809 protein-coding genes, 8 tRNA genes, 21 pseudogenes and 4 riboswitches (1 of these 842 running past the window's edge) are annotated in these 919411 nt (G+C 70.9%); of the genes and pseudogenes, 335 read left to right on the top strand and 503 right to left on the bottom strand.

Annotation, left to right across the window (positions count from 1 at the left end):
* Positions 1–393: 393 nt before the first annotated feature.
* Positions 394–675 (bottom strand): acylphosphatase, encoded by a 282-nt coding sequence (locus OG524_RS26445; protein WP_405388369.1) that lies wholly within the window; start codon positions 673–675, stop codon positions 394–396.
* 155 nt (positions 676–830) lie between these two features.
* Between OG524_RS26445 and OG524_RS26440 the strand changes: the two genes are divergently transcribed.
* Positions 831–1754 carry a CAP domain-containing protein gene (locus OG524_RS26440; protein WP_405388370.1) on the top strand — a complete coding sequence of 308 codons (924 nt, stop codon included), beginning with the start codon at positions 831–833 and terminating at the stop codon, positions 1752–1754.
* Between the two features lie 49 nt (positions 1755–1803).
* On the opposite strand, the gene OG524_RS26435 is transcribed toward OG524_RS26440, so the two are convergent.
* Positions 1804–1926 carry a hypothetical protein gene (locus OG524_RS26435; RefSeq protein WP_405388371.1) on the bottom strand — a complete coding sequence of 41 codons (123 nt, stop codon included), beginning with the start codon at positions 1924–1926 and terminating at the stop codon, positions 1804–1806.
* Positions 1927–2158: 232 nt separating this feature from the next.
* Between OG524_RS26435 and OG524_RS26430 the strand changes: the two genes are divergently transcribed.
* Positions 2159–2557 carry a winged helix-turn-helix transcriptional regulator gene (locus OG524_RS26430; protein WP_405388372.1) on the top strand — a complete coding sequence of 133 codons (399 nt, stop codon included), beginning with the start codon at positions 2159–2161 and terminating at the stop codon, positions 2555–2557.
* Positions 2558–2577: 20 nt separating this feature from the next.
* Here the strand turns inward: OG524_RS26430 and mutM are convergent, their stop codons facing one another.
* From mutM to OG524_RS26385, 9 genes are all read right to left on the bottom strand, one after another.
* Positions 2578–3453 (bottom strand): bifunctional DNA-formamidopyrimidine glycosylase/DNA-(apurinic or apyrimidinic site) lyase, encoded by an 876-nt coding sequence (gene mutM, locus OG524_RS26425; RefSeq protein ID WP_405811782.1) that lies wholly within the window; start codon positions 3451–3453, stop codon positions 2578–2580.
* 74 nt (positions 3454–3527) lie between these two features.
* Positions 3528–4352: a ribonuclease III gene (gene rnc, locus OG524_RS26420; RefSeq protein ID WP_405388374.1), complete on the bottom strand. Its 825-nt coding sequence runs from the start codon at positions 4350–4352 to the stop codon at positions 3528–3530.
* Between the two features lie 19 nt (positions 4353–4371).
* Positions 4372–4545 carry a 50S ribosomal protein L32 gene (gene rpmF / locus OG524_RS26415; protein ID WP_003965982.1) on the bottom strand — a complete coding sequence of 58 codons (174 nt, stop codon included), beginning with the start codon at positions 4543–4545 and terminating at the stop codon, positions 4372–4374.
* Positions 4546–4547: 2 nt separating this feature from the next.
* Positions 4548–5156: a YceD family protein gene (locus OG524_RS26410; protein ID WP_405811781.1), complete on the bottom strand. Its 609-nt coding sequence runs from the start codon at positions 5154–5156 to the stop codon at positions 4548–4550.
* A gap of 208 nt (positions 5157–5364) precedes the next feature.
* On the bottom strand, positions 5365–6501 hold the full coding sequence (locus tag OG524_RS26405; RefSeq protein WP_405388376.1) for a cell division initiation protein: 1137 nt from the start codon (positions 6499–6501) through the stop codon (positions 5365–5367).
* Positions 6502–6598: 97 nt separating this feature from the next.
* Positions 6599–7078: a pantetheine-phosphate adenylyltransferase gene (coaD, locus tag OG524_RS26400; RefSeq protein ID WP_405812504.1), complete on the bottom strand. Its 480-nt coding sequence runs from the start codon at positions 7076–7078 to the stop codon at positions 6599–6601.
* A 26-nt stretch (positions 7079–7104) separates the two neighbouring features.
* Entirely contained in the window at positions 7105–7689 is a 585-nt protein-coding gene (gene rsmD / locus OG524_RS26395; protein ID WP_405388377.1) for a 16S rRNA (guanine(966)-N(2))-methyltransferase RsmD, read from the bottom strand.
* Between the two features lie 91 nt (positions 7690–7780).
* Positions 7781–10003: an ATP-dependent DNA helicase RecG gene (gene recG / locus OG524_RS26390; protein WP_405811780.1), complete on the bottom strand. Its 2223-nt coding sequence runs from the start codon at positions 10001–10003 to the stop codon at positions 7781–7783.
* Positions 10004–10052: 49 nt separating this feature from the next.
* On the bottom strand, positions 10053–11675 hold the full coding sequence (locus OG524_RS26385) for a DAK2 domain-containing protein (RefSeq protein ID WP_405388379.1): 1623 nt from the start codon (positions 11673–11675) through the stop codon (positions 10053–10055).
* 258 nt (positions 11676–11933) lie between these two features.
* On the opposite strand from OG524_RS26385, the gene rpmB reads away from it, so the two are divergent.
* Positions 11934–12119 (top strand): 50S ribosomal protein L28, encoded by a 186-nt coding sequence (gene rpmB, locus OG524_RS26380; protein ID WP_003965989.1) that lies wholly within the window; start codon positions 11934–11936, stop codon positions 12117–12119.
* A 99-nt stretch (positions 12120–12218) separates the two neighbouring features.
* Here rpmB and thiD read toward each other — a convergent pair whose 3' ends face one another.
* Together thiD and OG524_RS26370 are read right to left on the bottom strand one after the other, a co-directional pair.
* Positions 12219–13025: a bifunctional hydroxymethylpyrimidine kinase/phosphomethylpyrimidine kinase gene (gene thiD / locus OG524_RS26375; protein WP_405388380.1), complete on the bottom strand. Its 807-nt coding sequence runs from the start codon at positions 13023–13025 to the stop codon at positions 12219–12221.
* 10 nt (positions 13026–13035) lie between these two features.
* Entirely contained in the window at positions 13036–14007 is a 972-nt protein-coding gene (locus tag OG524_RS26370) for a thiamine-phosphate kinase (RefSeq protein ID WP_405388381.1), read from the bottom strand.
* Positions 14008–14327: 320 nt separating this feature from the next.
* Between OG524_RS26370 and OG524_RS26365 the strand changes: the two genes are divergently transcribed.
* Both OG524_RS26365 and OG524_RS26360 read left to right on the top strand, forming a co-directional pair.
* Positions 14328–14561: an Lrp/AsnC family transcriptional regulator gene (locus OG524_RS26365; RefSeq protein WP_056791028.1), complete on the top strand. Its 234-nt coding sequence runs from the start codon at positions 14328–14330 to the stop codon at positions 14559–14561.
* 20 nt (positions 14562–14581) lie between these two features.
* Positions 14582–15061: a DUF3515 domain-containing protein gene (locus OG524_RS26360; RefSeq protein ID WP_405811779.1), complete on the top strand. Its 480-nt coding sequence runs from the start codon at positions 14582–14584 to the stop codon at positions 15059–15061.
* A 45-nt stretch (positions 15062–15106) separates the two neighbouring features.
* Here the strand turns inward: OG524_RS26360 and OG524_RS26355 are convergent, their stop codons facing one another.
* Genes OG524_RS26355 through OG524_RS26345 form a run of 3 tightly spaced genes read right to left on the bottom strand, consistent with a single transcriptional unit; the run spans position 15107 to position 18097 of the window.
* On the bottom strand, positions 15107–16303 hold the full coding sequence (locus OG524_RS26355; protein ID WP_405811778.1) for a D-alanine--D-alanine ligase family protein: 1197 nt from the start codon (positions 16301–16303) through the stop codon (positions 15107–15109).
* Between the two features lie 34 nt (positions 16304–16337).
* Complete coding sequence (locus OG524_RS26350; protein WP_405388385.1) at positions 16338–17348, bottom strand: NAD(P)H-dependent glycerol-3-phosphate dehydrogenase; 1011 nt, start codon at positions 17346–17348, stop codon at positions 16338–16340.
* A complete protein-coding gene (locus OG524_RS26345) occupies positions 17345–18097 on the bottom strand; it encodes a lysophospholipid acyltransferase family protein (protein WP_405388386.1) in 753 nt (250 codons plus the stop codon). Before OG524_RS26345 ends, OG524_RS26350 begins: the two co-directional genes overlap by 4 nt.
* A 147-nt stretch (positions 18098–18244) precedes the next feature.
* Between OG524_RS26345 and cofC the strand changes: the two genes are divergently transcribed.
* Both cofC and OG524_RS26335 read left to right on the top strand, forming a co-directional pair.
* On the top strand, positions 18245–18931 hold the full coding sequence (gene cofC, locus OG524_RS26340) for a 2-phospho-L-lactate guanylyltransferase (RefSeq protein ID WP_405393088.1): 687 nt from the start codon (positions 18245–18247) through the stop codon (positions 18929–18931).
* 10 nt (positions 18932–18941) lie between these two features.
* Positions 18942–19145, top strand: a complete 204-nt coding sequence (locus tag OG524_RS26335) for a hypothetical protein (protein ID WP_405388387.1) — start codon at positions 18942–18944, stop codon at positions 19143–19145.
* A 90-nt stretch (positions 19146–19235) separates the two neighbouring features.
* On the opposite strand, the gene OG524_RS26330 is transcribed toward OG524_RS26335, so the two are convergent.
* From OG524_RS26330 to leuC, 4 genes are all read right to left on the bottom strand, one after another.
* Positions 19236–19886 carry an HU family DNA-binding protein gene (locus OG524_RS26330; RefSeq protein WP_405811777.1) on the bottom strand — a complete coding sequence of 217 codons (651 nt, stop codon included), beginning with the start codon at positions 19884–19886 and terminating at the stop codon, positions 19236–19238.
* A gap of 143 nt (positions 19887–20029) precedes the next feature.
* A complete protein-coding gene (locus tag OG524_RS26325; protein ID WP_405388390.1) occupies positions 20030–20257 on the bottom strand; it encodes a hypothetical protein in 228 nt (75 codons plus the stop codon).
* Between the two features lie 104 nt (positions 20258–20361).
* Positions 20362–20955: a 3-isopropylmalate dehydratase small subunit gene (leuD, locus tag OG524_RS26320; protein WP_405388391.1), complete on the bottom strand. Its 594-nt coding sequence runs from the start codon at positions 20953–20955 to the stop codon at positions 20362–20364.
* A gap of 5 nt (positions 20956–20960) precedes the next feature.
* Positions 20961–22385, bottom strand: a complete 1425-nt coding sequence (leuC, locus tag OG524_RS26315; protein WP_405388392.1) for a 3-isopropylmalate dehydratase large subunit — start codon at positions 22383–22385, stop codon at positions 20961–20963.
* A gap of 174 nt (positions 22386–22559) precedes the next feature.
* Here leuC and ndgR point away from each other — a divergent pair, with 174 nt between their 5' ends.
* The gene (gene ndgR, locus OG524_RS26310) at positions 22560–23276 is read left to right on the top strand and encodes an IclR family transcriptional regulator NdgR (RefSeq protein ID WP_014048551.1); all 717 of its coding nucleotides are present in this window, start codon (positions 22560–22562) and stop codon (positions 23274–23276) included.
* Between the two features lie 118 nt (positions 23277–23394).
* Here the strand turns inward: ndgR and OG524_RS26305 are convergent.
* Positions 23395–23803, bottom strand: a pseudogene (locus tag OG524_RS26305) (monooxygenase family protein); the annotation flags it as partial.
* A gap of 156 nt (positions 23804–23959) precedes the next feature.
* On the opposite strand from OG524_RS26305, the gene OG524_RS26300 reads away from it, so the two are divergent.
* The gene (locus OG524_RS26300) at positions 23960–24601 is read left to right on the top strand and encodes a MerR family transcriptional regulator (protein WP_405811776.1); all 642 of its coding nucleotides are present in this window, start codon (positions 23960–23962) and stop codon (positions 24599–24601) included.
* Between the two features lie 103 nt (positions 24602–24704).
* Here OG524_RS26300 and OG524_RS26295 read toward each other — a convergent pair.
* The 9 genes from OG524_RS26295 to OG524_RS26255 form a co-directional block, all read right to left on the bottom strand.
* Positions 24705–24777 (bottom strand) — tRNA-Glu (locus OG524_RS26295).
* 19 nt (positions 24778–24796) lie between these two features.
* Positions 24797–24868, bottom strand: a tRNA-Gln gene (locus tag OG524_RS26290).
* Positions 24869–24880: 12 nt separating this feature from the next.
* Positions 24881–24953, bottom strand: a tRNA-Glu gene (locus OG524_RS26285).
* A gap of 60 nt (positions 24954–25013) precedes the next feature.
* Positions 25014–25086, bottom strand: a tRNA-Glu gene (locus OG524_RS26280).
* A 19-nt stretch (positions 25087–25105) separates the two neighbouring features.
* Positions 25106–25177, bottom strand: a tRNA-Gln gene (locus tag OG524_RS26275).
* A gap of 85 nt (positions 25178–25262) precedes the next feature.
* Positions 25263–25973 (bottom strand): HAD family hydrolase, encoded by a 711-nt coding sequence (locus OG524_RS26270; protein WP_405388394.1) that lies wholly within the window; start codon positions 25971–25973, stop codon positions 25263–25265.
* Positions 25974–26112: 139 nt separating this feature from the next.
* Positions 26113–27585, bottom strand: coding sequence for a glutamate--tRNA ligase (gene gltX / locus OG524_RS26265; RefSeq protein ID WP_405811775.1), 1473 nt, complete (start codon positions 27583–27585; stop codon positions 26113–26115).
* On the bottom strand, positions 27578–28354 hold the full coding sequence (locus OG524_RS26260; RefSeq protein WP_405388396.1) for a fumarylacetoacetate hydrolase family protein: 777 nt from the start codon (positions 28352–28354) through the stop codon (positions 27578–27580). Before OG524_RS26260 ends, gltX begins: the two co-directional genes overlap by 8 nt.
* A 275-nt stretch (positions 28355–28629) precedes the next feature.
* Positions 28630–28830, bottom strand: coding sequence for a hypothetical protein (locus OG524_RS26255; protein ID WP_405811774.1), 201 nt, complete (start codon positions 28828–28830; stop codon positions 28630–28632).
* Between the two features lie 580 nt (positions 28831–29410).
* On the opposite strand from OG524_RS26255, the gene OG524_RS26250 reads away from it, so the two are divergent.
* From OG524_RS26250 to OG524_RS26215, 8 genes are all read left to right on the top strand, one after another.
* Entirely contained in the window at positions 29411–33103 is a 3693-nt protein-coding gene (locus OG524_RS26250; RefSeq protein ID WP_405811773.1) for a nitrate- and nitrite sensing domain-containing protein, read from the top strand.
* Between the two features lie 9 nt (positions 33104–33112).
* Positions 33113–33526: a roadblock/LC7 domain-containing protein gene (locus OG524_RS26245; protein ID WP_006127850.1), complete on the top strand. Its 414-nt coding sequence runs from the start codon at positions 33113–33115 to the stop codon at positions 33524–33526.
* Between the two features lie 134 nt (positions 33527–33660).
* Positions 33661–34068, top strand: a complete 408-nt coding sequence (locus OG524_RS26240) for a DUF742 domain-containing protein (protein ID WP_003966010.1) — start codon at positions 33661–33663, stop codon at positions 34066–34068.
* Positions 34049–34630 carry an ATP/GTP-binding protein gene (locus OG524_RS26235; protein WP_209469676.1) on the top strand — a complete coding sequence of 194 codons (582 nt, stop codon included), beginning with the start codon at positions 34049–34051 and terminating at the stop codon, positions 34628–34630. Before OG524_RS26240 ends, OG524_RS26235 begins: the two co-directional genes overlap by 20 nt.
* Positions 34631–34979: 349 nt before the next feature.
* Positions 34980–38186 carry a nitrate- and nitrite sensing domain-containing protein gene (locus OG524_RS26230; protein WP_405811772.1) on the top strand — a complete coding sequence of 1069 codons (3207 nt, stop codon included), beginning with the start codon at positions 34980–34982 and terminating at the stop codon, positions 38184–38186.
* 10 nt (positions 38187–38196) lie between these two features.
* Positions 38197–38610 carry a roadblock/LC7 domain-containing protein gene (locus OG524_RS26225; protein ID WP_006127847.1) on the top strand — a complete coding sequence of 138 codons (414 nt, stop codon included), beginning with the start codon at positions 38197–38199 and terminating at the stop codon, positions 38608–38610.
* Positions 38611–38699: 89 nt separating this feature from the next.
* On the top strand, positions 38700–39317 hold the full coding sequence (locus tag OG524_RS26220) for a DUF742 domain-containing protein (protein ID WP_405811771.1): 618 nt from the start codon (positions 38700–38702) through the stop codon (positions 39315–39317).
* A complete protein-coding gene (locus tag OG524_RS26215; protein WP_266911682.1) occupies positions 39298–39879 on the top strand; it encodes an ATP/GTP-binding protein in 582 nt (193 codons plus the stop codon). Before OG524_RS26220 ends, OG524_RS26215 begins: the two co-directional genes overlap by 20 nt.
* Before the next feature lie 101 nt (positions 39880–39980).
* Here the strand turns inward: OG524_RS26215 and OG524_RS26210 are convergent, their stop codons facing one another.
* The 3 genes and pseudogenes from OG524_RS26210 to OG524_RS26200 form a co-directional block, all read right to left on the bottom strand.
* Positions 39981–40184 (bottom strand): acyl-CoA carboxylase subunit epsilon, encoded by a 204-nt coding sequence (locus OG524_RS26210; protein ID WP_405388403.1) that lies wholly within the window; start codon positions 40182–40184, stop codon positions 39981–39983.
* A gap of 53 nt (positions 40185–40237) precedes the next feature.
* Positions 40238–41827: an acyl-CoA carboxylase subunit beta gene (locus OG524_RS26205; protein WP_405811770.1), complete on the bottom strand. Its 1590-nt coding sequence runs from the start codon at positions 41825–41827 to the stop codon at positions 40238–40240.
* Positions 41828–42166: 339 nt separating this feature from the next.
* A pseudogene (locus tag OG524_RS26200) lies at positions 42167–42907 on the bottom strand (endo-alpha-N-acetylgalactosaminidase family protein); the annotation flags it as partial.
* 423 nt (positions 42908–43330) lie between these two features.
* Between OG524_RS26200 and OG524_RS26195 the strand changes: the two are divergent.
* Positions 43331–44542 (top strand): glycoside hydrolase family 64 protein, encoded by a 1212-nt coding sequence (locus OG524_RS26195; RefSeq protein WP_405393090.1) that lies wholly within the window; start codon positions 43331–43333, stop codon positions 44540–44542.
* 75 nt (positions 44543–44617) lie between these two features.
* Here the strand turns inward: OG524_RS26195 and OG524_RS26190 are convergent, their stop codons facing one another.
* Positions 44618–45142 (bottom strand): hypothetical protein, encoded by a 525-nt coding sequence (locus tag OG524_RS26190; RefSeq protein WP_405388406.1) that lies wholly within the window; start codon positions 45140–45142, stop codon positions 44618–44620.
* A 254-nt stretch (positions 45143–45396) separates the two neighbouring features.
* Between OG524_RS26190 and OG524_RS26185 the strand changes: the two genes are divergently transcribed.
* Positions 45397–46014 (top strand): YceI family protein, encoded by a 618-nt coding sequence (locus OG524_RS26185; protein ID WP_405811769.1) that lies wholly within the window; start codon positions 45397–45399, stop codon positions 46012–46014.
* Between the two features lie 67 nt (positions 46015–46081).
* Here the strand turns inward: OG524_RS26185 and OG524_RS26180 are convergent, their stop codons facing one another.
* The 7 genes from OG524_RS26180 to OG524_RS26150 form a co-directional block, all read right to left on the bottom strand.
* The gene (locus OG524_RS26180) at positions 46082–46720 is read right to left on the bottom strand and encodes a class I SAM-dependent methyltransferase (RefSeq protein WP_405388408.1); all 639 of its coding nucleotides are present in this window, start codon (positions 46718–46720) and stop codon (positions 46082–46084) included.
* A complete protein-coding gene (locus OG524_RS26175; protein WP_405811768.1) occupies positions 46717–47757 on the bottom strand; it encodes an NAD(P)/FAD-dependent oxidoreductase in 1041 nt (346 codons plus the stop codon). The genes OG524_RS26180 and OG524_RS26175 overlap by 4 nt, the downstream gene beginning before the upstream one ends.
* A 344-nt stretch (positions 47758–48101) precedes the next feature.
* On the bottom strand, positions 48102–48398 hold the full coding sequence (locus OG524_RS26170) for a hypothetical protein (protein WP_405811767.1): 297 nt from the start codon (positions 48396–48398) through the stop codon (positions 48102–48104).
* A gap of 37 nt (positions 48399–48435) precedes the next feature.
* Entirely contained in the window at positions 48436–48561 is a 126-nt protein-coding gene (locus tag OG524_RS26165) for a hypothetical protein (protein ID WP_405388412.1), read from the bottom strand.
* A gap of 244 nt (positions 48562–48805) precedes the next feature.
* Positions 48806–49756 carry a polyphosphate kinase 2 gene (gene ppk2 / locus OG524_RS26160; RefSeq protein WP_405388413.1) on the bottom strand — a complete coding sequence of 317 codons (951 nt, stop codon included), beginning with the start codon at positions 49754–49756 and terminating at the stop codon, positions 48806–48808.
* Positions 49757–49924: 168 nt separating this feature from the next.
* Complete coding sequence (locus OG524_RS26155; RefSeq protein WP_405388414.1) at positions 49925–50311, bottom strand: ankyrin repeat domain-containing protein; 387 nt, start codon at positions 50309–50311, stop codon at positions 49925–49927.
* 13 nt (positions 50312–50324) lie between these two features.
* A complete protein-coding gene (locus OG524_RS26150) occupies positions 50325–51788 on the bottom strand; it encodes a catalase (RefSeq protein ID WP_405811766.1) in 1464 nt (487 codons plus the stop codon).
* Between the two features lie 247 nt (positions 51789–52035).
* Between OG524_RS26150 and OG524_RS26145 the strand changes: the two genes are divergently transcribed.
* Positions 52036–52452 (top strand): Fur family transcriptional regulator, encoded by a 417-nt coding sequence (locus tag OG524_RS26145; RefSeq protein WP_405811765.1) that lies wholly within the window; start codon positions 52036–52038, stop codon positions 52450–52452.
* A gap of 42 nt (positions 52453–52494) precedes the next feature.
* Here the strand turns inward: OG524_RS26145 and OG524_RS26140 are convergent, their stop codons facing one another.
* The 9 genes from OG524_RS26140 to OG524_RS26100 form a co-directional block, all read right to left on the bottom strand.
* The gene (locus OG524_RS26140) at positions 52495–53871 is read right to left on the bottom strand and encodes a hypothetical protein (RefSeq protein WP_405388418.1); all 1377 of its coding nucleotides are present in this window, start codon (positions 53869–53871) and stop codon (positions 52495–52497) included.
* A gap of 61 nt (positions 53872–53932) precedes the next feature.
* Positions 53933–57019 carry a glycoside hydrolase family 3 N-terminal domain-containing protein gene (locus OG524_RS26135; protein ID WP_405388419.1) on the bottom strand — a complete coding sequence of 1029 codons (3087 nt, stop codon included), beginning with the start codon at positions 57017–57019 and terminating at the stop codon, positions 53933–53935.
* A 44-nt stretch (positions 57020–57063) separates the two neighbouring features.
* A complete protein-coding gene (locus tag OG524_RS26130; RefSeq protein ID WP_405388421.1) occupies positions 57064–58476 on the bottom strand; it encodes a GH1 family beta-glucosidase in 1413 nt (470 codons plus the stop codon).
* A gap of 36 nt (positions 58477–58512) precedes the next feature.
* On the bottom strand, positions 58513–59508 hold the full coding sequence (locus OG524_RS26125) for an ABC transporter ATP-binding protein (RefSeq protein WP_405388422.1): 996 nt from the start codon (positions 59506–59508) through the stop codon (positions 58513–58515).
* Positions 59505–60497: an ABC transporter permease gene (locus OG524_RS26120; RefSeq protein ID WP_405388424.1), complete on the bottom strand. Its 993-nt coding sequence runs from the start codon at positions 60495–60497 to the stop codon at positions 59505–59507. The genes OG524_RS26125 and OG524_RS26120 overlap by 4 nt, the downstream gene beginning before the upstream one ends.
* 76 nt (positions 60498–60573) lie before the next feature.
* Positions 60574–61554 carry an ABC transporter permease gene (locus tag OG524_RS26115; protein WP_405811764.1) on the bottom strand — a complete coding sequence of 327 codons (981 nt, stop codon included), beginning with the start codon at positions 61552–61554 and terminating at the stop codon, positions 60574–60576.
* Positions 61551–62612, bottom strand: coding sequence for an ABC transporter ATP-binding protein (locus tag OG524_RS26110; protein ID WP_405388426.1), 1062 nt, complete (start codon positions 62610–62612; stop codon positions 61551–61553). Before OG524_RS26110 ends, OG524_RS26115 begins: the two co-directional genes overlap by 4 nt.
* A gap of 19 nt (positions 62613–62631) precedes the next feature.
* Positions 62632–64314, bottom strand: a complete 1683-nt coding sequence (locus OG524_RS26105; RefSeq protein WP_405811763.1) for an ABC transporter substrate-binding protein — start codon at positions 64312–64314, stop codon at positions 62632–62634.
* A 155-nt stretch (positions 64315–64469) separates the two neighbouring features.
* Complete coding sequence (locus OG524_RS26100; protein WP_405388429.1) at positions 64470–65444, bottom strand: LacI family DNA-binding transcriptional regulator; 975 nt, start codon at positions 65442–65444, stop codon at positions 64470–64472.
* 300 nt (positions 65445–65744) lie between these two features.
* Between OG524_RS26100 and OG524_RS26095 the strand changes: the two genes are divergently transcribed.
* Entirely contained in the window at positions 65745–67613 is a 1869-nt protein-coding gene (locus tag OG524_RS26095; RefSeq protein WP_405811762.1) for a ricin-type beta-trefoil lectin domain protein, read from the top strand.
* Positions 67614–67621: 8 nt separating this feature from the next.
* Here OG524_RS26095 and cimA (OG524_RS26090) read toward each other — a convergent pair whose 3' ends face one another.
* The 10 genes from cimA (OG524_RS26090) to OG524_RS26045 form a co-directional block, all read right to left on the bottom strand.
* On the bottom strand, positions 67622–69229 hold the full coding sequence (gene cimA / locus OG524_RS26090; protein WP_405811761.1) for a citramalate synthase: 1608 nt from the start codon (positions 69227–69229) through the stop codon (positions 67622–67624).
* Between the two features lie 374 nt (positions 69230–69603).
* Complete coding sequence (locus OG524_RS26085; protein ID WP_405388432.1) at positions 69604–70707, bottom strand: branched-chain amino acid aminotransferase; 1104 nt, start codon at positions 70705–70707, stop codon at positions 69604–69606.
* A gap of 266 nt (positions 70708–70973) precedes the next feature.
* A complete protein-coding gene (locus OG524_RS26080) occupies positions 70974–72017 on the bottom strand; it encodes a 3-isopropylmalate dehydrogenase (protein WP_405388434.1) in 1044 nt (347 codons plus the stop codon).
* A gap of 143 nt (positions 72018–72160) precedes the next feature.
* On the bottom strand, positions 72161–72289 hold the full coding sequence (locus OG524_RS26075) for a hypothetical protein (protein WP_405388435.1): 129 nt from the start codon (positions 72287–72289) through the stop codon (positions 72161–72163).
* Between the two features lie 409 nt (positions 72290–72698).
* On the bottom strand, positions 72699–75497 hold the full coding sequence (locus tag OG524_RS26070; RefSeq protein WP_405811760.1) for a hypothetical protein: 2799 nt from the start codon (positions 75495–75497) through the stop codon (positions 72699–72701).
* A complete protein-coding gene (locus OG524_RS26065; protein ID WP_405388438.1) occupies positions 75494–76606 on the bottom strand; it encodes an AAA family ATPase in 1113 nt (370 codons plus the stop codon). The genes OG524_RS26070 and OG524_RS26065 overlap by 4 nt, the downstream gene beginning before the upstream one ends.
* A 12-nt stretch (positions 76607–76618) precedes the next feature.
* Positions 76619–78142, bottom strand: coding sequence for a vWA domain-containing protein (locus OG524_RS26060; protein ID WP_405811759.1), 1524 nt, complete (start codon positions 78140–78142; stop codon positions 76619–76621).
* Complete coding sequence (locus OG524_RS26055) at positions 78139–79530, bottom strand: hypothetical protein (protein ID WP_405388441.1); 1392 nt, start codon at positions 79528–79530, stop codon at positions 78139–78141. Before OG524_RS26055 ends, OG524_RS26060 begins: the two co-directional genes overlap by 4 nt.
* Positions 79530–80000 (bottom strand): hypothetical protein, encoded by a 471-nt coding sequence (locus OG524_RS26050; protein ID WP_405393091.1) that lies wholly within the window; start codon positions 79998–80000, stop codon positions 79530–79532. Before OG524_RS26050 ends, OG524_RS26055 begins: the two co-directional genes overlap by 1 nt.
* A gap of 251 nt (positions 80001–80251) precedes the next feature.
* Positions 80252–80887 carry a TetR/AcrR family transcriptional regulator gene (locus OG524_RS26045; RefSeq protein WP_405388442.1) on the bottom strand — a complete coding sequence of 212 codons (636 nt, stop codon included), beginning with the start codon at positions 80885–80887 and terminating at the stop codon, positions 80252–80254.
* A 235-nt stretch (positions 80888–81122) separates the two neighbouring features.
* On the opposite strand from OG524_RS26045, the gene OG524_RS26040 reads away from it, so the two are divergent.
* Positions 81123–83414: a glycoside hydrolase family 3 N-terminal domain-containing protein gene (locus OG524_RS26040; RefSeq protein ID WP_405811758.1), complete on the top strand. Its 2292-nt coding sequence runs from the start codon at positions 81123–81125 to the stop codon at positions 83412–83414.
* Between the two features lie 134 nt (positions 83415–83548).
* Here the strand turns inward: OG524_RS26040 and pruA are convergent, their stop codons facing one another.
* Complete coding sequence (pruA, locus tag OG524_RS26035) at positions 83549–85180, bottom strand: L-glutamate gamma-semialdehyde dehydrogenase (RefSeq protein WP_405388444.1); 1632 nt, start codon at positions 85178–85180, stop codon at positions 83549–83551.
* A gap of 93 nt (positions 85181–85273) precedes the next feature.
* A complete protein-coding gene (locus tag OG524_RS26030; protein ID WP_405388445.1) occupies positions 85274–86200 on the bottom strand; it encodes a proline dehydrogenase family protein in 927 nt (308 codons plus the stop codon).
* Positions 86201–86388: 188 nt separating this feature from the next.
* Between OG524_RS26030 and OG524_RS26025 the strand changes: the two genes are divergently transcribed.
* Positions 86389–87546 carry a PucR family transcriptional regulator gene (locus OG524_RS26025; RefSeq protein WP_405811757.1) on the top strand — a complete coding sequence of 386 codons (1158 nt, stop codon included), beginning with the start codon at positions 86389–86391 and terminating at the stop codon, positions 87544–87546.
* A gap of 79 nt (positions 87547–87625) precedes the next feature.
* On the opposite strand, the gene OG524_RS26020 is transcribed toward OG524_RS26025, so the two are convergent.
* The 7 genes from OG524_RS26020 to OG524_RS25990 form a co-directional block, all read right to left on the bottom strand.
* A complete protein-coding gene (locus OG524_RS26020) occupies positions 87626–88198 on the bottom strand; it encodes a hypothetical protein (RefSeq protein ID WP_405811756.1) in 573 nt (190 codons plus the stop codon).
* 162 nt (positions 88199–88360) lie between these two features.
* Positions 88361–89953, bottom strand: a complete 1593-nt coding sequence (gene serA / locus OG524_RS26015; RefSeq protein WP_405388450.1) for a phosphoglycerate dehydrogenase — start codon at positions 89951–89953, stop codon at positions 88361–88363.
* A 285-nt stretch (positions 89954–90238) separates the two neighbouring features.
* Positions 90239–91240: a ketol-acid reductoisomerase gene (gene ilvC, locus OG524_RS26010; protein WP_405388451.1), complete on the bottom strand. Its 1002-nt coding sequence runs from the start codon at positions 91238–91240 to the stop codon at positions 90239–90241.
* A 132-nt stretch (positions 91241–91372) separates the two neighbouring features.
* The gene (gene ilvN, locus OG524_RS26005) at positions 91373–91900 is read right to left on the bottom strand and encodes an acetolactate synthase small subunit (RefSeq protein ID WP_385490368.1); all 528 of its coding nucleotides are present in this window, start codon (positions 91898–91900) and stop codon (positions 91373–91375) included.
* 21 nt (positions 91901–91921) lie between these two features.
* Positions 91922–93775, bottom strand: coding sequence for an acetolactate synthase large subunit (locus tag OG524_RS26000; RefSeq protein ID WP_405388453.1), 1854 nt, complete (start codon positions 93773–93775; stop codon positions 91922–91924).
* Between the two features lie 217 nt (positions 93776–93992).
* Complete coding sequence (locus OG524_RS25995; RefSeq protein WP_405388455.1) at positions 93993–96812, bottom strand: putative bifunctional diguanylate cyclase/phosphodiesterase; 2820 nt, start codon at positions 96810–96812, stop codon at positions 93993–93995.
* Between the two features lie 267 nt (positions 96813–97079).
* Positions 97080–98042, bottom strand: a complete 963-nt coding sequence (locus tag OG524_RS25990; RefSeq protein ID WP_405388456.1) for a 2-hydroxyacid dehydrogenase — start codon at positions 98040–98042, stop codon at positions 97080–97082.
* Positions 98043–98172: 130 nt separating this feature from the next.
* On the opposite strand from OG524_RS25990, the gene OG524_RS25985 reads away from it, so the two are divergent.
* The 3 genes from OG524_RS25985 to OG524_RS25975 all read left to right on the top strand — a co-directional run bounded on the left by OG524_RS25985 (position 98173) and on the right by OG524_RS25975 (position 100714).
* Positions 98173–99129, top strand: coding sequence for an aldo/keto reductase (locus OG524_RS25985; protein WP_405393092.1), 957 nt, complete (start codon positions 98173–98175; stop codon positions 99127–99129).
* Between the two features lie 120 nt (positions 99130–99249).
* Positions 99250–100407, top strand: coding sequence for a PQQ-dependent sugar dehydrogenase (locus OG524_RS25980; protein WP_405393093.1), 1158 nt, complete (start codon positions 99250–99252; stop codon positions 100405–100407).
* A gap of 34 nt (positions 100408–100441) precedes the next feature.
* Entirely contained in the window at positions 100442–100714 is a 273-nt protein-coding gene (locus OG524_RS25975; protein WP_405388457.1) for a DUF6191 domain-containing protein, read from the top strand.
* A gap of 57 nt (positions 100715–100771) precedes the next feature.
* On the opposite strand, the gene OG524_RS25970 is transcribed toward OG524_RS25975, so the two are convergent.
* The 14 genes from OG524_RS25970 to OG524_RS25905 all read right to left on the bottom strand — a co-directional run bounded on the left by OG524_RS25970 (position 100772) and on the right by OG524_RS25905 (position 118914).
* On the bottom strand, positions 100772–103885 hold the full coding sequence (locus tag OG524_RS25970; protein ID WP_405812503.1) for an AAA family ATPase: 3114 nt from the start codon (positions 103883–103885) through the stop codon (positions 100772–100774).
* Between the two features lie 2 nt (positions 103886–103887).
* Entirely contained in the window at positions 103888–104073 is a 186-nt protein-coding gene (locus OG524_RS25965) for a hypothetical protein (protein WP_405388458.1), read from the bottom strand.
* A gap of 153 nt (positions 104074–104226) precedes the next feature.
* The gene (locus OG524_RS25960) at positions 104227–104856 is read right to left on the bottom strand and encodes a hypothetical protein (protein ID WP_405388460.1); all 630 of its coding nucleotides are present in this window, start codon (positions 104854–104856) and stop codon (positions 104227–104229) included.
* A gap of 52 nt (positions 104857–104908) precedes the next feature.
* On the bottom strand, positions 104909–105463 hold the full coding sequence (locus tag OG524_RS25955) for a GNAT family N-acetyltransferase (protein ID WP_405388461.1): 555 nt from the start codon (positions 105461–105463) through the stop codon (positions 104909–104911).
* Between the two features lie 18 nt (positions 105464–105481).
* A complete protein-coding gene (locus OG524_RS25950) occupies positions 105482–107701 on the bottom strand; it encodes an MMPL family transporter (protein ID WP_405811755.1) in 2220 nt (739 codons plus the stop codon).
* Positions 107702–108127: 426 nt separating this feature from the next.
* Positions 108128–109636, bottom strand: coding sequence for an Asp-tRNA(Asn)/Glu-tRNA(Gln) amidotransferase subunit GatB (gene gatB / locus OG524_RS25945; RefSeq protein ID WP_405388463.1), 1509 nt, complete (start codon positions 109634–109636; stop codon positions 108128–108130).
* 16 nt (positions 109637–109652) lie between these two features.
* The gene (locus tag OG524_RS25940) at positions 109653–109886 is read right to left on the bottom strand and encodes a hypothetical protein (protein WP_327122222.1); all 234 of its coding nucleotides are present in this window, start codon (positions 109884–109886) and stop codon (positions 109653–109655) included.
* 5 nt (positions 109887–109891) lie between these two features.
* Positions 109892–111394, bottom strand: coding sequence for an Asp-tRNA(Asn)/Glu-tRNA(Gln) amidotransferase subunit GatA (gene gatA / locus OG524_RS25935; RefSeq protein ID WP_405388464.1), 1503 nt, complete (start codon positions 111392–111394; stop codon positions 109892–109894).
* Positions 111395–111399: 5 nt separating this feature from the next.
* Complete coding sequence (gene gatC, locus OG524_RS25930; RefSeq protein WP_014048481.1) at positions 111400–111696, bottom strand: Asp-tRNA(Asn)/Glu-tRNA(Gln) amidotransferase subunit GatC; 297 nt, start codon at positions 111694–111696, stop codon at positions 111400–111402.
* Positions 111697–111871: 175 nt separating this feature from the next.
* Positions 111872–114025, bottom strand: coding sequence for a putative bifunctional diguanylate cyclase/phosphodiesterase (locus OG524_RS25925; protein ID WP_405388465.1), 2154 nt, complete (start codon positions 114023–114025; stop codon positions 111872–111874).
* Positions 114026–114330: 305 nt separating this feature from the next.
* Positions 114331–116526: an NAD-dependent DNA ligase LigA gene (ligA, locus tag OG524_RS25920; protein ID WP_405388466.1), complete on the bottom strand. Its 2196-nt coding sequence runs from the start codon at positions 116524–116526 to the stop codon at positions 114331–114333.
* Positions 116527–116550: 24 nt separating this feature from the next.
* Entirely contained in the window at positions 116551–117576 is a 1026-nt protein-coding gene (locus OG524_RS25915) for a methionine synthase (protein WP_405811754.1), read from the bottom strand.
* A gap of 32 nt (positions 117577–117608) precedes the next feature.
* Positions 117609–118301: an SDR family oxidoreductase gene (locus tag OG524_RS25910; protein WP_405388468.1), complete on the bottom strand. Its 693-nt coding sequence runs from the start codon at positions 118299–118301 to the stop codon at positions 117609–117611.
* A gap of 73 nt (positions 118302–118374) precedes the next feature.
* Positions 118375–118914, bottom strand: coding sequence for a TIGR00730 family Rossman fold protein (locus tag OG524_RS25905; RefSeq protein ID WP_405388469.1), 540 nt, complete (start codon positions 118912–118914; stop codon positions 118375–118377).
* A gap of 65 nt (positions 118915–118979) precedes the next feature.
* Between OG524_RS25905 and OG524_RS25900 the strand changes: the two genes are divergently transcribed.
* The 3 genes and pseudogenes from OG524_RS25900 (at position 118980) to OG524_RS25890 (ending at position 122905) form a co-directional block, all read left to right on the top strand.
* Positions 118980–119315, top strand: coding sequence for a DUF427 domain-containing protein (locus tag OG524_RS25900; RefSeq protein WP_405388470.1), 336 nt, complete (start codon positions 118980–118982; stop codon positions 119313–119315).
* 62 nt (positions 119316–119377) lie between these two features.
* Positions 119378–120183, top strand: a pseudogene (locus tag OG524_RS25895) (alpha/beta fold hydrolase).
* A gap of 259 nt (positions 120184–120442) precedes the next feature.
* Positions 120443–122905: a protein kinase domain-containing protein gene (locus tag OG524_RS25890; RefSeq protein WP_405388471.1), complete on the top strand. Its 2463-nt coding sequence runs from the start codon at positions 120443–120445 to the stop codon at positions 122903–122905.
* 381 nt (positions 122906–123286) lie between these two features.
* Here OG524_RS25890 and OG524_RS25885 read toward each other — a convergent pair whose 3' ends face one another.
* The 3 genes from OG524_RS25885 to OG524_RS25875 all read right to left on the bottom strand — a co-directional run bounded on the left by OG524_RS25885 (position 123287) and on the right by OG524_RS25875 (position 128231).
* Positions 123287–124021, bottom strand: coding sequence for a M48 family metallopeptidase (locus OG524_RS25885; protein ID WP_405811753.1), 735 nt, complete (start codon positions 124019–124021; stop codon positions 123287–123289).
* 47 nt (positions 124022–124068) lie between these two features.
* On the bottom strand, positions 124069–127626 hold the full coding sequence (locus OG524_RS25880; RefSeq protein ID WP_405811752.1) for a type I restriction endonuclease subunit R: 3558 nt from the start codon (positions 127624–127626) through the stop codon (positions 124069–124071).
* A 128-nt stretch (positions 127627–127754) separates the two neighbouring features.
* Positions 127755–128231 (bottom strand): ATP-binding protein, encoded by a 477-nt coding sequence (locus tag OG524_RS25875; protein ID WP_405811751.1) that lies wholly within the window; start codon positions 128229–128231, stop codon positions 127755–127757.
* A gap of 288 nt (positions 128232–128519) precedes the next feature.
* On the opposite strand from OG524_RS25875, the gene OG524_RS25870 reads away from it, so the two are divergent.
* Both OG524_RS25870 and OG524_RS25865 read left to right on the top strand, forming a co-directional pair.
* The gene (locus OG524_RS25870) at positions 128520–129371 is read left to right on the top strand and encodes a helix-turn-helix domain-containing protein (protein WP_405811750.1); all 852 of its coding nucleotides are present in this window, start codon (positions 128520–128522) and stop codon (positions 129369–129371) included.
* Positions 129372–129383: 12 nt separating this feature from the next.
* Positions 129384–129584: a DUF397 domain-containing protein gene (locus OG524_RS25865; protein ID WP_405811749.1), complete on the top strand. Its 201-nt coding sequence runs from the start codon at positions 129384–129386 to the stop codon at positions 129582–129584.
* Positions 129585–129590: 6 nt separating this feature from the next.
* Here the strand turns inward: OG524_RS25865 and OG524_RS25860 are convergent, their stop codons facing one another.
* From OG524_RS25860 to mnmA, 5 genes are all read right to left on the bottom strand, one after another.
* Positions 129591–130841 (bottom strand): restriction endonuclease subunit S, encoded by a 1251-nt coding sequence (locus tag OG524_RS25860; protein ID WP_405811748.1) that lies wholly within the window; start codon positions 130839–130841, stop codon positions 129591–129593.
* A complete protein-coding gene (locus OG524_RS25855; RefSeq protein ID WP_405811747.1) occupies positions 130831–133431 on the bottom strand; it encodes an N-6 DNA methylase in 2601 nt (866 codons plus the stop codon). Before OG524_RS25855 ends, OG524_RS25860 begins: the two co-directional genes overlap by 11 nt.
* Positions 133432–133537: 106 nt before the next feature.
* The gene (locus OG524_RS25850; RefSeq protein ID WP_405811746.1) at positions 133538–134371 is read right to left on the bottom strand and encodes an RloB family protein; all 834 of its coding nucleotides are present in this window, start codon (positions 134369–134371) and stop codon (positions 133538–133540) included.
* Entirely contained in the window at positions 134368–135636 is a 1269-nt protein-coding gene (locus OG524_RS25845; protein WP_405388483.1) for an ATP/GTP-binding protein, read from the bottom strand. Before OG524_RS25845 ends, OG524_RS25850 begins: the two co-directional genes overlap by 4 nt.
* 111 nt (positions 135637–135747) lie before the next feature.
* Positions 135748–136881, bottom strand: a complete 1134-nt coding sequence (gene mnmA, locus OG524_RS25840; RefSeq protein ID WP_405388484.1) for a tRNA 2-thiouridine(34) synthase MnmA — start codon at positions 136879–136881, stop codon at positions 135748–135750.
* A 61-nt stretch (positions 136882–136942) separates the two neighbouring features.
* On the opposite strand from mnmA, the gene OG524_RS25835 reads away from it, so the two are divergent.
* Positions 136943–137611 carry an N-acetylmuramoyl-L-alanine amidase gene (locus OG524_RS25835; protein ID WP_405388485.1) on the top strand — a complete coding sequence of 223 codons (669 nt, stop codon included), beginning with the start codon at positions 136943–136945 and terminating at the stop codon, positions 137609–137611.
* A gap of 108 nt (positions 137612–137719) precedes the next feature.
* Here the strand turns inward: OG524_RS25835 and OG524_RS25830 are convergent, their stop codons facing one another.
* The 3 genes from OG524_RS25830 to OG524_RS25820 form a co-directional block, all read right to left on the bottom strand.
* Positions 137720–138889, bottom strand: a complete 1170-nt coding sequence (locus OG524_RS25830) for a cysteine desulfurase family protein (RefSeq protein ID WP_405388486.1) — start codon at positions 138887–138889, stop codon at positions 137720–137722.
* Between the two features lie 143 nt (positions 138890–139032).
* Positions 139033–139350, bottom strand: coding sequence for a DUF4190 domain-containing protein (locus tag OG524_RS25825; protein WP_405811745.1), 318 nt, complete (start codon positions 139348–139350; stop codon positions 139033–139035).
* 48 nt (positions 139351–139398) lie between these two features.
* Positions 139399–139575 carry a hypothetical protein gene (locus OG524_RS25820; RefSeq protein WP_405812550.1) on the bottom strand — a complete coding sequence of 59 codons (177 nt, stop codon included), beginning with the start codon at positions 139573–139575 and terminating at the stop codon, positions 139399–139401.
* 84 nt (positions 139576–139659) lie between these two features.
* On the opposite strand from OG524_RS25820, the gene OG524_RS25815 reads away from it, so the two are divergent.
* Positions 139660–140289: a TetR family transcriptional regulator gene (locus OG524_RS25815; protein ID WP_405388490.1), complete on the top strand. Its 630-nt coding sequence runs from the start codon at positions 139660–139662 to the stop codon at positions 140287–140289.
* A gap of 234 nt (positions 140290–140523) precedes the next feature.
* Here OG524_RS25815 and OG524_RS25810 read toward each other — a convergent pair whose 3' ends face one another.
* Positions 140524–142389 (bottom strand): protein kinase domain-containing protein, encoded by a 1866-nt coding sequence (locus tag OG524_RS25810; protein WP_405811744.1) that lies wholly within the window; start codon positions 142387–142389, stop codon positions 140524–140526.
* A 188-nt stretch (positions 142390–142577) separates the two neighbouring features.
* Here OG524_RS25810 and OG524_RS25805 point away from each other — a divergent pair, with 188 nt between their 5' ends.
* Positions 142578–143171: a TetR/AcrR family transcriptional regulator gene (locus OG524_RS25805; protein WP_405388492.1), complete on the top strand. Its 594-nt coding sequence runs from the start codon at positions 142578–142580 to the stop codon at positions 143169–143171.
* A gap of 19 nt (positions 143172–143190) precedes the next feature.
* Here OG524_RS25805 and OG524_RS25800 read toward each other — a convergent pair whose 3' ends face one another.
* From OG524_RS25800 to OG524_RS25750, 11 genes are all read right to left on the bottom strand, one after another.
* Positions 143191–144156 carry a helix-turn-helix transcriptional regulator gene (locus OG524_RS25800; RefSeq protein ID WP_405388493.1) on the bottom strand — a complete coding sequence of 322 codons (966 nt, stop codon included), beginning with the start codon at positions 144154–144156 and terminating at the stop codon, positions 143191–143193.
* Between the two features lie 94 nt (positions 144157–144250).
* Entirely contained in the window at positions 144251–145120 is an 870-nt protein-coding gene (locus tag OG524_RS25795) for a thioesterase family protein (protein ID WP_405388494.1), read from the bottom strand.
* 51 nt (positions 145121–145171) lie between these two features.
* Positions 145172–145843 (bottom strand): trimeric intracellular cation channel family protein, encoded by a 672-nt coding sequence (locus OG524_RS25790; RefSeq protein ID WP_405388495.1) that lies wholly within the window; start codon positions 145841–145843, stop codon positions 145172–145174.
* Positions 145844–145890: 47 nt separating this feature from the next.
* Positions 145891–147228, bottom strand: a complete 1338-nt coding sequence (locus OG524_RS25785; RefSeq protein ID WP_405388496.1) for an ABC transporter ATP-binding protein — start codon at positions 147226–147228, stop codon at positions 145891–145893.
* Positions 147225–148217: an ABC transporter ATP-binding protein gene (locus tag OG524_RS25780; RefSeq protein WP_405388497.1), complete on the bottom strand. Its 993-nt coding sequence runs from the start codon at positions 148215–148217 to the stop codon at positions 147225–147227. The genes OG524_RS25785 and OG524_RS25780 overlap by 4 nt, the downstream gene beginning before the upstream one ends.
* Before the next feature lie 6 nt (positions 148218–148223).
* Positions 148224–149186: an ABC transporter permease gene (locus OG524_RS25775; RefSeq protein ID WP_405811743.1), complete on the bottom strand. Its 963-nt coding sequence runs from the start codon at positions 149184–149186 to the stop codon at positions 148224–148226.
* A 1-nt stretch (position 149187) separates the two neighbouring features.
* Positions 149188–150192 carry an ABC transporter permease gene (locus tag OG524_RS25770; RefSeq protein WP_405388499.1) on the bottom strand — a complete coding sequence of 335 codons (1005 nt, stop codon included), beginning with the start codon at positions 150190–150192 and terminating at the stop codon, positions 149188–149190.
* 85 nt (positions 150193–150277) lie between these two features.
* On the bottom strand, positions 150278–151945 hold the full coding sequence (locus OG524_RS25765; RefSeq protein ID WP_405388500.1) for an ABC transporter substrate-binding protein: 1668 nt from the start codon (positions 151943–151945) through the stop codon (positions 150278–150280).
* Positions 151946–152132: 187 nt separating this feature from the next.
* On the bottom strand, positions 152133–152924 hold the full coding sequence (locus OG524_RS25760; RefSeq protein ID WP_405388501.1) for an enhanced serine sensitivity protein SseB C-terminal domain-containing protein: 792 nt from the start codon (positions 152922–152924) through the stop codon (positions 152133–152135).
* Between the two features lie 142 nt (positions 152925–153066).
* A complete protein-coding gene (locus tag OG524_RS25755) occupies positions 153067–153837 on the bottom strand; it encodes an enhanced serine sensitivity protein SseB (RefSeq protein ID WP_405388502.1) in 771 nt (256 codons plus the stop codon).
* Between the two features lie 141 nt (positions 153838–153978).
* Positions 153979–154653 (bottom strand): AAA family ATPase, encoded by a 675-nt coding sequence (locus OG524_RS25750; protein ID WP_405388503.1) that lies wholly within the window; start codon positions 154651–154653, stop codon positions 153979–153981.
* Between the two features lie 210 nt (positions 154654–154863).
* Positions 154864–154961, top strand: a riboswitch (glycine riboswitch).
* Positions 154962–155138: 177 nt separating this feature from the next.
* On the opposite strand from OG524_RS25750, the gene gcvT reads away from it, so the two are divergent.
* The 4 genes from gcvT (at position 155139) to OG524_RS25730 (ending at position 159546) form a co-directional block, all read left to right on the top strand.
* Positions 155139–156260: a glycine cleavage system aminomethyltransferase GcvT gene (gene gcvT / locus OG524_RS25745; protein ID WP_405388504.1), complete on the top strand. Its 1122-nt coding sequence runs from the start codon at positions 155139–155141 to the stop codon at positions 156258–156260.
* A gap of 90 nt (positions 156261–156350) precedes the next feature.
* A complete protein-coding gene (gcvH, locus tag OG524_RS25740) occupies positions 156351–156728 on the top strand; it encodes a glycine cleavage system protein GcvH (RefSeq protein WP_384499685.1) in 378 nt (125 codons plus the stop codon).
* Between the two features lie 18 nt (positions 156729–156746).
* Positions 156747–158006: a serine hydroxymethyltransferase gene (glyA, locus tag OG524_RS25735; protein ID WP_405388505.1), complete on the top strand. Its 1260-nt coding sequence runs from the start codon at positions 156747–156749 to the stop codon at positions 158004–158006.
* Positions 158007–158160: 154 nt separating this feature from the next.
* Entirely contained in the window at positions 158161–159546 is a 1386-nt protein-coding gene (locus OG524_RS25730) for an L-serine ammonia-lyase (RefSeq protein ID WP_405811742.1), read from the top strand.
* 82 nt (positions 159547–159628) lie between these two features.
* Here the strand turns inward: OG524_RS25730 and OG524_RS25725 are convergent, their stop codons facing one another.
* Positions 159629–160636, bottom strand: a complete 1008-nt coding sequence (locus tag OG524_RS25725) for a hypothetical protein (protein WP_405811741.1) — start codon at positions 160634–160636, stop codon at positions 159629–159631.
* A 141-nt stretch (positions 160637–160777) separates the two neighbouring features.
* Between OG524_RS25725 and OG524_RS25720 the strand changes: the two genes are divergently transcribed.
* Both OG524_RS25720 and OG524_RS25715 read left to right on the top strand, forming a co-directional pair.
* A complete protein-coding gene (locus OG524_RS25720) occupies positions 160778–161764 on the top strand; it encodes a helix-turn-helix domain-containing protein (protein ID WP_405811740.1) in 987 nt (328 codons plus the stop codon).
* An 80-nt stretch (positions 161765–161844) separates the two neighbouring features.
* Positions 161845–162264 (top strand): annotated as a pseudogene (locus tag OG524_RS25715) (N-acetylmuramoyl-L-alanine amidase); the annotation flags it as partial.
* A gap of 44 nt (positions 162265–162308) precedes the next feature.
* Here OG524_RS25715 and OG524_RS25710 read toward each other — a convergent pair.
* From OG524_RS25710 to OG524_RS25680, 7 genes are all read right to left on the bottom strand, one after another.
* Positions 162309–162524: an EF-hand domain-containing protein gene (locus tag OG524_RS25710; protein ID WP_405388514.1), complete on the bottom strand. Its 216-nt coding sequence runs from the start codon at positions 162522–162524 to the stop codon at positions 162309–162311.
* Between the two features lie 81 nt (positions 162525–162605).
* Positions 162606–163799 carry a hypothetical protein gene (locus OG524_RS25705; RefSeq protein ID WP_405388515.1) on the bottom strand — a complete coding sequence of 398 codons (1194 nt, stop codon included), beginning with the start codon at positions 163797–163799 and terminating at the stop codon, positions 162606–162608.
* On the bottom strand, positions 163799–164590 hold the full coding sequence (locus tag OG524_RS25700) for a polysaccharide deacetylase family protein (protein WP_405811739.1): 792 nt from the start codon (positions 164588–164590) through the stop codon (positions 163799–163801). Before OG524_RS25700 ends, OG524_RS25705 begins: the two co-directional genes overlap by 1 nt.
* Before the next feature lie 468 nt (positions 164591–165058).
* Positions 165059–165574: an ATP-binding protein gene (locus OG524_RS25695; RefSeq protein WP_384499700.1), complete on the bottom strand. Its 516-nt coding sequence runs from the start codon at positions 165572–165574 to the stop codon at positions 165059–165061.
* Between the two features lie 250 nt (positions 165575–165824).
* Complete coding sequence (locus tag OG524_RS25690; protein ID WP_405388517.1) at positions 165825–166592, bottom strand: enoyl-CoA hydratase/isomerase family protein; 768 nt, start codon at positions 166590–166592, stop codon at positions 165825–165827.
* Positions 166593–166684: 92 nt separating this feature from the next.
* Positions 166685–167938 carry an Ig-like domain-containing protein gene (locus OG524_RS25685; protein ID WP_405388518.1) on the bottom strand — a complete coding sequence of 418 codons (1254 nt, stop codon included), beginning with the start codon at positions 167936–167938 and terminating at the stop codon, positions 166685–166687.
* 238 nt (positions 167939–168176) lie between these two features.
* Entirely contained in the window at positions 168177–169400 is a 1224-nt protein-coding gene (locus OG524_RS25680; RefSeq protein ID WP_405388519.1) for an Ig-like domain-containing protein, read from the bottom strand.
* A 155-nt stretch (positions 169401–169555) separates the two neighbouring features.
* Here OG524_RS25680 and glgX point away from each other — a divergent pair, with 155 nt between their 5' ends.
* From glgX to OG524_RS25660, 4 genes are all read left to right on the top strand, one after another.
* Entirely contained in the window at positions 169556–171790 is a 2235-nt protein-coding gene (gene glgX / locus OG524_RS25675; RefSeq protein ID WP_405388520.1) for a glycogen debranching protein GlgX, read from the top strand.
* 102 nt (positions 171791–171892) lie between these two features.
* Positions 171893–173695: an ABC transporter ATP-binding protein gene (locus OG524_RS25670; RefSeq protein ID WP_405388521.1), complete on the top strand. Its 1803-nt coding sequence runs from the start codon at positions 171893–171895 to the stop codon at positions 173693–173695.
* Complete coding sequence (locus OG524_RS25665; RefSeq protein ID WP_405811738.1) at positions 173692–175560, top strand: ABC transporter ATP-binding protein; 1869 nt, start codon at positions 173692–173694, stop codon at positions 175558–175560. Before OG524_RS25670 ends, OG524_RS25665 begins: the two co-directional genes overlap by 4 nt.
* A 564-nt stretch (positions 175561–176124) precedes the next feature.
* Positions 176125–178158: a M4 family metallopeptidase gene (locus OG524_RS25660; protein ID WP_405388523.1), complete on the top strand. Its 2034-nt coding sequence runs from the start codon at positions 176125–176127 to the stop codon at positions 178156–178158.
* A gap of 105 nt (positions 178159–178263) precedes the next feature.
* On the opposite strand, the pseudogene OG524_RS25655 reads toward OG524_RS25660, so the two are convergent.
* The 3 genes and pseudogenes from OG524_RS25655 to glgP form a co-directional block, all read right to left on the bottom strand.
* Positions 178264–178638: pseudogene (locus tag OG524_RS25655) on the bottom strand (hypothetical protein); the annotation flags it as partial.
* A gap of 23 nt (positions 178639–178661) precedes the next feature.
* Positions 178662–180452, bottom strand: a complete 1791-nt coding sequence (locus OG524_RS25650) for a SpoIIE family protein phosphatase (protein WP_405388524.1) — start codon at positions 180450–180452, stop codon at positions 178662–178664.
* Positions 180453–180653: 201 nt separating this feature from the next.
* A complete protein-coding gene (gene glgP / locus OG524_RS25645; protein WP_405388525.1) occupies positions 180654–183341 on the bottom strand; it encodes an alpha-glucan family phosphorylase in 2688 nt (895 codons plus the stop codon).
* 742 nt (positions 183342–184083) lie between these two features.
* Between glgP and OG524_RS25640 the strand changes: the two genes are divergently transcribed.
* From OG524_RS25640 to OG524_RS25620, 5 genes are all read left to right on the top strand, one after another.
* Positions 184084–186213, top strand: coding sequence for a maltotransferase domain-containing protein (locus OG524_RS25640; protein ID WP_405811737.1), 2130 nt, complete (start codon positions 184084–184086; stop codon positions 186211–186213).
* Positions 186210–187928, top strand: coding sequence for a maltose alpha-D-glucosyltransferase (gene treS, locus OG524_RS25635; protein WP_405388527.1), 1719 nt, complete (start codon positions 186210–186212; stop codon positions 187926–187928). The genes OG524_RS25640 and treS overlap by 4 nt, the downstream gene beginning before the upstream one ends.
* Before the next feature lie 260 nt (positions 187929–188188).
* Positions 188189–189625, top strand: coding sequence for a maltokinase N-terminal cap-like domain-containing protein (locus OG524_RS25630; RefSeq protein WP_405811736.1), 1437 nt, complete (start codon positions 188189–188191; stop codon positions 189623–189625).
* Between the two features lie 45 nt (positions 189626–189670).
* Positions 189671–192037 carry a 1,4-alpha-glucan branching enzyme gene (gene glgB / locus OG524_RS25625; RefSeq protein ID WP_405811735.1) on the top strand — a complete coding sequence of 789 codons (2367 nt, stop codon included), beginning with the start codon at positions 189671–189673 and terminating at the stop codon, positions 192035–192037.
* Positions 192038–192359: 322 nt separating this feature from the next.
* Positions 192360–193403, top strand: coding sequence for an ArsR/SmtB family transcription factor (locus OG524_RS25620; protein WP_405811734.1), 1044 nt, complete (start codon positions 192360–192362; stop codon positions 193401–193403).
* A gap of 176 nt (positions 193404–193579) precedes the next feature.
* On the opposite strand, the gene OG524_RS25615 is transcribed toward OG524_RS25620, so the two are convergent.
* From OG524_RS25615 to OG524_RS25600, 4 genes are all read right to left on the bottom strand, one after another.
* On the bottom strand, positions 193580–194200 hold the full coding sequence (locus tag OG524_RS25615; protein WP_405811733.1) for a hypothetical protein: 621 nt from the start codon (positions 194198–194200) through the stop codon (positions 193580–193582).
* Between the two features lie 115 nt (positions 194201–194315).
* On the bottom strand, positions 194316–194657 hold the full coding sequence (gene trxA, locus OG524_RS25610) for a thioredoxin (RefSeq protein WP_405388531.1): 342 nt from the start codon (positions 194655–194657) through the stop codon (positions 194316–194318).
* Positions 194658–194660: 3 nt separating this feature from the next.
* Positions 194661–195065 (bottom strand): MerR family transcriptional regulator, encoded by a 405-nt coding sequence (locus tag OG524_RS25605; RefSeq protein WP_384501569.1) that lies wholly within the window; start codon positions 195063–195065, stop codon positions 194661–194663.
* A gap of 188 nt (positions 195066–195253) precedes the next feature.
* The gene (locus tag OG524_RS25600; RefSeq protein WP_405388532.1) at positions 195254–196633 is read right to left on the bottom strand and encodes a cation:dicarboxylate symporter family transporter; all 1380 of its coding nucleotides are present in this window, start codon (positions 196631–196633) and stop codon (positions 195254–195256) included.
* 154 nt (positions 196634–196787) lie between these two features.
* On the opposite strand from OG524_RS25600, the gene OG524_RS25595 reads away from it, so the two are divergent.
* The 3 genes from OG524_RS25595 (at position 196788) to OG524_RS25585 (ending at position 200014) form a co-directional block, all read left to right on the top strand.
* Positions 196788–198440: an ATP-binding protein gene (locus OG524_RS25595; RefSeq protein ID WP_405811732.1), complete on the top strand. Its 1653-nt coding sequence runs from the start codon at positions 196788–196790 to the stop codon at positions 198438–198440.
* 113 nt (positions 198441–198553) lie between these two features.
* On the top strand, positions 198554–199231 hold the full coding sequence (locus OG524_RS25590) for a response regulator (RefSeq protein ID WP_405812502.1): 678 nt from the start codon (positions 198554–198556) through the stop codon (positions 199229–199231).
* Between the two features lie 162 nt (positions 199232–199393).
* Positions 199394–200014 carry a helix-turn-helix domain-containing protein gene (locus OG524_RS25585; RefSeq protein ID WP_405393097.1) on the top strand — a complete coding sequence of 207 codons (621 nt, stop codon included), beginning with the start codon at positions 199394–199396 and terminating at the stop codon, positions 200012–200014.
* A gap of 141 nt (positions 200015–200155) precedes the next feature.
* Here the strand turns inward: OG524_RS25585 and OG524_RS25580 are convergent, their stop codons facing one another.
* The gene (locus OG524_RS25580; protein ID WP_405388534.1) at positions 200156–201181 is read right to left on the bottom strand and encodes an ATP-dependent 6-phosphofructokinase; all 1026 of its coding nucleotides are present in this window, start codon (positions 201179–201181) and stop codon (positions 200156–200158) included.
* 231 nt (positions 201182–201412) lie between these two features.
* On the opposite strand from OG524_RS25580, the gene pta reads away from it, so the two are divergent.
* The 3 genes from pta (at position 201413) to pyk (ending at position 206216) form a co-directional block, all read left to right on the top strand.
* Positions 201413–203494, top strand: coding sequence for a phosphate acetyltransferase (pta, locus tag OG524_RS25575; protein ID WP_405388535.1), 2082 nt, complete (start codon positions 201413–201415; stop codon positions 203492–203494).
* A complete protein-coding gene (locus OG524_RS25570; RefSeq protein WP_405388536.1) occupies positions 203491–204711 on the top strand; it encodes an acetate kinase in 1221 nt (406 codons plus the stop codon). Before pta ends, OG524_RS25570 begins: the two co-directional genes overlap by 4 nt.
* A 74-nt stretch (positions 204712–204785) precedes the next feature.
* A complete protein-coding gene (gene pyk, locus OG524_RS25565) occupies positions 204786–206216 on the top strand; it encodes a pyruvate kinase (protein WP_405388537.1) in 1431 nt (476 codons plus the stop codon).
* An 88-nt stretch (positions 206217–206304) separates the two neighbouring features.
* Here the strand turns inward: pyk and OG524_RS25560 are convergent, their stop codons facing one another.
* The 4 genes from OG524_RS25560 to OG524_RS25545 all read right to left on the bottom strand — a co-directional run bounded on the left by OG524_RS25560 (position 206305) and on the right by OG524_RS25545 (position 210417).
* Positions 206305–207570, bottom strand: coding sequence for a hypothetical protein (locus tag OG524_RS25560; RefSeq protein WP_405388538.1), 1266 nt, complete (start codon positions 207568–207570; stop codon positions 206305–206307).
* Positions 207560–208123, bottom strand: coding sequence for a DUF6114 domain-containing protein (locus OG524_RS25555; protein WP_405388539.1), 564 nt, complete (start codon positions 208121–208123; stop codon positions 207560–207562). The genes OG524_RS25560 and OG524_RS25555 overlap by 11 nt, the downstream gene beginning before the upstream one ends.
* Positions 208124–208217: 94 nt before the next feature.
* Positions 208218–208862: a DUF6230 family protein gene (locus OG524_RS25550; protein ID WP_405388540.1), complete on the bottom strand. Its 645-nt coding sequence runs from the start codon at positions 208860–208862 to the stop codon at positions 208218–208220.
* A 598-nt stretch (positions 208863–209460) separates the two neighbouring features.
* Positions 209461–210417, bottom strand: a complete 957-nt coding sequence (locus tag OG524_RS25545; protein ID WP_405811731.1) for a tetratricopeptide repeat protein — start codon at positions 210415–210417, stop codon at positions 209461–209463.
* 336 nt (positions 210418–210753) lie between these two features.
* Here OG524_RS25545 and OG524_RS25540 point away from each other — a divergent pair, with 336 nt between their 5' ends.
* Positions 210754–211419 (top strand): TetR/AcrR family transcriptional regulator, encoded by a 666-nt coding sequence (locus tag OG524_RS25540; RefSeq protein WP_405388542.1) that lies wholly within the window; start codon positions 210754–210756, stop codon positions 211417–211419.
* Here OG524_RS25540 and OG524_RS25535 read toward each other — a convergent pair.
* The 8 genes and pseudogenes from OG524_RS25535 to OG524_RS25500 all read right to left on the bottom strand — a co-directional run bounded on the left by OG524_RS25535 (position 211395) and on the right by OG524_RS25500 (position 219040).
* Complete coding sequence (locus tag OG524_RS25535) at positions 211395–213095, bottom strand: methylmalonyl-CoA mutase (RefSeq protein WP_405388543.1); 1701 nt, start codon at positions 213093–213095, stop codon at positions 211395–211397. The two genes, OG524_RS25540 and OG524_RS25535, sit on opposite strands and share 25 nt — an antisense overlap.
* 96 nt (positions 213096–213191) lie before the next feature.
* Positions 213192–213524, bottom strand: a complete 333-nt coding sequence (locus OG524_RS25530) for a DUF3817 domain-containing protein (RefSeq protein WP_405388544.1) — start codon at positions 213522–213524, stop codon at positions 213192–213194.
* Between the two features lie 54 nt (positions 213525–213578).
* Entirely contained in the window at positions 213579–214088 is a 510-nt protein-coding gene (locus OG524_RS25525) for a MarR family winged helix-turn-helix transcriptional regulator (protein ID WP_405388545.1), read from the bottom strand.
* A gap of 9 nt (positions 214089–214097) precedes the next feature.
* A pseudogene (locus OG524_RS25520) lies at positions 214098–214431 on the bottom strand (MFS transporter); the annotation flags it as partial.
* A gap of 96 nt (positions 214432–214527) precedes the next feature.
* A complete protein-coding gene (locus tag OG524_RS25515) occupies positions 214528–216489 on the bottom strand; it encodes a galactose oxidase-like domain-containing protein (RefSeq protein WP_405811730.1) in 1962 nt (653 codons plus the stop codon).
* Between the two features lie 3 nt (positions 216490–216492).
* Positions 216493–218286: a glycosyltransferase family 2 protein gene (locus OG524_RS25510; RefSeq protein ID WP_405388547.1), complete on the bottom strand. Its 1794-nt coding sequence runs from the start codon at positions 218284–218286 to the stop codon at positions 216493–216495.
* 113 nt (positions 218287–218399) lie between these two features.
* Positions 218400–218693 (bottom strand): MTH1187 family thiamine-binding protein, encoded by a 294-nt coding sequence (locus OG524_RS25505; RefSeq protein ID WP_388201217.1) that lies wholly within the window; start codon positions 218691–218693, stop codon positions 218400–218402.
* On the bottom strand, positions 218690–219040 hold the full coding sequence (locus tag OG524_RS25500) for a DUF3817 domain-containing protein (protein WP_056794421.1): 351 nt from the start codon (positions 219038–219040) through the stop codon (positions 218690–218692). Before OG524_RS25500 ends, OG524_RS25505 begins: the two co-directional genes overlap by 4 nt.
* Before the next feature lie 221 nt (positions 219041–219261).
* Here OG524_RS25500 and OG524_RS25495 point away from each other — a divergent pair, with 221 nt between their 5' ends.
* The 4 genes from OG524_RS25495 to OG524_RS25480 all read left to right on the top strand — a co-directional run bounded on the left by OG524_RS25495 (position 219262) and on the right by OG524_RS25480 (position 221887).
* On the top strand, positions 219262–219894 hold the full coding sequence (locus OG524_RS25495; protein WP_405393098.1) for an AIM24 family protein: 633 nt from the start codon (positions 219262–219264) through the stop codon (positions 219892–219894).
* Positions 219894–220544 (top strand): AIM24 family protein, encoded by a 651-nt coding sequence (locus tag OG524_RS25490; RefSeq protein WP_405811729.1) that lies wholly within the window; start codon positions 219894–219896, stop codon positions 220542–220544. Before OG524_RS25495 ends, OG524_RS25490 begins: the two co-directional genes overlap by 1 nt.
* Positions 220541–221314, top strand: a complete 774-nt coding sequence (locus tag OG524_RS25485; protein WP_405388549.1) for an AIM24 family protein — start codon at positions 220541–220543, stop codon at positions 221312–221314. The genes OG524_RS25490 and OG524_RS25485 overlap by 4 nt, the downstream gene beginning before the upstream one ends.
* Positions 221315–221410: 96 nt before the next feature.
* A complete protein-coding gene (locus OG524_RS25480; RefSeq protein ID WP_405388550.1) occupies positions 221411–221887 on the top strand; it encodes a MarR family winged helix-turn-helix transcriptional regulator in 477 nt (158 codons plus the stop codon).
* Positions 221888–221961: 74 nt separating this feature from the next.
* Here OG524_RS25480 and OG524_RS25475 read toward each other — a convergent pair whose 3' ends face one another.
* Positions 221962–223407 carry an ATP-binding protein gene (locus tag OG524_RS25475; RefSeq protein ID WP_405388551.1) on the bottom strand — a complete coding sequence of 482 codons (1446 nt, stop codon included), beginning with the start codon at positions 223405–223407 and terminating at the stop codon, positions 221962–221964.
* The gene (locus OG524_RS25470) at positions 223404–224066 is read right to left on the bottom strand and encodes a response regulator transcription factor (protein ID WP_405388552.1); all 663 of its coding nucleotides are present in this window, start codon (positions 224064–224066) and stop codon (positions 223404–223406) included. Before OG524_RS25470 ends, OG524_RS25475 begins: the two co-directional genes overlap by 4 nt.
* 115 nt (positions 224067–224181) lie before the next feature.
* Here OG524_RS25470 and OG524_RS25465 point away from each other — a divergent pair, with 115 nt between their 5' ends.
* Positions 224182–224868 (top strand): PepSY domain-containing protein, encoded by a 687-nt coding sequence (locus OG524_RS25465; protein ID WP_405811728.1) that lies wholly within the window; start codon positions 224182–224184, stop codon positions 224866–224868.
* Positions 224869–224909: 41 nt separating this feature from the next.
* On the opposite strand, the gene meaB is transcribed toward OG524_RS25465, so the two are convergent.
* Positions 224910–225887 (bottom strand): methylmalonyl Co-A mutase-associated GTPase MeaB, encoded by a 978-nt coding sequence (gene meaB / locus OG524_RS25460; protein WP_405811727.1) that lies wholly within the window; start codon positions 225885–225887, stop codon positions 224910–224912.
* A 31-nt stretch (positions 225888–225918) separates the two neighbouring features.
* Positions 225919–227121 (bottom strand): acetyl-CoA C-acetyltransferase, encoded by a 1203-nt coding sequence (locus OG524_RS25455; RefSeq protein ID WP_405388555.1) that lies wholly within the window; start codon positions 227119–227121, stop codon positions 225919–225921.
* A 134-nt stretch (positions 227122–227255) separates the two neighbouring features.
* On the opposite strand from OG524_RS25455, the gene mce reads away from it, so the two are divergent.
* The 7 genes from mce (at position 227256) to OG524_RS25420 (ending at position 236919) form a co-directional block, all read left to right on the top strand.
* On the top strand, positions 227256–227684 hold the full coding sequence (gene mce, locus OG524_RS25450; RefSeq protein ID WP_405388556.1) for a methylmalonyl-CoA epimerase: 429 nt from the start codon (positions 227256–227258) through the stop codon (positions 227682–227684).
* A 241-nt stretch (positions 227685–227925) separates the two neighbouring features.
* On the top strand, positions 227926–231717 hold the full coding sequence (gene scy / locus OG524_RS25445) for a polarized growth protein Scy (RefSeq protein WP_405388557.1): 3792 nt from the start codon (positions 227926–227928) through the stop codon (positions 231715–231717).
* Positions 231718–231902: 185 nt separating this feature from the next.
* Positions 231903–232841 carry a cellulose-binding protein gene (locus OG524_RS25440; protein WP_384499880.1) on the top strand — a complete coding sequence of 313 codons (939 nt, stop codon included), beginning with the start codon at positions 231903–231905 and terminating at the stop codon, positions 232839–232841.
* Positions 232842–232927: 86 nt separating this feature from the next.
* Positions 232928–233935 (top strand): ABC transporter ATP-binding protein, encoded by a 1008-nt coding sequence (locus OG524_RS25435; protein ID WP_405811726.1) that lies wholly within the window; start codon positions 232928–232930, stop codon positions 233933–233935.
* Between the two features lie 5 nt (positions 233936–233940).
* Positions 233941–234720: an ABC transporter permease gene (locus OG524_RS25430; RefSeq protein WP_405388559.1), complete on the top strand. Its 780-nt coding sequence runs from the start codon at positions 233941–233943 to the stop codon at positions 234718–234720.
* Positions 234721–234877: 157 nt separating this feature from the next.
* The gene (locus OG524_RS25425) at positions 234878–236047 is read left to right on the top strand and encodes an ABC transporter ATP-binding protein (protein ID WP_405388560.1); all 1170 of its coding nucleotides are present in this window, start codon (positions 234878–234880) and stop codon (positions 236045–236047) included.
* Complete coding sequence (locus OG524_RS25420; protein ID WP_405388561.1) at positions 236044–236919, top strand: ABC transporter permease subunit; 876 nt, start codon at positions 236044–236046, stop codon at positions 236917–236919. Before OG524_RS25425 ends, OG524_RS25420 begins: the two co-directional genes overlap by 4 nt.
* Position 236920: 1 nt before the next feature.
* Here OG524_RS25420 and OG524_RS25415 read toward each other — a convergent pair whose 3' ends face one another.
* On the bottom strand, positions 236921–237250 hold the full coding sequence (locus OG524_RS25415; protein WP_405388562.1) for an ATP/GTP-binding protein: 330 nt from the start codon (positions 237248–237250) through the stop codon (positions 236921–236923).
* Positions 237251–237460: 210 nt separating this feature from the next.
* On the opposite strand from OG524_RS25415, the gene OG524_RS25410 reads away from it, so the two are divergent.
* Positions 237461–238492 carry an LLM class flavin-dependent oxidoreductase gene (locus OG524_RS25410; protein WP_405388563.1) on the top strand — a complete coding sequence of 344 codons (1032 nt, stop codon included), beginning with the start codon at positions 237461–237463 and terminating at the stop codon, positions 238490–238492.
* Between the two features lie 96 nt (positions 238493–238588).
* Here OG524_RS25410 and OG524_RS25405 read toward each other — a convergent pair whose 3' ends face one another.
* Positions 238589–238981, bottom strand: a complete 393-nt coding sequence (locus tag OG524_RS25405) for an SCO5389 family protein (RefSeq protein WP_030916014.1) — start codon at positions 238979–238981, stop codon at positions 238589–238591.
* A 262-nt stretch (positions 238982–239243) separates the two neighbouring features.
* Between OG524_RS25405 and nucS the strand changes: the two genes are divergently transcribed.
* Positions 239244–239915: an endonuclease NucS gene (gene nucS, locus OG524_RS25400; RefSeq protein WP_405388564.1), complete on the top strand. Its 672-nt coding sequence runs from the start codon at positions 239244–239246 to the stop codon at positions 239913–239915.
* 191 nt (positions 239916–240106) lie between these two features.
* On the opposite strand, the gene OG524_RS25395 is transcribed toward nucS, so the two are convergent.
* From OG524_RS25395 to OG524_RS25380, 4 genes are all read right to left on the bottom strand, one after another.
* Positions 240107–242584: an ATP-binding protein gene (locus OG524_RS25395; RefSeq protein ID WP_405811725.1), complete on the bottom strand. Its 2478-nt coding sequence runs from the start codon at positions 242582–242584 to the stop codon at positions 240107–240109.
* Between the two features lie 215 nt (positions 242585–242799).
* Positions 242800–243123 carry an STAS domain-containing protein gene (locus OG524_RS25390; RefSeq protein WP_073745281.1) on the bottom strand — a complete coding sequence of 108 codons (324 nt, stop codon included), beginning with the start codon at positions 243121–243123 and terminating at the stop codon, positions 242800–242802.
* 244 nt (positions 243124–243367) lie between these two features.
* Positions 243368–244216, bottom strand: a complete 849-nt coding sequence (locus tag OG524_RS25385) for a 3-hydroxyacyl-CoA dehydrogenase family protein (protein ID WP_405388566.1) — start codon at positions 244214–244216, stop codon at positions 243368–243370.
* Positions 244217–244347: 131 nt separating this feature from the next.
* Positions 244348–244989, bottom strand: coding sequence for a TetR/AcrR family transcriptional regulator (locus OG524_RS25380; RefSeq protein WP_405388567.1), 642 nt, complete (start codon positions 244987–244989; stop codon positions 244348–244350).
* Positions 244990–245073: 84 nt separating this feature from the next.
* Between OG524_RS25380 and OG524_RS25375 the strand changes: the two genes are divergently transcribed.
* From OG524_RS25375 to OG524_RS25365, 3 genes are read left to right on the top strand one after another with little or no spacing between them, the layout of a single operon-like run.
* Complete coding sequence (locus OG524_RS25375) at positions 245074–245856, top strand: ABC transporter ATP-binding protein (RefSeq protein ID WP_405388568.1); 783 nt, start codon at positions 245074–245076, stop codon at positions 245854–245856.
* Between the two features lie 8 nt (positions 245857–245864).
* Positions 245865–246614: an ABC transporter permease gene (locus tag OG524_RS25370; protein WP_405388569.1), complete on the top strand. Its 750-nt coding sequence runs from the start codon at positions 245865–245867 to the stop codon at positions 246612–246614.
* A gap of 13 nt (positions 246615–246627) precedes the next feature.
* The gene (locus tag OG524_RS25365) at positions 246628–247200 is read left to right on the top strand and encodes a cob(I)yrinic acid a,c-diamide adenosyltransferase (protein WP_405388570.1); all 573 of its coding nucleotides are present in this window, start codon (positions 246628–246630) and stop codon (positions 247198–247200) included.
* A gap of 28 nt (positions 247201–247228) precedes the next feature.
* On the opposite strand, the gene OG524_RS25360 is transcribed toward OG524_RS25365, so the two are convergent.
* Positions 247229–247795: a hypothetical protein gene (locus tag OG524_RS25360; RefSeq protein WP_405811724.1), complete on the bottom strand. Its 567-nt coding sequence runs from the start codon at positions 247793–247795 to the stop codon at positions 247229–247231.
* A gap of 151 nt (positions 247796–247946) precedes the next feature.
* Here OG524_RS25360 and OG524_RS25355 point away from each other — a divergent pair, with 151 nt between their 5' ends.
* From OG524_RS25355 to OG524_RS25345, 3 genes are all read left to right on the top strand, one after another.
* On the top strand, positions 247947–249140 hold the full coding sequence (locus tag OG524_RS25355; RefSeq protein ID WP_405811723.1) for a sensor histidine kinase: 1194 nt from the start codon (positions 247947–247949) through the stop codon (positions 249138–249140).
* A complete protein-coding gene (locus tag OG524_RS25350; RefSeq protein ID WP_405388573.1) occupies positions 249137–249778 on the top strand; it encodes a response regulator in 642 nt (213 codons plus the stop codon). The genes OG524_RS25355 and OG524_RS25350 overlap by 4 nt, the downstream gene beginning before the upstream one ends.
* A gap of 171 nt (positions 249779–249949) precedes the next feature.
* Positions 249950–251830: a glycosyl hydrolase family 18 protein gene (locus OG524_RS25345; protein ID WP_405811722.1), complete on the top strand. Its 1881-nt coding sequence runs from the start codon at positions 249950–249952 to the stop codon at positions 251828–251830.
* A gap of 90 nt (positions 251831–251920) precedes the next feature.
* Here OG524_RS25345 and OG524_RS25340 read toward each other — a convergent pair whose 3' ends face one another.
* From OG524_RS25340 to OG524_RS25215, 26 genes are all read right to left on the bottom strand, one after another.
* Complete coding sequence (locus OG524_RS25340) at positions 251921–252367, bottom strand: DUF2550 domain-containing protein (protein ID WP_405388575.1); 447 nt, start codon at positions 252365–252367, stop codon at positions 251921–251923.
* A gap of 127 nt (positions 252368–252494) precedes the next feature.
* Positions 252495–252869, bottom strand: coding sequence for a F0F1 ATP synthase subunit epsilon (locus tag OG524_RS25335; protein WP_405388576.1), 375 nt, complete (start codon positions 252867–252869; stop codon positions 252495–252497).
* Positions 252870–252978: 109 nt separating this feature from the next.
* Positions 252979–254421, bottom strand: coding sequence for a F0F1 ATP synthase subunit beta (gene atpD, locus OG524_RS25330; protein ID WP_356423832.1), 1443 nt, complete (start codon positions 254419–254421; stop codon positions 252979–252981).
* A complete protein-coding gene (locus tag OG524_RS25325) occupies positions 254421–255338 on the bottom strand; it encodes a F0F1 ATP synthase subunit gamma (RefSeq protein WP_405388577.1) in 918 nt (305 codons plus the stop codon). The genes atpD and OG524_RS25325 overlap by 1 nt, the downstream gene beginning before the upstream one ends.
* Positions 255339–255341: 3 nt before the next feature.
* A complete protein-coding gene (gene atpA, locus OG524_RS25320) occupies positions 255342–256913 on the bottom strand; it encodes a F0F1 ATP synthase subunit alpha (RefSeq protein ID WP_329207311.1) in 1572 nt (523 codons plus the stop codon).
* A 143-nt stretch (positions 256914–257056) separates the two neighbouring features.
* Entirely contained in the window at positions 257057–257872 is an 816-nt protein-coding gene (locus OG524_RS25315; RefSeq protein WP_405388578.1) for a F0F1 ATP synthase subunit delta, read from the bottom strand.
* Complete coding sequence (locus OG524_RS25310; protein ID WP_405388579.1) at positions 257869–258414, bottom strand: F0F1 ATP synthase subunit B; 546 nt, start codon at positions 258412–258414, stop codon at positions 257869–257871. Before OG524_RS25310 ends, OG524_RS25315 begins: the two co-directional genes overlap by 4 nt.
* A gap of 39 nt (positions 258415–258453) precedes the next feature.
* On the bottom strand, positions 258454–258678 hold the full coding sequence (gene atpE / locus OG524_RS25305) for an ATP synthase F0 subunit C (protein WP_018521144.1): 225 nt from the start codon (positions 258676–258678) through the stop codon (positions 258454–258456).
* A 70-nt stretch (positions 258679–258748) separates the two neighbouring features.
* Positions 258749–259570 carry a F0F1 ATP synthase subunit A gene (atpB, locus tag OG524_RS25300; RefSeq protein WP_405388580.1) on the bottom strand — a complete coding sequence of 274 codons (822 nt, stop codon included), beginning with the start codon at positions 259568–259570 and terminating at the stop codon, positions 258749–258751.
* A gap of 226 nt (positions 259571–259796) precedes the next feature.
* Positions 259797–260234, bottom strand: coding sequence for a hypothetical protein (locus OG524_RS25295; RefSeq protein ID WP_384499924.1), 438 nt, complete (start codon positions 260232–260234; stop codon positions 259797–259799).
* A 264-nt stretch (positions 260235–260498) separates the two neighbouring features.
* Positions 260499–261878 carry an MraY family glycosyltransferase gene (locus OG524_RS25290; RefSeq protein WP_405388581.1) on the bottom strand — a complete coding sequence of 460 codons (1380 nt, stop codon included), beginning with the start codon at positions 261876–261878 and terminating at the stop codon, positions 260499–260501.
* 84 nt (positions 261879–261962) lie between these two features.
* Entirely contained in the window at positions 261963–263240 is a 1278-nt protein-coding gene (glyA, locus tag OG524_RS25285) for a serine hydroxymethyltransferase (protein WP_405811721.1), read from the bottom strand.
* A 133-nt stretch (positions 263241–263373) separates the two neighbouring features.
* The gene (locus tag OG524_RS25280) at positions 263374–264015 is read right to left on the bottom strand and encodes a protein-tyrosine-phosphatase (protein ID WP_384499929.1); all 642 of its coding nucleotides are present in this window, start codon (positions 264013–264015) and stop codon (positions 263374–263376) included.
* Entirely contained in the window at positions 264012–264659 is a 648-nt protein-coding gene (locus tag OG524_RS25275; protein WP_405811720.1) for an L-threonylcarbamoyladenylate synthase, read from the bottom strand. The genes OG524_RS25280 and OG524_RS25275 overlap by 4 nt, the downstream gene beginning before the upstream one ends.
* 67 nt (positions 264660–264726) lie before the next feature.
* Complete coding sequence (gene prmC, locus OG524_RS25270; protein WP_056794331.1) at positions 264727–265572, bottom strand: peptide chain release factor N(5)-glutamine methyltransferase; 846 nt, start codon at positions 265570–265572, stop codon at positions 264727–264729.
* Between the two features lie 51 nt (positions 265573–265623).
* Positions 265624–266700 carry a peptide chain release factor 1 gene (gene prfA / locus OG524_RS25265; RefSeq protein WP_031091483.1) on the bottom strand — a complete coding sequence of 359 codons (1077 nt, stop codon included), beginning with the start codon at positions 266698–266700 and terminating at the stop codon, positions 265624–265626.
* A 155-nt stretch (positions 266701–266855) separates the two neighbouring features.
* Positions 266856–267080, bottom strand: coding sequence for a 50S ribosomal protein L31 (rpmE, locus tag OG524_RS25260; RefSeq protein ID WP_056794327.1), 225 nt, complete (start codon positions 267078–267080; stop codon positions 266856–266858).
* Between the two features lie 178 nt (positions 267081–267258).
* Complete coding sequence (locus OG524_RS25255; RefSeq protein WP_405811719.1) at positions 267259–268362, bottom strand: LCP family protein; 1104 nt, start codon at positions 268360–268362, stop codon at positions 267259–267261.
* Positions 268363–268545: 183 nt separating this feature from the next.
* Positions 268546–270273 carry a trypsin-like serine protease gene (locus OG524_RS25250; protein WP_405811718.1) on the bottom strand — a complete coding sequence of 576 codons (1728 nt, stop codon included), beginning with the start codon at positions 270271–270273 and terminating at the stop codon, positions 268546–268548.
* A 156-nt stretch (positions 270274–270429) separates the two neighbouring features.
* Positions 270430–272496, bottom strand: a complete 2067-nt coding sequence (gene rho / locus OG524_RS25245) for a transcription termination factor Rho (protein WP_405811717.1) — start codon at positions 272494–272496, stop codon at positions 270430–270432.
* A 388-nt stretch (positions 272497–272884) separates the two neighbouring features.
* On the bottom strand, positions 272885–273802 hold the full coding sequence (gene thrB / locus OG524_RS25240) for a homoserine kinase (protein ID WP_384499938.1): 918 nt from the start codon (positions 273800–273802) through the stop codon (positions 272885–272887).
* Positions 273803–274095: 293 nt separating this feature from the next.
* Complete coding sequence (gene thrC, locus OG524_RS25235) at positions 274096–275169, bottom strand: threonine synthase (protein WP_405388586.1); 1074 nt, start codon at positions 275167–275169, stop codon at positions 274096–274098.
* A 6-nt stretch (positions 275170–275175) separates the two neighbouring features.
* Positions 275176–276531: a homoserine dehydrogenase gene (locus OG524_RS25230; protein ID WP_405811716.1), complete on the bottom strand. Its 1356-nt coding sequence runs from the start codon at positions 276529–276531 to the stop codon at positions 275176–275178.
* A 96-nt stretch (positions 276532–276627) separates the two neighbouring features.
* Positions 276628–278019, bottom strand: a complete 1392-nt coding sequence (lysA, locus tag OG524_RS25225) for a diaminopimelate decarboxylase (protein WP_405388588.1) — start codon at positions 278017–278019, stop codon at positions 276628–276630.
* A 19-nt stretch (positions 278020–278038) separates the two neighbouring features.
* On the bottom strand, positions 278039–279100 hold the full coding sequence (nrtL, locus tag OG524_RS25220; RefSeq protein WP_405388589.1) for an ArgS-related anticodon-binding protein NrtL: 1062 nt from the start codon (positions 279098–279100) through the stop codon (positions 278039–278041).
* A gap of 89 nt (positions 279101–279189) precedes the next feature.
* Entirely contained in the window at positions 279190–279672 is a 483-nt protein-coding gene (locus tag OG524_RS25215) for a response regulator (RefSeq protein WP_405811715.1), read from the bottom strand.
* Positions 279673–279850: 178 nt separating this feature from the next.
* Between OG524_RS25215 and OG524_RS25210 the strand changes: the two genes are divergently transcribed.
* From OG524_RS25210 to OG524_RS25195, 4 genes are all read left to right on the top strand, one after another.
* A tRNA-Arg gene (locus OG524_RS25210) sits at positions 279851–279922 on the top strand.
* 266 nt (positions 279923–280188) lie between these two features.
* Positions 280189–280794 carry a TetR/AcrR family transcriptional regulator gene (locus OG524_RS25205; protein WP_405388591.1) on the top strand — a complete coding sequence of 202 codons (606 nt, stop codon included), beginning with the start codon at positions 280189–280191 and terminating at the stop codon, positions 280792–280794.
* A 63-nt stretch (positions 280795–280857) separates the two neighbouring features.
* Positions 280858–282471, top strand: coding sequence for an MDR family MFS transporter (locus OG524_RS25200; RefSeq protein WP_405811714.1), 1614 nt, complete (start codon positions 280858–280860; stop codon positions 282469–282471).
* An 83-nt stretch (positions 282472–282554) separates the two neighbouring features.
* Entirely contained in the window at positions 282555–282983 is a 429-nt protein-coding gene (locus OG524_RS25195; RefSeq protein ID WP_405388593.1) for a hypothetical protein, read from the top strand.
* Between the two features lie 79 nt (positions 282984–283062).
* Here OG524_RS25195 and OG524_RS25190 read toward each other — a convergent pair whose 3' ends face one another.
* Together OG524_RS25190 and OG524_RS25185 are read right to left on the bottom strand one after the other, a co-directional pair.
* Positions 283063–283401, bottom strand: a complete 339-nt coding sequence (locus OG524_RS25190) for a type II toxin-antitoxin system VapC family toxin (RefSeq protein WP_405811713.1) — start codon at positions 283399–283401, stop codon at positions 283063–283065.
* 250 nt (positions 283402–283651) lie between these two features.
* Positions 283652–284323, bottom strand: coding sequence for an ATP-binding protein (locus OG524_RS25185; protein WP_405811712.1), 672 nt, complete (start codon positions 284321–284323; stop codon positions 283652–283654).
* A 188-nt stretch (positions 284324–284511) separates the two neighbouring features.
* Between OG524_RS25185 and OG524_RS25180 the strand changes: the two genes are divergently transcribed.
* The 5 genes from OG524_RS25180 to OG524_RS25160 all read left to right on the top strand — a co-directional run bounded on the left by OG524_RS25180 (position 284512) and on the right by OG524_RS25160 (position 288377).
* Positions 284512–285384 (top strand): helix-turn-helix domain-containing protein, encoded by an 873-nt coding sequence (locus OG524_RS25180; RefSeq protein ID WP_405388596.1) that lies wholly within the window; start codon positions 284512–284514, stop codon positions 285382–285384.
* Positions 285381–285584: a DUF397 domain-containing protein gene (locus OG524_RS25175; protein WP_405388597.1), complete on the top strand. Its 204-nt coding sequence runs from the start codon at positions 285381–285383 to the stop codon at positions 285582–285584. The genes OG524_RS25180 and OG524_RS25175 overlap by 4 nt, the downstream gene beginning before the upstream one ends.
* A 154-nt stretch (positions 285585–285738) precedes the next feature.
* Positions 285739–286218 (top strand): hypothetical protein, encoded by a 480-nt coding sequence (locus OG524_RS25170; protein ID WP_405812501.1) that lies wholly within the window; start codon positions 285739–285741, stop codon positions 286216–286218.
* A gap of 16 nt (positions 286219–286234) precedes the next feature.
* Complete coding sequence (locus OG524_RS25165; RefSeq protein ID WP_405811711.1) at positions 286235–287734, top strand: hypothetical protein; 1500 nt, start codon at positions 286235–286237, stop codon at positions 287732–287734.
* Positions 287735–287741: 7 nt separating this feature from the next.
* Positions 287742–288377, top strand: a complete 636-nt coding sequence (locus tag OG524_RS25160) for a hypothetical protein (protein WP_405388599.1) — start codon at positions 287742–287744, stop codon at positions 288375–288377.
* 98 nt (positions 288378–288475) lie between these two features.
* Here OG524_RS25160 and OG524_RS25155 read toward each other — a convergent pair whose 3' ends face one another.
* From OG524_RS25155 to OG524_RS25145, 3 genes and pseudogenes are all read right to left on the bottom strand, one after another.
* On the bottom strand, positions 288476–288793 hold the full coding sequence (locus OG524_RS25155; protein WP_360983777.1) for a helix-turn-helix transcriptional regulator: 318 nt from the start codon (positions 288791–288793) through the stop codon (positions 288476–288478).
* The gene (locus OG524_RS25150; RefSeq protein ID WP_405812500.1) at positions 288790–289155 is read right to left on the bottom strand and encodes a type II toxin-antitoxin system RelE/ParE family toxin; all 366 of its coding nucleotides are present in this window, start codon (positions 289153–289155) and stop codon (positions 288790–288792) included. Before OG524_RS25150 ends, OG524_RS25155 begins: the two co-directional genes overlap by 4 nt.
* 297 nt (positions 289156–289452) lie before the next feature.
* Positions 289453–289590, bottom strand: a pseudogene (locus tag OG524_RS25145) (HNH endonuclease); the annotation flags it as partial.
* Positions 289591–289734: 144 nt separating this feature from the next.
* On the opposite strand from OG524_RS25145, the gene OG524_RS25140 reads away from it, so the two are divergent.
* Entirely contained in the window at positions 289735–290358 is a 624-nt protein-coding gene (locus tag OG524_RS25140; protein ID WP_405388600.1) for a hypothetical protein, read from the top strand.
* A 33-nt stretch (positions 290359–290391) separates the two neighbouring features.
* On the opposite strand, the gene OG524_RS25135 is transcribed toward OG524_RS25140, so the two are convergent.
* From OG524_RS25135 to OG524_RS25100, 8 genes are all read right to left on the bottom strand, one after another.
* Positions 290392–291066: a formylglycine-generating enzyme family protein gene (locus OG524_RS25135; protein ID WP_405393101.1), complete on the bottom strand. Its 675-nt coding sequence runs from the start codon at positions 291064–291066 to the stop codon at positions 290392–290394.
* A gap of 168 nt (positions 291067–291234) precedes the next feature.
* On the bottom strand, positions 291235–291453 hold the full coding sequence (locus OG524_RS25130) for a DUF6059 family protein (protein WP_405388601.1): 219 nt from the start codon (positions 291451–291453) through the stop codon (positions 291235–291237).
* Complete coding sequence (locus OG524_RS25125) at positions 291450–293225, bottom strand: acyltransferase domain-containing protein (RefSeq protein ID WP_405811710.1); 1776 nt, start codon at positions 293223–293225, stop codon at positions 291450–291452. Before OG524_RS25125 ends, OG524_RS25130 begins: the two co-directional genes overlap by 4 nt.
* Before the next feature lie 118 nt (positions 293226–293343).
* On the bottom strand, positions 293344–293613 hold the full coding sequence (locus OG524_RS25120; protein ID WP_405388603.1) for an acyl carrier protein: 270 nt from the start codon (positions 293611–293613) through the stop codon (positions 293344–293346).
* A 104-nt stretch (positions 293614–293717) separates the two neighbouring features.
* Positions 293718–294929 (bottom strand): ketosynthase chain-length factor, encoded by a 1212-nt coding sequence (locus OG524_RS25115; RefSeq protein WP_405811709.1) that lies wholly within the window; start codon positions 294927–294929, stop codon positions 293718–293720.
* A complete protein-coding gene (locus OG524_RS25110; RefSeq protein ID WP_405811708.1) occupies positions 294926–296191 on the bottom strand; it encodes a beta-ketoacyl-[acyl-carrier-protein] synthase family protein in 1266 nt (421 codons plus the stop codon). The genes OG524_RS25115 and OG524_RS25110 overlap by 4 nt, the downstream gene beginning before the upstream one ends.
* A gap of 267 nt (positions 296192–296458) precedes the next feature.
* Positions 296459–298048, bottom strand: a complete 1590-nt coding sequence (locus OG524_RS25105) for an acyl-CoA carboxylase subunit beta (protein ID WP_405388606.1) — start codon at positions 298046–298048, stop codon at positions 296459–296461.
* 99 nt (positions 298049–298147) lie between these two features.
* Entirely contained in the window at positions 298148–298942 is a 795-nt protein-coding gene (locus tag OG524_RS25100) for a BTAD domain-containing putative transcriptional regulator (protein WP_405388607.1), read from the bottom strand.
* Positions 298943–299191: 249 nt separating this feature from the next.
* Here OG524_RS25100 and OG524_RS25095 point away from each other — a divergent pair, with 249 nt between their 5' ends.
* The 4 genes from OG524_RS25095 (at position 299192) to OG524_RS25080 (ending at position 303889) form a co-directional block, all read left to right on the top strand.
* The gene (locus OG524_RS25095; RefSeq protein WP_405811707.1) at positions 299192–299536 is read left to right on the top strand and encodes a hypothetical protein; all 345 of its coding nucleotides are present in this window, start codon (positions 299192–299194) and stop codon (positions 299534–299536) included.
* Complete coding sequence (locus OG524_RS25090; protein ID WP_405811706.1) at positions 299533–301803, top strand: TOMM precursor leader peptide-binding protein; 2271 nt, start codon at positions 299533–299535, stop codon at positions 301801–301803. The genes OG524_RS25095 and OG524_RS25090 overlap by 4 nt, the downstream gene beginning before the upstream one ends.
* A gap of 195 nt (positions 301804–301998) precedes the next feature.
* Positions 301999–303198 (top strand): sensor histidine kinase, encoded by a 1200-nt coding sequence (locus OG524_RS25085; protein WP_405388610.1) that lies wholly within the window; start codon positions 301999–302001, stop codon positions 303196–303198.
* A 76-nt stretch (positions 303199–303274) separates the two neighbouring features.
* Positions 303275–303889, top strand: a complete 615-nt coding sequence (locus tag OG524_RS25080) for a DNA-binding response regulator (RefSeq protein WP_405388611.1) — start codon at positions 303275–303277, stop codon at positions 303887–303889.
* A gap of 111 nt (positions 303890–304000) precedes the next feature.
* Here the strand turns inward: OG524_RS25080 and OG524_RS25075 are convergent.
* From OG524_RS25075 to OG524_RS25030, 10 genes and pseudogenes are all read right to left on the bottom strand, one after another.
* Positions 304001–304336 (bottom strand): annotated as a pseudogene (locus OG524_RS25075) (4'-phosphopantetheinyl transferase family protein); the annotation flags it as partial.
* 370 nt (positions 304337–304706) lie between these two features.
* Complete coding sequence (locus OG524_RS25070; RefSeq protein WP_405811705.1) at positions 304707–305987, bottom strand: acyltransferase domain-containing protein; 1281 nt, start codon at positions 305985–305987, stop codon at positions 304707–304709.
* 11 nt (positions 305988–305998) lie between these two features.
* The gene (locus tag OG524_RS25065) at positions 305999–307723 is read right to left on the bottom strand and encodes an acyl-CoA dehydrogenase (protein ID WP_405811704.1); all 1725 of its coding nucleotides are present in this window, start codon (positions 307721–307723) and stop codon (positions 305999–306001) included.
* Entirely contained in the window at positions 307720–309468 is a 1749-nt protein-coding gene (locus tag OG524_RS25060) for a fatty acyl-AMP ligase (protein ID WP_405388614.1), read from the bottom strand. The genes OG524_RS25065 and OG524_RS25060 overlap by 4 nt, the downstream gene beginning before the upstream one ends.
* 43 nt (positions 309469–309511) lie before the next feature.
* Positions 309512–309703: an acyl-CoA carboxylase subunit epsilon gene (locus OG524_RS25055; RefSeq protein WP_384499991.1), complete on the bottom strand. Its 192-nt coding sequence runs from the start codon at positions 309701–309703 to the stop codon at positions 309512–309514.
* A gap of 134 nt (positions 309704–309837) precedes the next feature.
* Positions 309838–310467 carry an antibiotic biosynthesis monooxygenase family protein gene (locus OG524_RS25050; protein ID WP_405388615.1) on the bottom strand — a complete coding sequence of 210 codons (630 nt, stop codon included), beginning with the start codon at positions 310465–310467 and terminating at the stop codon, positions 309838–309840.
* A complete protein-coding gene (locus OG524_RS25045; RefSeq protein WP_405811703.1) occupies positions 310454–311440 on the bottom strand; it encodes an aromatase/cyclase in 987 nt (328 codons plus the stop codon). The genes OG524_RS25050 and OG524_RS25045 overlap by 14 nt, the downstream gene beginning before the upstream one ends.
* A gap of 90 nt (positions 311441–311530) precedes the next feature.
* On the bottom strand, positions 311531–312565 hold the full coding sequence (locus OG524_RS25040; RefSeq protein WP_405388617.1) for a ketoacyl-ACP synthase III family protein: 1035 nt from the start codon (positions 312563–312565) through the stop codon (positions 311531–311533).
* A gap of 24 nt (positions 312566–312589) precedes the next feature.
* Positions 312590–314209 (bottom strand): citramalate synthase, encoded by a 1620-nt coding sequence (gene cimA, locus OG524_RS25035; RefSeq protein ID WP_405388618.1) that lies wholly within the window; start codon positions 314207–314209, stop codon positions 312590–312592.
* On the bottom strand, positions 314202–315350 hold the full coding sequence (locus tag OG524_RS25030) for a CaiB/BaiF CoA transferase family protein (RefSeq protein ID WP_405393102.1): 1149 nt from the start codon (positions 315348–315350) through the stop codon (positions 314202–314204). Before OG524_RS25030 ends, cimA (OG524_RS25035) begins: the two co-directional genes overlap by 8 nt.
* Positions 315351–315635: 285 nt before the next feature.
* Here OG524_RS25030 and OG524_RS25025 point away from each other — a divergent pair, with 285 nt between their 5' ends.
* From OG524_RS25025 to OG524_RS25015, 3 genes are all read left to right on the top strand, one after another.
* Positions 315636–316865 (top strand): cytochrome P450, encoded by a 1230-nt coding sequence (locus OG524_RS25025; RefSeq protein WP_405388619.1) that lies wholly within the window; start codon positions 315636–315638, stop codon positions 316863–316865.
* A gap of 153 nt (positions 316866–317018) precedes the next feature.
* Positions 317019–317342, top strand: coding sequence for a 2Fe-2S iron-sulfur cluster-binding protein (locus OG524_RS25020; protein ID WP_384500005.1), 324 nt, complete (start codon positions 317019–317021; stop codon positions 317340–317342).
* Complete coding sequence (locus OG524_RS25015; RefSeq protein WP_405388620.1) at positions 317342–318613, top strand: NAD(P)/FAD-dependent oxidoreductase; 1272 nt, start codon at positions 317342–317344, stop codon at positions 318611–318613. Before OG524_RS25020 ends, OG524_RS25015 begins: the two co-directional genes overlap by 1 nt.
* A 76-nt stretch (positions 318614–318689) precedes the next feature.
* Here OG524_RS25015 and OG524_RS25010 read toward each other — a convergent pair whose 3' ends face one another.
* Both OG524_RS25010 and OG524_RS25005 read right to left on the bottom strand, forming a co-directional pair.
* Complete coding sequence (locus tag OG524_RS25010) at positions 318690–319061, bottom strand: hypothetical protein (protein WP_405811702.1); 372 nt, start codon at positions 319059–319061, stop codon at positions 318690–318692.
* Positions 319058–319549 carry an SRPBCC domain-containing protein gene (locus OG524_RS25005; protein WP_405811701.1) on the bottom strand — a complete coding sequence of 164 codons (492 nt, stop codon included), beginning with the start codon at positions 319547–319549 and terminating at the stop codon, positions 319058–319060. Before OG524_RS25005 ends, OG524_RS25010 begins: the two co-directional genes overlap by 4 nt.
* 211 nt (positions 319550–319760) lie before the next feature.
* Between OG524_RS25005 and OG524_RS25000 the strand changes: the two genes are divergently transcribed.
* Genes OG524_RS25000 through OG524_RS24990 form a run of 3 tightly spaced genes read left to right on the top strand, consistent with a single transcriptional unit; the run spans position 319761 to position 321691 of the window.
* Complete coding sequence (locus OG524_RS25000) at positions 319761–320546, top strand: SDR family NAD(P)-dependent oxidoreductase (protein WP_405388623.1); 786 nt, start codon at positions 319761–319763, stop codon at positions 320544–320546.
* Positions 320546–321502, top strand: coding sequence for an MBL fold metallo-hydrolase (locus tag OG524_RS24995; RefSeq protein ID WP_405388624.1), 957 nt, complete (start codon positions 320546–320548; stop codon positions 321500–321502). The genes OG524_RS25000 and OG524_RS24995 overlap by 1 nt, the downstream gene beginning before the upstream one ends.
* A 36-nt stretch (positions 321503–321538) precedes the next feature.
* Positions 321539–321691, top strand: coding sequence for a hypothetical protein (locus tag OG524_RS24990; protein WP_405388625.1), 153 nt, complete (start codon positions 321539–321541; stop codon positions 321689–321691).
* 81 nt (positions 321692–321772) lie between these two features.
* Here OG524_RS24990 and OG524_RS24985 read toward each other — a convergent pair whose 3' ends face one another.
* The 4 genes from OG524_RS24985 to glyA (OG524_RS24970) all read right to left on the bottom strand — a co-directional run bounded on the left by OG524_RS24985 (position 321773) and on the right by glyA (OG524_RS24970) (position 326037).
* On the bottom strand, positions 321773–322231 hold the full coding sequence (locus tag OG524_RS24985; protein ID WP_384501615.1) for a nuclear transport factor 2 family protein: 459 nt from the start codon (positions 322229–322231) through the stop codon (positions 321773–321775).
* 116 nt (positions 322232–322347) lie between these two features.
* Entirely contained in the window at positions 322348–323307 is a 960-nt protein-coding gene (locus tag OG524_RS24980) for a D-2-hydroxyacid dehydrogenase family protein (protein ID WP_405388626.1), read from the bottom strand.
* Between the two features lie 52 nt (positions 323308–323359).
* On the bottom strand, positions 323360–324598 hold the full coding sequence (locus tag OG524_RS24975) for an NERD domain-containing protein (RefSeq protein WP_405811700.1): 1239 nt from the start codon (positions 324596–324598) through the stop codon (positions 323360–323362).
* A 158-nt stretch (positions 324599–324756) separates the two neighbouring features.
* Positions 324757–326037, bottom strand: a complete 1281-nt coding sequence (glyA, locus tag OG524_RS24970; RefSeq protein ID WP_405811699.1) for a serine hydroxymethyltransferase — start codon at positions 326035–326037, stop codon at positions 324757–324759.
* Positions 326038–326075: 38 nt separating this feature from the next.
* Positions 326076–326197: riboswitch (ZMP/ZTP riboswitch) on the bottom strand.
* Positions 326198–326348: 151 nt separating this feature from the next.
* Between glyA (OG524_RS24970) and OG524_RS24965 the strand changes: the two genes are divergently transcribed.
* A complete protein-coding gene (locus OG524_RS24965; RefSeq protein WP_405388629.1) occupies positions 326349–327986 on the top strand; it encodes a hypothetical protein in 1638 nt (545 codons plus the stop codon).
* Between the two features lie 18 nt (positions 327987–328004).
* Here OG524_RS24965 and OG524_RS24960 read toward each other — a convergent pair whose 3' ends face one another.
* Positions 328005–329714: a serine/threonine-protein kinase gene (locus OG524_RS24960; protein WP_405812499.1), complete on the bottom strand. Its 1710-nt coding sequence runs from the start codon at positions 329712–329714 to the stop codon at positions 328005–328007.
* Between the two features lie 733 nt (positions 329715–330447).
* Complete coding sequence (locus OG524_RS24955) at positions 330448–331614, bottom strand: Ku protein (protein ID WP_405811698.1); 1167 nt, start codon at positions 331612–331614, stop codon at positions 330448–330450.
* Between the two features lie 59 nt (positions 331615–331673).
* Here OG524_RS24955 and ligD point away from each other — a divergent pair, with 59 nt between their 5' ends.
* The 6 genes from ligD (at position 331674) to OG524_RS24925 (ending at position 339290) form a co-directional block, all read left to right on the top strand.
* Positions 331674–332567: a non-homologous end-joining DNA ligase gene (gene ligD / locus OG524_RS24950; RefSeq protein ID WP_405388631.1), complete on the top strand. Its 894-nt coding sequence runs from the start codon at positions 331674–331676 to the stop codon at positions 332565–332567.
* A gap of 171 nt (positions 332568–332738) precedes the next feature.
* The gene (locus OG524_RS24945; RefSeq protein ID WP_405812498.1) at positions 332739–334850 is read left to right on the top strand and encodes a HEAT repeat domain-containing protein; all 2112 of its coding nucleotides are present in this window, start codon (positions 332739–332741) and stop codon (positions 334848–334850) included.
* Positions 334847–335164, top strand: coding sequence for a zinc-ribbon domain-containing protein (locus tag OG524_RS24940; RefSeq protein ID WP_405388632.1), 318 nt, complete (start codon positions 334847–334849; stop codon positions 335162–335164). Before OG524_RS24945 ends, OG524_RS24940 begins: the two co-directional genes overlap by 4 nt.
* A gap of 62 nt (positions 335165–335226) precedes the next feature.
* Positions 335227–336606, top strand: coding sequence for an FtsW/RodA/SpoVE family cell cycle protein (locus tag OG524_RS24935; RefSeq protein WP_405388633.1), 1380 nt, complete (start codon positions 335227–335229; stop codon positions 336604–336606).
* Positions 336607–336631: 25 nt separating this feature from the next.
* A complete protein-coding gene (locus OG524_RS24930; RefSeq protein WP_405388634.1) occupies positions 336632–338095 on the top strand; it encodes a peptidoglycan D,D-transpeptidase FtsI family protein in 1464 nt (487 codons plus the stop codon).
* A gap of 49 nt (positions 338096–338144) precedes the next feature.
* Positions 338145–339290, top strand: coding sequence for an amidase family protein (locus tag OG524_RS24925; RefSeq protein ID WP_405388635.1), 1146 nt, complete (start codon positions 338145–338147; stop codon positions 339288–339290).
* On the opposite strand, the gene OG524_RS24920 is transcribed toward OG524_RS24925, so the two are convergent.
* Together OG524_RS24920 and OG524_RS24915 are read right to left on the bottom strand one after the other, a co-directional pair.
* Positions 339202–340119, bottom strand: a complete 918-nt coding sequence (locus OG524_RS24920; RefSeq protein ID WP_405811697.1) for a hypothetical protein — start codon at positions 340117–340119, stop codon at positions 339202–339204. The two genes, OG524_RS24925 and OG524_RS24920, sit on opposite strands and share 89 nt — an antisense overlap.
* A gap of 77 nt (positions 340120–340196) precedes the next feature.
* Positions 340197–341087, bottom strand: a complete 891-nt coding sequence (locus OG524_RS24915; protein ID WP_405811696.1) for an ADP-ribosylglycohydrolase family protein — start codon at positions 341085–341087, stop codon at positions 340197–340199.
* A gap of 123 nt (positions 341088–341210) precedes the next feature.
* Here OG524_RS24915 and OG524_RS24910 point away from each other — a divergent pair, with 123 nt between their 5' ends.
* Positions 341211–341525 (top strand): SCO0607 family lipoprotein, encoded by a 315-nt coding sequence (locus tag OG524_RS24910; protein WP_405811695.1) that lies wholly within the window; start codon positions 341211–341213, stop codon positions 341523–341525.
* A 37-nt stretch (positions 341526–341562) separates the two neighbouring features.
* Here the strand turns inward: OG524_RS24910 and OG524_RS24905 are convergent, their stop codons facing one another.
* On the bottom strand, positions 341563–342672 hold the full coding sequence (locus tag OG524_RS24905) for a ferritin-like domain-containing protein (protein ID WP_405388639.1): 1110 nt from the start codon (positions 342670–342672) through the stop codon (positions 341563–341565).
* 177 nt (positions 342673–342849) lie between these two features.
* On the opposite strand from OG524_RS24905, the gene OG524_RS24900 reads away from it, so the two are divergent.
* The 5 genes from OG524_RS24900 (at position 342850) to OG524_RS24880 (ending at position 349073) form a co-directional block, all read left to right on the top strand.
* The gene (locus OG524_RS24900; protein WP_405388640.1) at positions 342850–343785 is read left to right on the top strand and encodes a diiron oxygenase; all 936 of its coding nucleotides are present in this window, start codon (positions 342850–342852) and stop codon (positions 343783–343785) included.
* Positions 343786–343961: 176 nt separating this feature from the next.
* The gene (locus OG524_RS24895) at positions 343962–344708 is read left to right on the top strand and encodes a TetR/AcrR family transcriptional regulator (RefSeq protein WP_405388641.1); all 747 of its coding nucleotides are present in this window, start codon (positions 343962–343964) and stop codon (positions 344706–344708) included.
* A gap of 56 nt (positions 344709–344764) precedes the next feature.
* Complete coding sequence (locus OG524_RS24890) at positions 344765–345040, top strand: hypothetical protein (RefSeq protein WP_405388642.1); 276 nt, start codon at positions 344765–344767, stop codon at positions 345038–345040.
* 79 nt (positions 345041–345119) lie between these two features.
* On the top strand, positions 345120–347771 hold the full coding sequence (locus OG524_RS24885; protein WP_405811694.1) for a PQQ-binding-like beta-propeller repeat protein: 2652 nt from the start codon (positions 345120–345122) through the stop codon (positions 347769–347771).
* 162 nt (positions 347772–347933) lie between these two features.
* Positions 347934–349073 carry an NlpC/P60 family protein gene (locus tag OG524_RS24880; protein ID WP_405811693.1) on the top strand — a complete coding sequence of 380 codons (1140 nt, stop codon included), beginning with the start codon at positions 347934–347936 and terminating at the stop codon, positions 349071–349073.
* Positions 349074–349151: 78 nt separating this feature from the next.
* Here the strand turns inward: OG524_RS24880 and OG524_RS24875 are convergent, their stop codons facing one another.
* The 5 genes from OG524_RS24875 to OG524_RS24855 are packed head-to-tail and all read right to left on the bottom strand — an operon-like array spanning position 349152 to position 354910.
* The gene (locus tag OG524_RS24875) at positions 349152–350393 is read right to left on the bottom strand and encodes a styrene monooxygenase/indole monooxygenase family protein (RefSeq protein WP_405388645.1); all 1242 of its coding nucleotides are present in this window, start codon (positions 350391–350393) and stop codon (positions 349152–349154) included.
* A gap of 39 nt (positions 350394–350432) precedes the next feature.
* Positions 350433–351083 carry a GTP-binding protein gene (locus OG524_RS24870; protein ID WP_405388646.1) on the bottom strand — a complete coding sequence of 217 codons (651 nt, stop codon included), beginning with the start codon at positions 351081–351083 and terminating at the stop codon, positions 350433–350435.
* A complete protein-coding gene (locus tag OG524_RS24865; protein ID WP_405388647.1) occupies positions 351064–351477 on the bottom strand; it encodes a DUF742 domain-containing protein in 414 nt (137 codons plus the stop codon). The genes OG524_RS24870 and OG524_RS24865 overlap by 20 nt, the downstream gene beginning before the upstream one ends.
* Positions 351474–351956, bottom strand: coding sequence for a roadblock/LC7 domain-containing protein (locus tag OG524_RS24860; protein ID WP_405811692.1), 483 nt, complete (start codon positions 351954–351956; stop codon positions 351474–351476). Before OG524_RS24860 ends, OG524_RS24865 begins: the two co-directional genes overlap by 4 nt.
* A complete protein-coding gene (locus OG524_RS24855) occupies positions 351953–354910 on the bottom strand; it encodes a nitrate- and nitrite sensing domain-containing protein (protein WP_405812497.1) in 2958 nt (985 codons plus the stop codon). Before OG524_RS24855 ends, OG524_RS24860 begins: the two co-directional genes overlap by 4 nt.
* Positions 354911–355278: 368 nt before the next feature.
* On the opposite strand from OG524_RS24855, the gene OG524_RS24850 reads away from it, so the two are divergent.
* Entirely contained in the window at positions 355279–356064 is a 786-nt protein-coding gene (locus OG524_RS24850) for a hypothetical protein (protein WP_405388650.1), read from the top strand.
* A 67-nt stretch (positions 356065–356131) separates the two neighbouring features.
* Here the strand turns inward: OG524_RS24850 and OG524_RS24845 are convergent, their stop codons facing one another.
* Positions 356132–356629 (bottom strand): MarR family winged helix-turn-helix transcriptional regulator, encoded by a 498-nt coding sequence (locus OG524_RS24845; protein WP_405388651.1) that lies wholly within the window; start codon positions 356627–356629, stop codon positions 356132–356134.
* A 267-nt stretch (positions 356630–356896) separates the two neighbouring features.
* Between OG524_RS24845 and OG524_RS24840 the strand changes: the two genes are divergently transcribed.
* A complete protein-coding gene (locus tag OG524_RS24840) occupies positions 356897–357739 on the top strand; it encodes a lysozyme (RefSeq protein ID WP_405388652.1) in 843 nt (280 codons plus the stop codon).
* Between the two features lie 243 nt (positions 357740–357982).
* Positions 357983–358663: a polysaccharide deacetylase family protein gene (locus OG524_RS24835; protein ID WP_405393105.1), complete on the top strand. Its 681-nt coding sequence runs from the start codon at positions 357983–357985 to the stop codon at positions 358661–358663.
* 90 nt (positions 358664–358753) lie between these two features.
* On the opposite strand, the gene lon is transcribed toward OG524_RS24835, so the two are convergent.
* Positions 358754–361189: an endopeptidase La gene (gene lon / locus OG524_RS24830; protein ID WP_405388653.1), complete on the bottom strand. Its 2436-nt coding sequence runs from the start codon at positions 361187–361189 to the stop codon at positions 358754–358756.
* Positions 361190–361583: 394 nt separating this feature from the next.
* Here lon and OG524_RS24825 point away from each other — a divergent pair, with 394 nt between their 5' ends.
* The 4 genes from OG524_RS24825 to OG524_RS24810 all read left to right on the top strand — a co-directional run bounded on the left by OG524_RS24825 (position 361584) and on the right by OG524_RS24810 (position 368400).
* Positions 361584–362267 (top strand): spermidine synthase, encoded by a 684-nt coding sequence (locus tag OG524_RS24825; protein ID WP_405388654.1) that lies wholly within the window; start codon positions 361584–361586, stop codon positions 362265–362267.
* Between the two features lie 230 nt (positions 362268–362497).
* Positions 362498–363235: a response regulator transcription factor gene (locus OG524_RS24820; RefSeq protein ID WP_014154105.1), complete on the top strand. Its 738-nt coding sequence runs from the start codon at positions 362498–362500 to the stop codon at positions 363233–363235.
* Positions 363232–364296 carry an ATP-binding protein gene (locus OG524_RS24815; RefSeq protein ID WP_405388655.1) on the top strand — a complete coding sequence of 355 codons (1065 nt, stop codon included), beginning with the start codon at positions 363232–363234 and terminating at the stop codon, positions 364294–364296. Before OG524_RS24820 ends, OG524_RS24815 begins: the two co-directional genes overlap by 4 nt.
* Before the next feature lie 294 nt (positions 364297–364590).
* Positions 364591–368400, top strand: coding sequence for a multifunctional oxoglutarate decarboxylase/oxoglutarate dehydrogenase thiamine pyrophosphate-binding subunit/dihydrolipoyllysine-residue succinyltransferase subunit (locus OG524_RS24810; RefSeq protein ID WP_405388656.1), 3810 nt, complete (start codon positions 364591–364593; stop codon positions 368398–368400).
* Between the two features lie 178 nt (positions 368401–368578).
* Here the strand turns inward: OG524_RS24810 and fxsT are convergent, their stop codons facing one another.
* From fxsT to OG524_RS24770, 8 genes are all read right to left on the bottom strand, one after another.
* Positions 368579–371572, bottom strand: a complete 2994-nt coding sequence (gene fxsT, locus OG524_RS24805) for an FxSxx-COOH system tetratricopeptide repeat protein (protein ID WP_405388657.1) — start codon at positions 371570–371572, stop codon at positions 368579–368581.
* A 92-nt stretch (positions 371573–371664) separates the two neighbouring features.
* Positions 371665–373050 (bottom strand): aKG-HExxH-type peptide beta-hydroxylase, encoded by a 1386-nt coding sequence (locus OG524_RS24800; RefSeq protein WP_405388658.1) that lies wholly within the window; start codon positions 373048–373050, stop codon positions 371665–371667.
* A complete protein-coding gene (locus tag OG524_RS24795) occupies positions 373047–374258 on the bottom strand; it encodes an FxsB family cyclophane-forming radical SAM/SPASM peptide maturase (RefSeq protein ID WP_405388660.1) in 1212 nt (403 codons plus the stop codon). Before OG524_RS24795 ends, OG524_RS24800 begins: the two co-directional genes overlap by 4 nt.
* 37 nt (positions 374259–374295) lie before the next feature.
* On the bottom strand, positions 374296–374499 hold the full coding sequence (gene fxsA / locus OG524_RS24790) for an FxSxx-COOH cyclophane-containing RiPP peptide (protein ID WP_405388661.1): 204 nt from the start codon (positions 374497–374499) through the stop codon (positions 374296–374298).
* A gap of 112 nt (positions 374500–374611) precedes the next feature.
* Complete coding sequence (locus tag OG524_RS24785; protein ID WP_405811691.1) at positions 374612–378031, bottom strand: SAV_2336 N-terminal domain-related protein; 3420 nt, start codon at positions 378029–378031, stop codon at positions 374612–374614.
* A gap of 7 nt (positions 378032–378038) precedes the next feature.
* A complete protein-coding gene (locus OG524_RS24780) occupies positions 378039–379073 on the bottom strand; it encodes an AAA family ATPase (RefSeq protein WP_405388663.1) in 1035 nt (344 codons plus the stop codon).
* Positions 379074–379086: 13 nt separating this feature from the next.
* Positions 379087–381114 (bottom strand): trypsin-like peptidase domain-containing protein, encoded by a 2028-nt coding sequence (locus tag OG524_RS24775; RefSeq protein ID WP_405811690.1) that lies wholly within the window; start codon positions 381112–381114, stop codon positions 379087–379089.
* A gap of 56 nt (positions 381115–381170) precedes the next feature.
* The gene (locus OG524_RS24770) at positions 381171–381743 is read right to left on the bottom strand and encodes a CU044_2847 family protein (protein WP_405388665.1); all 573 of its coding nucleotides are present in this window, start codon (positions 381741–381743) and stop codon (positions 381171–381173) included.
* A gap of 179 nt (positions 381744–381922) precedes the next feature.
* On the opposite strand from OG524_RS24770, the gene OG524_RS24765 reads away from it, so the two are divergent.
* Complete coding sequence (locus tag OG524_RS24765) at positions 381923–382105, top strand: DUF6104 family protein (protein WP_003961784.1); 183 nt, start codon at positions 381923–381925, stop codon at positions 382103–382105.
* Here the strand turns inward: OG524_RS24765 and OG524_RS24760 are convergent, their stop codons facing one another.
* Positions 382106–382996, bottom strand: coding sequence for a hypothetical protein (locus OG524_RS24760; RefSeq protein WP_405811689.1), 891 nt, complete (start codon positions 382994–382996; stop codon positions 382106–382108).
* Positions 382997–383157: 161 nt separating this feature from the next.
* On the opposite strand from OG524_RS24760, the gene OG524_RS24755 reads away from it, so the two are divergent.
* Together OG524_RS24755 and OG524_RS24750 are read left to right on the top strand one after the other, a co-directional pair.
* Entirely contained in the window at positions 383158–384015 is an 858-nt protein-coding gene (locus OG524_RS24755; protein WP_405811688.1) for a DUF4097 family beta strand repeat-containing protein, read from the top strand.
* 1 nt (position 384016) lies between these two features.
* Entirely contained in the window at positions 384017–385000 is a 984-nt protein-coding gene (locus OG524_RS24750; protein ID WP_405811687.1) for a helix-turn-helix transcriptional regulator, read from the top strand.
* A gap of 465 nt (positions 385001–385465) precedes the next feature.
* Here the strand turns inward: OG524_RS24750 and OG524_RS24745 are convergent, their stop codons facing one another.
* From OG524_RS24745 to OG524_RS24725, 5 genes are all read right to left on the bottom strand, one after another.
* Positions 385466–386038, bottom strand: coding sequence for a Clp protease N-terminal domain-containing protein (locus OG524_RS24745; RefSeq protein ID WP_405388669.1), 573 nt, complete (start codon positions 386036–386038; stop codon positions 385466–385468).
* Positions 386038–386247, bottom strand: a complete 210-nt coding sequence (locus OG524_RS24740) for a sigma factor-like helix-turn-helix DNA-binding protein (protein WP_014154112.1) — start codon at positions 386245–386247, stop codon at positions 386038–386040. Before OG524_RS24740 ends, OG524_RS24745 begins: the two co-directional genes overlap by 1 nt.
* Before the next feature lie 31 nt (positions 386248–386278).
* The gene (locus tag OG524_RS24735; RefSeq protein WP_405811686.1) at positions 386279–386824 is read right to left on the bottom strand and encodes a GNAT family N-acetyltransferase; all 546 of its coding nucleotides are present in this window, start codon (positions 386822–386824) and stop codon (positions 386279–386281) included.
* A complete protein-coding gene (locus tag OG524_RS24730) occupies positions 386821–387786 on the bottom strand; it encodes a zinc-binding dehydrogenase (protein ID WP_405388671.1) in 966 nt (321 codons plus the stop codon). The genes OG524_RS24735 and OG524_RS24730 overlap by 4 nt, the downstream gene beginning before the upstream one ends.
* Positions 387787–387945: 159 nt before the next feature.
* Positions 387946–389181, bottom strand: a complete 1236-nt coding sequence (locus tag OG524_RS24725; RefSeq protein ID WP_405388672.1) for an NADP-dependent malic enzyme — start codon at positions 389179–389181, stop codon at positions 387946–387948.
* 521 nt (positions 389182–389702) lie between these two features.
* Between OG524_RS24725 and OG524_RS24720 the strand changes: the two genes are divergently transcribed.
* Genes OG524_RS24720 through OG524_RS24710 form a run of 3 tightly spaced genes read left to right on the top strand, consistent with a single transcriptional unit; the run spans position 389703 to position 392420 of the window.
* Positions 389703–390665, top strand: a complete 963-nt coding sequence (locus OG524_RS24720; RefSeq protein WP_405388673.1) for an ABC transporter substrate-binding protein — start codon at positions 389703–389705, stop codon at positions 390663–390665.
* Between the two features lie 28 nt (positions 390666–390693).
* Positions 390694–391662, top strand: coding sequence for an amino acid ABC transporter permease (locus OG524_RS24715; protein ID WP_405388674.1), 969 nt, complete (start codon positions 390694–390696; stop codon positions 391660–391662).
* Positions 391659–392420, top strand: coding sequence for an amino acid ABC transporter ATP-binding protein (locus tag OG524_RS24710; RefSeq protein WP_405388675.1), 762 nt, complete (start codon positions 391659–391661; stop codon positions 392418–392420). The genes OG524_RS24715 and OG524_RS24710 overlap by 4 nt, the downstream gene beginning before the upstream one ends.
* Positions 392421–392487: 67 nt before the next feature.
* Here the strand turns inward: OG524_RS24710 and OG524_RS24705 are convergent.
* Together OG524_RS24705 and OG524_RS24700 are read right to left on the bottom strand one after the other, a co-directional pair.
* A pseudogene (locus OG524_RS24705) lies at positions 392488–392631 on the bottom strand (SigE family RNA polymerase sigma factor); the annotation flags it as partial.
* A 143-nt stretch (positions 392632–392774) separates the two neighbouring features.
* Complete coding sequence (locus OG524_RS24700; RefSeq protein WP_405811685.1) at positions 392775–393536, bottom strand: class I SAM-dependent methyltransferase; 762 nt, start codon at positions 393534–393536, stop codon at positions 392775–392777.
* An 87-nt stretch (positions 393537–393623) separates the two neighbouring features.
* Between OG524_RS24700 and OG524_RS24695 the strand changes: the two genes are divergently transcribed.
* Entirely contained in the window at positions 393624–394253 is a 630-nt protein-coding gene (locus OG524_RS24695; RefSeq protein WP_405388677.1) for a CGNR zinc finger domain-containing protein, read from the top strand.
* Here OG524_RS24695 and sodX read toward each other — a convergent pair.
* Positions 394157–394600, bottom strand: coding sequence for a nickel-type superoxide dismutase maturation protease (sodX, locus tag OG524_RS24690; RefSeq protein WP_405811684.1), 444 nt, complete (start codon positions 394598–394600; stop codon positions 394157–394159). The two genes, OG524_RS24695 and sodX, sit on opposite strands and share 97 nt — an antisense overlap.
* A gap of 179 nt (positions 394601–394779) precedes the next feature.
* On the opposite strand from sodX, the gene sodN reads away from it, so the two are divergent.
* Complete coding sequence (sodN, locus tag OG524_RS24685; protein ID WP_033298259.1) at positions 394780–395175, top strand: superoxide dismutase, Ni; 396 nt, start codon at positions 394780–394782, stop codon at positions 395173–395175.
* A 292-nt stretch (positions 395176–395467) separates the two neighbouring features.
* Here the strand turns inward: sodN and OG524_RS24680 are convergent, their stop codons facing one another.
* From OG524_RS24680 to OG524_RS24655, 6 genes are all read right to left on the bottom strand, one after another.
* Entirely contained in the window at positions 395468–396169 is a 702-nt protein-coding gene (locus OG524_RS24680) for an alpha/beta fold hydrolase (RefSeq protein ID WP_405811683.1), read from the bottom strand.
* Positions 396170–396203: 34 nt separating this feature from the next.
* Entirely contained in the window at positions 396204–397229 is a 1026-nt protein-coding gene (locus OG524_RS24675) for a peptidoglycan-binding protein (protein ID WP_405811682.1), read from the bottom strand.
* A gap of 319 nt (positions 397230–397548) precedes the next feature.
* Positions 397549–398430 carry an NAD(P)H-binding protein gene (locus OG524_RS24670; protein WP_405811681.1) on the bottom strand — a complete coding sequence of 294 codons (882 nt, stop codon included), beginning with the start codon at positions 398428–398430 and terminating at the stop codon, positions 397549–397551.
* Positions 398427–398786: a DUF952 domain-containing protein gene (locus tag OG524_RS24665; protein WP_405388682.1), complete on the bottom strand. Its 360-nt coding sequence runs from the start codon at positions 398784–398786 to the stop codon at positions 398427–398429. The genes OG524_RS24670 and OG524_RS24665 overlap by 4 nt, the downstream gene beginning before the upstream one ends.
* Positions 398787–398795: 9 nt before the next feature.
* Entirely contained in the window at positions 398796–399800 is a 1005-nt protein-coding gene (locus OG524_RS24660; protein WP_405811680.1) for an NAD-dependent epimerase/dehydratase family protein, read from the bottom strand.
* Between the two features lie 97 nt (positions 399801–399897).
* A complete protein-coding gene (locus OG524_RS24655) occupies positions 399898–400851 on the bottom strand; it encodes a LysR substrate-binding domain-containing protein (protein ID WP_405811679.1) in 954 nt (317 codons plus the stop codon).
* A 277-nt stretch (positions 400852–401128) separates the two neighbouring features.
* On the opposite strand from OG524_RS24655, the gene snpA reads away from it, so the two are divergent.
* The gene (snpA, locus tag OG524_RS24650) at positions 401129–401785 is read left to right on the top strand and encodes a snapalysin (protein ID WP_405388685.1); all 657 of its coding nucleotides are present in this window, start codon (positions 401129–401131) and stop codon (positions 401783–401785) included.
* 60 nt (positions 401786–401845) lie between these two features.
* Here snpA and OG524_RS24645 read toward each other — a convergent pair whose 3' ends face one another.
* From OG524_RS24645 to OG524_RS24630, 4 genes are all read right to left on the bottom strand, one after another.
* Entirely contained in the window at positions 401846–402514 is a 669-nt protein-coding gene (locus OG524_RS24645) for a DUF6304 family protein (protein WP_405388686.1), read from the bottom strand.
* Between the two features lie 76 nt (positions 402515–402590).
* Positions 402591–403187 (bottom strand): GNAT family N-acetyltransferase, encoded by a 597-nt coding sequence (locus OG524_RS24640; RefSeq protein ID WP_405388687.1) that lies wholly within the window; start codon positions 403185–403187, stop codon positions 402591–402593.
* Positions 403188–403281: 94 nt separating this feature from the next.
* Complete coding sequence (locus OG524_RS24635; protein WP_405812496.1) at positions 403282–404325, bottom strand: family 2 encapsulin nanocompartment cargo protein polyprenyl transferase; 1044 nt, start codon at positions 404323–404325, stop codon at positions 403282–403284.
* Positions 404326–404424: 99 nt separating this feature from the next.
* Positions 404425–405831, bottom strand: coding sequence for a family 2B encapsulin nanocompartment shell protein (locus OG524_RS24630; protein WP_405388688.1), 1407 nt, complete (start codon positions 405829–405831; stop codon positions 404425–404427).
* 177 nt (positions 405832–406008) lie between these two features.
* On the opposite strand from OG524_RS24630, the gene OG524_RS24625 reads away from it, so the two are divergent.
* The 4 genes from OG524_RS24625 (at position 406009) to OG524_RS24610 (ending at position 409479) form a co-directional block, all read left to right on the top strand.
* Positions 406009–406461: an RrF2 family transcriptional regulator gene (locus OG524_RS24625; RefSeq protein ID WP_405388689.1), complete on the top strand. Its 453-nt coding sequence runs from the start codon at positions 406009–406011 to the stop codon at positions 406459–406461.
* A 108-nt stretch (positions 406462–406569) separates the two neighbouring features.
* Complete coding sequence (locus OG524_RS24620; protein ID WP_405388690.1) at positions 406570–407766, top strand: globin domain-containing protein; 1197 nt, start codon at positions 406570–406572, stop codon at positions 407764–407766.
* Positions 407767–407893: 127 nt separating this feature from the next.
* A complete protein-coding gene (locus OG524_RS24615) occupies positions 407894–408484 on the top strand; it encodes an N-acetylmuramoyl-L-alanine amidase (protein ID WP_405388691.1) in 591 nt (196 codons plus the stop codon).
* A gap of 47 nt (positions 408485–408531) precedes the next feature.
* Complete coding sequence (locus tag OG524_RS24610; RefSeq protein WP_405811678.1) at positions 408532–409479, top strand: 1-aminocyclopropane-1-carboxylate deaminase/D-cysteine desulfhydrase; 948 nt, start codon at positions 408532–408534, stop codon at positions 409477–409479.
* On the opposite strand, the gene OG524_RS24605 is transcribed toward OG524_RS24610, so the two are convergent.
* On the bottom strand, positions 409455–411056 hold the full coding sequence (locus OG524_RS24605; protein ID WP_405388693.1) for a Na+/H+ antiporter: 1602 nt from the start codon (positions 411054–411056) through the stop codon (positions 409455–409457). The two genes, OG524_RS24610 and OG524_RS24605, sit on opposite strands and share 25 nt — an antisense overlap.
* 35 nt (positions 411057–411091) lie before the next feature.
* Between OG524_RS24605 and OG524_RS24600 the strand changes: the two genes are divergently transcribed.
* The 3 genes from OG524_RS24600 to OG524_RS24590 all read left to right on the top strand — a co-directional run bounded on the left by OG524_RS24600 (position 411092) and on the right by OG524_RS24590 (position 412947).
* Entirely contained in the window at positions 411092–411352 is a 261-nt protein-coding gene (locus OG524_RS24600; RefSeq protein ID WP_405388694.1) for a UBP-type zinc finger domain-containing protein, read from the top strand.
* Between the two features lie 231 nt (positions 411353–411583).
* Complete coding sequence (locus OG524_RS24595) at positions 411584–411997, top strand: anti-sigma regulatory factor (protein ID WP_003966375.1); 414 nt, start codon at positions 411584–411586, stop codon at positions 411995–411997.
* Between the two features lie 23 nt (positions 411998–412020).
* Positions 412021–412947 (top strand): RNA polymerase sigma factor SigF, encoded by a 927-nt coding sequence (locus tag OG524_RS24590; protein WP_405388695.1) that lies wholly within the window; start codon positions 412021–412023, stop codon positions 412945–412947.
* A 66-nt stretch (positions 412948–413013) separates the two neighbouring features.
* Here the strand turns inward: OG524_RS24590 and OG524_RS24585 are convergent, their stop codons facing one another.
* A complete protein-coding gene (locus OG524_RS24585) occupies positions 413014–413466 on the bottom strand; it encodes a hypothetical protein (protein ID WP_405388696.1) in 453 nt (150 codons plus the stop codon).
* Between the two features lie 149 nt (positions 413467–413615).
* On the opposite strand from OG524_RS24585, the gene OG524_RS24580 reads away from it, so the two are divergent.
* Both OG524_RS24580 and OG524_RS24575 read left to right on the top strand, forming a co-directional pair.
* Positions 413616–414584, top strand: a complete 969-nt coding sequence (locus OG524_RS24580; RefSeq protein WP_405811677.1) for a diacylglycerol/lipid kinase family protein — start codon at positions 413616–413618, stop codon at positions 414582–414584.
* A 320-nt stretch (positions 414585–414904) separates the two neighbouring features.
* Positions 414905–415162, top strand: coding sequence for a WhiB family transcriptional regulator (locus OG524_RS24575; protein ID WP_003953983.1), 258 nt, complete (start codon positions 414905–414907; stop codon positions 415160–415162).
* A gap of 171 nt (positions 415163–415333) precedes the next feature.
* On the opposite strand, the gene OG524_RS24570 is transcribed toward OG524_RS24575, so the two are convergent.
* Positions 415334–416800 carry a sensor histidine kinase gene (locus OG524_RS24570; protein ID WP_405393107.1) on the bottom strand — a complete coding sequence of 489 codons (1467 nt, stop codon included), beginning with the start codon at positions 416798–416800 and terminating at the stop codon, positions 415334–415336.
* Positions 416801–417482: 682 nt separating this feature from the next.
* On the opposite strand from OG524_RS24570, the gene nagB reads away from it, so the two are divergent.
* A complete protein-coding gene (nagB, locus tag OG524_RS24565) occupies positions 417483–418268 on the top strand; it encodes a glucosamine-6-phosphate deaminase (protein ID WP_405388698.1) in 786 nt (261 codons plus the stop codon).
* Positions 418269–418370: 102 nt separating this feature from the next.
* On the opposite strand, the gene OG524_RS24560 is transcribed toward nagB, so the two are convergent.
* The 4 genes from OG524_RS24560 to OG524_RS24545 form a co-directional block, all read right to left on the bottom strand.
* A complete protein-coding gene (locus OG524_RS24560) occupies positions 418371–419897 on the bottom strand; it encodes a glycoside hydrolase family 3 protein (protein ID WP_405388699.1) in 1527 nt (508 codons plus the stop codon).
* Between the two features lie 8 nt (positions 419898–419905).
* Entirely contained in the window at positions 419906–420778 is an 873-nt protein-coding gene (locus OG524_RS24555) for a carbohydrate ABC transporter permease (protein ID WP_405388700.1), read from the bottom strand.
* A complete protein-coding gene (locus OG524_RS24550) occupies positions 420775–421791 on the bottom strand; it encodes a carbohydrate ABC transporter permease (RefSeq protein WP_405388701.1) in 1017 nt (338 codons plus the stop codon). Before OG524_RS24550 ends, OG524_RS24555 begins: the two co-directional genes overlap by 4 nt.
* A 126-nt stretch (positions 421792–421917) precedes the next feature.
* The gene (locus tag OG524_RS24545) at positions 421918–423216 is read right to left on the bottom strand and encodes a sugar ABC transporter substrate-binding protein (protein WP_405388702.1); all 1299 of its coding nucleotides are present in this window, start codon (positions 423214–423216) and stop codon (positions 421918–421920) included.
* A 286-nt stretch (positions 423217–423502) separates the two neighbouring features.
* On the opposite strand from OG524_RS24545, the gene OG524_RS24540 reads away from it, so the two are divergent.
* The 6 genes from OG524_RS24540 to OG524_RS24515 all read left to right on the top strand — a co-directional run bounded on the left by OG524_RS24540 (position 423503) and on the right by OG524_RS24515 (position 430691).
* Entirely contained in the window at positions 423503–424285 is a 783-nt protein-coding gene (locus tag OG524_RS24540) for a GntR family transcriptional regulator (RefSeq protein WP_405393108.1), read from the top strand.
* A 168-nt stretch (positions 424286–424453) separates the two neighbouring features.
* On the top strand, positions 424454–424708 hold the full coding sequence (locus OG524_RS24535) for a DUF3311 domain-containing protein (protein ID WP_405388703.1): 255 nt from the start codon (positions 424454–424456) through the stop codon (positions 424706–424708).
* A complete protein-coding gene (gene mctP, locus OG524_RS24530; RefSeq protein WP_405811676.1) occupies positions 424705–426339 on the top strand; it encodes a monocarboxylate uptake permease MctP in 1635 nt (544 codons plus the stop codon). The genes OG524_RS24535 and mctP overlap by 4 nt, the downstream gene beginning before the upstream one ends.
* A gap of 126 nt (positions 426340–426465) precedes the next feature.
* On the top strand, positions 426466–426966 hold the full coding sequence (locus tag OG524_RS24525) for a GNAT family N-acetyltransferase (RefSeq protein ID WP_405388705.1): 501 nt from the start codon (positions 426466–426468) through the stop codon (positions 426964–426966).
* 39 nt (positions 426967–427005) lie between these two features.
* Positions 427006–427143, top strand: a riboswitch (cobalamin riboswitch).
* A 135-nt stretch (positions 427144–427278) separates the two neighbouring features.
* Positions 427279–429675 (top strand): ribonucleoside-diphosphate reductase subunit alpha, encoded by a 2397-nt coding sequence (locus OG524_RS24520; RefSeq protein WP_405811675.1) that lies wholly within the window; start codon positions 427279–427281, stop codon positions 429673–429675.
* Positions 429675–430691, top strand: a complete 1017-nt coding sequence (locus OG524_RS24515; RefSeq protein WP_405811674.1) for a ribonucleotide-diphosphate reductase subunit beta — start codon at positions 429675–429677, stop codon at positions 430689–430691. Before OG524_RS24520 ends, OG524_RS24515 begins: the two co-directional genes overlap by 1 nt.
* A 74-nt stretch (positions 430692–430765) precedes the next feature.
* Here OG524_RS24515 and OG524_RS24510 read toward each other — a convergent pair whose 3' ends face one another.
* Positions 430766–430900: a hypothetical protein gene (locus OG524_RS24510; protein WP_405388708.1), complete on the bottom strand. Its 135-nt coding sequence runs from the start codon at positions 430898–430900 to the stop codon at positions 430766–430768.
* Between the two features lie 81 nt (positions 430901–430981).
* Here OG524_RS24510 and OG524_RS24505 point away from each other — a divergent pair.
* A pseudogene (locus OG524_RS24505) lies at positions 430982–431919 on the top strand (GlxA family transcriptional regulator).
* A gap of 96 nt (positions 431920–432015) precedes the next feature.
* Here OG524_RS24505 and OG524_RS24500 read toward each other — a convergent pair.
* The 9 genes from OG524_RS24500 to OG524_RS24460 form a co-directional block, all read right to left on the bottom strand.
* Positions 432016–432753, bottom strand: a complete 738-nt coding sequence (locus OG524_RS24500; RefSeq protein WP_405388709.1) for a D-Ala-D-Ala carboxypeptidase family metallohydrolase — start codon at positions 432751–432753, stop codon at positions 432016–432018.
* 173 nt (positions 432754–432926) lie between these two features.
* Entirely contained in the window at positions 432927–433565 is a 639-nt protein-coding gene (gene def, locus OG524_RS24495; RefSeq protein WP_405388710.1) for a peptide deformylase, read from the bottom strand.
* An 81-nt stretch (positions 433566–433646) separates the two neighbouring features.
* Positions 433647–434639: a tetratricopeptide repeat protein gene (locus OG524_RS24490; RefSeq protein WP_405388711.1), complete on the bottom strand. Its 993-nt coding sequence runs from the start codon at positions 434637–434639 to the stop codon at positions 433647–433649.
* A 90-nt stretch (positions 434640–434729) separates the two neighbouring features.
* The gene (locus OG524_RS24485) at positions 434730–435986 is read right to left on the bottom strand and encodes an HD-GYP domain-containing protein (RefSeq protein WP_405388712.1); all 1257 of its coding nucleotides are present in this window, start codon (positions 435984–435986) and stop codon (positions 434730–434732) included.
* Positions 435983–437377, bottom strand: a complete 1395-nt coding sequence (locus OG524_RS24480) for an HD-GYP domain-containing protein (protein WP_405811673.1) — start codon at positions 437375–437377, stop codon at positions 435983–435985. The genes OG524_RS24485 and OG524_RS24480 overlap by 4 nt, the downstream gene beginning before the upstream one ends.
* A 143-nt stretch (positions 437378–437520) precedes the next feature.
* The gene (gene rsrA / locus OG524_RS24475; protein ID WP_384496747.1) at positions 437521–437841 is read right to left on the bottom strand and encodes a mycothiol system anti-sigma-R factor; all 321 of its coding nucleotides are present in this window, start codon (positions 437839–437841) and stop codon (positions 437521–437523) included.
* The gene (locus tag OG524_RS24470; RefSeq protein ID WP_329215066.1) at positions 437838–438494 is read right to left on the bottom strand and encodes a sigma-70 family RNA polymerase sigma factor; all 657 of its coding nucleotides are present in this window, start codon (positions 438492–438494) and stop codon (positions 437838–437840) included. The genes rsrA and OG524_RS24470 overlap by 4 nt, the downstream gene beginning before the upstream one ends.
* Before the next feature lie 299 nt (positions 438495–438793).
* Positions 438794–439459 (bottom strand): alpha/beta family hydrolase, encoded by a 666-nt coding sequence (locus tag OG524_RS24465; RefSeq protein WP_405388714.1) that lies wholly within the window; start codon positions 439457–439459, stop codon positions 438794–438796.
* A gap of 9 nt (positions 439460–439468) precedes the next feature.
* Complete coding sequence (locus tag OG524_RS24460) at positions 439469–440284, bottom strand: SOS response-associated peptidase (protein WP_405388715.1); 816 nt, start codon at positions 440282–440284, stop codon at positions 439469–439471.
* Positions 440285–440358: 74 nt separating this feature from the next.
* On the opposite strand from OG524_RS24460, the gene OG524_RS24455 reads away from it, so the two are divergent.
* From OG524_RS24455 to OG524_RS24440, 4 genes are all read left to right on the top strand, one after another.
* The gene (locus OG524_RS24455; RefSeq protein WP_405388716.1) at positions 440359–441072 is read left to right on the top strand and encodes a M50 family metallopeptidase; all 714 of its coding nucleotides are present in this window, start codon (positions 440359–440361) and stop codon (positions 441070–441072) included.
* A gap of 94 nt (positions 441073–441166) precedes the next feature.
* Complete coding sequence (gene aroA, locus OG524_RS24450; RefSeq protein ID WP_405388717.1) at positions 441167–442549, top strand: 3-phosphoshikimate 1-carboxyvinyltransferase; 1383 nt, start codon at positions 441167–441169, stop codon at positions 442547–442549.
* Positions 442550–442553: 4 nt separating this feature from the next.
* The gene (gene rsgA / locus OG524_RS24445; RefSeq protein WP_405811672.1) at positions 442554–443570 is read left to right on the top strand and encodes a ribosome small subunit-dependent GTPase A; all 1017 of its coding nucleotides are present in this window, start codon (positions 442554–442556) and stop codon (positions 443568–443570) included.
* 106 nt (positions 443571–443676) lie between these two features.
* Positions 443677–444000, top strand: a complete 324-nt coding sequence (locus tag OG524_RS24440) for a multidrug efflux SMR transporter (protein ID WP_114246542.1) — start codon at positions 443677–443679, stop codon at positions 443998–444000.
* On the opposite strand, the gene OG524_RS24435 is transcribed toward OG524_RS24440, so the two are convergent.
* Positions 443892–444710 (bottom strand): TetR family transcriptional regulator, encoded by an 819-nt coding sequence (locus OG524_RS24435; protein WP_405388719.1) that lies wholly within the window; start codon positions 444708–444710, stop codon positions 443892–443894. The two genes, OG524_RS24440 and OG524_RS24435, sit on opposite strands and share 109 nt — an antisense overlap.
* 134 nt (positions 444711–444844) lie before the next feature.
* Here OG524_RS24435 and hisN point away from each other — a divergent pair, with 134 nt between their 5' ends.
* From hisN to OG524_RS24420, 3 genes are all read left to right on the top strand, one after another.
* The gene (gene hisN, locus OG524_RS24430; protein ID WP_405388720.1) at positions 444845–445645 is read left to right on the top strand and encodes a histidinol-phosphatase; all 801 of its coding nucleotides are present in this window, start codon (positions 444845–444847) and stop codon (positions 445643–445645) included.
* A gap of 133 nt (positions 445646–445778) precedes the next feature.
* Entirely contained in the window at positions 445779–446180 is a 402-nt protein-coding gene (locus tag OG524_RS24425; RefSeq protein WP_405388721.1) for a cyclic nucleotide-binding/CBS domain-containing protein, read from the top strand.
* Between the two features lie 153 nt (positions 446181–446333).
* Positions 446334–446753 (top strand): Fur family transcriptional regulator, encoded by a 420-nt coding sequence (locus OG524_RS24420; RefSeq protein ID WP_405388722.1) that lies wholly within the window; start codon positions 446334–446336, stop codon positions 446751–446753.
* Between the two features lie 136 nt (positions 446754–446889).
* Here OG524_RS24420 and OG524_RS24415 read toward each other — a convergent pair.
* The 4 genes from OG524_RS24415 to OG524_RS24400 form a co-directional block, all read right to left on the bottom strand.
* Positions 446890–446963: transfer RNA gene (locus OG524_RS24415), tRNA-Met, on the bottom strand.
* A 97-nt stretch (positions 446964–447060) separates the two neighbouring features.
* Positions 447061–449061 (bottom strand): sel1 repeat family protein, encoded by a 2001-nt coding sequence (locus tag OG524_RS24410; protein ID WP_405388723.1) that lies wholly within the window; start codon positions 449059–449061, stop codon positions 447061–447063.
* Between the two features lie 215 nt (positions 449062–449276).
* Positions 449277–449350 (bottom strand) — tRNA-Met (locus OG524_RS24405).
* Positions 449351–449392: 42 nt separating this feature from the next.
* Positions 449393–452332, bottom strand: coding sequence for a UPF0182 family protein (locus OG524_RS24400; RefSeq protein ID WP_405812495.1), 2940 nt, complete (start codon positions 452330–452332; stop codon positions 449393–449395).
* Between the two features lie 137 nt (positions 452333–452469).
* Here OG524_RS24400 and OG524_RS24395 point away from each other — a divergent pair, with 137 nt between their 5' ends.
* Positions 452470–453030: a PPA1309 family protein gene (locus OG524_RS24395; protein WP_405811671.1), complete on the top strand. Its 561-nt coding sequence runs from the start codon at positions 452470–452472 to the stop codon at positions 453028–453030.
* A 25-nt stretch (positions 453031–453055) separates the two neighbouring features.
* Here OG524_RS24395 and OG524_RS24390 read toward each other — a convergent pair whose 3' ends face one another.
* From OG524_RS24390 to OG524_RS24375, 4 genes are all read right to left on the bottom strand, one after another.
* Positions 453056–454165, bottom strand: coding sequence for a PDZ domain-containing protein (locus OG524_RS24390; protein WP_405388725.1), 1110 nt, complete (start codon positions 454163–454165; stop codon positions 453056–453058).
* A 25-nt stretch (positions 454166–454190) separates the two neighbouring features.
* Positions 454191–454343, bottom strand: coding sequence for a hypothetical protein (locus OG524_RS24385; protein WP_405388726.1), 153 nt, complete (start codon positions 454341–454343; stop codon positions 454191–454193).
* 311 nt (positions 454344–454654) lie between these two features.
* Positions 454655–455116, bottom strand: coding sequence for a molybdenum cofactor biosynthesis protein MoaE (locus OG524_RS24380; protein WP_405388727.1), 462 nt, complete (start codon positions 455114–455116; stop codon positions 454655–454657).
* Between the two features lie 115 nt (positions 455117–455231).
* On the bottom strand, positions 455232–456374 hold the full coding sequence (locus OG524_RS24375; protein ID WP_405388728.1) for an SDR family oxidoreductase: 1143 nt from the start codon (positions 456372–456374) through the stop codon (positions 455232–455234).
* A gap of 191 nt (positions 456375–456565) precedes the next feature.
* Between OG524_RS24375 and OG524_RS24370 the strand changes: the two genes are divergently transcribed.
* Both OG524_RS24370 and OG524_RS24365 read left to right on the top strand, forming a co-directional pair.
* The gene (locus tag OG524_RS24370; RefSeq protein ID WP_405388729.1) at positions 456566–458035 is read left to right on the top strand and encodes a zinc-dependent metalloprotease; all 1470 of its coding nucleotides are present in this window, start codon (positions 456566–456568) and stop codon (positions 458033–458035) included.
* Positions 458032–458577, top strand: a complete 546-nt coding sequence (locus tag OG524_RS24365; RefSeq protein ID WP_405388730.1) for an NUDIX hydrolase — start codon at positions 458032–458034, stop codon at positions 458575–458577. The genes OG524_RS24370 and OG524_RS24365 overlap by 4 nt, the downstream gene beginning before the upstream one ends.
* Positions 458578–458639: 62 nt before the next feature.
* Here OG524_RS24365 and OG524_RS24360 read toward each other — a convergent pair whose 3' ends face one another.
* The 4 genes from OG524_RS24360 to OG524_RS24345 all read right to left on the bottom strand — a co-directional run bounded on the left by OG524_RS24360 (position 458640) and on the right by OG524_RS24345 (position 462477).
* Positions 458640–459395 carry an AIM24 family protein gene (locus tag OG524_RS24360; RefSeq protein WP_405388731.1) on the bottom strand — a complete coding sequence of 252 codons (756 nt, stop codon included), beginning with the start codon at positions 459393–459395 and terminating at the stop codon, positions 458640–458642.
* A gap of 18 nt (positions 459396–459413) precedes the next feature.
* The gene (locus tag OG524_RS24355; protein ID WP_405388732.1) at positions 459414–460094 is read right to left on the bottom strand and encodes an AIM24 family protein; all 681 of its coding nucleotides are present in this window, start codon (positions 460092–460094) and stop codon (positions 459414–459416) included.
* Positions 460095–460105: 11 nt separating this feature from the next.
* Positions 460106–461746 carry a TerD family protein gene (locus OG524_RS24350; protein WP_405388733.1) on the bottom strand — a complete coding sequence of 547 codons (1641 nt, stop codon included), beginning with the start codon at positions 461744–461746 and terminating at the stop codon, positions 460106–460108.
* A 107-nt stretch (positions 461747–461853) separates the two neighbouring features.
* Complete coding sequence (locus OG524_RS24345) at positions 461854–462477, bottom strand: M48 family metallopeptidase (RefSeq protein WP_405388734.1); 624 nt, start codon at positions 462475–462477, stop codon at positions 461854–461856.
* A gap of 180 nt (positions 462478–462657) precedes the next feature.
* Here OG524_RS24345 and OG524_RS24340 point away from each other — a divergent pair, with 180 nt between their 5' ends.
* Together OG524_RS24340 and OG524_RS24335 are read left to right on the top strand one after the other, a co-directional pair.
* Positions 462658–463803, top strand: coding sequence for a ThiF family adenylyltransferase (locus tag OG524_RS24340; RefSeq protein ID WP_405388735.1), 1146 nt, complete (start codon positions 462658–462660; stop codon positions 463801–463803).
* A 64-nt stretch (positions 463804–463867) separates the two neighbouring features.
* Positions 463868–465391, top strand: a complete 1524-nt coding sequence (locus OG524_RS24335; RefSeq protein ID WP_405388736.1) for an ABC1 kinase family protein — start codon at positions 463868–463870, stop codon at positions 465389–465391.
* A 21-nt stretch (positions 465392–465412) separates the two neighbouring features.
* Here the strand turns inward: OG524_RS24335 and OG524_RS24330 are convergent, their stop codons facing one another.
* The 5 genes from OG524_RS24330 to OG524_RS24310 all read right to left on the bottom strand — a co-directional run bounded on the left by OG524_RS24330 (position 465413) and on the right by OG524_RS24310 (position 469388).
* Complete coding sequence (locus tag OG524_RS24330) at positions 465413–465616, bottom strand: hypothetical protein (protein ID WP_405388737.1); 204 nt, start codon at positions 465614–465616, stop codon at positions 465413–465415.
* A gap of 154 nt (positions 465617–465770) precedes the next feature.
* On the bottom strand, positions 465771–466130 hold the full coding sequence (locus OG524_RS24325; protein WP_405388738.1) for a hypothetical protein: 360 nt from the start codon (positions 466128–466130) through the stop codon (positions 465771–465773).
* Positions 466127–466495, bottom strand: coding sequence for a WhiB family transcriptional regulator (locus OG524_RS24320; RefSeq protein ID WP_056794033.1), 369 nt, complete (start codon positions 466493–466495; stop codon positions 466127–466129). Before OG524_RS24320 ends, OG524_RS24325 begins: the two co-directional genes overlap by 4 nt.
* A 172-nt stretch (positions 466496–466667) precedes the next feature.
* Entirely contained in the window at positions 466668–466991 is a 324-nt protein-coding gene (locus OG524_RS24315) for a hypothetical protein (RefSeq protein WP_405388739.1), read from the bottom strand.
* A 168-nt stretch (positions 466992–467159) separates the two neighbouring features.
* Complete coding sequence (locus tag OG524_RS24310; protein ID WP_405388740.1) at positions 467160–469388, bottom strand: ATP-dependent DNA helicase UvrD2; 2229 nt, start codon at positions 469386–469388, stop codon at positions 467160–467162.
* Between the two features lie 230 nt (positions 469389–469618).
* On the opposite strand from OG524_RS24310, the gene OG524_RS24305 reads away from it, so the two are divergent.
* Entirely contained in the window at positions 469619–469861 is a 243-nt protein-coding gene (locus OG524_RS24305) for a mycoredoxin (protein WP_014154194.1), read from the top strand.
* Positions 469862–470085: 224 nt separating this feature from the next.
* Here the strand turns inward: OG524_RS24305 and OG524_RS24300 are convergent, their stop codons facing one another.
* From OG524_RS24300 to OG524_RS24275, 6 genes are all read right to left on the bottom strand, one after another.
* The gene (locus OG524_RS24300; protein ID WP_405388741.1) at positions 470086–470913 is read right to left on the bottom strand and encodes a hypothetical protein; all 828 of its coding nucleotides are present in this window, start codon (positions 470911–470913) and stop codon (positions 470086–470088) included.
* Positions 470914–470981: 68 nt separating this feature from the next.
* Positions 470982–471929, bottom strand: a complete 948-nt coding sequence (nudC, locus tag OG524_RS24295; protein WP_405388742.1) for an NAD(+) diphosphatase — start codon at positions 471927–471929, stop codon at positions 470982–470984.
* Positions 471930–471975: 46 nt separating this feature from the next.
* Positions 471976–473370 carry a dipeptidase gene (locus OG524_RS24290; protein WP_405388743.1) on the bottom strand — a complete coding sequence of 465 codons (1395 nt, stop codon included), beginning with the start codon at positions 473368–473370 and terminating at the stop codon, positions 471976–471978.
* 10 nt (positions 473371–473380) lie between these two features.
* Positions 473381–476848, bottom strand: a complete 3468-nt coding sequence (locus OG524_RS24285) for a UvrD-helicase domain-containing protein (RefSeq protein ID WP_405811670.1) — start codon at positions 476846–476848, stop codon at positions 473381–473383.
* Between the two features lie 207 nt (positions 476849–477055).
* Entirely contained in the window at positions 477056–480493 is a 3438-nt protein-coding gene (locus tag OG524_RS24280; RefSeq protein WP_405811669.1) for an ATP-dependent helicase, read from the bottom strand.
* A gap of 277 nt (positions 480494–480770) precedes the next feature.
* Positions 480771–481184 (bottom strand): MGMT family protein, encoded by a 414-nt coding sequence (locus OG524_RS24275; RefSeq protein WP_405388746.1) that lies wholly within the window; start codon positions 481182–481184, stop codon positions 480771–480773.
* 220 nt (positions 481185–481404) lie between these two features.
* Here OG524_RS24275 and OG524_RS24270 point away from each other — a divergent pair, with 220 nt between their 5' ends.
* The 3 genes from OG524_RS24270 to OG524_RS24260 all read left to right on the top strand — a co-directional run bounded on the left by OG524_RS24270 (position 481405) and on the right by OG524_RS24260 (position 487442).
* Positions 481405–484125 carry a YbhN family protein gene (locus OG524_RS24270; protein WP_405388747.1) on the top strand — a complete coding sequence of 907 codons (2721 nt, stop codon included), beginning with the start codon at positions 481405–481407 and terminating at the stop codon, positions 484123–484125.
* 78 nt (positions 484126–484203) lie between these two features.
* Positions 484204–485802, top strand: a complete 1599-nt coding sequence (locus tag OG524_RS24265; RefSeq protein WP_405388748.1) for an alpha/beta hydrolase — start codon at positions 484204–484206, stop codon at positions 485800–485802.
* A 137-nt stretch (positions 485803–485939) separates the two neighbouring features.
* Positions 485940–487442, top strand: a complete 1503-nt coding sequence (locus OG524_RS24260; protein ID WP_405811668.1) for an alpha/beta hydrolase — start codon at positions 485940–485942, stop codon at positions 487440–487442.
* Positions 487443–487529: 87 nt separating this feature from the next.
* On the opposite strand, the gene moeZ is transcribed toward OG524_RS24260, so the two are convergent.
* The 12 genes from moeZ to OG524_RS24200 all read right to left on the bottom strand — a co-directional run bounded on the left by moeZ (position 487530) and on the right by OG524_RS24200 (position 502062).
* Positions 487530–488708, bottom strand: a complete 1179-nt coding sequence (moeZ, locus tag OG524_RS24255) for an adenylyltransferase/sulfurtransferase MoeZ (RefSeq protein WP_405388750.1) — start codon at positions 488706–488708, stop codon at positions 487530–487532.
* Between the two features lie 84 nt (positions 488709–488792).
* On the bottom strand, positions 488793–489620 hold the full coding sequence (locus OG524_RS24250) for a spherulation-specific family 4 protein (RefSeq protein WP_405811667.1): 828 nt from the start codon (positions 489618–489620) through the stop codon (positions 488793–488795).
* A complete protein-coding gene (locus tag OG524_RS24245; RefSeq protein WP_405388752.1) occupies positions 489608–490573 on the bottom strand; it encodes an NAD-dependent epimerase/dehydratase family protein in 966 nt (321 codons plus the stop codon). Before OG524_RS24245 ends, OG524_RS24250 begins: the two co-directional genes overlap by 13 nt.
* Positions 490574–490711: 138 nt before the next feature.
* The gene (locus OG524_RS24240) at positions 490712–491977 is read right to left on the bottom strand and encodes a hypothetical protein (protein ID WP_405811666.1); all 1266 of its coding nucleotides are present in this window, start codon (positions 491975–491977) and stop codon (positions 490712–490714) included.
* A gap of 34 nt (positions 491978–492011) precedes the next feature.
* Positions 492012–493778 carry a DUF3492 domain-containing protein gene (locus OG524_RS24235; RefSeq protein ID WP_405388754.1) on the bottom strand — a complete coding sequence of 589 codons (1767 nt, stop codon included), beginning with the start codon at positions 493776–493778 and terminating at the stop codon, positions 492012–492014.
* A 189-nt stretch (positions 493779–493967) separates the two neighbouring features.
* The gene (locus OG524_RS24230) at positions 493968–495608 is read right to left on the bottom strand and encodes an ABC transporter ATP-binding protein (protein WP_405388755.1); all 1641 of its coding nucleotides are present in this window, start codon (positions 495606–495608) and stop codon (positions 493968–493970) included.
* Positions 495605–496594, bottom strand: a complete 990-nt coding sequence (locus tag OG524_RS24225; RefSeq protein ID WP_405388756.1) for an ABC transporter permease — start codon at positions 496592–496594, stop codon at positions 495605–495607. The genes OG524_RS24230 and OG524_RS24225 overlap by 4 nt, the downstream gene beginning before the upstream one ends.
* The gene (locus OG524_RS24220; RefSeq protein ID WP_405388757.1) at positions 496591–497598 is read right to left on the bottom strand and encodes an ABC transporter permease; all 1008 of its coding nucleotides are present in this window, start codon (positions 497596–497598) and stop codon (positions 496591–496593) included. Before OG524_RS24220 ends, OG524_RS24225 begins: the two co-directional genes overlap by 4 nt.
* Positions 497599–497600: 2 nt before the next feature.
* Entirely contained in the window at positions 497601–499331 is a 1731-nt protein-coding gene (locus tag OG524_RS24215; protein WP_405388758.1) for an ABC transporter substrate-binding protein, read from the bottom strand.
* 204 nt (positions 499332–499535) lie between these two features.
* Positions 499536–499631 carry an Ms4533A family Cys-rich leader peptide gene (locus OG524_RS24210; protein ID WP_405388759.1) on the bottom strand — a complete coding sequence of 32 codons (96 nt, stop codon included), beginning with the start codon at positions 499629–499631 and terminating at the stop codon, positions 499536–499538.
* Positions 499632–499753: 122 nt separating this feature from the next.
* Positions 499754–501088: a DUF3152 domain-containing protein gene (locus tag OG524_RS24205; protein ID WP_405388760.1), complete on the bottom strand. Its 1335-nt coding sequence runs from the start codon at positions 501086–501088 to the stop codon at positions 499754–499756.
* Positions 501089–501096: 8 nt separating this feature from the next.
* Positions 501097–502062: an alpha/beta fold hydrolase gene (locus OG524_RS24200; protein ID WP_405388761.1), complete on the bottom strand. Its 966-nt coding sequence runs from the start codon at positions 502060–502062 to the stop codon at positions 501097–501099.
* A 110-nt stretch (positions 502063–502172) separates the two neighbouring features.
* On the opposite strand from OG524_RS24200, the gene OG524_RS24195 reads away from it, so the two are divergent.
* From OG524_RS24195 to OG524_RS24180, 4 genes are all read left to right on the top strand, one after another.
* Positions 502173–502397, top strand: coding sequence for a hypothetical protein (locus OG524_RS24195; RefSeq protein ID WP_405388762.1), 225 nt, complete (start codon positions 502173–502175; stop codon positions 502395–502397).
* Positions 502398–502565: 168 nt separating this feature from the next.
* The gene (locus OG524_RS24190; protein ID WP_384496679.1) at positions 502566–503207 is read left to right on the top strand and encodes a TetR/AcrR family transcriptional regulator; all 642 of its coding nucleotides are present in this window, start codon (positions 502566–502568) and stop codon (positions 503205–503207) included.
* 147 nt (positions 503208–503354) lie between these two features.
* Positions 503355–503582 (top strand): DUF3107 domain-containing protein, encoded by a 228-nt coding sequence (locus tag OG524_RS24185; protein WP_167526138.1) that lies wholly within the window; start codon positions 503355–503357, stop codon positions 503580–503582.
* 182 nt (positions 503583–503764) lie between these two features.
* Entirely contained in the window at positions 503765–504037 is a 273-nt protein-coding gene (locus tag OG524_RS24180) for a hypothetical protein (protein ID WP_405388763.1), read from the top strand.
* A gap of 6 nt (positions 504038–504043) precedes the next feature.
* Here the strand turns inward: OG524_RS24180 and OG524_RS24175 are convergent, their stop codons facing one another.
* On the bottom strand, positions 504044–504790 hold the full coding sequence (locus OG524_RS24175; RefSeq protein ID WP_405388764.1) for a ferritin-like fold-containing protein: 747 nt from the start codon (positions 504788–504790) through the stop codon (positions 504044–504046).
* A gap of 451 nt (positions 504791–505241) precedes the next feature.
* On the opposite strand from OG524_RS24175, the gene OG524_RS24170 reads away from it, so the two are divergent.
* Both OG524_RS24170 and OG524_RS24165 read left to right on the top strand, forming a co-directional pair.
* Positions 505242–507245: a DEAD/DEAH box helicase gene (locus OG524_RS24170; protein WP_405388765.1), complete on the top strand. Its 2004-nt coding sequence runs from the start codon at positions 505242–505244 to the stop codon at positions 507243–507245.
* 105 nt (positions 507246–507350) lie between these two features.
* The gene (locus tag OG524_RS24165) at positions 507351–508205 is read left to right on the top strand and encodes an alpha/beta fold hydrolase (RefSeq protein WP_405388766.1); all 855 of its coding nucleotides are present in this window, start codon (positions 507351–507353) and stop codon (positions 508203–508205) included.
* Positions 508206–508215: 10 nt separating this feature from the next.
* On the opposite strand, the gene OG524_RS24160 is transcribed toward OG524_RS24165, so the two are convergent.
* The gene (locus OG524_RS24160; RefSeq protein WP_405388767.1) at positions 508216–509127 is read right to left on the bottom strand and encodes an NYN domain-containing protein; all 912 of its coding nucleotides are present in this window, start codon (positions 509125–509127) and stop codon (positions 508216–508218) included.
* A 211-nt stretch (positions 509128–509338) separates the two neighbouring features.
* Between OG524_RS24160 and OG524_RS24155 the strand changes: the two genes are divergently transcribed.
* Positions 509339–509491 carry a hypothetical protein gene (locus tag OG524_RS24155; protein WP_164494125.1) on the top strand — a complete coding sequence of 51 codons (153 nt, stop codon included), beginning with the start codon at positions 509339–509341 and terminating at the stop codon, positions 509489–509491.
* An 80-nt stretch (positions 509492–509571) separates the two neighbouring features.
* Here the strand turns inward: OG524_RS24155 and OG524_RS24150 are convergent, their stop codons facing one another.
* From OG524_RS24150 to OG524_RS24135, 4 genes are all read right to left on the bottom strand, one after another.
* Positions 509572–510177: a MarC family protein gene (locus tag OG524_RS24150; RefSeq protein ID WP_405388768.1), complete on the bottom strand. Its 606-nt coding sequence runs from the start codon at positions 510175–510177 to the stop codon at positions 509572–509574.
* 122 nt (positions 510178–510299) lie between these two features.
* Entirely contained in the window at positions 510300–511166 is an 867-nt protein-coding gene (locus OG524_RS24145; RefSeq protein WP_405388769.1) for a PHP domain-containing protein, read from the bottom strand.
* Between the two features lie 117 nt (positions 511167–511283).
* The gene (locus OG524_RS24140) at positions 511284–511928 is read right to left on the bottom strand and encodes a DUF6758 family protein (protein WP_405811665.1); all 645 of its coding nucleotides are present in this window, start codon (positions 511926–511928) and stop codon (positions 511284–511286) included.
* A gap of 78 nt (positions 511929–512006) precedes the next feature.
* Positions 512007–512591, bottom strand: coding sequence for a suppressor of fused domain protein (locus OG524_RS24135; protein ID WP_405388771.1), 585 nt, complete (start codon positions 512589–512591; stop codon positions 512007–512009).
* A 407-nt stretch (positions 512592–512998) separates the two neighbouring features.
* Between OG524_RS24135 and OG524_RS24130 the strand changes: the two genes are divergently transcribed.
* On the top strand, positions 512999–514114 hold the full coding sequence (locus OG524_RS24130) for a magnesium and cobalt transport protein CorA (protein WP_405388772.1): 1116 nt from the start codon (positions 512999–513001) through the stop codon (positions 514112–514114).
* Between the two features lie 12 nt (positions 514115–514126).
* Positions 514127–514645: a hypothetical protein gene (locus tag OG524_RS24125; RefSeq protein WP_405811664.1), complete on the top strand. Its 519-nt coding sequence runs from the start codon at positions 514127–514129 to the stop codon at positions 514643–514645.
* Positions 514646–514658: 13 nt separating this feature from the next.
* Here the strand turns inward: OG524_RS24125 and OG524_RS24120 are convergent, their stop codons facing one another.
* Entirely contained in the window at positions 514659–515438 is a 780-nt protein-coding gene (locus OG524_RS24120) for a hypothetical protein (RefSeq protein ID WP_405388774.1), read from the bottom strand.
* A gap of 173 nt (positions 515439–515611) precedes the next feature.
* Between OG524_RS24120 and OG524_RS24115 the strand changes: the two genes are divergently transcribed.
* Genes OG524_RS24115 through OG524_RS24105 form a run of 3 tightly spaced genes read left to right on the top strand, consistent with a single transcriptional unit; the run spans position 515612 to position 518613 of the window.
* Complete coding sequence (locus OG524_RS24115; protein ID WP_405388775.1) at positions 515612–516886, top strand: magnesium transporter MgtE N-terminal domain-containing protein; 1275 nt, start codon at positions 515612–515614, stop codon at positions 516884–516886.
* On the top strand, positions 516876–517436 hold the full coding sequence (locus OG524_RS24110) for a DUF1003 domain-containing protein (RefSeq protein WP_405388776.1): 561 nt from the start codon (positions 516876–516878) through the stop codon (positions 517434–517436). The genes OG524_RS24115 and OG524_RS24110 overlap by 11 nt, the downstream gene beginning before the upstream one ends.
* A gap of 43 nt (positions 517437–517479) precedes the next feature.
* Positions 517480–518613 (top strand): Mrp/NBP35 family ATP-binding protein, encoded by a 1134-nt coding sequence (locus OG524_RS24105; protein ID WP_384496652.1) that lies wholly within the window; start codon positions 517480–517482, stop codon positions 518611–518613.
* A gap of 54 nt (positions 518614–518667) precedes the next feature.
* Here the strand turns inward: OG524_RS24105 and OG524_RS24100 are convergent, their stop codons facing one another.
* The 5 genes from OG524_RS24100 to sigE all read right to left on the bottom strand — a co-directional run bounded on the left by OG524_RS24100 (position 518668) and on the right by sigE (position 523653).
* The gene (locus OG524_RS24100) at positions 518668–519330 is read right to left on the bottom strand and encodes a hypothetical protein (protein WP_405388778.1); all 663 of its coding nucleotides are present in this window, start codon (positions 519328–519330) and stop codon (positions 518668–518670) included.
* Positions 519331–519454: 124 nt separating this feature from the next.
* Complete coding sequence (locus tag OG524_RS24095) at positions 519455–519907, bottom strand: sec-independent translocase (protein ID WP_405388779.1); 453 nt, start codon at positions 519905–519907, stop codon at positions 519455–519457.
* A gap of 120 nt (positions 519908–520027) precedes the next feature.
* Positions 520028–521839 (bottom strand): trypsin-like peptidase domain-containing protein, encoded by a 1812-nt coding sequence (locus OG524_RS24090; protein WP_405811663.1) that lies wholly within the window; start codon positions 521837–521839, stop codon positions 520028–520030.
* Between the two features lie 90 nt (positions 521840–521929).
* A complete protein-coding gene (locus tag OG524_RS24085) occupies positions 521930–522895 on the bottom strand; it encodes an anti-sigma factor family protein (RefSeq protein ID WP_405811662.1) in 966 nt (321 codons plus the stop codon).
* Positions 522892–523653 (bottom strand): RNA polymerase sigma factor SigE, encoded by a 762-nt coding sequence (gene sigE / locus OG524_RS24080; RefSeq protein WP_405393110.1) that lies wholly within the window; start codon positions 523651–523653, stop codon positions 522892–522894. The genes OG524_RS24085 and sigE overlap by 4 nt, the downstream gene beginning before the upstream one ends.
* Before the next feature lie 177 nt (positions 523654–523830).
* Between sigE and OG524_RS24075 the strand changes: the two genes are divergently transcribed.
* Positions 523831–524496 (top strand): O-methyltransferase, encoded by a 666-nt coding sequence (locus OG524_RS24075; RefSeq protein ID WP_056793956.1) that lies wholly within the window; start codon positions 523831–523833, stop codon positions 524494–524496.
* Positions 524497–524574: 78 nt separating this feature from the next.
* Here OG524_RS24075 and OG524_RS24070 read toward each other — a convergent pair whose 3' ends face one another.
* Entirely contained in the window at positions 524575–524742 is a 168-nt protein-coding gene (locus tag OG524_RS24070) for a DUF3117 domain-containing protein (RefSeq protein WP_003966491.1), read from the bottom strand.
* A 314-nt stretch (positions 524743–525056) separates the two neighbouring features.
* Between OG524_RS24070 and OG524_RS24065 the strand changes: the two genes are divergently transcribed.
* The gene (locus OG524_RS24065; protein WP_405388782.1) at positions 525057–525866 is read left to right on the top strand and encodes an enoyl-CoA hydratase/isomerase family protein; all 810 of its coding nucleotides are present in this window, start codon (positions 525057–525059) and stop codon (positions 525864–525866) included.
* Positions 525867–525884: 18 nt separating this feature from the next.
* Here the strand turns inward: OG524_RS24065 and OG524_RS24060 are convergent, their stop codons facing one another.
* Positions 525885–526463: a DNA-3-methyladenine glycosylase I gene (locus OG524_RS24060; RefSeq protein WP_405811661.1), complete on the bottom strand. Its 579-nt coding sequence runs from the start codon at positions 526461–526463 to the stop codon at positions 525885–525887.
* The gene (locus OG524_RS24055; protein ID WP_405388784.1) at positions 526460–526852 is read right to left on the bottom strand and encodes a DivIVA domain-containing protein; all 393 of its coding nucleotides are present in this window, start codon (positions 526850–526852) and stop codon (positions 526460–526462) included. Before OG524_RS24055 ends, OG524_RS24060 begins: the two co-directional genes overlap by 4 nt.
* 92 nt (positions 526853–526944) lie before the next feature.
* Between OG524_RS24055 and folP the strand changes: the two genes are divergently transcribed.
* Positions 526945–527817 carry a dihydropteroate synthase gene (gene folP / locus OG524_RS24050; protein ID WP_405388785.1) on the top strand — a complete coding sequence of 291 codons (873 nt, stop codon included), beginning with the start codon at positions 526945–526947 and terminating at the stop codon, positions 527815–527817.
* A 204-nt stretch (positions 527818–528021) separates the two neighbouring features.
* Here folP and OG524_RS24045 read toward each other — a convergent pair whose 3' ends face one another.
* Positions 528022–528807, bottom strand: a complete 786-nt coding sequence (locus tag OG524_RS24045; protein ID WP_405388786.1) for a TIGR00730 family Rossman fold protein — start codon at positions 528805–528807, stop codon at positions 528022–528024.
* Between the two features lie 85 nt (positions 528808–528892).
* Positions 528893–529972 carry a succinyl-diaminopimelate desuccinylase gene (gene dapE / locus OG524_RS24040; protein ID WP_405388787.1) on the bottom strand — a complete coding sequence of 360 codons (1080 nt, stop codon included), beginning with the start codon at positions 529970–529972 and terminating at the stop codon, positions 528893–528895.
* A gap of 61 nt (positions 529973–530033) precedes the next feature.
* Here dapE and OG524_RS24035 point away from each other — a divergent pair, with 61 nt between their 5' ends.
* Together OG524_RS24035 and OG524_RS24030 are read left to right on the top strand one after the other, a co-directional pair.
* Complete coding sequence (locus OG524_RS24035; RefSeq protein WP_405388788.1) at positions 530034–530939, top strand: hypothetical protein; 906 nt, start codon at positions 530034–530036, stop codon at positions 530937–530939.
* Positions 530940–531257: 318 nt separating this feature from the next.
* Entirely contained in the window at positions 531258–531614 is a 357-nt protein-coding gene (locus OG524_RS24030; protein ID WP_405388789.1) for an ATP-binding protein, read from the top strand.
* Positions 531615–531715: 101 nt separating this feature from the next.
* Here OG524_RS24030 and dapC read toward each other — a convergent pair whose 3' ends face one another.
* Both dapC and fdxA read right to left on the bottom strand, forming a co-directional pair.
* Positions 531716–532819, bottom strand: coding sequence for a succinyldiaminopimelate transaminase (dapC, locus tag OG524_RS24025; protein ID WP_405388790.1), 1104 nt, complete (start codon positions 532817–532819; stop codon positions 531716–531718).
* A 256-nt stretch (positions 532820–533075) separates the two neighbouring features.
* Positions 533076–533396 carry a ferredoxin gene (gene fdxA / locus OG524_RS24020; protein WP_014154250.1) on the bottom strand — a complete coding sequence of 107 codons (321 nt, stop codon included), beginning with the start codon at positions 533394–533396 and terminating at the stop codon, positions 533076–533078.
* Between the two features lie 117 nt (positions 533397–533513).
* Here fdxA and OG524_RS24015 point away from each other — a divergent pair, with 117 nt between their 5' ends.
* The 3 genes and pseudogenes from OG524_RS24015 to OG524_RS24005 all read left to right on the top strand — a co-directional run bounded on the left by OG524_RS24015 (position 533514) and on the right by OG524_RS24005 (position 537460).
* On the top strand, positions 533514–534521 hold the full coding sequence (locus tag OG524_RS24015) for a GNAT family N-acetyltransferase (RefSeq protein ID WP_405811660.1): 1008 nt from the start codon (positions 533514–533516) through the stop codon (positions 534519–534521).
* A 31-nt stretch (positions 534522–534552) separates the two neighbouring features.
* A complete protein-coding gene (locus tag OG524_RS24010) occupies positions 534553–535407 on the top strand; it encodes a transglutaminase-like domain-containing protein (RefSeq protein ID WP_405388792.1) in 855 nt (284 codons plus the stop codon).
* Between the two features lie 242 nt (positions 535408–535649).
* A pseudogene (locus tag OG524_RS24005) lies at positions 535650–537460 on the top strand (coagulation factor 5/8 type domain-containing protein).
* Between the two features lie 162 nt (positions 537461–537622).
* Here OG524_RS24005 and OG524_RS24000 read toward each other — a convergent pair.
* From OG524_RS24000 to OG524_RS23985, 4 genes are all read right to left on the bottom strand, one after another.
* The gene (locus OG524_RS24000; protein ID WP_405811659.1) at positions 537623–539467 is read right to left on the bottom strand and encodes a hypothetical protein; all 1845 of its coding nucleotides are present in this window, start codon (positions 539465–539467) and stop codon (positions 537623–537625) included.
* 430 nt (positions 539468–539897) lie between these two features.
* Positions 539898–540359 carry a DUF6113 family protein gene (locus OG524_RS23995; RefSeq protein ID WP_405811658.1) on the bottom strand — a complete coding sequence of 154 codons (462 nt, stop codon included), beginning with the start codon at positions 540357–540359 and terminating at the stop codon, positions 539898–539900.
* Positions 540356–541273: an N-acetyl-1-D-myo-inositol-2-amino-2-deoxy-alpha-D-glucopyranoside deacetylase gene (gene mshB / locus OG524_RS23990; protein ID WP_405811657.1), complete on the bottom strand. Its 918-nt coding sequence runs from the start codon at positions 541271–541273 to the stop codon at positions 540356–540358. Before mshB ends, OG524_RS23995 begins: the two co-directional genes overlap by 4 nt.
* A gap of 137 nt (positions 541274–541410) precedes the next feature.
* Complete coding sequence (locus OG524_RS23985) at positions 541411–541605, bottom strand: DUF2304 family protein (protein ID WP_056793925.1); 195 nt, start codon at positions 541603–541605, stop codon at positions 541411–541413.
* A gap of 166 nt (positions 541606–541771) precedes the next feature.
* Here OG524_RS23985 and OG524_RS23980 point away from each other — a divergent pair, with 166 nt between their 5' ends.
* Positions 541772–543898: an alpha/beta fold hydrolase gene (locus OG524_RS23980; RefSeq protein WP_405388797.1), complete on the top strand. Its 2127-nt coding sequence runs from the start codon at positions 541772–541774 to the stop codon at positions 543896–543898.
* A 56-nt stretch (positions 543899–543954) separates the two neighbouring features.
* Here the strand turns inward: OG524_RS23980 and OG524_RS23975 are convergent, their stop codons facing one another.
* The 13 genes from OG524_RS23975 to OG524_RS23915 all read right to left on the bottom strand — a co-directional run bounded on the left by OG524_RS23975 (position 543955) and on the right by OG524_RS23915 (position 562097).
* Positions 543955–545052, bottom strand: coding sequence for a hypothetical protein (locus OG524_RS23975; RefSeq protein WP_405388798.1), 1098 nt, complete (start codon positions 545050–545052; stop codon positions 543955–543957).
* A 201-nt stretch (positions 545053–545253) separates the two neighbouring features.
* Positions 545254–546489 carry an ABC transporter ATP-binding protein gene (locus OG524_RS23970; protein ID WP_405388799.1) on the bottom strand — a complete coding sequence of 412 codons (1236 nt, stop codon included), beginning with the start codon at positions 546487–546489 and terminating at the stop codon, positions 545254–545256.
* On the bottom strand, positions 546479–547456 hold the full coding sequence (locus tag OG524_RS23965) for an ABC transporter ATP-binding protein (protein ID WP_405388800.1): 978 nt from the start codon (positions 547454–547456) through the stop codon (positions 546479–546481). Before OG524_RS23965 ends, OG524_RS23970 begins: the two co-directional genes overlap by 11 nt.
* Positions 547457–547469: 13 nt before the next feature.
* A complete protein-coding gene (locus OG524_RS23960) occupies positions 547470–548462 on the bottom strand; it encodes an ABC transporter permease (protein WP_405388801.1) in 993 nt (330 codons plus the stop codon).
* On the bottom strand, positions 548455–549378 hold the full coding sequence (locus tag OG524_RS23955; RefSeq protein WP_405388802.1) for an ABC transporter permease: 924 nt from the start codon (positions 549376–549378) through the stop codon (positions 548455–548457). Before OG524_RS23955 ends, OG524_RS23960 begins: the two co-directional genes overlap by 8 nt.
* 111 nt (positions 549379–549489) lie before the next feature.
* Positions 549490–551124: an ABC transporter substrate-binding protein gene (locus tag OG524_RS23950; protein WP_405388804.1), complete on the bottom strand. Its 1635-nt coding sequence runs from the start codon at positions 551122–551124 to the stop codon at positions 549490–549492.
* Positions 551125–551283: 159 nt separating this feature from the next.
* On the bottom strand, positions 551284–552426 hold the full coding sequence (locus OG524_RS23945) for an ABC transporter ATP-binding protein (protein WP_405388805.1): 1143 nt from the start codon (positions 552424–552426) through the stop codon (positions 551284–551286).
* Positions 552419–553477 carry an ABC transporter ATP-binding protein gene (locus tag OG524_RS23940; RefSeq protein WP_405388806.1) on the bottom strand — a complete coding sequence of 353 codons (1059 nt, stop codon included), beginning with the start codon at positions 553475–553477 and terminating at the stop codon, positions 552419–552421. The genes OG524_RS23945 and OG524_RS23940 overlap by 8 nt, the downstream gene beginning before the upstream one ends.
* 11 nt (positions 553478–553488) lie before the next feature.
* Positions 553489–554436: an ABC transporter permease gene (locus OG524_RS23935; protein WP_405388807.1), complete on the bottom strand. Its 948-nt coding sequence runs from the start codon at positions 554434–554436 to the stop codon at positions 553489–553491.
* Entirely contained in the window at positions 554429–555358 is a 930-nt protein-coding gene (locus tag OG524_RS23930; RefSeq protein ID WP_405388808.1) for an ABC transporter permease, read from the bottom strand. The genes OG524_RS23935 and OG524_RS23930 overlap by 8 nt, the downstream gene beginning before the upstream one ends.
* A gap of 120 nt (positions 555359–555478) precedes the next feature.
* Positions 555479–557107 (bottom strand): ABC transporter substrate-binding protein, encoded by a 1629-nt coding sequence (locus tag OG524_RS23925; RefSeq protein ID WP_405388809.1) that lies wholly within the window; start codon positions 557105–557107, stop codon positions 555479–555481.
* A 443-nt stretch (positions 557108–557550) separates the two neighbouring features.
* Positions 557551–559425 carry a translational GTPase TypA gene (gene typA / locus OG524_RS23920; protein WP_405388810.1) on the bottom strand — a complete coding sequence of 625 codons (1875 nt, stop codon included), beginning with the start codon at positions 559423–559425 and terminating at the stop codon, positions 557551–557553.
* Between the two features lie 335 nt (positions 559426–559760).
* Positions 559761–562097, bottom strand: coding sequence for an ABC transporter family substrate-binding protein (locus tag OG524_RS23915; protein ID WP_405388811.1), 2337 nt, complete (start codon positions 562095–562097; stop codon positions 559761–559763).
* A gap of 321 nt (positions 562098–562418) precedes the next feature.
* On the opposite strand from OG524_RS23915, the gene OG524_RS23910 reads away from it, so the two are divergent.
* Complete coding sequence (locus OG524_RS23910; RefSeq protein WP_405388812.1) at positions 562419–563474, top strand: LacI family DNA-binding transcriptional regulator; 1056 nt, start codon at positions 562419–562421, stop codon at positions 563472–563474.
* 18 nt (positions 563475–563492) lie between these two features.
* On the opposite strand, the gene OG524_RS23905 is transcribed toward OG524_RS23910, so the two are convergent.
* The gene (locus OG524_RS23905) at positions 563493–564473 is read right to left on the bottom strand and encodes an acetylxylan esterase (RefSeq protein ID WP_405388813.1); all 981 of its coding nucleotides are present in this window, start codon (positions 564471–564473) and stop codon (positions 563493–563495) included.
* 232 nt (positions 564474–564705) lie between these two features.
* On the opposite strand from OG524_RS23905, the gene OG524_RS23900 reads away from it, so the two are divergent.
* The 7 genes and pseudogenes from OG524_RS23900 to OG524_RS23870 all read left to right on the top strand — a co-directional run bounded on the left by OG524_RS23900 (position 564706) and on the right by OG524_RS23870 (position 573879).
* A complete protein-coding gene (locus tag OG524_RS23900) occupies positions 564706–565950 on the top strand; it encodes a sugar ABC transporter substrate-binding protein (RefSeq protein WP_405388814.1) in 1245 nt (414 codons plus the stop codon).
* Positions 565951–565955: 5 nt separating this feature from the next.
* Positions 565956–566942 (top strand): carbohydrate ABC transporter permease, encoded by a 987-nt coding sequence (locus OG524_RS23895; RefSeq protein WP_405388815.1) that lies wholly within the window; start codon positions 565956–565958, stop codon positions 566940–566942.
* Positions 566939–567814: a carbohydrate ABC transporter permease gene (locus tag OG524_RS23890; RefSeq protein ID WP_405388816.1), complete on the top strand. Its 876-nt coding sequence runs from the start codon at positions 566939–566941 to the stop codon at positions 567812–567814. Before OG524_RS23895 ends, OG524_RS23890 begins: the two co-directional genes overlap by 4 nt.
* Before the next feature lie 86 nt (positions 567815–567900).
* Positions 567901–569103, top strand: a complete 1203-nt coding sequence (locus OG524_RS23885; RefSeq protein ID WP_405811656.1) for a glycoside hydrolase family 1 protein — start codon at positions 567901–567903, stop codon at positions 569101–569103.
* A 159-nt stretch (positions 569104–569262) separates the two neighbouring features.
* Positions 569263–570739: pseudogene (locus OG524_RS23880) on the top strand (glucoamylase family protein).
* A 168-nt stretch (positions 570740–570907) separates the two neighbouring features.
* Positions 570908–573031 (top strand): TPM domain-containing protein, encoded by a 2124-nt coding sequence (locus OG524_RS23875; RefSeq protein ID WP_405812494.1) that lies wholly within the window; start codon positions 570908–570910, stop codon positions 573029–573031.
* A 134-nt stretch (positions 573032–573165) separates the two neighbouring features.
* Positions 573166–573879: a PspA/IM30 family protein gene (locus tag OG524_RS23870; protein WP_405388819.1), complete on the top strand. Its 714-nt coding sequence runs from the start codon at positions 573166–573168 to the stop codon at positions 573877–573879.
* A gap of 501 nt (positions 573880–574380) precedes the next feature.
* On the opposite strand, the gene OG524_RS23865 is transcribed toward OG524_RS23870, so the two are convergent.
* The 5 genes from OG524_RS23865 to OG524_RS23845 form a co-directional block, all read right to left on the bottom strand.
* The gene (locus tag OG524_RS23865) at positions 574381–576963 is read right to left on the bottom strand and encodes a SpoIIE family protein phosphatase (protein ID WP_405812493.1); all 2583 of its coding nucleotides are present in this window, start codon (positions 576961–576963) and stop codon (positions 574381–574383) included.
* A 190-nt stretch (positions 576964–577153) separates the two neighbouring features.
* Positions 577154–577591: an ATP-binding protein gene (locus OG524_RS23860; protein ID WP_405388820.1), complete on the bottom strand. Its 438-nt coding sequence runs from the start codon at positions 577589–577591 to the stop codon at positions 577154–577156.
* Positions 577592–577713: 122 nt separating this feature from the next.
* On the bottom strand, positions 577714–578115 hold the full coding sequence (locus OG524_RS23855) for an NUDIX domain-containing protein (protein WP_405388821.1): 402 nt from the start codon (positions 578113–578115) through the stop codon (positions 577714–577716).
* Between the two features lie 726 nt (positions 578116–578841).
* A complete protein-coding gene (locus OG524_RS23850) occupies positions 578842–579024 on the bottom strand; it encodes an SPOR domain-containing protein (protein WP_405388822.1) in 183 nt (60 codons plus the stop codon).
* 388 nt (positions 579025–579412) lie between these two features.
* The gene (locus OG524_RS23845) at positions 579413–580165 is read right to left on the bottom strand and encodes a GntR family transcriptional regulator (RefSeq protein ID WP_405388823.1); all 753 of its coding nucleotides are present in this window, start codon (positions 580163–580165) and stop codon (positions 579413–579415) included.
* A 230-nt stretch (positions 580166–580395) separates the two neighbouring features.
* Between OG524_RS23845 and OG524_RS23840 the strand changes: the two genes are divergently transcribed.
* A complete protein-coding gene (locus OG524_RS23840) occupies positions 580396–580518 on the top strand; it encodes a hypothetical protein (RefSeq protein WP_405811655.1) in 123 nt (40 codons plus the stop codon).
* Positions 580519–580550: 32 nt separating this feature from the next.
* Positions 580551–580761 (top strand): annotated as a pseudogene (locus OG524_RS23835) (glycosyl hydrolase family 18 protein); the annotation flags it as partial.
* A 77-nt stretch (positions 580762–580838) separates the two neighbouring features.
* On the opposite strand, the gene OG524_RS23830 reads toward OG524_RS23835, so the two are convergent.
* Both OG524_RS23830 and OG524_RS23825 read right to left on the bottom strand, forming a co-directional pair.
* The gene (locus tag OG524_RS23830) at positions 580839–582422 is read right to left on the bottom strand and encodes a S8 family peptidase (protein ID WP_405388825.1); all 1584 of its coding nucleotides are present in this window, start codon (positions 582420–582422) and stop codon (positions 580839–580841) included.
* A gap of 559 nt (positions 582423–582981) precedes the next feature.
* Positions 582982–583464 carry a cupin domain-containing protein gene (locus tag OG524_RS23825; protein WP_405388826.1) on the bottom strand — a complete coding sequence of 161 codons (483 nt, stop codon included), beginning with the start codon at positions 583462–583464 and terminating at the stop codon, positions 582982–582984.
* 81 nt (positions 583465–583545) lie between these two features.
* On the opposite strand from OG524_RS23825, the pseudogene OG524_RS23820 reads away from it, so the two are divergent.
* From OG524_RS23820 to OG524_RS23805, 4 genes and pseudogenes are all read left to right on the top strand, one after another.
* Positions 583546–583994 (top strand): annotated as a pseudogene (locus tag OG524_RS23820) (haloacid dehalogenase); the annotation flags it as partial.
* 14 nt (positions 583995–584008) lie between these two features.
* Positions 584009–584302 carry a hypothetical protein gene (locus tag OG524_RS23815; RefSeq protein ID WP_405812492.1) on the top strand — a complete coding sequence of 98 codons (294 nt, stop codon included), beginning with the start codon at positions 584009–584011 and terminating at the stop codon, positions 584300–584302.
* A complete protein-coding gene (locus tag OG524_RS23810) occupies positions 584229–584594 on the top strand; it encodes a PepSY domain-containing protein (protein ID WP_405811654.1) in 366 nt (121 codons plus the stop codon). Before OG524_RS23815 ends, OG524_RS23810 begins: the two co-directional genes overlap by 74 nt.
* On the top strand, positions 584522–585277 hold the full coding sequence (locus OG524_RS23805; protein WP_405812491.1) for a PepSY-associated TM helix domain-containing protein: 756 nt from the start codon (positions 584522–584524) through the stop codon (positions 585275–585277). Before OG524_RS23810 ends, OG524_RS23805 begins: the two co-directional genes overlap by 73 nt.
* A 25-nt stretch (positions 585278–585302) precedes the next feature.
* Here OG524_RS23805 and OG524_RS23800 read toward each other — a convergent pair whose 3' ends face one another.
* Positions 585303–586676, bottom strand: a complete 1374-nt coding sequence (locus tag OG524_RS23800; RefSeq protein WP_405388827.1) for an FAD-dependent oxidoreductase — start codon at positions 586674–586676, stop codon at positions 585303–585305.
* Positions 586677–587422: 746 nt separating this feature from the next.
* On the opposite strand from OG524_RS23800, the gene OG524_RS23795 reads away from it, so the two are divergent.
* From OG524_RS23795 to OG524_RS23785, 3 genes are all read left to right on the top strand, one after another.
* On the top strand, positions 587423–587518 hold the full coding sequence (locus OG524_RS23795) for a type II toxin-antitoxin system RelE/ParE family toxin (protein ID WP_405388828.1): 96 nt from the start codon (positions 587423–587425) through the stop codon (positions 587516–587518).
* Between the two features lie 343 nt (positions 587519–587861).
* Positions 587862–588242 (top strand): CPCC family cysteine-rich protein, encoded by a 381-nt coding sequence (locus OG524_RS23790; RefSeq protein ID WP_405811653.1) that lies wholly within the window; start codon positions 587862–587864, stop codon positions 588240–588242.
* A gap of 277 nt (positions 588243–588519) precedes the next feature.
* Positions 588520–588741, top strand: a complete 222-nt coding sequence (locus OG524_RS23785) for a hypothetical protein (protein ID WP_405811652.1) — start codon at positions 588520–588522, stop codon at positions 588739–588741.
* A 43-nt stretch (positions 588742–588784) separates the two neighbouring features.
* Here OG524_RS23785 and OG524_RS23780 read toward each other — a convergent pair whose 3' ends face one another.
* From OG524_RS23780 to OG524_RS23770, 3 genes are all read right to left on the bottom strand, one after another.
* The gene (locus OG524_RS23780; protein ID WP_371097079.1) at positions 588785–590371 is read right to left on the bottom strand and encodes a DUF262 domain-containing protein; all 1587 of its coding nucleotides are present in this window, start codon (positions 590369–590371) and stop codon (positions 588785–588787) included.
* Between the two features lie 237 nt (positions 590372–590608).
* Positions 590609–591139: an NUDIX domain-containing protein gene (locus tag OG524_RS23775; protein WP_405811651.1), complete on the bottom strand. Its 531-nt coding sequence runs from the start codon at positions 591137–591139 to the stop codon at positions 590609–590611.
* 1 nt (position 591140) lies between these two features.
* The gene (locus OG524_RS23770; RefSeq protein WP_405811650.1) at positions 591141–592496 is read right to left on the bottom strand and encodes a tetratricopeptide repeat protein; all 1356 of its coding nucleotides are present in this window, start codon (positions 592494–592496) and stop codon (positions 591141–591143) included.
* A 203-nt stretch (positions 592497–592699) separates the two neighbouring features.
* Between OG524_RS23770 and OG524_RS23765 the strand changes: the two genes are divergently transcribed.
* The 5 genes from OG524_RS23765 (at position 592700) to OG524_RS23745 (ending at position 597241) form a co-directional block, all read left to right on the top strand.
* The gene (locus OG524_RS23765) at positions 592700–593449 is read left to right on the top strand and encodes a hypothetical protein (RefSeq protein WP_405811649.1); all 750 of its coding nucleotides are present in this window, start codon (positions 592700–592702) and stop codon (positions 593447–593449) included.
* 78 nt (positions 593450–593527) lie between these two features.
* Positions 593528–594439 carry an aminoglycoside phosphotransferase family protein gene (locus OG524_RS23760; RefSeq protein ID WP_405811648.1) on the top strand — a complete coding sequence of 304 codons (912 nt, stop codon included), beginning with the start codon at positions 593528–593530 and terminating at the stop codon, positions 594437–594439.
* On the top strand, positions 594440–595132 hold the full coding sequence (locus OG524_RS23755) for a class I SAM-dependent methyltransferase (protein ID WP_405811647.1): 693 nt from the start codon (positions 594440–594442) through the stop codon (positions 595130–595132). It begins immediately after the preceding gene.
* A gap of 15 nt (positions 595133–595147) precedes the next feature.
* Positions 595148–595669: an HAD domain-containing protein gene (locus OG524_RS23750; RefSeq protein WP_405811646.1), complete on the top strand. Its 522-nt coding sequence runs from the start codon at positions 595148–595150 to the stop codon at positions 595667–595669.
* 96 nt (positions 595670–595765) lie between these two features.
* A complete protein-coding gene (locus tag OG524_RS23745) occupies positions 595766–597241 on the top strand; it encodes a hypothetical protein (RefSeq protein ID WP_405811645.1) in 1476 nt (491 codons plus the stop codon).
* A 78-nt stretch (positions 597242–597319) separates the two neighbouring features.
* Here OG524_RS23745 and OG524_RS23740 read toward each other — a convergent pair whose 3' ends face one another.
* The 4 genes from OG524_RS23740 to OG524_RS23725 form a co-directional block, all read right to left on the bottom strand.
* Positions 597320–599017, bottom strand: coding sequence for a relaxase/mobilization nuclease domain-containing protein (locus tag OG524_RS23740; RefSeq protein ID WP_405811644.1), 1698 nt, complete (start codon positions 599015–599017; stop codon positions 597320–597322).
* On the bottom strand, positions 599007–599579 hold the full coding sequence (locus OG524_RS23735; protein ID WP_405812490.1) for a hypothetical protein: 573 nt from the start codon (positions 599577–599579) through the stop codon (positions 599007–599009). The genes OG524_RS23740 and OG524_RS23735 overlap by 11 nt, the downstream gene beginning before the upstream one ends.
* A gap of 313 nt (positions 599580–599892) precedes the next feature.
* Positions 599893–601146, bottom strand: a complete 1254-nt coding sequence (locus OG524_RS23730) for a DUF3631 domain-containing protein (RefSeq protein WP_405811643.1) — start codon at positions 601144–601146, stop codon at positions 599893–599895.
* A gap of 508 nt (positions 601147–601654) precedes the next feature.
* Positions 601655–601849: a helix-turn-helix transcriptional regulator gene (locus OG524_RS23725; protein WP_405811642.1), complete on the bottom strand. Its 195-nt coding sequence runs from the start codon at positions 601847–601849 to the stop codon at positions 601655–601657.
* Positions 601850–601968: 119 nt separating this feature from the next.
* Here OG524_RS23725 and OG524_RS23720 point away from each other — a divergent pair, with 119 nt between their 5' ends.
* Complete coding sequence (locus OG524_RS23720) at positions 601969–602469, top strand: helix-turn-helix transcriptional regulator (RefSeq protein WP_405811641.1); 501 nt, start codon at positions 601969–601971, stop codon at positions 602467–602469.
* 24 nt (positions 602470–602493) lie between these two features.
* Positions 602494–603630, top strand: coding sequence for a tyrosine-type recombinase/integrase (locus OG524_RS23715; protein WP_405811640.1), 1137 nt, complete (start codon positions 602494–602496; stop codon positions 603628–603630).
* Between the two features lie 89 nt (positions 603631–603719).
* Here OG524_RS23715 and ychF read toward each other — a convergent pair whose 3' ends face one another.
* The gene (ychF, locus tag OG524_RS23710) at positions 603720–604808 is read right to left on the bottom strand and encodes a redox-regulated ATPase YchF (protein ID WP_405388829.1); all 1089 of its coding nucleotides are present in this window, start codon (positions 604806–604808) and stop codon (positions 603720–603722) included.
* Positions 604809–605120: 312 nt separating this feature from the next.
* On the opposite strand from ychF, the gene OG524_RS23705 reads away from it, so the two are divergent.
* Entirely contained in the window at positions 605121–605639 is a 519-nt protein-coding gene (locus OG524_RS23705; protein WP_405812489.1) for a DUF6542 domain-containing protein, read from the top strand.
* 43 nt (positions 605640–605682) lie between these two features.
* Here OG524_RS23705 and ppgK read toward each other — a convergent pair whose 3' ends face one another.
* On the bottom strand, positions 605683–606420 hold the full coding sequence (gene ppgK, locus OG524_RS23700) for a polyphosphate--glucose phosphotransferase (protein WP_405811639.1): 738 nt from the start codon (positions 606418–606420) through the stop codon (positions 605683–605685).
* Positions 606421–606449: 29 nt separating this feature from the next.
* Entirely contained in the window at positions 606450–607457 is a 1008-nt protein-coding gene (locus tag OG524_RS23695; protein WP_405388831.1) for a 4-hydroxy-3-methylbut-2-enyl diphosphate reductase, read from the bottom strand.
* A gap of 78 nt (positions 607458–607535) precedes the next feature.
* Here OG524_RS23695 and OG524_RS23690 point away from each other — a divergent pair, with 78 nt between their 5' ends.
* From OG524_RS23690 to OG524_RS23675, 4 genes are all read left to right on the top strand, one after another.
* Complete coding sequence (locus OG524_RS23690) at positions 607536–608879, top strand: APC family permease (RefSeq protein ID WP_405811638.1); 1344 nt, start codon at positions 607536–607538, stop codon at positions 608877–608879.
* Positions 608880–608981: 102 nt separating this feature from the next.
* Complete coding sequence (xseA, locus tag OG524_RS23685) at positions 608982–610193, top strand: exodeoxyribonuclease VII large subunit (protein ID WP_405388833.1); 1212 nt, start codon at positions 608982–608984, stop codon at positions 610191–610193.
* A gap of 51 nt (positions 610194–610244) precedes the next feature.
* Positions 610245–610496, top strand: coding sequence for an exodeoxyribonuclease VII small subunit (locus OG524_RS23680; RefSeq protein WP_405388834.1), 252 nt, complete (start codon positions 610245–610247; stop codon positions 610494–610496).
* Between the two features lie 167 nt (positions 610497–610663).
* Positions 610664–611254, top strand: coding sequence for a malonic semialdehyde reductase (locus OG524_RS23675; RefSeq protein ID WP_405388835.1), 591 nt, complete (start codon positions 610664–610666; stop codon positions 611252–611254).
* Between the two features lie 70 nt (positions 611255–611324).
* Here OG524_RS23675 and OG524_RS23670 read toward each other — a convergent pair whose 3' ends face one another.
* Positions 611325–611846: a DUF4245 domain-containing protein gene (locus OG524_RS23670; RefSeq protein ID WP_405811637.1), complete on the bottom strand. Its 522-nt coding sequence runs from the start codon at positions 611844–611846 to the stop codon at positions 611325–611327.
* Positions 611847–611990: 144 nt separating this feature from the next.
* Between OG524_RS23670 and glpX the strand changes: the two genes are divergently transcribed.
* Positions 611991–613022 (top strand): class II fructose-bisphosphatase, encoded by a 1032-nt coding sequence (gene glpX / locus OG524_RS23665; protein ID WP_405388837.1) that lies wholly within the window; start codon positions 611991–611993, stop codon positions 613020–613022.
* Positions 613023–613085: 63 nt separating this feature from the next.
* Here glpX and OG524_RS23660 read toward each other — a convergent pair whose 3' ends face one another.
* Complete coding sequence (locus tag OG524_RS23660) at positions 613086–613454, bottom strand: WhiB family transcriptional regulator (RefSeq protein ID WP_405388838.1); 369 nt, start codon at positions 613452–613454, stop codon at positions 613086–613088.
* A gap of 163 nt (positions 613455–613617) precedes the next feature.
* Positions 613618–614289, bottom strand: a complete 672-nt coding sequence (locus tag OG524_RS23655; RefSeq protein ID WP_405388839.1) for a DUF1707 domain-containing protein — start codon at positions 614287–614289, stop codon at positions 613618–613620.
* Between the two features lie 192 nt (positions 614290–614481).
* Here OG524_RS23655 and OG524_RS23650 point away from each other — a divergent pair, with 192 nt between their 5' ends.
* The 5 genes from OG524_RS23650 (at position 614482) to OG524_RS23630 (ending at position 622428) form a co-directional block, all read left to right on the top strand.
* Positions 614482–616155: a fumarate hydratase gene (locus tag OG524_RS23650; protein ID WP_405811636.1), complete on the top strand. Its 1674-nt coding sequence runs from the start codon at positions 614482–614484 to the stop codon at positions 616153–616155.
* Positions 616156–616400: 245 nt separating this feature from the next.
* Positions 616401–617804, top strand: coding sequence for a class II fumarate hydratase (locus tag OG524_RS23645; protein WP_405811635.1), 1404 nt, complete (start codon positions 616401–616403; stop codon positions 617802–617804).
* 44 nt (positions 617805–617848) lie between these two features.
* Positions 617849–618556: a DUF402 domain-containing protein gene (locus OG524_RS23640; protein WP_405811634.1), complete on the top strand. Its 708-nt coding sequence runs from the start codon at positions 617849–617851 to the stop codon at positions 618554–618556.
* Positions 618557–618937: 381 nt separating this feature from the next.
* Positions 618938–620848 (top strand): SpoIIE family protein phosphatase, encoded by a 1911-nt coding sequence (locus tag OG524_RS23635; protein WP_405388843.1) that lies wholly within the window; start codon positions 618938–618940, stop codon positions 620846–620848.
* Between the two features lie 116 nt (positions 620849–620964).
* Positions 620965–622428, top strand: coding sequence for a catalase (locus OG524_RS23630; protein ID WP_405811633.1), 1464 nt, complete (start codon positions 620965–620967; stop codon positions 622426–622428).
* 59 nt (positions 622429–622487) lie between these two features.
* Here OG524_RS23630 and OG524_RS23625 read toward each other — a convergent pair whose 3' ends face one another.
* Positions 622488–624716 (bottom strand): transglycosylase domain-containing protein, encoded by a 2229-nt coding sequence (locus OG524_RS23625; RefSeq protein ID WP_405811632.1) that lies wholly within the window; start codon positions 624714–624716, stop codon positions 622488–622490.
* 223 nt (positions 624717–624939) lie between these two features.
* On the opposite strand from OG524_RS23625, the gene OG524_RS23620 reads away from it, so the two are divergent.
* From OG524_RS23620 to OG524_RS23600, 5 genes are all read left to right on the top strand, one after another.
* Positions 624940–625911 (top strand): SPFH domain-containing protein, encoded by a 972-nt coding sequence (locus tag OG524_RS23620; RefSeq protein WP_405812488.1) that lies wholly within the window; start codon positions 624940–624942, stop codon positions 625909–625911.
* A 47-nt stretch (positions 625912–625958) separates the two neighbouring features.
* Complete coding sequence (locus tag OG524_RS23615; RefSeq protein WP_405812487.1) at positions 625959–626189, top strand: hypothetical protein; 231 nt, start codon at positions 625959–625961, stop codon at positions 626187–626189.
* Between the two features lie 270 nt (positions 626190–626459).
* Positions 626460–626984, top strand: a complete 525-nt coding sequence (locus tag OG524_RS23610) for a PadR family transcriptional regulator (protein ID WP_405811631.1) — start codon at positions 626460–626462, stop codon at positions 626982–626984.
* Complete coding sequence (locus OG524_RS23605) at positions 626981–627667, top strand: ABC transporter ATP-binding protein (RefSeq protein WP_405811630.1); 687 nt, start codon at positions 626981–626983, stop codon at positions 627665–627667. The genes OG524_RS23610 and OG524_RS23605 overlap by 4 nt, the downstream gene beginning before the upstream one ends.
* Positions 627664–630000 carry an ABC transporter permease gene (locus OG524_RS23600; protein ID WP_405811629.1) on the top strand — a complete coding sequence of 779 codons (2337 nt, stop codon included), beginning with the start codon at positions 627664–627666 and terminating at the stop codon, positions 629998–630000. The genes OG524_RS23605 and OG524_RS23600 overlap by 4 nt, the downstream gene beginning before the upstream one ends.
* 33 nt (positions 630001–630033) lie before the next feature.
* On the opposite strand, the gene OG524_RS23595 is transcribed toward OG524_RS23600, so the two are convergent.
* Positions 630034–630993 (bottom strand): hydrogen peroxide-inducible genes activator, encoded by a 960-nt coding sequence (locus tag OG524_RS23595; protein ID WP_405388850.1) that lies wholly within the window; start codon positions 630991–630993, stop codon positions 630034–630036.
* 132 nt (positions 630994–631125) lie between these two features.
* Between OG524_RS23595 and OG524_RS23590 the strand changes: the two genes are divergently transcribed.
* Positions 631126–631680 carry a peroxiredoxin gene (locus tag OG524_RS23590; protein ID WP_014154322.1) on the top strand — a complete coding sequence of 185 codons (555 nt, stop codon included), beginning with the start codon at positions 631126–631128 and terminating at the stop codon, positions 631678–631680.
* A 12-nt stretch (positions 631681–631692) separates the two neighbouring features.
* Entirely contained in the window at positions 631693–632226 is a 534-nt protein-coding gene (locus OG524_RS23585; protein WP_405388851.1) for an alkyl hydroperoxide reductase, read from the top strand.
* A 106-nt stretch (positions 632227–632332) separates the two neighbouring features.
* On the opposite strand, the gene OG524_RS23580 is transcribed toward OG524_RS23585, so the two are convergent.
* From OG524_RS23580 to OG524_RS23565, 4 genes are all read right to left on the bottom strand, one after another.
* Positions 632333–633721, bottom strand: a complete 1389-nt coding sequence (locus OG524_RS23580) for an AI-2E family transporter (protein ID WP_405388852.1) — start codon at positions 633719–633721, stop codon at positions 632333–632335.
* 131 nt (positions 633722–633852) lie between these two features.
* Positions 633853–634554 (bottom strand): transglycosylase SLT domain-containing protein, encoded by a 702-nt coding sequence (locus tag OG524_RS23575; protein WP_405388853.1) that lies wholly within the window; start codon positions 634552–634554, stop codon positions 633853–633855.
* A 389-nt stretch (positions 634555–634943) separates the two neighbouring features.
* On the bottom strand, positions 634944–636266 hold the full coding sequence (locus OG524_RS23570) for a PhoH family protein (protein ID WP_405388854.1): 1323 nt from the start codon (positions 636264–636266) through the stop codon (positions 634944–634946).
* Positions 636267–636604: 338 nt separating this feature from the next.
* On the bottom strand, positions 636605–637366 hold the full coding sequence (locus OG524_RS23565; protein ID WP_405393116.1) for an isoprenyl transferase: 762 nt from the start codon (positions 637364–637366) through the stop codon (positions 636605–636607).
* Positions 637367–637575: 209 nt separating this feature from the next.
* Between OG524_RS23565 and mgrA the strand changes: the two genes are divergently transcribed.
* Positions 637576–638616, top strand: coding sequence for an L-glyceraldehyde 3-phosphate reductase (gene mgrA / locus OG524_RS23560; protein WP_405388855.1), 1041 nt, complete (start codon positions 637576–637578; stop codon positions 638614–638616).
* 318 nt (positions 638617–638934) lie between these two features.
* Here mgrA and OG524_RS23555 read toward each other — a convergent pair whose 3' ends face one another.
* The 3 genes from OG524_RS23555 to OG524_RS23545 all read right to left on the bottom strand — a co-directional run bounded on the left by OG524_RS23555 (position 638935) and on the right by OG524_RS23545 (position 641206).
* Positions 638935–639378, bottom strand: a complete 444-nt coding sequence (locus OG524_RS23555; protein ID WP_405388856.1) for a hypothetical protein — start codon at positions 639376–639378, stop codon at positions 638935–638937.
* A 151-nt stretch (positions 639379–639529) separates the two neighbouring features.
* Positions 639530–640336, bottom strand: coding sequence for a class I SAM-dependent methyltransferase (locus OG524_RS23550; RefSeq protein ID WP_405811628.1), 807 nt, complete (start codon positions 640334–640336; stop codon positions 639530–639532).
* A 69-nt stretch (positions 640337–640405) separates the two neighbouring features.
* On the bottom strand, positions 640406–641206 hold the full coding sequence (locus OG524_RS23545) for a prepilin peptidase (protein WP_405388858.1): 801 nt from the start codon (positions 641204–641206) through the stop codon (positions 640406–640408).
* Positions 641207–641309: 103 nt separating this feature from the next.
* On the opposite strand from OG524_RS23545, the gene OG524_RS23540 reads away from it, so the two are divergent.
* On the top strand, positions 641310–641675 hold the full coding sequence (locus OG524_RS23540) for a DUF192 domain-containing protein (RefSeq protein WP_405388859.1): 366 nt from the start codon (positions 641310–641312) through the stop codon (positions 641673–641675).
* Between the two features lie 88 nt (positions 641676–641763).
* On the opposite strand, the gene OG524_RS23535 is transcribed toward OG524_RS23540, so the two are convergent.
* Positions 641764–642951 (bottom strand): hypothetical protein, encoded by a 1188-nt coding sequence (locus OG524_RS23535; RefSeq protein ID WP_405388860.1) that lies wholly within the window; start codon positions 642949–642951, stop codon positions 641764–641766.
* Positions 642952–643345: 394 nt separating this feature from the next.
* Positions 643346–643783, bottom strand: coding sequence for a hypothetical protein (locus tag OG524_RS23530; RefSeq protein WP_405388861.1), 438 nt, complete (start codon positions 643781–643783; stop codon positions 643346–643348).
* Between the two features lie 591 nt (positions 643784–644374).
* Between OG524_RS23530 and OG524_RS23525 the strand changes: the two genes are divergently transcribed.
* Positions 644375–645640, top strand: a complete 1266-nt coding sequence (locus OG524_RS23525; protein WP_405811627.1) for a benzoate/H(+) symporter BenE family transporter — start codon at positions 644375–644377, stop codon at positions 645638–645640.
* Positions 645641–645646: 6 nt separating this feature from the next.
* Here the strand turns inward: OG524_RS23525 and OG524_RS23520 are convergent, their stop codons facing one another.
* On the bottom strand, positions 645647–646249 hold the full coding sequence (locus OG524_RS23520) for a hypothetical protein (protein ID WP_405388863.1): 603 nt from the start codon (positions 646247–646249) through the stop codon (positions 645647–645649).
* Between the two features lie 340 nt (positions 646250–646589).
* Between OG524_RS23520 and OG524_RS23515 the strand changes: the two genes are divergently transcribed.
* The 3 genes from OG524_RS23515 to OG524_RS23505 all read left to right on the top strand — a co-directional run bounded on the left by OG524_RS23515 (position 646590) and on the right by OG524_RS23505 (position 650287).
* Positions 646590–648608 carry a hypothetical protein gene (locus OG524_RS23515; RefSeq protein ID WP_405811626.1) on the top strand — a complete coding sequence of 673 codons (2019 nt, stop codon included), beginning with the start codon at positions 646590–646592 and terminating at the stop codon, positions 648606–648608.
* Between the two features lie 20 nt (positions 648609–648628).
* Positions 648629–649210: a hypothetical protein gene (locus OG524_RS23510; protein ID WP_405388865.1), complete on the top strand. Its 582-nt coding sequence runs from the start codon at positions 648629–648631 to the stop codon at positions 649208–649210.
* Positions 649211–649369: 159 nt separating this feature from the next.
* Positions 649370–650287, top strand: a complete 918-nt coding sequence (locus OG524_RS23505) for a hypothetical protein (protein ID WP_405811625.1) — start codon at positions 649370–649372, stop codon at positions 650285–650287.
* Positions 650288–650389: 102 nt separating this feature from the next.
* Here the strand turns inward: OG524_RS23505 and OG524_RS23500 are convergent, their stop codons facing one another.
* Positions 650390–651106: a hypothetical protein gene (locus tag OG524_RS23500; RefSeq protein ID WP_405388867.1), complete on the bottom strand. Its 717-nt coding sequence runs from the start codon at positions 651104–651106 to the stop codon at positions 650390–650392.
* A gap of 31 nt (positions 651107–651137) precedes the next feature.
* Positions 651138–653540, bottom strand: coding sequence for a Tox-REase-5 domain-containing protein (locus tag OG524_RS23495; protein ID WP_405811624.1), 2403 nt, complete (start codon positions 653538–653540; stop codon positions 651138–651140).
* Positions 653541–653852: 312 nt separating this feature from the next.
* On the opposite strand from OG524_RS23495, the gene OG524_RS23490 reads away from it, so the two are divergent.
* Entirely contained in the window at positions 653853–655352 is a 1500-nt protein-coding gene (locus OG524_RS23490) for a S1 RNA-binding domain-containing protein (protein WP_405388869.1), read from the top strand.
* Between the two features lie 27 nt (positions 655353–655379).
* On the opposite strand, the gene OG524_RS23485 is transcribed toward OG524_RS23490, so the two are convergent.
* Positions 655380–655841: an ATP-binding protein gene (locus OG524_RS23485; protein WP_405811623.1), complete on the bottom strand. Its 462-nt coding sequence runs from the start codon at positions 655839–655841 to the stop codon at positions 655380–655382.
* Between the two features lie 311 nt (positions 655842–656152).
* On the opposite strand from OG524_RS23485, the gene OG524_RS23480 reads away from it, so the two are divergent.
* Both OG524_RS23480 and OG524_RS23475 read left to right on the top strand, forming a co-directional pair.
* On the top strand, positions 656153–657004 hold the full coding sequence (locus OG524_RS23480) for a helix-turn-helix domain-containing protein (protein ID WP_405388871.1): 852 nt from the start codon (positions 656153–656155) through the stop codon (positions 657002–657004).
* A gap of 10 nt (positions 657005–657014) precedes the next feature.
* Positions 657015–657206 carry a hypothetical protein gene (locus OG524_RS23475; RefSeq protein WP_405388872.1) on the top strand — a complete coding sequence of 64 codons (192 nt, stop codon included), beginning with the start codon at positions 657015–657017 and terminating at the stop codon, positions 657204–657206.
* 149 nt (positions 657207–657355) lie between these two features.
* Here OG524_RS23475 and OG524_RS23470 read toward each other — a convergent pair whose 3' ends face one another.
* The 14 genes from OG524_RS23470 to OG524_RS23405 form a co-directional block, all read right to left on the bottom strand.
* Entirely contained in the window at positions 657356–658003 is a 648-nt protein-coding gene (locus OG524_RS23470; protein WP_405812486.1) for an OmpA family protein, read from the bottom strand.
* A gap of 8 nt (positions 658004–658011) precedes the next feature.
* Positions 658012–658623: a hypothetical protein gene (locus OG524_RS23465; RefSeq protein ID WP_405811622.1), complete on the bottom strand. Its 612-nt coding sequence runs from the start codon at positions 658621–658623 to the stop codon at positions 658012–658014.
* A 30-nt stretch (positions 658624–658653) separates the two neighbouring features.
* Positions 658654–659262, bottom strand: coding sequence for a pilus assembly protein TadG-related protein (locus OG524_RS23460; protein ID WP_405811621.1), 609 nt, complete (start codon positions 659260–659262; stop codon positions 658654–658656).
* Complete coding sequence (locus tag OG524_RS23455) at positions 659262–659492, bottom strand: hypothetical protein (RefSeq protein WP_384500586.1); 231 nt, start codon at positions 659490–659492, stop codon at positions 659262–659264. Before OG524_RS23455 ends, OG524_RS23460 begins: the two co-directional genes overlap by 1 nt.
* A 260-nt stretch (positions 659493–659752) precedes the next feature.
* Complete coding sequence (locus tag OG524_RS23450) at positions 659753–660847, bottom strand: response regulator (RefSeq protein ID WP_405388877.1); 1095 nt, start codon at positions 660845–660847, stop codon at positions 659753–659755.
* 57 nt (positions 660848–660904) lie between these two features.
* Positions 660905–662221 (bottom strand): sensor histidine kinase, encoded by a 1317-nt coding sequence (locus OG524_RS23445; RefSeq protein ID WP_405811620.1) that lies wholly within the window; start codon positions 662219–662221, stop codon positions 660905–660907.
* A 51-nt stretch (positions 662222–662272) separates the two neighbouring features.
* Positions 662273–663160 (bottom strand): DUF5936 domain-containing protein, encoded by an 888-nt coding sequence (locus tag OG524_RS23440; protein ID WP_405393117.1) that lies wholly within the window; start codon positions 663158–663160, stop codon positions 662273–662275.
* Between the two features lie 14 nt (positions 663161–663174).
* Complete coding sequence (locus tag OG524_RS23435; protein ID WP_405388879.1) at positions 663175–664113, bottom strand: type II secretion system F family protein; 939 nt, start codon at positions 664111–664113, stop codon at positions 663175–663177.
* Positions 664114–664122: 9 nt separating this feature from the next.
* Positions 664123–665460, bottom strand: a complete 1338-nt coding sequence (locus tag OG524_RS23430; RefSeq protein ID WP_405388880.1) for a CpaF family protein — start codon at positions 665458–665460, stop codon at positions 664123–664125.
* A gap of 66 nt (positions 665461–665526) precedes the next feature.
* Complete coding sequence (locus OG524_RS23425) at positions 665527–665928, bottom strand: TadE/TadG family type IV pilus assembly protein (RefSeq protein ID WP_405388881.1); 402 nt, start codon at positions 665926–665928, stop codon at positions 665527–665529.
* 3 nt (positions 665929–665931) lie between these two features.
* On the bottom strand, positions 665932–666318 hold the full coding sequence (locus OG524_RS23420) for a TadE family protein (RefSeq protein WP_405811619.1): 387 nt from the start codon (positions 666316–666318) through the stop codon (positions 665932–665934).
* A 102-nt stretch (positions 666319–666420) separates the two neighbouring features.
* Positions 666421–667737 carry a CpaE family protein gene (locus tag OG524_RS23415; RefSeq protein WP_405388883.1) on the bottom strand — a complete coding sequence of 439 codons (1317 nt, stop codon included), beginning with the start codon at positions 667735–667737 and terminating at the stop codon, positions 666421–666423.
* A gap of 7 nt (positions 667738–667744) precedes the next feature.
* Complete coding sequence (cpaB, locus tag OG524_RS23410) at positions 667745–668452, bottom strand: Flp pilus assembly protein CpaB (RefSeq protein WP_405388884.1); 708 nt, start codon at positions 668450–668452, stop codon at positions 667745–667747.
* 81 nt (positions 668453–668533) lie between these two features.
* The gene (locus OG524_RS23405; protein ID WP_405393118.1) at positions 668534–669382 is read right to left on the bottom strand and encodes a hypothetical protein; all 849 of its coding nucleotides are present in this window, start codon (positions 669380–669382) and stop codon (positions 668534–668536) included.
* Positions 669383–669945: 563 nt separating this feature from the next.
* Here OG524_RS23405 and OG524_RS23400 point away from each other — a divergent pair.
* Entirely contained in the window at positions 669946–671676 is a 1731-nt protein-coding gene (locus OG524_RS23400) for a chitinase (RefSeq protein ID WP_405388885.1), read from the top strand.
* A 195-nt stretch (positions 671677–671871) separates the two neighbouring features.
* On the top strand, positions 671872–673830 hold the full coding sequence (locus tag OG524_RS23395; RefSeq protein WP_405811618.1) for a caspase domain-containing protein: 1959 nt from the start codon (positions 671872–671874) through the stop codon (positions 673828–673830).
* A gap of 7 nt (positions 673831–673837) precedes the next feature.
* Here the strand turns inward: OG524_RS23395 and OG524_RS23390 are convergent, their stop codons facing one another.
* The 8 genes from OG524_RS23390 to OG524_RS23355 form a co-directional block, all read right to left on the bottom strand.
* On the bottom strand, positions 673838–677923 hold the full coding sequence (locus OG524_RS23390) for a CHAT domain-containing protein (RefSeq protein ID WP_405811617.1): 4086 nt from the start codon (positions 677921–677923) through the stop codon (positions 673838–673840).
* Between the two features lie 16 nt (positions 677924–677939).
* Positions 677940–678608, bottom strand: coding sequence for an RES domain-containing protein (locus OG524_RS23385; protein ID WP_405388888.1), 669 nt, complete (start codon positions 678606–678608; stop codon positions 677940–677942).
* Between the two features lie 2 nt (positions 678609–678610).
* On the bottom strand, positions 678611–679294 hold the full coding sequence (locus OG524_RS23380; protein WP_405811616.1) for a hypothetical protein: 684 nt from the start codon (positions 679292–679294) through the stop codon (positions 678611–678613).
* Positions 679295–679485: 191 nt separating this feature from the next.
* Positions 679486–680817 (bottom strand): Nramp family divalent metal transporter, encoded by a 1332-nt coding sequence (locus tag OG524_RS23375; protein WP_405388890.1) that lies wholly within the window; start codon positions 680815–680817, stop codon positions 679486–679488.
* 90 nt (positions 680818–680907) lie between these two features.
* On the bottom strand, positions 680908–682383 hold the full coding sequence (locus OG524_RS23370) for a GntP family permease (RefSeq protein ID WP_405388891.1): 1476 nt from the start codon (positions 682381–682383) through the stop codon (positions 680908–680910).
* 123 nt (positions 682384–682506) lie between these two features.
* Positions 682507–682917 carry a RidA family protein gene (locus OG524_RS23365; RefSeq protein ID WP_405388892.1) on the bottom strand — a complete coding sequence of 137 codons (411 nt, stop codon included), beginning with the start codon at positions 682915–682917 and terminating at the stop codon, positions 682507–682509.
* Positions 682918–682923: 6 nt separating this feature from the next.
* Positions 682924–683682, bottom strand: coding sequence for an IclR family transcriptional regulator (locus OG524_RS23360; RefSeq protein ID WP_405388893.1), 759 nt, complete (start codon positions 683680–683682; stop codon positions 682924–682926).
* Entirely contained in the window at positions 683679–684746 is a 1068-nt protein-coding gene (locus OG524_RS23355) for a sugar kinase (protein WP_405388895.1), read from the bottom strand. The genes OG524_RS23360 and OG524_RS23355 overlap by 4 nt, the downstream gene beginning before the upstream one ends.
* A gap of 84 nt (positions 684747–684830) precedes the next feature.
* Here OG524_RS23355 and OG524_RS23350 point away from each other — a divergent pair, with 84 nt between their 5' ends.
* Both OG524_RS23350 and OG524_RS23345 read left to right on the top strand, forming a co-directional pair.
* Positions 684831–686180 (top strand): alanine racemase, encoded by a 1350-nt coding sequence (locus OG524_RS23350; RefSeq protein WP_405811615.1) that lies wholly within the window; start codon positions 684831–684833, stop codon positions 686178–686180.
* Between the two features lie 241 nt (positions 686181–686421).
* Positions 686422–688047 (top strand): amidohydrolase family protein, encoded by a 1626-nt coding sequence (locus tag OG524_RS23345; RefSeq protein WP_405388897.1) that lies wholly within the window; start codon positions 686422–686424, stop codon positions 688045–688047.
* Between the two features lie 21 nt (positions 688048–688068).
* Here OG524_RS23345 and OG524_RS23340 read toward each other — a convergent pair whose 3' ends face one another.
* Entirely contained in the window at positions 688069–688908 is an 840-nt protein-coding gene (locus OG524_RS23340) for a serine protease (RefSeq protein ID WP_405388898.1), read from the bottom strand.
* A 299-nt stretch (positions 688909–689207) separates the two neighbouring features.
* Here OG524_RS23340 and OG524_RS23335 point away from each other — a divergent pair.
* A pseudogene (locus OG524_RS23335) lies at positions 689208–689457 on the top strand (MarR family winged helix-turn-helix transcriptional regulator); the annotation flags it as partial.
* Between the two features lie 56 nt (positions 689458–689513).
* Here the strand turns inward: OG524_RS23335 and OG524_RS23330 are convergent.
* Positions 689514–689867 (bottom strand): winged helix-turn-helix transcriptional regulator, encoded by a 354-nt coding sequence (locus OG524_RS23330; RefSeq protein WP_405393119.1) that lies wholly within the window; start codon positions 689865–689867, stop codon positions 689514–689516.
* Between the two features lie 96 nt (positions 689868–689963).
* Between OG524_RS23330 and OG524_RS23325 the strand changes: the two genes are divergently transcribed.
* Entirely contained in the window at positions 689964–690863 is a 900-nt protein-coding gene (locus tag OG524_RS23325) for an NAD(P)-dependent oxidoreductase (protein ID WP_405811614.1), read from the top strand.
* A gap of 42 nt (positions 690864–690905) precedes the next feature.
* Here OG524_RS23325 and OG524_RS23320 read toward each other — a convergent pair whose 3' ends face one another.
* Complete coding sequence (locus OG524_RS23320) at positions 690906–691235, bottom strand: hypothetical protein (protein ID WP_405388900.1); 330 nt, start codon at positions 691233–691235, stop codon at positions 690906–690908.
* Positions 691236–691312: 77 nt separating this feature from the next.
* On the opposite strand from OG524_RS23320, the gene OG524_RS23315 reads away from it, so the two are divergent.
* The 4 genes from OG524_RS23315 to OG524_RS23300 all read left to right on the top strand — a co-directional run bounded on the left by OG524_RS23315 (position 691313) and on the right by OG524_RS23300 (position 694667).
* A complete protein-coding gene (locus OG524_RS23315; protein ID WP_405811613.1) occupies positions 691313–692125 on the top strand; it encodes an arylamine N-acetyltransferase in 813 nt (270 codons plus the stop codon).
* A gap of 243 nt (positions 692126–692368) precedes the next feature.
* A complete protein-coding gene (locus OG524_RS23310; RefSeq protein WP_405388902.1) occupies positions 692369–693580 on the top strand; it encodes a pyridoxal phosphate-dependent aminotransferase in 1212 nt (403 codons plus the stop codon).
* A 92-nt stretch (positions 693581–693672) separates the two neighbouring features.
* Positions 693673–694068 (top strand): hypothetical protein, encoded by a 396-nt coding sequence (locus OG524_RS23305; protein ID WP_405388903.1) that lies wholly within the window; start codon positions 693673–693675, stop codon positions 694066–694068.
* A 38-nt stretch (positions 694069–694106) separates the two neighbouring features.
* Positions 694107–694667, top strand: a complete 561-nt coding sequence (locus OG524_RS23300; protein ID WP_405811612.1) for a hypothetical protein — start codon at positions 694107–694109, stop codon at positions 694665–694667.
* A gap of 167 nt (positions 694668–694834) precedes the next feature.
* Here the strand turns inward: OG524_RS23300 and OG524_RS23295 are convergent, their stop codons facing one another.
* A complete protein-coding gene (locus OG524_RS23295; protein ID WP_405388906.1) occupies positions 694835–696676 on the bottom strand; it encodes a phosphoenolpyruvate carboxykinase (GTP) in 1842 nt (613 codons plus the stop codon).
* 210 nt (positions 696677–696886) lie between these two features.
* On the opposite strand from OG524_RS23295, the gene OG524_RS23290 reads away from it, so the two are divergent.
* Complete coding sequence (locus OG524_RS23290) at positions 696887–697570, top strand: hemolysin III family protein (RefSeq protein WP_405388907.1); 684 nt, start codon at positions 696887–696889, stop codon at positions 697568–697570.
* A gap of 84 nt (positions 697571–697654) precedes the next feature.
* Here OG524_RS23290 and OG524_RS23285 read toward each other — a convergent pair whose 3' ends face one another.
* Positions 697655–699712 (bottom strand): thioredoxin domain-containing protein, encoded by a 2058-nt coding sequence (locus OG524_RS23285; RefSeq protein ID WP_405811611.1) that lies wholly within the window; start codon positions 699710–699712, stop codon positions 697655–697657.
* Between the two features lie 5 nt (positions 699713–699717).
* Between OG524_RS23285 and OG524_RS23280 the strand changes: the two are divergent.
* Together OG524_RS23280 and OG524_RS23275 are read left to right on the top strand one after the other, a co-directional pair.
* Positions 699718–699819 (top strand): annotated as a pseudogene (locus OG524_RS23280) (Uma2 family endonuclease); the annotation flags it as partial.
* Between the two features lie 152 nt (positions 699820–699971).
* Positions 699972–703198: pseudogene (locus tag OG524_RS23275) on the top strand (tetratricopeptide repeat protein).
* Positions 703199–703236: 38 nt separating this feature from the next.
* Here the strand turns inward: OG524_RS23275 and OG524_RS23270 are convergent.
* Both OG524_RS23270 and mca read right to left on the bottom strand, forming a co-directional pair.
* Entirely contained in the window at positions 703237–703464 is a 228-nt protein-coding gene (locus OG524_RS23270; protein WP_405388910.1) for a hypothetical protein, read from the bottom strand.
* 1 nt (position 703465) lies between these two features.
* The gene (mca, locus tag OG524_RS23265) at positions 703466–704347 is read right to left on the bottom strand and encodes a mycothiol conjugate amidase Mca (protein ID WP_405388911.1); all 882 of its coding nucleotides are present in this window, start codon (positions 704345–704347) and stop codon (positions 703466–703468) included.
* Between the two features lie 97 nt (positions 704348–704444).
* Here mca and OG524_RS23260 point away from each other — a divergent pair, with 97 nt between their 5' ends.
* Positions 704445–704846, top strand: a complete 402-nt coding sequence (locus OG524_RS23260; RefSeq protein WP_405388912.1) for a DUF4307 domain-containing protein — start codon at positions 704445–704447, stop codon at positions 704844–704846.
* A 213-nt stretch (positions 704847–705059) separates the two neighbouring features.
* The gene (gene greA / locus OG524_RS23255) at positions 705060–705557 is read left to right on the top strand and encodes a transcription elongation factor GreA (RefSeq protein ID WP_405388913.1); all 498 of its coding nucleotides are present in this window, start codon (positions 705060–705062) and stop codon (positions 705555–705557) included.
* Between the two features lie 95 nt (positions 705558–705652).
* Here the strand turns inward: greA and OG524_RS23250 are convergent, their stop codons facing one another.
* The 3 genes from OG524_RS23250 to ilvA form a co-directional block, all read right to left on the bottom strand.
* The gene (locus OG524_RS23250; RefSeq protein ID WP_405811610.1) at positions 705653–706510 is read right to left on the bottom strand and encodes an ABC transporter permease; all 858 of its coding nucleotides are present in this window, start codon (positions 706508–706510) and stop codon (positions 705653–705655) included.
* Entirely contained in the window at positions 706507–707514 is a 1008-nt protein-coding gene (locus OG524_RS23245) for an ATP-binding cassette domain-containing protein (RefSeq protein WP_405388915.1), read from the bottom strand. The genes OG524_RS23250 and OG524_RS23245 overlap by 4 nt, the downstream gene beginning before the upstream one ends.
* A gap of 137 nt (positions 707515–707651) precedes the next feature.
* Positions 707652–708881, bottom strand: a complete 1230-nt coding sequence (ilvA, locus tag OG524_RS23240) for a threonine ammonia-lyase (RefSeq protein ID WP_405811609.1) — start codon at positions 708879–708881, stop codon at positions 707652–707654.
* Positions 708882–709038: 157 nt separating this feature from the next.
* On the opposite strand from ilvA, the gene OG524_RS23235 reads away from it, so the two are divergent.
* The 6 genes from OG524_RS23235 (at position 709039) to OG524_RS23210 (ending at position 712547) form a co-directional block, all read left to right on the top strand.
* Positions 709039–709569 (top strand): MarR family winged helix-turn-helix transcriptional regulator, encoded by a 531-nt coding sequence (locus OG524_RS23235; RefSeq protein WP_405388917.1) that lies wholly within the window; start codon positions 709039–709041, stop codon positions 709567–709569.
* Positions 709570–709723: 154 nt separating this feature from the next.
* Positions 709724–710173 carry a sigma factor-like helix-turn-helix DNA-binding protein gene (locus OG524_RS23230; protein WP_405388918.1) on the top strand — a complete coding sequence of 150 codons (450 nt, stop codon included), beginning with the start codon at positions 709724–709726 and terminating at the stop codon, positions 710171–710173.
* On the top strand, positions 710170–710436 hold the full coding sequence (locus tag OG524_RS23225; RefSeq protein WP_405388919.1) for a hypothetical protein: 267 nt from the start codon (positions 710170–710172) through the stop codon (positions 710434–710436). The genes OG524_RS23230 and OG524_RS23225 overlap by 4 nt, the downstream gene beginning before the upstream one ends.
* A gap of 71 nt (positions 710437–710507) precedes the next feature.
* Entirely contained in the window at positions 710508–710699 is a 192-nt protein-coding gene (locus tag OG524_RS23220; protein ID WP_405388920.1) for a DUF1059 domain-containing protein, read from the top strand.
* Between the two features lie 110 nt (positions 710700–710809).
* The gene (locus OG524_RS23215) at positions 710810–711754 is read left to right on the top strand and encodes an intradiol ring-cleavage dioxygenase (RefSeq protein WP_405388921.1); all 945 of its coding nucleotides are present in this window, start codon (positions 710810–710812) and stop codon (positions 711752–711754) included.
* On the top strand, positions 711732–712547 hold the full coding sequence (locus tag OG524_RS23210) for a triphosphoribosyl-dephospho-CoA synthase (RefSeq protein ID WP_405388922.1): 816 nt from the start codon (positions 711732–711734) through the stop codon (positions 712545–712547). Before OG524_RS23215 ends, OG524_RS23210 begins: the two co-directional genes overlap by 23 nt.
* Before the next feature lie 67 nt (positions 712548–712614).
* Here the strand turns inward: OG524_RS23210 and OG524_RS23205 are convergent, their stop codons facing one another.
* Positions 712615–713760 carry a cystathionine gamma-synthase gene (locus tag OG524_RS23205; protein WP_405388923.1) on the bottom strand — a complete coding sequence of 382 codons (1146 nt, stop codon included), beginning with the start codon at positions 713758–713760 and terminating at the stop codon, positions 712615–712617.
* Positions 713761–713828: 68 nt separating this feature from the next.
* Between OG524_RS23205 and OG524_RS23200 the strand changes: the two genes are divergently transcribed.
* From OG524_RS23200 to OG524_RS23185, 4 genes are all read left to right on the top strand, one after another.
* Positions 713829–714932 carry a hypothetical protein gene (locus OG524_RS23200; protein ID WP_405811608.1) on the top strand — a complete coding sequence of 368 codons (1104 nt, stop codon included), beginning with the start codon at positions 713829–713831 and terminating at the stop codon, positions 714930–714932.
* Positions 714933–715017: 85 nt separating this feature from the next.
* Complete coding sequence (msrA, locus tag OG524_RS23195) at positions 715018–715728, top strand: peptide-methionine (S)-S-oxide reductase MsrA (protein WP_405811607.1); 711 nt, start codon at positions 715018–715020, stop codon at positions 715726–715728.
* Positions 715729–715903: 175 nt separating this feature from the next.
* Positions 715904–716542: an ATP-dependent Clp protease proteolytic subunit gene (locus OG524_RS23190; protein WP_405388926.1), complete on the top strand. Its 639-nt coding sequence runs from the start codon at positions 715904–715906 to the stop codon at positions 716540–716542.
* A gap of 1 nt (position 716543) precedes the next feature.
* A complete protein-coding gene (locus tag OG524_RS23185; RefSeq protein WP_405388927.1) occupies positions 716544–717149 on the top strand; it encodes a ClpP family protease in 606 nt (201 codons plus the stop codon).
* Between the two features lie 7 nt (positions 717150–717156).
* On the opposite strand, the gene OG524_RS23180 is transcribed toward OG524_RS23185, so the two are convergent.
* The 3 genes from OG524_RS23180 to OG524_RS23170 all read right to left on the bottom strand — a co-directional run bounded on the left by OG524_RS23180 (position 717157) and on the right by OG524_RS23170 (position 720639).
* Positions 717157–717555, bottom strand: coding sequence for a helix-turn-helix domain-containing protein (locus OG524_RS23180; protein ID WP_405811606.1), 399 nt, complete (start codon positions 717553–717555; stop codon positions 717157–717159).
* 131 nt (positions 717556–717686) lie between these two features.
* Positions 717687–719150, bottom strand: coding sequence for an RICIN domain-containing protein (locus OG524_RS23175; protein WP_405388929.1), 1464 nt, complete (start codon positions 719148–719150; stop codon positions 717687–717689).
* 52 nt (positions 719151–719202) lie between these two features.
* Positions 719203–720639 carry a pectinesterase family protein gene (locus tag OG524_RS23170; protein WP_405388930.1) on the bottom strand — a complete coding sequence of 479 codons (1437 nt, stop codon included), beginning with the start codon at positions 720637–720639 and terminating at the stop codon, positions 719203–719205.
* A gap of 269 nt (positions 720640–720908) precedes the next feature.
* Between OG524_RS23170 and OG524_RS23165 the strand changes: the two genes are divergently transcribed.
* Both OG524_RS23165 and OG524_RS23160 read left to right on the top strand, forming a co-directional pair.
* Entirely contained in the window at positions 720909–723056 is a 2148-nt protein-coding gene (locus tag OG524_RS23165; protein WP_405811605.1) for a sigma-70 family RNA polymerase sigma factor, read from the top strand.
* 64 nt (positions 723057–723120) lie between these two features.
* Positions 723121–723552 (top strand): YrdB family protein, encoded by a 432-nt coding sequence (locus tag OG524_RS23160; protein ID WP_405388932.1) that lies wholly within the window; start codon positions 723121–723123, stop codon positions 723550–723552.
* A gap of 114 nt (positions 723553–723666) precedes the next feature.
* Here the strand turns inward: OG524_RS23160 and OG524_RS23155 are convergent, their stop codons facing one another.
* From OG524_RS23155 to OG524_RS23130, 6 genes are all read right to left on the bottom strand, one after another.
* Entirely contained in the window at positions 723667–724869 is a 1203-nt protein-coding gene (locus tag OG524_RS23155; protein ID WP_405388933.1) for a hypothetical protein, read from the bottom strand.
* 158 nt (positions 724870–725027) lie between these two features.
* Positions 725028–726407 carry an NADP-specific glutamate dehydrogenase gene (gdhA, locus tag OG524_RS23150; RefSeq protein ID WP_405388934.1) on the bottom strand — a complete coding sequence of 460 codons (1380 nt, stop codon included), beginning with the start codon at positions 726405–726407 and terminating at the stop codon, positions 725028–725030.
* A gap of 366 nt (positions 726408–726773) precedes the next feature.
* On the bottom strand, positions 726774–727457 hold the full coding sequence (locus tag OG524_RS23145; protein WP_405388935.1) for an ABC transporter ATP-binding protein: 684 nt from the start codon (positions 727455–727457) through the stop codon (positions 726774–726776).
* Positions 727458–727517: 60 nt separating this feature from the next.
* On the bottom strand, positions 727518–728978 hold the full coding sequence (locus tag OG524_RS23140) for an ABC transporter permease (protein WP_405388936.1): 1461 nt from the start codon (positions 728976–728978) through the stop codon (positions 727518–727520).
* Positions 728979–729175: 197 nt separating this feature from the next.
* Positions 729176–730444 carry an Ig-like domain-containing protein gene (locus OG524_RS23135; RefSeq protein ID WP_405388937.1) on the bottom strand — a complete coding sequence of 423 codons (1269 nt, stop codon included), beginning with the start codon at positions 730442–730444 and terminating at the stop codon, positions 729176–729178.
* 179 nt (positions 730445–730623) lie between these two features.
* Positions 730624–731022: a hypothetical protein gene (locus OG524_RS23130; RefSeq protein WP_405388938.1), complete on the bottom strand. Its 399-nt coding sequence runs from the start codon at positions 731020–731022 to the stop codon at positions 730624–730626.
* Positions 731023–731130: 108 nt separating this feature from the next.
* Between OG524_RS23130 and OG524_RS23125 the strand changes: the two genes are divergently transcribed.
* The gene (locus OG524_RS23125) at positions 731131–731439 is read left to right on the top strand and encodes a hypothetical protein (protein ID WP_405388939.1); all 309 of its coding nucleotides are present in this window, start codon (positions 731131–731133) and stop codon (positions 731437–731439) included.
* Positions 731440–731506: 67 nt separating this feature from the next.
* Here the strand turns inward: OG524_RS23125 and hutH are convergent, their stop codons facing one another.
* The 5 genes from hutH to OG524_RS23100 all read right to left on the bottom strand — a co-directional run bounded on the left by hutH (position 731507) and on the right by OG524_RS23100 (position 737650).
* A complete protein-coding gene (gene hutH / locus OG524_RS23120) occupies positions 731507–733066 on the bottom strand; it encodes a histidine ammonia-lyase (protein WP_405388940.1) in 1560 nt (519 codons plus the stop codon).
* Between the two features lie 69 nt (positions 733067–733135).
* On the bottom strand, positions 733136–734302 hold the full coding sequence (locus OG524_RS23115) for a diguanylate cyclase domain-containing protein (protein ID WP_405388941.1): 1167 nt from the start codon (positions 734300–734302) through the stop codon (positions 733136–733138).
* 73 nt (positions 734303–734375) lie between these two features.
* The gene (locus OG524_RS23110) at positions 734376–735188 is read right to left on the bottom strand and encodes an enoyl-CoA hydratase/isomerase family protein (protein ID WP_405388942.1); all 813 of its coding nucleotides are present in this window, start codon (positions 735186–735188) and stop codon (positions 734376–734378) included.
* A 226-nt stretch (positions 735189–735414) separates the two neighbouring features.
* Positions 735415–736605: an adenylate/guanylate cyclase domain-containing protein gene (locus OG524_RS23105; protein WP_405388943.1), complete on the bottom strand. Its 1191-nt coding sequence runs from the start codon at positions 736603–736605 to the stop codon at positions 735415–735417.
* Between the two features lie 181 nt (positions 736606–736786).
* Positions 736787–737650 (bottom strand): biotin--[acetyl-CoA-carboxylase] ligase, encoded by an 864-nt coding sequence (locus OG524_RS23100; protein WP_405388944.1) that lies wholly within the window; start codon positions 737648–737650, stop codon positions 736787–736789.
* Between the two features lie 16 nt (positions 737651–737666).
* Here OG524_RS23100 and OG524_RS23095 point away from each other — a divergent pair, with 16 nt between their 5' ends.
* The 5 genes from OG524_RS23095 (at position 737667) to OG524_RS23075 (ending at position 740480) form a co-directional block, all read left to right on the top strand.
* Positions 737667–737801: a hypothetical protein gene (locus tag OG524_RS23095; RefSeq protein WP_405388945.1), complete on the top strand. Its 135-nt coding sequence runs from the start codon at positions 737667–737669 to the stop codon at positions 737799–737801.
* A 22-nt stretch (positions 737802–737823) separates the two neighbouring features.
* Positions 737824–739404 (top strand): acyl-CoA carboxylase subunit beta, encoded by a 1581-nt coding sequence (locus OG524_RS23090; RefSeq protein ID WP_405388946.1) that lies wholly within the window; start codon positions 737824–737826, stop codon positions 739402–739404.
* Between the two features lie 15 nt (positions 739405–739419).
* Positions 739420–739626 carry an acyl-CoA carboxylase epsilon subunit gene (locus tag OG524_RS23085; RefSeq protein ID WP_405388947.1) on the top strand — a complete coding sequence of 69 codons (207 nt, stop codon included), beginning with the start codon at positions 739420–739422 and terminating at the stop codon, positions 739624–739626.
* An 83-nt stretch (positions 739627–739709) separates the two neighbouring features.
* Positions 739710–739838: a morphogenic membrane protein MmpB gene (gene mmpB / locus OG524_RS23080; protein ID WP_405388948.1), complete on the top strand. Its 129-nt coding sequence runs from the start codon at positions 739710–739712 to the stop codon at positions 739836–739838.
* A gap of 30 nt (positions 739839–739868) precedes the next feature.
* The gene (locus tag OG524_RS23075; protein WP_405388949.1) at positions 739869–740480 is read left to right on the top strand and encodes a nucleoside triphosphate pyrophosphatase; all 612 of its coding nucleotides are present in this window, start codon (positions 739869–739871) and stop codon (positions 740478–740480) included.
* 12 nt (positions 740481–740492) lie between these two features.
* Here the strand turns inward: OG524_RS23075 and OG524_RS23070 are convergent, their stop codons facing one another.
* A complete protein-coding gene (locus OG524_RS23070; protein ID WP_405388950.1) occupies positions 740493–740957 on the bottom strand; it encodes a hypothetical protein in 465 nt (154 codons plus the stop codon).
* Positions 740958–741379: 422 nt separating this feature from the next.
* Here OG524_RS23070 and OG524_RS23065 point away from each other — a divergent pair, with 422 nt between their 5' ends.
* Positions 741380–743134, top strand: coding sequence for an acetyl/propionyl/methylcrotonyl-CoA carboxylase subunit alpha (locus OG524_RS23065; RefSeq protein WP_405388951.1), 1755 nt, complete (start codon positions 741380–741382; stop codon positions 743132–743134).
* A 110-nt stretch (positions 743135–743244) separates the two neighbouring features.
* Entirely contained in the window at positions 743245–743832 is a 588-nt protein-coding gene (locus OG524_RS23060; protein ID WP_405388952.1) for a TetR/AcrR family transcriptional regulator, read from the top strand.
* 296 nt (positions 743833–744128) lie between these two features.
* Here OG524_RS23060 and OG524_RS23055 read toward each other — a convergent pair whose 3' ends face one another.
* Both OG524_RS23055 and OG524_RS23050 read right to left on the bottom strand, forming a co-directional pair.
* Positions 744129–745103, bottom strand: a complete 975-nt coding sequence (locus tag OG524_RS23055; protein WP_405811604.1) for a DeoR/GlpR family DNA-binding transcription regulator — start codon at positions 745101–745103, stop codon at positions 744129–744131.
* A 218-nt stretch (positions 745104–745321) separates the two neighbouring features.
* Entirely contained in the window at positions 745322–746761 is a 1440-nt protein-coding gene (locus tag OG524_RS23050) for an NAD(P)H-quinone dehydrogenase (protein ID WP_405388954.1), read from the bottom strand.
* A 251-nt stretch (positions 746762–747012) separates the two neighbouring features.
* Here OG524_RS23050 and OG524_RS23045 point away from each other — a divergent pair, with 251 nt between their 5' ends.
* The 3 genes from OG524_RS23045 to OG524_RS23035 all read left to right on the top strand — a co-directional run bounded on the left by OG524_RS23045 (position 747013) and on the right by OG524_RS23035 (position 750096).
* Positions 747013–747450, top strand: a complete 438-nt coding sequence (locus OG524_RS23045; protein WP_028439081.1) for a gamma-glutamylcyclotransferase — start codon at positions 747013–747015, stop codon at positions 747448–747450.
* Positions 747451–747553: 103 nt separating this feature from the next.
* Positions 747554–748378, top strand: a complete 825-nt coding sequence (locus OG524_RS23040; RefSeq protein WP_405388955.1) for a purine-nucleoside phosphorylase — start codon at positions 747554–747556, stop codon at positions 748376–748378.
* Positions 748379–748455: 77 nt separating this feature from the next.
* Positions 748456–750096 (top strand): phospho-sugar mutase, encoded by a 1641-nt coding sequence (locus tag OG524_RS23035; RefSeq protein ID WP_405811603.1) that lies wholly within the window; start codon positions 748456–748458, stop codon positions 750094–750096.
* A gap of 209 nt (positions 750097–750305) precedes the next feature.
* On the opposite strand, the gene OG524_RS23030 is transcribed toward OG524_RS23035, so the two are convergent.
* Positions 750306–750944 carry a PH domain-containing protein gene (locus OG524_RS23030; protein ID WP_405388957.1) on the bottom strand — a complete coding sequence of 213 codons (639 nt, stop codon included), beginning with the start codon at positions 750942–750944 and terminating at the stop codon, positions 750306–750308.
* A 136-nt stretch (positions 750945–751080) separates the two neighbouring features.
* Between OG524_RS23030 and deoC the strand changes: the two genes are divergently transcribed.
* From deoC to OG524_RS23015, 3 genes are read left to right on the top strand one after another with little or no spacing between them, the layout of a single operon-like run.
* Positions 751081–752028, top strand: a complete 948-nt coding sequence (gene deoC / locus OG524_RS23025; protein ID WP_405393120.1) for a deoxyribose-phosphate aldolase — start codon at positions 751081–751083, stop codon at positions 752026–752028.
* Between the two features lie 5 nt (positions 752029–752033).
* Entirely contained in the window at positions 752034–753470 is a 1437-nt protein-coding gene (locus OG524_RS23020) for an aldehyde dehydrogenase family protein (RefSeq protein WP_405811602.1), read from the top strand.
* The gene (locus OG524_RS23015; protein WP_405811601.1) at positions 753463–754365 is read left to right on the top strand and encodes an aldehyde dehydrogenase family protein; all 903 of its coding nucleotides are present in this window, start codon (positions 753463–753465) and stop codon (positions 754363–754365) included. The genes OG524_RS23020 and OG524_RS23015 overlap by 8 nt, the downstream gene beginning before the upstream one ends.
* 65 nt (positions 754366–754430) lie before the next feature.
* Here the strand turns inward: OG524_RS23015 and OG524_RS23010 are convergent, their stop codons facing one another.
* Complete coding sequence (locus OG524_RS23010; RefSeq protein WP_405388961.1) at positions 754431–754847, bottom strand: hypothetical protein; 417 nt, start codon at positions 754845–754847, stop codon at positions 754431–754433.
* Between the two features lie 53 nt (positions 754848–754900).
* Here OG524_RS23010 and OG524_RS23005 point away from each other — a divergent pair, with 53 nt between their 5' ends.
* Both OG524_RS23005 and OG524_RS23000 read left to right on the top strand, forming a co-directional pair.
* Positions 754901–755626, top strand: coding sequence for a uridine kinase (locus OG524_RS23005; RefSeq protein WP_405388962.1), 726 nt, complete (start codon positions 754901–754903; stop codon positions 755624–755626).
* Positions 755627–755769: 143 nt separating this feature from the next.
* Entirely contained in the window at positions 755770–756279 is a 510-nt protein-coding gene (locus OG524_RS23000; RefSeq protein ID WP_405388963.1) for a carbohydrate-binding protein, read from the top strand.
* A gap of 182 nt (positions 756280–756461) precedes the next feature.
* On the opposite strand, the gene OG524_RS22995 is transcribed toward OG524_RS23000, so the two are convergent.
* Entirely contained in the window at positions 756462–757205 is a 744-nt protein-coding gene (locus tag OG524_RS22995) for a SigE family RNA polymerase sigma factor (protein WP_405388964.1), read from the bottom strand.
* Positions 757206–757408: 203 nt separating this feature from the next.
* Between OG524_RS22995 and afsQ1 the strand changes: the two genes are divergently transcribed.
* The 5 genes from afsQ1 (at position 757409) to OG524_RS22970 (ending at position 761263) form a co-directional block, all read left to right on the top strand.
* Positions 757409–758086 (top strand): two-component system response regulator AfsQ1, encoded by a 678-nt coding sequence (afsQ1, locus tag OG524_RS22990; protein WP_384500782.1) that lies wholly within the window; start codon positions 757409–757411, stop codon positions 758084–758086.
* Positions 758083–759618, top strand: a complete 1536-nt coding sequence (locus OG524_RS22985; protein WP_405388965.1) for an ATP-binding protein — start codon at positions 758083–758085, stop codon at positions 759616–759618. The genes afsQ1 and OG524_RS22985 overlap by 4 nt, the downstream gene beginning before the upstream one ends.
* Positions 759615–760268, top strand: coding sequence for a hypothetical protein (locus OG524_RS22980; RefSeq protein ID WP_405388966.1), 654 nt, complete (start codon positions 759615–759617; stop codon positions 760266–760268). Before OG524_RS22985 ends, OG524_RS22980 begins: the two co-directional genes overlap by 4 nt.
* Positions 760269–760391: 123 nt before the next feature.
* Positions 760392–760967, top strand: coding sequence for a VanZ family protein (locus OG524_RS22975; protein WP_405388967.1), 576 nt, complete (start codon positions 760392–760394; stop codon positions 760965–760967).
* Positions 760968–761059: 92 nt separating this feature from the next.
* The gene (locus tag OG524_RS22970; RefSeq protein ID WP_405388968.1) at positions 761060–761263 is read left to right on the top strand and encodes a PspC domain-containing protein; all 204 of its coding nucleotides are present in this window, start codon (positions 761060–761062) and stop codon (positions 761261–761263) included.
* 97 nt (positions 761264–761360) lie between these two features.
* On the opposite strand, the gene OG524_RS22965 is transcribed toward OG524_RS22970, so the two are convergent.
* Both OG524_RS22965 and OG524_RS22960 read right to left on the bottom strand, forming a co-directional pair.
* Positions 761361–761654 (bottom strand): hypothetical protein, encoded by a 294-nt coding sequence (locus OG524_RS22965; protein WP_405388969.1) that lies wholly within the window; start codon positions 761652–761654, stop codon positions 761361–761363.
* Between the two features lie 134 nt (positions 761655–761788).
* Positions 761789–762943, bottom strand: a complete 1155-nt coding sequence (locus tag OG524_RS22960) for an adenosine deaminase (protein WP_405388970.1) — start codon at positions 762941–762943, stop codon at positions 761789–761791.
* Positions 762944–763046: 103 nt separating this feature from the next.
* On the opposite strand from OG524_RS22960, the gene OG524_RS22955 reads away from it, so the two are divergent.
* Positions 763047–763808 carry an alpha/beta hydrolase family protein gene (locus OG524_RS22955; RefSeq protein WP_405388971.1) on the top strand — a complete coding sequence of 254 codons (762 nt, stop codon included), beginning with the start codon at positions 763047–763049 and terminating at the stop codon, positions 763806–763808.
* Positions 763809–763865: 57 nt separating this feature from the next.
* On the opposite strand, the gene OG524_RS22950 is transcribed toward OG524_RS22955, so the two are convergent.
* On the bottom strand, positions 763866–764819 hold the full coding sequence (locus OG524_RS22950; RefSeq protein ID WP_405388972.1) for a LysR family transcriptional regulator: 954 nt from the start codon (positions 764817–764819) through the stop codon (positions 763866–763868).
* Between the two features lie 62 nt (positions 764820–764881).
* Between OG524_RS22950 and OG524_RS22945 the strand changes: the two genes are divergently transcribed.
* The 4 genes from OG524_RS22945 (at position 764882) to OG524_RS22930 (ending at position 768405) form a co-directional block, all read left to right on the top strand.
* Positions 764882–766216 (top strand): MFS transporter, encoded by a 1335-nt coding sequence (locus OG524_RS22945; RefSeq protein WP_405811600.1) that lies wholly within the window; start codon positions 764882–764884, stop codon positions 766214–766216.
* A gap of 91 nt (positions 766217–766307) precedes the next feature.
* A complete protein-coding gene (locus OG524_RS22940) occupies positions 766308–767024 on the top strand; it encodes a L,D-transpeptidase family protein (RefSeq protein ID WP_405811599.1) in 717 nt (238 codons plus the stop codon).
* 101 nt (positions 767025–767125) lie between these two features.
* Complete coding sequence (locus tag OG524_RS22935; protein ID WP_405388975.1) at positions 767126–768115, top strand: sigma-70 family RNA polymerase sigma factor; 990 nt, start codon at positions 767126–767128, stop codon at positions 768113–768115.
* The gene (locus OG524_RS22930; protein ID WP_405388976.1) at positions 768112–768405 is read left to right on the top strand and encodes a hypothetical protein; all 294 of its coding nucleotides are present in this window, start codon (positions 768112–768114) and stop codon (positions 768403–768405) included. The genes OG524_RS22935 and OG524_RS22930 overlap by 4 nt, the downstream gene beginning before the upstream one ends.
* 25 nt (positions 768406–768430) lie before the next feature.
* On the opposite strand, the gene OG524_RS22925 is transcribed toward OG524_RS22930, so the two are convergent.
* The 9 genes from OG524_RS22925 to OG524_RS22885 form a co-directional block, all read right to left on the bottom strand.
* On the bottom strand, positions 768431–768808 hold the full coding sequence (locus tag OG524_RS22925; protein ID WP_405811598.1) for an STAS domain-containing protein: 378 nt from the start codon (positions 768806–768808) through the stop codon (positions 768431–768433).
* A 26-nt stretch (positions 768809–768834) separates the two neighbouring features.
* Entirely contained in the window at positions 768835–769425 is a 591-nt protein-coding gene (locus OG524_RS22920) for a Uma2 family endonuclease (protein WP_405388978.1), read from the bottom strand.
* Between the two features lie 99 nt (positions 769426–769524).
* Positions 769525–770802: a thymidine phosphorylase gene (locus tag OG524_RS22915; RefSeq protein WP_405388980.1), complete on the bottom strand. Its 1278-nt coding sequence runs from the start codon at positions 770800–770802 to the stop codon at positions 769525–769527.
* Between the two features lie 221 nt (positions 770803–771023).
* A complete protein-coding gene (locus OG524_RS22910; protein ID WP_405388981.1) occupies positions 771024–771422 on the bottom strand; it encodes a cytidine deaminase in 399 nt (132 codons plus the stop codon).
* Positions 771419–772681: an ABC transporter permease gene (locus tag OG524_RS22905; RefSeq protein ID WP_405388982.1), complete on the bottom strand. Its 1263-nt coding sequence runs from the start codon at positions 772679–772681 to the stop codon at positions 771419–771421. The genes OG524_RS22910 and OG524_RS22905 overlap by 4 nt, the downstream gene beginning before the upstream one ends.
* Entirely contained in the window at positions 772678–773796 is a 1119-nt protein-coding gene (locus OG524_RS22900) for an ABC transporter permease (RefSeq protein ID WP_405388983.1), read from the bottom strand. The genes OG524_RS22905 and OG524_RS22900 overlap by 4 nt, the downstream gene beginning before the upstream one ends.
* On the bottom strand, positions 773793–775379 hold the full coding sequence (locus tag OG524_RS22895) for an ABC transporter ATP-binding protein (protein ID WP_405393121.1): 1587 nt from the start codon (positions 775377–775379) through the stop codon (positions 773793–773795). The genes OG524_RS22900 and OG524_RS22895 overlap by 4 nt, the downstream gene beginning before the upstream one ends.
* A gap of 239 nt (positions 775380–775618) precedes the next feature.
* Positions 775619–776677: a BMP family protein gene (locus OG524_RS22890; RefSeq protein ID WP_405388984.1), complete on the bottom strand. Its 1059-nt coding sequence runs from the start codon at positions 776675–776677 to the stop codon at positions 775619–775621.
* 138 nt (positions 776678–776815) lie between these two features.
* Positions 776816–778060 carry an amidohydrolase gene (locus OG524_RS22885; protein ID WP_405393122.1) on the bottom strand — a complete coding sequence of 415 codons (1245 nt, stop codon included), beginning with the start codon at positions 778058–778060 and terminating at the stop codon, positions 776816–776818.
* Positions 778061–778318: 258 nt separating this feature from the next.
* Here OG524_RS22885 and OG524_RS22880 point away from each other — a divergent pair, with 258 nt between their 5' ends.
* The 3 genes from OG524_RS22880 to OG524_RS22870 all read left to right on the top strand — a co-directional run bounded on the left by OG524_RS22880 (position 778319) and on the right by OG524_RS22870 (position 780532).
* Complete coding sequence (locus tag OG524_RS22880) at positions 778319–779317, top strand: DUF1648 domain-containing protein (RefSeq protein WP_405811597.1); 999 nt, start codon at positions 778319–778321, stop codon at positions 779315–779317.
* Between the two features lies 1 nt (position 779318).
* Positions 779319–779693 (top strand): GntR family transcriptional regulator, encoded by a 375-nt coding sequence (locus tag OG524_RS22875; protein ID WP_405388986.1) that lies wholly within the window; start codon positions 779319–779321, stop codon positions 779691–779693.
* Between the two features lie 290 nt (positions 779694–779983).
* Positions 779984–780532 (top strand): YciI family protein, encoded by a 549-nt coding sequence (locus OG524_RS22870; protein WP_405388987.1) that lies wholly within the window; start codon positions 779984–779986, stop codon positions 780530–780532.
* Positions 780533–780660: 128 nt separating this feature from the next.
* On the opposite strand, the gene OG524_RS22865 is transcribed toward OG524_RS22870, so the two are convergent.
* A complete protein-coding gene (locus OG524_RS22865) occupies positions 780661–781395 on the bottom strand; it encodes a hypothetical protein (protein ID WP_405388988.1) in 735 nt (244 codons plus the stop codon).
* A gap of 344 nt (positions 781396–781739) precedes the next feature.
* Here OG524_RS22865 and OG524_RS22860 point away from each other — a divergent pair, with 344 nt between their 5' ends.
* Positions 781740–783083, top strand: coding sequence for a helix-turn-helix domain-containing protein (locus OG524_RS22860; protein WP_405388989.1), 1344 nt, complete (start codon positions 781740–781742; stop codon positions 783081–783083).
* 2 nt (positions 783084–783085) lie between these two features.
* On the opposite strand, the gene OG524_RS22855 is transcribed toward OG524_RS22860, so the two are convergent.
* On the bottom strand, positions 783086–783757 hold the full coding sequence (locus tag OG524_RS22855; RefSeq protein ID WP_405811596.1) for a hypothetical protein: 672 nt from the start codon (positions 783755–783757) through the stop codon (positions 783086–783088).
* A 136-nt stretch (positions 783758–783893) separates the two neighbouring features.
* On the bottom strand, positions 783894–784502 hold the full coding sequence (locus OG524_RS22850) for a TetR/AcrR family transcriptional regulator (RefSeq protein ID WP_405388991.1): 609 nt from the start codon (positions 784500–784502) through the stop codon (positions 783894–783896).
* An 83-nt stretch (positions 784503–784585) separates the two neighbouring features.
* On the opposite strand from OG524_RS22850, the gene OG524_RS22845 reads away from it, so the two are divergent.
* Positions 784586–785338, top strand: a complete 753-nt coding sequence (locus tag OG524_RS22845) for an SDR family oxidoreductase (protein WP_405388992.1) — start codon at positions 784586–784588, stop codon at positions 785336–785338.
* Positions 785339–785446: 108 nt separating this feature from the next.
* Here the strand turns inward: OG524_RS22845 and OG524_RS22840 are convergent, their stop codons facing one another.
* Genes OG524_RS22840 through OG524_RS22825 form a run of 4 tightly spaced genes read right to left on the bottom strand, consistent with a single transcriptional unit; the run spans position 785447 to position 790130 of the window.
* On the bottom strand, positions 785447–786493 hold the full coding sequence (locus tag OG524_RS22840) for a hypothetical protein (RefSeq protein ID WP_405811595.1): 1047 nt from the start codon (positions 786491–786493) through the stop codon (positions 785447–785449).
* An 11-nt stretch (positions 786494–786504) separates the two neighbouring features.
* Positions 786505–787440, bottom strand: coding sequence for an N-acetylneuraminate synthase family protein (locus OG524_RS22835; protein WP_405388994.1), 936 nt, complete (start codon positions 787438–787440; stop codon positions 786505–786507).
* A 12-nt stretch (positions 787441–787452) separates the two neighbouring features.
* Entirely contained in the window at positions 787453–788703 is a 1251-nt protein-coding gene (locus OG524_RS22830; RefSeq protein WP_405811594.1) for a cytidylyltransferase domain-containing protein, read from the bottom strand.
* 41 nt (positions 788704–788744) lie between these two features.
* Positions 788745–790130, bottom strand: a complete 1386-nt coding sequence (locus OG524_RS22825; protein WP_405388996.1) for a DUF6716 putative glycosyltransferase — start codon at positions 790128–790130, stop codon at positions 788745–788747.
* A 208-nt stretch (positions 790131–790338) separates the two neighbouring features.
* On the opposite strand from OG524_RS22825, the gene OG524_RS22820 reads away from it, so the two are divergent.
* Entirely contained in the window at positions 790339–791319 is a 981-nt protein-coding gene (locus OG524_RS22820; RefSeq protein ID WP_405388997.1) for a glycosyltransferase family 2 protein, read from the top strand.
* Positions 791316–792716, top strand: coding sequence for a polysialyltransferase family glycosyltransferase (locus OG524_RS22815; protein ID WP_405388998.1), 1401 nt, complete (start codon positions 791316–791318; stop codon positions 792714–792716). The genes OG524_RS22820 and OG524_RS22815 overlap by 4 nt, the downstream gene beginning before the upstream one ends.
* 71 nt (positions 792717–792787) lie before the next feature.
* Here the strand turns inward: OG524_RS22815 and OG524_RS22810 are convergent, their stop codons facing one another.
* Complete coding sequence (locus OG524_RS22810; RefSeq protein ID WP_405388999.1) at positions 792788–795112, bottom strand: glycosyltransferase; 2325 nt, start codon at positions 795110–795112, stop codon at positions 792788–792790.
* Positions 795109–796650 (bottom strand): hypothetical protein, encoded by a 1542-nt coding sequence (locus OG524_RS22805; protein ID WP_405389000.1) that lies wholly within the window; start codon positions 796648–796650, stop codon positions 795109–795111. The genes OG524_RS22810 and OG524_RS22805 overlap by 4 nt, the downstream gene beginning before the upstream one ends.
* A gap of 365 nt (positions 796651–797015) precedes the next feature.
* Here OG524_RS22805 and OG524_RS22800 point away from each other — a divergent pair, with 365 nt between their 5' ends.
* Positions 797016–798143, top strand: a complete 1128-nt coding sequence (locus OG524_RS22800) for an acyltransferase family protein (protein ID WP_405393123.1) — start codon at positions 797016–797018, stop codon at positions 798141–798143.
* A gap of 60 nt (positions 798144–798203) precedes the next feature.
* Entirely contained in the window at positions 798204–798662 is a 459-nt protein-coding gene (locus OG524_RS22795) for a MarR family winged helix-turn-helix transcriptional regulator (RefSeq protein WP_405811593.1), read from the top strand.
* A gap of 20 nt (positions 798663–798682) precedes the next feature.
* Here the strand turns inward: OG524_RS22795 and leuE are convergent, their stop codons facing one another.
* The 4 genes from leuE to OG524_RS22775 all read right to left on the bottom strand — a co-directional run bounded on the left by leuE (position 798683) and on the right by OG524_RS22775 (position 801789).
* Positions 798683–799342 carry a leucine efflux protein LeuE gene (gene leuE / locus OG524_RS22790; RefSeq protein WP_405393124.1) on the bottom strand — a complete coding sequence of 220 codons (660 nt, stop codon included), beginning with the start codon at positions 799340–799342 and terminating at the stop codon, positions 798683–798685.
* A gap of 165 nt (positions 799343–799507) precedes the next feature.
* Positions 799508–799831 (bottom strand): Uma2 family endonuclease, encoded by a 324-nt coding sequence (locus tag OG524_RS22785; protein ID WP_405811592.1) that lies wholly within the window; start codon positions 799829–799831, stop codon positions 799508–799510.
* Positions 799809–800117 (bottom strand): Uma2 family endonuclease, encoded by a 309-nt coding sequence (locus OG524_RS22780; RefSeq protein ID WP_405389002.1) that lies wholly within the window; start codon positions 800115–800117, stop codon positions 799809–799811. Before OG524_RS22780 ends, OG524_RS22785 begins: the two co-directional genes overlap by 23 nt.
* Before the next feature lie 91 nt (positions 800118–800208).
* Positions 800209–801789 (bottom strand): methylmalonyl-CoA mutase, encoded by a 1581-nt coding sequence (locus OG524_RS22775; RefSeq protein WP_405389003.1) that lies wholly within the window; start codon positions 801787–801789, stop codon positions 800209–800211.
* 240 nt (positions 801790–802029) lie between these two features.
* Here OG524_RS22775 and OG524_RS22770 point away from each other — a divergent pair, with 240 nt between their 5' ends.
* Complete coding sequence (locus OG524_RS22770) at positions 802030–802917, top strand: L,D-transpeptidase family protein (protein WP_405389004.1); 888 nt, start codon at positions 802030–802032, stop codon at positions 802915–802917.
* 251 nt (positions 802918–803168) lie between these two features.
* Here the strand turns inward: OG524_RS22770 and OG524_RS22765 are convergent, their stop codons facing one another.
* From OG524_RS22765 to OG524_RS22740, 6 genes are all read right to left on the bottom strand, one after another.
* Entirely contained in the window at positions 803169–804248 is a 1080-nt protein-coding gene (locus OG524_RS22765) for a hypothetical protein (RefSeq protein ID WP_405811591.1), read from the bottom strand.
* Positions 804248–804931: an RNA polymerase sigma factor gene (locus tag OG524_RS22760; RefSeq protein WP_405389006.1), complete on the bottom strand. Its 684-nt coding sequence runs from the start codon at positions 804929–804931 to the stop codon at positions 804248–804250. Before OG524_RS22760 ends, OG524_RS22765 begins: the two co-directional genes overlap by 1 nt.
* A 288-nt stretch (positions 804932–805219) precedes the next feature.
* Positions 805220–805999 (bottom strand): hypothetical protein, encoded by a 780-nt coding sequence (locus OG524_RS22755; RefSeq protein WP_405811590.1) that lies wholly within the window; start codon positions 805997–805999, stop codon positions 805220–805222.
* Positions 805996–806625, bottom strand: a complete 630-nt coding sequence (locus OG524_RS22750; protein WP_405393125.1) for an RNA polymerase sigma factor — start codon at positions 806623–806625, stop codon at positions 805996–805998. Before OG524_RS22750 ends, OG524_RS22755 begins: the two co-directional genes overlap by 4 nt.
* Positions 806626–806768: 143 nt before the next feature.
* The gene (locus OG524_RS22745; RefSeq protein ID WP_405389008.1) at positions 806769–807209 is read right to left on the bottom strand and encodes a hypothetical protein; all 441 of its coding nucleotides are present in this window, start codon (positions 807207–807209) and stop codon (positions 806769–806771) included.
* Positions 807210–807443: 234 nt separating this feature from the next.
* Complete coding sequence (locus tag OG524_RS22740) at positions 807444–808088, bottom strand: DUF4328 domain-containing protein (protein ID WP_405811589.1); 645 nt, start codon at positions 808086–808088, stop codon at positions 807444–807446.
* 297 nt (positions 808089–808385) lie between these two features.
* Between OG524_RS22740 and OG524_RS22735 the strand changes: the two genes are divergently transcribed.
* The gene (locus tag OG524_RS22735; RefSeq protein WP_405811588.1) at positions 808386–811097 is read left to right on the top strand and encodes an FG-GAP-like repeat-containing protein; all 2712 of its coding nucleotides are present in this window, start codon (positions 808386–808388) and stop codon (positions 811095–811097) included.
* A gap of 75 nt (positions 811098–811172) precedes the next feature.
* Here the strand turns inward: OG524_RS22735 and OG524_RS22730 are convergent, their stop codons facing one another.
* Positions 811173–811769, bottom strand: a complete 597-nt coding sequence (locus OG524_RS22730) for a hypothetical protein (RefSeq protein WP_405811587.1) — start codon at positions 811767–811769, stop codon at positions 811173–811175.
* Between the two features lie 269 nt (positions 811770–812038).
* Here OG524_RS22730 and OG524_RS22725 point away from each other — a divergent pair, with 269 nt between their 5' ends.
* On the top strand, positions 812039–812239 hold the full coding sequence (locus OG524_RS22725) for a DUF397 domain-containing protein (RefSeq protein WP_405389012.1): 201 nt from the start codon (positions 812039–812041) through the stop codon (positions 812237–812239).
* 268 nt (positions 812240–812507) lie between these two features.
* Here OG524_RS22725 and OG524_RS22720 read toward each other — a convergent pair whose 3' ends face one another.
* From OG524_RS22720 to OG524_RS22705, 4 genes are all read right to left on the bottom strand, one after another.
* Complete coding sequence (locus OG524_RS22720; protein WP_405389013.1) at positions 812508–813020, bottom strand: SMI1/KNR4 family protein; 513 nt, start codon at positions 813018–813020, stop codon at positions 812508–812510.
* Positions 813021–813268: 248 nt separating this feature from the next.
* The gene (locus OG524_RS22715; protein WP_405389014.1) at positions 813269–813739 is read right to left on the bottom strand and encodes a hypothetical protein; all 471 of its coding nucleotides are present in this window, start codon (positions 813737–813739) and stop codon (positions 813269–813271) included.
* A gap of 64 nt (positions 813740–813803) precedes the next feature.
* A complete protein-coding gene (locus tag OG524_RS22710) occupies positions 813804–813941 on the bottom strand; it encodes a hypothetical protein (protein WP_405389015.1) in 138 nt (45 codons plus the stop codon).
* 414 nt (positions 813942–814355) lie between these two features.
* The gene (locus tag OG524_RS22705) at positions 814356–815948 is read right to left on the bottom strand and encodes a beta-N-acetylhexosaminidase (protein ID WP_405811586.1); all 1593 of its coding nucleotides are present in this window, start codon (positions 815946–815948) and stop codon (positions 814356–814358) included.
* Positions 815949–816237: 289 nt separating this feature from the next.
* On the opposite strand from OG524_RS22705, the gene OG524_RS22700 reads away from it, so the two are divergent.
* The 10 genes from OG524_RS22700 (at position 816238) to OG524_RS22655 (ending at position 824125) form a co-directional block, all read left to right on the top strand.
* Positions 816238–816864: a 2-oxo-4-hydroxy-4-carboxy-5-ureidoimidazoline decarboxylase gene (locus OG524_RS22700; protein ID WP_405812485.1), complete on the top strand. Its 627-nt coding sequence runs from the start codon at positions 816238–816240 to the stop codon at positions 816862–816864.
* 166 nt (positions 816865–817030) lie between these two features.
* Positions 817031–817411 carry a succinate dehydrogenase, cytochrome b556 subunit gene (gene sdhC, locus OG524_RS22695; RefSeq protein WP_384494349.1) on the top strand — a complete coding sequence of 127 codons (381 nt, stop codon included), beginning with the start codon at positions 817031–817033 and terminating at the stop codon, positions 817409–817411.
* A gap of 5 nt (positions 817412–817416) precedes the next feature.
* Positions 817417–817896 (top strand): succinate dehydrogenase hydrophobic membrane anchor subunit, encoded by a 480-nt coding sequence (locus OG524_RS22690; protein ID WP_384494347.1) that lies wholly within the window; start codon positions 817417–817419, stop codon positions 817894–817896.
* A 29-nt stretch (positions 817897–817925) separates the two neighbouring features.
* Positions 817926–819680 (top strand): succinate dehydrogenase flavoprotein subunit, encoded by a 1755-nt coding sequence (gene sdhA / locus OG524_RS22685; protein ID WP_405389017.1) that lies wholly within the window; start codon positions 817926–817928, stop codon positions 819678–819680.
* A complete protein-coding gene (locus OG524_RS22680; protein WP_384494344.1) occupies positions 819680–820456 on the top strand; it encodes a succinate dehydrogenase iron-sulfur subunit in 777 nt (258 codons plus the stop codon). The genes sdhA and OG524_RS22680 overlap by 1 nt, the downstream gene beginning before the upstream one ends.
* Positions 820457–820630: 174 nt before the next feature.
* Complete coding sequence (locus tag OG524_RS22675; RefSeq protein WP_405811585.1) at positions 820631–821230, top strand: hypothetical protein; 600 nt, start codon at positions 820631–820633, stop codon at positions 821228–821230.
* Between the two features lie 18 nt (positions 821231–821248).
* Complete coding sequence (locus tag OG524_RS22670) at positions 821249–822190, top strand: hypothetical protein (RefSeq protein WP_405389019.1); 942 nt, start codon at positions 821249–821251, stop codon at positions 822188–822190.
* Between the two features lie 142 nt (positions 822191–822332).
* The gene (locus OG524_RS22665; protein WP_405389020.1) at positions 822333–822767 is read left to right on the top strand and encodes a hypothetical protein; all 435 of its coding nucleotides are present in this window, start codon (positions 822333–822335) and stop codon (positions 822765–822767) included.
* Positions 822768–822840: 73 nt separating this feature from the next.
* On the top strand, positions 822841–823296 hold the full coding sequence (locus OG524_RS22660) for a thiol-disulfide oxidoreductase DCC family protein (RefSeq protein ID WP_405812484.1): 456 nt from the start codon (positions 822841–822843) through the stop codon (positions 823294–823296).
* Positions 823297–823306: 10 nt separating this feature from the next.
* On the top strand, positions 823307–824125 hold the full coding sequence (locus OG524_RS22655; RefSeq protein WP_405389021.1) for a TetR family transcriptional regulator: 819 nt from the start codon (positions 823307–823309) through the stop codon (positions 824123–824125).
* Here OG524_RS22655 and OG524_RS22650 read toward each other — a convergent pair.
* The 3 genes from OG524_RS22650 to OG524_RS22640 all read right to left on the bottom strand — a co-directional run bounded on the left by OG524_RS22650 (position 824112) and on the right by OG524_RS22640 (position 827601).
* Entirely contained in the window at positions 824112–825665 is a 1554-nt protein-coding gene (locus OG524_RS22650; protein ID WP_405389022.1) for an ABC transporter substrate-binding protein, read from the bottom strand. The two genes, OG524_RS22655 and OG524_RS22650, sit on opposite strands and share 14 nt — an antisense overlap.
* A 257-nt stretch (positions 825666–825922) precedes the next feature.
* Positions 825923–827293: a metallophosphoesterase gene (locus OG524_RS22645; RefSeq protein WP_405811584.1), complete on the bottom strand. Its 1371-nt coding sequence runs from the start codon at positions 827291–827293 to the stop codon at positions 825923–825925.
* A 62-nt stretch (positions 827294–827355) separates the two neighbouring features.
* Positions 827356–827601, bottom strand: coding sequence for an SCO4848 family membrane protein (locus OG524_RS22640; RefSeq protein WP_405389024.1), 246 nt, complete (start codon positions 827599–827601; stop codon positions 827356–827358).
* 121 nt (positions 827602–827722) lie between these two features.
* On the opposite strand from OG524_RS22640, the gene OG524_RS22635 reads away from it, so the two are divergent.
* Entirely contained in the window at positions 827723–828970 is a 1248-nt protein-coding gene (locus OG524_RS22635; RefSeq protein ID WP_405389025.1) for a D-alanyl-D-alanine carboxypeptidase family protein, read from the top strand.
* On the opposite strand, the gene OG524_RS22630 is transcribed toward OG524_RS22635, so the two are convergent.
* Complete coding sequence (locus tag OG524_RS22630; RefSeq protein ID WP_405389027.1) at positions 828918–829838, bottom strand: YihY/virulence factor BrkB family protein; 921 nt, start codon at positions 829836–829838, stop codon at positions 828918–828920. The genes OG524_RS22635 and OG524_RS22630 overlap by 53 nt on opposite strands.
* A 127-nt stretch (positions 829839–829965) precedes the next feature.
* On the opposite strand from OG524_RS22630, the gene OG524_RS22625 reads away from it, so the two are divergent.
* Together OG524_RS22625 and OG524_RS22620 are read left to right on the top strand one after the other, a co-directional pair.
* Positions 829966–831315, top strand: a complete 1350-nt coding sequence (locus OG524_RS22625) for an FAD-binding oxidoreductase (protein WP_405811583.1) — start codon at positions 829966–829968, stop codon at positions 831313–831315.
* A gap of 41 nt (positions 831316–831356) precedes the next feature.
* Positions 831357–832115 (top strand): decaprenylphospho-beta-D-erythro-pentofuranosid-2-ulose 2-reductase, encoded by a 759-nt coding sequence (locus tag OG524_RS22620; protein WP_405389029.1) that lies wholly within the window; start codon positions 831357–831359, stop codon positions 832113–832115.
* Positions 832116–832134: 19 nt separating this feature from the next.
* Here the strand turns inward: OG524_RS22620 and OG524_RS22615 are convergent, their stop codons facing one another.
* Positions 832135–832725 (bottom strand): 2'-5' RNA ligase family protein, encoded by a 591-nt coding sequence (locus tag OG524_RS22615; protein WP_405811582.1) that lies wholly within the window; start codon positions 832723–832725, stop codon positions 832135–832137.
* A 102-nt stretch (positions 832726–832827) separates the two neighbouring features.
* Positions 832828–833841 (bottom strand): tryptophan--tRNA ligase, encoded by a 1014-nt coding sequence (gene trpS, locus OG524_RS22610; RefSeq protein ID WP_405389031.1) that lies wholly within the window; start codon positions 833839–833841, stop codon positions 832828–832830.
* A gap of 223 nt (positions 833842–834064) precedes the next feature.
* On the opposite strand from trpS, the gene rocD reads away from it, so the two are divergent.
* On the top strand, positions 834065–835270 hold the full coding sequence (gene rocD, locus OG524_RS22605) for an ornithine--oxo-acid transaminase (protein WP_405389032.1): 1206 nt from the start codon (positions 834065–834067) through the stop codon (positions 835268–835270).
* 101 nt (positions 835271–835371) lie between these two features.
* On the opposite strand, the gene OG524_RS22600 is transcribed toward rocD, so the two are convergent.
* The 3 genes from OG524_RS22600 to OG524_RS22590 form a co-directional block, all read right to left on the bottom strand.
* Complete coding sequence (locus OG524_RS22600) at positions 835372–836559, bottom strand: glutathionylspermidine synthase family protein (protein WP_405811581.1); 1188 nt, start codon at positions 836557–836559, stop codon at positions 835372–835374.
* Positions 836560–836565: 6 nt separating this feature from the next.
* Positions 836566–836841 (bottom strand): hypothetical protein, encoded by a 276-nt coding sequence (locus OG524_RS22595; protein ID WP_405389034.1) that lies wholly within the window; start codon positions 836839–836841, stop codon positions 836566–836568.
* Positions 836842–836969: 128 nt separating this feature from the next.
* Entirely contained in the window at positions 836970–838364 is a 1395-nt protein-coding gene (locus OG524_RS22590) for a PLP-dependent aminotransferase family protein (RefSeq protein WP_405811580.1), read from the bottom strand.
* Positions 838365–838411: 47 nt separating this feature from the next.
* Between OG524_RS22590 and OG524_RS22585 the strand changes: the two genes are divergently transcribed.
* A complete protein-coding gene (locus OG524_RS22585) occupies positions 838412–838924 on the top strand; it encodes a carboxymuconolactone decarboxylase family protein (protein WP_405389037.1) in 513 nt (170 codons plus the stop codon).
* 35 nt (positions 838925–838959) lie between these two features.
* Entirely contained in the window at positions 838960–839697 is a 738-nt protein-coding gene (locus OG524_RS22580; RefSeq protein WP_405389038.1) for an isocitrate lyase/phosphoenolpyruvate mutase family protein, read from the top strand.
* A gap of 69 nt (positions 839698–839766) precedes the next feature.
* On the opposite strand, the gene OG524_RS22575 is transcribed toward OG524_RS22580, so the two are convergent.
* Together OG524_RS22575 and OG524_RS22570 are read right to left on the bottom strand one after the other, a co-directional pair.
* Positions 839767–840756, bottom strand: coding sequence for a malate dehydrogenase (locus tag OG524_RS22575; RefSeq protein WP_405389040.1), 990 nt, complete (start codon positions 840754–840756; stop codon positions 839767–839769).
* Between the two features lie 177 nt (positions 840757–840933).
* Positions 840934–841089 (bottom strand): hypothetical protein, encoded by a 156-nt coding sequence (locus tag OG524_RS22570; protein ID WP_405389041.1) that lies wholly within the window; start codon positions 841087–841089, stop codon positions 840934–840936.
* Positions 841090–841892: 803 nt separating this feature from the next.
* On the opposite strand from OG524_RS22570, the pseudogene OG524_RS22565 reads away from it, so the two are divergent.
* A pseudogene (locus tag OG524_RS22565) lies at positions 841893–842390 on the top strand (Tn3 family transposase); the annotation flags it as partial.
* 206 nt (positions 842391–842596) lie between these two features.
* Here the strand turns inward: OG524_RS22565 and OG524_RS22560 are convergent.
* The gene (locus OG524_RS22560; RefSeq protein ID WP_405389042.1) at positions 842597–842989 is read right to left on the bottom strand and encodes a hypothetical protein; all 393 of its coding nucleotides are present in this window, start codon (positions 842987–842989) and stop codon (positions 842597–842599) included.
* A 655-nt stretch (positions 842990–843644) separates the two neighbouring features.
* Between OG524_RS22560 and OG524_RS22555 the strand changes: the two genes are divergently transcribed.
* Positions 843645–844775 carry an alpha/beta fold hydrolase gene (locus OG524_RS22555; RefSeq protein WP_405389043.1) on the top strand — a complete coding sequence of 377 codons (1131 nt, stop codon included), beginning with the start codon at positions 843645–843647 and terminating at the stop codon, positions 844773–844775.
* Positions 844776–844945: 170 nt separating this feature from the next.
* On the opposite strand, the pseudogene OG524_RS22550 reads toward OG524_RS22555, so the two are convergent.
* Positions 844946–845104, bottom strand: a pseudogene (locus tag OG524_RS22550) (DUF4158 domain-containing protein); the annotation flags it as partial.
* A 113-nt stretch (positions 845105–845217) separates the two neighbouring features.
* Between OG524_RS22550 and OG524_RS22545 the strand changes: the two are divergent.
* The gene (locus OG524_RS22545; protein WP_405389044.1) at positions 845218–845517 is read left to right on the top strand and encodes a hypothetical protein; all 300 of its coding nucleotides are present in this window, start codon (positions 845218–845220) and stop codon (positions 845515–845517) included.
* Positions 845518–845525: 8 nt separating this feature from the next.
* Here OG524_RS22545 and OG524_RS22540 read toward each other — a convergent pair.
* Both OG524_RS22540 and OG524_RS22535 read right to left on the bottom strand, forming a co-directional pair.
* Positions 845526–846071: pseudogene (locus OG524_RS22540) on the bottom strand (transposase); the annotation flags it as partial.
* A 258-nt stretch (positions 846072–846329) separates the two neighbouring features.
* Positions 846330–847832: an FG-GAP repeat protein gene (locus OG524_RS22535; protein ID WP_405811579.1), complete on the bottom strand. Its 1503-nt coding sequence runs from the start codon at positions 847830–847832 to the stop codon at positions 846330–846332.
* A 594-nt stretch (positions 847833–848426) separates the two neighbouring features.
* Here OG524_RS22535 and OG524_RS22530 point away from each other — a divergent pair.
* On the top strand, positions 848427–849911 hold the full coding sequence (locus OG524_RS22530) for a Tn3 family transposase (protein WP_405389046.1): 1485 nt from the start codon (positions 848427–848429) through the stop codon (positions 849909–849911).
* On the top strand, positions 849812–850645 hold the full coding sequence (locus OG524_RS22525; protein ID WP_405389047.1) for a Tn3 family transposase: 834 nt from the start codon (positions 849812–849814) through the stop codon (positions 850643–850645). The genes OG524_RS22530 and OG524_RS22525 overlap by 100 nt, the downstream gene beginning before the upstream one ends.
* 239 nt (positions 850646–850884) lie before the next feature.
* Here the strand turns inward: OG524_RS22525 and OG524_RS22520 are convergent, their stop codons facing one another.
* Positions 850885–851910: a hypothetical protein gene (locus OG524_RS22520; protein WP_405389048.1), complete on the bottom strand. Its 1026-nt coding sequence runs from the start codon at positions 851908–851910 to the stop codon at positions 850885–850887.
* 95 nt (positions 851911–852005) lie between these two features.
* Between OG524_RS22520 and OG524_RS22515 the strand changes: the two genes are divergently transcribed.
* Together OG524_RS22515 and OG524_RS22510 are read left to right on the top strand one after the other, a co-directional pair.
* Positions 852006–852653 carry a TetR/AcrR family transcriptional regulator gene (locus tag OG524_RS22515; RefSeq protein WP_405389049.1) on the top strand — a complete coding sequence of 216 codons (648 nt, stop codon included), beginning with the start codon at positions 852006–852008 and terminating at the stop codon, positions 852651–852653.
* Positions 852654–852852: 199 nt separating this feature from the next.
* Positions 852853–853749, top strand: coding sequence for a recombinase family protein (locus tag OG524_RS22510; protein WP_405811578.1), 897 nt, complete (start codon positions 852853–852855; stop codon positions 853747–853749).
* A 50-nt stretch (positions 853750–853799) separates the two neighbouring features.
* Here the strand turns inward: OG524_RS22510 and OG524_RS22505 are convergent.
* The 3 genes and pseudogenes from OG524_RS22505 to OG524_RS22495 form a co-directional block, all read right to left on the bottom strand.
* Positions 853800–854039: pseudogene (locus OG524_RS22505) on the bottom strand (helix-turn-helix domain-containing protein); the annotation flags it as partial.
* Positions 854040–854470: 431 nt separating this feature from the next.
* On the bottom strand, positions 854471–855040 hold the full coding sequence (locus OG524_RS22500; RefSeq protein ID WP_405811577.1) for a DUF3017 domain-containing protein: 570 nt from the start codon (positions 855038–855040) through the stop codon (positions 854471–854473).
* A 20-nt stretch (positions 855041–855060) separates the two neighbouring features.
* The gene (locus OG524_RS22495) at positions 855061–855939 is read right to left on the bottom strand and encodes a bifunctional methylenetetrahydrofolate dehydrogenase/methenyltetrahydrofolate cyclohydrolase (RefSeq protein ID WP_405389052.1); all 879 of its coding nucleotides are present in this window, start codon (positions 855937–855939) and stop codon (positions 855061–855063) included.
* A gap of 235 nt (positions 855940–856174) precedes the next feature.
* Here OG524_RS22495 and OG524_RS22490 point away from each other — a divergent pair, with 235 nt between their 5' ends.
* Positions 856175–856765 (top strand): hypothetical protein, encoded by a 591-nt coding sequence (locus OG524_RS22490; protein WP_405389053.1) that lies wholly within the window; start codon positions 856175–856177, stop codon positions 856763–856765.
* A 121-nt stretch (positions 856766–856886) separates the two neighbouring features.
* On the opposite strand, the gene OG524_RS22485 is transcribed toward OG524_RS22490, so the two are convergent.
* The 3 genes from OG524_RS22485 to purN form a co-directional block, all read right to left on the bottom strand.
* The gene (locus OG524_RS22485) at positions 856887–858386 is read right to left on the bottom strand and encodes a DUF2079 domain-containing protein (RefSeq protein WP_405389054.1); all 1500 of its coding nucleotides are present in this window, start codon (positions 858384–858386) and stop codon (positions 856887–856889) included.
* Positions 858387–858593: 207 nt separating this feature from the next.
* Positions 858594–860147, bottom strand: a complete 1554-nt coding sequence (gene purH, locus OG524_RS22480) for a bifunctional phosphoribosylaminoimidazolecarboxamide formyltransferase/IMP cyclohydrolase (protein ID WP_405389055.1) — start codon at positions 860145–860147, stop codon at positions 858594–858596.
* Positions 860134–860790: a phosphoribosylglycinamide formyltransferase gene (gene purN, locus OG524_RS22475; RefSeq protein WP_405389056.1), complete on the bottom strand. Its 657-nt coding sequence runs from the start codon at positions 860788–860790 to the stop codon at positions 860134–860136. The genes purH and purN overlap by 14 nt, the downstream gene beginning before the upstream one ends.
* A 238-nt stretch (positions 860791–861028) precedes the next feature.
* Between purN and OG524_RS22470 the strand changes: the two genes are divergently transcribed.
* A complete protein-coding gene (locus tag OG524_RS22470) occupies positions 861029–862045 on the top strand; it encodes a hypothetical protein (RefSeq protein WP_405811576.1) in 1017 nt (338 codons plus the stop codon).
* 14 nt (positions 862046–862059) lie between these two features.
* On the opposite strand, the gene OG524_RS22465 is transcribed toward OG524_RS22470, so the two are convergent.
* Positions 862060–863763 (bottom strand): DUF6350 family protein, encoded by a 1704-nt coding sequence (locus OG524_RS22465; protein WP_405811575.1) that lies wholly within the window; start codon positions 863761–863763, stop codon positions 862060–862062.
* A gap of 116 nt (positions 863764–863879) precedes the next feature.
* On the opposite strand from OG524_RS22465, the gene OG524_RS22460 reads away from it, so the two are divergent.
* Positions 863880–865127: a sigma factor-like helix-turn-helix DNA-binding protein gene (locus tag OG524_RS22460; protein ID WP_405389059.1), complete on the top strand. Its 1248-nt coding sequence runs from the start codon at positions 863880–863882 to the stop codon at positions 865125–865127.
* A 109-nt stretch (positions 865128–865236) separates the two neighbouring features.
* Here OG524_RS22460 and sucD read toward each other — a convergent pair whose 3' ends face one another.
* The 6 genes from sucD to OG524_RS22430 all read right to left on the bottom strand — a co-directional run bounded on the left by sucD (position 865237) and on the right by OG524_RS22430 (position 873042).
* On the bottom strand, positions 865237–866121 hold the full coding sequence (sucD, locus tag OG524_RS22455; protein ID WP_329208168.1) for a succinate--CoA ligase subunit alpha: 885 nt from the start codon (positions 866119–866121) through the stop codon (positions 865237–865239).
* Positions 866122–866142: 21 nt separating this feature from the next.
* Positions 866143–867324 (bottom strand): ADP-forming succinate--CoA ligase subunit beta, encoded by a 1182-nt coding sequence (sucC, locus tag OG524_RS22450; RefSeq protein WP_405389060.1) that lies wholly within the window; start codon positions 867322–867324, stop codon positions 866143–866145.
* Positions 867325–867656: 332 nt separating this feature from the next.
* Positions 867657–868832, bottom strand: coding sequence for a VWA domain-containing protein (locus tag OG524_RS22445; RefSeq protein WP_405812483.1), 1176 nt, complete (start codon positions 868830–868832; stop codon positions 867657–867659).
* 95 nt (positions 868833–868927) lie between these two features.
* Entirely contained in the window at positions 868928–871258 is a 2331-nt protein-coding gene (locus OG524_RS22440; RefSeq protein WP_405389061.1) for a DUF5682 family protein, read from the bottom strand.
* Positions 871255–872379 (bottom strand): AAA family ATPase, encoded by a 1125-nt coding sequence (locus OG524_RS22435; RefSeq protein ID WP_405389062.1) that lies wholly within the window; start codon positions 872377–872379, stop codon positions 871255–871257. Before OG524_RS22435 ends, OG524_RS22440 begins: the two co-directional genes overlap by 4 nt.
* A gap of 150 nt (positions 872380–872529) precedes the next feature.
* Positions 872530–873042, bottom strand: a complete 513-nt coding sequence (locus OG524_RS22430) for a hypothetical protein (protein ID WP_405811574.1) — start codon at positions 873040–873042, stop codon at positions 872530–872532.
* A gap of 137 nt (positions 873043–873179) precedes the next feature.
* Between OG524_RS22430 and OG524_RS22425 the strand changes: the two genes are divergently transcribed.
* Entirely contained in the window at positions 873180–874598 is a 1419-nt protein-coding gene (locus OG524_RS22425) for an SWIM zinc finger family protein (protein WP_405811573.1), read from the top strand.
* A gap of 49 nt (positions 874599–874647) precedes the next feature.
* A complete protein-coding gene (locus tag OG524_RS22420) occupies positions 874648–876327 on the top strand; it encodes a DUF5691 domain-containing protein (RefSeq protein WP_405389065.1) in 1680 nt (559 codons plus the stop codon).
* Positions 876328–876863: 536 nt separating this feature from the next.
* On the opposite strand, the gene OG524_RS22415 is transcribed toward OG524_RS22420, so the two are convergent.
* Positions 876864–877277, bottom strand: coding sequence for a cobalamin B12-binding domain-containing protein (locus OG524_RS22415; RefSeq protein ID WP_384494277.1), 414 nt, complete (start codon positions 877275–877277; stop codon positions 876864–876866).
* Positions 877278–877622: 345 nt separating this feature from the next.
* Between OG524_RS22415 and OG524_RS22410 the strand changes: the two genes are divergently transcribed.
* Together OG524_RS22410 and OG524_RS22405 are read left to right on the top strand one after the other, a co-directional pair.
* On the top strand, positions 877623–878561 hold the full coding sequence (locus tag OG524_RS22410; RefSeq protein ID WP_405389066.1) for an esterase/lipase family protein: 939 nt from the start codon (positions 877623–877625) through the stop codon (positions 878559–878561).
* Between the two features lie 216 nt (positions 878562–878777).
* Positions 878778–880472: a peptidoglycan DD-metalloendopeptidase family protein gene (locus tag OG524_RS22405; protein ID WP_405389067.1), complete on the top strand. Its 1695-nt coding sequence runs from the start codon at positions 878778–878780 to the stop codon at positions 880470–880472.
* A 170-nt stretch (positions 880473–880642) separates the two neighbouring features.
* Here OG524_RS22405 and pcrA read toward each other — a convergent pair whose 3' ends face one another.
* Complete coding sequence (gene pcrA, locus OG524_RS22400; protein ID WP_405389068.1) at positions 880643–883081, bottom strand: DNA helicase PcrA; 2439 nt, start codon at positions 883079–883081, stop codon at positions 880643–880645.
* A gap of 417 nt (positions 883082–883498) precedes the next feature.
* Positions 883499–883658: riboswitch (cyclic di-AMP (ydaO/yuaA leader) on the top strand.
* Between pcrA and OG524_RS22395 the strand changes: the two genes are divergently transcribed.
* Entirely contained in the window at positions 883657–884820 is a 1164-nt protein-coding gene (locus tag OG524_RS22395; RefSeq protein ID WP_405389069.1) for an NlpC/P60 family protein, read from the top strand. (Overlaps the previous riboswitch by 2 nt.)
* Before the next feature lie 175 nt (positions 884821–884995).
* On the opposite strand, the gene OG524_RS22390 is transcribed toward OG524_RS22395, so the two are convergent.
* A complete protein-coding gene (locus tag OG524_RS22390) occupies positions 884996–885349 on the bottom strand; it encodes a hypothetical protein (RefSeq protein WP_405389071.1) in 354 nt (117 codons plus the stop codon).
* Positions 885350–885710: 361 nt separating this feature from the next.
* Between OG524_RS22390 and OG524_RS22385 the strand changes: the two genes are divergently transcribed.
* Positions 885711–886766, top strand: coding sequence for an NlpC/P60 family protein (locus tag OG524_RS22385; protein ID WP_405389072.1), 1056 nt, complete (start codon positions 885711–885713; stop codon positions 886764–886766).
* A 61-nt stretch (positions 886767–886827) separates the two neighbouring features.
* Complete coding sequence (locus OG524_RS22380) at positions 886828–887616, top strand: GNAT family N-acetyltransferase (protein ID WP_405811572.1); 789 nt, start codon at positions 886828–886830, stop codon at positions 887614–887616.
* A 13-nt stretch (positions 887617–887629) separates the two neighbouring features.
* On the opposite strand, the gene OG524_RS22375 is transcribed toward OG524_RS22380, so the two are convergent.
* Both OG524_RS22375 and OG524_RS22370 read right to left on the bottom strand, forming a co-directional pair.
* On the bottom strand, positions 887630–888325 hold the full coding sequence (locus tag OG524_RS22375) for a response regulator transcription factor (protein ID WP_361894306.1): 696 nt from the start codon (positions 888323–888325) through the stop codon (positions 887630–887632).
* On the bottom strand, positions 888322–889608 hold the full coding sequence (locus OG524_RS22370) for a PspC domain-containing protein (protein WP_405389075.1): 1287 nt from the start codon (positions 889606–889608) through the stop codon (positions 888322–888324). Before OG524_RS22370 ends, OG524_RS22375 begins: the two co-directional genes overlap by 4 nt.
* A gap of 195 nt (positions 889609–889803) precedes the next feature.
* Here OG524_RS22370 and OG524_RS22365 point away from each other — a divergent pair, with 195 nt between their 5' ends.
* On the top strand, positions 889804–891129 hold the full coding sequence (locus tag OG524_RS22365) for a PspC domain-containing protein (protein WP_405811571.1): 1326 nt from the start codon (positions 889804–889806) through the stop codon (positions 891127–891129).
* Positions 891116–891379 (top strand): hypothetical protein, encoded by a 264-nt coding sequence (locus tag OG524_RS22360; protein ID WP_405389077.1) that lies wholly within the window; start codon positions 891116–891118, stop codon positions 891377–891379. The genes OG524_RS22365 and OG524_RS22360 overlap by 14 nt, the downstream gene beginning before the upstream one ends.
* Here the strand turns inward: OG524_RS22360 and OG524_RS22355 are convergent.
* The 4 genes from OG524_RS22355 to guaA form a co-directional block, all read right to left on the bottom strand.
* Positions 891286–891795 carry a DoxX family protein gene (locus OG524_RS22355; RefSeq protein ID WP_405389078.1) on the bottom strand — a complete coding sequence of 170 codons (510 nt, stop codon included), beginning with the start codon at positions 891793–891795 and terminating at the stop codon, positions 891286–891288. The two genes, OG524_RS22360 and OG524_RS22355, sit on opposite strands and share 94 nt — an antisense overlap.
* An 84-nt stretch (positions 891796–891879) precedes the next feature.
* On the bottom strand, positions 891880–893148 hold the full coding sequence (locus tag OG524_RS22350) for a hypothetical protein (protein WP_405389079.1): 1269 nt from the start codon (positions 893146–893148) through the stop codon (positions 891880–891882).
* Between the two features lie 129 nt (positions 893149–893277).
* Positions 893278–894033: an SAM-dependent methyltransferase gene (locus OG524_RS22345; RefSeq protein ID WP_405811570.1), complete on the bottom strand. Its 756-nt coding sequence runs from the start codon at positions 894031–894033 to the stop codon at positions 893278–893280.
* A 162-nt stretch (positions 894034–894195) separates the two neighbouring features.
* Positions 894196–895782 carry a glutamine-hydrolyzing GMP synthase gene (gene guaA / locus OG524_RS22340; RefSeq protein ID WP_405389081.1) on the bottom strand — a complete coding sequence of 529 codons (1587 nt, stop codon included), beginning with the start codon at positions 895780–895782 and terminating at the stop codon, positions 894196–894198.
* A gap of 314 nt (positions 895783–896096) precedes the next feature.
* Here guaA and OG524_RS22335 point away from each other — a divergent pair, with 314 nt between their 5' ends.
* Positions 896097–896399 carry a chorismate mutase gene (locus tag OG524_RS22335; protein WP_205018398.1) on the top strand — a complete coding sequence of 101 codons (303 nt, stop codon included), beginning with the start codon at positions 896097–896099 and terminating at the stop codon, positions 896397–896399.
* Between the two features lie 337 nt (positions 896400–896736).
* On the opposite strand, the gene OG524_RS22330 is transcribed toward OG524_RS22335, so the two are convergent.
* The 6 genes from OG524_RS22330 to OG524_RS22305 all read right to left on the bottom strand — a co-directional run bounded on the left by OG524_RS22330 (position 896737) and on the right by OG524_RS22305 (position 909249).
* Complete coding sequence (locus OG524_RS22330) at positions 896737–898449, bottom strand: peptidase (RefSeq protein WP_405811569.1); 1713 nt, start codon at positions 898447–898449, stop codon at positions 896737–896739.
* A gap of 266 nt (positions 898450–898715) precedes the next feature.
* Complete coding sequence (locus OG524_RS22325) at positions 898716–900554, bottom strand: GMC oxidoreductase (protein ID WP_405389083.1); 1839 nt, start codon at positions 900552–900554, stop codon at positions 898716–898718.
* A gap of 88 nt (positions 900555–900642) precedes the next feature.
* On the bottom strand, positions 900643–902274 hold the full coding sequence (locus OG524_RS22320) for a succinic semialdehyde dehydrogenase (RefSeq protein ID WP_405389084.1): 1632 nt from the start codon (positions 902272–902274) through the stop codon (positions 900643–900645).
* 272 nt (positions 902275–902546) lie between these two features.
* Entirely contained in the window at positions 902547–904226 is a 1680-nt protein-coding gene (locus OG524_RS22315) for a serine/threonine-protein kinase (protein ID WP_405389085.1), read from the bottom strand.
* Positions 904227–904342: 116 nt separating this feature from the next.
* Positions 904343–907027 (bottom strand): protein kinase, encoded by a 2685-nt coding sequence (locus OG524_RS22310; RefSeq protein WP_405811568.1) that lies wholly within the window; start codon positions 907025–907027, stop codon positions 904343–904345.
* A 200-nt stretch (positions 907028–907227) separates the two neighbouring features.
* Positions 907228–909249, bottom strand: coding sequence for a serine/threonine-protein kinase (locus OG524_RS22305; RefSeq protein WP_405389087.1), 2022 nt, complete (start codon positions 909247–909249; stop codon positions 907228–907230).
* 118 nt (positions 909250–909367) lie between these two features.
* Here OG524_RS22305 and OG524_RS22300 point away from each other — a divergent pair, with 118 nt between their 5' ends.
* Positions 909368–910477, top strand: coding sequence for a serine hydrolase domain-containing protein (locus OG524_RS22300; protein ID WP_405389088.1), 1110 nt, complete (start codon positions 909368–909370; stop codon positions 910475–910477).
* A 9-nt stretch (positions 910478–910486) separates the two neighbouring features.
* On the opposite strand, the gene OG524_RS22295 is transcribed toward OG524_RS22300, so the two are convergent.
* Positions 910487–912193 (bottom strand): glycerol-3-phosphate dehydrogenase/oxidase, encoded by a 1707-nt coding sequence (locus OG524_RS22295; protein ID WP_405389089.1) that lies wholly within the window; start codon positions 912191–912193, stop codon positions 910487–910489.
* A 263-nt stretch (positions 912194–912456) separates the two neighbouring features.
* Between OG524_RS22295 and OG524_RS22290 the strand changes: the two genes are divergently transcribed.
* Both OG524_RS22290 and OG524_RS22285 read left to right on the top strand, forming a co-directional pair.
* Positions 912457–913719 carry a nucleotide sugar dehydrogenase gene (locus OG524_RS22290; RefSeq protein WP_405389090.1) on the top strand — a complete coding sequence of 421 codons (1263 nt, stop codon included), beginning with the start codon at positions 912457–912459 and terminating at the stop codon, positions 913717–913719.
* Between the two features lie 121 nt (positions 913720–913840).
* A complete protein-coding gene (locus OG524_RS22285) occupies positions 913841–914494 on the top strand; it encodes a hypothetical protein (protein ID WP_405811567.1) in 654 nt (217 codons plus the stop codon).
* 71 nt (positions 914495–914565) lie between these two features.
* On the opposite strand, the gene OG524_RS22280 is transcribed toward OG524_RS22285, so the two are convergent.
* The 4 genes from OG524_RS22280 to OG524_RS22265 all read right to left on the bottom strand — a co-directional run bounded on the left by OG524_RS22280 (position 914566) and on the right by OG524_RS22265 (position 918890).
* Entirely contained in the window at positions 914566–915690 is a 1125-nt protein-coding gene (locus tag OG524_RS22280) for a GuaB3 family IMP dehydrogenase-related protein (RefSeq protein ID WP_329208224.1), read from the bottom strand.
* 104 nt (positions 915691–915794) lie between these two features.
* Complete coding sequence (gene guaB / locus OG524_RS22275; RefSeq protein ID WP_405389093.1) at positions 915795–917300, bottom strand: IMP dehydrogenase; 1506 nt, start codon at positions 917298–917300, stop codon at positions 915795–915797.
* Positions 917301–917425: 125 nt separating this feature from the next.
* Positions 917426–918001 carry a sigma-70 family RNA polymerase sigma factor gene (locus tag OG524_RS22270; RefSeq protein ID WP_056796454.1) on the bottom strand — a complete coding sequence of 192 codons (576 nt, stop codon included), beginning with the start codon at positions 917999–918001 and terminating at the stop codon, positions 917426–917428.
* Positions 918002–918278: 277 nt separating this feature from the next.
* Positions 918279–918890, bottom strand: a complete 612-nt coding sequence (locus tag OG524_RS22265) for a response regulator transcription factor (protein WP_003948568.1) — start codon at positions 918888–918890, stop codon at positions 918279–918281.
* Positions 918891–919315: 425 nt separating this feature from the next.
* On the opposite strand from OG524_RS22265, the gene OG524_RS22260 reads away from it, so the two are divergent.
* A protein-coding gene (locus OG524_RS22260) for a WhiB family transcriptional regulator (protein ID WP_405389094.1) crosses the window boundary here: on the top strand, positions 919316–919411 show its 5' end (the start). The gene runs 234 nt beyond the window's last position; only the first 96 of its 330 coding nucleotides appear in the window; it begins with the start codon at positions 919316–919318; the stop codon falls past the right edge of the window.

Raw genomic sequence — 919411 nt, 5'->3', positions numbered from 1 at the left:
TCGTGAGGGAATCGCACCCGCGGTGCTCGGCAGCGCTCTGTCATCACTGCGGTTCTGCTGCAACCAACTCTGCCAAACAGCTAAGGTGCGCGGGGTTTTCAGCGTCTCACCAAAAAGTTTGACGGTCAACACGATCACACGCCGTGTAGCCGGGTGTCCCGGGGGCGCGCGGCCGGACGATCATGCGGCGCGACTCATCTGCGGGGTCCCGAAGGGCGTGGAGATCTTCGTCAATGCCGCAGCCTGGCATGACATCCGCCTCTTGGCAACCATGCCCCGCCGCCGGGTACTTTCGCAGGTCATTTCGGGTGCGCGGCCTTCCGGGCGTTCTCCGTCACCCCTCGCGGCGCCCCGGATACGGAGCGGATCCGGGCCTCCTTTTGCGGGCCGGTCTCAACGGATCGCGAATCCCTCATAAACACCGCGCGGGGTGTCCCAGATCTCAGTCACGCCGTCCACGCGGCCGGGTGTGTCGTCGGATGCGAGCCAGTCGAGCAGACGGTGGCAATTCTCACGTGGCCCCTCGGCGACAACCTGCACCCGCCCGTCGTCGAGATTGAGGGCGAAGCCGGTGAGGCCTCCGATCTCCAAAGCATTTGCCCTGGTGAACCAGCGGAAGCCTACTTGCTGTACTCGGCCGCGTACCCATACGACGAGTCGTGCGTCTTCGTTCATGCTCGAACGCTAACCGGCCAATTGCCCGAGGAGCACGTCGGCCCATTACGTCATGGCGTACAGTCCCGTCGAAATAGCCTCACCCGAACGGGTGAGACAGACGGTGAACACGGTGACGTCGCAGCGGCGCCGCCGAGCACGAGGAAGGCACGCGCATGGGACGCCATCGACGCGCAGGCGCAGCCCCCGCAGCTGAGCAGACGGCGGGCGTGGCAGGCGGGCACCGTGGTGCCCGCCGGAAGAAGCGGGCCGGAGCGCCCCTGCGCACGGGTCTTCTCGGTGTGTCCGCGGCAGTGGCCGTAGGTGCGGTCGCCGTCGCATCGGGTCTGCTGCCGGGCGGCGACACCTACAGCGTCAGCGGCGGCACCTCCGCCGACCAGGTCCGCGCCGGCGGCGCCCCCGACCTGCTGACCCAGGGCGGCTCCTCCACCGAGCCGACCGACCGGGCATCGGCCTCCGCGTCCGCGCAGGCCACCCGGGGTGGCGAGCGTTCCGCGGCGCCCTCGAAGTCCGCCTCCGCCACTCCGAGCAAGAAGCCCTCGGTCACCGCTTCGAAGCCGGCCGAGAAGAAGAAGACGAAGGCCCCGGCGCCGACCAAGGCTCCGACCGCGTCACAGAAGAGCTCAGCCCCGGCCACGAAGGCCCCGGCCGCTCCGAGGACCGCTTCCCCCTCGCCGAGCCGTACGACCGAGGCCCCGGCCGACACGTCCGTGCAGGCGGAGGTGCTCGCCCTGGTCAACCAGGAGCGCGCCAAGGTCGGCTGCAGCCCGGTCACCGCCCGGGCCTCGTTGACCGCGCTCGCCCAGGCCTTCAGCGAGGACATGGCCGCCCGCGGCTTCTTCGACCACACGGACCCGGACGGGGCGACCCCCTGGGACCGCGCCGCGAAGGCCGGCGTCGAGGGTCTCGGCGGGGAGAACATAGCCCGCGGCCAGGCCGACGCGCAGGCGGTCATGGACGCGTGGATGAACAGCGACGGCCACCGTGCAAACATTCTCAACTGCGACTACACGACGCTCGGCGTGGGTGTGCACAACGGTTCGGGCGGCCCCTGGTGGACGCAGGACTTCGGCTTCTGACAAGCCCGCACGCCTCCGCAGGCCCTGTCGGCCTCCCCGGCCGTCGCTGTCAGTGCCAGTAGTCGAAGCGCCAGTCCCACGGGAGGCCGCGGCACCGGCGGCAGTGGAAGAAGTAGACACCGCCGCAGTCGCCCAGCCGGATGTCGCCGGTGACGGTCAGAAGGTGTTCCATCCGGTGTCCGGCCTCGCAGTCCGGCCAGTTCGCGGGCTGCGTCCAGGCGGGCCAGCCGCAGCTTCGTCCCGGTGGCGTTGGAGTCGGGTGGCCACGTGGGGCATCGTGGCTCCCCAGACGCACAAAGATCGACAGGACGCTGCGGGCACGTTGGTACGTCCCGCCGACAACCGGCTTACGCCCGCGCAGCGCTCACCTCGGGTAAGCGCTGCGCGGGCGTAAGCTGGCGGGCATGAGTGAGGCAGCGACGGAGCGCGAGGGCGGTACCCCGTCCTTCGACGCCTTCTCCCGGCAGTGCCCCTCCCGGGAGACGCTGGAGCACATCACCGGCCGTTGGGGCGGCCTGACCCTGGGGGCGTTGCACGGGAACAGGCTCCGCTTCAACGAGCTGCGCCGCCGTGTCGACGGGGTCAGCGAGAAGATGCTCTCCCAGACGCTGCACGCGCTGGAGCGCGACGGTCTGGTGCACCGTGAGGCCCAGCCCACCAATCCGCCGCGCGTCGACTACGAGCTGACGCCCCTGGGCCACGAGGTCGCGGGTCGGCTGGCTGGGCTCATCCAGCTGGTGGAGGGCCGGATGCCCGAGGTGCTGGACGCCCGCGGACGGTACGACGGGGCCCGCGAAGCCTGAGCCCGTCCCGTCCGGGCGGGTCAGCCCGTGCGCGGTGGACGCTGGCAGCGCGGGCAGAAGTAGCTGGACCGGTTCATCCACGGCCTCCGGCGCATCGGTGTCCCGCAGCGGCGGCAGGGTTCGTCCTCCCGGCCGTACGCGTCGAGCGACCGGTCGAAGTAGCCGGACTCGCCGTTCACATTGACGTACAGGCTGTCGAAACTGGTACCGCCCTGGTCGAGGGCCTCGCGCATCACGTCCCGGATGTGGCCGAGCAGCTCCGCCGTCCTCGGCCGGGTCAGCGTCGCCGTCGGCCGCTCGTAGTGCAGTCTGCTGCGCCAGAGCGCCTCGTCCGCGTAGATGTTGCCGACGCCGCTGATCAGCGACTGGTCGAGCAGGGCTCGCTTGACCGTCGTACGTCGCAGGCGCAGCGCCGTGTGGAACGCGGCGTCGTCGAAGGCCGGGTCGAGGGGGTCGCGGGCGATGTGCGCGATGACGTCGGGCAGCCCGTCGGGGGTGTTGTCGTGGAGCGACAGCCCGCCGAAGGTGCGCTGGTCGACGAAGCGCAGCTCGGTGCCGAGGGCGTCGTCGAAACGGATCCTGACGCGCAGGTGCTTCTCGTCGGGGGTCTTGGCGGGCTGCACGAGCAACTGACCGCTCATGCCGAGGTGCCCCAGCAGTGAGGACCCGGCGTCGTCCGACGGCACGGCCTCGTCCAACGGCACCCAGAGGTACTTGCCGCGGCGCATCGCCGTGCCGAAGCGCAGGCCGCGCAGCCGGGCCGCGAAGTCCACGCCGCCCGCGAGGTGACGCCGGACCGCACGCGGGTGCAGGACCTCGACGTCGTCGACCGTACGGCCGGCGACCCAGCGCTCCAGGCCCCTCCGGACGACTTCGACCTCGGGCAGTTCGGGCACGGTGACTCCTTCGGCACGGGGGAAGACAACGAGAGCCCCCCGGTGCACACGGCACCGGGGGGCTCTCGGGTGGTTCAGGCAGGAGCTGCGTCCGTGTTCGGCGACGGGTCGGCAGGGGTGTCGGCGGCCCCTCCGTCGACAGCGGCTTTCGCCACGGCCTCCCGCGCTTCCGCGGCGGCGCTGATCTCGCGCCAGGCGGATTCCGCCGCCTGCTGCTCCGCTTCCTTCTTGCTACGGCCGGTGCCGGTGCCGTACGAGACACCACCGACGCGAGCGGCAGCAGTGAAGGTCTTCTCGTGATCCGGACCGGTCTCCGTGACGAGGTACTCGGGGACTCCGAGGCTCTCGCTCGCGGTGAGCTCCTGGAGACTGGTCTTCCAGTCCAGGCCGGCACCGAGGTTCGAGGACCTGTCGATCAGTGGGTCGAAGAGCCGGTGCACCAGCTCCGAGGCCACACCGAGGCCCTGGTCGAGATAGACGGCGCCGATCACCGCTTCAAGGGTGTCGGCGAGGATGGAAGCCTTGTCCCGGCCACCCGTACCCTCTTCACCGCGGCCGAGCCGGATGAAGGAGCCGAGTTCTAGGCCGCGGCCCACTTCCGCAAGTGCACGTGAGTTGACCACCGCGGCCCGCAACTTGGCCAGCTGGCCTTCGGGCAGGTCGGGGTGGGTGCGGTACAGCGTGTCCGTGACCACCAGGCCGAGCACCGAATCCCCGAGGAATTCGAGCCGCTCGTTGGTGGGCAGACCGCCGTTCTCATATGCGTACGAACGATGGGTCAGCGCACGCACCAGAAGGGCGGACTCGAGGTGATACCCGAGCCGCCCTTCCAGAAGCGTGTGGGACGAGGCCGTGTTGACGTTGTCTGCCTGCTTCTTGGCGCTGGACAACTCAGACATCGTGCCTCTCACCAGCCGCTCAGACCTCGAGGACCTGGCGCTTGTTGTAGGTGCCGCAGCTCGGGCACGCAATGTGCTGGAGCTTCGGCTCCTGGCAACGCTCGCACGAAACCAGGGTGGGGACCGCAGCCTTCCACTGCGACCGGCGGTGGCGCGTGTTGCTGCGCGACATCTTCCGCTTCGGAACAGCCACGGCTACTTCTCCTGCTTCTCGTCGACGCCAGCTTCGGCGCCGCCCATGTTGTCCTTCTCGCCGTCCTGAACGGTATCGGCGAGTCCTTGCAGTGCCGCCCAACGAATGTCGACGGCGTCGTGGTGGTGGCCCGGGTTCTCGTCCAGCCTGATTCCGCATTCGGAACACAGACCGGCACAGGTCTCCTTGCACACCGGCTGCAGCGGCAGTGCGAGCACCACCGCGTCACGCAGCACAGACTCGAGGTCGAACAAGCCGTCCTCGAGGAAGAACCTGTCCTCGTCGTCCTCGGCGTCGTCGACCGGATCCGCGGTCCTGCTGCGGTTCCGGTCATCGGCGTCAGGGTACGAGAACATTTCCTGGAAGTCCGCCTCGACCTCAAGGCGCAGCGGCTCCAGACACCTTACGCACTCCCCCTCGGCCGTTGCACGGGCGGTGCCTGTGACAAGCACCCCTTCCATGACCGATTCGAGGCGGAGGTCCAGCACCAGGGGCGCCTTCTCCGGCACGCCGATGACCCCGTCGATACCGAGATCCTTGGGTGCTTCCACCGAGCGGGTGAGCCGCTTGAGGGCACCGGGACGCCGACCCAGCTCGCGCGTATCGAACACGAGGGGGTTGCGGTGGTCGAGGTGACCGTTCAGGGCTTTTCCTGCTTTCGAAAATCATGTGCAATGTGCGGCTTCCGGAGCGACCGCCCTCGATCCGAAGGGAAAGCGGGCAGCCGGGATCGCGGACATACGCGCGACCGAGGATCCAGGATACTGGACGTGACGCCCAGCTCCCAATCCGGTCCGGCCGCCCTCCGGCAGCCCCCGCTCAGCGCTCCTGTTCGTACCGGCGGAGCTGTTCCAGATCGATCATGCTGGTGTCGAACAGGCTGGTCTCGTCGAGCGCACTCTCGCCCTGCTGCGCGGGCACCTGGGCCTGCTGCTGCCAGCCGTACTCCTGCTGCTGCGGCTGGTTCGGGTCGTAGCCCTGCTGCTGGTAGCCGGCGTAGGGGTCCGGCTGCTGCTGGTAGCCGGCGTACGGGTCGGCCTGCAGCGGCTGGTCCTGGTAGGCGTACGTCTGCGCGTACTGCGGCTCGGGCTGGACCTGCGCCGGGAAATCCGGCTGGGCCTGCACCGGGAAACCTGCCCGCGCGGGGTCCTGGTAGTCCGCCACCGGCACGTAGTCCGGCTGCGCGGGCTCCGCGTACAGGGGCTGCTGGGGCTCCGGGGTGGAGATCTCGGCCAGCCCCGCCCAGTGGTCCTCGTCGCTGGTGCGCAGGTGCCCGCCCGCGGCGTCCTGGGCCGCCATGTGCGCGCCCAGGTCGTCCGTGGCCACCCGGCCGTGCAGCTTCTGCCGGCCGCGGCCGACGGCTTCCAGGGTCTTGGCCAGGACGGCCTCGAAGGCACCGAGCTTGGTGTCGACGTAGTCGTCCGCGCGACGCCTGAGCGTCTCGGGGTCCGCGCTGCGCTCGGGCGCCTCGGCGAAGTCCGGGTCCTCGTAGCCCTGCGCGTCGAGCCCCTCGCTGCGGCCCAGAAGCTTCTCCCGGCCGCGGTCGACGGAGCCGATGGTCTTGGTGAGGACGACCTCGAAGTTGGCGAGCTTGCTGTCGACGTACTCGTCGGCCTCGCCGCGGACCTCGTCGGCCTCCCTGCGGGCCTCGGACAGGATCCGCTCGGCCTCCGCCTGGGACCGCCGGGCGATCTCGGTGTCGGAGATCAGCGAGCCGCGCTGGGCCCGGGCGGACTCCACGATCCGCTCGGCCTCCTGCCGGGCCTGCTCGACGAGCTGCTCACGGCCGCCGATGAGCTCCTCGGCGTGGGCGAGCGAGCCGGGCAGGGCCTCCCGGACCTCCTCGAGCATCGCGAGCAGCTCGGCGCGGTTGACCACGCAGGACGCCGACATGGGCATGGAGCGGGCGTTCCCGACCGTTTCGACGATCTCGTCGAGCTTCTTCTGCACGTCCACCGTGTGCTCGCCACTCTCTGCTGCTGTTGGAGACGGACGGGACGACTGTAAGGCCAGTCGCCTCCCGTCCGACACCTGGTGACGGACGGTCAGCACATCACTTCTGGCCGAGACGCTCCGCGAGGGCCGCGTGGACCGGTGGCGGCAGCAGGTGCGACACGTCGCCGCCCCAGGTGGCGACCTCCTTGACCAGCGAGGACGACAGGAAGCTGTAGGTCGGGTTCGTCGGCACGAAGAGCGTCTCGACCCCCGAGAGCCCGTTGTTCATCTGGGCCATCTGCAGCTCGTAGTCGAAGTCGCTCACGGCCCGCAGGCCCTTCACGATCGCCGGGATGTCGCGCTGCTTGCAGAAGTCGACCAGCAGGCCGTGGAAGGACTCGACCTCGACGTTGCCGAAGTCGGCGGTGACCTCGCGGATCAGCTCCATCCGCTCGTCGACCGTGAACAGCCCCTTCTTGGACTGGTTGATCATCACGGCGACGTGCACGACGTCGTACAGCTTCGAGGCTCGTCCGATGATGTCGAGATGTCCGTTGGTGATGGGGTCGAACGACCCCGGACAGACGGCGCGGCGCAACGTGGTTCCCTCGCTCTCCGATGCGGTCATCGTGCGTCTTCGCACGTAGAGGCGGCGCGACCGTACCAAAGCGTCCCCTCGCCGTAGCGACGGGACCGCAGTGGTTCGAATCCCTCGGGCCAGTCGAATTCCCCGCCTCTGGTGCTCCGTTCCACCGTGACGAGCGCATCGCCCGTGAGCCACCCCTGAGCACGGAGTGTGAGCAGTATCTCGCAAAGATCGCCATCGGTGACGGCGTACGGCGGGTCGAGGAACACCACGTCGTACGGGTCCGCGGGAGCCGGTCCCGTCACGATCTGTTCCGCTTTGCCCGCACGGACCTCGGCGCCGGGAAGACCCAGGGTGCGGACGTTGTCACGGACGGTGCGGACGGCCTTGGCGTCGGGCTCGACGAGCAGTGCGTGGACCGCCCCGCGGGAGAGCGCCTCCAGTCCGACGGCGCCGGAGCCCGCGTACAGGTCGGCGACACGGATGCCGTCGAGGGTGCCCAGGAGCGCTTCCCAGGTGGAGAAGAGGCCCTCGCGCGCACGGTCGGAGGTGGGGCGGGTGCCGGTGCCGGGCGGTACGGCCAGGCGGCGTCCGCCGGCCGATCCGGCGATCACGCGGGTCATGGGTGTCTGGTCCTAGGGTCGCGGGCGGCACACAGGACGGGACGCGTGCCGTACTCCCCACGATATGGCGTCGGTGCGGATCCGGCCCTGGTCACCCCTTGTCGAGGTATTCCTCCCGGTCCTTGTCCAGGAGCGCGTCCAGCGCGGTGCGCAGTTCGGGAAGCCGCTCCAGCGCGGGATCGTCCGCGACGACGCGGACGGCCTCCTCGCGGGCCGCCGCGATGACCTCCTCGTCGTCGATGACGCTGAGCACACGCAGGGAGGAGCGGACGCCGGACTGTGCCTGGCCGAGGACATCGCCCTCGCGGCGCTGTTCGAGGTCGATCCTGGACAGCTCGAAACCGTCGAGGGTGGCGGCGACGGCGGAGAGCCTGGCCCGGGCGGGGCTCGCCTCGTGGGCCTCGCTGACCAGGAGGCAGAGGCCGGGTGCCGAGCCCCGCCCCACGCGGCCCCGCAGCTGGTGCAGCTGGGAGACGCCGAAGCGGTCGGCGTCCATGATGACCATCGCGGTGGCGTTCGGGACGTTGACCCCGACCTCGATGACGGTGGTGGCGACCAGGACGTCGACCTCGCCGGCGGCGAACCTGCGCATCACGTCGTCCTTGTCGTCGGGGTGCATCCTGCCGTGCAGCACCTCGATCCGGAGGCCGGTGAGCGCGCCCTTGCGGAGCTGTCCGGCGATCTCCAGCACGGCGAGCGGCGGACGCTTCTCGGCGTCGTCGGCGGCCGACGGGGCGTCGGCCTGCTTCTTCCCCTTCTTCTTCTCGGCGGCCTCGTCGGCGTCGTCCCCGATGCGGGGGCAGACCACGTAGGCCTGGTGGCCGTTCTCCACCTCCTCGCGGACGCGTTCCCAGGCGCGGCTGAGGAAGTGGGGCTTGTCCTTGGCGGGTACGACATGGCTGGCGATGGGCGAGCGGCCGGCCGGGAGCTGGTCCAGGACGGAGGTCTCCAGGTCCCCGAAGACGGTCATCGCGACCGTACGGGGAATGGGTGTGGCCGTCATGACGAGCAGGTGCGGCGGCTGCTCGCCCTTGGAGCGCAGGGCGTCGCGCTGTTCCACGCCGAAGCGGTGCTGTTCGTCGACGACGACCAGGCCGAGGTCGTGGAAGCGCACCTTGTCCTCGATCAGCGCGTGGGTGCCGATGACGATCCCGGCCTCGCCGGTGACCAGGTCGAGCAGTGCCTGACGGCGGGCCGGGACGCCCATGGACCCGGTGAGCAGCACCACCTTGGTGCCCCGGTCGGAGCCGCCCAGCATCCCGCCTTCGGCGAGCTCGCCCATCATCTCGGTGACGGACCGGTGGTGCTGCTGGGCGAGCACCTCGGTGGGGGCGAGCATCGCTGCCTGGCCGCCCGCGTCGACGACGGTGAGCATGGCGCGCAGGGCGACCATCGTCTTTCCCGATCCCACCTCGCCCTGCAGCAGCCGGTGCATCGGGTGTTCGGTCGCCAGGTCGGCGAAGATCTCGCCGGTGACCTTCCGCTGGCCTTCGGTGAGCGTGAAGGGCAGCTTGGCGTCGAAGGCGTCGAGCAGTCCGCCGGGGACGGATCCGCGGGCCACCGCGGGGAGCTGGGTGTCCGCGTAGCGGCGGCGGGCGAGCGCGACCTGGAGGACGAAGGCCTCGTCCCACTTCAGCCGCTCCCGCGCGGCCGCGACGTCCGCCTTGGTGTGCGGACGGTGGATCTTGAGCAGGGCCTCGGGCAGCGGGACGAATCCGCGTCCTTCCCGGAGCGTCCCGGGCAGCGGGTCGACGGCGTCCTGCGCGCTGGGCAGGACCGTGTCGACGGCCTTGGCGATCCGCCAGGAGTCGAGCTGCTTGCAGGCGGGGTAGATCGGCAGGAGCTGCCCGGCGAAGGCGTCGACGGCCTCGGTCGCATCGTCCTCGTCGCGCGCGTCGAGGAGCTGGTACGTGGGGTGCGCGAGCTGCATCTTCCGGTTGAAGACGGACGCCTTGCCCGCGAACATCGCCCGCCGGCCTGGGAGCAGTTCCTTGTGCGGCTTGTGGACGCCGTGGCCGAAGAAGACCAGCTGGAGTCTGCCGCTGCCGTCGGTGAGGGTGACTTCGAGGCGTTTGCCGCGGCCGTTGTTGAACATCATGATCCGCGCGTCGACGACCTGGGCGACGACCGTCACGTGCTCGTCCAGCGGGAGGTCGGTGAGCGCCGTGAGGCGGCCCCGCTCCTCGTAGCGCCGGGGGTAGTGGTGCAGCAGGTCGCCGACCGTGTGCAGGTCGAGGTGCTCGGCCATCACCTTCGCGGTGGCTCCGCCGAGCAGTTTCTTGAGGGGTTCATCGAACGCGGACACGTGGTCCATTGCACACCACGCCACTGACACCGCCGCAGGGCGCCGCACCGGGTACGCGCTACTCGACGCCGATCAGCAGGGGCGCGGCCTGGTGGCCGCCCCGGTAGACCACGGTGTCGACGGCCAGGTAGCCCTCGCGGACGTGTTCCCCCAGGGCGTCGGCCAGGGCGTCGGGGACGTCCTCGCCGAGGACGAGGGTGACGAGTTCGCCGCCCGACGACAGCATCCGGTCCAGGACCGTGCGGGCGGTGCCTTCGACGTCCTCGCCGATGACGGCGACGTCACCGTCGATCAGGCCGAGCATGTCGCCGGCCTGGCAGATGCCGGCCATGGTCCACGACTGCCTTTCGGCGACGGCCAGTTCGGCGTACCGGGTGGCGCCGGCCGCCGCGGTCATCGCGACCACGTCCTCGTCGAAGCTGCGGTCCGGTTCGTGGACGGCGAGCGCGGCGATGCCCTGGACGGCCGCCCGGGTGGGGACCAGGGCGACGCGGACGCCCTCGGTCCTGGCCTGTTCGGCGGCAGCGGCGGCGGTGTGGCGCAGGTCCGCGTCGTTGGGCAGCAGGACGACCTCGCGGGCGTGGGCCCGGCGGATCGCGTCGACCAGTTCGCCGCTGGCGGGCGGCTCCCCGGGGCGGGCCAGCACGGTGGTCGCCCCGGCCTCCGTACAGAGGGCGGAGAGCCCGTCGCCGGGGACCACGACGACGACCGCGCGCTGGGCGGGTTCACGGTGCGCCCGGACGCGGTCGGCGGCGAAGTGGGTGATGCGGATCCGGTACGGCCGGCCCGCCTCGACCCCGGCCTCCACGGCCGCCCCCGCGTCGTCGACATGGACGTGGACGTTCCACAGGCCGTCACCGCCGACCACGACGAGTGAGTCACCCAGCGCGTCCAGCCTGCCCCGCAGCCGGTCGACGGCGTCGTCACGGGCCTCCAGCAGGTAGATCACCTCGAAGGCGGGACCGCTGTCCGGGCCCTCCTGGGCGCAGTCGCCAACCAGGGGCAGGGTCTCCGGGGTGATCTGCGGCGTGCGCGGCGGGGCCTGTCCGCCGACGGCTTCCAGCAGCGCCCCGAGCACGGTCACGAGCCCTTGTCCGCCCGCGTCCACGACACCGGCGCGGCCGAGGACGGCGAGTTGGCCCGGGGTCGCGGCCAGCGCGGTGCGCGCCCCTTCGTGGGCGGCTTCGAGCACGGCCGTGAGTCCGGCGGTCGCGGCGGTGGCCCCGGCGGCCTCGGCGGCCGCGGCGGCGACCGTCAGTACCGTGCCCTCGACGGGATGGGCGACGGCCGACCGTGCGGCGGTGGCAGCCTCGGCGAGGGCGGTACGCAGGTGATCCGCGTCACCCGCCTCGGCCAGCACTCCCGCCATGCCGCGCAGCAGCTGGGCCAGGATCGTGCCGGAGTTCCCGCGTGCGCCGATCAGGGCGCCGTGCGCCATGGCGCGTACGGCGTCGGCGGGGGCGGGCACGGTGGAGCCGGTCTCGTGGGCCGCGAAGACGGCTTCGACGGCCGCCGCCGCGGACTCCACGGTCAGGTAGAGGTTGGTGCCGGTGTCCCCGTCGGCGACGGGATAGACGTTGATCGCGTCGATCGCCTCGCGCTCGCGGCCCAGGGCCTCCAGCGCCAGTGAGCACCAGGTGCGCACCGCGACGGCGTCCAGATCGTCGGGGGACTGCGGCACCGTTGGTCCTCCTCGGGACGGCCGTGGCGGGGCTGGCTGCACCGCAGAGTAGTCCTCGCGGGATGCCCAGGGCGGGGACAGGGGTGGGGCGGGCGGTCCGGCAACCCGTGGTAGTTTCGTATCCCCGACGCAGGCGTTGTATGCTGCTTCGGTTGCCCGGCGAGAGCCGGGCCATTCCTCCGGTACCGCCACTTCAGTAAAATGATTCCGGCGCGCCGGAATTCACTGTAAGTGCATCTGAAGTCTTTGGAGTGACCCGTGGCTGCCAACTGCGACGTTTGCGGCAAGGGGCCGAGCTTCGGCAACAGCATTTCGCACTCGCACCGCCGTACGTCCCGTCGCTGGAATCCCAACATCCAGCGCGTGCGTGCCGTGGTCGGTCGGACGCCGAAGCGGCTCAACGTCTGCACCTCGTGCATCAAGGCCGGCAAGGTCGCGCGCTGACGTCTCGTCGTAGCGCAGCCTTCCGGTTGCCCAAAAAGCCGGTCCACCTCGGTGGACCGGCTTTTTGCTGTGCCCGGGTGCCCGGCGCCGTGGTGGCGGTCAGCGGGTGCGGGTCGTCCAGGCGTGGTCGACGGGGCCTGTCCCGCCGCCCAGGGCGAATCCCGCCGCGATGGCTCCGGTGACGTAGGCCTTGGCGGCCCGTACCGCGGTCGGCACGTCCTGGCCCGCGGCGAGTCCGCAGGCGATCGCGGAGGCCAGGGTGCAGCCCGTGCCGTGGGTGTGCCGGTTGTCGTGCCGCGGGGCGCGCAGCCAGTGCTCCTCGCTGCCGTCCGTCAGCAGGTCCACGGCCTCGCCCGGCAGGTGGCCGCCCTTGACGACCACCCAGCGCGGCCCGTAGGAGAGCAGTTCTGCGGCGGCCCGCCGCATGCCCGGCTCGTCGGTGACCGTGAGGCCGGTGAGCTGGGTCACCTCGTCGAGGTTCGGGGTGGCCACCGTCGCGACGGGCAGCAGCCGGGTGCGTACGGAGTCGAGTGCCTCGGCGGCCAGCAGCGTGTCCCCGTGCTTGGAGATCCCGACGGGATCGACGACGACGGGTGCGCCGGTCTCCGCGAGGAGTCCGGCGACGGTGTCGACGAGCTCGGCCGACGCCAGCATTCCGGTCTTCACGGCCTGTACGCCGATGTCGTCGACGACGCTGCGGTACTGGGCGCGTACGGCTTCGGCGGGGAGTTCCCACGCGCCCTGCACGCCCAGGGAGTTCTGGGCGGTCACCGCGGTCAGCACGCTCATCCCGTGGGCGCCCAGCGCCAGCATCGTCTTCAGGTCCGCCTGGATGCCCGCACCGCCGCCGGAGTCGGATCCGGCGACGGTGAGCACGCGGGGCGGTACAGCGGTGGGTGCGGTCATGCCCGGGAATCTACTGGGCGTCCTCGATGGAGCCGAAATGGTCCCAGCCGCCCTTGCTCGTCCAGGGTGCCCCGTCGACGGTGACCTGGGGCAGCGCGGACGGGTTGAGGACCTCGCCGATCACCTTCCAGCGGGCCGGGAGCTTCACGTCCGGCGGGAACGTCGCCACGATCGCGTGGTCCTCTCCTCCGGTGAGCACCCACTGCAGCGGGTCGACGCCGACGGCCTGCCCGATGTCGGACATCTGCGAGGGGATGTCGATCAGCCCGGAGCGCAGATCGATCCGGACCTGGCTGGCCTCGGCGATGTGCCCGAGGTCGGCGACGAGCCCGTCGCTGACGTCCGTCATGGCCGTGGCGCCGAGTCCGGCCGCCGCGGGGCCCGCGTGGTACGGCGGTTCGGGGCGCCGGTGGGCCTCCACGAAGGCGCGGGGTGAGCGGAATCCGCGGGAGAGCACGGCGAATCCGGCGGCGGACCAGCCGAGCCAGCCGGTGACGGCCACGACGTCCCCGGGCCGTGCGCCGCCCCGGGTGACGGGTTCGTGGTTGCGCAGGTCGCCGAGCGCGGTGATCGCCACGGTGATGGTGTCGCCGCCGACGACGTCACCGCCGACGACGGCCGCACCGGCGACCTGGCACTCGTCACGCAGTCCGTCCATCAGCTCGGCGGCCCAGGTGACCGGGAGGTCGGCGGGGACGACGAGGCCGAGGAGCAGCGCGGTGGGCACGGCGCCCATGGCCGCGATGTCGGCGAGGTTCTGTGCGGCCGCCTTGCGGCCGACGTCGTACGCCGTCGACCAGTCGCGGCGGAAGTGCCGCCCTTCCAGCAGGATGTCCGTACTGGCCACGACCCTGCGGTCGGGAGCGGCCACGACCGCGGCGTCGTCGCCGGGTCCCAGCCGTACCGCCGGAGTGGTGGTGAGCCGGGAAGTGAGCTCTCTGATGAGCCCGAACTCCCCCAACTCGCCCACGGTTCCCTTCACCGAGACTCACCTCTCATTTATCGCACCGGACACCTGTCCGGGCTGCTTCAGCGGCCGGAGGTCCGGACCGTGGACAGGCTGACGGCGGGAGCCGGCAGCCCCGGGACGTACGGGCACCGCTGTCCCCCTTCTGCTCCGGTGGGCTTGCGGTCGCGAGCCCTCACTGCTGTCGGTACCGTCAGGAGATACGTCAACTTCTGTGGTGCGGACGCCACGCTGGGGGCGTCAACCCGCCCGCAGGTCTCCCCGCGGCCCTCGGCGACGCGATAACGTGGCTTCCCTTTCCCCCACATGATCCTCGTGGCCGCCCTGGAGGTTCCGTGGTACAGGCGTACATCCTTATCCAGACAGAGGTGGGCAAGGCGTCGATCGTCGCCGAGACCATCGCCAAACTTCCGGGAGTTATCCAGGCAGAGGACGTCACAGGCCCCTACGACGTGATCGTGCGCGCGCAGGCCGACACGGTGGACGCGCTCGGCCGCATGGTGGTCGCCAAGGTCCAGCAGGTGGACGGCATCACACGAACCCTGACCTGCCCGGTCGTTCACCTCTGACCCCCGTCTACGCTGGTCCGGTGACGCACACCCGCCGCCGGTCCCGCCGCTCCGCACTTCTCGTACCGTCCGCCGCCCTGGCCGTCCTGGCCGCGGCGGGCTGTGCCGGACAGCCCTCGGTCACGGTTCCCACGCCGTCGTCGGAGGCCGCCGCGTACTGCGGGGATCTGCACAAGGCGCTGCCGAAGACCGTCGTCGGCCTGGAACGGAGTGACCCCGGACCGGACTCGGTGCTGACCGCCGGCTGGGGGGACGGGGCGATCGTACTGCGCTGCGGCGTCCCCCGGCCCGTGAAGATGGACGATGCCCAGTCCAGGGGTGTCGACGCGGACGGCGTCAACTGGCTGCTGGAGCAGCGGGATGACGCCGGTCCGCGGTTCACGACCACGTACCGCAAGGCGTACGTCGAGGTGACGCTCGGGGTGGAGTACGCCCATGACATCACCCCGCTGTCCGCGTTCGCCGTACCTGTGGAAGAGACGGTTCCCGAAAGCCTCTAGTCGCCTCCCCCGCAGGGTGTGCGGGGAAGGCGCGGGCGTCGGGGGTCAGCGCAGTCCGGTGGAGCGGCCGAGTGCCGCCTGGACCAGCCGGTCCACCAGCTCCGGGTAGTCCACCCCGGTCTCCTGCCACATGCGGGGGAACATGGAGATGGGCGTGAAGCCGGGCATGGTGTTGATCTCGTTGATGACGAACGTGCCGTCCTCGGTGAGGAAGAAGTCGGCGCGCACCAGGCCCTCGCAGGAGGTGGCCTCGAAGGCCTCGACGGCGAGCCGCTGGACCTCGGCGGTCTGCTCCTCGGTGAGCGGCGCGGGGACCAGACCGGCCGCCGAGTCGATGTACTTGGCCTCGAAGTCGTAGAAGTCGTGCGCGGTGACCGGCGGGATCTCGGCGGGCACGCTGGCGCGCGGTCCGTCCTCGAACTCCAGCACGCCGCACTCGATCTCCCGGCCGCGCAGCAGGGACTCCACGAGGAACTTGGGGTCGTGCCGGCGGGCCTCCTCGATCGCCTCGTCGAGCCCGGCGGCGTCGTCGACCTTGGTGATGCCCATCGAGGAGCCGCCGCGGGCGGGCTTGATGAAGAGCGGCCAGCCGTGCTCGGCCGCGAACTCCATGATGCGCTTGCGGGCGGCGGGGCGGTCGGACTCCCACTCGCGGGGGCGGACGACCTCGTACGGGCCGACCGGCAGCCCGAAGGAGGTGAACACCCGCTTCATGTACTCCTTGTCCTGGCCGACCGCCGAGGCGAGGACACCGGCGCCGACGTACGGCACGCCGGAGAGCTCCAGGAGCCCCTGGAGCGTGCCGTCCTCGCCGTACGGGCCGTGCAGCACGGGGAAGACGACGTCGACCTCGCCGAGCACCGTGGGCACCGCGCCCGGTTCGCCGTACACGACCTCGCGGTTGCCGGGGTCGACGGAGAGCGCCACGGCCCCCCGCGCGGACCCGGCCAGCTGGTCCACGTTCGGTACCTGTCGGTCCGTGATGGCCATGCGGGCCGGGTCGTCGGCCGTGAGGGCCCAACGGCCGTCCGTGGTGATGCCGATCGGCAGGACGTCGTACTTCGTCCGGTCGATGGCGTTCATCACGGCACCGGCGGTGACGACCGAGATTCCGTGTTCGGAGCTCCGGCCGCCGAACACGACCGCCACACGCGGCTTACGGCGCTGCTCGGAGCTCTGCTCGGAGCTCTGCTCGGAGCTCACGTGGCTCTCAGGGCTCTGGGGGAGGTTCTGGCTGCTCATATCGCGATGAGCGTACCTGCTGGTAAGGGCTGAGTCAGCGTCGCTCCGGCTTGGCGCTGCGCGACATCAGTTCCTTGAGCGCGGCCATCGGCGACTTGCCCTCGTGGACGATACCGACGACCGTCTCGGTGAGGGGCATGTCGACACCGTGCCTGCGTGCCAGATCCCGTACGGATTCGCAGGACTTGACGCCTTCGGCGGTCTGCCTGGTGACGGCGACGGTCTCCTGGAGCGTCATCCCGCGGCCGAGGTTGGTGCCGAAGGTGTGGTTGCGCGACAGCGGCGACGAGCAGGTCGCCACCAGGTCGCCGAGGCCCGCGAGTCCGGAGAAGGTCAGCGGGTCGGCACCCATGGCGACGCCCAGCCGGGTGGTCTCGGCGAGGCCGCGGGTGATGAGCGAGCCCTTGGTGTTGTCGCCGAGGCCCATGCCGTCGGCGATGCCCACGGCGAGGCCGATGACGTTCTTGACGGCGCCGCCCAGTTCGCAGCCGACCACGTCGGTGTTGGTGTAGGGGCGGAAGTACGGGGTGTGGCAGGCGGCCTGGAGGCGCTGGGCCACGGACTCGTCCGAGCAGGCCACCACGGCCGCGGCGGGCCGGCGCTCGGCGATCTCCTTGGCCAGGTTGGGGCCGGTCACGACGGCGATGCGGTCCGGGGTGACCTTGGTGACGTCCTCGATGACCTCGCTCATCCGCTTGGCCGTGCCGAGTTCGACGCCCTTCATCAGGGAGACGAGCACGGTGCGGGGCTCCAGGTGCGGTGCCCAGTCGGCGAGGTTGGCGCGCAGCGTCTGCGAGGGCACGGCCAGGACCGCGAAGTCGGCGCCGCGCAGCGCCTCGGCGGCGTCGGTGGTGGCGCGGACCGAGGCGGGGAGCTCGATTCCCGGCAGGTAGTCCGGGTTGGTACGGGTCGTGTTGATCGCCTCGGCGACTTCGGCACGGCGGCCCCAGAGGGTGACCTCGCAGCCGGCGTCGGCGAGGACCATGGCGAAGGCCGTACCCCATGAGCCGGTTCCGAAGACGGCCGCTTTTACGGGGTGCGTCACGTGGGTCCCTTTCCGTCTGCCTTGCGCCGCTGTTCAGCACGGGCCTTGCGGTGATCGTAGAGCTCCGTGGGCGCCGTCTCGCCGCGTACCACTTCGAGCTGGGCGGTGATCGCGGCCATGATGACCTCGGTGACCTCACGCAGCACCTCGGGTGTCGGCTCGGTCCCGTGGAAACGGGAGAGGTCGACGGGAGGTCCGGCCTGCACCTGGAGGGTCTTGCGGGGGAACAGCCGGAGCTTGTTCTCCTTGGCGTACGGCGGCATCGCGAGGTTGGCGCCCCACTGCGCGACGGGGATGACGGGGGCCTTGGTCATCAGCGCGACACGGGCGGCGCCGGTCTTGCCGGCCATCGGCCACATGTCGGGGTCGCGGGTGAGGGTTCCCTCCGGGTAGAAAGCGACGCATTCGCCCCGTTCGATGGCGGCGACGGCGGCACGGAAAGCGTCCAGCGCATTGGACGTCTCGCGGTAGACGGGGATCTGTCCGGTGCCACGCAGCATCATTCCGACAAAGGGCGTCCTGAACAGTCCGGCCTTCGCGAGGAGCCTCGGCACCCGCCCGGTGTTGTACTGGAAGTGCCCGTACGAAAGCGGGTCCAGATACGAGTTGTGATTGACCGCGGTGATGAATCCACCGTCGGCCGGAATGTGTTCCATTCCCCGCCAGTCCCGCTTGAACAGAACCACCAGGGGCGGTTTTGCGATGGCGGCCGCCAGCCGGTACCAGAAGCCGATTCTACGGCGGGACACTCGGATGCCTTTCTCTAGGAACTGACCTGTCTGCCTGGCTTACGGCGGTGTTGCCGTACCCCCGGGCCCTGCTGTGTGGGGAACACCGTACGCCTCACCCACGGGGGCGGACCTCCGGGTTGTCGTACCGGCAGGCGAGAATAAGTCCTGACGCGCACGGAGGGGGAGATCGCCACGAACACCGACCCGACCGGCTCCTGGTCCCTGGTCGTCCCGCTGAAACCGCTCGCACGGGCCAAGAGCAGGTTGGGGCGGGCGGCGGGCGGGGATCTGCGCCCGCGGCTGGCCCTGGCGTTCGCCCAGGACACGGTGTCCGCCGCGCTCTCCTGCCCGGCGGTGCGGGATGTGGTGGTCGTCACGGACGACCCGGCGGCCGGTGCCGCGCTGGCCGCCCTCGGCGCGCGCACGGTGGCGGACGCGCCTGCGGCCGGGCTCAACGCGGCCCTGGAGCACGGTGCCCGGTCGGTGCGCGCGAGGCGCCCCGGTGCCGCGGTGGCGGCGCTCAACGCGGATCTGCCCGCGCTGCGCCCGGAGGAACTGGCGCGTGTGCTCGATTTCTCCTCCGCATTCCCGCGCGCATTTGTCACCGACGCGCAGGGAATCGGCACGACATTCCTTTCGGCGGCTCCGGGTGTGGAATTGCGGCCGGCTTTCGGCGGTCCGTCGCGGGCCAGGCATCTGGCGTCGGGCGCGGTGGAGATCTCGGCTCCCGGCCTCGACTCGGTCCGCAGGGACGTGGACACGGGCGACGACCTGTGGGCGGCGCTGGCGCTGGGTGTGGGGCCGTACACCGCGGGGCTGAGTGCTTCGATGGCGCCTGCCGCGGACCGATAGGGTTCCGCCCATGCAGGCGACCTCGTTCACGTACGACTCCGAGACCCGCACCGGCAGTGTCCTGCTCGACGACGGCACCCCGGTGGACTTCGACGCCCCCGCCTTCGACGCGGGCGGCCTGCGGCTGCTGCGTCCGGGCCAGCGGGTGCGGATCGAGACCGAGGGCACGGGCGAGGCGCTGCGGATCACCCTGGTGACGCTGCAGACCTTCTGAACCGCCCTTGCCGCGTCCGGACAGCCCGCGGGCCGGGCTCCCCTCGGGGAGCCCGGCCCGGCGCGTGTGAGGAACGAGCGGTGCCCGGTCTCACTTCTTACGTGCGGTGACCTTCTTGGCTGTGGTCTTGCGTGCCGTGGTCTTCTTCGCGGGCGCCTTCTTCGCCGTGGTCTTCTTGGCGGGCGCCGTCTTGGTGGCGACGGCCTTCTTGGTGGTCGCCGCCTTCTTCGCCGGCGTCGCCTTCTTCGCCGCCGCCGTGGTCTTCTTCGCCGTGGCGGTGGTCTTCGCCGTGGTCTTCTTGGCGGCCGCCGTGGTCTTCTTCGCCGCCGCCGTGGTCTTGCGCGCCGTGGCCTTCCTGGCGGTGGCCTTCTTGGCCGCGGCCTTCGCCGTCGTACGCGTGGAAGATCCTCCGGAGAGGCTGCCCTTGGGTGCCTTCTTCACCGCGACGTCGTTCTTGGGGAGCTTCTTCGAGCCGCTCACCAGGTCCTTGAAGCCCTGTCCCGCACGGAAGCGGGGCACGGACGTCTTCTTGACCCGGACGCGCTCACCCGTCTGCGGGTTGCGGGCGTACCGGGCGGGGCGGTCGACCTTTTCGAACGAGCCGAAGCCGGTGACCGAGACACGATCCCCCGCGACAACCGCACGGACGATCGCGTCGAGCACCACATCGACAGCGTCCGCGGCCTGCTGACGGCCGCCGACCTTGTCGGCAATCGCTTCTACGAGCTGCGCCTTGTTCACGTCTTCCCCTTCGGAGACATTGCCGGAACGATACTGTCCAGGCTTTTTCGCACGTTAGGCAGATATATACCGCAAATCAAACACGAAACGGGCTAATCACCCTAGTGCCGCAACGAAGTCGACCGCTGCACTCTTCCGCAGAGTCAGTCACCTTCGGGGAATCGGCCCTCGTCGAGGTCCTTCATCAACCGGTCCAGACGCCTTGCCGCGTCCGGGAGATCGTGCTTAGCCGCGGCCGTGACGACCAGCAGCTTCCGGGACAGCGCCACCCTTACGCCCTCCGGGACTTGCAGTGCGCGCACCCTTGAGTGCGCTTCCTTCAATCGGTCGGCGACGAGGCCATAGAGCTCGAGTTGGCTGTCGCGTTCCATGCACCGATTGTGCCATCTGGGGCGAGTTGTCGCCCGAGGGGGTCTCAACAAGCGACTGCGCCCCCTGCCGGGAGGCAGGGGGCGCAGTTCGGGAAAAGCGCTGCTCAGGCGTTAACTGTGCGCGGCTTGTGAGCCGGCCGGGCCGCCTCGTAAGTCGCAATGTCCGCTTCGTTCTGAAGGGTGAGGCTGATGTCGTCGAGCCCGTTCAGCAGTCGCCAGCGAGCGTTCTCGTCGAGCTCGAAGTCGGCGGTGATTCCCTCGGCGAGAACCTGCCGCTTCTCCAGGTCGACGGTGATCTCTGCCGTCGGATCGGCCTCCGCCAGGTCCCACAGCGCGTCGACGACCTGCTGGTCGAGGACGACGGTCAACAGACCGTTCTTCAGCGAGTTACCGCGGAAGATGTCGGCGAAACGGGACGAGATGACCGTCTTGAAGCCGAAGTTCTGCAGGGCCCAGACGGCGTGCTCACGGGACGAGCCCGTGCCGAAGTCGGGTCCGGCGACCAGGACCGAGGCGCCCTCGCGCTCCGGGCGGTTGAGGACGAAGTTCTCGTCCTTGCGCCAGGCCTCGAAGAGGCCGTCCTCGAAGCCGTCGCGGGTGACCTTCTTCAGCCAGTGCGCGGGGATGATCTGGTCGGTGTCGACGTTGCTGCGGCGCAGCGGGACGGCCCGGCCGGTGTGTGCGGTGAATGCTTCCATGGCTCTCAGACTCCGGCGGGCGTACGGGCGTCGGACAGGTCGGCGGGCGAGGCCAGATGGCCCAGCACGGCGGTGGCGGCGGCGACCTGCGGGGAGACCAGGTGGGTGCGTCCGCCCTTGCCCTGCCTGCCCTCGAAGTTGCGGTTCGAGGTGGAGGCGGAGCGCTCGCCGGGGGCCAGCTGGTCGGGGTTCATGCCCAGACACATCGAGCAGCCCGCGTGCCGCCATTCGGCACCGGCGGCGGTGAAGACCTTGTCCAGGCCCTCCTCCACGGCCTGCAGGGCGACCCGGACGGAGCCCGGGACGACCAGCATGCGTACGCCGTCGGCGACTTTACGGCCGTCCAGGATCGCGGCAGCGTTGCGCAGGTCCTCGATGCGGCCGTTGGTGCAGGAACCTACGAAGACGGTGTCGACGTTGATCTCGCGCAGCGGCTGCCCGGCGGTCAACCCCATGTACTCCAGGGCCTTTTCCGCGGCGTTGCGCTCGGAGGCGTCCTCGTACGAAGCGGGGTCGGGGACGTTGGCCGACAGAGGTGCGCCCTGGCCGGGGTTGGTGCCCCAGGTGACGAACGGCGCGAGCTCGGCGGCCTCGATGACGACCTCGGCGTCGAAGACGGCGTCGTCGTCGGTGCGCAGCGTCTCCCAGTACGCCACGGCTGCGTCCCAGTCCTCGCCCTGCGGGGCGTGGTCGCGGCCCCGCAGGTAGTCGAAGGTGGTCCGGTCCGGGGCGATCATGCCCGCGCGGGCACCGGCCTCGATCGACATGTTGCAGATGGTCATCCGGGCCTCCATCGAGAGCTTCTCGATGGCGGAGCCGCGGTATTCGAGGATGTAGCCCTGGCCGCCGCCGGTGCCGATCCGGGCGATGACCGCCAGGATCAGGTCCTTGGCGGTGACGCTGTCGGGGAGTTCGCCCTCGACGGTGATCGCCATGGTCCTGGGGCGGGCCAGGGGCAGCGTCTGGGTGGCCAGGACGTGCTCGACCTGGCTGGTGCCGATGCCGAAGGCCAGCGCGCCGAACGCGCCGTGGGTGGAGGTGTGCGAGTCGCCGCAGACGACCGTGGTGCCGGGCTGGGTCAGGCCCAGCTGCGGGCCGACCACGTGCACGACGCCCTGCTCGACGTCGCCCAGGGAGTGCAGCCGGACGCCGAAGTCCGCGCAGTTCTTGCGCAGGGTCTCCAGCTGGACGCGCGAGACCGGGTCGGCGATCGGCTTGTCGATGTCGAGGGTCGGGGTGTTGTGGTCCTCGGTGGCGATGGTGAGGTCGAGGCGCCGGACGGGGCGTCCCGCATGCCGCAGGCCGTCGAAGGCCTGGGGGCTGGTCACCTCGTGCAGCAGGTGCAGATCGATGAAGAGAAGGTCGGGCTCGCCCTCCGCGCGCCGGACGACGTGGTCGTCCCAGACCTTTTCCGCGAGTGTCCTACCCATCGCTTTCCCTCCGGCCGGCGTCTTCGCCGGCCCAACTAGAGATTCGGTGCGCCGCCGTCCGGACCCCCGAGCGGGGCGGTGGCTACGGGCCGTCGTGTGGCCGCACGTACAGGTTCGCAACTTCCGGAGAAAATTGAACTTGCGTTTCACAGAGTGAGACGCGAGTATCGTCGTATGGACAACTCTAGCGGCGTCGGCGTTCTCGACAAGGCAGCTCTGGTATTGAGCGCCCTGGAGTCCGGTCCGGCCACCCTCGCCGGGCTGGTCGCGGCGACAGGGCTCGCAAGGCCCACGGCACATCGACTGGCCGTGGCACTCGAACACCACCGCATGGTGGCGAGGGACATGCAGGGCCGGTTCATTCTCGGCCCCCGGCTCGCGGAGCTCGCGGCCGCAGCCGGTGAGGACCGTCTCCTGGCGACGGCCGGGCCGGTACTCACCCACCTGCGCGACATCACCGGCGAGAGCGCGCAGCTCTACCGCCGGCAGGGCGACATGCGGATCTGCGTGGCGGCGGCGGAGCGGCTGTCCGGACTGCGGGACACCGTGCCGGTCGGCTCCACGCTCACCATGAAGGCGGGTTCCTCCGCCCAGATCCTGATGGCCTGGGAGGAGCCGGAGCGGCTGCACCGCGGCCTCCAGGGTGCCCGCTTCACGGCGACGGCCCTCTCGGGCGTACGGCGGCGGGGCTGGGCCCAGTCGATCGGTGAGCGCGAGCCGGGCGTGGCCTCGGTCTCGGCGCCGGTGCGCGGGCCGTCGAACCGGGTGGTCGCCGCCGTCTCCGTCTCTGGACCGATCGAGCGGCTGACCCGTCACCCGGGCCGGATGCACGCCCAGGCGGTCATCGACTCCGCCGCCCGCCTGAGCGAGGCCCTGCGCCGCACAGGCTGAGCACCCCGCTCACGCCCACCACCACCCCTCTCCGAAGGCTGCCCCAGCGCCGTGGCGGCCCCCTACTTCCGACGCACGCCCCTCCCGACGCACGCCCGACGTCCCGGTGACCACCCCCGGACGCGCGATGCGCCAGACGGTCCGCCGCCCGCCGGCCCCGCTTCCCGATCGGCAGGACACCCGTCGCCGCTGCCAGGCCACAGGCCGGCGTGGACCGACTCGTACGACCCTTCGGGCACGATGCAGCTCTCGTGCCACAGCCCCATGTGCTGCCGGGACTTCTTCTCCTTGCGGTTGGCCATCGCCCACGCCCTGCGGTGGAACGTGTCGGGAGCCGCGGCGTACGCGCACAGCTTCCCCTTCGACTACCGGTACTGGACGACGTAGTACGTCCGGGGCGAGCCGGACAGCGGCGTGTGGCCGAGCAGGCCCCCACTCGGGTCCTTGCCCAACTCGCTGAGCACGCGCGGCATCGCCAGGAGGACCGGAAGCCAATGGCGCACGCCCCAGCAGTGGTTGATACGCATGCCGATCAGCAGGACGACGACATCACCCTCGGCCGCCGCGGCCGTCCGGCCAGGATTCGGCTTCACCAGTATCTGCACCCGCACTATTAGAGAGTTCCACTATCCAATGGTTGGATAGTGGAACCGCCGAGGGGCGGCGCAAAGGAAGGCGCAGAGGTGCGACTGTCGGAACTCAGCGAGCGGAGCGGCGTGTCGACCGCGACGATCAAGTACTACCTGCGTGAGCGGCTGCTCCCGGCAGGCGTCCGGATCAGCGCTACCCAGGCCGAGTACGACGAGAGCCATCTGCGTCGGCTGCGGCTGGTGCGGGCACTGCTCCAGGTCGGCCGGCTCCCGGTGGCCACGGCCCGCGAGGTGCTGGCCCATGTCGACGACGAGTCCCTCGGTCTGACGATCCGCCTGGGCGCCGCCCTGTGGGCCCTGCCGCACGGTCCCGCACCGGACGAGGACGCCCCGGAGACGGCCACCGCGCGCGCCGAAGTGGCAGCGATGCTCACGGAGCTGGGCTGGTCGACGGCGAAGGAGCTCGGCGAACTCTCCCCCGCGCACCGCTCACTGGTCGGCTCGGTGGCCACGCTCATCCGCCTCGGCTACCCCTGCGACGGGGAGTACCTCGTCGAACAGGCCCGTGTCATGCGGCGGGTGGCGGTGCGGGACCTGGACTCCATGGAGGAATTCCCCACGGAGGGCGAGCAGGTGGAGGCCGCTGTCGCGTCGGCCGTGCTGTACGAGCCGCTGCTGGCGTCACTGCGCCGGCTGGCCCAGGCGGAGGAGGCCGCGCAGCGGTACGGGCTGTGAGCCGGAAGCGGACCGTGTGAGGGGGGCGAAAAAACGGACTGTGCGGCGGAACACGAAGAAGGCCCTTCACCGAGGTGAAGAGCCTTTCCGTACCGAGCTGTTGTACCCCCGACCGGATTCGAACCGGCGCTACTGCCGTGAGAGGGCAGCGTGCTAGGCCGCTACACAACGGGGGCTTGCTACTTGGGTCTTGCGCTGGGCTACCAGGACTCGAACCTAGAATGACGGTACCAGAAACCGTAGTGTTGCCAATTACACCATAGCCCATGGTGTGACAAGTACCCCCGACCGGATTCGAACCGGCGCTACTGCCGTGAGAGGGCAGCGTGCTAGGCCGCTACACAACGGGGGCCCTAGCGATCCTGCATCGAGTACGTGGGTGCGACCCAGATGTTCTCGCGGGAAGGATCTGTACCCCCGACCGGATTCGAACCGGCGCTACTGCCGTGAGAGGGCAGCGTGCTAGGCCGCTACACAACGGGGGCTTGTTACTTGGGTCTTGCGCTGGGCTACCAGGACTCGAACCTAGAATGACGGTACCAGAAACCGTAGTGTTGCCAATTACACCATAGCCCACTGAAACGCAACCCCTGAGGGCTCTGTTTCTGTCTGCGCTTCCCGGCCGGATCTTTCGGCCCGCTCGGGCGGCGCAGGAAGAACATTACCCGAAGGTGTCCGGCGCTCCAAAACGGGTATTGCCTGCCAGCAGCCCGGGGAGCTCGTCGAGGCCGGTGATCCGGACGAGTTCGGGACGTCCGCCCTGCCCTCGCCGGTCCAGCCACACCCCGGTGAGACCCGCGGCCACGGCTCCGGCGGCGTCGATGTCCGGCTCGTCCCCGACGTAGAGCACTTCGTGCGGGTCGAGCTCCAGCGCCTCGCAGGCCGCACGGAAGGCCCTGGCATCGGGCTTGTAGACGCCGAGCTCCTGCGCGCACAGCAGCACCTCGAAGCGGTCGCGCACACCGAGGGCCCGCAGCTTGCGTTCCTGGTGGTCGACGGAGGAGTTCGACAGGATCGCGTGCCGGTGCGTGCCGGCCAGCGCGTCGAGCACGGGCACGGTGTCCGGGAAGAGCTCCCAGGAGCTCTCGTAGTGCCCGACGTACCGGGTGAACCACGCGTCGGCGTCCGCGTCGGTCAGCTCCGCGTCCAGGAACTCCCGGACCCGGTCCCGGCAGTGCGCGTACCAGTCGGACTCCCCCGCGGCCACGCGCGCCCAGTGGACCGAGGCGATACGCATCCAGCGGCCGTGGTGGTCCTCGTCACTGTCGGCCAGCCCCTCCGCCCGGAGGTGGCGCAGCAGACCGGTGCGGTCCGACCCCGCGTAGTCGAAGATCGTGTCGTCCACGTCCCAGAGGACCGCGCGAATCGCCATGCCCGCGAATCTACCCGCCCCGGAACGCGGGGATGCCGGACGCCCGCACTCCGCTACCGGCGCGCGGTGCAGGGTGCCGTGAACGGCCGGAGGCCGGGAATCCCCAAGGGATTCCCGGCCTCCGGTGCGCGCCGAACAGTTACGCGGTGAGCTTCGCGAGCGCCGCGTCGATGCGGGCGATCGTCTTCTCGCGGCCCAGGATCTCCAGGGACTCGAAGAGCGGCAGGCCGACCGTGCGGCCGGTGACGGCCACGCGGACCGGGGCCTGCGCCTTGCCGAGCTTCAGGCCGTGCTCCTCACCGGCGGCGAGGACCGCGGCCTTGAGCGCCTCGGCGTTCCACTCCGCGGCGAGCAGCTTCGCCCGGGCCGTGACGAGCAGGGCATCGGAGCCCTCCTTCATGGCCTTCGCCCAGGACGCCTCGTCCTCGACGGGCTCGTCCAGGAAGAGGAAGTCCACGTTGGCCGTGATGTCCGACAGGACCGTGACGCGGGTCTGGGCGTGCGGGGCGATCTCCGCGAACTGCGCCGCGTCGAACGCCTCGGGCGCCCAGGGGGCGAAGGGGGCCTTCAGCCAGGGGCCGCAGGCCTCGGTGAAGGTCTTCACGTCGAGCATCCGCAGGTGCTCGGCGTTGACGTGCTCGGCCTTCTTCAGGTCGAAGCGTGCCGGGTTGGCGTTGACGTCCGCGATGTCGAACGCGGCGACCAGCTCGTCCCGGGTGAAGATGTCGCGGTCCTCGGCGATCGACCAGCCCAGGAGGGACAGGTAGTTGACCAGACCCTCGGCCAGGAAGCCGCGCTCGCGGTACAGGTTGAGCGAGGCCTGCGGGTCGCGCTTGGAGAGCTTCTTGTTGCCCTCCCCCATGACGTAGGGGAGGTGACCGAACGCGGGGGTGTCCTTGGCGATGCCCAGCTCGATGAGCGCCTTGTAGAGGGCGATCTGGCGCGGGGTGGAGGAGAGCAGGTCCTCGCCGCGCAGGACGTGGGTGATCTCCATCAGCGCGTCGTCGACCGGGTTGACGAGCGTGTAGAGCGGGGCGCCGTTGGCGCGGACGATTCCGTAGTCCGGGACGTTCTCCGGCTGGACGGTGATGTCGCCGCGGACGAGGTCGGTGAAGGTGATCGCCTCGTCGGGCATCCGGAACCGGACGATGGACGTCCGGCCCTCGGCCTCGTACGCCGCGGTCTGCTCGGCGGTCAGCGCGCGGCAGTGGCCGTCGTAACCCGACGGCTTGCCGGCGGCGCGGGCGGCGTCGCGGCGGGTGTCGAGCTCCTCGGTGGTGCAGTAGCAGTGGTACGCGTGGTCGGCGGCGAGGAGCTTCTCGGCGACGTCCTTGTAGAGGTCCATGCGCTGCGACTGGCGGTACGGGGCGTGCGGGCCGCCGGTCTCGGGGCCCTCGTCCCAGTCCATGCCGAGCCAGCGCATCGAGTCGAGCAGCTGCTCGTAGGACTCCTCGGAGTCGCGGGCCGCGTCGGTGTCCTCGATGCGGAAGACCAGGGTGCCCTGGTGGTGCCGGGCGAAGGCCCAGTTGAAGAGAGCTGTCCGGACCAGGCCCACGTGGGGGTTGCCGGTCGGGGAGGGACAGAAACGTACGCGGACGGGTCCGTTAACCACGCTTGATCACCTTGTTGGTGAGAGTGCCGATGCCTTCGATGGTGACGGCGACTTCGTCGCCGACGTGCAGGGGTCCGACCCCTGCGGGGGTTCCGGTGAGGATCACGTCGCCCGGGAGCAGCGTCATGGCTTCCGTGATGTGGACGATCAGGTCCTCGATGGAGCGGATCATGTCGCTCGTCCGGCCCAGCTGGCGTTGCTCGCCGTTGACCGTGGCCTGGATCGCCAGGTTGCCGGGGTCGAGGTCGGTCTCCACCCAGGGGCCGAGCGGGCAGGAGGTGTCGAATCCCTTCGCCCGGGCCCACTGCTTCTCGCGCTGCTGGATGTCGCGGGCGGTCACGTCGTTGGCACAGGTGTAGCCGAAGATGACGTCCTTGACGCGCTCACGCGGGACCTCGCGGCACATGCGGCCGATCACCACGGCCAGCTCGGCCTCGTGGTGCAGGTCCTCGGAGAAGGAGGGGAATTCGATGGCGTCGCCCGAGCCGATCACCGAGGTGGTGGGCTTGAAGAAGACGATGGGCACTTCCGGGACCTCGTTGCCGAGCTCGGCGGCGTGTTCCACGTAGTTGCGGCCGATGGCCACGACCTTGTTGGGGAGCACGGGCGGCAGCAGCCGGACCTTCTTCAGCGGGACCTTGGTCCCGGAGAGCTCGAAGTCGGCGTACGGGATGCCCTTGATGATGTCGAGGACGAGGCTGTCGGGGCTGTCGCCCTCGACCGCGCCGAAGGCGACATTGCCGTCGATGGAGAACCTGGCGATGCGCACGGGTTGCTGTCGCCCCTCACTTGCTGGCTGGCTGAAGACTGACGCTCCAGGCTAGCTCCTCGCCCGGCGAGGACCGCCCCATGAGGAGCGCCGTTCGGTGCGTGCGATCGCCAGGCGGACGGAAGCCCTGGTAGCTCCGCTACCAGGGCTTCTGGCCGACGCTGCGAGCGTGCGTGCCGGACGGCGCGACGGGGCAGCCCTCGCCGGGCGAGGCGCCTGCGCGGGTGAGGGGGATACATCCGCGCATCGGATGCGCGGCGGGGCGGGCTCGCGCGTCAGCCCGCGGCCGGGGCGGGGGCGGGGGCGGGGGCGGGGGCTTCCATGAGGATGGTGCGGCGGGGGTTGGCCGTCTGGGTGGGCAGGTCGACGGCGTGTTCCGGCTGTACCGGCCTCTGCAGCCCCTCGGCGTCCTTGAGGTGCACCAGCGTGGTGCGCCGGGGGTTGGCAATGTTGCGGAACGTCATCGTCGTCTTCATCTGCCGTATGGACCCTTGTCAATGGGGCGCCGCCCGGAGGGGGCGCGGGTTGTCGGATTCGCCATCCCTGTAAAGCGCCAGGCTAGACATCCGATTCCCCGCGCGAGCGGGGATGAGACAGCGATCATCGTGTGAGTTTGCTCACGAAGTTGCCGACAAATGCACCATTACAGGCAGCTGATCACCTGAAACAAATCAGACAATGCGTCACTGAATCTCTCATTCCGCTCCCGATCCCCCCGTCTGGGACACCCGGCACCCCTTGCGCGCTCGACCCTATTCATACGATTTACACCTGAACACGCTCCACTGCTTGTTACTCACCCATCACACCGTGTCATCCAGGTCACAGCCCGGTACGTGGGCCTTGTTGGAGATCCCCCACTGTGCTGAAATTCCACGCACCGCCGCGGGTTTCAGGCCCGGCGCGCAGGGCGCAACGGCGCGCCGAGTGGCGGCGGGAGGGGGAAGTACGCCGGTCACTCACGACCACCATGGGGCGCGTCCAGCGCCCCACGACGCCGACACCGTCCCGCCCGCAGTACGCGGAGGGACGCCTGGTCCAGAGGTTGCGACGCTAGTGCAGGGACGTTTCAAGAGGGATGGCACCGCTCCGGCGGAACAGGAGCCGCGCGGCGGGACGGACCGCGGTTCCTCGCCCCAGCACGCCCAGAACCCCGGGCCGGCCGCAGCCGGCGACAACGGCGACCGCGCACAACGACCGGGTACGGCGAGCGCGGGCGCGGAGACGCCCACGCCCGCCGAGGCCACCGGCCCCACCAGCACCGGCTCCCGCATGGCGCTGCGCAACTGGCGCATCAGCACGCGCCTGGTCTCCCTGCTGGCCCTCCCCGTGGTCGCGGCGACCACCCTGGGCGGCATGCGCATCAACGAGTCCATGAACGACATGGACCAGTTGGAGCACATGCGGATCCTCACCGACATGACCAAGCAGGCGACCGACCTCGCCAACGCGCTCCAGGAGGAGCGCGACAGGTCGGCCGGCCCGCTGTCGAACGGCGTGAAGGCCACCGACTTCAAGGTCACCGAGTCCCGGAAGCGGACCGACCGGGCCAAGGACGCCTTCTTCGCCGCCACCGACGACATCGGCAACACGCCGGGCGACGAGGCGCTGGACAGCATCCACTCGAGCGTCAGCCAGATCGGCAACCAGCTGGGCGACATCGTCAGCATCCGCAAGGACGCGTACGCCGACGGCGCCCCCAGCCTCAACACCATCGACCGGTACAGCCAGCTGATCACCTCGCTGCTGAGCCTCTCGCAGGACATGGCGCAGGCGACCAGCAACCCGGAAATGATCAAGCGCACCCGCGCCCTGGCCGCCTTCTCGGCCTCCAAGGAGTACGCGTCGGTCCAGCGCGCGATCATCGCCGCGGCCCTGCCGGACGGCAACGGCAAGGCGGACCTCGACGAGAACGACAAGACCTTCGGACGCAACGCGCTCAACAAGGAAGACACGACGCGCAAGACGTTCGAGACGACCTACGCCAGCACCGGGGCCAGCGCCACGGACCTGCTGGCCTCGCTGGACAACGGCAACCCCGAGATCAACTCCGCGGACATGTACGCGAAGAAGGTGCTCGACAGCCCGCTGGGCCTGCAGGGCAGCACCCCGCGTACGTACATGGACTGGTACGACCAGGCGTCCAACAAGATCGGGGCGATGGACACCATCGAGGAGACCCTCCTCGGTGAGATGGAGACCAAGGCCCGCGAACTGCGCGACGAGTCGCAGCGCGACGCCCTCCTCAACGGTGCCGTCATCCTCATCGTCCTCGGTGTGTCCCTGGTCGGCGCCTTCGTCGTGGCGCGGTCCATGATCCGCTCGCTGCGGCGACTGCAGGACACCGCGACCCGGGTCGCCCAGGACCGGCTGCCCGAGCTCGTCAAGCAGCTCTCCGAGACCGACCCGCAGGACGTCGACACCTCCGTCGAGTCGGTCGGTCTGCACACCCGGGACGAGATCGGCCAGGTGGCCACGGCCTTCGACGACGTGCACCGCGAGGCGGTCCGACTGGCCGCCGAGCAGGCGCTGCTGCGAGGCAACGTCAACGCGATGTTCACCAACCTCTCGCGCCGCAGCCAGGGCCTCATCCAGCGTCAGCTCTCGCTCATCTCCGAACTGGAGTCGCGCGAGGCCGACCCGGACCAGCTGTCCTCGCTCTTCAAGCTCGACCACCTCGCGACCCGTATGCGCCGTAACGGCGAGAACCTCCTCGTCCTCGCGGGCGAGGAGCCGGGCCGCCGCTGGACCCGTCCGGTGCCGCTGGTCGACGTGCTCCGTGCCGCCGCCTCCGAGGTGGAGCAGTACGAGCGCATCGAACTGGCCGCGGTGCCCGCCACCGAAGTGGCCGGCCGGGTCGTCAACGACCTCGTGCACCTCCTCGCCGAGCTGCTGGAGAACGCCACGTCGTTCTCCTCCCCGCAGACGAAGGTCCGGGTCACCGGTCACGCACTGCCCGACGGACGTGTGCTCGTCGAGATCCACGACACCGGCATCGGCCTCTCCCCCGAGGACCTGGCGGCGATCAACGAGCGGCTCGCATCGCCGCCCACCGTGGACGTCTCGGTGTCCCGCCGCATGGGTCTGTTCGTGGTCGGCCGGCTGTCCCTGCGTCACGGCATCCGGATCCAGCTGCGCCCCTCCGACTCCGGTGGTACGACCGCGCTGGTCATGCTGCCCATGGAGGTCGCGCAGGGTGGCAAGCAGCCGCCGTCCAAGCAGGGCCCGGGCCAGCAGGCCGGTGCTCCCGGCGGGCTTCTCGCCGGTGGCGGTGCTCCCGGCGCGGGCCAGCGTCCCGGTCTCGGCGGTGCCCCCGGGGCACCCGCCAAGGGCCTGGGCTCCGGTTCCGGGCCGCGCGGGCAGGTCGGTGCGGGCTCCGGTCCGCGGGCCGCGCTGCCCTCACGCGACGGCGGACCCCGTCAGCCGCAGCGGCCGGGCGGCTTCCCCGGCCCGAGCACCCAGGGCCCCGGCCAGGCCCCCGGTCTGCCGAACCAGGGCAGGCCCGAGGGCCCGCGTCAGGGCGGCGGACTCTCCGGTGCCTTCGGCGGTGCACGGCTGGGCGCACGCGGTCAGCAGGACCCGGCGGGTTCGGACCCGAACCGGCCCAACCTGTTCGGTCACTCCGGTCCGAGTCAGCCCAACCGGCCGGGCCAGCAGAGCGGTCCGCCGGCACGGCAGGCTCCGCAGCCGCAGCAGGCCCAGCACGGCCAGGGCGACCAGGGTGGCTTCCAGCAGCCCGGCGGTCCCGGCCGCCAGCTGCCGCCACCCGGCGCGCCGCGGGCCGAGCTGCCCGGCGGCAACCCCCAGCCGCAGCGTCCGCGGAACACGAGCTGGGGCGTCGAGGAGCAGGGTGCGCCCCGGCATACGCCGCTGGACGCCCCGCGCGGTCACGAGGAGCCCGACTCCGGCAGGTTCGCCCGCCCGGGTACCTCCGCCCCGCAGTACTCGTTCGACGCGCCGAACCAGCGTCCGCCGATGAACGACAGTCAGGGCCCCGGCGCCACGGCCGAGTTCGCCCGTCCCGACTTCTCGGCACCGCAGGCGCCCCAGGTACCGCAGGTACCGGACGCGGCGAGCACCGCGCAGTTCGCCCGCCCCGACTTCAACGCGCCGCCGCAGAACCAGGGCTTCGGCGACGGGCCCCCGCAGCACCAGCAGATGCCCGCGCCGCGTCAGCGCGACGACCTGGACTTCGGCGCACCGCGCCCGCCGGCTCCGGCCGCGCCCGAGCCGCAGTACCGTCCGGCGCTGCCCGAGGCGCTGCCGCCGGCCGGTCCGGGCGACGGGCGTACGCCGCTGTACGACACGCTGGAGACGAACTGGTTCCACGGTGTGCAGCAGGGCGGTCAGCCGCCCGCCGCGGAGCCGCAGGCACCGGCCGCTCCCGAGGCGGCGGGCATCCCAGCTCCGCCCATGCCGCGGCGTGGCACGGCCGACACGCCCGCCACAAGTTCCTGGCGCGCTTCGCCCAACGACGAACTCGTCCGGCAGGCGGAACGCGTCAAGAAGCCCGCTGCGGGCGGCATCACAACGTCCGGACTTCCCCGCCGTGTTCCACGTGCCAATTTGGTGCCGGGCACTGCTCAGCAGCAGAATCATGAGTCCGGACCCCAGGTCTCGCGTGCGCCCGATGACGTACGCGGCCGTCTGACCAATCTCCGCCGGGGCATCCAGCAGGGACGACAGGCCAACAACGGTCCGTCTACCGGCAGTTTCCAACTCGGCCCCACTCACCAGCAGGAGCGTTAGTTGAGCCCCATGAGTCAGGCCGCGCAGAATCTGAACTGGCTGATCACCAACTTCGTGGACAACACCCCAGGGGTGTCGCACACGGTGGTGGTCTCCGCGGATGGCCTGCTGCTGGCGATGTCCGAAGGTTTCCCGCGTGACCGCGCCGATCAGCTGGCGGCCGTCGCCTCCGGTCTGACGTCGCTGACAGCGGGTGCCTCCCGGATCTTCGAAGGCGGCGCCGTGAGCCAGACCGTTGTGGAGATGGAGCGAGGATTCCTCTTCCTCATGTCCATCTCGGACGGTTCCTCGCTGGCGGTCCTCGCCCACCCGGACGCGGACATCGGCCTGGTCGGATACGAGATGGCACTCCTCGTCGACCGCGCGGGTACCGTCCTCACCCCTGATCTCCGCGCTGAACTACAAGGCAGTCTGCTCCACTAGGCGGCCATGCAGCGGACACTTGACACGATCCCCCCAGGTACTACTCAAAACCCTCACCCGTCCGGCCGCCTCAGCCCCCTCACCGGCCCCTTCAGACGGCAAGGCGACACCCTGCTGTCACGCCCGGAGGATTCATGACCCCGCCACCCGCCTCACCTGATCCGTACGGCGCTCTGCACCACGCGTCGTACGACGGTGAAGGCGACCAGCCGCTGGTCCGTCCCTACGCAATGACCGGCGGCCGGACCCGGCCGCGCTACCAGCTCGCGATAGAGGCGCTGGTCAGCACAACAGCAGACCCCGCTCACCTCGGGACCCTGCTCCCGGAGCATCAGCGGATCTGCCACCTCTGCCGCGAGGTCAAGTCGGTGGCCGAGGTCTCGGCCCTGCTGTCCATGCCCCTGGGTGTGGCCAGGATCCTCGTGGCGGACCTGGCGGAAGCCGGCATGGTGGCCATCCACCAGCCGGGTAACGGAGAGGCCGGCGGCGCGCCGGATGTGACACTGCTCGAAAGGGTGCTCAGTGGACTTCGCAAGCTCTAGTGGCGGCACGGGCCGCGCCACCACTTCGGCGAAGATCGTCGTGGCGGGCGGTTTCGGCGTGGGTAAGACCACGTTTGTCGGTGCCGTTTCGGAGATCAACCCGCTGCGCACCGAAGCCGTGATGACGTCCGCATCCGCGGGCATCGACGACCTGACCCACACCGGGGACAAGACCACCACCACGGTGGCCATGGACTTCGGACGCATCACCCTGGACCAGGACCTGATCCTCTACCTGTTCGGCACCCCCGGACAGGACCGCTTCTGGTTCATGTGGGACGACCTGGTCCGCGGCGCCATCGGCGCCGTCGTCCTCGTCGACACCCGCCGCCTCGCCGACTGCTTCCCCGCAGTCGACTACTTCGAAAACAGCGGCCTCCCCTTCGTCATCGCCCTCAACGGCTTCGACGGACACCAGCCCTACACCCCCGAGGAGGTGCGCGAAGCCCTGCAGATCGGGCCGGACGCACCGATCATCACGACGGACGCCCGTCACCGCGCCGATGCCAAGAGCGGTCTGATCACGCTGGTGGAGCACGCGCTGATGGCCCGGCTCAAGTGACTGCAAGTCGGTATTGATCTACGGAAGTTGTTGTAGTCAAGCGGGGGCGGGCTGTGTCCTACGACACGATCCGCCCCCGTGTTCATAACATTTCGACAGAGAATTGGAACCGCAACAACACCCGACGCATCCGATCGGTGCCACTGCGCTCACATGAGCCCCGCCTTTTGACGGGGCTCGCTCTTTATGCCCGTTTTGTGCGAGACGTGGGCCACCCGGAATTGAGCATTCCGACTGTTTGGAACGCGGCCCTTCCGCATGCTGCAATGCCTCGAACTACCGAGCAGTACGGCCCTGAACGAATAATCCGGCACAACGTTGGTGCCGACGCCGAGAGGTTGTTGGTCGAGTGAGGCGAAGCAACGAGGGCTCCGCGGCGCAGCCGGAACGGGGCAACTTCACCCCGCCGCCGCGCGCTGCGGTGCCGCCTGCGAGCACGTCCGAGGAGGCGCCGGCAGGTGGCAGCACCAGTCGCCTCTCACCGCGCAACTGGCGGGTGCCCACCCGGCTGAACGCGATCCTCCTGATACCCGCCCTGGTCGGCCTGATCATGGGCGGCTTCCAGGTGAAGGGGTCGATCGACACCTGGAACGAGGCCCAGGACGCCGAGAAGACGGCGCAGGTCGTCCGCGCGGCCTCGGAGTACGGACAGGCGCTGCTGAACGAGCGTGACCTCACCGCCCAGCCGCTGCTGTCCAACAAGCGCACCGCCGCCGAGGTGGAACGGGTGCGCGCCACGACGGACGACGCCGCGGAGAAGTTCGCCGCCGCCGTGCAGGGCATGCCGGAGAAGCAGGGCCTGGAGCGCCGCCTCAAGCTGTTCCAGGTGGAGGAGCCGCTGCTCCCCGAGCTTCGCAAGGCCGCCTACGCCGAGGCGATGGACCCGGTGAAGACCGAAGAGGGCTACACCAAGGTCCAGCACTCGCTGATGGAGTTCTCCAACGAGCTCGGCCTGGGTACCGGCAACATCACCAGCTACGGCCGGACCGTCTACGCGATCGAGCTGGCCAAGGCAGCTGAATCGCTCCAGCGCTCGATCGGTATGCACCTGCTGGTGCGCCCGAGCCAGGAGCAGGGCAAGTTCAACGACCAGATCAAGGCGTTCGGCTCGTACAACTACCTGGAGCAGATCGCCCTCGGCGAGTTCGTCTCCGGTGGTACGGAGGCCGACGCGACCCGGCTCAAGGAAGTCATGGCCGGCAAGGCCGCCGAGGGCGCCAAGGAACTCAAGGCCGCCAAGGCGCAGGCCGACGCGACCGGTGAGCCGTTCGTGATGCCGCCGAGCATCGACGGTTCGGTCTTCGACGGCATGGCCCAGCAGATAGGCCAGGGGAAGAACCCCGAGCAGCTGCAGGCCAAGGGGATCACCCCGGAGACCTGGATGGCCGCGGCCACCGCCAAGTTCGACGGCTACACCACGGTCGAGAACGAGCTCGTCGACAAGGCCGTGACCGAGGCCGCGGAGATCTCCGCCGACGCCCGGAACGACGCGATCACCAACGCCGCGATCGTGATCATCGCGCTGCTGGCGGCCTTCGTCATCGCCGGTCTCATGGCCCGCCAGATGAGCCGCTCGATGCGGCAGCTGCGCACCGCCGCGTTCGGTATCGCCGAGCAGCGCCTGCCGATGCTCGTCGACCAGCTGTCACGGACCGAGCCCGGCCGGGTGGACACCCGGGTGCAGCCGATCCCGATCAACACGCAGGACGAGATCGGCGAGGTCGCCCGCGCCTTCGACCAGGTGCACCGCGAGGCGGTCCGGCTGGCGGCCGAGCAGGCCATGCTGCGGGGCAACGTCAACGCGATCTTCACCAACCTGTCGCGCCGCAACCAGTCGCTCATCGAGGGCCAGCTGACCCTCATCACCGACCTGGAGAACAACGAGGCCGACCCGGACCAGCTGGAGAGCCTCTTCAAGCTGGACCACCTGGCCACCCGTATGCGCCGCAACGGCGAGAACCTCCTCGTTCTCGCCGGCGAGGAGCCCGGCCGCCGCTGGAACCAGCCGGTGCCGCTGGTCGACGTGCTGCGGGCCGCCTCCTCCGAGGTGGAGTCCTACGAGCGCATCGAGCTCACCGGCGTACCGGAGAGCGAGATCCACGGCCAGGCCGTGACCGACCTCGTGCACCTGCTGGCCGAGCTCCTGGAGAACGCCACCACGTTCTCCTCCCCGCAGACCAAGGTGCGCGTGACCGCGACCCGGCTGCCCGACGGCCGCGTCATGGTCGAGATCCACGACAAGGGAATCGGCCTCACCGCCGAGGACTTCGCGGACATCAACCACAAGCTGGCCAACCCGCCGACCGTGGACGCCGCGGTGTCCCAGCGCATGGGCCTGTTCGTGGTCGGCCGGCTGGCCGACCGGCACGGCATCCGCGTCCAGCTGCGCCCCTCGGGCGAGCAGGCGGGGACCACGTCGCTGGTCATGCTGCCGGACGCCATCACCCATGGTGGCGGTGGCGAGCCCGCCCCGCAGGACGACTTCACCGTCTCCTCGATCATGGCCGGGCAGCAGCCGGAGCCGCAGGCCTTCGACCCGATGCCGCAGCAATTGCCGATGCGTACGGCGGCGGAGCTCGGCTTCGACGACTCGCGCTACGACACCCCGGCGGCGGACTCCCCCCAGCTGGATCCGGTCAACCGCTCGCTGATGCGTGAGGAGCGACGGGCCGCGCTGGAGGCGCAGACAGGTGGCGAGCGGCCGGCGTTCCCCGGCGAGGATGCGCAACAGCCGTACGCCCAGGAGCAGTTCGGCCAGGAGCAGTACGCCCCCGAGCCGTACGCCCAGGAGCAGCAGGGCTACGCACCGCAGGGGTACGAGGCCGGCTACGACCGGTACGCCCCCGAGGGTGGCCACCAGCAGCAGGCTCCACAGCCCCAGCAGAACGGCTATGCGGAAGCCGCTTACGCGGCTCCGGAGGTCCAGCAGGAGCAGTACGCCGACCCGTTCGCGCCGCGGCCCGACCTGTCCGACCAGGGTGATTGGGCGGATCAAGGCACGTATCAGGACGGGTACGATCCTCTCGGGCTGGCCGAAGCGGAACTGTCGAGCGCTCCCGAGGAGCCGCAGGAGCACGTAGGCTTCGACCGTTCGGACCCGGCCCCGAAGGCCGGCCACGAGCTGACCGACGCGGGTCTCCCGCGCCGGGGTGCCGGGCAGCAGCACTGGCAGCCCACCGGTAGAGGAAACGATCAGCCTGCCCTGCCGGAACAGCGGCAGCGGCCCACGCAGCAGGAACAGCAGCCGGAGCCGCAGGCGGCACAGGCGAACGGGGAAGGCTCCGACGACTGGCGCTCGGCCAACGACGAGCGCTGGAAGCAGGCCGAGAAGCTCAAGGACCCGAAGGCGGGCGGAATCACCCCGTCCGGGCTCCCCCGGCGCGTGCCCAGGGCCAACCTGGTCGAGGGCACCGCGGAGCAGACCCAGCAGGGCGGCCCACAGGTCTCCCGCGCCCCCGAGGACGTACGGGGCAGGTTGAGCAACCTGCGCCGTGGCGTGCTGCGGGGACGTACCGCGGGGTCGGACAGCAGTAATACCTACAACCAGGAGCGTTAGTGTGAGCCCGATGAGCCAGGCGGCGCAGAATCTCAACTGGTTGATCACCAACTTCGTGGACAACACCCCCGGGGTGTCGCACACGGTGGTGGTCTCCGCCGACGGACTCCTGCTGGCGATGTCCGAGGGATTCCCGCGTGACCGTGCCGATCAGCTGGCGGCCGTCGCCTCCGGTCTGACGTCGCTGACGGCGGGTGCCTCCCGGATCTTCGAGGGCGGCGCCGTGAACCAGACCGTTGTGGAGATGGAGCGAGGATTCCTCTTCATCATGTCCATCTCGGACGGGTCCTCACTCGCCGTGCTCGCCCACCCGGATGCCGATATCGGCCTGGTTGGTTACGAAATGGCACTTCTCGTCGACCGCGCGGGGAGCGTCCTCACACCGGATCTCCGTGCCGAACTCCAGGGAAGTCTTCTTAACTAATAGACAGACAGTGCGTTTCTCGTCACCGCGCCATAGGGTGCGGTGGCGCGGCACCACTGGGATGACGACCGGCAGTCGGAGGAGGAAACGTGACAGCACCCACAGGTGGACACCCGTACGAGGGTGGTCAGCGGGTCCCGGGTGAGCAAGGTGACAACCGTTTCGGCAGCCCCTCCGTACCCGGCAGACAAGGTTCGAACGACCCTTATCAGCCGTACCGGCCGTACCAGCAGCAGGACGCTCAGGGCGGGTGGCCGCAGCAGCAGCCGTCGTGGCCGCAGCAGCAGCCCCAGCGGTACGACGCTCCGCCGTCGCACATCCAGCCGGTCCAGCGGCACGAGCCCGAGCCCTCGCGGCACGCGGCGCACAACCCGCTGGTCCGTCCGTACGCCATGACCGGCGGCCGGACCCGGCCGCGTTACCAGCTCGCCATCGAGGCGCTGGTCAGCACCACGGCGGATCCGTCCAGGCTGCAAGGGCAGTTGCCCGAGCACCAGCGGATCTGCCGGCTCTGCATCGAGATCAAGTCGGTGGCCGAGATCTCGGCCCTGCTCTCGATCCCTCTCGGCGTTGCCCGGATCCTCGTCGCCGACCTGGCCGAGGCCGGACTCGTCGCTATCCATCAGCCCGGCGGCGACGAGACCGCCGGCGGCCAACCAGATGTGACACTGCTCGAAAGGGTGCTCAGTGGACTTCGCAAGCTCTAGCGGCGGAGCGGCCCGCTCCACTACCTCGGCGAAGATCGTGGTGGCAGGGGGCTTCGGCGTGGGTAAGACCACGTTTGTCGGTGCCGTTTCGGAGATCAACCCGCTGCGCACCGAAGCCGTGATGACGTCCGCATCCGCGGGCATCGACGACCTGACCCACACCGGGGACAAGACCACCACCACGGTGGCCATGGACTTCGGACGCATCACCCTGGACCAGGACCTGATCCTCTACCTGTTCGGCACCCCCGGACAGGACCGCTTCTGGTTCATGTGGGACGACCTGGTCCGCGGCGCCATCGGCGCCGTCGTCCTCGTCGACACCCGCCGCCTCGCCGACTGCTTCCCCGCAGTCGACTACTTCGAAAACAGCGGCCTCCCCTTCGTCATCGCCCTCAACGGCTTCGACGGACACCAGCCCTACACCCCGGACGAGGTGCGCGAAGCCCTGCAGATCGGGCCGGACACGCCCATCCTGACGACGGACGCCCGTCACCGCACGGACGCCAAGAGCGCGCTCATCACGCTGGTCGAGCACGCCCTGATGGCCCGCCTGCGCTGACCCTGCCGCCGCACGGCGAAGGCCCCGTACTCCTGAGGAGTACGGGGCCTTCGTCGGTGCGGGCTCCGGGCCGGGCCCGGGAAACGGCCTGAGGGCCGTTCTCAGCCCTGCCAGCTGTGCGGGGCACGGAAACCGGGGGTGCGCTCCAGTCGGCGCCATCCGGCGGTGTCACGGCCTCGGTGGGCGGGTGCGGCGGGCTGGGCGGCGGCACGGGCGAGCAGGACCGCGGTGACGGCCGCGAGCTCCTCGGGGCCGGCCTGGCCCTTCTCGACGCGCAGCACGGACTCGGCGGGGGTGGCGCTCATGGTGTCTCCGTCTTCTGGGCAGTGGGTCGCGTAGGCGGGCAGGGTCGCTGCGGCTACTGCGGCGGGTTGCCGTGCTTGCGGGACGGCAGGTCGGCGTGCTTGTTGCGGAGCATCGCGAGGGAGGCGATCAGCACCTCACGCGTCTCGGCAGGGTCGATGACGTCGTCGACCAGGCCGCGCTCCGCGGCGTAGTAGGGGTGCATCAGCTCGGCCTTGTACTCCTTGACCATGCGGGCCCGCATGGCTTCGGGGTCCTCGGCGTCCGCGATCTGACGGCGGAAGATGACGTTGGCGGCACCTTCGGCGCCCATGACGGCGATCTCGTTGGTGGGCCACGCGTAGGTGAGGTCGGCTCCGATGGACTGGCTGTCCATGACGATGTACGCACCTCCGTAGGCCTTGCGCAGGATCAGCGAGATCCTCGGCACGGTGGCGTTGCAGTACGCGTACAGGAGCTTCGCGCCGTGCCGGATGATTCCACCGTGCTCCTGATCGACGCCGGGCAGGAAGCCGGGTACGTCCAGCAGAGTGACGATCGGAATGTTGAACGCGTCACACATCTGGACGAATCGCGCGGCCTTCTCGGACGCCTCGATGTCCAGGACACCGGCCAGCGACTGCGGCTGGTTGGCCACGATGCCGACGACGTGGCCGTCGAGCCGGGCCAGTGCGCAGATGATGTTGGTGGCCCAGCGTTCGTGGATCTCCAGGAAGTCGCCGTCGTCGACGAGTTCCTCGATGACCTTGTGCATGTCGTAGGGGCGGTTGCCGTCGGCCGGGACGAGGTCGAGGAGGACGTCGCCGCGCCGGTCGGCCGGGTCGTCGCCCGGTACGACGGGAGGGTTCTCGCGGTTGTTGGAGGGGAGCATGCCGATCAGGTAGCGGACCTCGGCGATGCAGGTCTCCTCGTCGTCGTACGCGAAGTGCGCGACGCCGGAGGTCCCGGCGTGCACGTCCGCGCCGCCGAGGCCGTTCTGCGTGATCTCCTCGCCGGTGACCGCCTTGACGACGTCCGGTCCGGTGATGAACATCTGCGAGGTCTCACGGACCATGAACACGAAGTCGGTGAGCGCCGGACTGTAGGCCGCGCCGCCGGCGCACGGGCCGAGCATCACGCTGATCTGCGGGATGACACCGGAGGCACGGGTGTTGCGCTGGAAGATCCCGCCGTACCCGGCGAGCGCGGACACGCCCTCCTGGATACGGGCCCCGGCACCGTCGTTCAGCGAGACCAGCGGAGCACCGGCCGAGATGGCCATGTCCATGATCTTGTGGATCTTCGTGGCGTGGGCCTCACCCAGCGCCCCGCCGAAGATCCGGAAGTCGTGCGCGTACACGAAGACCGTGCGGCCCTCGACCGTCCCCCAGCCGGTGATGACACCGTCCGTGTAGGGCTTCTTGGCCTCCAGGCCGAAACCGGTCGCCCGGTGCCGGCGGAGCTGCTCGACCTCCTTGAACGAACCGGGGTCGAGGAGGAGCTCGATGCGCTCCCGGGCGGTCAGCTTGCCCTTGGCATGCTGCGCCTCGGTCGCCCGGTCGCTCGGTCCGCGCCGTGCCTGCTCGCGCAGCGCCAGCAGTTCGGCCACCCGGCCACGCGTGTCACTCGGACTCGGCTCGCCCGGGATTTCGTCCACAACGGTCATGCATCGACCCTACGAAGCCGACCGCGGAAACCCTGCCGTCGACTCCGAACAGTCTCCTGCCCCGTTTCCTGGTGGCTCCTGACAGAAGCCGGGGGCGATGCAACCCATCCGCCAGCTCATGGGGCTGTTCCTTTGTCGGGCTCCGACAAAGCCGTTCAGTGCTGTCGGGCACACGGCGGTCCGCGCGCCACGCCGTGGAGGCACCGGGGAGGGGTACGCCCGCACACCAGAATGGCAGAGGGACGGCACCGGGTCAGGGTGCCGTCCCCCCGCCCGTCCTGTCAGCCTCCGCAGTGGAAGCGGGCGCCGCCCCGGTCGGCGTGGTCGTTGCCGTCGCCGCCGCCGGTGATCGAGGTAGTAGCTCTGGTTCAGCCAGTTCCAGCCCGGGGCGGTTGTGTCGACGAGCTCCTCGTCGAACGCGTTCGCCTCGGGGTAGGCCTCGGTGGCGTTGACGTGGACGCCTAAGGTGGCGCCCCACTTCCTGCCGCCCTTCAGCAGCGCGTTGAGGTCCTTCAGGCCGCCGGCCCGCTTGTTGGTTGCCGCCGTAGTCGGGGTGGGCTGAGTCGGGGTGGGCTGAATCGTGGTGGGCTGAGTCGTGGCCCTCCGAGCCGTAGCCCTTGAGCACGGCGAGCCGGCCGAGGCCGTCCGTGGCGAGGGAGATCCGGTTGACGTGTCGAAGGTGCGCAGGAAGGGGTGGGTGGCCTGGCTGGCGAAGTTGAACGGGATGTGGGCGACGACCCGGTTCGCGGTGTCCTCGGACCTCCGGGGCCTCGATACCGATGGTCCGGAAGGCCACGGCGCCGTCCTGCCAGTCGACGGCCTTGTCGCCGTTGGCGTCGGGCGTGACGACGCCCTTCGCCCTGGGCAGGTCCTCCCCGCTCTCCGCCTCCGGCGCGCCCTCGCCGCGGTAGGTCCACCGGCCGGACCACACCCGCCCCGGACGCTGCCGTCGTCGGCCTTGCGGGCCTGGTGCCAGAAGCGGGCGTCGTCGCCGCCGGTGGCCCCCGAGGGCTTGTCGTACGTGGGGTTGGACTCGACAGCGGCGGCGAGGGAGCCCGTGTTGACGAGGGCGAGGACAGCGACTGAGGCAGCGGCGAACCGCGGCTGCCGAACTGAATCCGGGCGACATGGGGACTGAGTGACCCCGCATCCGGGCACCGGGGCAACGGCCCACGGACCAAGGGGCGTTACCAGTCCAACAACCACCCCGCGCCAGTCCGGGGCGGGTCCGGTTGATCCGGATCGGGCGCCGCGTTCGGTTCCTGTTCACCACGAGCGCACGGTGAGCGACCGAGGGTCGCCATTTCGGCTGTCCCGGTGTCGGGTTGTGAAGAAACCCCCTCTCCTGAGAGCGCTCTCAGTCCTAAGTCTTGACGCTCGCGGCAGGCGTGGCGAGAGTGGTGCGCACCGCAGACGACCCCCCACCGCATCACCTCTCCCCCACCCCCATGACCCGTCTGCGGCCCCCCACACCTCGGGAGTCCCTTCGTGATTTCGCGCAGAATGTTCCTGACGGGCGCCGCCGCCTCCGCGACCGCGCTCACCTGTCCGCTCTGGGGCGGCGCCTTGAGCCCGCGCGCCTCGGCAGCGCCCGCCACGTGCGAACTGGCACTGGAGAACAAGTCGTTGCCCGGCACGGTGCATGCGTACGTCACCGGCCACGAGCAGGGCACCGACCGCTGGGTGCTGCTGCGGCCCGACGGCGGCGTCTACCGCCCGGACTCGCCGGGTGCCCCGCAGACCCCGTTGCCGGTGGACTGCGCCATCCCGCTGAAGCCCGCCGGCGCGGGCCCGGTCGTGCTGACGCTGCCGCAGATGTACGGGGCGCGGGTCTACTTCGTACGCGACGACAAGCTGGACTTCTATCTGAACCCGGGTCCGTCGCTGGTCGAGCCGGCCTTCGCGACGCCGACCGACCCGAACTACGGGCGGACCTGGTCGTTCTGCGAGTTCACCTTCAACCCGCAGCAGATCTACGCGAACATCAGCTACGTCGACCTGGTGACCGCGCTGCCCATCGGTCTGACCCTGGAGGGCGACGGCACGCACACCGTGGCGCCGCTGCCGGACGGCGCGGTGCAGCGCATCGCCGACGACCTCACGGCGCAGGCCGCTGCCGACGGACAGCCCTGGGACAAGCTGGTGACCCGCGGCCCGGACGGGAAGGTCCTGCGGGTGGTCTCGCCGCAGAACCTGATGGCGCCGTTCTTCGACCGGCCGGACGAGATGCCGTTCCGGGATCTGTTCACGGCGCAGATCGACGAGGTGTGGGAGAAGTACCGCTCCACCGACCTGCGGATCGACCTCCAGGGCGGCCGGGGCACGCTCGCGGGCCGGGTCAGCGGTGACACGCTGACCTTCGAGGGCGGGCACACCTTCGTGAAGCCGACCTCGAAGGACATCTTCACCTGCAACCACGGGCCGTTCACGAACAACCCGGGCGACTCGGACGACAAGAAGGCACTGCTGGCCAGGATCGCGGCGGGCTTCAACCGGTCGATCATGCTCAGCCACCCGCAGCAGCCCAACGGCACGACGGTGGCGGACTACTACCGGGGTGCGGTGACCAACCACTGGTCGCGCGTCGTCCACGCCAACTCGCCGATCGGCTACGCGTTCCCGTACGACGACGTGCGTCCGGACGGCCAGCCGGACGTCTCCGGGGCCGCGCACGACGGCAACCCGCGGCGCTTCACGGTGAGCGTCGGGTCCTGACCCCCGCCACCTCCGCACACAGGGGTGCCCCCGTCCCGCCGGACGGGGGCACCGCTGTACGCGGGGACGCCGAGGTCAGCAGCCGCCGCAGTTGTAGTACGTCACGTCCCAGTGGTTGCCCTCGTCGGCGTAGACGTTGCCGGAGCCCGACTGGTACTGGGGTGCGCCGTCACCGCGCACACCGATGTAGGTGAACACGCCCTTCACGTAGTTGGTCAGGCAGGTGGTCTTGCCGAAGTCGAGCTTGTAGCCGTTCCAGTGCGAGTACGTGCCACCGGCGTGCCCGGTCTCGGTGCCGCCGGTGATGTTGAGCGCGCAGCCCGTGGCGCTCTTCAGCGTCTGGGCGCCCTGGGCGCTGGTCAGGTTGAGCTGGTCGAAGGACGTACAGGTGGAGACGTTCCGGTCGGAGCAGCCGCCGGACGACGACCAGGTGATCCCGGACGAGGTGAAGCGGGAGGCGGCCTGGGAGTGGGTGAGCTTGGTGACGGCGTGGGCCTCGGTCGCGCCGCCGCCGAGGACGCCGACGCCCGGTGCGAAGAGCACACCGAGGACGAGGGCGAGGGCGGTCAGGGCCGAGCGGAGTCTCGGACGGGTCAGCATGGGGGGATTCCTCCTGCTCATGACAATTTGGGAAGGCGCTGCGCCGTGCGGGTCGGGCAGGGAGATCCTGCCGGGTTCTACGCGCGTCCGCCAGAGGGCCACCCATGACCGTTCGGAGAACATTCCGACCCGCGGAGCGGCCTCGGGAACCTAGATGTTGAACTTTGAACAAGATGGGCCTACAGTGAATCTCGTTGAAGGTTAAACAAGAACTTCGACGGCCACTCGTTTCACACGTCCCCCGAGGAGGAGCCATGGCTCTGTTCAACCGCAAGAACAACGTCGCCCCGTCCACCACCGCCACCCTCGTGGTGGACCCGGCGCTGGCCGCGCTGACCGGTGAGTACACCATCGACCCGGCCCACAGCAGCATCGGCTTCACGGTGCGCCACGCCATGGTCACCAACGTCCGCGGCTCGTTCGGTGAGCACGAGGGCACGCTGAAGCTGGACGGCACCGACCCGGCCAACTCCTCCGCGTCCATCGACGTCAAGATCGCCAGCGTCGACACCGGCATCGCCGACCGCGACGGCCACCTGGTCAGCGGCGACTTCTTCGACGCCGAGACGTTCCCCCTCATGACGTTCCGCTCCACGCAGGCCGAGCAGGTCGGCGGCGACACCTACCGTGTCACCGGCGACCTCACCATCAAGGACGTCACCCGCCCGCTCTCCATCGACCTGGAGTTCAACGGCTCCGCCACCGACGTCTACGGCAACGAGCGCGTGGGCTTCGAGGGCAGCACCGACATCCTGCGCTCCGCCTGGGGCCTGACCTGGAACGCGGCGCTGGAGACCGGCGGCGTCATGGTCAGCGACAAGGTGAAGCTGAACTTCGACATCTCCGCGATCAAGGCCGCCCCGCAGGCCTGACCCCGCGACGCCCGAACCGAGCGCGCCCGCCGTCACTCCGATCCAGGAGTGGGGCGGGCGCTCGTCGTCACCGTCCTGACGTGCGGCGGATCTTCAGTGCGTTGTCGGTACGGGTGGTCGGATTGCCGTCGGGGTCGTTCTGGATCCGCTCGTGCTCCTCGCTGAGCAGCACCTCCCACTCTCCCTCGGGGAGTTCCAGGGACGCGAGGACCTCGTCCGTCGTGGGCAGCTCCACATCCGGGTGGTCGTGCTCCCAGGACGGGAATCCGGCATGGCCGACGACCAGGAGGACACCGCCGGGTGCGACGGCCGCGGCGGCCTTGCGCAGGATCTCCTCGCGCGGCAGGTCGCCCATGGAGTGCAGGAACTGGGCGGAGACCAGGTCGTACTCCCCCGCGGGGAAGGTGGCCCCGAGGTCGTGCCACTGCCGGTCGATCCGGTCGGCCACATCGGCGTCGGCCGCGTGGACGGCCGCCCGGTCCAGGGCGACCCGCGAGATGTCGGTGGCGGTGACCGTCCAGCCCTGCCGGGCGAGCCAGACCGCGTCGGCCCCCTCACCGCAGCCGAGGTCCAGGGCCCGCCCCGGCTTCAGGCCCTCCACCTCGCGGACCAGCATCGTGTTGGGGTTCCCGCTCCAGATCCGGTCGCTCTCGCGGTAGCGGTCGTCCCACATCTCCGCGTCGGTACGGGTGCTGTCGGTGGTCATCGTGATGTCTCCTGAAGTCCGTGACGGCGGTCTCCGAGCACCCGCTCGGCGACCTGACGCTCAGCCTCGGCCGAGAAGGGTGCGCGCCGGGCGTCGACCGCGCGGCGGGTGTCGTCGGTGACGAGGTCCATGTTGATCATCGAGGCCGCCTTCAGCCCGGCGGCCGCCGCTCCGACGACCTGCTCCATGAGGTTGGCGACGTTACCGGCCACCCGGACGCCCGGCATCTCGGTCGCCCCGGCGGGGTCGGCCGCGATGTACGTGCCGACGACGTGACCACCGGCCTCCAGCTCGGTGGGCCGGATGCCGAGGCTCTCCAGGACCGCCGAGCGAGCGGTGAAGCGCGGCTGGACCACGAGCGCCGCGCGCGGAATCAGCGTGCCTCCGGCCAGCCGTACACCGGTGACACGGTCGTCCGCCACCTCCAGCGCGGCCACCTCGCCGTCCACGACGGAAACGCCCCGGGCGGCGAGCTGCTCGTACTCCTCGTCGGTGAAGTCGGGCTGGTCGTGCCGGAACAGCACCACGTCGTCGGACCACTGCCGCCAGAGCAGGGCGTGGTGCAGGGCCATGGGGCTGACCGCCAGAATGCCGATGGCCTGGTCCCGCACCTCCCACCCGTGGCAGTACGGGCAGTGCAGCACCTCCTTGCCCCAGCGCTCGGCCAGGCCCTCCACGGGCGGCAGCTCGTCGACGATTCCGGTGGTGACGAGCAGGCGGCGGGCGTGGACGGTGCTCCCGTCCTCCCGCACGACACGGAAGCCGTCGGACACCTTCTCGGCCGAGACGACATTGCCCTCGACGATCTCGGCCCCGTACCCGGTCGCCTCCTCCCGGCCGATGGCCAGCAGCTCCGTCGGCGGGGTGCCCTCGCGGCCCAGGTAGTTGTGCACATGGCCCGCGGGCGCGTTGCGCGGGCTGCCCGCGTCGATCACGAGCACGGACCGCCGCGCCCTGGACAGCGTCAGGGCACCGCTCAGACCGGCGGCCCCGCCGCCCACCACCACCACGTCGTACCGCTGGTTCTTGTCGCTCATGCGAAACACCTCCATCTACGGGAGATGGTGCGCGCAAGGCCCCGCTTCGACAAACTTGCTTGCTGAAGCGGCAAACTCGCACAAGCCGGTCCTGCCCGGGTTCCGCTCCCCCACGCCCCAGCCGCCGCCCGGCGCCCGGCGCCCCGACGAGCGTCAAGGAGCGGTCGGCGTCGAGGCGGGCCAGGTAGCCGACGTTGCCCATACCGCTGCCGCCGCCGGACATCCAGCCCGGTCCGCCCGGCAGCGGGCGGCCATCCTGGCGGTGGGTGGGATTGGAGGGACGCGAAAAACGGACATAACGCCCGTCTTTCGGTCCGTAGGCTCCCTGCGACCGGAAGCCTCCGTCAGCAGAAGGCGGTCAGGAGGGCTGCGAGGGCGAAGAAGAGCGCCGTCTCGATCCACTGGAACGGCCAGTAGCGGTCGGCCGGGTGGTAGGCCACCTCGACGTGGAGGTCGGACTCGGCGAAGCACTTCACGGGGTCCATGTCGCGCTTCGCGCAGCCCTCGGCCCCGGTGACGGGCCTGCCGGCCGAGTCGCGCACCGGTCCGGTGCCGGACACCACCCAGGCGCCCGGCTTGGCCACGCCCACGCCCACGTCCACGTGGGCGGCTTCGCCGTCGCCGGACAGGAGGATGTTCATGGCCGACCACTCGGGCCGCGCGGCGGAGGTTTCGCCGTCACCCCCCGGGCATGACGATGGAGCTGAGCGACACGTCGGCGCGTTCCGGTGTCATGAGGTGCGGCCGGACGGCGAACGGCATGAGGACCTGGACCGCGACGAAGACGGCGAGGGTGGCCGCCATCGCGGGACGGCCCTGCGGATCAGCAGTCCGGCACAGGCCCCGAGCGTGAAGGCGAAGGCCGCATAGGCGAGGGGGACGGCACCCCGGCCGTCGAGGAGGACGGGGGTGAAGCGTTCGCCGTGGACCTCGTCGAGCGGAGCCGCCCACCGGGTCACCATGAGGCTGAACAGCCCCGAGACGACCACGGCCGCCAGGCCGACCGCAATGGGTGGCGCATGCCCAGGGGTCGTGACCGCCGGTCCTTCTACGGGTGTGCGCCCGGCCCCTCGGTGTGCCGGGCCAGGGGGGTGGGGGACAGCGAGGTGTCCTCCTCCCCCGGCTCCAGCAGGGTGGCGGCGGGGCCCACGACCAGGGGGTCCGGTGTGCCGACCGCGCCGGGGTCCTTCGCCGCGTAGTCGATGCGCGCGAGGAGGCTGCGCATGGCTTCGAGGCGGGCACGGCGCTTGTCGTTGCTCTTCACGACGGTCCACGGGGCGTGCCCGGTGTCGGTGGCCCGGAACATGTCGATCTTTGCCGTGGTGTAGTCGTCCCAGCGGTCCAGGGAGTCGACGTCCGTGGGAGAGAGCTTCCACTGGCGGACGGGGTCGACCTGGCGGATGGCGAAGCGCGTGCGCTGTTCGGCCCGGGAGACGGAGAACCAGAACTTCACCAGGACGATGCCGTCGTCCACCAGCATCTCCTCGAAGGCCGGGCACTGCCGGAGGAAGAGCTCGTACTCGGGTGGCGTGCAGAAGCCCATGACACGCTCGACACCGGCCCGGTTGTACCAGGAGCGGTCGAAGAAGACGATCTCGCCACGGGCCGGCAGATGGGCCACGTAACGCTGGAAGTACCACTGCCCGCGCTCGCGGTCCGTGGGTTTGTCCAGGGCCACGATGCGCGCACCACGCGGGTTGAGGCGTTCGGTGAAGCGCTGGATGGTGCCGCCCTTGCCGGCCGCGTCCCGGCCCTCGCACGCCACGACGACGCGCGCCCCGGTGTCCTTGGTCCAGCGCTGCAGCTTCAGCATCTCGATCTGCAGGACGCGCTTGGCCCGCTCGTACTCCCGGCGGCGGACCTTGCGGTCGTACGGGTAGTTCTCCCGCCAGGTCTCGATGGGCCTGCCGTGCTCGTCGAGCAGCACCGGCCGTTCCGGCCTGCTGGTGTCGACGGTCAGTCCGTCCAGCAGCTGCTTGCCCACCTCGTCACGGTCCACCCGGCCACCTTGTCACCCGTACGGGGCCGATGCCACCGGGCGGGCGGAAAGGGCCGGTCCCCCGGACAGGATCCGGCCCCTTCCTCTACGGCGGGCGGTGCCGAAGGCCACGCAGGGCCTGGACCGCGGCCCGCGGCAGCCCGCCGACGTCGTCTCCTCCCGGGCTGTTCAGCCGGCCAGCAGGTGCTCCCGGCCGAACATGGCCGCGGCGGCCCGCGCACTCGGCGTTCCCGCGTCGAGGTCGGCACCGGCCGCGCGCAGCACGGCCACGACCTCGTCCTCGCCCTTGAACAGCGCACCCGCGAGGGGTGCCTGGTCACGCACGTTGCGCAGGTCCGGATCCGCGCCCCGGGCGAGCAGCGCGCTCACCGTCCCCGCGTGCCCGTGGTAGGCGGCGAGCATGAGCAGCGTGTTCGCGTCCGGGTCGGCCGAGTCGACCGGGAGCCCGTGGTCGACGAACTCCGCCAGCTGCTCCGTACGGCCTTCCCGGGCCAGCTCCATGGCGATCTCCACGACCCGCCCGGTCTGGTCGGGAGTCAGTCCGGCGTCGTTCATCGGTGCCTCCATCTCAGGGCGTGCCTGCGGCCAGCGCCTCGATCGCCTTGCGGACACCTTCGCCGTAGGCCGGGTCGGCCTGGGCGCAGTTGGCTATGTGCCGCTCGACGGTCGCCTGCGACGCGCCGTCGATCGCCCGCGCGGTGTTCTCGAAGAGCACCTGCTGCTGCTCGGGACTCATGTTCCGGAACAGGATGCGGGGCTGCTCGAAGTAGTTGTCGTCGTCCTCGCGGAAGTTGAACCGGTCGGCGATGGCACCCACGGCCTGCGCGGGGTCGCGGTAGGCGGGCTGCTCCTGCCAGCGGCCGTACGAGTTCGGCTCGATGCCGGGCGTGGCGCCCTGGTTGCCGTCGATGCGCATGGCGCCGTCGCGGTGGTAGGAGTTCACCGGGTTCTTCGGCGCGTTGACCGGGATCTGGTGGTGGTTGACACCCAGGCGGTAGCGCTGGGCGTCACCGTAGGAGAACAGCCGGCCCTGCAGCATGCGGTCGGGCGAGTAGCTGATGCCCGGGACCACGTTGGCCGGGGTGAAGGCGACCTGCTCCACGTCGGCGAAGTAGTTGTCGGGGTTGCGGTTCAGCTCCCACTCGCCGACCTCGATCAGCGGGTAGTCCTTCTTCGACCAGACCTTGGTGAGGTCGAAGGGGTGGTAGCGGTAGTTGTCGGCGTCGGCCTCCGGCATGACCTGGATGAACAGCTTCCACTTCGGGAAGTCGCCGTCCTCGATCGCGTCGAAGAGGTCGCGCTGGTGGGACTCGCGGTCCTTGCCGACCAGGACCTCGGCCTCGGCGTCGGTGAGGTTCTTGATGCCCTGCTGGGTGCGGTGGTGGAACTTCACCCAGAACCGCTCGCCCTCGGCGTTGATCAGGCTGTAGGTGTGCGAGCCGAAGCCGTGCATGTGCCGGTAGGACGCGGGGATGCCGCGGTCCGACATCACGATGGTGACCTGATGGAGCGCCTCGGGGAGGTTGGTCCAGAAGTCCCAGTTGTTCTCGGCGTTGCGCAGGTTGGTGCGCGGGTCCCGCTTCACGGCGTGGTTGAGGTCGGGGAACTTCAGCGGATCACGGAAGAAGAACACCGGGGTGTTGTTGCCCACGAGGTCCCAGTTGCCCTCGTCGGTGTAGAACTTCAGCGCGAAGCCGCGGATGTCACGCTCGGCGTCGGCGGCACCCCGCTCACCCGCGACCGTGGAGAAGCGCGCGAACATCTCGGTCTTCTTGCCGACCTCGGAGAAGATCTTGGCGCTGGTGTACCGGGAGATGTCATGGGTCACCGTGAGGGTCCCGAACGCGCCCGAGCCCTTGGCGTGCATCCGGCGCTCCGGGATGACCTCGCGGTCGAAGTGCGCGAGCTTCTCCAGGAACCACACGTCCTGCAGGAGCATCGGGCCCCGCGGACCGGCGGTCAGGGAGTTCTGGTTGTCGGGAACCGGTGCGCCGGCGACCGTGGTCAGCGGCTTCTGGTTGTTCTCGGGCAAGGCTCGCTCCTCGGTGAGTTGTTCGTCGCGTGCGTCGGGACCTCGGTGTCCCGTCGGCCGCACGACCGACGCCGTCCCGGACACCGCGCGTCCGACCCTGGTCCGCGGGTCGTCCGCCCTGGTGGTGTCCCGTCCCCCCTCGACGTCAGCCGTACCCAATCCTATGATGGACTTCATCTAAGTCAAGTGAGCATCCAAAGCCGTATCAGTTCGGGAATTGGTACCAGTCACTGCTAGACTGCTCCGCATGAGTGACCTCCTGGAACGGCTCCGCGCACGCGGCTGGCGCATGACCGCGCAGCGGCGTGTGGTGGCGGAGGTCCTCGGCGGCGAGCACGTCCATCTGACCGCCGACGAGGTGCACGCGCGTGCCGTGGCGAAGCTCCCGGAGATCTCCCGGGCGACCGTCTACAACGCGCTGGGTGAGCTGGTGAGCCTCGGTGAGGTGCTGGAGGTCTCGACCGACCGCCGCGCCAAGCGGTACGACCCGAACGCGCACCGCCCGCACCAGCACCTGGTCTGCGCACGCTGCGGAACGATCCGCGACGTGCATCCGGTGGGCGATCTCCTCGCGGACCTGCCGGACGCCGAACGCTTCGGCTTCACGGTCTCCGACGTGGAAGTGACCTACCGCGGCACCTGCGCCGCCTGCGTCCCGGCGTAGCCGAGGGGCCGCGCGCCGAACCAAAGGGTCCGGTGGGTCCGGTCAGAATCCTCCGCCGTCGAATCCGCCGAAACCGCCGCCGTCGCCGAACCCACCGCCTCCGTCACCGAATCCGGACGAGTCGAAGTCGGAGCCGGAGAAGTCGCCGCCGCTCCACTCCCCGCCGCCCCCGCCGAAGTCACCGCCGCCGTATTCCGCCGCGTACGCCGGGGTCGAGAGCATCGAGCCGAGCATCGTGCCGACGAGCAGGCCGGGGAGCAGGCCGCCGCCGAAGTAACCGCCGGCCCAGGGGCCGTACGCCGGGCCCGCCTCCCAGTACGGGCGCCGGCGGCCGTCGCCGACGTCGACGGTGCGACCCATGGGTTCCTCGCCCTCGCGCAGCCGCACCTCGTCGGCCCCGCAGACGGGGACCTCGCGGGCCGCGCCTCCGGACGGGGTCCACAGGGCGTCGGCGACGGACGGGCCGTGGCGCGGGTCGAAGAAGCAGGGCGGGCGCCGGGCCGGCAGTTCGCGGCCCTTGCGCCGGGCCCCCAGGACGGCCAGGGAGAAGCGGCCGTCCTCCAGGGCCTTGGTGACTCCGCGTACGTCGGAGGGGTGCCGGGCGTTGCCCATCCGGGATTTGGCGTCCTCGTACGAATCGAGCGCCCGCTCGTAGTCCGCGCGCATCTCGTCGTCGGCGCCCGGTTCGCCGGGGTGGAAGTCGAGCCGGTCCAGGGTTTCGCCGTACGCGGTGATGTCCTCGTCGACGACGACCCGGAGCTTCTCGAGGGAGGCCCTCTCTTCCTCCTCCTTGCGCTTCCGGTTGCGGCGGACGATCGTGTACGCGCCCGCGCCGCCGGCCACGGCCACGGCACCGAGCACGATCAGACCGGTCGCCGCCGTTCCGCCCGCGCCGTCCTCGGCGCCGCCGCCGGACCAGGAGGCGGGGGCGCTGCCCCGGGCCTGTTCGACGGCACGGTCGACGAAGGCGTTGAGCTGGGTGGCGGCGTCCGTGTCCGTGCCGGGTGCCTGGACGGCCGTGGTGAGGTTGTCGACCGCGCGGACCGACATCACCTGCGGGTCGGCACCGGCGTCGAATCCGTCACCGAGACGTACGGCGTAGACGCCGGTGATTCCGGTGTCGGTACGGATGTTCTGGAGGAGGTTCTCCTCGGGGAATTCGGAGGTCGCCGGGAGCACGGCGACGAACACGGGTTTGTCGGCGTCCAGGATCTTCTGCTCCAGGGCGCCCTCCTGGGCCGCCGAGAGCCGGCCGGTCGCCGCCGGGTCCACGTACACCGGGTCCTCGCGCAGGGCCTGGCCCACTTCGTCGACCGTGGCGGGGGCGGCGGCCGGAGCAGCCGGGGACATCGCCAGCACGGCCGCCGTGAGTATCAGCAGCAGGCAGGCCCACAAGGGTGCGAACAGCCTCTTCCGCATACTCCGAAGGTAACCCGGGTGGGCGAAGGATGCGCCGCCCACCCGGGGTCACTCCAGTTGATTACGCGGCGCGGTACGCCGTGCGCAGCTTCGCCACCGCTCCGGTGAGGTCACCGGTGAGCAGCAGGTGGTCGGCCTCGGCGAACGGCTTGGACACCGCGGCGGCCGGCGTGCTCCCGGCCTTCTGCTGGACCAGCAGCCTGGCCTGGTCCACGATCGCCCTGCCCGCCGCGGTCTTTCCGAGGCCCGCCTTCTCCGCGAGCTTCGCGGCGGCGGCGAGGGCGGTGAGGGTGAGCTCGCCGCCTCCGGGGGCCTTCTTCAGGGTGGTCAGTCCCCAGCCGTACGGGAACTGCGGGTCGTACGCCGCGTCGCCGACGTTGACCGGCAGCTGCGACTCGGACTTGGGCCAGGTCACCGGGAGCTGTCCGGTGAAGGCCTTCTTCCCGTAGAGCACGTCGGCCACGCCGTCGCCCTCGGTGCCCGGCAGCCAGGAGGCCACCAGGGCGTCGATGTCACCGAGCTTGTCGCCGATGAGCTGCGGGCGTCCGGAGACGATCAGGACGGCGCACTTCATCGCCGCGCAGACCTTGTCGACGGCTGCCTTGTCGGCGGCCGTGAGCTCCAGGTCGTGGCCGTTGCCGACGTCTCCGATGCCTTCGGCGTACGGGGTCTCGCCGACGACCACGACACCGACGTCGTGACCGTCCGTGTCGGCGGAGGCGTCCCTGGAGAAGGTGGCCGAGGCCGTGTTCTTCTTTATGCCCTCCAGGATCGTCGTACCCGTGGTGGTCCTCCCGGAGGCGCCCTGCCAGCTGACCGTCCAGCCGCCGGCCTGGTTGCCGAGGTCGTCCGCGTCGGATCCGGCGACGTACACCTTCTGGGACGGCTTGAGCGGCAGGACCGCGCCGTCGTTCTTCAGGAGGACCTGGGACTTGGCCGCCGCCTCGCGGGCGACCGTGCGGTGGGCGGCCGACCCGACCTCGTCCAGGTGGGAGGTGTCGGCGTACGGCTTCTCGAAGAGGCCGAGGCGGAACTTCTGGGTGAGGATCCGGGACACCGCGTCGTCGATGCGGTCCTGGCCGATCCGGCCGGCGGTGACCTCGTCCTGGAGGGTCTTCGTGAAGTCCTGGTACGCCGTCGGGACCATGATCATGTCGAGTCCGGCGTTGACGGACGTCCGTACGTCACTGGCGTAGTCGCCGGGGATCTGGTCGATGGCCTGCCAGTCGCTGATGACGAAGCCCTCGAAGCCCATCCGGTCCTTCAGCACGCCGTTGATCATCGCGTCGTGGGCGTGCATCTTCAGCGGGCCGGCGTCGTCGCCGATGATGTCGAGCGAGGAGTACGACGGCATGACCGTGCCGACGCCGCGCTTCACGGACTCGGCGAACGGTGCGAGGTGGACCGCTTCGAGCTCCTCGCGGGTGACCTTCGTGACGCCCTGGTCGATGGTGTACGAGCCGGTGGTGGACGAGCCGAACTCCGTGCCCCCGTCACCGACGAAGTGCTTGGCGCTGGCCAGCACCTTGTCGTTGCGGTCCAGGTCCTTGCCGGAGGGGCTGCCCTGCATGCCGGTGATGACCGTCTCCATGGCTTCCACCAGGGCCGGGTCCTCGCCGTACGCCTCGTAGGAACGGCCCCAGCGCTCGTCGCGGGTCACGCACACGCAGGGGGCGAAGTCCCAGGGGATGCCGGTGGCGCGCACCTCGCTCGCGGTGACGGCCCCGGTCTTCTCGGCGAGCTTCGGGTCGCGGCCCGCGCCGATGCCGATGTTGTGCGGCATGATCGTCGAGCCGATCACGTTGTTGTGGCCGTGCACCGCGTCCACGCCGTAGATCAGCGGGATCTGGAAGCGGGTCGCCTGGGCGCGCAGCTGGTAGGCGTCGACCATCTTCGCCCAGGCCGCGGCCGTGTTGGGCGTGGGTACGGAACCGCCGCCGGAGAGCAGCGAGCCGAGGTCGTACGTGGCGATGTCGCCCTGGGACCGCAGTGCGTTGCGTTCGGCCTGGGTCATCTGGCCGGCCTTCTCGGCGGGCGACATCCGGGACAGCAGGTCCGCGACGCGCTTCTTCACCGGAAGCTCGGCGTTCTGGTACGGGAGGCCGTGGGCGTCGATGACGACCTGCGGGTTCTCCTTGGGCGGCTTGGCACCGGTGACGGTGAGGGTGACCGGGATCGTCTCGGCCGACTCGGCGCCGTTGTCCCTGGCCGTGGCCACGGACACCGTGTGCGTGGTGCCGGAGGGGGTGCCCGCCGGGAAGGTGTGGGTGCCGGTGACCGGGGTGTAGTCCTTGCCGGACTCGGCGCTGCCGCCCTCGGTGGTGTACGCGACGGTGACCGGTTCCTCGACGGGAACCGATCCGGTGGTGGCGACGGAGATCCTGATGTCCGCGGTGCCGCCCTCCTTGACCGGGTGCACGGCCGAGTCGACGACGACGCTCGACTTCAGGGCCGGGTCGGCCTTCCCGTACAGCTCGACGGCGTCCATGGCGAAGGCGCCGGGGGCGCCGGTCGGGAGCGTGAGGGCGTAGCCCCACATCTCGTCGAGGCCGAGGATCTGGTCGATGCCGCCGACGGGCTGGTAGTCGGCCCGGTAGACGAAGTCGGCGAACGGGATCTCGACCTGGTGCCAGCCCTCCCAGTCGTCGGTGAAGGACGTGGTCCAGAGCTCGGACGCGCCGCCGTTGGCGCCGCCGTCCTTGATCTCGAAGTTGATGCGCTTGCCCGAACCGGGCGGCAGCGGGGCGGTGTTCTGCCCGTACCACCAGAAGCGGATCCCCTTGTGGGCGGTCCAGTTCTTCGGGGGCTGGTCGACGGCGAACTCGTGGCTGAGTCCGCCCCAGGCGCTGATGTCGTAGGTGCCCTGGAGGACCTTGGCGCCCTCGGGGGCGTCGGCGCGCTCCTTCAGTTCCAGGGCGGGGTGGTCGTCGGCGTCGCCTCCCCAGGTGAAGAGGGCGTCGGCGGGCGGGTTGCCGAGGGGCACCTCGCCCTCGAAGCGGTCGACGAGGACCGGTGCGGGCTCGTCGCCCTCGGCCGCCGCGCTGGGGACGGCTCCTGCGAGCAGTCCGGCCAGGACGGTGACGGCGGCGAGCGCGGCCGTGGCCGGTCTCGCCCTGTGACGTGCGCGGTGGTGCGGTGTGCGTGGCATGTGCGGCTCGTCTCTGCTCTGGTGACGGTTGGGCACGGGGGAGGTCAGTCGTGACGGACGTTCCGGGTGAGGTGGATCGTGTCGCGGTACCACTTGGCGCTGTCCTTGAGCGTCCGCCGCTGGGTGTCGTAGTCGACCCGGACGATCCCGAACCGCTTGTCGTAGCCGTAGGCCCACTCGAAGTTGTCCATCAGCGACCAGGCGAAGTAGCCCCGGACGTCGGCGCCCCGCGAACGGGCTTCGGACACGGCCGCGATGTGGTCGGCGAGATAGGCGGTGCGGTCGGTGTCGGGGACGGAGCCGTCGGCCGCGACGGTGTCGTCGAAGGCCGCCCCGTTCTCGGTGATGACGGTCGGCAGCGCGTAGTCACGCTGGAGCCGCAGCAGCAGATCGGTGAGCTCCGTGGGGGTGATCTCCCAGTCCATCGCGGTGCGGGGCAGGTCGCGCTCCACACCGCGGGTGACGGGGAGGCCGTCGGCGTCGGTCGGCGATCCGTCCTCGGTGACTCCGGAGAACAGGGCGCCGCGGTAGAAGTTGACGCCGAGGACGTCGAGGGGGGTGGCGATGGCTTCCAGGTCGCCGTCCTGGACGGGCAGTTCGATGCCCTGCGCCGCGAGGTCGCCGATGATGTCCCGCGGGTACGCGCCGCGGACGATCGGGTCGAGGTAGAGGCGGGTGCCCATGCCGTCGGCGCGGCGGCAGGCCTCCCGGTCGGCCTCGCTGCCGGTCTCCGGGGTGGCCGTGCCGAGGTTGAGGGTGATGCCGAGTTCGAGCGGGTTGTCACCGGCCGCCTCGCGCATCTGCCGGGCGGCGAGACCATGGCCCAGGAGCAGGTGGTGGACGGCGGCCATGGCGTCACCCATGTCGCTCCGGCCGGGGGCGTGGACCCCGTAGGCGTAGCCGAGCATCGCCGAGCACCACGGCTCGTTCAGCGTCGTCCAGTGCTCGACCCGGTCGCCGAGCGCCTCGTACGCGAGCATGGCGTACTCCGCGAACCGGAAGGCGGTGTCGCGGGCGGGCCAGCCGCCGGCATCCTCCAGCTCCTGCGGCAGGTCCCAGTGGTAGAGGGTGATCCAGGGGGTGACGCCCTTGTCCTGGAGCTCGTCGACCAGCCGTTCGTAGAAGTCCAGGCCCTTGGCGTTGGCGGGGCCCCGGCCGCCGGGCTGGATGCGCGGCCAGGCCAGCGAGAAGCGGTACGTGTCGACGCCGAGGCCCGCGATCAGTTCCACGTCCTGGGGCATCCGGTGGTAGTGGTCGCAGGCCGTGTCGCCGTGCTCCGCGTTGTGCACGGCGCCCGGGACCCTGCAGTAGGTGTCCCAGATGGACGGGGTGCGGCCGTCCTCCTGGGCGGCCCCCTCGATCTGGTACGAGGAGGTGGCGACGCCCCAGCGGAAGTCGGCAGGGAGTCCCCGGACGGCGGCGGGCCGCAGGCTGCCGCGGGGCGTGGCGAGATTCATGGTTCTCCGTCGGGTCCGGTGGGCGTGAGGAGGAGGTCAGGCGGGCGGGGTGTGCAGCCAGCAGGCGACTTCGCGGTCCTGGCCCGCCTCCGGCGGGGCGAGGACCGGTACCTGTGCGCCGCACGGCTCGTGGGCCTTGCCGCAGCGCGGGTGGAAGGCGCAACCGGCCGGCATCGCGGACAGGTGCGGGGGTGTGCCCGGGATGCCGGTGAGCTCGCGCCGGGGGCCGTGCAGCGCGGGGAAGGAGTGCAGCAGCCCTTCGCTGTAGGGGTGGCGGGGGTCGCGGTAGATCTCAGAAGCGCCCGCCTGCTCCACGATCCGGCCCCCGTACATGATCGCGATCCGGTCGGAGAATTCGATCAGCAGGGAGATGTCGTGGGTGATGAACACGACGGAGAAGGAGAGCTGTTCCCTCAACCGGACCAGCCGGCGCAGAATCTGACGCTGCATCACGACGTCGAGCGCGGTGGTGGGTTCGTCCATGACGACGATCTCGGGTTCCAGCGCGAGCGCCATCGCGATCATCACGCGCTGCCGCATCCCGCCGGAGAGCTGATGCGGGTAGGCGGTCAGCCGGTCGGCGGAGATGCCGACCAGGGTCAGCAGTTCCCCGGCCCGCGCGGTGCGTTCGGCGGAGCGCATGCCGGGGCGGTGCGCCTTGAGCACGTCGGTGAGCTGGCTGTGGACGGTGTGCACGGGGTTGAGCGAGTTCATCGCCCCCTGGAACACGATCGACAGCTCCTGCCAGCGGAAGGCGCGCAGCGCGTCCGGGGAGAGGGAGAGGATGTCGACGGGCTCGGCGCCCGGCCGGTGGTAGTGGACGTCGCCGCCGGTGATCACCCCGGGCGGGGAGAGCAGCCGGGTGACGGCGTACGCGAGGGTGGACTTGCCGGAGCCCGACTCGCCCGCCAGGCCGAGGACTTCGCCGCGGTGCAGGGTGAGGTCGATGTCGCGCAGCGCGTGCACGCCGCTCGGTCCGGTGCCGTAGTCGACGTTCAGTCCGCTGATCGTGAGGATCGGCTCGGCGGTCATTCGCTCTGCTCCTTGCCGGGCTTGCCGGGCTTGACGGTGCGGGCCACCGGGGTGAAGCCGACCCGCATCCTGACCTTCCGCGAGGTGCCGGGCGCGGAGCGCAGCCGGGGGTTGACGAACTCGTCGATGCCGAAGTTGATCAGGGTGAGGGCGGTCCCCAGGAGGGCGATGCACAGGCCGGCGGGGACGAACCACCACCAGGCGCCCTGGGCGAGTGCCTGGTTGGACTGGGCCCAGAAGAGCACGGTGCCCCAGTTCCAGTGGGAGATGTCGGCGACGCCGATAAAGGCGAGCGTGATCTCCGAGAGGATGGCGAAGATGACCGTGCCGACGAAGCCTGACGCGATGACGGCGGTCAGGTTCGGCATGATCTCGAAGAGGATGATCCGCCAGGTGGACTCGCCGGTGGCGCGGGCCGCCTCCACGTAGTCGCGGCGTCTGAGGGACAGGGTCTGGGCGCGCAGGATGCGTGACCCCCACGCCCAGGAGGTCAGGGCGATGACGGCGGCGATCAGCAGGTCGGTCGTGTCCTCGACGAAGCTCGCGATGATGATGATCAGCGGCAGCCCGGGGATGACCAGGAAGATGTTGGACAGCATCGAGAGGGCTTCGTCGGCGGCGCCGCCGAGGAAGCCGGACGTGACGCCGATCAGGACGGACAGCACGGTGGCGAGGAAGCCGGCCAGGAAGCCGACGACGAGCACACCGCGGGTGCCGACGAGGATCTGCGAGAGGACGTCCTGACCGGTGTGGGTGGTGCCGAACCAGTGGGCGGCGGACGGCGCCTGCAGCAGGTCGTCGCTCATCGCGTCGGGGTCGTACGGGGCGAGCCAGGGGCCCGCGACGGCGAGGACCGCGAAGAACGCGAGGATCAGCAGCCCGGTACGGGTCTTCCCACCGCGCAGGAAGCGGAGCCTGGCCCGGCCGGGCGCCGCGGGGGCGGGGACATCGGCCGGTGCGGCGGTGACGTCGGTGGTGATGACGGCCATGGGAAGGGCCTTTCTTCCGGGCCGGGCCGGATCAGGGAGCGTTGTCTGGTGCGTGCGGCTGCGAGGCGGAGGCCCGCTAGGCCTCCTTCCGGGTGCGGGGGTCGAGGAGGGCGTAGGCCATGTCGGCGAGCAGGTTCGCGGCGAGCACGGACAGCGTGATGATCAGGAAGACGCCCTGCATCAACGGGTAGTCCTTGGCGCCTACGGCCTGGAGGAGCTGGAAGCCGATGCCGGGGTAGTTGAAGACCATCTCGACGAGGAGCGTGCCGCTGACGACGAAGCCGAGGGAGAGCGCGAAGCCGGAGATGTTGGGGAGGATCGCGTTGCGGGCGGCGTAGCCGAACATGACGCGCCGTTCGGAGAGCCCCTTGGCCTGCGCCACCATCACGTAGTCCTCGGAGGAGACCGTGACCATCATGTTGCGCATGCCGAGGATCCAGCCGGCGATGGCGCTGAGCACGATCGTCACTCCGGGCAGCACCCCGTGGTAGAGCGCGCTGGAGATGAACGGCCAGTCGAAGGCGGGGACGAGGGAGTTGTCGTATCCCCCTTCGAAGGGGAAGAGCGGCCACTTCACGGCGAACAGCGCGATGGCGATGAGGCCGAGCCAGAAGTACGGGACGGCGGAGATGAACGTGGTGACGGGCAGCAGCACGTCGAGCCAGGAGCCGCGCCGCCAGCCGCTGTAGACGCCGATCCCGGTGCCGAGCAGGAAGCTGATCAGGGTGGTGATGCCGACGAGTGCGAGCGTCCACGGCAGTGCCTGGGCGATGACCTCGCCGACCGGGGTCGGGAAGAAGGTGAACGACAGGCCGAGGTCGCCGTCCAGGAGGTGCGACCAGTAGTCGGTGTACTGCTCCCAGCCGGACTTGTTCTCGTCGAGCCCGAACAGTGCCCGCAGGGACGCGATGGCGCTGGTGTCGAGCTGCCCCTGGTAGCGGCTCATCAGGGCCTCGACCGGGTCGCCCGGCATCAGGCGCGGGATCAGGAAGTTGATGGTGATCGCGGCCCACGCGGTGACGGTGTAGAAGGCGAGCCGCTGAAGTACGTACTTCACCTGCCGGCCTCCTGTCCCGCCGCCGCGGCGCCGTCGTACAGCCAGCAGGCGGCCCATCGGCCGTCCGCCAGGTCGAAGCGCGGCGGCAGTTCGGTGCGGCAGCGTTCCATGGCCTTCGGGCAGCGGGGGTGGAAGCGGCAGCCGTCCGGCGGGGCGATCAGGGAGGGCGGTTCGCCGCTTCCGGTCTCTTCCCGCTCCTCCTCGTCGGCCACCCGGTCGGGGTCGGGCGCGGAGGCGATCAGCAGCTGGGTGTAGGGGTGCGCGGGGTGCTGGGTGACGGTCTCGCTGTCCCCGCCCTCGACGATCCGGCCCGCGTACATCACCAGGGTCGTGTCCGCGAAGTAGCGGGCGGAGGCGATGTCGTGGGTGATGTAGAGGATCGCGAGGTGCAGCCGCTCCTTGAGGTCGCGCAGCAGGTTGAGCACGCCGAGCCGGATCGACACGTCGAGCATCGACACGGGCTCGTCGGCCAGCAGGACCTGCGGGTCGGCGCCGAGCGCGCGCGCGATCGCGACGCGCTGGCGCTGCCCTCCCGACAGCTCGTGCGGGAATCTGTCCAGGAACTGACGGGGAGGAGTCAGCTGGACGCGTTCCAGCAGGGCGGTCAGGTTCTTCTCCAGGTCCGCGTCCCCGTCCCCCGCCCGGCCGTGGATCTTCAGCGCACGGGTGAGGTGGTAGCGCACGGTGTGCACCGGGTTGAGCGAGGCGAACGGGTCCTGGAAGATCAGCTGGACCTGTTTCACGTACGTACGGAAGGACCGGCCGCGTCCGGCCCTGACCGCCTTGCCGCCCAGCTGGATCTCGCCCTCGGTGAGCGGGTACAGCTGGGCGAGCAGCCGTGCGACGGTGGACTTCCCGGAGCCGGACTCCCCCACCAGGGCCGTGACGGTGCCTCGCCGGAGCTTCAGCGAGACGTCGTCGACGGCGTGGACGGTGCGGCGCCTGCGGGCGAGGACGTCTCGGCCGGTGCGCCGTACGGGGAAGTGCTTGGTGACTCCACGTGCTTCGAGCACCACATCGGTCCCGGTGCGCGCGTCTGCGGACTGTTCGCTGGTCATGGCCGGTTCTTCCCCGTACTTACTTGGCGGGCTTGAGGTTCAGCACGATCTCCAGCGCGGTCGGCTGGGTGTGCTGCGGCGGCGCGTAGGGGTCGGCCTCGGTCGGCCAGCCGACCCAGTTCTTCGTGGAGTACTCGGCGCCGATGGGGGCTGCCGCCGTCGGGATGACCGGGGCCTCGTCGACCATGATCTTCTGGAGGAGGTTCATGGCCTTCGTGCGCGTGGCGTCGTCCGTGGCGTTGGCGTAGTCCTTGAGCGCGGCGGTGGCCTCGGGGCTCTTGAAGCGGCCGAAGTTGCCGAGCTGGGAGCTCTTGCCGACGGGCTGGAGGATCGCGCCGTCCATGATGTTCTGGTACATGTCGTACGGCGTGGCACCGCTGTTGGTCCAGTGCAGGGTGGCGTCGAAGTTGCCGGTGGCGACGTCGTTGCCCCAGGCCTCGGCGGTCTGCGTCTTGACCTTGGCCTCGATGCCGAGCTGCTTGATGCTGTCCTTGATGATCGAGAGCCCGGTGATGTAGTCGTTCCAGCCGGCCGGGTCGGTGAAGGTCAGTTCCACCGGCTTGCCGCCCGGGTCCTTCAGCACTCCGCCGCTGAGCTCGAAGCCCGCCTCGTCGAGGATCTTCCTGGCGCCGGCCGGATCGGGCTTCGTGGTGGCGTTCTTGTACTCCGGCGCGAGGAACGGGTCACCTGCGGGCAGCGGGATGCCGGTCGGGTTGGTGATCTCCGGGTAGAGGGTCGCCTGCGCCTGGACGTGGATCGCCTTGCGGTCGACGACCATGGCCATCGCCTTGCGGAGCGCCGGGTTGTCGAACGGCTTGCGTGCGGTGTTGAACCACAGCCCGTGGATGCCGAGCCCGGAGGGGAACCACAGCTTGTGGTTCTTCGGGTCCTTGGCGATGTACAGCTGCTTGTAGTTCGGCATGAAGACGAACGACCACTCGACCTTGCCGTTGGCCAGCGCCGTGGTCGCCGCACTGTTGTCGTTGTACGCGGTGTAGCGGAGCTCCTTGACCTTCGTCTCGCCCTTCCAGTAGGTGGGCGTGGCGGTCAGGGTGGTGGTCTGCGGGGTGAACGTCTTCAGCTTGTACGGGCCGGAGCCGACCGGGGTGCGGTTGGGCCAGGTCTCCGGGTTCTCGACCTTCTCCCAGATGTGCTTGGGCACGATGTAGGTCTGGATGATCTTGTTCTGGTTGACGAACTGCGACTCCTCGAAGGTCAGGACGACCTTCTCGCCCTCCACCGCGACCCCGTCGAACGGGATGCCGTTGCCGTTGAGCGCGGGGTGCTTCTTGAGCAGCTCGAAGGTGTAGGCGACGTCGGCGGCGGTGAGCGGCTTGCCGTCGGCCCACTTCGCCCGGTCGTCGAGCGTGAAGGTGACCTTCGTGAAGTTGGACTCCCAGGCCCATTCCGTCGCCAGCCAGGGGTCCGCCTTGTCGGTGGGGCGGATCTGGTTGGTCATCGCCAGCGGCTCGTAGATCATGTGCCGGTAGCCGAGGGTGGCGCTCGCCGATGTGGACAGGAACGGGTTGCTGTTGTTCGTCTGCGGCCCGTCCGGCTTGCCGAGGGTCAGTACGCCGGAGGCCCCGGCGCCGCCTCCCTTGTTGGCGCCCGAGTTGGCGGAGGAGCAACCGGTGGCGAGTGCCACCACGGCGGTGGCGACCGAGAGCGCTCTCAGCGCGTGGCGACGGCGGTGTGCGGACATGTCGACTCCAGGAGGACTGCGGTCTGGGGATCCGGGAAGTGGGCAGCGCTCGGCGCGCCGGGTACGGGCGGGGGCGGTGCGGGTCGGTGGGCCGGGGGAGGTGGGCCCGTCGGGGCCTTCCCGTTACGGCGAGGGGTCCGTCGGGGCCCCTTCCGTCAGGGCGCCGAGTGGCGCACGACCAGTTCGGTGGGCAACACGACCGGCCCGTCCGGTACGGCGGTGCCGCTGAGGTGGGAGAGCAGGAGGCGGGCCGCGGTCTCGCCCATCTGCCGCGTGGGCTGGTGCACGGTGGTCAGCGGGGGTTCGGTGTGTTCGGCCATGGGGATGTCGTCGAAGCCGATCACCGCGATGTCGTCGGGGACCCGGCGGCCCGCGCCGCGCAGGGCCCGCAGGACACCCGCCGCGCTGATGTCGTTGTGGGCGAAGACCGAGTCGAACTCCGCCCCGGCCGCAAGGAGTTCCTCCACGACGAGCCGGCCGGAGCGTTCGGTGAAGTCCCCCTTCACGACCAGGTCGGTGGGCAGGACCGAGCGGAATCCCGCGAGCCGGTCGCGTACGCAGCCGAAGTGTTCGGGGCCGGTGAGGACCAGGGGTCTGGTGCGTCCCGAAGCCCGCAGATGACGGGCGGCCGACGCGCCTCCCTCGTAGTTGGTGGTCACGACGGAGGGGAATTCGGGGTGGTGGCCGCGGTCGTCGATGAGCACGATCGGCAGGCCCGACCGGTGCAGTGCGGTGAGGTGGTCGAGGGTGTTCTCCGGTTCGACCACGACGAGTCCGTCGAAGGCGCGCGCCGACACCTGGCTGGTGAAGCGCTCCACGGACTCGGCGCCCCGGTTGCAGGTGAAGAGGAGCAGCCCGTAGTCGGCGGCCTCGACGGTGTCCACGACCCCCTGGAGCACCTCACCCATCCACGGCCAGGTGAGCGAGGGCACCAGCATCCCGACCGTGCGACTGCTGCCGCGGGCCAGTCCGACGGCGCCCGAACTGGGCACGTAGCCGAGGTGTGCGATCACTTCACGAACGCGGGCGGCCGTGGAACCGTCCACTTCGCCCTTGAGGTTGACGACCCTCGAAACGGTCGTCTTGCTGACGCCGGCCTCGCGGGCGACATCGGCGATGGTGACACGCATCGGGCCTCCAGGGACAAGGCAGGACAGGGCGGGACAAGCGGATGAGCTCGACTTCGGCACGGGTTCCGCAACCGGTACCGGAACCGGTACCGGCGTTGCGGCTGGAGTTAACCCCGCCGGAACAGGGCCGTCAATACTTCACACCGACATTGGTCCGTACCGTAGTTCTCGGCAGCTCCGGCGAGCGTTGCGTTCATTTTCTGAACGAAATGCCCTCTTGACGCGAGCACGTAATAACAGTTCACTCACGGCTCGTTCGACGGCACCTCCCCCACGCCCCTGCCGAGAAAGGCAGCAGCCATGATCCGAACAAACAGAACGGCGCGCGTCCTCGTCGCGACGGCGCTCGCGACCGCGGGCCTGGCCGGGCTCTCCTCCGGTACCGCGCAGGCGGCCGGCGAGACCGTGAACATCGCGCTGACCACGACGGACGACTCCGGCGGCCGTCATGTGACCCGCGGTCTCCAGGCGCAGACACCCGTCGCCTTCGGTGCGGGCAACGGCGGCTCGGGCACGAACATCACGGTCGACGAGAACACCCGGTACCAGACCTTCACCGGCGGCGGCGCCTCGTTCACGGACACGGCGGCGTGGCTGATGAAGGGCAGCGGCGCGCTGAGCCAGGCGACCCGCGACGAGACGATGAAGAAGCTGTTCTCCCCCACGGACGGCATCGGGCTCTCGTTCGTACGCAATCCGATGGGTGGTTCCGACCTCGCGCGGTTCGGCTACACGTACGACGACATGCCGGCCGGGCAGACGGATCCGGGCCTCGCCAACTTCTCGATCGCACATGATCTGCAGGACGTGCTGCCGCTCACGAAGCAGGCCGAGCAGCTCAACCCGGCTCTCACGACGGTCGCCTCACCGTGGACCGCGCCGGCCTGGATGAAGGACAACGGGCAGCTGAACGGGGGCTGGCTCAAGGCCGAGAACTACGGCGTCTACGCAGACTACTTCGTGAAGTACCTCCAGGCCTACCGGGACCAGGGCGTCACCGTCGACTACGTCACCGCGCAGAACGAGCCGACGTGCTGCTCGGGCTACCCCTCGATGAGCTGGAACGGCTCGGGGCTCGCGTACTTCACCAAGAGCGAGCTGCTGCCGAAACTCCAGGCCGCAGGCCTCCCCGCCAAGGTGCTGGCCCACGACTGGAACTGGGACACCTACGACGCGTACGCCGCCGCGACGGTCGACGACGCCGCGGTGCGCAGCCACCCCAACTTCGGCGGGATCGCCTGGCACGGCTACGGCGGCGACATCGCGAAGCAGACCGCCGTGCACGATCAGTACCCGCAGCTGGACGCCTTCCAGACCGAGCATTCGGGCGGCACCTGGATCGCCGACCAGCAGCGCGAGGACATGCTGAACATCATCGACTACACCCGCAACTGGGCGAAGTCGGTGACCAAGTGGTCCCTGGCCGTTGACCAGAACCGCGGCCCGCACAACGGTGGTTGCGGCACCTGCGACGGCCTGGTCACCGTGCACAACGGGGACAGCAGGCACGGCCAGGTCGACTACACGATCGAGTACTACACGATGGGCCACCTGACGAAGTACGTCCGGCCGGGCGCCGCCCGTATCGCCTCCACCGCGAGCTCCACCGTGCCGAACGTGGCCTGGCGCAACCCGGACGGCTCCAAGGCCCTGATCGCGTACAACGGTTCGACGTCGGCGCAGCAGGTCACGGTCAACTGGGGCGGACAGAAGTTCACCTACTCGCTGCCGGGCCGCACCTCGGCGACGTTCACCTGGTCGGGCACCCAGTCCGGCTCGTCCGGAAGCTCGGGTGCCCTCACCGGACTCGGGGGCAAGTGCCTGGACGCCACCGGCAACACCGGCGTGGACGGCACGCCCGTCCAGCTCTGGGACTGCACGGGCGCGGCCAACCAGCGCTGGACGGTCTCCGGCGACGGTTCCGTCAAGGTCCTGGGCGCCTGCCTGGACGTGACCTCGGGGTCGACGGCCGACGGAGCAAAGGTCCAGCTGTACGCCTGCAACGGGTCGGGAGCGCAGCGCTGGACGTACAACTCCTCGACCGGGGACGTGGTCAACACGGCCGCGGACAAGTGCCTCGACGCGACCGGCCAGTCCTCGGCGAACGGGACCCGCGCCCAGATCTGGACCTGCACCGGAGCCGCCAACCAGAAGTGGCGGCTCCGGTAGGGGGTCCGTCAGTCGGTGGGCTCGATGCCGGCCCGCAGCAGGCCGTAGGTGTACGCGTCCTCCAGGGCCTGCCAGGACGCGGCGATGACGTTCTCGGCCACGCCGACCGTCGCCCAGTCACCGGATCCGTCGCCCGTGGTGATCAGTACCCGGGTGGTGGATTCGGTGCCGGTGCGGCCTTCGAGGATGCGGACCTTGTAGTCGACCAGCTCCAGCTTGGCCAGCTGCGGGTAGATCCGCTCCAGGCCGACGCGCAGCGCCCGGTCGAGGGCGTTGACGGGGCCGTTGCCCTCGGCCGTGGCGACGATCCGCTCGCCCTTCGCCCAGAGCTTCACGGTCGCCTCGTTGGCATGGGTGCCGTCGGGGCGGTCCTCGACGATGGCCCGCCAGGACTCGATGCGGAAGTAGCGGCGGGGCCTGCCTTCGACCTCCGCACGCAGCAGCAGCTCGAAGGAGGCGTCGGCCGCCTCGTAGGTGTAGCCCTTGAGTTCGCGCTCCTTGACCCGCGCGACGACCCGGCCGACGAGCTCCCGGTCGTCGCCCAGGTCGATCCCGAGCTCCTTGCCCTTGAGCTCGATGGAGGCACGGCCCGCCATGTCGGAGACGAGCATCCGCATGGTGTTGCCGACGAGCTCCGGGTCGATGTGCTGGTACAGGTCCGGGTCGACCTTGATCGCGGAGGCGTGCAGTCCGGCCTTGTGGGCGAAGGCGGAGACACCGACGTACGGCTGGTGGGTGGAGGGCGTGAGGTTGACGACCTCGGCGATGGCGTGCGAGATGCGGGTCATGTCGGCGAGCGCGCCCTCGGGCAGGACGGTCTTGCCGTACTTGAGCTCCAGTGCGGCGACGACGGGGAAGAGGTTGGCGTTGCCGACCCGCTCGCCGTAGCCGTTGGCGGTGCACTGCACATGGGTGGCGCCCGCGTCGACGGCGGCCAGGGTGTTGGCGACGGCGCAGCCGGTGTCGTCCTGGGCGTGGATGCCGAGCCGGGCACCGGTGTCGGCGAGGACGGTGGAGACGACGGCCTGGACCTGGGCGGGAAGCATGCCGCCGTTGGTGTCGCAGAGGATGACCACGTCGGCACCGGCCTCGGAGGCGGCGCGTACGACGGCCTTGGCGTACTCCGCGTTGGCGCGGTAGCCGTCGAAGAAGTGCTCGCAGTCGACGAAGACCCGGCGGCCCTGCTCGCGGAGGTGGGAGACGGTGTCGCGCACCATCTCCAGGTTCTCCTCCAGGGTGGTGCGCAGGGCCAGTTCCACATGGCGGTCGTGGGACTTGGCCACCAGGGTGATCACCGGGGCGCCCGACGCGAGGAGCGCCTGCACCTGCGGATCCTCGGCTGCCTTGCCGCCCGCTCTGCGCGTGGCGCCGAACGCGACGAGCTGGGCGTGCCGGAATTCGATCTCCTGCTGCGCGCGGGCGAAGAACTCGGTGTCGCGGGGGTTGGCACCCGGCCAGCCGCCCTCGATGAAGCCCACACCGAAGTCGTCCAGATGCCGGGCGATGGTCAGCTTGTCCGCGACCGTCAGGTTGATGCCTTCACGCTGCGCACCGTCGCGCAGAGTGGTGTCGAAGACATGGAAACTGTCGTCGGGGGCCGTGGCCTTGGTGGTCATGCTGTCTGACTCCTGTCGGTGAGCGGATCCGGACGAATCGGCTCCACTTGCCCCCATCATCTCGCGTGCCTCGCCCCGGCCGTGGTGGGGGCCGGAAAACGAAAAAACCCCTCGCGGGTGCGAGAGGTCTGCGCGCGGGTCTGGGGCACGATGGCCGTGCCGTACGTGGTGGTACGGACGGTCACTGCGGACCGGCGCGCCTGCTGCCGATAATCATGGCGAACGAGGACACAGCAGCAGTCTCCCACAGCCCCACCCCCACCCCCGCCCCGTCTCACCATGCGGTCGGGGGGTCGTTGTGAGGCGGGGGACCGGAATGCGGGCGTTATGCCCGATATCCCGGTCCCCCGCCTCACAGCGACCGCGACACGGGGCTAGCCGAGGGGGTGCATCCAGTTGTGGGGGTCCTGGGCTGTGCCTCGCTGGATGTCCAGGAGGCGCTCGCGCAGCTTGAGGGTGACCTCGCCGGGGGTGCCGTCGCCCTGGGTCCACTCGCCGTCCGCGGACTTCACCGTGCCGACGGGCGTGATGACCGCGGCGGTGCCGCAGGCGAAGACCTCGGTGAGGGTGCCGTTCGCGGTGTCGTCCCGCCACTGGCCGATGGAGACGCGGGACTCCTCGGCGGTGTAGCCGAGGTCGCGCGCGACGGTGAGCAGGGAGTCACGGGTGACGCCGGCGAGCAGCGAGCCAGTGAGGGAGGGGGTGACGATGCGCTTGCCGCCGTCCTCCTGCTCGTACACGAAGTAGAGGTTCATGCCGCCCAGTTCCTCGACCCACGTGTGCTCGACCGCGTCGAGGTAGGCGACCTGGTCGCAGCCCTTCTCGGCGGCCTCGGCCTGGGCGAGGAGGGAGGCCGCGTAGTTGCCGCCGGTCTTGGCGTCGCCCATGCCGCCGGGGACGGCGCGGACCCGGTCCTGGGAGAGCCAGATCGAGACCGGCTTCACACCGCCGGGGAAGTAGGCGCCGGCCGGGGAGGCGATGACGAGGAAGAGGTAGGAGTTGGCGGGCTTCACGCCCAGCCCGACCTCCGAGGCGATCATGAACGGGCGCAGGTAGAGGGACTCCTCGCCGCCGTGCGCCGGAACCCACGCCTTGTCCTGCTGGACGAGGACGTCACACGCCTCGATGAACGTCTCGACCGGGAGCTCGGGCATGGCGAGCCGGGCTGCGGACCGCTGGAAGCGCGCGGCGTTCACCTCGGGGCGGAACGTGGCGACCGACCCGTCGCTCTGCCGGTAGGCCTTGAGGCCCTCGAAGATCTCCTGCGCGTAGTGCAGGGTCATGTTGGCGGGGTCGATCGACAGCGGTCCGTACGGGACGAGCTGGGCGTCGTGCCAGCCGCGGCCCTCGGTCCAGCTGATCGTCACCATGTGGTCGGTGAAGTGGCGGCCGAATCCGGGGTTGACCAGGATCGCCTCGCGCTCCGCTTCGGACAGCGGGTTCGAGGAGGGCTTGAGCTCGATCGTGGGCGTCGTCATGAGTGCGTGTCCTTCACCGGTCTTGTGTGTGATGGACCGCGCTCACGCCCGCTCCCGTCCGACATGTCAGACAGGTTGTAGGACGTCCGAGCTCTCCCGCAAGCCGCGGCCCCACGTTCGATTATCTCTCGTGGGCGGCCGTGCACGAAATGACGTATTTGCGGTGACGTGAATGCGGTCCGGGGTCGATGGTGGCACCCGGAGACCGCAAGGTGAAGCCGCCGGGTGCGGATGCGACCCGGCGGCTTCGAGGTAAAGGCGTCGGGTCAGCTCGCTACGCGTACTGCGAGCGCGTCACCGATCTCGTCGGTGGTGCGTGCGGCCTTGCCTTCGCGCTCCGCGAGGTCGGCGGAGACGGCGTCCTCGATGCGCACGGCCTCGGCCTCGTAGCCGAGGTGGCGCAGCAGGAGGGCGACGGAGAGGATCGTGGCGGTCGGGTCGGCCTTGCCCTGGCCCGCGATGTCGGGGGCAGTGCCGTGGACCGGCTCGAACATGGACGGGAAGGCGCCCGTCGGGTTGATGTTGCCGGACGCGGCCAGGCCGATGCCGCCGGTCACGGCCGCGGCGAGGTCGGTGAGGATGTCACCGAAGAGGTTGTCGGTGACGATGACGTCGAAGCGCTCCGGCTGGGTGACGAAGAAGATCGTCGCGGCGTCGACGTGCAGGTAGTCGGTGCTGACCTCGGGGTACTCGGCCGCGACCTTGTCGAAGATGTTCTTCCACAGGTGACCCGCGTACACGAGGACGTTGTTCTTGTGGACCAGCGTCAGCTTCTTGCGCGGGCGGGCGGCGGCACGTACGAAGGCGTCACGGACGACGCGCTCGACACCGTAGGCCGTGTTGACGCTGACCTCGGTGGCGACCTCGTGCTCCGTACCGGTGCGCAGCGAGCCGCCGTTGCCCGTGTACGGGCCCTCGGTGCCCTCGCGGACGACGACGAAGTCGATCTCCGGGCGGCCGGCCAGCGGCGTCGCGGTGTTCGGGAAGAGCTTCGACGGGCGCAGGTTGACGTAGTGGTCGAAGGCGAAGCGCAGCTTGAGCAGCAGCCCGCGCTCCAGTACGCCCGACGGCACCGAGGGGTCGCCGATGGCGCCGAGCAGGATGGCGTCGTGGCCCTTGAGGGCCTCCAGCTCCGCGTCCGGGAGGGTTTCACCGGTGCGGTGCCAGCGCTGGGCGCCGAGGTCGTACTCCTTGGTCTCCAGCTTCACATCCTGCGGGAGAACAGCGTTGAGGACCTTGAGGCCCTGGGTGACGACCTCCTGGCCGATACCGTCGCCGGGGATCACTGCGAGATCGATGCTGCGAGACATAGACGCACCCTAGCCCTCCGTCCCACCCCATGACATCTGCTGTCCACGATCCGGACGGCCGGAACGCCCCGCACGAGTGCGGCGCGAGGGCCGCGCGAGGGCTGGACCAGCGCTCTTCGGTGCCGCGAGGTGGGATCCGGGCGTCAATGGCCGGTCGACCCGCCGTTGTCCCGGCGGTCGAGGGCGCGCTGCAGGGCGGCTGCGGCGTTCTTACGCTCCGACTCGGTCGGGCGGGGGGTGTGACGGACACGGCGAACAGTGGTCTGGGCCATGATCGACTCCTTGGGATCGCGTGGATATCGAGATCGGGACTTCGCACGGCGTGAGGCCGCGCAACGTGAGGTCGGGATCGGGATTTCGAAGCGCCGGAAGGGGCGGGGAGCGGGTGCCGCAGGGATTGCCTGCTTCGGGGCACGCACTCGCGACCGCCAGTCGCTGGATCATGCGAGTCGTTCGGCTTCTACAAAGTTAGGACAGCTCGGGTCATCTGTCTCTACAGATACTCGGACTTCCTACTATCTGAGACGGCGACGCGAGCGAGGCGTGCTACGGGGGATGTGTTGCGAGCACGTCCGCGCCCCGGGGGAAGGGTTCCTCCGGGGCGCGGACGGGGTGCGGACGGGGTGCGGACGGGGCCCGGACGGGGTGCGGACGTGACTCGCGGGCCCGTGGTGCGTGGTGTCAGGGGGCCGCGGCCAGGAGTGCCTCCAGTGCTGCCGCCGTGTCCGGGTGGCGGCCGGCCAGGGCGGCGCCCGCCGGGGCGGGGGCCGTGGTCTCCCACGTCCCTTCGCAGCCCAGCAGGTCGGCGACCGCGTCGCACGTCGCGGGGTGGGCGGTGAGCAGCGCGCAGCCGCCGTCCGCGGCCGGTGCCGTGGATCCCGCGTCGGGCTCCGGTTGTGCCTGCCACGGTGGCACCCACTCGTCCAGCGCGGCGAGCCGCCCGGGGAAGATCCGCCCGGCCTCGCGGATCAGCAGCGGCGCCAGTTCGGAGCCGTCCGCCCGCAGCGTGGTGATCAGGGTCGGCAGCCACGGCAGGAGCACCGGGTCCGGAAGCCGTGCGAAGGCGTTCGACACGGCTTCCACGACGAAGTCGGCCAGACCCGGCACCGGCTCCAGGGCGTGCACGAATCCGCTGAGGTAGCGCGGGTAGGCGGGCACCACCAGGGGGTTGCCGAGCAGTTCGTCGCACCGCGCCCGCAGTTCCGCCCGGGTCAGGTGTCCCAGGTGGACCTGGGCCGCCCACAGCAGTGCCGTCTTCGGCGGGTCCTGCGGGTGCGACTGGACGAGGGCCAGCTCCAGCTGGGTCCGGTCGCAGCCGAGCGACAGCGCCAGCCCTTCCATGCCGAACAGGAAGCCGAGCATCGCCCCGACCTGCCGGACGGTGGCGTCGTCGTCGGTGAACGCCGTCGGCAGCAGGGTGCAGTAGTGCGCGTATCCGGCCTTGGTGAAGGACTCGATCCACGGGGGCAGGACGGGTTCACCGGTGCGGTAGTAGGCCAGCAGTCGCCGGACCCGGCGCAGCACCTCGGGTGCGCCGTCGACCGTGCGCTCGGCCGACAGCACCTCCAGGGCGCGGTTGCCCAGCTCGTCGGCGAGCCGGCGGCTGCGCAGGTACAGCGTCGCGTCCTCGACGGTTTCCAGGACGGTCGCCGCGGTCGCCCGTGGTCCGTACGCGGTGCGGCGCAGGCGCTGCTCCAGGACCTGCTCGATGCTGACGCCCTCGTAGCCGAGCTCGATGAGCGCACGCTGGTGGGTGCCCAGCGCGAGGTCCCACGACTCCTGGATGGGCCGCTCCCCCAGCTTCCGTTCGCCCATGACCGTGCGGGCCGCGCCGCCCGGCATCAGATGGCGCAGCATCCACAGCACGTCGGAGCAGCGCTCCAGCTCCGGCCGGGAGGAGATGTCCAGCAGGGCCCGCTGCACACCGCGCTGCTGGAGCTTGAGGTTCAGCGGGGCGAGCCGGTCGTGCACGTCGCGGGCCAGGGGCGGCAGCGCGTCGTAGCCGACCTGGCCAACCCGGTCGCCGCCCATCATGATCTCCACGAGGCGGCGCACGTCGCGCCGGCCGGGCACGCTGTCCTTCTCTATGCAGGTGACGGCCGCGTCCTGGAAGTCGTACGGCGTGGGCTTGGCCCGGTCACGCATCCCGGCCAGCAGGATCGACGTCTCGAACACCGCGATGGCGTCGGCGGTGGAGGCGAGGTAGCCGTTGCGGCGGGCGGCGCGCACGATCTCCACGGACCAGCCGAGCAGTTCGGCCTCGTCCAGCCGGTCCAGGACCGGTGGCTGCCGCAGGAAGCCGGTCAGCCTGTCCGAGGGCGGGAGGTCCGGTGCGGGGGCCGCGGCGGCCGAGGTCTTCGTGGGCCTCGGCTTCTTCGCCCCGGTCTGCCCCGCGAGGGCGAACGGCTTCACGCGGGTGCGCCGGAGGTTCTTCGCCCAGAGGGTCGCCGCGATCGACACCGAGCCGGAGGCGAGGCCGAACTGCGCCTCGATCGCCGCGTGGCTGGACGGGATCAGGCCGTGCAGCCACTTGGTGGCGCTGCGCGGGGTGATCTCGAAGGTGTCGCTGCCCGCTACGCCGAACTCCTCGACACGGCTGGCCGCGTGGAAGGCGCCGCAGACGTAGAGGCAGTCCTCGGGCGCGGTGCCGGTCGCGGCAAGGTGTTCGCGCATCCTGGTCCACATGTAGCGCTCGCGGTCCTCGTCGACGCGCACCCGGTGCGGGTCGCCGGGGGCGAGGCGCCGGAAGAGGCTGCCGATCAGGAGCATGACCTGGCGGTAGGTGTCGTGGTCGCTGTCGCCGAGCGGCAGCTCCACGTACTGGTGCCACCATTCCGACCAGTGCCGCACCTTGCCGTGGCGCAGCAGGTGCTCCTCCAGTTCGGCGAAGCGCGGGCGCAGATCGCCGATCTCCACGCCGACCGCGTCACCGTGCAGCGCGGCCTCCTCCTCTGCGGGCGGTGCGTCCGGGTCGGCCGGCCCCGCGTCGTGCTCGCCGCGCCGGTCCCACTGGAAGACGTGGTCCGAGGAACGGTCGACGAGGACCAGCTCGACGCCCGGGGTGTCGAGGGCGTACGCGATCGCCTGGTATTCGGCGGAGGCCTCGGTGATCGGTGCGACCACCGACAGCGGTGCCCACTCGGCCGGGAAGCCGTCGACCTCGGACGCGAACGACTGGACCGCCACCGGGAGCCTGCAGTTGCGCAGTTCGGTGAGCAGCGGTGCCATGTCCTCGCACAGCTCCAGGTAGACGACCTTGGGCTGCTTCTCCCGCAGCCGGCGCGCCATCGCGAGGGCGGAGGCGGGCGAGTGGTGGCAGACGGGGAAGATCTCCAGCGGCTCGCGCACCGCGCGGTCGACGTCGTCGACGAGGCCGAGGAGGATGCCCTCCAGGGCGTCGGGCCCGCCGGCGAAGGTCGCGGCGGCCTCCTGCAGTTGTCCGCGCAGCTGTGTGAAGGTCCCGTCGGGTGCGCCGCTCATGACAGGGTGGCGATCGCGTCCCGGCCGCCCTCCAGGAACTCGGGCCAGGAGCCGCCCTCCTCCTTGCTGCGCGGCTCGACGACACCGTGCAGGTACTTGTTGAGGATGGCCAGGTCCTCGGGCTCGCGCCGGGCCAGCGACCCGACGAGCGAGGAAGCCAGCGTGTGTGCGGTCAGGGCGCTCTCCCCGAAGAAGTTGCTGTGCAGGATCGCGTCCTCCAGTACGCCGATCTGCTCGGCGGTGGAGAGGGCCGATTCCAGCTTCTCGTCGTCGCTCCCGGCCGCGGCCGCTGTGGCGCGCAGGTCCGCGAAGCTCTGCAGCAGCACGTCGAGGAGCGTCGGCGGCACGTCCAGCTCGATCTGGTGGCGGCGCAGCAGTTCCTCGGTACGGAAGCGGACGATCTCCGTCTCGCTCTTCTTGTTCGTCACCACCGGGATGCGGACGAAGTTGAAGCGGCGCTTGAGTGCCGACGACAGGTCGTTGACACCCCGGTCGCGGCTGTTGGCGGTGGCGATGACCGAGAAACCGGGCTTGGCGAAGACGATGCCGTCGCTGTCCAGTTCGGGTACCGAGATGTACTTCTCGGACAGGATCGAGATCAGCGCGTCCTGCACGTCACTGGTGGAGCGGGTGAGCTCCTCGAACCGGCCGATCGCGCCCGCCTCCATCGCGGTCATGATCGGCGAGGGGATCATCGACTCCCGGGACTGCCCCTTGGCGATCACCATGGACACGTTCCACGAGTACTTGATGTGGTCCTCGGTGGTGCCGGCGGTGCCCTGCACCACGAGCGTGGAGTTGCGGCTGATCGCGGCGGAGAGCAGCTCGGCCAGCCAGCTCTTGCCGGTGCCGGGGTCGCCGATGAGGAGCAGGCCGCGGTCGGAGGCCAGCGTGACGATGGACCGCTCGACGAAGCTGCGGTCGCCGTACCACTTCTGCGCGATCTCCCGGTCCAGGCCGTCCGAACGCTCGGAGCCCAGGATGAACAGGCGGACCATCTTCGGGGAGAGGCGCCACGAGAAGGGCTTGGGGTTGTCGTCGATCGACTCCAGCCAGTCCAGCTCCTCGGCGTACTTGATCTCGGCGGGGGCGCGCAACAGGTCGGACATGTGAGGGCCTTTCTAGGCGAGGAACGTCTTGAGTTCGTGGACGAGCTTGCGGATGTGGCCGGAGAGCACCGGCGTGCCGAGATCCTTGAAACGCTCCCGGAACCACGGGTTGACGACGCCGCGGCCGGAGCTGGTCACCGAGCCGACCGGGATGAATTTGGCGCCCGAGCGGTGAATGGCCGCCATGCTCTCGAACAGCGGCTCGGTCTGCCATTCGTAGAAGTCGGAGATCCATACGACGACGGTGTTGCGGGGCTCGGCGATCTTCGGCTGGGCCAGGGCCATGGCGACCGTGCCGTCGGTGCCGCCGCCGAGGTTGGTGCGCAGCAGGGTCTCGAAGGGGTCGTGCACCCATGGGGTGAGGTCGAGCGCCTGGGTGTCGTACGCGATCAGGTGGACGTCCACCTTGGGGAGTCCGGCGAAGATCGAGGCCAGGATGGTGCAGTTCACCATCGAGTCGACCATCGAGCCCGACTGGTCCACCACGACGATCAGTCGCTGGGGTGTCGTCCTGCGGGCGGTGTGCCGGTAGTAGAGGCGGTCGACGTAGAGCCGCTCCTCCTCCGGGCTCCAGTTGGTGAGGTTCTTCCAGATGGTGCGGTCGATGTCGAGGTTGCGGAACACCCGCTTGGGCGGGACGGAGCGGTCCAGGGCGCCCACCGTGGACTTCTCCACCTGGGTGCGCAGCACTTCGGCGACGTCGTCGACGAAGCGGCGGATCAGCGCCTTGGCGTTGGCCAGGGCCACACCCGAGAGGTTGTTCTTGTCGCGCAACAGTTGTTCGATCAGCGACATGCTCGGGGTGAGCTGTGCGGCAAGCTTCGGGTCGGCGAGCACTTCCCGCAGGTGCATGCGTTTGACCAGGTCGGCCTCCAATGCGCCCAGTGCGGGGCCGATCGCCGGGATCAGCCGGCTGAGGTCGGGGTTCGAGCCGCGGCCTCCGGTGCCGGCCGGGCTGACGCCCGGTCCGCTCCGGCCGCCGCGCAGTTGGCCGGGGGTGCAGCCGAGCGCGCGCTCCAGCCAGCCGGCGTCGGACTGCCAGCGCGCCAGCTGTCCGGCGGTGACGGTGCCGGAGCCGGACGCGAAGACGTTGAGCAGCACCTTCGACGCCAGGGCCGCGCGCCGTACTTCGGCGGCCCGGTCGCGGGAGGCGCCGGCGGGACCGGCAGCGTTCCCGGGGTCGGGTGCCATCAGGCCGTCGAACTCGTCGGCCAGCTCCGGGTGGCGCTGCACGACGGAGTCGACGGAGGCCTGTGGGTCGAGCAGCGCGGACGGCAGGCCGATGTCCTCGACGACGGCCAGGCTCGCGGATTCCAGGGTGGCCTGCTCCTCCGGGTCGAAGAGGCGGGCGAGGAGGCGCCAGTAGAGGACCTGCCGGCGGTTGTCGTGGGAGTCGGGCCCGGCGGGCTCCGGCGGGGCCGTGTGTCCGGGCAGGGGCACGTGTCCGGCCTGCGTCGCGGCCTGCGGGTCGGCCTGCGTCGCGGCCTGAAGGTCGGTCTGAGGGCCGGTCTGGGGGTCGGTCTGGGGGTCCGTCATTTCCGCAGCAGCCTTCCGGCCCGCTCCCGCAGCACGGCCACGGCGTCGGTGGCGGCCTTCTCGGCCCTGACGCCCGCCTTGTCCGCCGTACCTCCGGCCCATCCCCCGGCGTGGAGGGCGACGGCCTTCTTCCGTACGGTCCGCTCCACGGCCAGAGGCTGGACGCGATACGTCCCGGCGTCCCAGCGGAGCAGTCCGATGCACGCGCCGGAGGCCGCGACGGCCTCGGGGGTGAGCGGTCCCGCGGCGGGGATCCGGTCCGTGTCGACGGGGAGCGGATGACCGGCGACGGTGAACGTCAGTACGCCGTCGTCGTCCGTCCCGGCGTCGTAGCCCTCCAGGAACACGGGGACGGCGATGCCCGCCGGATGCCGGTCGAGGGGCACGGTCACGGCGTCGGTGGCGGTGGGCAGGGCGACGCGGGCGGTGACGAACGCGTCGGCGGGCTCGCCCCGGCGGGCGTGCGCGTCGCTCCACAGCAGGTCCCCGTCGGCGGTGACCGGCATGTCGGTGAGGTCCATCGAGCATCCGTCGCCGGCCGCGGCCAGGAGCGACAGGTGCGGGCGGAGCAGCTGCCAGAGGCCGGCTCCCACGACCGTGTCGGGTTTCGGCACGGACACGCCCGCCCGCACCAGGCGGGGCGCGGTCCCGTCCGCGGGCTCGAACACCGCGTGGACCTGGGCCTGTACGGCGGTCGCGTGCTCCCGCAGGTCGACGCCGAGGGGCAGCAGCCGGCCGGTGGCCGTACCGGAGAGGGGTATGCCGGCGGCGCCGGGCAGGGTGAGCAGCATCCCGCGCGACCAGAGGTCCGCCCAGCGGCGTACCGGTACGCGTTCCAGCGATGCGCCCGGGCAGGACGCGGCCAGCTCCACGGCGAATCCGTCGAGGAGTGTCGCCAGGCGGCGCAGGGCCGGGTCGGGGAGCATCGCGGAGATGATCGGTGCCGAGCCGGAGACCACGTCGTGGTCGATGCCCTGCCATCCGGCGCGTGCCAGGTCGGAGAGCCAGGAGCGGGCGGCGACGAGCAGATTGGCTTCCGGCTGCCCGACGGGCGGCGGGACGGCGTCCTCGCCGCGTGGCCGGCCGGTCGCCTCCCCGACGCGGTTCGTCAGGGCGTCGTGGACGGAGCCGAGCAGTGCGGTCCGGGCGGCGGCGAGCGCGACGAAGTGGTCCTCGCCCGCCGCTCCGGCCACGACCTTCTCGGCCGCCTCGGCGACCCTGGCTGCCAGCGGGGTCCCCGCGACGGCTCGGGCGAGCCCGGTCGGTCCGGCGGACCGGTCGGGCCGAGGGCGCAGCAGGCCCTCGACGAGTGTCAGGTCGAAGGCGTCGACGGCGGCCAGGGCCTCGTCGAGCCCGGTGACGGGTTCGGCCAGCAGGTCGGCGCGCATCACGCCACCGCCCTGCTCGGCGGGAACCACTGCATCTCGGGCAACGGCGCCGTGGTCGGGGCCAGTTCCAGGTAGGCGAGGTGGCGCAGGAACCTGCTGAAGACGGGCGCGGCGGCCGCGGTGTCGCCCTGCGGCGGCCGGGCGGCGGTCATGCCGCCGGTGATGGTCTGCGCGCTCGGCTCCCCGTCCGTGGTCCCGGCCTTCAGGTAGCGGGCGACGCGCTCGGCGCCGTACTGGAGTACCGCCTCGGTGATCAGGGCCCGTATGTGGTTGCAGAACGAGCCCCTGGCGCCGCCGCAGGGCCGGTTGTTGTTGGTGCTGCAAGCGAAGGCGTAGGTCCCGGCCACGACCGACGAGACGTAGACCCGCTCGATGTCGGAGCCGCTGGACACCACACCTTGCAACCGCCCGTCGGCCAGCTCGACGAACGGGACCTTGGCCAGCTTGCGCGGTCGCGCGGGCGCCACCACCCGTACCGTGCTCGACCTCTCCCAATCTGAATCCGACAACGCGCCATCTCCAATGCACACCGAGGGGGGCGTCCTCACCACGTCGGCGGGACACCACTGAACCTAATGGCGACCACTGACAACGACGGTTGGCGGAGAGGGGGGCGGGGCAGGTGCCGGGGAGGAGCGCACCGGCGCGGTGACCCGCCGACACGCGGACACGGTGGACCGCGACCGGAAACACGGTGAACCACCCCTGGGCGTACGGGTGTTCAGAGCCTGATGGTGAGCTGCGTCTGGATGTGGGCACGCAGGACGCCCGCCATGTCTGTCGCGCAGTCGGCCAGCAGCCACTGCACCTGGAGCCCGTCCATCAGGGCGATCAGCTGCTGTCCCGCCGCCTGCGGGGCGATCCCGTCCCGCAGGGCGCCCTCGTCCCGCGCCTGGAGGTAGGCGAGTTCGGCGTCGGCGACGGAATTGCGGTAGCGCCGCACGAAGTACGCGTGCGCGGGGTGGTCCGCGGAGGTGGCTTCGGCGGAGACCACGGTGAACAGCTCGACGATGCCGCGCCGCTCGGCGTTCAGCGCGGCCAGCTCGGCGAATCTGCGCAGCCGGTCGACGCCCGTCGTCCCGCCCGCCGACAGCCATTCGCCGTCCACCTCGTCACGGTGTTCGAGCACCGCTAGCAGCAGGGACTCCTTGGTCGGGAAGTGGTGCAGCAGCCCGGGGTGCGACATCCCGCACCGGGTCGCGATCACGCGCAGCGAGGCACCCCGGTAGCCGGCTTCGCCGAACAGGGACATGGCCTGGCCGAGGATCTCGCGTCTCTTCGCCCGGCCCTTCGCGTAGCCACGCCGCGCTTCGTTCGCCCGGCCCTTCGCGTAGCCACGCTGCGCTTCGGCGGTCACGCGCCACTCTCCCGTGTCCTGTCGGCTGTCGAGGTCCGGCGGGCGGCTGTCGGCAGTCGGCGGTCGAAGTCACGCAGTCCGCCGCTGCCGAGGCCCGGCCGGCTGTTCGTCTGCCGGTCCGGCCGTCGTCACCGATCAGATTCGCACACCGGATCCACTTCCCGCGAAAGATACCTACCAGGTGGTCGGCATTGACCCTAAGGTGGACCCGAACCGTGTCGTGAAAGGACCCCCCGTGGCCCCCTCCCTGCCCTATCTCGACCCCGCGCTGCCCGTCGCCGACCGGGTCGAGGACCTCCTCGGCCGTATGACCCTGGCCGAGAAGACCGGCCAGATGCTCCAGCTGAACGCCAAGGACGGGGTACGGCACCTCATCGAGGACCTGCACGTGGGTTCGATCCTGCACGCCTCGCCCGAGCGCGTCCTCGAAGCCGCGGCGGTCACCGGGGAGACGCGTCTGCGCATCCCGCTGCTGGTCGCGGAGGACTGCATCCACGGCCACTCCTTCTGGGAGGGGGCGACGATCTACCCCACTCAGCTCGGGATGGCCGCCACCTGGGACCCGGAGCTCCTGGAGCGCATCGCGAGGGCGACGGCCGTCGAGGTCGCGGCGACCGGTGTCCACTGGACGTTCTCCCCGGTCCTGTGCATCACCCGTGATCTGCGCTGGGGCCGGATCAGCGAGACGTTCGGCGAGGACCCGTTCCTGATCGGCGAGCTCGCCTCGGCGATGGTCCGCGGCTACCAGGGCGACGGCCTGGCCGACCCGACGGCGGTCCTGGCGTGTGCCAAGCACTTCGCGGGCTACTCCGAGACGCAGGGCGGCCGTGACGCGAGCGAGGCGGACATCTCGCGGCGCAAGCTGCGCTCCTGGTTCCTCCCCCCGTTCGAGCGGGTCGCCCGCGAGGGCTGCCGTACGTTCATGCTCGGCTACCAGTCCATGGACGGCGTACCCGTCACGGTGAACAACTGGCTGCTGAACGAGGTGCTGCGCGGCGAGTGGGGCTACACCGGCACCCTGGTCACGGACTGGGACAACGTCGGCCGCATGGTGTGGGAGCAGCAGATCTACGCCGACTACACCCAGGCCGCCGCCGCGGCGGTCCGCGCGGGCAACGACATGGTGATGACGACGCCGAAGTTCTTCGAGGGGGCGCAGCAGGCCGTCGAGCGGGGCACCCTCGACGAGGCGGAGATCGACGCGGCGGTCCGGCGCGTCCTGACGCTGAAGTTCGAGCTGGGCCTGTTCGAGAATCCGCGCCACCCCGACGCGGCGCGGCAGGCCGAGGTCATCGGCAGCGCGGGGCACGCCGTGCTGAATCTGGAGGCCGCCCGCCGTTCGCTGGTCCTGCTCACCAACGACGGCACCCTGCCGCTGGCCGGCGGGCTCGTGGCGGGCCGGGACGGGCGGGCCGTCGCCGGTGCGGGAACGGCTCCGCGTACGGTCGCCGTCGTCGGGCCCAACGCCGACGACGCGCAGACCCAGCTGGGAGACTGGGCCGGTGCCTCGGGCCAGGCGGACTGGCTGCCGGACGGCCACCCGCGCGCCATGATCCGTACGGTGCTCGACGGCTTCCGCGCACACGCCCCGGCCGACTGGACCGTTTCGTACGCGCGGGGTGCCGGGATCCTCACCGTGGGGCCCGACCCGGAGGGGGAGTTCTTCCCCGACGGGCAGCCGCGCCCCGAGGTCGTCGTACCGGCGGAGCCCGACGAGGCGCTGATCGGTGTGGCGGTCGCCGCGGCCGAGGCCGCCGACTACGTCGTCGCCGTCGTGGGCGACCGCATCGAGCTCGTCGGCGAGGGGCGCTCCACCGCGACCCTGGAACTCGTCGGTGACCAGGTCGCGTTGCTCGACGCGCTGGCCGCGACGGGCAAGCCGCTCGTCGTGGTGGTGATCAGCTCCAAGCCGCTGGTCCTGCCGCCGTCCGCGCTCGGCGCCGCGGCGATCGTGCACGCCTTCAACCCGGGGATGGAGGGCGGCCGGGCGGTGGCCGAGGTGCTGCTCGGGCTGGTCGAGCCGTCGGGCCGGCTGCCGGTCTCCTTCGCCCGGCACGCGGGGCAGCAGCCGACGTACTACAACCAGATCCGTGGCCAGCACGGCACCCGGTACGCGGACCTCACCCAGCGTCCGGCGTTCGTGTTCGGCGAGGGTCTGAGCTACACGACGGTCAGGTACGCGGACCTGGAGGTGCTGACGACGGCCGTCGGGCCTGCCGACACGGTCCGCGCGCGCGTCACCGTCCACAACACCGGCGCCCGGCCGGTGCGGGAGACCGTTCAGGTGTACATCAGCGACACGGTGACGTCCGTGACGTGGGCCGAGAAGGAGCTGAAGGCGTACCGGCAGGTGACGCTCGCCCCGGGTGAGGCGCGCGAGGTGCTGGTGGAGCTGCCCGTCGAGGCGTGCACGCTCGTGGACGCCGAGGGCCACCGGGTCGTGGAGCCGGGTGACTTCGAGCTGCTCGTCGGTCCGTCCTCGCGCGACGACGTCCTGCTGCGGGCGGGCTTCACCGTGAAGGGCTGATCCACGGCGTCCGGGGCTTCTTGCCCTGCGTGCGACGGGGAGCCCGGAAATGGAAGCCGCCCCCCGGCCGGCAGGGGGGCCGGTCGGGAGGCGGAGTGCGGGGCGGGGCGCCGCGGTGGGCGCCCCGGAGGGCGTCAGCCCTGGTGGGGGTAGGTGTAGTCGGTCGGCGGGACCAGCGTCTCCTTGATGGCGCGGGTCAGTGTCCAGCGCTGCAGGTTCTGCGGGGCGCCCGCCTTGTCGTTGGTGCCCGAGGCACGGCCGCCGCCGAAGGGCTGCTGGCCGACGACGGCACCGGTCGACTTGTCGTTGATGTAGAAGTTGCCCGCGGCGTAGCGGAGCTTGTCCATCGTGTACGCGGCCGCCGCACGGTCGTTGGAGATGACGGCGCCGGTCAGCGCGTAGTCGGAGACCGACTCCATCTGCTCCAGCATGGCGTCGTACTTCTCGTCCTCGTAGACGTGGACGGCGAGGATCGGGCCGAAGTACTCGGTGGTGAAGACCTCGTTGGCCGGGTCGTCGCACACGATGACGGTCGGGCGGACGAAGTAGCCGACGGAGTCGTCGTACGTACCGCCGGCGACGATCGTGCAGGACGGGTCGGCCTGGGCGCGGTCGATCGCGGCCTTGTTCTTCGCGAACGAGCGCTCGTCGATGACGGCGCCGATGAAGTGCGACAGGTCGGTGACGTCACCCTGGGTGATGGAGTCGACCTCGGCCGCGAACTCCTCCTTGAAACCGGAGTTCCAGATGGAGGCGGGGACGTACGCCCGGGAGGACGCGGAGCACTTCTGGCCCTGGTACTCGAACGAGCCACGGGTCAGCGCGGTCTTCAGGACGGCACGGTCGGCACTGGGGTGCGCGACGACGAAGTCCTTGCCACCGGTCTCGCCGACGAGCCGCGGGTAGGTGCGGTAGTTGGCGATGTTGTTGCCGACCGTCTTCCACAGGTGCTGGAAGGTGGGGGTCGAGCCGGTGAAGTGGATGCCGGCCAGGTCGCGGTGGTTCAGCGCCACCTCGGAGACGGCCTTGCCGTCGCCCGTGACCAGGTTGATGACGCCCTTGGGCAGACCCGCCTCCTCCAGGAGCCGCATCAGCAGCACGGCGGCGTGGGTCTGCGTCGGGGACGGCTTCCACACCACGACGTTGCCCATGAGGGCGGGCGCGGTCGGCAGGTTGCCCGCGATGGCGGTGAAGTTGAAGGGCGTGATCGCGTAGACGAAGCCCTCGAGCGGGCGGTGGTCCATGCGGTTCCACACGCCGGGAGAGTTCGCCGGGGGCTGCTCGGCGAGGATCTGGCGGGCGTAGTGCACGTTGAAGCGCCAGAAGTCGACGAGTTCGCAGGGACAGTCGATCTCGGCCTGCTGGGCGGTCTTCGACTGTCCGAGCATCGTGGACGCGGCCAGCGTCTCGCGCCAGGGGCCGGCCAGCAGCTCGGCGGCGCGCAGGATGATCGCGGCGCGGTCGTCGAAGGACATCGCGCGCCAGGCCGGGGCGGCGGCGAGGGCGGCGTCGATCGCGTCCTGCGCGTCCTGCTCCGTGGCACCGGCGAACGTACCGATGACGGCCTTGTGGTTGTGCGGCTGTACGACGTCGAAGCGCTCGCCGCCACCCATCCGCTTCTCGCCGCCGATGGTCATCGGCAGGTCGATCGGGTTCTCGGCGAGCTCCTTGAGCTTCGCCTCCAGGCGGGCCCGCTCGGGGGAACCCGGGGCGTAGGAGTGGACCGGCTCGTTGACCGGCGCGGGGACCTGGGTCACAGCGTCCATGAGTGCCTTGTCTCCTTGGTTGGGGTGGGTGGTCGGCCGGGCGGGTCCGCCCTTGGTTCAGCTCTTGGCTCAGCTCTTGGCTCAGCCCTTGGTTCAGCCCTTGGTGAGGACGGAGCGGGCGAAGAACAGCAGGTTGGCCGGCTTCTCCGCGAGGCGGCGCATGAAGTAGCCGTACCAGTCGGTGCCGTACGCCGTGTAGACGCGCATCCGGTGGCCCTCGGCCGCGAGCCGGATCTGCTCGTCGCTGCGGATGCCGTACAGCATCTGGAACTCGTACTCGTCCAGCTTGCGCCCGGCCTGGCGGGCGAGCTCCTGGCCGATGGCGATGAGGCGCGGGTCGTGGGAGCCGATCATCGGGTAGCCCTCGCCCAGCATCAGGATCTTCAGGATCCGGACGAACGCCTTGTCGATCTCCGGCTTCTGCTGGTACGCGACGGAGGCGGGCTCCTTGTACGCGCCCTTCACGAGGCGGACCCGGCTGCCCATGGCGGCGAGGCGGCGGGCGTCGTCCTCGGTGCGGAACAGGTAGGCCTGGATCACACAGCCGGTCTGCGGGAAGTCCTTCCGCAGTTCCTCGTGGATGGCGAACATCGAGTCGAGGGTGGTGTGGTCCTCGGCGTCCAGCGTGACCGTGGTGCCGATCGCGGCGGCGGCCTCGACGACCGGGCGGATGTTGGCGAGCGCCAGCTCGTGGCCGTCATCGAGGGACTGGCCGAACATCGACAGCTTGACCGACATCTCGGCACCGGTACCGAGGCCGAGGTCCTTGAGGCGGTCGATCAGTTCCAGGTAGGCGTCACGGGCGGCGGCGGCCTGCTCGGGGGTGGTGATGTCCTCACCCACGACGTCCAGGGTGACCTCGAGGTCCTGGTCGGCCGAGTCCTGGACGATCCGGATGACCTGGTCGACCGTCTCACCGGCGATGAACCGGTCGACGACCTGCTTGGTGCCCGGGGCGGCCGAGACGAAACGTCGCATCTTGTCGCTGCGGGACGCGGCGAGAATCACGGGACCCAGCACGGGGCACCTCCACGGAGGGACGGAAAGCACGAAGGAGGGCCGTATCGGTATGCATCTGAACAGACCGGGACGGCACGGAGAACCACCGTGAAATCTAAGGATCCATCCGATCGTGTGCCATCGACACCTGTCACGCATCTGTGGCCGCCACCTCAGACATTTGTCTGAAGGGGTGCGAGAATGACCGGGTGAAGGGCGATTACCAGGAGCTGGTCGACGAGATCTCCGCGCTGCTCGGCGCCCCTGCCACCCTGGAGGACCGGGATTTCGGCCTGGTCGCCTTCGGGGCCCATGACAGCGACGACGACACGGCCATGGACCCCGTCCGCACGCGCTCGATCCTCACCCGGCGGTCCACCCCGGCCGTCCGCGCCTGGTTCGAAGGTTTCGGCATCACCCGCGCGACCGGACCGGTCCATATCCCGGCCGCTCCGGAGGCGGGGGTGTTCCGCGGCCGGATCTGCCTTCCGGTACGCCATCGGGGTGTCGTCCTCGGGTACGTGTGGCTGCTCGACCGGGATCCGGCGCCCACCGAGGGACAGCTGGCGGCGGCGATGGAGGTCGCGGCCCGGATCGGGGCGCTCCTCGCCGACGAGGCGCGGGCGGGCGCGGACCTGTCCCGGGAGTTCGGCGCGGCGCTCGCCGCGGGGCGGGGCCGGCAGCACGACATGGCCGTGGCCGCCCTGAGCGAGGCCCTCGGCCCGGACGCGGAGGGGCTGCACACGGTGGTGTGCGTGACCCCGTGGCCGGGGGAGACCCCGTCGGTACGTACGGTGCCGTCGACGGCGGCCCTCGCCATGGTCACCGCGACGGGAGTGGGGACGGGAGCCGGTGCGGCGTCGCTCGCCGCGCTCGTCCGGCTGCGCTCCCCCGACGTCCTGGACCCGGCGACGACGGCCGCGGACCGGCTGCGCGCGACCGCGGCGCCCGACGCCACGGCCGGGATCGCGGTCGCCCGCCGGGGCTTGGCGGAGCTGGCCGTGTCCTGGCACGAGGCCCGGTCCGCCGCCCGTGCCGCCGCCGCCGAATCCCGCTTCGGACCGGTCGCCGGCTGGCCCGCCATCGGCCCGTACCGGCTGCTGGCCGCACTGCCCCGGCACTTGGGCACCGCCCCCGACCACACGGTCCGCACCCTGCTGACCCAGCCGCACACGGAACTGGCCCGCACCGCCGAGGTGTTCCTCGACTGCGCGGGCCAGGCGAGCCGGGCGGCGGCGGAGCTGGGCATCCACCGCCAGACGCTCTACTACCGGCTGACAAGGGTCCAGCAGCTCACCGGGCTCGACCTGAACGACGGCGAGGACCGGCTGCTGCTGCACATGGCGCTGAAGGCTGCTCGTCTGTGAGGCGGCACGCACCCACGGCCTGATGTGGGACCGCGCGCACCCAGGCCCTGCTGCGCGGTGACCCTGCGCGGGCGTTCGCTCAGGCGCCGGGCTCCCGGACGGCCGGAGCCGTGCTGTCGGTGACGCGCAGATCCCTCCGCATCGCCTCACGCAGCTCATGGAGCAGATCCCGCGCCTCGTCGGTCCCGGCGCCTACGGCGTCCAGCGACCCGCCCTCCCCCGCCGTTCCGCTCTGCTCCGCCTTGAGCAGTCCGTACGTACGGCTCAGCGCCGCGTTGGCCCGCCGGGCGACGTCGAGCAGCGTGTCCGGGACGATCATCTGGGCTTCCGCGTACGACTCCAGGTAGGCGGTACGGCACTCCTCCACCTCGTCCGCGCCCTCCTCCGGCCAGGTACCGCGCCGCAGCGCGTGGACCCGGTCCCGCAGGGCGGTGAGGTATCGGCGGGCCGTGGTGTTCAGCACCACGTAACCGGACCGGCGTGCTTCGAGCACCGCCTCCCGGGAGCGTTCCTCGTGTTCGGCCCGGCGCTGCCGCTCGGCGTGCTCCAGCTCCCGCCGCTTCACGCGGTCCGCGCTGCGCTGGGCCAGCCAGGTCGCCGCCAGCGTTCCGCAGACGCCGATCAACGCGATGAGAATCGCACCGGTCTCCACCGTCCAGCCCTCCGTCGGCCGTCGTCCCCCCAATACCGGAGGCCGACCCTATCGCGGCACCCGGCCCGCGCCTGCGGCCCGTCCGCCGGTCCCCGGACAGCGGCGCACCCGGCAGGCGGACGGATGTCTGCCTGCCGGGTGCGGTCGCCGTACGGCGGTGGATCAGGCGGTGAGGTTCACCGAACGGGCCGAGGCGGCGCCGATCTCCTCGGCGATCTCGGTCAGGACCGACTGCGGGATGGTGTCGTCGACGGTGAGGACGACGAGCGCCTCGCCGCCCGCGTCCTGCCGCGAGACCTGCATGCCCGCGATGTTCAGCCCGGCCTCACCGAGGATCTTGCCGACGGCGCCCACGACGCCCGGACGGTCCTCGTACCGCAGGACGACCATGTGGTCGGCGAGCGCCAGGTCCACGTCATGCTCGCCGATGCCGACGATCTTCTGGAGGTTCTTGGGGCCGGCCAGCGTGCCGGAGACCGCGACCTCCTCGCCGCTGGACAGCGTGCCGCGGACGGTCACCACGTTGCGGTGGTCCGGCGACTCGGAGCTGGTGGTGAGGCGGACCTCGACACCGCGCTCCTGCGCGAACAGCGGGGCGTTGACGTACGACACGGTCTCGTCGACGACGTCCTCGAACACGCCCTTGAGCGCGGAGAGTTCGAGCACCTTCACGTCGTGCTGGGTGATCTCGCCGTAGACCTCGACGTCGAGGCGGGCCGCGACCTCGCCCGCGAGCGCGGTGAAGATACGGCCGAGCTTCTCGGCGAGCGGCAGTCCGGGACGTACGTCCTCGGCGATGACACCGCCCTGGACGTTGACCGCGTCGGGCACGAGCTCACCGGCGAGCGCGAGGCGGACGGACTTGGCGACCGCGATGCCCGCCTTCTCCTGCGCCTCGTCGGTGGAGGCACCGAGGTGCGGGGTGCAGACGACCTGGTCGAACTGGAACAGCGGGGAGTCCGTGCAGGGCTCCTTGGTGTACACGTCCAGACCGGCTCCGGCGACCCGGCCCTCCTTGAGGGCGGAGGCGAGCGCCTCCTCGTCGACGATGCCGCCGCGTGCGGCGTTGACGATCCGCACGGAGGGCTTCACCTTGTGCAGCGCCTCGTCGCCGATCAGGCCCAGCGTCTCGGGCGTCTTGGGGAGGTGCACCGTGATGAAGTCGGAGACCTCGAGCAGCTCGTCCAGCGAGAGGAGCTTGACGCCCATCTGCGCGGCGCGCGCGGGCTGCACGTAGGGGTCGTACGCGACGATCTTCATGCCGAAGGCGGACATGCGCTGGGCGACCAGCACGCCGATGCGGCCGAGACCGACGACGCCGAGGGTCTTCTCGCTGAGCTCCACACCCGTGTACTTGGAACGCTTCCACTCGCCGTTCTTCAGGGCGGTGTTGGCCTGCGGGATGTTGCGCGCGGTGGCGACGAGCAGGCCGCAGGCGAGCTCGGCGGCCGTGACGATGTTGGAAGTCGGCGCGTTGACGACCATCACACCGGCCTTGGTGGCCGAGGAGACGTCGACGTTGTCCAGACCGACTCCGGCCCGGGCGACGACCCGGAGCTTCTTCGCGGCGGCGATGGCCTCGGCGTCGACCTTGGTGGCGGAGCGCACCAGGATCGCGTCGGCATCGGCGATCGCGGGGAGGAGTGCGGCGCGGTCCGCGCCGTTGCAGTGCCGGATCTCGAAATCCGGACCCAGAGCGTCGACCGTGGCGGGCGACAGCTCTTCAGCGATGAGTACGACAGGTTTCGAGCTCACGTGTGTCCTCACAAGTCCAGTGCGGACGGCCGTCCCGACGGCCGCAGGCGGTGGAGGGGCTAGCCGCGTGGAGACGCACGACACTGTGGGCCCTGACGCGTATATGTGTTGAGCAGTGTAGTCATGCGACCGGACGCATTCCGCGCTCCGGTGGAAGGATCACCCGCACGAGGCGGACGGCTTGTACGAACGTACGGCACCGTTCCTGCCACCGCCCCTCCCCGCAGTGACACGGGGGTGAGCCGGCCCGGGGGCGGGTCCGTGCGGACCCGCCCCCGGCAGGACTCAGGCGTCGTCGTTGTCGACCCAGCTCATGAGCTTGCGCAGTTCCTTGCCGGTGGTCTCCAGCAGGTGGTCGCTGTCGGCCTTCTTGTACTCGTTGTACTTGGGCAGACCGTTGTGGTACTCGGCCATCCAGGCGTTGGCGAAGGTGCCGTCCTGGATCTCGGTGAGGACCTTCTTCATCTCGGCCTTGGTGGCGTCCGTGATGATGCGCGGGCCGGTGACGTAGTCGCCCCACTCGGCGGTCTCCGAGATGGACCAGCGCATCTTCTCCAGGCCGCCCTCGTACATGAGGTCGACGATGAGCTTCAGCTCGTGCAGGCACTCGAAGTACGCGATCTCCGGCTGGTAACCGGCCTCGGTCAGCGTCTCGAAGCCGGCCTTGACCAGGGCGGCGGTGCCACCGCAGAGGACGGCCTGCTCACCGAACAGGTCGGTCTCGGTCTCCTCGGTGAAGGTCGTCTTGATGACGCCGGCGCGCGTGCCGCCGATGCCCTTCGCGTAGCTGAGGGCGAGCTCCAGGCCCTTGCCGGTGGCGTCCTGCTCGACGGCCACGATGCACGGGACGCCGCGGCCCTCCTCGTACTGGCGGCGGACGAGGTGGCCCGGGCCCTTCGGGGCGACCATGCAGACGTCGACGTTGGCCGGCGGCTTGATGAAGTCGAAGCGGATGTTCAGGCCGTGGCCGAAGAACAGCGCGTCGCCGTCCTTGAGGTTGTCCTTGATGGACTCCTCGTAGACCTGGGCCTGGATCGGGTCCGGGACGAGGATCATGATGACGTCGGCCTCGGCGGACGCCTCGGCGGGGGTCACCACGCGCAGGCCCTGCTCCTCGGCCTTGGCCTTGGACTTGGAGCCCTCGTGCAGACCGACTCGGACGTCGACACCCGAGTCGCGCAGCGACAGCGCGTGGGCGTGGCCCTGGCTGCCGTATCCGATGACCGCGACCTTGCGGCCCTGGATGATGGACAGGTCGGCATCGTCGTCGTAGAACAGCTCGGCCACTGGGTCTTCTCCTTGGTGTGCAGGTGTTGCGTCCCACCGTACGGCGGGGTGCGTCAGAAACGTTGTCGGGTCTCGCGATGCGAGCGGTCGGGGCCCGTCCGGCGGATCAGGCCCCGGTGCCGCCCGGGATGATTACGCCGAGCGGTCGAGCGCGCGCAGAGAACGGTCGGTGATCGAGCGCGCTCCGCGCCCTATGGCGATCGTGCCGGACTGGACGAGCTCCTTGATGCCGAACTGCTCCAGCATCTTGAGCATGGCCTCCAGCTTGTCGGCACCTCCGGTGGCCTCGATCGTGACGGCCTCCGGGGAGACGTCCACGGTCTTGGCGCGGAACAGCTGGACGATCTCGACGATCTGGGAGCGGGTCTCGTTGTCGGCGCGGACCTTCACCAGGACGAGTTCCCGCTGGATCGCAGCGGACGGCTCGAGTTCGACGATCTTCAGGACGTTGACCAGCTTGTTGAGCTGCTTGGTCACCTGTTCGAGGGGCAGGCCCTCGACATTCACGACGATGGTGATGCGGGAGATGTCGGGGTGCTCGGTGGTACCGACCGCGAGCGAGTCGATGTTGAAGCCGCGCCGGGAGAACAGGGCCGTGATCCGGGCGAGGACACCTGGCTTGTTCTCGACCAGGACGGAGAGGGTGTGCTTGCTGGACATGAGTCTGTCTCTCTCTGTCTCTCAGTCTTCGTTGTCGCCGAAGTCGGGGCGGACACCGCGGGCTGCCATGACCTCGTCGTTGGAGGTGCCGGCGGCGACCATCGGCCACACCATGGCGTCCTCGTGGACGATGAAGTCGACGACGACCGGGCGGTCGTTGATCGCGTTGGCCTCGGCGATGACCTTGTCCAGGTCGGCCGGGTCCTCGCAGCGGATCGCGTGGCAGCCCATGGCCTCGGACAGCTTGACGAAGTCCGGCACCCGGGTGCCCTTGGCCGGGATGCCGTCCGTGTCGGCGCCGGAGTGCAGCACGGTGTTGGAGTACCGCTGGTTGTAGAACAGGGTCTGCCACTGGCGGACCATCCCGAGCGCGCCGTTGTTGATGATCGCGACCTTGATCGGGATGTTGTTGAGCGCGCAGGTGGTGAGTTCCTGATTGGTCATCTGGAAGCAGCCGTCGCCGTCGATCGCCCAGACCGCGCGGTCCGGCATGCCGGCCTTGGCTCCCATCGCGGCCGGGACCGCGTACCCCATCGTCCCGGCGCCGCCGGAGTTCAGCCAGGTGGAGGGCTGCTCGTAGTTGATGAAGTGCGAGGCCCACATCTGGTGCTGGCCGACGCCCGCGGCGAAGATCGTGCCCTCGGGGGCGAGTTCACCGATGCGCTCGATGACCTGCTGCGGCGAGAGGCTGCCGTCCTCCGGCAGGTCGTAGCCGACCGGATAGGTCTCGCGCCACCGGTTGAGGTCCTTCCACCAGGCGTCGTAGTCGCCGGTGTGGCCCTCGGTGTGCTCGGCCTGGACCGCCTGGACGAGGTCGGCGATGACCTCGCGGGCGTCACCGACGATCGGCACGTCGGCGGCGCGGTTCTTCCCGATCTCGGCGGGGTCGATGTCGGCGTGCACGATCTTGGCGTACGGCGCGAAACTGTCCAGCTTGCCGGTGACGCGGTCGTCGAACCTGGCCCCGAGCGCGACGATCAGGTCGGCCTTCTGCAGCGCGGTGACGGCGGTGACCGAACCGTGCATGCCGGGCATTCCCACGTGCAGCGGGTGGCTGTCGGGGAAGGAGCCGAGCGCCATCAGGGTGGTGGTGACGGGCGCTCCGGTGAGCTCTGCCAGGACCTTCAGCTCCGCGGTGGCACCGGCCTTCATGACGCCGCCGCCGACGTACAGCACCGGGCGCTTGGCCTGGGTGATGAGCTTGGCGGCCTCGCGGATCTGCTTGGCGTGCGGCTTGGTGACCGGGCGGTAGCCGGGCAGGTCCATCGACGGCGGCCAGCTGAAGGTCGTCTTCGCCTGCAGCGCGTCCTTGGCGATGTCGACGAGGACCGGTCCCGGGCGGCCGGTGGAGGCGATGTGGAAGGCCTCGGCGATGGTGTGCGCGATGTCCTCGGCGCGGGTGACCAGGAAGTTGTGCTTCGTGATCGGCATGGTGATGCCGCAGATGTCGGCTTCCTGGAAGGCGTCGGTGCCGATGGCCGCGGAGGCCACCTGGCCGGTGATCGCGACGAGGGGCACAGAATCCATGGCCGCGTCGGCGATCGGGGTGACCAGGTTGGTGGCACCGGGGCCCGAGGTGACCATGCAGACACCGACCTTGCCGGTGGCCTGCGCGTACCCCGTGGCCGCGTGACCGGCACCCTGCTCGTGGCGGACCAGGATGTGACGGACCCGGGTGGAGTCCATCAGCGGGTCGTACGCCGGAAGGATGCAACCGCCAGGGAGGCCGAATACGGTGTCGGCCCCGACTTCCTCGAGAGAGCGGATGAGGGACTGCGCGCCCGTGAGGTGCTCAACGGAGGCGGAGGACGGTCCGCCGTTACGGGCCCGCGGCTGCGGGTGCTGGGCCCCGGTGGCCTGCTCGGTCATCGGCATTCTCTTCTCGAAGCTGAGGGTTTATGCGGGGTGTTTGTGGGGTTTTGGGTGGCGCCGGTGCAACAAAAAACCCCTCGTGCCGTGAGGCAAGCGAGGGGAGCGCGCCGGTGCGGTCTGCAGGGTGTCCATGAGTGACCCTGCTTCAGCCGACGCGCTTTCCAAGTACGAGAATTCGGGTGCGCATGGCATTGACCCTCTCTCCGGCACGCGTGCGGTGTCAAGTGGGTGGGACGGGGGTCTCATTATGTGAACGGCTCTGGAGCGGGATCGAGCCGCCCGCGAGCACGGGCTGAGCAGCCGGGCAGCCGCTCGGGACGGGGTACTTCCCACGGATCAGGGTGCGCCGCAGCCGGTACTCGTCGAGCGGTCCGGCGAAGGCCATGCCCTGCCCGTGCGTGCACCCCATGGCCCGCAGCGCGCGCAGCTGCTCGGGTACGTCGACCCCGTCGGCCACGGACTGCACGCCGAGGTCGCAGGCGATCCGCAGCAGCCCGCTGGTGATCTTGTGCAGCCGCGCGGACTCGACGATGCCCTCGACCAGGCCACGGTCCAGCTTCAGTACGTCGATGGGGAGCCGGCGCAGGGCGTTGATCGCGGCGTATCCGCTGCCGAAGCCGTCGAGCGCGATCCGGACGCCGAGCCTGCGCAGCGCGACCAGCCGTTGTTCGAGCTCGTCGAAGGAGACTCTCGGGTCGCTGTCGGACACCTCGATCATCAGGGCGCCGGAGGGCAGTCCGTGCCGGGTGAGGAGTGCCTCGACGGAGCCGAAGGGCGGGGTCCGGTCCAGGAGCCGGCCGGCCGGCACCCGGACGGAGACCGGGACCTGGAGTCCGGCCCTGGCCCGCTCGGCGGCCTGCTCGACGGCCTCCTCCAGCAGCCAGCTGCCGAGCTCGGCGGCACGGTCGCCACCGTCGGCGACCCGGAGGAATTCGGCGGGGGTGAACAGGATGCCCTGGGTGGAGCGCCAGCGCGCCTGGGCGGCGACGGCCGCCACGGTGCCGCTGGCCAGATGGACGACGGGCTGGTGCAGCAGGGCGAACTCACCCTCGCGCAGAGCGGTGCGGAGCCGGGCGGCGCGCTCGGAGCGTCGCACCACCTCGGCCTGCATCTGGGGGGCGTACAGCTCGACCCGGTCCTTGCCGCCGGCCTTCGCGCGGTACATCGCGAGGTCGGCGTTGCGCATGAGGTCCTTGGGCGTGATGGAGGGCTCGGCGAAGGCGACGCCGATGGAGGCGGCCACCCGCACCTCGCCGGCGCCGATCCGGTACGGCTGCGAGAGCGTGAGACGCAGCCGGTCGGCGATCTCGTGGACCTGGCACTCCCTGGCGGCCTGGTCGCGGGTGCCGTCGCCGACGATGAGCGCGGCGAATTCGTCGCCCCCGAGGCGTGCCGCGGTGTCCGAGGCGCGGACGGACTCGTGGAGGCGGCGCGCGGCCTGGATGAGGAGCTCGTCGCCCGCCTGATGGCCGATGGAGTCGTTGACGGCCTTGAAGCCGTCGAGGTCGATGAAGAGGACGGCCGTGCCCGGATCACCGGCCCGCCGGCCGAGGGCCTTGCCGACCCGGGCCGTGAACAGGGCACGGTTGGGCAGGTCGGTGAGCGGGTCGTGCTCCGCGTTGTGCTGCAGCTGGGCCTGCAGCCTGACCCGTTCGGTCACGTCGCGGCTGTTGAGCAGCAGGCCGCCCTGGTGGCGGTTGACGGTGGACTCGACGTGGAGCCAGTCGCCGGTGCCCGACCGGAAGCGGCACTCGAACCGGGTGGTGGGCTCCTCGCGGGACGGGGCGGCGAGGAACCGCCGCACCTCGTGGACGACTCCCCCGAGGTCCTCGGGGTGGATGATCGACGCCAGCTCGGTCCCGACGAGGTCCTCGGCCTCGCGCCCGTAGACGCCACCGGCGGCGGGGCTCACGTAGCGGAGGACGCCGGTGGGCGCGGCGATCATGATGACGTCGCTGGATCCCTGCACCAGGGAGCGGAAGTGGTTCTCCTTCTGTGCCAGTTCCTGGGTGAGGGCGATGTTGTCGAGGAGCATGATGGCCTGGCGGACGACCAGGGCGAGCACGACCGCGCAGCCGGTGAGGACGACGACCCGGTCGACCGCGCGGCCCTCGACCACGTTGTAGAGGATGCCGAGGGTGCAGACGGCGGCGGCCAGGTACGGCGTGAGCGCGGCCAGGGAACCGGCGATCGGGCGGCTGGTGGTGCGTGGCTCGCGGCCGGGCGCGACAGCGTTGTCCTCGACGCTGCGGGCGCCCCAGGGCGCGTACGCCAGGAGCAGCGAGCCGGCGAACCAGCCGGCGTCCAGCAGCTGTCCGGAGCTGTAGGCGGAGCGCAGCAGCGGTGAGATGAACAGGGCGTCGCACAGCACGGTCAGGGCGAGCCCGGCGATGGCGGTGTTCACCGCGGAGCGGTTCACGTTGACCCGCCGGAAGTGCAGGGCGAGCACCATGGAGACCAGCACGATGTCGAGGAGCGGGTAGGCGAGCGAGAGCGCCGCCCGGGCCACGCTCTCGCCCTCGGCGTTGGCGACGTGAGCGGTGTGGGCGAGTGCGAGGCTCCAGGAGAGCGTCAGCAGGGACCCGCCGATCAGCCAGGCGTCGAGCACCAGGCAGACCCAGCCGGCCCGGGTCACGGGCCGTTTGGCGAGTACGAGCAGCCCGACGATGGCGGGCGGCGCGAAGCAGAGGAAGAAGAGGTCGGCGAGGGACGGGGAGGGCACGGGGCGGCCCAGCACCACCTCGTACCACCCCCAGACCGCGTTGCCTCCGGCGGCCATGGCGGAGGAGAGCGAGAAGAGCAGCCATGCGGGCCGGAACCGGATGCCGCTCGTGCGGGCGTAGAGGAAGCACGACACGGCGGCGACGAGAGCGGCGACGCTGAGTCCGAAGTCGCCCATGAACAGGGCCAGTCCGGGCGAGCCCCAGCCGGTGGCGGCCCCTACCGCGTACCCCGCGCAGATGGCGGCGAGGAGCAGTTGGGAGCGCAGGCCCGCGCTCCGGTGGGCCGGTCGGCAGAGCAGGGCCCCGAGGGCGCTCACCGCAGAGCCCCCCGGGTCGGGCCGGGTGCCCTCGGCGCCACCGGCCGCCCCTGTCCGCCGCGCCGCACCGGATCGTCTGTCCACTGGCCGCACATCGTCCGTCGCCCCCTCGCGTTCCGCTTCCTCCTCGACGCCGTCCCTGCCACGACGCAGCCCCCCTCCGGACGATACACCAGAGTCGTCACTCAGCGACATAGTTTCTCTACGCTCCGTGACCACCAGGGGGGTTGTGGGTACGGTGCGCAGTCGGACCGATGCGCGGCGTGTTCAATCGGTCGTGAGTACGAGGTTGTCGACAGGCTGTCCAGCTGCGAACCGGGTGAGCTGTGCGGCGAGCAGCCGCTTGGCGCGTGGCAGGAACGCCGAGGTGCTGCCGCCCACATGGGGTGTGATGAGGACGTGGGGAGCATGCCAGAGGGGGTGGCCCGCGGGCAGGGGTTCCGGGTCGGTGACGTCGAGTGCGGCCCGCAGACGCCCGGATTCGAGCTCGGCGAGCAGCGCCGCGGTGTCCACCACCGGCCCCCGTGCGACGTTCACGAGGAGTGCGCCGTCCCGCATCGCGGCAAGGAAGCCCGCATCCACCAGCCCTTGTGTGGACGGGTTCAGCGGGGTGGACAGGATGACGACGTCCGCCGCGGGGAGCAGGGCGGGCAGTTCGTCGAGTGCGTGCACGGGACCGCGCCCGGTTGCCCGTGCGGAGCGTGCGACGCGCACCACCCGCGCGCACTCGAAGGGTTCGAGCCGGTCCTCGATGGCCGCGCCGATCGATCCGTAGCCCACGATGAGGACGGACTTGTCGGCGAGCGCCGGGTAGAAACCGGACCGCCACTCCTCCTTGTCCTGGCCGTGCACGAAGCCGGGGAACCCGCGCAGCGAGGCGAGGATCAGGGCGAGCGTCAGTTCGGCGGTGGACGCCTCGTGCACCCCCTTGGCGTTGCAGAGCCGCACCCCGGCGGGCAGCAGGCCGAGCCCCGGCTCCACGTGGTCGATGCCGGCGGAGAGCGTCTGCACGACCCGGACCGCGCTCATGGCCTTGAGCGGACGGACCGCGACCTCCGCGCCCTTCATGTACGGAACCACGTAGAAGGCGCAGTTCGCGGGGTCCGCGGGGTAGTCCCGGCCGCCGTCCCAGAATCGGTAGTTGAGACCCTCGGGGAGTCCCTCTATCTCTTCGGCGGCGATCGGCAGCCAGACGTCGGTCGAGGGCGTCGGAGTCCGTGTGGAAGTCATGGTCAGGAGGCTATGCGAAGGGCGCGGGGCGGCAGAGGCTACTTTGGGGGCCGTGTGGTCCCGTGACGGCGGGACCGAGGGAGGGTTCGGGGAGTTGGAGCGCAGGACGATCGGCTCGGCGGCGCTCGCCGTGGGCGCGGTGGGGCTGGGCTGTATGCCGATGAGCTGGGCCTACAGCACGTCGCAACAGCGTGGTGACCGCTCGCTGCGGACGGTGCACGCCGCACTGGACGCGGGCGTCCAACTGCTCGACACGGCCGACATGTACGGCCCGTTCACCAATGAGCTGTTGATCGGGCGGGCCCTCAGGGGACGCAGGTCGCAGGCGTTCCTCTCGACCAAGTGCGGTCTGCTGGTCGGCGATCAGCACGTCGTGGCCAACGGGCGGCCCGGATACGTACGCCGGGCCTGCGACGCCTCGCTGCGGCGGCTGCAGACCGATGTGATCGATCTGTACCTGCTGCACCGGGCCGACCCGGAGGTGCCGGTGGAGGAGACCTGGGGCGCGATGGCGGGCCTGGTCGCGGCGGGCAAGGTGCGGGCCCTGGGGCTGAGCGCGGTGGGTGCGCGCGCCGGGCGGCGGCCGGGGGCGCGGATGCATGACGGAACGATCCGGCAGTTGGAGCGTGTGCAGCAGGTCTTTCCCGTGAGCGCGGTCCAGGCGGAGCTCTCCGTGTGGGCGCCGGAGGCTCTGGAGGACCTGCTGCCGTGGTGTGTGGCGCGGGGTGTGGGTGTGCTGGCCGCGACGCCGCTCGGGAGCGGCTACCTGACGGGGACGCTGAAGCCCGGCCAGGGCTTCGAACCGGACGATGCGCGGGCCAGGCACCCGCGCTTCACCGCGGAGATGATGGCGGCCAATCAGCCGGTGGTCGCGGGTCTGCGGCGGATCGCGGAGCGGCACGGCGCGACTCCGGCGCAGGTGGCACTGGCGTGGGTGCTGCGGCAGGGCCGCCATGTGGTGCCGGTGCCGGGTGCGAAGCAGGAGCGGTGGGCCGTGGAGAACGCGGGTGCGGCGGCCGTGGTGCTCACGGACGGGGATCTGGCGGAGATCGCCGGGCTGCCGCGGGCCCGCGGGTCGTGGGACTGATCGCGCGGCGGGAGAATTGGCGGAGATCGGAACCCGCGGCGGAGCGGCGGTGTATGAACGGTGGTCATGCTCACCGTCGAAAGGATCGGTGCTGTGCAAACTCCTGCGGTGCGCAAGGGGATGGTGGCCGCGTTCGCGTCGGCCGCACTGCTGCTGTCGTCCGCCTGCTCGTCGGACGGCTCGGCGGCCGGCGGGAAGGACGCGTCCTCTCCTCCGGCGAGTGCCTCGTCCACGCCTGCGGCCTCGTCGAGCCCGGTGGCCGACCTGCCGCCGGCGAAGGGCTCGGTGGATGTCGTGTCGACGCTCACGGAGGGCCTGGCGTCCCCCTGGGGGCTGGCGGCGCTGCCGGGCGGTGATCTGCTGGTGGCCTCGCGCGACGGGGCGACGATCAGCCGGATCGACGGGAAGAGCGGCAGGAAGACACTGCTGGGCTCCGTGCCCGGCGTCGCACCGGCCGGTGAGGGCGGTCTGCTCGGCCTCGCGGTCGCGCCGACGTTCGGCGCGGACCATCTGGTGTACGTGTACTTCACCACGGCCTCGGACAACCGCATCGCCCGCCTGCAGTACGACGAGGAGAAGCCGGCCGGGCAGCAGCTGGGCGCCCCGGACACGATCCTGCGGGGCATTCCGAAGGGTTCCGTCCACAACGGCGGCCGGATCGCGTTCGGCCCCGACCGGATGCTGTACGCGGGCACCGGCGAGACGGGCGACACGGGCCTCGCCCAGGACAAGTCCTCACTGGCCGGCAAAATCCTGCGGATGACGCCGGACGGCGAGCCGGTGCACGGCAACCCCGAGGCGGACTCAGTCGTGTACTCGTACGGGCACCGCAATGTGCAGGGAATGGCCTGGGACGGGGACAAGCGGCTCTGGGCGGCCGAGTTCGGCCAGGACACCTGGGACGAGCTGAACAGGATCGAGCCGGGGAAGAACTACGGCTGGCCCGAGGTCGAGGGCGAGAAGGGTGAGTCCGGTTACGTCGACCCGGTCGCCCAGTGGAAGACCTCGGAGGCGTCCCCGAGCGGCATCGCGTTCGCGGAGGGTTCGATCTGGATGGCGGGGCTGCGCGGCGAGCGGCTGTGGCGGATCCCGTTGTCGGGTACGGCGGCCGAGGAACCTCTCGCACCACCCCAGGCGTTCCTGGAGGGGAAGTACGGCCGGCTGCGGACCGTGGTCACCGCGGGCGGTGACAAGCTGTGGGTGGTCACGAGCAACACGGACGGACGTGGCACCCCCGATTCGGGGGACGACCGGATCCTGCTGCTGAAGGTGCGGTAGCGCGCCGGGGCGGCCTGTCGGAGGGAGCGCGCCGGTGTTCAACTTCTTCGAGGAACTGTTCGCGCCCGGCCGCAAGCACACGGCCGAGGAGCAGAAGCGGCTGGAACTGAGCCGGGTCGACCTGGGCATCGGCGACCCGGCGAGGGGCCCGATAGACCTCACGTCGGGCAAGGTGACCCTCCGCCACCCGACACGGACCGAATCAACCCCGCCCGACGACCGAGAACACCCCACACCGGCGAAATCAAGCCCGTCCGGCGACCGAGAACACCACACACCGGCCGAATCAAGCCCGTCCGACGATTGAGGACACCCCACCGCAGCCCGAGCCCCGCCCCCGTCCGGCCCGAGGACGAACCCCCGTTCACCCCACCGCGTACAACCGGAACCGATGTGCGAGTGCGGCCGCCTCGCCCCGGCTGGAGACGCCCAGCTTGGCCAGGATGTTGGAGACGTGCACGCTCGCGGTCTTCGGCGAGATGTACAGCTCCTCCGCGATCCGGCGGTTGGTGTACCCCGCCGCCACCAGCCGGTGCACCTCCTGCTCCCGTGATGTCAGCCCGAACGACTCGATCGCGTCCACCGCGGGCCCGGGATCCGGCTCGTCCTCCTCCCCGGCAGGATCCACGGCCCCCCTGGAGCCCTCGGAACCCGCCCCGGCGAGCGCGATCCGCGCCCGCCCGGCCAGCAGTTCGACGCTCTCGGCGAGCGGTCGCGCCCCGAGCCGCTCCGCCACCGCGTGCGCCTCACGCAGGAGCCCCGCGGCCGCACCCCGGTCACCGGACGCGGCGAGTATCGCTTCCGCCCAGCGGTGGCGGACCTGCGCCAGTTCGTACGGCCGCTGCAGCGGCGTGAAGGCCACAGCCACGCGGGCCCAGTCCTCCGGGGTGTCCGTCCCCTCCGCCCGGGCCAGTTCCGCCTCGATCAGCAGACCGTGGGCGGCCCATACGGGCACGAGTGTCGGCAGCCGCTTGAGATGGCTCCGGATCCGGGCGAGGACCGCGGGCCGCCCCGGTTCCATGACGGGCAGTCCGCGCGCGTCGGCCTCGACCGCCGCGGCCACGTACAGCAGCGGCAGGGCGTAGCGCTGGGTCCCCGGCGGGAAGGCCTCCTCGGGGTGCGCCTCGAACGCGGCCCGCGCCTCGGGGAGCCGGCCCTGCTGGGCGGCCAGTGTCATGGCGTACCGGACGGGGCTGATCAGATGCTGGGGCTGCGGATCGTGCTGGCCGAAATAGCGTCGGCTCAGCGCCAGTTGCTCCTCGGCCTCGCCGACGTCACCGCGGGCGAGTGCCAGCTCGGTGCGGCGTGAGGCGACGAGTCCCTGGGACTTGAGGGACTGTGCGAGGAGCGCCGCCGCGTCGATGGCCGCCCGGCTCTCGTCCCAGTGCCCCAGCGAGAAGTAGGACTGTGCCTGGTTGGCCCGGACCCAGGCCTCGGAGTCGGGGACGCCGTGGCTGTGGCAGACCCGGATGCCATGGTCGGCGGCGGCCACGGCTTCCAGGGAGCGGCCGGTGGACTCCAGCGAGGACGGCAGGTTGATGCTGGCGCGGCTCGTCACTCCCACCAGGTGCAGCTCGTCGGCCCGGTCGCGGACGGCGTACATCTCGGCGAGCCCTTCCTCGACCCCGCCCGCGTCGATGGTGAGCCAGCCGCGGGTGAGCCGGGCGTGCAGCTCGGTGTACTCGTCGCCGACGAGGCGGGCGTACTCCACGGCGCGGTCGGCCGCGGCCAGTGTCTCCGGGCCGGGCCGGTGCAGGGCGCCCCAGCTCGCGACGTTGGTCAGCACGTCGGCGTGCACCGAGGACGGGCTCAGGCCGCGCACCAGCTCCTGGGCCGTGGCCAGCTCCTGCCATCCGTCGCCCCGGGTGAGGTTCTGCGTGAGCAGGGAGCGCTGCACCCAGAACCACGCGGCGCGCAGCGGGTCGGCGTCGCCGTCCAGGACGCGCAGGGCCTTCTTGGCGATGGCCAGGGCCCGTTCGCGGTCGCCGCCGAAGCGGGCGGCGACGGTGGCCTCGGCCATCAGGTCGAGGTAGCGCAGCGGCGCCGTCCCCGGGTCGCGGCCGCAGCCCGGGTAGACCTCGGCGTAGTCCAGCGGGCGCAGGGTGGCACGGACCTCTTCCGGTACGTCGTCCCAGAGCTCCATGGCCCTTTCCAGCAGGCGCAGTTGCTCGGAGTGGGCGTAGCGGCGGCGGGCCTCGACCGATGCGCCGAGGACTGCCGGGAGGGCTTTGGCGGCGTCGCGCGCGGCGTACCAGTAGCTCGCGAGCCGGGCGGCGCGTTCGCCGGCGCGTACGAGGGACGGGTCGGCCTCCAGCGCTTCGGCGTAGCGCCGGTTGAGGCGGGTGCGTTCGCCGGGCAGCAGGTCATCACTGACGGCCTCACGGACCAGGGAGTGCCGGAAACGGTACCCGTCGGAATCGGAGGCCGGCAGCAGGAGGTTGGCGCCGACCGCGGCCCGCAGCGCTTCGTCGAGGTCGTCCTCGGTGAGCCCGGCGACGGCGGCCAGGAGCGGGTGTTCGACGGTGGAGCCGCCCTCGGCGACGATCCTGGCGATCCGCTGGGCGTTCTCGGGCAGCGCCTCGACACGTACGAGGAGGAGGTCGCGCAGCGAGTCGGAGAGCCGGGAGCTGTCGCCGCAGCACTCCACGCTGCGGGCGAGCTCCTCGACGAAGAAGGCGTTGCCGTCGGAGCGTTCGAAGATCTCGTCGACGAGCGCGGCCTCGGGAGTCACGGCGAGGATGCCGGTGAGCTGCCGGCCGACCTCCGAGCGGCTGAAGCGGTCGAGCTCGATGCGGCGCACCGTGCGGAGCCGGTCCAGCTCGGCCAGGAGGGGGCGCAGCGGGTGCCGACGGTGGACGTCGTCGGCACGGTACGTCCCGACGACGACGAGGCGGCCGTCGCGCAGGGTACGGAAGAGGTAGGCGAGAAGGTGCCGGGTGGAGGCGTCGGCCCAGTGCAGGTCCTCCAGGACGAGGACGACCGTACGGGCGGCGGACATGCGCTCCAGCAGCCGGGCGGCGAGTTCGAAGAGGCGGGCGGTGCCGTGTTCGTCGTTCGCCGCCCGGTCCGCCTCGCCCAGCTCGGGGAGCAGCCGGGCCAGTTCGCCCTCCTGTCCGGCGAGGGCCTCGGCCAGTTCTTCGGGCAGGGCGTGGCGCAGGGCGCGCAGCGCCGTGGAGAACGGGGCGTAGGGCAGGCCGTCGGCCCCGATCTCCACACAGCCTCCGACGGCCACGACGGCTTCGCGACGGCAGGCCGCCTTGAGGAACTCCTCGACGAGCCGGGTCTTGCCGACCCCTGCCTCGCCGCCGATGAGCAGTGCCTGCGGTTCCCCTGCCGAGGCACGGGCGAGCGCGTCGGTGAGCGAGGCCAGTTCACCGGCTCGGCCGACGAACACGGGGCTGACGGTGTTGGTCTCCACGTCGCCGAGCATCGCACACGGGTCCGACACCGTGGTGGCGGCAGGAGCGCGGACGTCCATCGTCACGCGGCGTGCGCGAACCGGTCCGGGTCGCCGCTCACCCGCCCTTCGGTGTCGTCCCGTCCGGCACGGGAGGCCGAGCGGCGGGCGGCCCGGCGGGCGAGGACGGCCTGGCGGACGGTGCGCTGTTCGTCAGCCAGCCGGATCAGCTCGGTGGCGCCGAGGCGGTGCATCTCGTACTCGTACATCTCTTCTCCCTGGTGACGAAAGCGGGGGCACGGGCTGTTCGCCGTGCCCCCACTCTCGTCCGCCAGGGGTTGCCGCCGCATCGGGCGGCTGCCGCATCTCCGCGGCGCGGGGGCCTTAGACCCCGGTCGTGGATGCCTTAGGGAACGGCCGCGTCATCCGGCGGCGACGGGCAGGCCGACGACGAGGTCGAAGTACATCCCTACGGAGATGAGGATGCCGAGCACGCCGAGCGCGACGCCCGCGAGGGCCACGGAGCGGATCCAGCCCGGCTGCGGGTCCGCGGCGGGGGGACCGAAGGCGGGACGGACCAGGACGAAGGCGCCGACCAGCAGGGCCAGAAGTGCGAACAGTCCGCCGACGAGGGCGGTGGTGTGCCAGCCGTCGGCGTAGATCTCGGAGATCTGCTGGGCTGCGCTGCCGCCGCCCGAGGTCTTGATCTGGCCGATCAGGGTCTCGCGCTCGGCGGCGACCCGGCCGGTCCAGCTGCCCGAGAGGGAGATGACGCCGAGCGCGGCGGCGACGACGGCCGCGGCTCCGCCACCGGCCCCGGCGGACGCCGCGGCTTCCGCCTCGGCGTAGGGGTCGGTCTCCAGGTCGTCGTCGTCCTCCGCGTCCGCATGTCCTACGGCATCGTCGGACGCGGCGTCGGGGGTGTTGTCGGGGGCGGCGGCGGCGTCGGGCTCCGTCTTCGTCAGGTCCGCGACGGCGCTCTCGTCCGCTGCCGACTTCTCCTCGCGGTCGTCGTCGACGGCGGAGGTGGTCTTGGAGGGGGTGGTCTTCATGCGCCGCACGCTAGGGGGCCCGGATGAGAACCTTCTTAACGCGCCGCGCCCTTCAGTCCCGCCCGGCACGCCATTCGGAGGCCAGTACCGACCAGATCTCCTGGTCGTGCCGCACTCCCCGGTAGAGGCAGGACTCGCGCAGTACGCCGTCGCGCGTCATCCCCAGACGCTCGGCCGCCGCGACGCTGCGGGTGTTGGCGGCGGAGGCGATCCACTCCACCCGGTGCATCCCCCGCACGTCGACGGCCCAGTCGATCAGCTTGCGCGACGCCCGGTTCACCAGCCCACGGCCCTCCCCCGCGGGCTCCAGCCAGCAGCCGATCTCGCAGTTCCCGGTCCCCGCGTCGAAGATCCGGAACAGGACGCCCCCGACGAGCGTGCCGTCCAGCCAGATTCCGTGGAGCCGGCCGGTGTCGGCCGCCTGCTTGTCCGCGTACCGCTGGAGGAGTGACCGCGCGGAATCGAGGTCCGTCGCAGCCGCGGCGAACGGGATCCACGGGTCGACCAGGCCGCGCGCCCGGTCCATGTGCGCCAGGAACTCCTCCGCCTGCCAGGGTTCGAGCGGGCGCAGCTGCGCCCCGTCGTCGCCCAGGGACACCGCGAACACAGATACTTCTCCTCGGTCTCAGTGGGTGCGCTGAGCGACGAGCCGGTCCTGGTCGTCGGCGCGCTCCCCGGGGATCTTCGCATGCGGCACGGCGCGGTCGGGCGGCTCGATGCTGATGCGTGGGAGCAGGCGGTCCAGCCGGGCGGGCAGCCACCAGTTCGCGCCGCCGAGCAGGTGCATCAGGGCCGGTACCAGCAGGGTGCGCAGGACGAAGGCGTCGAGTGCGACGGCGGCGGCCAGCGCGATGCCGAACATGGCGATGACGCGGTCTCCGCTGAGTACGAAGGCGAGGAAGACGGAGATCATGATGACGGCCGCGGAGTTGATCACCCGACCGGTCTCGGCGAGGCCGACCCGGACGGATCTGCGGTTGTCCCCGGTCTCCAGCCACTCCTCGTACATCCGGCCGACCAGGAAGACCTGGTAGTCCATCGAGAGCCCGAAGAGGACGGACACCATGATCACCGGGAGGAAGGGCTCGATCGGGCCCGCGCTGCCGAGCCCCAGCAGCTCACTGCCCCAGCCCCACTGGAAGACCGCGACGACGACTCCGAACGAGGCGGCGACGGCGGCCACGTTCATCACGGCGGCCTTCAGCGGGATCGCGAGGGAACGGAAGGCCAGCAGCAGGAGCAGGCAGCCGAAGCCGATGACGACCCCGACGAAGAGCGGGAGCTTGCCGATGATGATCTCGGCGAAGTCGTCGTAGCTCGCGGTCACGCCGCCCACATGGACCTGGAGGGACGTGTGGTCCTGGAGCGGCGGCAGTACGTCGTCGCGCAGCCGGTCGACGAGTTCGCTGGTGCGCTGCGACTGCGGCGCGGACTCGGGGACGACGGTGACGAACGCCGTGTCGCCGCTGTTGCTGTACGCCACCGGGCTCACGGAGGAGACGCCGTCGGTGGTCCGGAGCAGTCCGGGCAGACCGTCCAGGGCGAGCCGGTCGTCGGCCCCGTCGAGGTGGGCGGCGATCGTCAGCGGCCCGTTGACGCCGGGACCGAACCCGTCGGCCAGCAGGTCGTACGCCTGCCGGGTGGTCGCCGTGGCGGGGTTGTTGCCCTGGTCGGAGGTGCCCAGGTGCAGACCGAGGGCCGGCAGGGCAAGGACCGCCATGACTGCGGCGGCGACCGCACCGAGCAGCTTGGGGTGCCGTTCGACGAACCCGGACCAGCGGGCGGCGAAGCCGGTGATCCGTTCGGGCGACGGCCCGTGTTCGGCGAGCTGCCTGCGCTCACGCCGGCTCAGCGCCCGCGTGCCGATGAAGGAGAGCAGGGCCGGCAGCAGGGTCACGGAGGCGGCGACGGTCAGCACCACGGTGAGGGAGGCGGCGATCGCGACGCCGTTGAGGAAACCGAGCCGCAGGACCAGCATGCCCAGCAGGGCGACGCAGACGGTGGCTCCGGCGAAGACGACGGCGCGCCCCGTCGTCACGACGGCGTTCTGCGCGGCCTCGGTGACGGACAGGCCGCGGCGCAGTCCTGTGCGGTGCCGGGTGACGATGAACAGCGCGTAGTCGATGCCGACGCCGAGCCCGATCAGCATGCCCAGCATCGGCGCGAAGTCGGCGACCGTCATGACGTGGCCGAGCAGCACGATGCCCGCGTACGCCGTCCCGACGGAGACGAGGGCGATGGCGACTGGCAGCAGGCTCGCGGCGAGCGAGCCGAAGGCGAGGAAGAGGACGAGGGCGGCGACGACGACCCCGACGGCCTCACTGAGGTGGAGGGCCGGTGCTTCGGTCAGGGCTACTGCGGTGCCGCCGAGCTCGACCTGGAGCCCGTCGCTCCCGGCCGCCTTCGCGGTGTCGACGACGGCCTGTGCCTGCTCCTTCGGGATCTCGTCGGCCCGGTGGTCGAAGGTGATCGTGGCGTACGCGGTGCGGCTGTCCGCGCTGATCCGGCCGTTGCCGGCCGGGCCGTAGGGGCTGGTGACGTCCCCGACGCCGGGCAGGGCCTCGACGGCCTCCAGTGTCCGGGTCATCGTGCGTTCGACGTCGGTGGCGCGGACGGTGGGGCCCTCGGTGTGCCAGACCACCGTGTCGGTGTCACCGCCGAGGTCCGTGAACCCCTCCCGGAGGAGCGCACCCGCACGCCCCGACTCGGTGCCGGGCACCTCGTAGTCGTTGGAGTACGCGGAACCCGCGAAGCCCGCCGCGGTGGCGGCGCCGCCGAGGGCGAGCAGCCAGATGAGGACGGCGGCGAGGCGGTGCCTGAGACACCAGCGTGCGATGGCGGCCAACGGAGGTGCTCCTGAGGGTTCGTGGACCCATGTCGGGAGATAAGGGAAACATCCCGCAAAAGTCTCATGACCTGGGATGACTCACTCTGTCAGCGAATCGTGATCATTTGCCCGTTTCGTGGCCATGGTCACAGGACTCGACGGAAGGCACCGCTGTCACACGGAACAGAGGGCGCGCCTCACACCGAGGGCGCGGCTCACACCGAGGGCGCGGCTCACACGGAAGGCGCGCCTCACACCGAGGGCGCGGCTCACACCGAGGGCGCGCCTCACACCGAGGGCGCGGCTCACACGGAAGGCGGTGCGTCACGCGAAGGCCGGTGCGGCTGACGAAGGGCGGTGCCCCCGTGGCCCGGGGTGCACCGCCCTTCGTTCACACATCTCCCCCGGAAGGCCTCGGCCCTCCGGCGCCGGGCCGTCCCGGGATCAGCCCTCGACGCCGAGCTTCTCCAGGATCAGCTCGCGCACGCGTGCCGCGTCCGCCTGGCCGCGGGTGGCCTTCATGACCGCACCGACCAGCGCGCCCGCCGCGGCGACCTTGCCGCCACGGATCTTGTCGGCGATGGCCGCGTTGGAGGCGATCGCCTCGTCGACGGCCGTGCCCAGCGCGCCCTCGTCCGAGACGACCTTCAGGCCGCGCTTCTCGACGACGGTGTCCGGGTCGCCCTCGCCCGCGAGGACGCCCTCCAGGACCTGCCGGGCCAGCTTGTCGTTGAGGTCGCCCGAGGCGACGAGCTCGGCCACCCGGGCGACCTGCGCGGGGGTGACACCCAGCTCGTCGAGACCGCGGCCGGTCTCGTTGGCGTTGCGGGCGAGCTCGCCCATCCACCACTTGCGGGCCTGGTCCGCAGGAGCGCCGGCCTCCGTCGTGGCGACGATCAGGTCGACCGCGCCCGCGTTGAGGATGGACTGCATGTCGTGCTCCGAGACGCCCCACTCCTCCTTGAGCCGCGCACGGCGCAGCCGCGGCAGCTCGGGAAGGCCCTTGCGGAGCTCCTCGACCCAGTCACGGGCGGGGGCGACGGGCACGAGGTCCGGCTCCGGGAAGTAGCGGTAGTCCTCGGCGTTGTCCTTGATGCGGCCGGCCGTGGTGGAGCCGTCCTCCTCGTGGAAGTGCCGGGTCTCCTGCACGATCGTCCCGCCGGAGTTCAGCACCGCGGCGTGGCGCTGGATCTCGAAGCGGGCCGCGCGCTCGACGGAACGCAGCGAGTTCACGTTCTTCGTCTCGGAGCGCGTGCCGAACTTCTCGCGGCCGTGCGGGCGCAGCGACAGGTTCACGTCGCAGCGCATCTGGCCCATTTCCATCCGGGCATCCGAGACACCGAGGGCCTTGATGAGCTCGCGGAGCTCGGCGACGTACGCCTTGGCGACCTCGGGGGCGCGTGCGCCGGCCCCCTCGATCGGCTTGGTGACGATCTCGATGAGCGGGATGCCCGCACGGTTGTAATCGAGCAGCGAGTGGGAGGCGCCGTGGATACGGCCGGTGGCCCCGCCGACGTGCGTCGACTTGCCGGTGTCCTCCTCCATGTGGGCGCGCTCGATCTGCACGCGGAAGATCTCGCCGTCCTCCAGCTGGACGTCCAGATAGCCGTCGAAGGCGATCGGTTCGTCGTACTGGGAGGTCTGGAAGTTCTTCGGCATGTCCGGATAGAAGTAGTTCTTCCGGGCGAAGCGGCACCACTCGGCGATCTCGCAGTTCAGCGCGAGCCCGATCTTGATGGCGGACTCGACGCCGATCTCGTTGACGACCGGAAGCGCGCCCGGCAGTCCGAGGCAGACCGGGCAGGTCTGCGAGTTGGCGTCCTGCTTGAGCTCGGTGGAGCAGCCGCAGAACATCTTGGTCTTGGTGCCGAGCTCGACATGGACCTCGAGGCCCATGACGGGGTCGTACGTCGCGAGGGCGTCCTCGTACGACTCCAGGTCAATGACAGTCACGGTGAAACTTTCCCTCTCAGCCCAGCAGGACGTCGTCGTCGCCGAGACGCTTGAGTTCGCGGTAGAGGATCGCAAGACCGGTCACGATCGCCGCGGCGGAGACCGCAGCGTCGATGAGCCGGAGCGTGTCGCTCTCCTGGCGGGCGAGCTTGGCCTGCTTCGCGACACTCAGGGCGCCGAAGGCGGTGGTGCCGAGCGACAGGTACACGCCGGACTTGGACTTCTTGAAGTTCTTGGCCTTCTTGGTCATTGCACTCACAGTGACGGAGCCTCCTCGATCAGCGGGTGTCCCCACTTTTCCACGAAGGCGGCCTCGACGGCGGCTCCGACCTTGTACAGCCGGTCGTCCTTCATGGCGGGGGCGATGATCTGCAGCCCGACCGGGAGGCCGTCCTCCGGGGCCAGGCCGCAGGGCAGCGACATGGCGGAGTTACCGGCGAGGTTGGTCGGGATGGTGCAGAGGTCCGCGAGGTACATCGCCATCGGGTCGTCGGCACGCTCGCCGATCGGGAAGGCGGTGGTGGGCGTCGTCGGCGAGACGATGACGTCCACCTGCTCGAACGCCTTCTCGAAGTCCTGGGTGATGAGGGTGCGGACCTTCTGGGCCGAGCCGTAGTACGCGTCGTAGTAGCCGGAGCTGAGCGCGTACGTACCGAGGATGATGCGGCGCTTGACCTCGTCGCCGAAGCCGGCCTCACGGGTGAGGGCGGTGACGTCCTCGGCGGACCGCGTGCCGTCGTCGCCGACCCGCAGGCCGTAGCGCATGGCGTCGAAGCGGGCCAGGTTCGAGGAGCACTCGGACGGCGCGATCAGGTAGTACGCCGACAGCGCGAGGTCGAAGGACGGGCAGTCCAGCTCGACGACCGTGGCGCCGAGCGACTTCAGCAGCTCGACCGACTCGTTGAAGCGCTGGACGACACCGGCCTGGTAGCCCTCGCCCGCGAACTGCTTGACGACACCGACGCGCATGCCCTGTACGGAGCCGTTGCGCGCGGCCTCGACGACCGGCGGGACCGGGGCGTCGATGGACGTCGAGTCGAGCGGGTCGTGGCCGGCGATGGCCTCGTGCAGCAGCGCCGCGTCCAGGACCGTACGGGCACAGGGCCCGCCCTGGTCGAGGGAGGAGGAGAAGGCGACCATGCCGTAGCGGGACACACCGCCGTAGGTGGGCTTGACGCCGACGGTGCCGGTGACGGCCGCGGGCTGGCGGATGGAGCCGCCGGTGTCCGTGCCGATGGCCAGGGGCGCCTCGAAGGAGGCCAGCGCGGCGGCGGAGCCACCGCCGGAGCCGCCGGGGATCCGGGTGAGGTCCCAGGGGTTGCCGGTCGGGCCGTAGGCGCTGTTCTCGGTGGAGGACCCCATGGCGAACTCGTCCATGTTGGTCTTGCCGAGGATGACGACGTCGGCGGCCTTCAGCTTCTTGGTGAGGGTCGCGTCGTACGGCGGGATCCAGCCCTCCAGGATCTTGGAACCGACGGTGGTCGGCATGTCCTGGGTGGTGAAGATGTCCTTGAGCGCGAGCGGCACGCCGGCCAGCGGGCCGAGCTTCTCGCCCGCCTCACGCTTGGCGTCGACGGCGCGGGCCTGCGCGAGCGCGCCCTCACGGTCGATGTGCAGGAAGGCGTGGACCTTCTCGTCGACGGCGTCGATCCGGGCCAGGTGGGCCTCGGTGACCTCGACGGCCGTCAGCTCGCCGGAGGCGACCTTCGCGGCGATCTCGGCCGCGGTGAGCTTGATGATGGTGCTGATGTCCGTCATGACTTTTAGTCCTCCCCCAGGATCTGCGGCACCTTGAAACGCTGCTGCTCCTGGGCCGGGGCGCCGGAGAGCGCCTGCGCGGGGGTGAGCGACGGACGGACCTCGTCCGCGCGCATGACGTTCGTCAGCGGCAGCGGGTGGGAGGTCGGCGGTACGTCTTGGTCGGCGACCTCGGAGACGCGGGCGACCGCGCCGATGATGTCGTCGAGCTGACCGGCGAAGTGCTCTAGCTCTTCGCCCTTCAGCTCCAGACGCGCCAGCCGGGCGAGGTGGGCGACCTCCTCGCGCGTGATGCCAGGCATGCAGCGATCCTCAGGGGTTGGTGTGCGGTTTTGGCCCAATCCTATGGGGTCGCCGCCCGCTGCCCCGCCTGCTTCCCCGCCCGCCGCCTCACAATCCCGGTCGGGCCCCGTCGGGCCCGACCGGCGATTGAGGACAAATCGGCCACCAGGTCGCCCTGGCGCTTCAGGCCGCCCGTCAAGCCGTGGCCGGACCGGGATTCAGCGCGCGTCCCGCGGGCCTGGGTTCCAGCTCGGGCGCCACCGCCGCGGCGGCAGCGGCAGCAGCGGCTGCCAGCTCCGCCGGCCGCCTCCAGCCGTGTTCGCCGCGCGCCCGCAGCCAGGCCGTCGTCTCCTGCGGCGGCATCGCGGCGGCGACGAGCCACCCCTGGACCGCGTCGCAGCGCAGGTCCCGCAGCCGCTCCCAGGTCTCGTCGTCCTCGACGCCCTCGGCGACGACCAGCAGGCCGAGCGAGTGGGCCAGGTCGATGGTGCAGCGGACGATCTCCGCGTCCTCGTTGTCGACGGCCAGCCGGGCCACGAACGAGCGGTCGATCTTGAGTTCGCTGACGGGCAGCTTGCGCAGGTGGACCAGCGAGGAGTAGCCCGTGCCGAAGTCGTCGAGGGACATCTTCACGCCGTGCCCGGTCAGTCCGGCCAGGGTGTCGGCGGCCCGCTGCGGGTCCTCCAGCAGGACGTGCTCGGTTATCTCCAGCTGCAGCGCCCCGGCCGGGACACCGTGCCGGGCCAGCCGGGCCGCGACGCTGCCCGCGAAGCCTGGGGTGTGGACGTCACGCGGCGACACGTTGACCGCGACGGGGACGAACAGTCCCTGCGCACGCCACCGGGCCACCTGGGCCAGCGCCGTCTCCAGCACGTACTCGGTGAGGTGCGGCATCAGGCCGGAGGACTCCGCGATCGCGATGAACTCGTCCGGGGGGACCCGCCCGCGCTCGGGATGCACCCAGCGTACGAGCGCTTCGAGACCGGCGACCTGGCCGTCGAAGCGGACCTTCGGCTGGTAGTGGAGCTCCACCTCCTGGGCGTCCAGGGCACGCCGGAGGTCGCCCAGCAGACCGAGCCGGTCCGGGGTGTTGCTGTCGCGCTTCGACTCGTACACCTCGACGCCCGTACGGTCCCGCTTGGCCTGGTACATGGCCACGTCCGCGCGCCTGAGGAGCCCTTCGGCGTCCAGCGCGTGCTCGGGGTGGACCGCGACGCCGGCGCTCGCCTCCAGGACCAGCGTGAGCCCGTCGAGGTCGAGGGGCGAGGACAGCTCGGCGACCAGATGTCGGGCGACGCGCTGGGCGCTGGTGATGGAGTCGGCGGTCGGCAGCAGTACGGCGAACTCGTCGCCGCCCAGCCGTGCGGCCTCCGCTCCGCGCGGCAGGGCGAGACGCAGCCGGTCCGCTATCTGGAGCAGCAGCCGGTCCCCCGCCAGGTGGCCGAGGGTGTCGTTGACGGCGCGGAACCGGTCGAGGTCGATGAGGACGAGGGCCGATCGGGTGCCGGTGCTCCCGGCCTCCTCCAGCGCCGTCCATGTCCTCTCCAGCAGCCACTGACGGTTGGGCAGTCCCGTCAGCGGGTCCCGCAGTTGCTCCTCGGCCCGTGCGCGGGCGATCCAGAGCGTGGAGTCGAGGGCGATCAACGGGATCGCGAAGAGCGGCAGCAGCACGGGTACGGCCGACGCGACGACACAGATCAGCGGGGCGATGCCGAGCAGGGCGACCGCGACGAGCCCCTGGCGCAGGAGCGCGGTACGGGCGATCGTCGGCAGTCCGCCGCTCTGCGAGGCCCGTGCGCACCAGAGCAGCACCCGGGTGACGAGGAGGTACGTGGACGCGGCGAGCAGGACTTCCGGTACGGCGTCGATGCCCCAGTGGAGCGGGCGCCAGGGTGTCTCGACGGTCGGTACGTTGCCGAAGGCGGAAAGGACCAGTGCGGCGGCCCCGATGCCGAGTATGTCCACGGCGCCGTGCAGCAGTCCCTGCCGCCAGCGATGCCGTCTGGCCGTGCCGACGAGCACCACGACGACGAGGCTGACCAGGCCCGCGGGCACCCAGCCGTAGAGCAGCAGCACGGCGAGTGTGAGGGCGGCACCGGAACCGGTGCCGCCCCACCAGCGGTCGCGTCCGAGGGCCACCAGGTGGCCGACGATGATTCCGGTGAGCAGGGCGAGCGACCAGCCCGCGGTGCCGTCCGGGAAGAGTGCGTGTCCGTCGCGGACCGTCCGGTAGAAGCCGGTCGCGAGCTGGACGGCGGCGACCGCCACGACGACGGCCCCCACGTTCGAAGTGAGGCCCGCGAAACCTTGCAGCCGCGACACCGGTGCGGCGCTCTCGGTCGGTTTCATTCCGTCCCTCTCACAGCCGGCGGTGCCGATGTCCCATGGTGGCCTCCGCTCCCATGCCACCACGACCCGATTCCCACCACGCGGCCGGGCACGGCAGGTACACGTTCAACAGTAGGCCGCCGAGGGCCCGTACGGGCAGCGCTCTACAGCTCTTGCCCGAATGCGGACCTTGGCCCCCTCACCCTCTGATGTGCGCCGAACGGGTGGTTCCGGCCGGCCGGACCGGACCTCTCGCTCCCCTCACGTCCGCTCTCTTCCCCCGTCACCCACGGCCATTCCCCGGCAGCGTCTCGATCGCGCCTCGATCACGCATCGGCGGGCACAGCGGCCTCACGTGCCGCGTCCGGCCCCTGGGCGAGGAGCACGGCGAAGCCGTCCTCGTCCAGGACGGGGACCTTCAGCTGCATCGCCTTGTCGTACTTCGAACCCGGGTTCTCCCCGACCACCACGAAGGAGGTCTTCTTCGAGACGGAACCGGTCACCTTCGCGCCCCGGCTCTGGAGCGCGTCTTTCGCGCCATCCCTGGTGTGCGTCGCCAAAGTCCCGGTGACCACGACGGTGAGGCCTTCGAGGGGCCGCGGCCCCTCGTCCTCGCCGGCGCCCTCGTCCTCCGTCCGGACCCCGGCCTCCCGCCACTTGCGCAGGATCTCGCGGTGCCAGTCCTCGGCGAACCACTGCTTCACGGACGCCGCGATGATCGGGCCGACCCCGTCCGCGGCGGCCAGCTCCTCCTCCGACGCCTCGTCGATCCGGTCGATGGACCGGAACTGCCGGGCCAGCTCCTCGGCGGCCACGGGGCCCACATGACGGATCGAGAGCCCGGTGAGGATCCGGGCCAGCGGGGCCTGCCGGGCCGCCGCGATGCCCTCCAGCATGCCCAGGGCGTTCTTCCTCGGTTCGCCCTGCTGGTTGGCGAAGACCGTCGCGATCTTCTCCTCGCCGGTCTTCGGGTCACGCCTGGGGAGCCCGCTGTCCGGATCAAGGACGTAGGCCCGGATCGGCAGCAGCTGCTCCACCGTCAGGCCGAAGAGGTCGCCCTCGTCCCGCAGGGGCGGCTCGACGGGCTCCAGCGGCTTGGTGAGGGCGGCGGCGGCGACATAGCCGAAGTGGTCGATGTCCAGGCACTTGCGGCCCGCGAGATAGGCCAGCCGTTCCCGCAACTGGGCCGGGCAGGAGCGCGCGTTGGGACAGCGGAGGTCGATGTCGCCCTCCTTCATGGGCCGGAGGCCCGTACCGCACTCGGGGCACTCGGACGGCATGACGAAGGCCCGCTCGCTGCCGTCGCGCAGGTCGACGACCGGTCCGAGGATCTCGGGGATGACGTCGCCCGCCTTGCGGAGCACCACCGTGTCGCCGATGAGGACACCCTTGGCCTTCACCACGTTCTGGTTGTGCAGGGTGGCGAACTCCACCTCGGAACCCGCCACCTCGACGGGCTCGACCTGGGCGTACGGCGTGACCCTGCCGGTGCGTCCGACGCCGACCCGGATGTTGACCAGCTTGGTGTTGACCTCCTCCGGCGCGTACTTCCAGGCGATCGCCCAGCGCGGGGCGCGCGAGGTGGAGCCGAGGCGGCCCTGGAGCGGGATCTCGTCGAGCTTGACGACGACCCCGTCGATCTCGTGCTCCACGGAGTGGCGGTTCTCGCCGAAGTACGCGATGAACTCCCGTACGCCGTCGAGGGAGTCGACCACCCTGTTGTGCCGGGCGGTCGGCAGGCCCCACTCGCGCAGCAGCTCGTAGGCCTGCGACAGCCGGTCGATGTCGAAGCCCTCACGGGCACCGATGCCGTGGACGACCATGTGGAGCGGGCGGGTGGCGGTGACCTTGGGGTCCTTCTGGCGCAGCGAACCGGCCGCCGCGTTGCGCGGGTTGGCGAAGGGCTTGTCGTCGGCCTCCACCAGCCGGGCGTTGAGCTCTTCGAAGGCCTCCATCGGGAAGAAGACCTCGCCGCGGATCTCGACGAGCGCGGGGATCCGGTCACCCGTCAGCCGGTGCGGGATCTCCGCGATCGTACGGACGTTGGGCGTGATGTCCTCGCCGGTGCGCCCGTCGCCACGGGTCGCGGCCCGGGTCAGCCTGCCGTGCTCGTACGTGAGGTTGACCGCGAGGCCGTCCACCTTGAGCTCGCACAGGAAGTGGTGTCCGGGCGTGCCCACGTCCCTGGCGACGCGCTCGGCCCAGGCGGTCAGCTCCTCGTCGTCGAAGGCGTTGTCCAGGGAGAGCATGCGCTCGCGGTGTTCGACGGATGTGAACTCCGTGGTGTAGGGCCCAGCGACCTTCTGGGTCGGCGAGTCCGGCGTACGCAGTTGGGGGTACGTGTCCTCGACTGCCTCCAGCTCACGCATCAGCCGGTCGAACTCGGCATCGCTGACGACGGGCTGGTCCTTCACGTAGTACCGGAAGCGGTGTTCCTCGATCTGCTCGGCAAGGAGCGCGTGCTGCTCCCGCGCCTCCGTCGGCACACCCGTCGGCTGCTGTGCCTGCTGTTCGCCGGCCATCGTCCCGTTCCTCCCGTTGACCCGTTACTCAGGGTTGTCTGCGAGCGACCTCGCGGCCCGGGCGCAGTGGGTGAGCGCGGCGCGCGCGTACGCGGGCGACGCCCCCGCCAGCCCGCAGGACGGGGTGATCACGACGGACTCGGTGAGAGTCCCCGGATTGAACCCCAGCCTGCTCCACAACGTCCTGACACCCATGACGCTACCGCCAGGGTCCGACAATGCGGTCGAGGCCGCGTCGACTCCGGGAATCACGCCGAGGAAGAGCTGGGTGCCGGATTCGACGGCTTCCCCGATCGCCTCCTCCTCACGCTCGGTGAGGAGGGAGAAGTCGAACGAGACGGCGTCGGCTCCGGCGCGGCGCAGCAGGGCGAAGGGCACTTCGGGGGCGCACGAGTGGACCGCCGTCGGCCCCCCGGCGTTCACCGCGAGCAGTTCGCGGAGGGCGTCCTCGACGACCTGGCGGTCCACGGCACGGTAGGTGCGGTATCCGCTCGCCGACCTGACCCGGCCGAGCAGCACGGCGGTCAGGGAGGGCTCGTCGAGCTGGAGGACGACCTCGGCGCCGGGCACCCGCCGCCGGACCTCCGCGAGGTGGCCGCGCAGCCCTTCCGCCAGCGAACCGGCCAGGTCACGGCAGGCGCCCGGGTCCGCGAGCATCGCCTCGCCGCCCCGCAGTTCCAGGCCCGCGGCCAGGGTCCAGGGGCCGACGGCCTGGACCTTGAGCAGCCCTTCGTAGCCCTGGGTGTACTCCTCCAGGGCGTCGAGGTCCTCGCCGAGCCAGGAGCGGGCGCGCCGGGTGTCGCGGCCGGGGCGGTCGCTGATCCGCCACCCGCTGGGCTCGACGTGGCCGTACATCTCGACGAGCAGTCCGATGGTCCGCCCGGTCATGTCCGCGCCGGGGCCGCGCGCGGGCAGCTCCGCCAGGTACGGCATGCCCTGCCCGTCGGCGAAGGATCCGGCGACGGTTTTGGCCGCTTCCCGTGCGTCGCCGCCCGGCATGGACCCGACCCCGGTGGCGGCACACCCGCTGAACTTGCTCTTCTCGCTCACGCGGAGAGCCTACGGGCCGTACCGGCCCCGGTTCATCGGTGGCCGGGGCGGACCGTCAGGTTGTTGATCTCGGCGTCGCGCGGCAGGTCGGTCGCCAGCAGGATCGTGGTGGCCACCGACTCGGGCTCGATCCAGCGGGACGCGTCGTACTCCTTGCCCTCCTGCTGGTGGACCTTGGCCTGCATGGGGCTGGCGGTGCGCCCGGGGAAGACGGAGGTGACCCGCACCCCGTTCGCGTGCTCCTCGTGGCGCAGCGAGTCGGCGAGGGCCTTCAGTCCGTGCTTGCTCGCGGCGTACGCGCCCCACTCGGCGTGCGCGTCGAGTCCGGCGCCCGAGTTCACGAAGACGACGTGGCCGTGCGAGACGCGCAGCTGCGGCAGCAGCAGACGGGTCAGTTCGGCGGGGGCGATCAGGTTGGTGTTGAGCTGGAGGTGCCAGGCCTTGGGAGTGAGGTCGCCGATCCGGCCGAGCTCGACGACGCCCGCGATGTGCAGCAGCGAGTCGAGGCGTTCGGGCATCGGCTGCTGGCCGAACGCCCAGGAGAGCCGGTCGGGGTTGCCGAGGTCGCCGACGAGCGTGCGCGCCCCGGGGTGGAGCGCGGCCAGTTCCTTGGCGCGTCCCGCGTCCCGGGCGAGCAGCACGAGTTCGTCGCCGCGCTCCAGGAGCCGGCGGGCGACGGCCGCTCCGATACCGGAGCCTGCGCCGGTGATGAGGTGAGTAGGCATGCCCTCATGCTGTCATCCCGGCGGGGCGTCACCGCCGGCCGCTCCGGGCGTCACCGCAGTCCGGCACGGGGCGTCACCGCCGGCCGGCCGACTCCTCCAGGTGGGCGAGCGCCCCGACGCCGTCCTTGGCGAAGAAGACCAGGTCGGTGAGGGGCAGCGGCAGGAAGCCCTCGTCCTCCATGCGCTGGAACTGCTGGCGCAGGCCGTCGTAGAAACCGGCCGTGTTCAGCAGGACGACGGGCTTGGTGTGCTTGCCGTGCTTCTTCAGCTCCAGGATCTCCGTGGCCTCGTCGAGCGTTCCCGTGCCGCCGACCATGACGACGACGGCGTCGGCCTTCTCCAGGAGCAGCGCCTTGCGTTCGGCCAGGTCCTTGGCGATCACCATCTCGTCGGCGTCCGTCCTGGCCTTCGCCGCGAGGAAGTCCACCGACACGCCCACGAGCCGCCCGCCGGCCGCCTGCACCCCGTCGGCGACGACCTTCATGAGCCCGCTCTCCGATCCGCCCCAGACCAGGGTGTGTCCGCCCCGGCCCAGCAGTTCGGCGAATTCCCGGGCGGGCACGGTGTAGCGGTCGTCGAGGTCGGCGGCGGAGAGGAAGACGCAGATGTTCATGGGGACACCGTACGACCGGCCTCCGGCCCGGGAAGAAACCGGCTTCCCGGGCGGCTGAAGGACATATGACTTCCACCGCAGGACACACCATCACCGTCGAAGCCGCCTCCGTGCACGTCCGCGCGATCCGGGACGGCTCGGTGCTCGCCGAGAGCCACCGCCCGCTCGTGCTGCGCGAGACGGGCTGTCCCGTCCGCTACTACCTGCCGCCCGAGGACGTGCGTACCGACCTGCTGACCCCTTCGGACACCCGTACGCACTGTCCGTTCAAGGGGGACGCCTCGTACTGGTCGCTGCCGGGTGCCGCGGATCTCGTCTGGGCCTACCCGGAGCCGAAGGAGCAAGTCGCCGCGATCAAGGACCACTTCTGCTTCTACGCCACGGACGTGGTGTCCGACTGACCGTCAGCAAGTTGTCTCCGCCGGGGCGATGAGTTCCGCACGGCGGTACGGTCCACCCTCACATGGACACGATTCCCTCCCGTGACGGCACGTCGATCGCGTACCGCCGGCGGGGCGACGGGCCGCCGGTGGTCCTGGTCGGCGGGGCACTGAGCACCGCGGCGGCCGAGGAACCGCTGGCCGCTCTGCCGGCACCGCACTTCACGGTCTTCACGTACGACCGCCGGGGACGCGGCGCCAGTGGTGACGGCGGGCCGTACACGGTCCGCCGGGAGGCCGAGGACCCGGCCGCGGTGGCCGGGCGGGCGGGTGAGCGGGTGTCCCTGTTCGGCATGCTGTCGGGCGGGGCGCTGGCCCTGGAGGCGCAGGCGGCCGGGCTGCCGGTGGATCTGCTCGCGGGCTGCGAGCCGCCGTACACCCCGGGGCCGGCCGGTCTGCTCCACATTCCCGCTGCACGGCCCGGCTGCACCGGATGCTGTCCATCGGGGACCGCGACGGGGCCGTCGCCCTGTACATGTCCCGGACCGGCGTCCCGGAGGAGACGATCGCCCGTATGCGCCACGTCGACGTCCCGCGGTGGAAGGGGCTGGAAGCGCTGGCACACACCCTGGCGTACGACGACGCGCTCCTGGGCAACGGCACGGTCCCTGCCGAGCGGTTCGCGACCGTCACGGCGCGCACGCTGGTGATCTGCGGCGGGCTCAGTCCCGACCCGATGCGCGGAATGACCCACGCCCTCGCGGCTGCGCTCCCCCGGGCGCGGCACCGCACCCTGACCGGGCAGAACCGGGAGCTGGCGCCGCAGGCGATCGCACCGGTCCTGGCGGACTTCTTCGCCCGGGACGTGTTCGCCGTCCGGGCCTCCTGAGCCGCCTCGTCGCCGCGTCCGTACAGGGGTCGGACGTCGCGGCGGGGCGATTCCTGCCCGATGCCAGTACGCCGGCCTGCTTCGGGCCGAGGATCCAAGCCTTGACACTGGATCCGTCCCGCGATCGGACCAGCGGATCCAGGAGCAAGCAAAGCCACGCACTTCTCCCAAACCGTCACCATCGCCTTCAGGTGGGGTGTATATAGCTGAGTGGGGGCTGACGGCCCATCAGGTCGTCGCGAAGGCGTGAGGGGATGTCATGGCAATCGACGAGAAGCGAATCACCGACTTCTTGCAGCAGAGCGACCTACGGTCACGTGTCGCAACCGTGCTTCGCGCAGCCGGGTTCATCATCGTCTGGGTGAAAGAAGAGGCCAACGGCTCCCGCTGGGCCCTGTACTTGAAGCTGCCAGGGACGCTGCGGCAGTCCTTCGGTACAGCGAGAGAGGTACTTGTATGGGCGGTACAGTCCGCTGAATTCCAGGCCCGCACCATTACACAGGCCGCAGAAGTAATCCTGCAGGAGCGGCCTCGCCTATGTGAGGACTTCTCGATCGTCATCACGCACGACCCGAACACTCAGCAGCACGCCATGGAGACCGCCGAAACTCTTGACACCATCTTCCTTGGCTTCAGCGTTTCAGAATTTTCACAGTTCAAACCTTACGGCGAAAAAGATTTCATCGCTTCACTGAAAAATCGACTGTACTCACGCGACCTGTACGACCTGCCTTCCGCAGTCCATCGGTCGGAAGACTTTTTCGGCCGAAAGGTTATCGTAAAGGAGATCGTAACAAGACTGCGCAGCGGGGGCGGCCACGTTGGAATTTTCGGTCTACGTAAAATTGGCAAAACCTCTCTGATGTATCGCCTGCAGACCGCGCTACGCAATGATGACGCCGTCTATGTTGCACACGTCGACGTCGAGCGCATCGACGCCATCAAGCAAACAGCCGAGCACCTTCTATGGAACCTCGGCGAATCCATTTACGACTCACATCGGCAGATCCGGCGAGTCGAAGGTTTTCAACTGTTCGGCCAGTACCGCCTGTTCTCAGCCATCCCCGACGCATCCCACGTATTCGAGCTCTTCGATCATGACATGCGCCTCCTTTTCTCCCAGCGCAAACGCAAATTGGTACTGATGTTCGACGAGATCGAATTGCTGTCCCCCATCGCCCCCGGGTCGCAATGGGGAAACGCTTTCGTCCGAGCTTGGCGACTCCTGCGAGGATTGGATCAGCAGTACCCCGACCGGCTCAGCTTCTTCGTCACCGGCACGAACCCCAGCATCTTCGAACGCAACTCGATCGAAGGTGTAGAAAGCCCCGTCTACAACTACTTCTCCATCAGCTATCTAAAGCCACTTCCCGCCGAGGACGTTCGCAGTCTCCTGGTCGACCTCGGGCAGAGAATGGGGTTGATCTGGCGCCCCGAGGCAGTCGAGCGGGTCTTCTCCGCAACTGGTGGCCATCCTGCGCTGGTCCGGGCGCTTGCCTCTCTGGTCCACCGATCCATCCCGCGACTTGAAGCCGAAGCCATCGTCACGGCAGAGCACGTCCGCGGGGCGGTCGACAGCTTCTTCACAGAGCGCAGTTCACTCCTGAGCCAGGTAGTCGCCATCCTCGAGGAGCAGTACCCCAACGAATACTTCCTTCTGGAGCTGCTCGCGGAAGCTCGTCTCGGCGAATATCGCGAGTACGCCGAGGCTTTCCCCTCCGACACCGCGCACTTGACGGGCTACGGTCTGTGCGAAGCCCTCCAGCAGTGCACAAAGATCGAGATCGAACTGGTCCAGACCTCCCTTCAGCGCAGGGTCAAGCAGAAGGCTGCTGCCTCCCCCCATGCATCCCACGGCCTACGCCCCGGAGAGGTCCTCTCAGGCTATGAGGTAGTTGCGGTAATCGGTCACCCGGGCGGGTTTGCGAGCGTCTACTCGGCACGCTCCCCCCATGGAGAGCTGGTGGCCCTCAAGGTTTTCAAGAACAGCCTTCTCAGTGCCCTGCAGAGAGAACTCGCTCCACTCCAAGGAATCAACCACGACAGTGTCGTCAAGGTGCTGGATCACGGCACGAGCGATGGTGGTGTGGTGTTCATGGTGATGGAACTTCTCACCGGATGCACCCTGCGTGACTACTGCACCAGATCGACCCGAGCTTCGGAGAGTGAAGCCATCACCTGGCTCACACAACTACTCTCCGCCATGGTCGCGTTCCACCCCGATGACGATCGCGTACGCCAGCTTCGCGCCCTCAGCGAAATCACACAGGAGCAGATGAACGAACTGGAACTGGCACGTCACGGTTTCGTCCACCGTGACGTGAAGCCTGAAAACATCATGATCACTGCTCGGGGCGCCGTGCTGATCGACTTCAACATCTCCGTGCGCGCGGCCACGGACGTCGTGACTCGAAGCATGACGGACGGCTACATGCCGCCTGAAGGCCTCGGCAACGTCTGGAGTCCTGAGCTCGACATATACCAGCTCGGCTTGAGCGTCCTCCAGGCAGTACTGGGCGTCGAGGGACAGCCGACCAACGTTCCGGATCTGCGAGAGATGGCCCGTCGTGACCTCAACCCCGGATTGGCCGCCCTGCTGAACAAAATGACGGCACCTGTCCCTGCGGACCGGTTCACAACTGCAGCACAAGCACTGAGTTCAGCGCGGCGACTGGATCAAGACGAAACCACGGCGCCGGCAGTCGCGCAGGAGGCGGTCTAAGCCTTGTCCCGTGACACCCGGCTGCAGTTGAGATCGGCATTACCTGTCTCCATGACCTGCTGCTCAGAGCTGAGATGCCGCAGGTAGTAGCAGCTGGGTGGTCGGGCAGTGGGTGGGTGATGCACACCGCCTCAGGGCTCGAACGAGTCCTTCGTACTGGGCATCGGAGAGCGTTTGACACCGCTGCACGCCAAGAGCTCGGTTCCGGTGGCGTCGAAGTAAAGGGTGAAGAACGAGAGCCGGTCCGCTGCGAGGATGGCCGCGGTACGTAGTCGCTCGCCGCGGTGCCGAGCGAGGATTTCAACGGGCTCGTCTAGGCCGAGGGTCTTCGGCAGACCGCGCTTCAACGACTGTCTCGGCCTCGTTGCGGCGATACCGTCCCTACCGGATCGCTCCGCGCCACAATCCCGGCTCCACCCTCGCGAACAGCTCTTCGCGTGCGTCGGCATCCGGCAGCACGAGCCGTACCTCCCGCCGGAAGGCCGCACCGTGACCGGTCGCACGCAGGTGACAGAGTTCGTGTACGAGTACCAGGTCCACCAGCGACGGCGGCAGTTGCAGAACCGCCCAGTGCACTGTGATGCTGCCGTCCTGCCCCAGAGCCCCCCACCGGGGGCCGAGGTCACAAGCCTCGACGGGAGGTGTGGGCAGCCCGACGCGTGACGCGTACGTGGGAAGCCGTGCGGCGAGCCACCGGGTGCCGCATCCCTCGTACCACTGTGCGATCCGATGTGCGCCTTCACCGGCCGTCTGCGGCCTGGGCAGCTCCAGCCAGCCCCGGTACAGCCGCACCCGGCTGCCCTCGTCCTGTGGCAGAAGCTTCAGCCGGTGGCGCCGTCCCAGGTAAGTGAAGCTGGTCCCTCCGACGACTTCCTTGACCGGCTCGCCCGGTCTGGTCCGCCTGCGCCGTACCTCGCGCGCCAGGCGTGGAAGCCGCGTCCGTACGGCCTGTGCGACTGCCGCCGGGTCGGCGTCCGGCGGTACGGCGAAGAGGACGTCCCCGCCCTCGCCGATCTCGATGCCCAGGGTCCGTCGCCGAGGCCGCACGACGACCTGCCACGTCCACTCCCCTGGCACGGGGAGCGCCGCGATCGCCTGGTGGACGGGAGTTCTCACGCTGGCATTCCTACCACCTCGCAGCTCGGATCCCCCGGGGCCCCCGCTCAGCGCCCGTTCTGCTCCTCGTGCCGCAGGAACTCGGCACGGCGCTCGACCGCCAGCTCCACCAGGTGCCCGGCGAGCGGGCCGGTGTCCTCCCAGTCCAATGAGATGTGCGTCTCCAGGCTGACACGAAGTAGCTTGCGGACCCGGTCCCGGGTGTCCGGGAGGTGCACGATGTCCGGGGAGCGCACGTGCCCGGCGATCTCCACGGTGAGGGCACGGGCGGCTGCCATCAGATCGACACCCGGCGGGATCAGCGCGCCTCCCTCCAGTTCCTGTACGAGCAACCCATGGACCGGCCGCTCGGTCAGCGGGTCCAGACCGGTGCCGGCGCCGGCGTCCCCGGCGTCACTCGTGTTCATGTCGCCGACCAGTTGGGCCAGATCGGAAGCGGCTTTCTCGAAGTCGTCCCGTATGCGCTGCACGATCTCGTCCAGACGTCGGCTGAACCGGGTGTAGCGGGCCCGGTCCGTACCGATCTCGGCCGTGATCCGGAGCTGGACCGAACCGGTCATGTAGGAGACCCGGGCACGCGCGTCGCTGTTGGCATTGACCCGTTCCATGAAATCGGAGGCCGTGAGCTCGACGGGCGGAATCCGCTGCTCGATCTCCGTCACCCGCAGGTGCCGCGCCATCAGCTGCCGGATCTTGGCACCGTAGCGGCGCGGGCTGAAGTCGTCGCGCCCGTCGAGGTAGCGGCGGCGTGCCAGGTACTGGACTTCGCCGAGCAGACGGGCGAACGCCTCGTACCGCAGCGCCTCGGGGCTCGGCAGTACGGCATTGAGTGCGGTGAGGAAGTCACGCGCGAGCTCGTCGAAATCGTTGCGCAGCAGCGGGTCCTCAAGCGTGGCCAGCAGATTCTCGCGCTCTTCCTCCACCGTGAGCGACGTGACGCCCAGGGCTCCCAGGAAGTCGGAGACGCGGGTGCGCAGATCGGCGAGCAGGGCCTCGGCCGCCTCGTCGGCCTGGAGCAGCAGCCGGTCACGGACGGGCTGTTCTCCCGTGAACGTCCTCTTGTCGAGGTGGTCGACGGACATGTCGTAGCCGTACAGCTCGCGCAGGTGCGCCTTCTCGTACTCACCCAGCGAGCGGGCGAGTTCCGGGCCGATTCCGATGAAGTCGACGACCTGCCCCCACCGCTTCGCCGGGTACGGGCGGTTGGTACGGGCGACCGCCTGGAGCAGACCCGCGCCGGACAGTGCACGGTCAAGGTAGAGCACCTGCTCGACGGGGGCGTCGAAGCCGGTGAGCAGCATCGACTGCACGACCAGGAAGGCCATGGGTTCCTCGCCGGGCTCCTCCTGCTCGGCCGTCGGCAGTCCCGCCTGCCGCCCGTCCGGGTCCCAGACCTCCCCGGTCCCGCCGGGCGTGCCCAGGCCGGAGGCCGAGGTCCCGTGGGTGGCCGCCTCCCAGGCGGGGTCCTCGGCAGCGGCCAGCGGATCACCGATGCCCTTCTGGAAGCGCCCGATGAAGTCGTCCTGCCGGGATTTCGACGTCCAGCACTTCCACTCCTCGGGGTCCTTGCGCCCGCTGTTCGGCTGGGCCTCGGAGATCACCACGGCGGCGTCGATGGAGTTGAGCACGTTCCGGTGCGCGACCAGGTCCAGCAGTTCGCGCTCCTCCCCTTCGGCCTCGAAGGCGGCGATCGGATCGTGGACGAGGTCCGGAGGAAGGGCGTCGATACGTGCCACCAGCCGGTCGCGCGCCGCGAGGAGGGCATCCCGGTAGCGCACCGCCGCGAGCCGGGAAACGGCGGCGAGCTGGGCGCCGAAGCGGTCCGGCAGCGCCGTCCGCGCCCAGTGCCGCAGCATGTGGTCGGCCTTCGCCTCGATCACCGAGGGCGCTTCGAGGATCTCCTTGCGCCGGGCGAACTTCTCCAGGACGCGTTCTCGCTGTACGGGGTCTGCGGGCACCTTCTCGTCGAACTCGGCGTCCAACGCCGCCTTCTCGACCACTTCCAGCGGAACGCTGTACGCCTCGTACCGCACCGGGACCACGGCCCCGTCCCGCTCGGCGTCGCGCAGGGTGTACGTGTCGGCGTAGCTGCCGAAGATGTCCTCGGTGGTCTTCCGGTGCTTGCTGAGGATCGGCGTCCCGGTGAAGCCGACCATGGTGGCGTTCGGCAACATGGCGCGCAGCCGCGCGTGCTGCCAGCGGTCCTGGCCCCGGTGCGCCTCGTCGATCAGGACGACGATGTCCGGGCTCGGGTTCTGGACACTGTTGTACAGATGGCCTTCGCCGTCGTCCCCTTCAGGAAGCTTCTCTTCCCGGCCGTCGTCCTCCGTGTCGTCCCTGCGCGCCTTCTGTAACGTGACGAGCACGAGGTCAGGCACGTCGACGGCGAGGTGGGTCCGCGCCTGCGCCACACTGGTCGCCCGGTGGATCTTCTGGTCGCTCGCGGCGAGACTCCCCTTGATCTGCTTCTCCAGATCGAGCCGGTCCGTCACCACGACGACTTTGTGCCCGTCGAGACCGGGTGTGCTGCGCAGATGGCGTACGAGGAACGCCATGGTGAGGCTCTTGCCCGACCCCTGGGTGTGCCAGACGACCCCGCCCCGCTGGTCGACCGGCTCCCTCGCCGCGATCTTCCGGCGTCGCTCCAGCAGACGCCGGGACAGCTTGTGCACCGCCTTGAACTGCGGGTAGCGGCCGATGATCTTGACGGTACGCGGACCGCTCCCGGCCTGGGTGGTGAAGTCCCTGACCAGGGTGAGCAGGTGCGCCGGTCGCAGCACGCCGGCCACGAGGATGTCCTGGTCGCTCAGCGGGGTGCCGCTGCGCCTGCCCGTCTCCTCACGCACCTGTTCCTCGGTGGCGGGCAGCGTGGTGCGCCATGGTGCGAAGCGCAGCGAGTCGGCGGTGACGGTGCCGAGCTCGGCGTGGTCCCGGTCCGTCCCGATCAGCACCTGGGCGAACCGTACGAACTCCGCAACGGGCGCGGGGGCTTCCACACCCGCGTAGCCGATGACCTGCTCGACGGCCGCGTCCAGCGCCGCGCGCTGTTCCTGCCGACCGGAGACCAAGGGGGCCTTGCACTCGATGACGACCCAGGGCAGGCCGTTGACGAACAGCACGACGTCCGGGATGGCGTCTCCGGCATTCTTGCGCTCCACCCGGAACTGCGAGACGGCGAGGAAGTCGTTGCCGTTCTCGAACTCGCTACCCCAGTCGACGAGTCTGATGTGTTCGGGATCGCCTTTGGTCCAGCCCGGGACGGTCTTGGAGTTGATCCCCTTGCGCAGGAGTTCGGTCGCGTCGAGGTTGCCCGCGACACCCCGGCCCGGTCGCCCGAATCCCGGCGCCGTGCCCTGGACCCGTGCGAGGAGGTGGTCCAGCTGGGCACGGGACAGCCAGGGCTTCCCGTCACGCCCCGGGTTGATCCGGGCCACCGCGTCCCGGAACCGTTGTGCGTGGACGACCTGCGTGAAGCTCTGCCGCCCGGACGCGCCCGGGTCGGTGACCGTGCCGTGCGGTGGGCCGCCCTGGAGGTGCGTCCACCCCATGGCGGCCAGCTGCTCGGTCAGCGGCTTCTCGGTCCTGTCGTACTCCGGCTGACCCATCCCTGGTCTCCCCGCGCGCCCGTCACCGTACGTCCCACCCGCACCCGTATGGGTGTACGCGGAACTCTACCGGTGGGCACCGGATCGGCCAGGGGGCGGAAGGGTGGGCGGCTGAGCAGGGTCTGCCGTCAGCTGGTGAGCGCCAGCTCGAACCAGATGGTCTTGCCACCGGACCCCAGCTCCCCTTCCCCTATGGCACAACCACCCCAGCGGTCGGCGACGAGTTCGAGGATGTTCAGGCCCCGGCCGGCTTCGGCGTCCGTCCCGACGGCCGGTGTGTGCGGCTTGGGCAGGTCCGGGCTGAGGTCCCAGACACTGACCCTGAGCACGGGGTGCCGCCACTGGAGCCGTACTCCGGCGGGGCCTTGGGTGTGCCGCACGGAGTTGGTGGTCAGCTCGGAGGCCAGCAGCTCGGCGCGGTAGCTGAGTTCGGTGAGTTCGTGCGCGTCGAGGATGGCCCGCAGGGTGGTACGGGCGATGCGGGGGCCTCGCGGGTCACGGGGGAAGGAGAGCTCGTAGCTCCAGGGGTCGGCGAGCGGGATGGGGGCGGGGTGGTGGTCCTCGTACGGGCTGTACGGGGTGTGGAGCGCGGGTTGGGTCCTCACGGGCACCTCCTGGGGTGCGTGCGAGCGGATGAAGCGGGCGTGCGCCAGAGGTGGCTGAGGGGTTGTGCCGCGAGCGACGGTGGCAATGCCGGTCCGGGCCTGCCTCCCGGGTGGGCAGGGTGGATCGGTGCGCTTCCGTTGTGACGACAACGCGAGCGGTGTGGGACACACAGTAATCACATCCATCCAACCCGTGATACCACTTTCACCCCAACGAGTTGGACTAGCGGGATCGGCCGTCGAGCACGCACGACACCGAGACAATGAGCACGACCGAGGAGAGGGCGCATGGCACCACGGCAGGCACCAACCGTTCGACAGCGTCGATTCGGCACAGAACTTCGCCGGCTACGCGAAGCAACAGGAATGTCCGCACCAAAAGCGGCAGAGCTGTTGGGCACCGATCGCACGACCATCTCCAATGTGGAGGCCGGCCGTTTCGGCATCAGCGAGGAGCGGCTGCGCCGACTGGGCAGCATCTACGAGTGCGACGATCCCGCACTGATCGATGCTCTCGCCACGATGACAGGTGGTCGCAAGCGGGGGTGGTGGGACGAGTACCGGGGCAAGATCCCACCGGACTTCCTGGAGGTGTCCGAACTCGAGCACCACGCATCGAGCCTCCGGACGCTCCAGACCGCGCACCTTCCGGGCATGTTCCAGATCGGAGACCACGCACGGGCACTCTTCGACCTGTTCATCCCAGCTCTATCCCGCCTGGAGATTGAACTGCGCATTGCCCAGCGTCTGGCCCGCCACCAGGTACTCACGAACGAACCTGCTGTCGCATACAAGGGGCTGATTCACGAATCGGCGCTACGGATGCAGGTAGGTGGCCGCCTCGTGGCCAAAGCCCAGTTGAAGCGCCTGCTCGATGAGAGCGAGCGCGACAACGTGACACTCCTCGTGATCCCGTTCTCGATCGGCGGCTTCCCGATGGCAGGCGACTCGGTGTTGTACGCCGCTGCCCAGAGCCAACACCTGGACACGGTGCAGGTGGACTCCCCCATCGGGGCGGTCTACTTCGATTCACCCATGCAACTGGCTAATTTCCGGCGGCGACTGGACGCGGTCGAACAGGTAGCGTTGAATCCAACGCAGTCGAGGGATGTCATCCTGACCGTCGCCAGAGACCTGTGAAAGGTGCCAGCTTTGTCCGAACCGAAGTGGCTCAAGTCATCGTTCTCAGAGGCCTCGGGCAACAATTGTGTCGAGGTCGCGGCGGTAGAGGCAGACGGCATCGCACTCCGCGAGAGCGAGAACTCCGCGGTGGTCATATCAACGAACCGGGCGGCGCTGCGTGCGCTCATACTCGGAGTGAAGCGCGGGGGAGGCGAGCCCGTCCGGGATTGACTCCAATCAGGTCGACGGGACCCGCACCCGACCACCAAGTAGATCTTCGAGCAGGCCGGATTGGAGCACCCGCAACTTGGCAATCTGCTCCTCCATGTCTACACGCCGACGTTCGAAGAGGTTCTGGTCTGCAATGATCTGACTCTGCTCTTCCACTGAAACCATCGGAACGCGCAAACCCCGGATATCATCCTGAGTGATGTTGTTCTGCCCAGTGCCGCCATTCAGCATATTACCGATCTGCGCGCGCACCCTTTCCGAGGCGAGCAACAATGCCAGAAAAAGCGGCTCGACAGCCGCCGAGTTGGGAACAAGACGAAGCGTCTTGTCAGACAACATTAGTTTTCCTGGCGTCGCATCCACATGACATACAGAGCCGACCAGGGATCGAGCACCATTTGCCCGGGCAACCAGAACATCACCCTGGCGAATTTCCAGTTCGGGGCGAGGATTCAACGCCGATGGCAAACGCTTGGATTCACGTGCATCGAAGCGCCCTGAAGTAACGGCACTGACCCGAATAACCCCCCACTCGTCCGGAGCAGGCGGAAAGGTGTCACAAGCCGGGCTCCAGCCAGATTGGACGCACTCCAGCAGTACCTGCAACTGCACACGATCAGACGTCATGTAGGGAGACAGCGCCCGGGAGAAAGCCGCGCGCTTAGCTTTCGCGAGCTTGCCCAAAACCCGCTCCAGCGCGCTGATCCGCCGCTCGAAGGCGGCGTGCACGGCAACGATCCGGCGCTGCTCTTCCAGTGGGACGTCTGGCACTTGCAGTCCACGAACATCTGCCTGTGAGATGTTGTTCTGCCCGGTTCCCCCGTTCAGAAGACCGCCAATCTGGCGTCGCACACCTTGCGATGAAAGCAACACAGCCAGAAAAGCAGGGTCCATCGACGTCTTTGGAACCACTCGCAGAGTCTTATCCGAAAGCATGAGCCCGGCACGTGTAGCGGATACGTAGCAGGCAACGCCAACCAAAGACCGAACCCCGTTCGCGCGCGTCAGTAGAACGTCGCCGGGACGAACTTCCAAGTCCGGACGCACAGCCAAACCTTCGGGAAGCCGCTTTGCTTCACTCTCGACGAATCGCCCCGCCGACACAGCACTGACTTTCAGCACGCCCCACTCGTCAGCCGCCGGCGGGATGGAGTCGCACGAAGGGCTCCACCCCGACTCGATTCTGCCGAGCAGCGAACCGAGGGGCACAGAAGGATAGGAACGCCCCAGGCCGGAGAGGCTCGTTTCACCGCGCATAGCCCAGCTCCTCAAGCCACTTCCCCAGCTCACCCGCAGCCCCGTCGCTCTCCGCCTCCAGGTCCGTCAGCGACACCGCGTACTTCTCGACCCAGTTCCGGAACGCCGCCACCAGCTCGCGCCTCCGCACAGCCGTAGCCGAGTCCAGGCGCCCTGACAGATCCGCGTCCAGGACCTCCAGCACCACCCGCTCCGGGCCGCCCTTCTCCGCCAGCACCACATCCCGCGCAGCCCGCAGCTGGCGGAGGAACACCTCGTCCAGTGCCTTCCGCTTCTTCCGGGCCGCTGCCAGGGCCTTCTTGCGGGCCGCGACGTCGCGGGTCAGCGCTGCGATCTCCTCCGGCGAGGCCGCAGGCGCGGCGTCCTCCTCCGGCTCGGCGCCGTCCGCGCCCTCCGCAGTCTCTTCCGCGCCCTCGTCGCCGTCCGCGGGCTCCGGCCCCTTCGCCTCGGCCAGTTTCTCCAGCGCCGTCTTGTGCGCCACGTCGGCCTCGGTGACCGCCGTGTCCGCCGCCACCACCGCGTCCAGGAACTCCGGGATCAGCACGCGCACCACCGGCTGGTCCATGGCGCGGCGGCGGTCGGTGGCCGTGACCGTCGTCTTACGCGTCGTGGTGTCGTCGTCGGGGATCACGGGCTCAACGATCGCCTCGACCGAGTCGACCCAGCCGGTCAGCACCCGCTCGAATCCGCCCGCCGCCAGCGCCTTCATGTCGTAGCGGTTGGTGGCCCACCAGTCGGCGATGATGCCGGCCGTGGCGAACTCGTCGATCACCCCCACCGCACCGATGTCCCTCTTGAACGAGTCCAGGAGCCCGCTCCGCAGCTTCATCAGCTCACGGTCGGCCGCCAGCCCGGCGAAGAGCGGTGCGTGGGCCTTCCACCACGCGCCGTACACCTCGTCCAGCTCGGCTTCCTTCTCCGCCGCCAGCAGCGGAATCCGCCGGGCCGTGGCCTCCGGCCCCTCCGGCAGGAAGTCGTAGTAGTCCGGGTCACCGTCCCGTACGGCGAACAGCTCCGTCGCGTCCACGTCGAACGAACGGAACAGCTCGGCCCGGTCCGCGACCTCGGTCACCGGAACGCCGCCGTACAGGTGCGCCCGTACGTCCTGGGGTTCGGCGGGCGGCGAGTTGTCCACCCAGCGCCGGATGTTGAGGTTGGCCTCGGCGGCCAGCAGGTCCTCCACCTCGACCTCCCGCGAGTACCGCGGGATCTGGCGCCACTGCTGGTACGTGGTGACGATCTTCTCGACGTGCTCCGGGCGGAGCTCGTTCTGGTTCCGGCCGGCCGTGAAGTCCCGGTCGGCATTGATGAACAGGACCTTCCCGGCCCGCTTCGCAAGCTTGCGGTGCGGGCGGCGGAGCACCAGCACGCAGGCCGGGATGCCCGTCCCGTAGAACAGATTCGGGCCGAGGCCGATGACCGCTTCGACGCAGTCGTCCTTGAGGAGCTGCTCGCGAATGTCGCGTTCCTTGCCACCACGGAACAGCACCCCGTGCGGCATGACGATCGCCGCCACTCCCCGTTCCTCCAGCACGGCCACCATGTGCTGGACGAACATGAGGTCGGCCTTCTTGCCGCCCTCCGGCGCCCAGTGCTTCATCCGCGCCCCGTGCTCCTTGTCCGCCTTCGCGACCAGGGATGCGTCGTAGTTCAGGGAGAACGGCGGGTTCGAGAGGACCTTGGTGAACCGGCGCAGCTGCTTCGTGCCAGGTTGGAAGTGCAGCGGTTCGGTGAGGGTGTCGCCGTGCTGGAGGTCGAACTCCCGGATGCCGTGCAGCACCATGTTCATGCTGGCCATGGACCAGGAGGGGCCGTTCTTGTCCTGGCCGTTGACCGACAGATGCGTCGGGTCGCCGCCGTGCTCCTCCACATGCTCACGGGCAGCGATCAGCATGCCGCCGGAGCCGGCGCACGGGTCGTAGACGGATTCCTCGGCCTTCGGATCGACGAGCCGGACCATCATGCGTACGACGGCGCGCGGGGTGTAGAACTCCCCGCCTTTCTGCCCGGCGGAGTCGGCGAACTCCCCCAGCAGGTATTCGTAGGCCGCACCCAGCATGTCGGGGAACTCGAAGTCTTCGTTGCGCAGCCGGTAGAGCGTGAAGTGACGGATCAACTGGGCGAGTTCGGCGTCGGTGAAGCGGGGCTTCGTTCCGATGACCTCGTTGAAACTGATGTGCGTGGTGACTCCGGCGAGGCGGTCGTTCCCCTCGCTGAGCGCGACCATCGCCTGGTCGAGCCGCTCACCGACGCGGCTGGTGAGGGTCTGGATGCCGGGCGCGGGGTTCTCCGGATCCTCCAGGTCCAGGTGGGGTCCCCTCCACCAGCGCGCCCGGGGCGGCACGTAGAAGACGTCGGTGTACGAGTCCTTGTCGTCGGCCCGCTTCAGCGCTTTGGACTCGTCCTTCGTGCGTTCCAGCGCCTCCCGGTAGACCCGGTCCCACTCGGGCTGGAACTCGTCGGAGGCCCGCTTCAGGAACAGCATCCCGAAGATGTAGTCCCGGTACTCGGAGGCGTCCATCCGCCCGCGCAGGATGTCGGCGGCCGAATACAGGTGCCGTTCGAGCTCGGGCAGGGTGATTCTGGCCACGCGCCATTCCTTCGTACGTACGGTGAGGGGATCGGGATCCTACGGAAGTTTAGGCGCCACGGGCGCCCTGGGATGACGAGCGGCCTGATCGAGCCACACCCGTCGATCAGGCGTCCACGATCTCGAGACTCACCAGCAGGCGCCAGACATCGGTGGACGGGTCACGGTCGAGGACCGGGCAGTCAGCGGCGTGACCCGAGTGCGGAATCAGCGGATCGGGACGCTCGGGAGCGCCGGCCCACCGGTAGCGGTCCTTCCGGGTGGACTTGGCCTCGCACCTGCCGTGCTCGCACTGCTTGACCATGCTCCGTGCCCGGCCGACGGCGTCGGACTCCTTCTTGTCCAACGCCGTGCGCCGCCCCTCCTTGACGCTCTTGTTGTTCCTCTTGTCGAAGTCCTTGAAGGCCGGATTCGCCTGCCGCAGCGCGTCCACCACATCTTTGCTGCTGCCGCTGCGCCTGCCCCCGAACGCCTGGAAGTGGAGCAGAAGCCACAGGTCGAACGAAGGGTGCGAGAAACAGACCTCGGTACCCTGCTCGGCCGCCCTCTCCAGAGCTTCAGGGATGTCGTGGTGCTGATCCCGGTCGAAGAGGGCCCAGGCCTCGTCCTCCTCCGCCTTGGCCTGGACCTGGGCGACCACCCTGGCCGGTGTCAGGCCGTTCTTGGCGTACACCGGCTGGATCCGGAACCGCCGTCCACCGGTGAGGCTGCCGTCCCCGAACCGTTCGCTGAGGTAGTTCAGGTAGTCCGGCTCGGTCGACTCCCCCTCACAGCCGACGTAGAGCACCCGTTGTGCTCTCGTGTCCTCGGGAGGCGGCGGCTCGGGCGCCGCGAGGGGCTTCCCCTCACCCTTGCGGCTTTTGCGCTTCCGCCGGGGCGGCTCGCCCGCCTGCCCCTGGTCGTCGTGCTGTCCCTGCTGCTGCCCACCCCACGTACTCACGCTGTTGCCTTCTCCTCCTGCCAGGACAGTTCGCGGGCGATCTCCCCCGCACTGACTCGGGGCACACCGCCGTACCGGCCGCGCAGATAGCCGCGCTCCAGGTTCTCGCCGTCCTTCGGGTGCGCGGCGGTCAGCGGATACACCTCCGTCGCGCCCGACCGGTCCTTGGCCGCGATCCAGACCTGGTCCCGGCCGAGCGGCCGGTCCAGCACCTCGCTGCCCAGCAGGGTGGCGTCGTGCGTCGTGAAGATCAGCTGTGCGTTCCGCGGGTTGGCCTTCGGGTCCTGGAAGATCCGTACGACCTCTGCCGCCAGCGTCGGGTGCAGGCTGGAATCCAGCTCGTCCACGAGCAGCACCGCCCCCTTGTCGAGCACTGTGAGCATCGGTCCCAGGAAGGCGAACCAGGCGTGCGTGCCGAAGGACTCCTCGGTGAGGAAGTCCAGCGAGGTCTCGGTGCCGTCCGCTGTACGGTGCCTGAGCCTGACAGCACCGGACTCCTGGTCGATGTCCATGCCAGTGACACCGAGGTCGGCAACAGCCAGCAAGTTGATGACGCGCTCGCGGTACGCCTCGTTCGCGCTCTGCTCGATGAGCTCCTGGGTCCACCTGGTCCGGTGCTCGACGTCCGCGCCGGGTGTCACGAGCCACAGGTTGTCCAGGAACCACCGGTGCAGCGCGGAGAGTTGCGGGTCGTTCAGTGTGGCGGCGGTGGACAGGAACAAAGCGTCGGGGCGGGTGAGCGCCACCAGGTCCTCACGGCGGCCCTTGAAGCCCTCGCCCTCGAAGACGAACTCTCCGCCTTCCCCTTCGGGGCGCCCTGCCTCCCGGTCGAACCAGATCTCGCGTCTGCCCTGCGGGTAGGCGTGCAGCCACTCGGCCTCGACACGCTCGTCCGAGAGCTCGAAACCGTACGTGAACCGCGTGCGGCTGCGTCCCAGAGTGAGGTCCACCTCGTAGAGGCTGGTCTCCTCCGCGTAAGCGGGGGCGAGCTTGAACGGCTTCCGGGGGACCCCTGGTGTCTTCGCCCAGTCGGCGAACGAAGTACGAACCGCGGCGCGCATGTCGCGCAGAGCGCTGAGCATGTTGCTCTTACCCGCAGCATTGGCGCCGAAGACGCCCAGCACCGGCAACGCCGACACTTCCTGCTCCGCGTGGCGGAGCCCGGTCGGGCGGCCACCGCTCACACCGGGTTCCGAGCCGATCAGCGACAGCTCGCACTCATCGCGGATCGAGCGGTGATTGGCCACCCGGAAACGCAGTAGCACCCTCGGCCTCCCGACAGGACGGGGAGGCTGGCCCCGTCGTACGTACACCGCATGCGGACGATCCGCACGTGCAGCCTATGACGCCTGCACCGGGCGTGCCAGCCCCGCCCCTCAGCCGGCGGCCGCCGCCTTCTCCTTGCGCACCGTCGTAGCGATCGTGGCCGACCCGACGACCCGGGTGCCCTCGTAGAGCACGACAGCCTGGCCCGGCGCCACGCCCCGTACGGGCTCGGTGAACGAGACGTGCAGGGTGCCGTCGGTCAGTTCCGCCGTCACCTCGGTCTCGCCGCCGTGGGCGCGCAGCTGCGCGGTGTACGTACCGGGGCCGGCCGGGGCCGTACCGCACCACCGAGGCTTGATCGCGGTGAGGGCGGTGACGTCGAGTGCCTCCACCGGTCCGACCGTCACCGTGTTGTTCACCGGGGAGATGTCCAGGACGTAGCGCGGCTTGCCGTCGGGGGCCGGGTGGCCGATGCGCAGGCCTTTGCGCTGGCCGATGGTGAAGCCGAAGGCGCCCTCGTGGGTGCCCACCTTCGTACCGGACTCGTCGACGATGTCACCCTCCGCGGGGCCGCCGAGACGGTCCGCGAGGAAGCCCTGGGTGTCGCCGTCGGCGATGAAGCAGATGTCATGACTGTCAGGCTTCTTGGCGACCGCCAGACCCCGCCGCTCGGCCTCGGCCCGGATCTCGTCCTTGGTGGTGAGGGTGTCACCGAGCGGGAACATGGCGTGGGCGAGCTGCCTCTCGTCCAGGACGCCGAGGACGTAGCTCTGGTCCTTGGCCATGTCCGAGGCGCGGTGCATCTCCCGGGTGCCGTCCTCGTTGAGCACGACGGTGGCGTAGTGGCCCGTGCAGACCGCGTCGAAGCCGAGCGCCAGGGCCTTGTCGAGCAGGGCGGCGAACTTGATCTTCTCGTTGCAGCGCAGGCAGGGGTTGGGCGTGCGCCCGGCCTCGTACTCCGCCACGAAGTCGTCCACGACGTCCTCACGGAAGCGTTCCGCCAGGTCCCAGACGTAGAACGGGATGCCGATGACGTCCGCCGCGCGGCGGGCGTCCCGGGAGTCCTCGATGGTGCAACAGCCCCGCGCTCCGGTACGGAAGGACTGCGGGTTCGCGGACAGGGCGAGGTGTACACCGGTCACGTCGTGGCCTGCCTCGGCGGCACGGGCCGCGGCGACGGCGGAGTCGACTCCGCCCGACATGGCGGCGAGCACACGGAGGGGGCGCTGGGAGATCTCAGTCATAGCCCGTCCAGAGTACGGGGCCCCGGGAACCGAATGCGCGCGGATAAGCGTTGACGATCACATGGGCACCAGAGGGAAGGCCGGAGAATCCGGGAGCGGGCCGTCGCGCGGCATCAGCAGACGCACGCTGCTCATCGGCGGCGGCGCTGCGGCCGTGGGCACGGCCGCGCTGGCCGCGGAGGAGATCCGGCGCGTCTGGTGGCGGGTACCGGGTGTGGAGAAGCCCCGCACGCCGGGTGAGCTGGACTTCGCGGATGCCCGCTGGGTGGCGGCCTCCGAGGCGAACTGGCGGCGGGCCGACCGCCCCGACGACTACGGCGTGGACCGGGTGATCGTCCATGTCACCCAGGGCAGCTTCGCCAGCGCGGTCAAGGTCTTCCAGGATCCGGCGCACCAGGCGGCGACGCACTACATCGTCGGGCAGAACGGCCGGGTGACCCAGATGATCCGCGAGCTCGACGTGGCGTACCACGCCGGTAACCGCTCGTACAACGAGCGCAGCATCGGCATCGAGCACGAGGGCTTCGTGGACCGCCCGAAGGACTTCACGCCGGAGATGTACGCGGCGTCGGCGCGGCTGACGGCCGCGATATGCACGCGGTACGGCATACCCGTGGACCGCGACCACATCATCGGCCACGTAGAGGTGCCGGGCACGGACCACACGGACCCCGGCCCCCACTGGAACTGGCCCCACTACATAAACCTGATCCGCACCGCCCGCCCCTAACACCCCCGGGCCCCGTCCCGGCCAGTGAGAGGGAAGGGACCGAAAAGCGGGCGTTATGCCCGATTTCCGCGTCCGCCCCCTCCCATCGACGGGCGCGAGGTACGGGCGTCAGCTGAGGCCGGCCGTTCTGGCCCGGTCGACCGCGGGGGCGATCGCGCGGGCCACCTCCGCCACGTCCTTCTCCGTGGAGGTGTGCCCGAGGGAGAAGCGCAGGGTGCCGCGTGCCAGGTCGGGGTCGGTGCCGGTGGCCAGGAGCACGTGGCTGGGCTGGGCGATGCCGGCCGTGCAGGCCGAGCCGGTGGAGCATTCGATGCCCTGGGCGTCGAGCAGCAGCAGGAGGGAGTCGCCCTCGCAGCCGGGGAAGGTGAAGTGGGCGTTGGCGGGCAGCCGGCCCCCGGGGGCCGGGTCGCCGCCGAGAATGGCGTCGGGGACGGCCCGCAGCACGGCTCCGGCCAGCTCGTCGCGGAGTGCGCCGACCTCGCGGGCGAAGTCCTCGCGCCCGTCGGCGGCGAGCCGTCCGGCGACGGCGAACGCGGCGACGGCGGGCACGTCCAGGGTGCCGGAGCGCACATGCCGTTCCTGCCCGCCGCCGTGCAGCACGGGAACGGGCGTGCAGTCGCGGCCGAGCAGCAGCGCGCCGATACCGAACGGCCCGCCGATCTTGTGCGCGCTGACGGTCATCGCGGAGAGTCCCGACCGGGCGAAGTCGACCTCCAGCTGACCGAAGGCCTGCACCGCGTCGGCATGCATCGGAATGTCGAACTCACGTGCGACTTCGGCCAGTTCACGTATCGGCATGATCGTGCCGATCTCGTTGTTGGCCCACATCACCGTGATCATCGCGATGTCGTCGGGGTCACGGAGGATCGCCTCGCGCAGCGCCTCGGGGTGCACCCGCCCGTACCGGTCGACGGGGAGGTATTCGACGGTCGCGCCCTCGTGCGTGGCGAGCCAGTCGACGGCGTCGAGCACGGCGTGGTGTTCGACGGGGCTGGCGAGGAGCCGGGTCCGGCGGGGGTCGGCGTCGCGCCGGGCCCAGTAGAGGCCCTTCACGGCGAGGTTGTCGGCCTCGGTGCCGCCGGAGGTGAGGACCACCTCGCTGGGGCGTGCGCCGAGGGCGTCGGCGAGGGTCTCTCTGGACTCCTCGACGGTACGGCGGGCACGGCGCCCGGCGGCGTGCAGTGAGGACGCGTTGCCGGTGACGGCGAGATGCGCGGTCATCGCCGCGATCGCCTCCGGAAGCATCGGCGTGGTCGCGGCGTGGTCGAGGTAGGCCATGGTGGACCCGATTCTACGAGCCCCCGGCGGGGTGCATCGCGGGCGCATCGCGCCGCGGCTCCCTCAAGGGCCTCGGAGCGGCCCGTGGCCTGCCCCGGTCCGGAGCCCGATCCGGTACCGGAGGGCCTTCGGCCCCGCCCCCGTCAGCCCCCGAAGTTCCAGGAGACGGTGCCGTTCGCGGTGACCAGGACGGCCAGGACGGCCAGGTCGGCGATGCCGAGGGCGAGGCCGAGCAGGGCGCGTCCGCGACGGGCGGTGGAGCGGGCGAGGGCGATCGACGCCATGACGACGGCCGTGGGCCCGAGAAGGATATTCATCACAAGGAGGCCGAGCAGACCGAGGACGAACGAGGCGACGGCCAGCCCGTCGGCCTCGCGGGTTCCCTCCCCGGCCGCACCGCGGGCGCTACGGACAGTGGGTGTACGGCGAGAGGTGCGGGTGAGTGCGGTGGCGAGTGTCATGGTGCGGGCTCCTTCGGTTCCGGTGGGGTACGAGGACGGGTCCCGCGGTCAGCGGGCCCGGCGGGCGAGGTGTTCACGGACGCCGAACAGCGCCAGCCAGAGACCGATCACGGCTGCGGCGGCCAGGGTCAGCGGGAGCGGAAGGTGCGCGACCGCCCCGAGAACGACCCCCAGCAGGAGCAGGGCGGCGACGAGGACGAACATGTGCGGCCTTTCTGCGGACAATTGAGAGTACGACTGTTCACTGACTTCTGAGTCTAGGCCGCACACCACTACCAAGTCCCGGAGAACGGTTGTTTACTGAATGGCATGAGTCACACCATCGGCATCCGGCAGGCCCAGAAGAGGAAGACGCGTCAGGCGCTGCTGGACGAGGCTCTCCGGCTGCTGGAGCACCAGAGCCTGAGCAGCCTGGGCCTGCGCGAGGTCACCCGGGCCGTGGGTGTGGCCCCGACCGCCTTCTACCGCCACTTCGACGGCACGGCGGCCCTGGGTGTGGCCCTCGTCGAGGAGACGCTCGGCAGTCTGCACGGCATGATCGGCGCGGTCCTCGCCGAGACCGGCGACAGCGAGGAGCGGCTGGACCGCAGCGTCGAGCTGATCGCCCGTCATGTCGCGGCCCAGCCCGCCCACTTCCGCTTCATCGCCCGCGAGCAGCACGGTGGCGTCGGCCCGGTCCGCGAGGCCATCGCCGCCCAGCTCCGGCTGTTCGCCGAAGAGGTCGCGGCGGCGCTCGCCACGGAGCCGGAATCGACGGGCTGGGACCGGGAGGATCTCCTGATGCTGGGCGGTCTGTACGTCGACCACATGGTGATCACGGCATCGGCGCTGCTGGACACGGGCCCCGAGGGTGAGCGGGAGATCGTCCGGGTGGCACGGCGCCGGCTGCGCCTGGTCACGCTGGGAAGGGCGCACTGGCTGGACGGGGGCGGGGAGTAGGCCCGGAGCAGGCGGTCGGACGCGGACGGAGACGGGACGCGGACAGGGACGGGGACAGGGGCGGGGACGCGGGCAGGGACGCGGGCAGGGACGGGGACGCGGACAGGGACGGGTAGCGCCGTGCACCGGGTCCGGGACGGATCGGCCGCCGCCGGACGGGGCCGGGCGCCGGCGGGGATCAGCTGCCGGCGGCCGGGCGGCGGCGGCGCGCATGGGGCGCCGGCGCTGTTTCCGTCAGAGCGCCGTCCAGCGTTGCGACGCCTCCCCCGCGCAGGTCGACGCCGACACGCCGCCGCCGTAGGCCAGGTCGAGGCAGCCGCCGTTCGAGACGCTCACGAGGCTGCCGCCCGGTCCCGCACGCCAGAGGCGCGGCGAGGACTGGTCGCAGGCGCCCGTGAAGACCGCCTGGTTGAGCATGTTCGCGGACAGGCACTGCCCGTTCGCCTTGTTGAACAGCTCGAAGTTTCCGCCGGACGCGCTCCGGACGGTCCACGTCGCGGACGAGGCGGAGCATTCCCCGTCGTCCGCGCTGCCGTAGACGGTGATGAGGCAGTTGTTGTTGTCACCGTTGCGGTATCGATGGGTTCCGGAGGGGGACGTGGTGCCCGTGCCGCCGGAGGCGGTGCCCGACGTACCGGAGGTACCGGATCCGGTGCTGCCGCCCGAGCCGCCCGAGCCGCCGGAGTCGTCAGAGCTGTCCGAGCCTCCCGATGCCGCCGATCCCTCCGACCCGTCCGCGCCGCCCGCCCCGTCCTCGGCGCCGGCCGCGGTTCCCCCCGCCGCGGACCCCTCGCCGTCTTCCTTCCCCTTGGCTCCGGACTCGTCCCCCTCCGTACCCTCGGCCTTCTCCTTGCCCGGCGACTTCCCCGGTGCCACCGTGCCCGACGGGCTCCCGCCGGTTGTGACCGGCCCGGGTGCGGCCGGTCCCGTGGCGGAGACGGACGGAGTGGCCCGCGCCTGGTCCTCCGGCGCGTCGAAGGTGTACGGCAGGAGCCGCACCGCGAGTGTCGTGCCGCCCAGCACCACGATCGCGGGAACGACCGCGAAGACGATGCGGGTACGGCGGCGGCGCTCACGGGGCTTCGCCCGGACCTCGGCCCCGGCGCCGCCCTCCTGCGGCTCGGGCGCCGGACGGCCGGCGGGATGTGTCGCCCCGGGGCCGGGCGACGGTACGTCGATCTCCTGTACGTTCGCGGCGAATTCGGCCTTGGCGGACAGCTGCCGGCTGATGATCTCCGGCCAGAGCGGAGCGGTGAACGGACCGCGCTCCGTGGCGCGCCGGAGGAGCTCCGCCGCGGTGGGGCGGGCCTCGCCGTCCTTGTCGAGGCAGGCCTCGACGATCTCCGCCAGCTCCGGGTCCACGGCCCGTACCGCCGCCAGGTCGGGCTCCTCGTGGACGATGCGGTACAGCACGGCGTGTCCGGACTCGTCACCGAAGGGCGGAGTGCCGGACGCCGCGTAGGCCATCACCGAGCCGAGTGCGAACACATCGGTGGCACCGCTCAACTGCCGTGCTGCAGCGGCCTGTTCGGGAGCCATGTAGGCGGGCGTGCCCACGACCATGCCGGTCCTGGTGAGCTGGCTCTGTTCCGCGGCCCTGGCCACACCGAAGTCGATCAGGGTGGCGCCGTCGACCGTCAGCATGACGTTGGACGGCTTGAGGTCCCGGTGCACCATGTCCAGCGCGTGCACCGACGCGAGCCCTTCGGCGGCCTCGCGCAGCAACAGCCACAGCGCGTCGGCGGGGAGCGGTCCCCCGTGCAGTTCGAGGGCCTCGCGCAGGGTGAGCCCGGGGACGTACGCGGTGGCCAGCCACGGCGGCCGTGCGGTGCGGTCGCTGGCGATCAGCCGCGCGGTGGCCTCCTCGGGGAGCCGGGCGAGGTTGTCCAGTTCGTGCCCGAAGCGGCGCAGGAAGTCCTTGTCCTCACCGACGATCGAGGGAAGGACCTGCTTGACGGCGACGTAGCGGCCTTCGTGGACCCCGAGATACACCCGCCCCATGCCACCGGCGCCGAGCCGGCCGGCCAGCGGTATCCCGCCGATCCGCCGCGGATCGTTCTCCTCCAGCGGCTCGGCGCCGCTCCCACCCAGGTCTGACAACGTCCACTCCGATTCCCCCGCGCACTTCACTGTCACTCAGGGGGAAAGTCTGGCCAATGGATACGATGACTGGAAGCATCTTCTAGAAAGTTGTTCTAGAAATTCACCCGGGGAGCGACGGCGGCCCGGGGAGCGGCGGAAGAGACCTCCGAGAGACCCATCCCACCGACCACGGGGACGGCCATCCGATGAGCCCCAAGCAGCATCGCGGCGAGGTCACCTCCGACCTGCTGCTGGAAGCCGCGCTGAACGTGTACGCCGCGTCGGGCGAGCAGGGTCTCACCGTGAGTGCCGTCACCAAGGCCAGCGGCGTCAGCCTGGGCAGTCTCTACCACCACTTCGGCAGCCTCGACGGCCTCTTCGCCGCGCTCACCGACCGCTGGCTGGACCGGCTCCTCGGCGAGCTGGCCACGGCCCTGCTGGGGGCCAGGACCGCGCGTTCGGGCATCCGGGCCGTCGTGCGGGCCTACCTGGCGTTCGTCCAGGAGCACCGGGGGCCCGCGCTGCTCCTGCACTCGGCGGTCGCCGACCGCCGGGGCATGGAGCGGGGCAGGGAACTCCGCGACGCCCAGGAGGCGAGGGTGTCGGCGCTGACCCTCTGGATCCAGGCCCGCATCGATTCCGGCGAACTCGCCCCGCTCCCCACGCCACTGATCGAGTCCCTGGTCCTGGGCCCCGTCGTCGGTGTCGCCCGGCGCTGGCTGTCCGGCATCGAGGACGTCGACCTCGACGAGGCGGCGCGCCTCCTGCCCGACCGGATCTGGCGGTCCGTCGGCGCGTAAGGGCCGCGCGCGGCAAACGTCACCCGTCACCCGCGTACAGCTCGCCGACCGCCGCAGCCGCTTCGGCGAGCAGGCGGCGTGCCTCCGGGGGCGCCAGCACTTCGAGGTTCGGGCCGAAGGACAGCAGGGACCGCACCCAGGCCACCTCCGGCACGGCGAGCTCGGCCAGCAGCCACGGTTCCTCGCCCTGCGGCTCGGGCCGGCCCGTGAGGACGCCCGCGTGGATGCGCACGAAGAGGTCCAGCCGGGAACGGTGCACGCGCACCCGCAGCCGTACCTCCCCGGGGCGCTCCTCCACCTGCCGGCGCAGCGCCTCCCAGGTGTCGGACAGCTCCACCCCTTCCCGCCGCACCACGGGCTCCCCGGTGAGGGACGCCTCCCGCACCCGGTCGGCGCGGAAGAGCCGCGGTGCGCCGTCGAGGTCGGCGACCAGGTACCAGACGCCCGCCTTCACCACGAGGCCGTAGGCGTCGACGGTGTAGGTGCGTGGGGTGTCCGTGCCGCTGTGCCGGTAGCGGAGAAGCAGCCGCCGGTCCGCGAGTACGGCCTCGTGGAGCTCGGCCACGTCGACGGGGGTCCGCGGGCCGCTCATCCAGCGGACGGGGTCCACGAGGACGCGGCGGCTGGTCTGTTCGGCCGCGGGCCGGTGCGGGGCGGGGAGCGCGGCCATCACCTTGCGCAGGGCGGAGCCGAGCGCGGCGTCGAGGCCGAGGGCGGAGTGGGCCCCCTGCGTGGCGAGGACGAACAGGGCGCGCGCCTCGTCGGTGGTGAGCCCGGTGACATCGGTACGGAAGCCCGGAAGCAGCGCGATCCCGCCGTTGCGCCCCCGCTCGGCGTACACGGGGACACCGGCGGCCGAGAGGGCCTCGACGTCGCGGTAGATGGTGCGTACGGAGACGTCGAGGCGCTCGGCGAGCTCGGTGGCGGGCACCAGGCCCCGGGTCTGGAGCAGCAGCAGGACGGAGAGCAGCCGGTCGGACTTCACGGCCCCATCATGACGCGGGCACCGGCGCCGAAGGCCTGGCCGCGGTGGCCCCTGTCGCCCCGGGGCGTCGCCTCGGGGTGGTGGACCTCGCCTGTCAGCCGCGCGGTGCGCGGGCCAGCTGGCGGGACTGGGCGACCAGACGGCCGGCGCTGTCCCAGACGTCCGCGTCCTCCTCCAGGAATCCGCCCGCGAGGTTACGGGTGGTGATGGAGACGCGCAGCGGTCCGGGGGCCGGGCGGCAGCGGATGTGGGTGGTGAGCTCGATCGTGGGCGTCCAGCCCTTCAGGCCGAGCTCGAACGAGGTCGGCGGCAGCGCGTCGACGGTGAGCAGCAGCGAGAGCGGGTCCGCGTCACGGCCGTCCGCGAGTCCGAACCAGCCTCGCATCTCGCCCTTGCCGGACGGTGCGCCGACGGCCCAGCCGATCGTCGCCGGGTCGAGCTTGATGTCGAGCCGTTCGGTGATGGCGGAGCTGCCGGGAATGGGTGCCGGACCGTCGGACGGGCCGAGGCAGTGCTCCCGCGGCGGGATGGCGGGCGGCTCGGCCGATGTACGGACGTCGTCGGTCAGGCCGTCCAGGTCGCCGTAGGTGGCGAGCACCCGGATGCGCTCGACCTCGGTGCCGTCCTCCGCGAACTGGAAGAGCGAGGCCTCTCCGGTGGAGAGCGTGCGGCCGGTGCGCACGACCTGCGTACGGATCACCGCGGGCCCGGGGACGGAGGCCGTCAGGTAGTGCGCGGAGACCGAGAAGGGGTCGGAGTGCGGCAGCGCCTCGCCGAGCGCCCGGCCGAGCATGGCCAGCAGGTAGCCGCCGTTGACGGCGTGGATGATCGTCCAGCCCGCGGAGAGCTCCGCGTCGTAGACGCCCTCCTCGCGGAGGGTGACGGCCGTGTCCCGGTCGAACTCGCTGTCGCCGATGGTCGCCCGCGTGGTGTGCTGCGCCTGCGCTGCTGCTGCCTGTGCCATGGGATGCACCGTACACCGATCACATTACTGAGCGGTAGCTTTATGTTGCGGTCAGATGACGGCCTGGGATTCCTCGGCCGTGGCCGAACGGCGGTTGTAGGCGCGCGGAGCCCGCCAGTGGAAGCGCATCGCCAGCAGCCGGAGGACGAACGCGGTGATGACTGCGGTGCCGCTGGTGAAGGCGTTGAGGGCGTCGAAGCGGATACAGAGCACCACCATGACCGCGCCGACGATCGCGGGCACCGCGTACAGGTCGCGGTCCCAGCGCAGCAGGGACGGCACCTCGTTGGCGAGTACGTCGCGCAGCACACCGCCGCCGACGGCGGTGGCCAGCCCGAGGGCGGCCGAGGCGGTGAGGCCGAGGCCGTAGTCGTAGGCCTTGACCGTGCCGGCGACGCAGAAGAGGCCGAGGCCGGCCGCGTCGAAGACGTTGACACCGACCTGGATCCGCTCGACGTGCGGGTGGAGGAAGAACACGAGGCCGGCCGCGAGCAGCGGGGTCAGGAAGTAGCCGAGATCCGTGAAGGCCGCGGGCGGGATCGCCCCGATCATCACATCGCGGAAAATCCCTCCGCCCAGCGCTGTCACCTCGGCGAGCACCGCGATGCCGAAGACATCGAAGTTCTTGCGTACGGCGAGCAGAGCGCCCGAGATCGCGAAGACGAAGATCCCGACGAGGTCGAGCGCATGCTGGACGGAGGGAGTGAAGAGTTCGTTGAGCACCGGACAGTTCTACAACGTCCGGTGCCCACGATGTCGCCCGGAGGCCGTCAGACGGTGCCGGCCTTCCCTTCGGCGCCGGCCTCGGCCACGGGCGGGACCGCGTCCTCGGTCTCGTCCGGGGCGTCGGCCGCGTCTGCCGCCTCGACCTCGGCGTCGGCGGTGTCGGCTGCCTCACCCTCGGGCGCGGATGCCTCCCCGGACGCCTTCTCCGGTGCAACTCCGGCTTCCGCTTCGCCTTCGGCTTCCGCAGACTTCTCCGCCACCGGCACCACGGCGACCGAGTCGGCGGGTGCCTTCTGCGCGGGCACCTTCACAGCCGGCGTCGTGTCAACGACCGGCTCCTCGGTGGGCGTCCCCACGACCGCCTCGATACCGGTTGCCCGGGTCAGCCCGATCGTCCCGTCCTCGATCTCGGCCGCGAAGTGGCAGGCCACCTTGTGCCCGTCGCCCAGGTCCGTCAGGACCGGGCGTTCGAGAGCGCACTTGTCCTGCACCCACGGACAGCGGGTGTGGAACCGGCAGCCCGCCGGCGGGTTGGCCGGCGAGGGCAGGTCGCCCTGGAGCAGGATCCGCTCCCGCCGGTCCTCGACCTCCGGGTCGGGCACCGGCACCGCGGACATGAGCGCCCGGGTGTAGGGGTGCTTCGGCCCGGCGTACAGCGCGTCGCTCGGTGCCTCCTCGACCAGGGAGCCCAGGTACATGACCCCGATGACGTCGGAGATGTGCCGGACGACGGCGAGGTCGTGGGCGATGACGAGATACGTGAGCCCGAGGGACTCCTGCAGTTCCTCCAGCAGGTTGATGACCTGCGCCTGGATCGACACGTCGAGTGCCGACACCGGCTCGTCGCAGATGATCACGTCCGGTTCGAGCACCAGGGCGCGGGCGATGCCGATGCGCTGGCGCTGTCCGCCGGAGAACTCGTGCGGGTAGCGGGACAGCGAGTTCGCGGGCAGGCCGACCTTGGCGAGGATCGCCTTGATCTTCTCCCTGCGGTCCGCCCGGTCGGCACCGATCCCGTGGGCGGCCATTCCCTCGGAGAGGATCGACTCGATGTTCTGCCGCGGGTTGAGGCTGCCGAGCGGGTCCTGGAAGACCATCTGCAGCCGGCGGCGGAACTTGCGCATCTCCTCGTCCGGCAGCTTGGCCAGGTCGGTGCCGTCGAAGACGACCTCACCGGAGGTGATGTCCACGAGGCGGAGCACGGCCCGGCCCAGGGTCGTCTTGCCGCAGCCCGACTCGCCCACGAGCCCGTACGTCTGTCCGGCCTCGACGCTCAGCGAGATGCCGTCCACGGCGTACACGTGTCCGACCGTGCGGTCGAAGAAGACACCCTTCTTGACGGGGAAGTGGACCTTCACATCGTCGAGTTCGAGCAGGCTCATGCCGAAACCTCCGCCTTGGGCAGGACCGGGTTGACACAGCGCACCTGGTGTCCGGCCGTGCGTGGTTCGGTCAGTTCGGGAGTGCCCGTGAGGCACTCCATCGTGTAGAAGTCGCAGCGGGGCGCGAAGGCGCAGCCGTCGGCCCAGGCGATCTTGTCGTTGATCGACCCGCGGATCGGGCGGAGCGGTTCCCCGCGCGGTGCGTCCAGCCGCGGGATGGACCCGAGGAGTCCGTGCGCGTACGGGTGCGTGGGCGCGGCGAACAGCTCACGCCGGTCCGCGGACTCCACGGCCCGTCCCGCGTACAGGACGTTGACCTGGTCGCAGATGCCGGCGACGACCCCGAGGTCGTGGGTGATCATCAGCAGGGCGGTGCCCTCCTGGTCGACCAGTTCCTTGAGGAGTTCCAGGATCTGGGCCTGGATGGTCACGTCGAGCGCGGTGGTCGGCTCGTCGGCGATGAGCAGCCGCGGCGCGCAGGCCACCGCCATGGCGATGAGCGCACGCTGCCGCATACCGCCGGACAGCTGGTGCGGGTACTCCTTCAGCCGCCGGCGCGGGTCGGGGATGCCGACCCGGTCCAGCAGGTGGGCGGCCTCCTTGCGGGCGGCCTCCCCCTTCAGGCCGCGGTGGCGCTGGAGGATCTCGGTCACCTGGATGCCGATGGGGATCACCGGGTTCAGCGAGGACAGCGGGTCCTGGAAGATCATCGCCAGCTGGCTGCCGCGCATGTCGCGGAGTTTGCGCCGGCTGATGGTCAGCAGGTCCTGGCCGTCGAACTCGACGCGTCCGCCGACCTTCACGCCCTTGTCGGGCAACAGGCCCATCAGGGCGAGCGAGGTCACGGACTTGCCGCAGCCCGACTCGCCGACCAGGCCGACGACCTGGCCCTGGTCGACGCTGAAGGATACGCCGTCGACCGCGACGGAGTCCTTGCGGCCGCGTCCGCCGAAGGTGACGCTGAGCTGGTCAACATTGAGCAGTGCCATGGGAGATCAGCCTCGCAGCTTCGGGTCGAGGGCTTCGCGCATGGCCTCGCCGAGCAGGGTGAAGCCCAGTGCGGTGATGATGATCCCGACGGCCGGGTAGGCGGCCATCATCGGCTCGTTGTCGAAGAACCGCTGCGCCTGGGAGAGCATGACGCCCCACTCCGGGATCGCCGGGTCCGGGTTTCCGAGGCCGAGGTAGGACAGGGCCGCGGCTTCGATGATCGCGGTGGCGAGGCTGAGCGTCGCCTGGACGATCACCGGGCTCAGCGAGTTGGGCAGGATCTGTGTGAGGACGATCCGCTTCTTCCGGATGCCGAGCGCCTTGGCCGCCAGGACGTAGTCCGCGCCGCCCTGGGCGAGCATCGAGCCACGCAGCAGACGGGCGAAGACGGGGATCTGGACGACACCGACGGCGATCATCACGGTGGTCAGGGACTGGCCCATGACCGCCGCGACGGAGACCGCGAGCAGCAGCGAGGGCAGCGACAGCATGAGGTCGGTGATGCGCATGATCACGGTGTCGATCCGCTGACCGGTCCTGCCGCCGAGGGTGGCGGCGGCACCGGACAGGACGCCGACGGCCGCGCCGATGACCAGGCCGATGAGCATGGAGACCACACCCACGAGCAGGGTCTGGCGTGCCCCGACGAGCATGCGGGAGAAGAGGTCACGGCCCAGGTGGTCGAGGCCGAACCAGTTCTCGCCGCGCATGCCGACGAACTTGCCCTGGTTGGTGAAGACTTCGCCGCGCCAGGTCTGTGCGGTGGGGCTGTACGGGGCGATCCACGGTCCCACGATCGCCATCACCACGAACAGGCCGATGACGACCGCGCCGATGATGGCCATCTTGCTGCTCCGCAGCCGCCGCAGCGCCTCGCGCCACAGGCTCGCGCCGGAGGTCGACTCGGTCTGCTGGGTCAGCTCGGCGAGCCGGTCGATCTTGTCGGCCCTCTTGGTCAATGCAGTCACGTCAGTGCACCCGCACTCTCGGGTCGATGATGCTGTAGGCGACGTCGACCAGCAGGTTGATGAGGACGTACACCATCGCGATGAAGAGGATGAACCCGACCAGAACCGGGTAGTCGCGGGCGTCGATCGAGGTACGGATGAAGGAGCCGATGCCTCCGAACGAGAAGACCGACTCGGTGAGCACCGCACCGGAGAGCAGGCTTCCGGTCAGCAGGCCGACCGCGGTGACCACGGGGAGCAGCGCGTTGCGGAGCACGTGACGGCCGCGTACGACGCGCTTCTCCAGGCCCTTGGACTCGGCGGTGCGGATGTAGTCCTCGCCGAGGACCTCCAGGACGCTGGCCCTGGTCATCCGCACGATCACGGCGAGCGGGATGGACGCGAGGGCGATCGCTGGCAGCACGAGGTGCATGATCGCGTCCCAGGTCGCGTCGAGCTCACCGGTCAGCAGGCCGTCCAGGGTGGCGAAGCCGGTGATGTCGGTGGCGTCGAGACCGGTGGAGAGCCTGCCGTAGCTCGGGAAGATGCCCAGTTCGACCGCGAAGATGCCCTTGAGCATCAGCGCGAGGAAGAACACGGGGATGCAGATGCCGATCAGCGATCCGGACACCGAGGCCACGTCGAGCCAGCCGCCGCGGTGGCGGGCGGCGAGGTAGCCGAGCGGGATGCCGACCAGGATCGCGATGACGATCGCGGCGACGCTGAGTTCCACAGTGGCCGGGAAGCGCAGGACGAACTCGTCCCACACCGGCTGACCGGTCTGGGTGGAGGTGCCGAGATCCAGCTCGAAGATGCGCTTGAGGAAGCGCCAGTACTGGACGTAGACCGGCTCGTCGAGCCCCAAAGCCCGGTTGATGCGCGCCACTTCGGCTTCGGTCGCCCGCTCGCCCAGGATCGCTGAGGCGGGTCCGCCGGGCAGCCGGTTCAGCCACAGGAAGAGCAGAACCGACAGGCCGAGCAGGGTGGGTATGAGCTGTAGCAGTCTTCGTACGACGAGTCGCAGCACCCCGCGTGCCCCTTTCTTACGTGTCGAAAAGTGGGCCCGCCCGGCCACCGGGAAGGGGTGGCCGGGCGAACCCACTGATGTGCGGTTACTTGAAGGAGACCTCGGCGAAGTTCTCCTGCGTCAGCGGGGAGACCTTCGGCGGGTTGACGTTCTTGGCGAACGCGATCGCGGGCGGCGAGGACGAGATCGGGAGACCCGGCAGGTACTCCATGATGGTCTCGTTGGCCTTCTTGTAGGCGTCGACGCGACCGGCGGGGTCGACGACCTTCGAAGCGGCGTTCACCGAGTCGAAGACCTTGGCGTCCTTGAAGCCCCACTGCTTGTCGGCGCCGGCGAACCAGGTGCCGATGAAGTTGAAGCCGTCGTTGAAGTCACCGGTCCAGCCCAGCATGTGCAGGGCGCAGGAGCCGGCCTCGGTGGCGTCCAGGTAGTCCGGGGCCCACTTCATGGCCTTCGGGACGACCGTGATGCCGGCCTTCTCGAGGTCGGCCTTCATCAGCTCGAACATGTCCTGCGGGGCAGGCATGTAGGGGCGGGTGACCTCGGTCGGGTAGCAGAACTCGACGGAGAGCTTGCTCTCGCCGGCGTCCTTGAGGAGCTGCTTCGCCTTGGCGGTGTCGAAGGCGTACTCCTTCACCTTGTCCGAGTAGCCGGCGACCGTGTCGGGCATGAACTGCGTGGCGACCTTGCCGCCCTCGGGCAGCTGGGTCTTGACGATGTTCTCGCGGTCGATGGCGTGCGCGATGGCCTGACGGACCTCGGGCTTCTGCAGCGCCTTGTTCTTCGACTGGGTCATGCCCACGTAGAAGAGGTTGAAGACGTCACGGGTCGGGACCTCGTAGCCCTCGCCCTCCAGCGTCTTGATGTCGGCGGGTGCGACCAGGTCGAATCCGTCGATGTCACCGGCCTGGAGCGCCTGGCGGCGGCCCTCCTCGGTGTCGATCGTGCGGAAGACCAGGTTCTTCACCTTGGCCTTGTCGCCCCAGTAGCCGTCGAAGCGCTCGAGGCTGACTTCCTTGTTGCTCTTGTTCCACTTGGTGATCTTGTACGGGCCGGTGCCGGCGACCGTGCCGGCCTCCTGGCTGTACTTGGGGTACGTGATCGCGTCGCCCTTGGCGGTCGCGTCCTGCTTCTCGTACTCCTTGAGGGCCTTCGGCGAGTGGATCGCCAGGGCCTGCAGGGAGAAGCCGCCGGGCAGGTTCGCCGAGGGCTCGTTGACCTCGATGACCGCCGTGTTGGCGTCCTTCGCGGTGCAGGACTTGTAGTTCGCCTTCGGCGCCTCGGCGTCCTCGTTCTTCGCGAAGCCGCCCATGATGGACTGCCAGTAGTACGAGACCGCGCTGGACTGGTACGTACCCGCCCAGTTGAACCAGTGTTCGTAGTTCGCGCAGACCGCGGCGGCGTTGAACTCCTCGCCGTCGTGGAACTTCACGTTCTTACGGAGGTTGAACGTCCACACCTTGCCGGCGGGGTCGCTCTCCCACGTCTCGGCCAGTCCGCCGACGAGCTTGCTGCCGCCGGGCTCGTGCTCGAGCAGGGCCTCGAAGGCCTGACGGGTGACCCGGAAGGTCTCACCGTCACTGGCCAGCGCCGGGTCCAGGGACCCGGGGTCGCCCGCACCTGCGAAGACGAAGGTGTCCTTCGCCCCGTCCTTGGCATCGTTGTCCCGCTCACTGGAGCAGCCCGTGGCGATCAGACCGACGGCCACGGCCGCCGTGATCGCCCGAACGGTTCGGGACTTGTTTATTCGCATGTTGGGTCCACCCCAGGTCAGCAGTGTGTGGAGAGGCATTGATTGGCCCGAACACTACATTCGCGAAGCAGTGCGGAGAACAGTCCGCATAGCGGTGATACCTACCTGAGACCCGGACACTCAACAAAGCGGACAGATACGGGACATCCTGCCCGTACTTGTTAACCGGTTCGAAATCAGGGTCAGTTCAGTGGAGCTGAGACGGCGGATAGCCGTACCCGGGAGCGGCGGCGGGCGGCGGGCCCGCCTGGGCGTGCGCCTCGCGGTCGTAGAACGGCCGGGAGTTCGTGCGCAGCCACATCGCGACCGGATCGTATTCGTCGGACATCGAGACGGTGGATACCGGCAGCCCGTCGGGGACGACGCCGATCGACTGCTGCATCATCGCGCGGACCGAGTCGACGGAGGGCCGGCCGGTGTCGTAGAGGTCGAGTCCGATCGCGAGGTACGGGGCGCCGAGCGCGGGCTGCACCCAGGCGCGGCGCAGCGCGCGGACGGCCGGGGTGCGGTGGGCGTTGTGCGACAGGAGGGCGTAGAACTGCGGGATCTCGATGGCGGGTTCCGTCAGCCGCAGCGGGCCGGCCGGCATCCGGTCGAGACCCGTCGCGATGCGGCGCAGGTCGAGCCAGGGGATGCCGACACCGCCGCCGGGGGCGTGCGGGTTGAGCCAGATGCCCCAGCGGTCGGGGAAGAGGGCGCGGGCGATGTCGCGGCCGGTGATCAGTTCGTGGGCCCTGTTCCAGCCGCTGGCCGAGAGCTCCTGGGCGGAGGTCACACAGGGGGCGTAGCCGAGGCCGTCGACCTCCATGTTGCCGTACTGGGCGTCGGGCGAGCCCGCCGTGCCGTGCCAGAGCAGCATCCAGATCCGGCCGTCGGACAGCGCCTGCAACAGCGCCTCGTAGGCGTCGAGGCGCCCAGGGGTCACCTGCCGCAGCATGTGCTCGACCTTTCCGGCCGCCGCGGTGCCTGACGCACTCACCCTGGGTCCCGCCCCTCATCGATCCGCTGTCCGCTGTCTCGCGGTGTCGTTCCGCCGCGCCCGGGCACACGGGGCGACCTCGCCATCAAACCAGCTTATGTGCCGCCTCTGGCACCGGCTCGACGTCACGGGCGGCGTGTGCTCAGTGCCCCGCGCGCCGGTAGAACGGCCTGACCTTGTCCAGCATCCAGTCGCCCACGGGGTCCTGGGTCACGTCGAGCAGGACGAGATTGACCGGCCAGGGGGCCTGGACCCGGCCCAGGGCGCGGCCCATCGCGTCCAGCGGGGCGCTCTGCCCGGCGCCGTCCCAGGTGGCGAACTCGACGCCGACGAAGAGGACCGGGTCGCCGCCCTCGATGCTGGCCAGTGCCCGGCGGGCGGTGCTCACCACGCCGATGTCCTGGAATTCGGCGGCCACCACGGAGAGGAAGTCGACGGGGTCCTCCTTCCAGTCCGGCTCGTACAGCCGCACCCGCCCGCCACCGCCGGGCCCGTCCAGCGGGGTGCGTCCGGCCCTGCAGAGCTCGGCCACGGCCGGGGGCGGCAGCGGTACGCCGACGGCCCCGCCCGGGTTGACCGCGATGCCCAGCTGGGGCGGGAGTCCGCGGGCGAACTCCCGGGCGGGCGCCACGGCGAAGGACATGTGCGAGCCGACGCAGTGCAGGAACTGCGCCTCGGAGCTGAACACAGGGACGTAGGCACCGCCGTCGATGTCGACCGTCGGCAGGTCCAGGTCGGGGCTGTCGGGTCCGCCGCCGTTCGGGAGGGGGACCCAGACCTGGCTGCGGCCGAGCACCTCGACGAGCCGGCTGCCGGCCCCGGGCACACCGAGGGAGGCGCTGAGCACTTCTTCGAGCTCGTTGGCCGGCCATCCGTGCTGCGGATGGACGTGGGCCTGGGCCGGAATGTCCACGGTGTGTGTGTCCCCTTCTCGCCATGCTGTGCGGCAGAAACCTTAGACGAGCCGCGCCCGGACGGCATTGACAGGGACGGCGACGCAGGCCGGGACCGCCGTACCGTCCAGATTCCGGACAGCCGGACGGCGATTCTCGGCCTATGCGTCTGCAAACGAGATCAGCGAGATCGCCGCGGCGGCCTCACGGTCGAGGAGCACCGCGGAGGCGCAGCCCGGCGGCAGCAGTCCGTCCTCGGTGTCGCGCAGCAGGCGCCCCACCGCGCGCCGGTGGCGGGCGAAGGCGTAGCCCGAGACCCCGCGGCCGCGCTCCCGCTGGCCCTCCCTGGCCACCTGCGGGGTGACGTCGAGCAGGACGAGGTGCAGGGTGCCGGCGCGCCGTCGGGCCGCGCGCGCCAGCCACCGCCGCACCCAGGCCTGCGTACCGCAGTCGTGCACGACGACGGATCCGCCGGAGCGCAGCGCCCGCCACAGCCCGAAGTAGTGCGCGACGCGCACCAGGGGGCGGTACAGGGCGTACGGCAGTAAGCCGGGCAGCGAGGCCGCCCAGCGGTCCCTGGTGTCCTGGGAGTCGATCGCGTGCTCCTGGACCGCGCGCCGGATCAGCGTCGACTTCCCGCTGCCGGGCAGCCCGGAGACCACCACCACATCGCCCGCCGCGAAGTCCAGGCTGCGCGGGCCGTGCCCGTCCCGGCCCCGCAGGTCACGCACCACCGGGGCGTGCGCGCCCGGAAGCTCCCGGGCGGGTGCCCCCTGCTGTGCGGGCATCGCACCGCGCGCTGCTCCTGTAGTTGTCACGTAGCGCTGCAACGTCATCGCCCTCCCCCTGCCGAGTCACCCACACCTGACCTGCCCAAGAAGTGTAAAGAAAAGGTAATGCGGCACAACCGGTTACGGCCGTACGGGTCGTGCCGGGCGTGCCGCCGTGCAGGTGCCTTCCGGCCGCGGGCCGCCCGTACGGATCCGGACACCCCACTCTCCCGCAATGCGTGCGATGATGACCCCGCCAACTCCATACCGGCCGTTTGAATCCGCGCGGGAGAGTCCCGGTCACTGTGTGCACCGGGCGCCGAAGGAGCAAGTTCCTCCCTTGAATCTCTCAGGCCCCGTACCGCGCGGATGAGGCAGATCTGAAAAGCGGGCCGCTCTGCGGCTCCACCCAAGGTGCAAGCCGACCCTGGAAGGGCTGACTCGTTCAGACCCCCTCCTGGACCCTTTCAGGGGGTCCCGGCGAACCTCTCAGGTTCCGATGACAGATGGGGAGGGATCGTCCTCTGTCGTCATGCCCTGGAGCCGTATCCATGAGCACTGCCCCCGCCCCCCGTCTCACCGCCCTCGACGCGCTGCACCGTTCACTGGGCGCGACCATGACCGACTTCGCCGGCTGGGACATGCCCCTGCGCTACGCCAGCGAGCGCGACGAGCACAACGCCGTGCGTACCCGGGCCGGTCTCTTCGACCTGTCGCACATGGGCGAGTTCACCGTCACCGGGCCGCAGGCCGCGGCCTTCCTGAACTACGCCCTGGTCGGCAACATCGCCACCGTCGGCCTGGGGCGGGCCCGCTACACGATGATCGTCGCCGAGGACGGCGGGATCCTGGACGACCTGATCGTCTACCGCCTGGGCGAGACCGAGTACATGGTGGTCGCCAACGCGGGCAACGCCCAGATCGTCCTGGACACACTCGTCGGGCGCGCCGGGGCCTTCGACGCCGAGGTCCGGGACGACCGTGACGCGTACGCGCTGCTCGCCGTCCAGGGACCCGGGTCCCCCGCGATCCTGAAGTCGGTCACGGACGCCGACCTGGACGGGCTGAAGTACTACGCGGGCCTGCCGGGCACGGTCGCCGGCGTCCCGGCGCTCATCGCGCGCACCGGCTACACCGGCGAGGACGGCTTCGAGCTCTTCGTCGCCCCCGAGCACGCGGAGCAGCTGTGGAAGGCCCTCACCGAGGCGGGTGCCCCGCACGGCCTGATCCCGTGCGGCCTCTCCTGCCGCGACACGCTGCGCCTGGAGGCGGGCATGCCGCTGTACGGGCACGAGCTGACCACCGCGCTGACCCCGTTCGACGCGGGTCTCGGCCGGGTCGTGAAGTTCGAGAAGGAGGGCGACTTCGTCGGGCGTGAGGCGTTGGAGGCCGCCGCCGAGCGGGCCGAGACCGCTCCGCCGCGCAAGCTGGTCGGCCTGGTCGCCGAGGGCCGCAGGGTCCCGCGCGCCGGGTTCTCCGTCGTCGCCGCAGGACAGGTCGTCGGCGAGGTCACCTCCGGCGCGCCCTCGCCCACGCTGGGCAGGCCGATCGCCATGGCGTACGTGGACGCGGCGTATGCCGCGCCCGGCACCGAGGGCGTCGCCGTCGACATCCGGGGCGCGCACGAGCCGTACGAGGTCGTGGCACTGCCCTTCTACAAGCGCGAGAAGTAGTCCCGCTCGCCCGGGACGTGACGTAGTCCCGTCTCACCACGCAAGACCACCGTTCATCAGCACTCCCCCGCGTACAGGAGAATTCAGACCATGAGCAACCCCCAGCAGCTGCGGTACAGCAAGGAGCACGAGTGGCTGTCGGCCCTCGAGGACGGCGTGGCCACGGTCGGTATCACCGAGTTCGCGGCCAACGCGCTCGGGGACGTCGTCTACGCGCAGCTCCCGGAGGTCGGCGACACGGTGACCGCGGGCGAGACCTGCGGCGAGCTGGAGTCGACCAAGTCGGTCAGCGACCTGTACTCGCCGGTGACCGGTGAGGTGACCGCGGCGAACCAGGACGTCGTGGACGACCCGTCGCTGGTGAACTCCGCTCCCTTCGAGGGCGGCTGGCTGTTCAAGGTGCGCGTCGCGGAGGAGCCGAAGGACCTTCTCTCCGCCGACGAGTACACCGAGTTCTCCGGTAACTGAGACCCAAGGGACCACCTGATGTCGCTTCTGAACTCCTCCCTCCACGAGCTGGACCCGGACGTCGCCGCCGCCGTCGACGCCGAGCTCCACCGTCAGCAGTCCACCCTCGAGATGATCGCCTCGGAGAACTTCGCTCCGGTCGCGGTCATGGAGGCGCAGGGCTCCGTCCTCACCAACAAGTACGCCGAGGGCTACCCGGGCCGCCGCTACTACGGCGGCTGTGAGCACGTCGACGTGGTCGAGCAGATCGCCATCGACCGCATCAAGGCGCTCTTCGGCGCCGAGGCCGCGAACGTCCAGCCGCACTCCGGTGCGCAGGCGAACGCCGCCGCGATGTTCGCGCTGCTGAAGCCGGGCGACACGATCATGGGCCTGAACCTCGCCCACGGCGGTCACCTGACCCACGGCATGAAGATCAACTTCTCCGGCAAGCTCTACAACGTGGTCCCGTACCACGTCGACGACACCGGTGTCGTGGACATGGCCGAGGTCGAGCGCCTGGCCAAGGAGTCCAAGCCGAAGCTGATCGTGGCCGGCTGGTCCGCGTACCCGCGTCAGCTCGACTTCGCCGCCTTCCGCCGCATCGCGGACGAGGTCGGCGCGTACCTGATGGTCGACATGGCGCACTTCGCCGGCCTGGTCGCCGCGGGGCTGCACCCGAACCCGGTGCCGCACGCCCACGTCGTCACGACCACCACGCACAAGACCCTCGGCGGTCCGCGCGGTGGCGTGATCCTGTCGACGCAGGAGCTCGCCAAGAAGATCAACTCCGCGGTCTTCCCCGGTCAGCAGGGCGGCCCGCTGGAGCACGTGATCGCCGCCAAGGCGGTCTCGTTCAAGATCGCGGCGGGCGAGGAGTTCAAGGAGCGCCAGCAGCGCACCCTGGACGGCGCCCGCATCCTCGCCGAGCGTCTGGTGCAGCCGGACGTCACCGAGGTCGGCGTCTCCGTCCTGACCGGCGGCACGGACGTCCACCTGGTCCTCGTCGACCTGCGCAACTCCGAGCTGGACGGCCAGCAGGCCGAGGACCGGCTCCACGAGCTGGGCATCACGGTCAACCGGAACGCCATCCCGAACGACCCGCGGCCCCCGATGGTCACCTCGGGTCTCCGGATCGGTACGCCGGCCCTGGCTACCCGTGGCTTCCAGGCCGAGGACTTCACCGAGGTCGCGGAGATCATCGCCTCCGCGCTCAAGCCGGCCTACGACGCCGACGACCTCAAGGCCCGCGTGAGCGCGCTCGCCGGGAAGTTCCCGCTGTACCCCGGCCTCAAGTAGGTCACCCGCAGTTTGCACGCCGGGTGGGGGCACCGCGCACACTGAAGAGTGAGCACGGTGCCCCCACCCTTGTCCCCGCGCTCTTCGTGCCCACCGGCCCGTCCCGCACCACCCGGCAGACAACGGCGTCTACCAACCCCTTAGGAGTACTCCCGTGGCCATCTCGGTCTTCGACCTCTTCTCGGTCGGCATCGGCCCGTCCAGCTCCCACACCGTCGGCCCGATGCGCGCGGCCCGCATGTTCGCCCGCCGCCTCAAGAACGAGGGCCTGCTGGCCCACACCGCGTCGATACGGGCGGAGCTGTACGGCTCGCTCGGCGCGACCGGCCACGGCCACGGAACCCCCAAGGCGGTCCTGCTCGGCCTGGAGGGCGAGTCGCCCCGCACCGTCGACGTGGAGGGCGCAGACGCCCGTGTCGAGGCGATCCGCGCCACGGGGCGCATCAACCTCCTCGGCATGCACGAGATCCCCTTCGACGCCGACGAGCAGCTGGTCCTGCACCGCCGCAAGGCGCTGCCGTACCACGCCAACGGGATGACGATCCTCGCGTACGACCACGAGGGCGCCCCGCTCCTGGAGAAGACGTACTACTCGGTCGGCGGCGGCTTCGTCGTCGACGAGGACGCGGTGGCCGGCGAGAACCCGATCGTCCCGGACGACACCGTCCTCAGGCACCCCTTCCGCACCGGCGACGAGCTGCTGCGGCTCGCCCGGGAGACGGGCCTGTCCATCTCCTCCCTGATGCTGGAGAACGAGAAGGCCTGGCGCACCGAGGACGAGATCCGCACCGGCCTCCTGGAGATCTGGCGCGCCATGCAGGCCTGTGTCTCGCGCGGCATGTCCCGCGAGGGCATCCTGCCCGGCGGCCTGAAGGTCCGCCGCCGCGCCGCGAACACGGCCCGTCAGCTGCGCGCCGAGGGCGACCCGCAGGCGCACGCGATGGAGTGGATCACCCTCTACGCGATGGCCGTCAACGAGGAGAACGCCGCGGGCGGCCGCGTCGTGACCGCCCCGACGAACGGCGCCGCGGGCATCATCCCGGCCGTCCTGCACTACTACATGAACTTCGCGGCCGGCGGCTGCACCGAGGCGGAGAAGGACGACAGCGTCGTCCGCTTCCTGCTGGCCGCCGGAGCCATCGGCATGCTCTTCAAGGAGAACGCCTCGATCTCCGGCGCCGAGGTCGGCTGCCAGGGCGAGGTCGGCTCCGCCTGCTCCATGGCAGCGGGCGCCCTCGCCGAGGTCCTGGGCGGCTCCGCCGAGCAGGTGGAGAACGCGGCCGAGATCGGCATGGAGCACAACCTCGGCCTGACCTGCGACCCGGTGGGCGGCCTGGTCCAGATCCCGTGTATCGAGCGCAACGGCATGGCGGCCGTGAAGGCGGTCACGGCGGCCAGGATGGCGCTGCGCGGCGACGGCAGCCACAAGGTCTCCCTGGACAAGGTCATCAAGACCATGAAGGAGACGGGCGCGGACATGAGCGTGAAGTACAAGGAGACCGCGCGCGGCGGTCTCGCGGTGAACATCATCGAGTGCTGAGGCCGTAGGCCCTGACCAGCGCGTTCGTATCTCTCAGGGCTGTCAGGGCCTTACCCGCCCACGGAATCGGTCAGGCACCCGGTCACGGCCGCCTGGTCAGAGTGGCCGCGCCCGAGGGCTTCCCGTCGCCTCCGTAGCCGTACAGGGAGCTCACCTCGAAGTCGAGCTTCCCGTCGGCTCGCGAGCGCAGGTCGATGTGTTCGGGGAGTGCCAGGTCGACGTGGTCGCCGCACATCTCCTGGGAGCCACGGGTCAGCACCTCCTGGAGGGAGAGCCGGGTGGCGGTGTCGGCCTTTGTGTCGAGGAGCCGGACGGTGCCTCGGCAGCCGAGTCCCGGATAGCTGATGGTCCCGACAAGTTGGCCGGCCGCTCCTCCGGTGAGACGGAGGACGACGGAGAATCGGGGGCTCTCGGTGTGGCTGCCCGGGGTGACCGGGCCCCGCCATGTGCCGTGGAACGCCTTGGGGAGTGCGGTGAGCGCCCGGCGCTCGGAAGGGCGCACGGGTTTCGCCGTGTCCGCCAGCCGTGTGAGGGGCCATGCGTCCACGAACGTGTGCCGGTCATCCGTGCTGTTCGTCGTCCTGACGGTCAGCGTCACCTTGTCCGAGAGCTTCTTGTCGAAGGTGCTCCCGCCCCAGTCACCGTTGAGCTCGACCCGGCCCATGCGTTGACACCATTCCGACCGGCCGGTCGGTATGCCCTTGAGAGAGAAGTCGACGACGTGGTCCATGACGATGTCGGCCTTCATCCTGACCACGCACCGCGGATGCCTGAACTCGACGCGTGACTCGTCCTTCGTCGCGGTCGGCACGCTCACACGGACCTCCGTCTCGCCGGTTTCCCCCGGGATCACCGCCTTCGCCGTCCAGACCCCCCTGTAGTCGGACGGGACGGAGGAGGGTCCCGGGGGCTCGCCGGTACCGAGGACGCCGTGTGTCGCCATGAACCACACGGCGAGGCAGAGGGGAATCCCCACGACCAGCACCAGGAACACCCCCACCGCGGAAGGGTCGGGCCTCCTGTGCCAGGAGCCGTTCACCCTGCCCGAGGAAGAAACGCTCCCCCGGAACTCGTAGTCGTCGTAGTCCACGTCTTCCCGCCCTTCATCCTTCGCCTCGGTCCGACGGTAGGGCGAACATCCGCCCGCGCCCCGCCTGTTCGCGCACCGGAGGTCGCCGGTTCGCGCACGGTGTCCTGTACGGGGCCGGCCGCCGGCCGCTACCGTCGAGCGATGGAGACGGCTCGCTCGCACGTCGCTCTCGGCCGGGCCGAGGAACTGCAGTCGGTGGCCTCGTCCGCCCTCGTCCCGATGCGTGTGACCGCGGCCGGCGGCGCGGCGTTCGAGGCACGTGTGGAGTCCGCCGCCGCCGGTCCGCTGGCTGTCGCGAGAATCCGGAGCAGCCCGCACCTGGTGTCCCGCGACGCGCGGTCGATCACCTCGGGCGATCCCGATCTGCTGATGGTGACGCTGCACCGGCGCGGTACGGCGACCGTCGCGCAGGGCGACCGTCGGCACCGGGTGGCGCCGGGCAGCCTGGTCGCGTTCGACACGGCCCGGACCTACAGCCTCGACGTCCCGGGGGCCTGCGACGTCGTCGCGACCGGTCTGCCGCGCACCCTGCTCGGCCCGTACGCCGAGCTGGTGGCCCGGCGCACCGCCCTTCCGCTGCCCGCGGGTTCCGGGACCGGGGCGGTGGTCGCCGCGTTCCTGGCCGGCCTCGGGGCGCACCTCGGCGAGATGCCGGCCACCTCACGTGGTCATCTCGGCGACGCTCTGGTGTCGCTGCTCGTCGCGGCGTTCACCGAAGCCACGCCGGAGCGCGCCGAGGTGGCGACCCCGCTGGTGGACCGGATCGTCGCCTACGTCCGGGCGAACCTCATGAACCCGGATCTCTGCGTCGAGTCCGTCGCCCGGCGCCACGGCATCTCGCCGCGCCACCTCCACCAGCTCTTCCGGGGCCAGGACGTCACCTTTGCCGCCTGGGTCCGGCGCGAGCGGCTGACTCGCGTACGCCGTGACCTCCTCGACCCGGCACTCGCGCACCGTACCGCCGCGGGTATCGCCGCCACCTGGGGAATCCTCGGCCCGGATCATCTGGGCCGGATGCTCAGGGCCGAGTTCGGCCTGACCGCGGCGGAGATCCGGAGCGGCGCGGAAGCCGGCGGACACCGCGGCCGGCGTGTCTCCGGATCGTGCGCCGGGCAGAACAGGCCCTGAGGACAGGCGCGCTGGAGGAGGGTGACCGGCTGCCCACGGCCGCGCAGGTCGCCGCCGCCACCGAGGTCGCCCCGGAGTCCGCCGTGGCGACGGCCTGGAAGATGACGGCGTACGACCGCGCGGGCAGCAGCGCGGCCGCCTCGGTCACCGGGACGCCGGTCATCCTCCAGGAGTCCGGCCGAGAGGTCCGGCACCTGGCCGCCGAAGTCCTCGGCGGCAGGTCGTATGCGAGCGGCACCCAGAACGCCTCCCTGACCTGGACGTTCACCGGCCGCTCGGTCGCCTGGGTGGTGCCCCGGGCCTCGGTGTCCGGGCAGGCGTACGTCTGCCCGGACGGTACGAAGGTGGCGACGGTGGACCTGAAGTCGACCCGGTGGTACCGCCAGGCGATCTGGACGAAGTCCTGGTCGTCGGCCGCCAGGCACACGGTCAGGATCGTGGTTGTCGGCACGAAGGAGCGGCCCGCCCTCACCACCGACGGCCCGGTCCACCTGAAGTAGCCGGACCGCCCCCGCCGCACCGGCGCTTGCCGCGCCGGTGCGGTTCAGGCCTTGTTCTGCGAGGCCCAGAACTCGTCGAACGTGAGCTCGCCGTCACCGTTGCCGTCGTGGGTGTTGATGATCGCCTGAGCGACCGTCTCGGTGACGAACGGGTCGCCGAGCTGCGCCATCGCGCTCTTGTACTCGGACGCCGTTATCCGGCCGTCGCCGTTCTGGTCGAAGTGCTCGAATGCCTTGCGTGCCGACTCGATGTCCGCCACTGTTCCGCCCCTTCGTAAAGCGTTGCTGACGGGGGTCAGATTATCGGGCACGGCCGGCGGCGGATCCTGCGGGCGTCCGGGTCAGCGGAAGACGCCGGTGTGGCCGAGCGAGTAGCGGCCGGGCTGCGGGTAGACGGCCAGTCCGTGCGGCCCGCTGCCGACCGGGATCCTGGCCAGCTGCTTCCCGCTGGCCGTGTCGATCGCGTACACCTCGGCGTCGTAACGCCCGGACAGCCAGAGCACCTTGCCGTCCGCCGAGACACCGCCCATGTCGGGGCTGCCGCCGTCGGGCAGGTGCCACTTCTTGGTCAGCTTGTCCTTCGCGAAGTCGAACACGGAGACGGACCCCTCGTTCCGGTTGGAGATGTACATCTCCTTGGAGTCCCGGCTGACGTAAAGCCCGTGGCAGCCCTTGCCGGTGGGCAGCAGCTTCGGGGTGGTGAACGCCTTGCCGTCGAGCACCCACATGCCGTGCGCCATCATGTCGGCGATGTAGAAGGTGCTGCCGTCCGGGGAGAGCTTCACGTCCTGCGGCATCGCGCCCTGCATCGGGAGCTTCTGCTGTCCGACGACCTTCATCTTCTCGGTGTCGACCTTGAGGAGTTCGCCGGAGAACTCGCAGGAGACGATGAAGTACCGCCCGTCGGCCGAGAAGTCCGCGTGGTTGACGCCCGCGCAGTCGACGGGCACGGTCTTGACCCGGTCCATGGTCCTCGGGTCGCGGAAGGCGAGCTCGCGGTCCATCGAGGCCATGACGACGGCGTACCTGCCGTTCGGGGTGAAGTAGAGGTTGTACGGGTCGGAGACCTCGACGGTCCGGCCGGTCTTCCCGGTGGCCGGGTCGATGGCTGTGAGGCTGTCGCCGAGGTCGTTGTTGACCCAGAGCGTCTTCAGGTCCCAGGAGGGCACGACGTGCTGGGGCTGGTGTCCGACGGGGATGGTCTCGACGACCTCGTACGTCGCGGGGTCGATCACCGACACGGTGTTGGAGTTGGTGTTGGGGACGTACACCCGGGACGGGAAGTCCCTGACGGCCGGTGACAGCTTTCCCGCGCGGTCGGCGGCGTAGACGTCCTCGGCGTCGAGGACGGGCGGCATCCCGGGCAGTCCGGGCGGGGTCGCGGCCCGCCCCGGTTCGGCGGCGGGCGCGGCGGCGTCGGTGCGGGAGGGCGCGGGCCGTGCGTGGTCGGCGGGCGACCCGCAGGCGGCGAGCGCGGCGACCAGTACGCCCCCGAGCAGGGCCGTGACGGTGGTGGTGCGTGTGGAGGGAGACATCAGGTCAGCAGCTCCGTGGTCGTCACCGCGCGCAGTTGGCGTCGGCTGATTTCGGTGAGGAGGAGGGGCAGCGCGGCGACGGAGTCCCGGTAGCCGAAGTGCAGGCTCACCACGGATCCGTTGCGGAGCTCGCCGGCGACCTTGCGGGTGACGGCGGCGACGCCGGGCGAGGTGAAGTCCAGGGAGTCCACGTCGTAGGACAGGACGTGCGGGTAGCCGGCCCGGCGGGCGAGGTCCTGCACGAGCGGGGTGGCGTACCGGGTACGGGAGGGGCGGAACCAGGTGCCGATGGAGCCGGTGAGGCGCCGCAGCCGCTGGGCGCAGCCGGTGATCTCGGCGTACGCCCGCGCCTCGTCCATCGCGTTGATGTCGAGGTGGTTCTGGGTGTGGTTGCCGAGGTCGTGGCCGCCGTCGAGGATCCTGCGGGCCATGCCGGGGTGTTCGTCGAGCCAGCTGCCGACGGCCAGGACGGTGAGGCGGGCTCCGGCCCGTTCGGCTTCGGCGAGGACGGTACGGGCGAGGGCGGGGTCGCCCTGGCCGTGGAAGGTGAGGGCCACGCGGGGCCGGTCGCGGGGGCCGTGCTCGATCTGGACCGGCCGCCCGGGAAGGCGCCGGGGGACGGGGGCGGGGCGGGGGGCGGCATGGGCCTGCGGCGTGTTCCGGGACTTCTGCGGGGTGTGGCCGGCCTCGCCTGCCTCGGCGCAGCCCGCGGTGGCGGCGCCCGCGAGGAGTGCCCCGGCGGCGGCTCGCAGGGTGCTGCGGCGGGGCACCGGTGTCCTGCGACCGTTCATGGGCCGTCCACCTCGCGGGTCGGTTCGGGGTGCTGAATTCCCCGAGACGCGAGACACAGTAGGGCGGAACGGACAGAACAAAGAGGGAATGCGGTGCGTGACACTTTCGCGGGTGGTCGATGAATCACCCCGCAGACCTCATAGGCATGCAAAGAATGCCAGGCGAGTGAGCCATCACACCTGCGATTCCGAAGCGGAATCTAAATATCTATGCCCTATTGCCCGATTTGCGGCTTTGACGTCGAGGTCGCCCGTCTGCCATAGTCGATGACACGACCTCCTCCGACCCGAGCCAGGTCCCACAAGCGGCCGTGGACACACCCCCCATTCCGCGGCCCCCCACAGAAGCCCCCGAAGCGCCGCACCCCGGCCGACCGGGGGCTTCTGTGCGCCGCCGCCTGTCAGGCCGGGGCCGTCGGTCAGGTGCGGGGGGCGTCAGGTGCGGGTCCCGCCGGGCGAGAGATCCGCTCAGCGGTCCGAGGTGCGCATTTCGAACCAGGTGGTCTTCCCGCGCGGTAAGAGGTCCACGCCCCACCGGTCGGACAGTTTGTCGACGAGGAAGAGCCCCCGCCCGCTGACGTCCATCTCCCGGACCGGCATCAGACACGGCAGCCCGCGCGAGGGGTCGCGCACCTCGATCCGGATCCAGCCGCGGCGGCGAAGCATCCGCAGCCCGAAGACCCGCGCACCGGTGTGCCGCACCGCGTTGCCCACGAGTTCGGAGACCAGGAGCACGCCGTACTCGGCGGTCTGCGGGGGCAGCGCCCACTGACGCAGCATCACGCAGGAGGTGATCCGCCGGGCGGTGGCCGCGGACTCCGGACGCGAGGGCAACCGGACTTCGGCCTCCGTCGGATTTCCGAACAACTCCAGTGCTTTGAACGCCTGTTCGTCCTCAACGGCCGACGTCCAGCGCGCCGCGGTCGCACCGGTACGCGGTCGCGGCTGTTCCACACCCTCAAGGCCCGCCATGCCCACCATCATGGCCGCACGGAACGCTCCCCGTGACCGTTCCTGCCGAATCCCTCCCCCGGAACCAGTCATTCCGTGCCGGTCGTCCGGCATATGCCAGCGGCAGAATGTCACCCTCCGCAGCCACTCCCGTCTGCGGCGACGCCCGGCAGCCGGGTAATTGCACGGGCGAGGGAGCACCGGACCTTAAGGTTCTCTTAAGGTCCGGCTGATCCGCCCACACGGATGAACGCGCGTCGGCCCGGACCCAACTGGCCTTCGGTCAGAGGAATTCGGCCTTGCCCGGGCCCTCCTCCACGAAGCTGCGCATGCCGCGCTCCCGGTCCTCCGTGGCGAACAGGCCTGCGAACCAGTTCCGCTCGATCGTGAGCCCCGTGTCGATGTCCGTCTCCAGTCCCGCGTCCACGGACTCCTTCGCGGCCCGCAGCGCCAGCGCGGGCCCCCGGGCCAGCCGGGCGGCCCAGGCGCGCGCCTGCTCGTACACCTCGGCGGCGGGCACCACACGGTCCACCAGACCGATCGCGAGGGCCTCCTCGGCCTTCACGTGACGGCCCGTGAAGATCAGGTCCTTGGCCTTGGACGGGCCGACCAGCCGGGCCAGGCGCTGGGTGCCGCCGGCGCCCGGGATCAGCCCGAGCAGGATCTCCGGCTGGCCGAACTTCGCGTTGTCGGCGGCGATCCGGAAGTCGGCGCAGAGCGCCAGTTCGCAGCCGCCGCCCAGGGCGTAGCCGGTGACGGCGGCGACCACGGGCTTGGGGATGCGCGCCACGGCGGTGAACGAGTCCTGCAGTGCCTTGGAACGCACGACCATCGCGGTGTGGTCCATCGCCTGCATCTCCTTGATGTCCGCGCCCGCCGCGAACACCTTCTCGCCGCCGTAGAGGATCACGGCCCGCACGTCGTCGCGCCGGGTCGCCTCCTCGGCGAGCTCGCGCAGCCGGTCCTGGGTGGCCACGTCCAGGGCGTTCATCGGCGGGCGGTCCAGCCGGATCGTGCCGACGTTGTCGCTTACTTCGAGGGTTACGGTCATGGAAGGCAGGTTAACCACGACTAACGCCGACGGGCCCGGTGCCGTTGGTCACAGCACCGGGCCCGTCCCATGCGCAGGGGCGGCGGAAGGACCTACGCGGTCCACTCCGACCAGTCCATGTTCCAGCCGTTGAGGCCGTTGTCCGGCTGGATCACCTTGTCCTTGGAGTTCTTCACGACGACCACGTCACCGATCAGCGAGTTGTCGAAGAACCAGGCGGCCGGGGTCTTGCCGTCCCAGGCGCCGCGTACGTCGCGCAGACCGACACAGCCGTGACTGGTGTTGGTCGAGCCGAAGATGCTCGACGCGCCCCAGTAGTTGCCGTGGAGGAAGGTGCCCGACGTGGACAGCCGCAGCGCGTGGGGCACGTCCTTGATGTCGTACTCACCGCCGAAGCCGACGGTGTCACCGTTCATCCGGGTCACCTTGAGCTTCTCGCTGATGACCATCTGCCCGTTGTACGTGGGCGTCGACGGGGCGCCCGCGGAGATCGGGACGTCCTTGATCTGCTCGCCGTCACGGACCACCTTCATCCGGTGGGAGCTCGCGTCGACGGTGGAGACCTGGCTGCGGCCGATGGTGAACTTCACCGTCTTGGCCTGCTCGCCGTAGACCCCGGGCCGCCCCTCGACACCGTCGAGGTCCAGGCGCAGCGTCACCTTGGTGCCCGCGGCCCAGTACTCCTCGGGGCGGAAGTCGAGGCGGTCGTTGCCGAACCAGTGGGGCTCGATCGGTACGTCGGGAACCGCCGTCACCTTGACGGCCCTCTCGACGGCCTCCGGGTCGGTGATGCCCCGGGTGAAGTGGATCGACACCGGCATGCCGACGCCGACGGTCGAGCCGTCCTCCGGCGTGTACTGCCCGATGAAGGTGTTCTGCGGGACCAGTGTCGTGAAGGTGGTGTCCTTCGCGGACTGGCGGCCCTTGTCGTCCTTGGCGACCGCGTGCACCGTGTACTTGGTCGCGGCGGCCAGGTGCCGGTCGGGCACCCAGCTCAGCCCGTCGGCGGCGATCCTGCCGTCGACCTCGTTGCCCTTGGGATCGGCGACCTTGACCGTGCTCAGCTTGCCCTGGGCGGCCGAGACCTTCAGTGCCCCGCTCGTCGCCACGTCATCGGCGCCGTCCTTCGGTGCGACGGTCACCACCGCCTGCGAGGCACTGGTGTCGTCGACCTGCGCGCCCGCTCCCTTGCCGTCCTTCGTCCCGCCGGCGTTGCCGTTGCCACCGCATGCCGTCACCAGCAACAGCAGCGCACCCAGTACCAGTGCGAGAAGTCCGGGGGCTCCGCGCCCGCGCCGTCCTCTGCCCGCCCCGGCCGATGCCCCCGATATCGGCTGCCCGTTCAATGTGGTCGTCTCCCCTCGCACGGCCTGGCCCCGCCATGGCCCGCACCCCCGCGCGCTGTACATGCACGCTCGGCGCAAGATAATCACACCGCGCGTGGGGAGAACTCCCCCGGAATGTCACCGTTCCGTCCCAAGTCGTCCCGCACCGCCGCCCGGGGGCCCGGAGGCCTTTCCCCGGGACCCCCGCAGGTCGGGCCGGGGGTCGGGCGCGATGCCCGAACTCCCCCTGGGCCACGGCCTATCGGCGCAGCGCGGAGCCCGCCTTCCACTGGGGCCACCCGAGGTTCCAGCCCCCGAGGCCGTTGTCCGGCGCGACGGTCCTGTCCGGGGAGTTGACCACCTCGACCACGTCGCCCACGAGCGTCCGCTCGAAGAACCAGCCGGCCGGAGTGTCCGAACTGCCGCCCTTCACGTCACGCAGACCGATGCAGCCGTGGCTGGTGTTGTCGGAGCCGAAGATGTCGGGCGACTCCCAGTAGTTGCCGTGGAGGAAGGTGCCGGACTTGGTCAGCCGGATGGCGTGCGGGACGTCCTTGATGTCGTACTCGCCGCCGAAGCCGACCGTGCGGCCGTCCATCCGCGTGACCTCGTGCAGTTCGGAGACCACCATCTTCCCGTTGTACGTGGTGGTCTTCGCGGCGCCCGCCGTGATCGGCACCGTGCTGACGAGCTCACCGTCACTGCGTACCTCCATGGTGTGCGCCCGGGCGTCCACCACGGACGTCTGGGAACGGCCCACCCGGAAGGTGACCTTCTTGCGCTGGCTCCCGTACACCCCGGGCGAGCCCTCGACATCGCGCAGTCCCACGTCGACGGTGACCTCGGTGCCCGGCTCCCAGTACGTGGCGGGGCGGAAGTCGAGGCGTTCCCTGCCGAACCAGTGGCCGGCCACCTCGACCGCGGGCTCCGTGGTGATCCTGATGGCCTTCTCCACCGCCGCACGGTTCTTGACGGGCCGGTTGAAGTCGAAGGAGACGATCATGCCGGTGCCCACGGTGGAGCGGTTCTCCGGCTTGAAGTAGCCGATGAAGCGGTCCTCGGGGACCAGGGTGGTGAAGCTCGTGTTCCGGGCCGAGCGGCGGCCGTCCCCGTCGACGGCGACCGCCTCGACGCTGTACTTCCCGGCGAGCCCCAGCCGCCGTGCGCCCTTCTCCGGGGCCCACGAACGGCCGTCCTCGGCGATCCGGCCCGGCACCTCCTCGTGGTCCGCGTCCTCCATCCGTGTCACCTTCACCCGTTCGAGCCGTCCGTCGGGGACGGTGACCTCGATCCGGCTGTCGGCACCGACGTTCTCGGCCCCGTCCCTGGGGACGATCCTGATGGCGTCCCCGGGCGAACGGTTGTCCCCGAGGAACGGCGTCGACCCGGTGCAGCCCGTCAGTACGGCCAGCACGGTGAACAGTCCTGCCCATGTCAGCACGGCGGCCGAACCCGCCCGTGCTCTCTTCGCTACGTGGTTCACGCTCCCCCAACGACAGGGGCCGCCCGGGGGAAACGTGAGTGCGGGGCCCGCCGTGGGCAGAACAGAGGGGAGGACCACACCAGGAAGGCCGCGGCCGGGACGCCGTGCGCCCTCCTCCCGGGTGGCCGGTCCGACGAGCCGCGGGAGGCTGAGAGGTGTCGAGCACAGCCGAGCAGGAGGAAGCACCGCGTACGACGGGCCGGGGGGCGGCGACCCGGCCGGACCGGAAGGACCGACCGGACGAACCACCCGTATGGCCGGGTACTCCCATGCCGCTGGGAGCACGCTTCCGGGTCGGCCCGGACGGTGTCGCGGGCACCAACTTCGCACTCTGGGCCGGCGGGGCGGAGGCCGTCGAGCTCTGTCTCTTCGATGCGCAGGGCCGTGAGACACGGCTGCCCCTGACCGAACTCACCCATGAGATCTGGCACGGCTTCGTCCCCGGTGTCCGCCCCGGGCAGCGGTACGGCTACCGGGTGCACGGCCGCTGGGACCCCTGGACGGGCGCCCGCTGGAACGCGGCGAAGCTGCTCCTGGACCCGTACGCCCGCGCGGTGGACGGTTCGTTCACCCTGCCGCCCGAGGTGTACGGCCATGTGAGGGACTGGCCGCAGCAGCACGTCGCCGACACCGTGCGCGACGACCGGGACTCGGCGCCGCACGTACCCAAGGGCGTCGTCGTCCATGACGACGACGACTGGGTGGAGGACCGCAGGCCGAAGACCCCGTGGGCGGACTCGGTCATCTACGAACTGCACGTACGCGGCTTCACCGAGCTCCACCCGGACATCCCGCCGGAGCTGCGGGGCACCTACGCCGGTCTCGCCCACCCCGCCGCGATCGGCCACCTCCGGCGGCTGGGCGTGACAGCCGTGGAGCTGCTCCCCGTCCATCAGTTCGCCCATGAGGACCACCTGCTGCGGCGCGGTCTGCACAACTACTGGGGCTACAACTCGATCGGCTACTTCGCCCCGCACGCCGGTTACGCGGCGAGCGGCACGACGGGCGGACAGGTGGGCGAGTTCAAGAAGATGGTGCGCGCCCTGCACGACGCCGGGATCGAGGTGATCCTCGACGTGGTCTACAACCACACCGCGGAGGCGGGCGAGCTCGGCCCGATGCTGTCCCTGCGCGGCATCGACAACCGCGGCTACTACCGCCTCCAGGCGGACGCCCGCCGCTACGCGGACTACACCGGCTGCGGCAACACCCTGCACGTGGTGCAGCCGCAGGTCCTGCGGCTGATCACGGACTCGCTGCGCTACTGGGTGACGGAGATGGGCGTCGACGGCTTCCGCTTCGACCTGGCGGCGGCGCTGGCCCGCTCCATGCACGACGTCGACATGCTGTCCCCGTTCCTCGCGGTGATCGCCCAGGACCCGGTGCTGCGCCGGGTCAAGCTGATCGCCGAGCCGTGGGACGTCGGCAACGGCGGCTACCAGGTGGGCGCCTTCCCGCCGCTGTGGACGGAGTGGAACGACCGCTACCGGGACGCCGTACGGGACTTCTGGCGCGGCGCGCTGCCCGACGTACGGGACATCGGCTACCGGCTCACCGGATCGAGCGACCTGTACGCCTGGGGCGGCAGGCGGCCGTACGCCTCGGTCAACTTCGTCACCGCGCACGACGGCTTCACCCTGCGCGACCTGGTCAGCTACGAGCACAAGCACAACGAGGCCAACGGCGAGGGCAACCGCGACGGCACGAACGACAACCGCGCCTGGAACTGCGGCGCCGAGGGCGAGAGCGACGACCCGGACGTCAACGCGCTGCGCCGCCGCCAGCTGCGCAACCTGCTCACCACCCTGCTGCTGTCCACGGGCGTGCCGATGCTGGTGGCGGGGGACGAGATGGGCCGTACACAGGGCGGCAACAACAACGCCTACTGCCAGGACAACGAGGTCGGCTGGCTGGACTGGTCACTCCTCGATCGGCCCGAATGGCGACAGCTCACCGAGCTGACCTCCCGGGTGCTGGCCCTGCGCCACAGCCACCCGGTGCTGCGCCGCCGGGCGTTCTTCTCCGGGACGCCGCAGGCCCCGGACGGGCTGCGGGACCTGGCGTGGTTCACCCCGCAGGGCGCGGAGATGACGGAGGGCGACTGGTACGCGCCGGCCGCGACGCTCGGCCTGTACCTCTCCGGGCGCGACATCCCTGGCCGGGACGCCCGGGGCGGGCAGATCACCGACGACAGCTTCCTGGCGGTCCTGCACGCCGGGCACCTGCCCTGCGACTTCCATCTGCCGGGCCCGCCCTGGGCCGCGTCGTACGAACTGGTCCTGGACACCTCGCTGGAGGACCAGTCCACGGCCCCGGGCACGGTCCACCGGGGCGGCACGACGCTGACGGTGCCGGGGAGGTCGGTGCTGCTGCTGCGGGTGGCGGGGTGAGGGGCGGGACCGGCGGGCAGCCACGTCCGCCTCCCGGGCCCGTGGCACGTGACCGGAAAACCAGATGAGCGATGTCAGTGGTGAACCATAGGCTCGCTCCTGATGCCCGAAAAACCTGCAGAGCCCACGGACCGGTCCGCCGTGCGCTCCCTCATGCGTCTGTGGCCCTATGTCCGACCTGTGCGGACGCGCTGGTTCAGCGCCGCCTTCGTGGCGGTCCTGGCGTCCTGTCTCGGCCTGGTGATCCCCCTCGTCCTGAAGTGGATGGTGGACGGTCCCGTCGCCGACCGGGATCCGGGCGGGGTGTGGCTGGGCGCGCTGTACCTGCTGCTGCTGGGCATCGTGGAGGCCGGGCTGTTCGGGCTCCGGCGGTGGCTCGTGGCACGGCCGCTGGCAGGGGTGGAGGCGGCGATGCGCGCCGATCTCTACCGGCATCTGCAACGGCTCCCGGTGGCCTTCCACGACCGCTGGCCCTCGGGGCAGCTGCTGTCGCGCGGGACCACCGATCTGATGCTGATGCGGATGTTCCTGGCCTTCCCGCTGACGTTCCTGCTGGTCAACGGTACGACGATCCTGGTCGGTTTCGTCATCCTGTTCGCGCAGGACTGGTCGCTCGGGCTGGTGCTCCTGGCCCCCGCGGTGCCCCTGATGGTCCTGTGCTCGCTCTTCGAGACGAAGTACTCGGTGGTGGCGCGCACGGCGCAGGACCAGGTCGGCGATCTGACGACGGTCGTCGAGGAGAGCGTGCTGGGCATCCGCATCGTCAAGGGTTTCGGCCGGCACCGCAGCCAGGCGCAGGCCTTCCGCGCGCTCGCCCAGCGGCTGCGGGGTACGGAGCTGGGCAAGGCCCGGCTCCTCGCCGGGATCTGGGCCCTCATCACGGCCGTCCCCGAGCTGGCGATCGGTGCCGCGCTGGTGCTCGGCACGATCCAGGTCGCGGACGGCGGCCTGTCGGCGGGCACGCTCGTCGCGTTCCTGTCGACGGCCCTCGCGCTGCGCTGGCCGGTCGAGTCGATCGGCTTCCTGCTGGCGATGAGCCAGGAGTCGGCGACGGCCGCCGACCGGTACTTCGAAGTCATGGACGTGCCGGAGGAGCCCGCCTCGGACGCCCCTTCGGGGGCGGCCGGAAAGGAACCGGGCATCGTCTTCGACGGCGTCGAGTTCCGCTACCCGGACGCCGCGCCCGGCTCCGAGCCGGTGCTCGCCCGGATCGATCTCCGGATCCGTCCCGGCGAGACGATGGCACTGGTGGGAGCCACAGGTTCCGGGAAGACGACGCTCACGGCGCTCGTCCCCCGGCTGCACGAGGTCACCGGGGGCCGGATCCTGCTGGACGGCGAGGACATCGCGGCCATGGAACGGCCCCGGCTGCGCGAGCTGGTGTCGGTGGCCTTCGAGGAGCCGACGCTCTTCTCGGCGACCGTCGGGGAGAACGTCCTGATGGGTGCGGAGGACGCGGACGAGGAGCAGTTGCGCCGGGCCCTGTCCGTGGCGCAGGCCGACTTCGTGCACGATCTGCCCGAGGGCGTCGGGACCCAGGTCGGCGAGCAGGGCCTGAGCCTCTCCGGCGGCCAGCGCCAGCGTCTCGCGCTGGCGCGTGCCGTCGTCGGCGAGCCCCGTTTCCTGGTGCTGGACGACCCGCTCTCCGCTCTGGACGTGCACACGGAGGCCCTGGTGGAGGCGGCGTTGCGGCGGGTGCTGGAGAGGACGACGGCCGTGGTCGTGGCGCACCGGCCGTCGACGGTGATGCTGGCCGACCGGGTGGCGCTGCTGTCCGGTGGCCGGATCAGCGCGGTGGGCACCCATCAGGAGCTGCTGCGCACCAATGCCGAGTACGCCTGGCTGATGTCCGGGGCCGAGGACGGCGCCCGGGTGCTTACTGCCGAGGAGGGCAGCTCCCGATGACCACTACCACCACCGACGGCCCCGCCCTCGCCGACGAGGAACCGAGGGGGAAGGGGCCCCGACAGCCGGGCCCCGGGGATCTGTTCGACCAGGACGACCTGCCCGCCCCGCGCGGTGCGACCTGGGCGCTGCTCCTCTCCCTGCTCGGCCCGCTGCGGGCCCGGGTGGTCGTGGCGTCCCTCGTGCTGCTGGTCCAGCAGGCCGCCGTGCAGGCGGGACCGCTGCTGGTCGCGTACGCCATCGACAGCGGTGTGCCCGCGTTCCGGGACCATGACTACGGGCCGCTGGCCGCCGTGGGGACCGGGTACGCGGTGTGCGCGGTCGGTGCGGGGCTGCTGCAGTACGTGTTCATCCGGGCGGCGGCGCGGATCAACCAGGACGTGCTGCTCGATCTGCGCGGCCGGATCTTCCGTCATGCGCAGGCGCTCAGCGTGGACTTCCACGAGCGCTACACCTCGGGCCGGCTGATCTCCCGCTCCACGACGGACGTGGAGTCGCTGCGCGAGCTGCTGAGCGAGGGGCTGCAGGAGCTCATCGGGGTGGTCCTGTCCTTCGTGTCGATCTCCCTCATGCTGCTGTGGCTGGACCTCGGCATCGGTGCGATCGCGGTGGCCTCCTTCGTGCCGCTGTTTCTGCTGGTGCGGCTGTACCGGCGCCGGGCGTCCGAGGCCTACTCGGCCCGTTCCTCGGCCATCGCCGCAGTCATCGTGAAGTTCGCGGAGACGATGAACGGGATCCGTCCCGTGCAGGCCTTCCGCCGGGAGCGGGCCAACGACGCGGACTTCGCGGTGCTCAACCGCCGTCACGAGCGGCGGAACGGCGACGCGCTGCTGGAGATGGCCCGCTATGTCGTCGGATCCCGGCTGGTCGCCAACACGGCGGTGGCGGCGATGGTGCTGTGGGGCGCGTACCGGGTGGCCTCGGGGACACTGGCGCTCGGTGTGCTGGCCGCCGCGGTGCTGTATCTGCGCCGGCTGTACGACCCGATCGACCGGCTCGCGATGTTCCTCAACTCCTACCAGTCGGCCGCCGCCTCGCTGGAGAAGATCGCGGGCCTCCTCGCTCAGACGCCCGCCGTCCCGGAGCCCGTGGCGCCGAAGAAGCTGCCGGCCCTGGCCGGTGACCACCCGGGCCGCGAGGTGACGTTCGACGGGGTGCGGTTCGCGTACCGGACGGGCGGCGAGGTCCTGCCGCGTTTCGATCTGACGATCCCGGCGGGCCGGACCGTGGCCGTGGTCGGCTCGACGGGTGCGGGAAAGTCGACGCTGGCCAAGCTGCTGGCGCGGTTCTACGACCCGACCGAGGGCCGGGTCCTGCTGGACGGCACCGACCTGCGCGATCTGGCGACCGCCGAGCTGCGACGGGGTGTGGTGATGGTGACCCAGGAGGCGTTCCTGTTCTCCGGGACGATCTCCGAGAACATCGCGATCGGCCGACCGGACGCGACGCCCGAGGAGATCGAGCAGGCGGCGAAGGCCATCGGGGCGCACGACTTCATCAGCGCCCTGCCCGACGGGTACGCCACGGACGTACGCAAGCGGGGCGGCAGGATCTCCGCGGGACAGCGCCAACTGGTCGCGTTCGCCCGTGCGTTGCTCGCGGATCCTGCGGTGCTGATCCTGGACGAGGCGACGAGCTCGCTCGACGTGCCCGGCGAGCGGGCGGTGCAACGGGCCATGGACACCGTGCTGCACGGCCGTACGGCGGTGGTGATCGCGCACCGGCTGTCGACGGTGGAGATCGCGGACCGGGTGCTCGTGATGGAGCACGGCAGGATCGTGGAGGACGGCACCCCGGCCGAACTCATCGGCGGGACCGGCCGGTTCGCCGGGCTGCACCGCGCGTGGCGGGAGAGCCTGGCCTGAGGGTCGTGGCGGCACGAGGAGGGCTCCCCGCTGCGGGGAGCCCTCCCGGTCATGGTCTGCGGCGCGGTCGGACGGCCCCACCTGAGCCGCCGTTCGCGCCTCCTTCCGCTCTCCGCCCCGTCGACCGGCTCCACACCACCTGACCCGGAGACGGGCCCGGCGCAACGAAGACAAGGCCCGGCGCACCGGCGGCGGGCGGCCACGCCCGGTACGGGACGGCGCAGAACTGGCCACAGTTCCGCGCCGTCTCAGCCCGTGGTCATCATCCGTTTCCCGATCCGTCGTTCGAACATCCCAAATTCGAACGAAATCTCAACCCACCCTGCGAATTCTGGCAACGAGCCGCCCTGGAACCCTCCCTACCGCACAGGGCCGACACGCGGCGAAACGTCCGCTTAACGAACATGACCATTCCGGCAACGGACGAATTCCGGCCAATGTGTTGACGCGGTCCTGACATAACCACGCTTCGGCTGGCACTCTTCCCCCGTTCTGCGCACCGCTTGCTCTGCCCGGACGGCTCACCCAGGCCCGTCCGTCACCCCCCTCGCAGAAGGAGTCCGCGTGAGATCCACGCCCAGCCGTCGTGCCACCGCGACCGGCGCTCTGATAGCCACCGCAGCCCTCCTCGCCGTCGGCGTACAGACCGGCGGCGCGACCGCCGCCGACAACACCAGCGCGGCCCCGGCCGCCGTCGCCAAGGGCGCCGACCGCGGCTCCCTCCCCGCGACGCTCTCCCCCGCCCAGCGCGCCGAGCTGATCCGCGAGGCCGACGCCACCAAGGCGGCCACGGCCGAGGAGCTCGGCCTCGGCGCCACGGAGAAGCTGGTCGTCCGCGATGTCGTCAAGGACGTCGACGGCACCACGCACACCCGCTACGAGCGCACGCTCGGCGGCCTCCCCGTCCTCGGCGGCGACCTGGTCGTGGCCGAGACCAAGGCAGGGAAGACCGAGAGCGTCACCAAGGCGTCCAGGGCGACCGGCGCACAGCTGAAGGCCGTCGGCACCACCGCGGACATCGCGGCCGCCACCGCCGAGAAGCAGGCCCTGAGCGCGGCGAAGGCCGAAGGGTCGCAGAAGACCGAGGCCAGCAAGGCCCCGCGCAAGGTCATCTGGACGGCGAGCGGCACCCCGCAGCTCGCGTACGAGACCGTGGTCGGCGGCCTCCAGCACGACGGCACGCCGAACGAGCTGCACGTCGTCACCGACGCCTCGTCGGGCGCGAAGCTCTACGAGTGGCAGGCCATCGAGACCGGCACCGGCAACACGATGTACAACGGCCAGGTGACGCTGGGCACTTCGGGCTCGTACAACCTGACCGACACGACGCGCGGCAACACCAAGACGTACAACCTGAACCGCGGCACGTCGGGCACCGGGACGCTGTTCTCCGGCACGGACGACATCTGGGGTGACGGCACCGCGGCCAACCTGGAGACCGCGGGCGCCGACGCGCACTACGGCGCGGCCGAGACCTGGGACTACTACAAGAACATCCACGGCCGCACCGGCATCCGGGGTGACGGTGTCGGCGCGTACTCCCGCGTCCACTACGGCAACAACTACGTCAACGCCTTCTGGTCCGACAGCTGCTTCTGCATGACGTACGGGGACGGCAGCGGCAACACCTCGCCGCTGACCTCCCTCGACGTGGCGGCCCACGAGATGACGCACGGTGTCACCTCCAACACCGCCGGCCTGGTCTACAGCGGTGAGTCCGGCGGCCTCAACGAGGCGACCAGCGACATCTTCGCCGCGGCCGTCGAGTTCTACTCCGACACCGCGGAGGACCCCGGCGACTACTTCGTCGGTGAGAAGATCGACATCAACGGCGACGGCACCCCGCTGCGCTACATGGACAAGCCGAGCAGGGACGGCGCGTCCAAGGACTCGTGGTACTCGGGCATCGGCTCGGTCGACGTCCACTACTCCTCGGGCCCGGCGAACCACTGGTTCTACCTGCTCTCCGAGGGCAGCGGAGCCAAGACCGTCAACGGTGTCGCGTACGACTCCCCGACCTCGGACGGCCTTCCGGTGACGGGCATCGGCCGCGACAAGGCCGCGCAGATCTGGTTCAAGGCGCTCACCACCAAGTTCACCTCGACGACGAACTACGCCGCGGCCCGCACCGGCACCCTCGCCGTGGCCGGTGAGCTCTACGGCACCACGAGCGCCGAGTACACCGCGGTCGCCAACGCCTGGGCCGGCATCAACGTGGGCACCCGCCCCGGTGGCACCGACCCGGACCCGGGTGGCACGGTCTTCCAGAACACGACCGTCAAGGCGCTCGCCGACCGGAGCACCACCAGCATCCCGGTCGCCGTCACCGGCGTCACCGGCAACGCGCCGAGCGACCTCTCGGTCGCGGTGGACATCACCCACACCTACCGCGGTGACCTGGTGCTCGACCTGGTCGCCCCGGACGGTACGGCCTACCGGCTGAAGAACTCCTCGTCGAGCGACTCCGCGGACAACGTGGTGGCGACCTACACGGTCAACGCCTCGTCCGAGGTGGCCAACGGCACGTGGAACCTGAAGATCCAGGACGCCTACACGGGCGACACCGGCACCTTCAACAGCGTCAAGCTCACCTTCTGAGCGCCCGCCGAGGGCACTGAGCAGGCAGTGCCGCAGAACAGGCACTGACGCATCGCACGGGAACGGCCCGGGAGTTCCCTCCCGGGCCGTTCCCGTGCGTCGACAGGCGGGGATGTTCGCGTGGGTCGGGGTATCCCAGGCCACGAACAGGTTGTTCGGGCCGGCGGGCCGCTGCCGCTCGGTGAGCGTCGGCGTGTTCGTCATCGCGTAACCCGTGCGGTGGTGCGGCGCGTTGAACCCGACCTCGGTGACCGGGCCGAGGTGGTCCTTGAGCGAACCGCCGCACAACGGGGACGGAACGGCCGTGCCCAGCTGGTACCTGGCGTGCAGGCCCAGCGCGTGGCGGAGCCGGTCGGCGACCTCCGGGTGGAGGTCCTGGCCCCGGCTGCGGCTCGTCCCGGTGATGTGGGGGACGGCCGGGAGCCCGTAGCCGGTGCGGGTGAGATCGCGGCAGGTCTCCTGGGAGAGCCCGTCCAGGAAACGAACGGCGGGAGCGGGACCGGTCAGCCCGGGATGTCCTGCTCGGCCCAGACGACCTTGCCGACCGCCGTGCGGCACGAACCCCACCTGCGGCAGAGCAGGTTGATGAGCTGAAGGCCGCGGCCGCCCTCGTCGCTCACGTCCGCGTGCTGGATCTGCGGCAGGTCGGGCCCGGTGTCCGCGACCTCCACCCGGAGCCGCTCGTCGCACAGCAGCCGGAGCCGGCCAGGCCCGCCGCCGTAGCGCAGGGCGTTGCCGACCAGTTCACTGACGACCAGCTCGGTGACATCGGCGAGTTCGGCGAGGCTCCACCGGTCGAGCTGCTCGGTGACCAGCTTCCGGGCGGTGGACGCGGGGTTGCCCTCCGTCGGCAGGTCCCACACCTGCAGCCTGACCTCCGGGGGCAGTTCATGGCCGCCTGCGACCAGCAGCACCGCCTCGTCGAAACGGCCGTCGTCCGCCTTCGGCGAGGTGAGCAGACCGCCGTCGTCGAGCTGTTCGGGCGTCATCGCCGAGACCGCCGTGCGCAGCCCCTCCAGCTGGACGTCCACGTCCTCGACGCGTGTCTTGATCAGGCCGTCCGTGTAGAGCACCAGCCGGCTGCCCACCGGACCGCGCAGCCTCAGCGGGTCGTACGGGATGACGCCGGCGCCCAGCGGGGCCCCGACCGGCACGTCGAGGAACCGGGCCTCCCCGTCGCCGTCCACCAGCAACGGCGGCGGGTGGCCCGCGCTCGCGATGGTGTAGCTGGAGTCGGCCGGGTCGTAGACGGCGCACAGACAGGTGGCGACCTGGTCGTCCTCCAGGTCACGGGTGGCCAGATCCAGCCGGGCGAGCACCCGGTCGGGCGCGATGTCCAACGTCATGAGCGTACGGGCGACGGTGCGCAGGCGGCCCATCGTGGCGGCGGCGGGCAGGCCGTGCCCGGTGACGTCGCCGACGACCAGGGCCGTACGCCCGCCGGGCAGCGCCACCACGTCGTACCAGTCACCGCCCACCCCGTGGGCGTCGAAGGCGGGCACGTAGTGGGCGTGCACCTGGAGACCGGGGGTGTACGGCGTCGCGCGTGGGAGGAGGCTGCGCTGCAGCGAGACGACGTGCTCGCGCTCGCGCCCGTAGAGGCGCGCGTTGTCCATGAAGACCGCGGCCATGGCGCCGAGCTGCCCCGCGAGTTCCACGTCGGACCGGTTGAAGGGCGGGCTGTCCCCGGCGCGCACGAAGTCGGCGGAGCCCAGCAGGACACCGCGGGCGATCAGCGGCACGGCCATGTAGCTGTGGACTCCCTGGCGGCGCATCGCCGCGGCGGCGCTGTCCGTCGGCGCCACACGGATGTAGTCCTCGTCGGTCATCCGGCTGACCAGAACCGGCCGGCCGTTGCGCAGACACTCGGTGATCAGCAGGGTCTCGCGGCGTTTGCTGCGGTCCACCACTTCGCCGACCGGGGAGGGTTCGAGCTCGGCCAGCGCGTCGATGGAGGTGACGGCCATGGCCCGGATCACGGGGACCGCCGCCCCGGTGACGCGCTCGCCCTCCTCGCCGAGCATGACGGACTCCAGCAGGTCGACGGCCGCGGCGTCCGCCAGCCGCGGGACGCTGTAGTCGGCCAGCTCCTGCGCCGTGCGTTCCAGGTCGAGGGTCGTGCCGATGCGGGTGCTCGCCGAGTGGAGCCAGCGCAGCCGGGCGGCGGTGGTGAAGCGGTCGGCCCGTCGTGCGGCGACGGTCTCCGCGCGGCGGGGCTGCAGCTGCCGGGAGGTGCCGCCCCGCGCGGCGAGCCGACGGGTCAGGCGTCTCGCAGGGCCTCCGCCGCCGTTCACCGTGCCGACCTCCACTCGCGCCCGCGGGACGCCTCGCTGTCACCTGGGTGGCCCGAGAGCCACACCGGCACCGGCTGTCATGTTAGCCAGATCACGGTGAAAACACCCCTGCCGGACCCCGCAGATCCCGGGAACCGGGCCCGCTGGGCAGCGGGCCCGGCGCCCCGTGGGACGCCGCGCCCGCCCGAGGGGGGCGGGGCGTCAGCGCAGCAGCACGCCGCCGCCGTCGCCCGTCGACTCGTTCGGCACCGCGACCAGGCCGAGCTCCGCTCCCGACGCGAGCAGCGGATGCGAGGGCAGGACGCGCACGGTGTAGCCGTACGGGCCCGTACGGTCGAGGGCGAGCGGGCCCTCGTACAGCCAGCGGCCCTCCAGGTCGTGGCCGCCGGCCGGTTTCAGGGGGAACGTCTGGGCCTCGGCGATCGCGTCACCGGAGTCGACGCGCCCGGCGACGACCTGCACCTCCACGTCGTCCGGATCGAGACCGCCCAGCGCGATCCGGACCCGGAGCGCCAGGGCGGACCCCAGCTCCGCGGAACCGCCGACGACCGTGTCGGCCGCGGCCTCCACATGGTCGACGGCCACATCCGGCCACGCCGCGTGGACCCGGGCCTTCCACTCGGCGAGCTCCCGTGCGACGGCCGGCCGCAGGGCCCGGCGGGCGAGCGCCGCGGGTGCGTAGAGCCGCTCCACGTACTCGCGCACCATGCGGCCCGCGAGGACCTTGGGCCCCAGGGTGACCAGGGTGCGGCGGACCATCTCGATCCACCGCTCGGGCAGGTCGTCGGCGTTGCGGTCGTAGAAGCGCGGGGCGACCCGGTCCTCGATCAGCGCGTAGAGGGCGTTGGCCTCCAGCTCGTCCCGCCGTTCCTCGTCCGTGGCGGAGCCGTCGGCGGTGGGGATCGCCCAGCCGAAGTCCGGCTCGAACCACTCGTCCCACCAGCCGTCGCGCACGGAGAGGTTGAGGCAGCCGTTGAGGGCCGCCTTCATCCCGCTCGTGCCGCAGGCCTCCAGCGGGCGCAGCGGGTTGTTCAGCCAGACGTCGCAGCCCGGGTAGAGCTTCTGCGCCATGCCCATGCCGTAGTCCGGCAGGAAGACGATGCGGTGGCGGACCCGCGGGTCGTCCGCGAACCGCACCAGCTCCTGGACCAGCCGTTTCCCGCCGTCGTCGGCGGGGTGGGCCTTGCCGGCGACGACGATCTGGATCGGGTGCGTGGGGTGGAGCAGCAGCGCCCGCAGCCGGTCGCGGTCGTGCAGCATCAGCGTCAGCCGCTTGTACGAGGGCACCCGGCGGGCGAAGCCGATGGTCAGCACGTCCGGATCGAGCACGCCGTCGATCCAGCCGAGTTCGGCGGTGCCCGCGCCGCGCCGGCGCCAGGAGGCGTAGAGCCGTTTGCGGACCTCGGTCACGAGCTGTTCGCGCAGCCCCCTGCGGAGGTCCCAGATCTCCCGGTCGGGGACGGCCGCCACGGCGTCCCAGCGCCGGGGGGTGCCGGTCCGGCCGCCGTCGGCGGTGACCGTGCCGGACGCCTCGTCGACCTCGGCGCCCGCCAGCGCGTTTTCCGCCCGTTCGGTGCCGAATTTCCTGGCGCCGAGCCGGAGGACCTCGGGTGCGACCCAGGTCGGCGCGTGCACCCCGTTGGTCACGGAGGTGATCGGCACCTCCGAGGGGTCGAATCCCGGCCACAGCCCGGAGAACATCTCCCGGCTGACGGCCCCGTGCAGGGTGGAGACGCCGTTGGCGCGCTGGGCGAGCCGCAGGCCCATCACCGCCATGTTGAAGAGTCCCGGCTCACCGCCGGGGTAGGTCTCCATGCCGAGGCGGAGGATCCGCTCCACGCCGACGCCGGGCAGCTCGCCGTCGTCACCGAAGTGACGGGCCACGAGCTGGCGTTCGAATCGGTCTATCCCGGCGGGTACCGGGGTGTGCGTGGTGAAGACCGTCCCGGCCCGCACCACTTCGAGGGCGGCGTCGAAGTCCAGGCCGGTCTCGGAGAGTTCCCGGATCCGTTCGAGGCCGAGGAATCCGGCGTGTCCCTCGTTGGTGTGGAACACCTCGGGGACCGCGTGTCCGGTCAGCCGGCAGTAGGTCCGCACGGCGCGCACCCCGCCGATGCCGAGCAGCATCTCCTGGAGGAGGCGGTGGTCGCTGCCGCCGCCGTACAGCCGGTCGGTGACGTCGCGTTCGCCCGGGGCGTTCTCCTCGACGTCGGAGTCGAGCAGCAGCAGGGGGACGCGGCCCACCTGGGCCTGCCAGATCGAGGCGTACAGCGAACGGCCGCCGGGCAGTGCCAGCACCACCCGGCTGGGGGTGCCGTCCACCTCCCTCACCAAGGTGAGCGGCAGCTCGTTGGGGTCGAGGACGGGGTAGTGCTCCTGCTGCCAGCCGTCCCGGGACAGGCTCTGGCGGAAGTAGCCGTGGCGGTAGAGCAGGCCGACCCCGATGAGCGGCACGCCCAGGTCGCTGGCGGCCTTCAGATGGTCCCCGGCCAGGATTCCGAGCCCGCCGGAGTACTGGGGCAGGGCCGCGGTGACCCCGAATTCGGGTGAGAAGTAGGCGACGGCCGCGGGGAGTTCCGCGCCCTGGGCGAGCTGGTTCTGATACCACCTCGGGCCGTCGAGATACTCCTGGAGGCCCTCGGACACCTCGGTGAGCCGGCGCAGGAAGTGCTGGTCGGCGGCCAGCTCGGCGAGGCGTCCGGCGGACACGGCGCCCAGCAGGCGCACGGGATCGGCATCCGCCGGCCGCCAGCCCTCCGGGTCGGCCGCCTGGAAGAGCTGTTGGGTCTCGGTGTGCCAGGACCAGCGCAGGTTGCGGGCGAGGTCGCTGAGCGGTCGCAGGGGTTCGGGGAGGACGGGGCGCACGGTGAATCGACGAATGGCCTTCACGTATCCCACCTTTACAGGGGACGTACGGATCCGAGGGGACGCACCACGGTGTACGCCTTCTCCGTCACCCTCGACGGTAGCGGCGTGCCGCCGTACGCGACCACGGCGCACGACCGGCTCGATGGGCACCGCCAGGTCCGGCGCGACCGCCTCCGGCCCGGCTCTCGCACCGGGCGCACCCTCCCCCGGTCCCGCCCGCCCCGGCTCCCGCACGCTCCGTCGCACGGGTCCCGGCCGCCCCGTCGGCCCCGGTGACCGCATGGGCCGGATGCGCACACATCCGTCACAGGCGATATGGCCGATTTCCCCTCCTCGCGCGACCTTGTGTCGCTTCGCACCACAGGCAAAGCTGCGTGGTGCGCCCTACGACGGCCGGGGGACCGGCGCGCGGCGCGCAGCGCGTGCACGGGAGTGCACGGGAGGGCACGGGAGTGCACCCAGGAGTTAACACGCCGCCGGGTTGGCCGCCCGAAATCGGTGGGAAGGCTTCCCCGGTACTCAGCCCGACCACGGCCCGCGCGGCACACCTCAGGTGCCCCCGATCCGAGCACGAACCCCCCGCGCACCTGCCATTCGAGTGCCATTCGAGTGAACGCGGACAGGAGCGGCCATGCACACAGCCCGCCAGCCGACAACTGAGCAGCTACAAAGGACGCAACCCCACCATCGCGGCGCGCGCGGTCAGCCCTCCACGCCCACGCCGCGCCCCGTGCATGCCGAGCTACTGCCCCCAGGTGATTTCGTGATCGGTCGTATTCCCGTCCTGGACGTCCACCCCCTCGTCGACTGCGGCAGGCGGCCGGCCAAAGCCGTCGTGGGCGAGACCTTCCAGGTCAGCGCCACCGTCTTCCGTGAAGGCCATGACGCGGTGGCCGCCAATGTCGTCCTGTGCGATCCGAGCGGACGGCCCGGCCCGTGGACGCCGATGCGCGAGCTCGCCCCCGGGACGGACCGCTGGGGCGCGGATGTCACCCCGGGTGCCGAGGGCCGCTGGACGTACACCGTCGAGGCGTGGAGCGATCCGGTCAGCACCTGGCGCGGGCACGCACGGATCAAGATTCCCGCCGGGATCGACACCGCGCTGGTCCTGAGGGAGGGCGCCGAGCTGTACGAGCGCGCCGCCGACGGCGTACCGAAGCGGGACGGGCGCGAGGCGGTGCTGGCCGCCGTCGACGCGCTGCGCGACACGAACCGCCCGGCGGCCTCCCGGCTCGCCGCCGCACTCACACCCGAGGTGGACGAGGCGCTCGGCCGGCACCCCCTGCGCGAACTGGTCACCGCCTCCCGCCCGCTGCCGCTGGCCGTCGAGCGCAGGCGCGCCCTGTACGGGTCCTGGTACGAGCTGTTCCCGCGCTCCGAGGGCGCGCGGACGGAGCCGGCCGCTCCCGCGAAGCCAGCCCGCGCACCCCGGGCGACGAAGGCCGCCAGGACCGCGAAGACCACCGCCACCGCTGCCGCTGCCGCTGCCGCTGCCACGAAGAGGAGGAGCGCCGCGGTGACGGCGGAGCTGCCCCCGGTGCCGGCCGGGGTCGTCAGCGGTACCTTCCGTACCGCCGCGGAGCGCCTTCCGGCCGTCGCCGCGATGGGGTTCGACGTCGTCTACCTCCCCCCGATCCACCCCATCGGCACCACACACCGCAAGGGCCCCAACAACAGCCTCTCCCCCGGCGCCGGGGACCCGGGGGTGCCGTGGGCGATCGGCTCGGCGGAGGGCGGCCACGACGCAGTCCATCCGGACCTCGGCACGCTCGACGACTTCGACCACTTCGTGGAGACGGCCCGCACGCTGCGGATGGAGATCGCGCTGGACTTCGCGCTCCAGTGCTCCCCGGACCACCCCTGGGTGAAGGAGCACCCCGAGTGGTTCCACCACCGCGCCGACGGGTCGATCGCCTACGCGGAGAACCCGCCGAAGAAGTACCAGGACATCTATCCGATCGCCTTCGACCAGGATCTGCCCGGCATCGTCGCGGAGACCACCCGCATCCTGCGGTTCTGGATGGACCACGGTGTGCGGATCTTCCGGGTCGACAATCCGCACACGAAACCGGTGGTCTTCTGGGAGAAGGTGATCGCCGACATCAACCGCACCGACCCGGACGTGATCTTCCTGGCGGAGGCCTTCACCCGTCCCGCGATGATGCGGACGCTGGCCTCGGTCGGCTTCCAGCAGTCGTACACCTACTTCACCTGGCGTAACACGAAGCAGGAGCTCACCGAATACGTCACCGAGCTTTCGGGCGACAGTTCCTCGTACATGCGGCCCAACTTCTTCGTGAACACGCCCGACATTCTTCCCGGTTACCTCCAGGACGGCGGCCGTCCGGCCTTCGAGGCGAGGGCCGTGCTCGCCGCGACCCTGTCCCCCTCCTGGGGTGTGTACGCGGGCTTCGAGCTGTGCGAGAACACCCCGGTGCATCCCGGGAGCGAGGAGTACGAGAACTCGGAGAAGTACCAACTCAAGGTCAGGGACTGGGAGTCGGCGGAACGTGAGGGCCACTCGCTGGCGCCCCTGATCACTTCCCTCAACCGGATCCGGCGACGCCATCCGGCGCTCCAGCAGCTGCGCGACGTCCACTTCCACTCCGTCGACAACGATGCGCTGATCGCGTACAGCAAGCGCTCGGGTTCGAACACCGTTCTGGTGGTCGTCAACCTCGACCCCCACCACACCCACGAGGCCACGGTCTCGTTGGACATGCCGCGCCTCGGCCTCGACCGGCACGAGAGCGTGCCGGTGCGCGACGAGCTCACCGGCGCCATCTATCACTGGGGCAGTTCCTTCTATGTGCGCCTAGAACCGGGTGTGACACCCGCGCACATCGTCGTTCTGCGACCGTCCCCGCCGACCGGAGGGTCACCCACACCATGACCGTCAACGAGCCTGTCCACGACCTGTTCGAGGACACTCCCGCCAAGGACCGCGATCCCGACTGGTTCAAGCGCGCCGTCTTCTACGAGGTACTCGTCCGGTCCTTCCAGGACTCCAACGGCGACGGCGTCGGCGACCTCAAAGGTCTCACCGCCAAACTGGACTACCTGCAATGGCTCGGCGTCGACTGCCTCTGGCTGCCACCGTTCTTCAAGTCGCCGCTGCGCGACGGCGGTTACGACGTATCCGACTACACCGCAGTGCTGCCCGAGTTCGGCGACCTCGCCGACTTCGTGGAGTTCGTCGACGCCGCGCACCAGCGCGGCATGCGCGTGATCATCGACTTCGTCATGAACCACACGAGCGACCAGCACGACTGGTTCCAGCAGTCCCGCACCGACCCGGACGGGCCGTACGGCGACTACTACGTCTGGGCCGACGACGACAAGCAGTTCCCGGACGCGCGGATCATCTTCGTCGACACGGAGACGTCCAACTGGACCTTCGACCCGGTGCGCAAGCAGTACTACTGGCACCGCTTCTTCTCGCACCAGCCCGATCTCAACTACGAGAACCCGGCGGTGCAGGAGGAGATCATCTCGGCCCTGCGCTTCTGGCTGGACCTCGGCATCGACGGCTTCCGGGTCGACGCCGTGCCGTACCTCTACCAGCGCGAGGGCACCAACTGCGAGAACCTCCCGGAGACCCACCACTTCCTCAAGCGGGTCCGCAAGGAGATCGACGCCAACTATCCGGACACCGTGCTGCTGGCCGAGGCCAACCAATGGCCGGAGGACGTCGTCGACTACTTCGGCGACTTCCCGGCCGGCGGCGACGAGTGCCACATGGCGTTCCACTTCCCCGTGATGCCGCGGATCTTCATGGCCGTACGGCGCGAGAGCCGCTACCCGGTCTCGGAAGTCCTGGCGAAGACGCCCGAGATCCCGTCCGGCTGCCAGTGGGGCATCTTCCTGCGCAACCACGACGAGCTCACGCTCGAGATGGTCACGGACGAAGAGCGCGACTACATGTACGCGGAGTACGCCAAGGACCCGCGGATGCGGGCCAACATCGGCATCCGCCGCCGCCTGGCACCGCTGCTGGACAACGACCGCAACCAGATCGAGCTGTTCACGGCCCTGCTCCTGTCCCTGCCCGGCTCCCCGATCCTCTACTACGGGGACGAGATCGGGATGGGCGACAACATCTGGCTGGGCGACCGCGACGCCGTACGCACCCCGATGCAGTGGACACCTGACCGCAACGCGGGCTTCTCCTCCAGCGATCCGGGCCGGCTCTACCTCCCCACGATCATGGACCCGGTCTACGGCTACCAGGTCACCAACGTGGAGGCGTCGATGGCCTCGCCGTCGTCGCTGCTGCACTGGACACGGCGGATGATCGAGATCCGCAAGCAGAATCCGGCCTTCGGTCTGGGCACGTACAACGAACTGCCCTCGTCGAACCCCGCGGTGCTCGCGTTCACCCGTGAGTACAAGGACGACCTCGTGCTGTGCGTCCACAACTTCTCGCGGTTCGCACAGCCGACGGAGCTCGACCTGCGGGCGTTCAACGGACGCCATCCGGTGGAGCTGATCGGCGGGGTGCGCTTCCCGGCCGTCGGCCAGTGGCCCTACCTGCTGACACTCGCGGGCCACGGTTTCTACTGGTTCCGGCTGCGGAAGGACGCCCCGGCCGCCGGAGAGACCGGGTGACGGACAGCTGACGGTGCCTCGGTCCCGGCACCTGCGGGGCGGTTTCCGGCACCATCTGCGGGGCGGTTTCCGCCGCCCCGCAGGGGGCACCCTGACCCCATATCGAGCGCTTCCGGGCCCTTCCGGCTCTTCGGGGCCCGTTTGATCGAGTCCGTACGGACTTTCCTCACCCGACACGTCCCGCACAGCCGGACAGCCATTGCCGCAATCCGGGACACTCTTCGCATCCTGTGGTGTGCCCGGGGAAAGGACGCGATGCCATGTCGGAGGCTGCATCCACTCGAGTCGCCCTGGCGAAGAGCGCAACAGAACGAAAGACGACAAGACGAGGTACGACGAGCACCACGGGCACGACGTCCCTGCTGCCGTCGCTCGCCCCGCTGCTCCATGAGTGGCTGCCCCGGCAGCGCTGGTTCGCCGGCAAGGGGCAGCCGGTCACCGGCTTCTCCCTCGTCTCGGCGACCGAGATACTGCCCCTGGACGCCTCCGCCGCGGGCCCCGGTCTGCTGCACCTGCTCGTCCGGGCCCACCAGCCCGGCGGCCCCGAGCGGTCGCACGGCGACTGCTACCAACTGCTGCTCGGCGTACGCACGACACTGCCCCCACGCCTGGCCCCGGCCCGGATCGGCCGGGTGACGGACGGTCCGCTGGCCGGCCGCACCCTGTACGAAGGGCTGCACGACCCGCGCGTCGCCGGTCTCCTGCTGGAACGATTCCGTAACCCCGGGTCACTCGGACCCCTCCGCTTCGACCGCACGGCACCGGTCCCCGCGGGACTCGCCCCGCGCCTCCTGGACACCGAGCAGTCCAACTCCTCGCTCGTCTACGGGGACGCGTACATCCTGAAGATCTTCCGCCGGGTGTTCCCGGGCACCAACCCCGATCTGGAGCTGCCGCTCGCACTGAGCCGCGAGGGCTGCGGCCGGGTGCCCTCCCCGGTCGCCTGGTTCGAGGCGACGGCCCCGGAGCCTCTCACGCTCGGTGTGCTGCAGCCCTTCCTGCGCGGTGCGCAGGACGGCTGGCAGCTCGCCCTCGCCGCGCTCGGCGCCGGACGGGACTTCGTCCCCGAGGCGCGGGCGCTCGGCCGGGCCACGGCCGAGGTGCACACGGCACTCGCCGCGGCGCTGCCGACGCCCGCCCTCGCCCACGCCCAGACCAGGAGCCTGGTGGCCGGGATGGTCGAGCGACTGGAGGCCGCCGCGCAGGCGGTCCCGGCCCTCGTCCCCTACGTACCGGGGCTGCGTGCCGCCTTCGACGCCGTCACCGCGCTGGGGCACACGGGCGGCGGCTGGGCCGCGCAGCGGGTCCACGGCGATCTGCACCTGGGCCAGACGCTGTGCGGGGACGACGGTTTCTGGTCACTGATCGACTTCGAGGGTGAGCCCGCCAAGCCCCTGCCCGAGCGCCGCAGCCCGCAGCCTCCGGTGCGCGACGTCGCGGGGATGCTCCGCTCCTTCGACTACGCGGCCCGCTCGCACCGCCCGTGGAACCCGGAGTGGGCGGCCCGCTGCCGCACCGCTTTCTGCGAGGGCTACGCCGGGGCGTCGGGCGCCGACCCGCGCGGCGAGCCGGAACTGCTGCGCGCCCATGAGACCGACAAGGCGGTGTACGAGGTGCTGTACGAGGCCCGGCACCGCCCCGACTGGCTGCCCGTCCCGATGGCCGCCATCCACCGCCTGGCCACGACGACCGAGTGACCTCCCGCTCCCTCCCACCTCTCCCCCTTCGAGGAGGCCTTCCCTGTGACCGCCCGCAAGCCGTCCCGCAAGTCGCCCGAGCCCATCGAGGTCCCGCCCGCCCCGCAGCCGGTGACCACCGAGGTCAGCGCACCGGCCGCCGAACCCGCTACCCCTCCCCCCGTCAAGCGCGCCAGGGCCAGGAGGACGACCACCACCCCACCCCGGCCACGGCGCGGCGGTGGCGGCAAGGACGTCCTGCCCGCCACGGTCCTGGACGACGGGGACCGGGGCCGGCTGCTCGCCGGTGAGCACCACGCCCCGCACGACGTCCTGGGTGCCCATCCGGCCGGGGGCGGGGTGGGGTTCCGGGTGCTGCGCCCGTTCGCGCGCGCGGTGACCGTGCTGGCCGGGGAGTTGCGGGCCGAGCTGCAGAGCGACGGGGACGGCTTCTTCTCCGGGGTCCTGCCGCTGCCCGCCGTGCCCGCCGTGTACCGGCTCCAGGTCGCCTACGACGACAACACGATCGAGGTGGAGGACCCGTACCGCTTCCTCCCCTCGCTCGGCGAGCTCGATCTGCACCTGATCGGCGAGGGCCGGCACGAGGAGCTCTGGAAGGCACTCGGCGCGCAGCCGATGGAGCACCAGGGCGTGACGGGCACCCGCTTCACCCTCTGGGCGCCGAACGCGCGGGGGGTCCGCGTCGCGGGCGACTTCAACTACTGGGACGGCACGGCCTTCCCCATGCGGTCCCTCGGCTCCACCGGCGTCTGGGAGCTGTTCCTCCCCGGCGTCGGCGAGGGCGCCGTCTACAAGTTCGACATCTGCCGCCCCGACGGTTCGCACACCCAGCGCGCCGACCCGATGGCCCGCCACGCGGAGGTGCCGCCCGCCACCGCCTCGGTGGTGACCGCATCGCACCACACGTGGCAGGACGACGACTGGATGGCGCACCGGGGCGACCGGCCGGTGCACGAGGCCCCGTTCTCGGTGTACGAGGTCCACCTCCCGTCCTGGCGCCCCGGCCTCTCCTATCGTCAGCTCGCCTCCCAACTGCCGTCCTACGTACGGGAGCTCGGCTTCACACACGTGGAGCTGATGCCCGTCTCGGAGCACCCCTTCGGGGGTTCCTGGGGCTATCAGGTCACCGGCTTCTACGCGCCGACGTCCCGGATGGGCACCCCGGACGACTTCCGTTTCCTGGTCGACGCGCTGCACACGGCGGGCATCGGCGTCCTCATGGACTGGGTGCCTGCGCACTTCCCGCGCGACGACTGGGCGCTCGCGGAGTTCGACGGCCGCCCCCTGTACGAACACTCCGACCCGAACCGGGCCGCGCACCCGGACTGGGGCACCCTGGAGTTCGACTACGGCCGTACGGAGGTCCGCAACTTCCTCGTGGCCAACGCCACTTACTGGTGCGAGGAGTTCCACATCGACGGCCTGCGGGTCGACGCGGTGGCCTCGATGCTCTACCTCGACTACTCCCGTGAGGACGGGCAGTGGTCGCCGAACGAGCACGGCGGCCGGGAGAACCTGGACGCGGTGGCCTTCCTCCAGGAGATGAACGCGACGGTCTACCGGCGCAACCCCGGAGTCGTCACCATCGCCGAGGAGTCCACCGCCTGGGACGGCGTCACGCGCGCCACGGACCAGGGAGGTCTCGGCTTCGGACTGAAGTGGAACATGGGCTGGATGCACGACTCGCTGGTGTACGTCGGCAAGGAGCCGGTGCACCGCAAGTACCACCACAACGAGATGACGTTCTCGATGGTGTACGCGTACAGCGAGAACTACGTCCTGCCGATCTCGCACGACGAGGTGGTGCACGGCAAGCAGGCGCTGGTCAGCAAGATGCCCGGTGACTGGTGGCAGCAGCGCGCCACCCACCGTGCGTACCTCGGCTTCATGTGGGCCCATCCCGGCAAGCAACTCCTGTTCATGGGACAGGAGTTCGCCCAGGGGGCGGAGTGGTCCGAGGGCCACGGCCCGGACTGGTGGCTGCTCGACCCGGCGTACGGGGCCTCCGCCGACCACCGGGGCGTACGCACCCTGGTCACGGACCTGAACGCGGTGTACGGGGCGCTGCCCGCGCTGTGGCAGCGGGACACCTCCCCGGAGGGCTTCGCCTGGATCGACGGCGGCGCGGCGGAGGACAACGCGTTCGCGTTCGTCCGTTACGACGCGGACGGCTCGCCGCTGCTGGCGGTCTCCCACTTCTCCCCGGTGGTGCGGCACGACTACCGCATCGGCGTACCGGACGGCCCCGAGGCGTGGGTGGAGGTCCTGAACACGGACGCGGCGAGGTACGGCGGCGGCGACGTGCGCAACGTGGAGCCGCTGAAGCCGGAGGCGGTACCGGCACATGGCAGGGAGACGAGCGTGACGCTGACACTGCCGCCCCTGGCGACGGTGTGGTTCCGGCCGGCCTGACGGGCGCGAACACCGGGGCGTCCGCCCCTACAGGCACACGGCACCCCCGGGCGGCAGTTCCGCCCGGGGGTGCCGTGGCGAATGCCCCCGCGTATGTGATCGGGAATTCCATGAACAATCCGAATAGCGAATCACGGCCCGACGGAAAGGATCAAGGATTCCGGATTCCCTGTTCCCACACGGAGCGGGAAGCGGTCACCCGTACGTATATGACTCACCTTCCATCGGGTGTTGTCGACCCGCCGTGCAAAGGTTTGCCCGGCCTGTCGGCGCAGGTCCATACTGATTCGACTGACCGTAAAAGCACAGCTCAACAGGGGGAATGATGCTGCGCATCCACTTCAGCGAGGCAGACCTGGCCCGCACGACACTGGCCGAAAGGCCGGACCCGCTCTGGGAAGTCGCCGCGAGTCTCCATCGATTCCAGACCCGGCGGGGCCGCTGGGCCTTCGCGGAGTGGTACAGATCCGGACGCCGGGACATGCGGGAACAGGGTCTTGAGCGCCCCGTCGGAACTCTGCTCCAGCCCTTGTATTCGAGAGGCGTGTACTTCCCGGATTTCCTGACTCCGTTTCAGGCGTCCGACGGACTGGAAAGCGGACTTCTCGCGATCCTCGACGCTCCGCCCGCACGGACAGCCGGAGAGATCGATCAGTTGTCACGGTCGTCCGGCATATCGCGCTGGACTTCGGAAATACCCGGCGCGCAGGGACGCCGGGAGCTCGTGCGGATTCTGCGCGCCTATCACCGCACGGTCCTCGCGCCGCACTGGGAGCACATACAGGCCCGCATCGAGGCGGAGCGCGCCGCCCGTCTGCGAGCGCTGCTGGCCCGGGGGGTGGAGGGGCTGCTGGCCGATCTCGGACCCACGATGCGCTGGGAGAACCCCGTCCTGCACGTCAAATATCCCGCCGAGGAACGGGACCTGCATCTGAACGGCCGTGGACTGCGTCTCGTGCCGTCGTACTTCTGCTGGGGTGCCCCGGTCAGTCTCGCCGATCCGGAGCTGCAACCGGTCCTGTGCTACCCGGTCCTCCAGGAACCGGCCACTCCCTCCCTCGACGCGGCGTGGGACGGACAGGAGAAGGCACTCGCCGCCCTGATCGGCCAGGCCCGCGCGGCTGTCCTGCGGACCACGGCGAGCGGCGCCACCACGGGGGAGATCGCGCGGGCCATCGGCGTCTCCGCGTCCTCCGCGAGCAGGCACGCGACCGTGCTGCGGGATGCCGGTCTGGTCACCAGCAGCCGGCACGGTACGAGTGTGCTCCATACGCTCACCCCGGCGGGGGCTTCGGTGCTGCGCGCGTCCACGCGCCGCGCGCGGAAGCCGACGGCCGACCACACGGAGGTGAGACGGCGGAGGTGAGACGGCGGCCGTTCCGCCGCCGGTGCCGGACATTCCTGTCGGACAAGCCCCCGAGCCGGGACTTTGTGGCCACGTTCACGCTCGTTGCCGCCGAACGACGGGACCTGCCACCTTCCGTCGAGCCGCTCGCAGCGCAACTGCGCGGCAGTGCAGGCGCGTTCGGCGTGGCCGGCCGCCTACCCGTCGAACCCGTCCCGCACGATCTGCCGGGCCACCTGCCCGCGTGCGTCGGCGAGTTCGGCGGCGATCCGTTGTTCACAGTCGGCGTCCGCCACGACGGCCGCGGGTGCGGGCGCCCCGACGAGCAGGCATTCGCGACACAGATGTGTCGGCGGATGGGTGTCGTCGACGCCGTGCCCCCTCCGGGCACCGACGCGCCGCTGCCTCTCGTACTCGTGCTCCGGAATCGACTCCGTGTGGGCCGCGAGGACCTCCCGCAGTCCGTCCTGCAGCCCTTCGGACCGGCCGGCACGGCGTGGGAGGGCGCGGAGCCTGTTGTTCTCGCGCCGCAGGGTGATGCGGACGGGCTCAGCGACGAGCAGCCGGTCCAGGAGTCCCACGGCCGCCTCGGTGGAACCGGCCCGGGCGGCAAGGGAGTCGGCGAGGTACTCGGCGCGCTGCTTGGACCGCAGGGTCAACTGGTCGAGCAGCATCAGCAGACCCGAGACCAGCGAACGGGGCACCATGTGGACGAGGTTCGCCAGGATCTCCAGCGGCGCCGGATCACCGGTCGGCTCCAGGCCGCGCACACCGCAGGTCGTCACGCTCGCGTTGACATCGGCGTCGACCGCGATCACGTCCACACTCCTGGTACCGGCCAACCTACCCAAGCGCCAGGTCGGCGGGAAGTCACGGACGGACGAACTGGTACATAAGGCACGTCGAGGTGTCCGTAACCCCCCAACGACCTTCCTACGGTGCCGCGAAGACGTCCTCCAGGTCCTGGAGGAGGCGGCGCTTCGGGCGGGCGCCGACCATCGACTTCACCGGTTCGCCGTCCCGGAAGACCATCAGCGTCGGCATCGAGAGCACCGCGTAGCGGCCGGCGATACCTGGGTTGTGGTCCACGTCGATCTGTACGACCTTGATGCGGTCGGCCTCCTCCGCCGCGACCGCGCTGAGCACGGGGGCGAGCTGGCGGCAGGGGCCGCACCAGTCGGCGGTGAATTCGACCAGGACGGGGAGACCGGCTCCCAGTACCTCCGCGTCGAACGTCGTGTCGGTGACCTCGGCGACACCTTCTGCGTGGATCATCTGTCATCCTCCCAGTTCACATCGTGGTTCGGGGCCGCCCGGCAGCTCGGCCGACGCCTCCAGCTCGGCGCGGGCCAGCTGGGCGCCCACCTCCGTACGCACCGACTGCAGCTGACCGATGAGCGCGTCCAGTTCACCGAGCTTGCGCCGGTAGACGGCGAGCGAGGCGGGGCAGGCGTCGCCTGCCGGATGGCCGGCGCGCAGGCAGTCGACGAAGGGGCGGGTCTCCTCCAGGTCGAACCCGAAGTCCTGCAGGGTCCGGATCTGCTGGATGAGCCGCAGGTCGCCCTCGTCGTACGTGCGGTAGCCGTTCTCCGCGCGGCGTGCGGGCAGCAGGCCGCGCGACTCGTAGTAGCGCAGCGTCCGTGTCGTCGTTCCGGCGCGTTCGGCCAGTTCCCCGATTCGCATACCGCGACCGTAATCCTTGACGCCGACGTCAAGGCAAGAGGAGGGGAGAGGGGAGGGGCCGGCGGTCGCCCTACGGACGCGGCCCGCCCGCACCGTGGCGGTGCGGGCGGGCCGGGGCGAGGCGAGGCGGTCGAGGTCCGGGGGAGTCCGTCGACCGGGGAGCCTCGCGGTCGGAAGGATCGAGGGGCTCAGACCTTCGCGAGCGACGGCTTGTCCTCGCCGCCGTCCCTGGCCTCCGGGATGTCCACGTCGGCGTCCGCGCCGGCGGGGTGGTGGTCGTCCGTCATCGTCTTCTCGTCGAACGGCAGGGCGCCGGAGAGGACCTGGTCCACCCGTGACCGGTCGATCTCCTTGGTCCAGGTGCCGACCAGGACGGTGGCGACCGCGTTGCCCGCGAAGTTCGTCAGGGCGCGGGCCTCGCTCATGAAGCGGTCGATGCCGACGATCAGGCCGACACCGTCGACCAGTTCGGGGCGGTGGGACTGCAGGCCGCCGGCGAGGGTGGCCAGTCCGGCGCCGGTGACACCCGCGGCACCCTTCGAGGCGATCACCATGAAGATCAGCAGCGAGATCTGCTCGCTGATGCTCAGCGGATCACCCGTCGCGTTGGCGATGAAGAGCGACGCCATCGTGAGGTAGATCGCGGTGCCGTCGAGGTTGAAGGAGTAACCGGTCGGCACGGTGATGCCGACGACGGGCTTGCTGACACCCATGTGCTCCATCTTCGCGATCAGCCGCGGAAGGGCCGACTCGGAGGAGGAGGTGGAGAGGATCAGCAGGAACTCACGGCCCAGGTACTTCAGCAGGGAGAGGATGTTGACCCCGGCCACCAGCCGCAGAATCGCTCCCAGGATGACGAACACGAAGAGCGCGCAGGTGACGTAGAAGCCGATCATGATGATCGCGAGGGACTTCAGCGCGTCCACGCCGGTCTCGCCGACCACCGCCGCCATCGCTCCGAACGCGCCGACCGGGGCAGCCCACATGATCATGGCGAGGATGCGGAAGACGAGGCGCTGGATGTGGCCGATGCCGCGCAGGACCGGTTCGCCGGCCGAGCCCATGGCCTGCAGGGCGAAGCCCGCGAGCAGGGCGATGAGCAGGGTCTGCAGGACCTCGCCCTCGGTGAAGGCCGAGACCATGGTCGTCGGGATGACGCCGAGCAGGAAGTCCACGGTGGACTCACTGGCCCCCGACGCCTGCTGCTCACCGGCGGCGCGTGCCGCGTCGGTGAGGTGGAGGCTGGAGCCGGGCTCCAGGATGTTGCCGACGACGAGGCCGATGGCCAGGGCCACGGTCGACATCACCAGGAAGTAGCCGAGGGCGAGGCCGCCGACGGCGCCGACCTTGGCGGCCTTGCGTACGGAGCCGACGCCCAGCACGATCGTGCAGAAGATGATCGGCGAGATCATCATCTTGATGAGGCTGACGAAGCCGGCGCCGATGGGCTTGAGCTCCACGGCCACGCCGGGAGCGACGAAGCCCACCGTGATGCCCAGCACCACGGCGGCGATCACGGCCAGGTAGAGATAGTGCGTGCGGTCCCGTCGTGCGGATTTCTCTGCCACGGGGGCCTCCTCGGGTATGCGGTCGCTCCCCCGTCCCTGGGGGCCCCGGTGACTATTCACTTCCCTGTGACGGCGGTCACCCTTGCGTTCATATCGTTCACGGACGCTTTCGAGCCATCTTGGGGCGGTGGGCCCTGCCAGGCAGACTGGGGCCATGCGCCTGTCCCGTACGCTCCCCCGCAGCCTGGCCGGCCAGCTCTTCGCCATGCAGGCCCTGCTCGTGGCCGCGGTCGTGGCCGGGTGCGCCTTCTTCGCATACGCCTCCGGCCGCTCCCAGGCGGAGGAGGCCGCTGACCGGCAGGTGCGGGCCGCCGCCCTCGCCATGGCCGGATCCCCGTCCGTGCGGGAGGCGATCCGTACCCCGGATCCGTCCGCCGTACTCCAGCCGTACGCGGAGCGGGTCCGCGCGGACACCGGGATCACCTTCGTCACGATCATGGATCGGGACCGGGTGCGCTGGACCCATCCGCATCCTGCGGAGATCGGCCGGACCTTCATCGGGAACACCGCTCCCGCGCTGCGCGGGGAGACGTTCACGGAGACGTACACCGGCACCCTGGGCCCTTCGATACGGGTGGTCACACCGATCCGTGACGGGGGCAGGATCGTCGGCCTGGTCAGCGCCGGCATCACGGTCGAGCGGGTCTCCACCCAGGTCCGCGAGCAGCTCGGCGCCCTGGCCATGGCGGCGGGCGCGGCGCTGGCGCTCGGCGGGTTCGGGACGTACGTGATCAATGCCAGGCTGCGGCGGCACACGCACGGGATGAACGCCCGCGAGCTGGGCCGGATGCACGACTACCACGAGGCCACCCTGCACGCGGTGCGCGAGGGGCTGCTGATGCTGGACGGGCGGCGCCGGATCGCGCTGATCAACGACGCGGGCCGGGAACTGCTCGGCCTGACAAACGGGTCGGTCGGGCGCAGGGTCGACGAGCTCGGCCTGCCCGCGCCGCTCACCGGGGCGCTGCTGGCTTCCGAGCCGCGGGTGGACGAGGTGTACCTGACGGCGGACCGGGTGATCGTCGTCAACACCAGCCCCGTGGTCGGCGGCGAGCAGCGCGGCACGGTGGTGACCCTGCGGGACCACACGGAGCTGCAGGCGCTGTCGGGCGAGCTGGACTCGGAGCGGGGTTTCACGCTGGCGCTGCGCTCGCAGGCCCACGAGGCGGCGAACCGCCTGCACACCGTGGTCTCGCTGATCGAGCTGGACCGGGTCGAGGAGGCGGTGGAGTTCGCGACGGCGGAGCTGGAGCTGGCCCAGGTCCTCACCGACCGGGTCGTCGGGGCGGTGGCGGAGCCGGTGCTGGCCGCGCTGCTGCTCGGCAAGGCGGCGCAGGCGAACGAGCGCGGTGTGGAGCTGGTGCTCGCGGAGGACAGCCTGATCGACGACGGGGCGCTGCCGCGTTCGATGGCGCCGCGCGATCTGGTGACGATCCTCGGCAACCTGATCGACAACGCGGTGGACGCCGCGTCGGAGTCGGTGACGGGCGGCGGCGGGGCGCCGGTGCCCGCGCAGCGCACCGCGACGCGGGCCCTGGTGACCGTGACCGCGCTCACGGAAGGGGGCGAGCTGCTGCTGCGGGTCGCCGACACCGGCGGCGGGATCGGCCCGGACGACGCGGACGAGGTGTTCCGGCGCGGCTGGACGACGCACGGCACGGGGCGCGGGCTTGGCCTGGCCCTCGTACGGCAGGCGGTCCACCGTAACGGCGGGACGGTCACCCTGGACCGGGGGCCGGACGGCGGCGCGGAGTTCACGGTGCGGCTCCCGCTCGCGGGCCGTACGGCGGAGGTGGCCACGGCATGAGCGGAACGGACGGCATGGACGGCGTGGGCGGCATGGGTGACACGGCGGGCAGAAGCGGTGGTGGCGGGGCAGGCGGCGCGGGCGGTGGTGACGGGGCGGGCAGTACGGGTGGGGTGATCCGCGTGCTGGTCGTGGAGGACGATCCGGTGGCCGCCGACGCCCATCAGCTGTACGTGGGCCGGGTGCCGGGTTTCGAGGTGGCCGCCGTCGCCCATACCCGCGCGGCGGCCGTGCGGGCCCTGGACCGGATGCCGGTCGACCTGCTGCTGCTCGACCTGTACCTGCCCGACGGGCACGGTCTCCAGCTGTTGCGTTCGCTGCGGGCCGCCGGACACGGTGCCGACGTCATCGCCGTGACGTCGGCGCGTGATCTGGCGGTGGTGCGGGAAGGCGTGTCGCTCGGCGTCGTCCAGTACGTGCTGAAGCCGTTCACGTACCCCACCCTGCGGGACCGGCTCCTGCGCTACGCCGCGTTCCGGGCGGCGGCCGGTGAGGCGAGCGGCCAGGAGGAGGTGGACCGGGCGCTGGGGGCGTTGCGGGTCGCGGACCCGGCCAGCCTGCCCAAGGGGCTGAGCGGTCCGACGCTGGAAGTGGTGACGCGGTCGCTGCGGGAGTCCCCGGACGGGGTCACGGCGTCGGCCGCGGGCGAGGAGGTGGGGATCTCCCGGATCACCGCCCGCCGCTATCTGGAGCACCTGGTGACGGCGGGCCGCGCCGTCCGACGGCCGAGCTACGGTCAGGTAGGCCGCCCCGAGCTGCATTACACCTGGGTGGCTGAAACACGCCCCTAGGCGAAGACACCCGGGCGAATCACTCCTAGGAGGATCGTACGAAGGGTGAACCGTTAGGAACAGCCTGTAGCCAGGGGGTTCTTGTGCTCATACGGTGAAGCCGTGCACACGACTCCGCCCTTCAACGCCCCTGCCGCACGCCGACTTCGCGAAGCGCTGGGAATGGCTCCCGGACATGTTGCGTACGGCCTCGGCGCCCAGTACGGACTTCAGATAACCGCCGAGACCGTGATGGCCTGGGAGCGTGGTGTGGCCCTGCCGGGCGAGCGCGAACTGACGGCCCTCGCCGGTGTGCTGTGGTGCGCGCCGGAGGAACTGCTGGCCGCGGCGAGCACGTTGCGCGAGCACCGGCAGTCGCGGGACATCGAGGTGGAGGACCTGGCGCGGACGCTCGGGATGACCGCCGCCGCGTATCAGCGGATCGAGGACTCGGGACGCTGGCGGGGCAACGAGCGTCAGGCCGTGTCCCTCTGCCAGGCGCTGGACATGTCGGCCGCGCAGTTCCTCACGGCGACCGGCCGCAACGAGGAGCTGGCGGAGCTCCTGAACAAGGCGGTGGCCACGCGCTGGCAGGCGTACGTCAAGCCGGTGGCGAAGATGGTGCCGCTGGACAAGGTCCTGGTCCAGAACGTGCTGGAGCAGCTTCACACCGACTACCAGGCCCTGGTCCTGTCGACGCAGGCCTGGAACAGCGCCGGCCGGGAGCGCACGGAGGCGGAGAGCGACGCACGGGAGTTCCTGGTGCGGGTGGTCGAGCAGTTCTGGCGGACCGCGGGGATCTGATCCGGCCAACCGGGCCTGTTGCCTGAGACCTGTCAGCCGCGTCCGAGCGGCCCCGGTCGCCCGTGAGGGACGGCCGGAGCCGCTCGTGCCCCTTCCTGCCAGGCCGGAAGGGGCACGAGGAACCCGCGGGCGCCGCCCCGGTCAGAAGACCGACTCGGCCTCGTACATCCGGTCGCTGGGCACGGTCTTCAGCCGGGTCACCGCGTCGGCCAGCGGGACCATGGCGATCTCGGAGCCGCGCAGGGCCGTCATCCGGCCGAAGTCGCCCCGGTGCACGGCCTCCACCGCGTTCCAGCCGAAGCGGGTCGCGAGCACCCGGTCGTACGCGGTCGGCGTGCCGCCGCGCTGCACATGGCCGAGAATGACTGGCCGGGCCTCCTTGCCGAGCCGCCGTTCCAGCTCGGTGGCCAGCCGGTTGCCGATGCCCTGGAAGCGCTCGTGGCCGAACTGGTCGATCTCGCCCTTGGCGTACGTCATGGAGCCCTCCGCCGGGTGCGCGCCCTCGGCGACGCAGATGACGGCGAACTTCTTGCCGCGCGCGAAGCGCTCCTCGACCATCTTCACCAGGTCGTCGACCTGGAAGGGCCGCTCGGGGAGGCAGATGCCGTGGGCGCCGCCGGCCATGCCGGACTCCAGCGCGATCCAGCCCGCGTGGCGGCCCATGACCTCGACGACCATGACCCGCTGGTGCGACTCGGCGGTGGTCTTGAGACGGTCTATGGCCTCGGTCGCGACACCCACCGCGGTGTCGAAGCCGAAGGTCCGGTCGGTGGCGGAGATGTCGTTGTCGATCGTCTTCGGGACGCCGACGACGGGCATTCCCGCGTCCGAGAGCATCCGGGCGGCGGTCAGCGTGCCCTCGCCGCCGATCGGGATGAGGGCGTCGATGCCGTAACGGCGGGACAGCTCCTCACAGTTCTCCGCGGCCTCGCGCAGCCGGTCGCGCTCCAGCCGGGCGGAGCCGAGGATCGTGCCGCCGCGGGCCAGGATGCCGCTGACGGCGTTGAGGTCGAGGGGCCGGAAGTGGCCGTCGAGCAGCCCCTTGAAGCCGTCCTCGAACCCGATGACTTCATCGCCGTGCCCCACCACGGCACGGTGGACGACCGACCGGATCACGGCGTTCAGGCCGGGGCAGTCGCCGCCTGCGGTGAGAATTCCGATGCGCATCGTGCTCTGTCTCCTGCTCGCTAGGGCCGGTCGGTTCCGGGAGCCACTCGAGAACCCCCGTACCGTGAGCCATCACGATTGTCCCACGCCGGGTCCGGACACCGCGCTCCCGGCTGCTCCGGCCCCTGCCGGAGCGGCGCGCGGAGCGGCCTCCTCCCGGCGGGCGGCATACCTGCCCCCGTAGGTATCGTCAAGAGGACATGACCAGCCGAACAGGACGGGAGAGCACGCGTGGCGCGCAGCGTGTACGTGACCGGAATCGACCGGGGAGACGGCCGCCAGGTCGTCGATCTGGGAGTCATGGAGCTACTGACGCGTCAGGTGGACCGGGTCGGTGTCTTCCGGCCGCTGGTCCATGACGGACCCGACCGGCTGTTCGGGTTGCTGCGGGCCCGCTACCGGCTCTCGCAGAGCGCGGAGACGGTCTTCGGCCTCGACTACCACGAGGCGTCGACGATCCAGGCGGAGCAGGGTACCGACGAGCTGGTCTCCCGGCTCGTCGAGCGGTTCCACCGGGTGGCCCGCGACTACGAGGTCGTCCTGGTCCTCGGCAGCGACTTCGCCGCCACCCAGCTCCCCGACGAACTGGCGCTGAACGCCCGGCTCGCCAACGAGTTCGGCGCCTCGGTGATCGCGGTGGTCGGCGGCAAGGGCCAGGACGCGGAGTCCGTACGGGCCGAGACGCACAACGCCTACCGGGCGTACGCGGGCCTGGGCTGCGACGTCCTCTCGATGATCGTGAACCGGGTGGCGTCCGAGGACCGGGCGGAGATCGCCGAGCGGCTGGCGGCCCGGCTGCCGGTGCCCTGCTCGGTGCTGCCGGACGATCCGGCGCTCTCCGCGCCGACCGTCGCGCAGATCACCACGGCACTGGGCGGAACGGTTCTCCTCGGCGACGACTCGGGCCTGGGCCGGGACGCGCTGAACTTCGTCTTCGGCGGCGCGATGCTGCCGAACCTCCTCAAGGCCCTGACCCCGGGCTGCCTGGTCGTCACCCCCGGCGACCGGGCGGACCTGGTCATCGGCTCGCTCGCCGCGCACAGTGCGGGCACCCCGCCCATCGCCGGCGTCCTGCTGACGCTGGACGAGCGCCCCGGCGAGGAGATACTCAGGCTGGCCGCCCGCCTCGCCCCGGGCACCCCGGTCGTCGCGGTGGCCGGCGGATCCTTCCCCACGGCGGGTGAACTCTTCGCACTGGAAGGCAAGTTGAACGCCTCCACGCCCCGCAAGTCGGAGACCGCCCTCGGTCTCTTCGGGCGCCACGTGGACACGGGTGCGCTGCTGGAGCGGATCTCGGTGGCCCGCAGCGGCCGGGTCACCCCCATGATGTTCGAGCACGAACTGCTGGAACAGGCCCGCTCGAACCGGCGCCGGGTCGTCCTGCCCGAGGGCACGGAGGAACGCGTCCTGCGCGCCGCCGATGTGCTGCTGCGCCGCGACGTCTGCGACCTGACGCTCCTGGGCGACGTGGACGTCATCCGCAAGAAGGCCGCCGACCTCGGCATCGACCTCGCGGACACGCAGCTGATCAACCCGCAGACCTCCGAGCTGCGCCAGGCCTTCGCCGAGCAGTACGCCCTGCTCCGCGCGCACCGCGGTGTGACGGTGGAGCTCGCGTACGACGTCGTGTCGGACGTCAACTACTTCGGCACGCTGATGGTCCAGGACGGCCTGGCCGACGGCATGGTCTCCGGTTCGGTGCACTCCACGGCGGCGACCATCCGTCCCGCCTTCGAGATCATCAGGACGAAGCCGGATGCCTCGATCGTCTCCTCGGTCTTCTTCATGTGCCTCGCCGACAAGGTCCTGGTGTACGGCGACTGCGCGGTCAACCCCGATCCGGACGCCGAGCAGCTCGCGGACATCGCGGTGCAGTCGGCGGTCACCGCGGCACGCTTCGGTGTGGACCCCCGGATCGCGATGCTTTCGTACTCGACGGGAACCTCGGGCACGGGTGCGGACGTCGACAAGGTGCGGAAGGCGACCGAGCGGGTACGCGCCTCCCGGCCGGACCTGAGGATCGAGGGCCCCATCCAGTACGACGCGGCGGTCGAACCGTCCGTCGCCGCGACCAAGCTGCCGGCGTCGGAGGTGGCGGGGCGGGCGACCGTGCTGATCTTCCCGGACCTCAACACGGGCAACAACACCTACAAGGCCGTCCAGCGCTCGGCGGGCGCCGTCGCGGTCGGCCCGGTACTGCAGGGGCTGCGCAAGCCGGTCAACGACCTCTCGCGCGGCGCCCTCGTACAGGACATCGTGAACACCGTGGCCATCACCGCGATCCAGGCGCAGGACGAGGAGCGGACCGGATGACCCCCACGCACAGCACCGTCGAGGCGAGCCGGGTGCTCGTCCTGAACTCGGGGTCCTCCTCGGTGAAGTACCAGCTCCTGGACATGCGCGACCGCACCCGGCTGGCGACGGGTCTGGTCGAGCGGATCGGTGAGGAGACCTCCCGGCTGGTGCACACGCCGTCGGCCGGCGCCCCCCGTGAGCGCACCGGCCGGATCGCCGACCACGAGCAGGCGCTGAGGGCGGCGGCCGAGGAGCTGGCGGCCGACGGGCTCGGCCTGGATTCCCCCGAGCTGGCGGCGATCGGCCACCGGGTGGTGCACGGCGGGCTCAGGTTCAGCGAGCCCACCGTGGTCACCGACGAGGTGCTGGAGGAGATCGAGCGGCTGGTCCCGGTGGCCCCGCTGCACAACCCGGCGAACATCACCGGGATCCGTACGGCGCAGGGACTGCGCCCGGACCTTCCACAGGTGGCGGTCTTCGACACGGCGTTCCACACGACGATGCCGGAGCACGCGGCACGGTACGCGATCGACGTGGCGACCGCCGACGCGCACCGCATCCGCCGCTACGGCTTCCACGGCACCTCGCACGCGTACGTGTCGCGGCGGGCGGCCGAGCTGCTGGGCCGGCCGGTGGCGGACGTGAACGTGATCGTGCTGCACCTGGGCAACGGCGCCTCGGCCTCCGCGGTGGCGGGCGGCCGGTGCGTGGAGACGTCCATGGGACTGACCCCCTTGGAGGGGCTGGTCATGGGTACGCGTTCCGGGGACATCGATCCGGCCGTCACCTTCCACCTCAAGCGGGTGGCCGGCATGTCGGCGGACGAGATCGACGACCTGCTGAACAAGCGGAGCGGCCTGGTCGGCCTGTGCGGCGACAACGACATGCGGGAGATCCGGCGCCGGGTGGAGGAGGGCGACGAGCGTGCCACGCTGGCCTTCGACATCTACGTCCACCGGCTGAAGAAGTACATCGGCGCCTATTCGGCGGTCCTCGGCCGGGTGGACGCCGTGGTGTTCACGGCGGGGGTCGGGGAGAACTCGGCTCCGGTGCGGGAGGCTGCGATCGCGGGGCTGGAGGGTTTCGGCCTCGCGGTGGACCCGGACCGTAACGCCGTACGGTCCGGCGAACCGCGGCTGATCTCCCCCGACGACGCACGGGTGGCCGTCGCCGTGGTGCCCACGGACGAGGAGCTGGAGATCGCCGGCCAGACCTTCGCACTGGTCCACAACTGAGCGGACCCGCGCCCCTTTGTATCTTCCACCAGACGGAATATTCCGCAGCGAAACAAACCGATAGGATCCGCCTCATGCGCCGTTCCAAAATCGTCTGTACCCTCGGTCCCGCCGTCGACTCCCATGAGCAGCTCGTCGCTCTGATCGAGGCCGGCATGAGCGTGGCCCGTTTCAACTTCAGTCACGGCTCCCACGAGGAGCACCAAGGCCGTTACGACCGGGTCCGCAAGGCCGCAGCCGAGACCGGCCGCGCGGTCGGCGTGCTCGCCGACCTCCAGGGCCCGAAGATCCGCCTGGCGAAGTTCGCCGAGGGGCCCGTCGAGCTGGTCCGCGGGGACGAGTTCGTCATCACCTCCGAGGACGTCCCGGGCGACAAGTCGATCTGCGGTACGACCTACAAGGGTCTGCCCGGGGACGTCACCAAGGGTGACCCGATCCTGATCAACGACGGCAACGTCGAGCTCAAGGTCGTCTCGGTCGACGGCCCGCGTGTCACCACCATCGTCATCGAGGGCGGTGTCATCTCCGACCACAAGGGCATCAACCTGCCCGGTGCGGCGGTGAACGTTCCCGCGCTGTCCGGCAAGGACGTCGAGGACCTGCGGTTCGCCCTGCGGATGGGCTGCGACCTGGTCGCGCTGTCCTTCGTGCGGGACGCCGAGGACGTCAAGGACGTGCACAAGGTGATGGACGAGGAGGGCCGCCGGGTCCCCGTCATCGCCAAGGTCGAGAAGCCCCAGGCCGTCGAGCACATGGAGGGCGTCGTCGCCGCCTTCGACGGTGTGATGGTGGCCCGCGGTGACCTGGCCGTCGAGTATCCGCTCGAGAAGGTCCCGATGGTGCAGAAGCGCCTCATCGAGCTGTGCCGCCGCAACGCCAAGCCGGTGATCGTGGCGACCCAGATGATGGAGTCGATGATCACCAACTCGCGGCCGACCCGCGCCGAGGCGTCCGACGTCGCGAACGCGATCCTGGACGGCGCGGACGCGGTCATGCTGTCCGCGGAGTCCTCCGTGGGCGCGTACCCGATCGAGACGGTCAAGACGATGGCGAAGATCGTCGTCGCCGCCGAGGAGGAGCTCCTCTCCAAGGGCCTCCAGCCCCTGGTCCCGGGCAAGAAGCCCCGTACGCAGGGTGGTTCGGTCGCCCGCGCCGCCGCCGAGATCGCGGACTTCCTCAACGGCAAGGCACTGGTCGCGTTCACCTCGTCCGGTGACACCGCCCGCCGCCTCTCCCGCTACCGCGCCGCGCAGCCGATCCTGGCCTTCACGACGGACGAGTCCACCCGCAACCAGCTCGCGCTGAGCTGGGGCGTCGAGTCGCACGTGGTCCCGCACGTGAACAACACGGACGCCATGGTCGACCTGGTCGACGAGGAGCTCCTGAAGCTGAACCGCTACACCACCGGCGACATCATGGTGATGACCGCCGGCTCGCCCCCCGGTGTCGCCGGCACCACGAACATGGTCCGGGTCCACCACCTGGGCGGCGAGAAGCGCGACTGACGCGCCCTGCCCGTGACTGTGGCCCGCACCCCCGGACAACAGGGGTGCGGGCCACAGTCCTTGTGCGGCTCCCGAACGGGTCTGTGGGTCAGCTGTCGCCGCCGGTGAAGTAGTTCTGCAGTCCGGGGACCTTGAGCGAGCCGCCGAACTGGCCGGCCTGGGTCACCTTCACGTCGGTGAAGAAGGCGAACGGAACGTTCAGCGGCGGCGGGGTCTGGGGGTTGAAGGTGATCGGGATGAGGCCGAAGAGGTTGCCCTTCAGCTCCTCCGTGTACATCGTCACCGTGCCGTTGCGGATGGTCGACGTGGAACCCGACGCCGCCTTGACGTGGCCGGTGGTGCCGGCCGTCGGACCCGTCGTCAGCTGGTGCAGGTCCTTGATGTCGACGGAGCTCGCGGTGAACTTCAGCACCTTCTTGACCGTGCCGTTGTACGTCTTCACCTCGACGATGCCCGCGTAGTCCAGCCCGGTGAGGGTGAGCAGCGACGACTCCAGGATCCACGGGTCGTCCGGGAGCAGCGGCAGGCCCTGCTCCAGGTCGGCCGCGGCGAGCGCCTCGGGGTCGGCGGTCGGGCACGGGAAGCGCTCCTTGGCGCCGTCCGGCACGTCCTCGTCCTTGACGGGGTCGAGGCCCTTGACGTCCTCGTCGAGCTCCTCGACGTCCTGGCCGGCCTTGTCGGCCGCTTCCCGGATGGCGTCGGCGGTGCCGTCGGCCTCGTCCTTCGCCTCCTCGGTGGCTTCCTCGACCGGATCGGTGGCCGCGGTCTCCGTCGGCTTCGGCTCCGGGGCCTGTGCGGTGGCGCTCGGGGACGGGCTCGCCGTCTCCTTGTCGCCGTCGAGGAGGTCCTTGATGGCGTCACCGACACCCAGCGGGTCGAGCGGGTTCACCGACTTGGTGGGCGTGGGCGTCGCGCTGGGCGTCGCCGCGGCCTTGTTCTCGGACGGTGCGGTCTCCGCGGGAGCACTCGCGCTCGCGGAGGGCTTCGGGGCCTCGGCCCCGCCCGTGTCCGGCTTCTCGTCCGTGTCCTTGCCGCCCTCGGCCTCGCCGGTGGACGTGGCGCTCGGTGCCGGCGTCGCCTTCGGTTCCTCGGATTCGCCCGGTACGTCGGAGCGCGTCACACAGGGACCGGGGGCGAAGGGGATGTCGCTGTCGTCGGCCAGCGCGAGCTTGGGGGTGAGTCCCATGCCGACGAAGACCGCCGTGGGCATCGCGGCAAGTGCGAACGCCTTCTTGCCCGAAGGCATGTTCAGCTTCGTCAGCAGCGACTTCCTGGGCGCCGCGTGCCGGGGTCCTCTGCGCTCGCGGAGGCCCTCCGGACCGGCGTCGCCCGTCTGTGTCTCGTCACCCCGCACGGTGTCCCCCGCTTTCGACCTCGGCCGACTTCTCGTACGGCGACAGCTGCTGCGGGACCGCGGCCGGGTCGTAGTACTGCGGTGCGGTCTCCTCCGTCTCCGGTGCGTCCTCGAAGGTCCGTGCCTTCGGCTCGGGAGCCGTGGTGCCGGCCTCCGGATCGGCGGGTGCCCAGGAGATGGAGAGAGCTCCGCCGAGGAGGGAGAAGACGAAACCGATCAGGAATCCGCCGATGTTGGCGACGGGTATCGAGATCAGCGCCAGCAGGATCGCCGCGACACCGGCGAAGACCCTCACGATGTGGTGGAACCACATGGTCAGGCCCAGCGTGATGAGCAGGATCCCGATGATCAGGGAACCCGCACCGGCGGTCGTGGACATCGCGATCGTCATGTTGCCGAGGTGCATGTTCGCGTACGGGAAGTACGCGATGGGTACACCACCCAGGATGGTGAACAGGCCCGCCCAGAACGGCCGGTTACCCCGCCAGGTGCGGAATCCCCGCCGGAAGACGGTGAGGTAGTGCTCGTTCTGCCCTGTGGACTCGGGGCTCATGGAAAACAGCTCCCTGGAACCGGTACTGCTGTGAGAAGAGAAAGGGTGGGCGGCCGGAGGCCCTCAGGGAGCGTTCCGGCCACCCGGGCGAGTGCTAGAAGCACTCCTTGACGCCCTTGTGCAGCTTCAGGCTCAGGTTGCTGAGCTTGAAGGTGCCGGCGGTGGTTGCCCACGCCGTCTGCTCCACGTCGGTGAGCGTGGCCTTCTTGGCGCGCTGGGCGAAGCCGCCCGCCTTGACGGCCTTCTCCGTACCCGGCTGGATGCCAGGCGCACCGACGGAACCGGCTCCGACGCCGATGTCGATCTGCTCGAAGTACGCGTCCGCGTCGAGCTGAGCGATGTCGAGGTAGAGGTTGGTCGCCTCGACCGGCTTCTTCGGGTCGGTGCCGGCCGTCAGGTTGAGGCTGACACTGCCGAGACCGAAGGGCAGGTTCGGCGTCACGACCGACTGGCACATGTTGGTGATCGTGGCCTTGCTGAAGCCCGACACGGCCACCGGGTGTGCCTGGGCCTTGTCGCCCTCGATGTCCGTTCCGACAGCGACGCTGCCGTACTGGACGAAGTCCTCACCGACGAGCTTGTCGGTGCTGACCTTGAAGCTCTGCCCGGAGACGCTGAACGACGCGGCCAGCGCACCCTGCGCCAGGCCGACGCCGACTGCTGCGGTCGCGACGACGCTCGGCACCATGACCAGAGCGAAACGCTTCCATCTGGTACCACCGCGAACCTGGGAACTCATAAATTTCCTCCTTCTCGGACGTACATCTCCGGTACGGGCATCGTGCCCGTCCTGGGATGGGAGAAGTGCTACGTCCTCGGGAAGGAGAGCGCCCGGACCGGAGGCGCGTACCGCATCCGAATCACCGGCGATCACCCCCGAGCGACAACCACTGGCCGCGCGTCTGCGCAACCGGTTCGGACAGGCCCTGCCGAGGGCAGGAACCCCCCTGTCCGCGATCGGCGCCACTGCCGCCGACCACCCGGTGGGGACCCAACAGGCCGCCGGTGCCGACTGGCTGTCGGGCTGGCGGGCATTGGACCGAGCGTGGCCGATCGTGGTGCATTCCCGCCCTCGACACAAGGGGGGTCGTTACTCGCTAGTAACGGCACGATAACCGGGGTGCGACAGGGGGGTACCGTCCGGCCACACAGGGTGGCACCAAAGGGACGCTCGAATGCGGAGATTGACGCCCGAAAAGGGACAGACTCCTGGGTGCGATTTACTGCCAGTAACAGTGCGTACTTCTGTCAAGATTTGGTAAAGCGAAGGCGTACGTTGTCGTTCGCCCGCGAAAACGGCCGCGGCACCCCGGGGGCACCACGGCCGTGTTGTCACATCAGAACAAGACCCGTGCGAGGGCCGTCCGGGCGGCGGTGACCCGGGGGTCCTCGGGGCCGATCACCTCGAAGAGCTCCAGGAGCCGCAGCCGCACCGCGTCCCGGTCGTCACCGAAATTGCCGCGGACCGTCTCGACGAGCCGGCCGAAGGCGTCCTCCACGTGACCGCCCACGAGATCCAGGTCCGCTGCGGCCATCTGTGCCGCCGGATCGGCCGGATTCTCCGCGGCGTCCTTGCGGACCTGCTGCGGGTCCAGGGCCGCGACCCTGCCCAGCAGTTCGGCCTGGGCCAGGCCCAGTTTGGCCTCGGTGTTGACCGGATCGTCGGCGAGAACGCTCTTGTACGCCCGCACGGCTCCGTCGAAGTCGTTGGCGTCCAGAGCCGTCACGGCCGTCTCCAGGAGCGCGTCGTACGGCCCTGCGGGCACCTCGGCCGGGGCCGCGTCCTCGGCTTCCCCGGCGGCGTCCTGGCCGACCACGATCCCGGTGAGACCGAAGCGCTCCTCGCCGACCTGGATCAGCTGGTCCAGCGTCTGGCGGATCTGGCTCTCGGGGGCTGCCCCCTGGAAGAGCGGCAGGGCCTGCCCGGCCACCACGGCGAAGACCGCGGGGATGCCCTGGATCCCGAACTGCTGCATCAGCATCTGGTTGGCGTCGACATCGACCTTGGCCAGCACGAAGCGGCCGTTGTACTCGGTGGCGAGACGCTCCAGGAGCGGGCCGAGCTGTTTGCACGGCTCGCACCACTCGGCCCAGAAGTCGATGACTACGGGCACTTCGGTGGAGCGCTGGAGGACGTCGCGCTCGAAGCCGGCCTCATCGACGTCGATCACCAGGGAGGCGGGGGCGACGGCGCCGCCGCCACCCTGCCGGGCGGACTCCGCGCGCGCCTGCTCCGCCTTCGTCTTGGCCTCGCCGGCCGCCTTGACAGCGGCGAGGTCGACGACGCCGCTCATGGACATGTTCCTAGGCTGCATACGTACATCCTCCCCCCTGGGCGCACTGTTCCGGAAAGCGATCCGCGAACCGCCTCCGTCCACAGCCACGCCGGCGTGCGGGGCGGACGGACGGACACGGCCACAGGGCCCTGAAAAACCCCGCATTCGACACCGGGTCCCCACCCGGCACATGGCTGTCGATCGGTCGTGGCGTGGCGACGGGCGAACCGTCCTCCTTACGCTACGACCCGTAGCGTAACTGCCCGGACCCCCTCCCGGGCAAGAGTGTCCGGTGATCCGTCTCACGGGCCCCGGGGCCGGTCAGCGGTACTTACCGGCCGGTATGGTCGCCGCATGCCGAGCCGCCCCCCTGCCGAACCCACCCGATCCGGACGTCCCCGCAGCGCCGCGGCCGACGCCGCGATCCTGGAGGCGACCCGTGCGTCGCTGGTCGACCTCGGCTGGTCGAAGCTGACGATGGGCGACGTGGCGACGCGGGCGGGGGTCGCCAAGACGACTCTGTACCGCCGCTGGGCCGGCAAGAACGAGCTGGTCGTGGACGCGGTCGCGGTCCTCTTCGACGAGCTGGAGCTGCCCGACCTCGGCAGCCTCGCGGCCGATGTGGAGGCAGTGGTGCTGCAGTTCGCGGCACTGCTGGAGCGGCCGGAGACCAAGACCTCGCTGATGGCGGTGGTCGCGGAGTCGACGCGTGACGAGGCGCTGCGGAGCCGGATCAGGAATTCGATCGTGACCAGGCAGAAGCGGCTGGTCCTGCGGGGACGCGAGCGGGCGCAGGACCGCGGCGAGCTGCCCCCCGAGCCGGATCCCGCGATGGCCGCCCGGACCGCCGATCTGGTCTTCGACGTGATCGCCGGCGCGGTGGTGCACCGGGCGCTGGTGAGCGCCGAACCCGTCGACACCGACTGGGCCCGGCGCTTCACCCTGCTGCTGCTCTCGGGGCTGGGAGCCGCCGCCCAGCCGGCGGGGACAGTGGGTCAGAAGCCGGGCGGCTCCGTGTAGATGCCCCACTCGTCGCGCAGGACGCCGCAGATCTCACCGAGGGTCGCCTCGGCCCGTACGGCCTCCAGCATCGGCCCGATCATGTTCGAGCCGTCGCGCGCGGAGGCAAGCATCGCGTCGAGCGCGGCGCGCACCCGGGCGTCGTCGCGGCCCTCTTTGCGTCCGGCGAGGTCGCGCACCTGGTCGCGCTCGACCTCGTGGCTGACCCGGAGGATCTCCAGGTCGCCGGTGACGGAGCCGTGGTGGACGTTGACGCCGACGACCCGCTTGTCGCCCTTCTCCAGCGACTGCTGGTACTGGAAGGCCGATTCGGCGATCTCACCGGTGAACCAGCCGTCCTCGATGCCGCGCAGGATGCCTGAGGTCATCGGGCCGATCGGGTGCTTGCCGTCCGGGTGGGCCCGGGTACCGCGCTCCTTGATCTGATCGAAGATCTTCTCGGCCTCGGCCTCGATACGGTCGGTGAGCTGCTCGACGTACCAGGAACCGCCCAGCGGGTCGGCGACGTTGGCGACGCCGGTCTCCTCCATCAGCACCTGCTGGGTGCGCAGGGCGATCTCGGCCGCCTGCGCGGAGGGGAGGGCCAGCGTCTCGTCCAGGGCGTTGGTGTGCAGCGAGTTGGTGCCGCCGAGGACGGCGGAGAGTGCCTCGACCGCGGTGCGGACGACGTTGTTGTACGGCTGCTGGGCCGTCAGCGAGACACCGGCGGTCTGGGTGTGGAAGCGGAGCCACTGCGCCTTGTCGGTCCGCGCGCCGTACGTCTCCTTCATCCAGCGGGCCCAGATGCGGCGGGCGGCGCGGAACTTGGCGATCTCCTCGAAGAAGTCGAGGTGGGCGTCGAAGAAGAAGGAGAGCCCCGGGGCGAAGGTGTCGACCTCCAGGCCGCGGGAGAGGCCGAGCTCCACGTAGCCGAAGCCGTCGGCCAGGGTGTACGCCAGCTCCTGCGCGGCCGTCGCTCCGGCCTCGCGGATGTGGTACCCGGAGACCGAGAGCGGTTTGTAGGCGGGGATGTCGCGCGCGCAGTGCTCCATCAGGTCGCCGATGAGGCGCAGGTGCGGCTCGGGCTGGAAGAGCCACTCCTTCTGCGCGATGTACTCCTTGAAGATGTCGGTCTGCAGCGTGCCGTTGAGGACGCCCGGGTCGACACCCTGGCGCTCGGCGGCGACCAGGTACATGCAGAAGACGGGGACGGCGGGCCCGCTGATCGTCATCGAGGTGGTGACGTCACCGAGCGGGATGTCCTTGAAGAGGGTCTCCATGTCGGCGGCGGAGTCGATGGCGACCCCGCAGTGCCCGACCTCACCGAGGGCGCGGGGGTCGTCGGAGTCGCGGCCCATCAGGGTCGGCATGTCGAAGGCCACGCTGAGCCCGCCGCCGCCCGCGGCCAGGATCATCTTGTAGCGCTCGTTGGTCTGCTCGGCGTTGCCGAAGCCGGCGAACTGGCGGATGGTCCAGGTCCGGCCGCGGTAGCCGGTCGGGTAGAGCCCGCGGGTGAAGGGGTACTCGCCGGGCCAGCCGATCCGCTCGAAGCCCTCGTAGGTGTCACCGGGGCGGGGCCCGTACGCGGGCTCCACCGGGTCCCCGGAGAGCGTGGTGAAGTCCGCGTCGCGCTTGCGGGCCTTGTCGTAACGGGCCTGCCAGCGGCGGCGGCCTTCCTCGATCGCGTGAGCGTCCATGGTACGAATTTACTAGGACGTCCTAGTAAATGTCGATGGCAAACCGCCCGGCGCTTTCACGCGGGGCGGTTCGGTCTCAGCTCGTACGCCGGACGGTCAGGCCTTGACGGCCTGCGCGGCGCCGTCCGTGATCAGCGGCTCGACCTCACGGACGACCTTGCGCTCCACGAAGAAGGCGGCCGTCGGGATGGTTCCGGAGACCAGCACCCACAGCAGCTTGCCGACCGGCCACTTCGCCTTGGAGCCCAGGTCGAAGGCGAAGACCAGGTAGATGATGAACAGGACGCCGTGGAGCTGCGAGACCGCGAAGGTCAGGCTCTCGCCGGTGTCGAATCCGTACTTGAAGACCATGCACACGCACAGGATCATCAACATGACGGCGGTGACGTAGGCCATCACCCGATAGCGGGTCAGCACGCTGCGTTTCATGGCATCGAGCGTAGCCGCAGGCTCCGGGCGATCCTGCAGCGCCCTGCCCCCGGGCTACTCGTCCTCGAAGTCCTGGGCGGCCACCCGCAGCGGGCGCAGCATCGCGAAGATCTCGGCGCACTCCTCGGAGTCGTAGACCCCGAGCCCGAAGTCCATCGCCATCAGGTCCTGGGTGGCCGCCTCGACGACCTCGCGGCCCTTGGGGGTGATGGAGGCGAGGGTTCCGCGCCCGTCGTTGGGGTTGGGCCGCTTGCCGACCAGCCCGGACCGCACCAGCCGGTCGACGGTGTTGGTGACGGAGGTGGGGTGCACCATGAGGCGCTCGCCGATCTTGGACATCGGCAGCTCACCGGCCTGCGAGAAGGTGAGCAGGACCAGCGCCTCGTAGCGGGCGAAGGTCAGCCCGTACGGTTTGACCACCGCGTCCACCTCGGCGAGCAGGATCTGCTGCGCCCGCATGATCGAGGTGATCGCGCCCATGGAGGGCACCGGGCCCCAGCGCCGGTGCCAGAGTTCTTCGGCGCGGGCGATGGGATCGAAGGGAAGGCTGAGCGGCTTCGGCACGGGACGACCTTACCCACTGGTCACATACTGGTCAGCCCTGTCTCGCACTTCGGTACCGGACGTCTGTTCTACGGACCTCGGCGACGAGCAGGAGCGTGCACGCGGTGCCGGAGGCGGCGACCACCTGGTGCACCGGGAAGAACTCCGCGGTCAGTCCGGCGAGGGCCATGCCGATGCCCCGGACCGTCATCAGCCCCGCGGTGAGCGGCGTCACGGCCCGGCCGCGCAGATGCTCAGGCACCGCGTCCACGAACCACTGGTCGAGCCCGATGACGTACGCGGCCCCCGCCCCGGCCGGCACGAGAGCGGCCACGGTTCCGGCCGGGCCCGGCCGGAACGCGTACTGATGGCCGTACCGCCGCGAGGTGAGCGGGCCCGCGTGCTGTACGAGCGCAGGCCGCTCGGCATCGCGCCGGCGGGGCAGGACCCGTGAGCGGCCTCAGCCGGCCTTGACCCACTTCGCCACCGACGGCGTCCCCGCCGTGTCCGTGAGGAACAGCATGTACCAGCCGGGCGGCAGCAGCGCCGGGTCGTCCGGCACCGTGACCGTCACCTTGCCCGAGGACTTCCGCAGCCCCAGCTCGACGGAGCGCTGCTCGACGTCCGTGGTGTGCGTGACCGCGCTCGGCCGCATCAGCCGCGCCGTCGCGATCCGCCCGGAGCCCTCGACGGCGTACGTCGCCGAGCCGCCGCGGGCGACCGTATCCGGCCCCTTCCCGATCACCGGCCGCACGACCTCGCTCCGGTGCAGCGCGGGCGGTGTGTAGACCTCCATCCGCTGTTCGAAGGTGCCGAGCCGGGTGTTGGCCCTGTCGCCGTACAGCGAGTCGGAGCCGAAGGTCGCCACCCGCCCGTCGGGCAGCAACAGGGCCTCCGAGTGGTAGTTGCGGCCGACGGTCGGATCGGCCGCCGCGGTGAACGTGCCGGTCGCCGGGTCGTAGGACTGCGCCTTGAGGATGTTGCTGGCGCCGCGTCCCCGGTAGTCCCTGGAGCCTCCGGTGGTGAAGACGGTGTCGTCCGGCATGAGCACGCTGTTCAGATAGCGCGTGCCCTGCGGGAGGTCGGGTCCGCGCTCGAACGCGGGCCGCTCCTTCGTGAGGTCGACGACGGCGGTCCGGGCGGTGGACTTCGCGGACTCGCCCACCCCGCCGCCGCCGAGGACCATCACCTTCTGGTCCTGCGCGGGCGGCAGCATCAGCGAGGCCGCGGTCTCCAGCTCGTCGGCGTCGGTCAGCCCGCCGACCTCGGTGAAGGTGTTCTTCTCCGGGTCCCACAGCCCGGGGAGCCGCCCCTTGTCCGCGGGTCCGTAGCCGGCGTTCGCGCCCGGGTAGAAGAGCTTGCCGCCCTTGGTCAGGAACAGTGCGGGATAGGTCGGGAAGTAGCGGAAGGGGCCCTTGGACCACTTCTTCGTCCCCGGGTCGTAGATCTCGTTGCCGCCGGCCAGGATCTCGCCGACGTCGTCGAGACCGGACACGGCGAGGACCCTGCCGTCGTCGAGACCGACGAGCGTCGGGTACCAGCGGGCGTCCTTCATGGGGGCGACCGGGATGTACTTCTCGGCCACCGGGTCGAATTCGTACGCCGCCCTGATCCCCTGGAAGTCCTGCTTGTCCATGGTCATCTTCTCGGCAAGGCCGTAGGCGTTGTCGGCCGCCTTCCCCTTGAGCCCCTTGATCCGGTACCGGGCGGCCTTCCCGGTCACCGCCCGCGGCCCCTCCTCGACGGCCTCCACGAAGACGCGCTGCTCGGAGGCGGTCACCCTGGTCCTCCACGGCTTCATCGCGCCGCTCTCGAAGTAGTCCACCTCGAACGCGCGCTTCGCCTTCGGCACCGTCACGTCGAACCTGGACACGTACTCCGCACCGGACGGTGACGTGAAGACGGTGCCCTTCCCGAGGGTGAGCGGCTTGTCCGGGTTCTCGTTCTTCACCCGCATCCCGCCGCCCGCGCGCCGCACCTTGTCGTCGAGCACCTCGTAGCGCGCGGTGCCGCCGGCGATCAGGAGGCGGCCGTCGGGGAGGGCGGCGTGGCCGCCGCAGAAGAAGTCCTCGGGGGTGTCGATCTTCTTGAAGGTGCCCGCGTCCGGGTCCCACAGGACCGTGTCGAAGGTGCCCGCGTCGAAGTGCTCCTCGTCGTTGCCGGAGCCGGCGACGATCAGCACCTTCCCGGTGCGCAGGAGGGCCGCGTGAATGGCGTTCGTACGGAATTCCCCGGGGATGCGCACCCGCTCCCAGGAGCCGTACCGCGCCTTGTACGCGGGCCGGCCGATCGCGTACGCGTGGTACCTGTCCTCCGCGAACGACAGGGCCGCGGGGGCGTTGAGCCCGGCGAGCACCACCATCGCGCCGCCGCCGAGCAGGGCCTTCTTCAGACGTGGGGTGGGCCGGTGGGACAGGGGCATGGATCAGTTCCCTCCTGCGGTGGTGACGGCGGTCGGCGCCTCCGTTTCACGCGGGGCACGCACAGCGCGGGGCCGCCGCTCCCGGAGCCGCGTGCAGGTCCACACGGCGACCGGTGAGAGGGCGGTGGCAAGGGCCAGCACCGCCCAGGTGCGCATCGCCGCGTGTGTGTGGCCGAGCACCGCCGACGCGGCCAGCGACACCAGCAGGAGGGCCGCCCAGAAGAGGTGCACGCGGAAGGTGAGCAGCCGGTCGGGGCTGGCCGCACCGCCCTTGGGGGTGACGACGAACCGGCCCTCGGTACGCAGCAGGGCGGCACCCAGCGACTTGAGGTAGATCGGCGCGCAGAGCGCCGACATCCCCATGCCGGCCAGCCCGCCCGATCCCTCGGGTTCGTGCGGGGAGACGTTGTGGCGGCGGTTCCACAGGTAGAGCCCGATCTGGAGGGCCGCCGCGTCGCTGTAGAGCATCAGCCAGAGGGAGGCGGCGACCTGGGTCCCGGAGGCGCCGAGCCAGAGGAACAGCAGGCAGCTCAGCACGCCGAGCAGCCAGTTGACGGCGGTCATGGGGTAGTAGACGAGCATCAGCGTGTAGCTGAGGAGCCGGCCGGGCGGCACCCGGAACAGCCCCTTCCCGTACTGCCGCAGCAGCGTCTCGTACGTCCCGCGCGACCAGCGGAGCTGCTGGGTGAAGAAGTCGGTCCAGGAGGCGGGGCCCTCGCCGACGGCCAGCACGTCCGGGGTGTAGACGGAGCGCCAGTACCGCCCGGTCAGCGGGTTGCGGTGGCGGTGGATCTCGAAACCGGTGGCCATGTCCTCGGTGATCGAGTCGTAGAGCCCGCCGACCTGGCGCAGGGCGGCGACGCGTACGACGTTGTTGGTGCCGACGAACATGGGGGCGCCGTAGCGGTTGCCGGCGCGCTGGATCAGGGCGTGGAAGAGGAACTGCTGGGACTCGGCCGCCTTGGTGACGGCCGAGTCGTAGTTCCCGTAGACCTGCGGGCCGACGACGAAGGCGGTGTCGGGATCGCGGAAGTAGCCCATCATCCGTTCGAGGAAGTTGGGCTGCGGTACGTGGTCGGTGTCGACGGAGGCGAAGTAACCGTAGGCGTTCCCGTGCCTGGCGAGCCAGGCGTTGTAGTTGCCGTGCTTGGTCCGGGCCTTGTGGGGGCCCTGGGCCCGGTTCCACTCGGGCACCCCGCTGCGGGTGAAGTGGTGCACGCCCAGCTCGGCGCAGAGCATCCTGGCTTCGGGGTCGTCGCCCTCGTCGAGCAGCCAGACGTCCAGACCCCCCGCGTGCCGCACCCGTACGGCGCCCTCCAGGGTGGCCCGCACCATGGCGATCGGTTCCTTGCCCGGTACGTAGCTGGTGAGGAAGGCGACCCGGGTGCCGGGCTCGGGTGTCACCGGGACGGGGTCCCTGGCCACCATCGTGGCGTGCGCGATCGACACGACGTTGACCAGCATGAACAGTTCGACGAGGCCGATGGACAGGAGCATCACGGCGTCCGCGGCGATGAGCCAGGGTTCGCCGTTCTCCCGCGTGGTCCAGTGCGTGGGCCAGACCAGGTAGAGCAGCAGCAGGCCCGTGAGCACGGGGGCGAGCGTCATCAGGAGGACTGCTCTTGTCCGGTGCTTCTCGGTGGAGAGAAGGCTGCGGTAGGCGACCCGGTAGCCCGTCGCGGCCGGCTCGGTGAGCGGCCCCGCGAGCGTGCTGTAGCGGTCGTAGTCGTAGCCCTCCGACGACAATGCGCCTCCAACGGACGAATGATGGATATCGCCACATAAGGTGATATCCATCACGGCGTCGACCCGACAGGCCAGGGAGGGGGTCATTCCTCCCCCGAACGACACAAACCCCCGGAGCCGATCGGCTCCGGGGGCTGTTGCGTACGAAGGGGGCGGACGGCAGGTCAGTCCGCCAGGTGGCGCTCCACCGTCTCGACCTTGGAGGTCAGGCCGTCGGTGACGCCGGGCCTGATGTCGGCCTTCAGCACCAGGGAGACACGGCCGGCACGGGCCTCGACGGCGGCGACGGCGCGCTTGACGACGTCCATGACCTCGTCCCACTCGCCCTCGACGGAGGTGAACATCGCGTCGGTGCGGTTGGGGAGCCCGGACTCGCGGACGACCCGTACGGCGTCGGCGACGTACTCACCGACGTCCTCGCCGACACCCAGCGGACTGACGGAGAAGGCGACGATCATGCGCTGACCGTACCTTCGGCGCGGGCGCGGGCGGCGATGACGCCGTCGGCCTCGTACTTCTTGAGCAGCTTGTCGCCGTAGAACCCGCCGAAGGGCACGACCGCGAGGAGGAAGAACAGCGCGACGCGCTTGAGCGGCCACTTGGCCTTGACCCACACGTCCAGCAGGAACACCACGTAGATCGTGAAGAGCAGGCCGTGCAGGGCTCCGAGCGGCGGCATCAGGAAGTCGATGTCCGAGACGCGCATCAGGAGCGAGCCGAAAATGAGCAGCGCCGGGAAGGAGAGCGCCTCTGGAACCGAGATGAGGCGCAGCCGGTGCAGGGCGGAAGCGGTCTTGATGTCCACGAGGGCACCTTCGGTGGGAGGGGGCGGTACGGCTTGTGAACGCAGGCACAAGCACAGCCATTGTGGCATCGCCCCCGGCCGGCTCCGGTGGCGGGGGCCGATAACAGGCGAGCACACCCCGGACAGTGCGTATCGGCGCATATCAGGGTCCTTCCCGGGTCCGGATAGAACCCGGGGCCCTGTCCGCCGGGCGCCGCTGGGACTACCGTCGCAGCGTGGCAATGTTCCGGCTCCAAGGCAGCAAGACCCTCGCCGTCACCCTGACGGGCGACGCCGTCAGGGCGAAGAACGGCTCGATGGTCGCGTACGACGGTCAGATGTCCTTCAGGAAGATGTCCGGCGGCGGTGAGGGCATCCGCGGCATGGTGACCCGCCGGCTGACCGGCGAGCAGATGACGGTGATGGAGGTGAAGGGGCAGGGCACCTGCTACTTCGCCGACCGGGCGAGCGAGATCAGCCTCGTCTCGCTGCACGGCGACAAGCTGTACGTCGAGGCGAGCAATCTGCTGGCCACCGACGCCGGGCTGCGCACCGGCACCACCTTCACCGGGCTCCGCGGCCAGGCGAGCGGCAACGGCCTGTTCACCACGACCGTCGAGGGCACCGGCCAGGCGGCGATCATGTCGGACGGTTCGGCCGTGGTGCTGCGGGTGTCGCGCCAGTACCCGCTGACCGTCGACCCGGGCGCCTACATCGCCCATCAGGGCAGCCTCCAGCAGCACTTCCAGTCCGGGGTGAACTTCCGGACGCTCATGGGCGAGGGCTCCGGCGAGTCGTTCCAGATCCGCTTCGAGGGCGACGGTCTCGTCTATGTGCAGCCGAGCGAGCGGAACACCGTCGGAGGCGATGTCTGATGCCGTTCCGTGAGATCAACTCCAAGATGGTCGAGGCCACGGTCGTGCCCGGCCAGAAGATGTACAGCCGGCGGGGCGCGATGCTGGCGTACCGCGGTGACGTGTCGTTCACGCCGAACATCCAGGGCGGGCAGGGCGGACCGGCGTCGATGATCGGCCGGCGGGTGGCCGACGAGGCGACCCCGCTGATGACGGTGGAGGGCGGTGGCACCGTGATGTTCGGTCACGGCGGCCACCACATCCAGGTGATCGGCCTGTCGGGCGACACCTTGTACGTGGAGGCCGACCGGCTGCTCGCCTTCGACGGGACGCTCCAGCAGGGCACGATGTTCATGGGCTCGCAGGGCGGCGTGATGGGCATGGTGCGCGGCCAGGTGACCGGGCAGGGCATGTTCACCACGACCCTCAAGGGTCACGGCGCGGCCGCCGTGATGGCGCACGGCGGGGTCGTCGAGCTGACGATCACGCCGGGCCGCCCGGTGCACGTGGACCCGCAGGCCTACGTCGCCCACCACGGCGACGTACGCAACAAGCTGTCCACGGCGCTCGGCTGGCGCGACATGGTGGGGCGCGGCTCCGGCGAGGCGTTCCAGCTGGAGCTCAGCGGCAGCGGTGCGGTGTACGTCCAGGCGTCGGAGGAGAAGCTGTGAGCACGCCCGTGATCCACGATCCGATGACGCTGCCGTCGGACGACAACGTCAACGCGTACACCTTCTGCGTGGAGCTCAAGGGGAGCCGGTGGTTCCTGCAGAAGGGCAAGATGATCGCCTACTACGGGCAGATCGAGTTCAACGGTATAGGGCACGGCCGTTTCGACCGGCTGCTCCGCACGAGCTTCCACTCCCCGCTGCACGCGAGCGACTGGGTGGTGGCCGAGGGCAGCGGCAAGATGCTGCTGGCGGACCGGGCCTTCGACGTGAACTCCTTCGACCTGGAGGACGGCAATCTGACGATCCGGTCCGGGAACCTGCTGGCGTACCAGCCGACGCTGGCGCTGAAGCAGTCGATCGTGCCGGGCTTCCTGACCCTCATCGGCACGGGGAAGTTCGTCGCGGCGTCCAACGGCCCGGTCGTCTTCATGGAGCCGCCGCTGCGGGTCGACCCGCAGGCACTGGTGGGCTGGGCGGACTGCCCCTCGCCCTGCCACCACTACGACCACGGGTACATGACGGGCGTGCTGGGCGGGCTGCGGTCACTGACGGGGGTGGGCGGCACGTCGGGCGAGGAGCACCAGTTCGAGTTCGTCGGGGCGGGCACGGTTCTGCTCCAGTCGACCGAGGCACTGATGCCGGATCTGGCGACGGGGGCGGCCCCGCACGAGCCGGGTGTTCCGGGCGGCTCCGCGGGCGCGGGTCAACCCGGCTCCGCACCCCGCATGCCCGGTCAGCTGGGGGACCTCCAGCGTCGCTTCGGATTGTGAACGGTACTCTGCGGAGTGTGACACCGGCCCGGCGCGTGCACGGTGTCACACCCTCCACTTTCGTCCGTCTTTCAACTTCTTAGGTAGAATCCATACATGGAGACCGAGACGGCCACCCGCTGGCTGACCGATGCGGAGCAGTACGCCTGGCGCACCCACCTGGACGTCAGCAGGCTGCTGACCCACCAGCTGGAGAAGGACCTGCAGCCGTTCGGGCTGACCATGAACGACTACGAGATCCTGGTCAATCTCTCGGAGTCGGACGACCAGCGTATGCGGATGAGCGACCTGGCCGCCGCGACCCTTCAGTCCAAGAGCAGGCTCTCGCACCAGATCACGCGCATGGAGAACGCCGGCCTCGTGCGGCGTGAGCACTGCGAGTCGGACCGGCGCGGGCTGTTCGCGGTCCTCACCGCCCCCGGTGCGGAGACCATGCGCAAGGTCGCGCCGCACCATGTCGAGTCGGTGCGCAGGCACTTCATGGACCTGCTGACGCCCGAGGCGCTCGCCGAGCTGCGTGCGGCGCTGACCCCGATCGCCGACCACCTGCGCGGCCGGCGCGGCAAGCCGTAGGCCGTGCGGGCCGGAACCGGCCCGCACGCCCGTGCCCCTCGCGGGAACGTCGGCGCCCCTTCGTCCGCCGGACCTCACGCTCCCGGCGCGGCCGGTGCGGGCAGCCGCAGCGTGAACCGTGCGCCGCCCTCCGGGGCCGTACCCACGTCGAGCGTGCCACCGTGCCGGCCCGCCACGTCACAGGCGATGGCGAGACCCAGCCCCGCCCCGCCGTCGTCCCGGCTGCGGGCGTCGTCGAGGCGTACGAACCGCTCGAAGACGCGCTCCCGTTCGGCCTCCGGCACCCCCGAGCCGTCGTCGGTGACCTCCACCAGGACATCGCCCCGGTCCCTCGTCACGGCGACGGCGACCGAGTGCTCCGCGTGACGCTCGGCGTTGTCCAGCAGATTGCCGACCACCCGGGACAACTGCCCGCGTGAACCGGTGACTTCGAGAACCCCGTCCGCCACGGACACCGCCACCGGGATCCGGTCCCCGGCCCGCTGCGACACCTCCTCGCGGACCAGCGTCCCCAGGTCGACCGCCGTCCTCCCGGGCCGCTCCCCCGCGTCCAGCCGGGCCAACAGCAGCAGGTCGGTGGCCAGCCCCTGCAGCCGTACGGTGTCGGCGACCGCGCCGGGCACGTCCAGCAGTTCCGGATGGGCTTCCCCCACCTCGAGCTGTGTGCGCAGCGAGGCGATCGGGCTGCGCAGCTCGTGCGAGGCGTCCGCGACGAAACGCCGCTGCCGCTCCACCGAGGCCTCCAGCACCGTCAGGGTCTCGTTGGTCGTCCGGGCCAGCCGGGCGATCTCGTCACGCGAGTCCGGCTCGGGCACCCGGCGCCGGAGGTCCTCGGACGCGGTGATCGCGGACAGTTCCCTGCGGATGCCCTCCACGGGCCGCAGGGCCCTGCGGGTCACCAGCCAGGTCACCCCGGCCACGACGGCCAGCAGGACCGGCAGGCCGGTCAGCATGGCGCCGCGCACCGTGTCCACGGCTTCCTGCTCGGTCGCGAGGGGGGCACCCGCGTGGACGGTCAGGGTGACGCCGTCCGAGGTGGTCCCCTCGACCCGGGCGAAGCGGTAGTCGGCCGTCCCGCCGTCGATCGTGGCCGTGCCGTTCGTGAAGTCCGGGTCGTCGGAGGAGACCTTGCCGCGCGCCGGGTCGTCGCTCCGGTCGTCGTCGTCATCGTCGTCGTCATCGTCACCGGGGCTCTCGGCCGGCGCCGACGGCACGGGGGTGACCCGCGGTGTGGCGGTCCCCGAGATCGCCTCCAGGTCCTCCGAGGCAGCCACCACCCGACCGTCCTCGTCGGTCACCTGGACCGGGTGGAGGTCCTCGTCGCCCAGGTCCAGGTCCGCGTACGGCACGTCCAGGGCGAGCTGGCCGGCCACCTCGCGCGCCGTCACCTCCGCCTCCAGCCCCGCCTGGTCGGTCAGGTTGCCCCGCAGGACCATGAGGACGGCGAGCCCCGCCCCGACGAGGGCGACGGCGACCACCAGGGTCGCGCCGATGGCCGCCCTGGCCCGTACGGATCTCACAGCGCCTCCAGCCGGTAGCCGGCGCCGCGCACCGTACGGATGGACGTGGCGCCGAGCTTGCGCCGCAGGGTGCTGACGTAGACCTCGACGATGTTGGGGTCGCCGTCGTACGCGAAGTCCCAGACGTGCTCCAGGATCTCGGCCTTGCTCACGACCTCGCCGGCGCGCAGGGCCAGCTGTTCCAGTACGGCGAACTCCTTCGCGGTCAGGGCGAACTCCTCCTCGCCCCGCTGCACCCGCCGGGCGGCCGTGTCCATCCGCAGACTGCCGACGGTGAGCACGGGCGAGCCCGACCCGGTGGTGCGGCGGCGGAGCAGGGCCCGGACGCGGGCGACGAGCACGAGGTAGCTGAAGGGCTTGGTCAGGTAGTCGTCGGCGCCGGTGTCGAGCCCCTCGGCCTCGTCGTACTCCCCGTCCTTCGCCGTCAGCATCAGGATGGGTACGTCATGGCCCGCGGCGCGCAGCGCGGCGCACACGCGGTAGCCGTTCATCCCGGGCAGCATGATGTCGAGGACGACGAGGTCGTACCGCCCCTCCCCGGCCCGGTGCAGCCCTTCCAGGCCGTCGTGCACGACATCGACGGCGAAGCCCTCGGCGGTGAGTCCCCTTGCCAGGGACACCGCGAGGCGCTTCTCGTCCTCCACGATCAGCAGACGCATACGCACAGCCTCGCAAACCGAACCTGAAGGCGTCTTCAGCTGCCTTCAGGCTGGGTTCAGCATCGCCTCGGCATGGTGGTTCCTGTCGCACCGCACAACCACTCGGAGGAACCCCATGAAGCGCAACATCGCCATCGCAGCCGTCACCGCGGCCGTCCTCGTCGGCGGGGGCGCCGCGGCCACGGTCGCCTTCGCGGACGACGACAGCAGCCGCCGCACGACGGGCACGACGACGGAGACGGCCGGCGGCGACCGGGACGACGACGGGGGCAAGGAGTCCGTCCGCGGCACCAGCGGCGCGATCTCCCTCGACCAGGCCGTCGCCGCCGCGCTGAAGGCGGTGCCCGGCACGGTCACCGAGGCCGAGCTGGACGACGACGACCGCGCGGTCTGGGAGCTGGACGTGTACGGCTCCGACCGGACGTGGCACGACGTGAAGGTGGACGCGCGCACGGCGAAGGTCGTGTCCGACCGCGACGGCGGCGACGACGACCGCGACCGGAACGCACCCGGGTCCGCCGCCGTCACGATGGACGCGGCGGCCCGTGCGGCCCTGCAGAGCGCGCCCGGCAGCGTGACGTCCATCGACCTGGACGACGACCGGGACGACGACGATGACGACCGCCGGGGCGGAGTCCTGCGCTGGGACGTCGACGTGGCCGGCGAGGACGGCACGCGGCACGAGCTGCACGTCGACGCGAAGACCGGCAAGGTGTCGGTGGACGACGACAAGGGCGACGACGACCGGGACGACCACGACGACCGCGATGACTGGGGCGACGACGACCACGACGACAACTGATCCGCCGGTTCCCGGGCGGCCCGCACGCCGCCCGGGGGCCGTCAGCCGTCGTTCGCGTCCGGCAGCCCGGTGAGGCCCGCCACCAGCTCGTCCGCCGCACGGTACGGGTCGAGTTCGCCCGCGACGATGCGCTCCGCCAGGGCGTCCAGCCGGCGGTCGCCGTGCAGGTCGCCGATGCGTGCCCGCAGCGCGGTGACGGCGATCGTCTCGACCTCCGTCGCCGCCCGCCGGGCGCGCCGCTCGGCCAGGACGCCGTGCTCCTCCATCCACGCCCGGTGCTTCTCCAGGGCCTCCACGACCTCGTCGATGCCCTCGCCCCGGGCGGCGACCGTCTTCACGATCGGCGGCCGCCAGTCGCCGGGCCTCCGGGACTCCCCGAGGCCCAGCATGTGGTTGAGCTCGCGGGCGGTGGCGTCCGCCCCGTCCCGGTCGGCCTTGTTGACGACGTACACATCGCCGATCTCCAGGATTCCGGCCTTGGCCGCCTGGATGCCGTCGCCCATGCCGGGGGCCAGCAGCACGACGGAGGTGTCGGCCTGGGAGGCGATCTCCACCTCCGACTGGCCGACGCCCACCGTCTCCACGAGGATCACGTCGAAGCCCGCCGCGTCCAGCACCCTGATCGCCTGCGGAGCCGACCAGGCGAGACCGCCCAGATGGCCGCGGGTGGCCATCGACCGGATGTAGACCCCGGGGTCGGAGGCGTGCTCCGACATCCGGATCCGGTCGCCGAGGAGCGCGCCCCCGGAGAACGGCGAGGACGGGTCGACGGCCAGGACCGCGACCCGCCTGCCGGCCTTCCGGTAGGCGGAGACCAGCGCCGAGGTCGAGGTGGACTTGCCGACGCCCGGCGATCCGGTGAGCCCGACGACGTACGCATGGCCCGCGAGCGGTGCCATGGCAGCCATCACCTCCCGCAGCCGGGGCGAGGCACCCTCCACCAGGGAGATGAGCCGGGCCACCGCACGTGGCCCGCCCTGGCGTGCCTGCTCGACCAGGGTGGGGACGTCCACCTTCACGCTCGGTCTCCTCGCTCGCTCGTACGGTGGACTACTTGCCCGGAACCCGGATGATCAACGCATCGCCCTGGCCGCCGCCGCCGCACAGCGCCGCCGCCCCGGTGCCGCCGCCGCGCCGCTTCAGCTCCAGCGCCAGGTGCAGCACCACACGGGCGCCGGACATGCCGATCGGGTGGCCGAGCGCGATGGCGCCGCCGTTCACGTTGACCTTGTCCGAGGTGACGCCGAGGTCCTTCATCGACTGGACCGCGACGGCCGCGAAGGCCTCGTTGATCTCGATGAGGTCGAGGTCCTCGACTCCGATGCCCTCCTTCCTGAGGGCGTGGCGGATGGCGTTGGACGGCTGCGACTGGAGCGAGTTGTCCGGACCGGCCACGTTGCCGTGGGCGCCGATCTCGGCGATCCAGTCCAGGCCGAGCTCCTCGGCCTTGGCCTTGCTCATGACGACGACCGCGGCGGCACCGTCGGAGATCTGGGAGGAGGTCCCGGCGGTGATCGTGCCGTCCTTGGCGAACGCCGGACGCAGCTTGCCGAGCGACTCGGTGGTCGTCTCCGGGCGGATGCCCTCGTCCTTGGAAAAGAGGACCGGGTCGCCCTTGCGCTGCGGGATCTCGACCGGGGTGATCTCGGCCTCGAAGACACCGTTCTTCTGGGCGGCGGCGGCACGCTGGTGGGACAGGGCGCCGATCTCGTCCTGGGCGGCGCGGTCCAGGCCGAGGCGGGTGTTGTGCTTCTCGGTGGACTCGCCCATCGGAATGTTCTCGTAGGCGTCCGTCAGTCCGTCGTGCGCCATCGAGTCGAGCATCTCGATCGCACCGTACTTGTAGCCCTCGCGGGACTTCGGCAGCAGATGCGGGGCGTTGGTCATCGACTCCTGGCCACCGGCCACCACGACGTCGAACTCACCGGCGCGGATCAGCTGGTCGGCGAGCGCGATCGCGTCGAGCCCGGACAGACACACCTTGTTGACGGTGAGCGCGGGAACGTTCATCGGGATTCCGGCCTTGACCGCTGCCTGACGTGCGGGGATCTGCCCTGCCCCGGCCTGCAGCACCTGGCCCATGATCACATATTCGACCTGGTCGCCGCCGATCCCGGCCCGGTCCAGCGCGGCCTTGATCGCGACGCCTCCGAGGTCGGCTCCGGAGAAGGTCTTCAGCGAGCCGAGGAGGCGGCCCATGGGCGTCCGCGCGCCCGCGACGATCACTGAGGTGGTACCGGTCGTTCCTGACATGAGGCGCAGCCCCTTGGATTGGTTGTGAACGAGGGTTTACCTGAATGTACTGAGCGGTACCGCGCCCGTCATCCGGCAGCGGGTGTGATCGCGCGCACGTTGCGTAACCATCCCCGGCGCGCTGCACTGGTTCCATGCTGACGCGAATCGACCACATCGGAATCGCCTGTTTCGACCTCGACAGGACGGTGGAGTTCTACCGTGCGACCTACGGGTTCGAGGTGTACCACTCCGAGATCAACGAGGAGCAGGGCGTCCGGGAGGCCATGCTCAAGATCAACGACACCTCGGACGGCGGCGCTTCGTACCTCCAGCTGCTGGAGCCGACCCGTGAGGACTCGGCCGTGGGCAAGTGGCTGGCGAAGCACGGTGAGGGTGTCCACCACATCGCCTTCGGGACCGCAAACGTCGACGAGGACGCCGCGGACATCCGCGGGAAGGGTGTCCGGGTGCTGTACGACGAGCCCAGGACCGGGTCCATGGGGTCCCGGATCACCTTCCTGCACCCCAAGGACTGCCACGGTGTCCTGACGGAACTGGTCACGTCCGCAACGGAGCACTGACCCGACGGATACCGGCCCGGTAGAGTGGGCGGTTCCGGGCCGGGGCCGGGCCGGGGGCGCGCCACGTCCCCGTCGTTGATCTGTCACCATTCCCCGGGGGACCGTTCGCCGGCGAGCGGTCCTCGTTTGGAGATTGCGACCGGGGTTGGGGTCTCCCCTGCTCAGTGGGGCATCCCCTGCTCGAACGAAGTTGAGAGCTCGGGGAAGAAGTCGAGAGCTCGGGGAAGGATGGGACCGCGCAGTGCGGGGCTACGAAAGCCAGCAGAGCCACCGAGCTGAAGACGACCATCTCTCGCGGTTCGAAGCCGAGATGGACCGGCTGAAGACCGACCGGGAGAAGGCCGTCCAGCACGCCGAGGACCTCGGCTACCAGGTCGAGGTCTTGCGCGCCAAGCTGCACGAGGCTCGGCGCAATCTCGCGACCCGTCCCGCACACGACAGCGCGGACATCGGCTACCAGGCCGAACAGATGCTCCGCAACGCCCAGATCCAGGCCGACCAGCTCCGTACGGACGCCGAGCGCGAGCTCCGCGAGGCCAGGGCGCAGACGCAGCGGATCCTCCAGGAGCACGCGGAGCACCAGGCCCGTCTGCAGGCCGAGTTGCACACCGAGGCCGTGCAGCGCCGCCAGCGTCTCGACCAGGAGCTGGCGGAACGCCGCCAGACCGTCGAGTCCCACGTCAACGAGAACGTCGCCTGGGCCGAGCAGTTGCGGGCCCGGACCGAGTCGCAGGCCCGCCGGCTCCTGGACGAGTCGCGCGCCGAGGCCGAGCAGTCGCTGGCCGCCGCCCGCGCCGAGGCGGCCAGGCTCGCCGACGAGACGCGCCAGCGCGTCAACTCCGAGGCGGAGTCGGCCCGTTCCGAGGCCGAGAGCACGATGCTGCGGGCCCGCAGGGACGCCGAGCGACTGCTCGACGCCGCCTCCACCCAGGCCCACGAGGCCACCAGCCACGCGGAGCGGCTGCGCTCCACGGCCACGGCCGAGACCGAACAGACCCGGCAGCAGACCACGGAGCTCAACCGCACGGCCGAGCAGCGCGTGCAGGAGGCCGAGACGCGGCTGCGCGAGGCCCGGCTGGAGGCCGAGAAGGTCCTCTCCGAGGCGAAGGAGGCCGCCGTCAAGCGGCTGGCCGGCGCCGAGTCGCAGAACGAGCAGCGCACCCGTACGGCGAAGTCCGAGATCGCCCGGCTGGTCGGCGAGGCCACGAAGCAGGCCGAGACGCTCAAGGAAGAGGCCGAGCAGGCGCTCTCCGACGCCCGGGCGAAGGCCGAGCGGCTGGTCGCCGAGGCCGCCGAGAACGCCCGCACCCTGGCCGCCGAGGACGCCGCGGCCCAGCTCGCCAAGGCCGCCCGCAGCGCCGAGGAGGTGCTGACCAAGGCCTCCGAGGACGCCAGGTCGACCACCAGGGCGGCCGGCGAGGAGGCCGACCGGATCCGCCGCGAGGCCGAGGCCGAGGCGGACCGGCTGCGCGGCGAGGCCGCCGAACAGGCCGACCAGCTCAAGGGCGCGGCCAAGGACGACACCAAGGAGTACCGGGCCAAGACCGTCGAGCTGCAGGAGGAGGCCCGCCGACTGCGCGGCGAGGCCGAGCAGCTGCGCTCGGAGGCCGTCGCCGAGGGTGAGCGCATCCGCGGCGAGGCCCGCCGCGAGGCCGTCCAGCAGCTGGAGGAGGGTGCCCGCACCGCCGAGGAGCTGCTGACCAAGGCGAAGGCGGACGCCGAGGAACTGCGGACCTCCGCGGGCACGGAGAGTGAGCGCGTCAGGGCCGAGGCGGCCGAGCGCGCCGGCACGCTGCGCAAGCAGGCCGAGGAGGCCCTGGAGCGCAGCCGCGGCGAGGCGGAGAAGCTGCGCGCCGAGGCCGAGGAGCAGGCCGCCGCGCTGACGGCCGCGGCCGAGCAGGCGGCCGAGGGTCTGCGCGAGGAGACCGAGCGGGCCGTGGAGGCCCGCAAGGCCGAGGCCGCCGACGAGCTGACCCGGCTGCACACCGAGGCGGAGACCCGGGTCGAGGCCGCCGAGACGGTACTCGGCGAGGCCCGCACGGAGGCCGAGCGGATCCGCCGCGAGACGAGCGAGGAGTCCGAGCGGCTGCGCACCGAGGCCGCCGAGCGCCTGCGCACGCTCCAGGAGCAGGCCACGACGGAGGCCGAGAGGCTGCGTACCGAGGCCGCCGCCGACGCCGCCCAGTCGCGCGCCGAAGGTGAGTCCGTGGCCGTACGGCTGCGCACCGAGGCGGCCACGGAGGCGGAGCGGCTCAGGACCGAGGCCCAGGAGAGCGCCGACCGGGTGCGTTCCGAGGCCGCCGCGGCCGCCGAGCGGGTCGGTACGGAGGCCGCCGAGGCCCTCGCCGCCGCCCAGGAGGAGGCGAACCGGCGCCGCCGGGAGGCCGAGGAGACGCTCGGCGCCGCGCGTGCCGAGGCGGAGCAGGAGCGCGAGCGCGCCCGCGAGCAGAGCGAGGAGCTCCTCGCCTCCGCCCGCAAGCGGGTCGACGAGGCGCAGGCGGAGGCCCAGCGCCTGGTCGAGGAGGCGGACAGCCGGGCGGCCGAGATGGTCTCCGCGGCCGAGCAGACCGCCCAGCAGGTACGGGAGTCCGTCGCCGGGCTCCAGGAGCAGGCCGAGGAGGAGATCAGCGGGCTCCGGTCGGCCGCCGAGCACTCCGCGGAGCGGACCAGGACGGAGGCGCAGCAGGAGGCGGACCGGGTCCGTTCCGACGCCTACGCCGAGCGCGAGCGGTCCACCGAGGACGCCAACCGGATCCGTCAGGTCGCGCACGAGGAGTCGGAGGCCTCGAAGGCCCTGGCCGAGCGGACCGTGTCCGAGGCGATCGCCGAGTCGGAGAAGCTGCGCTCGGACACCTCGGAGTACAGCCAGCGCGTCCGTACGGAGGCGTCCGACGCCCTCGCTTCGGCGGAGCACGACGCGGCGCGCGCCCGGGGCGAGGCCCGCGAGGACGCCAACCGGATCCGTTCCGAGGCCGCGGCCCAGGCCGACCGGCTCGTCGGCGAGGCCACGAGCGAGGGCGAGCGGATCCGTTCCGAGGCCACCGAGCAGTCGGAGCGGTTCGTCGGCGAGGCGACCGCCGAGGCGGAGCGGCTGCGCACGGAGGCCGCGCAGACGGTCGGTTCGGCGCAGGAGCACGCGGCCCGCACCCGCGAGGAGTCGGAGCGGCTGCGCGCCGACGCGGAGTCCGCGGCCGAGCAGATGCGTACGGAGGCCCGCCAGGAGGCGGACCGGATGCTGGACGAGGCGCGGGAGGCCGCGGCGAAGCGCCGGGCAGACGCGGCGGAGCAGGCCGACCAGCTCGTCAACAAGGCGCAGGAGGAGGCGCTGCGCGCCGCCACCGAGGCCGAGGAGCAGGCCGACAGGATGGTCGGCGCCGCGCGCAACGAGGCCGTACGGATCACCTCGGACGCGACGGTGGAGGGCAACTCCCTGGTGGAGCGGGCCCGCACGGACGCGGACGAGCTGCTCGTCGGCGCCCGCCGGGACGCCACCGCGACGCGGGAGCGGGCGGAGGAGCTCAGGTCCCGGCTGGAGAGCGAGATAGAGGAACTGCACCAGCGGGCCCGCCGCGAGACGTCCGAGCAGATGAAGACGGCGGGCGAGCGCGTCGACAAGCTGATGAAGGCGGCGACGGAGCAGCGCGCGGAGGCCGAGGCGAAGGCCAAGGAGCTGGTGTCGGACGCGAATTCGGAGGCGAGCAAGGTGCGTATCGCCGCTGTGCGTCGCGCCGAGTCGCTCCTCAAGGAGGCCGAGACCAAGAAGGCCGAGCTGACGCGCATCGCCGAGAAGCTGCGCGCCGACGCCGAGGCCGAGGCGAAGCAGATCGTCGACGAGGGCCGGCGCGACCTGGATCTGCTGGTCCGTCGGCGGGAGGACATCAACACCGAGATCTCACGCGTCCAGGATGTGCTGGAGGCGTTGGAGTCGTTCGAGACTCCCGCAGGGGGCAAGGCGGCCAACGGCGGCACGGGGGGCGTCAAGGCCGGCGCGTCCGCGGGTACCCGATCGGGTGGCAAGGCGACGGATGGGTAACGAATCCGCCCCTGCCGTTCGCGTCGGCATGGACGTTCCACCCTTCGAGTGGCAAGCGCTCCGGGGGCCGGCCACTCAAATGGGGGGTCATTCTCCATACCAAAGCGGCATCTTCACATGGACACGCCGCTCAGGCCCCTAGGATTCCCTCTAACACCTCACCGGTCTCATTCGACAGGAACCCCATGAGCGACCCTTCCTCCCCCTTCGGCTTCGAGCTCGTGCGACGTGGATACGACCGCGGTCAGGTGGACGACCGCATCAACAAAATCGTCGCCGACCGTGATAGTGCCCTCGCCCGTATCACCTCTCTGGAGAAGCGGATCGAGGAGCTCCACCTCGAGACGCAGAACGCCCAGGCCCAGGTCAACGAGGCCGAGCCGTCGTACGCCGGGCTCGGTGCCCGCGTCGAGAAGATCCTCCGCCTCGCCGAGGAGGAGGCGAAGGACCTGCGTGAGGAGGCCCGTCGCGCGGCCGAGCAGCACCGCGAGCTGGCCGAGTCGGCCGCCCAGCAGGTGCGCAACGACGCTGAGTCGTTCGCTTCCGAGCGCAAGGCGAAGGCCGAGGACGAGGGCGTTCGCATCGTCGAGAAGGCCAAGGGCGAGGCGGGCACGCTGCGCACCGAGGCCCAGAAGGACGCCCAGCAGAAGCGCGAGGAGGCGGACGCCCTCTTCGAGGAGACCCGTGCCAAGGCCGCCCAGGCCGCCGCGGACTTCGAGACGAACCTCGCCAAGCGCCGTGAGCAGTCGGAGCGCGACCTCGCGTCCCGTCAGGCGAAGGCCGAGAAGCGTCTCGCCGAGATCGAGCACCGTGCCGAGCAGCTCCGCCTGGAGGCGGAGAAGCTTCGTACGGACGCCGAGCGCCGTGCCCGTCAGACGGTGGAGACCGCGCAGCGCCAGGCCGAGGACATCGTGGCCGACGCGAACGCCAAGGCCGACCGGATCCGCAGCGAGTCGGAGCGCGAGCTGGCGGCGCTCACCAACCGCCGCGACTCGATCAACGCCCAGCTGACCAACGTCCGCGAGATGCTGGCGACGCTGACGGGTGCCGCGGTGGCCGCCGCCGGCTCCCCGGTGGACGACGAGCCCGCCACCCGTGGGGTCCCGGCTCAGCAGACCCGCTGACCCGTCCCCGCATCAGCTGTACTCCTTGCGCGCCCGGCTCCGCCCTTGTGGTGGCGCCGGGTGCGCGGCCGTTCTAGCGTGAACGCATGATCGAGCTCGACGGCCTCACCAAGCGCTTCGGCAACAAGGTTGCCGTCGACCATCTGTCGTGCCGGATCAGACCGGGAATGGTGACGGGCTTTCTGGGCCCGAACGGGGCGGGCAAGTCCACCACCATGCGGATGATGCTCGACCTCGACAACCCGACCAGCGGTTCGGTGCGCATCGACGGCAGGCCCTACCGCGAGCTACAGGAGCCGCTCAGGCACATCGGGGCGCTGCTGGACGCGAAGTCGATGCACGGCGGGCGCAGCGCGTACAACAACCTCCTCTGCCTCGCGCAGAGCAATCGCATTCCGGCGAGCCGGGTCTCCCATGTGCTCGACACGGTCGGGCTCAGCGCGGTGGCCAGGAAGAAGTCCAAGGGGTTCTCCCTCGGGATGGGACAGCGGCTGGGCATCGCGGCGGCGCTGCTCGGTGATCCCGAGATCCTGATGTTCGACGAGCCCGTCAACGGTCTGGATCCCGAGGGAATCCACTGGATCCGGAATCTGATGAAGCAGCTGGCCTCCGAAGGCCGGACGATCTTCGTCTCCTCGCATCTGATGAGCGAAATGGCGCTGACGGCCGATCATTTGATCGTGATCGGTCAGGGGAAGCTGCTCGCCGACACCTCCATGGCCGATTTCATCCACGAGAACTCCCGCAGTTATGTGCGGATGCGCTCCCCCGAGCAGGAGCGGCTGCGCGACGCCCTGCGTTCCGCGGGAATCGTCGCGGTCGAGGCGGGCAACGGCACGCTGGAGATCGACGCGGCCACCACGGAGCAGCTCGGTGAGTTCGCCGCCGGACACGGCATCGTGCTGCACGAGCTCAGCTCGCAGCGGGCCTCGCTGGAGGAGGCCTTCATGCAGATGACTGCGGGTTCCGTGGAGTACCACGCGCACTCCGACAGCGACGGGACGCAGCCGCCGCCGGTGGGGCCGCACTGGGACGACGGGTGGGACCAGCAGACCGCCGGAACGACGCCGGGCGACGGCACGAAGGGGGCGTGACGACGATGGCATCGGTACCCGCGGTCCTGAATTCCGAATGGACCAAGATCCGTACGGTCTCGTCCACGACGTGGACCCTGATCTCGGCCTTCGTCGTCACCGTCGCGATGGGCGCGGCGCTCAGCGCCCTCCTGAACGCGCAGTTCGACGACCTCTCCGACGCGGAGCGCGCCACCTTCGACCCCACGTTCGTGGGCTTCTCCGGAATGATCCTGGGCCAGCTGGCCATGGTCGTCTTCGGCGTCCTGGTGGTGGGGACGGAGTACAGCTCCGGCATGATCCGCACCTCGCTCGCCGCGGTGCCGCAGCGCGGTTCGTTCCTCTTCAGCAAGATCGCGGTGGCGGGCGGCCTGGCCCTGCTGGTCGGGCTGGCCACCAGCTTCGTGACGTTCTTCCTCGGCCAGGCCCTGCTGGGCGACCACCGTACGGACATCGGCGCGGACAACGTGCTGCGCGCGGTCTTCGGCGGCGGCGTCTACATGGGCCTGATCGCGATCTTCTCCATGGGCGTGGCCACGATGCTGCGCAGCTCCATGCTGTCGCTCGGCATCCTGATGCCGTTCTTCTTCCTGGTCTCGCAGATCCTCTCGGCGGTCCCGGGTGCCAAGAGCGTCGCCCGCTACTTCCCCGACCAGGCCGGGTCGAAGATCATGCAGGTGGTCCCCGACGCCATGAACAGCGATCCGGCACCCTACGGGCCGTGGGCCGGTCTCGGCATCATGGCCCTGTGGGTGGTGGCGGCGCTGCTGGGCGGCTATCTCGTCCTGAAGGAGCGGGACGCCTGACCCGGGCGCGGCCCTCCGGACCCACGGGTGGCACCGGCGCTCCGCGCAGCGGCTTGGCCGGAACCGGCACGGGCTGGTTATCCTCCTAACTCTTACGGGGGCGTGCGGCCGGGTGGCCTGGGCCCCGACGACAGATAAGTCGATGGGGCTCTGGAGAATGATCGAGGCAGTCGGCCTGACGAAGCGCTACGGCGCGAAAACGGCCGTGTACAACCTTTCCTTCCAGGTTCGGCCGGGGACCGTCACGGGGTTCCTCGGCCCCAACGGGTCGGGCAAGTCCACCACCATGCGCATGATGCTCGGCCTGGACCGGCCGACCGCGGGGCACGTGACGATCGGCGGACACGCCTTCCGCAGCCTTCCCAACGCGCCGCGCCAGGTGGGCGCGCTGCTGGACGCCAAGGCGGTGCACGGCGGGCGCAGTGCCCGTAACCACCTGCTGTGTCTGGCCCAGCTGGCCGGCCTCCCGGCGGCCCGGGTGGACGAGGTCCTCGGCGTCGTCGGACTCCAGGACGTCGCGACGAAGCGTTCCAGCGGCTTCTCGCTCGGCATGGGTCAGCGGCTCGGCATCGCGGCGGCGCTGCTCGGCGACCCGCAGGTGCTGCTCTTCGACGAGCCGGTCAACGGGCTCGACCCCGAGGGCATCCTCTGGGTCCGCAATCTGATGAAGCAGCTGGCCTCCGAAGGCCGCACGGTCTTCGTGTCCAGTCACCTGATGAGCGAGATGGCGCTGACCGCCGATCACCTGATCGTGATCGGGCGCGGGCAGCTGCTGTCCGACATGAGCGTCAAGGACTTCATCTCCGCGAACTCCGCGGACTTCGCCCGGGTGCGGATCCCGGCGGACCGGCCGGAGCAGCGGGAGAAGCTGACGGCCTCGCTGACGGAGGCCGGTGGCGGGGTCATGCCGGAGCCGGACGGGGCCCTGCGCGTGACCGGGCTGCCGCTCCACCGGATCAGCGATCTGGCCCATGCGTCGGACGTCCGGCTGTGGGAGCTCTCGCCGCACCAGGCGTCGCTGGAGGAGGCGTACATGCGGATGACGCAGGGCGCCGTGGACTACCGCTCGACCGCGGACGCCAAGGCGCAGCTCCAGCTCCCGCCGCCCGGCTACGGCCCCCAGCCGGGCTACGGGACCCCGGCGCACCAGCCTCCGCCCGAGGTGCCGCAGCAGGGCTGGTACGCCCCTCCGCCGCCCGGACAGAACCCGTACGCCGCCGCGCCCGTACCGGTGGCTCCCGCAGCCCCTGCCCCTGCCGTACCGGTGGCCCCCGTGGCCGCCCCCGCGGATCCGTCCGCGCGCGAGACCAGCGAGGACCCCCGATGACGACGCCGGCAACTCCGCCGCCTCTCCCGCAGGCCCCTCAGGCGCCCTACCAGCAGCCTCCGCAGGGCTGGGAGGGCGGCGGTCTGTACTCCTCGCCGATCCCGGTGCGCAGTCCCGGCCTCGGTGACGCGATCGCCTCCGAGTGGACGAAGATCCGCTCCGTGCGTTCCACGATGTGGACGCTCGGCGTGATGGTCGTGCTGCTGCTCGCCGTCGGCCTGCTCGCCGCGTTCGCGGTGAGTTCGTCGGACGCCGATCTGGACGGCACCCCGGTGCTCAGCCTCGGCTTCTTCGGTGTGCTGCTCGGCTCGATCTGTGTGATCACCCTCGGCGTGCTGACCATCGCGTCCGAGTACGGCACCGGGATGATCCGTACGACGCTGACGGCCTGCCCGAGCAGGGCGCGCATGCTGGTCGCGAAGTCCGTCGTCTTCTTCCTGCTGTCCTTCACGATCACCACGGTGACGACGGGGATCGTCGGTGTCCTGCAGACGGCCATGCTGGACGGCGGGACCCCCACCGCCGACGACTGGCTGCGCTCCACGGTGGGTGTGGGGCTGTACGTCGCCACGCTCGGGCTGCTCTCGCTCGCGCTCGGGGCGCTCATCCGGCACTCGGCGGGAGCGATCACGATCATGATCGCGGTGGTGCTGCTGCCGCTCGTGCTGGCGATGTTCATGTTCTCGCCGTCGCTGTCCGGCCTCCAGCAGGCGCTCTTCGAGTACTCGATCCCGAACCAGCTCGGCGCACTGTACGACGCGTCGATGACCACGTCGGGGCCGTCCGGCTGGGAACCGCTGTGGGTCATCCTCGGGGTGACCGCGGTGGCGATGGCGGGTGCCTTCGCCTCGCTGGACCGGCGCGACGTCTGACTCAGTAACGCGGTGCGTTCCTGGACCGCTGCACCCGTGTGGTGCGGCGGTCCTTCGCGTTCCAGCAGGCCTTGTGCCAGTGCCTGCGGTCGTCGATCCCACCGAACTCCGGCCAGGCGACCAGGTGCGGGACGCCGGACGGGATCTCCTGGTCGCAGCCGGGGCAGCGGTAGCGCTTGCCCGCCGCGCTCGCGCCGCTCACCGGGCGCACCGACCACTCCTCGCCCTGCCAGCTCTCCGTGTCACCGCCCCCGCCGTACCGCTCAGCGGCCTCTCGTGCGTTGCCGGCAGGGCTCTCGCCGCCTCGGGGGCGGTTGCGGCGCGGGGACACGGGACACCTCACGGGGCGGGACGGGCAGATTCCGTCCAGCGTAGAGCCATCGGCCGCGGGCCGGTGTCGCGCTGTGGCGGATGGGCACCCGAGGGACGGGTGGGTTACCGGAAAATCGCAACAGCTTCGCCGTGGACCGTGCCTTTGGCACGTGTCAGACGTTGTTGCCGGTAGGGGAGAGCCGCGTCGGCCGCAAGGAGGCAACAGGCGATGCGCGTAGGAACGTTCGTACTGGCAGCGCAGTTTCCCGGCCAGGGGCAGGGTGAGGCCCTGCACCGGGCCGTCCGGTCCGCCGAGGTCGCGGAGCGGTCCGGGCTCGATTCGGTCTGGCTGGCAGAACATCATTTCGTGCCGTACGGGGTGTGCCCGTCGGCCGTGACACTGGCCGCGCTGCTGCTCGGCCGCACGAGCAGGATCCGGGTGGGCACGGCGGTGAGCGTGCTGCCCACCCAGCATCCGGTGGCGCTCGGCGAGCAGGCGGCGCTGCTGCACCTCACCAGCGGAGGCCGTTTCTCGCTGGGCGTGGGGCGCGGTGGTCCGTGGGTGGATCTGGAGGTGTTCGGAGGAGGCCTCGCGGCGTACGAGAACAGCTTCCCCGAGTCGCTGGAGCTGCTGCTCGACTGGCTGGGCAAGCCCAGGGTCGCGGGCCGCGGGGAGCGCTACGCCTTCCGTGAGGTGGCGGTGGTGCCCCGGGCCGACGAACTGCTCGGCGACGGCCCCGCCGGGCCCGAGGTGATCGTCGCGTGCACCTCGGCGAAAAGCGTGAAACTCGCCGCTGAAAAGGGTTTGCCGATGCTTCTCGGAATGCATTGCGGCGACAGGGAGAAGGCCGACATGGTCGCTCTGTGGCGCTCGGCCGCCCGGGAGGCGGGCCTGCCGGCGGAAGTCGTGGAGCGAAACGAACACGTGTCCGCGGGAGTGGCCCAGATCTCGGACCGTCCGGCGGATGCCGTGGAGACGCTCGTGAAGGCGATGCCGGGCTGGCTGCGGCAGGGGCTCGGCGCCCATGTGACGGTCGACGGCCGGCACCGGGTGATGCGCGACCCGGTCGCGTACACGGAGTTCCTCTGCGGTCTGCATCCGGTGGGCCCGCCCGGCCTCGCTGCCGACCGGCTCGCGGCAACAGCGGAACGGACGGGCATCACCCGCTTCGCCCTTCTGGTGGAGGGGTCGGGTGATCTCGCGGCTACGGAGGAGAATGTGCAGCGGCTGGGCACCGATGTGCTGCCGTTGCTGAAGTGACCTGTTCATGCGCGATGTCCTGGTGTGCGGTGGTACGGGAGCTGCCGCCCCGGAGCCAGTTGCACCTCCCGCGGCCCGAAGCGGCAGCAGAAGCGCTCAGCAGTCCCGTAGTTCGGGCGACTGGTTGAGCAACTGGCCCCTCACCGAGGTGAATCGGGCCAGTCGCTCGTCGACCGAGGCGTCCAGCGGGAACACCGCGACGCGGTGGCAGTTCTGGAATGCGAGACGCACCCCGAAATGCCGCTGCAGCGCGCCGCGTATCGCATCACTCGCGAGCGCACGCAACAGCTGACCACGTGCCTGCTCGTCCGGCGGCGGCGTCTGGTTGTCGGCGAACTCTCCGCCGTCGACCTTCAGCTGAGCCACCAGCGAGCTGATCATCTCCCATGCGAAGGGCAGGGAGGTCCGGACGCAGTCGACGAAGTCGGCTTCGTCGACCTCGCCTCGCTCGGCCTGTTCCAACAGGGCCGGTGAGACGTCGAGCGACATGGGTTCTCCTCTCGCGACCCCGACAGGTGGCCGGGGCCTTACGGGCAGGGAAGGAGGACGGCGACGCTGCGTACACAGACGGCGACCTCCTGCTTCCACGGTAAGGGTGCAGTCCGGGCCGCACCAGGAGATTGGGAACACAACCGGCCAATAACGAACGGTTACAAAGAGGGGCAAGCCAGAAATGCGCCCGTCAAGGGGGTCCGGGGTGCCGGGGCCGGGAATCGCGTGGAACGCGGGTCGTCGAGTAGCGTTGCCGACCATGCGTCTCGTCATCGCCCGTTGCTCCGTCGACTACGCGGGCCGGCTCACTGCCCACCTGCCCTCCGCCCCCCGTCTGATCCTGGTGAAGGCGGACGGCAGCGTCTCGATCCACGCCGACGACCGGGCGTACAAACCTCTCAACTGGATGTCCCCGCCGTGCACCCTGAAGGAGGGCGCCGACGACAGCGAGGGCGTCTGGACCGTGGTGAACAAAGCGGGCGAGAAACTCATCATCACGATGGAGGAGATCCTCCACGACTCGTCCCATGAGCTGGGTGTCGATCCGGGGCTCATCAAGGACGGTGTGGAGGCGCACCTCCAGGAGCTGCTCGCCGACCGCATCGAGACGATCGGCGAGGGCTACACGCTGATCCGCCGCGAGTACCCCACCGCGATCGGCCCGGTCGACATCCTGTGCCGGGACGCGGACGGGAGGACCGTGGCCGTGGAGCTGAAGCGGCGGGGTGACATCGACGGTGTGGAGCAGCTGACCCGCTATCTGGAGCTGCTCAACCGGGATCCTCATCTGGCGCCGGTCAGGGGTGTGTTCGCGGCCCAGGAGATCAAGCCGCAGGCGCGGGTGCTGGCGACGGACCGTGGGATCGGCTGCCTGGTCCTGGACTACAACGCGATGCGGGGCATCGAGGACGACAAGCTGCGGCTGTTCTGACCCGGGGCCGTCGCGCGGGACTCCGCGGGGCGCCGCGGACATGGGAAACGCCTCGGCCGGCCCGGATCCGGGCCGGCCGGGGCGTTTCGTGCTTCGGACCACCTGTGTGGTGTCGGACGTCTCCGGGCCGGGCTTCCGGGCCGAGCAGCCGTACGGGCCCGGAAGCCGGGCTCCGTACGGCTTCTCGGTTCTCAGGCCGTCGTCGGCGAACCGGGGCCGTCCTCCGTGGCCGATGCGGTGACGGGCTCTCCCGGGCCGCTCGCGGAGTCGGACATGGACGGAGCCGTGCCCGTCTCCGATTCCGACGGGGTGGCCGTGGGGGACTCGGAGTCGGTGGGCGTCTCGCTCGGCGTCTCGGACTCGGTCGGCGGAGTGGTCTGCGGCTTCGTCGGCTTCTTGGTCGCCGAGGGGCTGCCCTGCGTCGGCGAGTCACTGGGGCTGCCGCTCGACGAGGTGCCCGTTCCCGGGCTCGTGCCGGGGCCCGTGGTCCCCGGGGACGGGGTGCCGCTCGTGGACGGGGTGGCGGTACCGGTCGGGCCGGGAGACCCGGACCCGTCGGACGTGCCCCCGCCGGTGGCCGGGTCGTCGGTCGGCTCGTCCGCGGTGAGGCCGTTCTCGCTGTCGTCCTCGTTCGCCGGCTGTTCCGTCGTGACGTTCCGGCCCTCCGGGTCCTCACTGCCCGAGGTCGCGCCGAGCGTCACCACGGTGCCGAGCACCGCGGCCAGCAGCGCGCCCGCGCCCACGGCGACCAGGTTGCGCCTGGCGCCCCGCAGCACGGCCGTACGGCCGCCGAGGGCACCGGCACCCTTCGCGGCGGCAGGCGGGCCCTGACGGGAGATCAGAGTGGTCGGCTCCTCGGCATGCCGGGGGAACAGCGGCATGGCCGCGGGTACACCCGCGGGCGGCATGGCCGAATCCTCGTGACGTCCCGTCGGCGGCTCGTCGCCGGACGGGGGACGGCCGATGGCCGACGGTTCGCCGGAGCGGTCCGCGACGAGGGCGAGCGCCCTGCGGCCGGCGACTGCCCCCGCCTTGTCGGCGAGCGCGCCGCGCATGCCGACGGAGGCCTCCAGCTCGGCCCTGGCCCGGTCCAGATTTCCCGTGCACAGGGCGAGGACGCCCAACTCGTGGTGGAAGTAGGCCTCTTCCGCCACCTCACCGGCGATCCTGGCGGCCTCCTGGCCGATCCTGAGGACCTTCTCCCAGGCTCCCCACTGCATGCCCGCGGCGAAGGCGGGGGCGGCGCTGCGGGCCAGCAGGACGGCCGCACTGGTCTGGCCCGTCTGGTCGCCCGGGACGAGGGGCGCCATCGACGCGAGGACGGCGTCCGCCTCGGCGACCGCCCGCTCGGGGGTGACCGAGGGGTGACCCGACCACCAGGCGTAGTGCTGCGCGGCGGTACGGGCGCGCACGTCCGCGTCCGCGCCGTATCCGCTCGCCTCCAGCTGGGCCAGGACACCGGCGGCCAGCCGGTAGCGGGGGCCGGCGGGGGAGAGCAGGCCGCACAGGAACAGCTCGCCCAGCGCGGCATCGGCGTGGGTGTCCCCCACGAGCGCCGGCAGGTGCGCCTGGTGCGGCAGTTCGCCGCCCAGCGCGACGGCGAAGCGCAGGGTGTCGCGGGCGGCCTCGCTCAGCCGGGAGGCGAGCAGCGCGGCGGGAGCCGCCCCTTCGCCGAGGCTGGGCAGGGGTACGTCCACGGGTTCGGGCCTGCCGAAGGGGGCGTCGGCCGCCTCGTCGTCGTAGCCGTCGAAGGCCTCCGGGTCGGTGCGCAGCCGGTCACGCTGGCGCAGCAGCGCGCCCGCATGGACGAAGCGCAGCGGCAGCCCCTCGGACTCGAACCAGAGGTCGCCCGCCCAGTTCGCCTCCTCGTCCGTGAGGGTGCGCTCCACGACGCGTTCCAGCAGCTCGATCGAGGCGCTGCGGCCGAGACCGGCGAGGAAGACCTCTTCGAGGTTCGAGTCGGCGGTGGGCGCCGCCACGTCGGGGGTCGTGCCGAACAGGAAGGCGCACTCGGGTGTCGCGTCGAGGAGTTCCTGGAGCGCGGTACCGCCGAGCTCCAGGTCGTCCAGGACGACGACCGCGCCGATGCTGTGGACGAGTGCCAGCAGCCCTTCGCGGTCGGGACGGTGCAGCGGCGACCGGTAGACGGCCTCGAAGAGCCCGTACAGCAGGTCCGTGGTGGTCCGCTTGTATCCGGAGAGCCGTACGACACCGTCGGGCGCCAGGTCCGCGCAGTCGTCGCCGACGGCGTTCAGCAGGGCCGTGCGGCCGGAGCCCGCAGGGCCGGTGAGCCGCACGGAGCGGCCCCGGGCCAGCAGCCGTACCAGCCGCTCGCGCTCCTCCTGGCGCTCCAGGATGGGCAGCCGCGGTCCGGGAGGCACGGGAGGCACGGGGGGCGCGGTGGCACGCTCGCGCTCGGTGCGCTGGGCCGCGGTGTGCCGTACCGGCGTGGCGGGCTGCTCCCCGGGGCGGCAGGGCTCGATCTCGCTGCCGTCCACCGGATTCACGGTGAGCAGGAAGTCGCCCGATATCAGCTGCACCGTGCGGAACTGGTGCGGTGCCTGGTGCCCGAATTCGGGTGTCAGGGGATCACGGGACTGCCGTCTCCGCCCGGTGTCCTCACCGGAGCGGTCGTACTCTTCCGGTCCCCGGTGGTTGGTCGGGTCCATCGTCAAAGTCCCCCAGACGCGTAGCGCACGGTTGCCCTCCCGGCCTCGCACGCCCCGCTGTCGTTTCCGGTCCGGTGTCCGCCCGGTGGGTCCGGCATTCGGCAGACGGCCGAACCCTAAACCTTCGCACAGTATCTACGAACCGCCGGGGGGCCGTGCCGCCCCGGACGTCACGGTCTCGTGAGGATTGTGCGTGAACCGCCGGTCGGTCGTCCTTATACGCGCGGCAGCGAGTCTGCGGCGATTCCGCCCTCGATGGCCAGAATGCGGTGCAGCCGCGTGGCCACCAGCAGGCGCTGCATCTGCGGCGGCACACCGCGCAGCACGAGCCGCCGGCCGGCCCGGCCGGCTCTGCGGTGCGCGCCCATGATGACGCCGAGTCCCGTCGCGTCCCACGAATCCAGCTCGGTCAGGTTCAGCACGAGGTCGCCGGCTCCGTCGTCGACGGCCGAATGCAGAACCGTACGGGCGTCCGCCGCGCTTCGGACGTCGAGGCGGCCCCCGACGACCAGCTCGGCGTGGTCGCCCCTGATGTGCATATGCGCTCCCCGGAAGTACCCCGTAGCAAGGTCGGTCGTCTGTCTGGATCTCTTCTGTCTCTGCCACCACTGACTGCCGCGGCGGCAGGGAAGTTGCCGGCTGTGAGCGAACCGATACCGAATTCACCCTGAGGGGTGATAGAGGTTCGCCGGAACCGCTGGTCCGGGGCGCCTGACGGCGTCGGACCTCCGGCTACCGGGCACCTGGCCGACGGCGGCCGGGCGCCCGGGACACCGGGAACGATCAGTAGGTGTAGAAGCCCTGCCCGCTCTTACGGCCGATGTCACCTGCATCGACCATCCGGCGCATCAGCTCGGGAGCGGCGAACTTCTCGTCCTGCGACTCGGTGTAGATGTTGCCCGTGGCGTGCAGCAGGATGTCGACGCCGGTCAGGTCCGCCGTGGCGAGGGGGCCCATGGCGTGGCCGAAGCCCAGCTTGCAGGCGGTGTCGATGTCCTCGGCCGAGGCGACGCCCGACTCGTACAGTTTGGCCGCCTCGACGACGAGCGCCGAGATCAGCCGGGTGGTGACGAAGCCCGCGACGTCGCGGTTGACGACGATGCAGGTCTTGCCGACGGACTCGGCGAACTCCCGTGCGGTGGCGAGGGTTTCGTCGCTGGTCTTGTAGCCGCGCACCAGTTCGCAGAGCTGCATCATCGGGACGGGCGAGAAGAAGTGCACACCGACGACGCGCTCCGGGTGCTCCGTCACGGCCGCGATCTTGGTGATCGGGATGGCGGAGGTGTTGGAGGCGAGGACGGCGTCCTCCCGTACGACCTTGTCGAGCGTCCGGAAGATCTCGTGCTTGACCTCGAGCTTCTCGAAGACGGCTTCCACGACGACGTCGGCGTCGGCCACGGCGTCGAGGTCGGTGGTCGTGGTGATGCGGGCGAGCGCGGCCTCGGCGTCGGACGCGTCCAGCTTGCCCTTGGAGACGAACCTGTCGTAGCTGGCCCTGATGCCGTCACGGCCGCGGGTCAGGGCCTCGTCCGTGACGTCACGCAGCACGACGTCCCAGCCCGCCTGGGCGGAGACCTGCGCGATTCCGGACCCCATGAGTCCGGCGCCGATGACGGCGAGCTTCCTGGCCACGTTGGCACCCCTATGCATTCTCAACGGTTCTTCCACATGCTCTCCGGCGGAGATTAGTCCCCGTGAGGGGCGCTGGGGCTGCGAAGAGATGCGCGTCACGTCTCACATGACGGACATCACACCGCCGGAGGTCATGCGGCGGCGCGCCGCGCGTAGTTGAGTACGCCCGCGCCGAGCAGCCCCTCGATGTCGTCGAGCACGGCGAGCGCGTCCCGGGAAACGTCCACGGCCTTGCGGCCGGCCAGCATCTCCTTGCTGATGTAGCCGACGACAGCGCCCTCGATCCAGGCGATCTGGCCGCCGACGAGCAGCGGCATCGTGTCCTCGGGCCCGGCGCCCGTCTCTTCGCGGAGGGTCTCGACCACGGCATCGAGGACCTCCTGCTGGAGATACCAGAGGCGGGCCTTGAGCGTGGGCGCACCCTCGATGACCCTCATGAAATCGGCGAAGCCGTCCATCAACCCGAGCTCCGGCGATACGGCGACGACGGCGGCCCGCAGTTCCCGCAGGACCGCTTCGGCCGCCGACTCGCCCTTGTCGCGGGCTCGGACGAAACGGGCGACGCGCTGCGTGACGCCCTTCATCCGGTCGAGGAAGAGGTCCTCCTTGGCCGGGAAGTAGTTGTAGACGGTGTTCACGGAGACGTCGGCCAGATCGGCGATCTCGGCGACCGTCACCGTCACGAAGCCGTGCTTGAGGAACAGCCCGGTCGCGAGGTCCGAGATGTGCTGCTTGGCCTGGCGCTTCTTGCGTTCCCTGAGTCCCTCAGCCATGCGCCCATCGTAGGCCTCCTCCTCGGGGTGGCTGAAAATTTGGTGTCATTGCAATTTTTCACTGACTCTGTTTTTGTGGTCACTATGCCAATCATCAGCACGGCCGGGCTCGCCCGGACCTTCGACACCAAGGCCGGCCCGGTGGAGGCCGTACGTTCCGTCGACCTGACGGTCGGAACCGGCGAGATCGTCGGGCTCCTCGGCCCCAACGGCGCGGGCAAGACCACCATGCTGCGCATGCTCACCACGCTGCTCGCCCCTACCGGCGGGGCGGCCACCGTCGTCGGCTGCGACCTCATCGGGGATCCGGCGGGTGTGCGCGAGAAGTGCGGTTACGTCGCCCAGTCGGGCGGCGTGGACCCGCACATCACCGTGCGGGAGGAGCTGGTCACCCAAGGGCGGCTGTACCGGCTGAGCAAGGCCGACGCCGTCGCACGGGCCGCCGAACTGGCCGAGGACCTCGGCCTCGGCGAGCTGCTCGACCGCAGAACGGCCGCGCTCTCCGGCGGCCAGCGCCGGCGACTCGACATCGCGATGGGCCTCACCCACCGCCCTGCCGTCCTCTTCCTCGACGAGCCGACGACCGGCCTGGACCCCGCCGGCCGCGCCGACCTGTGGGATCTGGTGCGCCGGCTGCGGAACGACTTCGGCACAACCGTCGTGCTCACCACCCACTACCTCGACGAGGCGGACGCGCTCGCGGACCGCCTGGTCGTCATCGACGGCGGCCTGGTGGTCGCCGAGGGCACACCGGCCGCCCTGAAGGAGAGGTTCGCGGGCTCGTCCGGCGCGTCACTCCAGGACGCCTTCCTCGCGATCACCGGACGGGCCCCCGTCTCCGCCGATGCCGCTCCCGTCTCCGTCTAGGACCTCTGATGCTTCTCCACGACACCGCACTGATCTTCGGTCGGTACGCCCGGCAGACTCTGCGCTCCCGCTTCCAGATCCTCTTCGGCATCCTGATGCCGCTGCTGTACCTGCTCTTCTTCGGCCCCCTCCTCACGGGCCTTCCACTCGGCCAGGCCGGTGATTCCTGGCAGATCCTCGTGCCCGGCCTGCTCCTTCAACTGGGCCTCTTCGGAGCCTCGTTCGCCGGTTTCTCGATCATCATCGAGAAGTCGACGGGGGTGGTGGAGCGGATGCGGGTGACACCGGTCAGCCGCCTGGCGCTGCTCATGGGACGGGTCCTGCGGGATGCCCTGCTGTTCATGTTCCAGGCGGTGCTGCTCGTCCTCGCCGCTCTGGCCATGGGCCTGCGCGCACCGCTGCCGGGGGTGCTGATCGGATTCGCGTTCGTCGGCCTGCTGACCGTCTCGCTGGCCTCACTGTCGTACGCCCTGGCCATGAAGGTGCGCACGCCTCAGGAGTTCGGGCCCGTGATCAACTCACTCACGATGCCGGCCATGCTGCTCTCCGGGCTGATGCTGCCGATGACACTGGGCCCGGTGTGGCTGGACGTGCTGTCGCACTTCACACCGTTCCGGTATCTGGTGGACGCGGTGCGGGACGCGTACGTGGGCTCGTACGCCACGGCCCACATGCTGTACGGGGTACTGGTGTCGCTCGGCTTCGCCCTCCTGGCCGTGACGGTCGGCACACGGGTCTTCCGCAGGGCCGGAGCGTAACTAGGCTGGCCGCATGGTCAATCTGACGCGCATCTACACCCGCACCGGCGACCAGGGCACCACCGCCCTCGGAGACATGAGCCGGACCGCCAAGACCGATCTGCGGATCTCGGCGTACGCCGACGCCAACGAGGCCAACGCCGCCATCGGTACGGCCGTCGCGCTGGGGAGTCTCCCCGAGGCTGTCGTGAAGGTCCTCGTCCGGGTGCAGAACGACCTGTTCGACGTGGGCGCGGACCTGTGCACCCCGGTGGTCGAGAACCCGGAGTACCCGCCGCTGCGGGTCGAGCAGTCCTACGTCGACAAGCTGGAGGCGGACTGCGACACCTTCCTGGAGGACCTGGAGAAGCTGCGCAGCTTCATCCTTCCGGGCGGTACGCCGGGGGCGGCGCTGCTGCACCAGGCCTGCACGGTGGTGCGGCGGGCCGAGCGGTCCACCTGGGCGGCGCTGGAGGTGCACGGGGACGTGATGAACGCGCTGACGGCGACCTACCTCAACCGCCTCTCCGACCTCCTGTTCATCCTCGCCAGGACGGCGAACAAGGAGATCGGGGACGTGTTGTGGGTGCCGGGCGGCGAGCGCTGATCCCGCTCGCCGGACGGCACCCGGGCGATCAGCGGTCCGCCTTCACCCGCTTCGCCGGGTTGTCCGGTTCCGCCTTGGGGAACAGCGTGTAGCTCCCGGCGATGACCACGTTGATCCCGATCACCCAGAGCATCTTCTGCTGCCACATCCGCAGCGACCCGATGTCCCCGTCGCCGCCCACGTACCAGATCGCCAGCTGGAGCAGGGCCGTCGCCATCACCGCGGCCACAGTCCAGCGTGCCGCGGTGCGCCACTCGTGGGCGGCCCGGGCCATCCCGTACTTCGGGGGCTTCACCGGGGCCGGTCCGCCCGCGAAGCGGTGGGCGACCCTGGCGTCCACCCACTTGACGGTGGAGTGTCCGAGTCCCACGGTGAATCCGATGTAGACGGCGGCCAGGCCGTGCTTCCAGTCCGGCTCGGCGCCGTTCTTCAGGTCGATGGCCGTCACCACCAGCAGGACGATCTCCAGCAGCGGCTCGCACAGCAGCACGGCGGCACCCAGCCGCGGCTTCCTCGCGATGTACCGGAGTCCGAGTCCGGCGGCGAGCAGGACCCAGAAGCCGGCCTCGCAGAGCACGATCAGTGTGACGATCACGGCACTTCTCCTTCCGGTCCCTTCCAGGCTCCCGTCCGTGGGGTGCCGGATCGTCGTCGGCAGTGAGGAATCGTGACTGCATCCTTCGATGTAGCCGCGCCTCACCCGTCGTACGGACGTCCGCCGGGATTCCGCCGTGTTGGATGGCAGGGTGTTCTCCCTTGCGCGCCCGCATCGTGCCGACGTACTGCTCTCGGCCGCCGGGCTGGCCGGTGGTGTGATCCTCTGGCTGGTCGGCATCCACATCCAGAACGGCCGGCTCTTCGACAGCCCCTGGGTGTCCCTGCTGCCGCTCGTGGTGATGTCCGCGCTGGAACTGCTGCGGCGCAGCGCACCGCGCACCGCCCTGGCCGTGGGCACGGTCGCGCTGGTGGCCGACCAGTTCACCGTGGGCAGCCTGGCGACCCTGCTGATGTTCACCGACCTCGTGTACGCCGCCGTGCTCTACGGGCCGCCCGGCGCCGCGCGCCGCATCCCGGTGATCACGCTGCTCGTCACGGTGGCTACGACGGTCGGCTTCGTCGTCTGGATGCCGTCGGCGGACGCCGTACTCATCGGGATCGTCGTCGGCATGGTCTCCTTCGGGCCCGCGCTGACCGGTGTCAGTGTGCGCAACCACCGGGACGCGGCCGTCGCGGCCCGGCTGCGGGCCGACCAGACCGCGCTGCTGGCCGAGATGGACCGGGTCCAGGCCGTGACCGCGGAGCGGTCCCGGATGGCCCGGGAGCTGCACGACATGGTCGCCAACCACCTCTCCGCGATCGCGATCCACTCCACCGCGGCGCTCTCCATCGACGACCCGGACACCTCCCGGGAGGCGCTCAGGGTGATCCGGCGGAACAGTGTCGACGGGCTGGCCGAGATGCGGCGGCTGATCGGGCTGCTGCGGGACGGCGGAGGGCGCACCCCGAGCGCGGCGCCGACCCTCGCGTCCCTGGACGCCCTCGTCGGGCAGGCGGGTGCGAACTCCGCGTCGAGCGGGCTGACCGTGACGCTGACGGACAGCCGCGCGGGCAGCGGGCCACTGCCCGCGCCGGTGGAGCTGGCGGCGTACCGCATCGTCCAGGAGTCCCTGACGAACGCGCTGAAGCATGCCGCGCCGGGGCCGGTGACGGTCCGGCTGGGGCGGTCGGGGAATCTGCTGACGGTGGAGGTGAGCAGCGTGGTCGGCGACCGGCCGGGCCCGCGCGCCCCCGGTTCGGGGGCCGGGCTCGTGGGGATGCGGGAGCGGGTGGCGCTGCTCGGCGGGACGATCGGGGCGGGCCCGGTGCCGGGGGACGACGGGACGACGAGCTGGCTGGTACGGGCTGAACTGCCCGTCGAGGAAGGGACCCTGGGGAGATGACGATCCGGGTACTGGTCGCGGAGGACCAGTCGGCCGTGCGCGCGGGCCTGGTGCTGATCCTGCGCAGCGCACCGGACATCGAGGTCGTGGGTGAGGCGGAGGACGGTGAGGCCGCCGTCCGCCTGGCGCGCGAACTGCGCCCCGACCTGGTGCTGATGGACGTGCAGATGCCGCGGCTCGACGGGGTGTCGGCGACGAAGCAGGTCGTGACGGAAGGGCTGGCGGACGTGCTGGTGCTGACGACGTTCGATCTGGACGAGTACGTCTTCGGGGCGCTGCGCGCGGGTGCGGCGGGCTTCCTGCTGAAGCACACCGACGCGCACGATCTGCTGGAGGCGGTACGTACGGTGGCGCGCGGCGAGGGCATGATCGCCCCTGCGGTGACGCGCCGGCTGATCGCTGAGTTCGCCGGGGCCGCCCCGGTGCGCACGGCTGATCCGGCGGTGCTGGACGCGCTGACGCGGCGGGAGCGCGAGGTCCTGGGCTGTCTCGGCGAGGGGCTGTCGAATGCGGAGATCGCCGGCCGGCTGTCGATGGCGGAGGCGACGGTGAAGACGCACGTCAGCAGGCTACTGGGGAAGCTGGAGCTGCGCAGCCGGGTCCAAGCGGCGGTGCTCGCTCAGGAGTTGGGGCTCTGAGGCCGGTTCAGGTTCTTTGGTCTGGACCTCTTGACGATTGGTCCAGACCTTCCTAATCTCACCGAGCACGCACGCTGCGGTGAGTACGCCATGACAAAGCGCGCTCAGGGCGACGCAGGGTTGCAGTCCACGGACCACCCCCGTTTGTCGGACCTCACCCGAGGAGCACCGTTGAGCACTGAAACCCCCCTACGCCGATCCGGACTCAGATGGAGACTCGGAGCAGGCGGATCCACCAGATCCAAGGCGGTCGCGGGCCTCACCGCGCTGCTCCTGCCGCTCGCCGCGATGGTCGGCCTGGCCTCCCCCGCCGAGGCCGCCACGTCGGCGACCGCCACCTACGTCAAGAAGTCCGACTGGGGCAGCGGCTTCGAGGGGCAGTGGACGGTCAAGAACACCGGAACCACCGCCCTGTCCTCCTGGGCCATCGAGTGGGACTTCCCCTCCGGTACCGCGGTCGGCTCCGCCTGGGACGCCACCGTCACCAGTTCCGGAACCCACTGGACCGCCAAGAACCTCGGCTGGAACGGCACCGTCGCCCCCGGAGCGAGCGTCAGCTTCGGCTTCAACGGCACCGGCACCGGCTCCCCCACCGGCTGCAAGCTGAACGGCGCCTCCTGTGACGGCGGCAGCGTCCCCGGCGACAACGCCCCGTCCAAGCCCGGCACCCCCACCGCGAGCAACACCACCGACACGTCGGCGAAGCTCACCTGGACCGCCGCCACCGACGACAACGGCATCAAGAACTACGACGTCCTGCGGGACGGTGCCAAGGTCGCCACGGTCACCACGACGACGTACACCGACACCGGTCTCACCAAGGGCACCGACTACTCCTACACGGTGCAGGCGCGTGACACCGCCGACCAGACCGGTCCGGTCAGCTCCTCCGTAGCCGTCCGCACCACCGGCACCACCGACCCGGGCCCCGGGCCCGGCGAGAAGGTCAACCTCGGCTACTTCACCGAGTGGGGCGTCTACGGCCGCAACTACCACGTCAAGAACCTGGTGACGTCCGGTTCCGCGGCCAAGATCACGCACATCAACTACGCGTTCGGCAACGTCCAGGGCGGCAAGTGCACCATCGGTGACGCCTACGCCGACTACGACAAGGCCTACACCGCCGACCAGGCGGTCGACGGCGTCGCCGACACCTGGGACCAGCCGCTGCGCGGCAACTTCAACCAGCTGCGCAAGCTCAAGGCGAAGTACCCGCACATCAAGGTCATCTGGTCGTTCGGCGGCTGGACCTGGTCCGGCGGCTTCGGCGCCGCGGCGCAGAACCCGGCCGCGTTCGCCCAGTCCTGCTACGACCTGGTCGAGGACCCCCGCTGGGCCGATGTCTTCGACGGCATCGACATCGACTGGGAGTACCCGAACGCCTGCGGTCTCACCTGTGACACCAGCGGCCCCGCCGCGCTGAAGAACCTCTCCTCGGCGCTGCGTACCAAGTTCGGCTCGAACAACCTGGTCACCGCAGCGATCACCGCGGACGGCTCGGAGGGCGGCAAGATCGACGCCGCGGACTACGCGGGCGCCGCGGCGCACTTCGACTGGTACAACGTGATGACGTACGACTTCTTCGGCGCCTGGGAGGCCAAGGGTCCGACGGCCCCGCACTCCCCGCTGAACTCGTACAGCGGCATCCCGCAGGAGGGCTTCAACAGCGCCGCCGCCATCGCCAAGCTGAAGGCCAAGGGCGTCCCCGCCTCGAAGCTGCTGCTCGGCATCGGCTTCTACGGCCGCGGCTGGACCGGCGTCACCCAGGCGGCACCGGGCGGCACGGCGACCGGGGCGGCCCCGGGCACGTACGAGGCGGGCATCGAGGACTACAAGGTCCTCAAGAACAGCTGCCCGGCCACCGGCACGATCGCCGGCACCGCGTACGCCCACTGCGGCACCAACTGGTGGAGCTACGACACCCCGGCGACGATCACGTCCAAGATGGCCTGGGCGAACAGCCAGGGCCTGGGCGGGGCGTTCTTCTGGGAGTTCAGCGGCGACACCGCGAACGGTGAGCTCGTGAGCGCGATGGACAGCGGACTCAACTAGATCCCCACGCTGTAGCGCACGGCCCCGGAAAAAGCGCCGGGGAGACGGGTACGCCCCCTGTCTCCCCGGTTTTCCCGTGCCTTCGGGCCCTCAGGCCACGTTCACCCTCTGGCCGGGCGGAGCCGCCTCCAGCCAGGCGAGGAAGCCGGTCAGGGCGTCCTCGCTCATCGCCAGCTCCAGACGCGTCCCCTGGTGGAGACATCCGAGCACGACAGAATCGGACAGGAGCGCGAGCTCCTCCTCGCCCTCGGGCAGCCGACGCGCGACCACCTCGATGGCGGACCGCTCCAGGCCCCGGCGCGGACGGGGCGCGTAGGAGAAGACCCGGAACCAGTCGACGCGGTCACCGCTGTAGCGGGCGACCCCGTACACCCAGCCCTTGCCGGACGGATCGGGCTCCTCGGACACGTCCCAGCGCAGGCTGCAGTCGAAGGTTCCGCCGGAGCGCTGGATCAGCCGCCTGCGCAGACCGAAGACGAACAGACCCACCGCGACCAGTACGACGACCAGACCGCCGACCCACAAAGCGAGGACCATCTCCACCGACCTCCTCGCATCGTCGAGTAACGGATACCGAACCGCACCTGCATCGCCTCAGCCGCGACACGGTCTGGATAATTCCAGAACGGGCCGCGGCTGAGTAAAAAACACATCGTGGGGTGCGCTAGTGCACCGCCACCGCACGCAGTCGCACGTCCGCACGCCGCTCGGCGGCGGCGTCCGTGTCCGACTTCGCACGCTCCAGCGCACGCTCGGCGCGCTGGACGTCGATCTCGTCCGCGAGTTCGGCAATCTCCGCGAGCAGCGAGAGCTTGTCGTCCGCGAAGGAGATGAAACCGCCGTGCACGGCGGCGACAACAGTCCCGCCGTCGCTCGTACGGATCGTCACCGGGCCCGATTCCAGCACACCCAGAAGCGGCTGGTGACCGGGCATGACGCCGATGTCGCCGGACGTGGTACGTGCGACAACGAGGGTGGCCTCGCCGGACCAGACACTGCGGTCCGCGGCGACCAGCTCGACATGCAGCTCAGCAGCCAAGGGTGGCTCCTCGGGTCACCACCCGGCGGTCATGCCGGGTGTTGGGTCAATTCTACGGGGCGTGGTGAGGGGGGCGGGACACGCCCACCCCCCTCGGTGAGCCGGAGGCTCAGGAGACGCCGAGCTCCTTGGCGTTGGCCTTGAGGTCCTCGATGCCACCGCACATGAAGAACGCCTGCTCGGGGAAGTGGTCGTACTCACCGTCGCAGATCGAGTTGAACGCGGCGATCGACTCGTCGAGCGGAACGTCCGAACCGTCCAGGCCGGTGAACTGCTTGGCGGCGTGGGTGTTCTGCGACAGGAAGCGCTCGACGCGACGGGCACGGTGGACAACGAGCTTGTCCTCCTCGCCCAGCTCGTCGATACCGAGGATCGCGATGATGTCCTGGAGGTCCTTGTACTTCTGCAGGATCCCCTTGACGCGGCTGGCCGTGTCGTAGTGGTCCTGCGCGATGTAGCGCGGGTCCAGGATGCGGGACGTGGAGTCCAGCGGGTCCACGGCCGGGTAGATGCCCTTCTCGGAGATCGGACGGGAGAGAACCGTCGTCGCGTCGAGGTGGGCGAACGTGGTGGCCGGGGCCGGGTCGGTCAGGTCGTCCGCGGGGACGTAGATCGCCTGCATCGAGGTGATCGAGTGACCACGCGTCGAGGTGATGCGCTCCTGGAGCACACCCATCTCGTCGGCCAGGGTCGGCTGGTAACCCACTGCGGACGGCATGCGGCCGAGCAGCGTGGAGACCTCGGAACCGGCCTGCGTGAAGCGGAAGATGTTGTCGATGAAGAGCAGCACGTCCTGCTTCTGCACATCGCGGAAGTACTCCGCCATGGTCAGGGCGGACAGCGCGACCCGGAGACGGGTGCCCGGCGGCTCGTCCATCTGGCCGAAGACCAGCGCGGTCTTCTCCAGGACGCCCGAGTCGGTCATCTCGTCGATGAGGTCGTTGCCCTCACGGGTGCGCTCGCCGACACCGGCGAACACCGACACACCGTCGTGCAGCTTCGCCACACGCATGATCATTTCCTGGATGAGGACCGTCTTGCCGACGCCCGCACCACCGAACAGACCGATCTTGCCGCCCTTGACGTACGGGGTCAGCAGGTCGACGACCTTCAGGCCGGTCTCGAACATCTCGGTCTTGGACTCGAGCTGGTCGAAGGCCGGGGCCTTGCGGTGGATCGGCCAGCGCTCGGTGATCTGAGCTTCGGCCTCCGGCTCGTTCAGGATCTGACCGAGGGTGTTGAACACCTTGCCCTTGGTGATGTCACCGACCGGCACCATGATGCCCTTGCCGGTGTCGGTCACCGGGGCCTGGCGGACCAGACCGTCGGTGGGCTGCATCGAGATCGCGCGGACCACGCCGTCACCCAGGTGCTGGGCGACTTCGAGGGTCAGCGTCTTACGAGCGCCGGCCTCGGCCGGGTCGTCGACCTCGACGTGCAGGGCGTTGTAGATCTCCGGCATCGCGTCGACGGGGAACTCCACGTCGACGACCGGGCCGATGACCCGGGCGACGCGGCCCGTGGCAGCGGCCGTCTCAACTGTCGTCGTCATTACTTGTCACTCCCCGCGGACGCGTCGGCCAGCGCACCTGCACCGCCGACGATCTCGCTGATTTCCTGGGTGATTTCGGCCTGGCGGGCCGCGTTGGCAAGCCGGGAGAGACTCTTGATCAGATCCCCGGCGTTGTCGGTCGCCGACTTCATCGCGCGGCGGCGGGCGGCGTGCTCGGAAGCGGCAGCCTGCAGCAGTGCGTTGTAGATGCGGCTCTCGACGTAGCGCGGCAGAAGGGCGTCAAGGACGTCCTCGGCCGACGGCTCGAAGTCGAACAGCGGAAGGATCTCGCCCTTCGCACCGTCCTCCTCCTCGACCTCGTCGAGGGAGAGCGGCAGCATCCGGCCGTCGACCGCGTTCTGCGTCATCATCGACACGAACTCGGTGTAAACGATGTGCAGTTCGTCGACGCCACCCTCGGCCGTGTCCTTCTGGATGGACTCGATCAGGGGCGCGGCGATCTTCTTGGCGTCCGCGTACTCCGGGCTGTCGGTGAAGCCGGTCCACGACTCCGCGACCTTGCGCTCACGGAACCCGTAGTAGGCGACACCCTTACGGCCGACGATGTACGTGTCGACCTCCTTGCCCTCGGCCGCCAGCCGCTCCCGCAGCCGCTCCGCGGCCTTGATGGCGTTGGAGGAGTAGCCGCCGGCGAGCCCGCGGTCACTCGTGAGGAGCAGGACCGCGGCACGCACCGGGGCGTCGGCCTCGGTGGTGAGCGGGTGCTTGGTGTTGGAGCCGGTCGCCACCGCGGTCACCGCGCGGGTGAGCTCGGTCGCGTACGGCATCGACGCCGTCACCTTGCGCTGCGCCTTGACGATGCGCGAGGCGGCGATCATCTCCATCGCCTTGGTGATCTTCTTGGTCGCGGTGACGGCTTGGATGCGGCGCTTGTAAACGCGAAGCTGAGCGCCCATCGATCAGCCCTCGCCCAGGAGCTTGCCGTCCGAGGTCTCGAACTGCTGCTTGAAGGCGGCGATCGCGTCGGCGATCGACTGCAGCGTGTCGTCGGACATCTTGCCGCCCTCGGCGATGCTGGTCAGGAGGTCCTTGCGCTCACGGCGCAGGTACTCCAGCAGCTCGCCCTCGAAGCGGCGGATGTCCTCGACCGGGACGTCGTCCATCTTGCCCGTGGTGCCGGCCCAGACGGAGACGACCTGCTCCTCCATCGGGAACGGGGCGTACTGGGGCTGCTTCAGCAGCTCGACCATGCGCTTACCGCGCTCCAGCGAAGCCTTGGAGGCCGCGTCCAGGTCGGAACCGAAGGCGGCGAACGCCTCCAGCTCGCGGTACTGGGCGAGGTCCACGCGCAGACGGCCGGAGACCTGCTTCATGGCCTTGTGCTGGGCGGAGCCACCGACTCGGGAGACCGAGATACCGACGTTGAGTGCCGGACGCTGACCCGCGTTGAACAGGTCGGACTCCAGGAAGCACTGGCCGTCGGTGATGGAGATGACGTTGGTCGGAATGAACGCCGACACGTCGTTCGCCTTGGTCTCGACGATCGGGAGGCCCGTCATCGAACCGGCGCCCATGTCGTCGGAGAGCTTGGCGCAGCGCTCCAGCAGACGCGAGTGCAGGTAGAAGACGTCGCCCGGGTAGGCCTCGCGGCCCGGCGGACGGCGCAGCAGAAGCGACACGGCGCGGTAGGCGTCGGCCTGCTTCGAAAGGTCGTCGAAGATGATCAGGACGTGCTTGCCGTCGTACATCCAGTGCTGGCCGATGGCCGAACCGGTGTACGGCGCCAGGTACTTGAAGCCGGCCGGGTCGGACGCCGGGGCGGCGACGATGGTCGTGTACTCGAGCGCGCCGGCCTCTTCCAGGGCACCTCGCACGGAGGCGATGGTGGAGCCCTTCTGACCGATGGCGACGTAGATGCAGCGCACCTGCTTGTTCACGTCGCCCGAGCGCCAGTTGTCGCGCTGGTTGATGATCGTGTCGACGGCCAGAGCGGTCTTACCCGTCTGACGGTCGCCGATGATCAGCTGACGCTGGCCTCGGCCGATCGGCACCATGGCGTCGACGGCCTTGTAGCCGGTCTGCATCGGCTCGTGCACCGACTTGCGGACCATGACGCCAGGGGCCTGCAGTTCGAGGGCGCGACGGCCTTCGGTCGCGATCTCGCCGAGACCGTCGATCGGGTTGCCGAGCGGGTCGACGACGCGGCCGAGGTAACCCTCGCCGACGCCGACGGAGAGCACCTCACCGGTGCGCTGCACCGGCTGGCCCTCCTCGATTCCGCTGAACTCGCCGAGGACGATCGCACCGATCTCGCGCTCCTCGAGGTTGAGGGCGAGACCGAGGGTGCCGTCCTCGAACTTCAGCAGCTCGTTCGCCATGGCGGAGGGCAGGCCCTCCACCTTCGCGATGCCGTCGCCGGCAACGCTGACCGTACCGACCTCCTCGCGCGAGGCCGCGTCCGGCTGGTACGACTGGACAAAGTTCTCCAGTGCGTCCCGGATCTCCTCCGGCCGGATCGTGAGCTCCGCCATCTGGGTTCCCTGCTCTCCTTGTTGGGCCCGAAGTTTCTTAAGGGGGTCTGGGGGCGACCCCCAGGAATCTTCTGCAATTTCTGCACGGCCCAACCGGGCCGCTGTTCTTGCTCGTTCAGGTGGTGCGGTTGCGCTGCTCGCTGTCAGCCGGCCATCCGGCGGGTGGCCTCTTCGAGGCGCTCCGCGATCGTGCCGTTGATGACCTCGTCACCGACGCGCACCGAGATCCCGCCGAGGACCGCGGGGTCCACGTCCAGGTTCAGGTGCATCTGCCGGCCGTAGATCTTCGCCAGGGCGGCGCCGAGGCGCTGCTTCTGGCGATCGGACAGCGGCACCGCCGAGGTGACGACGGCGACCATGCGGTCCCGGCGCTCCGCGGCGAGCTTGGACAGGGACTCGAGTCCCGCCTCCAGGCTACGTCCACGGGGCTGGGTCACGAGGCGCGTGACGACTCGCTCGGTGACGGGCTGCGTCTTGCCGCCGAGCAGGCTGCGGAGCAGCTCGCCCTTGGCGGCGGTGGACGCCGTCCGGCTGGTCAGCGCGGAGCGCAGTCCCTTGTCGGAACCGACGATCCGGCCGAACCGGAACAGCTCGTCCTCGACGTCGTCGAGCGCGCCGCTTCGCTGGGCGGCGGTGAGGTCTGCGGTGTTCGCCAGTTCCTCGACCGAGTCCACCAGGTCGCGGGACTGCGACCAGCGGGACCGGACCATGCCGGAGACCAGGTCCACGGCTTCGCCGCCCACCTGACCGCTCAGCAGCCGTCCGGCCAGCTCGGCCTTGGCCTCGCCGCCCTGCGACGGGTCGGTGAGGACCCGGCGCAGCGATACCTCGCGGTGGAGCAGCGCGGTGACGGCTGCCAGCTCCTCGGCGAGCTTCGCCGCGTCGACCGACGTGGAGTCGGTCAGCGCGTCGAGACGCTCACGTGCGGCAGCCAGTGCCTCGCGGCTCGCTCCGTTCATCGGACAGCCTCGGCCTTCGCCTCGAGCTCGTCGAGGAAACGGTCGACGGTGCCGCTCTGCCGGGCGTGGTCCTCTAGGGACTCGCCGACGAGCTTGCCGGCCAGGGCGGTGGCGAGCGTGCCCACGTCCTGGCGCAGCGCGGAAGCCGCGGCCTTGCGGTCGGCCTCGATCTGGGCGTGGCCGGCGGCGATGATCTCTTCGCGCTGCCGCTGACCTTCCGTCCTCATCTCCTGGATGATGACGGCACCCTGCTCCTGCGCCTCCTGGCGCAGGCGGGCGGCTTCGTGACGGGCCTCGGCGAGCTGAGCCTTGTACTGCTCAAGAACGCTCTGGGCCTCGGTCTGGGCCGCATCGGCCTTTTCGATACCGCCTTCGATGGCCTCGCGACGCTCGTCCAGAACCTTGTTGATGTTCGGGAGGAGCTTCTTGGCGAGGAAGCCGAAGACGATGAGGAAGGCGATGAGGCCGATGACGAGCTCTGGAATCGGCGGGATGAGGGGATTTTCCATCTCCTCGGCCGCGACCGTAAGCAGCTGGCTCACATCAGTGCCTTTCGTCGGTATGGACTAGTCGCGGCTCGTCTAGTAGACGAACGGCATGACCAGACCGATGAGGGCGAGCGCCTCACAGAAGGCGAATCCGAGAATCTGGTTGGCGCGGATCAGGCCGGCAGCCTCGGGCTGACGGGCAAGAGCCTGGGTGCCGTTACCGAAGATGATGCCGACGCCGACGCCGGGGCCGATGGCAGCAAGGCCGTAACCGACGGAGCCGAGGTCACCAGTAACGGCAGCAAGGGTCTGGGACATGCCAGTTCTTCCTTCTCTTTACGGACCGGTGGGGGTTGGCCACCGGACGAAAATGGGTCCAGCCAGGGGCTCAGTGATGCTTGGCGAGCGCGCCTTGGATGAAAGTGCAGGTCAGGAGCACGAAGACATACGCCTGGACAGCCTGGATGAAAAGCTCGAAGGCGGTCATCACGATGACCATCACGAAGGAGACGCCTGCGTAAGCGATACCGATGCCGTTGAGCAGGTACCAGCTGGCGATCGTGAAGAGCAGCAGCAGGGTGTGACCGGCGAACATGTTCGCGAAGAGTCGCACCGCGTGCGTGAACGGGCGGACCAGCAGGTTCGAGAACAGCTCGATGAAGGCTGCCAGGTAGGCAACCGGGCCGAGTGACTTGTCGAAGCCGGTGAAGTTCTTGAAGGCACCGACGAACCCGTGACGCTTGAAAGTCAGGCTGACCCACGTGATGTAGACGATCCCTGCGAGAACCGCGGGGTACGCGATGATCGACGTCACGGGGAACTGGGCGACCGGAATGATCGACCAGAGGTTCATCATCCAGACGAAGAAGAACAGCGACACGACCAGCGGGACGTACTTCTCGCCCTCGCGCTTGCCGATGGTCTCGTAGACGATGCCGCGACGGATGAAGTCGTAGCCCATCTCCGCGACCGACTGCAGCTTGCCGGGGACCATCTTCGGCTTCCGGAACGCCGCCCAGAAGAAACCGACGACGATGAGCGAGCCGAGGAGCGCCAGCAGCATCGGCTTGTTGAAGTACAAGTTGCTGTCCGGGTCACCCCACAGCGGCTCGAACAGGAACGAGTGCAAGCCGGGTGCCGGGAAACCACAACCGTCGAAGATGTGGCAATCGGTCTCGAAGGCGAGCACCTGTGTCGGGTCAGCACTCACCGCGGGCTCCTTCAGCGTGGCGCATAGGTACGGCAACCTCGATGTGTCGGCGCGGCGCACGGCCGCGGTTCGGCACTGGACTGGTGTTACGGATGTGTGAGCGGCAGTCAGGCATTTGAGCCTCGCGATCGAGCAGGCGTCAGCTCACATGCCCGCGCCCGCAGTGCCGCAGTTGAAACCGGACGATAGCAGGGTCCGGCGAGCGCCCTTATCCCGCCCCTACCCATCACGCCGACGGGCCCGTCTTCTTGGGCTTGTCGCCCTCGCTGGACTCGGGTTCGACGTAAAGGATCTTGGCCTTCATGTGCGCACGCGCCTGTGCGCCGATCCACACGAGAGTCGTCGCGACCAGCGTGATCGCGAAGGCCTTCGGGTTGAACAGCGAAGTGTCCTTGAACACGGCGACGAAGATGAAAAGCAGCAGGAGCTGTGCCGTGTACAGCATCAGCCCCATGGCCTGGAACAGGTGCGGGAGGGACTTGGCAGTCCGTTCGAGGACCACGAGTCCGATCCCCATGAAGAGAATCACGACCAGCGTCGCAACAACCGCACCCAGAGCTCCCTTGCCACCGGCGACACCAGCGCTGACCGCGGTGGCGACAGCGCCGGCGGCAGCGGTGGGAACGGCGGTCTGGAGGAGAGTCCGGACGTCGTTGGACGGCATGGCGGCAACTCCGCTTTACAGGGGGTGGGCAGTGGTGTCGTCATGGACGAGCGTAGGCCCGGACCGAGTCGATGCCTCGGGCCGAGGGACCGTCCTACTCAAGTCCTTCGGCTCTGTCACCGGGCTTAGTGAACGGTATCACAAACTATTTGATGAGGTCTTTACCCGAAAGGTGTGCCCGCTGTCACACATGAGAGTGACCCCGCGCGTATGCGCGCGACAGTAAGGCATCTTGCGTGGTAATGACGCCCACTGTCCGAATCGTCAACGTGAGGAGTCGGCACGGTCCCGATCGGTGAAGCGCGAACGGGGGCCGATCGCGGTCGCTCCGTTGACGCCGGAGACTCCCACGGCCACGGGTGCCCGTTCGGGGGTCTGAGAGGCCATCTGCGAGCCTGCGGGCCCCTGTTGACCCTCCTGGGCCTCCGTGGCGGACGAACCCGCCCCCTCCGCGTCGTCGCGGCGCCGCCGCCGGTAGCGCGGCGGCACGAAGCCCTCGGCCCAGCGCGGGGCGCGCGGGGTGAACCGCGGCATGAGGAGCAGGACCAGGCCGACGGCGCTGAGTCCCACGATCACCAGCACGATCCACAGCGACGCCGAGTGCACGGAGTAGCCGACGGCACCGAAGGCGATCAGCGCGGACCAGAAGTACATGATCAGCACGGACCTGCTGTGCGAGTGCCCGATCTCCAGCAGCCGGTGGTGCAGGTGACCCCGGTCGGCCGCGAACGGCGACTGGCCGTTCCACGTGCGCCGCACGATCGCGAGCACCAGGTCGGCCGCCGGGATCGCGATGATCGTGAGCGGCAGCAGCAGCGGGATGAAGACCGGCAGCATCGCGTGGGTGGCCTCGCGCTCGCCGCCGTAGAAGATCTGCATCAGGTCCGGGTCGACCTGCCCGGTGACGGAGATCGCGCCCGCGGCCAGCACCAGGCCGATCAGCATCGAGCCGGAGTCGCCCATGAAGATCCGGGCGGGGTGCATGTTGTGCGGCAGGAAGCCGAGGCACATGCCCATCAGGATCGCGGCGAAGAGCGTCGCGGGGGCCGCGGCCTCGATCCCGTAGCCGTACCAGAGCCGGTAGGCGTACAGGAAGAACGCCGCGGAGGCGATGCAGACCATGCCGGACGCGAGGCCGTCCAGGCCGTCGACGAAGTTGACCGCGTTGATCGTGATCACGACCAGCGCCACCGTGAGCAGGGTGCCCTGCCACTGGGTGAGGGCGACCGTGCCGACGCCGGGGATGGGCAGCCACAGGATCGTCAGACCCTGGATGACCATGACTGCGGCGGCGATCATCTGGCCGCCGAGCTTGATCAGGGCGTCGAGCTCGAACTTGTCGTCCAGGACACCGATCAGCCAGATCAGGGCGGCTCCGGAGAGCAGGGCCCGTGGTTCGTTGGACAGTTCGAAGACGCTGTTCAGGTTGAACAGGTGGTCGGCGACGATCAGTCCCGCGCACAGTCCGCCGAACATGGCGATACCACCGAGCCGCGGTGTCGGTTCCCGGTGTACGTCACGCGCACGGATCGCGGGCATCGCCCCGATCGCGATGGCGAACTTCCGCACCGGTCCGGTCAGCAGATAGGTCACCGCTGCCGTGACACAGAGCGTCAGCAGGTAATCACGCACGGGCTGCCCCACAGATTTCGCCGGCCATCTCAGCCCCACACCCTAGTCTCATGAGCAAGGACACAAAGGTACGGGTGATGGTTGCACACCCTTCGCCTACCCCGGGTACGGCGGATTCCGCTCGGCCAGTTCGCGTACTTCGGTCCGCAGTCTCTCCGGGTCGTCGTCCCTGACAGCCGCGCCGAAGAGTACGGCGATCCGTGCCATGTCGGCCTCGTCCATGCCCTGGGTGGTGACGGCCGCCGTGCCCAGCCGGATGCCGCGGGCGTCCCCGTACGGCAGGGCGCAGGTGTCGAGCACCATGCCGGCGGCCACCAGCCGTTCCCGGGCGGTGCGGCCGTCGACGCCCAGCGGTCCGGGGTCGGCGACGACGATGTGGGTGTCCGTGCCGTCCGTCGTGATGTCGAAGCCCTCGGCCTCCAGCCCGGCCGCGAGGACGCGGGCGTGGGCGACCACCTGGTGGGCGTACAGCGCGAAGGCCGGTGTCTCCGCCTCGCCGAACGCGACGGCCTTCGCCGCGACGGTGTGCATCTGGGCGCCGCCCTGGGTGAACGGGAACACGGCGCGGTCGATCCGCTCCGCCAGCTCCACGCCGCACAGGATCATGCCGCCGCGCGGCCCGCGCAGGACCTTGTGTGTCGTCGCGCACACCACGTCCGCGTAGGGGACGGGGCTGGGTGCCGCTCCCCCGGCGATCAGGCCCATCGGGTGGGCGGCGTCGGCGATCAGATAGGCGCCGACCTCGTCGGCGATGTCCCGGAACCGCTCGTAGTCGGGGTGCCGGGGGTACGAGATGGAGCCGCAGACGATCGCCTTGGGGCGGCGGGCCCTGGCCAGGGCCCGCACCTGGGCGTAGTCGATGAGCCCGCTGTCGGGGTCGACCCCGTAACCGACGAATTCGAACCAGCGTCCGGAGAAGTTCCCGGGGGCGCCGTGGGTGAGGTGCCCGCCGTACGGGAGTCCCATGGCGAGGACCGTGTCGCCGGGGCGCAGCAGTGCCGCGTAGGCGGCGAGGACGGCGGAGGAGCCGGAGTGCGGCTGGACGTTGGCGTGCTCGGCGCCGAACAGCGCCATGGCCCGCCGGACCGCGATGCGTTCGGCCTCGTCGGCCTGTTCGCAGCCGCCGTGGTGGCGGGCGCCAGGATAGCCCTCGGCGTACTTGTTCGCGAGGGGCGAGCCCAGGGCGGCGAGGACGGCGGGCGAGGTGAAGTTCTCGGCGGCGATGAGCTGCAGCGTGTTCGCCTGGCGGCCGGCCTCGGCGAGCAGGACGCCGGCGATCTCCGGGTCCTGGCGGAGCAGGGCGCCGAAGTCCTGCGGCATGGCGGTGTCGGGGGAGGACACGGCTTCTGGTGCGGCTGGAGTGGTGACCGGCATCTGACGGCTCCGGGCCTGGGGAGGGGCGTGCGCTGGTGTCAGCTCCAATGTAGGCGCGCACCGCGCCCGCTGCCCGCTGCCGTGCGGCCCCGTACGCCGGTCGGCGCAGGGGGCCGGCCGGGCGGACGGTGCGTCAGTGCGGGTCGCGTACCCCGGTCAGCGCGGTGACGACCGGGTCGAGTGCCTGGTTGATCTCGTCGCCGATGGAGCGGAAGAACGTGATCGGGGCGCCGTACGGGTCGTAGACCTCGTCCGCCTCTGCGGTGGGGGCCAGCAGCCAGCCGCGCAGGGCCGCCGCGGCGCGCACCAGGGCGCGGGCGCGTTCGACGACGCCCTCCTCGCGGGCGTCGGGCAGCGTGGCGGGGTCGATCGCCCGGACGAGCCGGGTGAACTCCTTGAGCGTGAAGGTCCGCAGGCCCGCCGAGTGGCCCATGGAGATCACCTGGGCCCGGTGGTCCCGGGTGGCGGTGAGGACGAGGTCCGCGCGGATGACGTGCTCGTCGAGCAGTTCGCGGCCGACGAAGCCGGTGGCGTCGGCGCCGAAGTCGGCGAGGACGACCTCGGCGTTGGCCTCCATGGGCGCGCCCTCGTGCCCCCAGGTGCCCGCGCTCTCCACGATCAGGCCGCGGCTGAGCGGGTCGCCGAGGCGGTCCATCAGGGCATGGCGGGTCAGCCGCTCGGTGATGGGCGAGCGGCAGACGTTGCCGGTGCTGACGTGGAGGATGCGGAAAGTGTCGTGCTGCCCCGCTATGCCACGCCCCTCAGGGGCGGTCAATTGGCCACCTCGAGGTCGGGTACTACCTTGCGGAGGTCCTCGGCTGAGAGGGCACCGGCCCGCAGCAGCACCGGGACCTTGCCGGTGACGTCGACGATGGACGACGGAACGATGCCGGGCGTCGGGCCGCCGTCGAGGTAGACGGAGACGGAGTCGCCGAGCATCTCCTGGGCCGCGTCGCAGTCCTCGGGCGAGGGGTGTCCGGAGAGGTTGGCACTGGAGACGGCCATCGGGCCGACCTCCGTGAGGAGCTCGATGGCGACCGGGTGCAAGGGCATCCGGATGGCGACGGTGCCGCGGGTGTCGCCGAGGTCCCACTGCAGGGAGGGCTGGTGCTTGGCGACGAGCGTGAGGGCGCCGGGCCAGAACGCGTCGACGAGTTCCCAGGCCTGCTCGGAGAAGTCGGTGACCAGACCGTGCAGGGTGTTCGGGGAGCCGATCAGGACGGGGGTGGGCATGTTCCGGCCGCGGCCCTTGGCGTCGAGCAGGTCGGTGACTGCCTCGGAGCTGAAGGCGTCCGCACCGATCCCGTACACGGTGTCGGTGGGCAGCACGACCAGTTCGCCGCGGCGGACGGCGGACGCGGCTTCACGCAGGCCGGTCGTACGGTCGGTCGCGTCGTTGCAGTCGTATCGCCGTGCCATCAGCCGGCCTCCTGGGACATGTACGGGTATGACGGGTCGGGGTCGTACGGTTCCGGTGTCCCGGTGGTCACGGCATGGCCTTGCGGGCTGTCGCGAACCGGGGCCGGTTGTTCAGGTCGGGGTGATCGGCCGCGTCGGCCCAGCCCCGTTCCTCGGTGAAGATCCACGGCACCTGGCCGCCCTGGGTGTCGGCGTGCTCGATGACGACGAGCCCGCCGGGCCGCAGCAGGCGGTGCGCGGTGCGTTCGATGCCCCGGATGGTGTCGAGGCCGTCCTCGCCGGAGAACAGCGCCATCTGCGGGTCGTGGTCGCGGGCCTCGGGGGCGACGTACTCCCACTCGGTGAGCGGGATGTACGGCGGGTTGGAGATCACCAGGTCGACCTGGCCGTCGAGCTCGGGAAGGGCGCTCAGGGCGTCTCCCCGGTGGACGGTGACCCGGGACCCCTCGGCGTTCTTCCGGGTCCACCTCAGGGCGTCCTCGGACAGCTCCACGCCGTGCACGCGCGAGCGCGGCACCTCCTGCGCCATGGCGAGGGCGATCGCGCCGGATCCGGTGCAGAGGTCGACGATCAGCGGCTCGACGACGTCCATCGCGCGGACGGCGTCTATCGCCCAGCCGACGACCGACTCGGTCTCCGGGCGGGGCACGAAGACGCCGGGGCCGACCTGGAGCTCCAGGTAGCGGAAGAAGGCGCGGCCGGTGATGTGCTGGAGCGGTTCGCGGGCCTCGCGGCGGGCGATCGTCTCCCAGTAGCGGGCGTCGAAGTCGGCGTCCGGCACATGGTGCAGTTCGCCCCGCTTGACGCCGTGCACGAACGCGGCGAGTTCCTCGGCGTCGAATCGCGGTGAGGGGACACCGGCGTCGGCCAGCCGCTGGGTGGCCTGGGCCACCTCGGCGAGCAGCAGGTTCATCGCGGTTCTCCGTACGGGTTCACGAGCGGGGCGGGGCGGATCTTACGCGGCTTACGCGGCGGCGAGCTTGGCGGCGGAGTCGGCGTCCACGCAGGCCTGGATGACGGCGTCGAGGTCGCCGTCGAGCACCTGGTCCAAGTTGTACGCCTTGAAGCCGACGCGGTGGTCCGAGATCCGGTTTTCCGGGAAGTTGTACGTGCGGATCTTCTCGGATCGGTCGACGGTACGGACCTGGCTGCGGCGGACGTCGGAGGCTTCCTGCTCGGCGGCCTCCTGGGCCGCGGCCAGCAGCCGGGACCGCAGGATGCGCATGGCCTGCTCCTTGTTCTGGAGCTGGCTCTTCTCGTTCTGGCAGGAGGCGACGACACCGGTCGGCAGGTGCGTGATGCGGACCGCGGAGTCGGTGGTGTTGACGGACTGGCCGCCGGGGCCGGAGGAGCGGTACACGTCGATGCGCAGGTCGTTGGCGTGGATCTCGACGTCGACCTCCTCCGCCTCGGGTGTGACGAGCACACCGGCGGCGGAGGTGTGGATCCGGCCCTGGGACTCGGTGGAGGGCACGCGCTGCACGCGGTGCACGCCGCCCTCGTACTTCATCCGCGCCCAGACGCCCTGGCCGGGCTCGGTGGCGCCGTTGCCGCCCTTGGTCTTCACGGCGACCTGGACGTCCTTGTAGCCGCCGAGCTCGGACTCGGTGGAGTCGATGATCTCGGTCTTCCAGCCGACGCGCTCGGCGTAGCGCAGGTACATGCGCAGCAGGTCACCTGCGAACAGAGCGGACTCGTCGCCGCCCGCGCCCGCCTTGATCTCCAGGAGCACGTCCTTGTCGTCACTGGGGTCACGCGGGACCAGAAGGAGCCGGAGCTTCTCGGTGATCTCGTCGCGCTGCTTCTCCAGGACCTTGACCTCGGCGGCGAAGTCCGGGTCGTCCGCGGCGAATTCGCGGGCGGTACCGATGTCGTCACCGGTGCGCTTCCAGGACCGGTACGTGGAGACGATCGGGGTCAGCTCCGCGTAGCGCTTGTTGAGCTTGCGCGCGTTGGCCTGGTCGGCGTGGACCGACGGGTCGGCGAGCTTCTTCTCGAGATCGGCGTGTTCGCCGATCAGTTCCTCGACCGCCTCGAACATCTTCGGGCTCCTGGTTCCGTGCGTCATACGTCTGCGGGCCTGCTGGACGACGTGCTGCCGGTCCGTGCCCGGAGGGCACCCGGCCGCACAGCCGGAAAAAAACGCCGGCCCCGGCGCCCCCGAAAGAGGGCGCCGGGAACCGGCGCAGTGGCTCGCTACTTGCTGGCGGAGCCGGCGGCCTTGCCGAAGCGGGCCTCGAAGCGGGCCACACGGCCACCGGTGTCGAGGATCTTCTGCTTGCCCGTGTAGAACGGGTGGCACTCGGAGCAGACGTCGGCACGGATCGCGCCGCCCTCAAGGGTGCTCCGGGTGGTGAACGACGCACCGCAGGTGCAGCTGACCTGCGTCTCGACGTACTGGGGGTGAATCTCGCGCTTCAAGGTGTCTCCTAGTTTCGGGAGGGCTCCGGGTCGCACGCGCGGATTGCGCGTCCGTGAACCGGGGCCGACGTACCAGTCTGCCAGGACCGGCCGTATCTCCCAAAACGAGAGGCCGGCCAGGTGTATTCCCCAGGCGTCCGGGGTACGTTGCGCGACCGGGCGGTGACGGATGGTGCCGTCAGCGCACGACCCCGCCCGCCTCGCCCTTGTCGCCGGCCGACTTCTCGGTGGCGGACGCCGGGATCGGCGCGTCCTTCTTGAGCGCGGCCCAGACCTGCCGGCCGGCTTCTTCCTGGGGCAGCACCCGGTTGGGGTCGGCCGGGTCGTACTCCACCGGCAGCGTGATCATGTCGACGTCCGACGAGCCGAGGCTCTTGAGCCCGTTCGCGAAGCCGGTGAGCTTCTTGACCGAGGCCAGTTCGGAGTCGGTGGTGACGGCCTTGGTGGCGGTGTCCGCCAGGCCGAAGAGCGTCTTCGGGTTCGAGAACACCCCCACGCTCTTCGCCTGGTCCATGAGCGCCTTCACGAACGCCTGCTGGAGCTGGATGCGTCCCAGGTCGCTGCCGTCGCCGACGCTCTTGCGCGTGCGGACGAGGCCGAGCGACTGCTCACCGTCCAGGGTGTGGGTGCCCGGCTCCAGGTGCAGATGGCTCTTGGAGTCGTCGATCGCCTGCCCGGTGGTGATCTCGACGCCGCCGAGCTCGTCGACGACCTTCGTGAACCCGGTGAAATCGACCTCGACGTAGTGGTCCATGCGGATCCCGGACATCGCCTCGACGGTCTTCACCGCGCAGGCGGGCCCGCCCACCTCGTACGCCGTGTTGAACATCGCCCGCTGCTCCGCGCCGACCTGTTCACCGGTCGTGTCGCTCGTGCAGGCGGGGCGGTCGACGAGGGTGTCGCGGGGCACGGAGACCACACTCGCGGACTTGTGGCCCTTGTTGACGTGCACGATCATCGCGGTGTCCGAGCGGGCGGCGCCCTCGTCGACGCCGTAGGCGGAGTTGGCGCCGGAGCGGGAGTCCGAGCCGAGCACCAGGATGTCCTGCGAGCCGTTGTCGACGTCGTCGGGGCGTTCCGTGCCCAGGGCGGCGTTGATGTCGACGGCCTTGAGGTTGCCGTTGAGCGTGAAGTAGGCGTAGCCGAGCCCGGATCCCCCGGCGACGACCACCGCGGCGGCGGTCCACAGGGCCGCGGTCTTCATCCGGCGGCCCGTCGAGGGCTTCCTGCGGCGGCTGCCGGTGCCACGTATTCGGCCGGTGCTCCTGCTCTGTCCGCTCATGCGTCTCCCTCGTACGTTCCTCGCTGCTGCCCCCCGCCGTGGCGCACCGGCACGGTCCGGCGTCACTCGTGGGGACGCCGGAGCAGCGAGAAGCGTTGCACAACGCGCTGTGGCCCCCGTCCTGGGACGGGGGCCACAGCTGAGGTGGGCGGTTGTCCGGTCACCCGGCGCTCACCTGGGGTTTCAGCCGACGGTGTAGTAGCTGTTCCAGCCGGTTCCGAGCTTCACCTGTGTGGCGAAGATCTCGGACGTGCCCTGGCCCGTGCCCTTGAGGAGGTACAGGTCGCCCGCGGTGGAACGCGCCACGAGGTCGGACTTGGCGTCGCCGTTGACGTCGCCCGGCGTGACCAGGAGGTTGTACGCGGACCAGTCGCTCCGGACCTTGACCGGGGTCTCGAACGGGGCGGTGGACTTGCCAGTGCCCTTGGCGAGGTACAGGTCGTCGGTGCCGCCGCGACGGAGGAGCAGGTCGTTCTTGCCGTCGTAGGTGAAGTCGCCGTGGCCGCGGACCTGGTTGTAGACCTGGTATCCGGTGGCCGCCTTGACCGCGGTGTTGAACTTCCCGTTGCCGTAGCTCGGGTACACCATCAGGTCGCCGGTCGAGGTGACGGCCAGGATGTCGCCCTTGCCGTCGTTGTTGACGTCACCGGGGGCGACGATCGCGCGCACGGTCTTCCAGCCGCTGAACATCTTCGTCTTCACGTACGTCGCGCTGCTCGCGGAGCGGTGCAGCCAGTACACGTCACCCGTCGAGGACTGGCGGGCAATCAGGTCCTCGTAACCGTCACGGTTGAGGTCCGCCTGCACGATGAGGTTGTACGCGCTGTACGAGCCGGCGAAGACCTGGCGCGCGGCCAGCTTCTCGCCGCTGGAGTTGAAGGTGTAGCCGGTGGCGCCGGTGGTCCGGGCGAACAGGTCCGCACGGTGGTCACGGCTGAAGCTGGTGTCGTCGATCCGGGGCTGGATCGAGCGGTAGTACGTCGCCACCTTGGTGTAGACGTCGTACGTGCCCTGGATGTTGCAGGCTTCCAGGTCGCTGCCCACACCCCACGAGGTGATGCCGATGACGCGGCCCGAGACGAACATCGGGCTGCCCGAGTCACCGGGGCACGTGGCCTGGCCGGTGCTGTTGTCGCTCGTACCGCCCTCGCCCGCGCAGATCATGTGACCGGGCTTGTAGGCGCCCGGGACGGCGACCGCGGTGTCGAGGCTCTCCGTGCACTCCGCGTCCGAACGCAGCGGCTGGTTGATCCGCATCAGCGTGTCGGACAGCGTCGCGGTGTCCCAGTCGGACCCGGTCATGCCCCAGCCGTAGGTGGTGGCGACGGTGCCCGCGGTGTAGCGCGCGTTGTCGCCGTACGAGGCGGGCTGGGCCGGCGTGTAGGACAGCGGCTTGGAGAGCGTCAGAAGTGCGATGTCGTTGTCGATGGCGTCCGCGTTGTACGTACCCGCGAAATAGGAGCGGGTGATGCCGACCGCGGTGCCTTCGTCATTCGGGCCACCGGCGAGCTTGGCCGTGCCGGCCAGCACCAGCCCCTGGCCCTTCATGTCCAGTGCGTTGCCGTAGTCATCCGTGACGCAATGCGCGGCGGTCATCACCTTGTTGGGCGCGACGAGCGTGCCGCCACAAGTGAAGTAGTACAGACCGTCGTTGTCGAACTCGAAGAGGAGCTGGACCATCCAGGGAGCACTGCTGAGCGTGGTGCTCGTACCGCCGATGATGCGCGGGGAAGCCTTCTGCGGGCTGACCACGTCGGCGCCCCTGGGCGGCAGGAACCTTTCTCCGCCGTCGGCCGCCTGGGCCTGGGCGCCGGCCACCAGGCCACCACCGAGCAGTGCCAGCGTCGCTGCGCCGGCGGCTATGAGTCTGCGAAGCTTTCGTACCGATCCGGCATGACGCGTTATGCGCACGCATGTCTCCCGTTGTTCAAAACCATTCGAAATTTGGAGCCGTATGTGGGGGGAGAGTGACGGCGAGTTGAATGGTACATGCAGAAATCCGCCCCGTCACCGAAGTAACGGGGCGGACTCGAGGGGCGTTGGAACTGTCCCGGTTCAGGCGTTCAGTCAGTCATTCCCATTGCCACTGCCGGGAGTCGTCTTCTGGATCTGAAGCAGGAACTCCGCATTCGACTGCGTCTTCTTCATACGGTCCAGCAGCAGTTCGATGGCCTGCTGCTGGTCGAGTGCGTGAAGAACTCGGCGCAGCTTCCAGGTGACGGCCAATTCATCGGCGCCGAGAAGGATTTCTTCCTTACGGGTGCTGGACGCGTCGACGTCCACCGCCGGGAAGATACGCTTGTCCGAGAGCTTCCGGTCGAGCTTGAGCTCCATGTTGCCGGTGCCCTTGAACTCCTCGAAGATCACCTCGTCCATGCGCGAGCCGGTCTCGACGAGCGCGGTGGCCAGGATGGTCAGCGAGCCGCCGTCCTCGATGTTGCGCGCGGCACCGAAGAAGCGCTTCGGCGGGTACAGCGCGGTCGAGTCGACACCACCGGACAGGATGCGGCCGGAGGCCGGCGCCGCGAGGTTGTACGCACGGCCCAGACGGGTGATCGAGTCCAGCAGGACCACCACGTCGTGGCCGAGCTCCACGAGGCGCTTCGCGCGCTCGATGGCGAGCTCGGCGACCGTGGTGTGGTCCTCGGCGGGACGGTCGAAGGTCGAGGAGATGACCTCGCCCTTCACCGACCGCTGCATGTCGGTGACCTCTTCCGGACGCTCGTCGACCAGGACGACCATCAGGTGGCACTCGGGGCTGTTGACCGTGATCGCGTTGGCGATGGCCTGCAGGATCATGGTCTTACCGGTCTTCGGCGGGGCCACGATCAGGCCTCGCTGGCCCTTGCCGATCGGGGCGACCAGGTCGATGATCCGGGTGGTCAGGACGTTGGAGTCGGTCTCCAGACGGAGCCTGTCCTGCGGGTACAGCGGGGTCAGCTTCTGGAACTCGGGACGGCCGCGGCCGGTCTCCGGCGCCATGCCGTTCACCGAGTCGAGGCGGACCAGCGCGTTGAACTTCTCGCGGCGCTCGCCGTCCTTGGGCTGACGCACCGCACCCGTGACGTGGTCGCCCTTGCGCAGGCCGTTCTTGCGGACCTGGGCGAGCGAGACGTACACGTCGTTCGGTCCCGGCAGGTAGCCGGAGGTCCGGATGAACGCGTAGTTGTCGAGGATGTCGAGGATGCCCGCGACGGGGATCAGGACGTCGTCGTCGGCCACCTGGACGTCGGTCGCGAAGTCGTCGCGGCCACGACGGCCCCGGCGGTCGCGGTAACGGCCCCGACGGCCGCGCCGGCCGCCCTCGTCGTCGTAACCGTCGTCGTGCTGGCCGCCGCCCTGCTGGCCCTGGCTCTGCCCGCCGCCCTGCTGGCCCTGACCACCCTGGCTCTGACCCTGGCCGCCGCCCTGCTGGCCCTGACGGCGTCCGCCGCCCTGCTGGCCCTGGTCGTCGCCCTTGCTCCGCCGGTCGCGCTGGCGGTCACGGCGGTCACCCCGGTCCTGGCGGTCACCGCGGTCGCCGCGCTGACGGTCACCGCGACGGCCCTCGGCCGTGTCGGCGGCGGACTCCGCCTTCGCGTCGCCCTTGGCCTCACTCTTCTCGCCGCGCTCGTCGGCACGGTCCTGACGGGCCTCGGCCTGCGGCTCGGACTTGGTGTCGGGACTGCCCGCCTGCGCGGTCGCACGGCGACGGCGGCGCTCGGCCGGCGGCTGCTCGTCACTGGCCGGCTGGCCGGGAATGTCGATCTGCTGCTGGGCCGCGGCCTTCTCGGCGGGCTCGGCGGCGGACTCGTCCCCGGTGCGCGTCTTGGACGTGGCACGCCGCTTGGGCTTGCTCTCGGCGTCCGTGGCGGCGGGGGCCGCAGCTGCCTTGGAGGAGGCCTTGGGCGCGGAGGATCCTCCGGCCTGCGCCTCCTTGATGACCTCGATCAGCTGGCTCTTGCGCATCCGCGCAGTCCCCCTGATGCCGAGGCCGGACGCGACCTGCTGCAGCTCGGCCAGGACCATGCCCTCGAGGCCGGTGCCGGAGCGGCGGCGCCGTGCGGTGGTGCCAGTGGCAGCACCTTCGGCGGACGCGGAGCTGTCGACGCTCTTGTCGGCAGTCACGCCCATCAGATCGGTGGTGTCGCTCACGAAGGGTCCTTCCCTGGAGCGGACGTCGGCCTTCTGGCTCGGCGACCGGTTGTGCTGTCCGACTGCGGTCTGTTGATCGTGTCGATCGCGGACCTTGCCGGGGCGGTGGTCCGCCGGGTACGGCGGAGAGACGAATGTGCGGGGTTCCGGCGCGAGATCCCCCTGCTCGGCCCACTCCTGGACGAGCAAGAGGGTGTCGTGCCGGTTCCGGAGCGTGCTCGAAAGCTCAGGCAGGCTGCTCAGGCAGTCGGGGAGGCTCCCGGAAGAGTGGTGGTCCCGGAGGGGGACACGAAGCAACGCGCCACAAAGACGTCGATTGCTGACTTGAGGTTAACACTACCGGCTCCAACAAACATTCCCCCTCTCGAGCACCGGCAATCACGTGCGCTTACGCGGCGAGCGGCAGCACGCTCGCACCTGCGGCGTCGAGGGCGAGCCGGTTCGCGGCCCATCCCTCACCCGCCAGCCGGGCGACCTTGTCGGCCGATCCCTCCTCCGTCAACGCGAGCACGGTGGGCCCCGCGCCGGAGATGACGGCGGGGACGCCGTCGGCGCGCAGCCGGTTGACCAGCTCCACGCTCCGCGGCATCGCGGGCCCCCGGTATTCCTGGTGGATCCGGTCCTCGGTGGCCGCGAGCAGCAGTTCGGGACGCCTGGTCAGAGCCTCGACGAGGAGAGCCGCACGACCGGCGTTGGCGGCGGCGTCCACGTGCGGGACGGTGCGCGGCAGCAGGCCGCGGGCGGTCTCGGTGAGCACCGGTGTGGCCGGGACGAAGACCACCGGAACGACGGAGTCGGCGGCGTCCATCCTGATCGCGCGAGCGGCTCCGCCGTCCATCCAGGCGAGGGTGAAACCGCCGAGGAGGCAGGCCGCGACGTTGTCGGGGTGTCCTTCGATCTCGGTGGCCAGCTCCAGCAGCGCGGCGTCGTCGAGACGGGCCTCGCCCCCTGTCGTCACGGCGCGGGCGGCGACGATGCCGGCGCAGATGGCCGCGGAGGAGGACCCGAGGCCGCGGCCGTGCGGGATCCGGTTGGCACAGACGATCTCCAGGCCGCGCGGCTGTCCGCCGAGCAGGTCGAAGGCCGTGCGCAGGGAGCGTACGAGCAGGTGGTTCTCGTCGCGGGGAAGCGTCTCGGCGCCCTCACCTGCGATGTCGATGTGCAGACCGGAGTCGGCGACGCGGACGACGATGTCGTCGTAGAGCCCCAGGGACAGGCCGAGGGCATCGAAACCCGGGCCCAGATTGGCGCTGGTTGCGGGGACGCGCACCCGGACGGCGGCGGCTCGGAACGCGGGACCGGCCATCGGTTGGACGACTCTTCCTGTACGGCGGCGGGGATGTTGTGCGAGGTGGTTCGACGTGCGTGGGGGCCGTGGTGCCGGGGGCGGGGTACCCGGCAGTCACTACGGCGACTGCTCCGCGGCCTGTGCGGCGGGGCGGGTTGGGTACAGCTTATCGAAGGAAGGTTCTGTGGCGACATAGGGCGCACAGGAGGCGCACGATGCGTGTCGCACCCCTCTCATGCGCTCTCCGCCCCGGAATGGGCGGTTGGACCGCTTTGCCGCCCGGCGGGGCCGGGCGGCAGCACGACGCGCCTCTACCGGACGAGGCCCAGCTTCTCCGCGGCGGCGACGGCGTCGACGGGGACCGTGACCGGCTGCGGGGCACCCGCGACGGCCCAGTCGGGGTCCTTGAGGCCGTTGCCCGTGACGGTGCAGACGATCTTCTGGCCGCGGTCGACCTTGCCCTCTTCGGCGGCCTTGAGCAGGCCGGCCACGGAGGCGGCCGAGGCGGGCTCGACGAAGACACCCTCCTGGGAGGCCAACAGGCGGTACGCGGACAGAATCTGGCGGTCCGTCACCTCGTCGATGAAACCGCCCGATTCGTCCCGGGCGTCCAGCGCGAACTGCCAGGACGCCGGGTTGCCGATCCGGATCGCGGTGGCGATGGTCGCCGGGTCCTTGACGATCTCGCCGCGCACGATGGGCGCGGAGCCGGAGGCCTGGAAGCCCCACATGCGCGGGGTGTGCGTGGACAGGCCGTCCCCCGCGTACTCCTTGTAGCCCTTCCAGTACGCCGTGATGTTGCCCGCGTTGCCGACCGGCAGGACGTGGATGTCGGGGGCGTCACCGAGCGCGTCGACGATCTCGAACGCGGCGGTCTTCTGGCCCTCGATCCGGACCGGGTTGACCGAATTGACCAGCGCCACCGGGTAGTTGTCCGAGAGGCTGCGGGCCAGGGTCAGGCAGTCGTCGAAGTTGCCGTCGACCTGGAGGATCTTCGCGCCGTGGACGAGGGCCTGCCCCATCTTGCCGAGCGCGATCTTGCCCTGCGGTACGAGGACGGCGCAGACCATGCCGGCCCGCACCGCGTACGCGGCGGCGGAGGCGGAGGTGTTGCCCGTGGAGGCGCAGATGACGGCCTGCGCGCCCTCCTCCTTGGCCCGGGTGATCGCCATCGTCATGCCGCGGTCCTTGAACGAACCGGTGGGGTTGGCGCCCTCGACCTTGAGGTGCACCTCGCAGCCCGTGCGCTCGGAGAGAACCTGCGCCGGAACGAGCGGCGTGCCACCCTCACGGAGTGTGACGACGGGCGTGGTGCTCGTGACCGGAAGACGGTCCCGGTACTCCTCGATGATGCCGCGCCACTGGTGGGTGCCCTTGCTGGTCATGGGTCCTTACTCCCCTTCAACACGCATGATGCTGGCGACACCGCGCACGGTGTCCAGCTTGCGCAGCGCTTCGACGGTCCCGGAGAGGGCGGCGTCGGGCGCGCGGTGGGTGACGACGACGAGGGATGCCTCGCCGTCTCCGCCCACGCGTCGCCCGCCGCCACCCTGCTCGATGGCAACTTCGTCGCCGCTGCTCGAATGTCGGCTCTGCTGGCGGACCGTATCGATGGATACGCCCTGTTCGGCGAAGACCGTCGCGACCTGGGCGAGCACGCCAGGCTTGTCGGCCACGTCGAGACTGATGTGGTACCGCGTGACGACCTCGCCCATGGGGCTGACCGGCAGACGTGTGTACGCGGACTCACCGGGGCCGGTGGTCTCGCCGATCTTGTTGCGGCAGACGGCGACCAGGTCGCCGAGGACGGCGGACGCGGTCGGGGCACCGCCGGCGCCGGGGCCGTAGAACATCAGCTGCCCGGCGGCCTCGGCCTCGACGAACACCGCGTTGTACGCCTCGCGGACGGAGGCCAGCGGGTGGCTGAGCGGGATCATCGCGGGGTGCACGCGGGCGGTGACGGACCTGCCGTCGGCGGCGCGCTCACAGATCGCGAGGAGCTTGACGGTGCAGCCCATGCGGCGGGCGGAGGCGATGTCGGCCGCGGTGACCTCGGTGATGCCCTCACGGTGCACCTCGCCGATCTTCACCCGGGTGTGGAAGGCGATCCCCGCGAGGATGGCGGCCTTCGCGGCGGCGTCGAAGCCCTCGACGTCGGCGGTCGGGTCGGCCTCGGCGTATCCGAGGGCGGTGGCCTCGTCGAGCGCCTCGGAGTAGCCGGCGCCGCTGGAGTCCATCTTGTCGAGGATGAAGTTGGTCGTGCCGTTGACGATGCCGAGCACCCGGTTGACCTTGTCGCCGGCGAGGGACTCGCGCAGCGGGCGTACGAGCGGGATGGCACCGGCCACGGCCGCCTCGTAGTAGAGGTCGCGGCCGTACTTCTCGGCGGCGGCGTGGAGGGCGGTGCCGTCCTCGGCGAGCAGCGCCTTGTTGGCCGAGACGACGCTGGCGCCGTGCTCGAAGGCGGTGGTGATGAGCGTGCGGGCGGGCTCGATCCCCCCGATCACCTCGACGACGACGTCGATGTCACCCCGTTTGACCAGGGCGGTCGCGTCGGTGGTGATCAGTGCGGGGTCGATTCCCTCCCGCACCCTGGAGGGCCGGCGGACGGCGACGCCCGCGAGCTCGACCGGCGCACCGATGCGCGCGGCGAGGTCGTCGGCGTGCGTCGTCATGATGCGCGCCACCTCTGAGCCGACCACTCCACAGCCCAGTAGCGCCACCTTCAGCGGACGCGTACGCATCATCCGACCTCGTTTCTCATACTTCTGATGTGTGGACCAGTCTCACTCACCGGACGGGAGTTTCTGCCACCCGTCCGGATCCTGAGACCCCTATTTTCATTAACCGACATCGAGACGCAGGAGATCTTCCTCCGTCTCGCGCCGGACGATCACCCTGGCCTGTCCGTCACGCACAGCGACGACGGGCGGGCGCAGGGAGTGGTTGTAGTTGCTCGCCATGGAGCGGCAGTACGCGCCGGTGGCGGGCACGGCGATCAGGTCGCCGGGGGCGAGGTCGGACGGCAGGAACGCGTCCTTGACCACGATGTCGCCGCTCTCGCAGTGCTTGCCGACGACGCGGACGAGCATGGGCTCGGCGTCGGAGCTGCGGGAGACGAGGGCGACGCTGTACTCGGCGTCGTACAGGGCGGTGCGGATGTTGTCCGACATGCCGCCGTCGACGCTGACGTACGTGCGCAGGCCCTCCAGGGGCTTGATGGTGCCGACCTCGTACAGCGTGAACGCGGTGGGGCCGACGATCGCCCGGCCGGGCTCGACGGAGATGCGCGGGGTGCGCAGGCCCGCCGACTCGCACTCCCGGGTCACGATGTCGCCGAGCGCCTTGGCGATCTCGTGCGGCTCGCGGGGGTCGTCGTCGGAGGTGTACGCGATGCCGAGGCCGCCGCCGAGGTCGATCTCGGGGAGCTCGATGCCGTGCTCGTCGCGGATCTCGGCGAGCAGCTGGACCACGCGCCGGGCGGAGACCTCGAAGCCGGCCATGTCGAAGATCTGCGAACCGATGTGCGAGTGGATGCCGATGAGTTCGAGGCCGTCCAGGGTGAGCGCCCTGCGGACCGCCTCGGCGGCCTGTCCGTCGGCCAGCGCGATGCCGAACTTCTGGTCCTCGTGCGCGGTCGCGATGAACTCGTGGGTGTGTGCCTCGACGCCCACGGTGACGCGGATCTGTACGCGCTGGCGCGTGCCGCGCTGCTGGGCGATGTGCGAGACCCGGACGATCTCCTGGAAGGAGTCGAGCACGATCCGCCCGACGCCCGCGTCGACGGCCCGCTCGATCTCGGCGACGGTCTTGTTGTTGCCGTGGAAGGCGATGCGCTCGGCGGGCATCCCGGCGTCCAGCGCGGTCGTGAGCTCGCCGCCGGAGCACACGTCGAGGTTCAGCCCTTCTTCCTGGAGCCAGCGCACGACGGCGCGTGACAGGAAGGCCTTCCCCGCGTAGAAGACGTCGGCGTCCCGCCCGAAGGCGTCGGCCCAGGCGCGGCAGCGCGCCCGGAAGTCGCTCTCGTCGAGGAAGTACGCCGGGGTGCCGAACTCCTCGGCCAGTCGGGCCACTTCGATCCCGCCGACGGTGAGCGCACCGTCCGCGTCGCGGGAGACGGTACGGGACCACACCTTCTCGTCCAGCACGTTCAGGTCGGTCGCCGGGGCGCTGTAGTGGCCCTCGGGGAAGACATCGGCGTGACGGGGCCCGGCGGGGTGTGCGGATCGGCTCATCGTTCTGTTCTCTCAGGTCTCAGAGGTGGTGGGGCGCGCTGACGCCGAGCACGGACAGGCCGCCGGCCAGCACCGTCCCGGCGGCTTCGGCAAGGGCCAGCCGGGATCGGTGGGCGGCCGAGGGTTTCTCGTCGCCGACGGGGAGCGGCGGAGCGGCTTCGACGAGGTCGAAGAAGGCGTGTGCGACGGTTTCGAGGTGGCGGGCGAGCCGGTCGGGTGCGTGGTGGCGGGCCGCCGTGGCGAGGACGCCGGGGTGGTCGGCGAGCGCGGTGTACAGCGCGGGCGCTTCCACGTCCTGTTCGTACGCGCCGGTGAAACCGAGCCGCTCCGCGCCACGGGTGAGCGCGCGGGCGCGGGCGTGGGCGTGGCGGACGAGGAAGAGCGGATTGGGCTCTCCCTGTACGAGGAGGTCGTCGCCCAGCGGCGCGTGGTCGTGGCCGGCCGGCCTCAGCAGCCCCCACAGGGCGGCGTCGGGCCCGAGCCGGGCGAGCAGCTCACCGGCGGTGGCTCCGGCGGGGACGGGCCGCAGCTCCTGGCTCTCCGCGTCCCCGTGGCGAGGACCGACGACGACGCCCAGCCGCTCCCACTCGGGGTCGGGCGTCCCGGTGCAGCCGGCGAGCACCTGGCCGCCCTGGGTGCGCAGGAGGCGCCCCACCGTGCGGGTGACGACGGCGGCCCGGACCTCGGGCCGGTGGTGGAGCCGGTGGAGCCGCCCCGCCTCGGTGGTGACGCGCCCGTAGCGGAGTCCCCGCTCCCGTACGTCGCGTACGAGCGCGGCGCGGGCGGCGGTGTCGGCGGTGGCGTCGAGGGTGAAGTTCAGGAATCCGGGCCCGGTGATCTCGATCCGCCCGATCCCGGGGGTGGCCGCGACCCGGTCCCGCAGGATGCGTGCGACCTCGCGGGCGGGCAGCGCGGCGGGCCCGGCCATCTGGAGGGCGACGGCGCAGGCGTAGTCGCCGCTGCCGCCGGGCCGTGTCCGCTCCACCCGCACGCGCGCGGGCACGGGCGCGCGCAGGGCGTCCTCGTCGACCGCGCGGCGCACAGCGTGCAGCACGGTTCGGGAGAGATCTGCGGGGGTCACGGGACCAGCGTATGGGAGGAAGGGGGGCACTTCGCGACCCTGTTTCGCCATCCGGGCATCCGTGCGGGTCCTGCGGAGGGTGGCATCGGTCACCCGGCCGGGCTTCCGGCCCTCCCGGCGCCGTGTCTGCCGTCGAGAGACGGCGTGTCCTCACCGCGCATCAGCCGGTGGACGATCCGCACCAGCTCGCTCGGCTCGAAGGGTTTCGCGAGGAACGCGTCGACCCCCGCGGCCACCCCGGAGTCCACCTCGTACGGCGTGCAGGCGCTGACGACGGCGACGGGCAGGTCGCGGGTCCTCGGGTCGGCCCGGAGCCGGATCGCGGTCTGGATCCCGTCGAGCCGGGGCATCACCACGTCGAGCGTGATGACGTCGGGGCAGACCTGGTGCACGAGGTCCAGGCACTCGGCACCGTCGGCCGCGGTCACGACCTCGAAGCCCTCCAGCTCGAGATTGACCTTGATCAGCTGCCGGATGACCTTGTTGTCGTCGACAACAAGCACGCGGCCGTACGCCCCTGACACCCTTCGAGGGTAGGTCGGCCGGAGGGGCCGCGTCCGGCTTTCGCCCACTTCCGTCCCGGAGGGCCGGCCGGTGGCCGCCGGAACCGGTTCGGCGCCCGGTTCTCCGTGGGGCGGCGGGGCCGCCCGACCACCCCGGACCGGGGGCCCGACGCGTGAAATACCCGTTCCCGGACACCCCGTCGGAGCTGGTAGGGTTTCACTCGTCGCCGCCAAGCGCAGCGACAACGCCCCCGTAGCTCAGGGGATAGAGCATCGGCCTCCGGAGCCGGGTGCGCAGGTTCGAATCCTGCCGGGGGCACTTCGCAGGAAGTGCCGAAAGGCCTTCTGACCAACGTCACGTTGGACAGGAGGCCTTTTTCATGTGCCCCCACATCCCCCCTGTCCCCGCGATCCCCATGCCCACGCGGATGCGCGCGGTCGCGCCCGCCGAAGGCCCATGTCCGGTTCGTTCGGGGCGGGTTGAGCCCGTCGGTTTCAGTTCTTCGTAGTGACGGAAGGGACCTACGGCCGAATCTCGCCCAAAACGTTTTGCACACTGCGCAAAATTGCATAGTATGCATCTTCATGACTGCCGATGCCGCGCCCGTCGGGCTGCGTGAACGCAAGAAGCGCGCGACACGTGACGCCCTCGCGGACGTCGCGCTGCGCATCGCCGCGGAGCACGGGATGGAGGGCGTGACCGTGGAGGCGGTCACCGATGAGGTCGGCGTATCCGTGCGCACCTTCTTCAACTACTTCTCGTGCCTGGAAGACGCGATCACCCGGCCCGACCAGGGCAGTGCCGAGCGGGCGCGTCAGGCGGTGCTCAGCGCGCCGCGGGAGCTCTCGGCGCTGAACGCCCTGCGTGAGGCGATAGGCCAGGAGCTCGCCGACATCGAGCAGGACCACGAACGCTGGGAGCTGCAGACGGCCGCGCTCCGGAAGAGTCCGTCGCTGATGAACGGATTCGTGGCTGCCCGGTGCGCCGACGAGGCCGCGCTGGTGGCCGTCCTGGCCGAACGCCTCGGCAAGGATCCCGATTCCGACCTCTCCCCCAGGCTCCTCGCCCATGTGTCGTACGCCGCCGTCCGCGCCGCCGTGGAGCTCTGGGTGGCCTCCGGCCGCACCCGCACGTTCCAGAGCATCTACCGGCAGGCGTTCGCGTCGCTGGCCGCCGGTCTGAGCGACTGAAGTACGTCCGAGGCCCCCGACGGGGCCCCTTCACCTTCACCAGAGAATGAGGAACGTCAGCCGATGTCCGCTGCCGTCACACCCGAAACCGGTCCCCCCGGTGCGTTCGAAGCGGCCCCACCGGCCATGACGCGCCGCCAGATACTCCAGGCGATGTCGGGCCTCATGGCCGGCATGTTCGTGGCCATCCTGGCCTCCACCGTCGTCGCCAACGCCCTTCCCCGGATCATCTCCGACCTGAACGGCAGCCAGTCGGCCTACACCTGGGTCGTCACCTCCGAGCTGCTGGCGATGACGGCGACGGTCCCGATCTGGGGCAAGCTGTCCGACCTCTACGACAAGAAGCTGCTCATCCAGATCTCGCTCGCGATGTTCGTCGTGGGCTCGCTGGTCGCCGGCTTCTCCGACAGCGTCGGCGTGCTCATCGTGAGCCGGGTGGTGCAGGGCATCGGCGCGGGCGGTCTCACCGCGCTCGCCCAGGTCGTGATGGCGGCGATCATCCCGCCGCGTGAACTCGGCCGCTACTCCGGCATCTTCGGCGCCGTCTTCGCCGTCGGCACCGTCGCGGGGCCCCTCATCGGCGGTGTCCTGGTGGACACCTCCTGGCTGGGCTGGCGCTGGTGCTTCTTCATCGGCGTACCGTTCGCCCTGCTCGCGATCGTGCTGCTCCAGCTGACGCTGAGGCTGCCCACGGTCCGCAGGGAAGTGAAGATCGACTACGTGGGTGCCGTCCTCATCATGAGCGGCGTCAGCGCGCTGCTGCTGTGGGTGACCCTCGCGGGCAACCGGTTCGACTGGCTGTCGTGGCAGACCGCGGCCCTGGTCGGCGCCGGTGTGGTCCTGCTGGTCGCCGCGGTCATGGTCGAGGCCAGGGTCGACGAGCCGATGATCCCGCTGGACATCTTCCGCAACCGCACCGTGGCCCTGACGACGGTGGCGAGCCTGTTCGTCGGCGTGGCCATGTTCGGCGGCACGGTGTTCCTCTCGCAGTACTTCCAGACCTCGCTCGGCAAGTCGCCGACCGCGGCCGGTCTGATGAGCCTGCCGATGATTCTCGGCCTGATGCTCTCCACCACCGTCGCCGGGCAGATCATCTCCTCCCGGGGCAAGTGGAAGGGCTTCCTGATCGCCGGTGGCATCACCATGACGGCGGGCATGTGCCTGCTGTCCACGATCAGCGCGGACTCCTCGTTCGGGGTGCTCAGCGTCTACATGCTGGTCCTCGGCGTGGGTGTCGGCATGCTGATGCAGAACCTGGTGCTGGCGGCGCAGAACGACGTCCCTGCGTCGGAGCTCGGTGCGGCGACGTCGGTCCTGTCCTTCTTCCGCAGCCTCGGCGGCGCGATCGGCACGAGCGCCCTGGGCGCCGTGCTCGGCCACCGGGTGGCGAGCGAGATGGAGAAGGGCCTCGGCGCGTCGGCGGACGGCGGAGGCGCCGGGCACAGCGTGCCCGACCTCGCGACCCTTCCCGAACCGGTCCGGGAGGTCGTCGAGCAGGCGTACGGCGTCGCGACCGCCGACGTCTTCCTGATCGGGGCCCCGTTCGCGTTCCTGGCCCTGATCGCGGTCCTGTTCATCAAGGAGAAGCCGCTCAAGACGCAGAGCGGCATGGAACGGCTCGCGGAGGAGAACGCCGCGGCAGCGGCGGCCAAGACCCCGGCCACTTCCACGCGCTGATCTCGAACCACCCGTCCGGGCAGGCCCGTTCGTCGTGCGTACGCGCGGTGGACGGGCCTGCCTGTGAACGTACGGTGGCATCCATGACCGGCCGTCTTCCCTCCCCCGTACCCGACGTGTGTGTCCGCGTCCTGATGAACATCGGGTCCTGCGGGCCGTACGCCCACATCGTGGCTCGGTTCGAACCACCCTGCCCCGGCGGCGGGTTCGAGCTGCTCAGCGTCGTCCCGGAGAAGCGCCTGCCCGCCGAGTTCCTGCCCGCCCTGCGGTCGGGGCTGCTGGAGGGGCTGGACGGGGTGGCGGCCGCGGTACTGGTCACGGACGGCTCGTTCCACGAGGTCGACTCGTCCGAGTACGGCTACCGGATCGCCGGCCGGCAGGCGGCCCGGGCGGCTTTGACCGCCGTGGGCCTGCTGCCGCCGGAGGAGGCCGACCGGCTGCGCTGGGCGACCTGGCCGGGCCGGCGGGCATCCCGGCCGCCCGGGAAGCGAAGCCGCCCCGCCGGGTTCTGAACGGCGGGGCCCGGGGTCCGTGCAGCTGCCGGACCGATTCAGGTCAGACCCGCACGACCGGTACGTCGTACCGGGGGATCTAGGTGTTCCGGGTGACCAGGACCAACTGCTCGGCCTGCGCCTGCGCGACGAGTATCCGGTCGAAGGGGTCGGTGTGCAGCATCGGCAACCGCCCTGCCCGTACCCCATGGGCGGCAGTGACCGGAACGCTGGTGAAGGGCAGGTCACGCACCTGTTCGGCCCGGTCGCCCGGCCCCTCGAACTCACCGAGGAACTGCTTGACCGTGATCTCCCACGGAGACACCGCGCTGATGTGTACGGCGGCTTCGGTGTCGATCAGGTCCTTGATCCGGTCGGACAGGTGCGGAGCGTCGGCCATCCACCACAGGATGACGCGGGTATCGAGCAGGTACGTCATCAGCGCACCCCGAACGCTTCGGCGATGCTTGCGCGCGGGTCGTCGAAGGTGACCGGGATACGGATGCGCCCGCGAAGCGAGCCCCGGCCCTGACGGCACACCGGCCTCCTCCGGGCCGGCACCCCCGGCACCGACTCACCGGACGTACTGATCACGAACGGCCGGCCGCCGGCCACCTGCTTCGACGTGCCGGAGAACCTGGACCAGGCAGCCTCCACACGACGCGGGCGGAGCCTCTTCCACAGCCACCTCACGACGAGCTCACCGGACCCGCCCCCTCCATGGCGCGGGACACACCCGCTCCCCCGGTCCGTACCGTCACCGCTTCTCCGGCCTGCAGCCGCAGGGCGGGGCCCTCGTCCAGGCCGATGACGACGAAGAGCCCACCGGAGGAGTACCGCTCGCTCCGCATGCTGCGGACCGTTCGCCAGACTCCCCCGACCCGTACGCTCTGGCCGGCCCGGACGGTCACCGCCGCGACCTCGGCCTCCCCTGACGCGGGGACGATGCCGGGGGCCAACAGCTCCGCCCACACCGTCTTCCCGATATCGGCCTGCCGCTCGTCCACACCCCAGCGGTGGGCCCGGGCCTCCACGAGCAGCAACCCACGCCCCGCCGCATCCAGCGCACCGGGCCGTCGCACCACCGGGCGCCCCTCCCCCGCGTCACTCACCTCCAGCCGCAGCAGCCCGCCCCGCTCCCGGCACTCGATGCGTACGCCCACCATCCGGTCGCCGGGCGCGGGGGCCCGCAGCGCGTTGGTCACGAGCTCCGACAGCACCAACTCGCCTGTCTCGGCCACCGCTTGCTCCACCCGCCACTCACCGAGTCTGGCCCGCAGGACGGCTCGCGCTCTGGGGGCGCTGCTGCGACTACGGACCAGCCGAAAGCTGATTTCGTGGAAGCCGGAAGGCTCTGCCATGACGCTCCTTGAGGTCTGCGGTTGCGGCGTCGCGAACACCGGAACAAAGGTGACGTTCGGTAGATCAGCCATCACAGAGTGCATGGACACTTGATACTGGCGCAACGTTGAATGGATTGCTGTCGCTCAATTCACCCCTTCGTGCGTTCCGAGGACACGGAGCCCTGCCGACTGGTAGGGAATGGTGCATGCCATCCGTAAAGCCATCCACCGTTCTCGGGCGCCAACTCGGCGACGAACTACGCCGCTTCCGTGAGCAAGCGGGGTTGTCCACAGCAGAGGCGGCCGAGGTCCTCGACTGCACGAAGGGCAAGATCAGCCGCATCGAAAACGGTCACGTACCTGTTCGCACACCCGACCTGGTCGCCCTGATACACGCCTACGAAGTTGCCGAGCCGGACGCACGCGAGCGCCTGGCGTCACTCGCTCGCACCGCCAACAGGCGTCGGCGTGAAGGCTGGTGGCATCAGTACGGGTCGGTGCTCGCAGACACCTACCGCGACTACATCGAGATGGAAACGATCTGCGACAGCATCAAAACGTTCCAGGTTCAGCTGGTCCCTGGACTGCTCCAGACTCCCGAGTACGGGAGGGCGGTAACGGTCGCCTCTCGGGCATGGCAGACAGCGGAGGAGATCGACCGGTTCGTACAAGTTCGACTGGCCAGACAGGAGCGTCTGACGGGTGACGACCCGCTGGACCTCTGGGCGGTCCTCGCAGAAGGCGTCCTGCACCAGCAGGTCGGCGACCGAACCGTCATGCACGACCAGCTGAATCACCTGGCCGGTCTCGCCGAACAGCCCAATGTCACCGTCCAGGTGCTGCCGTTCTCCCGCGGCGCGCATCCGGGTATGTTCGGTCCGTACCTACTGTTGAGCTTTCCGCGGGTGTCAGCGCTCGATCTCGTACTGACTGAGACTCCAACTGGCAACATCTGGATGGAGCGGGAATCCGAAGTCTCGCGCTACCGCGATCTCTTCGATGACGCGCGCACCTCAGCGTTGCCGCCGACGGACTCACTCAGCCTGATCCGACGCATCGCCAAGGAGTACAGACCATGAGTCAGGAACGCCGCGCACTGCCGGACCTCGCCAACATCGCCTGGCACACCAGCAGTTATAGCGGAGGCCAGGGCGAGTGCGTCGAGGTGGCCCACAACCTCCCCCACCTCGTCCCCGTACGCGACAGCAAGCGTCCCGCCGGCCCCGTCCTCGCCTTCGGCCACGACGCCTGGCGTGCGTTCGTCAGCGAGTTGGTCTGACCCCGGACCCGTCACCTGCGGGTGATCCGGACGCCTCCGGAACCACTCATAGGTACCTCTGCCCGAACGACTGGGCAACGGCGATATCCGGGTGATCGGGTCACAACCTCGTTGCTAGGGTGACACGTTGGCATCGATCGGGGTCGGGGGACTCATGACGTTCGACGACGACTGGGCAGCGCTCAAGGCTGATGCCCAGGAGCGGCACTCCACGCAGATGAGGCTCAACACGACCGGGGCCGGCAGCACCGCGTCCGGGACCGATGCCGATCTCGTGGTCCACCAGGACGACCTGGGCGCGGTCGGCAACGAGGCCTTCCGGATCCACGGCGAGCTGCAGAAGCGCGCCGACATCGCGGGGGCCGGTATCGACAAGGCCGGGGCGGGGACGACTGCCCGGGCCGCAGCGGAGTTGCAGGGCCGGAACCTCAGCGCGGGCGGTGAGTTGTACACCACCCTCGAAGTCTGGAGCTCGCAGGTGAAGACGGTCCTCCAGATGTGCGCTCACATCTCCAACCACCTGGACTACTCGAAGAAGGCACACGCCAACGACGAGGCGGAGATCGCCGCCGCCCTCACGCGAAGAGACGGTTCCGCCGTACCGGTGTCGGAGATCCTGAAGTACGTGAAGTGAGCGGGGGCAGGCAAACGTGGGTACGTTCTCGTACACGGATCTCATCGAAGTGAACCTGAGCAAGCTGGGCGAGGCGGCCGGTGACTGGGCGTCGACAGCAACCGGCCTGGAGAAGCTGACAACCGAGACCTACAGCGGCCTCCTACTCATGTCCGACGGGGCCGACTGGGCAGGACTGAATGCGTCTGTCACCAAGGACTTCGTCCGCAAGACGGCCAAGGAGGTCGCAGACCTCCACCTGGAGACCCAGAGCATCGCCGCTGTCCTCCGGGATTCCCACGCAGAACTGACACACGTCCAGAAGCGGGCCAGGGAGCTGTCGGCGGAAGCCCGTAAGGGCGATCCCACACGGGATGCGGGCCCTGATCCGGGGCTGCTGGTGACGGATGGCCCCAACGGCACGGTGAAGGTCACGGAGGCGTTCTGTGGCGTCGACGGGACCTCCCAGCGCACCAAAGACCTGATGCAGTGGTACGCCGACACGCTCACGGGGCTCGTATCCCATGCGGCGGAGATCGACGCAGCCGTCACCCGGGCCCTGAAGAGAAGCCACGGTGGCGACCCGCACAACGCGGGCCACGCGACGTACACCTCGCTGGACGAGGATCAGCTGCCCCGTGCCACGAAACTCGCCTCGCTCGGTGACGACGCGAACACAGCTCAGCGGGCCGAACTGCGGCGGCTCTGGTCGTCGCTGAGCCCTCAGGCCCGTGCGGAACTGTGGACCGGGCACAAGGACGACCTCCTCGCGGCGGGACTTCTCGCCCCCTCCGTCAAGCAGGCGGCCCCCGACCGAGGCTCCGGGCGTCATGGCGCCGAGGAACCCGGAGCGGAGGAGCGCAGGACCCGGGAGAAGATGAATCTGATCGCCGAGGCTGCCGACTGGAAGGGCGACAACGACGCTGCCCGGCACATGGCGCATTACCTGGGGAACAGCGGGACGGACATGGAGCTACCCGTCGACAAGATGCTGTCTGAAGTACCCCGCTTCAGTGCTCATATCGAGAACAGCATCAGGGAACGCCAGAACGAATGGCGCGAGGAGGCGCTCGCGGAGTTCAGGAAGAACGGCGGACAGCCGGTCTCCATACCGGTGGAAACCGGTAACCGGGACTTCAACTTCTCCAAGAACGTCAATGAGAACTGGTTCTACGCGATCGGTGCCACCCGATCGAACGTGACCGGGGTGGTCACCGTGGTGCCGGACGCAAGTGGCGAACCCAAGGTCGGTCTCGACTATCAGGCCAATGCGTGGGACCGCTACAACTGGGACGAGGACAAGGGGGTGACCATCGACGTCCCCGGAGGCAGCGCCCTGAGCATTCCGGACGGTCGGATGGCCCGCCTCCACACCACGGGAGTCGCCCAGGAGTTCGACATGGCGGGCAGCAGCTCCGTCAAGCACTACGATCTGGGCGGATCCGCCCCGAACCAGGAGCCCCTGCCCGCGCCGGACGAATCCGGGCGCGAGGGCGACCGCACGGATCCGGGCCGTGAGCAGCAGGAAGCGCGATAGAGGACCGATGAAGAGCTTCAGCAAGATCGCTGCCGGCGAGCCGGCCGTACGCCGCCGTCGCATGCCTGTCGCCGTCGTCGTCCTGTCGGTGCTTCTCGCCTGCGCCGCTGCCACCATCGGTGTGGTCTCCTGCGTCACGGAGAAGGTCTCCTCGGACTTGCTGGACAAGGAGATGACCTGCTGCTGGGAAGACGGAGCCACGCCTGCCTGGATGAGCGACCGGATGGGCATCCGCATTCCGGCCACGGCATCGGACCGTCGGGCGGGGTACAAGGTCGGGGAGCGCTACGACACCGGTCTGCTGTCCTTCGTCCTCCCGGCCGACGATGCGGAGACGTATACCGGCCGGCTCATCGAGGACGGTACCGAGATGATCAAGAATTTTCATCCCGAGGAGAAGGACTACCGTCCTGCGGCAGCGTTCGGCCACCTCGGACTGCCCGAACCGGAGACGTTCGTCCAGGGCTTGCGAAGGATCAGCCTGTGCCCGGACGACCTCGCGACCCCGGAGGGCCAGTACCTCCAGCGCTGTGTCGACCTCTTCGCCCACGAGTTCACACCCGGCACCACGCGGATCTACGTCCGGTCGACCATCGAACCGTCCGTGACGCCCCCACCCGCACCCGCGAGCAAGGCCCCGTAGTAGCCGTGAGGGGCATGTCACGACCGTCGGGCCTACGGCCTGTCGCGGCTCCTCACCCGGGGAATCCCGAGGATGGGCGGGGTGGAGGTTTACCGTTGTCAGGCGATGGCTGAGATGTCTCCGTCATCGAAGTAGATCGCCTGATGCAGACGCCCACCCAGAGCGGCCGCGAAACGGGCAAGAACATCCTGCCCGGAGACATTGCCGCGCTCGATCTGCGACACCCGTCCCTTGGTGATGCCCATCCGGTCGGCCACCTGCTGCTGCGTGAGACCTCGTGCCCGCCGCAGCTCCGCCAGGCGACGCCCGGTGACTTCGGCAAGAAGCTCCTCCTTGCCCGCGCGCACGGCCTCCTCGCCGCCGGCGCGCGCAACATGCTCGGCGCGGATGTCCTGCCAGCGCGTGTACCCGCTCACGGTTGTCCTCCTTCTTCTTCCTGAGCTCGTTCCTTCACGTACGTCTCGTAACGCTGCTCGGCCAAGGGAATCGCTTCCCGGTACCACTCATTCCATCGGCCCGCCTTGTCTCCCGCAACCAGCAGAATGCTGCAGCGCCACGGGTCGAAGGCGAACAGGATCCGCACGGTGCCAGGACGTAACTCCTTCAGGTTCGCCATCGACGAGCCATGGATGGTATCCACCAGCGGGCGTCCCAGCCCCGGGCCTCCCTCTGCCAACGCATCCAGCGCCTGTACCACCCGGGCATGCGTCTGACCGTCGAGACCCCCGATCCACTCACGCACCTCGTCCGCGAGGAAGATCTCCCACTCTTTGTCCACATGGCGAGTATAGCTATTCCTATACCCCATGGGTGAGAGAGGTAATCGGTGCGGAGACGGGTCCCTGGGTCCGTAGCTCCGGGTGACGGAATTCGGGGCGTGCGCGATCACTGGCCATGGCGCCTCTGCCTCATTGAGCAGCCGCAGCGACTTCCGCTGCGGCAGGAGGCGTCCGCACAGCCCGCGGTGATACCGAAGACGCTCCTGCTCAATGACGTGGTCGGCGTGCAGATTCAGCTGGTAGTCGACAGCACCGGTCGAGTTTCGCCTGTCCGCCCAGTCCTCGTCGATGTAGATGGCGAGCCTGTCGAATTCGACATGGTGGTTGGGGCAGAGGCACAGAAGGTTAGACAACACACCAGGCCCGTCGTGAGGCGTACCAACACTGTGCCCACGGCAGGAGCTGGCAGGCTGCTGGACCACGAGTGGGGACATATCAGGGTCTCTCCGAGGCCATGCACTTCACCAGTCTCTCTCCGGGCCCGACTGCCGCCCCTTACGTCTTCGCCGGACCCTCTGTCGTCGGGTGCGGATCGGCGTCATGCTGGCGCGGTCGGTCAGGGAATCCAGGGGGATGTCATGGCGGGAGCAGGCGCGCGCGTGGTCGTGCGGCCGGACAACGCGGTCCATCGCAAGCGGCTGGCGCTGTACGGGGTGGTCGGTGTCCCGGCCCTCTGTGCGCTGGGAGCCCTGCTGATCGGTGAGTTCGGTATCGAGTGGCTGGTCCCGAGCGTCGTGCTGATCGTGCTGCCCGTGGTGGTGGTCCTCGTCATGACGGCGCTGCGCTCCTCCCTGGCCCAGGTCGCGGTCGTCGAGGACGAACTCCGGATCGACAACGCGTTCGGGGTCTCCGTCTACCGCGTACCGGTGGAGTTCCTGACCGGCCTGCACCCCATCACCTTCGGCGCCGGTCCCCTCACCCCGACGCCGGGGCGCATGGTCATCACCTCGGACGTGGCCCGCCCCTTCGTGCTCGACATGCGGCCCTGGCAGCGGGCCGACACGGAACGGCTCGCGCGACGGCTGCGGGGCATACCGGTGTCCGACTCACCGGCCTCGTCGCCCAAGGAGCTGCGGGCCGCGTTCCCCGGTGTCCGGCTGCCGTGGTGGCACGCGCATCCGTGGGGTGTCGTGTTCCTGCACACGGCCCTCGTCGTCGGCTACTTCCTGGCGGCCTCCGCGCTGATGGGGCCTTCGCACTGACGTGCCGGCGGAGGGCGGGCCCGGCCGGTCGTCTCAGTCCGCCGTTCGGTCAGCCGTCGGCCCGAGCGGACCTCTGGCCAGCCGGAGGCCCAGGTCGTCGATGGCGAACGTGGGGTGGCTCCGGCGGCGTACGGTGGCGCCGCAGCCGCGCTCCGACTCGGCCCAGCCACCGCCTCGGAAGATGCGGTAGGAGCCGTAGACCTCCTCGTCGTAGACGTCCCAGCACCACTCCCAGACGTTGCCCAGCATGTCGTGCAGCCCCCACGCGTTGGGCGACTTGGAGCCGACGTCGTGGGCCCGGCCCCCGGAGTTGCCGTCGTACCAGGCGATGGCGTCGATCTCCCCGTACCGGTATCCGGTGGTCCCCGCCTTGCAGGCGTACTGCCATTCGGCCTCGGTCGGCAGGCGGTAGCCGTCGGACGTCCGGTCCCAGGTCACCTCGCCGGTCCGTGCGTCACGGGAGTACGCGGGGCGCAGGCCGGCTCTCGCCGAGAACCGGTCGCACAGGTCGACGGCGTCCAGCCAGCTGATGTTCGTGAGGGGTGAGGCTCCGCTCGCGGTGGGGGCGGCGTCCGATCCCGTGAGCGCGCGGTGCAGTTGGTCGGTGACGGGGTGCCTGCCGAGCAGGAAGGGCTCGACGTCCGCCTGCCAGCGGGTGCCCCGGCGGTCGTCGCGCAGGTCCACCGTGCCGCCCGGGATCCGGACCATCCAGGCGGCGATCTGGTCGTCGGTGAGCGGGTGCACGCGGGAGCCTCTCCGTCCGGGGCGGCCGGCCGGCTGCCCGGACGCCCACGATACGGCGGGGGCGCGGGCCGCCGTGTGGCTCCCCGGACCGGGCCGGACCGCCTCGGGTGCGGCCCGGTCCGGGCAGGAGGCCTACGGCCACCGTGCCGTGAGCTGCCGCTGGAGCGCGGCCTCCCCCGGCGTCAGCGGTACGTCCGGGCAGAGCCGTTCCGGATGTCCCTCGGGCGGCCCGGTCAGGGGCTGGTCCGCCGGGGGCGGGGGCGGGCCCGTGACGGAGAGGCCGAGCCAGATCCAGCCGGCCGCCGTCAGGGACATGCGGATCTCGTGCAGGGCCCGCGCCACGTGTCTCATGCGAGCTGTGCCTGCGCGGGGACACGGGGTGCCGCCGGGGCCGTCTCCTCCTCGCTCCAGGTCCACAGCCGGGACACCGCGTTCAGGTCCAGGTCGTGGCCCTCGGTCCAGATGCGGGCCGCCGCCGTGAGCACCGACTGGCGGTCGGCCTCGGGGGTTCCCGCCCGTGCCGGGAGGATCGGGGTCACCGCACCGGCGCCCAGGCGGACGGAGCGGTGCCGGCGGGCGAACGCGGTGAGCGTCTGGCGGGGGCCCACCTCGACCAGCAGGACGTCGTCGGCGGCCAGGAGTTCGTCCAGGGCCTTGCGGAAGTAGACGGTGTCGGTGATCTGGCGGGCCCAGAAGCGGGGGCTGCGGGCTTCCTGAGGGCTCATCAGGGCTCCGGTGTAGCCGGAGTAGAGGGCCATCTTCGGCTCGCGCAGGGGGATCTCGCGGTAGGCGACCTCCACCGCGTCGGAGGCGGGGGCCATGGCCGGCGAGTGGAAGGGGCTGGTGGCGGGGACCGTCACCACCGTGTGCCCGTCCGCCTTGAGCCGGGCGGCGACCTCGGTGAGCGGGTCCTTCGAACCGGCCAGCATCACCTGCTGGTTGGCGTTGACGGCCGCGACGGCGACATCGGCCGTCAGGTACGGGAGCACCTGCTCCTCGCTCGCGGCGACGGCGAGCATGCCGCCCGCCGGGATCTTCACGGCCTCCCGGACCCGGGCCAGCACCATCGCGACCGCGTCCCGCAGCGACACGACCCCGGCGAACGTGGCCGCGACGAGTTCGCCGGCGCTGTGGCCGAGCAGCGCGGTCGGGCGGACGCCCCAGCTCAGGACGAGGCAGCCGAGCGCGTAGTCGATGGCGAACAGGAGGGGCTGGGCGCGCCGCACGTCGTCGATGCCGATGGCGGCCCGTGCCGGGTCGAGCCAGTCGGCGCGGATGCGGGGGCCCTCCTCGCCCATGTGGGAGAGGGCGGCGTCGACGGCGGCGGTGAAGACGGGTTCGCGTCGGTAGAGGCCGGCCGCCATCCCCGCGTGCTGGGAGCCCTGGCCCGGGAAGAGCAGGGCCACGGGACGGGGGCGTGAGGCGTCGGTGGCGCGGGCCTTGTGCACGGCCGGGGCGGCGAGCGCGGAGACGGTGACGGCCGCGCCGCGGATCGGGCCGGGGGCGGTGCCGCAGGGCACGGTGGTGGGCAGGGCGGGGAAGATCTCGCGGTGTACGCCGCTGAGCATCGGCAGGAGTTCGTCGCGTACCCGCATCTCGTCGTCCGCGTTCTGCCCCGACCAGCAGACCAGCCGGTGCCGGTCGGGGTCGGTGCCGCGCGGGTTGCCGGTCAGGGGGCGCAGCGGTGGGGTGGTGTCCTCGCCCGCGGGGGTGGTGACGTCGAGTATGCCGAGGACCGCGTCGCCGTCGGCCACGGCTTCGGCGGCCCGCCTGACGGCGTACACGGTGATGGTCTGGGGGTCGGGTTCGCCGAAGCCGGCGACCAGGGCGAGGTCGGCGGTGCCTTCGTGGAGTTCCCGGTGGGCCTGGCGCAGGGCGCGGCCCGGTGTGTCCGCGATGCGGACGGTGAAGCCTTCGTGCTCGGGCCCGATGCCGTCGAGGGTGTCCGCCCCGAGGAGCACGACGGTCCGGGCGGGCAGGTCCTCGGGAGGGCGGCCGAAGGCGCGCAGTACGGCCGATACGGCGGCGGCCGAGGCGACGACCGGTGCGGTGCGGTGCTGCGGCGCGGAGCCGGGGCTGACGATCAGCCGGCGGACCACCGCACTCCGTTGCGTGAGCGACATGGTTCCTCCTCGTGGGCCGCGGCTCGGGCCCCCATCGATACGGATCGGTGTGGTGAGGCCGGTGACGGCCGCCCCGCCCACGGGGGGACGAGAAGCGGGGCGGCCGTGCGGGACCGGCTCAGGCCGTGGTGGCCCGGCCGGAGTTGATGAGGGCGAGGAGGGCGCCGGGGGTCTCGGCGTCGACGACGGCGTCGTCCGGGATCTCGATGCCGTACTCGCGCTGGATCTGCCCGATGACCTGGAGCAGGGCGAGGGAGTCGTAGCCGAGCTCCATGAACGGGGTGTCGATGACGTCACCGTCGAGGTCGATGCCCTCCTCCTCGCCGGCGCTCTCGCGCAGCATGCGGGTCAGGTCGGCCAGGGTCACTGTGGCGGTCGTGGTGCTCATGGTCGGTGCCGTCCTCTCGGTTGGGCGTATGGGTCGTTCCGGTGTGGCGGTGGTGCCGGTGGTTCGTGGGGGCTGTGGAGCGCGTGGGGGGGGTGCGGTGCTGTTCAGCCGCGGCGTACGACGAGTGCCGCGTTGAAGCCGCCGTGGCCCCGGGCGAGGACGAGCGCGTGGCGCAGATTCGCCTCGCGTGCCTCGGTGACCAGGTCGATGGTGTGGCCGGGGTCCGGCGCGCCGACGTTGGCGGTCGGCGGGATGACGCCGTCGCGCAGCGAGAGCAGCGCGGTGGCCACGTCGAGGGCGGCACCGCCGGCGAGCAGGCGGCCCGTCATCGTCTTGGGCGCGGTGACGGGGACCCCGTGCGCGCCGAACAGCGCGGTGAGGGTCTGTGCCTCCGCCCGGTCCAGGTCGGGGACGCCGGCGGCGTCGGCGAAGACGACGTCGATGTCCCCGGCGGTGATCTGGGCGTCGGCGAGGGCGTTCTCGACGGCCCTGCGCAGGCCGGGCGGGCGGCCGGTGGCGGGGGCCGGGTCGAGGGTGGCCGCGTATCCGGCGATCTCGCCGTAGACGGTGGCGGCTTGGCGGGTGCGGGCCGACTCGGCGTCCTCGACGAGGAGGATCGCGCCGCCCTCGCCGGGTACGTAGCCGCCCGCGTCCGGCGAGAAGGGCAGGTAGGCGCGGGCCGGGTCGTTCACGGTGCTCATCAGGCCGGAGGCGATCTGCGGGACCCAGCCCCAGGGGCAGATCGCGGCGTCGATGCCGCCGGAGATGACGGCCGGGAATCCCTTGCGGATGTGGCGGCGGGCGTGGCCGAGGGAGTCGATGCCGCCGGCCTGTTCGGTGAGCAGGACGCCGCTGGGGCCGCGCAGCTTGTGCCGGATGGAGATCTGGCCGGTGTTGACGGCGTAGAACCAGGCGAAGGACTGGTAGGCGCTGACGTACTCCTTGCCCTTGCTCCAGAGGTTCTGCAGCTCCCGCTGGCCGAACTCGACGGCGCCGCCGGACGCCGCGGTGACCACGCCGATGCCGTACTCGGGCATGTCGGTGGTGTCGATGCCCGCGTCGGCCAGTGCCCAGTCGGCCGCGGTCAGCGCGAGGCGCGTCATGTGGTCGGTCTGGGGCATCAGCCGGCTGGGGATGTGCTCCTCGGCGACGTAGTCGCCGACCTCCCCGGCGATCCGGGAGGGGTACTGGGTGGCGTCGAAGCGGGTGACGGGTCCGAGACCGGACTCGCCGGCCAGCGTGGCCTTCCAGTAGTCCTCGGTTCCCAGGCCGTTGGGGGCGGTGATGCCCAGGCCGGTCACCACTGCGGTGGTCATGAGGTGCTCCTCTCCGGGCGGGCCAGCACCATGGCGCTCTGGAATCCGCCGAATCCGCTGCCCACGCTGAGGACCACGTCGGTCTTCTTCTCGCGGGCGACCAGCGGGATGTAGTCGAGGTCGAGCTCGGGGTCGGGCTCGTGGAGGTTCGCGGTGGGCGGCAGGATGCTGTGCTCCATCGCGAGTGCGCAGGCGGCGATCTCCAGGGAGCCGATGGCGCCGAGGGAGTGCCCGATCATCGACTTGATGGAGCTGATCGGGGTGCGGTACGCGTGCTCCCCGAGGCTGCGCTTGAAGGCGCCGGTCTCGTGGCGGTCGTTCATCTTGGTGCCGGAGCCGTGGGCGTTGATGTAGTCGACGGTGTCCGGTGCGAGGCGGGCCTCGGCCAGGGCGACGTCGATGGCCTCCGCCATCTCCAGGCCCTCCGGCTTGAGACCGGTCATGTGGTAGGCGTTGCAGCGGGAGGCGAAGCCGGCGATCTCGGCGTAGATGTGGGCGCCGCGCCGCCGGGCGCTCTCCAGCTCCTCCAGGACGAGGATGGCCGCGCCCTCGCCGAGGACGAGTCCGCTGCGGGTCCGGTCGAAGGGCCGGCAGGAGCTCTCCGGGGTGTCGTTGCGGGGGGTGGTGGCGTGGATGGCGTCGAAGCAGGCCGAGGTGATGGGCGAGATCGGGGCCTCGGTGGCACCGGCGATCATGATGTCGGTGGTGCCTTCGCGGATGAGTTCCACGGCGTGGCCCAGCGAGTCGAGACCGGAGGTGCATCCGGTGGAGACGACCGCGGCGGGTCCCTCCGCCCCTGCCGCCAGGCCGACTTCGGCGGCGATGGAGCTGGGGACGAAGTGCCGGTAGAGCTCGGGTACGGCGTATTCGTGGTCCACGTTCCACTTGCGGCCGCCGTCGCTGACGACCGCGTACTCGCGCTCCAGGCTGGTGGTGCAGCCGACCGCGCTGCCCACGGCCGTGCCGACCCTGCCGGGGTCGAGGGCGGAGAGGTCGAGGCCGCTGTCGGCCAGGGCCTCCCGGGTGGAGACCACCGCGAACTGGGCGGCCCGGTCGAGGCGGCGGATCTCCTGGTGGGAGAGGCCGGCGGCCAGGGCGTCGAAGTCGCACTCGGCGGCGACCTGCGAACGGAACGGGGAGGGGTCGTAGAAGGAGATCCTGCGGGTGGCGGTGCGTCCCGCCGTGAGCAGGTTCCAGTACTCCTTGACACCGACCCCACCGGGGGCCACGACGCCCAGGCCGGTGATGGCGACTCTGCGCATGGTCTACCTGGCCTTCGACGGGGCCGGATGCGGCTGGGCGCACCTGCCGGTTGGCATTGTGGGGGTCACTGTCGATCCCTTCGTCCGTATCACTGCTGGGTCGTGAATCGGTATCGGCGGCCGGAGGGTGTCCGGGGTGTGAACCCCTCCGGCCGGCCGGACCGGTCGGCCGCACGCTCGTAACGAGCCGCCGCTTCCGGTGCAGCTATGGAACGTCCGCGCCCTAGACCCGGACTCGCGTTCGCGTGGACCTGCCCTTTTGACCGGTTACGTAGGGACATTTCCGTGCTTACGAGACGGCACTTCGGCACGTTTGGCACGCAGCATGGCCAGCGACCGGATCAGGATGCGGCGGGTTTCCGCGGGCTCGACGACGTCGTCGACGAGCCCGCGCTCGGCCGCGTAGTAGGGGTGCATGAGCTCGGTCCGGTACTCGTCGATGCGCCGGGCGCGGACCGCCTCCGGGTCGTCGGACGCGGCGATCTCGCGGCGGAAGATGACGTTGGCGGCGCCCTCGGCACCCATCACGGCGATCTCGTTGGTGGGCCAGGCGAACGCCAGGTCGGCTCCGATGGAGCGGGAGTCCATGACGATGTAGGCGCCGCCGTACGCCTTGCGCAGGACGAGGGAGATCCGGGGCACGGTCGCGTTGCAGTACGCGTAGAGGAGCTTGGCCCCGTGCCGGATGATGCCGTTGTGCTCCTGGTCGACGCCGGGCAGGAAGCCGGGGACGTCGACGAGGGTGACGAGCGGGATGTTGAAGGAGTCGCACGTGGAGACGAAGCGCGCGGCCTTCTCGCTGGCGTGGATGTCCAGCACACCGGCGAGGGCCGCCGGCTGGTTGGCCACGATGCCCACCGGGTGGCCGTCGAGGCGGGCGAGCGCGCACACGATGTTGGGCGCCCACGCCTCGTGGACCTCGAAGGTCTCCCCGTCGTCGACGATCTCCTCGATCACCGCGCGGATGTCGTAGCTGCGCCCCGGGTCGGCCGGCACCAGGTCGGCGAGGGCTTCGGTGAGCCGGTCCGCCGGGTCGTCGCAGGGCACCGAGGGCGGCATCTCGCGGTTGTTGGACGGCAGCAGCGCGATGAGGAAACGTACGTCCTCCAGGCACTCGGCCTCGTCGTCGTAGGCGAAGTGGCAGACGCCGGAGGTGGTGGCGTGGACGTCGGCGCCGCCCAGGCCGTTGTGGGTGATCTTCTCGCCGGTCACCGCCTGCACGACGTCGGGCCCGGTGATGAACATCTGCGCCGTGTCCCGGACCATGAAGACGTAGTCCGTGAGGGCCGGGGAGTACGCGGCGCCGCCCGCGCACGGGCCGAGCATCACGCTGATCTGCGGGATGACCCCGGAGGCCGCGACGTTGCGGCGGAAGATCCCGCCGTAGCCCGCGAGCGCGGTGACGCCTTCCTGGATGCGGGCGCCCGCCCCGTCGTTGAGGCTGACCAGCGGGGCGCCGGCGTCCGCCGCCAGGTCCATCACCTTGTGCACCTTCTCGGCGTGCGCCTCGCCGAGCGCTCCGGCGAAGACCCGGAAGTCGTGCGCGTAGGCGAACACCGTGCGGCCGTGGACCAGGCCCCAGCCGATCACGACGCCGTCGCCGTGCGGCTTGCGCTCCTCCAGACCGAAGCCGGAGGCCCGGTGCCGGCGCAGCGGCTCGATCTCCGTGAACGTCCCCTCGTCGAAGAGGAGTTCCAGCCGCTCGTGCGCGGTGAGCTTGTTCTTGTCGTGCTGCCGCCGGGTGGCCGCCGGATCGGGTCCGCGGCTCACCTCCTCCTTGAGCCGTCGCAGTTCCGCGGCGGCGCGTCGGAGGTCGGGGGCGGCCTGGGTGACCGTGAGGTCGTCGAGGATCGTCATCGGCCGAACGTAGGAACGGCGGCTAGAGACGGACTGGAGAACGTGCCGCGGCACGTACCCCGACGGGTGCCGGGGACGGCACCGACGGCCGGCCCCGTGTCAGCCGGAGGCCGGGACCTGCAGGTCCAGTGCCGGATCGGCGGAGAGCACGGCCTGGTGGAGGCGCTGGAGCCGGGCCGAGGGTTCCAGCCCCAGTTCGTCGACGAGCGTCCCCCGCAGACGCTGGTACGCCTCCAGTGCCCGCCAGGCGCCGCCCGAGCGGTGCAGTGCGGTCATGAGCTGGGCGCAGAAGTTCTCGTGCATGGGGTGCCTGGCGACCAGGACCCGCAGTTCCGGCACGATCTCGGTGTGCCGGCCGAGGATGAGGTCGGCGTCGATGCGCCGCTCCAGGGCCGCCATCCGGTCCTCCTCCATACGGAGCACCTCCAGCTCCAGCACGGTGCCGATGCGTACGTCGACGAGTGCGGAGCCCTGCCACATCTTCAGGGAGCGGCCCAGCAGTTCGGATGCCGCGAGGTGGTCACCCGCCTCGTGCGCGGCCCGGCCCGACGCGGTGAGCTGCGTGAACTCGTGGGCGTCGACCTGGCCGGGCTGCACCTGGAGCAGGTAGCCGCCGTGCTGGGTGATCAGGACGTCCTTGGCCTGACGGGCCGGGTCGCCGTCGAGGGCAGCCGCGATCTTGCGGCGGAGCTGGAGGATGTAGGTCTGCAGCGTGGTGGCCGCGCTGCGCGGGATGTCCTCGCCCCAGATCTCCTCCATCAGGGTCGCCACGGTCACGACCCGGTCGGAGTGCAGGGCGAGCAGGGACAGGATCTGGCGCGGCTTGGCCGCGGTGGGTACGACGGACACCCCGTTCTCACGGGCCGTCAGTGGTCCCAGGACTTTGATCTCCATAATGGCGCCCTCCCCTTCATGCGCTGTGAGGCCGGCCCGACACCGGGCAGGCACAGGCTCTGGAGTCTGGGGCGAGCCTCGCACCGGCGGCGTTCGAGTCCCAGTGAGGTGGTCATGAGCGCGCACATGAAAATGTCATGCCCCAGTGGTGAGCCCGGCACTGGGCCCGGCGCCGCGGCACGTCGCAGAATCCTGGCACTCGGTGCAACGAACTCGAACTCGTACCAACCGACCCGGGAGGGAATCCTCATGACCGTCTCCACGCACACGCAGCTCGCCCACCAGGAAAGCGGCCCCGTCGCCGCCCCGAAGTCCTGCGACCACCGCTTCGCCCTGCTGACCGCCCGTGCCGGTCTGGAGCCCGAGCTGGCCCAGCGCTACACGAACGATCCGGTCTCGGTCCTCGCCGAGTTCGGACTCGCGGCGACCGAACCGGTGTACGGGGACCTGTTCGTGGGCGCCCTCGGTGCGAAGGGTGCCGCCGGCGGCCTGGTCATCGACGAGCTCGACCGCCCCGGCACCACCACGCTCTACGGCTGCTACAGCGGCATGACGCCACTGCCCGGGGAAGAGGCCCTGGCGGCCCGTGCGTGATCGCTTCCGGGGGGACGGGCAGCGAACTGCCGGTGGGATTCAAGAGACATCTGCGGGTCGAGGCGATCGAGGGCGACGCCGTCTACCTGCTGTCCGAGCGGGGGACGACCGCGCTGCAGGGCCGTGAGGTCCAGGAGCTCGCGGCCCTGCTGGACGGCACCCGGACCCTGACCTGTGTGCTGGAGGAGGCGGCGGGGTCGCTGACCCCGTCCACCGCGGCCCGGATGATCGCCGAGCTGGCGAGGGCCGATCTGATCGGCTATCACGACCCGGCCGTGGACGCCCCGACGGAGGCGTACTGGGAGTGCGCCGGCCTCGACGGACCCAGCGCCACCGCGTCGTTGCTCACGACGGAGGTGGAGCTGGTCGTCCTGGGGCGGGTGGACGCCGCCGCGGCCCGGGCGGAGTGCGAGGCCGCCGGGCTGCGGCTGACGGCGGGCCCCGGGGACCGGGCGGCGCTCGCCCTCGTCCTGTGCGAGGACTATCTCGACCCGCGGCTGGCGGAGATCGGCGCCCGCCACCGCGCGGCGGGCCGGCCCTGGCTGCTGGCCAAGCCGTGGGGTGCGGAGACCTGGGTGGGGCCGGTGTTCGGGGACGCCGACGGCGCCTGCTGGGAGTGTCTGGCGCACCGGCTACGCGGGCACCGCGCCTCCCGCTCCCCGGTCATGCACGCCCTGGGTCTGGCGGGCACGGTGCAGGTCCCTGAGGCCTCGCTCACGAGCGTACGGGCCATGGGGCTGAACACCGCGGTGCTGGAGACGTCGAAGTGGGTGGCGGGCCTGCGGTACGAGGGCCAGGGGGCCGTGTGCACGCTGGACTCCCGTACCCTGCGCACCCGGCAGCATCCGGTGCGGCGGCGCCCGCAGTGCGCCACGTGCGGGGATCCCGGGCTCGTCGCGGAGCAGGTGCGCCGCCCCTTCGTCCCGCGGTCCAGCCCCAAGACGCACACGGTGGGCGGCAACCACCGCACCGGCAGCGCGGCGTCGGTCCTGGAGCGTTACCGGCACCTGGCCGACCCGGTCACCGGGATCGTGTCGGAGCTGCGTCCCGCGCCCGGCTCCCCCGAGGGCCTGAACCGGTACGTGGCCGGGCGCAACATGGCTCTGGGGGACAGCCGTTCGCTGGCCGGACTGCGCGGCGGGCTGCGGGGCCAGAGCGGGGGCAAGGGAACCACCCCGCAGGAGGCCGAGGTCGGCGCGCTGTGCGAGGCGCTGGAACGGTACTGCGGAACCCGCCAGGGGGACGAGCCCACCGTGCGGGACACCCTCACGGGGCTCGGCCCGGCCGCCCTGCACCCCAACACCTGCCAGTTGTTCGCCGACCGGCAGTTCCGTGAGCGGGACGGGTGGAACGCCCGGAACTCCCGCTTCCAGCAGGTACCCCCGCCGTTCGACCCGCAGGCGCCGGCCGACTGGACCCCCGTGTGGTCCCTCACCGCGGGCACGCACCGGCTGCTCCCCACCTCGATGCTGTACTTCGGCGCCGGGCCGGGCGGTGTGCCCACCGCGCCCTGGGCCGACTCCAACGGCAACGCGGCGGGCAGCAGTCCGGAGGACGCCGTCGTCCAGGGCTTCCTGGAGGTGGTGGAGCGGGACGCGGTCGCCCTGTGGTGGTACAACCGCACCCGTCAGCCCGCGGTCGACCTGGACGCCTTCGACGAACCATGGCTGGCACGGACCCGGACTGCGTACGCGCGGCTGCACCGCGATCTGTGGGTGCTCGACCTCACCGCGGACTTCGGCATTCCCGTCATGGCCGCGCTGTCCCGGCGCACGGACGGGGGCGCCCAGGGCATCTCCTTCGGATTCGGAGCGCACTTCGACCCGCGGCTGGCCCTGCGCCGGGCGGTGACGGAAATGGCTCAACTGCTACCCCCGGACGAGGACTCGCCCGAACTCAGCTCCGCGGATCCCGGCCTCGCGGACTGGTGGCGCACAGGAACGGTGGGAAATCAGCCATACCTGCGACCGGATCCAGCCGAAAGTCCTCGTACTCCGGGGCACTTTTCGTATACCGCCCGGACCGATCTGCGGGACGATGTGGAAAGGGCGGACTCATTGGTACGTGCCCATGGAATGGAGTTGCTGGTCCTCGACCAGACCCGCCCCGACGTGGGACTTCCCGTGGTTAAAGTGATCGTTCCGGGAATGCGGCACTTCTGGGCCCGATTCGCCCCCGGCCGGCTCTTCGACATACCGGTGCTGCTGGGACGTCACGCGCGTCCTGTCCGCTACGAAGAAATCAACCCCGTACCACTCTTCGTCTGAATCAGGTCGCCGTCCGGAACCAGTGGCTGACGGCTGACCGGACGACATAGCATGCGGTCCGCCACTACTGGTCCTGGCAAGGAGGCGGCAGTGCCGACGAGTCGTGATGGCGCGAAAGTACCCTTGGACCAAGGGTCGACGACCGGGGGGTCCGTCACGGACATGTCGTACGCGCACAGGGGGAAGCCGGAGACCATGTCCTCCGGTACCTCGTTCTCACCGCGTTCACAGCCGCCGGCGCCGCTGCTCGCCCGGGCGGTGATCCTCGTGGCGCTCACCTGCTATGGCACGATGACGATCCTGAACGTCGTCCGGACCAGGCCGGGCACCACCCAGCTCGTCGCGTGCGTCATGCTGGTCATCGCGGTGTACGGCGTCCAGGTGGCGGTCTCGTCGGGCGGAGCCCGGCGCTGGTCGACCCGCTGGAAGGCCGGCGCGCTGGGTGTCCAGGCGGTGCTCACCTTCGCACCGCTCGTGTGGTTCGGGACCAACTGGGGCAGCATGCAGGGCCCGCTCGCCGCCTCCCTGCTGCTCACGCTGCCGGCCCGGTACGCGTGGCCCTCCTACGGGCTGCTCATCGCGTTCATCCCGGTCTACAACCTGCGTGCCGGGGCGTCCGTCGACCTGGTCCTGTACTTCACCATCGCCGGAATCCTGACCGGTCTCGTCATCTACGGGCTGACCCGCCTGACCGACCTGGTGCACGAGGTGTACTCGACCAGGGAGGAACTGGCGAGGATGGCGGTCACGCAGGAGCGGCTGCGGTTCGCCCGCGATCTCCACGACCTGCTCGGGTACAGCCTCTCGGCGATCACGCTCAAGGGCGAACTGATCCAACGGCTCATCAGCAGCCGCCCGGACAAGGCCCGTGAGGAGACCGCCTCGCTGCTCCAGGTGGCGCGCCAGGCACTGTCGGACGTACGCCTGGTGTCCAGCGGGTACCGGGACATGTCGCTGTCCGAGGAGGCCGAGTCGGCGGGAACCGTGCTCGCGGCGGCCGACGTGCGTGCCGATGTGGACGTGACGTGCGGGCGGCTGCATCCGGTGGTCGACACCGTTCTCGCCACGGCGCTCCGGGAGGGGGTCACCAACATCCTCCGCCACAGTGGCGTACGGGTCTGCTCCATCAAGGCCGAGACGGACGGGGAAACGGTCCGGCTCGGTCTGACGAACGACCACCCGTACGAGCTGGCCGACGTCTTCTCCGCACGGAACGGCGGAAGCGGACTGGACAACCTGCGCATCCGTTTCGCCGCCATAGGAGGCGGTCTCAGCGCGGGGCTCGGCGGGGACGGCACGTTCCACCTGGAGGTGTGGGCACCTACCAGACCCCAGAACCACGACAGCCAATCACCGGTCGCGGGGCCGGGCTCGGGGAGAACCGCCGTGGCCTAGCACCTGTCCGAACGAGAGGCCCTGGGCCTCCTACGGCTCGATCGAAGAGAGCCACATCATCCGACCGGGGGTAACGATGCTGTCTGTGAGAATCCTCCTCGCCGAGGACGTCCACATGATCCGTGGCGCGCTGATCGCACTGCTCCAACTGGAACCGGATCTGCACGTGGTGGCCGCGGTGGACCGCGGTGACACGATCGTGCCGACCGCGCTGACGTCCAGACCCGACGTGGCGGTGATAGACATCGACCTTCCCGGGATCGACGGTCTCACCGCCGCGGCCGAACTCCACGAGCAGCTGCCCAGCTGCCGCACCCTGATCCTCACCAGTCTCGGGCGTCCCGGCACCCTGCGGCGCGCCCTGTCCGCGCACGTCTCGGGCTTCCTGCTCAAGGACTCGCCGCCGGACCAGCTGGCCCTGGCCGTACGGTCGGTGGCCACCGGGCGCCGGGTCGTCGACCCGCAGCTCGCGCTGACCGCCTGGGACTCGCCCGAGAATCCGCTGTCGCCGCGCGAGCTGGAGGTCCTACGGCTCGCGGCCCGCGGTGCCGACGCCGCCGAGATCGCCGGCTGCCTCTACCTGTCGAAGGGCACGGTGCGCAACTACCTCACGGCCATTGTCGGCAAGCTCGGCGCGCGCAACCGCATCGACGCCATCCGGATCGCCGAGGACGCCGGCTGGCTCCCCTGACGCCCCGGGTGCGCCCAGCAGGGTGTCGAGCATCCCGGCGTCCAGGGTCGTCGCCACCGAGAGATCGGACAGCTCCCCGAATCCGGTGTCGCACACGGCGACGCTCACGACGTAGCCGTCACCGGCCGGGAAGGTCGCGAACTGCCACTCGCTGCCCGGCACGGGAGAGCCGTCCGGCCTGGCCAGCCGGGTGACACCGTCCTCGGTCGAGAAGCCGAACCCGGTGAAACGGAATCTCAGCCCCTGGCCGAGCGCCTTGCTGTACGCCTCCTTGAGGGTCCACAGCCTCACCATCGCGTCGTTGCGCGCGCCGTCGCCGCCCGCGTCCAGCAGCGCCCTCTCGTGCGGGGTACAGGCCTGGCTCTCCGAGCCGGTGTGCGCGAGCTGCCGGTCGGCCCGCTCCACGTCCACCCCGATGCGGCCCCGGCGGGTGATGCCGACGACCATCATCTCCTCGGTGTGGCTGAGGCTGATGTCGATCTGGTCGCAGCCGCGTACATAGGGCCTGCCGCCCGGCTGGTAGGCCAGGTCGACCAGTTCCGGGGCGGTGTGCAGGACGGCCGCGGCGGTGTGCCGCAGCAACAGCCGGGACGCCACGAAGCGTTCGCGCATCCGGGGCTGGGTGAGCTTCTCGTAGCGCTGCCAGTCCCGGCCCAGCCGGCGGCGCAGCTCCGCGTCCGTGCCGCCGGACGGCAGCCAGGCGGGCATCGTCCCGTGGATCAGCGCGGTGCCGGTGTGCAGCAGTTGTGTGTGGACGGCGTCCCAGGGGCCGCCGGGTCCGTCGGCGTGCAGCGGCCGTCCGATCCGGGCCCGCACGTCAGGCCCCGCCGTCACGTGCGCCGCTGCCCCGCACTCCGGGGAAGGCGGCCGTCAGCGGTCCCGCGTCCAGTGCGGAGATCACCCCGGCCAGGTCGACGGCGTCGCTCCGCGGGCCCCGGCAGACCGGCAGGCAGACGGGGCCCCGCCGGCCGCCGCCGATCCGCCGCAGGTACGGGGTGAGCACGGGCCGCGGTCCGATCTCGACGACATGGGTGGGGGCCTGCTGCGCCAGCATGCAGCGGGCGGCGTCGGCGAACCGGACGGGTGAGGTGATCTGTTCGGACCAGTACGGGGCGTAGAGCGGCTCGGTGGCGAGCCTGCCGTACAGGGTCGAGTAGAACGGCAGCCGGGCGGCGGCTCCGGGCAGCCTGCGCAGACAGGACTCGAACTCGCTGACCATGGGCCGCATCAGCGGGGAGTGGAAGGCGTGGGTCACGGTCAGGTACCGGCAGCGCACGTCCCGTTCCGCGAGCCGGGCCTCGACGCGCTCCAGTGCGGCACGGTCGCCGGAGAGCACGACCGACCTGGCGGCGTTGACGGCGCTGATGCCCACGTCCGTTTCGGCGGCGACGAGTTCGGCCGCCTCGTACGGTGTGACGCAGACGGCCATCATCGCGCCGCCCGACGGCAGGGCCTGCATGAGGGCGCCACGTGTCGCCACCAGTCGTGCCGCGTCGTCGAGGGCGAGCGCACCGGCGACGGTCGCGGCGGCGAACTCCCCGATGCCGTGGCCGAGCACCGCCACGGGCTGGACGCCCGCCTCCTGGAGGGTCCGTGCCAGGGCGTAGCCGACGGCGAACAGGGCGGGCTGGGCGAGATCGGTGCGGTGGACGCGCGGGTCGTCACCGAGGATCAGCTCGGCGACGGACCGCCGGGTGAAGGGCAGCAGCGCCGCGTCGGCCTCCTCCAGGAAGGTGCGGTAGCCGGTGGAGTGCCGGTGGAGGCCCGCGGTCATGCCGGGGTGCTGGGATCCCTGGCCGGTGAAGACGAAGGCGGCCCGGATCCGGCAGGCGCCGTGCCGGGAGTCCCGCATCGCCAGGAAACCGGCGAGTTCGCGCACGGTGGGGTACGTCCAGATGTCCTCGGGTTCGGCGAGCGTGCCGAACTCCTCCTCCATGTCCCCGTAGAGGCTGAGTGCGGCCACCGAGTCGAGCCCTTCCTCGTCCAGCCGTGCCGTGTCCGGTACCGGCCGGCCGAGGTAGTGGGCAACCCGCTCACGCAGCCATTCCCGGTGGGCCACGGCGAAATCGTCCCCGGCTGAGCTCGGGTGTTCCTGCATGATTCGGCTCCTCAGGCGAGCGGCGAGCTGTAGAGGTCATAGCTGCGGCGGTTGTGCAGTCGGGCGACGGCCTCGTCCAGCACCTGCCGCTCGCAGGCGCCGGGCCGGTCCGGCAGGGGCAGGCCGAGCCGTCTCGCGAGCCGGTAGAGGACCGCGGTGGCCCAGGCCGGGTCCGCGAGGAACGCGTCGGCGGCGCCCGCGGGTGCGGACTGCTGCTCGCGCCACACCCCGAGGCAGGCGGCCGCGGCGAGGACGAGGGTGTAGCGGTCCGCGAGGCCGAAGCTGTGCGGACTCGACAGCGCCGCCCGGTCGCCCTGCGGTATCGCCTCGAACGCCTTCTTGAGTTCGGCCAGTTCACCGGTGAGCGACCTGGCCAGGAAGCGCAGTGCGTGACCGGCCGGTCCCGGTGGCCCGGCCGATTCCAGCTGGTCGGTGCAGGCGACGAGGGTCGCGGCCAGCGGATCGCCGTCGCCGAGCAGCGCGGGCAGGGTCAGGTCCAGCGGTGGCAGCGGCTCGTGCGGCCGGAACAGTCCGGGCGGCGGTTCGGGGTCGGCGAACCAGGCGTGCCGGGCGAAGTAGGGCAGTTGCGGCAGGATGCTCACCTGCCGGCCGGCACTGCCCGCGTGCCCCAGCGAGGTGACCGGGAGGTCGCGGCGCTGCTTCTGGAACATGCCGTACGCCCCGTCCAGGGCGAAGGTCTCCTCGCCCAGGACCGCCGACATCTCGTCCATGCTCTCGGTGACGAGCCGGGGCGCCAGGTAGGCGGCCGCCGCCGCGTAGGCGCTCATCTGCCGGGGCAGCAGGTGCAGTGCGCGGGTCGCGACGAGGGCGAGGCAGTCGATGAGCAGCAGGTCCAGGAAGCCGCCGGTCAGCACGTCACGCACGTGCTGCACGTCCAGGGAGGACCGGCCGTCGGCGCGGGTGCGGACGGCGAACCTGGTCACGGTGCGCAGGGCGGTGTCGGCCCCGGCGAGCACGATGGACGGGATGAGTCCGCGGATGAGCAGCGAGGAGCGCAGCGACAGTTCGTAGCCGTCCCCGGGTGTGCCGAGCACGGCGCTGTCGGGGACGTGGCACTCCGTGATCCGCAGGCCGCCGAATTCGGCGCTGCGCATGCCGTTGGTGGTGCGCCGGGCCAGGTCCTCGACGCGGTCCGCGGGCAGTTCGTCGCGGTCGAGGAGCAGCACGGTGTGGCTGCGGCCGCCGACGGCGGTCCCGGTGCGGGCGAAGACCACCAGGCCGGTGGCGCGGGAGGCGTTGGCGATCGCGGACTTGCTGCCGTCGAGGAGCAGCCCGCCGGGGACGGGTGCGGCGGTGAACTCGTCGCGGACGAAGTCGTTGCCGTGGGCGACCTCGTGCCGGGCGACGGCGATCCTGCGGCCGTTCAGGAGCAGCCGGGCGGCCTGCCGCCGCTGGGCGGCGTTCCCCGCGGTCCACACGGGGGTCGCGGCGAAGAAGCAGTTGAGCCCGTAGCCGAAGCCCAGCGAGGCGTCCCGGCGGAAGACGGGGCGCAGGATCCGTCCGAGCAGGTCCATCCGTTCCAGCCGGCCGCCGAGGTCCGCGGGGACGAACTCCGCGTTGAGGTCGAACTCGTCGAGGACCTTCTCGGCGCCGGGCAGCACCTCTCCGGCCGCGTCGGCGGCGAGCAGGGCGTCGGCGCCGAACGGGTTGGCGGGGTCGTCGAAGGGGCCGAACGCCCGCTCCAGGGCGTCGATGCGCTCCTCGGCGGGTGTCATCGCGCTCTCCCTGCCGCGAGCAGCCGCTCGACGTCGGCGTCGAGCCGCTGGTGCAGGGGGGTGAGCTCGCCGCGCAGGAAGAGGCGGCGCATCGCGGCCCGTTCCACCTTGCCGCTGGTCGTCCTGCGGACCGTGCCGGGGCGTACGAGCAGCACTCCCGCGTTCACCTCGTACTCCTGGCCGAGGCGCTGCTGTACGGCGGTGGCGAGGGCGGCCAGGTCGATGTCGTAGCGGCTGCGGGCGCGCAGTTCCTGGACGATGACGATCCGTTCGCGGGAGTCGGGCACGGCGAAGGCGGTGGCGGCGCCGAACAGTCCGCTGACCTGCTGGACGGTGCGTTCCAGGTCCTGCGGGTAGAGGTTGCGCCCGGCGAAGATGATCATGTCCTTGATGCGGCCGGTCACGTACAGCAGGCCGTCGTCGAGGGCGCCGAGGTCACCGGTGCGCAGATATCCGGACCCGCCGCCCTCGATGCGGCAGCCGAAGGACGCGGCGGTCTCCGCGGGGCGGCCACGGTAGCCGGGTCCGATGCTCTCGCCGCGGACCCAGATCTCGCCGATGTGGCTGTCCGGCAGCTCCCGGCGGGTCTCGGGGTCCACGATGCGTACCTCGGCCGACGCGGGCGGGCCGCAGTGGGCGAGGACCCGGCCGGTGCCCTCGGGCGCGGGCACCAGCCGGCCCGCCTCCAGGGCGGCGGCGTCCACGGTGCGCGACGCGGCGGCGGGCGCCGTACGGGTGCCGGAGACGAGCAGGGTCGCCTCGGCCAGGCCGTAGCAGGGTGCCAGTGCCCCGGGGCGCAGTCCGGCGGGCGCGAAGCGCTCGGCGAAGGCCGTGAGGGTGGCGGCGTCCACGGGTTCGCCGCCGCTGACGGCGACCTCCCAGCCGGACAGGTCCAGGGCGGCGATCTGGGAGTCGTTGATCCGGCGGACGCACAGCTCGTACGCGAAGTCCGGGGCCCCGCTGACGGTCAGGCCGTAGCGGGAGACGGTCTCCAGCCAGTTCGCCGGCCGTTTGACGAACGCGGCCGGCGACAGCAGGACGGCGGTGCCGCCCAGCCACAGGGCGTGCAGCAGCTGACCGGCCAGGCCCATGTCGTGGTGGAGGGGCAGCCAGCCGCCCATCCGGATGCCGGGGCGCGTGCCGAGCGCCTCCTGGATGGCGCGCTGGTTGGCGAGCAGGCTGCGGTGGGTGACGACCACACCGCGGGGGTCGCGGGTGGAGCCGGAGGTGTACTGGAGGTACACGGGCTCGTCCGGCTCCGCAGCGTGCGGTTCGGGCTCCTCCTGTGCGGCACCCGCCGGGGCGGGCCCGTCGGCGAGCAGGCAGACGACGTCGCCGTGACCGGTGCGGGCGAGCAGCTGCGAGGCCTCGGCCGCCTCGGCGACGGAGGTGATCAGGCAGGCGGCGGCGGCGTCCTTGACGATCCCGGCGATACGGTCGTCGTGGTGGCCCCGGCCACCGGGCGGCGCCACGGGTACGGCGACGGCACCGGCGTACAGGCAGGCGAGGAAGCCGGTGACGAACAGGGCCCGGGAGCCCGGCGCGATCAGCACCCGGTCCCCCGGCCGCACGTGCCGGCCGAGCCGTCCGGCCAGGGTGCGCGCGGCCCGGTCGAGTTCCGCGTACGTGATCGTCTCCGGCAGCAGCCGGCCGTCCCGTTCCGCGAGGAGGATCAGCGCTTCCCGGTCCGGTGTCTCGGCGGCCCGGGCCTGGATGTGTGCGGTGAGTGTCCGGTGTCCTGTCATGCCTCCCCCTCGCATGTCGTGCGGCCGTCGTGCGTACGCCCGCTCATCGTCCGGACCAGGCCACCGGGTTGCGGTGACCGCCGTTCTTCACGGTCCAGCCGGCGTAGGCCGCTGCGACGTCGCCGTCCGGTTCGCCGGTACGGCGGACGAGGGCCAGCAGGACGGCGGTGACGGCCGCCAGCTCGGCCTCGTCGGGCCGGCCGCGGACCACGGTGATGCGCATCGGATTCGCCATGGGGACAGCCTGGGCCACGGCGCTCGAAGGGAACTCGTGCCCGGGACGTACAGGAGCCGAGGACCCGTGGTCCTCGGCTCCTGTACGGGTGGAGCGGCCCGCGCCCCCGGTGTCGCGTCAGCGGCGTGTCAGTGTCAGTTCAGGACGCGCTCGTACGCCACGTGCCGGGTGCGTTCCACGGTGAGGCCGGCGCCCCGTGTCATCGCCTGCGTCGCGGCCCGGTGGCCGCTGTCGCCGAGGGCCTGTTCGCAGGCGTCGGAGTCGCGCCACCACTGGACGGCCGTGTAGACGTCGGGGCGGAGCGTGGAGCGCAGCAGATCACTCCCGCCGTATCCGCCCAGCTGTGCCAGGTGCTCGTTCACCTCGGCGAACTGCCGCTCGAACACGTGCGGGTCCCCGTGCACCACCGCCCGGGTCAGTACGACGTTCGCCACCCCTGCCACGGCGTCCCCGGTGATCTTCCGGGCCACGCTCACCGCCTGGTCGGCCTCCGTGTCGACCATGGGTCCGAGCTTGCGGACCTGGGCCTGGAAGGTGTCGTCGTGAACGGTGTCGAGGAATCCGCGCATGGTCCGCCAGTGCCCGAGGTGCACGTACACCTGCGGGTGGTCGACGAGCCGCACGGTCACCAGGAAGTCGAAGTCCTCGCGGGTGCGCAGGTACTGCGAGTGGTGCCGGAACTCGCGCTCGAAGCGCTCTGTGTCTCCTTTGACGTCGAACCGGTTGACCACCGTGATCGGTGCATCGTAACTACGCTTCGGCACGCACTTCCTCCGCGAACTTCTTGGCATGGCGCAATGTGGTGGAGCTGTTGGTACCGAGCGTCCTGCGCACCAGGGCACGGGCTTCGGCGAGGGTGGCGTCGGGGCCGAGCGCGGTGCGCACACCGGCCGGGTCCAGCGTCACCGTGTGCCACGAGGTGGCCCTGACCGTCCCGTCGCCGAGCGACTCGATGACCCAGCGCCCGGTGTGGCCGCTCATCGCGACCGGCACCCGGAGCTGCTTGTAGACGATGACCTTGCGGTCCTCGAAGCAGACACGGACCGAGGTGGTGTTGTGCGTGGAGCCGTCGGGGCTGCGGGTGTCCATGTCCATCCGCTGGATGCCCTGTTCGTCCTCGCTGAGGTCCAGGCGGGCCACGTGCGGCAGCCGCTGGGGCCACAGGTCGGCCCGGTCCAGGAAGGCGAAGACGTCGCCGGCCGCACCGAAGACGGTCTCCGAGTCGCTGAAGGTGAAGTGGAGTTCCTCGCGGTCCTCGCCCTGCTCCGCGGTGTTCTTCAGGGCGAGGAGCTCGGCGCGGCTGTTGCGGTCGACGGCCTGCTCGATCAGGGCCTCCGCGTCCGGGGCGTCGTCGACGGCCCGGTAGTCGTGCAGCAGCGTGACCCGGGTGGTGCCGTCCTCCAGCTCCTGGACGCGCCACTCGCCGCCCATCGACTCGACGGGCGCCGCCGTGACGACCTGGCGGAAGGTGATGGTGCGGCCGGCCGGGTCCAGGACGCGGCGCGAGGTCCAGGTGCGGACCTTGTCGCCGGCGATCGCCCAGATGCGCAGGAGCTGCTCGCCGCCCTCTTCGGGGGCTTCCTCCAGCACCTCGACGTGCACGGTGGGGCCGAACACCTGCGGCCACTCGGCGACGTCGGCCACCAGGGCGTAGACGGCGGCGGGTGATGCGGCCACGGTGATGGAGTGCTCCGTGACATGGAGCGCTCGGGTCTCGGACGTAGCGGTGGGCGCCACGGCAAACCTTCCTTCGGACAGTCCGCAGCAGGGCGGATCACGAGGCTGACATGAAGTGCTCAAGCGGAACTTGAGAATCGGTGGACCCGCTCAGGGGGTCGCCCAGTCCGGGCGTCGCAGGATGTCCAGGACCGCGCAGCCCCAGCTGTATCCGGCGCCGACGCTGACCAGGACGCACCGGTCGCCGGGCGAGGCACGGCCCGAGACCAGCAGGTGGTCGAGTCCGGCGAACTGGTCGCCGGCCCCGAGGTGGCCGACCGTCCGGCTGTAGTCCCAGGTGGTGCGGTCGGGATCGATGCCGAACGGCTTGTAGTAGATGGACTGCAGGCGCCGGCGGCCGAAGTGCGGCAGCACGACCCAGTCCGCCTCGCCCAGTTCGGACCCGGCGTCGGCCAGCGCCTGCTTGATCACCGTCTGCTGGCCGTTGTGGGCCCGGGTGATCGCGTACGAGATGCCGGTGCGGCCGACGAAGGCGCGCTTGGCCTCGTCGAAGTCGACGGGCATCCGGTGGGTGAAGGGTGCGGGGGTGAACGGGTCGTCCCCGCGGTGCAGCGGCTCCAGCTCGGGGTCCGCGTACAGGGCGAGCGAGACGAGCCGGGCGAATCCGCCGCGCCTGGAGAGCACGACGGAGGTGGCGCCGTCGGCGTACGGGGTGCCCGGGTCCGTCTTCCAGCGGTCGATGCCGGGGGCGCAGAACCGGTCGGCGGTGGTGATCAGGGCGTCGCCGTGGCCGTGTCCCGCGGTGAGGTAGGCGGTGGCGAGGTCGAGTGCGGCGAGTCCGCCGTTGGACATCTGCCGTATCTCGACGGCCTGGCAGCTGTTGCCGAGCGCCTCACGCTGGATGTACGAGGCGACCGGCCACAGGTCCTGGCCCTGGTGGTAGGTGTCGGCGTGCAGCAGCAGATCGACGTCGCCGCCGTGGCTGTCGGCCCGGCGCAGCGCGGTCCTGGCCGCGGCGGCGGCCATCTCGGCGGCGGACTCGTCGGGCGAGTACGCCACCGACTCCATGCCGGTGGACGCTGCCACCCGGGGCGGGCAGGCCCCCGAGGCGACGGCGTCGGCGACCGCCAGGCGGGCGGGCAGCCGGGTGGCGGTTCCCCGTATGTAGACGTCTTCCAGACGCACGGTCACTCCAAGGAAGGTCGGGGCTCAGCCCGGTACGGCGGCGGCCAGGGGCGGGGCTTCCTCGACCCGGCCGGGCGGCCCGTCGAGCAGGACGTAGTGGACGGCGTCGAGGAGTGCCTGCCAGCTGGCCGCCGTCGTGTTGCCGTCCACGCCGACGGTGCCCCAGCTGCGCTCCCCGTCCCGGTAGGAGATGAGCACCCGGGCGGCGGCACCGCTGCCGGTCTCGCCGCTGAGCACCCGCACCCGGTAGTCGGTGAGTTCGAGGCGGGACAGGGCGGGGAAGCAGGGGTCGAGCGCGGTGTGCAGGGCGGTGTCCATGGCGTTGACGGGTCCGTTGCCGTGGCCGGTCGCGGTGACGGACCGGCCCTGGACGGTGAGCCGTACGGTGGCCTCGGTGCGCACCTCGTCGCCCGTCCCGGACACTCCGACGGACCAGGACTCGACGTCGAACGGGCGGGGCCGGGGGCCGCCGTCGAGCTCTTCGCGCAGGAGGAGTTCGAAGGAGGCGTCGGCGGACTCGAAGCTGTAGCCGGTGTTCTCCAGCTCCTTGACCCGGGTCGCGGCGCGGGCCACTTCGTCGGAGCCCGCTTCGACGGCGTATCCCAGCTCGCGTGCCTTGAGTTCGATCGACGAGCGTCCGCCCATGTCGGAGACGAGGGTGCGCATCGTGTTGCCGACGAGCTCGGGCGTGGTGTGCTGGTAGAGGTCGGGGTCGATCCGCAGCGCGGAGGCGTGCAGTCCGGCCTTGTGGGTGAAGGCGGAGCCGCCGATGTACGGTGCGGCGGCGCTGCCGGGGACCTGGGTCAGCTCGGTGACGGCCCGGCCGGTCCCGGCCAGGTCCCGCAGCTTCTCCAGCGGGATGACCTCGCGGCCGCGCTTGAGCACCAGGTTGGCGATGACGGTGAACAGGTCGGCGTTGCCGCACCGTTCGCCGTAGCCGTGGGCGGTGCCCTGGGCCTGGACCGCTCCGGCGTCGACCGCCGCCATGGTGTTGGCGACGGCGCAGCCGCTGTCGTTGTGGGCGTGGATGCCGAGCGGTACGCCGGTCAGGGCGAGCGTCTCGGTGACGACGTTGCGCACCTCGTCGGGCAGGGAGCCGCCGTTCGTGTCGCACAGGACGACGGTCTCGGCACCGGCCTCGGCGGCGGTGCGGACGACGGCCAGGGCGTACTCGCGGTTGAGCTGGTAGCCGTCGAAGTAGTGCTCGGCGTCGACGAAGACCCGCCGGCCGGCGTGCACCAGGTGGCGTACCGTGCCGCTGATCATGGCGAGGTTCTCGGCGAGCGTGGTGCGCAGGGCGTTGCGCACATGACCGGTGTGGCTCTTGGCTACCAGGGTCACCACCGGGGTCTCGGCCTCCAGCAGGGCTCGCACCTGCGGGTCCAGGGAGGCGGGTACCCCTGGCCGGCGGGTGGCGCCGAAGGCGGCGAGCACGGCGTTCTTCAGGTCGAGTTCGGTGCGGGCCCGGCGGAAGAACTCGGTGTCCTTGGGGACGGCTCCGGGCCAGCCGCCCTCGATGAATCCCACCCCGAGGCCGTCGAGCCGGCGGGCGACGGCGAGTTTGTCCTCGACCGTCAGCACCATGCCCTCCTGCTGGGTGCCGTCGCGCAGGGTCGTGTCGTAGAGCTGGAACTGCTCAGCCATCGCCGCTCCCTTGGTCTGGTGTCGGCCGGCCGGCGGATGTTCCGACGGCGCCGGCCGACAGGTCCGGCTGTTCGCCCCAGGTTCGGGCGGGTGCACGGAGGACCGCTGGAGCCCAGGTGGACCTGCGACGCACCGCCGGGGTGCGGCTGAAGCGGGGTGCGGGAGCGGCCGGAGCGCTGCCCCGGGCCCGCTGGTGCGGGTGTTCCGGGGCCTCGTCGATGCGCAGTACGGGGGTGACGCAGGCTTCCGTTCCGTCGAACAGCCGGGCCCAGGTGTCCCGGTCGTGGAGCAGGAACCGGCCGCCGAACGCGCGTCGCAGGGCAGGCCAGTTGGCGGGGTCGGTTCGGTCCGGGAGCCCGTCGGGGTGGAGGCCGAGGCCGGCCAGCAGGGCGGCGTAGAACCGCTCCTCCAGGGCGCCAACCGCGACATGGCCTCCGTCGGCGCAGACGTAGCAGGTGTAGTAGGGGGCGCCCCCGTCGAGCAGGTTCGCCCCGCGCTCGTGGCGCCAGTGGCCGGCGTCGGCCATGCCGGTCGCCATGGCCAGCAGGGTGTTGACCCCGTCGACGATCGCCGCGTCGACGACCTGTCCGCGGCCGGACGTGCGGCGTTCATGGAGTGCGGCGAGCACTCCGGTGACGAGGAACATCGCGCCGCCGCCGAAGTCGCCGAGCAGGTTCACGGGCGGCACCGGGGGGCCGCCGGCCTCGCCGATCGCGTACAGCGCGCCGGTCAGGGCGAGGTAGTTGATGTCGTGGCCGGGGGCGGTGGCCAGCGGGCCGTCCTGTCCCCAGCCGGTCATCCGGGCGTAGACGAGGCCGGGGTTGCGCTCCAGGCACACGTCGGGGCCGATGCCCAGCCGCTCCGCGACCCCGGGCCTGAACCCCTCGACGAGTACGTCGGCGCCGTCCATCAGCCGCAGGAGCTCGGCGACGCCGGACGGGTCCTTGAGGTCGAGGGCCCTTGTGCGCCGGCCCCGGTCGAGGTCGCGGTGCCAGTCGGCGAAGGAGCGCCGGCCGTCGGCCCGGTCCACCCGCACCACGTCGGCGCCCAGGTCGGCGAACATCATGCAGGCGAACGGGGCTGGCCCGATCGCGGCGAGTTCGAGGACCCTGAGGCCGTGCAAGGGGCCCGTGCCGGGCATGTTCCCGGTCCTGGGGCGGGGTCCGCCCGCGGGTCCGTCCCCTGTCCTGTCCGGCGGTGGTCCTGCGGGGGATGTGGTCATCGCTGGTCCTCCAGGTCCTCCTGCGTCGCGGCTCCGGCAAGCCTGCGGGGCCCGGCTCGTGCCCGGCATGAGGCGGGCCGGATCACGGCTTCCCGGGGCCGGGGGCCGCTCCGTGTCCGCTCGACCGGGGCCCCAGCCGCTTTGGGTGTACTGCTGCCCGGCCGCTCCCGCTGCCCGACGTACCCCGGAGAGGATCGATCCGCTGTGACCATCAGTGATCTGGAGTCAGCTGCCCCTGCCGAGGCGGAGGCGGCGACGTTTCCGTACAAGCGCACGTGCCCGTTCACGCCGCCCGCCCAGTACGCCGACATGATCGAGAAAGATGTCTCGGAGGTCACGCTGGACGGTTCCGGCCTGCGCATCTGGACGGTCACCGGCTACGAGACGATTCGTACGCTGCTCACCGACCCGCGGCTGAGCGCGTCGCGCCGGCACGACAACTTCCCGTTCTACTTCGTCGCACCGCCCGAGTACCGGACCGAGACCTCCTTCATCGGTTACGACGGCGCCGCGCACAGCAGCACCCGGCGCAAGGCCGCGCTGACCTTCACCCACCGGCAGGTCCAGCGGCTGCGTCCGCGCATCGAGGAGATCGTCGACGAGCACCTGGACAAGCTCCTGGCGATGGAGGCCCCGGCCGACTTCCACCGGGTCTTCTCGCTGGCCGTGCCGATGACCGTGATCTGTGAGCTGCTGGGCATCCCGCAGGACCAGCACGAGTTCTTCATCAAGCACGGCACCGCGCTGCTGGGCGGCCACAGCTCGACGGAGGAGCGGCAGGCCGCGATCGTCGAGGTGAACGCGTACATCAGCGAGCTGATCAAGCAGAAGAAGGAGACGCCGGGCGAGGACCTGCTCAGCCGGGCGATGGCCGACTACGAGGCCTCCGGCGAGGAGTACACCGACCGCGACCTGTTCAACATGGTCCGGCTGCTGATGAACGGCGGGCACGAGACGACCGCCAGCCAGATCTCGCTGGGCACGGCCTGCCTGCTGGAGAACCCCGACCAGCTGGAACTCCTGCTGAACGACCCCTCGCTGGTCAGGCCGGCCGTGGAGGAGCTGGTGCGGTTCGCGACCATCGGCGACACCGCCGTGCCGCGTGTCGCGCTGGAGGACATCGAGGTGGCGGGCCAGGTCATCCGCAAGGGCGACGGCATCCTCTGCCTCGGCCTGGCGGCCAACCGTGACCCGGAGGTCTTCCCGGAGCCGGAGAAGCTCGACATCCGGCGCGGCAGCCGCAAGCACCTGGGGTTCGGGCACGGGGTGCACCACTGCATCGGCGCGGACCTGGCCCGCCTCGAACTGGAGATCGTGTGGAGCAAGCTCTTCCAGCGGATTCCGACCCTGCGGCTCGCCAAGCCCTTCCTGGAGATCCCGCGCAAGGAAGGTGCCGTCATCTACGGCCTGTGGGAGCTGCCGGTCACCTGGTGACCCCGGCCCGGTGACCCCCGTCCGCGACCGGCCCGCTCGACGGCGGCCGGCGGGGCGGGGGCCCGGGAACCCACGGAGGCTCCGCCCCTGCGGGGCCCGCGCAGACGCACGACTCCCCCACGGCCGACCGATATTCCACGAGGAGAGCACGCCATGGCCAAGATCACCTACAAGCATCCGAACGGTACCGTCACCGTCGTCGACGTCCGGGCGCCCGGCACGGTCATGCGCGGTGCGAAGCTGAACAACGTCGACGGCATCGAGGCGCAGTGCGGCGGCTCCGCCCAGTGCGGCACGTGCCACGTGTACATCGACGAGGCGAACACGCTGCCGCTGCCCGCGATGGACTCCGTCGAGGACGACGTGCTGTACGGCACCGCCTGCGAGCGCAACGAGTTCAGCCGGCTGAGCTGCCAGCTGCCCATCTCCGAGGACCTCGACGGGCTGCTGGTGCACCTGCCCGAGGCGCAGAGCTGATGGCCGCGCACTCGGTGGTCGTCGCCGGGGCGGGCCAGGCGGGATTCGACACCGCGTGCGCCCTGCGCAGCCGCGGTTTCCAGGGCCGGATCACGCTCGTCGGTGACGAACCCCCGGCCCCCTGCCACCGGCCCCCGCTGTCGAAGGGCTATCTCGCGGGCTCGGTGACGGCCGACGAGGTCCTGCTGCGGCCGGCGTCGTTCTTCGCCGAGCAGGACATCGAGCTGATCACGGGCGACCGGGTCGCCTCGGTGGACCGGGACCGGCACACCGTGCTGCTGGACTCGGGTCTCCGCCTCCCGTACGGCTCGCTGGTCCTGGCGACGGGCTGCAGGCCGCGCACCCTGCCGGTGCCCGGGGCCTCGCTGACCGGGGTGCTCACGCTGCGCGGGCTGGCCGACGCGGAGGACCTGCGGCTGCGCCTCAGCGGGCCGCCGCGGCAACTCGTCGTGGTGGGCGCCGGGTTCATCGGCCTGGAGGTCGCGGCCACCGCGCGCGGGCTCGGCCACGAGGTGACGGTGGTGGAGGCGCAGCCCCGGGCCCTGGCCCGTGCGCTGACCCCCGTCATGTCGGACCGGCTCGTCGCGGAGCACCGTGCCCAGGGGGTCCGGCTGCTGCTGGGCCGTGAGGTGGCGGCGCTGCACGGCGACGGCGGGGGCGGGGTGCACGTCGTGGAGCTGGACGGCGGCGAGCGGATCGCCGCGGACCTGGTCGTGGTCGGCGTCGGGGTGCTGCCCAACACCGCGCCGGCGCTCTCGGCGGGGCTGCTCGTCGGTGACGGCATCGTCGTGGACGAACGGCTGCGGACCGAGGACCCGGACATCTACGCGCTCGGCGACTGTGCCCGCTTCCCCAGCCCGCACGCCGGCCGCCACATCCGGCTGGAGTCCGTGCAGAACGCCTCCGACCAGGCGCGGTGCGTCGCGGCGGCGATCTGCGGCGAGCCCTACGCGTACACCGCCGTCCCGTGGTTCTGGTCGGAGCAGTACGCGCTGCGGCTGCAGATCGCCGGGCTGACGGCGGGCCACGACACCACGGTGACCGTCGGCGACGTCGAGGACGGGCACTTCTCCGTCTTCTGCTTCCGGGACGGCCGGCTGACGGGCGTCGAGTCGGTGAACCGCCCCGCGGACCACGGCATCGCCCGGCGGCTGCTGACGGCCGGCACGGACCTGACGCCCGCGGCGGTGCGGCAACCGGGGTTCGACCTCAAGAAGCTGCCCCGCGCGGCCGCGAAGCCCGCCGCTGCCCGGCTGTCCGTAGCCGTCTGAGGCGCGCCACGAAGGGGCGTCCGGGACTTCTCGTCCCGGACGCCCCTTCGTCGTTCCTCCGGCTTCCCGGTGCTGCTCAGTCCTCCGGGCCGAGCAGGACTGCGTGGTGCTCGCGCGCGGCCGTGGCGTACCGGAGGGCCGCACGGCCGGTGGCGGAGGTGACGTCCCGCCGGAACCGCCGCGGGGCGTGCCCTTCGCCGAAGGGCGGGGTGACGGCCACTCGCAGGGTCTCGGCGGTGCGGGCGGCGTCGCGCTCGCCGCTTGCCGGCTCGCACGGGGCGAACAGCCCCGCGGCCGGCGTGCGGGCGTTCCCCCGGACGAGGTGGTGTGGGAAGCGCGGGGGACGGCCGGTCCGGCCGCGTCCGCGCCCGCTGGGTGTGGCGGCCGGAGCGTCCGGGACGCTGGGTGTGGCGGCCAGAGCGTCCAGGACGCTCCGGCCGGGGCTCACGCCCCGGACCCGCCGGCGACCGCCTGCGCGAAGCGCTCCAGGGTCTCGCCCGGGCTCGGTCCGTCCAGCGCCTTGAAGATCCGCTCGGCGCCGGGGCCGTGCCGGTCCAGTTCCACGTGGGCGAGCGACACCCGGGTGCGGCCCTCGCCGACGGACTCGAAGTCGACCTCGATCCGGCTGGCCCGGTCGTCCGTGGGGATCGACTGCCAGTTGGGGTCGACGCGCCAGGTCATGGCGACCCGGCGGCCGGGCACCCACTCCAGCACACGGCCCCAGGCGATCTGGGTGCCCTCCACGTCCCACTCGTAGTAGCGCCCGCCCACACCCGGCTCGAAGGCCAGGCCGGCCCGCTCCTTGCGGACCAGGACGTGGCTCGGCGGCCACCAGTCCACGGGACGCTCGGTGAAGACCTTGAAGCACTCGTCGGGCGTCGCCGCCACGGTGACCGACTTCCTGACGTCGGGCAGGGTCTGCGTCTGCTCGGGCACGGGGTCTCCTCGCTCCAGCCGGGCGTCCGCCCGGGTAGCCGCATCGAATACGCCCACGCTGACCGGCCGCACTAGGCCCCGTATCGAGTACCGCTCGACACCCCGGCCTGCGGCCCGGCTCCACCCGCGTACGAGATCCCCGCAAGGCGACGGGCCCACCGTCGGACCGATGGGTCCGGGATCCGCCGGCACGAACGATGGGGAGAGCACGATGACAGACGCAGGACGGCGAGTGGCCTTCGTCACCGGGGCGACCAGCGGGATCGGCCTGGCCGTGACCGAGCTGCTGGCGCGGCAGGGTGTCGCGGTGTTCGGTGTGGCACGTAGCGCGGAGAGCGTACGCACGGTGGTCAAGGAACTGCGCGAGCAGGGCCTCGAAGTGGCCGGCACGGTGTGCGACGTGACGTCCCTGGAGCAGATCCGGGAGGCCGTACGGGCCGCGGTGGCCGAGTACGGGCGCATCGACATCCTCGTCAACAACGCGGGCCGGGGCGGCGGCGGGGTGACGGCCGAGCTGGCGGACTCCCTCTGGGACGACGTCATCGAGACCAATCTGAACGGCACGTTCCGGGTGACCCGGGAGGTGCTGAGCACCGGTCTGATGCGGGAGGGCAGCTGGGGGCGGATCATCAACATCGCGTCCACCGGCGGCAAGCAGGGTGTCGAGCTGGCCGCGCCCTACTCGGCCTCCAAGCACGGTGTCATCGGCTTCACCAAGGCCGTGGGCAAGGAGCTCGCCCCGACCGGGATCACCGTGAACGCCGTCTGCCCGGGCTATGTCGAGACGCCGATGGCCCAGCGGGTACGGCAGGGTTACGCCGGCCACTACGGGGTGACCGAGCAGGAGATCCAGGACAAGTTCAACGCGAAGATCCCGCTGGGGCGTTACTCGACCCCCGAAGAGGTCGCGGGACTGGTCGGCTACCTCGCGTCCGACCCCGCCGGATCGATCACGGCGCAGGCGCTGAACGTCTGCGGCGGGCTCGGGAACTACTGATGACGACCGACACGCACGAGGTGCGCACGGCCGCTTCGGCTCCCGCGCGGACGGCCGGACCCGGTTCCCTGGTTCCGGTCGCCGACGGGGTGTACGCCTTCGTCCAGCCGGAGGGCGGCTGGTGCCTGAACAACGCGGGCCTGGTCGCCGGCGGGGGCCGGTCCGTCCTGGTGGACACCGCGGCGACCGAGTCCCGTACCCGGCGGCTGCGGGAGGAGGTGGCCCGGATCGTGCCCGACGGTCCGGACTACGTCGTCAACACGCACTTCCACGGCGACCACACCTTCGGCAACGGCCAGTTCGTCCCGCGCGCGGTGGTCGTGGCCCACGCGGGGACCCGGGCGGACACACGGGAGGCGGGCCTGGGGCTGCGCGGGCTGTGGCCGGACGTGGACTGGGGCGAGACCCCGCTGACCCTGCCCACCCTGACGTTCCGGGACGAACTCACGCTGCACGGCGATCGGTTGCGCACCGAGCTGCTCCACGTCGGCCCCGCCCACACGGCGAACGACGTGGTGGCCTGGGTGCCCGAGCGCGCGGTCCTGTTCACCGGCGACGTGGTCTGGTCGGGGGTGACCCCGTACATCCTGATGGGCTCGGTCACCGGTTCGCTGCGCGCCCTGGAGCGGATGCGGGCCCTGCGGCCCGAGGTGGTGGTCCCCGGGCACGGCCCGGTCGGCGGCCCCGAGCTCATCGACGCGACGGAGTCCTACCTCCACCTGCTCCAGGCGCTGGCTCAGGACGGCGTGCGCCGTGGCCTGAGCCCGCTGCGGGCGGCACGGGAGGCGGACCTCGGCGCCTTCGGGTCCCTGCTGGACTCCGAGCGCCTCGTCGGCAATCTGCACCGCGCCTACGCGGAACTCGAGGGTCTCGCCCCGGGCGCCCGCATCGATGTGGCGGCCTCCTTCAAGGAGATGGTCGCCTTCCACGGCGGGCTGCCGGCCTGTCATGCCTGACCGCGCACACCGCACATCCCGAAGGAGGGTTCGTCAATGGAGACGATGCTGCTGGACCGCGAGACGGTGGACCCGGAACCTGTGCCACCCGCACCGCTGACCGAGGTTCCGCGCTGGGTGCCCCTGCTGCTGGCCGGGGACCACGACGACGACGGGAGCGAACCGCACATCTGCCGGGGCATCGACTGACCGGCCGCCGGACACGGCATCCGGTACGTGGACGAGGGGCCCTGCGCGCAGGGCCCCTCGTCCACGTACCGGATACGACGTTCAGGAGGCGGGCGGTGCGACCGGGGTGTCGCGGTGGATGACCCGGGACCGGGTCAGCAGCCGGCCGTCGCGGCGCACCAGCACGTCGTCCACGGTGAACGTCGGCTGGAAGGCGACCTTTCCCTCGCGGTCGGTCTGCGTGACCAGCGTGTAGTACGAGACGCGCAGGGTGTCCTCGTCGGCCGTGTCGGGCTCGATGATCAGGTGCCCGAACCAGTGCCGTACGGCGATGTCCCGGTAGCGGGGCAGGTTGGCCCGCATCCCGGCGATCATCTCCTCCCGCCCGCTCTGCCGCTGGCCGCCCGCGTGCACGACCTCGCCGTCGTCCGTGAACGTGTCGGCGAACCCCTCGATGTCGAGGGCGTCGACCCGTCGCATCTGCTGGGCGTAGAAGGTCTGCACCTCGGCATAAAGGTCACCCGTGACCTGCTGACGGAGGGTCCCGACCGGCTGAGACATGGCAACTCCCTTCGGGACGGCCGCCCTCATGGCTGCGCCGTCACCACCAGCCTGCCGGGCGCGGCTGCAGCCCCACTGGAGAGGCGCTCGGTTCGGACACCGTCCCCGGCGGGCCGTCAGCCGAGCAGGCGGACGGGCTTCCCGTCGAGGTAGGCCCGGATGTCCTCGACGGCGTGCCCGTAGTACGTCGCGTAGTTGGCCTGCGACACGTAGCCCAGGTGCGGGGTGGCCAGCAGACGCGGTGCGGTCCGCATCGGGTGGTCCGCGGGCAGGGGTTCGATGTCGAACACATCGACGCCGGCACCCGCGATGGCCCCTGCGCCTAGCACGTCGAGCAGCGCGTCCTGGTCGACGACCGCCGCCCGCGAGGTGTTGATCAGATAGCTGCCCGGCCGCATCAGGCCGAGCTCCCCGGCCCCGAGCAGCCCCCGGGTGCGCTCGCTCAGCACCAGGTGGACGGAGACGAAGTCGCTGGTCGCCAGCAGTTCCTCCTTGGACGCGGCGAGACCCACCCCGGCTTCCGCGGCCCGCTCCGGGGTCAGGTTCGCGCTCCAGGCCACCACGTCCATGCCGAAGGCGAGCCCGACCCGGGCGACCTTGCCGCCGATCCTGCCGAGGCCGAGGAGGCCGAGCCGCCGCCCGGCCAGGTCGGCCCCGACGGTGGACTGCCAGGGGCCGCCGTCCCGCAGGGCGTTGGCCTCGGTCACGATCCCGCGCGCCAGGGCGAGCAGCAGCGCCCAGGTGAGCTCGACGGGCGGGGTGGACGTGCCGGCGGTACCGCAGACGGTGACCCCGTGCCGCTCGGCGGCGGCGTAGTCGATGACGGTGTTGCGCATGCCGGAGGCGATGAGCAGCCGCAGCCGGGGCAGCCGCTCGAAGAGCCGTGCCGGGAAGGGCACGCGTTCGCGGAGTGTGACGACGATGTCGAAGCCGGCGAGGGCCTCGGCCAGTTCGTCCTCGGTCGCGAAGTGCCGGGCGAAACTCACCACGTGGACGTCGTCGGCGACCGGCGACCAGTCGGCGGCGGTCGTCGCGACGGACTGGTGGTCGTCGAGCACGGCACAGCGAAGCGTCATCTTCTTCTCCCTCGGCGGCGGCACCGGAGAACCTACCGGTGCCGCCCCGGGCTCACGCGTCCGGCCAGGCCTCCCGGTTGCGTGCGACGTCGTAGACGCGTTCCACCTGGGTGGCGGTGAGCACACCGGTCAGCGGGGCGAGGGCGGACACCTGGCGTTCCCGGCAGACACGGACCCCGGGCGGGGTGGCCAGTACGTCGAGGGTGGTGACGCCGACGAACACCAGCACGGTCTGGACGGGCACGGCGAAGCCGCAGTGCGCCTCCAGCACGGCCTGGGCACGCCGGGACTCGGGGCGGTCCTCCAGTACGTACGGGTCCGGGGCGCCGTCGCCGATCTGCAGGGTCCCGTCGCCGAGCCGTACGGGCGTCTGCGGGTGGTGCTCGGTCCGCACGGCGAACACGCCACCGGGCCCGATGAGCAGATGGCCGATCTCCGAGCCGTCCGGTAGCGGCACGGAGTGCAGCACCCGCCAGCCGTGCCGGGTCAGACGCCTCAGCTCGGCTCCGACCCGCCGTTCCCCGGTCAGCGCGGTCCGGCGCGGATCGGCGTCCTTGTGCCGCCGCAGCGCCCCGGTGGCGGCGCGCACGAGCGCCCCGCGCCCGGACGCGTCGAGCTGCTCCCGGAGCGCGGCACCGGGCCGCCGGGTGGAGAGGTCGCTCGCGGGTGTGAGGGCGGGCAGCCCGGCCCGCCGGCCCGGCTGCGGCGCGGCGGGCACGCGCGTCCCTTCCGGTTCCGGGGCCTGCTCGGGCACCCGTTCCCGCTCCGGTGGGCGTGCCTGCTCAGGGACCCGTGTCCGGCCCGGGTCCGTGACGGGCTCCTGGCCGGGGTGCGGGGCACGCGCCCGGCCAGGGGCGGGATCAGGCTCCGGCTCCGGTAATTTCCGGCGCTGCCTGGGCCCCTGGACCCGCGGCCGGTCCGGCCCCGGGTCCGAAGCCGTGGGCGCATCGGGCACCGGGAGCGCGTCCGGTACCAGGAGCGCGTCGGGCTCCGGGGCCGCCACGCCCGTGTCCGCGCCGCGCTTCCGCATGCGCCGGAGCGGCGGGATCCGCGGGGCCGGCGGAGGGATGGGCGGGGTGGGCGGTCCGGGAGGGGCGACCTCGCCGAGGGCCGGGATGTCCGGGACCTGACGCGCGAGTGCGTCGGTGACCGCGTCGCGGTAGCGCGGGTGCAGGACCGTTATCGTGCCGCTGCCCAGGTCCGCCCATCCGATCGCGGTGCCGTCCGGCAGGTTCACATAGAGCCGGTCGTGCCCGAAGAGCTGCCATGACGTGACCTTCAGATCCTGCATCGTGCCCCCTCGTGTTCACCGCTCCGACGTCCTGCTCCCCCAGCCTGTACGGCGGTTCGACCACCGGACAGGGCGCAGAGCGGGCGCGCGGAGTCGAAGGCACGGCGTTCCGGAGCAGTCCGGGGCGGATGTGCCCCGGACCGCTCCGGTCGTCCCGGTCAGACCAGGGGGAGACCGGGCGCCGGATAGGCGTCCATCATCGTCCGCACTTCGTCCCGCACCTTGGAAACGGTGATCTCGTCACCTGTACGAGCGGCATCGACCACGAGATCGATCCACTGCGCGACCGCTCCCATCTCCGACACGGAGATGCCCCGGGACGTCAGGGCCGGCGTGCCGATGCGGATGCCGGACGGGTCGAACGGCTTGCGGGGGTCGTACGGGACGCTGTTGTGGTTGACGACGATCCCGGCCCGGTCCAGTGCCTTGGCCGCGACCTTGCCCGGCACGTCCTTCCCCGTGAGGTCGATCAGCAGCAGGTGGTTGTCCGTGCCGCCCGACACCAGGTCGAAGCCGCGCTCGGCCAGTTCCTCGCCCAGGGCGCGGGCGTTGGCGACGACCTGGTGGGCGTACCCGGCGAACTCCGGGCCCGACGCCTCCTTGAGCGCGACGGCGATGGCGGCCGTCGTCTGGTTGTGCGGGCCGCCCTGGAGACCGGGGAAGACGGCACGGTCGACGGCCCGCGCGTGCTCGGCACGGGACAGCAGCATCGCCCCGCGCGGCCCGCGCAGGGTCTTGTGGGTGGTGGTGGACACCACGTCGGCGTACGGCGCGGGCGACGGGTGCGCGCCCCCGGCGATCAGCCCGGCGATGTGGGCGACGTCGGCCACCAGTACCGCCCCCACCTCGTGGGCGATCTCGGCGAACCCGGCGAAGTCGATCGTCCGGGGCACTGCGGTACCGCCGCAGAAGATCACCTTGGGCTGCTCGGCTCGGGCCAGGTCCCGGACCTCGTCCAGATCGACGCGCCCGGTGTCACGGCGCACCCCGTAGCCCACGCCCCGGAACCACGTGCCGGTGGCGGAGACGCCCCAGCCGTGCGTCAGGTGGCCGCCCATCGGCAGCGACATCCCGAGGACGGCGTCGCCCGGCTTCAGGAACGCCAGGTACACGGCGAGGTTGGCCGGGGAGCCGGAGTACGGCTGCACATTGGCGTGCTCCATGCGGAACAGCGCCTTGGCCCGCTCGACGGCCAGCGTCTCCACCTGGTCGACGACCTGCTGGCCCTCGTAGTAGCGCTTGCCGGGGTAGCCCTCGGAGTACTTGTTCTGCAGGACGGTGCCGGACGCCTCCAGGACGGCGGCGGACACGTAGTTCTCACTGGGGATCAGGCGCAGGGTGTCCGCCTGGAGCCGCTCCTCGGCGCTCACCAGGGCGGCGAGTTCCGGATCGGCTGCGGTCAGGGCGGGTCGGCGGTTTTCGGACGGCTGTACGGCCACGGGTTCCTCCCGGGTCGGTCGCACTGCTGCGACGTGGACCCGGATGCCCAGGCGGACGGCCCTCCGGCGGTGACGCCCCGGGCAGGCCGGGGTGTGCCGCTCCCTCGTGGTCGTTTCCACGGAGCACCCTACCGGGTACGCGCCAGTCGCGGCACTTTGCACTCTACTGCGCGGCCGGGCACCGGCACCGGTCCGGCGCTCCGCGAATGTCCGGAACTCGCGCGTGAACGGGGTGGAAACGGGGCAGTTTCCCGGCAGTTGGCAGGGGGCGACGGTGGGGGGACCGTATGAACGCGCGCGATGAGTGGAGTGTGTCCGAGCCCGGATCCGGGTCGGGGCCGTGGCCCGGACCTCCGCACGACGGGGCGCCCCCGCCGCCGCCGCCCGCCCGGCCGCCGACGGTCGGTCCGCCCCCGCCGGGGGCCGCGCTTCGTGCCGTCGCCGCCGGCCTGCTCGGCCTCTCCGGGCTGGGGCTCGGCCACGTCCTGGTGCGCCGGTGGCGCAGAGCCGCGGTGAGCTGGGCCGCGACCGCTGTGCTGCTGTTCGTCGCGCTGCCCGCCGACCCGGACGGGGTGCCCGCCCTTCTCGTCGCCGGCTATCTCCTCGTGCTCGTCCTCGCCGCCGCGGACGCGGCCCGGATCGCGCTGCGTGCGGACTTCGGCCCGGCACCCCGGCCGGTCCTCGCCGCGGTGCTCGGCCTGGTGCTGCTGGCCGTTCCGGTGACCGGCACCGCGGTCCACGCCTCGGCGCGTGACGAGGCCGCCGAACAGGAGCTGCTCGGCAGACTGGCAGAAGGAGACGACCTGGTCGCGAAGGCGTCGAAGAGCCCGTTCGCCCTCTCCGCCCCGGACTACCGGTACGCGCTCACGCTCTACCGGGAACTGGGTGAGGACCATCCGGGATCGCGCGCCGCCGCGCTCGTACCCGCACGCCTCGACGCCTTCTACGACTCCGTCTCCTCGCCCTACGCCGAGAAGAAGCACTGCGAGGCCGTCGAGCCCCTGACCTATCTGCGGACGGTGCCCGACAGCGTGGACCGCGAGCTGCTGGGCGACCTCGCCGGCCGGCCCGACGCCCCGCTCGCGGAGTCGCTGTACGCCTGCGGTGTCTCCCGGCTGGACGGTACGGGCACGGAGTCCGGGAGCAAGGAGCTGAGCGCGCTGCTGCGTACGTTCCCCGAGTCCTCGCAGGCCGGGCAGGTGGGGCCGGCCGTCAGCGGGAAGATACGGGAGCGGGTGGCCGCCCTGAAGGGCGCGGAACCCTGCACCGTCACCGGGGATCTGCGCCGGATGAGCGCCCTGGTGACGGAGCTCCCCCAGACCTCGGTGCCATCCCTGGACAAGCAGGCCGACGCGGGGGTGCGTGACGGGGTGTTCGCGTGCGGTGTGGACGAGTTCGAGGACAGGAGTTTCCCCGAGGCCCGGAAGACGCTGACGGACTTCGCCGACACCTACAAGGAGGACCGGCGCAGGCAGCGCGCCCGTGACATCGCCGTGGCCGCCGAGATAGCCGAGGAACGGCCCTCGGCCGGCAAGCGGCTGCCCGGGAGCGGCAGGCCCGGCGGCGCCCGTATGGAACTCGTCATCAGCAACGACGCGCCGAACGACGTCGAGGTGCTCTACACGGGGCCGGTCACCGGCACGGTGACGCTGAAGGCCTGTGGGAGTTGTGAGCGGTACAGCGGCGAGGCCGCCGGTGCCTCACGCGCGTGCAGGGCGAACGGCACGTCGTACCCGAAGGCGCGGCTGCGGCTCCCGGCGGGCGAGTACCACTTCCTCTACAAGCACGGCACGGGAGCGACGTCGGACGTGGACAGCTATGCGTCCGGTTCCAGCGTCAAGCCCGGTTACTCGTACACGAGTTGCACCTACCTCATCGAGCGGGACAAGTACGGCCTGGACCTCCCGCCCCTGTCGGACCTGCTGAAGCCCACGTCGTTCCGGCCGTGAGGGCCGCGGTGGAACCGGTCAGCCGGACTCGCGGGGGCTCTTCTCCAGGATCTTCCCGTCGAGATCCGCCGTGAGGTACGCGCCGCCGTACGCGTCGGACACGTAGACGCGCAGGACGGGCCGGTCGTCGTGGAAGGGGGACGCCGGGTCGACGATCACGTACCGGCTCTCCGGGTCGGGGATGTTGAGGGTGGTCTCCGCGGCGGTCAGGAGTGACGGGAGCTTGTCCCAGTCGACCTTCGCCAGGTCGACGAGGGCGTCGCTCGACGTCAGTGTGCCGCCCGCCGCCTGGTCCGCGACACGGCCCTCGCGGTAGGTGAAGCGGTTGTACAGCTTGGCGTCGGTCTTCAGCGGCGCCTCCGCCGAGGCGTGCTCGTCGTACAGCGTGAAGTCGGTGACCCGGGTGCCGCCCGTCACCGACTTCAGGCTCTTGATCACCTCCCGTGCCCCGTCCGGGGTCAGGAGGTCCACCGTCCGGACCCGGGAGACCTCGGAAGGGGTTGCGTCCGGCTGCCCTGTGGTCCCGCGTTCGAGGGAGGGCGCGCTCGCGCCGGTCGTGGGCTCGTGGTCGCCGTCCCCGGACGACAGGGGGCCGTACGTCCACAGGAGGACGCCGGCGGTCAGGGTGGTGCCAAAGAGCGAGGAGGTGACGGCGATCGTACGGATCCGGCGCCGCAGCCGGTTCTGCCGGTCGTGTTCGTGTCCCGGAACGGTCGCGGAACGGGGACCGGCAACGGGTTCCCGCACGGCCCGGGGCGACGGGCCGGCCGGGGGGCGCGGGGCCAGCGGGGGGACCTCGTCGGCGGGGGCCCCGGAAGGGCGGGAGAGGCGGAGCGTGGCCGGTCCCCCGACGGGCGTGGGTGCGGGTCCGGCAGGCGCGGGAGCCTGGGCCCCGGTCGCGGCGGCGAGCATGCGGTCGAGCTCCGCGACGTCCGGCCGCGCGGTGATGTCCCTGGTGAGCAGGGCGTCCAGCACGGGCGTGAGCTTCCCGGCCCGTACCGGCCGCGGGACCTCCTCGTCCAGCACGGCGGCCAGGGTGGCGAGGGTGGTGGCCCGGCGCAGCGGGTGGTGCCCCTCCACGGCCACGTACAGCAGCATGCCGAGCGACCAGAGGTCCGACGACGGGTCGCCCTCGGTGCCGCGGATCCGCTCGGGGGCTATGTAGTCGGGTGACCCGATGAGCGCCCCGGTGAGGGTGAGGCTGGTGGACTCGCGGATCGCTGCGATGCCGAAATCGGTGAGGACGGGGCGTCCGTCGGGCCGGAGCAGCACGTTGGCCGGCTTGACGTCGCGGTGGTGGATGCCCGCGGCGTGGGCGGCCCGGAGGGCGAGAAGTATGCCGCGGCCCAGCTCCGCGGCCTCCGACGGCTCCATGGGGCCCGCCGCCAGGCGCTCCTGGAGGGAGGAGCCCTCCACGAGTTCCATGACGATCCAGGGGTAGCCGTCCTCGCCGGGGTCCACGATGTGGTGGATGGTGACCACGTTGGGGTGGTCGAGCCGGGCCAGCGCCCGGGCCTCCCGCAGTACCCGGGCCCGGAGCGTGCCGGCGGCCTCGGGGTCGTACTCGGCGAGGGCGGGGTCCGGAGGCCGTACCTCCTTGAGCGCGACATCCCGGTGGAGGGCGAGGTCGCGGGCACGCCAGACCATGCCCATGCCGCCGCTGCCGAGCCGCTCGATCAGCGTGAAGCGACTGTCAATCACCCGTCCCGAAGGGGCACTTGCACTCATGCGCCGTAGCGTACGGGCAGCCGGACGCGGCACGGAAACCTGCCCGGCCGTGGCGGGGTTCCGGCGCGGTGTGGGGGCGGACCCGGGGGCACGAGGGCCGGGGGCTCTGGGGCACGAGGGCACGAGGCCCTGGGGCCTGGGGCCATGGGGCCTGGGGCCTGCGGGCACGGGGCCTGGGGCCTGCGGGCACGGGGCCTGGGGCCATGGGGCCTGCGGGCACGGGGGCACGAATAAGGGCACGCCGCACGGCAGCAGCACGGCGGGCCTGCAGCACAGCGGTCCGGCAGCACGGCGGCACGACAGTCCGGCAGCACGGCGGCACGACAGTCCGGCAGCACGACAGCACGACAGTCCGGCAGTCCGGCAGCACAGCGGTCCGGCAGCACGGCGGTCCGGCAGCACGGCGGTCCGGCAGCACGGCGGTCCGGCGGCGGGATCAAGTGCTCGCGAGGAGGCCCATGACGGCGAGGCTGGTGATGGACTTGCCGCAGCCGGACTCGCCGACCAGGGGTTGAGGGAGGAGAGCGCGTCCTGGTAGACCATCGCGATCCCGGGGCCCATCAGGGCGCGGCGTTCCTTCGGGGGGAGCCCCTCCCAGACGTCGTCGGCTTCCTGCTTCCGGCTCCGGGTCCGACGCGCCCCGGCGCCAGGCCGGCCCCGTGACAGGCGCTCAGGCGCCGGTGGTCGCGGCACGGCGCAAATTCGCCGGCGTCGGGCGGGAAGTGCCCCCGCCTCAGGCCGAGGTTCGCTTCCGCGCGGCGGGGGCCGACTTCTTCGCAGCGGTCTTGGTCGCGGTCTTCGCCGTGCTCTTCGTCGTGGACTTCTTGGCCGCCGTCTTCTTCGCAGCCGACTTCCGCGGTGCGGTCTTCTTCGCAGCCGTCGTCTTCGACGCGGCCTTCTTCGCCGTCGGCTTCTCCGGTGCGGCCTTCGTGCCGGCCGCTTCCTTCTTCGGCGCCGCCCGCTTAGAGGGCGTTCGCTTCGAGGGCGTTCGCTTCGAGGGCGTTCGCTTCGAGGCCGCCCGCTTCCCGGGCGTTCGCTTCGCCCCCGCCCCCGCCTTCTTCGTACCCCCGCCCCTGCCGGACTCGATGGGGTGCACCTCCGCCATCCCGCCCCCGGCGCCCCCCTGGGACTCCTTCGCCGCCCGCACGCTGCTCTCCAACGCCGCCATGAGGTCGATGACCTGGCCTCCCCCCTCACCCTCGTCCTCCTCCGCCTCCACGCTCTCCCCCGCGGCCTTCGCCGTGACGAGTTCTTCGACCGCCTCGCGGTAGTCGTCGTGGAGCGTGTCCAGGTCGGCCTCGCCGAGGGTGTTCATCAGGGCGTCGGCCAGGTCGAGTTCGGCGTCTCGGATCTTCACGCCGGAGTCCGGGGCGACCCCTTCCGGGGCGCGGATCTCGTCCGGCCACAGCAGGCCGTGCATCGCGATGACGTCGTCGACCACCCGCAGCATGCCGAGCCGTTCCCGCCCGCGCAGCGCGTACTTGGCGACGGCGACCTTCTCGCTGCGCCTCAATGCCTCGCGCAGCAGGGCGTACGGCTTGGCGGCAGGGACCCCGTTGGCCGAAAGGTAGTAGGCCGAGTCCAGCTGGAGCGGGTCGATCGCGGAGGCGGGCACAAAGCCCTCGATCTCGATCGTCTTGGCCGTCGGCAGCGGGAGCGAGGCGAGATCCTCGTCCGTCACGGGGATGACCGTGCCGTCCGTGTCCTCGAACGCCTTGCCGGTCTCGGCGGTCGTGACCTCCTGCTCGTCGAGTTCGCAGACCTTGCGGTACCGGATCCGGCCACCGTCGGCGAGGTGGATCTGCCGGAAGGAGATCGAGTGGTTCTCGGTGGCGTTCATCAGCTTCACCGGGATGCTGACCAGCCCGAACGAGATGGCTCCGTTCCAGATGGACCTCACCGTTCACCCCTTACGCCCGCAAGGAACTCATACGTACGATTTCATGTGATTCTTATCGTATGACGCCGATCACAGAGGTGGAGGGGCGGCGCCTGGCGCTCAGCAACCTGGACAAGGTGCTGTACCCGGCGACCGGCACCACCAAGGGCGAGGTGCTGCACTACTACGCGGCCACGGCGGCGGACGTGATGCTCCCGCACCTGCGCGACCGGCCGCTGTCCTTCCTCCGGTACCCGGACGGCCCGGAGGGGCTGCGCTTCTTCACCAAGAATCCGCCGCCCGGTACACCCGACTGGGTGCGGACGGCCCCGGTGCCCCGCCATGACGAGCCGGAGGCCCGCCAGGTGCTCGTGCAGGACCTGCCCTCGCTGATGTGGGCGGCGAACCTGGTGGTGGAGTTCCACACGCATCAGTGGCGGCAGGACACGCCCGCGGTCGCGGACCGGCTGGTGTTCGACCTGGATCCCGGGCCGCCGGCGAGCATCGTGGAGTGCTGTGTGGTGGCCCGCTGGCTGCGTGAGCGGCTGGCCGCCGACGGGCTGTCCGCGTACGGGAAGACCTCCGGATCCAAGGGCCTGCACCTGCTCGTCCCGCTGGAGCCCAGCCCGTCCGAGGAGGTGACGGCGTACGCGAAGGCGCTGGCCGTCGAGGCCCACGGCGCGCTGCCGGACCTGGCCGTGTACCGGATGACACGGGCCCTGCGCCCCGGGAAGGTGTTCGTCGATTTCAGCCAGAACGCCGCGGCGAAGACGACCGCCGCCCCGTACACGCTGCGCGCGAAGGGCAGCCCGGCCGTCTCCGCGCCGGTCACCTGGGACGAGATCGAGGCCTGCGGGGCACCTTCGGAGCTGGTCTTCCTCGCCGGTGACATGCCGGACCGGATCGCCGGGCACGGGGATCTGCTCGGTCCGCTGAACGACCCCGGGCAGGCGCACCCGCTCCCCTCCGGCTGAATCGGACAGCGGAAACACAGCCGGCCCACAGCTGTGCTGCCACACACCAGGAAAGGCCACAAGTGGACGGTGGATTGTCCTGACCGTGGTGCACACTCTGCGCAGACGCTGCTTCATGAACACGGTATCGACCGGGTTCGGAGCAGAAGACGACACGGGGAGGGGATGGGCGTGTTCGCGGGGATCGACGAGGTCGACTGGGCCTCGATGGAGCATGCCTACGGGCCGGCCGACGATGTGCCGGGACTCCTGCATGGACTCGCCTCCGCCGACGCGGCGGAGCGCGAGAGCGCGCTCGACGGGATGTACGGCGCGGTGCACCACCAGGGCGACGTGTACGCGTGCACGCTCGCCTGCATCCCGTTCCTCTTCGAGCTGGTCGTGGACCCCGGTGTCCAGGACCGTGGCTCCGTCGTGGAGCTGCTGACCAGCATCGGCGGCATCGATCTGGACGAGGACGACCTGGACGAGGACGAGATCGAGGGCGCCGCGAACTACGCGATGGCGGCGGCCGCGGTCACCGCGGGCGCCGGGGTGTTCTTCGAGCTGATCGCCGACGAGGACCCGGGCGTACGGCTGGCGGCACCGCTGGCCCTCGCCACGCTGCACAGCCATCCGGTCAGGGTGCTGTCCCTGCTGCGGGAGCGTCTTCCGGTGGAGGCGGACGACGAGGTGCGGCTGGCACTCGTCGAGGCCGCGGGGCGGGTCGCGCTGCGTCACCGCCCGCTGGCCGGGCAGGCGGCGGACTGGCTGAGCCGGCTCGCCGCGGAGGCGTACGCGCCGGGGCTGCGGCTCGCGGCACTCGCGCAGCTGGCGCGGTGCGCCCCGGACGCCCTGCCCGGCGATGTCGTCCAGGTGGTGTCGGGGCTGCTGCGGGAGCTGCGCTCCGGGCCCGCCCGGCCGGATCCGCAGCCCGTGGAGGTGCCGGGCCCCGAGGCGCCGGTGGCGGAGCGGACCGCCGCGCCGGCCTTGGTGGGGCAGCTGCGGGCGCTGTCCGCAGAGGAGTCCGTGGGGCGCAGCACGCCCTGGGCCGCGGATCTGTTGCGGACGCTGCACGTCGGCCTGGACGACCGCGTGGAGGACCGTACGGCGCTGCTCACGGACCAGCTGCTCAGCCCCGATCCCTGGCAGCGCGTCGACGCCGTACGGATGAGTGGCGGGCTGATACGGGCCTGGCGCGGCTCGTACGAGGGGCTGGTGCGGCTGGTCGGTGTCCAGCTCGCGGATCCGGAGCAGCGGCTGGCGGAGGCCGCCTCGCACGTGCTGGAGGAGCTGTTCACCCTGGCCGCACCGGCCGCGGATGCCCTGGCCGACCGGGTGGCCGCCGATCCCGGTGGCTGGGTGCGGGAGTGGGCCAGCGGGCCGCCGGGGCTGGGTTCCTCGGTGAAGGCGCTGGCCAGGCTGGGCGACGCCCGGGTGCTGCCCGCGCTGGCGGCGGCGCTGGAGCGGCCCGAGGTGCCGCACGACGTGGGTTTCGCGATCGGGTATCTCGGCGGCACGGCCGTCCCGCTCGCCGGGGCGCTGCGGCGCAGGCTCGGCGAGGTCGGTCTGGACGAAGGCGCGTACGACCGGGCGAGTCCGCTGCTCGCCGGGCTGACGGCGCTGCGCGCGGGCGAGGCCGCACCGGAGGTGCTGCGGGTGCTGCGGGGGGCACCCGAGTACCGGGGCGAGTGGCTGCGGTCGGCGGCCCTGCGCGCGCTGGGGTCGTTCGGGCCTGCGGCCCGGTGCGCCGTGCCCGAGCTGCGGACACTGATCCGACGTCCGGGCACGGCCACGGCGACGGAGGCGGCCGAGGCCCTGTGGGCGATAGACGGGGACGCCGACGCGGTGCTGCCGGTGCTGATCGAGGGCCTGCGGACGGACCAGGTGCACGACTGCCGGGCGGCGGCGAGCGCGCTGGGCGGGCTCGGGGAGCGGGCGGCGGTGGCCGCGCCCCGGCTGCGCGCCCTGCTGGGGCACGACGAGCTGTGGCTCCGGGTGGACGCGGCGATCGCCCTGTGGGAGGTCACCGGCCGGACCGGCGGGACGGTTCCGGTGCTCCTCTCGGCCTGGGAGAAGAACCGCCACGTCAGGGTCCGCGTCGCGGAATGCCTGGTGCGGATGGGTACGGCCGGTGCGGGGACGGAGGCGGCACAGGTGCTGCGGGCCGAGCTCCTCTCCGTACGTCGCCACAACGCGATGGACGGCGGCTACGGCAGTCACGACACTTATGAGGACGAGAAACTGCTGGCTCTCTGCCGGCGGGCACTTCCTGACACCACGGGGAAAGGAAACACATCATGATCATCTTCGGTACGCGGGGCTACCTCCAGCAGCTGGCCATCCTCACGATGGTCTGCGGCTGGTGCGGCAATCCCGCCGCGCACACGCTGCGCAAGCGGGTCACGAAGTTCACGCTGTTCTTCGTCCCCCTGTTCCCCATCTCCACGAAGTACGCGACGCAGTGCACCTTCTGCGGCGGCGAACGGCAGATACCCCAGGAGCAGGCCGACCAGCTGCTCGCGCAGGCCCACGCGGGGCAGGACGGCAATCCGTACGGCACCGCACAGCAGCAGCCCGGCTACGCGCCCGGCGGCCAGAACCCGTACCAGGGCTGAGGGCGCATGCCACGAAGCTGACATAAGGGAAATAACACCCGCCTCTTGCTACGTTGCGGTGCATGACCGCAACGTCGGCGGAGGCACGCCCGCCCGAGCTACGCCTGCCCAAGCGGCGCGGGGTCGAGCTCTCGCTCCTGATCGGGGCCGTGCTCATCTCCGTCTACGGCTACGCCGCCGTCGGCCTCGCGAGGAACAACGCCGTCCCTCCCGATGTCGCCGGTTACGGCGCCGGTCTCGGCCTCCTGGCCCTGCTCGCCCATCTCGCGGTCCGTTTCCGCGCCCCCTACGCCGATCCGCTGCTGCTGCCCATCGCCGTCCTCCTCAACGGCCTGGGCCTTGTGCTGATCTACCGGCTCGACCTGGAGACGCCGAGGGACCGGGCGGCGACGACGCAGCTGATCTGGTCCACGCTCGGGGTCGCGTTCTTCATCGCCGTCGTCGTGCTGCTGCGCGACCACCGGGTGCTCCAGCGCTACGCGTACCTCTCGGTCGCGACGGCCCTGGTCCTGATGATCGTGCCGATCTTCTTCCCCGCCGTGAACGGGGCCAAGATCTGGATCCGGTTCGGCGGCCTCTCCTTCCAGCCGGGCGAGTTCGCCAAGATCCTGCTCGCCGTCTTCTTCGCCGCGTACCTGGCGGCGAACCGCAACGCGCTCGCGTACACCGGCCGCAAGATCTGGAAGCTCCAGTTCCCCACCGGCCGGGTGCTGGGCCCGATCGTCGCGATCTGGCTGATCAGCGTCGGCGTGCTCGTCCTCGAACGGGACCTCGGCACCTCGCTGCTCTTCTTCGGCCTCTTCGTCATCCTGCTCTACGTGGCCACCGGCCGGACCGGCTGGATCGCGGTCGGGCTGCTCCTCGCCGCCGCGGGCGCCTTCGTCGTCGGGTCGTTCGAGCCCCATGTGCACAGCCGGGTGGAGGACTGGCTGGACCCTTACGCCACGATCGACGCAGGCCAGGGGCCCAGCCAGCTCGCCCAGTCCCTCTTCGCGTTCGCGGCGGGCGGCATGCTCGGCACCGGACTGGGGCTCGGCCACTCCATCCTCATCGGCTTCGCGGCCAAGTCCGACTTCATCCTGGCGACCGCGGGCGAGGAGCTCGGCCTCGCCGGACTCACCGCGATCTTCCTGCTGTACGCCCTGCTGGTGGCCCGCGGCTACCGGGCGGGCCTGGCCCTGCGGGACCCCTTCGGGCGGCTGCTGGCGATCGGCCTCGCGTCGATCCTGGCCCTCCAGGTCTTCGTGATCGCGGGCGGGGTGATGGGGCTGATCCCGCTCACGGGCATGGCGATGCCCTTCCTGGCCCAGGGCGGCTCGTCCGTCGTCACCAACTGGATCATCGTGGCGCTGCTGATCCGGGTCAGTGACGTGGCCCGCACCCCGGCGCCGGAGCACGCGGAGACCGGCGTCCACACCCCGGCCGTCGAGGACGAACGGTGAAGACCCACCGCCCGGGAGGCGCCTCGTGATCCGCTACATCCGGCGGGCCGCCGCCTTCTGCCTGCTCCTCCTCGTGGCGCTGCTGGCGAACGCCGCCCGCGTCCAGCTCTTCGAGGCCGACGAGCTCAACAGCAACCCCGCCAACCGCCGCACCACGATCGACCGTTACGACCGGCCGCGCGGGAACATCCTGGTAGGCGGGGAGTCCGTGACCGGCTCGAAGGACACCGGCGAGCAGCTCGCCTACGAGCGCACCTACCGCCACGGCCCGCTGTACGCCCCCGTGACGGGCTACGCCTCGCAGACGTACGGCACCACGCTGCTGGAGAACGCCGAGGACGGCATCCTGTCCGGCACCGCCCCGGCCCTGGCCCCGCTCCCCCTGTGGGGCGACCTCACCCGCAGTCGGCAGCCCGGCGGAAATGTCGTCACGACCGTCGAGGACTCGATGCAGCGGGCCGCGTCCGAGGGCCTGGCCGGCCGGCGCGGTGCGGTCGCGGCACTCGACCCGGCCACCGGGAAGATCCTGGCGCTGGTCTCCTCCCCCTCGTACGACCCCGGCCTCCTCTCCGGAACCGGCTCCTCGGTCACCGACGCCTGGGCGCGGCTCAACCGCTCGGCCGGCAAGCCGATGCTCAACCGGGCCGTCCGGCAGACCTATCCGCCCGGTTCCGCCTTCAAGATCGTGACGGCCGCGGCGGCCCTGGACGCCCGGGTGGTGACCGATCCGGACGCGGCGACGGACACCCCGTCGCCGTACGTCCTGCCGGGCACCACGACGACGCTCCCCGACGAGGCACGCGGCTGCGGGAAGGCGTCGCTGGCGGAGGCGATCCGGGTCTCCTGCAACACGGTGATGGCGCACCTGGGGGTGGAGGTCGGGCTGGACGGGATGCTGGAGGCGGTGGGCAGGTTCGGCTTCAACGACGACGACCTGAAGATCCCCTCCGGGGTGGCACGCAGCAACTTCGACTCGGACATGAGCGACGACCAGCTGGCCCTGTCCTCGATCGGGCAGTTCGACACGACGGCGACCCCGCTCCAGATGGCGATGGTGGCCTCGGCCGTGGCGAACGGCGGTGAGCTCAACCGCCCCCACCTGGTGGAGCGGGTGACCACGCACGACGGGGACACGGTCCGGCAGCAGGGCACCGACTCGTACCACCGGGCGATGACCCCGGCGACGGCCATGCAGCTGCAGCGGATGATGGTGGACGTCGTGGAGAACGGCACGGGCACGAACGCGGCGATCGACGGTGTCACGGTCGGCGGCAAGACGGGCACCGCGCAGCACGGCGTCGACAACTCCGGTACGCCGTACGCCTGGTTCATCTCCTGGGCGCAGGATCCGGACTCGGGGCGGCCGGCGGTCGCGGTGGCCGTGGTCGTGGAGGACGCCTCGGCGAACCGGGCCGACATCAGCGGCGGAGGCAGCGCGGCGCCGATCGCGCGGGCCGTGATGGAGGCGGCGCTGGAGAGCCGGGACTGATCCGTGACTCCGGCGGCGCCCGGCGCCCGGAAGGGCCCAGACTGGTCCCATGACTTCAGCGGTGGCGGCGGCCCTGGCCCGGATCGACGAACTGGACCCGGCGCTGGGCGCGTTCACGGAGGTCTGGCACGAGGACGCGTCCGCCCGCGAGCGGGCCGCCCTGGACCTCCCGCTCGCCGGACTGCCGTTCGCGGTGAAGGGCCGCACGGGCCTGGGCTCGTACGCGGCCCGCCGCCTGGCCGCCGCGGGTGGCGTCCCGGTCGGCGCCACGTCCGTCCCCGGCCCCGGCACCCACTGGCAGACCTGGGGTCGGGGCGCGCACGGCCGTACGGTCAACCCCTGGCGGCCCGACCGCACTCCGGGAGGCTCGTCGGCCGGCTCGGCGGTGGCGGTCGCGGCGGGCATGGTCGAACTGGCGACGGGCAGCGACGGGGCGGGATCGGTGCGGATCCCGGCGGCCTGGTGCGGGGTGTTCGGCCTGAGGACGACGACGGGCCTGCTGCCCTCCCCGGACCGCACGGGTCTCGCCTCCCCGGGCGTGCTCGCGAGCTCGGCGGCACGGGCGGATACGTATCTGCGCCATGTACTGGACGGGTACGTGCCCCGGCCGGCCCGGCTCCCGGTCCCGGCGGCCTACAGCCCGGACCTGGGCTTCGCGTCCGTCGACCCGGACGTGGCCGAGGTGACACGGGCCGCAGTGGAGCGGCTGGCCGCCGCCGGGGTGATCCGTCTCGTCGGCGACCCCGTCACGCTGCTCGACCCGGCGGAGACATGGCTCGCGGTGCGCGGGGAGTCGCCGACCCCCGCCACCCGGGCGCTCCGCGCCGCCAACGACCGCGCCCTCGACGCCTTCTTCGCCCGTACGCCCCTGCTCCTCACCCCGGTCACGCCCAACACGCCGCACGGTCACGAGGGCCCGGGGGACGTCTACTCCACGGCCCTCACCTGGGCGTTCAACCTCAGCGGCCACCCCGCGGCGAGCGTGCCGGCCGGATTCACCCCGGACGGCTGCCCGGCCGGCCTGCAACTGGTCACCGACCGGGGGACGGACGCGGAGCTGCTGGGCGCGGTGGCGGCGGTGGAGCGCGTCCTGCCGCCGCCGCGCCTCAGCCGATCGGCTTGCGGATCTCCGAGCGGACCTTGGCGGTCTCCTCCGCGGTCTTCGCCAGGTCGAGCGACTTCGCGTCCTTGCTGAGATCGTCCGGCCGGAGCACGGCGACCATGCCGGCGGTGTTCCCGTCGCTCCACGCGCACATCGGCGAGTTGGTGGTCAGGCCGATCTCCTTGGACTGCACGACCTGGCACTCCACCGTGATGTCGTACCCCGCGGGCTTGAACTCCTTCGGGGGCACGGGGACCGTCGCGCCCTCCGCCTCGGCCGCCCCCTCCATCATCTTGCTCCGCATGAGCTCCGGGCTGGAGAGCCGCCCGTACATGCCGGAGAGCACGAGCATGCCGTTCTCCTGCGAGCCGTACTGGGCGACGACGGCCTTGCCGTCCCGGATGCTCGGGTCGGGGGTGTCCTCGATCTTCTTGCCCTCGGTGTCCGACATGTCCTTGTTGAGGGTGAACTCCCCGTCCAGCACGGCCTTCTCCACGACGAGCTTGTGGGTGGCCTCGGGGAACACGGCGTCCGCGCCCGCGTCGATCAGACTGTAGGCGCCGAAGCCGATGGCCAGGACGCCGACGAGCGCCCCGGCGACGATGCCGACGACGAGCCCGGTGCGCTTCTTCCGCGGCGGCTGCGGCTGCGGCGGCCACATGGCCTGCGTCCCCGGCTGCCCCCACGCGCCGGGCGGCCCCTGGGGCGGTTGCGCCGGGTAACCGTAGGCCGGCGTCTGCTGCGGGTGGCCGTACGCGGAGGGCTGCTGCGGGTAGGGGCCGGCGGGCGGCTGCGTCGGGTTGCCGTACGCGGGCGGTTGCTGCGGGTAGGGGCTGCCGGGAGGCTGCTGCTGCCCGTACGGGTTCTGCTGAGGCTGAGGGGACCCGTACGGGTCCTGGGGCGGCTGCGGCGGCATGGTCATGCGCTCACGTTACGTCACCGGAGTGAACGCATATTCGATGCGCCGGCTATTGATACGAGGTCGAAAGATACGCCCCGTCAGCCCAGCGGCTCCCGCCGCTGACGCCACTCGGCCGGCGCCCCGTCCACCCCGGTGACCGCTCCGACGACTCCTCCCGTGATCGCGCAGGTCGTGTCCACGTCGCCGAAGCCCTCCGCCGTCGCCCAGAGCGCCGCCTCCAGGTCACCGGGGTGCCGGGCGGCGGTCCACAGTGCGAAGGGCACCGTGTCGTCGGCCCGGATGCGCTGCCCGTTGCCCAGGAGGTCGGCCGCCTTCCACGGCTCCGTGGCGAACGGCACCTCCACGGCCCGCCGCAGCCCTTCCCGCACGAGCCCCCCGGGGGTTCGCCCGGCCACCGCGGCCAGCGTGAACTCGCCGCGCACGGACAGGGCCGCGGCGACCGCGACCGCCACCGCGCCCGCGATCCCCTCCGGATGTGCGTGGGTGACCTCCGCCGACAGCACGGCCTGCTCGGCGGCACGGTCGACGTCCTCGTGGAAGCGGGCTCCGAGGGGCGCGACGCGCATCGCGGCCCCGTTGCCCAGGCTGCCGCCCTCGAACAGTTCGGGGGCCAGGGTGCGCCAGTCGGCCGGTGCCGTCAGCAGCTCCGGCAGCAGCATGTGCATGCCGTGCCCGAACCCGCGGGCCCGGTCCGCGTCGAAGGCCAGGGCGAAGTACAGGGCCAGCCGGTCCTGGTCGACCTCCCCGCACTCGTCGAGGACCCGCTCCAGGGCGCGGGCGAGCGCCGTGTCGTCGGTCCAGTGCCAGACGGGCTCGTGCGGGGTCCGGCGCGCCCGGACCTCGTTGTACGCCTGCCGGGGCGGACGGAAGAGCGGGAACCACCGCTCGCCGAACGCGTCACCGAGGGCGAGCGCTTCGAGGCTGCGGCGGGCCGCCGCCGAATCGCCTTTGCCGGAAGGAGAGTTCATGGCTTCCATCCTCAGCCCTGGCGCCCGGTACGTACACCCGATATGAGTACGCGTGCTCACGATCCGCGTCCCCGGCCAGGGCAGGCTGGAGCCCGTCAGCCACACACCAGAGGGAGCCCGACCATGCGCACGGCCGACCGACTCCGCACCCCGTCCCGCACCACGCTCGGGCTCGCCCTGGCCGCCGCCACCGTCGCCCTGCTCACCGGCGCCTGCTCCATACAGGACGCGACGTGCGGAGGCGGCGAATACCCGGTCCTGGTCGTGGGCAGCGCCGGAAGCGCGTGCGTGCCCGACGACGAGGAGCCGCCCAAGGGGTACGCCCGCTACCCGGAGGGCAAGGTTCCCGAGCACGTGGGCGACAAGTGGGACACCTACTGGACGACCCGGACAATCGACGAGAACGGCAGAACCGTCGACCTCCCCGACGAGAACTAGCCGGAACCACCCGCCGCGCGCGGCGGGCGGCCGCGGGTCAGCCTGCCGCGCCGCCCTCCGCGATCGCGTCCGCGACCTCCGTCACCCGCGCCTGCTCCTCCACCGCGAACCGGTCCCGGTCCAGCTGTTCGGCCAGCTCCTCGTCCTGGGCCATCAGCAGGTCCAGGCTGGAGTCGCCGAGTTCCAGTACGCCCATGTCGACGTACGCCTTCTGCAGGCGCTCGCCCCACAGGCCGATATCCTTGACGCACGGGACGATGCGGCTGAACAGCAGCTTGCGGAACAGCTGCAGGAACTCCGAGTGCTCGGAGAGCTCCTTGGCCTCCTGCTTGCCGATGCCGAAGTTCTCCAGCACCTCGACGCCGCTGAGCCGGTCGCGCATCAGGTAGCAGCCCTCGATCACGAACTCCTCGCGTTCGCGCAGTTCCGCCTCACTGAGCTGCTTGTAGTAGTCGCGCAGCGCCATCCGGCCGAAGGCCACGTGCCGGGCCTCGTCCTGCATGACGTACGTGAGGATCTGCTTCGGCAGCGGCTTGGTCGTCGTGTCGCGGATCATGCCGAACGCGGCGAGCGCCAGACCCTCGACGAGGACCTGCATGCCGAGGTAGGGCATGTCCCAGCGGGAGTCGCGCAGGGTGTCGCCGAGCAGGCCCTGGAGGTTGTCGTTGATCGGGTACAGCATCCCGATCTTCTCGTGCAGGAAGCGTCCGTAGACCTCCGCGTGCCGGGCCTCGTCCATCGTCTGCGTCGCGGAGTAGAACTTCGCGTCCAGGTCGGGCACGGACTCCACGATCCGGGCCGCGCAGACCATCGCGCCCTGTTCGCCGTGCAGGAACTGGCTGAACTGCCAGGAGGTGTAGTGCTTGCGCAGTTCGCCCCGGTCCCGCTCGGTCATCTTCGCCCAGTGCCGGGTGCCGTGGAGCGTGAGGGCCTCGTCCGGGGTGCCCAGCGGGTCGGTGGGGTCGACCTCCAGGCTCCAGTCGATGCGCTTGCTGCCGTCCCACTGTTTGTCCTTGCCCTTCCGGTAGAGGGCGAGGAGGCGTTCACGGCCGTCGTCGTAGTCCCAGCTGAACCGGGCCGCACCGGCGGCGGGAACCTGCCACGTCGGGGCTCCGGGGGCGGTGATGTAGAGGTCGTGTGTCGACACGGACAGCTCCTTCGCCTGGCGAGGATCGTATGTTCCGTGGTGCTGACTTCAGTTGGCAGGTTCACACGTTGGTAGACGCGCAGTCAACAAGTCGCGCACAGGGGATTGACGGCCTTGCTGACAGGCAGTCTCATAAAGCATGACCGCCGGTAACCCATGTGCGAGGTGCCTTCAGCCATGACGACAGTGTCCGAAGAGGACGTCCAGGTGCTGCGTGACGCACTCGGCCCGCTCAGGGACCGCGAGCGGATCGCCGCTCGCCTGCTCGAATCCTCGGCCAAGCACTCCTTCGACCCCGACACCGAGCTCGACTGGGATTCGGCCGTCGAGGCGGGCAGGTGGTTCTGGCCGCCCGAGCTCGTCTCCCTCTACGACACCCCGCTCTGGCGGAAGATGTCCGAGGAGCAGCGGATGGACCTGGCCCGGCACGAGGCCGCGTCGCTGGCCTCGCTCGGCATCTGGTTCGAGATCATCCTGATGCAGCTGCTGGTCAGGCACATCTACGACAAGCCGGTGACCAGCAACCACGTCCGCTACGCCCTCACGGAGATAGCGGACGAGTGCCGGCACTCGATGATGTTCGGCCGCATGATCCTCTGGGGCGGCGCGCCCACCTACCCGGTCCCGCGGGTCTACCACAACGTGGCGAGGATCCTGAAGACGGTCTCCACCACCCCGGGTTCCTTCGCCGCGACGCTGCTCGGCGAGGAGATCCTGGACTGGATGCAGCGGCTCACCTTCCCCGACGAGCGCGTCCAGACCCTCGTCCGCGGCGTGACCCGCATCCACGTCGTCGAGGAGGCCCGGCACGTCCGCTACGCCCGCGAGGAGCTGCGCCGCCAGATGGTGACCGCGCCCGCCTGGGAGCGCGAACTGACCAGGCTGAGCTGCGGGGAGGCGGCACGCGTCTTCTCCGTCTGCTTCGTCAACCCGCAGGTGTACGAGAACGTCGGCCTGGACCGCCGGGAGGCCGTCGCCCAGGTGAAGGCGAGCGGCCACCGGACCGAGGTCATGCAGTCGGGCGCCAAGCGGCTGACGGACTTCTTCGACGACATCGGGGTGCTGAACGGTGTCGGGCGCAGGCTGTGGAGGCGTTCGGGCCTGCTGGCCTGAGCCGACCCCCGTACACCTGACGCAAATCGGCCGTCGGACAGGTGCGGGGCGGGGCCGGATGCGGGCGACCGCGGGGCGGAGGAGTGGGGTATGACGGAGCCCTGGGCCCCCGGAGGGTGCGTACCGGGCCCCGGGACGCCCCGCCTCACGCGCCGGCCGGTCTTAGGCTTCGGAGCATGACCTCCGTCCCCGCAGCACCTCCCGCCCGCGCCTACCGACGGCTCGGCGTCGAGGAGCGCCGCGCGCAACTCCTCGGCGCGGCGCTCACCCTCTTCGCCCACCGGGCGCCGGACGACGTGTCGATCGACGAGGTCGCGGTCGTGGCCGGCGTCTCCAGGCCGCTGGTCTACCGGTACTTCCCGGGCGGCCGGCAGCAGTTGTACGAGGCCGCCCTCGGGTCGGCCGCCGAGCAGCTGACACTCTGCTTCGCCGAGCCGATGGCCGGCCCGCCCACCGAACGGGTGGGCCGGGTCCTGGACCGCTACCTGGGCTTCGTCGACGAGCACGACGCCGGATTCAGCGCGCTGCTGCGCGGTGGCAGTGTCGCCGAGACCTCGCGTACGTCCACGATCGTGGACGGGGTGCGCCGGGCGGCGGCCGAGCAGATCCTGCTGCATCTGGGCAGGGGTTCCGGGCCCGGCCAGGTGCCTGCGGGGCCACGGCTGCGGATGATGGTGCGCACCTGGATCGCCGCCGTCGAGGCGGCTTCGCTGATCTGGCTGGACGAGGAGAAGCAGCCCCCGGCCCCCGGCCTGCGCGGCTGGTTGGTCGACCATCTGATCGCCCTGCTCGCGGCGACCGCCGCCTCGGACGAGGAGACCGCGTCCGTGGTGGCGGAGCTGGTGGGCCTGGAGACCTCGGACGGCCCTGTCGGCCGGCTGGCGGCGCTGGTGGTCCCGGCGGCGCAGCTGCTGAACCCGTAGGCCGGGTGCGCGGAGCCGCACGACGGTCCGCCGTCCGCCTGGGTCAGACTGACCTGGTGAAAAGCGAGAACACCCCCTTCACCGGCGGACCCCTGGACGGCCGGGTCCTGCCCGTGCTCCTCGGCCCGACCGGGCATCCGCCCAAGTGGTACGAGGTCCCGGTGCCGGACGCCGACGGCGGCCCCGCCACGGTGCACGCCTACCGGCGCGCCCCGGCCGGCTTCACGAAGAGGCTGGGGCTGCAGCGCGGCTGGGTGTACGAGTACGTCCCCGGAGGCCGCGAGCGCCGCACGCTCAAGTGGCCCTGGACGAAGCCCCGCGGCGGCGCCTGAGCGGCGTACGGCCCTGACGCGCCGCACCCTCTAAGATCGGCGGTCAGGTGCCGAGGGACGGTCACAAGGGGGGTGCGCCATGGAGGCGCTGCGTCAGGACGATCCACGCCACTTCGGCCCGTACACCGTGCTGGCACGCTTTCGTGAGAGCGCGAGCGCGGTGCAGTACCTGGCCAGGGACGAGGACGGTGGCGACCTGGCCGTGGTGACGGCCGCGCGGCCCGCCCTCGCCGCCGTGCCCGCGTTCCGGCGGCGGTTCCGGGCCGAGGTCCTGAGTGCAGAGCGGCTGTCGGGAGGCTGGGTGCAGCCGCCGCTCACCACGCCGGACGACGACGAGGTGTGGACCGCGGCGGCGTACGTACCCGCCCTGACGCTGGCCGAGGCGATCGCCCTCGCCGGTCCCCTCCCCGAGCGTGCCGTGCGGATACTGGGTGCGGGCCTCGCCGAGACCCTTTCCCGGGTGCACGCCGGCGGGGCCGTTCTCCAGGGGCTGGCGCCGGGGACGGTGCTGCTGGCCGAGGACGGGCCCCGGCTGACGGCGTTCGGACCGTTGGGTGCCGCCGCCTCGGCCGAGGCCAGGCCGGGCGGGCAGCTGTCCGTGCGGCTGGGATATCTGACGCCCGAACAGGTCGCGGGCGAGGACGTGGGTCCCGCGTCCGATCTCTTCGTCCTGGGGCTGCTGCTGGCGTACGCGGCGACCGGGACGACCCCGCTCGCGGACGGGCCGGTGGACGAGGCTGCCGAGCGGATCGCGCACGCCTCGGCCGAACTGGACTCCGTACCCGATGAGTTGCGTGCGCTGATCGCGGGCTGCCTGGCGAAGGATCCGGCCGGCCGGCCGAGCGCGGGATCGGTCGCGGCGGAGCTGGCGCTGGAAGGGGCCGCGGGTCTCGCCAAGGGCGGCTGGCTCCCGGACGCCCTGGCGGCGGCGGTCACGGACCAGGCGGTACGGGCACGGGCACTGGAAGTCCCGGCGGACGAGCTCCCGGCCCCCGGACCGCCGGCCGACGCGCAGCCGGAGGACGCCCGTCCGGACCTGGAGCCGTCGGACGCGGTTCCGGAGGACGGCACCCCGGCCGCCGACGGCCCGGCCCGGGCGGCCACGGTTTCCCGTGCCGCGGCATCGGAACCGGAACCGGGAAGCCAGGAAGGCCCCGGCACGGACAGCGGCGGGGACACCGGCACCACCCGATTCCTGCGCACCGGGCCGCACACCCCGGACACCGACCGGGCGACGACCCAGCTCGCCGTCCCCCGCGAACTGACCGGCGCCCTCCCCCGGCAGGCCCTCGTACCCGGGCCGCCCGTGGCGCCCGCGCCCGCCCGGCCGTACCCCTCCTACGCGTACCCGGCCGCCCCCGCCGCGCTCGCCCTGCCCGCGTCGGCCGGGCCCCCCGCGCCCGCCACCCGGACCCCCGCCGATCCCGGCCGACGGGCCCTGCTCACCGCCGTGGCCGCGGGTGCGGCCGGGCTGGTCGTCGGCGGGGGCGCCGTGTTCGCCCTCGGGTCCGACGACTCCGCCGCCGACGACAAGTCCACGCCGGAGCCCCGTGCGACCGTCCCCGGCCGGGCACCGGAGCCCCGGTGGACGTACACGCACCCGGCCGCCGAGCCCGCCCCGCTCACCTCCGGCATCTGGCAGGACAAGCTGCTGGTGCTGACCACCGCGGCCGGGGCCACCGGCGTCGATCTGCGGACCGGACGGAAGGTCTGGCAGTGTGCGGACGCCGCCGGGGCCCAGGCGGTACTGCCCGCGGGTGACGGGCTCTGCTTCCTGGCGAGCCCGACCGAATTCCTCTGGCTGTCGCCGAAGAAGGGGACGGTCGAGCACCGGGTCCGGTTCGTGGACCAGTTCACCGGCGTACCGGGCATGAAGGTGGCCACGCTCACCGGCCGGTCCGGGTCCGTCGTCTGGTTCACCGGCTCGCACACCGTCACCGTGAAGGCGCCGAAGCCGAAGAAGGGCAAGACGCCGGGCAAGGACACGCAGGTCGCGAAGGCGTACTTCTTCGCGTACGACACCGTGGCGCGCAAGGAGCTGTGGCGCGTCGCCGTCCCCGCGGGCCGGGCCCCCGGCACCCCCGCCTACCGGCTCACGGCCGTCCGGAAGGCCGACATCGTCGTGCGCCAGGACGCCACGACACTCACCCCCGCCGATGTCACGGCCGGGAAGGGCAGGGCCTTCTTCCGCTGCTTCGACCGCGCCACCGGCAAGCTGCTGTGGAACCGGCAGTTCGGCACGGTCACGCCGGGCGGGGCCGCGCTCGGCGACGAGGCGGGCCGGCTGTACGGCGCGGTGGGCGACGATCTGCAGGCCTTCGAGACGGCCACCGGGAAGCCGGTGTGGACGCTGAACGGCACCGCCGCGTCCGTGTTCGGCACACCGGTCCAGGCCGGGGAGCTCCTCCACACGACGAACCGCAACCAGGAGGTCGGCACGGTCGAGCGGGCCACCGGCAAGGTGGTCTGGCGGCGGTCCACGGAGGTGCCGCTCGGCGGCAACGCGCCCGCCCTCGCCCTCAGCGGCGGCGGGAAGACCCTGCTCGCCGCGGACGCCACACAGGTGACCGCGTTCACGGCGGCCGACGGGCGGCGGCTGTGGAAGTTCCAGGACATCGGCGTGCAGGACCCCGAGGGCGCCACGGTCGGCGTGCCGTACCGGGTGCTGGCCGCCGGGGGGACGGCGGTCGTGCAGCGGGACCGGGCCTTCTACGCGTTCCCCGTGGAGTGACGCGGGGCGGCCGTCCGGCCGTCCGCCGTTCGGAGGGTGCCAGAGGCGCCACACCGGACGGTCCTTGCTTCGCCTGACACCGAGTGACCGGATGGACGAGATCCGAGCACTTGTGGGGTAGTCCGATTTATCGGCAGCACCCCTGTCACCGGAGGTGATGTCGTGTCAGGCAGAGTCGCGCGAACCCTGTGCACCGCGGCACTGGCCGCGGTCGTCACCGTCTCCCCCGCCACCGCGGAACCGGCCGACCCGGACCCCGCGCCCGCCGCCGGCGCCCCGCAGGGCGTCGCCGGGCTGCTGACGCGGCTGCAGACGCTCTACCGGGAGGCCGAGGAGGCCGGCGAGCTCCACACCGGAGCCGCGGAGGAGCTGAAGAGGCAGACCGCCCGGTCCGGGAAGCTCGGCACCGAGCTCGCCAGGGCCCGCGCGGCCCTGGACAGCAGCCGCCGGGAGGCCGGGCGCCTGGCCCGTGACCAGTACCAGGGGCACACCGACTTCTCCGTGTACCTGCGGCTGCTGCTGTCCCCCGACCCCCAGCACGCCCTGGAACAGAGCCATGTGATCGAACGCGCCCAGGCGGGCAGGCTCGCGACCGTCGACAGGCTCACCGGCGCGGAGAAGCACGCGGACACCCTGGCGGCCAGGTCCCGTGCGCTGCTGGACAGGCAGCGGAAGCTGGTCGCACAGCAGAGGAAACACCGCGACACCGTACGGTCCCGGCTCGACGACGTCGAGGCGCTGCTGGCCTCCCTCACCCCGGAACAGCTCGCCGCGCTCTCGGATCTGGAGGAGCGCAACACCGAAGCGGCCCAGGACGAGCTGGTCGCCTCGGGGGCACTGAGCTCGGCCCGGCCACCGTCCGGGCAGGGCGGCGACGCGGTCCGGTACGCCATCGGGCAGATCGGCAAGCCGTACGTCTGGGGGGCGGAGGGCCCGGACGCCTACGACTGCTCCGGACTCACCTCGCAGGCCTGGTCCGCGGCGGGCCTCACCATTCCGCGCACCTCGCAGGAACAGTGGCGGCAGCTGCCGAAGGTGCCTGTCGCGTCGCTGCGCCCCGGTGACCTGGTGGTCTACTTCCCGAAGGCGACCCATGTGGCGCTCTACATCGGCGACGGCCTGGTGGTGCAGGCACCCAGGCCCGGAGCCTCGGTGAAGGTCTCCCCCCTGGCGTCCAACCCGCTGCTGGGCGCGGTCCGTCCGGACCCGGGCGCCGCACCGCTGACCTCGTACACGCTTCCGGAGCTGCCCGAGGGCGCGTCGTCCGGATCGGACACCGGGTACGACGCCCCGGAGTCGTAGGGCCCCGCACCCGCGCGGGACACCGGACCGGGCCGCCGCGCCGTCAGGACGGGCGTGGTGGCCCGGTGGCCGTGGGCGTCAGCCCTGCGCGCCCGAGAGCGAGGCCAGGTACGCGTTCGTCTTCTCCGGCTCGAAGAAGAAGTTGTCGAAGTCCGCCGGGTCGTTGAACCCGTTGGCGAAGCGGTCGGCGGCGGGCTGGAGCTGGCCGGCCGCGCCGATGAGGTTCAGGACGTGCTCCGGCGGCGGGCCGAGCATCGCGTTCGTCCACTTCACGACGTGCTGGGTGTTCTCCCAGTGCCGCTCGAAGGTGGCTTCCATCCACTTCTCGTCGAACTCGCGGTCGCCGTGCTCCAGGATCGAGTGCAGGTAGGAGTGGGCGCACTTGGACGCGGTGTTGGAGCCCTGTCCGGTGATCGGGTCGTTGGCGACGACCACGTCCCCGACGCCCAGGACCAGGCCGCCGCCGGGCAGCCGGCCGACCGGGCGGCGTACCGTCGGGGCGTAACGGCCCGCCAGTGTGGCGTTGGCGTCGGTCAGTTCGACCTTGGTGGAGCGCGCGTACTCCCACGGGGTGAACCGCTCCATGAGCTCCAGCGTCTTCGCCAGGTGCTCCGAGGGGTCCTTGATGCCCTGGAAGGCGTCCAGCGGGCCGCCGGGCACACCCTCCCAGAAGAGGATGTCGGCGCGGCCCGACGTCGTCAGGGTCGGCATCACGAAGAGCTCGCCGACACCGGGGACCAGATTGCAGCGGACCGCGTCGAAGTCCGGGTGCTCGGGGCGCGGGCCCATGCCGTGGACGTACGCGACGGCCAGGGCGCGCTGCGGGGCGTCGTACGGCGAACGGGAGGCGTCCCGGCCGAACATGGAGACGAGCTCGCCCTTGCCGGCCGAGACCATGACCAGGTCGTAGGTGCGGGAGAAGTAGTCCAGGTCGGAGACGGCCGCACCGTGGATGACGAGCTGGCCGCCGCGCTGCGCGAAGGTCTCCATCCAGCCGGCCATCTTCACGCGCTGGTCGACGGACTGCGCGTGGCCGTCGAGCTTGCCCACCCAGTCGATGACGCGCGAGGAGTCCGGCCCGGCGACCGAGACGCCGAGGCCCTCGATGCGCGGGGCCTGCGACTCCCAGAAGTTGAGCTGGAGGTCACGCTCGTGCTGGAGGGCCGTGTGGAACATGCACTGGGTCGACATGACCCGGCCGGACCGGATCTCGTCCGCCGTGCGGTTGGACATGAGGGTGACTTCGTACCCGTTGGACTGCAGCCCGAGGGCGAGCTGGAGACCGGACTGGCCGGCTCCGACTATGAGTATCTTCCGCATCGCGGTTCTCCGTTGTGTGAGCGTGGGTGCGTGTGACGACTACGCGGGCGAGACGTCGAGCGCGTGCCCCACCAGGGCGAGCAACGACTCGACGACCGTGATCCTCTGACGCGCATCCATGATCACAACAGGTACGTGCGGCGGTACGGTCAGGGCCTCCCTGACGTCCTGCTCCTCGTAACCGGTCGTTCCCTCGAAGTGGTTCACGGCGACGATGTACGGGAGCCCACAGCTCTCGAAGTAGTCGAGCGCCGGGAAGCAGTCGGCGAGGCGACGGGTGTCGGCGAGGACGACCGCGCCGATCGCGCCGCGCACCAGGTCGTCCCACATGAACCAGAAACGCTGCTGGCCGGGGGTGCCGAAGACGTACAGGACGAGGTCGTCGTCGAGCGTGAGACGGCCGAAGTCCATCGCGACGGTCGTGGTGACCTTGTCGGGCGTGGCGGTGAGGTCGTCGGTCTCCTCACTGGCCTGCGTCATCAGCGCTTCGGTCTGCAGCGGGGTTATCTCGGAGACCGAGCCGACGAACGTCGTCTTGCCGACGCCGAAGCCTCCCGCGACCACGATCTTGGTCGCGACCGGCGCACGGGTGTGGTCGAGTTGCCAGGACTGCACCGGGCCGTCGGTCTGGTCCTGCGGGCCCGGCTGACGCGGGGCGAAGAGCGGCGCCTCAGAGACGACGGAGTCCATTGAGCACCCTTTCGAGCAGTGCGCGGTCGGGCTGGCCGGTGCCGTGACCGGTTCCGTACACGCGGATCTTTCCCTGGTCGGCCAAGTCGCTGAGGAGCACCCGGACCACACCGAGCGGCATCTTCAGCAGGGCCGAGATCTCGGCGACCGTACGCATACGGCGGCAGAGTTCGACGATGGCGCGGAGCTCGGGCATGACGCGGGAGGCGAGATTGCCGTTCGTGAGCTCGCGGCGCTCCTCGGGGGCGTCCAGCGCGGCGACGAACGTCTCGACGAGCAGGACGTGGCCGAAGCGGGTACGGCCACCGGTGAGCGAGTACGGGCGGACCCGCGCCGCCTTGCGGTCCGAACCCCGGACGGGGAGTTTGCGTACGGGTTCAGCTGCGGAGGTCACTGGGCGCTCTCCATCGATTTGCGCAGTTCACTGCGGAGTTCGGGGGTGAGTACGTGTCCGGCGCGGCCGACGAAGAGCGCCATGTGGTAGGCGACGACGCTCATGTCGCAGTCGGGGGTGGCGTGCACACCGAGGAGCGAGCCGTCGCTGATCGACATGACGAAGACGCTGCCCTCCTCCATCGCGACCATCGTCTGCTTGACGCCGCCGCCGTCCATCAGCTTCGCGGCACCGATCGTGAGGGAGCCGATGCCGGAGACGATCGTGGCGAGGTCGGCGCTGGAGCCTCTGGGGCCGTCCTGCCGCGGTCCGCCCTCCGCGGCGGCGGCGAGACCGGGGTCGGAGGAGAGCAGCATCAGCCCGTCGGACGAGACGACGGTGACGGAGTGGACCCCTGGCACCTCCTCCACCAGATTGCTCAGCAACCAGTGAAGATTCCGGGCCTCGGTACTCAGCCCCAATGTGCTCGGCGCAGTCAACTGCGTGCCTCCTCGACTGTGTCCCCCGTCTCATCGATGCGGCCATCGGTCCGGCCGGTCAGTTCAGCGTGGTCGGTCTGTGGGGCGCCCTCGGCGATCTCGGCCTCGACATCGCGCCGGCCGTCCTTCGCACCCTGGTGGAATCCGCCGAGCCTACGGCGCAGGGCGTCCTTGTCCAGGCCGCCCTTGCGTTCGGCGGCCGGGGCCGCGACGGGGGCGGCGATCTTGGGGGTGCGCTTGGGCAGCCCCTTCTCGGTGAGGCGCTCCGGCACGGGTGCCGGGTCGGGCACCTCCTCGCCCAGGCCCGTGGCGGGCGTGGCCGTCAGCGGCCCGGTGACGGGCTGCCGGGGGCCGGGCAGGGCGCCTGCGCCGGGCGAGGGCTCCGGGGCGGGCAGGGAGTCGGCGACGGGCGCGGGCGCCGGGGCGGCGGGGCTCGCGTCGGTGGCCCGCTCGTGGCTGTCGGGGCCGATGTCGTACGGGCCCGGCGCGTCCGGCGGCCTGGGCAGCCGGACCTGCATCGTGGTCTCGGCCTCGGACTCGACGGGAACGGCCGTTCCGGGGGCCGCTGCTGTTCCGGGGGCCGCTGCCGCCTCGGGGGCCGCGCCCTCCGTGGTCGACGCCCCGGCGGCCGGTTCCTGGGCGGCGGGCCCGACGGGTGCGGGCTCCCCTGCAGGTGCCGGTTCCGTACCCGACTCGCTGATCGTCCGCTCGGCGGCCGCGATCAGCGGGTCCACGTCGGCACCGGCCGAACGTGCGGGCAGGGCGTTGGAGTTGGCCTCGGCCACCGAACCCGGCAGGTTCAGCGTGGGCGCCTCACCCGGCCGCTGGACGGGCGGCGGGGACACCGTCGGCAGGGACTTCGGCAGCAGGGCACCGGGAAGTACGACGACGGCGGCCACCCCGCTCCCCTTCTGCTCGCGCAACTGCACCCGGACGCCGTGGCGCGCGGCCAGCAGCGAGGTCACCTGGAGTCCCAGTCCTGCCCCGTCCGCGGCCTGTTCACCCGCCGCGAACGATGCGGGGTCCGCCAGCCTGGCATTGAGCTCGCCCATCCGGACCGCCGACATGCCGATGCCCTCGTCCTGCACGGAGAGCATCACCTCGCCGGTCTCCAGCAGCCAGCCGGAGAGCTCGACAGGGGAGTCGGGCGGCGAGAAGGACGTCGCGTTCTCCAGGAGTTCGGCGACCAGGTGGCTCAGGTCGTCGGCTGCGAAGCCCGCGACCTGGGCGTGCGGGGGCAGCGACTGGATCGTGACCCGCTCGTACCGCTCGATCTCGCTGACCGCGGCGCGCAGCACGTCGACCAGCGGGATCGGACCCGCGGGGCCCTGACCGTGCTCGGTGCCCGCGAGGACCAGCATGTTCTCGCTGTGGCGCCGCATGACGGTGGCCATGTGGTCCAGCTTGTAGAGCGTCGCGAGGCGCTCCGGGTCCTGCTCGCGCTCCTCCATGCCCTCGATGACCCCGAGCTGGCGCTCGACGAGACCGAGGGTCCGCAGGGAGAGGTTGACGAAGGTGTGGTTGACCGTGTTCCGCAGCTGGCCGAGCTGCTTGGTCAGCTCGGCGACCTGGGTGCGGAGTTCGTCCCGCTGGAGCGTGAGGGTCTCGTGGCCCGCAGCCAGTTCGGCCCGCTCGGTGCGCAGGCTCTCGGCGCGGCCGGTCACCTCGTGCTGCAGCGCGTGCAGCTTGCCGTGCAGGGCGTTGATGGACCGTACGACCTGCGCGAACTCGTCGTTGCGCCCGGTGTAGCGGACCGGCTCGGCGGTCTCCGGTTCGGCGGCGATACGGCCGGCACCGATCCGCAGGACGGCGAGCGGCTGGGTGAGCGTGCGGGCGACGGCGGTGGAGACACCGACGGCGATCAGCAGACAGCCACCGAGCAGTGCCAGCCGGAGTTCGAGCGCGGTGACGTCGTCGTCGCGCAGCTGCTCCAGCCGCTTGACCTGGGCGGTGCCCAGGGCGGACTCGACGCTCCGCATCCGGTCGATACGGGCGGAGAGCGCCGCGTCGACCTTCTCCGCGTTCACCGCACGGTCCGTGTCCGAGAGTTCGGGGCGGTCGGTGAGCCGGGTGAGGTACTTCTCCGCGCTGTCGACCTCCGGGCCGGTGACCGTGGAGGCGAGCTTGTCGCGCGCGGTGGGCGCGGCGGCCTGGTCGAACTCCGCGAGCGAGGCCAGTTCCCGCACCCGGACCTGCTGCGCGGCGGCGCTCAGCTCGTCACGGTCGCGGTCGTCCTCGTTGGCGCCGTCGTCCTGGTTCTGGACGGGCAGCCCGGTGAGCGGGTCGATCTGCGGCTCGGCCGGCTCGGCCGGCTCGGTGCCGGGCACGGCGAGCGCGGCCAGGAGCAGACCCCGGGTGGCGGACGCCTGCTCGACGGCACCGCCGAGGGCGAGCGGGGCACGGGTGGCCTCGGCGGCCCGCGGCGGGGTCTTCTCGGCGAGCTCGTCGGCGAGGTCGTGGAGCTTGGCGATGACCTCGGAGTACGCCTGGTGGGCCTCCATCGCCGTGCCTTTGCCGGTGAGGGCGGTGCGGCGCAACGAGGGGATGGTGGAGAGATCGCGTCGCAGCGCGGCGGGGGCGGCCTCCCGGATCTCGTCGACCTGCTGGTCCACCCGGGCCGCGGGATCGCCTTCGCCCTTGCCGTCCTCGTCCTCACGGCCGGCGGCGATGTGGGCGGTGACCGTGTCGCGCTCGTCCGCGAGGGAGTGCGCGAGGGTGATCGCCTGCTGGTTCAGCTCGGCGAGCGTGACCAGCCGCTGGGACTCGTTGAGGTCGGAGGATGCCCCGAGGGCCGCCGGGGCCCCTGCGGCGATGACGGTGATCCCGACAACGGCAACACCCGCGACGAGCCGGCTGCGCACCCGTACGGTCCGCCTGCCGCCACCCGCTGCCTGAGGCATGGCCCCGGACTCTTCACGCGTGCTGTCCTTGCTCCGAGGCCGCTTCTTCTGCACCGGTGCTCGCAATCTTGACTCGTCCACCCTTGAAGCAGAGGTGACGCACGGTCATGTGAAAAGGCGCCCCCACCTACCCCTGGTACGGCTTCTGACCATTCCAGCGCTTTTGAGAGGGGGGCGCGCATCAACCGCTCCGCCACTCGAAGGAGTGAACATCACTCCTGAGTTGGCGAACAAGTTTCCCCACGGGCGCCCCCCACCATGCCTGGACCACCGGGTGGAACTTCGGCCCAGGCTTTGGCAGGATGCCCGCCCGCATATGCGCGGAGCTCTTCCCTCCACCCAGGCCGCCCGCGCTGACCTGCTGGTACGGGCCAACGGCCGGTTCGTGAAGGCACCGTGAAGCGATCGTGCAGACTGGCCGGATGCGCATCGAACTCGCCACCGAGCCGGGCAGCGCCCAACGCCCCAACGAGGACTGGGCATCGGCCGCCGCCCCTGCGGCCGGCCAGGGTGGCGTCCTCGTCCTGCTGGACGGAGTGACGCCTCCGAGGGGTGACGACGGGTGTGCGCACTCGGTTCCCTGGTTCACCGCGCGGCTGGGCGGATCACTGGTCGAACTGTCCGCTTCGCGTCGGGATCTGACACTGACGGAGGTCCTCGCGGAGTCCATCAGGCGCACCGCCGACACCCATCGTTCAGCGTGTGACCTTTCTCACGTACGAACACCTCAGGCGACCGTGGTCCTGGCGCGGTGGGACGAACAGGCGGTCGAGCACCTGGTGCTCTCCGACTCGGTCCTGCTCCTCGAAACCCCCGACGGGGCGGTCCTGCCGGTGGTCGACGACCGCCTCGACCGGCTGCCACCTGGCTCTCTCGCCTCCGAGACCGTCGCCGACGCCCGCGCACGGAACAAGGAGGGCGGCTTCTTCACGGCCGCGGCAGACCCCGGGGTGGCGTCACGCGCGGTGACGGGCAGCACCCCGCGCGCGGACGTCCGCGCGCTGGCCGCGCTGACCGACGGGGCGAGCCGCTGGACGGAGACGTTCGGGGAGGGCGACTGGACGGCCACGCTGGGGCTGCTGCGCAAGGCGGGGCCACAGGGGCTGATCGACCGCGTCCGGGAGCTGGAGCGGGCCGACACGGACCGCGGGTATCTGCGCCGCGGCAAGACGCATGACGACGCGACAGCGGTCCTCGTCGAGCTCTGACTCCCGCCGCCGGGGCCCGTCCGGCTCCGGCTCCCGCCGGCGCCTGCCCGCCCCCGACGCCGGAGCCTCAGTCCTCGGCGCGCTCGTTCAGGTGGTGCAGCAGTCTCGCGAGCTCCGCGACCTCCGCCCGGTCCCAGTCCGCCAGTTTCCGGGCGTAGCGGCCGCGGCGGGCGTCGCGGACGCTGCGGAAGCGCGCGAGGCCCTCGCCGGTGAGGTGGACGAGCGAGGCGCGGCCGTCCGCCGGATCGTCCTCGCGTGCCACCAGACCGAGGACCTCCAGGGCTCGCAGCTGGCGGCTCATGGTCGCCTTGCCGACACCGAAGTAGGCGGCGAGCTCCGTGGCCCGCTGCCGCCCGGCCGACTCCAGCCGCACGAGGAGGCCGTAGGCCGCGGACTCCAGGTCCGGGTGCACCTCGCGCGCCATCTCCCCCGAGCTGGCGCGCGCCCGGCGCAGGAAGACCGCCAATTCGCGCTCCAGTGCGAGGAACTCGTGGTCCACACCACTCCCGGCCGTCGCACCGGGCCCACTCCCGGTTCCGCTCCCGTGCACGTCAGCACTCCTCATACGCTTTCCTGCCGATGAAAGTTTCTTTCAACTCCGGTCATCGCCGCAGCTCCGCCAGTATTTCGCAGGAGTAGACCTTCGGCAGGGGCCGGGCCCTCTTCCGGAGCACGGGTCTACGTGCGTAGCTTCGTAGTGCCACAGGTGGCATGAGCGCGGGAATCAGTTAATGACATGCCCACGCCATATCATGCCGTAACGCGACACAGGAGCGTCCCGCACCCGCCCCTGGATCCCGATCTCCCCCACCGAGCCCTCGGAGGCACGAACATGCCCGTGCACAGATCCGGAATCGCATCCGCCCGCCGTCGGCGCCTCGCCGCCGCGGGAACACTGCTGACCTCACTCCTCCTCCTGCTCGCACTGCCCGGCACGGCCACGGCCGCCGACGCCTCCGCGATCCCCGAACGCGGTACGGCCAGGATGGGCCAGGGCGTCGTCGCGCACGACGGACAGCGCGGCGGCACCCCCATCGGCACGGCCGCCGTCCAGACCGAGGGCGTGGACGTCAGCGGCCACCAGGGCAACGTCGCCTGGTCGACCCTGTGGAACAGCGGCGTGAAGTGGGCCTACGTCAAGGCCACCGAGGGGACGTACTACAAGAACACCTACTTCACCCAGCAGTACAACGGCTCCTACAACGTCGGCATGATCCGTGGCACTTACCACTTCGCCACCCCGGACACCACGAGCGGCGCGACCCAGGCCAACTACTTCGTGGACAACGGGGGCGGCTGGTCCAGGGACGGCAGGACGCTGCCCGGGGTGCTCGACATCGAGTGGAATCCGTACGGCGCGCAGTGCTACGGCAAGACCCAGACCCAGATGGTCTCCTGGATCCGGGACTTCGTGAACACCTACAAGGCGCGCACCGGGCGCGACCCGGTGATCTACACCGCGACCAGCTGGTGGAAGGACTGCACGGGCAACAACGCCGGCTTCGGCGCCACCAACCCCCTGTGGGTGGCCCGCTACAACACCACGGTCGGCGAACTCCCGGCCGGCTGGAGCTACTACACGATGTGGCAGTACACGTCGTCCGGCCCCACGGTCGGCGACCACAACCACTTCAACGGCGCCCTCGACCGCGTACAGGCGCTCGCGAACGGCTGATCCGCCCCCGACGTTCGACCGAGCCCCGGTGACGAGCCCCAGGTCACCGGGGCTCGGCGCTGCCCCGCACCCCTTCTATGCACTGTGCGTATACACGCTATGTATAGTCGCACCGTCCCGCACCGCCGGCGTGCGGCCGGCCATGGGGAGTGACCTGCTGTGCCCAGAAAGACGACGCGATTCGGTACGGGGTTGGCCGCGGCCCTTGTGACCGTGCTCACGCTGACGCTGAGCGGCTGTTCCATGGACACGACGGCCCCCGCGACAGCACGCGGCGACGCGGCCCCGGACGCCGAGGGGACGTTCGGCCCGGTCGACTGCCGCAAGGCGAAGTGCATCGCGCTGACCTTCGACGCCGGTCCCGCCGAGGACACCCCGCGCCTCCTGGACATCCTCAAGGAGAAGAAGGTTCCGGCCACGTTCTTCCTGCTGGGCAGGAACCACGTGCTGAAGCACCCCGACACCGTGCGCCGCATCGCGGACGAGGGCCACGAGGTCGCCAACCACACCTGGACGCACGGGATCCTGACGGACAGGAAGCCCGACGAGATACGCGCCGAGCTGGAGAGGACCCAGCTGGCGATCGAGGAGATCACGGGGAGGAAGCCGCGGCTGATGCGTCCGCCGCAGGGCCGCACCGACGACACCGTCTCCGGGATCTGCAAGGAGCTCGGGCTGTCGCAGATCCTCTGGAGCGCGACCGCCAAGGACTACTCCACGAACGACTCCGCGCTGATCAGGAAGCGGATACTCGACCAGGCCGGCAAGGACGGGGTGATCCTGCTGCACGACATCTACAAGGGCACCGTCCCCGCCGTACCGGGCATCATCGACACGCTGAAGGAGCGCGGCTACACCTTCGTGACCGTGCCTCAGCTGATGGCCCCCGCGGAGCCCGAGCCCGGCACCGTCTACCGCCCCTGACCCGCACGCGGAACGGCCCGCCTTCCGGGGGGAAGGCGGGCCGTCCGTACCGGCCGTCGGCGTGATGCCGCGCCCGTCACTGCGCGGCGCCTACGCGGCGGCCGGGATCCTGTCCCCGGCCCTGGCGGTGGCGGGGGCGAGGGCGATCTCCAGGACCTGGCGGACATCGGTCACCGGGTGGACCTCCAGGGTGTCGAGGACCTCGGCCGGGACGTCGTCCAGGTCGGCCTCGTTCCTCTTGGGGATCACCACGGTGGTGATCCCGGCCCGGTGCGCGGCCAGCAGCTTCTGCTTCAGGCCGCCGATCGGCAGCACGCGTCCGGTCAGCGACACCTCACCGGTCATCGCCACGTCCGTACGGACGAGCCGCCCGGAGAGCAGCGAGGCCAGTGCCGTCGTCATGGTGATGCCGGCACTCGGACCGTCCTTGGGCACGGCGCCCGCCGGGAAGTGGATGTGCGCGCCACGGTCCTTCAGGTCCGCGACCGGCAGCTCAAGCTCCGCCCCGTGCGACCGCAGAAAGCTCAGCGCGATCTGGGCGGACTCCTTCATCACGTCGCCGAGCTGACCGGTGAGGGTCAGCCCGGACGCCCCGGTCTCCGGGTCGGCCAGCGACGCCTCGACGAACAGCACGTCGCCGCCCGCCCCGGTCACCGCGAGGCCGGTCGCCACGCCCGGCACCGCCGTACGGCGCTCGGCCGGGTCCTGGGCGGACTCGGGGACGTGGTGGGGGCGTCCGACGAGCTCCCGCAGGTCCTCGTCGGTCACCGTGAACGGGAGCTCACGGTCGCCCAGTTCGTGCTGGGCCGCGACCTTGCGGAGCAGCCGGGCCACGGCCCGCTCCAGGTTCCGTACGCCGGCCTCCCTCGTGTACTCGCCGGCCAGCCTGCGCAGCGCCGACTCGTCGAGGTCCACCTCGTCCTTCTCCAGACCGGCCCGCTCCAGCTGGCGCGGGAGCAGGTGGTCGCGGGCGATGACGACCTTCTCGTCCTCGGTGTAGCCGTCCAGCCTGACCAGCTCCATGCGGTCGAGCAGGGCCTCCGGGATGGCTTCGAGCACGTTGGCCGTGGCCAGGAACACCACGTCGCTGAGGTCGAGTTCGACCTCCAGGTAGTGGTCACGGAAGGTGTGGTTCTGCGCCGGGTCGAGGACTTCGAGCAGAGCGGCGGCCGGGTCACCCCGGAAGTCCGAGCCGACCTTGTCGATCTCGTCGAGCAGGACGACCGGGTTCATCGAACCGGCCTCCCTGATCGCGCGGACGATACGTCCGGGGAGCGCCCCGACGTACGTGCGCCGGTGGCCGCGGATCTCCGCCTCGTCCCGGACCCCGCCGAGCGCGACTCGGACGAACTTGCGGCCCATGGCGTGCGCGACGGACTCGCCGAGCGAGGTCTTGCCCACGCCGGGCGGTCCGACCAGGGCCAGCACGGCACCGCCGCGCCGGCCTCCGACCACGCCCAGTCCGCGGTCCGCACGCCGCTTGCGCACCGCCAGGTACTCGGTGATGCGCTCCTTCACGTCCCGCAGGCCGGCGTGTTCGGCGTCGAGGATCTCCCGCGCGCCCTTGATGTCGTACGCGTCCTCGGTCCGCTCGTTCCACGGGAGTTCGAGGACGGTGTCCAGCCAGGTGCGGATCCAGGAGCCCTCGGGGCTCTGGTCGGAGGAGCGCTCCAGCTTGTCGGCCTCCTTGAGCGCGGCCTCACGGACGTTCTCGGGAAGGTCGGCGGCCTCGACGCGCGCCCGGTAGTCGTCGGACTCGTCGCCGGAACCGGATTCGCCGTTGAGCTCGGAGAGCTCCTTGCGTACGGCGTCGAGCTGGCGCCGCAGCAGGAATTCGCGCTGCTGCTTGTCGACGCCCTCCTGGACGTCCTTGGCGATGGACTCGGCGACGTCCTGCTCGGCGAGGTGCTCGCCGAGCCACTGGACGGCGAGCTTCAGGCGGGCGACCGCGTCCGCGGTCTCCAGGAGCTGCACCTTCTGCGCGGTGGTGAGGAAGGGCGAGTAGCCGGAGTTGTCGGCGAGCGCCGAGATGTCCTCGATCTGCTGCACGCGGTCGACGACCTGCCAGGCGCCGCGCTTTTTCAGCCAGCTGGTGGCGAGTGCCTTGTACTCCTTGGCGAGCTCGGCGGCGGAGCCGGGCAGGGGGTCGGGCAGGGACACGTCGATCCTGGTGCCCTCGACCCACAGGGCGTTCCCCGGGCCGCTCGTCCCGGCACCGATCCGCACCCGGTCACGGGCCCGGATGAGGGCACCCGGGTCGCCGTCCGAGAGCCGGCCGACCTGCTCGACGGTGCCCAGGACGCCGGTCCCGGTGTAGTTCCCGTCGATACGAGGCACGAGCAGCACCTCGGGCTTGCCGCCGCCCGGGCGCGCCACGGCCTGCGCGGCCTCGACTGCGGCGCGCACCTCGGCGTCCGACAGGTCGAGCGGCACCACCATTCCGGGCAGCACGACCTCGTCGTCGAGCGGCAGCACAGGCAGGTCGACCGGCGTGAACGCCTGGGACGCAGTGGACTCAGCAGTCATGATCTCCCCTTCGGCAAGCAAGTTGAGTTATACGGACTCAATGCTCCTGAGCCGCCGAATGTTCCCATGCCGCGTTCGCTCTGAGCGATCACGCGTGGCGAGCGGCTGTCCCTACGGCAGCACCCCGCAGGGCAGCGCCATTCCCGGAGGCGCCATCCGGTTACGCCGCACGCCCCGCCGGACCCTCACCCGCCCGCGTCGCCCGCCTGCCGTGCCCGCCGCCGCACCCGCTCGCACCCGCTCGCACCCGCTCGCACTCGTCGCACTCGTCGCGCTCATCACGCCCGTCGCGCCGGGGAGTGACCCTGAGGGAATTCGCTGGTCCCGGCGGGCCGGGTCCGGGGAGGATGGGCCGGATCAGGACCGCCGCCGACCGGAGACCGGAGACCTCGCCATGCCCACCACGGACACCCACCGCCCCGTGACCCTCGACCGGCGCGAAGGCCCCTTCGGCGAGGTCGTCCTGCGGGAACGCGGCGACGACTTCGAGATCATCGCCAACGGCTGCTTCCTGATGGACACCTCCGACGGCCGTTCCGAGCGGCTGCTGATCGACGCGGCACTCGCCGCCCTGCCGCCCGGCCGGCCCGGCCCGACCCTGCTCATCGGCGGGCTCGGCGTCGGATTCTCGCTCGTCCGCGCGGCCGAGGGGCGGCGCTGGGGCGGCATCGCCGTCGTCGAGCGGGAACAGGCCATCGTGGACTGGCACCTGGAGGGCCCGCTCGGCCGGATCTCCGCCGCGGCCCTCGCCGATCCGCGGACCGAGATCCTCCGTACGGACCTCGTCGAGCACCTGAGAACGACCACGGAGCGTTACGACGCACTGTGCCTGGACATCGACAACGGGCCCGGCTGGACCGTCACCGAGGACAACGGAAGCCTCTACTCACCCACCGGTCTGGCGGCCTGCCACGCGCGTCTGACCCCCGGCGGAGTCCTCGCCGTGTGGTCCGCGCAGCCCTCCGCGGCCTTCGACGAAGCGCTGCGGAATGCCGGATTCCAAGCAGTACGGACCGAAGAAGTAGCGGTTGCCCGAGGTGTTCCCGACGTGGTCCATCTCGCACTCCGGGGCCACTGAACCCCCACCCGGTATGCGCACCCCGGCGGACCGCGGGCCAAGTGGCACAAGGCCGACGATCCGCCGCTTGCGAGGGGGTAACAGTTCGCGCCGGACAACACCCTGCGTAGCCGGGAGCCGTCCTCTGCCTTTACGCTGCTGAGCGGCACAAGGGATCACCGACGACATCCACAAGCGATAACCGTGCCTCCGGGGGAATGGCCTCCGCGAGAACGGGCAGGGGCGGGGCGATGGAACAGACACACACCACCCACAACGGCGTCGCTGCCACCCCCGGGGCTCAGCGCCGGGTTCTGGTGGTAGAGGACGACGCGACGATCGTCGACGCCATTTCCGCCCGGCTGCGAGCCGAGGGCTTCCTGGTGCAGACAGCGCTGGACGGCCCCGCGGCCGTGGACGCGGCCGAGGCCTGGCAGCCCGACCTGATGGTGCTCGACATCATGCTTCCCGGCTTCGACGGCCTGGAGGTCTGCCGCCGCGTGCAGGCCCAGCGCCCCGTGCCGGTGCTGATGCTCACCGCACGCGACGACGAGACCGACATGCTGGTCGGGCTCGGGGTCGGCGCCGACGACTACATGACCAAGCCGTTCTCCATGCGTGAACTGGCGGCGCGGGTGCACGTCCTGCTGCGCCGGGTGGAGCGGGCCGCGCTGGCCGCCGTGACCCCGCGCAGCGGGATCCTGCGTCTCGGCGAGCTGGAGATCGACCACGCGCAGCGCCGGGTCCGGGTGCGCGCCGACGACGTCCACCTGACGCCGACGGAGTTCGACCTGCTGGTCTGCCTGGCCAACACGCCCCGGGCGGTGCTCTCCCGTGAGCAGCTGCTGGCCGAGGTCTGGGACTGGGCGGACGCCTCCGGGACCCGTACGGTCGACAGCCACATCAAGGCCCTGCGCCGGAAGATCGGCGCCGAGCGGATCCGTACGGTCCACGGCGTCGGTTACGCCCTGGAGACTCCCGCGCCATGACGCGGCCCGGCTCCGGACTGCGCCCCTTCTCGATCAAGGCCAAGCTGGGCACGCTCGTCGTGGTCTCCGTGTTCATCACGACCGGACTGCTGATCGTCGCCCTGCGGACCAGGACCGAATTCCGGTTCATCACGGTCTTCTCCGTCATCGCCACGCTGCTGATCACCCAGTTCGTGGCGCACGGCCTGACCGCGCCGCTGGACGAGATGCGGGCGGTGGCCCGGTCCATCTCGCACGGCGACTACACCGGACGGGTGAGCGGCGCCGGGCGGCGCGACGAGCTCGGCGACCTCGCGCAGACGATCAACCGCATGGCGGACGACCTGGAGGCGGAGGACCGGCACCGCAAGGAGCTGGTGGCCAACGTCTCCCACGAGTTGCGCACGCCCATCGCCGCGCTCAGAGCCGTGCTGGAGAACGTGGTCGACGGGGTGTCCGCCGCCGATCCCGAGACCATGCGTACGGCCCTGAAACAGACCGAGCGCCTGGGCAGACTCGTGGAGACCCTGCTGGAGCTCTCCCGGCTGGACAACGGAGTGGTGACGCTGAAGGCGCGCCGCTTCGAGGTGTGGCCGTATCTCTCGGGAGTGCTGAAGGAGGCCAACCTCGCGGCCTCACGGCGCCGACTCTCGTCGGGCTCCGGGAACCACTCGCGTACGGACGTCCACCTGCACCTGGACGTGTCGCCGCCCGAGCTGACGGCGCACGCGGACGCGGAACGGCTGCACCAGGTGGTCGCCAACCTCATCGACAACGCGGTCAAGCACAGCCCGCCGCACGGCCGGGTCACGGTGCTCGCGCGGCGCGGGCCCCGTCCCGAGTCGCTCGAACTGGAGATCATCGACGAGGGGCCGGGCATCCCGGAGGCGGAGCGCCACCGGGTCTTCGAGCGCTTCAACCGCGGACAGGCGCCGTATCCGCACGGCCCCGGGAGCGACGGCGGTACGGGACTGGGGCTGGCGATCGCCCGCTGGGCGGTGGATCTGCACGGCGGTCATATCGGTGTGGCCGAATCCGCCCGGGGCTGCCGTATCCGAGTCACCCTTCCCGGGGACTCCTAGCTTGCACGGTTGACCCGGAGTTCGAACCGGAGCGTCACCCTGTGCGTACGGAAGGTCGCATTCTACGTCGCGACCGGGAAAGAGATACGGTCCAGGTGGGCCGTAGCACCGGCCCCGCGTACCCGAAGTGCAGCGGAACCCCGCTTGTTTCCCGCCATTTCATGCGCCGAAACCCGGTTTCCGATGTGATGTGCACGACGAAGACCGGCCCGGCCTGCACGTAACGGCTGGGGAGGCGTAGCCTTGATTTCCGCTGTCCATCACCTTGTGAAGCGGAAGAGGGCGGTTCACGCCGTGTCGTCTCAGTCCCCCAGTAACTCGAGCATCTCGACCGATCAAGAAGTCGGCTCCGGGTCCAACCCCGCCGCCGCTTTCGGGCCCAACGAGTGGCTTGTCGACGAGATCTACCAGCAGTACCTCCAGGACCCCAATTCGGTCGATCGCGCCTGGTGGGACTTCTTCGCCGACTACAAGCCGGGCACGTCCGGCACGGCGGACAAGCCCGTCCCCACAGTTGCGGGAGCGGTGACCCCGGCCCCGGCCGCCGCCGCTCCGAGCACCGTCAACTCCGCCCCTGCCCAGCCCGCCACGCCGGCACCGGCGCCCACGGTCGTCGCTCCGGCGAAGGCGGCGGCCCCGGCCGCACCGGCCGCCCCGGCGAAGGCGGCGGCCCCGGCCGCTCCCGCACAGGCCGCCCCGGCAGCCGCCAAGGCCCAGGCTCCGGCCGACGCCCCGGCCGGCCCGGAGTACGTGACGCTGCGCGGCCCTTCGGCCGCCGTCGCCAAGAACATGAACGCCTCGCTGGAGCTGCCGACGGCCACGTCCGTCCGCGCCGTTCCCGTGAAGCTGCTGTTCGACAACCGCATCGTCATCAACAACCACCTGAAGCGCGCCCGCGGCGGGAAGATCTCGTTCACGCACCTCATCGGGTACGCGATGGTGCAGGCCCTCAAGGCCATGCCGTCGATGAACCACTCCTTCACGGTCAAGGACGGCAAGCCGACCCTGGTCAAGCCGGAGCACATCAACCTCGGCCTGGCCATCGACCTGGTGAAGCCGAACGGCGACCGCCAGCTGGTCGTCGCGGCCATCAAGAAGGCCGAGACGCTCAACTTCTTCGAGTTCTGGCAGGCCTACGAGGACATCGTCCGCCGTGCCCGTGTCGGCAAGCTCGGCATGGACGACTTCGCCGGAGTCACCGCCTCGCTGACCAACCCCGGCGGCATCGGCACCGTCCACTCCGTGCCCCGCCTGATGCCCGGACAGGGCCTCATCATGGGCGTCGGCGCGATGGACTACCCGGCCGAGTTCCAGGGCACCTCGCAGGACACCCTGAACAAGCTGGGCATCTCGAAGGTCATGACCCTGACCTCGACGTACGACCACCGGGTCATCCAGGGTGCCGCGTCCGGCGAGTTCCTGCGTGTCCTGGCCCAGCTCCTGCTCGGTGAGAACGAGTTCTACGACGAGATCTTCAAGGCGCTGCGCATCCCCTACGAGCCGGTCCGCTGGCTCAGGGACATCGACGCCTCGCACGACGACGACGTCACCAAGGCCGCACGGGTCTTCGAGCTGATCCACTCCTACCGGGTCCGCGGCCACGTCATGGCCGACACCGACCCGCTGGAGTACCGCCAGCGCAAGCACCCCGACCTGGACATCACCGAGCACGGCCTCACCCTGTGGGACCTGGAGCGCGACTTCGCGGTCGGCGGTTTCGCCGGCAAGACGATGATGAAGCTCCGCGACATCCTCGGTGTGCTGCGTGAGTCGTACTGCCGCACCACCGGCATCGAGTTCATGCACATCCAGGAGCCGAAGGAGCGCAAGTGGCTCCAGGACCGGGTCGAGCGTCCGCGCCCGGCTCCGGAGCGCGAGGAGCAGCTGCGGATCCTGCGCCGCCTCAACGCCGCCGAGGCGTTCGAGACGTTCCTGCAGACCAAGTACGTCGGCCAGAAGCGGTTCTCGCTGGAGGGCGGCGAGTCCGTCATCCCGCTGCTCGACGCGGTCATCGACTCCGCCGCCGAGGCCCGCCTCGACGAGGTCGTCATCGGCATGGCCCACCGCGGCCGGCTGAACGTCCTGGCGAACATCGTCGGCAAGTCGTACGCGCAGATCTTCCGGGAGTTCGAGGGCAACCTCGACCCGCGGTCGATGCACGGCTCCGGTGACGTCAAGTACCACCTGGGCGCCGAGGGCACCTTCACCGGTCTGGACGGCGAGCAGATCAAGGTCTCGCTGGCCGCCAACCCCTCGCACCTGGAGGCGGTCGACCCGGTCCTGGAGGGCATCGCCCGCGCCAAGCAGGACATCATCAACAAGGGCGGCACGGACTTCACGGTCCTGCCCGTCGCGCTCCACGGCGACGCGGCCTTCGCGGGCCAGGGCGTCGTCGCCGAGACGCTCAACATGTCGCAGCTGCGCGGCTACCGCACCGGCGGCACCGTGCACGTGGTGATCAACAACCAGGTCGGCTTCACCGCCGCCCCGGAGTCCTCGCGCTCCTCGATGTACGCCACGGACGTGGCGCGCATGATCGAGGCGCCGATCATCCACGTCAACGGCGACGACCCGGAGGCCGTGGTCCGCGTCGCGCGGCTCGCCTTCGAATACCGGCAGACGTTCAACAAGGACGTCGTCATCGACCTCATCTGCTACCGCCGCCGCGGTCACAACGAGGGCGACAACCCGGAGTTCACCAACCCGCAGATGTACACCCTGATCGACAAGAAGCGCTCGGTGCGCAAGCTCTACACCGAGTCCCTCATCGGTCGCGGCGACATCACGCTGGAAGAGGCCGAGCAGGCGCTGCAGGACTTCCAGGGCCAGCTGGAGAAGGTGTTCGCGGAGGTCCGTGAGGCCACCTCGGGGCCGTCCCAGCCGCATGTCCCGGACGTCCAGGCGGAGTTCCCCGTGGCGGTGGGCACCGCGGTCTCCTCGGAGGTCGTGAAGCTGATCGCCGAGTCCCAGGTGAACATCCCCGACGAGATCACCGTCCACCCGCGCCTGATGCCGCAGATGCAGCGTCGCGCCGCGTCGGTGGAGAACGGCACGATCGACTGGGGCATGGGCGAGACCCTGGCCATCGGCTCGCTGCTGATGGAGGGCACCCCGGTCCGGCTCGCCGGCCAGGACACCCGCCGCGGCACGTTCGGCCAGCGCCACGCCGTTCTCGTCGACCAGAAGACCGGCGAGGACTACACCCCGCTGCTCTACCTCTCCGACGACCAGGCCCGTTACAACGTCTACGACTCGCTGCTCAGCGAGTACGCGGCGATGGGCTTCGAGTACGGCTACTCGCTGGCCCGTCCGGAGTCGCTGGTCATCTGGGAGGCGCAGTTCGGTGACTTCGTCAACGGTGCGCAGACCGTCGTCGACGAGTTCATCTCCTCGGCCGAGCAGAAGTGGGGCCAGACGTCCGGCGTCACCCTGCTGCTGCCGCACGGCTACGAGGGCCAGGGCCCGGACCACTCGTCCGCCCGACCTGAGCGTTTCCTGCAGATGTGCGCGCAGGACAACATGACGGTCGCGATGCCCACCCTGCCGTCGAACTACTTCCACCTCCTGCGGTGGCAGGTGCACAACCCGCACCACAAGCCGCTGATCGTCTTCACCCCGAAGTCGATGCTGCGTCTCAAGGCCGCGGCCTCGAAGGTGGAGGAGTTCACCACCGGTGGGTTCCGTCCGGTGATCGGCGACGAGTCGGTCAGTGCCGAGGCGGTCCGCAAGGTCGTCTTCTGCGCGGGCAAGCTCTACTACGACCTGGACGCCGAGCGCGAGAAGCGCGGTGACACGGAAACGGCGATCATCCGTCTGGAGCGTCTGTACCCGCTGCCGGGTGCGGAGATCCAGGCCGAGATCGCCAAGTACCCGAACGCCGAGAAGTACCTGTGGGCACAGGAGGAGCCGGCCAACCAGGGTGCGTGGCCGTTCATCGCGCTCAACCTGATCGACCACCTGGACCTGGCCGTCGGCGCCGATGTGCCGCACGGTGAGCGCCTGCGCCGTATCTCGCGCCGGCACGGCTCGTCCCCGGCGGTCGGTTCGGCCAAGCGTCACCAGGCCGAGCAGGCGCAGCTGGTCGCCGAGGTCTTCGAGGCCTGATCAGCCGCTGTACACGCCGAAGGGCCCGGTTCCGTGAGTCGACTCGCGGGGCCGGGCCCTTCGGCGTCGCGGGGTGGTGCTCCCGCGTCACGTACGAATCGGATCGTCCGTGGCTCGGACGACCTGAGGCTCAGATCGTCCGAGGCGCAGATCGTCCGAGGCGCAGATCATCTGCGGCTCAGATCATCTGCGGCTCGAAGTCCCAGAACGGCCGGTTGCGCGACCGTGCGGAGACCGTGTGCACGTGCTGCGCGCCGAGGCTCGACGCGAGGTCGCCCAGTGCCTCGCCCTCGATCTTCTCCGCCCTGCCGCGGTCGCGCAGTGCCCTGAGGTCGGCCGCGTACGCGATCCTGGCCGACAGGGTCAGCGGGTGGGTGCGGCCCATGACCTCGGTGGCGCGGGTGACCGTGGCGTCGGTGAGCTCGGCGGCGGCCTCCGGGTCCCCGACCAGGTTGCGCAGCGCCGACGCGTTGATCGCGCAGCCCAGGGTCCAGGGGTGGTTCTCCCCCACCGCCCGGGTCATGTCGGCGAGTGCACCCTCGATGAGCAGATGGGCCTGGTCCCGCTCTCCGACGTTGCGCAGGATCAGCCCGTGGTTGGCGCGGATCCCGGCCAGGTACGGGTGGTCCTCGCCGAGCATCATCAGGTAGCCGTCCATGACCCGGTCGCTTATGGCCCTGGCCTGGTCGACGTCCGCGTGCTCGCGGGCGAAGCAGCTCTGGCCGGCCGAGAACATCAGGGTCAGCGGGTCTGCGTCGCCGAGCACCCGCTCGGCCCGTTCCAGCACGCTGGTGAGGGCCGACCCGGCCTGGCTCCGGTCGCCGCGGCGGTAGCGGCAGAGCGCCAGGTTGTACTCGGCGATCAGTGTCTGCGGATTGTCCTTGCCCAGGGTGTTGCGGTGCAGCTCGGCGCTCTGCGCCTGGAGGGACTCCGCCTCGCCGTAGCGGCCCAGGAGTCGCAGGTCGGTGGTGTAGCTGATCTCGGAGAGGAGGGTCCAGCGGTGCCGTGGCTTGAGGAGCAGGCGCCGGGACTCCAGGGTGCGCCGGTTGAGGTCCCGGGACTCCTCGTACCGTCCGAGCAGCCGCAGCGAAACGGCCAGGTTGTTCTGGGCGTTGACGGTGCGTGAGTCCTGGTCTCCGAGCAGGTCGCGGTAGGCGACGAGGAGCCAGGTGGACAGCTCCAGTGCCTCGTCGTAGCGGCCGAGCCCCCGCAGGTCCGCGGCGAGACCGGTGGCGGCCCTGAGGTGGTTCAGGTCCTGCGGCCCGCGCTCCTCACGGAGGTGGTTGACCACGACCCGCTCCATGGCCTCCGTGACCGCGTAGTCGCCCACGGCCCGCAGGAGGTTGGCGTAGTGGTAGCTGACGTCCCAGACCCTGGGGTGGGTCTCGCCGAGCAGTTCCCGCCAGGCCTCCATGGCGCGTTCGCCGAGCTTGATGCCCGCCCGGTACTCCCCGGAGCAGTACATGTAGCGCAGGCAGTTGAGGACCAGGTTCTGGACGGCCGGGTCTGTGCTCTCCAGGACCTGGGCCCACTTGAGGTGCGGAACGATCTCGGCGTAGGCGGGCCAGTACAGCGCCTCGATGGGACGGCCGGGATCGGCTGCGGCCAGCGCACGGCGGACGACGTCGAGGAACTCCCCGCGCTCGGGTTCGCGCATGTCGAGCCCGAGGACCTTGTGCACCATCCGGTGCAGGTAGATCGTCTCGCCGGAGGACGCCTCCTCGGTGCCCGACTCGTGCGACTCCAGGCGGACCACGGAGTACTGCCGCAGCCGGCCGACCGCCCGGTTCCACAGCACCGGATCGTTCATCAGGCGGGACAGCTGCTCCGGGAGGTCGCCGGGCGGCATCTCCTTGAGCAGCCGTACGGGAATGGAGCCGGGGGCGAAGAAGCTGCACAGCCGGAGCAGGTCGACGGCCTCGGGGACCGTCTCCTTGAGCTGGTTCAGCAGTATCGACCAAGCGGTCTGGAAGGCCAGCGGGAAGTCCTCGGAGACCTTGACCACGTCCCCCTCGATGCCGTTGTCGAGCAGCTGGATGTACTCCCGTACGGACATGTCGGAGTCGTTGAGCCAGCCCGCCGTCTGGTCGAGCAGCAGCGGGAGGTCGCCGAGGGCGCCGGCCAGTTCGTCGGCCTCGGCCTCCGTGAGCCTCGGGGCCCGGCGGCGGACGAAGGAGACGGACTCGTCCCGGTCGTACTCGGGCACCCTGATCAGCGAGCTGTTGTACTCGCCCCACTCGGTGTTGCGCGAGGTGATCAGCACATGGCCGGGTCCGGTCGGCACCAGGTCGCTGATCTGGTCGGGTTCGTCGGCGCCGTCCACGACGAGGAGCCAGCGGGAGTGCGGTTCGCCGCGCCGCAGGGCTCCGCGCACGGCACGCAGCCGCTCCCCGTACTCGGCGCCGGTGTCCAGGCCCAGTTCCGGGGCGAGTTCGGCGAGCTTCTGGCGATAGAGGGCCCGCCGGTCGGCCGGGACCCACCACACCACGTCGTACTCCGCGTTGAAGCGGTAGACGTACTCCGCGGCCAGCTGGGTCTTGCCCACTCCGGACATCCCGTGCACGGCGACGACACCGGCGCCGGGGCCCGCGTCCTGGAGGGCGTGGTAGACGTCGCTGAGCAGGGCGTCACGACCGGTGAACCGCGTGTTGCGGCGCGGCACCCCGCCCCACACCTCAGGAGGGACGGCCGGATAGCGCGGTGCCGGTCTGGCCCCTTCGGGCCTGGGCAGCGGGTCCTCGGGAAGTTCGAGGCGGACCAGCAGGCGTCGCTCGGCGTCCCCCTGACCGGTGTTGGTCAGGTCGGCCGCGGCGAAGACCGAGGTGGCGCCCGGCAGTGTCGAGGTGGTGACGGAGACAGCGGCGAAGCGGCCCGGGTCGGGGGCGACCACCGCGTGCAGCGCCCTGTTCCACTCCTCGTGGCTGCGGGGGCCGAGCTGGAAGTACCACTCGCTGAGGACGACGAGGATCCGGCCGGGGGCGAGCATCAGATTCCGGAGCTCGTCCTCCAGCGGGGTGCCGGCCTGCGGGTCCCAGCGCTGGTAGCCGACCCGTACCCCGCGCCGTTCGAGGCAGTCCCCGATCCAGATGGCCCAGGCCCGGTTGAACCCCGCGAAACTGATGGTGACGGACTGCCCTCCGGCCGCCCCAACTTGCCTACCTGATACGGGCATTCAACCGTCTCCCTGCATCGTTACAAGCCTTTTCAAGATACACCGGCGACCTTGCGGAGACCGCGCGTTCCCGCCCCGTGGGCGCGGTTGCCTCACAGCTGCCCGGAGCCGTTCCTCTGCTGCCATATCACCCGGGCCGTACCCACATAGGCCCTCGCGCGGGCCCGGTGCCCCGTGGGAGCGGGAGATTCCGCCAGACGGTGGTAGAGGTTGATCAACTCGTTGACGACCACGCGTCCCTCCCTCGTCAGCCCGCCCGATCCGGCCAGAACGGGCAGCACGGCACCCACTTGCTCGTGGCAGCGGGCGTGTTCGGTCCAGGCCAGGTCCCGCTCCCCGGTACGGTCCGCGGCCAGCGCGCACCGCTGCCAGTAGCCCGCGAGGGCCGCGTGTGACACGGCGCCCTGCAGCAGCCCGTCGAACGGCCGCGGATCGGGGCGCCAGGGCGCGAAGTGCCGAGCCTCCGGGCCCTCGTGGTGCAGCGGTACGAGGGCGGCGAGCGCGGCCAGCTTGGTGTGCTGAAGCTCGTGCACGAGGGTGGCGGCGAAGTACCCGGGCGTGCCGGGCCGGCTGCTGAGGACGGCGCCGAACGCCTCGCGCCGGGTGCCGCTGCAGTGCGACGCGCTCCCGCCCGCCCGGCCGGAGCCGGGTGGCGGGGCGAGCGGGACCAGGCAGCGGAGCAGGACCGCCGCCTCGGTGAGCCGGTGGCCGCCGCCGGCGCGGAGCCGTTCGGCGACCCCGGCCCAGGACTCGGCCCAGCCCGCCCGGGCCCGGTCGTCGAGGCACACGGCGCCGCTCAGGCCGTGGTGCCCCGGGCCGCCGCCCGCCGTGCGGTAGGGATCCAGGTCGTCCAGGGGGACGGGCGCGGCACCGGACACGAGGGGCGGCAGCGTGTGGACGGGCCGCCACCGCGGGTCGTGGGGGTGGGCTCCACCGCTCCCGGGCCGCACCACGATGTCCGTCTGCGCCTTGTTCCGTACGGTCATCACCCCGTCGGCGAACGTCAGATCGACCTGGCCCGGGCCGGTGCGCAGGGCCCCGAGGGTGGGCAGCGTCAGGGTGCCGCCGCGCACGGTGAGCCGGGTGGTGAACGGCATCCGGGCGCGGACTGCGGCCGCGGCGGCCAGGGCCCCGAAGTGGTCGAGGTCGGTGCGGAGTTGCGGGGTGGGCACGTCGGCACCGAGGCCGGAAAGGCAGCGCCGGCCCCAGGGGCCCACCAGCGGGTGGAGCAGCACGGAACGGGCGGCGGCGCGGTCGGCACGCTCGGCCGCCTCCAGCAGGGCCCAGTCGCTCCGGAGGCGGTGGCGCAGGACGGGTGGGCAGACCGTGTCAGGGGCCTGGCCGGCCGCGTCGAACAGGGCCCGCAGGAGGACGAAGCGGCGCGTGTCCTGGTCGTGCACCAGCAGGCCGAGGGCGTGGGCGTCGCCCTCGGTGCGGCCCAGCGCGCGCAGCTCGCGGTCGGAGAGGGCGGGGGTCACGGTCCGTCTCCTGTGACGGCGTCGGCCAGTCGGGCCGCGATGTGGCGGATCAGCCGTTCGAGGTCGGCGCAGTAGACGGACGGGTTCACGAAGCCGTGTCCGGCACGGTAGCGGTGGGCGTAGTGGCCGCCGCCGCAGACGGTGAGCAACGGGCAGGCGCGGCAGGTGGGGGCGAGCGCGGCGGCGCCGGCCTGACGGGCGGCGACGCCGGGGTGGCGCAGCGCCTCGTCGAAGCTGTGCCGGAAGACGTCGAGGCCGGTCGCCGCCGCCGTGTCGTAGGCGGACTTGAGGGAGTCGACCTGCTCGATGCTTCCGTCGGTCTCCACCACGACGGCGTTGACGGGGTCGAGTCCGAGGGATTCGGTTGCGGCGGGCAGGCCCAGCAGGAGGGCCAGGCACTCCTCGAAGAGGCGGACCCGGGTCTCCCGGCGTCCCGCCTGCCACCAGCGGTCGAAGACGGTGCACAGCCAGTCGCCGTACGGGGTGGGCCGCCGGGCAGCCGCGTCAGGGCCGGCCTCGGCGGGCAGACCGGGTGGTGGGGTGGTCCAGTTGCCGTGCGGGAGCAGCAGGTCGAGGGCCGGAGGGCGCAGGGCGAGCAGCGACTCGTACACCTCGACGGGGTCGGTGTCCGGGTCGACCACGGTCAGGATGCCCGCGTACGCCTCAGGGTGGCGGGCGGCGAGCAGCCTGGCGCCGCGCGCCGCGGCGGGCCAGGAGGGGCGTCCGGCGTGGTCGGTGCGCCGGGTGTTGTGGGCGGCGAGGCCCCCGTCGAGGCTGATGCCGACGCGTATGCCCTGCCCGGCCAGGGTGGCGGCGCGTGCGTCGGTGAGGAGCGTGGCGTTGGTCTGGAGGGTGGCGCGGACGGTGCAGCGGTCCGGGACGCGTTCGCGGACCAGGCCGGCGAGGGCGGCCAGCCGGTCCGCGCCCGCGAGGAGGGGTTCACCGCCGTGCAGGACGAGCGAGATCTCCTGGTGCCGGTGCGTGGCGGCGTGTTCGGCGATGCGTGCGGCGGCGCGGTCCAGGACGGCGTCGGACGCGGGGCCCGGGCGGTCGCGCCAGGTGCTGTCCGGGCCCTCGTAGAGGTAGCAGTAGCGGCACGCGAGGTTGCAGCGGCCGTGCACCTTGATGATGAACTGCCCGAAGGGGACGGGGGTCACGGGACCGGCGGGCGGCACCGTGGCAGGGCTCGTCCTTGCGGTTCCGGACACTCCGGCCCCCTCGCACTGTCGGTGCCCACGGGGCCGGTCACAGCGCGCTGACGAAGCCCCACAGCATCTCCTGCGGTGTCCCGGCCCGGCCCCGCAGGTCCGCGACCACCGAGGCGAGGACCGGATGGTCCATCGTCCGCAGGGCTTCGAGGTCCAGCTCCAGGAGGTCCGGCAGCGGCTCGGCCGCCGCGTGCGGCCCCCGCGGTGCATCTGCTCCGCCTTCACGTGCGGACTGACTCATCCCGACTCCCCGTTGCCGTCGTACCCGGCTCACAGCCGTGCGCTCGCCCGTGAGCGCGCAGCCCTGACGTAAGCGGTGCGGAGCGTGCCCATCCGCGCTCCCCGTTGAACGCTCATCGCTCCAGCGCGTCCAGCCGACGGTCCGTCGACTCACCTGCCGGGCCGCCCGCGCCCGGCAGTTTGCGCCATTCGAGACGAGCCGCCCGGTACGCGTCGCGCGCGGCCCTGGGACGCCCGGCCTCTTCATAGGTCATACCCCGCCAGTGGTTGGCTGTAGCAGCCAATTCCACTGCTTGTTCGATCAGTTGTGGAATCTCCAGCTCCTCTTCGGCGGTCCTGGCGGACTCGGACGCCGTACGGAAGGCCTCCGCCGCCTCGTCCAGCCGGGTGGGCCTGCCGAGGCTGTGATAGGCGTCGAGATGGGACCGGCCCAGCTCCAGCCTGCACTCCGCCTCGGTCAGCGGATCGCGGGCCTCCCGCGCGGCGAGGTCGAAGAGGTGCTCGGCCTCGCGCAGGTCCACCCGGTCCTCGGTGGCCCGGTGGCGCAGCATCAGGGCCCTGCCGAGCATCAGCAGCCGGCCCGCCTGGCGCGGGCTGCCGCCCGCCGTCTCCGTACGGCAGTCGCGCAGCACCCGTACCGCGTCGCCGATGTACCGGCCGCCGTCGGGCAGTCCGGCGCGCCGCAGCAGGGCGCTGCCCCACTCGGCGAGCAGGTCGGCGTGGTCCCGGGAGTCCCTCGGGACGCTCCGCGCGGCGCCCTCGAACCGGGCGGCGGCCAGGACCAGTTCGGCCCGGTCGCCGGTGTGCTCGTGGCGTGCGACGTGGATCCGCCCGGCCCTCGCCCGGAGCGGGGCCCGCATCCGCTGGTCGTGCACCGTCTCCAGAGCCTGTCCGACCAGGGTCGAGGCCTCTTCCGGATCACCTCCGCAGCCCAGCAGGGCGTCCACCAGGTCCAGCAGGACCCGCGTCCGGGTGCCCCCCGTGTGCTGGGTGGTGCCGGCCTCGAACGCCTTGCGCAGCGATCGCGCCGACTGGCGGGCGTACACCCGGGACTGCTCGCCGTCGTTGGTCGCCCCGGACAGCCGCAGCAGGATCCGGCCGTGGGCCAGGATCAGCGACGAGGGCCGGTCCTCCTGGTCGGGCCAGACGTCGGCGAAGGCCTCCAGCATGCCGACGGCGGCCTGCAGCAGCGCGGTGTCACCGCCGAGCCGCCACTGCGCCTCCAGGGCGCGCACCCGCTCCAGCGTGAGCCTCAGCGCGCTCCCCGGATCAAGCTGCGGGTCCGCGCAGGCGACCGTGTACTCGCGGTCCGCGCGGCGCAGCAGTTCCAGGGCGCCGCGGCGGTCCCCGTGGCGGCGCCGGTCGTCGGCGGCGGCGTGCAGCACCTTGGCCAGGACCGCCCGTTCGGCCACGGCCCCTGGGTGGCCCGCCGCACGCTCGGCGGCGTGCTCGGCCTCGCGCAGCAGCTCGTCGCCGCCCCGTACCTCCCAGAGGCGGAGCAGGCAGCGCGCGTACTCGGCCCACAGCCCGGGCTCGGGGTCCGACGGCTCGCGCTCGGTGGCGCCGCGCAGCAGCTGAACGGCGTCGATCAGATACTGCACCATGCTGTCGGACTCGAACTGCCGCACGAGGTCGCGGGCTCCGGCCACGGCGGTGGCTCCGGCCGGGTCGGGGTGCCGTGTGCCGTGCGGGTCCTCGGGGCGGGCGAACCGGTCGGGCAGCGGCATGAAGCGCTTCAGGACCTGGGCGGCGACCTCGGCGAAGGGGTGCGGGACCCGGGGCGGCGCCGCGCCGTCGGACGCGTCCACCTCGATGCCGCCGGATTCGGGGTCGTCCGCGTCGTCCGTGTCGGGCGGGCCCGCGGGATACGGTGCGCCGTACCTGCCGTCGCCCAGCTGGGCCAGGGCCAGGGCCGGGAAGTTGGGGCCCGACCGCCCGAAGCGCTGCTCGATGTACTCCGAGCAGTGCTTGAGCACGAGCTTGGCCTCGTCCCGGCCCAGCGAGCCGAGCAGGGCCTCCTGGACACCCGGTGCGATCGCGTACCACTGGCCGTGTTCCGCGGTGTCGCCCCCGGTACGGGTCAGGAGCCCGCTCAGCAGGACCTCGGCCAGCTCGGAGGGGCCGGAGTCCGGCAGCATGGTCCGCTGCACCAGCTGCATCACCGGTAGGCAGAGCGGTGCGGCGGCGAGGTAGACGGCCAGCTGCCCGGCGGCCGGGGAGGCCGACGAACGGAACCGGCTGACCAGTTGGAGCGAGGACGGCCGGGCGCCGCCGCGTGGCGCGGGGGCCGCGGGCTGGTCCGCGCGCACCCGGGCGACGGCACCGTAGATCCGTCCGGCGCCGGTGCCGGAGAGCAGCCTGGCCCAGCCGGCCAGGGCGCCCGCGACGGGGGGCAGCACGGGAACGGCCAGCGATCCGTCGTGTGCCGGGAGGAGCGTCCCGGACTCGTCGGCCACCCTGATCGTGGCGGCTCCGCCGATGCCCTCGCCGCGTGACAGGACGCCGTAGCTGACGGGCAGTCTGGTGCGGTTCCACAGCCGCTGCGGCAGTGGCTGCAGCACGGCGGTGGGGGCCTGCCGGGTGAGGTGGTGCAGGAGCCGGTGGGCGTGCCCGCTGCGCCAGACCGGCCCGGCGCAGTCGCTGACCACCACGGTGACGCGGCGGCCCGTGGGGTCGCTGAGCCGGTCCGCGGAATGCAGGGGGGCGGCGGCCGGATCGGCGCTGCGGCTCACCGCGGGAGCTCCGTCCGGGCCCTCGTGCAGATAGCGCACCTGGACGTCCCTGAAGGCGCCCAGCTGGGCGAATATCACCTGGAGTTCGGTGAACATGCGGTCCCAGACCTGCATGGACGAGGAGGCGTCCATGACGCACTGCAGGAGTGCGTCGGCCCGGGACACCCCTCGGAACACCGGGATGATCAGTCCGCCCGTCCGGGCGCTGAGCTCCGCGGTCGCCGCCTCGTCCAGGGTGCTGCGCCGGGGCGGGGCAGCGGTCCGGTAGCGCTGCAACGGGCGCAGCGCGCGCTGCAGTTCGAGCAGGTCCGGGAGCGCCTGCGCGGCGGGCACCCCGAGGCGGAGCGCCGTGGCACCGCCCCGGCCTGCGCCGCCGGACCGGGCGGGCGGGCCGGTGCCGTACGGGACGGGGTAGAGCGCGACGCGCGGGTCCCCGGCGGGCGGGCCGTCCGGTTCGTCGGCCGCGTCGTCGTCGGTAGCGGACGGGTCCGGGCCCGGGTGTGCGGGGTGCGCTGCCTGCCCGTCGGCGCCGCCGCTCCCGGGGGCCTCGGCGGTCGGGCCGGACGACGGTCCGGGGCCTGCGGGGCCTTCCCCCGCGTCCGCGCCGCCGGTCTGCCGGGCGAGCCAGAGGACGTCGCAGATCTGCTCGGCGTCGGGGTCGAGCCCGGCCTCTCGCAACCTGGCGACGAACGCGGGCAGCAGCCCGCTCCCGCCGGACCCCGGCTCGTCGGGCACGCCGTGACGGGGGGCGGTCGCGTCCCGCGGTCCGCCCGGTCCGTGCCGTGCCCCGGCATCGGACATCAGCCGTTCACCTCGGCCGGTCGAGTCGCTGGATGAGCAGGTCGGCAAGCCGGTCGCGGCCGGCGGGTGCGGCCACGTCGGTGAGGTAGACGGCGTTCAGCAGCTGGTCCGTCGCGAGGAGTTCGCCGCGTGAGCGCTCCAGGAAGTGGCTGATGAGGTCGTCCCCGGATCGCGCCGCCTCGTCCCCGAGGTGCGCGCGCACGAAGGTGGCCAGTCGCTGGTGGTCGGGGCGGCCGAGCTCCAGATGGATGCAGCGCCTCATGAGCGGGGCCGGGAAGTCGCGCTCGCCGTTGCTCGTGAGGACGACGAAGGGGAAGGAGGTGCACTGGACCCTGCCCCCCGTGATCACCACCTTGTTGCCGTCGTTGTCCAGGACGTGCGCCTTGCCGTCCGGCAGCCGGTCGCTGATGCGTTCCAGTTCGGGGATGGCGAACTCGCCTTCCTCCAGCACGTTGAGCAGGTCGTTCGGCAGGTCGATGTCGCTCTTGTCCAGCTCGTCGATGAGCAGCACGCGCGGCCGGCCGGAGGGCAGCAGCGCGGTGCCGAGCGGCCCGAGCCTGATGTAGCTCCCGATGCCGTCCGCGGCACCGGTGCCCGCCCGTTCCTCGGCCGTTCCGTGCGCGGCGATCTGCACGTCCTGGAGCCTGGCGATGGCGTCGTAGTGGTACAGCCCGTCGAGCAGGGTGGATCGGCTGACCACCGGCCAGCGCAGGACCCTGCCGAGGCCGAGCTCATGGGCCACCGAGTGCGCCAGGGTGCTCTTTCCCGCACCCGGGCTGCCGGTGACGAGCAACGGCCGTCTGAGGTAGAGCGCGGCGTTGATCATCTCCAGTTCCTCCGCACCCGGCCGGTGCAGCTCGGCGAGATGCCGGTGGCTGCCCAGCCGGCGGTCGGCGGAGCCGTCGGTCTCCTCTCCGCCGCCCGGCGGCGGATCGGCACGGTTCGCGAAATCCCGCCAGGGCGGCGGGGAGGGCAGGCGCCCGATCCCCTCGTGCGGTTCGCCGGCCCCCCGGTAGATGAGCCACTCATTCGGTTCACTCATGGCGTTCCTCCCGTCATGGCGCCTCCAGGAGCTGCCCTGCGCCGGGCAGCGGATGGTGCGGGTCGTCGTAGAGCAGGGCGACGCTGTCGGACCAGTACGTCTCGATACGGCCGGCCCGCACCGATTTCCTCAACTCATGGATCGCGTAAGGAAGTCGGTCGGTCGCGCCGGCCTGCGTCACCGTGTCGGCAGCCCGCCGGTGGAACTCCGTGCAGACGGCCCCGGCCTGCCCCGCGCGCCTGCGCCACAGCACCACGCCGTAGCCCGCGCTCATCACCCGGCCGAGCCCGGCCAGGGCCTCCGCCGGGGGGTGGCCGCCGTACTGGCAGAGCAGCGGGACCGTCTCGTGCGCCAGCGTGCGGAGTTCACCCGTGTCAGGAACGCGTACCCGGATGCCGCCCACGCAGTCGGCCACCTCGCCGCGCATCGGGCCCGCCGCCGTGCGGTTCCAGCGGACCTTCCGCTCCTTCGCGGACCACTCCTCGTCGTACGGCTCCTGGTCGGCGCACCTGAGGACCACGGGACGCACGACACCGAGCGGTGGTTCGTACGGCGTCAGGCACCACTTGTCCACGTCCAGATTCAACAGCGCCCGGCCGGTGGCCACCTGGAGGACGGCCGGACTGTCCGGTTCGTCGCAGCACCGGAAGGCCTCGGCCAGCGGAGCGGCCAGCCGGGACGGCAGGTCGGCCAGCGCGGTGCCGTGGGCGTCCTCCGCCACCGGGCGGAAGTCGCCGTCGCTCTCGCCGACGGCGATCCGCCAGTCGTAGCGCCCCTGTTCCCAGCCACGCAGTTCCAGCGACAGCAGGACGAAGGACCGCCCCGCCGCCCCCGGACCCGCTCCGGGCCGCGCGGGCGGTGTGCGGCGCCCAGGGGCCGGGCGGCCCGGGCCCGCGCTCCAGAGCAGGTCGAGCTCCTTGCGGAAGCTGCGGGAGAGGTGGTCGTCGGCCGTCCGGCGCACCCACTCCCAGAGTGCCTGCGTGGCGTCCGCGGTGTCCGGGGCCTCGTAGGGACGGTCGGCGGAGATGACGGCCATGCAGTAGCGCAGGACCAGTTCGAGCGCACGCTCACCGTCGCGCACCTCGTACAGGGCGGCGAGGCCGTCGCGCCAGCCGCGCGGGGCGGGGCGGTGGTCGCCGGAGTAGACGTCCGGGAGGCCGTCCAGAAGGTCGAGCAGGGCTCGTGTGCTGACCGGGGGCGGGATGTCCGCGAGCCGCCCCAGCAGGACGATGCGCTGCCGCGGGCTGAGCGTGCGCCCGGGGCCGGACGCGAGCTCGCTCTGGGCGTCGACCCAGGTCCGCTCGGTGCCGGCCGTACTGTCGTGCCGGTCGGCGTGGTGCCGGTCGTGCGCGTGGAACACCGCGTGGTACGGGTCGGTCCGCCGGTCCTCGGCGCCGGCCTGGACCGGGAGGGTCCGCAGTCGTTCGATGCCGACCGCGGTGCCGCCCTGTTCGCCCTCGATCCGTGACTTGAGGACGCCTACCACCTCGCCCCGGGCGAGGTCGACCACCGGGCCGCCGGACATGCCGGCCTCCATCCAGTCGCCGCCCAGCCGGATCTGCTGCCCGTCGTCGGCGGGCCCGCCGAACATGCCCTTGACGGTGCAGTCGCCGCTGACCGAGGCCGGCCTGCCGCCCCTCGGGCCGGTCCAGCCCACGTAGTGGACCCTGCTGCCCGGGAGCATCGCGGCGGGCCGCTCCGTGACGTAGACGCACGCGTGCTCGGCCGGTTCCAGCAGGCGGATCAGGGCCAGGTCGGGGGCCGGCCAGCCGGGTGCCCGCGGGCCGGTGCCCGGACCGGTCTCGGGCAGCGTCGCGACGACCGTGCCCGCGACGGCGGTCTCGGCGGTGCTGTGCCGATCGGGCCTGAACACCACGTTCACCCCACCCCCCTCCCCCTGCGACGCCACATGGGCGCATGTGAGGACCCAGCTGGGTGCGATGAAGAAACCGCTGCCGAGAAAGCCCGTGTCGGATCCGTCTGGGACATACCCGGGCTCCGGCCGATGGATGCGTACCGTTGCCTCCCTCACGAGGCCCATCAGGGCAAGGGTCGTCCGGTCCCGTCCGCCCTCTGCGCCCCCGTCGGCGGACTGCGTCATGAGCCGCCGCCGCCGGGCGCCCCACCGCCGTGGGGATGCGCCGGTGCGCCGGTGGAAGCCCCGGCGGACGGCCCGTCCGGCGGAGCGCCGTCCGGGGGCGAGGTGGCGGGGGGCGAGGTGGGAGGTGGCGGGGCGGCGGGGGGCTGTGGTGTGGCGGGATGAGGGGCGGCGGTGGGTGGCGGGGTGGTGGCGGACGGCGGGGTGGTGCCGGGTGGTCCTCCGCCGGACCAGGTGAGAGTGACCTTGATCGCGCCCTTGGCCTCCCCGTCCGCGAGGAGCCCGACGACCTTGCCGGCCTTGGCCGTGAGCTCGATGCCGAATTCCACACTGACCTCGTCGGGCCGCACCGCGCGCAGCGGTTCGGCGAGCGAGCGGGCGACGCTCGTGACGACACCCGTGAGGCTCTCCACCCTGGCCTGGATCCGGTCGGTCAGGTCCTCGTACCCGATGTCCGTGTAGGTCGGCCCGCCTGCGGGCTCCACCAGCTCCTCCGCGCCGGATATCCGCGCCCAGACCGGCGTACCGTCCGGCATCTCGATGCGCGTGATCCGGGCCGCACTGTCACCCATGACACCCCCCGTTGCCCAACTCGTCGCAGATTAGCGGGAGTCCGGGGGCGGTGTGGGCTCATGGAGCATGACATCGCCTGCGGTACGCCTGCTCCGGGTGTTCTGCCCTGCACGGCCGCGGGGCGAACGCCCTACCCTGGCGGGAACAACTACCGTCCCCACCCGGAGCGAGCACAGGCATGTATTTCACGGACCGTGGCATCGAGGAACTGGAGAAGCGGCGCGGCGAGGAGGAGGTCACCTTCGAGTGGCTCGCCGAGCAGCTGCGTACGTTCGTCGACCTCAACCCCGACTTCGAGGTGCCCGTCGAGCGCCTGGCGACCTGGCTGGCCCGGCTGGACGACGAGGACGAGGACGAGTAGTCACCGCCCGGACCGCCGCGCACCCTCCGCTTCGCGCCTGAACCGGTTGTACGCGAGGCCCAGCGCGCCCTGCGCCAGCAGGACCAGGCCCGCCGCGATCCAGCCCCCGCTGCGCCGCCGGGCACCCCACAGGGTGAGCGGCAGCCCTGCGGCGACCTGCACAGCGGCCACGGCACGGGCGCGCGGTCCAAGCATCCAGGGGCCGAGGCTGCCGCTCTCCACGGCGTCGAGCTCCACCCGCACGGCATCGTGCCACCCGGCCCACTCGATCAGTTCCGCTTCCCGGTGCGCACCGGCGGCGGCGCGCAGCCGGTCGGCCGGTTCGCCGGGGGTGAGGCCTGGCGGCAGGGACACTCCGGTGCGGGTGAGGACGGCCAGCAGTCCGCGCAACCGGGCGTCGGCGTCCGCCCCCGGGTCCTCCCGGGTGAGGGCCTCCAGGGCCTGCACATCGAGGACCGGGTCGAGACCCAGCCGGATGGCGAACGTACGCATGGCCTCGTCCTCACCGGCCGGGGTGCCGTCCGCCAGCCAGATGTAGCCGACCGGACGGCGGAAGCCCGCGGCGAGCGTGAATCCGGCCCGTTCGCCGTCCCACCACAGCGCGAGCACCGGCCAGGCCGATCCCACCGCGAGCGCGGTGGCCCAGCCTCCGAGGACCCGGTCGACGGGCTCGGCGCCCTCGCGACCCGCCGCGTCACCGTTGCCGTGGCCCGCGCCGCCGTGGCCGTCGTGGCCGTCGTGGCGCCAGGGCTTCCCCTCGGGGACGAGGGCGCTCCAGCCTTCCCCGGCCGGGGTGAGCAGCATGCGCTCCTGCAGCAGATGGGCCAGGGGCCGTACGGTCTCGGGGTCGGCCCGGCACAGGAGCAGAGCACCCACGGAAGTCGCGGTCATGGTGCCTACGCTAGGGCAATTCACCCACGTATGGCGGGTTTCGTCCACCTCCATCTCGCCGCCCACATCCCCCTTGACTTCTTCGATCCGCGATATATCGTGTTCTCACAAGACGCGATATGTTGCGTCGCGCCCACGCCCGTCCCCGGAGGTCGGATCGCATGCCTGAGTCCACGTGGACCGTCGCCGAACCCCAGAAACTCACCGTCGACACCCCCGTGACGGCGCTCAACGTGCGCGTCGTCAACGGCACGGTCAATGTCGTCGGCACCGACGGGGCGAGCGCCCGGCTGGAGGTCTCCGAAGTCGAGGGCCCGCCCCTGATCGTGACCCAGCGGGACGGAACCCTCACCGTCGCCTACGAGGACCTGCCCTGGAAGGGGTTCCTCACCTGGCTCGACCGCAAGAGTCCGCGCCGCAGCGCCGTCGTCTCGCTCGCCGTGCCGGCCGGTTCGACGGTGGAGGTCGGTGTGATCGGCGCCGGGGCCGTCGTCTCGGGGATCCGCGGGCGCACCGAGCTGCGCGGAATCACGGGCGACACCACCCTGGTGGGGCTCTCGGGCGTGGTCCGGGCGGAGACCGTCGCCGGAAGCCTGGAGGCCCAGGCCGTCACCGGTGACCTCCACTTCCAGTCGGTGTCGGGCGACCTGACGGTCGTCGACGGCGCGGGCACGTCGGTGCGGGCGGAGTCCGTCAGCGGCCACATGGTGCTGGACCTCGACACGTCCCCGAAGCCCACCGACATCCGGCTGACCACGGTCTCCGGCGAGATCGCCATCCGGCTGCCGCACCCGGCCGACGCGAAGGTCGAGGCGAACACCGCGAGCGGGGCGGTCTCCAACGCGTTCGAGGATCTGCGCGTCGGCGGCCAGTGGGGCGCGAAGAAGATCACGGGCACGCTCGGCGCGGGCACGGGGAAGCTGAGGGCGACGACCGTCTCCGGCTCGATCGCCCTGCTGCGCCGCCCACCGGCGGAGGACGACCCGCACGCCGCCGAATCAACCGGAAAGGTGCTCTGACATGCCTCCCGTATTCGCCCATGGACGCCTGCGTCTGTACCTCCTCAAGCTGCTGGACGAGGCCCCGCGCCACGGCTACGAGGTGATCCGGCTCCTGGAGGAGCGTTTCCAGGGTCTCTACGCCCCGTCGGCGGGCACCGTGTATCCCCGCCTGGCCAAGCTGGAGGCCGAAGGCCTGGTCACACATGCCACCGAGGGGGGCCGCAAGGTCTACTCGATCACCGACGCCGGGCGGGCCGAGCTGGCGGGCCGGGGCGGTGAGCTGGCCGATCTGGAGCTGGAGATCCGCGAGTCGGTCTCCGAGCTGGCCGCCGAGATCCGCGACGACGTACGCGGCGCGGCGGGCAAGCTGCGCAGCGAGATGCGGGCGGCGGCCTCGGAATCCCGTCACGACGGAAGTACCGGGAAGAGCGGCTGGGAGTCCGACCTGGGGAACAGCGAGGCGTGGCGCACGGCGAAGGAGGAGCTGCGCAAGGCCAAGCAGGAATGGAAGGAGCAGGCACGCCGGGCGAAGGACGAGTCCCGCCGCGCCCGTGAGGACGCCGAGCAGGCCCGCCGCCAGGCCCAGGAGGCCCACGAGAAGGCACGCGAGCAGATGCAGAACGCGGCACGCCAGGTGCAGGAGCATTTCGCGCGCGGCGACTGGCCCACGGGTGTGCGGGAGGGGCTGGCCGAGATCACGGGCCAGCTCGGCGGCTTCGCCAGGACCGGCAGCTGGCCTTCGTACACCAGGCCCGATCCTGCCGCTCCGGACGTCGAGTGGGCCGTGGACACGGCTCCCACGGGCGATCCGGCCCGCGATCTCGACCGGTTGCTGGACCGTTTCCGTGACGACGTCCGGGACGCGGCGCGGGACCGTGGTGTCACCGAGACCCAGCTGACGGAGGCCCGGCACCACCTGGCCACGGCGGCGACCCAGCTGGACCGCCTGCTGCGGGGAGCCGGTGACCCGGCGAAGGGCGGCACGACGCCGAAGAAGCCCTGACACCGCGTTGTCCGCGCGGTCCCGTTGCCCATGCGGTCCCGTTGCCCATGCGGTCCGGGGCAACGGGTCCGCCGGCATCGGCGCGAGGCGGGGCATCCGGGGGTGCGGTTCGCCTTCCCGGGCCGTCTGCCCGGCCGAAGGGACCGACTCCACCCGGACCAGGGGTGGGCCGACCCATGCGGCCGGGCAGATCGACCGCTTTCCGCCGGATGGTCCGCCCCGCCCCGAGCCGGGGGCGGACCAGCTCACCCCTGCGCTGAGGTCAGCCCCATGGCCCGGGCCGAGGTTCAGCACCCCGGTCCTGCGGCGGATCGCCACCCGGCTGCCGGGACGGGTCGGCCCATGCCCCGGGCCGAGGTTCAACACCCGCGGTCGGATGGGTTCGGCACCCGGCTGCCGGGCGGATCAGCTCACCGCCGACCGCCGGGGCTGATCGGCTCGCCCCGACCGGCCGCCTGGGCAGGATCAGCTCGCCCTGGCCTGGCCCTCTCCCCCGGCTCCGTACAGCGCCCGCTCCACGGTCGTATACGTCGCACCGTGTTCCGCGAGCACGTCCGCGACCACGCCCGGGCAGGCGGTCAGGGCCAGCAGGACGTGCTCCTCGCCGATGTAGCGGTCACCACGACCGAGGGCGATGCGCAGGGACTTCTCCAGGATGCTCTTCGCACCGGCGGTGAACGCGCGGCGTCCCGACCACCTCCGGCGGCTCCCGCGGGCGCCCGCCAGAGCGCCCTGCCCGTGCGCGCCCTCGACCTTGGCGACGATCTCGGTGACGTCGATACCGATACCGGCCAGCGCCTCCTCGTCCGCCTTGGTGAGTCCTCCGCGACGCCGGGCCTCGGTGAGCGACGCCGCCATCGAAGCGCGGCGGTCGGTGAGGCCCAGTGCGGCGACCGCGAAGGAGGACCGGCCGCCCTCCTGGTCCAGCAGCGAGAGCAGCAGATGTTCCTCGGTGACCGAGTTCGCCCCTGCCCGCTCGGCGTGGGCCACCGCGCCCGTCACCGCGACCCGGGCCCCCTTGGTGAATCGCTCGAACATCAATGCCTCCCGTACTTCTTGTGCACGGCCTGCCGGCTGACACCCAGCTCGGCAGCGATTTCCTGCCACGACCAGCCCTGGACGCGGGCGCTCCTGACTTGTACGGCTTCGAGTTGTTCCAGCAGCCGCCGCAGCGCGGCGACCGCCCGCAGCCCGACGCGCGGGTCACGGTCACCGGCGCGTGCGGCGAGATCCGTTGCTTCGGTCATGATGTCAATCTACGTTGACACACACCTCGCGTCAACCAATGTTGACAGAATCGGCGGCCAGGCGGGCATGGCGCTCCACGTCGTACCGCGTGTCCCCGTAGCGGAGCTTCCCCCGCTCGATGCCCTCCGCCGCGAAGCCGGCCCGCCGGGCCACCGCGCAGGAGGCCGGGTTGTTCGTCCGGTGGCCGAGCTCCAGGCGGTACAGCCCCAGGTCGTCGAAGGCCCACCGCGCCAGTGCCCGCACTCCCGCCGCCGCCACTCCCGCACCGCGGGCGGCCTCGGTGGTCCAGTAGGAGATCCAGCCGGTGTCGTGGACGTGGTTCACGGCGGTCACGGCCACGCAGCCGAGTGCCGCACCGTCCCTGACGACGGCCCACGCATATCCGGTGCCCGCCGTCCTGGCCGCATCCCGTTCGGCGATCCACTCCAGCGCCTCGGCCCGGTTCGTGACGGGGCGGCCCGCCTGGCGGGCCGTCTCGGCCGGCGTGAAGGCCCGGAGCACGGCCGGGGCGTCGGACGGCCGCCAAGGGCGCAGCGACAGCCCCTCGGGAGTCCGCAGTTCCGGCGGGGGCGTCACGAGACGGTGAGCACGATCTTCCCGAAGAGGTCCCCGGCAGCGAGCCGTTCGAATCCTTCGCGGGCCCTGTCCAGTGGCAGCGTCTCGTCGATGACGGGCCGGACACCGGTGGCCGCGCAGAAGGCCAGCAGGTCCTCCAGCTCGTCCTTGGAGCCCATCGTGGAACCGACGACCTTGAGTTCGAGGAAGAAGATCCGGGTCAGTTCGGCGTGCGAGGGGCGGTCGCCGCTGGTGGCCCCGGAGATGACCAGCGTGCCTCCGGGCCGCAGCGACTTCACCGAGTGGGACCACGTGGCGGCCCCGACGGTCTCGATGACGGCGTCGACGCGCTGCGGCAGCCGCGCCCCGGACTCGTACGCCTCGACGGCACCCAGTTCGACCGCGCGCCTGCGCTTGGCCTCGTCCCGGCTGGTCGCGAACATCCTCAGCCCGGCGGCCTTGCCGAGCACGATCGCGGCGGTGGCGACACCGCCGCCGGCCCCCTGCACGAGGACCGAGTCGCCGGGGCGCACACCCGCGTTGGTGAACAGCATCCGGTACGCGGTGAGCCAGGCGGTCGGCAGGCAGGCGGCCTGTTCGAAGGTGAGCTCCTTCGGCTTGGGCAGCACGTTCCAGCTGGGTACGGTGACCTGCTCGGCGAAGGTGCCCTGGTAGCGCTCGGTGAGGATGGACCGCGGCTCGGCCGGGCCGACCCCGTGCCCCGTCTGTCCGATGACGGAGTGCAGGACGACCTCGTTGCCGTCCTGGTCGATACCCGCGGCGTCGCAGCCGAGGATCATGGGCAGCTTGTCCTCTCCGAGGCCCACACCGCGCAGCGACCAGAGGTCGTGGTGGTTGAGGGAGGCGGCCCTGACCTGGACGGTGGTCCAGCCTGGCCGCGTCCCGGGCGCGGGGCGTTCGCCCAGCTCGAGGCCGTCGAGGGGCTGGTCACGGTCGATACGTGCGGCATAGGCGGCGAACATGGCCATGACGATAGGCCGTGACGCCCCGTGACGTAACCGTCCGATGGTGTGACACACGCCCCAGCCGGGACGTGCCTGCGCCGCCGGGATCCCGGACAGGGAAAAGGGCGGTGACGGGGCCGGACCCTGCCGGCCCCCTCACCGCCCCGCCCCACGGCATCAGCGCCGCGCCACTCCCTCGGCCCGCGCGGCCGCGGCCACCGCCGCGGTGACGGCCGGAGCGACCCGCTCGTCGAACGGCGACGGGATCACGTAGTCCGCGGCCAGCTCGTCCCCGACGACGTCCGCCAGGGCGTTCGCCGCGGCGATCTTCATGCCCTCGGTGATCCGGGAGGCCCGGACCTGCAGGGCACCGGCGAAGATGCCGGGGAACGCCAGCACGTTGTTGATCTGGTTCGGGTAGTCCGACCGCCCGGTCGCCACCACGGCCGCGTACTTGTGCGCGACGTCGGGATGGATCTCGGGGTTCGGGTTGGCCATGGCGAACACGAACGCGCCGGGCGCCATCGAGGCGACAGCCGGCTCGGGGACCGTACCGCCGGAGACACCGATGAACACGTCGGCGCCCGCGAGAGCCGTCTCCAGAGGACCGGAGATGCCCGCCCTGTTCGTGAGCTCCGCCAGTTCGCGCTTGACGTCCGTCAGGTCGTCGCGGTCCCGGCTGACGATGCCCTTGCGGTCGGCGACGGCGATGTCACCGATGCCCGCCTCCAGCAGGAACTTCGCGATGGCCACACCAGCCGCACCGGCGCCGGAGATGACACCGCGCAGATCACCGAGCGTGCGGCCGGACAGCTTCGCCGCGTTGCGCAGGGCCGCGAGCGTCACGACGGCCGTGCCGTGCTGGTCGTCGTGGAAGACCGGGATGTCGAGCCGCTCCTGGAGCCGGCGCTCGACCTCGAAGCACCGGGGTGCCGAGATGTCCTCCAGGTTGACGCCGCCGAAGGACGGCGCCAGCCGCACGACGGTCTCGACGATCTCGTCCACGTCGGTCGTGGCGAGTGCGATCGGCACCGCGTCGACACCACCGAACTGCTTGAAGAGGATCGCCTTGCCCTCCATCACCGGGAGGGACGCCTCGGGACCGATGTCCCCCAGGCCCAGCACGGCGGTGCCGTCCGTCACGACGGCCACGACCTGCGACTTCCAGGTGTAGTCGTGGACGAGCTCGGGATTCTCGGCGATGGCGCTGCACACCTTGGCCACGCCGGGCGTGTACGCGAGGGACAGGTCGTCCTTGTCCCGGATCGGGACAGTGGCCTGCACGGCCATCTTCCCGCCGCGGTGGAGGGCGAACGCCGGATCGAAGGGCTCGTCCGCACCGCTGATGTCGTCCGCACCGGCCGCACCGTGCGTCTTGCTGTCGCTGCGAGGATTGACGATCTCCGCTGCCATTGTGTTGACCCCTTAAGTCTTCATCGTTTGAGGGTGGCCACTCCTGGTTGAGGAGGGGTGGGCGGGCACCGCGTACGTTCCCGGCACTGAACGGTTGGGCCGCCCCGCAGGGGATGTACGTACGCGCGGGCGCGCCGCACACGCGCCCTGAGCCCCTGATGAGGGGTGTAAAGGTCTTTTTTACCCGACGGACTGTGCCTCGGACGAGTCCATATCGACGCGGTGACATGACTCATAGCTGAATATTCGGACAAGTCCACTAAGAGGCATAAAGGTCGTCCGCGGATCGAGATGCACCGGAGATTCTCCGGAGGAAAGCTCGAATCTCAACAGATGGTCCGGCCCTGCACTACCAGCCCGTTGGGGATCGGCGGTTGCCCGTTACCCGATTTTGACATTCCGGGGGACCTAAATGGACTAGTCCGAATGGCAAGATGTCCTAATCACACATGGTGGCAACACTCGAAGGTGCGTGCGTACCCACCTGACCAGCCCCCCCTCACCGCCGGAGGATTCCGATCATGACCGCAAGCACGACCTGTCGTAAGACCGCGAAGTCCCGGATTGCCGCGGTCTGCGCAGTCGCGGTCGCGGGCACCCTGCTGCTGACCGCCTGCGGCGACCAGACCGACAGCGGGTCGACGAAGACCGGCGGCGACACCGCGTCCACGAACGACGCCCCGCTCTTCGGCAAACTCCCGGCGAAGTACCAGAAGTCCGGCGTCATCAAGGTCGGTACGAACGCCGAGTACGCCCCGATGGAGTCCGTCGAGAACGGCAAGATCGTCGGCGTCGACCCCGACATCGCCGAGGCCCTCGGCAAGCAGCTGGGCGTGAAGTTCGAGTTCACCTCCGGCTCCTTCGACGGCCTGATCACCGCCCTGAACACCGGCCGCCACGACATCGCCATGTCGTCCATCACGGACAACAAGCAGCGTCAGGAGGGCCTGGACGACAAGGGCAAGAAGCTCGGCAAGGGCGTCGACTTCGTCGACTACTTCCTGGCCGGCACCGCCGTCTACACCAAGAAGGGCAACCCCGAGGGCATCAAGTCCATCGAGGACCTGTGCGGGAAGGTCGCGGCGGTCCAGCGCGGCACCACGTACGAAGAGGCACTGAAGAAGCAGTCCGCGGCCTGCAAGGACGGCGGCGAGAAGGCCATCACGATCGAGTCCTTCGAGAACGACACCGAGGCCCAGACCCGCGTGAAGTCGGGCGGCGCCGTCGCCGGTGTCAACGACTACCCGGTCGCGGTGGACATGGCCCGCAAGGCCGGTGGCGGCAACGACTTCGAGGTCGTCGGTGAGCAGGTCGACGCCGGCCCCTTCGGTATCGCCGTGAACAAGGACAACACCGAGCTGCGTGACGTGCTCAAGGAGGCCGTCGACGCGATCATCGCCGACGGTTCCTACCAGAAGGTGCTCGACAAGTGGGGCGCCGGCACCGGAGCGATCGACAAGGCCGCCGTCAACGGCGGCAAGTAACCGGCGCCACCACCGAAGGGCAGTCACCATGACTGACAAGCTCGACAAGGTGCCCGGCGGCCCATCGGCCGCCGTCGCCTCCGTCTCCAAGGCCACCACCATCGCACCGGAGACCATCAGGGCCATTCCCGTACGCCACTACGGCCGCTGGATCAGCGCCGTGGTCGTCGTGGGGCTGCTCGTCGGCCTCGTGTACGCCTTCTCGCAGGGCAACATCCAGTGGCAGGCGGTCCAGGACAAGGTGTTCGACGACGCCGTCCTGGCGGGAGCCGGCCGCACACTGCTGATCAGTGTGCTGGCCATGGCCCTCGGTGTGGCCCTGGGCGTGGTCCTCGCCGTCATGCGCCTGTCGAAGAACCCGGTGACCAGCTGGGTCGCCTGGCTCTACATCTGGTTCTTCCGCGGCACCCCGGTCTATGTGCAGCTGCTCCTCTGGTTCAACCTGGCGCTGGTCTTCCCGGTCCTCAACATCCCGTTCGTCTACAAGGACGAGATGACCGACGTGATGACCCCGTTCATGTGCGCCCTGCTGGGACTCGCACTGAACGAGGCCGCGTACATGGCGGAGATCGTCCGCGCGGGCATCCAGTCGGTGGACGAGGGCCAGACCGAGGCCTCGCACGCGCTGGGCATGACCCAGGCGAAGACCATGCGCCGTGTGGTGCTCCCGCAGGCGCTGCGGGTGATCATCCCGCCGACCGGCAACGAGTTCATCAACATGCTGAAGACCTCGTCGCTGGTGTACGCGGTCACGTACAACGAGCTGCTGCGCTCCACCTCGCAGATCGGCTCCACCTCGTACGCGGTGATGGAGATGCTCTTCGTCGCCTCGATCTGGTACATCGTGATGACCAGTGTGTTCAGCGTGGGCCAGTACTACCTGGAGCGCCGTTACGCCCGGGGCAGTCTGCGCAGCCTTCCGCTCACCCCCTTCCAGCGGGTCAAGGTCAACCTCGCCGCCTTCGGCAACCGTCCCTCGGGGGGTGTTTCCGCATGACCGCCATGGTGAAGGCCGAGGGAGTACACAAGTCCTTCGGCGCCGCGCACATCCTCAAGGGCATAGACCTGGAGGTCGCCCCGCGTGAGGTCTTCTGCCTGATCGGTCCGTCCGGTTCCGGCAAGTCGACGTTCCTGCGGTGCATCAACCACCTGGAGCAGATCAACGCCGGACGGCTGTACGTCGACGGCGACCTGGTCGGCTACCGGCAGAAGGGCGACAGGCTCTACGAGCTCAAGGACAGCGAGGTCGCGCTGCAGCGCCGGGACATCGGCATGGTCTTCCAGCGCTTCAACCTGTTCCCGCACATGACGGCCCTCGAGAACGTCATGGAGGCCCCGATCCAGGTCAAGGGCGAGGCGAAGGCCGTCGCCCGGGCCCGCGCCGAGCAGCTCCTGGACCGGGTCGGCCTGTCCGACAAGGCGAAGAACTACCCGACCCAGCTCTCCGGCGGACAGCAGCAGCGGGTGGCCATCGCCCGCGCCCTGGCCATGGAGCCGAAGCTGATGCTCTTCGACGAGCCGACGTCGGCGCTCGACCCGGAGCTGGTCGGCGACGTCCTGGACGTCATGCGCGGGCTGGCCGAGGACGGCATGACGATGATCGTCGTCACCCATGAGATGGGCTTCGCCCGCGAGGTCGGCGACGCCCTCGTCTTCATGGACGACGGTGTCGTGGTCGAGTCGGGCCACCCGCGCGACGTACTGACGAACCCGCAGCACGACCGGACGAAGTCCTTCCTGTCCAAGGTGCTGTAGACCGTCGGCGGTACGGAGAAGGGCGGTACGGGCCTCGGGCCCGTACCGCCCTTCTCCGTATGTGCGCCCCTACTTGCTTGACGACCAGCGTCGTCTGGACCAGGTCCTCGGCCTCGTGCCGGTCACCGCACAGCAGGTAGGCGCTGCGGTACAGCGCGGTGCGTCGGGCCTCGACGCAGGCGTACAGCGCGGCATCGCCATCGGTCCGCATCGTCGGCACCCCCTCTCCCGGCCCGCGGGTGCGGACCGTCTCACCCTTCCAGTGCGCCGGGGCGGGCGACAGGTTGCGGCGACGGCCGGACGTGGGAGAGGGGCGGCCGTGGCCGCCCCTCTCCTGTTTCCGCTCCGTCCGCCCTACTTCACCGCGAGCACCAGGCTGTCCGACGGCGAGGACCAGACGGCGCGCGCCTCCCCGAAGCCCGCCTCACGGAGGGTGCGGGCGTGCCACCGCGGGGAGGGCATGTCGCCGTCCGCGTGTTCGCCGTAGATCCTGAAGCGCTCGGCCGTCGGTGCCGCGAGGACCGGGTCCTCGGCGGCGAGGGCCCACCACTGGGCCCAGTCGAGCGCGCCGGCGGCCCGGGCGCGGTCCCTGGCGGCGTGCCGGTGGGCTTGCTCGGCGGCGTTGATGCGGGGGGTGTCGGTGTCGATCATGTGGTCGGCGTTCATGAACACCCCGCCGTCCCGGACCAGCCGCCCGATCTGCCCGTAGAGCGCGGTGAGCGGCTCGCTGTGCAGCCAGTGCAGGGCCGTGGCGGTGAGGACGGCGTCGTACGAGGCGTGAGGGAGCAGTGTGGGCCAGTCGGGGTCCTTGAGGTCGGCGGTGACGAAGGTGACCCGGCCGTCGCCGTCGAAGGTGCCGCGGGCGATCGCGAGGAGCGCGGGGTCGAGGTCGACGCCGACGCTGGTCGCGTTCGGGAACCGCGTGAGGAGCCGGTCCGTGATACTTCCCGTACCGCACGCCAGGTCGAGGACCCTCGGCTCGGGCCCCACCACGGCCTCGACCATGTCCAGCATCACCCGGAACCGCTCCTCGCGGTCCGGCATGTACCACTCCTGCTGGCGGTCCCAGCTCTGCTGCCAGGACTGCCAGTCGGTGCCCGTCTCCGTCTCCGTCACCCGAACCTCCAAGTAATACCCGATGGTGGCGACCACCCATTACACTGGCCGCACACCGACCATAGACCGACGCCGTAAGGACTACAAGTGGAACTGGCCTATTACTCGGACTACGCCGTGCGTCTGGTCAACACCGAGGAGCCGGCCCGCAACAAGGACTCCCTCACCACGGTCGAGTCGGTGCGTGACCTCTTCGGCGCCAACGCCCAGGCGGCCCGCCGCGCGACCGACGCGGACGTGACCCGCTTCCGGTCCGTACGGGCCCGGCTCCGGGCGGTCTTCCAGGCGGCGGACGACGGCGACGAGACGCTGGCGGTGGACCTGCTCAACTCTCTGCTGCTTGAGTTCCCGGTGAGTCCCCAGGTCTCCGGCCACGACACCCGCGACGCGGACGGCAAGCCGGACTGGCACATGCACCTGGCCGACCATCCGTCGAACGCGACGGCCGGATTCGCCGCGATCGCGGCGATGGGCCTCGCCTTCCATCTCACCTCGCACGGCGTGGACCGGCTGGGCCTGTGCGAGGCGGCACCCTGCCGCAACGCCTATCTCGACACGTCCACCAACCGCTCACGGCGCTACTGCTCGGACCGCTGCGCGACCCGGGCCAACGTGGCGGCCTACCGCGCCCGCAAACGCCTGGAGACGGAACGTTCCGAGGACACGGGACGCAGCGCGCCCACCACCCAGCCCAGCACCCCGAGCACCGAGCGCTGATCCTTCCTCAGCGGCCGGTAGCGGGCCCGCACCCGGGCCAGTACGAGCTCCTCGGGCACGGCCCCGTAGTCCGTGCTGTCCCCACCCGCGAACGAGTTGTCGCCGAGCACCCACCAGCCGCTGCCGCGCCGCTCGGCGGCCCGCTTCACCACCAGCAGGTCCTGCTGGAACGGATGACGCAGGATCACCACGTCCCCAGGGCGTACCGGCGCCCCGTGCTGCACGAGCAGCCAGTCCCCGTGGTAGAGCGTGGGCACCATGGACGGCCCTGTCACCTCCACCACCTGGAACGACCCTCGCGCCGCCCGCCCGTTCCCCTGCCCCTGCCCCTGCGTCAGCTCCGGCATCCGTGGCACCTCCCGGTCCATCCTCCAGTACACCGCCGTGCGCGGCGCTCCGCGCATTCGGCCACCGGTCCCGTCTTCACCCTGGACTTTTGTCCTAAGCCCATGGGGCAGCCGCTGAAAGCGGCCTCCCACGGAGTAATGTCCCACCTGAGAAGACGATCACGAGGAAGGACAGCTCCATGCTTTCCCGCCTGTTTGCCCCCAAGGTGAAGGTCAGCGCCCACTGCGACCTGCCCTGCGGTGTGTACGACCCGGCCCAGGCCCGCATCGAGGCGGAGTCCGTCAAGGCCGTCCAGGAGAAGTACCAGGCCAATGAGGACGCGGACTTCCGCACGCGCGCCGTTCTGATCAAGGAACAGCGCGCCGAGCTCGCGAAGCACCACGTCTCGGTGCTCTGGAGCGACTACTTCAAGCCGCCGCACTTCGAGAAGTACCCCGAGCTGCACCAGCTCGTCAACGACACCCTGAAGGCACTCTCCGCGGCCAAGGGTTCGAACGACCCGGCCACGGGCCAGAAGGCTCTCGACCTGATCGCCCAGATCGACAAGATCTTCTGGGAGACCAAGAAGGCCTGATCCCGATTCGGGCCCTCCGACCCGCACTTCAGCGGGGTCGGTCGGATCGCAGGACTGTCCGCACCCGGTCCGGGGAACGCCGACAACGGCGCCCCACAGACCGGGTGCGGTCTGCTTTTTCCGGTCGGGCTTCGCGGCCGGCGTCGCCCGGTTTCGCCCGGCGTCGCTCGACTACGCCCGGCGTCGCCGGGCTTCACGGTCGGCGTCGCTCGTTTTCGCCCGGCGTCGGTCGGCTTCACGGTCGGGCGGGGCTCACCGGACGACCGGCCTCCGGTCCGCGCCCTGAACCTGTTCAGGCCGTCGAGGCCGCCTCCAGCAGGATCCGCGCCAGCTCGCGCGGCCGGGAGAACATCGGCCAGTGGCCGGTGTCCGTCTCGACCAGCCGCCAGCGCTTCCCGGTCAGCAGAGCGGCCACGTCGTCGGACGGCTCGGGTCCGTCGAGCAGGCACTTGACGTAGGTCGCGGTGAGCTCGCCGAGGTCCCTCTCCAGCACGGCCGGTTCGGTCAGCGTGGCGCCGGGGTGCGGTGTCGCACCGCTGACGAACCGTCTGATCTGCTGCCCGGTGAGCCCTTGGCCGTCACACTCGGCGGCGGTCGGAGGCGCCCAGAAGCCGCCGTTCGCGACGATCGCGTCCTCCAGCGCCCGGCTGCCCTGCCACCAGCGCGAGGCGAACGACTCACCGTCCGCCGGAACGACCGAGTCGACGAACACCACATGGGCCAGCCGGTCGCCGATCCTCTCGGCGGCCTGGCCCACGGGGATCCCGGAGTAACTGTGGCCGACGAGAACGACGTCGCGGAGATCACGGCCCTCCACCTCGCCCACGATGTCCTGGACATGGGTCCGCTGCCCGGCCGGGCGACCCTTCCTGTCGCCGAGGCCGGACAGCGTCACCGGGTGGGCGCCGTGCCCGGCCGCGCGCAACTCGGGAACCACGTCGTCCCACGCCCACGCCCCGAGCCACGCACCCGCCGCCAATACGTAGTTCGCCATGGCAGCAAGATAGCCCGGGGTCCGACAACCGGCGTCAGCCGACCAGCGCCTGCCAGGTCACCGGACCCGCCTCGCCGTCGGCGACCAGCCGGTTGACGCCCTGGTAGGTGCGCACCGCGGTCGCCGTGACCGCGCCGAACGTACCGTCGACCGCCACACCGGCACTGCGCCTGTTCAGCGCGTTCTGCAGGGCCCTGACGTGGGAACCACTGCTGCCCTGGCGCAGGGTGTAGACGAGATGCGGCCAGGTCGCCGGGCCCACCTGACCGTCGGCCACCAGGCCCTTGGCCTTCTGGAAACGCCTGACCGCGTCGGACGAGACGGTGCCGTACTGCCCGTCGGCCACCAGGCCGTAGCCGCGCTGCGTCATGAGGTACTGGATGACGACGACCGTCCTGCCACTCGCGCCGGGATCGATCCTGGGCCATCCGCCGCCCAGGTCCACGCCCCGGACTGCCAGGAAGGTGACCGGGTCGACCGTGGCGCCGAGCCCTCCCGAATGCGTCTCGAAGTGCAGGTGCGGCCCCGTCACATTCCCGGTGGCTCCCATGTCCGCGATGCGCTGGCCGGCGGCGACCGTGGCGTTGAGCGCGACCCGGTAGGCGTTGAGGTGACCGTAGTAGGTGTACTGGCCGCCGCCGTGCGAGATGACCAGCGCGTTACCGGTCCGGCCGGTGAGGCCGCCTCCCCACGAACGGCGGACGACCGTTCCGGCGGCTGCCGCGTAGACCCCGGTGCCCGTCGAGTTCGAGACGTCCTGACCGGCGTGTGCGGCACCGCCCCGCGGAGCACCGTAGTGGCCGCCGCTGGGGAAGCGGCCCAAGGCTGGGTTGGCCCATCGGCCGTTCTTCGCCGAGGCCGACACCGCCCCAGCCTCGGCCTTGGAGACGGCGGAAGCCGTGTCCGCGAAGGCGGTCGTGGCTCCGGCCGGCAGACCCACGGCGGAAAGACCCGGACCGAGCCCCAGCCCGGCCAGCAGGCCGCGGCGGGACGGTCCGCCGTGCGGCCCCGCCTCTTCCGCGGTTGTCGCCTCGGCCGCCGTTGCGCAGGAACCACACATGTTCGCTCCCTCAGGGCTGCTGGTCGGGCACGTGTCGTCGAAGTGGGCACTTCACAAGGCGTGCGTTCGTAGTGGGCACCGCCACTATCTACCCGCATAGACACTAGGGAAGCGATGCCTGTCCGACCATGGGTCCACGGGCCCGTGCATGGGCCCAGGCTCAGGCCCATGCACAGCCCGGGCATACGAGCCGGAGCCGGGGCGAGGCAGGCAGGCAGGCGAACCGGCGGGCGGCCGAGCCGGGCCGGATCCGGACCGGTCCCCAGTACGCGCGCCGGCGGCCGGAGCCCTGCCGAGGGACCGACCCCGCCCCGCCCGGTCAGGCACCCGGGAGGAGGTGGCGGTAGCTGTCCGGGTTCTCCCGGAGGTAGGCGGCCAGGCTCTTGGCCGGGTGCCCCGTGAGGGCGGGCACGGCGTTCGAGACCGGGGCCAGCTCCCCCGCCGCGATGGCCTCGTACGACGTGACCCAGCCGGCCACCTCCCAGTCCTGGGCGCCGTAATGGGCACGGGAGGCGTAGGCCTCCTCCCTGGTCTCGGGGACATAGCGGACGGTGCGGCCGGTGCGGCGGCTCAGCTCCTCGGCCGCCTCCGCGAGGGTGAACGCCTCAGGCCCTGTGAGGTCGTACGTCATGCCGTCGTGGCCTCTCCCCTCCTCCAGCAGCACGGCTGACGCCGCGTCGGCGATGTCCTCGTGCGCCACGGCGGAGACCCGTCCGTCGCCGCCCGGTCCGCGCAGGACACCGTCGGCGCCCGTCATCGCGGGAAGTCCCGCCAGGTACCAGCCGTCGCGCAGGAAGGTGTGGCGCACGTCCACCATGCGCAGGTGCGCCTCGGTGTGCCAGTGGTCGCGCGCGAAGGTGAACGTGGCGTCCGGTGCTGCGCCGAGGAAGGACACGTACACGATCCGTTCGACGCCCGCGGCGACGGCCGCGTCCACCGCCGTGATGTGCTCGCGCACCCGGTCGGGGCTCTCGTGCGCGGAGACGAGGAACAGGGTGTGCGCGCCGTGGAGGGCACGGCGCATCGCCTCGCCGTCCCCGTACGGAGCGGGCGGTGCGGCGACCGCGCCGCGCAGCGAGGGCAGCCTGGAGGGGTCACGGCCCAGGAGCCGCACGGGGACGCCGACACGGGCGAGCCGCCGCGCCACCCGGCCACCCACCGCGCCGGCCGCGCCCGTCACCGCGATGAGCGGGCCGTTCACAGCGCCTCACCGTTCTCCCGGCTCGTGGTCACGGGGGAGGACCACGGACGCACCTCCACCACGGCGTCCACCGGAAGCGGCCCGTAGATGTGCGGGAACTCCTCGCCGCCGGGTGTCAGGGCCTCGTACCGCACAGGGACCCGGAGCCGGCCGGGGTCGATGACCAGCACCACCAGACCACCGCCGTCGTCCCCGTACAGGGCCCGGGCCACGCCGGGCAGTTGGTGCGGCAGGGAGCAGTGGATGAATCCCTCCTCGTGCACGGTGCGGCCACGGGTGGACATCTCGTACGTCCCGGTCGCGCGGGCGGCCTCCCACAGGGGCGCTTCGGTGAGGTGCAGCAGTTCTCTGGTCATCGGGCCACGCTAAGCGCTTCCGGGCGCCGCGAGGAGCTTCGCCTCGGTCCGCGCGTCAAGGCCGAGCGCCGGCCGGTCCGGCCGCTGCGGCGCCGTGCCACCCAGCTCACACAGCCATGACCAGGTGTCGGCGACCGTCTCACCGACGGGTCTGCAGCGCAGTCCCGCCGCATGCGCCTTCCGGGTGTCGCCGCGGTGCAGGGTGTCGTGGAGCTCCCCGGCGGGCAGCCAGACCGGCAGATCCGTCCAGGGCTCGACACCTGCCGCGAGGAGGACCTCCGGATCGGTCCAGCGCAGCTCGGCCCCGGAACCGGTGGCCCGGACACAGGCGTCGAGCAACTCCCCCATGGTGGTGTGCCCGGGACGGCTGACCGTGTTGTACGCCCCGCCCAGGCCGTCCGCCGCGGCGTCCAGCAGCCACTCCGCCAGGTCGCGGGCGTCGATGTACTGGAGCCCGGCGTCCGGTGGGCCCGGCGCGATCACCGGGCCGCCCCGGGCCACCCGGTTCAGCCACCAGGGCAGCCTGCCCACGTTCTCCCCGGGACCGAGGATCAGGCCGGCCCGGGCCAGCAGCGCCCGGTCGCCGAAGGCGTCCAGCGCCGCCAGCTCCCCGCCGCGCTTGGCCAGGGCGTACGGAACGTCCGCTCCCGCGTCGGGCGAGGCGCCGGTCACCAGCGGCCCGTCCTCCGTCAGTCCGGCCGGGGTGGGAGCGGCGTACACGGAGCGGCTGGAGACGTATACGAAGCGGTCGGCCCGGCCGGACAGCAGCCTGGCGGCGTCCCGGACGGCCGCGGGCGCGCCGCTCCAGGTGTCGACGACGAGGTCCCACGTGCCCTCGGCCAGGGCGGCGAGGCCCGCCTCGCCCGTCGTTCGGTCACCGGTCAGCGCGCGCACGCCCGGCGGTGGCGCGTGACGGCCCCGGTGGAACACGGTGACCTGCGCTCCCCGGGTGAGCGCCGCGTCGGTGACGGCTCGTCCGACGAACTCCGTGCCGCCCAGCATCAAGATCTTCATGGAGTGGTCCTGCCCGTGCGGACCTGTCCGGAAAACGGTGCCTCGCTGTCGGCAGAACGGGGAACTTTCCCGGGCGGCCGGACTCCTGCGGGGAGAGTCAGGGCAGGTGTGCGAGAGGGCTGCGATGGCGCAGCAGCCACCGGTGGTAGTCCGCCGCCCGCCCGGCCGCCTCACGGTAGGCCGCCTCCAGCTCCCCGTACACGGCGTCCGTGTCCGCGCCCGGCCGGGAGACCAGCAGAAGCCGCACGGCCAGCGGATCGCCGCGCAGGGGACGGATCGCCATGTCGTCGCGTGGACCCGACGTGGGCTGGCAGGGGGCCACCGCCTCGCCGAGCACCACCAGCGAGGCCGCCGTGAGGTAGTCGCCGTGCAGCACGGGCGGATCGAGGCCGGCGGCGCCCAGGACCCGGCGGACCCCGTCCCACTCGCCGTCCACCGACGGGTCGACCATCCAGCGGTCGGTGGCCAGGTCGTCGAGGTCCACCACGGAACGGCCGGCCGCCGGATGGTCGCGGGACAGGGAGATGAACTGCGGCTCACGGTCCAGGAGTACACGCTGCCGCAGGCCGTCCGGAACGGGCAGCGGACAGCCCTCCACCTCGTGCACGAAGGCCACGTCCAGCCGGCCGGCCGCCACCGCGCCCAGCAGCGCGCGGGCCGAGACATCGACCCGCAGCGAGATGTCGGTCCCCGGCAGGCGCACCCGCAGCCTGCGCAGCCAGCCGCCGATGACCCGGCTGGCGGTGGACCCGATGCGCAGACGAGGGCCACCGGACCGGGCGGCTTCGGCCTCCGCCATCGCCGCACCGACGAGTGCGGACATGCCGTCCACCAAGGGGCGGGCCCGGCTGAGGACGGCGCGTCCTAGCAGGGTGGGGCGGCAGCCGGTCCGTTCACGGCGGAACAGCTCCGCGCCCATCGACTTCTCGATCCGCTGGAGCTGGGTGGTCAGCGAGGGCTGGCTGACGCCCAGCCGCCGGGCCGCTTGGTGCAGGCTGCCCGTGTCGGCGATGGCGCAGAGCGCCTTGAGGTGCCTCACCTCCAGCTCCATGACGCCGAGCGTATGGCTGTTCGCACACCGGGCACCAGATGGCGCAACCCCACTAAACGCACCGATTCAGGGGGTGTTGGGGCGACCCGCGTGTGCCGGTGCTGTGCGGTTTCTGTGGGGGCGATAGGGCGGCGTTATCGCCGGTTGACATCATCCGCCGGAGCACCGTCGGGCCCGACACTCTGTCCGTACCCCCCACCCGTTCCCCGTCCGGTCGCCGGACGGGGTTCATCGGACAGGTTGGAGAACCCCCGTGAGACACCCCAGGACAGCCATCATGTCGGCCGTGGCAGGTCTCGGTCTCGGCCTCGCCGCCGCGCTGGGCACCACCCCGGCGGTCGCCGCCGCACCGGCTCCTGTCGCACCCTCCGCCTCCGTCTCCACCGCGCAGGCCGGCTATGCCGCGTACGCCGGTTCGAGCGAGAACGCCGCCGCCAACAAGGCCTTCTTCGACGCCGTGATGAAGTCGGTCGCCGAGAAGCGCGCCGCCAAGCCGGGCGTCCAGGCCGTCACCGTCGTCTACAGCACCACGAACGCCCCCAGGTTCCGCAGCCAGATAGCGAGCAGCACCAGCATCTGGAACAGCTCGGTCAGCAACGTCAAGCTGCAGGAGGGCTCGAACGCCGACTTCGCCTACTACGAGGGCAACGACTCACGAGGCTCGTACGCGAGCACGGACGGGCACGGAAGCGGCTACATCTTCCTCGACTACGCCCAGAACCAGCAGTACAACTCGACCCGGGTCACGGCTCACGAGACCGGGCACGTGCTCGGGCTGCCCGACCACTACACCGGCCCGTGCAGCGAGCTCATGTCGGGCGGCGGCCCCGGCACCTCCTGCACGAACGCCTACCCGAACGCCAACGAGCGCTCGCGGGTGAACTACCTCTGGCAGAACGGCTTCGCGGCCGCTCTCGCCGCAGCCACCTCCTGACCGGCACCGGTGGGGCCGCTCCTGCCCCGGAGCGGCCCCACCGGCATGCCGGGGACGCCGTCAGGCGAGCTCCAGCGGGAAGGCGCCCCGGTGACCGGTGCCCGCCCCCTCCGCCGGACGCGGCTCGAACTCCCTGCAGCTCCATATCTCCTGGACGAATCCCGTCCGCCGTTCCCACAGGTCGGCGACATCACCGCCGCCCGCCGCGTCGCGGTACGCGTCCTTCGCCCCGCGGAAACAGGCGAGTCCGCCGGAGAGACCGCGCAGGGGCGTGGGGAAGTAGTCGGAGAAGGCACAGGCGATACAGGTCTGCAGGTGTATGCCCGGCGGGAGGATGCGCTGGACCGTGGCCAGCGCGGCCGCGAAGTCGCCCTCGGCGCGGTTGGATTCGTACACCGCCCCGTCCAGGTGAAGCGCGAGGTACAGATCGGGGTCCGCGCGGCGCAGGGACAGCAGGCAGCTGAGCGTGGCCTGGCGAAGGGTGCCGGAGACGAGCACCGGGATCGGGAGGTCCCACTCCAGTACGCAGTCACTGAGCGCGCCGTCGACCAGGTCGAACACACCCTTCTCGGGCGGTACGCCGGCCACGGGGCACAGACCGTCGAAGCTCACGCCCTCGAAGTCGGTATCCCTGACCCGGATGCGGAGCTGCTGTCCGTCCGTGGTGAGAATCACGGCCGCGGAACCATGACGGTCCCGGTACCAGCCTGCCCACGACTCATCTGTCATGAGCAGGGACTGTAGCCCGTGTCCGGTGCCCGCCCTGTGGCGCCCTCCCCTTCCGTGCCCTTCGCCTGAGTGCCGATCAGCCGTTCCGCGGCTCGCGCCACATGGGCCACATGGAAGGCCCGTCCGGAAGGTCGACGGTCCGCCCCACGAAGGTGAAACCGAGCCGCTCGTAGAGGCCGCGGCTGCGCTCGCTGCTCGCCTCCAGATAGGCCGGGACCCCCTCGCGGTCGCATCGCTCCAGCACCCCGCTGATCAGCGCTTCCCCGATCCCTTCCCCCTGGCGCTCCGGGGAGACGCCGATCAGCAGCAGGTACTCGTGTGCCCGGTCGTGCGGATGGACCGCGCCCGTCAGCCTCCCCACCAGCTCGGCCCGTTCGTTGTCGGGGTCCGAGGCCTCCCGCATGCGTGCGGGCGCGTCCCCGTCCCCCTCGGGTGCGCCCGCGGGCACGGAGAACCAGAGTGCCGCGGCCGTGCCGTCCTCCAGCAGGTCGATACGGCCTCCCGCCAGCGTGATGTCGGCGAAGACCCCGAGGAACGTCCCGTGCACCGCGCGCCGGTGTTCCTCGTCCGGGAAGACCCAACTGCTGACCGGATCGTCGTGCAAGGCCTCCTCCAGGATCCGCACGACCTGATCCCTGTCCCGCCCGTCCCCCCGCCGTACGCGTACGCCCATGCGCCCCGCCCCCATCGACCCCTGTGGAAGTGATCCCAACCGACTTACGGGATCCTAGAGTTGAACCGGGGCGTCGGTCACAGACCGGTGGCTCTCAGTGTGTTCTGCGGGTGACGAACTCCGCGAGGGCCAGCAGGTCGCCGACTGCGGCCGGATCGGGCACCGCACGGGACAGATGATGGACGGCGCGGGCCATCCGGTCCGCCGCGCAGATCTGTGCCCAGTCACGGCCGCCCGCCCGGTCGACCGCGTCCGCGGCCCGGCTCACCTCGCCCGGGGTGTCCATGGCGCCCCGGTAGAGCGCGGCGAGCTCCACTGCCGCGGGTGTACCCGACGTGAGGGCCGCCACCACCGGCAGGGACTTCTTGTGGGCCGCCAGATCCGCCCCGACCGGTTTGCCCGTGCGGGCGGTGTCCCCCCAGATGCCGATCAGATCGTCGATGAGCTGGAAGGCGAGTCCCGCCTCCCTGCCGAAGCCGTCCATGGCCCCGGCCGCCCGTTCCCCCGCTCCCGCGTAGAGCGCGCCGAGCGCACAGGCACAGCCCAGCAGGGCACCGGTCTTCGCGGTGGCCATCGTGAGGCACTCGTCGAGTGTGACGTCGTCGGGGCCGCGCTCCTCCAGGGCGCAGTCGGCCTGTTGTCCCGCGCACAGCTCGATGATGCAGGTGGAGAGCCGCGCCGAGGCCCGGCCGGACTCGGGGTGCGGGTCGTCCGCCAGCATCCGCTGGGCGAGGGCGAGCATCGCGTCGCCCGTGATGACCGCGTCCGGCACACCGAACACGGCCCAGGCCGTGGGCCGGTGCCTGCGGGTGGCGTCCTCGTCGATGACGTCGTCGTGGAGCAGCGTGAAGTTGTGCGCCAGCTCCACGGCGACGGCTGCCCGCATCGCCGCTTCCTGGTCGCCGCCCAGCGCGCGGGCGGCGGCCAGGACGAGCGCGGGCCTGATGGCTTTGCCTGCCTGCCCGGAGGCAGGGCTTCCGTCGGCGTTCTGCCAGCCGAAGTGGTACATCGCGACCCGGCGTATGCCCCCGGGCAACGATTCCACGGCCGCGCGGAGATGCGGATCGACGATGCTGCGGGTGCGCTCCAGGAGCGCGGCAGCCTCGTGTCCTTCGGTCGCGGCGTCCGTACTCGTCATGGTCACGGTCACTCCTTCCGGGCGCCACGGAGGCACCTTGGTGGCGGCCTGCGCGTACGGGGCCCGGGCGGGCGGCCGGCCGCCCGGGCCCCGGGAGGGTTACCGCCAGCGGCTCACCTCGACGTTCTCCAGGACTCCGAGGGCGTCGGGCACCAGCACGGCCGCGGAGTAGTAGGCCGTCACCAGGTACGAGATGATCGCCTGCTCGTCGATGCCCATGAACCGGACCGACAGGCTCGGCTCGATCTCGTCCGGGATACCGCTCTGCTGCAGCCCGATGACACCCTGGTCCGCCTCACCGGTCCGCATGCAGATGATCGACGTGGTGCGGGCGTCGGTGACAGGGATCTTGTTGCACGGGAAGATCGGGACCCCGCGCCAGGCCGGCACGTGGTGTCCGCCGACCTCCACGCGCTCCGGCACCAGTCCGCGCCTGTTGCACTCGCGGCCGAAGGCGGCGATGGCCCGCGGATGGGCGAGGAACAGCTTCGACCCGCGTCGGCGCGACAGCAGCTCGTCCATGTCGTCGGGGCCGGGTGCCCCGTCGTGGGGCTGGAGCCGCTGCCCGTAATCGCAGTTGTTGAGCAGCCCGAACTCCCGGTTGTTGATGAGCTCGTGCTCCTGGCGCTCGCGCAGCGCCTCGACCGTCAGCCGCAGCTGCTGCTCGGTCTGGTTCATCGGCTGGTTGTAGAGGTCGGCGACCCTGCTGTGGACCTTCAGCACCGTCTGGGCGACGCTCAGTTCGTACTCGCGCGGTGCCGACTCGTAGTCGACGAAGGTGTGCGGGACGACGCTCTCGCCCACATGTCCCGCCGAGAGGTCGATCGCCGCCTCTCCGTAGCCGTTGGTGCGCTGGTGCGGAATGGCGAGCAGCCCGGCCAGGTGGTCCCTGAGGGAGTCGGCGCGGTCGGCCAGGTTGAGCACGTCCGAACGCCGCAGCGTGAGCAGGGTGCAGGCGGTCACGGCACGGGCCGTGTACTCCCATGCCGCATCGCCGTGGACCAGCGCGTGGTCACCGAAGTAGGCGCCGTCGGCCAGGACCCCGAGCACCGTCTCGTCGCCGTACGGCCCGGAGCCGACCTTCTCGACCTTGCCGTGGGCCAGCAGGTAGACACGGTCCGCCGCGTCGCCCGACGTGGCGAGCACCTCACCGGGGCCCGCCTCGGTCTGCTCGCACCTGCGCGCCAGCTCCGCCAGGACCTCCTCGTCCCCGAAGTCCCGCAGGGCGGGCAGCTCGCCGAGCTCTGCGGGAATGACCGTCACCTGGTCGCCCGTCTGGACAAACGTCACCCTGCCGTCCCCGACCGAGTAGCTCAGCCGGCGGTTCACGCGGTATGTGCCGCCCTGCACCTGGACCCACGGCAGCATGCGCAGCAGCCACCGGGAGCTGATCTCCTGCATCTGCGGGGCGGACTTGGTCGTCGTCGCGAGGTTCCGCGCAGCTGCCGTACCGAGACTCTGCTGCGGCGGCTGCTGCGTGTCGCGAACCTCTTCACCAACGGACATCCGACATCCTCTCGATCATGGACTGACCTGCGGAAGAAGCCTGTCAGCAGGAGGACTCGGAGCGCTATTACACAAAAGAGTGTGACTAATCGGGCTCCTGCCGGGGCACGCTGCCCTGCGCCGCCGTGCGCACTTCTTAATTTGCATCACCAATGCAACTTATCTAGGATGCGTCACATGCGGCTGACGAGATTCACCGACGTGGCGCTCCGCGTGCTCATGCGCCTGGCCGTCGCGTCGGGGAGCGAGGACCCGCCGACCACCCGGGAGGTGGCGGCCACCATGCAGGTGCCCTACACCCACGCGGCCAAGGTCGTCGCCCGCCTCCAGCATCTCGGGCTGGTCGACGCGCGACGCGGCCGCGGAGGCGGACTCGCCCTCACCGAAGCCGGCCGGTCCGCGTCCATCGGCGGACTCGTGCGACAGCTCGAAGGCCCGGGCGAGGTCGTCGACTGCGACGGGGACACCCCCTGCCCGCTGCGCTCCGCCTGCCGGCTACGCTCCGCGCTCCACCTGGCCGAGGAGGCCTTCTACGCCTCACTCGACCCGATCACGGTCGCGGATCTCGTCTCCTCCCCCACCGGCCCGCTGCTGATCGGTATCAGTACCGGCCGCCCCGCCCCCACCTGACCGCGCGCACCCCCACCGCGCGCACCGACCGCCGCCCAAAAATGTGCATCTGAGATACCAATTTCAGTCGCCTTCATCCGCACCTCTTCCACACCCGAGGAGTCATCGATGCTCTCCGAGACGTCGACCGCCACTGTCCGAGCCACCCTGCCCGCCGTCGGGGCGGCCATAGGTGACATCGCGGACCTCTTCTACCAGAAGCTCTTCGACGCCCACCCGGAGCTGCTCAACGACCTGTTCAACCGGGGCAACCAGGCCTCGGGTACCCAGCGTCAGGCGCTCGCGGGCTCCATCGCGGCCTTCGCCGCCCACCTGATCGAACACCCGGACACCCGCCCCGACGTGATGCTGAGCCGCATCGCCAACAAGCACGCCTCCCTGGGCGTCACCGCCCCGCAGTACGAGGTCGTGCACACCCATCTCTTCGCCGCCATCGCCGAGGTGCTCGGCGACGCGGTCACCCCCGAGGTCGCCGCAGCCTGGGACGAGGTCTACTGGCTGATGGCCAACGCCCTGGTCGCCATCGAGAACCGGCTGTACGCACAACAGGGCGTCGAGGCGGGCGACGTGTGGCGCGAGTGGACGGTGAGTTCACGGACCGAGGAGACCGAGGACGTGGCCACATTCCGGATCGTCCCGGCCGACGGTACGCCCGCCCCCGGCTTCCGCCCCGGCCAGTACGTCTCCGTACAGGTGGAACTCCCCGACGGGGCCCACCAGATACGCCAGTACAGCCTCTCCTGCGCACCGGGATCCACCCTGCGCTCCTTCTCCGTCAAGCGGGTGCGGGGCGAAGGCACCCCCGACGGCGAGGTGTCCCGGCACCTGCACGCGCACGTCCGCGAGGGTGATCGGCTGCGCGTCTCCGCCCCGTACGGCGACCTGGTGATCGAGGACGGGGACGCACCGTTGCTCCTCGCCTCCGCAGGCATCGGCTGCACTCCGATCCTGTCGATGCTGGAGGCCCTGGCCGCCGACGGACACGGCTCCCCCGTCACCGTCGTGCACGGCGACCGGTCGCCCGCCGACCACGCCCTGCGCGCCGACCACGCACTGCTCACCGGCAAGCTGCGGGACGGCACCGCGCACTTCTGGTACGAGACCCCCGAGCCCGGCCTCCCCGCGCAGCGCGCCGGCACGGTCGACCTGACGGACCTCGGGATCGCCCCGGGAACCCACGCCTACCTCTGCGGCCCCCTGCCCTTCATGCGCGCCGTCCGCTCCCAGCTGCTCTCCAAGGGCGTGGCGGCGGCCGACATCCACTACGAGGTGTTCGGCCCCGACCTGTGGCTCGCACAGGCCTGACCACCCACCGCCTGCTCGCGGCACTGTCCGGATCGGCTCGCACACCGTCCGAACAGGTAGACCGGAACATTGGATTCCGGTACAAGCACGGTAGGGACACGCTCCTCACGTACCGAAGGAGTCGGCCATGTCCTCACCCATGTCCGCGAGCAACTTCCTCAGGGCCCTGCAGGACGAAGGGCTCACCGTCGTCCACGTGGGCGACCGGCGTACGCACAACCGCAACCGCCAGGGCCCCTGGGGACCGGTGCACGGGGTGATGATCCATCACACCGTCACCGGAGGCACCGCCCGCACCGTGGGCATCTGCCGGGACGGCCACGAGGGGCTCCCCGGCCCGCTCTGCCACGGCGTGATCACCAAGGACGGCCGGGTCCACCTGGTCGGCTACGGACGCACCCACCACGCCGGGCTCGGCGACGACGACGTCATGCGCGCCGTCGTCGCCGAGAAGCGCCTCCCTGCGGACAACGAGGCCAACACCGACGGGAACCGGCACTTCTACGGCTTCGAGTGCGAGAATCTGGGCGACGGACAGGACCCCTGGCCCGCCGTCCAGCTCCAAGCCGTCGAGAAGGCCGCGGCAGCGGTCTGCCGCTTCCACGGCTGGGACGCCCCCTCGGTCATCGGGCACCGGGAGTGGCAGCCCGGCAAGGTCGACCCGCGCGGCTTCTCGATGGCCGGCCTGCGCACCCGGATCCACGACAGGCTGAAGTAGCCGCCTCACGAACAGCGGCACCGCCACCGGCGGCACACAATGGGTGCGTGCACCATGAAGCGCTCGACCTCTCCCGACTGCGGCCGGCTCTCCCCTCGCCCCTGCAGCCGGTCGAGGACGAGCGCTTCGCGCGCCACGGCGTGACCCTGCTGCTCAAGCGCGACGACCTGATCCACCCCGACCTGCCGGGCAACAAATGGCGCAAGCTCGCCCCGAATCTGCGGGCCGGCGCCGGCCGTACCGTACTGACCTTCGGCGGGGCCTACTCCAACCACCTGCGCGCGACGGCCGCCGCCGGACGGCTGCTCGGCTTCCCCACGGTCGGGGTCGTACGCGGCGACGAGCTGGCGGGCCGCCCCCTCAACCCCTCACTCGCGCAGTGCTCGGCCGACGGCATGCGACTGCACTTCGTCGACCGCGCGACGTACCGCGCGAAGGCCGCACCGGATGTCCTGGACGGCCTGCTGAGCCTCTTCGGGGAGTGCGAGGTCATACCTGAGGGTGGCAGCAACGCCCGCGCCGCACAGGGCTGTACGGAGCTCGGCCGGGAGCTGCGCGGGACGGCCGGGACGGTGGCGGTCGCCTGCGGCACCGGCGGCACCCTGGCGGGACTGGCGGCCGGACTCGGCCCGGAACAGCGCGCCCTGGGTATCCCGGTGCTGCGCGGCGGCTTCATGGGAGCGGCGGTGCGCGACCTGCAGCGGGCGGCGTTCGGCGGACCGGCCGGGCACTGGTCCCTGGACGAGCGCTTCCACTTCGGCGGCTACGCCCGCACACCCCCGGAACTGGGCGCCTTCGCGGACGACTTCGAGGACCGGCACGGCCTGCCCGTCGAGCGGCTCTACGTCGCCAAACTGCTGTACGCGCTGACCGTGCTGGCCGGGGAAGGGGCCTTCGCCCCGGGTTCCTCCGTCGCCGCCGTCGTCACCGGACGGCCCTGGCCCTCGGACGCCGACGGCGGCCCACGCGCCTACACCCCGTCCGACTCCCGGTAGGCTGCGGCCTCCTCCAGGTCGAGCCGGCGCAGCAGGGCACGCAGCATCTCGTCGTCGATCCGCCGCTCGTCCCTGAGCCGGACGAAGACCTCGCGCTCGGCCTCGATCATCTCCCTGGCCAGCCTCCGGTAGGTGTCGTCCGCCGACTCCCCGGTGACCGGGTTGGCCGCGCCGAGCCGCTCCCAGACCGCGTTGCGGCGGCGTTCCAGCACGGTGCGCAGCCGGTCGGCGAGGGGTCCCGGAAGCGCGTTGCGCCGATCGGACAGAAGTGCCTCCAGCCGCTCCTCGGCGGCCGTGGACGCCTCGCTCTGGGCCTGCGCCTCGGCCAGGGTCTCGGCCCGCGCGTCACGCCCCGGGAGCTTCAGCACACGTACCAGCAGAGGCAGGCTGAGCCCCTGGATGACCAGTGTCCCGATGACGGTCGTGAAGGTCAGGAAGAGCACCAGGTTGCGGGCCGGGAAGGCCTCCCCGTCGTGCATGACCAGCGGGATGGAGAAGGCGATGGCGAGGGAGACGACACCCCTCATGCCCGCCCAGGCGACGATCAGCGGCGAGGTCCACGGCATCGCGGGTTCGCGTTCCCTGATGCGCCTGGAGAGCCACAACGGCAGGTAGGTCGCCGGATAGACCCAGACGAAGCGCACCACGACGACGGCGACGAAGACTGCGACCGCGTACCAGAGGGCGTCGCCCACGCCGTAGGCGCCGAGGCCCTTGAGGACGAACGGCATCTGCAGTCCGATGAGCGCGAAGACCGCGGACTCCAGCACGAACGCGACCATCTTCCAGACCGCCGCCTCCTGGAGCCGCGTCGCGAAGTCGACCTGCCAGGAACGGTGTCCCAGGTACAGCGCGACGACGACGACGGCGAGCACCCCGGAGGCGTGCACCCGCTCCGCCGCCGCGTAGGCCACGAAGGGGATCAGCAGCGACAGGGTGTTCTGGAGCAGCGCCTCCTTGAGGTGGGTGCGCAGCCAGTGCAGCGGCACCATCAGCACCAGGCCGACGCCGACACCGCCGACGGCGGCCAGCAGGAACTCGCCGATGCCGGCGCCCCAGCTCATGCCCTCACCGATCGCGGCGGCGAGGGCCACCTTGAAGGCCGTGATCGCGGTGGCGTCGTTCACCAGGGACTCGCCCTGGAGAATCGTGGTGACCCGGGCGGGCAGACCTACCCGGCGGGCGATCGCGGCGGCCGTGACGGCGTCGGGCGGGGCGATCACCGCGCCGAGCACCAGTGCGGCGGTGAGCGGCAGGTCCGGCACGACCAGGTAGGCCAGCCAGCCGACGGCGACGGTCGCGAAGAGCACGTACCCGACGGAAAGCAGCGCGACGGGCCGCAGATTGGCCCGCAGGTCGAGATAGGAGCTGTCCACCGCGGCCGTGTACAGCAGCGGTGGCAGCAGCAGCGGCAGCACGACGTGCGCGTCCAGCGTGTAGTCCGGTACGCCCGGCAGGTAGGAGGCCATCAGCCCCACGGCCACCAGCAGCAGGGGTGCGGGCACCGGGGTCCGGCGTGCGGCCCCCGCGACCGCCGCACTGACCGCGACGAGTGCCACCAGCGGCAATGCGTCCATCTCACCGTCCTCGCATCCGACGTAACGTAGCCATCATGAGTGAGTGCCTGCATCTTCTCGAACTGCCGCGACCCGAGCCCGGCCCGCTCAGCGAGACCTGCGTGGAGTGCCTGGCGGCGGGCAGCCATCCCGTGCAGCTGCGGCTCTGCCTGGTCTGCGGACACGTCGGCTGCTGCGACTCGTCGCCCCTGAAGCACGCCACGGCACACTTCGAGGAGACGGGTCATCCGGTCATGCGCAGCTTCGAATGCGACGAGAGCTGGCGCTGGTGCTTCACGGACGGTTCGATCGTCTGACGTCTGGGTACGTCAAACCGGCGCCGGTTCTTCGCAATTGACCGCCGCAGACCCCTAGCCACTGTGCGTACTCAAGGGCTTACCATGAGTGACGGTCGGGGATGGGGTCTCGGCGACACGGCATCATGGGGCGCGATAGCGTCGCCGAACCACAGAACCGACGACAGACCGCACGGCTCCGGGCACTGGTCCCGGAGCCTCGAACGAGTTTGTGCCACCTTGGAGGTGAGGGTGTCCCAGATCGCAGGCGAGCCCGGGAATCAGGACTTCGTAGAGGTCCGACTGCCCGCTGCGGGTGCCTACCTGTCGGTGCTGCGTACGGCCACGGCCGGTCTCGCAGCGCGTTTGGACTTCACTCTCGACGAGATCGAGGATCTTCGCATCGCGGTCGACGAGGCCTGCGCGATCCTGCTCCAGCAGGCCGTGCCGGGTTCCGTCCTCAGCTGCGTCTTCCGCCTCGTCGACGATTCCCTCGAGGTGACCGTGTCGGCCCCCACGACGGACGGCCGCGCCCCCGAGCGCGACACCTTCGCCTGGACGGTGCTCTCCGCACTGGCCGGAAAGGTCGACTCCACGGTCGCCGACGACCGTACGGTCAGTATCAGCCTCTACAAACAGCGCGGCGCGGGACCCGGTCCGGCGTGAGCGACGGGAACGGGGACGGGCCTGTGCGGGACGAAACGATCCGGTCCGGGGCGGTGGGCCCAGCAGCCGTCCCGGAGCAGCAGGCCCGGCCGCACCCGGAGGACGGTACGGACGGGGCGCAAGGTCGTACGGTCGCGGTGGATCAGCCGCAGGCAGAGCGGGCGGGCCAGATGAGCGAGCACGGGCACCACGATCCACACGACCGCAGTGCGGCGCGGGCGCTCTTCATCGAGCTGCGGGAGCTTCCCGACGGCTCGCCGGAGAAAGCCGAGCTGCGCAACCGGCTGGTGCGCATGCACCTGCCGCTCGTGGAGCACCTGGCCCGCAGATTCCGCAACCGCGGCGAGCCGCTCGACGACCTCACCCAGGTCGCCACCATCGGACTGATCAAGTCGGTGGACCGGTTCGACCCGGACCGCGGCGTCGAGTTCTCGACGTACGCGACCCCCACGGTCGTCGGTGAGATCAAGCGCCACTTCCGTGACAAGGGCTGGGCGGTGCGGGTGCCGCGACGCCTCCAGGAGCTGCGGCTGTCGCTGACCACGGCCACCGCGGAGCTCTCCCAGCAGCACGGCCGTTCCCCGACGGTGCACGAGCTGGCGGAGCGCCTGGGCATCTCCGAGGAGGAGGTCCTGGAGGGGCTGGAATCAGCCAATGCCTACAGCACCCTCTCGCTGGACGTGCCGGACACGGACGACGAGTCGCCGGCCGTCGCGGACACGCTGGGCTCCGAGGACGAGGCGCTGGAAGGTGTCGAGTACAGGGAGTCGCTCAAGCCGCTGCTGGAGGACCTTCCGCCGCGCGAGAAGCGGATCCTGCTGCTGCGCTTCTTCGGCAACATGACCCAGTCGCAGATCGCGCAGGAGGTCGGCATCTCCCAGATGCACGTCTCCCGCCTCCTGGCCCGCACGCTCGCACAGCTGCGCGAGCGGCTCCTCGTCGAGGAGTAGTCGAGGAGTAACGGCACCGAGAAGCCGGGATCCAGGACGTACCCCGGGCGCCCGGGGTACGGGAGTTCAGGCTCCGGGGGTCGTCCGCGGCCCCCGGATGCCCAGCGCCCGCGTGGTCGTCGGGTCGAGCAGCAGCACGAGCGCCGTCACGGCGACCGCGGCGAGGGCGATCCCTGCGGGGATCAGCGCGCCCTGCGCCCGCAGCAGCGTCCAGGCCACCGGCAGCGCCATGATCTGCGTGATGAGGGCCGGACCGCGGCTCCAGCTGCGCCGCAGCAGCAGCCCACGGGCGGCGAACAGCGGAATCAGGCCGAGTGCCAGCAGGGTGAGCCCGCCCATCTCGGCCTGCTGCGGGCTGTCGGGGCGGCCGAGCAGCCCCATGACCAGCATGTAGATCCCGCCGGTGACGACCGCCGCGCCTTCGAGGGCGTTGAGTGCGGCCACGGCGGCGATCCGGCCCGGCTTCTCCGGGCGGCCGGCCGAGGGCGACGAGGACGGCGTGCTCTGCTGAGTGCTCACGCCCTTCAGACTGGCATCCCGGCCCGCCGGACGCGAAGCCGGGGCCGACGCCGACGTCTCACGGGACACCGGTCACCGTCCGTCACCGTCCGGGAACCCGGTGGATCCGGACTTCAGGGAGGTACCGCGCGGTAGGTACCCTGGCTGACATGCGCGCACTTCTCGTGGTCAACCCAGCTGCCACCACTACCAGTGCGCGGGTCCGTGACGTGCTGATCCACGCGCTGGCGAGCGAGATGAAGCTCGAAGCCGTGATGACGGAGTACCGGGGGCACGCCCGTGACCTGGGCCGACGAGCCGCGGACTCCGACGACATCGACCTGGTGGTCGCCCTCGGCGGCGACGGCACGGTCAACGAGGTGGTCAACGGGCTGCTGCACCGGGGGCCCGACAGGGACAGCCTGCCGAGCCTCGCCGTGGTTCCCGGCGGCTCCACCAATGTCTTCGCGCGCGCTCTGGGCATCCCCAACGACGCCGTGGAGGCGACCGGCGCCATCCTGGACGCCCTCGCCGACCGCAGCGAGCGCACGGTGGGGCTCGGCCTCGCAGTCGGCACCCCGGGCACGGCGGACGAGGCCGTTCCGGAACGTTGGTTCACTTTCTGTGCCGGGCTCGGATTCGACGCGGGAGTCCTCGGCCGGGTCGAACAGAAACGCGAACGCGGCAAGCGCTCGACCCATCCCCTGTACGTGCGCCAGGTGGTCCGCCAGTTCATGGAGGAACCGCACCGGCGCAACGGCCTGATCACCCTGGACGTACCCGGCCAGGACCCGGTGACGGACCTCGCGCTGTCCATCATCTGCAACACCGCACCCTGGACCTACCTGGGGAATCGTCCGATGTACGCCGCTCCCAAGGCGTCCTTCGACACCGGCCTGGACATCCTCGGACTGAAGCGGCTCACCACCCCCGCGGTGGCCCGGTACGCGACGCAGCTGCTCACTTCGAGCCCCGAGAAGGGCCCGCACGGCAAGCACGCCGTCTCCTTCCACGACCTCGCCGACTTCACCTTGCATTCAAAGGCGCCACTGCCCTTCCAGATGGACGGTGACCACCTGGGACTGCGTACGAGCGTGACGTTCACAGGCGTACGCCGTGCACTGCGTGTGATTGTGTGAGTGGAAGGCCCCAAAGTCCTTTAACTCGAACGTTTGGGCTGGCCCCCACCCCTTAGAAGTACGGCTGTGACCTAGTCGACACCGAGGAATCAAAAAAAACTTTCCAGAAGGGGTTGTATCCGCCGCCGAGGTTTGCGAATCTCTACATGGCGATCGGGACAGCCCGCAACATCGGCATCCACTGAGAGCCAGAACCCCTCCTCACCACAACAGGACCACAACCAGTTCATCTGGGCGTCGGACCTTCGTCTGCGGGGGGATTCGTGAAAGCGTTCACATTCACAAGCATCAGCAAGTAATACCAAGGAGAGGTAGCAGCCATGGACTGGCGTCACAACGCCGTTTGTCGTGAGGAAGACCCGGAGCTGTTCTTCCCCATCGGCAACACCGGTCCTGCGCTGCTGCAGATCGAGGAAGCCAAGGCCGTCTGCCGTCGCTGCCCCGTCATGGAGCAGTGCCTGCAGTGGGCGCTCGAGTCCGGCCAGGACTCCGGCGTCTGGGGTGGCCTCAGCGAGGACGAGCGCCGCGCAATGAAGCGCCGTGCCGCTCGCAACCGGGCGCGTAACGCCAGCGCCTGACCGACGCCCCCCGCACGACGAGCCTCAGCCAGGCGGCGCGTACAGAGCGTACGCACAGCCCCGCCTTCGAGTCGCAGCGCGCAGTACCCCCGAAGCGCATCGCATCGTGAGCACCACGCAGTGGGCCCGGACCGTCACCACGGTCCGGGCCCACTGTGCTGTGCGGTGCGGTTATTTGTCGTTCCGGACCGGGATGTCGAGCACGACCTGTGTGCCGCGCTCGGGGGCCGGGACCATGCCGAAGGTGCCGCCCAGTTCACCCTCCACCAGCGTCCGCACGATCTGCAGACCCAGATTGCCGGCCCGCTGCGGATCGAATCCTTCGGGCAGACCGCACCCGTCGTCCGCCACGGTGATCAGCAGCCGGCCCTCGGTCGGTGACCCGCCGCGCACCGCGGACACCTCCACCGTGCCGCGTTCGGCCGGGGTGAACGCGTGCTCCAGCGCGTTCTGCAGGACCTCGGTGAGCACCATCGAGAGCGGAGTGGCCACTTCCGCGTCCAGGATCCCGAAGCGTCCCGTACGGCGGCAGGTGACCTTGCCGGGTGAGATCTCCGAGACCATCGCGATGACCCGGTCGGCGATCTCGTCGAACTCGACCCGCTCGTCCAGATTCTGGGACAGCGTCTCATGCACGATCGCGATCGAACCGACGCGCCGTACGGCCTCGTTGAGCGCCTCGCGGCCCTGTTCCGAATCCATCCGGCGGGCCTGGAGACGCAACAGGGCTGCCACCGTCTGGAGGTTGTTCTTCACCCGGTGGTGGATCTCCCGGATGGTGGCGTCCTTCGTGATCAACTCCCGCTCGCGACGGCGAAGTTCCGTGACGTCCCGGAGCAGGACCAGCGAACCGATGCGGACGCCCTTGGGTTTGAGCGGGATCGCCCGCAGCTGGATCACCCCGCCGGCACCCTCGACCTCGAACTCCCGGGGCGCGTATCCGCTGGCCACCTTGACCAGGGCCTCGTCCACCGGCCCTCGCGAGGGGGCGAGCTCGGCGGTGGTCGCGCCGAGGTGGTGGCCGACCAGGTCGGAGGCGAGGCCGAGACGATGGTAGGCGGAGAGGCCGTTGGGGCTGGCGTACTGGACGACGCCGTCGGCGTCGAGCCTGATCAGCCCGTCGCCGACCCGCGGCGACGCGTCCATGTCGACCTGCTGGCCCGGGAACGGGAAGGATCCGGCGGCGATCATCTGCGCCAGGTCGGAGGCGGACTGGAGGTAGGTGAGCTCCAGCCGGGACGGGGTGCGCACCGTGAGGAGGTTGGTGTTGCGGGCGATGACACCGAGGATGCGGCCCTCCCTGCGTACGGGGATGGACTCGACCCGTACGGGGACCTCCTCCCGCCACTCCGGGTCCCCCTCGCGCACGATCCGGCCCTCGTCCAGGGCCGCGTCCAGCAGCGGACGGCGGCCGCGCGGCACCAGGTGGCCGACCATGTCGTCCTGGTAGGAGGTGGGACCGGTGTTGGGCCGCATCTGCGCCACGGACACATAGCGGGTCCCGTCGCGGGTGGGCACCCACAGGACGAGGTCGGCGAAGGACAGGTCGGAGAGCAGCTGCCACTCCGAGACCAGCAGATGGAGCCACTCGAGGTCGGTGTCACTCAGGGCTGTGTGCTGGCGGACAAGGTCGTTCATGGAGGGCACGTGTGCGAGCGTACCTGTGGATACGCAGAGGTTCCGAACCGATCGGCCCGCGTATACGTGACACCGGCAGGAGCGGCGCCGCCATGACCGGCGAGAAGCGCCCGTACGCGGAATCTCCGGTCCTGTGGATAGACACGACCTATTGGTCTAGTCCACAATGCATGCTGTACGAACATCACTCCGTACCAGCATCATGTACAAGACAGACCTCCGCTCTCCCCGCACAGGAGGGCGGACCGAGGTATCCGGCGCTCTCTGCCCTGACTGCGCCGGTACCTCCAGTGGCCGGAGGCACCGCACACCGCCGGCCGGACAGCTCCGGGCTGCGGTGCCGGACGGGCCGAGGGTCCCGTCCCGGCGCCGCGGCCCGCGGGTGTTTCAGGGGCTGCCACGGGCGCCGCGGGCAGAACCCCGGGCCGATGAACGCGGACACCTGTGATGGATCCCGGCCGATGCACGCGGACACCTGCAACGGATCCCGGCCGATGAACGCGGACACCCCGCCCCGAGAAGGCACCCCCCTCACCGTCCGCCCGGGCCGGGCGCCCGCCGACGGGGCGACAAGGCCCGCACACGCGCGGACGGTTCACCTCCGCGACGGCCCCGTCTGCTAGATTGAACCCTATATTGGTCTATACCACATGACGCCACTCTCCAGATCGGCAGGCACAGCGTGGAAGTTGTCATCGTCCCGGACGCCACGGCAGGCGGCGAACTCATCGCGGAGGCCATCGGCGCCCTGTTGAGCCGCAAGCCCGACGCCCTGCTCGGCGTTGCCACCGGATCGACCCCGCTGCCCGTCTACCAGGCACTGACGGCGAAGGTCCGCTCCGGCGCCGTGAACGCCTCGCGTGCCCGCATCTGCCAGCTCGACGAGTACGTCGGACTGCCCGCCGGACACCCCGAGTCCTACCGCTCGGTGGTGCTGCGCGAGGTCGTCGAGCCGCTCGGCCTGTCCGAGGCGTCCTTCATGGGCCCCGACGGCACCGCCGAGGACGTCCAGGCCGCCTGCGAGGCGTACGACAAGGCGCTCGCCGAAGCCGGCGGGGTGGACCTCCAACTGCTCGGCATCGGCACCGACGGGCACATCGGCTTCAACGAGCCGTGTTCCTCGCTCGCCTCCCGCACCCGGATCAAGACGCTGACCGACCAGACCCGGATCGACAACGCGCGCTTCTTCGACGACGACATCGACCAGGTGCCCCGCCACGTCATCACCCAGGGCATCGGGACGATCCTGGAGTCCCGCCACCCGATCCTGCTGGCCACGGGCGAGGGCAAGGCGGACGCCGTGGCCCAGACCGTCGAGGGCCCGATCGCCTCGATCGTGCCGGCGTCGGCACTGCAGCTGCACCCGCACGCCACGGTGGTGGTCGACGAGGCCGCCGCGTCGAAGCTGAAGCTCGCGGACTACTTCCGTGCCACGTACGCGGCGAAGCCGCATTGGCAGGGTCTGTAGGGCGTACGCCACGCATGAGGCCGGGCACCCCCGTCGGGGTGCCCGGCCTTCTGTTCACCCGCCGTCGGGCCCTTCGTACGAGGGCTGCCCGACGCCCCGGGCTCACGTGTCCCGTGCCCCCGTGATCGCCTCCGCCGCCGCGACGCCGCACACCCGTGCGGCACCGTGCGTGGCGATGTGCGGCGCTCCCCGGGGCGGGGCCTCGGGCAGCCCCATCTCGACCACGATCGTGTCGGGGCGCGCCGCCACCAGCGCGTCCAGCGCCGCGCTCATCCACGCGTGCCGGTGCTCGTCACGGACGACCGCGACGATGCGCCGCTCCCCCGCCGCCTTCAGCACCTCGGCCGCGGGGTTCTCACTCCCGCTGCCGTACGTGTCCGTGCGGGTGCCGGGCAGCACCCGTGCGAGCTCGGCGGCGACGCCCCACGGGGTCTCGTCGCCGACCGCGATGTTCGCGACCGGGGTGAACGCGGCGACGTACGCAGGCGCGCTCAGCGGTTCGGCGCCGCCCGTGACAGTCACGGCGCGACGGGCCGCCACGAGCCCGATGCCGGCTCCGGCGCCGGGCGCGGTCCCCTCCTGCGTGTCCGCACCCGGCTCCGAGGCAGCCCCCCTGGCCCGCAGCGTCCAGGACGCGAGGGCCCGTACACGTGCGGCCGCGTCGGCCAGCCGCTCCTCGGACAGTTCGCCGGTCCGTACCGCCGCCACCAGCGCGTCGCGCAGCCGCAGCACGGTGTCCTCGTCCGCCAGCCCGCCGCCGACGCAGATGGCGTCGGCGCCCGCGGCTATGGCGAGGACCGATCCGCGCTCGATACCGTACGTGCCCGCGATGGCGTCCATCTCCATGCCGTCGGTGACGATCAGCCCCTCGTAGCCCAGCTCCTGGCGCAGCAGACCGGTGAGGATCTGCGGGCTCAGGGTCGCGGGCCGCGTCGGGTCGAGCGCGGGAAGCAGGATATGTGCACTCATCACGGATTGGGAACCCGCGGCGATGGCTGCGCGGAAGGGCACGAGCTCACGGGCGTGCAGGGTGTCGAGGTCCACGTCGATGCGCGGCAGCGCGTGGTGCGAGTCGACCTCGGTGTCGCCGTGTCCGGGGAAGTGCTTGGTGCAGGCGGCGACACCGGCGGACTGGAGGCCCTCGACGTAGGCCGCGGTGTGCCGGGCGACGAGAGCGGTGTCGGCGCCGAAGGACCGTACGCCGATGACCGGATTGCCGGGGTTGGAGTTGACGTCCGCGGACGGCGCCCAGTTGAGGTTGACGCCGCACTCGGCGAGCCGGCGGCCGAGCTCCCGGGCGACCGCCCTGGTGAGGTCCACGTCGTCGACGGAGCCGAGGGCGAAGTTCCCGGGGAACGACGACCCGTGCCGGACCTCCAGCCGGGTGACGTCGCCGCCCTCTTCGTCGATCGCGACGAGTACGTCGTCGCGCTCGGCCCGCAGTCGGGCCGTGAGTGCCGCCAGTTGCGCCGGCGATTCGATGTTGCGGCCGAACAGCCCGACGGAGGCCAGGCCCTCACCGAGTCTGCGGAGCAGCCAGTCGGGGGCGGTCGTGCCGGTGAACCCGGGCTGGAGGACGGCGAGCGCGTCGCGCGTGACGGTGTCCGTGGTGGATACGAGGGTGGTCATGGCGCGGGTCATCCCTTCACTGCGCCGGAGGTCAGACCCGTGGCCATCTTCCCCTGGATGATCATGAAGAAGATGACGACCGGGATGGAGATGAGCGTGGAGGCGGCCATCAGGGCGCCGTAGTCCGTACCCCGCTCGGTGGTGAACGTCATCAGCCAGACATTGAGCGTGTACTTCGAGTTGTCGTTGATCAGGATGTACGCGAACAGGTACTCGTTCCACGCGTTGACCAGCGCGAAGATGGACGCGGCGGCGAGCCCGGGGGCGAGCAGCGGGAAGATGACCCGGCGGAAGGCCCCCATGCGGGTACAGCCGTCCACCATCGCGGACTCCTCGAGCTCCACCGGGATGTTGATCACGAACCCGCGGATCATGATGGTCGCGAAGGGCAGCGTGGACACCAGGTAGACGACGATGAGTCCCCAGTACTCGTCGATGCCGCCCAGGGCGTTGAGCTGGAGGTAGATCGGGATCAGCATCGCGGTCGGCGGCAGCATCTGGACCAGGATCATGATCATCATCAGTGCCTTCCGCCCGAAGAAGCGGAAGCGTCCGATGGCGAGCGCGGCGAGCGTCGCGATGATCATGCCGCCGACCACCGCGGTGACCGAGACGATGAGGCTCGACTGGATCGCCGTGGCGAAGTTGTCCTGCTTCACCGCGCGCGCGAAGTTGTCGAACGTGAGGGAGGACGGCCACAGGGTCTGGTCGTACGACCGGATCTCGTGGTTGGGGCGCAGCGAGCTGACGATCAGCCAGTAGACCGGGAAGGCCATGACCCCGGCCGTGATCAGCGCGAGGATGTTGTAGCCGAGGCGGTTTCTCCTGCGGTCGGGCCTCAGGACCTGGGCCGGCGCGTTCGTGGGCGTGGAGGCGCTCATTCGACCTCTCCCGTCTTGATCAGCTGGCGCAGGTAGTACACGGCGACACCGGAGAGCATCAGGACGGTGATCAGAGCGATCGCGCTGCCCTGGCTGAAGGAGGTGGACTCGAACGCCTTGGAGAAGGAGTAGAGGCCGAGGGTCTCGTAGTCGGGCTCGGGCTTGTTGCCACGCAGCAGCCAGATCTGACCGAAGACGTTGAAGTCCCAGATGACCGAGAGTGTGGCGACCATCGTGAAGACGGGCTTGATGACCGGCCAGGTCACGAAGCGGTAGACGCCGAACGCGGAGGCACCGTCGAGGGAGGCCGCTTCCTCCAGTTCCTTGGGGACCTGGGTGAGGGCGGCGTACATCGTGATCACGACGAACGGGACGGCGCCCCAGACGACCAGGAGCGTGATGATGCCGAAGCCCTGCCAGGGGTCGAGGAACCAGTTGTGGCCGAGCCACCTGTCCTCGTTCCCGGTGAGGTCGGCGAGCAGGGTATTGATCAGGCCGTAGTCGGAGTCGGAGAGCCAGCGGAAGACCGACGCGGCGACCATGAGCGGCATCGACCAGGCGGCGATCAGCGCCACGGTGAGGACGAGCCGCACCCAGGTGGACAGCCTCAGCATCATCAGGGCGATCAGCAGGCCGATGCCCATGGTGAGCACGACGCAGATGGTCATGAAGACGACGGTCCGGCCGACGACCGACCAGAACTCCGCGTCGCCGAGGATGTTGGTGAACTGCTCGAAGCCGACCCATGGGGTCTCGCCGTTGCCCCAGAGCGCCGCCCGCCCCAGGTCCTGGAAGGACATGATCACGGTCTTGATCAGTGGGTAGACGTAGACGGCGGCGATCGCCAGGATCGCGGGCAGGATCAGGAAGTAGGGGAGGAGTTCACCCTTCTTCCGGCGCTTCTTCGGGCGTGGCCCGGCGGCGTCCTGCTTGGAGGGCGAGGTCCCGATCTTCTCCGGGACACGCGGTACGGGGACCGGTGGACCGGCGGCCTGGGTGTCGGCAGCAGTCACGTGACTGACCTTCCATCGGGATTCCGGGGATCTGCACCCGGGAATCACGGCGTTCTCAACCTAAGAAAAAGGGGGCGGGGACCCGGTGTACGCCGGGCCCCCGCCTGGAGAGCCGAAGGCTCAGGACTACTTGTTGATGAGCTCGTTGATCTTCTCGTCGGCCTTCTTGGCGGCGTCGGCCACCGAGGCACCCTTGAGGATCTCGAGGAGCATGTTCTCCAGGACCTCCTCCTTCTCGATGGAGGTCCAGCCCGGCGCGATCGGCGTGAACCAGGCGTCCGGAACCGCGTTGGCGACAGCGGCGGTCTCGGGCTTGGACTTCAGCGGCTCGAGCTGCTTCTCGTTGTTCGGGAGGATGTTCTTGGCGGTGAGCACCTCCTGCGACTTCTCGCTGGTGAAGAGCGAGATCCACTCCTCACCCAGGTCGGTGACCTTGGACTTCGCGGTCACCGCGAGGTCCGAGCCGCCGATGAAGGAGGGGAGGGCCTTGCCGTTCGGGCCGGGCATGCCGGCCGTGCCGATCTTGCCCTCGAGCTTCGGGTTGCCGTTGTTGGCACCGTCGACGACCGAGCCGGACTCCCAGCCGTTGCCGTAGATCAGGGCCGTCTTCTCGTTGGCCATGACGTTGGCGTGGTCCTGCTCGTCCTTCGTCTGGTCGGCCTTGTTGTACTTCTTGACCAGGTTGACGAAGTGCTCGATGCCCTTCTGGGACTCGGCGGAGGAGAGGTTGCCCTTCCACTCCTTCGCGCCCTCGTCGTACTCGGCGATGGAGCCGCCGTAGCCCGCGACGTAGGACATGGCCGCGTACCAGTAACGCCCCGGCAGGTAGAGGGACGAGAAGCGCTTGTCCTTCTTGTTGTACTCGGCCGAGACCTTGTCGAGTGCGGTGAGCAGCTCGTCCTCGGTCTCCGGCAGGACGTCGCTGCCGGTGCCCTTCTTGAGCATGTCCTTGTTGTAGATCGCGACACGGGCGCCCGCGTAGTAAGGCACGCAGAACTGCTTGCCCTCGAAAGTACAGGTGTCCTTCAGACCCTTGATCCAGGTGTCCGAGTTGTCGTACTTCTTGGGGTCGATCTCGGCGAGGGCGCCGTTCAGGATGTACTGCATCGTCTCGGTGTTGCCGAGCTCGACGACGTCCGGGAACTTGTCACCACCGAGCGCGGTGTCGAGCTTCTTGGCCTTGTCCGCCCACTGCTGGTACTGGACGTTGACCTTGACCTTCGGGTACTTCTTCTTGAACTGCGCGTTGACGTCCTTGACCAGTTCCGGCCAGGTGCTCTGCGCGTCGACCATGAGCCAGACCGTCAGGCTCTCCGTACGGTCCTTCGGGGCCTTCGAAGCGTTGTCTCCACTGTCCCCACCACACGCCGCGATACCGGTCATCATCGCTGCGACGCCTACTGCCGCTATGAGCTTGCGCTTCATGCCACACCCTCCTCAGGGATACCAGCAACCCCCCGCCCACCGCGGAAATGTACGACCAGTACTGCCTGTGGGTCTGGGACCTGGTCTTTAATGGTTTAGACCAGTACCGGGAGCTTGGCCTAGACCTTTAGGGGTGTCAAGGGTGTATAAGAAGTGCACTCGCGTCCGTTATAGGACCGACATCTAAGAGAGGGCGACGACCCGTGACCGGACCGTGCCACCATGTGAGCCGCGACAGACGGAGGAGCCGGTGACGGCAGCAACGCAGCAGTCGGGAAGGCGGGCCATGGGTACCGACGGGGCCAGCAGTACGGGCGAGACCGGTACGGGTACGGGTGCGAGTGCGGGTACGCGCACGGCACGCGTCCCCAAGTACTACCGGCTCAAGCGCCATCTCCTCGACATGACCGACACCTTGCCACCCGGCACCCCGGTGCCGCCCGAGCGGACCCTGGCCGCCGAGTTCGACACCTCGCGCACCACCGTGCGCCAGGCCCTCCAGGAGCTGGTCGTCGAGGGCCGGCTGGAGCGCATCCAGGGCAAGGGCACCTTCGTCGCCAAGCCGAAGGTCTCCCAGGCCCTGCAGCTCACCTCCTACACCGAGGACATGCGCGCCCAGGGGCTGGAGCCGACATCTCAACTGCTGGACATCGGTTACGTCACAGCGGACGACACGCTCGCCGGACTGCTGGACATCACGGCGGGCGGCCGGGTGCTGCGGATCGAGCGGCTCCGGCTCGCCAGCGGTGAGCCCATGGCCATCGAGACCACGCACCTGTCGGCCAAGCGCTTTCCCGCGCTGCGTCGTTCGCTCGTGAAGTACACCTCGCTCTACACCGCGCTGGCCGAGGTCTACGACGTCCGCCTCGCGGAGGCCGAGGAGACCATCGAGACCTCGCTGGCCACCCCGCGCGAGGCCGGACTGCTCGGTACGGACGTGGGCCTGCCGATGCTCATGCTGTCCCGGCACTCGATCGACGGACACGGCGAGCCGGTGGAATGGGTGCGCTCGGTGTACCGGGGCGACCGGTACAAGTTCGTGGCCCGCCTGAAACGGCCGACCGACTGACCGCCACTTTCGGCTGATCCCCCTGCAATTGCAGGGGGATCAGCCATTTCGGGCGACGCCGGACCGTTGCAGGACCGCAATGCGGACGGGGGGTGACGGTGCCCGGCACTCTCGCCTAGATTTCCTGCGCATTACAACAGGTGATCAGCGAGGGGACGGAGTCGCCACATGTCAGAAGATACCGAAGCGAAACCACCGACAGTGACACCGGCAAGGGTGGTCATCGCGCTCTGTCTGATCGCACCGTTCGTGGCGATGCTCTGGGTGAGCTCGTACGCAAAGGTTGAACCGACCTTTGTCGGCATCCCGTTCTTCTACTGGTACCAAATGCTCTGGGTGCTCATCTCGACCGCACTCACCATGATCGCGTACATGCTGTGGCAGCGTGACCAGCGCGCCCGCAAGGGGGGTGCGTCAGCATGAAGGACGGCGTGAACGGCGTGGCACTCGCCGTATTCATCTTCTTCTTCGTGGCCGTCACGGTCATCGGATTCATGGCCGCGCGCTGGCGCAAGGCCGAGAACGAGGCCAGCCTCGACGAATGGGGGCTGGGCGGACGGTCGTTCGGTACCTGGGTCACCTGGTTCCTGCTCGGCGGCGACCTCTACACGGCGTACACCTTCGTCGCGGTCCCCGCGGCGATCTACGCGGCGGGCGCGGCCGGTTTCTTCGCCGTCCCGTACACGATCCTCGTCTACCCGCTGATCTTCACCTTCCTGCCACGGCTCTGGTCCGTCTCGCACAAGCACGGGTACGTCACCACCTCGGACTTCGTCCGAGGCCGCTTCGGCTCGAAGGGTCTCTCGCTGGCGGTCGCTCTCACGGGCATCCTGGCCACGATGCCGTACATCGCTCTCCAGCTCGTCGGCATCCAGGCCGTACTGGACGTCATGGGCGTCGGCGGCGGCGAGACCACGCACTGGTTCGTCAAGGACCTGCCGCTGCTGATCGCGTTCGCCGTACTCGCCGCGTACACGTACTCGTCGGGGCTGCGCGCACCCGCGCTGATCGCGTTCGTCAAGGACGGCCTGATCTATCTGGTCATCGCGGTGGCGATCATCTACATCCCGATCAAACTGGGCGGATTCGACGACATCTTCACCAAGGCGGGCGAGGCCTTCGCACAGACGAACGAGGCAACGGGCAAACCACGCGGGGCGCTCGTCCCCGGTGACATGGGCCATTGGGGATATGCCACGCTGGCCCTGGGATCGGCGCTGGCGCTCTTCATGTATCCGCACTCGATCACTGCGACGCTCTCCAGCCGCAGCCGTGAGGTGATCCGGCGCAACACCACGATCCTGCCGCTGTATTCACTGATGCTGGGTCTGCTGGCGCTGCTCGGATTCATGGCGATCGCCGCCGGGGTGAAGGTGGACAACGGACAGTTGGCCATTCCGCAGCTGTTCGAAGACATGTTCCCCGACTGGTTCGCCGGTGTGGCGTTCGCCGCCATCGGAATCGGCGCTCTGGTACCTGCGGCGATTATGTCGATCGCGGCGGCAAACCTCTTCACCCGAAATATCTACAAGGACTTCATCAAACCCGACGCCACCCCCGCGCAGGAGACCAAGGTCTCCAAGCTGGTCTCCCTCCTGGTCAAGGTCGGGGCGCTCGCCTTCGTCCTGACCATGGACAAGACGGTGGCGATCAACTTCCAGCTGCTCGGCGGGATCTGGATCCTCCAGACGATGCCGGCCCTGGTCGGCGGCCTGTTCACCCGGTGGTTCCACCGCTGGGCCCTGATCGCGGGCTGGGCGGTCGGCATGCTGTACGGCACGGTGGCCGCGTACGGTGTCGCGAGCCCCACCCAGAAGCACTTCGGCGGCTCCTCGAAGGAGATCCCCGGTATCGGGGAGATCGGCTACATCGGTCTCACCGCGTTCGTGCTGAACGTCGTCGTGGTGATCGTGCTGACCTTCGTCCTCAACGCGCTGAAGGCCCCGGCGGGCATCGACGAGACGTCCCCGTCCGACTACACGGCGGACGTGGGCGACCCCGGCGTCCAGGAGAAGCTCCCGCCGGCCACGGTGGGCGCCCCGGGCGGTCACTGACCCCCTCGGAGTGACGTGTTCCGTCCCGGTGGGGTCCACCCCGCCGGGACGGAACCATGAGCGGGGCACCCCACCCAGGAAATTGGGGTGTGCGCGGGGCCTGCCGCCCGGGGCAGACTGACGGCCATGGATGTCTCGATCAGACGGGTGCGCACCGAGGAGCACGAGGCCCTGGGCGAGATGACCGCCCAGGCGTATCTCGGCGACGGACTGCTGGACCTCGGCGCCGACGACCCTTATCTGGAACAGCTGCGCGCCGTCGGGCGACGGGCCGCGGAGGCTCTGGTGCTGGCCGCGGTGGACGCCGACGGCGGGCTGCTGGGCGGTGTCACCTACGTCGCGCCCGGCAGCCCCTGGGCGGACATCGCCGGCCCGGACGAAGCGGAGTTCCGGATGCTGGCCGTCGCCGCGAAGGCGCGTGGGCGCGGTGCGGGCGAGGCGCTCGTACGGGCCTGCGTCGACCGGGCACGCGCCACCGAAGGACTCTCCGGGATCGTCCTGTCGACCCAGTCGTCCATGGAGGCAGCCCACCGGATCTACCGCCGCCTCGGCTTCGTACGGACCCCGGAGCGGGACTGGAGCCCTGTCCCGGGCTTCACCCTCCTGACGTTCCGCCTGGCCTTCTGACCCGCCGCGACACTACATGTGGGGGCTGCCGCAATCGGCGGCCCCCACATGTATGCTCGTGCTCGCTGTCGCCGCAGGGGAATCCGGTGCGAATCCGGAACTGTCCCGCAACGGTGTGATCCGTGTGCATCTGTGCACCCGGAAGTCCGAAGACCTGCCGACAGCGTGTCCGGCTCGACCGAGCCGGATGCCATACGTCCGGGCCTCGCGGAGGGCCGGTGGACGCCGTGCACCGTGCTGCCCCCAACGGGGCACCGCCCTGCCCGGCATCACCGCTCCCGCCGGCCCCGAGCCGAGCGAGGGATAGCCCCAGTGACCATCGCGCCAGCCGATCCGGTTTCAGCGGTCGACTCAGCCGAGTCCACGCCCGACGGGCCCGGGACCGCACTGCTGCGGACCCTGACCGATCTCACCGTCGATCTGCCCGACACCGACCCCGGGCGGGTCGCCGCCGCCGCGCTGCGCGGCCGTAACGCGCGGTCCGACGAGGCGGAGCTGCGCTCGCTGGCCACCGAGGCCGCCGCGGGGCTGATCTCCGAGGACCCCGCCTACTCCCGGCTCGCCGCCCGGCTCCTCACCCGCTCGATCGCGGACGAGGCGGTCGGCCAGGGCGCGGTGTCCTTCTCCGCCTCGGTCGCCACCGGTCACCACGAGGGCCTGATCGCCGACCGCACGGCCGAGTTCGTCACGCTGCACGCGGCGGCCCTCGACGCGCTGGTCGAGCAGGCTCTCGCCGACCGTGCCGACGACCGCTTCGGCTACTTCGGCCTGCGGACGCTGTACAGCCGCTATCTGCTGCGCCACCCGCTCACCCGCCAGGTCATCGAGACCCCGCAGCACTTCATGCTGCGGGTCGCCGCCGGGCTCGCCGAGGACACCTCCGCGCACGCCCTGGACGAAGTGGCCGCGCTGTACGGCCTGATGAGCCGGCTCGACTACCTCCCCTCCTCCCCCACGCTCTTCAACTCCGGCACCCGCCACCCGCAGATGTCCTCCTGCTATCTGCTGGACTCGCCGCTGGACGAGCTCGACTCGATCTACGACCGTTACCACCAGGTGGCGCGCCTCTCCAAACACGCGGGCGGCATCGGCCTCTCGTACTCCCGCATCCGCGCACGCGGTTCACTGATCCGCGGCACCAACGGGCACTCCAACGGCATCGTGCCGTTCCTGAAGACGCTCGACGCCTCGGTCGCCGCGGTCAACCAGGGTGGCCGCCGCAAGGGCGCCGCCGCCGTCTACCTGGAGACCTGGCACGCGGACATCGAGGAGTTCCTGGAGCTGCGCGACAACACCGGTGAGGACCAGCGGCGTACGCACAACCTCAACCTGGCGCACTGGATCCCGGACGAGTTCATGCGCCGGGTCGACGCGGACGGCGCCTGGTCGCTGTTCTCCCCGGCCGACGTGCCGGAACTGGTCGACCTGTGGGGCGACGACTTCGACACCGCCTACCGGGCGGCCGAGGCCAAGGGGCTGGCCCGCAAGACCATGCAGGCCCGTGAGCTGTACGGCCGGATGATGCGGACCCTCGCCCAGACCGGGCAGGGCTGGATGACGTTCAAGGACGCCTCCAACCGGACCGCGAACCAGACCGCCGAGCCGGGCCGCGTCGTGCACTCCTCGAACCTGTGCACCGAGATCCTGGAAGTCACCGACGACGGCGAGACGGCCGTCTGCAACCTCGGTTCCGTCAACCTCGGCGCGTTCGTCGCCGGCGGGGAGATGGACTGGGAGCGGCTGGACGCCACCGTCCGCACCGCCGTGACCTTCCTCGACCGCGTGGTCGACATCAACTTCTACCCGACCGAGCAGGCCGGCCGGTCCAACGCCCGCTGGCGCCCGGTGGGCCTCGGCGCGATGGGTCTGCAGGACGTCTTCTTCCAGCTGCGGCTGCCCTTCGACTCGCCGGAGGCCCGCGCACTGTCCACGAAGATCTCCGAGCGGATCATGCTCGCCGCGTACGAGGCCTCCTGCGACCTCGCGGAGAAGTCCGGCCCGCTGCCCGCCTGGTCCGAGACCCGCGCCGCCCGCGGTGTGCTGCACCCCGACCACTACGACACCGAGGTCGTCTGGCCTGAGCGCTGGGACGCGCTGCGCGCCCGCGTCGCGAGGACCGGGATGCGCAACTCCCTGCTGCTCGCCATCGCGCCGACGGCGACGATCGCCTCGATCGCCGGTGTGTACGAGTGCATCGAGCCGCAGGTCTCCAACCTCTTCAAGCGCGAGACCCTCAGCGGTGAGTTCCTCCAGGTCAACGCGTATCTGGTGGACGAGCTGAAGCAACTCGGCGTGTGGGACGCGCGCACCCGTGAGGCGCTCCGCGAGGCCAGCGGCTCCGTGCAGGGCTTCGCCTGGATCCCCGAGGACGTGCGGGCGCTGTACCGCACGGCGTGGGAGATCCCCCAGCGCGGTCTGATCGACATGGCGGCGGCCCGTACGCCGTTCCTCGACCAGAGCCAGTCGCTGAACCTGTTCCTGGAGACGCCGACGATCGGGAAGCTCTCCTCGATGTACGCGTACGCCTGGAAGCAGGGGCTGAAGACGACGTACTACCTGCGCTCGCGTCCGGCGACCCGGGTCGCCCGTGCGGCGTCCGGGACGGCCGCTGCCGCCGCACCCATTCCCGTACAGCAGGTTTCGGCGCCCGACGCGGACGCCCTCGCCTGCTCGCTCGAAAACCCCGAGTCCTGCGAGGCCTGCCAGTAATGAGTTCCGACACCACCAAGAACCTGCTCGACCCGGGCTTCGAGCTGACCCTGCGCCCCATGCGCTACCCGGACTTCTACGAGCGCTACCGGGACGCGATCAAGAACACCTGGACGGTGGAGGAGGTCGACCTCCACTCCGACGTCGCCGATCTCGCCAAGCTCTCCCCCGGTGAGCAGCACATGATCGGCCGGCTCGTGGCCTTCTTCGCCACGGGTGACTCGATCGTCTCCAACAACCTGGTGCTGACGCTCTACAAGCACGTCAACTCCCCGGAGGCGCGGCTGTACCTGTCGCGGCAGCTGTTCGAGGAGGCCGTGCACGTCCAGTTCTATCTGACGCTGCTCGACACGTATCTCCCCGACCCGGAGGACCGCGCGGCGGCCTTCGACGCGGTGGAGGAGATTCCCTCGATCCGCGAGAAGGCGCAGTTCTGCTTCCGGTGGATGGACTCCGTCGAGAAGATCGACCGGCTGGAGACGAAGACCGACCGCCGCCGCTTCCTGCTGAACCTGATCTGCTTCGCGGCGTGCATCGAGGGGCTGTTCTTCTACGGCGCGTTCGCGTACGTCTACTGGTTCCGCTCGCGCGGTCTGCTGCACGGTCTGGCCACGGGCACCAACTGGGTGTTCCGTGACGAGACGATGCACATGAACTTCGCCTTCGAGGTCGTGGACACCGTCCGTAAGGAGGAGCCCGAACTCTTCGACGACGCCCTCCAGCAGCAGGTCACCGACATGCTGAAGGAGGCCGTCGACGCGGAGCTGCAGTTCGGCCGTGACCTGTGCGGCGAGGGCCTGCCCGGCATGAACACCGAGTCGATGCGCCAGTACCTGGAGTGTGTCGCCGACCAGCGGCTCACCCGGCTCGGCTTCCCGCCGCTCTACGGATCCGAGAACCCCTTCTCGTTCATGGAACTGCAGGGGGTCCAGGAGCTGACGAACTTCTTCGAGCGCCGGCCGTCCGCCTATCAGGTGGCGGTGGAGGGCTCGGTCGGCTTCGACGACGACTTCTAGGCCCTCGCCCGACTTCCGGCGAACGGGCGCCGCGTGGCCACGACGGGCTGCGCGGCGCCTGCCGTTTCCGGGGGCTAAGGGAGCCCGTTCCGTTCCGCCTCGCGCACCTGGCGGTCGGTCCGGCGCTCACGTCCGTGGCCGACGGGTGAGGGCAGCAGGACCAGGGCGAAAAGCGCTGCTATGACCAGGTGGCTCAGGAATGTGTTCATGACTCCGCTGTCGTCCGCGCGGGCGGATTCCGGCAGTGGCAGGACTGTCGCACAGCATCGAATTACTGCCACACCGGCGTCATGCCGAAGAATGTCGCCGTTCCGCTGCTCGACGAGATGCACCCCTTCGAACTCGGCGTGCTGTGCGAGGTGTTCGGGCTCGACCGGTCCGACGACGGTCTCCCGTCCACGACTTCGCCGTCGTCTCCGCGGAGGGCCCGGTCCTGAAGACCCATACCGGGTTCTCCACCGGCACGCCCCACGGGTTCGGCCGGCTGGAGGAGGCGGACCTCGTCGCCGTCCCGGCGGGGCCACTTCATGGAGCGGGACCATCCGGAGGAGGTCCTGGAGGCGCTGCGCCTGGCCGTGGCACGCGGCGCGCGGGTGCTGAGCGTCCGCTCGGCGCGTACGGCCTCGGCGCGGCCGGACTCCTGGACGGCCGCCGCACCACCCGCTGGCGGCACGCGGGCGAGCCGGCCCGGCGCTTCCGAAGGCCGTCGTGGAGCCCGACGTGCTCTACGTGGACGAGGGGGCGGTCATCACCTCGGCGGGCACGGCGGCGGGGATCGACGCCTGCCTGCACCTGGTCCGCCAGGCACACGGCCCCGCCGTCGCGAACGCCATCGCCCGGCGCATGGTCGCGCCGCCGCACCGGGACGGCGGCCGGGCGCAGAACCCAAGCGCCCGCTCCCCCGCACCCGCTGCGACACGTCGGGGAGACGCTCGCGTGGATGGAGCGCCACCCCGACGAGGAGATGACCGTGGAGCGGCCGGCCGCCCAGTCCCACATGTCGCCCCGCACCTTCGCGCGCCGCTTCCAGCAGGAGACGGGCACCACGCCGTACCGCCGGCTGCTGCGACAGCGCGTGCTGCTGGCACAGCACCTGCTGGAGAGCTCGGACGAGACCATGGACATGATCGCGGGGCGGACCGGCTTCGGGAACGCGGCGGCACTGCTTCATCGGTTCGTCCGCTCGCTGGGCACCACCCCGAACGCCTACCGCCGCACCTTCCGGTGACCGGCCGCCCCGACCGAGGCGGCCTGACAGGAAGCGGCCCCGCCGAAGTGATCAGGTGATCACCCCGGCGGGGCCGGATCCGCTACGGGCGTGCGGTCAGATGCCGCACTGCGAGGCCGACCAGAAGTGGCTCGGTCCCTGGTTCACGTGGATGTGGTCGCTGTGCCCGGCGTAGCCCGGGCCGAGGATCCCGTTGAACCCGTGGTAGCGGGCCTGCTTGGCGATGGTGCACAGGGAATGCGGTCCGGAGCCGAGGTCGACCGCGTCACCGTACAGATGGCGGCTGTTCGACGCCCCGCCCACCGCGGAGTTGCACGAGTAGGACCGGAAGCCGCTGGTGACGCGGATGGACTGGTCACCGAGCGCGTGCCGGAGTGCCTCCAGCTTCCACATGGAGCTCAGGGCGTTGGCCTTGGCCGTGCCCGCGGCGACCGCACCACCGGCCCAGGTGCTGTTGCACTGGTTCAGCTCGGGGTACGTGAAGTGGATCGGGGTGCAGTCGTCGTCCTGGAGCGCGTAGAGCTTGGACTGAGTGGCCGGGCCCGCGATGCCGTCCGCCGCGAGGCCGTAGGCCGCCTGGAAGCGCTTGACCGCGGCGGTGGTGGCGGGGCCGTACGAGCCGTCGATGGCGAGCACGGAGTTGTAGCCCGGGTAGCCGGCGACCCGGATCTGGAGCTGGGTGACGTCATTGCCCGTGGCACCGGGCGAAAGGGTACGGCTCCATGTGTAGCAGCCGTCTGCCTGCGCGGTACCCGCGGTGACCAGGGCTCCACCCAGAGCGAAAGCCATGGTCATGACAAGGCCGAGCAGCAGGTGTGCGGAACGTCTGAGCATGGGATCTCCCAATCACGGTGAGCTGTCGAAGTGAGCCTGTCGGACGAGTCGACGCGCGTCAACTACATCCTGGGTAACGCCCGTTGGCATCTTGCTGCCACCCCTGCAACAGCTCCGGCAACGGGGAAGGGCCCCGCTCCGGCATTCCGGAGCGGGGCCCTTCCTGGGACGGATCAGGCGTTCGGGACGATCTCGTAGCGCGGCGTGCCCTCCGCCATCTGCTTCAGCGCGTCCTTGCGGTCCCGCTTCGAGAGCCGGTCGATGTACAGGTAGCCGTACAGGTGGTCCGTCTCGTGCTGGAGGCAGCGCGCGAAGTAGCCGTTGCCCCGCACCTTCACCGCGTTGCCCCGGGCGTCCTGGCCGCGCACCACCGCGTAGTCGGGGCGGGCGAGTGCCGCGTATGCCGTGGGGACGGAGAGGCAGCCCTCGTTGGAGTCGTCGAGGTGACGCTGCTCCGGTGCCAGCTCCTCCAGCACCGGGTTGCAGATCGCGCCCACGTGCCGCACCCCGTCGTCGTCCATGCAGTCGTAGACGAAGACCTTGAGGTCCACACCGATCTGGTTGGCGGCCAGGCCCACGCCCTCCGCCGTCCGCTGGCTTGCGAACATGTCGTCGATCAGCTGCCCGAGGTCGGCGCCGAAATCCGTGACGTCCTTGCACTCCTTGTGCAGGACCGGGTTGCCCACGACCGTGATCGGGCGGGAGGTGCCGCGCTCGCGGTACGCCGCCTCGCGCGCCTCACAGTCCTCGGTGTCCACGAGGAACCCCTCGTCGTCCACGCCGACCTGCTCGTCCGTCTCCTGCTGCGACATGTCCGCCGTACGCCTTCCTGCAAACCTGAAACCCGTGAGAACCGCACCGGAATCGATGCCCGTACAGCCTACGGGCACCTGTCAGCAGACTTCTTCCAGATCCCGCCACTCGCGGCTGTCCGGACTGTCCGCGACCCAGCCGTCCAGCAGTCCTCGCACCAGCCCTGCGGGCGCCGCTATACCGCACTCACGCTCCGGAACCCACAGGGCACCCGCGGTGCGGTGGCCCAGCGGCCCCGGATGTCCCGGCTCGCTGTGATCATGCGGGTCCAGATGCTCCCCGTCACCCTCGTCGCTCTCCATCCGGCTCTCCGAACAGGCCCGGCAGAGCAGCCGTACGGAGGACGACCAGTCCTCGGCGGCGAACCCGGCATCGGACGCGAGCCGCTCCAGCGCGTCCCGGTCGTCCTCGGTGGCGGCCTCCAGGAGCACCACCCAGGTGGGTACGGGAGAGGGCGCCCACAGCTCGATCTCGTCGAAGACCGGGTAGGACGGCCCGGCCGCCGTGATCCGCTCGCCGTTCGGCACCCCGTCGTGCAGGACGACCTCGCCCCAGCGCCGGCCGGAGGACGGCAGCGGGATCGACAGCACTTCCAGCCGTGCCGGATCGAGCCTGCGGCCCCAGACGACCTCGGCCTCGCCCTCGGGCGACAGCCGCACCGCCGCGCTGCCGAGCTCCATGCCCGTCGGCTCGCTGTTGGACGCGGCGTTGTGCTGGCCGCTGCCCGGCACCTTCAGCCCGTACGCCTGCCAGGCCCGGCGCGCCAGCGGCCAGTCCTGCAGCGCGGTGGCCGCGATCCCGACGTTCCACCAGTCCGGCGCCCCGGACTCCCGGTCGAGCAGGGCGACCGCCCGTAGACCCGCGGCCCTCGCCTGCTCCCAGTCGTGCCGGAACTTGTGCAGCAGCGCCAGATTGAACCAGGACTCGGAGAGCCAGGGCTCCAGGTCCGCCGCACGTGTCAGCAGCGCCCCCGCGTCCTCGTACCGGCCGTCGCCGATCAGCGTGAACGCGCGGTCCGTGGCCTGCCGCCAAGAGGCGGACGGCCGATGCCGTACCTTCCCGAAGATCCTCACGATTCCCGCCTGTCCCGACTGGACACCCTCGTTTTCCGCTCTCTTCGCATCCAACCATGCCCGGCCGGACGCCCGCTCATTACCCATGGGTTACCCAGGCCGGACCGAGGTAAGACCGCCACGCGCCAGAACTCTGGCCAGCGCTTCCACGACCTGCGGCTGGTAGTCGCGTCCGGTGCCGAGCCTGAGCTGCTCCAGCGCCCCCAGAGGCCCCCCGGCGCCCTCCCCGCGCAGGTCGTCGTACGCGTTGACCGCACGGACGATCCTGGCGGCGGTCGGCTGGTCCCGGTACGGATCGGCCTGCTGTTCCACCACCACGGCCACCGCGGTGTCCACCCCGGTCTGCCGGACCACCGCACCGCCGAGCAGCGCGATCCGCCGCTGCTCGGCGGGCGGGAGGCGGGCGGTCGCGCCGTCGGGCACCGGGTCCACGAGCGAGAGCTGGCCGATGTCGTGCATCAGCGCCGCGTACTCCAGGACGGACAGCTCGGGACCGGCGAGCCCCAGCTCCCGCCCCACGGCGGTGGAAAGCTCGGCCACCCTGCGGGCGTGCCCGTGCGGGGTGTATCCGGCGATCTCCGTGGACCGGGCCAGCGAGGCGATGGTCTGCCGGTAGGTCGTGCGGACGGCGGCGTAGCGGCGGAAGGACACCTGGGTGAGCAGCAGCGGTACGCACAGCAGGGGCAGCGCCCACAGTCCGGCCACGGCGACCCCGAGCGCCATCACCGCGCCGGTCGCGCAGACGGCCGAGCCGATGCCGCTGAGTGCCCGGAGCTCGTCGCGGAGCAGCGGACCGAACGGGCGGGGGGTCCCCGCCGTGAGGGCGGCGAGTACCGCGTCGCACAGGGCGGTGAGGGCCAGCAGCAGGATCAGGAAGAGGGCGAAGTACAGCCCCTCTCCGAACCAGCGCACCGACCGTCCCGAGTTGGAGAGCGGCTGGAAGCACACGGCGGCGAAGCCCACGGCCAGTACGCGGCGGGCCACCCGGTCGGGCCCGGGGCCGTTGCCGCGCGCCGTGTGCGGCACGGAGGCGAGCAGCTGGGCCGCCACGACGACGGTGACCACCTGGAAGACCCCGTGCGAGGTGGGCTCCCCGCCGCTGCGTCCGAGCAGTGCGTACGCCAGGGCGCCGGCCGCCCCGAGGGGCGCGGGCTCGCGCTCGCCGGGCAGGGAACCCCAGCGGGCCAGCTCACCGACGGTGACGAGGACCCCGAAGGCGAGGGCGTGGCCGGGCTCGACGACGCCGTTCCACAGGGTGTGCCCGAGCGCGACGACGGCGAGGAGCAGTGCGGCGCCGCGCACCGCGAGCACGGAGGGGGGCGACGCGGGACGGCACAGCGGGGTCACCGGGGCCGCCGTCCCGGCCGGTCCGTCGTTCCGGCCGGCGCGGGCGGCTGATCCCCGGAGCGCGGGCGCGGCAGTCCGGCCGGCCGCTCGTCGGAGGTGACCGTGTTGGCCTGGGCGGACCAGCCGTGCCGGTCCAGGGCGCGGGCCAGCGCCCGTACCATCTGCGGATCGAACTGGCTGCCTGCGCAGCGTTCCAGTTCCTCCACCGCCGCCGGTACCGGCCGGCCCCGCCGGTAGGAGCGGGTCGAGGTCATCGCGTCGAAGGCGTCCGCGACGGCCACGACCCGGGCGAATTCCGGGATCTGGTCCCCGGCGAGTCCGTAGGGGTATCCGCTGCCGTCGAGCCGCTCGTGGTGGTGCAGGATCGCGGCACGGGCCTCGTCGAGGAAGCCGATGCCCCGGACGATCTCGTGCCCGTACTCCGGATGCAGCTCGATGACCCGGCGTTCCTCGGGGGTGAGCGGTCCGTCCTTGCGCAGGACCCGCGTGGGGACACCGAGCTTGCCGACGTCGTGCAGGATGCCGGCGAACCGGAGCGCTTCCATGCGCTCCCCCTCCATGCCGATCTCACGGGCGATCAGCTCGGAGGCACGGCCCACCCGCTCGCTGTGCCCCCGGGTGTATCCGTCCTTGATGTCGACGGCCTGGACGAGTGCCCTGATGGTGGCTCGGTGCGCGGCGTGCTCGCGGTGGTACTGGGCGAACACCCAGCAGGAGATGTACATCGGGAGCACGACGACCAGCGCGGACACCGGCCCGTACGAGCTGCGCCAGAGGATCGCCATCATCAGCCCGGCGAGCGCGTGCACCAGGTGCGGTCCCACGGAACGCGCCAGCAGCCCCCGCCAGGCGTGCCGGACGGCGACACGCTCGGCCGTGGCGAGGATGCCGCCGTCCAGGGCAGCCAGGACGGCACTGAAGACGAGCGCCGTGGCGCAGGCGGGGAGCAGGGCGTACGGGAGATCGGGGAAGGCCCCGCCGTCGGTACCGCCGAGGGTCGCCGGACCCCCCAGGGACGCGTAAGTCCAGGAGGCCGCGCCCACGGTCAGGGCGAGCTGCGCCGCCCGCCAGACACGACGGGCCGTCGCGGGCGGCTGCTCGACCCGGCCGGCCAGCGAGCCGGGGACCGACACCAGGACGGCGGCGGCCGGCGGCAGCAGGAAGGCCGCGGCCAGCAGGAGCGGGAAGAACGATCCGGCACTGACCGGTACGGAGCCGCCGAAGAAGGGGCAGCGGCCCGGCAGTTCACAGGCCAGGTACAGCGCGGCGAGGAGCCCGAGCGTGCCCCAGGGCGTGGTGGCCCCGGGAAACAGTGCGGAGCGGGCGCAGACGACGGCGCAGACCACCGCGCACAGGATGTAGGCACGCGCCGCCCCCGGTGTGGTCCTCACCCGTACCGCCCGCCCCCAGCCTGGTCAATGAGGGCGCCAGGCTAGCGAGTTGGGGGTGGGGAAGTGCCCGGACGGGCCGGATTAGCACATTCGGGTGACACGACCAGGGGTGCGGCTGCCGACGAAGAGGTGAACGGCGGCCGTCACTCGGCGGTGGCGGCCGGCCGGTCCACGCCGCCCAGGGCGACGTCCTGCTCAGGAACGGCCTGCCCCGAACGGATCAGATCGATCCGTCCCATCACCTTGGAGCGCAGATCGGTCGGGACGTCGTCCTGGCCGCAGCAGCGCTTCACCAGCTTCTTCACGGCCTGCTCCAGGCCGTATTTCTCCAGGCACGGGGAGCACTCCTCGAAATGCACCTCGAACTTGGTGCAGTCGCCCTCGGGCATCTCATGGTCGAGAAACTCGTAGAGATGATCGAGAACCTCTGAGCAATCCGTCTCGTGCGGCTCTCCGCAGCTCATGAGGTCGAGCCTTTCCTGTCGTCCGACTCACCGGCTCCGGCCGGGACGAGCCCGCGCTCGCGCGCGTAGTCCTCGAGCATGCCGCGCAGCTGGCGGCGTCCCCGGTGCAGGCGGGACATCACCGTACCGATGGGTGTCCCCATGATGTCCGCGATCTCCTTGTAGGCAAAGCCCTCCACGTCGGCGAGATACACGGCGATGCGGAACTCTTCGGGGATCGACTGCAGTGCGGACTTCACGTCGGAGTCCGGCAGGTGGTCGAGGGCCTGGGACTCCGCCGAGCGCAGACCCGTGGACATGTGCGACTCGGCACGTGCCAGCTGCCAGTCCTCGATCTCCTCGGCGGCACTCCGCTGAGGTTCGCGCTGCTTCTTGCGGTACGAGTTGATGAAGGTGTTCGTGAGGATGCGGTACATCCACGCCTTGAGGTTGGTGCCCTCACGGAACTGGTGGAAGGAGCCGTACGCCTTGGCATACGTCTCCTGGACCAGGTCCTCGGCATCGGCGGGGTTGCGCGTCATGCGCAGTGCCGCCGAGTACATCTGGTCGAGAAATCCGAGGGCGTCCCGCTCGAAGCGCGCGTTGCGCTCGGCAGTCGTCTCCTCGGCACGGCCGTCGTCGGTCCCTGTGTCGGTCCCAGTGACCGGACCCACCTCCTCCAACGATGTGGCGGAGCCGAAACCGGACCCGCTCGCATCGGAGAATAGTCGACCTTGCTTCTTCGCGGGCTGCCGATCCGGTCCGCTCAGGGCACGCTCGGGAGCGGTCTTGCCCGCGTGCAGCACCGTCCACTCCAGGTCAGTGGTGTTCGAGCGCTGCGGGCAGATGGTCGAACCCATGCGACGGACTCCCTCTCCACGTACGACGTTGTTGTACCGACGTCCCGAACAACAGCCGCCCCGCACGCCGCATTCCCGGGGCCGCCGCGGGGTCCCTGGACACGTGGGGCACATCACCTCCACGCGAGCCGGTCCAGCCATTCGGCCACCGCCGCGGTGAGCAGATCCATCGCCTGATCCCGGGTCAGCGGCGCCCTCTTCGGTACGGCGAAGCCGTGGTCGCCGTGCGGCACCTCGACGATCTCGTGCCCGCCCGCGGGGAACTCCTCCGGGCGCCCGAACGGGTCACGCCCGCCCTGCACCACGAGGGTGGGCACGCCCGCACCGAGCAGTTCGTCCTCGCGCGACTTCTCCGGCCTGCCCGGCGGGTGCAGCGGGAAGCTCAGCGCCAGGACCGCGCGGGCGCCCAGGCCGGCCGCCGTGCGGCAGGCCACCCGGGCCCCCGCGCTGCGCCCCCCGGCCACCACGGGCAGGCCGGGGGCGGCCAGGGAGGGCCACAGTCCGCGCCATCCGGTGTCCAGGGTCTTGGGCGCCGGTGCGAGCTTCTTCCCCGCCACCCGCCACGGCTGCTCCACCAGGGCGACGGTCACCCGGTGTCCGGGCAGCGCCGCGGCGAGGGCCTGGAGGTCCGGGGCCTCGATGCCGCCGCCGGCCCCGTGGCTGACGGCGAGCACCAGCCGGGCGTCCTTCGCGGGATGCCAGGTGATCCTGGCCGCTCCGGCGTCCGTCTCGACGGTCTCGGTCCTCTGCGCTGTTCCTGTGCGGCTCACGGAATCCATCCTGCCGGGTCAGAACAGGGTGCTCACCTCAGGCGCGGCGAGCTCCTCCAGCAGTTCCGGGCCGTTGTTGCGGACGTTGCTGACGGCGGTGGGCACCGGGTAGGCGCGCATCAGCCCGCCGGGCGGCGGGTCCAGCAGCGCCTTCAGCTCCCCGATGTCGGTGCGCGCCGGGTCGAGCCAGTCGTCCCAGCGGTCCGGGGTCAGCATCAGGGGCATCCGGGGATGGATGTCGGCGAGGGCCGCCGGGCCCTCGGCGGGGGCGACGGCGAGCGGGGACGTCTCCGCCTCGGTGGTGATCACGGAGCAGGTCACCCACCAGGCCTGCGGGTGGTCGTCGGGCAGGGTCCGGTCGCGCCAGAACTCGTACAGCCCGGCCATCGCGAAGACCGAACCGTCGGCGGGCGTCACGAAGTACGGCTGCTTGCGGGGCCGCTTCTTCTTGCCCTTCTCCTCCAGCTGCCGCTCGTCGGCCCCGGTGACCCACTCGTAGTAGCCGTCGGCGGGCAGGATGCAGCGCCGGGAGACGAAGGGGCGGCGGAAGGAGGGCTTCTCGTGCACCGTCTCGGCACGGGCGTTGATCATGCGGGCGCCACCTTCGGGCGACTTCGACCAGGACGGTACGAGGCCCCATTTCAGGGCACGCAACTGGCGAACCGGACGCTGGTCGTCCGCGTCCTTAACAGGACGCTCCAGAACCGCGTAGACCTCCTTGGTCGGCGCCACGTTCCAGTCGGGCTCCAGGGTCTCGGTGGGTTCCCACTTCTGCACCCCGAAGAGCCCGGTCAGATCCTCCGGCCGCCGACTCGCCGCATACCGTCCGCACATAGGTGCCAGACTGCCACGACCCTCACGCCGAGTGGACACCAATCCCTCAAGTACCTCAAGGAGCCGCCCGCACCATGGACAGCACCGATCTGGGCGATCTGTGGGATCGCGTCTTCGGGACCCAGCCCGCCCCCGAGCAGTGGCTGGTGGTCGTGACGGCCACCGTGGCGCTGATCGCCGTCGTGCCGAACTTCATATGGCGGCTCTCCCGCAACGCGATCACCATCGCGCACGAGGGCGGCCACGGACTGGTCGCCCTGCTCACCGGCCGGCAGCTGTCCGGTATCCGGCTGCACTCGGACACCAGTGGCCTGACCGTCAGCCGCGGCAAGCCGACCGGCGTCGGCATGATCCTCACGGCGGCGGCCGGCTACACGGCGCCTCCCCTGCTCGGCCTCGGCGGCGCCTGGCTGCTGACCAACGGCCGGATCACACTCCTGCTGTGGCTGGCGACGGCGCTGCTCGCCGTGATGCTGGTGATGATCCGCAATCTGTACGGAGCCCTGACGGTCATCCTCACGGGCACGGCCTTCCTGCTGATCTCCTGGCTGACCTCGGCCCAGGTGCAGTCGGCGTTCGCCTACACGGTGGTGTGGTTCCTGCTGTCGGGCGGGGTCCGTCCGGCGTTCGAGCTGCAGTCCAAGCGGCGGTTCGGCGGGGCGCCCGACTCGGACGCCGACCAGCTCGCCCGGCTGACCCAGGCGCCTGCCGCGGTCTGGCTGTTCCTCTTCCATTCGGTGTCGCTCTGCGCACTGATCGGCGGCGGACGCTGGCTGCTCGGACTGTGACGGCCCACAGCCCCCTACCACCCTTGTATTACGCCCGGGTTTCTGCCTATTTGTTCAGGATCCGGGATTGCGCTGAGCCACTAAAGTGAGGGGCATGACCGAAAGCTCCGTGCACCCCGCCCTCTGGCCCGCTCCCCGTGCGACCGGAGCCGTCGACGCGACCGTCACCGTGCCCGGATCGAAGTCCGTCACCAACCGCGCCCTCGTCCTGGCCTCCCTGTCCTCCGAGCCGGGCTGGCTGCGCCGCCCGCTGCGCTCCCGGGACACCCTGCTGATGGCCCAGGCGCTGCGTGCGATGGGCGTCGGGATCGAGGAGGGCGTCGGTCCGGACGGCTCGGGCGAGGCCTGGCGGGTCATCCCGGCCGGTCTGCACGGCCCGGCGACGGTCGATGTCGGCAACGCGGGAACGGTCATGCGCTTCCTGCCGCCCGTGGCCTGTCTCTCCGACGGGCCCGTCCACTTCGACGGGGACCCCCGCTCCTACGAGCGCCCCCTGAACGGTGTGATCGACGCGCTCCGGGCCCTCGGCGCCAGGATCGACGACGACGGACGCGGCTCACTGCCCCTGACGGTGCACGGGGCCGGCGCGCTGGACGGCGGCGCGGTGGCGATCGACGCCTCCTCGTCCTCCCAGTTCGTCTCCGCGCTGCTGCTGTCCGCGCCCCGCTTCAACCAGGGTGTGGAGGTACGCCACACCGGTTCGGCCCTCCCCTCCATGCCGCACATCCGGATGACCGTCGACATGCTGCGCGCGGTCGGCGCCCAGGTCGACGAACCGGAGACGGGCGGCGAGCCCAACGTCTGGCGGGTGTCACCCTCCGCCCTGCTCGGCCGTGACCTGACCGTCGAGCCCGACCTCTCCAACGCCCAGCCCTTCCTGGCTGCCGCTCTGGTCACCGGGGGCCGGGTCACCGTCCCCGACTGGCCGCTGCGGACCACCCAGCCGGGTGACGCGCTGCGCGAGATCTTCACCGCAATGGGTGGCACCTGCGAGCTGACCGAGCGGGGTCTCACCTTCCGGGGCTCGGGCAGTATCCACGGCATCGACGTCGACCTGGGCGAGGTCGGTGAGCTCACCCCGGGCATCGCGGCCCTCGCCGCCCTCGCCGACTCCCCGTCGACGCTGAGCGGCGTCGCGCATCTGCGGCTGCACGAGACGGACCGGCTGGCCGCGCTCACCAGGGAGATCAACGCCCTCGGCGGTGACGTGACCGAGACGGCCGACGGGCTGCGGATCAACCCGCGTCCGCTGCACGGCGGCACCTTCCACACGTACGACGACCACCGGATGGCGACGGCGGGCGCGATCATCGGCCTCGCCGTGGCCGGGGTGGAGATCGAGAACGTCGGGACGACCGCCAAGACCCTCCCGGACTTCCCGGAGATGTGGACGGGCATGCTCGGTGCCTCCCCGGAGACGGCCGGGGTCGCGCCCGGAGCGCTCGGGGCCTCCTCCCCGGGAAGGCACGGGGCCTGAGGACATGCGCCGTTACGGGAAGAACCCCGACGAGGACGACATCCGCGTCCGCCCGAACCGCAAGGGCAACCGGCCTCGTACGCACATCCGCCCCAAGCACGAGGACGCCCAGGACGGCATGGTCCTCACGGTCGACCGCGGCCGGCTCACCTGCCTCGTCGAGGGCCGCACCGTGATGGCGATGAAGGCCCGCGAGCTGGGCCGCAAGGCCGCCGTGGTGGGCGACTGGGTCTCCATCGTCGGCGACCTCTCCGGCGACAAGGACACACTGGCCCGCATCGTGCGGATCGGTGAACGCCGGTCGGTGCTGCGCCGCACCGCGGACGACGACGATCCCTACGAGCGGGTGGTCGTCGCCAACGCCGACCAGCTGGCCATCGTCACGGCGCTCGCCGATCCCGAGCCACGGCCGCGCATGATCGACCGCTGCCTGGTGGCGGCGTACGACGGCGGGCTCGCCCCGCTCCTCGTCCTCACCAAGTCCGACCTGGCCTCCCCGGACGCGCTGCTGGGGGCGTACACCCCGCTGGGTGTCCCCTTCATCGTCACCAGCCGCGAGGAGCTGGAGAACGGCGACGCCGCGGACCGGGTGCGGGAGCTGCTCAACGACCGGGTGACCGCCTTCGTCGGGCACTCCGGGGTCGGGAAGACGACGCTGGTCAACGCGCTGGTACCGAAGGACAGACGGCGGACGACCGGGGTGGTCAACGCCGTCACGGGGCGCGGCAGGCACACCACGACGTCGGCGCTCGCGCTGCCGCTGCCGGACGGCCGCGGCTGGGTGGTCGACACCCCGGGCGTACGGTCGTTCGGGCTGCACCACGTCGATCCGTCCCGGGTCATCAACGCGTTCCCCGATCTGCAGCCGGGCGCGGAGAACTGCCCGCGGGGCTGCACCCACGACAGCCAGCAGACGGAGTGCGCCCTGGACGCCTGGGTGACGGAGGGGCACGCGGATCCGGCGCGGCTCGACTCGCTGCGGCGGCTGCTCGCGACGCGGGAGCGGCGCGAGGGGGACTGACGGCAGGACTGCCCGACTCGCGCACGTTTGCGAGCTCTCACGACTGGTAAGGGCATAATCGCGTCAAGCGAGACGAAGCAGTCACCAATGTGGGAGGCACCTGACAATGGCGTGGTTGCTGGTCGTGGTCGCAGGACTGCTGGAGACCGGTTTCGCCGTGTGTCTGAAGCTCTCGCACGGATTCACCCGGCTGTGGCCGACGGTCGCGTTCTGCGTGTTCGCCCTCGGGAGCTTCGGTCTGCTGACGCTGTCACTCAAGAAGCTCGATGTCGGCCCCGCGTACGCGGTGTGGACCGGCATCGGCGCGGCAGGGACCGCGATCTACGGGATGGTCTTCCTCGACGACGTGGTCTCCACCCTCAAACTGGTGTCCATCTCGCTGGTGATCGTCGGCGTGATCGGTCTGCAGCTGTCCGGCTCCTCGCACTGACACCGTTCGCGCCCCGTGAGGCGCCCCGGCGCGTGGCGTGCCAGGGCCTCCCGGAGCAGCGAAACCGCGTCCGAACCCATGGGTGACGGTGCGGTGACCGGCGGCACCATCGCGTACGAGAGGGCGAGCCGGAGTGCGATCTCGCAGGCCACCTCCAGGTCCGCGGCCTCCTGCGGGCGCCCGTGCGCCAGCGCGGCCACCGCCCGGTCCCGGACCGTCACGAGCAGTTCCGCGGGCGTCGGCGGTACGGCGTCGGCAGGGCGCCGGGCGGTGACGACCGGCGGCGGCCCCAGCTCTCCGGGGCGCGGTCTGCCTGGCCGTGGTTCTCCCGGTCGCGGTTCCACCGGCCCCGGTCTCCCCGGTCGCGGTTCTCCCGGTCGCGGTAAGCGGTCCTCCCAGGCGCCGGTGAGCAGTGCTTTGACCAGTACGTTCGCCCGGGCGGCCCGGACCGTCCAGAGAGCGAGCTCCGTCGGGCCGTCCCCCAGGTCGCCACGCGCGTCCAGAGCCCGTGCGGCGCCGGTCAGATAGCTGTCGGCGGCCCGCCGGAGCAGGGCGCGGGCGAGACCGTCCTTGCTGCCGAACTCGTTGTAGAGGGTCTGCCGGGACACCCCGGCGGCCACCGCCACGTCGACCATCCGCACCGTGGTCCACGGCCGGGCGGAGAGCGCCGAGAGAGCGGCGTCCAGCAGGGCTTCTCGCGCTGTGGGCATCGTCGCCTCCCGCGCCGGGGGATCTGCGGTTCAGAGTTGACGCGCCACCGGGTGCTGTCAAGGGTTCGCGCACGGGACGGCGCCCGGCCCGGGGCCGTGTAGCCCGGACGGGTACCTGTGGATACTGTGACGGCATGCCCGATTACCACGATGATCTGCGCCTTGCCCACGTACTGGCGGACGCCGCCGACGCGGCGACGATGGACCGGTTCAAGGCTCTGGACCTCAAGGTCGAGACCAAGCCGGACATGACCCCGGTGAGCGAGGCCGACAAGCACGCCGAGGAGCTGATCCGCGGGCACCTGCACCGGGCACGGCCGCGCGACGCGATCCTGGGCGAGGAGTACGGGATCGAGGGCACGGGTCCGCGGCGCTGGGTCATCGACCCGATCGACGGCACCAAGAACTACGTACGCGGCGTGCCCGTCTGGGCGACGTTGATCTCGCTGATGGAAGCGGGCGAGGACGGCTTCCAGCCGGTGGTAGGCGTCGTGTCCGCCCCGGCGCTGAGCCGCCGCTGGTGGGCGGCGAAGGGCGCCGGCGCGTTCTCCGGCCGCAGCCTCACCTCCGCGACCCGGCTGCAGGTGTCGAAGGTCGAGCGGATCGCGGACTCCTCACTCGCGTACTCCTCGCTGACCGGCTGGGAGGAGCAGGGCCGGCTCGACGGCTTCATGGACCTGACGCGGGCCTGCTGGCGCACCCGCGGGTACGGGGACTTCTGGCCGTACATGATGGTTGCCGAAGGATCGGTGGACATCTGTGCGGAGCCGGAGCTCTCCCTGTGGGACATGGCGGCGAACGCGATCATCGTCCAGGAGGCGGGCGGGCTCTTCACCAGCCTGGACGGCGTCTCCGGCCCCGGCGGCGGCAACGCGGCGGCCTCCAACGGACTGCTGCACCACGAGCTGCTCGGCTATCTCAACCAGAGGTACTAGGAAGCCCACCCCTCCCACCCCTTGTCCAGTTCCCTCGCGGGTGCAACTCTGAGAGTCCCCCCACTTGTGAACTTGTGAATCGACTCACGAGGGTCGCGTCACGGATCACTTTCCGAAGGAGGTGGCTCCCTTCATGCTCGTCCGAGACGCCATGAGCACGCTGGTCCTCACCATCGGCCCGGCCCACACGCTCCGGGAGGCGGCCCGGCTGATGTCGGCCCGCCGCATCGGAGCAGCTGTCGTCCACGATCCGGACACCTGCGGCCTCGGGATCATCACCGAACGCGACATCCTCGACGCGGTCGGTTCCGGCCAGGACCCTGATACCGAGATCGCGTCCACCCACACCACCACGGACGTCGTCTTCGCCTCTCCCGCCTGGACACTCGAGGAGGCCGCGGAGGCCATGACACACGGCGGTTTCCGGCATCTGATCGTGCTGGACGACAACGGCCCCGTGGGCATCGTCTCGGTGCGCGACATCATCCGGTGCTGGGCTCCCACCAGGCGGCGCCCCGCCGCACTGCCCCTCTGAGAGCCCTCGCGACCAGGCCCGGCGACCGGCTGCGGGCCGGATCCGTCGGAGGCACGCTGCGGTGGATGTCGTAGTGGATGCCGTCCAAGTCCGGCAGATATCCAGAATCACACCCAATCGGGACCTGGTTCCCGCGCTGTTAGGCTGGATCCCATGAGTGACCTCCTGGAACGACTGCGCGGACGCGGCTGGCGCATGACGGCGCAGCGGCGCGTCGTGGCCGAGGTCCTCGACGGGGACCATGTACACCTGACGGCCGACGAGGTCCACGCGAAGGCTGCCGACCGGCTGCCGGAGATCTCCCGCGCCACGGTGTACAACACGCTGGGCGAGATGGTGTCCCTCGGTGAGGTCATCGAGGTCACCACCGACCGCCGGGCCAAGCGGTACGACCCGAACGCGCATCGCCCCCACCACCACCTGGTGTGCGCGCGGTGCGGCGCGATCCGGGACGTCCACCCTTCGGGTGATCCGCTGGCCGATCTTCCGGCCGCCGAGCGCTTCGGCTTCACCGTCTCGGGCGTCGAAGTCACCTACCGCGGCATCTGCCCGAACTGCGCCGCCACTGCCTGAGCGCCACACCCTGCACCCATCGGCCCCGGCGGGCACCGCCGGGGCCGGCGCGTTTCGCCCTTCGTGTCCGTCCACCTGTTCGCGGGCACATGACAGAGGCCCGGATCCTTGGAAGGATCCGGGCCTCTGTTTTCAGTAGCGGGGACAGGATTTGAACCTGCGACCTCTGGGTTATGAGCCCAGCGAGCTACCGAGCTGCTCCACCCCGCGTCGTTGTGAGTGCAACACTACGGGACCCCGCCGACCAGCGCAAATTCATTCCCCGGACACCTGAGCCCCCAGGAGCTCACCCTCCTGGGGCCGTTTCTCACGCGGTGAGCTCCTGATGCAGAGCCTCCAGCAGCCGCGCCGCACGCTCGGCCACCTCGGCCGGCCCCAGTTCGACCGCGCGGGCGCACCAGCGCTGCCCCTCCGTGAGCTCGCCCCGGCGGGCGGCGAGCAGCGCGAGGCGCAGAGCGGCCCTGCCGTGCCCGTCGTTGGCCGCCCGGCTCCACCACAGGGCGGCCTCGCGCTCGCTGCCTTCACGGGCCAGCAGCAGGCCGAGGTTGAAGGCCCCGTTGCGGCTGCCCGACTCGGCGGCCTCGCGGTACCAGCCGGCGGCACTCTCCATGTCGCCACGGGCGGCCGCGAGCATGCCCGCCCTGACCTGCGCACGACGGTGCCCCTGCCCGGCCGCCCTCTCGTACCACTCCTCGCACTCGGTCTTCTCCGGCATCGGCTCGCCCAGCGCCGGCGCTCCGGGCGGCGGCTGCCGCAGGTCGAGCAGTCCGGCCAGCCGGAAGGCCGCCTCCGCGCTGCCGCCACCCGCGGCGCAGCGCAGATGGCGCTCCGCCTCCTGCTCCTCGCCGTCGCGCAGCAGCGCCATGCCGACCTGGAGCGCGGCGTCGGTATGACCGGCCGCCGCCGCACGCCGGTACCAGCCCAGCGCCGTACGGTCCTCGTCGCGCCCGGCGTGCAGGATGCCGAGGTTGAAGGCGGCGTCCACACTGCCCGCCTCGGCCGCCTTGGAGAACCAGGGCTCGGCTCCGGTCGCGTCCCCCGCCTGGAGCAGCAGCACGGCGAGCGCGTTGGCCGCCTCCCGGTGCCCGGCGTAGGCGGCACGGCGGTACCACTGCTCGGCCTGCGCGATCCGGTCCTGGGCAGCGCAGAGCAGGCCCAGGTTGTAGGCGCCGTTGACATCGCCCGCGTCCATGGCGGCGCGGTACCACCGCTCGGCCGTCTGCTGCTCCCCCCGGGCCGCGTGGAGTGCGCCCAGGGCGTTGGCGGCGTTGCCGTCGCCGTCCTGGGCGGCACGCAGCCACCACACGGCGGCGCTCTCCTCGTCACCCACGTCCCGCAGCAGGAAGCCGAGGGCACAGGCGGCGCGGGCCTCGCCGTCCTTGGCCGCCGTGAGGTACCAGCGGCCCGCCTCCTTCAGCTCACCACGCTGCTCCAGGATGGCGCCGAGGTGCAGGGCCGCGCGGCGGTGACCGCGCGCGGCAGCCTGCCGGTACCACTGCTCGGCCTCGCCGACCCGCCCCGTGGCGGGGCCCGCGACGGGGCTGTCGCGCCGTCCCGTCGCACTGTCGTTCAGGATGTCCGGGGCGCTCGCTCCGAGGCCGCGCCCCGGGCCGAAGGCGTCGTACGCGTCGCCCAGGGCCTTGCGCTCCAGGGCGCGGGCGAGGCGGTAGGCGGCCTCCCGGTGGCCCTGCTCGGCGGCAGCGCGCAGCCAGCGCTCGGCACCGACGTCACTGCGGTGCTCCAGCAGGTCGGCCAGTGCGTAGGCACCGAGCGCGTGGCCCTGCTCGGCGGACTGGCGCAGCCAGTACTCGGCACCCGGCTCGTCACCGCGCTCCCGGAAGTGACGGCCGAGCGCGTGGGCGGCCGCGGCGGAGCCGGCGACCGCGGCGATGCGCCACCATCCGGCCGCCTCGTCCGGGTACCCCCGCTGGTGGAGGAGAACGCCCAGGTTGTTGGCCGCGGCCCGGTCGCCCTCGGCGGTCGCCGCCCGCAGGTAGGTCTCGGCGCCGTCCAGGTCACCACGACGCAGAAGGATCGCGCCCAGGACGCTCATGGACTCGGGGTCGCCACCGTCCGCGGCCCGCCTGTGGCGCTCCTCGGTCTGCTCGGCGTGATCCGTGGTGTCCGTAGTGTCCGTCGGGTCCGTGACGAAGACGGCGTCGTCGTCGGAGGTGTCGTCAGCGGTGCCGGCGGTCTCGGCGACGGCCGCGGCAAATACCGCATCTGCCACGTTTTCCGTCGTCCGAACGCGTCGCTGCACAAACCGCCCTGTCTCCAACAGAGTTGCCCTGTCCCCCATAAATACCATCGTCGCACCACCTGCAACCCGCGTACACCTGGAATACCGCGGCCAGTGAGGTCACTTCAGCGTTTTGTCGACATGCCCACAGAGAGACAAGTCAAACACGTTCGGGCCCAACTCATGCCCCGCGAACCGCACTTCACTCCGACAACTTGAGAAAGCCCGTCCGACGGCATGACAGAGGCCCGGATCCTTGGAAGGATCCGGGCCTCTGTCTTCAGTAGCGGGGACAGGATTTGAACCTGCGACCTCTGGGTTATGAGCCCAGCGAGCTACCGAGCTGCTCCACCCCGCGTCGTTGTGTTCAAACCGTACCACGACGCGGGGTGGAGCTTTCTCAGCTGCCCTGGTCCTCGCCCTTCTCGTCGGCCTCGTCGGCCGCGTCCGCCTTGTCCGGCGTATCGGCCGTGTCGGCCTCGCTGCCGGCCTTGGGCTGAGCCGCGGCCGCGCGCTCGAGAGCCTTCTGAAGCTCCGTCTGCGCCTTGCCGTAGGCGGCCCAGTCGTTCTTCTTCAGGGCCGCCTCGCCCTCCGTGTACGCCTTCTGGGCATCGGCGATCGCCCGCTTCAGCGCGGCCTCCCCGGTGGCTGGAGGCTCGGTGGTGTCACCCGGAGGCTCCGTCTCGGGCGTCGTATCGGAACCCTCGACCCCGAAGACCGCGTTGAGCGCCTCTCCGAGGCTGTTCTCGAAGACGATCTTCGACCCGTACGAGGCGGCCACCTTGCGCAGCAGCGGGTAGTTCTGCGTGCCACCGCGCGTGTACACCGGTTCGATGTAGAGGAAGCCCCCGTCGAGCGGCACGGTCAGCAGGTTTCCGTACTCGATGTCCGAGTCGGTCCCCTTGAGGTTTCTCACGAACTCGGCGACGTCGTCGTTGCCGTTGAGCTCACTCTGCACCTGGCCCGGGCCCTTGACCGTGGTCGTGACTCTCAACAGCCTTATCGTGCCGTAGTCGTCACTCGCCGCGTCCGCGTCCACCGCCATGAACGCTCCCAGGTCGGGCCGTCCCTTCGGTGTGAACGTCGTGGTGAGGGAGAACTTCTGCTCGTCCTGGCCGGGCATCCGCATGCTCAGGTAGTACGGCGGAACGGCCCCGGGTTCCTTGTTGGTGGGGTCGTCCGGCACCTGCCAGGCGTCACTGCCGCTGTAGAACTGCGCGGGATCCTGCACGTGGTACCGCGTGAGCAGCTCCCGCTGGACCTTGAACAGGTCCTGCGGGTAGCGCAGGTGGTCCATCAGCTCCTGCGGGATGTCGTCCTTGGCCTTCACCGTCCCGGGGAATGCCTTGCGCCACGTCTTGAGCACCGGGTCCTCGGTGTCCCACTCGTAGAGCTTCACCTTGCCGTCGTACGCGTCGACGGTGGCCTTCACCGAGTTGCGGATGTAGTTGACCTGGTTCTGCTGGGCGACGACCGCGCGCTGGTTGGTGGTCAGCGAGTCGGCCGTGGTGTCACCGAGCGTCGTACGCGAGGCGTACGGATAGCCGTTGGTCGTGGTGTACGCGTCCACGACCCACTGGATCCGGCCGCCCACGACCGCCGGATAGGCGTCGCCGTCGATGGTCAGCCAGGGGGCGACCGCCTCGACGCGCTCCTTGGGCGTGCGGTTGTACAGGATCCGCGAACCGTCGCCGATGGCTCCGGAATACAGTATCTGCGGCTCGCTGAAGGACACCGCGTAGGCAGCGCGGTTGAAGGCGTTGGAGAGGCTGACCCCGCTGTTGCCCTTGTAGCTGGTGGTCTTCTCGCCGTCCTCCTCGTAGTCGAGCTCCTTCTGGGGCCCGCCGACGATGGAGTACTGCTCGGTCTTCTCGCCGTAGTAGATCCGCTGCTCGTACTTCGGCAGCTCACCGGTGGTCGGCAGGCCCGACTCGGTGAAGTCCGGGGAGCCCGCCGGGTTGGTGCCCGTCGTGGTGCCCCGGGCCGCGATGGCGCCGTAGCCGTGGGTGTACGTGAAGTGGTCGTTGATCCAGTTCCGCTTGGGGAGACCTTCGAGGTTCAGCTCGCGCAGGCCGATGACGGTGTCCTGCTCCTTGCTGTCCTCGCCCTTGTAGCGGTCGACGTCCAGCGTCTTGGGGAACTGGTAGTAGTTCCTCTTCTGCTGGAGCTGCTGGAAGGCCGGGGAGACGACGTTGGGGTCCATCACCCGGTAGCTGGCAGCCGCGTCCGCGTCGGCCCGCAGCTTGGCGCCGTCCGTGGTCGTGCTCTTGCCCGAGTAGTCGTCCACCTGCGCGTCGTCGATGTCGTAGGCATCTCGTGTCGCGTCGATGTTCTTCCGGATGAACGGCGCTTCCTTGGCCTGCTCGTTCGGCTGGACCTGGAACTTCTGCACGATCGCCGGGTAGAGCCCGCCGATCAGGATCGCCGAGAGCACCATGAGCCCGAAGCCGATCACCGGCAGCTGCCAGGTGCGGCGCCAGAGTGTCGCGAAGAACAGGACGGCGCAGATGGCGGCGATGCAGAACAGGATCGTCTTGGCCGGCAGGTAGGCGTTGGCGTCGACGTACCGCAGGCCCGTCCAGTTGTCCGTGGCCTTGAAGTCACTGGACTTCACGGCGAGGCCGTACCGGTCGAGCCAGTACGCCACGGCCTTCAGCGAGACGAAGATGCCGAGCAGCACCGAGAGGTGCCCGGTGGCCGCACCCGTGGCCCGCGCGCCGGGGCTGGTGATGCGCAGCCCGCCGTACAGGTAGTGGGTCAGGGCCGCCGCGATCAGCGACAGCACGGCTGCGGCGAAGCCGAAACCGAGCAGGAAGCGGTACCACGGCAGGTCGAAGGCGTAGAAGGACACGTCCAGCTTGAACTGGGGGTCCTTCTGCCCGAACGGCACACCGTTGATGTACATCAGCCACGTACGCCACTGGCCCGAGGCCGAGGCCCCGGCGATCAGTCCGACGAGCGCGGTGATCGCGAGCAGCACCCACTTCTTGTACGGGGCGACGCTCATCCGGTAGCGGTCCAGGCTCTGCTGCTCCATCGACATCGCGCTCAGCGGCGGCCGGAGCCGGTGCGCGAGCCAGATGTTCACGCCGATGGCGAGGGCCATCAGCAGGCCGAAGACGAGGAACAGCCCGATCTTGGTCCACAGGGTGGTGGTGAAGACGGATGAATACGCGACCGACCTGTACCAGAGCCAGTCCGTCCAGAACCCGGCGAACATGACGAAGGCCATGGCGAGAACCGCCAGAACACCCAATGTCATGAGCAGGGTACGGACCCGCCGGGACGGGCGGCCGACTCTGATCCGTGGCCCGGTCGGGCCTCCGCCGCGGTCCGGCATCTGGAAAGCCAACGTGCGCACCTCGAAGTTCGCGGTCGTGTGAAGCGGGCCCAGCCGATCGTAGAGCCCACCTATGCAACTTACTGAGGCTTTACCTAGTTCCCGTTCCCGGGGCGGAAGGAGGCAGGATATTGGTCATGCCCAACGTTTCCCCCTCTGGCCCTCCGATGGCCGCGAGTCCACTGACCGTCGCCGTCCTCGAAATCGACGCCTACGCCGCAACCCTCGGCTGGGACCAGCCCGCGCGGTTGTTCGCCCTCGTCGACACCGCGCGGCTACGCGCCCAGGAGCCGGGCCTCGCCGCCCAGCTCGGCCTCGACGACACCGCGTCGACGACCGCCACCCTCACCCCCATCGAGCAGGAGGAGCTCCCCGCCGGCACCGCGCTGGACGAATTCCTCGCCACGATCGCCTGGCCCGACGCGGTCGTCGGCTGTGCCATGACCGTGGAGCGGCTGATGCTGCCGCCGTCCGCGGAGGCCTCCGTGCCGGAAGGCATGGGCGACGCCGAGCTGACCGCGTGGGTCGCCAAGCACCCCGACCGGCAGGAGGTGCGGATGACCGTGGCCGTACTGCGGGACGGGGCCCGGGACTCGGCCGTGCGGCTGCGGGAGAAGGACTCCCCCACCGAGGTCCTGACCGGTGCCGGTCTGGTCCCGGGACTGGCCGAGGCTCTCGCGGCGACGTTCGAGTCCTGACCCTTCCGGTCCGTGGGGACCGGTCTCAGCCCGCCGAACAGCTCGGCAGGCCGGCCGTGTCCCCCGCGCCGATCTTCTCCAGGGAGGACTTCGCGTCGTCCAGGGTCTTCACCCGCACCAGGGTGAGGCCGCTCGGGGTGTCGGACGCCGCGGCGGCGCAGTTGTCGTCCGGCGTCAGGAAGTAGCGGGCGCCCGCGTCGCGCGCGCCGACCAGCTTCATGTTGATGCCGCCGATGGGTCCGACGGTGCCGCTGTCGTCGATGGTGCCGGTCCCCGCGATGAACTTTCCGCCCGTCAGGTTGCCGGGCGTCAGCTTGTCGATGATCCCCAGAGAGAACATCAGTCCGGCGCTCGGGCCTCCGACGTCGGCGAGCTTGATGTCGACGTCGAACGGGAACGTGTGGTCCGTCCCGGCCTGGATACCGACGACCGCCCGGTCCTCCGCCGAGGGATCCGCCGGGTCCGCAGGTGCCTTCCGCGTGGTGAGGGTGATCTTCTGGGAGCCCTTGGGCTCCTTGCCCGCCTTCTCGGCGGCGGCCGCGGCCTTGGCGGGAATGATCGTGAAGACGACGTCCTCGCCCGGCTTGTGCTCGGTGACGAGCTTCGCCACGTCCTCCGGCTGCTCGACCGCCGTACCGTCGACGGCCTTGATCACATCGCCCGCGTGCAGTTCGCCCTGGGCAGCGCTGTCCTTGAGGACCGTGGAGACGACGACCCGCGAGGTGACGGGGATCTTCAGCTCCTCCAGGGCCGCGACCTTCGCGCTCTCCTGGGACTGGCTGAACTCCTCGGCATTCTCCTGCGTCGACTCCTCCTCCGTCTTGCCGTCCGGGTAGAGGGTGTCGTGCGGCACGATCACGCTGTCGTGGGCCAGCCAGCCGTACACGGCCTCGACGATGTTCATGTCGTATTCCGCGCCGGTGACGCGAACCGTCGTCATGTTGAGGTTCCCGGACGTCGGATACGTCTTGTGGCCGGTGATGTGCAGCACCGGCTCGCCACGGGCGTCGCCGAGCGTGTTCACCGTCGGGCCCGGCGACATCTCCGAATAGGGCACGGGGATCAGCACGCCTGCGCAGAGCAGCGCGATCAGGATGAGGGTGGAGGCGAGCATCGTCGCGGTGCGGCGTGGCATGGAACGACAGTACGGGAAGGGCCTGTCAGTGCACCGTCGGGGCCGGTCCGTACGGGGCGGACGACCCGGTTCTCACCGGGATCTGCCGGGTGCCGTCGTCGGCCCGCTCACTGCGCGGGGAACGCGCGGAAGAGGAGCGGGTGCGGTGCTGGATCTGCAACTGCGTACGGCCGCTCACGGCTCGGACCGTGCTCAGACCGTCTCGGAACCGGAGTGCGATTTCTCCATCGCTTCACGGAACCTGGCGTAGCCGGCGAGTTCGGTGACATCGCCGGTCGTTCGGTTACGGGCTGCCCACCCTCCCCATATCGCCGCGCCAAGAGCGGCTATAAGCGGAATCAAGAGCCAAGCTAGAGCTGCCATCACGACCTCCCTACCCCATGAGCGACCGCAACTGACGATCAGAAGATTAACCACCTGCAGGACCAACGCTCGTGGCAGGGGTGCGGATACGCAAATCGGGGCTGATCGCCGCGGGGCGGTTTGCGGTCAGCAGGCGCCGACCCACTCCTCCGTGCCGTCCGAGAAGCGCTGGTGCTTCCAGATGGGAACCTCGTGCTTGAGGTCGTCGATCAGCTTGCGGCAGGCCTCGAAGGCCTCGCCCCGGTGAGCGCAGGAAACCGCGACCACCACCGCCAGATCGCCCACGCCCAGTTCACCCACCCGGTGGACGGCGGCCAGCGCCCGGACCGGGAACTGAGCGACGACCTTCTCCGCCACTCGGCGCAACTCATCCCCCGCCGTGGGATGGCAGGAGTATCCGAGCGCGCCGACGTCCTGTCCGTCGTCGTGATTGCGCACCGTGCCGGCGAAGAGGGCGATGCCGCCGGCGGCATCGTCCCCGACGGCACGGAAGATCTCGTCGACGGAGAGCGGCGTCTCCCGGATGTCCAGGAGCCTGATGGGGTCCTGGGCTGCCTGCTCGCCTGGGTGGTCGTGGGTGCGTGCCATGGGTCCCATCGTGCCGCACGGCACCGACATCTCGGAATGGCGTATTCGACCGGCGGCGGGCCGCCCTCCTTGGAGCCTCCTACAGGGACGTCCGCGGGCTGCTGAGGAGGGCTGGTCAGAAGCGGCGGCGCGCCTTACGGGCGCGCCTGACCAGCGCCGCCGTACCGAGCAGGGCGACGGTCGCGCCCGCGGCACCCGCGGCGGTGGCGTCCTTGCGGCCGAGACGGCGGCCTGCGACCGTGTGGCGGCCCTCCACCTCCTCCAGGAGCGCCGCGAGAACCTCCTCGTTGGTCCACCGGGGACGCCATCCCACGTCGTGCAGCCGGCTCACGCTGACCACCCAGGGGTGCATCGTGTAGGCGAGATCGCCCGCCGGGGAGGGGGTGAGGCCGATCCGGTGGAGCCTGGCGGCGGCGCCGAGGGCCACGGCGGAGGGCAGCTCCATGCGGCGCACGCCGGAGAGCTCCTCCACCTCCTCCTGTTCGAGCCAGCCGTCGCAGCCGACCGCGAACTCTCCGTCGATCTTCTCCAGCGCGGCGTACTCCAGCGCGCTCACCAGGTCGTCGACGTGGCAGAACTGCCAGGCCGGACGTGATCCGGCGACGACCAGGAGCCTCGGCGACTCGAAGTAGCGGGTCAGCGCGGTGTCCGTACCTCCGACGAGGACCGTGGGACGCACCACGGTGACGTTGAGACCGGGGTGCGCGCGGGGGGCGCGACGCCCGAGCCGCTCGATCTCCAGCAGGTCGCCGACACCGGTGGCCTCGGCGGTGGCACGCAGTTCCGCGTCCTCGGCGAGCGGGAGGTCGTTGTCGGGCAGGGCGCCGTAGACCATCGCCGAGGTGCACAGCACGACCCGGTGGACGCCTACGGCCGCCGCGGCGGTCAGCACCGTCTGGGTGCCGCGTACGTTGTACGCGGTACGGGCGGCGGGGTCGGTCTCCAGGTCGAGGTCGAGCGCCAGGTGCACGACGACGTCCGCGCCGCGCAGCTTCTCCGCGATGGCGGGGTCCCGTACGTCCAGGATGTGCCACGTCGCCTCGGAGACGTCACCGCGGCGCTCGTCGATGGCGATGACCTGCTTGATTGCGTCGGATGCGGCGAGGTGTGCGGTGAGCAGTTCACCTACGCCGGTCGCGGCACCGGTGACCGCGACGACGGGGCCCCGGCTTCTGGAGCGATTTTTCGTGGGCTTGCTTTCGGGCGAGGGGTCGGCCAGGTTTCGCGCTGCGCGAACCTGCGGATCTGGGGAACTCACCGGGCGTCTCCAGCGGTTGTCTTCAGTACGTACCCGAATGACGCGTACGTACCAGGTGGCGTCCATCCTGCCGCAGGCCGGGAGCCGGCGGAGCACTGAGGGCCTGAGCGGTCTTGTGTGTCTACGCTGGATGGTGATGTCGGGCAGTCGCCGTCGGTTCGAGCCGACGGCCCTACGAGCCGAGGAAACCCGTGAGTGACACCCCATTCGGATTCGGCCTTCCGCCGGAGGAGCCGGAGAACGGCGACGAGGGCAAGAAGAAGGACCCCACCGGAGGTGGGCAGGGCTCGGGCGGGCCGGTGAACCCGTTCGGCATCGGGCCGGGCGCGGGCGGGGACAACCCGTTCGCCGCGATGTTCGGGTCGATGAACCCGAACGACCTGGGAGCGGCGTTCCAGCAGCTCGGCCAGATGCTGAGCTACGAGGGCGGCCCGGTCAACTGGGACATGGCCAAGCAGATCGCCCGCCAGACCGTTTCGCAGGGCACGCCGGACGGCAGCAAGGACGCGAGTGTCGGCCCTTCCGAGCGCTCCTCCGTCGACGAGGCGCTTCGTCTCGCCGACCACTGGCTGGACGGCGTGACCTCGCTGCCCTCAGGTTCGGTCTCGACCGTGGCGTGGAGCCGCGCGGAGTGGGTCGAGGCGTCCCTGCCCGCCTGGCAGAAGCTGGTGGACCCGGTGGCCGAGCGGGTGGGCCTGGCCATGGGTGACGTACTGCCCGAGGAGATGCAGGCCATGGCGGGCCCGCTGATCGGCATGATGCGGTCGATGGGCGGCGCCATGTTCGGCCAGCAGATCGGGCAGGCCGTGGGCGTGCTCGCCGGGGAGGTCGTCGGCTCGACCGACATCGGCCTTCCGCTCGGTCCGGCCGGCAAGGCCGCACTCCTCCCGCTCAACGTGGAGCGGTTCGGCAAGGACCTGAGTGTGCCGCAGGACGAGGTGCGCCTGTATCTCGCGCTGCGTGAATCCGCCCACCAACGGCTCTTCGCTCATGTCCCGTGGCTCCGTTCGCATCTGTTCGGTGCGGTCGAGGCCTACGCGCGCGGCATCAAGGTCGACACCAGCAAGCTTGAGGACGTCGTCGGTCAGTTCGACCCGTCGCAGCCGGAGCAGCTTCAGGACGCGCTCCAGCAGGGCATGTTCCAGCCCGAGGACACTCCGGAGCAGAAGGCGTCGCTGGCCCGTCTCGAGACGGCGCTCGCCCTCGTCGAGGGCTGGGTGGACGCCGTGGTGCACGAGGCCGCGAAGTCCCGTCTGACCTCGGCGGACGCCCTGCGCGAGACGATGCGCAGGCGCCGGGCGTCGGGCGGCCCCGCCGAGCAGACCTTCGCCACGCTCATCGGGCTCCAGCTGCGTCCGCGCCGGCTGCGGGACGCGTCGAGGCTGTGGGCGTCCCTCACGGACGCCCGGGGCGTCGACGGTCGCGACGGCCTGTGGGAGCACCCGGACATGCTGCCGACGGCTCATGACCTGGACGACCCGGACGGCTTCGTGCACCACGAACAGCTCGACTTCTCCGAACTGGACAAGATGCTCGGCGAGGCGGCGAACGGCCCGCAGAAGCCCGCAGCCGGGGACGACGACGCCGAGGACAAGGGCAGGACTACGGACGGGAGCCCGGACGGCACCGAGCGCGACGGCAAGGACGACACCGACCGGTGAGCCTGCACGACGACGCCGTTCTCGTACTCGACGGGTACGACGAGCGGGACGGGGACCAGACGGAGCTGCGCCGTACGTATCTGGACCATTTGGCCGGGCACCCCGACGGCATGTGGAAGGCGTGCGGGGCGGGGCACCTGACCGCCAGCGCGCTGGTGATCGATCCGGGGCGCGGCCGGGTGCTGCTGACCCTGCACAGGAAGCTCCGGATGTGGCTGCAGATGGGCGGCCACTGCGAGCCTCAGGACTCCTCCGTGGCCTGTGCGGCGCTGCGGGAGGCGACGGAGGAATCGGGGATCGCCGGACTCACCCTGCTGCCCGGCGGCCCGGTGCGGCTGGACCGGCATCCGATCCCGGCGCCCTGCCACTGGCATCTCGACGTGCAGTACGCGGCGGTCGCTCCGGCCGACGCGACGGAACAGATCAGCGAGGAGTCCCTCGATCTGCGCTGGTTCCCTTACGACGAGGTGGCCGGTGTGGCGGACGCCTCGGTGGTACGGCTGCTGGACCGGACCCGCGCACGGCTGGCGCGCGGCCGCTAGAGACGGGCGAAGGGGCGGTCTCCTCGCGGAGCCGCCCCTTCGCCCTCGGTGACGACCGGGGCTCAGTTCCAGGAGTTGTTCTGGTTCTGGTTGTGCGCCCCGTGCTGTCCCACACCGAACTGGGCTGCCGCGCCCTGGCCGATCTGGGCGTTCTGCGGGGGCAGCACCTCACTGGGCTGGACCAGGGCGAAGCCCTGGCCGAGGAAGCTCAGCTCCCAGCCCTCCCCCGTGTTGCCGCGGCGCCGGAACACGCCCGAGGAGTGGGTCTGGGCCTGCATCTGGACCCGCAGCCCGCTCGACCAGGCGACGATCGCGTCGGCGTCGGCGTTGACGTACTTGTCCGGCGTGACCTGCATCATCAGCGGCTGCCCGGAGGTCATCAGCGCGACCTTGCCGGTCCCGGAGATGTTGAGCTGGAACTTGCCGGTGCCGGAGATCCCGTACTGGCTGTCCACCGCGATGACCTCGGTGTGCAGCGAGGAATCCAGGGCCAGGACGTAGGCGCTGTCGACCGTCATGCCCTCGCGGTCGACGTCGACCACATGGATGTACTGGGCGAGATTGGCCAGGTAGACCGTTCCCTGGCCCGAGCAGCGCATCAGGTCGAGGCCTTCACCCGTGTTACTGCGGGCGCGGCGCTGTCCCTGCGACTGGTACTCGCCGTCGAACTCCATGAGTCCCTGGTAGGCGACCATGGCGCCCTTACGGGCGAGGACGTCGTCGTGGCCGGTCAGCGAGACCCGCAGGAGCTGCGGGTTCTGGACGGTGTACCGATCCTGCGACTGCTGTTCGGTGTGGCTGAAAAGCGGACTCTGCATGATGTGTTCTCCCCCCGCTCAGTTCCGGACCCGAAGGCGGTCGGTACTGTCCTCGCTCGGCTGGACGACGACGATGCCCTGGCCGGAGAAGGCCATCTGGTAGGCCTCTCCGCTGCCGCGCCCGATGAGCGAGCCCGCTTTGAAGCTGCGCTTGCCCTTGACCTTCAGGTTCGGGGACCAGGCGACGAGCGCGTCGGGGTCGACGTACGTCTCGTCCTCGCCCCGGCCGCAGTCGACGACGATCGGCGTGCCGCGCGAGGTGATGGCGACCCATCCCGTGCCCTGGACGCAGACGTTCCACAGGCCCTGCCCGGCGAACTTGGCCAGGCCCTTGACCCGCTCCACACCCCAGGTGAGGTGGCCGTCGAAGGCGAGGAGGTTCGTGCCGTTGACGGACAGGGAGTCGTTGTCGAGGTTGATGACGACGACGTCGGCGCCGTAGTCGGCCAGGTAGAGCAGCCCGTCACCGGCACACTTCATCAGTGGCGCGCCCTCGCCGGTGATCCACTGCGAGGCGATCTGACGGACGGCGGGCGGGTTGGGCTCGTACTGGATGAAGCCCTCGTAGGCCACCATCGAGCCGGTTCGTGCGTAGAGGTCCTGCCCCGAGGCCATGGCGACCTTGAGCATCGTGCGGCCGTGGTTCTCCATACGGGCAGTGACGGGTGTCGGGGCGAAGCCCGCGAGTTGCTGATTCATTACGGGCTCCCTCAGACCTCGTAGGGCTGGACGACGATGAAGTTCCCGGGGGCTCCCCGGAACTGGAGGTTCACGGTCTCGCCGCTGTGTCCCGGATAGGCGTTGCGGCGCAGCCGGACCTGGCTGGAGACGATCACCTGGGACGTGGACGACCAGGCCACCACGGCGTTGCAGTCGGCGAACGTGGTCGGGGTGACCGGCAGGACGACCGGGACGCCGTGGGTCTTGATGACGACGGTGCCGGTGCCCTGGAACTGCATGGTGAACAGGGCGCCGCCGGGAATCCCGTGGCCCTCGATCCTGCGCACCTCGTACTGCAGCGATTCATCGAAGGCGAGGACGCTCTCCGCGGAGACGCAGATGCCGTCGCCCTGCAGCTCGATGGGGTGGAGGTGCGATCCTTCCTCGGCGAGGAAGACCTGGCCACGGCCGGTACAGCGCATGAGCTGCATTTCCTGGCCCGTCGCGTTGCCGACCATGCGGCCCGCGAAACCGGCGCCCTTGTAGCCGAAGTCGACCTTGCCCTGGTACATCACCATGCTGCCCTGGCGGGCCAGCACAGGGTTGCCGCCCATGGTCAGGTCCACACGCATGAGCTGCTGGTTCTGCGAGGTCCAGCGCTGCCCGGTGGCCGCCTCCTTGTACGGCTGCAGGGCTGCCTGGAGTCCCGCCCCGGCCGGCGGAACGCCCTGGGGCACGCCTTGCGGGACGCCGGGCGGCTGCTGGCCGAACGGCGCCGGGGGCTGCTGACCGTACGGGGGTGCGGTGGGCTGCTGCTGCCCGTACGGGGGTGCGGCCGGAGGCTGCTGGCCGTAGGGCGGTGCCGCCGGGGGCTGCTGGCCGTAGGGCGGTGCGGACGGAGGCGTGCCCTGGCCCGGGACCTGCCCGAACTGCGGCGGCTGTCCGTACGGAGCCGGCACCTGGGGAGCGAGGGGCGCCGCTATCGTCGGCGCGGCGTGCACCGGTTGCTGCGGTGCGGGAGCCGGTGCCGGCGGGGCGCCGAATGACGGTGCGGGCTGCGGCGCCCGGGGTGCTGCCGGAGCACCGAATGCCGGGGGCGCGGCGGCCTGGGCGGGCGGGGCGAACGACGGGGCGGCGCCCTGCGGCGGTGCCGCGGGCTCCTCCTCGGCGACCTCTCCCCCGAAGTTCTTCAGCAGCGCGTCGAGGCCGCCGTCGAAGCCCTGGCCGACCGCGGCGAACCGCCAGACGTCCTTGAGGTAGAAGTCACCGAGCATGACCGCGCGCTCGGTGGTGAATTCGGAACCGGTGAAGGCGTACTTCACCACTTCCTCGCCGCCCGCGACGATCCGGATGTATCCCGGGCCGACCTGCGACATCTGCCCGGCGCCGTCGAGAGTCGCTGTGAAGGACAACTTGTGGATGTTCGCCGGAATGCGGTCGAGGGTGACGCGGAACGACTCGGTGTCACCGGCCTGGGCGCCGAGGAGCTGAATGGACTCCTCCGGCGATTTCGGCTGGTTGAAGAAGATGAAATACCGGTCGTCCGAGAGCTGTTCATTGGCATCGAGCCCGAAGCAGCTGATGTCGAACGTCAGGCCGGGTCCGGCGATCTGCACACCTACGTACAGATCCGTCCCTGGCGTGAGATCACTGATCTTGGCCTTGTGGCCGCGTTGGAATTCCCTGGCCATGCGTAACGACCGTCCCCCATCCCGAAGGTGAATGCGTCGCGTCAGGCTAACCGCAAACCACGCCATTGAGCTAAGTCGGTACAGACCCGGTACAGAATCACCGAACGTCACTCTGCGCGTGCGGCGGGCAGATGCGGCAGCCGGTCGGCCGCGACCACCCCTTCGAGATACCCCCGGGCCCGCTCGGTACGCGGGTACGCGTCCAGCAGACGCCAGAAGCGCGGGCCGTGGCCGGGAACAAGCAAGTGGGCCAGCTCGTGGAGGAGGACGTAGTCGATGACGTACTCCGGCATACCCTGGAGCCGGTGGGAGAGCCGGATGCTGCCCTCGGCCGGGGTGCAGGAGCCCCACCTGGTGTTCTGGTTGGTCACCCACCGCACCGAGGCGGGGCGTGCCCGGCCTTCGAAGAACTGGTCGGACAACCGCTCGGCGCGCTCCGCCAGCTCGCTGTCGCCGATGACGCGTCTGCTCTCCTGCGCGGCCAGCTTGTCGAGCATCACCCCGACCCAGCGCTGCTCCTCCGCCTCCGACATCCGGGCGGGGATCAGCACGATCGTGCGGTCGCCCTCGCGATACGCGGAGACCGTTCTGCTGCGCCGGGCGCTCCTGCGGACCTCGACCGCGCTCGTCACGGATGCGCGGGGCTGATGAACGGCCGCGCTGCGCGGATGGCGTCCGGCGCTGCGCACGGGGGTCTCCCCGGCGAGGCCGGGTGAGGAGTCGGCGGGCACGCCACGACGTTACCCGCTGCCGGTGGGGGAAGTCCCGCCTCCCCGACGCTTCGAGGTTGATCCACTTCTCCGCATGCACCATTTGAACGACTAATGCCCCGGACTGTGGATAACTTTCCGCCCGTTTCGCCACCGCGTTGCATTCTGGCAACAGATCTCGAAACCGGACGGAGAGAAGTCATGCATCCGATGTTGAAGCCTGCGCTGCGCAGGGCCTGGCGCGGACGGAACACCGTGCAATTCGGCGTAACACCCGCGCACGCCGTGACGTTGGGGCCGATGGATATCGCCACAGGAAGCTTTCTGGAACTGCTCGACGGAACACGCGGCCTGTCTCTGCTGCGTGAAGAGGCCCGGGCCCTGGATCTGTCGGACCGTCATGTGGACATTCTCATGTCGCGGTTGACGGAGGCCGGCCTGCTCGACGATCCGAAGGCCGGTGGCCCGGGGGCCGACGCGTTACGGCAGCGGGCCGAGACCCTGGAGCGCCAGCGTTCCGACGCCGCGTCGCTCTCCGTCGTCCATCCGGCGCCCGGGAGCGGTCTGCGCAGACTCGCGGCCCGGCGGGCTATGCGGGTCCAGGTGCGGGGTGCGGGCAGGGTCGGTGCGTCGATCGCCGCGGTGCTCTCCGGATCTGGGGTGGGCCGGGTCGAGGTGCTCGACGGCGGTCGTGCCGAGCCGTGGGACATCGCGCCGGGTGGTCTTCCGGCGGCGGCAGTCGGGGAGCGCCGGGACACGGCTGCCCGGCAGTTGGTTCGCCGGTCCGCGGCCGGTGGTCCGCCCCGGGCGGCGGAGACGGCCGAGTCCATGACGGGCGGCGAGCCCGCGCTCTCCCTGGTCGTGGTGGCTCCCAGGGACGGCCTGTCGGTCTACGCCCCTGAGCCGGATACGGCGGCACCGTGGATCGCTTCCGGTACACCTCATCTCTACGCGGGAGTGATGGAGGCCACCGGGGTGGTCGGGCCGCTCGTGCTGCCGGGCGGCACAGGCTGCGCGGGCTGCCTGGCGCTGCACCGTGCGGAGCGGGATCCGCAGTGGCCGCGGATGCTGGCGCAGTGGAGGTCGGGGCGTCGCAACGCCGTGCAGGCCTGTGATCTGGGGCTGGCGACAGCGGTGGCCGGACTCGCGGCGGCTCACGCGTTGTCCTTCCTCGACGGGGAGCTTCCGGCCAGTACCGGCGTGCGGTGGGAGGCGGCCATGCCTCTGCTGGACTGGCGGTCGGTGCGGTTGGGGCCGCACCTCGACTGTTCCTGTGGCGCCGCCGGGCAGACTGAGGGGGATCTCACCTCCGCGGCCTGTACCGCCCAGGACACAATGGCCGGGTGACCGCCGCCGACGGAGCAGGGCCGAACACTCACGCGGCACGGCAGTCCGGTAACTGGAGGGGCACATGTCTGATCTTCCCCGGAAGGCGGTCACCCGCACCGCGAAGCTGGCCGCGCTGCCGCTGGGTTTCGCCGGCCGTGCCACGTGGGGTCTGGGCAAGCGGATCGGCGGCAAATCCGCCGAGATCGTGGCCCGCGAAGTCCAACAGCGCACCGCTGAACAGCTCTTCAAGGTGCTCGGCGAGCTGAAGGGAGGTGCGATGAAGCTCGGACAGGCGCTGTCCGTCTTCGAGTCCGCGCTTCCCGAGGATGTCGCAGGTCCCTACCGGGCGGCGCTGACCAAACTGCAGGAGGCGGCTCCGCCGATGCCGGCCCGCACCGTCCATGAGGTGCTTGCGGAGCGGATCGGTGAAGACTGGCGGGACCTCTTCCTGGAGTTCGAGGACCGGCCCTCCGCCGCCGCGTCGATCGGACAGGTCCACCGGGCGGTGTGGCACGACGGACGCTCGGTCGCCGTGAAGGTGCAGTACCCCGGTGCGGGGGAGGCGCTCCTCTCGGATCTGACCCAGCTCAGCCGTTTCGCTCGGCTGCTCGGCCCGTTGGTCCCCGGGATGGACATCAAGCCTCTCATCACCGAGATGCGGGACCGGGTGTCGGAGGAGTTGGACTACGCGCTGGAGGCGCAGGCGCAGCAGGAGCACGCGGCGGAGTTCGAGGACGATCCCGATGTGGTGATTCCCGGAGTGGTGCACCAGGTTGAGCAGGTGCTCGTGACGGAGTGGATCGACGGAATACCCCTGTCCGAGGTGATCGCTGACGGGACGTCGGACCAGCGGGACCGGGCAGGTCAGTTGCTGGCGCGCTTCCTGTTCTCGGGACCGGCACGTACGGGGCTCCTTCACGGCGACCCCCATCCGGGGAACTTCCGGCTGCTGCCCCCGGCGGACACCGACGCCGAGGGCGTGGGCCGCCGGGACGAGGATCTGGGCGGGTGGCGGCTGGGAGTGCTGGACTTCGGCACGGTGGACCGGCTGCCGGATGGGCTGCCCCGGCCCATCGGGGACGCCCTGCGGATGACGCTGGACGGTGAGGCCGAGGCCGTGTACGAGATGCTGCGTGGGGAGGGATTCGTCAAGGACTCGGTCGAACTCGCCCCGGACGCAGTGCTCGAGTACTTGCTTCCGATCATCGAGCCGGCGCAGGTGGACGAGTTCACCTTCACCCGTTCCTGGCTGCGCGGTCAGGCTGCCAGGATCGCCGATCCGCGATCCCCCGCCCATCAGTTGGGCAAGCGGTTGAACCTTCCTCCGTCGTATCTGCTGATCCATCGGGTGACGCTCAGCACGATCGGGGTGTTGTGCCAGTTGGGTGCCACGGTGCGGCTTCGGGACGAGCTGGAGGCCTGGCTCCCGGGGTTCGCCCCGGAGTGCGAGCCGGAGGACGCCGTGCCGGCAGACCTGTGGGCAGATCTGCCGAAAACCCTTCCGGCAGAGGCGCGGCCGGAAGGTGACGTGCTGGAGAAGGTCCCGGACGACGGGCAGGAGAGCCCCGCGGGCGAGGCCGAGGTGGCCCGGCCCGGAGAGCTCTGACCGGCCGTCCCTGACCGGCCGTCACCACCAGGCGGAGTCGAGCCGGCTTTCGATCGCCCGGATATGGGTGCGGGAGCAGGCCTCGCAGAAGTACTGCCGTCGGCCGTTCTCCATGGAACAGATCCAGGTCGGAGGTGCGATGGCGCTGTCGGCGGTGGCGCCGCAACGGGCGCACACCACGTGTTCGGCAGCCGGTTTCGCCGGGTGATGAGTTTCCTCGTCCACCTCGCGACGATATCCCCGTCGGCGGAACGGGGCACTGCACGACGCACTGCGGGGCCGGCCTGTTCGGACCGGCCCCGCGGATGGGGTAGGTGCCTGCGTGAGGGGCAGAGCGGTTGCCCCGGCAGCTGTGGTGCGCGTACTGCGGGCGGGACGGTTAGTGCATGACCGCCATGGCGAGCGCACGGCGGGCGCGCATCGAGGCACGCTCCGCCCTGCGCTGCATCCGCCGGGCGGCCACCAGGCGCTGGGCCTGGCGGTCCACCTCGGCTTCCCTCAGGCGGTCGTGCATATGCGCACGTGCCAGGGCTTCTGGGATGAGTTGCATCTCGCGGGTCCTGTTCTGGCGCGAGTCGTTCGCGCCGATGATGGTGACGTCCGGGGTCGCGGAGCCGACGGGCTCCCTCGTGGGCGTGGTCATTGGTGCCTGATTTCGGGGGTCATGGGTCTGGGGACGGTCGATGGTTCCGAAGCGCTTCGTTCGTGTGGGGGACATGACCCCCAGGCCGGCGGTCACGCCGCGACCGGGTTCTTGCGCGGACGACCACGCGGACGCTTCCGGGCCACGACGACGCCTTGGACGAAGAGCTCGCCACCCCAGACGCCCCACGGCTCGCGCCGCTCCTTGGCGCCGGCGAGGCAGGCCTCGACGAGCGGGCAGGTACGGCAGAGGGACTTGGCGTACTCGACATCGGCGGGCGACTCGGCGAAGAAGACCTCCGGGTCGTACGAACGGCAGGGGACGGGCACACCGAGGTTCTCGATGGCGTCGTCGAGCGCGGTGAGCGCGGTGAGGGGGATCAAGGTGGAGTCCTCCGTGAGACCGGGCGGGGAGATCGTGTCGGAAAGCGGTACGGACGGGGCGTGCGTCTCGAGTTGCACGGTGGTGTTGTCCTCGTCTGGTCGTGCCGGCCTGTTGGCCGGTTGGCGGCTGGTACCAGGTCCTGCTTGTCCCGAGGCTCCTTCGTCTCGTCTCATCCGTTCGGACAAAACAAAAGGGCCGCGGATCCCGAGTGGGGTTCCGCGGCCCTGAAGGCGCCGGCCTGATTCTGGATCAGGCTGGATCGCTCCAGGGTTCAGGCCCACGGAAGGCCCACATCGTGTGGTGCTGCGTTGCGTGCTTCTTGGCTCCGGCACCGGCTGCCGTGAAGGCATAGGCCTGAGCCTGTGCCTTCGCTACTGCTGCTGCCGGTGCCTCGGTCGGTCGCTCATTGCGTTCCCGCACGGGCTGGCTCGCCAGGGACAGCGGGCTGACGGCGCGGACGCCGGACACACCGGTGCCACGAAGCGAAAGATCCGAAGAGCAGGCGAGACCGCGCGAGTAGGCGGAGACGACCGAGAGATCGGTCATTTTGATGGTCTGAATGATGCTGATCACTGGAATCGCCTCCTCTCGGCGTCTCGGGGGGACCGGCCGGGACCGGTCCTGCGGTATTCGGATAAGTACAGCACGGAGTCAGGGCTTCAGAGAAGTCGCTGTTCCCGTGGTTAAGAACCTATGGTGATGACTGCTGCGGGCGCAAACTATTTTTTCGACGAGTTTTTCTCACACGTCGCCGCCGCCCTCCGCGGAGTCCTCACCCAGCATCCGACCTGCGCAGATGGCCAGCACATCGGCCCCGAACCGGGTCAGCTTCCGGTTGCCGACACCGGCGATGACGACGAGCTCGCCCTCGGTGTCCGGCACCGTCTCGGCGATCGCCATCAGGGTCTTGTCGGTGAACACGCAGTAGGCAGGCTGGCTGATCTCCTTCGCCCGTTCCGCCCGCCACTCGCGCAGCCGCCCATAGAGCCCCTCATCCATGTCCGAGGGACAGTCCTCGCAGCGCATCAGCTTCATCTCACCGGCCTCGGTGAGGGTCTTGCGACAGACCCTGCACAGCACCGGGCCGCGGCGCCGGCCGGCCGCCGCCGGTCCCGCGTTGCCTCCGCGCGAGCCCGTCCCCGTGCCGGAACCGCGGTCGATTCCGCCGCCTCCCCCCGTGCCGCCCCGGGCGCCGAGCACCGTCGAGCCGGGCCGCAGCCCGTTCAGGAAGCGGGTCGGGCGACGGCCTCCGCGACCGCCTGGCGAGCGGGACAGGGACCAGGACAAAGACAGGTGGAAGCGGGCCCGGGTCACACCGACGTACAGGAGCCGGCGCTCCTCCTCGACCTGTTCGTCGGTCTTGGCGTAGGCGATCGGCATCATGCCTTCGGTGAGCCCGACCAGGAACGCGGCGTCCCACTCCAGGCCCTTCGCGGAGTGCAGCGAGGCCAACGTGACGCCCTGGACGGTGGGGGCGTGCTGGGCGGCGGCCCGTTCGTCGAGCTCGGCCACGAGGTCGGAGAGTGTCGCACCCGGCTTGGCCTGTTCGAAGTCCTCGGCCAGACGTACGAGGGCCGCCAGCGATTCCCAGCGGTCCCGCACCGCACCGGAGCCGGCGGGCAGCTTGGACGTCCAGCCCTTCGTGGAGAGCACCGCCCGCACCTCGGAGGGCAGGTCGTCGGCGCCGTCGAGCAGTGAGTCGTTGCCCCCGGCGCGGGCCGCGCCGCGCAGGGCGACACCCGCCTCCCTCACCTCGGCGCGGTCGAAGAAGCGCTCCGCGCCGCGCAGCTGGTAGGGCACGCCCGCGTCCGCGAGTGCCTGCTCGTAGACCTCGGACTGGGAGTTGACCCGGTACAGCACGGCGATCTCCCCGGCCGGGACACCGGCGGCGATCAGGTCACGGATCCGCCGGGCGGTGCCTTCGGCCTCCGCGGGCTCGTCCGCGTATTCCGTGTAGACGGGCTCGGGGCCCTTGGCTCGCTGCGAGACCAGCTCGAGCCGGTGCTCGGCCGCCCTGCCGCGGGCCTGGCTCAGTAGTCCGTTGGCCAGATGGACGACCTGGGGTGTGGAGCGGTAGTCCCGCACCAGCTTGACCACGGTCGCCTGGGGGTGACGCGTACGGAAATTCAGCAGGTGGTCGGGGGTGGCCCCGGTGAAGGAGTAGATCGTCTGGCTGGCGTCGCCGACGACGCAGAGATTGTCCCGGTCACCGAGCCAGAGGTCGAGAAGCCGCTGCTGGAGCGGGCTGACGTCCTGGTACTCGTCGACGACGAAGTGCTGGTACTGGCGGCGTACGTGATCGGCGATGTCGTGGCGGTCCTGGAGTATGCCGACGGTGAGGAGCAGCACGTCCTCGAAGTCGATCACGGACCGGTCGCGCTTGAGCTGCTCGTACATCGCGTAGATCTGGGAGAGCTCGGCCGGGTCGCGCGGGACGTCCCGCTGGGTCTTGGCCACCGCGGCGGGGTAGTCGGCGGGGACGGTCTGGGTGACCTTGGCCCACTCGATCTCGCTCGTGGCGTCCCGCAGCTCGTTGCGGTCGAGTCGGATCCCGCAGCGGGCCGCCGCCTCGGAGACCAGCTGGACCTTGCGCTCCACCAGCCTCGGCAACTCACCACCGACGGCTTTCGGCCAGAAGTACTGGAGCTGACGCAGGGCGGCGGAGTGGAAGGTCCGCGCCTGCACACCGGTCGCGCCGAGCTGCCGGAGCCGCCCCCGCATCTCGCCTGCCGCCCGGTTGGTGAAGGTGACGGCGAGCACGGTCGTCGGCTGGAGGATGCCTGCCCGCACCCCGTAGGCGATGCGGTGCGTGATGGCGCGCGTCTTCCCCGTACCGGCTCCGGCCAGCACACACACAGGTCCGCTCAGGGCCAGCGCGACCTCGCGCTGCTCCGGGTCGAGCCCGTCGAGCACGGCGTCCGCGGACTCGGGGACCTGTGGGAAGAGGGTGGAATGCGTTGCTGCTGTCACCCCGCCATGCTGCCAGGTCGCAGGGGGCTGATGCGGAGGTTGTCCACAGGGGGTGCCGTTCGTCATACCGGCCGGACGGCTACGGGGAATGGTGGTCACGTCCCGGACGTTCCTTCCATGCGGGAGCGTTCCCCCATGCGGGAGCGGGCGCTCCCTCGGCGCGGGAGCGTACGGGTACGTGCGGGTTCCCGCATCCAGCGAGACGGACGAGACAAGGGAGCACCAGCGACATGCCGGGCACTGTGACGATGTACAGCACCACGTGGTGCGGCTACTGCCGTCGGCTCAAGGGCCAGATGGACCGCGAAGGCATCGCGTACACCGAGGTCAACATCGAGCACGACCCGGATTCGGCAGCGTTTGTCGAGAAGGCGAATGGCGGAAACCAGACGGTTCCGACCGTACTCTTCCCCGACGGTTCGACGCTGACGAACCCCTCGCTGGCCCAGGTCAAGCAGAAGATCGGCGCCTGACGCGGACACGAACGGTGATGGTGACGGCCCCGGGCGGAAGCCCGGGGCCGTCACCATGTCCGCCCGGTAGGACGTTCGGCAGGACGTTCGGCAGGACGTTCGGCAGGACGTTCCGTGGAGATGCTCGGCAGGCCGTTCCGTAAAGCCGTTCGGCAGAAGGCCCTGGGCAGTCACGCGGCCCCGAGCAGGAAGACACACGGCCCCGGGCGTCCGGGCGGCGGCCGTCAGCGGTTGCGGGGCTTCCTCCGCCACCAGCTCGTGCGTCGTTCCGCCTCCCGGTCCGGGCCCGCCTCCGTCACCGACTGCGAGGACGGTTCCCGCTCCGGTCCGCCCACCGGCGCGAATTCCCGTACCCCGGTCCTGATGCGGTCGAAGGTCGCTATCCGGTTCTGCTTCTCACCGGGCAGGACGAGTCCGACGCAGATCAGCTTGCACCGTCCGCCGCCGAGGTCCTCCCCCACGAAGACCGGAGCACCGGCGCACCCCTCGGGCAGGGTGGTGCTCCAGTGCACGTGGCCGTCGTCCCCGCGTGCCACCTGGCCGACGATGACGGCCAGCAGTCTCTCCCCGTCCGTCTCCCCCACGTCGTGGCCCAGGACGTAGGCGGGCCGGGGCTCGGTACCGATCCGGGCGATGTCGTCGTCGTGCGCGGCCAGACCGTCGGTGATCTCGTCGGTCGCCCAGCTCCAGCCCTTGCGCGTGCCGTGGGCGTGCAGCCCGGCCGTGGGCATCACGGCGACGCCCGAGTCGCCGAGGACGGTCCACCCGTCGGCGAAGTCCGTCATGAGGAGCGTCTCCGCGCTCATCGCGGGTTCGCACAGTTCGGGTCGCAGCGTCAGCTCGCCCAGGTCGTAGCGCGTCACCTCCGCCGCCGTCACGAGGTACTGGCTGATGACCTCCGAGTCGGGGGTGGCGTCGACGAGGTCGTTGAACCAGAAGGCCGTTCCGTGCTGCTCGTCCCTGTTCGCCTGTTTGAAGGCCAGGGTCGAGCGGCCTGCGTTGGCCATGACGGCGTTGATGATCGCGTCGTGGCCGACGCTCGATTCAGACATGGTCGCGGACTCTACCCAGGCGTCCCGGCACACAGCCGCCCAGGGTGCCCGGGAACCACGCCCCACCGTCAGCCGGCGCCGCCCGGCTTGGGGAGCGGCCTGCCGTACCAGAGCTCGATGAGGCGTGCCGCGATCGAGACGCCGAACGGGGGCAGGACCTCGCCCGATTCGAACGATGCCGCCAGGTCCTCGCGGGAGAACCAGCGGGCCTCCTCGATCTCCTCGCCGTCCACGTTGATCTCCGAGGACGTGGCCCGCGCCATGAAGCCGAGCATCAGGCTGGACGGGAACGGCCAGGGCTGGCTGGCGATGTACTCGACCTCGCCGACGGTGACGCCCGCCTCCTCGAACACCTCGCGGGCCACGGACTGCTCGATCGACTCCCCGGGCTCGACGAAGCCGGCGAGCGTGGAGAAGCGGCCCTCCGGCCAGTGCACCTGGCGTCCCAGCAGGGCCCTGTCCTGGTCGTCCGTGACCAGCATGATCACGGCGGGGTCGGTCCGCGGGTAGTGCTCGGCCCCGCAGGCCTGGCAGCGCCGGATGTGGCCGGCCGCGGCGATGACGGTGCGTTCGCCGCAGCGTGAGCAGAAGCGGTGCAGCCGCTGCCAGTTCTCCAGGGCCACGGCGTGCACCATCAGTCCGGCGTCGCGAGGGCCGAGGAGCAGTCCGGCCTCGCGCAGGCCGGCGGGGCGCGCGGACTGGTCCATGCGGCCCGGGAGGGAGTCCTTCTGGAGCGCGAAGTAGCGCACCCCGTCCTCGTCGGTGCCGAGGAAGTAGCGGTGGGTCTCGGTGAGCGGCGCCTCGAAGGACGGCGTCATGACGAGTTCGGTACCGCCGTCAGGGGTGTCGTCGATGAGCGCCTGGCCGCCGGAGACGACGAAGACTCTGGTGGTCGGGTGACTCCAGGCCGCGGCGAGCCAGGCCTCGTCGAGCCGGTGGTGCGCGGCGCGGTCGATGCCGCTGGGCGCGGTGAGACCGATCGGACGGTCTGCGGTGGCGTTGTCGAAGGTGCTCACAGGTGCTTCCCACTCCCCCGGGGGATGGATCGGGTGTTCACAGGATTCAGCGAAGTGCCGCGGCCAGCTCGCCCCACAGATGGGCGGTGGTCTCCACGCCCTTCAGGAGGAGGTCGAGCTCGACCTTCTCGTTCGGGCCGTGCCAGCCGTCGGACGGTACGGAGATGCCCAGGAAGAGGACGGGTGCGCCGAGCACGTCCTGAAGGTCGGCGGCGGGGCCCGAACCCCCTTCACGGGTGAAGAGGATCTTCTTCCCGAAGGCCTTTCCCATGGCGCGGGCGACCGCCTGGAGGGCGGGGTGGTCCAGCGGGGTCAGGCAGGGGCGGGTGGCCGGCGCGAAGGTGATCCGGTGGCGGATTCCAGCCGGGACCTGCTTCTCGGCCCAGGTGCGGACCGCGTCCTGGATCCGGTCGGGGTCCTGGCCTGCGACCAGCCGGAAGCTCAGCTTCACCAGGGCGGACGCGGGGATGACCGTCTTGCTGCCCGCGCCCTGGTAGCCGCCGCCGATGCCGTTGACCTCGGCCGTGGGGCGGGCCCAGACGCGCTCCAGCGTGGAGTAGCCGGCCTCGCCCGCGGTGGCCCGCGAGCCGGCGGTGCGCAGCCAGGCGGCCTCGTCGAAGGGCAGTTCGGCGAAGAGGGCCCGCTCGGTGTCGGTGAGTTCGGCCACACCGTCGTAGAAGCCGGGGACCGTGACCCTGCCCTCCGTGTCGTGGAGTGCGGCGACGAGGCGGGCGAGCACCGTCGCGGGGTTGGGGACGGCGCCGCCGAACGACCCGGAGTGGATGTCCTGGCCGGGGCCGTGCAGCTCGATCTCGCATTCGGCGAGGCCACGCATGCCGGTGCAGACGGTCGGGGTGTTCTCGTCCCACATCCCGGTGTCGGAGACGATCACCACGTCGGCTGCGAGGCGGCCGGCTCGCTGTTCGGCCAGCTCGCGGAAGTGCGGGGAGCCGGACTCCTCCTCGCCCTCGACGAGGAGCTTGAGGTGCACGGCCGGGGTGCTGCGACCGGTCGCGGCGAGGTGGGCCCGGACGCCCAGGGTGTGGAAGAACACCTGGCCCTTGTCGTCGGCGGCGCCGCGTCCGTACATCCGGCCGTCGCGGATCACCGGTTCGAAGGGGTCGGTGTCCCAGCCGTCCTCGCGGGCCGCCGGCTGCACGTCGTGGTGGCCGTAGACGAGGACGACCGGTGCGTCCGGGTCGTCGGACGGCCACTCGGCGAAGACCGCCGGGGCGCCCGGTGTCCCCCAGATCTCGGTGACCGGGAAACCGGTCTCGGCGAGCTTGGCGGACAGCCACTCGGCACTCTTCCGTACGTCCCCGTCGTGCTCCGGCTGAGCGGATACGGACGGGATGCGCAGCCACTCGGCGAGGTCGTCGAGGAAGGCCGCGCGGTGCTGCTCGGTGTACGTACGGACGGCGCTGTCCGGGGTGTCGCTCATGCTCCTGAGCCTATCGGCCCTGCGGAGCCGGCTCGTCCAGCAGGAGCTTTTCGAGCTCCGGCCGGCCGGGCAGAGCGGTGGGCCGGGCGGTCTCCCCGGTGCGTACGTAGAGGAAGGTGGCGGTGACCGCCTCCAGCGGCAGCTCGTTCAGTTCCGCCCAGGCCAGACGGTAGACGGCGAGCTGGAGTGGGTCGGCGGTGCGGTGCCGGCTGGTCTTCCAGTCGACGATCTCGTACGTGTCGCCCGTGCGGTACACCGCGTCGATCCGGCCCCTGATCACCCGGCCCGCGAGGGTGATCTGGAAGGGCGTCTCGACGCGGTACGGAGTGCGCCGGGCGTACGCGGTGCGCTCGAAGGCTTCCTTGAGTTCGGCGAGGTCGCGTTCGTCGGCGATCTCCGCGTCGTTCTCCTCGCCCCCGGGGAGTTCGTCGGGGCCGAGCATGGGCAGCGGCAGTTCCTCGAACCGGGACTCCACCCAGGCGTGGAACCGGGTCCCCCGCCGGGCCGCGGGCTGCGGGGGCCGGGGCATGGGGCGGGCCAGCTCCCGGGCGAATCCTTCCGGGTCATCGGCGAGGTGCAGCAGCTGGGTGGCGGAGAGCGTGGCCGGTACGAGGACGTCACGCACGGTCGCGCGGGCGCGGCGCAGCTCTCCGGCGAGGGCGTCGAGGTCACGGTCCCAGGAGGCCAGGGTGCGGGACTCCTCCGGGGTGAGGCCGGCGTCCACGGGGGCGCGGGCGGCGGGGACGTGCGGGGCGGGGGCGTCCGGAGCGGACGAGGGGGTGGGCGGACCGTCGGGGAACGGGTCCGCGTAGAACGCCTCGGCCTCCTCGTACGGAGGCTCCTCCTCGTACGGGGGCTCCTCCTCCCAGTACGGCGGCTCCGCCTCGTCGGACTCGTCGAACGACCCGTACGGAGTCCCCGCGGACGCGGGCACCACGTCGTGCACGTCGTCCGGCACCGGCGTCGCCGCCAGGGCCTCCAGGTGGGCCAGCACCGTGTCCCTCGCGGCGCGGCGGCGGGCCATGGCGGTGTCGTCCAGCGGGAGCGGCCAGGCCTGGTCGGCGTCGTTCTCCTGGAGCGCCGGGTTCTCCTCGTCCTCCTCGGGCCCGTCGGCCCAGACCTCGATCTCCCCGTGTCCGGCCACGCAGTGCTCGTACAGCGCGTCCAGGAAGGCGGACGGGCCGCGGGGCTTCTTCTGGGACGAGCCCCACCAGTGGCCGGAACCGAGGAGCAGGCTGCGCGGGCGGGTGAAGGTCACATAGCCGAGGCGGAGCTCCTCGGTGTGCTGGTGGGCCTTCATCTCGTCCTTGAAGGCCTTGAGGCCCTTGGCGTCCCAGGAGTGGACGACCGGGAGGGTGGCCGTGTCGCCGCGCAGGGCGTGCGGCAGCACATGGGACTGCGAGGTCCAGGCGTCCCGGGACCGGCTGCTGGGGAACTGGCCGGTGACCAGGCCGGGCACGGCGACGACGTCCCATTCCAGGCCCTTGGACTTGTGCGCGGTGAGGACCTTGACGGTGTCCTCGCCGCCGGGAAGCGCGTTGTCCAGGCCCTTCTCGTACTGCGCGGCGGTGCGTAGGAAGCCGAGGAAGGCGAGCAGGGACGCTTCCCCGTCGACCGCGGCGAAGCCCGCCGCGACGTCCAGGAAGTTGGCGAGGGTCTCGCGGCGGCGGGCCGCCAGGGCGTGCGGTGACGCGGAGAGTTCCACTTCGAGGCCGGTGGTGGCCAGGACGCGGTGCAGCACGTCCATGAGCGGGTCGGCCAGCGAACGGCGCAGGTCCCGGAGTTCGGTGGCGAGGCGGGCGAAGCGGACACGCGCCTCCGCGGAGAACGGCAGCCGGTCGTCCTCGGTACCGCCGGACTCCAGGAAGGTGTCGAGGGCGTCGGCCAGCGAGATCACCTCGGCGGGGTCGATCCCCTCTACGGCTTCGGCGAGACGCCGGTCCGGGTCGAAGTCGTCGTCGCCGTGGGAGGAGCGGTGGACGAGGAGACGGGCCCGCCGTCCCAGGAGCGCGAGGTCCCGGGGGCCGATCCGCCAGCGCGGGCCGGTCAGCAGCCGGACCAGGGAGGCGTTGGCGCCGGGGTCCTGGAGCACTTCGCAGACCGCGACGAGGTCGGCGACCTCCGGGAGGTGCAGCAGGCCGGACAGGCCGACGACCTCGACCGGGACGTCCCTGGCGACGAGGGCGGCCTGGATCCGGGGGAAGTCCCCGGCGGTCCGGCACAGGACGGCGATCTCCCCGGGCGGGGTGCCGGTCCGCACGAGGTGGGCGAGGGAGTCGCCGAGCCAGTCGATCTCCTCGGCGTGCGTGCGCAGCAGGGCGCACCGGACCGTGCCGTCCCGCTCGGCGCCGGGTGCAGGGCGCAGGGCCTCGACCCCCTCGTGCATGGCGCGCAGGGGGTCGGCGAGGCCGTTGGCGAGGTGGAGGAGGCGCCCGCCACTGCGGCGGTTCTCGCTGAGGGAGTACCGGGTGGCGGGGGTGCCGTCGGCATGCGGGAAGTGGTGCGGGAAGTCGTCGAGGTTGGCGACCGAGGCGCCGCGCCAGCCGTAGATCGCCTGGCACGGGTCGCCGACGGCGGTGACGGCGTGACCGGCCGTGCCTTCGCCCGACCCGCCGAACAGCCCGGCGAGGAGGAGGCGCTGGGCGACGGACGTGTCCTGGTACTCGTCGAGCAGGACGACCCGGAATTCGTCGCGCAGGATCGCGCCGACCTCGGGCCGGGTGAGGGCCAGCTCGGCCGAGAGCGCGATCTGGTCGCCGAAGTCGAGGAGGTCGCGGCTGCGTTTGGCCGCCCGGTAGCGCCGGGTCAGTTCGAGGAGTTCACGGCGGGCCTGGGCCGTCTCGGGGATCTTGCGCAGCTCGGCGTTGGTGAGCCTGGCCGTTTCGAGCGTGTGGAGGAGCTCGGTGTCGTACTCCGCGAGCTCTTCGGGGCGTACGAGGTGTTCGGCGAGCTCGGCGTCCAGGGCCAGCAGGTCGCTGACGAGCGTGGGGAAGGACCTGGTCAGCGCGGGGTAGGGGCCGGGGGCCTCGCGCAGCACCCGGGCGGCGAGCTGGTAGCGGGTGGCGTCGGCGAGGAGGCGGGTGGTGGGTTCGAGTCCGATCCGCAGACCGTGCTCGGTGAGCAGCCGTCCGGCGAAGGCGTGGTACGTGGAGATGCTGGGCTCGCCCGGGGGGTTGTCCGGGTCGATGACGTCGGGGTCGGTGACCCCTGCGGCGACGAGGGCCCTGCGGACCCGCTCGGAGAGCTCACCCGCCGCCTTGTTCGTGAACGTCAGGCCGAGGACCTGCTCGGGGGCGACCTGCCCGGTGCCGACCAGCCAGACCACCCGGGCGGCCATCACCGTGGTCTTCCCGGAACCGGCTCCGGCCACGATCACCTGCGGGGCGGGCGGCGCGGTGATGCAGGCCGTCTGCTCCGGGGTGAAAGGGATCCCCAGGAGCTCCTTGAGCTGCTCGGGGTCGGTGATACGCGGGGACACTCCAGAGAGGCTAACCGGAAGCACCGACAAAGCCGCCCTGACCGGACGTCACCCGGAGCCCCGCCCGGCAGCCCGTGCGGGACCACGGGGCCTCGCCCACCGGCCAGGACGTCACCCGGAACCCCGCCCACCGGCCAGGACGTACCCCGGGTCCCGCCCGCCGGCCCGTGGGGAAGCCGGAGCCTCGCCCGCCACCCGTGCGGGACGTCACTCGATGACCTGCCCGCCTTCCGGCTGTGCGCTGCACGAGGCACGGAAGGTGCAGTGGCCGCAGTGCTGGCCGGTCGTGGGCGTGAACCGTTCGTCCAGGACCTTGCCGGCCGCCGTCGCCAGCAGGCCGGAGACCCACTCCCCGGACAGGGGTTCCTGGGCCTGCACCTTGGGAAGGGCGTCGCCGCCCTCCTTCTTCGGGGCCGGCTGGCGCAGCTGTACGAGTTCGGCACCGCCGGACTCGGGGCGGCGGCCGTCGAAGACCTCGTCCACGGCCCCTTCCCTGACCGCCAGCTGGTACACGGCGAGCTGAGGGTGCGCGGCCACCTCGTCCTTGGTCGGCGCCCCCTTCCCGGTCTTGAAGTCGACGACGTACGCCCGGCCCTCGGTGTCCTGCTCGACCCGGTCCATGGAGCCCCGGATGCGTACGGCGTACTCACCCGCTTCGAGGGTGACGTCGAAGTCGTGCTCACTGGCGGCGGGGGTCCGGCCGGACCGGTCCATGACGTGCCAGCGCAGGAAGCGTTCCAGGGCGGCGCGCGCCTGGTCCTTCTCCTGCCGGGACTTCCAGGGGGCGTCGAAGACCAGGCCGTTCCATACGGAGTCCAGGCGTTCCATCAGGACGTCGAGATCGGCTGCTGTACGTCCGGAGGCCACCTCGTCGGCGAGTACGTGCACGACGTTGCCGAAGCCCTGCGCGGCCGTCGCCGGGGCGTCGGCCTTCACCTCACGGCCCAGGAACCACTGGAGGGCGCAGGTGTTGGCGAGCTGGTCGAGCGCGCTCCCGGAGAGTGCGACGGGGTGGTCGCGGTCGCGCAGCGGGATCTCGGAGCGGGTCGGCTCGTCGAGTCCCCACCAGCGGTACGGGTGGGCCGCGGGCACGAGCGGCTGGTCCTCGTCGTCGGTGAGTGCGGCGAGCCGCGCGAGCCGGTGGGCGGCGGCGTCGCGCAGGGCGGCCGAGGCCTCGGGGTCGACGGTCGTCGCCCTGAGCTCGGCGACGAGCGCGGCCACGGCCAGGGGGCGTCGTGGCCGGCCGGTGATGTCGCGGGGCTCGGGCCCGAGTTCGGTGAGGAAGCGGGAGGGCTGGTCGCCGTCGTCGGCGGGGGCCTTGACCGCGGTGACGACGAGACGTTCCCGGGCGCGGGTCGCCGCGACGTAGAAGAGGCGCCGCTCCTCGGCCAGGAGCGCTCCCGGCGTGAGCGGTTCGGCCAGTCCGTCGCGCCCGATCCGGTCCGCCTCCAGGAGCGAGCCGCGGCGGCGCAGGTCGGGCCAGAGACCTTCCTGCAGGCCCGCGACGACGACCAGCCGCCACTCCAGTCCCTTCGAACGGTGCGCGGTCATCAGGCGTACGGCGTCGGGGCGCACATGGCGACGGGAAAGGGTGTCGGCCGCGATGTCCTGGGCGTCGACCTCTTCCAGGAAGTTGAGTGCGCCGCGTCCCCCGGTGCGTTCCTCGGCACGGGCCGCGGTCTCGAAGAGTGCGCAGACGGCGTCGAGGTCCCGGTCGGCGTTCCGGCCGCCGGCACCGCCGCGCAGCGCGGCCCGTTCCAGCCTGCCCGGCCAGGGGGTGCCGTTCCACAGGGTCCACAGGGCTTCCTCTGCGGTGCCGCCGCCCTCCAGGAGTTCACGGGCCTTGCGCAGGAGTGCGCCGAGGCGCTGGGCGCCGCGGGCGTACGCCGGATCGTGCGTGACGAGCCGCTCGGGCTCGGCGAGCGCCCGCGCCAGCAGTTGTCCGGAGGGCGGCGGTACGCGATGGCCGGCGGCCCGTTCCTCGTCGCGCAGCGCCCGGCCGAGACGGCGCAGGTCGGCGGCGTCCATGGAGCCGAGGGGGGAGGTGAGGAGTGTGAGAGCGGTCTCCGTGTCGAACAGGCTCATGGCCGCGTCCGGATCTGTGACCGCGTCGGAGTCCGTGCCCGTGGCCTCCCTGAAATCCGTGCCGGAGTGCGCGCCCAGGTCGCCGTCGGACACCGCGCCACCGTCAACGGCGGACCCGGCGGACCCGCCGGCACCGTTCAGGGCCGCCGTGGCGACCGTGCGCAGCGCGGTCAGCAGCGGGGCGACCGCCGGCTCGTGGCGCAGCGGGAGATCGTCACCGTCCACCTCCAACGGCACGCCCGCGGAGGTGAGCGCCCGGCGCACGGCGGGGATCGACCGCCCGCCGGCGCGCACGAGGACGGCCATGTCCCGCCACTGCACTCCGTCCTCCAGGTGCGCGCGCCGCAGCAGGTCGGCGATGTTCTCCAGCTCGGTGGAGGCCGTCGGGTAGGTGTACGCCTCGACGCGTCCGCCGTCCCGCACGGCGGTCAGCTCACGGTGGGCGCGGACCTTGTCCGAGGGCAGGCGCGTGAGCGGCATCCGGCGGGTGAGCAGCCGGGTGGCGGCGAGCAGCCGGGCCCCGGAGCGCCGCGAGGTGGTGAGGACACCGACTGGGGCGGGCGCGCCGTCGGCCCTGCGGAAAGTGTCGGGGAAGTCGAGGATGCCGTTCACGTCGGCGCCCCGGAACGCGTAGATCGACTGGTCGGGGTCGCCGAAGACGATCAGTGTCCGGCCTCCCCCGGTGCCCGGGGCCCTCCCCCGGTTGCCGGCCAGCGCGTGCAGGAGCCGCACCTGGGCCGGGTCCGTGTCCTGGTACTCGTCGACGAACACGGCGTCGTAGCTCCGGGCCAGCAGTGAGGCCACCTCGGGCCGTTCGGCGAGCAGGACCGCCCGGTGGACCAGTTCCGCGTAGTCCAGCACTCCCTGGGCGTCGAGGATGTCCAGGTACTCGGCGAGGAACTGCGCGGCGGCGCTCCAGTCCGGCCTGCCGGTGCGGCGGGCGAACGCGGCGAGGGCGTCCGGGCCGAGGCCCAGTTCGCGGCTGCGGGCCAGCACGGCACGTACCTCGTCGGCGAAGCCCCGGGTGGTCAGGCAGGCCCGCAGCTCGTCGGGCCAGCGGACGTGGGCGAGGCCCGCCTGTTCCAGGCCGAGCTGTCCGGCGAGCAGTTCCCGGACCGTGACGTCCTGTTCCGGTCCGGAGAGCAGGCGCAACGGGTCGGCGAACAGGTCGGCGTCCTGGTGGGCGCGGACGAGGGCGTAGCAGTACGAGTGGAAGGTGGTGGCCTGCGGGCCACGGGTGCCGCCCATCCGGGAGGCCATCCGGTCGCGCAGCTCGACCGCCGCCTTGCGGCTGAAGGTGAGCACCAGGATGCGGGCGGGATCGGTCCCCGCGGCCACCCGCGCCGCGACCGCCTCGACGAGCGTCGTGGTCTTGCCCGTGCCTGGTCCGGCGAGGACCAGCAGCGGGCCGTCCCGGTGGTCAACCACCGCGCGTTGCGGTGCGTCCAGGAGAGGGGGGTCCACCGAGCCCGGCGGCGTACGCACCAGCCGGTACGCACCCGGGGCCCGCCGCCGTGTCTGACGGTGCGGGCTGTTCCGGGTGGTGGAGGAGGAGCTCACGTGGATCGCCGGTCCTGATGGGTGTACGGGGTCTGCTGCCGGGTCTGCTCGGTCGCCGGATACGCCGGGACAACGGGTGCGCGGGGAAACGGACGGAACAAGTGGAACGAACGGAACGGGGGCGGGGAGCGCGGTGCGCGTGGACGACGCTACGCCAGCGGCGGGGCGGAACGCAGTGGATGCGCCGCGTCGCTCGTCACGTGCGCGTGCCGTCGGCCCCCGGCGTTCCCCGTACCGGCCCGGCGCCCGTCCCGGTGGCGTCCGATGGCCGAAGCTGTCAGGTGTGAGCTTCCTCGCCCCCGTCCGGACCGTGTCCGCCGTCCCACCTGGCGCGTTTCATGTCGAGGCGCGGGAGGTGCCCGTCCGCGTCCCGCAGGGCGTCGCGCAACGGCGTGCCCTCCTCGCGGTAGTGGTCCAGCGCGCGCAGTTCGTGTCCCGGCAGGAGCCCCCCGTCGGCCCGCACCACGCGCCACCACGGCACCGCGGAGCCGTACAGCGCCATGACCCGGCCGACCTGTCTCGGTCCGCCGTCCCCGAGCCACTCCGCGACATCGCCGTACGTCATCACGCGGCCGGGCGGGATCAGGTCGGCGACGTCCAGGACCCGCTCGGCGTACGGGGGCAGCTCGGCGGTCTCCGGGGCCGCGGGTGCGGCGTCCGCGGATCCGCCGCTCTTCCGGTTCTCGCTCATCCGCCCCATCCTGCCGTACGCCACCGACAGCCGTACCGGTTGGGTATCACCCTGATCACGCAGCGTGCGCGCGGGGGTGAAGCAGCGTATGTTGCCATCTCGCGCCTGTGCAATGCACCCTGATGCCCCCCTCTGTCTGCAGGCCGTGCCACCATCATGCGGGCGGTGACCGGTGATACGAGAACACGAAGACCAATCAGAGGCGACGAAGGAGCAGGGCGTGCAGCCACCGAAGGCGGCCGACGCCTCTGATGCCGAGCCGCGCGCGGACGCCCCGGACACCGGGAGCGCTTCCGAGGAGTCGGCGGAGCACATCGCGGGCTCGACCCTGGCATCGGCCGACGCGGCGCTCACGGACCGGGTGTCGGGCGACGAGCCGCTGCTGCCCGCCCGGGTGCACCGCCCCTCCGATCTGCTGCGGCTCCTGATCGGTGTCCTCGCGATCGCCCTGCTCTTCTCCATCGCGGCCTTCGCCCAGGGCACCACCACGGGCCTCGAGGACGACATCTCCAAGGGCACGGACCAGGCGCCCGACCTGCTGATCAAGCTCGCCGGGCTGGTGTCCAGCATCGCCGTACTGCTCGTGCCGGTCGCCTTCGCGATCGAGCGGCTCGTCAAACGTGACGGGCTGCGCATCGCGGACGGCGTGCTCGCCGCAGTACTGGCCCACGGGGTGACACTGGCCACCGATCTCTGGGTCGCCAGGTCGGCCTCCGGGACGATCAGGGACGCGCTCACCCAGCCCCAGCCCGGTGACGCGCTCACCGATCCCGTGCACGGCTATCTCGCGCCCGTCATCGCGTACATGACGGCGGTCGGGATGGCCCGCAGACCGCGGTGGCGGGTCGTGCTGTGGATGGTGCTGCTGCTGGACGCCTTCGCGATGCTGGTCGGCGGGTACACCACACCGTTCTCGATCGTCCTCACCGTGCTGATCGGCTGGACGGTGGCGTACGGCACGCTCTACGCGGTCGGCTCGCCGAACGTCCGGCCGACCGGCCAGCATCTGATGGCCGGTCTGCGTCATGTCGGCTTCCGTCCGGTCGCCGCGATGCGCACCGAGGACACGCCCGACAGCATCGACCAGATCGACCGGGGCCGCAGCTATCTGGTCACCCTGGAGGACGGTCCACCGCTGGACGTGACGGTCGTCGACCGTGAACAGCAGGCCCAGGGCTTCTTCTACCGGGTGTGGCGCAGGCTCACCCTGCGCAGCATCACCCAGCGCCGCTCCATCCAGTCGCTGCGCCAGGCCCTGGAGCAGGAGGCGCTGCTCGCGTACGCGGCGATCGCCGCCGGGGCCAACGCGCCCAAACTCATCGCCACGTCCGAGCTGGGCCCCGATGCCGTGATGCTGGTGTACGAGCACATCGGCGGGCATTCGCTGGACGCCATGGAGGACGAGGAGATCACCGACGAGCTGCTGCGGGGCGCCTGGCGACAGGTGCGGGCGCTGCAGTCGCGGCGGATCGCGCACCGCAGGCTCACCGGGGACGCGATTCTGGTGGATCGTTCCGGCACGGTGTTCGTCACGGACCTGCGCGGCGGGGAGATCGCCGCCGGTGACCTGATCCTGCGCATGGACGTCGCCCAGCTGCTCACCACCACCGGACTGCGGGTGGGTGCCGAACGGGCCGTCGCGGGCGCCCTCGCGGTGCTCGGGCCGGACGCCGTCGCCGACTCGCTGCCCCTGCTCCAGCCGATCGCGCTCAGCCGTTCCTCCCGGGCGACGCTGCGCCGGATCGCCCGGGAGCGCTCGCAGCGCGAGCGGGAGGCCGTGCTGGAGGCGTCACAGGCAGCCAAGCAGGCAAAGGCGGAAGAGCACGAGGTGGCCGGCGACGACCGCAAGACTGCACGCAAGTCGCTGCGCACCGAGAAGCAGGCCGAGAAGCGGGCGATCGACGATGCCCTGGACGAGGCACGCGAGGAGGATCTGCTCGCCCAGATCCGCCGGGAGGTGCTGCTGATCCGGCCGCAGGCGCCGGTCGAACCGGTGCGGCTGGAGCGCATCAAGCCGCGCACCCTGTTCAGTTTCATCGCCGGTTCGATCGCCGCGTACTTCCTGATCTCACAGGTCACCGAGGCGAACTTCAGCACGGTCGTGGAGCAGGCGGAGTGGGGCTGGGTGGCGGCGGCACTGGGCTTCTCGGCCCTGAGCTACGTCGCCGCGGCCATGAGCCTGCTGGGCTTCGTGCCCGAGCGGGTGCCGTTCAGGAAGACCGTGGTGGCACAGGTCGCCGGGTCCTTCGTGAAGATCGTCGCGCCGGCCGCGGTCGGCGGTGTGGCGCTGAACACGCGCTTCCTGCAACGCGCCGGGGTGCGCCCGGGGCTCGCCGTCGCGAGTGTCGGCGCCTCCCAGCTGTTCGGCCTCGGCTGCCACATCCTGCTGCTGGCCCTGTTCGGTTATCTGACCGGTACGGAGAGGACACCGGACTCGCTCACCCCGTCGAGGACGGTCATCGCGGGGCTGCTCACCGCCGCGGTGCTCGTGCTGGTGGTGACCGCGATCCCCTTCCTGCGGAAGTTCGTCGTGACCCGGGTGCGGTCGCTGTTCGCCGGGGTCGTACCGCGCATGCTCGACGTCGTGCAGCGCCCGCAGAAGCTGGTCACCGGCATCGGCGGCATGCTGCTGCTGACCGGCCTGTTCGTGCTCTGCCTGGACGCGTCGATCCGCGCGTTCAGCGGTCCCGATGTGCCGCAGCTCAGTTACGCCAGCATCGCGGTGGTCTTCCTCGCGGGCAACGCCATCGGGTCAGCGGCACCCACCCCGGGCGGTATGGGCGCGGTGGAGGGCGCGCTGACCCTGGGGCTGATCGCGGTCGGCCTGCCGAGTGAAGTCGCGGCGCCGGCGGTGCTGCTGTACCGCGTGATGACGTTGTGGCTGCCGGTGCTCCCGGGCTGGATCTGTTTCAACCAGCTGACCCGCAAGGGCGAGCTCTAGGGCGGACGGCGCGGGCGCGGGCCACTCGCATGGACCGCGCCCCGCGCGGTCCCCGGCGCCCCGCCGCACGATGGGGTCATGAGGACTTCCCCTGCCCTGCGCGCCGCTGCCCTCGCCGCCACCACCGCCGTGCTTCTGCCTCTGGCCGGCTGTTCGGACGGAGACGACGGCGGGGGTACGGACCGGGACACGCCCTCCGCCGCGTCGACGGCGTCCCCCACCGCGACACCGCGGAAGCTCGCGGACCAGAAGCTCGACTGGGAGCCCTGCACCGCTCCGAGCGAGGCCCAGGGCAGCGGCACCACGCCCTCCCCCCTGCCGGGCGGCACGACCTGGGAGTGCTCCTTCATGGACGCGCCGCTGGACTACGCGGATCCGGACGGCAGGACCATCGAGCTGGCGCTCATCCGCGCCGCGGCCAGGAACCAGGACCGGCGGATCGGCTCCCTCGTCTTCAACTTCGGCGGGCCGGGCGCCTCCGGTGTCGCCACGCTGCCGTCCTTCGGTACCGCGTACGACTCGCTCCGCACCCGCTACGACCTGGTGAGTTTCGACCCGCGCGGGGTCGGCCGCAGCGAGGGCGTCGAATGCTCGGACGACGACGCGCTCGACGCACGGTACGAGATGGACGGCACCCCGGACGACGCGAAGGAGGAGCAGGCCTTCGTCGACGACCTGAAGTCCTACATCGCGGACTGCCAGGAGAACTCCGGGGACGAACTGCCCTACGTCGGCACGACGAACGCCGCCCGGGACATGGACCTGCTGCGCCATGTACTCGGCGACGACAAGCTGTACTACTTCGGGATCTCGTACGGCACCGAACTGGGCGGTGTCTACGCCCATCTGTTCCCGCAGAACGTCGGCCGGGCCGTCCTGGACGCCGTCGTCGACCCCACGGAGGACTCCGAGCAGTCCTCGCTCGGCCAGGCCGAGGGCTTCCAGCTCGCCCTGGACAACTTCACCGCCGACTGCGCGGAGCGCGACGACTGCAAGCTCCCCGGAACCACGGCGCAGGAGGTCCAGGAGTGGATCGCCGATCTCCTGGCCGAGCTGGAGAAGAACCCCGTCCCGGGGCTCGGTGAACGGGAACTGACGCAGACCCAGGCCACCACCGGCATCGCGTCCGCCCTGTACTCGAAGGAGACCTGGCCGCTGCTCGAACAGGGTCTGGACGAGGCGGACGGCGACAACGGCGGGCTGCTGCTGGCGCTCGCCGACTCGCTGAACGGCCGCACCGAGGACGGCCACTACGACAATTCGAGTGCCGCCAACGTGGCCATCAACTGCGCCGACTCCGAGCAACGGTTCACGCTGGAGCAGACGCGGGCGGCACTTCCCGCGTTCCGGAAGGCGTCCCCCGTGTTCGGCGACTACCTGGGCTGGGGGCTGATGTCCTGCACCGGCTGGCCCGTCGCCGGCGCCTGGGAGACCCCGGACGTCAGCGCCCCGGGCTCGGCCCCGATCCTCGTCATCGGCAACACGGGGGACCCGGCGACCCCGTACGCGGGCGCGAAGGCGATGGCCGCGGAGCTGGGCAAGGGGGTCGGGATCGAGCTCACCTACAAGGGCGAGGGCCACGGCGCCTACAACGGGGGCAGCGTCTGTGTGCAGAAGGCCGTGGACGGCTATCTGCTGGAGGGGAAGGTACCGGCCTCGGGCACGGTCTGCGAGTGATCATGACCCACCCCGACGTCACCCGTGGACCGTCGCTGTCGGTAGCGGCGATTAGCATGACCGGACATCTGTAACGCCCGGCGCCCGCCCCACCGCCTTCGCGGTACCGGCCTTCGGGCATCGGGGAGGGAACGCACATGCGCGTACACGGACGGGCCCGCCGGGCCGCGGTCCTGACCGGAGCGGCCCTGCTGGTGGCGGGGGTCCTCGCCGGGTGCGACAGCCCCGCCCCGCCGCGGTCCGGCTCGTCCGGGGCCGGGCAGCTGGACTGGAAGCGCTGCGAGGCCCCGGAGGGCGGCCGGGAGCCGGGCTCGGACTGGCGGTGCACCACCGTCGAGGTGCCGCTGGACTACGCGAAGCCGGACGGGGACACCATCGGCATCGCGCTGATCCGCAAACAGGCGACGCGGAAGAGCGAGCGGATCGGTTCGCTCCTCTTCAACTTCGGCGGGCCCGGTGGTTCGGGCGTCGACATCCTGCCGCGTGCCGCCGGTTCGTACGGGGACCTCAACACGCGCTACGACCTGGTGAGTTTCGACCCGCGCGGCGTCGCGGGCAGCAGCGGGGTGCGCTGCCGCAGCGACGAGGAGCAGGAGCAGGCCTCCCGGGGGATCGACATGACGCCGGACACTCCGGCGGAGGAGGCCGCGTTCGTCGAGGACGGCGCGGACTTCGGTGCCGGCTGCGAGCGCCTGTCCGGCACGGTGCTCCCGCACGTGGGCACGACGAACGCCGCCCGGGACATGGACGCGATCCGCGAAGCGCTCGGCGACCGGAAGCTGTCGTACTTCGGCATCTCGTACGGTACGGAGCTCGGCGGGACGTACGCCCATCTCTTCCCGGAGAAGGTGGGACGGGTCGTGCTGGACGCCGTCGTCGACCCGACCGCCGACACGGTGGGCCACGCGCGCAACCAGGCGATGGGCTTCCAGCGGGCGCTGGAGAACTACCTGCAGGACCGCGGCCAGGACCCCAAAACGGGTACGCGGCGGATAACGGAGCTGCTGCGGGAGATCGACCGGAACCCGCTGCCGACCTCCTCCGGCCGACGGCTCAACGAGACCCTCGCCCTCACCGGCATCGTGACGCCCCTCTACTCCAGGAGCAGTTGGCCGCAGCTGACGGAGGCGCTCGACGAGGCCGAGAACAGCGGTACGGGCGACGGGCTGCTCCAGCTGGCCGACTCGTACAACGGCCGTGACGAGAGCGGGCACTACGACACCCAGAACCACTCCCAGCGTGCGATCTCCTGTGCCGACACCAAGGCCAGGCCGACGGCGGCCGAGGCGCGGGCGCTGCTCCCCGAGTTCCGGGAACTGTCGCCGGTCTTCGGCCCGTTCCTTGCGTGGGACACGGCCGGCTGGTGTGCCGACTGGCCGGTCGACGGGGAGCACGACACCCCGGAGGCGAGCGCCCCGGGGGCCGCTCCGATACTCGTCGTCGGCACGACCGGTGACCCGGCGACGCCGTACGAGGGTGCGCGGAAGATGGCCGACGAGCTGGGCGAGGGTGTCGGTGTGATGCTGACCAACAAGGGTGAGGGGCACGGCTCGTACGGCGGGAGCGATTGCGTGACGTCGCTCGTGGACGCCTACTTCCTGGACGGGAAGGTCCCCGCGGACGGGCGGACCTGCTCCTGACGGTCCCCCGCACGCGGGAGCGCGCGAGAACGGGAAGGGGCCGGCCCCCTGCGGAGCCGGCCCCTTCCCGTGCGTGGTGCGGTGGTTCTAGTAGACCGGCTTCTCGGGCTCGATCTGGTGGACCCAGCCGATCACGCCGCCGCCGACGTGCACAGCGTCGGCGAACCCCGCCGACTTGAGGACCGCGAGGACCTCGGCACTGCGGACACCGGTCTTGCAGTGCAGGACGATGCGCCTGTCCTGCGGCAGGTCCTGCAGCGCACTGCCCATCAGGAACTCGTTCTTCGGGATCAGCTTGGCGCCCGGGATCGAGACGATCTCGTACTCGTTCGGCTCGCGGACGTCGATGATCTCGATCTTCTCGTCTCCGTCGATCCACTCCTTGAGCTGCTTGGGAGTGATCGTGGAGCCGGCCGCCGCCTCCTGGGCCTCCTCGGACACGACGCCGCAGAAGGCCTCGTAGTCGATGAGCTCGGTGACGGTCGGGTTCTCGCCGCAGACCGCGCAGTCGGGGTCCTTGCGGACCTTCACCTGGCGGTACTGCATCTCCAGGGCGTCGTAGATCATCAGCCGGCCGACCAGCGGGTCACCGATACCGGCGAGCAGCTTGATGGCCTCGTTGACCTGGATGGAGCCGATGGACGCGCAGAGCACGCCCAGGACACCGCCCTCGGCGCAGGACGGGACCATGCCGGGGGGCGGCGGCTCCGGGTAGAGGCAGCGGTAGCAGGGACCGTGCTCGGACCAGAAGACGGACGCCTGGCCGTCGAAGCGGTAGATCGAACCCCATACGTAGGGCTTGTTCAGCAGGACCGCGGCGTCGTTGACGAGATAGCGGGTGGCGAAGTTGTCCGTGCCGTCCACGATCAGGTCGTACTGAGCGAAGATGTCCATCACGTTGTCGGCTTCGAGCCGCACCTCGTGAAGGATCACGTTCACCAGGGGGTTGATCCCCTGCACGGTCTCCTTGGCCGACTGGGCCTTGGACTTGCCGATGTCGGCCTGGCTGTGGATGATCTGGCGCTGCAGGTTCGACTCGTCGACCTCGTCGAACTCGACGATGCCGAGCGTGCCGACACCGGCCGCGGCCATGTACATCAGGGCCGGCGAGCCGAGGCCGCCGGCACCGACACAGAGCACCTTCGCGTTCTTCAGCCGCTTCTGTCCGTCCATCCCGACATCCGGGATGATCAGGTGGCGGGAGTACCTGCGGACCTCGTCGACGGTGAGCTCAGCAGCTGGCTCGACCAAGGGTGGCAGCGACACAGGAACCTCAACAATGCAGGTGGTCGGTTTCTACGTACTTCATCTACGTACGGTTGTTCTCCCGTAACACTGCCACGCCCCTCCTCATTCCGAGATACCCGGTCCGATCCGCGAGACGAATTCGTCCCAGTAGCTGGGCAGCGCCGCGAATGGATCGGTTTGTCCCCGCGCGCCGTCCCGGTCCGTGAAGAAGATCGTGCCCGCGCCCTGCCACCGGGCGATGCGCATGGCCTCCTCCAGGTGGGTCCGCGGAACCCCGTGGACGAAGTGCGCGAAGCGGCCGGGTTCGTACGCCGCCGTCCACTCGGGCACCTGCGCCCAGCGGTAGTCCGTCCAGGGGCCCCGGAAGGTGACCAGCTGGTCGGCTGCCTCGGCGTAGCCCGGGTACGGGTGGGTGCCGTGCCCCAGGACCAGCCTGCCGCCCTCCTCGTCCGCGCTGTCGCTGTCCTCCAGGAGCGCGGCGAGGGTACCGGTGAGCCGGCGGACGGCGTGGAGCTCGGCGCGCTCGGCCGGGCAGCGGTCGAGGTAGAACCCGCCGACCCGGTACCAGTCGAGGAAGGACCGGGCGTCGGCGATCAGTTCGTCGAAGGGCCGGCTGCTGAAGGCCAGGTCGAGGTGGCCGAGCAGCCTGCCGCCCGCCGCCCGGACGGTGTCGTCCGGGGCCTCGCCGTGCAGGGCCCGCTCGCGGGCGTTGCGGAGCCGGCCGGCCGCCTCCAGGCAGTGCGGGTCGGGGCGGATGCCCGGTCCGTCGTCGATGTTGAGCACCGCCCAGTGCAGCGGCGTGCCGGGGCGGCTGAGCTCCGCCCATTCGGCGGGGGCGAGCAGCGGATGGGCGTAGCCGGGGACACCGACGCCGAACCGCTCGGCGCCGCTGGTCCGCACGGCGGCACCGGTACTGGTCAGATACGGCATGCCGCCTCCATCCAGATGTCGGCGAGCGACTCCTCCAGATTGATCCGGGGGCGCCAGCCGAGCCGGTCCCGGGCCGTGCGGACATCCGCCTGCTGCCAGGCGCCACAGCCGTCCGGGTAGGGGGACGGGGTCGCCGAGAGGTGCTCGACGACGGACTCCATGGAGGCGCGGGGGGCGCCGATGGGGAGCCGGGCGGGGGGCGTGTCCAGCTCGTGGAGTGCGCCCGCGTATCCGGCGACCCGGGCGAGGACGGCTGCCGCGTCCCGCAGCCGTACGGCCCGGCCGGTGCCGATGTTGACGACGCCCTGGGCGGCGGAGAGCGAAGCGGCGTGCACGGCGCGCGCCACGTCCCGTACGTCGACGAAGTCGCGCTGCACGCCGAGGCCGCTGAGCCTGAGCTCGGGATCGCCGGACTGCATGGCGCGGCGCATCGTCTCGGCGAGCCGGCCGAGCGGGGAGCCCGCCGGGGTGCCGGGGCCGACCGGGGAGAAGACCCGCAGGACGACCGCGTCCAGGCCCGAGCCGAGGACGAGTTCGGTGGCGGCGAGCTTGCTCACGCCGTACGGGCCCCCGGGCCTCGGCACGGCGTCCTCGGCGGTGGACGAGCCGGGCTGGGAGGGCCCGTACTCGGAGGCGCAGCCGACCTGGACGAGCCGGGCGCTGCAGCTGCTGCGGCGCATTGCCTCGCAGACCGTGGCGACGGCGACGGTGTTGTGCCGGGTCAGGTCCCGGGCGCCCCCGCGGGTGGCCCCCGCGCAGTTGACGACGACGCCGGGGTGGACGGCGTCCAGGAAGCGGGTGAGCGCTCCCGGGCTGCCGCCGGCGAGGTCGAACCGTACGTCGGCGTCGTCGCCGCGGCCGAGTGCCGTGAGGTGCACGGCGGGGTCGGCGAGCAGGCGGTCGGCGACGAAGCGGCCGAGGAATCCGTTGGCTCCGAGCAGCAGAACCCTCATCGCGCGCCCCCTCGGTGCCGACGGCGGCCTGCCGGTGCGGGGGATTGGGGGGTCATGTCCGGTGTCTCCTTGAGGAAGGGGTGAGCGGTACGGGGATCCGCGGCGTCGGCTCCGCGGGGGTCAGGTGGGCGGGTCCGGCTACGCCGTGGCGTGTGCGGAGGCCCGGGAGAGGGTCACGGATGCGTGGATCAGCAGCCCGAGGGCCGCGATGCCGCAGGCGAGCGCGGGTACGCCGCCGGTGCCCGCCGCCGCGACGACTGCGTCGACCGGCCGGGCGAGGAGGTCGAGGCCGGGCAGGCGCCCGGCCAGGACGAGGAACGGGGCGGCCACTTCGACGGCGCAGGCGGCGGCGAGGCCGGTGGCGGCGGGTTCGGGGAAGCCGTGGACGGCGAGGAGCCGGGCCAGGAAGAGAAGGACGCCGAGGGCGGCCGGGGCCACGGGGGCACCGTCGCCTCCGTAGCCGAGATCGGCGAGGAGGAGCAGCGCGGCCAGGGCGCACAGGAAGAGTGTGACGATGCCGAGCAGCAGGGGGCGCACGCCGGCGCCGAACTCCGCCAGTACATGGCTTCCGGCCAGCCTGTGGTGCGCGTGGACGGCGAACAGGTGTGCGCACCAGGCGGCGGGGGCCACGGCGAGGGCCAGCCCGAGCAGCGGGGCGGGGGCGGCGGTCCAGTGTCCGTCGGGGCCGCCGCTGATGACCTGGGCGAGCAGGTCGTCGCCGTAGACGACATGGCCGAGGAGCCAGCAGACGTAGAGCGTGACGGTCCCGGTGCCCGCCGGGGCGTGCAGCGGCCCGCTGCGGAGGCAGAGCCGGAGCGCGAGGAGGACGAGCAGCGCTCCGACGGCGGTCGTCGCGAGCCGGGCCTCTCCGCCGAGGAGCCCTTCGGTGCTCCGGAGCGCGCCTACGGTCGCGAGGCAGGCGGCGCCGGGCAGCAGGGCGAGCAGCGTCCATCCGGCGCGCGCCCCGGTGTCGGGCCCCGGGCCCGGTTGCGGGGCGCGGGGAGCGGCGGACCGGCCGGCGCCGGGAACGCGGGCGTAGAGCTCCTCGGCCAGCGAGAAGACGTCACGGTGCCGGTAGCGGGCGGCCGTGCGGTCGGTGAGCCCGTGCGCCTCCAGGCCCGCGGCGATCTCCAGCGGGTCGACGGCCCGTTCGCAGAGTTCCCGGTGCCGGTGCATGAGCACCTTCACGGGGTCGGCGGGTCCGCGCCGCGCGGCGGGCCGGGCCTGGTGGTAGGCGATCTCGGGGGCGCGGAGAGCGGCGCGCGCGCCTCCGGCGCTCCTCCTGGACGCGCCGTCGGCCGTCCGGTGCGCGTCCGCGGGAGCGTGCTCCGGCTCGCCTCCGGTCGCGCTCTCCTCGTCGGAAGCCGGAGCCGAGACGGCCGAGGGGTCGGTCGGTCTGCCCATGGGGGCTCCTCCGTGGTCATGGCCGGTCACGTCGTCACGCATCGCCGTCCCCCGCTCCGTGTGCGTCCGCGCACACGCCGTCGGCGCCCATGGCCCAGCTCGGCAGCCGTGCGGCGCCGGAGCCGACGGGTACGGGCGGCAGGTGGCCCAGTACATGGGCCTCGGGAGGCGTGGCGAACGGGCGCGGTGGGCCCCCCGGGTCCTCCACGTGCGCGCCCGCCGTCCATCTGGCCGGGGCGTGCGCCACCAGGTCCAGGTAGATGCCGCGAAATGCCACCAGATTCTGTTCGACGGTGAAGAGTTCGAGCGCCCGGGCACGCGCCGCCGCGCCCAGGCGTGCGCGGCGCTCGGGGTCGCGCAGCAGCGCGACACAGGCATCGGCGAGCGCCCGCGGGTTACGCGGGGGCACCACGAGCCCCGTACCGCCGACGACTTCCACCACGGCGCCCACATCGGTCGAGACGGTGGCCCGGCCGCAGAACATCGCCTCGACCAGGCTGATGGGGAAGCCCTCGACCACGCTGGACAGGACGACGACACCGCCCGCCGCATAGGCCTCCGCGAGATCGGGCGCCTCGGGGCCGCCGATCTCCTCGAAGGTGACCGGGTTGTCGCCGACCGCGTGCGCGTCGGTGGCCTCGTCGGGGAAGAGCTGGGCGGCGAGTGCCCTGCAGTGGGCGAGGTACGTGTCGCCCTCGCTTCCCTGCGCCGGCGCGCCGAAGATCCGCAGTCGGGCGTCCGGTTCGGCCCGGCGCACCTCGGCGAAGGCGTGCAGCAACGCGATCAGGTCCTTGGCCGGCTCGACGCGCCCGATCCACACGAGCGTGTCAGGGCCACCGCCGTCGTCGCTCTCGCCCACGGGCCCGAAGCGCTCGGCCTCCATGCCCGGGTAGACCGTGCGCAGCTTCGCGCGATCTGCTCCGCAGCGCTCCTGCCACCGGCGTACGTGGGTGTTGCCGGGGGTGATGACCGCGGCCTGCCGGTACACCTCGGAGGCCAGCCGTCCGTGGAAGTTCGCGAGCAGGGCGCGCACCGGCGCGCTGAACGGGGCGTCGGGCGCCGCGAGATAGTGCGCCCGCAGCGGCACACCGTGCTCCGTCACCAGCAGCGGCACCCCGAAGAAGCGTTTGGCCAGCAGTCCCGGCAGGGCCGCGGCGCCTCCGGAGGCCGCATGGCAGAGGTCCACGGCGCCGAGGCCCGACTCGTCGTACCAGTCGAGGGAGAGGGGGCGCAGGGCGCGTTCGAGCTCGGCCGCGAAGGCGAGGTAGTCGGGGACGGTGGCGCTGTGGACGGTCCGGCCGGTGCCGGGGGCGCGGCAGGCCGACTCCACCAGGCGCACGGTCGCCTCCGAGCGCAGGGCGGCGTGCAGGCCACCGCATTCCCTGGCCAGTTCGGCGAGGCCGTAGAGGCCCTCCGTGAAGAGGTCCGCCCCGGCGCCTTCGGAGCGCCCGGGGTCCGTACCCGCGCAGACCGCGCCGACGAGCGCCGTCACATGCGCCGTGAACCGCCGTCGGTCACGCCGTCCGTACGAGCGCCCCAGGCCGGTCGCGAGCCGGCTCGGCAGGCCTCTCGGGCGCGCTCCGTGTGTGTCCTCGTCGTGCGCCCACAGCGGCGCGGTACGCACCCGGCCGACCCCGTCGGGGAGCCTGACCCGGCCCTGTTGTTCCTGGTGGGCGGAGCGGCTGAGCGCGAAGAGGTCGAACTCGTGCTGGGGAAGGCCGCGCACCAGACGGTCGCACCAGAGCCTGGACTCACCGGTCGCATACGGATAGCCACCGTCCGTGAGGAGTCCGATCCGCACGAGCACACCCCTCGATCTCCCTTGTGGGCAGCCGCCGTTGATCGGCGACTCGCAGCGGGACGACCGTAAGCGGACACACCGGTGGTGCGACGGACGGTTGTCCGTCGCACCACCGAAAGGGGTGAACCGTCGTAACTTTCCCGCCCCGGTGGCGTTCTGTCGCTGTAGGGGGACGGAGGTTACGCAGGGTCAGGCTGCGGCCAGCTCCTTGCGGGCCGTGCGGCGCACCGCGGCGAGCGCCGGGTCGAGTGCCGGGACGGCGGCCAGGAGCTGTCGCGTGTAGGGGTCCTGCGGCGATCCGTACACCTCGTCGACCGCGCCCTGTTCGACGATCCGGCCCTGTCGCATCACCGCCACCCGGTCGCTGACCTGGCGTACGACCGCGAGGTCGTGGGCGATGAAGACGAGGCCGATGCCCAGCTCGCGCTGGAGCTCCGACAGGAGCGCGATCACCTGCGCCTGGGTCGTGACGTCGAGCGCGGAGACCGGTTCGTCGCACACGATCAGCTTCGGTTCGGCGGCGAGCGCACGGGCGATCCCGACCCGCTGCCGCTGCCCGCCGCTGAATTCGTGCGGGTAGCGGTCGTACCGGTCGGCGTCGAGCCCGACCCGTTCCAGCAGTTCGCTCACCCGGTCCCGGATCCGGGTCTCGTCGCCCTCCCCCGCCGCGCGGAGCGGATCGGCCACGGACTCCCCGATCGAGCGGCGCGGGTTGAGCGAGGCGACCGGGTCCTGGAAGACCATCTGGAGCTCGCGGCGGTGCGGGCGGAACGCCTTCTCCGAGAGCGAGCCGATGTCCTCGCCCGCGTACCGGAGCCGGCCCGACGTCGGGTCGAGCAGCCGTACGAGCATGCGCCCGAGGGTCGTCTTGCCGCTTCCGCTCTCTCCCACGATGCCGAGCGTCTCGCCCGCGTGGACGGTGAGCGAGACCCCGTCCACGGCGGCGACACGGCCCGATCCCCGGCCGAACTCGCGCCGCAGCCCGACGGCTTCGAGCAGCGGTTCACCGCCGGGAGGCGCGGTCCGCGGGCCCGGGACGGCCGCCCGCCCCACGTCCACCCGGGGCACGGAGGCCAGCAGTTCACGGGTGTACGGCTGCCGGGGCGCACCCAGCACCTCGGCGACGGGGCCGCGCTCCACCGCACGCCCGTCCTGCATCACCAGGACGTCGTCCACGCTCTCCGCCGCGACGCCCACGTCATGGGTGACCAGCAGCAGCCCCATGCCCGACTCGCGGCGCAGGTCGTGCAGCAGGTCCAGGATCTGGGCCTGCACGGTGACGTCGAGGGCCGTGGTCGGCTCGTCGGCCACGATCAGCCGGGGCTCGCACGCCAGGGCCATCGCGATGAGCGCCCGTTGCCGCATCCCGCCGGAGAACTCGTGCGGCCGCGACCGGGCACGGCGGGCCGCGTCCGGGATGCCGACCCGGTCCAGGACCTCGACGGCCCTGGCCCGCGCGGCCCTGCGGGAGGCGGCGGTGTGCACCCGGTACACCTCGGCGATCTGGTCGCCGACCGTGTAGTACGGGTCGAGCGAGGAGAGCGGGTCCTGGAAGACCATGGCGGCCTTCGCGCCCCGCAGGGCCCTCAGCTCGGTCTCGTCCGCGGCGCCCACGTCCGTACCGGCGACGTGGACGGACCCGGTGACCCGGGCCCCGGTACCGCGGTGCAGCCCGAGCAGCGCGTACGCGGACGCGCTCTTGCCGGAACCGGACTCGCCGACGACGCCGAGCGCGCCGCCCGCCTCCAGGGTGAACGAGAGGCCGTCCACGGCCCGGACGGTGCCGAAGTCGATGGTGAGGTCCTCGACCCGGACCAGCGGTGATGTCATGACAGGACCACCCTTCGGTCGGCCAGCGCGTACAGGACGTCCGCGACGGCGTTGGCGAGCACCACGAAGAAGCCGGTCACCAGCACCATGCCGACGACGACCGGCAGGTCGACGACCTTGACGGCGTGGACCAGTTCGCGCCCGATGCCCGGGATCCCGAAGAGCGACTCGGTGAGCACCGCGCCCCCGAACATGGAGCCGAAGTCGAGGGCGCTGAGGGCGATCACGGGTGCGACGGCGCCGCGCAGCGCGTGCCGCCCGATGATGGCCCGCTCGCCGACCCCGTAGGCGCGGAAGGTGCGCACATGGTCCTCGGCGAGGGTCTCCAGCATGGAGCTCCTGGTCAGCCGGGCGTATTTGGCGGACTCGATGAGCGCCAGGGACACCCAGGGCAGCAGCAGCCCCCAGGCCCACTGTTCGGGGTTCTCGGTGAACGGCACGTAGGTCGGCGACGGCAGCCACTGGAGCGTGGAGCAGAAGACGATGATGAGCAGCAGCCCGATGACGAAGACGGGCGTGGCCGTCCCGGCCAGGGTCAGCCAGGTCAGCACCCGCTCGGTGATGCGGCCCCGCCGCCAGGCGGACAGCACGCCCGTGCCCACACCGAGCAGGACCCATCCGGCGAAGGCGCCGATGACGAGCGAACCGGTGACCGGCAGCTTGGCCAGGATCAGCTGGGTGACCTGCTCGTCGCTCTGGTAGGAGACGCCGAGGCAGGGCGCGGAGCAGTGTTCGGTGCCCGTCCCGGTGGAGTAGTCGTGTCCGGCGACGATGCCCTGGAGGAAGTGCCAGTACTGCGTGTACACCGGGTCGTCGAGCCGGAGCTGTTCGGTGACCTGGGCGACCTGCGCGGGCGAGCAGCGCGGGCCGCAGGCGATCTGGGCGACGTCGCCGGGGGCGACGTAGAAGACCGCGTACAGGATGACGGTCAGGGCGAGGAGGACGAAGACGGCGCCGCCGGCGCGCCGCAGCAGGAATCCGGTCATGACGCCCGCCCCTTCGTACGTTCCCCGCGCTCCTTGCGTCCGGTGCCGATCCGCAGCCGGGACGCGGCCCGCGGGTCGAGTGCCGTGCGGACGCCCTCGCCGAGGACGGTCAGGGCGAGCACGGTGACGAAGAGCAGTCCGGCCGGCAGCAGCAGATAGGTGGGCGCCGACTGGTACCAGGTGTCCGCCTCGGTGAGCATCTGTCCCCAGGACGGTGTGGGCGGTTTGATGCCGACACCGAGGAAGGACAGGGCCGCCTCGACGGTGATGTTGACGGGGAAGAGCAGCGCGGCGTACGTGATGACGGGTGCGGCGAGCGAGGGCAGCAGCTCGCGCCGGGCGACGCTCCATTTCCCGCGCCCGCTGAGCCGGGCCGCCGCGACGAAGTCGAGGGACTTCAGGCTGAGCGCCTGGGCGCGCACGATCTTCGACGTGCCCGCCCAGTTGATTCCGCCGATGACCAGGGCGATCAGGACGGGCCGGGGGAAGGAGGGCGGGATGACCGCGAGGAGTCCCAGGGCGATGACCATGAGCGGCAGGGCGACGTTGATGTCGGTGATCCTGCTGAGGACCTGGTCGACCCAGCGGTTGCCGAGCGCCGCGGCGAGTCCCACGACGAGGCCGATGGAGACCTGCAGGAGGGTGGCGACGAAGGCGACGCCGAGCGAGACGCGGGCGCCGTGGACGATGCGGGCGAAGAGGTCGCGGCCGGTCTGCGGTTCGACGCCGAGCCAGTGCTCGGCGCTGATGCCGCCGAAGGGGCCGATGGGCACCCCTCCCGCGGCCGAGTCGACCAGGTCGGGGTGGTAGGTGTTGGGGTCCTGGCCCGCGAGCGCGGTGAGCAGCGGCGCGGCGAGCGCGACCAGGACGAGCAGGAGGACCACGACCGCCGCGGCGGTGGCCGCGCGCTGTGCGCGCAGCCGCCGCCGGAACAGCCGGGCCCCCGAGGCGGGAGCGGCGACCGTGGCCGCTCCCGCCTCCTGGACCAGAAGTGCTTCCGACATGGTTACTTGACCGCGACCTGGGAGATGTCGAGAACGCCGGTCCAGTCACTGATGACCACGTTCTTGATGTCCTGGCCGAAGAGGCGCTTGTAGACCGGGTGGAAGAGCGGCACGGTCAGCGCCCGCTCGCCGATCTTCTTGTCGAGGGCGCCCCAGCGCTGTGCGGCCGCGTCCAGGTCGGTGAGCTTGTTGATCTCGTCGATCTCCTTGTTGACCGACGCGTCGTCCAGGAAGCCGGTGTTGAAGTTGGCCCCGTCCTTCACGATCTGGCGACCGTCGAAGATCGGCGCGAGGAACGGACCGCCGGAGGGCCAGTCGGCACCCCAGTGGGCGAGGAAGAAGCCCGGCTCCTTGGACGCGTCGTGGATGGTGTCGGAGTAGTCGTTGCTCTCCAGGCCCTTGAGCTCGACGGTGATGCCGGCCTTCTTGAGGGCGGCCTGGAGGGCGGTGGCGATCTCCGGGCTGGTCTCGAAGTCCTTGTCGTTGGAGTGCGTGAGGGTGACGGTCAGGCCCTTGGCGTGGCCCGCCTCCTTCAGCAGTTCCTTCGCCTTGGCCGCGTTGCCGGTCTCGCCCGCCGGGAAGTGGTCGTAGGGCGTGTAACCGAAGGACTTCTGGTTCGGCAGGTAGGTGGTGGCGGACTCGGCGAGCGAGGAACCGCCGGCCGCGTTGATCACCGAGGAGCGGTCGACGGCGTACGAGATCGCCTGGCGCACCTTCGGGTCGTCGAACGGCTTCACCTTCGGGTTGAAGGCGATGTAGTTGGTGTAGCCGAAGTGGCCGGTGCCGACGCGGGCGGCGAGCTTCTTGTCGCTGGAGACCTTGGCGAGCTCGGCCGGGCCGAGGTTGGTGTCCGTGGTGACGGCCGCGGCGTCGGCGCCCTGTGACGCGGAGAGGCGCTGGTTGATGACGGCGGAGTCCAGCCCGGAGCGTACGTCGATCCGGTCCGGGTAGGCCTTGCGCTCCTCGTCGGTGGCGGCCGACCAGTGCGGGTTGCGCTCCAGGACGAGCCGCTCGCCGTCGTTCTCGTTCGAGACGACCTTGTAGGGCCCCGAGGAGAGGGGGTGCTCCTCGTACTTGGTGCCCTTGTCCTTCGCCTGCGGCACCGGGGTGGTCTGGGTCTGGGTGGCGAGGTAGGGGAATTCACCCTCGGGCTTGTTCAGGTGGAAGACGATGGTCTTCGCGTCCGGCACCTCAATCGAGGCGAGGCCCTTCTTGTCCTTGTACGGGCCCTGGTAGTCGGCCCCGCCGATCAGCCAGTCGCGCAGGTAGGGCGCGCCGCCGGACAGTTCGGGGGCGAACGAACGCTCGATGCCGTACTTGATGTCCGCGCTGGTGATCGCGGTGCCGTCCTCGTACTTCAGCCCGTCCTTGAGCGTGTACGTCCAGACGGTGGCGTTCTTGCTGGGCGTGCCCAGGTCCGTCGCCAGGTCGGGGACGACCTGGGCACCCGCGGCGCCGTCCTCGCGGTTGCGGGTGGTGAGCGTACGGAAGACGAGGGAGGGGACGTTGCCGCCGCCGGAGGTGTAGAGCCGCGCGGGGTCGAAGTCCTCCTGCGGGTTGCTGTTGAGGACCGTGAGGGTGCCGCCCTTCTGCGGCTTGCCCCCGGCGCCGGACTCGCCGTCGCTCCCCGCGTTGTCCTGAGGTCCCGCGCAGGCCGCGAGGCCCGCGACCAGAGCGAGGCTGACGGCTGCTGTGGTTGCCACACGGCGCGATATGACGGACGGCTGACTCATCGGAAGATGACCTCTCGGTGTACTGCGGCGGGGTAACGGAAACGCCCGTGCAGGCACAGCGAGACCCGGTTCCACAGAGGAAAGGGGACACCGGACGGTGAAATGCCGCGCCTGCGGACGGAATACGCCCGGGCGCGGCATTCATGAGGGACCGCGGGAGCCTGGAAAGGCTCACCACGGGACCGACGCGCGCTCGAGCAGGCGTCAGCGACAGAGAATGTCGGCTACGCAGTGCCCGGCCACGCCGAACAGCGCCAGCTCAATGGCGGCGCGCTCGGAGGATTCGGGGCTGCGTGACATGCCGAGAAATATGAACGACCCCTCCCCCGATGTCAACGCGGAATAAGACGCCCGTCCCACGATGCGGACCAGGCGTCCGTCCGCCGGCCGTCGGCGGCCCCGGCTCCCGCCTCTCCGGCGGATCAACTACCCGGATATACCCAGGGGTTGGGACGGCACTTGATGCCCTCGATCTCCAGCGTCTTGGTCTGCTGCTGCATCACGGGGGCCAGTGCGCCCGGAGTGCCGCAACTCACATGGTTGTGCCCCAGCCGGTGGCCGACCTCGTGGTTGATGAGCATCTGACGGTAGGCCAGGAGTTTGTCGGGGCCGAATGTCGAGGCGCCCTGCGCCCATCGATAAGCGTTGATCATGACGCGGTCGGTGGCGGCGGAATCACAGGAGACGTTGTCCTCCGTGGTGTCCAGGCCGGATTTCTCGCACCAGACCCCGGTGGTACCGGGACTGGCGAGCGTGATGACGAAAGCGGGTTCCCCGGAGGAGATCCGCTCGAAGGTCATGGCGCCGTTGTGCGCCCAACTGCGGTCGTCGTTCAGCGTCTTCTGCACGGCTTCGGCGAACAGCCCGGCATCGAGACCGAGGCCCTTCTCGACATCGATCCGGTACTTGTACTTCTGCCCCTTGCCCGGGGCCTTCGCCAGTCCGGGAACCGCTTCGAACGACCCGGTCGCCTTGAGGTCGGGAGCCAGCGGATAGGCACTGGCCATCTTCTCCGCGTACGACATGGGCTTGACCTGCGGCTGCGGCTGCGGCGCCTGGGGCGTCGCGCGTTCCACCGAGCGTGAGGCGTCCTCGGCGTCCTCGCGGTCGACACCCGCGGCTTGCGAGACGACCGACCCGCCGGAGTCCTGCGCCACCTGCCCGGCCACCACGACCGCGAGCACGGTGGTCACCGCGGCTGCGGCGATCCCCGTGAAGGTGCGGCCCTTGCCTCCCCTGCCGTCCCGGTCGCCGTCGAGGGCGGCCTCGCCGGGCCCGGGGGGTACGCCGTCGTCCTCGGGACCGACGGGCGGTGCGGGTCGCGAGGGTGCGGTGTCGAACGCGTCGAGGAACTCCCTGCGCGGGCCCGGTATCAGCGGGACGCCGCCGGTCCGCGGACCGCCGGGGACCGGCGCACGCCGCTCGGAGGCACGCTGCGCGGCCTGTTGGGCCGACAGCTGCCGCGCCACGGCCTGCCGTGTGTAGGCGTCCCGGGCGGCACCCGCCGGACCCTGCCCGCTGTCGTACCGCGGCTGCGGGCCGGTTCCCCATCCGCCGCCGGGCTCACGCTGTTCGGGATGGCCGCCCCGCGTCTGCGGGACATCGTGGAACGGGGTGTGACCCTCGCCGGAGGGCGGTGCGGCGGAATCGCGCCTGCGCCGGCCGCCGCCGGGCCCGGAACGAGTCGTGCCGTGTTCGCCGGCGGCTCCGGTGTCGCGCCCTTTGGCCTCGGCGCCCTTTCGACTGTGTCGTCCCACGCCCCGGATCAGCTCCTGCCGCGTTCGTCGAGCAGATCCCGGAACGCCTGGGCGACCGTTTCCGGGTACTCCATCATCGCCACGTGCCCGGCGTCGGGCAGTGTCAGCAGACGCGAGCCGCGGAAGGCCGCGGACGCTCTGCGTGCCATCCGGTACGAGACGAGCTGGTCCCGTCCGCCGTACACCAGCAGGGTCGGTGCGAGCACCCGCTCGGCCTGGCGCCACAACCCGTGCTGCCCGCCCAGCGTGTAGGCATCGACGATGCCCCGTGCCGAGCGTGTCATGGCGTCCCAGAAGTACGGCAGCTCCAGCCGTCGCTCCATCTCGGCCACCGCATGGCGGAAGGCCTCCTCGGAGATCCGTGCCGGATCGCCGTAACAGAGTGCCATGACCCCGCGCGTGCGCTGCTCCGCGGTCCACTCCCGGGTGAGCCGGGAGAACAGGGATGCGACGCCCGGGAGTGCGAGCAGCCCCGTCGGTACGGCCGGCCGCTGCACCCGGATCTCGGGCAGGGCCGGTGAGATCAGCGTCAGGGTGTGCACCAGGTCGGGGCGTACCGCCGCGACCCGGGTGGCAACGGCGCCGCCCAAGGAGTTGCCGAAAAGGTGAACGGGTCCCCGCTGCCCCGCGTCGAGCAGCCGGATCACCGCCCGGGCGTGTCCGGTGACCGAGTAGTTGCCGTCGTCCGGCGGCGGGGAGTCCCCGAAGCCGGGCAGGTCGACCGCCTCCCCGTCGACCACGTCGGCCAGCAGCGGCATCAGCGCCGACCAGTTCTGGGAGGAGCCGCCCAGGCCGTGCACGTAGAGGGCGGGCGCGAGCCCGGCCGTCCGCGCGGGGCGGGCCCGCAGCGTCAGGGTGAGCCCCGGCAGCTCGACGGAGCGCAGCTTCTCACCCTCCGCGACCCGGACGGCACTGACCGTGGGCGCCACCGCGGCGGCGGCGGCGCGGGTACCCGGCAGCTCGGTCGAAGACATGCGGCAATGTTACGAGACGATCACGCGCTGGTTCATGTGTTCGCGGTCACAGGCCGCATAGCGCCTGTGGAGGGATGCTCCTAGGCTTCAAGGGAAGGAAGGGAGCCACCATGACGGTCGACCCGAGCGACCCGGACACCTTCGAGGAGACCGAGGACGTCCAGCCCGAGGAACGGGACCAGGAGGCGCCCGAGGCGGACTCCGCCGAACAGCGCGCCGAGGTCCTGCAGAAGCGCGACGAACCGCTCACGGACATCGACCGGGGCAGGGCCGATGAGGCGGATGCGGCGGAACAGGCGCGTGTCGTCGCACAGGATGAGGACGATTACCGGTAATACGCCCCTCTTTGCGTCACCAGTCGCTCCGCCTGTGGCTACCGGAGTGGTCCGGTACGTGAAATTCTGCGTCCGCGCCGCGCGCACCCGGGTTACTCAAAAGTACGATGGCCCCACGGCGCAGCGTGCACGGTACGACTGTGTTCGATCACGAATTTGGGAGGCGGCGTGACAGCCATCGAGCAGACAGAGGCAGCGCGCCCGCGGGGCACTCGCCTGCCCCGCCGTGCCCGACGCAATCAGCTGCTGGGCGCTGCGCAGGAGGTCTTCGTCGCGCAGGGCTACCACTCCGCCGCGATGGACGACATCGCCGAGCGGGCGGGCGTCAGCAAGCCGGTGCTCTACCAGCACTTCCCCGGCAAGCTGGAGCTCTACCTGGCACTTCTCGACCAGCACTGCGAGTCACTGCTCCAGGCGGTCCGCACGGCGCTCGCCTCGACGACGGACAACAAGCTGCGCGTCGAGGCGACGATGGACGCCTACTTCGCGTACGTGGAGGACGAGGGCGGCGCCTTCCGTCTGGTCTTCGAGTCCGACCTGACGAACGAGCCGGCCGTGCGCGAACGGGTCGACCGGGTCTCGCTGCAGTGCGCGGAGGCCATCTCCGACGTGATCGCCGGCGACACGGGCCTGTCCAAGGAGGAGTCGATGCTTCTCGCGGTCGGTCTCGGCGGTGTCTCCCAGGTGGTGGCGCGCTACTGGCTGTCCAGCCGGTCCGCCATTCCGCGTGACACGGCGGTGCAGCTGCTGACCTCGCTCGCGTGGCGGGGCATCGCGGGATTCCCGCTGCACGGTATCGATCAGCACTGATCCGCGGCACCGGCGCGGACCGGCGCGGCGGCGGTGTTCGCTGCGGGCGTTGCCGGTCGACCCGTGGTCCGTCCCTTCACCGGGCTAATGTGTGCTGCGTACGGCGCGGTTCACCGCGCAGAGACGGACCGTCGGAGGGACATAGCCGTGGAGGTCAAGATCGGGGTGCAGCACACGCCCCGGGAGATCGTTCTGGAGAGCGGGCTTTCCGCCGAAGAGGTCGAGAGCGCGGTCGGCGAGGCGCTCAACGGCAAGGCGCAGCTGCTCAGCCTCACGGACGACAAGGGCCGCAAGGTTCTGGTGCCGGCCGACCGGATCGCGTACGTGGAGATCGGCGAGCCCAGCACCCGGCGGGTGGGGTTCGGCGCGCTGTAGGTCGCGCGACGCAAGGACAGAGGTGGAGGCCCGGCGGATGTCCGCCGGGCCTCCATCTTCTTTTCACCGGATCTTCCCTCGGGAGGGTTTCCGGGGACCCGGGGAGGGTTGCATTCCGCAGGCCCGGGTAGTACCGCCTACGACCGAACTGCCCGCCGCGCAATCAAGCGAGGTGACCCTCTGTGCTCTGGGAATCCATCAGCTCCGTCGTGCTCGGACTCGCCCTTTCGTGGGTGGCGCTCCGCACCCTGCCGGGCCGGCTCCCGTCCCACCGCACGGTGCTCGTCACCGGTACGCTCGGCGCCCTGTTCGGTGCGTATCTGACGCACTCGACGCTGGGCTCCGGCCACGTCATGGCGACGCCGACCGGTGCCCTGCTGGTCGGCGCGGTGACCCTCTCCCTGCTGATCCGTCCGCGCGGCGGCCGGCCGGTGCGGTCCGCACCGGCCCAGTAGGCCCGGTCAGGCCGCGAGACCGAGTGCGGCCATGCGCTTGGTGTGGGCCTCGGTGATCCTGGAGAACATCCGGCCGACCTCGGCCAGGTCGAAGCCGTCGGCCACCCCGCCCACGAGCATCGTCGACAGGGCGTCACGGTCGGCGACCACGCGCTGGGCCTGCGAGAGCGCCTCACCCATCAGCCTGCGCGCCCACAGGGCGAGCCTGCCGCCGACCCGGGGCTCCGCCTCGATGGCGGCGCGCACCTTCTCGACCGCGAAGTTCCCGTGGCCCGTGTCGTCGAGCACGGCGAGGACGAGGGAGCGGGTGTCGATGTCGAGGCGGGCCGCGATCTCGCGGTAGAAGTCACTGGCGATCGAATCGCCGACGTACGCCTTGACCAGGCCCTCCAGCCAGTCCGACGGCGCGGTCTGCCGGTGGAAGTCGTCCAGTGCCTTGGCGAAGGGCTCCATGGCCGCCGTCGGCTCCTCGTCGATCGCGGTCAGCCGGTCGGTCAGCGTCTCGAAATGATGGAATTCGGCGGACGCCATCTTCGCCAGTGCCGCCTTGTCACCGAGTGTCGGCGCGAGTTTCGCGTCCTCGGCGAGCCGCTCGAAGGCCGCCAGTTCCCCGTAGGCGAGTGCGCCGAGCAGATCCACGACCGCGGCGCGGTACTGCGGCTCGGCGGACGCGGTCACCCAGTCCTGGGCGGCGATTGCGGTGGGTGCGGGCGCTTCGTCGGTTGCTTCATTGGCGTTGTCAGGCGTCTCCATGGAGCGCAGAATAGCCCGCTCGTGGGAGGGTGGAAGGGCCTGGCCGACCGGAGACATCACACCGTTCCGATGAATTCGCCCAACACACATGCGCGAATCCGGGGTACAGTGGTATTGCGCTTACTGAGCATTTTCTTGTGCCAGGAGCGCGACCTTGAATGAGGATGCCCGGTCGGTGGCCCGATCGGCTCCGACCCGACAGCCCTCCACGCGGTGTGTGCGATAGGCACGACCCGCAGATGAGGGGCCCCCTCAGCGGCACGAGCGCTCGAGCGACGGCAGTGGTCCCGCGCCACCCGGCCCATCCACGGCCGGATGACCAACCCCGGCACGGTACGACCCCCAGCGTTCGCCTCGGGCCGCGTCTCACAGAAGAGGCAGCACCCTGACTACGTTCCGCGACCTCGGAATCCTTACCGAGACGGCCGAAGCCCTCGAGGCGGTCGGCATCATGTCCCCGTTCCCCATCCAGGAGATGACGCTCCCCGTAGCGCTCTCCGGCTCCGACGTCATCGGCCAGGCCAAGACCGGCACCGGCAAGACGCTCGGTTTCGGTCTGCCGCTCCTGGAGCGTGTGACCGTCCCCGCCGACGTGGAGGCGGGCCGCGCCGCGCCCGACAAGCTGACGGACGCGCCGCAGGCCCTGATCGTCGTTCCCACCCGCGAGCTGTGCCAGCAGGTCACCAACGACCTGCTCACCGCCGGCAAGGTGCGTAACGTCCGCGTTCTCGCGATCTACGGCGGCCGGGCCTACGAGCCCCAGGTCGAAGCGCTCAAGAAGGGCGTCGACGTGATCGTCGGCACCCCGGGCCGTCTGCTCGACCTTGCGGGCCAGCGCAAGCTCGACCTGTCGCACATCCGGGTCCTCGTCCTCGACGAGGCCGACGAGATGCTGGACCTGGGCTTCCTGCCCGACGTCGAGCGCATCATCACCATGCTGCCGCCGAAGCGCCAGACCATGCTGTTCTCGGCCACCATGCCGGGCGCGGTCATCAGTCTCGCGCGTCGCTACATGTCGCAGCCGACCCACATCAACGCCACCTCGCCCGACGACGAGGGCACGACCGTCAAGAACACGGCGCAGTACGTCTACCGCGCCCACTCGATGGACAAGCCCGAGATGGTCTCGCGCATCCTGCAGGCCGAGGGCCGCGGGCTCGCGATGATCTTCTGCCGTACGAAGCGGACGGCGGCCGACATCGCCGAGCAGCTGGAGAAGCGCGGCTTCGCGTCCGGCGCGGTCCACGGCGACCTGGGCCAGGGCGCCCGCGAGCAGGCGCTGCGCGCCTTCCGCAACGGCAAGGTGGACGTCCTCGTCTGCACCGATGTCGCCGCGCGCGGCATCGACGTCGAGGGTGTGACCCATGTCATCAACTACCAGTCGCCGGAGGACGAGAAGACGTACCTCCACCGCATCGGCCGTACCGGCCGCGCGGGTGCCAAAGGCATCGCGATCACGCTGGTCGACTGGGACGACATCCCGCGCTGGCAGCTGATCAACAAGGCCCTGGACCTGAAGTTCCCGGACCCGGCGGAGACGTACTCCACGTCCCCGCACCTGTACGAGGACCTCAGCATCCCGGCCGGCACCAAGGGTGTCCTGCCACGCACCGAGCGGACCCGTGCGGGTCTGCGCGCGGAGGAGATCGAGGACCTCGGCGAGACCGGCGGCCGTGGCCGCAAGTCCGCCGCGCCCGCTGCGGCGGCCCCTCGTGAGGAGCGCCCGCCGCGTACGCCGCGTCAGCGTCGTCGCACGCGGAGCGGCAGCACCCTCGAAGAGGGCGCCGTGACGGTGCCCGCACCGTCCACCGAGGTGGCGGGCGACGATTCGGCGGAGCCGCGTACCCCGCGTCGCCGTCGGCGTACCCGTGCCGTGGCGCCCGAGGGCGTCGTGGAGGCCGCGGTGGCCGCGGTGGCCGTGGCCGAGGCTCCTGCCGCGCCCGCCGTCGTCGAGGCCGTGCCCGTGGCCGATGCGGAGCCGGTGGCCGACCCGAAGCCGCGCCGCCGCCGGGCCCGCGCCACGGCCGTGAAGCCGGTCGCCGAGGCGGTGGCTCCGGCCCCGGCCGCCGAGCCGGTGGTCGACTTCCAGACCGTGGCCATCGCCGCCCCGGTGGCGGAGCCCGTGGTCACCAAGCCGCGTCGTCGTACCCGGGTGGTCAAGCCGGCCGACGAGGTCGACTTCCAGATCGCTCCGGTGTCCGAGCCCGTGGTCGAGACGAAGCAGCGACGCCGGCCGCGTGCCGCCGTCAAGCCGAAGACCGAGGCGGTGACCGCGCCCCCGGCAGTGTCCGAGGACGAGGCGGAGACCAAGCCGCGCCGTCGCCGGCCGCGCGCCGCCGCAGTGAAGGCGGAGACGGCCGCGGTGTCCGAGGCCGTGACGGGCGAGGACGCGGCCGCCAAGCCGCGCCGCCGCCGGGCCCGCGCCACGACGGCCGCCGAGGCGACCGAGGCCTGATCCGGCCGCAGTACCGTGCCTACGGCCCCGGTCCCCGCACAGTGCGGGGGCCGGGGCCGTAGCCCTGCCCGGGCAGCCCCAGGGCTCCGGCGATAGCCTCGCTCCATGAGCCGGCCCCCCACTTTCACCCCGCCGCCCTGTGCCCGTGCCCGCGTGCTGCACACCGAGCGCGGCGACTTCGCCGTGCTGGATGCCGCACCGCCTGCCGGGGCGCACTCCACCGCCCTCCTGCTGCCCGGGTACACGGGCAGCAAGGAGGACTTCATCGCGATGCTCGACCCGCTGGCCGCCGCCGGCTACCGGGTGGTCTCCGTCGATGGCCGCGGTCAGTACGAAACCGAGGGGACGGGTCGTCAGGAGTCGTACGCACAGGGCGAGTTGGCCCGCGACGTGCTGGCCCAGGCCGCCGCGCTCGACGACATCGGCGGACCCGGTGGCATCCATCTGCTCGGACACTCGCTGGGCGGCCAGATCGCTCGCGCGGCGATGCTGATCGACGCCGGGCCGTTCCGTTCACTGACCCTGATGTCGTCCGGACCCGCCGAGATCACCACCGACCAGCAGAAGAAGGCACAGCTGCTCGGCGACGCCCTCTCCCGCTGGACCATGGCCGAGGTCTGGGAGGCGATGCGGGCCCTGGACCCGCCCGAGGACGCGGACACCGGCGACGGTGAGGAACTGCGCCGCCGGTGGATGCTCCACGACCCGGCGCAGCTGATCGCCACCGGCGCGCAGTTGTCCGCCGAGCCCGACCGGGTGGCCGGGCTCGCCGCGCTCCCCCTCCCCTTCCATGTGGTGTCGGGCGAGCGGGACGACGTCTGGCCCGTGCCCCTGCTGGACGACATGGCCCGGCGCCTGGGGGCCCGCCGCACCGTGATCGGGGGAGCCGAGCACTCCCCCAACACGGCGCGGCCGCTGGAGACGGCGGCGGCCCTCGTCGCGTTCTGGGACGGCCTCTGACCCCGCGGGATCAGAACTGCGCCTGCAGGTGCTGCCAGAAGCCGTCACGCAGTGCGCGGCGCAGCGGGGCGTGGCCGCGCAGCGAGTGCTGGAGCAGCCGTTCGGCCTCGACGAGGAGGTCCTGGTCGACGGAGCCCGGCAGGTAGGGGTGTCCGGGCAGCAGGTCGGCGAGGGATTCGCGGCCGCGCGAGGAGAGCCAGGTGGCGGCGATCTGCGCGCCCACGAAGCGGACGTCCTCGCGTGCCGGGGCCGGACCGTCGTCCTCGTACATCGTGACGGAGCGGCGGGTCACGTAGGGACGGCAGAAGTCGAGGTCGAAGGTGCGCTGGCTGTCGACCTCCCAGAGCAGCGGCTCGGCCTGGTTGCGCCCCTCGCCGGCCTCGATGCCCCAGAGGTGGACGCGGGCCCCGTACCCCTGTGCGGCCTCGACGGCCGACACAAGGTCCTCGTCGCCGCCGACGAGTGCCGCGTCGCTGATGGCGCGGTGCCGGGCGAGTGATTCCAGGTCCGTGCGGATGAGTGAGTCGACGCCCTTCTGCTGGTTGTTGGCGTTGAGGTTGCCGAGCCTGACCTTGACGTCGGGAAGCTCGGCGATGGACTGCTGCTCGACGGTGTGGATCCGGCGCCGGGCCCCGTCGTACCAGTAGACCCGCAACAGCCTGCTGTCCGCGAAGATCGTGCGCGCCTTGTCGATGAAGGCCTCGATCAGCCCTTCCGCGTCGAGGTCGAAGGACCGGCGGTCCTCGGTGCCGGTGACGAGCAGTCCGGCCGCGGCGTACACGTAGCCCGCGTCCACGAAGATCGCGTGGGTGGAGGGGGTCTTCGACACCTCCGCGAGTACGCGCTGGAGCAGCTCGTTGGTGCGGTCCAGCTGCTCCCGGATGCCCGGTCCTTCGTCCGGTTGTGTGTCCGCGTGATTCATACGGACCTCATTGTCTGCACATGCTCCATTACCGGCGGGTACTTAGACATCCAAAAAATTTCCTTAGCGTAGGGAATGTTTGCAGAGGGCAAGCCGTTGTACCCCCTGTGGAGCACGAGGCACCGGCGCCTGGCGCTCCCCGACCTTTTCGGACGGCCAGCCCGTCCTCCAAGTAGTTCTCCAGCAGGAGGATCAGACGAAGGGAAGCCATATGCGCTTCGAGATCATGCGACTCGACGATGTCGACGGTACCGCCGTGGACAGCACCGTCGTGGACGCCGCCTCCGTCAACCGGATCGTGCAGCAGGCCGCCTCCATGGGCCAGCGCATCTACATCCGGCCGGCCGATGCGTCGGCTTCGTAACGCCTTATATCGCTTTGCGCCGCTGAAAAGATGCGCCCCCGCACGGACGGTCCGTGCGGGGGCGTTGTGCTGTCCGGGCGTCAGGAGTTCTGGATCACCTGCGTGACGCCGTTGATGATCTGCTGGACGGCGATGGCCGAGAGCATCATTCCGGCGAGGCGGGTCACCAGCACCACACCGCCGTCCTTGATCACGCGGATGATCAGCAGCGAGTACCGCATGGCCAGCCAGAGCACGAGGTGCATGACGAGGATCGCGGACCAGACCGCGATCTGACCGCCGGCGCCGTCGGCGTTCTGCACCGCCAGGATGACCGAGACGATCGCACCGGGTCCGGCGAGCAGCGGCATGCCCAGCGGCACGAGGGCCACGTTGACGTCCTTGGTCTGCGTCGGCTCGTCCGTCTTGCCGGTGAGCAGGTCCAGTGCGATCAGCAGCAGGAGGAGCCCGCCCGCGATCATCAGCGCGGGTACGGAGACGTGCAGGTAGTCGAGGATCTGCTGGCCGAGCAGACCGAAGACGGTGATCACACCGAAGGCGACGGCGACCGCCTGCAGGGCCATCCTGCGCTGCACCTTGGCGGGGCGGCCCGCCGTGAGGGCCAGGAAGATCGGGGTGATTCCGGGCGGATCCATAATCACGAAAAGGGTGAGAAAGAGGGATCCGAAGACAGCGACGTCGAACACAGTGAGCCTTGCGAGAGAAGAGCGGGGTGAACAGGGGGCACGCGGCCGCGACGGCGGCATGCGCGGGACCGCGCCGGGGTACGGCGCAGAAAGGGGAAGGGGAATCGCGTGCGGGGAGCGCGTTACGCGAGTAGCGCTCCGCCGGCGCCCGGCACGGGGAACGCTCCCGTGGCGCGCCGGGTGATCTCGCCGTAGATCTCGGGGTCGGTGGTGTACTCCCCGAGCCGGACGGTCTTGCGGGTGCCGTGGTAGTCGCTGGACCCGGTGGGCAACAGCCCCAGTTCGGCCGCCAGCCCGCGCAGCCGGGCCCTGGTGGGCTCGTCGTGGTCCATGTGGTCCACTTCGATGCCGTCGAGGCCCGCGGCCGCGAGGCGGGCGATCACGGCTTCGGGGACCACTTCGCCGCGCTTGACGGCGAGGGGGTGGGCGAAGACCGTGACGCCACCGGCGGCCTTGACCAGCCGGATCGCGTCGAACGGGTCGAGTTCGTGCTTCTCGGCGTACGCGCGTCCGCCGTCGGCGAGCCAGTCGGGGGTGAAGGCGTCGGAGACCGAGCCGACGACGCCGAGCTCCACGAGTGCGGTGGCGATGTGCGGGCGGCCGACCGAGCCGTCCCCGGCGATCCGCGCGACCTGCTCCCAGGCGACCGGGACGCCGAGCTCCTGGAGCTTGCGCACCATGGTCCGCGCGCGGGGCACCCGGTCGTCCCGGACCAGCTCGCGCTCACGGGCCAGTTCGGGCTCGGAGGGGTCGAAGAGATAGGCCAGCATGTGCAGGCCGACACCGTCGACACGGCAGGAGAGCTCGGCGCCCGTGACGAGGGTCAGCCCCTCGGGCAGGGCGGCGACCGCTTCCGCGTGGCCGCGCACGGTGTCGTGGTCCGTGAGGGCGACGACGTCCAGGCCCGCCGCGGCGGCGCTGGCCACCAGCTCGGCGGGGGTGTCCGTGCCGTCCGAAGCGGTGGAGTGGGTGTGCAGATCGATGCGCACGACGCGTACTCCAGTGCTGGGGACGGAAAGGGGACGCTCCAGGATAACCGGCGGCCACCATGCCCCGGCCCTCTTCGCCCGATCCCCGGGCCGTCGTCGCCCCGGCGGGTCGCCCGGTCAGGGCGTCGTGAGCAGCCGGGGGGTGAGCGCCCCGCACGGCAGGAGGTCCACCTCTCCGCCGGCGTCACGCAGATCGGTCAGCACCAGTTCGTCGTACATCAGGAGTCCGGCCTGCTCGGGCCAGACGATCGCCCAGAGCCACAGGCCGCGCGCCTCGCCCGCGAAGACCGCCCGGTCGTCCGGGGCGTCCTTGACGTGCCAGAGGGGGGTGGGGCGTCCGGCGGCGAGCACCTTGGCGTCCGGTGCCCCGTCGGCGCACAGTCCGGAGCCGGGGTCGGGGCCGTCGATGCCGGCGTAGCGGGCACCGAGCCCCACGCCTAGCTCCTCGGCGACGAGCAGCAGCTCGCCCATGCCTCCGAGGGGTCCGGGCCCGGAGCAGGCCACGGCCGTCGCCCGGCCGCCGCTGCGGTCGTCGCCCGCGTACGCCGCGCCCGTGAACAACCAGCCCACCGGGAGCGGCCAGGGCATCCACACCGGCACCCTCGCCCGGTGCACGACCACACCGAGCGCCTCGACGCTGGGCGGGATCACCGGCTGCATCGGGTGCACCTGGCCGTGCGCTGAACACTGCCAGGCGTCGGCGAAAAGACCGGGCGCCCTGACCCGGCCACCGCACATCGGGCAACTGGGTTCGCCCCTCATACCCCCCAACGGTCCTCTTCGGGCGTCGTGCCGTCAAGGACGATCACCCGTCCGCAGCGCGGCGCCCCGCGGGCCGGCTCAGTCGAGGGCGACGGAGGCGCGCAGCGGGTCCCGCAGATCCGTGCCCTGCGACAGCCAGCGCTCCTGGAGTTCCTGGGCTCCCCTGACCCGCTTCCAGGCGGCCTCGTTGTGCGTCATCGGCAGGAGCGGCAGGAAGTGGACCGGATCCATCGGGGCGTCCAGCTCCAGGTCCTCGACGAGACCGCCCGGCTCGGCGACCAGGACGGAGCTGAAGGGCGCCCCGGACCAGAGCGGCGTACCGAGGTCCAGCGACGCCCCCGGGGCCACGATCAGCCCTTCGACCTGCGGGGACGCGGCCAGTACGGCGAGGGGCCTGAGCACCTCGTCGGTGGCGGCGAGCCCCGCCCGTACGGACAGGACGAGCTCCGCGCGCGGGCCCTTCACAGGGTCGGCCAGCGGTGAGGTGGGGTCGGCCATCGGCTGGGCGGACATGCCCAGCGTGGCGTAGCGCACCACGTCGCCGTCGATGAAGCGGAGCACCTCGATCCGGTCCGTGCCGAGGAACGTCACATCGGCGCGCGCGTCCGGTTCCCCCAGGGCCGTGCGGAGCCGGGCCTCGACCAGATCAAGAATTTCTCCCATGCCGCGAGCATAGAACGCGTCTCCAACGGGCAAAGGAAGGGATTGACCCCGAGTCGGCTGATAGCCTGGGCCGCCGGTCGGGACAGCACGCCAAGCGTCGCTCTCAGTCCCGACAACACGTGATCCCCCACGGGGGACCGGCCGGAGGAGGTGGGGCTGCGGTGGATCCAAGTCGACCGTGCAGTACCAACCGCCCTTCCGCGCGACACCGTCCTTCCGTGATCTGACGCCCTCCCAGGACGTGTTCGCGGCAGTTCGCGCACCGGAAGAGCCCCTCGTTTTTGCCTGTCTGTAGCGAACGCCGTCATCGCGCCCGCGCGGTGCCGCCCGCTTTGCGGACGTGAGCGCACGTCCCCATTCCGGGCTGTTCCACGCCCCGCCGACGGCCCTCCGTGAAGGAGTCAGCCTTGTCGATGATCCGCGACCTGCGCGCCGCCGTGCGCCCGTCCCTGCGCAAGAGCAACACCCCGTACAACAGCTACGACACCACCCGTGACCCGACCGTCTCCAGCGCGGTCGTCGACTGTGCGGTCTACCGGGACGGGAGCCGTCTCGCGGCCGACGCCTGCCAGACCCCGCACGAGGCGATGCTGCGCGTGCGGGAGGGCGGCGGCTTCGCCTGGATCGGCCTGCACGAGCCGACCGAGGAGGAATTCGCCGGTATCGCAAGGGAGTTCGGCCTCCACCCGCTCGCCGTGGAGGACGCCGTCCACGCCCACCAGCGGCCCAAGCTGGAGCGGTACGACGACACGCTGTTCACCGTCTTCAAGACGATCCACTACGTCGAGCACGCCGAGCTGACCGCGACCAGCGAGGTGGTGGAGACGGGTGAGGTGATGTGCTTCACCGGACGGGACTTCGTCATCACCGTCCGGCACGGCGGGCAGGGCTCGCTCCGTGCCCTGCGCCACCGGCTCCAGGACGACCCGGAGCTGCTCGCCAAGGGCCCCTCGGCCGTGCTGCACTCGATCGCCGACCATGTCGTGGACGGCTACATCGCGGTGGCGGCCTCCGTGCAGGACGACATCGACGAGGTGGAGATCGATGTGTTCTCCACCCCGGCGAAGGGCAGTCCGCGCGGTTCGGACGCGGGGCGGATCTACCAGCTGAAGCGCGAGGTGCTGGAGTTCAAGCGCGCCGTCTCGCCACTGCTGCGGCCGATGCAGCTGCTGAGCGAGCGCCCCATGCGGCTGATCGATCCCGACATCCAGAAGTACTTCCGCGATGTGGCCGACCACCTGGCCCGGGTGCACGAAGAGGTCATCGGCTTCGACGAGTTGCTGAACTCGATCCTCCAGGCCAACCTGGCGCAGGCCACCGTCACGCAGAACGAGGACATGCGCAAGATCACGTCCTGGGCGGCCATCATCGCCGTACCGACGATGATCTGCGGCGTCTACGGCATGAACTTCGACCACATGCCGGAACTGCGGTGGACCTACGGCTATCCGATGGTGCTGGCCGTCATCGGCGTCGTCTGTTTCTCCATCCACCGCACCCTCAAGCGCAACGGCTGGCTCTAATAGAGTGCGGGCATGACTGCTGCTGACGTGTTGCTGGGCCGGGCTCTCGTCGAGGAGGCCACCAGGAAGTCCGGCCTGATCTGGGTGCGGGGTTCCGGCTCGGCCCGGGCCCTGTGGCACGTGTGGCACGAGGGTGCGGCCCTGCTCGTCGGCGACGGTCCCGGGGAGCAGCCGCTGTCCGCCGGACTGGACGCGGGCGGCTACGCGGAGGTGACGGTGCGCAGCAAAGACAAGGGCGGCAGGCTCGTCGCCTGGACCGCCGCCGTGGCCGTCCTGGAGCCGCATTCCGAGGAGTGGGAGGCCGCCGTCTCCGAACTCAAGGGCAAGCGGCTGAACGCGCCGGACGCCGAGCGGATGACGGAGCGCTGGGCGCGTGAGTGCCGGGTCGTCCGGCTGACGCCCGGCGCGTCCCGTACGGATCTGCCGGAGACCTCGCTGGCCGCGGCGCCGCTGCCCACGGGGGCGACCACGCGCCGCCCCGCACCGGCCGCGCTCCCCCGGCTGCTGCTGAAGCGCCGGAAGAAGAAGTGACGGACGCCTTCCGTCAGCCGGAGGACTTGGGCAGCTGCCCGCCGTAGTCGACGGTGTCGTCCTCGGCCGGCGGCTCCAGCGCGAAGGCCTGGCCCCAGTCGGCGAGGGTGACGGTGCCGCCTCCCCCGCCGCGGGCCACCCGCAGGGGATACGGCGTGCCCTTCAGGGAGACGTCGAGTGCGCCGCCCTCACCCTTTCCGCCCATGATCTGCACGGTGCGGATCCCGCCGATCGTGCTCCGGTCACCCTTGTTGATCTTGCCGTGCAGGGTGAGCATCCCGTCGAGCAGCGTCTTCTTCTCGGTGAAGCCGCGCAGTTGCTTGTAGGTGGGGTCGTCCTCGGGGACCTTCACGTACTTGCCCTTGAGCTTGTCGGCGGCAGCCTTGTCGCTCGCGTCGTCGCCGTCGGCCGTGTCGTCGGTGTCGTCCGTGGCATGGTTCCAGAAGCCCGCGTCGGCCTTGAGGAAGAGCTCGTCACCGATCCGCAGCAGCGCGAACGTGCTCTGCTTCGAGGTGACCGATCCGGTGCCTCCATCGGCGCTGAGCTGCATGTTCAGCGTGTACGTGCCGCCCTTGCTGACCAGTTTGCCCGTCAGCCGCACCGCGTCGGAGGCGTCCGCGGCGGCTCGTGCCCTCTTGTCGATCTGCGCCGCGGTCAGCTTGCCGACGCCGTTGGTCCCCTTGTCCGGGTCCTCCTCGGCGCAGGCCGTGAGCGCGGCGGTCAGCCCCGCACAGAGCACAACGGCAAGAGCGGTCCGGCGACGGGTGCGGACGGCCGGGGCGGAAGAGGTCACGGGCGCACTGCCTCTCGTCTGTGTGTCGGGGGGTGGCAGACGGCAGCGTACCCGTGCCGCGTACGCCTTTCGGCAGAGCACCGTACGGACGGTCCGCCGGGGCGGTACGGAGCGGTACGGGCTAGCCTGATCTCGGCAAAGGAGGACGTCGGGGACACAGGGAGGCGCACGGAATGGCGGCAGGCGCACCCAGAGTCTTCGTCTCGCACCTGTCCGGGGTACCGGTGTTCGACCCCAACGGTGACCAGGTGGGCCGGGTCCGCGACTTCGTGGCGATGCTCCGGGTCGGCGGCAAGCCGCCGAGGCTGCTCGGCATGGTCGTCGAGGTGGTCAGCCGGCGGCGGATCTTCCTGCCGATGATCCGGGTGACCGGGGTCGAGTCGGGCCAGGTGATCACGACCGGGGTCGTCAACATGCGACGCTTCGAGCAGCGCCCGACCGAGCGACTCGTCCTCGGCGAGATCCTTGACCGGCGGGTGCGCCTCGTGGGGACCGACGAGGAGGTCACCGTCCTCGATGTGGCCATCCAGCAGCTCCCGGCCCGCCGGGACTGGGAGATCGACAAGTTCTTCGTACGCAAGGGGCGGGGCGGCGCGCTGCGGCGCAAGGGCGAGACGTTGACGGTGGAGTGGTCGGCGGTCAGCGGCTTCTCCCTGGAGGAGCACGGGCAGGGTGCCGAGAGCCTGGTCGCCACCTTCGAGCGGCTGCGCCCCACGGACGTCGCGAACGCCCTGCACCACCTGTCGCCCAAGCGCCGGGCCGAGGTGGCCGCCGCGCTGGACGACGACCGGCTCGCGGACGTCCTGGAGGAGCTCCCCGAGGACGACCAGGTGGAGATCATCGGCAAGCTCCAGGAGGACCGTGCGGCTGACGTCCTGGAGGCGATGGACCCCGACGACGCGGCCGACCTGCTGTCGGAGCTGCCGGAGGCGGACAAGGAGCGGCTGCTGGCTCTGATGAGGCCCGACGACGCCGCCGACGTACGGCGCCTGATGTCGTACGAGGAGCGGACCGCGGGCGGGCTGATGACGACCGAGCCGATCATCCTGCGGCCGGACGCGACGGTCGCCGACGCGCTGGCCCGGGTCCGCCAGCAGGACCTCTCGCCCGCGCTGGCCGCCCAGGTGTACGTCTGCCGGTCGCCCGACGAGACGCCGACCGGCAAGTACCTGGGCACCGTGCACTTCCAGCGCCTGCTGCGCGATCCCCCGTTCACCCTGGTCAGCTCGCTCGTCGACAGCGATCTCGTACCGCTGACCCCGGACACCCCGCTGCCCGCCGTGACCAGTTTTCTGGCCGCGTACAACATGGTCTCGGTGCCGGTGGTCGACGAGAGCGGCTCGCTGCTCGGCGCGGTGACCGTCGACGACGTGCTGGACCACCTGCTCCCCGAGGACTGGCGCGAGACCGACTTCCAGGGCGAGGAGGGGATCGCCGATGACCGCTGAGGACCGTTCGAAAGCGGCGTCGACCGGCGCCTCCGGCATCGTGCGCCCCCCTCGGCCGCGGCTCGACCAGCCGAAGGCCCCGCGGCGCCGGCTGCTGCCCGAGTACGACCCCGAGGCGTTCGGCCGGTTCTCCGAGCGGATCGCCCGGTTCCTGGGCACGGGACGGTTCATCGTCTGGATGACGCTGATCATCATCCTGTGGGTGGTGTGGAACATCTTCGCGCCGGAGGAACTGCGGTTCGACCAGTACCCCTTCATCTTCCTGACGCTGATGCTGTCCCTCCAGGCGTCGTACGCGGCCCCGCTGATCCTGCTCGCGCAGAACCGCCAGGACGACCGCGACCGGGTCACCCACGAGCAGGACCGCAAGCAGAACGAGCGCTCGATCGCGGACACCGAGTACCTCACCCGGGAGATCGCCGCCCTGCGGATGGGCCTCGGCGAGGTCGCCACCCGGGACTGGATCCGCTCCGAGCTGGAGGCCATGGTCAAGGACATGGAGGAGCGCCGGGTGCTCTTCCAGGTCGAGAGTGACGAAGGCGACCGCTGAGGGGCTACCCGCGCGTACGCACCGGAGCCGTACCATCGTCGGTATGGCTACGGAAGACGCGGTGCGTGAAGCACTGGCGACAGTGAACGACCCGGAGATCCACCGCCCGATCACCGAGCTGGGCATGGTGAAATCGGTCGAGATCGATCCTGACGGTGTAGTCGCTGTCACCGTGTACCTCACGGTTTCCGGCTGCCCCATGCGCGAGACGATCACCAAGAACGTGACCGACGCGGTGGCCCGTGTCGAGGGCGTCTCCCGGGTCGAGGTCACCCTCGACGTGATGAGCGACGAGCAGCGCAAGGAGCTCGCCTCCTCGCTCCGCGGCGGTACGGCGGAGCGCGAGGTGCCGTTCGCCAAACCCGGCTCGCTGACCCGGGTCTACGCGGTCGCGTCCGGCAAGGGCGGCGTCGGCAAGTCCTCGGTGACGGTGAACCTCGCGGCGGCGATGGCGGCCGACGGGCTCAAGGTCGGTGTCGTGGACGCGGACATCTACGGGCACAGCGTGCCCCGGATGCTCGGGGCGGACGGCAAGCCCACCCAGGTCGAGAACATGATCATGCCGCCGTCCGCGCACGGCGTGAAGGTGATCTCCATCGGTATGTTCACCCCGGGCAACGCCCCGGTGGTGTGGCGCGGGCCGATGCTGCACCGCGCGCTGCAGCAGTTCCTCGCCGATGTGTACTGGGGCGACCTGGACGTCCTGCTGCTCGACCTGCCGCCGGGCACGGGCGACATCGCGATCTCCGTGGCGCAGCTCGTACCGAACGCCGAGATCCTGGTGGTCACGACTCCCCAGCAGGCCGCGGCCGAGGTGGCCGAGCGGGCCGGTTCCATCGCCGTGCAGACCCACCAGAAGATCGTCGGTGTCGTCGAGAACATGTCGGGCATGCCGTGCCCGCACTGCGACGAGATGGTCGACGTGTTCGGCTCGGGCGGCGGACAGCGGGTCGCCGACGGCCTGACGAAGACGGTCGGCGCCGAGGTGCCGGTCCTGGGCACCATCCCGATCGACCTCCGGCTGCGCGAGGGCGGCGACGAGGGCAAGCCCGTCGTCCTGTCCGACCCGGACTCCCCGGCCGGCGCGGCCCTGCGGTCCATCGCGGAGAAGCTGGGCGGCCGTCAGCGCGGCCTGTCCGGCATGTCGTTGGGGCTCACCCCGCGCAACAAGTTCTGAAGTCCTGTACGGAAGGGGCGGCCTCCGCGGAGGCCGCCCCTTCCGTACACGCGCTCAGGCCTCGTACGTCCTGATGTCGCCGATCACCGCGAAGCCCAGCCCGTAGGCGCTCATCCCGCGCCCGTACGCGCCGATGTGCACGCCGTCCGGCGCGGACCCGGCGAGGACCCAGCCGAACTCGGACTCGCTGTAGTGGAATTCCACCGGCACGCCGTCCACCGGGAGCGACAGTGTCGACCAGGGAGCCTGTCCCAGGTCGTCGGCCAGCTCGAACGCTGTCTCCGTCTGCTGGTTCAGCCATTCACCACGCAGCGTGTGGTCCATCTGCGGGGGCCAGGTGTACGCCAGCAGACCGGAGCCCGCCAGCCAGGCCGCCGAGGAGACCGTGGTGGCGTCCAGGACGCCCGTACCGTCGCCGGTGTGGCGTACCGGGCTGCTGCCCACCGTCACGACCACCGCGAAGCGCGCCTTCTCCGCTCCCGCGTCGATCCGCACCACGGGCTCCTCACCGTGTCCGGTGGAACCGTGCTGCACCGTGCCGTCCGCGGCGGCGGCGACCTGCATCAGCCAGCGCGGGCCCGTGAAAGCCTCGTCCAGCCCGTACCAGGGGAACGGCGCCTTGAGATAGCCGTCGACAGTACGCCGGGCCGTCGGCACCCCCTCTGCGGTGCCCTTGCCGGGCGCACCGTCCGCCCCTACCCGACTCGTCGTCTCCATCTGCCCGGCCGCCTCCTCGATCCTTCGGATCCGGCGCGGCCCTCCCCCCTCGGGCATGGGCAACCTCGCAACCGGACAGATGGAGAATAGCCATACCGTCCGGACGAGTCGGGATTGACGGGTCTCAGGTGGCGTCTGCGTCGAAGGGCGGGCGCTCGTCCTTCGTGGGCTGAGCGGGCTTCTTGAGAAGGTCGGGCGTACCGGCCGCGGCCGGTGCGGCGGCGGCCGTGCCGATGGAGGGCGCGACCTCGCGGCCGTTCACCGCGTCGGTGACCTCGGCCATCTCCTTGCGCAGGTCGAAGCTCTCGCGGATCTCCTTGAGCCCCAGGTCGTCGTTGCCGTCCATGAGCTGCTTGCGGACGAACGTCTTGGGGTTGAGGTCCTCGAACTCGAAGTCCTTGAACTGCGGGCCGAGCTCCGAACGGATGTCGTCCTTGGCACTGTCCGAGAACTCACGGATCTTCCGGATGGTGCGCGTGACGTCCTGGATGACCTTCGGCAGCTTCTCGGGGCCGAATACGAGCACGGCGAGAACCACGAGCGTCACCAGCTCGAGTGCGCCTATGTCATTGAACACCTTGCTGCTCCTCGTGTTCTCTGCGTGGTCTCCGCGGTTCTTCGCCACCTGGGCCGCCGGGGGCCGGACCGGCTCCACGGTACCCGTCGAAGCTGTCCGGGCGGTACCTGCCGGTTACGGTCAGGTGCCGCTCGACGAGCCCAGGGTCAATGCCACGGACAGGTCCTTGCCGTCGCGCGTCAGCCCGAGGTCGAGCCGGTCTCCCGGCCGGTGGGCACGGATCTTGACGATCAGCTCCTCGCCGCTGTGCACCCGCTGGCCGTCCACCTCGGTGATGATGTCGCCCGCCTCGATGCCCGCCTCGTCCGCCGGACCGTCCGCGGTGACCGCCGACCCGCCGTCGGCTCCCTTGCCGCCGACCTTGGCCCCGTCGCCGGTGTACTGCATGTCGAGTGTGACGCCGATCACCGGGTGGGTGGCCTTACCGGTGTTGATCAGCTCCTCGGCGACCCGCTTGCCCTGGTTGATCGGTATCGCGAAGCCCAGTCCGATGGAACCGGACTGTCCGCCGTCCGGGCCGGAGCCGCTGTCGGCGGCCCGGATGGCGCTGTTGATGCCGATGACCCGGGCGTCGGCGTCGACCAGCGGGCCGCCGGAGTTGCCCGGGTTGATCGGGGCGTCGGTCTGCAGGGCGTCGACGTAGCTGACGTCGGTGCCGTCGCCCTTCTCACCGCCCGCGGTGATGGGGCGCTGCTTGGCGCTGATGATGCCGGAGGTGACCGTGTTGGACAGGTCGAACGGGGCGCCGATGGCCACCACCGGGTCGCCGACCTGCACGTTGTCGGAATTGCCGAGCGCCAGGGGCTTGAGGCCCGAGACGCCGGTGACCTTGACGACCGCCAGGTCGTAGCCGCTGTCCTGGCCGACGATCTCGGCCGGCGCGGTCTCGCCGCCGCTGAAGGTGACGGTGATGTCGCCGGTGGAGCCCGCAGGGGCAACCACGTGGTTGTTGGTGAGGATGTGGCCCTTGTCGTCGAGGACGAAGCCGGTGCCCGTGCCGGACTCGGCCGAGCCGCTGACGTGCAGTGTGACGACGCTGGGCAGGGCGCTGGAGGCGATTCCCGCGACGCTGTCGGGAGCGCGGCCGCCGCTGTCCCGGCCGGCCTGGGGCAGCTCGACCGTGGTCAGGCCGCCGTGGCGCTCGACGTAGGCGCCGATGCCGCCGCCGATGCCTCCCGCGACGAGGGCGAGCAGCGCCGCGCCGACGAGAACGGATCCCCGGCGGCCCTTGCGGCGCGGCCCGGCGTCGGGCCCGAGGGCGGGGCCGGGGTGGCTCAGGGGCTGCTGGGGCGCGCCCCACGGGTCGTAGCGCAGCCACTGCGAGGTCTGCTGCGGACCGGGGGGCGTCCCCGGCTGCGGGGACGCGCCGTGCTGGTGGAGCACCAGGTGCGGCTGCGCCGGGGGCGCGTAGGTGTCGGCTGGTGCGGGGGCCTGGGCGGGTGCGGGGGCCTGGGCGGGCGGCTGGACGGCCGTCCCGTGGATGTTCGTCCCGCGGCCGTTCGTGCCGTCGTAGGGCGGGGGTACGGGGGTGCCGTGGGCCGGGGTCGGCTGGGGGCGCTGGACGGGCGGTGCGGGCGCCCACGGCCCCGGGCCGCCGTAGGGCGGGGTGCTGTACTCGTCGGGCGCGTGCATCGGCCGCATCCCAGGTCCGGGCGTGAAGGGCTCACCCGCCGGGGCCGGTACGGCCTCACCGGCGGCCGGTACAGGCACGGCCTCCGCTCGGGCAGGCGTGAACGGCTCGGCCGCCGGGGCCGGTACGGCTTCGCCGACGGGCGCTCCGGGCTCCGCCGTCGGCGTACCGTCGTGGAACGCGGTGTCCTCGGCCCCGTCCGTGGCGGGCGTCGCACCCTCCGGCCCCGCGGAGCCGGTACGTCCCGTCGAGGGACGGCTCCACCACTTCGCCTTCGGCCCGCTGGGCTTCCCGTCGTCCATGCTCTCCCCGCAACTGGCCTTTGCACGCCCCCACAGAGGCGTCCCTCCCGGAATTCAACCAGGTTTGCGAATCCCTGCGCAGAGTCCCGGTCAGCGCAGTGGGGAAAGAGGCATCGCGCGGTCGCGCAGCGCCGGCGGGGTGGACGCCGTCGCCGACGGCTCGGCCTGCTTCGGCTTCTCCCCACCCCCGAGCGCGGCCGTCAGCAGCGGACCCGCGTCGGTCGGACGTATCAGGGGCGGAACGGACACGTTCAGCACCGGGAACGCGAACGTGTGCCCGGTGAGTGCCGTGGTGCTGATCAGCGAGGGCGCGGCAGCGAGGACCGGCTGCGCGGACGAGGACGGTGCCGCGAACGGTGCCGCGGACGGTGCGCCGGGGCGTTCTCCGACGGCGAGGGCCCCGCCGCCGCCACGGCTGGCCGCGGCGCTCGCGGTCCGCGCCTCGGTGTCGGGCGGTGTCCCGCTGCTGCCGGCGCCCTCGGCGCTGAGCGGCGCGTCGGGACCGTACTGCAGGGGCAGGGCGCCGCCGAGGGCGATGGCCGCCAGCGAGACGGCACTGGCCGCGGCGAACGCGAAGCGCCGGGCACGCCAGGGCGACCGGTCGGCCTCACGGCCCACGGCATGGATGCGGAAGGCGGACGACGGGCCGCCCGGCAGCACTGCGGTCGACCCGTGCGCGGTGGACAGGTAGCCGAAGCCGTCGAGCGGCGAGGGTCCGGTGCCCGGTTCCGTGCCGTGGCCGGGGGGGGTCAGGTCGGGGAAGAGTCCTTCCCCGAAGCGACGGCCGCCGCCGAAGGGTCCGCCCGAGCTGTCGCCGTCCCCCCCGGGAAGGCCCTGCAGGCGGGCCAGGAATCCCTCGGAGGGTGACGGAGGTGTGGCGGTCGCGAAGGCGCTCTTCAGGCGCCGCTGGGCATCGGCCTCGGCCTTGCACCTGGAACAGGTCGCCAGGTGGGCGAGGACCCGCTCCCGGGCGTCGTGTTTGAGCTCACCGTCGACGAGCGCGGCGAGACGGTCCCCCAGGTGCTGTTCCGCGGGGGTCGGACCTGTGCCACTCACGCCGTTCCGCCCTCCCCTGCCAGGACCGCGTCCGCCAGGGAACGCTGCTCGGCGCGGGCCTCGGGCGAGCGGTGCTGCAGGGCCTTGCGCAGGTGCGAGCGGCCGCGGTGGATGCGGCTGCGCACGGTGCCGAGTTTCACGCCGAGCGTGGCGGCGATCTCCTCGTACGAGAGGCCCTCGATGTCGCAGAGCACGACGGCGGCACGGAATTCGGGCGCGAGGGTGTCCAGCGCCTGCTGCACGTCCGCGTCGAAGTGTGTGTCGTTGAAGGCCTGCTGCGGGGACGGCTCACGGCTCGGGAGCCGCTCTGCGGCGTCGTCGCCGAGGGAGTCGAAACGGATCCGCTGCTTGCGGCGGACCATGTCCAGGAAGAGATTCGTCGTGATCCTGTGCAGCCAGCCCTCGAAAGTGCCGGGTGTGTAGGTCGACAGCGACCGGAAGACACGCACGAAGACTTCCTGCGTGAGGTCCTCGGCGTCGTGCTGATTACCCGTCAGCCGGTAGGCAAGGCGGTACACGCGACCGCTGTGCGTGCTGACGATCTCTTCCCATGAGGGCGGGGTCCACGCCTGAGAATCCGCATCTGAGGCGAAGGTCGCGGTCGGTGCGGAATCGTCGGAAGAACGGTCAGCGATGTTGGTCACGGATTTCGGCTCACCCGCCGACCTGAGAAAGCGCCGCAGCACTCCTCCCCGATCCACAGGCGCAGCCGCACCTCCCCTATCGGCTCTGGTGGTGTCCAGCGGAGCCCCTACCATAGCCACCTCGCCCGTTAGCTCCGGATAAGCCTTTTCCCTGCTGGTGCCCGGGTGTCCCCAGGAGCAAGGGGCACATTCCGGGCCCGGTGAGAGGGCCCGATCCATGTGTTTTCCCCTGCCCCCTCCTAACGCCCGGTCCCATCTGCGGGTTCCCGGGTTCAGCGGATACAGTCACCGTTGCGCCAACTACGGGGACAGGAGAGGGTCATTACCGCCAACCGGCAGACGAGCTGGGCGTTCGCCGACGCCTTTGTCGCCGAGGAAGAAGCTCTGCTCTGGGCCCGGGACCGGGCCCACGAGACGGGGCTCCGCTCGGTGTCACCAGGCACCGGCGCCGCGCTGCGCCTGCTCGCTGCCACCGCGGACGCCAAAGCGGTGGCCGAGATCGGCACCGGCACCGGCGTGTCCGGCATCTATCTGCTGCAGGGAATGCGCCCGGACGGCGTACTGACCACCGTCGACCCCGAACCGGAGCGCCAGCAGTTCGCCCGTGAGGCGTTCCGCGCGGCGGGCTTCGCGACGAACAGGTCGCGGTTCATCCCCGGGCGCGCCCTCGACGTACTGCCGCGGCTCGCGGACGGCGGATACGACCTCGTCTTCTGCGACGGCGACCGGCTCGAGAGCATGGACTGCCTCGCCGAATCGTTGCGCCTGCTGCGGCCCGGCGGCCTCGTCTGCTTCGAGGGCGTCTTCGCGGACGGCCGCACGATCGACTCCGCGGCCCAGCCGGCCGAGGTGCTGCGGCTGCGTGAACTGCTCCGGGCCGTGCGCGAGAGCCAGGAACTCATGGCGACGCTGCTGCCGGTGGGCGACGGGCTGCTGTGCGCGGTGCGGCGCGGCTGACCCTCCGGTCCCTGACGCACGACTGCCCCGGCACGGAATCCGTGCCGGGGCAGTCGTGAAGTGTGGGCGCCTTCCGCCTCAGCCGACGACCTTCTTCAGCGCGTCGCCGAGTGCATCGGCCTCGTCCGGAGTCAGCTCGACGACAAGCCGACCGCCGCCTTCGAGCGGAACGCGCATGACGATGCCCCGCCCCTCCTTTGTCACCTCGAGCGGGCCGTCGCCCGTCCGCGGCTTCATGGCCGCCATGCTCGTTCCCCTTCCTGAAACCAGCTCATCGCAACCGGCGGCCCCATGACAGGCGCTGCCTCACCGGCGTCGAACACAATGCTTCCTTCGCATTATCCCGCATCGGAGACCCTGATGACCAACATCGGTCGGCATCGCTTACGCAACGCGCTCTCTCAAAACCACCCAATTCGGCGATCCGGCTGCGATACTGCGCCGCCATCGGCCCTCAGCCGAGAGCCAATTGTTAGACGCAGGTCACATATCCGGGCCGCCCGAAGTCGGCCATGCTTGCCTGGACAGGCACAATGCCGGAGCCGTAAGGAGACCCTGCGATGGCCGACACGGCCGACACCGTGCTCACGGACGTGAGCGACGGGCTCGCGACGATCACGATCAACCGCCCCGACGCGATGAACGCCATGAACACCGCGGCCAAGGTCGCGCTCCGTGACGCGCTGCTGGCCGTCGCGGACGACACCGCCGTACGGGCGGTTCTGCTCACCGCGACCGGGCGCGCCTTCTGCGTGGGCCAGGACCTCAAGGAGCACGTCGCCAAGCTCGCCGAGGCCCGCGAGGCGGACGGCGGCAACGCGCTGAGCACCGTGCGGGAGCACTACAACCCGATCGTGCGGGCGATCACCGGGATGGAGAAGCCCGTGGTCGCCGGGGTCAACGGGGTCGCCGCGGGGGCGGGCTTCGGCTTCGCGCTCGCCGCCGACTACCGGGTGGTCGCCGATACGGCCGCCTTCAACACGTCCTTCGCGGGCGTGGCGCTGACCGCCGACTCGGGCGTCTCCTGGACGCTGCCCCGGCTGATCGGTGCGAGCCGCGCCGCCGACCTGCTGTTCTTCCCGCGTTCGATCTCCGCGCAGGAGGCGTACGAGCTGGGTATCGCGAACAAGGTGGTGCCCGCGGCCGACCTGGCGAAGGAGGCCCTCACGGTGGCCCGCACCCTGGCGGACGGCCCGACGGTGGCGTACGCGGCGCTGAAGGCGTCCGTGGCGTACGGCGCGGGGCACACGCTCGCCGAGTCGCTGGAGAAGGAGGACGAACTCCAGACGAGGGCGGGCGCGTCGCAGGACCACACGATCGCGGTCGAGGCGTTCCTCGCGAAGCAGAGGCCGAAGTACCTGGGCCGCTGAGGGGTCCCGTCGGGGCCGCTAGCGGCCCCGGGCCACGCAGTCGGCCAGATGGTCGTCGACCAGCCCGCAGGCCTGCATCAGGGCGTAGGCGGTCGTGGGGCCGACGAAGCGGATCGACCGCTTCTTGAGGTCCTTGGCCAGCGCCGTGGACTCCGGGGTGACGGCCGGTACGTCAGCGGTGGTGCGCGGGGCGGGACGGGCGGCCGGATCGGGGGCGTACGACCAGACGAGTGCGTCCAGATCCCCCGGGGCCCAGCCGGCCAGCACCTCGGCGTTGGCCAGCGTCGCGTCGATCTTCGCGCGGTTGCGGATGATTCCGGCGTCGGCGAGGAGGCGTTCCTTGTCGGCATCGGTGAACTCCGCGACGGCGGAGATGCTGAACCCGGCGAAAGCTCTGCGAAAGCCTTCACGGCGGCGCAGGATCGTCAGCCACGAGAGGCCGGACTGGAACGCCTCCAGGCAGAGCCGCTCGAAGAGGGCGTCGTCGCCATGGACGGGCTTGCCCCACTCGGTGTCGTGATAGACGAGGTAGTCCTCGGTGGACAGGCCCCACGGGCAGCGCAGATCACCGTCCTCGGCGGGTTCGGCGCCGCTCACCGCGCGTCCTCGCCCGGCGTCCGGCCGTTCTTCCCGGTCAGCGGCTCTCCCGGCCGCTTGAACAGGTCGGGGCCGGTCACCGTGGCCGCCTGGGCACCGGCGAGCGCGGACTCCAGCTCGGCGATACGGGCGTCCCGCTCGGCGAGCTCGGCGCCGAGGCGGCCCAGCGCCTCGTCCACGTCCGTCATGCGGTAGCCCCGCAGGGCCATGGGCAGCCGGAGGGCCTCGACGTCGGCGCGGCCGACAGGGCGGTTCGTCGGCAGCGGGTCGGTGAGCCGCTCGGGCTCCACGTCCTGCAGCACCGCACTTCCGCCTCCGCCTACCACCGCCATCGTGACCGCGGCCACCACCACGGCCATCGTGAGCAGCAAGAACCAGAACACGTGCATCTCCCCGGGAGCGGAAACCTGTCCGGGTCAGATCGTGCCATGCGCCACCGACAGTTAGGGTCGCAGGCGACCTACCGAGGAGGAACACAGGGATGCGAAGCGATGCGCTCAGACTGGGGCGGCGGGAATTCGGACCGCACGAACCGGTGATCATGGCGATCGTGAACCGGACCCCCGATTCCTTCTACGACCAGGGGGCGACGTTCCGTGACGAACCCGCGCTCGCCCGGGTCGAACAGGCCGTGGCGGAGGGCGCCGCGATCATCGACATCGGCGGGGTGAAGGCCGGCCCCGGCGAGGAGGTGACGGCCGCGGAGGAGGCGCGCCGCACGGTCGGCTTCGTCGCGGAGGTGCGCCGGCGTCACCCGGACGTGGTGATCAGTGTGGACACCTGGCGGCACGACGTGGGTGAGGCCGTCTGCGAGGCCGGGGCGGACGTGCTGAACGACGCGTGGGGCGGCGTCGACCCGAAGCTCGCGGAGGTCGCCGCACGGCACGGGGCGGGGCTCGTGTGCACGCACGCGGGCGGCGCGGAGCCGCGCACCCGGCCGCACCGGATCGCGTACGACGACGTGATGGCGGACATCCTGCGGGTGACGGTCGGCCTCGCCGAGCGGGCCGTGGAGCTCGGGGTCCGGCCGGACGGGATCATGATCGACCCGGGTCACGACTTCGGGAAGAACACCCGGCACTCGCTGGAGGCGACGCGCAGGCTCGGCGAGATGGCGGACACGGGGTGGCCGGTGCTGGTCTCGCTGTCCAACAAGGACTTCGTCGGGGAGACGCTCGACAAGCCGGTCAAGGAACGGGTGCTGGGCACGCTCGCGACGACGGCGGTGTCGGCGTGGCTGGGGGCGCGGGTGTACCGGGTGCACGAGGTGGCGGAGACGCGGCAGGTTCTGGACATGGTGGCGTCCATCGCGGGCCACCGTGCGCCCGCTGTGGCCCGGCGGGGGTTGGCGTAGGGCCCCACCGCCGGGTCGGCGAGAAGCCGTGCGCGTACTTCACGGGCGTCGTTTTGCGGACGAAGAGGAGGCGTTCAGGCCGGATCGTCCCGGCGCGGCATTCCCGGCCGGTCGGGGTTCGGCAGCTCCGCCCCGGGCCCCGCTCCTCAATCGCCGGAGGGGCTTCAAGTGGCCGAAGGCCCCTGAAGAGCGGGGCGTCGGGTGCTACCGCCCGACCTCCTTCGTCACCAGCCGGACCGCCTCGTCGACGTCGTCCGTGACGTGGAACAGCATCAGGTCCCGCTCGGACGCCTTGCCCTGGGCCACCACCGTGTCCCGCAGCCAGTCGACCAGGCCGCTCCAGTACGCCGTACCGAACAGCACGATCGGGAAGCGTGTCACCTTGCCGGTCTGTACCAGCGTCAGCGCCTCGAAGAGCTCGTCCAGCGTGCCCAGACCGCCAGGCAGGACGACGAAGCCCTGGGCGTACTTCACGAACATCGTCTTGCGGACGAAGAAGTAGCGGAAGTTGACGCCGATGTCGACATGTGGATTCAGTCCGGACTCGAACGGCAGCTCGATGCCGAGGCCGACGGAGACGCCCTTCGCCTCCCGGGCCCCCTTGTTCGCCGCCTCCATCGCCCCCGGGCCACCGCCCGTGATGACCGCGAACCCCGCCTCGACCAGCGCCCGGCCGATCTGCACGCCCGCCTCGTAGTCCGGCCCTCCGGCCGGCGTGCGGGCCGATCCGAAGACGCTGATGGCGCTCGGCAGCTCCGCGAGCGCGCCGAAGCCCTCCACGAACTCCGACTGGATGCGCATCACCCGCCAGGGGTCGGTGTGCACCCACTCGGAATCGCCCTCGGAGTCCAGCAGCCGCTGGTCGGTCGTGCCCGGCTGCACCTGGTCCCTGCGCCGCAGCACCGGGCCCAGTCGCTGTTCCTCCGGCCTCACCGCGCCCTCAGGAACCTGCGCGCCCTCGGGGATCCGTGCGTCCTCCGGGTTGCCCATGACCTGCTCCCTCCGCCGACATGCGTTGTACGTGTCTCGCTTCAGCGTAGATCGGTGGAGGTTACGCGCAGGGGAATGCCGTGAGTCAGCTGGTGAGCCAGGAGCGGAGCCGCTCCTCGCAGTGCGTGATCCGGTCGACCGCCACGTGCTCGTCCCGCTTGTGTGCGAACAGCGCGTCCCCGGGCCCGTAATTCACCGCGGGGATGCCGAGGGCGCCGAAGCGGGACACGTCCGTCCAGCCGAACTTGGGCTGGGCGGTGCCGCCGACCGCCTCCATGAACGCCTTGGCCGCCGGGTGCGAGAGGCCGGGCATCGCCGCTCCGGAGTGGTCGTCGATCGTGAAGCCGGTGACGCCGCAGTCCGCGAAGACCTCACGGACGTGCGCCTCGGCCTCCTGGGCCGTGCGGTCGGGGGCGTACCGGTAGTTGACCACCACCGTGCAGGCGTCCGGGATGACGTTGGTGGCGACGCCGCCCTCGATGCGTACGGCGTTGAGCCCCTCGTGGTATTCGAGCCCGTCGATGACCGGCAGGCGCGGTTCGTACGCCGCGAGCCTGGCCAGCACGGGGGCGGCGGCGTGGATCGCGTTGGATCCCATCCAGCTGCGTGCGGAGTGCGCCCGCTCGCCGTCCAGCCGCAGGTGGACCCGGAGCGTGCCCTGGCAGCCGCCCTCGACCTGGGCGTCGGAGGGTTCCAGGAGCACCGCGAAGTCCCCGTCCAGCCAGTCGGGGTGCGCCTCGGCCACCTTCCCGAGTCCGTTGAGGTGGGCGGCGACCTCCTCGTTGTCGTAGAAGAGGAACGTGAGGTCGCGGTTGGGCTCCGGCACCGTCGCCGCGATCCGCAGCTGGACGGCGACGCCCGACTTCATGTCGGTGGTTCCGCATCCCCAGAGCACGCCGTTCGCGTCGAGACGGGACGGAACGTTGTCCGCGATCGGCACGGTGTCGATGTGGCCGGCGAGCACGACGCGCTCGGCGCGGCCCAGCCGCGTCCTGGCCACGATGTTGTTGCCGTACCGCTCCACGGTCAGGTGCGCCAGCGGGCGCAGGGCCGCCTCGATCGCGTCGGCGAGGTCCTTCTCCTGCCCGCTGACCGACGGAAGGTCGACGAGCCGAGCCGTGAGTTCCGGTCCGTCCAGAGCGAGGTCAAGCGTGTGTCCGTCCATGGTCACGACCCTAAGGGACTTCCGTCTCGGCCCCGCTCGTACCCTCCAGTACGGTGGCCCCGTGCCCCGGACCGCCTCGCCCTCCCGTCGCAGCCGCTCCTTCCGTTTCGCGGCCGCCTTCGTCGTGCTCGTCGCCCTGGCCGGTTATGTGGCCGTGCAGTACGTCTCCGGCTACAAGGGGGCGCCGCGCTGCACGGTGCGCGCCGCCGACGGGGGCCGCACGTACGCGATGAGCCCCGAGATGGCCGCTAACGCCGCGACGATCTCGGCCGTGGGCACCACCCGCGGGATGCCGGAGCGCGCGGTGACGATCGCGCTGGCGACCGCGCTGCAGGAGTCCGCGCTGCGCAACATCGACCACGGCGACCGGGACTCGCTCGGACTCTTCCAGCAGCGCCCCTCGCAGGGCTGGGGGACGGCGGAGCAGATCCTGGATCCGGTCTACGCCTCCGGGGAGTTCTACGAGCACCTGGCCGAGGTGCCGGGCTACTCGCGGCTGCCGCTCACCGAGGCGGCGCAGCGGGTCCAGAAGAGCGGGTTTCCGCAGGCGTACGCCAAGCACGAGCCGGATGCGGCGCTGCTGTCCGCCGCCCTGACCGGCCGGGCGCCCGCATCGCTGACCTGCTCGCTGCCGGCGGGGACCGGGACCGCATCGGGCCCGGGGGACGCGGCCGAGGTCCGGGCCGATCTGGTGCGCGCCTTCGGGAAGGACGTCCTGCCGGCCACCAGGTCGTCGGGCTCCTCCGCCGCGGGCACCGTGACGGTACCCGTGGGGCCGGCCACGGAGGCCGACGACGATGCGGCCCGGCGCGGCTGGGAGTTCGCCCACTGGGCGGTCGCCCGGGCCGACACCCTGAGGATCGACGAGGTGTCGTACGCCGGACAGATCTGGACCGCCGACACGGGCTGGCGGACGGAACGCGAGGAATCGGGCACGACGACCGTCAGAATGCGGCTCGCTCAGTAGTACGGACAGTCATCCGTACGGGCCGTCCGGCCGTTCCCCGATCCCCACCCGTCCCGCCGCTTCCGCGGCTCCGCCGGGATGCCCTGATTTCCTTGCGGGCAAAGGAGATGACGGTCCATCAGGTGGTCGTCAAGAGCTGCGCCCATCCGGGTTCCCCCGTTGCGGATTATCTGACGCATTACCCAGTCTTTACCTCGGTGCCCCGCAACCTTCCCCGCCCTCGGACCGGTTGTTCAGTGCGTCCGATCACCGGGCAGGCAGGTTCCACCTCTGCCGAGACCTGTTGAAGACCCGTTGAAGACCCGTCGAAGGAGCATCATGTCCCTCCCCCTGACCCGTCGGATCGCCCGTGCCGCGCTGCTGATCGCCGCAGGTGCGGCACCCGTGGTCGGCGCGGCCGGAGTCGCAGGTGCCGCGGGGCTCCCGCAGACCCCGGCCCTCGGCGGCCTGACCTCGCTCGACGGCGCCGGCACCACGCTCGACGGCGCCGCGAAGCAGGGTGCGAAGGCCGCGAACGAGACCGGCGGCAAGGTCGTCGGCACCACCCTCCCGGTCGCCGGTGAGACCGTCGAGAAGGCGGGCACCGTCGCGGACGGCGAGCTGGCGACCGACACCCTGTCGACCGGCGGCCTGCCCACCGAGGGCCTCCCCACCGGCGGCCTGCCGATCGGCTGACCCACCGGCACACACGCGAAGGGGCCTCGGGAGTGCGCACTCCCGAGGCCCCTCGGCGTATCACCCAGGGCCGGAACAGCCGCTCGGGCGTATCCCCAGGGCTAGGACAGCCGCTTGACCGCCGCGTCCACCCGCTCGTCCGTCGCCGTCAGCGCCACCCGTACGAAGTGGTCGCCGGCCGGGCCGTAGAAGTCGCCCGGCGCCACCAGGATGCCGAGCTCCGCCAGCGCTGCCACGGTCTCCCAGCAGGGTTCGTCGCGGGTGGCCCACAGGTAGAGGCTGGCCTCGCTGTGCTCGATCCGGAAGCCGTGGGCCTCCAGCGCGGCCCGCAGGGCCGTGCGACGCCGGGCGTAGCGCGCCCGCTGCTCGGACACGTGCGTGTCGTCGCCCAGTGCCGCGACCGTCGCCGCCTGGACCGGCGCCGGGGTCATCATCCCGCCGTGCTTGCGGATCAGGAGCAGTTCGCCGAGCACGGCGGCGTCGCCCGCGACGAAGGCCGCCCGGTAGCCGGCGAGGTTGGAGCGCTTGGAGAGCGAGTGGACGGCGACGACGCCCTCGTACGTACCGCCGCAGACGTCCGGGTGGAGCACGGAGACCGGTTCGGCCTCCCAGCCGAGCTCCAGGTAGCACTCGTCGCTGAAGACGAGAACGTCGTGCGCGCGTGCCCAGGCGACGATCCGGGTCAGCTCGTCCTTGGGCAGGACGCGGCCGGTCGGGTTGGACGGCGAGTTGAGCCAGAGCAGCCTGAGCCCCTCCGGGTCCAGCTCGGTGGGGTCGTCGTAGACGACGGGCTCGGCACCGCAGAGCCGCGCGCCGACCTCGTACGTCGGGTAGGCGAGCCGCGGGTAGGCCACCTTGTCGCCCGCGCCGAGGCCCAGCTGGGTCGGCAGCCAGGCCACCAGTTCCTTGGAGCCGACGACCGGCAGGACGTTCTCGTGGGCCACGCCGACCGCGCCGAGCCTGCGTTCCACCCAGCCGGTCAGCGCGTCGCGCAGGGCCCCGGTCCCCCACACCGTCGGGTAGCCGGGGCTGTCGGCGGCGGCGATCAGCGCCCGCTGGATCAGCTCGGGCACCGGGTCGACGGGCGTGCCGACGGACAGGTCCACGATGCCGTCCGGGTGAGCGGCGGCCGTCGATTTGAAGGGCGCGAGCTTGTCCCAGGGGAAGACCGGGAGACGGGAGGAGACGGGGGCTGCTGCGGACACGGAACTCTGCTTTCTCGTACGGGCTGTCGCGTACGGCGTACGGGGCTTTCACACACGTGGACGACGCACCGTCGCGTACGTGGACTCACTCTCGCGTACGTGGACGTTCGCCTTCGCGCACCTGCGCGGCGCACCTTCGCGTACGTGGACGGCGCACCTTCGCGTACCTGCGCACGTGGACGTGGCTGCCGGGAAACACCTCGGTCCCGCACGGTGACGAGCCGTACGGGACCGGGCGGCGCTCTTTGAGCCGCTGCTACTGGTTCTGCGGCGGCAGTGCGGCGATGAACGCGTGGTCGCGCTCGATGAGACCCAGCTTGGAGGCGCCGCCCGGCGAACCGAGGTCGTCGAAGAACTCGACGTTGGCCTTGTAGTAGTCCTTCCACTCCTCCGGGGTGTCGTCCTCGTAGAAGATGGCCTCTACCGGGCAGACCGGTTCACAGGCTCCGCAGTCGACACACTCGTCCGGGTGGATGTACAAGGACCGTGAGCCCTCGTAGATGCAGTCGACGGGGCACTCTTCGATGCAGGCCTTGTCCTTCACGTCGACACAAGGCTGCGCGATGACGTAGGTCACGCTGTCGTTCCTCCTCGGTAGGGCGTTGGCTCTCGCGCGGGAGCGCGGCGTCGTCGATGCCCGCACCTAGTATCTCCGTTCCGGGGCACGATCCGAACAGGAGGGGCATACAGAGCTGTGGAATTCACCATCGGCGGACGACTCGAGGTTCGCATGACACCTGCTGACGTGGGCAAACGCGTATCCGTGCGGCGCGTCGCCGATGCCCCTGGCGAGGGTGCGAAGTTCACCGACACGGTCGGCGTTCTCACATCGTGGGACGACGGCGTGCTGTCGATCACACCGAAGAGCGGGGAAAGCGTCCGCATCGCGGAATCGTCGCTGGTGGCGGGCAAGGTCGTGCCCGCGGCACCGGCCCGCCGCCGTGGCCCCTCCGCCTCCTTCGAGGAACTCACCCGGGTCGCCGCGCGGGCCTGGCAGCCGGTGGAGAGCGAGCCGTTGGGCGACTGGCGGCTGCGCGCCGCCGGCGGCTTCACCCGCCGCGCCAACTCCGTGCTCCCGCTCGGTGATCCGGGGCTGCCGCTCGGCGAGGCCCTGGGGCGCGTCCGGCGGTGGTACGAGGAGCGGGGCCTGCCCGCGTACGTCCAGACCGGCACGGGTGCCGAGGGTGCGCAGGAGCGGCTCTGCGCGGGGCTGGAGGAGCACGGATGGCGGCGCGAGGTGTCGGCCGAGATGCGGATCGGCGCCCTGGCCCCGGTCGGTGACCTGGAGGCGGACGCCTCGGCGGTGCGCCTGTCCCGCTCGACGGACGAGGCCTGGCTCTCCCGGTACCAGCGCTTCGACACCCCCGGCACGCACGTCCTGAAGGTGCTGGGCAGCGGCCCGTCGGTCTGGTTCGCCTCCGTACCCGGCGACGCCGGCGCGGGTGGCGGGGTGCCCGCCGCGATCGGGCGTTGCGTGGTGGACGGGCGGTGGGCGGGGTTCATGGCCGTCGAGGTGGGCGCCGAGTACCGGCGCCGCGGCCTCGCCACGGCCGTGATGACGGCGCTGGCGCGCAAGGCCCTGGACGAGGGGGCGTCGGCCGCCTGGCTCCAGGTGGAGGCGGACAATGAAGGGGCACGTGCGCTGTACGACGGCATGGGCTTCGCCACCCACCACCGGTACCACCACTTCCGGTCCGCGTAGCGGAAACACCAGCAGAGGGTATGTGTCGCAGATGAGCGCTCAGGATTCCGGGACGGCCGGACGCCGGCGGCGGTTCGCAGACGAGGCACGCGCCGAACGGCCTGATCTCGCGCTCCTCTGCCTGCTGGTGGGCGCGGAGGCCGAGGAGGCCGCATCCGCCTCGCCCGCCGACCCGTACGGCATCGACGCGGCGGAGATCGAGCTCGACCGGCTGGCCGGACTCCTCCCGTACGGCACCCGCGGCGCCCGCGCCTGGGCCTCCGCACTCGCGGAACTGCTCGGCGAACGCTGCGGTTTCGCGGGCTCCTCCACCGACTACCAGCGGCTGGACGCCTCTCTGCTCCAGCAGGTCCTGCGGCGCCGCCGCGGGCTGCCGATCCTGCTCTCCGTGGTGTGGATGGAGGTGGCGCGGCGGGCGGGCGCCCCCGTGTACGGGGTGGCTCTGCCCGGTCACTTCGTGGTCGGCTTCGGCGATCCGGCGGAGCGGGTGCTGGCCGACCCGTTCGCCGGGGGTGCGCCGCTGAGCGGCGAGGACGCGGAGCTGATGGTGGTGACGGCGACCGGGGCGCCGCTGGAGCCGTCCATGACCGTGCCCGCCAGGCCGCTGGAGACGGTGCTGCGGATCCTGAACAACATCAGGGCCTGGGCCGCCGCCCGGCCCGAGCGCACGGACGTGGCCCTGTGGGCGCTCGAACTCTCGCTGCTGCTCCCCTCGCACCCGGCCAGGCTCCGCTACGAGCGGGCCCAGCTCCTCGTCCAGCGCGGGGAGTTCCTGCGCGGGGCGGCGGAGATGGAGGAGTACGCGGAGGTCGTCGACGGCATCGAGCCGACGGCTGCCGAGGCCATCCGCCACCGGGCCCAGGCCGCCCGGGCACTGCTCAACTGAGAACGGGACCGCAGCGGTCACCTTGTGAACCAACGAGCCGCCCGAACCGGCCCATAGGGCCCGATCGTCTTGTCCCGGCAGTCGATTGTTGCGCGTATCGGTAAACGGGCGAGGCTCCTGATGCACACCTCTTGACGTGTTCAGGCCCATAGCGGTTACATCTCCGATACGAGAGAGCGCTCTCTCGCACTCTCTCGAAGAGCTCGTCGTGCACCCGTATCGCGACTCAGGAGACGTACTTCATGCAAGCTCCCCCCACGAGCACCGCCCATCCCACCGGTCCCATCGGCACGGCAGCCGCCCCCCACCGGCGCCGTCGCTCCCGCTGCCTCGGCTTCGCCGCGCTCGCCGTTTCGCTGCTCATGGCCGTCCCCACCGCGCAGACAGCGTTCGGCGAGGACGTCCAGGAGATTCCCGGCGGTGGTGATCTCGGTCCCAACGTGCTGGTCTTCGACCCGTCGACGCCCGGCATCCAGGGCAAGGTCGACGAGATCTTCAAGAAGCAGGAGTCGGCCCAGTTCGGGACCGACCGCTACGCCCTCATGTTCAAACCGGGCACCTACAACAACATCAACGCCCAGATCGGCTTCTACACCTCCATCGCCGGACTCGGCCTCAAACCCGACGACACCACCTTCAACGGCGACGTGACCGTCGACGCCGGCTGGTTCAACGGCAACGCCACCCAGAACTTCTGGCGCTCCGCCGAGAACCTCGCCCTCAACCCCGTCAGCGGCACCAACCGCTGGGCCGTCTCCCAGGCCGCCCCCTTCCGCCGCATGCACGTCAAGGGCGGCCTCAACCTCGCCCCCGACGGCTACGGCTGGGCCAGCGGCGGCTACATCGCCGACAGCAAGATCGACGGCCAGGTCGCCCCCTACTCCCAACAACAGTGGTACACCCGCGACAGCACCATCGGCAGCTGGGGCAACGGCGTCTGGAACATGACCTTCTCCGGCGTCGAAGGCGCCCCCGCACAAAGCTTCCCCGAACCCCCTACACCACCCTGCAAACCACCCCCGTCTCCCGCGAGAAGCCCTTCCTCCACCTCGACGGCAACGACTACAAGGTCTTCGTCCCCGCCAAACGCACCAACACCCGCGGCGTCTCCTGGAACGGCACCCCCCAGGGCGAGTCCGTCCCACTCGACCAGTTCTACGTGGTCAAACCCGGCGCCACGGCACAGACCATCAACGCAGCAGTACGCCAGGGCCTGCACCTGCTCTTCACCCCGGGCATCTACCACGTGAACGAGACCATCGAGATCAACCGCGCCGACACGATCGCACTCGGCCTGGGCCTGGCCACGATCATCCCGGACAACGGCGTGACCGCGATCAAGATCGGCGACGTCGACGGCGTCAAGCTCGCCGGACTCCTCATCGACGCGGGCCCGGTCAACTCCGGGACCCTCATCGAGGTCGGCCCCGACGGCGCCCTTGCCGACCACTCGGCCAACCCGACCTCCCTCCAGGACGTGTTCGTCCGCATCGGCGGCGCCGGCCCCGGCAAGGCGACCACCGGCATCGTCGTCAACAGCGACGACACGATCATCGACCACACCTGGCTCTGGCGTGCCGACCACGGCGAAGGAGTCGGCTGGGAAACCAACCGGTCCGACTACGGCCTCCGGGTCAACGGTGACGACGTCCTGGCCACCGGCCTGTTCGTCGAGCACTTCAACAAGTACGACGTCCAGTGGTACGGCGAGAACGGGAAAACGATCTTCTTCCAGAACGAGAAGGCCTACGACGCGCCCAACCAGGCCGCCGTCCAGAACGGCGACATCAAAGGCTACGCCGCCTACAAGGTCGACGACTCCGTCACCACCCACGAGGGCTGGGGCATAGGCAGCTACTGCTACTTCAACGTCGACCCGACGATCCGCCAGCAGCACGGATTCCAGGCCCCGGTGAAACCCGGCGTGAAGTTCCACGACCTGCTCGTCGTGTCACTCGGCGGCCAGGGCCAGTACGAACACGTCATCAACAACACCGGAGCCCCCACCTCCGGTACGTCGACCATCCCGTCCCAGGTGGTCTCCTTCCCCTAGCGCACGAGGGAGCGAAGAAGGGCCCGGTCGCCGTCGCGGCCGGGCTCTTCCGCCTCTGCCCTTCCCTCACCGGCCGTCGTGGGCGACACCCGGGGGCACAACGACGCCGCCCCCGTCCGGAAGTACCGGACAGGGGCGGTCGTACGGTCGCGGCGCGGCCGGTCAGCCCTCGCCGCCGAGGTCGATCGCGACGGTGCGTTCGGCGGGGGTCTTGCCGAGCAGCGCGGTCTGCATCGCGTGGGCGACGTCGTCGGCACTGACCTCGTGCTGCGTTCCGTCGCCCTTGGTGACCATGATGCCGTCGAAGACGCCGTCCAGCAGCGTCTCGATCGCCTTCTTGTCGTAGACCTCGACCAGCCTGCCGTCGACCGGCTTCATCGAGAGGATCTGCGGCAGGGACTTCGCCGGACCGAAGTCGATCCGCTTGGGTCCGGCCGTGATGGTGACCAGCCCGGACATCGCCGGCTTCGCGAACTCCTTCATCGCCCGGTCCAGTTCGGCCTGGTCGATGGTGGGCTCGGTCTCGGCGACGGGCAGTTCGACCACGGAGGACTTGCCCGTCTGCACCTGCGCGCGGTAGGCGTCCCGTACGGAGATGATCGACCGGTTGACGTCCAGCGCCTCACCGGTCTTGCCCGGTACGGCTACGGCCTTGTCGGGCTCGAACCTGATCGTGCCGTCGTCGGCGGATCCGGAGATGCCCGCCAGGTCGGTCAGCGCGACGCCGAGCTTCTCCTCGTCGACCGGGATCACCGGGTCGGCCGGGCGTGCCCCGCCGAACAGGGAACCGATCACGGAGACCGGGTTGTAGTCGCTGCCCGCGGCGCCTCGGACGGTCTCCTGGCTGTCCAGGGTGAGACCGGCCTTGTCCGGGGCGAGCTTCTGCTCCTTGCCGTCCACGGACAGCTGGAGGGGTGCCTGGGCACGCTTCCCGAGGGCGGCCTCCAGCTTGACGACCGCCTCCTCCTTCGTGCCGCCGCCGATGTCGACGCCGAGGACCGTGGTGCCCTTGGGGACCTCGGAGTGGTTCATCAGGAGTCCGGCGCCGTAGGCGATGCCCAGCAGCACGAACGCACCGACGCCCAGGAGAACCAGCTTGGAGCGGCCCTTCTTGGCGGGCGGCGCGGGCTTCGGAACCGGCCGGGGCGCGGGGGCGGGAGCCGGAGCACCCGGGCCCGCGGGTCCGCTGCCCGTCGGGCCGTCGTGCAGGCCCGCGCCCAGGCCGCCGGGGGCACCGGGACCGCCGGGGAACGGCGAGCGCGACTCCGGCGGGATGACGGGGATGCCGCTGGTGAGCGTGTCACCGGAGACATGGCCGCCGGGACCCGGTGCCGGGGCGGCGGGCTGAGGCGTCAGGATCGCCGTGTCGTCGGACATCCGCGGCGGTACGCCACCGGGGCCCTCGGGACCGCCGGGCCGGGGGCCGGACGACGGCCCACCGGGACCGGAAGCACCACCGGGGCCGCCGGAACCGGGCGGGCCGCTCCGGCCGGCGAGGACGTCGAGGTTCGGCGTCAGGGGCGAACTCCCGGTGACCGGACCCGTGGTGGGCCCGGAGGGGCCGGGTGTACGGACGCCGAGACTCGGGGTGCTCCGCGGACCGCCGGGACCGTCGGCCCCGGACCCGAACTCGTCGAGGGCGCTCCGGTCGGCGGGCTGCTGCGGCCCGTCCGAGAAGTACGGCAGGTCGGCGCGGGGCGGTGTCGGCACGGAGCCCGAACCGCCGCCCGGACCACTGCCCATGGCGGGCGGACCCGCGGGGGTGGGCTCGGCCGCACCCGCGGGCGGAGCCTTGCGCGGCGCGAACCAGTCGCTGCCGCTCTTCTCCCTGGCCGGCTTGTCGGAGGCCCCGGCCCCCGGGCCGCCGTCCCGCGCGTCCGGGCGGGAACCGCCACGCTCACCGGCACCGGGCGCTCCGCCGGAGGACGGCACGGGTGCGCCGGGCCTCGGGGTGCTGCCGGTGCGCTCGGCGTCCGGACGGGCGTCCGCCGCGTCGGTGTCGCTCATCGGCGTACGCATGACGACAGGCGGGATCGGACGCGAGCCCGGGATGTTGATCCGGATGCGCGTCGTCAGCGTCGTCTCGGTTCTGGGCTCCTCGGGCTGAGGCGGATCCGCAGGCTCCGGAGTTACCTCCGGCCCGTCCGGGGACGGGTGCAGCGACGGATACTGGCGTGATCCGTACGGCGGCGTACCCGACGGGTACGCGGCTCCGCCGCGCCCCTGGGGCCCGGAGGACGAACTGTCAGTTTCACGACTCAAAGCAGGTTCTCCCGATTGGCTCCGCCGCCCGTACTTCCCCCATGCCGCAGGCCAGGGGACGGCTCGGCGCGCGCACCACCATACTGGCCGCAGCCGCGCGACTCTGCGCAGCCGCGGAGGACAAGGATGCACCCACCCCTCCCCCGGCGGGCAATCCGGGAGGGGACATAGCACATCACGCGCCAGGTCGACCGGTGTCGGTGGCCGAATTGGACAGCCGCGACATGGTGGCACACATCACAGCGACGGCCATCCCTCCGAGCATGAAGAGGGTCAGCCCGATCTCGTCGCCGAAGACGTAGTCGCCCTCGGGCCGCCCGCTCAGCAGGACGATGACGGCGATGAACCAGCCCACCGCCGGTGCCAGCGCGCCGAGCTGGGTCCCGGTGAGCAGCCGGCCCCCGAGGAACAGCCCGCCCGACGCGGCGAGCGCGAGCAGCAACCCGCCCGGGAACAGGGCGTCTTGGACCAGCGTGCCCGCGATCGCGACGGCGGCTCCCAGCACGGCGAGGCCGAGGTACGCGGCGATGCGCCGGGGGTTCGGTGGTGCGGCGAGGCCGGTGGGTGCCGGGCTTCTGGGCGGGGCGTTGGTGCGCGGCGCCCGCGAAGAGGCGCGCTGTCTCTGCCTGCTGCTCATGTCCGCGCTCCCGGTGCGCCCGCCGTGTCCGGCCCGCCCGCGAAGAGGTCGTGCTCCCGGGGTCCATCGTCCCCGCCCGCGGATCCCCGCACCAGTTCGTAGTACTCGGTGGTGAGGACGGGCTGCCCCAGGTCGTTCGAAAGAGCGAAGAACGGGCCGTCCACGGCGATCTGGGTGGCGTGCGCCCGCATCGCGGCGGTCTTCGCCGCCGCGTACGCCGCGCCGTCGATCTCCGCGGTGATCCTGGCGTCGTCCACCACACCGGGTACGTCGTCGATGGCGGCGATGCCCGGGAAGGCGTCCGGGGCCGTGTCCCGGAGCCGGGCGAAGGCCTGCTCGACGACGGAGCGGGGCACCCGGTTCCAGTAGATCTTCGCAATCGCGTACGGGGTGGCGGAGCCGTCGCCGTACGCGGGATCGGCGGCCAGCTCGGCCGCGCGCATCGCGACGCGGTGCGCCTGGATGTGGTCCGGGTGGCCGTAACCGCCGTCGGGGTCGTACGTGACCAGGACCTGGGGGCGCACCGACCGGATCACCTCCACGAGATGCCCTGCGGCCTCGTCCGGGTCGGCGTCCCAGAAGGCGCCGGGCCGGTGGTTCTGCTCGGTGCCCATCATCCCGGAGTCGCGGTACCGGCCTGGGCCGCCCAGGAAGCGGTGATCGGTCACCCCGAGCTCCCGCATCGCGGCGGCGAGTTCACCGACGCGATGGGTGCCCAGGGTGTCGTCCCGGTCCGCGGCGAGGTGTGCCAGGTCCGGTGGGATGACCTCGCCCTCTTCGCCGAGTGTGCACGTCACCAGGGTGACGTGGGCGCCCTCGGCCGCGTACCTGGCCATGGTGGCGCCGTTGTTGATCGACTCGTCGTCGGGGTGCGCGTGCACCAGCAGCAGACGGCGGGCGGGAAGGTCCTTCATGGGACCAGCCTACGAGCCGTGCACCGTGCGGGCCGACTGCCCCACGGAAGGGGCGGCGTCCGGGCGCCGCAGGGGCGTTCTGACGCGCCCCGCACCCGTCCGGGCATCCGAGCCCGTCCGGGCGCCCGGTGCGCCGGTCAGAACTTGATGCCCCCGATCATGCCTGCCACGTTCGACGTCACCTCCGAGATGGTCGGGGCGATCGACGAGCTCGCCATGTAGAAGCCGAGCAGCATGCAGACCACCGCGTGTCCGCCCTTGAGTCCGGATTTCCGGATCAGTAGGAAGACGACGATCGCCAGCAGCACCACCGCCGAAATCGAGAGTGCCACGGCGGTTCACCTCCATCAGTACGGTCGGGACGGGCAGCACACATGGAGCCAGCAGGTTCATACCCACCGAGCGCTACGGATCATAACTATCCGTGCCAACGCATTGGTCGGGGCACAGCAGCACGAGGGGCGCACGGACGGGCGCCCGCGGGCTAGGTTCAGTGCCATGACCTCGCAGAAGCTGTCTTTTCCCCGCCAGCACGCCCGGACCCAGCGGTTCACTCTCGGCGCACCCCGCGCCTTCACCGTCTCACCGGATGGGACGCGGGTGGTCTTCCTCCGGTCCGGCTCCGGCACCGACCGGACGAACCGGCTCCGGGTGCTGGACACCGGCACGGGCGAGGAGCGGGTGGTGGCCGATCCCGAGGCCCTGCTGGGCGGTTCGGCGGAGAGGCTGTCGCCTCAGGAGCGGGCCCGGCGCGAGCGGGTCCGGGACGGTTCGGCCGGCATCGTGGGCTACGCCGTCGACGACGCCGTGGAGTTGGCCGCGTTCGCGCTCTCCGGCAAGGCGTACGTGGCCGAGTTGGCGGTCGGCACCGCGCGGGCCCTGCCGGTGCCGGGCCCGGTGATCGACCCGCGCCCCTCCCCCGACGGGCGGCACGTCGCCTATGTCACGCGGGGCGCCCTGCGGGTGGTGGGCGCGGAGGGCGACGGGGACCGCCCGGTCGCCGAGCCGGAGGACCCGCACACCTCGTACGGAATCGCCGAGTTCGTGGCGGCGGAGGAGATGAGCCGCTACCGCGGTTTCTGGTGGTCGCCGGAGTCGGACCGCCTGCTGGTCGCCCGCGTCGACGACAGCGCCGTACAGCGGTGGTGGATCGCCGATCCCGCGAACCCGGGCAGCAAGCCGGCCGAGGTGGGCTATCCGGCCGCGGGAACGGCCAACGCCGAGGTGCGGCTCTTCGTGACGGACCTGGACGGCGGGCGTACGGAGGTCGTCTGGGACCGGGCCCGCTTCCCGTATCTGGCCCGGGTGCACTGGTCCTCGCACGGCGCCCCGCTGCTCCTCGTGCAGGCCCGCGACCAGCGCAGTCAGCTGCATCTCGCCGTCGACACGGAGAGCGGCGCGACCCGCACGGTACATGTCGACGAGGACGAGATCTGGCTCGATCTTTTCGCCGGAGTGCCCGCGTGGGCGCCGGACGGGCGGCTGGTGCGGATCGCCGACGAGGGCGGCGCACGCGTGCTCTCGGTCGGTGACCGGCCGCTGACCGGGGCCCAGTTGCACGTCCAGTCGGTCCTGGACATCGGCGAGTCGGACATCCTGGTGTCGGCCACGGCAGGCGAGAAGGCGGCGGACCCGGAGACCGGCCAGAGCCATGTCTACCGGGTCAACGAGCTGGGCGTGGAGCGGGTTTCCGAGGGCCCCGGGGTGCACTCCGCGGTACGCGCGGGCGGCGTGACGGTGCTGGTCTCGGCCTCCTTGGAGCATCCCGGAGCGGCCGTGCGGGTCCTGCGGGACGGCAAGCGGATCGCCACCGTGGCGAACCTCGCCCAGGAGCCGGTGCTGACGGCGCGGGTGCAACTGACCGAGGGGGGCGCACGGCGAATTCCGTGCGCCGTGCTGCTCCCCACGGGCTATATGGAATCAGATGGTCCGCTTCCGGTCCTGATGGATCCGTACGGCGGCCCGCACGGCCGCCGGGTCGTCGCAGCCCACAATCCGCATCTGACCTCGCAGTGGTTCGCCGACCAGGGGTTCGCCGTGGTCGTCGCCGACGGCCGGGGCGCGCCCGGTCGTTCGCCCGGCTGGGAGAAGGCGATCAGGGACGACTTCGCCCTGACCCTCGACGACCAGGTGGACGCCCTGCACGCGCTGGCCGAGCGCTTCCCGCTGGATCTGTCGAAGGTGGCGATGCGCGGCTGGTCGTACGGCGGCTACCTCTCGGCACTCGCGGTGCTGCGGCGCCCCGACGTCTTCCACGCGGCCGTCGTGGGCGCCCCGGTGACCGACTGGCGGCTGTACGACACCCACTACACGGAGCGCTACCTCGGCGACCCGGCGGCGCAGCCCGAGGTGTACGCGTACAACGCCCTGGTGACGGACGAGGGGTTGTCGAGGCCCGCCGACCAGGTGCGGCCGATGCTGATCGTCCACGGCCTCGCCGACGACAACGTGGTCGTCGCCCACGCGCTGCGGCTGTCGTCCGCGCTGCTGTCCGCGGGGCGGCCGCACGAGGTGCTGCCGCTGAGCGGGGTGACGCACATGACCCCGCAGGAGCAGGTCGCGGAGAATCTGCTGCTGCTCCAGGTGGACTTCCTCAGGCGGTCGCTGGGGCTGCCGCGGGCGTAGGACCTCCCGTTCGGATCACGCCGGGCTCGCGTGCCCCGGTACGCGCACCCGCGCCGTCACCACCCCGGCGGCGGGGACGAGGGCGGCGGGGGCCCGAACTGCCCCGGCGGGCCCGGCTGCGGATAGCCGTAGCCGGGCTGGTTGGCGGGCGGGTGGCCGTACGGGGGCGTATCGGCCGGAGGGTAGCCGTATCCGCCGGCCGGCGGGTAGCCGTAGCCGTGGTCGCCGTACCCCTGCCCCTGTCCGTCGGCGTCCTCCACACCCTGGCGGGACAGTGCGAGGAGCACGGCCGCCCCCGCGAAGGCCAGGAAGAAGGAGGTGAGCACGACGAGCTGCGGCTCGGTCTCCAGGACTCCGAAGCCGTCGAGCATGCCGTGGTGGACGGCACGGGCGATCCCGAGTCCTCCGGCGACCAGCACGAATCCGGCGGCGATCATGCCGATGGGCCGGGCGTGGACGGCGCGGAAGAGCGCGGTGAACGCCACCACCAGGCACAGCAACGCGAGCGCCGCGCTGCTCCAGCCCGGCGGCGCGTCGGTCAGCCCCGACCGGACGATTCCCCCGCCGGTGAACCACTCGGGGTAGAAGGCGGAGGGGAGCGTGACGAACTGGCGGATCTCCCAGGCGATCAGGACGGCTCCCGAGGCACCGAGCAGCAGGAAGGCGACGACCGAGGCCCCCCGCCCGGGCCTGGTGGGCCGCCGCTCCCCGGCGTCCACGGGCTGTCTGCGGCCCGCACCACCGGTGACGATCAGCGCGAGTGCGGCGGCCAGGGTCACGAAGGCGCCGATCAGCGCGCGGGTGCGCAGCTCGTCGGTGTACTGGCCGTCCCGCCAGGAGGCGCCGATCGTCCAGAGGCTGGGCAGCCGGAGGGCGAGCGTGACCACCCCGACGGCCACCAGCGCGGACGCGGCCACCCGGGAACGCGGCGCGGCGAAGACGGCGAGGACGTAGACGACGAGCAGCACGGGGTCGCCCTGCGAGGTCGCGGGCAGCGCCCCCGGCCGTGCGTCGCCGAAGCCGGCCCAGAAGCGCAGCAGCTCCAGCGGCTCACCGACCGCCCGGAAGTCGCGCACGATCCAGCCCGCGACGATGGCTCCGAGCACGGCGCACAGCACCGTTCCGGTGATTCCGGCCCCCCGTGTGAGTATCACGCCAGCGATACTCCACCGCCCCGTGCCGATGGACAAGAGGCCCAGGGGCCGAAGGGGAACGGGAAACCGGCCGGGGCGACGTGATGAACGCCCCGGCCGGTTCACGGCACCCGCACGGCCGTACGCTCATCATGATGGGGCGTTCGTATATCGGAGCGGCGACAGCCAAGTTGCCTGCACGTTAACGAACATGATGCCCCTTTATCCTTCTTTCTCCCCCGATTCGCGCTTACGCAGGGACGGCGGGACGTCCGGGGGCCGCAGCGTGTCCGGGGGCCGCGGCGCGTCCTGCGGCTCGGGTGTCTCCAGCACCCCCTCGGGCGGCACCACCCGCTTCTCCTCGGCGAAGTGGCAGGCCGAGTCGTGCCTGGCCGGTGTGTCCGTGTCCCGGAAGACGGCGGGTACGGCCAGCAGCGGCACCTCCAGCTCGCACCGCTCCTGCGCCTTCCAGCAGCGCGTGCGGAAGCGGCAGCCGGACGGGATGTTCGCCGGGGACGGGACGTCGCCGTGCAGGATGATCCGCTCGCGGTAGTCGCGGGCCGTCGGGTCCGGCACGGGGACGGCGGACAACAGCGCCTGCGTGTACGGGTGCGTGGGGTGGTCGTAGATCTCCTCGTCCGTGCCGATCTCGACGATCCGGCCGAGGTACATGACGCCGACCCGGTCGGAGATGTGCCGGACGATCGACAGGTCGTGGGCGATGAAGAGGAAGCTCAGGTTGAACTCCGACTGCAGCCGGTCCAGCAGGTTGACCACCTGGGCCTGCACCGACACGTCGAGCGCGGAGACCGGTTCGTCGGCCACGATGATCTCGGGGTTGAGCGCGAGGCCGCGGGCGATGCCGATGCGCTGGCGCTGGCCGCCGGAGAACTGGTGCGGGTACCGGTTGATGTACTCCGGGTTCAGGCCCACGACGTCGAGCAGGTCCTGCACCTTCTGGCGCCGGCTCCCCTTGGGCGCCACCTCGGGGTGGATCTCGTACGGCTCCCCGATGATGTCGCCGACCGTCATGCGCGGGTTCAGCGAGGTGTACGGGTCCTGGAACACCATCTGGATGTTGCGGCGCACGGCCTTCAGCGCACGGCCCGACATCTTGGTGACGTCCTCGCCCTTGTACCGGATGGAGCCCCCGGTGGGCGGCTCCAGGTGCACCAGCATCTTGGCGACGGTCGACTTGCCGCAGCCGGACTCGCCCACGATCCCGAGCGTCTCGCCGGCCGCCAGGTCGAAGTCGACCCCGTCGACGGCCTTGACGGCGCCGATCTGCTTCTTGAAGAGGATGCCCCGGGTCAGCGGGTAGTGCTTGACCAGCCCGCGCACCTCCAGGATCGGGTCGCCCTCGGCGTACGGCCGCGCGGGGACGCTCTCGCGCACCTCGGAGACCAGGGTGGAGCCCCCGGGTGTGACGTCCTGACGGCTCGGGTCCTCAGTGGGCATCGAGCGTCTCCTTCCAGAAGTGGCAGGCACTCCGGCGGTTCTCGTCCACGGTGTACAGCGGCGGTACGTCCGTACGGCACACGGCCTGGGCCATCGGGCAGCGGGGGTGGAAGGCGCAGCCGGGCGGGATGTGCAGCAGGTTGGGCGGCAGGCCCTTGATCGCGTAGAGGTCCTGGCCCTTCTGGTCCAGGCGCGGGATCGAGCGGAGGAGGCCCTTGGTGTACGGGTGGGCGGGCGCCCGGTAGATGTCGTGGACGGGAGAGGTCTCGACGATCCGGCCCGCGTACATCACGGCGATCTTGTCGGCGACGTCGGCGACCACGCCGAGGTCGTGCGTGATCAGGATCAGACCCATGTTGAGCTCGCTCTGCAGCTCCGCGAGCAGTTCCATCACCTGGGCCTGGACCGTCACGTCGAGGGCGGTGGTCGGCTCGTCGGCGATGATCAGCGAGGGCTCCAGCGCCATGGCCATGGCGATCATGATGCGCTGGCGCATACCGCCGGAGAACTGGTGCGGGAAGTTCCCGACCCGCTCCTTGGCGGCCGGGATGCGCACGCGGTCCATCAGTTCGACGGACCGGGCCTTGGCGTCCTTGCGGGACATCCCGCGGTGCACGACGAACATCTCGCTCAGCTGCTGCCCCACGCTCAGCACCGGGTTCAGCGAGGAGAGCGCGTCCTGGAAGATCATGGCCATCTCCTGGCCGCGGATCTTGCGCCGCTCCTCGGCCTTGAGCTTCAGCAGGTCGCGGTCCTTGAAGAGGATCTCGCCCCCGCTGATCCTTCCGGGCGGCATGTCGAGGATGCCCATGATCGCCTGGGCTGTGACCGACTTGCCCGAGCCGGACTCGCCGAGGACGGCGAGGGTCTCGCCCTCGGCCACCGAGTAGTTGACCCCGTTGACGGCCTTGGCCACCCCGTCGCGGGTGTGGAACTCCACGTGCAGATCACGCACTTCGAGCAACATGGCAGCGGGCTCCTCAGCGCAGCTTGGGGTCGAGGGCGTCGCGCACCGCGTCGCCGAGCATGATGAAGGCGAGCACCGTGATCGCGAGCGCCCCTGCGGGCCAGAGCAGCATGTGCGGTGCGTTGCGGACGTACTGGGAGGCGGCGGAGATGTCGATGCCCCAGGAGACTGCCGGCGGCTTCAGGCCGACCCCGAGGTACGAGAGGGTCGCCTCCAGCGAGATGTACGTACCGAGGGCGATCGTCGCGACGACGATGACGGGGGCGATGGCGTTCGGCGCGATGTGGCGCAGCATCATCCGGGTGTTGGAGGCGCCCAGTGCCCGGGCCGCCTGCACGTAGTCGTTCTGTTTGGCGGTGATGACGGAGCCGCGTGCGATGCGGGCGATCTGGGGCCAGCCGAGGAGCACGATGAAGCCGATCACCGGCCAGACCGTGGAGCTGGTGACCACGGACAGGAAGACCAGACCGCCGAGGACGACCGGGATGCCGAAGAAGACGTCCGTGATGCGGGAGAGGACCGCGTCCCACTTGCCCCCGTAGAAGCCGGCCAGGCCGCCCAGGATCCCGCCGAGCAGGGAGACACCGAGCGTGGAGCAGACGCCGACGGTGACCGAGGTCCGCGCCCCGTAGACGGTGCGGGTGTAGACGTCGCAGCCCTGTCCGTCGAAGCCGAAGGGATGGCCGGGCTGGGAGCCCTCCTGGGCCTTGGCCAGGTCGCAGTCGAGCGGGTCCTGGTCCGTGATCAGCGACGGCCAGATCGAGATGATCACCAGGAAGAGGATGATCAGCCCGGAGATGATGAAGACCGGGTTGCGGCGCAGGTCGCGCCAGGCGTCGGACCACAGGCTGCGCGGCTTGCCGGCCGGGCCGGTGCCCTCGGGGCCGCCGGGTGTCTTCTCCAGGGTGGTGCCCTCGTCCACGGCGAGGTCCATGGCGCCGCCCGCCCCGGCCCCCGAGATCGCCCCGCTCCCCGTCGCTTCGTCCCACGGCTGCTGCTCAGGCATAGCGGATCCTCGGGTCGAGTACGGCGTACAGGAGGTCGACGATCAGGTTCGCCGCCAGGAAGACGAGGACCAGGACGGTGACGAACCCGACGACGGTCTGGGAGTTCTGCCGGAGGATGCCCTGGTAGAGCTGGTAGCCGACTCCGTGGATGTTGAAGATCCGCTCGGTGACGATCGCCCCGCCCATCAGGGCGCCCACGTCCGTACCGATGAAGGTGATGACGGGGATGAGGGAGTTGCGCAGCAGGTGCCGTACGACCACCCGGCGCCGGGGAAGCCCCTTGGCCACGGCGGTGCGTACGTAGTCGGCGCGGGCGTTCTCGGCGATCGAGGTCCGGGTGAGCCGGGTGACGTAGGCCAGCGACACGGAGGCCAGCACGAGCCCGGGGACGATGAGCTCGTCGACCGGTGCCTCTGGGGACACGGACGGTTTGATGATGCCCCACTCCACCCCGAGGAGGAGCTGGAGCAGGAGACCGGTGACGAACGTCGGTACGGCGATGACGATCAGGGTCAGGATCAGCACCCCGGTGTCCACGGGCCGCCCCCGGTGGAGTCCGGTGACGACGCCGAGGCTGATGCCGATGACGATCTCGAACACGATCGCGATGACGGTGAGCCTGATGGTGATCGGGAAGGCGGTGGCCATCAGCTCGGTGACCTCCTGCCCGTTGAACGCGGTGCCGAAGTCGCCGGTGAAGATGTTGCCCATGTAGGTCAGGTACTGCTGCCAGACGGGCTTGTCGAGGCCGAATTCGGCGCGCAGCTGGGCGGCGGTCGCGGGGTCGCACTGGCGGTCGCCGCAGAGGCCCGCGATGGGGTCACCCATCACGTTCACCATGAGGAAGATCAGCAGCGTGGTGCCGAAGAAGACGGGGATCATCTGCAGCAGCCGCCGGATCACATAACGTCCCATGAAGGGCTCCGGGGGTCGGGGCGAACGGGCGAACGGCGTGGGTCCCCTCCGGGACCGGAAAGCCGGGTGGCCGGTGCGGGTACGCCGCACCGGCCACCCGGCCTCAGCGGGTCACTTGACCTTGATCTGGTCGTACACCGGGACGCTGAAGACGTTCAGCGCGACGTTCTCGACGCGGTCCGAGTAACCGGCGCTTCCGTTCTGGTACCAGAGAGGGATGACGGGCATCTGGTCGGCGAGGACCTTCTCCGCGTCCTGGAAGGTGCTGACGGCGGTGGCCTTGTCGGTCTCGGCGTTGGCCTTGTTGACCAGGTCGTCGAACTCCTCGTTGCTCCACTTCCCGTCGTTGGACGAGGCGTTGGTGTAGTACAGCGGCTGGAGGAAGTTCTGGATCAGCGGGTAGTCCATCTGCCAGCCCGCACGCCAGGCGCCGGTCAGCTTCTGGGTGGAGACCTGGTTGCGGAAGTCGGCGAAGGTGCCGACCGGGCTACCGACGCAGGCCTTGTTGTCGCCCATGACGCTGTTGATGCTGTTGCAGACGGCGTCGACCCACTCCTTGTGGGAGCCGGTGTCCGCGTTGTACGAGATCTTGAGCTGACCGCCGGGGATGCCGCCGCCCTCGTCGATCAGCTTCTTGGCCTGCGCCTTGTCGTACTCGCACGGGGAGCCGCAGAGGCCCTCCTTGAAGCCGCCCTCCGCGCCGAGGACCGGGGAGGTCCAGTCGGAGGCGGGCGTGCGGGTCTTCTGGAAGATCTGGTCGGTGATCTGCTCGCGGTTGATCGCCATCGACAGCCCCTGGCGGACCTTGACCGCGTCGGGGGTGTCCCACGCCTCCACGAAGAACGGGAAGGCGAGCGTCTGGATGATGCCGGCCGCGCTGTTGATGTACCGGTCGCCCAGGTCCCCCTCGACGTTCTTGAGCTGCGAGGCGGGCACGTCGTCCACCAGGTCGAGGTTGCCGGCCGTCAGGTCGGTGTAGGCGGTGTTGTTGTCGGTGTAGACCTTGAGGTCGATGCCGCCGTTCTGTGCCTTGTCCGTGCCGGGGTAGTCGTCCCACCTGCGCAGGTTCATCGAGGAGCCCTTGGCGTACTCGTCGATGGTGTACGGACCGTTGCCGACCGGCTTGGACAGCCAGGCGTCGTGGTCCGAGTAGAAGGTCTCGGGAAGCGGCACGAAGGCCGCGTAGCCGAGGGTGTCGGGCCAGAGCGAGAACTTCTGCGACAGCTTGACCGTGAAGGTCGTGTCGTCGACCACCTTCAGGCCGGAGAGCGTGTCCGCAGTGGCCTTGCCCGACTCGGGGTGGGCCTTGTCGTAGCCGTCGATGTAGGTGAAGAAGTACGCGTTCTTCTGGTTGTTCTTCAGCGCGGCGCCGTAGTTCCAGGCGTCCACGAACGACTTCGCGGTGACCTTCTCGCCGTTGCTGAAGGTCCAGTTGTCCTTGATGGTGATCGTGAAGTTCTGCGAGTCCTCGGACTCGATCTTCTCGGCGATCTCGTTCTTCGCCTCACCGGTCTTCGGGTCGTAGCGAACGAGCCCGCGGAAGACCATGTCCAGAACCTTGCCGCCCTGCACCTCATTGGTGTTCGCGGGCTCCAGCGGGTTCTGCGGGTCGCCCCAGGAGGAGCTCACGATCCCGTCGGCGCCACCGCCGCTGTCACCGCCGTCGTCCCCGCCGCCGCAGGCCGTCGCCGTCAGAGCGACGGCCACGGCGCATGCGGCCCACCTGGCCTGTGTGGCTCCGCGCATGGAGTGCCTCCTAGGGTTCTTGAGTAGCTCAATGCCTCATATCACCCCATATGACACTTCGTCGCATGTTCATGTCCGCCGTCCGGGGCCGCCGGAACGCACAAGGACGCCCGGCCCCTCGATCGGGGGCCGGGCGTCCTTGCCGGGCGGTGTGACGGGCTAGGCCGCGTGCACGACGTCCTTCTCCTCGGCGAAGTGGCAAGCCGACTCGTGCGCGGCCGGCGTGTCCGAGGCCTTGAAGCGCTCGGGGATCGCCAGCAGCGGCACCTCGGTGGCGCACTTGTCCTGGGCCTTCCAGCACCGCGTACGGAAGCGGCAGCCGGACGGCGGGTTGGCCGGCGACGGTACGTCACCGGAGAGGATGATCCGCTCGCGTCCGTTACGGGCGTCCGGGTCCGGGACGGGGACCGCCGACAGCAGCGCCTGGGTGTAGGGGTGCGTCGGGTGGTCGTAGATCTGCGTGTCCGTACCGATCTCGGCCATCTTGCCGAGGTACATGACGCCGACCCGGTCGGAGATGTGCCGGACGATCGACAGGTCGTGCGCGATGAAGAGGTAGGAGAGGTTGAACTCGTCCTGGAGCTTCTCCATCAGGTTGATGACCTGTGCCTGCACCGACACGTCGAGCGCGGAGACCGGCTCGTCGCAGATGATGATCTCCGGGTTGAGCGCGAGGCCGCGGGCGATGCCGATGCGCTGGCGCTGGCCGCCGGAGAACTGGTGCGGATACCGGTTGATGTACTCCGGGTTCAGGCCCACGACGTCCAGGAGGTCCTGGACCTTGCGGCGCCGCTCGCCCTTCGGGGCCACCTCGGGGTGGATCTCGAAGGTCTCCCCGATGATGTCGCCGACCGTCATGCGCGGGTTCAGCGAGGTGTACGGGTCCTGGAACACCATCTGGATGTTGCGGCGCACGGCCTTCAGCGCACGGCCGGACAGCTTGGTGATGTCCTGGCCCTTGTAGAAGACCTCGCCGGCGGTGGCCCGCTCGAGCGTCATCAGGAGCTTGGCGACCGTGGACTTGCCACAGCCGGACTCGCCCACGATGCCGAGCGTCTCGCCCTGGTAGAGATCGAACGAGATCCCGTCCACGGCCTTGACCGCGCCGACCTGCTTCTTGAACAGGATGCCCTGGGTCAGCGGGAAGTGCTTGACCAGGTTGCGTACCTGGAGGATCGGCTCGCCCTGCGAGACCGGCGCCTCGATGGCCGCGACGGCCTCGGTCTCGGTGCTCGCGTTGACCGTCGCCACTTCGGTGACGTTCGGGGTGGCGTCCACGGACTCCTTCTTGATGTCAGCCATGGATCGTCTCCTTCCAGAAGTGGCAGGCGCTGCCGCGGCCGACCAGCTCGGTACCGTCCTGCTCGGTGACCGGGCGAAGTGCCGGGATCTCCGTACGGCAGATGTCCTGCGCCATCGCGCAGCGCGGGTTGAAGGCGCAGCCGGACGGCACGTGCAGCAGGTTGGGCGGCAGGCCCTTGATCGCGTAGAGCTCCTGGCCCTTCTGGTCCAGGCGCGGGATCGACTCCAGCAGGCCCTTGGTGTACGGGTGCGCGGGGCGCTTGTAGATCTCGTGGACCGGGGCGGTCTCGACGATCCGGCCCGCGTACATCACGGCGATCTTGTCCGCGACGTCGGCCACCACGCCGAGGTCGTGCGTGATCAGGATCAGGCCCATGTTGAAGTCGCGCTGGAGCTCCGCGAGCAGGTCCATGACCTGCGCCTGGACCGTCACGTCGAGCGCCGTGGTGGGCTCGTCCGCGATGATCAGGTCGGGCTCCAGGGCCAGCGCCATCGCGATCATGATGCGCTGGCGCATACCGCCGGAGAACTGGTGCGGATAGTCGTTGATCCGCTCCTTCGCCGCCGGGATGCGCACGCGGTCCATCAGCGCGATGGACTTGGCCTTGGCGTCCTTCTTGGAGAGTCCCTGGTGCACGCGGAACATCTCGCCGAGCTGGTAGCCCACGGAGAGCACCGGGTTGAGCGAGGAGAGCGCGTCCTGGAAGATCATGGCGATTTTCTGGCCGCGGATCTGCCGGCGCTCCTCGTTGCCCATCTTGAGCATGTCCTGGCCGCGGAAGAGGATCTCGCCCTTCGGGATGCGGCCCGGGGGCATGTCCAGGATGCCCATGATCGCCTGCGCGGTCACGGACTTGCCGGAACCGGACTCGCCGAGCACGGCGAGGGTCTCGCCCGCGCTGACGCTGTAGTTGACCCCGTTGACGGCCTTGGCGACACCGTCCCGGGTGTGGAACTCCACGTGCAGGTCACGGACTTCGAGCAGCGGACCGCTCGAGTCGTTCGAACCACGCGGAGCAGGAACATCCGCCGTCTTGTCGATGATGGTCATGTACGCCTCCCTCAGCGCAGCTTGGGATCGAGGGCGTTGCGTACCGCATCGCCGAGCATGATGAACGCCAGAACGGTGATCGACACCATGACCGACGGGATGATCAGCACGAACGCGGCGTTACGCAGCTGCTCCTGGCCGGAGGAGATGTCGACACCCCACGACACGGTCGGCTCGGCGAGACCGATGCCCAGGAAGGACAGCGTGGCCTCGGCCGAGATGTAGCCGCCGAGCGCGATGGTCGCGACGACGATCACCGGGGCGATCGCGTTGGGCAGGATGTGACGGAGCAGGATGCGGCTGGTCGAGGCGCCGAGTGCCTTGGCCGCCATCACGTAGTCGGCCTGCTTGATCGTCAGCACGGAGCCGCGTGCGACACGGGCGATCGAGGTCCAGCCGAGGAAGGCCAGCGCCAGGATGACGACCCAGATGTGACGCTCCTCGAACGAGGTCAGGACGACCATCGCACCGAGGATGAAGGGGACGCCGAAGAAGATGTCGGTGACCCGGGAGAGCAGCGTGTCGATCCAGCCGCCGAAGTAGCCGGCGAGCATGCCGACCACGGTGCCCAGGATGGTGACCAGGGCGGTGACCACGACGGCGACGGTGATCGAGGCGCGGGCGCCGTAGACGACACGCGCGTAGATCGAACGGCCCTGGATGTCGTACCCGAACCAGTCCTCCTGGAAGAAGTTCCCCCACTTGGGCTTCTGCAGGTAGTGGTGGGCCAGGTCCGCGTAGCGCGGGTCGGCACCGGTGAACAGGCCGGGGAATATCGCCATCACGAGCAGGAAGAGGATCAGGACCCCGGAGACGACGAACAGCGGGCTGCGCCGCAGGTCGTGCCAGGCGTCCGACCACAGGCTGCGCGGCTTGCCCACGGACGCGGGCGCGGCTGCCGGTGCCGCCGTCACCTCGGCGGGCTGGTCCGCGGCGGTTTTCTTGAGCGTCTCAGGCATAACGGATCCTCGGGTCCAGGACCGCGTAGAGCAGGTCGACGATCAGGCTGGCTGCGAGATACACGATGACGATCAGCGTCACGATGCCGACGACGGTGGCGCCTTCACGGTGCCGGAGCGCGTCGAAGACCGCGGAGCCGACACCCTTGACGTTGAAGATGCCCTCGGTCACGACGGCGCCGCCGAGCAGGGCGCCGAGGTCGGTGCCGAGGAAGGTGACCACGGGGATCATCGAGTTGCGCATCAGGTGGACACCGATGATGCGGCGTCGGGGAAGCCCCTTGGCCACGGCGGTGCGCATGTAGTCGGAGCGCAGGTTCTCGGCGACCGAGGTGCGGGTCAGTCGTGCGACGTACGCCAGGGAGAGCGACCCGAGGACGACCGCGGGCAGGAACAGTTCGCCCCAGTTCGCCTCGGCGCTCACGTTGGGATCGACCCAGCCGAGCTGGAAGGCGAAGAAGTACTGGCCGAGGAAGCCGAGCACGAACGACGGGACGGAGATGAGCAGGAGCGTCAGGACGAGCAGTCCGCGGTCGCGGAACGTGTCCGCCTTCAGACCGGCGAAGATGCCCATGGAGATACCGACGACGACCGTGAAGATGAAGGCAAACAGGGCCAGCCGGACCGTGATCGGGAACGACTCCGTGATGATGTCGGCCACCGGTCGCCCACTGGCGATCTGCGTTCCGAAATCGCCCTGGAACAGATTCACGAGGTAGTTCCAGTACTGGTGCCAGAACGGCAGGTCCAGACCGAGTTCCTTCTTCATCGCCGCGATCTGCGCGGGGTCGACCGACTGCTCGCCTGCAAGTGCGCGCACGGGATCGCCGGGCAGCAGATACATCATGGCGAAGACCAGCGCGGTCGACCCGAGGAAGACCGGGATCATCTGGAGCAGTCGCCGCGCGACATAACGCCCCATGTTTGCCTCCGAAAGGGATAAAGCAGCCCGAAGGGCCGCTCTCCGGGTACGGAGAGCGGCCCCCCGGGACCTACTGCCTGTGTGGGCGGCTGATGGCCGAATGGGGGCCCTCAGGCGTTACTACTTGGCGACGGTGACTTCGGTGATGTTGTAGTCACCGTGGAAGTCGATCGTCACGTTCTCGACAGACTTCGAGTAGCCACCGTTGGTCTTGTACTCCCAGAGCGGGATCGCCGGCATCTTCGTGAGGACGAGCTTCTCGGCCTCCTGGTAAGCCTTGATCGACTCGTCCAGGGTCTTGGCGTTGTCGCCCTTCTTGAAGGCCGCGTCGACCTCCTTGTCGGAGAACCGGCCGTTGTTCGCCTCGGCGGTGGTGCCGTACAGCTCCCGCATGAAGTTGACGTTCAGCGGGTAGTCGGCGACCCAGCCACCACGGTACATAGCCTTGACCTGGTCGTTGTCACGCGCTTCCAGGTCGGTCTGGAAGTCCGGCTTGGCGTCCGGGATGCACTCCACGCCGGTCGAGTTGCGGATGGACTCGCAGACCGCGGTCACCCACTCCTTGTGGCCACCGTCGGCGTTGTACTGGATCCAGATCTTGTTGTCCGGAACGCCGCCGCCCTCGGTGACGAGCGCCTTCGCCTTGGCCGCGTCGAACTTGAACACGTCGGTGCCCAGGTCCTGGTTACCGGCGACGCCCGGAGGCGTGAAGCTGGTGGCGGGCTTGCGGGTGCCGTTGAGCACGGTCTTGGTGATCGTGTCACGGTCGATCGCCATCGACAGGCCCTGGAGGACCTTCGGGTCGATGTCCTTGAAGGTCTTCGAGTAGAAGGTGGGGACGAGCGACTGGATGGCCGCGTACGGCTCGTCGATCGCGCGGTCACCGAGGTCCTGCTTGTACTTCGGCAGGTCCTTCGGGCCGACCTGGCGGATCATGTCCAGGTTGCCGGACAGGAGGTCCTGGTACGCGGCCTCGACGGTCGCGTAGTTCTTGAAGAGGACACCCGCGTTCTTGGCCTTGTTCGGACCCTGGTAGTCAGGGTTGGCCTTGACCTGGATGAGCTTCTTGTGGTCCCACTTCTCGAAGACGTAGGGACCGTTGCCGACCGGCGCCTGACCGAAGGCCTTGGTGTCCTTGTAGAACACCTCCGGCAGCGGGGCGAAGGTGGTGTAGCCGAGCTTGTACTCGAAGTACGGGACGGCGCTGTTGAGCTCGATCGTGAAGGTGGTGTCGTCCACCATCTTCAGACCGGACATCTCCGTGGCCTTGGGGTCACCCTTCTCGGGGTGGACGTCCGCGTAGCCCTTGATGTCCTCGAACCAGAACGCGTTCTGCTGGGCGTTCTTGACGTTCGCGTACCAGTTCCACGCCTTGATGTACGACTCGGCGGTGACGGGGGTGCCGTCGTGGAACTTCCAGCCGGACTTGAGCTTGACCGTCCACGTCTTGGAGTCGGTGGTCTTCACCGACTCGGCGTTCGTGTAGACGATGTTGCCATCCGCGTCGAAGTCCAGCAGCTGGGTGAACAGCGACTGGATGACGTAACTGCCGAGCGACTCGTTGGTGTCGGCCGGGATCAGCGGCTTCTGCGGCTCACCGACGTCGATGGACACATAGCCCGCAGGCTTGCCCTTCTCCTTCGAGGCCGAGTCGCTGCCGTTGTCACTGTCGCCGCCGCCACAGGCAGTCGCGGCCAGGGCGATGATTGCCGCTCCCGCGACCCACTTGGCGCTCTTGGCACCGCGCATGGGTTTCCTCCTCATGAGTCCACTTTTGACTACAAGAGGGGCACTGTAGAGATCCACCGACACCCCTGACGGCGATCGTTTGCAGTGCCCCGAGTGTGCTCGTGAGTCGGCACTCCCCACAGTGCGCTGACCCATTGACCCGAGCTCAATGGAGCCAACTATTAAGGAACACCGGGCTGTAAACCACACTTAAAGGGTCTCGGTTTGACAACATCAGGAACCCATGGTTGCCCGAAATCCGGACAAAGTGATCCCAGACAGACACGCCCGAAACGGACCGTTAACACATGTTCCGGAGGGCGACCCCCGATATCCGGACAGCCCGGTCAGAGAAATCGGTTGACGAAAGGCCCGGACCCCCACAGTGTCTGCGGGGGTCCGGGCCTCATGTCAACGCCTCGTGCTGACGGTTCGTCGGACGGCGCCGGCGGACCTCGGCCTGGTCAGGCGTTCTTCGCGCGCGACGCCGTACGGCCACGCTGCTTGGCGTCCAGGACGGTCTTGCGGATGCGGACCGTCTCCGGGGTCACCTCGATGCACTCGTCGTCGCGGCAGAACTCCAGGGACTGCTCCAGCGAGAGCTTGCGCGCCGGCACCACGTTCTCCGTGGTGTCGGCGGAAGCCGCACGCATGTTGGTGAGCTTCTTCTCCTTGGTGATGTTCACGTCCATGTCGTCGGCGCGGGAGTTCTCGCCGATGATCATGCCCTCGTAGACCTCGGTGCCGGCCTCCGTGAAGATGACACCGCGCTCCTGGAGGTTGACCATCGCGAACGGCGTGACCGTTCCCGACCGGTCGGCGACCAGCGAGCCGTTGTGGCGGGTGCGCAGGTCACCGAACCACGGCTCGTGACCCTCGAAGATGGAGTGCGCGATGCCCGTACCACGGGTCTGGGTCAGGAACTCCGTACGGAAGCCGATGAGGCCGCGGGACGGCACGATCCACTCCATGCGGACCCAGCCCGAACCGTGGTTCGTCATGGTCTCCATGCGGCCCTTACGGGTCGCCATCAGCTGCGTGATGGCACCGAGGTGCTCCTCGGGCGAGTCGATCGTCATGCGCTCGATCGGCTCGTGGGTCTTGCCGTCGATCTGCTTGGTGACGACCTCGGGCTTGCCGACCGTCAGCTCGAAGCCCTCACGGCGCATCTGCTCGACGAGGATGGCCAGCGCGAGCTCACCGCGGCCCTGGACCTCCCAGGCGTCGGGACGCTCGGTGTCCAGGACGCGGAGCGAGACGTTACCGATCAGCTCGCGGTCGAGGCGGTCCTTGATCTGGCGGGCGGTGACCTTGTGGCCCTTGCCGCCCTTGCCGACGAGCGGCGAGGTGTTCGCGCCGATGGTCATCGAGATGGCCGGCTCGTCGACCGTGATCAGCGGGAGCGCGATCGGGTTCTCGAGGTCGGCCAGGGTCTCGCCGATCATGATGTCCGGGATACCGGCGATGGCGCAGATGTCGCCCGGGCCGGCCTTCTCGGCCGGCTGGCGGGTGAGCGCCTCGGTCATCAGCAGCTCGGTGATGCGCACGTTGGACATCGTGCCGTCGCGCTTGATCCACGTGACGGTCTGGCCCTTGCGCAGCTCGCCCTGCTCGACGCGGCACAGCGCGATACGGCCGAGGAAGTTGTCGGCGTCCAGGTTGGTGACGTGAGCCTGCAGCGGGGCGGACTCGTCGTACTCCGGGGCCGGGACCGTGGACAGGATGGTCGTGAAGAACGGCTCCAGGTTGTCGCTGTCCGGCGGGACGGTGCCGTCCTCCGGCTTGGTCAGCGAGGCGACGCCGTCACGGGCGCAGGCGTAGACGATCGGGAACTCGATCTGGTCCTCGTCGGCGTCGAGGTCCAGGAAGAGGTCGTAGGTCTCGTCGATGACCTCGGCGATACGGGAGTCCGGACGGTCCGTCTTGTTGATGCAGAGGATGACCGGCAGCTTGGCGTCGAGCGCCTTGCGCAGCACGAACCGGGTCTGCGGGAGCGGGCCCTCGGAGGCGTCGACGAGGAGCACGACCGCGTCCACCATCGACAGACCGCGCTCGACCTCGCCACCGAAGTCGGCGTGGCCGGGGGTGTCGATGATGTTGATCGTGATCGGGTCCCCGCCGTCCTTGGGGTGATACTTCACCGCCGTGTTCTTGGCGAGGATCGTGATGCCCTTCTCACGCTCCAGGTCGTTCGAGTCCATCATGCGTTCGTCGAGGTGCTCGGCGGCGTGCGCGGCGAAGGCGCCCGCCTGCTTGAGCATGGCGTCGACCAGCGTGGTCTTGCCGTGGTCGACGTGGGCGACGATGGCGACGTTACGGATGTCGTGGCGCGTGGGCATGGGTGGCTTGCGCTTCTCTCGGGTCGGGGATCAGGCGTCTCAGTCGGTCTCATGTCCTCGTACGCCCCGCCGGGCGGACACGCCACGGCTAGTCCAATGGTACGGGCCCGACGCGCCCGGGGCTTCCCGGCCCGATCCGCGAGACCGGTCTCCAGCCACTGTTCAGCCGATATTCAGCAGGTATTGCGCCATCGTCCGGCGTCCGGCCGGACGGGCACGGGGGGTGCGGGGTGGGGGTGCGACCCGGATCCGGGCAGACACGACCTTGCCCGCCGGGGGCGCCTGCGGGCAAGGGAACTGACCTGGTTCCGAGCTTGGTGTACGCGCTTGACCTGCTACTTCTTGCGATTCGCGGGGGAACCTGCCGCTTGTCGCCCGGTGAATCCGATGTCCTCGTAGCGGGGTGCGGCGAAGCCGAAGGCACCGATGTTGGCGAGCTTCTTGTCGACGGCGACCAACTGTGGCCTCTGATACAGCGGAATCGATCCGGCAGCGGCCCAGATCCGGGCATCGGCCTGCTTCAGCAGATCCCTGGAGGTGTTCGCGTCGAGCTCGGAGACCGCGCGGTCGAAGAGCTGGTCGATGTGGTCCGAACCGACCCGGGTGTAGTTCTGCTCGACGAGCAGCGACCCGTCGGTGGCGGGTTCCGGCTTGGCGAAGATCGGGCGGCCGTCGGTCGCCGGGTAGGCGGTGGCGGGCCAGGAGTACAGCGCGAGGTCGTAGTCGCCGGAGGCGACGTGGTCCTTGAAGTAGCTGTCGTCGGCGACCTTGGTGATCACCGTGCCGACGCCGATCGAGTCGAGCATCTCGACGATCATGTCCCCGACGCTGCGCAGCGACTGCGAGCCGGGCCCCGACGGGAGGACGAAGCGCAGGGTGAGCGGCTTGCCGTCCTTGCCGAGGCGGCCCTTGAGGGAGGCGGGTGCGGGGGCCGCGGTGCCCGCGGGGGCGTAGGCGCCGGCGGCTCCGCCGGGCTGCTTGTCCTGGGCGGTGGCCTTGGGGGTGTCACCGGTGCGGGCGTCGGCGAGGCGGTCGCCCGGCTTCTCGTCGCCGACGGTGTACGTCCCCTCGTCGCGGGAGGCCTCGTCGTCCTTCTCCGCGTCCTTGTCGTCCTTCTTCGTGGCCTTGTCCTCCTTCTTCGTGGCCGTCTCCTCCTGCTTCTTCTCCCCGGTCTTCGTCCTCCCGGCGTCGGTCCTGTCCGCGTCGGCCTTCTTCTCGGCGTCGGTCCTGTCCGCGTCGGCCTTCTTCTCGGCGTCGGTCCTGTCGGCCTCGCTGCCCGCCTTGGTGTCCTTCGGCTTCTGGACGGCCCCGCCGAGCGTCCAGCCCGCGTCCGCCAGGAGTGCCTGCGCCTCCTTGGTGTCCTGCTCGCCCAGCGCACCGCTGCCGTCCTTGTACGCGGGCTGCCCGGCCAGGGCCAGGTGGCTGCCGGGCGGCTTCGCGGGCAGGCCCAGCGGCTTCAGCACGGTGTCGGCGAGCTCCTGGCGGTCCAGGGCGCGGGCGACCGCCCGGCGGACCCGGTCGTCGGAGAGGGGCCCGGACTCGCCGTTCAGCGCGAGCTGCGTGTAGGCGGGCTCCAGGGACTTGCGTACGGCGAAGCCGTCCAGCGACTTCTGCTCGGCCGCGTACGCCGCGACGGCTTCCCTGGTCTCGGCGCGGGCGGCCTGCGCCGTCTCGGCGGCCTCCTCGTCCGAACCATGGGCCAGCGCCCAGGAGCGCAGTGCGGCCGCGGGGGTGATGTCGGCCCCGGGGCCGTGGGCGGGCGGCTGCCCGTTGCCGCCCTGGTAGCGGGCGGCGCGGGCGACGCGGCCCGCCGTCGCCGGGTCGATGTCGGCGACGTCGACCGTGCCGCCGGTCAGCGCCTTCGCGCGGTCCTCGGGCTTCACGGCGCGGAACACGAGCGATTCGAGCTTGGCCTCGTCACCCCACCAGCGCGGGTTCCGGTCGAGCGTGACCGTTCCCCTGCCCTTGCTCACCTCGCGCAGCCGGAACGGTCCTGCGGTGTTCTTGAGCGTGGTCCTCGCGCCGTCGTTGAAGGTGCCGGGCGTACCGGTGACCTCCTTCGGGTACAGCGGCGAGAAGAGGGCACGCCAGTCGGCGTACGGCTTGGAGAAGGTGACCCTGACCTGCAGGTCGTCCTTCCCGCGTTCGATCTTCTCGATCCGTTCGTAGCCCGCGTTGCGGGCGGTCCAGAACGCCGAGTCCTTGCCGCTGAGCGCGCGCCACTGGGCGACGAAGTCGGGGGCACCGATCTCCCGGCCGTCGCTCCACACGGCCTGCTGGTTGAGCTTGTAGAGGACGATCTGCTTCGGCTCCCGCTCGATGACCTTCGCCGACTCCAGGTAGTCGGGGTTGAGCTGCGGCTCGCCCCGCGCGTCCATCGGGAACAGGGAGGGCAGCAGGGCGCCGGTGATCCGGGTGGTGGCGCTGTCGGCGTCCGCCTGGAAGGCGTTGAGGGTGGCGGGCACCGCGTCGATCGCCCAGGTGAGCGTGGACCCCTCCTCCACCCGGTCCCGGGGGGCCGGGGCGATGTCCTGCGGGACGGCCACCGCGACCGGGCCCCCGTCGCCCGAACTGCACCCGGCCAGTACCGGGATCGTGAGCACTCCCGTCGCCAGGAGCGCGACCGAGCGGCGCTTCCGGGCTGTCCCGCGCGGGACGCCGACGTGGGCCATGGCTGATACCTCCGGGGCCGGCCCGGACCACCCCGTACCGGAATGGACCGGAATATGCGTATTGGTGGCATTTGCAGTTGATCACACTGGTTCGCTGATCCACTGAACTCACCTCCACGCGCGAGGGCCCGCAGACACGGCCGTCGGAGCCGCCGATGTCACCCGTGCGGCCCCGCCGCAGCGCCCCCTCGGCGCGCGGCGAACCGGCCGGTCTTGCTCCTCCGCAGGCCAGCGATCTAGGGTGAATGCGCTTTCAGAAGAGGGTCGGTACATGCAACAGCACGTGCTTCGGTACGGAAGAAGAAGCGGACGGTCGGTCGAGTGAGCGCCCCCACGGTGTACGACGTCGCCGAGCGGTCGGGCGTCTCCATTGCCACGGTCTCCCGGGTGTACCGCAACCCCGATTCGGTACGCGCCCAGACGCGCGAGCGGGTCCTGGAGGCGGCCCGGGAGCTCGGCTACGTACCGAGCGGGAACGCCCGGGGGCTGGCCAGTCGCACGACGGGCGTGCTGGGGCTCTGCTTCCCCGACTACGCGGACCCGGACGCCGAGGCCGACGCGGAGGCCGACAGCGACGCCGACGACGCGGTGATGCTCTACTCCGACCAGATCATCCGCGGCATGGAACGGGCGGCGCGCCGCCACGGCTACGCACTGCTGATCGCCGCCTCGCTGGAGGGCGGGCCGGAGAGCCTGGTGGCGAAGGTGGCGGGGCGGGTGGACGGCTTCGCCGTCCTGGCGCAGACCGTGCCGACCGAGGACCTGGAGGTGATATCGCGCCGGCTGCCGGTGGTGATGCTCGCCGGTCCCCGCGAGATCGACCACCTGGACCACCTCGTCGTGGCGAACGCCGACGGCGAGCGCGGGCTGGCCCGCCATCTGATCGACGACCACGGGCTGCGCAGGCTCGCCTTCGTCGGGGGCGACCCGGACTCCCCGGACGCCGAGGCGCGGTTCCGCGGTTTCCGGGAGGCGTGCCGTGAGGCCGGACTCCCGGTCCCGGACGCCCCCGATCTGCGGACGGCGATGATGACGCAGGCGGAGGGCGCACGGGCGGCCGAGACACTGCTGGACCGGGGTGCCGAGCGGCCCGAGGCCATGCTCTTCGCCAACGACCAGATGGCGGTGGGCGCGCTGCGCGCGCTGGAGCGGCGCGGGGTCCGGGTGCCCGACGACATGGCCGTGACCGGCTTCGACGGGATTCCGCTCAGCCGGATCGTGCGCCCGTCGCTGACGACCGTACGGCAGCCGATCCGCCAACTGGGCGAGCAGGCCGTGGAATTGCTGGTGCAACGCCTGGCCGACCGGACCCGCGACCCCGTGTCGCTGGAGCTGCCCGTCTCGCTGGCCCGCCGGGCGAGCTGCGGCTGCGGCTGACCCGCCTCCGTCACGGGGTCACCGCCCGAGCCACATCCCGAAGAAGCGGGTGCGCCGCGCGTCCAGCTCCGCCAGCTCCCGGTCGCGTCCGCCGTAGGCGAAGTGCCCCGCGCTCAGCACCTGGAGTTCGCGGGGGCCGGGCAGCGCGTTGTGTACGGCGAACTGCCCCGGCGGCGGCACCGCGGGGTCGAACAGCGCCGCGGCGACGAGCGTCGGCAGCTCCAGCCGTGCCGCGGCCGTCGCGGCGTCGAAGTACCTCAGCACCTCGCTCACGCCGGGGTGCTCGCGGTGACGGACGCGCACCGGCTCCCCGCTGCCCGTGGAGGGCAGGGTGAGCCGCAGCGGGTGGTTGCCGAAGGTCGGGACCGTGAGCTGCGCCGCCCCGAACCGGTCGTCCCAGGGCAGCGCGAGTGCGCCGAGGCCGCCGCCGAAGCTCTCCCCGAGATAGCCGAGGCGCCGGGTGCCGGCGAGCCGGGGCAGCAGTTCCTGGAGCGCGGAGGCCGCGCACCACAGGTCGGCCACGCAGTCGCCGATGACGTAGGTGTCGCGTGACCCGATGCCGTGCAGGACGTGTGCGTCGGCCTCGCCGGGGATGTCCGGCCGCAGTCCGCGGCTGCCCATGCCGCGCACGCAGGGCAGGATCGCGGCGGACCCGGGCAGCGGCAGGGGGACCTCGGGGCCGGCCTCCCGCCGGCCGCCGTAGCCGTGGCCGATGACGAAGCCGTGCGCCGCGGGGCCGTCGACGGGCAGCGCCAGCCAGCCGCCGAGGCGTACGCCCCCCACGGAGGTGAAGGACACCCCGTGCAGCCGGACCCCGTCGCGTTCCTCCTCGGCGGGTCCGGCCTCCGGGGCGGTGTCGACGGCGCGGGCCGCCTCGTACCGCGCCCTCCAGAACGCCTCGAAGTCCGCGGGGGCGTCCGGCGCGGGTATGCGCAGCAGCTCGTCGAGCGTCCGTCCGTGGGCAGGGTCGAAGGGGAAGTCGTGCGCGAACGAGGCCATGAGCAGGACAGTAGCGGGCCCCGAAACCTGCCCAAGTAAGCGGAATCGGTCACATCTGCTTTTAATCCGCAAACAGCATGCTTACGGTTCGACCACCTGACACCCAAATGTCGAACACGTTGCACGAGTGTGACCCAACACCCTCTTGCGGATTCCGGAATGGCTGCCGCAGAGTTATGTATGCGCTTACAGACAGCGCATACATGTCGGATTGCTCAAGGAGGAGCCCTCCATGTCCCGCACCGCCAGAACCGTCTCCGCCGCGGTCGCCGTCGCGCTCGCCTTCGGCATCACCGCCTGCGGCAGCTCCGGCGGCGACGACGTCGCCGCGGACCAGAAGCAGACGCTCACCGTCTGGGCCATGGGTGCCGAGGGCGAGAAGCTCGCGGACGTGGCCGAGGTGTACGAGAAGGCCAATCCGAACATCACCGTCAAGGTGACCCCGGTCGGCTGGGACGTCGCCCACCAGAAGCTGGTGTCCGCCGCGGCGGCCGGCACGCTGCCGGACGTGGCGCAGATGGGCGGGAGCTACATGGGCGAGTTCGCCGAGCTCGGTGTTCTGGAGCCCGTCGACACCAAGGTCTTCGACGAGAAGGAGTTCTTCCCCGCCGGCTGGAACCAGGGCGAGGTGGACGGCACCGCGTACGGCGTGCCGTGGTACGTCGACACACGTGTCCTGTACTACCGCACCGACCTGGCGAAGAAGGCCGGTGTCGACAAGGCGCCGACCGACTGGCAGGAGATGCAGGACCTCGCCACCGCGTACCAGAAGAAGGCGGGCACCAAGTGGGGCCTGTCCATCCAGCCCAGCGGCCTGGACACGGTGCAGAACTTCTACTCGTTCCTCTACTCGGCCGGCGGCGAGATCGTCGACGACAAGGGCGAGGCGGTCATCGACAGCCCGGCGGCCGTGAAGGCGCTCAAGGAGTACGGCTCGTACTTCGAGAAGGGGCTGTCCAACAAGTCGGTCCAGCCCGGCTACGACGTCGTGAAGGACTTCGGCAACGGCCGGGTCCCCATGTTCTTCGGCGGCCCCTGGCACGTCACCCTGCTGAACGAGGGCCAGCCGCAGCTCAAGGGCAAGTGGGCGGTGGCCAATGTCCCCGCGGACGAGTCCTCGGTCTCCATGGCGGGCGGTTCCTCCCTGGTGATCTCCAAGGACAGTGAGCACAAGGCCGCCGCCACAAAGTTCATCACGTACCTGACGAACACCGAGGGCCAGGCCGACTGGTACGAGCGCACCAAGGACCTGCCCGCGAACACCGCGGCCTGGGATTCCGGGAAGCTCGCCGACGACGCGAACCTCCAGGTCTTCAAGAAGCAGATGGACACCGCCAAGTCCTCGCCGTCCACGGCCCGGTGGACGGAGATCACCGACAAGGTCGACCAGGCCATCGCCAAGGTGACGCAGGGCAAGGCGTCCGCCGAGGACGCGCTGAAGACCGCGCAGTCCGAGATCGAAGGCCTCGTGAAGTAGGAGCGATGAGCACCACGACCGGAAAGGCCGCACAGCCGGCCAAGGTGCAGGACCGCCCCGGGACTCCCCCGTCCCGGGGCGGCCGGGGAGAGACAGGACGCCGGAAGTCGTCGATGGGTGTGCAGAACGCCGCAGGCTGGCTGTTCTCCACCCCCTTCCTCGTCCTCTTCACCGTCTTCATGGCGTTCCCGATCCTCGCCACGCTGGTGATGAGCTTCACGGACTTCGGTCTGCGCAACGTCACCCGCCCGCTGGACGCGAATTTCATCGGCTTCGAGAACTACGTCGAGCTGTTCGGCGACGAGAAGTTCCTCAAGTCTCTGGGCAACACGGCGTACTTCGTCGTGGTGGGCGTCCCGCTGACCATCGCCCTCGGGCTGGTCGTCGCCGTACTGCTGAACAACGGCATCGACCGGGCGCGGACCTTCTTCCGCGTCGGGTTCTACGCCCCGGTGGTCACCACCATCGTGGCGGTCGCCGTGGTGTGGCGCTTCGTCCTGGACCCGAGCGACGGGCTCGTCGCGGGCCTGTTCTCCGAGGTGGGCCTCACCGCGCCGGACTTCCTCGGCTCGGAGGCGCTGGCCATGCCCTCGATGATCGCGATGGCGGTCTGGCGCAACGTCGGTACGGTCATGGTGCTCTTCATCGCCGGGCTGCAGGCCATTCCCACCGAGGTGCGGGAGGCCGCCCGGCTCGACGGCGCCGGTCTGTGGCAGGAGTTCCGGGGGATCACGGTCCCCCTGCTGCGGCCCACGGTGCTCTACGCCACGGTGATCACCACCATCGGCTACCTCAACGTGTTCGAGGAACCGTTCGTCATGACGCAGGGCGGGCCCTCCGACTCCACCCTCACCGTGTCGCTGAACATGTACCGCGAGGGCTTCAACTTCTTCCACATGGGCTATGCCAGCGCCATGGCGTATGTCCTCTTCGTAGTGATCATGGGCATCACGGTGCTGCAGCTCCGACTGCTGAAGGACAACACGAAATGACCGTCGGCCAAGCACCCGGTGCCGTGCGGACCGCGCCGGCGGGCAAGTCCCGCAACCTGAAGCGTCCGCTGGTCTACGTCCTGCTCTCGCTGGGCCTGCTGATCATGTCGGCGCCGTTCCTCTGGATGGCTCTCTCGTCCTTCAAGACGACGAGCGAGCTCTCGGCCAGTCCCCCGGTGTGGATTCCCACCGAGTGGACCCTGGACAACTTCCGGAACCTGCTCGACAAGCTGAACCTGCCGCTCTACTTCATGAACTCGGTGATCGTGGCGGCGCTGGTCACCGTCTCGAACCTGGTGTTCTGTTCGATGCTCGGGTACGCCCTGGCCAAGCTGAGGTTCGTCGGCCGCAACAAGATCTTCGGGATCGTCCTGGGCGCGCTCATGGTGCCCGGGAACCTGATGCTGCTGCCGCTGTTCGTGCTGATGAGCAAGCTCGGCCTGATCGACTCGTACGCGGGTCTGGTGCTGCCCTTCGCCGCCGGAGCGTTCGGCGTCTTCCTGATGCGGCAGTTCATGCAGTCGATCCCGGACGAGCTGCTGGAAGCGGCCCGGATGGACGGCGCGAGCGAGTGGTACATCTTCTGGCGCATCGTGATGCCGCTGGTGAAGCCGGCCCTCGCGACGCTCTCGATCTTCACGTTCCTCGGCTCCTGGAACAACTTCGTCTGGCCGCTGATCGCGACCAACGACCCGGACAAGTACACGCTTCCGGTCGCCCTGGCCACGTTCGTCACCGACCCCAACAAGGCGGGCGGCTCGAACGGCATGCTGATGGCCGGAGCCTTCCTGGTCGTGCTGCCGGTGCTGGTCCTCTTCATCGCCCTGCAGCGGCACTTCACCCAGGGCATCGCCACGGCGGGCATGAAGTAGCCCGCCCGGCCCGCCCACCGCACATCCACGGGGCCGCACCCGACCGCGCGGCCGCACCCCTCCACGTACAGGAAAGACATTCCGCGATGACGCACACCCCGGTCCCGTTCCCCGAAGGCTTCCTGTGGGGCGCCTCCACGGCCGCCCACCAGATCGAGGGCAACAACACCAACAGTGACTGGTGGGTCAAGGAGCACTCCACCGGTACGCACATCCAGGAGCCCAGCCTGGACGCCTGCGACAGCTACCACCGCTGGCGCGAGGACATGGACCTGCTGGCCGGGCTCGGCTTCACGGACTACCGGTTCTCCATCGAGTGGGCCCGCATCGAGCCGGCCGAGGGCAGCTTCTCCCAGGCCGAGCTCGCCCACTACCGGCGCATGGTCGAGGGGGCGATCGCCCGCGGCCTGCGCCCGATGGTCACCCTGCACCACTTCACCGTGCCGCAGTGGTTCGAGGCACGCGGCGGCTGGACGGCGGAGGGTGCCACGGAGCTCTTCGCGCGGTACGTCGCCGCCTGCGCACCCGTGATCTCCGAGGGCGTCAGCCACGTCTGCACGATCAACGAACCGAACATGATCGCCGTCATGGCCGGCCAGGCCAGGCGCGGTGACATCGGCTTCCCGCCCGCCGGTCTGCCCACCCCGGACGACGAGACCACCGTGGCCGTCATCGCCGCCCACCACGCGGCCGTGAGGGAGGTCCGGGCACTGGACGCCGGAATCCAGGTGGGCTGGACCATTGCCAACCAGGTCTACCAGGCCCGTCCGGGCGCCGAGGACGTCACCGCCGCCTACCGTCAGCCGCGCGAGGACGTCTTCATCGAGGCGGCCCGCGGCGACGACTGGATCGGCGTGCAGTCCTACACCCGCACGGAGATCGGTCCCGACGGTCCGATCCCCGCGTCCGGGGACGTCGAGCGGACGCTGACGCAGTGGGAGTACTACCCCGCCGCCGTCGGTCACGCCCTGCGCCACACCGCCGAGGTCATCGGGCGCGACATGCCGCTGATCGTCACGGAGAACGGCATCGCCACCTCCGACGACAGCCGCCGTGCGGACTACTACGCGGGCGCGCTGAACGAGGTGGCCACCGCGCTGCGGGACGGCCTCAACATCCAGGGCTACCTGGCCTGGAGCGCCCTGGACAACTACGAATGGGGCTCGTTCACACCGACGTTCGGCCTGATCGCCGTGAACTGGGAGACGTTCGAGCGGACCGCGCGGCCCTCGGCCGTCTGGCTCGGCTCGCTCGGCCGCTCCCGCGAGCTGCCCCTCTCCGCCGGCTGAGACCGGCCCTCAGGACAGGGAGCCACCTGACGGCTCCCTCCGGTACGGGTGCCGGCGTCACCTGACGGCCGCCGGCACCCGTACCGCACACCGCGGTTCCCGCACCCCTGCCCCACCCCGCTTCAGTGACAGCAGATGACTCTTCCCCGAGAGGTTCTGATGGACCGTCGCACGTTTCTCACCGCCGCAGGGACCGGGGCCGCCGCCCTGTCCGTGGGCGCCCTCAGCGCTCCGTCCGCCACCGCCGGGCCGGCTTCCACGGCCGCGGGCACGGACACCGCGCAGCTCCTGGCCTGGTTCCGCGACACGTACCGCTCGATCGAGGCGATGACGACGGACTTCGGGTCTCGCCTCGGACAAGATCGACGTCAGCGGCGCCGCCCCCGTCGTCTCCCGTCAGACCTCGCCCACCAACATCGGCTGCGGCCTGTGGTCGGCCGTGGCCGCCGCGGGGCTCGGCGTCACGGGTGAGGCCGCGATGCTCCGCACGCTGGAGCGGACGGTGTCGGCCGTCGAGAAGCTGGAGCGCCACCACGGCTTCTGGCTCAACTGGTACGACGCCCACGACGGTTCCGTGCTGACCGAGTGGCCCGGCACCGGTGCCCCCGTCCGCCCGTTCCTCTCCTCGGTGGACAACGCCTGGCTCGTCACGGGCCTGCGGATCGCCGCCGACGCCGCACCCTCGCTGCGCCCCCGCATCGGGCGCATCCTCGCCACCGCCGACTGGTCGTACTACTACACGCCCTACGACCCGGCCGACCCGGTCGCCGGCCCCGGGCAGTTGCGCGGCGGCTTCTGGACGGACACGGACGAGCCCACCGGCCACCACTACGGGGCGCTCAACACCGAGCCCCGGATGGCCAGTTACCTCGGCATCGCGGACGGTTCGCTGCCCTCCGAGCACTACTGGCACCTGCTGCGCACGATGCTCCCGGAGCACGAGCAGGAGCAGCACCCGCAGGGTGCGTACTCGGTGGTGGACGGCGTACGCGTCTGGCAGGGGCACTACACCCACGGCGGCCGGAAGATCGTCCCCACCTGGGGCGGTTCGATGTTCGAGGCGCTGATGGTGCCGCTGTTCGTCCCGGAGCCGGAGTGGTCACCGCGGTCCTGGGGCCGCAACCACCAGCGTTACGTGCGCGGCCAGATCGAGCACGGACTGAAGGAGGCGGAGTACGGGTACTGGGGGTTCTCCCCCTCCGACGTCCCCGAGGGCGGCTACCAGGAGTACGGGGTGGACGCGCTGGGCATGCAGGTCGACGGGTACGCCTCCAACACCGACCGGACGTACACCACGTACGGTGCGCCGCTGCCCGACCCGTCCGCCTTCACCAACGGGGTGGTGACGCCGCACGCCTCCTTCCTCGCGCTGCCGTACGCGCCGCGCGAGGCGGTCGCCAACCTGAAGGCCCTGGACCGGGACTTCGGCGCGTACCACGAGGGCTTCGGCTTCCGGGACTCCGTCAATGTCGGTACGGGGCGGGTCAGCGACTCCATGCTCGCACTCGACCAGGGCATGATCGCCGCGGCGCTGGCCCAGGCGATCCGGCCGGGTCTGCTCCAGCGGCCGTTCCGGACGGGTGGCTTCCGGTCGCGGGTGCGTCCGCTGCTCGCCAAGGAGCGCTTCAGCATCTGACCGGCCACGCGGGCGGCATCCCCTGCCGCCCGCGCCTTGCCGCCCGCGACCCCGCCCGCCGCCCGGCTCCGGGTCGCGGACTCCGGGTCGCGGGCTCCGGGTCGCGGGCTCCGGGTCGCGGGCTCCGGGTCGCGGGTGGCAGAGGGCGGACATAGCCTCCCAAATGTGATGCCGCTTGCGCGCCGTACCCGGAACTCCCGGCTTTCGATACCCAGCAGGGCACTCCTCTCCGCACTGACCGTGCTGTGCTGGATCGCCCTTCCGGCGGCAACGGACGCCCGGGCCGAGGACCCCGTCACCCTGTCCCGCGACGGGCAGACCACCGACAAGGTGGGGGCGCTGGGCGACCGCGAACCGCAGGTCGAAGCCGCTCTCGACCGCTTGTTCGACGAGCGTCGCGTTCAGCTCTTCGTGGCGTACGTACGTGATTTCTCCGGCCGCGACGCACAGACCTGGACCGACGAGACCGCGAACCGCAACGGTCTCGGGCAGGAGGACGTGCTGCTGGCCGTGGCCACGCACGACCGGCAGTACGCCTACTCGGTCGGCCAGGGCTCACGGCTCACGGACGGGCAGCTCCAGGACGTGGCGAACACCGCGATCGAGCCGGCCCTCAGGGAGAACGACTGGGCGGGTGCCGCGATCGGTGCCGCCGACGGCTACACCGCGGTGCTGGGCGGTGAACCCGTACCCACTCCGGCGATCACTCCGGGCCCCGCGGATCCCGGGACGGGCGGCGACTCCGACAGTGGCGGCGCCACGAACCTCATCGTGCCCTTGGCCGTCGTCGTGGCCGCGGGCGCCGTCGCGGCCTTCGCGTTCACCCGCCGCAGGCGGCGTACGACGACCCGGACGACCCCGGCGTCGGCCGGCTGGGGCGGAGGCGGCGCGGGAGCGGCGGAGCCGCCGATCGCTCTGCCCGAGCTCGATGCCCGGGCCGAGGCGGACCTCGTGGACACGGACGACGCCGTGCGCACCAGCGAGGAAGAGCTCGGCTTCGCCACCGCCCAGTTCGGCGAGGAGGCCGCAGCCCCGTTCGCCCAGGCCGTCGAGCACGCCAAGTCGGAACTGACGGCCGCGTTCCGGCTGCGGCAGCAGCTCGACGACGCCTTCCCGGAGGACGACGCGACGCGACGCCGCATGCTCGACGAGATCGTCCGGCGCTGCGCGGACGCCAACGAGCGGCTGGACGCCGTGTCGGAGGACTTCGACCGGCTGCGCGCCCTCGAACGTACGGCCCCCGAGGCCGTGGCCACCGCCGAGACCACGTTCCGCGACCTCACCGCACGCGTCTCCACGGCGGAGGCCACACTCACCGGGATGCGGAGCCGGTATGCGGAGTCGGCCGCCGCGCCGGTGGCCGACGATGTCGAACAGGCGAAGGACCGGCTGGTCTTCGCGACCACCGGCCTCAACAAGGCGCGCCAGGCCGTGGACAGCGGGAACAACGCCGAGGCCGCGGTGTACGTGCGTGCGGTCGAGGGGGCGATCGGCCAGGCGGCCACCCTCGTCGACGCGGTGGACCGGCGGGCCGTGGAGCTGGCCGAGGCGGCCGGAAAACTGCCCGGCGCGCTCACCGAGACCGAGACGGACCTGGCCGACGCCAGGGGGCTGCTCGAAGGTACGGCCGACGGAGTGCCGACGGCCGATCTGCAGGGCAGGATCGCGCGCGCCGAATCGGTGCTCCGTGATGTGAGCAGTGATCTGCAGGCCGGTCCGTACGACCCCATCGACGCGCTGCGCAGGGTGGAGGAGGCCGACGCGGCACTGGACGAGGCCCTGGCCGGGGCCCGCGAGCAGGAGCACGGCGGCCGGCGGGCGAGCTCGCTCCTCGATCAGTCGATGCTCACCGCGCGTTCGGGGATCGGTGCCGCCGCTGACTACATCACGACCCATCGCGGGGCGGTCGGCAGCGGGGCCCGTACCCGGCTGGCGGAGGCCCAGCGCCACTGGGAGAGGGCCAGGGAGCTGTCGGAGGCGAACGATCCCCAGGGCGCGCTGGCCCGGACGCAGCAGGCGGACGCGCTGGCGGCGCAGGCGCAGAGCCTGGCCGAGCAGGATGTGCGCGAGTACCGCAACCGGCAGGACCCCGGCGGACCGCAGGGAGGGGGTGGCGGGATGGGCGGCGCCGTACTGGGCGGCATCATCCTCGGCGGGCTCTTCGGCGGGGGTGGCCGGGGCGGGGGCATGGGCGGCGGGCCCGGTGGCCTGGGCGGCGGCGGATTCGGCGGGCCCGGCAGTTTCGGCGGCGGGGGGACCCGTGGCCGAAGAGGCGGCGGCGGCCGCTTCTGACACCTGGCCACTGGTTGTGCACGTTCCGCTCGTTCCGCCCTCCGTATGCCATGCGCCGCGTCACGCCCGTGCCGTGCCGTGCCGTCCGTATGTCCTACGTCGTATGTGCCGTCTGTCGCACAAGGAGAGGTGCCATGACCAAGCAGACCGTCCTCGGCCGCGTCACTCAGCTGGCGCGTGCCAACATCAATGCCCTGCTCGACCAGGCCGAGGACCCGCAGAAGATGCTGGACCAGCTGATCCGCGAGTACGCCGCCAACATCGCGGAGGCCGAGCAGGCGGTGGCCGCCACCATCGGCAACCTCCGGCTGATGGAGCTGGACCACCGCGAGGATGTCGACGCGGCTCGGGAATGGGGTCAGAAGGCTCTGGCGGCCAGTAGGAAGGCGGACGAGCTGCGCGCCGCGGGATCGTCGGCGGACGCCGACAGGTTCGACAACCTCGCCAAGGTGGCGCTGGGCCGGCAGCTCCGGTCGGAGCAGGAGGCGAAGACCGCCGAGCCGACCATCGCGTCGCAGACGGTGGTGGTCGACAAGCTGAAGTCGGGCCTGGATCAGATGAAGACCAAGCTGACCCAGCTGAAGTCCAGGCGCGACGAGCTGGTCGCGCGCGCCAAGTCGGCCCAGGCGCAGAACCGGATGATGGACGCCGTCAAGAGCATCGACGTCATGGACCCGACCAGCGAGCTCGGCCGTTTCGAGGACAAGGTGCGGCGCGAAGAGGCGCGGGCGGTGGGCAAGCAGGAACTCGCCGCGTCGTCCCTCGACGCGCAGTTCGAGCAGTTGGACAGCCTCGGGGACAGCGCGGAGATCGAGGCCCGGCTCGCCGCGCTGAAGTCGGGCACCTGACGGGGGCGCACGCCTGCCCTGCGGGGCCCCGCAGGGGCCGGGCCGGGTGCGCGCACCTGTCGGCCGATGCCGCCGGCCGGTCGGGGCGCTGCCCCGATCAGTACGTCCCCGTCCCCGGTCGGTGCACGCGTCCAGGGTCGGTGTGCGCCTGCCCGGTCGGGATGTCCGGACGGGCAGCACGTCCGGACGCGCGGAACACCGCTCCCGGTCAGGTGCATCTGACCGGTCGGTACATCCGGGCCGGCCGTGCACCCCGCTGATCGGGGCCGACGCCCGAGGCCGGTGCACCACCCGGCCGGTCGGCAAATCGCCGCCCTGCCAGGTGCACCGCTCCCGGTGAGGAGCACCGCTCTCGGAGACGTGCACCGCTCCTGAACAGGCGCACCGCTCCCGGTGCACCAGTCCAGGACTTCCGTCCGTCAGCCGGGCCGGTCTGTCCGGGCCGGTGCGTTCCGTCCGGGCCGGGCCGGTGCGTTCCGTCCAGGCGGCGCGCCCGTCAGGTCAGTACATGCTCAGCAACTGTTCGACCGAGAGCTCGGGGGCCGGCTCCCCGGCGGGCAGTGCCAGCTCGAACCACACCGTCTTGCCTCGCGGGGTACGCCGTGACCCCCAGGCCGCGCTCAGCAGCCCGACCAGTTGCAGTCCGCGCCCGCCCTCGTCGGTGTCCCGCGCCCGTCGCCGCCGGGGCTGGACGAGTCCGGCGTCCCACACCTCGCAGACGAGCGTACGGTCGCGCAGCAGCCTGAGCCGGATCTCCCCCTCGCCGTAGCGAAGGGCGTTGGTGACGAGCTCGCTGACGAGGAGTTCGGCTGTGTCCACCAGGTCGTCCAGGCCCCACGCGGTGAGCTGGACCCGGGCCAGCTCGCGGGCCCGGCCGACGGACCGCAGCTCGCGGGGCAGCCGCCAGTCACCCACCGCACCCGCGGGGAGCCCCTGGATGCGGGCCATCAACAAGGCGATGTCGTCCTCGCCGTGCCGGGTGTCGAGGGTCGTCAGCACATGGTCGCAGACGTCCTCCAGCGGCTCGTTGGGTGCGGCGAGGGCCTGCCGGAAGGCTTCGAGGCCCTCGTCGAGCGGGTGGTCGCGGGACTCGACGAGCCCGTCGGTGTAGAGGGCGAGGAGTGCGCCCTCCTTGAGCTCCACCTCGACCTCCTCGAAGGGCTCGCCACCGACGCCGAGCGGCATGCCGGGCGGTACGTCGAGCAGCAGGGCGGCTTCGCCCGGCTCGACCACCACGGGAGGGAGATGACCGGCGTTGGCGAAGGTGCACCGCCGGGTGACGGGGTCGTACACCGCGTAGACGCAGGTCGCCAGATAGACCTCGGAGAGGTCGGCCTCACGTGACTTGTGGGCCGCCCGGGATGGCCACTGCGCGCCGCCGCCCCCGCCGAACCCGGCGCTCCGCTCGCCACCGCCCGGGGTGCCGAGCCCGCGGGCGACCTCGTCGAGGGCGGAGAGCACCTCGGCGGGCTCCAGGTCTAGGAGGGCCAGCGTCCGTACGGCGGTGCGCAGTTCGCCCATGGCGACGGCGGCCCGCAGTCCGCGGCCCATGACGTCACCGACGACCAGGGCCGTGCGGTGACCGGGGAGTTCGATCACGTCGAACCAGTCGCCGCCGACCTCGGTGGCCGTATTGCCCGGGAGGTAGCGGCAGGCGATGTCGAGGCCCGCGGCCTCGGGGTCGCCCGGTGGAAGGAGGCTGCGCTGGAGTATCAGCGCCCGCTCGTGCTCCCGGCGGTAGAGGCGGGCGTTGTCGATACAGACGGCGGCCCGTGCGGCGAGCTCGGTGGCAAGCGCCCGGTCCCGCTCACCGAACGGCTCGCTGCCCTTCGTACGCGAGAACTGGACGAGGCCGACGACGATGTCGTGCGCCACCATCGGCACGGCGAGGGTGGAGTGGATCAGTCCGCGTTCGTCGCCCGGCACGTCCGCGACCCGGCTGGTGCGCAGGGCCACGGCGCAGGGTGAGTGGAACGGGTAGCGGTGGACCGAGCCGAGCGCGGGCGGGCCCGCGTCCTCGCCGGTCTTCGTGCGGCCGTTCCGCTCCGCGCCGCGCAGCACGCCCGGTACGGCGTCGGACACGGCGCTGGCCTGGGCGACCCTGCGCAGCTCCGCCGAACCGCTGCCGGACTCCTGGTGGTACCGGCCCCAGCTGCCGGGCGAGGCCTCCTCGCCGGTGAGGAGGCCCTGGTACAGGTCGACGGAGGCGAGGTCGCAGAAGCCGGGCACGGCGACGTCGAGCAGTTCCCGGGCGGTGGTCTCCAGGTCCAGGGAGTTGCCGATGCGGGCGCTGGCTTCGTTGAGCAGGGCGAGGTTGCGGCGTGCGCTGGCCGCCTCGCGGGCGGCGATGTGCCGTTGGGTGACGTCGGTGGCGAGTCCGGCGATGCCGATCGGCCGCCCGGAACCGCTGTGCACCCGGTAGAGGTTCATGGACCAGTGGCGCCGGTCGCTGGATCCGGGTGCGGTGCCGACGAGCTGGAGGTCGGTGACGGACTCGCCCGTCTCCAGGACGCGCTTGAGCGTGAGGGTGAGTCTGTCCGCCTCCGGGCGGGCCAGGTAGTCGTGCACCGTGCGGCCGCGGTGGTCCTCGGCCTCGCCGCCGAAGACGGTGGCGAACCGCTGGTTGGCGCGTACGACGGCGAAGTCCGTGCCGAAGAGCACGAAACCGAATGGAGATTGGCCGAAAATCGCCTGCGAAGCCGCCAGATCGGTTTCGATGCGCCTCAAGGCCCGGACATCGACGACGATGCAGAGCGCGGCCCGCTCGCCGCTTTCCGTCTCACTCGGCATGACGTAGATCTCGGCGAGGCCCCGGAAACCGTTCTCGCCCGGCATACGGAACGGGACGAGGCCCGTCCACTCCTTGCCGTCGAGGATCTCGCCGACCCGTCGGCGGGCGTCGGGGCGCAGCTCGTCGGGCATGAACGCCTCGACCGGATCCTTGCCCACCGCCTCGTGGGAGGCCATGCCGAAGAGACCGGCGGCCCGCCGGCTCCACTGCTCGATCAGCCCGTCAGGCCCGATCGAGAAGGAGGCGACCCTGATGTAGTCATAGATCGAGCCAGGCGGGCTGCTCTGCCACACGACATCGCCCGCTGTCCCAGGTATTTCGCTCACGCGACCGTCCCCTCCAGCTCACACACCGGACCGGTCCTGCCCGCAGTATTCAGCACTACGGGCCATACAGGCACGGCGTTCACGATCACAGCACGGTCTCAGTCCCTTTCGGCCAGGTTCTGCCCGACTTCTGTGATCGCTGTGCGTCCCCCCACTCCTAACCAGGGAGAGCGAGCTCGAACCACACCGTCTTGCCGCTCTTTCCGCGCCGGGTCCCCCAACGGCGCGCAGAACAAGCCACGAGCTGCAGCCCCCGCCCACCCTCGTCCTCGGGTCCGGCAGTACGTTCGGTGGGCGGATCCGGAAGCGGATCGGAGACTTCCACGAGCAGTCCCTGCCCGTCCGAACCTGCGTCGGCTCCGGCGCCCCCGGGATGCGGTCGGACCAGCCGGACACCGATGGGGCCGGACGCGTAGCAGAGGGAATTGGTCACCAGCTCGCTGACGAGCAGCACGGCGACATCGCCCACGGGCCCGTCGAGCCCCCAGGAGTGCAATGCGTCACGGACCGCGTGCCGGGCGCTGCGTACGGAGCCCGGCACCGCCGGAAAGCTCCACTCGGCACAGTCGCCTTCGGTATCGGTCACGCCGATCACTTCCCAGGGGCCGACAGCGGGGTCTCAGCCCCGTCGCGAGGGGCTAATCAGCACATACCCGATATTTGGGGCAGCTATCGCGTGAAGTCCGGGGTGGGGCGTACGGGTGGCGGAGCCTCGGCTCAGCGCAGCTCGCCCGATGCCCTGAGATCGTCGAAGAGCAGTTGGTCGACCGGAGGGACGAGGGGACGGTCCGCGAAGGAGAACCAGGTCATCTCGTCGATCTCGCCACTGACGGCCAGCGTGCCGCGGTAGTCGCCGTAGTAGCAGCTCATGCGCACCACCACTCCGTCCGGATGACCGTGCGCCTGCGCTTCGTACGTGCCGGCGTGGCGGACGCTCGACGGGATGATGCCGACCGTCAGCTCCTCCTCGACCTCCCGCAGAAGCGTCTGCAGATCCGTCTCTCCCGTCTCCCGCTTACCCCCGGGGATGTAGAACACGTCCTTCCCCTTCGGTCGCGCGCAGAGGATCCTGCCGCCCTCCACCCGGACCCAGGCCACCGTGTCGATCAGTACCGGCATCGTTCCGTCCTCATTCATCGGCCGGCGCCGCCTCGGACGTGGTGGCGTACGGCTCGGCCACAGGGTCCTCGGTCAGCGGATCGTTCGTACAGCCGAGGAGGCCGGCGGTCCGGCGGAGCACCAGGTATGGGAAGCCTATTTGGCGGTCCGTCGGCTCCCGCCCGGCCTCGGCGCCCCCATGTTCGGGTGTCCGGCACCTCACCCTGGAGCAGCGCCCGACTCGAAGCCTTCCGCCCACCGTCGGGCAGCTCGCATTCCACCCGAAGCCGCGCAATGATGCCGTTCGCCTCTCCGACGGGATCGCCCGTCCGGTAGTGACCGACCTTCCGTCACCACTTCCCCCGCGCCCTTCGGTTCGTCCGCCCGCACCCGGACGGCTTCGGTCGCCGGGCAGTCGCGGCCCGACCGTCGCGGCGCATCCGCTCGCGCCGCGGATCACTGTACCGAGGGTGCCAGGCCGTATCGGCGGGCCGGTGCCGGGGCCACCGAGGCCTGAAGCACGGCCGGGACACTGCCCGATGCGCCGCCGAAGGGGGGTCCTCAGCGGCGCACACGCGCATCGTGCGCGCCGCGCAGGGCCCCGATGCGGCCCCGGCAGCAGACGGCAACCGGAGCCGTCCACCGCGATGAGCCGCCCCGGCCACCGCTCGGAGCCGACGGGATCGCCACGGGTCCCGTCCGGGACCTCGGCCGAGGCGGGCGACGCCGCCCCGGGTCCCGCAGGTGTCAGGGGCGTGCGGTCTGGCCCGCGCGCTCCACCCAGTAGAGCTGCTCGTGTCCGTGACGGTGCAGGTCGTCCGCGATCTTCTGCGCCTCGTCCTGCGTCGCATAGCGGCCGACGCGGTACCGATTGCCGTTGTCGTCCTGCCTGATCACCAGCCAGGGGAGCACGGCGCCGCTGTCGGTCATCGTGTTCCTCCCCGGCATGTCGCCCCTCTTCCTGCCACCGTGCACGTCTCTATGGATCCCCAGGAAACCGCAGTACGCATATGCCCGAGCGTACGCCTGACCTTCACTCAGCGGATGCGTGTTTGCACAAAGAGATACGCATCCGGCCATACCAAAGGGGGCGCACCCGGCCGGATGCGCCCCCTGAAAACCGAATGCCCGGCCCACCCCGGGCCTTTGCGGCCACCCTCTCCGCGCCCTCACACGGCCGGTGGACCACGCCGCGCCCGGCACTCCTGGCCAGGCGTGATCCGTCACCCGACAGGCACCCGCCCTGCCCACCCGGGGCCCTGACGAGGCGTCGGCCCGGCCTCAGCGGCAGGGCGATCACAGCCGCGGGGCGCGCGCCTCATCTGACCGGCAGGTGGTAGGCGATCCGGTAGCGGTCGGCGGGGACGACCACATCGGCCGTCTCCACGGCACGACCCGACGCGTAGTACGTCCGCCCGATCACGATCACCACGTGACCGGGTACGCCGCCGAGCGCCAAGAGCTCCTCCGCCAGCCCCGGGCGGGCGCCGACCTCCTCCGCCACGTTGTCCACGACGACGTCGATCGCGGCCATCCGGTCGACCACCCCGCAGCCGCCCAACGGGCCTTCCTCCGGCAGCATCACCGGCGTGCGTCCCGTGACCGCCAGGGGCTCCCAGGAGGTGGAGAGCATCATCGGCTCGCCCGACTCCCGGAAGAGGTACCTCGTGCGCATCACGCGGTCCCCCGGCTCGATGCCGAGGCGCTCGGCGACCTCCGGGGCGGCCCCCTCCTGCTCACTGCGGGACTCCCAGGTTCCCCGCACCCCGTCCGCCGTCTGCTCCTGACGGAACGGGCTCGCTCCCGCTCCCGACCGGTAGCCGGAGCGGGCGATCCTGCGCGGGACCGGCCGCTCCCTCACATACGTGCCCGAGCCCGACCGCCCCTCGACGAGCCCCTCGGCCATCAGCACCTTGCGTGCCTCCAGCGCGACGGTGTCAGAGACCCCGTACTCCTCGCGAATGCGGGCCTGCGACGGCAGGCGGGTGTGGGGCGGCAGCGCGCCGTTGACGATCTTCTCCCTGAGATCGCTCGCCACGCGCAGATAGGCGGGCTGCTCACCGAAGGACACAGGCCACTCCCAACAGGTTGACAGACAGCAACAGCGTCGCAACCGTCGGTTCATTCCCGCAAGCACGGGCCAAAGTTTCACCCGAAGTGATGATTCCTCGCCGACCAGCGCATACCTCGCGCCGGCACGCGCGAACCCTTGACCGCTTTTGGTCCAGACCAATACCTTCCTGTGCACAGCACGGCTCCAGCTGTTCCTCCAGCCGCGGAACACGCACAGGAACGAGCCCCATGCGCCGAAGAACCCTGTCCGGACTGACCATTGCCGCCTGCGCGTTCACGCTGCCGGCCGGTATCGCGCCCGCCGCCACGGCGGACGGATCCGGCGGTGGCGGCGACCGTGGTGACCGCTGACGTCACGACCGCGCGTACAAGACCGCCGGCTCTACGCCGTGCACCGGGACGCCAGGAACGGCCACGCCTGGCTGTTCGACGGCACGACCCTGTGGACGTACGACGATCCTCAGGTACTGGCGTGCCAAGACCTCGTACATCCGGGACCGCGGTCCCGGCGGTGCGATGTTCTGGTCGCTGGACGGCGGCACGGACGACGGAGAGCTGATGGCCTCCGTCGACCGCGGGCTGGGCCGGCGCTGACAGGGCACCACGGTCGCGGGGCGGCTGCCGTCGGCAGCCGCCCCGCTCGTGTTCACCGGCTCATGGAGCTGTACGCGTCAGAACTGCAGGGCCCAGGAGTTGATCCTCCCGGTGTCGGCCGCGTAGTTGTCGCTGACCCGGAGCTTCCAGACGCCGTTGGCGACCTCCGACGAGGCGTTCACCGAGTAGGTGGTGATCACGTTGTCGGTGCTGCCGCCGGTCCCGTAGGCCTTCAGGTTGTAGACCGAACCGTCGGGCGCGACCAGGTCGATCTTCAGGTCGCCCGAGTAGGTGTGCGTGATGTTCACGGGAACGCTGAGCGCGGACGGCGCGTTACCGGTGACACCGGAGACGGTGATCGGCGACTCCACCGTGGCGTTGTCGGCGATCGCGTAGGAGGTCGTGCTCTCGAACTTCTTGCCGGGCGGCGGCGTGGTGCCGCCGGTACCGACGTTCAGCAGCTTGTTCGGCGAGCCCGTGCCCGGGCTCGTCACGACACCACTGGTGGCGGCGGCGACGAGTCCGGCGGAGACCTGTGCCGGCGTCTTGCCGGGGTTGTCGGCCAGGTACAGCGCTGCCGCACCGGCGACGTGCGGGCTCGCCATCGACGTACCGGAGATGGTGTTGGTGGCGCTGTCGCCGGTGTTCCACGTCGAGGTTATCGAGGAGCCCGGGGCGAAGATGTCCACGATGCTGCCGTAGTTCGAGAAGCTCGAACGGGCGTCGGTGCTGGTCGTGGAGCCGACCGTGATGGCGGCGGCGACGCGTGCGGGCGACTTGGTGGAGGCGTCGGTCGACTCGTTGCCCGCCGCGACGGCGAAGGTGATTCCCGAGTTGATGGCCTTCTGCACGGCCGCGTCCAGGACGGAGTCCGCGCCTCCGCCGAGGCTCATGTTGGCAACGGCGGGCTTGACGGCGTTGGCCGTCACCCAGTCGATGCCCGCGACGACACCCGCGGTGGTACCGGAGCCGTTGTTGTCGAGGACGCGCACGCCGACGATCTTCGCCTTCTTGGCGACGCCGTAGGCGGTTCCCGCTACGGTGCCGGCGACATGGGTGCCGTGGCCGTTGCCGTCCTGCGCGACGTTGTCGTTGTCGACGGCGTCGTAGCCGTTCGAGGCACGACCGCCGAAGTCGCTGTGGCTGATGCGCACACCGGTGTCGATGATGTACGCGGTGACACCCTCGCCCGCCTTGTCGGGGTACGTGTAGCTGTTGTTCAGCGGCAGGGCCGTCTGGTCGATCCGGTCAAGACCCCAGGAGGGCGGGGACGGCTGGGTGCCGGAGATCGTGAACGTCCGGTTCTGCACGACGGACTCGACGGCCGGGTCCGCGGCGAACTTCTTCGCCTGCGCGGCGGAGAGCTCGACGGCGTAACCGTTGACGGCCGCGCGGTAGGTCTTCTTGATCTTCGCGCCGTACTCCGCGGCCAGTGCCTTGCCCTCGGCCGAGCCGGCTTCGGCGGCGGACTCGTCGAGCGTGACGATGTAGCTGCCGCCGATGGTGCCCGGGGCGCCCGCGTTCTCGATCACGCCTTCAGGTGCGCTCTCGGACGCGAGGGCGGGGAAGGCCGCCGCGGTCGAGAGGGCGAGCGCCGCGCCGGTGATGACGCTGGTCGCGACCAGTCTTCGCGCGTAGCGTGCCTTGCGCTTCTGTGCCATGTGAGGGGTCCTCCTCGGTTGCGGTGCGTTGGTGGGGGATGCATGGGGGTGCATGTCCTGCATCGCTGTGCATGGGGATACAAGGGGGTGCACAGGGTAAAACAAATCATGAGCATGACAATTCAGACATCAGGATTCCGCGCTCCATGTGAGCGGCAACCCTGCCGTCAGCGAAAGATTGGCGGATCCACAGGAATCGCACAAGAGTGTCTTCGCCCAGGCAATACATTCGACATACACCTGCCATGTCGACGCGCAGGGCCACCCACCTCTGCCCGCAGGACGGAACCCGCGCCCGCACGGATGCTCTGACCTGGCGCTGTCCCGTCCGCGGCGGACCGCGGGTCCTCGACACCGGTGTCCTGTCACCGGACCTTCTCAACTCGCTGACCGGACACGTCAATTCACTGTGCTGTTACGAAGGGGCGCCGCCCCTCGGCGCGGCGAACCGGCCGAACCGGCCCGGAGAGGGCCGGCCGGGAACAGCACCGCGGACGGCCCCGGCCCGCCGTGACCGCAGTGTCCGCCGTGACCGCCCTCGGTCCGTCCAGTACGTACCTCAGTCGGTCCAGTACGTGTCGTGCCTGATGAAGAACTCCGCCCGCTCCTCCTCCGGCCAGTCGCTGACCTTCGCCACCTTCTCGAAGTACTCCTCGCGCGGTGCTCCGGGGGTGAACAGCAGCAGCATGGAGGCGGGTGCGTCCGCGTCGTTACGGAAGGCGTGCAGGCCGCCCTGGGGCACCTGGACGAAGTCACCCTCGGTCGCGTCCACCCAGCGCTCCCCGTCGTAGATCCGCACCGTCCCGCCGAGGATGAAGAACGACTCCGAGATCGACCGGTGGAAGTGGGTGGCGGGGCCGCCGGCCCTGGGCCCCATGTTGATCCGGTACAGCCCGAACTCGCCGTGCGTCTGCTCCGTCGTCGCCAGGTAGTGCGTGGTGCCGCCGCCGCGCGTCAGCAGATTCGGAGTGGTGTCCGCGGGGCGGTACCGCGCGGTGATCTCCCCCTGGCCGTCCGTGTACATCGGTTCCGGATACGACATGCCGCTCTCCCTGTCCTGGTCCCTGCGCCGGTCCGCGCGCCGTAACCGCTCCGGCGCACTCGTCTTCCCTACCTTCGTACGGTGAGCCTCAAGCGCAACTCCCTCCTCACGTCCCTGGTCGCCGGCGCACTGATCGCGCCCCTGCCACCGCTCTCCCACGCCGCCGCGCCACCGTCCGCCGTCTGCGGCCGGCCGCACGCCCCCGGCGCGCCCGCCCCCGACGCCTCCTGGGCCCCGACGTCCACCGTCTTCGGCGAGGCCGAGGGATACGACCCCTATGTCGGGAACGGATATCTGGGTCACCGGGTGCCCGCCACGGGTGCCGGCTACGCGGCGACGGGCGAGAAGACCGGCTGGCCGCTCTACACCCCGCGCTACGACGGGGCCTTCGTCTCAGGGCTCTACGCCCGCGACAAGGACCTCGCCGAGGGCCGCGAGGTGATCGCCGCGCTGCCTGCTGGACCACTCTCGACGTACGCGTCGGCTCGGAGACGTATGACGCCTCCACCCCCGCGGGGCGCGTCTCGCACACTTCTACGCGGGCCTGCTCGTCGCCCCGTTCCTGCTCGTCGCGGCCACGACGGGGCTGCTGTACGCGGGTTCGTACCAGGCCGAGAAGGTCCTGTACGCCGATGAGCTGCGGGTCCCCCGCGGGCGCCCGCGAACTGCCGGTGTCGCAGCAGGTGGACGCGGCCCGCGAGGCCCACCCCCAGGGCTAGATCAGCGCGGTTCGGCCCCCACCGGAGAAGGGGGCGACGACACGGGTGCTGCTGAGCGGGGTGCCGGGGGTCGGCACCGGACACACGCTGGCCGTGTTCGTGGACCCGTACACAGGTGAGGCGCGCGGCGATCTGGAGCAGTACGGATCGACCGGCGCCCTTCCCCTGCGGACCTGGATCGACGAGCTCCACCACGATCTGCACCTGGGCCGGCCGGGCCGCCTCTACAGCGAACTCGCCGCCAGCCGGCTCCGGGTGGTAGCGGCCGGCGGCCTGGTGCTGTGGTTCGGCCGGCGCAACGCGCGCGCTGCGCCGGCCGACGGGCCGCCGGCACACACATTCGTTGCACGGCATGGCACGGTCGGGTCTGGGCGGCGCTCGGGCTGTTCATGCTGTCGGCGACGGGTCTGACCTGGTCGACGTACGCCGGTGCGAGCATCAGTGACCTGCGTACGGCGCTCGGCCAGACGACGGCCACGGTCGGCGAGCACGCCGAGCACTCGGGGGCGGGGGCGCGGCGGCCGACGGGCCCGAGGGTGTGGGGCCGGACGCCGTGCTGGCGTCCGCCCGCGCCGAGGGGCTGTCGAACCCGGGTGGAGATCGTGCCGCCGGCCGACGCGTCGTCCGCGTACGTCGTACGGCAGATCCGGCGCAGCCGGCCGGAGAAACAGGACGCCGTCGCGATCGATCCGGCGTCCGGGCAGGACGCCGACGTACAGCGGTGGGCCGACTACCCCGTACTCGCCAAGCTCTCGCGGTGGGGCGTCGACGTGCACACGGGCAGCCTGTTCGGTCTGGCGAACCAGATCGTACTCGCCGCGCTGACCCTGGCGCTGATCGTGCTCGGCTACCGGATGTGGTGGCAGCGCGGCCTCGGATCCTCCTTCGGCCGCCCGCTGCCGCGCGGGGCGTGGCAGCAGGTGCCGCCGTACGTCCTGGTGCCGCCGATGGCCGCGATCGCGGTACTCGGCTACCTCGTACCGCTGTTGAGGATCCCGCCGGCGGCCTTCCTGCTCGTCGACGTGGTGTGGGGCGAGGTCGAATACCGGCGGGGGCGTCGGCGAGCGGCGGGGGCATCGGCGGCCGACGGCTGAGCGGCACTGAGCCCTGGGGGTGCGTTCAGCCCGGGATGAGCGCGTCCCACTGGTCCCGGGTGGGGCCGTCGTGCGTCGGTGTGAAGTCCGGATGGGCGGCCAGCCAGGCAGTGACGGCGCGGTCCACCTCCTCGGTGCCGTAGGCGTCGTCGGCCGGGCACAGGAGGTGGCGTACCTGGGCCCGGGCCCTCATCACGACGGGATCGTCGAAGGCGCAGGCGCCCAGGGCCGCTGCCCTTCGGTCCGAGGACGGTGAACCCTCGGCGAGGAGTCGCTCGTTGGCGCGGTCGGTCGTCACCTGCGCGTCGAACCACGGACGGAGTGCCCCTTCCGCCCAGGCGTGATATTCGCTGGGGTCCTCGGCTATCCGGTCGGCGTCAGTAGCGAGGTGCTGCGCCGCGAGCAGGCCGAGGGCCGCACCGTGGCCGAAGGTGGGGTTGGTGTGGATGAGACTGTCCCCGACGTTGACCAGGCCGGTGACGACTGGCCCGTCGTCGTCGGCGAGGGAGGTCCAGCGATTGTCCAGGCCGGCCATCGCCAGGACGGCCGACCGCGGTTCGGGGTCCAGGTCGAGCCAGGCGGCGGTGGCGGGGAAGCGGCGGGCGACGGCCTCGAACACAGCGGGGGCGGTGAGCGCGCCACGGGTCGGATCACCCGTGGAGAGGACGAGGCTCACCGCGAAGGTGTCGTTGTCGGAAGGGAAGACACCGGCGAGCGCGAACGGTGCGGCCGAACCGGTCTTCACCCGCCCGGGGTCACGCGGGCCGTCGGCTCGCAGGCGGTACCAGCGGCAAAGGTACGCGATCCCGATGCGGTGGCTGTCGACCACGGGTGGGCGGCAGCCGGCCGCGGTCAGCCAGCCGGGAACGGGCGAGCGCCGGCCGGACGTGTCGACGACGAGGTCCGCCGGGTGCGTCTCCTTGCCGACCCGCACACCGGTGACCCGGGCAGGGGCACCCTCCTCGACGGCGAGGGCGTGCACCGGGCAGCCCCGCCGCACGTCGACGGTGGGCTCGCGCCGCACGGCCGCGGTCAGGGCGGCCTCCAGCACGATACGACGGGTACGCAGGGTCACCAGGTCCTCGTCACCCGCCCGGTGCGGCGGATGCTCACCGAACCAGTCGAACTCGTGGTACTCCCGGGTTCCGCGTGCCAGCAGGTCCGCGTAGACGTCAGGGGCCTCGGCGCGCAACACGGTGCGCACGGGCGCGAGCAACGAGTGGGGATGGACGGCCTGGGGAATCCGGGGCCTGTTCCAGCGGAAGAAGTCCTCGTCCAGGTCCTCGCCGGCCTGCCGCGCGTCCTGCTCGAACAACGTGACCGGATGCCCCCGCCGACCGAGCATGAGCGCCGTTCCCAGCCCGCTGATACCCCCACCGATGACCGCAACCCGCGCCACTGAACTCCCCTTCGCGTCGTGTTGCGGGACGAGCCTACTGCTCGACGATCTTGGGCTCGGGAGCGGGCGACGACCGCGTCGCGGGACGGTCGGCGCACCGGGTGGAGGTTCCAGGTGCGGAAGGCCGGTGCTGCCTCAACTCCCCATTCTTTTCACGCACTTGGCCGTCACCCGACGGATGCACACGCCCACGGTGTGAACCAGGACGCCGCGTGCCGGGCTACCGGATGCCTACGACATGGACTGGAACCACCCAGTCGCCGACCGTCGCCGGCACCGCGTTCACTCGAGACGGACCAGGTCATCGACAACCGCATGGCGATTCCGGCGGTCGATGCCGTCATGAGGGGGATATTGGCGCGCGCGGTGAGTAAGGACTGCTCCCACCTCCCGTGTCACGAGGGATCCTGCGAACTCGACCTGGACCTGGACCTCAAGACGCATAATGCCAACGACGACGTCAGTAACATCGACGTCAGTGATGCGGACCTGCATTCCGAGGACCGTGCGGCACCGGGCCGGTCGCGCAGAGCAGGGCAACGGCCGGCATCCCTGACGAATGTTCACCGCACCGTACACCCAGGCGAGGGATCCCTTTCCTTCCAGGCCCGTACTCGAAAGGCCGATCCCTTCTGACCTGCATGCCTGCCAGACCATCGAAATGGTGGCAGCCAATCCGCTACGTGTTGAAGCGGAACATAAGGCACAGCGCTCCCACCTGCGAAACAGGGATCCGCCTCCTACGAGTGGGCGACCACCGTGTCGACTACACGATCGACGACGGTGAACTCCTGGTATGGGTCGCACACATCGGACGTCGCTCCACCGTGTACGACACCTGATCCTGCACCAGGACACGTGCGGTCAGCCAGAATCCGCCGGATTCGGTGGAACCGGCAAGGGGCCGACTCCCGAAGGGGCCGGCCCCTTGCCGTCTGTGAGCGTGACGAACAGCCTGGCTTGCAGTGACGAAACCGCTCAGACGTTGAAGCGGAATGTCTGCGGCCCGATTCTGACCTGCGGCGGAGCCCCATCCAGGGCTCTGAGCTGGGGTTTCCTGGTTGGCGCGCGTTGGCTCCCGACGGCCGTTTACGGGTGTCCTGCGGACTGGCTGCGGACTGGCCGGAGGCTCCGAGGCTGCGAAATCCCTTTCACGCCGGCGGGGCCTGCGAGGAGACTGCGCAGGTGAGTGACTCCTACCCCTGTCCCTGCTGCGGGCACCGCGTGCTGGACGCGATGCCCGGCTCGTACGAGATCTGCCCCGTCTGCTTCTGGGAGGACGACGGAGTCCAGTTCCGCTGGCCGACCACGCCTGGCGGGGCTAACCAGGTTTCCTTGATCGATGCCCAGCGCAACTACCAGGACTTCGGCGCCTGCGACCAGCACGGCCGCCGGTACGTCCGTCCCCCGGCCGAGAACGAGCCGCTCGACCCCGCCTGGCGCCCGATCGATCTGACCCGGGATTCCTTCGAGGACTGGGCGGCCGAGGACCGCGCCGCATGGCCCGAGGACCGCTCGGTGCTCTGCTGGTGGCTGCCCGCTTTCTGGCGCCGGGACCGCCAATGACGACCCGCATCGAGAGACTCATCCAGCAGCTCGACGACCCGACCGGCCCGTCGTACGACGCCCGCGAAGGCAGGCGCGATAGGCGCTGGAACGGGCGACGCCACCGGACTGGAGCGAGCCGGAAGGCATCCGCTGGGCCCTGACCGAACTCGGCGCCCGCACCCCTGTCGTCCCACCACTCACTGCTCACCTACGAGCCACCTCTGCGGATAACGCCCCTGGCTGGCCCACGGCCCACTACACCGAGATCATCAACGACCTCGCCGACCACGCCCAGGTGATCCTCTACTCCCAGTTCTGGCGGGTGGACGCCGGCCGCACGTACGGCATCTCGGACAACGGCCTGGACTGGCAACTCGACTGGAGTGCGCCCTGGGAGCACTTGGTCGAAGAAGCCCGTTCCTGGTCCATCCTGGAAGCCACCGAAGCGCCGGTCGGCAAAAATATTTTCGCCACCCCCACCTGGATCGACCGCACCGACCTCTACCCGGAGAGGTAAGTACTGTCGATCCAGTATCACCATCTATAGCTGGCTTACCAGGTCAGGATCCGCACAACGTTTTAGCGGCCTGCACCAGAAGACTAGTTCGCTCTTCGAGGAAAGCAGGGAAATCATCCCTGAACAGAGAATCGGGTAGAAGTGCACCGCTTTTAATTGCCTCGATATTGGCGGGCATATCAACACGATAGACCGACGGCGCACGGTCACTAATCTTTCGATTCTCCGCCCGCGAAATAATCGCGAAATTGGCGAGGCAATTCGTAACCTTGTCAGCCGGGGAATTAGGGAGTTTCCTGAGATGCGACCGCGGAAAACAATGGTGATATTCGTGTCGATTGGGCTCCGCAAGCACCTTATCCAATTCGACACCTTGACCAGACAGAAATGACTTGGGCTTGAGACTCGCCAACAGGAGGATCATGGTCTTGGTCGCCACTGTCCGACTATTGAATTGATTTTCAGTGAAGAACCTCTCATTGACATCGACAGCGATATCTTCAAGGGTCGTACCAGCGCCATTCCGCAGTTCCAGGGCCGCCTCGACGTCCCGCTTGATGTTTCGCCCCGGGTTCCCGCTATAACGGTGGCCAAACGAACTACGCCAGAACCAGCGAAGGAGAACGGCTCGCTCGTCATTCGTGATCGGTTGCGACTGACGCACCGAGAAGAATGTCGCAAGCGGAATAAGCTGAGCCGAGTAGGGCATAAATTTTAGATGCCGAACCCCCAGATTCGTCCGCACGAAATCAATAGCTAGCCCTAGCGCCTTTTCAACGACCTCGAACGATGCTCGCACATTGGTTCCGTTGATATTCACAAGTGATTCAGGTGCGGGATCACCCTGCAGGATCGCCGAGCAGCAGCGGAGCATTAGGTCGTTATCAGTTCCGATACTACCGAATCCGAAGTTCTCGAACGTCTCCGCCAAACCAAGGAATTTCTCTTGCAGGTCAAAATCTTCGCTCCAGGTCCAAGCGGTAAGGAGTTCAAACATCGTCAGTTCGACGCCCATCCGGTTTACGCGCTCGAAGACGATGGCAACGCTTGTCCTATCTTCCGATTCGAACGTTTCGACTGGAATCAGAGCTTCTTTGAACCTTTCCTGAACCTTCACGATTTCGATATTTCGATCAATACTTAGAGGCTTAGTGGCTGAAGAAAAGGCCACGGGGTCAAAGAAACAGTTGAGCGGAAAGTAACGACCAGGGGCGTTTACGGTCTCTGATTCCTGCAGGGCCACGAAACGCGTTCCCTGAGCGTCCCCCTCAGCCTCAAAGTCATAGTAGACCGGAAGCCAAACTTCAGGGTTCTCCTCTATCGGAGTCAACTCGGTCTGGAAAGTAGAGAAAATGGAAGTTAGTCGCTGCTGCCCGTCGAGCACGTAATCAACTGGATAGTCCTTCTCCGGGGGGCGCAGTTCGAATCCGCCCAGCTCCTTCTCTGTTTTAAGAGCGGTTCTCGTGCGCCAGAGAAGCACCGAACCGAAAGGGAATCCTTTGTAGATGCTATCCATGAGGAGGGCGGCACTGGTCGGCTCCCAAATGAACCCTCGTTGAAATCCAGGCACGCGCATGGTTCCATTATGGATTCGCTCAATGGCCTTACGCAACGGAAGTGGCTCACTCACAGAATACCTCCAGGATAATTACAGTTTGTGATCGATACGATCATACTGGGCGACGGGTTCCTTTTTGGCTCTTTACAGAAATATGGACTGGAAATCCGGCCTGGTGAGCGCGTACGAGCGTCACCGCCATCTGTGCGAGCAGCCACGGTCGGCACATCGGGACGCTGCCGCACTGAACCCGGTGCTGGCATCCGACGGCGTCACGGAGGGGCCAACTTCGCCCTCGGGGGCGAGGAATCATTTCCATCCGTCGAGTGACACTTCCTGGCTCCCCTGCAGGTGCTGCGTTAGAGCATTGGCAGTGGTGTCGACGAAGGCATCAGGGATGGCATCAGCATCAACCCAGCAGACCCTGGAGTGCTTTCGAGGTTCACGGTTTTCGGGTTCGCCCGTCCATTCGTGGGTGGCGAAGACGACCGTGAGGAAGCCGTTGGGGGCTTCGACGCCCCAGGCGCCGTGGATGATGTGGGCGACCTTGAGGGACTCCGGCTTCACCGTGAGGCCGGTCTCCTCGTAGAGCTCGCGGACCGCCGTTTCGGTGATGGGCTCGCCCGGCTCGCTCTTGCCAACGGGGAGGTCCCACAGGCCCTGGGCGAACTTGGCGTTCTCGCTGCGCTGGAGGAGGACGACTCGGTTGGTGGCTTTGTCGTGGACGATGACCGCCGCGACCAGCAGGGTCATGGAGTCGAGCGCCGGCTGGAGAGCTGGGGGGCGGTCATCGGTTTGCTGAGCCACGGGGTTCCCTTCATCGGGCGGGTTGTTGGGCATGTTAAGCGAGGGCCTCGCGGGCGCGGCGGGCGAGATCGGCGGCGCCGGGGACGCGGCGGCGCTGGTAGATCGCGAGCGTGGAGCGGATCGAGGTGATCGCCTTGTGGGTGCGGTCGGAGGTCATGCCCTCCATGAGGACCAGGGCTTGGGTCCAGGCGGCAACGGCTTCGTCGGCTCGGGCCTGGGCGGCGAGACTGTCGCCGAGGTCGGCGTGGGTGAGGGCGTGGACTCGTTTGTACTTCTCTGGGTCCCATCGGGTGAGCGCGTCGCGGTGCTGTTGTTCCGTTCCGATGTGGTCGGAGAGGTCGGTCAGCGTGCGTGCGGTGTGGCTGGCGACTGTGCCGGCGGCGGGGCCGCTGACGCGGGAGAAGCTGGGCTGGGGACCGTCCTCGCGCAGGAGTGCGTCTTCGGCGGCGAGGAGAGCGCGGGCGGCCAATGGGTTCTCGCCGACGGCTGCGTAGGCGCGGGCGTGCGTGATGTGGAGGAGCGCTTCTGTCTGGCCGTCCACGTGGCCGAGGCCGCGGGCGAGCGCTCCTTTGACCAGGTCCACGCAGTGGTGGGGTTGCTTGAGGCTGAGGGACTGATGGGCGAGGGCGCGCATCATCCAGGCGGCATGGCCGTGGGGGTCGGCTTCGCAAGCGAGCTGGTAGCCGACCTGGTAATAGCGCTGGGCAGCGCCTTCGTGTCCAAGGTCGTGGTGCTTCCACCCTGCGAGGTAGGCGAGTTCGGCGACGGCGCCGAAGGCAGCCTGGCGTAAGGCTTCTGTGGGGAAGCGGCCACGCAGCATGGGGGCTGCCGTGTCGGCGAGGTACGCGGTGACTGTGGTCAGGCCGTGCCCGCCGCCAAGCCTCTCGTCGGCGGCGCTGAAGGCTGCCGTGATCTGTCGTACGACGTCGATGTCGTCGCTGCCGACGAGGGTGCGGGCGGTGCGGGCACGGAGCATCCGCGAGGTGGCTTCGTGATCGTGCAGGAGCGGCATGGCCACGCCGGCCGTGGTGAAGGCGGCGATGGCGAGGAAGCGGCGGCGCTCGACGTCCGCGCGGCCGAGGTCGGTGACCGCGGTGACGGGGTCGGTCTCTGGTGGCGACTCCGTGTCGGGTGAGTGGAGGCCGAGCTCGGTTCGGGTGACGACGCGGCCCAGCCGCCGTGAGAGGGCTTCGGCGAGGTACTGGCCTGCTCGGCCGGACGGCGTGCGGGCACCGCCCACCCAGTGGGAGATGGCCGACTTGTTGGTCTGGAGCAGTTCGCCGTTCTCGGCGGCGATGCGGCGTACGTCCTTGGCGAGCGCGTCATACGTGCACCCGGCGGCGTTGATCGTGTCGCGCAGGCGGGAGTTGGCGCTGGTCGGTGCCGGCACGATCGCCTCCGCTCCGGATCCGTAAACCGTGTATACCGCTTGGCCTCGCTCACACCGTACCCACTCTGCGTAGCGGACGGTTCACTTATCGACAGCCGCCCCACTCACGGCATCGCGGGCCGGGCGGCCCCCAAGTTCCGTACGCCCTAACGGGCTCGGGCATTCCTGTGCCCCGGGCCCGGACGATCAGAGACGGAGACACGGTGACCACCATCGACACCGCGACCATCACGGTCGAGCTGCCCGACGCCTTCGACCCGCGCTGGAACCGCCTGCCCGGCATCCAGGTGGACGGCCGGCGCATCATCATCAACCCGGCCGAGTACTTCTTCCGCTTCGAGTCCAGCACCTGGCTCGTCGCCGACTGGGACTTGGTGAAGGCCCAGCTCCTCGACGTGGACGAGACGACCGAGAGCGCGGTCGAGCAGCTCGCGCTCGACTTCATCAAGAACCACGGCGAGTCCACCTCCGACGCGGCCCGCGTGCTGGCGACGGCGTACGAGGTGTACACGTACCTCTTCCGCGAGGAACACCTGGCCGGCCTCGGCCTCCCGCAGATCACCGCCGGCCACCTGCGCATGCTGCGCGAGGCAGCGACGTTGATGGCGCTCAACAAGGTCGAGCTGGACGGGCACATCTCCAACGTCGGCCCGTGCTGGTTCTTCCCCGCCGCCACGTCCGTCGTCTTCGACCTGGACGACGCGACGGGCGGAATGCTGGACGAGGTCTACCACGGCGGCTGGTTCAACGAGCACCGTCGGATCGAGTCCGTCAAGGCCCACGCCGCGCTCGGCGGCCGGCTCGTGCATGGCTGCCAGTCCGTGCCGGACCAGTCCGGCGGCGTCGTCGCGCCCTACGGTGCCTCGATGGCCAACTTCCGTGACGATCTGGCCGAGTTCAAGGCGGGCTGGATCGAGCAGGTCTACGCCCACCGCGTGACCGCAGCCGAGTAACCCCACCCCAGTACGGCTTCGGGGCGGGCCGGCTCGCGCGCCGCCCGCCCCGGAGCCCACCAGCCCCTGGAGACCCCCATGGACCAGAGCCTGTCCGCCACCCTGCTGGACGACCTGTGCACCCTCGTCGGCAAGCCCCTCCCCGAACGTGCCGAGATTCGTGTCTGGGGCATGTCCGGCGTCGAACGCGTCACCTTCCCCGACGGAACCACAGCCGTTTTCAAGTACGCCAAGGAGCCCTTCGACCGCGAGGCCCAGGCCCTGCGGACGGCCCACCAGCGCGGGCTTCCGGTCCCCGCGCTCCACGCCACCGCGATGCAGGACAAGTGGCTCGGGATGCTCATGGACGACCTCGGCACCCCCGTACGAGACGCCGACGACCTCGACGGTGTCGCCGCCGCCGTCATGCTCCACGCCGCCCGCCCGGCGGGCGGTCTGCCTCTCCTCGACGGGGCGGGCCTCGCAGCCCTGCCCGGCCGTGCCTTCGATCACCTACAGCGGCTGCGGAAGACCGACCGATGGACGGACTGCGACGACATCGAGACCGCGCTGGGGAAGATCTCCGCCGCGGCCGAGACCCGCGTCCAGGGGGCGACGCTCGAACCGTTCGGCTGGGTCCACTCAGAGTTCCACCCCACGAGCGTCCACATCGGGGAGAACGGCTGGCACCTCCTCGACTTCGCACGCGCCTTCACCGGACCCGGCCTGATCGACCTCGCCTCGTACCACGGCACCACCGACGTACCGAGCCCCTTCCGCATGCGGGTGCTCCTGGAGCAGTACGTCGCCGCAGGCGGTCATGCGGACGCCCTCGCCGCCCGGGGCGGCCTGACCGCAGAGGCATGGGCCCTGGGTTGGCATCGGATGTGGGCCGTGGAGTGGTTCATGGAGCAGGCCATCCGCTGGATCGACGACCCGGCCAAGGACCCCGCGTACATCCCCGTTGTCCGCCGCCACCTGAACGACGTGGTCCAACTCCTGGAGGTCTAGGTGCTCGCCCAGGTCTCCCCCTGGTACGCCCACGCAGCCCAGCGCACAGCCGCCGCCCCCGCACACGCCCTCACCGCACCGGCCCGGATGGAATGGAGCACCCACGCCGGCCTCGGTCCCGGCGCCGAGATCCTGGGCCGGGACCTCTGCGGCAAGCGCCTCCTGGAGCTGGGCTGCGGCCCCGGCCACAACGTTGCCCAGATCGCAAAGCACCACCAGGCCCGCGTCACCGGCGTAGACCTGGTCGGCCTCCAGGTACGCCGCGCCCGCTCCCACTACGGCCACATCGACGGCGCCACGTTCGCCGCCGGCCACGCACTGCACCACCTTCAGGCCACCGGCCAGACCTTCGACACGATCTACTCCGTCTTCGGCGCCGTCGGCCTCGTCGCCCCCGAGCTCCTCCTCGCCGCCATTTCCCGACGTCTGAAACCGGGCGGTGTCCTGGCCTTCTCCGTCCCTCACCCGGCACGGGCCGGAAGACATCCATCCACGGACGACCGTCCGCGCGAGGACTACGTCACCATGCCCGACCGCACCCGACTTCCCCTCGCGCGATGGGAGTTCGACGCCCGCCGCTGGGGAGCTCACCTCTCCCGGACCGGCCTGGGCGTCACCTCGGCGGCGGAGCTGCGGCACCCGCGCCGCGACCCGTGGCCCACCACCCTCCTGATCACCGCCCGCAAACGCTGACCGACGGAGGCAACGATGCCCCTGCCCTACCTGCTCCTGGACATCGACGGCGTCCTCATCCCCTTCCCGGCCGCCGACGGCAGCACCCCGCCCACCCACGTCCGCCACACCGTCCTGCCCACCGGCCGGCGCCCCGACGACACCGTCCCCATCTGGCTCGACCCGAGCCAGGGCGGCATTCTCACCGACCTCCTGACCAGCGGACTCGTCACCCCCGTGTGGTGCACGAGCTGGCGCAAAGACGCCACCACGATCATCGGCCCCCTCCTGGGACTGCCCGACTTCCCTTACCTCGACCTGCCTCGTCCCCAGATCACCACCAGTCACCCCGACGGCTACCTCTGGAAACGAGACCACGTCGACGTCTGGCTGGCAGACACCCCCGCCGTCTGGATCGACGACGACTTCACCAGCCTCGACCATGAATGGGCAGCAGAGCGCACCGCCAAGGGGACGCCGACCCTCCTCGTTCAGCCAGACCCACACCTCGGGCTGCAGCCCGAGCACCTGACCGAGCTCACGACATGGGTCTCGTAGTTACCCACAGCCCGCGCCGTCTGACGACTGATCCCCTCGCTGCCACGAGCAGCGAGGGCACCAGCGTGTTGCTCGAGCGTCTGCCGTCTGCGGTCTGTGGCGGGGATCAGCACCGCTGATATCGGAGTCGGCTGGAACACTGCGGCCGTGATCAACGAAACAACCCCGGACCTTCCTGATACTCCCGCCGGCTCCCTGCCACCCACAGCACAGGCTGAACTCGCCGACATCGCCTGGGAGGAGCTGCCGCACGTCTGTACGGGCCAGCACAGTGTGCGTGACACACCGGACATCCTCGGCGCTGTGCTCGCCACCGACCCGGCCCGCCGGGTGCGGGCTGTGGAGGACCTGTATCGGCTGCTCCTCAATCGGGAGCAGGTTTTTCCGGCGACCGCTCCGGCGGCCTTGGGCCTCGCTCGTCTTCTTGACAATCCGCACACCCTCGCCGAAGACCGGTGGGAGCGCAGGGCCGGCCGGCGGTCGCTTCGCGCCGAACTGCTGAACTGGCTTGCTTCGTTCGCCGACATCGCCCGCCTGGACGTCGAAGACGGCGTCGGCACGGCGCAAGATCTGGCTGCCGCCCGTGCGGCAAGGCCAATACTCCACGACCGCATCGCGGATTTCTGCGACGACGACGATCCACTGGTGAGGGAGGCCGCGCTTGCGGCTACAGCCCTGCTCCTGGCCGACCCCGCCCTCACCTCGTCCGTACCCCGATACACCCCCGCCGTCCGCGAGGTCCTTGCCGTGAGCGCGGACTCGTACTACCGGTGGATCGCCCGGGAACGGCTGGCCGCCTGGGGGGAGGATGTCACCGGTCTCGTCACTGCGGAGGAGGAGCGCCGCGCAGCCCTGGACCGGGCAGGCGAGTTGGCGGAGGACCCATTCGGCCAAGACCAGGAGCAGGCGATCCGCTGGCTGGAAGAGCAACCCGGGGACACCGCGGCTCCGGAACGATTCGGTCACCGGCGAGAGGACCGGACCGCGCCCATACCGGCCGCCCCGCACGAGCCGGCACCCGAGCCGCCCGTGGCCGTCCCGGGGAGCGAGGCGGGGTACCGCGGCCCGTGGCGGATTGCCCGGGAGAAGGAGCGCGCCGAGTGGACGTTCACGCCATACGTAGGAGTCGGCCCCCTGCACTTTGGGATGACTTTGGAGGAGATCACCCACGTCCTCGGCGAAGGACCTGCTGTCGTGTCCTACTCCCACCACGGCGAGGACCAGCAACTCAACTACGCAGACTTCACCGAGAGCGGGATCAGGGCCCTCTTCCATGACGACCACCTGGGGTGCGTCGCCGCCGACGCCCTCACCGGCCCCCAGGTGAGACTGGACGCTACCCCGCTGACCGGTTGCGTCCCTTCTGACGTGGAGAACTGGCTGGTCCACCGCACAACACGGCTTGGCAGCCTGGCGTACAGCGTCGCTGGCGATCCGGTATTCGCCGACCTCGGTCTAGCAATCCGCTCCCAGCGGGCCGACGACGTCGTCCTGACCCGCCCCCTCTTCCTGCTCTACGACTGGCTCGACCTGTGGCACGCACTGCCCAGTGAGGAGTGGAACTGCTCTTGAAGCGTGGTTCGCCGGTCGACCTCACCTGAGTGCGAGGCCGACCGGTACAATATTCCGCCTAATCGAGCGATAGCGGGGTCAACGGTGTCGACTGCGCCCTTCGAAACTCATAGCCACTGGTGCGGCCGGAGGGTGTGGGGCAGGGGGCATGGGCGACGTTCCGCTGATGATGCTTCGACTGTGAGCTGCTTGCGTCCTCCTGTTCGGCTGAGCGGTGATGCGCCAGGCGAGAACCTCGGCCGGGTGCTCGGCGCTGTCGAGCTCCCACTGGGCGCCCGCCTCGGCCAGGAGGCGTCGGGGGTTGTGGCCGGCGGTCTCGGCGTGGGCGAGGGTTGTGGTCATGGCGGTCCAAGTGGGGTCGGCGAGGATCCGGTCGGCGTGGTCGGGGAGGGCCGCACGAACGTCCTGCTCGTAGCGGCTGGCGGTCGCGGCTTGTGGTGCGCGGCGGGCCAAGTCCGCCAAGACGGGTGCGGCGGCCTGCTGATAGCCCGCCTGGAGGTGGCGGAAGGCTTTTTCGGCCGCTGCGGCCTGTTGTTCGTGGCCGCGCTGCTCGTGCCACTTGGCGGCGGCGCGGGCCAGGTGCACGGTGGCGAAGAGCAGGGCGATGGCGAGTCCGCCGGGCTCATTGGAGGCGTAGGCGAGTTCCTTGGCAACCTGGCGCAGGGCGGTAGCGGCCTGGTGATCCGCGCGGGTGGCGGATCGGCGGGCTCGGTTGAACGTCGAGGCGGCTGCGCGTAGCTCTGCGCGGTGCGGGCCGGGCGTGGCGCTGGCGATGTTGTAGAGGGCGTCGCCGAAGGCGGCGAGGTGGGCCTGGGCAGTGGCATCGTCGTCGGAGTCGAAGGCGGTGTGCGCCGTCTGAATCGCGGTGATGGTGTGCTGCCACGGCTCGGCGGGATCTGCCGCGAACCTGGGTCGGTCGGCTACTTCCTGGTGGGGGAGGCGTTCGCGGAGGCGGTTGATGGAGAGGTCGGGGGCGAGTTTCGAGCCGCCGTACCAGATGGGTTCGCCAGCGCTGTTGGTGTCGCCGGGTGCGGCGAGGCTGTAGCCGATCACGTCGCCGCTCTCGGGGCCGAGGCGTGTCTTGACCTTGATGCCGAGGGACTGCAGCACGGTGAAATAGTCGGCTTCGGTGTGTACGGCGGCGGCGACCGTGTACGCCCGCTCGCGCAGCCACTGTCGTGCCGTGATCGTCTGGCCCTGGCGCTCGGCCTTGGCGCGTTCGGCACCGGTGGGGGTTCGGGGGGCCGTCAGGTCGCCGGACTTCAGGCGGCGCAGGCCGAACTCGGCTTCGATCCTGCGGCACTCCGCTTGCGCCCGTCGGCCGTCCTGGTGGGTGCGTGGCCGGCGTCCGTCGGCGCGGACGGTGGTGGCCATGATGTGGATGTGGTCGTCGGCGTGACGGACCGCGATCCATCGGCAGGCCCTCTCGTCGCCGTCGGGGGCGATGCCCGTGGCGTGGACGACGCGGCGGGCGACCTCGGCCCACTCGGCGTCGGTGAGGTAGCGGTCGCCGGGCGCGGTGCGGACCGGGCAGTGCCACACGTGCTGCGGTGGCTTCTTGCCATCCAGCTCGCGGGTGCGGAGGTCGACGTGGTGGTCGAGTCGTTTGGCGAGCTGGGAGTAGGTGGCTGCCGGGTCGCGGCCGGGGTCAGGGGCGCCGGCCATGTCCCAGGCGGCGACGATGTGGGGGTTGGTGTGCTCGTCGCGGCGGCCGGGGCCGAAGAGGTAGGCGATCAGTCCGCGGCTGTCGGAGCCGGCGGAGACGTCAGGAACCATGAGCCGTGCCGTTCGCCAGGAGCTGGTCGATGAGGTGGAAGCTGTTCTGTGCTGCTTGCTCGACGCGGTCGAGAACCGCCTCGGCGCGCTCGGGCACGGTTCCTCGGTTGATGGCTGCGGTGATCTGGTTGAGGTTGCCGCCGATGCGGTTCAGCGCGACCGTGTGCGCCTCGACGGCCTCGATCAGCGGTCGGAGAGGATCGTCTTCCGGACTGCCGGCCATCCCCGCTTTGCCCTGGGCAACGGCCAGGGCCGCGTCTCCGACGAATCCGGCGAACCTCTGACCGCGCTGGTGAGCGGCGGCGCTGATCACCTGGACCGCGGTGCGCGTGAAGCGGATGGTTTTCTCCTGGTCGCGCTTCTCCACGGTGCGCTTGCGGTTCATCTGCGCGGGCAGGGCGGGGGCGTCGAGATCCCGCCAGGAGGGCTGCTCGACGAGCGGTGGGACATCGGTAGGCGGATTGCGCGGACCTACGGAGTCGGCTGCTGGCTGGCAGGAGCCCTCAGCCACCCCCTCCTCCAGCTCGGGCGCCCCCTGGCGCTCGGCCTTGTCCTCCGCCACACCTGGGGCGGGGTCAAGCGCGGACGAAGCCTCGTTAGAGGCTCGTTCGCTCCAGCTTGCTGCTGGTCGTCGGGTGAGCCTGAACAGCTTCCTGCGGCGGCGGGAGGTGGTGTCGTCGGTGCTCGATTCGAGCATGGTGGTACTCCGTCAGTCGTGAGGGGTGGTGTCGTCGCATCCGTCGCATCCGTCGCGTGGCTGGTCAGCACAGGTACGGAGAGAGCCGCAGGTACGGATCGATCCGTAACGCCGAGGAGATCCGTCCCCGCGCTGACCTGCGCGGGGACGGATGCGACGGATTGATGCGGACCTGGAGTCAGCGAGCGGGCCTCGGGCCTGCGGGCCCACTGGGCGGGCCGGTGGGAAGCGACCCGGACGGAGGGGAGGGCGGCTGGCCCTGGGCCGGCCGCGCGCGAGAGGACCTTCCGGCTGCGGAAACCGGTTCTCCGGGGGCAGGGCAGTAGCGGGCCCAGGCGTCCACGAACTGATTGCGGGCGTACGCCTTGGCCTGCCTGCCGTTCTCGAACCGGCAGTTGGCTGGGCTGATACCGAAGTCGCGCAGCAGATTCGCCAGGTGGTAGGCGTTCAGGCCCTTCGTGCCGTACTCCGCCCACGGGGCCTCGGCGTCCTGGATCAGCACGGCCAGCAGGTCCTGGCTACGCAGAGCCTCCTTGCCGCCCTCCTGATCGAAGACACGGCGGATGTCACGCAGCAGCCGGGTCTTCAGCGTCGTCTGCTCGTCCTGGACCACCTCGTTGCGCGTCATCGCCAGACAGGCGGCACGTGCCCGCGCGGGCCAATGCCCGCCGGCGAGATCGGCGACGATGACGAGCGGCTCCCATGTGTCGGCGGCGCGGTCCTCCACGGGCATCCTCGGCACCGAGCCCGCGACAGTGCCGCGCAGCGGGACCAGCCAGTCGGCCAGCCGGTCGCGAAGCGCGTGCAGTTCCGGCACGGAGTACCGCGAGCGGAACGGGGTGATCCGCTCGCCCGGCTTGCGCTTCTGCATGCGGATCACGATCGCGCGGTCCATGATCGTGTCCGGCAGGTCGCCGATGCCGGCCAGCGCCGCCATCGCGAAGGTGGGGAACGCGGTCGGCTTGTGCTCCGGCCCGGAGATCCGCCAAGCGGGCCGGTTGCGCTGGTGCCCGGCGTTCAGCAAGCCGCGCAGGTCCTCCTTGTCGCCAGCCTTGGGGCCGAAGATGGTGTCGGCCTCGTCCACCAGTAGCGTCGGCGGGTTCTTGCCGATGACGCGGAAGACGACCGCAGGGGAGGTGTTCACCGTCATCATCGGCTGGTGGACGGTCTCGTAGAGAACGTCCAGGAGGCGGGACTTGCCGCACCCCTTGGTCGGTCCGACCACCGCCAGCCGTGGCGCGTGCTGGAGGGCGGGCTGGATGTGGGAGGCCGCGACCCAGAGGGTGACCGCCGTCAGTGCCTCCTCGCTCGGCAGCACCACGTACCGCCCGATCGCCGCGCGCAGGTCGTCCAGCAGCGCGGCTCCCTGGTCAGCCGTCTCGCCGCCCGTACCAGCGCGGTCCCCGGTCCCCGATCCGCCCTCGGGGACCACGGTCCCCGCAGATGCGTGGGGACCGTGGCTCTCACCATCGGCTCGGGGCGCGCCGTGCTCGCCCGAAATTCGGGGACCGGGTTCGGGGACCGGCGCACCGACAGTCTCCATCCGGTCCCCGGCTTCCGCTCCGGCGGGACCGATCCCCAAGACGCTGACCTGCGCGTGCTCCGTGCTGGGGGAATTTCGGTCCCCGACCGGAACACCCGTCGGCGTATCGCCGCTGGCGGGTGCGGCCGGGGAGCGTGACTCCTTTCGGTCCCCGTTGCGCCAGGGGATGCCCTGGCCGGGGACCGCAGCGGCAGGCCAGACGACCTTGTGGGATGTGTTCGAGGTGGAGGGGGACGTAGAGTCCTCCATCGACGTTCCTCTCAGGTGAGGGACGGGACGGGCAAGGTCCCGCCCCTCACCGGTTCGTTCGTTCAGGGATGGGCGACGTGCAGGGGAATCTCCGGCCCTCGGCGTTGGCGCGCCGGGGGCCGTTGCTGTGTCTGGGCCTGTCGGTGGCTCACGAGGCCAGGCCCCACTCGTCTCGGCCGGCGATCAGCGTGCGCTCGTAGCGCAGCAGCTCGGCCTCGGGGTACAGCACCCGCCTGCCGACCTTGATGCCGCGCGGCCCCTTCTTGATGTGGCGCCAGTAGCGGACGGTGCTCTCGGCTGTGCGGTAGCGCTCCGCGACCTCGGCGGTGGTCAGGTATCGCATGCATTCCCATTCGGCTAGGCGGCGATTCGATCTGCATAAAGTTGTACCCCAGGATCGGCGGTTACCCAAATCGGGAAGCCTGTGTTTCAATTGGGATAGCTAGTGACGATGGAGGTCCGATGGCAGGCGACAAGCCCGAGGGTGGCGAAGTGCCGCTGCTCTACAGCGAAGGGAACGTGGCCGCACGCGTCGCCCTGGAGCGCGAGGTCAGAGGGTGGAGCACGCCCGAGCTGGCGGAGCGGGTGACCAGAGCCGGCGTCAAGATGAACCAGACGGCGGTCTGGCGCATCGAGAACGGCACCCCCCGCCGGCGCATCAATCTCGACGAGGCCCTCGCCTTCTCCCGCGTCTTCGAGCTCCCTCTCGAAGAGCTGATGTCCCCGCCCCTGGAGGGGCTCGACATCGACAGCCGGCGCCTCGTCCAAGAGGCCGTCGAAGCGTTCTACGAGGCCCGAGACGCGCGCGACCGTCTCCATCACGCCGTGGTCGCCATCGCCGATCACATCAAGGCCCACCCGGACAGTTCGCGGGCGATCCACGAGCAGTGCCTCCGCCTCATGGGCGACGAGCGGGACGCTCGCACCCTCACCAGCGACATCGAGGACGGCGGCCACTACTGACAACCGACACTAAGGAGAGGCCACTTGGCCAACATCCAGAAGCGCCCCAACGGTAAATGGCGTGCTCGCTACCGCGACCTCGACGGCAAGGAGCACGCTCGCCACTTCGACCGCAAAGTCGACGCCCAGCGGTGGATCGACGAGGTCACGGCCAGCCTGGTCACCGGTCAATACGTCGACCCGCGATCAGCGAAGAAGCCCTTCAAGGAGTACGCGGAGGAATGGCGGGCCATCCAGCCGCACCGGCCTTCCACGGCCAAGGCAGTAGCCCAGCACCTGCGCTGCTACGTCTACCCGGCCTGGGAGAAGCGGGCACTTGGCGCCATCAAGCCCGGCGACGTACAGAGCTGGGTCACCAGTCTGACCACCACACACGGGCTGGCCGCCAGCACCTCACGGACGGTCTTCAACACGGTCAACGCCGTCTTCCGGGCAGCCGTCCGTGACCGGATGATTCCTCACAACCCGTGCGCCGAGGCGAAGCTGCCCTCGGTACCACGGAAGAAGATCGTGCTACTGGCCGTCGAGCAGGTGCGGACGCTGTCCGAGGAGATACCCGCCCGCTACAAGGGCCTCGTGCTGCTCGGCGCCGCCACCGGGCTCCGCCCCGGCGAGCTCTTCGGCCTCCAGCTCCGGCACGTGGACCTGCTGCACGCGGCCGTCTCGGTCGAGCAGCAGATCCAGCAGACCGCCAAGCACGGCGTGTACGTCTGCCCGCCCAAGACCGCTCGCTCGCACCGCACGGTCCCGCTCCCCCGCATGGCGGTGGATGCGATGAAGGCCCACCTGCGGGACTTCCCCGCCGATGGGCCCGAGAGCTGGATCTTCACGGCGCCGCAAGGCGGACCCGTGGTCTACACGCACTTCATGGACGGGTCCTGGCGACCCGCCTGCGCGAAGGCCGGCATACCGAAGGGCACCGGACCCCATGCCCTCCGGCACCACTACGCCAGCTTGCTGATCAAGCACGGCGAGTCGGTGAAGGCGGTCTCCGAGCGCCTGGGCCACACCAATGCGGCCATGACGCTGAACATCTACACCCACCTGTGGCCCGACTCCGAGGAGCGGACCGGGCCGCCGTCGATAAGGCGTACGCGGACCAGTCCGCCAGTGCCCAGCCGCAGGTCGACGAAGCGGCGTAGCCGCTCCCCCGCGCGCTGACAGAAGTCAGCACGCTGCGGACTCTGCGCGGACCGCAAAGGCCGCCCACCCCGCTCCACCGCAGGTCAGACGACCTTTCGCTAGATCAACTAGACGTTGAAGCGGAACTCCACCACGTCGCCGTCCTGCATCACGTACTCCTTGCCCTCCATGCGGGCCTTGCCCTTCGCGCGGGCCTCGGCGACCGAGCCCGTTTCGACCAGGTCCTCGAAGGAGACGATCTCCGCCTTGATGAAGCCCTTCTGGAAGTCGGTGTGGATCACACCGGCCGCCTCCGGGGCCGTGGCGCCCTTCTTGATCGTCCAGGCGCGGGCTTCCTTCGGGCCTGCGGTGAGGTAGGTCTGGAGGCCCAGGATGTCGAAGCCGACGCGGCCGAGGGTGGCCAGGCCGGGCTCTTCCTGGCCCATGGACTGGAGGAGTTCGAGGGCCTCGTCGTCGTCGAGTTCGATCAGCTCGGACTCGATCTTGGCGTTGAGGAAGATGGCTTCGGCCGGGGCGACCAGGGCGCGCTGCTCGTTCTTGAAGTCCTCGTCGACCAGCTCGTCCTCGTCGACGTTGAAGACGTAGAGGAAGGGCTTCGTCGTGAGCAGGTGCAGCTCGTGGAGCAGGCGGCCCTTCTCCGTGCCGGCGGTGATGCCCTTCGAGAAGAGGGTGTCGCCCGCTTCCAGGATCTTCTGGGCCTCCTCGACCGCGGCGAGGACGGCGACCTTCTCCTTCTGGAGGCGGGACTCCTTCGTCAGGCGCGGGACGGCCTTCTCGACGGACTGGAGGTCGGCGAGGATCAGCTCGGTGTTGATCGTCTCGATGTCGTCCTTCGGCGAGACCTTGCCGTCGACGTGGACGACGTTCTCGTCCTTGAAGGCGCGGATGACCTGGCAGATCGCGTCGGACTCGCGGATGTTCGCGAGGAACTTGTTGCCCAGGCCCTCACCCTCGCTCGCGCCGCGCACGATGCCCGCGATGTCGACGAAGTCGACGGTGGCGGGGAGCAGCTTCTGCGAGCCGAAGATCTTGGCGAGCGTGTTCAGGCGGGGGTCCGGGACGCCCACCACGCCGACGTTCGGCTCGATGGTGGCGAACGGGTAGTTGGCCGCCAGCACGTCGTTCTTGGTCAGGGCGTTGAACAGGGTCGACTTGCCGACATTCGGCAGACCGACGATTCCGATCGTGAGCGACACTTTGGCGACTTCCTGAAGTGAGGAGGAGGGGCTGTGCGGGCGGGCCTGGAGTGGACCGATTCTCCAGTTTACGGGCGGGCCGGGGCGGCCGGTCACGGGTCCGGGGCGGGTAGCCGTCCTGGGCCGGACGACGGGATTCGGCCCCGTGATATCGAACGCAGTGCCAAGGTCGGCCAAAGCGCGTGTCCAACGCCCGAAAGAACACGCCCCGCGACCTAGGTTGTCCAGGTGGAGCAGCACAGGACACGTACCCCGCAGCGCAGGCAGCCCGCGCCGCCGAAGCAGGCCCCGGTGTCGGTGGCGGTCGCGCCGGTGTCATCGGTCACGCCGGTCGCGGTAGGGCCGCGGCCGGGAGGCGCGCGGCCACGTTCCCGGGCCGGGGCGGTCGCGCCCGTCGTCCTGGCGCTGCGCAGATTCCCCAACCCCCGGCTGACCGGCATCGGCGCGGGCCTTTTCGCGGCCCTGGCCATGTTCCTGCTGGCCTGTCTGGACTGGCTGCTCCTGGACGGTTCGGCGGTCGCGTACGGGCTGCTGTTCCTGCCCGTCAGCGCGCTCACCGCGCTCTGGGTGCGGCCCGCCGACCTGGTCACCGCGCCGATCAGCGTGCCGATCGCCTTCGCCGTCGGCGTCATCCCGATCGCCGGGGGGAGGGGCGGCTTCGGCGGTCAGACGATGGCGGTCGTCACCGCGCTCGCCGTCCATGCCGGCTGGCTCTACGGCGGCACCCTGGTCGCCGGGCTGATCGCCACCGTACGGAAGGTGCGGCAGATGCGGGAACGGCAGCGCCACCTGCTGCGGTCCGCGCAGGGCTCCCGCCGCCCTCGCCCCTGAGCACCCTCGCCCCTGCCCGCCCCCGCACCGGCCGCCCCCCGGGCTACCTGCCCGCTGCCGCCATGGCCGCGCCGACGATGCCCGCGTTGTTCTGGAGCTCCGCCGGGGCCATCTCGGCGCGTACGTGCTCGATCAGCGGCAGGAACTTCTCCGCCTTGCGGCTGACGCCCCCGCCGATGATGAAGAGCTCGGGCGAGAACAGCATCTCCACGTGCACCAGGTATTTCTGCACCCGGTGCGCCCAGTGCTGCCAGCTCAGGTCCTCGTCCTCCTTGGCCTTCGTGGAGGCGCGCTTCTCCGCGTCGTGACCGTGCAGCTCCAGGTGGCCGAGCTCGGTGTTGGGGACCAGCCGGCCGTCGGTGAAGACCGCGCTGCCGATTCCCGTACCGAGGGTCAGCATGATCACCGTGCCCTTGCGGTCCCGTCCCGCACCGAAGGTCATCTCCGCGATCCCGGCCGCGTCGGCGTCGTTGAGGATCGTGACGGGCTGCCCGATGCGGTCGCTGAGCAGCGCACGGGCGTCCGTGCCGATCCAGGCCTTGTCGACATTGGCCGCGGTGCGGGTTATGCCGCCGGTGACCACACCGGGGAACGTGATGCCGACCGGCCCCTGCCAGTCGAAGTGGCCGACCACCTCGGCCACACCGTCGGCCACGCCCTCGGGCGTGGCCGGATGCGGTGTCAGTACTTTGTGGCGCTCCCGCGCCAGCTCTCCGCGGTCCAGGTCCACGGGAGCACCCTTGATCCCTGAGCCGCCGATATCCACACCGAAGATCTCCATGGATCCACGGTACGGGCAGGTGGCGTGGATCACTTCCCCGGGAGGCCCTGTCCCGCGGAGAGTGCCGCCGCCTCGGCGCGCAGGTCGCGGCGGAGCTCCTTGGGTAGCGAGAAGGTGATCGACTCGTCCGCGGTCTTCACCGTCTCCACGTCCGCGTAGCCCCGCTCGGACAGCCATTCCAGGACACCGTCGACCAGGACGTCCGGGACGGAGGCGCCCGACGTGAGGCCGACCGTGCTGACGCCCTCCAGCCAGGCCTCGTCGATCTCGGCGGCGAAGTCCACCAGGTACGCGGCCGGTGCGCCCGCGTCCAGGGCGACCTCGACCATGCGGATCGAGTTCGACGAGTTCTTGGAGCCGACGACGATGACCAGTTCGGCGTCCTCGGCCAGCTTCTTCACCGCGATCTGGCGGTTCTGCGTGGCATAGCAGATGTCGTCGCTGGGCGGGGAGATCAGCTGCGGGAACTTCTCCTTGAGCGCGTCGACCGTCTCCATCGTCTCGTCGACGGAGAGCGTGGTCTGGGAGAGCCAGACGACCTTCGACTCGTCGCGCACGGAGACGTTGGAAACGTCCTCGGGGCCGTCGACCAGAGTGATGTGGTCGGGGGCCTCACCGCTCGTGCCGATGACTTCCTCGTGGCCCTCGTGGCCGATCAGGAGGATGTCGTAGTCCTCCTTGGCGAACCGGACGGCTTCCTTGTGGACCTTGGTGACCAGCGGGCAGGTCGCGTCGATCGTGGCGAGCTTGCGCTCCGCGGCCTCGGCGTGGACGGTCGGGGCGACTCCGTGCGCGGAGAACATCACGATGGAGCCCTCGGGCACCTCCGCCGTGACGTCGACGAAGATCGCGCCCTTCTTCTCGAGCGTCTGGACGACGTACTTGTTGTGCACGATCTCGTGACGGACGTAGATCGGGGCCCCGTACTGCTCCAGGGCCTTCTCGACGGCGATCACGGCACGGTCCACGCCCGCGCAGTAGCCACGGGGTGCGGCGAGCAGGACACGGCGGGCAGGAGTTGCAGTCATGCGCCCCATCGTAAGGCCGTACCGAACAGGCGCGGGATCGGCGGGGTCGGGAGACTGATGCGTACGCCGGACAGCCACGGAGGGTTCATGACCGGAAGCAGCACGGACCGGGGAGGACTGCGGCGCACCCTGGGGTTCCGTGACCTGGTGGTCTACGGGCTCCTGTTCATCGCCCCCATGGCCCCGGTCGGCGTGTTCGGCACGCTGGACGCGAGGTCGGACGGCGCCGTCGCACTGGTGTACCTCGTGGCGACGGCCGTGATGGCCTTCACCGCCTTCAGTTACGCCCAGATGGTGCAGGTCGCCCCGCTGGCCGGTTCGGTCTTCGCCTACGCCCGCAAGGGGCTCGGCGAGGGCCCCGGTTTCATCGCCGGGTGGATGGCGATGCTCGACTACCTGCTCATCCCCGCGGTCGCCTATCTCTTCTCCGGGATCGCCATGAACGCGCTGGTCCCGGAGGTGTCGCGGTGGGTGTGGACGGCCATCGCGGTGGTCGTGACCACCCTGCTCAACCTCTGGGGCGTCCGGGCGGCGGCCCGGGTGGGCTTCGCGGTGCTCGCCATGGAGATCGTGGTGCTGCTCGTGTTCGTGGTGTCGGCGGTGGTGGTGCTGGCCAGGGACGGGGCGCAGCGGGGCTGGCTGACGCCGCTCACCGGGGACACCGGGTTCTCGATGACGGCGGTGCTGGGTGCGGTGTCCGTCGCGGTGCTCTCCTATCTGGGCTTCGACGCGATCGCCTCGTTCGCGGAGGAGGTGACGGGGGGTTCGGCGAAGGTGGCGCGGGCGGTGCTGTTCTGCCTGGTGCTCGCCGGGGTGCTGTTCGTCGTCCAGTCGTATCTGGCGGCGCTGCTGGAGCCGGTGAGCTCGGCGGAACTGGCGGCGGATCCGGTCAGGCAGGGTTCGGCGTTCTACGACGCGGTGGACGCGTCGGTCGGGACCTGGCTGCACGACCTGGTGGCCGTGAGCAAGGCGATCGGGGCGGCCTTCGCCGCGCTCGCCGGGCAGGCCGCGGCCGGCCGGCTGGTGTTCGCGATGGCACGGGAGGGGCGGCTGCCGTCGTTCCTGTCCCCGGTCGACAGCCGGTCCGGGGTGCCGCGCGTCGCGATCATGTGCGCCGCGGTCGTGACGCTGGTGGCGGCGGTGTGGGCGGCCCGGCGGGACGACGGCCTCGACCATCTGGTGTCGGTCGTGAACGTCGGCGCGCTCACCGCGTTCGTGCTGCTGCACGCGTCGGTGGTCGGCTGGTTCGCGGTGCGCCGGATGGAGGGTCCGCCGAGCTTGTGGCGCCATGTCGTGGTGCCGGTGGTGGGCGCGGGCGTGCTCGTCGCGGTGATCCTGGAGGCGACGGCGACCGCCCAGCTGGTCGGGGTGTGCTGGCTGGGGATCGGCCTGGTGGTGCTCGCACTCCAATGGGGTCGGCGGGCGGTCTGAGGGGCGGGCGGCTCGCGGCCGCCCGTCGCACGTACGCCTGCGCCCCTGGCGTCGCGCCGGATACGCGGTTCGTTGTCGGCGCCGGCCGATACGCTCGCCCCTATGGCACTCACTACGTCTCCGGAAGCTCCGCTGCCCGTCGGCGACGTGTCACGGCTGATCGGCGGGTGGATCGACCGGCTCGGCGCGGTCTGGGTCGAGGGGCAGATCACCCAGCTGTCACGGCGGCCGGGCGCCGGTGTGGTCTTTCTGACGCTGCGCGATCCGTCGCACGACATCTCGGTGAGTGTCACCTGCTTCCGGCAGGTCTTCGACCGGATCGCCGACGTGGTGACGGAGGGCGCGCGGGTCGTCGTCCTCGCCAAGCCCGAGTGGTACGCGCCCCGTGGCCAGCTGTCCCTGCGGGCGACGGAGATACGTCCGGTGGGTATCGGCGAGCTGCTGGTCCGGCTGGAGCAGCTGAAGAAGTCGCTGGCCGCCGAGGGGCTCTTCGCCCTGGACCGCAAGCGCCCGCTGCCGTTCCTGCCACAGCTGATCGGCCTGGTCTGCGGGCGGGCGTCGGCGGCCGAGCGCGACGTCCTGGAGAACGCCCGGCGCCGTTGGCCCGCGGTGCGCTTCGAGGTGCGCAACACCGCCGTGCAGGGGGTGCACGCGGTGAGTCAGGTGGTCCAGGCGGTGCGGGAGCTCGACGCCCTGCCCGAGGTCGACGTGATCGTCGTGGCCCGGGGCGGCGGGAGTGTGGAGGATCTCCTGCCGTTCTCCGACGAGCAGCTGATCCGGGCGGTGGCCGAGTGCCGTACGCCGGTGGTCTCCGCCATCGGCCACGAACCGGACTCGCCCCTGCTCGACCTGGTGGCCGACCTGCGGGCGTCGACCCCGACGGACGCGGCGAAGAAGGTCGTGCCCGACGTGGGCGAGGAGCTCGACCGCGTGCAGCAGCTCCGGGACCGGGCGCTGCGGACCGTACGGGGGCTGCTCGACCGGGAGGAGCGGGGGCTGGCGCACACGCTGGGCCGGTCCTCGATGGAACGCCCGCAGCGGATGGTCGACGAGCGGGCCGCGGAGGTCGACGCGCTGGTGGGGCGGAGCCGCCGGGTGCTGGGGCATCTGCTGGACCGCGCCGACTCGGAGCTCGCGCACACCCGGGCCCGGGTGGTCGCGCTGTCGCCGGCGGCGACGCTGGAGCGGGGTTACGCGGTGCTGCAGCGGCCGGACGGGCATGTGGTGCGCTCCCCCGCGGACGCCGGGGCTCCGGGCGAGGAGCTGCGGGCGCGGGTGTCGGAGGGCGAGTTCACGGTGCGGGTCGCGGAGTGACGGGCGCGCGGCCGCTCCTCGTTGTCGGACCTCACGCTTAGGGTGGATCACATGACGGACGACGGGACGACCACGGCTGCCGCGACCGGCACGCTCGGGTACGAGCAGGCGCGGGACGAGCTGATCGAGGTCGTGCGCCGCCTGGAGGCGGGCGGCACGACGCTCGAGGAGTCGCTGGCCCTGTGGGAGCGCGGCGAGGAGCTGGCGAAGGTCTGCCGGCGCTGGCTGGAGGGTGCGCGCGCCCGCCTGGACGCGGCACTGGCCCGCCCCGAGGAGCCCGCGGAGGGCACGGGCACGGACTGAGTCCGCGAAGACGACGGACTGCGGTGGCAGGGGCCCGGCGCGGAGGGCGGGCCGGGGCCCTGTGCGGTGGATCACCACGGGACCGATTTAGTTGAAAGTTAATCAATATCCGGGTTACGGTGATCGTGTCGCCCGACACCTCACCCACCCGGAAGGCAGTTCCACAGATGCCCCTCGTTCTTGACCCCGCCGCCCAGGACCTTCTCTTCCGTGAGGCCCGCACCGCCAACACGTTCACCGACGAGCCGGTGACCGACGAGCAGGTCCAGGCGATCTACGACCTGGTCAAGTACGGCCCCACCGCCTTCAACCAGTCGCCGCTGCGTGTCGTCCTGATCCGCTCGGCCGAGGGCCGCGAGCGCCTCGTGAAGCACATGGCCGAGGGCAACCAGCCCAAGACCTCCACCGCCCCGCTGGTCGCGCTCCTCGTCGCGGACAACGAGTTCCACGAGGAGCTCCCGGCGCTCATGCCGCACTTCCCGCAGGCCAAGGACGCGTTCTTCTCCGAGCGCCCGGTCCGCGAGCAGTCCGCCGCGCTCAACGCCTCGCTGCAGGCCGCCTACTTCATCATCGGCGTCCGCGCCGCCGGCCTGGCCGCCGGCCCGATGACCGGCTACGACGCCGCGGGCATCGAGAAGGAGTTCCTGGACGGCGACCACAAGCTGCTCATGGCCGTCAACATCGGCAAGCCGGGCGAGGACGCCTGGTTCCCCCGCCTGCCGCGCCTGTCCTACGACGAGGTCGTCACGACCGTCTGATCCGGGACCACCCGCAGGAAGAAGCCCCGCGACGCCGAGCGTCGCGGGGCTTCTCCGTGGACGGGGGAGGTCAGGGAGCCGTCTGGAGCGCCGCGGCCATCTCCGCGAGCCGCCCCATCGGGGCCGAGCCGGTGACGACGGTCGTCACGCCCTCGGCGTGCAGCACGAGGGCGTCGTACTTCGGGCCCTCCCAGCGCTGCCAGGCCTCACCGGCCACGTCATGCGTGCTCCCGGTGTCCTCGGCCTGCCGGCTCACCTCGGGCACGTACTTCTTCGCCGGGGTCGTGGACTGCTCCACCGCGACGTACTTGCCGTCCGGGTCCAGGAAGCCCAGGTGCCAGCCGGCGCCGTTCTGACCCTCGTACGAGACGGAGGTCGGCTTCCACTTCGCCGACAGCCCGGCCGGGGCCGCCACCGGGTACGGCGCGGCGCGGCGCGCCGTCGCGAGTTCGACCCGGTAGTCGACGGCCTTGATCGGATCGGCCGTGTCGTCGTGCGGGACGAAGATGTAGATGACGCCCGCCAATGCGGTGATCACGAGCATCGACAGGATCATGTCCCGGACGGTCTGCTTGCCTCGCTTGCTTGCCACGGACTCAATGGTGGCACGGGTCCTCACGCGCCCGAGCGGCGGGCACCCGCTCATCCGTGACCCGCCCTGCTCATTTTATCGGCCTACCGATAGAGTCACAGCACCCTCTTTTCCGGTCGTCGTCGTACAGAAAGGTGCGCTCCGATGTCCGAGCATCATCTGCCGTCCCAGCTGGAGGTCTCTCCGGAGGCCCCTGACCGCAACCTGGCCCTGGAACTGGTCCGGGTGACCGAGGCCGCCGCCATGGCCGCCGGGCGCTGGGTCGGCCGCGGCGACAAGATCGGCGCCGACGGCGCCGCAGTGAAGGCCATGCGGACCCTCGTCTCCACCGTGTCGATGAACGGCATCGTCGTCATCGGTGAGGGCGAGAAGGACGAGGCCCCCATGCTGTTCAACGGCGAGCGGGTCGGTGACGGCACCGGCGCCGAGGTCGACATCGCCGTCGACCCGATCGACGGCACCACGCTCAACGCCAAGGGCATGCCCAACGCGATCGCCGTCCTGGCCGCCGCGGACCGGGGCGCCATGTTCGACCCGTCCGCCGTCTTCTACATGGACAAGCTGGTCACCGGCCCCGAGGCCGCCGACTTCGTGGACATCAACGCTCCGGTGTCCGTGAACATCCGGCGCGTCGCCAAGGCCAAGAGCTCGACCCCCGAGGACGTCACCGTCGTCATCCTCGACCGTCCCCGGCACGAGGGCATCGTCCAGGAGATCCGGGAGACGGGCGCCCGGATCAAGTTCATCTCCGACGGCGACGTGGCCGGCTCGATCATGGCCGCCCGCGAGGGCACCGGCGTCGACCTGCTCATGGGCATCGGCGGTACCCCTGAGGGCATCATCTCGGCCTGCGCCATAAAGTGCCTCGGCGGCGTCATCCAGGGCAAGCTCTGGCCCAAGGACGAGGCCGAGCGGCAGCGCGCGCTGGACGCCGGGCACGACCTGGACCGGGTGCTGTCGACGGACGACCTCGTCAGCGGGGACAACGTGTTCTTCGTCGCCACCGGGATCACCGACGGTGAGCTGCTGCGCGGTGTGCGGTACCGCGCGGAGACGGCGACCACGGAGTCCCTGGTGATGCGCTCGAAGTCGGGAACGATCCGGAGGATCGACTCCACGCACCGGCTCTCGAAGCTGCGCGCCTACAGCGCCATCGACTTCGACCGGGCCAAGTAGGAGGACCGGTGGTCATGAGGGGCTGCCCCGCCGGGCGGCCCCTCACCCGTCGCCGCGCGCCTCTCAGCCGGCCGCGGCGATGTGCTCCGTCTGGGTCGCCTTGAGCTCGATGTCGCGCCTGCGCCGACGGGCGAGCGCCACGCGGCGCTCGGCGGCGGTGAGGCCGCCCCACACCCCGTAGGGCTCGGGCTGTATGAGTGCGTGTTCACGGCACTCCACCATGACCGGGCACCTCGCGCAGACCTGCTTCGCGGCCAACTCGCGGGACAGTCGGGCAGCAGTCGGCTCCTTCGACGGGGCGAAGAACAGCCCGGCTTCGTCCCGGCGGCACACCGCCTCCGCATGCCAGGGTCCCGCCTGGTCCTCCCGCGCGGGAGAGCGCTGGGACGGCACGGCGGCGACCTGCAGGGGCTGATGCGGCAGTTGCAGCACGGTCTACTCCTGACGACGGCTTCGGCTTCGCGAGCGAGAGACGATGCAGCAGTCCCTACCCGCTGTACGCACGCCTATGCACTGAGTGGCCCTGCCGAACGGCCCCCACACGTGCACACGGTCGCCTTTTGGCCGGAATACACGTGGAACCGGCCGACCGCTCTCAGTGGCCGAGATGTTTCCGCAACTGGTCGTGGAGGTTGGCAATGAGCTTGCCACGCTTGGGCTTTGCCTCGACGTTCCCGAAGACGGAATAGCCGTTCACCACGACCACCGGGGCCTCCGGGTCGGCGGATTCCAGTGTGTCGACTTCGAAATTGCCGAAAATACCCGTACCGCTGCCGCGCAGCGAAATGTTCTCCGGCACCCGGATTTCGACACTGCCGAAGATGGACGTCGCATTGATGACGGTCAGACGCTGGCCGAAAAGAGCCTCGGTCAGGTCGATCTCGACGCTGCCGAAGAGCGAGAACGCGTTCGTACGGCCGCCGACGCGCCAACGCCCCCTGCGGGTGGAGCTGCTGAAGACCGCCACGAGGTTCTCGGCGGGCCCCGTGGGCCCCTCGGGGCCGTATCCGTAGGGCGCCTGGGCCGGCCGGCCGACGGGCCCGGCCGCCGGGAGGTCCCGCACCAGCGGCTCCAACTCGCCCACGGTCTTGGCCCGGTAGACCAGGTCGACCCGCTCGGCGTGCTCCTCGGCGGTCAGCCGGCCTTCGGCCATGGCCTCCCGCAGGATGTCCGCGATCCGGTCGCGGTCCGCGTCGGAGGCGCGGATTCCGGCGGGCGCGGGACCGGCCGGAGCGACGGGCTGCTGGGGCTGCTTTTCGAGGTCCACCGCACCAGCCTACCCAAACGCGATAGATCGCGACCAGTGCCCCGGCGGCCTCGGGGCAGGAATCCGGCCCTCCTGTCGAGCCGTCCCGGGTGAGCCTTACCTCACAGGCCCGGCGTGTCGACGGCGTTCTACCCTGGTGGATGCGCTGCCCGAGGGAGGTCAGCCGCTGTCGCCGAGTGAGGAATGGCCGTAATGCCAGAGTTTGCGTACTCCGATCTGCTCCCGCTGGGAGAGGACACCACGCCGTACCGGCTGGTGACCGCCGAGGGCGTCTCGACCTTCGAGGCCGACGGCCGTACGTTCCTCAAGGTGGCTCCGGAGGCCCTGCGCACGCTCGCCGCCGAGGCCATGCACGACATCTCGCACTACCTGCGGCCGGCCCACCTGGCGCAGCTGCGGCGCATCATCGACGACCCCGAGGCCTCGTCCAACGACAAGTTCGTCGCGCTCGACCTCCTGAAGAACGCGAACATCGCCGCCGCGGGTGTCCTGCCCATGTGCCAGGACACCGGTACGGCGATCGTCATGGGCAAGCGCGGGCAGAACGTCCTCACCGAGGGCGGTGACGAGGAGGCCCTGTCGCACGGCATCTTCGACGCGTACACCAAGCTGAATCTGCGCTACTCGCAGATGGCGCCGCTGACCATGTGGGACGAGAAGAACACCGGCTCGAACCTCCCGGCCCAGATCGAGCTGTACGCGACCGACGGCGGCGCGTACAAGTTCCTCTTCATGGCCAAGGGCGGCGGCTCGGCGAACAAGTCCTTCCTCTTCCAGGAGACCAAGGCGGTCCTCAACGAGGCCTCCATGATGAAGTTCCTGGAGGAGAAGATCCGCTCCCTGGGGACGGCCGCCTGCCCGCCGTACCACCTGGCGATCGTCGTCGGCGGTACGTCGGCCGAGTTCGCGCTGAAGACCGCGAAGTACGCCTCCGCGCACTATCTGGACGAGCTTCCGGCCGAGGGTTCCCCGACCGGTCACGGCTTCCGTGACCAGGACCTGGAGCAGAAGGTCTTCGAGCTGACGCAGCGGATCGGCATCGGCGCGCAGTTCGGCGGCAAGTACTTCTGCCACGACGTACGTGTCGTCCGCCTTCCCCGCCACGGCGCCTCGCTGCCCGTCGCCATCGCCGTCTCCTGCTCGGCCGACCGCCAGGCCACGGCGAAGATCACCGCCGAGGGCGTCTTCCTGGAGCAGCTGGAGAAGGACCCGGCGCGCTTCCTGCCGGACACCACCGACGAGCACCTCGACGAGTCGGGTGACGTCGTCCGGATCGACCTGAACCGGCCGATGGACGACATCCTCGCGGAGCTGACCAAGTACCCGGTCAAGACGCGGCTGTCGCTGACCGGTCCGCTGGTCGTGGCGCGTGACATCGCGCACGCCAAGATCAAGGAGCGGCTCGACGCGGGCGAGGAGATGCCGCAGTACCTCAAGGACCACCCGGTGTACTACGCGGGCCCGGCGAAGACCCCGGAGGGTTATGCGTCGGGGTCCTTCGGGCCGACGACGGCCGGCCGGATGGACAGCTACGTCGCACAGTTCCAGGCTGCGGGCGGCTCCAAGGTGATGCTCGCCAAGGGCAACCGGTCCAGGCAGGTCACCGACGCGTGCGACGCCCACGGCGGCTTCTACCTGGGCTCCATCGGCGGCCCGGCGGCGCGCCTGGCGCAGGACTGCATCAAGAAGGTCGAGGTCGTCGAGTACGAGGAGCTCGGCATGGAGGCGGTCTGGCGGATCGAGGTCGAGGACTTCCCCGCGTTCGTCGTCGTCGACGACAAGGGCAACGACTTCTTCACGGAGCCCGCCCCGGCACCGACCTTCACCAGCATTCCGGTCCGCGGTCCCGGCCTCGGCCTCGGCTGATCCAGGGTGGTTCCAGGTCCCGGCCTCGGCTGATCCACGCGCGGATCCCAGGGGCGTTCCGGCCACGGTCGGGGCGCCCCTGCGGCGTTCCCGCGGGTCCGGAAAGCCGCGCTCCCGGGACCACGCCCGCCGGTCCGGGCGGTCCGCGGCGCGGGACCGCGCCGGGTATTTACTGGCGGACGCTGATAACCGGGGGAATACGGGCAACGCACCACGCGCTCATCTTCACCAGGAGGTTGGAACAGATGAACGGATCGGCCGAGGACACGCAGTACCGCGTCGAGCACGACTCGATGGGTGAGGTGAAAGTACCCGCGCACGCCAAATGGCGGGCCCAGACGCAGCGCGCCGTGGAGAACTTCCCCATCTCCGGCCAACGCCTGGAAAGGGCCCATATCGAGGCCCTGGCCCAGATCAAGGCCGCCGCCGCCAGGGTCAACGCCGAGCTGAAGGTGCTCGATCCGGACATCGCCGACGCGATCCGGTCGGCCGCCGCCGAGGTGGCCGAGGGCCGCTGGGACGAGCACTTCCCGGTCGACGTGTTCCAGACGGGTTCCGGCACCTCGTCCAACATGAACACCAACGAGGTCGTGGCCACGCTCGCCTCCGAGCGGCTCGGGCGTGAGGTCCACCCCAACGACCACGTCAACGCGTCGCAGTCGTCCAACGACGTGTTCCCGTCCTCCGTCCACATCGCCGCGACCGCCGCCGTCACCGCCGACCTGATCCCGGCGCTCGACCACCTGGCCTCCGCCCTGGAGCGGAAATCGGCCGAATTCGCGGAGGTCGTGAAATCGGGCCGTACGCATCTGATGGACGCCACACCCGTCACCCTGGGCCAGGAGTTCGGCGGCTACGCGGCACAGGTCCGCTACGGGGTCGAGCGGTTGCGTGCCTCGCTCCCGCGCCTCGCCGAACTCCCTCTGGGCGGTACGGCGGTGGGCACCGGGATCAACACCCCGCCCGGCTTCTCCGCCGCCGTGATCGCCGAGGTGGCCCGCACCACCGGGCTGCCGCTCACCGAGGCCCGTGACCACTTCGAGGCCCAGGGCGCCCGGGACGGACTCGTCGAGACGTCCGGGCAGCTCCGTACCGTCGCGGGGTCGCTCACCAAGATCTCCAACGACCTGCGCTGGATGGCGTCCGGTCCGCGCACGGGGCTCGCCGAGATCAACCTGCCCGATCTGCAGCCCGGTTCGTCCATCATGCCCGGCAAGGTCAATCCGGTCGTCCCGGAGGCCGTGCTGATGGTCGCGGCCCAGGTGACGGGGAACGACGCCACGGTCGCCGCCGCCGGCGCGGCCGGCAACTTCGAGCTCAACGTGATGCTCCCGGTGATGGCGAAGAACCTGCTGGAGTCGGTGCGCCTGCTCGCCAACGCCTCCCGGCTGCTCGCCGACCGCACGGTCGACGGCATCACGGCCAACGTGGAACGGGCCAGGCAGTACGCGGAGTCCTCGCCGTCGGTGGTGACCCCGCTGAACAAGTACATCGGGTACGAGGAGGCGGCGAAGGTCGCCAAGAAGTCGCTGGCCGAGGGCACCACGATCCGGGAGACGGTGCTGGCCGGGGGCTACGTCGAGCGCGGCGACCTGACCACGGAACAGCTCGACGAGGCCCTGGACGTGCTGCGTATGACCCGGCCGTGACGCATTTCGCAGCGGCCGGGGGGACCCGTACCTAAGATCTCTTCATGACAGCCACGGAAGCGGGTACGGGAGCAGACACCGGGTCGAGTGCGGGGAACAGCACACGCTGGGCGCCGGGGGACCGGATCCTCTGGCGCTACCGCGACAACGGCGACGGCGACGGGCCCGTGCACATCTGCCGGCCGGTCACCGTCGTCCAGGACACCGACGAGCTGCTGGCCGTCTGGCTGGCGCCCGGCACCGAATGTGTGAAGCCGGTCCTCGCCGACGGCACCCAGGTGCACGCCGAGCCGCTGGCCACCCGCTATACGCGCCCGCGCACGACGGTGCGCTCCCGGTGGTTCGGAACAGGTGTGCTGAAGATCGCCCGGCCGGGCGATCCCTGGTCGGTGTGGCTCTTCTGGGACCGCGGCTGGCTCTTCCGCAACTGGTACATCAACCTGGAGGAGCCCCGTTCGCGCTGGGCCGGAGGAGTCGATTCCCAGGACCATTTCCTCGACATCGCCGTGCATCCCGACCGCAGTTGGGAGTGGCTCGACGAGGACGAGTTCGCCCAGGCCCAGCAGGTCGGCCTGATGGACGGGGCCACCGCGCAGCGCGTACGGGAGGCGGGCCTGGCGGCGGCCGACGTCGTCCGGGGCTGGGGCACGCCGTTCAGGGACGGGTGGGAGCACTGGAGGCCCGATCCGCAGTGGCAGGTTCCGGCATTGCCCGATGACTGGGACCGCACCCCCACCCCCAACTCGCCGTGAGACCCTTGATGCACCCCAGGGGGGCGAACGTAGGATCGCCCCCCACGGACTGCACGGCCGGTATGTTTCGTCACAACCGGCGTCGGCAGAACGGGGCCTGACCACAAGTCACCGCACGAACCGCATGAGTCACACGGACCACGGAGCCGGGTGGGTCGTGCGGTCGCATGAACCACTACGAGGGGGTGGAGACGTGCTCGCTGTCCGCTGCCCCGTCGCCGGAGTGACCGATATCGGCCCACCGATCGGCGGTACGGTTTCGGCCCCGCTTCTGGGGGCATCCGGTGACAGCCGTTGTTCTTACCGCTCTTGCCGGGGCACAGTGGCGCCCCACGAGGTGATTGCCTCATACAACCGGCCCGGACGGACGGAATCCCACGCGTGACGGAGCATCCCACCTCCCACGAAGGCCGGCAGCCCCTCGCCGCCCGACCGCAGGAACGCGCCCGGCCCCGGCAGCAGGAGGCCGTACCGGGTGTCGCTGCCACGGCCGCGATCCCCGGCCCCTCCCCGGCGCCGAATCCTGGCCCGGCCACCTCGGCGGATCCCGCCGACACGCAGGCCGTCGCCCGCCGCGAGGGTGACCGGCTGCGCTTCGTCGGCGCCGCGACCCGCCGGATCGCCCGGGGCATAGACCTGGACGAGATCGTGCTGGGCCTGTGCCGGGCCAGCGTGCCCACGTTCTCCGACGCCATACTCGTCTACCTCCGCGACCCGCTCCCGGTGGGCGACGAGCGCCCGGTCAGCCCCTTCGTGCTGCGGCTGCGCCGCACCGACAGGCTGCGCCTGACCGACGAGGAGAGCGAGATCGGGCCGGAGGGCGAGCGGCTGCTGCGGCTGCCCGTCACCGACCCGCAGGCGGGACTGCTGCCGGCCGCCGACCTCTGCGAGGTCCTGGCGGGCGGCGCGCTCGCCGAGGTGCTGCGCGGGGTTCGGCCCGTCTTCGGGGACTCCGCCGCGGCCCGTGCCGCCCTGCCCGAGCTGCTGGGGGCCGGCCGCACGGTGCCCACGGGACACCGCGCGATCCTGGCACCGCTGCGCGGGCGGCGCCGGGTGATCGGCGCCGCGGTCTTCCTTCGCGGCACGGAACGCCCGCCGTTCGAGGCCAACGACCTGCTGGTCGCGGCCCAGCTGGCGACGCACACCGCGCTCGGCATCGACAAGGCGGTGCTGTACGGCCGCGAGGCGTACATCGCCGACGAGCTGCAGCGCACGATGCTGCCCGACTCGCTGCCGCAGCCCACCGGCGTACGCCTGGCCTCCCGCTACCTCCCGGCGGCGGAGACCGCCCGCGTGGGCGGGGACTGGTACGACGCGATCCCGCTGCCGGGCAGCAGGGTCGCCCTGGTCGTCGGCGACGTGATGGGCCACTCCATGACCTCCGCGGCGATCATGGGGCAGCTGCGCACCACGGCGCAGACCCTGGCCGGTCTCGACCTGCCGCCGCAGGAGGTCCTGCACCATCTGGACGAACAGGCGCAGCGGCTCGGCAGCGACCGCATGGCGACCTGCCTCTACGCGGTGTACGACCCCGTCGCGCATCGCATCACCATCGCCAACGCCGGCCATCCGCCGCCCGTGCTCCTGCACCTGGGCGGCCGGGCCGAGGTGCTCCGGGTTCCGCCGGGCGCCCCGATCGGCGTCGGCGGGGTCGACTTCGAGGCGGTCGAGCTGGACGCCCCGGCAGGGGCCACGCTGCTGCTGTATACGGACGGGCTCGTCGAGTCCCGGCTGCGGGACGTCTGGACCGGGATCGAGCAGCTGCGGGAGCGACTGGCCGCCACCGCCCAGCTGACCGGGCCGGACCACTCGCCCCCGCTGGAGGCGCTCTGCGACGACGTGCTGGACATGCTCGGTCCGGGCGACCGGGACGACGACATCGCGCTGCTGGCCGCCCGTTTCGACGGGATCGCGCCGAGCGACGTGGCGTACTGGTTCCTGGAACCGGAGGACGCGGCCCCGGGCCGGGCCCGCAGGCTGGCCCGCAGGGCGCTCAGCCGGTGGGGTCTGGACGATCTCGCGGACGAGGTGGAGCTGCTCGTCAGCGAGGTGGTGACGAACGCGGTGCGGTATGCGGAGCGCCCGGTGACGCTGCGGCTGCTGCGTACGGACATCCTGCGCTGCGAGGTCGGCGACGACTCCCCGCAGCTGCCCAGGCAACGCCGTGCCCGGGAGACGGACGAGGGCGGACGCGGGCTGTTCCTGGTCAACCGGCTGGCCCGCAGGTGGGGGGCGACCCGGCTCTCCACGGGCAAGGTGGTGTGGTTCGAGATGGCTACTCCCGCCCCGTAGTCCTTTGTCCCTCTTCGGGCCGTTTCCAGATGTTGCCGACCTCCCGTCGGCGGAGTTGACTTCAGTCGTGAACGAAGCGACCTGACCGATACCCCCACACCGACGGGAGGACGCTCGTGACCGAGGAAGCCCAGAAGGTTCCGTACACCACGAACAGTGCCGGGATCCCGGTGGAGAGCGACGAACACTCGCTCACCGTCGGATCGGACGGCCCGATCCTGCTCCAGGACCACTACCTCATCGAGAAGATGGCCCAGTTCAACCGCGAACGGGTCCCTGAACGGGTGGTGCACGCCAAGGGCTCCGGGGCGTACGGCACCTTCGAAGTGACGAACGATGTCAGCCAGTTCACCAAGGCGGACCTCTTCCAGCCGGGCAAGCGCACCGAGATGCTGGCCCGCTTTTCCACGGTCGCCGGTGAACAGGGTTCGCCCGACACCTGGCGCGACCCCCGCGGATTCGCACTGAAGTTCTACACGGAGCACGGCAACTACGACATGGTCGGCAACAACACGCCGGTCTTCTTCGTACGCGACCCGATGAAGTTCCAGGACTTCATCCGCTCCCAGAAGCGCCGCCCGGACAGCGGTGTGCGCGACAACGACATGCAGTGGGACTTCTGGACCCTGTCGCCGGAGTCGGCGCACCAGGTCACCTGGCTGATGGGCGACCGGGGCATCCCCAAGACGTACCGCAACATGAACGGCTACAGCTCGCACACCTATATGTGGGTGAACGCGGGCGGCGAGCGGTTCTGGGTGAAGTACCGCTTCAAGACCGACCAGGGCATCGACTTCTACACGCAGGCCGACGCCGACGCGATGGCCGGGACCGACGGCGACGTCCACCGCCGCGACCTGTTCGAGTCGATCAAGCGCGGCGACCACCCGAGCTGGACCCTGAAGGTCCAGATCATGCCGTTCGACGACGCCCCGGACTACCGCTTCAACCCGTTCGACCTGACGAAGGTGTGGCCGCACAGCGACTACCCGGAGATCGAGGTCGGCCGGATGACGCTGAACAAGAACCCGGACGACTTCTTCGTCCACATCGAGCAGGCGTCGTTCGAACCGTCGAACATGGTGCCCGGCATCGGTCCGTCGCCCGACAAGATGCTGCTCGGCCGGCTCTTCTCGTACCCGGACACCCACCGGTACCGGATCGGCCCGAACTATCTGCAGCTGCCGCCGAACCGGCCGCGTTCGCCCGTCCACTCGTACGCGAAGGACGGCCCGATGCGGTACGAGCCCGCGCGCACGGGTGCGGTGTACGCGCCGAACTCGTACGGCGGGCCCGCGGCGGACACCGCGCGCTTCGGCGACCCGGCGGGCTGGGCCACGGCGGGCGAGATGGTCCACGAGGCGTACAAGCCGCGTAAGGACGACGACGACTGGGGCCAGCCGGGCACGCTGGTGCGCGAGGTCATGGACGACGCGCAGCGCGAGCGGTTCGTCTCCAACGTCTCCGGGCATCTGCTGAACGGCGTGAGCAAGCCGGTCCTGGAGCGTGCGCTGAAGTACTGGCGCAACGTGGACAAGGACGTCGGTGACCGGATCGCCAAGAAGGTGAACGGCGGCTGACGTGGCGCACGCGTGAGGGGCGGTGTCCTCGGTCCCCGGACACCGCCCCTCACGCGTGCTCACTGCCCCAGGAGGCCGGCCCCTGGCCGTTCACCCGGGGGCTGCTCGCCCTCCTCGGGATCCTTCGTGGTGCTGGGCTCCCCGCTCGGTGTCACCGTGGGCTCCTCGCTCGGCGGCACGCTCGGGGGCGTCTCCTCGCTCGGCGTCACCGAGGGCGACTCGGAGGGCGTCTCCGGCTCCTCGGACGGTGTCTCGGACGGCTCCCGGGTCTCGGACGGTGTGGCCGAGGGGCTCTCGGTCACCGTCGTCTCACCGCGTTCGACGCCCTCCAGGTCGAAGGTGGCGTCCGAGCCGCCGCCGAGGGCGCCGAGGGTGTAGTCCGCCCAGATCTTCGCGGGGAAGCCGCCGCCGTTGGCCCGGCCGGAATTGGCCGTACCGGTCAGCGTGACCTGACCGCCGCCCTCCTTGGTGGACTCGCCGTACAGGGCCACGACCGTCGAGAGCTCCGGGGTGTAGGCCGCGAACCAGGCTGCCTTGTTGTTCTCGGACGTACCCGTCTTGCCCGCCGCGTCGTAGGCCGTGGTGTTGGCCTCGCGGCCGGAGCCGATGTCGACCACCTCGGTCAGCGCGTGCGTCACGGTGTCGGCCGAACTGCGGCTGATCACCTGGCCGCCGATGCCGTCGACCGGCTCCATGGTGCGGTCGCGGTGCTCCGCCGACTTGACGATGGTCGGCGTGACCTTCTTGCCGTGGTTGTCGAGGGTGGCGTACACCCCGGCCATGTCCCAGGTCGAGGCGTTCATGGTGCCCAGGGTGATGGCGGGGCGCTCGGGGAAGTTCTTGTCCGGTACGCCCATGGCGAGCGCGGTCTTCTTCACGGCGCTCGGGGTGACGTCGACGACCATCTGCGCGAAGACGGAGTTGATGGACTTGTCCATCGCCCGCTGGACGGTCGGGCTGTCGTAGCTGATGTCGTCCTCGTTCTGCGGCGCGAACGGGGTGTCGCTGCCCACGACGGGGCGCTTGCTCGTTCCGTCGTAGACCGTGTTGAGGCCGATCCGGTCGCCGTCCTGGGTCACCGACTCGTTCTCCAGGGCGGAGGCGAGAACGAGCGGCTTGAAGGTGGACGCGGGCTGGTAGTCCTGCCGGGTGGCGTTGGATATCCAGTGCTCGGTGGCACCGACACCGCCGTAGAGCGCGACGACCTTGCCCGTCTTCGGGTCCACGGAGGTGGCGCCGGCCTGGACGGTCGCGTCGATCTTGTTGCCCTTGCGGTCGAGCTGGTTCTCCAGCTGGTCGTCGACCGACTTCTCCAGCTGCTTCTGGCGCTTCCTGTCGATGTTGAGGGTGACCGTCCAGCCGCCGGCCTCCCGCATCTCCTCGGTGACGCCCTGCCGCTCCATCTCCTCGTTGGCGGCCTCGACGAGGTAGCCCGTCTGGCCTTCCATACCGGGGGCGGCCTTGGGGGGCTTCGGGACGGGGAACGTCAGCTTGTCGCGCTCGGCCTGGTCGAGCCAGTTCTCGTCGACCATGTTGTCCAGGGTGTAGGCCCAGCGCTCCTTGACGAGCTTCTTGCCGGTCGGCGAGGCGACCGCCCAGTCGTACTGGCTGGGGGCCTGGAGCAGGGCCGCGAGGTAGGCGCCCTGGGAGACGTCGAGGTCCTTGGCGTCGACACCGTAGTAGGCCTGCGCCGCCGCCTGGATACCGCTCGCACCGCGTCCGTAGTACACGGTGTTGAGGTAACCGGCGAGGATGTCGTCCTTCTTCGTGCTCTGGTCGACCTTGAGCGAGATGACCAGTTCCTTGAGCTTGCGGCTGACCGTCTGGTCCTGCGTGAGGTAGTAGTTCTTCACGTACTGCTGGGTGATCGTGGAGCCGCCCTGCTTGCCCTTGCCGGAGAGGGTGTTGAGCAGGCCGCGGGCGGTGCCCTTGAGGTCGACGCCCTGGTCCCGGTAGAACGACTTGTTCTCGGCGGCCACGAAGGCGTGCTGGACGCCCTTGGGTACGACGGCGAGGTCCACGATCTCCCGGTTGACGCCGGAGCCGGTGCGGGCCAGGAGTGTGCCGTCGCTGTACTTGTAGACGTTGCTCTGCTTCTCGGCCTGGGCGTTGGCCGCAGGCACGTCCACGTACATGTAGAGCGCCACGAAGGCGCCCATCACCAGCAGGCAGAGCCCGAAGAACGTGCCCAGGATCTTCCGCCAGGTGAAGAGTCCGCGTATGCCGCCGCCCCTCCCGGCCCGGCGCGCTGCCCGCCCCTGAGCTCGTCGCGCTTCCGCTCGACCCATCGCTGTCGTGCTCCTGTTCCTGTGCTCGTTCCGCTCCGGTCAGATCAATCAGCTAACACCGAAGGAGCGGACAAATGGCAAGCGATCCGGTCTTTTCCGGACGTGACAATCAGCACCCGCCCTCCAAGGAACCGACTCACGAGGGGTGCACATGGTTGCGAAGTCCGATAATGTGAAATCACATTGCTAGCGTGGCGCTATGCCGCACAAGACGGGGGACCCCATGACCGCACCGCACGACCGTCCCGGCACCACCGATCAGGCCGCCGGCCTCGTCCCTGACGCACCCGAGATGCCCGCACCACAGGTCAGGGAGACGACGGCGCACTCCATCCCGGGTGGCTTCGGGCTGCTGCTGACCGTGCTCGGGGTGCTCCTCGGCATCGGCCTGACCGTCGGAGGCGGCGTTCTCGGCGCCAACGGGCACAACGGCATCGGTGTCCCGCTCTTCATCCTCGGACTGCTGCTCGCCATCGCCTCGTTCTTCTGCATGACCGGTGTGAAAATGGTCGCTCCGGGCGAGGCGCGGGTCATCCAGCTCTTCGGCCGGTACGTCGGTACGATCCGCGCGGACGGTCTGCGGTGGATCAACCCGCTGACCTCCAGCCGCAAGATCTCCACCCGGGTCCGCAACCACGAGACGGCCGTCCTGAAGGTCAACGACGCGTACGGCAACCCGATCGAGCTCGCCGCGATCGTCGTCTGGAAGGTCGAGGACACCGCGCAGGCGCTGTTCGAGGTGGACGACTTCCTGGAGTTCGTCGCCACGCAGACCGAGGCGGCCGTGCGGCACATCGCGATCGAGTACCCGTACGACGCCCACGACGAGGGCGGGCTCTCGCTGCGCGGCAACGCCGAGGAGATCACCGAGAAGCTCGCCGTCGAGCTCACGGCACGGGTCCAGGCGGCCGGTGTGCTGATCATCGAGTCGCGTTTCAGCCATCTCGCGTACGCCCCGGAGATCGCCTCCGCGATGCTCCAGCGGCAGCAGGCGGGCGCGGTCGTCGCGGCCCGTCAGCAGATCGTCGAGGGCGCGGTGGGCATGGTCGAGATGGCGCTGGCCCGCATCGCCGAACAGGACATCGTCGAGCTCGACCCCGAGCGCAAGGCGGCGATGGTCAGCAACCTGATGGTGGTGCTCTGTGGTGACCGCGCGGTGCAGCCGGTCCTGAACACGGGCACGTTCTACCAGTGACGAACGACGCCTCCACTCCTGCCGGCCGGCGGCCGCAGCGCAAGCAGATGCTGCTGCGGCTGGATCCGGCGGTGCATGACGCGCTGGCCCGGTGGGCCTCGGACGAGCTGCGCAGCGCGAACGCGCAGATCGAGTTCTTGTTGCGGCGGGCGCTGGCGGAGGCGGGGCGGCTGCCGGGGAGTGCGGGGCCGATTCCTCGGCGGGGGCGGCCGCCGAAGCCGGTGCCGGGGGCCGCGTCCGAGTCGGCGCCGGAATCGGAGCCCGGCGCCGAGGGGTGAGGCCCCTCGGGGGCTCCGCCCCCGAACCCCCGGTCCTCAATCGCCGGACGGGCTTGCATTGCGGGCCCGTACCGCCGGACGGGCCCGAACCGTGGACCCGTACCGCGGACGGGCTTGGATTGCGGGCCCACAGCGTCGAAAAGGCCTGGGGTGTGGCCCCGTACCGCCGGACAGGCTCGCGTTGCGGCCCGTACCGCCGGACAGGCTGGAGCGTGGGCTCGATGTCGCCCGTATACACGCGAGGTATACACGGCATGTAGAGTGCGCCGCATGTCAATCGGTCACACCCTTCTCGGGCTCCTCGAGTCCGGCCCCCGTCATGGTTACGACCTCAAGCGGACCTTCGACGAGAAGTTCGGCCATGATCGGCCGCTGCACTACGGGCAGGTCTACGCGACCATGTCCCGGCTGCTGAAGAACGGTCTCGTCGAGGTCGACGGCGTGGAGTCCGACGGCGGGCCCGAGCGCAAGCGGTACGCGATCACCGAGGCGGGGGTCACCGACGTCGCCGCCTGGCTGGGCCGGCCGGAGAAGCCTGAGCCGTATCTCCAGTCGACGCTCTACGCGAAGGTCGTCCTCGCCCTGCTCACCGGGCGCAGTGCCTCCGGGCTGCTGGACGCGCAGCGGTCCGAACATCTGCGGCTGATGCGCGTCCTCACCGACCGCAAGCGCAAGGGCGATCTCTCCGACCAGCTGATCTGCGACTTCGCCCTCTTCCACCTCGAAGCCGACCTGCGCTGGCTGGAACTGACCGGTGCGCGGCTCGACCAGCTCGCCGAGTTGGTCGCCCCGTGACCCCCGACGGCTCCCTGCTCGTCGCCCTGGACCTGCACAAGACCTATGGTTCGACGCCCGCGCTCGACGGCGCCTCGTTCTCCGTCCACCCCGGCGAGGTCGTCGCCGTGATGGGTCCCTCCGGCTCGGGCAAGTCGACCCTGCTGCACTGCCTCGCGGGGATCGTCGTCCCGGACTCCGGCACCGTCACCTACGCGGGCCGTGAGCTGTCCACGATGTCCGACGCCGAGCGCAGCGCCCTGCGCCGCAGCGACTTCGGCTTCGTGTTCCAGTTCGGCCGGCTCGTCCCCGAGCTGACCTGTCTGGAGAACGTCGCACTGCCGCTCCGGCTGAACGGCGTGAAGCGCAAGGCGGCCGAGCGCACCGCCCTGGAGTGGCTGGAGCGCCTGGAGGTGGACGGCATCGCCGCCAAGCGTCCCGGGCAGGCCTCCGGCGGCCAGGGCCAGCGTGTCGCCGTCGCCCGCGCCCTGGTCGCGGCGCCGAAGGTGGTCTTCGCCGACGAGCCGACGGGCGCGCTGGACTCCCTCAACGGTGTGCGGGTCATGGAGCTGCTCACCGAGTCCGCCCGGTCGGCCGGCACGGCCGTCGTCCTCGTGACGCACGAGGCGCGGGTGGCCGCGTACTCCGACCGGGACATCGTCGTACGCGACGGCCGGACCCGGGACCCCGAGTTCGCCGTATGACCTGGCTGCGCGATCTCGGCCTGGGCATACGTTTCGCCGCGGCGGGCGGCCGTGAGGGCTGGGCCCGGACCACGCTCACCGCGGTCGGCGTCGGGCTGGGCGTGGCGATGCTGCTGGTCGCCTCGTCCGTGCCGCACCTGCTGGACCAGCGGTCGGTACGCGCGCAGGCCCGCGAGGAGGCCTCGGTGTCGCGCGACGAGGACGCCCCGGAGTCGGACACCACGGTCCTGCGGATCAGTACGACGACCGAGTACCGCGGCAGCACCGTCGAGGGCTTCCTGATGCGCGCGGAGGGCGCCCGTCCGGTCCTCCCGCCGGGGGTCGCGGCGTTCCCCGGGCCGCGTGAGATGGCGGCCTCCCCCGCCCTCCGGGACCTGCTGGCCTCCCGTGAGGGCACGCTCCTCAAGGAGCGGCTGCCGTACCGGATCACGTCGACGATCGCCGACGCGGGCCTGCGCTCCCCGAACGAGCTGTACTTCTACGTGGGCAGCGACTCGCTGACCCGGGCCGACGGCGGTCACCGGCTGGCCGGTTACGGCGACGGCCCCGGGGACGCGCCGCTCTCGCCCGTCCTGTTCGTCCTCGTCATCATGATCTGCGTCGTGCTGCTGGCACCCGTCGCGATCTTCATCGCCACCGCCGTACGGTTCGGCGGCGACCGGCGCGACCTCCGGCTCGCCGCCCTTCGCCTGGTCGGTACGGACATCAGGACGACCCGTCGGATCGCGGCCGGTGAAGCCCTGTTCGGCTCCGTGCTCGGAATGCTTGCCGGGGTCGTCCTCTTCCTCGTGGGCCGCAGGTTCGTCGGCCACATCGAGGTGTGGAACCACAGCGCGTTCCCGTCCGACCTGACTCCCGCGGCCTGGACGGCGGCGCTGATCGCCGTCGCGGTGCCCCTGTCCGCGGTACTCGTCACGCTGGTCGCCATGCGCTCGGTCGTCGTCGAACCGCTCGGCGTCGCACGCGACTCCGGCAGCCGCAGGCGCCGGCTCCGGTGGCGTCTGCCGATACCGGTCGTGGGCCTGGCCGTGCTGGGGCTGACGGGCCGGGTGGACGAATTCACTCCCGTCGACCCGTACCCGATCGCGGTCGGTGCCGTACTGGTCCTGGTCGGGCTCGCACTGCTGCTCCCGTGGCTGGTCGAGGGGTGTGTGAACAGGCTGCGCGGGGGTCCGCCGCCCTGGCAGCTCGCCGTCCGCCGGCTCCAGCTGAACAGCGGGGCGGCCTCCCGCGCGGTCAGCGGGATCACCGTGGCCGTCGCCGGTGCGGTGGCCCTGCAGATGCTGTTCGCCGCGGTCGGCGACGAGTTCGAGACGATGACGGGACAGGACCCGTCCCGCGCCCAGTTCCACACCTATTCGGAGAAGGTCACCGGGGACGCCGCCGCCCGGACCATCGAGGCGTTCCGGGCCACCGAGGGCGTGGAACGCGTCATCGGCACGGTCGAGACGTATGTGACGAAGCCGGGGACGTACGGGGAGGACGAGGTCACGCCCACCACCTCGCTCGGCATCGGCGACTGCGCGACCCTGAAGGAGCTCGCCGAGATCGGTTCCTGCCAGGACGGCGACACCTTCGTCGTCCACCCCCGGGGCGACAGGGAGATGAGCGACTGGGTCGACGAGACGGCGCGCAAGGGCAAGGAGATCGAGCTCAACTCCAGCATGGGGTACACGCCTGACGCCGAGTCGGTGCGCTGGACCCTGCCCGCGGACGCCCGGACCGTCTCCGCCGCCCCCGACCCGCTCGGCGACGAGTACTTCGGCATCCTGGCGACCGTGGGGGCCGTCGACCCGCGCACCCTGCCGAACGCCCGGACGATCGCGCAGATCAAGGTCGACGAGGGCGTGGCGGACGTCGCCGAGTACGTACGGAACACTGCGGCCCGGATCGACCCGGGCATGCGGGTCGCCACCCTGACCTCGGTGACGCGCGACCGTCAGTACGCCAGTGTGCAGACCGGCCTGCGGTTCGGCGCGGCGGCGACGCTGCTGCTGATCGCCGCGTCGATGCTCGTCTCCCAGCTGGAGCAGCTCCGGGAGCGCAAGCGGCTGCTTTCGGTCCTTGTCGCCTTCGGCACCAGGCGCGTCACCCTCGCCTGGTCGGTGCTCTGGCAGACCGCCGTGCCGGTGGTCATCGGCCTCCTTGTCGCGACCGCGGGCGGCCTCGGGCTCGGTGCCGTGATGACGTGGATGCTGGCCAAGACCGTGACGCGGTGGTGGCTGTTCCTGCCGATGGCGGGCGCGGGCGCGGTCCTCGTCGTGGCCGTGACCCTGCTCTCGCTGCCCCTGCTGTGGCGCGTGATGCGCCCGGACGGGCTGCGCACCGAGTGAGGCCGAGGAGGGGTGAGCGCGTCGGGGGCGCGCTCACCCCTCCTCGGGCACCCGCACGGGGAGGACCGCCATCGCCTCCCGCAGCGCCGCCGCGAGCTCCTCGAACTCCGCGTGCCGCGCCGTTCCCGTCCGTACCGCCAGCGCCACCCGCCGCGAGGGCGCGGGGTCGGCGAAGTATCCGGTGGTCAGCGCCTCGTTCCGCGCGGTCTCCACCGTCACCGCCGTACGCGGCAGCAGCGTCACCCCGAGCCCGCCCGCGACGAGCTGCACCAGGGTGGAGAGCCCGGCCGCGGTCGTCGTCACCGGCGCCCCCTCCGTACGCCCCGCCTCCCGGCAGATGTCCAGTGCCTGGTCGCGCAGGCAGTGGCCCTCGTCGAGCAGCAGCAGGGGCAGGTCCCGCAGGGCCTCGCGCGCAATGTCCGTACGCCCGCCCAGTCCGTGCTCCTGCTCCATGACCAGGACGAAGTCCTCGTCGAACAGGGGCAGTTCGGTGACGCCCGGGACACCGAGCGGCACGGCGAGCAGCAGCAGGTCCAGGCGCCCGGCGGCCAGCCCGTCCAGCAGCGAGGAGGTCTGCTCCTCGTGGACCTGGAGGTCCAGCTCCGGATAGCGGTCGTGGACCAGCCTGAGCACGGTCGGCAGCAGGTACGGGGCGACGGTCGGGATCACTCCGAGCCGGAGCACCCCGGTGAACGGCGCCTGTACGGCCTCCGCCTCCTCCATCAGCTCGCCGACGGCCTCCAGCACCGCCCTGGTACGCACCGCGAGCCGCTCCCCCGCGGGTGAGAGCAGCACCTTGCGCGTCGTACGCTCGATGAGCTGGACACCGAGTGCCGTCTCCAGCGCCGACACGGCTCCGGAGAGTGCCGGCTGGCTCATCCCGATTGATGCCGCCGCGTCCCGGAAGTGCAGATGCTCCGCCACGGCCGCGAAGGCGCGCAGCTGCGAGAGGCTGGGCTGCTTGGACCTATTGGCATGATTTACATACCCCACTGATAGGCACCTCCGATCATCACGACCGAGTGTAGCTATTTCCGTGATCAATGCACTCTGTGCCAAGGTGGTGATCGTCCAACCCTCAGGAACGCCCCCAAAAAGGGATTTCCTACGCTGCAAGGAGAGCGCGTGCTCACTGTCGGTGACAAGTTCCCCGAGTTCGACCTGACCGCTTGTGTGTCGCTGGAGAGCGGCAAGGAGTTCGAGCAGATCAACCACAAGACCTACGAGGGTCAGTGGAAGATCGTCTTCGCGTGGCCGAAGGACTTCACCTTCGTGTGCCCCACCGAGATCGCCGCCTTCGGCAAGCTGAACGACGAGTTCGCCGACCGTGACGCGCAGGTCCTCGGTTTCTCCGGCGACTCCGAGTTCGTGCACCACGCCTGGCGCAAGGACCACCCGGACCTGACCGACCTGCCCTTCCCGATGCTGGCCGACTCGAAGCACGAGCTCATGCGTGACCTCGGCATCGAGGGCGAGGACGGCTTCGCCCAGCGCGCCGTCTTCATCGTCGACCAGAACAACGAGATCCAGTTCACGATGGTGACCGCCGGTTCCGTGGGCCGTAACCCCAAGGAGGTCCTGCGGGTCCTCGACGCCCTGCAGACCGACGAGCTCTGCCCCTGCAACTGGACCAAGGGCGAGAACACCCTCGACCCGGTCGCGCTCCTCTCGGGCGAGTGAGCTGACACCGACATGGCACTCGACGAACTCAAGTCCGCCGTACCGGACTTCGCCAAGGACCTGAAGCTGAACCTCGGTTCGGTCATAGGCAACAGCGACCTCCCCCAGCAGCAGCTCTGGGGCACCGTCCTGGCCTGCGCGATCGCCTCGCGCTCACCGATAGTGCTGCGGGAGCTTGAGCCGGAGGCCAAGGCCAACCTCTCCGCCGAGGCGTACACCGCGGCGAAGTCGGCCGCCGCCGTCATGGCGATGAACAACGTCTTCTACCGCACCCGGCACCTGCTGTCGGACCCCGAGTACGGGAACCTCCGTGCAGGCCTGCGGATGAACGTCATCGGCAAGCCCGGGGTGGAGAAGGCCGACTTCGAGCTGTGGTCGCTCGCCGTCTCCGCGATCAACGGCTGCGGCCAGTGCCTGGACTCCCACGAGCAGGTGCTGCGCACCGCCGGTGTGGGCCGTGAGACCATTCAGGAAGCCGTCAAGATCGCATCCGTGATCCAGGCGGTGGGCGTGACCCTCGAAGCAGAGGCCGTTCTCGCCGAGTAGTACCGCAGTACCCCTCGAACGAGAAGGGCCCCGTGGACGACCGACCGTCCCCGGGGCCCTTCTTATGTTCCGTGGCCGCGTTCCCGCGCCCCGCGGCTCCCCCGCCTCACTTGTGCGGTTCGTCCCGCGTGCCCGTCGCGTCGCCCCTGGCGTCCGGCGCGTCGGACGGGCGGGTGCCGAGGGCCGGCGTCGCCGAGATCGCTGTCGCGCCGTGCGGCCCTGGTCCGTGGAACACGCCCGGCCCCTGCCCGTACGCCCGTAGGTAGCCGACCACCGTGTTGGTCACGGCGACCAGCGGGACGGCGACGACCGCACCGCCGATGCCGGCGATCATGCCGCCCGCGGCGACCGACAGGACGACGGCCAGCGGGTGGACACGTACGGCGCGGCCCAGGATGAAGGGCTGCAGGATGTGGCCCTCGATCTGCTGCACCGCGAGCACCACGATCAGCGCCATCAGGGCGGTGAACACGCCCTGGGTGACGAGCGCGACGACCACGGCGAGCGCACCGGAGATCACGGCGCCGACGAGCGGGATGAAGGCGAAGAGGAAGATGAAGACGGCGAGCGGCACCGCCATCGGCACGTCGAGGAAGTAGATCCCGAGGCCGATGAAGATCGCGTCGATCAGGGCGACGATCACCGTGCCCCGCACATAGGCGGTCAGCGTCCGCCAGGCGCGCGGTCCGGCGCCGGCGACGCCCGGCCGCGCCTGGGAGGGGACCAGCTTGAGCACCCACTGCCAGATGCGCTTCCCGTCGTACAGCAGGAAGAGCGTCGAGAACATCGCCAGCAGTATCCCGGTCAGGACCTCCACCATCACGGTGACGCCCTGCAGTCCGGCGGAGGTGATCTCCTCGGTGTTGGTGCCGACGGTGTCGCTGAGGTTCTCCGCGATGTCGTTGATCTGCGACTCGGTGACGTGGAACGGGCTGTCGAGGAGCCAGCGCTTCAGCTCGTCGATGCCGTCGCGGACCCTGTCGGACAGCGTGTCGAGGTTGTCCATCACCTGCCACACGACAAACCAGCCGACCAGGCCCATGACAACGAAGCCGAGTACGGCGGTGACGGCGGTGGCGAGACCGCGCGGCAGTCCGAGCCTTCTCAGCCGCACGACGGTCGGCTGGAGCATGGCGGTGACGAGCAGCGCGGCGACGAAGGCGAGGACGACCAGCTGTACGGCGCTGACGACACGCATCAGCACCCAGAGCGTGCCCGCCAGGACCAGCAGCCGCCAGCCCGCCTCCGCGGCGACACGCATCCCCCACGGGATCGCCGCGACCGGATCGGGTCTGGCGGCGACGGAGGGGGCGTACGCGGGCGGAGCGGGCACCTGCTCGGCGGCGACGGTGGAGAGTGTCGACGAGGACGTCTCCGCGGCGACGGCGTCCTCCTCGTCACGGCGGGCGCCCTCGGCGCGCCGTTCTTCCAGGCGCGCCCCGATCTCGGTCAGTTCGGCGCCCAGCCGACCGAGCCATCCCGGAAGTTTCGACATGGTGTTTCCCTTTCCCCCGTCAGCCCCCTGCACTTCCCCCGGAGCTGTCCGGATCGACCGTACAGCGTGAAGCCCCGCACCGTAGGACGGTGCGGGGCTTCACGGGGTCGAGCGCGGGAACCCGGGGGTTCCTAGTACCAGTGGTTGGCCTGCCAGAACGACCAGGCGCCGCACGGGCTGCCGTAGCGGCCGTCCATGTAGCTGAGGCCCCACTTGATCTGGGTGGCCGGGTTGGTCTGCCAGTCGGCGCCGGCGGTCGACATCTTGGAGGCGGGCAGCGCCTGCACCAGGCCGTACGCCCCCGAGGAGGGGTTCGTCGCCCGGTAGTTCCACGTCGACTCGTGGTTCACGATGTTGCTGAAGCACTGGAACTGGTCGGCAGGAATCATCTGCCGTGCCATCGCCTGGACTTCGGCCACCGTGTAGGAGCCCTGCGCGGAGAACGAGGAGGCGTCGCGGACGGAGGACCGGCTCGCACGCTCGGCTTCGTCCTTGGCCTCGCGCTCGGCCTCCAGCTTGTCCTCGGCCGCCTGCTTCTTCGACTTGGCGTCCTTGGCAGCCTGGACGCGGGCCGTCTCCTCGGCAGACTTCTTGGCCGCCGCGTCGGCCGCGGAGGCCTGCGCGTCTGCCTGCTGCGTCAGCGAAGCGGTCTGAACCTGGGCCTGCTGACCCGCGGGGATGTCTGCGAGCAGCGTGGTGTCGGCTGCGGCCGCCTCGAAGTTGTTGTCGTCGACAGCGGGAGTGCTGCCCGACGCAACGCCTACGACGGCGCCTACGGTGGTTACGGCGGTGGCGGATGCCACGGCGAACCCCCGGACCGAGATCCGGCTCACACGGTGTCCTTCCAGCATCGCCCGCTTAGGTGACCTCGCGGGCGCAATCGTGCCCTTGACGCTGGCCTCCCTACTGCTTGGGTCACGGGAGGCACGGGCCCGGTGGGCGACTTCCTCTCGGAAGCGCCGCGTGGTTCTCGCGGGCGGCATACGGACGGCAAGTGTTGAGTTGTGTGGTGCGTGGCACCTCTGGAGGTGCCCAAGTGCCGTATGCGGGGCCTGACGGAAGCAAGACTCTGCCGGAAGGACACGGCGCGTTGCAATTCTGTGTTGCGTGTTAAAGCTCACACCTCGTTTGGAGCAAGTGTTTTCCGGAAATGACGGCGCAGCACAATGCCGCCCGGCTAGGGTGCATGGCCCGCCGGGCGGCATTGAGGGGACCTTCCGTGTCAGATGCGGCCTTCCTCCAGCATTTCGGTCACCAGCGCGGCGATCTGCGAGCGCTCGGAGCGGGTGAGCGTGACATGCGCGAAGAGCGGATGCCCTTTCAGCTTCTCGACCACGGCGACGACTCCGTCGTACCGGCCGACCCTGAGGTTGTCCCGCTGGGCCACGTCATGCGTGAGCACCACACGCGAATTCGTCCCGATCCGGGACAACACGGTCAGCAGGACATTCCGTTCGAGCGACTGCGCCTCGTCGACGATCACGAACGCGTCGTGGAGGGAGCGGCCCCGGATGTGGGTGAGCGGCAGGATCTCCAGCATCCCGCGCCCCAGCACCTCTTCGATGACCTCGCGCCCCGCGACGGCCGACAGCGTGTCGAACACCGCCTGCGCCCAGGGGCTCATCTTCTCGGACTCGCTGCCGGGGAGATAGCCGAGCTCCTGTCCGCCGACCGCGTACAGCGGCCGGAAGACCATCACCTTCTGGTGCTGCCGGCGCTCCAGCACGGCCTCCAGGCCCGCGCAGAGCGCCAGGGCGGACTTGCCGGTGCCCGCCCTGCCTCCCATGGACACGATGCCGACGTCCGGATCGAGCAGCAGGTCGAGCGCGATGCGCTGCTCGGCGCTGCGGCCGTGGATCCCGAAGGCCTCCCGGTCGCCGCGCACGAGACGCACATTGCCCTCGGCCGTGACCCTGCCGAGCGCCTTGCCGCGCTCGGACTGGAGGACCAGCCCGGTGTGCACGGGGTATTCGGCCGCCTCGGGGACGAAGAGCGTCTCCTCACTGAACAGCAGGTCGACCTGTTCGGCGGCGAGGGTCAGCTCCGACATCCCGGTCCAGCCGGAGTCGGTGATGGCGAGTTCGGCGCGGTACTCCTCGGCGAGGAGACCGACGGAGGACGCCTTGATCCTCAGCGGCAGGTCCTTGGAGACGACCGTGACGTCGTATCCCTCGGCCTGCAGATTGCGCGCCACCGCGAGAATCCGTGAGTCGTTGTCCCCCAACCGGTAGCCGGCCGGCAGGACGCCGGGGTCGGAGTGGTTGAGTTCGACACGGAGCGTCCCACCCAGATCCCCGAGCGGGATCGGGGCGTCCAGCCGGCCGTACCTGACCCGGAAGTCGTCCAGCAGGCGCAGGGCCTGCCGGGCGAAGTACCCGAGCTCGGGATGGTGCCGTTTGGCTTCCAGCTCCGTGACCACGACGATCGGGAGCACCACTTCGTGCTCGTCGAACCGGGCCATGGCGTTGGGGTCGGCCAGCAGGACGCTGGTGTCGAGAACATAGGTGCGCCTGTCGGGCATGCGGCGCTTAGTGCTGGTCACCACGGAAGGACGTACCCCCTCGGACGAGGTCGGGGAGTGCGACGGACGTCGCGGAACTTCCCGAAGGGAGAGGACGGACCGGGTTCGGACCCCGTGCGCGGGCCGAACACCGGCCCTCCGCGTCGGCCGCACGGTGTGCGGTCCTTCGTGTGCAAAGGGCCTCCCGGGCGAGCGGGCTGGTGCCGCTCACTTGGCTGCGACGTCCGCCTGGCTGGAGACCGGACATCGACCTGACAGGGGTATTCCCTCGAACACGCGAAGCCATGCGCGTGGGCCGGACCAGCAGTGCGGCCCGGTCGCCCGCGGCCGTCCTCGTACGCCCTCCGTGGAGGGGAGGTGGCTCAGGTGCCGTAGCGGCGGTGGCGGGCCGCGTAGTCACGCAGGGCGCGGAGGAAGTCGACCTTGCGGAAGGCCGGCCAGAACACTTCGCAGAAGTAGTACTCCGAGTGGGCACTCTGCCAGAGCATGAAGCCCGACAGCCGCTGCTCGCCGCTCGTGCGGATCACCAGGTCCGGGTCAGGCTGTCCGCGGGTGTAGAGGTGCTCGGAGATCAGGTCCGTGGAGACGACCTCGGCGAGCTCCTCGAAGGTCGTGCCCTTGGCGGAGTGCTCCAGCAGCAGGGACCGCACGGCGTCCGCGATCTCCTGGCGGCCGCCGTAGCCGACGGCGACGTTGACGATTATCCCCTCGATGCCCGCCGTGGCCTCCTCCGCCTCCTTGAGGACGGCCTGGGTCCGCGCGGGCAGCAGGTCGAGGGTGCCGACGTGATGGACGCGCCACCGCCCGTCGGCGGCCAGCTGGCGCACGGTGTTCTCGATGATGCCGAGCAGCGGGATGAGCTCGGCCTCGGGCCGGTCGAAGTTGTCCGTGGAGAGCAGCCAGAGGGTGACGACCTCGACCTCGGTCTCGCTGCACCATCCGAGCAGCTCGGAGATCTTGTCCGCGCCTGCCTGGTGCCCCTGCACGGCCGAGCCGCCGGACGCCTTCGCCCACCGCCGGTTCCCGTCGAGGATGACTCCGATGTGCTTGGGCACCTGGGAGTGGTCCAGGCGCCCTTCCACCCGGCGTGCGTAGAGCCCGTACACCAGGTCGCGCACATTCACTGGGTTCACCCTCTCGGTTCCGTACGTGCCGCCGTGGGCCCGTCCTCCCCGTCGCCGGGGGTCCGGGGCCGTCCCCCGGGGGTCGCCGCGCGGTCCGCACACCGCGCTCACGCGCCGCAGACCGGCATGTCCCGAAGTCGCCACATTACTGCGGACGGGTCCCGGGGGCCCAACCCGGTGTGTCACAACTACGTGATAAGGAGTGAAACGTGACTGATTACCTCCCCCACCGAGCCGCCGAGTCGCGCTACGACTCCATGGAGTACCGCCGCACCGGCCGCAGCGGGCTCAAGCTCCCCGCCGTCTCCCTCGGCCTGTGGCACAACTTCGGCGACGACCGCGGCCTGGGATCCCAGCGGGCCATCCTCCGTCGCGCCTTCGACCTCGGCGTGACCCACTTCGATCTGGCCAACAACTACGGCCCGCCGCCCGGCTCGGCCGAGCTGAACTTCGGCAAGCTCTTCCGACAGGACTTCGCCCCGTACCGGGACGAGCTGATCATCTCCACCAAGGCCGGCTACGAGATGCACCCCGGGCCGTACGGCGAGTGGGGATCCCGCAAGTACCTGCTGTCCTCGCTCGACGCCTCGCTGAAGCGGATGCGGCTCGACCGTGTCGACATCTTCTACTCCCACCGTTTCGACCCCGGCACCCCGCTGGAGGAGACGATGGGGGCACTGGCCACCGCCGTGCACCAGGGCAAGGCGCTGTACGCGGGTGTGTCCTCCTACAACGCCGAGCAGACCGCCGAGGCGGCCAGGCTGCTCCGGGAGATGGGTGTGCCCGCCCTGATCCACCAGCCGTCCTACTCCATGGTCAACCGGTGGCTGGAGGCCGACGGGCTGCTCGACACCCTGGAGACGGCCGGCATGGGCTGCATCTCCTTCGCACCGCTCGCCCAGGGGCTGCTCACGAACAAGTACCTCACGGGCATCCCCGAGGGTTCACGTGCCAGTCAGGGCAAGTCCCTCGACCCGGATCTGCTCTCGGACGAGATGCTGCGCCGGCTGCGTGGGCTGAACGGCATCGCGCAGGGCCGTGGGCAGTCCCTCGCCCAGCTGGCGCTGAACTGGGTGCTGCGGGACAGCCGCATGACGTCCGCCCTGATCGGCGCGTCGAGCGTGAAGCAGCTGGAGGAGAACGTGGCCGCCCTCGCCGCACCGCCGCTGACCGCCGACGAGCTGAAGGAGATCGACACCTTCGCGGTGGACACGGCGCGGACGAACATCTGGGCCGCCGACCGGGGCTGACGCCTCCCGCCTGACGCGGGGCCGGTTCCGCCGCCGCACAGGTGGGCACGGGCCCGCGCAGCGGGGGCACGGAGGGGGAACGGCGGGGACACGGCGCGGGTCCGGCGCGGGCACAAAAAACGGGCCGGTCCGTGGGGGGGGTTACGGACCGGCCCGAGGGGGGGGTTTCCACCATAACCCTTCGTAAGTGATGCTGCGTGCCACGCCACGAGATAATCACTCTCCGAATTTGCCGGACTGCGCTGCGAGCACGCCCCGGGCAGGGAACCGCCCGCCGGAAGGCCTCCGGCGGGGCCATGGGCGCCCGGCGTGGACGGCTCAGCGCCTGCCGAAGCGGATCGCCACCGTGTCCCCGCCCATGACGACGAAATCGCCGTCCTCGCAGCGGATGACCGCCTCGTGCACCTCGCCGTGCCCGTCCCGGCGCTCCTGCGTGCCGATGACCGTCCACGCCCCTCCGTACGGCGGGGGCGGGAGCTGGTTCAAAGGCGCGAACTGCCACTGCCCCGCGGGGACGCACCAGGCGGGCAGCTCGGGCCAGTTGCCGGAGGTGATCCGCAGCGTCCGGTCGGAGGCGCAGGTCAGAAGGACGGACTGGCCGGTGGAGAGCACGAATTCGACGGCCTCCGGCTCTCCGGCACGGCCTTCGGGCCGGTAGAACAGGCCGTGGACGGCGGTGATCCGTTCCCCGGTGAGCCAGTCGGCCTTGCCGTGACGCGGCCGGCTGATCTCCTCGCCGGACGTTTCCCTTCCCAGCGTCATGACCCGCTCCTTCGTTGTGCAATCAACCACCAGGGTCGCACTACCCATGAGTAGGACGTAGGAGCAGGTGTTCCCGTTTCATCCGGCGGCCCGCGGGGTCGGAGGGGACCCCCGGACCGGTGAAGCCGCCTTCAGCGTATGCCTGTTGGCGCTACCCCGGCTTGCGGGCCTCGATCAGGAAGCGGGAGCTGTGCGCGACGAAGGGACCCTCGGACTCGATCTTCCGGTGCAGGGACCGGAGTTGGGGCAGATACGCCTCGACTGTGAAGCCCGGGACCATCCAGATGACCTTGCGCAGGAAGTAGACGACGGCGCCGATGTCGAAGAACTCGGTACGCAGCCGCTCCGCGCGCAGGTCGAGGACATCGAGCCCGGCGGCCTCGGCGGCGGCCCGTGCGCGCTCCGGGTCCCGGGCGGCGCGCGCCTCGGCGGGCTGCGGTCCGAGGAAGTACTCGATGAGCTCGAACACACTGGCCGGGCCGACCTCTTGGGAGAGGTACGTGCCTCCGGGGGCCAGCACGCGGGCGATCTCGGCCCACCAGGTGGCCACCGGATGCCTGCTGACCACCAGGTCGAAGGCGCGGTCCCCGAAGGGCAGCGGCGGCTCGTCGGGGTCCGCGACGACGACGGCACCGCGCGGGTGCAGCAGGGCGGTGGCGCGGGCGATGTTCGGCGGCCAGGACTCGGTGGCCACGGTCAGCGGCGGCAGCACGGGGGCGGACGCGAGGACCTCGCCGCCCCCGGTCTGGATGTCGAGGGCCGCCCGGGCCCCCGCCATGCGGTCCGCCATGGCGCGCGCGTACCCCCAGGACGGGCGCTGCTCGGTGGCGCACCCGTCGAGCCAGGAGAAGTCCCAGCCGTCGACGGACACGGTCGCCGCTTCGGCGACGAGGGCGTCGAAACGTGCGTCCGGGCCGTCGGGGGCTTCGGCCGGGGAGGGTACGGACGGTCCGGTCATACGGGAATCGTGTCAGCCGGCCATGGCCCACGCGACCGCATATCCGTACGCCGGTGCTCCGGGTGAAGGTCAGGCGGCGAGGCCGCCGAACAGGAGGCCGACCAGCGCGCCCGCGATCATGAACGGTCCGAACGGGATGCCCGTCCTCCGTCCGGCCCGGCGCAGCAGGATCAGTGCGAAGCCGTACAGGGCGCCGAACAGGAAGCCCGCGAAACCGCCGGCGCACAGCACCGCCCAGCCGTACCAGCCGAGCGCCACGCCCAGGGCCAGGGCCAGCTTCACATCGCCGAATCCCATGCCGTTCGGGTTGATCAGGAAGAGCAGGAAGTAGAAGCCGCCGAGCGCGGCCCCGCCGAGCAGGGCACCGGTCCAGGAGCCGCCGCGCTCGGGCAGCAGGGCCGCGCCGCCCAGCAGCAGGACGGCGGCGCCGGCCAGGGGCAGCGTCAGCCGGTCGGGCAGCCGGTGGACACGGCGGTCGATGACGGCGAGGAGCACGGCGACCGGGGTGAGCAGCAGCCAGACGGCGAGCTCGGGCCGGAGGCCGGTGGCGGCCGCGAGGGCCGCGCAGGCGAGCACGGTGACGACGGGGGCGATCACGGCGGGGGCGTAGCGGGGCCGGCCGCTCTCCCGTTCGTCCGCGGCCGGTCCGTGGACCGTGCTCCCCCGGAACACCGGGACGGCCGCGGCGCAGGCCGCGCAGCGGGTGGAGCCGAGCCAGCCGCGGCCCGGCCCCGTGAGCGCGTGCCCGGCCGGGCACGCGTCCCGCCAGGGCTCCTCCGGCTCGACGGAGAAGCGGTACGCGGCGCGCGGGAGCAGCGTTCCGGCGAGGGCGCCCCAGAGCACGGCGACCGCAATCAGTGTGGCTTCCACGGACCGACCCTATTCCGGTCCCATGACCGGGTCTTGGGCCCTGGGGCCCACCGCGGGCCGTTCGGGCCCCGGGACGGGGCCGTGGGGGCTACGGTCGGTGCCCATGGGGAAATGGCGCAACGGCAACGGCACACTGACGGTCGGCACGGACACGGAGGCGCGGGAGGTACCGCTGCGGATCGCGGCCTCGTACGGGGCGCGGTCCCGGGGACTGCTCGGCGTGGACGGGGTCGAGGGGGCTCTCCTGATCACTCCGTGCGGGAGCGTGCACACCTTCCGGATGCGGTTCACCATCGATGTGGCGTACCTGGACCGGAAGTTCAACGTCCTGGCCGTCCGCACGATGAAGCCCGGCCGGCTCGGCCTGCCCAGGCTGCGGGCCCGCCACGTGGTGGAGGCAGAGGCCGGGGCGATGGAGGCGTGGGGCCTGCGGCCGGGTGCGCGGATACGGGTCTCCGAAGGGGCCTGAGGCCGCCCTGCGGCAGCTTCGCCGCCTGGCGGTGACGAGTGCGGCAACCGCTGGCACCGCCCGGGGCGCGTGGGTCCGTGGGCCCGGCTCACGGAGGTCCGGTGCCCAGCAGGGTCCATGCCCCGTACGCGGCGGAGGCGAGGGCGGGCACGGCGACGACCGCGGCCGTACGGGCCGTCGTCCGCAGGCGCAGCAGCGCGAGAGCGGGCGGCAGGAGCAGCGGGAACGCGGGCATCATCAGGCGCGGCCGGGACCCGAAGTACCCGGACCCGATGAGCGAGATGACGACGATCGCGATGCCGTACACGAGCAGGGGCAGCGGCTGCCGCTGCCGTACGCACAGGAACATCAGCCACCCCAGCAGCCCCAGGGCGGCGCACAGCCCGAGCGCGGCGGGCAGCGGCAGCCCGAGGACGAACGCGGCCAGCGCCCGGCCCCCGTCGATGCTGTTGCCCCACTGCGCCTGGACCTCGAAGTAGGCGAAGGGGCCGCCCTGGCGCACGGCGACGAACACCACGTACGCGAGCCATCCCAGCGGCGCGAGGCAGACACCGAGCAGCATGCGCGCGTTCCGGCGCAGCAGGCCCTCCCGGTCGCCCGCCCGGTACTCCCGTACGAGGACGGCGGCGGCCGTGACCGCGAGCGCGGCGACGAGGGCGGCGGCCGTGGGCCGCGTCAGTCCCGCCAGGACGCACAGCGTGCCCGCCACGATCCAGCGGTCCCTGAGCACGGCGTACAGCGCCCAGGCGGCGAGGGCGGTGAACAGGGTCTCGGTGTACGCCATCGACTGCACGAACGCCGTCGGGTACACGCCCCACAGCACGGCCAGCAGCACTCCCGCGCGGCGTCCGTGCAGCCGCGCCCCCACGGCGAAGATGCCCCAGGCGGCGGCGAGGCCGGCCGCCCAGGCGACGGCGAGGCCCGCGCCCTGGAGGGTGACCGGGGTCAGCTCGGCGAGGGTGCGTTCCAGGGCGGGCAGGAGCGGGAAGAAGGCCAGGTCGGGGTGGACGCCGCCATCGGGAAGGGTGACGGTGTAGCCGTAGCCGTTCTCCGCGATCCGCTGGTACCAGACGGAGTCCCAGCGTCCGCCGAGCCGGTTCAGGGCGTCCTTCCCGTCGGCGGAGGCCCACACCAGGAGGACGACGAGTCCGACGAGCCGGACGGCCGTGTAGGCCGCGAGGGCGGGCGCCGCGGCCACGAGCGCCGTGGCGGCGCGGTGCCGCGGGCGGCGCGGTCGGGGGTCCGCCGGACGGGGGCGGGTCTGCTGTGCGGGCATACGGACGATTATGTGGCCGCCGGGGCGCTGCTCATGCCGGTGGTGGCGTGAGGCGGGGGCGCGGGCGGGCGCGTCCTGTACCCGGCAGGTGCGGCTGGGTGCGTCCCGTGAGAAGGGCGCCGGGGGCGCGTGGCCCCCGCTCTCACCTCGCCGGGGGTGCGTCCCGTGAGGGAGGCGCCGGAGGCGCGGGTGGGACGCGTCCTTGTACCCGGCAGGTGCGGCTGGGTGCGTCCTGTGAGGGAGGCGCCGGGGGCGCGTGGCCCCGCTCTCACCTCGCCGGGGGTGCGTCCCGTGAGGGAGGCGCCGGAGGCGCGGGTGGGACGCGTCCTTGTACCCGGCAGGTGCGGCTGGGTGCGTCCTGTGAGGGAGGCGCCGGGGGCGCGTGGCCCCGCTCTCACCTCGCCGGGGGTGGGGCGCTTCCGGCCCGCAGTACCTCGGCGTGCACGGTCTGCCGTGTGCCGAGCCCCCTGCCGACCAGCGGGGAGACCGTGCGGATGAGCTTCAGCTGGACCGAGCGCAGGACGCGGACGGTGATGTCGTCGGGCCAGCCGGTGGTCGTGGACCACTCGTAACCCGAGCCGACCACGTCGCTGGCGAAGGCGAGCTCCGTCGCCAGCAGGGCGCGGGCCCAGTCCATCGGATCCAGGTCCCCCATGGCCTCGAGGACGCCGCGGATCCACAGCCCCCGGCGGATCACGTCCTCCACGCTGTCGAAGCCCATGGCAACGGCGAACTCCTCCGTGCAGCGTGCGGGGCCGCTCCACTCGATGAGGCCCTGCTGGAGGAGTCGGGACTCCTCCTCGGTCAGGGACAGCTGTTCGGCCGTGGGCATGTCCGTCGGCACCTTCCGCTTGCGCCCCGGCCCGGCACCGTGGGGGGTGTGCCGGGACGGGCGTTGATCAGTTGCTTCGACGACGCTATTTTCCCGGGAGCTGCCCGTCTTGGGCCCAGGGGCCCAACTCGGACCCTTTCGCGCGTCGTCGCACCCAGGACCCCGGACCGGCGTTCCGGAACGCGGCCGGTTGCCGGGCGCGCCGGCACCGCCAGGTGCCACAGGGCCGCTTCGCCGGCCGGCGGTGCCACCGCCGGCCCCGGCCGGCGACCGCCGGACCGGACCTGGCCAGGCGTCCGGGCAACGCACCGGAGTCGTGGTTCGGTGCCGCGCCGGAACACCTCGTCGAGATCCGCCACGGCCCGGCCGAGCAGCTCGCGTTCCGGACCTGTGGTCCCCGGCGAGTTCCCCCAGGCGGTCGCGGGTGCGCAGATCCTCGGCGTACCGCTCGAACGGACAGCGCACCCGGGCCGCACGGGCCGGGGTCGTCTCGTGTGCCGGACCCGGCGGACCGGGCTCACCGGTCCGTGTAAGGGTTCGTGCGTCCGTACGGTTCGTACGGGGGTACACGGAATGAAGGGCGGCACGGCGATGCCCGGTCCATCCATACCGGCGGCGGAGGAGCGGGCGAAGGAGGTTCCGCCCGACGGGCCCGTGCAGCGGTCCGGGCTCATCCGGGACCTTTCGCTCTCCGCGGTCCTCGCGGGCGTCGTGGCGGTCGTGGTGTCCTACTCGGGCCCGCTGGTCATCGTCCTCGCCGCCGCCCGCGCCGGGCACCTCGACGCGGCGCAGACCGATTCCTGGATCTGGGCGATCTCCATCGGCAGCGGACTCACCTGCATCGCCCTCAGCCTGCGCACCCGTATGCCGGTCGTCACCGCCTGGTCCACGCCGGGTGCCGCTCTCCTGGTCACCAGCATCGGCTCGTACGCGTACGGCGAGGTGATCGGTGCGTTCGTGGTGTCCGGTGCGGTGATCGCCCTGATCGGGCTGACGGGGGTCTTCGGGCGGCTGATGCGGCTGGTTCCCGGGGCTGTGGTCTCCGCCATGCTCGCGGGCATCCTCTTCTCTTTCGGTACGGGGGTGTTCACGTCGTTGGAGGGCACCCCGGTCATCGCCGGGTCCGTGCTCCTGGCCTATCTGCTGGGCAGGCGGTGGCTCCCCCGGTACGCGGTGCTCGTCGCCCTCGTCGTCGGTGTGGGGTGCAGCGCCGCCACCTCGCGGCTGCACGTACGACTGGACCATGTCGGCCTGGTGCAGCCGGTGTTCACGACGCCCGCCTTCTCCGTGGCCGCGCTCGTCGGCATCGCGGTCCCGCTGACCCTGGCCACGCTGGCCTCGCAGAACGCCCCCGGGGTCGCCGTGCTCTCCGCTTCCGGCTACCGGCCGGACGACCGGCTCCTGGTCGGCTCCACCGGACTGGTCTCCGCCGCGCTCGCCCCGTTCGGCTCCCACGCGGTGAACCTGGCGGCCATCACGGCCGCGATCTGCACGGGCCCCGAGGCTCATCACGATCCTCGCCGCCGCTATGTCGCGGGCGTCGCCTGCGGTGCCGTGTACCTGGTGGTCGGCGCGTTCGGCTCGACCCTCGTGGCGTTCTTCGCGGGCCTGCCGAAGGAGCTCGTCGCCGCACTCGCGGGTGTCGCCCTCTTCGGCGCGCTGGCCGGCGGCCTGACCGGCGCGGTGAAGGAGGAGACGGACCGGGAGGCAGCCCTGATCACCTTCCTGGCCACCGCTTCGGGCGTCACGCTGTTCGGCATCGGCTCGGCGTTCTGGGGGCTCGTCCTGGGCGTCGCCGCCCACGTCGCGCTGAACGGCCGGCTGCGGCGCGGGGCGACGGTGCCGCCCGCCGAGTAGCTGTCCTCACACGCTGAGCACCGCGCTCCCGAACACCCGCCAGGGCGACTGCGCGACGGATTCCATGACGGCGAGCTGCGGGTGCCGGGACGCGATGTCCTCCTGTACGGCGACGACGTCCGGCCACCCGTCGAGGTAGGCCGACCCGTCGACGACCACGCCGTCCCAGTCGGTGCCCGTCGTGACGCCCTCCCGGTCGACGACGAATCCGATGCACAGCACGGAGGCCCGGCCGACGGTCGCCCTGATGGCGTGCACGGCCGTCTCCCGCTCCTCCGCCGACAGCCCGCCGAGACCGAACTCGACGGCGACCACCCGGTGTCCGGCCCGGCGTATCCGCATCAGGACGTCCAGGTCGTGGCTCACCCAGAGCCGCACACCGATCCCGTCGAGGCGTTCCAGTCCGGCGATGGACAGCAGTTGGTCCCGGGTAACCGGCGACCGTGTCCCGCCGGCCGCCGGTGCGCCGGGGTCCTGGCTGTCGAGGACGATGCGCCCGGTGGCCGGATGGGCGAGCCGGAGACCCGCGGCTTCGAGGTCGCCGAGCAGGGTCCCTGCGTCGACCCGGGTCCAGCCCAGGTGGTAGGAGTTGAAGAAGCCGACACCCATGGAACGCCTCACCCCGTCACTGCGTGAACACTTCACTTCGGCACCGGCCGACCGGCTCGCCGTCTCACTCGGACCGGCTCGCCGGCTCGCTTCCTCCGGCTCACCGACTGGCCTTCTCCGGATCACCGGCTCGCCTCCTCCGGCTCGACATCGAGCGTATTCAGCCGAAGTGCCCCGGCGCGTGGGCCCACGGACCCACCTCCGCCCCCGCCTCCGATCGCTTCGCGCGCCCGGCACGGTTGGGCCCGGAGTTGGGGCCGGGGGCCCAGGTGGAGGGCGGATTCCAGCCGTACGCTCACGCCGACAGAGCAACGGGCTTGCGTCGGAGAGAGGTTGAACCGTGAGCGGTGGCGGCGGCTGGGGAGACAGGAGCGCGGGCCACATACCGCCGGGGCACAGCTCCGGGCGGGCTCACGGCAATCGTGAAGGGTGGTTCTTCCCGCTGACCCGCAGTTGGGCGGCCGGCGCCCTCGTCTACATCGCCGCCGGATTCCTGGTGACCCGGGCCTTCGTCGAGACGCTCGCCACCCAGGAACGCTTCGAGGACTTCGGCTGGCGGCTGACGCTGCTGCATCTTCCCGGTGTCATCGTCACCGTACTGACGGTCCTGGCCTCGGCACGCGTCCTCTCCGACGAACAGCGCGACTCGCGGGCCATGTACCTCCTCGGCACGCTGACCGTCCCGGTGGCCGGGCTCGCCTACGGCTACATCGTGTCGTGGGACGTCGTGGGCACCGAGGGCGTCCTGATGCCGGTCGTCTCGATGGGCACCGGCAGCGCTGTCGGTCTGGCCCTGGACCGGCTGCTGGAGGAGCACGGCTCGGAGGAGTCCTCGTCCTCGCTGCCGCACCACTCGTACAACTGGCGCGACGGCGGGGCCACCGCCATGGAGTACCTGGGTGTCGTCGTCGTGGTCGTCACCCTGATCGGCGCCATGTCCATGGCGGGTGTCGGCGGGAGCATCGGCGAGCGCATCCGGTGCGCGATCACCTCGCTCGCGGCCGGTGGCGGCGGCGGTGGCGGTGGATGCGCGTCGGGCGGGGACAACACGGCGAAGCCGAAGACCGACGCCGACTACGAGCCGACGATGTGCCAGGTCTCCAGTGTCTCCGACACCGCAGGCGGCAAGGTCAAGATCGCCTGGTTCGAGTGGGGCGAGGAGTACGGGTTCCAGCAGAAGGTCTCGCAGGCCAAGACCGATGTGAACGAGGACGGCAAGGTCGACGAGAACGACAAGATCGTCCACATGACGTTCACCGACGCCGCCTCCGCGGGCGCGACCGCCAGCACCCCGGGCGTCAAGCTCGGCAGCCTGGGCAAGGCCGACATCGACATCGGCGGCGGCATCAAGATCACCAACGGTGACACCTGGGTGTTCAAGAGCGAGGCGGACGCCCAGAAGATGCGGGACGACATCGAGGAAATGAAGATGTGGGAGACCTCGATGACGCACAGCGGCGGCTACGGCGGCAACTGGTACTCCGGCATGAAGTGGGCGGAGAAGATGGAGGACATCGAGAAGAAGATCGGCGACAAGAAGATCTCCTACTCGACGGTCGGCCTCAACGCCTACGCGGACGGCGGCCTCTCCATCAAGGACGGCGACGACTCCCAGCTCGGCGCCAAGCTGGGCGGCAAGGCCACCTTCTCGCCCGAGGTGACCATCACCAACGACGACGTGAACGGCAACGAGTCCTACACGTACACCGCCAAGCTCGAACTCGAGGGCAAGGCCGGGATCGAGTCGGGGCCGGTGAAGGGCAGCGTGAGCGGGAAGAACATCCGCACCGGAGCCATCACCGTCACCCGCGACCAGGAGACCGGGAAGATCGTCCAGATCAACATGACGCAGACCATCGAGTCGGGCTCGGACTCCGCCAAGCTGGAGATCGGCGGCGACAACGGCAAGAAGGACGGGGACAAGCGCGGCGGCAAGGGCAGCGCCTCCGACTCGTCCGGCGAGACCGGCATCGAGGTCGTGACCAACTCGATCGTCTTCGGCAAGGACGTCGACCAGGACACCGAGGCCAAGCGCGCCATCGCCGAACAGTGGCTGGACGGCTCCGGCAACAACACCGCCCCGTTCGAGTACATGTTCGGCGACCACTCCTTGCAGGAGAGGCCGGCGGGCAGCGATCCCTTCGAGCAGATGATGTTCCAGGACGGCCTGTCCAGCACGATGAAGTACGACGGCGTGACGGACGCCCAGGAGTTCGGCTTCGAGGTCTCCCTCGGAATGAGCCTCGGGTTCTCCATCTCCGACGCGCACAAGGAGGAGAAGCTGACCGACGCCCAGTTCCTCGGAGCTCCGCAGGGCGACAAGCGCTCGTACCTCCCGTACAGCTACTGCGCGCAGTGAACACGCACCACGAAGAGGCGATGACGTTGAAGAAGTCCCAGGCACTCGGCGCGGCCGTCGCCGCCGCTCTCGGTCTGACCCTGCTCACCGGCTGCGGCGGGCCCGGCGCCGCGGCGGTCCCGGACGGCTGGGGCACGCTCGACACGAAGAGCGTGTCCGTCGGCTACCCCGAGGACCAGGGGTACGCCGTCCAGCCGGCGGCCGAGCGCAGCAAGGCCAATGCCGCCGTCGCGCTCCGGGAGGAGGGCGGGCTGTGGACCGGCATGGTCTCGGTCCAGCTCGACTTCGCGACCGGCGTCGGCGACGCGAAGGAGGCCGCCGCCGCGGCCGGCGCGGGCATCGGCCTCGGCACGACCCGCAAGGACACGGCGGACGTGCGGCTGACGGGCGAGGAGAGTGCCCGGGAGGCCCGCAGGATCGACTACGAGTTCACGTCGACGGGTGAGGAGCGGACCCCGAACAAGGGGACGCCGATGACGGGGGTCCTGGTGGCCGGCGTCGACTCCTCGGACGTGCCGTTCGCCATCCGCCTCAACGCGGTGAAGGGCACCCTGACCCCGGAGGACCTGGACCACTTCGTCACCTCGATCACGGTGAAGTAGGCAGGGCCGGGCCGCTCGGCTCCCGGTCACTGGGAGCCTCCGGACGCCCATTTTCGCCCATTTCGGACACTTTCCCGTCCCCTCCCTCCCTCCCTCCCACCGACCGGGGTTATCCACAGGGGGGTGCGAGGGGGTGGAGGGGCGGGGGAGGGTGGGGGCATGACGGGGGATCTGAAGTGCTTCGCCAGGTGGGACATTCTGCTCACCCGGGAGGTCGTGGCGGCGGGAGCGCCGGTGCGGCAGGTGGGCCGGGCGCTGAACGCGCAGGGCTGGAGGCGGGTCGTGCGCGGGGCCTGGGCCGCACCGGGCTGCGAGCTGACGCCGTGGGTGAAGGCCCGCGCCGTGCAGATACTGCACCCGGGGCTCACCTTCAGCCATCGCGGCGCCGCTTCGCTCCACGGGATCGAACTCCTCCAGGAGGCGGTGGAGTTCACCGACCCGGCGAGCCCCACCGGCCGCCGCCACGGCTTCGCGGTGCACCGGATGCCGGTGGCCCCGGACGAGATGTGCGCACACCACGGGCTGCGGGCCACCACCCCGCTGCGTACGCTGCGGGACCTGCTGCTGTCCGGCCCGAGGGACGAGGCGCTGGTCGCCGTGGACTCCGCCCTGGGTACGCGCACGGTGGGCGGGGTACGACGGCCGCGCCTGGTCACCGCCGACCTGCTGACCGCCGCCTGCGCGGCACACCCCACGCGTCGCCACGGCGTGCCGCGGGCGGAGGGATGGCTGGCGTCGGCGGACCCGCTGAGCGGATCGCCGGCCGAGACCGTGGCCCGGTTACGGATGCACGACGTCGGCCTGCACCCGATCAGCCAGGCGGAGCTGCTGACACCGGCCGGGCGCAGGATCCGGGCGGACTTCCTCTTCCTCCGGGAGGGTGTGGTCGTGGAGATCGAGGGTTACGCGTACCACGGCAGCCGGGATGCGCACCGCCGCGACCTGGACCGGTTCAACGCGCTGAGCACCTGCCCCGGGGTGCGGACCGTCCTCCGGTTCCCCGCAGTCACGGTGTTCCGGTCACCCGAGCGCATGATCGCCGAGATCCGCACAGCCCTGCCCCGCCCCCCGGCATGAGGGGGCGAGGCGTCCGGTCAGAGGGAGGGCACGGTCACCGAAGTCGGACATACCGACCAGCATTGCGTCCTCGGGCTCCCATCGACGTGCGGTGGGGCGGGGTCACCACTTGGGGCGGGCTTCCGATCTGGGGACGGGGGTGAGGGCGCCTGCCGCGGCCAGGTCCTGCTGTGCGGCCAGGACGGCTTCGGTGGTGTCGCCGATGTCCAGGACGACGCCGCCGTGAGTGCCCCGGAGGCGGCGGCGTGCGGGGAGCTCGGCGGGGACCAGGGCGGCACGGTTCTCGGAGAGGTACACCGACCAGCCGCAGCGGGGATAGGAGTTGCGCAGGCCGAAGGCGGACCTGACCGCGTCGAAGAGCTCCCTGTCGTACGTCAGGCCCGTGTCGGCGTCCCAGGCGTCGGCCAGTACGGCCAGGGTCTCGGGGAGCCGGTCGACGAGGGGGGTGGTGGCGCCGTCGGGTGCGGGGAACAGCCGGAGTACCGCCGTGAACGGCGTGTACTCGTTGGAGCCGCCCCCCTGCACCCGCAGGCGGGCGTAGCCGTGGTCCTTCCAGGTGCCGACGACGGCTGCGGTCCAGCCGATGATGTCGGCGTCCTCCTCGGGGGCCCCGGCCGCCAGGACGGCGGCGAATCCCCCGGCGTCCGCCGGTACGGCGTCTCCCGGCCGGTCGCCGTCCGTGTCCCGGCGCCATTCCACCGGCGTACCGTCCGACAGCTCCGTCAGCCGGCCGAGCATCGTCAGCCACCTCTCGGCCAGTTCGCCGGGCGACTCGGGCCGCGGCCCCCAGGACACCTTCACCACGACTTCGCTCGACATCGCGCTTCCTCGTCTTCGTGCTCGGCTGCCGTCAGTTCTTCACCTCAGTGTGCTTCACGATCACGTCCACGCCGGCGTCGTCGAACGCCTTCTGGGCCGCGTCGGCCACCTTCTTGTTGGAGAAGTTCCATTCGACCGGCTTGTCCCCCGCCGCACGCACCTGCCGTTGCGCCTGCTCCACGAACTTCGCCGCCTGGGCCGGTTCGAGGGTCCCGTCGGGGCGCACCTTCTTGCCGTACCCGAACTTCGCTTCCTTGTACGTCTGGGAAGCGGAGTCCCAGCCGTCGAAGTCGACGTCGCGGCCGGTCTGCGGGTCCTTCACGGCGTACTCCTTGCCGCGCTTCACCCCGGAGACCTGTTCCTGGTAGCGCATCCAGCGCTCCATGCCGGGCCAGTAGGCCACGGACTTCTTGGCCTTCCACGTGCCGTCGCCCAGGTCCTTGGATCCCTTGCGCGGGTTCGTCAGGTCCCCGTACCAGGAGGGCTTCGCCCACTTGGCGACCTCCTTGCGGCTGGCTTCCTTCGCCGCCTCCTTGGCCGCGTCCGCGTCCTTCTGCGCCTGTTCGGCGGCGTCGATCTCCTCCTGGCTGACGCCGTCGCACTTCTTCTCGGCGAAGAGGCCGACGGGGACGCCGTTGACGCGGTACGCCACGGGGGCGCGCGCCGCCGCGTTCACCCCGCCCGAGAAGGCGGGTTGCGGTGGCCCGACACCGATCGGCCCGGAGCTGATCACGCAGCCCTTGTCGGCCAACTCGTCGGCGGCGTCGTCGGCGTGGTCCTGGGCCTCGTCGGCGGCCTTCCTCGCGCCGTCGACATCGCCCTTGTCCGCGGCCTTGCGTGCCCGCTCGGATGCCTTGGTGGCCTTCTGGGCGGCCTCGCCGAGTTTGCCGAGCTTCCCCAGCTTGCCGAGTTTGCCCAGCTTCTGGGCCACCTTGGCTTCGCCGTACCCGGGGATGAAGAGCGAGCCGATGTTCCAGAGGGTGCCGGTGACGGCCCGGGTCTTCTGGCCGTTGTTCCACTGCTCCTTGATCTCGTCGCCGATGAACATGTCGTCGAGGACGGTCAGCCCGGTGTCCACCGAGGCGCCGCCCCAGTCGGTCAGCGCATCCCAGTAGTCGCCCTTGGCCCACTTGTCGACGGCACCCTCGGTCGCCTTCGACCACTCGTCGCCCAGTGAACTGCCGTAGTCCTTGAGCCCTTCCCAGGTGCCGGGGAGGTCGGTGACGGTGTCCCAGATGCCGGTGAGGTCCCCCCAGATGCCGTCGACGAACAGGCCGCCGCCGACCTGGGAGATCTGGTCGCCGGCGCAGGAGAAGAACGCGCCGAAGCCGGAGAAGCAGCCTTCGTCGTCGTCCCCGCCGTCGTCGCCCTCGTCCTCGTCGTCCTCCCAGCCGGGCTCGTCCTCGGCGGCGTCGTTCTTGTCCTCGTCGCTCTCGTCCGGGTAGGAGGCGGGGTCGGTTACGGACCCGTCCGTGCTGCCCGTGCCACCTGTGCTGCCGGATCCCCCGGTGTCGCCCGATCCCCCGGTGCTGCCGGTGTCGCCCGTACCTCCGGTGTCGCCGGTGCCTCCGGAAGCGCCGCCGTCGGAGCCGCCACCGGTGGCCGAACCGCCGCCGTCGGAGCCACCGCCGACCACCGAACCGCCGCTGTCGGAACCGCCGCTGTCCGTGCCACCGCCGACCACCGTGCCACCGCTGTCGGACCCGCCGCTGTCCGTGCCTCCGCCGGTCGCAGTGCCGCCGCCGTCGGCGGACTCTCCGCCGGCTTCGACCGTCCCGGCGCCCGGGGCGGGGCATGAGCTGCCCGTGAGTGAGCAGATCGCCGCCTGCAGACCGTTGGTTATCTGGCCGCCGACACCGCCCAGGGCCATCGCCAGGATGACCGCCGCGACCACGGTGAGCAGGCCGAGGTACTCCAACGTCGACTGGCCCCGGTCCCGCCGCCACGTGATCATCCGCGACAGCGAGAACCGGGGCGGCTCCTGGCGTCCCCTGTCCCGTGCGTCCCGCCGGAACCACTGCCGGCTCTCCGCCCGGCTCAGGAACACCAGGATCACCAGCGGCAGGAACATCTGGGTGAGCCCGCGCAGGGACCCGTCCCGAAGGCTGGATACGCCTCCGAGGAGCAGCCACACCTGTACGCCGACGAGCCCGCGCCAGATCCACACGCCACCGGTCCACGCCCTGCGCGCCAGCACCCAGCCCGTGACACCGGGCGCGGCACCGTACGCGGCGAGCGCGAGGACGGTGCCGTCGAGGGCGTCGGCGCCCGCGGCCGTCAGCAGCAGGCCCACACCGCCGACCACGGTGACGGCGAACAGCACCTGGATGAGGATGCGCGCCACCCTGAGCAGCTGCGGCATGTCATGGCGCCCGGCGGTGGGCGGCTGCCAGGAGGCGCCGCCGAAGTCGGTTGTGGACCCCACGGTGGACATGTCCGGCCTCAACTCGTCTCATCGCGAAGACAATTGGCTGATAATCGTACGATGCCGAACCCTCTGTGCGCATGGGCCCAGGGGCCCAATCAGGGCGGCCCTCAGATCACCTGGTGCCCGGTTCAGATCCGGTGCACGGTGTGCAGGGTGCGCGCGTACACGCCGGTGCCGTCGAGGACGGACGCGCCGGACAGGTCGGCCATGGTGGGAACCGGCACGCGCACGGGCCTGATGCCCGCACCGGCCGTTCCGTGTCCCGGCCTCCCTGGCACTGCCTCGGGCCGCCTACGAGACGTGCGGGAAGATGGGGGCGTGCTGCCCTACGTCTATCGCGTCACCAAGTACGACCCTGCCGACCGCGACGAACACGGCCACTACACCGGCCCCGAGGACACCGTCAGCGACCACGGACCGGTCGAGGACGCCTGTCTGCGGGCCGTCGAGGCGTTCGCCGTGGACTCCGGGATCGACCGCCTGACCGTACGGGAGCCGCAGGTCCCGTCCCTCGCGCACTTCGGCGCCGAGCGCCCGGAGGACGGCTTCGGACTGGCGGGGGTCTTCCCCGACGGCCTGTCCGGATTCCACGACGGAGCGGTGGTGCCGCTCGGCGCCGGACTGGAGTTGGTGCGGCTCATGCTGCGCGGGAGCGGCGCCTGGTGCCGACTGGAGGCGGAAGGCGCATTCGCCGTGCACGTGGGACGGGACCAGTACCTCTACGTCGGCAGCGGTCTGCCCTGTGAGCGGTCGACGGTCCGGGCCCGCGCGCTCGGACTGTTCGCGGAACGCCTCGACGCGTCCCCGTACGACATGGAGACCGACGGGGACGGCATCCAGCGGCCGGGCGACGACGAATTCTGGGAAAGCGTGCGCCGGGCGGTCGCCGACGGTCGGGCGGGGGTCCTGGAGGAGATGTACGTCGAAGGCGCCTCCCGATGGCACCGCCTCACCCTCGACACCCTGGGGGCGGTTCGCGCCGACCTCGCCCCCCGTGCCCGGCTGGCGGTGTGGCCGGACCTGTCCACCGACATCGGCGCCGTCCTCGGTGCCCTGCCCGCCGAGGGCCTCGTCGAATGTGTGTGGCAGGACAAGGACGGCCGGATCCTGGGTGCCGTCGCCGACGCGGACGACTTCCCCGCCCTGGTGCACCGGGTCTCCGGTGCCGACGCCGCCGCGCTCCTGTCCGTGTACGCCGACGACCGGGTTCCGCTGCTCACCGCCGTCATGCCGGACAGCGACGGGGTGGTGCGGGCGCGCTGGCGCACCGAACCGACGCCGGACGACCGGCAGTGGGCCTTCCTCACCTGGCTCCACCCGGGCCAGATCGTCTCCGGCCGGGTGACCCACATCGCCAACTACGGCATCTACGCGGACATCGGGGGCTTCGAGGCACTGATCAACATCCCTGAGCTTTCCTGGCGCTACATCAGCCACCCCTCCGACGTCGTCTCGATGGGCCAGGAGATCAGAGCCGAAATCATCGGCATCGACATGTCCCGCGACCGTGTGTGGATGTCCCTCAAGCCCCTGCTCGAAGATCCGATGCTGCGGCTGGCCCAGCAGGTCGGCCGAACCGTCGTCGGCCGCGTCATGAAGATCGTGCCCATCGGCACGTTCGTACGCATCGAGGAGAGGGAGGACGGCTTCCAGGGGCTGGTGCACATTTCCGACCTGGCCGAAGAGCACACGGATCAGCCCCTGCCGGTCCCCCGGGTCGGCGACACCCTGCGGGTCAAGATCCTGCACGTCGACCCGGACCGGCGTCGCATCCTGCTCTCCCACCGGCAGGCGGACACGGCCGACTCCGAGGCCTGACCCGCGGACGTGCCCCGCCCGGGAATGTCACCGGGGCAGCGTGACCCAGGACCTGGTTCCCCGTTGCGGTGGCGCCGCCTCACCGGTGCCCCATTCCCCGCCCCAGTCGTCCACGACGGTCGCGAGCAGCCAGAGGGCCCGGCGGCGCCCGGCACAGAGGGCCTCCGCCGCCGGGACCGGATGACGCGGGTGCTGGTCCCACACGAGCAGACGCAGTACGTCGTCGCGGTACCGGAGGGACAGGTAGAGGTCCCGGCCGGGCGTGAGCTTCGCTGCGACGGTGACGAGTTCGGCCGCGACGAGCACGGCGGGCCAGCGGTAGGCGGTCAGCCCGTGCGCCCGGAGCACGACGCTCACGGCACCCCGCGCGACGGCGGAACTGCGGGGATGCCCGGGCAGCGTGAGGCCCACGGTCGCCCGGGATGGGACGAAGCGCGCCGAGGACGCCTCGGCGGAGGGACACAGGGCGGTACGCGGATACGGCGGCATGGGTGATTTCCCTTGTACGGCGGGCTGTTGAGGGGTCTCTCTTTCGCGTCGGAGCGCACAAAGGGCTCGCGTCTTGTCCGATGGGCAGTGGCCTGTCTCCCTGACGCGGGCCTGCCCCTCCAGGGCAGGAGGACGCGGGCAGACTCGCGCGATGTACTTCTTACCCATCGGAGCGTGAGCGGTGCGCTACCGAAAGTAGCCTGCGAGGGGTCATATTGGCCACCCATGGTGAACCATTTAAACCCTAACGAGTATCAACCCGGCGCCCACACGGCAGACTTCACCCGGGAGAGAGCCACGGAAGGACTGGCATGGCAGAGCGCACGTCCCCCACCGAACGGCAGAGGCGGCTGGGGAGCGAAGTCCGGAAGATGCGCACGGCAGCCGGCGTATCCGCCGAGTCCGCCGCACGCCTTCTCGGCGTGGACCGGTCCAGACTCTCGAACATCGAGCAGGGACTGCGGGCCATCAGCCAGGAGCGGGTGCGCACGCTGGCACAGGCTTGCAGTTGCTCGAACGAGAAGTACGTCGACGCATTGGTCAACATGGCTGCTCCGGCTCAGCGCGGCTGGTGGAACCGCTATCGCGACACACTCCCCGCGGGCCTCCTCGACATCTCGGAGATCGAGGCACACGCACTGCGGATGCGCACGGCGCACTCCGTGCACATTCCGGGGGTTCTCCAGACGAGCGACCACGCTCTCGCCGTCTTCCGCGTCGTGGTCCCGGCCCTCCCGGAGCACGAAGTGGCCCTCCGGCTGGCCCATCGCATGGAACGGCAGCAGATGCTCGATGGTACGACCCCGCAGGAGTACGCCGGGGTCGTACATGAAGCGGCCCTCCGCATGCAGTTCGGCGGCCGGAAGGTCGCACGCCAGCAGTTGGAGCATCTCCTCGCGGTGTCCGAACGGACCCACATCACCTTGCGCGTCATCCCGTTCGAAGCGGGAGCGTTTCCCGGGGCGGGCCAGACGGTGAACTACTCCGAGGGGCCGGTGCCGGAGCTGGACACCGTGCAGGTGGACAGTGCCCACGGGCCGGAATTCCTGCACGGCGAGGCACAGTTGGCCAAGTACCGTGCACATCTGGACTGGATGGAGCGGATCGCTCTGACACCCGCCGGTTCACGGGATCTCATCCACACCGCCGCACGCAACCTCTGAGGGGTCACCAATGCCGGACGTCGCCTGGGAAGAACCATTCTGCGGCGAAGGAGCCAGCTGCTACCGGCTCGGCACAGACGGTAAGGGCAACAGCTACATAGCCCTGTCCGGCACCGAGGACCACTTCCTGACCGACACCCGTGAAGCACTTCAGCAGATGATCCGCGACATCAAGGCAGGCAAAGCCGATCACCTGCTGTAGCCGGGACGGGCCACGAATCATCCTCACCTCAAACTCCGACGGCATGCTCGGACTCTGCGGCGACCGAGCGCACACCGAAGGCGTTTACGGGACAGGCAGAAGGGCCGGGCCACAGTTCTCCTGTGTCCCGGCCCTTCGTGCGCGCGAGGTCAGTTCGTCGTGCGCGGGAAGGAGACCTCCACGCGCCGGTTCTTCTTCCTGCCCTCTTCCGTGCTGTTGTCGGCGATCGGGTACTGCTCGCCGTAACCACGGATCTCGAACGTGATCGACGTACCGAGCTCCTTGGACAGCACGCCGTTCACCGCTTCGGCACGCTGCTTGGACAGTACGTCGCCGTGTGCCGACGAACCGAGGTTGTCGGTGAAGCCGAAGATGCGGACCTTCGTCGCGTTCTGCTTCTCGATCTCGGTCGCGATGGCGGAGATGCGGGAATTGGCCTCGGAGCTCAGCTTGGCGCTGTCCTTGCCGAAGAGGACTTCGGCCTGGAGCGCGAACTTGATGTCCGCGTTCGTGTCCTCGCGGCGCTCCTCACCACCCTCGTCCTCGACGACCTGGACGATGTCGAGAACCTTGGCCGGCGCGAGGGTGCCGCCTTCGGGCATCTTCAGGTCGGGATCGGTGCCATCGGTCTCGACCGGGGGCACCGATGTCGCTTCGGTGCCGGGGGGCACGCTCGGGCCGTCGTCGGCAAGCGCCGACGACGCTCCGAACAACGTGGCAGCGGCCACCACCATGGCTGACGCAACAGAGAGTCCGGCGACGCCGATTGGCTTCAGCCGAGTTCGGTTGTAGTTCATGTCAGCCGTCACCCTGAGATCTTCAGGGAAGTCGTCGCGAACGTCGGCAGCGTGAAGTCCACCTCAGCCGTCGTGCTGGGAGGCGCTGGGAACTGCATGAAGATGGGGGTCGATTCCCCCGCCGACAACGGCGTGATGCCAGTGGTGCAAAGGCAACGGTTCTCCGTGTCCCGAAGAACGTAGTAGCGCTTCTTGCCCGCCTTGTCGACCAGTGTCGCACCAGCAACAGAGTTTGCATTGCTGTTGGCAACCGCGGTTTCCGTGCCCGCCCACGAACTGGAGTTCTGTGTCCTGTCGCTCACGTTCTTGATCGTGCCCTGAACCGTGACAAACCCTCCGGAGTCACGCTTCACCTGATTGATCACGAGAGTCAGCCCACTTCCCCTGACCTCGGCCAGGTTGGCGTTCGGGTCCACGTTGTCCCCGGCGGCGGTGTCCTCCTGCTTCGCCTCCTTGTCCCCATCAGAGGACTTGGAAGGCGCGGAGGAGGGCGGCGAACCGGCGTCGCCCGCCTTACCGCCACCGTCAGTACCGCAGCCGGTGAGGGCCAAGGCCAAGGCAGCCGTCAGGGAGACGGCTGCCACCGCCGTTCGGGACCTGGTGGAGCGCCGAATGCTCATGGGTCTGATTCCTTTACTCGTCGTTCGCTGTCAGTTGTCGACCAGATGCACGTCGTAGAGAAGCTTGCTCACCGTGGCCCAGGGCGGGGGACTGGCCGGCGCGATCTCTACCACCCCGGCGTCCCCGCACGGGAAGATGTACAGGTCCTGGACTCCGTCATCGTTGAAGTCCAGCGCCTTCCACCCGGGGCAACGGAACTCGACAATGGCAGTGGCCGTGGCCTTCGCGACCTGCGTCTTCGTACCGGGAATCACCGGCGAGTCCACCGTCTTGCGGCCCTGGACCTCGACCGTGATCTCGTCCCGATAGCCACCGAGCATCGGCCGACAGCTGTTGACATCCGACTGGTTCGCTGCGGCAAACGAATGAGCCGCAGGGCACCCGTACACCGGGTGAGCCTGAAGGAATTGCTCCAGCATGTTCCCGGGCAGCGAAGCGAGGAAGCCTGTCCCGAAGTCCTTACGGTTCTGTTGAGCAGCAGCCAGTGCGGCGGAGTCCGCCGCACCCTGGGCTCCATTACGCAAGGCCGAGGCCTTGCCGACAGCAAAGAACGCGAACACGAGGAAGAGCAGGCCCGCCACCATCACTACGTAGATGGGGAAGGCCTGCCCTGCATCGGTACGGGTGCGACGCCCCATTACTTGGCTGTGATGGAGTTCACCAGACCCGAGATCCGACCCGAAATCGCGCCACCGATACCCGTCGCCATGATCGCGCCGATGATCGCCACGACCACCAGGATGATGCCCAGGTACTCGAACGCCGTCTGGCCACGGTCCTTGGCCTCGTAGCGCTTCTGGATCGAGCTGACCGCGGTGTTGGCCCAGCCGTTGACGCGGACGGCGGTCTTCAGGGTGATGTTCGACATGGTGTTCCCCTCCGGGTTCGGCCGACCGATGGTCGGCCGACTCGCACGCTTCTTGGGTGTCGCCCGCAGCTCCGGCATCCTCCTGGCCGGAACCGCCGACGACGTGAGAAACATACGGCGGCGGACCCGGCTCACCGGAGGGTCCCAGGGCCCATTCCCGGGCCCAAAGGGGCTGTTGGGCCTCCGGAGCGGGCATATGCACGGGCATATGGGGGGCCACACGCGCCACACCCACCACGCCTACCGCCACGCTGCGACGTTCAGCCACGACGACCACCCGCCCCCTGCGCCCCCGGCCCCGTGGGAGCCGTGCCGAGCCAGCGGGCGATGGCCTCGCTGCGCGTGGCGCTGTGGAGCTTGGTGAAGATGCGGTTGATGTGGTTCTTGACCGTCTTCTCGCTGATGAAGCAGGTGGCGGCGATCTGCTGATTGCTCATGCCGGACGCGATCAGCTCCATGACCTCCGCCTCCCGTGAACTAAGCTCGTGCCGCTGCCTGTTGAGAGCCACGTCGGACCCCCCGGTCATGGAAGACTGTGCCACAACTGGTTGCAGATGCGAAAGACCCTGCGCGGTGTGTACCGGTCGCATCGCAGGTGGAGCCGGTTCGGGCTTGGGCGCGTGTGCAGGAGCACCGTGTTGCTGGACGGAAGTCGGACCGTGGCCGTCGTAGCCGGGCCCCCGGTAGGGAACGCCCGTGGTCAGGGCCGCACCGAGGCCCTCCGGGAGCGCCCTTCCCTGTGGGCCGGGGCCCTGGCGCATGTGGGCCAGAAGCACGTTCGCCGCTGTGGCGGTGAAGTGCGCCCGGCCGTTCTTCGTGTCGCGTACGGCCTGGACGAGCTCGTCGGCGGTGAACTCGCCGTGGACCAGGTAGCCGCTGGCGCCCAGGCGCAGCACCTCGTGGACGATCTCGCTCTCGCGGCTGTAGGTCAGCATCATGACCGGTGCGACCTGGACGAGGTGCGGGAGGGCGGAGATGCCGTCGACGCCGGGCATGCGGACGTCGAGCAGGACGACGTCCGGCTGGTGCAGGACGGCCATGTCGTAGGCCTCGCGGCCGTCCGCGGCCTGGGCCACGACGTCGATGTCGTCGCGGCCGGAGAGCAGGACGCCCAGGCCGGCCCGGACCACCGGGTTGTCGTCGGCGACGACGACCCGCAGGGCACCGGGGACGGGCGGGGGCGCGGGCAGGGGGGGCAGGGACTCGGATGCCGCGGAGTGCTGGGGGACGGGGACAGGGAACCCGTGCGGACCAGGCCCCGGATCGAGCGGGGTGACGTGCGAGGACGTGTGCTGGGAGGCGTTGTTCCGTGCTGCCCAGTTCTGGCTCGACGCGCGGGAGACGTCGTCCGGCATCTGCGACCTCCTCTCAGGGTTGTATGGGGGGTGAGGGTGAGTGGGACGTGGTGCGGTTCAGTCGGGTCGCCGCTCTTGCGGAGCGGTGGTGAGAGCGGCGAGCGGGAGTTCCAGGCGGACTTCGGTTCCCCTGGCCGCCTGACCCTTGCCGATCCGGATGCGGGCACCGATGGACGCGGCGCGTTCGACCATGCCGACGAGGCCGAAGTGTCCGGCCTGCCGGAGGTCGTCGAGCGTGGTGCCCGGCGGCAGGCCCTGCCCGTCGTCGTAGACGCTGACGCGCAGGACATCGCCCTTCACACCGACGAGTACGACGAGGTAGGTGGGGTGGGCGTGGCGGTGGGCGTTCTCCATCGCCTCGGAGGCGACGGTGAGCAGCTGGCGCGCGACGACCTGGGGGACGTGCGGGACCGGCACGTCGTTGAGGAGCCGGAAGGTCCCGGTCAGTGCGTGCCGCCGGGTGAAGTCGTCGACACGGGCGCGGAGTTCGCCGACGACGTCCACGCCGCCGTCGAGTCCGGACTCGCGGCGCAGGTCGGAGAGGAGCTCCCGGGATTCGGCCGCCGCGCGGCGAGCGGCGCGGGCGACCAGTTCGGCCTGATGTCTGACGGTGAGCGGGTCCATGCGGTCGGAGGAGTCGGCCAGGCCCTCGGCCGCCAGGGCCAGGCCGTGCAGGGTCTTGGCGACGGAGTCGTGCATTTCCCGGGCGAGCCGGGTGCGTTCGCCCTCCACGGCCTCGTTGACGGCGAGGCGGGCCCTGGTCTCGGTGAGGGCCTGGCTGGCCGTCCCGAAGCGGAGGAGCAGATTGCGCAGGGTGACACCGACGGCGCCGGCGATGACGCAGAAGCCGGGGAGGAGGTACGTGGTGGCGTCGGCGGGTTGCAGCTTCGGGTCGGTGCCGTACACGCCGAGGACGACCACGATCTGAAGTGCGGTGAAGACCGCCGCACCACGCCAGCCGTAGACGAGTCCGGCGAGCAGCGGGGTGCAGACGGTGACGTACGCGAGAGTGGACTCGGGGCTGGCGGTGATCAGCAGCAGGGCGCCGAAGAAGACGTCTATGCCGAGCAGCCAGGGCTGGCGCAGGAGGACGGGGCCGAAGCGTTCCCAGTCGCGGAACAGGACGTAACTGCCCATGAACGTGACGAGGATGGCCGAGCCGATCAGCCAGGAGGCCGGGCCGGAGGCGGTGTGGCCGATGGCGAACGGTGTGGCCATGGCGATCATCGCCAGCCGGAATCCGAAGACCTGGCGGCACATCGCCTGGAGCGCGTTCAGCTGGATCGCGAACGCCGGGCGTGCGACCGGGTCCGCGATCGCCCGCCGCACCTCGGCGTTCAGTCCCGTCTGGATACCACCGAGCTGGAACGACATGTGCCTGTCACCCCCCTCCGCCTGTCATGCCCACCGTCCGCCCCGTTCACGTCATCCGCCCGTGAGGAAGCCGAAGTCGATGTCGGCTCCGTAGACGAAGCCGACCGTCAGCAGCACCAGCGTTCCGGGGAGCAGGAACGTCGTGACCGCGAAGGTCGCCTTGGGCACGGCCCTGGCGGCCTTCCTGCGGGCGTTCTGGGCGTCGGTGCGCCGCATGTCGTTGGCGATCTGGATGAGCGTCTCGACGATCGGCGCACCGAGCTCCTCGCCCTGCTGGAGCGTGGTCACGAACATCGCCACCTGCTCCGAGTCGTTGCGCCTGCGCAACTCGTCGAAGGCCTGGCGACGGCTGACGCCCATGTCCATCTGGCGCAGGGTGATGCGGAGTTCGTCGGCCCAGGGGCCCTCGTACTTCTCGGCGACGCGGCCCAGTGCCTGACGGAAGCCGAGGCCCGCCGAGACGACGACGGCGAGGACGTCGAGGAAGTCGGGGAGCGTCCGGTCGATGTGGTCGCGGCGCACCCGTACTGCGGACCAGATGCCGACCTCGACCCAGAAGATGCCGAAGGCGATCAGCAGCAGTGCGAGGAAGATCTGGCCGCGCATGAGCATCGTGAAGGCGCCGAGCGCGCCGAGGCCGCCGTAGACCGCGCGGCGGGCGGCGTAGCGGTCGATGGTCAGACCGCCCGGGTTGCCCGCCATGTCGATCTGGCGGCGCTTCTTGTTGACGGCCTTGGGTCCCATCATCCGCAGGACCATGGGGGCCCAGCGCATGCCGAGCCGGTCGATGCCGGAGCCGACCGCGCCGGTGCGGGTGGAGCCGACTTCCAGGGCGATCGCGAGGTCGCTGGGGAGCTTCGCGTCACGCCGGTACATGCGGATGCCTGCGATGGCTCCGTACACGGCCAGGGCCATGACGCCGGCGAGCAGCAGGTCCATGTGCGCGCCGCCCATCAGACGTCGATCCGGGACATGCGGCGGATCACGATGAATCCGACGGCGTACAGGGCGATGGAGATGACCACGGCGACCTGGCCGATGAAGGCTCCGGTCATGCGGTCGAGTGCGCCGGGCATGACCGTGTTCATCAGGAGCATGGCTCCCAGGCCGAACATCGGGACGGCGTAGGCGGTCACGGTGACCTGGGAGAGCTGGGTCTTGACCTCGCGCCGGGTCTCCTTGCGCTCCTCCAGTGTCTCCGTGAGGTTGCGCAGCGAGCTGACGACCGTACCGCCGGCCCGGTTGGACAGGATGAGGGTGGTGACGAGGACGACGAGTTCGCGGGAGGGCAGCCGGTCGGTCAGCTCGCTCATCGCGTCCTCGAGGGGTTCACCGACGGCCAGGCGCCGGGAGACCCGGGCCAGTTCCTGGCCCGCCGGGTCCTCCATCTCGTCGGCCGCCATGCTGATGGACGTACGCAGGGCGAGGCCGGCCTGGGTGGCGTTGGCGAGGATGCGGGAGAGTTCGGGGAGCTGGTTGATGAAGCGTTCGGTGCGTTTGGTCCGCTGCCAGTTCAGGAACGCGTTGGTGCCCCAGAGGCCGATGAGTGCGGCGACCGGCCCGAAGAAGCTGGCGAGCATGGACGAGGCGATCATCCACAGTCCGGCCATGGCGAAGAACGAGTAGACGAAGAACTCGCCGGGTGTGACGTCGAGGCCGGTCGCGGCGAGCTTCAGGTCGAGTTTCCGGCCCAGGCCGGTCCTGCGCAGCCTGCTGTCGAGTCCGCGGAAGCGGCGGCGGCGCCCGGTCTCCGGGACGTGGCCGGTGTACGAGAGCCGGTCCACCAGGGCGTCCCGGTCGGCCTTCCCGCCGGAGTAGGCGTGCAGGCCTGCCACGCCGGTGACGCAGCAGAGCAGGGTGACGCCGATCGTGAGAAGAGGGAGATTCGTCATGGCGCGGTCCTAGTTGGCCTCTCGGGTGGCGAGCTCTTCGGCGGATGCGGCGACGCCGAAGGCCTGCGGGATGGGCTGGCTCGCCATGTAGAGGCGGTCGGCGATCTTGCGCGGGATCGGGAGGTACCTGAAATCGCCGTTGATCCGGCCGTCGGCGTCCATCGGCTGGGCGTCGAACCGGGCGACGGTCACGATGCGGTACGGGTCGCGGCCGTGCGAGTCGAGTACGGCGATCTCGGTGACCTTGCGGGAACCGTCGGCGTGCCGGGTGAGCTGGACGATGACGTCGACGGCGCTGTTGATCTGGTCGTGCAGGGCCTCGAACGGGATCTTGATCTCGGACATCGAGGCCAGGGTCTGCAGACGCATGAGCGCGTCCTCGGCGTTGTTGGCGTGGACGGTGGCGAGCGAACCGTCGTGACCGGTCGACATCGCCTGGAGCATGTCGAGCGACTCGCCGCCACGGACCTCACCGACGACGATCCGGTCGGGGCGCATACGCAGGGAGTTGCGGACCAGGTCGCGGATGGTGATCTGGCCCTTGCCCTCGACGTTCGCCGGACGGGACTCCAGCCGGATCACATGGCTCTGCTGGAGCTGGAGTTCGGCGGAGTCCTCGATGGTGACGATGCGCTCGCTGTCCGGGATCAGGCCGGAGAGCGCGTTGAGGAGCGTCGTCTTCCCGGTACCGGTGGCGCCGGAGACGATCACGTTGAGCTTGGCCTGGACGAGTCCGGAGAGCAGGACCAGCATCTGCTCGTCGAGCGAGCCGACGTTGATCATCTCCTGGAGCGTGAACGCTCTGGGGAATCGTCGGATGGTGAGCGTCGCGCCGGTCAGCGACAGCGGTGGGATGATCACGTTGACACGTTCACCACTGGGTAGACGCGCGTCGACCATGGGGTTCGACTCGTCGACGCGGCGGTTGACGGTCGACACGATGCGCTCGATGGTCTGCATCAGCTGCTCGTGCGAGCCGAAGCGCATCGGGAGCTTCTCGACCTTGCCGCTGCGCTCGACGAAGATCTGGTCGGGGCCGTTCACCATGATCTCGGTGATGGACGCGTCTTCGAGGAGCGGTTCCAGGATGCCGAGTCCGAGGGCCTCGTCGACGACGCGGCGGATCAGCTGGGTGCGTTCGACGGTCGAGAGGACCGGTCCCTCACGGCTGATGATGTGGCTGAGTACGCGTTCCAGCCTGGCCCGCCGGTCTGCGGCGGCGAGCGAGGACATCTCGGCCAGGTCGATCTCTTCGAGCAGCTTGGCGCGGTAGGACGCCACCATGTGGCTGTCCTCCCGCCCCCCGCCGTTCTTCTCGGGGGCGGTCATGCGTGCCCGCAGACTCATTGCGTAACTCCTCGTTCCGACTTGCTGGTTGAGCCGTTGGTGAGGCAGCGGCGCGAGCGCCGTGGGTCAGGTGCGGGGCATCGTGGAACTGCGTTCGGCCGTACCCCAGAGATTGACGCCCGGGAGGATGTCGGGCACCTTGACGCGGGCGGTGCAGGTGACCTCGTCGGTGGAGGACCCGCCAGGGATGATGTGCGCCCGTTCGGCCGTCCAGCCGCTCATCGCGGCCTTGCCCGCCTGCCTGTCGCAGCCGCCCATCGACATGCTTCCCGAGCGCGCCGCGGCGCGGGCGCCGGTCCCCGCCTGGTTGGCGGCGTACGCGGCGAGGCCCGCCTGGATCGCGAGGAGGCCGACCAGGAGGAGCAGGGGGATGAAGCCCAGGTACTCGATGGCGACCTGGCCGCGGTCACGGCGCGGGGTGGTGCTCGTACCGGCCGTCGGGCCGGGTGTGTGCGTGCGCTTGCTCATCGCTCAGCCCTCCACCGGGAACGCGGCGTTGCCTTCGACACGGAACGGCCAGTTGAGTACCCCGGGCACCAGGACCGGCACCTGCAGCTGGACCTCGGCCGAGTACATGCCCGACCTGGAACGGCACTTCGTCTGCTTCATCGAGTCCCGCCAGGCCTTCGGCAGGTGTTCCTTGGCCGCGGCCCGGCATTCCTGCACCCGCAGGCCCTCCGTTATGGCCCCCTGGTGCGCCGCCTTGTCCGCCGCGTTCCCCGCCAGGGAGAACGTGTAGCCGATCAGCGCGCACTGCCAGAGCGCGATCATCAGCAGGATGATCAGCGGTGTGACGCCCAGGAACTCGATCGCGGTCTGGCCGCGGTCGCGCCTGCGGCCGAGCAGCCGGCCGTACATCCGGCCCCGCTTCCGGTCATGCGTCGGGCCCCTGCCCGCGGAAGGCTCACCGCGCCGCCTTCCTCGTATCTCCACGTCTGTCGTCTCGGTAACTGCCATTGGTCAACCTGCCCCCTTGGTCGTCGCCCGGTTCCGGCCGTCGCCGTCGCGTCCGCCCAGGCGCGGGCGTCCGATCGAGCCTCGGTCGTTCTTGAACTTTCCGCCGTTCTTCGCGGTGCTCTTCGCGCCGTTCTTCTCGGCCTTGTCCGGAACCTTCACGATGCCGAGCTCACCCGCAAGGGCCCAGAGGGCCTGTTTGACGGTGCTCTTGGGGTCCAGTTCGTGCAGCCGGCCCGCGTCGACGACGCTCTGGAGCTCCTTGAAGTTCGCGGGAACGGCCGTGTCCGCCGTCCGGGTCCCGGTGATCTTCTCGATCAGCTGCGGCTGGATCTCGGTGCTGCGGACGAACCGGTTGACCACGGTGACCGTCTCCTCCGGCTTGCGGATCTGGAGCCGGTCCCACATGCGTACGAGGCGCTTGGCGCCGCGCACCGCGATCACGTCGGGGGTGGTGACCAGCAGCGCCGTGTCGGCCATCTCGATGGCCGCGGCACCCGCGCCGTGGAGCTGGCTGCCGCAGTCGATGACGACGATCTCGTAGCGCGAGCGCAGCGCGCTGACGATCTGGCGGGCGGACCGGTCGCTGACATCCTCACCGCGCTCACCGTCGCCCGGTGCCAGCACGACCGCGAGGCCGGAGTCATGGCTGTACACGACGTCGGACAGGACGCGCGGTGTGATGTCGGTGATGGTCGACAGGTCGACGATGGAACGCCGGAACTGCACATCGAGGTACGAGCCGATGTCACCGGCCTGGAGGTCCATGTCGACCAGGGCGACGGTGCGTCCGGACGCCTGGGCCGCCAGGGCGAGTTGTACGGCGGTGACGGTGGTGCCGACCCCGCCCTTCGCGCCGCTGACCGTGACGACCGTACCGCCGGGCCCGGTGAAGACGTCGGCTCCGGAGCTCAGGTGACGGCGGACGCCGACGGACCACTGGGCGGCGGACTGGACCCGGTTGACCAGTTCCTCGTAGCTCAGGGGAAGGGTGACGACGCCTCGGGCGCCCGACTCCATCGCGGACGCGAACAGGCCCGGTGTGACGTCGGCGGTGATGAGCACGACCCCGATGGCGGGGAAGCGCAGGGAGACCTCGCGGATCAGTTCCAGTGCCGGCACCGGGCCGATCCGCTCATGGACGAGTACGACCTCGGGAAGTTCGTCGAGGGACTCGCCCGCGAGACGGGCGAGCATGTCGATGAGCTGCGTCGAGTCACCGGCCGGAGCCGCCGGCTCCGCGTCGGGGAGCTGGCTGAGCAGGGTGGTGACGGATCTGGCCGCGTCTGCGTCACCTACGGCCGGGAGGATCCTGGTGGTCATCCGCTCCTCACTTGTCCTTGTCGAGCGTGTAGGTCCGGTCACCCGGACGGATCGTGCCGTCGCTGCCGGGGGCGACGAGCGCGAGGCGTACGTGCTCCGCGAAGGACTCGGCGTAGGCGATGCGCTGGGTGTCGAGCGTGTTGAGCGCGAAGGTGATCGGGACGGCCTCGGTGCCCAGGTTGGATTTGGCGTCGCGGCCCGGCTCCAGCGCGGTGAGCTTGCCGACGTCCAGCACCTTGGCGTTGGAGACGATGACCTTCGACTGGGAGGGGTCGCCGTCGCGCTCACCGGCGAAGGTGGCGTAGATGTTGACCGTCGCACCTGAGGTGATCTTGCCCGCGACGCCCGTCGCGGCGTCGATCATGATGGCGATCTCCTGCTCCCCGGGCCGCAGCGCGGGGCGCTTCTCCATCATGTCGGACTGCAGCAGCGAGCCCTTGCGCAGTTCCGTGACCGCGATCTTGCCGTTGACCTCGGACACGTCGGTCACGGCGTTGGACGAGAGCCAGCGTTTGGGCATCTTGACCTTTTCGAACTGTCCACCGGACAGCGCGGTGTAGGGCGCCACGTCTGACTTGACCTGGTACGCCGTGACCTCCGGCCCGACCTTCGAGTTGACGTCACTGATCACCGAGAGCACACCGGCGAAGGCACCGAAGGCACACAGGACCGACAGAAGCAGGAGTATCACGCCGCGGCGCTGGCGGGAGTTCATTGGCCGGACAACCTCGTTCGATTCGGATGCGTGGGGCAGCGGACAGAGAGAGATGCGCGGGGTCCGTGGGGGGACGTGTGGCTACCGGGTGCCCGGTGGTGCGGGCGTTCCCTGGTTCAGGACACCTGCGAGGTGCGTTCGGTTCTCGGCGAAGTGGAGCGGTGAGGAGCAGAAGCCGCAGCGGTCCCCGATGAGCTCCATTCCGCACCAGTGGCAGCTCTCCCGCCTTACGGAGGACACCAGTTGGTAGATAACCGAGATGTCCGGAAGGTAGGAGACGAATTCCACCATCTTTCCGGTTCCCCACCAGCGCGGGGATCCGGAAGGCAGGGGGCATTCCTTAATGGCCTGGACCTTCCACGCGGGGGCCAGGGTTTGCCGCACCCAGTCGGAGGTCAACTGTCCCTTCGCGACCAGCAGATGCGTTTCGAACTCCGGCCCCGGCAGGTCGGTGGCGGGCCCGGCCTTGACGAGCTGCGGGTCGGGCCCCGCGAGTACGGCGAACTGCGAGCCGGGCACCCAGGACTTGGCGTGCGTCTTGAGGCTGACGGGTACCCGGTCGAGCCTGGCCACCGAGTTCAGCAGGGCGCCCGCGTGGATGTAGTGGGCGAGCAGCCGGGCGGCCGACGCCACCACTCCGGGGCTGAAGTCGCAGATGGACAACTGGCGCAGCTGCCTGACCAGCACGGCCACGCCCAGCGGCGGCAGATCCACCTTGAGGAGGGCGATGCGGTCGCTCTCCAGCACCGATCGGACGGCGTGCAGCCGCCGCTCGTGGGCAGGGCTGATCCCCGTCGGATAGACCGCGATCACATAGCCGTGCTGCTCCAGGAGGAGGTGCATGTCGCCGATCGCGAGGTCCAGGGTCTGGGCTTCGGGAGCCTGCAACAAGGCAGCGGTCGGTGTCTGCTGATCGGTCGGCGGTAGCACAAGATCAGCGCTGGTCACTGCTATTGCGGTCGGCACGCTCTTCCCCGTTCGGCTCCGGCCGTCGTCGTCGTGACTCCGGCCGCAATCGCTCCTGCCCCGTGCTGCTTTCCCCGCACTTTAGCCACTTCTTAGCAGGTAGAGAACAGATAGTGGGGAGCAGTACAGCAACAGTTGACACACACGTTCGCATCATCCTCTGCGAAAGGGGACGCATACAAGACTGTTCAACTTCTGTACCACTCCTCAGGGTCACCGGCCACGCCGAGGTTTAGACCCGGGAAAATTCGTTTGCGCACGTCAGAAGGTATCTCGGCCGCCTTCCGTGCGGCTTGCGGAAATCCACTCCGTAACGGTCCGAACCGCCTCGGCCGTCTCACCCGCGCGAGTGCATCCGAACATCCCGAAGCGGCTTCGCCACCTCCGGTCGACCCCCTGACCGGTCAATCCGCGCGCATCCGTTCCGCCAGAGGTCTTGACAACTTGATTGGTCTGGACCAGTTTATCGGCCAACGGTGGCCACCGTTCCCCGCCAGCACCCCCAACTCCCCCACCGGAGGCAGCAAGTGGAACGCTCCGCAGCCAGCAGACACAGAAGACGTCGTCCCCGGTTCCTCCTCGGCGGAGCCGTCGCCGTGCTCGCCGCCGGGGCCCTGACCGCCACCGGACTCGTCAGCAACGCGTCGGCGGCCGATGTCAACGTCGCCAAGAACGCCGGTTTCGAGTCCGGCCTCGCCAACTGGACCTGTTCCGGCGGCAGCGGTGCCAACGTCTCCTCCCCCGTACACGGCGGCACCTCCGCGCTCAAGGCCACCCCGGCCGGCCAGGACAACGCCAGGTGCACGCAGACCGTGGCCGTGAAGCCCGGCTCCACCTACTCGCTCAGCTCCTGGGTGCAGGGCGGTTACGCCTACCTCGGAGCGAGCGGCACGGGCACGACGGACGTCTCCACCTGGACGCCCGGCTCGGGCAGCTGGACGCAGCTGAAGACCAGCTTCACCACGGGCCCCTCCACCACCTCCGTGACCGTCTACACCCACGGCTGGTACGGCCAGGCGCCCTACTTCGCGGACGACGTCCAGGTGACCGGCCCCGACGGCGGCGGCGGCACGGACCCCGAACCGACGGTCCCCGCCACCCCCGCCGGTCTGACCGTCGGCACGACGACGTCCTCCTCCGTAGCCCTGTCCTGGAACGCGGTCTCCGGCGCCACCGGTTACACCGTCTACCGGGGCGACACGAAGGCGACCACCTCCACCGGCACCTCCGCCACGGTCACCGGGCTGGCTGCGGACACCGCGTACCAGTTCTCCGTGAGCGCCACCAACGCGGCCGGTGAGTCGGTCAAGTCGGCTGCGGTCAGCGGCCGTACGGCCAAGGCCGACGACCCCGGCCCCGGCCCGGTGACCTCCGTGCCCAAGCACGCGGTGACCGGTTACTGGCAGAACTTCAACAACGGCGCGGCCGTCCAGAAGCTCAGCGACGTACCCGCGAACTACGACATCATCGCCGTCTCCTTCGCGGACGCCACGGCCACGCCCGGTGCCGTCACCTTCAACCTGGACTCGGCGGGTTTGAACGGCTACACCGTGGCCCAGTTCAAGGCCGACATCAAGGCCAAGCAGAGCGCGGGGAAGAACGTCATCATCTCCATCGGCGGTGAGAAGGGGACGGTCGCGGTCAACAGCGACGCCTCCGCCACCGCGTTCGCCGACTCGGTGTACGCGCTCATCCAGGAGTACGGCTTCAACGGGGTGGACATCGACCTCGAGAACGGCCTCAACTCCACGTACATGACGAAGGCGCTGCGCTCCCTGTCGTCGAAGGCCGGCTCCGGCCTCGTCATCACGATGGCGCCGCAGACCATCGACATGCAGTCGACGTCGGGCGAGTACTTCAAGACGGCGCTCAACATCAAGGACATCCTGACCGTCGTCAACATGCAGTACTACAACAGCGGCTCGATGCTGGGCTGCGACGGCAAGGTCTACTCGCAGGGCTCGGTGGACTTCCTCACCGCGCTCGCCTGCATCCAGCTGGAGGGCGGCCTCGCCCCGTCCCAGGTCGGACTCGGTGTCCCCGCCTCCACCCGCGGCGCGGGCAGCGGCTACGTCGCCCCGTCCGTCGTGAACGCGGCGCTGGACTGCCTGGCCAAGGGCACCAACTGCGGCTCGTTCAAGCCCTCCAGGACCTACCCGGACCTGCGCGGTGCGATGACCTGGTCGACGAACTGGGACGCCACGGCCGGCAACGCCTGGTCGAACGCGGTCGGACCGCACGTCCACGGGCTGCCGTAACCGTAGCCCCGGCCCGAAGCCCCGCAGCGCCGCCGCTCCCCCGGCGGCGCTGCGGGCGTCCGCGCACCGTGGAACGTCTCGCGGAACGGATCGCGGCAGGCACAGGGGGCGGGCGCCCCGACAACGCCCGGAACAGGCCCTGCCGGCGCCCGGACCAGCGCCCGCGGAGGGACGACGGGCTGGAAGAATCCCGGCATGACATCGATCCGTGCACTGCTGGTGGGGATCAACGACTACCTGCCCGGCGTGGCTCCCCCGCTGAGCGGCTGCGTCAACGACATCGGTGACGTAGGCGCCCTGCTGGCGGGGTACACCGCCGGGGGGACCCCGCCCGCCGTCCAGGTGCTGCTGGACCGGGCGGCGACCGCCGCGGCGGTCGAGGACGGCATCCGGCACCGGCTGGGCGCGGCGGGTCCCGGTGACACCGCCCTGCTCTGGTTCTCCGGGCACGGCACCGAGACGCGGGCGCACGGCGCCGATCTGCTGATCGAGGCGACGGGCCGCAATCAGGCCCTGCTCTGCGCGGACGGTCCGCTGCCCGACAAGCGGCTGCGGGTCCTGCTGGACGAGGTGGCGGCCCGTGGTGCGCGGGTGGTGGCCGTCCTCGACTGCTGCTTCTCCGGTGGGGCGACACGCGATCCGGTGTTCACGGAGAGGTTCGCGCCCACGCCCGACGACCGGCCGCCGCCACCCGCCTCGCCCCGTGACGCCGCACCGGTGGAGGCCGCCGGGACCCCGGCCACCGGGAGCGTCCTGCTGCTGGCCGCGTGCCGGCTGGACCAGCGGGCGTACGAGACGCACTTCGAGGGCCGCCGGCAGGGGGTGTTCACCCGGGCGGTGCTCGACGCGGTGCGGGCGGCAGGGCCGGGCATCACCTACCGGGAGGTGCTCGCCGCCGCCGAGGCCCTGGTGCGGTGTTCGGGGGCCCGTCAGCAGCCGGTCCTCTTCCCCGCCGCGCCAGGCGGTACGGCCGACTCGCCCTTCCTGTCGGGCGACACCGGCCGGCTCCCGGCCGGTGAACATCTGCTGCGTCATGGGGCGGAGGGCTGGGAGGTGGACTGCGGGGCGGGCCACGGGCTGCCCGAGGGCGACCGGCCCCTGAGCTTCCCGGCCACGGAGTTCACCGTGGTGGGCGAGGAGGAGGCCGACCGGAACGTCGCTGTCCGTACGGTGCTGCCGGACCGCTCGCTCGTCGAACCCCTGGACTGGGCTCCCGCACCGGCCCGGGTCTACCCCGTGGCACTCGGCGCGCTGAGCCTGACCGCAGCCACGTTCGCCCTCCTGCCCGCCGGTTCGGAGTCCGGACTTGTGGAGGCCATCGCCCAGGCGCTCGCCACGGCCGGGCCGAACGGCGGCCCCTCCCCGCTCCTGCGGCGGGTGTCCGACGCCCGGCAGGCCGGTGATCTGCACTTCCGTGTGGAGGTGCGCGGCGGCGCGGCCCACGTCCTGCGCCGTGACGGCAGCCCGTTCGTCGCCCCGCTGCGGCTGGCGGTGCCCCAGGACGCGCGGCGGATCGCCGACTGCCTGACCCATCTGACGCGCTGGCACCGGCTGCGGGACCTGCCACCGCGCCCGTCGCCGCTCGACGGGCTGGTGCGGGTCGAGATCGCCCCGTGGGGCGCCTGGGACGGGACGCCGCTCACTCCGGACGGAAGCGGCGAGATCGTGTGCGCCTACGGCCCGGGTACGGACGGCCCTCGCCCGCCGCTCCTCTCCGTGCGGCTGCACAACCGTTCGGCGGACCGGTCGCTGTGGTGCGTACTGCTGGACCTGACCGACGGTTACGCGAGCAACTCGGCGCTGTTCCCGGGGCACTTCATCGCCCCCGGCCGCACCGGGCACGCGCTGGACGGGCAGCCCGTGCCGTTCTCCCTGCCCCGGGACCGCCCGCCGGTGCCGGGTGCGCAGGCGAGGGACTGGCTGAAGCTCGTCGTCGCCGAACGCGAGCTCAGCACCGTGCCGTTCCACCTCCCGGAGTGGCACCCGGCCCCGTCCGGGGCGCGGGCGGGCTCCGCGCCCGACGACGGTGTCCTGCGCTTCTCGCCCCCTGTGCAGTGGACGTCCACCAGGGATCTCGGCAGGCCCGCCGAACGGGCGTACGGCCGGTGGACGACGCGTACGATCCCGCTGCGCACCGTCGTACCGAAGGCCTGACCGGCCGCTACCTGCCCAGGTGGAGGAATCCCGCCCACGCGCTCAGGTCGGCCGGATCCACCCGTGCGGCCAGCGCTGCCTGGCCGGGGGGAAATCCCTCGGGCAGGTCCTGGCCCCGTCCCAGCATCCACAGCTGCGCCCGCCGCAACGCCCCTGCGGGGGACTCCTGTTCGTGGCGCAGGTAGTGGTGCGCCAGGAGCATCAGCACGGACGTCGCCCCGTCCGGCACCGGCCACAGCGAGCCGAACACGGAGCGGGCACCCGCCACCAGGAACGCCGTGGCCAGGGTGAACGCCTCGTTGTGCCCGTGCCCCGACACATGGCTGCGGCAGGCGGCCAGGACCACGAGGGCCGGGCCGCTGTGCTCCGCCTCGCCCAGGGCCTCGGACAGCTGCTCCGCGTACAGTCCGCCGCCGTGCAGGGCCAGCCCTGCCGTGTGCCGGGTCCGCTCCGCGACCGAGGCGTGGCAGGCCAGGTGCAGCACGCCGTCGGCGCTGCCGCTCCCCCGGAGCCAGGCCAGCACCTCGGCCGGCGTGCCGGCGCCGTCCGCCGCACCGCTCGCCCGCCGCCCCAGGAACCGCCCGTGCGGGTAGTACGTCCGCTGCACGACGTCCGCCTCCTCCCCCGCGTACCGCAGGTCGCCCGTGGGGTCACCGACGACGAGGGCACCGGCGGTCCGCGGGGCGGCGGGCCGGGCGGCGACCTCGCAGAGCAGCCGTGCGGAGGCGGTGTACGAGAAGTCGACGTCCTGCAGCGCGTACCGGCGGCCCCGGGCACCCTCCCGGTAGGCGGCGTGCCAGGGGACGAGCCCGAGGCGGCCCATCGGTACGAGGACGAGCCGGGGGACGCGGCGCGAGCGGCCGGACGGGGCGAACTCCTCCAGCAGCGGGCTCACGGCCGCGGTCCACGCCCAGCCGCACAACCGGTCCAGCGCGGCGCGCAGGCCGGGTCCGGCCGCCGGGGCCCCGGTCTGCGGGGCCGGGCCCAGGTCCCGGCCGGCGCCGGGGGCCGGGTCGTAGTCCTTCAGCGGGCCCGCCTGCTCGCTGAGGGCCGGGAGCGGCAGGGCGCGCACCTCGCCCGTGGCGGTGACGACGACGGCCGCGCCGCCGCCCTCCTCGGACCGCGGCACGAGGTAGACCAGCGCGTCCCGGCCGAGGGCGCGCAGCGCTCCGGCGACGGTGGCGGTGTCCGGTGGGTCGAGGAGCTGGTCCTGGGGTGTGTCCGTCCGCGCGCGTAGCGCGGTGAGTACGCGGCGGCGCAGCGCACTGGGGACGCCGCCTTCTCCGCCGCCCCCGCTGAACAGTCCGGCCGGTTCCGGGTCGGCGCGGGCGGCCCGCCATTCGTCGGCGAGGGCTCCGAGCCCGGCGCGGGCCAGCCGCTGCGGAACGGTGCCGGAGGTGACGGCTGCGTGCAGGGTGAGCCCGCGGCAGGCCTCCAGTGCCTGGACGGCGGAGGCGGGATCGCCGTCCCGCAGTGCCCAGGCGGCGACTTCGAGCGCCTCCTCGGTCGCCTGGCCCACGGCGAGCGCCGCATGTTCCGTACCCGACTGGAGGAGTGCGGACCACGCGTATCCGCGCAGTCCGTCCAGGCCGAGGAGCAGGGACGTCCGCAGCTCGTCGGCGGCCTTCCGGGGCCGGCGGACAGCCCGCTCGCGGTAGGCGCGGGCGAGGGCCTGCGCGGCCGCCGCGTACAGGTGGTGTTCGGGGCCCCCGCAGGCTCGTACGGTCTGTTCCAGCAGGGGGATCGCCTGCGTCAGGTGCTCCTCGCGCGGGCCGGGGGCGGTGAGTGCGCACGCCAGGGCCCAGTGGCCGGCGCCCAGCATCCCGGTGTACCTGAGGTGGTCCTCGCCGCCGGGTCCGCACAGCTCGGCGGCCTCCTCGATCAGTTCCATGGCGTCGGCCACCGCGGCGGTGTCCTCGGCCAGGCAGGCGGCTCCGATCCGGGCCGTGCCGTTGCTGCCCAGGACCCAGGCCCGGTGTCCGGGGTCGAACGGCAGGGCGGCGCGGCGCAGTTCGGCGGCGGTCGGGGCGCCGGACAGCACGAGCGGCGGTATCCCGAGACGCCGGGCCAGCCCCTCCCGCCCCATGTGCATCGTGGCCAGTCCCGTCCACACCTCGGCCCTCGCCGGGTCGTCCGGTCCCAGCTCCGTGTGGATGGCCGCCACCCGGTACACGCACCGGTCCAGCACCGCGAGGTCCTGGCGCTGAGTGGCGGCCCGCGCCTCCATGTACAGCTGTTGTGCCTCGACCATCAGGAGCATGTAGGCGGGTACGGACGCGTCGTCGCGCAGCCTGTCGTGAATGACGCGCATGGCGTCGAGCTCGTCGGATCCGCCCTCCGTCTGCGCGCGGTACATCCGGGCGGCCAGGGCGGCCAGGTCCAGGCCGTAGCCGTGGGCGTTGCCCTCGTTCGCGTCGTCGGACACGGACAGGTCCAGGTGGGCCATCACCCGGTCCATGCCGGGTCCCCTGCCGCGGACCTCGTAGCGCAGAAGCGCCCAGCCCACCAGCGCGTTCGCGCGCCGCTGCCAGGCCGGATCGTCCTGATCCGTCCGCAGCATCGCCTCCATCAGGGCGTCCCGCTGCTCGTCGGTGCCGGTGTCCGACCCGGGGTCGACGACCAGCGCCGCGGCCAGCAGGTCCGCCGCGTACTCCGCGCGCGCCCGGCTGCCCTCCTCCATCCTGGTCCACCGCGCGTACAACAGACCGAAGTCGACGTCCCGGCGGCTCCTCGCGGTGGCGCCGGAGATGGTGCCGGGCAGGTCGGGGTCCGCGCCTCCCGCGTCCGGGTGGAACCGGCCGTTCTCGATGTTCTCCACCAGGGCGGTCCACATCGCGCCGGCGGCCTCGGTGTCCACCGGCGGGAGGGAGGAGTCGTCCGGCTCCAGCAGCCCCCGCTCCTCCAGGACGGTCCTGGCCCATCCCTGCATCAGCAGCGCCCCGTCGGCCAGTTCGGCCGTCCCGGGCTTCTCCGCCAGGGCCAGTCCGGCGAGCCGGCCGACCTCCCTGGCCCGCTCGGGGTCCTGGTCCGCGTAGTAGCGGCTCTGCTGGTACGCGGCCATCAGCACCAGCGAGTTGACGACCGGGCCGTCACGCTCCGGTTCCCACAGGCGCACGGCCCGGCGCAGCATGGCGATGGCCCGGTCCTGGCCCGCACCGTCGGAGCGGCGGCCCGACCATTCGAAGACGACGCGGGCGAACGCGTTCAGGAAGACGGGGTCGAGCAGGTCCTCCGCACCGGGCGCGGCCAGCAGCCGGTCGACGGCCCGCGCGGCGGCCTCGCCACGGGTGTGGTCCATCCAGGTCGACCAGACGGCGGCGTGGACGTAGGCCAGCCGGATCTCCGCGTCCCTCGACCAGGGCTGTTCCCCGTGACCGGATGCCCTGGTCTCGGCGAGGGCGCCCTCGAAGGCCTCACCGGCCTCCTCCCACAGTGCGCGGTCCCCGGATCCGTGGGCCTGCACGAGCAGCGCGAGGCCCATCGAGTGCCGGGTGTAGGGGAGATCGCCGGCGGGCAGGGCCATGTCCAGGACCGCCCGGTAGTGGGTGGCGGCCAGCCGCGCCGACTCGGCGTCGCCGGTCAGCAGGCTGCGCTGGAAGTGCAGATAGCCCTGGGCCTCGTGGAGTCCGGACAGGGTGCCCGGATCACCGTCCGGGTGGGCGGCCAGGTCCGTCGCCAGGGCCGCCGCCCCGGTGTGCAGCCGCAGGGCCTCGTCCAGCAGCGGCAGCCGGTCGGCCGCGCTGCCGCCCTCGCTCGCCAGGTAGGAGAGCTTCGCGAGATCGGCCGACAGCACGTGGGCGACCATGCGGGTGTCGTCCATCTCACCGTCGTCGTCGGCCGCCGCCAGCCCTCGCAGGCCCTCCTCCAGCAGGTGGCGCGCGTGGCGCAGCAGCCGGTCGGAGGGCGCCGCGTCGTACTGGACGCAGCGCAGGTGCGCGAACATGACGTGCCGTACGGCCCATTCGCCGCCCGTGCCCGGGTCGGCGAACATCTCCTCGAACCCGTCCACGGCCAGCTGGAGTTCCTGGTGCTCGCCGGTCTCGCAGAAGTTGCGGTAGGCGGTCTCGGCGGCCGTCGTGGTGTCCTCGTGCATGCGGCGCCTCCTGTGCTCAGCGGGGTCCGTCGGGTGGGGACAGCTGGACGCGGTAGGGCTGCAGCACCCCGTCGAGCCATTCCGCGCCGTCGGGCGTGCCGAGGTCCAGGGTGCTGTCGGCCGCCGGTCCGAGCACGTCGGGCGGGCACCGGTCGCCGAAGAGGACGACGGTGCGGTCGCCCGGCTCGCGTTTCGAGGACCAGACCATTCCCTGGGCCCATGGATCGGTGTGCCGGCGTATCCAGTGCGCCCAGTCGCGGGTGTAGGCGTATTCCTGCGCCTCCGTGTGGACCAGCCAGGTGTCCTGGTGGACGGCGGCGAGGTCCTGGGCCGTCATCAGGGAGACGAGGGTGACGTCGGACCTCAGCCGCAGGGTGGAGAGTGACCGGCCCTCGACCGCGATGCGCGGGAGGAGCCGTGGGCCGCCCGACGGGTCGAAGGGAAGCCCGCGCAGCAGTGTCTCGCAGACGGCTGCCGCCGCACCCAGGCCCGCGTAGAGGTAGTCGTACCCGTCGCACGGGGTGGCGTCGAACCGGCCGCCCCCGTACAGGCAGTGTGCCGGGTGCGGGTTGAAGGCCACGGGTGCGCGGTGGGTGGCGTGCACCCGGTACAGCGGGGTGCCGGCCGGGAGTTCGGCCTTGGTGGGTGCCCCCTGCATGCCGGTGGGCGGGCGGTAGTTCGGCACGGCTACTCCTGCTCCGTCAGTAATCCGGCGGTGTCGGGCAGCCGGGCCTCGTCCGGGGTCCCGACGAGCGTCGCGGGGCTGACGCCGAGCCAGGCGTTCCGGGAGAGCCACCAGTCCGCGGCGCCCCACGGGTCACGGTCGGCGGCCAGCACCGCGTTGACGGCCGTCACGACGGGCCGGGGCCGGGCGGCCGCGGTGAACTGGAAGTCCGGCAGCTGTACGGCGCCACCCCTCCCGGCCAGCCGGATCAGCCCGGCCGTGTCCGGGTCGGTGCCCGCCCGCCGCAGGGTGCCGGGGTCCAGGGCCGGGGCGGCCAGCAGCCGCCTGCGTACGGGGCCGAGCAGCGGGCCGACCATGCGGTGTCCGTCCAGCAGCAGCACCGCCAGGTCCTCGGTGCTGAAGCCCTGGTGGGTGGCGTGCTGCGCACCGGCTCCCGGGGGTGGCGCCGTCAGGGTGAAGCGGCCCTGCGGGTCGTCGCCGAACTCGTCGGGCAGGCCGCGCGCGAGCAGTTCCGCGGCGGCGTACGCGGCCCCGTGGCGGCGGTGCTCCTCGGGCCGTTCGCCCCGGGGTCCGTCGCGGACCTCGCCGAGCAGTACGGCCAGCCGCTCCAGCGACCCGGGGCCGAGCCGGCCGGCGATCATCCCCCAGCGGCCGGCCGCCGCGGCGAGTACTGCGTACGGATCCACTGGCGCCCCCTGTTCACGGATACGGCTTCCGGCGGGTGCGGGGGGTACGCCGTGCCGCCAACCATGTCACCGGCACTCCCCGTGCCACAAGCCGTTCGTCCTCTCCCATTGGACACGTCGCACGGGTCGCGGTCAGGTCGGATCCGGGCCGGTTACCGGCGGGGCGTCCCGCGCCCCGCCGGCGGCCTTCGTCACCAGGGCAGTTCACGCACCTGCTGGACGCACAGCACGACGAACAGCAGCCCGGCGGCGGCCAGCATGCCGTTGCTGAGCCAGCCGTTGCGCCATTCCCTGGGGGTGCGGGAGGAGTTGAGCAGCCAGAGCAGGGTCACGGCGAGGAACGGCATGAAGAACGCGCCGAGCACCCCGTATCCGATGACCAGGCCGAAGGGCTCGTCCAGCCAGAGCAGGGTCATCGGCGGGAAGGTCAGCCAGAGCAGATAGGCGCGGAAGGGAACGGACCTCTGCTGCCGGCCGACCTCCGCACCCCCGGCCTTCCCGGTGTCCTCGCCGCGGCGGCCCGCCCGGGTCCGCTCGACGAAGTCGGCGAACATCAGGCTCACGCCGTGCCACACGCCGATGAGCGACGAGAACGAGGTGGCGAAGAAGCCGACCAGGAACAGCTTCGCGGTGCCCGCCCCGAAGCGGTCCTCCAGGACCTGGCCGAGATCGATCAGTCCCCGGTCGCCCTTCGTCAGGGCGATCTGCGAGGAGTGCAGCAGTTCGGCGCCGACGATCAGCATGGCGACGACGAAGACACCCGTGGTGATGTAGGCGGCCCGGTTGTCGAGGCGCATCACCTTCATCCAGGAGGAGTCGCTCCACCCCTTGGCGTTGACCCAGTACCCGTACGCCGCCATGGTGATGGTTCCGCCGACCCCGCCGATCAGGCCGAGCGTGTAGATCAGTGAGCCGTCCGGGAGCACCGGCAGGAGTCCCGCGAAGGAGGCGCCGACGTCCGGCACGACGCGGATCGCGACGTAGACCACGACGACGAACATCACGCCGATCAGGACCGTCATGACCTTCTCGAAGACGGCGTACTGGTTGAACCAGACGAAGACGAGGCCGACGAGACCGGTGATGATCGCCCAGGTCTTCAGCCCCGGGCCGTCGGGGAAGAGCGCCACGATGGGCAGGGCGCTGGAGGACATGGCCGTCGCGCCGTACACGAAGCCCCAGATGACGACGTAGACCGCGAAGTAGCCGGTGGTCCATCCGCCGATGCTGCGCCAGCCGTCGAAGAGGGTGCGGCCCGTGGCGAGGTGCCAGCGGCCGACCGCCTCGGCGAGGGAGATCTTGACGAGGCAGCCGATGACGGCGGCCCACATGAGGGTGTAGCCGAACTTGCTTCCCGCGATGAGTGTCGCGACCAGGTCCCCGGCACCGACGCCGGTCGCGGCGACGACGATGCCGGGTCCGATGTACCTCCAACTGGACTTGCGCGGCCCGGAGCCCGTCTCCCCGGTTCCTGTCCGTCCTGTCCCGGACCCTGACTCTGTGGTTCCGCTTGTCTCCACCATGCCGATCAACGAAGCGCAAAGCGGGCCGTCGGACAAGGGGGCGCGCACGCCCGGCTCCCGGCCGCACCGGCGGGATGCGGACGAAAGAGGCTAGATCACCAGGCTGAGTGCCGCCGCGACGACGAACCCGGCCACCGAGAGGACCGTTTCGAGGACCGTCCAGGACTTCAGGGTGTCGCGCTCCGAGATGCCGAAGTACTTCGAGACCATCCAGAAGCCGCCGTCGTTGACGTGCGAGGCGAAGATCGACCCCGCCGAGATCGCCATGATGATCAGCGCGAGGTGGGGCTGCGACATGCCCTGGCCCTCGACCAGTGGGACGACGATGCCGGCGGTGGTGACGATCGCGACGGTCGCCGAGCCCTGCGCGACGCGCAGCACCACGGAGATCAGCCAGGCGAGCAGGACGACCGGCAGGCCGATGTCGTTGAACGTGCCGGCGAGCGCGTCCGCGATGCCGCTGCCCTTGAGCACGGCTCCGAAGATCCCGCCCGCGCCGACGACCAGCAGGATGTTGCCGACCGGCTTCAGCGAGGACGTGGAGACGGATTCGAGGGACTTGCGGGACCAGCCGCGCCGGATGCCCAGCAGGTAGTACGCCAGGAGCAGGGCGATGGTCAGGGCGACGAACGGGTTGCCGAAGAACTCGATGACGGAGCGCGGGGTGGAGGGGTCCAGCGCGATGGAGGAGAACGTAGCGGCGAGGATCAGCGCCAGCGGCGTACCGATGATCGCGAGTACGGTGCCGAGCGCGACGGGCTTCTCGCGCGGGGTGACTCCGCTCGCGCGCTGTTCGGCGGCGACGGCTTCCTTGGCCTCCTCGGCGGCCTCGACCATGTCCTGCGGGACCTCGACGAAGAGGCGCTTGCCGATCCAGGCGGCGTAGGCCCATGCGGCGAGGACGGACGGGATGCCGACGACGGCGCCCATCAGGATGACCCAGCCGAGCGAGACGTCGAAGAGGCCCGCGGCGGCGACCGGTCCGGGGTGCGGCGGCAGGAACGCGTGGGTCATCGAGAGGCCCGCGAGCAGTGGCATCGCGTACAGCAGGATCGATTTTCCGGAGCGCTTGGCGGCGGCGTAGACGATCGGCGCGAGGACGAAGATGCCGACGTCGAAGAAGACCGGGATACCGAAGATCAGGCCGGTGAGGCCCATGGCGAGCGGGGCGCGCTTCTCACCGAAGAGGTTCAGGAGGCGGGTGCTCAGCACCTCGGCGCCGCCGGAGACCTCCAGGATCGCACCGAGCATGGTGCCGAGGCCGATGATGATCGCGACATGGCCGAGGATGCCGCCCATGCCGGATTCGATGACGGACACCGCGGCGGACTTCTGGACCGTGCCGAAGAGTTCGGTGACGGAGAGACCGGCACCCAGGCCGACGGCTATGGAGACGGCGAGCAGCGCGACGAACGGCTGCAGCCTGATCCTGATGATCAGGAGGAGGAGCAGCGCGATACCGAGGGCGGCGACGGTCAGCAGACCCGCGGTGCCGTCGATCAGGAGGAGCAGTCCACCGGTGTGCGGTGGTGTCTCGGCCGGCGCCGGTGGGGCAGCGAGCAGCATGTTCGGTCAACTCCGGGGGGTGGCAGGGTCCTTCGGGGCAGGGCGGAGCGCGGCACGGCGCTCCCGTGCGACGGGGACGGGGCGCCGGGCCGTGATGCGGGGTGGGGCGGTGGGGGAAGCGGGTCAGCCGAGGACCGCGAGGGCGTCGATCTCGATGAGCAGTCCCGCGGGGAGGCCGACGTAGACCGTCGTACGGGCGGAGGCGGGCGCCTTCAGCCCCTGCTCCTCGAAGTACGCGTTGTAGATCGCGTTCATCTCGGCGAAGTGGTCGACGTCGGTGAGGTAGACGCGCATCATCATCACGTCGTCCCAGCTCGCGCCGCCCTCCTCCAGGATCGCCTTGACGTTGGCGAAGGTCTGCAGGGTCTGCTCGCGCAGCGTCGGGCCGGCCGGGGTCGGGGCCTGGCCCTCCACGGCGGGCAGGAAGCCGACCTGTCCGGCGACCTGGAGGATGTTCCCCTTCTTGACCCCGTGCGAGAACCTGGCGGGCGGGGTGGTGTGGGTGCTGGGGGTGAGAGCGGTCTTCTCGGTCATGACGGTTCAGGCCTTCTTGACGGGGGTGGTGCCGGAGTACTCCCGGCTGATGGTGTCGGCGGTGCGGCGCACCAGGGGGAGCAGGGTGAGGAGTTCCTCGGCCGTGACGACCACGTTCGGCGCGGACACCGACATGGCGGCGACGACCCGGCCGTCGGCGCCCCGGACGGGCGCGCCGACGCAGTTGATGGACTCCTCGTGGCCGCCGAGGTCGGTGGCCCAGCCCTGTTCGCGTACGACGGCGAGTTCCCTGAGGAACGCGCCGGCGTTCGGGATCGAACGGGACGTGTACATGGGGTAGTCGAGCCGCTCGGCGATCGCGCGCCGTTCCGGCTCGGTGAGGTCGGCCAGGAGCAGTTTGGCGACGGCGGCGACGGTGATCGCGACGGGTTTCCCGATCCGCGAGTACATCCGCACCGGGTAGCGGCTCTCGACCTTGTCGATGTAGAGGACCTCGTTCTCCTCGTACACCGCGAGGTGGACGGTGTGCCCGCACTGTTCGTTGAGCTCGACGAGGTGGGAGTGGGCGATCTCACGGACGTCGAGGTTCTCGACCGCTTCCTGCGCGAGCGCGAAGAGCCGGGCGCCGAGGCGGTAGCGCTGGTCCTGCTGGCGGTGGACGAGTCCGTGCTCGTGGAGCGTGCGGAGCAGGCGCAGTGCCGTGGACTTGTGGACGCCGAGCCGCTCGGCGACCTGGCCGAGGTCGGCGGGGCCCTGGGCGAGCAGCGGCAGGATGCTGAGCGCGCGGTCGACGGTCTGGCTCATGTGACTCGTACCTCCTCGTTCGCCCCATCGGCTGCTGTCCAGCCGGGGCCGAGACGAAGTGTGCCCCAGGCCGCGTCGTCCAGGGCCGCGAGGCGGTCGGTGTGCGCGCGGGCCGGGGGGTCGGTGAGGTCGCCGGGGACGGTGAGGACGGCGGCGGCCATCAGGTGGCCGTGCCGGGCCCGGTCGCGCACGGGGAGGTCGCGCAGGGTGGCGGAGAGGAATCCGGCGGCGAAGGCGTCCCCTGCACCGACGGCGGCGACGACGTCTACGTGGAGGGCGGGGACGGTGGTGACGGTGTCGGTGATGCCGCCGGTGACGCGTTCGCCGCGTGAGAACACCGTCGCGCCCTCGCTGCCGCGCTTCACGACCAGCACCGCCGGCTCCGGCAGCGCCTCACGGACCGCCGCTGTCCCGCGCACGCCCCAGGCCTCCTCCGCCTCGTCCTCGCCGACGAAGACGAGGTCGCAGCGGCGGGCGAGGGCGAGCAGGACCTCGCCCGCGTCGCCGTTCCGCCACAGGCCGGGGCGGTGGTTGACGTCGAAGGAGATCAGCGGGCGGCCGTCGCGAGGGGCGGTGAGGTCGTGGAGGAGCGCCAGGCAGTCGGCGGAGAGTGCGGCGGTGATGCCGGAGAGGTGGAGGACGCGCGTGGAGAGGAGGTCCTCGTACGGGACGTTGTCCGGGGACATCGCGGAGGCGGCGGATCCCGCCCGGTAGTACGCCACCTCGTGGGTGTCGGTGGCCCGGTCCGCCGCCGTGCGGAAGTAGATGCCGGTGGGACGGTCCGGGTCGCGGCGCACGGCGGAGGTGTCGACCCCGTAGCCGGCGATCGTGTCGACGAGGTGGTCGCCGAAGCCGTCGGCTCCGACCCGGCCGACCCATTTCGCCCGGTGCCCGCCTGCGGCCAGCGCGCAGGCGACGTTGGACTCGGCGCCGCCGATCCCGCGGCCGAAGGTGGGTACGTCGGCGAGGCGGCCCGGCTGCGAGGGCAGGAACGTCACCATGGACTCACCGAGGCAGACGACGTCCGCGTCCGCGGTGGCTGTCCTGGCTGCGGGTCCGGGCACTCTGGGCTCCTCGTGTCGGGCGCCGGTGCTCACCATTGACCCGGCGTCGGCTCGGATGTTAGACAGCCTCAAGCGATGTGCGCAATGACCGTTGCAGACAATGCAACACTCCGTGTTCCCGAGGAGGATCCCTTGGCCGCCCAGCAGTCCGTCGAACAGTCCGTGACGGCCCTCGCCGGTGAAGTGGTCGACCACCGCTTCAAGGCGCTGCCGCCCGACGCGGAGGGGCTGACCGTCGGCGCCCTGGCGGCCGAGCGCCGCAACCTCTTCACGGGCGGCTTCACCACTCCCGTGCTGGCCCTGTCCGCCGAATCCGTCGAGGCGAACCTGGCCCTGCTGGAGACGTACGCGGAGCGGCACGGCCTGGCCTTCGCGCCGCACGGCAAGACGTCGATGTCCCCGCAGCTCTTCGCCCGCCAGCTGGAACACGGCGCGTGGGGCATCACCGCGGCCGTCCCCCACCAGGCGCGGGTCTACCGGGCGTACGGCATCCGGCGGATCTTCCTGGCCAACGAGGTCGTCGACGGGGTCGCGCTGCGCTGGCTGGCGGGTGAGCTGGACGCCGACCCGGACTTCACGTTCGTCTGCTACGTCGACTCCGTGCGCGGCGTCGAGCTGATGGACGAGGCGCTGCGCGCGGCGGGCGCCTCCCGCCCCGTCGACGTCGTGGTGGAGCTGGGCGCGGGCGAGGGCGCGCGCACCGGCGCCCGCACGGAGGCGGACTGCGTGGCGGTCGCCGACGCGGTGGCCGCCGCGCCCACCCTGCGCCTGGTGGGCGTCGCCGGCTACGAGGGCGAGGTGCCGGACGCCTCCCCCGAGCGCGTACGGGAGTGGCTGCGCCGCCTCGTCGCGCTGGCCGCCGGATTCGACGCGTCCGGCCGCCTCACCGCGCTGGCCGGCGGCGAGGAGATCCTGATCAGCGCGGGCGGCAGCGCGTGGTTCGACGCGGTGGCCGACGTGTTCGCGGAGATTCCCGAACTCTCCCGTCCCGTCTGCAAGTTGCTGCGCTCCGGGGCGTACGTCTCGCACGACGACGGCCACTACCTGCGCATCACCCCGTTCAACCGGGTCCCGGAGGAGGGCGCCCTGCGGCCCGCCTTCCGGCTCTGGGCGCAGGTCGTCTCGCGCCCCTCCGGCGACCAGGCGTTCCTCAACGCGGGCAAGCGGGACGCGGCCTACGACCTCGACCTCCCGCAGGCGCAGGTCGTACGGTCCGGGCGCGACGGCTCCGAGCGGGCCGCCACCGGCATCACGGTCACGGGTCTGTCCGACCAGCACACCTGGGTGCGTACGGAGGCGGGCGCCGAGCTGGAGGTGGGTGACTGGGTCGGGATGGGCCTCTCGCACCCCTGCACGTCGTTCGACAAGTGGCAGCTGATTCCGCTGGTGCGGGCGGACGGCACGGTCACGGACTACATCCGCACGTTCTTCTGATCCCTGCGGGGTGCTTCCCCCCACCCCGCCCCTTCCCGTAACCGGGGCTCCGCCCCGGACCCCCACGCCCCCGGACCCCGCTCCTCAATCGCCGGACGGGCTTGATCGTGCCGCCAGGCAGGTGTGATGTGCCGGACGCGGCGGAATTCAAGCCCCTCCGGCGATGGAGGAGCGGGGTCCGGGCGGAGCCCCGGGCAAGGGCGGGGCGGGGAAGAAACACCCCTGAAAGGCGAGCCACACCATGGACCTGGTCATCCGCAACGCGACCGTCATCGACGGCACCGGCACCCCTGCCTACCGAGCCGACGTGGGCATCGACGACGGCCGGATCGCCGAGATACGCGGCGAGGGCGACGGCCCCCGCCCCACCGCCCCCCGCACCCTGGACGCCGACGGCCTCGCGCTCTCCCCCGGCTTCGTCGACATGCACGCCCACAGCGACCTGGCCCTGCTCCGCGACCCCGACCACAGCGCGAAGGCCGCCCAGGGCGTCACCCTGGAGGTCCTCGGCCAGGACGGCCTGTCGTACGCGCCCGCCGACGACCGCACCCTCGCCGAGGTCCGCCGCTCCATCGCCGGCTGGAACGGCGACGGCGGCGACATCGACTTCGACTGGCGCACCGTCGGCGGCTACCTGGACCGCCTCGACCGCAACTTCGACGGCCAGGGCATCGCCGTCAACGCCGCCTACCTCGTCCCGCAGGGCACCGTCCGGATGCTGGCCGTCGGCTGGGAGGACCGCCCCGCCACCGCCGCCGAGCTGACCCGGATGAGGGAACTCGTCGCGCAGGGCATGGCCGAGGGCGCGGTGGGCATGTCCTCGGGCCTGACGTACACCCCGGGGATGTACGCGAACGACGCCGAACTCACCGAGCTGTGCCGGGTGGTGGCGGAACACGACGGCTACTACTGCCCGCACCACCGCTCGTACGGCGCGGGGGCGCTCGCCGCGTACGAGGAGATGGTGCAGCTCACCCGCAACGCCGGCTGCGCCCTCCATCTGGCCCACGCCACCATGAACTTCGGCGTGAACAAGGGGAAGGCACCGGACCTCCTCTCGCTCCTGGACGACGCCCTCGCGGCCGGCGCCGACATCTCACTCGACACCTATCCGTACACCCCGGGCTGCACGACCCTCGTCGCGATGCTGCCGAGCTGGGCGAGCGAGGGCGGGCCCGAGTCGGTCACGACCCGGCTCGCGGACGGGGCGACGGCGGAGCGGATCCGCCACCACCTGGAGGTCCTGGGATCCGACGGCTGCCACGGCGTCCCGATCGAGTGGGACACCATCGAGATCTCGGGGGTCGGCTCACCGGACCTGGCCGCGTACGTCGGCCGTACGGTCGCCGAGTCCGCCCGGCTGCGCGGCGAGGCCCCCTGGGTGACCGCCCGTCGGCTGCTCGTCGAGGACCGGCTCGGGACGACGATCCTCCAGCACGTCGGCCACGAGGAGAACGTCCGGCAGATCATGCGTCACCGCGTGCACACCGGCGGCAGCGACGGCATCCTCCAGGGCGACAAGCCGCACCCGCGCGCGTACGGCACGTTTCCCCAGTACCTCGGCAGGTACGTACGGGAGCTGGGCATCCTCTCCCTGGAGGAGTGCGTCGCCCACCTCACGTCCCGTCCGGCCGCCCGCCTGCGCCTGCCGGACCGGGGCCTGGTCCGCGAGGGCTACCGTGCGGACCTGGTCCTCTTCGATCCGGCCACGGTGGCGGCCGGGTCGACGTTCGACGAGCCGCGCACCCTGCCGGTGGGCATCCCGCACGTCCTGATCGACGGCCGCTTCGTCATCGAGGACGGAAAGCGGACCTCCACCCTGGCGGGCCGGGCGGTGCGGGGCGCGGGCCGCCGGGCACGGGTCTGACCGGCCGCCCCGCCCCCACGGCTACGGCTTGGGCAGCGCGCAGCCGGCCCGGTTCAGGTCGATCTGGTTGCCCGCGCCGATGCACGGCACGATGCCGTAGGTCTGCTGGGCGTAGTTGATGCCCTCGCGGACGGTCACGGTGCCGTTCTCGTCCACCTCGCACGGGTTGTTGTCCGTGCACTGCTGCCCGTCCTCGTTCCCGGTGTTGTTGACGGCGACGACCTTGCCCGTCGCGTCATTGATCACCGGGGATCCGGACGTGCCGCCGATCGTCTGGCAGGCCGAGGTGTAGCGGACCGAGTCCTTCCAGGTCCAGGCCCCCTCCTTGAGGCGGTACGCGAACCCGTCGACGGCGCAGCTGTAGGTGCGCTTCCAGTACCCGGACGCGACCGTGACGGCGGTGCCCTGTGTCGGGCGCGCGGCGTCGAGCTCCAGGGCCTTGATGCCGTAGGAGCTCTCGATCTGGGCGTAGGTGCGGGTGAGCTGGTAGAGCGAGACGTCGGTGTCCGTCATCGTCCCGTACGCGATCTTGCTGGCCCGCAGGGTGCCGACACCGCTGCCCGCCGCGTTCAGCAGGGTGAAGCTGCGGGTCGAGGACCGGTTGAGCAGGACCTCGCCCGGGTCGGGGAAGCCGGTCTCCAGGCAGTGGCCGTTGGACAGGACGAGGGCCGGGTCGCCGGGCAGCGACGAGGGCGCCCGGACGACCGAGCCGGAACAGTTGCTGAGTGCGACCGTGCCGGCGAAGGTGACCGCCTTGGCTCGGACTCCGGTCGCGTCCGGGCTCGTGGCCGCGGCAGCGGGTGCGACGCCCGCCCCGAGGAACAGGACGGAAAGAAGTGCGCCGACGAGAGGCTTGTTCATGTGGGGGTCCCCTCCAGATGCGTCTGTCACCGGAGTTCCTCCGGTTTTGACATGCGCATGCTTGCGCACGGAAGGGATCTCCAACAAGGGGCGGAATCAAGCCGCCGGACGGATCGGCACACGAGCCACACCGGACGGATCGGTCCACGGGCCGCGCCGGCCGGATCAGCGCACGGACCGCGCGGCCCGTGCGGCCGTACGGGCCCTCCTCGCCCGCGCGGCCGCACGAACCCCCCTCGCCCTCCCCGTCACGGGCCGGCCGAGGAACACCCCCGCCGGCACCTGGGCCGGCCCGCAGAGCTGTGACGAAGCGGAACGACCGGCTGGAACGCGACGGTCTCGTCACCCGCCGCCGCCCGGCGGCGGACGGCCGGGGACGCGTCGTCGCGCTCACCCCGGCGGGGCTGGATCTGATCGGCCAGGCGTTCACCGCGCACATGCGCAACGAACGCGGGCTGCTGGCCGCCCCGTCCCCCGGAGGAGGCCGCGCAGCTCGAAACGCTGCTCACGGCCTGGCCGGCCCGCCTGGAACCGCCGCAGGCCCCCTGACCGCGACGGCCGGCACGCCGGCCACACCTGCATCGGCACCGGCGCACGGACGGTCCTCAGCCGGACGCCGCCTCCGCGGCCGTGTCCCGCAGGACGTTCTCCCGTCCCCACGCCCCCAGGGGCTCCAGCGCGTCGTTGAGCGCCACGCCCCGCGGCGTCAGTGAGTACTCCACGCGGGGTGGCACCTCGGCATGCTCCTCACGGTGCACGATGCCGTCCCCCTCCAGCTCGCGCAGATGCGACGCGAGCACCTTCTCGGTCACCCCGGGCACCTGCCTGCGCAACTCGCCGAAGCGGAGCGTCCGCTCGTTCAGCGCCCAGAGGATCAGCACCTTCCATTTCCCGCCGATCACGTCCATCGCCGCGTCGATCCCGCAGATGTACGAACCCGGCCGCCGAACGGTCCCCATGGCCTGTGCCTCCCAGCTGGTCACTCACCCCAGCGTAACCACCCACTTCCAAGTGGGTACTTGATCGCCCCGCGGCCCGCGACGACGCTCGTGACCATGTCCGACAACGCCGCGCGGGAAGACTCCGCGCACAAGGAACCCGTCACCCTCCTCGGGCTCGGTGCCATGGGCACCGCGCTCGCCGACGCCTGGCTCACCGCCGGGCACCCGCTCACCGTGTGGAACCGGAATCCCCGGCGCGCCGAGCCGTTCGCCGCCCGCGGCGCGACCGTGGCCGCCACGGCCGGCGAGGCGGTGGCCGCTGGCCGGCTCGTCGTGCTCTGCCTGCTCGACGACGACTCCGTGGACGAGGCCCTGGCCGAGGCCGACCTGACGGGCAGAGACCTGGTCAACCTGACCACCGGCACCCCCCTCCGGGCGCGGGACCGCGCCGCCCGGGCACAGGCGCGGGGCGCCCGGTTCCTGGACGGCGGGATCATGGCGGTGCCGCCGATGATCGGCATACCGGAATCCGGCGGGTACGTGTTCTACAGCGGTTCGGCCGCCGCATTCGAGGACCACCGGCACACCCTGGCCGTGCCCGCGGGCACCCGCTACGTCGGGGAGGACCCCGGCTTCGCCGCCCTGCACGACGTGGCGCTGCTCAGCGCGATGTACGGAGCGTTCTCCGGCATCACCCACGCCTTCGCACTCATCCGCCGCGAGGACATCGACCCCGAGGGATTCGCGCCGCTCCTCGTCGACTGGCTCACCGCCATGGTCCCGGCCGCGCACACGACCGCCGAACGGCTGAACAGCGGCGACCACGCGTCAGGGGTGGTCTCCAGCCTGGCCATGCAGGTCGCGGGCAGCGCCACGCTGGTGCGGACGGCCGAGGAACAGGGCGTCAGCACCGCACTGCTGACTCCGTACCTGCACCTGATGGAGCGGCTGCTCCGGGAAGGGGGACACGGCGAGGAGGACACCGCACGCGTGATCGACCTGCTCGTCGGCTGAGCCCCGCGCGGCCAGGCCGGCGCCGCGCCGGGCGGCGACGCCCTACGCCGCCGCGGCCTCCCGTGCGTACGTCGCCGCCTGGAGGAGGGACAGGCCCGGCTCCGCCTGGCGGAGCGCCTTGATCGCGGCCACGGAGTCGACCGGCCCCTCGTGCCCGGCCGCCGCGAGCCGCTGCCGCACCCATCGGGCGCGCAGCTCCGCGTCCGTGACCGAGCCGGCCCCGGCGACGAGCGAGAGGGCCCGTTCCAGGCCGGGGCGCTCGGTGGCGGGCGCCGCGTCGAGCGCCCCGCGCAGCAGCTCGGTGATCTCCCGCGCGTCACGCAGCACGAGCACGGCCATGTCCCGCTTCATCCGCTTCTCGAATCCGATCATGCGGGAAGCCTGCCCCCGACCCCCTTGGCCCGCACAGGATTTGAGGAACATCTGAGCGGTCTGCGTAGTGTCGGGGCATGACACTCGACCTCGACGCCTACTTCGCCCGCATCGGCTGGTCCGGGGAGCGCCGTCCCACCGTGGAGGTGCTGCGGTCCGTGCACCGCGCCCACATGCTGGGCATCCCGTTCGAGAATCTGGAACCCGTCCTCGACAGCGCCCCCTCCCTCGCACTCCCCGACCTGGAGGCCAAGCTCGTCCTCGGCGGGCGCGGCGGCTACTGCTACGAGCACAACACCCTCCTCGCGGCGGTCCTGACCCGGCTCGGCTTCAGGGTCACCCTGCTGGCCGCGCGGGTGGTGCTGGGAGCCGCGCCCGGCGACATCAGGCCGCGTACGCACATGCTGCTGAAGGTGGAGGCACAGGACGACCCGGGGTCGTTCCTGGCCGACGTCGGTTTCGGTTCGAGCGGTGCGCTCCTGGAGCCGATCCCGCTGGTCGTGGACACCGAACTGCTCGACACCCCGCGCCGTCACCGTCTGGTGCACGCCCCGCACGACGGACCGCTGGAGATGTGGGAGCTGCAGACGGAGAAGGGCGGCGCCTGGGAGCCGCAGTACGAGTTCACGCTGGAGCCGTTCGAGGCCCCCGACTACGACGTCATCAACTGGCACATCGCGACGAACCCGCGCTCGCCCTTCCGGCAGGCGGTGTACGCCCAGCGCACCCTGCCGGGCCTGCACCGGGCCCTGTCCGGCCGCACCCTCGTGGAGACGGCCGACGACGGCACGGTCACGGAGCGGGAGCTGAGCGGCCCGGCCGAGGTGCTGCGCGTGCTGGCCGACGACTTCGGCGTACGGCTCCCGGACGGGACCGTACTGCCCGGATGAGCCCCGGTGCCGGGGACCCCGGACCCGCCGGCCCGGTGCCGGGCCGCGTGGCGCATCTCACCCGGTCCGGTGGGCCACGCCCGCATTCCAAGCCGGGCCGCCGTCCCGACCGCCCGTTCCCACGGTGGGCGGCCGGGGCCGCATGGCGATGGAAGCCCGGACGGGCCGGTGTACGGACCCGTAGGGAGCAAGCGGCGCGGAAACGGGGCGCACCGCGCGAAACACGGCCGTAAGCTCGCAGCCATGCAGGTCATCCAGTCCACCAAGCTCTCCGGCGTCTGTTACGAAATCCGCGGCCCCGTGCTGGAGGAGGCCGTGCGGCTGGAAGCCGCGGGTCATCGCATCCTCAAACTCAACACGGGCAACCCGGCCGCCTTCGGCTTCGAGTGCCCGCCCGAGATCCTCGAGGACATCCTGCGCAACCTCTCGGGGGCGCACGGCTACGGCGACGCGAAGGGCCTGCTGTCCGCGCGCCGGGCGGTGATGCAGCACTACCAGACCAAGGGCATCGACCTCGGTGTCGAGGACGTCTACCTGGGCAACGGCGTCTCCGAGCTGATCCAGATGTCGATGCAGGCGCTGCTCGACGACGGCGACGAGGTGCTCGTACCCGCGCCGGACTATCCGCTGTGGACGGCCTCGGTCTCGCTGGCCGGCGGTACGGCCGTGCACTACCGGTGCGACGAGCAGGCCGACTGGATGCCCGACCTCGCCGACATCGAGCGGAAGATCACCGACCGCACCAAGGCGATGGTGATCATCAACCCGAACAACCCGACGGGCGCCGTCTACGACGACGAGATGCTGCGCGGGCTGACGGAGATCGCCCGGCGCCACAACCTGGTCGTCTGCTCCGACGAGATCTACGACCGGATCCTGTACGACGGGGCGACCCACACGCCCACCGCGGCGATCGCCCCCGACCTGATGGTGCTCACCTTCAACGGCCTCTCCAAGAACTACCGGATCGCCGGCTACCGCTCCGGGTGGATGGCGGTCTGCGGCCCGAAGGCGCACGCCACCTCGTACATCGAGGGTCTGACGATCCTGGCGAACATGCGGCTGTGCGCGAACATGCCCGCGCAGCACGCGGTGGCCACCGCGCTCGGTGGCCGGCAGTCGATCAACGAACTGGTGCTGCCGGGCGGGCGGATCCTGGAACAGCGGGACATCGCGTACGACCTGCTGACGCAGATCCCCGGCGTGACCTGCGTGAAGCCGAAGGGGGCGCTGTACCTCTTCCCGAGGCTCGACCCCAAGGTCTTCAAGATCAAGGACGACCGGCAGATGGTGCTCGACCTGCTGCGCGCCGAGAAGATCATGGTCGTGCAGGGCACGGGCTTCAACTGGCCGGAACCCGATCACTTCCGGGTGGTCACCCTGCCGCCGGCCAAGGACCTGACCGACGCCGTGACCCGTATCGGGAAGTTCCTGGACGGTTACAGCCAGCCGTGACGCCGCACCCGCCGGAAATCCTTCCGGACTCCTGACAACTTTAGACTGAATCCAGGTTAGGATGGCTGTACTGCAACGCCAGGAGGCCATCCATGTACGAGCCGATCCGCACCAAATCGGTCCACACACCGGCCGACGACGCCGGCTTCCCGCACCGCACCCGTGAGGAGGAGCTGGACATCCAGCTCGCCGGACACCTCTCCGCACTCCTCGCGGTCACCGACGAGCTGGGCCTCGGCACCACCGGCGACCGCATCGCGGCGCAGGTGGCCCGCCTGCGCGGCGCACCGCCCGCCCGGCACGCCGGACTGACCGACGCGCCCGCGGCCGCGCTCCACCGCCGCGCCCACGCCCTCGCGGGCCGGGTCCTGGTGGTGGCCGCGTCCCGCGCCGACACGGCCGTCGCGATCCTCGCCGCAGAGGCCATGGACGCACACACCGCCGCGCTCGCACCGCGCACCGCGACCGCGCTGGCCGGCGCCCACTGACGGCCCCGGTCCGCGGGCCGCGAAGGCGCGCGGACCGGGTGCCACGACCCCGAGGGGCCGCTCCCGTTGCGTACGCGCTCACCTTCACGGGGCTCGCGGGCGCGTACTGGCCGGTCGTGATCGCCGGGCTGTACGGCGCGGGGGCGCTGATCGCCCCGCCCACGCGCCCGCCGGCCCCGGAGTTCCCGGACGCGTCGTCCCGGCTGGAGACGCTGCGGGCGGACTTCGTGACCCTGCGGGAGTACCCGGCGGAGGTGGACCTGCCGCCGGGGGCGGCAGGCCGGCTCGTCGAGCTGACCGACCTGCTGGACGGGCTGCTGGCCCCCGGCTGGGTCTCGGAGGCACTGGCCACCGATCCGGAGGGGGTCCACGCCCTGGCGCGATTCGTCCACCAGGACATCCCGGAGTCGGTCGACACCTTCGTACGCACCCGGTGGTGGACCCGCGTCGCCCCGGGCAGCGAGCCGCCCGAGCGGCATCTGAAACGCCAGCTGGACCTCCTGCACCGGGAGGCGGAGGGGCCGGCCACCGGGCTGTGCGAGGCGGAGACCCGGCGCCGGCGGACCCACACCCGGTACCTGGAGGACCGGGGCCTGTGACCGCGGCCCGCGGGAGCGGACGAGGGAGAAGAGTCGGCCCCCGGAGCCTTGAGGGGGCTCCGGGGGCCAGGGGCGCGTGTTCGTGCACGTTCCCCACCGCGGCGGGCCGCTGACCCCACAGGTCAGGGCGGATGTCGGGAGGCCCGGCCGCGGGGATCGGGAGGGGATCAGCCCAGGCGCCGGACCAGCGCGCGGTACTCGTCCCACAGCTCCTTCGGCGTGTGGTCGCCGAAGGTGTTGAGGTGCTCGGGGATCAGGGCGGCCTCCTCGCGCCAGATCTCGTTGTCGACCTTGAGCAGGAAGTCCAGGTCGGACTCGGAGAGTTCGAGGCCCTCGGTGTCCAGGGCGCCCTTGGCGGGCAGGATCCCGATGGGCGTCTCGACGCCCTCGGCCTTGCCCTCCAGGCGCTCGACGATCCACTTGAGGACGCGGCTGTTCTCACCGAAGCCGGGCCAGACGAACTTGCCCGCGTCGTTCTTGCGGAACCAGTTGACGTAGTAGATCTTCGGGAGCTTCGACTGGTCCGCCTTGTCGGCGCCCACCTTCACCCAGTGGTTCATGTAGTCGCCCATGTTGTAGCCGCAGAACGGCAGCATGGCGAACGGGTCGCGGCGCAGCTCGCCGACCTTGCCCTCGGCGGCGGCGGTCTTCTCGGAGGCCACGTTGGCACCCAGGAAGACGCCGTGCTGCCAGGTGAAGGACTCGGTGACCAGCGGTACGGCGGAGGCGCGGCGGCCACCGAAGAGGATCGCCGAGATCGGCACGCCCTTCGGGTCCTCCCACTCCGGCGCGATGATCGGGCACTGGCCGGCCGGAACGGTGAAGCGGGCGTTGGGGTGGGCCGCGGGCGTACCGGACTCGGGGGTCCAGTCGTTGCCCTTCCAGTCCGTGAGGTGCGCGGGAAGCTCCTCGGTCATGCCCTCCCACCACACGTCGCCGTCGTCGGTGAGCGCGACGTTGGTGAAGACGGAGTTGCCCCACATGGTCTTCATGGCGTTGGCGTTGGTGTGCTCGCCGGTACCGGGCGCGACGCCGAAGAAGCCGGCCTCGGGGTTGATCGCGTACAGCTGGCCGTCCTCACCGAACCGCATCCAGGCGATGTCGTCGCCGATGGTCTCGACGGTCCAGCCGGGGATCGTGGGCTCCAGCATGGCGAGGTTCGTCTTGCCGCAGGCGCTCGGGAAGGCCGCCGCGACGTACCTGCTCTCCCCGCGCGGCGGGGTGAGCTTGAGGATCAGCATGTGCTCGGCGAGCCAGCCCTCGTCACGGGCCATGACGGAGGCGATGCGCAGGGCGTAGCACTTCTTGCCGAGCAGGGCGTTGCCGCCGTAGCCGGAGCCGTAGGACCAGATCTCGCGGTCCTCGGGGAAGTGCGAGATGTACTTGGTGGAGTTGCACGGCCACGGGACGTCCTGCTCGCCTTCGGCGAGGGGGGCACCCAGGGTGTGGACGGCCTTGACGAAGAAGCCGTCGGTGCCGAGCTCGTCGAGGACGGCCTGGCCCATGCGCGTCATGGTGCGCATGGAGACGGCGACGTACGCGGAGTCGGTGATCTCGACACCGATCGCGGAGAGCGGCGAGCCGAGGGGGCCCATGCAGAACGGGACGACGTACATCGTGCGGCCGCGCATGGAGCCGCGGAAGACGCCGTTCTCACCGGTGGAGCTGTCCCCCGTGAAGATGGCCCGCATCTCGGCGGGTGCCTTCCAGTGGTTCGTCGGGCCCGCGTCCTCCTCCTTCTCGGAGCAGATGAAGGTGCGGTCCTCGACGCGGGCGACGTCGCTCGGGTCGGACGCCGCGTAGAACGAGTTCGGGCGCTTGACCGGGTCGAGCCTGGTGAAGGTGCCCTTCGCGACGAGCTCCTCGCACAGGCGCTCGTACTCGGCTTCCGAGCCGTCGCACCAGACCACACGGTCCGGCTCGGTGAGGGCTGCGATCTCGTCCACCCAGGAGACGAGCTCCTGGTGGTTGGTGGGAACAGTGAGGGGAGCCGCGATGTCGCGCGCCACGATCGCTCCTTGTCGAGGGTGTCTGTTTACAGGTGCCCCGTGGGGGCTGCGACCCGGATGCTGACCCCTTCGTCTTCCCCTGGCGCTCATCCGGTGCCGACCGCACTCATTTGATCATCCGACGATCGCGCCCATATGTCCAGAGGGCCGCACACGTGAGCATCGCCACTCGGGGCGGTTACCTACGGAAGCGTAGGTAACATGGCGTTCATGACTGTTGCCGCCGCGTCCGGACCTGTCGAACTCGACGACCCTGTCCCCGTGAAACCACGGATGCGCGGCTGGCTGCACGCCGGGATGTTCCCCGCGGTGCTGATCGCCGGGATCGTCCTCGTCGCCCTGACGGACAGCACCCGGGCCCGGGTCGCCTGCACCGTCTACATCCTCAGCGCCTGCCTGCTCTTCGGCGTGAGCGCGGTCTACCACCGCGGGACCTGGGGCCCGGTCGGCGAAGCCGTGCTGCGCAGGCTCGACCACGCCAACATCTTCCTGATCATCGCGGGCACCTACACCCCCCTGACCATGCTCCTGCTGCCCGAGTCCACCGGGCAGCCGCTCATGTGGGCGGTCTGGGGTGCGGCGGCGGCCGGCATCGCCTTCCGGGTGTTCTGGGTCGGCGCGCCCCGCTGGCTCTACACCCCGTGCTACATCGCCATGGGCTGGGCCGCGGTGTTCTTCCTGCCGGACTTCATGCGCACCGGGGGTATCGCGGTGCTCGTCCTCGTCGTCGTCGGCGGGCTGCTCTACAGCGCGGGCGGCGTCATCTACGGCATCAAGCGGCCGAACCCGTCACCGCGCTGGTTCGGCTTCCACGAGGTGTTCCACTCGCTGACCCTCGCGGCGTTCATCGTGCACTACGTCGGCATCTCGCTGGTGGCCTACCAGCACAGCTGAGCGGCCCGGCACAGCTGAACCCCGGACGGCCGGGCCCGCACGGGCCCGGCCGTCCCGCGCGTCCAGGCCGTCCCTCCGGGCCCGTCAGCCGCCCAGCTTCCCGGCGAGCTCCCCCGCGTCCGTCGTCGGCGCGTCGCACACGAAGTGCCGGCAGACGTACGCGGTCGGCGCCCCGCCCACCTCCGGCCGGTCCACCAGCAGCGGGAACTCCGACCCGGCGTCCGGGCCCGCACCCGCGGCGACCACCGCGCCGGGCGCCCGTCCCAGCAGCGCCGTCCGGTGCAGCTCCCCGCCGACCGGTCCGGCCACCGCAACCTCGCGCGGCCCGTCCAGCAGCGCCTCGGCGACCGCGAGCCCCCATCCGATGAACCGGGGAGCCTTCGGGCCGAGCGCCTGCACCACCCCGAGCGCCCCCTCGGCCGCCGTGCGGTGCGCTTCCGAGCCGGTGTGCGCGGCGTACGAGAGCAGGGCACCCGCGGCGGCGGTCCAGCCGGCCGGGGTGGCGCTGTCCGTGGGGTCCTGCGGGCGGCGGATCAGCTGTTCCGCGTCGTCGGCGGTGTCGAACAGCTGCCCGTTCTCGCCGGTGAACCGTTCCAGCACGATGTCGAGCAGGAAGCCGGCGAACTCCAGCCAGACGCCCTCGCCCGTCACCGAGGCCAGCGCCAGGAAACCTTCCGCGACATCGCCGTAGTCCTCCAGGACCCCGGCGTTGTCGCCCGCGCGGCCGTCCTTCGAGGTGCGGCAGAGGCGGGCGGCGTCGCCCATGTGGACCCGTACGAGCAGGTCGGCGGCCTCGGTGGCCCGCTCGACCAGGTCCGGCCGGCCGAAGTACGCACCGGTCTCGGCGAGTGCGGCGACGGCCAGCCCGTTCCAGGCGGCGACGATCTTGTCGTCGCGCTCCGGCCGCACCCGCGGCTCGCGCGCCGCCAGCAGCCGGGCCCGCACATCGGCGACCCGCGCCGCGTCCACCGGGCCCGTGCCCGGGAGCCGCAGGACGGAGGAGCCCTCCTCGAAGGTGCCTTCCTCCGTCACCCCGAAGTGCTCGGCGGCGAACGCGGCGTCCTCCTCGCCCAGCACCTCGCGCAGCTGCGCGGGCGTCCAGACGTAGTACGCGCCCTCGACGTGCCTGCCGTCCGCGTCCTCGCTGTCGGCGTCCAGCGCGGAGGCGAAACCGCCCTCCGCGGTCCGCAGCTCGCGCACCATGAAGTCGGCCGTCTCCAGCGCCACCCGCCGGGCCAGGTCCGAGCCCGTGGCCCGCCACAGGTGGGCGTAGACGCGGCACAGCAGCGCGTTGTCGTAGAGCATCTTCTCGAAGTGCGGGACGATCCACTCCCGGTCCACCGAGTAGCGTGCGAACCCGCCGCCCAGCTGGTCGTATATCCCGCCGCGCGCCATCGCCGCGCAGGTGTCGGCGGCCATCTGCAGGGCGCCCTCGGCCCCCGTACGGGCATGGTGGCGCAGCAGGAACTCGATGACCATGGACGGCGGGAACTTGGGCGCCCCGCCGAATCCGCCGTGCTTCTCGTCGTACTCCCGGGTCAGCCGCAGCAGCGCCTGCGCCAGCTCCTCACCACCGGGCACACCCTCCCCGTCGTGGGACAGGGAGCGGCCCGCGAGGTCCCGGACGATGCGCCCGGCCACCTCGGCGACCTCCTCGCGCCGGTCGGACCAGGCTGCCACGACACCTTCGAGGACCTGCCGGAAGGAGGGCATGCCGTGGCGGGACTCGGGCGGGAAGTACGTCCCGAAGTAGAAGGGTTCGGCGTCGGCGGTGAGGAAGACGGTCATCGGCCAGCCACCCTGGCCGGTCGCGGCCTGGACGGCCTCCATGTAGACGGCGTCGACGTCGGGCCGCTCCTCGCGGTCGACCTTCACCGGCACGAAGTGCGCGTTCAGGTAGCCCGCGACCTCCGCGTCCTCGAACGACTCGTGGGCCATCACATGGCACCAGTGGCAACTGGCGTACCCGACGCTGAGCAGCACCGGAACGCCGCGCCGTCGGGCCTCCTCGAACGCCTCGGGCGACCACGGCCACCAGTCGACGGGGTTGTCGGCATGCTGAAGCAGGTACGGCGAGGTCGTGCCACCCAAGCGATTCACAGCGATCACCCTACTCACGCCACACCCGGCAGCCCGGCACATCAGGCCTCGACCCCGCCACAAAGGCTTACAGGGACGGCGAGATGTTCACCGGCGTGATCGAGGCCGCCGCACCCTTTTCCGTCACCGTGGATCTGGGAACCGTCTGATCCGCCTGCCGCGGCACGCCACCACGGGGCGCACACGGCATCGTTCCCCCGCCGGTCGATCGCCTCGCTCTCTCGCGCTGGAGCTCCGTACGCAGGACACTGGGTGGTCATGACAGCCGATCCGGCCGAAGTCGCGGAAACCTGGGGGACGCATGCGGGACAGCCATCGCGCGGAGGCCGAACGGCTGTTGGTACGGGCCGTGGAGGAGGAAGCGCGGCGCACGGGCGGGCGGACGGACTCCGGCGCGCTGATGGCGCGTGCGCGGGGCGCGCTGGACTCCATGGCGGCGGGCGCGGCCGAGGAGTACGCCGCGTACACGCAGGCGCTCGACACGGCGCAGGCCGGGCAGAAGCCGCTGTCCGAGCGGTTCAGCCGGGCCTCGCTGGGAACGCCGCTGCTGGTGACGGGAGTTGCGTCCGCCGCCGCCTTCGGTGCGGACCTCGCGCTCGGTACGGCGACCGGTCTGGCCCTCGGAGCGGGCGCCGTCGTCGCCGTCGCGGGGGCGACGACGACGGTCGCCCGGGCGACCGTGTCGCACTGGCCCGCCGCCCATCGCAGGGCGGGCGCGCTCAGTCAGCCCGGCGGCGCCGAACAGCTGCGACTGCAGTGGCTGACGGCGCTGGAGGTACGGGGCATCCGCCCGTTCCTCGACCAGCAGCGCATGCTGACCGCCTCCACGCGCGCACCGAAGAAGCGCACCGCCTCCGTGGTGGCGCAGCTGCGCGGCGGGGACCGCAGCGCAGCTGCCCGCACCCGCTCACTCCTCGAACATTCCTTCGGTCATCTGCCCGCTCCCGACGGCCCGTTCGCGGGGCGCCGGAGTGAACTGGCGCAGATCGCCCAGTGGGTGCACGCCGCCCGCGCCGCCACGGAGACGAAGCCCACCGTCGTCGTGCTGCACGGCGCGCCGGGCTCCGGGCGCACCGCGCTCGCCGTGCGGGCGGCACACGCGCTCAAGGACCAGTTCCGTGGTGCCTGTGTGGTCGATCTGCGCGGCGACGTGGCCGGGGAGGCGCCACTGCCGACCCGGGACGCCCTGCTGCACCTCCTGAACCGGCTGGGCGCACCGCGCGAACAGCTCCTCTTCCGCGAGAGGTCCTCCGCCGAGCAGCAGGTGCGACGCCTCGGCGAGCTCTACCACCAGCACCTCACGGGCACCCCCGTCACGATCGTCCTCGACGACGCCACCGACGCCGCCCAGGTCCGCACCCTCATCCCCGAACGCTCCGACAGCCTGGTCCTCGTCACGGCCCGCGAGCCGCTCGACCTGCCCGCCGGCATCCCGGCCCGGGTGCATCTGCTGCCGGTCGGCGGGCTGGACGCGGCGGGCGCCGAGGAGCTGCTGCGCGAGTCGGCGGAGGACGAGGGGGACGGGCCGTACGACTACCCGTCCACCGACACCGTCGTCGAGCTGTGCGGCGGGCTGCCGCTCGCCCTGCGCGTCGCGGGCTCCTCGCTCGGCGCGCGCACCCGTGGCGAGCTCGCGGCCGGCCTCGGCGCGTACGGCCCGGTCCCGCCCGTCGAGCGGGCCCTGTGGCTGCGGTACACCGACCAGTCCGGGCAGGCCCGGCGGCTGCTGCGCCGGCTCGCCCTGGCGGGTCGCGCCAGCCTGGGGGCCGCGGCTGCCGCGTCGCTGCTTTCCGCCGACGAGCAGGAGGCCGGGCAGCTGCTGGACACCCTGTCCCGGGCCGGGCTCCTCACCCGTGTGCGGGGCTCGCGCTACCGGCTGCACGACCTCGTACGGGCCTTCGCCCTGGCCCGTCTGCTCGACGAGGAGGAGGCGGCGGACCGTACGGCCGCGCAGGAACGCCTCATCCAGAACTACGCGGAGCTCGCCGACGCGGTGATCCGCATGGTGGACGGCAAGATGTCCACCCGCGCCGGGCAGTTCGGCTCGCACGGCTTCAGCTCGCTGGACGCCGCGCTGCGCTGGCTGGACGACGAGTCGAGCTTCATCACGTCGGCGCTGCGGCACGCGGAGGGCGTCGACCAGCGGGCCGTGCTCCATCTGCTGGGCGCCCTGTGCGACTACTGCCTGCTGCGCGGCGACCTCTACCGGCTCGGTGAGATCAGCGAGCTGACGCAGGCGGTCGACCAGGGGCTGCTGGAGCGGTCGGTCCAGTGGCGTACGGGCATCGCGGCCCGTCAGCTCGGCGAGCTCGACAAGGCCCGCACCACACTGTCCTCCGTCGTCGGCCTGTACCGCGAGGCGCAGAACGACGCGGGCGCCGCTCTCGCCCTCTGCTCGCTGGGCATCACCCTGCACCACCAGGGCAATCTCACGGAGGCCTCGGCGCGGCTGCGGGAGGCGCTCGACCTTCAGGCATCCCCGGAGCAGGCCGAGGACCGGGCCTGGTCCCTGCACGCCCTGGCCGCCGTGGAGCGTGACCGGGCCGATCCGGCCGAGGCCCTGGCGCTGCTCGACACCGCCCTCGCCCTGCACCGGGAGGGCGAGTCGCTGCACGGCGAGGCCTGGACGCACTTCCAGCTCGGCCAGGTCTGCCTGCGCCTCGGCGAGGTCGCCCGGGCCGAGGAGGCGCTGTCCACCGCCCTGGACCTGTACGGCCGCACCCGGGACGAGCGCGGGGAGGCCTGGGCCCTGACCCAGCTGGCCCGCGCCCGGCTGCTGGACAAGGACGTCGGCGGCACAGCCCCCGCGGTGGAGCGGCTGCGCGAGGCCCTGGCCCGGCACCGGGGCAACGAGGACGCCCGGGGCGAGGCGTGGACGCGCTACTACCTGGGGCAGGCGCTGGAGGAGGACGGCGACACCGACCAAGCCGTACGGGAGCTGGAGCGGGCCCGCACGATGTTCTCCCGGATGCGGGACGTGTACGGGCTGGCGTGCGCCCGGCACCACTCGGGGCGGGTCACCCGCGACCAGCGTGCGGCGCAGACGGGGAACCTCCGCAACTCCGGCTTCGCCCGGCAGCTCCTCGCCGACGCCCGCGCCGACTTCCGGCGGATCGGGGTGCCCCACGGGGAGGCCTGGACCTGCCTGGAGCTGGCCCTGGTCGACGGCGGCAACAACCGCACGGCGCAGGCCCTGGAGCTGTGCGACGAGGCGATCCGCCTGTTCGCCTCGTACGGGGACGCCCGGGGCGGGGACTGGGCCGCGTTCCTGCGGTGCACGCTGCTGCCGTACGCCTCACCGGGCGGCGCGAGGTCGGTACGGCGGTGGCCCAGCAGGAGCTCGCGGACCTGCTCCTGGCCGCCCACCCGCTGCGGGACGGCAAGCTGGAGGACTGCGCGGAGGCGTACCGGGTGGTCCTGAACCGCGGGGTGGACCTGGAGGACGGCTGGCAGGCCTGGCGCCTGGGCATGACCCCCTCCCGGCACGCCCGCGAGATCATGGGCGTGCCGGTGGGGACCCGGCCGTAGGCAGGCGCGGGCCCCGTGTCCCGGGGCGGGCGGGGGAGCTATTCCTTGCCCGCCCCGGCCGGCGCCTTCCGCTCCGCCGCGGGGTCCGGGGCCTCCTCGAAGTCGACCTTGCCCATGTGGCGGTTCATCGACTTCATCAGGAACCACACCCCCACGGCGAGCGCCGCGAAGACGAGGAAGCCGAGGACGCCGGGCGTCACCTTGTTCTCGTCGAGCTCCGCGGCGGCGAGCGGAACGAACTGCGTCAGTGCCTGGGTCGCGTACATATCAGGCATTGTCGCGGATGCCCGCGAAGAGGTCGCTCTCGGGGAGGGAGGTGTCGACCAGGGACTTGGCCAGCTCGTACTCCTCGGTCGGCCAGACCTCCCGCTGGACGTCCATCGGAACCCGGAACCAGCCGCCGTCCGGGTCGATCTGCGTGGCGTGCGCGATGAGCGCCTTGTCACGGATCTCGAAGAACTCGTCGCACGGGATGTGCGTGGTCAGCGTGCGTTCGGCGCGCTCGAACTCCTTCCAGCGCTCCAGCCACTCGCCGTACGGGGACTCCAGCCCGCGCGCGAGCAGCGCCTCGTGGAGCGCGACGGTGCGCGGCTTGTTGAAGCCCTGGTTGTAGTAGAGCTTCCGCGGCTGCCAGGCCGGCCCGAACCCGTCCTCGGGGAACCTCTCGGTGTCCGCCGCGCCGTCGAAGGCGATCATCGAGATGGTGTGCGTCTTGATGTGGTCGGGGTGCGGGTAGCCGCCGTTCTCGTCGTAGGTGGTGATCACCTGCGGCCGGAACGCGCGGATCTTCGCGACGAGGCGCCCCGCCGCCGTCTCGTCGTCCTCCAGTGCGAAGCAGCCCTCGGGCAGCGGCGGCAGCGGGTCCCCCTCGGGCAGACCCGAGTCGACGAAGCCGAGCCACTCCTGCTTGATGCCCAGGATCTCCCGGGCCTCGTCCATCTCCTTCTTGCGCACCTCGTGGATGTTCTCCTCGATGTACGCGTCACCCTGGAGTTTCGGGTTGAGGATGGATCCGCGTTCGCCCCCTGTGCAGGTGACGACCAGGACGTCCACCCCCTCGGACACGTACTTGGCCATGGTGGCCGCGCCCTTGCTCGACTCGTCGTCGGGGTGGGCGTGAACGGCCATCAGTCTCAGCTGCTCGGTCAAGACTCGGTCCTCAGTGATTGGTCGCGATGGTCGGCTTCTATAGTGACTGAACCCGGGGGTGGAAAATTCCGCCGTCCCCGGTATGGGAGGAACGATCATGGCAGCGGTACGCGAGGCCTTGCCCGAGGGGCGCTACGGCCGGTCCGAGGACGAGCGCGCGGACCGCAAGCTGAAGATCATCGGCGCGGTGCTGGGTGCGGCCCTCCTCGGCATCGTCGGCTGGTTCGGTTACGACTACGTCGTCGGCCAGGACGTGAGCGGCGAGCTCATCAAGTCCAGGATCGTCTCCGACGACCGGGCCGAGGTGCACCTGGAGGTGCGCAAGGAACGGGACGCCGACGGGTACTGCACGGTCCGCGCCCTGAGCGAGGACGGCGCCGAGGTGGCCCGCGGGGACTTCCGGTTCGACGAGGACGCCGCACGGGTCGACAAGGTCGTCTCCCTGCGCACGACGTCCCGGGCCACCGCCGTCGAGCTGATGGTCTGCACCGCCGGCTGACGGCGTACGCCCCGGCTCCCGCCCGCACCGTGGGGCGCGCGCCGTGCCTGCTGCGCACGCTCCGGCGCTGACCAGGCGATATACCGGTGTGACGGTTTACCTTCTCCCCCTTTTCGCGGGGAATTGTTAGGCTCGTGGTTTCGCCCACCCGTGGCAGCACATGCTTGGGGTAGGGCGATGCTTTGTATTCCCAGTACCGACGAGGAGCACCCTGTGACCCAGACCAGCGAAAACGTCACCTGGCTCACGCAGGAGGCGTACAACCAGCTCAAGGCTGAGCTGGCACGCCTCACTGGTCCCGCGCGCTCGGAGATCACCGTCAAGATCGCGGCCGCTCGCGAGGAGGGTGACCTCAAGGAGAACGGCGGGTACCACGCGGCCAAGGAGGAGCAGGGCAAGATGGAGCTCCGGGTGCGTCAGCTCACCCAGCTCCTGGAGCACGCGAAGGTCGGCGAGGCACCTGCCGACGACGGCGTGGTCGAGCCCGGCATGGTCGTGACGATCGCCTTCGACGGCGACCCGGACGACACCCTCACCTTCCTGCTCGCCTCCCGCGAATACGCGAGCGGTGACATCGAGACGTACTCCCCGCAGTCCCCGCTCGGCGTGGGCGTGAACGGCAAGCGGACGGGCGACGACGCCGAGTACGAGCTGCCGAACGGCAAGAAGGCGACGGTGAAGATCCTCACGGCCAAGCCCTACACGGGCTGACGCCGCCGGCCCCTGAGCCGTTGGGAAGTTACGGACGCAGTTTTGCCCGAATTGCAGGCATTTCGGCGCCCGTAACTTCCCACCGGACCCCAGCCTTAGGCCGTGGCTGAGCGGTAGCGGCGGACAGCCAGGGTGCGGAAGACGACGATGATCAGGACCGACCAGATCACCGAGGCGAGGATCGGGTGCCGCATCGGCCAGGCGTCCGGCGTGACGAAGCCCGGCGGCAGGTTGCCGAACAGCTCGCGGCAGGCCTGCACCGTGGCGCTGAACGGGTTCCACTCCGCGATGTGACGCAGCACGGTCGGCATCTGGTTGGCGTCCACGAAGGCGTTCGAGATGAACGTCAGCGGGAAGAGCCAGATCAGCCCGCCGGACGTGGCGGCCTCCGGTGTCCGTACGACGAGGCCGATCAGCGCGCCGATCCAGGAGAACGCGTACCCGAGCAGGAGCAGCAGCAGGAAGCCGAGCAGCACCTTGCCGAGGTTCTCGTGGGTCCGCCAGCCGATGATCAGTGCGACCCCGGCGAGGACGACGAGGGTGAGCGCGGTCTGCACGAGGTCGGCGAGGGTACGTCCGGTGAGGACGGCGCCCCGGGCCATCGGCAGCGACCTGAAGCGGTCGATCAGCCCCTTGTGCATGTCGTCCGCGATACCCGCCCCGGCACCCGCGGTGGCGAAGGTGACGGTCTGGGCGAAGATCCCGGCCATCAGGAACTCTTTGTAGTCTGCGGACGAGATGGTGCTGCCGACCTTGATGGAACCGCCGAAGACGTAGGTGAACAGCACCACGAACATGATCGGCTGGATCAGTCCGAAGATGACCATCTCCGGGATGCGGGCCATGCGGATCAGGTTGCGCCGGGCGACGACGAGGGAGTCGGCGACCGACTGGCCGATACCGCTGCGGTGGCTCCGCGGAAGCAGTTGCGCGGTGTCCGTGGTGACAGTCACTTCCCGTCCTCCTTCGGATTCTGTGCGGCGCGGGTCGATCCGCCCTCCCCGTTGGCCCTCTCCAGCTCGGCGGCATGGCCGGTGAGCGAGATGAAGACGTCGTCGAGGGTGGGGCGGCGCAGGCCGATGTCGTCGATCTCCACACCGTGGCCGTCGAGGTCGCGGATGACCTCGGCGAGCAGTTTGGCCCCGCCGGTGACCGGGACGGTCAGCTTGCGGGTGTGTTCGGCGAGGGAGATCTCGCCCTTGCCGTAGGTGGCGAGCACCGCGCGGGCGGGCTCGATCTGGTCCGGCTGGTGCACGACGACCTCGACGCGCTCCCCACCCGTGCGGGCCTTGAGCTGGTCGGAGGTGCCCCGTGCGATGACCTTGCCGTGGTCGATCACGCAGATGTCATGGGCGAGGTGGTCGGCCTCCTCCAGGTACTGCGTGGTCAGCAGGAGCGTCGTACCGCCCGCGACGAGCTCCTGGATGACCTCCCACAGCTGCTGCCGGTTGCGCGGGTCGAGTCCCGTGGTGGGCTCGTCCATGAACATGACCGGCGGTGAGACGACGAGCGCCGCCGCCAGGTCGAGGCGGCGGCGCATGCCCCCGGAGTACGTCTTCGCGGTGCGGTCCGCCGCGTCGGAGAGGTTGAACCTCTCCAGCAGCTGCACCGCCCGTTTCTTCGCGTCGCGCGCGCTCATCTGGTAGAGCTGACCGACCATCTGCAGGTTCTCGCGGCCGGTCAGATACTCGTCGACCGCCGCGAACTGGCCGGAGAGCCCGATCGAGCGGCGTACCTCGTTGGGATGCTTCAGTACGTCGATGCCCGCCACGACAGCCCGTCCGCTGTCCGGCTGGAGCAGGGTGGTCAGCACACGTACGGCGGTCGTCTTGCCTGCACCGTTGGGCCCCAGCAGGCCCAGAACGGTGCCCTCGGGTACGTCGAGATCGACGCCGTCCAGTGCTCGTACCTCACCGAAGGTCTTCACCAGGCCTTCGGCGTAAATGGCGCCTGGCATACGGGATTCCCCCAGTTGCTTTCGGGTGACTTCCTGAGCCGATCCTAGATTTCCCGGCACTCCCCCGCCGGGAGGACAGGACCGCCCGGCGCTGCACGCTATGGCGACATGTCATGGCCCACAACCGGATTTGCGCGTCAGCCCATGACCAGGTATCCCGCGTCCCGCAGTGCGCCGGCGACCTCCTCGCAGTGCTCCGGGCCCTTGGTCTCCAGGTGCAGTTCCACCTCGGCCTCGGTGAGCCCCAGTCGCGGATCGGTCCGTACGTGAATGACGTCGAGGACGTTCGCGTCGGCCGCGGACAGTGTGGCCAGGAGAGCGGCCAGCGCCCCGGGACGGTCGGTGAGCCGCAGTCGCAGGCTGAGGTAGCGGCCGGCCGCGGCCATGCCGTGCGTGAGGATGCGCTGCATCAGCAGGGGGTCGACGTTGCCGCCCGACAGCACGGCGACGACCGGCCCGCGGAACGCCTTCGGGTCGCTGAGCAGTGCCGCGACCGGGCTCGCCCCGGCCGGCTCGACGACCAGCTTCGCCCGTTCCAGGCAGAGCAGCAGCGCACTGGAGAGCTCGTCCTCGGTGACCGTGCGGACCTCGTCGACCAGCTCCTGGACCAGCCGGAACGGGATGTCGCCGGGGCGGCCCACCTTGATGCCGTCGGCCATGGTCTGCACCGAGTCGAGGGCCACGGGATGTCCGGCGGCCAGTGACGGCGGGTAGCCGGCCGCGCCCGCCGCCTGGACGCCGACGATCCTGACGTCGGGGCGCAGGGCCTTCACCGCGACGGCGATCCCGGCGGCGAGTCCGCCGCCTCCGATGCCGACGACGATCGTGCGGACCTCCGGGCACTGTTCGAGGATCTCCAGGCCCACGGTGCCCTGGCCGGCGATGACGTCGGGGTGGTCGAAGGGGTGGATGAAGACGGCCCCGGTCTCCTCGGCGTACTTCTGGGCGGCGGCGAGCGTCTCGTCCACGACATGGCCGTGCATCCGGACCTCGGCCCCGTACTCACGGGTCGCGGCCACCTTCGGCAGGGGGGCGCCGACCGGCATGAAGACCGTAGAACGTACGCCGAGCAGCGAGGAGGCGAGTGCGACACCCTGCGCATGGTTTCCGGCACTCGCGGCCACCACGCCCGCCGCCCGTTCGACGGGGCTGAGACCGGCGATCCGTACGTACGCCCCGCGCAGTTTGAACGAGCCGGTGCGATGGAGGTTCTCGCACTTGAAGTGGACGGGGGCGCCGACGAGGGCGGTCAGATGACGGCTGCCCTCCATCCCCGTCGTCCTGGCCACCCCGGACAGCATCTTCTGCGCCCCCCGGATGTCGTCGAGGATCAGCGGCGGAAAAGGGCCAGGCGTACGGAAGGTCATGACAGCAAGTCTTGCAGCTCGGAGCGCCACGGGCCGTCGCATCTCATGGTGGCCTGCGGTGGTGTCCACAGGTTTGTGCAGCGCTGGTACGCGTTGCCCCGTGGCCGCGTACTCTGTCCCCCACCCATCCGACACCGCACGAAGAGAGCCCCCGGCCATGCCCCCTCAGGACATGACGACTGCCGCGTCTCCTTCCGGGGGCGCCGCCCCCGGACACCCGGGAACGGACCACCTCCTCGACGCACTCCAGCACCAGGTGGCCGTCTTCGCCCGCCGCGCCGAGCAGACCCGCCTCGGGGGTGTCGGCCAGGTCCGCAACTCCATGGACCGGGCCGCCTACCTGCTGCTCAACCGGCTCGACCTGGAAGGCCCGATGGGCGTGAAGGCACTGGCCGCGGGCATGGGGATCGACTCCTCGACCGTGACCCGGCAGGTCGCGCCGCTCGTCGACACCGGTCTGGTCAAGCGCACCTCGCACCCGGAGGACGGGCGGGCGGTCGTCCTGCAGCTGTCGCCGCGCGGCCAGGCCCGTCTGGAGGAGGTCCGTGCCTCGCGGCGCGAGCTGATGTCCCAGGTGACCGAGGGCTGGAGCGAGGAGGAGCGCGACACGTTCTGCTCCCTGCTCACCCGTTTCAACGGGTCGCTGGCCGCCCGGCAGGCCGTGCACCAGCCGGCGCACGACAGCTGACCGCCGCCGTGGCCCCGGGCACCCGGGCGGCGCCACGGTTCCGGGCCCGATCCGAACCGTGACGGCTGCCCGGCCCGAAGCGTGCCGGGCCCGATCCGAACCGTGACGGACGGCCTCTTGACCCGGGTGCACCGCCGGGTCTCCGATGAGGTCCATGCGACAGCGGCACGCGGCGGAGGGCCGCCGCGACCAGGAGTTCGAGGCTTTCGTGGCGGGCGCGGCCGGACGGCTGCTGCACACCGCCACCCTCCTCACCTGTGAACCCGTCGCCCCGCCAGGGTCGAACGTCCGCGCCCGGCAGTTGCTGACCGCCGCCCTCGCGCGTACGTACGCGGACTGGGACCGGCTGCGCGGCGAGGACCCGTACGACCGCACCCGTCAGGACCTCGTGCTCCGCTTCGCGCACGGCACCCGGCGCGATCACCGGCCACGCGGCGGGCTGCTCGACGGACTGACCCCGCAGGAACGCCTGGTCCTGGTGCTGCGCCTGTACGAGGAGATGGCGCCGGAGCAGACCGCGGCGCTGCTGGGGCTTCCCGTGGACCGGGTGCGGGTCGTCTGCTCCCGGGCCGTCGCCACGATGCGTTCCGGTGCGCGGCCGTGAACCGCGCCGACGCCGACGACACCCCCGACCACCGGGCTGACCAGGTCCGCCGGATGCTGCGGGGCGCGCACCCGCCGGTCCCGGCCGATCTCGCCCTGCGGGCGGCAAAGCGCGGGGCACGGCTGCTGCGCCGCCGCCGGGTGGGGCACCGGCTGGTGGTGTGCCTGCTGTGGGCGGTGGTGGCCGCGCTCGTGGTGTGGGCGGGGACGGCCGAGCCGTGGACGACGCCGCCCGCCTCGACGACTTCCCCGGACGGCTGGTGACGGCCGGTGTCCGCCTGAAGCCCGCGGATCTACCCTGGAAGGGACGGCACGGACGAGCCGAGGAGGTCGTTATGACACGGAAGATCGCGGACTGCCGGAACTACCCGAGCGTCTCGAACTGCTCCCTCGCCATCACCGGCGAGGAGGACGAAGTCGTACGGGCGGCCGCCGAGCACGCCGTCTCGGTCCATGAGCACACGGACAGCCCCGAGCTGCGCGAGCAGATCCGGGCGTCGCTGGAGGACGAGAAGGCCACTGTCTGACGGCGGTGCGCGCAGGCCGTGACCGGCTGTTCACCCGGGGGGCCGTACGCACAGCCGCGTCACAGGCGTTGCACGGACTTCTCCCAAGTGGCCGCACTAGCGTCCGGCTCATGTACGAGAACGGTGTGAGCAGGCGGAAGGTCCTCACGGTGGGTGGCGCGGCGGCGGGGGTGGCGGGGCTGACCCTGGCCGGGTGCGGGAGTTCGGACACGAGTGCGTCGTCGGCCGGTGCCTCGGCATCGGCTTCGGCGTCCTCCGGGTCCGGGCAGTGCGTGCTGATGTCCAGCGTCACGGAGGGTCCCTACCACCTCGACGACGCCTTGGTGCGTAAGGACATCACCGACGGCAAGGAGGGTGTTCCGCTGACGGTGCGTCTGACGGTGCGGGACACGACCGAGTCGTGTGCCCCCGTCCCCGGAGCCGCGGTGGAGATCTGGCACTGCGACACCTGGGGCTACTACTCCGGCTACACCACCGCCAACCCCGGCGGCCAGGCTCCGGCGGAGAGTGAGGACACCAGCGGCGCGGACGACAAGACGTATCTGCGCGGCTACCAGATCGCGGGGGACGACGGGGTCGTGGAGTTCACCACGGTCTATCCGGGCTGGTACACCCCGCGCGTGACCCACATCCACGTCAAGGTGCACACCGGCGGCAAGAAGGACGACGGGACGTACGAGGGCGGCAAGGTCAACTACACGGGCCAGCTGTTCTTCGAGGACTCGTACGGTGAGGCCGTCTACAAGCTGTCCCCGTACGCGCAGCACGTCGGTACGCCCACGGCGCTCGACGACGACATGGTGTACGGCGGAGGCGGCGCCAAGGACGGTCTGACGACGGTCACCGGCGACGCCGACAAGGGGTTCGTCGCCACCCTGACCCTCGGGATCGACCCCGGCGCCGAGAACAGCGGTGCGGGCGACGGCGGAGGCAGCACACCGCCGAGCGGTGCCCCCAGCGGTACGCCGCCCACGGGAGCGCCCCCGAGCGGCGCCCCCACCGGTACGCCGCCCACCGGTACGCCGCCGAGCGATGTTCCCGGCAGTGCGTCGTAACGATCTCGCGGAGGCCGCGGTCGGCGCCCTCGTCGAGGCGGTGGCCCTCACACCCACGCCGGGTCTGACGGACAGCCGCAGCCCTGGGCCCGGGGCGTCCGACGCCGCCACGGCCCGGTGGGCGGCCAAGGCGCTGCACCCGGGCCTCGCGGCGATGGCCGCGGCAGCCGGGCGTACGGGTTCCGCCACCGGTGGGCTCCGCGAGGAGCTGGGGGCGATCGGCCGTGCCACCGAACGGTCGGCGCGGCGGGCCGCGTGCGGTGCGGTGCAGCACCGGGGCGCGATCTGGGCCCTGGGGCTCCTGGTCTCGGCAGCGGCACTGGAGCCGGGTGCGCGGGCCGCCGAGGTGACGGCCACGGCCAGGTCCCTCGCGCTGTTCCGCGACCGCAAGGCGCCGCGCGTCCCGTCCCCGGGCTCGTCGGTGGCCGCGCGCTACGGTGCGGCCGGGGCGAAGGGCGAGGCCAGGGCCGGTTTTCCACACGCCCGGCGGGCGCTGGAGACCCTGCGTGGCACGAGGGGGCGGGGGACCGGGGAGGAGGACGCCCGGCTGAACGCCCTGCTCGGCGTCATGAGCACGCTCCAGGACACCGGGCTCCTGCACGCTGCGGGCCCGCACGGCCTTCGCCGGGTCCAGGGCGGGGCGCGCGCGGTCCTGGAGGCGGGGGGCGCGGGGGCTGCCCGGGGCCGGGAAGCCCTCCGCACCTTGGACGAGGAGCTCCGGTCGCACGGGCTGCGGGCCGGCGGCAGCGAACCGCTGTTCGCGGCCGCCCTGTTCCTCGACCGGATCTGCTGACGACCGCGAGGCGCGCACGCCCTGCGGCGGCCGGGGGTCTTCCCGGCCGCCGCAGGGAGGCGGGTGTCTAGCCGAGCGCCTGCGTCAGGTCGGCCAGCAGGTCGTCGGCGTTCTCGATGCCGACGGACAGCCGCACCAGGTCGGCCGGCACCTCCAGCGGGGAGCCCGCTGCGGACGCGTGCGTCATCCGGCCCGGGTGCTCCAGCAGCGACTCGACGCCGCCGAGCGACTCACCGAGCGTGAACAGCTTGGCGCGGTTGCAGACCTCGACCGCCGCCTCCTCGCCGCCCGTGACACGGAAGGACACCATCCCGCCGAACGCCTTCATCTGCTTCGCGGCGATCTCGTGCCCGGGGTGCTCCGGCAGCCCCGGGTACAGGACCTGGGTCACCTTGGGGTGGCGGGTCAGCAGGTCGGCGACCTTGGTGGCGTTCTCGTCGTGCCGGTCCATGCGGACCGCGAGGGTCTTGATGCCGCGCAGCACCAGCCAGGCGTCGAACGGCCCGGCGACGGCGCCCATCGCGTTCTGGTGGTAGGCCAGTTCCTCGGCCAGCTCCGGGTCGCCGGTGACGAGCGCGCCGCCGACGACGTCCGAGTGGCCGCCCATGTACTTGGTGGTGGAGTGCACGACGACGTCCGCGCCGAGCGTGAGCGGCTGCTGGAGGTAGGGGCTGGCGAAGGTGTTGTCGACGACGAGACGCGCACCCGCCTGCCGTGCCACTCCGGCGACGGCGGCGATGTCCGTGATGCCGAGCAGCGGGTTCGACGGGGTCTCGACCCAGATCGCCTTGGTGCGGGGGCGGATCGCCGCCCGTACCGCGGACACGTCCGAGGTGTCGGCCACCGAGAACTCCACGCCCCAGCGCGAGGCGACCTTCGCGAACAGCCGGAACGTGCCGCCGTAGGCGTCGTTCGGGATGACCACGTGGTCGCCCGGTGTCAGCAGCGTACGCAGGAGGCAGTCCTCGGCGGCGAGGCCGGACGCGAAGGCGAGTCCGCGGCTGCCGCCCTCCAGGGCCGCCAGGTTCTCCTCCAGGGCGGTACGGGTCGGGTTGGCGCTGCGGCTGTACTCGTAGCCGCCGCGCAGTCCGCCGACACCGTCCTGCTTGTACGTGGACACCTGGTAGATCGGCGGGACCACTGCGCCGGTGAGGGGATCCGCCGTGTTGCCGGCGTGGATCGCGAGGGTCTCGAAGCTGTGCTGGTCGCTCATGAGCCCCGAGCGTAGTTCGTTCCGAGGGCACTTACGGGCCACTCCGCAGTCCGGGGACAATGGACCGCATGGAGATTCTGTGGTTCCTGCTCGCGCTGTGCATGCTCGCCGCGGTCGTCGGCCCGATCATGCTGCGCCGCCGTGGCGGCATCCGCCAGGTCGCGCCCGGTTCCCCCGACGCCGCCGACCCCGGCACGTACGGCTTCGTACGCCAGGAGGAGCTGGACGTCCGGATGCCGGGACCCGACCAGGACCTCATCGATGTCCTCGCCGTCGTGCAGGACACCCAGGAGTGGCGGGCCGCCTCCCAGCTCCTGGCGGGCACGCCGAAGGAGAGCGAGACCCGGTGGCAGCGGGTGCAGGCCTTCGCCGGGGCGGCCTCCCTGGAGCTGGCGCAGCGGCCCGGTGAGGGCGGGGCGTGGCTGCGGAAGTGGCGGGCCGAGGCCCCGAAGGACGCGGGCGCCGCGGCGGTGCACGCGGAGTTCCTGGTGCAGCAGGCGTGGCGGACCGGCACCGTGGGCACCGACGACTTCCGGATCATCCTGGAGGAGGCGCGTACGGTCTGCGGCGAGGCCGCCCTGCTGGCACCGGGCGACCCGGTCCCGTACATCGTGGAACTGGCCGTCGCCCGTGGACTGGGCTACTCCCACGAGCAGTTCGACCAGCTCTGGGTGAAGATCATCGACCGTGCGCCGGCGCACATGGGCGCGCACATCGCCGCCCTGCACTTCTGGTGCGAGAAGTGGCACGGTTCCCGTGAGGAGGCCGACCGCTTCGCGACGGCTGCCGCGGCCCGCGCCCCGCAGGGCTCGCTGCTCGCGGCGCTGCCGCTGTTCGCGGTGTACGAGCATCTGCCCGAGGTCAATCTGGTGCAGGGCTTCTACCAGGGCCTCGTGGTGACGAAGGCCGTCGAGGGTGCGATGTTCGCGGTGCACGCGGCCCGTGCCGACGACCCGATGCTCGCCCATGTGCGGCACCTGCTGGTCCTCTTCCTCGTCCGTACGGAGCGCTGGTCGGAGGCGGTGCACCAGCTCGTCCACATCGACGGTCACGTGGGCGCGCTGCCCTGGACGCAGAATTCGGATCCGGCCGCCGAGTACACGGTGTACCGGGCGCTTGCCGTGGCCGGGTACGAGGCGAACGGCGGCAGCCCGGCGACGCTGCCGCAGTAGCCGCCGACGGGTGAGGGACACCGGAATCCTCGGCGCCCCCTTCGCGTTGTACGGATCGAACACCGACCCCCGGAGGAGCCCCCGCATGTTCCTGAACCACCGCACCCCGCAGCTCCCCACCCCCGAGGAGGCCCTGCGCGGGCGTCCCGTCCCCGAATTCACCGTCCCGTCCCGGCACACGGTCCTCGGCAACCCGCTGACCGGCCCGTACCCGCAGGGGCTGGAGGTCGCCGACTTCGCGCTGGGCTGTTTCTGGGGTGCCGAGCGCAAGTTCTGGCAGACGGAGGGCGTGTGGACGACCCTCGTCGGCTACCAGGGCGGCTACACCGAGAACCCTTCGTACGAGGAGGCCTGCTCGGGTCTGACGGGTCACACGGAGGCGGTGCGTGTGGTCTTCGACCCGAAGGCCGTCAGCTACGCCGAGCTCCTGAAGCTCTTCTGGGAGTCCCACAACCCGACCCAGGGCTTCCGCCAGGGCAACGACGTGGGCACGCAGTACCGCTCGGCGATCTACACGCACTCCCCCGAGCAGGCGGAGGGCGCGGCCGCGGCCCGCGAGGCGTACCAGCGGGTCCTGACCGGTTCGGGCTTCCGCGAGATCACCACGGAGATCCTCCCGGCCGAGGGGCGCACCTTCTGGCCCGCCGAGGCGTACCACCAGCAGTACCTGGACAAGAACCCCGACGGCTACTGCGGCATCGGCGGCACGGGCGCCACCCTGGAGTTCCCGTCGGAGACGAACTGGGGCCGGGCCTGTCCCACGGGCATCGCCCCGGCACCGACCGCCGGCGACTGATCCCGCGCTGCCGGCTGCCGGTTCCCGCCTGCCGGCCTCCCGGCTCCGTGGCCCTCGGGCGCTCTCTGCCTGCGGCGAATCTGCCGTGGGCAGAGATTCCTGACGTGGCGGGCCTCCCGGGCCAAGAGTGGAGTGAGCGCGGCCGCACCGGCCGCCCCCGCCACCGGGAGGTCCGATGTCGCCCCACCCCGCCGCCCTGCCACGCGCCGCCGACGAGGACACACCGTCGACACGGTTCGACGACCACCTCGCCGCGCAGCTCCTCGCCCAGCGGATCGTCTTCCTGGGCACCCAGGTGGACGAGGTCTCCGCGAACCGGGTCTGCGCCCAGCTGCTGCTGCTGTCCGCCGAGGACCCGCGCACCGACATCAGCCTCTACATCAACAGTCCGGGCGGGTCCGTGACGGCCGGGCTGGCCATCTACGACACGATGCAGCTCGTCCCGAACGACGTCTCCACCCTCGCCATGGGGTTCGCCGCGTCCATGGGGCAGTTCCTGCTCACCGTCGGGACGCCGGGCAAGCGGTTCGCCCTGCCGAACGCGCGGATCATGATGCACCAGCCGTCGGCCGGCATCGGCGGCACCGCTTCCGACATCGCGATCCAGGCCGAGAACCTCGAATTCACGAAGCAGGCAGTCGAGCGGATCACGGCGGCGCACACCGGGCAGTCCGCGGAGACGGTCTCCCGGGACGGCGACCGGGACCGGTGGTTCACGGCCGGGCAGGCGAAGGCGTACGGCATGGTCGACCACGTCGTCGAGTCGCTCGACGACGTGCGCCCGGCCGGTTCGCGGCGACGGCTGGGGATCTGACATGGGCCAGTACACGATCCCGAGCGTCGTCGAGCGCACCCCGCTGGGGGAACGGTCCTACGACGTCTTCAGCCGTCTCCTGTCGGAGCGGATCATCTTCATCGGTACGGAGATCGACGACGGGGTGGCCAACGTCGTCATCGCCCAGCTGCTCCACCTGGAGTCGTCGAGCCCGGGGACCGAGATCGCGATCTACCTCAACTCCCCGGGCGGCTCGTTCACTTCGCTGATGGCGATCTACGACACGATGACCTTCGTCTCGGCTCCGATCGCGACGTACTGCGTGGGGCAGGCGGCCTCGACCGCCGCGGTGCTCCTGGCCGGCGGCGATCAGGGACGGCGGTTCGTCCTGGAGCACTCCCGGGTGCTGCTGGGACAGCCGGCCAGCGGTGGGCAGCAGGGCACGGTCTCCGACCTCCGGCTGCACGCCAGGGAGATGCTGCGGATCCGCTCGCAGGTCGAGGAGGTCCTGGCCCGGCACACCCCGCACGATCCGGCGACCCTGCGGGCGGACACCGACAGGGACAGGATCTTCACGGCCCAGGACGCGGTGGCGTACGGCCTCGCGGACGAGGTCCTCAGCCGCCGGGTCCCGGCCACCGCCTGACCCGGCATCAGGCGGCCAGCCGCACCTCGCCCAGGGAGGCGCGGGCCGGGGACATGCGGGCCGGGGACGTCCGGGAGGCCGCGGTGCTGCGGCGGCCGAGCTCCCCCTGGGCCAGGGACAGCACATCGGCCAGTCCGAGGCCGAGCGAACGGGCGGCTGCCGCGAGGACCTCTGAGGAGGCCTCCTTGCGGCCGCGCTCGATCTCGGAGAGGTACGGCATCGAGATCCGGGCGTCCTCGGCCACGTCCTTGAGCGTCCGCTCCTGTGCGAGCCGCTCGCGGCGCAGCACGTCCCCGACGACGTCCCGCCAGAGCGGCTCTCTGGCGGCGGGCGCGGGGCCCGGTGCCGTGGCGGGGACAGGACGCAGGGGGATGACACGGGCTCGGTTCTGCGCGTGGCTGCTCATCTCCCCAGCCTAGGAGCGCCGCGCCCGGCGCGGGAGGTGGAAGCGTTCCGCGCCGGGCGAATCTGCTGTTGGCTAAGCCGGGTGTGCTGCGACGGGTCCGGGTCCTACGGGTCCGGGTCCTACAGGTCCGGTCACTTGCCGATGGTGCTCTGCGGGCCGCCGTACTGCTGGAGCAGGGCGGGGACGTCCGCGGCCGGGTCCAGCGTGTAGCTGTAGTGGTCGCCCGGCTTGAAGGTCGTCCCGTTGGTCTGCTGCTTGCCGGTGCACGAGACGCAGATGCTGCCCGTCTGGGTCAGGGTTGCCGCCGAGGTGTCGATGTTGTACGGGTTGGCGACGTTCCGGTAGTAGCTGTTCTCGATGACGGTCTTCGAGGCGCCGCGCGAGAGGTTTCCGTACGAGGTGATGTTCTGCATGTAGTTGTTGTAGAGGTGGGCGTACGCGACGTTGTCGATGCTGGGGTTGCGCTGGTTGGTGTCGTGGATCCAGTTGTGGTGGATGGTCATCCGGGCGGTGACGTTCTCCGTCCAGCCGATGCCGAAGGCCTTGTTCTGCTCGCCCATGACGTTCCAGGAGACGGTGAGGTAGCTGGTGTCCTTGCGGCTGTCGATGAGGCCGTCGTTCATCCGCTCGATGCGGTTGTGGTCGATCCAGATGTGGTCGGCGGTGTCCATCTGGATGCCGTCGTAGTCGTAGTCCTTGTCATCCGGGTCGTCCGCGGCCATCCGGGTGTCACGGATGGTGAGGTTGCGGATGATGACGTTGTGGACGCCGGTGCCCAGGAAGAAGCCGCCGCCGACGATCTGCCCGGAGGTACCGACACCGATGAGGGTCTTGTCGGACTTCACGGGTATCTCGTGCCCGTACGGGGTGACCGTGATCGCGGACGCCACCTTGATGACGTAGGGCGTGGAAGCGGTGGCGTACTTCACCAGGTCGGCGAAGTTCGTGACGGTGACGGTGGGGCCGGCCGCCCCTCCGGTGGTGCCGCCTCCTGTGGCGGCGAAGCCGTCGGCCTTGTCGGACCAGGTGCGCCCCCCGGACACGGGCTGGAAGGCCCACTGCTTGTTGCTGTTGGCGGTGCAGGTCTCCTGGATGATCGCCGCACCGCTCGCGGTGGACGCGCCCTTGTCACTCATGCACAGACCGCTGTTGACGTTGATGATCTGGTACGTCCCCGTGCCGCTCGGGGTCAGCGTCCACTGCTGGTTGGTCTGCCCGGCACACCCCCACTGCTGGAGCTGCACCCCGCTCACCGTCGAGTAGTCGGGCACATCCACGCACTTACCACTCTGCTTGTTCACCAGCCGGTACCGCCCCGAACCGTCCGCGGTCAGCGTGAACTGCTGCCACGCGGCCCCCTCCGTACAACCCCACTGCTGCAACAACGCACCGTTCGCCCCCGACGCCGCCGGCACATCCACGCACTTACCACTCGTCTTCACCACCAGCTGATAGACACCGCCCGCGGGCGGCAGCTCCGCCGCACCCGCTGTCGACACCAGACCCCCGGCAAGGACACCTCCGACGGCCAGCAGCAGCGACGTCACCAGGGCTCCGAGCCCCAGCGTCCTCCGCCTGTTCCTGTGCTTGCGCATGCTTTCTTTCCTCTCGAACGGGATGCGTAGGAATTCGGATGCGGCGGCCCGGTCAGCGCACCGGGTTCCAGCCGTCCGTGCCGGCCAGGTACTTCTGCGGCGTGTAGTTCGCTGCCTGGGCGTCCGTCATTTGCGGGCGGTTGCCGTTGACGGTGGCTCCGGCGCCGGTGTTGCGGTATTCGGAGAACCGGGCGTTCTTCCACGAGTTGGTGGACATGTCCGTCCACGGCTGCGCGGTGGCGAGGGCCGAGGAGATGGAGGTCTCGCGGTAGAGGACCTGAGCGTCGGCGCGCCAGGGGCGGCCCAGCTGGGTGGTGTTCGCCACGGCACCGGTCACGGAGGACCGGTAGAACAGGAATCCGTACGCCCTGTCCGCAGGGGTGCTCGCCGCGGTGATCGGGCCGCCGGTGCTGCGCTTCTCGTGGATGGTGGAGGTGTGGAACACGGCGATGCCACCGCCGTAGATGAAGTCCACCGTGCCTTCGACGTAGGAATCCACCACGTACGCACGGGCACTGTTGTTCACCAGGAAGGTGTCCTGGTCGCCGAGCAGCCTGACGTCGTCCAGGACGGCGCGGTCGGCGTCGAGGTAGAGGGCGAGCGCCTGGTCGCCGGTGTCGGAGCTGTTCTCGTCGAAGTCGTTCGCCATGGTCAGGTTGAGGGCCTGGAAGTCGTGGCCCTTGGCGACGACGGTGGCCGATCCCGCGGTGCCGTAGGTGCCTGCGTTGCGGTTGCCGATGACGACCACGTCGTCCGCCGAGTCGCCGGTTCCCTTCAGGGTGATGAAGGGCTTGTCGACGGGGATGGTCACCTGCTCGCGGTAGGTGCCGGGCTTGATGGTGATGGTGACGCGGCTCGCGTTGCCGGTGCCGACGGCGTTCACCGCGGCCTGGACCGTCCGGTAGGTGCCGGTTCCGTCGGAGGCGACGGTGGTCGGGCCGGTGGAACCGCCGACCGGTTTGAAGGCCCACTGCTTGTTGCTGTTGGCGGTGCAGGTCTCCTGGATGATCGCCGCACCGCTCGCGGTGGACGCGCCCTTGTCACTCATGCACAGACCGCTGTTGACGTTGATGATCTGGTACGTCCCCGTGCCGCTCGGGGTCAGCGTCCACTGCTGGTTGGTCTGCCCGGCACACCCCCACTGCTGGAGCTGCACCCCGCTCACCGTCGAGTAGTCGGGCACATCCACGCACTTACCACTCTGCTTGTTCACCAGCCGGTACCGCCCCGAACCGTCCGCGGTCAGCGTGAACTGCTGCCACGCGGCCCCCTCCGTACAACCCCACTGCTGCAACAACGCACCGTTCGCCCCCGACGCCGCCGGCACATCCACGCACTTACCACTCGTCTTCACCACCAGCTGGTACACGCCCCCTGCCGCCGGCAGCGCAGCCGCCCCGGCGGTCGGCACCAGACCGCCGGCCAGCAGCAGGGCGGCCGGCAGGCTGAGGGCCAGGACGCGTCGTCCCTTGTTCGGTTTCTCGGTCATTGTTCGCTCCTCCAGATGGACGGGTGGGTGCGGTGCTTTGGAGCCGTAGCGCCCAGGTAGATGCGGGGGGCGGGAGGGGATGACAGAAATCCGGAAGAAACTTCTGCCGGAACCGAAGAGGCATGTGTGACTGAAGTGGCGTGAGTGGTGAATGAGCGGCTTTACGCCCAGGAGCTGTTGTGCCACGATGCGTGGCTCCGGGGCCCCTTCGGCCGCTTGTTCGGGGCCATCCGGTGACCGGCCCCGAATCGACAGGGAGCCGGGACGGAATGACGCACAGCGGGACCGGCCCTGCGGGGCGCGGCAGCACTGCGGAGCTGGTGCGGGACGCCGTGAGTGGCGACTCCGGGGCGCTCGATGAACTGCTGGCCGCCCACCTGCCGTTGGTCTACGGGATCGTCGGGCGGGCGCTCAACGGTCACGCCGACGTGGACGACCTGGTGCAGGAGGTGATGCTGCGGATCGTCCGTGGTCTGCCGACGCTGCGCGAGCCGGAGCGCTTCCGCTCCTGGGCGGTGGCCATCGCGTACCGGGAGATCCAGCAGCACCAGCGGCGGACGTTCCGCGACCGCTTCCGGCGGGACGAGGTGGCGGAGGTCGCCGATCCGCTCACGGACTTCGCCGAGCGCACCGTCGCCGAGCTCGAACTCACCGGGCAGCGCAGGGATCTGGCCCGTGCGGCCCGCTGGCTGGACGCGGACGACCGGCGACTGCTCGCGCTGTGGTGGGAGGAGGAGGCCGGCCGGCTCACCCGGGCCGAGGTCGCCCGTGCCGTGGGCCTGGACACCGGGCACACGGCGGTCCGGATCCGGCGGATGAAGGTCCAGCTGGAGGCCGCGCGTACGGTCGTGTGCGCGCTCGCCGTCACTCCCCGCTGCCCCGCGCTGGCCGATGCCGCCCACGGCTGGGACGGCGGCACGGGTGCGCTCTGGCGCAAGCGGCTGACCCGCCATGTGCGGGGCTGCCCGCAGTGCGGGGAGCAGGGGGCGGGGCTGGTCTCGCCGGAGAAGCTGCTGCCCGGACTGGGGCTCGTGCCGTTGCCCGGTGGGCTGCTGGCCGGGATGCGGCACACCGTCGAGACGGCGGCCTCGGTGGGGCAGACGGTCGCGGGGCGGGTCCGCGACTACGTCACGGCGAAATCGGTCACGGCGTCGGTGGCCGTGCTCGCGGTGGTCACCGGGGGTCTGACCTACCCGGTGTGGCACTCCCCCGCCCCCTCACCGCGGGCGGCGGCGCCGGCCGCGAGCCGTCCCGCGCAGCGGGCTGCCCCTGCGCCGTCCCGTCCGGCACCGGTGCGTTCCGTCGCGGCATCGGTCTCCGGCAGCCCCTCGGCGGCAGCGACGGCCGCGAGCTCCGGGGGTGCGATCGGTGTGACCCGCGCGGACATCTATCTCGCGCCCGACGGGTCGGACTCCGGGGACGGCAGCCGGGCCCGGCCGTACGCCACGCTCGGCAAGGCGGTGTCGGTGGTCCGCCCCGGGCAGACCATCGCGATGCGTGGCGGCACCTACCGCCCGGACCAGGGCGTCGCCATCACCACGGACGGCACCCCCGGCCGCCGCATCACGCTCAGCAACGTCCGGGGCGAACGGCCGGTGATCGACGCCTCGGGTGTCCCCGCGACGGCCTGGGCGGTCACGCAGCAGGCGGACCACTGGACCGTGCAGGGGCTGGAGATCCAGGGTTCGACGAGTCACGCGTACGTCTGCCGGGGCTGTCGGGACACCGTCTTCCGGGGGCTGTCCCTGCACGACAACGCCAAGTCCGGGCTCACCCTGCGCGACTCCGGCACGGAGGACAACACCGTGCTGGACAGCGACTTCCACTCCAACGGGCCGAAGCCCGGAGCCGGGGTCGGCCTGGCGGTCAAGTTCGGCTCCGGCGGGGGCAACGTGGTCCGGGGCTGCCGCGCCTTCGGCAACGGGGCCGACGGCATCGACCTCGGCGGGTTCACCACCCCCGTGACCGTGGAGAACACCTGGTCCTACCGCAACGGCAACGGCTTCACCCTCGGCGGGGGCAACACCGCCGCCTCGGTGGCGCATGTGCTCACCGACGACGCCGCGTGGGACAACGCCGGGCTGGGCTTCAACGACGAGGGCAACTCCGGCGCCGTCCGACTCACCCGCAACACGGCCTTCCGCAACGGAACCGGCTTCTACCTGGCCAGCTCGTCCGCCGTGCTGAACGCGAACGCGGCTGTGGACAACACCGAGGGACCGGAGCCGGTACTGGCGGACTCCGCCCGTTCCGAGGGCAACACCTGGGACGGCGGGGGCGGGAGCCCGTCGATGTTCGCCACGACCGATCCGGCCACCGCCGAGTCGCCGCGTTCCGCCGACGCGGCGCTGCCCCGGACCTCCTTCCTGGCCCCGGCCGGGCAGCAGCCCGGGGCACGCATGGCCGAAGGCTCCTGAGATGGCGCGGGCACGTGGCACCCTTGCACGCAAAAGACCTCGACCGAAGGGGAGTTCGGATCCGATGACGGCGAGCGACGACCGCAGCCACCTCACCACCCTGCGGGGCCGTCCGTGGTTCGCCGCGAACGAGGTGCTCGCCTTCGTCCTCGAACTGCTCGCGATCGGCTGCCTGGCCCGGTGGGGCTTCACGGCCGTTGACGGCTGGGCGGCCTCCCTGCTGCTGGGTCTGGGCACACCCGCTGCCGCCGTCACCCTGTGGGCACTGTTCGCCGCGCCCCGCGCCCGGTTCCCGCTGCCGCTCACGGGCGTCCTCGCGGTGAAGACGCTGGTGCTGGGCGGCGCGGCGGCAGCCGTGTACGGGACGGGGCATCCGGTGGCGGCCGTGGCCCTCGCGGTGGTGCCGGCGGCGAACACGGGCTGCGCGGAGTACTTCCGGCGCGGCTCCGGTCACGGCGTGACGGGTGCGGGTGCCGGTCAGGACGTCAGGACGTGACCGGTGCGGTCACGGCGTGACGGGTGCGGGCGCCCGTCAGAACGTCACGACGTGACGGGTGCGGGCGCCCGTCAGAACGTCACGACGTGACGGGTGCGGGCGCCCGTCAGAACGTCACGACGTCACGACGTAGCAGGTGTAGGCGCCGGTCACCGTCGTCCCGGTTCCTCCCCCGCCCATCGAGACGGTGGTCTCGGAGGAGCCGTAGTACGAGTAGCCGCCCTTGTCGACGGCGTCGCGCAGCCAGGCGGCCGGGGCCCTGTCGTGTGCGCGCCCGCACTGCTCGTCGGCGTACGCGTCCCCGCTCTTCTCCGCCGCGTCCCCGGGGAAGGCCCGGTCCACCTCGGTCTGCGCGAGTACACGCATGTCGTGGCTCTCCGCGCAGTCGACCGGGCGTACGACCCCGCTGCTGCCGAGTCCCGTGTCGGTGGCGGCGCACTGCCCCGCCTTCAGGCCGCTCACGGGGGCCAGCGCCTTCTGCGCGTCCTCGACGCCCTTGGCCGGCTTCCGGTGCCGGACCGGCTTGCCGAACGCGCCGAGTTCGTACGTGGCCCGCAGGGTCCTGATGGCTCCGGTGGGAACGTTCTCCTCGTGCAGGCCGACGAGTACGGGCCCGAGGTCGGCGGTCACCTCGGTGAGCCGGCCCTCGGAATCGAGCACCACCGTCAGTTCCACCGGGTCGCCGCCGGCGGTCCGGAGCTCCGGGGGCAGTATTTCCGACACGGTCTCGGGGAGTGCGGTCACCCGGTAGAGGCGGCTGCCGTCCGTCTGCCGCTCGGGGGCCTGGCGGGGGATCGTCCGGGGGACGAGGTCGGCGAGGGTGCCGCCGTACGGCGCCACGTCGCCCGCGGCGTGCGCGGCCACCCCCCGGGTCGCCTCGCCGAGTCCCGTGATCGCCTCGGGTGTGTAGCGCAGCCAGGCGGCGGTGCCGCGCCGGACGTAGACGTCGTCGCCCTCGGTGGCCAGGGTCTGCTCGACGGTCGTCCCCGGCTCCCCGACAAACTGGGCGGCGGTCCGGTGGAAGCGCCGGTCCACCTTGAGGCTGACGTTCGCGAGCGAGGTCCCCTCCGTGTAGTCCAGGCTGCCCTCGGTGCGCTGCACGGCGTCACCGGTGTTCGTCCCGTACGTGAGGGTGGAGACGAAGGCGGCGGTGCCCGCCTTGCGTGTCACCTCCGTCGCCGCGTGGAACTGGTCGGCCAGCGGCTGCCCGTAGACGGCCTCCCCCGGTTCCGCGTCGTTCCCCGCGCCGCACGCGGCTGTGCCGACGAGTACCGACGTCAGCGCCAGCACGGTTCTCCAGCGTCTTGCAGTGTCCACGTTCCCCACCCCTTGTACGTGCTCCGAGCAGGCATTCTTCTCGGTGCGGCCGGTCCGCGCGAGCACAGGGTGATCACGAAACCCGCAGGTCGGGTGGGTGCGAAGGGTGCCCGGGGCGCGCGCCGCGCCCCGGGCTGTCGACGCCTGAGGCCCGTGGCTCAGATGAGGCCCTGCGCCAGCATCGCGTCCGCGACGAGCTCGAAGCCCGCGATGTTCGCACCCACCACGTAGTTGCCGGGGCTGCCGTAGCGCTCGGCGGTGGTGTAGCAGGAGTCGTGGATGTGGCGCATGATCTCGGCGAGGCGCTGCTCGGTGTGGGCGAAGGTCCAGGAGTCGCGCGAGGCGTTCTGCTGCATCTCCAGGGCGCTGGTGGCCACGCCGCCCGCGTTGGCCGCCTTGCCGGGGGCGAAGGCGACGCCCGCTTCCTGGAAGACGCGGACGGCCTCGGGGGTGGTGGGCATGTTGGCGCCCTCGGCGACGGCCTTGACCCCGTTGCGTACGAGGGTGAGGGCGTCGGCCTCGTGGAGTTCGTTCTGGGTGGCGCAGGGCAGTGCCACGTCCACGGGGACGTTCCAGACGCCCGTGCCCTCGACGTACCGCACGTGTGCGCCGCGCCGCGCGGCGTACTCGGAGACACGGCCCCGGCCCGTCTCCTTGATCTCCTTGAGCAGGGCGAGGTCGATGCCCTTCTCGTCCACGACGTAGCCGCCGGAGTCCGAGCACGTGACGACACTCGCGCCGAGCTGCTGGGCCTTCTCGATGGCGTAGATCGCGACGTTGCCCGAGCCGGACACGGCGATGCGCCTGCCGTCGAGGCTGTCGCCCTGGCTGCGGAGCATTTCGGCGGTGAACAGGACGCAGCCGTAGCCGGTCGCCTCGGTGCGCACCAGGGCGCCGCCCCAGCCGAGGCCCTTGCCGGTGAGGACGCCGGACTCGTAGCGGTTGGTGATCCGCTTGTACTGGCCGAACAGGTAGCCGATCTCCCGGCCGCCCACACCGATGTCACCGGCGGGGACGTCGGTGTACTCGCCCAGGTGGCGGTGGAGTTCGGTCATGAAGGACTGGCAGAAGCGCATGATCTCGGCGTCGGAGCGGCCCTTGGGGTCGAAGTCCGCGCCGCCCTTGCCGCCGCCGATCGGCATGCCGGTGAGGGCGTTCTTGAAGATCTGCTCGAAGCCGAGGAACTTCACGATCCCGAGGTTGACCGAGGGGTGGAAGCGCAGTCCGCCCTTGTACGGGCCGAGCGAGCTGGAGAACTCGACGCGGAAGCCGCGGTTGACGTGGATGTCGCCGGAGTCGTCCGACCACGGCACCCGGAAGATGAGCTGCCGCTCGGGCTCGCAGATCCGCTCGATGATCCGCGCGTCCACGAACTCCGGGCGCTGCGCCAGCACCGGGCCGAGGGTTTCGAGGACTTCGCGTACCGCCTGGTGGAATTCCCTCTCGCCCTGGTTGCGGCGGAGGATCTGGGCGTACAGCGGCTCGATGACACGGCTCTCGGCGGTGTTCGGGGTGACGGAGTGGGAGCTGGCCGGCATCTGATCAAGACCTTCCGTGGGTGGACGTCATGCGCGTCGGCGCTCCCGTCCCTGGGGCGCCGCGGGTCCTCCTCCCGGAGGAGAGCCCCACGGCAGCGACGCTGCTCCCGGGGACGTACGGAACCGTTGCACCGGTTAATTGTCCCAGTACCCACCGAAGATCTTCATCGGCATCCACATGCCGGCCGCGGGTCACCTCGTGCGCGGGGCCTGCGGGGCGACGGAACTCACAGCCGGACGGGCCTGGCTGTGAGGGTACCGGCGCTCAGGACCACGGGGGACAGCGCCGGCGTCCGGCGCCCCGCGCCTCGCACGGCGGAGGCCCGCCCCGGCGGGGCGGGCCTCGGTGCGACCTGGGGAGGGTGCTCAGGCCGCCGCGTTCTCCGTGACCGTGACCTTGCCCTTGCGGATGGTGGCCACCCGCGGGGCCTTGCGGGCGAGGGAGCTGTCGTGGGTGACCATCACGAAGGTCAGCCCGTGTTCCTTCCACAGACCGTCGAGCAGGTCCATGATCTCGTCGCGCATGGACTCGTCGAGGTTGCCGGTGGGTTCGTCGGCGAGCAGCACCTTCGGCCGCTTCACCAGTGCCCGGGCGATCGCGACACGCTGCTGCTGGCCGCCGGACATCTCGCTGGGCAGGTGGGTGGGGCGGTCGCCGAGGCCGACGGATTCGAGGGCTTCCGCGGCCCTTTCCCGGCGGGTCCTCGCGCCGAGGCCGAGCGGGACGAGCGCGGTCTCCACGTTCTCCTGGGCGGTGAGGGTGGGGATCAGGTTGAAGCTCTGGAAGACGAAGCCGATGGACTCCGCCCGGACCTTGGTGAGCCGGGACTCGGGCAGCTTCGCCAGATCGACACCGTCGAGCTCGATGGTGCCCGCGGTCGGCCGGTCGAGTCCGCCGAGCATCTGGAGGAGGGTGGACTTGCCGCCGCCGGTCGGGCCCTGGATGACGAGCCTGCCGCCGTCCTCGATGGTCAGGTCGACACCGGCGAGGGCGTCGACGGCGGTCTTGCCGCGCATGTAGCGCTTGGTGACGCCACTGAGCTGGTACACGTGTGGACTCCTGCTGTACGTACGGAGGGGAGGGGGCCGGGCGCGCCCGGGGGGCGCGCGCTACGCGACGCGGCGCAGGGCGTCGGCCGGGCGCAGCCGGGAGGCCCGCCAGCCGCCGAAGGCACCCGCGACAAGTCCGCCGGCCACCGCCAGGGCGACGGCGGTCAGGATCGTGGTCAGGGAGACCGGTGCGGTCAGCGCGATGTCGAGGGTCTTGGCCGCGGTCTGGCGGCCGGGACCGCCGCCGCCCATCGGGCCGCCGCCCATGCCACCGCCGCCTCCGCCGCCCGAGGAGCCGAGCTGGGCGGTGAGGGTGGGGCTGACTGCGGTCACGGCGTACGCGCCGGCGAGGCCGACGGCGATACCGAGGACACCGCCCATGAGGCCGTTGACGAGCGCCTCGCCGATGACCTGGCGGGTGACACGGCCGCTCTTCCAGCCGAGTGCCTTGAGGGTGCCGAACTCCCGGACGCGGCGGCTGACCGCCGAGGAGGTGAGCAGGCCCGCGACGAGGAACGCGGCGATGAGGACGGCGATGGAGAGCCACTTGCCGACGCTGGAGGCCAGGTCGGAGGCGGTGGAGAGGGAGCCGGAGACCGTGTCGGCGAGGTCGGCGGAGGTGGTGACCGTCGTGCCTGAGATGTTCTTCTGGATGGCGGCCTTGACGGTGTCGATCTGCTGCGAGTCCGCGGCCTTGACGTAGACCGTGGTGACCTTGTCCTTGGAGTCGGCGACGGTCTGTGCCTGCTTCAGCGGGATGTAGACGTTGGCGGCGGCGTCTCCGCTGTCCGCCGTCGAGATGCCGACGATCGTGTACTTGGTGCCGGAGATGGTGACGGTCCTGTCGACCGCGAGTTCCTTCTCCTTGGCGTACGCGGCGTCGACGACCGCGACCTCGGCGTCGGTCTCGGCGGCCTTGAACGTACGGCCCTTGGTGATGGTGGAGGAGGTCAGCGGACCGAGGTCCTGCCGGGTGACGTCGGTGCCGTACACGGTGAAGGAGTTGACGTCGAAGGAGGCGCCGCCACCCTGGACCTCACCCTGCGGCTGGCCGCCGCCCTGGCCGCCGCCGGGGCCGCCCTGTCCCGCGCTCTCGTCCTGCTTGAACTCGCCGCGCTGGAACTGGCCGTCGACCTTCATGACGGTCAGGCTCAGCCCGCCGACGGCGTCCGCGACACCGTCCTGCTTGCCGACCTTCGTGACGGTGCTGGAGGCGAGCGTCTGGAAGCCCTGGACCATGACCCGGTCGGTGCTCTGGGTCGCCTCGTCGTCGTCCTTGGCGTCGAACTCGAACCGGGGGCGTTCGGTGCCCGACCCCTGGGCGGCGGCGGCCTTGGTCACCGTCATGTCCGTACCCAGGCCGTACAGCGATTCCAGGACCTTGTCCTGGGCCTTGCTCATGCCCGAGGAGACCGAGCTGACGATGATGACCAGCGCAATACCGAGGGCGAGCCCCGAGGCGACGACGAGCGCCGCCTTTCTGCGGCGGCGCAGCTCGCGCCGGAGGTAGGTGAAGAACATGGCGCGAAGCTATGGAGCGGGCGTGATGAAGGGTTAAGTCTGCGATGAGAGCTGGATGAGAACCTTCGCGGGGCGCATGCGCCGAGGGCGGCACGCACATTGCCGAAGGCGGCGCGCACACACGCCGAAGGCGGCGGCACCCGGTGGACCGGGGTGCCGCCGCCTTCGGAACGGGGGGATGGGGCTCGGTTACGGGATCAGGCCTCGGAACCGGCCGTCCACTCCGACCAGCTCATGTTCCAGCCGTTGAGGCCGTTGTCCGGGGAGATGGTCTTGTCCGGGGAGTTCTTGACGATGACCACGTCGCCGATCATGGAGTTGTCGTAGAACCAGGCGCCGGCGGTACCCGGGTCGTTGGCGCCCTTCGTGTCGGACAGGCCGACACAGCCGTGGCTGGTGTTGGCGCTGCCGAAGATCGACTTGGCGCCCCAGTAGTTGCCGTGGATGAAGGTGCCCGACGTGGACAGGCGCAGGGCGTGCGGCACGTCCTTGATGTCGTACTCGCCCTTGCCGTCGTCGTCCGTGAAGCCGACCGTCGCACCGTCCATGCGGGTCTCCTTGAACTTCTCGGAGATCACCATCTCGCCGTTGTACGTCGGGTTCTCCGACGAACCGGCCGAGATCGGGATGGTCTTGATCGTCTTGCCGTCCTGGGCGACGGTCATCGTCTTCGCCTTGGCGTCCACGGTGGAGACCTGGTTGCGGCCGACCTTGAAGGTCACCGTCTTCTGCTGCACGCCGACGACGCCGTCGGCACCCTCGACGCCGTCCAGCGCCAGCTTCAGCGTGACGGTGGAGCCGCCCTGCCAGTAGTCCTCGGGGCGCAGGTCCAGGCGCTGGGCGTTGAACCAGTGGCCGACGACCTCCTGGCCGCTGCTCGACGTCACGGTGATGCCGTCCTGGACGGCCTTCTTGTTCGTGATCGCCTTGTTGAAGTTGATCGAGACGGGCATGCCGACGCCGACGGTGGAACCGTCCTCGGGCGTGAAGTTCCCGATGAAGCTGTCCTCGGGCGAGACCGTGGTGAAGGAGCTGTTGGCGTGCGCCTCACGGTCCTTCGAGTCGGCCGCCGTCGCACTGATCTTGTACGTGGTCGAGCGTTCCAGCTGCCCGGTGGGCTTCCAGCTGGAACCGTCGGCGGCGAGGGTGCCCTCGACGGCCTCTCCGGCCGACGTGGTCATGGTGACCTCGGTCAGCTTGCCCTTGGCCACGGTGACGATGGCGGCGTTGTTGATGCTCGCGTTGGTGGCACCGTTCTTCGGCGCGATCGTTATCTGCGCCTCGGAGGCGTCCTTGGCGGCCGCCTCGTCCACCTGCGCCTGCGACGTCTTCGAGCTGTCGGCGCTCGCGCCCCCCGTGCCACCGTCGTCGCTGCAGGCCGAAAGCACCAGCACGCCGCCGAGCAGTGCGGACGCCGCCATGAGGCCCCGGCGCCGCTTGCTGTCCGTCATCACACGATTCTCCATCGTTGCCGAATCCCCAACATCCCCGGACGAGGTCGCCTGACGGCGATCCCCCGTCAATGTTCCAAGAACACCCTGTACCGGTCTTCCGTTCCACATCCGTCGAAGATGTGGGGAACACCACTCATCGACGCGTCCCTGACCGCGGCGGTTCCCGCAGGCCGGCAGAACTGCCGGACATGTCAGCGGTCCGTTCCGCCGCCTTCTTCGTCGCCCGTCTCATTGTCCTCGATCCCGTAGTAGGCCTCGTCGTCGTCCTCCCCGGCCACCCAGTCCTCGGCGTCCGGGTCGTAGTCGATCGTCTCGCTGCTCCAGGAGGCCTGGGCGAGCTCGACCCCCGGCACCTGGCCCACGAGGTCGAAGGGGTCGATGAGTGACGCGAGGGCCTCAGCACCGTCTTCCCTGACGGTCTCCTCGGCATGCGTACGTTCCTCGGCGGACTCGTCGGCCGAGGAGCCCGAGGTCGTGAAGTCGGCGGCGATGCTTTCGAGTGCCGTGCCGGTCAGCGCGTCGGCGTCGGTGATCCGCAGCACCATCTCCACGCGAAGCCGAACATATCCGGTTGTCTCTGAAGTGCTCATACGCCGGAGCGTAAGGCTCCCGGGACCTGCGGGTTTCCTCCGACCCGCTGCTTTGCTTAGCATCGGCCCACGGGGCTAACTGATGGCTGTCGCAAGGGGATCGATTCCGTGTCCATCGCTCGTCGCACGCTGCTGACCACCACAGCGGCAGGCACCCTGCTCTGCGCTCTCTGGTTCGTCCCCTCCGCCAACGCGACGGACGGAACAGGGCCGCAGGGCGGTTCCACCGGCTCCTCGGCCGAGGCCCCACAGGCGGGTTCCACCGAGGAGACCGTCCCGCAGGAGACACTCGCCGACACGGGTGCCGGGGTGGACACCACCCCGTATCTGATCGGCGGCACGGCCTTCCTGTGCGTCGGTGCGGGGTTCGTCGCCTATTCGGTACGCCGGGGCGGCACGCTGAGCACCGGTTTCTGACGTACGGACGAGAAGAGAGGGCCGTCGCACGTGTGCGACGGCCCTCTCCTCGTACCGGTCCTGCGCGTCAGGCCAGCGGCCCGGTCACGCTCTCCGCGGCCGCGACGAGCTTCCCCTCCCGTACGAAGGCGTCGGCGGCGGCCAGATCGGGCGAGAGGAAGCGGTCGGGGCCCGGCCCCTGGACCCCGGCGGCGCGCAGCGCCTCGATGACGGCCAGCGAGGCGGGCCCGGGGGTCAGGCCCGCGGCGGCGCGCAGTTCGACGGCGCGGGTGGCCGCGTACAGCTCGACGGCGACGATCCGCGCCAGGTTGGTGACGGCGGTACGGAGCTTGCGCGCCGCGGACCAGCCCATGGAGACGTGGTCCTCCTGCATGGCGGAGGACGGGATCGAGTCGACGGAGGCCGGGACCGCGAGCCGCTTCAGCTCGCTGACCAGGGCGGCCTGCGTGTACTGGGCGATCATCAGGCCGGAGTCGACCCCGGCGTCGTCGGCGAGGAACGGCGGCAGCCCGTGCGAGCGGTTCTTGTCCAGCAGCCGGTCGGTCCGGCGCTCGGTGATCGAACCGAGGTCGGCGGCGACGATCGCCAGGAAGTCGAGTACGTACGCGACGGGCGCGCCGTGGAAGTTGCCGTTGGACTCCACGCGGCCGTCGGGAAGGACGACCGGGTTGTCGACGGCCGAGGCCAGCTCGCGGCCGGCGACGAGCTCGCCGTGCGCGAGGGTGTCGCGCCCTGCGCCGTTGACCTGCGGGGCGCAGCGCACCGAGTAGGCGTCCTGGACGCGGGGGGCGTCGGACGTGATGTCGGCGTGCCGCCCCGTGAGGCCGGACCCGGCGAGGAACCGCAGCATGTTGTCGGCGGAGGCGCCCTGGCCGGGGTGGGGCCGGATGGCGTGGAGCTCCGGGGCGAGGACCTTGTCCGTGCCGAGGAGGGCCTCCAGGGAGAGCGCGGCGGTGATGTCGGCGCCCGTGTAGAGGTTCTTGAGGTCCGCGAGGGCCATCACGAGCATGCCGAGCATGCCGTCGGTGCCGTTGAGGAGGGCGAGGCCCTCCTTCTCGCGCAGTTCCACGGGCGTGATGCCGTGCGCCGCGAGGAGCTCACCGGCGGGGCGTACGACGCCGTCGGGGCCCTCCGCGTCGCCCTCGCCCATGAGGGTCAGGGCGCAGTGCGACAGCGGGGCCAGGTCGCCGGAGCAGCCGAGCGAGCCGTATTCGTGGACGACGGGGGTGATGCCCGCGTTGAGCACGTCGGCCATGGTCTGCGCGACCTGGGGGCGTACGCCGGTGTGGCCGGAGGCGAGGGTCTTCAGCCGCAGGAACATCAGCGCCCGCACGACCTCGCGCTCGACGTGCGGGCCCATGCCCGCCGCGTGCGAGCGGACGATGTTGCGCTGCAGCTGCGCCCGGAGGTCCGGGCTGATGTGCCGGCTCGCGAGGGCGCCGAAGCCGGTGGAGACGCCGTAGACCGGCTCGGGCTTGGCGGCGAGCGCGTCCACGATCTCGCGGGCGGCGGCCAGGGCGCCGACGGCCGCTGCGGAGAGCTCGACCCGGGCGCCCTCGCGGGCCACGGCGATGACGTCCGCGGCGGTGGTACCGGACGTCCCCACCACGACTGTATGCATATCCATATTCAGAAGCCTACGGACTGAAACCCGGCATGTCACGAGTGGTCGCACGGCGGACCCCTTACCGTCCCGTCAGCGTGCGCCCGGGGGCGGGTTGCCGCGCAGTCCGCGCCGGTCGTGCGGGGAGCCCGGCGGGTGGTCGGCCAACCGGAGCACCTCGCCGTCCCGCCCGGCCACCACCGGCTTCCTGGAGTGCGCCGCCTTCGCCCGGTACTGGGCGGCGTCCGCCAGCCGGAAGAGCCGGCGCGCGGACTGGACGGGGCCGATGTCGTCGCCGGTCGACGCGACCCCACAGGCGACCCCGTCGCCGAGCTCCAGGGCGACGGCCCGCGCGCACAGCTCCTCGGACACCCGGACCACGTCGTCCGCCGACGGCCCCACGGTCAGCAGACAGAACTCGTCACCGCCGAGCCGCGCCGCGAGGGCGTCGGGGAGCATCGCGCCGCAGAGCGACAGCACGGAGCCGAATCGTTCCAGCAGACGGTCGCCGACGGCGTGGCCATGGGTGTCGTTGACGGCCTTGAGACCGTTCAGGTCGCAGACGACCAGACTGACCACGATCTCCTCGGTGTGGTGCCGCTCCACCGCCTCGTCGAGCCGGATGTCGACGGCGCGGCGGTTCGCCAGGCCGGTCAGCGGGTCGGTGAAGGCCAGCTTGCGGACCTCCTCCAGCCGCTCGGTCTGCGCGAGGCCCGCCGCGACGACGGCGGCCAGCACGGTCGCGAAGTCCGCGTCGTCCCGGTCGAAGACCGGCGCCCCCGCCGGACGCGCCACATACAGCTCACCCCAGGCCCGCCCGTGCATCACGATCGGCGCCACGACGCAGCAGCCCCGGCCGCGCCGCCGCAGGGCCGCGACCCGCTGGTGGCAGTACGGCCTGGCCCCCCGGGCCGGGGCCCCGGCGGCCGGAGCGCCGTCGGCGGTCTCCACCCAGGCGTCCGGCTCACCGCCGCCGGCCCACCGCTCGTGCAGGAATTCGGTGATCTCCGGGAACTGGTGCACGGGGTAGGCCTCCTCCTCGGGGAACTCGGCCTCGCCCTCGGCCCGCTCCCCCGCGTTCACCAGCACCCGCAGCCTGCCCCGGTCCCGCTCCCACACGGACAGGGCCGCGAACGTGCCCCCCAGCGCCTCCCCCGCCCCCCGCGCCGCAGCCAGCCACGATTCGCGCGGGGTGTAGGCCGCCGCCATCGTCTGTGCGAGCGACACCACGGCCCGCAGCCGCACATCATCACCACCCATCACCCCAGCTTAGGGAGGTTCATGATGTTTTGATCAGTCGACAGCGCTGATGATCTTCACGGCGTCCGGTGGCTCACTCGCCGGGCCAGTTCGGCTTCCGCTTCTCGTTGAACGCGGCCACTCCCTCGGCCCGGTCCCCGGAGAAGGCCACCGACCGCCAGGCCGCGTCCTCCACCTCCAGTCCGGCACGCAGGTCCAGCCCTTGTCCCAGCCGCAGCGCCCGCTTCGCGGCCCGCAGGCCCACCGGGGAGTTGGCGGCGATCCGGCCGCCCAGCGCCAGCGCCTCCTCCCGGTCCCGGCCCTGGTCGACCAGCTCGTCGACCAGACCCAGCTCCCGGGCCTCGGCCGCCTCCACCCGCCGCGCGGTGAAGACCAGCTCGGCGGCGCGCGCCGCACCGACCCGGCGGGGCAGCAGCTGCGTGCCGCCGCCGCCAGGGATGACACCGACGGACACCTCGGGCAGCCCGACCACGGCCGTACGGTCGGCGACGATCACGTCACAGGCCAGCGCGAGTTCGAAGCCGCCCCCGAGGGCGTAGCCGTGCACGGCGGCGACGACCGGCATCGGCAGTTCGAGCACCCCGGTGTACGCGGCCCGCGCGGTGGGCCGCTGCCGCACGAGCTCGGCGTCGGTGAAGGAGTTCCGCTCCTTGAGGTCCGCCCCCACACAGAAGGCACGCTCATGGCTGGAGGTGAGAACGGTGACGCGCACCCCCTGGTCCGCGCCGAGCGCGGCGCAGGCGGCAGCGATCGAGCGGGCCATGTCGGTGGACACGGCGTTCATCGCCTTCGGCCGGTCGAGCACCAGCTCGGCCACATGCTCCAGCCCCTCGTGCCGCCGCACGACAACGAACTCCCCGAACCGCTGCTCCGACGTGACGGTCATGCTGCACCCCTCCGGTTAACGAGCGTTACCGAAGATCCTAGGCGCCACCCCGAGGCCCCCTCCAGCCCACGCATCACCTCGCCGGTGACGTACCGCCGTTCCGAGCCCGCCCGAGGCGCACAGATCAAGCCCGCCCGGGCGATCGAGGACATCTTTTGAGCCCGCCCGGCGTTCGAGGACCGGGGCCCCGAAGGGCGGAGCCCGCGGATCACGGGGCAGGCACCGCCTAGCGCGACCCCCGCCGCGCCAGCAGCCACGGCTCCACGACCCCCAGCCCCCGCACCGGCCGCTGCCACATCGGCTGCAGCCCGAAGCGGTACGTCGGCAGCGGGGCCTCCTCGATCTGCCGGCCCTCCTTCTCGGCCACCCGCGCCCGCTCGGCCGCCGCCGCGACCTCCTCGGCCGCCTGCGCCTCGGACTCGGGCGCGTCCCCGGTCCGCGTCAGTTCCTGGGCGAACGCTCCGTCGACCAGGACGGCGTCCTTCGGCGCTATCGACGTGAGCCGGCTGGCCAGGTTCACCGTCGTACCGAAGACGTCGCCCATGCGCGTGGTGACCGTGCCGAACGCGATGCCGACCCGCAGTGCGGGCATCGTGGTGTCCTGGGCCATCGCCTCGACCAGCCGGAGCGCTATCTCGCCCGCCGTACCCGCGTCGTCCGCGGCGAAGAGGACCTCGTCGCCGAGCGTCTTGATGAGCCGCCCGCCGTGCGCGGCGACCAGGTCGGCGGAGGTCGTCTCGAAGGCCTCGACCAGCTCGCCGAGCTCCTCCTCCTCGAGCCGCCGGGTCAGCCGGGTGAAGCCGACCAGGTCGGCGAAGCCCACGGCGAGCCGCCGGTCGACCATCTCCTCGTCGTCCCCGGTCTGCACGACCCGGCCCGTCGCGGCGGCCAGCTGGCGCCGCCACACGTACACCAGGAACTCCTGCAGCTCGGGCAGGAGCAGCTCGATCAGCGGGTACGTGACCTCGGTGCGGGTCATGCCGGGCTCGGGGGGCTCGGTCAGCCCCGCCAGGAAGGAGTCGATCTGCCACTCCGCCAGCCGGGCGGTGGTCTGACCGGTCGACCGGGCCACCTGGATCGCCATCGGCTCGCTGAGCAGCCCGGCCTCCACCAGACCGGCGAGGCGGCGCAGCGCCAGCACGTCGGCCTCGGTGAGCGCCTTGGCCTGTCCGATGTCGGCGAAGCCCATGGCCCGCCAGAACCGGGACGCCAGGTCCATGGAGACCCCGGCGGTCCTGGCCGCCTGGAAGGGCGTGTAGCGGCGGTCGGCCCCCAGGATCAGGGCCTCCAGCCGGATGGCGAGCGGGTCGTCGGTCGGCTCGGCCGTGTGGTCGACCTCGTGATGCGGTGTCGAGTGGACCGAGGGTCCCGACGGTGGCTCCACGCCGTCGCCGGAGTTCGTGTCGTCGACGGTCACCGGCCGCCTCCTGCCCGTTCCCTGGCCACTGCCCTGCCGATCTGTTGCTGGATCACCTCAACGATACGGCAGGTGTGCCCTGGCTCACGTCTCCGGTTGCCCGGTTCCGGTGCGTCACGGGTGACATCACCCGTCCGTGCGGGCCGTCCGGCGCCGGACGCGCGCCCGGCGCCGCCCCGGATCAGGTCAGCCCGCCCCCGGCGCCCCGCAGGTGCACGATGTCACCGGCCGAGACGGGTTCCTGGAGCCCGTCACCCGTGGCCAGGACCAGCCGCCCGTCCCCGTCGACCGCGACGGCCTCGCCGACGACGGACCGGTCCCCCGGCAGTTCGGCCCGCACCGTGCGGTCGAGCGTGGCGCAGCCCGCCGCGTAGGCCGTCTGGAGGCCGCTCGCGGCGGCGTCGCCGTCGGCCTCGCGCCACCGCCCGTACCACTCCTCCAGCGAACGCAGGACGGCCCGCAGCAGGGTTTCACGGTCGGTGGAGACCGCTCCGGCGAGGCCCAGCGAACCGGCGTGGGGGGCGGGCAGCTCGGCCGCGCGGAGGGAGACGTTGATGCCCATGCCGATGACGACGCCGTCCCCGGCGCGCTCGGCGAGGATGCCGCCGGTCTTGCGTTCCGTGCCGTCGATGGTCACCAGGAGGTCGTTGGGCCATTTCAGTGCCATGTCGACGCCGGCCGACTGCGCGAGCCCCGTGGCGGCGGCGACACCCGCCAGCAGGGGCAGCCAGCCCCAGCGCTCGGCGGGTACGTCGCCGGGGGTCAGGTAGACCGAGAGGAAGAGGCCGGAGCGCGGCGGCGCCGTCCAGCTCCGGTCGAGCCGTCCCCGCCCCGCGGTCTGCTCCTCGGCGACCAGGACCGTGCCCTCGGCCAGCCCGGCGGCCCGGGCCGCGAGGTCGGAGTTGGTGGATCCGGTCGACTCGACGATGTCGAGCGAGGTCCACAGCCCGCCCGGCTTCAGCAGCCCGCGTCGCAGCGCGGCGACGTTCAGGGGCGGCCTGTCGAGGTCCGACCAGCGGTTGTGGGGCGCATCCGGAGGTGTCATACAACCCACATTAGGTGTGGCCAACGACGCACTGCCGAACCGTATCCCCGCCGATACGCTACGGATCAGTAGCAACACCGCCGACGAGCCGCTGGCCGTCGAGCACGTATGGGTCCAGCACCTCTACTGGATGTACCAGCCGTCCCCGTGACCAGGCAGGGAGCCGCCACCCGATGTCCGAGCCGCAGAGCGACATCCACACGACCGCCGGAAAGATCGCGGACCTGCAGCGCCGTATTGACGAGGCGACGCACGCAGGTTCCGCACGCGCCGTCGAAAAGCAGCACGCCAAGGGCAAGTTGACCGCCCGTGAGCGCGTCGAGCTCCTGCTCGACGAGGGTTCCTTCGTGGAGCTCGACGAGTTCGCACGGCACCGGTCGACCAATTTCGGCATCGAGAAGAACCGCCCGTACGGGGACGGTGTCGTCACCGGTTACGGCACGGTCGACGGCCGGCCCGTCTGCGTGTACTCGCAGGACTTCACGATCTTCGGCGGGTCGCTGGGCGAGGTCTACGGCGAGAAGATCGTGAAGGTCATGGACTTCGCGATGAAGACCGGCTGCCCGGTCATCGGCATCAACGACGGCGGCGGCGCCCGCATCCAGGAGGGCGTGGCAGCCCTCGGTCTGTTCGCCGAGATCTTCCGCCGCAACGTCCACGCCTCGGGTGTCGTCCCGCAGATCTCGCTGATCGTCGGACCGTGCGCGGGCGGTGCGGTCTACTCCCCCGCGATCACCGACTTCACGGTCATGGTCGACCAGACCTCGCACATGTTCATCACCGGACCCGACGTCATCAAGACGGTCACCGGCGAGGACGTCGGCTTCGAGGAGCTGGGCGGCGCCCGCACGCACAACACCACCTCCGGTGTGGCGCACCACATGGCGGGCGACGAGAAGGACGCCATCGAGTACGTCAAGTCCCTGCTGTCCTACCTCCCGTCGAACAACCTCTCGGAGGCGCCCGCCTTCCCGGAGGAGGCCGACCTGGAGACCACGGACGAGGACCGCGAGCTCGACACCCTCATCCCGGACTCGGCGAACCAGCCGTACGACATGCACACCGCGATCGAGCACGTGCTCGACGACGGCGAGTTCCTGGAGACGCAGGCGCTGTTCGCGCCGAACATCCTCACCGGCTTCGGCCGCGTCGAGGGCTACCCGGTCGGCATCGTCGCCAACCAGCCGATGCAGTTCGCCGGCTGTCTGGACATCGACGCCAGCGAGAAGGCCGCACGCTTCGTGCGTACCTGCGACGCGTTCAACGTTCCGGTCCTGACCTTCGTCGACGTCCCCGGCTTCCTGCCGGGTGTCGACCAGGAGTACGGCGGCATCATCCGCCGCGGCGCCAAGCTGATCTACGCCTACGCGGAGGCGACCGTCCCGCTGATCACGGTCATCACCCGCAAGGCCTTCGGCGGCGCGTACGACGTCATGGGGTCCAAGCACCTGGGCGCCGACCTGAATCTGGCCTGGCCGACCGCGCAGATCGCGGTCATGGGCGCGCAGGGCGCGGTGAACATCCTGCACCGCCGTACCATCGCCGCCGCCGACGACCCCGAGGCCACCCGCGCCGAACTGATGGCCGACTACGAGGACGCCCTGCTCAACCCGTACGTCGCGGCCGAGCGGGGTTACGTCGACGCGGTGATCATGCCGTCCGAGACCCGGGCACACCTCGTGAAGGGGCTGCGCCAGCTGCGTACGAAGCGCGAGTCGCTGCCGCCGAAGAAGCACGGCAACATCCCCCTCTAACCACCGGGAGGCACCATGATCAAGGTCGTACGGGGCAATCCGACCCCGGAGGAACTGGCCGCCGCCCTCGCGGTGGTGCGGGCGCGTGCGGCGGCTGCCGCCGCCGTGCCGTCCGGCGCCCCGCTGCCGCCCGGGCAGTGGTCGGACCCCGGCCGTATCGCCCGTGCCGGGACACGGCAGCCGGGTCCCCGGTCCTGGGCGCGGACGTACTGGCCGGTGTGACGGGAAGCGCCGAGTGGCAGGGCCGCGGCGCCTGAGTACGCGTACTCAGGCGCCGCGGCCCTGCCCGGAGCACCATCGGATCCATGCTGTGGTCCGATCCCGAGAACAAGCCGCCGAAGGAACTGCGCGACGCCCAGGACATGATGCGTCGCGCCGGACCGCTGCTCGCGCTGGCCATGGTCGTGGCGATGTTCGTCCTGGGCATCCGCTGAGGCACCTGGGCCCCTCCGGCCCCGCCTACGATGACCGGTATGACTGATCAGCGCCGCCTCGTGCTCGCCTCCGCCTCCCCCGCCCGTCTCGGCCTGCTGCGCCAGGCGGGCTTCGCCCCCGAGGTGATCGTCAGCGGCGTGGACGAGGACGCGCTCACCGCCCCGACGCCCGCCGAGCTCGCGCGGGTCCTGGCCGAGGCCAAGGCCGCCGCCGTGGCGTCACGCCCGGAGGCCGTCGGCGCCCTGGTCATCGGCTGCGACTCGGTGCTCGAACTGGACGGCGAGGCGCTCGGCAAGCCCGCCGACAGCGAGGAGGCCACGGCACGCTGGAAGTCCATGCGCGGCCGCGCGGGCGTCCTGCGGACGGGGCACAGCGTGATCGACACGGCGACCGGCCGTACGGTGTCGGCGACCGCGTCCACGACCGTGCGGTTCGGCGAGCCGACCGACGCGGAGGTGGCGGCCTACGTCGCGTCGGGCGAGCCCCTCCATGTGGCGGGGGCGTTCACCCTGGACGGCCGCTCGGCACCCTTCGTGGACGCGATCGAGGGCGATCACGGCAACGTCATCGGGCTCTCGCTGCCGCTGCTGCGCCGACTGCTCGGCGAACTGGACATCTCCGTCACCGAGTTGTGGGTCTGAAGGACGACCGCGTCACGCGGGCGCCGGAGCTCCGGCCTCGGCACCGCTGCCGTGCCCGTCCTCGCCGGGCGCCTTCGCCCCCGGCTCGCGCCGCCCGTACGTCACCAGGGTCAGCACGATCAGCGCCAGGACGGCCATCATGACGCCGAACGCCGTCCAGCCGACCAGCCCCACCGCGAGCGCGCCGAGCACCCCGTGCACGACCGCGCACCCGATGAGCGCGATCCTGCCGAACCGGCCCGGCGCCCGGTCGCGTACACCGGCCAGCAGGGGTATCAGGCCGCACAGCAGCAGCAGGAGGCCGGAGGCGAAGCCCATCACCCAGGTGCCGGTGGACATGACGCCCGGATCCATCCCGGCCAGGGACATGTTCTGGTTGTCGACGACCGTCGCGAGGACGGCGTTGACGAGCACGATGCCCACGGCCTCCCCGAACAGCACGATCGCGGTCAGCACGGCCACCGGTCTGCGCACCACGGCGCCACCCCCTGTTACCTGTAGTACGTCCGGTACAGCGCGGACCCTACTAACGGGTAATGCTTCGTACAAGAGGTCGCGCTTCCCCTGTGCGCTCCCCGCGCAGGACTCGCTCTGCTGCCACACCCGGATCGCGTCGGACTCGCGTCCGCCTCGTGTCGAAGGCAAAGATTCCATCGACCGTTCGTAGGGAGTCCACAAAGAAACGCCGCGCGGCGTTGACCGTACGAACAGAGACTTGGACCACACCTCGTGGCTACTGTGCGGTTAAGGATCCCGGCGTACCGTGGTGCGACAAGGGATTTCGCGACTCGAGCAAGCCTCGAATCACACTCCGTGTGGGCAAGTTCACCATTGGGGACGGGTCGTACGTCCGTGTCGGTTGTCCCTAAACTCAGCTTGTTCTCAAGGAGGGAGTCATCGTGCGCAAGGTGCTCATCGCCAACCGTGGCGAAATCGCTGTCCGCGTTGCTCGGGCTTGCCAGGATGCCGGAATTGCGAGCGTAGCCGTCTACGCCGATCCGGACCGGGACGCTCTGCATGTCCGCGCGGCCGACGAGGCGTTCGCTCTGGGCGGTGACACCCCGGCCGCCAGCTACCTGGACATGGCCAAGGTGCTCCAGGCAGCCAAGGACTCGGGGGCGGACGCGATCCACCCCGGCTACGGCTTCCTGTCGGAGAACGCCGACTTCGCCCAGGCCGTGCTGGACGCGGGTCTGACCTGGATCGGCCCGCCGCCGCAGGCCATCCGTGACCTGGGCGACAAGGTGGCGGCCCGTCACATCGCGCAGCGCGCGGGCGCCCCGCTGGTGGCCGGCACGCCGGACCCGGTGAGCGGTTCCGCCGAGGTCGTCGACTTCGCCGAGAAGAACGGCCTGCCGATCGCGATCAAGGCCGCCTTCGGTGGCGGTGGCCGCGGCCTGAAGGTGGCCCGCACGCTGGAGGAGATCCCGGAGCTGTACGACTCCGCGGTCCGCGAGGCCGTCGCGGCCTTCGGCCGGGGCGAGTGCTTCGTCGAGCGCTACCTCGACAGGCCGCGGCACGTCGAGACCCAGTGCCTGGCCGACACCCACGGCAACGTGGTCGTCGTCTCCACCCGTGACTGCTCCCTGCAGCGCCGGCACCAGAAGCTGGTCGAGGAGGCCCCGGCGCCGTTCCTCTCCGAGGCACAGAACGCCGAGCTGTACGCGGCGTCGAAGGCGATCCTGAAGGAAGCCGGTTACGTCGGCGCGGGCACCGTGGAGTTCCTGGTCGGCACGGACGGGACGATCTCCTTCCTGGAGGTCAACACGCGCCTCCAGGTGGAGCATCCGGTCACCGAGGAGGTCACCGGCATCGACCTCGTACGCGAGATGTTCCGCATCGCGGACGGCGAGGAGCTCGGCTACGGCGACCCGGCCGTGCGCGGCCACTCGTTCGAATTCCGGATCAACGGCGAGGACCCGGGCCGCGGCTTCCTGCCCGCCCCCGGCACCGTCACCACGTTCGCCCCGCCGACCGGCCCCGGTGTCCGCCTGGACGCGGGCGTCGAGAGCGGTTCGGTGATCGGCCCGGCGTGGGACTCCCTGCTGGCCAAGCTGATCGTGACCGGTGCGACACGTGAGCAGGCTCTGCAGCGCGCGGCGCGCGCGCTCGGCGAGTTCAACGTCGAGGGCATGGCCACGGCCATCCCGTTCCACCGCGCGGTCGTCGTCGACCCGGCGTTCACCGCGGACCCGTTCCGCGTGCACACCCGCTGGATCGAGACGGAGTTCGTCAACGAGATCAAGCCGTTCACCGTCCCCACGGACGTGGACGCGGACGAGGAGACCGGCCGCGAGACGGTCGTCGTCGAGGTCGGCGGGAAGCGCCTGGAGGTCTCCCTGCCCTCCTCGCTCGGCATGAGTCTGGCGCGTACGGGCCTGGCGGCCGGTGCGAAGCCGAAGCGCCGCGCGGCGAAGAAGGCCGGCTCCGCGGCCTCCGGCGACACCCTCGCCTCCCCGATGCAGGGGACGATCGTCAAGATCGCGGTCGAGGAGGGCCAGGAGGTCAAGGAAGGCGACCTCGTCGTCGTCCTGGAGGCCATGAAGATGGAGCAGCCGCTCAACGCGCACCGCTCCGGCACGGTCAAGGGCCTGACCGCGGAGGTCGGCACCTCGGTCTCCTCCGGTGCCCTGATCTGCGAGATCAAGGACTGACGCAGCACGCCTCCCGAGGGCCCCGGCCCTGTCCGCGCACCTCCGCGCCGACAGAGCCGGGGCCCTCGGTGGCATCCTGGACCCGAGCGGACCACCAGGAGGGCAGCGCGATGGCGATGAGCACGGCACCGACACCGGCCCGGCCGATGCGCGCCGACGCGCGCCGCAACTACGACCGGCTGCTGAGCGAGGCCCGTGTCTCGTTCGCGGCGCACGGCACGGATGCCTCACTGGAGGACATCGCCCGGCACGCGGGGGTGGGCATCGGCACGCTGTACCGCCACTTCCCGAACCGGCACGCGCTGATGAACGCGGTGTTCCAGGAGGCCCTGGCGGCACTGCTCACCCGCTCCCGCGAACTGGCGGAGGCGGAGCGGCCGTGCACGGCGCTGGTGGAGTGGCTGGGTGCGATCGTCACTCATGCGGGTGAGTACCACGGCCTGGCCCAGGCCCTCATGTCGGCCTCGGGTGACGAGACCTCGGCGCTGACGCAGTGCCATGTACCGCTGCGTCAGGCGGGGGCGCGGTTGCTGGAGCGGGCGCAGTCGAGTGGTTCGGTGCGGGCGGACGTCTCGATCGACGACCTGCTGCAACTGACGAACGCGATCGCCCTGGCCGCGGAACAGTCCCCCACAGACCCGGAACTGGCCGACCGCCTCCTGCTCCTGACCCTCCAGGGCCTGAAGGCAACCACCTGACCCGGGCACCCGGACCAAGCCCCTCCGGCGATTGAGGAACGGGGTCAGGGGCGCCCGAACCAGCCCCTCCGCCAACCGCAGACCCAACCGACCAGGGCACCCGGACCAAGCCCCTCCGGCCATTGAGGAACGGGGTCAGGGGCGCCCGAACCAGGCCCTCCGCCAACCGCAGACCCAACCGACCAGGGCGCCATCTCAAGCCCCTCCGCCAACCGCAGACCCAACCGACCAGGCACCCAGACCAAGCCCCTCCGGCGATTGAGGAGCGGGGTCCGGGGCGGAGCCCCGAAAACCTCCTACCGCCGCCGCAGATCCGCGACCCGCCCCCGCTCGGCCGACCCCTCCGCCAGCGCCGCCGCACTCCGCAACTGCGGCCCGAGGCCCCCCGGCCCCCCGTGCCCGCCCGGCTGGGTGCGCCGCTGGCCGGGCAGCGGCATCTCTCTCCGTGGCCGGTGCCCCGGAGCACTGTCACCGCCCACGGACTCCGCGTCCGGCCCCGTCACCGTGATCTCGACACCCTGGTCCGCCAGAGCCTGCAGCTCCGTGGCCGCCCGCTCGTCGTGGGCCGGTGGTTCGTCCGTCACCAGGCGGGTGATGAGCTCCGTCGGCACCGTCTGGAACATGGTGTCGGAGCCGAGCTTGGTGTGGTCCGCCAGGACCACCACCTCCGCGGCCGCCTGCACCAGCGCCCGGTCGACGCTCGCGGAGAGCATGTTGGACGTGGACAGCCCGCGCTCCGCGGTCAGCCCGCTCCCGGAGAGGAACGCCCGCGACACCCGCAGCCCCTGGAGGGACTGCTCGGCCCCGCTGCCCACGAGCGCGTAGTTGCTCCCGCGCAGGGTGCCTCCGGTCATCACCACTTCCACCCGGTTGGCATGGGCCAGCGCCTGGGCGACGAGCAGCGAGTTGGTGACCACGGTCAGACCGGGAACACGCGCGAGCCGGCGGGCCAGCTCCTGCGTGGTCGTTCCGGCGCCGACCACGATGGCCTCGCCCTCGCCGACGAGGCCGGCGGCCAGGTCGGCGATGGCCGTCTTCTCCGCGGTGGAGAGATGGGATTTCTGCGGAAAGCCGGACTCCCGCGTAAAACCGCCCGGCAAAACCGCACCGCCATGCCGGCGGTCGAGGAGTCCTTCTGCCTCCAGCGCACGCACGTCCCGCCGTACGGTCACTTCGGAGGTCTGGACGACGCGGGCGAGCTCACGGAGCGATACCGCCCCGTTGGCACGCACCATTTCGAGGATCAACTGACGACGTTCTGCAGCGAACACGAAACTGACAGTAACCTGACCGTCGGTTCCTTTTCAGCAGTTTGCGCCGAATAGCGGAAGTTGTACGCGCACGGGGTCCCCCAGTGGTATAGGAGACCCCGTTGTTGTTCGTGCGATGTTCACGAGTGTCCGGACGGCGGCCCGGACGCCCTGCCGGATCACCCGATTCGCCGCGTTCGACCGGCAATTGACCGTTTCTGACGGCCCGTCGGCCGACGTTACGCCTCGCCGGCCCGCTTACGGGTGTGCAACTGCCGTGCCACTTCGGCGATCGATCCGGACAGCGACGGGTACACGGTGAACGCGTTCGCGATCTGTTCCACCGTCAGGTTGTTGTCGACGGCGATCGAGATCGGGTGGATGAGCTCGCTGGCCCGCGGCGCGACGACACAGCCGCCGACCACGATGCCGGTGCCCGGCCGGCAGAAGATCTTGACGAAGCCGTCCCGGATGCCCAGCATCTTGGCGCGCGGGTTGCGCAGCAGCGGCAGCTTCACGACGCGGGCGTCGATCTTGCCGGCGTCGACGTCGGCCTGGCTGTAGCCGACCGTGGCGATCTCGGGGTCGGTGAAGACGTTCGAGGAGACGGTCTTCAGATCCAGCGGGGCGACCGCGTCGCCGAGGAAGTGGTACATCGCGATCCGGCCCTGCATCGCGGCGACCGAGGCCAGGGCGAAGATCCCGGTGACGTCGCCGGCCGCGTACACGCCGGGGGCACTGGTGCGGGAGACCCGGTCGGTGCGGATGTGGCCGGAGTCCTTGAGCTGGACCCCGGACTCCTCCAGGCCCATGCCCACGGTGTTCGGGATCGCGCCGACGGCCATCAGACAGTGCGTACCGGAGATGACCCGGCCGTCGGCCAGCGTGACCTCGACGCGGTCGCCGACACGCTTGGCGGACTGGGCGCGGGAGCGGGCCATGACGTTCATGCCACGGCGCCGGAAGACGTCCTCCAGGACGGCGGCGGCGTCCGGGTCCTCACCGGGCAGCACCCGGTCGCGGGAGGAGACGAGGGTGACGCGTGAGCCGAGGGCCTGGTAGGCACCGGCGAACTCGGCGCCGGTCACGCCGGAGCCGACCACGATGAGCTCCTCGGGGAGCTCGTTCAGGTCGTAGACCTGGGTCCAGTTCAGGATGCGCTCGCCGTCGGGCTGGGCGTCCGGGATCTCCCGGGGGCGGCCTCCGGTCGCGATCAGCACCGCGTCGGCGGTGAGCCGCTCCTCGGTGCCGTCGGCGGCGGTCACCACGACCTGGCGGGAGCCGTCGGCGGCCTGGAGGCCTTCGAGCCGTCCGCGCCCGCGCATGACCCGGGCACCGGCCCGGGTGACGGAGGCGGTGATGTCGTGGGACTGGGCGAGCGCGAGGCGCTTGACCCGTCGGTTGACCTTGCCGAGGTCGACACCGACCACGCGCGCCGCCTGCTCTATGTGCGGCGTGTCGTCGGCGACGATGATGCCGAGTTCCTCGTACGAGGAGTCGAACGTGGTCATCACCTCGGCCGTCGCGATCAGGGTCTTCGAAGGTACGCAGTCGGTGAGTACCGACGCGCCGCCGAGGCCGTCGCAGTCGACGACGGTCACCTCGGCGCCGAGCTGGGCGCCCACCAGTGCCGCCTCGTAGCCGCCGGGGCCGCCGCCGATGATCACGATCCGGGTCACGAAAAGTCCGCCTCGCGTGGTGTCATCCCACGGCCGTCTGCCGCCCCGGCCGGGGGTCCGGGGGATCGCCCCGGCGTATGCAGTACGTAATTCATTGTCCCGCACGCGCCAACCCGCTTCGCCCCGGGGCCCTCCATACGGGAACGCGCCCGCCCGGGGCCGGGCCCCGGACCCTTCGCAGGGTCCCGACCGGGGCCTTCCTCACCGGAAGAATCGGCACGCTCCCCGTCACCTCCCGTACCCTCGACCCCATGTCGCTCTACGCCGCGTACGCCGGCAACCTCGACGCGCGGCTGATGACGCGCCGCGCTCCGCATTCCCCGCTGCGCGGCACGGGCTGGCTCAACGGCTGGCGGCTGACGTTCGGCGGGGAGCAGATGGGCTGGGAGGGCGCGCTGGCCACCGTGGTGGAGGCGCCGCGTTCCCAGGTCTTCGTGGCGCTGTACGACCTGGCGCCGATGGACGAGGACTCGATGGACCGCTGGGAGGGTGTCGGCCTCGACATCTACCGGCGGATGCGGGTGCGCGTGCACACCCTGGACGGCGAGGAACCGGCCTGGATGTACGTGCTGAACGGCTACGAGGGCGGGCTGCCCTCGGCCCGCTATCTGGGCGAGGTGGCGGACGCCGCCGAGTCCGCCGGGGCGCCCCACGACTACGTGATGGGGCTCCGCAAGCGCCCCTGCTGAGCGCTGCCGTACGTCCCTTCTGTACGAAAGTACGAATACGACAGGCCAGACTCTGCACCTGCACATCTACGCGCGTAGGGAATCACCGGTTACCCTCGTCCGCGTGAACGCATCTGTTATTCCGGACCACATCCAGGGCGACCCGCAGGCCGCCGCTGCCGACGCCGCCGCCCGCCTGCGCGAGCTGACCGGCGCCGAGACCCATGACGTCGCCCTCGTGATGGGCTCGGGGTGGGCTCCCGCGGGCGATGCGCTCGGCGCCCCGGAGGCCGAGTTCCCGGTGACCGCGCTGCCCGGGTTCCCGGCTCCCGCCGTGGAGGGGCACGGCGGCACGATCCGCTCGTACCTGATCGGCGAGAAGCGCGCCCTGGTCTTCCTCGGCCGCACCCACTACTACGAGGGCCGTGGCGTCGCCGCCGTTGCCCACGGCGTCCGTACGGCCGTCGCCGCGGGCTGCAAGACCGTCGTCCTGACGAACGGCTGCGGCGGGCTGCGCGAGGGCATGCGCCCGGGACAGCCGGTGCTCATCAGCGACCACATCAACCTCACGGCGGCGTCGCCGATCATCGGCGCCAACTTCGTCGACCTGACCGACCTGTACTCGCCGCGCCTGCGCGCGCTGTGCAAGGAGATCGACGAGACCCTCGAAGAGGGCGTGTACGTGCAGTTCCCCGGCCCGCACTACGAGACCCCGGCCGAGATCAACATGGTCCGTGTCATGGGCGGCGACCTCGTCGGCATGTCCACCGTGCTGGAGGCCATCGCGGCACGCGAGGCGGGGGCCGAGGTCCTCGGCATCTCCCTGGTCACGAATCTGGCCGCCGGCCTGAGCGGCGAGCCCCTCAACCACGAAGAGGTCCTCCGGGCCGGCCGCGACTCCGCCACCCGGATGGGCGCACTGCTGGCCCGGGTGCTGGACCGGATCTGAGCGCACGGGTGACGGGGCGCGGCCCGCTCCCCCACCCCGCTACCCCCACCCACCCGTACCCCCGAGAGGCGGACACCGTGCAGCAGGACCTCATCGCCCGTGCCAGGACCTGGCTGGCCGAGGACCCGGACCCCGAGACCCGTGAGGAGCTCGCCGGGCTCATCGACGCCGGGGACCTCGGCGCGCTGGAGGACCGCTTCGCGGGCACGCTCCAGTTCGGCACGGCCGGCCTGCGCGGCGAGATCGGCGCCGGGCCGATGCGGATGAACCGCTCGGTCGTCATCCGCGCCGCCGCCGGCCTGGCCGCGTACCTGAAGGCACGGGGTGAGTCCGGCGGGCTCGTCGTCATCGGTTACGACGCCCGCTACAAGTCGGCCGACTTCGCCCGGGACACGGCGGCGGTGATGACGGGTGCGGGGCTGCGCGCCGCCGTACTCCCCCGCCCGCTGCCGACCCCCGTCCTCGCGTACGCCATACGGCATCTGGGGGCCGTCGCGGGTGTGGAGGTCACGGCCAGCCACAACCCGCCGCGCGACAACGGCTACAAGGTCTACCTGGGTGACGGTTCGCAGATCGTGCCCCCGGCCGACGCGGAGATCGCCGCCGAGATCGCGGCCGTCGGCCCGCTCGACGGCGTACCGCGCCCGGAGTCCGGCTGGGAGACCCTCGGCGACGAGGTCCTGGACGCCTACCTGGCCCGTACGGACGCCGTCCTCAGCCCCGGCTCCCCCCGTACCGCGCGCACCGTCTACACCGCCATGCACGGCGTCGGCACCTCCGTCCTCACGGCCGCCTTCGCGCGGGCCGGTTTCCCCGCGCCCGTACTCGTGGCCGAACAGGCGGACCCCGACCCGGCGTTCCCCACCGTCGCCTTCCCCAATCCGGAAGAGCCCGGCGCCATGGATCTCGCCTTCGCGACCGCGTGCCGGGCGGCCCCGGACCTCGTGATCGCCAACGACCCGGACGCCGACCGCTGCGCCGTCGCCGTCCCCGACGCGTCGGCCCCGGCCGGCTGGCGGATGCTGCGCGGCGACGAGGTCGGCGCACTGCTCGCCGCCCACCTGGTGTCCCGTGGGGTCACGGGTGTGTTCGCCGAGTCGATCGTGTCGTCGTCCCTGCTCGGCCGGATCGCCGAGAAGGCCGGTCTCGGCTACGAGGAGACGCTGACGGGCTTCAAGTGGATCGCCCGCGTCGAGGGCCTGCGCTACGGCTACGAGGAGGCGCTGGGCTACTGCGTCGACCCGGAGGGTGTACGCGACAAGGACGGCATCACCGCCGCCCTGCTGGTCGCGGAGCTGGCCTCGGTGCTCAAGGAGCAGGGCCGCACCCTCCTCGACCTGCTCGACGACCTCGCCGTCGAGCACGGGCTGCACGCCACGGACCAGTTGTCGGTCCGGGTCGAGGACCTGACGGTCATCGCGGACGCCATGCGACGTCTGCGCGACAAGCCCCCGACCTCACTGGCGGGGCTCCCCGTCGCCTCGGCGGAGGACCTGTCGCAGGGCACGGAGTTCCTGCCGCCCACCGACGGCCTGCGTTACCACCTGACGGGCGCCCGGGTGATCGTCCGCCCGAGCGGCACCGAGCCGAAGCTCAAGTGCTACCTGGAGGTAGTACTCCCGGTCCCCGACACCAAGTCCCTCCCCGCCACCCGCGCCAAGGCCGCCGCCCTCCTCGCCACCATCAAGCAGGACCTGGCCTCCGCCGCCGGCATCTGACCCCCGCACCTGGCGGTCGGTGGGAGCACGGAGACACCCGCCTGTCCGTTTTGGCAGCATTTCCCGGTCCCTGCGCTCCCACCGACCGGAAAACCACTCACGTCCGTCCGCGCCGTCTCAGCAGCCAGATCCAGCCGTTGCCCGACCCCGCGACGCCCTCGGCCGGGCCGAGGGCGTCGCGGGTGTGCGGTGTATGAGCGGTGTGGTTGTCAGCCGATCGCGAACAGCACCACGAACAGCACCGCGCCGACGACGGCCGGGGCGATGACCTCGAACGCCCAGCGCACCGAGGCCGTGGTCGTGCTCGGCTCCGTGCGCCTCGCGCCACGCTCGGCCAGCTCCCGCAGGTCACCCACCGCCTGGTCGGCGGCGGCGGCGCGGGCGTGGGTGTCACGGACGTCGGCGTGCGCGGAGGTGCGGCCGTACGGGTCGTCGTGCGCGGCCTGGGTGGCCTTCCGCGCGGCCCGCTTGCGCTCGCGCAGCGACACGGGCACCGCCCACAGCTGGTACTTCCGGCCGTCCTGGGTGAACACCTCGCTGGAGTACGAGGCCCGTACGTCGGCGACGTCGGTCCAGGGCAGCACGATCGTCCGGAACGGGTTACGGATGCGGATCCGCTCCTCACCGGCGAACACCGCGGGCCGCAGCGTGAACGCCACGATCAGCGGGATCAGGGCCAGCAGGGCGGCCAGCGCCTGCCACGGCACCCACCCGTTGCCCCGGACCACCGCGTCGCCGCCGATCCAGCCGACCAGGAGGATCAGCAGCGCACCGCCGACCAGCCCGGGGACCGAACGGAAGGTCCGGTCGGCGTAGGCGGGCTCGGCGGGGGGTGTGGGGCTCGTCATGGTCCCGATTCTGCCTGACGGGCACGGGCGGTGGCGGGGCGCCCGCCCGGGAGCCTCGGACGGCCTGCGGGAGACGCGGAATCGGGGCGGGCCCTGTACAGGTCGCTACGCGCGTAGATATGCTCATGTGGTGACCATGCCCACCACTGCACCTGCATTCGCCGACGCGACGGCGTCCGACAGTGCGCTGCGCCGCTTCCTGCACGGGCTGCCCGGTGTCGACACCGTCGGCCTCGAAGCGCGCGCCGCCTCCCTCGGTACCCGATCGATCAAGACGACCGCCAAGGCGTACGCCATCGATCTCGCCATCTCGATGATCGACCTGACGACGCTGGAAGGCGCGGACACCCCGGGCAAGGTCCGGGCTCTCGCCGCCAAGGCCGTCAACCCCGATCCGACCGACCGTACGACCCCGCGCACCGCGGCCGTCTGCGTCTACCCGGACATGGCGGCGACCGCCGCCGCGGCCCTGGCCGGCTCCGGGGTGAAGGTGGCGTCCGTCGCGACGGCCTTCCCCGCCGGGCGTGCCGCGCTGGACGTCAAGCTCGCGGACGTCCGCGACGCCGTGGCCGCCGGTGCCGACGAGATCGACATGGTGATCGACCGCGGCGCCTTCCTCTCCGGCCGCTATCTGAAGGTGTACGAGGAGATCCTCGCCGTGAAGGCCGAGTGCGGCCCGGCGCGGCTGAAGGTCATCTTCGAGACCGGCGAGCTGTCCACGTACGACAACATCCGGCGGGCCTCCTGGCTCGGGATGCTGGCGGGCGCGGACTTCATCAAGACGTCGACCGGCAAGGTCGCGACCAACGCCACCCCGGCGAACACCCTGCTGATGCTGGAGGCCGTGCGCGACTTCCGGGAGCAGACCGGTGTGCAGATCGGCGTGAAGCCCGCGGGCGGTATCCGCACCACCAAGGACGCGATCAAGTTCCTGGTCCTGGTGAACGAGACCGCGGGCGAGGACTGGCTGGACAACCACTGGTTCCGCTTCGGCGCCTCCAGCCTGCTGAACGACCTGCTGATGCAGCGCCAGAAGCTCAGCACCGGCCGTTACTCCGGCCCCGATTACGTGACGGTGGACTGATCCCCATGGCATCTGCATTCGACTACGCACCGGCTCCGGAGTCCCGCTCCGTCGTCGACATCGCTCCCTCGTACGGCCTGTTCATCGACGGCGAGTTCACCGAGGCCGCCGACGGCCAGGTCTTCAAGACGGTCAGCCCGTCGTCCGAGGAGGTACTCTCCGAGGTCGCCCGCGCCGGCGCCGAGGACGTGGACCGGGCCGTGAAGGCGGCCCGCAGGGCGTTCGAGAAGTGGTCGGCGCTGCCCGGCTCCGAGCGTGCCAAGTACCTCTTCCGGATCGCCCGGATCATCCAGGAGCGCTCGCGCGAGCTGGCCGTCCTGGAGACCCTGGACAACGGCAAGCCGATCAAGGAGACCCGCGACGCGGACCTCCCGCTGGTCGCCGCGCACTTCTTCTACTACGCGGGCTGGGCCGACAAGCTCGACCACGCCGGGTACGGGGCGAACCCGCGCCCGCTGGGTGTGGCCGGCCAGATCATCCCGTGGAACTTCCCGCTCCTGATGCTCGCGTGGAAGATCGCCCCGGCGCTCGCCACCGGCAACACGGTCGTGCTGAAGCCGGCGGAGACGACCCCCCTGTCCGCGCTGTTCTTCGCGGACATCTGCCGTCAGGCGGGCCTGCCCAAGGGCGTCGTCAACATCCTGACGGGCTACGGGGACGCGGGCTCGGCCCTCGTCGAGCACCCCGACGTCAACAAGGTCGCCTTCACGGGATCGACCGCGGTCGGCAAGGCCATCGCCCGCCAGATCGCCGGCACGGACAAGAAGGCCACGCTGGAGCTGGGCGGCAAGGGCGCCAACATCGTCTTCGACGACGCGCCCGTCGACCAGGCCGTCGAGGGGATCGTCACCGGGATCTTCTTCAACCAGGGCCAGGTCTGCTGCGCGGGCTCGCGGCTCCTCGTCCAGGAGTCGGTCCAGGACGAGCTGCTGCACTCGCTGAAGCGCCGTCTGTCCACGCTCCGCCTCGGCGACCCGCTGGACAAGAACACCGACATCGGCGCGATCAACTCCGAGGAGCAGCTCTCCCGGATCACCGCCCTCGTCGAGACCGGCGAGGCGGAGGGCGCCGAGCGCTGGTCCGCACCGTGCGAGCTGCCGTCCGCGGGCTACTGGTTCGCGCCGACGCTCTTCACCAACGTCACGCAGGCGCACACCGTCGCGCGCGACGAGATCTTCGGCCCGGTCCTGTCGGTGCTCTCCTTCCGTACGCCGGACGAGGCGGTCGCCAAGGCCAACAACAGCCAGTACGGCCTCTCGGCGGGCATCTGGACGGAGAAGGGCTCCCGCATCCTCGCGGTGGCCGGCAAGCTCCGGGCAGGCGTCGTCTGGGCCAACACGTTCAACAAGTTCGACCCGACCTCGCCGTTCGGCGGATACAAGGAGTCGGGCTTCGGCCGCGAAGGCGGCCGTCACGGTCTGGAGGCCTACCTCGATGTCTGACGGGCGACTGAGCGTCTTCAAGACCTACAAGCTGTACGTCGGGGGCAAGTTCCCCCGCTCCGAGAGCGGCCGGGTGTACGAGGTGACGGACTCCAAGGGCAGGTGGCTGGCGAACGCCCCGCAGTCCTCCCGCAAGGACGCGCGCGACGCCGTCGTGGCCGCGCGCAAGGCGTTCGGCGGCTGGTCGGGAGCGACCGCGTACAACCGCGGCCAGGTCCTCTACCGCGTCGCGGAGATGCTGGAGGGCCGCCGGGAGCAGTTCGTACGGGAGGTGGCGGACGCCGAGGGACTGTCGAAGTCCAAGGCGGCGGCCGTCGTCGACGCGGCGATCGACCGCTGGGTCTGGTACGCGGGCTGGACCGACAAGATCGGCCAGATCGTGGGCGGGGCGAACCCGGTCGCGGGGCCGTACTTCAACCTGTCCACCCCGGAGCCGACCGGTGTCGTCACGGTCCTGGCCCCGCAGGAGTCGTCGTTCCTGGGTCTGGTCTCGGTGATCGCCCCGGTGATCGCCACGGGTAACACCGCGGTCGTCATCGCCTCGGCCGACGCCCCGCTGCCCGCGCTCTCGCTGGGCGAGGTGCTGGCCACGTCGGACCTGCCGGGCGGTGTGGTGAACATCCTGTCGGGGAAGACGGCGGAGATCGCCGCGCCACTGGCATCCCACCAGGACGTCAACGCGATCGACCTCACGGGTGCCGGCGGGGACACCGGGCTGGCGAAGGAGCTGGAGATCGCCGCGGCGGACAACCTGAAGCGCACTCTTCGTCCACAGGCTGTGGACGAGGCCGACTGGACCGCCGACCCGGGTACGCGCCGTCTGACGGCGTTCCTGGAGACCAAGACGGTCTGGCACCCCACGGGCGCCCTGGGAGCCTCCGGCTCCTCGTACTGACCCCACGTCCGCCCCGCAGGGCCGCCTTCCGGTCGGAGGGCGGCTCTGCGGCCGTGTGCGGGGCGTCAGCCGGTGATCAGGCCCGTCACCTGGCCCACCACCGGCAGGTCGCCGAGCGCGGCGCCACTGGTCAGCGGGTCGGTGACGATCGCCGTGGTCACCGGCTTGAAGTCGGCGACCTGGGCACCCACCGCGTTGTCCAGCGGGTCGACGCCCGTCCCGGCCAGCGGGTCGAGCTGCAGATCGGTGACGGGCGCCACGGCCCCTGCGAGCCCGTAGCCGAGCGCGCTCGTCAGCGCGGGCGCCGCCGCGCTGCCGACCGCCCCGAGGGTGCTGTCCTCGCCGGTGGCCGGGGTGACGGGCAGCGGCGCGGCCTGGGCCACCGCGCCTCCCGCACCGAGGGCCGCGCCCAGCGCGGTGAAGGTCAGACCGGCGCGCAGCAGCGCGCGACGCCGGGGCTTGGACAGTGCATGACGTGCCATGTTTTCCCACCTGGATGAGTAGTCGTTCGTGCGCGCAGAGTAGTTGAGGTGTGATGCTCGATACCAACAAGGCCTCCCGGGGATCCCCCGCACGGGTCGATGCCTCACACTTCTGTCCTGTGAGTTCCCAACCGATCCCCACTCGAGTCGTGCTGCTCGCCGGTCCCTCCGGCTCCGGCAAGTCCTCCCTCGCCGCCCGCACCGGTCTGCCGGTGCTGCGCCTGGACGACTTCTACAAGGAGGGAAACGACCCGACGCTGCCTGTGGTCACCGGCAGCACGGACATCGACTGGGACTCGGCGCAGTCCTGGGACGCGGACGCGGCGGTCGCGGCCATCGCCGAGCTGTGCCGGACGGGGCGGACGAACGTCCCCGTGTACGACATCTCGACGAGCTCCCGGGTCGACCGTGAGGCGCTCGACATCGAGCGCACGCCCCTGTTCGTCGCCGAGGGCATCTTCGCGGCGGACATCGTGGGGCGCTGCCAGGAGCTGGGTCTCCTCGCGGACGCGCTGTGCCTGCGCGGGCGCCCGTCGACGACGTTCCGGCGGAGGCTGGTGCGGGATCTGCGTGAGGGCCGCAAGTCGGTGCCGTTCCTGCTCCGGCGGGGCTGGCGCCTGATGCGGGCCGAACGGCGCATCGTGGCCCGGCAGACGGCCCTGGGCGCCCACCCCTGCGGAAAGCCCGAGGCCCTGGGCCGCCTGGCAGCGGCAGCGGCGGGCCGCTGCCGCAGAACCCCGGCCGGCCAGGCCCGTTCACGTCCCTCCGATCAGGCCTGATCAAACCCCTCTCGGAGCGGCCCCGTTCAAGCCCTCTCGGAGCGGGCCCGCTCAAGCCCCTCCGGCGATCGAGGAGCGGGGTCCGGGGCGGAGCCCGGGTACGGCGGCCCGGAACGGCCGCCCCGCGGAACCGGACCGACGACGTGGAGAAGGCCGAATCCTGGCTGCGCACCGGTGAGGGCGACCCGGTGCCGCGCGGCGGTGTGCGCGTACAGGCCGAGGACTTCCCCCCGGGTGAGGGCGTCGGCTATCACGACGTCGACACGGACAACCGCGGCGGACTGCCCATGCGGCCCGGTGAGGACGTCGACATCAGCGACGCCGACGGCAACGTCCGGGTCTCCTGGATGCGCGCCGGCGAGTGGCTCACGTACGACGTGGTCGTCCCCCGCGGTGGTACGTACACCGTCGCCGCCCGGGTGTCCTCGCCCTACTCCCCCGCCGGCACGTACACGCTGTCGTTCGACGGCGGCGCCGTGAGTGAGCGGATCGCCGTAGGCGACACGGCCAACCACAGCAAGCAGCTGCTCCAGCCGAGCGGGGTCACCCGGTACCTGTCCGCCGGACACCACACGCTGCGGGTGAGCCTGCCCGAGGACGCCCACCAGAACTGGAACCTCGACCACCTGCAGCTCACGCCGGTCCGCGGCTGACGGCCCCGCCGGAACCCGGAACCCGCGAACAACACGGCGGGGCCGGACAGGACCCCCCGGCCTGTCCGGCCCCTCCACGCGCTACCCCCGTACCGCCGCTTCCCCCGAATCGACGGCCCGTTCCCCCCGTACCGCCGCCTCCCCCGAAGCCGCGGCCTTTCCCCCGTGTCCCCCCGTACGCCTCAGGCCACCAGCTCGCCGAAGGACTCCTCCTCGTCACGGCCGAAGCTGAGGACCTCGTCCTCGCGCAGCCGGCGGAGCGACCGCCAGATGCTCGACTTCACCGTGCCGACACTGATGTCGAGGATGGACGCGATCTCCGGGTCCGTGCGGCCCTCGTAGTAGCGGAGGACCAGCATCGTGCGCTGGAGTTCGGGCAGCCGCGCGAGCGCCTGCCACAGCACCGCCCGCAGCTCCGTGCCACGCATCGCGTCCGTGTCGCCCACCGTCTCCGGCAGCTCCTCGGTCGGGTACTCGTTCAGCTTGCGCCTGCGCCATGCGCTGATGTGCAGGTTGGTCATGGTGCGGCGGAGGTATCCGCCGACCGCCGCCTTGTCACTGATCCGGTCCCACGCCCGGTACGTCGAGAAGAGGGCGCTCTGCAGCAGGTCCTCGGCCTCGAACCGGTCTCCGGTCAGGTGGTAGGCGGTCGCGTACAGGGAGGCGCGGCGCTCCTGGACGTAGGCCGTGAACGCCGCTTCGGCGTCCTCGGTCCGCGCCTGGGGCTTCCGCTCCCCCGTGACCTCCCCGTACGCGTTTCCCCCCGTGGGCGCGTCAACCATCGTCAGGTACGACGAGTGCTGACGCCCGGCGCCACGGACGCACCCCCGTACGCCCCCCTGAGCGCCGGACTTCTCCGTGCTCCGGCCGACGTCGTGGAGACGCGTGGCAACTGCGCTTGAGGTGGTGCTGTGCAGTGTGTTCATCTCGCGCCCCCCATCGGTGGAGTCCGTCCGTTCCTTGTGCCAATGAGCTTGCCGGGGCAGTTTCATGGCCCTGTCCCCCGACTGTCACAGGCCTGTCACAGGGCATGTCGGGGGCGTGTCCGTCCCGTGGAGGTGCCGGGTACGGAGTATCAAGTAGGGGGCACAGTCGTCCTACGGCACCCCGATGGGCCAGAATGGCCCCCGTGCCTTTCCTGTTGCTGATCGAGGACGACGACGCCATCCGCACGGCCCTCGAACTCTCCCTGTCACGCCAGGGCCACCGTGTGGCCACCGCGGCGACGGGAGAGGACGGCCTTGAGCTGCTGAGGGAGCAACGCCCGGACCTCGTCGTGCTGGACGTGATGCTGCCCGGGATCGACGGTTTCGAGGTCTGCCGACGCATCCGGCGCACCGACCAGTTGCCGATCATTCTGCTGACCGCGCGCAGCGACGACATCGACGTCGTGGTGGGACTGGAGTCCGGCGCGGACGACTATGTGGTGAAACCCGTGCAGGGCCGGGTGCTCGACGCCCGTATCCGTGCGGTGCTGCGCCGTGGTGAGCGCGAGTCCACCGACTCGGCGACCTTCGGAAGTGTCGTCATCGACCGTTCGGCGATGACCGTCACCAAGAGCGGGGAGGACCTGCAGCTCACGCCGACCGAGTTGCGTCTCCTCCTCGAACTGAGCCGCAGGCCCGGTCAGGCCCTGTCCCGGCAGCAGTTGCTGCGGCTGGTGTGGGAGCACGACTACCTCGGTGACTCGCGGCTCGTGGACGCCTGTGTGCAGCGGCTGCGCGCGAAGGTGGAGGACGTGCCGTCCTCGCCGACCCTGATCCGTACCGTGCGTGGTGTGGGCTATCGGCTGGACTCGCCTCAGTGAGCGATTCCGCGAAGCGTTCCATACTCGCGGGTCTTCGCTGGACCAGCCTCCGGCTGCGGCTGCTCGTCGTGTTCGCCCTGGTGGCGCTGACGGCCGCGGTGTCCGCGTCGGGCATCGCGTACTGGCTCAACCGTGAGGCGGTCCTGACGCGTACGCAGGACACGGCGCTCGGGGACTTCCGCCGCCAGATGCAGAACCGGGCGGCGGCACTGCCGTTGCGGCCCACGGGGGACGATCTCCAGGACGCCGCCGAGCAGATGGCGACCAGCGGCCCCGGCTATCACGTCCTGCTGATCGACACCCATGACGGCAAACCGATCGTCGGGTCCTCCGACATCGACTCGTTCACCAAGATCGACGTGCCCGCGTCGCTGCAGAAGCAGGTGAACAAGAAGCAGCCGCTGACGTCCACCAACACCTTTGAGTACCACCTGTTCTGGCAGCGTACGAGCATCGGCGGCACCCCGTACCTGGTGGCCGGCACGAAGATCATCGGTGGTGGCCCGGCCGGGTACATGCTGAAGTCGCTCGACCAGGAGCGTCAGGACCTCAATTCGCTGGCCTGGTCCCTGGGCATCGCCACGGCGCTGGCCCTCGTCGGCTCGGCGCTGCTCGCGCAGGCCGCGGCGACGACCGTGCTGCGGCCCGTCCAGCGGCTCGGCGACGCGGCCCGCAAGCTCGGCGAGGGCAAGCTGGACACCCGCCTCGTGGTCTCCGGAACCGATGAACTGGCCGATCTCTCCCGTACGTTCAACAGGACGGCGAGTTCGCTGGAGAAGAAGGTCGCGGACATGAGTGCGCGGGAGGAGGCGAGCCGCAGGTTCGTCGCCGACATGTCGCACGAGCTGCGGACCCCGCTGACCGCGATCACCGCCGTCGCCGAGGTGCTGGAGGACGAGGCGGACAGCCTCGACCCGATGATCGCGCCGGCCGTGCATCTGGTCGTGAGCGAGACCCGGCGGTTGAACGACCTGGTCGAGAACCTCATGGAGGTCACCCGCTTCGACGCGGGTACGGCCCGGCTGGTGCTGGACACGGTGGACGTCGCCGACCAGGTGACCGCCTGCATCGACGCCCGCGCCTGGCTGGACGCGGTCGACCTGGACGCGGAGCGCGGCATGATGGTGCGGCTCGATCCGCGCCGCCTCGACGTGATCCTGGCGAATCTCATCGGCAACGCGCTCAAGCACGGCGGGTCACCGGTACGGGTGGCGGTGCGGACCGATGACGACGAGCTGGTCATCGAGGTGCGCGACCACGGTCCGGGCATCCCTGAGGACGTCCTGCCCCATGTGTTCGACCGTTTCTACAAGGCGAGCGCCTCCCGGCCGCGTTCCGAGGGCAGCGGTCTGGGTCTGTCGATCGCCATGGAGAACGCGCACATCCACGGCGGCGACATCACCGCCTCCAATTCGCCGGACGGCGACGGGGCGGTGTTCGTCCTGCGGCTGCCGCGCGACGCGGAGCGGCTGACCGACGCCCCGGAGGACGGCAACGACCCCGACCGGCACGAGGAGGGCGAGGCGAAGTGAGGCGCAGCGAGCTCACGGACGGCGCACCCCGCCGGGGCCGTCCGACCGGACGCCCGGCCCGTGCCGTGGCGGCGCTGGCGGCCGTCGTGGCCGTGTCGGCGCTGGCCGCGGGCTGCGGGATCAGGAGCACGTCGGTGCCGGTGGACGCCGGGGCCGCACCCTCGCGGGTGCCGTGCCGTACGTCGTCGGGGCCGGCGAGCGCGCCGCCGCAGGAGACCGTGGCGGTGCGGATCTATCTGGTCTGCGCGTCGCAGCTGGTGACGGTGGAGCGCACCGTCGAGGTCGACGAGTCCCGGTCCGACCCGGTCCTGGTCGCGCAGGCCCTCCTGGCCGAGTTGCAGCGGGATCCGTCCGCCGACGAGCGGAGTGCGGGATTCACCACCGACGTGCCGTCGCGGCTGCGGGTCACCGAGGCCCACGAGGGGGACCCGAAGGGCACGCTGCGCCTCAGCGAACAGCCCGAGGACCTGCCCGCGGAGTCGCTGGCGCAGCTGGTGTGCTCGTACGCGGAGAGCGAGCCCCTGGCCTCCGGCGGCTCGGTGATCCTGGGCGGCCCAGGCAGCTACGCCCCGAGGGGCTACCTCTGCACCTCGGAAACGAAGTCCCGCCCCGCCAACGTCCCGACCCTGGGCGCGGTCAAACTGTCGTAGCGCTCGGTGGGAATCCACAGACGACAGGACGCCCGGTTTACCCCCATATCGATGTCCCTGGCTTCCCACCGACCCGTACAACGGCGGAGCGGCGGAACCGATCCTGCCGGTCGTGGCGTCTTGGTGTGCGTGCGTCACAGTTCGGACGGCCGGGCCGTCATCAATTTCCGCGCGGCGGGGGTCGTCCTCCTCCTCGCGCATCTGCTGTTCGTCGGATGGCTGACTCTGCGCCCGCTGGACGTGCCCTGGATGACGGCGGCGAACCTGCAGCCGCTCGCGGGAATCAGGGCGGACCTGGCCCTCGGCCCCGTCGAGGCGGCGCGCCGGATCGGCGAAGGGCTGCTGCTGCTGGCCCCGCTGGGCGTACTGCTGCCGATGGCCGGGGGGCGGCTGCTGGTCTCCCCGTGGGCCTCGATGGCCCGTACGGTCGCCGCCGGGGCGCTGATCTCGATGGCCATCGAGCTGGGGCAGACCGGGGTGCCGGGACAGGTCGTCGACGTCGACTCGATGCTGCTGAACACCACCGGTGTCGCGCTCGCCCATCTGCTGGTCGTCCCGGTGAGCCGGGCGCGGCTGCGCCGGGGGAACCGGGCGGGGGCCGGTGACATCTCCCGGCTCGGCCACGAGCTCCGGCCTTTCGGGAACGAGGCCCCTCAGGGGGCGACCCCGACGATTTCCAGGGTCGGTATCGCCCCGTAGAGCGATGCTTTGCACCCCTTCGCGGAGCCACTATGGAAGTACCGGGAGCGCGACGGAGCCGCCCCCGCAAACGGTTCGCGAAGGAGCCCACCATGGCCGCACTTGCCCGCCCCGTTGACGGACGCATGATCGGTGGAGTGTGCGCGGCGCTGGCACGGCGCTTCGGCACCTCCGCACGGACGATGCGGATCATCTTCGTGGTCTCGTGCCTGCTTCCCGGCCCCCAGTTCCTGGTCTATCTGGCGCTGTGGCTGCTGCTGCCGTCGGAGAAGGCCTCGTCCGCGACGGCCTGGTGACCTGCGGGACCACGGGGAGACCGAAGAAGGAGCACAGAGAACGCGAGGGGGCGCGCACCCTGGCCGGGTGCGCGCCCCCTCGGTGTGTACGGGGTGGTCAGCCGCCGATCGGCAGGGCGCCGGTCAGGCCGCCCGCGGGCAGGCCGCCGAGCAGGTTGGTGCCCGGGGCCGACAGGTCGCTGCTGCCGCCCTGCTGGTCGAGGAGGCCGCCGGCGGCCTTCTGCACGGCGGGCAGCGCGTCGGTCACGGAGTCGAGCGCGACACCGGCGGGCAGCGCGGCGGCCGCGGCGTCGACGGGCAGTGCGACGGCGGAGGCGCTACCCGCACCGGCGGCGGCGAAAGCGGCACCGAGAGCGGCGACACCGAGGGTCCTGACAGCAGACTGCTTCATGTGACATTCATCCTTGGGGAAGGGGATGTGAGCGGCTCTGCAACGTAGTCAGCCCACCACCCCTGCCGCAAACATGCCGGGACACGGAAAACGGCCGGGATTCGGCGGTCCCGGCCGTTTCCTTTTCGGTCCGCTCAGCCTTCGACGGGGGAAGAACCGCTGGTCGCAGCCGTCTGACGGAAGAGCCACTCGGACTTCAGTTCCGCGTATCCGGGCTTGACGACTTCGTTGATCATGGCCAGACGTTCATCGAAAGGAATGAACGCTGATTTCATCGCATTGACTGTGAACCACTGCATGTCGTCGAGCGTGTATCCGAATGTCTCGGTCAGTCGCTCGAATTCCTGACTCATGCTCGTACCGCTCATCAGCCGGTTGTCCGTATTCACCGTGGCGCGGAAATGCAGCTTCCGCAGCAGCCCGATGGGGTGCTCCGCGTACGAGGCCGCGGCGCCGGTCTGGAGGTTGGAGGTCGGGCAGAGCTCCAGCGGGATGCGCTTGTCCCGTACGTAGGAGGCGAGACGGCCGAGCGTCACGCTGCCGTCCTCGGCGACCTCGATGTCGTCGATGATGCGGACGCCGTGACCGAGCCGGTCGGCGCCGCACCACTGCAGGGCCTGCCAGATCGACGGCAGCCCGAAGGCCTCGCCCGCGTGGATGGTGAAGTGGTTGTTCTCGCGCTTGAGGTACTCGAACGCGTCGAGGTGCCGGGTGGGCGGGTAGCCGGCCTCGGCGCCCGCGATGTCGAAGCCGACGACGCCCAGGTCGCGGTAGCGGTTGGCGAGTTCGGCGATCTCCAGGGCGCGGGCGGCGTGCCGCATCGCGGTCAGGAGGGCGCCGACGCGGATGCGGTGGCCGTTGGCGCGGGCCCGGCGCTCACCCTCCCGGAAGCCCTCGTTGACCGCTTCGACGACCTCTTCGAGGGTCAGCCCCTCGGTGAGGTGCTGCTCGGGCGCGTACCGCACCTCGGCGTAGACGACGCCGTCCTCGGCGAGGTCCTCGGCGCACTCCGCGGCCACCCGGACCAGGGCGTCGCGGGTCTGCATGACGGCGCAGGTGTGGGCGAACGTCTCCAGGTAGCGCTCCAGCGAACCGGAGTCCGCCGCCTCACGGAACCAGATGCCGAGTTTGTCGGGTTCGGTCTCGGGCAGCGCGTCGTAGCCCTGCTCCCGCGCCAGTTCGACGATCGTGCCGGGGCGCAGGCCACCGTCGAGATGATCGTGGAGGAGCACCTTGGGCGCGCGGCGGATCTGGTCGGGACCGGGGACGTTCAGGGTCTGGCTCGTCATTGGGGCACTGTAGCGCCTACGCGCGTAGAATGCTGAGTGCCGATGCGTAACAGTGACCGCGAAGTCGGGTGGAATACATCTGCCCTTCTGACACTGTTCTGTCATGGCACAGCGCGCACTTCCCCTGCCTGCTGCGAGGCTGGGACGGGCCGTTCACACGGCCGGAGCACCACCTGAGGTCAGCGGCGTGGCCCTGCTGCTCCCGGACGGCGAGACCGAATCACGGCGCCGTCCCTCCACCTTGTCGTACGCGGTACAGCTGCCGTTCGCCCGGATGCTGGCGCGGGCCGGCCAGGAGGACGGTCTCGCGGTGCACGTGGTGCACTACCGCCGGCGCGGCTGGAACGCGGACGCGGATCCGGTGGCCGACACGCGGTGGGCTGCGGACGAGGTCGTACGGCGCTACGGCGACGTCCCGGTCTGTCTCGTCGGGCACGGGATGGGGGGCCGGGCGGCGCTGCGGGCGGGCGGGCACGAGGCCGTCACCTCCGTGCTGGCGATGGCCCCCTGGCTGCCGGACGCGGGTGCGCCGGAGCCCGAGCCGGTGAAGCACCTGGCGGGGCGCCGGGTGCTGATCGTGCACGGCACGAACGACGCCCGGACGGATCCGGAGCTCTCCTACCGGCTGGCCGAGCGGGCCAAGAAGGCCAACCGGGACACCTGCCGCTTCGAGGTCCACTCGGACGGGCACGCGCTGCGGCAGCACCGGTCCGAAGTGGTGGCGCTGGCCGCGGACTTCATACGCGGGTCGCTGTTCTCCCGGTCCTACGCCCGGCCGGTCGCCGACGCGTTCGCCGCGCCACCGCCGCTGGGTCTGCGGATGCCGCTGGCGGCGGGCTTCGGGGAGTCCTTGCGGCACCACTGAGGTTCCGGTCCAGGGGCCACCGGGCTCCGGTGCGGCGAACCGCCGCCGTACCGGGTCTCAGTCGGGCAGCAGGTTCCCGCGGCGGGACAGCAGGAAGCGTTTGAAGGCGGCCACCGGTGGGGTGTCGGGGTGGCCGTCCAGCCAGGCGACCCCGATCTCGCGGGCGGCGCGCGGTGCCGTGACCGTCAGCTCGACCACGCCCGGCCGGGCGACGGCGGGCGGCGGCAGCAGGGCGACGCCGAGCCCTGCCGCGACCAGTCCGCGCAGGGTCTCGGCCTCCTCGCCCTCGAACGCCACCCGTGGGGTGAAGCCGGCCTCCGTACAGAGGTCGTCGGTGATCCGCCGGAGCCCGTAGCCGGGTTCGAGGGTGACGAACGTTTCGTCGGCGGCCTCGGCGAGCCGGACGCGCCTGCGGCCGGCCAGCCGGTGGTCGTCGGGAACGACCAGGCGCAGCCGCTGTTCGTCGAGGCGGCGGCTGACGAGGTCCGGGGCGTCCGGGACGGGCGAGGTGAGGCAGAGGTCGAGGCCGCCCGCCCGCAGGCGCTCGATCATCGCCTCGCCGTAGTTCTGGACGAGCTGGAAGCGGACCCGGGGGTGGTCGACCCGGAAGGCGCGGATGAGGGCGGGCACCGTCTCGGAGCCCATCGTGTGGAGGAAGCCGAAGGCGACCTTGCCCGCTGTCGGGTCGGCGTCGGCGCGGACCGAGTCGGCGGCCTTCTCGACCTCGGCCAGCGCGCGTTCGGCCGAGCCGAGGAAGGTGCGGCCGGCGGGGGTGAGGGAGACGGTCCGGCCCCGGCGGGCGAACAGGGCGACGCCCAGGTCCTGTTCGAGCCTGACCATGGCGCGCGACAGGGTCGACTGCGGGACTCCGAGCTCGTGCGCGGCGCGGGTGACGTGCTCGTGCCGGGCCACGGCCTCGAAGTACGCGAGGCGTGGGGCGAGCACGGCCCGGATGTCTTCTTCGTAACTGCTCGGTGACAGTCGACCCCGTGAGCTGCTTTGATGCACCATGGGAACGATTATGGCTGATTCATGCATTGGACGCATGAAAGCGGGCGGCCTACGTTCTACGTATGCCTCCTGCCAGTACCGGGGCGTCCACCATCACGCTGGACGCCGCTCCGTCATCCACCGCCGCCGCCACCACTCCGCTCACCCCGGCCTCCTCCGTCGCTCCGGTCACCACGGACCGTCTGGAGCCGGGCAGTCCCGGCTTCCGGCGCATGAGCTTCGCGCTCTTCGCCGCCGGGATCGCCGCCTTCGCGCTCCTGTACTCCACCCAGGCCCTGCTGCCCGCCGTCTCCGCCTCCTTCGGCGCCACGGCCGGCCGGGCGAGCTGGACGGTCTCCGCGGCGACCGGTGCGCTGGCGCTGTGTGTGCTGCCGCTGAGCGCCCTCTCGGAGCGCTTCGGGCGGCGTCAGATGATGACCGCGTCGCTGACGGTCGCGGTACTGGTCGGGATGCTCATCCCCTTCGCCCCGTCGCTGGGCTGGCTGATCGCGCTGCGCGCGGTCCAGGGCGCGGCACTGGCCGGACTGCCCGCCTCCGCGATGGCGTACCTGGCCGAGGAGGTGCGGCCCAAGGCACTGGTGGCGGCGATCGGCCTGTTCGTGGCGGGCAACAGCATCGGCGGGATGAGTGGCCGGATCCTGGGCGGCTGGGTCGCCCAGCTGTGGGGCTGGCGTGCGGCGCTGGGCGCCGTCGGGCTGCTCGCCGTCGCGTGCGCGGTCGTGTTCCACTTCATGATCCCCAAGGCCCGGAACTTCACCCCCGGTTCGCTGAACCCCAAGGCGCTGGCGAAGACCGTCGGCACCCACCTCTCCGACCCGCTGCTGCGCCGCCTGTACGCGATCGGTGCCCTGTTCATGACGGTGTTCGGCGCGGTCTACACCGTGATCGGCTACCGGCTCGTCGAGGCGCCGTTCAATCTCCCGCAGGGCGTCGTCGGCTCGGTCTTCCTGGTCTACCTCGTCGGTACGGTCTCCTCCGCCGCGGCCGGCCGGCTGGTCGCCCGGCTGGGGCGCCGGGGCGCGCTGTACCTCGCGGTCTCCACGACGGCCGCCGGTCTGCTGCTGTCCCTGGCCGGTCAGCTGGTCTTCGTCCTGCTCGGACTGGTCCTGATCACGGCCGGCTTCTTCGCCGGGCACGCGGTCGCCTCGTCCTCGGTGAGCCGTACGGCGACCACGGGCCGCGCCCAGGCGTCGGCGCTGTACCAGTCCGCGTACTACCTGGGCTCCAGCGCGGGCGGCACGCTGGGCGCGGTCGCCTTCCACGCCGGAGGGTGGGCGGGCACCGTCGCCCTGGGCCTCCTCGCGGTCCTCGGCGTCGTGTCGATCACGCTCTTCGGGACGCGGGCCGCGCGGACCGAGCGCCTCCTGGCCCCGCGTACGGCATCTGTGCACAACTGAGACCTTCCGAGGCACAACCGCCGCTCCCCTGCGCGCGTCCAACAAGCGGAGTCACGGCACCGCACGGGAACGCGAAGGGGAGCGGACGTACATGAGAATCACGGAGAAGATACGCGGCGTACGGATGCGGCGCGGTACCGCGCTGTCCGTCGCCGGCCTGCTGGCCGCACCGGCCCTGGTCCTGGGCACCGGGACGGCCGCGCAGGCGGCTTCCTGCACGGCGGCGAAGGGTCCGTACCAGAAGCAGGTCGAGACGTACCTGAAGCGGACCGCCGACGGCCGTCAGTCGACGGCGGACTGCCAGGCGATCCGCTCGTTCCAGGTGGCGAAGGGCATCACGCCCGCCATCGGGTACGCGGGGCCGGTCACCTGGCGCACGATGAAGACGATCACCGCTCAGAAGGCGGCCGGGAAGAACCCCAACGCCGCGAAGAAGTGCCCCACCAACAGGGGCCGCATCGCGTGCGTGGACCTGACCAGGCAGCTGAGCTGGATCCAGGACGGCAGCAAGCTGAAGTTCGGCCCGGTCGCGGTGCGGACGGGACGCAACGGCGCGGAGACGCGGACCGGTTCGACGAAGATCTACTGGCGGAACATCGACCACTGGTCGACGCTCTACGACGTGCGGATGCCGTACGCGCAGTTCTTCGACGGCGGTCAGGCGTTCCACTCGGTCACCAAGTCCATGTACAACAACCCCGGGTCGGCGGGCTGCGTCAACATGCGGCCCTCCGACGCGAAGTCATACTGGAACCTGCTGAAGAACGGCGACGACGTCTTCGTGTACGGACGCAAGCCCGGCACCTGAGCAGCGGTTTCCGCGCTTCCCAACCTCGTTGTCAGTGCCCTGGGGTAGCTTCCACGGTGCCGCGTGAGCGGTGTCACAGCGCAACAGGGTGGAGTGCAGCGATGAGTGATGTGGCGGCCACGGCCGACATCGACAGCCGCCTGGAGGGACACCGGGTCGAGCTGACCGGTTACTGCTACCGGATGCTCGGCTCGGCCTTCGAGGCGGAGGACGCGGTCCAGGACACGCTGGTGCGTGCCTGGCGGAACATCGACAAGTTCGAAGGCCGTTCCTCGCTGCGCTCCTGGCTCTACCGGATCGCGACGAACGTGTGTCTGGACATGCTGAACGCGGGCAGGAAGCGGGCCAGGCCGGTGGACCTCACCGGCCCGAGTCCGCTGGCGCAGGCCGCGCTCAACCCGCTCCCGGAGAACACCTGGCTGGAGCCGATGCCGGACGGCCGCATCCTGCCGTCGGTGGCCGACCCGGCGGAGGCCGCCGTGGCCCGGGAGTCGGTGCGTCTGGCGTTCGTCGCGGCCCTTCAGCACCTGCCGCCCAAGCAGCGTGCGGTGCTGATCCTGCGCGAGGTCCTGGCGTGGAAGGCGAGCGAGGTCGCCGAGCTGCTCGACTCCTCCGTCGCCTCGGTCAACAGCGCGCTGCAGCGGGCCAGGGCGACGCTGGCGGACACGGACAGTTCGGCCCCGGACACCGCGGATCCGCTGGACGAGGAGCAGCGCAAGCTCCTCGACCGGTACGTGGCGGCGTTCGAGGGGTACGACATGGCGGCGCTGACCGCGCTGCTCCACGAGGACGCCGTGATGACCATGCCGCCGTTCGACCTCTGGCTGCAGGGGCACGAGGACATCACGGGCTTCATGCTCAGCATCGGTGCGGGCTGTGCGGGTTCCCGGCTGGTGGCGACCGAGGCCAACGGCACTCCGGCCTTCGCGCACTACAAGCCGAGACCGGACGGCCCTGGCTTCGTGCCGTGGGCGGTGCAGGTCATCGACATCTCGGACGGTGCGATCACCGGGATGCACTGCTTCCTGGACACCCCGCGCTGGTTCCCGCTGTTCGGGTTCCCGGACCATCTGGAGACTGACGCCTCGTGAAGATCCGCAGACCGGTGGTGATCGGCTGGGCACTCCTCGCGGCGGGCGGCTGGGCGGCGACCCTCTGGCTCGGCGAGCCCACGGCCACCGCCGGGCCGGGGCCCTCCCCCGCTCCGAGCTCTCCGGCCGACGCCGAGCCGGGACCGCAGCCCGAAAGCCCGTGCTCGGCGTCCCGACCGAGGCCCGGCGCCACACCGTCGCCGGACCCCAGCAAGTGGTCGATGAGCGTCGAGCAGGGGGACGGACGGGCGGTGCAGCTCCTGTGCGCCTACGCCGTGGCCACCCGCTGACCGAGGGACGCCGGGCGGGACCGGATCAGACCGGATCCCGCTCCGGGCCCCGCGCCTGGTCCGCACCGCCCAGGCCCACCACATCGGCCAGCCCCACGAGGTCGAGCAGCGACCGGAGTTCGCCCGGCACGTTGCGCAGCCGCAACTCGACGCCACCGGCCCTGCGCGCGACGAGCCCCAGCCGGGCCAGCGCCTCGACCAGGGCGAGGTCCGGGCGCAGGACACCGCCCACATCGCAGTCCACCGCGGCGGGCGGACCCGCGTCCGCGCCGCCGCGCAGCAGTGCCTCCAGCTCCGCGCAGAGTCCCGGAACATCGGCCCTGGTGATGCGACCGGTGAGTACGAGAACGTTCGGGGTCATGGCATCCACACCACAGAGACCGGCCTGACGCCCGAAACTCATCGCTCCGGCAAGCCGTGCGTCTCAGCTCAGCTCACCGGGAACATCCCCGTGTCCAGGTCCAGTCCGAACGGCTTGGGCAGCGTGAGCGTCTCGCCGTACTCGACCGCCTCCAGGACCCGGTAGGTGCCGTCGCTCGGCTCCCCGTACAAGGTGGCGGTAGGGCGGCCCGTGTGCCACGGGTCGAGGAGCAGGAACAGCTCGATGCCGGCTTTGGCGTATCCGTGCGCCTTGCCGATGCGGTCGTGGTTGGCGTTGGCCGGTGAGGTGATCTCGACGACGAGCCGGACTTCTTCCGCCGGTACGCGATTGCCGGGCCCGGACGCGACCTCCCGCGGCAGGACGACAAGATCGGGGATGTACAGCCCTGCCCGTCCCGGTACGGAGACACCGAGGGTCTGGTAGATCTCCCAGTCCTCCGGGATGACGGTGTACAGCCTGCGCTGAAGCAGGGCTGCGGTGGTGTTGTGGTCCTTGGACGGCGGTGGCGACACGGTGACGATCCCCTCGATGATCTCCACCTTGCAGCCCTCGGGTGCGTCCGTCTCCTCCCAGATACGGACGAGGTCGTCCCAGTCCTGGCCGTGGCCCGGCCCGGGATCAACAGTGAGTGCGCCCATGGCGGTCTCCTCCTTCGATGCGACACGCCGAGTCCAGCATGCCGAACGGGACCGGCGGTGGTCCACCGGTCCCGTTCACCCGAAAGGGAAAGCCGCAGGTCAGGCGATACGTTCCCGCACTACCGGGGTGGCGGCGAACGGCGTGCCGGCCGGGGCGATGTCGTAGGAGCCGGGCAGGGCCTTCAGCGCGTACTCGAACTTCTCGGGGGTGTCCGTGTGCAGTGTCAGCAGCGGCTGGCCCTCGGTCACCGTGTCACCGGGCTTGGCGTGCAGCTCGATGCCCGCGCCCTCCTGCACCGGGTCCTCCTTACGCGCGCGGCCCGCACCGAGGCGCCAGGCGGCCACACCGATGTCGTAGGCGTCCAGGCGGGTCAGTACACCCGAGGACGGAGCCGTCACCACGTGCTGCTCGCGGGCGACGGGGAGCTCGGCGTCCGGGTCGCCGCCCTGGGCGGAGATCATGCGGCGCCACACGTCCATCGCGGAGCCGTCGGCGAGCGCCTTCTCCGGGTCGGCGTCCTTGAGTCCGGCGGCGTCGAGCATCTCGCGGGCCAGGGCGAGCGTCAGGTCGATGACGTCCTTGGGGCCGCCGCCCGCGAGGACCTCGACGGACTCGCGTACCTCCAGGGCGTTGCCCGCGGTCAGGCCGAGCGGGGTGGACATGTCGGTGAGCAGCGCGACCGTCCGCACACCGCTGTCGGTGCCGAGCGCGACCATGGTGGAGGCCAGTTCGCGGGCGTCCTCGATGGTCTTCATGAAGGCGCCGGAACCGACCTTGACGTCCAGGACGAGCGCGCCGGTGCCCTCGGCGATCTTCTTGGACATGATCGAGCTGGCGATGAGCGGGATGGCCTCGACCGTGCCGGTGACGTCGCGGAGCGCGTACAGCTTCTTGTCGGCGGGGGCGAGTCCGTCACCGGCCGCGCAGATCACGGCGCCGGTGGTGTCGAGGACGTTCAGCATCTCGGCGTTGGAGAGGTGCGCCCGCCAGCCGGGGATGGACTCCAGCTTGTCGAGCGTGCCACCGGTGTGGCCGAGCCCCCGGCCGCTGAGCTGCGGCACGGCCGCGCCGCAGGCGGCGACGAGCGGGGCGAGCGGCAGGGTGATCTTGTCGCCGACGCCGCCGGTGGAGTGCTTGTCGGTGGTGGGGCGGGAGAGGGCGTCGAAGTTCATCCGCTCGCCGGAGGCGATCATCGCGGCGGTCCAGCGGGCGATCTCGGTACGGTTCATGCCGTTCAGCAGGATCGCCATGGCCAGTGCGGACATCTGCTCGTCGGCGACCTCGCCGCGGGTGTACGCGTCGATGACCCAGTCGATCTGCTCGGGGCTGAGCTCGCCTCGGTCCCGCTTGGTGCGGATGACGGAGATGGCGTCCATGGGAGGGAATCCTTCCGGCCGGTTACGTACGCAAGAGTCCCGAATGACTCTACGCGCATAGAGGATGATGGATCACCGGACGGCCCGACCAGGGCCGGCCGAATCGAGCCCGCCCGGCGATCGAGGGCAACCCCGGCCCGGCGGGAGCGAACCCCCGTGTGGTCCGGCGAGCGGGGGGGCGGAGGGGCCGCCGGGCGACCCCGGCAGCCCTCCGCCCCGCATTACCCCAGGTGCTGCGGCCCGAAGGCCTGCGGCAGCATCTCGTCGAGCGTCCGGAGGCCGTCCGGCGTCTCCAGGACGAGCTCCGGCCCTCCGAACTCGTACAGCAACTGCCGGCACCGCCCGCACGGCACGAGCACCGCGCCCGTGCCGTCCACGCAGGTGAAGTGGGTCAGCCGGCCGCCGCCCGTCGCGGCCAGCTGGGAGACCAGGCCGCACTCGGCGCACAGGCCGATGCCGTACGACGCGTTCTCGACGTTGCAGCCGACGAGCGTGCGCCCGTCGTCGACGCGGGCGGCCACACCGACCGGGTAGCCCGAGTACGGGGCGTACGCCCGGGACATCGCGTCCCGGGCGGCCGTCCGCAGCGCCTCCCAGTCGACCGGGGGCGGCCGTGTCACTTGCCCTCGCCCTTGCGGTACGGCAGGCCGTCCGCCTTGGGCATCCGCAGCCGCTGCGCCGACAGGGCGAGCACGAGGAGCGTGGTGACGTACGGGGCGGCGTCGACGAACTGGCTCGGGACCTGGTCCGTCAGCGCGTACCAGGTGAACAGCAGCGCGGAGCAGGCCGCCGAGATCACCGCGGCGACGTACTTCTTCCGGTAGAGCTGCCAGATCGCGGCGATCACCAGCAGGATCGCCAGGAGCAGCAGCATCGCGTGCACGTTCTCCGCTCCGCCGCGCAGCTTGAGGCTGTCGGTGAAGCCGAAGAGCCCGGCGCCCAGGGCCATTCCGCCCGGCATCCAGTTACCGAAGATCATGGCGGCGAGACCGATGTAGCCGCGGCCGCCGGTCTGGCCCTCCTGGTAGATGCTGGTGGCGACGATGGCGAGGAAGGCACCGCCGAGGCCGGCCAGTCCGCCGGAGATGATGACGGCGATGTACTTGTACTTGTAGACGTTCACGCCGAGGGTCTCGGCAGCCACCGGGCTCTCGCCGCAGGAGCGGAGCCGCAGACCGAACGCCGTGCGCCACAGCACCCACCAGGTGACGGGGATCAGCAGCAGGGCGACGACGGTCAGCAGGGACAGTCCGGTGACGAGGCCGCCGATGATGCCGGCGAGGTCGGAGACGAAGAACCAGTGCTGTTGCTGGAGGTCCTGCATCCAGTCCGACAACCCTGGAACGGTGATCTTGTCGATCTCCTCCAGGCGGGGGGACTGCTTGGAGGAACCGCCCGGCTCCTGGGCGAAGGTGAAGTTCGAGAGGTAGCGGGTGACTCCGACGGCGAGGATGTTGATCGCCACACCGGAGACGATGTGGTTCACCCCGAAGGTGACGGTGATGACCGCGTGCAGCAGACCGCCGAGCGCGCCGCCGATGATGCCGAACAGCACGCCCACCCAGGGGCCCCACTGGAAACCGGCCCAGGCACCGAACCAGGTGCCGAGGATCATCATGCCTTCGAGGCCGATGTTGACGACGCCCGCCCGCTCGGCCCAGAGGCCGCCGAGACCGGCGAGGCCGATGGGAACGGCCAGTTCCAGGGCGCCCGCGACCTGCCCTACGGAGGTCACGTCGTTCGCGCCGCTGATCAGACGGACCAGCGAGACGAGGGCGAGCGCACCGGCGATGATCAGGAGGACGACGGGCAGGGAGAGCTTGCGGCGTCCGCCGCCCTTCTTGGGGGCGACGTGTGCGGCAGGGGCTTTGGTGCTCACAGGGCCGCCTCCTTCTCGGTCGTGAGGGCGTGGCCGGCGGCGAGCTCTTCGCCGACCTTCTGCTGCTGACGGCGGGTCCCGTAGCGCCGGACCAGCTCGTAGCTGATGACGACGGAGATCACGATCAGGCCCTGCATGATCGTGGCGATCTCCTTCTCGAACCCGAACTGGTCGAGCGGGGACGACGCCTTGTCCAGGAACGCGATCAGCAGGGCGCTGAGGGCGATGCCCACCGGGTGGTTACGGCCGAGCAGCGCGATGGTGATGCCCGTGAAGCCGATGCCGACCGGGAAGTCGAGGCTGTACGTGTGGGTGTCGCCCAGCAGCGTCGCCATACCGGCCAGGCCGGCGACGGCGCCGGAGATCAGCATCGAGGTGAGGATCATCTTCTTCGCGTCCACGCCGGAGGCCTGGGCCGCGGTCTCGCTGGCTCCCGTGGCCCGCAGGTCGAAGCCGAACCGGGTGCGGTTCAGGACGAACCAGTAGACGAGGCCGCAGCCGGCGGCGACGAAGGTGAAGCCGTAGATCTCTCCGGCCTCGGCGCCCAGGGACAGGCCCGGGAACCAGCCGGACTCCGGGATCTCGCCCGTGGTCAGGTTGTTGGAGCCGGCTGCCTGGTCACCGAAGTTCTTCGGCAGGATCAGCCAGGCGATCAGCGAGGTCGCGATGGAGTTCAGCATGATCGTCGAAACGACCTCGCTCACCCCCCTCGTCGTCTTGAGGATGCCCGCGATGCCGGCCCAGAACGCGCCCACCAGCATGGCGACGACGACGATCAGGGCGATGTGGAGCGGTCCGGGAAGGCTGACGCTCGCGCCGACCAGGGCCGCCATCATCGCCGCGAGACGGTACTGGCCGTCGACGCCGATGTTGAAGAGGTTCATCCGGAAGCCGACCGCGACCGCGAGAGCGGCGAGGTAGTACGTACCGGCCTGGTTGATGATCAGTACCTGCACGTCGGAGTACGACGCCTGCTCGAACAGCAGTCGGTACAGCTCGAACGGGTCGCGGTTCGACACGAGCAGCACCAGGGTGCTGAGCGCGAAGGCCACGACCAGGGCGAGTGCCGGCCCGGCGAAGCCCAGGATCAGCCGGTCCTTGTCGAATTTCTTCATCGGGCCTCGTCCTCCGGTGCTGCTTCGAGGTGACCGGCGGCGGCACCGGTCATGGCCGAGCCCAGTTCCTCGGGGGTGATGGTGGCGGGGTCGGCGTCCGCCACGAACTTTCCGCGGTACATGACGCGCAGGGTGTCGGAGAGCCCGATGAGCTCGTCCAGGTCCGCCGAGATGAGCAGGACGGCGAGCCCTTCGCGGCGGGCCGCACGGATCTGGTCCCAGATCTGTGCCTGCGCGCCGACGTCCACACCACGGGTGGGGTGGGCGGCGATCAGGAGCTTGGGGTTGTGGCTCATCTCGCGGCCGACGATCAGCTTCTGCTGGTTGCCGCCGGACAGCGAGCCGGCCGTGACCTCGATGCCGGGGGTACGGACGTCGTACTCGCGCACGATCCGCTCGGTGTCGTGGCGGGCCGCCTTCGGGTCGAGCAGGAAGCCCCGGCTGTTGGGCTTCTCGCTGACGTGGCCGAGGATGCGGTTCTCCCAGAGCGGTGCGTCCAGCAGGACCCCGTGCCGGTGCCGGTCCTCGGGGATGTAGCCGATGCCGCCCTCGCGCCGCTTGCGCGTGGGCGCGCGCGTGATGTCCTCGTCGCCCAGGGTGATCACCCCGCTGTCGGCCGCCCGCATCCCGATGAGCGCGTCGATCAGCTCGGTCTGGCCGTTGCCCTCGACGCCAGCGATGCCGAGGACCTCGCCCTTGTGGATGGTGAGGCGGATGTCGGACAGGACGTCACGGACGACTCCGTCCGGGTCCGTCACGCTGAGGGAGAGCCCCTCGACGCGGAGCATCGGCACATCCGTCACCGTGGACTCACGGGTCTCGGGCGACGGCAGTTCGCTGCCGACCATCAGCTCGGCGAGCTGCTTGGTGGTGGTGTGCGCGGGGTCGGCGGTGCCCACCGTCGTACCGCGCCGGATCACCGTGATCTCGTCGGCGACCGAGAGGACCTCGCCGAGCTTGTGCGAGATGAAGATGACGGTGAGGCCCTCGGCCTTGAGCTCGCGGAGGTTCGCGAAGAGCGCGTCGACCTCCTGCGGGACGAGCACCGCGGTCGGCTCGTCGAGGATGAGGATGCGGGCGCCGCGGTAGAGGACCTTGAGGATCTCCACGCGCTGGCGGTCGGCGACCCCGAGGTCCTCGACGAGCGCGTCGGGCCGGACGCCCAGGCCGTACGCGTCGGAGATCTCCTTGATCTTCTTACGTGCGGCGGAGCCGATGCCGTACAGCTTCTCGCCGCCGAGGACGACGTTCTCCAGGACGGTGAAGTTGTCGGCGAGCATGAAGTGCTGGTGCACCATGCCGATGCCGCGCGCGATGGCGTCGCCCGGGTTGTTGAACGAGACCTGCGCGCCGTCCACGGCGATGGTGCCCTCGTCCGGCTTCTGCATGCCGTAGAGGATCTTCATCAGGGTGGACTTGCCGGCACCGTTCTCGCCGACGAGGGCGTGGACGGTGCCCTTGCGGACGGTGATGCCGATGTCGTGGTTGGCGACAACGCCGGGGAAACGCTTGGTGATGCCGTGCAGTTCTACGGCAGGGGGGCTGCTGGACGCGTTGATGACGCACTCTCCTTGGCCGGACAGGAGCGGGAGCGGAGGGGCAGAGGGGCGGGGTGAAGTTATCGCGCCTGAGGGCTGTCTACACGCGTAGCGTTGCCGAATCGTCAAACGCATGCGCACAGCACGGCCAGAACGCCGGGGTTCGAGGCCTGTCCGAGAGGGCACTGCAACAAGCGGAACTTCTTCGAGGAGCACCCCGTGGGCCCGGAGCAGCGACGCTGCGCGCTCCGGGCCCACGGGATCAAGCCGTACGACCGAGGTCGTTACGGGGTGGTCTTGACGGTGATCTTGCCGTCGATGATCTCCTGCTTGGCCTTCTCCACGGCGGCGATGACCTCGGTCATCTCGGTGAACTTCGGGTTGGACATGGCCAGGCCGACGCCGTCCTTGTCGAGGCCGTAACGGATCTCACCGGTCTGGGGCTTGCCGTCCTGGACGGACTTGATCAGGTTGAAGACCGAGTCCTCGACGTCCTTCGTGACCGAGGTCAGGATGGACTCCTTGTAGGCGGCGAGGCCTTCCTGGGCGTACTGGTCGGAGTCGACGCCGATGTTCCACTTGCCGGCCTTGGAGACGGCCTCGATCGCACCGGAACCGGCCAGACCGGCGGCCGAGTAGACCACGTCGGCGTCCTTGTCGAGCTGGCCCTGGGCGGCTGCCTTGCCGAGGTCGGGCTTGGAGAAGCCGTCGAAGTTCGGCGGCTGGGTCAGGTACTGCGGGATCACCTTCACCGACGGGTCGGTGTCCTTGACGCCCTGCACGTAGCCGGCCTCGAACTTCTTGATCAGCGGGGTCTCGACACCACCGATGAAGCCGACCGTCTTGGTCTTGGTGACCTTGGCGGCGGCGACACCCGCGAGGTAGGAGCCCTGCTCCTCGTTGAAGACGATGTTGGCGATGTTGTCGCCGGTCACCGAGGCGTCGTCGATGATGCCGAAGGTGATCTTCGGGAACTTCGGCGCGACCTTCTTGATGGCGGGCGCGTAGGCGAACCCGACACCGATCACCGGGTTGTTGCCGGCGCGGGCGAGCGAGGTGAGGCGCTGGACCTTGTCCGCGTCCGACTCGCCCTCGGAGGGCTCGGCCTCGGTGCCCTTGATGCCGAGGTCCTTCTCGGCGCGGGCGAGACCCGCGTAGGCGGCGTCGTTGAACGACTGGTCGCCGCGTCCGCCGATGTCGTAGGCGATGGCCGCCTTGTTGTCCTTGGAGTCCGAGCTGCTGCTGCTGCTCGACGAGGAGGACGAGTCGCCACACGCGGTAACGCTGAGCGCGAGCGCCGCGGACATAATGCCCACGGTGGCAATCCTGGTGATCCGGCGCAAGGGAAGGCTCCTTCAAACCTGACCGAAGCGCCTCTTCCGGCGCTGGTTTCGCCGAGATCGTAACGCGCGTAGATGTCAGATAATGACCTGTACGGAAGCCGTTATCGGATCGTCGCGAACAGAAGGTGTCCTCTCCGGTTACGAGCGGTTGCCTTCGAGCAGTGCGGAGGCGGTGAACAGCTCCACCCCGACGGTGATCGCCTCCTCGTCCACATCGAAGTTCCCCCGGTGCAGGTCCAGACCGCGAGTGTCTCCGGGCGTACGGACTCCGAGCCTGGCCATGGCGCCGGGGACGTGTTCCAGGTACCAGGAGAAGTCCTCGCCGCCCAGGCTCTGTTCGGTGTCCTCGATCGCATACGATCCGCGCCTGGCGGTCATCGCGGCGTCCAGCAGGCCGATCGACTCGGCGTCGTTCACGACGGGCGGCACCCCGCGGATGTAGTTGATCACCGTCTTGGCCCGGTGCATTCCGGCCACCTCGTCGATGGCCGCGTGGACCAGGTCCGGCGCCTCGCGCCAGGCCTTCAGGTCGAGGCAGCGAACCGTTCCGGACAGCTCGGCGTGTTGCGGGATGACATTGGGCGCGTGCCCGGTCTCCAGCCGCCCCCAGGTGAGGGCCAGCCCGGCGCGCGCGTCGACCCGGCGCGCGAGCAGCGCGGGTACGTCGACGGCGACCCTGGCGGCGGCGGTGACCAGGTCCGTGGTCAGGTGCGGCCGGGCCGTGTGGCCGCCGGGGCCGTCGAGGGTGACCTCCAGCCGGTCGCAGGCGGAGGTGATCGCCCCGATCCGGAGCCCGATCCTGCCCACGTCGACCTTGGGGTCGCAGTGCACCCCGAGGATCCGTCCGACGCCGTCCAGCACCCCGGACTCGATGGCGTCGGCCGCGCCGCCGGGCAGCACTTCCTCGGCGGGCTGGAAGAGCAGGCGCACGGGGTGCGGCAGCAGCCCCTGCCGGTCGAGCTCGGTGAGGACGAGTCCGGCACCGAGGACGGCGGTCGTGTGGACGTCGTGCCCGCAGGCGTGCGCCCGGTCGGGCACGGTGGACCGGTAGGAGACGCCCGCCTTGGTGTCGGGGATGGGCAGCGCGTCGATGTCGGCCCGCAGGGCCAGCATCGGCGTGACGCCGTCCCACTCGCCCACGTCACAGATGAGTCCGGTCCCGGTCGGGAGTACCTTCGGCTCCAGTCCCGCCCTCTCCAGCCGGGCCTTGATGGCCGCGGTGGTGCGGAACTCCTGATTGCCGAGCTCGGGGTGCATGTGCAGATCACGCCGGAAGGCGATCAGCTCGGCACGCAGCTCGTCGGACAGGCTGCCGGGCAGGGCGCCGGGGAGGGAAGCTCCCCCGGGCAGCTCGGCTTCGGTGTGGGACGCGCGGGACTTCAACTGGTTCACCCAGTGAAGGGTAGGCCCCTTCCCCCCTCAACTGGCCACAGATCAACAAAACTTCAGCCGCTCAGGCGAACAAAAGATGGTGTTGCGGCGTGTGACGGGTGATCTGGGTGGGTAGACTCGTCCGCTTTTCGAGCACCTCCCGACCGGCCCGCGAGGCCGGAAACCGGCCTCCACCCGGCCGAGCCCACCCCCGGCCCTTCCCCCCACTTCCACTTATTGTTCTACTATGATGCGAACAAGGGGGTAAATATGCAGCAGATGACAGGACGCGGCACCATGGCCGCGCTCACAGCCCTTCCCTTCGCCGTCGCGCTCGCCGTGGAACTGGTGCTCGTCGCCGTTCTGCGTGACCGGCTGCCCGACCCGCTGGCCACACACTTCGCCGGCACCGTCCCGGACGGGTTCACCGGCCGGACCGGATTCGCCGTCCTGTCCGCCGGGCTGACGGTGGGCATGGGCGCGCTCTTCGTCCTCGCCGGCACCCGGCGCGCGACGTTCGCCCGCTGGTCGGTCGTCACCGCCTACGCGACCGTCGGACTCGTGGGGTCCGCCCTGGTCTCCGTGCTCCTGGTCAACGCCGATGCCACCGACGCGGCGGCCGATGTCCGGATGCCGGTGTGGCACCCGATCGCCGCCCTGCTCGTCGGCATGGTCCTGGGCCTCGTCGGATGGCTGGTCACCCGACGCCTGACGCTGCCGGACAGCCTCTCCGGCCAGGACGGCGCGTGTACCGGCCGACTGGACCTGGCCGAGGGTGAGGTCGCCGGCTGGACCCGCACGGTCTCGTCCAGGCCGCCGGCCCTGCTCGGACTGGCACTCACCGTCCTGGGCTGCGCGCCGGCCGTGCCGGTGGGCCGACAGGTGGCCGTACCGCTCGCCGTCCTCGGGCTGCTGATGGTGACCTTCTCCCGCGTCACCGTCACCGTCGGTCCCCGCGGTCTGGGCGTCTCGTCCGCAGTGCTCCCCCGGCCCCGGATGCGGGTGCCCCTGGCCGACATGTCCGAGGCGTCGAGCCGGTCGATCAGCCCTCTGGGTGACTTCGGCGGATGGGGCTGGCGGATCCGGCCGGGCGCCACCGGGATCATCCTGCGCTCGGGGGAGGCGCTGGTGGTGAAGCGGGCGAACGGCCGCGAGATCGCCGTGACCGTGGACGACTCCGCCACCGCCGCCGCCCTGTTGAACTCACTCATCCCCCGGACGGTCCCGCCGGCCGGCACCACTCCGACCGATGCGAGTACGAGGCCCTGACATGCTCTTCCGCATCGAACCCGGCTCCGCCGTCCCGCTCGGTGACCAGATCGCCGCCCGGGTACGGCGTGCCATCGCGGACGGTGAGGTGGCCCCGGGGGACCGCCTCCCGGCGGCCCGCGCCCTGTCCGACTCGCTGGGGATCAACATCCACACGGTCCTGCGCGGCTACCAGCGCCTGCGCGACGAAGGAATGATCGAGCTACGGCGCGGCCGCGGCGCGATGGTCCTGGACGCACCCAGCACCCAGGCCCGCGCCCAGCTCCTGGACCGGGTGGAATCCCTCGTCACCGACGCCCGGGGCCTGGGCCTCACGGACGAGGAGGTCCTGGCCCTGGTCCGTACGGGCATGGGCATGGGCTCCTCGACGGCGTGAACGCGACGGGACCGCCATCCGGTACGGCCTGCGGGGCCGTGGGAGGGCGGTCCCGTCATGTGCGGGCGGGTGGCGGGACCCGCCGCGTGCGGGCAGGTGGCGGCGGCACGTTCAGCGGCGGCTTCCCCGCGGCGCCGGGTGGTGGCGGACGGGTCGGTGAACTGATCCGCGTACCGGACGCCGGCCTTCGTACGCCCGTCCCCTCGCTGGGTGACCTTCAGCGTCCGGACGGGGCGGCCGGTCGCAAAAGCCCGTTGAGATGCCGCCGTACGTCGTAGAAGGTCATCTGCATGGAGTTCTTCTGCTACCACCGCGACCGGTCCGAGTCCCTCGCCCTGCGCGACGAGCTGCTGCAGGAGCACTGGTCGTACATGGACCGGTACGCCGAGGGGATGATCGCCCGCGGCCCGGTCTTCGCCGCCGACGGCGAGACGCCCGTCGGGAGCGTGCACATCGTCGACCTGCCGGATCCCGCTGCTGCCCGCGCGTTCGCCTTCGACGAGCCCAACTTCCAGGCCGGGGCGTACCGTGATGTGCTGCTGCGCCGGTGGCGCAACGTCCTGGGACGCTCCATGTGGGATTTCCCCGGTGGCCCGGACGGCGACAACCAGTACCTGGTTCTCGGCCTCGGCCCGGAGCGGTCCGCCGACCTCTCCCTGCCGCCCGACCGGGACGAACTGATCGCGTTCGGGCCGCTGCTGTCCGACGACGGCGACACCTGGCTGGGTACAGCGGTACTGCTCAGTGCTCCGAGCCCGGACACGGCGCGCGCCGTCCTTGCCCCGGAAAGGTACGCCGACATCGAGGTGCACCTCTGGGAATTCGGCGGGCGACGGTAGCGGAACAGGTGCTCCCGGGTGCGCGCACGTCGGGGGCGTCCTCCCGGCTCCCCCGCGGTGGGGAGGACGCCCCCGGCTTTCATGGTGGTCGTGCGGTCGGTCGGTTCGCGTTGCGGTCTGTCGGGGCGTCAGTACAGCTTCTTGACCGCCGCGGTCGTCGTGTTCTTGAAGCCGGCCACCGGCGCGTCGGCGAAGGTGCCCATCTGGCCCCAGCTCACGACGGTCACCGCCCGGCCGTCCCGTCCCACGGACAGCAGGTGGATGTCCGAGGCACCGTAGGACGTCGTGGTGTGCAGGCCGTGCACCCGCGCGCCCTCCTCGACCGGCAGCGAGCCGTAGTCCCGGCCCTCGGCCTCGGTCTCCGGGTCGTTCTGCTCGATCCGGCCGGCGCAGGCGCTGATCTCCTCGTTCAGCAGGGCGGCGAGCGCCTTGCCCTTGGCGTCGGAGCCCGCGACGACGGTGACCTGCGCTGCGCCGGTGTCCAGATCGGTGGTGAAGACCCGGTGCCGGTAGTCGTACGCCGGTACGCCCTCGCCCAGGCAGTAGGCGAGCTCCGCCGGGAAGCCGTCGGTGACCGGCCCCGCGATCCAGTCGGACGAGGGGTGCGGCGGCAGTTCGGACGCCTTGAGGAACGCGGGCGGGGCGGCCTTCGCCTGTGCGGCGGCCTCTGCCGGGGCCCCGGCCTCCTGCGACGTACCGGCCTCCTTGGATGTGCCGGCCTTCTCCTGCGCGGCGGCCTGCTGTGCTGCGGTGACCTTCCCCTGTGCGGCGCCCTCCTGGACCTGGGTCGGTGCGGAGCAGGCGGCGAGAGCGACGACGGAGAGCGCGGCGGCGAGCACGGCGGCGCGGGTGTTCATGGGCATGGGTGTCCCTCGTGTGAAGTGCGTGACGGGATTCGTGACGGAGTGCGTGATGACAGGCGTCGTGGGATGCGGCGGTGACGACCCGACGTCGTCGCGCCGGCGGTCGTACGCCGAAGTCGCCGTGACGGTCGCCGTGACGGTGCCGGTGCGTCAGGCGGGACCGGGGCGGCACCATGAGCATCGGCGGTCCCGGCAGGGCGGCGCAAGGCCCGCCGTCGGATCGGCCGGGGTGGAACCATCCCAGCCCCCCTGACGTGCAGGTACATGGGTGCCTGGGACGAGGTCCTCACCCCGGGACGCCTGCTCCCAGAACCGGTTCGGGCCTGACGAATGCGGAGGTGACGGTGCCGACACAGGACTCCGTGGCACAGTTCGCGGCGCTGTTGCGGGAGCTGAAGGAGCGTACGGACCGCAGTTACGGTTCGCTCGGCCGCCGTCTCCACATGAACACGTCCACGCTGCACCGCTACTGCACCGGCGAGGCGGTCCCCCTGGACTTCGCGCCCGTGGAGCGATTCGCGGCCCTGTGCGGGGCGTCGGGTGCGGAACGTCTGGAGCTCCACCGCCGCTGGCTCCTGGCCGTGGCCGCCCGGCAACGCCCGCACCCGGCCGGGGCCGTTGAGGAGGCCAAGGACTCGGACGTCCCGGCGGACCGGCAGCCAGGCAACAGCGACAGCGATGACGTCGGCGCCCCCACGAGTGGGGCCGCCGACGAACCGGCGGACACGGAAGACCTCGTGAGCGGCCCGGCGCCCGCACCCCGCGGCCCGCGCCCCCGCCCCTGGTACCGCCGCAGGCGCACCGCGGCCCTCGTATGTGCCGTGCTCGCCGGCGTGGGAGGTCTGTCCCTGCTGCCGGACGGCCGGGACACCGGCGACGGCGGTGCACGGACCTCATCGGCCGCCTCGGCGACCGCGTCCGTGTCCGCCGGACCCACGGCCTCGAACACCCGCTCCGCGACGCCGTCCGGTGGTCCGGAGAACGGCACCGAGAGCTCTCCGGGCCCCCGGCGCGAGCCTTCGGAACCGGCCGGTGCCACGAGCACCCCGGCGGGCTCCGCACCCGCGGGGCCTCCCCTCGCCTGGACTGTCGACTCCCATGCCTGGGCGTTCGGCTGCGCTCACGACTACGTCATCGCCCAGCCGCCGGAACGGGTACCGCCGCCCCCGGCCGCGCAGGACGCCGCCACCTGGGCGGCGACCCAGCGGGCGGTGCACGGCGGTGAGACGATCGTGAAACTGTCCGTGCAGGGGACGTCCGGCACCGCTGTGGTCCTCGAAGCGCTACGGGTACGCGTGACCGGCCGCGCCGAACCAGCGTCGGGCAACGCGTACTCCATGGCCCAGGGCTGCGGCGGCTCCCTCACCCCGCGGTCGTTCGCCGTGGACCTGGACAAGGACCGGCCCATCGCCCGCGCGACCGCCGGCAACGACGCCGGCACGCCGATCCCGGCGGTGAGCATGCCCTACCGGGTGTCCGCCGAGGACCCCGAGGCGCTGCTCGTCACCGCCAGGACCGGGTCCTGCGACTGCAGTTGGTACCTGGAGCTGGACTGGTCGTCCCAGGGCCGCGCGGGCACCGCCCGGATCGACGACCGCGGCCGTCCGTTCCGCACCAGCGCCGTCGAGGGCCTGACTCCCTACGAGTACGACACCTCCGCCCGTGCCTGGGCGCCCCGCGTGGACTGAACTCAGTCCTGCCGCGCGTCCCAGGGGCCGCCGATCCAGCCGTCGAAGGAGGGGATCAACGCGGTGAGGGCGGCTCCGAACCGCCAGTCGAGGTCCGGTGCGTACAGCTTCACCGTGTTCCCGGACGACTTGAACTCCAGTGGGATCTGTCCCGCCGAGCGCCACTTGATGCGGCGGGGGCCGCGAGGGAAGTCCCCGCCGCCGCCGAACAGGAGGGCCACGAGCATGAGCGGCAGCAGGGGTGTGCAGGGCCACCACACGCACCACCAGAAGAGCCGGCCCTTGTATCCCACCGCGTCGGGGGCACCGGCGCGGCTCACGGTCCAGCGCGTGCGCAGTCCCCGGCTGAACGCCTTGTCGCGCGTGAGCACACCGAGCAGTTCGCCCTGCGGGCCGAGCACCTGGAACTGTGCCCGTCCACCGCTCGCCAAGACGGTGACCACGGTGGCGACCCGTGCCTGCCGGTGCTCGTCCGCCCACAGGACGAAGGAGCGGGCGCCGCTCTTACGGGCCGCGAGGTAGGCGGGTATGCCACCGGGCGGCAACTCGCGTTCCACATGGGCGACCGGCCGCGACGTTCCCGGCCCATCGGCGAAGGTGATCTCACAGTCGAGCTGCCCACCAGGGGTGGTCCTCAGTTTCCCCAAGGCTCGCAGGGTCAGAGTGCTGGTCACCCGATGGGCTCCTTCGTATGTCCGTGCCGATGGTCAACAACCAATCTAATGCAGCCGGTTGCCGGTCCATCCGGGCTGCGGCACCCATGCCGCAGCCGAGATGTGGGGGCGTGGACCGGCCCTCTCGGCGGTACGTTCAGGTCCCGTCGGGCTCTGCCGGCCAGGCGCGCATGGCGAGCTCCGCGAGCGCTTCCAGCTCCTCCCGGCTCGCTCCGTCCCGCGACTGCTGGGACATTCCCTGGATGACGGCTCCGGTGTAGCGGGCGAGCGCCCCCGCATCGGCGTGGGGAGGCAGGACACCCGAGTCGATGTCCGCCTGGATCCGCCGCCGCAAGTCCCGCACACTCGCGACCCGACGCTCCCGCAGCGCCGCGACGACCTGGTCCGAGGTGCAGTTCTGCGCAGCGGTGATCACCATGCAGCCGCGTGGGTGGCCAGGGTCGGTGTACTCCCTCGCCGCCTCCCGCAGCAGCCGCGCGACGCCGCGACGCGCGGTCGGCTCTTCGTCCATGGCCCGGCCGCCGAAGGTTCCGTAGGCGGCCTGGTAGGCCTCGACAGCTTCCCCGAAGAGCGCCCGCTTGTCACCGAAAGCGGCGTAGAGGCTCGGCGCCCCGATGCCCATCACGCGTGTCAGGTCCGCGATGGAGGTCGCCTCGTAGCCCTGCGCCCAGAAAGTCAGCGTGGCCTCGCGGAGAGCCGCCTCCCTGTCGAAGGAGCGCGGCCTGCCGCGCTGTTTCGTCGCCATCCGCCAATTCTATAGCGACCGCTAGCGAACGTGTTACGGTTTTTCTATAGCGATCATTACAGAAAGAAGGAGGGGGCGTAGCCATGGGCTCACTGACGGGAAAGACGGCGCTGGTCACCGGCGGCAGCAGGGGAATCGGACGGGGTATCGCCGAACGGCTGGGGCGTGACGGAGCGATCGTCGGCGTGCACTACGGCAGCAACGAGGCGGCGGCCGAGGAGACCGTGGCCACCATCGAGGGGACGGGCGGCACGGCCTTCGCGATCGGTGCGGAACTGGGGACACCGGGCGACGCGGCGGCCCTCTGGGCTGCTTTCGACCAGCATGCGAACGGCCTGGACATCCTCGTCAACAACGCGGGGATCGGCACGTCACGAGCGTTCACGGAGATCGAGGAGGCGGAGTACGACCGGCTGTTCGCCGTCAACACGAAGGCGCCGTTCTTCCTCACGCGGCTCGGACTCGACCGGCTACGGGACGGTGGGCGCGTCATCAACATCTCGACGGGCCTCACACACGCGGCGGTGATGCCGGATCTGATCGCCTACGCCATGTCCAAGAGCGCACTGGACGTGTTCACCACGCACCTGTCCAAGGTGCTGGGCGACAGGGGAATCACCGTCAACGCGGTGGCACCCGGCATCGTGGACACGGACGTCAACGCGGACTGGCTGCGCGCCGGCAGCGAGGCGTGGGCGGACGCGGCCGCCATGTCGGCCCTGGGGCGGGTCGGCACCCCGGCCGACATCGCCGACGTCGTGGCATTCCTGGCCTCGGACGACGGCCGGTGGGTCACGGGCCATTGGATCGATGTGACCGGCGGTTCGCTTCCATAGGTTCCGGCTGCTCCGTCGTCCCCGGCCGTCCGTGGCCGGGAGCGCTCGGGCGTCGTCCGTGACGGTGCGTCGGGACTCGGCCGGTCGTGTGGTGCGGCCGGCCGCCCCTCAGCCCTCCGCCGTCACCGCCGTGACCCGCCAGGGCGACAGCCGCTGCACGTCCCGGGCCGTTTCCGTGACCCCGCTCAGGAAGCCCTGCGCGCGCGGGGAGGCCGAGTCGCGGAGCCATTCCGGAGCTATGTCGCAGACCGCGACCTTCACCCCGGTGCCGGCCAGGGCCAGCGGGAGGGTGTGGACCACCGTGGAGGGGAAGCTGAGGACCGTGTGGCCGATGGGGCCGCGGCGGGCGATGAGTTCGAGGGGGAGGTCCGGGCGGACGATCTCCAGGCTGGTGGCAGCTTCCAGGGCGTGGAGCTTCTCCGCGGATTCGCGCCGGTGGGCGAAGTAGCGGGTCGCCCCGTGGGCGCGGGCCAGGGCGGTGACCGCCTCCTGGTACGGGACCGGGTCGACCACTCCCGTCTCCACCAGGGACGTCCCGACCAGGTCGGCGCCCTTGGTGATCAGGGGCGGCCCGAAACGGTCGCGGGTCCAGGCGAAGGTGTTGGACGTGACCTCGACGCCCTGCGGTGCCTCCACCGGCATCGCGGTGAACACCTCGACCGTGCGGGTCGCCGACGGGGTGAAGCTGCGGCGGGCCGCCGAGGTGACCGGGGCCAGGAGCAGTTCGCGCGGGCCCCGGCTGCCTCGGCGGTGCCAGCGCACCAGGCGTTCGCCGCGCGCCAGTTGGGCGACGAACTCCATGGTGGCGGTGCCGTCGTCCACCACCGTGATCCGCCGGGTGCGGACCAGGGTGAGGAGCATCTGTACGTATCGGGAGAACGGGTCCCCGATGACGATGTGGTCGGCCTTGCGGATCAGCCCGGTCAGGGCGCGCAAGGCCTTCAGAGGCGCGCCGGTCTCCCCGCGCGCCTCCTGCCAGCGGACGGTGATGCCCTCGTCGCGGGCCAGCTCCGCCATCCTGCGCAGCTGGCCGCGCGACATCGGGTCGACCGGGGGGAGGACGACGACCGTGGTGTCGGCCGGACCTCCCCGCGTGTGGGTCCACTCCAGGACGTTCAGGAGCTGGACCGGGCTCTCGACGAAGGCGAGGTTCACCGGTCGGCCCGTCAGACCGCGACCGGCTCGGCGGCCGGCGCGTTCTCGGTCTCGGCGACGACGCCCGTGACCCGGCGGAGCTTCTTCATCGGGCCGAGCTCCGACTCGTAGACCTTCTTGACGCCGTCACCGAGGGAGGCCTCGATGGTGCGGATGTCGCGGACGAGACGGGTGAGACCCTGCGGCTCGACGGAGGCGGCCTGGTCGGAGCCCCACATGGCGCGGTCGAGGGTGATGTGACGCTCGACGAACGCGGCGCCGAGCGCGACGGCGGCGAGGGTCGTCTGGAGGCCCGTCTCGTGGCCGCTGTAGCCGATCGGGACGTTCGGGAACTCGCCCTGCAGGGTGTTGATGACGCGCAGGTTGAGCTCCTCGGCCTTCGCCGGGTACGTCGACGTGGCGTGGCAGAGCAGGATGTTGTCGCTGCCGAGGACCTCGACCGCGTGGCGGATCTGGCGCGGGGTGGACATGCCGGTGGAGAGGATGACCGTGCGGCCGGTGGCGCGCAGCGAGCGCAGGAGCTCGTCGTCGGTGAGGGAGGCCGAGGCGACCTTGTGCGCCGGGACGTCGAACTTCTCCAGGAAGGCGACGGCCTCGGTGTCCCACGGGGAGGCGAACCAGTCGATGCCGCGCTTGGCGCAGTGGTCGGAGATGGCCTGGTACTCGGCCTCGCCGAACTCGACGCGGTGGCGGTAGTCGATGTAGGTCATCCGGCCCCAGGGGGTGTCGCGCTCGATGTCCCACTGGTCGCGCGGGGTGCAGATCTCCGGGGTGCGCTTCTGGAACTTGACGGCGTCGCAGCCGGCCTCGGCAGCCACGTCGATCAGCGCGAGGGCGTTGTCGAGCTCGCCGTTGTGGTTGATGCCGATCTCACCCGTGATGTAGACGGGGTGGCCGGGGCCGGCGGTGCGGGTGCCGAGCGTGCGCAGACGGGAGGTGCTGCTCATGGTGGTGCTTCCTTACTTGGTGGGGGTGTTGGCAGGGGTGGGGCTGGTGGTGAGGGTGGGGCCCAGGAGCCAGGCCGCGATCTCGCGGATGGCGCCGAACCCGCCGGGTGTGGTCGTGACGGCGCGCGCGGCGGCGCGTACCGAGTCGTGGGCGCTCGCGACGGCGACGGGCCAGCCCGCCAGGCCGAAGCAGGGCAGGTCGTTGACGTCGTTGCCGACGTACAGGACGCGGCCGGGGTCGAAGCCCTGCTCCTCGCACCACTGCTTGAGCGCCAGGTCCTTGCGGTCGATGCCGTGCAGGACGGGGACCTGGAGCTTGCGGGCGCGGGCGGCGACGACCGGGTTCTGTTCCGTGGAGAGGATCAGGAGCGGTACGCCGGCCTTGCGCAGGGCGGCGATGCCGAGGCCGTCGCCGCGGTGCACGGCGACGATCTCGTGTCCGTCGGAGTCGATGAGGACGCGGTCGTCGGTCTGGGTGCCGTCGAAGTCGAGGACGACGGCGTCGACGTCCTCGCGGGTCGGCAGCGGCGACGGGTCCAGGAGGGGGGCGAGGGCGCGGGCGCGGGCCAGGTCGTGCGGGTCGTCGATCTCCAGCACCCGGGCGGGGTCGGTGCGTACGAGCGCGGTGTGGCCGAAGAAGCGGTGGCGGTGGGTGCGGAAGCCGGGGACGGCCATGGCGTACGCGGCGCCGGTCTCCAGCAGGTCCTGCGGGCGGTCCTGGCGGCGGGGGCGTACGGCCTTGTCGTGGTTGACGCCGTAGGTGTCGTCCTCCACCGCGCTGCCGTCGCGCCAGACGAAGCCGTGGAACGGGGCGACGGTGACGGCCGTGTCGGCGCCTTCGCGGGCGACGGCGGCGGCGACGCCGTCGATGTCCTCGCGGGTGATGAAGGGGCTGGTGCACTGGACGAGGAGCACCACGTCGGCCTGCCGGCCGGGCTGCATCGACTCGTAGGCGTCCAGGGCGTGCAGGACCGCGGCCTCGCTGGTCGCGGTGTCACCGGCGATGGCGGCGGGGCGCTGGACGCAGTGCAGCCGGCCGGACTCGCCGAGCGCGTCGCCCGCTGCCCTGGCCGCGTCCGCGATGGCCGGGTCGTCGGTGGTGACGACGACGTCGGTGACCTCCGGGGAGGAGAGGCAGGCTCGGACCGCGCGGGCCACCAGAGGGACGCCGCCGACCTGGGCGAGGTTCTTGGCGGGAACGCCCTTGGATCCGCCGCGGGCGGGAATCACGGCGAGCACGGTCGGGGCCGGTGGCGGGGTCATGGCTGCTCCTGAAGCGAAGGGCGTGGCGGCGGGGGCGGTGGTCACAGCTCGCCCATCCGGCGGATCACGGGGGCGACCCGCTGGACGCCGTGGCGGTAGGCGCCGCGTGCCGCGTTGCGTACGGTCTGGCGCACCGCGCCCCTGACCCGGCCGGTCTCCTTGGGTGCCTCGGCACCCGGCAGGGGGTGCCCGTCGGCGGAGAGGTGGTGGCGGGCGAGGATGCCCGGGAGGTATCCGGGGGCGGTGGCGGGGGTGTAGTAGGGCGCGATGCCCGGGAGGGTGTCGCGCCCGAGGAGGACGGCGACCTTGGCCCGGGCGGTGTCGTAGGCCGACTCGTACGAGCCGTCGGCGGCGACGCCCTGGCCGGACACCCAGTCCTCGTCGGGCCGGGGGCGGTGCCCGCCGTCGATCCGGTCCCAGGAGGTGACCAGTCCGGAGCCGATGAAGTGGTGGTTGCCGAGGATCTCCCGGACGCCGAGGTCGGAGAGGACCGCGGTCGGGATGCGGCGGTGCAGGGATTCGAGCGCCGCCGTCGAGGAGACCGTGACCAGCAGGTCGGTACGGTCCAGGACCTCGCCCATGTGCCCGTACACCAGGCTGAAGTTGGGCGGCAGCCCGCCCGGGACGCGCTCCGCGAGCCGCTGGTAGGGCAGTTCCTCGATGTGGGTCGTGTGCTCGCCCGGCTTGGAGCGCAGCTTGAGGAGCACCTCGCGCTTCGGGTGCAGCCGGGCGTGCTCGACGAGCCTGCGCAGCAGGTACGTGCGGTCGGCCCGGGAGGCCGGTACGGAGGGCTGGGCTGCGAACACGATGGTGTCGCGGCCCTCTTCCGGCCGGTACGGCGCCCCGCCGAGGAACGGCAGGGCGGCCTCCGTGACGGCCGACGCGTCGGCGCCGACCCCTTCGTACACGGCACGGAAGCGCCGTGCGTCGTCCCGGGAGTTGGCGAGGACGATGTCCGCGCCGTGCCGCAGCAGGAGGCCGTCGGCGAGCTTCTCGTAGACGACCCCCACGTAACCGGTGACGACCACGGGCCTGCGGGGCAGGCCGAGGGCGGCCAGTCCGTGCAGCATCGCCTGGACGGCACCGCCGACGAGGGCGAGCACGACGACGTCGTACCCCTCGTCCCGCACGGCGTGCAGGAATTCGACGGCCGTCACCTCACGCACCCGGCCGGCGTCCACGCCGACCTCTCCGACCTCGGCGAGCTGCCGGGGGGTCGGGGTGGCCCGGCCCCGCAGCAGCAGCCCGCTGACCTCGACAGGGCGGTCGTCCCCGCCGGGTCCGGCACCCCTGGCGGTCAGGCGGCGCGCGGTGAGCGCGCCCCACTTCCACCGGGTGTCGGAGTCGGCGAGCACGGCAATCCTGAGCGCCGGGGAGGCGGCTTCGGTGTCGGCCGGGTCAGCCGCGTTACTGGTACGTGGAGGCACGCCCTAAAAGCTAGGAAGGCATTTCGATGCGCGGCCCAACGGGGGGGCAACAAATGGTTAACAGCCCACCGACTGTTGGCCAATCGACTCCGGATCGACGCGGATCCGGCCCGGAATCCGGCTGGTTCACCGTTCCTACATTCGCCGTTCACCCACCGTCCTTGCCGGGGACAAGGCAAATGCGAGGGCCCGCCCTAGCGTGATGCGGGTGGTTAAGCTCTCCGTCATCATGCCGTTCTTCAACGTGCAGACATACGCGCCCGACGCCCTGAGAAGCCTGCGGGCCAACGCCCGCGAGGACTTCGAGTTCATCCTCGTCGACGACTGTTCGACCGACGGGACACGGGAGATCCTGGAACGCGCGGCACGCGACCTCCCCGGCGCCGTTCACATCAGACGGGAGGAAAGCGGGGTGTCGGCCGCCAGGAACACGGGCCTGGACGTGGCGCGTGGTGAATACATCACCTTCCTGGACGGCGACGACTGGGTTTCCCCCGGCTATTTCGAGAAGCTGGTCGCGAACATCGAGGATCTCGGCTGCGATTTCCTGCGTACGGACCATGTCCGGTGCACGGGCACCGAGCGCACCGTGTACCGGGTGCCGTACGGCCCGCGCGACAGCGTGGTCGATCCGCGTTCGGTGATCCTGCCCGGGGACCGCTCGACACCGGTCGACTATCCGTACTCCTGGGCGGGCGTCTACCACCGCAGGCTCCTGGACGGCGGCCTGCTGCACTTCCCCGAGAACCTCCGCACGGCCGAGGACCGGCCGTGGATCTGGCGCCTGCACCGCGAGGCCGAGTCCTTCGCCGTGTCCGGTCTGCTGGGCATCTTCTACCGGCGGGGTGTCACCTCGTCCCTCACGCAGATCGGCGACATGCGGCAGCTCGACTTCATCCCGGCGTTCGACCAGGTCATCGCGGACACCTCCCAGGACCGTGACGCGGACCTGTTCCTGCCGAAAGCCGTGCGCACCTACTGCGCGATCATCACGCACCACCTGTCCGAGATCTCGAAGTTCGAACCGGACGTGGCCCGCACCCTGCGCACCATGAGTGCGTCGGCGCTGCGGCGGATGCCGCAGCGGGTGCTGGACGAGGCCCTCGACTCCATGGACATCGAGCGGGCGACCCAGCTGCGGCGGCTGCGGCGCCGGCCCGCCACCGCGAAGGAGGCGGCGGCGGCATGAGCGCTCCCCGGACGAGCACCTCACGCACCGGTGCGGCACGCCGCACCACGCAGATCTTCCTGGCCTCCACCCTCTACGGGACGGCCACCCTCGCCGCCGCCCTCGACTCCGGCTGCTTCGGCGAGGCCGACCGGCGCATCCTGCTCGTCGCGAACAACGCGGCGGTCCCGGAGACGTCCCTCGCCGTCGACGCGATGCCGGGGTTCGATCGGCTGCGCGGACGGTTCGACGACGTGGTGTCCTGGAACGAGACCATCGCACCCTTCCATCCGGGCAACTGGTCGCCCCGGCCGGACGATCTGCCCCTGTGGGAGCGGTATCTGCGGCTCGCCTGGGACCTGGGCGACGACGACGTCCAGCTGACGATCGAGTCCATCCAGGTCAACCCGGCCATCGCCGTCGCCCAGATCTTCACCGGCGTCCCGATCGACGTGTACGCCGACGGGCTGATGAGCTACGGCCCCACCCGCAACAAGGTCGATCCGCTGGTCGGCACGCGGGTGCGGCGCGTGCTCCACCTCGACCTGGTGCCGGGGCTGAAGCCACTGCTGCTCACCGAGTTCGGCGCGGCGCCCGTGGTCGTGCCGAGCGAGAGCTTCCTCAAGGTGCTGGGTGAACTGGCCGACGTGTCCGTGGACCTGCCGTCCGTGGACGCGTCGGCGCTGCTGCTCGGCCAGTACCTCTCCGCGCTGAAGCTGATCTCCCCGGCGGAGGAGGAGGAACTGCACCTGCGGATGATGCGCGGCGCGGTCGCGCTCGGCCACACCCGCCTGGTGTTCAAACCGCATCCCACCGCCCCGGCCCGGTGGACCCGGGGCATGGAGGAGGAAGCGGTACGGCTGGGCGCCGAACTGACCGTGCTGGACGCCGGGATACTCACCACTCCGGTGCTCGCCGAGGTGATCTACCAGCGGATGCGCCCGGCCCTGGTCGTCGGCTGCTTCTCGACCGCGCTGCTCACCGCGTCGTCGCTCTACGGGCTGCCGGTCGCACGGGTCGGTACGGAGATGCTCCTGGACCGGCTGTCCCCGTACGAGAACAGCAACCGGATGCCCGTCACGCTCGTGGACGCGCTGCTTCCCGAGCTGACGGACCGTCCGGCGGTCGAGGCCCAGCGGCCTTCGGTGGGTACGGGGCTGGATGTGCCCGCGCTGGTCAGGGCGGTCGGCTTCGCGATGCAGCCGCGGATTCACCCCGGTCTGCGCCCCGAGGCCGAGCTCTATCTCTCCACCCGGCTCGATGACAGCACGACCTTGCGGTACTTCAAGCGCCGCCGGCTCACCTCGCTGGGGCTGCCGGGCGGGGTTCCCGCGCAGTTCGCGTTCCTGCCCCGCAACGCCGCCGTACGCAGGGTGGTGCGCCGGGCGCGCTCACTGCGACGGGCCGTGCGGAAGTAGCGCGGGCGTCCCACGACAGGAGCCGGGCGGACCTGGGACCAGGTCCGCCCGGCTCTTCGCCGTGAACGGGGTCAGACGGTCCGGCCGCCCAGGATGACCCGCAGGTCGGCCGCGTTCGCCTCGGTGATCTTCCACAGTTCCTGCTGACGGCCGTGCACATCGGCGACCGTCGCCGCGTGGTCGGACAGCAGCCCGGCGGCCCGCTCGACGAGACGTGCGCCGAGGTGCCGGTCGTGGACGGAGATGCCCCACTCGGGCCGCTCGATGTCCGCCAGGAAGTACGCCATCTTCGGGTGCGAGATCAGACTGATGATCGGGGTTCCGCAGCCGAACGGGATCATGCCCGCGTGGCCGCGCATCCCGATGACCAGCTTCGTACGCGCGTACGTGTCCCGGATCGCGTCGTTGTCGAAGTCGTACATCGGGATCACCGGCAGCGAGATGCCGTGCTCGCGCCGCAGGTCGAACGCGATCCGCTCGTCGTCCAGCGAGTGCGCCACGCACCGCACCTCGCCGTACGCGCCGAGCCCCTTGACCGCGGTGGCCATCTCGCCGAGGAAGTGCCCGTAGTCGTGGCCGAAGCGGAGCCCGGCCCGGTCGTACGCGGCGTTGATCAGGATGGTGTCGTCCCGCTCGGCGGGGTCGGTCCAGCCGGGCGTCGTCTGCCGGGTCACGGTCGTCGGGCAGGGCTGGAAGCGCACCTTGTCCCGCAGTTCGGCCGGGAGCAGGTCGCGCACCTTCTCGATGGAGCCGTGGTTGCGCAGCCCGAAGAACGCGGAGCGCTCCACCAGCTTGCGCAGACTGGACAGGAAGCGGTTGCGGCTCTGGCCGTAGGCCTGTCCGTCGAAGGCGTTGAAGCCGACGGCGTAGACCATGACGGGTACGTCGATGCGCTCCAGGAGCGCGTCGGGGACGTTCCACTGCCAGCCGCTGTTGCCGTTGGGCGCGGTGTCCGGGATGAAGAGGCCTCCGCCGCCGATGACCAGGCCGCGGCGGGCGTTGACCCGCTCCAGTGCCGCTTCGTCGAAGAGGCGGTGGGCGTGCACGGAGTGCCAGCGGGCGGGACCGGTGTCCTGGTCGAACGCGAGGCGCACGCTCTCCGGCAGCAGCTTGTCCCCGGCGTTGCCCTGCTGCTCCATGTAGAAGGCGACATGGGCGAGCTGTTCGGCGGGCCTGCCTTCGGCGGGCGGCTTCGCGGCGGTGGTGCGCTTGTACATCAGCCGGTTCGCCCGGTGCGTCGGGTCGACCCCGAGCCCGTCCAGGGCGTATTCGGCGGCCGCCTCGTCGTCGCCGTGGATCCAGGCGATCTGGGCGAGCCGTCCGAAGGAGGTCGCGGCCCGGTTCGGGGCGGCGGTGGCCAGCATCAGCTCGGCGCGCGCCTCACCGTAGCGGGAGACACTCATCAGGGCGTGCCCCAGCACCTCGTGCGCCCAGGCCTCGTCCACCGGGATCCGGATGCCGCCCAGGAGGTCCACCGCCTCCTGGTACTCCCCCGCCCCTATGTGGGCGCCCGCGACGCGACGCGCGGTCTCGACGTCGCCGGTCCGCCGGACGTGCGGGGTGCCGTAGTGCACCAGCAGGTCGTGGTGCTTGGTGCCGGGCAGGGAGAGGTAGGCGTCGTGGAAGTCGGCCTCGGAGAGCTCGTACGCGTGCCAGCGGTCCTCGGCCTGGGTGTAGCCGGCCTCTCCGCCCTGCCACGGCTTGTGGCGCCCGGTGAAGTGCAGGATCGCGGTGTCGTCCGGGACCGGAAGGTCTCCCGAGAGGCGCCGCTTGACGAAGTTGTACCGGGCGTCGAGGTGGAGGAACCCGCCGTCGAGCACGGCGTTGAGGATGCCCTGGTCGTGCTTGTCGAGCTCGTACGAACCGTTGCGTCCGACCTCGTCCAGCTTCGCGCAGAAGTCGTCGCTCAGGAACTCGCGCTGGATGACGAGCAGCCCGCTGTTGAGCTTGTGCTGACCGTAGAAGAACTGCGGTACGGCGGCGAGGCCGTCGCGCAGCTCCAGCAGTTCGCCCAGGTCACCGAGGACCACCATGTCGGTGTCCAGGGTGATCACGGTGTCGTAGTCGCGCACCCGGAACACGTCGAGGATGAAGTACGCCTTGCGCACCAGGTAGTTGTCCTGGTCGCCCTTGGCGTAGCTGTCGTAGTGCGCGGCGTCGACCTGGCGGAAGGAGACGCGCGGGTGCAATGCGCGGATCTTCGCGAGGGAGTCGGTGCGCAGACCGTCGTGGAGGACGAGGAAGTCCTCGCAGACGGACGGGTTGGACAGCGCCAGGCTGCGGAGCAGGGTCAGGAAGCCCGGGAGGTAGTTCTCGTCCACGAAGCTCGCGAAGGCGACCCGGCGCTTGCCGGTGAGCGCGTTGGCTGCGGTCGGAATGGAAGGCGCGGTCGTCATCGCAGTCGGATCCTCGCATCGGTGACGCTCTGGGCGCGTTCCATGACCCACGCCTTTTCGCTGGTGTACTCGTGCACGGAGGTGATGGGCATCTTCATCGCACCGGCCAGCCGGTAGGCGCCGCTCTCGTAGAAGTCGAAGCCGATCAGGTCCAGTTGCGGGCTGACGTCCAGGAAGTCCAGCAGCCACAGCATGTTGAAACCGGTGGTGGGGATGGCGGGCCAGACGTCGCTGCCGACCTTGCCGATCTCGCGTAGCGGCCAGCGCAGCGACTCGTCGCCGAGGCAGGTCTGCGCACCGGGCACGATCCGGCTGCGCAGGGACTGCTTCCAGCCGCCGGAGACCCCGCCGAAGACGAGCCTGGTGTCCACGCGCTGGTCCCAGTTGAAGCTGTGCTTGTGGATGGTGGCGTGGATGTCGGTGCGCCGGCCGGTCGCCGCCGGGTCGATCTTGTACGAGTTGAAGCGGACGACGAGGTCGTAGGCGTCGATCTCGGCGCCCATCGAGCCGTTGCCGACGCGCTGCGAGTTGGCGATCAGGCAGATCGACTTGCCAGCGATGCGGTTGCGGAACTCGCCGAGCGTGATCCATTCGACGCCGTCGAAGGTGGGGTCCGCGACGGCGCCGCGCGCCCGGTTCCTGCGTTGTTCGGCGTAGAGCTCGGTGAGTTCGGTGAGCGGGGTGGGCCCGGTGGGGTCGCCCGTGCCGCGTCCGCCGCCGATGACGCCGCTCGCCTCCCTCGCGAGGCCGAGGTACTGGGAGGCCGTGGCCTGGATCTCGGTCACGGGGGTGCCGTTCCGGGTCTGCGCGAGCAGCGCTCCGACCAGCCGGGGCTGTGCCCCTGCCCAGTCCCCGCGCGCGTGCAGTTCCAGGCCCTCGGCCCAGGACTCGGTGACGGGACGGTCGGTGAACCGGCCGGCGGCGGGGCAGTCCTCCTCCAGCCGCCGGACCAGCTCGTGCTGGATCTCCCCGCCCAGCCGCAGCCCGGCGACCTTGGCGGCCACACCGAATCCGTCGTCGTCGGTCAGGCCGAGGTAGCGCTCGTACGCGTCGAGGGCTGCGGTCTCCGCGCCCATCGCCTCCAGGACGCGGGCGCGCAGCCGCCAGCCCGCGCGGGAGCGCTTGCGCTGGGTGAGCACGGTGTCCGCGACGAGCAGGGCGAGCTTCGTCTCGTCCTCGTAGCCGCACTCCAGCGCCTTGTTGCCAACCGCGAGGAGCGGGTCCATGAGCTCGTCGGCGAGTACGGGGCCGGCGCTCGTCCCGCCCTTGACGGTGCGCCGTATCAGCGGCAGCGAGGCGGCGGGCGCCGCAGCGGCGGGGGCCGTCGTCGCGTGTGCCGCCAGCAGATGACGCAGCGCCTCCGCGAGTGCCGTGCGACGCCGGTCGAGCCCCGCGACGAGCTTTCCGCTGTGGGCGGCGCAGGCGCGCAGGCATACGTCCAGGTCGGTGGGGGTGACGGCGGTGGAGGCGGTGCCTGCGCGTGGGGCCGGGACCTCCACGTCACGTGGCCGTTGCCAACGGGGGCGGGCTTTCGTCATGGCGCTCCAAGCGTCTGATGCCCGTGGGGGAGGTGGGCGTCGGTTCGTACGCGGTCGCGGACACCTCCGCCGGAACGGCTCGGAGGCTGCGTCCGCACAACAGGTTGCGGTTCGGCGTCACGGTAGAAAACCCGTACGACTGGCAGATGAACTCGCCCTGTCAGCCCGGGAAACTGCACGCTTCCTGACCGTTCTGTCCCTCTGCGCGGACCTACGCTGACGCGGCGCACCGGCTGAATGGAGTGGCTGTGACCATCACACCGCAGGACGCGGGGAGGACCGGAGCGGGGCCGTCGAAGGCCGCCGCGACACCGGGGCCGGGCTTCACCGAGGGGACCGGGACGTCACCGGGCTCGGTGGGGTCGGTGCCGTCGCCCCGTGACGACGCCGGGGCCTCCGCGCCGCCGTCACGGCCTGCCCGGTCGCGGCCCCGGCTGCGCGCGCTCGACGGGTTGCGGCTGCTCGCCGCGCTGATGGTGGCGGCCTACCACTACGGCGGCCGGGGCGGTGACATCACCACGGCGTGGGGCAGTTCGCCCGCGGTCCAGTTCCCCACCGCCCACACCTGGTTCGCCTACGGCCCGCTGGGCGTGCAGATCTTCTTCGTCATCAGCGGCTTCGTGATCTGCATGAGCGGCTGGGGCCGGTCACTGTCCTCGTTCTTCGCCTCGCGCGTCGCACGCCTGATGCCCGCCTACTGGGCCGCGGTCGTGCTGGTGACCCTGGTCTTCGCGCTGCCGGTGGTGACGTACGCGGCCGTCTCGCCCAGCGACGCGCTGGTCAATCTGACCCTGCTCCAGCAGCCGTTGGGGGCGAGCCGGGTGCTGGGGGTGTGCTGGACGCTGTGGGCGGAGATCCGCTTCTACGCGCTGTTCGCCCTGTTCGTCGTCCTGCCCGGGGCGAACCGGCAGCGGATCGTGCTCTTCTGCGCCGTGTGGACGCTGGCTGCGGCTCTCACGAAGGCGTCCGGCCAGCCGTTCCTCGATGTGCTCCTCATGCCGGAGCACGCCCCCTTCTTCATCGGCGGCATCGGCCTCTACCTGGTCCACCGCGACCGCCGGGACGCGGTGGCGTGGGGCATCGTCGGGGTGAGCTGGCTGCTGGGCCAGCACTACGCGGTGGCGGACCTGTGGCATCCGGCCGGCCAGGAGGCGTTCTCGTACCGCTCGTCGCTGGTGATCATCCTGATCGTGACGGCCGGCTTCGTCGCGGTCGCCGCCATCGCCGTGGGCGCGCTGCACCGGGTCGACTGGCCCTGGCTGACGGTCGCGGGGGCGCTGACGTATCCCTTCTACCTGGTCCACGAACATCTGGGGTGGGTGGTCGTGGGGGCGCTGCACCGCACCCTCGGCGTTCCCGCGGCGCTCACGGCCGTGCTCACGGTCGGGGCGATGCTGGTGCTGGCCTGGCTGCTGCACCGGTACGTGGAGCGGTGGTCCACCCCGCTGCTGCGGAAGGCCCTCACCCCCTCGGCCACCCCACGGACCCGCTAGCGGTACCCCGGACGGCCACCCCTTGACCTCAAGCATGCTTGAGCTTCTATGTTCGGGGACATGGACCACTCACACGACGACGCGGAACTGGCACGGCAGCCGATCGGCTACTGGAGCTGGGCCACCCATGAAGCCACCGTCACCCACATCCGCTCCGCCCTGGCCGAACACGGCCTGACCCAGCCGCGTTGGTGGGTCCTCAACCAGCTCGTGGACGCGGACGGGGCGGGCCGTCCACGGGCCGAGGTGGTCGCGATGCTCCGCGGCTATCTGCACATCGGGGACGGGCTGGACCCCGAGATCGACGCACTCGTCGTCGACGGTCTGGTCACCCAGGACGCCACCACCCGGCTGCGGCTGACCCCGGAAGGACACGCACTGCGCGCGATGGCGTACGAGCGGGTCTCCCGGGCGCGCGCGGAGATCCACGCCGGCATCCCGGACGAGGAGTTCGTCGCCGCCCTCAAGGTCCTCCAGCGCATGATCCACAACGTGGGGGGCAAGGCCTGGCACCACTGAGCGCCCCGGCCCCGCGTGGCTCAGACGCTGCTGAAGGTGAGCTTCGCCGCGAAACCGAGGAACAGCACACCCGCCGCCGAAGTTGCCCCCGCCGACAGCCGCTTACGGCGGCGGAACGTTGTGGCCAGGCGGGTGCCGCCGAATATGAGCGCCGTGAGGTACAGGAAGCTGCCGATCTGCAGCAGAGCGCCCAGCAGCAGGAAGGACAGCGCCGGATAGGCGTAGCCCGGATCGACGAACTGCACGAAGAAGGAGATCAGGAACAGGATGGCCTTCGGGTTGAGCAGACTGACCACGAGCGCCCGCCGGTAGGGCCGCTCGACCGACGTCGCGGGCGTCGTGTCCGCCTCCGTCAGCTCGGCGACCCGCCGGTGCCGATCGCGCCACATCGACACGGCTGCGCGCAGCATCCCGATGGCCAGCCAGGTCAGATAGCCCGCGCCGGCGTACTTCACGACGGCGAAGAGCAGCGGTGTCGTCTGCAGCAGGGAGGCGGCGCCCAGCGCGGACAGCGTCATCAGGACCGTGTCCCCGGTCCAGACGCCCGCGGCGGCCACATACCCGGTCCGCACACCGCGCCGGGCGGCGACGGACAGCACGTACAGCGAATTGGGCCCCGGCAGCAGAATGATCAGCACCAGGCCGGCGAGATAGGTCGGAAGATCGGTCACACCCAGCATGAACGGAGTGTCGCACGCGGGTACGACACTCCGTCCGGGCGGTCCGGAATACGGCGGATCGGCCCTGGTCCGGGGGTACCGGGCGCGTGGCGGTACCGGGCGCGGATTCGGTACCGGGCGCGTGGCGGTACCGGGCGCGGGGCGATCCTCGCCGCAGGCCGGTCCTCAGTCCTCGTCGCCGTCCAGCAGACGGTCCACGGAGCGCTCCGTCTCCACACCGACGACGTCCGGCACGCTGAACGACATCCCTCCGCCTGTGGGGTGTCCGGTTCCGGTACTCCCGCCGCGCGGATCGGTGCAGACCAGCACCTGGTCGTGCTTGCGGTCGGCGACCACGCAGACCGGGATGCCCGCCTGGGCGTAGTCCTCGGCCTTGGGGCCGAAACCGTCCGCCCAGTTGGTCGAGGTGACCTCCAGAACCATGCGGAAGACGTGTGGGGCGTAGCGGTTCTTCATGACGTGCGCGTCACGGAAATCGGAGTTCGACAACCGCGAGATCGGGAATCGCGTAGTCGTCCGGGCCGGTGGACAGCCAGAGCCCGACCGCCTGGACCAGTCTCAGCCCGACCCCACGCGCTCCGACACCGAATTCCTCGCTGAGCCAGGACAGTGCCGGAGCATGCGATCCGTCGGCCGGTGGTGTCACAGTGAGCCTCCCCTGGAGGATCTCCACGCGATGCCCGGGCAGCGAGCGTGCGGCCTGCTCGGCCGCCTCGCCGATCGTCAGCTCGGACCGCACCGTCGTCATCTGCTCCTCGTGCCGGCCCACAGCCACGGCATCCTCCTTTCGGAGACCACTGTTCACGAGCTTGTCCACGGGCGCGGGTGATCGGCGGGAGATCACCCGCGAGGGTGGGGCCCGCCGTTCAGAACGCGTCCGTCGGAACGTACGTCCCCCAGACCTCCCGCAGCGCGTTGCAGACCTCGCCCACCGTCGCCCGGGCCCTGAGCGCGTCCTTCATCGGGTAGAGGACGTTGGCTGTGCCCTCCGCCGCCTGCTTCAGCTCGGCCAGTGCCGCGTCCACCGCCCCCTGGTCACGCTCGGCCCGGAGCTTCGCCAGCCGGGCGGCCTGCTGGGCCTCGATCTCCGGGTCGACACGGAGGGGCTCGTACGGCTCCTCCTCGTCGAGGCGGAAGCGGTTGACGCCGACGACCACGCGCTCTCCGCTGTCGGTCTCCTGCGCGATCCGGTAGGCGCTGCGCTCGATCTCGCCCTTCTGGAAGCCGCGTTCGATGGCGTTGACCGCGCCGCCCATGTCCTCGACCCTGAGCATCAGCTCCAGGGCCGCGGCTTCGACGTCGTCGGTCATCTTCTCGACCACGTACGAACCCGCGAAGGGGTCCACCGTCGCCGTCACGTCCGTCTCGTACGCCAGGACCTGCTGGGTGCGCAGGGCCAGGCGGGCCGACTTGTCGGTGGGGAGGGCGATGGCCTCGTCGAAGGAGTTGGTGTGCAGCGACTGCGTGCCGCCGAGGACCGCGCCGAGGCCCTGCACGGCGACCCGGACCAGGTTGACCTCGGGCTGCTGGGCGGTGAGCTGGACGCCCGCGGTCTGCGTGTGGAAGCGGAGCATCAGCGACTTGGGGTTCTTCGCGCCGAACTCCTCCCTCATCACCTTCGCCCAGATCCGGCGCGCGGCACGGAACTTGGCGACCTCCTCCAGGATCGTCGTACGGGCGACGAAGAAGAAGGAGAGCCGGGGGGCGAAGTCGTCCACGTCCATGCCGGCCGCGACGGCCGTACGGACGTACTCGATGCCGTCGGCCAGGGTGAACGCGATCTCCTGCGCGGGCGAGGCCCCCGCCTCGGCCATGTGGTAGCCGGAGATCGAGATGGTGTTCCACCTCGGGATCTCGGCACGGCAGTACTTGAAGATGTCGGCGATCAGCCGCAGCGAGGGCTTCGGCGGGAAGATGTAGGTGCCGCGGGCGATGTACTCCTTGAGGACGTCGTTCTGGATGGTGCCGGTCAGCCGGTCCGCCGGGACGCCCTGTTCCTCACCGACCAGCTGGTAGAGCAGGAGGAGGAGCGAGGCGGGGGCGTTGATGGTCATCGAGGTGGAGACCTTGTCCAGCGGGATCCCGCCGAACAGGACGCGCATGTCGTCGATGGAGTCGATCGCCACACCGACCTTGCCCACCTCGCCGGAGGCGATCGGGGCGTCCGAGTCATGGCCCATCTGGGTGGGCAGGTCGAACGCGACCGACAGGCCCGTGGTGCCGTTGGCGATCAGCTGCTGGTAGCGGGCGTTCGACTCGACGGCGGTGCCGAAACCGGCGTACTGCCGCATCGTCCAGGGCCGGCCGGTGTACATCGTCGGGTAGACGCCACGCGTGAAGGGGTACACACCCGGCTCGCCCAGCTTCTCCTCGGGCCGCCAGCCGTCGAGTGCGTCCGGCCCGTACACCGGCTCGATGGGCAGTCCCGATTCGGACTCACGCGTCATGTGCTGTGCCTCCCGCTCAAGCTACTTAGCAGTAACAACCTCGCGACGGACTCCAGCGGGGGCGGTAGCACCCGTGAGAGCCGTCGGCTGGGACCTTGCTCACAGCGTTCGACCCGCTGCGGGACCGGCCGCACGCTTCCCATCATGCGCAGGATTCGGCAACCGGGCAGGACGGGAATCCGTCTCATGAGATATCCGTGCCGAACACCGGGGCGGCGGCGGACGGGCCAGGGGGTCGGAATGAGACGCACAGGGACGAACGGCCGTGCGGGCAGAACACGTACGGCGACGACGGCGGCCATCGGCCTGCTCGCCCTGGCCACGCTCACGGCGGGCTGCCGGGCCGACACCGTGGGGGCCGCGGAGCCGACGGCCCCCGTCACGGCCACGGGCCCCACGGACGACGCCAAGCCGAGCGGCAGCCCCACGGGCGCGCCCCCTTCGGCCTCGCCCTCCGCCACCGGGGAGACGCCGAGCGCGCGGCCCGTACCGCGGCCGAAGACCCTGATGTCGACCGGGGACAGGAGCGAGCGGGTTCGGGAACTCCAGGCCCGGCTGCGCCAGATCGGCCACTTCGACCGCAGCCCCACCGGTTACTACGGCACCGTCACCGTCACCTCCGTGCAGTCCTTCCAGGGCAAGCGGGGCCTGTCCCGCACGGGCCGCACCGACACCGTGACCTGGGAGCGGCTGCTCGGGATGACCCGGAAGCCGACGGCCCAGGAGCTGGACCCGCCGACCGACAGGCCGGTGGCGACGCCGGACGCGCGCTGCATGACGGGCCGGGTCCTGTGCATCAGCAAGAACAGCCGGACCCTGTCGTGGATGATCGACGGCCGGGTCGTCTCCTCGATGGACGTCCGCTTCGGCTCGCAGTACACGCCGACCCGGGAAGGCGCGTTCTCGGTGTACTGGAAGTCCCGCCACCACGTGTCGACGCTCTACGACACCCCCATGCCGTACGCCATGTTCTTCAGCGGCGGCCAGGCGGTGCACTACTCGTCGGACTTCGCTGCGCGCGGCTACAGCGGCGCCTCGCACGGCTGCGTGAACGTACGGGACGAGGGGAAGATCGCCTCGCTCTTCGCCCAGGTGAAGGACGGCGACAAGGTCGTCGTCTACTGGTGAGAACCGGGCGGTGGGAGCCGGGCGGTGCGAACCTGGCTGTGAGATCCGGCGGCGGACGGTCGCGGCTCCACCGGATAAGGGGGCGCGGGCGGGACCGGGGGAACGTGTCCCGCCCGCGCCTGATGCGCCGAGCCGAAGGTACGGGGGGAACCCCGGCTCATGTGCGCTACCGATGACCAGTCGGCACTCTGTACTGCGCCGGGCAGCCGAAAAACGTCACACCTGATGGCCGAAGCTCATGTTCGCGCAGGTCAGCGTGTCGCCGAGGAGAGCACGGAAGGGGTTCCCACCGGGTCGCCGACCGTAGACCTCCGGTCCGTGCCGTCCTCCGGGGGCTGGGTGCGGAAGGAGATCGAGGGGAGGGACTCCTCGCCGCCCTCGCCGTTCTCCTTGCCGCCCTCCGAGCCGCCGGAACTGCTCCCGCCGCCCGTGCTGCCCCCGCTCCCGTCCGGGTCGTCCTTCAGGACACGGTCACAGAAGCGGTCCAGGTTGCGTTCGCCGTCCGCCAGCTCGACGAGACGCCGCTCGTCCTCCCGGCTCAGCTCGTCGTTGCGGTAGTCGCGGCAGGCCCGGGCGGCCTTCTCGTACAGCTCGGCCGGGTTCCCGCCCGTGGAGCCGCCGGGCGCCCCGGGGGCGTCCGTGCCGTTCCCGGTGCCGTCCGGGTCGCCGGTACCTTCCGGGTCACCGCTCCCACGGTCCGTTGCGCTGCCGTCCGGGTCGCCGTCGAGGCCGCTGTGCCCGCCGTCCGGGGCCGTCCCCTCGCCCGCTCCGTCGGGGGTGCCCGGCGGGGTGGACGCGTCCGGTGACGTCGGCGCGGGCGAGAGTCCGCCGGCGTCCGGCACACCGGCACCCAGCTCCTCCGGGGACGCGGCCGCCGAGACGGACGAGGCCGGGGAGCCCTGGCCGCCGAACGGGGCCGGAAGCATGCCCGTACCCCCGGCGACCGCCACCCCGCCGAGTGCGCACCCCGCGAGCGAGACGGCGAGGCCGTAGCGCACGGGGCGGGTCCAGCGGGGGCGCCGGGACGGAGGGGTGCGCACGGTGCCGATCCGCACGGTGTGCAGGGTGTCCTGCTGCCCGGCGGGTCCGGCGGCCCGCGCCGTGGCGTCCTTCTTCGTACGGGCACCGGACGCCTCGCGGAACGCGGCCATCGCCGCCGCCTCGCCGGGCAGTTCGACGCCCGAGGGCCCGGGGGTGCGCACTTCGCGCAGGGCCGCTTCCAGCTGTCGGGCCTCGGCCCTGGAGTGATCGTCGACGGGTTCGACGGACTCGCCGCGGAGCAAGGTCTCCGCCGCGTCCGCGTCAAGCCACTCGTCCTGCTCGTCGGCCATCACATGTCCTTCTGCGTCCACGGACGCGAATGCGTCACACCGGCGGGCGCCGCCGCACCGTTGCGGGCCGGGCGCTGTGCGGGCACGGCGCCGAGTCCCGTACCGGCGGCCGGAAGCTCGTCGTCCGGGCCGTTGTCCGCACCGACCAGTTCCGCCAGCCGCTTGAGTCCCCGGTGGGCGGCCGTGCGGACCGCGCCGGGGCGTTTGCCCAGCGTCTGGGCCGCGCTCTTCGCGTCCAGCCCGATCACCACGCGGAGCACCACCGCCTCGGCCTGGTCCTGCGGCAGCTGGGCGATGAGGGACAGCGTACGGCCGGTGGCCAGCGACTCCATCGCCTCGCCCGCGGTGTCCGATTCGGCCGCCCGGCCCGCCAGTTCACTCTCGTCGCCGCCGACCGCCGGGCGCCTGCCCCGCATCCGTATGTGGTCGAGCGAACGGTTGCGCGCGATCCGCGCGGCCCAGCCGCGGAACCGGTCGGCGTCCCCGCTGAACCGGTCGAGATCACGCGCTATCTGCAGCCAGGACTCGGACGCCACGTCCTCGGCGTCCGGTTCGCCGACCAGCGTCCGTATGTACCCCAACAGCCGCGGGTGCACAGCGCGGTACACAGTACGGAAGGCGTCCTCGTCCCCGTCCTGTGCCGCGAGCACCGCGGCAGTCAGCTCCGCGTCGTCCCCCAGCACTCCCTCAACCCGCCCTGCTGATCCGAATAGCGACTGGTCACCGCCGCTGCGCCACCCTGCGCGAATCAGCACGCTACGTGGTCGGACTGTTCCACGTCCATGACTTGTACAACCCGCAACAGTCCCCTGACACAGCGCGGTGTGACAGAAAACGCACCCGCGGCGCTGAAGTGAGTACGGGGTCGCTCTGCGGCCTCATGGAAGACGACCGGGGCCTCTCCTGTGGGGGGTGGCGGCCCCGGTCGTCGTCCGCCCTCCCTCCGGCAGCCCCCTGCGCGGCCCCCGCGGTCAGCCGGCACCGGCCGGTCCGCCCCTGCTGCGCGACGGCTTCGGACTCCCGCTCTCTTCCGGCGAGACCGGCGGCCCGTCCTCCTCCGCCCTCCGGTTCCCGTCCGGGGCGTCCTCGATGCTCGTCGGCCTCCCCGGTGACGGCCGGCCGACGAGTGTGTCGCAGTACGCCGCCACCGCGGTCTCGGACGCCTCGCCCGCGGCGGCCTCCAGCCGTTCGAAGACGGTGGCGTCCGTGGCCTTCCCGTTGCCCCGGTCCCTGATGTACACCCGGCAGAGCTCCGCCTCGTCCCGAGCCCGGCCGGGACCGTCGGTGGGCCGTGCGCCGCCCGAGGTGTCCGTGGCCCCCTTCGAGGAACCGCCGCCGTCCGCCCACGCCTCACCGGAGGGGCGCCCGCCAGGCGTCGTGGGAGTCACTTGCGTGTGCTGTACGGCATCCGGCGCCTTCTGCCCGCCGTCGCCGAACGGTGTCGGTATCACCCCGGACCCGGTGGCCACCGCGACCCCGCCCAGCGTCGCCGCGGCCACGAACCCGCCGAGCATCACCCGGACCGAGCGCACACCGCCCCGTCTCCCCGCCGGACGCCAGTCGTGGCGACGGCGCCGCCGCCACGGCGACACGGAGGCGTGCGCCCCCTCGTCCCGCGCGGCCAGGAAGGCGGTGGTCGCGCGCAGTTCGTCGTCCGCGTCGAGCGCCCCCGCGCGCTGCGCCGCAGCGAGCAACGCGGCCAGTTCGGGTGTCTGCGGCGCCTTCGGCTGCCGCTGCGATGTGTTCCTCATGCTTCACCCCCCAGCGTACGGCGCGCGCTGTTCGTCACAGCGCCCGCTCCTCCGCCTTCGGACAACTGCTCGGCCAGTCTCTTGAGTCCGCGGTACGCGGCCGTACGGACGGCCCCCGGGCGTTTGCCGAGTACGCGCGCCGTCGCGGGCCCGTCGAGCCCGACGACGACCCGCAGCAGTACGGCTTCCGCCTGCTCCCGTGGCAGTGCGCCGATCATCTTCAGCGCCGCCTCCGTCGACAGCGTCTCCAGGGCCCGGGCGGCGGTGTCGTGACCGCCGGGCAGCTGGAGCACGTCCTGTTCCAGCAGAGCCGGACGGGGCCGGCGCTTCTGCTTCCTCAGGTGGTCGAGCGCCCGGTGGCGGGCGATCGTGGCGGTCCAGCCACGGAACCCTGCTCCGTCGCCGCGGAATCGCCCCAGGTCGCGGGCGATCTCCAGCCAGGCTTCGGAGGCCACGTCCTCGGCCTCCTCGCCGACGAGCCCGCGCACGTACCCGAGAAGACCGGGCTGCACCCTCCGGTACACGAGGGCGAAGGCGGCCTCGTCCCCTTGCTGCGCCCGCCCGACGGCATCGCCGAGCTCGTCGTCGTGCCTCTCCCCGCGGTGTGGTTCCCCGCCCGTGCCCAACACGTCCCTACTCAACGCCCGATCCGGCACCGGCCACCGCGCCCGTGCTCTCGCCGTTCCCCCGGGGCAGCGCCCCTCTTTCCTTGCCTTCTGCGCCCGGAGGCACAGAAACGTCACAGGATCCCCACCCGTGGAACCGTGCGCTACCCGCACAGGACCCTCCGCCGCACCGAACGCCCGTGCAGGAGGAGGTACAGCCGCTGCACCGATTCGTCCGGCCCCGACTCGAAGCGGTTGACGACCTTGCCGAGCGGATTCCAGACCCGCCCGTCGGCCATCCGCACGCCCACCGCCTGCTGGAAAAGCACCCGCTGCGCGGCGTCGAAGTCCACCCACTCCCCACCCGCCCGACGGACCATCACCTCGCCCGTGTACGCCCCGAGTCCCAGCAGGATCTCGGCGACCCGGTCCCGTTGCGGCCGGTCACGCCGCAGGCCGTCGACGACGAGATCGACGAGCCGGAGGCTGGCGACCGAGTAGTCGAGGGGCAGTCGGCTGCGCGCGGTGAGCCGGGTGACGAACTCCGACGTGCAGGCGCGCATCGCCGAGGCCCCGGGCAACGTCGTCCGCTCGTCCCCACCCATGTTCGCCCCTGCCCTTCGCCGTGCCGACGATCACCGACACTGATCCAGCGCCCAGGGACCCGGGAACATCACACGAAGGGGGCTGTGTTCGTTCTCACAGCCGTGAGCAGGCACATCTCGTCGTGGAGCCCCGGCCTCCACCGGTCGACGAGCGACCACGGTGGCTACCGGATGGCGCCTGCGCCGACGTCACCCCCTGTACCCGAACCACCCACGTCCGCGACAGGAAGAGCCCTAAGCGGCGGGCTCAGGGCTGATCGTCGGTCCTGCCATGGCCTTCTCGTGCTGCATCGAGGTCATCCTGCGGACCATCGCGGCGGCCAGGAGGGCAGCAGCCAGGTCGAGGAGCGAGTAGCCCACCGTATACGCGACGACAGCACCGAAAGCGGTAGTTCCCATGCCTTTCTCCGCCATTTCAGGGGCCACCAGCATCACGCCCTGAGCGACCAGCCAGCAGCCCCACCAGAAATTGACGAGACCCGTTCCCGATGCCCCGGGCCGGGCCGAGGTGCTGGCCCGCCAGATGTCCACGACGATGCGGCGCGGGTACCAGAAATTGACGAACGGGACGAACCAACCGGCCCAGATCCAGGGCCGGCTGTGCTTGTGCCCGTCCGGCCGGAAGATTTCGGCATTGACCCGGACCCGCCACAACCAGGCGCAGAAGACGATCCCGCAGGAGATGTAGACGAGCCCCTGGATCCCCGAGAACACCCCGTAGAGCGTGTCGAAGCGGCCCGGATTCGCGACGAGGCCGGACTGCGCCAGCGCGGAGAGGGCGAGCAGAACCTCGAACACGTCGGTCAGCGCACACAGGCCCAGCAGGGCCACTGCGGCATACGAGAGCCCTATCGGTGAGCGCAGTTGAAGAACGGACATGATGTGGAGCCTCCGCGGTTCGGCGCCGCCCCGCGGGCCTCTTCCGGACCTCAGGGTGACGAAGCACCGGATCCTAACCTCGGCGGAGGCCGGGGCAGGCCGCAGCCGGGGGCCTGAATCGCCTCGGTCATGACACATGTCACATTCATGGAAATCGATGTGACGTTTGAGGTCCGCGCTTCGCTGGGCAACTTGAGCCGCCCGCGCGACGGGTGAGCTCCCATGAGTTTCTGAGCACTTGTAACTCTTTGAGGGGTGGGGCACTTGAGCCCGCGCAGTTCGCATGCGTACAGATCGATGAGCCTGAAACGCCGAACCTGGCTGACCATCGGGGCGGTCGTGCTCGGCGGGGCCGGAGCGGCAACGGTCGCCATAGCCAACCCGGACGCCCCACAGGCTCACGGGCCCAAGGCGCGGAAGGCCTCGGTCCACGAGCTGACGTTCAAGGGGACCGGCAGCTCCGAGCGGTCGCTGCCGCGCACCGACACCGATCCGTTCTCGCTGGTCGGTGTCGTCTGGGCGAACCCGGACGCGAAGATCGACGGCAGGGCCGAGGTCCGGACGCGCAGCCGTGAGACCGGCCGGTGGGGCGGCTGGCGGGAGGTGCACCTGGAGCAGCACCTGGGCGCGGAGCGTGACGACGACGCGAAGCTGCCCGGCCTGTCCGAGCCGCTGTGGGTCGGGCCCTCCGACGCCGTCGAGGCGCGGGTCGTGGGTGCCGACGGCACGGCCGCCGCCGGGCTGCCCAAAGGGCTCGAACTGTCCCTGGTCGACCCGGGCGTCACCGCCAAGGAGGCCGCGGCACCGGGCGCCGACGCGCAGACCGCGTCGTTCGCCGTCGAGGAGACCGCGACGCCGACTCCCACGGACCCACCGGCCGAGACGGCGCCGCCGGCGCCGACCGGCACCCCCACGGAGACGGCGGCAACGCCCACCGAGACGGCCACCACGGCCACACCGACGGAATCCGTCACGCCGACGGCGACACCCACCGACACCCCGTCACCGACGCCGACCGTCCCCACCGCGCCGCCGTCCACGGTGAACCGGCCCGCGATGACGCTGCGCGCGGGCTGGGGTCCGGACAAGTCGCTCGCCACGAACTACAGCGACCCGGAGTACGTCGAGAAGGTCCAGGCCGCGTTCATCCACCACACGGTGGGCTCGAACGACTACAGCTGTGCCGAGTCCGGTGCGCTCATCCGGGGCATCTACGCGTACCACGTCACCCCTCGGGGCAAGGACACCGCGACCACAGCCGACGACTACGACGGCTGGAAGGACATCGGCTACAACTTCCTCGTCGACAAGTGCGGCCAGATCTTCGAGGGCCGTGAAGGCGGCGCCGACCTGCCCGTCCTCGGCGCGCACACCTACGGCTTCAACTCCTACTCGACCGGCATCGCGCTGCTCGGCGACTTCGAGACGGGCAGGCCCACCCCCGCGGCCCTGAACTCGGCCGCCCGCGTGGCCGCCTGGAAGCTCGGCCAGTACGGCGTCAGCCCGACCTCCACGGTCACGCTGACGGCAGCCGCCGACACCGGTAAGTACACCCAGGGCCAGAAGGCCACGCTGAACACCATCTCCGGACACCGCGACGGCTTCGCCACGGTGTGCCCCGGCCCCAACCTGTACAGCAAGCTGGGCACGATCCGTGGCTTCGCCGCCGGCGCCGGCCGCAACTCGGCCGTCCCCACCTCCGACTTCGACCGGAACGGCGTCAGCGACCTGGTCGTCGGCCTGCCGAAGGCGACGAACAGCTACGGGCGGATCACCGTACTGCCCGGCACCAAGACCGGCCCCGACTCGGTCACGAAGAAGATCCTGACCCAGAACAGCCCGGGTGTGCCCGGCACCTCCGAGGCGGGCGACCAGTTCGGCGCCTCCAGCGCCTGGGGCGACGTGAACGGTGACGGGTACGCCGACCTGGCGGTGGGCCTGCCCGGCGAGGACGGCACGCACGCCGACTCCGGCCAGGTCTCCGTGCTCTACGGCCCCGGCCTGAGCTCCGGCAAGGCCTACCTGACCGACGCGGCGACCCGCGTGGCGGGCGAGAAGCTCGGTACGACGGTCACCGTGGGCGACTTCAACGCGGACGGCAGGGCCGACGTCTTCTCCGCCGCTCCCGGAAAGCCCGGCCGCTGGTGGGCCTGGGACAGCAAGTCGGGGGCCGTGAAGAAGGGCTACCTGAACACCACCGCGTACACCGGCGCCGTCGGCTACGCGGCATCTGTCACCGGCGACTTCAACAAGGACGGCTATGCCGACGTCGCCGTCAACTACCGCGACCCGAGCGGTATCGGACGACTGCTGTGGCTGAAGGGGTCCTCGACCGGTCTCCAACGGGTCGGCCTGCTCTCGACCCGCGGCGGACGCTCGCTGGCCGCGGGCGACCTCAACGGTGACGGCTACGGCGACCTCGCGGTCGGCCAGCCGAGCGCCACCGAGTCCGGGCACACCTCCGTCGGCGGCGCGGTGACGGCCGTCTTCGGCTCGTCCACCGGGCCGACCTCCACGGGCCGCAAGACGATCAACCAGAACATGGTCACCGCGGCCAACGGCGAGACCAGCGACGACATGGGTGCCTCGGTGTCCATCGGTGACGCCGACCAGGACGGCTACGGCGACATCCTCGCCGGCATCCCGAACGAGGACCTCACCCGCAGCGGTGTCAGCCGGGTCAACACCGGCCGCGTCCTCCTGATCCGCTCCACCTCCACCGGCCCCACGGCCACCGGCGCGGTGAACTACTCCCAGGACACGTCCTACGTGCCCGGCTCCACGGAGACGGGAGACCGGTTCGGTTCCGCCGTCTCGCTCGCCGACCTGACCGGTGACGGCCTGGGCGACCCGGCCGTCGGTGTGGACGGCGAGGACACGAACAACGGAACGGTCCTCCAGCTCGACAACAGCTACACCAAGGGGATCAACCCGGCCGGCGTCCACTACGGCGTGACGCAGCTCGGAGCTCCCACCGGGATTCGGATCGGCTCGGTTCTGGCCCCGTAACCCGCACCCCGACACCGGCGCCCCTGCCCTGACACAGGGGCGCCGGTCTTCCTCCGCCTGGGCGCTCGGGCCGGATCAGGTCCGGCCGCGCGCCCGGCGCGACATCACCGCGCGCAGGACCCGCCGGCCCTCGGTCGACCGGTCCAGCGCACCGCGCAGTCCGCCGGCGCTGCCCGCCGTGCCCGCGGTCTCCGCGAGGGTTTCCAGGATCTTGATCTGACGGTGGAGTTCACCCGCGACGAGCGGACCCGCACCCTCCGCCTCGCCAGCGCTCCAGCGCTTCAGCTGCTCGGTGGAGTCCTCGACGCCGTCCCCGCCCGTGCCCCCGCCCGTGGGGATGTCGAACTGGCGGTGGATCTCCAGCGCGACCAGGGAGCACGCCCGCGCCCACTCCCGCAGCGGATCGGCGGACCATTCGGACGGGGCCGCGCCCAGCATCTTCCGTACCAGCACCGCCGTCTCGTCCGCGACGTTCTCGCCCTCCATCGCCTCACGAGCGGCGGTGAGACGGGTGTCCCAGTCCCGGCCGTCCTCACAGCTCCCCCAGAGCGGCCGCAGCAGCTCGGGCTCGCCGCCGTCGGCGAGCAGTGGCAGGCAGCGGTCGAGGCAGGCAAGCCCGCTCGCGGCCAGCCCTCGCTCGTCGGCAACAGCGATGAGCTCCAGCAGGCTCATGGGCGTCTCCCCTCGGTCCGGAAGCCGGCGTGGTCGGGGAGCCGACCGTGCCGGGACACAGCGGACGCTGTGCTTCCTGATATCGAATACTGCGCCGGATGGCTGAAAAGCGTCACCCATAAGACAGGGAAACGGGCCGATCACGACAAGGAAACGGGCCGAGTGAGGTCCTTCAAGGACTCCGTGACTGGTTTCCGCCGCCCATCCACCGCCGCCGACGCGACCTCCGGACAGCCGCAGGGCTCCCGCGGACGACGAACGGGATTGACTTGAGCACCACTGCCTGGCGCAAGAGCAGCTACAGCAACGGCACCGGAGGGGACTGCGTCGAGGTCGCCGACGGCCTCGCAGGCATCGTCCCCGTCCGCGACTCCAAGGTCCCCCACGGCCCGGTCCTGACGGTTGCGGCCCCCGCCTGGACATCGTTCGTCACCGCCCTCACGGACGGCCCGGCCCCGCTCGCTTCGTAGGGCGGAACACAGAAGGTCGGCCCCGCTCCTGACGCGTGCCACCCGGTGGGGGCGGCGCAGGTCTCCCTGCCCGCGGGTCGAGCCCCTTGCGAGCGCCTGCTGGAGCCCGAACCACACGGTGAAGGCAAGCCCCGCAGCCAGGGATGTCCTGCGATGACGTCTTCCGAGGGTGCTGTGCAGGACCACCCAGGGAACCGCAGCGGCGATCCCTACCAACGTTCCGAAGTTGTTGGGTTCCGGTTCGGTGCGGCGTTCCCATCGTGATCTTTCAGGGCAGGAATTCCCAGAACGGGCCATCAGGCGCACGGTCGCGAGCGCACAACGTCACGTCCTGCCCCTTGAGATAATCCAGCAACCATTCACTGAACGTCATCTCGTAGAGAGTCCAGGCCGGGCTGTCGAACTCCTGGACAACAACGCGCCAGGACGACGAGGACTCATCGGGAACGCGAAGGAATACCGCTTCCCCCGTCGTGGCCGTCGCCACCGGCATCAACTCACCGGGGCTCGCCCCAACCGGACTGGGCAGGAACTCTGCCTCCTCCTCGCGCCAGAACTCGAGATCTCCCCTGATCATTGTTCCCAGATCGTGCAGAAGATGACCGGCGGGATGCTTCAGATACAACTGCCCATTGATCTCGATCGAACCGTAGGCGTTCACGATCTCGCGGAAGTCCGCAGGGAATTCGATACCGAGTTCCCGCTCCAGTTCGATCCATGGCACCGGATCCGACCAGTTGAACCGGGGTTCACCCAACAGGGCTTGGATCTCCGACAGCATTACCACCACTATTCCCCTTCTAGCATTTCGAGCCGATGCCGGTACTGGAGTTGATCGCAGTACACGAGAAACTGTTCACGGGGCTTCCCTTCAGGCGCCCGCGTTGTAGTCGTACGTCGTTGGTGTGCGGTCGGGTGTCGGGCTCGTCGGAACGATATTGATTCGCATTGGAGCCCACCCAAGAACGATCGCCCCCAGGGGCCCTGGGGGCGATCGCCATTCACATGTGTTTGCGGTTCATCTTCCGATCAATCGATTCGGTTGCTCAGACCCAGCACCTCTGGGGAATCGCTCGGGAAGTCCCTGGGCATACCGGGTACGTGGATGGTTCGCCGGTACACGCCGGTCAGAAACTCGATAGCGCCGACCGGGAACTCTGACCAGTCTCCGTTGTTTCGACGCACGACCACCGGCCATGCGTCCGGGTCCGCGGGACTCGTCCTCCAGTAGAAGGAGTCCCCCGAGTCGGACTCCGCCCAGGAGATCAGGCCTCCCGGTTGTGGGAAGGGAACGTAGCCCTCGGTGTCGCCCATCTCGTACAGATCCTGAAGGATCTCGTCCTCCCTGGACTCGGACGCCCACAACGCCTCGGCCCCGGACCGGGGACCGGACACCTTCAGGAAGCCGCCAAAGACCAGGACCGGATACGCCTCCGCCAGAGAGCGGAAGTCCGAGGGCAGTGCCGTCCCGAGGTCCACCTCAAGGGCAGCCCAGTCCACGCCGCGCCCCCAGGCACACGCCACCGTGTCATCGACGGCAGCACGGCCTCCAGCGCTTCGACCCTCAGCATGTCGTCTGCCAATCCGTGATGTTCTTGACCACAATGCTCTCGAACGGTACGCCGTCCTCGGTACAGGCCGGCATGGTGATGCTGTCCGCTATTCCCGTGGCGTGGCTGTAGTTGACCTTGCCCGTGTACATGACCCACTTCTGGGCGGCGAGCTGCTCCCGTCGTCGACATCACCCTCGGCGAGAAGGGCGGCGAAGCCGGCTGCACACTCGCCATCAGCGGCAAGACCGTCCAACGCGCCACCGCATCGGGGGTCTTCGGACGCAGCACATGCACCACCAGCGGGCCCCCACCCCCGAAGCATCCGCAAGCCCCTGAAGTGGGCCGGTGACGCCGGGCTCCCGCGTCGTGGCCAGGGTCGTGACGGACACCGCCGTCGCCCTCTCGCGCCCCTCGGCATCACGTGGGCCGACGCGCGCGCCGACTCGGCCGCACGGCATGGGGGCGGGGCGGTACACGTGACATCGTGCTCCGAACCGCGCCCCTCCCCAGGGCTCGGCCGCGGACACGACCTCTCGCGACGGCCGTGTCCGCGAAGCTGCGGATCAGTCCGACGAGTCGACCTCGTTCGCGAGCGTACGGAACTGTGCCCAGGTCCGCTCCGGCTCCCTGGGGTCCCACAGCTTCTGGGAGATCGCGTTGAGCGGCATCCGGATGCCGGCGGCCACCTGCTGCGTGGTCTGCGCGTTCGGCAGGTCGCCCCAGACCGCGAACCGGCCGCCGAGGATCTGCTTCGAGTAGCGCTTCGACACGGGCTCGGTGCCGCGCAGGACGAAGGGGGTCCACTGCTCGTAGATCCGCTCGCCCGTCGGGTAGACGAATTCGTTGGGCTCGCCGAGCACGTAGTAGAGGAACTCGTCGTTGAGGTTGATGACCTTGCGGCCCTCCGCCAGGTAGTCCTGGGGCGGCCGGGCGCCGATCTCCTTGCCCGTCCAGTACTCGACCTCGATGCCCTTGCGGGCGGTGACCTGGCCCCCGCTGAAGAAGCCGTCGTTCCACGCCTTGGGGATCTTCTCCTCGCCGCGGACGACCGCGGCCCGGTCGTTGAGCCAGCCCTCCGTCAGGTCCTGGACGGTGGCGTCGGCGCCGTACTTCTCGCGGGCGGCCGCGGCCAGTTGCGGGTAGGAGGCCTGCGGGTCGCTGACCGTGAGCGCCTGGTACTCGTCCGCGCCGACGTGGAACCACGCCCCGGGGAACAGCTCGCTGTACTCGCGCAGCAGGTCGTCGACGATCTCGGCGGACGCGGCCTTGGAGATGTCGATGGCGCCCTGCCGGGCGACCCCCTGGGTGTTGCGCAGCTGGAGGTCGGGGTGGGCGCGGAGCACGGCACCGAGGTGTCCGGGGGAGTCGATCTCGCCGACGACGGTGATGTGGAGACTCTCGGCCAGCGCGATGATCCGCCGGATCTCGGCCTTGGTGAGGTGCTGCTCCGAGACCACTTCCGGGTGGGAGTCGGACTCGATCCGGAAGGCCTGGTCGTCGGAGAAGTGCAGGCCGAGCTGGTTGAGCTTGAGGTCGGCCATCTCGCGCAGCCGGGCCTCGATCCAGTCGGCGGGGTAGTACTTGCGTGCGATGTCGAGGTTGAGCCCGCGCTGCGCCCGGTCGGGGGTGTCGCTCACCACGCCTTCCGGGATGACGCTGTCGGCGCTCATCGACTGCTTGAGGGTGCGCGTCCCGTAGAAGACGCCCGCCTGGTCGGGCCCGCTGATCGTGACCCGGCCGCCCGCCGTCTTCAGCGTGTACGACTCCGGGGCACCCTTGCCGGGGGTGCCGAGCGCCAGCTCCACGTCGCCGGCCCGGGCGGCGGCCTCGCCCCGGTAGCGGATCTTCAGCTCCCCGGCGAGCAGCTCGCCCTCGTCGGCGAGCTCGGGGTCGGCCACGACGACCGTGCTGTTCCCGGCGGGCTTCCAGCCGGGGCCGCGCGCGGGAGTGTGTTCGCGCACCGCGGGTATGGTCCGCGGCGTCGTGGAGAGCGGGTAGCTCCGTGAGGGGGACGGCGAGGCCGAGGTGCTGGACGAGGACGCCGCGCCCTGCGTCCCGGGGCCGGAACCCTCGGGCCAGGCGACGACGGTGAAGGTGACGGCGGCTGCGACCGTGACGGCCGCGCCGGCCACCAGAACTCCGCGTGAGGGCGACATCGGTCAGAATCCTCCGGGTTGGGGGAGAAACAGGGCAAAGGTCGAGAAAAAGGCGGCTATTCCCCCTACTGAGACGTCCATCAAGCGTTCCGAAACTCTCCCGTCCGAGTGAATTTCGCGCAGGCTTCGGGCACTCGTTGCCCGGTCTCGCTAGCGTTGCGTCACATTCATCTCAACCTTCACTCCCTCCCCCACGCAACCTGGTCGCTCTCCGGCCCCTCTCCAAGACCACGGAAGCCATTCATTCGAGGAGTTCCCGCTGTCCAGGTCCAGCGAGTACCCGGCCGGCCTGCCGAAGCAACCGTGGCAGGCCGGGCGGTCGGGCGTCCCCGTCCAGAGCCGGGGCCCCGCCGACGGCGGGGCCCCGGTTCCGGAACCAGTCTCGGCGAGTACCTGCGGGTATGCCCACTCGAGCGGGCTCGACAGCTTCAACGGCTGGCCCTGCGAGACCGCGGAATCGGCCCTCCTGGAGTGCTTCGGCAGCCACCGCTGGGCACTGCGGCTGGCCGCCCACCGCCCGTACCCGGACCTCGGCGCGCTGCTCGCGGCCTCCGACGAGGCGGGGTACGACCTCTCCCCCACGGACATCGCGGAGGCGCTCGCCGCCGAGAGCGCCCCCTGCCTGCACCATGCCGCGCCCCGCGCCGCCCATCTGGCGCTGCGGGCGGCACACGCCGCGTACGAGAGCCGATTCGGCCATGTGTTCGTGATCTGCCTGGACGGTCTGCCGCCCTCCCAGCACGTGGACCAGGTGCTGGCCGCCATCCGCACGCGGCTCACGCACGACCCGGACGAGGAGCGCGCCCTCACCGCGGAGGAGCTGCGACGACTCGCCCGGGGCCGCATCATCGACCTCGTGACGGACGCGGGCAGTCCGCAGGGGCCGTTCCTGGCCGCCGGACAGCCCGCCCGGTAGCCCGTCCGTGGCTGTTTGATTGCCACTTTGATCACACCGGAGGCCCCGCCGCCATCGAACCGACAAACCGTCGCTACGATGGCCGGGGCCGGTGGACCGTACCCGGCCGGGTCAGACCGACAGTCAAGCCGGCCGACCCTAATCCCCGCTCCCGGAGGGTTCTTCCGTGCCGGCTGGAACGCTGTACCGCGGCCGGGAAGGCATGTGGTCGTGGGTGGCTCATCGAGTCACCGGTGTCCTCATTTTCTTCTTCCTGTTCGTACACGTCCTGGACACCGCTCTCGTGCGTGTCTCACCCGAGGCCTACGACGAAGTCGTGGCGACGTACAAGACATGGCCCGTCGCACTGCTCGAGTACGGCCTGGTGGCCGCGATTCTCTTCCACGCGCTGAACGGTCTCCGTATCGTCGCCGTGGACTTCTGGGCCAAGGGCCCGCGCTACCAGAAGCAGATGCTCTGGACCGTCCTGGGTATCTGGATCGTGCTGATGGTCGGGGCCCTGTACCCCGTCCTCGGTCACGCCGTACGCGAAGTCTTCGGGAGCTGAGGCCAATGTCCAGCGAGACCTCTTCCCCCGCGATCGGCGACGTCGAGGCAGTGAGCCTGTTCGACGTCGACAACCCGGCCCCGGTGATCGAGCCCCCGCGCAAGCGCACGGGCAAGACCCCCAAGGGTTCGCGCACCAACTTCGAGATGTACGCCTGGCTCTTCATGCGCCTGTCGGGCATCGTGCTGGTCGTTCTCGTCATCGGCCACCTGCTGATCCAGCTGGTGCTGGACGGCGGCGTCTCCAAGATCGGCTTCGCCTTCGTGGCGGGCCGCTGGGCCTCGCCGTTCTGGCAGGCCTGGGACCTGGCGATGCTGTGGCTCGCCATGCTCCACGGCGCCAACGGCCTCCGTACGGTCATCAACGACTACGCCGAACGGGACAACACCCGCTTCTGGCTGAAGATGCTCCTGTACACCGCCACGGTGTTCACCGTCCTGCTGGGCACGCTGGTGATCTTCACCTTCGACCCGAACATCCGCTAGGCGCCGGGACAGAGGGACCAGAGGAAACCATGCAGATCCACAAGTACGACACCGTCATCGTCGGCGCCGGCGGCGCCGGCATGCGCGCGGCCATCGAGTCGACGAAGCGCAGCCGCACCGCCGTGCTGACGAAGCTCTACCCCACCCGCTCCCACACGGGCGCGGCGCAGGGCGGCATGGCCGCCGCGCTCGCCAACGTGGAGGAGGACAACTGGGAGTGGCACACCTTCGACACGATCAAGGGCGGCGACTACCTGGTCGACCAGGACGCCGCCGAGATCCTGGCGAAGGAGGCCATCGACGCGGTCCTCGACCTGGAGAAGATGGGCCTGCCGTTCAACCGCACGCCCGAGGGCAGGATCGACCAGCGCCGCTTCGGCGGTCACACCCGTAGCCACGGCGAGGCCCCGGTCCGCCGGTCCTGCTACGCGTCGGACCGCACCGGTCATATGATCCTCCAGACGCTGTACCAGAACTGCGTCAAGGAGGGCGTGGAGTTCTTCAACGAGTTCTACGTCCTGGACCTCCTGCTCCAGGAGGTCGACGGCGTCAAGAAGTCCGCGGGCGTCGTCGCCTACGAGCTGGCGACCGGCGAGATCCACGTCTTCCAGGCGAAGTCGATCATCTTCGCCTCCGGCGGCACCGGCAAGTTCTTCAAGGTGACGTCGAACGCCCACACCCTGACCGGTGACGGCCAGGCCGCCGCGTACCGCCGTGGCCTGCCGCTGGAGGACATGGAGTTCTTCCAGTTCCACCCGACGGGCATCTGGCGCATGGGCATCCTGCTGACGGAGGGCGCCCGCGGTGAGGGCGGCATCCTCCGCAACAAGGACGGCGAGCGCTTCATGGAGAAGTACGCGCCGGTCATGAAGGACCTCGCGTCCCGTGACGTCGTGTCCCGCTCCATCTACACGGAGATCCGTGAGGGCCGCGGCTGCGGTCCCGAGGGCGACCATGTCTACCTCGACCTCACGCACCTCCCGCCGGAGCAGCTGGACGCGAAGCTCCCGGACATCACCGAGTTCGCGCGCACGTACCTCGGCATCGAGCCCTACACGGACCCGATCCCGATCCAGCCGACCGCGCACTACGCCATGGGCGGCATCCCGACCAACGTCGAGGGTGAGGTGCTGGCCGACAACACCACCGTCGTCCCGGGCCTGTACGCCGCCGGCGAGGTCGCCTGTGTCTCCGTGCACGGCGCCAACCGCCTCGGCACCAACTCGCTGCTCGACATCAACGTCTTCGGGCGCCGTTCGGGCATCGCCGCCGCCGAGTACTCCGCGAAGAACGACTTCGTCGAACTTCCCGAGAACCCGGCGCAGCTGGTCCAGGACCAGGTCGAGCGGCTGCGCAACTCGACGGGTACCGAGCGGGTCGCCACGCTCCGCCTGGAACTGCAGGAGTGCATGGACGCCAACGTGATGGTGTTCCGCACCGAGCAGACCATCAAGACCGCGGTCGACAAGATCGCCGAGCTGCGGGCGCGCTACCTCAACGTGTCCATCCAGGACAAGGGCAAGCGGTTCAACACCGACCTGCTGGAGGCCGTCGAGCTGGGCAACCTGCTCGACCTGGCCGAGGTCATGGCGACCTCCGCGCTGGCCCGCAAGGAGTCCCGCGGCGGTCACTACCGCGAGGACTACCCGAACCGCGACGACGTCAACTTCATGCGCCACACCATGGCGTACCGCGAGGTCGCGGACGACGGCACCGAGTCGATCCGGCTCGACTACAAGCCGGTCGTCACGACCCGCTACCAGCCGATGGAGCGTAAGTACTGATGGCTACCCCCACCCTGGAGAAGTCGGACAAGGCCCCCGAGCCCGAGGCCGGCTTCGCCGACACCCCGTACATCACGGCCACGTTCCGGATCCGCCGCTTCAACCCGGAGGTCTCCGACGAGGTCCAGTGGCAGGACTTCCAGATCTCGATCGACCCGAAGGAGCGTGTTCTCGACGCCCTTCACAAGATCAAGTGGGAGCTGGACGGCACCCTGACCTTCCGGCGCTCCTGTGCGCACGGCATCTGCGGCTCCGACGCGATGCGGATCAACGGCAAGAACAGGCTCGCCTGCAAGACGCTGATCAAGGACATCAATCCGGACAAGCCGATCACAGTCGAGGCCATCAAGGGCCTCACGGTCCTCAAGGACCTCGTGGTCGACATGGACCCGTTCTTCCAGGCTTACCGCGACGTCATGCCCTTCCTCATCACGAAGGGCAACGAGCCGACGCGTGAGCGTCTGCAGTCCGCCGAGGACCGCGAGCGCTTCGACGACACCACCAAGTGCATCCTGTGCGCCGCGTGCACGTCCTCGTGCCCGGTGTTCTGGAACGACGGCCAGTACTTCGGCCCGGCGGCCATCGTCAACGCGCACCGCTTCATCTTCGACTCGCGTGACGAGGGCGGCGAGCAGCGCCTGGAGATCCTCAACGACCGTGACGGTGTGTGGCGTTGCCGCACGACGTTCAACTGCACGGACGCCTGCCCGCGTGGCATCGAGGTCACCAAGGCCATCCAGGAAGTGAAGCGCGCGCTGATCACGCGTCGTTTCTGATCCTCGCGTCACCTCGGGAGGCCCCGTTTCCGGCACGAACTGTGCGGGAAACGGGGCCTCTTGGTGCATCGGGTGGGCCGGGACGGTACGGTCATGCGGAGCCGGTGACCGGCTCGCCTCTCCCGGCGCAGCACGGCACGGGAGCAGAAGGTTTGATGGAGAACGGGGAACGTTGTGAGCGATCCGAATCCGTACGCGGACGACTCATACAAGTGGGGCCCGCCCCAGCAGCCGGGCAACCCGCCCACGATGCCGGACGGTCAGGGCTACGGCTACCCGGCGCCGGGCACCGCTCCGGCGTACGGCTACCCTCAGCCGCTGCCCGATTCCGCGGCACAGCCCGGTCCGGGGTACGGCTACCCGGGCCCGGGGCAGCCGACGCAGCCCGGCTTCAACCTGCCGGTGCCGCAGGGGCAGCCGGGGGGCGGTGGTGTGCCGATGCTGTCGTTCGGTGACATCACCGTCATGAACGACGGCATCGTGACGCCGTCCGGCACGATGCCCCTCAAGGGCGCGGTGTGGACGGCGACGGACATGTCGCGCACGGAGGAGAAGATCCCCACCGTGGGGATCGTGCTCGCCATCGTCTTCGCGCTGTTCTGCCTGATCGGTCTGCTCTTCCTCCTGATGAAGGAGAAGCGGACGACCGGCTTCGTCCAGATCACGGTGACGAGCGGTGGCCGCCACCACTCGACGATGATTCCGGCGACGGGTCCCGAGACCTTCCAGATGGTCATGGCCCAGGTCAACACCGCGCGCTCCATGAGCGCCTGAGACCGGGTACGGCCCCGCATGGCCCGCTTCGACCATCTGGTCACCGTCGCGTCCGTGGACCGCGCCTGGTTCGAGGAGTGCGCGGGAATCGTCCTGGACACGGCGGAGTCCACGCGGGCGCGGCGCGGTGACATCGTGCTGGGGGACGGCGGGAAGCCGGTACCCGGCATCCGGCTGCTGAAGGGCCGTCATCTGCGGCCCGGCGCCCGGTACGAGATCACCTCGGCCGGTGGCGGGACGGGCGGCGCGCCCGCGGAGGGCGACGACGAGACGGCCGGTACGTCCTGGGACGGTGACCGGGCGGCGGGTGACCCGACGGCCGGCGCGTCCGCGGAGGACGAGCGGACGGCCGGCGCGCCTGTGGAGCACGCCCCGACGGCCGGCACTCCCCCGGGCTCCCGGGACGAGGTGATCACCGTCGCCGTACGGGAGTGGCGGCGCTCCACCGCGATCGCCGTCGAGCAGCGCCTGAGGTCCGCCGAGCTGACGGGCCGGCTGATGATGCGGCTGCGTACCCCGGACCGGCCCTCCGTGCTGGACGTGGGCTTCGATCTGCGCGCCCCCGGCGGGGGTTCGCTGCAGCGCGCCTCCGGCCGGGCGAAGCTCGACCTGACGGCCTGGTGGGCGGCCGCGGCGGCCCGCCCCGGCTCCCTCCCGCCGGCCCGCGCCCCACTGGCGGCCCGCGCCAAGCACCGGCTCGGGCGGGCGCGTCTCACCGTCACTCCGCGTCCGGCCGCCGACGGTACCTGGGAGGTCGGCGTCGCACTGACCGTACGCGGGCGGTCGCTGCTGCGACCGGTGGCCGCGCTCGCGCTGTTCTTCGGGCAGGTGCCGCTGCGGCGCGCCTTCCGGTCCGGGGTCGACCAGGCGGCGGCCGGCTGGAACGAGGCGCTGGCCTCCGGACCGCTCCCGGAACCGGACGAACTGCGGGCCGAGCTCGTCGAGGCCCTCACCGGCTGATTCCGCGTCACCCCCTTCCCGCTGCTCCCGCTGCTCCCGCTCCAGCGTTCCGGCCTTCGCCGGGACGCTACTTGAACATGTTCAAAGACGGGTCTACAGTCATGACATCGGGATTTTGAACGCGTTCAAGGGAGGGTGGGGCATGGACCTCACTGTGCTCGCGTACGTCATCTACCTACTCATCAGCGTGGCGCTCACCATCTGGGTCGCCCGCACGCTCAGCCGCAACGGCAAGGTCTTCCTCGCCGATGTGCTCCAGGGCAACGAGAAGCTCGCGGAGGCCGTGAACCACCTGCTGGTGGTCGGCTTCTACCTGGTCAACCTGGGCTTCGTGACCCTCTACCTGAAGAACGCCGACGGGGTGGCCGACGCCCGGCAGCTCTTCGAGGCACTGTCGGTGAAGGTCGGCGTCGTCCTGCTGGTCCTGGGCGTGATGCACCTGGGCAACGTCTACGTGCTCAACAAGATCCGCCGGCGCGGACTCATGGAGCGGGAGCAGACCCCGCCGGTGCCGCCGCAGGGCTGGGCCGGACCCGGGAGCCAGGGCCCCTGGGCCGCACCCGCCACCGGGAAGTGAGCCGGCCGTGACGGACACCCCGGGCAGTGACGGCCGCGCGCACGGCCAGGGAGCGGCCGGCCCGGTCGCGCACATCCAGGGCCGGGACGGCCGCGCGCCCGCCCCGGCCGCGTACCCTCCGGTCACCCGGCTCACGGTGCTCTACGACGACCGGTGCCCGCTCTGCGTACATGTGCGGCACTGGCTGCAGAAGCAGCGCCAGCTCGTCCCGCTCGATCTCGTCCCGGCCGGTTCGCAGGAGGCGGTGCGCCGCTTCCCCGGGCTCGACCACGCGGGTACGTTCGAGGAGATCACGGTGGTCGGGGACCGGGGGCAGGTCTACCGGGGGACCGCCGCCTGGATCGTCTGTCTGTGGGCGCTCGCCGAACACCGGCCCAGAGCCCACTGGCTGACCACTCCCCTGGGCCGTCCGTTCGCCCGTGCGACGGTGCTCGCCGCCGCGAAGTACCGGTCCGTCACGGCGGAGCCGTGCGGCCCCGCCGACGGACGGTGCAGGCTGCCGGATCCGGCGGGCGGATCTCCCGGATAGCCTGGTGACCGTGGTGAAGGATGAGAAGAACGTGGCTGACGCGAGCACAGCGAAGCCGGCCGGAGCAGGCAAGACGGACAGGACCGCCAAGGCCCCCAAGAGCGAGCAGACCCGCACGCTGATCCTGGAGACCGCGCTCAGGCTCTTCGAGGAGCACGGGTACGACCGGACGACGATGCGGGCCATCGCCAAGGAGGCCGGTGTCTCCGTCGGGAACGCCTACTACTACTTCTCCTCGAAGGAACACCTGGTCCAGGGCTTCTACGACCGGATCGCCGCCGAGCACGAGGCAGCGGTCCGGCCGGTCCTGGCCGGCGACCCGGATCTCGCCGTACGCATCCGCGGTGTGCTGCTCTGCTGGCTGGACGTGGCCGAGCAGTACCACCGCTTCGCCGCCCAGTTCTTCAAGAACGCCGCCGACCCGGACAGTCCGCTCTCCCCCTTCTCGGAGGAGTCCGTGGCAGCCCGCGAGGCGGCGATCTCCGTGCACGAGCGGTGCCTGGCCGGATCCAGCACCAGACACGACCCGGAACTGGCCCGGCTGCTGCCGCAGTTGATGTGGCTGATGCAGATGGGGCTGGTGCTGTTCTGGGTCTACGACCGGACCGAGGGGACCGAGCGCAGCCGCCGGCTCGTCGAGCGCATCGCGCCGATCGCCGCACGGGCGATCGCGCTCTCCCGATTCCGGGTGCTGCGACCGCTCGTACGGCAACTCACCGACGTTCTGGTGGAGTTCATGCCCGGCGCAGCGAAGCGCCCGGGGCAGGACGCCCCGGGCGCTTCGGAGGAGCCGGACGCCCCGGGCGCCCAGGACATCAGATCCAGCTGAGTTCCCACAGCCGCCAGATCCCGGTGCCGTCCGAGAGGTACTGGGAGCCGGACACGTCGGCCTTGCTGACGACGTAGTCCTTCTTCTGCCACAGCGGGATCAGCGGCACGTCCTCGCCGACCAGCTTCTGGAGCTTCTTGAAGTCGGTCGAGGTGCGGCTGCGGTCGCTGTACTGCTGCGTGGCCGCGATCAGCGAGTCCATCTCCTCGCTGACGTAGCCGTTGTGGAGGCTGCTGTCCCGGCCGACCAGCGGCTGACTGAAGGTGTCGGGGTCCGGGAAGTCGGGGAGCCAGCCGACGGTGTACGCGTCGTAGTCACCGGCCGCGTACCCCTTCTGGAAGGCCTGCCAGTCCACGGCCTTCTCCGTGACCTCGAACAGGCCGCTCTCCTCCAGCTGGCGGATCAGTTCGGCGCTCTCCTTCCTGTTCGCGTCCTCGTCGCGGTGGCCGAAGGTGATGGGCAGCGGGATCTGCGCCCCGGCCTCCTCCATCAGCGCCCTGGCCCGCTTCGGGTCGGGCTCCGGGTAGGAGTCGAAGAAGGGGGTGCTGTGCCCGATGTAGCCCTGCGGGATCAGCGAGTAGAGCGGTTCGACGGTGCTCTTGTAGACATTGGTGACCAGCGGGCCGCGGTCGATGATCCAGCCGATGGCCTGCCGGACCTTCCTGTCCGAGAGCGCCGAGTCCTCACGGACGTTGAAGACGAGGTTGCGGATCTCCGCGCTGTCCGCCTCTGTGACGCGCTGGTCGGTGGAGGCGATGTCGAGCTCGGAAAGGTCCTCCGGCGGCAGCTGACGGTGCGTCACATCGACGTCTCCGGCCTTCCAGGCCGTCCGCAGCTGGTCCGAACCGTCGAAGTAGCGGATGTCGACCGGCAGGCCGGTCTTCTTCAGAGCGCCCCTGTACGTCGGGTTCGGCACCAACTGTGCGCGCACACCCGGCTCGTACGACTTCAGCGTGTACGGACCCGAGCCGTCGACCTCGTTCCCCGTACGGAGCTTGTCCTTCGGGTACTGGGTGGGGTCGACGATGGACCCGGCACCCGTGGCGAGCTTCTGCGGGAAGGTCGCGTCCCGGGCCGAGAGGTTGAACGTCACGGTGCGCCCCTCGGCCACGATCGTGTCGAGGCTGGGGAAGAGCACCGAGGGGCCGACGTCCGTCTTGATCTTCAGCATCCGGTCGAAGGAGTACTTGACGTCCTCGGCGGTGAGCTTGCGGCCGTTGGCGAACGTCACGTCGTCCCGCAGCTTGCACTGGTACGTCTGGAGCTTCTGGCCGACGAAGCCGCAGCTCTCGGCCGCGTCCGGCTCCGGCACGATCGCCCCGGACTTGAAGGTCATCAGGGACTGGTAGAGGTTGCTGTAGATCGCCCAGGAGCCGGCGTCGTAGGCGCCGGCCGGGTCGAGGGAGGTCACCTCGTCCGACGTACCGACCGCGATCGGGTCCTCGTTCACCTCGTCCGAGGGGAGCAGTTGCCAGGCGCCGACGCCGACGATGATCAATACCGCGAGAATCGCGAGAATCCGAAGCCGGATCAACCGCATGTGCCGTGCTCTCCCTTACCAGCCCTGCCACGGTCCATGTGCGTAGATACGCACATTGCCGCATGTTCGTACTCACCCAATCACACGATTTTCACATCTGGAAGAGCAAACCGGCTGCTCACAGCTTCTTGTTCGATATACACCGAGAAACAGCCCGAATTGGGCATGACACAGCCTCCCACCAGGCACTTTCGTCGCTGCGCGTGATGGCTGTGTGTGATTTGCGTGTTCGATCAGGACAGTTGCCCGGGCGGCGCTCAGGCCTGTCGGGAAGCGAGCTCCACCACGGTGATGTCGGAGGGCGCGCCCACGCGGACCGGTGGCCCCCACGCGCCCGCTCCACGCGAGACGTAGAGCTGGGTGTCGCCGTAGCGTTCGAGTCCGGCGACGGTGGGATTGGCGAGGCCTGCCAGCAGGTTCCCCGGCCAGAGCTGTCCGCCGTGCGTGTGGCCGGAGAGCTGGAGGTCGACTCCGTGGGCGACGGCGTCGTCGATGACGACGGGCTGGTGCGCGAGGAGGACGGAGGCACGGCCGCGGTCCCGGTCACCGAGCGCCCGTACGAAGTCGGGGCCCTGGCCCTCGCTTTCGCCCGCGACGTCGTTGACCCCGGCGAGGTCGAACCCGCCGATCTCGACCCGGGCGTTCTCCAGCGGGTGCAGGCCGAGCTCGCGCACGTGGTCGACCCACTCGGCGGCACCGGAGAAGTACTCGTGGTTGCCGGTGACGAAGTAGCTGCCGTGGCGGGCTTCGAGCCCGGCCAGCGGTTCGGCGGCGGTGCCCAGGTCGGCGACGGACCCGTCGACGAGGTCACCGACGACGGCGACCAGATCGGGCCGGGTCGCGTTGATCGCGTCGACGATGCGCCGGGTGTGGGCGCGGCCCAGGACGGGGCCGAGGTGGATGTCGCTGACGACGGCGATCCTGAAGCCGTGCGCGGAACGCGGCAGTTTGGCGAGCGGCACGGTGACGCGCTTGACCCGGGGGCCGCGCAGTACGCCGTACGTGCCGTAGCCGACCGTGCCGAGCCCGGCTAGGGCCGCGGCGCCGCCGACGGCCCGGGCGACGAACAGCCGCCGCGAGGGGTCGGCGACGGGCGGGGCCGCCGGGGTTTCGGGGCGGGGCGCGACATCCGTACGGGTGCCGCCGAGGCCGTCGGCGACGGCGGCCTCGCCCGTGGCGGCGTCGGTGACCGTGGCGGTGCTGCCGGCCGTGGCGGTGCTGCCGACGGTTGCGGTGACCGCTTCGGTCCGGGTGCTCGTGGAGGGCTCCTCCGTGTCCACCGAGGGCTCCTGGGCGCCCGCTGCGGACCCGCGTGCGAGGACCCGGCGCAGGAGGGGGCGTACGGCCTCCCCGACCAGCAGAGCCAGCGTCAGATACAGCAGCACGGCCAGCCACAGGTATCCCGGCCAGGCCAGCACCTGCTGCAGCCAGAACGGGAAGCCCACGCGGCCCGACGCCAGGGCGCCGAGGCTCAGCACGGGCAGCACGAAGGCCGCGACCGTGCCGGCGCGGCGCGCGAGGCCGCCCTTCGCCGTGGTGTCACCGACCAGCCGGCGCCACACGTAGCGGTGCACGCCCGCGAGCAGCGCGAGGACCCCGACCATCACCAGGACAACGACCACAACCACTTACGCTCCCCCGCCCACCCACTGGCCTGCCGCTGCCCGGACTCTCACCTTTGCCCGGCTTGTCATGCGCGTTCGCGCCGCAATGCCCTGACACCACGGAACCCGATGACTCCGACGGCCGTCCCCAGAAGAAACGACGTGATGGTGAGCAGCAGATGGACCCAGAAGTACGCGGTCGGGTCACCGGCGTCGTCGAACGCGAGGCCGCTGCCGTCCTTCCACAAGTTCTTGGCGAAAGTGATCCAGATGAACCAGCTCCACACCCCGAAGGCGAGCAGGAACCAGGAAACGGGGCGGCTGAGCTTCATGCACCCAGTATCGCCGCCGCGTTCGAGTCCAGGTGTCCGGGGTGGGCTGTCCCGGCGGTATGCACGGCGGGTCAGGCCATCCGGGCCCCCATCCTCATCCACGCCCTGTACGTTTCCGACCGTGCCTGCTCTGAAAAAGACCGTATTGACGGTCCTCTCTGCCGCGTTGCTGTCCGTATGTGTCGTCGGCCCCGCGGGGGCAGCCGACAAGGACAAGACCGACGACAAACAGCCCAGGCCGACGGGCCCGATGTCGACCGTGGGCGGCAAGCGCCTGGGCGAGGTGGGCACCCAGGTCCAGCTGGGCCCCGGCGCACCGGTGCTGCCGAAGAAGCTCACGGGCCGGTCGTGGATCGTCGCGGACGCGGAGAACGGCCAGGTGCTGGCGTCCCACAACGCCCACTGGCGGCTGCCGCCCGCATCCACCCTCAAGATGCTCTTCGCCGACACGGTCCTGCCCGCCCTGCAGCCGAAGACCATGACCCACATGGTGACCGAGGAGGACCTCGCCGGGGTCGGCGAGGGCAGCTCCCTGGTGGGCGTGAAGGAGGACCACAGCTACACGGTGCACGACCTGTGGCTCGGTGTGTTCCTGCAGTCGGGCAACGACGCGGTGCACGTCCTGGCCGAGATGTACGGCGGTGTCGACGCGACGGTCGCGGCGATGCAGCGGCACGCCGAGGAGCTGCAGGCCCTCGACACGAAGGTCGTCTCGCCCGACGGCTACGACGCCCAGACCCAGGTATCCAGCGCGTACGACCTCACGCTGTTCGCCCGCAGCGGTCTGCAGAAGGCCGACTTCCGCGAGTACAGCGCGACGGCCACCGCGCAGTTCCCCGGCGAGAAGAAGAAGGGGAAGAAGCGCGAGACCTTCGGGATCCAGAACACCAACCGGCTGATCACCGGTGACATCGGAGTGGAGCCGTACAAGGGCATCGCGGGCGTCAAGAACGGCTACACGACGCACGCGGGCAACACCTTCACGGGAGTCGCCGAACGCGACGGCAAGGTGCTCCTCGTCACCGTCATGAACCCGTCGTCCGAGGAGAGCCACGCCGTCTACAAGGAGGCTGCCAGCCTGCTCGACTGGGGCTTCGCGGCGAGTGGCAAGGTGACCCCGGTCGGCGAACTGGTGCCCCCCAGGTCCGCCGCGACGGGGACCGGGAAGGGTGCCAGGCCGGCCGGCGGCTCGACCAAGGCGGACGACAAGCAGGCAGCCGCCTCCACCGCCGCTCCCGCGGGATCCGGCGGGGCCTGGATCGCGCTGTCGATCGTCGGCGGACTGCTGGTGGTCCTGGCCGCCGGGGTGTTCCTGGTCAACCGGCGCTGGCCGCTGCCCGACCTGGTGCGCCGCCTTCCTCGTCGCTGACGGCCGGGACCGTGTCCTCCTTGCTCGGCGTCGCCGTCCAGGCGGCGCAGAGCAGCAGCAGTTTCGCGCTGAAGTTGATCCACAGGAGGAGCGCGACCGGCACCCCGAAGGCCCCGTACATGCTCTTCGACGCGACGTCCCTCATGTAGCTGCCGAGGAGCAGCTTGAGCAGTTCGAAGCCGACCGCGCCGGCCAGCCCGGCGACGATCAGCCGGCGGCGCGGCGGTTCCACACCGGGCAGCAGGGTCAGCAGGTAGATCAGCAGCAGGAAGTCTGCGCACACCGCCACGGCCAGAGCGGCGATCTGGATCAGCACACCGCCCGCGCCGTTCTCGGGGATGCCGAGGAAGTCTGCCGTCCAGCCGATGGCGGTCGAGCCGACCGCGGAGGCTGCCAGCGTCACGAGCGCCGCGCCGCCCAGGCCGAGCAGCAGCCCGGCGTCCTTGAGCTTGCGGACGACCGGGTTGCCCTCGTCCGTGTCGTCCTTCTCCCAGACGGCGCGCAGGCAGTCCCGCATCGAACCGACCCAGCCGATGCCGGTGAGGAGCAGCAGCGCGCCCGCGACCAGCCCGACCGTGCCGGCGTGCGCCACCAGGTTGTCGATGCCGAGCTGGTCCGAGATCCCGGGGACCTGCTCGGCGAGCTCGTCCTCGATCTTGTCCAGCTGTTCGGTGGAGAGCAGGGCGGCACCGATGGCCGCGCCCACCGCGATGAGCGGGAAGAGCGCGAGGAAGCTGAGGAAGGTGATCGCCGCGGCGAGCCTGGCCCAGTGGACCCGTTCCAGCGTCTCGTAGGAGCGCCAGGCGTGCGTCTCCATCAGCCGTGCGACGAGCGGCCCGATGACGGGAAGTCTTTTCAGCCAGTCCATGACGTACGCGTACCCTCCCGGGCGGGGAAAACCGATGTCCGGCGCTTCCCGACTCGCCAATCACCCATTTCGGTGAGCGCTGTAACAAATCCCTCAAATGGGTTTTCTCGGGCTATACGGTCACGTCATGTCCGTCGACACGGTGTCCATGACCGGCTGGGGCCGCACCGCCCCGACGACCGCGCTGCGGTTTCGCCCCCGCACGTACGAAGAGGCCGTGGTCGCCGTGCGCGGCTGCGGGCCGCGCGGGGTGGTCGCCCGTGGGCTCGGCCGCGCCCACGGTGACGCCGCGCAGAACGCGGGCGGTTCGGTGGTCGACATGACCGCTCTGGACCGGATCCGGTCGGTCGACGCCGTCACGGGCACGGTCGTCTGCGACGCGGGGGTGAGCCTGCACCGCCTGATGGGGGTGCTGCTGCCGCTCGGCTGGTTCCTCCCCGTCACGCCGGCCACCCGCCATGTCACCGTCGGCGGGGCGATCGGCTCCGACATCCACGGCAGGAACCACCTGAGCGCGGGCTCCTTCGCCCGGCACGTGCGTGCCCTGGAGCTGCTGACCGCCGAGGGCGAGGTGCGTACGGTGCTGCCGGGCACCGATCTGTTCGACGCGACGGCGGGCGGTCTGGGGCTGACCGGGGTCATCCTCTCCGCCACCCTCACCCTCCGGCCCGTGGCCACCGCACTGATGTCGGTGGACACCGAGCGGGCGGCCGATCTGGACGAGGCGATGGCCCGTCTCGCCGCGACCGCCGGCAGCGCCACGTACGCGGCGGCGCGGATCGATCTGCTTGCGCGGGGAAGGGCCATGGGACGTGCCGTACTCACCCGGGGGGAGCACGCACCCCTGAATGCGCTCCCGGCGCACGCTCGGCGCACACCGCTCGTGTTCCGTCCGCTGCAGCTGCCGGCCGCTCCCGCGTTCCTGCCGCAGGGGCTGCTCGGACGGGCCTCCGCGACGCTCCTCAACGAGCTCCGCCACCGCAGCGCTCCCGTGTCCCGCACCGGGGAGCTCCAGAGGATCCCTGCCTTCTTCCACCCCATGGACACCCTCCCGCACTGGAACCGCGTCTACGGCCGGGCGGGCTTCGTGCGGTACCAGTTCGCCGTCGGGGACAGGCACGGGGAGACGCTGTACCGCATCGTCCGGCAGCTCTCCGTGCGCCGCTGCCCGGCCGTCCACGCCGTGCTCAAACGGTTCGGCGAGGGAGGCACGGGCTGGCTCTCGTTCCCCACGCCCGGCTGGACCCTCTCCTTCGGGCTGCCCGCGGGACTGCCCTGCCTGGCACGGCTGCTGGACGGTCTCGACGAGGAGGTGGCGGCGGCCGGCGGCCGGGTCTGCCTGGCGAAGGACGCCCGGCTGCGGCCCGACGTGCTCGCCACGATGTACCCGCGGCTGCCCGACTTCCGTGCCCTGCGCCGGGAGCTGGACCCGGCCGGGGCCTTCCGGTCCGACCTGTCCCGCCGCCTCTCGCTCTGAACCCGCACCCCCGCTCTGTCATCGTCGCTAGGAGTTCCCCTGTGAAGGACGCCTTCGGTGCCCCGCAGTCCCTGCTCGTCCTCGGCGGCACCTCGGAGATCGGACTGGCCACCGCGCGCCGGCTGATCGCCCGCCGCACGCGCACGGTCCGGCTGGCCGGGCGGCCCTCCCCCGCCCTGGACCGGGCCGCCGCCGAGCTGCGCGAGCTGGGCGCCGACGTCCGTACCGTCGCCTTCGACGCGCTCGACCCCGCGTCGCACGAGGAGGTGCTCGGGAAGCTCTTCACCGAGGGCGACATCGACATGGTGCTGCTGGCCTTCGGCATCCTGGGCGACCAGGCGCGCGACGAGGAGGAACCGCTCTCCGCGGTCCGGGTCGCCCAGACCAACTACACGGGGGCGGTCTCCGCCGGGCTCGTATGCGCCGGCGCACTCCAGGCGCAGGGCCATGGATCGCTGGTGGTGCTGTCCTCGGTGGCCGGTGAGCGTGCCCGCCGGGCCGACTTCATCTACGGCTCCAGCAAGGCGGGCCTGGACGCCTTCGCCCAGGGCCTCGGGGACGCGCTGCACGGCACGGGGGTGCACGTCATGGTCGTGCGCCCCGGCTTCGTACGGTCGAGGATGACGACCGGGCGCGAGGAGGGGCCGCTCGCGACGACCCCGGGCGCGGTCGCGGACGCGATCGTGACGGGCCTGCGGCGGCGCTCGGAGACGGTGTGGGTGCCCGGCGCCCTGCGGGTGGTGATGTCGGCCCTGCGGCACGTGCCGCGTCCGCTGTTCCGGCGGCTTCCGGTGCGGTAGGGCCGGTGCGGCGCAGGGGTCAGGACTGCAGGGACGGCTGGTCCACGGAGCAGCCGCCCTGGACGGGTACGGCGGGTGTGCCGCCGCCCGCCCGGAAGGGGAACTCGTTGATCTTGCGCCATACACTGTCCGCGCCCTGCTCGTACAGCGCGAAGGAACCGCAGGTCCAGGCCGCCTCGTAGGAGGAGAGCTCCTCGTAGGCGCGGTCCATCTCCTCCTCGGCGATGCCGTGCGCCACGGTCACGTGCGGGTGGTACGGGAACTGGAGCTCGCGGACCAGGGGGCCCGAGGCCTCACGGACCCGCTTCTGGAGCCAGGAACAGACCGAGGCGCCCTCGACGACCTGGACGAAGACGACCGGCGTCAGCGGCCGGAAGCTGCCCGTCCCGGACAGCCGCATCGGGAAGGGGCGGCCGGCCGTGGCGATCTGGGCGAGGTGCGCCTCGATCGCCGGCAGCGCGGCCGCCTCGGCCTCGGTCGGCGGGAGAAGGGTGACATGGGTGGGAATGCCGTACGCGGCAGGGTCCCCGAAGCTCGCGCGCCGCTCCTGGAGCAGGCTGCCGTAGGGCTCCGGGACCGCGATCGAAACGCCAAGCGTTACGGTCCCCACATCGTTCTCCTCAATCGTCGATGGCCGGTTTTCGGTCATGCCGACACACGTGCCGACGCCAGTGTGACCCCTGGGACCGCGTTCTCGCCAGGGTCCTTGGACTCAGTGCTTCGCGGGCAGAAGTCCCATGCGGTCGTAGGTCTGCGCCAGCGTCTCGGCGGCGACGGCCCTGGCCTTCTCCGCTCCCTTGGCCAGGAGCGAGTCCAGCGTCTCCGGGTCGTCCAGGTATTCCTGCGTACGGGTGCGGAACGGAGTGACGAACTCCACCATGACCTCGGCGAGGTCGGTCTTGAGCGCGCCGTAGCCCTGGCCCTCGTACTTCTGCTCCAGATCCGTGATCGCGATGCCGGTGAGCGTGGAGTAGATGCCCAGGAGGTTGCTGACGCCGGGCTTCTTCTCCGCGTCGAAGCGGATCACGGTGTCCGTGTCGGTGACCGCGCTCCTGACCTTCTTGGCGGTGGCCTTCGGGTCGTCCAGGAGGTTGACGAGACCCTTCGGCGTGGACGCCGACTTGCTCATCTTGACCGCCGGGTCCTGGAGGTCGAAGATCTTGCCGGTCTCCTTGAGGATGTACGGCGCCGGGACGGTGAACGTCTGTCCGTAACGGCCGTTGAAGCGCTCGGCGAGGTCACGCGTGAGCTCGATGTGCTGGCGCTGGTCCTCGCCCACCGGGACCTGGTCGGCCTGGTACAGCAGGATGTCGGCGACCTGCAGCACCGGGTAGGTGAAGAGGCCTACGGTCGCGCGGTCGGCGCCCTGCTTGGCGGACTTGTCCTTGAACTGCGTCATGCGGGACGCCTCGCCGAAACCGGTGAGGCAGTTCATGATCCAGCCGAGCTGGGCGTGTTCGGGGACATGACTCTGGACGAACAGCGTGCAGCGCTCGGGGTCGACCCCCGCCGCCAGCAGCTGGGCGACGGCGAGCCGGGTGTTCGCACGCAGCTCCGCCGGGTCCTGCGGGACGGTGATCGCGTGCAGGTCCACCACCATGTAGAAGGCGTCGTGGGACTCCTGCAGCGCCACCCACTGGCGCACCGCGCCGAGGTAGTTGCCGAGGTGGAACGAGCCTGCGGTGGGCTGGATTCCGGAGAGCACGCGGGGTCGATCAGAGGCCATGGACCCATTGTCTCAGGTACGGCGGGGATCTCCGGCAGCCGGTGCGGCGAAGACCGGGGGCGCACGGATGCCCGTCGACGGCGGAACGCGGCGGGCGGGACGGAAAACACAGCAGGGGCGCACGAGAGGGCGCGCCGCGCTGCGGAGGTTTCCTCGTCCCCGATGCGACCGACGATACAAAGTGGGCACACCCCGCCCACGCCGCACGACGAACGGAGATCCCGTGTCGACCACGGAGAACGCCATCGCCTCCGCCGAGGCGCACAGTGCGCACAACTACCACCCGCTGCCGGTCGTCGTCGCCTCGGCGGACGGCGCCTGGATGACCGATGTCGAGGGCCGCCGCTACCTGGACATGCTCGCCGGCTATTCGGCGCTCAATTTCGGCCATGGCAACCGGCGTCTCATCGACGCCGCCAAGGCCCAGCTGGATCGTGTGACGCTGACCTCGCGCGCCTTCCACCACGACCGGTTCGCCGACTTCTGTACGCAGCTCGCCGAGCTGTGCGGCATGGAGATGGTCCTGCCCATGAACACCGGGGCGGAGGCCGTGGAAACGGCGGTGAAGACCGCCCGGAAGTGGGGCTACCGCGTCAAGGGCGTCCCGGACGGCATGGCCAAGATCATCGTGGCCGCCGACAACTTCCACGGCCGGACGACCACGATCATCAGCTTCTCCACGGACCCGGAGGCGCGGGCCGACTTCGGCCCGTACACGCCCGGGTTCGAGATCGTCCCGTACGGGGACCTGACCGCGCTCGCCGCCGCGATGACGGAGAACACCGTGGCGGTCCTGATGGAGCCGATCCAGGGCGAGGCGGGGGTGCTGGTGCCGCCGGCGGGTTATCTCGCCGGGGTACGGGAGCTGACCCGGGAGCGGAACGTCCTGTTCATCGCGGACGAGATCCAGTCGGGGCTCGGCCGGACCGGCAGGACCTTCGCACTGGAGCACGAGGGTGTCGTGCCCGACATGTACGTGCTGGGCAAGGCGCTGGGCGGCGGTGTCGTGCCGGTGTCGGCCGTGGTCTCGTCGGCCGCCGTGCTGGGGGTCCACCGCCCCGGCGAGCACGGGTCCACGTTCGGCGGGAATCCGCTGGCGTGCGCCGTGGCGCTCGAGGTGATCGCGATGCTGCGCACCGGTGAGTTCCAGCAGCGGGCGGCGGAGCTGGGCGACCATCTCCACCGCGAGCTGGGGCTGCTGGCCGGCGGGGGCGCCGTCCGGGCCGTACGGGGCCGGGGGCTGTGGGCCGGGGTCGACATCGCCCCGGAGCTCGGGACGGGCCGGGAGATCTCGGAGAAGCTGATGGAGCGCGGTGTGCTGGTCAAGGACACCCATGGCTCCACGATCCGGATCGCCCCGCCGCTGGTGATCAGCAAGGAGGACCTGGACTGGGGCCTGGACCAGCTCCGCGGTGTCCTGGGCGGCTGAGGCTCCGCGTCGGGGCCTGGGCCGGGCCCCGACGGCTCGCGGGTCCGGCCCGTGCCCGCTCCGGCCCGCCCGGCCCGTACGGTCGGCCCGGCCCGTACGGTTCAGAGGATGACGTGGGGCAGGAAGCGGGCGTACTCGTCCGTGACCGGGCCCGCCGATTCCCTGATGCCGAGCCCGGCGGCCTCGTTCTCGACCACCCAGGCGCCGAGCACGACCCGGTTGCCCGCGAAGTCGGGGAGCGGCGCCAGCTCCTGGTAGCAGCAGGGTTCGTCGCGGGGTACCGGTGCGCTGCCCGGTTCGTGGAGTGTGACCCCGGCGCCCTCGCGGCCGAGCAGGGGCTTGGACACGTAGCCCGCGCCTCCCTCGGCGGCCAGTTCCCTGGGGCCGTCGAGGTAGGCGGGCAGCAGATTGGGGTGCCCGGGGTACAGCTCCCACAGGATCGCCAGCAGCGCCTTGTTGGAGAGGAGCATCTTCCAGGCGGGCTCGATCCAGCAGGTGGTGCCGGTGCCGCCCCCGTTGTCCAGGGTGTCCAGGACGTGCGGACCGAAGCGGTCGGTCGTCAGCCACTCCCACGGGTAGAGCTTGAAGCAGCTGCGGATGAAGCGGAGCTTCTCGTCGACGAACCGGCCGGTCAGCCGGTCCCAGCCGATCTTCTCGACGGAGAGCGCCTCGGTGTCGATCCCGGCCTGTGCAGCGGTCTCGCGGAGGTAGGCGACCGTCATCAGGTCCTCGCCCAGCTCGTCGCCGTCGGAGTGGGCGAAGTGCAGGGGGCCCGGCGGCAGCAGCGGTGCCTGCCGCTTCCAGGCGGCGACGAGACGCTCGTGCAGGGAGTTCCACTGGTCGGCGCCGGGGAAGCGCTCCTCCATCCAGAACCACTGGGGACTGGCGGCCTCCACCAGCGAGGTGGGGGTGTCGGCGTTGTACTCCAGCATCTTCGCCGGGCCGCCACCGTCGTAGCGCAGGTCGAACCGGCCGTACAGGGACGGGAGTTCGTCGCGTCGCCGCCAGGACTCGGCGATCAGTCCCGCCAGCCTGGGGTCGGTGACGCCCAGGTCGGCGAAGCGGTCGTGCTCGACGATGTGCGCGGCGGCGGCCAGGCACATGGTGTGGAGTTCCTCCACGACCTCCTCCAGCGCCTCGACCTCGGGCAGCGAGAAGACGTAGTAGGCGCTCTCGTCCCAGTACGGGCGCAGCGATCCGTCCGGGTAGCGGGTCAGGGGGTAGATCAGCCCCTGTTCCTCCACGGTCTCCTGCCAGCCGGGACGCGGCTCGACGGTGCGGCGCTCCACGACGGCTCAGCCGCCGCTGGACGTGGAGGAACCGAATCCGCCGCTTTCGACCGCGGACCTGTTGAAACTGCCGCCGGAGACACGGTTGTTGGAGCTGCTGCCGCCGTAGTAGTACGACCCGCTGCCACTGCTGTCACTGCACTCGTAGCTCGGCAGGATCTCCTGGGTGACCGGGTCCACGCACCGTCTGTCCGGTTCGGAGCTGCAGGCGGTGAGCGTCGCCGCGAGTACTCCCATGCCGCCGAGCAGCACGGTGCCCGACCTGAACCTGCGCCTGTCCATGTTCTGTTCTCCCCCGTCGTGCTCCGGGCTGCCGTTCAGCCACCGGACTTGCAGTCAGATTAGATGCCTGCCCATCCTGGCTGAAACCCGGTGTGACCGTCACCCCTCACGCGTACGGGCGTCCGTGCCTACGGCAGCACCCGGCAGAGCGCGTCCAGGGCCCCCGCCCACCCGCTCTCGGACGGAGATCCGTAGCCGATCACCAGCCCGTCCCGGCCCTCCGCGTCGGGGTGCCGGAAGCGGGTGAGCCCCTCCAGGGCGAGTCCCTGCCAGGCCGCCGCCTGGACGACCGCCTGTTCGGTGTCCTCGGGGAGTTCCAGCACGGCGTGCAGCCCGGCCGCGATGCCGCTCACCCGGAAGTCCGGCGCCCGCTCCGCCAGGGCCTCGACGAGCTGGTCGCGGCGGCGCCGGTAGCGCAGCCGCATCGACCGCACATGGCGGTCGTACGCCCCCGAAGCGATGAACTCCGCGAGCGTCAGCTGGTCCAGCACCCCGGACATCCAGTCGGTGCCGCCCTTGGCCGCGTTCACCTCCCCGACCAGTCCCTGCGGCAGCACCATCCAGCCCAGCCGCAGTGCCGGCGCCAGCGACTTGCTGGTCGTCCCCAGGTAGACGACCCGTTCCGGATCGAGTGCCTGGAGCGCGCCCACCGGCTGCCGGTCGTAGCGGAACTCCCCGTCGTAGTCGTCCTCCAGGACCATCCCCTCCGCCGACCGCGCCCAGTCGATCACCGCGGTCCGCCGCCCGGGGTGGAGCGGGACACCGGTGGGGAACTGGTGCGCGGGGGTCAGCAGCACCGCTCCCACGCCCGGCATCCCGCCCAGCTCCCCGGTGACGGCCCCGAGCCCGTCCACGGGCAGGCACGGGGTCCGCAGCCCCGTCCCGGCCAGCAGGTCCCGGTGGATGTCGAGCCCGTACGACTCGACGGCCGCCTCCCGCACCCGGCGCCGCCGCAGCACCTTCCCCATCAGCGTCAGCCCGTGGACGAACCCGGAGCAGATCACGATGCGCCCGGGGTCCGCGTACACCCCGCGCGCCCGCGCCAGGTACTCCGCCAGCACGGTGCGCAGCTCGATCCGGCCCTGCGGGTCGGCGTAGCCGAAGGACTCGTCGGGGGCCGCGGTGAGGGCGCGCCTGGCGGCCTTGAGCCACTCCGCGCGCGGGAAGGACGAGAGGTCCGGCGATCCGGGTACGAGGGTGTGGGCGGGTCGCCGCGTCTGCCGGGACGGGGGTGTCCGCGCGGCGGGGGCGGCCACGGCGGCGCGCTCGGCGACCCTGGTCCCCGAGCCCTGCCGCGCGGTGAGCCAGCCCTCGGCGACCAGCTCGGCGTAGGCGTCGGCGACGGTGTTGCGGGCGACCCCGAGGTCGGCGGCGAGCGTCCGCGACGAGGGCAGCCTGGTGCCGGGGGTCAGCCTTCCCGTACGGACGGCCTCCCGCAGTGCGTCCGTCAGCCCGCTGCGCAGCCCCGCTCCGACGGGTTCGAGGTGCAGGTCGGCACCGAAAGCGGCCCAGGAATCCGTCATGGAAATGGACCATACCGGTGCGCCACCCGCGCCGTAGCGTCGTAGGCATGACGCCCCACGAACACCCGCACACGCCCGCCGGGCACGCCCCCGAGCACCCCGCCCGTCTCGCGTGGGCGCAGCTCGCCCCCGATGTCTACAAGGCCATGGTCAGGCTGGACGCCGCCTCCCGTAAGGGTCTCGACCCGACGCTGCTCGAACTGGTGAAGGTCCGCGCCTCGCAGATCAACCGCTGTGCGCTCTGCCTGGACATGCACAGCAAGGACGCGCTCGCCGCGGGCGAGTCCGTCGAACGGATCGTCCAGCTCAGCGCCTGGGAGGAGTCGCGGCACTTCTACACGGAGCGGGAGCTGGCGGCGATCGAGCTGACGGAGGCCGTCACCGTGCTGACCGACGGCTTCGTGCCGGACGAGGTGTACACGAAGGCCGCCGAGCACTTCGAGGAGGCGGAGCTCGCCCAGCTGATCGCCGCCATCACGGTGATCAACGCGTGGAACCGGTTCGGGGTGGCCACCCGTCAGGTACCGGGCCGCCACACGCCCGGCGACATCAAGCACTGAGGCCCCCGCGCATCCCCTCACACCCCGGAGCACCGATGAACGAGCCCGCGTCCGTCTTCCGCGCGTTGCATCACGGCCGCCCTCCCGGCGACCCGCTGGTCCTGCCCGGCCCGTGGGACGCCGCGAGTGCCCGCGCCTTCGAGGACGCGGGATTCCCGGCGCTGGCGACGCCGAGCGCCGGGGTCGCGGCCTCCCTCGGCCACGAGGACGGGCACACGCCCGCCGCCGCGATGTTCGCGGCGGTTTCCCGGATCGCGCGCGCCGTGTCCGTGCCGGTGTCGGCCGACATCGAGGGCGGGTACGGGCTGGCCCCTGAGGAGCTCGTGGAGCGCCTTCTGGAGGCGGGTGCGGTGGGCTGTAATCTGGAGGACTCGGCCGACGGCGTCCTCGTAGAACCGCGTCGGCAGGCGGACCGGCTCGCCGCGGTGCGCGCCGCCGCGGGCGGGCGCCTCTTCGTCAACGCCCGCGTCGACACGTACATCCAGGGCGTCCCGGACGGCACGGACGTGGTCGGCGAGACGATCGCGCGCGGCCGGCTCTACGCGGCGGCGGGCGCCGACTGCGTCTACCCGATCGCGGCCCCGGCCACCGATCTGCCCCGGCTGTCCGCCGCCCTCCCGGTCCCGCTCAACGCCAACGGCACACCCGACGGCCCGTCCGACGCCCGCCGCCTCGGCGGGCTCGGCGCGGCCCGGGTCACCTTCGGACCACTGCTGCAGCGCAGGGCCGCGGACGCCGTGCGTGAGCTCGCACAACGGCTGCGCGGCGACTGAGCCCGTACGCGCGAAGGGGCGCCCCCGGCAGCGTGAGCCGCACGGGGGCGCCCCTTCGGGCGTGCCGGATCAGATCAGGCCGAGCTCGCGGACCGCGTCGCGCTCCTCGGTGAGCTCCTGCACCGACGCGTCGATGCGCGCGCGGGAGAAGGCGTTGATGTCCAGGCCCTGGACGATCTCGTACTTGCCGTCCTTCGTGGTGACCGGGAAGGAGGAGATGATGCCCTCGGGGACGCCGTAGGAGCCGTCCGACGGGATACCCATCGAGGTCCAGTCGCCCTCGGCGGTGCCGTTGACCCAGGTGTGCACGTGGTCGATGGCGGCGTTGGCGGCCGAGGCCGCCGACGAGGCGCCACGGGCCTCGATGATCGCGGCGCCGCGCTTGGCGACGGTCGGGATGAAGGTGTCGGCCAGCCAGGCCTCGTCGTCGACGAGCTCGGCGGCGTTCTTCCCGGCGATCTCCGCGTGGAAGATGTCCGGGTACTGGGTCGCCGAGTGGTTGCCCCAGATCGTCAGCCGCTTGATGTCGGAGACGGCGGCACCGGTCTTGGCGGCCAGCTGCGAGATCGCGCGGTTGTGGTCCAGGCGGGTCATCGCGGTGAAGCGCTCCGCCGGTACGTCCGGGGCGGCGGCCTGCGCGATGAGCGCGTTGGTGTTGGCCGGGTTGCCGACGACGAGGACCTTGATGTCGTCCGCGGCGTTGTCGTTGATGGCCTTGCCCTGCGGCTTGAAGATGCCACCGTTGGCGGAGAGCAGGTCACCGCGCTCCATGCCCTTCGTGCGCGGGCGTGCGCCGACCAGGAGGGCGACGTTCGCACCGGCGAAGCCCACGTTGGCGTCGGCCGTGATCTCGATGTCGCGCAGCAGCGGGAAGGCGCAGTCGTCGAGCTCCATCGCGGTGCCCTCGGCGGCCTTCAGGCCCTGCGGGATCTCGAGGAGTCGCAGGTTGACCGGCACGTCCGGGCCGAGCAGGTGGCCGGAGGCGATGCGGAAGAGCAGCGCGTAGCCGATCTGGCCGGCTGCGCCGGTCACGGTGACATTCACGGGAGTGCGGGTCATGGCGATCTCCGTTAGACAGCTGGCGGTGGGGGTTTCCTGCCCCTGGTGTGGGATACCTCTGAATCTTGACGTGAAGAGATATCCAGCGATCAGGCTATCCGACCCGCACGTTCCCGGCCGCCCGCCCCCCTGTGGGACCGCGCACAGCCGGTCACGCACCGCGTCCGGACCGCCCCCTCACCCCGCCGTGGCGCAGCCGGTCGTCCCGGCCGCGAGGGTCGCGCAGGCCTTCGCGTCGGACGCCTCCTTCACCGCGGCCATCGGGGTGTACGCGTCCGCGTCGGCGTCCACCGTGCCGTCCTGCCCGGCCTCTCCTCCCGCACCGATCCGCACACGGTGTCGCCCGGGGCGCCCTGGGTGACGCGCACGTCCTGCTGTGGCGGACCTCGGCGAGGCTTCCGCCGACCGTGGCCCGCGGGACCGTGTCGGCGGACTGCCCGCCGCAGCCCATGGCTTCCGGGTCCTTGCCGGTGCAGGCGGCGCCGCTGCACCCCACCCCGGCGGGCAGTCGCGGCGCGTCGGTGCCCGCTCGGCGGAGGGGCGGCGGCCTTCCCGCCGCCGTCCCCGCCCAGATCGGTGAGCAGCACCGCCGCGGCCGTCACCAGGAGCCCGCCGACGACACCCACGAGGAGCATCGCCGGCGTGCGACGGCCGCCGCCCCGCCCTTCGGGCACGCCCGGCGCCCCGGTGGTCCCGCTGCCGCCGTCGGCCTGCGGCTGCCGCGGGATCCGCCGCAGGGTCCCGCGCCTGACGGGTACAGACGTCCGGCGGCCCGCGGCAACGCACCTCGTCCTCCGGTCCGGCGACGGTCGGGACGGTCGCACCGCCCGAACGGCCGTCGCCACCGCCCGGACGGCCGTGTCCGCCGACCGCCGAGGCCGCTCCCGCTTCGCCGAGCGCCGCACGGGCCTGGGAGATCCGGATGGCCTCCATGGGCAGGTCGTGGCGCATCCCGGAGCGGCTCCAGGCCCGCTCTGCCAGCTCCCACATGGGGGTCCCAGTAGTTCTCGCCGAAAAAACAACGCTATGCCGTGCAGCGGCTCCTGATCTGGCCTGATTCGAGTCCGCGGAGTAGCCGGATGAGCTGCTGGCCGCGGTGCTCGGTGCGGTGCGGCTCGAAGCGGATCAACATCCACACCGGGGCCGTCCGCGCCTACGACGTGATCCGGATGCTCTCGCGCGACGGGCGCCCCACCCCGCTGGGCGACGCGATCGCGCACTACGGGCGGATCGCGAAGACCCTGCACATCCTGCGCCTCGCGGACGAGCCCGGATACCGGCGGCACATCAAGGTGCAGGCCAACCTCCAGGAGGGCCGCCACGCGCTCGCCCGGAAGATCTTCCACGGCCGGGCCGGGCAGCTCTACCAGCGCTACCAGGACGGCATGGAGGACCAGATCGGGGCTCTCGGACTGGTCCTCAACGCCCTGGTGCTGTTCACCACCCGCTACATGGACGCCGCCCTCGCCCAGCTGCGCACCGAGGGCTTCGAGGTCCGCGACCGGGATGTGGCCCGGCTCTCCCCGTTCGTGCGTCACCACGTCAACATGCTCGGCCGGTACTCCTTCCAGCTCCCCGACCTGCCCGGTGGCCTGCGGCCCCTGCGCGACAAGGACACCGCCGACCAGGGGTGAGCGCCGGCACGCAGCTGGGTGGCGAGTACCTGCCTCGGCGCGGGGTGGGCCCCGGCCGGCCGATCGGGAAGTGAGGTTTCCGGGTCCCCGTGACAGGTGCGTTCTCGTGGCTGAGCGGAGCCCGGCAGGACTGCCGTGCTCCGCTCTTGGACCTGGGCCGGTGAACCGGCCTGCCAGCATGGGGTACTTAGCGGGCGGGCCGGTGGCTACAGAACGGCGACGGTGAAGGGAACGTCAGCCAAGTCGTTGTGGTAGTTGCTCGTCACGACGGTGATGGTGCGGGTCTTGCCGTTGCAGTTGCTGTTCGGGATGGCGGTGATCATGGACCGAAAGTTGTTGACCGTGGCGAGTACGGCCGCGTTGCGCAGGTCGATGGTGGGGTCGGAGACCGCCACGCAGTAGTAGCCCGCCGGCTGGCCGTTGACTCGTTCGGCCGAGGCGACGTTCTTGGTCGCCAGGAGGGTTCCGTCAGCGCTGACCTTGGCCGCGGCCCGGGCGTAGGGCGCGTTCAGGTTGGCCGGGGCCGCGGAGGCGGGACCGGCCAGGAGCGGCACCGACGCCACTGCTGCGGCGGCCAGGGCGAGGACTCGGATGCGCATGGTGTTTCCCTTCGCGGCCGCAGCCGTCACCGGTTGCGGCCCTGCATGTGGATGGGCGCCCTTTTGGGACGGAGTTACGGCCCGGCCGAAACCAGGTGCTCGGTCATTCACTCCCGTCGCCCACGCCGCGGCACAGCCGGTTTCACCCCTGCGGATGATCATGGTCGCCGAAATCACCCGAACGGCCCTCTCGGTGTCGGACCCCGGGTGTGAGCAGATGACGCCCAGCTGGCGCCCCCGGGTGCGGCCGCCTTCGCACCCCGGACCCGCAGGCGTCCGTGACCGCTGGTGAGACCGTTGTCCGCATGCGGTCCCAGATCCCCGGACAGGACGGCCGGCCCTACCGCCAGGCCGTCGCGAGACTGGCCCGCGTTCGCGGCCGGTAGGCCACTCGATGCGGTGGTGCCGCTGCGCGGCGCGGTCGTAGGCATCCCGGCGTGCGACGACGATCGTGACGTCAACAGCAGGGGAACGGCTCGCTCGGAGGAGTTGTCCAAGGGCGATGGTCGCGTCGGGGGACCGATGCGATGCCAGGGTCTGCCTAGGCTCACCGGCGTGACCAGCCCTCCGCTCGGACAAGGCAGCGCCGGACTGGCCGGCAGACCCGCGTCGGCCACCTTAAGTACCGGCCGGCGGCAGCGAAAGGAAATGCTTCATGAGCGACCCGCAGGACGGCGCGATCACTCCGGTCACCTCAGAGCAGGTGACCCGGATTGCCGAGCGCGGCATCTACGCCTCGCCGACGTCACTGGACCCGGCCGCCGTCAACGTGGCCCAGGCCCTGCTCGCCACGCTGAGCGGCACGGCCGACGGTCCGTTACTGACGCCCGACCTCCAGCAATTGACGGAGCAGGTGCAGCAGGCTGCCACCATCGGCTTCCCTCGGATCGTGGACTTTGATGGTGTGCGACTGTCGGCGCACACCATCAAGCTCAACGGGTCGGAATCCCGGCCTTTGGTGATCGTGCCCTCCGCCTGGACCCCGCTCGGCTGGCCCCTGTTTGAGTACACCTATCTGCGGCTGGCGGCGCGCGGCTACCACGTGCTGGCCTACACCCCGCGTGGCATCGGTGCCACCGCGTCCATGCAGGGTGGTGGCTACATCGATGGCCCGTTCACCTCCGGCGGGACGATCGACGTGGCCGGCCCCATGGACTGGAGCGACGGCTCCACGGTCATCGACTACGCCGAGCAGCACTTCAACCCCAGCCGCATCGCCTTCCTCGGCGAGTCCTACGGCTCGGCCATCAGCCAGCTCGTCGCGGCACACGATCCGGGGGATCGGGTGAACGCCGTTGTGGCCCTGAACGCGTGGGGCGACCTCTCCGCAGGTGCCGGTCTCGGCAACGACGAGCACAGTGCCGCGGTGTCGGCCCTGATCGGCCTCGCCGGCGGACCCGCCGAGCGGAAGTTCGACGAAGATACCCAGCTTCTCATCGCAGACCTCCAGACCGGCCGGAACCTCGAAGTGGTGACCGAGTGGGCGACGGAGCGGACTCCGTCCAGCTACATCGAGTCGACCAACACCCGCGGCATCCCCACGTTCCTGTCCAACCGGAACGAGGCGCTCTTCCTGGCCGCACAGATCACCAAATACTTCAGCGACCTGACCGTACCCAAGCGGCTGCGCCTGCGGTCGGGTGACCACCCCGCGCCCGAGGCCACCGGCCTGACTGTGCCGTTCAGCGGTTCCAACCCTCCGGTCGACGAGGCATTCGACTGGCTGGACCACCACTTGCTCGGGACCAAGAACGACGTGCCCAACTGGTCCGAGACCAGCAAGTAGGGCAGGTTCGCGCGCAGGGCCCAGGACTCCAGCGCGGAGCAGAACTGATCACCGTCGAACGTTTCGTTCGGCCGCGTCCGGACCCGCGCACAGCGCAACTCCCCCGTCGGCCTGACGGGGGAGTTGCGTTTGTCCGAGGAAGATCACCGCCACTTTCTCACCTACGTGGTGCGCACCGTGCACATCTGGAGCGCGAAGCCGAGCTGGTGGTGCGTGGAACGTCGCAGCGCGATCAGATCGCGGTCGACGTGGTCCAGGAAGAAGAACCGCTCCAGCTCGGGGCGGGGCGGCTCCTCGGCGAACTTCCCGTACGCCTCAGCCTGCTCATCAAGAGGTACTGAGAAGTGGCTTTGTTCACGAGTTGGTTCTGGCTCACTTTCCGTGGAGGGCTGACTGAGTGTGATGTCAGTGGTGTGTGGTGGGACGGCCGGACTTTGCTGCCGTGACCTGCTGGGAGTCCGCCTTGATGCCCGTGTACTCGTCTCTGACCCACGCCCTGGCCGAGGCTTTGGTCGATGTCCTGTGGTTCGTCGCAGGCAGTGATGACGAGCAGATGGATCCGGACGATGCCGTCAAGGTCATGGAGGGCGTCGCCCACTTGGTCAGCAAGCTGTCGAGCGAACAGCGGAACGAGTTGATCGAACTGCTTGGGACGATGGCCGACGCTGAGTCCGACCCCGCGCGGCGTGAGTTCCTGGAAGGGTTCCCGGAAGGCTTCGGGCTCCTTGAGGATGGGGTCTGACCTGTGCTTTACGAGTAGAGCAGGACGCGTTTGCGGAGAAGGGCGAAGCCGGCCCGGCCGAACATCTGGCGTTTGAGCATCTTGATTCGGTTGACGTGGCCTTCGACGACGCCTGAGCTCCAGGGCAGTGTGAGGCCGGCGATGACCGCATCGCGGTCACGGTCGATGCCTGCGGCGAGTGTGTGGAGGCCGGGGAGGTCGTCTTGCCGGACGGCATCGAGCCACTGCGGCAGTCGTTCGCCCTGGCGCTCGGTGAGCATCTGACCGAAGGAGCGGACATGGCCGGTGAGGGCGTCCAGTTCAGGGCAGTGGACAAGAACGGCCTTGAGCCGAAGTTGCTCCGTCTCGTTGAGGGTCTCCGGCCGGCGGAGGATCCATCCGGCGACGACGCGGGGTGACGGTGGCCGAGCTCTGTTGGGTCCCGGGGAGAGCCGCTTCTCCCGGAAATAGGCGCGAACCCGCTGGTAGCTGCCCTGATAGCCGAGCGGCACGATCTCTTCCCACACGGTCCAGGCGTTCGTGCAGCCCTGGTTCCAGCGGTCATCCAGGTTGGCGCATCCTGATGCCGCAGATAATAGGGCGTTATCCGTGGGAAGACTTCAAACCGGCCCCGTGGCCGACACCCCGTCAGGCGCTCACCAGGGCCGACGCACGCTTAGTGGTCGACTCCGCAAGCCTTCGGGGGGTCGTCGCGCACGGCGGTGGTGGCTGTCGCGGAGTCCGTGCACGGCAGCGGATACAGTGGCCGCGACCGCCACACAATGGTGGTGGTCGCGGCCACGCGGGGAAGGTGTCCGGCGGTGAGCCGAGGGTCAGCCGCCCAGGACCGAGCCGAACTCGGCGTTGGGGTAGGTGAAGCCGAAGGACTCCTCGTTGAACGAGGCCGCGCCGCTCGCCGTCAGTCCGGTCGTCGAGCCACGCAGCACCCAGTCGCCGCCGTCGCGAGTCGACCCGTCAAAGACGTCCTCGCCCTTCGCTGCGATCGCGACGTCCGCCACGCCGTTGCCGTCGACGTCGGAGATGCGTACGGCGGAGCCGAACCAGTCGTCCGCCTTCGCAACGCCGGGCACGTGGGGGGTGGACTGATCGAACGCCTGGGCGCCGGTGCCGGTCAGGCCGGTGGCCGTGCCGTTGAGCAGTACCACCGCGCCGGCTTGCGTCGCACCGCTGACAGTCTTGCCCGGCACGCCGACCGCGACATCCGCGTAGCCGTCGCCCGTGACATCACCGACCGCGAGGGATGCGCCGAAGTTGTCGCTGGGCTCGTTCGCGCCCGGGACGCCGGAGGTGTCCTGGTCGATCGTGTCGGAGCGGTGGGCGCCGAGGCCCTCTGCGCTGCCGTAACGGATGTGGAGGAAGCCCGCGGCATCTGAGTACTCGCCCGCGGTGGCCGCCGATGAAGGGATGTGGCCAGTAACGAGGTCGGTGTAGCCGTCGTGGTCGATGTCCCCGGCAGCGGCCGCGATAGCGGGGGCCTCGTTCTCGCCGGAAGCGCCTGCGCTCGGGTCGGCGGGCCAGACCCCGTCGAGCCGGTCGGCGCCCCAGGTGTAGACGCCGGTGAACTGGCAGTCAGTGGTGCCGTCACAGCTCTTGGGGCCCGTGACGACCAGCTGGGCGCGCCCGGCTCCGGTGAAATCGCCGACGGTCAGCGTGCGGGGCTCGATGTAGGCGTTGAAGTACTCGGAATACTTCGCGCCGGTCGGCGCCGTACGGCCCGCGAGGTCGTCGTACACCCACAGCTTGTCGCGGCTGAGTGCAGCGAGCTGCGGAGTGCCGTCGCCGTCGAAGTCGGCGACGGCGACCTTCTTGGCGAAGTCCTTCTCGTCTTCCCAGGCGTTGTCGGCGAGCGGGCTGTCGATCTCGATGCCGCCGTTTGCCAGGCCGTTCGCGCCGCCCCACAGGACGGTGAGGCTGCCGAAGGAACCGCTGTTGTAGTCCATCCGCTCGCCGGGGGAGCCGACGACCAGGTCGATGTAGCCGTCGGCGTCGAGGTCGCCGGTGGCGTAGGTGCTGCCGAAGCGGTCGCCGTATTCGGCGGTGCTCGGGACCTCGGCGGAGTTCTGTGTGAGCGTCACCGAACGGGCCGGGGACACGCCGTCGGCGGAGCCATAGAGGACGGTGACCGAGCCTGCGTCGGTGCTTCCGTCGACGGTGGCTTGCGGGGTGGCCACGACGAGGTCGGTGAAACCGTCGCCATTGAAGTCGTCCGCCGCGGTGGTGACCGCACTCGCCGTGGGGGCAAGGGTCAAGGACAGGCCTGCGGATGCCGCCACGACGGTGACGGCGACGGCGACGGCGAGGTTGCGTACGCGCAAGATTGCTCCAGTCTCAGGAGGCGGAAGAGAAGCGTGGGGGGGCACTGGCATGACACTCGAGGTGAGCCGAGGGTTGTGCGCGGACGGCCAATAAGATCGAAGTCGGGGCGGGGTGCGGTGCGTTGGGCAGATCTCGGAAGCCGTTGCGTAGTCTGCTCGAAGCGCCTGGCGGAAAGGCGCGGCTGCCAGGGCTCGGGGACCTCCGAGGCTCCGTCGATGACAATGGCGACGTCAATGTCCGACAGAGCCAGAGCTCCAGTGGCCGGTGAAGAGCCTCGCCCGGCACCGCCTCCAGACCGTCGGCCATGAGTGCCGCCAGTCACCCGGGGAGATGACGCCCGGCATGCGCGGTGACCACAACCCTGCCCTTAATCGCGGTCTGGTGGCACAGACTGCGAATGGCGGTGGACTTGCCCCTCCCGATACTCCGACGACCCGACTGGGGCACGCAGAGGGCACGCGCCGCACCCGGCACCTGACCAGACGCCAGCAACAGCACCGCCCCCGACGTCAACCCCCGAAGGACTTACGGCGCCGACCACTTAGCGCACGATCTGACACGGATGTTCCTTAGGCCCCGAGACCCACGGCCGGGTGGCCCACCTGCTCACCAGCGAGCAGGTGCGGGGGCTGGACGGGTTGCTGGTGGTCGAGCCGGCGCTGGGCTCGACGCGGCTGCACTGGATGGTGACGGGACCGGTGCAGGGGTCGCCGACGAGCGTGAAGGGCGAGGTCGAGAAGCTGCTGTTCCTGCGGGGACTGGGCTCCGACGTACTGGATCTGTCCGCGCTGCCCGCCGAACGCCGCCGCTACCTGGCTCAGATCGGCCGCCGTCTGACGGCACAGGCCCTGGTGCGGCGCGAGCCCAACCGGCGTCACCCGATCCTGCTCACGCTGCTGGCGCAGTCCGCGGTCGATGTCCTGGACTCGGTGGTGCAGCTCTTCGATCAAACCCTGACGGGCTCGGAGTCGCGGGCGAAGATCAAGCTGCGCGAGGTGCTCGCCGAGCGGGCCAAGCTGTCGGAGGACCGGCTCGCCCTGCTGGACGAGATCCTGCCAGTGCTCGCGGACACGGGTATCCCGGACGAGGAGGTCGGGACGCTGCTGCGCGGGAAGATTGGCATGAGCCGGCTGCGGGCCGCGCACGCCGGGGCCACCGTGCGGCTGCCGCGCGACCACGGGCACCTGGCGCTGCTGGACGGCTCCTACACCTACATCCGACAGTTCGCCCCGAAGGTCCTGGAAACGGTGCGGTTCAAGGGCGGCACCGAGGCGAAGCCGCTGATCGAGGCCCTGGAGATCCTGCGGGAGCTGAACGCCACCGGCGCCCGCAACGTCCCCGAAGGAGCCCCCACGCTGTTCGTGCCGACCCGGTGGCAGGGCTACCTTGGTGAGGCCGCAGCGAAGGGCGATACGACCGCCTACCGGCACTACTGGGAGCTGTGCACGCTGCTCGCACTGCGCGACGGCCTGCGGTCGGGGGACGTGTACGTGCCGGGCTCGCGCCGCTACGACAACCCGGCCGCCTACCTGTTCAAGCCCGCCCAGTGGGAGGCGCACCGGACCGAGTTCTGCTGCCTGGTCGGCAAGAGCCCCGACTTCTCCGAGGCCCTACCACTGGTGATGGACGAGCTGGACGAGGCCCTCACCGACCTGGAGGGAGTCCTCAGGCGCGGTGACGGGCCCGTGCGGCTCAACGACGCCGGTGAGCTGGTCATCTCGCCGCTGACGGCGGAGGACATCCCGTCCGAGGCCGAGGAGCTGCACGGCGAGCTGGAGAAGATGCTGCCGAACGTGCCGATCGCCTCGCTGCTGGTGGAGATGGACCGGCACACCGGGTTCCTGGACTGCTTCACCCACGCCGGCAGCAAGCAGGCCCGTTCCCCGCAGTTGAAACGGAACCTGATCGCCTGCCTGATCGGTCTCTCCACCAACCCCACGTCTCCGACCAGCACTCCACCTTCGGCACGAAGGTCATCGTGGCCACGCACCGCGAGGCCCACTACGTGCTGGACGAGATCCTCGGCAACGCCACCGACCTGCCGATCAGCGAGCACGCGACCGATACGCACGGCGTGACCCTGGTCAACTTCGGGCTCTTCGACCTGGTCGGCAAGCAACTCTCGCCCCGCATCCGCGACCTGGGCAAAATCACCCTGTACCGGTTGGGCGCGAAGGCCGACTACGAGGACCGCTTCCCGACCGCCGGGCCGCTGCTGACCAAGAAGGCCAACCTGGACCTGGTCGCCGACCACTGGGACGACCTGCTCCGTCTGGCGGGCTCGCTGAAGTACGGGCACGCCACCGCCTCCCTGATCGTCGGCAAGCTGTCCGCCTCCTCCCGGCAGAACGCGCTGGCCGCCGCGTTGAAGGAGTGCGGGGCGATCCGCAGAACGATCTATGCGGCGAAGTACCTGTCGGACGAGGGCTACCGCCGCAAGATCGCCCGCCAGCTCAACAAGGGCGAGTCCCTGCACGCCCTGCGCCGCCAGCTTCACTACGCCCGTGAGGGCAAGGTCGCCCGGCGCCAGCCCGAGCAGCAGAACGAGCAGGCGTGGTGCCTGACCGTCGTGACCAACAGCGTGGTCTGCTGGCACACCGTGTACATGGGCCTGGCCGTCGATGAACTCCGTACCGCCGGCCGCGAGGTGGACGCCGAAGTGCTGGCACACATCTCCCCGGCCCGCAGCTCGGTGGTCAACTACTACGGCTCCATCACCGTCGACTACGAGCGCGAACTCGCCCAGCTCGACGACCGAGGACACCGCCCGCTACGGACCGTGGACACGGACGACCCCGGAGCCGGGCTGTAGTAATAGCCGGCCCCGGCGCCGCCCCAACGGGGATGAAGGCGCCGGGGCGTCCGGGGCGAGAGGCACAGGCCCCGACGGTCCGCCTACCCGGCTCCGGGGACAAGCGCCTCGACCTGGGGCTGGCCGCCGCTGTGCCCCGTCCCCGGACCCCGCCGGACACTGCCGACCGATCGAGCACGGAGAAACGATGAGGGCTTCCAAGGCCTCATCCGTTCCCCATGTCTTGATCCCGAGCGGACTCAGTTGCGGTAGTGGTTGGCGATTGCGGCGAAGGCGGCCTTGGGCTCCCAGGGCAGGTCGGGGTAAGTGTCGCCGTGGCGGTCTTCGAGGATCTTGACGATGCCGAGGCTGGCGAGGTCGAGGTCGTCGCGAGGATCGCCGTCGGGGCGGTGGGGCAGGTTGTACAGCGCGAAGAGGAACACGAAGGCGCTGTCGACGCCCTCGCTGTCGAAGATCTCCAGTAATTCGCTCAGGTATGCCGCTTGGCCGGCCTCGTCGCGCTCGTATTCTCCGGTCAGCCGGAGCGGAGCGCCGGTGGCTTCGTCGGTTTCGAGGATTTCCATGCTGCGGGGTGCGACGTCACCCGCGCCGCGCCAGGTGGCGGTGCCGAAGCCGGTGATAGCGACCGGTTTGGGCTGTGCGACGAGGCTGCGCACGGCGTCTCGGAATCGGTCGGCCACCTCCGCAGATCGGATGAGTTCGAAGGTCGTGAAGTCGAACAAGTCCCAGTCGACGGCTTCGAACTGAATGGCGGCGTAGGTGACCTTGCCGTGGAAGCGCTCGCGGACCACCGCCACGGCTTCGCGGAGGAAGGCGTTGAGGCGGGTGCCGACTGCGGCGATCCTCTCGGGCCGACGGGCCGGGTCGCTCAGCAGCCAGCCGATTCGCTCTTCGGTGCTGTCGCCTTCGAGGAACCCATGGTTCATGACGCTCAGTTCAGCGCCTGCGACGAACACGACCTCGGCTCCCTGTGTTCGGAGTCGCTCGGCCCGCTCTGCGCAGTCGGCGATCAGGGTGAGGATCTCGTCGGTCGTCAGCTCCAGCGGGTAGGGCGAGAACCAGATCTCCAGTCCGAGCTCGGCGGCGTGACGGGCGGCGAGTTCCAGGCGGCCCGGGTCGCCGCCGGTGATGTGGACGGCAGTGCAGTGGAGATCGTCGCGGATGATGGTCAGCTCCTTCTTGACCAGGTCGGGGTCGAAGTGCTCCCGGGAGCTGCTGCCATTGCGGAGGAAGCCGGTGTCGTAGCAGATGCCCTTGGCTCGCATGCGTCTGACCTTTCTGCAGGAGGGCCCGAGAGTAGAAGCAAATATTGCGTGCACGCAAGTTTGCGTGCACGCACTCAGGCTGGGACACTTCGAGGGTGACGACAAGGCGGACCGGGCTGCGCGAGGAGAAGAAGCAGGCCACCCGAGTGGCATTGCGTGAGGCGGCACTTCGGCTGGCCCTCAAGCACGGGCCCGACAACGTCCGCGTCGACGACATCGCCGAGGCAGCCGGGGTCTCGCCGAGGACCTACAACAACTACTTCTCCAGTCGCGAACAGGCGATCGTCGCTGCCGTCACCGCCGAACGGGAATCCCGGGTCGCCGCGGCCGTAGCAGCCAGGCCCGCCCGTGTCCGCCTCGCCGACGCCTTGGCCGAGGCGATCCTGGAGCAGTACACCGAACCGCGTGACCACGACGAGCTGCTGCTGATCACCGCCAGTCCTGCGCTGCGTGACACGTTCCTCGACGCCGCCGCAGCGATCGAACCCCCCCTCGCCGCAGCGATCGATCAGCGCCTCGGCTGCACCGGCACGCCTGCCCCTCGCGTGCTCGCGGCGAGCGTGGCCGCTGCGGTTCGGATCGCACTCCAGCAGTGGCTCCAACCTCCGGCCGCACCCCTCGCAAGCGGTGGGCTCGTCGTGCCGTCCGGCTCGCTACCAGACCTGCTCCGCTCCGCGCTCGCCACACTCGAACCCGCACTTGACGCCGCCGAAGAACAGGCACAACAGCGCTTGCGCCAGTGAATCCGTTCCGCTGGCGGCTCTGACGTCGCGGTGGGTCCGGCGGCGTGAGCCGCAGTGCCGTCAACGATCGGCGGCAGCGTTTCATAGGTGGTCCCCGTTTCCACACCGGGCGCAGACGGCATCGCCGCAGGGTCGATTTGTTTCATCGGTCGTTTCCTTCCTACTGACCGGTGAAACGCATTCCTGAAACGATCCCGGCGTGATCACCGACCCGTACCGGCTCGTCGAGTCGCACGTCTGCCCGATGTCCACCTGCCAGGCCCCGGCGGGCTCGCCATGCCGCACCACCTCCGGCAAGGTCGCACTCAAGTACCACACCGCCCGCTTCCAACTCGTCCCCGGGCTCCGCTCCGAACTGCACGTCGCCACCCCGGCCGTACGCCATCCCGGCTCCGTCTGGACGGCCCTGCCAGTGCAGAAGCTCGCCGCGTCGGCCGTGCCGATGGAAGTCCGGCTCGCGTACGCCCGCATCTCGACCCGGACGCAGGAAATCCAGTCCCAGGTCGACGCCCTCGAAGCCGCCGGTGTACACCGGCTGTTCCAGGAACAGATCAGCACCCGGGTCCGCGAGCGCCCCGAAATGAAGGCGGCCCTGGCGGCGGCCCGCGAGTACCGCTCCCTGGGAGTGAAGGTCACCCTCGTGGTGCACGAGATGAAGCGTCTGGGTCGCGGCGCCCTGGAACTGCTGAAGGTCGCCGAGGAACTGCGGGACGCGGAAATCGAGTTGGAGTTCCCCACCGGCCCCCTCGCCGGGAAGCACGACCCGTCCGGCCACGGGGCCGCCCTGTTCGCCTTCTTCGCCGCCATGGCCGAGTCCGAACGCGACTACATCCGCGACAAGACCCTCGAAGGACAGGAGACCGCCCGCAAGAACGGCAAGGCCATCGGTGGCGTCAAGGTCTCCGACGACGACATGCTCGCCACCGCCCTCCGACTGCGCGACCAGGAACACCTGTCCCTGCGCGAGATCGCCTCCCGCCTCGTTATCCGCACCGGCAAGAAGCGCGGCCAGCACCCAGCCCCGGCCACCGTCATGCGCATGCTGCGCGAACACGACGAGCAGACAGCCACAGCCACTCTGGATCCCACAGCCTGACCTGGGGATCAGTCCTTAGCGTTGTTTTTTCGGCGAGAACTACTGGGACCCCACATGGTCGTCAGGTGACTCTGCCGGGTGCCTGTCACCTCGGCGAGCGCGACGATCGCCCCCTTGGGCGCGAGCAGCCGGCCGTTCGGACAGCGCTCCCACGACGCTCTGCTGCAGCCCGGACGGTCGGCGACCGCGGCCATGCCCAGTCCGCCGCGGTCGACCAGTCTGCGTATCTGAGCGGCGAACTCCCTCACCTGTGGGTCGAGTTCCTCCGGTAACGCCTTCCAACGAGGCATCGCTTCCCCCGGCCCTGCCCCGGTGCGCCCCCGCACCGGGGCAGGGCCGGGGACCTGTGTCCCGTGGTGGCCGTGCACGGTTCCGGACCACCCGGAAGGATGCACGGAGACAGGGCGTCAGTTCCGGACAAAGGGGTGCACAGGGGCGTTCGGTAGTACCGCGCGCTCCGTCGTGCGCCGTACACGCCGGTCGTCGCGCATCGTCGCCAGGCGATCACACGGTGGCGGAATGGTCACTTCCGTGCCACAGGCACCAGGCATACCTTGATCCAGGTACCGCATGTACATGACGCTGGAGGCAGGACGGGGCAGGCCGCTCAAGTCGCCTCATCACGGTGCTTCTCGCACCGGTACGCGCCGTCCGGTGTCCGTCCCTTCTCGGGGGAGGGGACGGACACCACCGCCACCTGTCGCGTGGGGCGGGCGGAGTCCTAGCGGATCGTGAAGTGGACGACGTCCTGAAGGATCGGGACATGCAGCCACGGCTTGGGCTGCGCCATCAGCGCGAGCAGCACGATCAGCACGCCCATGAGGCCGTACGTGACGAGATCGGTGAACCGGGACCGCACGGCCAGCATGCCGACGGAGGGCACGACCCAGCGCAGCACGGCTCCCACCAGGAGGGCCACACCGATCAGCATCGCCCCGATCCGGAAGGCCTCGGTGAAGGGGTCGGTGCCCACGATCAGCAGCCCTGCCCCGGCGGTGCAGAGCACCGTGAGCAGCGGCCACTGCCGTGCGGGGGCGGGCGCGTCGCCCGGTGCCGCACGGCCGCCGCCCTCGGGGCGGGCGGTGTCGTGGGTCAGTGAGAAACGGCGCGACGGGGCGCGGGTGGAGCCGCCGCCCGCACCGTCCCCGGTCGGCTCGTCGGCCGTGGTGTCGGGCTCACCGGCCGTGGACGTAGCGGTGGCGGCCTTCTCCTCGGACCCGGTGGCGGGTCCGGCGCCCTCGACCGCACCGGGGGCGTGCGAACCGTCCGCCGGACTCGTACCAGCACCCATGGTGTTCCTTCCGGTCCCGGTCAGCCGGCCGCTGGGGCGGAGGCCTCGGCGGCGGCGAGCTCGGCCGCCTCGACGACGTTGACCAGCAACTGGGCGCGGGTCATGGGGCCGACGCCCCCCGGGTTCGGTGCGACCCAGGCGGCCACCTCGGCCACACCGGGGTGCACGTCGCCGACGATCTTGCCGTTCTCGTCCCGGCTGACACCGACGTCGAGCACGGCCGCGCCCGGCTTCACGTCCTCGGGCTTGATCAGGTGGGCGACACCGGCGGCGGCCACGATGATGTCGGCCTGGCGCAGGTGCGCCGAGAGGTCACGGGTGCCGGTGTGGCACTGGGTGACGGTGGCGTTCTCGGACTTGCGGGTGAGCAGCAGCGGGAGCGGCCGGCCGATGGTGACGCCGCGGCCGACGACGACCACGTGCGCGCCGTTGATCTCCACGCCGTGACGGCGGAGCAGGGTGACGACGCCCTGCGGGGTGCAGGGCAGCGGGCCGGCCTCGTTCAGCACGAGCTTGCCCAGACTCATCGGGTGCAGCCCGTCGGCGTCCTTCGCCGGGTCCATCAGCTCCAGGACGCGGTTGGTGTCGATCCCCTTGGGAAGGGGAAGCTGCACGATGTAGCCCGTGCACTCGGGGTTGGCGTTGAGCTCCCGTACGACGTCCTCGATCTCCTCCTGGGTGGCGGTGCCGGGGAGTTCGCGCTGGATGGAACCCATGCCGACCTCGGCACAGTCGCGGTGCTTGCCGTTCACGTACCACCGGCTGCCCGGGTCGTCGCCGACGAGCAGGGTCCCCAGGCCGGGTGTGACTCCCTGCTCCTTGAGGGCCGCCACGCGGACGGTCAGATCGGACTTGATCGCAGCTGCGGTGGCCTTGCCATCGAGAATCTGGGCAGTCATGACACCCATCCTCGCGGATGACCCCGCCCGCATACCAATTCCGGGCTGCCACGTGGACGCTTGGTTGCACTTGCACAACACATTCGGCGATCGGCTGGACAGAAAGCCGATGTCAGAGCGACGATGAGGCGCGCAGCATCGCGGACAGTGCCGGGGGGACCAACCGTTCAGATTGCGCAGCATTCCTCCGCCAGGGCCGCGTCGTCCCCACACGTGCAGACGGAGGAAACTCGCCATGAGCTTCGGCGACCCCAACAACCCCTACGGCCAGCAGCAGGGCGGGCAGCCGGGCTACGGCTATCCGCAGCAGGCACCGCAGGGTGTCCCGCCGCAGGGCTACGGCTACCCGCAGGCCCCGCCCGTCCAGGGTGGTTACGGCTACCCGGGCGCCCCGGTCGAGATGCCGGGCGGCGTGAAGGCCGCCCGGATCATGCTCTACGTCCTCGGTGGTTTCCAGGTACTCGGCGCGATCATCATGGTCGCCGGCGGTGCCTGGCTGAGTGACGAGCTGTCCAAGTCCGGGGCCTACGGCAGCTCCACCGACCAGGACATGGCCGCGATCGGCCTCGGCGTCTTCGTCGTCTTCGGCATCCTGACCCTCGGCATCGCCCTCTGGGCCATCCTGACCGCGACCAAGTTCCGTTCCGGCGGCAGCGGTACCCGTATCTCGGCGATCGTCTACGGCTCGCTCGTGACGCTCTTCAGCGTCATCAGCCTGCTGACGACGAACGTCTTCGCCATCATCAGCATCGCGCTGGGCGTCCTGATCATCGTCTTCTGCGCCCGGCAGGACGGCGCCGCCTGGTTCCAGCGTCCGCGTTACTGAGACGCCCCGCCGGCGCGCGTGACCGACGCGCGCGACCGGCATGCGTGGACGACGCCGTCACCGGCACGCGCCGTGACCGCACGAAGGCCGTGACACCCGCAGCCGCGCGGGTGTGCGGCCTTCAGCCTTTTCCGGGTGCCGGAGTCGTCCGTTCCATCACGACGAAGGACCCCGCCCGGTGCTTGAGCCGGTAGCGCGCCTCGGGGTGGAGCTGTTCGGCGTACCGCACCGGGTCGTCGATCGGCCGCGACCAGCCGAAGTCCATGTTGATGGCGACGACATCGGGCGCGGTGCCCGGGGCCCCGCCGATCCAGTAGACCGTGCGGTCGCCGGTCAGGTGCGCCATGAGCGTGATGTCGGTCTCGACGCGCGCACCCACGGGGATGGCGTCCAGCGCCTCCTCGGCCGCCTCGGTGCGGGCGTCGGCGCTGTACGTCTCCGGGCGCAGCAGTTCGCGCAGCGGGAGGTGCTGGGTGAGGGCCACGGCGATGGCGGTGGCGACGGGGACGGCGACGTTCGCGTACGAGACGAGCCAGGGCCGTTTCGAGGCGCGGCTGCGGCGGATGCCGTCGGCCATGGCCAGGAAGACCACGGGCATGAGGATCGCGCTGTAGTGCCAGACCATGCCCCAGTGGTTGGAGTCCTGGGACAGCAGGCGCCAGCCGAGGGTGGGGACGACGAGCAGGAGCAGCGGGGAGCGCAGTGCCATGAAGGCGGTGATGCCGACCAGGAAGACCAGCATCTCCACCTTGACGGAGGAGCCGAGCGCGCCGAGGACGGAGTCGAGCAGGGAGACCTCCTGCTCGCCGTTCTTGTCGATCTTCTTCCAGTAGTCGTACGTCCCCGCGCTGCTGGCCGCGGGTATGAGGACGAGGACCGTGAGCGCGAACGCGAACACTCCGAAGGCCGCGAGCAGGAAGCCCTGGACGCGCCGCCCGCGAAGGGCGAGGAGGGCACCGGCGACCGCGACGGTGACGCCGAGGTCCTCCTTGACCAGGACCAGCGGGAGTGCCCAGAGGACGACGGCCCGCCACCGCTCCATGAGCAGGGCCCGGCAGACGAGGGCGATCAGCGGGACGGCGAACGCTATCTCGTGGAAGTCGGCCTTCACCGCTTCCTGGAGGCCCCAGGAGAGTCCGTACGCGACGGTGACGCAGAGGCCGGAACGGCCGCCGAGGAGCTGCTGGACGGTACGCCCGACGATGACGGCGGAGGCGGCGAACAGGGCGGCCTGCGCGAAGAGCAGGGCGACGGCGGACGGCCAGATCCAGTAGAGCGGGACCAGGAGCGCGACCAGGGGGCTGAAGTGGTCGCCGAGGATCAGATAGCCGGGACCCTTGATGTCGACGACCGGGGCGTTCAGCCCGGCGTAGGCGCGGACCTCCTGCTCGAAGATCCCCAGGTCCCAGGAGGGCGACTGGAAGTGGCTGTACCGCAGGTAGGCGTACAGGAAGTAGAGCGCGCACAGGAGGACGGAGACGATCAGGTACGGACGCAGCGGTGCCGGGTGCGGAAGGCCGGCGGCTGTCCCCGGCTCCCCGTCCTTGACCCTGTTCCCGTCTTCGCTCGCATCCCCGTCCCCGGACTCGTCGTCCGTCTCGCTCTGGTTCAGCTCAAGCAACGATGCCCCCGCAACGGAATTCCCTCACTGGTCACTGCCGGGCCGCACCGATCCCGCAGGCCGCGGCCCGGCAAAGGCCATTCATTAGAACAGAGGGGCGACGGAATTCCGTACGGCGGGACGCGGGACGCCCGAGGCACCACGGGCCGGCGTGCCACAGGCCGCACCCGGAGTGGGGTGCGGCCTGTGGCGGACCACTGCGGATCCTCAGTGGAAGAAGTGGCGTGTACCGGTGAAGTACATGGTCACGCCCGCCTTCTTCGCGGCCTCGACGACGAGCTCGTCGCGGACCGAGCCGCCCGGCTGGGCCACGGCCTTGACACCGGCTGCGGTGAGGATCTCCAGGCCGTCGGGGAACGGGAAGAAGGCGTCCGACGCGGCGTACGCACCGCGTGCCCGCTCCTCACCGGCCCGCTCGACGGCGAGCTTGGCGGAGTCGACGCGGTTGACCTGACCCATGCCGACGCCGACCGATGCGCCGTCCTTGGCGAGCAGGATCGCGTTGGACTTGACCGCACGACAGGCCTTCCACGCGAAGGAGAGCTCCCTGAGCTCGTCCGCGGAGAGTGCCTCGCCGGTCGCGAGGGTCCAGTTGGCCGGGTCGTCGCCGTCGGCCTGGAGCCGGTCGGTGACCTGGAGCAGCGCCCCGCCGTCGATGGGCTTCACCTCGAACGCGGACGTCAGGGCGTCGGGGCAGCGCAGCACCCGGATGTTCTTCTTGCGGGCGAGGACCTCGACCGCGCCGTCCTCGTACGCCGGGGCGACGATGACCTCGGTGAAGATCTCCGCGACCTGCTCGGCCATCTCGACGGTCACCGGGCGGTTGACGGCGATGACTCCGCCGAAGGCCGACAGCGGGTCGCAGGCGTGCGCGTTGCGGTGCGCCGTCGCGACGTCGTCCGCGATCGCGATGCCGCACGGGTTGGCGTGCTTGATGATCGCGACGCACGGCTCGGTGTGGTCGTACGCGGCACGGCGCGCGGCGTCGGTGTCCGTGTAGTTGTTGTAGGACATCTCCTTGCCGTGCAGCTGCTCGGCCTCGGCGAGACCGCCCTCGCCGGAGGTGTAGAGCGCGGCGGGCTGGTGCGGGTTCTCGCCGTAGCGCAGGACGTTCTTGCGTACGAAAGTGTCCCCCAGGAACTCGGGGAGGCCCGAGTCGTCCGAGGCCGCGTAGTCGTCCGCGAACCAGGAGGCGACGGCGACGTCGTAGGCGGCGGTGTGGCGGAAGGCCTCGGCGGCGAGCCGCTTGCGGGCGGTCAGGTCGAAGCCGCCGGCCTTGACCGCGGCCAGGACGTCGGCGTAACGCTCCGGGCTCGTCACGACGGCCACGGACGGGTGGTTCTTGGCGGCGGCGCGGACCATCGAGGGACCGCCGATGTCGATCTGCTCCACGCACTCGTCGTCGGACGCGCCGGAGGCGACGGTCTCCTTGAACGGGTACAGGTTGACGACCACGAGGTCGAACGGCTCCACGCCGAGCTCGGCGAGCTGCTCGCGGTGGGCGTCCAGGCGCAGGTCGGCGAGGATGCCGGCGTGCACCCGGGGGTGCAGCGTCTTGACGCGGCCGTCGAGGCACTCGGGGAAGCCGGTGAGCTCCTCGACCTTGGTGACCGGCACCCCGGCGGCGGCGATCCTCCCGGCGGTGGAGCCGGTGGAGACCAGCTCGACACCCGCCTCGTGCAGACCGCGGGCGAGGTCTTCGAGCCCCGTCTTGTCGTAGACACTGACCAGGGCGCGGCGGATGGGCTTATTCACCGACATGACCGAGATGAACCTTTCGTCCCTCAATGCGATAGCCGTCGCGGGCGAGCCGCCCTACGGCCTCGACGAGCAGCTTGCGCTCGACTTTCTTGATGCGTTCGTGGAGAGCGGCTTCGCCCTCCGCCGTGTCCTCTTCGGTCACCTCGACCACGCCCTGCGCGATGATCGGACCGGTGTCGACACCGTCGTCGACGAAGTGGACGGTGCACCCGGTGACCTTCACGCCGTACGCGAGCGCGTCGCGCACCCCGTGGGCACCGGGAAAGCTGGGCAGCAGGGCGGGGTGGGTGTTGACGATCCGGCCGCCGAACCCGGCGAGGAAGTCCTTGCCCACGATCTTCATGAATCCCGCGGACACGACGAGGTCCGGGCGGTGCTCCGCCACGGCGGCGGTGAGCGCGGCGTCCCACTCGGCGCGGCTCGCGTGGGCGCCGAGCTTGCACACGAAGGTGGGAAGCCCGGCACGCTCGGCACGCTCGAGTCCGACGGTGCCGTCGCGGTCGGCGCCGACCGCGACGACCTGGGCGCCGTAGCTCCCGGGGTCGTCGCCGATCGCGTCGAGCAGCGCTTGCAGATTCGTGCCGGAGCCGGAGACCAGCACGACAAGACGGGCCGGAGCGGCGGAGGGGGGCGGCGAGGCCACAGCAGGGCCCTTTCTCGCGTGGTAAGGCAGGTGCGTGGTACCGAAGATGCGTTTGTATGGTCGTACGAAAGAATCTCGCCCCCCGATACGGGGAACTCTACGAACGGGCCGACCGTCAGCAACGATACCGGCACACCCGGCGGCCCCCACGGGACGGGGGCGCGGCCGGGAGGTAGCGTCAGGTGACAGGCAACCGTCCTCAGGGCGGACATGACGAGATGGGGAAGACGTTCACCACATGCCGGACCGCCTCCGCACCGCCTTTGGCCACCCGCTGCCCGAGCGGACTTCCGCGCTGATGCGGGAACGCCGGCCCTCGTCGCCGGACTCCTCCCCGTCGGGTTCCTCCCCGTCGGCTTCCTCCCCGTCGGCTTCCTCCCCGTCGGCTTCCTCCCCGTCGGCTTCCTCCCCGTCGGCTTCCTCCCCGTCGCCGGACTCCCCGTCGGCGCCCGGCTCCTCTCCGGCGGCACCGGACTCCTCCGCGCCCTCGGACGACAATCCGTTCGCCGCGCCGCCCGAGGACCGGCCCGACCAGCCCTGGCAGCCCCGCCACCCGGCGCCCGGGGCGGGGAACCCGGGCAACGGCGGCCAGGACGGCTCGTCCGACGACCGGCCCGCCTGGGGCAGCCGGTGGAGCGACAAGCAGCCGGGCCGGCAGAACGGCGGCTTCGGCAGCCGCCCCGGGGGCCCCGGCGGGCAGGGCGGCAAGGGCGGCCCCGACGGCAGTCCCGGCGGAATGCGCTGGGATCCCACCGATCCCGCTCAGCGGCGCGCCCGCTACGCGGTGCTGGGCGGCATGTGGGCGTTCTTCTTCGCCCTCTTCGACTTCCCCGAGATCGCCCTGCTGCTCGGCGCCCTCGCCGTGTACTGGTCGATCAGCGCCCTGCGCACCGGACCGCGGAAGGCCGGGACGCCTGACGCCACGGGGTCCGGCGGGGCCCAGGACCGTACGCCCGCCGCCACCGCGCCGTCCGGGACCGCTCCGGGAGCCGCTCCCGGCGGAGCTTCCGGTGCCGCTCCCGGCGCTGGTGCCGCCACCGGGCAGATCAGTGGTCGGCAGCAGACCACGGCGGCCGTGAGCGGCCTGGTGACCGCGCTGCTCGCGCTGACGATCGTCGCCACGAGCTTCACGGTCGAGCTGGTCTACCGCGACTACTACACGTGCGTGAACGACGCGCTCACCAAGTCCGGCGCCCTGGCCTGCAACGACCTGCTGCCCGACCCGCTGGAGCCCTTCTTCGGCGTGAAGAAGTAGCCCCGGAGCGACCGTCAGGCCTCGTTCTCCCCGGCCGGGTTCCGGTGCCCCTGGGCATCCGGAACCCGGCCGGTCCACGTTCCGTCCCCCGGCGCGCCTGCGGGGGACGGCGCGACTCCGGTGTCCGGTGCGCCTCCGGGGTCCGGATCCGTTCCGTTCTTCCGGTCCGCCGGGAAGTCCGCCATCAGACCGCCGGAGGCCTTTCGGAGCGTGGCCCAGCGGGCCTTCCTCGCGCCGTCCTCGTGCCAGGAGTCGGCCGACAGGAATTCGTACGCTTCGGCGTCCACGCCGGGCGCCTGCTCCTCCGAAGCCGCCTGATCCTTACCCCGTGCCCGCTTCTGCACCTTCTGCACCTTCCGCTCCTTCCTCTCCGCCCTGCTCTCCTCCCTCTCCCCCGTATCCCTCTCGGGCTCCTTCTCCGTCAGGTCCCGCCGCCGGCCCCATCGGTTCTCCCGCAGCCGCCATGCCCTGAGCAGCAGCGCCACGGGGACACCGATCGCGGCCGTCCAGGCGAGCGCCGCAGGACCCACCAGCCACCACACCGGCCCGAACTCCGCCAGCGCTCCGGTCCCCAGTGGGCCGCCCGACGCCGCCGCGAGCACCGCCGTGCCCGCGCCGCAGCCGACGGCCGCGAGCGCCGCCACCTGCGCCGTACCCCCGGCGCTCCAGGCCTCGTCCCGCTCCCCACGGACGGGCGCCGCCCCTCGCGCGGCGAAGCGGGCCACGGTCAGGCCGGCGACGACCGGCACCGCCACGGCCGCCCAGTTGGCCACCGCCCCCGGGCCCTGGGACGGGACCGCGTGCAGCAGCGGGAAGTCCGGCAGTGCCGGCTGTCCTACGAAGGCCAGTGGGGTGACCGTGGAGGCCGTACCGAGGGAGAAGCCGGGCCCGAGCCCGTAGGCGGCGCCCCACATCGCCGCGTTCGGCACGAGCGCCAGTGCCAGCAGCAGTACGGAGACCCGGCCCGCCCAGTGGCCCGACAGTGCCAGGAACGACTCCCGGGCCGGCCCCGCGTGCCAGACGAGTGCCACGGCGACGAGCAGCGCCCCGCCGCCGAGCAGCACCATCACCCCGGCCGCCGCCGACCGCAGGGCCGTCTCCGCCCCGGCCCTGAACCGGGCGCGGGCGGCGGCCTCCTGCAGCGCGAGCGGTGCCCAGGCCAGCAGCGGTCCCAGCGGGCGCCCGCGCGCCGTCCACACCCCGGCCGCCGCCGCACCGGCCACCACTGCGGCGAGCGGGAAGGCGAGCGTGGTGCGCTCGGCAGGCATCCCACCGCCCTGCGCGTACGCCGCCGTGGCCATCGCCACCAGCAGGTATCCGGCGCTCACCGCACAGAACGCCCCGACCGCCGAGTGCCTGCCCACGGGGTCCCCGTCGGTCTCCGCGGAGTCCCGGGCGGCTCGGTGCACCAGCCACACCGGCAGGACGACGAGCAGCAGCGGGACGGTGGCCACGGGGGCCGGGTGTCCGCCGAGGGTGTCGGATCTCACGAGTTCGGCGCCGTGCGCGAGGAGCCAGAGCCCGGCCGCGACGTGCAGGGCGCCGCCCGGGCCGCTGTCGGGATACGGGGAGCTGATCCACAGCACCATGACCAGCACGGCGAGCGAGCCGAGCCCGAGCCCGGCCGCGATCGTCCCGCGCACGAAGGCGGAGGCCAGCACGGCGGACCTGCTCCGCTCGGCCGACAACATCGGGCTGCGCTCGGTCACTTGGGTCACCGGGCCATGCTCCCAACGACACGCGCTTATTTCGTGTAACGGGCGAATGGCCGCTGTGTCGCTCAATATATGCTTATGTACTTTTTCACCCAGTGCAGTGCCGACGGGGGCCGCACATGACACGGAGCGCCACCGGTCCGTCCTCCGCCGCCCCGCTGCCCTCTCCCAAGGAGCGCCGCAGACTGCGCGAGGCCCGGGCACTGAGTGAGGACCAGGTCGCGGCGGCCGTGGGCGTCACACCCGCCACCGTCCGCGCCTGGGAAACAGGGCGCACCAGCCCGCGGGGGCGCCGCCGCACGGCGTACGCCAGGCTGATCGGCTCCGCCGCGTCGCGCACGGCGGTGCCGGACGCGGCACCCCCCTCCGTCGAAGCCACCGGGAGCACCACGATGTCCCCGACCGAGCCCGGCACCGGCGCCACCACAGGCGCCGGGACCAACACCTCCGTACCGGCCGAGGCCGTTCCCGTACCGGCCGGTTCCGCTTCCTCACCTGCCGGACCTGCCGGGACCGCACCGGCCGCACCGGTCCCTGGCGGTCCGACGGCCGAGGAGGCGTTCGACACCCTGTACGCACGCACCGCGCCCGGTCTCGTCGGCCAGACCTATCTGCTGACCGGGCGTCGGCAGCTGTCCCGGGAAGCCGTCGACCACGCCTTCCAGCTCGCCTGGCACCGCTGGCCCGAGGTCGCCAGGGACCGTGACCCGGCGGGCTGGGTGCGGGCGGCGGCGTACGAGTACGCGATGTCGCCCTGGCACCGGCTGCGCCGCGCGCACCGCCGTGCCGACACGCGTCCCGACGATCCGGGGCGCGGCGCGCTCCTCGACGCGCTGCTGGACCTGCCGCCCTCGTACCGCCGGACCCTGCTGCTCTACGACGGTGTGGGGCTGGACCTGCCGGAGACTGCGGCGGAGACCGAGGCGAGCACCCCCGCCGCGGCGAGCAGGCTGATGAACGCGCGGGCCGCGCTCGCCGAGCGGATCCCCGAGCTGGCAGGACCCGCGTCCCCCGGCGAGCAGTCCGCGCTGATCCACGAACGGCTGGGCTCCCTCGCCCTCGCCGGGACCGAGCAGGTGCCCGCGCCGCCTCCGGCACGGGCGGTCCGCCGGGGCAGTGAGCGCAAGGCGGAGCTCTGGACGCGGGCGGCGATCTGCTTCTGCGTGATGCTGATCGGCACGACGGCCTTCACGCTGAAGACGGCCCCCACCCAGTACGAACAGCCGCTCGCACCCGCCGAACGGGTGGGCGGCGTGCCCCCGCGGGGCGGCCCGCAGAAGCTCACGACGCAGGATCTGAAGCTGCAGAAGGCGCTGCGCGGCCAGTTCACGCACGGTCCGGAACGCCTGGTACCGCGCATCCCCTGACCGGCCACGCGAACGGCGCGGGCCCGCACCCCTTCGATGAGGGGTGCGGGCCCGCGCCGTTGCCACGGGTGACACGGTGCCGCGGCGGACGGGCCGCCACGGCGCACGGTCAGCCGCCGAGGATCTCGCGCGCCAGCTTGGCGGTCTCGGTCGGCGTCTTGCCGACCTTCACACCGGCGGCCTCGAGGGCCTCCTTCTTGGCGGCGGCGGTGCCGGAGGAGCCGGAGACGATGGCGCCCGCGTGGCCCATGGTCTTGCCCTCGGGGGCGGTGAAGCCCGCGACGTAACCGACGACCGGCTTCGTGACGTTCTTCGCGATGTAGTCGGCCGCACGCTCCTCGGCGTCGCCGCCGATCTCGCCGATCATCACGATGAGGTCGGTCTCGGGGTCGGCCTCGAACGCCGCGAGGGCGTCGATGTGCGTCGTACCAATAACCGGGTCGCCACCGATGCCGACGGCGGAGGAGAAGCCGATGTCACGGAGCTCGTACATCATCTGGTAGGTCAGCGTGCCGGACTTGGACACGAGACCGATGCGGCCGGGCTTCGTGATGTCGCCCGGGATGATGCCGGCGTTGGACTGGCCGGGGGTGATCAGGCCGGGGCAGTTCGGGCCGATGATCCGGGTCTTGTTGCCCTTCGAACCGGCGTACGCCCAGAAGGCGGCCGAGTCGTGGACGGCGATGCCCTCGGTGATCACGACGGCCAGCGGGATCTCGGCGTCGATCGCCTCGACGACGGCGGCCTTCGCGAAGGCCGGCGGCACGAAGAGGACGGACACGTCGGCGCCGGTCTTCTCGATCGCCTCGGCGACGGAGCCGAACACGGGTACCTCGGTGCCGTCGAAGTCGACGGACGTGCCCGCCTTGCGCGGGTTCACGCCACCGACGATGTTGGTGCCGTCGGCCAGCATGAGCTTGGTGTGCTTCATGCCCGTGGCGCCGGTCATCCCCTGGACGATGACCTTGCTGTCCTTGGTGAGGAAGATAGCCATGGTGTTGGAGTCCCTCGTCCTTTACTTCGCAGCCGCGGCGAGCTCGGCGGCCTTGTCGGCCGCGCCGTCCATGGTGTCCACGCGCTGCACGAGCGGGTGGTTGGCGTCGGAGAGGATCTTGCGACCCAGCTCCGCGTTGTTGCCGTCGAGGCGCACGACGAGCGGCTTGGTGACCGCTTCGCCCTTGGACTTGAGCAGCTCAAGCGCCTGGACGATGCCGTTGGCGACCTCGTCGCACGCGGTGATGCCACCGAAGACGTTGACGAAGACGGACTTGACGTCCGGGTCGCCGAGGATGATCTCCAGGCCGTTCGCCATGACCTCGGCGGAGGCGCCGCCACCGATGTCGAGGAAGTTGGCGGGCTTCACGTTGCCGTGGTTCTCACCGGCGTACGCGACGACGTCCAGGGTCGACATGACCAGACCGGCACCGTTACCGATGATGCCGACCTCGCCCTCGAGCTTGACGTAGTTGAGGTTCTTGGCCTTGGCGGCGGCCTCGAGCGGGTTGGCCGCGGCCTTGTCCTCGAGGGCCTCGTGGCCGGGCTGACGGAAGTCGGCGTTCTCGTCGAGAGACACCTTGCCGTCCAGGGCCAGGATCCGGCCGTCCTTGGTCTTCACCAGCGGGTTGACCTCGACGAGGAGGGCGTCCTCGGCGACGAAGGTGTCCCACAGGGTGACCATGGCCTCGGCGACACCCTCGGCCACGTCGGCCGGGAACTTCGCCTGGGCCACGATCTCGCGGGCCTTGACGATGTCGACGCCGTCCACGGCGTTGACCGGGACCTTCGCGAGGGCCTCGGGGGTCTTCTCCGCGACCTCCTCGATGTCCATGCCGCCCTGCACCGAGGCCATGGCCAGGAAGGTGCGGTTGGTGCGGTCGAGGAGATACGAGACGTAGTACTCCGCCTCGATCTCCGGGGACAGCTCGGCGATCATCACCTTGTGGACCGTGTGGCCCTTGATGTCCATCCCGAGGATGTCGGTCGCACGGGCGACCGCCTCGTCGGGGTCGGCCGCCAGCTTCACGCCGCCGGCCTTGCCTCGGCCACCGACCTTCACCTGCGCCTTGACGACTGACTTGCCGCCCAGCCGCTCGGTCGCCTCGCGGGCTGCCTCAGGCGTGTCGATGACTTCACCGGCCAGCACCGGTACACCGTGCTTGGCGAAGAGGTCCCTCGCCTGGTACTCGAACAGGTCCACGCGCGTCCGTCCCTATTTAGTGGTCTCGCGGTTCGTTTTCTGCGTGGGCGTGCCGCGAGGGCAACGTGACTGCGCAGTCACTAGGGAGGCGCACACGGTGTCCGGGTACGCGGCATGTCCATCCGGCAGGTTATCCCCGCGCTCGGCCGGACCCTAAATTGCAGATCACACCTGCGCGGTGATAACGGTCACAGATCGCGCTGGTGGCCGGGGTGCGAGGGACAAAACGGCGTGCGTGCCGGGCCTGCGGCAGGGCCGGGGCGGTCCGGGCGGAGTCCCCCGGGCCGCGAGGTGCGGATACTCCGGAACGGTGACTGCCCGCCCGCGACTCCTCAGCCTCTGTCCGGTACCGGCAGGGGCCTCTTCTCTATCGCGGCGGCCATGATCTCCGGGAAGAGGTCCGGGGTGCAGGCGAAGGCAGGTGCGCCGAGCGCCCCCAGCGCGGCCGCGTGTTCCCGGTCGTAGGCGGGCGCCCCTTCGTCCGAGAGGGCGAGCAGCGAAACGAACTGCACGCCGGAGGCCTTCATCGCGGCAACCCGCTTGAGCATCTCGTCGCGGATGCCGCCCTCGTAGAGATCGCTGATGAGGACGACGACGGTGTCGGCGGGACGGGTGATCTTCGACTGGCAGTAGGCGAGGGCGCGGTTGATGTCCGTACCGCCGCCGAGCCGGGTGCCGAACAGCACGTCGACCGGGTCGTCCAGCTGGTCGGTGAGGTCGGCCACGGCCGTGTCGAAGACGACCAGCCTGGTCGTCAGGGTGCGCATGGAGGCGAGCACCGCGCCGAAGACCGAGGCGTGGACGACGGAGGCCGCCATGGACCCCGACTGGTCGATGCAGAGGATGACGTCCTTGCGTACGCCCCGGTCGGCGCGCCCGTGTCCGACGAGGCGCTCGGGAACGACCGTACGGTGGGCGGGTAGATAGTTCTTGAGGTTGGCGCGGATGGTGCGGTCCCAGTCGATGTCCCGGTGGCGCGGCCTGCTGATGCGGGCCGAACGGTCCAGGGCTCCGGTGAGTGTCGCCCTGGTGCGGGTGGCCAGGCGCTTCTCCAGGTCCTCGACGACCTTGCGCACGACGGCCCGCGCGGTCTCCTTCGTCGTCTCGGGCATGGCCTTGCCGAGCGAGAGCAGCGTGCCGACGAGATGGACGTCGGGCTCCACGGCCTCCAGCATCTCGGGCTCCAGCAGCAGGGCGGACAGCCCCAGGCGGTCGATCGCGTCACGCTGCATGACCTGGACGACGGAGCTCGGGAAGTACGTACGGATGTCGCCGAGCCAGCGGGCGACGGACGGGGCGGACGCGCCGAGCCCGGCGGAACGGTCGCTGCCGCCCCGGCCACCGGGCTTCTTCCCTCCGCCGTACAGCGCGGTCAGGGCTCCGTCCATGGGGACGTCACGGCCGGTGAGCGTGTGCCCGGTGCTCTCGGCGCCGTCCGCGCCGAGCACCATGCGCCAGCGCCGCAGCCGCTCGTCGGCGGCCGGCGGTCCGGCCGGGGCCGCTGTCATCGTCGTCCTCTCCTGTCCCGTCGTGTCCGCCCGGTCCGTGGTGTCCGTGGTCGTCCTCGTGCCCGTGGTGTCCTTCGTGTCCGCCCGGTCCTTGGTCATCGGGTTTCCGTCCCTGTCGTCATCGGGGCGCCGCCCGTCGCCGCGTGGTCGAGCCCGAGCAGCAGGCGGAGCACCGGCACCACGGCGTCCGCGCGCTCCTCGTCGAGTCCGGCTCCGAACCCGGGCGCACCGGCCGTGTCCACGCCGTGTGCCGCCTCCGGGGCCGGACCTCGGCGGACGAGCTCGCCGAGGGTGCGCCGTACGCCTGGTTCGTAGGCCGAGAACGTGCGGCGGAGGAGGGGCAGCACATCGGTGAACAGGTCGGCCGGTACGCCGGTGAGCCAGGCGTCGACCAGTCCGAGGAGCCGCTCGTCGTGGACGAGCAGCATGCCGCCGCCCGCCGCGCCGCCGACGAAGCCCTCGATCCAGGCGGCGGCGTCGGCCGGTGGCGTGCCGGGTGAGAGCGCCAGCCCCATCAGTCGTGCCGCCTCCTCCTCGGCGAGCAGCCCGTCGTCCAGGAGGAGGCGGGTGGCACGGCCCCGGATCACTCCCACGACGGTGTCCCTGGCGGACAGCTTGCGCAGGACGTCGGCCCAGCGCTCCCGGAGTCCGTCCGCGGGGACGGCGCCGGCCAGCAGCCCGATCGCGGTGTGCACCCCGTCCAACCGGTGCCGCAGCTCCGCGGCTCCGTCCGCGTCGAGGCCGGTGCAGGCGGGTGGCAGGCCGACACAGATCCGCTCGGCGAGGCCGACGGCGACCTCGCCCAGGGCCGCCGTGCCGGTGCCCCGCACGTCCCCGTACCGCAGGGAGCGGGCCAGGGCGGGCAACGCGTCGGCGAGATGGCCGACGTCCGTGTCGAGGGCGGCCCGGTCGGCGAGGGCCTTCATGACGACGGGCAGCGCCTCGGTCAGTTCGGCCAGGAGACAGTGCTCGGCGAGCACGGTGACGTCGGCGAGCGCGGTCGCCGCGACGGCGTCCGACTCCGCCCTGGCGGTCGCGGCGGAGAGCACCGTGGTGCCCCAGACGCCGGCTTCCGCGATCCGTACGGAGAGCTCCGGCTCCCAGCGCAGCCGCCAGCTCTCGCGGAACGTCCCGGTGCCGCCCCGGCCGGCCGCGGGCTCGCCCCAGCCGACGCCCAGGAGCCGCAGCCGGTGCAGCAGTCTGCTGCGGGCCGCGTCGGTGTCCTTGCGTAGGTCGAGCCCCAGCTCCCGCTCCTTCGCCTCGGGCTTGAGCCTCAGGGTGCGCTGCTGCCGGGTCAGATCACGCTGGAGGGGGACGGCGGGGGCGGTGTCGGGCACCTCGCCGAGGGTCTCGCCGACGACGAGCCGGGCGTGCACGAGGGCCAGCGGCACGTCGGAGCCCTCGCACATGGCGGCCCGGACGGCGTCGGTGGCCTCGGCGAGGCCGGGGAACGGACGGTCCCGCACGGCGGCCAGCGTCGTGGCGAGCCGCACGGCCTCGATGACGTGGGCGGAGGAGACGGGCCGGTCCTCCTCGCGCAGCATTCCCGCGACCTTCGTCATCCAGCGCTCGACGGGCCGGTCGGGCGCGGCGAAGAGGTGCCCGTACCAGCCGGGCGAGTCGATCCCGGCGCCGTATCCGCTGTGCCGGGCGAGCCGGCGGTGCGTCCAGGGCACCCAGGTCAGCTCCGTCTTCACCTTGGGGATCCCCCTGAGGAGGGCCCGGTCGGCGGCGAGTGTCGTCCGGGCGGCGAGCGCGGGGACGTGCCAGGCGCCGCAGACGACGGTGATGTCGTCGCCGAACTCCTTGCGGGCGGTGCGCAGCTGGATGCGCATATGGGCTTCCCGTACGGCGTCCCGTGGGTGCCCGCCGTCCCCGTACGCCTCGCGCAGTGCCGTCATCGCCTCGGCGAGGGCGGCGAACGGTGCCCGTGGGTCGGCCGGTGCTCCGTCCGTGGCGCGGTGCTCGACGACGTCCTCCCACCATCGCTCGGGGTCGTCGTAGCCGGCGGTCGCCGCGAGGACACCGATCGGATCGACGGCCGTGTCCTCCGGCCGGCCCGCCGGCTGCTCCGTCATGGCCAGGGAGTGCGCGGCGGGCAGGTCCACGAAGCGCACCGGGATCTCGTGCGCCAGCGCCCAGCGGATCGCCACCCACTCGGGCGAGAACTCGGCCAGCGGCCAGAAGGCGGCGCGCCCCGGGTCGTCCACCGCGTGGGCGAGCAGCGCGACGGGCGGCCGCATCCGTTCGTCGGCGGCGAGCGGCAGGAGGGCGTCGCCCTCGGGCGGTCCTTCGACGAGCACGGCACGCGGCCGTACGGAATCCAGGACGGCCAGGACCGCGCGGGCGGATCCGGGACCGTGGTGGCGCACCCCGAGCAGCAGCGGTCCTCCGGACGCGGCCGGGCCCGTCGGACGGACCGTCATGCGGAGACCTCGCGGCAGGCGCGGTAGAAGTCCTTCCAGCCGTCCCGCTCGCGGACCACGGTCTCCAGGTACTCCTGCCAGACCACCCGGTCCGCCGCCGGGTCGCGGACGACCGCGCCGAGGATGCCGGCCGCGACGTCGCCCGACCGCAGCACGCCGTCGCCGAAGTGGGCGGCGAGCGCGAGGCCGCTGGTGACGACGGAGATGGCCTCGGCCGTGGACAGCGTCCCGGAGGGCGACTTGAGCTTGGTGCGGCCGTCCGTGGTGATGCCGTCGCGCAGCTCGCGGAAGACCGTGACGACGCGCCGGATCTCGGCCATGCCGTCGGGGGCCGCGGGCAGGTCGAGGGAGCGTCCGATCTGGTCGACGCGCCGGGACACGATGTCCACCTCGGCCTCGGGGGTCTCGGGCAGCGGCAGCACGACGGTGTTGAAGCGGCGGCGCAGGGCGCTGGAGAGCTCGTTGACCCCGCGATCGCGGTCGTTCGCCGTGGCGATGAGGTTGAAGCCGCGCACGGCCTGGACCTCCTGGCCCAGCTCGGGGACGGGAAGCGTCTTCTCCGACAGGATCGTGATGAGGGCGTCCTGCACGTCGGCGGGGATGCGGGTGAGCTCCTCGACCCGGGCGGTCATGCCCTCGGACATGGCGCGCATGACCGGGCTCGGCACGAGCGCGTCGCGGCTGGGGCCGTGGGCCAGCAGCTGCGCGTAGTTCCACCCGTAGCGGACGGCTTCCTCGGGGGTGCCCGCGGTGCCCTGGACGAGCAGGGTCGAGTCTCCGCTGACGGCTGCGGCGAGGTGCTCGGACACCCAGGTCTTGGCGGTGCCGGGCACGCCGAGGAGCAGCAGGGCCCGGTCGGTGGCGAGCGTGGTCACGGCGACTTCGACGAGGCGGCGCGGACCGACGTACTTCGGTGTGATCACCGTGCCGTCCGGGAGCGCTCCGCCGAGGAGGTAGGTGGCGACGGCCCATGGTGAGAGCTTCCAACGGACGGGCCTGGGGCGGTCGTCGGCTGCCACGAGCGCCTTGAGCTCGTCGGCGAAGGCGTTCTCGGCGTGCGGCCTCAGGACCTCGCCGCCGCTGTCTGCGGCTGCGGTGTGCACGGATACGGACGCGGTCATGGATCCCCCTCCAGATCGTTCGACCCGATGTGGATCCACCGTGCACCATGGCACTGACAATCGGCCCCTGCCGTGGCCTCGGCCGGGGGAAAGGCCTGGTGGCAGGCGGAGTTCGAAGGGGGGTCGCGAGAGGGTGACGCGACCGGGAGGTCAGCCGACGGCGGGTGGGACGGCGATGCTGCCGCCGCTCGTCAGGAGCGCCTCGCCCTCCGGCTCCGTGATGACCTCGCCCCTGTAGGTGGTCGTGCGGGCGACGTCGTCCGATTCCGGTGCGAGCTGCATGACCGCGGGCGGCATGATGCCGCGCAGGGTGACGGTCTTCCGCCACGGGAGCGTGGGCGACTCGACCGTCTCCGTCGTCGGCTCCGTGGCGTCGTCCCCGCCGTCGTCCCCGCCGTCGTGGAACCGGATCTCGTCGACCTTCGTGCCGGTGACTTCGCAGGTCACCCCGTAGGTCTCGTCGACGGCCGCGTCGAAGGCCGCGTCGAAGGCCCGGTCGACGGCCCGGTCGATCGATTCCTCGACCGACTCCCCGTCCGTTCCGGAACAGGCGGTGAGCCCGAGCGCGAGGCCGCCGACGAGAACCGCGCGCGCGGCGGAACGGGCGGTGCGTCCGCGGCCGTTGATGTGGGTGAGGCGAGTGATACGGGTGAGGCGATTCATCAGGTCCCCTGGAATGGTCTGCCGACCGTTCCCGCTTCGCAGCAAAGCGCACGGACCCGACGCGGTCAGGGTGTCGCGGAGCAGGTGAAGTCGCAGGTCGGAGCCGGTTGTCAGTGGGGCGGCCTACCGTCGTTCCCATGCTGCTATCTCACGGGGGAGAATCCGCGCGCACCGCCGGTCCGGTGGCGCGCTGGACGGTGGAACAGGTGCTGGCACTGGCTCCTGACGAGGCATCACGCAGGGCGGGGAGCAGGCTCGGCTCCGGGCGTCCGTGGTCCGACGCGGGCCGCACCGGCGCGGGGGCGCTGTGGGGGCTGTGCGAGGGGAACGGCAGTACGTCGTACCGCACGGCGATCGATACGGACGGGCCCGCCTGCACGTGCAGTTGCCCGAGCCGGAAGTTCCCGTGCAAGCACGCGCTGGGGCTGCTGCTGCTCTGGGCGTCCGGCGACCCTGCGTTGGGACAGAGGGAGGCCCCGGACTGGGCCGAGGAGTGGCTGGAGGGCCGCCGTGGACGGGCGGCGGTCCCGGCGGGTGGGGGTCCTGCGGGTGAGGGCCCTGCGGGTGAGGGCCCTGCCGCGGGTCCGGCCGACCCGGAGGCGGCCAGGAGGCGTGCCGAACGCCGGGCCGAGCGCATCACGGGGGGTGCGCAGGAGCTGGAGCAGCGGCTCGCCGACCTGGTGCGCGGCGGGCTGGCGGCGGCCGACCGTCCGGGGTACGGCCAGTGGGAGGAGACCGCGGCCCGCATGGTCGACGCACAGGCTCCGGGACTCGCCGGGCGGGTGCGGGAGCTGGGTTCGATCCCGGCGTCGGGCCCGGGCTGGCCGGTGCGGCTGCTGGAGGAGTGCGCGCTGCTGCATCTGCTGGACTCGGCGTGGCTGGGGCTCGACCGGCTGCCCGGTCCGCTGGCGGCAACGGTGCGTGCGCGGGTCGGCCTGACGGTACCCGCCGAGGGACCGGCGGTCCGTGACCGGTGGCTGGTCCTCGCGCAGTACGACATACCGGACGGCAAGATCGTCACTCGTCGCATCTGGCTGTACGGAAGGGGGTCGGGGCGCACGGCGCTGCTGCTGTCGTTCGGGGCGGCCGGGCGCTCCCCCGGGCTGGCGCTGCCGGTGGGGGTGACGATCGACGCCGAGGTGACGCCTTATCCGGGCGGCGGCCGGTTGCGGGCCGAGCTGGGCGAGCGGTTCGGCACGCCCGTCGCCGCGACCGCACCGCCGCCGGGCGGCACGACGGCCGACGCCGCCGCCGCGTACGGGCGTGCCCTGCTGGACGACCCGTGGCTGGACGCGTGGCCGGCCACCCTGCGCGAGGTCATACCGGTGCCGTCCGGGGACGGCTGGCAGCTGGTGGGCGCGACGGACGGCTCCGCCCTGCCGCTCTCCTCCTCGGCGGTGTCCCGGCCGGGCCTGTGGAAGCTCGTGGCGCTCTCCGGAGGTGGCCCCGTGACGGTGTTCGGCGAGTGCGGGCACCGGGGCTTCGACCCGCTCACGGCCTGGTGTCCCGAGTCCGACGACGACATGGGCGCGGGTTCGACCGTGGCGCTCGTCTGACGTGACCGAATCCCTCGATCCGCGACTCCTGGACACCCGGAGGGGACCGATGACCACCACCAACTCGACGACCGCCGTGCCGGTCAACGCCCCGTGGGAGGAGCTTGTCACCTCGGCCCTGCTCGGCACCGACCGGCGCCCGTTGCGGCGCACGCCGGGCGCGGGGCCGGCGGATGGCTCGGCAGCCCTGCTGGACGCGGCGGCGCTCCACACGGTGCGGCGCCGCGCCGCGCTGCTCCCGGCCGCCGGGGCACCCGCGCCCGAGCCCGCGCCCGCCGACCCCCGGCCGCCGCTTCCCGTAGCCGCCCGGCACCGGCTGGCGCAGCTGCTCGCCGACCGGTCCACCCCCTCGGGCGGCGGGGGGCGGGGTACGACCCCTGATCTCACCGAGCTCATCCCCCAGTGGCTGGCCTCCGCCGGAGCACGCGGATTCCGTGCTCCGGCCGAGCTGCTGCCCGCCCTTCTGGACGCGGCCAGGGCGCGCACGGACCTGCGACCGCACGCGCTGGCGTTCGCGGGTCCGCGCGGGCTCTGGCTGGCCGGGCTGAATCCGGAGTGGAGGTTCGCGCTGCGGGCCTCACCCGGCGGTGCGCACCGGCCCGGCACCGAGGATCCGGATGCGGTGCGCCGGATGTGGGAGGAGGGGCTGTTCGCGGAACGGGTCGCGCTCCTCGGGGCCGTACGGGCGGAGGATCCCGCCGCGGCGCGGGCCCTGCTCGCGGCCACCTGGTCCACGGAACGTGCCGAGGACCGGCTGATGTTCCTCGATTCGCTGCGGACGGGCCTGTGCGGCGACGACGAGGCGTTCCTGGAGGAGGCGTTGTCGGACCGCAGCCGCAATGTCCGCGCCACGGCCGCCGAACTGCTGTCCGCGCTGCCGGATTCGGCGCTCGCCCTGCGGATGGCGGACCGCGCCACGTCGTGTGTGAACCCCGACCGTACGGGCGCCGCCGTGTCCGTCGCCGTGGAGGCCCCGCACGAGTGCGACGCCGCGATGCAGCGTGACGGGGTGGCGCCGGTCCCGCCGTCCGGCCGGGGTGAACGGTCATGGTGGCTGGGGCAGTTGGTGGAGGCTTCCCCGCTGGCCGTCTGGCGGGAGAGGTTCGGCGGCCGTACCGCTCGGGAGATCGTCGCGCTGCCCGTCGCCGACGGGTGGGCGCCCGAGCTGCACGCCGCGTGGTGCCGGGCGGCGGTGCGGCAGCGGGACCCCGAGTGGGCGCGGGCGCTGCTCGGCACCCCTTCGACGCCTCCGGCGAACGGCCCCGGGACGGCGTCCCTGGCGGAGCGGTCACAACTCCTCGCCACCCTGCCCGCCGCCGAACGGGCGCTCTGGGTCGCCGACTTCATAGCGGCACACGGTCTGTCCGAGGCGTTCCAGCTGCTCGGCGTCTGCACCGTTCCCTGGGCCGAGCCGCTCGGCCGGTCGGTGGTCGACGCACTGGACATCGCCCGGGACGCGGGGAGTTACCCGTGGAGCTTCAGCGGGGTGATGGGCCTGGCCGAGCGTTGCCTCGACCCTGCGGAGGCGGATCGGCTGGAGGTGCTGACCACCACCCCCGACGAGCCGGAGGGCGCGTCACCGGGGGCGGGTGGCTACTGGTCGGAGGCGTTCCAGCGCCTGGTCTCCACGCTGCGCCTGCGCGCGACCATGGACGCGGAACTGACACCGGACGCCGGGTGCGCGAGCATCCCGGACCGGGACGTCCCGGTCCGGGGTGGCGCCGTGTGACCGGGCCGGAAGGGGCAACGCCGGCCGCGTGCCACGGTCGGCGGGCCGGTCAGCGGGCGGCCAGGGCTCCGGCGGGCCGCGCCGGACCGGCTCAGGCTCCGCGGACCGGCTCGGGCTCATGCAGGGCTCGGGCCTGGGCAGGGCTCGGGCCTGGGCAGGCACTGGCAACGCGGTACAGGCGCGGCAGGCGCGGGCTTGGGACGGACGCTCCATACCGGGTCGAGCACCGGAGGCTCGCTCCGGGCAGACTCCCGCACGGGCCACGCAGACACCGGGCGGGCAGGCAGGCCCGGGCGGTCGCACAGACATCAGCAGGGCCGGCCTGCGCCTGCCCGGCCGGACGAGGCCCTGCCCGGCCGGGCAGGCGCAGGCCCAGGACCCGAAGGATCAACCCCGGGCCGGGAAGGCGCGGCACCGGCGGGTAGCGGTCCGAAGGACTGACCACCCGGTCCGGATGCCCACGAGCCCGCCCGAATGCCCGCAAGCCGGTCCGGATGCCCACCGAGCCCGCCCGGATGCCCCGCAAGCGCGGGTGGTCAGGCCTCCGCGGACTGGCGTACGTGGGCGTTCACCCAGTCGACGATCGACGCGGTCGTCGCACCAGGGGTGAAGATCTCCGCGACGCCCTGCTCCTTCAGCGGAGCGATGTCCGCCTCGGGGATGATGCCGCCGCCGAACACCTTGATGTCCTCCGCCTCGCGCTCCTTCAGGAGTGCGATGACCTTCGCGAAGAGCGTGTTGTGCGCACCGGAGAGGATCGAGAGACCGATCGCGTCGGCGTCCTCCTGGATCGCCGTGTCCACGATCTGTTCCGGGGTCTGGTGGAGGCCCGTGTAGATGACCTCCATCCCCGCGTCCCGCAGCGCCCGCGCGATCACCTTCGCCCCGCGGTCGTGGCCGTCGAGGCCCGGCTTGGCCACCACCACACGGATCGGACCGGTCACACCCATCACTGCCTCCACATGCGTCTCCCGTGCCGGAAGGGCCGGGGATGTGAACGAACGTTATCCACAGCATCCCGTACGGCGTCGTTTCGCGGTGGACCGGGAGGGGGAAATCACACATGGGACATGTTCGCCGAGCGGTGCTCCCTGTGTCAGGCGGCCTACAGGCCGTGCAGGGATCGCCGCCAGGGGAGCCGCAGCGAGGTCGTCGTACCACCGTGCCGTCAGCCGCACGGCACGGTGGTACGACCCCCGGCCGGCAGGGCCGTCGTCACCTCCACCGCGACACCCCGTGAGGGCGTACGGGGCAGGGAGCCGCCTCCCCCGCATGCCAGTGCAGGAGGTCCGGCCATGAAGGTCCCGTCCTTCCTTCCCCTACTGCTGCGCCGCCCGTGTCCGCGCCCCACCTGGCTGTCATCGGCGCTGGTGAGAGCAACCGCCCTGGAGCTGGCGATCCTCGCGGGGCATGTGCTCATCTACCCCTCGGGCATCACGCCCGAGCGCAGGACCCGCACCGCTCCGCCCGGCCGGGGCACCGACCCCGAGCCGCGGACCGCCCCCACCCACAGCGAGAGCGCGGCGGCGACCGCGCCCGCAGCCACCGGTGAGACGAGGGGGAGCGTCACGCCGCTCGGCCCTCCGGCCGCCGACGACCGTCCTCCCGTCGTCCTCCTGCACGGCTTCATCGACAACCGCTCCGTCTTCGTCCTGCTCCGCCGTTCCCTGTCCCGGCACGGCTGGCACCACCTGGAGTCGCTCAACTACTCGCCGCTGACCTGCGACATCCGCACGGCGGCGGAGCTGCTCGGCCGGCATGTCGAGGAGATCTGTGCCCGCACCGGACACCGCGAGGTCGACATCGTGGGGCACAGCCTCGGCGGCCTGATCGCGCGGTACTACGTGCAGCGGCTCGGCGGCGACCGGCGGGTGCGCACGCTCGTCACCCTCGGCACGCCGCACGGCGGCACGGCCGTCGCCCCGGTCGCGGGCGCACACCCCATCGTCCGCCAGATGCGCAGCGGCTCGGATCTGATCGAGGAGCTGCGCCACCCGGCCCCCGGCTGCCGGACCCGGTTCATCAGCTTCTGGAGCGAGCTGGACCGGGTGATGGTCCCGGTCGAGGCGGCCTGCGTCGACCACCCCGACCTGGACGCGGTCAACGTGCGCGTCTCCGGCATCGGTCATCTCGCACTCCCGGTGCACCCCGCGGTCGCCGCCGCGATCCGACAGGCGCTCGAATCGGACGATTCGATCGGCCTCAGCACTCCGGGAGCAACTTCCGTGGCCTGAGTCGACCCGAAGAAATAGAACTAACTTCGAACATAGGGCCAAGCCTGCTCCCACAGTCCACCGAAAGGCGGCCGATTGCCCGTTTCCTGAGGTGCCGGAACCCGTCGAAGATTGTCGTCGTCACGTACTGCCGGGTACAGTCGCGGCCACTGCTCACCCTGGGATTCCCCCACCGGACCCAGAACAGGTCCTGCTGCCGAGGCGAGAGAGAAGTTGGTGAACGACCAGCACCCCCACGCCGGGTACGCCGGATTCGACAGCCGGTCCACCGGAGGTTTCGACGCCGACCCGCTCTTCGGGTCCCTGCCGGACCATCAGGACGGCAGTCACGAAACGGCGTACGGCAGCGGTTACACCACCGCATACGACGGTTCCTACGGCGGCTACGACACCGCTTACGCGGCCGGGCCCCAGCAGACGGGCCAGTACGACACCGGGCACGGGCAGTACGACACCGGGCAGTACGACGGTCAGTGGGGCACCGGAGCGCATCAGCAGGCCTCGTACGACGGCTACGGCGCGCAGGTCCACCCGCAGGCCCAGCAGACCTACGGCACCACCGCCACCTGGATGCCCGAAGCAGGGATCCCCGCGCAGACGGCACACCCCGGGACGGGCGCCGCGGACGCGACCGGCCAGTGGGACACCACCGGCTGGGACCACACGGGCCAGGCCGACCAGTGGGCCACGAGCGACACCGGCGCCTTCCCCACCACCACCTTCAGCAGCACGGCCTACGCCACGGGCACGTACACGGCCCCGGTCTTCGAGACCTCCGGCTACGGAACGGCCGACACGGGCGCCTACGACGCCACCGCCTGGAACACCGGCGCCACGCCCGAGACCACGGCGTACGCACCCGAACAGACGTCGTATCCCGCATACGAACACCAGGCTGCTCCCTACGAGTCGTACGAGACGGCCGAGTTCGTACCCCAGGAACACCTGGACGCGACCGACACCGGGACCGCGGAGGCGGAGGCCGACTCGCAGGCGGAGGCCGCCGCGTACGACGCGGCCGATCCGTACGCCCCGTACAACCCGGACCTCGACCACGGCCCGGCCGGCGTGCACGACGCGGTCACCGAGATCGCGGACGTCATCGACGTGACTGCGTCCCACGCCCCCTCCGGGGCCCGCCCCGTGGGCCGTTCCGCCCAGCGCGGCGGCAGCCGCGGCCGGCGTCGCACTCCGGCGAAGCGCTCCGCGCTCCTCACCGTCGCCGTTCCCTCCGCCTGCGTGATGAGCGTCGCGGGCATCGCGGCGGCTTCCGTGAGCGGCGTCGGCGGTGCCGAGGAGCAGAAGGACGACACCACGTCCATGGCGGCCGCCGACACGGTCAAGCCGGCCGTCGCCAACAACGAGCTGGACACCCAGCTCGCCGCCCTCAGCGCCGACGCCGAGAACTTCGCCGACCGTGCCAGCCGCACCCAGGAGCGCATCGACCTGAAGGAGCGTCAGGCCGCCGAGAAGAAGAAGCGCGACGAGGAGGCCGCACGCCGCGAGGCGGCACGCCCCAAGTTCGCCCTGCCGGTCAACCAGCACGGCCTCAGCGCCTACTACGGCCAGGCGGGCGTGAACTGGATGTCCGCGCACACCGGCATCGACTTCCCCGTGGGTCTCGGCACTCCGGTGATGGCGGCGACCGACGGCACCGTCCGCACGCAGCTGAACAGCGCCTACGGGAACATGGTGATCGTCACCGCGGCCGACGGCACCGAGACCTGGTACTGCCACCTCAGCGCCGCGAAGATCCGTTCCGGCACGGTCAAGGCCGGTGACGTCATCGCGTACTCGGGAGACTCGGGCAACTCCACCGGCCCGCACCTGCACTTCGAGGTACGGCCCGGCGGCGGCGCGTCGATCGACCCGCTGGCGTGGCTCCGCAGCCACGGCCTCAATCCGAACTGAGCCCTGAGCTCAAGGGCCCGGGCACGAACCCGGGCCCTTGAGCCGCACCCTGAACGATCCGGACCCGCGCCCGGACGAAGACGCCCGGCACCGTCCGGACCCGCGTCGGCCTCTTCGTGGCCCGCGCCCGGTCGAAAGCCCGGGCCCCGTCCGGGCCCGGGCGAGCGGCCCTACAGCTTCTCGACCGGCGCGTACCGCAGCAGCAGCTTCTTCGGGCGCTCGTCGCCGAAGTCGACCGTGGCCTTCGCCTGGTCGCCGAAGCCCTCGACGGCCGTCACCGTGCCCAGGCCGAACTGGTCGTGCGTGACCCGGTCCCCCGCCACCAGGGTGACCACCGGCTTGTCCGCGGTACGCCGGGTCGCGAAGCCCGACGGCCCCGACCTGGCGCGCGAGGAGGACAGCGACGAGGTGATCCCCGACGTCGGTCCCGCCGGAGCCGCCATCGGCCCCTTGCGCTTCCACTCCAGGTGCTGGTCCGGGATCTCCTCCAGGAACCGCGACGGCGGGTTGTACGAGGGCTGTCCCCAGGCGCTGCGCATGGAGGCCCGGGTCAGATACAGCCGCTCGCGCGCCCGGGTGATGCCCACGTAGGCGAGCCGGCGCTCCTCCTCCAGCTCCTTCGCCTGACCCAGCGCGCGCATGTGCGGGAAGACGCCGTCCTCCATGCCGGTCAGGAACACCACCGGGAATTCGAGGCCCTTGGCGGTGTGCAGCGTCATCAGCGTGACGACACCGGAGCCGTCCTCGTCCTCGTCGGGGATCTGATCGGCGTCGGCGACGAGCGCGACCTTCTCCAGGAACTCGGCGAGCGTGCCCGCGCCCTCCTCCTCCGCCCGCTCCTGCTCGAACTCGAGGGCGACGGCGGCGAGCTCCTGAAGGTTCTCGATGCGGGTCTCGTCCTGCGGGTCGGTGGACGCCTGGAGTTCGGCGAGATAGCCGGTCCGCTCCATGACGGCCTCCAGCACGACCGCCGGTCCGGCGCCGGACTCCACGATCGTGCGGAGCTCCTCCATCAGCGTGTTGAACCGCTTCACGGCGTTCGACGAACGGGCCGCCATGCCGTACGCCTCGTCGACGCGGCGCAGCGCCTGCGGGAAGGAGATCTTCTCGCGCAGCGACAGGGCGTCGATCATCGCCTCGGCCCGGTCGCCGATGCCCCGCTTCGGCACGTTGAGGATGCGTCGCAGCGGGACGGTGTCCTCGGGGTTGGAGAGGACCCGGAGGTAGGCCAGGACGTCCCTGACCTCCTTGCGCTCGTAGAAGCGCACTCCGCCGACGACCTTGTAGGGCAGCCCCACGCGGATGAAGATCTCTTCGAAGACACGGGACTGGGCGTTCGTGCGGTAGAAGACGGCTACGTCGCCCGCCTTCGCGTCCCCGGCGTCCGTCAGCCGGTCGATCTCGTCGGCGACGAACTGCGCCTCGTCGTGCTCGGTGTCGGCGACGTAGCCGGTGATCCGGGTGCCGGCGCCCGCGTTCGTCCAGAGGTTCTTGGGACGGCGGCTCTCGTTGCGCTCGATGACGGCGTTGGCCGCGGACAGGATCGTCTGCGTGGAGCGGTAGTTCTGCTCCAGCATGATCGTCGTCGCGTCCGGGTAGTCCTCCTCGAACTGGAGGATGTTGCGGATGGTCGCTCCGCGGAAGGCGTAGATCGACTGGTCCGCGTCACCGACGACGCACAGCTCACCCGGGGCGTCGGCCTCGCCCGCCGGGCCGACCAGCTCGCGTACGAGGGTGTACTGCGCGTGGTTGGTGTCCTGGTACTCGTCGACCATCACGTGCCGGAAGCGGCGGCGGTAGTGCTCGGCGACGTCGGGGAACGCCTGCAGCAGGTGGACCGTCGTCATGATGATGTCGTCGAAGTCCAGGGCGTTGGCCTCGCGCAGCCGTGCCTGGTAGAGCGCGTAGGCCTGGGCCAGCGTCTTCTCGAACCCGTCGGCTGCCTGACCGGCGAAGGTCTCCTCGTCGATCAGTTCGTTCTTCAGGTTCGAGACCTTCGCCGTGAACGACTTCGGCGGGTAGCGCTTCGGGTCGAGGTCCAGATCGCGGCAGACCAGCGCCATCAGCCGCTTGGAGTCGGCGGCGTCGTAGATCGAGAACGACGAGGTGAAGCCGAGGAGCTTGGACTCGCGGCGCAGGATCCGCACGCACGCGCTGTGGAAGGTCATGACCCACATGGCGTTGGCGCGCGGCCCGACGAGCTGCTCGACGCGCTCCTTCATCTCACCGGCGGCCTTGTTGGTGAAGGTGATCGCCAGGATCTGGCCCGGGTGCACCCCGCGCTCGGCCAGCAGGTGGGCGATCCGGTGGGTCAGCACGCGGGTCTTGCCCGAACCCGCCCCGGCGACGATGAGCAGCGGAGAACCCGCGTGCACGACGGCGGCGCGCTGCTCGGTGTTCAGCCCGTCGAGCAGCGCGGCGGAGTCGACGACCGGGCGCGGGGCGCCGTCGCGGTAGTACGCGTCACGCGGCGGCGGGGGCGTGTCGAAGACGTCCTCGAACAGCCCCTCCGGCACCGCTTCGGGCGCGTGGCCCTCGGGGGGCGGCGGGGGGCCTTCGTCCGCTTGCTGGAGGCCGGTCAGGAAACTGTCGTCAAAGAGGCTGCTCATCGCCTGCCGAGTCTAGGGCCTCTCGTGCGGATGATGCCGGGCTCACGGGATCTGGCACGCACGTCTGCGGCGCTGTCGTCAATCACCAACGCTCCGCGTCGCCTCAGTCCTCCGCCTTGCTGCACGCACCGGACCCCGCTCCCTGACCCGGCCTGATCCAGACGGAAGACCCTGGGCCGCCGCACCGACAGCCCGGGGCCGCATTCCGCACGAGGGCAGCAATCCGTACGCGTACGGAGACGGTCCGCGCACGGTGCGTAGGAATCCTGGGTCCGTCGCCGCCCCGTGGGCAGCCGGTCCGAAAAGGTCACGGAAATGTATCGGGCATATCGAACATCAACCTTCACAGGGACACCACGGGTTGGTTAGCGTGCTCGACGGGTGACCCGTCACCGCTTCGAGGCGACCCACGCCACGCGGGCACCCCCGCCGAATCCGTGCCGCCCTCGCGGGAGCCGGAACCGGGGACCCACACGCAGCACCGGGGTGAATCGGTCCTCTCCCCAGGACCGTAGGGCAGCCTTCCGTTCCGCCCGAACCCGACAGCTAACCCGGTAGGCGGTCCACGGAAGGAGATGCCGGCCTTGGCATCGCATCGCAAGCCGCGCACGCGGGTGCGCACCACCACCCCTGCCGTCGGCCTCACGACGGCGGCGCTGGCCTCCGTCACCCTGCTCTCGACGCAGAGCGCGACGGCCGCCCCGGCGGAGCCCAAGCCCAGCATCGAGGAAGTGCAGAAGAAGGTGGACGACCTGTACCGCCAGGCAGGCACGGCGACGCAGGAGTACAACAAGGCGAAGACCGCGTCCACGCAGCAGCGCTCCAAGGTCGACGCGCTGCTGGAGGCCGCGGCCAAGCGGGCCGACAAGCTCAACGAGACGCGCCGGGAGCTGGGCCACTACGCGGCGGCCCAGTACCGCGGCGGTGCGATCGCCCCGACGGCGACGTTCTTCCTCGCGGACGACCCGCAGGCGTACTTCGACCAGGACCAGCTGATGGCGCGGATGACCAGCCAGCAGCAGAAGGCGGTCGCCGACTTCCGTACGCAGCAGGGCGAGGCCGCGGCGAAGCGGGTCGAGGCGACGAAGAGCCTGGAGACGCTCACCGAGTCGCAGGCCACTCTGCGCACCAGCAAGCAGCAGGTGCAGAACAAGCTGACCGAGGCCCGCTCGCTGCTGTCGAAACTGACCGCCGAGGAGAAGGCGCGCCTCGCGGAGCTGGAGCGCAAGAAGGAGGCGGAGGCCGAGCGCAAGGCGAAGGAGCTCGCCCGCCAGCAGGCTGCCGCGAAGGCCGAGGCCGACCGGGCGGCCGAGGAGGCGGCCGCGAAGGAGGAAGAGGCGGGCTCCGGCACCGGAACGGGCGGCGACACGGACTCCGACAGCGGTTACGCGGCCAAGGCCGACAAGGTCCTGGCCTTCGCCCGGGCCCAGATCGGCAAGCCGTACGTCTGGGGGGCGACGGGCCCGGCCTCGTACGACTGCTCCGGTCTCACCCAGGCCGCCTGGAAGGCCGCGGGCGTCACCCTGCCCAGGACGACCTGGGACCAGGTGGAGGTCGGCACCCGGGTGGCCACGGCGGATCTGCAGCCGGGCGACCTGGTCTTCTTCTACGACGACATCAGCCACGTCGGCATCTACAAGGGTGACGGCATGATGATCCACGCGCCGAAGCCCGGTGCGAACGTCCGCGAGGAGTCGATCTACTACATGCCGATCTACGGCAGCGTGCGCCCGGCGTAACGCGCGGGCGCGCGAAGGGCGGGCGTACGGGTCGTACGCCCGCCCCGCCCGGACGAGACCGCACTGCCCACGTACAGCGGCCGGCTCAGGTCCGGAGCATGGCTCAGGTCCGGAGCATGGCTCAGGTCCAGAGCATGGCTCAGGCCCGGAGTGCGGCTCAGGTCCAGAGCATGGCTCAGGTCCAGAGCGTGGCGATGAAGATGTTGGCGACCGTCAGCCCGCCGACGGCTGCGAACGCGCCCTTGCCGGCCTTCTCCTCGTCCCGCTTCACGTACACGAGCGCCAGGATCACGATCAGGACCAGCAGCTTGACGCCGATCTTGACGTTGTTCACCGTCTGGTCGTCGGCCTGGTTGAGCCCGACGAGGGCGATGCCCGTGACCAGCATGGTCAGCGCCCCGTGCAGCATGGCCGGCACGAAGCGCGCGGTGCCCGCCCCCATGGCCTTCATCTGGGTCAGGAAGCCGCCCAGCAGGGAGGCGATACCGATGATGTGCAGAGCCACGAAGACATTGATGAGTACGTCCATGGCCGCAGCCTAGCCGCGGGCATATCACCACTCTTCGGCCAGGTAGGACTTCCTTACGAGTTCGCTCGCACCTGGTGCGAATTGCCGGACTCAGGTTGATTTTCCCGATCATTCGACGAGACCGAAACGTCACATCGAGCCAATAGCTGTCATTACGACTCTTCCCTGTGCCTCGGGTTTAGCGTCCCTCCCAGGTGACCGATTCTTCACCGCCGACCCGTACCGGGGCGGCACCCCGGTCGCCCCGCCGGGAGATCCGGCGGCGGGCCACTCCCCCTTATTCCGGTGGCCCGCCGTCGGACTCCCGGCGGGCCCGCAGGTATTCCCCGGCGGGCAGTCGAACGGAAGGACCCACGCCCCCGTGGCCCCCCATCGCAAAGCCGCTCACCGCAAGCCCAAGCAGCGCCTGTTCACCGGGCCTGCTGCCCGTACCGCGGCCACCCTGGCCTTCGCCGGGGCGGCGACCGCGACCGCCCTGGAAGGCGCCGCCCAGGCCGAGCCCCAGCTCTCCCCGGCCCAGGTCAAGGCCAAGGTCGACCGGCTGTACCACGACGCCGAGGTCGCCACCGAGAAGTACAACGGCGCGAAGGAGGAGGCGACCGCCTCCGCGAAGTCCCTCGACGCGCTGCGCGACGAGGCCGCGCGCAGGACCGACCGCCTCAACGCCGCACGCAACGCCCTGGGCTCGTTCGCCGCGGCGCAGTACCGCAGCGGAGGCATCGACCCGGCCGTCCGGCTGGCGCTCTCCTCCGACCCCGACGAGTACCTGGAGCGGGCCTCCTACCTGGACCGGGCCGGTGACCGGCAGGCCGGCGCGATCAACGGCGTACGCCGGCAGATCGGCGAGGTCGCACAGCTGCGCGCCCGGGCCGAGGACGAGCTCGCCGTCCTCAGGTCCCGTCAGGCCGACCTGAAGAAGCACAAGGAGGCGGTCCGCACGAAACTGGCCGACGCCCAGCGGCTCCTGGCCACCCTGAGCGAGGCCCAGCGTGCCGACTACGCGGGGCACGGCGGCCCGGCCGTGCGCGCCGGCCGCGGCACCCCGCGCGGCTCCGTCGCCGCCCCCGACGCCCGTGCGGCGCAGGCGGTCGCCTTCGCGTACGGGGCACTCGGCAAGCCGTACGTCTGGGGCGCCACCGGCCCCTCCTCCTTCGACTGCTCCGGCCTCACCCAGGCCGCCTGGCGTTCCGCGGGTGTCTCGCTGCCGCGGACCACCTACACGCAGATCAACGCGGGCCGACGCGTCGCACGATCCGAACTGGCCCCCGGGGACCTGGTGTTCTTCTACTCCGGGGTCACCCACGTCGGGCTCTACATCGGCGGTGGCCAGATGATCCACGCCCCGCGGCCGGGCGCACCGGTCCGTATCGCGCCGATCAGCGAAATGCCTTTCGCGGGAGCGACCCGGGTGGCATAGGCTCCGCGCCGACCGGCCGGACCCGACCGGGATCCGCGAGAGAGAAGGTTCCACCGTGCCCGTGGACACCGATGTCCAGAGCTATGCCCGCGCGCTCGCCCTCCGCTCCCCCGACCACTACCGGGTGGGCCCGTTCACGGTGCGCCACAACCCGGGCTGGGAGCTGAAGTTCGCCAACTACGCGATCCCGGACCGGGGTGCGGAACCGACCGCCCAGGACGTCGCGGATCTCATCGCGGCGTTCCGCGAGCGTGACCGGCTGCCCCGGCTGGAGTACCTGCCCGCCTGGGCACCCGCGGTCGAACCGGCGTTGCTGGCCGCCGGTTTCACCGTGGAGAACCATGCTCCGGTGCTCGCCTGCACCCCGGACGAGCTGCTCACGCCGAAGCCGGTGGACGGGCTCCGGGTCGCCGAGCCCGTCACCGACGCGGAGTTCACCGCGGCGGCGGCCGTCCAGCACACGGGATTCGGCGGGGAGGGCGGCCCCGACGACGGCGAGATCGCCTGGCTGCGCGGGGCCGCGGCCGGCGGGGGCGTCGCGGCGCTCGCCGTGCTCGGCTCCGAGCCCGCCGGGTCGGGCGGCTGCTCGGTCCCGGTCGACGGAATCAGCGAGCTGGCCGGGCTGGCCGTCGCCGAGGCCTTCCGCCGCCGTGGCGTCGGCGCCGCGCTGTCCGCCTGGCTGACGGCGACGGCGTTCGGACGCGGCTGCCACACCGTGTGGCTGGAGCCGGGCAGCCCGGAGGTCGAGCGGATCTACGCGGGCGTCGGCTACCGCAGGGTCGGCGAGAAGCTCAACATCTCGCTGGAGGATCCGGAAGACGGCCCGGAACCCGCCCCGGACCGGCTCTGAAGCCGCCCGGCTCTCAGACCAGCCGTCGCGCGGTGGCCCACCGGGTCAGCTCGTGCCGGTTGGACAGCTGGAGCTTGCGGAGCACCGCCGAGACGTGCGACTCGACGGTCTTCACCGAGATGAACAGCTGCTTGGCGATCTCCTTGTACGCGTACCCGCGGGCGATCAGCCGCAGCACCTCGCGCTCGCGCTGCGTCAGCCGGTCCAGGTCCTCGTCGACCGGCGGCGCGTCCGTCGAGGCGAAGGCGTCCAGGACGAAGCCGGCCAGCCGCGGTGAGAACACCGCGTCGCCGTCCTGGACCCGGAAGACGGAGTCGACCAGGTCGGTGCCGGTGATGGTCTTGGTGACATAGCCGCGGGCGCCGCCGCGGATGACCCCGATGACGTCCTCCGCGGCGTCCGAGACGGACAGCGCGAGGAAGCGCACCGGGTTCTCCACCTGACCCATCATCGGGGCGCAGCGCCGCAGCACCTCGACGCCGCCGCCGCCGGGGAGGTGGACGTCGAGGAGGACGACCTCGGGCCGGGTCGCCGTGATCACGGTGACCGCCTGGTCGACGTCGGCGGCCTCGCCGACGACCTCGACCCCGGTCTCCTCGGTGCGGCCGATCTCGGCCTGGACGCCGGTGCGGAACATCCGGTGGTCGTCGACGAGCACGACCCGTACCCGTCGCTCCGGGCCCCCGGTGGCTTCGGTGTTCTCGGTCATTGGCTCGCCCTCTCCATCTCCAGCTCGACTTCCGTGCCCCCGCCGGGCACCGAACGCAGTCGCGCCGTACCGCCGTTGCGCTGCATCCGGCCGATGATTGATTCTCGTACGCCCATCCTGTCGCCCGGTACGGAATCCAGGTCGAATCCCGGCCCCCGGTCCCGTACGGAGACGAAGACCGTGCGGCCCTCGACCTCCGCGAAGACCTGGACGGCGCCGCCCTCGCCACCGTACTTGGCGGCGTTGACCATCGCTTCGCGTGCGGCCTGCATCTGGGCGGCCAGCTTCTCGTCGAGCGGGCAGTCGCCGACGACGACGACCTCCAGGGGCACCCCGTGCTTGTCCTCGACCTCGGCGGCGGCCCGCTTGACGGCCTCGGCGAGGGTCGTGGGCTCGTCGTCCTCGTCCTTGCCGGTGCCCTCCGGGTTGTACAGCCAGTTGCGCAGCTCGCGTTCCTGGGCGCGGGCGAGTCTGCGGACCTCGCCGCCGTCGTCCGCGCTGCGCTGGATCAGGGTGAGGGTGTGCAGGACGGAGTCGTGTACGTGGGCGGCGACCTCGGCCCGCTCCTGGGCCCGGATGCGCATCAGCCGCTCCTCGGAGAGGTCCTGGGTCATGCGCACGAGGTAGGGGCCGGCGAGCAGCGCGATGCCGGTGAGCACGGCGATCGCGGCGGTCAGTACGTTGCCGAGCTGGGCCGCCGAGCCGCGGACCACCATGAAGACGGCCAGGCCGAGGCCGACGAGGGCGACGCCGGCCAGTCCGCGGGCCAGTTGCAGCACCCGGCGGCGGCGGCCGACCTCGATCCAGCGGGCCCTGCGCGCGTTGTCGGCCTGGCGCCAGACCAGGACGGAGCCCGCCCCGATCAGCAGCGTCGGCCAGATGTAGCGGTCGGCCTCGCTGCCCATGTCGACGTTGCCGACGAAGACCACGGCGCCGACGAGCAGCGCGACCAGGGCGAAGACCTGGCCCTTGTCGGGCTTGCGGAGCCTGCGGCGGCCGTCCGGCGCGGTCTCGAAGACGGACCGGGTGGTCTCCACGCCGCCCACGCCGAGCGGGACGACGATCCAGAAAACGGCGTAGAGCAGGGCGCCGAGGCCGTCCGCGAAGAACAGTCCGAGGAAGACGAAGCGGACCCAGGCGACGGGCAGTCCCAGATGACCGGCGAGCCCGCGTGCGACACCGCCGAGCATCCGTCCGTCGGCGCTGCGGTACAGCTTGCGCACCGACGGCTCCTCCGCGTCCGGTGCGTGGGTGCCCGGGGCTCGGGTCGTGGCGGCTGGCATGCTCCGATCGTCACATGTCCCGGCGGGTCGTGGCATCAGGGTCGGCCCCGGAATCGACCCTGAGAAGCCGCTGGATCCCGGGGCGGCGATCTCGGGCCCCGGGCGGTCCCTCAGGGGGTGCCCGGAGGCAATATCAGGGATCGGCCAGGGTCGTCGCGGGTCCCGCGCGGCCGTACGGACCGTCACCATGGGGACATGACCGTTCCCCAGGGCGCCGCACCCGGCGTCGCGCCGGCCCCCGAGCCGAAACCGCAGCTGCGGCGCAGCCCGCGGCAGAAGGTGGTGGCCGGGGTGTGCGGCGGACTCGGCCGGTACTGCGACGTGGACCCGGTGATCTTCCGGATCGTGCTCGGCGTCCTCTCGGTGACCGGTGGCATCGGACTGATCTTCTACGGCTTCGCCTGGCTGCTGCTCCCGCTGGAGGACGAGGAGGAGAACGAGGCGCGCAGGCTGCTGTCGGGCCGGGTCGAGGGTGCGTCGCTGGTCGCGCTGCTGCTCGCGCTGGTGGGCTGCGGGCTGCTCCTGTCGATGCTGCACAACGGCGGGATGCTGGCCTTCGCCGCGATGCTGTCGCTGGCCGTCATCGGTTTCTCCGTGTGGACGCAGCACCGCAGGACGGCCCCCGAGGATCCGCCGGGCGCGGCGGCGCAGACACCGGGGAGCACCCCGGCGGGCCACGGGGCGCCGCCCGAGGTGAAGGCGCCGCCGACGCCGGGCAGCCCGTCCTGGTGGCGGGATCCGATCGTCAAGGACGGCACGACGGGCCCGGTGGGGCCCGGCTATCTGTGGGGCCCGGTGGACGCGGCGCACGACGCGACGGCGCAGGACAGGCGCGGGGCGACTCCGGACGCCCCGTACCGGGCGCCCTACCGTGCGCCGGGGACCCGGGGGCCGCGCCCGATCGGCGGGGCGGTCTTCCTGCTGGCGCTGGTCGCGGGCGGTCTGGGCACGGGGCTGAGCTGGGACCGGCAGCCGCTGGGGACGAGCCTGCAGATCGGGCTCGCCGCCGCGCTCGCCGTGTTCGGCCTCGGTCTGCTGATCGCCTCCGTCCTCGGCCGGACGGGATTCGGCACGATCCTGCTGGCGGTGATCACGGCGGGCCTGCTGGCGGGGGCCTCGGCCGTACCGAAGGACATCGGCACCGACTGGGTGCGCAAGGAGTGGCGTCCGGCATCGGTGGCGGCGGTACAGCCGTGGTACGAGCTGGGGACCGGGGCGGCGGAGCTCGACCTGTCCGGGGTCGTCGTCCCGGAGGGCGACACGCTGCGCACCGGTCTGGGGCTCGGGGTGGGGCGCGCCCATGTCGTCGTACCGCGCGGGGTGACCGTCGAGCTGTACGCGGAGGTGGGGCTCGGCGACGTCCAGCTGCCCGCCACGAAGCGCGAGGACGTGGACGTCGCCCCCGACCGGCGGACGCGGGAGACGCTCCGCCCGGTGAAGGGCAGCAAGCCGGCCGGCACGGTCGAGCTGCGGATGGAAGTCGGCATCGGACAGGTGGAGGTCACCCGTGCTGCGTCATGAGATCCGGCCCGGCCGTGCGGTGGCGGGCCTCGCCATGCTCGCCCTGGCCGGCGGTTACGCGGCGGACGCCGCGGGCGCCTGGAGCGTCCCGTGGACGTTCACCGCCCTGGTGTTCCTCGGCGGGCTCGGGCTGTCGGCCGCGGTGACGTGGCTGAGCTACCTGCTGCGCCGTCGACGCGACGTGAGGAAGGCGTCGGCGGAGAACTCGGCGGCACCCGCGAGCAGCAGCGGCAGCCAGGCCATGAGGTAGATCAGGTCGTTGCCGTAGTAGTACGGCTCGGTCTGCCAGCTCACGGTCAGCCAGAGGCTCAGCGAGATCAGCGCGCCGCCGAGGGCCGCGAGCCGCGCCCACAGCCCGAAGAGGGTCCCCAGGCCGACGGCGAGCTCGCCGAACGCGATGGCGTAGCCGAAGCCCTCGGGGCTCTTGAGCGCGAGGTCGACGAGGCCCGGGATCGCCGAGGTGTCGCGTACGGCGTTCATCATCTCGCCGATGGAACCGGTCCCGCTCGCCGACATGAACGCGCTGTCGGTCAGCTTGTCGAGCCCCGCGTAGACGAAGGTGACGCCGAGGAAGATCCGCAGGGGCAGCAGCGCGTACTGCCTCGCCCGGTCCCGGAGGCTTCTCGGCTCGTGCAGTCCGTAGGAACCGCCGCCGTACCCATGCATCACTGCCCCGCCTTCCGTTGGCCCTTCGACAGACCATACGTACGCCGGACGGGCGCGGCTCACCAGGTGTGCGCCCAGGTGGATTCAGTCCGTGACGTCGATCGGGCAGGGGTTGCTCTCCACACCCGCCGCCGTGACGACCTGTACGTCCACGATGCCCGGTTCGACCTCGACCGGCACGGGCACGGTCAGCACCGTGTCGGCCGGGTTGGCGAAGCCTCCGGCGACCGGGATCAGCGGCACGTGGACGTGCACCCGGCCGATCCTGACGACCACCCGTGCCAGCCGGTCCGGGCTGCCCGCGCCGGGGGGTACGAAGCCCGCGCCGCGGATCTCGATGTCGTCGCCGGTACGGATCGGGGCGTCCAGGTCCCCGGCCTCACGGGCCCGTACGACCGACAGGATGACCGGGCGGCCGCCCTCCGCGTACTTCCCGGAGAAGTAGGTCGCGGCGGACACGGCCACCAGGAGGGCGAGTCCCCACGGCAGGTCGGGCAGCTGCTCGGGACGGCGCGTGAGACGGACGGCGGCGAACAGCACGGCGACGGCGCTGACGAGCACGTACTGCACATCGGTGAAGCTGCCGCGCCCGGAGTCGTCGGTGAGCAGGTCGGCGGCCCGCGGCCGGTCGGCGCGCAGCTTCTGCAGTCGCTGCCCCAGGACGCGTACGGTCACCACCCGGCGTACGAGTACGGCGACGGCGCACACCAGCGCGAGCACGGTCAGCACGCCCGCCGAGCGGACCAGGTCCAGGCCCTCGATCAGCTCGTCGCGGTCGGCGTGGTCGGAGGCGCCGGCCAGCTGGAGGGCGAGGACCAGGACGGCGAACACGGCGAGCAGCACCCAGGCGGCGGCGACGGTGCGTGACGTGGAGAGCCTGTTGTCCTCGCCGATCAGCGGGGCGAGGAGGCCGCCGCGGGCCCGGTGGACCCTGGCCGCACCGGTCAGCAGGCCCGCGGTGACGAGCCCGGCGATCAGGCCCGCGGTGCGGGCGGTGGACCAGCCGGCGCCGATGGCGGTGGCGGACTCGCCGATCACCAGGAGGGCGACCGCGCCCCAGACGATGACGAGGGTGCGCCGCCAGACCACGTGGAGCCAGGCGTCGCCGGCCTCGCGGCTGCGTTCGGCGACCGCGCGGGCCGACTCCGTCAGCTCGTCCGACACCCACTGCCGGGACGCGGAGGCGGACTGGGCGACCCCGGCGGGCAGGCCGTTGCCGGCCGCCAGTTCGTCCCGTTTGGCGAGGAAGGCCGCCACCGCGCGCCGATGTCCTTCGCGTGCTCCGTGCGGGCAGTCGCCGCACGTACAGCCACCGCCGTGCGTGCTGCTCGCCCTCGCCTCGTCCAACGCCACGGAGAACGCCGCCCTTTCCCGCCCCGGTACAACCAACTCACTCGTGATTTCTGCGAATTGTGCCGTACGGAGCGGGACCGTCCCGCACTGGGGCGGGCTGCGCGTACATGTCGTCCACATGTACGAATGTCAGGAGCTGAGTACGAGGTACGCGAGGCCCAGCGTTCCTCGGTATCCGCCGTAGTAGCCGGTGCGGCGGGCGTCGACGGCCGCGGTCACCTCGGCGTGCAGCGGATGCCCGGGGTGGGCCAGCGCCCAGCGTTCGCCCTGTCCGATGTTGGCGGCGGATTCGAAGAGGTCCCACTCCCGCTGATCGGCCACGGTGACCTGGAGCACCCGCAGGCCGGCGGTCTCCGCCTGCCGGACCAGGCCGAGGAGCGGGCCGAAGTCGCCCGGCTCCGCGCCGAGCCCCTCCAGCGCGGCCTCCGAGGGCTCCCGCTCCCAGAACCCGTCCCCGAACAGCACCCGCCCGCCGGGCCGTACGGCGGCCCGCAGCGCCTTGAGTGCCCCGGTGGTGCCGCCGGGCCAGGCATGCGAGGAGCCGATGGAGACTGCCAGGTCGTAGCCGCCGCCCGGATACCCGGCGGCCGGTGCCTCGTGGAACCGCACCCGGCCGGTGAGCCCTCTCTCCGCGGCCAGCAACTGCCCGCGGGCGACGGCGTCCGGGTCGGTCTCGATGCCGTCGCCGGTGGATCCGGGTGCCGCTTCCACCAGACGCATCAGCAATTCGCCCCAGCCGCTGCCGAAGTCGGCGATCCGGGCACCGGGGGCGGGGCCGCAGGCGGTGATCAGACGGGCGGCGTGCTCCTCGGAAAGCGGGGTGCTCCACGTGAGGTGGCTGTTCCCCGGGGCGGACATGAGTGCGCGGACTTCATCGGCGGACATGGGCGCGGATCCTGCCACGGCGGCGAAGGACCGGGCCACCGCTTTCCGTCCGGGAGGCCCGGGAAAGCGGCGGGGCCCCGGAAAGCGGCGACGCCGCCGCCCGGGAGGGGCGACGGCGTCGGCACGGGTCCGTCCGGACGATCCAGTGGGATCGTCGCGGGACTACTCCCACTCGATGGTGCCCGGCGGCTTGCTCGTCACGTCGAGGACGACGCGGTTGACGTCGGCGACCTCGTTGGTGATGCGGGTGGAGATCTTCGCCAGCGTCTCGTACGGCAGACGCGACCAGTCGGCCGTCATCGCGTCCTCGGAGGACACCGGGCGCAGCACGATCGGGTGGCCGTAGGTGCGGCCGTCACCCTGGACGCCGACGCTGCGGACGTCCGCGAGGAGGACCACCGGGCACTGCCAGATCTCACGGTCCAGGCCGGCCGCGGTCAGCTCCTCACGGGCGATGGCGTCGGCCTCGCGCAGCAGGTCGAGCCGCTCCTTGGTGACGTCGCCGACGATACGGATCCCGAGGCCGGGGCCCGGGAACGGCTGGCGCTGGACGATCTCCTCCGGCAGGCCGAGCTCCTGGCCGACCATCCGGACCTCGTCCTTGAACAGCTGGCGCAGCGGCTCGACGAGCTGGAACTCGATGTCGTCGGGGAGGCCGCCCACGTTGTGGTGGGACTTGATGTTGGCGGTGCCGGTGCCGCCGCCGGACTCGACGACGTCCGGGTAGAGGGTGCCCTGGACGAGGAAGGCGACCTCGGGGCCGTCCTCCTGGAGGATCTCCAGCTGGGCCTGCTCGAAGACACGGATGAACTCGCGGCCGATGATCTTCCGCTTCTGCTCCGGGTCGGACACACCGGCCAGGGCGTCGAGGAAGCGCTTCTCCGCGTCGACGACCTTCAGCTTGGCGCCGGTCGCCGCCACGAAGTCCTTCTCGACCTGCTCGGTCTCGCCCTTGCGCATCAGGCCGTGGTCGACGTACACGCAGGTGAGCTGGGAACCGATGGCCTTCTGCACGAGGGCCGCGGCGACCGCGGAGTCCACGCCGCCGGAGAGACCGCAGATGGCGCGCCTGTCGCCGACCTGCTCGCGGATCAGGGCGATCTGCTCCTCGACGACGTTGGTCGTCGTCCAGGTCGGCTCGATGCCCGCGCCCCGGTAGAGGAAGTGCTCCAGGACCTGCTGGCCGAAGGTCGAGTGCATGACCTCCGGGTGGTACTGGACGCCGTACAGCTTCTTCTCGTCGTTCTCGAAGGCGGCGACCGGTACGACGTCCGTGGACGCGGTGACGGTGAAGCCCTCGGGGGCGGCGGAGCAGGCGTCGCCGTGCGACATCCACACCGACTGCTCCGTGGGCGTGCCCTCGAAGAGGGTGGAACCGGCCTTGGAGACGGCGAGCCGGGTACGCCCGTACTCGCGGGCGCCGTTGTCGTCGACCGTGCCGCCGAGCGTGGTGGCCATCAGCTGGAAGCCGTAGCACATGCCGAAGACCGGGACCCCGGCCTCGAACAGCGAACGGTCCAGGCTGGGCGCGCCCTCCGCGTACACCGAGGACGGCCCGCCGGACAGGATGATCGCCCGGGGGTTCCTGGCCAGCATCTCGGCCACCGGCATCGTGGACGGGACGATCTCGCTGTAGACCCGGGCCTCACGGACACGACGGGCGATGAGCTGGGCGTACTGGGCGCCGAAGTCGACAACCAGAACCACGTCGGTGGTGATGTCGGGGGCGGCGGGGGGCGCTGCTGGCACGGGGCGGCCTTCCGGCGGTGGAGAGGGGGTCGGTCCTCCCAATTCTACCGGCCGTGGGACCGCGCCCTGCCGGGCTCCCGTCTCACCATCCGGGCCCGGCGTGGACCCGGCCCCGGGAGCGGGTCCATACTGGCCCCCATGCGTCAGCACACGACCTTCGTCTTTACCTATGGCACCCGGCCCGCCGGCTGCCATGGTCGTGCTGCTTGAGCAACTGACAAGCAACGTTCCAGGCGCCCCGGGCCGACAGGCCCGGGGCGTTCTGGCGTTCCGGGCCTGTCGCTCCGGGGGCCGTACCCCACCAGGAGTCACGGATGAACAGCACCGCTCCCACGAAGACCGCCGCCGAGCGGACCGGCGCGCACACCGACGAGGCCGCTTCCCTGATCGGCGGCGCCCGGACGCGCATCGACGCCCTGGACGACCGGATCATCGGTCTCGTCCAGGAACGGATGGCCGTCTCCGCGGTCATCCAGGAGGCGAGGATCACGTCCGGCGGCCGCCGGGTGAACCTCTCCCGCGAGATGGACGTCCTCAGCCACTACAGCGACGCCCTGGGCAAGCCGGGCACGGCACTCGCCATGACGCTGCTGGAGCTGTGCCGCGGCCGGGTGTGACGGGCGCTGGAGCGACGGGCACGGGCGTCGGGAAGGCTGTACGGCCGCACCCGCGTTCGGGCCCGGTCTCACCCGTACGGTGCGTGACCGGGCCCCGGGCGGCTTCGTTGGTCCGAGTGCCCGTGCCAGCCAGGGACGGCAGCGGTGGGAAACCACGCGTGGCTCCGTCGGGACGCGTGACGTATCGCTGGTACGTCGTGGGACCGCGTTCCGGCGCGTGTGACCGGTCGGCAGGGGACAGCAGCCCGGTCACCCATGTGCGGCCGGCCCCGGGGACGCCCGGGACCGGCCGCCCTCGGACCGGTGCGGCACGGGTGCGGGCATCGGCCCTCTCGCCTCAGCCCCGCTCGGCGCGGCGCCGGGTCGTCACGTACAGCACGCCGCCCGCGGCCAGGGCCACGGCCGCCGCTCCGGCGGTCATCAGCGCGTCCGAGCCGGTGGCGGCGAGAGGACCGTCGGTGTCCCCCGCCGCGGAGCCGGTCGTTCCGGTGGATCCCGAGGTGGACGACGTACCCGCGGTGCCGGACGTCCCGGACGTGGAGCCCGAGGTGTCACCGCCGGTGGAGCCGCCCGTACCGGTGGTGCCGTCCGAGGTGCCGCCGGTGTCCTCGGCCGTGCCCTCGGCGTTCAGCACCAGCTGCGCGGTGTTGTTGGCCGGCGCCGGGTCGAAGGGCAGTTCGGGGTCGGCGAGCCAGGTGTTCCTGACCGTGACCGCGCCCGCGGCGTCCGGGACCACTTCGTTGATCTTCAGGTCGAACGGGTACCCGGTCTCCGCGCCGTCGCGCACGGTCATGGACGTGTCGCAGCGGTAGCGGGGGGCGCCGAGCTGCTTCTCGCGGTACGTGCCCGAGGCCGTCACGCCCTGGCAGGAGTCGGGCTTCCCGGTGACTTCCGCGCCCTCGGGGACGGTGAAGTCGAGCGTGGCGACGGACTCGCCGGAGCGGATGTGGCCGATCCAGGCCGGCCCGTCGTTGCGGAACCCGACCTCGGCGGTGACGGTCTCCCCTGCGGTGCCCTTCTCCTTGCCGCCGATCGCCACGAAGTCGGCGGTGTTCTTCGCGCGGAAGTCGACTTCCTGCTGGTTGTCCCAGGGGTCGAGGTCCACGCTGCGGGCGGAGGCCGCGACCTTCTTCAGGGCCAGCTCCGGACCGGTGCCCCGGGTGAAGGCGGCTCCGGCGCGCCGGGCGGTGCGCCGGGACGCGCCGTCCTGTTCGATGCGGTAGACGAACGTGTCGTGGTACGCGCGCTCGGTGGTCTCGACCGACAGCGGCACCGCGAGCGTGTACGTGGCACCCGGCTCGTACGAGCCCTCGACCGAGCACAGCGCGGTGGACCAGGTGAAGCCCTCCTGCGGCCCCTCCCCGTTGGTGTATTCGCAGTTGGCGTAGCGCTCGGGAATCTCCAGGCCGCGGGTGTACATCAGGGTCAGCAGGACGCCGTCGGCGGCCGTGGTGCCCGTGTTGCCGAAGGTGATCGGGGCCGGCTGTACGTCACCCGGCTCGGTCGCCTGCTCGAACGGGAGCTGCTTCATGACCAGGTCGGGCCCGCCGATGGTCACCCGGGTGGAGAACGGGGTGAAGGTCACGCCGTCCGCCGAGCCGGTCACCGCGATGGTCCCGGTCGCGCCCTCCTCGCTGCCCTCGGCCGCCGCGACGTCGAAGTCGGCGACGGAGCTGAGACCGGCGTGGACACCGTGGTCGCGGCAGACGGCCGTGTCCCCGGTGATCTCGCAGTCCCCGCCGGTGTCCTCGGCGACGGTGACGTCGGCGATGCCCGCGACCCCGGCGAGGTCGAGGGTGTAGGTCACCTCGCCCTCGTACCCGTCCTCGCCCTGGGCCGGGTTGTCGACGGTGAGCCCCAGCGAGGACTTCCGCGGGGCGCCGCTCTCCGGGTAGGGGTGCACGGCCGTCACGGCGGGACCGCCGAGCGTGAGGACCGGGTCGGCGGCCTGTGCCGGAGCACCGACGGCGAGCGACCCGGCGGCGAGCAGCCCGGCGGCGGCGAGACCGCCGGCGGTACGGCGCAGCGCGGCTCTGGAAAGGGGTGTCATCGCGAACCTCTGGGGGTCGACAGAAGCTGTGTTACTGCTGTGACGCAGTACGGGTTCGACCTCGCAGTGACACGAAGAGTTGCACGGGACAAGATCACGGATTGGGTACGGACGGGAGTGTGGCGAGCGCCACATGAGGTTTGCGTGAGTCCTGGGGCAACCGTTTGCCGATTCCACAGGTCATGCATGGCACCGGTGGAAGCCACCGGTCAGAGGCCTGAGGGGCTGCACTCGGAGGGGGGTGCAGCCCCTTGGCTTTTCCGTGCTCAGGCCTCGGAAGCGGGTGCCTTCGGCGGTACGACGGGTATCGCCAGGAACGGCAGTTTCAGCGCGCCGAAGGCCTCGTCGGGCACGGCGGGCGCATCCGGCTTCACCGCGGCCAGCCGCTCGTACGCGAGGCCCTGGGCCGGACGCGGGTCGGCCTCGCCCTTGTTGGGCCAGAAGGACATCGCGCGCTCCGCCTGCGCGGTGATGGTCAGCGACGGGTTGACACCCAGGTTCGCGGAGACCGCCGAGCCGTCGACGACGGAGATTCCCGGGTGTCCGTACACACGGTGGTACGGGTCTATGACGCCCTCCTCGGGACTCGCCCCGATCGGACAGCCGCCGAGGAAGTGCGCGGTGAGCGGCGTGCCCATCAGCTCCCCGACGTTCGAACCGGCGAAGCCGTTGATCTCCTGGGCCAGCAGCGTCGCGCCCTGCGTGGCCTCCGCGATCTGCGTCGGGTTGGGAGCCCCGTGCCCCTGCCGGGCGGTGAGCAGGCCCTTGCCCATGCCGCCGGGCTTGCGGTACGCGATCAGCGAGTTGTCCAGGGACTGCATGACGAGCCCGATGATGGTCCGCTCCGACCACCGCCGGTTGGACAGCGAACGTGCGGCGAGCCACGGATGCCGGGCCACGCTGCCGAACCAGCTCAGCACCCGGTGCGTGCTGTAGGGGACCTGGAGGATGGTGAGCGCGCCCATCGCGTTGGACCCCTTGCCGTAGCGCACCGGCTCGATGTGGGTGTTCTCGTCGGGGTGGATGGACGAGGTGATGGCGACGCCCCGGGTGAAGTCGGCCTTCGCGGTGCCGTGCTTCTTGCGGTAGCGGCGGTCGCTGGTCTGCGCGCCGACCAGGCCTTCGGAGTTCGTCCGGGTCAGCTCGCCGAGCTTCGCCGGGATCCGCGGCAGCAGCCCCCGGTCCTTCATGGTGTGCAGCAGGGTCTGGGTCCCGTACGTCCCCGCCGCGACGACGACCTGCCGGGCCCTCAGCACGGCCGGTTCCGCCTTCCTGCGACGGTTCGTCGGGACGGTCGACACGCGGTAGCCGCCGTCCGGGTCGTCCGTCACCGCGACGACGGACGTCATCGGGTGGATGACGGCTCCGGCCTTCTCCGCGAGGTACAGGTAGTTCTCGTTGAGGGTGTTCTTCGCTCCGTGACGGCAGCCCGTCATGCACTCGCCGCACTCGGAACAGGCCTTTCGGGCGGGGCCCGCACCGCCGAAGTACGGGTCGGCGACCGAGGCACCGGGCTTCGCCCTGGACGTCCCGTCGGCGTCCTTGCCGTCCCCGAAGAAGACGCCGACCGGGGCGAAGTGGAAGGTGTCGCCGACGCCCATCGCCTCGGCGGCCGCCTTGAGGTGGACGTCGGCCGGGGTCATGGTCGGGTTGAGCCGGACCCCGAGCATCCGCTTGGCCTGGTCGTAGTACGGCGCGAGTTCGTCCTGCCAGTCGGTGATGCCGGCCCACTGACGGTCCTCGAAGAACGGCGCGGGCGGTACGTACAGCGTGTTGGCGTAGTTGAGGGAACCCCCGCCGACCCCCGCGCCGGCCAGGACCATCACCTTGCCGAGCAGGTGGACGCGCTGGATACCGAACAGCCCGAGGGCGGGGGCCCACAGGTAGTTCCTGATGTCCCAGGAGTTCTTGGGGAGGGTCGCGGCCGTGAAGCGGCGGCCCGCCTCCAGGACACCGACGCGGTACCCCTTCTCGCTCAGCCGCAGGGCCGAGACCGCGCCGCCGAAACCCGACCCGACGACGAGGACGTCGTAGTCGTACGCGGCGTCGGCGTCGGGGCCTTCGGCGGCCGGGTCCTGCTTCTGGGCAGCACTGTCCTGGGACATGGCTCTCCTCGGTACGAAAAGGGAAGGAAAGGCAGGGAAGGGGGTGCCTGGTGGCCGGCACGGCCGGGGGCCGGCGCGGCCCGGGGGCTCAGCGCAGCCGGAAGGCCTTCATCGCCTTGAGCCCGAAGCTCATCAACGCCGCGTACTTCTCGTCGTCCATCCCGAAGGCCGGTCCGAGCGGAACCAGCCGCTGCTGGGCGACGGTCTGGGCCTCGGTGTACTTGAGGATGCCCTCGGAGCCGTGGCGCCGGCCCAGACCGGAGTCCTTCATGCCGCCCATCGGGGACTGGACACTGCCGTAGGCGGGCGCGTAGCCCTCGTTGATGTTGACGGTGCCGGCCCGCAGCCGGGCGGCGATCCGGTGGCCGCGCCGGCCGTCCCTGGTCCAGACGCTGGCGTTGAGGCCGTACGGCGTGGCGTTGGCGAGGGAGACGGCCTCGTCCTCGTCGGTGAAGCGGTAGACCGAGACGACGGGCCCGAAGGTCTCCTGGGTGCAGACGGCCATCGGTTCCTGGACGTTGTCGAGGATGGTCGGCTCGTAGAACAGCGGGCCGACGTCCGGGCGGGCGGTGCCGCCCGCGACGAGCGTGGCGCCCTTCTCGACGGCCTCGACGACGTGCCGGGTGACGGTCTCCAGCTGCCGTTCGCCGACCAGGGAACCCATGTCGGCGCCGTACGCGAGGGAGTTGCCGAGGCGCATCGCCTTCGTACGGGCGGCGAAGTGTTCCACGAACTCGTCCGCGACGGACTCGTGGACGTACAGGCGCTCGATGGAGATGCAGAGCTGTCCGGCGGAGGAGAAGCAGGCCCGGACGGCACCCGCGGCGGCCTTCTCCAGGTCGGCGTCGGCCAGCACGAGCATGGGGTTCTTGCCGCCGAGCTCCAGCGAGACGCCGACGAGCCGGGCCGCGGCGCGCTGGGCGACGTCACGGCCGGTGGCGGTCGAGCCGGTGAAGGAGACGTAGTCGGCGCGTTCGACGACCTCGGGGCCGACGACGGGGCCCTCCCCGATGACGATCTGGAACACCTCGGCGGGCAGCCCGGCCTCGATCAGCAGGTCGCGCGCCCACAGCGCGGTCAGCGCGGTCTCCGTGTCGGGCTTCATCACGACGGCGTTGCCGGCCACGAAGGCGGGCAGCGCGTCGCCGACGGAGAGTTCGAGCGGATAGTTCCAGGGGGCGATCTGGCCGACGACCCCGCGCGGCTGCCGCAGCTCGGTGACCTTCGTGAGGGCGGGGACGACGCCGGTGTGCCGCTTCGGCTTCAGATAGGAGGCGGCCCTGCGCCCGTAGTGGCGGGCCGAGACGGCGACGGCCAGTACTTCCTCGTGGGCGTGCAGCCGGGCCTTGCCGGTCTCCAGCTGGATGAGGTCGAGGACCTCGGACTGACGCTGCAGGACCAGGTCGTGGAAGCGCAGCAGTACCGCGGCCCTGGCGCGGATCGAGGTCGCGGCCCAGGCGGGCTGGGCGGCGCGGGCGCGCTCGAAGGCGGCCGCGACGTCCTCGGGTGTGGACTCGGGCAGGTCGGCCAGCTTGTCACCGGTGAACGGCGCGTGGTTGGCCGTGCGGCCGGAGCCGACGACACCACGGGTCAGCTGGGCGATCACCTCGGGTGTGACCACGTCGGCCGCGGTGCGCACGCCCACGGGGGCGGCGGCCACCGGGTTGGTGCCGACGCGGGTGCCGGGGGCGGTGGTCGTGGAGGCCTGCGAGTCCGTCATGAGGGCGAGAGTATGTCCGGCGCAACACTTTGGGTACCCGTCGGTAACAGCTTTTCACAGTCCCTACAACTGCCCCTGGCCCCGGCCGGCGACACAGCCAGTGATCACTGGCGACATAACCGCTGATCAGGAGCTATCTTCCGGCGGCACGGCGAATCGTGAAGCTTCCGGTGCTCCATGACCCGGGCATGAATCTTTTCACCCACGCTCACGGGTCGACGCGTCACGGACCCGGGTCGCCGCCCGGACGCACCCGCCCGTCCAGGGCGTCCTCAGCCGTCCTGCTCCGGGGGCTGCCAGCTGCGCAGCATCGTCTCGAAGCGCTCCCGGCTCTCGGCCCAGTCGTCCTCGGGGCCCGTCATGTAGAGCGCGTACTCCGGGCCGCCCCTCTCGCCGAAGTACATCTGGTCGATGCCGTGGCGCGCGCCCGGATGGTCCTTGGACTCGACCCAGGTGAACTCCCACAGGGAGCCCGGCCGGTCACGGAAGATGTTCGAGTGCAGGGTGAGCCGCTCGTACCCGGGCAGCCGTTCGGCGAGGTCCTTCTCGATGCTCAGCATGTGCATGTACGAGTTGTCGAAGTCGGGCTCCGGATCGAGGCTGATCCGGATGCGGTGCGCGCCGTTGTCCGGGGTGTAGTCGATCTGGCCGTCGTTCTTCTGCCGTGCCCAGCCGTCGGGGACGGCGAGGCTGAAGCCCTCGGGGTCCTGGATCCGGTGCCAGCCGTCGGGTATCTCATCCGGCGAGGACGCCGAGCCCTTGTCCCCGTCCTTCCCGCTCCCACCGTCCGACGAGGACGGGCCGGTGGTCTCCGGGCCTGCGGTGCTCCGCTCCCCCGCGCCACCGTTCCCCTCGCCTCCCCCGTCGCCGCCGAACTTCATCACGGCCAGCCCCACGGCCCCGCCCAGCAGCGCTGCCAGGGCGACGACCAGCACGGCGGTGCGCCACCGGCCCCTGCCGCTCCGCGTGGCGGCGGGCGACGGGGCGTACGCGGGCGCGGCCGGTTCGGGCACGGGCTGCGGGAGATGGGCCGTGGCCCCTTCGGGGGACGAGGAGGCGCGCAGGTCCTCGTCGGAGATCCGCTGCGTCGGCACGTGCGCCTGGGCCGCGCGGGGCCTGCGGCCCTCCATCGCGTCCAGCAGCATGCGCTCCGTCTCCTCCGCCGTCGGCCGGTCGGCGGGGTCCTTGCGCAGCAGCGCCGTGATCACGGGGGCCAGCGCACCGCCCCGGAGCGGTGGCGGCGGTTCCTCCGCGACGACGGCCTGCATGGTGGAGATCGGGGACGTACGGCGGAAGGGCGAGTGCCCCTCGACTGCCGTGTAGAGCGTGGCGCCCAACGACCAGAGGTCGGACGCGGGGCCGGGGTCGCGGCCGCGTACCCGCTCGGGTGCCAGATAGTCGATGGAGCCGACCAGTTCACCGGTCCTGGTGATCGTGGAGTCGCCCTCGATCGCGGCGATCCCGAAGTCGGTCAGCAGCACCTGCCCGTCACGCGCGAGCAGTACGTTGCCCGGCTTGACGTCCCGGTGCAGCACCCCGGCGCCGTGCGCGGCCCGCAGGGCACTCAGCACATGAAGCCCGATCCTGGCGGCCTCCCGCGGATCGACCTCGCCCGTCTCCTTCGTGGCGTCGGCGAGTGACGGCCCGTCGACGTACTGCATGACGATCCAGGGGCGCTGGTCGTACTCGATGACGTCGTGGACGGTGACGACCCCGGGATGGGTGATCCGGGCGGCGGCCCGCGCCTCCTTCTGCGTACGGGCGTGGAGCACGGCCCGGTCCGCCTCGGCCGCGTAAAGCCCGGCCGTCAACTCCTTGACGGCGACGGTCCGGTGGAGCACCTCGTCGTGGGCCCGCCACACCTTGCCCATGCCGCCACGGCCCAGGACGTCACCGAGCCGGTACCGCCCCGCCAGTACGATTCCCGCGTCCGTGCCCTGCACATGTTCCACGTGTGTCCCCGCCCCATTCCTTCGAATGACAGGTTACGGACGGGAGGCAGTGCGGCGTAACCGCACCTCGCCCACGAGACCGCACTGTGATGCTTGTCGCGTGCGCCGGCGTGCGGTCAGGAACCCACGCGGTAGGAGGAGATGGCCTGTTCGTAGATGTCGGACACCTTGTCGCGCTCGTCCTCCGGGCCGATGACCTGGACGATGTGGTACCTGCCGTCCACGATCATCGCGAGGTTGCGGACGTACACTTCGCGCCCGCCGCTCTCCTGCCAGGTGAACTGCCCCTCGGCCATGGCCTGTCGGCCCACGTCGACCCGGCGCAGGCCGCTCGACGTCGCCCAGCTGGACTCCCGGAACGGCTTCAGCTCGGGCTCGGCGCTCCGCTGGTAGTCCAGCGGGTCGGCACCGTTGGCCTTGACGGTGTCCCGGCCGGGCACGATCAGCACCGTGAACCCGTCGCTGCCGTAACGGATCTGACGGTCCGCGTTGGCCGGGCTGCGCTGGAAGTCCTTCGGCACACCGACCTCGAACCCCTCGGTGTCCTTGCGCAGGACGTAGCCGGAGGCGAGCGCCACGGCGGAGCGGCTGGTCTGCGGCTGCTCCGAGCCGGACCTGTCCGGCTCCTCGGCGGAGGGGCTGGGTTCCGGACCCGGCTCCGCCGGAGCGGCGGAACCGGACGGCTGCTGCCGCGCCCCCGTGTCCGTACCCGATTCGGATCCGGCCTTGGGCATGAACATGAACGCGTATGCCACGGCGGCGGCCATCACGAGGAGTATGAGCACCAGCAGCAGCCGGCCGAGCCGGCGCGGCGCCCGCCCACCGGGCTGCCGGCCCGGCGGTGGCTGACGCAGCACCCTGGGGCCCTTGGGCTCACGGGGTGCGCGCGGCGGCTTCTCGTACCTCGGCTGCTTCTCGTGCCGCTGGGACTTCTGCTGACGGTGCCGGCCCTGCGCCGCGCCGCGGCCCCGACGCCTGCGCACCAGCTCGCCCCGGCGGCGTACGACGGGCAGCCGGGTGGCGTCGGTGGGCGGCAGCTGAACGACATCGATGCCGGCCTCGGGCTCGGGGGCGGAGCGCACGAGGGAGCGCAGCCAGCCGCGCAGTTCCTCGAAGTCCGGGCGTTCCGTCGGGTCCTGACGCAGCAACGACTCGACGACGGGCCGCAGCGGGCCGCACTCCTCCGCGAAGGCCGGCGGTTCGCCGCAGACCATCTGGACGAGCTCGGCCGCGTTCTCCTCCGGGTACGGGGCGTGGCCCTGGACTGCGCGGTAGAGCAGGGCACCGAGCGCCCACAGGTCGGTGGAGGGGCCGATGGGCGGGGCCAGCTGCCAGTTGTCGTGGACCGGTCCCGCCTGCTCGGGCGCCCAGCGCTCGGTGACGGCGCCGACGACGGCGATACGGGCCTGCCGGGCGCGTTCGGCGGCGAGCGGGGTGGCGGGGCCGCGGTAGGCGGGGGTGCCGCCTCCGCCCGCGACGACCTCGTCCCAGCCGCCGGAGGGGGTCCGTGCGGCCACCGGCTGGGGCAGAGGGTCCTGCCGTTCCGCCGGGCCGCTGCCGAGGCGTCGTGAGTCGGCGCGCAGCGCGTCCTCGCCGGAGCCGCCCGATCCTCCGGAGCCGCCCGCGGGCACGGGACGGCCCGAGCCGTGCCCGTCGCCCCAGGTGCCGGCGAGGTGGACGCGCCGAGGGCCCGCGCCGGGCCCGCCGTCGTCCTCGTCGTCGTCGTAGGGGTCGGCGCCGTAGGGATCGTCGGCCGCGCGGCTCCAGGCGCCGGGCAGCAGCGAGTGCCCGGCCGCCGGGCCGGGGGCTTCCTCGTGTCCGGCGGCAGCGGTGCCGTCGTCACCCTCACGCGGCTGGTCCCCGGTTTCGCGGGCCTGCTGGTCCTCGGTGACGCGGGCCGCGGCGCGGGCACCCGCCCGGTAGGCGGCGATCGCTCCGGCCCGGGCGGCGCGCAACTGGGCCGGGCTTCCCGCCCCGGGCTCCGCCACGGGGACGGCGGGGTGCGCGGGCCTCGGGACCAGCTCCTGGCCGTCCCGGTCCACGGCGTCGCCCACCATGGGCGGAGCCGCCTCGATCTCCATGGGGCCGCGCGAGGCGGGCACCCCGGCGGAGGGCGTCTCCGGGGCGGCCTCCACCTCGAAGGGCGGCTCGTACGGACCGGTGGGGCCCGACTCGACCGCCGGGGGCCCGTAGTCGTCCGCCTCCTCGGGCTGCGGCACGGGGACGTACCCGCACAGCGCCTCCTCGGCCGCGCCTGCCGCCAGGCCGGTCAGGACGACCCGGCCGTCGTCACAGACGAGCACCGTGCGGACGGTGATGTTGCGGTGGGTCCAGCCGTGCGCGTGCAGCACTCGCAGGGCCGTGAGCACGTCGGAGCCGATCTCGGCGGCCCGGTACGGGTTGAGCGGTCGCTCCGCGAGGAGCGCGGCGAGCGGCCGGGCCGCGACCAGTTCACTCACTATCCAGAGCGAGCCCGCCTCGGCGAACACGTCGAAGACCTGGTCCAGGCGCGGGTGGTCGGGCACCTGGGCGGCTGCCTGCGCGGCTTCGATGGCCCGGCGGACCGCAGGGTCCGTGGAGCGCCGCACGGTGCGCCCGGTGGTACGCCTGGCCGCCGAGGACAGCCCGTCGGCGTCGAGCACCTCCGCGTCCACGACCTCGGGCAACGGCACCTGCCGGACGAGGACTTCCTGACCGCTGTAGGTGTCGAACGCCCGGGTCTCGACCAGTTCGTACCCATTGGACGGAGGCAGCGGAAGGCGGTAGCGGTCGGCAAGGACCCGACCCGCATAGTCGTCCACAACGCCTCCCCAGAGCGCACTGTCCCCCGGTCACGGAGACCGCAGGAATCCGTCAATTGCGGTCACTTGCTGTGCAATCGACCCATGACCCCGGCTGCGTACGGTCCATGGCCTCTCACGATACGTGGCAAGTGGCGACGGTGCGGCCGGGTCCGGGCAACCCGGCCGTTCCGTTCGGTCCGGCCGGGTCCGCCGTCCCGTCAGTCGGTGGGCGCGAACGTGGCGAACGCCGTCTCGCGCAGCGTGGTGCACTCCTCGCCGTCCCACTCGCTCGCCTTGCAGCTGACCATGATCGAGTAGCCGTGGGTGGCGTCGGCCTTGAAGCCCCGGTTGAGGACCCTGACCCGCATGCCCTGCTGGTTGCGCGTGAACGCCCAGTCGGCGACGGTCGGGTAGCCGTTGTACTCGACCTTCTTGATGCCGAGGTGCTTGTAGCCGTTGCTGCTTCCGGCGACCGCTCCCATGAGGCCGCGCCATGCGGCGGCGGCATCGTCACCGGGCGAGCTGTTGTAGTCGACCTGGACGCGCGGGAAGCCGCCGCCGTCGTTGTAGATGCCGCCCGAATTGCTTCCCGCTATGCCGTTGCGCTTGAAGCTCCCGGGCATCGCCATCGTGAAGTGGAACCGCTTGTCGGTGACCTTCTCGTACCCGGCCGGCAGGGCGTTCGGGTCCGGGGCCGCCGGTTCGTCGGACTCCGGGGTGGGCGAGGTGTCGGTGGACGCCTTGCCCTTGTCCTCGCCCTGGCCGTCCTTGCCGTTCCCGTCGTCGGTGCCGGTGTCCTTGCCCGAGTCGGTGTCGCCACCCGCCGTCGCTCCGGCGGACGCCGCGGTGTCGCCCTTGCCCGCACCGGCGTCGTTGCCCTCACCGTCGTCGCCGAGGGTGAGCACGAGGACCGTACCGAGGACGGCCAGCACGACGACACCGGCGATGACCGCCAGGGTGCGGCGCGGTACGACATCCGTGATCGAGGCACGCGGCGGAGCGGGCGGGCCCGCCGGACGCTGCGGCGGTACGGCCGGTCCGGAGGCCGAGGCGGTGGTGGCCACCGCCGGGGTCTTCGCGTTCCGCACGGACCGCAGCGCGCCGCGCAGCCGTTCCTTCGTGCTCTCACCGGTGCCGGAAGCCGCACCGGTCCCCGGTCCGGTCGCGGATCCCGTGGCCGCACGGGCCCCGGACCCACTGCCCGCAGCGCCGGCAGCCGGACCCGCGCCGGACGCGGAACCGCTTCCCGGCCCGGCCGCCGCGGCTGCGGTCGCCGCAGCGGCTGCCGCGGCTTCCTTCTTGCCGCCGCTCCTCGAACCGATGATCCCGGGCAGCGCCATGACCTGGGTGGAGTCGGCCGGCGGTGCGACGGGCGGTTCGGGCTGCTCGGGAGCGTTGATCACCTTGTTGAGGAGGACGCGCGCCCCGGCGTCGTCCAGCCGCTGCTCGGGGTCCCTGACCAGCAGGCCGTAGATGACCTCCTCCAGCGGACCCGCGTTCTTCGGCGGATCGACCGGCTCCGTCATCACGGCCGTCAGCGTGGCGATGGCCGAACCCTTGTCGTACGGCGGGCAGCCCTCGACGCTCGCGTACAGCAGTCCGCCGAGCGACCACAGGTCGGCGGGCGGACCCGGCTTGTGCCCGCGGGCGCGCTCCGGCGAGATGTAGGAGGGGGCGCCGACGAGCATGCCCGTCGAGGTGACCGAGGGGTCGCCCTCGACCTGGGCGATGCCGAAGTCGGTCAGGACGACCCGGCCGTCTTCGGAGATCAGCACGTTGGACGGCTTCACGTCGCGGTGCAGGATGCCCTCGCGGTGCGCCGAGCGCAGCACGTCGAGGATGGCGAGGCCGACCTCGGCCGCACGCTTCGGCGTCAGTGTCCCGTCCTCACGGATCGCCTCGGCGAGTGACTTGCCCTCGATGAGCTCCATGACGATCCACGGCCGGTCGTCCTCGTCGACCACGTCGTAGACCGTCACCGCGCTGTTGTTGCGGATCCTCGCGATCGCCTTCGCCTCGCGCAGGGTGCGCGTGATCAGCCGGCGCTTCTCGTCCTCGTCGATGGCCGAGGGGAACCGCAGTTCCTTGACCGCGACCGTGCGGCCGAGTGTCTCGTCGGCAGCACGCCAGACCGTGCCCATGCCGCCCCGGCCGAGCACCTCCCCGAGCCGGTACCGCCCCGCGAGGAGACGTCCGTCCTTGTCCCGTTGGGGCTCCTGTGCCTGCTCCGCCTCCGACATGCGTCCCCTCTGCGATCAACCCGCCCTGGCAGAGCGTTCATTGTCCCTCACCCCGGGACCGGCCATGGTGCCGGGTCCACGGTCGGCCATGATGTGGCCGGAGGAAGGAGCCCCTGCCGTGCCGATACTCAGGGCGCTGCTCGCCGCCCCTGTGGTGCTGACTCTGCTCACCCTGGGAACCGCGAGCCTGCCCAGCGAACCACACCTCACGCCCGCATCGTCCTACCTTCCCCGGCTGGTCGTCGAGGGCGATGCCCCCGCGGCGGCCTTCCTGGCGGGTCCCAGCGCCTCGGCACCGTACGGCACATACGGCTCGGCGGGACCCGGGATCGGGTCCGGAGACCGCTTCCGGGCGGGCAGCGTCACCAAGACGTTCGTCGCGACCGTGGTCCTGCAGCTCGCCGCCGAGGGCGAGCTGCGGCTGTCGGACAGCGTCGAGGCCTATCTGCCGGGCCTGATACACGGTCACGGCAACGACGGCGCGCGCATCACGCTGCGCTCCCTGCTCACCCATACCAGTGGCCTCTACGACTACCTCGACGCGCTGCCCGCCACCGACCCCGCCGTCACAGGTGCCACCGGCCCGTCCGCGCAGCCGCTGACGCCCGGCACCGCGATCCGCACGGCCCTGGCCCACTCCCCGGCGAAGACGCCCGGCGCCTTCGCGTACTCCAACACCAACTACGTCCTGCTCGGCCTGGTCGTCCAGCGCGTCACCGGGCACCCGTACGCCACCGAGATCCGGGACCGCGTACTCACTCCCCTCCACCTGTCCGGCACCTCGCTCCCCGGTGCCCGCAGCACCCTGCCCGCTCCGCACTCCCGCGGCTACCACCGTTCCGCCGACGACGGCGCCCTGCGTGACGTCACGGTCATCGACCCGCGGGTCGCGGGCGCGGCCGGGGAGCTGGTGTCCACGCTCGCCGACCTCAACCACTTCTACGCGGCGCTGCTGGGCGGCCGTCTGCTGCCGCCCGCCCAGCTGGCCGTGCTGCTCGACACCGGGGCGGCGGAGGGCCTTTACGGCATGGGCGTCTATCCGCAGAAGCTCTCCTGCGGGACCACCGTCTGGGGGCACAGCGGGCACATCACCGGGAGTTACGTGCGGACCGCCGCGACCGTGGACGGCCGGCACGTCTTCACCTACCGGGTCAATACGGACGCGTTGCCCGACCCGGACCTCGAAACGGCCCTCCTGGAGGCCGAGTTCTGCACCTCGGCCTCCTGATTCACGGCGCTAGAGGGGCACGATGTCCGGCGCCCCCAGCCTCGCCGCGTCCGCAGTCAGGTCGTCCGGCTGCCGCTGCGACTCGCGCTCCGCCTCCACGCGCTTGCGGTAGTGCTCGACCTCCCGCTCGACCTGGCCGGTGTCCCAGCCGAGCACCGGCGCCATCAGGTCGGCGCACTCACGCGCACAGCGGGTGCCCCGGTCGAACGTCTCGATGGAGATCCGGGTGCGCCGCGTCAGTACGTCGTCGAGGTGACGGGCGCCTTCGTGCGAGGCGGCGTAGACGACCTCGGCCCGCAGGTAGTCCTCCGCGCCCGCCAGCGGATCGCCCAGCGACGCGTCACCGGCGACCAGCTCCAGCAGTTCCTCGGTCATGGAGCCGTAGCGGTTGAGCAGATGCTCCACCCGGGCGACGTGCAGCCCGGTCCGGGCCGCGATCCTGGCGCGGGCGTTCCACAGGGCACGGTAGCCCTCGGCGCCCAGCAGCGGGATGTCCTCGGTGACGCAGTCCGCGACCCGCTGGTCCAGCCCGTGCACCGCCTCGTCCACCGCGTCCTTCGCCATCACCCGGTACGTCGTGTACTTGCCGCCCGCGACGACGACGAGTCCGGGCGCCGGATGGGCCACCGTGTGCTCACGCGAGAGCTTGCTCGTGGCGTCCGACTCACCGGCCAGCAACGGCCTCAGCCCCGCATACACCCCCTGAACGTCGTCCCTGCTCAGCGGGGTGTTGAGCACCGAGTTGACGTGTTCGAGCAGATAGTCGATGTCGGCGCTGGAGGCCGCCGGATGGGCCTTGTCCAGGTCCCAGTCGGTGTCCGTCGTCCCGATGATCCAGTGTCGGCCCCACGGGATCACGAACAGGACGGACTTCTCCGTCCGCAGGATCAGACCGGTCGAGGAGTGGATGCGGTCCTTGGGAACGACGAGGTGGATGCCCTTCGACGCCCGTACGTGGAACTGCCCGCGCTCGCCGATGAGTGCCTGGGTGTCGTCCGTCCACACACCGGTGGCGTTGACCACCTGCTTGGCCCTGACCTCGTACTCACCGCCGCCCTCGACGTCCTGCACCCGGGCGCCGACGACGCGCTCGCCCTCGCGCAGGAAACCTGTGACACGCGCCCTGTTCGCCACGTGCGCGCCGTAGCTCGCGGCCGTGCGCACCAGGGTCTGGACATAGCGGGCGTCGTCCATCTGGGCGTCGTAGTACTGCAGGGCGCCGACCAGGGCGTCCTTCCTGAGCGCGGGCGCGACCCGCAGGGCGCGGCGGCGCGAGAGATGGCGGTGCACGGGCAGCCCGCGGCCGTGGCCGGAGGACACCGACATCGCGTCGTACAGCGCGACGCCCGAGCCCGCGTACAGCCGCTCCCAGCCCTTGTGCCGCAAGGGGTAGAGGAAGGGGACGGGCTTCACCAGATGCGGGGCCAGCCGCTCCAGCAGCAGCCCGCGCTCCTTCAGCGCCTCCCGTACGAGCGCGAAGTCAAGCATCTCCAGATAGCGCAGCCCACCGTGGATCAGCTTGCTCGACCGGCTGGACGTCCCGGACGCCCAGTCACGCGCCTCGACCAGTCCGGTGGAAAGTCCTCTGGTGACCGCGTCCAGCGCCGTCCCGGCGCCGACCACGCCCGCTCCCACGACCAGCACGTCCAGTTCACGCTCGGCCATCGCGGCGAGCGCCTGGGCGCGCTGCGCCGGTCCCAGTGTCGCTGTCCTCACTGCTGCCTCCCGGTAATCCCGGTACTCCGGTGGATCAGGGCGGTACGGCACGGGAGGGGACCGGCCGAGAGGCCGGGCGCCCGTGCCCACCACTCGATTCTGTCCGCGGGCCGCGACTTCAGCCACCGCCTGTGGACAACACTCGGTCGACGAGAGTCACAGAATGCGAAATATAGGTCATATTTACGCCTAGTCTGACATTGCGCTGTCCCCAGCAGTTGCGCTTTCTGTCTTCTTGGTCTTAGGGAAGGACGGCCCTCGACATGCCCGCAGACCTCGCTGTCATCGGACTCGGTCACCTCGGCCTGCCCCTCGCCCAAGCAGCCGTCGCCGCCGGGATCCACACCGTCGGCTACGACACCGACCCACGCCCGTACGCCGAACTCTCCGCGGGGCGTACGCCGGTCGAGGGATCCCTGAGCGCCTCCGACATCCGCCGGATGCTCTCAGGAGGGTTCCGCCCCACCGCCGACCCGGCCGAGCTCGGCCGGGTACGTACCGCCGCGATCTGCGCCCCCACCCCCCTCGGCCCCGACCGCACCCTGGACCTCTCCGCCGTGACCGACGCCGCCCGCGCCCTCGCCGCCCGGCTGCGCCCGCACACCACCGTCCTGGTGGAATCGGCCGTGCCGCCCGGCACCACGGAGAACCTCGTGCGTCCGCTCCTGGAGGAGGGATCGGGCCTGCGCGCCGGACGCGACTTCCACCTCGCCCACTCCCCCGGCCGCCTCGACCCCGGCAACCGCACCCATGTCTTCGCCAACACCCCCAAGGTCATCGGCGGCCTCACCCCGGCCTGCACCGAGTCGGCCGCCGCGTTCTACGGCCGGCTCACCGACAAGGTCGTCCGGGCCCGCGGGCCCCGGGAGGCCGAGATGACGAAGGTGCTGGAAACCAACTTCCGGCACGTCAACATCGCCCTGGTCAACGAGATGGCCGTCCTCTGCCACGACCTCGGCGTCGACCTCTGGGACGTCATCCGGTGCGCCGAGACCAAACCCTTCGGCTTCCAGCCCTTCCGCCCCGGCCCCGGAGTCGGCGGCCACGGCGCCCCCGTAGACCCCGGCTTCCTCCCGTACAGCAGCCGCACCCCCGGCCACCCGCTGCGCATGGTCTCGCTGGCCAAGGAGATCAACGACCGGATGCCCGGCTACGTCATCCAGCGCTGCGCCACCCTGCTCAACGAGCACGGCAAGTCCGTCCGCGGGGCCAGGGTGCTGCTGCTCGGCGTCACCTACAAGCCGGACCTGGCCGACCAGGAGGCCTCCCCCGCCCGTGAGATCGCGACCCGGCTGATGGACATGGGTGCCCAGATCGGCTACCACGACCCGCACGTCCTGGACTGGCGCGTACGTGAACTGCCCGTCCCGCGCGCCGACTCGCTGTACGAGGCCGCCGCCGGGGCCGACCTGACGGTGCTGCTCCAGCACCACCGGACGTACGACCTCCAAGGACTCGCCGTGAAGGCCCAACTCCTCCTGGACACCCGGGGAGCCACCCCTGCGGGAGCCGCGCACCGGCTCTAGGGAAAGGCTCCGCCGGCCAGTCCCCGCAAGGTTTCCGGTGGGCCTTGTCGGCACGGACTGCTAGCCTGCGGCGTCACATCTCGCACAGTCGTGCGCATCCGTTCCAGGGGGAACATCCATCATGAGCCAGCCCGTGCAGCCGCCCAACCCGCCGCAGCAGCCCCACAGCGGTCAGCCCGCCGGCAACCCGTACGCGGCGGGGCAGCAGCCCGGCACCCCGGCGGACAACAACCCGTACGCGGGCCAGCCCGCCGCCCCGGCGGGGAACCCGTACGGCCAGCAGCAGGGCGCGCCCACGGGCAACCCGTTCGCCGGCCAGCAGCCCGGCCAGTTCGGCGGCGGCGCCCCGTTCGCGCCCACCCCGCCCGCCCGCAACAGCTCCGGGCTCGGCCTCGGCATCCTGACCGCGCTCGGCACGGCGATCGTCGCGGCGATCCTGTACGGCGTCATAGCGGGCTCCATCGAGCGCGAGGTCGGCTACGCGGCCGTCGGTGTCGGCTTCCTCGTCGGCTTCGTGGCGGGCAAGGTCGGCGGCTCCAACCCGGCCGTCGCCGTCGCGAGTGCCGCCTTCTCCCTCGGCGCCGTCTTCCTGGGCCAGCTCGTCGCCATGTCGATGATCCTGGCCGACGGGCTCGGCGTCGGCTTCACCGAGGTCTTCTTCGACCACTTCGGTGACGTCATGGACATCTGGAAGGAGGAGGCCGACTTCATGACCTACCTCTTCCTCGCCCTGGGTCCGGTCGCCGCCTTCGGTGGCGCCAAGAGGGCCGGCTGACCCACAGCGCGCACGCGGGAGGGCCCGGACCAGATGTGGTCCGGGCCCTCCCGCGTGTGTCGGACGGTTCGTCAGCGGCGGTGCTGCGAGTCCGCCACGGTCACCTCGACGCGCTGGAACTCCTTGAGGTCGCTGTAGCCCGTGGTGGCCATCGCCCGGCGCAGCGCGCCGAAGATGTTCATCGAGCCGTCGGGGTTGTGCGAGGGTCCGGTCAGGACCTCCTCCGTCGTGCCGACGGAGCCCAGGTCGACCAGCTTGCCGCGCGGCACGTCCTCGTGGACGGCCTCCATGCCCCAGTGCCGGCCGCGGCCGGGCGCGTCCGTCGCACGGGCCAGCGGGGAGCCCATCATCACGGCGTCCGCACCGCAGGCGATCGCCTTGGGCAGGTCGCCGGACCAGCCGACCCCGCCGTCCGCGATCACGTGCACGTACCGGCCGCCGGACTCGTCCATGTAGTCACGGCGGGCCCCGGCCACGTCGGCGACCGCGGTCGCCATCGGGACCTGGATGCCGAAGACGTTGCGCGTGGTGTGCGCGGCGCCGCCGCCGAAGCCGACGAGGACACCGGCCGCGCCGGTGCGCATCAGGTGCAGGGCCGCGGTGTACGTGGCGCAGCCGCCGACGATCACCGGGACGTCCAGCTCGTAGATGAACTGCTTCAGGTTGAGCGGCTCCGCGGCTCCGGAGACGTGCTCGGCGGAGACCGTCGTACCGCGGATGACGAAGATGTCCACGCCCGCGTCGACGACGGCCTTGGAGAACTGCGCGGTGCGCTGCGGGGAGAGCGCGGCGGCGGTGACGACACCGGAGTCGCGCACCTCCTTGATGCGCTGCCCGATCAGCTCCTCCTGGATGGGGGCGGAGTAGATCTCCTGGAGCCGCGGGGTCGCGGTCTCGACGGGCATCTCGGCGATCTCGTCGAGGAGCGGCTGCGGGTCGGCGTGCCGGGTCCACAGCCCTTCGAGGTTGAGGACACCGAGGCCGCCCAGCTCACCGATGCGGATGGCGGTCTGCGGGGAGACCACCGAGTCCATGGGAGCGGCCAGGAAGGGCAGCTCGAAACGGTAGGCGTCGATCTGCCAGGCGATCGAGACCTCCTTCGGGTCACGGGTACGACGGCTCGGCACGACAGCGATGTCGTCGAACGCGTATGCCCGCCGACCGCGCTTTCCGCGCCCGATCTCGATCTCAGTCACGATGATGTGGCCTTTCCTCTACGTCTGCGCTGACCAGTATCCCCGACACACACATGAGGGGCGGTCCCGGGAACCCCGGACCGCCCCTCACCTGCGCTGATGCGTTACTTCCTGCTGTAGTTCGGCGCTTCGACCGTCATCTGGATGTCGTGCGGGTGGCTCTCCTTGAGACCCGCCGAGGTGATCCGTACGAAGCGCCCGTTCGCCTGGAGCTCCGGGACCGTCCGGCCGCCGACGTAGAACATCGACTGGCGCAGACCACCGGTGAGCTGGTGGACGACCGCGGACAGCGGGCCGCGGTACGGGACCTGGCCCTCGATGCCCTCGGGGACCAGCTTCTCGTCGGAGGCGACGCCCTCCTGGAAGTAGCGGTCCTTGGAGTACGAGCGCTGGTCGCCCCGGGTCTGCATCGCGGCGAGCGAACCCATGCCGCGGTACGACTTGAACTGCTTGCCGTTGATGAACAGCAGCTCGCCCGGGGACTCCTCGCAGCCCGCGAGGAGCGAGCCGAGCATCACGGTGTCGGCGCCGGCCACCAGGGCCTTGGCGATGTCGCCGGAGTACTGCAGGCCGCCGTCGCCGATGACCGGGACACCGGCCGCCTTCGCGGCGAGCGAGGCCTCGTAGATCGCCGTGACCTGCGGGACGCCGATGCCGGCGACCACGCGGGTCGTACAGATGGAACCGGGTCCGACGCCGACCTTGATGCCGTCGACGCCCGAGTCGATGAGTGCCTGGGCGCCGTCACGGGTGGCGATGTTGCCGCCGATGACGTCGACGCCCGACGCGTTCGACTTGATCTTGGCGACCATGTCGCCGACCATGCGGGAGTGGCCGTGCGCGGTGTCCACGACGATGAAGTCGACACCGGCCTCGACGAGCGCCTGCGCCCGCTCGAAGGCGTCACCCGCGACGCCGACGGCGGCGCCGACGAGCAGCCGGCCTTCCTTGTCCTTGGCGGCGTTCGGGTACTTCTCGGCCTTGACGAAGTCCTTGACGGTGATGAGGCCCTTGAGGACCCCGGCGTCGTCGACCAGCGGAAGCTTCTCGATCTTGTGGCGGCGCAGCAGCTCCATGGCGTCGACGCCGGAGATGCCCACCTTGCCCGTGACGAGCGGCATCGGCGTCATGACCTCGCGCACCTGGCGCGAACGGTCCGGCTCGAAGGCCATGTCACGGTTGGTGACGATGCCGAGGAGCTTGCCCGCCGCGTCGGTGACCGGGACACCGCTGATGCGGAACTTGGCACACAGGGCGTTGGCCTCGTGCAGCGTCGCGTCCGGGTGGACCGTGATCGGGTCGGTGACCATGCCGGACTCGGAGCGCTTCACCAGGTCGACCTGGTTCGCCTGGTCGGCGATGGAGAGGTTGCGGTGCAGAACGCCCGCGCCGCCCTGCCGCGCCATGGCGATGGCCATGCGCGCCTCGGTGACCTTGTCCATCGCGGCGGAGAGCAGCGGGATGTTCACCCGGACGTTCTTCGAGATGTGCGAGGAGGTATCGATCTGGTCGGGCGCCATGTCGGACGCGCCGGGCAGCAGCAGCACGTCGTCGTATGTCAGCCCGAGCGTCGCGAATTTCTCGGGCACTCCGTCGACGTTTGCAGTCATGACACCTTCCCCAAATGGCCTTGATCGGTGCGGATGTCCATGCTAACGGGCTCGCGGGGTGTCTCATTCCACGAGCAAGATCACTTAGTGTTTTCGTGGCTTCCTACGGAACGGCGGGGCCGCCCCTACTGGCCCGCGAGGGCCCGCAGTCTGCTCAGCGCACGGTGCTGGGCCACCCGGACCGCGCCCGGGGACATCCCGAGCATCTGCCCGGTCTCCTCCGCGGTCAGTCCGACCGCGACCCGAAGGACGAGCAGCTCACGCTGGTTCTCCGGAAGGTTGGCGAGAAGCTTCTTGGCCCAGGCCGCATCACTGCTGAGCAGGGCGCGTTCCTCCGGGCCGAGCGAGTCGTCGGGCCGCTCCGGCATCTCGTCGGAGGGCACGGCCGTCGAGCCGGGGTGCCGCATCGCGGCGCGCTGGAGGTCGGCGACCTTGTGGCCCGCGATGGCGAAGACGAAGGCCTCGAAGGGTCTGCCGGTGTCCTTGTAGCGTGGCAGCGCCATCAGCACCGCGACACAGACCTCCTGCGCGAGGTCCTCCACGAAGTGACGGGCATCACCGGGCAGCCGGTTCAGCCGGGACCTGCAGTAGCGCAGGGCCAGCGGGTGGACATGGGCCAGCAGGTCGTGCGTGGCCTGCGCGTCACCGTCGACGGCACGGTGCACCAGAGCACCGATCACCGTCGTCTCGTCGTCGCGCATCGGACCATGGTGCCTTGACGCCGTCTGATCCGCGGCATCGCGTCCCGAGTTGTGCACCGAAGCGTTATGAGCGGGTGCGCCGGATGTCATCTCCTGCGCCCTCCCCTTCCGCTGGACCGAATCGTTCCCGAGGAACTCCACACCTCAAGGATGCGGCATCGGCCGGGAAGCGTCACATGGCGCTGGTGGGGAGGGCCCGGCCGCAGGTCCGCCGCCACCGTCGCCCCGTCCGCCGGTGTGCGGACGGGATCGAACGGCTACCGGCCACGCCGCTGCATCAGCGGACCAGGCCCCAGCGGAAGCCGAGCGCGACCGCGTGCGCACGGTCCGAGGCTCCCAGCTTCTTGAACAGACGCCTGGCGTGCGTCTTCACCGTGTCCTCGGAGAGGAACAGCTCGCGTCCGATCTCCGCGTTGGAGCGGCCGTGGCTCATGCCTTCGAGCACCTGGATCTCCCGCGCGGTGAGCGTCGGGGCCGCCCCCATCTCGGCGGACCGCAGCCGGCGCGGGGCGAGCCGCCACGTCGGATCGGCCAGCGCCTGGGTGACGGTGGCCCGCAGTTCGGCGCGCGAGGCGTCCTTGTGCAGATAGCCGCGGGCGCCGGCGGCGACCGCGAGCGCGACCCCGTCGAGGTCCTCGGCGACGGTCAGCATGATGATCCTGGCGCCGGGATCCGCCGAGAGCAGCCGCCGGACCGTCTCCACACCCCCCAGACCGGGCATGCGTACGTCCATCAGAATCAAATCCGAACGGTCGGCTCCCCAGCGGCGGAGGACTTCCTCGCCGTTGGCCGCCGTCGTCACACGCTCGACGCCGGGCACGGTCGCAACCGCGCGACGGAGCGCTTCTCGGGCAAGCGGGGAGTCGTCGCAGACGAGGACGGATGTCATGACCGTCCTCCGCAGCTGATGCGCGTCACCTTGAGCCTCCAGGCTGATACAAGTCGTCACCTGTGCGGTTGACCCCCTCGGACATCTGCCCGAGCTCGCTCTCCGTCAACCGCCTCGCCCTTCTCAACGACGGTCACTCGAAAGAGTTACGGGTCGAAGCTTCCGGTTCGGCACTCTAAGTGAGGGCCCGCGCACGGAGGAGAACGACGCGGAATCATTCACCCGTCAACCGATGTATCACCCATAGGCATGCCCCATTTAGCGGATTTTCTTCCCTTTTGCTGGCGTCTGTGGCTAGATTCGCAATCAGTCATATTTACATCTACTAACACCGTAGATGTACGGTCGGAACTCCGGCCGACGACGATCACGCCGACGGTCGAGGATGCCGTTTCCGACTCAGCAAGGTTTCGAGGGGACACGCAATGGCAGATTTCTCCCGCCTTCCCGGACCCAACGCAGATCTGTGGGACTGGCAGCTGCTGGCCGCCTGCCGCGGGGTCGACAGCTCCCTGTTCTTC

It is taken from the genome of Streptomyces sp. NBC_01520 (assembly GCF_045040375.1).
Classification (GTDB): Bacteria; Actinomycetota; Actinomycetes; order Streptomycetales; family Streptomycetaceae; genus Streptomyces.
Note: the sequence above shows the minus strand (reverse complement) of the source record. Positions and strands in the feature narration are given on the sequence as shown.

Bases quoted from the DNA above. Each gene is read 5' to 3' on its own strand.
- OG524_RS25980 (WP_405393093.1), top strand. From the start codon at position 99,250: ATGGTGGCCGCGTTCGCGTCGGCCGCACTGCTGCTGTCGTCCGCCTGC.
- OG524_RS25925 (WP_405388465.1), bottom strand. From the start codon at position 114,025: ATGAAACCGACCGAGAGCGCCGCACCGGTGTCGCGGCTGCAAGGTTTC.
- OG524_RS22495 (WP_405389052.1), bottom strand. From the start codon at position 855,939: ATGACTGCCCAGATTCTCGATGGCAAGGCCACCGCAGCTGCGATCAAG.
- OG524_RS23190 (WP_405388926.1), top strand. From the start codon at position 715,904: ATGTCGCCCCACCCCGCCGCCCTGCCACGCGCCGCCGACGAGGACACA.
- ligD (WP_405388631.1), top strand. From the start codon at position 331,674: ATGACGCCGATCACAGAGGTGGAGGGGCGGCGCCTGGCGCTCAGCAAC.
- OG524_RS24335 (WP_405388736.1), top strand. From the start codon at position 463,868: ATGTCTGATCTTCCCCGGAAGGCGGTCACCCGCACCGCGAAGCTGGCC.
- ilvA (WP_405811609.1), bottom strand. From the start codon at position 708,881: ATGACCTTCCGTACGCCTGGCCCTTTTCCGCCGCTGATCCTCGACGAC.
- OG524_RS24555 (WP_405388700.1), bottom strand. From the start codon at position 420,778: ATGAGCGCCTCCACGCCCACGAACGCGCCGGCCCAGGTCCTGAGGCCC.
- OG524_RS24245 (WP_405388752.1), bottom strand. From the start codon at position 490,573: ATGAGGGTTCTGCTGCTCGGAGCCAACGGATTCCTCGGCCGCTTCGTC.
- OG524_RS23100 (WP_405388944.1), bottom strand. From the start codon at position 737,650: ATGACACCTCCGGATGCGCCCCACAACCGCTGGTCGGACCTCGACAGG.
- OG524_RS23350 (WP_405811615.1), top strand. From the start codon at position 684,831: ATGACCGTTGCAGACAATGCAACACTCCGTGTTCCCGAGGAGGATCCC.
- OG524_RS25630 (WP_405811736.1), top strand. From the start codon at position 188,189: ATGTCGGAGGCTGCATCCACTCGAGTCGCCCTGGCGAAGAGCGCAACA.
- rsmD (WP_405388377.1), bottom strand. From the start codon at position 7,689: ATGACCCGCGTGATCGCCGGATCGGCCGGCGGACGCCGCCTGGCCGTA.
- OG524_RS25315 (WP_405388578.1), bottom strand. From the start codon at position 257,872: ATGAACGGAGCGAGCCGCGAGGCACTGGCTGCCGCACGTGAGCGTCTC.
- OG524_RS22940 (WP_405811599.1), top strand. From the start codon at position 766,308: ATGAGAATCACGGAGAAGATACGCGGCGTACGGATGCGGCGCGGTACC.
- OG524_RS24220 (WP_405388757.1), bottom strand. From the start codon at position 497,598: ATGTCGGAAGCACTTCTGGTCCAGGAGGCGGGAGCGGCCACGGTCGCC.
- thrC (WP_405388586.1), bottom strand. From the start codon at position 275,169: ATGACCAGCAAGGGCACCCACCAGTGGCGCGGCATCATCGAGGAGTAC.
- OG524_RS25795 (WP_405388494.1), bottom strand. From the start codon at position 145,120: ATGGCACAGGCAGCAGCAGCGCAGGCGCAGCACACCACGCGGGCGACC.
- OG524_RS23180 (WP_405811606.1), bottom strand. From the start codon at position 717,555: ATGAGCAGCCACGCGCAGAACCGAGCCCGTGTCATCCCCCTGCGTCCT.
- ligA (WP_405388466.1), bottom strand. From the start codon at position 116,526: ATGGCCGGCGAACAGCAGGCACAGCAGCCGACGGGTGTGCCGACGGAG.
- OG524_RS24510 (WP_405388708.1), bottom strand. From the start codon at position 430,900: ATGAACACATTCCTGAGCCACCTGGTCATAGCAGCGCTTTTCGCCCTG.
- leuE (WP_405393124.1), bottom strand. From the start codon at position 799,342: ATGCTGGGTGTGACCGATCTTCCGACCTATCTCGCCGGCCTGGTGCTG.
- OG524_RS24720 (WP_405388673.1), top strand. From the start codon at position 389,703: ATGACCGCAAGCACGACCTGTCGTAAGACCGCGAAGTCCCGGATTGCC.
- OG524_RS23230 (WP_405388918.1), top strand. From the start codon at position 709,724: ATGCGACAGCGGCACGCGGCGGAGGGCCGCCGCGACCAGGAGTTCGAG.
- OG524_RS26100 (WP_405388429.1), bottom strand. From the start codon at position 65,444: ATGCGTGTCACCATCGCCGATGTCGCCCGCGAGGCCGGCGTCAGCAAG.
- OG524_RS25990 (WP_405388456.1), bottom strand. From the start codon at position 98,042: ATGACTTCCACACGGACTCCGACGCCCTCGACCGACGTCTGGCTGCCG.
- OG524_RS23940 (WP_405388806.1), bottom strand. From the start codon at position 553,477: ATGACCATCATCGACAAGACGGCGGATGTTCCTGCTCCGCGTGGTTCG.
- OG524_RS26185 (WP_405811769.1), top strand. From the start codon at position 45,397: ATGGCTCTGTTCAACCGCAAGAACAACGTCGCCCCGTCCACCACCGCC.
- OG524_RS23480 (WP_405388871.1), top strand. From the start codon at position 656,153: ATGGCAGAGCGCACGTCCCCCACCGAACGGCAGAGGCGGCTGGGGAGC.
- OG524_RS22585 (WP_405389037.1), top strand. From the start codon at position 838,412: ATGACGCCCCACGAACACCCGCACACGCCCGCCGGGCACGCCCCCGAG.
- OG524_RS25665 (WP_405811738.1), top strand. From the start codon at position 173,692: ATGACCACTACCACCACCGACGGCCCCGCCCTCGCCGACGAGGAACCG.
- OG524_RS23175 (WP_405388929.1), bottom strand. From the start codon at position 719,150: ATGCGCAAGCACAGGAACAGGCGGAGGACGCTGGGGCTCGGAGCCCTG.
- OG524_RS25480 (WP_405388550.1), top strand. From the start codon at position 221,411: ATGGAGACCGAGACGGCCACCCGCTGGCTGACCGATGCGGAGCAGTAC.
- OG524_RS25230 (WP_405811716.1), bottom strand. From the start codon at position 276,531: ATGATGCGTACGCGTCCGCTGAAGGTGGCGCTACTGGGCTGTGGAGTG.
- OG524_RS23485 (WP_405811623.1), bottom strand. From the start codon at position 655,841: ATGCCGCCGTATCCGCGTACCGCCCTGTGTCCCTCCGCCGAGGCGTCC.
- OG524_RS22410 (WP_405389066.1), top strand. From the start codon at position 877,623: ATGAAGGTCCCGTCCTTCCTTCCCCTACTGCTGCGCCGCCCGTGTCCG.
- OG524_RS22490 (WP_405389053.1), top strand. From the start codon at position 856,175: ATGAGCTTCGGCGACCCCAACAACCCCTACGGCCAGCAGCAGGGCGGG.
- purH (WP_405389055.1), bottom strand. From the start codon at position 860,147: ATGTCGGTGAATAAGCCCATCCGCCGCGCCCTGGTCAGTGTCTACGAC.
- OG524_RS25585 (WP_405393097.1), top strand. From the start codon at position 199,394: ATGGCTCCCGGACATGTTGCGTACGGCCTCGGCGCCCAGTACGGACTT.
- OG524_RS23725 (WP_405811642.1), bottom strand. From the start codon at position 601,849: ATGCGATACCTGACCACCGCCGAGGTCGCGGAGCGCTACCGCACAGCC.
- OG524_RS25570 (WP_405388536.1), top strand. From the start codon at position 203,491: ATGACCCCCACGCACAGCACCGTCGAGGCGAGCCGGGTGCTCGTCCTG.
- OG524_RS24575 (WP_003953983.1), top strand. From the start codon at position 414,905: ATGGACTGGCGTCACAACGCCGTTTGTCGTGAGGAAGACCCGGAGCTG.
- OG524_RS24975 (WP_405811700.1), bottom strand. From the start codon at position 324,598: ATGCAGGATCTGAAGGTCACGTCATGGCAGCTCTTCGGGCACGACCGG.
- OG524_RS25940 (WP_327122222.1), bottom strand. From the start codon at position 109,886: ATGACCAAGAAGGCCAAGAACTTCAAGAAGTCCAAGTCCGGCGTGTAC.
- OG524_RS26240 (WP_003966010.1), top strand. From the start codon at position 33,661: ATGACCCCGCCACCCGCCTCACCTGATCCGTACGGCGCTCTGCACCAC.
- rnc (WP_405388374.1), bottom strand. From the start codon at position 4,352: ATGTCTGAGTTGTCCAGCGCCAAGAAGCAGGCAGACAACGTCAACACG.
- OG524_RS24915 (WP_405811696.1), bottom strand. From the start codon at position 341,087: ATGAACTCTCCTTCCGGCAAAGGCGATTCGGCGGCGGCCCGCCGCAGC.
- sigE (WP_405393110.1), bottom strand. From the start codon at position 523,653: ATGGTAGGGGCTCCGCTGGACACCACCAGAGCCGATAGGGGAGGTGCG.
- OG524_RS24350 (WP_405388733.1), bottom strand. From the start codon at position 461,746: ATGGCCAGGGAATTCCAACGCGGCCACAAGGCCAAGATCAGTGATCTC.
- OG524_RS22740 (WP_405811589.1), bottom strand. From the start codon at position 808,088: ATGTCCGTTCTTCAACTGCGCTCACCGATAGGGCTCTCGTATGCCGCA.
- OG524_RS22945 (WP_405811600.1), top strand. From the start codon at position 764,882: ATGCCTCCTGCCAGTACCGGGGCGTCCACCATCACGCTGGACGCCGCT.
- OG524_RS25720 (WP_405811740.1), top strand. From the start codon at position 160,778: ATGGAGACGGCTCGCTCGCACGTCGCTCTCGGCCGGGCCGAGGAACTG.
- atpD (WP_356423832.1), bottom strand. From the start codon at position 254,421: ATGACGACGACAGTTGAGACGGCCGCTGCCACGGGCCGCGTCGCCCGG.
- OG524_RS25550 (WP_405388540.1), bottom strand. From the start codon at position 208,862: ATGAGTTCCCAGGTTCGCGGTGGTACCAGATGGAAGCGTTTCGCTCTG.
- OG524_RS23885 (WP_405811656.1), top strand. From the start codon at position 567,901: ATGACGCACACCCCGGTCCCGTTCCCCGAAGGCTTCCTGTGGGGCGCC.
- OG524_RS23060 (WP_405388952.1), top strand. From the start codon at position 743,245: ATGGCGATGAGCACGGCACCGACACCGGCCCGGCCGATGCGCGCCGAC.
- OG524_RS25490 (WP_405811729.1), top strand. From the start codon at position 219,894: ATGCCGTTCCGTGAGATCAACTCCAAGATGGTCGAGGCCACGGTCGTG.
- OG524_RS23075 (WP_405388949.1), top strand. From the start codon at position 739,869: ATGACCGGTATGACTGATCAGCGCCGCCTCGTGCTCGCCTCCGCCTCC.
- folP (WP_405388785.1), top strand. From the start codon at position 526,945: ATGCGAAGCGATGCGCTCAGACTGGGGCGGCGGGAATTCGGACCGCAC.
- gatA (WP_405388464.1), bottom strand. From the start codon at position 111,394: ATGACGGACATCAGCACCATCATCAAGCTCACCGCGGCCGAGATCGCC.
- OG524_RS23750 (WP_405811646.1), top strand. From the start codon at position 595,148: ATGCCCCTGCCCTACCTGCTCCTGGACATCGACGGCGTCCTCATCCCC.
- OG524_RS25515 (WP_405811730.1), bottom strand. From the start codon at position 216,489: ATGCCCCTGTCCCACCGGCCCACCCCACGTCTGAAGAAGGCCCTGCTC.
- OG524_RS22335 (WP_205018398.1), top strand. From the start codon at position 896,097: ATGAACAGCACCGCTCCCACGAAGACCGCCGCCGAGCGGACCGGCGCG.
- OG524_RS23245 (WP_405388915.1), bottom strand. From the start codon at position 707,514: ATGCCAGGCGCCATTTACGCCGAAGGCCTGGTGAAGACCTTCGGTGAG.
- OG524_RS25170 (WP_405812501.1), top strand. From the start codon at position 285,739: ATGACGTTCGACGACGACTGGGCAGCGCTCAAGGCTGATGCCCAGGAG.
- OG524_RS25815 (WP_405388490.1), top strand. From the start codon at position 139,660: ATGAGTCACACCATCGGCATCCGGCAGGCCCAGAAGAGGAAGACGCGT.
- OG524_RS22420 (WP_405389065.1), top strand. From the start codon at position 874,648: ATGACCACCACCAACTCGACGACCGCCGTGCCGGTCAACGCCCCGTGG.
- OG524_RS22265 (WP_003948568.1), bottom strand. From the start codon at position 918,890: ATGACATCCGTCCTCGTCTGCGACGACTCCCCGCTTGCCCGAGAAGCG.
- OG524_RS24440 (WP_114246542.1), top strand. From the start codon at position 443,677: ATGGCGTGGTTGCTGGTCGTGGTCGCAGGACTGCTGGAGACCGGTTTC.
- OG524_RS25470 (WP_405388552.1), bottom strand. From the start codon at position 224,066: ATGCGTCTGCTGATCGTGGAGGACGAGAAGCGCCTCGCGGTGTCCCTG.
- OG524_RS22880 (WP_405811597.1), top strand. From the start codon at position 778,319: ATGCAGCAGATGACAGGACGCGGCACCATGGCCGCGCTCACAGCCCTT.
- OG524_RS24140 (WP_405811665.1), bottom strand. From the start codon at position 511,928: ATGAGGGGCGAACCCAGTTGCCCGATGTGCGGTGGCCGGGTCAGGGCG.
- OG524_RS22810 (WP_405388999.1), bottom strand. From the start codon at position 795,112: ATGACGACCGCGCCTTCCATTCCGACCGCAGCCAACGCGCTCACCGGC.
- OG524_RS22520 (WP_405389048.1), bottom strand. From the start codon at position 851,910: ATGCGAGCCAAGGGCATCTGCTACGACACCGGCTTCCTCCGCAATGGC.
- OG524_RS25065 (WP_405811704.1), bottom strand. From the start codon at position 307,723: ATGACACCCGCCGAGGAGCGCATCGACGCCCTGGAGCGGGCGTTCGGC.
- OG524_RS22370 (WP_405389075.1), bottom strand. From the start codon at position 889,608: ATGCCAGCCGCCACGACCCGAGCCCCGGGCACCCACGCACCGGACGCG.
- OG524_RS25455 (WP_405388555.1), bottom strand. From the start codon at position 227,121: ATGTCAGGAACGACCGGTACCACCTCAGTGATCGTCGCGGGCGCGCGG.
- OG524_RS23345 (WP_405388897.1), top strand. From the start codon at position 686,422: ATGGACCTGGTCATCCGCAACGCGACCGTCATCGACGGCACCGGCACC.
- OG524_RS23540 (WP_405388859.1), top strand. From the start codon at position 641,310: ATGGGGAAATGGCGCAACGGCAACGGCACACTGACGGTCGGCACGGAC.
- OG524_RS22470 (WP_405811576.1), top strand. From the start codon at position 861,029: ATGCCGGACCGCCTCCGCACCGCCTTTGGCCACCCGCTGCCCGAGCGG.
- OG524_RS23450 (WP_405388877.1), bottom strand. From the start codon at position 660,847: ATGCCGGACGACGTCTCCCGCGCGTCGAGCCAGAACTGGGCAGCACGG.
- OG524_RS24640 (WP_405388687.1), bottom strand. From the start codon at position 403,187: ATGGGCGTACGCGTACGGCGGGGGGACGGGCGGGACAGGGATCAGGTC.
- OG524_RS24030 (WP_405388789.1), top strand. From the start codon at position 531,258: ATGTCCCTCCCCCTGACCCGTCGGATCGCCCGTGCCGCGCTGCTGATC.
- OG524_RS24825 (WP_405388654.1), top strand. From the start codon at position 361,584: ATGCCCACCACGGACACCCACCGCCCCGTGACCCTCGACCGGCGCGAA.
- OG524_RS23470 (WP_405812486.1), bottom strand. From the start codon at position 658,003: ATGAACTACAACCGAACTCGGCTGAAGCCAATCGGCGTCGCCGGACTC.
- OG524_RS22305 (WP_405389087.1), bottom strand. From the start codon at position 909,249: ATGTCGGAGGCGGAGCAGGCACAGGAGCCCCAACGGGACAAGGACGGA.
- OG524_RS25530 (WP_405388544.1), bottom strand. From the start codon at position 213,524: ATGAAACGCAGCGTGCTGACCCGCTATCGGGTGATGGCCTACGTCACC.
- OG524_RS25015 (WP_405388620.1), top strand. From the start codon at position 317,342: ATGGCCGCGCACTCGGTGGTCGTCGCCGGGGCGGGCCAGGCGGGATTC.
- OG524_RS24615 (WP_405388691.1), top strand. From the start codon at position 407,894: ATGTCCTCACCCATGTCCGCGAGCAACTTCCTCAGGGCCCTGCAGGAC.
- OG524_RS24420 (WP_405388722.1), top strand. From the start codon at position 446,334: ATGAGTGACCTCCTGGAACGACTGCGCGGACGCGGCTGGCGCATGACG.
- OG524_RS23855 (WP_405388821.1), bottom strand. From the start codon at position 578,115: ATGCCGGTACTGATCGACACGGTGGCCTGGGTCCGGGTGGAGGGCGGC.
- OG524_RS25100 (WP_405388607.1), bottom strand. From the start codon at position 298,942: ATGGAGATCAAAGTCCTGGGACCACTGACGGCCCGTGAGAACGGGGTG.
- OG524_RS25295 (WP_384499924.1), bottom strand. From the start codon at position 260,234: ATGCCGTCCAACGACGTCCGGACTCTCCTCCAGACCGCCGTTCCCACC.
- OG524_RS23720 (WP_405811641.1), top strand. From the start codon at position 601,969: ATGGCAGGCGACAAGCCCGAGGGTGGCGAAGTGCCGCTGCTCTACAGC.
- OG524_RS23360 (WP_405388893.1), bottom strand. From the start codon at position 683,682: ATGAGCCAGACCGTCGACCGCGCGCTCAGCATCCTGCCGCTGCTCGCC.
- OG524_RS23235 (WP_405388917.1), top strand. From the start codon at position 709,039: ATGCCCCCTCAGGACATGACGACTGCCGCGTCTCCTTCCGGGGGCGCC.
- OG524_RS23370 (WP_405388891.1), bottom strand. From the start codon at position 682,383: ATGCTGCTCGCTGCCCCACCGGCGCCGGCCGAGACACCACCGCACACC.
- OG524_RS22710 (WP_405389015.1), bottom strand. From the start codon at position 813,941: ATGTACACGGGCAAGGTCAACTACAGCCACGCCACGGGAATAGCGGAC.
- OG524_RS26125 (WP_405388422.1), bottom strand. From the start codon at position 59,508: ATGACCGCCGAGCCGATCCTCACGATCAGCGGACTGAACGTCGACTAC.
- recG (WP_405811780.1), bottom strand. From the start codon at position 10,003: ATGGACCACGTGTCCGCGTTCGATGAACCCCTCAAGAAACTGCTCGGC.
- snpA (WP_405388685.1), top strand. From the start codon at position 401,129: ATGTCGGCCGTGGCAGGTCTCGGTCTCGGCCTCGCCGCCGCGCTGGGC.
- gdhA (WP_405388934.1), bottom strand. From the start codon at position 726,407: ATGCCGGCCAGCTCCCACTCCGTCACCCCGAACACCGCCGAGAGCCGT.
- thiD (WP_405388380.1), bottom strand. From the start codon at position 13,025: ATGACCGCACCCACCGCTGTACCGCCCCGCGTGCTCACCGTCGCCGGA.
- OG524_RS23555 (WP_405388856.1), bottom strand. From the start codon at position 639,378: ATGACGCTGGGAAGGGAAACGTCCGGCGAGGAGATCAGCCGGCCGCGT.
- OG524_RS26355 (WP_405811778.1), bottom strand. From the start codon at position 16,303: ATGAGCAGCCAGAACCTCCCCCAGAGCCCTGAGAGCCACGTGAGCTCC.
- OG524_RS26000 (WP_405388453.1), bottom strand. From the start codon at position 93,775: ATGCCGATGACCGAGCAGGCCACCGGGGCCCAGCACCCGCAGCCGCGG.
- OG524_RS23290 (WP_405388907.1), top strand. From the start codon at position 696,887: ATGACTGTTGCCGCCGCGTCCGGACCTGTCGAACTCGACGACCCTGTC.
- OG524_RS25115 (WP_405811709.1), bottom strand. From the start codon at position 294,929: ATGACCACCGCAGTGGTGACCGGCCTGGGCATCACCGCCCCCAACGGC.
- OG524_RS24250 (WP_405811667.1), bottom strand. From the start codon at position 489,620: ATGCCGTATCTGACCAGTACCGGTGCCGCCGTGCGGACCAGCGGCGCC.
- OG524_RS25395 (WP_405811725.1), bottom strand. From the start codon at position 242,584: ATGGACCCGACCAACCACCGGGGACCGGAAGAGTACGACCGCTCCGGT.
- OG524_RS23320 (WP_405388900.1), bottom strand. From the start codon at position 691,235: ATGATCGGATTCGAGAAGCGGATGAAGCGGGACATGGCCGTGCTCGTG.
- OG524_RS24645 (WP_405388686.1), bottom strand. From the start codon at position 402,514: ATGACAGATGAGTCGTGGGCAGGCTGGTACCGGGACCGTCATGGTTCC.
- OG524_RS23170 (WP_405388930.1), bottom strand. From the start codon at position 720,639: ATGACCGAGAAACCGAACAAGGGACGACGCGTCCTGGCCCTCAGCCTG.
- OG524_RS23160 (WP_405388932.1), top strand. From the start codon at position 723,121: ATGACGGCGAGCGACGACCGCAGCCACCTCACCACCCTGCGGGGCCGT.
- OG524_RS26070 (WP_405811760.1), bottom strand. From the start codon at position 75,497: ATGAGCGGCGCACCCGACGGGACCTTCACACAGCTGCGCGGACAACTG.
- OG524_RS23115 (WP_405388941.1), bottom strand. From the start codon at position 734,302: ATGGGTGGTGATGATGTGCGGCTGCGGGCCGTGGTGTCGCTCGCACAG.
- OG524_RS24600 (WP_405388694.1), top strand. From the start codon at position 411,092: ATGAGTGAGTGCCTGCATCTTCTCGAACTGCCGCGACCCGAGCCCGGC.
- leuD (WP_405388391.1), bottom strand. From the start codon at position 20,955: ATGGAAGCATTCACCGCACACACCGGCCGGGCCGTCCCGCTGCGCCGC.
- OG524_RS25705 (WP_405388515.1), bottom strand. From the start codon at position 163,799: ATGTCTCCCTCCACACGCACCACCACCGTCACGGCCCTGCTCGGGGGC.
- OG524_RS24995 (WP_405388624.1), top strand. From the start codon at position 320,546: ATGACGACCGACACGCACGAGGTGCGCACGGCCGCTTCGGCTCCCGCG.
- xseA (WP_405388833.1), top strand. From the start codon at position 608,982: ATGGCACTCACTACGTCTCCGGAAGCTCCGCTGCCCGTCGGCGACGTG.
- trxA (WP_405388531.1), bottom strand. From the start codon at position 194,657: ATGATCCACGCAGAAGGTGTCGCCGAGGTCACCGACACGACGTTCGAC.
- OG524_RS23395 (WP_405811618.1), top strand. From the start codon at position 671,872: ATGACATCGATCCGTGCACTGCTGGTGGGGATCAACGACTACCTGCCC.
- fxsT (WP_405388657.1), bottom strand. From the start codon at position 371,572: ATGCCCGTATCAGGTAGGCAAGTTGGGGCGGCCGGAGGGCAGTCCGTC.
- OG524_RS23220 (WP_405388920.1), top strand. From the start codon at position 710,508: ATGACACGGAAGATCGCGGACTGCCGGAACTACCCGAGCGTCTCGAAC.
- OG524_RS23330 (WP_405393119.1), bottom strand. From the start codon at position 689,867: ATGGGGACCGTTCGGCGGCCGGGTTCGTACATCTGCGGGATCGACGCG.
- OG524_RS25085 (WP_405388610.1), top strand. From the start codon at position 301,999: ATGTCCTCCGGTACCTCGTTCTCACCGCGTTCACAGCCGCCGGCGCCG.
- OG524_RS23525 (WP_405811627.1), top strand. From the start codon at position 644,375: ATGCCCGGTCCATCCATACCGGCGGCGGAGGAGCGGGCGAAGGAGGTT.
- OG524_RS23530 (WP_405388861.1), bottom strand. From the start codon at position 643,783: ATGCCCACGGCCGAACAGCTGTCCCTGACCGAGGAGGAGTCCCGACTC.
- OG524_RS23580 (WP_405388852.1), bottom strand. From the start codon at position 633,721: ATGTCGAAACTTCCGGGATGGCTCGGTCGGCTGGGCGCCGAACTGACC.
- leuC (WP_405388392.1), bottom strand. From the start codon at position 22,385: ATGGGTAGGACACTCGCGGAAAAGGTCTGGGACGACCACGTCGTCCGG.
- OG524_RS25695 (WP_384499700.1), bottom strand. From the start codon at position 165,574: ATGATGGTGGGCATGGCGGGCCTTGAGGGTGTGGAACAGCCGCGACCG.
- OG524_RS24175 (WP_405388764.1), bottom strand. From the start codon at position 504,790: ATGGAGACGCCTGACAACGCCAATGAAGCAACCGACGAAGCGCCCGCA.
- OG524_RS25350 (WP_405388573.1), top strand. From the start codon at position 249,137: ATGACGATCCGGGTACTGGTCGCGGAGGACCAGTCGGCCGTGCGCGCG.
- OG524_RS24715 (WP_405388674.1), top strand. From the start codon at position 390,694: ATGACTGACAAGCTCGACAAGGTGCCCGGCGGCCCATCGGCCGCCGTC.
- lon (WP_405388653.1), bottom strand. From the start codon at position 361,189: ATGACTGCTGAGTCCACTGCGTCCCAGGCGTTCACGCCGGTCGACCTG.
- OG524_RS23925 (WP_405388809.1), bottom strand. From the start codon at position 557,107: ATGCGCGGTGCCAAGAGCGCCAAGTGGGTCGCGGGAGCGGCAATCATC.
- OG524_RS25375 (WP_405388568.1), top strand. From the start codon at position 245,074: ATGCCAATCATCAGCACGGCCGGGCTCGCCCGGACCTTCGACACCAAG.
- OG524_RS22745 (WP_405389008.1), bottom strand. From the start codon at position 807,209: ATGGGTGGGGACGAGCGGACGACGTTGCCCGGGGCCTCGGCGATGCGC.
- OG524_RS24605 (WP_405388693.1), bottom strand. From the start codon at position 411,056: ATGGACGCATTGCCGCTGGTGGCACTCGTCGCGGTCAGTGCGGCGGTC.
- ilvN (WP_385490368.1), bottom strand. From the start codon at position 91,900: ATGTCCAGCAAGCACACCCTCTCCGTCCTGGTCGAGAACAAGCCAGGT.
- OG524_RS23890 (WP_405388816.1), top strand. From the start codon at position 566,939: ATGACCGTCGGCCAAGCACCCGGTGCCGTGCGGACCGCGCCGGCGGGC.
- OG524_RS22870 (WP_405388987.1), top strand. From the start codon at position 779,984: ATGGAGTTCTTCTGCTACCACCGCGACCGGTCCGAGTCCCTCGCCCTG.
- OG524_RS22735 (WP_405811588.1), top strand. From the start codon at position 808,386: ATGAGCCTGAAACGCCGAACCTGGCTGACCATCGGGGCGGTCGTGCTC.
- OG524_RS24770 (WP_405388665.1), bottom strand. From the start codon at position 381,743: ATGGGTGACAGTGCGGCCCGGATCACGCGCATCGAGATGCCGGACGGT.
- OG524_RS23475 (WP_405388872.1), top strand. From the start codon at position 657,015: ATGCCGGACGTCGCCTGGGAAGAACCATTCTGCGGCGAAGGAGCCAGC.
- OG524_RS24760 (WP_405811689.1), bottom strand. From the start codon at position 382,996: ATGACCGCGACTTCCGTGGGTGCTCTGCTCCTGTGCCGGGCCGACCCC.
- OG524_RS22815 (WP_405388998.1), top strand. From the start codon at position 791,316: ATGAGCGCTCCCCGGACGAGCACCTCACGCACCGGTGCGGCACGCCGC.
- OG524_RS24815 (WP_405388655.1), top strand. From the start codon at position 363,232: ATGACGCGGCCCGGCTCCGGACTGCGCCCCTTCTCGATCAAGGCCAAG.
- OG524_RS25785 (WP_405388496.1), bottom strand. From the start codon at position 147,228: ATGAGCCTGCTCGAACTCGACGATGTGAAGGTCCACTTCCCCGTCAAG.
- OG524_RS24240 (WP_405811666.1), bottom strand. From the start codon at position 491,977: ATGGGCAGACCGACCGACCCCTCGGCCGTCTCGGCTCCGGCTTCCGAC.
- OG524_RS23185 (WP_405388927.1), top strand. From the start codon at position 716,544: ATGGGCCAGTACACGATCCCGAGCGTCGTCGAGCGCACCCCGCTGGGG.
- OG524_RS25030 (WP_405393102.1), bottom strand. From the start codon at position 315,350: ATGCCCGGCACGGGCCCCTTGCACGGCCTCAGGGTCCTCGAACTCGCC.
- OG524_RS24100 (WP_405388778.1), bottom strand. From the start codon at position 519,330: ATGGAGACGACGAGTCGGGTAGGGGCGGACGGTGCGCCCGGCAAGGGC.
- OG524_RS25140 (WP_405388600.1), top strand. From the start codon at position 289,735: ATGGCGGGAGCAGGCGCGCGCGTGGTCGTGCGGCCGGACAACGCGGTC.
- sucD (WP_329208168.1), bottom strand. From the start codon at position 866,121: ATGGCTATCTTCCTCACCAAGGACAGCAAGGTCATCGTCCAGGGGATG.
- sdhA (WP_405389017.1), top strand. From the start codon at position 817,926: ATGCAGATCCACAAGTACGACACCGTCATCGTCGGCGCCGGCGGCGCC.
- mmpB (WP_405388948.1), top strand. From the start codon at position 739,710: ATGCTGTGGTCCGATCCCGAGAACAAGCCGCCGAAGGAACTGCGCGAC.
- OG524_RS24160 (WP_405388767.1), bottom strand. From the start codon at position 509,127: ATGAATCACGCGGACACACAACCGGACGAAGGACCGGGCATCCGGGAG.
- OG524_RS24170 (WP_405388765.1), top strand. From the start codon at position 505,242: ATGTCCCCGTTCCCCATCCAGGAGATGACGCTCCCCGTAGCGCTCTCC.
- sodN (WP_033298259.1), top strand. From the start codon at position 394,780: ATGCTTTCCCGCCTGTTTGCCCCCAAGGTGAAGGTCAGCGCCCACTGC.
- OG524_RS22415 (WP_384494277.1), bottom strand. From the start codon at position 877,277: ATGGGTGTGACCGGTCCGATCCGTGTGGTGGTGGCCAAGCCGGGCCTC.
- OG524_RS25890 (WP_405388471.1), top strand. From the start codon at position 120,443: ATGGCAATCGACGAGAAGCGAATCACCGACTTCTTGCAGCAGAGCGAC.
- OG524_RS24225 (WP_405388756.1), bottom strand. From the start codon at position 496,594: ATGACCGGATTCCTGCTGCGGCGCGCCGGCGGCGCCGTCTTCGTCCTC.
- OG524_RS25620 (WP_405811734.1), top strand. From the start codon at position 192,360: ATGATGCTGCGCATCCACTTCAGCGAGGCAGACCTGGCCCGCACGACA.
- OG524_RS25380 (WP_405388567.1), bottom strand. From the start codon at position 244,989: ATGGCTGAGGGACTCAGGGAACGCAAGAAGCGCCAGGCCAAGCAGCAC.
- OG524_RS22995 (WP_405388964.1), bottom strand. From the start codon at position 757,205: ATGAACACACTGCACAGCACCACCTCAAGCGCAGTTGCCACGCGTCTC.
- OG524_RS26135 (WP_405388419.1), bottom strand. From the start codon at position 57,019: ATGCCACGCACACCGCACCACCGCGCACGTCACAGGGCGAGACCGGCC.
- OG524_RS26190 (WP_405388406.1), bottom strand. From the start codon at position 45,142: ATGCTGACCCGTCCGAGACTCCGCTCGGCCCTGACCGCCCTCGCCCTC.
- OG524_RS22365 (WP_405811571.1), top strand. From the start codon at position 889,804: ATGACCGTTCCCCAGGGCGCCGCACCCGGCGTCGCGCCGGCCCCCGAG.
- OG524_RS24655 (WP_405811679.1), bottom strand. From the start codon at position 400,851: ATGGAGCTGGAGGTGAGGCACCTCAAGGCGCTCTGCGCCATCGCCGAC.
- aroA (WP_405388717.1), top strand. From the start codon at position 441,167: ATGACCGAAAGCTCCGTGCACCCCGCCCTCTGGCCCGCTCCCCGTGCG.
- OG524_RS25595 (WP_405811732.1), top strand. From the start codon at position 196,788: ATGCGCCTGTCCCGTACGCTCCCCCGCAGCCTGGCCGGCCAGCTCTTC.
- nucS (WP_405388564.1), top strand. From the start codon at position 239,244: ATGCGTCTCGTCATCGCCCGTTGCTCCGTCGACTACGCGGGCCGGCTC.
- OG524_RS25750 (WP_405388503.1), bottom strand. From the start codon at position 154,653: ATGACGTTGCAGCGCTACGTGACAACTACAGGAGCAGCGCGCGGTGCG.
- OG524_RS24580 (WP_405811677.1), top strand. From the start codon at position 413,616: ATGCGCGCACTTCTCGTGGTCAACCCAGCTGCCACCACTACCAGTGCG.
- OG524_RS24455 (WP_405388716.1), top strand. From the start codon at position 440,359: ATGGACAGCACCGATCTGGGCGATCTGTGGGATCGCGTCTTCGGGACC.
- OG524_RS26065 (WP_405388438.1), bottom strand. From the start codon at position 76,606: ATGTCCGACCTGTTGCGCGCCCCCGCCGAGATCAAGTACGCCGAGGAG.
- OG524_RS26445 (WP_405388369.1), bottom strand. From the start codon at position 675: ATGAACGAAGACGCACGACTCGTCGTATGGGTACGCGGCCGAGTACAG.
- OG524_RS25390 (WP_073745281.1), bottom strand. From the start codon at position 243,123: ATGCACATCAGGGGCGACCACGCCGAGCTGGTCGTCGGGGGCCGCCTC.
- OG524_RS25060 (WP_405388614.1), bottom strand. From the start codon at position 309,468: ATGACAGGACACCGGACACTCACCGCACACATCCAGGCCCGGGCCGCC.
- OG524_RS25120 (WP_405388603.1), bottom strand. From the start codon at position 293,613: ATGAGCACCACGACCGCCACAGTGACCCTGGCCGACCTGACCCGCATG.
- OG524_RS23980 (WP_405388797.1), top strand. From the start codon at position 541,772: ATGACCTCGCAGAAGCTGTCTTTTCCCCGCCAGCACGCCCGGACCCAG.
- cimA (WP_405388618.1), bottom strand. From the start codon at position 314,209: ATGGCTGAGCAGTTCCAGCTCTACGACACGACCCTGCGCGACGGCACC.
- OG524_RS25900 (WP_405388470.1), top strand. From the start codon at position 118,980: ATGACTTCCACCGCAGGACACACCATCACCGTCGAAGCCGCCTCCGTG.
- OG524_RS25070 (WP_405811705.1), bottom strand. From the start codon at position 305,987: ATGCAGGAACACCCGAGCTCAGCCGGGGACGATTTCGCCGTGGCCCAC.
- OG524_RS25690 (WP_405388517.1), bottom strand. From the start codon at position 166,592: ATGACCGTAACCCTCGAAGTAAGCGACAACGTCGGCACGATCCGGCTG.
- OG524_RS23090 (WP_405388946.1), top strand. From the start codon at position 737,824: ATGTCCGAGCCGCAGAGCGACATCCACACGACCGCCGGAAAGATCGCG.
- OG524_RS22920 (WP_405388978.1), bottom strand. From the start codon at position 769,425: ATGGGCGCACTCACTGTTGATCCCGGGCCGGGCCACGGCCAGGACTGG.
- OG524_RS23930 (WP_405388808.1), bottom strand. From the start codon at position 555,358: ATGGGGCGTTATGTCGCGCGGCGACTGCTCCAGATGATCCCGGTCTTC.
- OG524_RS22630 (WP_405389027.1), bottom strand. From the start codon at position 829,838: ATGGACTGGCTGAAAAGACTTCCCGTCATCGGGCCGCTCGTCGCACGG.
- OG524_RS24210 (WP_405388759.1), bottom strand. From the start codon at position 499,631: ATGTCACGCAGCCCCGAATCCTCCGAGCGCGCCGCCATTGAGCTGGCG.
- dapE (WP_405388787.1), bottom strand. From the start codon at position 529,972: ATGGACGGACACACGCTTGACCTCGCTCTGGACGGACCGGAACTCACG.
- OG524_RS25020 (WP_384500005.1), top strand. From the start codon at position 317,019: ATGGCCAAGATCACCTACAAGCATCCGAACGGTACCGTCACCGTCGTC.
- OG524_RS26255 (WP_405811774.1), bottom strand. From the start codon at position 28,830: ATGAAGACGACGATGACGTTCCGCAACATTGCCAACCCCCGGCGCACC.
- OG524_RS22560 (WP_405389042.1), bottom strand. From the start codon at position 842,989: ATGCGCATCCGAGTCCTCGCCCTGGCCGCCGCAGCAGTGGCGTCGGTG.
- OG524_RS25405 (WP_030916014.1), bottom strand. From the start codon at position 238,981: ATGTCGCTCGACGTCTCACCGGCCCTGTTGGAACAGGCCGAGCGAGGC.
- OG524_RS22845 (WP_405388992.1), top strand. From the start codon at position 784,586: ATGGGCTCACTGACGGGAAAGACGGCGCTGGTCACCGGCGGCAGCAGG.
- OG524_RS26165 (WP_405388412.1), bottom strand. From the start codon at position 48,561: ATGGCGGCCACCCTCGCCGTCTTCGTCGCGGTCCAGGTCCTCATGCCG.
- OG524_RS22430 (WP_405811574.1), bottom strand. From the start codon at position 873,042: ATGAATCGCCTCACCCGTATCACTCGCCTCACCCACATCAACGGCCGC.
- OG524_RS24740 (WP_014154112.1), bottom strand. From the start codon at position 386,247: ATGACCGAAGCAACGGATCTCGCCGCACGCGCCGGTGACCGTGACCCG.
- OG524_RS24570 (WP_405393107.1), bottom strand. From the start codon at position 416,800: ATGAACGACCTTGTCCGCCAGCACACAGCCCTGAGTGACACCGACCTC.
- OG524_RS24785 (WP_405811691.1), bottom strand. From the start codon at position 378,031: ATGTCCGATGCCGGGGCACGGCACGGACCGGGCGGACCGCGGGACGCG.
- OG524_RS23775 (WP_405811651.1), bottom strand. From the start codon at position 591,139: ATGCCCAACAACCCGCCCGATGAAGGGAACCCCGTGGCTCAGCAAACC.
- OG524_RS25505 (WP_388201217.1), bottom strand. From the start codon at position 218,693: ATGATCGTCGCCTTCTCCGTCAGTCCGCTGGGTGTCGGCGAGGACGTC.
- OG524_RS24155 (WP_164494125.1), top strand. From the start codon at position 509,339: ATGCGCTTCGAGATCATGCGACTCGACGATGTCGACGGTACCGCCGTG.
- OG524_RS23740 (WP_405811644.1), bottom strand. From the start codon at position 599,017: ATGGTTCCTGACGTCTCCGCCGGCTCCGACAGCCGCGGACTGATCGCC.
- OG524_RS22640 (WP_405389024.1), bottom strand. From the start codon at position 827,601: ATGAAGCTCAGCCGCCCCGTTTCCTGGTTCCTGCTCGCCTTCGGGGTG.
- OG524_RS24910 (WP_405811695.1), top strand. From the start codon at position 341,211: ATGCGCACGGCCGACCGACTCCGCACCCCGTCCCGCACCACGCTCGGG.
- OG524_RS23110 (WP_405388942.1), bottom strand. From the start codon at position 735,188: ATGACCGTCACGTCGGAGCAGCGGTTCGGGGAGTTCGTTGTCGTGCGG.
- OG524_RS22795 (WP_405811593.1), top strand. From the start codon at position 798,204: ATGGACCACTCACACGACGACGCGGAACTGGCACGGCAGCCGATCGGC.
- OG524_RS23620 (WP_405812488.1), top strand. From the start codon at position 624,940: ATGACCGCACCGCACGACCGTCCCGGCACCACCGATCAGGCCGCCGGC.
- OG524_RS24660 (WP_405811680.1), bottom strand. From the start codon at position 399,800: ATGAAGATCTTGATGCTGGGCGGCACGGAGTTCGTCGGACGAGCCGTC.
- OG524_RS26120 (WP_405388424.1), bottom strand. From the start codon at position 60,497: ATGGCCGTCATCACCACCGACGTCACCGCCGCACCGGCCGATGTCCCC.
- OG524_RS25160 (WP_405388599.1), top strand. From the start codon at position 287,742: ATGAAGAGCTTCAGCAAGATCGCTGCCGGCGAGCCGGCCGTACGCCGC.
- OG524_RS23965 (WP_405388800.1), bottom strand. From the start codon at position 547,456: ATGTTGCTCGAAGTGCGTGATCTGCACGTGGAGTTCCACACCCGCGAC.
- OG524_RS23895 (WP_405388815.1), top strand. From the start codon at position 565,956: ATGAGCACCACGACCGGAAAGGCCGCACAGCCGGCCAAGGTGCAGGAC.
- OG524_RS25860 (WP_405811748.1), bottom strand. From the start codon at position 130,841: ATGCGCGGTGAAACGAGCCTCTCCGGCCTGGGGCGTTCCTATCCTTCT.
- OG524_RS24635 (WP_405812496.1), bottom strand. From the start codon at position 404,325: ATGACGAGTACGGACGCCGCGACCGAAGGACACGAGGCTGCCGCGCTC.
- fxsA (WP_405388661.1), bottom strand. From the start codon at position 374,499: ATGAGTCAGTCCGCACGTGAAGGCGGAGCAGATGCACCGCGGGGGCCG.
- deoC (WP_405393120.1), top strand. From the start codon at position 751,081: ATGCCCACCACTGCACCTGCATTCGCCGACGCGACGGCGTCCGACAGT.
- OG524_RS22325 (WP_405389083.1), bottom strand. From the start codon at position 900,554: ATGTCCCAGGACAGTGCTGCCCAGAAGCAGGACCCGGCCGCCGAAGGC.
- OG524_RS26225 (WP_006127847.1), top strand. From the start codon at position 38,197: ATGAGCCAGGCGGCGCAGAATCTCAACTGGTTGATCACCAACTTCGTG.
- ndgR (WP_014048551.1), top strand. From the start codon at position 22,560: ATGGACAACTCTAGCGGCGTCGGCGTTCTCGACAAGGCAGCTCTGGTA.
- OG524_RS24535 (WP_405388703.1), top strand. From the start codon at position 424,454: ATGTCAGAAGATACCGAAGCGAAACCACCGACAGTGACACCGGCAAGG.
- cpaB (WP_405388884.1), bottom strand. From the start codon at position 668,452: ATGAACTCCCGCCAGCGCCGCGGCGTGATACTCCTGCTTCTGTCGGTC.
- OG524_RS23270 (WP_405388910.1), bottom strand. From the start codon at position 703,464: ATGTACGCGACCCAGGCACTGACGCAGTTCGTTCCGCTCGCCGCCGCG.
- OG524_RS26155 (WP_405388414.1), bottom strand. From the start codon at position 50,311: ATGAACGACGCCGGACTGACTCCCGACCAGACCGGGCGGGTCGTGGAG.
- OG524_RS23695 (WP_405388831.1), bottom strand. From the start codon at position 607,457: ATGGGGCGCATGACTGCAACTCCTGCCCGCCGTGTCCTGCTCGCCGCA.
- OG524_RS22665 (WP_405389020.1), top strand. From the start codon at position 822,333: ATGGACCTCACTGTGCTCGCGTACGTCATCTACCTACTCATCAGCGTG.
- OG524_RS23945 (WP_405388805.1), bottom strand. From the start codon at position 552,426: ATGGCTGACATCAAGAAGGAGTCCGTGGACGCCACCCCGAACGTCACC.
- OG524_RS25325 (WP_405388577.1), bottom strand. From the start codon at position 255,338: ATGGGCGCTCAGCTTCGCGTTTACAAGCGCCGCATCCAAGCCGTCACC.
- OG524_RS24460 (WP_405388715.1), bottom strand. From the start codon at position 440,284: ATGTGCGGACGGTATGCGGCGAGTCGGCGGCCGGAGGATCTGACCGGG.
- OG524_RS25700 (WP_405811739.1), bottom strand. From the start codon at position 164,590: ATGAACGGTCGCAGGACACCGGTGCCCCGCCGCAGCACCCTGCGAGCC.
- OG524_RS25835 (WP_405388485.1), top strand. From the start codon at position 136,943: ATGGGCACCAGAGGGAAGGCCGGAGAATCCGGGAGCGGGCCGTCGCGC.
- OG524_RS24625 (WP_405388689.1), top strand. From the start codon at position 406,009: ATGCGGCTGACGAGATTCACCGACGTGGCGCTCCGCGTGCTCATGCGC.
- trpS (WP_405389031.1), bottom strand. From the start codon at position 833,841: ATGGCCTCTGATCGACCCCGCGTGCTCTCCGGAATCCAGCCCACCGCA.
- OG524_RS23970 (WP_405388799.1), bottom strand. From the start codon at position 546,489: ATGCCCACTGAGGACCCGAGCCGTCAGGACGTCACACCCGGGGGCTCC.
- OG524_RS23425 (WP_405388881.1), bottom strand. From the start codon at position 665,928: ATGAGCAAGCGCACGCACACACCCGGCCCGACGGCCGGTACGAGCACC.
- OG524_RS25830 (WP_405388486.1), bottom strand. From the start codon at position 138,889: ATGGCCTACCTCGACCACGCCGCGACCACGCCGATGCTTCCGGAGGCG.
- OG524_RS25545 (WP_405811731.1), bottom strand. From the start codon at position 210,417: ATGAGCGGCGTCGTCGACCTCGCCGCTGTCAAGGCGGCCGGCGAGGCC.
- OG524_RS22965 (WP_405388969.1), bottom strand. From the start codon at position 761,654: ATGAAGCAGTCTGCTGTCAGGACCCTCGGTGTCGCCGCTCTCGGTGCC.
- OG524_RS26335 (WP_405388387.1), top strand. From the start codon at position 18,942: ATGCAGGCGACCTCGTTCACGTACGACTCCGAGACCCGCACCGGCAGT.
- OG524_RS25080 (WP_405388611.1), top strand. From the start codon at position 303,275: ATGCTGTCTGTGAGAATCCTCCTCGCCGAGGACGTCCACATGATCCGT.
- hisN (WP_405388720.1), top strand. From the start codon at position 444,845: ATGCCCGATTACCACGATGATCTGCGCCTTGCCCACGTACTGGCGGAC.
- OG524_RS22830 (WP_405811594.1), bottom strand. From the start codon at position 788,703: ATGACCCCGCCACCGGCCCCGACCGTGCTCGCCGTGATTCCCGCCCGC.
- OG524_RS24850 (WP_405388650.1), top strand. From the start codon at position 355,279: ATGCGCATCGAACTCGCCACCGAGCCGGGCAGCGCCCAACGCCCCAAC.
- OG524_RS24465 (WP_405388714.1), bottom strand. From the start codon at position 439,459: ATGGATTCCGTGAGCCGCACAGGAACAGCGCAGAGGACCGAGACCGTC.
- OG524_RS25175 (WP_405388597.1), top strand. From the start codon at position 285,381: ATGAGTCAGGAACGCCGCGCACTGCCGGACCTCGCCAACATCGCCTGG.
- OG524_RS23440 (WP_405393117.1), bottom strand. From the start codon at position 663,160: ATGGACCTGCTGCTCGCCGGCGTCATGGCCCTGGCCGTGTACGGAGCC.
- OG524_RS25185 (WP_405811712.1), bottom strand. From the start codon at position 284,323: ATGGCAGAGCCTTCCGGCTTCCACGAAATCAGCTTTCGGCTGGTCCGT.
- OG524_RS23610 (WP_405811631.1), top strand. From the start codon at position 626,460: ATGTCAATCGGTCACACCCTTCTCGGGCTCCTCGAGTCCGGCCCCCGT.
- OG524_RS23870 (WP_405388819.1), top strand. From the start codon at position 573,166: ATGACCAAGCAGACCGTCCTCGGCCGCGTCACTCAGCTGGCGCGTGCC.
- OG524_RS23455 (WP_384500586.1), bottom strand. From the start codon at position 659,492: ATGTCGAACATCACCCTGAAGACCGCCGTCCGCGTCAACGGCTGGGCC.
- OG524_RS22395 (WP_405389069.1), top strand. From the start codon at position 883,657: ATGCCGGCCTTGGCATCGCATCGCAAGCCGCGCACGCGGGTGCGCACC.
- OG524_RS24425 (WP_405388721.1), top strand. From the start codon at position 445,779: ATGCTCGTCCGAGACGCCATGAGCACGCTGGTCCTCACCATCGGCCCG.
- OG524_RS23950 (WP_405388804.1), bottom strand. From the start codon at position 551,124: ATGCGCGGAGCCACACAGGCCAGGTGGGCCGCATGCGCCGTGGCCGTC.
- OG524_RS23200 (WP_405811608.1), top strand. From the start codon at position 713,829: ATGGAGATTCTGTGGTTCCTGCTCGCGCTGTGCATGCTCGCCGCGGTC.
- mnmA (WP_405388484.1), bottom strand. From the start codon at position 136,881: ATGACTGAGATCTCCCAGCGCCCCCTCCGTGTGCTCGCCGCCATGTCG.
- OG524_RS25370 (WP_405388569.1), top strand. From the start codon at position 245,865: ATGCTTCTCCACGACACCGCACTGATCTTCGGTCGGTACGCCCGGCAG.
- msrA (WP_405811607.1), top strand. From the start codon at position 715,018: ATGTTCCTGAACCACCGCACCCCGCAGCTCCCCACCCCCGAGGAGGCC.
- OG524_RS24380 (WP_405388727.1), bottom strand. From the start codon at position 455,116: ATGGCACGCACCCACGACCACCCAGGCGAGCAGGCAGCCCAGGACCCC.
- OG524_RS22835 (WP_405388994.1), bottom strand. From the start codon at position 787,440: ATGAGCAGCACCTCCCGTCTGCGCACGCTCGGCACCCGCACCGCCGGC.
- OG524_RS22765 (WP_405811591.1), bottom strand. From the start codon at position 804,248: ATGGCCGACGAGCAGGACGAGTGGCTTGACGCGGACGCGGCGGAGACC.
- OG524_RS25275 (WP_405811720.1), bottom strand. From the start codon at position 264,659: ATGGCACGGCGATACGACTGCAACGACGCGACCGACCGTACGACCGGC.
- OG524_RS24885 (WP_405811694.1), top strand. From the start codon at position 345,120: ATGGAGGCGCTGCGTCAGGACGATCCACGCCACTTCGGCCCGTACACC.
- atpE (WP_018521144.1), bottom strand. From the start codon at position 258,678: ATGTCCCAGACCCTTGCTGCCGTTACTGGTGACCTCGGCTCCGTCGGT.
- OG524_RS23650 (WP_405811636.1), top strand. From the start codon at position 614,482: ATGCCAGAGTTTGCGTACTCCGATCTGCTCCCGCTGGGAGAGGACACC.
- OG524_RS22730 (WP_405811587.1), bottom strand. From the start codon at position 811,769: ATGAGCCTGCTGGAGCTCATCGCTGTTGCCGACGAGCGAGGGCTGGCC.
- OG524_RS23465 (WP_405811622.1), bottom strand. From the start codon at position 658,623: ATGAGCATTCGGCGCTCCACCAGGTCCCGAACGGCGGTGGCAGCCGTC.
- OG524_RS24300 (WP_405388741.1), bottom strand. From the start codon at position 470,913: ATGTCTGAATCGAGCGTCGGCCACGACGCGATCATCAACGCCGTCATG.
- OG524_RS26110 (WP_405388426.1), bottom strand. From the start codon at position 62,612: ATGACCAGCGAACAGTCCGCAGACGCGCGCACCGGGACCGATGTGGTG.
- OG524_RS22625 (WP_405811583.1), top strand. From the start codon at position 829,966: ATGTCCGTCGACACGGTGTCCATGACCGGCTGGGGCCGCACCGCCCCG.
- OG524_RS25110 (WP_405811708.1), bottom strand. From the start codon at position 296,191: ATGCGCAGAGTCGCCATCACCGGCCTGGGCGTCGTGGCCCCCGGTGGG.
- OG524_RS23995 (WP_405811658.1), bottom strand. From the start codon at position 540,359: ATGAGCAGCAGGCAGAGACAGCGCGCCTCTTCGCGGGCGCCGCGCACC.
- OG524_RS24305 (WP_014154194.1), top strand. From the start codon at position 469,619: ATGCCGGGCACTGTGACGATGTACAGCACCACGTGGTGCGGCTACTGC.
- OG524_RS24545 (WP_405388702.1), bottom strand. From the start codon at position 423,216: ATGAAGCGCAAGCTCATAGCGGCAGTAGGCGTCGCAGCGATGATGACC.
- gcvT (WP_405388504.1), top strand. From the start codon at position 155,139: ATGAGCACTGCCCCCGCCCCCCGTCTCACCGCCCTCGACGCGCTGCAC.
- OG524_RS23675 (WP_405388835.1), top strand. From the start codon at position 610,664: ATGCCCCTCGTTCTTGACCCCGCCGCCCAGGACCTTCTCTTCCGTGAG.
- OG524_RS23615 (WP_405812487.1), top strand. From the start codon at position 625,959: ATGCTGCTGCGGCTGGATCCGGCGGTGCATGACGCGCTGGCCCGGTGG.
- mce (WP_405388556.1), top strand. From the start codon at position 227,256: ATGCTGACGCGAATCGACCACATCGGAATCGCCTGTTTCGACCTCGAC.
- OG524_RS23840 (WP_405811655.1), top strand. From the start codon at position 580,396: ATGCGCCGAAGAACCCTGTCCGGACTGACCATTGCCGCCTGCGCGTTC.
- OG524_RS25670 (WP_405388521.1), top strand. From the start codon at position 171,893: ATGCCCGAAAAACCTGCAGAGCCCACGGACCGGTCCGCCGTGCGCTCC.
- OG524_RS22270 (WP_056796454.1), bottom strand. From the start codon at position 918,001: ATGCGCGACGACGAGACGACGGTGATCGGTGCTCTGGTGCACCGTGCC.
- OG524_RS24745 (WP_405388669.1), bottom strand. From the start codon at position 386,038: ATGTTCGAGCGATTCACCAAGGGGGCCCGGGTCGCGGTGACGGGCGCG.
- OG524_RS25190 (WP_405811713.1), bottom strand. From the start codon at position 283,401: ATGACGTACCTGCTCGATACCCGCGTCATCCTGTGGTGGATGGCCGAC.
- OG524_RS25880 (WP_405811752.1), bottom strand. From the start codon at position 127,626: ATGGGTCAGCCGGAGTACGACAGGACCGAGAAGCCGCTGACCGAGCAG.
- OG524_RS24195 (WP_405388762.1), top strand. From the start codon at position 502,173: ATGACGGTCGACCCGAGCGACCCGGACACCTTCGAGGAGACCGAGGAC.
- OG524_RS25465 (WP_405811728.1), top strand. From the start codon at position 224,182: ATGAAGCGCAACATCGCCATCGCAGCCGTCACCGCGGCCGTCCTCGTC.
- OG524_RS22290 (WP_405389090.1), top strand. From the start codon at position 912,457: ATGCCCGCAGACCTCGCTGTCATCGGACTCGGTCACCTCGGCCTGCCC.
- OG524_RS25870 (WP_405811750.1), top strand. From the start codon at position 128,520: ATGGCACCACGGCAGGCACCAACCGTTCGACAGCGTCGATTCGGCACA.
- OG524_RS25000 (WP_405388623.1), top strand. From the start codon at position 319,761: ATGACAGACGCAGGACGGCGAGTGGCCTTCGTCACCGGGGCGACCAGC.
- OG524_RS25605 (WP_384501569.1), bottom strand. From the start codon at position 195,065: ATGCGAATCGGGGAACTGGCCGAACGCGCCGGAACGACGACACGGACG.
- OG524_RS25095 (WP_405811707.1), top strand. From the start codon at position 299,192: ATGACCGTCTCCACGCACACGCAGCTCGCCCACCAGGAAAGCGGCCCC.
- OG524_RS23030 (WP_405388957.1), bottom strand. From the start codon at position 750,944: ATGACGAGCCCCACACCCCCCGCCGAGCCCGCCTACGCCGACCGGACC.
- OG524_RS23130 (WP_405388938.1), bottom strand. From the start codon at position 731,022: ATGAGCACTTCAGAGACAACCGGATATGTTCGGCTTCGCGTGGAGATG.
- OG524_RS23760 (WP_405811648.1), top strand. From the start codon at position 593,528: ATGGACCAGAGCCTGTCCGCCACCCTGCTGGACGACCTGTGCACCCTC.
- OG524_RS23430 (WP_405388880.1), bottom strand. From the start codon at position 665,460: ATGAGTCTGCGGGCACGCATGACCGCCCCCGAGAAGAACGGCGGGGGG.
- OG524_RS24200 (WP_405388761.1), bottom strand. From the start codon at position 502,062: ATGTCTTCGACCGAGCTGCCGGGTACCCGCGCCGCCGCCGCCGCGGTG.
- OG524_RS25965 (WP_405388458.1), bottom strand. From the start codon at position 104,073: ATGTACGAGTACGAGATGCACCGCCTCGGCGCCACCGAGCTGATCCGG.
- glpX (WP_405388837.1), top strand. From the start codon at position 611,991: ATGTCCGAGCATCATCTGCCGTCCCAGCTGGAGGTCTCTCCGGAGGCC.
- OG524_RS22865 (WP_405388988.1), bottom strand. From the start codon at position 781,395: ATGCCCATGAACACCCGCGCCGCCGTGCTCGCCGCCGCGCTCTCCGTC.
- OG524_RS24620 (WP_405388690.1), top strand. From the start codon at position 406,570: ATGCTCTCCGAGACGTCGACCGCCACTGTCCGAGCCACCCTGCCCGCC.
- OG524_RS24410 (WP_405388723.1), bottom strand. From the start codon at position 449,061: ATGGTATTTATGGGGGACAGGGCAACTCTGTTGGAGACAGGGCGGTTT.
- OG524_RS24265 (WP_405388748.1), top strand. From the start codon at position 484,204: ATGAGGACTTCCCCTGCCCTGCGCGCCGCTGCCCTCGCCGCCACCACC.
- OG524_RS25255 (WP_405811719.1), bottom strand. From the start codon at position 268,362: ATGAGCGGACAGAGCAGGAGCACCGGCCGAATACGTGGCACCGGCAGC.
- OG524_RS23315 (WP_405811613.1), top strand. From the start codon at position 691,313: ATGACACTCGACCTCGACGCCTACTTCGCCCGCATCGGCTGGTCCGGG.
- OG524_RS23520 (WP_405388863.1), bottom strand. From the start codon at position 646,249: ATGGGTGTCGGCTTCTTCAACTCCTACCACCTGGGCTGGACCCGGGTC.
- OG524_RS22755 (WP_405811590.1), bottom strand. From the start codon at position 805,999: ATGAGGAACACATCGCAGCGGCAGCCGAAGGCGCCGCAGACACCCGAA.
- OG524_RS23375 (WP_405388890.1), bottom strand. From the start codon at position 680,817: ATGGTGGAGACAAGCGGAACCACAGAGTCAGGGTCCGGGACAGGACGG.
- OG524_RS25495 (WP_405393098.1), top strand. From the start codon at position 219,262: ATGTTCCGGCTCCAAGGCAGCAAGACCCTCGCCGTCACCCTGACGGGC.
- OG524_RS23215 (WP_405388921.1), top strand. From the start codon at position 710,810: ATGTACGAGAACGGTGTGAGCAGGCGGAAGGTCCTCACGGTGGGTGGC.
- OG524_RS25905 (WP_405388469.1), bottom strand. From the start codon at position 118,914: ATGAACATCTGCGTCTTCCTCTCCGCCGCCGACCTCGACGACCGCTAC.
- OG524_RS22590 (WP_405811580.1), bottom strand. From the start codon at position 838,364: ATGACGGATTCCTGGGCCGCTTTCGGTGCCGACCTGCACCTCGAACCC.
- OG524_RS22670 (WP_405389019.1), top strand. From the start codon at position 821,249: ATGGCCCGCTTCGACCATCTGGTCACCGTCGCGTCCGTGGACCGCGCC.
- glyA (WP_405811721.1), bottom strand. From the start codon at position 263,240: ATGCCGGTCACCACTCCAGCCGCACCAGAAGCCGTGTCCTCCCCCGAC.
- OG524_RS23585 (WP_405388851.1), top strand. From the start codon at position 631,693: ATGGCACTCGACGAACTCAAGTCCGCCGTACCGGACTTCGCCAAGGAC.
- OG524_RS22900 (WP_405388983.1), bottom strand. From the start codon at position 773,796: ATGAAGAAATTCGACAAGGACCGGCTGATCCTGGGCTTCGCCGGGCCG.
- OG524_RS24260 (WP_405811668.1), top strand. From the start codon at position 485,940: ATGCGCGTACACGGACGGGCCCGCCGGGCCGCGGTCCTGACCGGAGCG.
- OG524_RS25425 (WP_405388560.1), top strand. From the start codon at position 234,878: ATGATCGAGGCAGTCGGCCTGACGAAGCGCTACGGCGCGAAAACGGCC.
- OG524_RS24725 (WP_405388672.1), bottom strand. From the start codon at position 389,181: ATGGCAGCGGAGATCGTCAATCCTCGCAGCGACAGCAAGACGCACGGT.
- OG524_RS23625 (WP_405811632.1), bottom strand. From the start codon at position 624,716: ATGGGTCGAGCGGAAGCGCGACGAGCTCAGGGGCGGGCAGCGCGCCGG.
- mshB (WP_405811657.1), bottom strand. From the start codon at position 541,273: ATGAAGGACCTTCCCGCCCGCCGTCTGCTGCTGGTGCACGCGCACCCC.
- sodX (WP_405811684.1), bottom strand. From the start codon at position 394,600: ATGCCGGAGCTGACGCAGGGGCAGGGGCAGGGGAACGGGCGGGCGGCG.
- OG524_RS24840 (WP_405388652.1), top strand. From the start codon at position 356,897: ATGCCCGTGCACAGATCCGGAATCGCATCCGCCCGCCGTCGGCGCCTC.
- OG524_RS22460 (WP_405389059.1), top strand. From the start codon at position 863,880: ATGACACGGAGCGCCACCGGTCCGTCCTCCGCCGCCCCGCTGCCCTCT.
- OG524_RS24395 (WP_405811671.1), top strand. From the start codon at position 452,470: ATGCCCAACGTTTCCCCCTCTGGCCCTCCGATGGCCGCGAGTCCACTG.
- OG524_RS26105 (WP_405811763.1), bottom strand. From the start codon at position 64,314: ATGTCCGCACACCGCCGTCGCCACGCGCTGAGAGCGCTCTCGGTCGCC.
- OG524_RS25180 (WP_405388596.1), top strand. From the start codon at position 284,512: ATGCCATCCGTAAAGCCATCCACCGTTCTCGGGCGCCAACTCGGCGAC.
- OG524_RS24165 (WP_405388766.1), top strand. From the start codon at position 507,351: ATGAGCCGGCCCCCCACTTTCACCCCGCCGCCCTGTGCCCGTGCCCGC.
- OG524_RS26060 (WP_405811759.1), bottom strand. From the start codon at position 78,142: ATGACGGACCCCCAGACCGACCCCCAGACCGGCCCTCAGACCGACCTT.
- OG524_RS23435 (WP_405388879.1), bottom strand. From the start codon at position 664,113: ATGACGAATCTCCCTCTTCTCACGATCGGCGTCACCCTGCTCTGCTGC.
- OG524_RS24435 (WP_405388719.1), bottom strand. From the start codon at position 444,710: ATGCCCACAGCGCGAGAAGCCCTGCTGGACGCCGCTCTCTCGGCGCTC.
- OG524_RS25130 (WP_405388601.1), bottom strand. From the start codon at position 291,453: ATGAGACACGTGGCGCGGGCCCTGCACGAGATCCGCATGTCCCTGACG.
- OG524_RS22580 (WP_405389038.1), top strand. From the start codon at position 838,960: ATGAACGAGCCCGCGTCCGTCTTCCGCGCGTTGCATCACGGCCGCCCT.
- OG524_RS23900 (WP_405388814.1), top strand. From the start codon at position 564,706: ATGTCCCGCACCGCCAGAACCGTCTCCGCCGCGGTCGCCGTCGCGCTC.
- OG524_RS26085 (WP_405388432.1), bottom strand. From the start codon at position 70,707: ATGACGACGCCCACGATCGAGCTCAAGCCCTCCTCGAACCCGCTGTCC.
- OG524_RS24340 (WP_405388735.1), top strand. From the start codon at position 462,658: ATGCATCCGATGTTGAAGCCTGCGCTGCGCAGGGCCTGGCGCGGACGG.
- OG524_RS24980 (WP_405388626.1), bottom strand. From the start codon at position 323,307: ATGACGCTTCGCTGTGCCGTGCTCGACGACCACCAGTCCGTCGCGACG.
- OG524_RS23010 (WP_405388961.1), bottom strand. From the start codon at position 754,847: ATGGCACGTCATGCACTGTCCAAGCCCCGGCGTCGCGCGCTGCTGCGC.
- OG524_RS26440 (WP_405388370.1), top strand. From the start codon at position 831: ATGGGACGCCATCGACGCGCAGGCGCAGCCCCCGCAGCTGAGCAGACG.
- pcrA (WP_405389068.1), bottom strand. From the start codon at position 883,081: ATGAGCAGCCTCTTTGACGACAGTTTCCTGACCGGCCTCCAGCAAGCG.
- OG524_RS24055 (WP_405388784.1), bottom strand. From the start codon at position 526,852: ATGCACGTGTTCTGGTTCTTGCTGCTCACGATGGCCGTGGTGGTGGCC.
- OG524_RS24680 (WP_405811683.1), bottom strand. From the start codon at position 396,169: ATGGCGAACTACGTATTGGCGGCGGGTGCGTGGCTCGGGGCGTGGGCG.
- OG524_RS22390 (WP_405389071.1), bottom strand. From the start codon at position 885,349: ATGGACGTACTCATCAATGTCTTCGTGGCTCTGCACATCATCGGTATC.
- OG524_RS25125 (WP_405811710.1), bottom strand. From the start codon at position 293,225: ATGTCGCTCACGCAACGGAGTGCGGTGGTCCGCCGGCTGATCGTCAGC.
- OG524_RS24390 (WP_405388725.1), bottom strand. From the start codon at position 454,165: ATGCCACGCCGCACCGCGACGATGCTCGCCTCCACCCTCATCCTGATC.
- OG524_RS24765 (WP_003961784.1), top strand. From the start codon at position 381,923: ATGTATTTCACGGACCGTGGCATCGAGGAACTGGAGAAGCGGCGCGGC.
- OG524_RS22775 (WP_405389003.1), bottom strand. From the start codon at position 801,789: ATGACGCGTGAGTCCGAATCGGGACTGCCCATCGAGCCGGTGTACGGG.
- OG524_RS23935 (WP_405388807.1), bottom strand. From the start codon at position 554,436: ATGCCTGAGACGCTCAAGAAAACCGCCGCGGACCAGCCCGCCGAGGTG.
- OG524_RS25510 (WP_405388547.1), bottom strand. From the start codon at position 218,286: ATGGATATCACCTTATGTGGCGATATCCATCATTCGTCCGTTGGAGGC.
- OG524_RS26130 (WP_405388421.1), bottom strand. From the start codon at position 58,476: ATGAATCTCGCCACGCCCCGCGGCAGCCTGCGGCCCGCCGCCGTCCGG.
- OG524_RS24065 (WP_405388782.1), top strand. From the start codon at position 525,057: ATGGCCGACACGGCCGACACCGTGCTCACGGACGTGAGCGACGGGCTC.
- OG524_RS25765 (WP_405388500.1), bottom strand. From the start codon at position 151,945: ATGCGAATAAACAAGTCCCGAACCGTTCGGGCGATCACGGCGGCCGTG.
- guaB (WP_405389093.1), bottom strand. From the start codon at position 917,300: ATGACTGCAAACGTCGACGGAGTGCCCGAGAAATTCGCGACGCTCGGG.
- OG524_RS22435 (WP_405389062.1), bottom strand. From the start codon at position 872,379: ATGACCGCGTCCGTATCCGTGCACACCGCAGCCGCAGACAGCGGCGGC.
- OG524_RS24780 (WP_405388663.1), bottom strand. From the start codon at position 379,073: ATGAGTGAACCGAATGAGTGGCTCATCTACCGGGGGGCCGGCGAACCG.
- OG524_RS25055 (WP_384499991.1), bottom strand. From the start codon at position 309,703: ATGGCGAATCCGATGCGCATCACCGTGGTCCGCGGCCGGCCCGACGAG.
- OG524_RS23690 (WP_405811638.1), top strand. From the start codon at position 607,536: ATGACCGGAAGCAGCACGGACCGGGGAGGACTGCGGCGCACCCTGGGG.
- OG524_RS24110 (WP_405388776.1), top strand. From the start codon at position 516,876: ATGACCGCTGAGGACCGTTCGAAAGCGGCGTCGACCGGCGCCTCCGGC.
- OG524_RS24000 (WP_405811659.1), bottom strand. From the start codon at position 539,467: ATGAGCGACACCGACGCGGCGGACGCCCGTCCGGACGCCGAGCGCACC.
- OG524_RS26205 (WP_405811770.1), bottom strand. From the start codon at position 41,827: ATGACCGTTGTGGACGAAATCCCGGGCGAGCCGAGTCCGAGTGACACG.
- OG524_RS23850 (WP_405388822.1), bottom strand. From the start codon at position 579,024: ATGACCGACAGCGGCGCCGTGCTCCCCTGGCTGGTGATCAGGCAGGAC.
- OG524_RS24010 (WP_405388792.1), top strand. From the start codon at position 534,553: ATGAGCGCTCAGGATTCCGGGACGGCCGGACGCCGGCGGCGGTTCGCA.
- OG524_RS24135 (WP_405388771.1), bottom strand. From the start codon at position 512,591: ATGGGAGAAATTCTTGATCTGGTCGAGGCCCGGCTCCGCACGGCCCTG.
- OG524_RS23135 (WP_405388937.1), bottom strand. From the start codon at position 730,444: ATGGAGAATCGTGTGATGACGGACAGCAAGCGGCGCCGGGGCCTCATG.
- OG524_RS23505 (WP_405811625.1), top strand. From the start codon at position 649,370: ATGACGGGGGATCTGAAGTGCTTCGCCAGGTGGGACATTCTGCTCACC.
- typA (WP_405388810.1), bottom strand. From the start codon at position 559,425: ATGCCCACGCGCCACGACATCCGTAACGTCGCCATCGTCGCCCACGTC.
- OG524_RS24105 (WP_384496652.1), top strand. From the start codon at position 517,480: ATGGCTACGGAAGACGCGGTGCGTGAAGCACTGGCGACAGTGAACGAC.
- OG524_RS24775 (WP_405811690.1), bottom strand. From the start codon at position 381,114: ATGGGCCTCGTGAGGGAGGCAACGGTACGCATCCATCGGCCGGAGCCC.
- OG524_RS24400 (WP_405812495.1), bottom strand. From the start codon at position 452,332: ATGCCGGACCGCGGCGGAGGCCCGACCGGGCCACGGATCAGAGTCGGC.
- OG524_RS22955 (WP_405388971.1), top strand. From the start codon at position 763,047: ATGGCACAGCGCGCACTTCCCCTGCCTGCTGCGAGGCTGGGACGGGCC.
- OG524_RS24215 (WP_405388758.1), bottom strand. From the start codon at position 499,331: ATGAGTCAGCCGTCCGTCATATCGCGCCGTGTGGCAACCACAGCAGCC.
- OG524_RS25365 (WP_405388570.1), top strand. From the start codon at position 246,628: ATGGTCAATCTGACGCGCATCTACACCCGCACCGGCGACCAGGGCACC.
- OG524_RS24290 (WP_405388743.1), bottom strand. From the start codon at position 473,370: ATGAGCGACACCCCGGACAGCGCCGTCCGTACGTACACCGAGCAGCAC.
- OG524_RS24960 (WP_405812499.1), bottom strand. From the start codon at position 329,714: ATGAGTGCAAGTGCCCCTTCGGGACGGGTGATTGACAGTCGCTTCACG.
- OG524_RS25580 (WP_405388534.1), bottom strand. From the start codon at position 201,181: ATGCGCATCGGAATTCTCACCGCAGGCGGCGACTGCCCCGGCCTGAAC.
- def (WP_405388710.1), bottom strand. From the start codon at position 433,565: ATGTCGCAGCAGGAGACGGACGAGCAGGTCGGCGTGGACGACGAGGGG.
- OG524_RS24920 (WP_405811697.1), bottom strand. From the start codon at position 340,119: ATGACCATGCCGCCGCAGCCGCCCCAGGACCCGTACGGGTCCCCTCAG.
- OG524_RS22950 (WP_405388972.1), bottom strand. From the start codon at position 764,819: ATGGTGCATCAAAGCAGCTCACGGGGTCGACTGTCACCGAGCAGTTAC.
- OG524_RS26140 (WP_405388418.1), bottom strand. From the start codon at position 53,871: ATGCGGAAGAGGCTGTTCGCACCCTTGTGGGCCTGCCTGCTGCTGATA.
- OG524_RS23550 (WP_405811628.1), bottom strand. From the start codon at position 640,336: ATGACCGGACCGTCCGTACCCTCCCCGGCCGAAGCCCCCGACGGCCCG.
- OG524_RS24990 (WP_405388625.1), top strand. From the start codon at position 321,539: ATGGAGACGATGCTGCTGGACCGCGAGACGGTGGACCCGGAACCTGTG.
- OG524_RS24500 (WP_405388709.1), bottom strand. From the start codon at position 432,753: ATGCTCAGACGTTCCGCACACCTGCTGCTCGGCCTTGTCATGACCATG.
- rsgA (WP_405811672.1), top strand. From the start codon at position 442,554: ATGCGCCGTTACGGGAAGAACCCCGACGAGGACGACATCCGCGTCCGC.
- OG524_RS25540 (WP_405388542.1), top strand. From the start codon at position 210,754: ATGCCGAGCCGCCCCCCTGCCGAACCCACCCGATCCGGACGTCCCCGC.
- OG524_RS26095 (WP_405811762.1), top strand. From the start codon at position 65,745: ATGATCCGAACAAACAGAACGGCGCGCGTCCTCGTCGCGACGGCGCTC.
- OG524_RS24630 (WP_405388688.1), bottom strand. From the start codon at position 405,831: ATGTCCGTTGGTGAAGAGGTTCGCGACACGCAGCAGCCGCCGCAGCAG.
- OG524_RS23045 (WP_028439081.1), top strand. From the start codon at position 747,013: ATGTCGCTCTACGCCGCGTACGCCGGCAACCTCGACGCGCGGCTGATG.
- OG524_RS24750 (WP_405811687.1), top strand. From the start codon at position 384,017: ATGCCTCCCGTATTCGCCCATGGACGCCTGCGTCTGTACCTCCTCAAG.
- OG524_RS23085 (WP_405388947.1), top strand. From the start codon at position 739,420: ATGATCAAGGTCGTACGGGGCAATCCGACCCCGGAGGAACTGGCCGCC.
- OG524_RS23210 (WP_405388922.1), top strand. From the start codon at position 711,732: ATGTTCCCGGCAGTGCGTCGTAACGATCTCGCGGAGGCCGCGGTCGGC.
- OG524_RS24900 (WP_405388640.1), top strand. From the start codon at position 342,850: ATGACGACAGTGTCCGAAGAGGACGTCCAGGTGCTGCGTGACGCACTC.
- OG524_RS25535 (WP_405388543.1), bottom strand. From the start codon at position 213,095: ATGGACGCTCACGCGATCGAGGAAGGCCGCCGCCGCTGGCAGGCCCGT.
- rsrA (WP_384496747.1), bottom strand. From the start codon at position 437,841: ATGAGCTGCGGAGAGCCGCACGAGACGGATTGCTCAGAGGTTCTCGAT.
- OG524_RS26325 (WP_405388390.1), bottom strand. From the start codon at position 20,257: ATGGAACGCGACAGCCAACTCGAGCTCTATGGCCTCGTCGCCGACCGA.
- OG524_RS26270 (WP_405388394.1), bottom strand. From the start codon at position 25,973: ATGGCGATTCGCGCGGTCCTCTGGGACGTGGACGACACGATCTTCGAC.
- OG524_RS26430 (WP_405388372.1), top strand. From the start codon at position 2,159: ATGAGTGAGGCAGCGACGGAGCGCGAGGGCGGTACCCCGTCCTTCGAC.
- OG524_RS26175 (WP_405811768.1), bottom strand. From the start codon at position 47,757: ATGAGCGACAAGAACCAGCGGTACGACGTGGTGGTGGTGGGCGGCGGG.
- OG524_RS22915 (WP_405388980.1), bottom strand. From the start codon at position 770,802: ATGGACGCCATCTCCGTCATCCGCACCAAGCGGGACCGAGGCGAGCTC.
- OG524_RS22500 (WP_405811577.1), bottom strand. From the start codon at position 855,040: ATGGGTGCTGGTACGAGTCCGGCGGACGGTTCGCACGCCCCCGGTGCG.
- OG524_RS25430 (WP_405388559.1), top strand. From the start codon at position 233,941: ATGGCATCGGTACCCGCGGTCCTGAATTCCGAATGGACCAAGATCCGT.
- OG524_RS22850 (WP_405388991.1), bottom strand. From the start codon at position 784,502: ATGGCGACGAAACAGCGCGGCAGGCCGCGCTCCTTCGACAGGGAGGCG.
- OG524_RS24985 (WP_384501615.1), bottom strand. From the start codon at position 322,231: ATGTCTCAGCCGGTCGGGACCCTCCGTCAGCAGGTCACGGGTGACCTT.
- OG524_RS24665 (WP_405388682.1), bottom strand. From the start codon at position 398,786: ATGACCAGAGAACTGCTGCACCTCACCGAAGCGCCCCTGTGGGAGGCC.
- OG524_RS23645 (WP_405811635.1), top strand. From the start codon at position 616,401: ATGAACGGATCGGCCGAGGACACGCAGTACCGCGTCGAGCACGACTCG.
- OG524_RS26080 (WP_405388434.1), bottom strand. From the start codon at position 72,017: ATGTCTCGCAGCATCGATCTCGCAGTGATCCCCGGCGACGGTATCGGC.
- OG524_RS24115 (WP_405388775.1), top strand. From the start codon at position 515,612: ATGGCGGCAGGCGCACCCAGAGTCTTCGTCTCGCACCTGTCCGGGGTA.
- OG524_RS22680 (WP_384494344.1), top strand. From the start codon at position 819,680: ATGGCTACCCCCACCCTGGAGAAGTCGGACAAGGCCCCCGAGCCCGAG.
- OG524_RS22650 (WP_405389022.1), bottom strand. From the start codon at position 825,665: ATGCGGTTGATCCGGCTTCGGATTCTCGCGATTCTCGCGGTATTGATC.
- OG524_RS24730 (WP_405388671.1), bottom strand. From the start codon at position 387,786: ATGTTCGCCGCCTATGCCGCACGTATCGACCGTGACCAGCCCCTCGAC.
- OG524_RS23140 (WP_405388936.1), bottom strand. From the start codon at position 728,978: ATGTTCTTCACCTACCTCCGGCGCGAGCTGCGCCGCCGCAGAAAGGCG.
- OG524_RS22330 (WP_405811569.1), bottom strand. From the start codon at position 898,449: ATGACACCCCTTTCCAGAGCCGCGCTGCGCCGTACCGCCGGCGGTCTC.
- OG524_RS23600 (WP_405811629.1), top strand. From the start codon at position 627,664: ATGACCTGGCTGCGCGATCTCGGCCTGGGCATACGTTTCGCCGCGGCG.
- OG524_RS23460 (WP_405811621.1), bottom strand. From the start codon at position 659,262: ATGGGGCGTCGCACCCGTACCGATGCAGGGCAGGCCTTCCCCATCTAC.
- atpA (WP_329207311.1), bottom strand. From the start codon at position 256,913: ATGGCGGAGCTCACGATCCGGCCGGAGGAGATCCGGGACGCACTGGAG.
- OG524_RS22440 (WP_405389061.1), bottom strand. From the start codon at position 871,258: ATGACGGTCCGTCCGACGGGCCCGGCCGCGTCCGGAGGACCGCTGCTG.
- OG524_RS26170 (WP_405811767.1), bottom strand. From the start codon at position 48,398: ATGAACATCCTCCTGTCCGGCGACGGCGAAGCCGCCCACGTGGACGTG.
- OG524_RS23310 (WP_405388902.1), top strand. From the start codon at position 692,369: ATGCAGGTCATCCAGTCCACCAAGCTCTCCGGCGTCTGTTACGAAATC.
- OG524_RS23875 (WP_405812494.1), top strand. From the start codon at position 570,908: ATGCCGCTTGCGCGCCGTACCCGGAACTCCCGGCTTTCGATACCCAGC.
- gatC (WP_014048481.1), bottom strand. From the start codon at position 111,696: ATGCCTGGCATCACGCGCGAGGAGGTCGCCCACCTCGCCCGGCTGGCG.
- OG524_RS26195 (WP_405393090.1), top strand. From the start codon at position 43,331: ATGTTCCTGACGGGCGCCGCCGCCTCCGCGACCGCGCTCACCTGTCCG.
- OG524_RS22705 (WP_405811586.1), bottom strand. From the start codon at position 815,948: ATGTCGCCCTCACGCGGAGTTCTGGTGGCCGGCGCGGCCGTCACGGTC.
- OG524_RS23325 (WP_405811614.1), top strand. From the start codon at position 689,964: ATGTCCGACAACGCCGCGCGGGAAGACTCCGCGCACAAGGAACCCGTC.
- OG524_RS25780 (WP_405388497.1), bottom strand. From the start codon at position 148,217: ATGGCACTGCTCAATGTTGACCAGCTCAGCGTCACCTTCGGCGGACGC.
- OG524_RS22425 (WP_405811573.1), top strand. From the start codon at position 873,180: ATGCTGCTATCTCACGGGGGAGAATCCGCGCGCACCGCCGGTCCGGTG.
- OG524_RS23205 (WP_405388923.1), bottom strand. From the start codon at position 713,760: ATGAGCGACCAGCACAGCTTCGAGACCCTCGCGATCCACGCCGGCAAC.
- OG524_RS25410 (WP_405388563.1), top strand. From the start codon at position 237,461: ATGCGCGTAGGAACGTTCGTACTGGCAGCGCAGTTTCCCGGCCAGGGG.
- treS (WP_405388527.1), top strand. From the start codon at position 186,210: ATGACCGTCAACGAGCCTGTCCACGACCTGTTCGAGGACACTCCCGCC.
- OG524_RS23165 (WP_405811605.1), top strand. From the start codon at position 720,909: ATGACGCACAGCGGGACCGGCCCTGCGGGGCGCGGCAGCACTGCGGAG.
- OG524_RS23640 (WP_405811634.1), top strand. From the start codon at position 617,849: ATGACAGCCACGGAAGCGGGTACGGGAGCAGACACCGGGTCGAGTGCG.
- pruA (WP_405388444.1), bottom strand. From the start codon at position 85,180: ATGGACGCTGTGACCCAGGTCCCCGCGCCGGTCAACGAGCCGGTCCAC.
- OG524_RS22595 (WP_405389034.1), bottom strand. From the start codon at position 836,841: ATGGACAGGCGCAGGTTCAGGTCGGGCACCGTGCTGCTCGGCGGCATG.
- OG524_RS23015 (WP_405811601.1), top strand. From the start codon at position 753,463: ATGTCTGACGGGCGACTGAGCGTCTTCAAGACCTACAAGCTGTACGTC.
- OG524_RS22970 (WP_405388968.1), top strand. From the start codon at position 761,060: ATGGCCGCACTTGCCCGCCCCGTTGACGGACGCATGATCGGTGGAGTG.
- mctP (WP_405811676.1), top strand. From the start codon at position 424,705: ATGAAGGACGGCGTGAACGGCGTGGCACTCGCCGTATTCATCTTCTTC.
- OG524_RS24935 (WP_405388633.1), top strand. From the start codon at position 335,227: ATGACCGCAACGTCGGCGGAGGCACGCCCGCCCGAGCTACGCCTGCCC.
- OG524_RS23005 (WP_405388962.1), top strand. From the start codon at position 754,901: ATGCTCGATACCAACAAGGCCTCCCGGGGATCCCCCGCACGGGTCGAT.
- OG524_RS24070 (WP_003966491.1), bottom strand. From the start codon at position 524,742: ATGGCGGCCATGAAGCCGCGGACGGGCGACGGCCCGCTCGAGGTGACA.
- OG524_RS23680 (WP_405388834.1), top strand. From the start codon at position 610,245: ATGACGGACGACGGGACGACCACGGCTGCCGCGACCGGCACGCTCGGG.
- OG524_RS22285 (WP_405811567.1), top strand. From the start codon at position 913,841: ATGAGCCAGCCCGTGCAGCCGCCCAACCCGCCGCAGCAGCCCCACAGC.
- thrB (WP_384499938.1), bottom strand. From the start codon at position 273,802: ATGGCCGGTCCCGCGTTCCGAGCCGCCGCCGTCCGGGTGCGCGTCCCC.
- OG524_RS23915 (WP_405388811.1), bottom strand. From the start codon at position 562,097: ATGGCCCACGTCGGCGTCCCGCGCGGGACAGCCCGGAAGCGCCGCTCG.
- OG524_RS25805 (WP_405388492.1), top strand. From the start codon at position 142,578: ATGAGCCCCAAGCAGCATCGCGGCGAGGTCACCTCCGACCTGCTGCTG.
- OG524_RS24525 (WP_405388705.1), top strand. From the start codon at position 426,466: ATGGATGTCTCGATCAGACGGGTGCGCACCGAGGAGCACGAGGCCCTG.
- OG524_RS24355 (WP_405388732.1), bottom strand. From the start codon at position 460,094: ATGAATCAGCAACTCGCGGGCTTCGCCCCGACACCCGTCACTGCCCGT.
- lysA (WP_405388588.1), bottom strand. From the start codon at position 278,019: ATGAGCCGATCCGCACACCCCGCCGGGCCCCGTCACGCCGATGTCTTC.
- OG524_RS23955 (WP_405388802.1), bottom strand. From the start codon at position 549,378: ATGGGACGTTATGTGATCCGGCGGCTGCTGCAGATGATCCCCGTCTTC.
- OG524_RS25420 (WP_405388561.1), top strand. From the start codon at position 236,044: ATGACGACGCCGGCAACTCCGCCGCCTCTCCCGCAGGCCCCTCAGGCG.
- OG524_RS23415 (WP_405388883.1), bottom strand. From the start codon at position 667,737: ATGACCACCAGGATCCTCCCGGCCGTAGGTGACGCAGACGCGGCCAGA.
- OG524_RS24230 (WP_405388755.1), bottom strand. From the start codon at position 495,608: ATGACATCACCGCTGGTCCGGGTCGAGGACCTCACCATCGACTTCGGC.
- OG524_RS24895 (WP_405388641.1), top strand. From the start codon at position 343,962: ATGACCTCCGTCCCCGCAGCACCTCCCGCCCGCGCCTACCGACGGCTC.
- OG524_RS22770 (WP_405389004.1), top strand. From the start codon at position 802,030: ATGAGACGCACAGGGACGAACGGCCGTGCGGGCAGAACACGTACGGCG.
- OG524_RS23445 (WP_405811620.1), bottom strand. From the start codon at position 662,221: ATGTCGTTCCAGCTCGGTGGTATCCAGACGGGACTGAACGCCGAGGTG.
- prmC (WP_056794331.1), bottom strand. From the start codon at position 265,572: ATGAACCTGCTGCTCGCCGAGGTGGCCCAGGCCACCCAGCGGCTGGCC.
- OG524_RS26180 (WP_405388408.1), bottom strand. From the start codon at position 46,720: ATGACCACCGACAGCACCCGTACCGACGCGGAGATGTGGGACGACCGC.
- OG524_RS25555 (WP_405388539.1), bottom strand. From the start codon at position 208,123: ATGAGCCCCGAGTCCACAGGGCAGAACGAGCACTACCTCACCGTCTTC.
- pyk (WP_405388537.1), top strand. From the start codon at position 204,786: ATGCGCCGTTCCAAAATCGTCTGTACCCTCGGTCCCGCCGTCGACTCC.
- OG524_RS26075 (WP_405388435.1), bottom strand. From the start codon at position 72,289: ATGGCCCAGACCACTGTTCGCCGTGTCCGTCACACCCCCCGCCCGACC.
- OG524_RS25200 (WP_405811714.1), top strand. From the start codon at position 280,858: ATGTCCGCTGCCGTCACACCCGAAACCGGTCCCCCCGGTGCGTTCGAA.
- OG524_RS25340 (WP_405388575.1), bottom strand. From the start codon at position 252,367: ATGGTCCTCGCTTTGTGGGTCGGCGGTCTGGTCGTCGTACTGGTCGCG.
- OG524_RS23390 (WP_405811617.1), bottom strand. From the start codon at position 677,923: ATGCACGAGGACACCACGACGGCCGCCGAGACCGCCTACCGCAACTTC.
- OG524_RS24835 (WP_405393105.1), top strand. From the start codon at position 357,983: ATGGACACGACGGCCCCCGCGACAGCACGCGGCGACGCGGCCCCGGAC.
- OG524_RS24515 (WP_405811674.1), top strand. From the start codon at position 429,675: ATGAGTTCCGACACCACCAAGAACCTGCTCGACCCGGGCTTCGAGCTG.
- OG524_RS23830 (WP_405388825.1), bottom strand. From the start codon at position 582,422: ATGGCACAGAAGCGCAAGGCACGCTACGCGCGAAGACTGGTCGCGACC.
- OG524_RS22690 (WP_384494347.1), top strand. From the start codon at position 817,417: ATGTCCAGCGAGACCTCTTCCCCCGCGATCGGCGACGTCGAGGCAGTG.
- OG524_RS22960 (WP_405388970.1), bottom strand. From the start codon at position 762,943: ATGACGAGCCAGACCCTGAACGTCCCCGGTCCCGACCAGATCCGCCGC.
- OG524_RS24125 (WP_405811664.1), top strand. From the start codon at position 514,127: ATGACTGCTGCTGACGTGTTGCTGGGCCGGGCTCTCGTCGAGGAGGCC.
- OG524_RS26245 (WP_006127850.1), top strand. From the start codon at position 33,113: ATGAGTCAGGCCGCGCAGAATCTGAACTGGCTGATCACCAACTTCGTG.
- OG524_RS23825 (WP_405388826.1), bottom strand. From the start codon at position 583,464: ATGTCGTATCCGGAACCGATGTACACGGACGGCCAGGGGGAGATCACC.
- OG524_RS23535 (WP_405388860.1), bottom strand. From the start codon at position 642,951: ATGCCCGCACAGCAGACCCGCCCCCGTCCGGCGGACCCCCGACCGCGC.
- OG524_RS24360 (WP_405388731.1), bottom strand. From the start codon at position 459,395: ATGCAGAGTCCGCTTTTCAGCCACACCGAACAGCAGTCGCAGGATCGG.
- OG524_RS22445 (WP_405812483.1), bottom strand. From the start codon at position 868,832: ATGACAGCGGCCCCGGCCGGACCGCCGGCCGCCGACGAGCGGCTGCGG.
- OG524_RS25205 (WP_405388591.1), top strand. From the start codon at position 280,189: ATGACTGCCGATGCCGCGCCCGTCGGGCTGCGTGAACGCAAGAAGCGC.
- ppgK (WP_405811639.1), bottom strand. From the start codon at position 606,420: ATGGAGATCTTCGGTGTGGATATCGGCGGCTCAGGGATCAAGGGTGCT.
- OG524_RS25435 (WP_405811726.1), top strand. From the start codon at position 232,928: ATGATCGAGCTCGACGGCCTCACCAAGCGCTTCGGCAACAAGGTTGCC.
- OG524_RS24710 (WP_405388675.1), top strand. From the start codon at position 391,659: ATGACCGCCATGGTGAAGGCCGAGGGAGTACACAAGTCCTTCGGCGCC.
- OG524_RS22935 (WP_405388975.1), top strand. From the start codon at position 767,126: ATGAGTGATGTGGCGGCCACGGCCGACATCGACAGCCGCCTGGAGGGA.
- OG524_RS25195 (WP_405388593.1), top strand. From the start codon at position 282,555: ATGACCGGCCGTCTTCCCTCCCCCGTACCCGACGTGTGTGTCCGCGTC.
- glyA (WP_405388505.1), top strand. From the start codon at position 156,747: ATGTCGCTTCTGAACTCCTCCCTCCACGAGCTGGACCCGGACGTCGCC.
- OG524_RS24090 (WP_405811663.1), bottom strand. From the start codon at position 521,839: ATGGACGACGGGAAGCCCAGCGGGCCGAAGGCGAAGTGGTGGAGCCGT.
- OG524_RS22875 (WP_405388986.1), top strand. From the start codon at position 779,319: ATGCTCTTCCGCATCGAACCCGGCTCCGCCGTCCCGCTCGGTGACCAG.
- hutH (WP_405388940.1), bottom strand. From the start codon at position 733,066: ATGGATATGCATACAGTCGTGGTGGGGACGTCCGGTACCACCGCCGCG.
- cimA (WP_405811761.1), bottom strand. From the start codon at position 69,229: ATGACCACCAAGGCCACGGCCCCCGACGACAGTTTCCATGTCTTCGAC.
- OG524_RS25825 (WP_405811745.1), bottom strand. From the start codon at position 139,350: ATGACACTCGCCACCGCACTCACCCGCACCTCTCGCCGTACACCCACT.
- OG524_RS23260 (WP_405388912.1), top strand. From the start codon at position 704,445: ATGGCAGCGGTACGCGAGGCCTTGCCCGAGGGGCGCTACGGCCGGTCC.
- gcvH (WP_384499685.1), top strand. From the start codon at position 156,351: ATGAGCAACCCCCAGCAGCTGCGGTACAGCAAGGAGCACGAGTGGCTG.
- OG524_RS24675 (WP_405811682.1), bottom strand. From the start codon at position 397,229: ATGTGTGGTTCCTGCGCAACGGCGGCCGAGGCGACAACCGCGGAAGAG.
- OG524_RS22355 (WP_405389078.1), bottom strand. From the start codon at position 891,795: ATGCATGGGTACGGCGGCGGTTCCTACGGACTGCACGAGCCGAGAAGC.
- OG524_RS25970 (WP_405812503.1), bottom strand. From the start codon at position 103,885: ATGGACGTCCGCGCTCCTGCCGCCACCACGGTGTCGGACCCGTGTGCG.
- OG524_RS23960 (WP_405388801.1), bottom strand. From the start codon at position 548,462: ATGCCTGAGCAGCAGCCGTGGGACGAAGCGACGGGGAGCGGGGCGATC.
- prfA (WP_031091483.1), bottom strand. From the start codon at position 266,700: ATGTTCGAGGCGGTCGAGGAACTGATCGGCGAACACGCCGATCTCGAG.
- OG524_RS25440 (WP_384499880.1), top strand. From the start codon at position 231,903: ATGAGCGACCCTTCCTCCCCCTTCGGCTTCGAGCTCGTGCGACGTGGA.
- OG524_RS24045 (WP_405388786.1), bottom strand. From the start codon at position 528,807: ATGGGCAACCCGGAGGACGCACGGATCCCCGAGGGCGCGCAGGTTCCT.
- OG524_RS23500 (WP_405388867.1), bottom strand. From the start codon at position 651,106: ATGTCGAGCGAAGTCGTGGTGAAGGTGTCCTGGGGGCCGCGGCCCGAG.
- OG524_RS24870 (WP_405388646.1), bottom strand. From the start codon at position 351,083: ATGGACTCCGTCGTCTCTGAGGCGCCGCTCTTCGCCCCGCGTCAGCCG.
- OG524_RS23510 (WP_405388865.1), top strand. From the start codon at position 648,629: ATGACGTTGAAGAAGTCCCAGGCACTCGGCGCGGCCGTCGCCGCCGCT.
- OG524_RS23495 (WP_405811624.1), bottom strand. From the start codon at position 653,540: ATGTCCACCGTGGGGTCCACAACCGACTTCGGCGGCGCCTCCTGGCAG.
- OG524_RS22345 (WP_405811570.1), bottom strand. From the start codon at position 894,033: ATGTCCGCCGATGAAGTCCGCGCACTCATGTCCGCCCCGGGGAACAGC.
- OG524_RS22320 (WP_405389084.1), bottom strand. From the start codon at position 902,274: ATGACGGACTCGCAGGCCTCCACGACCACCGCCCCCGGCACCCGCGTC.
- OG524_RS22555 (WP_405389043.1), top strand. From the start codon at position 843,645: ATGAGCGACCCGCAGGACGGCGCGATCACTCCGGTCACCTCAGAGCAG.
- OG524_RS24875 (WP_405388645.1), bottom strand. From the start codon at position 350,393: ATGCGGAAGATACTCATAGTCGGAGCCGGCCAGTCCGGTCTCCAGCTC.
- OG524_RS23365 (WP_405388892.1), bottom strand. From the start codon at position 682,917: ATGACCGAGAAGACCGCTCTCACCCCCAGCACCCACACCACCCCGCCC.
- OG524_RS26055 (WP_405388441.1), bottom strand. From the start codon at position 79,530: ATGCGCGCCGACCTGCTGGCCGAACCCGTCACCGGGCTCGACGAGGCC.
- OG524_RS23905 (WP_405388813.1), bottom strand. From the start codon at position 564,473: ATGGCCTCGTTCGCGCACGACTTCCCCTTCGACCCTGCCCACGGACGG.
- OG524_RS23020 (WP_405811602.1), top strand. From the start codon at position 752,034: ATGGCATCTGCATTCGACTACGCACCGGCTCCGGAGTCCCGCTCCGTC.
- OG524_RS23285 (WP_405811611.1), bottom strand. From the start codon at position 699,712: ATGTGCCGGGCTGCCGGGTGTGGCGTGAGTAGGGTGATCGCTGTGAAT.
- OG524_RS25135 (WP_405393101.1), bottom strand. From the start codon at position 291,066: ATGGTCCGGATCCCGGGCGGCACGGTGGACCTGCGCGACGACCGCCGG.
- OG524_RS23305 (WP_405388903.1), top strand. From the start codon at position 693,673: ATGTACGAGCCGATCCGCACCAAATCGGTCCACACACCGGCCGACGAC.
- OG524_RS24845 (WP_405388651.1), bottom strand. From the start codon at position 356,629: ATGAGGAGTGCTGACGTGCACGGGAGCGGAACCGGGAGTGGGCCCGGT.
- OG524_RS25960 (WP_405388460.1), bottom strand. From the start codon at position 104,856: ATGAAGACCACCCCCTCCAAGACCACCTCCGCCGTCGACGACGACCGC.
- OG524_RS22720 (WP_405389013.1), bottom strand. From the start codon at position 813,020: ATGCTGTCGGAGATCCAAGCCCTGTTGGGTGAACCCCGGTTCAACTGG.
- OG524_RS26210 (WP_405388403.1), bottom strand. From the start codon at position 40,184: ATGAGCGCCACCCCCGCCGAGTCCGTGCTGCGCGTCGAGAAGGGCCAG.
- OG524_RS22805 (WP_405389000.1), bottom strand. From the start codon at position 796,650: ATGACGAAAGCCCGCCCCCGTTGGCAACGGCCACGTGACGTGGAGGTC.
- OG524_RS25910 (WP_405388468.1), bottom strand. From the start codon at position 118,301: ATGCCTACTCACCTCATCACCGGCGCAGGCTCCGGTATCGGAGCGGCC.
- OG524_RS25105 (WP_405388606.1), bottom strand. From the start codon at position 298,048: ATGACGATCCTCGACGACCTCACGGTCACCCAGGCCGCCCCCGACCTC.
- OG524_RS24925 (WP_405388635.1), top strand. From the start codon at position 338,145: ATGACTTCAGCGGTGGCGGCGGCCCTGGCCCGGATCGACGAACTGGAC.
- OG524_RS26435 (WP_405388371.1), bottom strand. From the start codon at position 1,926: ATGGAACACCTTCTGACCGTCACCGGCGACATCCGGCTGGGCGACTGC.
- OG524_RS22925 (WP_405811598.1), bottom strand. From the start codon at position 768,808: ATGAGTTTCGGGCGTCAGGCCGGTCTCTGTGGTGTGGATGCCATGACC.
- OG524_RS24540 (WP_405393108.1), top strand. From the start codon at position 423,503: ATGGGTACCGACGGGGCCAGCAGTACGGGCGAGACCGGTACGGGTACG.
- OG524_RS24820 (WP_014154105.1), top strand. From the start codon at position 362,498: ATGGAACAGACACACACCACCCACAACGGCGTCGCTGCCACCCCCGGG.
- OG524_RS22575 (WP_405389040.1), bottom strand. From the start codon at position 840,756: ATGACCCGCACTCCCGTGAATGTCACCGTGACCGGCGCAGCCGGCCAG.
- OG524_RS26145 (WP_405811765.1), top strand. From the start codon at position 52,036: ATGAGTGACCTCCTGGAACGGCTCCGCGCACGCGGCTGGCGCATGACC.
- OG524_RS23420 (WP_405811619.1), bottom strand. From the start codon at position 666,318: ATGTACGGCCGGCTGCTCGGCCGCAGGCGCGACCGCGGCCAGACCGCG.
- OG524_RS24275 (WP_405388746.1), bottom strand. From the start codon at position 481,184: ATGAGCGAGAACCGGAAGAGCGGCGGATCCGCGGACGCCGCACCCGCG.
- OG524_RS24940 (WP_405388632.1), top strand. From the start codon at position 334,847: ATGATCATCTTCGGTACGCGGGGCTACCTCCAGCAGCTGGCCATCCTC.
- OG524_RS22375 (WP_361894306.1), bottom strand. From the start codon at position 888,325: ATGACCGAGAACACCGAAGCCACCGGGGGCCCGGAGCGACGGGTACGG.
- OG524_RS23340 (WP_405388898.1), bottom strand. From the start codon at position 688,908: ATGAACAAGCCTCTCGTCGGCGCACTTCTTTCCGTCCTGTTCCTCGGG.
- OG524_RS24755 (WP_405811688.1), top strand. From the start codon at position 383,158: ATGCCTGAGTCCACGTGGACCGTCGCCGAACCCCAGAAACTCACCGTC.
- OG524_RS24560 (WP_405388699.1), bottom strand. From the start codon at position 419,897: ATGACCACCCTCGTATCCACCACGGACACCGTCACGCGCGACGCGCTC.